A 922746-nucleotide genomic window follows, 5' to 3' on the forward strand; every position below is an offset into this window, starting at 1 on the left:
TGCGCTCACCGCAGGCGCGTTCTTCGGCCTGCCCGCACTGGCTCGCCATATTGCCTGCTCGGTGCAGGAGGCGCACAGCCAGCGCGTGGCTTGATTCGAGGTTACAAAATCAAAGGGCTGCGAGTGATCTCGCAGCCCTTCTTCTTTGCGGCCGTGCTTTATTGCTGTTCCGCTGCTTCTTCCTCTGCCGGGAAGCGCGTTCCGCGCTTGCGGTCGAAGAGCTTGCGGGTCACCCACGCGGCCAGCAGCACCACCAGAATGCCTCCAATGCCCATCACATATGCCGTGTGCGCGTGAATCGCCTGCGTGATGCTGTGCAGGATCGTCGGGCCAAAAAAGATCGTAATCAGGGCCCAGACCAGGAAACGGATAAATTTGCCGATCATGATGGCCAGAAAAAACGACACCGTCTTCATCTCGAAGACACCGGCTGCAAACTCAAACAGCTTGACGGGCATCGGCGGAGGCATCATCGCCGGAATCATGAGCGCCAGAAACTCCTGCCGCTCGAACCTGTCCCGAAGCTGCTCATAACGCTTGCGGTTGATCCGCTTCATCAGGAAGAGCTCGCCGCCTGCCCGTCCGATAAAAAATGGCAGAAGACTGCCAACGGCCGATCCGAGTGCTGCCATGAAGCAATACACTACGAATTTCGGGCGGTCGTGGACGACGTAGTAGATCAACAACGCGTCAATCGGCAAAGGAACTGCGGCCGAGTCGATCACGGCCAGCGCACCGATTCCCCACACGCCAAACGGCTTCAGGGCCGCTAATAAAACAGCGCTCCACTTATTGATGACTGCAACTGGGGATATCTTCACGGGTGAGTCTATTCTACCTGTTCCGATGTTCCATCCTGATGAATGTTCCCGTGGTGCGCCGTATCGCCTGCCAGTAGATCCAGCGCATGGGGCAGCAAAGGCAGAATCGACTGAAGCGACTCCGTAGCACCCGACGGACTTCCCGGCAGGTTCACGATCAGGGTCTGCCCCAGCGTTCCGCAGACGGCTCGGCTCAGGGCAGCCAGCGGAGTCTTTTTTGTTCCTTCGGCACGCATCCTCTCGGCCAACCCCTCCACCAGCCGCTCGCTGACCATCCGGGTCGCTTCAGGAGTCACATCGCGAGCGGCGAGTCCCGTACCGCCGGTGGTCACCACGAGCGCGGCGGATGTTGCAGCCCGGCGCAGAATGGCCGCAATCTGATCTACCTCATCGGGCACGATCTCTCTGGCTACGTCGTCCAGCCCTGCCTGCTGCAGCAGGACAGCAACTGCCGGGCCGGAGAGGTCCTCCCGCTGGCCGTGAAAGCAGCCGTCGCTGACCGTAATCACCACTGCTTTCAGCTTTTTGTGGAATGTTTTCGCCATTCCGCCAGTCTAACTAATCGTGGGAGATACCACCTTAGCGGTATCCGCTGAAAAAGCACCTAAACCTTGTAAAGATGAGAAAATAAGGCTGGACGATGCAACCTCGGGACATCGAGCCGGGTTAACCACCTCATCTCAGGAAAGAAACTTCCGTCTCCGCTATTCGTCTGACCAAAGATAACCCGATGCCATCGCTCGAGACCCCACCCAACGACGCACCGCCGACACAACCGGTACGGGTGCGCACGAACCGGTACGGTGATCTCGAAGAGCATGAACTGATTCACCTTCTCGACGCCCTGGACGACGAGCGCGCACGCGCCCGGTTTCGCGAGGCCGTCTACATCTCATTCATTATCTGGCTGGGTATCGCCTGGTTCGTCCTCTACGGCCCGCAGGTGATATTCCATCAACCCCGGCTCATCAACCCGGCTGATGTGCTGAAGCAGCGCGACAAAGAGCTGACCTACCTGGACATGCCTTCGGACATCGGCAAGCAGCTTCCGAAGAAGCCAACTGACGTAATCAGCGACAAGGACCGTCGCCAGCAGACCTCCAAGCCCACGATCGACAAGAAGACGCTGGAGCAGCTTCAGGCGATGCGCAAGGCAGGCGCTCCAGGAGCCAGCACGCCCGCTCCGACGCCGCAGCCTCCGGCTCCACAACCAACGCAACCTCAACAGCAGCAGCAGGCGCAGCAACCGCCTCCTGCTCCTTTGCCACAACATCCTGTACAGCAGGCAACGGTTGAAGCGCCACGACCCGCTCCTACGCGGCCCAACTTCGGCAATCAGAGTGTGTCCGCCGGCGATGCTATCCGTCAGGCTGCACAGGCAGCAGCACAGAACCGCGGTGGCGGCGGCGACTACGGCGCCAGCATCCCCGTTGCGCACCAGGGAATGAACACCGGCGTCGACATCCTCTCGGATACGATGGGTGTCGATTTCAACCCTTACCTGCGCCGCATCCTTCACGACATCTACGTCACCTGGCTTCCGCTGATCCCGGAAGAGGCGCGACCGCCGTTGAACAAGCAAGGCGAGACGCTGATCCGCTTCACGATCCTTCCAGATGGCAGAATCGGCGCAATGCATCTCGACGGCTCGACGCAGGATCAGGCGATTGACCGCGCAGCCTGGGGCTCGATTACGGGTGTCGGCCAGTTCCCGCCGCTGCCGAAGGAGTTCCACGGGCCGAACCTTGAGCTGCGCATTCACTACTACGTCAACAAGAAGCCGGAGTAGACCGGCACGATGCCTCCGCCCGCACGATCCTCACAGTCGAGTCCAGCTTCGCGCGAGAAGAATCTCCAGCTTGAGCGTCTTCGTCAGCTTCGCGGGCTGATGCTTCTGGCCTTCGCGGTCATCGCATTCAGCATGTGGCGGTTCGGCTTCAGCCACATCTTTACGCCGGGATGGTGGCGGCTTTGGTGAAGATTTCTCACGAGAAACCTCTGATTGTTCTTGCCGGGCCGACGGCAAGCGGCAAGACTTCGCTGGCGATTCGGCTTGCGGAAGAGTTTGGCGGCGAGATTGTGTCGTGCGACTCGGTCGCGGTGTATCGCGGGATGGAGATCGGCACGGCGAAGCCCTCGATTGAAGAGCGGGCGATGGTACCGCATCACTTGATCGATGTTGCGTGGCCGGATGAGCAGGTGACGGCGGGCGACTACAGCCGACTGGCTCGCGAGGCGCTTGCGGGAATCAGCGGACGTGAGCGGCTTCCCATTGTTGCTGGAGGAACAGGACTCTATCTGCGGGCGCTGATCGAAGGGCTGTTTCCGGCTCCTGCGGCGCGTCCAGAGCTGCGTGAGAGATTGCGTAAGCGGGCGGAGAAGCGCGGGCCGGAGCATCTGCATCGCGTCCTGACGCGGCTGGATCGTGCGGCGGCGCAGGCGATTCATGCCAACGATGTGCCGAAGGTGATTCGCGCGATCGAGGTTTCTCTGACTTCGGAGGATGCGAAACGCAGTCCGATGACGGAGCAGTGGCAGAAGGGCCGCGACCGGCTGGAAGGCTATCGGATTCTGCGGCTGGGGCTGAATCCTGAACGGGCGCGGCTGTATGAGCGCATCAACCAGCGTGCGGCGGCGATGTTCGATCGCGGGCTGGTTGAGGAGACGGCGCGGCTGATCGAGCGCTACGGACGCGAGTGCCGTGCGTTGCTGTCGCTAGGTTATGCGCAGGCCGCAGCGATGCTCGCGGATGCGTTGACGCGCGAGGAGGCCGTCGCGGCGGCGCAGCAGGGACATCGCAACTATGCGAAGCGGCAGATGACGTGGTTTCGCCGCGAGCCGGAGATGCACTGGCTGAACGGACTGGGCAGCGATGACGGCGTTGTCGATGAGGCGATGCGGCTGGTTGCAGCGTTCATCAAGGGCTGAGTCCTTTCGCACTCACTCGCAGCTTTCTCTCTCGCTCGCCTTCTACAATGAAGCGATGAGCTACTTTGAGGTCTTTTCGCTCCCGCCAAAGCTTCACATCGATACCGCTGCGCTGGAGAAGCATTTTTATGCGCAGAGCAGAAAGCTGCATCCGGACCGTTTCGCCTCACGGCCTCAGGCGGAACAGGAGGAGGCGTTACGTCAGTCGTCGCTGCTGAACGATGCGTATCGCACGCTGAAGGATCCGATTCTGCGGACGCAGTATCTGCTGAAGCTCGAAGGGATCGAGCTGGAGGAGCAATCGAAGGCAGCGACGGATGCGGCGCGCGCGTCGGGCGCGGAGAAGAAGCAGGTTGTACCTCCGGAGCTGCTGGAGGAGGTCTTCGAGCTGAACATGCAGCTGCAGGAGATGAAGATGGCGAAGCAGATGGGCGAGGACGAGCCCGAGCTGCGGCGCGATCTGATGACGGCCAAAGACGCCTTCGACGCCCGCATGGTGGAGACGCAGGCCGAGCTTGAAGGCCTGTGGACGCGCTGGGACATCGCGGTCGATGCGGGCGACGATGCGGGCAAGGCGTCGGCCCGCGATGCGATGGTTGCTCTGCTGAATAAGCGGAGCTATCTGCGGAACCTGGTCAGGGATGTGAACGAGGCCCTCGAGTAGGGCCCCCCTCCCCCCACTCTGTTTTGCGCAAAATATTGATTCTCTGGACGTTATGCAGGGAGTCTTTCTGCAAAATATTCCATCGAAACGGGTTACGGGTAAAATATTGATTCCGTTACGGTTATGCCATCCCCTATAGAGCTCTGTGATCCGCCAGCATGCGTATAGACGCAGGTGGCTTCTCTGACCGGCTACAGCCCTTCTGATCTTCGCGCTTCTTTGCGGGAATGGCCTTCCTCTAGAACTACTTCCATTTTACAAAACGGCATAAAACTAATCGGCAGCTTTTTATGCCTTTATCTTATTGAACAGCAGCAAGTTACAAAAGGAGGGGGCTTGACAGATTTCAAGCCCCGGCGATGCGTTCGAGCTGCTGGAGATGGTTGATGTCGTGTCCGCCCATGGTCTCGATGATGGTCCAGAAGGTCATGGTGCCGCGCTCGGGATGGGTGGTGGGCCGGTGGCGGTCGGCCTCGGTCACTGTGGTGAGGAGCCTGAGGTTCCAGTTACGGACGGCGGAGAAGGTGGCAAGGCCGGAGGCGATGTCGTAGGCGGCGTAGCGCTCGCCCCAGACGCCCTGGTCGAAGGGCTGGATGACGGGATGGTCAGCGGCGAGGGCCTGACGGAGGCGGAAGGCAAAGACCAGCTCGCAGTCGGCCAGGTGGGCGACGATCTCGCGAATGGACCACTTGCCCGGTGCGGGAGCGTGATCGATCTGGGCGGCGGAGAGTGGAGCGATGAGGCTGCGAATGCGATCGGGAGTGGCCGTGATGACGGGGACCGGGTCCTGGTCGCCGAGATAGGAGGCGTAGGGATTCAGTTCCATGCTTGTGACGGTACCATGCCGGAATGTGGGTTTCCGTCCGGCTTGTGACGGGCTCCTGATGATGGCGTGCCTGTGCGAGCGAAATGCGGGGGTTCCCTCGGCTACGTGCTTCGCACTTCGCTCGGAATGACACCTTGTTGAGAGTGTGGAAGGGTTGTTGGCTCCCCCTTGCCCAATTGCTCTAGTTCTCGGGTTGCCAGGGGTCGTAGGAGCCGATGCTCCAGAGGTGGCCCTCGAGGTCGCGGCAGGTGAAGCCGCGGCCGCCGTAGTCCATGTCGCGGATGTCGAAGACCATCTCGGCCCCGGCGGCTTTGGCGGTGGCATAGGTGGCGTCGGCGTCGGGGACGACGAGATAGATGCCTTTGGTTTCGCGGTGGCCGATCTCGTCGGGCTGCACCATGAGCTTGCCGTATTCGGAGCCGTTGTCGACGGAGCCGAGCATGATCATGCCTCCGCCGTAGGTGAGCTGAGCGTGGGCAACGGTGTCGTTCTCGCCCATGTAAACGGCGTTTTTCTGGAGGCCGAAGGCGCGGCCCAGCCAGTCGATGGCGGCGACGGCGTTGCGATAGCGGAGACTGGGAATGAGTGTGGAGCGCGTTTGTGTTGTCATGCGAGAAGCATGCTACAGCCTGACGGTGAGCGTCTTGGAAAAATCGGCAGCATTGTGGAGGAAAATGAAGAGATGAACTATCTATGGCTTGCTGGAGCGATCCTGAGCGAGGTGATTGGCACCTCTTCCCTTAAGGCTTCGGAGGGGTTTACGCGGCTGCTGCCGTCGGTTGTGGTGGTGATCGGGTATGGTCTGGCCTTTTACTGCCTGTCGCAGACGCTGAAGACGATGCCGGTGGGCGTGGCCTATGCGATCTGGTCGGGGCTGGGGACGGTGCTGATTGCGCTGGTGGGACTGGTGCTCTACAAACAGAAGCTCGATTCGGCCGCCATCGTGGGGATGGCGCTGATCATCGCGGGCGTACTGGTGATGAATCTGCTCTCGAAGTCAGCGGCGCACTAAAGGCACCGCTGACGGTTCTTCTCAAGGATTTTCAGTTGCTGAGCCCGACGAACTGGTGGACGTAACGCGGTGCTACGGCTTCCTTGAGCATGAAGTTGGCTACGTCGGCGCGGGAGATGGTGTAGGCGCTTTTGGGGAGTCCGCCTGCGACGACGCGAAGATTGCCACTGGCGGGTTTGTCGAGCAGGCGCGGCGGACGAAGAATGGTCCAGTCGAGATCGGACTGCGCCATCTCGTTGTCGGCGTCGCAATGGTCGTCGGTGACGTTGCGAAAGAGTGTGTTGGTCATGACGGAGTAGAGCAGGCCTCCCTGGCGGAAGCAGAAGGCGCTGGAGACGTGAATGAAGCGGGAGACTCCGGAGAGATGCATCGCACGGACGAGGGTGCGGCCGAAGTCGCGACGCAGGTGGGTGCGGCGGAGGGTGGTGGGGCCGAAGGCTGAGAGGACGGCGTCGGAGCCGTGGATGGCCTGAGCCATCTGCTCGGCATCGTAAAGATCGCCGCCGATGACCTGGAGGCGCGGCGCAGAGATGCCGATCTTCTGGGGAGCGCGGGCGTAGGCGGTGACGTTGTGTCCCTGATCGAGAGCGTGGGAGAGAAGCAGGCGGCCTATGCCGCCTGTGGCTCCGAGGATGGCGAGTCGCATGGAAAGAACCTCCGTAGGTATAAACGAGAATTAGTGCGCTGCTGGTGCGGACTGGGCTCCGGGGAGTGGAACGCCGATCTGGCGGAAGATGCCGACCTGGTCCATCTGCAACCAGGACTCGGCGATCTTGCCATCGCGGAAGCGGTAGAAGATGACGGCACTGTTGGTGATGGGCTTTCCGGTAGGTGGGACACCGGCGATGGGAGCGGTGTTGGTGGCGGTCATGCTCCAACGAGCGGCGCCTTTGTCGCCGTTGATGACGATGTCTTCGACGACGAAGTGATGGTCGGGGAAAAGAGCGCGGACGCGATCGGAGGCCTGACGGACTCCCGCATAACCGGAGGCATCGCCGGTGGGGGCATGGAAGACGATGTCGGGGGTAAAGATCTCGGGGATGAGCTCAAGGTGATTCTGGTTGAGGCACTCCTCGTAGTAGCGGCGGATGACGGTTTCCTGCGGGGTGGCGGGCATGGTGGCTCCTTGGTGATGGCTGGATTGGGTAGGCGTGCGGCGAGTCTGCGCGTGAATCGAGGCCGGGCTGGGAAGAATGAGGGCGAGAAGGGCGATGGGGAGTGGTTTGGGGCTGCGCTTCATAGAAGTTCACCTATTCAATATATGAACAACTATCGAATAGATGACTATACTGTCGGAAAAGTAGCAGCGAAGATGCAGAAAAAAACGGTGAAGAAGCGCGCAGTGGCAAAGGTGCCGGAGAAGAGGGTGTATGAGTCTCCGGCGCGGCAGCGGCAGGCCGACGAGACGCGGGCGAGGATTGCGGCGGCGGCGCGGCGGTTGCTGGAGAAGAACGGCTATGCGGGAATGACGATTCCTGCAGTGGCCAGGGCGGCGGGTGTGGCCGTGCCGACGGTGTATGCTGCCTTCGGCTCGAAGAAGGGCATTGTCTCTGAATTGCTGGACGCGGCGCGGTTCGGCGAGGCGTATCAGTCATTGCTCGGTGAGGCGCGGAAGGTGACGGACCCGATGGAGCTGATGCGGTTTCCGCCACGGTTTGCGCGCCAGATTTACGAAGCGGAGATGCCGGTGGAGAACCTACTGCGAGGCGCGGGGATGGTGGCTCCCGAGCTGGCGGCGGTGGAGGATGAGCGCAACTGCCAGCGGTACGATTCGCAGCTGATGGTGATCGATGCGCTGGAGAAGGCGAAGCTGCTGAAGGCCGGGCTGACGCGGGAGAGGGCACGGGCGATTCTGTGGTCGCTGACGAGCAGAGAGTTGTTCAGGATGCTGGTTCGGGAACGGGGCTGGTCGGGTGATGAGTACCAGGCGTGGTTGGAAGATGCGATTCGGCGGGAGCTGGTGGGAGAGTGAACGGCCCGCTGGATGTGATGGCTCTCCAGGCAAAATACGGGGGTTCCTCGACTCGCTGCGCTCGCTCGGAATGACGCTCTCGAACGACATCCTTCTTTATTGCGAACGATGATGTATCAGTCTAGGGCGATGTGGTTGCTCCAGGGGCGGGAGGCGGCGGAGTAGGTGGTGGGGCTGATGCCGGAGAAGGCGCGGAAGTCGTTCGCGAAGTGAGACTGGTCGTAGTAGCCGCAGGTGAGGGCAAGTTCGGACCAGGGAACTTCGGTGCCGCGGTGGAGCATCTGCACGGCCAGCTGGAAGCGCTGGATGCGGGCGTAGAGCTTGGGGGAGACGCCGACGTGCCGGGAGAAGAGCTCGGAGAAGCGGCGCGGGCTTAGGCCGATGGAGCGGGTGAGCTCGGCGACTGTGGTTGTGCCCGGAGCGGCGTCGAGGGTTTCGAGAGCGTAGCCGATGAGCGGGTGGGGCGTGCTGAGCTTGTTACGGCGCAAGCGGAGGAGGAGATGGGCTTCGAGGGCGTCGAACCTGGCCTGTGGCGTGGGGGCTTCGCAGAGCTGGTCGCGGAGAGAGCGGGCGTTGGTGCTCCAGATATCTTCAAGCGAGGTCTCGAGATTGGTGAAGAGGTGGCTGCAGGTGGAGAAGAAGGGCGTGGTGCCGCCGGGGCGGAAGACGATGCCGATGAGGTGGGCGAGGTCGGCGGAGTCGATGACCTGGTAGCGGGAGAACATGCCCGTGAGGACGGCGAAGGCCTGCGGCTGGGTGGGCGCGGTGAGTCCGGCGGAGCAGTCGTTGAGGGGAGCGTCTGTCAGCGAGATGACAACCTGCATGTGGCCGGAGGGCAGGATGATCTGGCGGCCGTGTGCAGCGTTGGGATGGCGGCAGTACCAGAGGGACTTGATGAAGGGCGACAGCGCGGGTTGTGGCGATCGCTCAAGGTAGAGCATGGCATCGACCTCGGGTGGCGGGGCATCCAATCGGAGGACCTTCTGCGCCGCTGAGGCGATTGTAGGACAATAGGAAGTGATTGAAATGGTGGAATCGGCGGTCGAAAAAGCAGATTCCTCCACTCCGCTACGCTCCGGTCGGAATGACAGCTTTCAGGGGACATGGATGCGGGGTAGTGTGGCTAGCTTTGCATAAAAGGATTGATTGATGGCGGAAGAGCGCGTAGTAGGGATTGACCTGGGGACGACGAACTCCCTGGTGGCGTACATGCAGGGAGAGACGCCAACGGTGATCCCGGGGGAAGATGGCGACCGGCTGGTTCCGTCGGTGGTGGCGGTGACGCGTGGCGGCGTGGTGGTGGGCAATGCGGCTCGCACGACGCTGCTGGAGGACGCGGGCAGCGCGGTGTATTCGGCCAAGCGGCTGATGGGACGCGGCGTTGAGGATATTCAGGACGAGCTGAAGCTGTTTCCATTCCAGTTGGCCGAGGGCATCCAGACAGGCGGGGTGCTGAAGTTGAAGGTGGGCGAGAAGGTTCTGACGCCGCCGGAGGTTTCGGCCTACGTGCTGATGCAGTTGAAGAAGAATGCAGAGCGGTTCTTTGGGGCTTCGGTGACCAAGGCCGTGATTACGGTTCCGGCGTACTTCAACGATGCGCAGCGGCAGGCTACGAAGGATGCGGGTCGCATTGCAGGGCTGGAGGTTCTGCGGCTGGTGAATGAGCCGACAGCGGCGGCGCTGGCCTATGGTCTGGATAAGAACAAGGACGGCGTGATCGCTGTGTATGACTTTGGCGGCGGGACGTTCGACATCTCGATCCTGAAGCTGCATGAGGGGATCTTCGAGGTGATCGCGACGGGTGGCGATACGCACCTGGGCGGCGACGATATCGACAACCTGTTGATTGCGATTGCGCTGGACGATATTGCCGGCGATCTGGGTGAGGATGTTCGTCACGACGCGGAGGCCGTGCAGGCGATTCGCAAGGCGGTGATTGAAGCGAAGATCTGGCTGTCGTCGAATGACGTGGCTCGGCTGGATGTGACGCTGCCGAGTAAGAAGCGTTATACGCGCGAGATCTCGCGGGAGCAGTTTGAAGCACTGATTGCGGGTGTGATTGCGCGCACGGCTGGGCCTTGCAGGCAGGCGCTAAAGGATGCGGGGTTGAAGGCTGCGGCGATCGATGAGGTGGTGCTGGTGGGCGGGTCGACTCGCATACCGGCGGTGCGGCGGCTGGTCGATGAGGTCTTCGGGCTGAGCGCGCGTGGGAAGAAGCCGCACACGGAGTTGAATCCAGATGAAGTCGTTGCTCTGGGTGCGGCGGTGCAGGCGCAGATTCTTTCGGGAACGACACAGGCGGGAAGCAAGATTGAGGATTTGCTGCTGCTGGATGTGACTCCGCTATCGCTGGGGATTGAGGCGCTGGGCGGTGTGGTCGCGAAGATTATTCAGCGTAACTCAACCATACCGGCGAGCGCGACGGAGCACTTCACGACTGGCGTGGATGGGCAGACGAATGTGGCGATTCATGTTGTTCAGGGCGAGAGAGAGCTGGCGAAGGACTGCCGCTCTTTAGCTCGGTTCGATCTGAAGGGGATTCCTCCGATGACGGCCGGGCTGCCGCGCATCGAAGTGAAGTTTCTGATCGATGCCAACGGCATTCTGCATGTGAGCGCACGCGAACAACGCAGCGGGCAGGAGGCCGAGGTTGAGGTGAAGCCTACCTATGGCCTGACGGACGAGCAGGTCGAGGAGATGATTCTGTCGTCGTTCGACAATGCCGAGGAGGACATGCAACAGCGGCAGGTGATCGAGGCGAAGAATGAAGCCGAGACGATTCTGACTGCCGTGGACAAGGGCAGGAAGCATGAGGCGTGGAAGAAGCTGAGTGCGGATGAGGTGGCCGTGATCGGCGAGGAAGAAGATGCGCTGAAGGTCACGCTGCAAGGCAATGACTATAAGGAGATTCGTGCGGCGATTGAGCGGCTGGACAAAGCGACGCGCCGGTTTGCCGAGCTGATGATGGATTCGGCGGTGACGGGCGCGCTGGGCGGCAAGACGATGGAGGCCGCAGGTGAGAGCATAGGAGAGGGGCCAACGGCTCCGCATCCGTTTGCAAAGGCACAGATTGATGCGTCTCCGGCGGCTGTGGCCGAGGCGGAGCGGATTGAAGAATCAGTGAAGGACGAAGAGACTCCCGGAGAGTCGACGGAAGATTGAGATACGAGCTATGAGTGAAGTGAATAAAGAGCAGGTTGTGGATTTGTCGAAGCCCGCGGGCGAGGGTATGGTGCGTGTGACGTTTTTGCCGGAGGGTCGGACGGTGGAGTTCCCTTTCGATTCCCTGCCCTATGACGGGCATGGCGAGCCGATGTCATTTCTGGATGTAGCAGAAAACTTCGACATCTTCCTCGATCATGCGTGCGGCGGTGTGTGCGCGTGTACAACGTGTCATCTGCATGTGAAGGAAGGCGCGAAGGGCATCTCAGAGCCTGAGGATAAAGAACTGGATCGCATGGAGACGGCTGCGGACGTGCAGCTGAATTCGCGGCTGGGTTGCCAGGCGGTAATTGAGAAGCCGGGGACGTACGTGGTGGAGATTCCGAAGTGGAACCGCAATTATGTGCAGGAAGGCAAGCCTGCTGCAACGGTAAAGAAGGACTGAAGCCGCAGGCAGGATTGCCGGAGTGGACGAACAGCAGATTTCTCCACTCCGCTACGCTCTGCCGGAATGACAGAGTTTGGAGAGCATGAGCAAAAGCGGGGTTCCACGCCTCGCTCGGAATGACACTGAGTTATGAAGGAGAGATTGCGATGCCGCGTGAGATCAATTGGACGGATTCGCTGGAGATCGGGATCCTGCTGCAGGAGAAGTATCCGGAGCTCGATCCGTACACGGTACGGTTTACGGATCTGCACAAGTATGTGACCGAGCTTCCGGGCTTCGTAGGCGATCCGATGAAGTCGACAGAGGGGATTCTGGAGGCGATTCAGACGGCCTGGCATGAGGAATACGAAGACGCCAAGTAGCGACATGAGGAACCTGTCTCGATAGCTTGCTGTGCCTTGAGGCCTTGTCTACCGTAGAGCTGTGTCGATGAAGAAGCCAGAGGGACGAATCACGCAGCTGGATGGTGTGCGCGCACTCGCGATTGGCGCCGTGTTTCTGCACCATGCCTTCGACATCAAGCTGCTGTGGATGGGCGTAGACCTGTTCTTCATCCTGTCGGGCTTTTTGATTACGGGCATTCTTCTGGAGCAGAAGACGCAGCCTGTTGGAGAGTACTTCAAGAGATTTTATGCGCGGCGTGTGCGGAGAATTCTGCCCCCGTACATTCTGCTTCTGATCGTCACGACGATTCTGTTTGGTGTGGGATGGATGCGTTACGCGTATCTGTACGTGATGCTGATGAATATTGTCCGCGCACTTTCGCTGCCGCGTCCGCTGGCGCTTGAGTCGCTATGGTCGCTGGCGGTGGAGGAGCAGTTTTACCTGGTTTGGCCGGTTGCGGTGTATCTGCTGAGCGAGGTTGCCCTGGGCTGGATGGCGGGCGTGCTGCTTGTTCTGGTGCCGGTGCTGCGATGGGTCGCAACGCCACTGTTCAAAGACCACTGGGCGATCTATAGCCTGACTCCGTTTCGGATGGACCTGCTGTTGGTGGGAGCGCTGCTGGCTCTCATGTGGATTCATCATCGAGAGAAGATCGTGCGATATGGGCAGTTTGGTTTGATGCTGCCGCCGATCGCGCTTGGCGTATTGTTCTATTTGTCGCGTCGATACCACATTACGACGAGCGAGAATACGCAACTTGCTAATGTAGCCATCTATGAAGCCAGCTTGGTGGCCTGTACGGGCGTGATTTTGTGGGCGCTGAGCGGACGATGGGTTGGCGTGTTGACACTGCGTCCGATGGTGTACCTGGGGCGTATCAGTTATTCGGTTTATTTGATTCATGTGACGGGTTTGCTTCTGGCTGCTCGCGTGTTTCACCACAGAGCTACGATCGCTGTGGCGGGTGCAGCGATTACGCTGGCCTATGCAGCGGCATCGTGGCGCTGGATGGAGCTGCCGTTACTGGGATGGAAGCCGAAGGAAAGTTCGGCGCTGTTAGAGCGTAGCTCAGATTCGCGAGCGTAGCTGCTGCAACAGGTGTGAACCGGTGATGCGGAGTGTGGCGAGGGTAAGCGCGGCCCACGCGGCTCCGCCGACGACGAGGGCGAGGATGTCATCGCGATATGTCTGAGCGCTAGGAAGAAAACGCAACAGCAGGGTGGTTCCGACGAAGCTGATGGCTGCGGCGAGCGCAGCACGGATCAACTCGGGATGGTCGAGTCCATTGAGTGCTACCAGACGGCGGCGGTGGAGCAGGATAGCGAGCGTTGCCGTGTGGACGAGAATAGCGAAGTTAGAAGCCCATGCGAGTCCGAGAACGCCGAAGCTTTGATGCAGCCCCCAATAAATGGGGATTGTGATGACCGTGATGATCGTCCCTGCAAGCATGGGGAGGAAGGTTTCCCCTGCGGCGTAAAAGGCGCGCGCGTAGATGGCTTGCGCAGTCCACAGGGCAAGCGAAACAGCGAAGATGGCAAAGTAATGTGCCGTGGACGACGCATCAGCAGCATGGAATGAGCCGCGACGAAAGATGAGGTCGACGGCAGGCAGGGCGAGCGCCAGCATGACGGCAGAGCCGAGCAGCGAGAAACCGATGAGACGCGAGACGGAGCGATTGACGGAGCGGTTGAAGTCTTCGCGCCGACCTTGACCGAAGAGTGAGGCAAAGAACGGGAGCGACGCAGCTCCAGCGGCCTGCCCGATGATGGCCATGGGCGCGGTGAAGAGGCGCTTAGCGTAGTTGAGACGAGAGATGTCTCCAGCGCCGTGCTTGGCGAAGTAGCCGAGTATCTGATTGTCGAGAGTGATGATGGTGACACCGAGCATGAGAGGCAGCGAGAGGCGAACCCATTCGCGCAGACCTGGATGTTTGAGATCAAGTATGGGGCGATAGCGAAGACCGGCACGATGCGCTCCCCAAGCGTTGAGGAGAAAGGGGCCAGCGACGGCTCCGACAAGGGCACCGACGCCGAGCGAGGCAATGCCCATACGGCTGGCGAGCAGAACCCCGCCGAAGATGATGCCGAGGTTGTAGATGAGCGGGGCGATGGCTTGAAAGGAAAACTGCTTGCGCACAAGCAGGACTGAGGCGAGGACTCCGCCGGAAAAAAAGAAGAGCTGTGCGGGGAGAAGAATGCGGGTGATACGGGTACAGAGCAGCCCCTCAGGTGATGCCGGGTCAAAGTAAATACGGGTGAAGAGTGGCGTGAATATCTCAGCGAGCAGGATAGCCATGCCGAGAACGATGGTCATGGTGTTCAGGATGATCGACAGGGCACGCTCGCCTTCGGCCTCGTTGTCCTGGGCACGGTAGCGGTCGAGAATGGTCACGAAGGTAATGGAAGCGGCTCCCCCGACAAGGAGGTAGTTGATCCACTCGGGGAGATAGAAGGCCACGTTGTAGGCATCGGTGGCATGGCCAGCCCCGAACCGCCAGGCGATGTACTGGTCGCGGATCAGGCCGATAACGCGAGAAAGCAGTGCAGACAGCGTAAGCAGGATGGTCGCGGATGCCGCGGTGTGCGCGTGCGACGGTCGCAGAAAAGCGAACGGGGTTCGACGCGGAACTACGCTCTGCTTCGGGTTGGTGGAATTGCCTGTAGACACGGCGATAGATTTATTTTAGTCAGCGAGCCCTGACGGCGAGATAGCAGGGCGGGTTCGGCGGATTGGCGCACGGAGCAACTCTACGCCTGTGGCGGCGGTTCTTTGCCGGTCTGCTGCAGCACCATGCGCTCGGCGGGCTCGGTCCAGTTCCTCTCGAACTCTTCCGATCTTTTGGGACGCGGCTGATGGGTGCTGGATGGAAGCGAAAGCGCGGCGACGGTAAAGCTGACGAGCTGGCGCTGGCCGCAGCGGAGGCAGCGGACGGGATAGCGCATTTGCAGCAGCTGGCGAATGTCGGCGGAACGCAGGCGGGAGCGGCGGAACTCCTGGCCGGGGCAGAACTGGCAGTAGATCGGCTCGCCGTTGCGGGAAGGCAATAAGGGAGCCTCGCCGCGTTCAGCCCGGCTGGGACGTTGCGATGACCAGCGCGATCCTCGTTCAGCCACGTGTCTTTCCTGAATCCGGCGGGGTATCGAAGAGACGTTCTGTCGTCAGGCGGCGTGCCGATGCGCCGGCGCGCGGAGAGGGCGAGCCGGCGCGCGCGGCACGGATGCTGTGGACTGTCCTGGCAGGCGGATTGGAGAGGTGCGTGAGGAGATCGCGCAACTCCTTTTGCAGGCGGCGCAGCTGCGGAATACCTGCAGGCCGCGAGCCGGTGTCGATGAGCGGAAGCTGCGAGGAGTCTTTCTGGCGATGCTCGGACTTGATGACCTGACGCGCGCCGGGAATGGTGTAGCCCTCGTCATAGAGCAGGGACTTGATGTGCAGCACGGTTTCGACATCGCGACGGCGGTAGAGCCGCTGGCCCGTGCCTCCCTTGTGCGGCTTCAGCTGGGGGAACTCGCTTTCCCAGAAGCGCAGGACGTAGGCGGGAATATCGCAGAGACGCGAGACCTCGCCGATGCGGAAGTAGAGCTTGTCCGGAATGTCGGATGCTCCGGGAGGAGTACTTTTTCGAATTGGCTGGTGCTGCGCCATGCCAGGAGCTCCAGAAGGTGGACCGGGACCCTGCCGTCAAGTATAGAGCAGAGGGAGGGCACAATATCCATGGAAATGAGATGCGGAAAGAGTTTGCTTTGTGAGGGTTGGGGGGAACCAGTTTTTGTTCGCCCGAACCGTTCGGGTGTGGTGAAATGACAGGCGCGCTCAAAAAGCGGTACAACGCATTTCTAAAAGAAGCGCGCGGGCGCGCCAACAGGCGAAGGAACCGCTGAGACATGAACAGCGTAGAGTCTGCTGAGGAGAATATGAGGCCATGAACAGGAAGCGGATGGTAGCGGCAGGTGTTGTTCTCGGTCTGGCAGCGATGATCGGCTGCAAGGTTGAAGAGAACAAGGACGGCAAGAACGACAACGTGAGCGTCGCGACCCCATTCGGCGGGATGAAGGTGAAGACGAGCGATGCGGGCCCGGTGGAGGGGTTGGGCCTTCCGGTATATCCCGGCGCGGAGTTGGTGAAGAAGAATGAAAAGGACAATGGCTCCGCCGATGTGAACTTCAGCTTCGGCAAGTTTCAGCTACGGGTGAAGGCCGCAAGCTACAAGACGCCGGACGATCAGGATAAAGTCACCGCCTTTTACCGGAACGCCCTGAAGCAGTACGGCACGGTGATTGCGTGCAACCACAACCAGCCCATCGGTACGCCGACACACACCGATGAAGGGTTGACCTGCTCGGACGATGACAAGGGCAAGGCACACGCGAATGGAAACGATTCCTCTTCTGCAAAGGTGGAGCTTAAGGCGGGATCGAAGCAGCATCAGCACATTGTGGGTATCGAGCAGGACGGCACAGGCACGAAGTTTGGCCTGGTGGCACTTGATCTGCCGGTTGGTTTCACAGGTGACGGAGACTCCGACGCGCGTCAGTAGTCGTGGCCTCGCTTGCTGGATGGGTTTGGGCTGGGATAGCTTGAAGTTATGCACCAGTACTGCCATCGATGCGGAGAAGCACTTGCTACGGAGGATGGTGGTTCGTCATTCTGTGCGCACTGCGGAGCTCCCCAGCTTTACCTGACCGAATCACAAAACGCGACCGATGCTGAAGGCGAATCGACCGGCATCCTGCCTCCGCCGAGGCCACGTCAGATTGAGTGGAAGACAGCGATCCTATGCGCGGCGGGCGTTGCAGGGGTCGCAGCGTTGTTGAGCGTCATTGCCACCCGTATTCCTGCACTTTCGCTCCTGAGCTGGCTATGGACTCTAAGCGGTGCAGGCATTGTGATGAGCCTGTATCAGCGGCGCAGGCCACAGGCCTGGGTGGATGCAGGCATCGGTGCACGCATCGGCGTAATGGCGGGATTGGCACTGGTGCTCTCGATTGCGGTTTCGATGGCCGTGACCGGCTTGGTGGCGCGGTATGGCCTGCATGCCATGGGCACATTCGATAGCGAGCTCAAAGCGCAGCTCGACAAGGCGGCGGCGATGAATCCGCGGCCTGCCGAGGCCATGCGGTATATCAAAATGCCGGAGTTCAAGGCTGGGATTATGCTGGCCGGGTTCGCTATGATGTCGGGATTTGTGATGGTGCTTTCGGCCATAGGCGGTGCCCTGAGCGGGCTGCTTCGTACCCGGCGCTCCTAAAGACGGGCGAAGATCGAACAAACTGCAAAACGAAGACGTCGGCTCTGCTGATATCATCGAGCGGAACAGTTATGAGCCAGGAAACAGTCAAAAAGCCCGTTATTCGCGAGAAGGGCCGCCTGATGTCGGCCTCGGAGATTGAACGAACCCTGGTGCGCCTGGCGCACGAGATCGTCGAAAAGAACAATGGCGGCGAGAACCTTGGCCTGGTGGGCATCAAGCGCCGTGGCGTTCCGCTGGCGCAGCGCATCGGCACCCTGATCGCCGGCATCGAAAAGCACCCGATCGACACCGGCGTGCTGGACATCAGCTTTTACCGCGACGATCTTTCGACCGATGGCCCGCGCCCGACGGTGACTCCCGGAGCCATTGGCTTCGATGTGACCAGCCGCGACATCATCCTGATGGACGATGTGCTGTATACCGGCAGGACGATTCGCGCCGCGCTGGATGCACTGTTCGACCACGGACGTCCGAAGAGTGTGCAACTGCTGGCGCTGATCGACCGCGGACATCGCGAGCTGCCGATTGAAGCTACCTTCGTCGGCCGCGCGATCCCAACTTCGAACCGCGAGATCATCGAGGTGAAGTTGAACGAGGTGGACGGCCAGGAGCAGGTACTGCTGGTCGAGCGAGTGGACTAAGGCCTGATGACTCTGAGTACCCGATACGCTGCCGGATCGCTGCTGAGCGTTCGTGATCTTTCTGTAACCGATGTTTCGTCTGTGCTGGAGCTTGCAGCTCGTCTGGAGAAGATGGAGGCAGCAGAGCGTGCGAGGATTCTGTCGGGACGCACTGTTGCCTTGCTCTTCTATGAATCGAGCACGCGCACGCGTACCTCGTTTGAGCTGGCGGCGAAGTCGCTGGGAGCGACGACGACGCTGGTGAGCGATAAATCCTCCTCCATCGAAAAGGGCGAGAGCCTGAAGGACACAGGGTTGACGCTGCGTGCGCTGGGTGCGGAGTGCATTATCCTGCGGCACCCTGCTTCGGGCGCGCCGTTTGTGCTGGCGCGAGAGACGGGCCTGCCGGTGTTGAATGCAGGCGACGGTATGCATGAGCATCCATCGCAGGCGCTGCTTGACCTGCGGACGATTTTGACACGGCTGCATGGAACGCAGGCTGCGGCAGGCGTAACGGCCGATTCGCTGAAGGGCGTCACGGTCGTCATCACGGGAGATATTCTGCACAGCCGCGTGGCGAGGTCGAATGCGCTGCTGCTGCCGCGTCTCGGTGCGCGTGTGATTCTGTGTGGCCCGGAGAAGCTGCTTCCCCAGGAGGCTGCAGAGCTGGGACCTGGGGTGGAGATCGAGCGCGATTTCGACCGCGCGCTGAGGCAGTCGCAGGTTGCGATGATGCTGCGCATTCAGAAGGAGCGGCTGGCGGGACTGGAACTTGACCTCGGCGATTATATCGAGCGCTATCAACTGAACGGAGAACGCCTCGCGGCTACGGCACCTAAAGCATTGGTGATGCATCCGGGGCCGATGATTCGCGGGCTGGAGATTGCAGGCGATGTGGCGGATGGGACACAGTCGGCGATCGAAGAGCAGGTGGCGCATGGTCTTCGGGTTCGTTCCGCACTGCTGGTGCGCGCGCTGGATGGAAATATATGAGTGACATTCTGATTTTTGGCGGGCGGCTGATTGATCCGGCGAACCATATCGATGCCCCGCGCGACCTGCTGCTGCGCGATGGTCATGTTGCCGCTGTCGAGGCTCCGGGAGCGCTTCGCGGAGCAACTGCCGCAGAGACTATCGACGCTACAGGCATGATCGTTGCCCCCGGGCTGATCGATGTGCATGTGCATCTGCGTGAGCCCGGTCAGACGTACAAAGAGACGATTGCGACAGGTACGCGAGCGGCCGCGGCGGGAGGCTTTACCAGCGTCGTCGCCATGCCGAACACGGTGCCGGTCAACGACACGGTTGCGAAGCTCGAGTGGATGCTCGATGCCGCCAGGGATCCGGCTATCAAGCTGTTCGCCATGCCGGCTGCCACTGTAGGAAGCATGGGCGCCGAGTTGACCGACTTCGATGCTCTGCGTACGGCAGGAGCAGTCGGATTTACGGACGATGGCAAGCCGGTGCTCGAAGATCACGTGATGCGAGCGGCGCTGGTGGCTGCGGCGCGAGCCGAGGTGCCTGTCTCGCAGCACGCCGAAGACACACGCCTGACTGGCGGCTGCAGCATGAATGCGGGTGCTGTGGCATTTCGTCTTGGGCTGCGCGGCATGACCGTCGAAGCTGAGTCACGGATCGTCGAGCGTGATCTTCAGCTGCTACGCGATATTGAAAAAAAAGAAGGACTGCGGCCGCATCTGCATGTGCAACATGTCTCAACGGCACGTGCGATGCAGGCCATCCGTGCCGCCAAGCAGGAAGGCCTGCACGTCACCTGCGAGGTTGCGCCGCATCACTTCACGCTGATGGATGAGGCCATCGGAGACTACGATACCCACGCAAAGATGAATCCCCCGCTGCGCGTTGAGGCAGATCGTGCTGCGATGGTGGCGGCACTGGTCGATGGTACGGCCGACTGCATTGCGACCGATCATGCTCCGCATGCTGCGCATGAGAAAGAGCAGGAGTTTGAGCGCGCACCCAACGGGATTACCGGCCTTGAGACGGCTCTTGGACTTGCGCTGCGCGTGCTGCATCGCGGACAGGGATTGTCGCTGTCGCGCATCGTTTCGCTGATGAGTACGACGCCTGCCGAGATTATCCGCGTAGCTGGACGGGGCGCGCTGGGACGCGGACACTTCGCCGATATTGTCATCTTCGATGCCGGAGCTGAGTGGCACTACGATGCGAAGACGACGCTGTCGAAATCCCACAACACACCGTTCGACGGTGCAGCCATGCTCGGCAAGGTGAAGGCAACTATCTCAGAAGGCCGCATCGTTTACCGCGGCTAAGGCTGATCAACGCGGGTAATCATCACCTCTGTTGCCTTCATCAAAGCGGCGGCTGTCTGCCCTTTGCGCAGCTGCATCTCGCGCACGGCATCAGCCGTGATGATGGACGTGATGCGCTGGTCACCGATAGAGAGAACCACCTTTGCCAGCAAACCACTGATTTTGACTTCGACAATTTTCCCCACCAGCTGATTTCGCCCACTCACCCTGCGAAAGCGCTCCCGTGTCTCCTTCTGCTTTGGCGCTGCCTTCAACAGGGGGGCCAGTGCGCTGCGCGGAATGAGATGGTGGCCACCCGGAGTCTTGACCGTGGCGAGCTTTCCGGCGAGTATCCACTGCTTGATGGTGGGATAGCTAAGTCCTAATTCTGCAGCGGCTTCGCGTGGTTTCAGAAGGTTCTCGGAAGTCGAAATAGTGCACCTCGAATTTCGCTCGTAGTGTATACCGTCACTTCCGGGCAGTTCTGCACAGCCGGTCACGAAAATCTCTGAGAACCGATATACGCATATTTTCGATATTTATAAATCGTGTAATTTCGTTATATGCATTCCACCCAAATATTTTGGCGAATTACGGCTGTTGTATGCCTCACGACCTGGGTTTCCATCGCTACAAGTGCCTGGGCACAGAGTGGAAGCGGCGACCTGACAGGAACGATTACGGATGCCAATGGCGCGGTCGTGATCAAGGCGAAGGTCACCCTCAAGCCGCAAGCCGCACAGGGCGTTGAGCTGCATACCGAAACCACGAACACGGGTGATTACGCCGTAACATCGCTGCGTCCCGGCATCTATGCCATCCGCGTGGACGCCTCGGGATTTGTCTCGATCGAACGTTTCGGGGTGACGATCAAGACCGGCCAACGGCAGCGCATTGATATGGCACTCCAAGCGGGTAGCGACAATCAGGTACTCAACGTCACAGCGGACGCTCCTATTCTGAATAGCGAATCGGGTGCTTTGACCACTGTGATTAGCCGCGAATCGGTGACCGCTTTGCCGCTGAACGGACGCAACATGATCGCGCTGACAACATTGACTCCTGGTGTCTCGCTGCCACCTGGAACACTGCTGCCACGCATCAATGGCGGACGTCCGCGCACGAACGAGTATCTGTACGATGGCGTATCGGCGTTGCAGCCAGAGCCTGGACAGGTAGCTTTCTTTCCCATCATTAACGACATCGACGAGTTTGCCATCATGTCGAACGGCGTGTCGGCCGAGTTTGGACGCTTCAATGGCGGCGTGGTGAATCTCTCAACCAGAGCAGGTACCACTCATCTGCACGGCGTGCTGTATGAATTTCTGCGCAACGAAGCAATGAACGCGCGTAATTACTTCACGCCTCCCACCACAGCGAAGCCGCTCTTTCGACGCAATCAGTATGGAGGAGCGCTTGGCGGACCGTTGCTGCCGCGCCGCCTGTTCTTCTTCGCGGATTATCAGGGTACGAATCAAGCGGTTGGCGTCGTGCGTACCAGCAGCGTACCGACGCTTGCGCAGCGCGGCAATCCCGATGCGAACGGCAATCCGACAACCGGGTTCAACTTCGGCTCCGATGCGATCTTCGATCCGGCAACAACGGTACAGACCGGGTCGAGCTACACACGCAAGCAGTTTGCGAGTAATACGATTCCGTTGAATCGTGTCGATTCCGCCGCGTTGGCTCTGCTCAAACGCTATCCTCTGCCAACCAGCAACGCTGCCGCAAACAACTACGTTCGCGTGGCGAACGATATCGATCACCAGAATCAGTTCGACCTGCGTCTGGATGCGCAGATCGCAGCCAACGATCGCGGTTTCGCGCGCTATACCTACTTTCACGATGTGGAGCAGCCCGTCTATCCGCTGCCCGATGGAAGCGGCACGATCACCGGCACGATTCTAGCAACGGGAAATGTGATCGGGCTTTCTCGGACGCTGGGCCAACAATATGTGGCGAATGAGACGCACGGCTTCAATGCGCGTACGGTGAACGAGACGCGCTTCGGATACACCCGCCGCGCGCTCAGTCGGACCGGCCCAATGCTAACGGACACGGTTTCGGCTGCGCTTGGCATTCCAGGCATTCCAGGAAACGCTGCTTTCAATAATGCCCTGCCCGTGTTTGCCATCGCCGGCATCACGCAGCTTGGCCCTTCGGCAAGCACCTTCTCTAATTTTTCGACCAACGTGACACAGGTCTTCGATATGGTCTCGCGGGTTCAAGGGCGACATGCTCTGAAGGCAGGTATCGACCTGCGGTGGGAGCATCTGGACGCGGTTCAGCCACCGAATCCAACAGGAAGCTTCGGCTTCTCCACACTGTTCACCAATCAAGGCGGTGTGACCAATTCAGGCAACGCACTGGCAAGTTTTCTTCTGGGTCAGGTCAACACCTTCTCGATCGATCTACAGCGCAGCACGATACGTCCTCGCGCGCATATCGCTGAGTTCTTCGCGCAGGATGACTGGAAGGCTACGCCACGGCTCACTATCAACGCCGGCCTGCGCTGGACGCTGAACTTCCCTTCGACCGAGGCGAGCAATCAAGGCGCTGTCTTTAACCTTGCGACGCAGCAGTATCAATACCTCGGGCAGAATGGTTTTTCGCGCTCGGCGCGTGAGCTGCATTATGGCAACTTCGGGCCGCGCCTGGGCTTCAGCTATATGGTCACCCCGAAGACCGTCATACGCTCCAGTTATGGGCTCATCTTTATCGAGCAGACCGGCATCACAACACCGTTTACTACACCGCAGTTCCCCTTCCTGCAGACCGTGCAGCAATCGACGCTCGACAGCATCAACCCTGCGTTCGTCTTGTCGAAGGGGCCCTCCGTCGCGCCGATTCCGCTGACGGCAGATGCTGGATTGGGGCAAGGCGTCTTCACCGTGGACCGGAAGCTGGGCTCGGGCTACGTACAGCAGTGGAACCTCGCCGTGCAGCGCGAGCTGATGCGCGATCTTTCCATTGAGGTGGCCTACACAGGCTCGGTGATTACACGCGTCGGCATCCCCGACACCAACCTCAACCAGCTTACCGTCGCGCAGCTTGCGCAAGGAGCTTCGCTGACGGCGACGACGGCCAATCCTTACTACGGACAGATCTCTGTCTCCTCTTCGATCGGCGGAAAGAATATCTCTGTTGCACAGTTGATGAAACCCTATCCGCGATTCCTGACTGTCGCCTCGTTCCGCAAAAACACAGGCAGAACAAACTACAACGCAGCAGAGATCAAGATGGAGAAACACACCAGCTATGGCCTTACGGCGCTGCTCAGCTACACACACTCGAAGCTGATGGACGATGCCTCTTCCGTCTTTGACTCTTCGGTGTTGACCGGCCCGGTGGCCAACTTCCCTGTCGCTGACAGCTTCAACCCTTCGCTGGAACGCGATGCTTCACTGGGCGATATGCCGAATGTAACAGCGGGCTCGCTTGTCTATGCCATCCCTATGGGCAGAGGACACCGCATCGCGCAGTCGGGCATGCTGGCTTATTTACTAGGCGGATGGAATGTTAACAGCATTGTGACCCTGCAGAGCGGGATGCCGTTCGCAATCGCGCAGGCGACGAACTTCAATGCCTTTGCCGGTTTCGGCACGCAAAGGCCGATGATCAGCGGCAATGCGAATCTCCCGGCGGATCAGCGGACCGTAGCGCGGTTTATCAATACAAATGCATTCTCCATCACCCCGCAATTCAAACTGGGCAACGCCTCGCGAGACCCGGCACGCGGTCCCGCGTATCGTGACCTCGATGTGGGACTGACGAAAAACACCCAATTCACGGAGCGCCTGATGGTGGAGCTGCGTGGCGAGGTCTTCAACGCAACGAATACGCCAGCCTTCGCGCAACCGAACGCAACGGTCGGCGTTGCGAACTTCGGTTCGATCACAGCAACCACCGCAGATCCGCGGGTTGTGCAGGTTGCGGCCAAGCTGCATTTCTAGAATTCGAATGATCGAGGACTTACTTTGTGTGGAAGACCTTGCGATTGATATCGGGCCAATACTCTTTGAAGACGTAGTTTGCCGAATCAATGATGCAGCTCGTAAGCCACTTCTGGCCCACCTTCGTCCAGGTTCGATACACCGAAGGGTAGTAAAGCGATGAGACGCCGGCAGAAGCGCCCGAGCCGACAATCTCGGAGAAATTGAAGGTCCGATTCCCCGCATCAGTGCGCGTAATCAGCACGCGGGTGGCAGCATAGAGGGCGCGCTTGCGAAAGCCTCCATGCCCTAACGTGTAGAAGCGACTGTCCTGATGAAAGATCGCCGGGCCGGCTCCGCCCACCATGAAGTTTTCATCTGCGGTGTCAAGCAGCGTATGCCAGTAATAGCGGCCATAACCCACTGCACCCTGATGAAACTCCGGATAAGAATCCGAAGCCATCGAAATCGCCGACTGGATCGCCGTAAGCGCAAACGACGAATAGTCGAAGCTGTTACGCGCCGCCAGCACAAATTTGTCCCTTGCACTTTGTGGAGGCAGTTTTGTGTCCGCTGTTATTGCATTAAAGTTTGGCATGATGCCAAGGACGCGCTGCGTCTGCTGCGGAGGAGAACCGGATTGCTGCGATGGCGATGCCGGTGAAGGCTGCGCAGCAGTTGAAGAAGAAGCACTATCGGACGCAGACGAGGATGGCGTGGTCTGCTGTTGTACACCAGCCGGCAGAGGAGCATCGGGCAGATTAGAGAGTGGATCGTTGTTGGCTGCAGTCAATTGCTGCGCGCGCGCCGTGGAAGCCACACCCATTGCAACGAGGAGAATCAGAGCGCGGATCGCATAACAATCCAATAACTTCCTGGCACCAAATGACATAGATTGATTGGTAAGACGCGTTTTTACGCGAATAGACTCACCGTAGGTGAGAGATTCTCCTCTTATTGATGAAATTCCAGTATTCGTGGCCAGAAGCTGGCGCCGCCCAACGCATCGAGATCGGTTCGTCTTTCCGTAAGTATGCAACTTACATGCATTTCTGCATCGCAGCAACCATTCACTCCATCCTAAACCCTATTTGTGGGCCTATCTGCAGACAGTCATTCGACCTGGATGGGCATCTAACTTCTCCAGAAGGAATTTCTTCTTCCCGTAGTACAAGAGGCTCTGAATCAGAGAGTTCCGTGATACAACACGACACGACGAAAGGCACGAAAAATGACGACCTCCCCTATTTTGAAACCGGCACTTGCAGCTATGCTGTCGCTTTCCCTGCTCGCCGGGTGCAGTAAATCGAAGCAGGACCAGGCCATTGAAGATGCGAAGAAGCAGGCAGCTGCGACCGGACAGCCGCAACAGGTGATCTCGGTCGATAAGAACGGCAATACCGTAACGACCACCATTCAGCCGCCGACTCCTGGACAGACGGGCCAGACCGTAACGACGACTGTGACCCCACCGAGCTCAGCTCCCGCAAATACACCTGCAGTTGCCGGCGGTCAGCCTGCGCCGACATCTTCGCAGGCCACCGTGATGGTGAACGGACAGCCAGAGGTCGCAAGGCCTACGCCCGGCAATCCCATCATCGTCCCTGCGGACGTTAAAATTCCTGCCGGAACAACCCTGGCCATCCGCATCAACCAGCACATCAGTGTGAAGACCAGCAGCCCCGGCGACCGCTTCGACGGTGAGATCGTCGATCCGGTTGCAGATGACAATGGCCGCGTCATTGTTCCCAAAGGTACGCCAGTAGGAGGTGTCGTTGCCGCTGCACACAAGCGCGGCCACTTTAAAGGAGCTTCCATCCTCCAGCTTCGGCTCACTTCCATGACACTGAACGGCACACGCTATCCACTGGCAACCAGCAGCCTGACGCGCACGAAGAAGGGCAAGGGCAAGCGCTCCGCAGCCTTCATTGGAGGAGGCACCGGTCTCGGCATGTTGATCGGTGGCGTCGCCACTGGAGGCACCGGCCTGTTGATCGGCGGACTCGCCGGTGCAGGCGCAGGTACGGCAGCCGCTGGCCTGACCGGCAACCGCGATGTCGATATCCCGTCGGAATCAATCGTGCGATTCAAACTGGCCGAAGCACTTCAGGTGCAACCAGCGCAGAACTGATGTGTGTTTGAGAAAGAAAAAGCCCCGGTCAGTACCGGGGCTTTTTCATATCGATTTCAGATTTATGCGGTAAAGCTGGATCCGCAGCCACAGCTCTTCGTCGAATTCGGATTGATGAAGTTGAAACCCTGCCGCATCAGCGTCTCTTCAAAGTCGAGCACCATACCGGCGAGATAGAGAAAGCTCTTCGGGTCGACGAAGACGCGCACAGGTTTTCCATCCGTAGGATCACCGGGTGTCTCCACACCTGCACCGAATACAAAGACACGATCACGCTCGCGTGGCTGTGAGTCGAACCGGATCGAGTAGCTCAAGCCCGAGCAGCCACCGCCCATCACACCCAGGCGCAAACCGCCCTGCTCCGGCGAGACACCCTCTTTCGCCATCGCCACGCGGATGCGCTTCAGCGCGTTCTTCGTAATTTCGACAGCAGCCTTGGCGCGTGGTGCCTGCCCTTCGGCAGACAACAACGTCATGCCTGCAAACGGATCCTTCGGCTGCTCTGGAGCAGCCGCCGTCGCGCCCTGCGGAGTTGTCGGTTGAATCGAAACCATTGCCATCGTCAAAACCTGCCGTGATGCAAGAAGGCACCCCGCTTCGTTTTACATCTACGAAAAACGGGGCGCCTGTATGTTGTGCGCCTCAGCGCAGAAAGTTAGTGAGCCGCAACTGCAGCCGTCTCGGTTTCCGCGACGCTGTTCTTCTTCTTCCAGTCACCGATCGCCGCACGGATAGCATCCTCAGCCAGCACCGAGCAGTGAATCTTCACCGGGGGAAGCGCAAGCTCCTTGACGATATCGGTGTTCGAAATCGCCAGTGCCTCGGCAACGGTCTTACCCTTCACCCACTCAGTAGCGAGCGAGCTCGAAGCAATGGCCGAGCCGCAGCCGAAGGTCTTGAACTTCGCATCTTCAATGACCTGCGTCTCGGGGTTGACCTTAATCTGCAAACGCATAACGTCGCCGCACTCAGGCGCGCCTACCAGGCCGGTTCCGACCTCCTGCGCACCCTTGTCAAGCGTTCCGACGTTGCGGGGATTGTTGTAGTGGTCTACGACCTTGTCGCTGTATGCCATGGGGATATGTCCTCGCTTCTTTAGATGATAACTCGGACTGTTTTGGTGCGCTAGATGTCTGCTAAATACCGCATTGATTTATTTCTGCCTGAATTCGCGCATAAACAATTTAGAATGAGTGACTTGACGGCAAGCCATTACCTGGTGGAGTTCTGCAAATTTTCGGTATCAGGCCCATAGGTTGGGAATGGGAGCGGTTCCTCACTGGTAGGCATCGTGCGCAACGTTGTCAGATCGGCCTGCAGGACCTTCCATTGATCGCTATGCTGTTGCGTAGAAAAGGGAAGGCTCATGTCTGCATAATAGGCCAGGATGTCTTCCTTGATTCCCGGAGGAATCGGCTGCGTGGGCTTGGCTACCAGATGATGCACCAGAGCACAGTAGGTGTCATCGGTAAGCGGATAGCCACCTGGTTTGACGACTGCACCCGTATCCAGATCCCGATTGCGCAATGGATGATGGGCGTCTCCACTTCCGCGAATACTGGCCTGCGAAGCATCCGGCCTGGCTGGCAGAGGGTCGGATGGCGGAGGTTGCGAATGCGTATCTGCCGCTGCGGCCTGTTTTGCCCCCGCTCCGGTTTCGGGAGGCGGAGTAAAGCGGCGCAGGGTTGTGTTGAGCATATCTACCGAACGAATGACAGAGCGGAGATAGTCCTGGTCGGTATCCACAGTTGGCCCCTTCACTGCAGCAAACTTGATTGGACCGACCTTCGGCAGAATCCATATAAGCCCCGCAAGCGTATAGGTTCCGATTCCGGCCTTGCGCCGATATTGATCCCAATTGTTTTTTATGGCCACGGCCGTAATCTGGGCAGTCAGCTGTTGCAACTCCGGAGAATCGACAACAGGCGGTTCGTGATGCCGATGCAACAGAGTGACCGCATAGGCCACGCGCGGAATGAAGTTTCGAACTGCGAAACGATACCCTTTTACGTTGATTCGCTTGCCGCGCCCCGCGCTGAAGTCTTCAGCCAGGCCGTAGGTCTGATAGAAGGCCAGCTCTAACTGTCTCTGCGGCACTTCAAGCCCTACGTGACGAAGATAGTGGACGGGAGCGAAGTGTCCGTGTGCAATCTCGTTGATGTCAAAGCCGAACTCAGTACGTACGTGTTGCGATTCGCCCTGCGCATAGTTGACGGACTTGCCGAAGCGCTGGCCCAGCTTTGGAAATTCCACCGGTACGGCAAGATTCGTGGCCGTAGCATGGCCGATGCTGTCACCAATAAAGTGTGAGAGAGCGCCAACCGCGAAAGCTAGTTCATCCGCATTGCCGGCGTTACGAAAGAGGTTAACAACGAAATCTCCGGAACGAACATAGTGCGTGAGATTGGAGAAGAAGGCGTCGCCGAAGGGATAGTAACCGATGTCTTGTATGACGCAGCCACCATAGGCATAGGCGCGTGCATGTTCGATCTGAGCGTCGGTGAGTGTCGGATAGCGACTCTTGAGGAGCGGGACGATGGAAGTGTCCCACGTAAGGTCGATGAGCTGCTCGTGCGTCAGCAGCGAATAGCCGCCCGCTGTAGGAGCCGCAAACAGACAAAGGAGAAGGAGGGCAATTAAAAACCGTGAGATGGTTTGCATTGCTTTTAGCCGTAAAGAATATCGTACAGACCGGCATTCTCTATGACGGCAAAATGCCACTGCGCGATGGTTTTTCCCATAAAAAACACGAAGGACGCAGCCGAAGCCGCGTCCTTCTCTGGTTTCAATATTGATTAGTGGGCCGCCCACTCGATCTTCGTGAGATCGATGCCTTCCTTGACCATCTCGTAGAGCGGCGACAGTTCGCGGAGCTTCCGCACCACATCGATAATCTTGTCGGAGACGTAATCGACCTCGGCCTTCGTGTTGAAACGGCCAAGCCCGAAGCGAATCGACGAATGCGCAACGTCGTCACCCAGGCCCAATGCCTTGAGCACATAGCTTGGCTCCAGCGTAGCCGAGGTGCAGGCCGAGCCCGAGGAGACGGCGATATCGTTGATGCCCATCAGCAGCGACTCGCCTTCGACATAGACGAAGCTCATGTTCAGGTTGCCGGGCAGATGGTGCTCCATGTTGCCGTTGACGTGGACGTAGTCGAGCGCGTTCTCGAGCTTATTCTTGAGGTAATCGCGTAGCTCCTGCTCGCGCTTCCCTTCCGCTTCCATCTCGTTCATCGCGATCTCGCATGCCGCGCCAAGGCCGACGATGCCGGGTACGTTGAGTGTGCCGCTACGCATGCCGCGCTCGTGGCCTCCACCGTTGATCTGTTCCGAGATCTGCACGCGCGGGTTGCGGCGGCGAACGTAGAGCGCGCCGACACCCTTCGGCCCGTAGAGCTTATGGCCGGAGAGCGAGAGGACGTCGATGTTGTCCTTCTGCACGTCGACGGGGATCTTGCCCACAGCCTGCACCGCGTCGGTGTGGAAGAGAATGCCCTTCTCGTGACAGAGCGCGCCGATCTCGCGAACGGGCTGGATGACGCCGATCTCATTGTTTGCATACATGATCGAGACGAGGATCGTCTGATCGTCGATGGCACGCTTGAGATCTTCAATGTCGATGAGACCGTCTGCCTGTACAGGCAGGTAAGTGACACGATAGCCCTGCTTCTCCAGCTTCTTGCAGGTATCGAGGACAGCCTTGTGCTCGCTGACCTGCGTGATGATGTGGTTGCCGCGCTCGCGGTACATCTCGGCGATGCCCTTGATGGCGAGGTTGTTCGATTCGGTTGCGCCAGAGGTAAAGATAACTTCCTTGGCAGAAGCGCCAATCAGCTTCGCAACCTGTTCGCGCGCCTTCTCGACGGCCTTCTCAGCCTCCCAGCCGAAGCTGTGATTGCGGCTGGCCGCATTGCCGAAGATGCCGGTGAGGTACGGCATCATGGCCTCAAGCACACGCGGATCGAGTGGCGTGGTCGCGTGGTTGTCCATGTAGATGGGGAGCTTCACGCCCTCAGGCAGTGGCTTCGACGACTCGGCGATCACAACTCCAGTTCCATTGCTGCTCATACTCGTTCTCCTGAATTCTTCAATCTTTATCTGTGGCTAGAGGGCGATCGTGACCAGACCGCCGCCCACCGTCACCCCGCGCGAGGGCGCGCTCTCTCCGGATTCAACCAGGTCGGAGATATGAATTCCGCTCAACAGTTCCTTAATGCTGTCATTCACCTTGCGCAATGGTTCTTTGATGGTGCAGGTGCTGGTCAGGTCGCAGGCTCCGTGAATCGTAATGCAGCTTGTGATGAAAAGCGGCCCATCGATGGCGCGAATGACCTCAAAGGCCGAAATCTCCTTCGCCGGCTTGGCGAGGGCGTAACCCCCATGCGTTCCAGCATGCGAAACCAGCAACCCAGCCTTGGCGAGCGTCTGCAGAATCTTGGCAAGCAGCTGCTGCGGGATGTGGTAGGCTTCGGCGATGTCCTTAGCACTCTGCGCGGAGCCATCTGTCTGCTCGGCCAGATACTTGAGGGCCATCAGGCCATAATCGGCTTTTTTGGTCAGCCTTAGCATGGTTGATCACACGGACAATTTCAGTCCTTATTCAGTGTAAGGCTGGTTTGACCACGCTGCAAGCCGATACTCGAACTACAACGGATTGCCGGAAGATAGCCCCTTCAACTAGTTGACAAGACAGGCGCGCACGGGCAAAATCCAAGCATTCCAACCTTTTCTCCCCATGACCACCCAGTGCAAACACCCTATAGTCAAAATCGTCTCCCGCGACGAAGATGCCGAATTTGTCGAATGCCAGAGCTGCGGAGAGATCTTCGATTCCACCGAATTCAGCGACATCGCCATTGAGGAAGAAGGAGAGGACGAGGCCGAAGAGCGTCCGACTCCAAAACCACGCAAACGCCGCTAGACGGCGGTCGGCGTATTGATCCTGCGCAGAACAATCCACGCATATTGAGCGGCAGAAACAGGCGCGAGCACTGCGATCACACGCAGCAGCATCGGTGTGACCGGAGCCAGCCAGGCTGCCGCTCGCCAGCTCTGGCTGATGCAGACCCGTTCGAACATGACTGTAATCACACCAAGAATCTGAACCAGCGTATTCAACTTGCCCAGCAGGCTTGGCCGGAAGTCTCGCAGTGTGCCCGTTGCAAACAGGACGGTCGAGATCAGCAGAATTCCCAGGTCGCGGCTGAAGACCAGCACCGTGACATATCGCGGGATGAGCGACACATGCGTAAGGGCGAGAAAGAGTGTGCTTAACAACAGCTTGTCGGCAATGGGATCGAGATATTGACCGAGCGTCGTTTTCTGACTTAATGCGCGAGCCAGCAGTCCGTCGAGAGCATCCGTAATACCGGCGAATAGAAAAAGCGCGAAGGCCAGGGGGAAATTGCCATCGAGAATCTCGTTGACGATGAACGGCACAACGAACAGACGCAGCAGCGTCAGCAGATTGGGTGTGGCTCGAACTTGGCGAAAAAATGGCACGCGCGATGAGCAGGTCGATGAATGCTTTAGGGCTTGTTCATCGTAACCGGAATCCCCTCAGGGAAATAGAGTGCAGCAAAAACAATCTGCTTCATGGTCGCACAACGAGGTTCGGTTGCGACGCGGCGCATGTTCCGGTTACACTAACAGAACGCACAGGCGCGTAGCTCAGTTGGTTAGAGCGCTACCTTGACACGGTAGAGGTCAGCGGTTCGAATCCGCTCGTGCCTACCATATTCTCAATCACTTACAGCCTCCTGAGAAATGGTCGAGGGTCCAGAAGGGTCCAATAAGGATTTCTTCCTGGCTCCAACCCCTGCCCGCAGCATATCCGCCACCTTCGTCTGCGCCCGGCGCTTGTCCGGCGTCACCGCCTGCGCGTACACGTCGAGCGTGATCTTCGTGCTCGCATGCCGCAACAGCTCCTGCACCACCTTGACGTCCTCGCCATTGGCCTTCAGCAGGGTTGAAAAGGTGCGCCGGAAGGTGTGCCAGCCAATCGTCTTGGCGATCTTCGCCCGCGTCGCCGCAGGACGGATGCACCGTTTCAGGATCGAATCCGGGCTGTAGGGTTGCTTCCCCTTCATTCGCGTGCTGGCGAAGATCCAGTCCTCCGGCTGGTTATAGGGGCATCCCCGCTTCCACGTCAGCAGCTCCTCGGCGATCCACGGGTCAAGCGGAACCGGCTTCTCCGAGGCCAGAGTTTTGCACCGTCCCACGACCTTTCGATAGATCGACCGCGTGACGGAAAGCTCCAGTTCTTCGAAGTTGGCGTCCTGCCACTTCAATGCCATCAGTTCCCCGCGGCGCAGCCCGGTAAGCGCGTCAAGCAAGACCATCACCCGTTCCCGGTGCGACAGCTCCTCAAACAAGGCCACGAGTTCCGCGACATCGAGGATGTCTGGGACGCCTATCCGCTTCGCACTCTGCCGAACCATCGTGATAGGGTTCGAGTTCTGTGGGAGGAACTCGTGCCGGATCGCATGGTTGAACAGAACGCTCATAATGTTGCGGACCTTCGATTTCGTTCCCCTGGCCAGCGGCAACGTGCGGAGCCACTTCTCTACAGCCACTGCCCTCACCTCACGCAGCCCGGAGTCGCCCCATTTCGGTTCGACATACAACCGAAGAAAGTCGCTGTAGACCGTGCGCGTAGAGAACGCCCGCCCTTCATCGTCTTCCTGTATGGGACCCAGTTCATGAAGCTTGAAGTGTGTAATGAGAGCGGCCACCGAGACCGGTTGCTGGGGGAATCGGGGCTGCTCTTCGTTGATAGTAACGCGTAAAGATTCGGCAGCCTTCAGAGCACTCGACTCGGTGGGATACTTCTCTATCGTGCCGAGAACCACCTTGCGGCGAACCCGCTTCCCACTGGCATCCGTCTCACGCCAGCGGAAGATCCAGCAGTCCGGGCCCTGCTTCCTCTTCACGCGGTCGATCGTTCCTTGTTGATATCGTGTCCGTCGAAACATGTTGTCCTCTCGTTTCGTTGGCCACAGACCGCTGACTTCGATGGTGCCATACTTTCAGCGGCTGAGGTCGCAAATTACCGCATCAAATTGCGGATATATGTCTCCAACCCGGAGGCGCGAAAACGCCATACCTTGCCGAGCTTCATCCCCGGAATCTCTCCGCTCCGCGCCCTCCGCTTCACTGTCTCGGGATGCACCCCCATTAGGTCCGCTGCCTGCTGGCTATCCAAAAGCGGTTCGAACTCCGTCGATTCCTTCTTCTGTCCGTTGTCTTCTTCTCGCATTCCATCTCCTGCCGGCAGCAGTTCCCGCAACATGCCAAGAGCGGGGTCCGGGTGTGCGCGAAGTCGCGTCCGGTAGTGCCGATAGGCCGACGATAGAGCGAATTTCAGGCGGCGATTATTACCTTTTTCGACGCATTATTCCAACCAGAGCAGCCACACTTCCCTGCATAAGGGTCACAGGGGCACGTTCCGGAGAGTTGCTTCCTGCCGGAGGTATACGCGATGATCGATTCAACTGATGAGCAACACGCCCACAATTCCGCCCGGCGGTGCACCATCCGTCCCACCCTACTGGCGCGATGAGGGCGACTGGGTTGTCCTAATTGAATTTCTCCGCACGGACGACGCTGAGGATCGCGCGCGAGGAATAGAGGCCATCGGTTCTATGCTCGCGTATGCCCAGATCACCGATACGCGCATGCTGGCGCTCACCGGAGATCGAAAAGCGGACGCATACGAGTTGCTGTTCTCGTTCTCATCGCCGGAAAACAAAGCTGAGTTCCTGCGCCTGCTCAAATCGAACGATGCCACCGACTGCGAAGACGAAGAAATCCTTGTGCCCAATCAGGCCGAGATCGAAGCGGCCCAGCCCATTGCACGGGTGCTTCCCGACGACGTCATGCGACAGGTCACAGCCATCGCGATGATGATGTTTGGTGGACAGACGGAGTCTATTCAGTAGTAGCCTGCAACCATCCTCGACCTCTGGGGGAAACGCTCTCAGCGCCTCGGTCTCGCTTCAGCGTTTGCCAGTCTTTCCTGATCTCCAATCCCATTGCTCTTGCATCGCTCGGACACCGCTTCGGGCCTTAGCCGCCGCCCCGCGGACTCTGCGCGTTCTGCTTTTTCGGCTTTCAGGAAATCTTTCGGCCAAAAGTAAAACGCAGAAACATTTCCTGAACCTTCCGAAAATGCACTTGCTTCCCTTGGGAGGCGGGTCCCTCGCATCGCTTCGCGTGGTGTGTCCCGAGCGACTTCAGAGACGAGGGACCAAAGGAGATTCAGAGATGGCAACCACAGCGATACACAGCGAGCAGCAGACCAGCTTCACCAATCAAATTCACCACGGCGACTGCATCGAGATCCTGAAGCAGATGCCGCCAAACAGCGTCGACTTCATCTTGACCGATCCGCCTTATCTCGTGAACTACCGCGATCGCACAGGACGCACCATTCACAACGACGTCGACGACGGCTGGCTCAAGCCTGCGATGTCCGAAGCCTACCGTGTCCTCAAGCAGGACCGCGTGGCAGTGATGTTTTACGGCTGGACGAAGATCGATGCATTCTTCGCAGCGTGGCGCAGCGCAGGATTTCAGCCGGTCGGTCACATCGTATTTCGCAAGAGCTACAGTTCGAAGAGCCGGTTCCTCCGCTATCAGCACGAGCAGGCATTCCTGTTGGCCAAAGGCAAACCTCCGCTACCGAAACAGCCGCTCGGCGATGTGATGGATATGCCCTATAGCGGCAACAAGCTGCATCCTACGCAGAAGCCAATACCTGCACTGGTATCGCTCATTCGTAGTTTCTCCCTCCGGGGAGAGACCATACTTGATCCCTTCTCAGGAAGTGGGAGCACCTGCGCAGCTGCAATCCTCGTGGGCCGCAGATATATCGGCATGGAGATGGATGACACGTACTTTCATCTCTCCACCGAACGGCTGCAAAGAGTTCACCAGAGAGTCGCCGCCAGGCGGCTCTCGAAGCTTTCAGGGCATTCCCGCCATGCGTGAGATGTTGCTCGCGTGTCCGCCGTGCCTCAAGGCGAACACTTCTCTGAAGCCGTGTTTACTCTTGCCTTGACCCACGGCGGTCCCGCGGGTTCTTTGCTGATCATGGTGGGAATGCCATGCTCTGCGCCTGCACGGCGCGGATTCCTACATGCTCTGTGACGGTGCCAAACGCACCTCCGATGCCCCTCGGGGATTATTGTCCTGAATGGAATAATGCGTCGAAAAAGGTAATAATCGACCGCCTCATTCTCGCCTACCTTCGCTCCAGAACGTTGCAGCCGGGAGTATCCACTCGCCGGAAAACGCACACGAAAGGAGCGTATGAAGATCCCTATTTCAATTCGATTCTCCTGTTTTCAGCGATGGAAGACACATGCTCGGAGACTTGCAATTCCATCCCTAATCTTCCTCGCAGCCCTGCCGGTCTATGCCCAAACTGGCAGCGATCCGTGGGAGAACGCAGTGAATGTCCTCAAAACCGCCTTCACCGGCACGATCGCCACCGGCCTCTCGCTGGTCGCAATTGTCGTCGGTGGACTCATGTTCGCTTATGGCGAGGGGCAGTCGAAAAAGATGCTCGCTGGCATCGTCTTCGGGGTTGGCATGGCCATAGGCGCAGTCAACTTCATGGCCTGGCTCTTTCCGTAAGAAAGGAGGTGATCCTTTGTCTCGGTCAGCGGAACGTCGTACCAATCAAGTCTTCAAGGCCATGAACCGGCCGCTGACTGTCCTGGGAGCAGAGCGACGGTTGTTCTTCGTCGCTCTGATCTCGGGAGGAGCCATCTTCTCCCTCTTGCATTCACTGCTCGGTGGAATCGGCCTGTTCATCATGGGCGTGATTGCTGCCCGCATCGCTACGAAGCACGACGTGGAGATTCTGCGTGTGCTCTTCAACAGCAGCAAGTTCCGCCGCCGCTACGACCCCATGAAAGATGAGGAAACACACATACGCATCGCGAGGCGCCATGCACAAGGTTGAGCACATTACGAAGGACTGGAAGGAAGCGGGCTCCTTCGCCGCACAGATGAACCTGTACGGCTTCTGGGACGAGCACTGCTTCCTCACCAAGTCAGGCGATCTTGGCAGCGTCCTCAGGATCGGTGGCATCGATTACGAGAGCCTCGATCATGCCGGGCTTGACTACGCGATCAAGCGCCTCGAAGCCGCTTTCCGCTCGCTCGATGATAGGTGCCGCCTCTATCAGATTCTGTTCAAGCGCAATCACCCGCACATCCCCCACGAGGAATATGAGAACCCGCTGGTGCGGGCAGCCGTGGAGCAGCGTGCAGCTTTCCTCGAGTCTAAGTCCGACCAACTCTACAGCATCGAGATCTTCTGGGTGGTCATGGTGGATGGGAGCTACCAGAAGACCGGCCTGCTCCATGCTCTGTCGCAGTTGCCGAAGAGCCCACGCGCGTCGCTGCGCGACCTACGCGCGTTGTTCTCCGGTAATAAAGAGCGCTCTCTGCTCTACGAGCAGATCGAGCGCGACCGCCTGCGGTTGCAGCAGAAGGTGAACAGTTTGAGTGGACAGCTAAACGACCTGATGACGGTCGGGCTGCCAGGGGCGGAGGAGACGTTTCGTATACTGCGCCGTCTCGTAAATCTCCGCCCCGCGAAGATCGATAACGCTCCGCTCTGCAATGCGCGTCGTCTCGATTGGCAGGTCTGCGATTCGGAGTTGGAGGCTCATCGCGGCTATCTGCGCCTCGATGACGACTACCTCCGCGTCCTCACCCTGAAAGAACTTCCCAGCGAAACGCGCCCCCTGCTGTTGCAGGGGTTGTTCGATATTCCTGCAAACTTCCATGTCGTTACCGAGTGGCATCCAGTCCCGAACGAAAAGGCGCGGAAGGAGATCGCATCCCGTCGCCGTCACTATCACAACTCGAAGACCAGCTTCGTCTCCAACCTTCAGGACCGGGACAATACCGGCAATCAGGACAACCTCGTCGATGATTCGAAAGCCGCTGCGGTTGCGGAATTGGGAAATGCGCTCACTGCAATGGGCATGGAAGGAAAATCCTTCGGTGAGTTCACGCTGTCGGTCATCATCTACGACAAAGACCGCATCAAGGTTGAACACGCAGTTGCCGAATTCCAGAAACTCTTCACGCAGCACGATGGGCTTCTTTATGAGGAACGCTACAACCTTCTCAATGCGTTCTTCGCGACGATTCCCGGTAACAAGCAGTTCAACCTTCGCAAGCAATGGGCTCTGAACGCGAACTATGCCGATCTTTCCTTTCTGTTCACGGTCGACCCAGGCTCCCGATGGAACCACCAGCTCGATCAGGAATACCTGGCTGTCCTTGAGTCCACACACGGAACGCCCTACTACCTGAACCTGCACTGGGGCGATGTGCCGAATGCCTTCATCCTTGGAGCGATCGGCAGCGGCAAGTCATTCACGACAAACTTCATCGTGCAGTCTGCGCAGAAATACAACCCGCTGACCTTCATCTTCGACCTCGGGGCCAGTTACCAGATGCTGACGCAGTCCTTCGGCGGGAGTTATCTCAACGTCGGGTTGAAGGACCCAGGCTTCAGTATCAATCCGTTCTCGTTGGAACCCACATATGAGAACCAGAACTTTCTCTATCTGTTTCTACGCGTGCTCATCGAGGCTGGCGGACGCTATGAGCTGACGCCAGAGGATGAGAAGGCACTCTTCGCCGGCATCGAGCGTGTGTACAAGCTGCCGCGTGAGATCCGGACGCTCACCAACTTTGCTTCTATCGTCGGACCGCTCGGTGAGCGTCTGCATCGCTGGCTGCAATCGGGTCAGTTCGGCTACCTGTTCGACAACGTGGAGGATACGCTCGCTTTCTCCCGTTTCCAGACCTTTAACTTCGATGGCTGGGACAAATACCCGGACGTGCTGGAGCCGATGCTGTTCTATCTGTTGCAGCGCGCGGCGTCAGAGATCGAGAAGAAGCAGAACATCGCTACCTTCAAGCTCTTCGTCATCGACGAGGCATGGATCTTCTTCAAGCGGCAGATCATCCACGACTGGGTTATACGAGCCGAGAAGACGTGGCGGAAGCTGAACGCCGCCATGATCCTGACCACGCAATCGATGATCGAGCTGGTCAACAACAACCTGCTGCAACTGGTGAACGAGTCGTGCCCCAGCCGTATCTTCCTTGCAAATCCGGGCATCGACCGCAAGCTCTATGCCGAAGCCTTCCAGTTGAACGACACAGATCTCGAACTGCTCGAATCGCTCGTCCCCAAACGCGACTTGTTATTCAAGCAGCCGCAGTATGCGAAGAAGCTTCAGCTTTCGGTTGACCCGCTGAGCTACTGGATGGCGACCAATACGCCCCGCGACAACGTGCGCAAGCAGGAATACTTCGCCCGATATGGGCCGGAGCAGGGGCTTCTGCGTCTGGTCCAGGACTTTCCCAACCCACTCAACCGCTAAAGGAGCCTTATGTCTCGTTCGCCTGTCATCCCGATCCTACTTGGCCTGGCCGCTACTGTTGCCCACGGCCAACAGTCCGCCCGCATCGTGAAGTACCACGCCAACGACATCGTCAATGTGCGCGCAAAGATGGGCTACACAACGCTGATCGAGCTGCCATCGACCGAGAAGATCATGCAGGTCGCTACCGGCGATAAGGACTACTGGATTATCGATACGGTCGGCAACTACTGCTTCCTGCATCCGGCCAAGGAGGGCATCCACTCCAACCTCAACCTCATTACCGACCACGGCAGCGTGTATTCCTTCACGCTTGATGACGTTGAGACCGGCGATCCTGACCTGAAGGTCGTAATTGAGCCATCCGACCCGTCTTCTCTCGCCACCGCGAACGGCGCGCGGCAGTTCGTTCCCGCCGCCGAACTAGACACCGCCCGTGCAGCCGCGCAACTTGCGCAAAGACAGGCCGCAACCGCCGTAGAAGCGTTCCGCGCCGACTATCCCACCCAGGCGCTGAAGTTCGACTACAGCTATCACAACGAATCACCATTCGATGTCTCGGCCATCTATCACGACGACAAGTTCACCTACATCAAGTCCTCGGCTGCAGAGAAGTTTTCTGTCTATGAGCTGAAGGATGGAAAGCCCGACCTCATCACCTTCCAGTTGAAGAACGGCACCTACATCCTGCCCACGATGGTCGATAAGGGCTATCTCGAAATCGGCAAGCACAGGCTCGACTTCGAGCGGAAAGCGAAGTAGGTGCGCCGATGGCAGACGAGAAACTTGCTCCAGAAGTGCAATCTCACGAGGATCCGCCGACCGCGCAGGTCCCAAACGCGCAGTTGCGGGACAAGCGCAAGCTGCCTGAGGGCGTCGTTCCGAAGCAAGCGCAGGGCTATGTGGTCGCCGGGCTTGCGGTGCTGATCCTGATGGCCGTTATGTTCTCGAAGAACCGTCCACAGCCGGCAGAAAAGACTGCGCCGGCGGCCTCGTCCACTCTCTCCACAGACGCAAACCAGCGGAAGATTCAGGAACTTGAACAGGATCTGAGCGCCCAGCAACGACAGGCCGCCGCGCAACGCGCGAGCGCTTCCACACCGCCCACTGGTACCACACCGACGATGAATTCTGCGCAGCTTGGCGTTCCGGCTCCTGCTTCGCCGTTGCCTCCGCCTGTGGCTGCTCAGGCTTCTGAGCCACCACGAGACCCCATCGCGGATGCAGAAAAGGAGATGGCCTTCAAAGCGCGCTTCGCTTCGAACCTAGTTGGTTCGCATGACGGCGCCGCGCGCTCTTCAGGCGTTGATGCGGCTCGCTCTGCCAGCTTGCCGCCGGCTCCTGCTCCGCAGAATGCCTCCACACCTTCTTCCACAAACAACAAACGTCCACTCGAGGTAAACGTCAATTCTGCCCACGGTCAGCCTTTCGTCGTCTTCGAGGGCACGACCATCGACACGGTGCTGGTCAACCGGCTCGATGGGGAGTTCTCCGGTCCGGTGAAAGTGATGGTCACGAACCCCGTCTACAGTCAGGACCGCCAGCACATGCTCGTTCCCGAGGGCACTTTCATCCTCGGCGATGTTCAGAAGGTCTCAAGCCTCGGCCAGAAGCGTCTCGCCGTGACCTTCCATCGCATGCTGATGCCCGATGGCTACTCCGTCGATCTCGACCAGTTCCACGGTCTCGATCAGGCCGGAGCCACCGGCATCAAGGACAAGGTCAACAACCATTACATGGAGATCTTCGGCGCCAGCATTGCCCTCGGTGTGATCTCCGGTGCAGCAGAAGCCAGCAACGCCAATCAGGGATACAACCAGTCGGGGTCGGAAGCGTACAAGGCCGGCATCGCTTCGAACCTCTCTCAGTCCGGAGCAAACGTTCTCGACCGCTTCATCAATATCCCGCCTACCATCACGATCCGTGAGGGCCACCGGATCAAGGTCTACATCACCCAGGACATGCTCCTGCCCGGATACGAAAACCACGACATGTCGGAGGTGTTCTGATGCGCTCCCCGCTCGTTTCACTCGCTGCCTGTCTGCTCGTGCTTGGCTGCGCCTCGCCCTCGCGACCCGGCAAGCCTTCGCCTTGCGGCGCCCGGCTGCCGTCCGCAGCTCCTTGCTCGAAGGGATGCGGATGCAGGCAGCATCGCCATCCGCAGCGTCCCGTTCCACCATCTCAACCTGTCTTTCCGCCCAACGCCATGGTGTAACACCCTGGCCCAACAAAAGGAGTCTTCCATGAAGTCCCGCATCTTCACTTTTGTCCCCGTTCTTGCCTCTCTGTGCGCGCCTCTGGCGCATGCTCAGTTTGGCTCCGGCATTGTCTATGACCCGACGCAGTCCGCCCACGCCATCCAGCAGATTCAGCAGGCCTCGCAGCTCTACACGACTGCGGTGGCAACCCGCAATCAGATCGTCAGCATGTACAACCTCGCCTACCAGATGTCGCAGATGCCGCAGAACCTTGCCGCAAGGTACAAGGCGGACTGGGCGCAGTGGACGAGTCTCCAGTCGACACCGAACACCTACGGCAACACCTCCGCTTTGGTGAACGCACTCAACTTCGGCGCGCTCACCCAGGCGCAGCAGGGATACAACGGCGCCTACGTTCAGCCGCAGACTTACCCTTCGGGCAGCTACTCGTCCCTCGGCACCCGCACTCAGGCCATCGTTGCCAATCAGTACGCCACCTCGGAGATAGCGCAAAGCACCACCACCAATGCGCTGGCCACGCTAGGCACCATTCGTTCTGATTCGCAGTCGTTTGCGCAGAAGCTCGCCAACCTCGAATCGGACACCTTCTCGAACGATCCATCCGAGCAGACAGAGAACGCTCTGCTCGGCAAGATCAACTCCGCTACGCTACTGCAGATCCACTCCCAGGAAAATACCAACCAGCTTCTCGCAGCTTCCGTGCAACAGCAGTTGCTAGCGCAGAAGCAGCAGATCGACGCGCAGAACCGCGCCATCAACAACGCCATTTATTTCCAGCAGAACTTCCCCAATGTCATGCAGCTGACCACCGGAGGCATGACCCAGTCCATCCAGTCCATCTCTCTCAGCCCGAACGCGAGGTAGCTCATGGGACAGAACTATCTCACCTTCCTTTCGCAGGCCATCAACGAGCTGCTGTCGGCGCACAGCGCCGCATTGCAGGCGACGGGGCGCGATATCTTTCGCGGACTTGCGACGATCCTGGTCGTCTGGTTCGGCGTGAAGGCAGCCCTGTCTGCTTCGCAGGGACATGGCGGCTTTCACTTCGCCAAATTCGCCGACCTGATTCTGATGATCGCCTTCGGCCTCGGCATGCTCACGTATTACTCGACGCCGATCCCTGGCACGAGCTACAGCTTCTCCGACCTCATCACCAAAGAGGCTATCCAGATCTCCGCGCAGATCCAGACCGACAATGCGCAGGACATCGTCGACTCCATCACCTCCGCCGAGCAGCAACTCGGTACACCTCCGGGTCTCTTCAGCCCGCAGGAAGACCTCGCCTGGCTTATCGCAGAGATAGCTCTCGCCATCATGCAGGCGTTCGTCTTCGCAGTTATCGCTTACGGCTATGTGGCCACTGCCGTCTGCGTACTCGTGGGTCCGATCTTCATACCCTGGTTCATCGTGCCCAAGATGGACTGGCTCTTCTGGGGCTGGCTCAAAGCCTTTATCGGCTTCAGCTTCTATCAGGTTGTAGCAAGCGCCTTCATCTTCGTCTTCTCGAAGGTCATCATCGGTATGTTTCACGTCATCGGAACACTCGACCTCACGAACATCGTGACGCTGCTTCCCGCGCTGCTGACACTGGCCTTCGTCTGTGTCTACGGCCTGCACAAGATTCCTGAACTCACAGGCTCCATCCTCGGCGGCCGAGCCGGGACGTGGGTCGACCTCAATAAGGATTGATCGCCATGGCAAAGACTCCTTACTCCACGACTGAAGCAGGGCACAAGTTCTTGGAACTCTATGCCGAGCCTGTCATCACCAACAGCTATCTCAAGGTTGCGCTGCTCGTGCTCTCTGTCGTTGCGCTTGGCTGTCTGGCGCTCCTCTATCGCGCGCAAGTAGCTGCCTCTCATTTGAAGCCGCTTGTCATCGCTGTCTCCGACCTCGGACGCGGCCAGGTGATGAACTACGACGACTTCTCGAAGGTCCCGGTCGAGCGCGTCAGCAAATACTACCTTGCGCGGTGGACCACACTCTATTACGGACGAAACCACGCAACGTTGCAGAGAGATTTTTCGCAGTCGCTGAGCTTTCTTTCCGATCCTTTGCAGTCCGCAACCCTGGCAAAGATCAACCAGCAAAAGACACTCGACACTTTTCTGCTCGACCCCAGCGCCGCGAACGTCGACATTGAGATCAAGGCGGTGGTGCTCGACGACACGCGGCTGGTGCCCTACCGCGCCCACATTGAGTTCGAGAAGGTTTTCTATTCTCCCGGCGATCAACAGGAACAGCGTCGCGAACGATGGATTGCAAATGTCATCTACGCCTTCCGCGACGAAGTGCCCAACGCGATGCTTCTCACTAACCCGCTGGGTGTCGTCATCAGCTACGTCCACGAAGACCAGGCATTCGGGAACTGACCATGCGACCGAAGAAGCCCATACTGCTTTACTGTGCCGACCGTGAACTGCTCTCCGCTACAGCCTTCGCGCTGCGCCTACAACCGTATGAGGTAACGGCCATCGACGACAGTCGCTCCGCTGCTGCCGTCATGATGGCGAGTGGCGTTGCTTGCGGTGTGTTGATACATGCACAGCAGGGCGACTTTGCCGGCAGGCTTATTCATCGTCTACTCGAATCCGATCTGCATATTCCGGTCCTGCTTGTCGACCGTGCCGGCGATCTCGCACCCGTCCGCTACGCGGACATGGTGCTCTATGGCCGCAACACGTCGATGAAGCACATCATCTCCGCGCTTGAAGTTCTCTGTGAACGGAAGCGCATGGCCCGGAGCCTTGCGTGAGGTATCTCTCCGTGTGCTCGGGAATCGAAGCCGTATCGGTTGCGTGGCAACCTCTCGGCTGGCAACCAGCCATGTTTGCGGAGATCGATCCCTTCTGCTGCTGGTTGCTGCGCTCGCGCTATCGCGCATCGCGGCCTGTGTACATGCCCAGCCCGCAGGCCGCGCCGGATCGCAAAGAAGCAAAGCATCGCGCGGCAGCCATTCGCAACGTCGTTACTCTGCCTGCCGATGGCGACGTCATCAACGCGGGAGATTTCACCAGGATAGGTAAAGAGGATGTGGGAACAATCGGCCTTCTGGCAGGAGGGACACCTTGCCAGTCTTTCTCCGTCGCCGGTAAGCGAGCGGGACTGGATGATCCGCGTGGCAACCTCACCATCGAGTTTGCTCGGCTTGCTGGGAGACTCCGGCCCTTATGGCTGGTGTGGGAGAACGTCCCCGGCGTCCTGTCGATCGACGATGGACGGACGTTTGGAGCCTTCCTCGGGATGCTGGTCGAACTCGGGTACGGGATCGCATACCGAGTTCTGGACGCTCAGCATTTTGGAGTACCCCAGCGACGGCGTCGCGTCTTCGTTGTCGGACATCTTGGAGACTGGAGAGGTCCCCGAGCGGTATTACTTGAGCAGCACAGCCTGTCGGGGTATCCTCCGCCGCGCCGAGAAGCGCGGAAAGGAACTTCCACCGGTGTTGAAGTCGGCCCTGCTGGCGGTCGCCTCACAGACACCGCTCCCACCATCGATGCAGGATGCAAGGATGGCTTCGTCCGCAATCAACTAGGCGTCGGCGTCATCTCCTCCACTGAGGAAATATCCCACTGCCTCAACGCCGGAGGCATGGGCCGGCAGGACTTCGAGACGGAAACGCTGATCGCTCACTCGCTCTCCGCCGATGGCTTCGACGCGAGCGAGGATGGCACCGGGCGTGGAACGCCCATGGTGCCAGTCGCCATCTGCACTGCGCATACGCAGTCCAACGGCTCCGGCTTCTCCGACCACGTTGCACACACATTGGAAAGTGGCGGCGCTCAGGCTGTTGCCTTCAATCTGCGTGGGCGCGAGGGCGGAGCCATGCCAGAGGTCTCAGAGTCCGCCAGTCTTCGCGCCTCGACTGGCGGAAGCACGAATAGCTACATCGCCTTCTCCGCAAAAGATCACGGAGCCGACGCGGACGACATCGCACCTACGCTGCGCGGCATGGGACATGATGGCAGTCACGCAAATGGCGGCGGACAGATCGCCATTGCGTTCAGTACCAATCAACGTGGAGAGGCACGAGAGCGTGACGTTCACGGAAGCCTGAGCAGTGCCCGAGGCGGCAGCAACCAGATCGACGGTGTTCTTCAGGCTCGTCTCGAAGAGAGTCCCGCTCCCGCAGCATTTACGCTCCATGGCAGCGACGGTACAGCGAGTGCGGCATCGTCGACAGAGATCGCGGGAAGTCTGCGCACGCGTGCTCCGGGAAGCATCGAAAATAGTTCGACTACTGCCGTCCTACAGGAACAATCCGTAGCCTCGCCGCTGGCCGCTTCTTACAGCAAGCAAATAGACAGCTCTGACACCAGCAGTAGCCCCCCGAATCTTCTGCGCCCACAGATGGCCGTCCGTCGCCTCACACCGCGGGAGTGCGAGCGCCTGCAAGGATTCCCCGACGATTACACGCTGGTCGAATACCGTGAAAAGCTGGCCTCCGATGGTCCCCGCTATAGAGCTCTCGGCAACTCGATGGCTGTCCCCGTCATGCGCTGGATCGGACAACGCATCGCTCAAGTCGATGCGATCCTCCGTGAGCACGACGCGAGGAGGGAGCCATGAGCATCCGCTCCTTCACAGTGTTGGCGCTGTCCTTGCGGAAGAAACGAGATCTTGACCTTCGGCCCGCCCGCATCCATTCGTCCCGCGGACCGCGCAGCTCCAGCTTCCACGTAGTCGCCCATGAGCAGACCCTCGGACTGTCCGCAAGCAGGCAACAATACGGACGACCGCAAAGTGCGATTCACCCACTCCCTGCCGATCCATGCCGCATGGGATGCGCGACAGAACGGACGACTCCAGCGTGCAGGTGGCGAATCAGGCGCATCCTTCTCCAGACACTCGTTCAGACAGGTGTTTCCGTAAAGCGCCATCTCTCCCGGATTCGCCCATGTCTCACTCGGTCACTCGCTCGGTGCTTATCCCGCGCCCTGCGGCAGCTGCGCGGCTCTGCTTCGCACTACGTGCGCCCCAAGGGGTTTCGGCTTTCAGAAAATCTTTTCGGCAAAACTCCGCACAGTGCGCGGACGAAAAGATTTTCCGAACCTTCCAAAAAAGCGCCGCTTGGCCTTGGGAGCGGGGCACACTCGCGTCGCTTCGCGCAAGAGTGTCCCGAGTAAGAACAGGGCAAATCCAAACAGGAGAAAAGCAATGGCACTCTACGAAAACAAAATCACTCTGAAGGGCTTCCTCGGCAAGGACGCCGAGAACTTCGCAACCCGCAACCAGAAGACCTTCGTCGTCCTCTCGCTCGCCACCAAGTCCGGCTATAAGGACCAGCAGAAGAAGGAGTGGGTGAACCACACCGAATGGCACCGCATTGTCGCCTTCGGCAAGCCCGCAGACTTCGCGAAGGGCCTCAAGAAGGGCGACTACGTGGAAGTCGAAGGCGAAACGCGCTCGACCGATTATGAGAAGGAAATCGTGCAGGGCAAGAACAAGGTCAAGGTCACCTTCCGCGACAAGGAAGTGCGCGCCAACACCGTGAAGAAGCTCGCAGCACCGGCCAAGGGCGAGAACCTCGACGCCGAGCCCATTACGGAGGATGACGCCGCGTAAGCGGCGTTGTCCTCCCTAACGGGAGGTGTGGCGTGATGACTCTCTTTTCCAATAGCGTCCTTTTACGAGGCTTTCTCGGCAGAAACGCTGAGGCGCCACCCTTACAGGGCATCACCAAAGATGCCTTCGCAGTCCTGCTGCTGGCGACCGTCTCCGGCAGATGGGATCTCGGGAACAACGAGTGGATACCGCGCACCGACTGGCATCGCATCATCTGCCCCGGTCCGTTCTTCTGCGGCATGGTGCGTGGCATGAGGCGCGGCGACTACCTCGAAGTCGAAGGGGAGTTGCGCGCTCTGGAACAAGATCGTGGCGTCGTCGTTGCCGGCGAACGCTTTTCGGTCAAGCACTCAACCTATGCCGTCCATGCAGTCCGCATTCAGCCGCTGGACCGACCCGAAGCATTGGTCGATTACGGCGACTCCGACGATAACACGGAGGTTCAGCCATGAACCTCTTCCGCAACAGTCTCAAACTTCGCGGCTTCCTCGGCAAAGATGCCGAGGAACCGCAGCTGACGCGAACCGACAAGGTTCCGTACATCGTCCTCACCGTCTGCATGGATGACGGCTTCTGGTGGCGGCCTGCCAATGAGTGGGTTTCCCATGGCGGCTGGTTTCGGGTGATCTGCCCAGGCGCCGCATTCTGCGAGTCCCTGAAAGAGATGAAGCAGGGCGACTACGTCGAGATCAAAGGACGCCTCATCATCTACCACTACGCCGAAGTAAACCTGAACCATCCCGTCTACGAGGTCCATGCTTTGCGTGTCCGCAGGCTGGAGATTCCCGCCGTCGGTGTGGTTGAAAAATATGACGGCTAACGCCGTCCTTTTTCCGGCAGAGAGGCTCTCCTCTCTGCCTTTCTTTGTTCGTGCCGCATGCGCTGCGCGGCGGAAAGGAATCTCGATGATCGCTAATGCTGTCTTCGTCGCGACGCTAGTCTTTCTCGCGCTCATCTTCTGGATGTCACGCGAGTTTGTGTTCCTCACTGCGTGGCGCGCTCTCATCCTGCACGCCTATCTAAAGACCATCGCCCTCTATTGCGCTCTGCTCTTCACGAACCTCCTCGGCCTGACCATCTGGATCGAACGCAAGTTCTTCCTGCGCGACACAGGCCGCAAGCTCAAGCACTTCGATCAGGAGATTCACACTGGCAAGAGCGAGTTGTCGGCAGAGATCCTATCTCGATTCAGTGACCAGGAGGAACAACTCTAGCCATGCACACTGACGACTCTCCATTGGAACGTACTCCAGACCTGGTCGCGAAGATCCGCGCACTACGCGAGCAGGCCGAGAAAGAGATGAACCGATTCACCTGTGTCGACGACTACGACGTGCGCCGGGTCGTCGGCCACGGACAGAAGGCCGCTCCGGCTTCTGACGAAACCGTTGCGCCTTCGCCCACCGCGAAACGGGGGAAGAAAGGCGCCGCAAAGTCTGTGACCGACCAAACGTCGATGGACTTTCCGCCTGCTCCTGCGGAGCGTGGCGCCGAGGACGGTGAAGAAGCATGAGGATCGATATCCCTCAGGACCTGCCTCGCCGGAGAGAAACTCCTCCGCAGACCCGTGTGCCCCCGACCCAAGAGCCCACGTCCGTACAGCGACACCTTCAATCCCTGAAAGAGCGCGCAGGCACGGGACGCAAGAACCAGACCCCGCATCGCTCCTCGCCCTCCAGGCGTCCGGAGCGCGACCGCGAGGTCTCCACCCCTCCGCGCCGGACCAGAGATCCGCGCGAAGGCGCAGACCCACGGCGAACCCGGCGCGACCGCATCCCGTCCCAGACTATCGGCATGCAGCTTCGCCCCGAGGAGCGCAAAGTCATGCTGGAGGTCGGGCGCTTCCGTGTCGTCCGCACCCGCGATCTCGCCGACACCATTTATGACGGCAAGCAGCGCAAGCTCGATGAGGACCTGCGGTTCCTCAAATCGAAGGGGCTGGTCGAGACCCGCCACATCAACCTTCGCCGAGATGGAACCCGGCGACAGATTGATCGTGTCGAGGTCGCCACGCTTACCCGCGATGGTCGCAGGTGGCTTAAGAAAAGTGGCGAGGTGCCTCAGGGCCAGACCGTCTACTACGGCTTCGTCAAGCCGCGCGAGATGGAGCACGATTCGCTCATCTATCGCGCTTGTCGCGATGCCGCCCAGCGCATCGAGCGGGACGGCGGTACGAATCTTCGCGTGAAGCTCGACTTCGAGATCAAAGCCGATGTCCAGAAGGACATCTATCGTGCGCGGAAGGTCGATCCGAAGCGCGACATGGGCGAGATCAAGCAGGAGGTAGCCGCCAAACACTCCCTCCCGTTCGTGGATGGCGGCATCCAGATCCCCGACGCCAGGATTGAGTTCGACCGGAAGCATGATGAGGCCCAGAGCCAGGAGCCGGATCAGGGTTCACGCACGGGAGGTCATGAGGACATCGAAGTGCTAACTGCGGCGTACCGTCGCGGGCACCTGCGGGCCAAGGCGCAGGCAGGTTTCCGCAACTACGCCTCCGGTTCCGACCGATCAAGCATCACGGCCAAGATCGAGGACGAACACCAGATGATGCGGGACATCTTCGATCTATGACGCTCGCTTACGATCCCATCCCGATTTTGCAGGTGGCTGGCTACACGGAACGCGAGGCCGCGTTCCTGTATCTCGCCGCCCTGCACTCGGGGTATTTTCTTCGCCGCCAGTATCTGCGCTTTATCGAGCGGGGCCGGGGCGCGTTGGCCGCGCAGTTCCTGCGCCGGGCCTCCGCGCTGGGCCACATCCAAAGCATCGCCTGCGGGCAGGCTCGCTTTGTCTATCACCTCACCTCGACCGAGGTGTATTCGGCGGCCGGGCTCGGCGCTTCGCACCATCGCCGGCTGAAAAGCGATGCCACCATCAAGTCCCGCCTCATGGTCCTGGACTTCGTACTCGACCATCTCGGCGAGACGCTCCTCGACACCCGGGAGTCGAAGGTCCACCACTTTACTAGCGCCCTCGGCCTGACCGAATCCGTTCTCCCTCTCTCTCGGGGCGTGGTCTTTGCGGAAGAATTTCCGCTCCTCATTAATAAGGATGGCGGCATTTCGTTCAGCTATGTCGACGAGGGCGCCCTCTCGGCGAGTGGCTTCGAGCATTTTCTTGACCGTCACGCTCCGCTTTTCCGATCACTCCACGGTTTCGAGTTGCTGTACCTCGCTGACTCGAACCGTGACTTTGACCGTGCAACGAGAATCTTCTCTACGAAGCTTCCCGATGAGCAGGAGCGGGGAATGACGCCGCTGACTCCTCGTGGCGTCGACCATCTCCTCGATTATCTTCGCGCGCGTGAGTTTGCCGACTCCAGGAAGTCGGCTCTTACTTTGCGCGATCTCGCTCTGCTCCGCGAGGGCGACGCTCTCTATACCCGTCCCGAACATCACGCACTCCTGGCATCGGGCACAGCCAACGCCCAGCGTGTCCGGCAGCAGTTCGAACAATCAGCACAGCGCCGGAAGCTCATCCCCGTTGTTCTTCCGTACAGCTATCCGCTCCATCGCTTCAAGTTCGAGAGTCAGCCTAAGCCGGAGCTTGGGTCTATGGTGCGGTCTATTCGGAGGCCAATTCTAGGGGAACAAACCATGCAGGAACAGCTATTTAGCGAAGGAGGTGATGAGGGGTAAGTAGGTGCCGAGGGGGGAGCGACCCCACCCCTCCGGGGCTGACGCGACGGCTGTCGCCGCGCTGGTCGCTCCCCCCCTCGCCACCTTCCAATGCTTAGCGTATGTGCGGCAGATATTTTGCTGATGCCTGATTGATCTCCACCGTATGCCAACCGGATTGGTTCGAGATCATTCACTGATACCGTTCGCATCCGCCAGAGATACACAACAGATTCCAACTTCATCCACAGGAGATGCTCATGAGCAGACTGAAACTACAGCATGGAGTGAGCCGCGTCCGCCGCGCCAAGCTGCAATCCTCGATCGACCAGACTATCGCCGACGATATCGAGCTGATGGCTAGCTGGTCGAACAACGAAACGCAGTATGTCATCAACGAACTACTGCGCTTCGCCATTGCGCAGGAAGAGGACTTCCTTAAACACAAAGCGGGCCTGCCTGCAAATCCCGCACGGAACACCATTGGCACGAAACCCGCTCTGACCCCGATCAAACAAGCATCCGACGCAGCTGCGAAGCCGGACACTTCAGTGCCGAATAACACCACTCATTCCTGAAAGGAGGTCATAGCCCATGCGGTCATCCCCGTGCATTCAACGCATCATCCGCCCGCTGGTCGCGCATCGCTTTCTGCTCTCGATTGGGCTCAGCGCCGCGTGTGGCATTGTCCTTAACTCGCTGCTGCCTATTGACCTTGCTGATCCACTGCTCCGCCTGGCCGAGATCCAGCGGCCTCAGATCATCCATACGCTGTTGATGGGTTACAAAGCTTTCCTTTACACCTCGCCGTTTATTTTCTTCTCGATGGGTTTCTCCCTTCTGTACGTTCATCTCTATAAGAGTGAACTGGAGTTGAATCCCGGCGCGTTGCCGCCCTATCCCAATCCGCAGAAGCGCAACGACCTCTTCCTGATTCTTGGCGAAGTGCATAGCAGGCTGCTGCCGAGAGCAAGTGCATTACCGTCATGGCTGTCCATTCCCGAGCGAGGCCTCTATACCGGAATCGCTTCCTTCGGCTCTATAGGTTCGGGAAAAACCTATGGACTGATCCTTCCAGCGATGCGGCAGCTCTTCGCATACAAAGCCAACGATGCCGACCGCAAGCTCTCCGGAATCGTTCTGGAAGTAAAAGGTGATCTTTGCCGGCAACTCCAGCGCATCCTGAAATGGTGCGGACGTGAAGATGACTACATCGAAGTCTCACTCGACGGAAACGTCCGTTATAACCCGCTGAACAACTCTCTCGATCCATATGCACAGGCATTCAACATCGCCTCCATCATCACCTCGATTTGGGGCAAAGGGAAGGAACCCTTCTGGCAGCAGTCCTACACCGATCTCGTCCGCTACGTGATCCTGCTCCACCGTATCCGTGACGGATACTTGACGCTGGTCGACGTTTTTCAGACCGTCATCAGCGCCGGACGGCTCGAAGAGCTGCTGGTTGAGGTAGGGTCGCAGTTCAGCACTACGAGCTATATCGGCGTTGAGAGAGAGGAGTACCTCAGCGAGGAGAAACAACTCGCCCCGCTCGGCTTCAAATGGAATCCGAGGGCCAACCTATATATAGCGAGGTGGGATGAACCACTGGAGACCGCCCTAACCGAACAGACATCTATCGAGTTTCTCGTATTTTCCCGCAAGCCATCCGATCCCGGAGCTCGCGAGCGATTCCGGAGCGTCCAGTATTGGTACTGGGAGCACTGGAAGTTCTTCCGCTCTGAGGTGAAGACGTCCATTGTTCAGGGCATCGCGGTATTCCTCTCCCTCTTCGAGACCGATCCCGATGTTCGCCGCGTCTTCTGCCCACCGAAGGACCTCTATCAAGGCAAGCCTTGCGCGTCCGATCCTGACGGCATCGTCATGCGCCCATTCGAAGAGTTGATCGAGTCCGGCAAAGTCGTTGGACTCAACTTCCCCGTAGCCCTGAACCCGGCGCTCGCAAAGACGATCGGGACCATGATGAAGATCGACTACCAACGCGCTATGCTGCTGCGCATCCCCAGGATGGATGCCGAACCGGAGAAACTCTATCGTGCCTCTGTCTTCGTATGTGATGAGTATCAGAACTTCGCTACAGTCGGCGGTGACAATCCCACGGGTGATGAGCGATTTCTCTCGTTGTCACGTCAGCCGCGCTGCATCCCTATTGTCGCCACGCAGTCGGTTGCCAGCCTCAAGGACGCGCTGCCGAATGAAGGTGTCAAAACGCTGCTGCAGGCGTTTCGCACGAAGGTCTTCCTGACGACCTCCGATCCCGAAACCGCCCGCTACGCATCGGAGCTTTGTGGCAAGGAAGATCGGACCCGGATCGGATACACCCTATCTGAAACCTCGACCAACGCAAATGTCGGATGGCTCTCGGGTCGTACGTCTGCAAGTAAAGGTTCCGTAGCAGCGGTCAAGCAGTATCAGAAACAGAAGGAGCCGGTATTCGAGGAGAAGGTCTTCTTCGATCTCAAGAACGCTCAGTCCATCGTGGTTGCGTTCGATGGCGTTAGCCCGCTACCGTCCACGTACTGCTATCTCAAGCCGGACTTCTTGCCCATCACCATGAACTGGTTCGACCAGGAAAAGATCGACTTCGATCCACGACGGATTTGAGAGTATGCCCTGTTGTCGGCGATGGAAATGACGGGCAGTGGAAAGCCCGGAAGACGGTCGCGCTGTTTCTCGTCCTTCCCACTGTCTTTGGAAATCGCGTTGCGATTCCCACATTCCCATCGCCGCGACCGCGACGATCACTTTTCAATTTCTTTCTGACATACAGGAGGACCGAACATGAGCTTTGATGTCATCATTCCGTTTCTCAGACCCATCGAACAATTGCTCCAATCGAAGACCATCTCGGAGATCATGATCAATCCTGACAACTCCGTCTGGATCGAGGAAAAGGCCGAAATCCGGCGAATGCCTGACCTCCGCTTCGACGATGGCGCGCTGCTTACTGGGCTTGAAGTGATCGCCAATCGCTTTGGGAAGAAACTCGATTCGGATTCACCCATCATGAATCTCCGGCTACCCGATGGCAGCCGCATGGCCGCGATGATTCCACCGATCGTGAACCCCAATCCGTTGGTCACGATCCGAAAGTTTACCTCGCGCGACTTCACGCTCGCCGATTTGATATGCACAGAAATGCTCACCGCAGAGCAAGGCGAGCTACTTTCCGATGCTGTCCGCAACAAAGAAAACATCCTTATTGCTGGTGGGACCGGTAGCGGAAAGTCAACCCTGCTGGGAGTACTCGCTGATGCTATCCCAGATCGTGAGCGGATTCTTCTGATCGAAGACACCGCGGAGCTTCACATTCGCAAGCCTCACGTTGTCGCAACGGAGTCACAGAAGGACACCCATCGCAGCACTGTTACTTTCAATGACCTGCTCCAAGCCATTCTTCGGCACCGGCCGGACCGGATCATCGTTGGAGAAGTGCGTGGAGTCGAAGCCCTTACTATTCTCGACGCCATGAACACTGGACACCGAGGAACATTGGCGACCATCCACGCGAGTAGCGCTAACGAAGCACTACGTCGTCTTGCAAGCCTAGCGATCCGGAGCGCAGCCAATCTGCAACTCAGTGTGGCCGAAGAGGATGCCGAACGCTCCCTCGATCTCATTGTGTATATCAGCAGGAGAGAAGGTGGGCGACGCGTCGAAGATGTAAAGCGAATCGCGAAACATATCTAGCATCCGAACCCGCGGTGTGGATCCGTCACAGCAGAAGCCGACCGATGGCGAAATGGTGCGGTCAGCCAACAAACTGGCCGCTACGAAGCTCGCTGTTCATTCTGCACATCTTACTGAGTCGCAAAGCATTGGGTAGCGATAACGACGAAACCAGTCGCTATGGTCAGCCGCGCATTCTGTGACTCATCCGACACGACGCAAAAATTCTGTTGCGAACTGAAAATACACGCCTATGCTCCTCCCATGTAATGACCGGGAATCCCCACCTCTCGAGGTCTCATCGTGTCACAGCAATCCAGATTCCCTACAGCGATAAACCCCGATGGCGCAGCGATCCTTGATGTCGAGCGTGGCTCGATCTCCATGCTTAACACAACCGGCTCATACATCTGGCAGGGACTCCAACGCGGCGAAAGCATCTCTTCGATCGCGGGCTCGCTTGCTCTTACCACAGGAGAAAGCTCACTTGCCGTAATGAGGGACGTGGAAGATTTTGTGGACGAACTCAAGCACCGCGGATTGATCTCTGAATGAGGTAAAAGGCCCATGCCATCCATGTCGACCATGATCGAGACGATCACGTACCGGATCATACTCATCGATCCTGTTTCGCGTGGCATCTTTGCGCTCCGCAAAGATGGTTTGTACCATCTGCCAATTTTGAAGATCCCTCAGTGGAAACGCCCCGCAGAACAACTTCAGCGAGGAATCCGTGATACCTGGAATGTCCCTGGTATCATCCTTGGCTTTCTTCCGAACGATGATTCTTGCAAGCCATGCGCTGCCGCGGAGGTTCTCGCGACCCCGTCTGCGGATCAACTGACATACATTCCGTTATCGGGGCTCGCTCCAGACGATCTCTCCGAAGCACAAAGAGCTTCAGTCGAAAGGATGCTCGACGGCTCAGGAGATCAAGGGAGCTTCTTCTCTCGAATCGGCTGGCTTGATCAGGTAGTGGCATGGTGTGAGACGGTAACAAACCAAAGGCTCTCTTCGAGGAGCTCGATCATCCAGTACAACGCCGGTGGAAGTTTCACATTACTACGCTTGCCTTTGGATGACGGACAGAACTACTGGCTGAAAGCTACGGGTGAACCGAATCGTCATGAATATGCCGTAACACTGTTGCTGTCTGATGTGTGTAAGGGTTTTACACCGGATGTGGTCGCAACTCAACCCGAATGGAATGCCTGGCTGATGGCTGGCGCGGGAACAGACACCATCACATTCCCCAGCGAGCCTTTGGGGCGATACAAACTGATGGAGCACGTCATGTACTGCATGTTAGAGGCAGAGACAGAATCTGTGGAGGTCAGCCAGCAATTGCTTCGTGCGGGCGCATTCGATCAATCAATGGAGGTTATAAGTGAGAGCTCTGGCAAATTGTTCGATTATCTAGAACGTGCCATGAGTCTGCAGACATCAACTAAGGCTCCACGATTGGAAGCAAAGTGTCTGCGCCAACTTCACGACAAGCTCTTGAAAGTCTGTGAGGTCATCGGCAATCTCGGCCTCCCTCAAACAGTGGTCCACGGGGATCTGAATGACGGCAACATCATCATTGGCGAGTCCGCCTGTCAGTTCATCGATTGGGCGGAGTGCTACGTTGGGCCTCCGGGGATCAATCTCGAACACCTTCTTCTTCTCAACCGAATGGAGGACTGCGATCTACAGCGTCTGATCAACTTCCTTGTGAAGGAACGCTACGTTGAACGGTGGGGACAATGTTTTGATCGCTTTCAGACAGAGCAGGCTCGTCCCTACTGGGCATTTCTAGCGATTGTTTCATCGCTATACGGCCGGATGGATTGGCTGGATCGTCCGGAAAGGGACGGCCCGCAAAGCATGGCGTACCGTCGCTCGCTGGCTCGTCATATGAACCACGCAGCAGAAGATCCTGAATTCAGGGAGGCATTATGTCGCTGACTGCGACTATTTACCGTTCGGTAGAAGAGATCATTCACGGCGTCAACGTCAGCGATCCATATCGCTGGCTCGAGGATCGCAGCCTTCCGGAGACCGAGGAATGGATCCGCGAGCAACAAAGGCGATGCGATGTCTATTTCGCGGAATGCAATGACATGAATGTGCTTCGTGAGGAAGTCATGTCCTATCTCGACGCGGAGGTTGTCGATCAACCCGTCAGGACGGGTGATCGTTACTTCTACCGTCGCCGCAATTCTGGAATGGAGCAGGCTTGCATCTATGTCCGTGATGCCATAACAGGCGTAGAAACGCTGCTTGTCGATCCTTCTAGAGATGGCCCATTTGTCTCCGTAGACATTCATAGCATCGCTTCTGACGGATCATTGCTTGCCTACAAACGTAAATACGGCGGTGAGGATAAGAACTCCATTCATATCGTGGATGTCGAAACCGGAGTCGAACGGCCAGGTCACCTTAGTAAAGGCCTTGTGCGAGGTTTTGCTTTTACTCAAGACAAGAGTGGCTTCTTCTACTGCCAGGAAGCCTCCGCGACTCGGGACGACCACTTCATTTCTCTTCGTCGACTTGATGAGTCGGTAGCGGACCAAGTCGTCTTTCGAGCGGCGCGCTCAAACGGGAGCCGCCTGGTCCTGACTGCCGATGAGGTCCACCTTGGAGCCATCTGGATGCGGGAGGTAAATGGAGAATTGATAGAAGACTTCTGGATCGCAAGGCAGGAAGATCCTGTGCATTGGCATCAGATCTTCTCAAATAAACCATTGCCGTTTAGTCCAATTCTGAGGAATGGCCGGGTCTTCGCCATCTCTGAGGAGGGCGCGGCGAATCGGAGATTAATTGAGTTAGATCCAGACGGTAAAACTCTTCGAACGATCGTCCCAGAGCAAAAAGGAACAATGCGCGGAGTTGTGTTCGGACGAGATACCGTCTACGCGCTATTCCTAAACGAAATGCAATTTGAACTCAAATGCTGGTCTCTTGAAGGCACGGTCCTCCCTGATATTGTCTTGCGCCGAAATGGGACCGTGCATTTAATTCCGACCCACGGGAACGATGGTTCACTTTTTCTCAGCTATGAATCATTCGCCCAGCCGCCGATACTTTTTGAGTATCTTACCGAAAGCCGTGAGCTCAAGGTATGGAATACTCGGATCCCATCCCAGGGGCCTAGCGATTACGTAGTACGGGACGAAAGCTATCCTGCGATCGATGGAACTAGCATTCCCATCACGCTTGTCTCTGCGTTGGACGCACCGTCGACTTCTCCGCGCCCAGTCATTATGACGGGTTATGGAGGATTTGGCGTACCGATGACACCACAATTCTCTGTCCTGGTCAGCATCATGCTGAAACTCGGAACCGTTTTTGCCCTTCCTCATATTCGGGGTGGTGGTGAATTTGGGAAGGCGTGGCACGAGGCGGCACGAGGCAGCTTCAGACAGGTAGCATTTGGCGACTTCCTTTCTGCGGCGGAATGGATGTGCGAAGAAAAGATCACCTCTCCTACACAACTTGCTATCTTTGGCGGTTCGAACTCCGGTCTGCTTGTAGGAGTAGCGATGACCCAACGTCCGGATCTGTTTCAAGCGGTTTTTTGTGTTGCCCCATTGCTTGATATGGTCCGGTACGAATCTTTCGATGAAGCCGCGAAGTGGCGGCGAGAATATGGGACGGTCGACGATCCGGAGCAATTCGCAGCGATCTATGCCTACTCTCCGTATCACCATGTGCAAGCGAACACGAACTATCCCTCCGTCCTGTTCGTCTCGGGCGATCGGGATGATCGGTGCAACCCAGCGCATGTTCGTAAGATGGCCGCTCGCCTTCAGGAGTCGACGAAACAGTGTCGTCCAATTGTTGTTGACTACAGCGAGGAACGAGGGCATGCTCCAGCGCTACCTCTGTCCGTCCGAGTAGATGCTCTGGCGAGACGGATTGTCTTTCTCTGTCGCGAGTTGAATCTTCCTATCTACTTCGGAGGGGATCATGACGCGCTTTGTGTTTGAGAGCTGGGTGCTGTTGCTTTACTTCGAGTTTGTCTTGCGCTTTCGCGGCTTTAAGACATTGCATCAGACCGTTCGCAGCGCAAAGGTGCGCCCCATGACCGCAGATGCGCTGCAATCGCATATCGGCCTCTGCCACGCAATCGACCAGGCCTGTGTCTTCTACTTCAAGCGAGTCATGTGCCTCCAGCGGTCGGCAGCAACAACGTTATTATTGCGGCGGCATGGCTGGAGCGCGGAGATGGTGGTCGGGGCGCAATTATTGCCCTTCAAATCCCACGCCTGGGTCGAGATCAAAGGCTCTGTCGTGAATGACAGGCCCTACATGCCAGAAATCTACCAAGTCCTGGAACGCTGCTGAATCGAGGCGAAGATGAGCATCATATTGGGGATACGAAAACCGGAAGGAGATGTCGTCGATGAGCGACAACTGCTAGATCTTGTGCGTACGACAGACCGATGGGCACCTGATGGAACGTTTGTGCAAGCGAAGGGCAGGATCGGCATGGCCTTTCAACTCTACCGTACCCATGAACGTTCAAAGCTCGAATCGCACCCTGTCGTGGATGATCTTGGAAACATGGTGACGCTAGATGGCCGCCTAGATAACCATAAAGAGCTCAGCGGGCTATTAGAGATCGCAGAGTCAGAGACTTCTGACTCAACAATTATCCTTGCAGCGTTCAGGCGATGGGGTGAGATGTGTTTTGAACGGTTTGTGGGAGATTGGGCACTTGCGATCTGGTCACGCGCAGATCGGTCGCTGTATCTTGCTCGCGATCACGCTGGAACGAGAACTCTATACTTCCATGATTGCCAGGGATCCATTTTATGGTCCACTCATCTCGACACATTCATCTCGCACAGCGCCTCATCCATTCTGGATAGGCGTTTTGCCGCTTGCTATCTTTTAGCCCTTCCTATCCGTGACCTGACTCCTTTTCGCGACGTGTATTCCGTAAGCCCCGCTCACTATATTGTGTTTCGGGAATCGCGCTCTGTGCGAAAACATTGGGAGTGGATCCCAGCAAATCAGGTTCGGTATTCTGCGGAATCCGAATATCACGACCATTTTCTTTCTCTATTCCAGTCGGCTGTCGAACGCCGCACGGGTCAAGGTGCACCGATTCTCGCCCATTTGAGCGGTGGAATGGATTCCTCCGCGATTGTTTGTATGGCGGACTTCGTTCGTTCAAAGGAGGGTGGTGGAACATTCCAATCCGTGGACACGATTTCGTATTTTGACCATTCTGAACGACATTGGGATGATCATCACTATTTCGAGATCGTAGAAGCCAATCGAGGCAAGTCCGGAATCCACATTGACCTTGCGTCTAACCGACGGACTTTCAAGCCAGTTCCTTTGTCCGACGGGTATTACTGTCTGCCAGGAGCAGACAGTTCATCGATAGCTGCCGAGCTACATCTCGGTCCTCTCCTAAACAATAAGGGCTACCGTGCGATTCTGAGCGGAATCGGTGGGGATGAACTTCTTGGAGGGGTGGCAACAGGGCTGCCGGAATTGGGAGACAGTCTTCTTGCTGGAAATTGGCGTGGACTTTTCACTAGCTGTGTTGCGTGGTGCATCCCTAACAGAATCCCCATTCACCAATTATTAAAGCAGGTGTTTACGTTCGTCGCCGAGATGTATCTATATCGCGGAGACTATCGAATCCCTCGTCTACCACCGTGGATATCCCAAAGCCTCATTGAATCGGAGTATTTTCGGTCGCTCACTTTCCTCCCTGAACGTCCACCACTCACTCTGAGGCCGAGTGCAATCGACAGTGGCCAGACATGGTGGAGATTACTGGAGGGTCTGCCACACCTGACGCCTGGATTTACGATCAGGGCGGAATATCGATATCCGTATTTAGATCGTGATCTCGTTGACTTCCTCCTTCGAGTGCCCCGCGAGCAACTGGTAAGGCCGCAACGTAGACGTTACCTAATGCGTGCCTCATTGAAATCAATTGTCCCCAACGAGATATTGGAGCGGCGCCGGAAAGGATTTCTTAGTTCTTCATTGATTCGGTCACTAAGCTCTGCAAGTGATGTCATACAGACGCACTTTGCCAACTCAAGTCTTGAAAAGGATGGGCTAATCGACGCTAAAACGTTCATCGCGTCGTTGCAATCGCTCTCCGAACATAATCCTCAAACATGGGTCGGGTTGATGACCCGCACCGTTCTACTCGAACTCTGGCAACAGACCATAGCCTCGAATAGGAAGCATTTTGCTATTTAGCCAGGTTCAGCGACAAGACGCTGCCTCGTTAACAAGATTCCTTGCATCAAGGGTCCTCCACTTGGGCGAGGAATATCCAAACACCGAAGGAGACTTGCCATGAAGTACGTCAAACCTCAAATTGCATATACCGTTGCCGCTGGGTCCGCCATTATGGGGAGCGCAGCCAAACAAAACCCCGTTGTTCAGGACAACGACATCACCCAACCCAACTGCACCTTGCCAGCCTATGAGGCTGACGAGTAATCAGCATACTGTCATCTCTCGGCGGTCACGCAAAGGGGCCGCCGAAGGTGATGGTTCGCAAGCAGAGTATCTTCACTAGTGTCGTCGATTTTCGTCAGACATGTGTTTGAGATTTTGCCAACGTTGATATTGTTCCGGATCGACAGGAGCGCTACTTCGATCACCCTGCAGCCAAAATCTATACCAATCTAGATTTCTCTGCACACTGGCCAGCCTTGCTTGTGGATGTTCGGGTTGATGTTGTTCACTCGGGTAGTAATACAGTTCCACCGGCTTCTTAAGTCGATTCAGGCCTGTCAGCACCTCGTAACGTAGATTCAGACTGTATGGCGAGGCTCCCACCTTGTCGTCGAGTACACCTTCGCCCATAACTTCCATGAGCAGAGGGGTATGTATCTTCTCCAGGTTAAAGGAGATGGAGTATCGCTTCCAATTATCCAAGGACGTACCATAGGGCGGTCCACCATACATCAGATCCATTGGTCTGGTTTGAGCTTCCGTGTGGCTCAACCAGTATTCACTGAGGTTGTATTGGACATTATCGGTCACCGTGGCAGCAGCATAATGAGTCTTCCCATGAACGAGGGCGAACTCTACATGCCAACCCGTTCTACTGAATCCAATGATTCCAACTCTATCCGAGTCGACCAGACCTTCATTGGCAAGTTCCTTCACCGCACTGTCCCAAACATCCGTATAGAAGACTGCCTCTGAGATATTTCCAGGATATCCCAAGGGGTACTTCGCATTACGCTCTCCATCCTTCAGAATGAGGTACAGCATCCCCGCAGCCGCGACGGGTTGGGGCGCGAATGATGGAGCGTGACTACTGCCCGCATCGCAGACAAACGAACTTTGGCTCGACTTTGTCTGGATTACAAGAGGATAACGTTTAGTAGATTCATACCCGAGCGGCTTGATTAACGTGCCGGTCATATTGGTTCCGTTCGAGGTCTTCCAGTGAAACGTCTCTGACGGCGCGAGTTCGATGACATCGAAGGTAGGGTTGAGTTTCGTGAGGGAGATGAGAGAACCAGTGTTCACGTTGTAGACCCTTAGTTGCGGTGATGTGTCGCTTCGCTCATAGCCGGTTACCCCAAAGGTGCCGTTGCTCGCAATAGCCTCTGATTCTTCATCTGTGTCTGGAATGATGCTCTGCGCTGTCGTTGCCCAACCGGTTGTCACGCGACGCAAGCGGATAATATGCCCCGCCACGCTTCGTATCAGAAGCGAATCCGGCTTCACCCAGAGAATCACATTTGCCGGATCCGTGATGTCTTCAGCGACTCTTTCCAATACACCGTTTATCATGGATACGCGCCATATATGCCAAGGTTTCCAAGGTGTTGGATGGGCTGACTCGTCTTGCTTTTCCCACTCTGTTCCCACTGGAGAAGCAGCAACGATATAGAACGAAGTACCATCGGGTGACCACTGCGGGGTTCCGGTGGCCCCGGTAGTTTTGAATGGCATGGATGTTTCCGCGCTTTTCAGATCCTGCAAGACCGTGATCCAGACGAGTCCACCGCTTGCGACTCTCCTCTTGTATGTTGGACTTTGAAGCCATTCTGCGGGTAGAGGCGTTCCGTCAAGTTCCTCACCTTTAGCCATATCGATGTCGGAGATATTCACCAAGAACTGTGCCCCATCCGGGGAGAAACTGAAGTTAAAATGAACAGCGCACCGTACGGTATCCAGTCTCTTGCCCGTAAAAGGAGAATGAATCGGAACGGTCTGCGGTTTGGCCCACCGCGCTCCAACGCGGTGTATGACCCAGATTCGGTAGGGTACCCACCGGCTTCGCCATGTCATGGCGATGCTTGGGATGCTGTTGGGAAGAATACGATAACCTCTGTCGATGTCCTCCTCAGAACGGCCCAGCGTCATCAACGCTTGCTCTTTCTTTGCAAACACGACTGTATTTCCTGCTTGATCGATGGCGTACTCATCGATGTCTTCTTGAGATGAGGCCACAAGTCTGGAGTTGCCAGTCCTGACATCGAAGAGGAGGATCCGAGTGTCTCCCTTGTGCGATACAAGAACTGCAAGGTGTAAGCCATCTCCGAGCCACTGAACCTGCGACAGGCCTGACGTTGCCACAAGCAACTTAGGACTGCTGCGTTGTAATCCGGGTAAGTCACGCACGTACAACTGAATCTCATCCTGGTTAGTTCTGAGATTCGGCGACATAACGAGGTATGCCACCTTTGTACCTTGGGGGTTGATCCGAATTGAGTTGGGATGGTTATCGAGGTACTTCGTTTGAACGCAGTCCAGTGGGGTAACTGGCCGTTTTGCATGCAATAGAGGTGATGCGAGACCGATCATCGATATCGGTATAAGGCGAAAGATCCAACCGGAGAGAGCTCTCTTTCGAGATCGAGTGTTCAGTATCTGATGTGAATGTGTCATCTCAGAACTTCACCTTCAGCGCAAATTGCATGGATCGGGGTCCACCTTGCTGGTAGAGCGAACTCATGGTGCCAAGACTCTGGGCAAGAGTCTTAGTGGCCTGCCCGAAGGTGGCGCTGGTCAAGCCAGGATCGACATATCCGAAAACGGGGTGGTTCAGAAGATTGAAGGTTTCAGCCCGGAATTGAAGCGATGTATTCTCTCCAAGCGGGAAGTCTCTCCTCAACGCCAGATTCAGCTGCGTTGCTCCAAAGCCTCGTATGAAGTTGCGGGGAGCGTTGCCTGGAGAGGTTCCACTTGGGAGTGCAAACGCCGCTCGATTGAGCGCTCGGCCACCAGGATATGAGTCTCCATACAGGTATATGGGCTGACCTGACACAAGATTTACATTTGTGGTGTAGAAGCCCGTGATCGGATCAGAAACCGTATTGCCTGACAGAGTAACGGGGAACGCTGTGCGGGAGATGAGCCGGCCATCAATTCCCCACTGTGATAGCAGCACAGAACCGATTTTTCCACTTCTGACCTGAGGCGCATTCCACGTGAGGCCAGCTTGAAAATTGTGCCGAACATCGAAGTCCGAATTGCCACGGAAGAGCGGTAGCGCCGAGTTATTGGACCCAAAATCTATGGAATGAGACCAGGTGTAGGAGGCGAGAGCCTGAATCCCATTGGCCACTGAGCGTTGGAATTTCGCCTGGAGCGCCTGGTAGTTCGACGTTACACCTGTAGGGAAATAGTAGACATAGCCAAAATTTGGATTGACTGAGGCGAGATTGATGGTCTGAGACTGCAAAAGCCGTCGGCCATTCGATCCAACATACGAAATTGTCAGCGATTGGCTTCGGGACAGCGCTTGTTCAAGCGCGCCGTTCCACTGAAAGCTGTACGGAAGTTGAAGGTGGGAAGGAAAGGCATATACGGAAGCCGTCGGGTATGGTGGCGTGACCGATATTCCAAAATTCTGTTGTGCCGAGGTTGCGGGCAGCGGTGATCCGTTATAGCTTTTCGTTGCGCTAAAACCCAGCCCGCTATAGCCTCCGGCTGCGATGGCATTGTCGTTGTCGAAGAAGACGCCTCCTCCGGCGCGAACGACGGTCTCCCATCCCGGATTCGTGTGCGCCTGCCACGCAAGTCCAATTCGCGGCGCGAAGTTATAGTAGGCGGCGTTCCATAGTGGCGTGCCCTGGGGAGCAACGGTGAGTTGGGATGGATTACTTATATTCCCTTGCAAGGTATATGCATTGGGCCCATCAGAATTGGTGGGTGGCGGTGCAAGCTCCCACCGAAGTCCCGACGACAAGACTAGACGAGGAGCTAACCTCCATTCATCCTGAGCGAATACCGACAACTCGTTGAAGACCGGCCTGGCAGATAGAGACTGCTTGATTTGCAGGGTACTGGCCGAGTTCGTGACAAGAGACTGCCTTGTCGTGAACTGGGTATAGAGATAGGGTGTGGGCGGAATGATTGGTGATGCAATCCTCCGATAATCTGCGCCAAGCTTGATATGGTGGTGTCCAGCCGTCGCAGAAATAGTATCGACGAGATTCCACTGGTTATTCGAATTGCGTCCTGTCATTTCCGTGAGGTATGAAGCGCCGATGCCGACGAAGTTTAGGTAAAAGCTTGTGTAGGCCGATGTGGTGGATGCCAGACCGACTGCCGCTCGGAGATTCAAGGGAACGGCGCCTCCGAAGGAATCAAGCCGCGATTGCAGAGTGGCCTCACCGCTGTTGTACCCAAGCCGGAGCTCATTGGTCAGTGCCTGCGAGATTTGCCAGGTCAGTCCCGCGGTATATGTATCGGAACCGCCATGGATAGACTGGACGCTCGAGAGTAAGCGTGTAGAGGTAGAGCTGGGTGTCGTTCCCCACCGAAAGAATCCTGACAGGGATTCGGAGAAGGTGTGATCGAAACGGACGCTGGTGGAATCAATCGCCCCAGGAAGAGAGTATGTGGAGATGAACTGAGCTAGCGTTCCATAGTCGATGCCGCCCGCAGTCGGCAATGGATACGCATTGAGAATCGGTTGGAGGGTGGTCGCCGCACTCTGACGAAGAGTCATATCAGGCACGTATTGAATACTTGCTGCTTGAGGCGCCCTCAACCGTAGTCCTTCGTAAGATACGAAGATGAATGTCGGATGGGTGCGCTGATGCCACGGAAAAAGTGGACCTCCAAAAGTTCCGCCAAAGTCGTTTTGGCGTAGAGCCGTTTTCGCCCTCCCATAGTGCTTATTGAACCAATCATTTGAATCGAAGACGTCATTTCTCAAATAATCGAACACGGTTCCGTGAAATTGGTTCGTTCCCGAGCGGGTAAGAAAGCTGATCTGTCCTCCAGGGCTGCGACCATATTCTGCGGAATACGTCGAGCTCTGAACTCGAAACTCCTGCATCGCATCGACGCCAAGGAGACTCTGTGTCGTACCAAGTGTGGTGGATGCTGCGACAGTCCCACCCGTAGCGCTTTGGCCTCCACCGGTCGGATAACCCGCACTGGCCGCTGCGGAGACACCATCGACCATGTAGTAGTTCGATTCCGTGCGCTGACCGTTTATAGAAAAGTCTCCTCGATAACCGATATTGGAGGAAGCTTGCGGACTCTGCGTTACGACTCCTGGCGTCATGGAAATCAGGTCTTGGAAACTTCGCCCATTGAGCGGCATATTCTCGACAAACTTTCGATCTACGACAGTGCTCACCGAAGCATCTGTTGTGTTAAGTAATGCAGAACCAGCCTCCACCGTTACGGTCTCGGAGGCTGCGCCTATTGGCAATGTGAAGTTCAAGGCGACAGCACTCTGCACATTCAAAACAACGCCTGGTGTGACGATTGTCTTGAAGCCGATCTTTGATACTTGAACTCGGTATTGGCCAGGAGGAAGGACTGAAAGTGTATAAACACCAGAATTGTTTGTCTTGTTCACGTACTGAACGCCAGTTGCCTCATTTAGTATCTGGACGTCTGCATCGGGAATGACCTGATCAGTGGGATCCGCAACCTGACCGCTAATAGTCGCATTAGTCGATTGAGAAAGGGCAGACGTCGTAAAGCAGAATAATAGCGATACGCGAAGAATCCAGCTACGGCGCATGAGAACTCCTCTATGAATGGACTTAAAGGTGGTGAGTCAGTCCGTTTACAGAGGGAGCCACATGTTGTTGTCAGATAAGTTCGTAAAAGCGATCCGATAACAAGCAACTAAGGATGATTTGGCGGAAGTTTCAGATAGGTGAACAAAAGTGGCTTGCTCGTGGGCCTGCTGCTCGTTCCATGAGACTCCACAGTGACGAAGACTGCGTCGAGCTGAGAGAGCATTGCGCTGTCATTCGACTTCAGAACCCATCTCTTCTTGTTCTGATCATCTTGATAGAAGACCCCGAGGCTGACGTCATGCTCTTGATCGACTCCTCTGCGTCCCCACGCTTGAAAGGTACTAGCGTGCTTCACGCCTGGTTGTTGATCGAGATCATACGCATAGAAGACCAGAGACCTTCCCTGCGTATAGAACACTCTGCCGAACGGCTTCTGCGTCTTTCCCGACTTTGCTACGTCGTAGATCTCGCCAATGTAGAGGTCGCGGGCTCCCATCAGATTACGGATGTCGCGATCATGCTCCAGCAGTTCTTCCTCTTGCACGATTTGCTGCTTCTTTTCCTCCAATTTGGCTGTGAGGTCATCCACGCGTTTCTGAAGGATGTCTGTCGATGGTAGTACGTCTAATGATGCTTTCTCTGCGTCCAGCTTAGCCTGCAGGGACTGGGTACTGGCCTGCGACACTGAGAGACGTTTCTCCAGGTCTGCACGTTCCTGCTCTGTCTGTCGGAGAATTCCATCTCGTTCCTGCAATTCACTGAGAAGCGAGAGACGCTGATCCTTCAGCATCTCATTTGTCGAGGAACTTGTATCCAAACGACGCTGTAACTGATCGACCTTCACCGTAATCCGCTCTTCGGACCTCTCGACCGGTGCCGATACTTTCTTCTCTTCGAGAACGGCGGCCCTCACAATCGCAACTGTCCGCTCTTGAGGCATGGACATAGTCACAAAACGCCCGTGTTCAAACCCAAGTCGGTAGCCGACAAAGCTGCACGCCACAATCGATACTGCTGCGATGGCGAGCAGGCCCAAGTGATGTGGTTTCTCCGGGGCGGAATCGAGTTTCTCTGGCTCGACCCCTTCCTGCTCAATCCTTTCGAAGAGTGCGGCTTCGGCCTTCTCAGGCGACCAGGGATCGGGAGAATCCCCGTGATCCGCGTCCCTTCTATTCGCGGCCATGGCCGGTAGGGTTGTCGAAACAACGCGATCGTACTCTGCTTTGATCGCTCGACAGCTGGCACAAAGACCAAGATGCGTCTCAAGCTGTCGCCATTCTGCCGGCGTCAAGGTTCCGGTCGATGCGAGGGAGCATAGTTCTATGAAATATTCGTCAGCGTGATACGGGTCGACGATGGGAGCTTCAGGATTCCAGTCGATGTCCACGGTCTCGCTCACTTGGTTCTCAACCTTGCAGCAAAGGCTGGCTTCCGCAGTTTCTCCAACCCACGGTAGTAATGATTCCGTACATTGCTGAGCGTTTGCCCACGACGATCAGCGATCTCCTCTAATGTATAGCCTTCGAAAAAGTGAAGTTCAATTGTCACAAGTTGAGAAGGTGAAAGCAATTGCCGCAGCCTGGTAGCAGTTTCCTTCCCCCACACGCCTTCAAGAGACCATTCAATGAAATGCGACTCGGATTGACGTTGAGCCACAGTTAGCATCACTTGTTCGAGATCCCCGCTAGTGTAGAAATGTCGAGTCTTCAGATATGCCCGTCTATTGAATGCTCGGGAATAGGTGACTTGGACGATCCACGAGCGGGCCGCTCCATGCGTTGCTTTAAACAGCGCGGCTTTCCGAAAAAGAAACATGAACACCTCCTGCACGAGGTCGTCAGCCTCAGCCTCATGCCGAAGAATCCTCCAGGCCACATTCCGAACCACACGCGCATGTCGACGGAACAGTTGGCTCAGTGCATCTTTGTCACCTGTGGCCACTTGTTCTAACAGCGTCTCGTCAGAGGCTTGATCGATCGAGGCCATTGCGCCGGAAGGATGAGCCGTGACATGGCTTCCTACGGAAACGACAGATGAATCGGGGCAAGCAGGGTCCTTAGGGCGAACTTCACCGTTCGATAGAGCATCCGGAAAATAGGCCGCTGCTTCGGAACTCATTGACCGATACCTCGTCCATCGATGGGAGAAGTTGCGCCAACCTGATCACGCAATATGCGAAATTGGAATATTCGCGAGCAAAGGAAAGCGTCGCTAGGGGAACGCATCTAAGCCCTCCTGTGTACAAGAGAGCGTTGGGAAAGGTTTGAGGCGTTAGCGGGGCTTGAAACCAATCTGCTTCTGAACATCTTCCATGAGAGCTGCTGGCGTAATGCCCAATGCCTCAGAAAGATTAAAAATTGCACGAATAGACGGATACCTTCGCGCACGTTCGAGCATATTGATGTAGACCGGATCATAGCCCGCACGATACCCCAACTCCTCTTGAGTCAATTTCCGCTTCTTTCGCGCCTTAACCAGGGCAGCAGCGATTGCTTCCTGGAGTGACACGGGTTGCTCTGGAGATTGAGGCATTCACCTCAATGCTCCGCTGTAAACCCGTCGCCGTCCCTAAACAATTGTTTAGTATGACAAAGCCTAAATGTCAACTACGAAAAAGCGCGTATGAAAATAAAGGAGATAGATGGCTATCGCTCGACCGAAATAGTCGAATTTCAACTATTCCATAGTCGGCTATTAGCGTTCGAACAACGGATAGCCTATGCCACGCCGAAAGTCCAACTTCACTTCCGAATACAAGATTCTCTTGGCGACCCTAATAGGACTGCGCGAAGAGTCGGGGCGTACTCAAGAGGATGTTGCTAAGGCCATGAATCGTAGTCAGAGTGTCGTCAGCAAATGTGAGCTTGGCCTACGACGTATAGATATTGTGGAGGTCCGTCAATACTGCAGAGCGATCGGCGTCAAATTCCCCCGCTTCGCAGAGATCTACGAAGCGAATATCGTTGCTGGTACCGTGGTTCGCAAAAAAAGAACTTACTAAAAGTTGAGGCTGCTCCACCAACCTTCTGGCGGAGCAGCCGCGGCTAAGCAGCGCTCGGCTTGAAGTTGATCCGCGTACAGCCAAGAGTCGAGCCTAAACCGTGGCCACGGCATCAGCACCTGCTTTCGCATGATGGCGGTTTTCACCAAATTTCGCGAAAACGCAAGAATTGGCGACAGAAGCGACCTTATATACCCTTTGGTTTCTGCGATTTCCGAGTGGCAAACAAATTGCCATGAGTTATCGCGTGTTGGTGCCGATCAACACCGAAATTGATGCATTTGGATCCTCCCCCAAGGGCACAGTAGCCGCATCGTCTCCATCCCAGGACGCGGAGACCGCTTCAGCGCTCTCTAATCGAGGACCCAAGCAGAGGTCCATCGATGAGCGAACTGGGACACAAGCTAAGAATTATCCGACGCCAGCACCGTCTCTCCCTCCGACAGGTGGAACGCCTGACGATTACCCTGGCCAAAAAATATGGAGACGCTGCCCGCAGAATCTCTGCAAGTTGGCTGGGAAGGCTCGAGAGAGAAGAGCACGCAATTCCTCATAGAACCCTTCAGACACTCGAAGAAGTCTATGAAATCAGCCACGAAGAACTGACAGACGAATCCATCTCCACCGCAGAGGCGTCGCGGACCCTGCACGCGCACCTCCCGGAGTTGCCCGCAGGCGTTCTCAAAGGGCTTACCGATCCCGATGGAGAACACCTGCTGCCCCCTGAAAGCTGGCTGATGTACTTTCCGGAGACCACTCTTCTTCCATCGCTGCCAACGGCACATGGTGATCAGCCTCACGTTCGCAGGCAGTCGAGCATCGCACGATTGTATGGCGTCTTGGGGGCGAATGACCTGACTTTGCTCGGACAGGTACAGCCCGGCGCCGTCCTCGAAATAGACCAGTCCGTGCGGACGATCGATGCCACAAAGATCTACCGCTCCGTCTCAGAGCGGCCGATCTACTTCCTTCGCTCCCATGATGGATATCACTGCGGCTGGTGTGATCTGGACGCTGAACGGCGATGGCTCACGCTCGTCCCCTCCGCTTTGGCGAAGGCTTCACAACGCAGATGGCGCTACAGTGAGGAGATCGAAGTGATGGGAGTCGTCACCCGCGTCCTTACCAGGCTTCGGTTCTCCAAGGAACTGAAGCTCGAACAGGTCAACCGCGACCAACGGTCTAACTCAACCTGACAGTATTCATCGCCCTTTTCCCCATGCTGCAAAGTTTCTATTCGCAATTCCAGGGGAATCCCCGTCGCAAAGGAGATGCTGAACTGCTCGAACGCGCGTCAGACGTTTCCCTCCAAACAAGGCAGGTGTTCATGAGTCCGAAGAATCCGCTCGAAATCAACATACTGATAGTGATCATCGCCCAGGAAGGAAACTTCATCCGAGCGTCCAAGAAGCTGGGCGTGACACCGCCATCGCTCACCCGTAAGGTGTCTACGCTGGAAAGGAGTATCGGTGTCAAGCTCTTTGACCGGTCAACGCGCAATGTCCAACTCACGACTGCGGGCAGACTCTTTGTACAAGAGTCCTCGATCGCCCTCAATCATGCTGAACGAGCCTGGGACCTGGCGCGTTTTCAGGCGCAGATCGAAACAGGCCCCTATCGCATCGGGTATTCACCATATACCCATAGTGCCTTTCTTCCACTCTTGAATGGATTGAGCCCGATACACAGTTCCGGAGACACTCCATCAGTCGTGGTGCTTGAGACCGCCAATACTCTTGAGCTTGTCGAAAGGGTTCTCCGAGGCAAACTGCATGCCGCATTAGGTGTCGGCCCAATCTCTGATGAGGATCTTTGGGTCCAGCGGGTAGGGCGCGAAGCCTTTTCAGTCTGCCTACCGAGAAACCACCGTCTCGCGCTTAAGCCAGGCCTCACCGCTCGCGACCTTGACCGTGAGATGGTCTTCTGGATGCCGAGGTCTCTTCAGCCGCGGTTCTATGCCCGGGTAATGAAGTACATTTCCAGCCTCGGTATTCAACCACTGTTCAAGGAAGTAAAGAGCGAGGCCCACGCACTCGGATTTGCTGCGCATGGATTCGGTATTGCCTTGCTACCGCGCTCTGCCTCCCATATCAGTCACGTCGGTACCGTCTTTCGTCCACTTACAGACCGCTACCTGGGCATCGAGACAGTGCTGTTTATGCGGCGGGATCAGAGATATGGGGATCTCAAGGATCTGGTGGATGACCTCTTTGCTCGCCTGTTGGCTCTCAAGATCGAAATTAATTGAGACCTTCACCACAGTTAATCGTCTTGGTCACTGAATCGGAATGGAGGACACGCAATGCGCAGATTATGCTTTGCACTATTTACCGGCATCCTGTTTCTCACAGCCTGCAAAAAATCGCACGAACCGGGCGATGCCGACCTCAGGAAAGCCATCAACCTGTACCTGCAGACGCACGACAAACCCTGCACCTGGATCGGCCAACCGTTTCCGGTCGACCTCTCCGACTCACAACAGAAGGCCAATTTCGGTATCGCTGCGAAAATGGCAGTTCTGCAACAGGCTGGTCTGGTAGAGTCCACCGCCGCCACTACTACCATTACCACTGTTCCCGGGATCTTCGGCGGCAACACCCAGCGCCAGGTGAAACGCTATCAGCCAACCACGGCAGGTAAGCAGTACCTGCAAACAACCCAGGCAGCACTCGGCCAAAGTGCAGGCTTCTGTTATGGAACCAAAGAGGTCGATTCCATTCTCAATTGGTCCGAACCGACCCCATCGAAACCGGATCCGCAGACAAAAGTCACATACACCTACAAGATCTCCAATCTGGCGCCGTGGACGCAGAGATCTGATGTTCAGAACCAGTTCAATGACATTCGTACCACCACCACGGGCATATCAAAGACACATCAAGTGGCCGGGCTCGAACTCACAAACAACGGTTGGGAGGTCCCGGCATACTGAGCCGTTATCTGGTTGGTGATTGCCTGCAGTCGATACGTACTCACAGATTTCTTCCTTCGTTTGAGCACCCCCTCTTCAACCTCTCGTTTCGCAGGGACGGGAGGAACCTGTGCAAGGCTCTTCGCTACGCTTCGCCCGCTTGCGCGGCGCCTTGTGGCGGCCTTGACAGGACCGCTCCCGTCCCCGCTGGTGAATAGCCCATGAAGCGGGAGCACTCAACGAAAGAAATTTTAGGGATCGAGAGGCTGCTCGTCTCATTGCAGGCAAATCACCCACAGGAGAATTCAATGGCACTCAAGTCCAAACTCGTATTCGATGGATCGGCTGTCCTCGAACTGCTCACTCATGCGAAGGCTGCGCCCACACACACCTCACCCTACGGTCTCACTCCGAATCCCGGCCCTGGCCTGATGCTGGTCAAGGACGACGGAATCTACCTCATGTCCAATGGGGAGCCGCATCTGCCCGGCACGGACACGGTGAACAAAGTAGTCTATGCCCACGGGTATGAAGCCCTTCCTACAACCGCAAGCGTAGAAGAGCGAATGGCTCGTTACGACAAAGTCCGAGATGCTGTGGGAGGAGATGACTTCGCCGAATTCCTTCCAGTGAAGAGCCTCGCCAGGGTCTCAGCCGATGGCCGACTGGAGATCGAGCTCACCGCCGACAAGATGAGCATCATCATCGGACCCCGAGCAAAACCGCAAGCGCGCGCTTCCACCAAACAACTTTGAAACACATTCGCGGAGCTTCTCCACGAGGCTCCGCTTTCATCGTATGTACTCCCACGCCTGAAGTGAATCCAGTTCACTCGGACTGTATCTTGAATTTCGCCACATCAATCTTAAGTACTCTGATCCGCGCAGAAAGCGTCGACGCCGGCATACCAAGAAGCGTCGCAGCCCCCGAAGGTCCTGAAACGCGTCCATGGGTCTCGATCAGAGTACGCTCGATCAAGCCCCGCTCGTACTCCGCCACCTTCGCCTCCAGGGTGCCGCTGTCAGCCTTCCCGACGACCGGGCTCCCAAACAGAAGCCCCTCATCAATCACGAGGTCCTCGCCAGGCGAGATGATCACGGAGGTATCGATCACATTGCGCAGCTCGCGGACATTTCCCGGCCAACCATAGGCGAGCAACATCTCCATCGTCCCCTTTTCGATGCTGCGAATAAGCTTGCCATAACGCGAAGTGGAGACCTGAACAAAATGCTGCACCAGCAGCGGAATATCTTCTTTGCGTTCCCGCAGGGGAGGCATCTCAATCCGAAATCCATTGAGACGGAAGAACAGGTCCTGCCTGAACTCTCCTCGCTGCATAGCGGTATGAAGATCCCGATTCGTTGCAGCGATGATTCGCACATTAGAATTAATCAGCTTTGTGCCGCCGAGTCTCTCGAAACCGCGCTCTTCGAGGACCCGCAGAAGCATCGCCTGCGTTTCCACTGGGATCTCGGCGATCTCATCGAGAAACAGAGTGCCGCCACTGGCTAGTTCGAACTGACCTAGCCTGAGTCGCTCGGCACCCGTGAAGGCCCCCTTCTCATGGCCAAACAACTCGGCGGCCATGAGTGTTGCTGGAAGCGCTGCGCAGTTGATCGCCCGGAACGGCATCCCTGCGCGCTTCGAATTCTCATGAATCGCCTGAGCAATCAATTCCTTTCCTGTGCCAGTCTCGCCTGTGATGAGCACGGTAACATCTGTTGCGGAAACCTGCTCCACCTTGTTCAATGTGCGGCGGATCGCTGGAGAGTTCCCGATTATCTTCTCGAATCGTGCCCGTTGAATATCAGCGATCTCGCTCCGCAATGCGAGGTTGCGTTCCTGCAAAGAGATATTCTCTCTCTGCAATCTCTCTTGAAGCGCTCTGATCTCCTCGATCAGCTTTCCATTTGCTTCCAGAGAGGCTCTCAGCTTCACTTCACTCTCTTTACGTTCAGTGCTATCAAGAATGAAGCCAACCATGCCCGTAAAGTTGCTGCGATCATCATGTAAGGGAATCACCCAGATCGTAGCTGAGAACCGGGAACCATCGCGCCGGAGCCGTACAGTCTCATACTCATCGATAGGCTTTCCTACTCGCGCCATCTTCTCAATCTCATTCCAGGTCTCCCATTCATCCTCCGGAAGAGGAGCTACCCGACCCAACAATTCACCCGAGCTGTACCGGACCATTCTTTCGTATGCTGGATTGCAGCGTTGAATGATCCGGCCTGGTCCAAACAGGACAACTCCGAATGGCGCCGCTTCGAGAATGACCCTATATTCTGTATTGATCCGGATGAGCTCAGCGGTCCTCTCCCTTACAGCAACCTCAAGTTCTTGGTTGCTTCTCAGAACCTGTTCAAGATGCTGACTCGACCGCGCAAAGGACTCAATCCACCAGGCAAGAACCAAGTAGATACAGAGAGTCGGAAGATCATATCGAACAACTCGCAGCCACCCATGTGCTGAGGTCACGAGGTTGAGGAGGATGCAAAACGTTGACAGGCAGAAAGCCAGAAGTCCGGGCCCCTTCCCTCCGCGCCAAACACTGACCGTGATTGCTACAAGATAGATAAGTATTACTGGGGTCCGTACCAGGAAGTATTGCAGAACTGACACGACAAGAAACGCGGCTGCCACGGCAACGATTGCAACCGAATAGCGGGCCACCGCAGATGGAACTGGAAGCTTTTCTGACAAATCGGTGTTTCTCCACAATTAGCGCCGTTCTGTCGCCTGCGGCGTGCAGGCCTCTTAGAAAGGCTTTCTCTGTACCTGCCTCTCATCAAATAATTTCGGACACAGTGCATTCTCGCGAGGTCTCGCATGAAAGAATGAAGGCCGAAACCTACAGCTCTTATATGTGGGATCAAGAAATTTCACGATCCTCTGCTTGCTCCTGGCGTCATGCTGTACACCACGACGACTAGAAACGGTAACCAGTACCTTCCCAATTCTTTCTTGACAGAGCCTCTGCATCTGTCACGCCATCCAAATCCGCGACGTGATTCCTATTGCTGAGCCTCTCGTCGTCATTCTGTTGGCATCGATATGTGGAGCACCCACCGCATCCCCGAAAAACATGAAAAGCGCCGAGCCCAGCTAGTGAATATCGAGGGTTCCTTAGGTACATGAACGCCTCCAATAGCGACGCCAGGGCTGCAGCTGTCTATGGAAATCATCGAAGTATCCTAGATGCAGCGATACGCGGCTCCTTCATACGCTTCCTGACCTTCCGGAGATAACGACGTCACTGGGTTAGTCGTTACTCTGCCAGTTGCTGCCGCGTTTCAGCGAAGTTGTCGCCAAAGAGAAAGCGCTCCACCAGCATGCAAAGAATATGTTCCAGTGCTAGATGAGACTCTTGAATGTTCATGGTTATTTGGCTCGGAATGACAACAGCCACGTCTGCCAGCTCTGCCATTCTTCCACCGCGATTCCCGGTGTAGGCAATTGTGTGAAGTTGCATGCCCCGTGCAAGTTCTAACGCTTTGATACAGTTGCTTGCGTTTCCGCTTGTAGATATCGCAAGTAACACGTCGTGTTTACATCCCAACGCTTCCACCTGCCGCTCAAAGACCCTTTCATAGCTGTAGTCATTTCCGATCGCGGTGAGAATGCTTGTGTCAGTGGTTAGCGCGATCGCTCGTAGAGCCGACCGATCCACCGTCAGACGCGACACAAATTCCGCTACGAGGTGCTGCGAATCGGCGGCAGATCCTCCATTACCGCAGACGAGGAGCTTGCCTCCGGCCTTCAATGATCCCGATATAAGGCGCGCAGCTTCTACCACTGCTAAGTGGATGGAGTTCTCATTTAGAACGGAGTTCATCGTGGTAATCGATGCCGCTAGCTGCCTCCGAACGATTTCAATCATCAAATGAACGCTCCTATCTATGTCACATCAGATTTCGAAAGTTGATACCATCATGCGTTTCGATGAATAGCCAAACATGTACCGCGCATAGGCTGCTATTCCCAGATTGCCGAAGAGTGGAACCACATAGGCAAGCGCTGTGTTGTGAAGAGACTGCGCGAGAAGGCCCATAAGAGGAGTCATCACGGCCCCACCAACAATCGCCATCACGATGAACGACCCGGCAATCTTGGTATTCGGGCCAAGATCCTTCAGACCCAATGCAAAAATCGTAGGAAACATCAGCGAGAGGAAGAAGCTTGTCGCAGTGATCGCCCCGAGGCCAAGGCGATTCGGAGAGAGAATCGCAACAACAAGTAAGCTCGCGTTGACTATGCCATAGACAGCCATGATGAGAACAGGGGCAAACCGACGCATGAGAATAGTGGATGTAAATCGGCCCAAGCCGAATAGCCCAATGGTGCAGGCAAGAAGTACCCCCGCTACTCTCTCCGATGTACCTGTGTACTCCTTTGCGTACTGAATGAAGTAGCTCCATGTACAAACTGAAGCTCCGCAGTATAGAAACTGCGCGACAATTGCCAGGAGGAAATGCGGTTTATGCAATAGCTCACGCCAATTGCCAGCGACTTCCGCATCATGATCCCTTGTTTGCATGAAACTCGGTAGGCGTAGGGATGCAATCATCCCTGCCCAGACCAATGCAAGCACTCCAATAATCAAGTATGGAGCAACGACGCGCATCGTTTCAGCGTGTCGATATGCCAGATAGGTTCCGGAGGCTTGCATCGCGGCGATCTGCGAGGGTGAAAGCTCTACTCCTGAGAAGATAAACCTCGTCCCCAAGAGTATTCCGCTGATATATCCCAACGGGTTGAACGCCTGGGCGAAATTCAGTCGACGTTCAGAGGTGACCGTCGGCCCTAGCTGCGCAACGAACGGATTCGAGGCGCTCTCAAGAAATGCCAACCCGCTTGCAATCACGAATAGCGCGACTAGAAACGCTCCATATCTTCCAGAGTTCGCCGCCGGGAGGAATAGAAAACATCCCGATGAAAACAGAAGCAAGCCAACAATGAAGCCGAGCTTGTACCCATAATGTTTCATTAGCAGACCCGCGGGAAGTGCTAGAAAGAAATAGCCAAGGAAAAACGCTGATTGGACCAAACCGGCCTGGAATCGATTGAGATCCAGCGATTTCATGAACTGGCGGATGAGAACGTCATTTAAGCTGTTCGGGATGCCCCACAGGAAAAAAAGCCCCGTGACAATAGCGAAGGGGCGCCTAGTCCCAGCAGGCAAAAGCACTTCAGAGTTACGAAGTTTTACTTTGGCTTCGACGTCACTGGATACTAGGCTTTCTGCCATCTTGACTCCCGCTGTGCTGTAGCCAACGATTCTTACGTAGTACAGGCTATCATTATTAGCAAGCGCTTGCAATTTTCCCTGTAAAACAACGTAGTAATAAAATCCCCGTACGATACTTACTATTGCTATGCAATGGCTAGGTTACTGAGCGGTCCAGGCTCCATCTATCGGCAGAGAAGCACCGGTGATATTTGCCGCGGCATCAGAACAGAGGAATGCGGCCAGCGCTCCGACTTGCGCCGGAAGCACAAATTCTCCCGATGGCTGTTTGTCGCTCAACAGTCTTTGTTCTGCTGATTCGCGAGAAATATGTCCCTCTTCCATTCGTTGTAGGATTTGCGCTTCAACAAGCGGTGTGAGAACCCATCCTGGACAGATCGCGTTGCATGTCACGCCACTGCCTGCAGTTTCGAGGGCCGTCACCTTCGTCAGTCCGACCAAGCCGTGTTTAGCTGCCACATATGCCGCTTTATTGACTGAACCTACAAGGCCATGAACTGAGGCTATATTGATGATGCGTCCATAGCGTTTCCTACGCATCGATGGCAACAAGCTAGCGATGAGATGGAATGCAGCTGAGAGGTTCACCGCTAGAACTGCATCCCATTGCTCTTTCGGGAATTGATCTACTGGCGCAACATGTTGAATGCCTGCGTTATTAATCAGAATGTCTATGCTCCCCAATTCCCTTTGCGCTTGTTCAGCCAGCATGCGACACTGCTCTCCAATCGAAAGATCAGCAGCGATGTGTATTACGTATACGCCATAATGTTCGTGCAATCTTTGCTTCAGAGCTTCGATCTCAATGACCGTGCCAAAGCCGCTCAGTACGATATCGGCACCCTGTTTAGCGATCTCCTCGGCGATACTTAGGCCGATGCCGCTTGTCGCGCCAGTTATCAGAGCGCGTTTCCCTCCTAACACCATAGCTATATATCCAGTCAGTTCACTCTTATTTCAGTAGACTCGGGAATCGGAACAATTACGGTGATCACGGGCCCAAAGCGGTCCGTACTCTTGTCCCAGCAGAGACGGTTGGTTCCTTCTAGACATTCGGATGTCATTTTCAAGGCTTCGCCATTCGCTGACACTTGCCTTGCCTCGCCGCTATCAAGATGCAACTTCAACTCAAATGATCTGACAGAAGTCCGCATCAAACCAGTCGGATCATCCACTTTGATGTGGAAAGAGCTTCCGAATCGCGAAAAGTGGATCGCCTGTCGATAGAACTGCTCCTTTTCGTAGTCGTACGTTTTACCATCATCATCGTAGTAAACGAATGTGCTTTCTTTCTCCGCAGGGAAAAGATCAATTTGCACGCGATGCACCCGTGGTTCGTCCGTATTCTCGGCATCGTCTTGAGTCGCAACGGCGCCCCCTGCCTTGACGAATAGGGGAATATCCGCCCATGTATCGCTATTGATGGAATAGTCAATCGTCCTGCCCCCTTCGTACGTCTGGCCACGGAAGTAGTCGTACCATGTCCCGGCAGGAAGATAGACGCGTTGAGCCGTAGCCTTTGGAGACACAACTGGGGACACGAGTAGAGAATCACCAAACATCCACTCTGAAGAAAGATCTCGCGTATTGGCGTCGTCAGGATACATCCAGAAGAGCGGACGCACAATGCCGATGCCAGTTTCGGTCATCTGTCGTTCGTTCGAATAAATGTATGGCAGCAAGCGATAGCGAAGACGGATCGCCTCGGTTGCAACGCGCTCCGCATGTTCACCATAAGCCCACGGCTGGCGCTTCGCATCACGGTCTCCATGAACGCGCATGATTGGCGTAAAGGTTGCAAATTGAACCCAGCGAGCATAGTTTTCGGCGGACGCCTGACCGAAAAACCCACCTGTATCCATGCTCCAGAGCGGCTCACCAAGATTGATCGTCGAAAGCATACGTGCACGCTGGTTTGCCATATTGGCAAAGCCTGTGTGGATGTCACCTGACCATTCGGCATAGCCGAATCGTTGCGCCCCAAGGAAATAGTTCCGGTTCAAAGACCACACACGCTTGTTTGATACGGATCTCTGACCTTCGTACAACATGCGTCCCATGTTGAAGCCTTGCATGCTGCTGAAGTCCCACGTGGTACCGTCAGGCGCCAGGATATGATCGGCCTCATCGTTCCACCAGCCATCCATTCCAGCGTGAAACGACACCTCCAGATGGCGCCAATACCATTTGCGGACTTCAGGAATGCGGAAATCGAGGTCACGCGCATAGCGATGTACAGCACCATCGAAAGACTGTGGTTCACCCGGATACCAAAACTGATGAGCTTCTGCATACGCGGCAGCCTGACTGAGTTCCTGACCTCCTGTGGGCGAGCCTATCAGCACACGCGGCTTAAGGATTCCGGCGAGATGAACCCCTTGCGCCGCGAGGTCAAGTGCTAACCGGCCACTTGCTCCATTGGGAAATTTGTTAGGAGCAATGGCTCCCGCCCCGCTGGTACTATTCCAGCGCCACTCACCGTATCCATCTTCACCCCAAGCCTTCCAGTCGTAATCAAGAATGAAGGCATCGATCGGAATGTGCTTTCTGCGATAGGTTTCCGCCTCGGTACGGAGTTCTGCTTCATCTGGTCCCCATTGGCTATTGATGAAGCCCAATGTCCATTTAGGTGGAAGCGGAGGGAGGCCAGTCAATCTTTCGATGGAAGACATGACAGCCATGGGTGGACCCACACAAATGAAGTCCTCCAGCACTTTACGCGACCCGTTACGGAATTGCACGACCCCATCCTCCGTATTGAAAGACCCTCCCGTTGAATCGATCAGGACACCGAACGAACGGGTGAAGAAAAAGGGGGCACCGCCGTCACCCTGCGCTCCAGCACGCACATCCGCACCAGCATTCCGGAGGATTGTGTTGCTGTTATCGCGAATATCGAGCCCGTTCATTCCGTATAGGTCTTCGAAAGGCGCATGGGAAAAAAGTGCCTGATGGGCAACTGCACTTTTGAGCGGGTTTCGTTGCCTTACGATTTCTCGTCCCGAGGGGTCGAGCACAATGACATCACGCTCGTTAAGCGATACAACTACATTGAATCTGTCGTTCTTAAGCACAACTTTTCCCGACTCGAAGGATATTGACACCGCATCCTCAGATTTGCTCTCCCCGGCTCCTGCCAGAATATCTGTCGGCGTATCCGCAACACCCTTCGGGCGGGCAATGACATGGATGACAGTGCTCGAGGTCACACTCACACATAGGGAGCCTTCAGGGAACTCAATCGATATGCCTCCTGGGATGTTCTTAGAGGCTACACTTGGCGGCCTTGTCTGAGCCGTGGCTTCCAGAACCTGTGCGGTGCAGAGGAGCAACGCTAAGTGGAGCATTAGGGATCGTTTCGTCCAATCATTCATAAGCGGTGCTATTGCAGCAGTCTCCTAGTGTTGGCACCAGCGCTCGTACACCAGCGCCGGTACCGGCAGCTTCTGGCGACCATCACATCACATCAGAGTTCGCCGAGCCGGGATAACGATTTGACTTGACAAAGATACCCGAGACACCAGAATATCGCAAGCGCTTGCAACACACCACTCAGACCTGCATTGAAATGGTGTATGTCTTGACGCCACTGAACTGAATTGCAGATCGAGCGAGAGCACTACTCCCAGGAGGACTACCTTGTACCGATTATTCCGAGCGCTAGTCTACGCACTTCTTCTCTCTTCCAATATCTATCTCACGGCACAGGTGAGTACAGCTACGTTTCTGGGCACAATAACGGATGTTACCGGTGCGAGCGTGCCTAGGGCCACTATTACCATTACGCAAACTGACACGCACGCAGTTCGCACGGTCATCAGTAAAGGAAATGGTTCATACCGCGCGGAGTTTCTTCCGATTGGCCCCTACTCCATCAGCGTTTCGTCGCCTTCGTTCCGAACGCTAGTCCGCAGCGGACTTACTCTAAGCGTCGGACAAGAGGCCCAGGTGGATCTTACGTTGGAGGTTGGCACGGCGCAAGAAACCGTCGAAGTTACATCTGAAGCACCACTTCTGAACACGGCGAATGCAACTCTCGGACGAACGATTGACAATGTAGAGATTGACAATATGCCTCTAGTCGATCGAAATCCCTACGCCCTGCTCGATCTGATTCCCGGTGTCCAGGCAAACAATTCGATCACGACTACAGGCAACAACGGCCAGGGCACATCTGGCACGATGATCAATCCGCAGGGTTTCCCAGAACAGCATGTGAAGATCAACGGCTCCACTGACGGTGCAACAGGGCAGATCAGTTATTACCTCGATGGTGGATCGAACATGACCGGCTTGCGCAATAGCGGAAACTCATTGCCAAATCCGGACGCTCTCAGCCAGTTCCGCGTAGATACCAATAATTTCTCCGCTCAATTTGGGCGCTCGTCTGGGGGTGTTGTTTCGGCACTTACCAAGTCAGGGACGAATAGTTTCCATGGGTCGGTGTTCGAGTTCTATCGCAGCCGTAACTTCAACGCCACACAACATCTCATCACAGTCAAAACGCCTTATAACCAGCACCGTTTCGGCTTTACTTTTGGTGGTCCGATAAAGCATAACAAGCTGTTCTTCTTTGGCTCCTACGCCGGATACCGTTTCGTCTCGTCAAAGAATCTGTTGACCTATGTGCCGAGTGCAGCCATGCAACGTGGCGACTTCAGCGAAAACTATCCATTAGGCGCGGGTGCGGCGAGCACGACCGCGCCTCCAGCAAATGCATGCTCACAGACAGCAAGCGCTGCATCTTTCTATGTTTGCGATCCAGTGACGAGGAAGACACCTCCTAGAGATCCCGTGACCGGGAAATACAATGTCGTCAATCCAGCAATAGCATTCGATCCCGCGATCTACGCAATGATCAAGGCAGGGTTAATCCCAACGCCCGCCCCTACTGCTCTTGATACCAGTCCTTATGCACGACGTGACCTTTCGCCGTTCTCGCAGATGACCAACGAGCAGCTCTACAAGATGGACTATCAGATGACAACCAAGCAGCGGCTGACATTGAGTTATTTCCATCAATATGGAAGCAATATTTTCGATGCCTCAGGTAATAACATCCTCAACTACTCGAAGCAGAACTTCACCTATAACCAGCACAATGCAAACATCCAACATGTCTATGTGTTGAACAGCAACACCGTAAACCAGTTCGTCGTCTCTTTCAGCCGACTGTTCGGAGCACGTATCAACTCGCCGCAGGAGAGTCTTGCCGCATACGGCTCAAGCTATCGGCAACAGCTAACCAGCTCAACGTATTGCACAGGTACGGGCACGGGTTGCGCGCGGCCTCAATTCGCGGTTCAAACTTGGTTCACGGCGGGAGACGCCAGCGCCGGCCCTGCGGCAGGTGACAACATCTATCAAGTACGCGATCTTCTTAGCACCACTCACGGCCGCCATACCCTCACCTATGGGGGCGAAGTCGCGCAGGAACGCGATTTCGGCAATGGAACTGGCAATAACTATGGCGTCTTCACATTCCAGCAAGCCAATAATACGGTCGGCAGAAGCTCTGCTTCCATCACGGACTTCTTCTTCGGTCGGCCAGCGTCCATGGTGCAAAGCGTTCCGACCTACGGAACAGCCACCTATTGGAATGTCGGTCTATATTTGCAAGACGACTGGCGCGCACTTCCAAATCTAACCTTCAATCTCGGGATTCGCTACGACATCCAGACAGGTGGACCCGATTCTGCAGGTCGTATGGTCGGCTTTATTCCAGGACAACAATCCACGGTTATTCCTTCTGCCCCGATCGGCGTTCTCTTCCGCGGCGACAAAGGAGTGTCGAACGGTGGCGCCTTCACCAAATACAACCATGTCTCTCCGCGGGTCGGTATGGTTTGGGACCCTTACAAAAACGGAAAGACTATCTTTCGTGCAGGTGGTGGAATCTTCTACGGAACAGTCTCCGGCAGTCTTTACACCGCAGCGTCGAGTTCTGCGCCGTATGGAGGTACTCTGACCTATACCAAAGTGACATCGGTTGCGAATCCATACAGTAACGATCCGTCGGAGTTTCCTGGGGGCGTTTCACCCTTCCCGTACTCTTTCTCAGCGAGCAATCCGACATTCAGCCTCCATCCACTACCGGTAACCGCCTTTGATCCAAATTTCACCTGGCCAGCAATCTATCAGTTCAATGTTGGATGGCAGCAGCAACTCGGAAAGTCATTTGCTGTCACAGCGTCGTACGTGGGAGCTCTAAGCCGAAAGATACCGATGTATCAGGACATCAATGCTCCCATCTATACCCCAGGAGCACCATCCACAGCCCCTGCCGCCGGATCAGCTGCTTCGCTATCCGGGAAGAACTATCCAAATACAACAACTTACATTGCCAATCGCCGTCCCTTTAATTCGTCGGCATCATTGGGAGGAGGCCCTGGGCTTGCCGGCAACCCAACTTACGGAGCCGTCTATCGTATTCAGTCATCAGAGAGCGCAAACTATAACGGCCTACAGGTCACTGCGGAAGAGCGACTTTCGAAGAGGTTAACGGTTCGCGGGTTTTATATATGGTCGAGGTCGATGCAAAGTCAGCCGTTAGATTCCACGGGGTCTCCTGCTGGCACCAGCCAGTATTACAACCCCGAAGATCCTTACTTGAAATATCTGGATAGGCAGCGGTCGGACTATGACATACGCCACATGGCCACGATCTCCTTTGTTTATCAGTCAAACTTCCAAAGCAGCAACTTTCTGCTGCGGCAGCTGGCTGACGGATGGACGGTTTCGGGAATTATCCGAGTGCAGAGCGGTATGCCCTTCTCGGTTCTCACTGGAAACGATGACAATCAGGACGGTTTCCAAAATGACAGGCCAAATTTGAGCGGAATCGGGAAGCCTCATTTGACTGATACGGGCGGTTCGCGAACTGCTGCCATGAAGCAGTGGATCAGCCCTTCCTATTTCTGCTTGTTCGTTCCTGCTACAAACACTTGCCCCGGCGCAGGCCCAGGCGGAATAGATGGAACAGTCCGCGCCAATGATTTTGATGCACCTGGCCGTAGGTCAGTGGATGCATCCCTTTTTCGCGACTTTGCCTTCGAGGGGAATGTGAGGTTCCAGCTGCGCGCCGAGGCCACCAATGTCTTCAACCTGACGAACCTTCCCGGACCGACCGCGAATGTGAAATCACTGGCATCGTTCGGATCGATCCCAGGAACGATAACTGGCGGCAGCTTCGGAAATCGCGTTTTGCAGATTGGAGGCCGTGTTCTCTTCTAAAGGCTTCTAAAATAAATGGCGAGCGCTAAACGCGCTCGCCATTTATTTTAGGTGAGAACTTGTTGTTACCAAACCGCATCCGTCCTCATTACAGGCTGAGACCATCTTCGGCCGGCCAGAGCCAGGCGGCTCCTCGCACGCCCGATGAATCTCCGTGTAAGGCTTGGACGACAGGGGTATTTGCATTTTTACCAAAGACGGCGTCACGCAGGCGGCGCTCGATACCCGAGTAAATTCGCATAATGTTGGAAAGGCCTCCACCAAGAACAATGACGTCTGGGTCCACGACGCCAATCACGACAGCGAGACCACGAGCTGCACGGTCTTCCAGCCGGTCCAACGCCGCAGCCGCTTGGGCATCTCCCAACTCGGCCATTTGCGCAATCTCACGTCCAGACCGTTGGATACCTGTAGTTCCCAAAAAGTCATTTTCCAGCCCTGGGCCAGAGATCCATCCCTCGATGCACCCGTGCCGTCCGCAATAGCATTCGGCACCTGGAAACTCCCTTTGCGACATCCATGGGAGCGGCATATGTCCCCACTCACCAGCGAGTCCGTTCAGCCCTGCATAACTGGAGCCTTTGATGGCAACGCCCCCGCCGCATCCTGTTCCCATGATGACTCCAAAGACGACGCCCGCACCACGAGCCGCTCCGTCGGTCGCTTCACTCACTGCGAAGCAATTCGCGTCGTTCGCACAACGAACCTCGCGTCCGAGGGCATGACTCAAATCTCCCTCCAGTGGCTTGCCATTGAGCCACGTCGAGTTCGCATTCTTCACTAAACCACTTTCACGTACAATTGTTCCTGGGATGCCAACGCCTACGGTGCCCTCCACCCCTGTGTCGATCTCCAACTTCATCACAAGGTCTTTGATAGTGGAGATGGTATCTCTATAGGAGCCCTTGACAGTCGCTACGCGGAGCCGCGCGAGCACTGATCCATGAGCATCTAAGGCAATCGCCTCGGTCTTCGTGCCGCCAAGGTCAATTCCAATCCTCATCTCTTGTTCCCCTTCTGATCGTGATGTGGCCGTTGGTCGCGGTCAAGGAGTGTCCGAATCTCCGCCCCTGCCATCAAGAAGGCGCCTACGCCAAATACATAACTGGATTGCGGCTTGTACCCTCCGGGAGAGCTGCCGATCGGCTGAATGCTACCTAGACGTCCATCTGCGTAAATGTGACCTACAAGACCAGCCCACCCCCTGCGGACGGCTGGGAGATAGATCTGCCGTTCAAGAAGACCATGATTAATTCCCCAAGCCATGGCATACACGTAGAATGCCGAACCGGAAACTTCCGCTAACGGGTATGCGTCTGCGTCCAGGAGTCCCGGCCTCCACAAGCCATCACTTCCCTGTATCTCCCGTATTCGCGACGCCATCGCCTGAAACTGCTCTACATACCTTCTCCGTGTCGGGTACTTTCTAGGCATATTGTCCAGAACCAGGGTTAAGCCACTCAGTACCCATCCGTTGCCGCGCGACCAGAAGACCTTCTCGCCATTGGGCTCGCGCTTATCTAGAAATGTGGCATCCCGTGTAAAGAGTCGGTTCTTCGGGTCGTACAAAAGCTTTGAGGTGACCCACCAGTTCCGGTCCAAGTAGTCGAGATACTCTCGCTTGCCGGTTACGTTTGCGAGCTCCGCCCAAACCGGCGGCGCCATAAATAGCGCGTCGCACCACCACCACAATGGTTTCGGCTCTTCCCGTCCATCCGGACCCACGCGGTCGGGCAGGGGACCGTCATGGCAAGATTCGGTGCAAACAGCCGGCTCCTTCATCAACTCGTCAAACTGCGCCTCAACGGCGGCCAGCATCTCCCGATCATGGAGTCGTCGATACAGTTTTAGATAGATATAACCGATTGCCTGATCGTCGGCCTCAGTCTGCCGCGAACCGAGCTTCCAATGGAACTGCTTGCCAACGCGGATCAGTGCATCGTCATACTCAGTGTTCTTGAGAGATTCGGCCGCAGCCAGATAGCCGCGATACAGCGCCGCATCCGTCCAATCTTGTGTGAACCGGTCCTTTGACCTTGCCAATTGCCAGTCCCCCACCAGACGCATTGCGGCAGCCACCTGGTCCGACTTGAGGTCAGGCGAGAGACCTTTGGCCAACTCACCTGCTTCGACTGGGGTATCGCCATTCAATGCTCTTGGAACGGCCTGAGCATTTGCCGACCCCACGAAATTGAGCAATAGGGCAACGAGAATTGTCGGGAGCACACAACCTTGGTTGATCATCTTATTCGTCATCATTTGGAATCAATTCAGCAAGCGCTTGCAATTATATGGGAGATTGATTCTCTGTGTGAGACAAACAACAATGTCCAAGAAATTTGCCAGTATATTTGACAAACGATGATTCAATACCTTAAATCTAGTGTGCGCTTGCAAGCGCTTCCTATTCTGACTATAAAAAGGCCATCGCTTGTGGATTCCATGAACCGCCGTGACATGTTGAAGCTGTCAGCCCTGACCCTTGGAGCATCTGCAGTGAGTCCCTTGGCAATCGCGCAAAACGCAACACGCTATGCCAATGCGCTAACCGGGAATCGTGAATTAGCAGAATGGATTCATGGGAATCGCACGCTGATTGCAGAAGCATATAACCCACCCTTCTACCCCGCGTTGGATTACGTGCCTGCCAGAGGCGTAGAGATCGCGAAAGTGCTGAACTGCGACTCCATGCGGTATCCGGTGGCCTCATACGTTGCTTACTTCCCAACCAAATCGGGCTACCCGATCCATCCGGAGTTGAAGGGCGACCCCATGAAGGAGCAGGTTGGTCTTCTGCGGGAAGCAGGAATGCATCCGATCGCCTATATCCCGTTCAATCACCCTTTCATGTTGCACGGGGAAAAGGTGGAAAGGTACGAAAACTGGAAGAGGCGGCGTCCTGACGGGTCTCCGATGGTCACGAAGCATTACGGCTTCAACCAGCTCGATGAAGGCTGCCTGAACTCACCCATTCGCGAGATGATCGTTACGCTCGTCAAGGAGGTGCTGACGTACGGATTCGATGTCATGTACTTCGACGGCCCATATCAGGGCATGGACAACGCGACAGAGTGGTGCTACTGCCAGTATTGCAAGACCGCCTACCGCAAACGCTTCGGACACGACATCCCAGTCCAGAAAGAGGCGTCTCTCGATCAACAGATCGAGTACGTGAACTGGATGCGCGAGGATGTATCGATATCGTTCTTTAAAGAAATACGCGACATGATCCGAAATACACAGGACGTGCCGGTATTGTTCAACAACTCCGGCCTGCTCTCGCGGGGAGATCAATGGCGAGCTCGTGCCATTCCCGAAGCGGATGGCTTCATGTACGAGGCGGCAGATACACCCGAAGAAAAATTCTTTAACCTGCAACTTGGAAAGTCTACTGGACGAACAACCTGGACGTATTTGGGCCACCATACACAGTACAACCGGGATCACATGAAGGATAAGAGCGTCCGCGGATGGTATAGCTATCCGATCGAAGGCGAGGAATTGCTCATGGATGGAGCTATTGCGACGGCCTCAAACGTTGGATGCGTTTACTGGAGTGTCGCTAGATTTTTCTACGAGAAGGAGTCGCCGGTACATTTCAAGAGCGGTCAATATGTAAAAGGAATTTTTGATTTTCAAGAAGCGAATGACGGACTGCTTCGCTCTCTAACGACAAAACCTCAGGTAGGCATTCTTGTCAATGCAGAGGCGATGTCCTGGTACCGCAGCCCAAGTTTCGATCCGGGCACATTCAAAAATTATCATCATGGCGCATTCGATTTGATGAAGGCGCTCTCCATTGATGCGGAACCGTTTCTCGACTGGCAAATGAATGGGGAGTCTCTCTTCCGCTATGCAGCCGTATACATACCGAACGCTCCATGTCTCAGCGATGAACAATGCGATATGCTCCGCAACTATGTTGAAGGTGGCGGGAACCTGATCGCGACTCATCGTACCTCCATCGCGGACAAATATGGTCGCCCTCGCAAAGATTTTGGACTCGCCGATCTCTTTGGCGCTTCTCTGTTGAGTCCGGAGCCATGGGAATATCCCGACCTCTACCTCAAGCCTTCCAGCGGCGATCTAATTCCCCAGGATCCGCAAATCATGCGCGTAAAAAGAACCGACGGCGATGTGCTGGCTACCACCTGGAATCGAGGTCAGCGCAAGGATGAAGGTCCTGCGATCTTTCGCAAGAAGTTCGGTCGAGGACAATGCTTGTACATCGCTTCTGGTCTGGAAGCGGTTTACGAGGAAACACGTATGAATCCTCTATTGGCATACCTTGGGTCCATCATGATGCCGATGCTGGAGGATGCTCAGCTTTACAAAATGGACTATCGGCCGGGGCTTATGGCGCACTACACGGAGGGCGCCGACAAAATTGTGCTCCACATCATCGCGAATATAGCAAATGACGATCCACATCAAAAGGTGCGCCACGCATATTGCTCAGTAGAGAATGTGCAGGTTCAGCTTCGGACGCCTCGCCCCATTCGCACGGCCTCACTTCTCCGAGCTGGCGAAGCGATCGAAGTTGGCGACCGCAAGGATGGCTGGACGACCCTCACAGTGCCTCACGTTCATATCTATGAGGCCATTTTGATCGGTCTGGCCTGAGGGCGCGCCCATGAACAAGCACCTTCGCTGGTGGATGCTCGGATTCGCGTTCACCGCGACCGTCATCAACTACCTCGACCGCCAGGCTCTTTCCGTCGCGGCCCCAGTACTGCGGGCTGAGTTTCACCTGAGAAGTCTCTCTTATGCCCACATAGTGTTCGCCTTTCTGCTGGCTTACACATTGATGAACGGGATCTCCGGTCTGCTCATCGACCGCCTTGGTACAAAGATCGGGTACGGCCTGTTCGTCGCCTGGTGGTCGTTGAGTGCTCTGCTGCATTCCTTCGCGCAGGGGTCGACTTCACTCGGAATGTTTCGTTTTCTGCTCGGACTTGGAGAAGCCGGCAACTGGCCGGGAGCGGTAAAGATCGTAGCCGAGTGGTTCTCACCGAACGAACGGTCAACGGCTTCAGGGATCTTCAATAGCGGATCAGCTGTCGGCGCGATTCTCGCCCCGCCGATCATCGCGTTCATGCTGCTTCACTATGGGTGGCGATCAGCCTTTGCTATTGTCGGCGCGGCAGGCTTCGTCTGGCTTGTGGCGTGGATCTTTCTCTATCGTTCCCCAGTCTCAGGCAAAGAGATACAGGCCACGCCCTTGCCGTACAAATCTCTATTGCGCTCCAGATTTGTCTGGACCTTTACAATCTCCAAAATATTCTTCGATCCTGTCTGGTATTTTTACACCTTTTGGTTTCCCGAATACCTCAGTCATGGCCGCCACTTTGATATGGCATCTATCGGTCGATATGGCTGGATTCCTTTTTTTATTGCGGGTCTGGGCAGCGCGCTCGGCGGCCTGCTCTCTCGCGGGCTGCTGGCCTGCGGATCGACGATCACCGTTGCGCGCAAGACCGCTGTTTCCATTGCCGCAATCATGATGCTCGCGGCGATCCCTTCAGTGCTGGTGCAATCAGCTGTAACTTCTATCGCGCTGATCTCGCTGGCAATGGCCGGATATACAGCCGGGCTCGCCAACATGCTGGCGATGCCGGCAGACGTAGTGCCTCCAGACCGAGTAGCGTTTGTCTATGGCTTCGCCAGCATGGGTTCCGGTTTCGGGGGAATGATCTTCACCCTTCTTACAGGGTGGCTAATCGATCACTATTCCTATGCGCCTGCGTTCTTTCTCTTTGGGCTAATCCCCATCGCATGTTCACTGATTCTGTGGCTTTGGATGGGATCGTTGGAGTCGCAGTCACATAGTACGGCCATCGGGTTAACAACCACGCCCTCCACCGAAACAGCATGATCTCAAACTCAACTAAAGGGATATTTATGCGCAAGATCGTCTGCCAGAGCTTCACCCGAAAACTCTCGTCGTGGGCCGGCAAGGGAGCAGTTCTGGCTTCATCATGCTTGTACATGACCTCACATTTGTTGGCTCAAGAGCCCTTTCAAGCAGTACAACTCGTCTCCGGCACCTCAAACTTCGGTCAGACCGCGCCAATGATCGGGATGCCGTTCGCAATGACCCATTGGGTACCGGAGACACGGGCCAACCAGGACAAATGCACCGCTCCTTACTACTACGACGACAAGAAGATCAGCGGGTTTCGGGGCACCCATTGGCTAAGCGGTAGCTGTGCCATCGACTATGGCAGCGTCACAGTGATGCCCACCACAGGCCATCGTTTTGTATCACCCAATGCGCGTGCCTCTACGTTTCGTCACGCTGCAGAGGTGATGAATCCTGCCTACTACTCTGTGATGCTTGACCGATACGACACAAAGGTAGAGCTCACTGGTGGCACGCGAGCCGGGATGATGCGGGTAACGTTTCCCAGCGGCGAAGCGGGGCGCATCCTCATTGAACCCAACGCTCAGGAAAATGAAGGCTTCATTGAGATCCATCCAGAGAAGGGCGAGATCGTCGGCTACAATCCGGTGCATCGTTTCTATATTGGCAGAGGCTTGCCTGCCGGATTTAGCGGTTACTTCGTCGCCCGTTTCTCAGCTCCATTCACTGCTTCCGGAACCTGGTGTGGGCTCGAAATCATTCCTGCCGGTCGCGTTCAGAACGGCGGTTGCAATCGCCTCGGGGGATATGCTGAATTTACCTCTTCGACCAAGCCCTTGCTCGTAAAAATCGGAACCTCCTTCACGAGCCTCGATGAGGCAGCACGGAACCTAGATGCAGAAGCAAGCGGCTGGGACTTCGAAGGCCTCGAAAAAAAGACAGAAGAGGCCTGGAAGAACCACCTAAACCAGATCGAGATCGAAGGCAGTTCTCCGGAACAACGCAGCATATTCTATACCGCCCTGTATCACTCGCTCCTCGTGCCGCGAATCTCCAGCGATGCCGACGGCACCTATAACGGCTTTGGCGGCGAAGGCAAACTCCACAGGATGGAAAGGGGGGACTACTTCGACGACTACTCCACATGGGACACCTTCCGCGCTTTACATCCCTTATTGACAATTCTGGATCCTCGGCTCGAAGAAGAGATGGTGCGCTCACTGATCGCCAAAGGTGAACAGGGCGGCTATCTTCCGACCTTTCCGCTGCTCAATAACTACACAGCAGCCATGGTTGGCGATCATGCCGGAGCGATCATCTCCGACGCATACGTCAAAGGGTTACGAGACTTCGATACTCACAAAGCGTATTCATTGATGCTGCAGAATGCCACCCAGACACCGGCCGAGGAAAAATACAAACTGGGCCAGGGCCGACGCGCATTGCCTTCATACCTTAAATATGGGTATATTCCGCTCGAAGACCAGGTCTTTGACGCGTATCACCGTCGCGAGCAGGTTTCACGCACACTCGAATACGCCTATGATGATTTTGCTTTCGCGCAAATGGCCAAAGATCTCGGTTCTCTAAAGGAATACGCAACTCTGATGGACCGCTCCGAGAATTGGAGAAATGTTTTCGATAAGAACGTCGGCTTTGTCCGCGGTCGCAAAGCTGATGGCGCCTGGATCGAGCCATTCGATCCCACGAAGCCTGCGACGTATGTGACAGAGGAGACGCCCTATGTGGCGACGTTTTTCGTACCGCAGAACATTCCCGGTTTAATCGAAGCAATGGGTGGTCACCAGAAATTCATCTCCTCTCTCGATAGGCTATTTGAGAAAAAGTACTATGACCACGGCAACGAGCCTAGCCACCATATCGCCTATCTCTATGATTATGCCGGTGCGGCATACAAGACCCAGCATCAGATTCGGTCCATCTTGGCGACTGAGTACCACACTGGAGCGGCTGGCCTCTCCGGAAACGACGATGCAGGTCAGATGTCAGCGTGGTATATCTTCAGCGCACTAGGGTTTTATCCCGTGACACCAGGCACCCCGTCCTATGTGATTGGCACTCCACTCTTTTCAAAAGCAATAATTCATCTTCCGAATGGCCGAATCTTCACGATTGTAGCGAAGCACCAGTCAGCGGCCAATGAATATATCCAGTCGAAGACTCTTAACGGTTTGCCTTTACGCGGCTTCACGCTATCCCATTCTGACATCGTTCATGGTGGTACGCTTACCTTCGAGATGGGGCCATCTCCGGCAAGAGAGTGAATCTAGTTCATGCACCCGAATTGAACGTTCACTGCATGACCTATAGGTGCGATGCCCAGGCTGATAGTGATACTCCTCCCCGGCGTTTTCTCACTGATATACGGCGGCAACATTGTGCCGATGTTTTCCGGCGGAGAGATCCCTGTAACGTCGTACGTAAACCAGCACCCTGTCGACTCCTTGAAGGCGGTACTCTGAATCACTAACGACCTGCCTGACGCAGCTACCTGCACTTTCCCCGCAACAGATGAACCACACTGTGCCGGAGATGCTGTGCTGGTGCACGTGCTTTCCGTGGCATACGACCCGCTCTTTACTCCACACGGAGATGCCAAGCTGTTACCAAAGGAATACGTGCAGTTAGGAGCACCACCGTCGGGCTGCGTCGCACCAGAGGTAATTGTCCATACGGCAGAGACGGGATTATAGGAGACGACATCGCCACCAGCCCGCGAATTGCGTGACTCCAGAAAGTTGAATCCCTTGGTATACGACGAACAGGGATGTGCGTGGCACCACACATAGACGACAGCCGATCCCTGATTGTTGAACACCCTACCAAATGGGGGATCATCCATCACCAGCCCAGCGCTGAATGGACCGCGCAACCGATGGCCCATTGGAGGATTGATCTGGGACCTGCCCGGTATCCAGGGTTGCGACTGCGGTGAGCCGGCATAGGCAACATTCTGGCTTAGGTTCGAAAAGAGTGATGCCTGATCCGTACCAGTAAGCACTCCGCCCATGAAGTAAACGAGTCCTGTGTTGCCCGTCTGTGTCGCTGGGAAGAGAGTCCCAATCTGGTTGTAGCTGCCTTTTGTGTTTTGCAGATAGAAATGAGGCTGCTCTATTTGATCGTTCACTCTAAAGCTGCCGGATGATGGGTTGGTCCAGAAGGTGCCGTCTACGGAACCCTTTGACGTATTGTAAACCTGCCACACTTTTGCAGACGGGTATATGTCATACGCATTTACAGGTGCCACTATCGCATTCACCGATGTGATGCCCGAACCTTGCGCATCGACAATACAACTAGCAAGTGTTCCGCCCCGTATGCTCCCTATATGGATCGCAGGAGGTGAGACCCATGTACCTCGCAGCATGACTTGCGGAGGCGCTATAGGATTTCCATAGCTATCCTTGGAATCTGAATAACCACTACCACCGTTCGCTGTGCATGCAGTAACCAGACCTTCAGAGACAGTCACCTCAACGATTCCTCCTAGTCCCATCTGAGAATAGGCACGCGTGACGTATGGTTCACCGGTTCCAGGCATGAATGAACGCCCCGCAAATAGCGTTACGACATCACCCAAGGAATTCATGACGATCGGTTGCGCTAAGCGAACAACCGACTTCGCACCTGTGTTCGGCGCGGCGCGAATCCCGTTGGACTGCTGCGGGTCGAAACGGTCAGCCTCGTTTTCCCAGGCATATCCTGTCAGCCCTCCGGTAACGATCCAACTCTTCACCTGATGCGGCATTCGGATGATCGCAAATGTCAAATGCGTATTATCTGGAACTGCACTTACGAGCTCGCATTCGTAGTCATAATCGAAGATGCAGGCCACCTTGCCCGCCGAAAACGATGCCGATGACTCGACCGGAACGGTAACGTCCTTTTTGGGAAAGGTGTTCACCTCAGATGTTCCGTTACCAAGCGCGGTAAGTAGAATTGTTTTCGTTGAGACTCCATACTTTGCTTCCAGCGAGCATCCGCCACATGTAATCTCAATTGCCTTGGACTTCGTTTGATCGCCGCTTTGGACCCGAGCAACATACCCAATGTTGTATTTCTGAGTTAGATCAATCAATAATCGCCCTTCGCCCTGCGTGCCAGCATTCACGGCATTCTTCGTCACAATCTCAAGAGAACCGTCGATGCCTTTCTCTAGACGGTCTATATTGGCGCCAAACACAGCTCCGCCCTGGACGGCAATGTAGCGCATCGACTCGGTAGCCTCATCACCGTTAGCATTGGGGCCACCATAGCTGAATGTTTCAATTTGATGCCCGACGCAATCGCCGTTACCGTAACAACGCGCAAACTGCGCAATCTGACCAGTATCCTGCGTCTGCGTGTATTTGTATGAGTTCATCAGGAAAGTGTTGAAGTTTGTCTTATCGCCAAGGCCTGGCAGCAGATTCGTGAAGTTTCTCCCGCCCATATATGCCGCACTCATTAAGTGGAGGGCAGTCCCTCCCCAGGACTCCCGACGCTGCCCATATCCCGTATTGTTCATTACAAATTCTGGTGCACTGAGTTCGCCATTTTTCTCCGGGAAGGACCCGCTGAAGAGCCAATGAGGAACACCCCACCTCATGTCCAGAACGCCGGTAGTCCTCTCATTCATTTTGGGTCCTATCGGGCGAACAATTTTACCGCGATCAACAGGATAAAGGTTGAAAAGCCCACCGAACGGTTGAGGCTCATCTTGCGAATAGCCGCCTGGGATATACGTGAAACACGGAACGGATTCCGATGCACAATAGCTGATTGCCTTCGCAATACCGTTTGGACCAGTTGCAGTTCGCCAACCGTCCAAAGGAGTAGATGTTTGCGAAACTGAAGTCGATCCCGACAACGTGAGTGCGCTTGATAGCATCAACGAAACTACAATTCGACCCACAGCAACCTCTCGTTCTTCAAGTTCTCTGAAATAGCCAGGTCTATAGGTTGCTTTGCTATGCCATGAAAAACCCGCCGTTGACCTCAATGACCTGCCCATGAACGAAGCTGGCCTCGTCACTGCATAGGAACATCACGACACCGGCAATCTCCGCACTTGTTCCCAATTTACCCGTGGGCGTCGCCGCGCGGACGGCATCCAACCCCTCGGTCGTCGAAAACGAATGATGATAGTTCGTCTCAATCGTCCCAGGAGATACAGCATTGACTCGGACACCAGCGGCAGCGAACTCCTTTGCGAGCCCTTTTGTCATTGTCGAAACCCCTGCCTTCGCAGACGAATAAGCAAGTGCTCCCACACCTCCACCGAACCTTGCCGCCACCGAGGAGATGTTGACGATAAATCCCCGCTTTTGCTCAATCATGTACGGAAGTACTGCCTTCGCAAGAAAAAACGAGCTCGTATAGTTCAGCATCATGACCTTGTCCCACAACTCCTCCGTAAAATCCAGGACTCGTGTCCGTGCAATCAATGAGCCAGCATTATTCACGAGAATGTCAATCTTATGAGCGGCAGCAAACGCAGCTAGTTCTCTCATGCCCACCGCGGTCGCCAAGTCCGCTTGCACCACCTCCGTCAGAACACCGTGCGCAGCAGCACTTTGCGCCACCGCCTCAGCATCTTCGAGCTTTGAGTTAAAGTGCACAATGACATTCGCTCCCGCCTCCGCAAGTGCCTTAACGGTGGCTGCACCGATACCACTACTCGCTCCTGTCACAAGTGCTGTCAATCCGTTCAGCGTTTTATCATTGCCGTTCACTTTGTTCTCCATTTTCAATTATTGCAAGCGCTTCCTATTTTTGTTGTAGCAGTAATCAGACGGCGGCGTCAATCACCGTCTGTATGTTGCTCACACAACCCTAATTGGCTTGCATGACTGACGTTCAACCAACTCCACGCCGAAGGTGATGTGCTCCGGCTCCTTGACGCCAGAGGATACCCTGCGGAGGAGCATCTGAAGCGCTGTAGCACCGATCTGATATTTTGGCTGGCTCATGGTTGTCAATGGTGGATGAACTCGGCCAGCCAACTCTACATCGTCAAAGCCGACTAATGATAGATCATCCGGAATGGAGACACCGAAATCCATCGCAGCACGAATCACGCCAAAGGCCATGGCGTCATTCGCAGTAAAAATCCCCGTAGGCCAATTTCTGGAAGGCCGGCTGAACAGATACCGTGCCAACTCATACCCACCCTCACTGGTACGTTCCGCGGAGAGAGTCGTCACTTCAGCATCGATACCAAGCTTCTGGATCCGCTTGATGAAGCCCTTTGCCCGCAACTTGAGATTTGCATGTTCCCTCGGACCTGTAAAGTGCATGAGTCTGCGATGCCCATTTGCTAGCAGATATTCTGCTGCGATTCGCCCTCCTTGTTCATTGTCCGCACATACCGTAGAAAAAAGCGATCTCTGACTATGCGGGTTCAGAAGCACGATCTGCATGCCGCAGTCGAGAATATAGGACTGCTCCCGCCGTGAAAGGGCAGAGACAGAGTTCATAACAATGCCTTTCGCCCGCTTCTCAATAAGCGAGTCGATGTAGCTCATCTGGCGTTGAGCCTTGAGATCGCTATTGCAGAGCATAACGTCACATCCTGCGGCATAAGCGGCGTCCTCAACACCGCGTGTCACTTCGGCAAAGTAGGGATTGCGGATATCACTTATGATCAACCCAACCATATTGGAAATCCCCGTTGCCAATCCGCGTGCCATGCGGTTTGGCCGGTAACCGAGGCGATGCGCGCACTCCATCACGCGAGCACGTGTATCGAAATGAACGCCATAAGCGTGATTGAGAGAGCGGGATGCCGTCGAGATCGTGACCCCAGCCGCTACCGCAACCTCCTGAAGTGTCACGGGGGGTAATCGCATCGACGATTTAGAGCGAATATCCTCCTCACCAGTGGTCGTTCTATTCTTCTGATTCGACCGTCGAAGCATCTAAATACAGCACCCAGAATTACTTCTCTTCGAGACGTCTCGTCCCGAGATTGTGTTGCCCACTACCGCGCTGTCGATGGTCCGAGGGCAGATGCAATAGCTCTTTCAACCATTGGCTGCATGATGTCGTACCCTTCCACATTGGGATGGAGACAGTCATGACTGATCGATTCTCGCAACTGTCCTGTTTTCGAATCAAGCATCGCAGGATAGTAGTCAAGCAATTGAATGTTGTGGCCCTTTGCATAGCCCGCAATCCATTGGTTGAGCTGCAAAATGTCGTCGGGGGATCGCTTAGCGAGTTGTGCACCGCACACCGGCAGAAGAGTCGCCAGAACAACCTTGATACCGTTCGCCCGCGCGAGTTGATCCATTGATGTCAGGTTGTTCTCGACCGCCTCAAGAACACCGGCTCTTCCTTTCCGGTTCGCGATATCGTTCGTACCAGCCAGGATAACGACCACAGCAGGCTTAAGATCGATGACGTCGGCGCGGAAGCGCACAAGCATCTGCGCGGTCGTCTGGCCCTTGATTCCACGGTTTACATAAGGTTTCCCAGGGAAAAAATTCTTCGGGCTACGGCGCCAGTCGTCTGTAATTGAATCGCCAAACATCACAACGCGCCGCTCATTGGCCGCGGCCGCCGGTAGTTCCGCATTCTCGATTCGATAACGGCTCAGCTCCGCAAAATCTCCAAGCTTCGCCTTGTAGCTGTCGATCTCCGCATGCAACTTGGCAGGATCGTCACTGTCCGGCCCAGGCTGCGCCGGAACAGACGACGTTGAAGCCGGAGACTGAGACCACAACTGCACGGCAGAGAGTGCCGCGGCAACAAGCGCACATCGAAGGCACCACTGTATCCATCTTGAAGGCTTTGCCATAACGCGGTTCAGCATATCTTAAAGTGGCAAGCGCTTGCAATAAATAAGGCGAACATTAACTATCAACCCGCGGAGACTAAGAGTTACTTAAGGGGGGCGCACGAAGATCGCTCCTTTAGGCTGACATCGAGCATACGATTCCCACCAGTAGCGGGTGGACCTCCAGCAATCTGCGAAAGGAGCAGTTCAACCGCAGATGCACCGACTTCATAGCTTGGCTGATGAATCGTAGTTAGCGAGGGGTTCACGATGGCACCGACGGAGACATCGTCGAATCCGATCAAGGATACATCGCGTGGAATGCGGATGTTGACCTCTTCCGCGGCGCGAATCACGCCGAACGCCATCACGTCGTTTCCTGTCGAGATAGCTGTAAACTCGCGATCCTTGCTGAACAGATCCCGCGCCAGTTCATACCCTCCCGATTCCGTATGCTGGCCATGGAGCACCATAGGCGCCTTTAGGCGAGAGGCCTCATATTGATCAACGAAACCCCTGGCTCGATCACGGAGATTGCTGTGGTTTTGCGGACCCGATAGGTGGATTACGCGCTTGTGTCCAAGCTCTATCAGGTATTTTGCTGCCAGTCGTCCACCTTTATAGTTGTCAACCGAAACAGTCGAGAGCTTTCGCAGTTTGGAACGGTTCAGGAGAACTATCGGAACTGTAATAGTGGACAGTCGCCGCATCTGCTCCGCCCCCAAAGGGGCGACGGAGTTCATAATGATCCCCTCCACCTGCTTTTCGAGAAGGGAGTCGATATAGCGAACCTGTTTTTCCGGATTCAGGTCTGTATTGCAAAGGATCAGATCGAGACCGGCCCGATAGGCGGCGTCCTCCGCTCCGCGAGCAATATCGGCAAAAAAGGGATTCCGGATATCGCTGACGATCAATCCGAGAGATTTGGAATGCCCCGTTGCAAGAACCTGTGCAACCCGATTCGGTCGATATTCCAGCTTACGCGCGATCTCAAGAACCTTCGCCCGGGTTTTAGGATGCACACCGTAAGCACCACTCAAAGATCGCGAGGCGGTAGACAGATTTACACCAGCCTTGGCCGCAATATCACTCAAGGTAACCATAAGCTCACAGCGTGAAGCAAACACCTTTCGTACACTTTGTTTACGCTCATACCTTATCACTCTTCGCAGACCGAATTGCCCGAGAGGCATTTTGGTAATCAAAAACTGAATAACAAAATATCTTGCTAGATTTCCAGAACTGTTCTACTCCATACTGGAAGCGCTTGCAACAGTTAGCGACAACCCAAGTATGAACTTCAAAATTCTGACTGTAGTCTTTCTCTTCTCGCTTCCAGCTTTGGCACAGTCAAACTGCGCCAAAATGCAGCAGATCTCTATCCCACAAACTGACATTGTGCACGTCGAAGAAGTACCGTCTGGGAAGTTTGTGAATCCGGCTGGCACTCCCCTTGCCTCCATGCAAGCCTTTTGCCGTGTGCAGCTATCCGCACACCCAAGACCCGACGCGCACATTGGTATCGAAGTCTGGCTACCAATCGAAAGATGGAATGGACGCCTATTGGGCACGGGCAATGGCGGCTTCGGTGGACACATTCAATATTCGCAGCTTGCCAACGGAGTCCATACCGGGTATGCCACTGCCAACACGGATCTGGGCACGAACGAGAAACAACACTTCTTTTCTTCCTCAACTGAAGTCCTCGGGGATTGGGCATCACGCAGTACTCATCTGATGACCGTGGCCGCACAGGCGCTGATCACCGCATTTTATGGGCAATCCGCCAAGCACCGAACTTTCCTCGGCTGCTCCAGCGGTGGCCAGGAAGGCATCACTGAAGCTGAACAATATCCCAATGATTACGATGGTATCGTCTCCGGCGCTCCCGCGAACGATCGTGTTGACCTGCATATAGCTATTCTTTGGAACTGGCTCGCATTGCACCATGACGGCGTTCCCCTCCTTTCCCAACCCGAGCTCGAAAGTCTTTCTTCAGCTGCCGCTTCAGCCTGTTCTTCAGTAGACGGCGTTGTGACAGATCCTTCCACCTGCAAGTTCGATCCCGCAGTCCTTGCATGCAAACAGGGAGAGGAGAGTTCGCGTTGCTTGAGTGATACGCAGATAGCTGCTGTCAAGCGCGTCTATTCAGGCCCGGTCACCAGCACAGGCAAACAAATCTTCCCCGGCCTTGCACCTGGGGGTGAAACCCAATGGGGATATTTTCTAAAACCATCAAGGAATGACCTTCATGTTCCTTATGAAGAGCTTTTCGTGCTCGGACTTGGCGAACACTGGTCTGGTGCGCACAACTTCAAGGTAGATCAAGATACAGAGATGATGGAGTCGAAGCTTTCCTCGATTGTCGATGCCACGACAGCGAACCTCGATGCCTTTAAGGCTCACGGAGGCAAAATGATCGTGATGCATGGATGGGAAGACCCGATAATCTCGCCCTTCAGCACAGTCCACTACTTCAACAAGATTCGCCAGAAATATGGCGCCGCAAGCGACACATTTACCCGTCTTTATCTCGTCCCCGGAGTCGCTCACTGTGGCGGAGGTCCCGGACCCGCGGCTTATGATTGGGCCAGCAACATCGTCGGCTGGGTTGAATCAAACAAAGCGCCGGAGGGCATCAGATTCGTGAACGGCAAAGGCCTAAAAGAAGCGCTTGCATGCCCCTATCCCAAGAAAGCTGTTTACAAGGGGACGGGAGCAGAGGACGAAGCCGCAAATTACACTTGCGCGCCCCTGAAAAACTAACCTGCCCTTGGCCAGTTTCCAGATCTTGCCAGGGGCAACTTGATCAACTCTTTTTACTAATGGGGAATCGAGCTCTCATACGGGCGCTGTCATTTGGCATGACGTACTTCCGTGCAATAGTACTTTGATGCCTGTAGTTTCGCGCTTTCGAGGGTTGCGCCACAGTGAAATCCACGGCACGACGCAACGTATTCCTCACAGCAGCGGGAAGAGCCGGGTACCCCGCCCTCAGGGTCAAATTGATGAAGCCTACTTCTGCGCGTAGTTTCTGACGGGGCCATCTGACGATGGCTATCCCACCGAACGGTCTTCGCCATTAACCTCGATCGTTGGTTCTCGAACATTCTGCGAAGAAACGTCTTGACAAGCAGCCAAGTCAAGTGACATATTGCAAGCGCTTGCTAAAGGTTGCTCTGAGCTCTTGGACAAGGTTGCCCTGGGTTCACGAAGGACAACCACACAACATATATGCCGGCCGAAGAAAGAGAATCCTTCTACCTGCATCTAGTTCAAAGGCCCTTGTCCATACTTTAGAAAGGTAGCGACCACATGATGAATACACTCTTCGTGATTCCAAATGCTCTCATGGCGGCGTTCGCCGGCCTCATACTCTTCTCACCCAATGCCCACGCGAAGGTAATCGCCTCGGATTCCTTTGATTATGCGACCGGAACCCTTGTCAACACCGACAATGGTGGCACTGGTTTTAGCGCAGGATGGGTACCAGGCAGTACTGCCTATGGGGGTGGTTACACCATTGTAGTCGGGTCTCTCTCCGTTCCATCCAACTATAGCCTTGGCACATCGGACGGCAAATATCTTGCCTTGACGGCCGGAACAATAACGACCACAACAACGCGTAACCTCGCAAGCAGCATCGATACCAATGCTCCTGCTACCTATTATTTCAGTGCGCTGGTTTCGCTAACGAGTGGTCTAGCAACCGGAGATTCCCAGATCAGATTTGTTGATGCCGCAGGATACGATGTGGCGGGCTTCGGTGCAAGCAGCGCAAGCGGTAAACTTCGTTTTAATAGTGCCTATGGTGGCATTGCCACCGTCACTGGAACAACTTCCAATGCATTTACTGTGGGAACCCAATATTTGCTCGTTGGGAAAATGACATTCAACGCGGCTGGTACGAATGATGTCTTCAGCTTCTCGCTTATTCCCTCATCAGGCGCTATTCCTTTGACCGAACCCACCACATGGGGTCTGACCGCCAATGGCGACTTGAGCAACATCATCACCGGAATTCAGATTTATACATCCGCAAACACAGGCACCTGGAATGTCGATAATTTTTATCTCGGAGACACATACTCCTCTGTCGTAGCGGAGTCCTCGTGGAGGCTGGCACGTCTCGTCAATGTATCGTCCTTGGGAGATAGCCTCTCTGCTATGGGAAACACGGACACCTTGGGAACAGGCACTGTTGGTTATCCTCATAGTCGCACTCGCCTTACGAGGGGTTATCTGTCGTGGGTAGAGCTGAATCTCGGATGGAACTACAGGTCCATTCACAACTATGCGCTAGGCGGCTCAACGCTGCAGCAGCAGCTGGACTTTATCAGCAACCCAAACGATATTACGGCCGCTACTCAGGCCTGGGGCCCAATGAACACACTTAGTCCCCCTCCGGATTTGGTCTTTGCCGAGGGCGGAGGAGCTAACCTTGGAGGGAACACGGTTGCACAGATCGAGACCGCCAAGCAGGCAACCATTGACGCACTCCAGGCACTTTCACCCGATACGCATGTTCTTAGCCTCGCTATATGGCCACTTGGGAATTCGGCCGTTATATATGATGGCGACCGAAAAACGGTCAATGCCTGGATGGCTTCCAGTTACTCCTCCGGCCAGGTCCGCAACCTTGATTCCGACAGCCTTCTTGAAGATCCTGCGAACCCGGACCACATTCTTCCTGCGTATACCTCTGACGGCGTCCATACGACCGCGATTGGAGCCAAGGCCGAAGGGGACTTTGTCGTCTCCCAACTCGCCGGATTGAATCTCCTCCCTGCTCCAATCATTTACCCTGAAACGCTTGATGCCGCTGACGATCCGAGCAATCTTCTACGGGATTTCGGTTCAGACAATAGTCAACTGCAAAAATTGGGAGGCACAATTACGAATCTCGCCAATTTTGCGCCAGGATCTGTTTCTCCGTCCGGGTGGATGGCAACCGCCAACGCAGAATGGCAGACCTCGGCTGGGTCCTTGCCAACAATGTCTACTCTGGCCGAGGGGAACAATCTGAACGCCGTCTCGGTAACGATCCCGAATGGCATCGCACCATCGACAACAGCAAACACGGTGATTGGCCTTGGAACTACGGGAACTGGCATTTCTGCTGCACGGGCCTCTGGCAAAGGAGTTGTCGGGGGATCCTCTTTCCGCGCCGGGGTCAGGATCGACGGAATCCAGATCCAGAACCTCATCTACATTTATCTCCTCATCCGATATCAAATTGATGGGGTGAAGTACTCAGTCACTTCTGGCTTCCCTTATGCGAGCGGGAGTGCCGACGTGCTGCCCTCGGACTTTTCGGCTGATGTCCTCAGCCCCGAGTTCAGCTTTCCTCCATCAACCTCCACGGCGGTTATATCAGGCATGACAGTCTATTTAGGCTTTGTACCAGGCACGCCAGTTGGAGGAACGGTAAGAATTTCACGTCCCTATATTCGGCCATATACCTATATTCCATCCTGGCCTTAACTCGTCCAACCGATCATAACCATCGTTATTCAAGGGCATCGTGCGCCGGCCTGTTCCTCGGTTCGGGTGTTCCCGCATACAGACATCAGTCAATGATGTGTATGCAGAAACAGGAGATCAATCACCCCAGTGTTGCCAGGGCAGCTTGCTAGTTGGCTAATTTGGAACTTGGCGAAGCAACCAGCGCACCATGTCAATTCCGCCACCGAGGTTGTCATACTCACGCGGTAACTTCCTGCCATCTGTGTATTCGTTATAGAGCCATGGATCCGCGACAGCGAGGACAGTACCTTTTCCATACTTTGCGGTAGCGATGAGAACCTGGCCTTGATCTCGTAGCAATGGAAGTGTCGATCCGCTCAAAGAGATTGTGCAGGTATCCTTAAAATAGAGAATGTGCGATCGGCGGAAGAATCTGGGATCGGCAGCCACGGAAAGCCTCCCCATCGGGAAGGTATCCCCTATCACGTGATGACTGAGTACGTTGTTGAAGTGGAGTCCAAAGCGATCCATCAAGAGGTTCAATCCTTCGATATCAGTATTCGGTCCATCGTTTGCCATCACGATGAGCACCCCTCCCTGTTTCACCCAGAAAGTGATCTGTTCAGCATCCTTATCCTGTAGTGCGTTTGGATGGGGATTCTTCAGCAACGTATCAGGCGAGACAATCATATAAAATTGCGCATCCTTTAGAGCCTCGATCGTAGGAGCGGTATTGAGCATTTCGGTCGAGACACCGTACCTTCTAAAGATATTCCCGAAAAAGGAGTAGCCGAGATCACTCAGGTCGTCCCATTTGTAGTGAAACGGCTCCATCTGTCCTGCCGCGTTTTTCCTTTTCGCGCTGGTAAACCAACCATCAAGAAGAATCCTTTCTCCGCGGCCAAGCAAAGCGGTAGAAGCCATGTCCAACTCATCGGCAGCTAACAGAAATGCACCTATCGGGCCGGACCTCTCATTACTTAGAGAGGTTGCCGAAGCAATGCGGTTATGGACACTCTTCCACGCTGCCGCTACTCGTCCGTCGTTTCGTGGCAAGTATCCTAGCCTGGCACCCTTTGCTATGGCGTAAATCAGCATATAGTCGCCGACCAAGTCCAAGGAGCAGGGACGCACATCGATTTCGCACCAAAGGCCCGTCTTCTGGTCCTGGCGCTCATACAGAAAACTCGTCACACGGGAAAATGCTCTCGCAATAACCGCGCGATCTGGATCATCTCGCTGGTAATGAGGCAGCGTATCCACGAGAGCCATCAGATACCAGCCCATGGACGCTATGGACGGGTTACAAGAATCTCCCGATCTATCACCGTCGCTGACGCCGCACTGGCGCCAGAGTTAGCCTCTTCCGAGATTTCATTTGCGTAAGCGGGTTCGTAATCGATGCAAACTTTTCAGACTGCTGAAAAACCGCCGCGTACTCAGCCAGGAAAGGTTTCGTCTCGTACAGCCTTCTCATCGCTGCCTTGTCCGCGCATCCGTTGCTATTGCGATCTGCCTCGCTTTCGTTGGATGCTCCCTCAGTAAGCTTATGTTCCAGCAGTGTTGCGGCACGATGGTACTTCTGCTCTCGGGTAACCCTGTAGAGAAGCAGTGCCTCTCTCCCCGGAGGAGTGTTACTTGACAGTTGATCGACAGTTGAGCAGCTACGCATCGTGCCATCAGGCTGAAGAAGTTGATCAACATTCCTCCTCACGTACTAGAAATAAGCTCGATTGGCAGTCTCGTACCAGAACGCACTTATGCCCGTCAGGAACATATTCGTATCGCTAGCCTGTGACATGCCGCAAGCATCAGGCCAGCGACTCATAGCCACATCTGCCAATTGCTCGGCTGACCCCACCGTCTGTGTATAACCTACGTTTGGCGTTCCAAGCAGCAGTGCAACTGAAACCACGCTTGCGGCAACCTTACACGCTAGATGAGCATTGAATTCCCATCCTATGTTCATCTCATCTACCCCTCATACTTGCCTCGTGACAGCACCTAATGTCCGCTTCAGCGGCTGATTGCGGCATTCATGATAGGGCCGTTGATGGCGGCAGCAAGCCCAACTGTCGCGATCTTCCCCATCTGCACTGCAATGCCTGAGGCAAGACCTCCATTCTGCATCCCCACCTCTATTGAAATCGTCCGGCAGTTATCTTCCGGTAACCTGCAAAGCTTGGCCCCGAGATATCCCAGAAGACAACCACAGGTCATATGCAGAAACATCGCGAACACTAGGATCAAACGCTTGATGTTTTTCAACTCTGAATTTGGCAAGCGCTTGCTATATTGCTCTACGGATACCATTATTGTCAAGACAATGTTCCGGGGTCTCGATACGCGGTACAGGCTCGGGTATAAGAGATAATCTGATTTTTGTTATTTATGGAGGCAATCTATCGTAGAAATGCCCCTTGGAAATTCGGGGCTTGACAAAACTAAATAGGCCATGAATTATTGCAAGCGCTTGTGAAGCGGTCCCCAACAACTAGATGGGCACACCTGCTTCTCTTCTGTGGTGGACACGAATAAAACCGCTTCCAATTTCAACATCAACGACGAGGTTGCCACTATGATCGCGAAGAATTCCAAGATTCTTGCATGGGTACGACGGTCTTTGGGATATGCAATATGTATTCTGACTTTGGCGTGTGGGAGCGGGACGGTTTTTTGCCAATCCTACACCATCAACACAACGACCCTAAGCTCCTACAGCGCTGTGCATCCAAAACTGTACATTGATCCCACCAGACTTGCTCAATTGCAGAGCAAAATGTCTAGCCCTCCGGCTGGTACACGATGGAGTTGGATCAACGGGACTTTCTATAGCAAAACAAATGGTTTCCAGTCGAAGACCCCACAACCTGCAGGTTATAGCAACGGAGATCTGTCCGAAGCCTGGCAGCAGATCAATGGCCAAGCAATGTTTGCTGATGCCATGGCTTATAAGCTCACAGGCAACTCGGTGTATCTCACAGACGCGCTACGCTGGGCTAGAGCATCGATTAGCTATACGACTTGGGGTAAGGATTCCTCCGGCAAACAGGCATATGATTTGACTGCAGCCTACGAACTACACGGTATGGCGGTTCTTTACGATTGGGCTTACTCCGATCTGGCATCTCTCTATCCGACCGATTTCGCAAACATCCAAAGCACTCTGGCCTCGCGTACGCAGGGTATGTATGAAGCTGCCTCTGGTACAAACCCTACAGTAACGACTCCTCAATGGTGGGGCGTCGAGTGGGAACAGAACCACCTCTGGATCTGCGAAACGGCCTTGGCAGCTGCAGCGTTAGCCTTGTATGGTGACTCTGGCGCGCCGAGTACGACAACTCTCACAACGTGGCTGCAGGATGGTCTGAATCGCTGGAACAATACTTTCACGTATCGCGGCACAGATGGAGCCGATCTTGAAGGTCCAGGTTATTGGCGCTACGGGATGGAATGGACGCTTCGCTATTTTGATTTTGCTTACAAGATCTTAGGTATCAATGTGTGGAGCGACTCATGGATGCAGGCTACAGGTACTTACCGCGCCTACTTCTCAACTGCGTCTAATTATTGGTACAATACTACGTTAGCAACAACCACAGATTACGTCGATTTTGCCGATGCTGACCGAACAGATGGCTCATCATATATCTTAAGAAAATTTGCCTCCCAATATAGCGATTCCACTCTGCAATGGATGGCCACGCAAATGGACACCGCTGGCGGAGCTGGGTACAGCAAGATCGACCCAAGTCCACGTGACCCCGCACTATATGTGCTTTGGTACGACGATACTGTATCTGAGGTTTCCCCGACGACCGCTGGATACCCAGTCAATAAACTTTTCAGCGATCTTGGCTTTGAAGTGTCACGCTCCGACTGGGGAGGAAATGAGTCAGTGATTGCTTTTCAGTCCGGGCCACCCATGGGGCACGTTGTGCGGGCCTCAAGTGGCACTTTTGACGCTCGTAGTGCTCCTCATCCTCACCCCGCAGCAAACAACTTCTCAGTTTTTGGAGACGGCGAATGGCTGCTGCGAAACGATGGTTATACTGGCCAAAAATCGACAGGCCAGCTGAACTCGCTACTTGTTAATGGGTCGGGACAACTAGGTCAGCAAAATCCTCTGTATACCTGGTTCAATATGGCGTTGGCGCGATACAGCAACGCCAACATCGATACATCGGTAAGCTTTTCGTCTTCTGCGCTCGATTACCTTGTCGGCGACGCAACTAGCACATACGATTCGAGCCTTGGACTGACCAAGTTCCGCCGGCGTCTGATCTACCTAAGACCTGACGTCCTCGTTGTCCTGGATACAATCACACAGAACAATTCCCAACCGCTCGAACTGCGCTTTTTCCCTGAACAGCAGACATACTCGGGAGGGTCGCCGCTTTATACAACCACCGGCAATACCTCAAAGCTACAGTTTGGGCTATTGAGTGCTTCTTCCAGTTCGATAACTTCGACAACAGTGGCGATGAAGAATCAGAGTGGAAGTCCCATTTCAAGGCTCGCGTACAGCGTCACACCTTCAGGTGGCGCTACAACAAACTGGGAAAACGCCGTTGGTTTGACTTGGTCATCCAATACGGGGACGCCCAAGAATGTCTCTGAGGTCACAACGGATCCCTCAAACTGGATGTTTCTTGTCACTGGCGGAGCGCAACCGGAAATGATCCTCATCAATAAGGCCAGTGAAGCAGTGTCAGTGGTTGTTGGCCTCCCAGCATTTCCCACGGGGCTAATGGCTACAACCGGCAATGCACAGGTCGCACTCAGTTGGACGGCATCATCTGGCGCTAGCAGTTATACAGTTGAACGTGCGACCGTTAGCGGTGGACCCTATATAACGATTGCTTCGGGTATTACGACCACAAGCTATACCGACACTAGTGTAACCAACGGAACCACCTATTATTATGTGATCACCGGAGACAATGTCATTGGTTCAAGCACTCTGTCCGCGGAAGTCACTTCAACACCGAAATTCCTTGGTGAACCATTTGCTTATACGGCCGGAGCACTTTCCAGTAGCGACAATGCAGGGTATGGCTTTGGCGGTGGCTGGATACCGGGTAGCGCAAGCAATGGTCGCAGCTACACAATCACTTCCGGAAACTTCTCTGTTCCCAGCAATTACACACTCAGTGTGAGTGACGGAAATTACCTCGCGGTACATGCCGGGACAGTAACAACAACGACATACCGAAATCTTGCGAGCAGTATCGATACCAACGTACCGGCAACCTATTATGTGAGTGCGCTGATCGAACTCATTGCCGGTTCAGGGACAGGTGATTCACAAATCAGGTTTGTTGACTCAGGTGGCTATAGCGTCATCGGATTCGGTGGTAGTAGTACCACCAATAAACTGCGTATCAACAGCGCCTATGGCGGTATCGGCTCCGTTACCGGATCAACCGCAGGAGCATTTGTTGCAGGCACTCAGTACCTGCTTATTGGCAAGCTGGTATTGAACTCGGCCGGCACGAACGATGTCTTTAGCTTTTCTCTTTTCCCATGTTCAAGCGGTGTTCCTACGACTGAACCTACTACTTGGGGTCTATCAGCAAGCGGCGACCTTAGCAATGTAATCACCGGCATTCAGGTCTACACAGGAGCAAACACGGGAACCTGGAACGTGGATAACCTGGAGTTAGGACCGACCTATGCATCTGTGATTAACTACTGACCGGCATCACCGTACTGGACCGGCTACAGCGCATCGCTGGAGCCCTCTCCCCAGAAAGGCTCTAGGCATTTGTGTAATGCGAACATGCAAGCTATCGATGTGAGTCATGCGGATCTTACGCAATAGAAACTGAGAGTACCGATAAATCGCGGGTTAAGCGGTTAAGCTGCACCCTCGTCGTCCATTCAATGCAAACAGCGTCCTGTGCCGCTAGATCCGAACGGCGTTGATTGGGCGGCGCAGCAAATACGGCATCAGGACCGTAACGAAATCCCACGAAGAGGTCAGGTTGCCTCGTTCCCTCCCCGACCAGCCTTTCTTTGGATACGCCGTCACGGGCTTGTACCGAAGGGCAATGAAGAACCGTCGCGCAGAAATCGCCAAGCACTTACCGTACCGGCAGGACGCATACACGGCACCGAATTACCCATCGCTCTCGACGCATACCCGAGGCTGACGCAATTGATTACGGCCCTTACCACCGCTTATAGGGCAAAAACTTACCGTTGTACGTGATCTTCACGCGGTCTCCTGCCGAGTCGGAAATCCGTTCTATGTCCATCGTGAAGTCGATCGCACTCATGATTCCGTCTCCAAACATCTCATGTATAAGAGCCTTGATGGTTGTTCCATAGATCTGATTGATCTCGTGAAATCGATAGAGAAGAGGGTCTACGGGTACGGGCGCAGAGAGGGAACCCTTTGAAGGTATTTGCTGGAGCGCTATGGCCACATCCTCCCCAAGGTCAAGCATTTTGATCAATCTCTCACTTTGTTCAGCATGGAATGTTCCTTGTCCGAGAAGCGTCGCCGTTACAAAGACAGGATGCATGCCAACATCATTTGCAATCTCGCGAAATGTAAGCTGCTTTTCCTGTTTCGCTTCAAGAATCCTCTGCGTTGCCTCTTGCCGGGTTATCATCCCTCATCTCCTCGTTTAAATCGCTGTCAGTGTACAAATACTCAACGCCTGATGCTTCCACCACCGCGTGTAACCCCAAGGATGTCACTGGCATCTACCAAAGTCGCAATTTTGCCGGTTGCGCTGTCGATTCTTCGAATACAGTCGTTACCGGTATCAGCAATGTAAAGGTTGCCTTCATCGTCGAGAGCAACGCCCATTGGGCCTCTCAGAGCGGCTTTACTTGCTGGGCCTTCATCACCGGAGTGAACTGGTTCTCCAGTACCTGCCACTGTCGCAATCATGCCTCGTCTAAAATCGACAACACGTATTCGGTTGTTGCCAGTATCCGCAATATAGAGTTTGCGATCTTTGCCAATAGCTAGTCCTTCAGGGAAACAAAGCTTCGCGTCGAGAGCCGGGCCGCCGTCGCCGCTAAAGCCACATATTGCGCTACCTGCGATACGGTGTACTGCACCGGTGCTTTCATTCAGAAAGGAAACTGCGTTACGGCTCGGATCGGAATAATAAATTTCGCCATCATCACTCGCCGCAACCCAGAAAGGACCAGCTGCAGGCTCACCAACAGACTGGACTCCAGGTAAACCGGCACCTAGAACCTTGCTGACGATCCCGGTAATCGCATTTATGCGACGAATTCCAATGGAGGTTGTGCCGCCAATCAAAAGATCTTCGCGAGAATCCATGGCAATTGAAATCGGCTCGTAGAGCCCTGTCGCTATAGCTGGCGTATTCGTCCGTCCCCCCATAGTGCCGTCCCCTGCTATGGTTCGTATTGTGCCAGCAGGATCAATTTGACGAACACGATTATTGCCCATATCGGCAACGAAGAGGTCGCCGGCTCTAGCAATAGCTAGTCCGACGGGTTCCGCAAGAGCCGCCCGTGTTGCAAGAGTTCCATCACCTGAGAACCCCCTTACTCCATCACCTGCAACAACACGAATCCTACCGTCAGCAGAAATACGAAATACTTGATTCAGGGTTCTTGAACTGACATATACATTGTGCTGATCGTCCACCGCAATCGCTGAAAGTTCAAGAGTAGGCGGCCCTCCATGGAGGGTAACTTCTACTGACTGCTTCCGGTTCAACCACAGCACGATGCTCCCCATCACCATCGCGAAGAGGATGCCTGCAAAAACAGCGTATCTCCCTTCTGGCAATGGCTTTCGCAAGCTAGTCATTGGCGCTCTCAGTGGCTAATTGACGGTAGACCTGACGTGCATGTTCGTAGGCTTGTTTTGCCTCCTGCAATTCTTGAGGCGAGATGAGACGGGACTTCTGTTTCCACGCTTCGTCGACACCTTTCAAACACCAGATGGCGCTGCGACGAGAGGCACGGATCGGCTTTCCATCCACAAGAGCAAAGATCGGATCGGTATGTGACGAAGGAAGGATACGCACAGCCATCCAGCTACTTTTCTTTAGCGGAACCGCAAACTTAAGTTTGTGCATCGATCCGTCAGCGACAATCTCCTGCTTCGCAACGGGTTGTCCGTTGACGATTAGTTCGACTGGGACTTTGCGAGTTGTTCCAATTCTTGCGCGCTCTAGGCTCCAATACGGACGTTGGTTATAGGGAAGTTCATCGATGGCAGAGTTGGACTGCTCTGGCAACATGGCGGTAGCAAGCACCTCTACGTTTACTGTTTGAGGACCTTCAATGTTGATCTGGCTGTTGTGCGTTCCAACTTCGACGCCGTTGACGGCAAAGTTCATCAGGTGACTTCTGCCGTCAGAGACATACGCAGCTCCATCTTTCACAGCATTCACAAAGCTTGTGAACGATAGCGGCCTCCGCAGCTTGGCGTAAGTTCTTCCCTGGCCAACACGTTCATCGTAGATACAGGGAAAGTCCGTCTCCCCTGATAATCGGGTGCGGAACCCAACATTCAACGTGTGATACCAGATGTTCAACTCCCATACGTACGGTGTGTCACCCGCAGAGATAAAGTCGACGAGTCCAGGCTGCGTGACGTCCACGATATATTCGTTTGCTCCGATACCGTCGAATGGTGGTATTTCATAGTTCGGCAGCGTATCTGAATGTACTTGCAGACCCCATCCCGAATGAGCGAATCCAGTTGCGGCGTTCTGTGACTTAGCCCAGCGCAGCACAGGCAGATCCCACGTTGGCCATTGCTCAATACGCTCAGTTTTGCGGAACGTCAGGCTCTGAAGATTCAACAGGACGAGATGCCCCGCATGGCTTGACGGAAACCCAGATACTTCGAGGTCATAATGCAAGAGAGAGTCCAGCGTGGACGAAGGATCGTCCGATCGTCCGCGGAAGAATTGCTTTTGATAGTAGAAACACGGTCCCCACACCAGGACGGCTCCAAAATTGAGGTGCTCTCCCTGGACCTGGCGATCCATAGATCTGGGGTCCACACCCTGAGTGGGATTTTCATAGTGGGAACAACCTGCAGGGTGAATATGATCGTCACCGGAAAACCATCCGAGCGCTGCCGGATCGATCCAGCGCTCGAGACGAATAGGCAGATCCATGCGCGAAACATTAGCGACGTGCAACTTCTGCGTGGCTGTTCTGTATTCAGGTCCCCCAGTGGAAGTAATCGTATAGTCTCCTGGTGGAAGGAGAAGGTTTTCTCCATCGTGGCGATATACCTGCGGCTGAAAATAAAAGTCAGGAGCCAGTCTTTTGGCCTGGCTTGGAAAGATCCGTCCTTTCTCGTCCTGAACGATCAAGGACGCCGTTGTAGGCTCACCATCGCTATCCAGAATGTGGAGATCAATCTGTGTCGCTGGTGTGACACGAAAAGGAATCGTGAGTGCCTTGATGCTTGAGTCCAATGGCCTGTCGCCAACAGCAAAACTCAACTTCGCTGTACGATAACCCGCATCTCGACTCGATATGACGAGGACGGCATATTCCAAGGGCGATCCCGAGAGATGGCTAGACATTGGTGGTGCATTGAACAAGGAGATGTCTGCCCAACGTTCGCTCACATCCTGAGCGGTCAATTGGCTCTTCGGTTCGGCAGCAAACGTTGATGGAATATAGACAGGTCCACTATTTGGACTGGCCACCGAAAGACTCGAAGTGGTTCCAGCACGATTATTGATCTGGACCAGAAACACGCTTGCGCCGCCTTGTACCAACGATGGTTGAGCAGTTCCAATTCTCAGATCGACTTGACTCTCCGCATTGATATCGACTGAGGCGATGACATCTTTCTCAAGAATCCTTGCAACCTCACGCTGAACCATGTCCGGCTGAGAACCGCCCAGCGCGTTCTGGATATGAGCCTTGTCTCGCAGATCCAATGGCTGCCCTAGAAGTTCTAGAGTGGTCTCCAGGCAGCGAATATGTTCGGCGAACGGCTGCAATGCATTCGAGGAATCGTCTGCGGAGCTAACATGTGGCTGCCGGATGCGAGAGCACCCGGCGGCAATCAACAATAGCGGTGTGACAGACAGCAGCCAAGTTCGCCGGAGCATTCTTATCGATTCTCCTTGCCAGCAACGCCCTTCTCATCCTTCGTTGACTTCATCCTCGTGGGCAATTCGATCGCAACCGTTCGGACTTCAACGTCTCGATCACGAAGCATGGCGATGACCTTACCCTTCGACGAAACGACAAGGCTGGCTCCGCCGTAGGTCTCTCCAGCCCACGGACCATGTGTCATCTGACCAACGAGATCAGTACCGACTGTTGGCGCAGACCATTCTCTGGCGCGACGCGTAACAAGGTCTTCGAGATCACGCTCGTGCTGTGGCCATCGGATAGGAGCTGCCGCCCAACCATACGGGACAATCATCAGGTCGGGCTTCAATTCTGTCACCCTCTTTGCATACTCATCGCCAAACGTGTCCGCACAGATTACCAGACCGACACGGCCGAACTCCGTGTCAACGACTCCAATCCCGGCGGGGTCGCCCACGGCATAGGGTGGATTCATAAGCTCAGGCAGTACCCGGAGCTTGCGATATTTCCAGAGCAACTTGCCTTCTTTATCGACTAGAATCGCGGAGTCATAAAGGGTTGCCTGTACGCGCTCATCCATACCGATGGCAATCATGATGTGGTACTTCCGAGCAAGCTCTGCGATGCGATTGCTATCTTCCCCCGGAATAGGTGTTGCAAGTTGGTAAGCATCCGGATTTTCCCATCCAAGAATAGAGGATTCCGGAAATGTAGCTATGTCGGCACGCTGATCGTGCGCTGTCTGCAGAGCATATTCAATTCGCTTGAAGTTTCCCTCTTTGTCTCCATCGATTACGAGAATCTGGCAAACCGCAATACGTACTCTTCTGGTTTGTTCAAGCGCAGAGCATGGAACCCGAGCGCCAGCAACAACAAGACAAACGACGATTCCTTCGACAACTCTACGGCGCACACGATTGGCAAAGCTCATCCTTATTCTCCTCTCAAAATCAGTCTTAGACTTTGCAATGTTTGCAGCTCTAGCGATTCCTTATTGCTGCATGTGCCTGGCTATGCTTGCATAACAAATCCTGAGAGACATGGAGATGCTGCACGGCAGAATATCCAGGCTTCACTGGAGCGGTTATAGAAACCACGATTGGAACAAGACTGCGCTGACAGTGAAGAACGTACTCCCCTGGAAAAATATCCTTAATCCACGCTGTGCCATCTCCGCTAACTCGCAGGCCGACCGGTTCACATCTGCCGGGTTTGCTCGGCATCAACACGACAAATTCGTTAGGAATCAGCCCAGAGAAGAGAACCTCGCCCTGCTGTTTTTTTTCGGTGGCTTGAGGCTTTCGCCTTAGAAACTGCGTATACAACTCCGAGAATAGTCTGCTGTAGACGGAGGGTGTCCAGATAGGCTGTCGTGAATCGCACCAATTCGGCAGATTTTCCTGATCCATGTCTGATCCCGCGTCCCGGTTCCCATAGCCACTCTCGCTTAGCCACGAAAGATGAAACTTATTCTCTCGATCAATCAAAGGAATGTGCTGGACAATCACCCCTGCCCCTCCCCCTCTGTATGCCTTTTCATAGAAAAGCCGCAGGAAGGAACTCACCTCGCAAACATTCGAAAAGTTCGTATAAATCTCTTTGGTAAGGAATGGCTTGTTCGTCGAAGCCATCACCTCAGCCATATACGAGCCGTCATCATAAATTCCCGGCACTGACTGGTCTTTGAGCGATCCCTGTGCCCAGGATTGAATATCAGTGTCATCTGCAAGTGGCCGGGAGGTATCCAACTTTCGGACCTGCTTTGCCATGCGCGAGTAAAAGGCCACTGTTTCGCCCGGTTTGTCCCACAGATTCTCTGGGATTACATCGGTCGGTCGCCAGATCACAATGGAAGGATGATTGCGGACGGTACGCACCCAGTCGAAGCAGGTGGATTCCATCCAGCCCTCCCAGTCTGAATCGGCATCGGATTGGATATCAGGTCGACCGTCACAAAAGAAGCCCGCCATGACCAACATTCCCTGCTCATCGCATCGATTGAGCCATGGCGTTCCAAGACAATCCCAATGACCATGCAAGAGATTTAGGCCCGACTGCTGCATGATGGAAAGCATGAGGGACTGGGAGTGAGAATCGTTAAGATAACGGAGCGCCGAGAGCTTATTGAAATAAGTTCCGGAGACCCAAAGCTTCTTGCCATTCAAGAACAACGTACGATCTTCGATCCACACCTCCCGAAAGCCAAAGCGGGTGAGTAGACGGTCTATAACGAGGCCGTTGCTTCGCAACTCGGTGTATACCGAATAGAGTTTCGGCTGACCGTACGGCTCCGGCCCCCAAAGTATCGGTCTATGCCAGTCTGCCTGGGTACGGACTGGAGCGACCAAACTCGCAGATCGCTCCGGCAATTCGAGTACGACCCTGTCGCCATCCAGCACAGTTGTGTGGATCATCATTCCAGCACCAGGACGACCAGGCCCTGCAGTGCTTGTCTCAACTTCAAGCTTGCCTTCACGTACGGATGGAATCACGTAGACATTGGATATATGAGTACTGGGCCGCCATCCTAGCGTGATATCACCAACGATGCCAGTCCAATTACGGTCACTTTCATGGATGACTGCGCCACGATATGCACGCCCTTGCTTTTGAGTGCTTATCTTTCCACCGGGACGTGCATAAGGCCCAGATGCATCGTGCACGTATACAACAACTTCATTGGCAACGCCGGGAACGAGGTGTCCTGTTATATCGGCTTCGAAGGGAGAATACTGTCCGAAGTGATCGGATATGCGCTTTCCATTCCAATACAGCACAGCATAATGCCCTAACTTTTCTATTCGAAAGAAATAGGTTCGATCTGCACCCGCCCAGTCAGGCGGTATGACCAAGTTGCAGCGGTACCAATGTGCTTTGTTTGGCTGTTCTCGAACTATGGGTGGCCGTGCGGGTGCGCGCAACGAGATCCATCCCTGCGAAGGCACGCGACTCTCAGAATCGTCTAGCGAAATCTCCCATCTTCCGTTGATACAGAACTCCATACGAGGAAGGACTTCCGGTGCTCCTGGCCGTCCATGGCTACTGAGCACGAGATCTGCTGCTGAGAGTTTCACGGGGAGAAACAACTGACGCGACAGGAAGCCAGAGAACAGTCCTCCTATCGCACCTCTTCTGCTTATATTCATAGACGTCAACACTCCATGTCTCGGCATTGGGCTCCGGATAACAAATCGGCATCCGGAGCCCCATGCCAGCTGCGTCAAATACGAAGACCTTATCGCTAGAACGCCAATCTCGCGCCGAGTTGAAGCACTCGTCCAGAGATCTGAGTGCTTGTAATTGTGCCGGCAGATGGTGTTCCTATATTTGCGTTGGGGTTGGCGAAGACGGTGTGATTGAAAGCATTGAACGCATCCATGCGAACCTGAAGGTTGAGCGGCGAATCCTTCCGCAACGAAAAGTTCTTCCCAACAGAGAGATTTACTGTCGTGAACCGCGGACCGCGCAGGGAATTTCTGCGAGCATTGCCGAAAGTATATGCAGCTGGAATAGCAAAGGCGGAAGGATTGAACCACTGTTGAACCGTAGGATTATTCAGATGTGGATTCCCTACAACATTTGGAAACCAGTTTCCCCCCTGGGCGCCTGTCTGGTTGGCTGTACCCACAAGAGCTGTAAACGGCGTACCCGACTGAATGTTCACAACAGAAGAGAGCTGCCACCCACCGAATGGAATATCCCAGAGGCGGCTGCGGTTGAGCCACTGTTGCCCCGCTCCAAAAGGCAGCCGATAGACTGCATAACCTTTCAGCATGTGGGTGATGTCGTAGTTTGAAGGTCCGTAGTTCGCACCGGGATCGTAGGAACTCTGGTAGGCCTGCGTGCCTGCCTGCCCTCCCCAGCCGGAAGAGTCCTGATTGTCGAGCAACCTCGAATACGTGTAATTGACGTTGTAGGTCAATCCGTTGTGGAAACTCTTCTCAACGTAGGTTTGCAACGAATTGTAATTTGAGCTGGCGTTATAGTTGTCGCCGTTGATATTCAGGAACTGAGGATAGGGACGCCGAGCCTGAGCGTTTCCTGGGCCGAGCTGAGCCTGCGGCACTTGGTTGATATTGACGGGGAACGAGAGATGCGTCGCGTGGCTTCCGACGTAGGCTACCTGCCATACCAGGCCATCGGCCAGCAGCTTCTGAATACTCAGGGAGTATTGATCTACAATCGACACCGGAGTATCGACGGGATAGTAGTTAACCGATTGGCCGTTATAACCTCCGGGATTGCGAGTAGGAGCTGTGTAGTTCAATGTCGGATTCGTTGCCGAAAGGAGGACCACGGGATTGATTTGATTTGAATCCGACATGGAACCCGTGCTTCCGGCTCCAAGACTACGGCCGCCGGATCCGTAAAGGTCTCCGCTCCAAAGATAGGCATACCTGCCATACCCTGCGCGAACGACTATCGAGCGATTTGCTGCCCACGAGAATCCAACACGTGGAAGAAAGCTATTGACTCCGTTCTGGATCTTTGATCGTCCATTGTTACCAGCAAACCAGATCGCTCCGAGAGTATTTGTTACGGGATTCGTCAGCGCAGGGTCAAATAAGCCAAGACGATTCTGCGTCTCAGACCATCCTCCTTGATGCTGATAGCGAAGGCCAAGATTGAGCGTCAAGTGAGGAAAGGGCTTCCAATCATCCTGCAAGAAGACCTGTGGAATTTTGCTCCGGAGGTAGATGGTTGGCGTGTTCGTGGCACTCCACGATTGGGCCTGCCCGAGAAGGAAGTCTGCATAGCTTTGCCCGCTTCCACTGGCATAAGGGTTCTTTTGCGTATAGTAACCAGCAAAGGTAAAGTTGCCGGAAACGATGTTGCCCCAGGGGCTTGTATTCGATTGCAGCATGGGTAACGTTCCGCCAAACGTGAGAATATGCTTGCCCGAGACAAACGTAACGACATCGGAGGGTTCATACGAGTTCTGATTAATATGAGAGTTGGCTCCGCTACCGATGCTTGTGCCGCCAAATCCAGTTGATCCAGAGATTGTAATATTCGGGAAAATATCGGCCTTTGCGTAAGCAAGCCCAATCTTGCTTGGATAGCCCTGGTTGAGGTTGGGTGGCGAGAACTGGTTCCCCTGCCCTAGATATGCCATGCGGAACTCATTAACGACTCGTGGACTAAGAGTCCAGACATCCGTGAGTTGGGCCAAATAGAAGCGGCCGTTATTGTTTTGACAGTCCATCGGACAGTCCGGTGAAGGATTGAAACTGTCGTTCGTTGTCACGAACGTCGTTCCGGTTAGCCGGTTTTTCTCACTGATGTTGTAGTCAAAACGTCCGAAATATCGATTGTTGGGATTGATGCTTGTCAATGCGCCATGCCAGTTATTTGTCGTACCGGGAAGATTCGGCATCGGCATATAGGATTGAATCGCTACGGCAACCGGATCGAGGCGGCTCTTAGGAATCACGTTCCCAGCAAAAGCCTGACGCGTGCCCCCTGAATAGGTCGCAGGATCATAGATGGGAGTAAATACTGCGCTGGAGAAATCGCCATCCCGCATCTGCTGGGTTGGGTATGTCGCGTACCTGTAGGAAGTTGACGTATTGTGCGTCCGGTCGTAGTTGAAGTAGAAGAAGAGTTTATTCTTCAGAACGGGCCCACCAATCGATCCGCCCCAGTTATTGAAGCGAAGGTTGGGAACAGCTGAGGCGAAGTACGTAGTCGCGTTGAAGAAATCGTTCTGAACGTATTCGTAAACAGCTCCATGAAAGCTATTCGTCCCGCTCTTGGTAATCTGATTGAATATGGCTCCGCCGCTTCCGTATTGCGCACCGAAGTTCGATGTATCAATCTTTACCTCGGAGATGGTCTCTTGCACACCGGTGAAAGGATCGGCGCTTTGTGGATGCGTAATGGTCCCCCCGTCCGACAACCAGTTGCCTTGATAGCGCATATTTCCATTGACCGAGACCGAGGTTCCTGTCCCAGAAACACCAGGAAGAGTTTGCGTGAAGTTCGTCCAGCTCAATCCGACGTTAGGAAGCTCCGTCATGGTTTCTGCTTTGAGGGTGGCTGACTGCTCAGCGTTCTCCGTCTTGAGTTGCACTTCCTCCGCGTCTACGCTCACCGTTTCACTGTTGGCACCGATGACCAATGTCGCATTGAGAGTTATGGCGCCAGTGTCGAGAGTTATATCGGAGTTAACAACCTTCTTAAAACCTGGCTTGGAGAAGGTAACGGCATACGTACCTGGAAGGATCGAGACCGCGTCGTATAGTCCTGCGCCATTCGTCTCAAGACGCTTCGTTACGCCGGTTCGAATCTCATGAATAGTCACCTCCACCCCGATCACCGCGGCGCCTGTCGGATCAGTCACCGTACCTCGAATGTCACTGGTGGCCGAGTTCTGCCCGAACGTCGGGACAATATAGAGGAGCAGACAAACAAAAGCCATGATCAGACGCCTTGGTGCAAGGGCCAGCTGCCGATCTCGGCAACCAAATCGTAGACATAAATCGTGCATCCTCATATATCGTTACCCCTTCCTGTGTTAACCAACTAGCTAATCGCTCAACGAGCTGAAATGGATCTGAACCCCGGTCATAACACTGGAGGAGACCGTAACCGTGGAGTAGGTCTGTGCCCAGCGCCTCTGTTTATCAAGGCGATGGATGATCGACCAGGAGATTGTTATTAGCTTGTGAACGATTTTAGGGAGCACGATTATCGCAACGAAGGCTATTACGGTATTTCTTCTGGAGGGGTCGTTGGACAGATTCAAATGCCCGTCAAACTACTGATAACAATTGGCTTACAACATGCACTACGAGTCCCGACGTCATCAAAACTGACCGTATGATACGGTAATAGCCATCACCGAAAATTGAGAGATCCTCTATGGCGAACGTGGAACAGGCCACGGAAAAGTCATCAGTCCAGGAAGTGCCGACTCAAGCGGTTGCTGAGCAACTTGACCGGATGCTCGATGATCCTCTGTTTCGGAATGGAAAGCGCTATGCTCCTTTTCTCCGTTATGTGGTTGAGAAAACGCTGAGCGGTATGGGAGATCAACTCAAAGAGAGAACCCTCGGAATCGAAGTCTTCAAAAGACCAGCCGATTACGACTCCAACTCGGATCCAGTTGTCAGGGTGATCGCCGGTGAAGTTCGGAAACGCATAGCCCAGTATTATGTTCAGTCCGGACACCAGCACGAAATTCGGATCGAAATACCCCTTGGCACCTACATTCCGAACTTTCGGATGCCGGAACAGGAAGTTCCCCACACCAGAATCACAATGCCAGGAGCGCTAGTCGAACAGCCTATCCTTACAGGATCCGATCGGCCCTGGTGGAGGACAAAGCTGCTTTTCGGAGCAGTATCTCTTGTTTCAGCGACAGTTTCGGTTCTATGGTATGCGATAGGATCCACCAGCACTCCCCTTAAGAAGTTTTGGGCTCCCATCACTTCGGCCGAGGGGACGACGCTCGTTTGTGTATCTGTCCAAGACGACTACCCACCGAGTGCTCGGCCCGCAGCTTTAGCAAACGAGAAGCCTGAGCTTCTTTCATATCAAAAGGACCGTTGGGTAAATCGCCTCGGACTTGCTGACGCAACTGCGCTTGCTCAGATGGCTGGAGTGCTTTATTCGCGTGGTAAAGACTACCAAGTGGCGGGCGCCCAGTCTGTGGGATTGAACCAGTTGCGTCATGGTCCAGTAGTCTTGATTGGCGCCTTCAATAATGATTGGACGCTGCGCATGACGCGCGATCTGCGTTTTGGCTTTTCAAACGACCAAACGACTGGTCAACATTGGATCGTAGATAGAGTGAGACATAACCGACTCGATCTCGAGATCAACAGTAAAACTCCCTACAAAAACATCGTCGTCGACTATGGGTTGGTCAGCCGATTCAATGATCCCGTCTGTGGCTGTACTGTTGTGATCGCTGCCGGGCTGGGCGAGTATGGGACCATTGCGGCAGGAGAGTTCTTGAGCCATGACGAGTATTTCAAGCAAATTTTGGGACGTGCTCCTAGGCGGTGGGAAAAAATGAACATGGAGATTGTCATTGCGACCAAAGTGGTCAATGGCGACTCTGGCCCACCATATGTCGTGGATACCCATTTCTGGTAAATCTTTGAACGTGAGCGTTCCACAACCACTGGCTACAAAAAGATCTCGGTCCAACATCGACCGATCATAATTCGCATTCTGCGCCAAATATCTTTTCCTTGATCGTATCGCTATCGGCTAGCGTCAGCGAGCGTCCCCGCCGGCCCTAGCCACGCCGCCATTGGTTTCCAAGACGATAAATGAGCTTGTCACGGTTTGATAGCGGGCACCGCTATTAGCTCCCTGCTCACGGTTGTTTCGACGTCGAGATCCACCATTCTGTCCACGCGAAGAATGAATGTGCTTGGATCTTTCATCCCCCAATCGACGTAGGGCACAACAAAATGTGTCTGTACTGTGATTTCGTTCCCCCGTGGATGGAGATTAATACGCAGTTGGAGTGGATGGTCTGCACCATGGATACGAAAGATTCCTTCCGCTGTGACGACCTCATCGCTAGCCGCCATGGCTTCCCCAATGATACGTGTGGGACGAAAACTGATAACCGGGTAGCGATCGCTCTCCAAAACATTCTTGTGCATGCGCCCATCTCGGGCGGCGCTTCCACTCTCTCCACTAGCTGCATCCACTTCGATCAGTCCTTCGGCAGAGCCGTCATCGAGATTGAGGCTGACAACTCCTCGCGTAAGCTTGAACGTTCCATGGACCGTGTGAATAGGATCAGAAAGAGTCCAGTGGATTGAGGTCTTCTCCGGATGGAGAGTGACCGTCATTTTATGTAAGCTTTTATCCGCTGCGAGAGCGACTGAGACATGTAGAAAGGAGAATGCGAGACCAAGGAACAGATGCACAGTAGCATAGCGCAATTCTGTCTGAGATAGAGTTTCGCGAGTCTTATGTATGAGCATGGTTATCCTCATGATCTAACCGTGGTTGGTAAGGAGTCGCCATCCGAGTTGCGGTCCACGCCGAAGTGCAAAAGATGGAAGATTCTCTAGTCCCATGTGGACCGACAAGAGTTCCGGAAAGAACGGTGTATCAGAAGCTAATGCTCTCATTCCTCGCCTCTCCAAGGCCGGCCAGCGATCCATGGCAAGCATTAGTTTCGCCATGGAATCGGGACGTTTCCCAATTAGGTGATGTGCTTTGCGGTAGTCGCTCAGATCGCCTCGTTCGATTGAAGCGGCGAGTGCGATAGCCTGCCGGAAGGATAATGCCAATCCCTCTCCTGTGATCGAATCTGCAGAACCAGAAGCGTCGCCGATTAGAGCGACCGACTCATTCGCAACCCGTTTCAACTTTCTGGTTACTGAGACGGCGCCTCGTTTCGGAGTCACAATCTGTGCGCCCTTAAGTCTTAGTGCGACCTCGGGAAACCCACTAAGGAAGTCGTTGCCGCCTTTACCATTGCGCGTAATCAGCACTACACATACACAGTCATGAGCAATTGGTGTGATGTATACCTGCCCCATTAACCCCCAATGCACCTCTACGCACTCGCTCCAGGGGCCGACTTGGTAATGACGTCGAAAGCCGAAGCGCTGGCTGAAGGTCTTCTCCTCGCTAAGTCCTGCCCACCTGCGTATCCGCGACGTCGCGCCATCCGCTCCAATCAACCATCGGAAGTTCGTCTGTACCCCGTTTATCAATAACTCCCTACTGTTTTGCATGGTTGCACGGCTACTCCATGCCAGGATCACACCAACTTCACGTGCACGATCACTCATTCTCTGATGCAGACGCGTGCGACGAACTCCCATCCCGATTCCATTCGGGAAATATCCGTGAACTCGATGTGCACTGTTCGCGAATCGGATTCCTCTGAAGGGATATCCGTCCTCTTCGCTAATCTCAACACCCAGGGTCTTGAGCGATTGGATGGCATCGGGCATCAAACCTTCTCCACATCCTTTATCGATGGGTGGTTCGAGCGCTTCTACTACCATGCACTCGATGCCTTTCTCCCGCAACGCGATTGCAGCAGCCAGGCCAGCGGGACCACCGCCGATAATCACTACCTCAGCACTAACTTGCTTTTGAGACGGAACCCAAACCATAACTCAACTAAATCCTGACCAGATGTTTGGTGATGACAAGTCACATTAGAGAGACATCGCCCGGCGCCCGAGATTGAGGGCATCCACCCAGAAGACAGACGAAGAATGTACTGTCTCGATCACGCTACGTATCGACTCCACACAATATTTCAGTTGTGACTCAGTCACCGTCAGAGGTGGTGCAACCTTTAGCACCATGAAGTTGTTTCCGCAGATCTGAGCCAAAATATCTTTGTCGTTGAACATTCGCATTACCAAGACCTGCCCGAATAGGCCCGGATGGACGGCTTTGAATGCTTCAAAAGAAATTCTCATAGAAAGACTACGCGGGGCGCGGAACTCAATTCCCGTCAACATGCCTTCGCCGCGCACCTCTTTCACCATTTCATATGGGCCGAGTGCTGTACGCAGTTGGTCTCGAAATTCCATTCCGAGGCTATTCGCACGCTCAATCAATCCTTCATTCTGTAGGACCTCTACCGTAGCTATACCTGCGCACATAGCCAACGAATTTTCGCTGAAGGTAGAAGTATGAATGAATGCTCTCCGCAAGGAATGAAAGACCGATTTGTAGATCTCCTCCGTCATCAGCACGGAGGCGCACGGAACTAGGCCCCCACTGAGAGCTTTCGCCATGACAATCATGTCTGGCGCTACGCCATACCGTTGTCCTGCGAGGAACGTACCGGTGCGTCCCATTCCGGTCTGTACTTCATCCAGAACAAAGAGTGCCCCATGCTTCTGACAGAGTTTCTGAACCCCGGGGAGGTAATCCGCAGGCGGAAGAAGAATTCCCGCCTCGGCCTGAATAGGCTCGAGGATGACGGCGGCAATCTTCTTCGTCACGAGTAACTTCTCAATCGCCGAAAGATCTCCAAATGGTACCTCGTGAGTTCCGTCTAGCATCGGCCCGAAGCTCTCACGCCAGAAATCACTTCCCATCAGCGAAAGCGCTCCGCAAGTCAATCCGTGGAATGCACCGGCAGCGTATATGAGATCTGTCCTGCCAGTATGTGCGCGAGCGAACTTAATGACAGCTTCGATTCCTTCGCTTCCGGAACTACAGAAAAAAGCCTTGGAGACTTTCCCGCTCGCGTTCTCGCAAAGAATTCGAGCAAGCGCCCCAGCTTTTTCTACTACATTGCTTTGGAGCATAGCCGGGCTTTGGCTTTGCAGCTCAGCCACCAGCTCGGCGACGACGTGGGGATGATTGTGACCGACGTTGTGGACACAATACCCAGACAGGCAGTCGAGAATCGTTCGGCCATCTCTTGTGTAAAGCTCCGACCCGCTGCAATGTGTATATTGCACGTTCATCCCGAGCGCGTCCAATAGCTTAACCCAGATCGGATTAACGTGCTGCGCATAGGATCGCTGCTGTTCGGACTGCGAGAAGAGCTGTCTCCTGTCATAATTCGCGTAGGTGAGTGAAGATGCCATATGTATCCTCCAGAGGATGGTTCGGGCCGGATGAGTTTCGATGAGAATGGGTATTGAAACGCAACGTTTGTAGCCTCACGGATTTGTTCCAAAGAGTGCGCCAACGCCTGCTGTGACCGCCATGGCCAGCGCTCCCCAGAATGTGACACGTATGGCTCCGGCGCCAACGCTTGCGCCGCCAGCCTTTGCGGCGAGACTGCCCAGAAGCGCAAGAAAAAGCAGAGAGGTTCCAGCTACAAGAGGGACCAGAAGTGCATGCGATGCAATCGTCGCAACGATAAGAGGTAAGACCGCACCCGCGGCGAAGCTGGCAGCAGAGGACAACGCGGCCTGGATCGGACGGGCAATCAGAGCCTCGGATATTCCGAGTTCATCGCGCGCATGAGCCCCCAATGCATCATGGTCCATCAACTGCTGTGCAACACGTTCAGCGAGCAAAGGCTCAAGTCCACGGGAGACATATATCGATGCTAACTCTCTATGCTCTCCCTCATTGTCAGTTCCTAGTTCTTCGCGTTCGAGCTTAAGAGCAGCCTGTTCAGTGTCTGCCTGAGAATGTACTGAGACGTATTCGCCAGCGGCCATCGACATAGCGCCAGCCACTAATCCGGCGACTCCAGCAACCAGAGTGTTGCGACGGCTCCCATGCGCAGCTGCGACCCCAAGCACGAGACTTGCGGTGGAGAGTATCCCATCATTTGCGCCCAAAACCGCAGCTCGCAGCCACCCAATGCGTTCTGTGCGATGTTGCTCCATATGATGGACAGTCATGTTGTTCCCCCTGTGGCAAATGCGGTGGCGACTGGAAGACTATTTGTCGGCGCAATGGTTGAGGCTTCGCTTCCTGCGCTATGTTGACCTGCCGATGCACCGTCTTGGACCCAAGACATCGACCTAATTATGAAGTCCTGTTTGTCCATCATTCCGGCAGTCCCTTCACCCAATCGCAGAAGTGTTGAACTTCCCGCGAGGAGACTCCAGACATAGGGTGGAAAGGGCGGTAGTACCAGAGAGGCATCTTATCCTGACTCATCATGACGCATGCATCGTTCAAGCGTATCTTTGACATCTCCGGGCTCAGGCGGTCCCACTCGGAGAAATTGAGCCGCGCCGATCCTGTCTGTCGGTCAGCAGTCACGAACGAGGAGATGGGCCACACACCCGCATACCATGGATTTTCCGGATTGTTGGAATGGCAGGCATAACATGCACGATGGATTGTGGCTCGTACCTCCGCGTCGGGACGGAGTTGCGCCTCCATGCTCGCGCTTACGGGGCTATGAGGTTGGGGCGACGCCGATGTTGGGCCGGAGAACATACGCACAAAAGAGAAAATCAGGAGGACGATTCCCACGCCACCAACAATGAAAAAGGCTTTTTTCACGAATTCATCCTCACTTCAGTTACCCGCGGGAGGTACTTTGGACATGTGTGCTCTCTCCGTATCGAGCGGAAGCGAGATATATTGCTGTGGCAGAGCGCCCGTGAGCGATTTAAGAAAGGCAACGACAAACGCCACATCTTTGTCGGTGAGGTTCTTGCCGCACTGGTTTTCGCCCATGAGTCTGACAGCATCGTCTAGGGAAGCGACCTTGCCATCGTGGAAGTATGGACCTGTCTTTTCGATATTTCTGAGGGTCGGCACCTTGAAGACAAGCCGATCGCGATCAAGAGTTGTAACTTGATACCGGCCAGGATCATGTTGATCGGGCCACGGGTGTGTGTAACCCACTTTTTGGAAGGAGTTGCCTCCTAGCCCCTGCCCCGCATGGCAGGATGCACATCCGGTCTTCAGAAAAACTTGTAATCCGATCTTTTCTGTTGCACTAAGGGCGTTCTCGTCTCCCAGGAGGTAGCCGTCCCATCGTGCTGGAGTCCTCAGACCGCCTTCAAAGGCAGCGACTGCGTCTGCAAAATGGTCAAAGGTGACGGGCTCGGTAGATCCGGGAAATGCAGCCTTAAATGGATCAGTGTAGCCGGGAAGGGTTTTTATTCGCGCGACTACCGCATCGCCACTCGGCATTCCCATCTCCACGGGGTTCAAGATCGGGCCTTTTGCCTGTGCAGCGAGATTGGCGGCCCGTCCGTCCCAGAACTGAACGAAATTGAGTGCTGCGTTGTATACAGTCGGTGCATTGCGTCCGCCTAGCCGTCCATCGTGACCGGTCGACAGTCTGTGCCCGTCAACTCCGTAGGCATTAAGGAGATGGCAGGAGTTGCACGAGGTATTGTTGCCTGCAGAGAGCCTCTCGTCGTAGTAAAGTTTCCGGCCCAGGTCGATGAGGGCCTGCGACGAAGGCAGGCCGGGAGCAGGCACCGCAAGCGGAGTGAATTGACGGCGCAGGGCGGTCGGCGAAATATCAGCATCCGGGTTGGGATCGAAGGCTCTCATGCTACATCCTGTGGTCAAAAGCAGGAAGCCAAGTCCCAATCCCATCACAATCGATTGATTCATCCCGATCCCTCGCAGGCAGCCACAAAACACATCTGAAAGCAGAGAGGCAACCAGGGGGCCATTCAGGTATGGCCGAAAATATGGAAGAAATGGTTAGGGGAGTCGCATCGAAAGCAACTCAGTTCAAAGATTCAAACTTTAAGTACGAATCTTTGAACTGAAGCGGCATATAAGGCCTCTATCGCCATTGGGGCGTGGCACTCGGCGTGCTATACGATCCAGATAGTAATTCTGTAATTCGCAGGTCAATCAAGAGCGTGTGTGTCCAATGCCTCATCGTCTTTCACTTACCGCTACCATCGTCAACCGCTCGGTTATCGGAACCGTATATCTTGCCGTACTTCTCATTTTTTTCGGAGCACAGATTGTTTTCACTACTTTCATGGCCCTACCTCCGCTATCTGTCTTTTTTCTGGTTGCGCTTGGAAGTAGCCTTCGGCTCATAGAAATTGTTTACGCCAAACATCTGACTGGCCGAGACGGATCGACTGGCATATGGTTGGCAGTCCCCTCGATTATCTGGGCATTGGTGCTGGCGCTTCTGCTCGCCATGCTAACCCGGCAGGCTGATACGCATTATTTCGGAATGCTGATCTTGCCGATCCTTGAGGCGGCAATCTATTTTTCACTTGTAGCAACATTGGTCGTCGCTACCGCGGCGTCAATGATCTCCCTCTTTTGGGTCGCATATGTAGCGGGCTTTCGCTCTCCGTTCGAGGGAGGCGAAATACTGGAGGCTAGCACCCTGGTGCTGGTGTACTTCATCGTAGGTTGCCTGGTATGGCTGCTCGTGCATATGCTGCGTGATCGCGAAGAGCAACTCCGTCAGAAACTAGGCGACCTGGAAACAACGCGAAGTAAACTCATCGAAGAAGAGAAATTGGCGGCAATGGGACGCCTGGCCAGCGCCGTCGCTCACGAAATCAGAAATCCTGTCGCCATCATCGCCAGCTCCCTTGAGATAGCGGCATCAAAGGCGTTTGCCTCGGATGAGCGAGAAGAAATGTCGCATATAGCCGCTCTCGAAGCGAAACGGCTGGAAAAACTCACAACAGATTTTCTCTCATATGCGCGACCTGGAGGAGCTCCATTCCAACCTCTCGATGCAACAATCCTCATTGGCTATATCGTTTCGATTGTTCAACCACAGATCCTCCAAAAGGGACTGCAAATCAGTGTAGCGATGTGCAGCAGATGCGCTATCGACGGTGATGAGAGCCAGTTACAACAGGCGCTCCTAAACCTAATGCGCAACGCCATTGAAGCTTCGCCGCAGAACGGTCGCATCCTTGTTAGCGTCGACCAGCCTTCGGAGGTGGATTTACGGATCAGGATCGAAAATGGGGGGCCTGCGCTTCCCCAGCGCATCGCACGGCATATGTTTGAACCGTTCTTTACCGCAAAAGAAGGTGGCACAGGGCTAGGTCTTGCGATTGCCAGAAGCATTATCGATAGGCATCACGGTGAACTCTACTTGGCTCGAAATGAGGAGAATCATATCGTTTTTGCGATCTCTCTTCCGCTGGTAAAGAAGAACGCAATAAGAGAAGCGCAACCCGCGGTGGAGTTCTAACGATGGCAAGAGTCCTTATTGTCGAAGACGAACCGAATATGCGGAAGGTCCTTTCCACCAACCTTCGTCAGGACGGTCATTCTCTGGTGGAAGCTTCCACTGTGAAAGAAGGGCTACAGGCGGTATACGGCAACGATTTCGATGTTGCCCTGTTGGACCAGAAATTGCCCGACGGAGAAGGCTCCGAGGTGCTGCAAGCTATCCAGCAGGCCGAGCCTTCTACTGCAGTCGTTGTCTTGACCGCTTTTGGTACCGTCGAACTTGCAGTAGAGGCAATGCGTAACGGCGTGTTTGACTTCTTAACCAAGCCTTTCTCAGCGGACAATCTGCGCGCAGTCGTTCGGCGTGCTGCTGAACGGGCGGTGCTAAGTCGTGAAAATGATCTGTTGCGCAACACCGTAGACAGACTTGAGGGGCAATCGGAGATACGTGGCAGCAGTGTGGCAATTGTGAAATTGCGAGAGCTGATTTCGCGGGTCGGCCCAACTGACGCGACAGTGCTGATTACCGGGGAGACCGGAACCGGCAAAGAGCTGGTGGCACGAGCTATTCACAAGAGCAGTGATCGCTCGACGAAACCGCTCATCAGCGTCAATTGCGCCGCCTTCTCCGACACGCTGCTCGAAAGTGAACTGTTTGGCCATGAGCGAGGAGCTTTTACAGGAGCAGATAAGACACGCTACGGCCTTTTTGAAGCCGCTCACCAGGGAACGCTGTTTCTGGACGAGGCTGGAGAGATGTCCGCTGCTGCACAGGCCAAGCTCCTGCGCGTTCTCGCGGAGGGAAAGATTACGCGTGTTGGCTCCACAGCAGCACGCGACGTCGACGTCCGTGTCCTGGTCGCTACGCATCGCGATCTTAGAAAGGAAGTTGTCAATGGAACCTTTCGCCAGGATCTTTACTATCGGCTTGCTATCGTGCCTATTGAGGTACCTCCTCTCCGCCACCGAACCGCAGATATCCCTGAGATAGCAGGGCATCTCCTTCGCCAGATAGCAAGCGATTTGAAGACCACGACTCGGACTCTTCATCCAGATGCAATGCAGCAATTAAGGTCCTACAGCTTCCCCGGAAATGTGCGAGAGTTACGCAATCTGCTCGAGCGTGCCTGCATATTAGCAAGCGGCCCGGAGTTACTCTGGATCGACTTGCCGGAGGTAGTTCAGAGCACAGACGCAAGTCCTGGCCTGCCCATCTTCAACGGCACATCGCTGCCTGAAGAGTTCCATCTTCGGAGTGCATTGGCCTCCTGGGAACGAGGCATTATTGAACAGACACTCACGAAGACGAATGGATCAAAGACGGAGGCGGCTCGTAGGCTGGGCATCTCAAAAAGCGATCTGAGCTATAAGCTATCGAAGTACGGCCTGTGATCCTGATTATTAAGCGTCTCCCCTAAGCTTTAATGCGCGACATTAAGTGCCAATTTGGCAGCATAGTGCCTGTTGCTGCGTTTGGATCCGTTCAAAAATTTGAACACGAATTTGAATTGTTACCCCTTCTTTAGCCTTCCTCGTTGTCATTGTCCATTGTTTCGCGGTCTTTTCGCATAATTCGGTCTGGCCCTTGACATGCCTTATGGATTGCAGCGTATGAAGCAACCGGCCGTATCGACATCCCACATTCATCTCACAGCCGTTAGGATGATTGTTCTATCGTTGTGCTTTACTTCCGCCTCCGCTCAGGGACCACAGTTCCAAGACCTATCTCTCCGCGATGCGATCCAATCGGCCTTGAACAAAAGGGCCGAGCTGCGGGCCGCCGCGCAGACTCAGGAATCCGCCATCCAGCTGCGTCGGCAGGCCCGCTTTATTCCGAACCCTCGGCTCTTTTATCAATCTGAGAATCTGCGCCCCGGTGTCGATTTCCTGCAAGGTGTCGATACCTATGCCTACGCCAGTGAGGTGCTGGAAGTGTCCGGGCGGCGGGGTACTCGTATCGCAGCAGCCGATAGCGCTGTTCATCGCGCTCAGCTTACCTTGGAACAACAACGGCGGATCATCGAGCTTCGCGTAGCCCAGGCCTACTGGGAAGCGCTGCGGCTGCAATACCTGCGAACGCTGGCGGATCAGAGCGTCGGATTCTATCGCGAGATCCTCGACTATCACCAGAAGCGGTTCAACGAAGGCAAGATTGCCGCGGTCGATCTGCTTCGCGTACGGCTGGAGGAGGCGCGGGCCGAGGCGAGCGCCGACTCCAGCAGACTCGCCGAGGCTCAGGCAAAGCAGAGACTGGCCCGCGAGATGGGCTTAATCATTACGAACAACTGGAGGCTTACCGAATCCTTCGATGTGCTCAATTCACCAAAGGAGCCTGTTTCTACAAACGATCCACAGGATGAGCGTATCGAAGTGAGCCTAGCCAGACAGGCAATCGATGCAGCCCGCGCCAACCTGATGACACAAAAAGCCCAAGGTAGGCCAGATATCGACGCGCTCTTTGGGTACAAACGTACGGCGGGTTTCGACACAATGATTGCTGGCTTTCAATTGAACCTGCCAGTCTTTGACCGCAATCAAGGGGCAGCATCCGCCGCACGATTCGACGTCGAAGCCAGTCAGTCTATGCTTGCCGCAGCGCGGCAGCAGAGCGCGAGCGATCTGGCTCTTGCGCGAATGTCCTACGATACGTGGCGGCGTCAGGTCTCGGAGCGCTACCGTCCGCTGCTGGATCAGGCCGTCGACATTGCGAATATCTCGCGGGCAGCCTACCGCGAGGGAGGCACGGACCTGCTCCGCCTGCTGGACTCGGAGCGACTGCGTGTGGACACGCAGAGTGCCTGGGTGGAAGCGCTGGGCAACTATCACCAGAGCGTCCTTTCTCTGGAATACGCCGAGGGTCTTGAGCCATGAACATGGAAACCGGTTTGGAACGAAGACAGATGAGATTGCGAGTCGAACGACAGAGACCTTTACGCTCTTCCAACGCGATGCTGACGCTCGCGACGCTGGTCGTCATGACAGGCTTTGCAAGCGGTTGCCGCAGCTCGGCTCCAGCTGGAGCCAATGCGCAGCCGAATGCATCGAGCGAGCCTGCCGCATCGAAGAGCGCATCGGACGGCGCGGAGATTGTTCTGCCCGCCGCAGAGCAGCGAGGGGTTATCACCACGACGACGCTCGCCGTCCAACAAGAGCCGTCGCTGCTGCAGTTCGCGGGAAGGATCGTGCTGCCCGACAACGAGAGCTGGCACGTCGGCGTGCTGACGACAGGCCGCATCGAGCGCGTCTACGCCAACCTGGGCAACTACGTGCACAAAGGTGAGGTGCTGGCGCGCATGCACAGCCACGATGTGCACGAAGCGCGGGCCGCATATGCCATGGCTCTTGCAGAAAGGAACCGTTTACAGTCAGCGGAGTCTCTCGCGCAGGTGAACTACGATCGCATGCAGCGCCTCTATGCTCTCCGCGCGGCATCAGTCGAGCAGACGGAGCAGGCACGTCAAGAGCTGGTTAATGCCAAAACCTCTCTTGCAAACGGGATAACCGACGTAGTTCGCAGCAAAACGCATCTGGAAGAGAATCTTGGTATCCCCGCAGACCTGCCTGCAAATGAAAATAGTGAGATCGCAGAGCTGATTCCGATCATCGCGCCTGCGAGCGGATATGTTCTCCAAAAAAACGCAACACCCGGTACGACCGTAGCGCCCGCCACCGACATCTTCGTCCTCGGGGACACACGGCATCTATGGATGCTCGCCTCTGTTGGACAGGAACTCCTTGGTCAACTCAAGGTTGGGCAAAGCGCATGGGTCACGCTTCCCGGAGTTCCCGGACAACGGTTTACCGGACGAATCAGCAACCTCGGGCAAGAGTTCGATCCGACTACGCGGCGTCTTCAGGTCCGCATCGATCTTGAGCATCCTGGCACCATTCTGCGTCCTGAGATGCTGGCAACCGCGGAGATAGCCGTCGGTGAGACACATCCGCTCATCGTCGTCCCCCCTGAGGCTGTGCAGCAGGTCAACGGACAGGATGTCGTCTTTGTGCGCAAGTCCTCTGACCGCTTCACGCTCCGGCCGGTACGCGTCGGCAACTCGGTTAACGGCAAGGTCGTCATCGCTGAGGGAGTTCATCCTGGCGAGGAAATCGTTACTCAGGGCAGCTTCTTACTCAAGTCCCAGTTCCTTAAAGCTTCCATGCAGGGAGATTGATACGTCGTGTTCGGTAAGATTCTCACGTTTGCTCTGAGTCATCGCTGGGGAGTGCTGCTTGGAGTTGTGGCACTGATTGCAGCCGGCGGATGGGCGGTTAACACCATCCCCGTCGATGCATTTCCAGACCTGACCAACAACCAGGTGGTCATCGTCACCGATGCTCCGTCGATGCCTCCCTCGGAGGTCGAACAGCTTGTCACCTATCCGATTGAACGCACGTTGATGGGAATGCCCAACCAGTTGGAGGTGCGTTCGCTCTCCAAACTGGGCCTCTCCATGGTGACGGTGGTCTTCGACGACGGCGTTCCCACTTACTTTGCGCGCCAGCTGGTCAACGAGCGCCTGCAACAGGTGACAACCTCTCTGCCCGCAGGCATTCAACCCATATTGAGTCCGCCATCTACCGCCTTCGGAGAGCTGTACCAGTACACGCTGAAAGGGGGCGGGCTCACTCCCATGGAGCTGAAGGATGTGCAGGAGTGGCAGATCAAGCCATGGCTGCGGACCGTTCCGGGAGTCAGCGACGTGAATACCTGGGGCGGCGAGACAAGGCAATATCAGATCAGGGTCGATCCGGCCCTTCTCCAGCAGTACGGTCTGACGCTCAAGGACGTTGCCACGCGGGTCGCCGAAAACAACACCAACTTTGGGGGCGGCTACATCGAGCATGCGTATGAACAGTACACGCTGCGCGGTCTGGGACGGACGTCCACTGTCGCCGACATCGGCAATATCGTCTTGCTCGCCAATCAAGGCGCGCCGGTGATGCTGCACGATGTCGCCGAGGTGAAGATCGGTCCGGCACCGCGCCAGGGAGCTGTGCTGCGCAACGGCGAATCCATCTCCGGCATGGTCATCATGTTGAAGGGCGAGAACGGCAAACAGGTCATCGAACAGGTGAAGCAGAAGATCGCCGGCCTGCATCTTCTTGCCGGAATCACGCTCGAGCCCTTCTACGATCAATCGACCGTAATCGACGGGACCATTCACACCGTCGAGCACAATCTCTTTGAGGGCTTCATCCTCGTCACGGTGGTTCTGCTGCTCTTTCTCGGCAGCTTTCGCGCGGCACTGGTGACAGCCTCGATCATTCCGCTTTCGCTGCTCTTCAGCTTCCTGGGGATGAAGCTCTTCGGCATCAGCGCAAACCTGATGAGCCTGGGCGCGATCGACTTCGGCATGATCGTCGACGGTGCCGTCGTCATGATCGAGAACTCCGTGCATCGCATGCACGAACACGGGCACGAAGAAGATGGCATGACCTCCATATTAACGTCCGGCTTGGAAGTAGCCCGCCCCATGGCGTTCGGCGTCGGCATTATCATAGCCGTCTATCTCCCGATCCTCTTTCTGCAGGGATTGGAAGGCCGCATGTTCCGGCCGATGGCGATTACGGTCTGCACGGCGCTGCTAGGTTCGCTGCTGCTCGCTCTTACGGTAATCCCTGTGCTCAGCTCGTTTGTCTTCCGCAAAGGCCTTCGCCGCAAGAAGAACGAGACCAACACACATCATTGGATGGATCGACTGAGCCAGCGTTACACCACAGGCCTGTCCTGGGTGATTCGTCATCGCATTGCCGTCATCACCGCAATGGCTCTCGTCATGATAGGCTCGCTGGCCTCTCTGGCGTTTATCGGCACCGAGTTCATGCCGCGTCTCGATGAAGGGTCCATCCTGGTTGAGACGCGCAAGCTTCCCGGCATCTCGCTCACGGACTCCATCGAGATCTCAAAGCGCGTCGAGAAAGCGTTGCGCGCCTTCCCGGAGATCCAAGACGTCACCACCAAGATCGGCCGCCCGGACTTTGCCACCGAGGCCATGGGGATCAACGAAGGCGATGTGTATGTTGCTCTGACCCCCACTAGGCAGTGGACGCGGTTCCACACAAAGGAAGAGCTGATCGATGCCATGGATAAAGCTCTGGCAAAGATTCCCGGCATTAGCTACGACTTTACCCAGCCGATGGCCATGCGGCTGGACGAGACCGTCTCTGGAGTGAAGGCCGATCTGGCTATCAAGATCTTTGGCGATGACTTCCAGCAACTCGATTCGCTGGCGCAGCAGGTATTACGCCAGGTAAACACCATACAAGGAGCGGCAGACGCCCAGATGGAGATCAACTCCGGCGTAGCCGAGCTGAGTGTCCAGATCCGCAGAGATGCGCTCGCACGATACGGTTTGAACGTATCTGATGTACAGCAAGCTGTAGAAGCTGGCGCTTCGGGAGCTATTGCCTCCGAAGTGATCGAAGGCCAACGGCGCTACACCATCGCGCTTCGTCTACCCGATCGATATCGAACCGATGCACAATCCATGAGTGAGATTCCGCTGCACGCTCCAGGAGGAGAAACAGTGACCCTGGGGCAGATTGCAGACGTCCTCGTGTCGCGTGGCGCAGAGAAGATCAACCGCGAACAGGGACAGAGGCGTATCGTCGTCATGTCAAATGTACGAGGCCGCGATCTTGGCAGCTTCGTCGAAGAGGTCCAGCAAAAGGTCGGTCGCAACGTGCAGTTGCCCGCTGGCTACACAATCACTTACGGAGGTCAGTTCGAAAACCAGCAGCGAGCCATGCAGCGGCTTTTGCTGGTCATCCCACTGGCGCTCGGAATCGTCTGCGGCCTTCTCTATATGACCTTCCACTCCTTCAAACAGGCCCTCCTGATTCTGATCAACGTGCCGTTTGCACTTGTAGGCGGCATTGCCGCTTTATGGATATTTCATCTCAACCTCAATCTCTCGGCATCAGTTGGCTTTATCGCGCTCTTAGGGGTCGCGGTGCTAAACGGCGTCGTACTAGTCAGTTCCATCAACCAATTGCGGGACGCTGGTGAATCTATGGATATCGCCGTCCTTCATGGGGCACAACGGCGTCTACGGCCAGTGCTGATGACGGCACTCGTAGCAAGCCTGGGATTCATCCCCATGGCCATTTCGACTTCAACGGGAGCCGAAGTACAACGCCCGCTCGCAACAGTCGTTATCGGCGGACTAGTTAGTTCCACGCTGCTTACCCTATTCCTACTCCCAACCATCTATGAGTGGTTCGACGAACATTGACACCTCCTCTGGTCGCCTTGTTGCAGGCAATGCACTCTTATCGAAAATGCTGTCTGGGCTTTGCACTGTCTTTATAAGAATTGAGTGCAGAAACGCCAGCGTTCACAGAGCGAGTAGTGGTCAGTGTGTAAGCTTGGGATTGCGGTTGCGATCCCTCTACTTGCCGGTTGACGGTGAAGATCGCCACGTGGCCGCTTGTCATTCGAGTTGCCGCGCGTCGTTCAGGCACAGTCCAGATGCCGCACCACAGCAGACTTGTGACGCTATCAACTTTCGGTCATCGAGATTGCGTTGGTCATTTGACTATACTTTCCGTACGAAGGGAACGCATGAACAGACGCGGCTTCATTACCGGAACGGCTGGAATGTTGGCGTTCGGCGGTGGTGTGGGCACCCTGGGTTGGCGCGCAGCAACGGGATCGATGGGCGAATATAACACCCATGTTGCGACGCTGCGTGCGCAGTTGCCGCATGACCCGACGCTGCGCGATCTTATCCGCTATGCGGTGCTCGCTCCTAGCGGACACAATACTCAACCCTGGCGATTCGCTGTCGACGAGCACGCCATCGTGATTTCGCCGGATCTGTCCCGCGCGACCCCCGTTGTAGACCCCAACGACCACCACATGTTTGTCAGCATGGGCTGCGCTGCGGAGACCTTGCGGATTGCCGCTGAAAGCACGGGGCGGCCGGGGGAGATCGAGCCCGAAGAAGAGGGCTCCGTCCATTACACGTTTGCGGAGGGCGCACCACGACTCAGTCCATTGTTTGCCGCCATTCCACGGCGTCAGTCCACGCGCGCCGACTTCGATGGACGCCGTGTCTCGGTCGTCGACCTCATGACGTTGGAGCGAGAGGCTAAGATGCCGGGCGTTGCCCTCGTGCTCGTCACCGAGCGGCCGGGCATCGACCGCATTCGCGATCTCGTGATTGCAGGAAACGGCGCGCAGATGGCCGATCCTGCCTTTATGGCGGAGTTGAAGCATTGGCTGCGCTTCAATCCGAGACTTGCCATGAAAATGGGAGACGGGCTTTTCGCAGCAGCAAGCGGCAATCCGATTCTCCCCGACCAGCTTGGGCGCGGCGCCTTCGACCTGTTTTTCAGAGCCACAGCGGAGAATCGAAAATATGGCCATCAGATCGACACGGCTTCCGGAATCGCTGTGTTCTTCGGCGACCGAGAGGATCGGGCGCATTGGGTTGCAGTGGGCCGTGCCTGCCAGCGTTTTGCCCTTGCGGCGACGAGCCTTGGCCTGCGCACCTCATTCGTTAACCAACCGGTGGAGGTTGCGCGCCTCCGCCCAGAGTTGGCTGCGCTCGTTGGCGCCTCCGGCAAGCGGCCCGACCTGGTGATGCGGTTCGGATACGGACCGGACCTTCCTTTTTCGTCACGCAGACCAGTTGATGCCGTGTTGAGCTGATTGCCGGGAACCACCGGAATCTGGAACCACTCCATGAACTCCCCTGAGGTTGTATTCCGTCTTCGGCGGAATGATCGGATACTCGCGGCGCCGAATCAATCCCCCTCGAGTTCCCGGAGTTCCTTTGGTCAGGATTCGATCGTTTATGTGTAAGCAGGTTCTGCGCAGCGCCTCCGGCTTGGCCGATCCCACCTTCCGACTTCCTCCGAAAGGTTGCACGACACGGTAGCAACTATATCCACATTGAGCTAACGAGGTTCAACCACTACGACGTAACATTTCTAACCCTCATATTCGAGATAAACGAAGTTGCCTGCTTGATATACCGGGTTTCGGAGGATAGTCCCAATCGTGTTCGGCAAGCTTGAGGTCACGAGGTGACTTTCCCATCCAATTGGTTTTCCTTCCGCGGACCTTCAAAATTCCGTCTGCATCAATCTCGATATAGGCCCACAGAGGATCCTGATAGTAAGCCATGTGCTTCATCAGTGGATGCGATTTTAGAGTTGCAGCGGCGAATGAGTCGTTATTTACCCCTTCGCCGCACCACTGATACGTAGCGCTATTGATTTGAATATAGTGAATTCCATTGATGAGGTTGTAGTAGTCATTATGAAAGTGTCCCGAGAATACAGCGACAACTTTGCCGTTTCCTTCCCTGCTATGTGTGTTTTCCAGCAAGATACGGACCGACTCTCGATTGCGAACGGCTGAATTGTCGAAGCCCTGGTGGCAGAAGACGATCGTGGGTAGTTTCGTGCTGGACAGATCCCCTCTCAGCCACTCCAGTTGCCTGCTATCGATCCCGGCTGGATATCGCTCGTCAGGGTTCCTCGGATCGGGGTCGTTTCCATCCAGGACAACGAAGTGAAAGCCATTTTGGTCGAAGCTGTAGTACCGGCCTGGCATCTTCCAGAAGTCGACCACTTGTTCTCGCGTGCATCTCTGATCCATCTCATGGTTCCCGATCACGTGGTGCTTCGTGCCTGGGAAGCCATTCCATATATCGACAATGTTCCTGTTCTTTTCGACAGGACAGCAGAAATCCCCGAGATCCAGAATGAAGTCTGGTTTTAGCTCATTCATCTCCCGGACGAAGGCTTCCAATCTCCGGGGTGCATCAAACGTAAAATCGTGATGCAGGTCCGCGATAACACCAAATCGAATTGCGGAGTATGCCTGCTCGGGCATCGATACCAAAGCAGCTGCGTTTGTCGATACTGCGCCGGGGGCTGCCACACCAAGTGCGGCGTTTCGAAGAAAATCTCTTCTGTTCAAAATCTTCTCCACTTCGAAATCGTCGAACTAAGAATCAGTCCGCTAAAGTCTTCACAAGAACGTGCTGCAGTATCCGCCCTGGTGAAATTCCAAGGCGGATGCTACAGGTATCTTCCTGGCGTGTCTTACGATCAGAACCTGATCTTGAGTGCCAGTGACAAGGTGCGGGGATCAGTAGCACCGGTTACCTGGCCGAATGCCGAAGAACTGGTATTGGTCGTCACACCTGTGTAGGAAAGATGATTCGGAACATTGAAGAGCTCCGCACGCAGACTCGCTGAAAAGCTACCTTCAAAGGTGTAGGATTTTTGAACGGCAACGTCCCAGCTAGAAAAGAGCGGCAACTGAGCGGCATAAGCGCTCAGATTGCCGAAGCCTCCTGATACCGGCGTCGTGAATGCATTAGGATTCAGCCATTGCTTTCGGTCGTCATGCAGGTATAGGTTGTTCAGAACGCGATCGGGTCTCTGAGAGCCGGCTGTTCCAGTGCCCGCCACATCGTTGCTCATCGTGATATTGATTGGAAGACCGCTCTGGATCTTGTCGACTCCCGAGATCTGCCATCCGCCTAGCATTTTTTGATACCAGTTTCTTCCATGAACCCAGAAGGGGAGAGGATAGACATAGCTGGCGACAAAGATCTGGCCACGGTTGTAAGAGGACGGCCCGTAATCGTTCATGACGTTATAGCTATCCTGCGGCGTGTAGTTGAAGGAGTTGGCATCCGTCAATCCTCTGGACCAGGTATAGGCCAGATTGAGGGTACCGCTGTGAGCAAATCTCTTGCGTAACTGCGCCTGAAGCGAGTTGTAATTGAAGATGGCGCCAGTCGTGTACTCGTAGATATTGGTGTATCCGCGATAAGGACGAAGCGCATTCACGTTGACGTTTTTATTCGCGGGCGCGGTGAGTGTTCCCGCTGGCAACTGGTTGATGTCGGGCATGTATTGAAGGCGGCTGGCGCTCGAACCTACATAACTCAGATAGAGCACAGTAGAATCGCCCAGCGCTTGTTGAATGCCGAAGCTGTAGTTCATCGTGCGCGGGACGCTTACGTCCAGACGATGAGAGGCATTGATCGCTCCGGGAAAGCTCTGCAAGGCTCCTCCCGTAGGATTATCCACATTTCCGTAATAGAGAAGGGGTTGTTGAACAAAAGGAGGATTCGCTACCGAAGCGATAAAGGTATTTCCTTGAACCCGCTCATAGAAGATGCCGTATCCGCCCTTCAATACGGTCTTGCCATCGCCATAGAGGTCATAGGCCAACCCAAGCCGTGGCTCCCAGGTATTCCATGGAGTATCCGCTATTCCTCGAGAGAGTCCTTTGAACAAAGCTGTGACGGCAGGGTTGGTCGCCCCCTGAATATAAGGGATGGCCGACTGAGGAAAGCCCGTTCCGGGAAGAACCAATCCATTGTATATGTTGCCGCTTCCCGCGATGATGGCCCCGGTTGACTTGTTGATCTGCACGGCTTGCGAGGGATCATAATACTCCGGCAGAAAAACCGAGGTGTTGTTCCAGAGGCTGTACTGGGGCTGCATGTAAGCCCAGCGAAGACCGAGATTCAACGTGAGCCTGCGGGTCACGCGCCAGTCGTCCTGTACGTAGGGTTCTATCTGCGTGAAACGGAAGCGCCCCTGTTGCACTCCACTGGCCTCTGTGTAGGAGTAGAAGTTTCCGATGAGAGCATCGGCTACTGAATTGCCCGTCGTAGCGGTCGGCCCTGAAGGGCGCGAGGTTGTGTTGAAGGTGAAGGACCCGTTCACGACCGGCACGTTGTTCTGATTCTTGTGGTTCATGTAGTAGTCGATACCGACCTTTAGCGTGTGATTGGAGAGAACGGCTGTGAGGTCATCCCGGAAATCATAGACGCCAATGGATCCGCGATACACGACCGGTGTCGAATAGAGTGTGTTGAATCCCGACAAATAGAGATTCGGGATGACGTTAATTTGTGCGGCATAAGGAAAGATGGTCGGATAGGTGACTCCCTGCCCTGTGCGCGTATCGTCGTTCACGAAGAGCGGATTCGGGGCGTAGTGCCGAGTGTTGTCCACGGTATCGCCCGAATAGCTGATCTGCGCGACGTTGACCAGCCTTGAGGTCGGAGCAAAGGTCCACTGGAGGCTGATACTCTTGCCAGGCATAGACCGCTCGTAGGTATTGACGGCCGTCTGGTTCAGAGTCGTCAGCAAATTGTCGCCATAGTAGTGGAACATCAGCTGATTTTTGCTGTTGAGGTTGTAATCGATCCGCACGAGATACTCATCCATATTGATCGGAGCGACAGTATTGAAGATAAAGTTGCTTCCGGTCTGGCTTGCCAACCGCGGTAAAGGATGCGGATAGTTCTGTAAAAGCCGCGACGAACTGGAGTTCCAGCGCGACTTCGGAACGATGCCCCCGGGAAAGACCTTGCCGGTAAGCGGATCCTTCGGCCATGAGGTTTCCTTCAATGAGGAAAAATCACCGTTGCGGTAGGCGTCCAGAGGCACGGTCCATGTGTTCGTACTGCCCTGCAGCTGCCGGCGATAATCCACACCGAAGAAGAAGAAGAGCTTCCCGTCGTTTTTGTGGAACAGTCCTGGGATAACGACGGGACCGGATATATTGCCGCCGAAAGAGTTGTACCGCAGCTCCGGTTTTGCGATGGAGTTGTAGGCGTAAGCCTGAATCGCATCGTTGCGGAAGTACTCGTAGACGGTCCCATGGAACTGTTTCGCTCCTGATTTAACGGCTACGTTAATCACACCACCTGAATTGCCGCCATACTCCGCACTGTAATTCGCAGTCATGACACGCATCTGGCCGATAGCGTCGGGGTTGATGCTGACCAGAGCGCTACCGCCCGAGCCGGTGTCCACGTTGGTGGCGCCATCGAGATACCATGCATTGGTCCCTGGGCGCTGTCCGTTGATCGATATCGCACCAATGCTTCCCCCGTAGTTGTTGTAAAGGGCGAAGCCGCTGTTATAGGTTGTCGAAATTCCCGGAAGCATCTCCAGCAGCTGGACGTAATTTCTTCCATTGAGCTCAATCTCGCTAGCCTCCTCACCCGTAATGAGGTGGCTAACCTGCCCGTTTGTTGTATCCACCTTGAGCGCACTGTCTGTCACCGTAACAACCACGTTGTCATCGCCGACAGAAAGCGGAATATCGAAGTGAGCGTTCTGCCCAATTGTGACTTCGATGTTCGATGCCTGATACTTCTTGAACCCAGGGGCTGATACCAACAGTCGATACAGGCCTACTGGCATGCCCGGAAACAGATACTCTCCATGATCATTGGTCGAGGTGGAACGAGTGAAGCTGGTGTTCTGGTTAATCGCGGTAACCGCAACATGGGGCATTGCTGCTCCTGACGAATCCAGAACTGTGCCTGAGATGTATTGATCTCTCGATGACTGCGCCTTTAGCAATGCAGCCGAGCAGATCAAGATAATTAATGCGGCGATGCGTTTCACCGGGATATCCCTTTCAAAGTGCTTGTGCTTGGTAATGAGTTGGTGCGGTTGGGATCAGTGTGTCGAGAAGGGAAACCGCAATCCAGTCAAGGCCCGGCAGTAACAATGTGACGTCACCGAACTGATACATCGGCACAAAACATTCATAATCAGCCAATTACGGCATGTGCATTTCAGGCAGATGATGCGGGAAATCTATTTTTTTCATCAATGATTCATCATCGCCTCGAGATTCTCGGAGCCGCACGCTCATGCCGTCCAGGGCAAGACAAATTCAAGCCGTCTGTAGAAAGAGACAGCACATCCAGTTATTTGCTCTTACTTTTAAGACTTGGGGCAAGGTGAGGCTAGAGCGGGGCAATACTGGGGCATCAGGAATGAATGCGGTACGCCAGAATCTGGAGAGGGCCGGCGTTGCCATCGATGCTGCTGCTCTTCAGAAGTACCTCGAAATAAGGCAAGGTCCCGTCTCTGCGTTGGAGCTTGGTCAGGAAGGAGAGCAGTTGAGCATCATTGAACAGAAAATCGGCCGCGGCCTCTCCTCCGCCAACGGAACTCCCTTCAATGATCAGGACATTACCTTTACTGTTGAGCCCTGGGACAAGAGCGATATAGCCCAACATCTCCCTGCCGGTCCATGGCGCAACATACGCGGCTGGTTCGCCTGGGTTCGGATGTCTGTTCAGAAAACTGTAGGCATGGTTGGCCATATCCATGTTTCCCACAAAATTCAGTTCCGGTTCGAAGAGCTCGTGCCAAGGGTTGGAATAGCGCGCTCCGCAAAGAATGATATTCGCCTGCTTGAGATCATCCATCCGCACATCACGTGCGAATAAGGGAACGAGCGTACTTTGATTGCTTATTGCCAGACGACTGAAGTGAGACACCGATTTGATATCGACTGCCGAGGTATATCGGCGATCAGCAATCTCCAGCGCATCAGCGACTGAACCTTCTGGCAGATTGCGCATCTCATTCTTGAAGTCCCGGTGAAGATACTCTGACAGGCCTGTGGCATTGTTGCGCGTGAGACGATGCAGCAGGACGAGACCGGTGTCTGGAGCAATATATATTGTCTTCTGGTTCGGCAGGAACAGCGTGTTCCAGAGGGGGTTGTTGTCACCTGACATTCTCCTTCCGTCTGATCTACGTCCAAAGCGTACGCCCCCAATGAATCCGCCAACCGCAATCAGTCCAATGGCCATCACCAAGACAAGATGACGCCAAATCGGCCAGTGTTCTAGTGCTTGCGATCGCTGCTCTAATGGAGGACGCAATTCCTCTTGAAGAGATGGGTCTGGAATTGAGATCTTCGGGACCTCTATGGATTCTGATAATTTTGGCTGTTTCGGGGGGGAAGGATAGGCCTCCTCGACCGCATCAAATCGAACTAGATACTCGCCTTTGGGAATGACGATGCGAAAATGCTCCGATGTCGGATGCGCTTCGGTGGCACTGTGCTCCAGCTTATGGCGCAATCGCATCATCTGCGCTCGAACGATAGTGTCTATTGCGGGATCAAACCTATCGGTGCGACCAAAAACATGGAGAGCAATTGCGGCTTCCGTCAGGTGATCTTTTTCATTGAGAAGCGTGTGTTCCGCCAGATAACAGAGCAACTGAGATAGGCGGGGAGCCTTGCGAAACGAGGAGGATTGAAGAATGCGTTCAACCGTCTGCCAGCGCGGATCCTCGGATAGAGCAACCTCAATCATTGCTGCGCACGTTTTCTTCAGAGCCAAAACGCGATCGCACACGCGTGGCTAAGTTCATTGATAGCTCCCTCGACTGTAAAAAAGATTATTTCCAAACAATGTGAATAGAACGTTAACTATATTTACCGCAAGGACAGTCCGGCTTGGGCGAGCCATCGATCAGCAGAATTCACGCCTGATTCACTTCTGGATTCTCGACTAAAGAGCGACGGCGATATCGGCAGCAAGCATGCACCCGTGCATTCGGGAATCTGAGCCATGCATCCGTTTAAGATATCAGCGGGGCCAATGCCTCCAGGCATCGAATTACCCATCGTCGTCAACTGGAAGAAACCGGCCTGCTGATCTGGGTCACAGGAGGGGCAAAAGTTTTCCGGTACAAGAAGCAGTTTTGTGGTTTCCGAATCACCAAACAAACAGACTGGAAGATTAGCAAGCTGGAGCGCTTCGAAAAATCGGCGTATCCCGAAGCGTGGTTTTACTCGGATTGGCCAGCAATCCAGCTGAAGCCGACAACCGCTGGAACCTACAACTTCACCTATGACGGAAGCCGAAGGCCATTCGAGGCAAGCGTCTCGTTCGACGACTAGCTCGTCGAAGCACCAACCGCATCCAGCACCATGACATCACTACTCAACGGGCTTTGCGGGCGTAATTGCGACCACCCCGCTGCCGAGCTCGCCATTTGCGAGCCTACTAATTTGGATTGTGATCTTAGAAAGAAATTTTCCTTGTAAGGCAATCCATTTGATGAGTTCAGCCTTTTCCTGACCGCCTGCGATCTCATCCTTGCCGGTACTGTGGGCTTGAAGGAGATCTTGGACTATGCCCGCCGCAAGGTCTGGAATGCTCAACAGATCATCCAGATGGCTTTTCCCATCGAATGATTTGCCGAAGCCCACGAGGTCGAACCGATGCTTACAGTACATACCCAACGTCCGAAGAAAGATGTTTTGGGTATCCTTGAATTCCCGATCCCTGGCATCTTCATTGATCGCATCGTCGTCGCAGTACCACAGGAGGCGTTGGTTTTCCTCTGTCGTCAGGACTACAAACACGGCGATCGAGTGACAGACGCGGAGAACCTTCTCGGCGGTTTCCCCTTTCCATTGCCCGAGTTCCAAGTCGGCGAGTTGTTTCTGAATGAACGCATGGGCTTCCTTTTTTGAGGGCCCGAATACCGTACCGATTTGCTTATCGATGGCAATCGTGATGACCGCGCCGTGTATGAAGCTATCTACCAACTGCAGAAAGTCTGGCAACGCTCGGCTACGTGGACCAAACGTCAAATCTTTAAATGCGAACTCACTAAAAGGCTCGGATAGACCGTAGTGTCGGCGCAAAGCCTCACTATGGGTTTGGAATGGGCCGACCTTGTTGTAGGCCATAATCAGGAACGAATAGGTATTGAAGCTGGCGCCCCTGTGTTCGCCGCTGAAATCAGACATCACGGCAATCTTGGTGTCTTCGGAGAAATCAGGAAGTTCTTTGAGCTGAGCGATAGCATGAGCCAGCAGCTGAGCAAAATATGGGACTTCGCCATTGATCTGAGAGAGGTCGAAAGGAGGATACTTCTTTGTTTTTTGATAAAGGATAAAGGCCTCCTTCTGCACAATGTTCGGAGAGCAACGGCGACACGCTAAAAAGGAATCTCGTCGTTACTTATCTTCGGAAAAGGATCATTGCTCTCGAATCCATCGACAGAGTGGCCGAGTTTCTGCATGATGAGCTTCGCAAGTTCCTTCGGCGTTTTGCGGCGAAGGTCGACATAGCCAATGTGCTTATGGAGACCTGGTATCTCGGTGTCATCAAAGCGTGCCGGAAGGATGTACTCCTCCTTCGATTCGATGGCTTTTTCAAACGCGCTTCGCCGCTCGTGTGTCGGCCACACCTTTTGGGCATAAGCGGCAGAAATGAACATCACGCAGTACCGGCCTGAGCCGCTATACACCTTGTGGAGATGCTCGACAAGGTTCTTGCCCCATAAGGATGCCTCCTCGTAGTTGTCATAGAAGAGGGCTACATCGTGGGCTTTCAGAATCTCAGCAACCTGCTCGACATAGGTCCTGTCCTCGCCTGCAAACGAGAGCACCACTTCGTAAGCGTTACCAAGCTCTCCGCCGCCTATAGGCGAGAGCTTATAAATCGGGCGCGATGAAATCTCCTCAGTCTTCCGGAGCTCGAAGGCATCGTTCACCAGTTCCTTGTTGATCCACTCCACCCGTTCCTCCTGACTTGCTCTGTCTGGGATGTTGAGCGGATGTACAAGAGTTTCGAGGAAGACGCCGAACTTCTGATCAGGAATCCCCAAGATTTTCAGTCGGCTTACCAGCAGGTCGTGCATGGTCCAGTCGTCATTGTTGACCATGTGCTGCCAAATGTCGCCCTCCGCATCTTTGAAGCGACTATCGGTTGAGGGCATTTGGCTCAGCGGCCACACGCGCTTGAGAAACGGAATGAGCCCAAAGCGGCCCGGAAAATCCGCAGGGGTTTGCATGAGAATGCGATCGACGATCTCTTGCCTCGTGATCTCACTAATCCGTTGCCCGCCGTTACGTACCATTACAGTCAGTGTACGACCAGGGGGACAGTGTGGATTGGAGAGGCCGAGTGCGCCCGCCATTCAATCCAATGGAACGCTTGCTCTATCGTGAAGAGGCCAGTTTAGCAACAGCTCCTTCGCGCGAGTCGATTGACCAATCCATTCTGCTTTCACTGCAGCTTGGGCACACCTTTGTTGGAATGAGACGGCCGACTCCGACTTCCTCAGGCTTATCCGAAAGATAACTCCTGGATTTCTTAAGGATGAGGCCCTTAAGCTTTTCAAAGAAACGCGACTGCGGAAGCTGATACATCGCCCCTCGTGCGCCTTCAAATTGGCAATTGAGGGCTGCCAGTGCTTGGCCGTATTGCAGCGCCTCCGCAACTTGCGCCTTGGTTAAACTCCTCAGCGATTGCCTTCCCTCCTCGAACAACCGATGAATAAGGCCAACAGTCGTCCAGTCTCCAGCACCTGCAGTATCCTTCACGTCCACATCGTAAGAGGACAATGCCGCCCAGGACTTCATTCTTCGCTGCCCGCGTAGCTGGAAGCGAAGCCCTTCGGCACCGAGTGTCTGGATTTCAAGAAAAGCCTTATTGTCGCTAAGAAGATCGCTGAACCCCTTCGCCCGTTGATCTGAGTATTTGAGCACATCACACAGCTGGAGCATCTCAACGAATTGGGCCGGATCTCCAACCCCTGAGGGCTCAAAGACAACAACGGCATCATTCTTCTTGAAGTGCTCCGCCAGCACGAGGGTTGAACGCGACACCCGGTCAGTGAAAAATACACACGCCTTATCCATACTCGCCCGAAGGCCTTCGACTGTCTCAGTCAATACGGGACGATAGCTTGGAAGGTAGGCTCCGCAATCAGGACATGTCCAAAGAAAGCGATGCTTTGGAGCACCGTCCTTGCCGAGAAAAATCTTCTCGACAACAATCGGTGTCGGGCACGGCGAATTGCCCATCAGGTGGTTGGTGTCGGCCCCCCATCGCTTTAGATCTGCTTTCACAAACTCGCCGGCATCATCTTCGGCGAGCCTGCTGATCGGAGTTGTCGCCCAGCCCAAGTAGGAGAGTGCGGCGGTCACATTTCCCGTTGTCCCGCCCGTGTAGAAGCGAGGTGTTTGCGGGTCTTCGAGACCAAGAACGATATCCAGCGCGATGAATCCTGAACTGACGAGATGAGGAGTCTGCTTCTTAGTCTTCATAACACTCTCCGGCGAGCCATAGCCCGTGGATGACTCCGTCTTTCGCAAGCCGAGTCAGTTCCTCCATCTCAACAGCGACTCGGTGTCCGTGCGCTTCGATGTGAGCAATCGCCACTCTGGAGCCGACTCGCTTCAACTCATAAGCTGCGAGCAGTGCCCCGATAGATAACAGTTTACTAGACAAAGCCGAGACGATGGCGTTCGATCCGCCTAGCGGAGCCAGAGACTTTGCGTAATGCTCAATAGCATGAACCAGCTGGCGGTAGACCTCGAACGGATTGGTCTCTGATGCATACAGGAAGTTACGGGGATCAACCCGCAGGCTGTCGAAAAGCAACCCACGATACTCGACGATCAGGTTGTCGCCCCGTCGTGGATTCTGCGATGGGGCTGGCAGCAACGGGCATACCTCCGACGGCCGCACCAGATCGTAGATTCGCTGAAGCTGAGTAGCCTGATTCTCCCCGAGAAGAGGAAACCAGACGCGCGGTTTCGATGCCGCCGACTCACGCTCGGCGTCGCCTCGGAAGGTGTGAATGTAATCAGCTTCTTCGTCGAGCCCTTCTTCAAGAATCAGGCTGTCTATCCTATGGTTCTCATCTGCTAGCACGAACAGGTTCATCCGAGGAGAAGTCTGGCCGTCAATGATATGAAGCAGTTTGGCCACAATGGGCAGGAATACGCTGCGCGGTAAGGCGCTGACGTCCACGATCACATCGGTGATGCCCGCAAACTCGTCGGCAGTCTTGAATTGTCCTTCGGCCGACCTCGACGTCATGCGTCTGCGTTCAGCCGAAAACATATTGATATTGCGGCTCGATAGCTGAGTTGCCGGAACAATTCTCCCCAGTTCTTCCAGATTCTTCTGGACTGCCTCGTTGTACGCGCGGGACGGAGACTGATCCCCCTCCTCATAGGTGAGAAGCACGACTTCAATGGAGAGCGATGGACAGATGCGGCGAAGTAGAGCCAGCCCCGTAAGCATCCGGGGGTCGAAGCCGCGGCCCAGAATAAACCGTACCTTGCGGGGTGAGCCACTGAAATGGCTTGAAAAGAGAGCCTCAAGATCAGTTCCAGCAGCGCGCGCGTATGTCGACCATCGTTCCGGCATCTTACCTGCCATCAAATATCAAAGAAGTGATTTCTTCGGCTCGTATCCTGCTGTCATCCACACATAAAGATCGCGCAAGGGGCGCTCCTTGAAGCCCCCGTATTGCAGCGGTAAATCGTATGACACACAGAGTAACCGATTGAGGTTCAGTACCATCCAGGTATTTCCTTTAACCCGGCGGTCTAGCTGAGCTTCGAGCAGATTATTGGCGATCGCTGCCGCCAAAACGTCAGCCAGAAGGCCATACTCCGGGTTCTTCTTGAGGAATTCCTTACTCTGGAGCTGTTCTCTCTCTTTCATGGAAATAGCGATTCCCGTTACACCAGGGTCGTAAGGAGCATTCTCTTCGTAGGTCCTCTGCCGGCAGAATCTGCCGATCGACGTGAGCAACTGATAAACCCTCTCGCCGTAGCGCGCTCGGCGCGGGATTTCCGTCCAGAAAGACTCCGAAGCTTCCCGCAGCAGCGCATCCTGTCGGCCAGCGTTAAGGGTTGGCGTCTTCGAGATCAGGCTGGATGCTACGACCTCCTCGAACTCATCTCCGGCTAAGCGCATGAATTGTTCGATATTCCATGAGGCCAGGTTGGCTAGCTTCTTCGGCCCAAAGTAGTAGGGCAGGCGGAATTCCTGGGCAAGAAACAACTCGGCTGCGGCACGAATACTCGAATCGGTCTTTTCCTTAAGATCCGCAGGGCTGAGAGGGAAGTCAAATGAGGCTTGCTGGTTCCGCAGTTCGCGGTAAATCAGAATCTCGAGTACGCGCCACCCGATTGCACGATCCCGTATGCCCCCCGGCTGTCTTTCCTGTGCCTCTATCCAGTCATGGAAGAGGGTACTCTCGCGCGACAACTTCGTGACGCGGTCCCGGATGACGGGAATCGTCGCTTCGTACTTGCCCTGCCACTCAGTACCGTCCAGCGAGGCCTGTAGGCAGGAATCGAGAGAGGTCACCTCCACTGTCAAAGCTGCACTGGCACGTCGGTCGGCCACGCTGTTGAGGAGGTTAGTGAACTTGTTCGCACTCTCTCGCCAGAAGCGCTCGATCAATATTTCCCCGTCGTAGTCCCGTCCTTCGGTCACGCCTGTTTCGAGCATCTCGTCCGTGGAAAGGGCTTCGAATCGCTCTGCCAACCAGACACCCACGCCGGTCCGCATATCAGCAACGGTCTTGAGCAACAAACTCCGTTGCCCGTGCGTAAGATGATGCACGTCGTCGAGAAGTAACAATCGGTGACTTGCGACGGGTCGCCCATCGACCGTAAGCACACCCGGCCGCATCAGACCGATCGAATGAAGCGTATCGCTCCCCGGCAGAGACGCGAGTTCGCCGCCATCGAAGCTGTCGATCGCGTCACATACGTTCTCTTCGAGGGCCGTCGCCCAGCGGTGGAGCTCAACGCCTGAGGTGGCTCCCGGCTCTCCAGCACGAATCTCCGTCGGCGCGTCCGCCGATACCTTGATGCGCGAAAGGTCCTCAGGATAACGAAGGCCTCTCAGCTGGAGGCTGGCTCGGAGCGTTGCCAAGACAATCCGAGCGTTCAGAAGTCCGAAAAGCAGACGCTGCTTGCGGGCTGGTTCGAAGTCGAGATCATCAAGGATTCGGTAATTACGCGCGCAGGACAAGAAGACACCGAGCAGTTGCGGTCCACCCTCATTGATGACGCCCAGAGTCGCCATACGTTGATAGAGTTCCTTCAGATCCGCGTTGTCTCTGAAGGCATGGAGGTTCACGAGCGCGGCTGGCGTGAAGAGGCGAAGCAGTGTCGTTTTTCCGGCGCCCGGTGCGCTCCGAATCAACTGAGGTTTGTCCCACAAGTGCGGATCGTCTCCGAGAAGGTCGAGCATGCCGGGGCCGAACAGCTTCAGGAACGTGACATCGTTCTCGATGGCCTCCGCCGCGCGGAGACGGAACGGATTTCTCGGCTCTCTCATATCGAATCCTTGTGGCGTGTGACGCGGGGAAATAGAGATCGCATCTGCGGGCCGTCCGCCCACAAGAGCCCAAGCGAATTATTGGGAGTATTGTGACTCAATACCAGTGGTAGTCCGCAACCGGCAAATCCGTAGCGGAGGTCGGTACCCCCGAGCCGTGTGGCGTCCGTCTCGTTGGTATCGTCGTAATATTTCTTGATCAGAGCGTCAATGTCCGGCTTCGCGCCCTCAATTAGAATGGTCTCGTTCGGCAGGCGTTGCACAACGATTATATTGAGCTTCACGCCAAATCGCTCTTCAAGCGCCTTCCGTTGGGCCATCAACTTCTCTTCGACCTTGGCCGTCGCCAGATAAAGGACGAGGATAACCTCACGTCCCTCCTTCACAACCAACTTTGAGAGAGGATTCTCGGGATTCGCAAGGTTGACAAGAAACTTTCCAATCTTGCCGGTGACGGCCCCGTCTTCGGTCAAACGTAGATAGCTGATTCCACTGGCGGAAAAGTCATCCATCAGGACCACAACTTCGAATGCAGGATCGCTCTGTTCTGTGGACTCCTCAGCTGCAACAGGCTCACCCATGTCTTTCAGTGCGATCTTTAAATCCTTGACGAGCCCGTCGATGCGCTCCCGGCTTGGTTCATGGCTCTGACGCACCTGCTCATTAGTGAGCAGGGGGTTCGCGCGGCGAAAGACATCCGTTCGGGCGCCGTCACTCAAGCCGAGGAACAGGGTCTTCCGCTGAAGGACTCGAAAGGCATCTGACGCAGCGATTTGCCTCTTCCTCCACGGTTCGATTCCAGCTTTCTTGGCAGCGAGATCCAGCAGCAGGGGGCGAATACAGTCTGGATAGGCGATGGAGACCAGATGATTCAACTCCGCGGTAGAGATGAAAACGAGGTGTTTGCGGATATAGTCAAGCGCAACCGGTCGCTCGTCGGGCGTGAACTGGCTGAGCCAGCGCGCTAGACTCTCCGTGAAGCGCATTCCGGGTGAGAACTGCTGATACTCGTCGTACTTATACGAAGCCATAGCCTGGAGTTCTAGACCCACCTGATTGAAATCCGCCGGTTGCCACCCCATGACCTTACTCAGCAGTTCCTCCGCTAGTTGGTTATTCATGATCTCCCCAGTGCGAGACGGAAGTACTTCGTCGATTTCTTGATTTGCGCGAAGTAATAGACCAGTGCGGCGCTGCCCGAAACTCCGGCGGGAGCGAGATTCCAACCGGCCTCAAGGTCAAATCCTACTTCGTCCACACTCAACGACCCCGGCCCGGCGAGCAACTCGAAATCGTTGCCAGGCCACGCAGGCCTGTCACCGATGAAAAGCGTTTCAGCGCCCGAAGACCGTGCAATTCCCGGCATACTCTTCAGAATATTCAATTTGCTTGTTTCCGCCTCGACGATATCAACGGATCGGGAAGAAGCTACTACGCGGACATTTGTTTTGTTGGCTTTCGAGAGCAGCGCCGAGGCCAGTTGCCACAAGGGTTCGGCGGACGTGGCATCCTCCAACTCCAATGTGACTTGAACAGGCCGCACGGTCACCTTGATCGCACGGATGTTTCCTTCCCTGATGACCTGCGCTACCTCGGCCAACGCGGGCGCTGGCTCGGTATCGCCGTTGAGATCCTGATTGCTGCTGAGAGGGAGCACTATTGCTCCGTTGTAGAACGCAACCGTCACAAGATGCCAGAGCCGTTTAGGAAGAGCGCGGCGCAAGGTTTCTCTGACCGATTTACCTCGTCCGGTTGCCACTCCGAGAGGAAACCCGCCGTCCAACAGGCTAATGAGGGACTTCGTGGTACCTGCTGCAATGCCCGTGAAGCGGTCACGATGATCGCAGATGGTTCCGTCGTAATCGACGACGCACTGCGTAAAGCGAAGACCAGATATGCGTCTTTTGAAACTGTCGTAGGCGCCCTCCCACTGTTCCGCCGACAGTTCGGGAAGCCCGACCTTTTTCTGAGCACGCTGTTTTCGCAAGATGGATGCTGAACGCACATCCTTCGCCGCTTGCGGGAATGCGTTCAGATGATAAAGTTTTCGCCCAAAGACAGGAACGGCAGGACGGCCAGGATCTCGACCGCGATCCTCGCCAAATGCTGCGACAATCTCGAATACGGCCGCCTGCATTGCGAAGGTTGCCGCGATTCCCCTAAATGACGTCTCAACCCTTACGCAATGAACGGGCTTCGGGAGTAGCTTTTGCGTGGCGTCGGCAATCGCTTTGTCGTTCGGGCAAATGAAGAGAAAGACTGTAGTGTTGGGGCGCTGCGCGAGCCAAAGATGCCGCCCATGAGCGAAGTTCCGGTAGTCCGCCAGTTGTACGTTGGCTAGTCCTGATTCGTGGAACTTCGATTCAAAGTCAACCGCAGCCGATCGGGTATCCGGGCCGAACAGAAGAAGAATCTCATCGGATTGAACTGGTGGAATACCTTGGTGGCGCTCGGCCAATGACTGCCTTAGGCCAGTCGGATCGAACAGCTCTCGGTACCGGCGCGGAAGATCATTATCTCCGCCGTAAGCCCGCGCCACGATGGTATTCAGGGCCACCAATGAGTTTGTAGCCAGATAACCATCCTTGCCGGCGGGCGAGGCGAATTCCAGCCCCTTGCCTCTGTCGAATGAGTCCACCACATCCGTCAGTGGGCATCCCTTCATGGAGCAGAGACTGGTGACAGATACAGGTTCGGCGGCGATTGCACTTCTGGCGAAACCGAGCACATCCGGGTTCCGGCCCCGAGCGCTCACAATGAAAATGCGCGCGTCTGCCAGAAACAGCGGGTTTCCCGAAGCCAACAAGGGCGAATCAAAAGTCGCAAAATTGCCCTTTCGGCGCTGCTCAAGACTGGCCACGAGGCAAGCTGTGCTCAGAGATCCGCCCGAGCCGATGGCCAAGAGCGGCGATTCGCCGGAACTTCTCGTTTCCTTCGAGAATTCAGCGATGTCCGCTTTAAGCGCCCAGTTGTAGGTCGCTTCGAGTTGACTCAATTCGAGTTTGTAAGGCCTCCCCAAATCTCTCTTATCCTCTTCTTTCAGGGCAAGGCTTTCCTTTAACCCCTTCATTGTCAGCATACAAGCCACGCCCTCAACAGTCAGATCGTTCGTTCCGGTGGAGGCGCTGAGGCACTCTCTATCATAAGCGAAAATTAGGCGAAAATAAAGACCTGCTACACATCGCACGCATACGAGTTAAGCAACCGATTCAAGACGTGGATTTACCGTTCAGTCCGAGGGTGGAGGTACGAACCGAGATGCGGGATCACTAATGAAAGAAGCCCCTGGCCACCATTGCTGCTTACCACCCCATCCTCCTCTGCGGAGAAAAGCAAGGAACCTGGACGTCCCTTGGTCTGTACCGCCGAAAGGTAGCTGCCCACTGAGGGTCCATTAAGGGTCCAATAGCAGCTTTTTTCTGTGTAATCAGTAGCCTAGAGTGCGGTCTGTGCCAACTGGTTTCAATAAGTTGCGTTACGTGGTAATCTTGACACGGTAGAGGTCGTTGGTTCGAATCCAATCGTGCCTACCATCTTCTCAATTACATACGAAGATCTCTGTACAAGTGATATGGCATTTGTGCCGTAACCCTCTGTTTCTAAGCTCCGCAATTCATGTCGGGCGAGGGCACGCATCGCACTGTCAGTCGCCCTGTGATTCCCGATTCAGATCACTCCATCTCCTTCCAGCAGCCTGCTGAGCACAGAAGCGTGTTCACGGCAGTGATACTCAACAGAAAAGAAGCAAGTTGCTGCATTGTTGTAGGAGAATAAACCTGTACCCACAGGATCCAATAGCCATCATGAACAAGGAACAGATCGAAACTGCAGCCAGTGCCGATTCATCGGCCACTAAAACGATGGAATTGAACTCTCTTCTCACCCGGCGTGCGATGCTGGAGCTAACCGGCATGGCTGGTATGGCAGCCTTGATTGGAATCGCTCCCGATGCGGTTGCGCAGAGTGCGCCGAGACGGCCTCGTATCGCCTGTCTCGTCAGCTATTGGGGTCTGCCGACTTCACATGCGGACTGGATCGTCAACAAGCTGATCGACGGTTACTGGTGGAACGGCGCTCACACACCTTCTCAAGTGGACGTAGCATCGGTTTACATTCATCAGTTCGACACGAGCCTGCTGGGCCAGAAGGTGTGCAAAGCGAAGAACATTCCGATCTTCAAAACAGTGGGTGAGGCCGTCACGTTGGGCGGCAAGGAACTTGCAGTGGATGGCGTTGTCATCGTCTGCGAGCATGGAAACTATCCCACTGATCTCAAGGGACACTGGCTGTTGCCCCGTTGGTGGATCTACCAGCAGGTGATGCGGGTTTTCGAAGAGAGCAACCGCTCGGTGCCAGTGTTTAATGACAAGCATCTTTCCTACAACTGGGATGACGCGAAGTGGATGTTCGACAAATCGCGCGAGCTGAACTTTCCGCTGACCGGCGGCTCCTCCATCCCGACTTACTTCCGCAAGCCAGAGATCGATATTGCGGCCGGTACGCCAATCCGAAACTCGATCGTAGTGGGAGCCGCTCCGGATGAGGGAGGCATCTTCCATTGCATTGATGTGCTGCAGTCCTTTCACGATCGTCGCAAGGGCGGCGAGACGGGCGTCAAGTCGGTGCAGTCCATTCGCGGGCCCGAGACGTGGGCGTGGGTCGAGCGCACGCCCTGGGCCAACAGCTTGCTGGAAGCAGTGCGGAAAGACCGTGACCTGAAGCCGGGAGCCTTTCACGAAAGCAAGCGCCCAGCCGTATGCATCGTGGAATACAACGATGGCACGCATGGCGCGGTCATCTCGGGCGAGGGCGGTGGGTGGAGCTACGCTGGTGAAATCGAAGGGCAGAAAGACCCGACGGTCATCTCGATGCTTGGCTTCCCCGGCCCCATCTCGCAGTATCACGCGGCGAACGCCTTCCCGCACTGGATCATCGAGATGATGCTGACGAGGAAGGAGCCGTTCAACGCAGAGCGGCTTCTGCTATCGACAGGCATTACGAACCACTACATGGATTCAAACTGGGCGGACGGCCGCTACTCCGCCGTTGGCCGTCGAGTCGAGACGCCGTACATGAACATGACGTACCGCTCAACGCATGGACCCATGTTTGAGACGGGACCTCGGCCGCCGAATACTCCTTACATACGGGGTTTCACGTCGGCATAGGCTCTCGCGAGCTATAGCGAAACGCAGCATCATGCCGTTGCCTGGGAAAATACCCGACGCAGATTGCCGCCCAGAAATTTGCGGATGCGTTCCTCGCTATAGCCGCGGTTCAGCATGGCATCCGTGATCATCGGCAGGTCTCGCACGTCTCTCATTCCTCGCGCAAGTGTAGGGCCACCGTCGAAGTCACTGCCAAGGGCCACAGCATCTTCGCCTACAAGCTGGATGGCGCGGTCCACAACACCTACCCAGTCGTCGATATGCATGGCGACTTCGTCCGGGACCTCCGCACCGAGCATGGGAAAGCTGGGAGCCATCAGCTCATCGATCTGATAAATTGTTTTTCCTCTGGTGCGCTCCGGAATGCTGGTGGTGTCCCAGAACGTCTTCTTGCGGTGCTCCGTAAGCCATGCGTACTCGCGTGGATAGGCGAACTCGCTGCCAATTTGGAAGCCGATGACACCGCCGCGGTCTATTAGCTTCTTGAGCAGCGCATCGGACATATTACGAGGAATGTCGTTGACTTGACGGAGACCGTGATGCGTGGCGATGACGGGACGCTCGCTGGCGTCAATGACCTGCGCCATGGTCGTGTCGGCCGAGTGCGACACATTGATGACCATGCCGAGCCGGTTCATTTCGCGCACAACATCGTGACCGTGCGTTGTAAGACCGTTCCATTGCGCGGGGCTGCAACATGCATCGGCGTAGTGCTGATTCCAGTTATGCGCAGAGATCTGCGCTGAGCGCAGTCCAAGGCGATGCAGCGCGCGGAGGATATCAAGATCGCCGTCGAGATCGTAGCTGCCTTCAATATCGAGTACCGCGGCAATCCTCTTCTCCTGCCGCAGACGCGTCAGATCACGGCCATCCATCGCAAGGCCAAGCTGCGGATTTGCTTTCTGCAACTGGTCAAGTGCGTGGTCGATGCGGCGAAGCGCCTGCTTGGTCTCGTAGCGTGCGGGATAGTATTCCTCGGGCACATAGACCGAGAGGAAGAACGCGTCGACCCCGCCTTCCTTTGCGCGCGGCAGATCCCACTGACCGGCATCGACTCGGTCAGTGATGTTGCCACCGTGGTAAAACTCGCGGTCGAGCGCATGCACGTGGCCATCAAAGACATATGCGCTTTGGTGCAACGCAGATGCCCGTGCGGAAACTGCGCTCCAGGCAGTGGCAGGTATCGCGGTTGCACCGGCGGCCAGGGCAGCACGCTTAAGAAAGTCACGGCGATTCAGAGCGTCGAAGTGCATCCTTCCACTCTACAGAAACGATGCATGTTCCACGTTTCTTCTGAGGAAAATCGGCGATCCTCTGTACCTCGCCTATGCCCCTTTTCCCCACCGTTACAGGTTGCCCTGTTTCATCTGCTTCACCGCGTAGTCGCATGCGCGGGCGGTCATCGCCATATAGGTCAACGATGGGTTCTGACATGCCGACGAAGCCATGAACGACCCGTCTGTCACGAAGAGGTTCTTGATATCGTGCGCCTGGTTCCACTGGTTCAGCACCGACGTCTTCGGATCGCGGCCCATACGGGCGCTTCCCATCTCGTGAATGCTCTCACCGGGTAATGATGGCGTAGTCATCAGCGTGATGTCCTTCGCTCCAGCCGCTTCCAACATCTCGGCAGCCGTCGTCGTCGCATCTTTGAAGATCGCCAGCTCATTCTCACGCCACTTGTGGCTGATCTTGAGCGTGGGGATGCCCCAGGCATCGAGCTTCTCCTTGTTCATCTCCATGCGATTGTCCGGGTGCGGCAGGCACTCACCGAAGCCGGCGAAGGTGAACCGCCATGGTCCGGGCTGGCGCAGCGTGTGCTTGAAGTCTGCACCAAAGCCGGGTAGATCACTGCCGCGTCCCCAGTCCTCACGCGAGCCTCCACCCTGGTAGCCATAGCCACGCACGAAGTTCGGGTGTTTCTCTTTGACATTGCGGAAGCGGGGCATATAGATACCGTTGGGACGGTTGCCGATCTGCTGGCGATCCTCATGCCCTGGCAACACGCCACTCGCGCCGCTGTGGAAGATGTGGTCCATCAAGTTGCGGCCCAGCTGACCGCTCGAGTTAGCAAGGCCGGTCGAAAACTCCGGCGTCGCAGAATTCATCAGGATGCGCGCTGATTCCAGCGTCGAGGCACACAGGAAGACCACCTTCGCGTGGAACTCCATTGTCTCTTTCGTCTGCGCATCGATGACACGCACGCCCGTAATGCGCCGCGTTTTGCGGTCGAAGACCAGACCGTGCACCACGCTGTAGGGACGAAGCGTCATCTTGCCCGTAGCCTCAGCCGCAGGCAGTGTCGAGTGGATGCTGCTGAAATACGATCGCGTAATACAGCCGCGCGCGCACGGTCCACAATAGTGACACGCAGCACGGCCGTTGTGCGGCACGGTAAGGATCGCCGTGCGTCCGATGGTCAGGCGACGGTCGGGAAACTTCTGCGCCACCATGTCGCGTATGGCCATCTCAGCACAGTTCATCTCCATCGGCGGAAGAAACTTGCCGTCTGGAAGCTGCGGCAATCCTTCAGCCTGGCCGCTGACACCGATGAAGTCCTCCACATAGGTGTACCAGGGCTCAACGTCCTTATAGCGGACCGGCCAGTCGACGCCGATCCCTTCCTTCAGGTTCGCCTCGAAGTCAAGATCGCTCCAGCGATAGCTCTGCCGACCCCACATCACTGAGCGGCCGCCGACATGGCGTCCGCGCAGAAACAGGTAGGGCTGGTCTGCAGGCGTGGTGTAAGGATTTTCAATGTCGTCGACGAAAAACTTTGCGTTCCATTCGTCGGCGATATGACGCTGCATCGGCTGATGGACCTTCTGATACTGCCGATCACGCATGCCCCGGAACTTCACATCCCATGTTGGGACGTGTTCGACATAATCGCGCTCGGGAACAATGCTCTGGCCAGCTTCGAGCACCAGCGTCTGCAGCCCTTTCTCCGTCAACTCCTTCGCGGCCCAGCCTCCACTGACGCCCGAGCCTACCACGATGGCGTCATAGGTATTCGCTTTCGCGGTCACCACATTCGCACTTGCATTTGCCTGTCCAGCCTTCATTTCGACACCTCTGTCAGTGGAGCGCAGCCAGCATGGCTGGGCGGAATAATCGACTTACCCAACTCCTTCTCGAAGCCGATCTCGGAGGTGTAATAACCCACCAGCGTGAGTTTCTTCATCTGGTAGAAGAAGTTTGCCGGCACCTGCTCTGCCTGTTCCGGTTTCTGCACATCGGGCAACGCGGCGGCCTGCGCGCTCTGGAGCGTCTGCGCGTGCGAAGCAGCCCTCTGTTTCCGGACAAATTCCATTGCGGCATCGTCCATCTGCTTCATCAGCTCCAGCTGCTGTGCAGGCTTTGCATCGACAAAATTCGCCGAGTACAGCGCGCGACTCTTCACGTCTACCTGATCGAGTCCTGCAAGAAACTGCTTCGTCTCGGTCGGCTCGAACCATTCCGTCAGCAGCAGGTCGATAAACTCGTTGACTTTCGCACCTTGCGCACCCGGCGTATCAGTTGCCGGAATAATCAGCTCTGCGATTGCGGTAACGGTCGCATTCTGGTGCGCGCTGAGGGTCTTCAGACCGGGCAACTGCGCTGCCTGATCATGGGCCTCCCGGAACAAGGTCAGCGCATCGGCGGGGAACGCTGAGACGACCAGCGTCGAAGAGAGCAGTTTGAGAACTTCGCGTCGTTCCATGGAACCGTTTTCACCCACCTGAATCGTTTAAATGGAGCCTTCGCCTTACCCCGGCTCTAATAACCACACCACTATACCAACCCGGCAGCAGGATGCGCCTCTTCAAAATCGCATTGTGGGATAAGGTGGCAAACAGAAGCCTGAGATGCTAGAATTTAGGACAGCGTCTGCAGTGTGACCCATCAGGCCGATGGCTGAAGCCTTTGAGCCTGTACCGACCGCAGACCGGGCATCCCGAAAAGACGAGGATCTACCCGGAATGGACAGCGGAGTTCGTTGTCTGGCCTTTGCCAGTCTGCGAATCTCGCCCGGTGGGGCTGGCGACAAAAGGATTGGAGTAAGTTATGGCTCAGAAATGTGATCTTTGCGGCAAGGGTCCGCAGTTCGGCAACAATATCTCGCACGCCCACAACACCACGCGGCGTCGCTGGAACGTCAACCTGCAGTCGGTCAAGGCCGTCGTCGACGGAACCTCGAAGCGCGTCCGCGTATGCACGAGCTGCATCAAGACCGGCAAGATCGTTAAGGGTTAATAAACCGCACATTAGAAAGAAGATTGCCCCAGGCGCACCCGCGGACTGGGGCTTTTCGTGCTTCGTCGCGATCTACTGCTTTTCAAACGCCAGCGACGCGCTATTGATGCAGTAACGCATTCCTGTCGGCTTCGGACCATCGGGAAAGACGTGTCCCAGGTGCGCTCCGCAGTTCGCGCAGGTCACCTCGATCCGGCGCATGCCGTGCGTATTGTCCTCATGGGCGGCAATCGCATCGGCTGAGATCGGCAGCCAAAAGCTGGGCCAGCCACTGCCGGAATCGAACTTCTTGTCCGAAGTAAACAGCGGCGCATTGCAGGCACCGCATTGATATACGCCGGTCTCGTGATTGTTCAGCAGAGCCCCGGTAAAGGCACGCTCTGTTCCCTTCTCGCGCATGATATGGAACTGCTCGGGCGTCAGCAGCTCGCGCCACTCCGCCTCGGTCTTGTGAATCTTCTGGGGCTTGCCCTGCTCTGTCTCAGGCATGAATCCTCCTAACTGTCTACTTGATTAGATGGATCGATCGCCACATGGATACACCCTCAGGATGCTTCCTTGGCGATGACTTCGATCTCCACCAGTGCATCCTTGGGCAACTGAGCCACGGCAACTGTCGAACGCGCCGGGGGAACGACGCCTGCCGGAGCAAAGTACTTCTCATAAATGGCATTCATGGCGGCGAAGTCAGCCATGCTCTTGAGAAAGACGGTCGTCTTGACCACATGCACCAGATCGAGACCCGCCTCGGCCAGCACGGCTTTCAGATTCTCGCACACACGCGTCGTCTGTTCGGCGATACCGCCCGCGACCAGCTGGCCGGTAACTGGGTCCAGCGCAACCTGCCCGGATGTGTACAGCGTGTCGCCGACGCGCACGGCCTGTGAGTAAGGACCGATGGCCGCAGGAGCCTCTTTAGTGGAAATAGCGTTTTTCTTGTCGCTCATGGAGCCAGTTTAGCCCCACAGGAAGACATCGAGGTAAATTGCCTGTCTGCAAATCTTTGCGGCAACCCTTATTGCGCCGCCCCACTCTTAGGGAGGGCCATGCATTTTTCACGCTGAGTAACACTTCCCGCGCGTAGCGGGACTATGATGGCGGCCAGCACAGCACTTCCACTTTTTGGCTAGGAGAACGATTCATGGGAATTCTTGACACCATTCAGCAACTGGCAGGACAGGCCGGCGACGATTCGCACAGCGACCAGGCAAAGGTAGCCGGCGGCTTTATTCAGGCTCTGACCGCGCATCCCGAAGGCATTCAGGGAGTACTCTCCGCGCTCCAGGCCAACGGCATGGCGGACCACGTTGGAAGCTGGCTCAACGGACAGGCGCAGACGGCGACTCCGGACCAAGTGCAGCAGGGCCTAGGAGCCAGCGGATTGATCGAAAAGACTGCCGAGCATGCCGGTGTATCGCCTGCGGTGGTCACCACGGCTCTCGCCACTGTCCTCCCCATGGTCATTCAGCACTTTGGGCAGAGCGGTCAGGCGCCAGCAGCAGGCGGCGATCAGAGCAGCAGCATGGCCAGTCTTGCAGAGTCAGTTCTCGGCAAGTTCCTCTCGAAGTAAACCGTCTCGTGGAGTCGCAGCCCCCTTCAAGCAGGCGCGGCCTCGTGAGAGTCTCTGCGTCCACTCGCTCGCCGGGACTCGAGCACAAACAACGCCCGGCCAGTGCCGGAGCAACCAAGGAGAAAACAGCATGGCAGATCTGGATCAGTTGAAGCAGAAGTACAGCGGCGTCATCTCCACCATTGAGAGCTTCTCGGAGTTCGGCGCGAAGGTGGATGCCGTCGAGCTGGATGGAGAGCAGCTGCACCTGAAGGCCGAAGTGCCCTCGCAGGTCGTCGCCAACCGTGTGTGGGATGCGATCAAGGCCGCCGACCCAACCTATGCCGACCTGAAGCATGAGATCGTCACCACAGGTGGCGCCGACCAGCCTTACACGGTAAAGCCCGGCGACAATCTGTCGAAGATCAGCAAGCTCTTCTACGGCAATGCGAACAAATACAACGAGATTGCTTCGGCTAACAATATCTCCAACCCGGACCTGATCAAGGTGGGCGAGCAGATCAACGTTCCGCCGCTCAGCTAAACGCTTTTTTATGAACGGCCGCAGCCCGATCCGGGTTTGCGGCCGTTCCTGTTTGGTAGCCCTTTATCACCTGTTAGGCATCGTATTTTGCGGGTAGCAAGCAGTACGGAGAAAAAGTTAATGAAAACAATTTGGATAACGGGAAGCATTCTGGCGTCGGTACTCGCCGTGCCGGCATTCGGGCAAGTCTCAGTCGGAGTCACTATTGGCACACCGCCACCGCCTTTGCGGTATGAGGCTCCCCCTCCGATACCGGCGCCCGGCTATGTGTGGGTGGATGGCTATTGGGTCCCACAGGGTCGTCGCTGGGTATGGAGACGCGGTGAGTGGCAGCGCCCGCCGTATGAAGGTGCCTACTGGGCGCATCCGCACTACGACCATTACCCGGATGGATGGCATGTCCATGAGGGCTACTGGTCGCATGAAGACCACGGAGACCATTACTGGGATCATCACCACCGCTAGATCAATTTGTGGCTCATTTAGAAAAGAAAGCCCCGGCAGTCAGCCGGGGCTTTCTTTCCCTTGCTCCCGTTTGGCTGCTGAGTTGCTCCACACATAGTTAATAGTTGAAAAAGGGGCCCTTAGATGGACTTGAAGAAGAAATTTGATCTAACTATCCGAGAGTTTTTTCCTGGTCTGAATCAAGAGCCGCACAAGCTTGGAACTCTGCAATCCGTGCTGAGTGTGGCAAAACCACCCAGGAGAATCATGAGAACAAAATGGCTGCTTAGCGGCATTCTTGCCGCATCATCCTTTGCGCCTGCCTTTGGACAGGTTTCTATCTATATTGGTACGCCTCCTCCGCCGATCCGCTATGAGGTTCCGCCTCCCATGCCGGCTGTGGGGTATGCATGGGTGCCCGGATACTGGGCTCCTTATCAGGGCCGATATGTTTGGGCTCCAGGCCGCTGGTCGCGTCCACCGTACTACGGAGCGGCGTGGCGCGAAGGTGGCTGGGACCGCGATGATCGCGGATGGCGTTATCGCCGAGGCTACTGGGGTCGGCGGGACGACGACGATGGCCATGGCCGGGGTCACGCCTACGGACACTACAAAAGACATGGGCACGATCGCGACTAGATCCAAACAGCACAGTCCAATGGTTTAAAGGCTTCGCGCTTCCTCCCGGGTCTGCGCGAAGGTACAAAGAAGAGGCCCGGTCATCTACCGGGCCTCTTCTGATTTCAAAAGAATGAATGTCGCCATTGCGATATAGTCCGAATGAATGGCCTCTGTTCCTGAAACTCTTCCCTCTCTACCAAAGCTCAATTATCCGAAGGCCCGCACCGTCGATCAGGTAGACGACTACTTCGGTACGAAGGTCAGCGATCCTTACCGCTGGATGGAGGACGTTGATTCTCCCGAGCTGGCAACATGGATCGCCGAAGAGAACCGGCTGACGCGCAGTGTATTGGATGCCGTGCCCGGGCGCGAGCGCATGCATGCGCGGCTGATGGAGCTGATCGACTTCGAGCGTTACACGCTTCCGAGGAGGCGTGGCACGCGTTACTTCTACTCACACAACACTGGTCTGCAGAATCAGAACGTCTGGTACTGGACGGAAGGTTTAGAGGGCGAGCCGAAGGTGCTGCTCGACCCGAATACGATGTCTGCAGATGGGACGATAGCCATTAGTGGATTGAGCATCTCTGACGATGGCCGGTTTGCGGCTTACTCCATCGCCGATGCAGGATCGGATTGGGTGAAATGGTATGTGCGCGATGTGGAGACCGGCGTCGATCTGCATGACATCGTCGAGTGGTCGAAATTCAGCACAGCCGCATGGCTGAAGGACAGCTCTGGCTTTTTCTACGAAGGCTACGATGCGCCTGATAACGAAGCATTGAAGGCAACGAACTATTACCACAAAATCTTCTTTCACAAGCTGAGAACACGTCAGAGCGAGGACACACTTGCATTTCATCGCCCCGACGACAAAGAGGTCAACCTCGGCGCTGCCGTCAGCGATGATGGGCGCTATTTGCTGATCCATCAATCGCGCGGCTCAAGCCCAAACAATGAGCTCGCCGTAAAGGATCTTGAGGATCCCGATGCTCCCGTCATTGCGATTGCCGCAGTCGACGATGCGGTCTACTCGCCCATCGATAACGACGGCACACGCTTCTGGATTCACACCACGCTTGATGCCCCGAATGGCCGCGTGGTGGAAGTGGATCTGGCCCAACCGCAACGCGAACATTGGAAGACCATTGTTGCCGAGAGCAAAAACAATCTCGATAGCGTGAGCATGGTGAACGACACGCTGATCGTCAACTATCTCGCCGACGCACAGAGCATGGTGGAGTTGTATACGCGTGACGGCGCATTACTGCAGCAGCTGCAGCTGCCGACTATCGGCACAGCCGCTGGCTTTGGAGGAAAGCGCACGGAGGCGGAGACCTTCTTCGTCTTCACCAACTTCACGACTCCGGCAACGATCTACCGGCTGGATATGAACTCACGTGAGTCCGCGGTGTACAGGCAACCGAAACTGAAGTTCGATCCAGCGCAGTACGAGACGAAGCAGATCTTCTACAGCAGCAAAGATGGCACCCAGGTGCCAATGTTCATCAGCCACAAGAAGGGTCTCGCGCTCGACGGCACGAACCCGACTCTGCTGTATGGGTATGGAGGATTCAACGTCTCACTGGTGCCTGAGTTCTCCTCCTCGAACCTGCTGTGGATGGAGATGGGGGGAGTGTACGCGCAACCAAGTCTGCGTGGCGGTGGGGAATATGGCGAGGCATGGCACGAAGCAGGAACAAAGCTGAAGAAGCAGAATGTCTTTGACGACTTCATTGCGGCAGCCGAATGGCTGATCGCCAACAGATATACATCGTCCAAGAAGCTTGGCGCTTCCGGAGCGAGCAACGGCGGACTGCTGGTCGCTGCCTCTGAGATACAGCGGCCTGAGCTGTTCGGTGCCGTGCTGCCGTCTGTAGGTGTGCTCGACATGCTGCGCTTCGACAAGTTCACCATCGGGTGGGCCTGGAAGACGGACTACGGCTCGCCGAGCGAGAACGAGGAGGAGTTTCAGGCGATCTATCGTTATTCCCCGCTGGCAAACATTAAGGCGGAAACTGCGTATCCTGCGACGCTCATCTCAACCGCCGACCATGACGACCGCGTCTTCCCCGCTCACAGCTTCAAGTTCACGGCGGCGATGCAGGCGGCCCAGGCGGGACCGAATCCGATCCTGATTCGCATTGAGACGCGTGCCGGGCACGGCGGAGGCATGCCGCTGTCCAAGCGCGTCGAGCTGACCATCGACCAGTTTTCCTTCCTGCTCAAGAACTTAGGTGCATAAAATTGCCTGGTTCCCGCATCACGACGCAATACAGTAACTAGCCCCGAAGTGACTTAAAAGTTTCCCGGTATTGAAAATATCCAATGGACACAAGGGGATTTAAGCACATACTCATCTATACCGTGCTGTATGCGAGAGAAGCTCTCACTAGAGGCCAGTGACGGCAAATTGAATCCAAACGCCGGGCAAGCGCGTCCTATAGACGGATTGAAAGTAGGCAGTTATGAAGTTGAAAGCAACAATTCTACTTACTCTCGCGCTTAGCCCGGCTCTCGCATTGGCGCATCCGCATCAGCCAATTCCGCGTTTACGTACGCAGGTCGCCCGCGATCGCACACCGAAGGCTCGAGTGCATACGAGCCAGGCGCATCAACGCTGAAGCTTCCCATAGGTTCTCTCTTCCATTCACGCAAAACAGGCTCCCTAGTGGGAGCCTGTTCCATTCTGCAAAGATTTAGGGTTATGCCTCTGCGGCAGCTGCGGGAGTCTCCGGAGACTTTGCGGGTGCCGGAGTGGGCTTCTTCGCAGCAACTTCCGCCTTCTTGCCCGGAGCAAGAATGGCATGGAGCGTCGTGCCTTCCATGCGGGGCATAAATTCAACGACGCCGGCCTCGCCGATGTCTGTAATCAAACGGTTGATGATCTTGTAACCCAGATCGCGGTGGGCCATCTGCCTGCCTTTGAAGCGCAGTGACGCCTTCACCTTGTCACCCTCATTCAAAAAGCGAACCGCCTGATTCTTCTTGGTCTGATAGTCATGCTCGTCGACGGTAACCGAGAACTTGACCTCTTTGATGGTGATGACCTTCTGCTTCTTGCGTGCCGCGCGATCGCTCTTATCTTTCTCGTAGAGAAACTTGCCGTAATCCTGGATCTTGCAGACAGGCGGAACAGCATTGGGCGAAATCTCTACCAGATCAAGGGAACGTTCGCGAGCTATCTTCAAAGCCTCGAAGGGAGGCATCACGCCCAGCTGTTCGCCGTTCTCGTCGATGACACGGACTTCACGGGCGCGAATACGTTCATTGGTGCGAATAAAAGACTTGGCAGAGCGTTTATCGATCGGTGGAATATTTGCCTCCATAGCGGCCTGTCAGGGTCCGCCATGCGTTTATGTTTTGGGTTTACGACGCCGGCCTGAAAGTTGCGCCGCACAGTGAAGTATAGCATCCCTTAAGATGCCGCCACTCTCCATGGCGATGCTCCTGTCGACAACTAGACAATCGACATACTCCCGCTACAAGCAACATGCCGGATTCATGCTGTATCGTAAAAGCGCAGACTTTGGTATCCGAGACAGACTTTTGCTTACTGCAAACCAGGAGATCGTAATGAAGCGTCGTGTGCTGCTAGTCGATGATGAGGTCGCCGTTCTGCTGACGCTAAAGGCCGTGCTCGAGATCAACGGCTTTGAGGTGGAAACCGCCGCTTCCGCCAAAGAGGGGCGGTTGAAACTGCGCAGCCATGAATACGACATGGTCATCAGTGACCTCCGAATGGAGAGCGATCAGGCCGGCTCTGAAGTGATTGCCGCAGCCCGCAAGGCGGCCAACCGGCCGGCGATTGCGCTGCTGACAGCTTTCCCTCTCGCAGAGGAAGACTGGCAGGAGATGGGCGCAGACCACATGCTGGTCAAGCCGACACACACACGTCGTCTGCTGGAACAGATCGACCACCTGTTTGAGACGCATACCCGGAAGCTCGCCACAGAAGGAAAGCAAGCTCAGGACGGACCAACAAACGGAGAAATCAAAAGCAAGTCTCCTGCAAAGAAGAAGACCACAAAGACACCAGCGAACACGGCCAGGAAGACACCGGCAAAGACTGCCACCAGGAAGTCGGAACCGGCAAGAGCCAGAGCTTAGGGCTGTTGCAGCTTCAGTGCTGTGTATGGCCTTTCACGTAATCGCGGAGCTGCAGGCTGGTGTTCATCGCTTTTCTCACACCGTCGTCGAGCATACGCAGCCAGTCGGATCCAGGCTCCTTGAGCCCCAGCGTTCCCAACAGATAACTTGTCTGGACGATAACCTCGAGTGAGTTGCTCAGTTCATGGACATGCTTGCGAATTTCAATCGCAAGATCGGCAGGAATCGTTTCAGGTGATGCAGGCGGTTTCAGTGGTTCATTCATGGTATGGAAGAGTAGACGCGGATTTTAACGATTAAGTCTAGTTTTTCGTCTACCAGCCAGCGAATTGACAGCACATGCGGTTTTTGAAAGACTAAAAGTCTCGCGGTTGCAGTGTTCGACCTTGGTAACAGGGCGTATACGACCGTTGCCGAAGTGGCGGAATTGGCAGACGCGCATGGTTCAGGTCCATGTACTCGCAAGGGTGTGGGGGTTCGAGTCCCCCCTTCGGCACCAAAGGGTTCTTGAGGTAAGGTAAAGGAGCGCAATGGCGCTCCTTTACCATTTGCGAAACAGTGTTGCCATCCCGATCCAAACGATAAGTCAATATGCCGACGCAGCTCGATCAGATTCTTGCTCATACTCTCCTGGAAGTGAAAGCCCGTAAGGAGTCCGCAGACTATGCCGGTCTGGAACGTAAGGCCGCACTGCATACGCCCCGTGGCTTTAGAAACCGGCTCCGCAGCGTAAGCGAAACCGGTCCAGCCGTGATTGCGGAGATCAAAAAGGCATCTCCCTCGAAGGGCCTGATCCGTGCCGATTTTCACCCCGCTGCCCTCGCAACAGCGTTGCAGGGCGCAGGTGCCGCCGCACTCTCTGTACTGACGGATCAAGAGTTCTTTCAGGGCTCGCTTGCCGATCTCGAAGCTGCATCAAGCAGCGTGACTATTCCCTGCCTTCGCAAGGACTTCATGCTCGATCCCTTCCAGGTGCTCGAAGCACGAGCATACGGGGCGGACGCGATTCTTCTGATCGTCGCAGCACACAAAGATGAGATGCTCAGCGACCTGCGCGATGAGGCACGTAGCATGGGTCTCGACGTTCTGTGCGAAGTGCATAGCCGCGAAGAGATGGAGCGCGCCGTCAACCTCGGCTTTGACATGATCGGCGTCAATAGCCGTGATCTGCGCACCTTTTCGATGCATCCGGAGCTGCTCTTTGAGATTGCCCTCCACCTGCCCGCCGAAACTGTCATGGTCGCTGAAAGCGGGATACGGTCAGCACAGGAGATCGCCAGCCTGCGCGCCGCAGGCTACGACGCTTTCCTGATCGGCGAGACATTAATGCGACAACCCGATCCCGCCGCAATGCTCGCCCTGTTGCTGGATCGTGAGTATTCGAGTGAATTCTGATGTGGGCCAAGATCTGCGCAAACACCAACCTTGAAGACGCTATCCTCGCAGCACAGCTTGGGGCTGATGCTCTAGGCTTCGTCTTTGCGGAAAGCAAGCGCAAAGTCACCGCTAAACAGGTCGCGCAGATCACACCGCATCTGCCAGAAGAAATCGAGACGGTAGGCGTCTTTCACAACCATCGTGCGGATGAGATCGCCGCGATTGTGCGCGAGGCCGGCCTGGACACCATACAGCTTCACAGCAGCTACGATCTTGCCCTCATAGAGGGCATCCAGAGGCTATTAGGTTCCCAAGTTAGCCTGATTCAGACGGTGCATTGGATCATCGATGCATCAGCGGACAATGCTGCTTCCATCGCAAAACAGCTGGAGATGATTCGCCGATCAGGAGCTACAGATCGCGTCCTCATCGATTCGCGCGTAGGGCAGATGGGTGGCGGCACAGGAATCTCGTTTGATTGGAGCCATGCCGGTGAGATTTTCGCCACGCACGGTCATGGACTAAAGATAATCGCTGCTGGAGGCCTGAATCCCGGCAATCTCGCCGAAGCGATCCGTTTGATGCATCCAGCGGGAGTCGATGTTGCCAGCGGTGTTGAGGCCACTGCCGGCCAAAAAGACCCCGCGAAGCTTAAGGCCTTCCTGCAAATCGCCAAGTCGTAACCCGACGACTCCCTTCCAGAAAACAAAATCAGCCGCCCGAGATCCATTGCGATCACCACGGACAGAAAAGCTAAGTTGTCTGAAATCTGATCTCCGGGCAAGATTCCGCCTTTAAAGCTCCAGACTCTTTTATCTGTCGCCTGACCGAAAAGGATGTATGCATCCCCTATCAGTTACATTACTTCGGTAATAAGGCAGATTGAATACTTTCATATGTATTTCATTCTAATAGACTTATACCAAGATACATCCTATTGTTACTACATCGGCTTTGTCCAGCGAAAAGTTTAGTAGGTAAATACAACTTTTGGGGTAGTCCATCATGAAGCACATCGTTCGCGCAGTCGTCGTTGCCCTTGCCCTCACCGGTGCAGTCGCCTCCACTCAGAGCTCCTCGGCCTCCACATCCAAGGTCACCGTCGCCAAAAATAGCGCTCTTCCCACGCCCATGTGCGCCCCCGATGATCCAAACGGTTGCGGAATCCGCTAAGTCATCAATTTTTCAATCAGTTATTCGTTTCAACCATACCGATCCGGAGTAGTCCATCATGAAGCACATCGTTCGCGCAGTTGTCGTTGCCCTTACCCTCACCGGTGCAGTCGCCTCCACCCAGATCTCCTCAGCCTCCACGTCCAAGATCACCGTCGCCAAAAATAGCGCTCTTCCCACTCCTATGTGCGCTCCAGATGATCCAAACGGTTGCGGAATCCGCTAAGTTATCAACTTTTCAATCAGTTATTCGTTTCAACCATACCGATCCGGAGTAGTCCATCATGAAGCACATCGTTCGCGCAGTTGTCGTTGCCCTTACCCTCACCGGTGCAGTCGCCTCCACCCAGATCTCCTCAGCCTCCACGTCCAAGGTCACCGTCGCCAGGAATAGCGCTCTTCCCACTCCTATGTGCGCCCCCGATGATCCAAACGGTTGCGGAATCCGCTAAACGTGTCAGCGGGACGAACATGCAGATTTTTGCATATTCCCAATATTAAGTAGTTGTCTCCGTTCATAGCATCAGCTAGCCTGATTACAGTCGTCGAACGGAGACGAATACATGACACAGCACTTTCTCGATTTGCTTACCTATCTGGAGCCTCTGCTTTGCGGAGTCGTCCTGGCAATGATGTTACGCAGTAAGGCAGCCGGCAAGTTTTCTTTCCTTGCAGCTCTGCTTTCTGTGAAGGTCTTGTCATCACTGATTTGTTTTCCGTTGTTCTATTACGGATCGCACGTCTTCGGTAAGCAGGCTGCGTATCGTGCGTATTTCTATACCTACTGGACGAGTTATGCACTGGAAGCGATACTTTCGCTCCTCGTCATCTACGGCATCTTCAAACTTGCAATGGCTCCTCTTAAGGGCCTGCAGACTTTGGGAATGCTGGTGTTTCGCTGGGTTGCTGCAATCTCCATTGCAGTGGCTGTTGGTGTGACTGTAAGTCCGCACCTTACCGGTATCAAATTTATGGTCACCATGGTGACGCAGCTTCAGCAGACATCGAGCATCCTTACGCTCTGCCTGCTGCTGTTTGTCTGCTTCGCCATTCGCCCGATGGGCCTGTCCTACAGAAGCCGTATCTTCGGCATCAGTTTTGGGCTTGGCTTCCTGGCTACTACAGATCTCGTTCGTTCAGCATGGCTGGCGCATTCTTCAGACATGAACTCGACCGTGAATGTTGTTAGCGGCATCGCTATCTGTCTGACACTTTGCGTGTGGTCAGCATACTTTGCCTTCCCGGAGCCGAAGCGGAAACTCATCGTACTTCCAACGACGTCGCCTTTCCTGCGCTGGAACCAAATCTCGATGGCACTCGGCGACGAGCCTGGTTACGTCGCAGTCGGCGGTGTAGCTCCCGAGATCTTTGCCCCTGCGGAGCTTGAGGTGATGCGTCGTGCATCGGCCAAGATGACTCCGCAGCTTGAGACATCTGGACACACCGCAGCTCTGCAATCCATCTCAGCATAAGCATCTCGGCGTTCAGTTCCATTACTGCTGCTCAACATAGATTGAAACGTAAATAAGAAGGCCGCCCAATCGGGCGGCCTTTCTACTTGTCTTGGGTTGGATGACTACTCGCGCTCCGACTCCGAACGCTTCCAATTGATCAGATCGCCCAGCGTTGTGCTGCTCGATGAGGATGAGGACGAGCTCTTGTGGTCGCGCTCCTTGTAGCTCTCAACTTCGGCGCGGCTGGCCTCTTCGCCTACGGCGCGAATGCTCAGGCCGACCTTCTTCTCGTCCTGGTTCATCTTCACGATGCGGAACTCGTGCTCTTCGCCAACCTCCAGCTTGACTGGAACGTTGCTCTCATCCACAGCCTCAGAGACGTGGCAGAGTCCCTCAACACCCTCAGCGATCTCAACAAAAGCGCCGAACTGCGCCGTGCGCAGAATCTTGCCCTTGACGACGTCACCAATGCGATGCTGTGCGAAGAAAGTATCCCAGACATCAGGCTGAAGCTGCTTGACGCCGAGCGACAGGCGGCGATTCTCCGGCTCAACGCCGAGAACGACTGCCTTCACTTTCTCACCCTTCTTCAGAACCTCAGAGGGATGCTTGATACGCTTCGTCCAACTCAGGTTCGAGACGTGGACCAGACCATCGATACCGTCTTCGATCTCGATGAAGGCACCGAAGTCGGTGAGGTTGCGAACGCGGCCTTCAACAACTGCACCCGTCGGATACTTGTCTTCGAGCTGTTCCCATGGATTGTCCTGAAGCTGCTTCATGCCGAGCGAGATGCGGCGGTCGTTCGGATTGACGCTCAGGATGATCGTGTCGACCTCATCACCGGGCTTAACCAGCTTCGACGGATGCTTCATCCGCTTCGACCAGGTCATCTCGGAAACATGCACCAGACCCTCGATGCCCTGCTCCAATTCGACGAATGCGCCGTAGTCGGTAACCGAAAGCACACGACCGCGAACCTGCGCACCGATCGGGTACCGCTCGGTGGCGTCGAGCCACGGGTCAGGCGTCAGCTGCTTGAAGCCAAGCGAGACGCGCTGCTTGTCTTTGTCGAACTTCAGCACCTTGACCTGGATCTCGTCGCCGACGTTGACCAGATCGCGGGGATGCGTCAGACGACCCCAGCTCATGTCGGTGATGTGCAGCAGACCGTCGAGGCCGCCCATATCGACGAATGCGCCGTAGTCGGTCAGGTTCTTGACCGTACCGGTCAGAACGCTTCCCTCCTCGAGGGTTGAGAGCGTCACGGACTTCTTCGCGTTCTGCTCTTCCTCGAGAATCTCCTTACGGCTGATGACGACATTGCCGCGCTTCTTGTTCAGCTTGATGACGCGAACCTCGATCTCCTGGCCAAGATAGCCGTCGAGATTGCGTACCGGGCGAACCTCGACCTGTGAGCCAGGCAGGAACGCCTTGATGCCGATATCGACCGTCAGACCGCCCTTGACGCGGCTGAGAACAAGTCCCTTCACCGGGGTCTTATCATTGGCCGCCGCCTCGAGCGTGTCCCACACCTTATGGCGCAGGGCCTTCTCGTAGCTGACCAGATAGCCGCCTTCGGCCTCCTCGCGCTCCACAACCACCTCAACCTGGTCGCCTGCCTGGAACTTCGGCTGGCCATTGATATCCAGCACCTGGTCCAGCGGAATCAGGCCCTCAGACTTCAGACCGATATCGACTACGACATGTTTGTCGGTAATCTTCACCACAGTACCGGTGACCACTGCCTCTTCGGCAGTCAGGCTCTGCGCGGCTGCAGACTCGGCCGCCTGTTCGCGGTCAAAGTTTGCAAGTGCCTCAGCAAAGTCGGCGGCATCGTAGTCAGGCTCCTCGGTTTCGGCCGTGGCAACTGCGTGCTGCTCGGGCTCGATCGATGAAGCGGTCTGCTGCGGGTTAGAGGTGAGTTCGGATGACAGCTCGGGATTCTCGGCTGTCGCTTCGGGCGCCAGGACTTCCAGTTCGGTGGTCAGGGGTTTGCTCTCGGTTTCGGGATGATGGTTATCTACCATGTGAATGCGTACTCCGGGACTCAAGCGATTCCTTCCGCAATAGGCGACGCCTGTCTGAGGAATGCTCGGCCGATCTCAAGAGAGGGCCGATCGTCAATTCCTGGCCAAGCTCGCAATACCGAAGGAATTTACGGCTATCAGAGGAGCGGCTGCACTTGGGTCCCACACGCAGAGGCTCATTTATAACGATAGAACTTCGACCACAATACGTCAACCGAACCACCCGCGAAATCAGGGCGCTTTTACTGCTTTCTCACGCGAAATTCACTCGCCTATGCAGTTCGCTCTAGAAGAGGCTCAGACATATGTCCTGCATCCGCTTCGCAGGCTATACTCGCCATACCGAACGAAGCTATGGATCACCTCTGGACACCCTGGCGCTATGCCTACATCACCCGCAGCGATCCGCAGGCTCGTTCCGGAGTGCCACAGGAGCTTATGGATTGGCCTGCCACGGAGGACAAACACTGTGTCTTCTGTAACATGCTTGCCGCTACCAACTACGCCATCGCTAAAGGCATGCCCGCGGAAAAAGCTGAGCAGGCCTCTCATATTGTGCATCGCGGACAATACTGCTTTATTTGCCTCAATGCATTTCCTTACGCGACGGGCCATGTAATGGTATTGCCCTACCTCCATACGGACTCCCTGGCAGCGCTCCCACCCGAAACCGCACACGAAATGATGGATCTGGCCCAGCAGATGGAAAAATCCCTGCGATCCGTCTATCGGCCCAATGGAATCAACCTCGGCATGAATCTGGGGGAAGCTGCAGGCGCAGGGGTTGCAGATCATATACATCTCCATATACTTCCCCGCTGGATTGGTGATACAAATTTCATGACCACCATCGCCGAGACGCGAGTGTTACCAGAGACTCTGGATGTCACCTGGGCCAGGCTTCGCGAAACGTTCCAAAGTTAGCAGTGCAACGTTACCCGCTCTCTCCTCATCTAGATAATTAAACAGCTACGACAAAGGCCAGAAGGAGGCCCTTATGCCGCCCCTCCCCAAGCTCCCTCCGTCGTCCCTTCGCCCAGCTTCTCTAGTCGATTCCGGTTACCTGAGCACACGCTCTCCGGAACCGCGACCTTATCTGGTCGGAGCATTCCGAAAAACATCCACCTTCGACATCCGGATTGTCGAAGATCGAACAACCGTGCTTTTCCCGCATGAATCTGAAGACGCCCGGCTAACCGGTTCGACCCGCTCACTCTTCCGTAGGCTGCTCGCGCTCAACTTGCCTCTGATCACCACTGAAGGGGTCGCAGCCAAGTTCCCAACGCCGAACAAATCCTTCCCGAAGACGGCCTGATTCTACAGCTGATATACATAGCCACCGTCCTGATGTCAGGAGGCTGTGTCTGCGATTTCTGCGGTTCATTGCGCTTGATTGATTCGCATTATCCGAAGCGGGGTTCTTCCACCCTGGCCGCATCGGTAGGAACTCGTGCACCTGAATTTTCTCCTGCAGTCTTCGGGGCATGGATGCGAGTCGCCTCGAAGTTGGTAATCTTCCAGTCGCCGTTCGTCTCCCGCTGATAGATCCTTGTGTAGCGATAGGTTCCTTTGACGGAGCCATCCTCGCTGGTGCCCTCGACCTCAGCCTGCGAAGTAACGATAGCAACTGCCCCCTTCAGCTTCACCTTCATATCGCTTAGCTCGATCTTGCTGATGACCAGCTTCCGCGTCCGTATCCGTTCCAGCTGCTGCGCCTTAGTGTTCACCTGGCCTGACATCGAGATGCCAACAAAGTCATCGGCCAGCATCTTGTCCATCGTCGCAACATCGCTGGCAAGCTGCGCTTTGCGCCACTGCTCCTCGAGCGCCTCCACCTGCTTTTTGTAATCGTGTTTTTTCTCATGGCCCTTCTGTGCCTGCGCCTGTTGCGCGCTCAGCATCGCAACAAAGCAGGTCAACAGAACAACCGCCATCATCACCGAAGACGAAGCCGTCGCGTGAGAGGCAACACCTGTAGTTCTGCGATATGGGACGCGGCATACCATTGCGTACCGGATAGTAGACCGCTCCGCACGGCTAGTCAAAAGAACTTTGGTTGTATCGGTACGTTACCTGAAGGTGGTGCCCTATAACGGCTTCCACCTTCAGCAGATTGCCGAGAGGTTCTCTACCTGCCGCTCCAGCATCTTCTGGTAAAGACCGCCGATGGCATCCTGCTTAAAATGTGGTGTCTCGCGGTGATGGTCAACAGAGGCCTTGTCCGTGTACTGCTCATAGATCAGCACCGTCGCCGGCTCCCCCTCAACGAAGTGCGCAATGTAGCTGACGCAGCCCGGCTCCTGCCTTGAGGCCAACGTCAGTCGTTTCAGCATGCTCGCGACCTCTTCGCGGTCACCCGGATCGAAACGCATCCGTACAGTAAAGCTCACCATCTCGTGATCCTCTGTCTGTGCTTCGTTTAGCGCTATTGCTTCGCTGCAGGAGAAAGCGCGGCCTCAAATGCCGGCAGTGTCATCGTCTGTTCCCGATCCGGGCCGGTGGACACCATACCGATCCGCGCGCCTGACTCCTTCTCCAGGAAGTTCAGGTACTCCTGAGCCAGCTTCGGCAGCTTGTCCCACTCGGTAATACCCTCGGTGGACTGCTTCCAGCCCTTGAGCTTCGTGTAGATCGGCTCAATCGACTCGAAACCACGAATATCGGCCGGGATCACATCAGTGATCTTGCCATCGATCTTATAGCCGGTGCAGACCGGAATCTCGTCGCACTCGTCCATGACGTCCATCTTGGTAACGACCAGCCACTCGGTCCCGTTGATCATGTTGGAGTAGCGCAGCAGCGGCAGATCGAGCCAGCCGCAGCGGCGCGGACGCCCGGTAACAGCGCCGTACTCCTGTCCCCGCGCACGCAGCAGGTCAGCCGAGCTGTCGTGAATTTCTGTCGGGAACGGCCCCTCTCCCACGCGCGTCACATAAGCCTTGGTTACGCCGATCACCGTGCCAATGCGGGTCGGCCCCACGCCAGTGCCGGTTACCGCGCCTCCAGCCGTGGCCGAGGACGAGGTTACAAACGGATAGGTTCCGTGGTCGATGTCCAGCAGCGCACCCTGCGCGCCCTCGAACATCACATTGCCGCCACGGTCCAGCTCCTGATTCAGCAGAACGGCCGTGTCCGTTACGAACGGGGCAATCTGTTCAGCCGCGCGCGAGTACTCCTCGTACATGCCCTTCGGATCCAGCGGCTCGGTGCCGAAAAGCGCATGGGCGATAGTGTTCTTCTCGTCGCAGGCGTTCTTGATGTGCGTCCGCAGCAGGGCCGAATTCATCAGGTCGACGACACGCAGGCCGTTGCGATGCACCTTGTCCTCGTAGGCCGGGCCGATGCCGCGACGCGTCGTGCCGATCTTCGTGCGCCCGGGAGCCGTCTCTGCCGCCAACTCGATCATGCGGTGGTAGGGCATGATGACCTGTGCGCGATTGGAGACGAAGAGCTGCCCGTCTACCGGCAGACCGGCATCCTTCAGCTTCTTCACTTCGCTCAAAAAGGCCATCGGGTCCAGCACCACGCCGTTGCCGATCACGCCCTTGCACTCCGGCCGTAGAACGCCGCACGGAATCAGCTGCAGCACGAACTTCTTGCCCTTGATGATGACGGTGTGGCCCGCATTGTGGCCGCCGGCGAATCGCGCCACGACGGAGAAACGCTCCGCCAGCACATCGACGATCTTGCCTTTACCCTCATCGCCCCACTGGGCACCCAAAATGACCGCAGACTTCGGTTGACTCACGACGGATACGTTCTCCAAAAAGGATGGTTTCTGCCAAAGGATGGTTGAACCGGCGCGAGACACACAGACCGCTCTCCACGCAATCGCGCCTCTACTATCATATCGCGTCCATTCGCCCGTAACACCCGGCACCTCGCGTATGCTTGCTCCACCCCAAACATGAGCCCAACTCGCGTCCTTTACGGCACAGCCGCCTTCCTCTCAGCCTTTCTGCTCTTCGTCATCGAGCCGCTGGCTGCCAAGCAGCTGCTTCCCGCGCTCGGCGGATCCTCCGCCGTCTGGCTGACCTGCCTTGTCTTCTTCCAGACGACGCTTCTGCTCGGCTATCTGTACGCGCACTGGCTCATACGCGGGCAGGGCGCCGATACGCAGCAACAACAACGCACCCATATCGCGCTCATCGCCCTCTCGCTGCTCGCCCTGGCCTCGAACCTCTTCCTCGGCACATCGCCTGCGAGCGCGGCGCATCCTGTCCTAACCATCTTCTGGACGCTCACGCGCACCATCGGCCTTCCTTTCCTGCTGCTGACATCGACAAGTCCGTTGCTGCAGAGCTGGCTGGCACAACGCGAAGCAGACCCCGATGGCAAGCCGGGGCCGGTCTGGTACCGCCTTTTCGCACTCTCGAACACCGGCTCGCTGCTTGCGCTTATCGCCTATCCCACGCTGATCGAGCCCCATCTCGCGCTTCGCAGCCAGCGGATCCTCTGGGCGGCGGCCTTCGTCCTCTTTGCGCTGCTTGCGATCTTTATTGCATCGCAGCAGCGTACGGCAATCGCTCCATCTGTTCCTAAAGTAGACGCAGTTTCGTCTCCAACGCGCAACCGCTGGCTCTGGTTCCTGCTGCCGATGGCAGCAGCGATGCAGTTGAGTGCCGTGACAGCCCACCTTACGGTCAACATTGCGGCGATTCCCCTGCTGTGGGTACTGCCCCTGGCTGTCTACCTCATTACCTTCATCGTTGCCTTCGATCGGCCTGTGCTTTACCAGCGGCCGTTGGTCGTCAGGCTGCTGGTGGTGATGTTGGCGAGCCTCGGCTACGCGCTATCAAAGCAGGATTTCTCGCTACCTATCGGACTCACCATTGCGTTCTTCCTCATTGAATGCTTCGTCGCCTGCCTCTTCTGCCACGGCGAAACCTACCGTCTTCGGCCTGTGCGCGCCTCGGAGACAACGCTCTTTTATCTGCTGATCGCAGCCGGCGGAGCTACGGGAACCTTCCTCGTCGGCATCGCCTTCCCGCTGATCTTCGCTGCCAACTACGACCTCGCGCTTGCCTTCTTCACCACGGCCGTCATGGCGCTCGCTGCAACATGGGACGACGGCTGGGCACAGCGTCTGCTATGGGTGACCGCGTCTGTCCTTCTGTTCGCACTTGCCGTGCTGCTGCACATCGGGAACAGCCGCCAGATGCTTCTCTCCGTACGCAACTTCTACGGCTCGCTCCGGGTCAAGGAGGCCGACTTCCCTGCGGCGCACGCTCCCATCCGCACGCTGCTCCACGGAGCGATCCAGCACGGCACGCAGGTCTTCGCGCCCGACTTCAGCCACGTGCCTACCACGTATTATGCACGCGACTCCGGCGTGGGGCTCGCGCTACGCTTCTGCTGCAATGATGCGGACGGGGTTACACGGCCGCGTAACATCGGCGTCATCGGGCTGGGCGCGGGAACACTGGCCGCCTACGGTCAGGCTGGCGATCGCATTCGCTTCTACGAGCTCAACCCGCAGGTCGAACCCATCGCACGCAATCTCTTCACCTACCTGCGCGATTCAGGAGCGACGATCACCGTCGTTCCCGGCGATGCACGAACTTCACTGGCGAAGGAGAAGCCGCAGCGCTTCGATGTCCTCGTCGTCGATGCCTTCTCCGGCGACGCTATCCCGCTGCACCTTCTGACATCCGAGGCTATCCAGCTATATCAAAGCCATCTCACGCCGAACGGCATCCTGGCATTTCACGTGTCGAATCAGTATCTCGACCTTGCACCCGAACTCAAGCTGCTCGCCGAAGCCGCGCACCTCGAGGTCCGCGACTTCAACAGTGCCAGCAACAATGACCGGGGAGAGTTTCGCGCCGAATGGGTCCTGATGACAGCTGACCCGACCTTCTTCACGCAGCACGACATCAACTGGTCAGCCGAGGGAATTGCCGGCAAGCCGGGGCTGAAGCTGTGGACCGACGACTACTCCAGCCTGCTTCCACTCCTTCAACTTGGCAATCACTGACACTACTTCACCAGCGCCATGCCGTCGGCATACTTGCCTGCCTCGATCAATTGCTCCATCTTCCAGCTACCCAGATCGATTACGGCAATCTGATTGGAGAAGTTGCAGGCGACGTACGCCTTCTTGCCATCGGCGCTGACGACAACCTCCGAAGGCCCATCGCCTACGTCAATCGTGCGGTCTACCTTCATCGTCTTCAGGTCGACGACGGCAAGCTGCTTGGCGGCACGCAGTGTCACCAGCAGATAGCGTCCGTCTTTCGTCGACGCCGTGCCATAACCGGCGCTCGACAGCGGAACCCAGGTCTTCACCTTGTTCGTTGCCGTATCGATCACGGCGAGTTGTGGAGTCTTCTGGTCGGCAGTAAACACCATGCTGCCGTCACGCGAGATGGAGATACGCTGCGTATTGCTCGAGATCGGAATGATGGCAATCGTCTTACGCGCCGGGATGTCCAGCACCGAGACCGTACCAGGACCGACGTTCGCCGTATATCCGCGCTTGCCATCCTTCGACAGCACAAACATGTGCGACTGCTCCTGATCGGTCGGGATCGCGCCGACGATCTTCAGCGTCCTGGGATCGATAATGCTGATGCTCTTGTCCAGCTCGGTCGACACATACAACATGCCGTCTGGGCCAAACGCGGCACAGTGCGGACGCACGCCGTGGCCAAAGTCCACCTTGCCGACGATATGTCTCGTGCCAAGGTCGATCACCGAGATCTCGCTGCCATCCGTGCCTGCGCGTCCCACACCGGCATTCCCGTAGATCGGCACAAACGCCCGCTTGCCATCGGGAGAAACCGCAAGTTCGTGGCCGGTCACGCCGCCTACCGGTACCGTCGCAATCACCTTGTTCGACGTGGTGTCGATGAAGCTCAGGCTCTGGTCGTGCTGGTTGGCCACCAATAACGTCTCCGCGTGCAGTCCTACAGCCAGCACGCCGCATGCTCCCACCGACAAAAGAAATGTTTTCTTCATGGCGCAAGAAGTATAGAGGCCAGCAGGCTCCGTCAGCAAAGCACCCCTGCATCCAACCCGCGCCGCCTATACTCAAATGGCCATGCCGGAACTTCCCGAAGTTGAAACCGTCGCCAACGGCGTCCACCAGCGCGTCCAGGGCCAGACCATCGTCAGCGTCCAGACCAGCAACAAGCCGCAAACCTTCAAATCTCCGCCAAGCGAGATCGCTGAGGCACTTACCGGCGCGCGCATCGACCGCGTCCATCGCGTCGGCAAGACGATCGTCGCCGACCTCATGGCCAACGACAAACCCGTCCAGTTCCTGATCCATCTGGGTATGAGCGGCCGCCTGCTTGTCTCAACGCCGGAGACGCCGGTGCCGCCACACACCCACGCTATCCTCGCGCTGAGTGGGGGTAAGGAGCTGCGCTTCGTCGATCCGCGACGCTTCGGACGGCTCTCCATCGTAAGTACACCGTATGAAGGCCCCGGCAAAGAACCGCTCACCATTACGCTTGAGGACTTTATCGCACTCTTTCGTGGCCGCAAGACGCCGATCAAGGCTGCATTGCTCAACCAGTCACTGCTGCATGGTGTCGGCAATATCTATGCCGATGAGGCGCTCTTCCATGCCGGCGTCCGGCCACGCCGACACGCTGGGCGGCTGACACGCGATGAGCTTTCGAAGCTGCGTGCTGCGCTCCAGAAGGTACTCAAACATGCCATCAAGCTTGGAGGCTCGTCGGTTTCGAATTATGTGGATGCAGAAGGCATCGCGGGCTTCTTCCAACTCCACCATCGCGTCTACTCACGTACCGGCGAACCCTGCCGCACCTGCAAGACGCCGATTGAGCGCATCGTCATTGGCGGACGCAGCACGCACTTCTGCCCTGCCTGCCAGAAATAACCGCTTACGGATGAGGCTCGGCGGCAATAGCTCGCTTCACGATGTCGGGGAAATCCGACATGCCAATCCGCTCCCGAGCATGGACGAAGGTCGAGCCGCCGCTGCATACAATCGCGTCAGCAATGTGAGTTGACGAAGGCCGCTCCAAGCGGCATGTATGAGTAACTATGGGGCCAGGAAGTGGAGCTTCGGGCGGCTGCTCACATACCTGCTTGCCCTCTGTAGTTTTGCATTTCATCGGTATGATGATTTTGTCTCGAAGAGTTTCTCGAGCCTCAACCCGGATAATACGGTCATCATACGTACGGCTCCACGAACCAAGCCGGATGATGAAGCCTTCATTCAGATTCAACCCTATCGTCCGCTTTGATCCCCTGCTGAATGATGCCTGAGCTTCAGCATATGTCCCATCTGCATACAGAACGGCGAGCATTCCACTAGCCCAACGCTCCTTCACTGATCGTGGTGCGCCCTGAATACGCTCCCACTTCAACGGTGTGACAAAGATGCGATCAGGATCAGGTTTCATCTCCTCCGCAGAGGCAGCAGACATCACGAACTGAGTAAAAGCCAGAGCTCCTAAAAGAGCCGTCAATCGCATTCGCTTCCCTATAGCCCTGCGGCCTGCTCCGCGCTGACAGCCGAGCCGATCACGCGAGTCTCTGCGTTTTCTTCGACGACTTCAATTGAGTACCCCTGCAGCGGACTCATCTTCACCATCTGCTGCATATAGTCCTTGAGCATTGGCAGGTCGATATTGTCCACATACGTTCCGGTCAGGAAGAACTTGCCCGGTCCGGCCATGTGGATCGAGGTGGCGGTCGCTGCAGCCAACGCCTTGTGATACAGCCGCTTGAACTCCAGGCAGCGTATATCGCCCTTTCTAGCCTCTTCGAAGACCTCTTCCGGTTCCATGTCGAGGAAGCGCAGCCGCATAGCGCGGTGGCCCATGATGCCTTCCAGGTGGCCTCTGCCGCCGCAGCCGCAAAAGGTTTCCTTATCATCGAGCGTCACCACGGAGTGCCCGCCCTCCCAGACACCTGCCATGTGCGGATATCTGCCGTGTCCGATGCCCAGGCCGATGGTCCAGACGCGGATCATCGAGTCCAGCTTGCCGAACCTGGCGGCCAGCCCTGCCGCGACACCGTCCGCGTCGTTCAGCAGCGTCACTGGAGCGGCGATGCCATGATCGTGCAACTTCATGCTGATCAAGTCGCGCAGACGCGCTCCCTTGAGCTGCGGCAGATTGGGAGCTTCTTCGACGACGCCGCTTTTCACCAGTCCTGGAACTGCAATGCCAACTGCATCCAGATTCTTCTCACCATTCGCAGCTGCGAGAATCTGGTCGCAGATCGTTTCCACCAGCGCATCGGTGTGCAGCTCGACCAGCGCACTATAGTCTTCCTCGTCTTTGGGAAAACGCTTGATGCCGCCCACCAGCTTGTGGTCCACCACAAACCCTGTGTGAATCTGCTCCGATAATGTGACCCCAACCGACTTTGCCATTGCTCTCCGCCTTGCACCCGACCAGCGTCAGATATGTACCGGTTGTCCCACGGCCGCCTTAGTCAAACTTGCTGACGCGGTTCAATCCGTTGAAAGCCGCCACTTTATAACATTCCGCGAGAGTTGGGTAGTTGAAGACTGTATCCACGAAGTACTCGATGGTTCCACCCAGCGCCATGACGGCCTGCCCGATGTGCAGCAACTCGCTGGCTCCCTCGCCGATGATGTGCACACCGAGGATCGAGTGGTTCTCGCGATGGAAGATCAGCTTGAGCCTTCCGGTGGTATCGCCGCGAATCTGGCCGCGCGCGATCTCGCGGTAGTAGGCAACGCCAACCTCGTAGGGGACGTCTTCCTCGGTGAGCTGTTCTTCCGTCTTGCCGATGAAGCTGATTTCCGGAATGGTGTAGATGCCGTAGGGGTAAAAGCTGGGGTTAGAGACGATCGTCTCGTCGCCGAAGGCTCGTGCAGCACCGATGCGTCCCTGCTCCATCGACACGGAGGCGAGCGAAGGGAAGCCGATGACGTCGCCGGCGGCGAAGATGTTCGACACCTTCGTCCTGAAGTCCTTATCCACGGGAATGCGACCGCGCTTGTCGGCCTCGATGCCGACGGCGGCGAGGTTCAGCTCGTCGACGTTGCCCTGGCGTCCAACAGCGTAGAGCAGCGCATCGCCGGAGACTTTCTTCTTGCTTTCGAGGTTCGCCACAACGGTGCCGTCAGGCGATTCTTCCACCGATTCCACCTCTTCGTTGAGGCGCATCGTCACGCGGGCGTCGCGGAGGTGGTAGCTGAGCGCCTCGACGATCTCCTGGTCGGCGAACTCGAGCAGGCGCGGACGACGCTCGATCAGTGTGACGCGGACGCCGAGCGCGGCGAACATGCAGGTGTATTCGACACCGATGACGCCTCCGCCAACGACAATCATCGTCTTCGGCAGGTTAATGAGCTCGAGGACCTGATCGCTGTTGATGATGGTCTTGCCGTTGATGGGAACCTTAGGCGAGCTGGCGGGCTTGGTTCCCGTGGCGATGAGGGTACTCTTTGTTTCGTAGATGTTCGAGCCGCGCGAGTTTGTGACCTTAATGTGGGTCGCATCTTCGAAGCTGGCGACGCCTGAGAGCATCTCAACGTTGTTGCGCGAGAGCTGTGCCTCGGTGACGTCGATCTCGGTCTTGATGACGTGCTGCACGCGGAAGGCAAGATCGGCCATCGTGATCTTTTCCTTCACGCGATAGTTCATGCCGTAAATCGATTTGTAGTTGTATCCAGAGAGGTGAAGCACCGCCTCGCGCATGGTCTTGGAGGGAATGGTGCCGGTGTTGATGGACACGCCGCCGACGACCTCGCGCATCTCCACCAGGGCGACCTTCTTGCCCAACTTCGAGGCATAGATGGCCGCACGCTGCCCAGACGGGCCGGAACCGATAACGATCAGATCGTACACACTACTCATAGACTCCAAGCTCTTGCATCCTGATTCGCACGGCGCAGCAACATCACCGCTTTCACCAGTCCAGAGGCCCTATTCCTCGCGGAGCCAGACAAAGCTTCGGCTCCCTTACGCGAAGACTATGGCCTTCACAACATTTCGAACCGATCCGGCCTCGAAATCAGGCCAGCCGACCGACTCCCCTTTTCTGCATGACTCTGCCTAAAACCTACCACAGAGGCTCTACCGGCTCATTAACCGTGCCCAACATGCGTTGTCGCATCTACACTTAACGGCGTGCTGCGCTGCGCGATCACCGACCGCTCGATTTTTCCGGGCGATGAATCCCAAAAACGTTCTGCTCTTCTGGAAACGGTCAGCCACTGGGCCGCTGAAGGGATCGAGCTGATCCAGTTGCGGGAGAAGAATTTGGCTCCGGACGATCTGGTTGAATTTGCCCGGGCGGTTCGTGCGGCGATTCCGGAGGAATCGGCCTCGCGGCTTCTGATCAACTCCAGCCTGCGGGCAGCGCTGCTCAGCAAGGCTCATGGTGTTCATCTGCCTGCGCATTCGCCGCTGCTGCCGGATGATGTGCGGCGTCGTTATGCCGTCGAGCGGCTGGGTGAACCGATCATTACCGTCTCGTGTCATCACCTGGCTGAGGTCCAGATTGCCCGGCTGAACCATGCGGATGCGATCTTGTTTGCCCCGGTCTTCGGAAAAATGGTGAAAGGGCTGGAGGTTACGCCTGCTGCTGGTCTTGAAGCTCTTCATGCCGCGTGTGTTGCGGCCGCTCCGCTGCCGGTCTATGCGCTGGGCGGTGTCACGAGAGAGAATGCGCCGCAATGCGTGGAGGCAGGTGCGGCCGGGGTGGCCGGAATACGGTTGTTCCTGCGCCCATTCGGCACCCCCCTCCCCCCAGGGTGATTTTCGAACTTGTTTTGTTTCAATATGTTACGAGTTTTGCACAAGGTAAAATATTGGATCGAAATGGGTTAGCTATCAAAATATTGAATACAAAGGGTTTGCGGTGGGCAAATGAGAAAGCCCCGGATTTTGTCCGGGGCTTTCTCTACTGCTGTTTTTATTGTAGCGAGACGATAGAAACTAATCGGCATTTTTTGCGCGTTTATTTTCCGAGATAAGTGCAGCTAAATGTTCGACTTGCGGAATCTGGTTCAGTTTGAGGGGCTTGACAGGAAAATGAAGCCTATCGCTGTGCCTGCTCGGGCAAACCGCGGATTCGTGCGGCTTCGCTCCGGTTGGACTCAACTCAGTCAGAAGCGCTCGTCGGCTGAGGGGCCATAGAGTGCCGGGACGGCCGCTTCGTTGAGGCGGAGATAGACCGTAAGCTGGCCTCGGTGATGGGCCCAATGGCTGAGCATTCCATTGAGGATGTTGATGTAGCGGGGCTCCTCGGTGATGAGGTGGCCGTGGGCCTTGAGTCGCCAGTTGGTCATCAGGTGCTCGTCGGTGGTGGATTCGAGAGCGGCGATGCCCTTCTTCATGCTTTGGTCGAAGAGGTCGAGCAGCTCGGAGGTCTTCGTCCATTCGACAGGCTTGTTCTTGTTTTCACCGACGGGGGCGAAGTCCAGCTCGTCGAGATTGATCATCATGTCGATCCAGCTCGGCATAGTCGCTACGAGTGAGGCGAGATAGCCCATCTTCATGGACTTTTCGTGCGGAGCCCAGTCGTTGCGGCCCTCCGGCACACGCTCGAGCGCTTTACGAGTGGCCGGCTCTTCGCGCTTCAACTCCTCTAAGAACAGATCCTTCAGCTTCATGTTTTGCCCTCCTCGGCAGTTCTGGAGGAAGCGTACAGAGGGGCTACTGACAGCCTGCTGTCAGTACGTTCTTCTATGCGGCGTATTTATTTGGAGGGGACGGGCGCGCCGTCGAAGTGAAAGACCTCGGGGAGATTGAGCCAGTGCGTGCCGGCTTTGACGGCCTCGGGGAGAGGGACCTGCATGGGGTCCATGATCTTCCACCAGCGTTGTGTCTCGGGGTCGGCGGCCATGAGCTTCATGTCGGCGTCGAAGTCGGTGCCGTGGTACTCGAAGTAGGCGATCAGGAGGTCTTCGTGCAGATAGATGGAGTAGTTGCGGATATTGCACTTCTCGATGCGATCGAGCACACCGGGCCAGACGTCGGCGTGGTAGCGGATGTACTCTTCCCTGACTTCAGGACGCAGCTTGATCACCTGTGAGAAACGGCGCATAGATATTCCTCTCTTCGCAATGTACCTCAGGGGCTGAAGCCCCTTCTACCGGAGCCGTTTGCGGCACGGCTGAAGCCGTGCTCTTAACAAAACCCATATCGCCGGCCCATTGACCGGCGGGAGGCAAAGTCCTACGCTTAAGGATGTGCTGATTACCCCTGTAGAACTGTTCGATGAGCCGCTGGAGATCGATGAGACGATCGCTCCCGGTGCGCTGGAATATGGCCCTGATATTCGACAGGTTTCGTCTTTACCTGTGAAAGGACAGGCGGACCTGCTGGTGGAACACCGGAGCGAGGAGCGCGGGTCGCGCTCCCACGTCAACGACATACGCCTGCGGGCGGAGTACAAGGGCGAGTTCGAGATTCTGTGCGCGCGGTGCGTGGAGCCGGTGCCGCAGACGCTGGAGGGGAAGTTCGACCTGATTTTCCGGCCGGTGGAAGCGGATAGCGACTCCGGCGAGCACGCAATTACCCCGGATGAGACCGAAATCGGGTATTATGAAGAGAGCGGTCTTTTGCTGGAAGACGTGGTGCGCGAGCAGGTACTGCTTTCGCTGCCGACCCGGACTCTGTGCAAGCCGGACTGCAAGGGCCTCTGCCCTCGCTGCGGTCAGAACCAGAACCTCGCAACCTGCGCCTGTGAACAGACACCGTCTGATCCGCGCTGGAATGCGCTGGCGAATCTGGCTGACAAGATCGAGGTTAAGCACTAAAAACAAGTTTTCCGCTCGTCTCCGCCCTTGAAGGCTGGGCGCGGGCGAAGCGAAAGGGATACTGCAATGCCTAATCCAAAACGGCGTCACTCCAAGCAGCGCACCGCCAAGCGCCGCAGCCACGACTTCCTGACCCCCACCGGCCTCTCCGAGTGCCCGAACTGCCACGAGCGCAAGCTGCCGCACCGCGCCTGCCGCAAGTGTGGCACGTATAAGGGCCGTGAGGTCCTTACGGTTAAGGAAGCCAGCTAAACCCTTCGGTCTCGCATGAGACACAGGTTTTTACGATCAGCCGTTTCTCCGTGCGGGAAACGGCTCTTTCCTGTTTAAGTTCTTCGCCTTCCCCGGCCAGCCAATCTCTCAGCCAAGCATCCTGCAAAAAATGCGGGGGTTCCTCGGCTTCGCTCGGAATGACGCTTCTAAGGGAGAAGCACGCTACCCTCGCGCCCGCGCCTAGTATGCGATTCGCTACCGCGTGCCAAGAACGAGACATCTGATACGGCGACAACCTGTTATCGTTTTCCCTGATGCCAATAGACATCGTCGTTGACGCAATGGGTTCGGATAAGGCTCCTGAGCCTGAGGTACGTGGGGCTGTGCTGGCTGCCCGTCACTATGGGGTGCGGGTTCACCTGGTGGGGCCCGAGGATATTCTTCGTCCACTGCTTCGCCAACAGCTGAAACATCAGAAACATCTCGACGTCTTCGTGGTTCCGGCTTCGGAGTGGATCACGATGGACGACAAGGCCGCGCAGGCAGTGCGCTCGAAACGCGATTCGACGATGCGCGTGGGCCTGAAGATGGTGCGCGAGGGGCGGGCCGCGGGATTCTTCACGGCCGGCAATACGGGCGCGGCAATGGCTACGGCGAAGATGGTGCTGGGGATGCTTTCGGGCGTGGACCGGCCGGCGCTGGCGACGATTGTGCCGACGACGAAAGGCGTTCCGTCGCTGCTGCTGGATGTCGGGGCGAACGTGGATTCGGACCCGGACAATCTGGTGCAGTTTGCGGTGATGGGGCATATGTATGCGCAGAATGTGCTGAAGGCGCAGAATCCGCGGGTGGGGTTGCTCTCGATCGGCGAAGAGGATTCGAAGGGCAACGCGCTGACGCGCGATACACTGCCGCTGCTGCGTGAGCTGAAGGGGATCAACTTCATCGGCAATGTTGAAGGGCGCGATTTATTCAACGGACACTGCGACGTGATTGTGTGCGATGGATTTGTGGGTAATGTGGCGTTGAAGACGTCGGAGGGCATTGCGAAGCTGGTGAGCACATCGCTGCGTGAGTCGCTGAAGTCTACGGTGACCTCGCAGGTGGGCGCGTTGTTGTCGCGGCGCGCGTTCGATGACTTCAAGAAGCGACTGGATTATTCGGAGTATGGCGGCGCACCGCTGCTGGGGGTGCGCGGCGTATGCATTGTGGGGCATGGATCGTCGAATGAAAAGGCGGTCATGAATGGCATTCGTGTCGCTGCGGAGTTTGCCCATGCCGAGGTGAATGCGGGCATTGAGGCCGCGTTGCGTGCGGCAGCACCGATGGTCTAGGTGCGGATTTTATTTCATATCAAAGCGGGCGAACTGCAGGTCCTTGCGCTTTTTTCAGGATGACACTTTTTCTATGGGCTCGGCATTTGTAGCTGCACAGACGAAATGCGGGGGTTCCTCGGCTTCGCTTCGCTCGCTCGGAATGACACTTTCTTACCGATCCGTTCGCTCAGGATGACCGATCCGCTCGCTCAGCATGACACCTTGATTCCGTCACGGAGATGAGTCTAGCTGCGGGTGAGCGGCTCGAGGGCGCAGGCCAGCTCTTCTATTCCACGTCGGATTTCGCGTGTACTTACGGCAGCAAAGCCCATCTGCACGCCTTCGCGGGTGCGGCGTGATTGCTCCTGCTGGCTGCGGTAGAAGCCAGTGAGGGGGATGAGATCTACGCCGCGCGCGGAGGCAGCCTTTGCGGCTTCGCTGGCGTTGATTCCCTTTGCGAACCATCCGACGGTCTGCAGGCCGGCTTCGATCTCGGAGATTTCGAGTACACCGGCGAGGCGCTTGCGACTCTCTTCGAGCAGGACGCCGAGGCGTTCGGCGTAGAGCTCGCGCATGCGGCGCAGGTGGCGGCCGAAGTGGCCTGCGTCGATGAACTCGCTGAGCACGATCTGTTCGAAGAGAGGAGCGTGCCGGTTGAGGATGGATTTGGCCGCGGCGAAGCGCTCGACGAGATCTTCGGGCACGATGAGGTAGCCGAGGCGGAGCGCGGGAAAGAACACTTTGCTGAAGCTGCCGGCGAAGAGCACCATGCCGTTGCGATCGAGTCCCTGCAGGGAGGGTACGGTGCGGCCGGAGTAGCGATACTCTCCGTCGTAATCGTCTTCAAAGAGCAGTACGCCGGTCTTGCGTGCCCATTCGAGCATCTCGAGGCGACGCGCAAGGCTCATGGTGACGCCGAGGGGAGCCTGGTGTGCAGGCGTGATGTAGGCCAGCTTTGCCCGATGCCCGGCGCGTGGAGGAAGTCTGGCTCCATGCTCGTCGATGGCGAGGGGGATGACCCTGGCTCCTGCAGCTTCAAAGACGCGTGCTGCACCGATGTAGCCGGGGTCTTCCATGCAGACGGTATCGCCGCGGTTGAGAAAAAGGCGGGCAGCGAGGTCGAGCGCCTCCTGCACGCCGGAGACGACGATGACCTGTTGCGCGGAGCATACGACTCCGCGTGAGCGCGTGAGGTAGGCGGCAATGGATTCGCGCAGAGGGCCGTAGCCCATCGCTTCGCATCCGATGAGCTGCATCATCGAGGCGCGGCGCAGGCGGCGATTGGCGATTTGCGCCCAAAGCGTAACGGGAAACTCGTCGACCGCGGGAAGGTTGGGCCGAAAGGCGCGCGAGGCACGGCTGGAGAAGTTGGGGAAGGCACGAACCGACGTTCCGTAGACGGAGAGTCGGCGCTGGGCGGGTTGCTGTTTTTTGGATTTGGCAGCATTGCGTGAGGCTTCGCGCCTGACTTCGAGGAGGTCTTCGGGAAGAACCTTGCTGACGAACGTGCCGGAGCCGATGCTGCCTTCGACGTAGCCTTCCGACTTGAGCTCATCGAAGGCGGAGACGATGGTGCCGCGTGAAAGGCCGTATTCGCGGGCGAGATCACGCGTGGCGGGCAGGCGCGTTCCAGGACGCAGCTTGCCTTCGAGGATTTGCTGGCGCAGGCCGCTGTACAACCACTTATAAGCCGATTCGTCCTCAGCGCGCGGAGGCAGGAGAATCTCGGTCAATGGGGACCGTTTTGCCATAGTCAGCCCTCCCGGAAGTGGTACAGCAAGATTACTGTAAATGGAGCTACCTGAGTGGTCTACTTCTGACTATCTTGATCTCAGCGCAAGGAAAGCGGAAGGAGAGTCGAGATGATGTCACATGCAGAGGACTGGGCTTATCTGTTCGCGATTATCTGTTATGCGCCGATGACCTCCATCTCACTCCCGGTGGCGCAGCAGCAGGCTCCCGCGGCTGTGCAGCAGGCTCCGGTTGCGAGGACCAGCACGGTTCTATCGCGGCCGCTGCCGGAGCTGAACGGTAAGAACCTGAGCGTGCAGGTTGTGCGCGTGCATTATGGTCCGGGCGAATCATCGAACGCGCACAGCCATCCCTGCCCGGTGGTTGGTTATGTGCTGGAGGGAGCGGTGCGCATGCAGGTGCAGGATGCGGGCAAGCAGGAGGCCGGTCCGGTGACGGTTTATCGCGCGGGCGAGTCGTTTTACGAAGCGCCGAACGGACAGCATCTTGTTTCGGCAAATGCAAGCCAAAGCGAGCCGGCGACGTTTCTGGCGACTTTTGTCTGTGACCATCCGACGCCGCTCACAGTTCCCTCACCCAATAAGAATGGAGCAGGCCGATGACCTTTGTGAATCCCATGCAGCGTTTTGCACCGTTGGCGCTGTCCTTTGCGCGTCTTGCGCTGGGCTCAGCATTTCTCACAGCCGTCGCGGACCGCTTCGGGCTGCTGGGTCGCTACGACGGATGGGGAAATTTTGCCAGCTTCATGGCCTACACCGCGCAGGTGAACTCGTTTATGCCTGCGGCGACCATACCGTTTCTTGCGTGGAGTGCGACGATCGCTGAAACGGTCTTTGGGATTGCCCTGGTCGTCTGTGCGTTTCTGCCCGCGCAGGTCGTCAACGCGAGTCCTTTGCCGCGCTGGGTGGCGCTGGGATCGTCGGTTCTGCTTCTGCTGTTCGGAATTGCCATGATGGTGGGGCTTGAGTGGAAGAAGCCATTCGATTACTCGGTCTTCTCAGCCTCGGCGTGCGCTTTACTGCTGGCTATCTATTCTTAGCCTGCTTCCTGAGCGACCTGAGAGGCGAACCACAACTACGTACAGACAATAAAAGGAGAGCATCACTATGCAGCCACGTTACAACTATGCCAAGAATTCGCCCGGTGGTTACCAAGCCATGATCGGGCTAGAGAAGTATCTTGCGCAGTGCGGACTCGAGGAGGGGCTTCTACACCTGGTGAAGCTGCGTGTCTCGCAGATCAACGGATGCGCATACTGTCTGGATATGCATTGGAAGGACCTGCGCGCGATGGGCGAGAACGAACAGCGTCTGTATTCGCTGGATGCATGGCGCGAGTGTCCGTACTACACTGACCGCGAGCGCGCGGCGCTGGCGTGGGCCGAGGCGCTGACGCTGATTACCGAAGGGCATGCTTCGGATGAGGTCTATACCGAGGTGAAAGCGCATCTGAACGAGAAGGAGATTTCGGATCTCTCGCTTCTGGTTGCGACGATCAATGCATGGAACCGGCTGGCGATCTCGAACCGCACGACGCCGGGGACGTATCAGTCAGCCAAGAAGCATGAAGCTGTGACTGTTTAGGCTACAGGTGATGAAGGGTACGGCCTGCGATAGGCCGTGCCCTTGTTATTTTCCGTAGATCAGGCTGTAGAGGAGTACGGCGAGTACGCCTGCGCTGATGGCTGTGTACAGGCGGTCGCGTTCTGCGAGAAATGCGATAACCGCGAAGACGACTCGCGCTACCGGCGTTGCGATGAGCAGGAGGATGCCGACCTGGATGATGGCGGCGGCGTTGCCATGAGACATGCCGTCGATCAGCTGTCCTTTGTGCGCGAGCGTAAGCGGATGCGCGATGAAGCTGCGATAGTCGACGGACTGATGCGCGTGGTCCTGCAGATAAAAGGCCATGCCCGCAAGTACGACGGTGGAGGCCATGACGACGCCGAAGCGCAGCAGGATGCCCATCGCCTGCTCCATACGCTCATCGTTGAGAAGGAAACGCATCATATCTTTCCCAGCCAGCCGTTGACTATCATTTCGACGCCGAGCGCGAGGATGACGAAGGTGAAGATGGTGCGCAGTACAGAGACACGTGCGCGGGAGAGAATCTTCGCTCCGGTGATGGCGCCGAAGAGAACTCCCAGCATGACCGGTGCGGCGAGCGCAGGGTCGATGTATCCGCGCCGCAGGTAGATGCCTGCGCTGGCGGCTGCGGTGACGCCGATCATGAAGTTGCTGGTCGTCGTGGAGACTTTAAACGGGATGCGCATGATGCGATCCATCGCGAGCACTTTCACCGCGCCTGAACCGATGCCGAGAAGGCCGGAGAGCGTTCCTGCGCCGAACATCATGGCGAAGCCTTCGGGGATGCGATCGACCTTGTAGTTGATCTTCTGCCCGTCGGGGCCGGGGTAGGAGCCGGAGAGCTTCAGCTTGTCGGAGGCTGGGTTGTCGACGGCGGCATCGACATGCGGAGAGCGACGGCTGCGCCAGGAGAGCCATGCGGAATAGAGCAGGACGCCTCCAAACAGAATGGCGAGGGCGCGCGTGGGAACCTTGGCCGCGAGATAGGCACCCAGCAAGGCTCCGAGTGTGGTCGCGACTTCGAGGAACATGCCGATGCGCACGCTGGAAAAGCCTTCGCGGACATAGGCTGCGGCAGCTCCCGAGGAGGTTGCGATGACGGAGATCAAGGAGGCCCCGATGGCGTAACGGATGTCGACGTGAAAGACCAGAGTCAGCAGAGGGACCAGAACAACGCCACCGCCAAGGCCGGTCAGCGCGCCCAGCAGGCCGGCAGCCGACGAGCTCGCAAAGACCAGCAGCGTGAAGACCAGGACCGTCATCTCATTCCATTCTAATGGGAAGGCACGTATAAATAGGCTTAGATTCCCGCGTCATTCTTCTGCCCGGAGCATCCAACAGCCATGAGTGACTGGACGCCAGAACAGATACCCTCGCTGCGGGGCAGGCGCTTTGTGATTACGGGCGCTAACACGGGCATTGGGTATCATGCCGCGCTTAAGCTTGCCCGGCGCGAGGCCGACCTGGTTCTTGCGTGCCGCGATCCGCGTAAGGGTGAGGCCGCGCTGGGCCGGTTAATGAATGAAGCTCCTGGAGCCAATGCAGAACTGGCCATACTGGATCTGGCGTCGCTGGATTCGGTGCGTCGCTTTGCAGCGGAGGAGCTTGCCAAGCAGAGGCCGCTGCATGTGTTGATTAACAATGCCGGCGTGATGGCGCTGCCACAACGGTTGGAGACTACGGACGGTTTTGAGATGCAGTTCGGCACGAACGTTCTGGGTCACTTTGCGCTGACCGGGCTGCTGCTTCCGGCGATGGAACGATCTTCGACGATTGGGAATCCGTCGCGGGTCGTGACGATTGCATCGATCGCGCACAAGCGCACGCACCTGAGGCTGGATGATCTGCAGTCCATGCAATCGTACTCGCCGATGCGGGTTTATCAACAGACGAAGCTTGCGGATCTGATGTTCAGTTTTGAACTGAGCAGAAGGCTGCGTGCGGAGGGTTCTTCGGTGATGAGCGTGGCGGCGCATCCGGGTGTTGCTGCTACGGATCTGTTCCGCACAGAAAACCGCTCCGGCTTTGTGAAAACGCTGCGCTCCGTCATTGGAGAGGCGATCAGCATCTTTCTGAATACGGATGCCGAAGGTGCGTTGCCGACGTTGTATGCAGCGACGGCAGCGGATGTTGTCGACGGCGGCTACTATGGGCCGCAGGGCTTTGAAGAGATGCGCGGCGAGACGGTGGGGCCAGCGAAGGTGGCTCCGCAGGCACTTGATAAGAGTGCTGCGGCTCGGCTGTGGGAGCTGTGCGAGGGTTGGACTGGCGTTTGCTTTCCCTGAGTTAAAGAACACGCGCTGCTATTGCAGCGCGTTGTCCAGTGAAGTCTCTTGCGCTAGTGCTCGCTGATTGCTGTTCTTCTCGGAGAAGGCGAGGAAGAAGCCAACCAGCACAACTACAGAGATGATGGCGCAGAAGATCCAGATGGAGTGCCACTCGTAGGTGGCTCCTCCGACCGGTGCGGACAGGTGATAGTGATCGACCACGGCACCGGAGAGCCAGGCGCCGACGAACATTCCCAGGCCATAGGTGACGAAGGTGATCATGCCCTGTGCTGCGGCACGGATGCCTACGTTGGCCTTGTTGTCGACATAGATCTGTCCGGTGACGAAGAAGAAGTCGTAGCAGATGCCGTGCAGCAGGATGCCGGCCCAGAGCATCCACATGCCTGCTCCGACGTTGCCGTAGGCGAAGAAGAGATAGCGCAGCACCCACGCGCTCATGCCGGCGACCAGCATGTATTTGACGCCCAGACGGCGGAAGAACCAGGGGATGAGCAGCATGCAGAGCATCTCGGACATCTGGCCGCCGGTCATCTTGCCGGCAGCGTTCTGGACGCCGATCTGGTTGAGGTAGAGGTTGGTGAAGGCGTAGTAGAACTGCAGCGGGATGCAGATGCAGAACGAGGCCAGCACGAAGACCAGCATCGAGCGCTCGCGGATGAGGTCGAGCGCTTCGCGAGGGAAGATGCTGTTGATGGTGAACTTCTGACCGCGGCCGAGCAGCGGCGGCGTCTTCGGCAACGTGAAGCAGTAGAAGCCCATGAGAAGTGAGGAGAGCGCAGCGATCCGCATGGGCGTTGCTGTGGCTTCGACACGCATGGTGCCAATGATCAGGCCGGCGATGATCCATCCGATGGAGCCAAGCACGCGGATCGAGCCGAAGTCTTCTCTGGGGTCGCTCATCTGCCGGAATGAGAGCGAGTTGGTGAGCGCCATCGTCGGCATGTAGCAGAGACAGTAGATGAGCAGGAGCGTGTAGAAGATGCCGAATGACACCTGCATGGAGGCTACAAAGAGGAGTGCACCGCCGAACAGATGCAGCAGGCCGAGCAGCTTTTGCGTATCGAAGAACCTGTCGGCAATGATACCGACGAAGAACGGGGCCACAATCGCGCCGATGGCTGTGGTTCCGTAGGCGACGCTGATCTGCTGTCCGGTAAAGTGCAACGGCCCGGAGAGCCAGGTCGCCATTGTGACGTACCACGCACCCCAGATAAAGTACTCCAGGAACATCATGACGCTTAGTCGCGCCCGCATCTGCAGCTTCATTCGGCCTCTCCCTACTGCTGGTTCACTCTGATGGTACGTCCTGCCAGACTCCGCCAGCAGCATGGCTCTTCAACATGGTTTCGATCACCTGGGTCACGTGCGCTGCGTTCGCGAAGGTGCAGACGGTCGCGCGGCGCTCGCCGGTGCGTACCCAATGGTATATGTCGGCGACGACGTTGAAGAAGGCGTCGCTCCAGCTTTCCTGATGGCCTGCAGGAAGATGCGCGTAGGCAGCGGCGGCGGGCAGCATCAGCGATGGGTCCTTGCCCATGATGGCGTTGGGGCGGTCGTGGCAGCCGATCCACAGCTCGTTCTGCTGCTCCTGCTTCCAGCCGAGAGATGCCTTGCGTCCGTTTAGCTCGATCTCCAGCCCGTTCTTATGGCCGGGGACGACCTGTGCCGCGCGCAGATTTCCTTTGACGCCGTTTTCGAAGCGAACGAGAACATTGGCCAGGTCCTCTCCGTGGACTTCGACGGGCGTGCGCTGGACATCCTTCTTCTGGCTGAAGGCTTCTGCTGAACCGCCGGAGGAATAGCGCGTGGTCACGACGGTCGTCAGGTCGGCCAGCACGGCGACGATGCGCATGCCGGAGATGTGCTCGGCGAGATCGCACCAATGCGAGCCGATGTCGGCGAGTGCGGAGCTGGGGCCTCCCATCTTTGGATCGGAGCGCCAGGAGTAGACCGTGTCATCGGTCATCCAGTCCTGAAGGTACTGGCCGTGGATATAGAAGACGCGTCCCAGATCGCCTTCTGCCACCATCAATCGAGCCTGCTGCACCAGCGGGTTGCCGCGGTAGTTGAACGTAACGGCATTAACGACACCTGCTTTTGCTGCGGCATCACGGAGTCGGATGGCTTCGTCAGCTGTGATCGCGAGCGGCTTGTCGGAGACGACATGTTTGCCGGCTTCGAGCGCTGCCAGCGTGATCTCGTAGTGGAGATAGCTTGGCGTGGTGTTATGCACGACCGTGACTTCGGGGTCGGCGAGCAGTTCTTTATAGTCGCCATAGGCACGGGGCACATTCCACTGCTTCGCCTTCTGCTCGGTCCGGGCTGCGTTTGAACCGGCGATCGCAACCACATCCACGTCGCCCAGCCGACGCACCGCATCGATGTGGTGCGGTGCAATAAATCCGGGACCGATCAGGCCCATTCCAATCTTCTTCACTTCCTGAACCCTCCTTGAGGTTCCGCGCTCATCCATCCATCTAATATGGACATAATCGATTTAGCAATTTTTTCTGAAAGAATTTTGAGCAGCGATCGTAGATGATGCAAAAAATACGGTCCCGGCATGACGCCGGGACCGTATCGACATGCAATTGATTAGGAACGAGAGACGATGATTGGGCTTCGCGGCTGCACATCGACGACGATCTCTCCGTTTTGCGGCTTGATCGAGACGGGCTGTAAGCCGGTCTTGGTTGCTGCGTTGGCTTTGATGTTTGCGGCGCTCCACCCGGCAGGGAGTGGATGGCGCAGGGTACGGGCATCTTTGGAGTAGAAGACGATGCGGTCGTTGCCGAGCGGGCAGGCGACCCAGCCTTCGGTTGCGACGTCGGTTCCGCCGATGGTTGCGGTGTACCTGCCGGTATCGAGCGAGACCTGAACCTTGCCCCCTTCGACTTCGAGCACGGAGTCGTTGCCGTTGTCGGTGAAGGCGAGGATGTTTCGGCGATGCAGCAGCATCCACGGAACGGCCTGCAGGTAGAAGGTTTCGGCGACGGTCAGGCGGTCTTCTTCATAGCGTGTCATGAAACGCGGGCCGCCGCCGTAAAACATCTGCTGCGCGCCGGGGTGGGTCTCGCCGCGATGCATGCCGTCTCCCCAGCTTGCGACCTGACGATAGACGGCGGGGAACATCGGTATGGGGCGACCACCCATTGGGCATGAGCGGATGCCGCATCCTTGCCAGAAGAAGCTGACCTTGCCCATGAAGGGATAGCGCGGCGCCTCGGAGCTGACGTCGATGCCGCGCTGATGATACGCATCAAGGATGCGGAGTTTGCCGTCAACGAGATTGGTATATCCGCTGGCGGGAGATTCGCGGTCCCAGTCGTTGCGGATGGCGTAGTAGGTCAGCACGTCGATGTGCGTGGTGCCGGGAAGCTTGTACTGCTTGCAGGTGTAGTCGACGCGCTCGAGAGCACCGTGGCGCAGATATTTTGCCAGGCCGAGGATGTAGGACTTCTCGCCTGTCCAGGAGCGGCTATTGTAGAGCTCGCCATCGGGGCGGCGGGCGACGATTTTTTCGTCCCACTTGGGGCTGCTGCGATAGCCGTCGTCGTAGTTGTCGGAGAGCGTGACCTTTGCGTTGTACTTTTTGGCGTTCTCCATCAGACGCATCATGCCTTCGTAGCCGCCGATGCGTGCGTCGACTTCGTTGACGGCAGGGTAGCCGGTGTCTTTGCCTTTGAACTGCCATCCCCACAGATGCACGATCTGCGGGATGTTGCCGGTGAGCGCGGCGACTTCGCGAATGATCTCCTCACACTGGGCGAAGGTGGTTGCGGGCTGCGGCCAGGTGGGCTCGTCCAGACGAATGCCATAGGTATAGACATCGTCGTACATCGTGGTTCGCTTGGGCGGAAGCTGTTTTCGTACATAATGTGCGCCGGCGAGCCATGCCTGGCTCCAGTCGCCGGTGACGGCGAAGAAATCGAGATGACAGAGCGGCTGCTGACGCACCAGAAGATTCGGCGTGCCCGCATTGCCGCAGTTGAGCGGCTCGTCCTTGCCGAGATTGAGATCGGCGCACAGACCACCGTCGACGCGGTGGCGCTGCACGGTGCCCATGGCTCCGCGTCCGTCTGCCGAGACGGACATCGCTCCGCCATCCATATAGCCTTCGTTGACGAGCACGCAGAAGGCCTTCGCATCACCAGTCATCAGGACAGGGAGCGTGCTAAGCGTGTCTCCCCAAAACTGGTTGAGGCCGAGCTTGCCCGGCTTTGCCTTGGCGATCTCGATTAGCGCGCCGCCTGTGTCGCCGTGCGCCATCCACGCATGATCGCGCTGACTACGTACGGTGACGAGCGCGGGTAGGCGAACCTCCAGGAGTTCGAAGCCGGGCTTCTCGCTTACCTGTTCGAGCGTGACGGTCAGCCGCGATCCTGCGGCGACGTAGCGTATCTGAAAGGTTGTAGCGAGGGTGCCGCCGAACTCCGCGGAGATGTCGAAGAGGACGCTGGATGCTTGCGGGTGGACAGCTGTTACTTTTGCCTGCACGGCATCGCGAGTCCAGGGATTCTTTCTGCAGACGAAGACTTCGATGGGCGAGCTGGTGTCGTCTCCCATGAGGTCGACATTCTTGCCTGCGAGAACGTATTGCGCAGGGATACCGTGTTCAGCATCAAAGGTAACGGTTAACGCCGGGGTATGAATGTTGAGCGGGCGGCTGGCGGACTTCGGCTCGCCAGCATAGGTCTTCTCGGAGACAACTGCCCCAACACCCGTGGCGGCAGCCAGTTTTACAAAGGTACGGCGATTGAACGTCGTGATCTCTTGCCTCATGCCATTTCACCAGTAGAAATAAACTTTCTATCTCAAAAGAGAGTAGAGAGCATACTACCAGCGTGCCCACGTACATGGGCAAGAGATCCCACGCTTTTTTTTGACGAATTACAGGATCCGGCTAAAGAACCTGGGCCTTCCAGGCTTCGAGCCGCTGGATCGCGGTATGGATGTCTGCCGTTTTCTGTACCAGGTTTGGCTCTTCACGTTCGATGGTGAGGGGGCCCGTATAGTTCATCTGTTTCAGCTGGCGAATAAAGGCGGGGAAATCCACCTCTCCGTCTCCAAGTGCGCACTCATGCCCGAGAAGGCCAGCGCCGGCAGGTGACCGACCATCCTTGCAATGCACCGACACGACATGCTGTTGCAGAAGCTTCAACGCCTGTACCGGATCACTGTATCCATAAAGAATCAGGTTCGCGGGATCGAAATTAATCTTCAGGTTCGCACGGTCTACATCCGCGAAGAACTGCAGGAGCACCGGCGCAGACTCCTGCCCTGTTTCGAGGACAAAGTTTTGGCCGTTCTTTGCCATGGCATCGCACAGGTCGCGAGCGACGTCGATCAGCTCCGCGTACAAAGGCTCGGCGCTGGCGGCGGGAATAAATCCGATATGACACGAGACAGCACGGATGCCGAACTCTCGCGCAAAGCTGGCGATCTCTTTTGTGCGCGCGATACGCTCGGGGCGATACTTCGCATTGGTAAAGCCGACGGACTCATGGACCCGCTCAAGGTTAGAGTAATCTTCACCCTCGTAGCAGCACACCGCGCTGGTGAGAACGATCGGCGAATTGGCCAATGTAGTCTTCCAGTCTTTGACTGCTGATGCGCAATCAATCGAAGGCGGGATGCCAAGCTGGATCGCGCGCAGGCGGAACTGCGAAATAAACTTTAGTGTTTCGTCGGCTGTCTTCTCGGCCCAGACAACAAGGCCAATCTCCATGGGTTCTACTGTTGCCATACAAGCTCCTGTCCACCTGCTTCGCGCGAGGCTTTAAGTTGAAGTGCGAGTTTGACTGCCAGCGCGGATTCGGACGGCGGGCATACGTTTGGTGGCTGGTTGTTTCGGCAGCACTCGACAAAGTAGGCAATCTCATCGAAGTACGGATCGTGCGCCGGGATCTCCACCGGAGCTTCCACACCGTGCAATGTCTGGATCAATTGATTGTCGTGATGCACTAGCCGTGCATCTGGGGCTTGGATCTCGAAGCTGGCAGAGAACGCAGCTTCAGGATTGAGCCAGCCGCCTTCGACAATGACATCCAGCCCCGACGCATAGTGAAGCGTCCCGCGCATCGTATCGACTGGACCTATGCTGACAGCACGCACGGATTTGGGCTGACCAAAGAGGTCAAGCGCCATATCGAGATCATGGCAGAGCATATCGAGGATGGCGCCGCCGCTGCGCGACTCCTCCGTGAGCCATCCTCCCCACTGCGGGTAACCGGCACTTCGGCGCAGTATGCAATGCGTCACGTTTTCGCGGCCAACTCGATCCAGAAACTGCGCGGCATAGCGATAGGGGTACATGAACCGAAGCACCTGGCCGATCATGAAGGTGCGACCGCTTTTGGCAGCAGCGGCCAACAATTCGTCGCATTCCGCAACAGTCAGAGCCATGGGTTTCTCGCTTAGTACATGCTTTCCTGCTGCAAACGCAGCCAGCACAACCTCGCGATGCATATCTGTTGGCAGGCATACATCAATCGCATCGATCTCCGGATCGGCAATCACTGCTCGCCAGTCGGGGTTCCACTGAACGGTATCTGGCAATGGGCCACTCGCGAGGTCGAGGTTACCTCGTGCAGGAGCATCTGCCGTCGGCCGCGTGCGCGTCGAGACTGCCTTCACCTCGGCATCAGGAATGCGCTGTATCGCAGCCAGATGCGCGCCTCCCATGAATCCATAACCAAGCAATGCAAACTTCATCTCATCCATTCTCTCTTATGCAGAGCATCCGTTCATGGGTGCTCTACGTAAATTTGTCTGGGGCAAAGAAAACGGGCAGCTCATGAAATGAGCTGCCCTCGTGCCATGAAGCAAATTAGAACTTCAATCGAGCCGCGAACTGGATGAGTCGCGGGTTGTAGGCGTTAGCCGTAGAACTGATCACGCCATAGCTTGATATTGGCGTGAAGCCAGCGACTGGGAAGCCGCTGCACGCGGTTGTGCATGCCTGATAGGAGAGCGATGCAGACGGATTCACAAACTGCGCCGTATTCAGCACATTGAAGGCCTCCGTGCGGAACTCAAACTTCAGACTCTCGCGAATATCGAACGTCTTGAACAGAGACAGATCCACTCGCTGCAACCCGGGACCGAACAGCTGATTGCGACGCTCGTTGCCAACCGTGCCTGCTGGCTGAAAGACAAACGCGTTGGTATTGAACCACCGGTTAACCGATTTGCCGCTGCTCAAATTGGGATTCGCGACCACGTTCGGACGGTCACTGTTGCCGGCCGTCGGACGCGTACCACTGCGGTTGGTCACGTTCGTGACCGAGAATGGCATACCGGTGTTCCATACCACTACACCGTTCGCCTGCCATCCCTTCGCCAACACACCGACGAAGCCGTGTGTCTTCTCGCCGAACGGAAGCTGATAGTTGAAGGTTCCCGTCACGCGATGACGGACATCAAGGTTGCCGTTGCCGTATTCGATGGTCGGGATCAGATCAGCCGATGAGCCGAAGCCGTTGCCGCCGTTGTTGCTGATCGACTCGGAGTTATCGAGCAGACGCGCCCACGTATAGCCAAGCTGCAGATCGAGCCCCTTACTGAAACGGCGCTTCAGGACGGCCTGCATCGCGTTGTAGCTGCTGGAACCGGCGCTGCGATAGAGCGGAATGGACGTTACCAACGGAGAGCTGGATGCGAAACGACGCAGTGAGTTAAAGTTCGAGTTTGTTGCAGGTGAATTAGTAGTTGTATCGCCAGGGTTGAGGAAGACTTGAGAAGCAGAACTGAGCGGAACGGTATTGTAGTCAGAAAGATAATAGGCGTTATGGCGCCCCAACTCACCAACATAGGATAGAGACCCAACGAAACCCGCGAACTCACGCTCGAGCGTCAGATTGAACTGCTCAATATAGGTGGAGCGGAAGTGCGGATCCAGTGCTGCAGTGATGCTGCCGCTAGGATTGGTGTAGCTGTTGGGTACGGGGGTTGGCAGGCCGCCAGCAAACTTCTGGAAAGGAGCCGCCTGTGCAGCAGTGTATTTATAGGGACCGTTGGGATCGGTCAGAGCATTGACCGATTGTTGTGGCGTAAAAGCTCCAAAGGTCGCGGTAAAGGGCTGGTTGACCAGTGCCGAGCCAGAGGTTGTGTTTTCCGGCGCAAACGTTAGCCCGAAGCCGCCACGGACAACCGTTTTCTCGATTGGAGTGTAAGCGAAGCCGAAACGCGGCGCGAAGTTGCTATAGTCGGTCTGGATACCGCCGTGGACTCCAGTATTTACACCAGCGACCAGAATCTTGCCCAGAGTGATGTCATAGTTGGACAAAACATTGTTGACCTCGGTATATGGCGTGAACAGGTCGTAGCGCAACCCAATGTTGAGCGTCAGATTGTTGGCAATGTGCACATCGTCCTGGAAGAAGAAATGCGGCTCCCATGTACGGTTGCGGGGGGTACGGAGAATCCAGTTACGGCCACCGCTCAGGTAGTCGCCTGAGAGCAGTGTGGCGAAAGTGTTGAAGGACCAGTTACCGTTCGCCGTGTCGGTTTGCGTCGTGGCGTCCTGACGACGGATGACACCTGCACCAATCTTTATCGTTTGGCGCCCCTTGATGTAGTTGAGGACACCTTCATACTGATAGGTGTTCTCGTGGTAGATGATTGGAGGACGATTACCCAGCGTGGTGCCAGTATTGCTGATGGTGATCGCCGACAGCTCCGCTGTACGACCGTCGACGTTGATGTTCGGCTGTCCCATGGCCGTGTTAATGGCCTTCCCAAAATTTAGTGGATACTGTGCGTTGTCGAGCAGCGTATAGCCAGCCTTCAGCTCCAGCAGGAAGGTGGGAGTAAAAGCATGCACATAATTTATGTGCGCCTGATGAGCACGTGTCTGCGCAGGCCCGGGGTAGTTGCCCAGGTTGCCGCCCGGCTCAATCACGCCAGCGGCAGAACCCACTGCAGGGAACAGGCTGCCGATCTTCGTGTCGACGCGGTTATAGGTATAGCGCAGATAGGCGAGATCGCCGTTCTTGAAACGGTGATCGAGACGACCATCTCCTGTTTTCGAAAACTGTGAATCGGGTCGAGCGGCCGCAAAATTATTTGTGAGCCCGCTATTGGTTGGGAGCGGAAAAAGATTGAAGTATTGCAGACCGATCTTGTCGATCGAGCTCGCAGGTACGACCGTACCGATCGCCGGATTATCCGTGAAGTTGCCGGGGTTGTTGCGCTCAAACAGCGTCGGCACCGTGGTAGTCGTCGGGTTTTGATTGCGGACGACATCGAGCCCTTCATAGTCGGCGAAGAAGAAAGTCTTGTCCCTGACAATCGGCCCGCCAAAGCTGCCGCCGTATTGGTTTTGACGATACTTCGGCTTTGGAATATTGAAGCCGAACTTGTATGGATTGGCATTCAGCACATCATTACGGAAGAACTCGTAGGCCGAGCCGTGAAATTGGTTAGTACCCGATTTCGTAATGACATTGATGATGGCACCAGCAGCACGACCTACCTCTGCCGTGAAGACATTGGTCTGCACGCTGACTTCCTGGATTGCGTCGACCGAAGGACGGACGCCGATGGAGCCGATGACGCGCTCGTTGTTGTCGATACCATCGATCGTCTGGTTGTTCATCATGTCGGCTTGTCCGTTGACGGAGACGGACGAGGTCTGGCGGCGGTCGTCGGGGCGGTTGCCGCTGGCCAGGCCGTTGTTCAATCCTTCGGTCGCGCCGGGAGTGACCTGAACCAGGTTGATAAAGTTACGTCCGTTGAGTGGAAGTTCCTGGGTTGCCTTCTCCGTCACGGTCGTAATCAGCGCTGCGCTATCGGTATGCAGAGCGGGAGGAGCTGCGTCCACTTCGACGGTCTCTCCGGTTCCACCGATCTCCAGATGCGCGTCTTCACGAGCGCGGTCGCCAGCGGCAAGAGCAAATAAACTGATTTTGAAGACCTTGAAACCCGCCGCTGTAACGGTGAGCGAGTAGCGGCTTGGCTTGAGCAGGGTAAATGTGTACTCACCGCCTCCGCCAGACGTGACGACGCGCTTTTCCTGCGTGTCGACGTTGGTCAGCTCTACGGTGGCTCCGGGAACAACCGCACCGGTGCTGTCGGTGGCGGTACCCACCACATCGGCAGTTGTGTTTTGAGCAAAGGCCGGACTGGCCGCAACTGCAATCGCAAGTAGCAGCGTAGTAGCCCGTAGACAACGGTTCCAGATACCGCGGGCCTTTTGCATGGATTCGTGCTGACCGCGTTCAGCCAGCATCTGATCTTTATTCGTTTTGTGTTTCACAGGCGCCTCCTTGCATTTACCGATATATCACCGCTGTACAACCGTAGACCGGCTCAACCCTGGCAAAAATACGACATCGTCCTGCAATAGATCCTGCTCATGGATGGCCATGTGCTGGGTCTCGAATTTATTTGCTTACCGAAACAAATAAGAACATCTCTGCATGGAGTGACAGACTGCGTATTACCTGACGGACGCGAACAATATTTCGGTAGGTGGATCATATTTGACATTTTCTCTGAGCGTCAAGAAATTCTTTTCGTAAAATGCCTATGATTCGACAGGGAATACGCATCACACTGCAGAAAGGTTCAAAAATGCCCTCGGGAGAACGCTCCACAAAGCAGCCATTTCGCTCCGCGCGTAATGCCGTCGTCGCCAGCCTGCTCCGCGCGGAGCAACTCTCCCGCTCGGAACTGAGCGAGATCACTGGAGTTAGCCCTGCTGCCATTACAGAGGTGACTCAAGTTTTTTTACAGCGTGGCCTGCTGGCCGAGCTGCCATCCCTGTCCACAAATGGACGACGTGGCCGCCCCATTGTCCAACTGCAACTTCAGGCGTCGCACGCTTACTTTGCCGGCATCTCGGTGGGTGAATCTGCCATGCCGATGGTGCTTACCAATCTTCGCGGAGAGGTGGTCGCCCATCACAGTCTGCCTGCCTGCAAAACTCCCACGGACATGGTTAAAGCAACCAGTAAAGCGTTTCAGGAGCTTCTAAGTGCATCGCAAATACCGCGAAGCCGTATTCATGGAATCGGCATCACGGTCTCGGGAATTGTCGATGCCGAAGAGGGCATCTGCCGTTATTCGGCTGCTCTTAACTGGCGGGATGTTCCTGTTGCGGAGCTCCTGGCTAAAGCTCTTCGAATCCCGGCCTGGGTGGATAACGACGCCAATGCCATTGCTGTAGGCGAGAAATTTTTTGGTCGAGCGCGCGAGATGGAGCACTTCTCCAGCATCGTACTCGGGCGCACGATAGGCTCAGCACACTATATGCATGGCACGCTATATCGCGGGTATACCGACAGCGCAGGCGAGATTGGACACATCTCGGTCGTGCCCAAGGGAATTCCCTGCCGGTGCGGACGCAGTGGCTGCCTCGATACGGTAGCGGGAGGCTTTGCCTTACGGGATGCGGCAAAATCCGCAGGGCTGCATATTCGCACGATGCGCGATCTGGAAGAGATGGCCCTGCACGGCAATACAAAGGCCGCAAAGCTGCTGCGTAATGCGGGTACCTGCCTCGGCCTGGCAGTCGCATCGCTGGTCCACCTCAACAATCCGCAATCGGTTCTGTTTACCGACTTTGAAGGCTTCGGCAATGGAGTCTTCCGCACGGCGACGCGACAAGCGATTGAGAATAACGTGATGGCACGGTTTCTCGGCGCAACCCAGATTCTCTTCAGCGATGCGGAGCGCGATCTCCTGCCACGCAGCGCGGCCTCCATCGCGGCCTTTGAATACCTGAACTCACTTTAGTGAGCTGGTAAAGCAAAGGCGACGTAGGCTCCATGAATCGGCTCCTGCGATGCTGGGTGCCCTGGAATGGCGTGCGTATGCGTTGTGGATCGTGCGGCAGCGCAGAAGACAACATACTGGCGTCCATCCACTTCGTAGATCGCGGGCATGCCGTCCATCGCCGCACCGACCTCTGTCTCCCACAGCACTTTGCCAGTGGCCGAGTCCAACGCACGCACCTTGCGATCGCGACTCCCGGCGAAGATCAAGCCTCCAGCCGTTACAACCGGATTGACCTTGGGAAAGTGCGAGCCGGTATTCTTGATCCCCTTCGCCGCAAGCTCGGGAACTTCACCCAGAGGAATCTGCCAGCGAATCTCTCCGCTGTTCATGTCGTAGGCCGTCAGGGTTGTCCATGGCGGAGCGATCACGGGCAATCCACTCTCGGCGAACATGAATCCGAAGCTGCTGCGATAGTGGGCGTTTATAGGGTCGGTTGCGACAGGCTTCGCCTGGGACTCCGTTGCAGCCGTCTCTGGCGCACGCTCAGGATGAGCGAAGTAGGCGAGCAAAGCATCGATCTGAGGATCGCCCAGCTGCGCAAACGACGGCATCGCACCTTTTCCCGAGTGAATCGTTTTCCGTATCTCGTCACTGGATAAGCGACTGTTGATGTCAGCCAACGGTGGGATAGCAGGTGGCTTTCCTGCACGGTCGGCTCCATGACACAAGCTGCAGTTGGCCTCGTATAGCGAACGGCCGCGCACTTCTGGCGTTCCTGTCTTCAGTGGTTCCGCGGCCAGCGTTAGTTTCAACATTGCCGGCAGGTCTTTCGATACCACATAGAAATAGCCATGCACCGGATCGATCGCCGAACCGCCAAAGTTGGCGCCGCCATTGTTGCCCGGCATTTCGACCGTATCCGTCGTCGAGGGCGGCGTGAAGAGACCGTTGTTACGCGCAGCCGCCATCTGCTTCAGCAGGCTCTCGCGTTCTGCAGGTTCAAGGTAGGGGCTGAGATCGTTTGCCGTAAACGACTGTCTTGCGAATGGCGCGGGCTTCGTCGGAAATGGCTGCGTCGGCCAGGTCTCTTCGCCGGGCATGTCGGATTTCGGCACCGGACGCTCTTCGATCGGCCACAGTGGCTTGCCTGTGGCGCGCTCAAAGGCCCATACGAAGCCTTCTTTATTTGAAACGACCACCGCATCCACCATGCGGCCGTTATGGCGCACGGTCAGCAGCTGCGGCGTGGTCGCGTTGTCGTAGTCCCAGATGTCGTGGTGAACCATCTGGTAATACCAGATCAGCTTACCGGTCTGCGCATTGAGTGCGAGCAGACTGTCGCCATACAGATTTTTGCCCGGACGGTTAGCTCCGTAAAAGTTGTACTTCGGGCTGGCCGTAGGGACGAAGACAATGCCGCGCTTTTCATCCAGCGCCATGCTGCTCCAGTCATTCGCACCGCCGACGGACTTCCACGCATCCTTCGGCCACGTCTCGTAGCCAGGCTCGCCCGGATGCGGAATGGTGTGGAACGTCCACGTCAACTTCCCTGTCAGTACGTTATAAGCCCGGATGTCTCCGGGACCGGACGCATATTCTTCGTTCGTTGCCGAGCCGAGAATCAACAGATCGCCGTAGATGCGTCCCGGGTTATACGACTGCACCAGCGTCAGGCTTTCCGGCTTGCGTCCCAATCCTTCACGCAGGTCGACGCGGCCATTCACGCCAAAATTCTCAATCGGCTTTCCTGTGTTCGCATCCAGTTCTTCGAGTGCATTATCTACCGAGAGGATGAGGCGCCGATCCTTGCCATCCTGGCTCTGCCAGTAGTTCAACCCGCGATTAGTAATCAGCAGAGTCTTTGCATGAAGCGGCTGCGACCACAGCTCCTTCCCCGTTGCCGCATCCAGAGCAACGACAGAGTTGTCGTGGGCCAGAACATACATCGTCCGCCCGATGACCAGCGGATTGAAGACGTATCCACGCGCATCGCCGGTGGAAAACGTCCATGCAGGTTGGAGCTTCCCCACGTTATTGCGATTAATCTGGGTGAGCGACGAGTACTGTGCACCATCCGGCGATCCGCCGTATTCGCGCCATGTGCTGTAAGCCTGCGCATTTACCTGAGCGCACGCTGCAATTGTCGAAAACGTTAAACCACCGGCAAGCAGAACTGAGAGGCTCCAGCCTCTCGTCGAACACTTCCCTCTTTGCATTCTTGCTCTCAGTTCTGCTGAGCCGGTCCAGCCGTTCAGCGATTGGATAGATCGCGAATCCAGATATCTTTGAACTGCATGTTGCCTTGACCACCAGCATGCAGCTGCAGCGCAATCTTGCCGTCGGCAGCGCCTGGATGTGGATCGGTGAAGTCCACCATCTGCACTCCATTCAACCGCGAGCGGTAGTGATTGCCGACAACCTCAACCAGATAATCGTTCCACTCACCCTTGCGAACCACACCTTCATTCTCAGGAGAGGGCCAGACCACCCAGCCGCGGCCATCCTCAGCATAAACACCGGCGGTGTGGTGCATCATCGTGCAGTCAATCTCGAACTGCATGCCTTGCGTCGTATCCACCGAGTTCGGCTTGAACCCCGTATGGAAGAAGACACCGCTGTTGCCATCGCCGACACACTTGAACCGAAGCGACAACTGGAAATCCTTGTAGTCTTTCTCCGTCTCCAGATAACCGTAGGCCTTCGTCAAACCGCGGCCATGCAGCAGACCCTCTTCCACTGTCCAGCTCTCGGCACCGATCTTGGTCCAGCCAGTGAGATCTGTGCCGTTGAAGAGCTGAATCCAGTCGTTGCCCGGAATCTTCGGCTTTGCCTGAGCACCTGCATCGACGCCGCAGGACGCCGAAAGCGCAACAACCAGCAAACCACCTAGCAGACGTCCAACCATGGCACCACGCTTCGTGCCTTCACGATCACCCTTTACCGAGCGACTAAAATCCATAGCGGTCTATCCTCCTTGCCTACAGAGCAGCCATTACCTGCTGATAAAGATACTTTGCACCCTCTACACCATCCCACGGACCGTCTTCGTACTCCAGCGCAAAGACACCTGTGTAGTTGTTGTTCAACATAATACGTACACCACGTTGAACGTCTGGTTCTCCAAAGCGATCCCAGAATTTTGCATGCACCGTCGTATGTGAGTAAGGAGCCAGATCGTTCAGCGCATGGTAGAGCAGGTACTTATGTTCCCAGTTGCAGAAGTCCGGGCTTGCCTCGCAGAAGACATTATTCACTTCTTCAATAATGATGCGGATATTGATCGGGTTCGCCGTCAGGCCCCAGTGATTTTCAAGCGTCACCTTCACGCCCACCTTGGCGCCGTAATCCGCCATCTCTTTGAACGACTCGATACATTTATCGAGATACTTCTCAATTTCGGGATTCTTCGGATAGCTCGATGTATCCGGGTTCGGCCACGGAGCGATACGTGGACCACCGCTGTTCACGCGCATCGACTTGGCTCCGAGGATGGCCGCGCCATCCAGCCACTTCTTCGCAATTTCGATCCCCTCTCGACGCTTCGTGTCATCCAGCTCGCAGATATTACGAGGAGCGTTGTTGGAGATGTGATGACAGAACACGCCTTCCTTCACCTGCACATTCGCCATCTTCTCCAGCCAGCGCTTGCTTGATATTGCAGAAGGATCGAACTCCGTCACCTGGCGCTGTTTTCCGTCGAAAGTAATGGTTGACTGGACATACTGGCTCTTGTCATCCATGTCGCCGAACAGACTGGACCACATATCCATCTTAGTGACGCCGGGAAATGTCTTCTTGGTGAAGGCGGGGAAATCCAGCATCGTAATCTCGCCATACTTCGCCTTCATCTTCGCGACGACATCCTTCGTGGTCAGCTCACCACGGCTCTTGAAGATCCAGCGAATCGGATAGCTGTTCGACGCTATACGCGCGACCTTCTCGCTATCGGTCAGCGGACGAAACGCGCTTCCGCGGCTGATCGGTTCCGGCGTCGCCTGCTGCTCTGCTTTGGCAATTGCTGACTGGCCCAGCAAAGCTCCTGCGGCAAGGCTTCCACCTGCGCTGCGAAGGAAGTTACGACGGTCCAACAGGCTTGCACGGCTTGAACTCATAGCGATAGATCCCTTTCTGATGGATGACAACACGATTCGTTCATCGATAAAAACTTGATGGAAACCATTACTACACCAGATTTCAGACAGGTGTACAGAGAATTTATTCAATCAACGAAATAATTACCCACTTCTCTGCCGTGCCCTTGAAATCGAAAAATCGTTCACTACATCAGTGCAGAATGAATGACCACAGCGTATCGCCCGATGCGCAGATCACATATTGATGGCCATCCATCTCGAACGTCTGCGGTGCATTGGAGATATTTCCGATGCGCGTGTTCCATAGCAACTTACCATCGGCAGCATCGAAAGCCACGAGGTTACCTGCTGCGTCTCCTGTAAACACCAACCCACCGGCAGTCGACAGCAATCCGCCACCGCCGAGCCCGCCATAGCTATAAAACTTATGACGCCAACGCGCTACGCCGGTCCGGTAATCCAGTGCGCTGAGATAACTGCCGGTGCCGCCAACGTACATCTCCTCTTTGCCACCCAGCCCCATCGAGCCGCGCGGGTCCGTATCGGTCAGATGCAGAATCGAGAACGAATCGTCCTCGTAGGTATAGAAGAGCTTCGTAACTGGAGAAAACGTCACAGGCTCCCAGTTAATAGTCCCGCCGGAATTCGGTGAAGCGAGCGAGCCGGCCACGGTTGCATCCTTGTCCGGATCGCGCTTCGGGCCGCCTGCGGGAGTCAGCCCCTTGGCCCAGTTCGTCGTCTCGCCGTACTTCGCAGTCACCAGATGTTCTCCGGTCACACGGTCCACCAGGAAGTAGTAGCCATTACGCGCCGCGGTCGCCACCATCTTCCTCATCTTGCCCTTGAAGACACCGTCAATCAGAACCGGCGTCTGCGCTGAATCGTAGTCGTGCATATCATGCGGCGATGTCTGGAAGTACCAAGCCATCTTCCCTGTATCCACATTCACTGCAATCAGTGAGCAGGTAAACAGATTATCCAGATCGCCGCGCAGTCCCGTCGTATAGGCCGGTGTTGGATTCCCGGTTCCAAAGATATAGAGCTTCGTCTCCGGATCGTATGCTCCGGTAATCCACGTCTGGGCCCCGCCATGACGAGCCGCATCGATGCTCTTCCATGTATCCGCACCGGGATCGCCCTTCTTCATCGGCACCGTATAAAACTTCCACTGCAACTCGCCCGTCTCCGGATCGAACGACTGCAGGAACCCCGGTGAGTCGATGTCGTTGCCCATCCCCACCAGCACATGATTGCCAATCACGATCGGAGCCGGAGTCGCAAAGTAACCTTCCTCCACATTGGCGATCATCTTGTGCCAGCGCTCTTTGCCCGTCTTCGCATCGAGCGACACGAGGTAATCGTCTGGCGTCTCCATGAACAGATATCCGTTCCACATGCCGAAGCCGCGATTACCGATATGTGTTCCGCCCTTGGTCTTCCAGAAGTAGTGCCACAGCTGGTGCCCATCGCGTGCGTCGATTGCCCATGCATTATCCGGCATCGTCACGTACAACGTGCCATCCACAGCGAGCACGGATCCCTTGATCGATCCCGCACGAATATTGATATTGTCTGGCCCCTCGCCACCGACGATCAACGGAACCTGCGGTCCTTGCGGACCTCTGGCAGAAGGCGCAGCGGCGTCTCTGCCCGGCGTCATACGCGAGAACCATGCCAGCGAAAGGTTCTTCACCGTCAGACGGTTCACCTGTGTCAACGCGCTGTAGCGCTTGCCGGTGTAGTCGCCGTTGTAGGTGGGCCAATCGTTCTTCAGGGGCTTCAGCAACTCCTCAGGTGCAACTCCGCTGCCCTGACAGAAAGAGAAGGCAGAGGAGAGAAGCAAGGATGCAATCGAGAGCGTATAGGTTCGTTTCACTTCAAAGTCACCAGGTAAGCCGTTACATCGTGAATGTCATTGTCTGTATAGCGAGGCATCATATCCCGATGCGCCTGCATCGGATCGTGCACTACGACGACCGGCATAGCGCCTTTTCGCGCGAATGTGCGCTGCGTGCCGTCGCTTTGCTTCAGCGTCACAAGAAAGTCGTCGATCCGCACCAACTCGCCAGAGATCTTCTTGCCCTGAGCTACCGTAACATCGACCGTCGGTGCCTTTCTGACCGCACTACGATTGCGTCCGCCTCCGGCAACCCAGGCTGCCTGCAGCTGCATCGGCTCGGGATAAGTTGTCGCGATTGTCTTAAGGTCACCTGTAGCCGAGTGGCAGCTTGCGCAATGGGCAGCGAAATATTCCTTGCCCCGCGTCGCATCACCAACCACAATATTCAGCTTCGGCTTATCCTTCTCTCCAGGAGGCGTACCCTGGCTGCCGATCGTGCCAATCACCGAACGGATATAGGCTGCGACCGCTCCTGCATCCTCATCGTTCAACCCAATGTTCGGCATCCCCTGTGACATGCGAGAGCCTTGAATAATGGGGACAATCAGCTCTCCATGCTGATCGGTCAGCGCTACCTGTGATCGCAGAAGATTCGGGCCGCCCATATCGCCGCCACGCAGGTCCTGTCCATGGCACGCCTGGCAGTTGATTGCATAGAGAGCTTTGCCATGGATCACCTTTGCCGGATCTTCCGCTGGGCGCACCTGGCCGGAGTTGAAAGAGGACGGTCTTTGCTCCTGTGCACCAGCGGCCGATGCCGTCTTCAATCCGCCGAAGTAGCAAACCGCACCGACAGCAACCACCCACGCCGTGCTCACAGCCATATAGCGAGAATAACGATTACCCATTCAATCCTTGCCTGCTAACGCGAACTTGGTCTGCATGAATCGAAATTGCGAATGCAGATCTCCCTCGCCACCTATTGGCAGAGGCCATCAGAACGCCTGCAACTTCGATGAGTATTCTCCGGAATACAAGTAGCGTGCGGTCATCCCGGAGATAAGCCTTTGTAGCATGAGGACAAGTTGTATGTACAGGAAGGACGCATGAAGGATGCGCCGAAATATGGCAAATTACCTACATGTTCACTCGCTGAACATCGCTTCAGATCCAGCCGGCAATCTCTTTTTCCGCAGCGTAGCCTGGAAAATTGGGCCCGAGAAGCTGCCCCTTTTCACGCACCATCAACTTGCCATCTTTCACCCACAGCGGCCCTCGCACCGACAGATGTTCGACCATCCTCTGACGCCAGATCTCAAACTCGGAAGCATACTTCAGATCCTTTGACAGGTCCGTCGCTTCCTCAGGATCGCTCGTCAGATCGAACAACTGCTCATCGCCGTTGTAAGCATGGAAAATATACTTCCATTTGCCGTCTGTCAGCGCATTCCAGTGGTTCGTAGCGTCGTACGTTATGTTGTGCTCGAGATCGATCCACTGGCGCCAACCTTGTCCCTTACCTCTGACAAGTTGCAACAGGCTCTTGCCTTCCATCGAGGATGGAACCTCCGCTCCAGCAGCATCGAGGAATGTAGGAAGCAGATCGCGGATCTCCACAGGCTGTTCGAAAGTCTGCCCAGAGGAGCCAAGCTGTTGCATCCGTGCCGGGCGAAGCAGCAGCGGAATATGTGCCGACTGCTCATAGGCATAGGCCTTCCGCCAGAGATTCTGGTCTCCAAGCATATCGCCGTGGTCGGAGAAGAAGACGATCATCGTATCGTCGAGCATGCCTCTCTCCTCCAGCACTGCCAGAAGCCTCCCAACCTGCTCGTCCACAAAGGTGACACTGGCGTAATACCCTGCGCGCGAACGGTGTATCTCCTCATCAGAAAGCTTCCCGTGCCAGCGGTCATCCTGATCGCTGGAGAGCGGCGCATACTTTCCAGCCCACGCGCCAACACGCGCCTTCGGCAGATCGGCATGGAGATAGCTGTCGAACAAACGTTTTGGAGGATCGTATGGGCTGTGTGGCCGAATAAAGGAGACCTTCAGAAAGAACGGCTCCTCCCGGTCATACTGCTGCAAAAATCGCTCCGCAGTCGTGCCCGTCCAGTGCGTGGCATGCAGTTCTTCGGGATACACAAACGGTTTTGCGGGCTGGTCGTTCCAGCCAAGGCCCGTAGCGTGCGGATCAGCATCGGGCCTCTGCGACCAGAACCAGCTTTCGTAATCGCAGCGTGGCTCATACGATTGCATCTGGTTCCCCGTGCGCTTATGGAACCAGTACGAACAGTGTTCATCCGTCACCATGTGGTGGTAGCCGTGCGGATTCGTAATCGGGTAGTAGTGGTTCTTGCCGACAGCAGTCGTGTAGTATCCGGCCTTCGCCAGGGCACTCGCCTTCTCCACCGGATAGGGCCTGGTCGTCATGTTCGAATACCCGAGCATTCCATGTCCCCAGGGGCTTAGGCCCGTCATGAGAGCCGTCCGCGCCGGCGTGCAGCTGGGCGTCGAAGTATATGCATTTTGAAAACGAATGCCCTCGCGAGCGATGCGATCCAGGTTCGGCGTCCTGATCGCTTTGTTTCCGTAGGCGCCCACGCAGTCCACACGCAACTGGTCGGCCATCACCATCAGAATATTGGGCCGCGCCTGCGCAGTTCGATGTTGTGCTGGAGCGGCTGCAGACGACCGATTCGTCTGGGCCACCGCCTCAACACCAGACGGTTGCAGTAAAGCGGCGCCGCCAAGTCCCAGGAACTTCCTTCGATCCATGCTGCTGACCCCTCACAAAAAACTCTCTATCTATATATAGAAGAGACTACGAAGACATATCACCTGAATCTGTACCCGATAGATTGTATTTCTCCATCCGGTAGATTAATGTTCTTCGGCTGATATCGAGAAATCTCGCTGCCTGTGTCTGGTTGCCGCCAAAGCGCTCCAGTGCGCGGCTGATCAGATCGCGCTCCACCGCCTCCAGGCTGATGCCTTCGTCCGGAAGATCCGGCCAACGCAGGCCGTTATTCGCCGGCACATCGATAAGCTCTTCTGGAAGTTCAGACACATCGATAACATCGGACGAAGCAAGTACGATAAGCCGCTCCAGCACGTTTTCCAGCTGGCGTACATTTCCAGGCCAACGATAACTGATCAGGCGCTGCTGCACCTGCGGAGTGAGCCGGACCTTCTCTGCGCCATGCCGCTTTCTCGCTCGCTCCAGCAGCACGTCGATCAACTCAGGAATATCCTCTTTACGCTCGCGGAGAGGAGGAAGCCGAAGCGGCACGACCGCAAGCCGGTAGAAGAGGTCTTCGCGAAACGTATCGTCTTCAACCATTGCCTGCAGATTGCGATGGGTGGCAGCAATCACACGCACATCGACTTTAACTGGAGAGCTGGCTCCCAACTTCGCAAGCTCCCCTTCCTGCAACACACGCAAAAGTTTTACCTGTGCATCGAGTGGAAGCTCGCCAACCTCATCAAGAAACAGCGTACCGCCATCCGCCGCTTCAATACGGCCTTGCTTGTTGGCGAGCGCGCCGGTGAATGCGCCTCGCGTATAGCCGAACAACTCCGACTCAACCAACTCTCGAGGAATAGCCCCACAATTAATAGCGACAAATGGACGCGCGCTACGCCGGCTATTGTGATGAATCGCTCGCGCGACAAGCTCTTTGCCCGTGCCTGTCTCGCCATCGATCAAGACCGTCGCATCCGTCTTCGCAACGCGTGATGCCTGATCGAGCACATGCAGCAATCCCTTGGAGCGTCCGACAATACCGTCAAAACCATATCGCTCGTCGAGCGCAGAGCGCAGCGTGCGAACCTCCTCCATCAGGTTCTGGCGCTCCATGGCACGCTTCACCACAAGCAGCAAGGCATCGAAATCGAGCGGCTTGGTTACATAGTCATACGCGCCCATCTTCATGGCTTCAACAGCGGTCTCTACTGTGCCGAAGGCTGTCACCACGATGACGGTCGTAGACATGCCCGCCTCCGCGATCCGCTTCAACAATTCCAGCCCCGTAATCGGCATACGTAGGTCCGTGACAACAAGACGCGGCTCCGCACTTTGGAGCATCTGCCACGCTTCATCGCCATCAGCCGCCACCGAAACAGAGTAGCCAGCCTCCTCAAGCTGCATCTTCATCACGCGCCGAAGGCTGCTATCGTCATCCACCACCAGAATGTGGTTCGCTTTCACTTCAATAGCCTCCTGCCGGTCTGGCATCAGTCATGGCAGCTCCATGCGAAAGATCGTGCCGCGAGGCCCATTGGAATAACAGACGAGCGAGCCACCATGCTGCACCGCAATCTGCGCGGCAATCGCAAGTCCTAACCCCGTGCCATTTTCTTTCGTCGTGAAAAACGGCTCAAAGATGCGGGCCTGAGCTGCCGGGTCGATTCCCTTTCCTTCGTCACAGACCTCAATGCAAAGCCTGTCATTCTGCACCGAACTTCTCAACGTCACCGGGCTTCCTGCCGCACTGGCCTGCATCGCATTGAGAACAAGATTCAGCAGAAGCTGCTTGATCTGCTCCGGATCGCAGAGGATTTCACGCGGCTCCGTATCAATCTCAAGCCTGAGAGGATTCTGCTGATGCGTAGCGGCATGCTGCGCCAGGCTGACGACGGAGTGAATGATCTCCCCAGGAGCCATGCGCTGCATCTTTGGCAGACGAGGACGCGCAAACTCCAGAAAATTCGAAAGCAGTTTATTCAAGCGCTGTGACTCTTTTGTCAGAATCTCCAGGCACTCTCCACGACTCTCAGCCGATGCCTGCCCACGCGCAAGAATACCTGCGGCTCCGCTGATACTGGCAAGAGGATTGCGAATCTCATGCGCGAGGCTGGCGGAAAGCTGGCCCGCAGCAGTAAGTCGCTCCGTCTTCTTCAACTGTTCGATGTTCTGTTGCAACTCAACATACACGTGCTCCAGCTCTGCCTTGGTGCTCTCAACTCTTCGGCGCTGCAGGCGCTCCCGATCGGCAAGCACACCTGCAATCGTGCCAGCCGCGCCGAATGTACTCAGTTCAACAATCTGGTCTTGAGCATCGACCCGCGCCTTGTACCAGTGCCTGACGATGGAAGGCGCTTGCAGGACTGCCGCAAGCAGAATCGTCTTCAATGCTCCGCGCCAGCCAAAGAACATCCCCGCGAGCATAAAAGGCAGAATATTCAAGTGGTGCAGAATGTTATGCACCACCACAGCCCGCGGTGGAATGATCCAGATAAATACTGCAAGCGTCACCACGAGGACAACAATCAACACTGCTTTGGCGCGTGTAGACCGCAGGCTGGAGGCAACTCGCTGCATCTCATTATTTTCCCATGCCGCCAGATACCTCGATGGATCGAGCGATCTTGCCGAGATACCGGATGACGTATGAGAAGCGAGCATCGTTGTAGCCATGCAGAGAGAGCTAGAGCAATTTCAACGCCAGCTTGAGGTTGCCTAAATCACGCTCCTATCTCTCAGAAGCACTCAAAAAGTGCTGCATATGGAACAGCAAATGTCCCATTTGGTACACCCCTTATGCCTGAAAACGGTCTGTTTATTGGAATTTGGTTTGGCCTGGAAATTGCCTTTAGACGAGTGTGATCTTTCGGCAGTTAGCCATCTTCTCCCTGCTCCTTGCGCCCTGTGCCTTTGCTCAGGCTGGCAAGCAGCCGCTTACTCTTGCAGATGCTCTCGCTATGGCGCAGAGCAACAGCCCACGTCTACATGAGGCCTCCGCCGCTACAGACAAAGCCACCGCCGCCATCGGCATCAGCCGCGCCTACACGAATCCATCTGTCGAGGTCTTCGGTGGACGACAATATGCTCGACCCATTGCGACGCCCGGCGTTCCAGGCTTACTGCAACATTACGCCGCCTCACAAACGCTCGAAGTTCCTTCCGAACGACGGCTGCGTCGAAGCGTTGCGGAGTCCATGGCCACAAGCGCGCGCTATGGTCAGCAGGCAATCGCTCTCTCCGTCACCGCCGACGTAAAACACGCTTTCTACAATGCGCTTCGTCGCGAAGAAGAGATTCGTTATGCCCAGGACAACCTGCAATTGGTTGACGATCTCCGTCATCGTGTCGAAGTCGAAGTCAACGTGGGCGAGAAGGGTCGCCTGGAACTGACCCGTGCCGAAGCTGAGCTTGCGCGTGCACGATTCGCCGTTCGCAGCGCCCAGATCGAATACGCCAATGCAATCGCTCTATTGCGGGCTGCCATTGCTGCACCACCGGAAACAAACCTCGACCTAACCGGCCATCTTGCGCCACGCATCTCGCTTCCTCCCCTGCAGCAGGTTAGAGAGCAGATCCTTCGCCAGCACCCCGCTATCTCACAATCGCAGGCAGACCTGCAGGCTAGCCGAACCTCTTTCGATTACGAACGTGCTCTGCGCATTCCGCAGCCTACGGCCTTCGCCGAGTTTGAGAATCAGCCCGACCTGCGTTATTGGCGAACAGGAATCACGATCCCTATTCCACTATGGGATCGCCGCCGCAGCCAGATCGCCCAGGCACAAGCAAGCATCCGGCAGAGCGATGCTGTGTTGCATCAACGACGACTCGAGATCATCGCCGCGCTGGAGCGGGCCTACGAGCAATACCAGTTAGCCGATCAACAGACCACGTCTCTCGAGGCTGGATCCCTGCACGCAGCAGAAAGCGCAGTCGATGCGGCCAAAGCAGCATATCGTTTCGGCGAGCGCGGCATCGTTGAGGTGCTCGATGCGCAGCGCGTTCTGCAAAGCGTTCGCGCCGATCTGCTGGATGCGCAGTTCGCACGCCAGGCAGCCCTCATCGATCTTGAAGAACTCGGCGCAGTCGCGCCCGGAGCGAACCCCTGATGCACTCTTCCATCCTTGTCACGACCTCACGCCGCGCCATTCCAATCCTCTGCACAGCGCTCCTGATCGCATCGGTCACAGGATGCAAATCGAGGCCGCAAGAGGCGCCACCGTCTGCCGCGATCACAAACCCCAACGAGGTGGCCGTTACGCCATCGCTTGCGGGCAATCTCAAGTTTGGCGCTCCGTCTTATGAACAGGTGGAAGGAACCTTGCAGGTTGCAGCGCGCGTGGAGACAAACGCGCGCGATATCGCACAGGTCGGCTCTCCTGTCGCTGGACGCATCGTTAATCTGCTTGTCTTCGAAGGGCAAGCGGTAAAGGCTGGCACAACACTCGCACTTCTGCATAGCAACTCGCTCTCCGACACGCAGTTCGCGCTCATCAAGGCGACGTCGCAGCGCAATCTCGCAGCAACTTCCGTCAAGCGTGCTGAACAGCTCGTCGAAGCCGACGTCATCGGCCATGCCGAGTTGGAGCGCCGCCGCGCCGAGTTCCTGCAGGCAGACACAGAGGCCGCATCCTATCGCACGCAGCTTCGCGGCCTCGGCATGACATCGCAGCAGATACGCGACCTCGAAAACTCGCATCGACTCAGTGCCGACTATCCCATCGTCGCTCCCCGCGCCGGCACGGTTCTAAAACGCGAGGTCACCATAGGCCAGGTTGTCCAGCCTGCGGATCTCGCCTTCACCATTGCAAACCTCTCCACCGTGTGGATCGTCGCCAATGTTCCTGAAGAAGACGCGGGGCGCCTGTATCAGGGCATGGAGGTCACCGCCCGCATTCCTGCAATGCAAAAAGAGCTTCGCGGACGACTGACCTTCGTCTCTCCCATCGTCGATCCCGCAACGCGCACCGTCGCGGTAAGAATGGATGCGCCCAATCCCGATGGACAGCTGAAACCCGATCAGCTTGCCAACATGACCTTCGTCGGACGAACAGATCGCAAGCTCACAATTCCCAATACCGCTGTCGTGCGCGAAGAAAACAAAGATTTCGTCTTCGTCCAGAGCGCGCCAGAAAAATATCTTCTCCGTGAAGTATCGCTGGGTGATGAGACCAACGACCGCCGCGTCGTGCTCGCAGGCTTGCAGGAAAGCGACCGCATCGTACTCGATGGTGCTTTTCACTTGAACAATCAGCGTAAGCAGAACGCTATCAAGGGAGCGAAATAGCATGATCCGCTCCATCATTGAAGGCGCTCTGCGACAGCGTCTGATCCTTGTCGTCGTCTCTGTTGTGCTCGTAGGGTTCGGACTCAATGCGGCGCAGCGCCTCTCTGTCGATGCCTTTCCCGACGTTGCAAACGTACAGGTGCAGATCGCAACAGAAGCCGCCGGCAAATCACCCGAAGAAGTCGAGCGCTTCGTCACCATTCCCATTGAAATCGCGATGACGGGCCTGCCGGGCATGACCGACATGCGCTCCCTCAACAAGCCCGGACTCTCACTGATTACGCTCGTTTTCAGCGACGAGAGCGATCTCTATCGTGAGCGGCAGATGGTGTCCGAACGCCTGGCCGAGCTTCGCGATCGCATGCCTGAGGGAGTCACACCTGTCCTCGGCCCCATTACAAACGCGCTTGGAGAGGTCTATCAGTACACACTCGAGCTTCCGGGCGAAGCCGAATCCCATCACGTCCTTACGCGCGACGAGCTGATTCAGCGGCGAACGTTGCAGGACTGGGTCGTGCGGCCTCTGCTGCGTTCCATCTCCGGCGTAGCCGAGATTAACTCAACCGGAGGCTTCGTCAAACAATACGAAACTCTCGTCGATCCCCAGAAGCTGCATTACTACGATCTCAGCATCAACGACGTTCGCGACGCGCTCTCACGCAACAATGCCAATACCGGTGGCGGCGTTCTGCCGCAACACGCCGAGCAATATCTGATCCGCTCCGTCGGCCTGATCCGCGACATCAACGACATTCGCAATATCGTGCTGAAGGAATCCAAAGGCACGCCCGTCTATATTCGCGACGTCGCTGAAGTTCGCATCGGCACCGAAGTTCGCTACGGGGCCATGATCAAGAATGGCTATACCGAAGCCGTCGGTGGCGTCGCGCTGATGACCAGTGGAGGCAACGCCAAAGAGATCGTCAGCCGCGTCAAAGAGCGCGTTGCCGAAATCAACCGCCGTCACATGATTCCCGGCGGCCTGCAGATCGTCCCCTACTATGACCGCTCGCAGCTCGTCGATGCCGCCATTCATACCGTGACGGAGGTACTGGCCGAAGGCATCATCTTTGTCGTCATCATTCTGTTTCTCTTTCTCGGCGACCTTCGCTCTTCGCTTATTGTCAGCGCCAATCTTCTGCTGACACCCCTCCTCACCTTTCTGGTGATGAACAAAATTGGCCTCTCTGCAAATCTGATGTCGCTGGGAGGACTCGCCATCGCCATCGGCCTGATGGTCGACGGCTCCGTCGTCGTCGTCGAAAATGTCTTCGGCCGCCTGAGCCATGCCCGTCACCATGGCGGCGCTACGACTGAAGAATCGAAGCTAAACCTCGTTCTCTCCGCCGTGATGGAAGTAGCAACGCCCACGCTCTTCGGCGTCACCATCATCATTCTTGTCTTCCTGCCTCTGATGACGCTCGAGGGCATGGAAGGCAAGATGTTTGCACCGTTGGCCTACACCATCGCCATCGCGCTGGCCATCTCGCTCGTGCTCTCGCTCACCCTTTCGCCCGTGCTCTCCTCATACCTCCTCAAAGGTGGATCGGAAGACGACACATGGCTTGTGCGCATACTGCGCCGTCCTTACACACGCATGCTCAATTGGGCCATGGGGCATTGCAAGTTGATGGCCGGCATCGTGCTCGCCCTCTTCCTCGGCTCGCTTGGCCTCTTCCCTTTCCTCGGTACCTCCTTCATTCCCGAGATGCAGGAAGGTACACTCTCCCCGAACGCCGATCGCGTGCCGAACATTTCGCTCGAAGAATCGCTGCGCATGGAGCAGCAGATGCATCAAGCCATGCTCAAGGTGCCCGGCGTCGAAAACATCGTCTCCCGCGTAGGCCGCGGCGAATCCCCTGCCGATCCCGCCGGCCCCAACGAAGCCGATGTATTGGCTTCGCTCACTCCATTCGACAAACGTCCGCGTGGTATGACGCAGGATAAGATCTCCGACCAGATTCGCGAGCGTCTCGCCGTCATGCCTGGCCTGAATCTCGTCATGTCGCAGCCGATCTCCGACCGCGTCGACGAGATGGTCTCCGGAGTGCGCGCCGACGTTGCCGTCATGCTCTACGGCGACGATCTCGATGTCTTAGTCGATAAAGCAAACCAGATTGCGAAGGCGGCCACAGCCATTCAGGGAACGCAGGACACACGCATCGACCGCGTCGGTGGCCAGCAGTACCTCACCATCTCCATCGACCGCGGAGCCATCGCACGCTACGGCCTGAACACCGCCAACGTCAACGACGTCATCGAGACAGCCATCGCCGGCAAATCCGCAACCGAGATCTACGAAGGCGAACGCCGCTTCTCCGGCGTCGTCCGTCTCCCGCAACCCCTGCGCGACTCCGTCGAAGATATCCGCGAGCTGCTCATCAGTTCCCCCGATGGCCCGCGCATTCCACTTAAAGATCTTGCGTCCGTCAAAGTCGTCGAGGGCCCCGCGCTGATCAATCGCAATATGGGTAAACGCCGCATCGTCGTCGGTGTCAATGTGCAGGATCGCGACCTGGGAGGCTACGTCAAAGAGCTCCAGCAGAAGGTGGACGAACAGGTACAGCTGCCTGGCGGCTACTACATCGAATGGGGAGGCCAGTTCCATAATATGGAACGCGCGCTCCACCACCTGATGATCATCGTGCCCATTACCATCGCAGCCATCTTCTTTCTGCTCTTCGTTCTCTTCCAGTCCGTGCGCTTTGCTGCGCTCATCATTACTGTGCTCCCCCTTGCCTCCATCGGTGGCATCATTGGCCTCTTTCTCTCGGGCGAGTATCTCTCCGTTCCGGCATCCGTAGGCTTCATCGCACTCTGGGGGATAGCTGTGCTGAACGGAGTTGTCCTCGTCTCCTATATCCGCAAGCTCCGTCAGGAAGGACTCTCGCAGGAAGACGCCGTTCGCGAAGGCGCACGCATGCGCTTCCGCCCCGTCATGATGACAGCCACAGTCGCAGCACTAGGCTTGATTCCATTTCTCTTCGCCACCGGCCCCGGCTCCGAGATTCAGCGCCCTCTGGCCATTGTTGTCATCGGAGGCCTGCTAAGCTCCACGGCCCTGACCCTCCTGCTGCTACCCGCCCTCTACGCCACCTTCGAAGGAAGGCAGAAGCAGGCACCTGCCGAATGACAGAAACAAAGGCCACGAAACTGATTGAGAAAAATGGTCGGGACGACTAGATTCGAACTAGCGACCTCACCCACCCCAAGGGTGCGCTCTACCAGGCTGAGCCACGTCCCGACTTCTTCTGCACGCAATCCAGAAGGATCGCGGCTGGGGTATCTTGCAGACCTTAGTGTATCACTGAGAGCACCTGTTCGAAGCCACGCGCACGCAGCCGCCGAAATCCTTTACGTCTCTCCGCCTTACTTCGCTTCCGGCACATACTCCTTCGGCAGAGCACCACCCTCGCCGAAGAAAAAGTCATTCATCTGTTCCACCAGAAACTCCTGTGCCTCACGTGTCCACGGCTGCAGGCGATACTCATTCAGCAGCATCTTCTGCCGCTCCACCCACTCGCCCCACGCCTTCTTCGACACGTTCTTATAAATCTTCTGCCCAAAATCCGAATCGAACGGCGGCTCGTCCAGCCCTTCCATCTCCGCCTTATACTTCGTGCAAAACACCATATGCGCCATGCGTCTGCTGAACTCCTCTCAGAAGTTCATTCTACGACGAATCGCGCATACACTGCCCCACGCACACGTCTCCTCGCGCATGGCAACGACCAACGTCTTCCCGTATGCGCATCACTCACGCCAGTTGGCGTCTTCCTCTTCCATGTTGATGGTGCTTGCCACCACGCACGGCGAAACCAGCAACACCAGGAAGAGCACAATCACAATCACTGTATGAATCATCGAGTGTCTCTTTCGAGGAGAGCGATAGACCTCTCCCGACACTCACTTGATCGGCGCCTTCCCCCGCGTTATCACGCCCGCGCCACATCTTCTTCCATCTTTCGTAACGTGCTTCTGGTACTCATCGGCAATCGCGCCCAAAAACGTGAAGAGGCCGCCCGGCAACAGGGCAGCCTCTTCTTTAGGGAGAATAGTTCCAACGGAGGCAAAGCCATCAGAACTTTCTGGCGAAATACTATGGTTGGCAAAATGACGTGTCAAGGCTTAAAGCCCCGTCCACTAAATCATTATTTTAGAACCAGTTACCCTGTTTACCAGAACGATAACAGGGTAACCGATTTTCTCCATATCTTCGCTTTTACTGGTAGGCGCAACTTTCAAAACATCTTCTAATCAGCCTCTTAGCATCCCCGTTGCACCACCCTCTGTGCACCTTTTCGGGCTCTCGGCGGCCTTTAGTCCACCTTCCAGGTTCTACTGCTGACTCCCCGGCCCATCCGCATGGATCGCCGTCTGTCCGCCGCTCAGGTCGATCCGTAGAAACTCCGGCTCGCTGGCCGCAGGTTTGCCCTGCAGCACCCGTACTGCTGCCCGGCCCGCCCCCAACCCAAAGCCCAGCACAATCGCCGCCAGCGCGCCAAATCCGCAGAAGATCGCAATACTCGTCAGCAGGCTGTACGTCTTGCGAACCTCCGTGTGAAACTCCAGGGGCATCTGCTTGTTCCACGTCACCTCAGCCTTCGGATGGATCCCCTCCACCAACGACTTCGCCTCCGCCAGCACCCAATCCCCCGACGTCATCAGGACCAGCGGCCCCTCCCGGCGCAGCACCACCGTGCCCGCCCCCTGACCGCGCTTATGAACCTCATCCTCCACCGCCCGCAGCCGGTCGCCCGCAATCTGCGGCGTTGGATACAGCAGCATCGTCAGCTGCCCCTTCCCCGCGTACTTCGCCGTTACCGCCTCGGCAGCTTTGTCGAACCCAAGAATCGCACCCGGCAGCACCCCGCCCATCGCCTCATAGCTCACCGGCCCCAGGGCATACTTCACGCTCTCACGCTCCAGCCCCTTCTCCGGCAGATAGGTCGGCAGCAGCGGAGGCAGCCCCTTCGGACCCGCTACCTTCGGCAGCCGCACCTCGATGCCGCTCAGCAGAGCCTCCGTCTTCGCCCCCCGCGGCCCCTTCGCCTCAACCACACTCGCGCCACTGCGGAACAGATATCCCTCCGCGCTCGCACTCGTCTCACTGCCCAGCCCCGTGCCGCGATACGTAGACCCCGGCCGTTGATAGTAGCTGTATGCCGCATGCGCGCCCGTCGCGTCCACAAATTGCTGCGCTGTCACCGTCACCGCAGGCCCGGCATTCCCCACACGATAGACCGCATGCTCGCTGCGCTTCAGCCCGTCCTCAGTCAGAATGGTCTCGGTCCTGGCATCATTGGCCGGCTGCGCTGCCGGATCATCCGGCTGACGAACCCAATCCCCCACCTGCAGCGGCAGCAGAGGTGCAGGAGGCTCCACCAGCGTCGTCTTCGCATCCTGCCCATGCGCAGCCACCACGGCTCCGCCGGCAACCACCGCCGACAAAACCAGCTGCGCTAAAAACGAAGACCGACGCTCATTCTCAACCATAAAAACACCGCCCGCTACCGGCCAGATTACACCAACCGCAAACACCCGCGCGAACACGCCAGGCCCATACAGACTTAGACTCCACGCAGCTCCGAAAAGCTCCCGGCTAAGCAGGAAGTCTCATTCCGAGCCAATGCATCCATAACCTCCGCCTGCATCCATCGAACATTTCATCCCGCATAGCGCAACGCCCTGCTCTCGTCGTCATCAAGGTCCGCTATGACTGCCCGAGACAACAAAGATGGAGTGGCAAGAGAACAGTCGTAGAAGAAGCAGGAAGCGGCAACCGGAGCAAAGCGGCGTAGCCGCACAGTCGAACGAGCTGCGTCAGCTCCAGCCAAAGAGCGCGGAGATCGCCCCCGCCATACTTGTCAAGCCCCCTCTTTCTACAAACCGCTGAAAGAATGAGAGATAGACGCCAAAAAAGTTGCCGATTAGTTTTCCCCGATTCGCTAAACTTAAATACAGATCAGAAAAGCAGGGGGCAATCTAAAACTGAAGAGCCGACCTCAAAAGCCATAACCCATTTCTTTTCTAGGATTTCTCAGTTAACTCCTTTCGATGGAATATTTTGCATCGAAGAGTCCGCGTAAGTCTTTTGTATAGATAATTTTATGGAAATGGATGGGGGGAGGGGGGTCTACCGCGAGCTGGCCTGCTCTACCGATCCTCTGGCGCCGCCCAACCCGCCCTGATACTTAGCGACACCTTTATAGAGGCTCTCTGCAACACGCTGCCGATACTCCGGCTGCCGCAGTTGCTCGGCGTCCTTCGGATTCGTCACAAACGAAATCTCCGCCAGGATCGACGGCATATTCGCCCCGATCAGCACCACAAACGGAGCCTTCTTCACGCCACGGTTCTTCAGTCCGGAATTTCCGCGCTGCAATCCCGCATAAAGACTCGACTCCACGTCCGAGGCAAACTCTCTCGACTCGTCGATCTTCTCCTTCAGCGCGATCTTCTTCACCAGATCGCTCAGCTGATGAATCGACTGATCGCTCACCGCGTTCTCACGCGCCGCAACCTCCAGCGCATCCGGCTGCGACGTAAAGTTCAGGTAATACGTCTCGACGCCGCGCGCGCTCGCATCGCTCGACGAGTTCGCATGGATCGAAAGAAACAGATCCGCCTGTGCCTTGTTCGCAATCGCCGTCCTCGTCTCCAGAGGAATAAACGTATCATCCGAGCGCGTGTAGATAATCTCCGCGCCCAGCCTGTCGTGCAGCAGCTTGCCCAGCCGCAGCGCAACGTCCAGCACCACGTCCTTCTCCTGGATGCCATCGACGCCCAGCGTGCCCGAATCATGTCCGCCGTGCCCTGCATCGATCACGATACGGCCGATCTTCAGGCCCAGCGCGCGCACCAGCGACGTCTGCCCATCCGCCGTCGGAACCGCGGCTCGCGCCGGAGTCGCCGGATCGCTGTCTGCCGCCTTGGATCGCTTGCTCCTGCGCGAGCTCGGCATCGTAACGCCGGCAGACGCTGTCACATCTTCATCCGAAGTACCGCGCGACCTGCTGCCCGGCACAACCGCTGCAATCGGCTTCGATGTCGGAACACTCGTCGCATCCTGACGCCCCGGCTGCGCGCTCACCTCCGCAACATCCGTCGCCGAGCTGGCATTCGCCGTCGCAATCGAATTCGGAACCGGCCGCTTCGACGTCGTCTTCTGCTCCGCAGCCGTTCGTGGAGCAGGAACCGCAGCGCTCGGCGCACCCGAAGCCGCATCATGATTCGCAGCCACCTGCGTCGGCGGGTTGCTGTTGCCATGAATATCGATGATCAGGCGGTAAGGATTCGGCAGCAGAAATGCCGAATACTCCGTCACATCGTTCACGTCCAGCACCACGCGCGTCATGTCGTTCGAGAACTGCGCCGCGCGAATCTTCTTCAGAAAGCCGTCGTCCGTTACCGTGAAATTCTTCCCCACAAGCGACTGCGCCAGTCGAGTTCCATGAAGATCGAAATAGATCCGGTCTGGATTCGGCACCCGCGCCGCTTCATACGTCACATCGTCGCCCAGATCGATCGCTACACGCGTATAGTTCGGCGTCGACCAATGACGAATGCCGGTCACCTGCGCCAGTCCACCGCGCCTGCTCGCAGTCGCAACATGGGAAACCGTAGCCTGCGACGAAGCCGGTGAAGGGACTTCAGCCGCATCGTCGCTCGCATCCACAGCAGCCGTCGCTGGAGCCGCAGTTCCGCGACGCGCCACCGGCGAATCCGTCTCCGAGGCCGCAGCGCCGGTCGTCGCCATCGGCGCAAACCCACTCGAATGCTTCGCAGATGAACCACTCGAAGGAACTGCATCCGAGGCCGAAGCCTTCGTCATCGCCTGCGCTGACTCTTCACGCTGCGGCTTCGCAACCGAGCGCGTTGTCTTCGCCGACGATGAACCACGGTCCAGAGAAGCAAGTCCGGCCTTCGCCTCCTCCGCATGCGAGCTGCTGGGATATTGCTTCACCAGCATCTGATACCGTTCGCGAGCAGCCGCAGCATCGTGCAGGTCGTTCTCATAGATCTGCCCTTGCGCCAGCAGCGCGCCTACACGCAGCGAGCTGCCCGGATACTGCATTCGCAAAAACTCATACTGGCCGATCGCAGCCTTCAGGCTCTTAGCATCGTTCAGATCGCGCCCCTGCGAAGCCAACAGTTCAGCGACAGCGTTCACCGCGGCAGCAGCATATTTACTCTGCGGGTCATCGTGATAAATCGTGCGATATGCATCGAGCGCCTGCGCATAATCCACACGCGTGCGGTTCGCTGCCGGAATCGCCTCCAGCTTCTCTCGCGCCTCCGTCGCCTTCTGCCACGGAGAGATCACAACGCGCCGTTGTGCTGCTGCGCTTTTCGTCTTCGACGGCGTCATCGCAACAACATGCGCGCAGCTCAATCCTGCAGCGCAAAGAGCGCACCACACGCCGAGACTCCGCACTTTATTGCACACTACCATCTGCCTCAGTTTAAGAGGCTCCAAGCACACACACACTTGTGAAAACCGAGCGGGTACTCCCCGCGATACTCCCCGCAAACTTCCTGCAACTTCTTCCTTAACAAGGCAAAGGCAGAGAGTCACACTCTCTGCCTCCATCAAGATCGAAGCGACACAATAACAATAATTAGATAAAGCTCTCGACAACAGAAGCAGCTTTGCTCAACGCGCCATCTAGCGCACCCGCATCGCTTCCGCCGGCCTCGGCAAGATCCGGTCTTCCGCCACCTTTGCCGCCAACCAGCGCAGCAATCTGTCCGACAACTTTGCCTGCCTGCACCTTGCCTGTCAGGTCCTTCGTCACGCCGACAATCAGCGAAACCTTACCTTCAGCCGCCGAACCAAGCACCACAACGCCCGAACCCAGCTTGCCGCGAAGCTCATCGACCAGGTTGCGCATCTGGCTCTTGTCGAGAGCATCGACGCGCTGCGCCAGCACCTTCACGCCCTTTACCTCGACCGCCGACGAAGCCGCATCGGCGACTGAAGAGGACGCGGCCTTCATCCGCACCTGCTCCAGCTCGCGACGCAGCTTCTTCATCTCCTCTTCCTGCGCTGCGATCCTGCTCTTCAGTGCGTCCGCAGGCGAAGCTTCGCTTGCACCAACCAGTGAACCAACAACGCGGGCGACATCGAAGCCGCGGCGGAACTCATGCAACGCACCTGTCCCGCTCACAGCCTCAATGCGGCGCACGCCGCTCGAGACAGAGCCTTCACCAACCAGCTTCAGTAGACCAATCTCCCCGGTCGCTCCGGTGTGCGTGCCACCGCAGAGCTCGGTCGAGAAGTCACCGATCTTCACCACGCGCACGCGGTCGCCATACTTTTCGCCGAAGAGCGCCATCGCGCCCAGTTCATTGACTGCTACATCGATCGGCACATCGACCAGCGTTTCCACCTTCGTGTTCTTCAACACTTGCTGATTTACGATGTCTTCGGTCTGTTGCATCTCTTCTTCTGCCACACCAGTAAAGTGCGAGAAGTCGAAACGCAGGCGCGTCGCGTCGTTCAACGAACCGGCCTGCTTCACATGCTTGCCCAGAACCTCACGCAGCGCAGCATGCAGCAGATGTGTTCCCGTATGGTTGCGCTCCGTCGCATAACGGTTCTCCGCACTGACAACCGTATCGACCGTATCGCCAACAGCCAGCGTCTCGCGTGCCTTCACCTTGTGCGCGAAGATGCCCTGCACCGGCTTGGTCGCTCCGCTCACGTCTGCAACCACCGTATTGTGATCGTCGGAGTAGAGCCAGCCGATGTCGCCAACCTGTCCGCCTGAATCCGCATAGAAGCTGGTTGCGTCGAGCACGACTTCACCGGATTCCCCAGCCTTCAGCTCAGGAACGCCAGCACCATCCTTCACCAGCGCAAGAATCTTTGCGCCCTCGACCTTCAGCGACGAATAGCCTTCAAACTCGGTCTTCGCCAGCTCGCGATAGACGGGAGCCGCCGTCTTCTGCGAACCGCCCTTCCACGAGGCGCGTGCACGGGCCTGCTCCTCCGCACGGGCCTTTTCGAAGCCTTCCATATCGAAAGGAATGCCCGCGTCGCGTGCCGCATCCGTCATGAAGTCAAGCGGCATGCCGAACGTCTCGTAAAGCCGGAACGCAGCGGCACCGGAACGCAGCGTCTCTTCGTTCATCTGCCGCAGACCAAGCTCCAGCGTGCGAGCAAACTGCTGCTCCTCTGCGAGGACAACCTTCGCCACGCGATCGGCAGATTCCTTCAGCTCCGGATAGGCCGCACTCATCTCATCACGCACGGCGTAGACCATCTCGTGCATGAAGGGCTTCTCCTGACCGAGCAGGCGACCGTGGCGGATTCCGCGACGCATGATCTTGCGCAGCACATAGCCGCGGCCTTCGTTGGCAGGAAGCACGCCATCAGAGATCAGGAACGTCGCCGCGCGAGCGTGATCGGCGATGATGCGCAACGACGCCCGCGAGCGTGCATCGATCTCATGATCGGACTCGACCTTATGATGCGTGAGCTGTTCAGCACGGTTGATGAGCGGCGTGAACAAATCTGTCTCAAAGTTCGACAGCACGCCCTGCAGCACACACGCGATACGCTCCAGTCCCATGCCAGTATCGATCGAAGGCTTGGGCAGCGGGGTCAGCAGCGAGCCGCCAGGAGTCACCGTGCGGTCGAACTGCATGAAGACAAGGTTCCAGATCTCGACATAGCGCTGCTCGTCTTCGCCGAAGGGACGATCGACAGAGGGATCTTCGCCCGCCTCTTTTCCGAGATCGTAATAAATCTCGCTGCAAGGGCCGCATGGGCCGGTATCGCCCATTGCCCAGAAATTATCTTTTGCGCCAAGCTCGAAGATGCGCTCGGCAGGAACACCGACATCGAGCCAGTATTGATAGGCCTCCGCATCGCGCGGGACCGACTCATCTCCTTCAAAGATGGTGACGTACAGCTTGGCCGGGTCGATGCCGAACCACTCCTTCGAGGTCAGCAGCTCCCAGGCGTAGGCGATGGCGTCCCTCTTGAAGTAGTCGCCAAAGCTGAAGTTACCCAGCATCTCAAAAAAGGTATGGTGGCGACGCGTAAAGCCGACGTTCTCCAGGTCGTTGTGCTTACCGCCGGCGCGCACACATTTCTGCGAAGTCGTCGCTCGCGAATACTCGCGCTTCTCCAGCCCGAGGAAGACATCCTTAAACTGGTTCATGCCTGCGTTGGTAAACAGGAGCGTTGGGTCGTTCGCTGGAACGAGCGACGACGAGTGCACGCGGCGGTGCCCTTTGCTCTCAAAAAAACGCAGAAAATCTTCGCGAATCTGGCTTCCCGACCTGTAGTTCATAGGCTTTTAAGTCTATCAGCGATATGCGTCTCTCCCGCCGAGGCCCGTCCGGGCAGGGGCGTGCTTTTCCAATTTCGTCACAAAGCGAATGGAACAGTTACACGAAAGGCTCTGTCTCGTTGACAAACTTTTTTCGCCGGGCCTAGAGTTTCTAGTCGAACCAAGCGACTCCCTTTAGTACGTAGCAGCAACAAACTGTCCGCCTGTTCGGAACTACAACTAACGATTCGATCTCTTCAGGAGGCATCATGATGACCCGCGTTGCCAGACTTTTCCTCATCCTCTTCGGCTTCATGCTCCTTGTTCCCGATCGTCTGAATGCTCAAGGCATCACGGCAACCATTACCGGTGTCATCAGCGACTCGACCGGCGGTGTTCTCTCCGGCGCTCGTGTGACTGCCCGGAGGCTCGAGACGAACGAAGATCGCGTCGCGACAACGACTGCCAACGGCGAGTTCAATATTCCTCTTCTGCAGCCGGGCCGGTATCGCGTCACGGTAGAGCTGGCATCTTTCAAAACCTACCAGCAGGAGTTCACGCTTGCGATCAACCAGAAGGCCGAGATTAACGCCGTACTGGAAGTCGGATCGCAAACCGACAAGGTGACCGTCACGGCAGAGGCTCCCCCGATCCAGACCGAAGACTCTTCGGTAGGCCTGGTCATTGATAGTGCCACCATCACCAATACGCCGCTCAACGGTCGCCTGAATATCACCGGACTGATGGCGCTGGCGCCCGGCATTCAAAACGCGGGATCGCAGGACTCCATCCCGGTCTATGGCATTACCCCGTCAGTTGGCGGGGCCTCCGCGTTTGGATCGGCAGGTTTCTCCATCGACGGTGCGACCAACACCAGCGCCTTTCTGCAGCGCGGTTACGGCGAGTATCCACCACTCGACGGTATTCGTGAGTTCAAGACCATGACGACCGGATCTCCGGCGGAGTTCGCGCAACCCACGCAGGTTATCGTCGTCACCCGCGGCGGCGGCAACCAGTATCATGGCATGCTGCTCGCGTTCAATCGCAACCGTGTCACTGCGGCGAAGAACTATTTCGCCGGCTCAAGCCCTTTGCCGAAATACAATCGCAACGAGTTCGGCGGCAACTTCTCCGGACCCATCTCGATCCCGCATCTCTATGACGGACGTGACCGCTCGTTCTTCTTCTTCAACTATGAGGGTTTCCGGCGACGCCAAGCCTCGACCCTCTCAAGCCAGATGCCAACGGCGCGTGAACGGAATGGCGATTTCTCCGAGTTCTCCGATGCCATCATCGACCCGCTCACGCAAACGCCATTTCCGGGAAACCAAATTCCCGCATCACGCCTGAACTCTGTTTCGCTTGCGCTGCAGAATGCTCTCTTTCCCCTACCGAACAAAGCTGGAACCTCAACGAACCTGGTTGAGAATGTCCCGCTTGCTGAAGACGTTGACCGATTCAGCTTCCGGCTAGACCACCGCATCTCATCTAAAGACAGCGTCTTCGCCAGCTACATTGCAGGTCTATTCGGTCCCAATCCCTCCCTCGGAGCGACCAGTAAATTCGGCGGAATGGCCGGCATCGGCGAACGCAATATGAACACTATCGTGGGATGGACGCATATCTTCTCTCCCACGCTTCTTACGCAATTCATCGGCTCGTATAACCACGTTCCCATCTACCGAACACCACAGAACGTCAAGACAGATTTCGCCTCGATCATTCCGGGACTCGGCCCTCAACCACTTGAAGGCGCTCCACAACTCACGATCTCAAACATTACCTCAGTTGCAGAGCAGGGCTCTAAGGACCTCGATCAGACCTTCCAGCTCACCTTCATCGTCACGAAGGTACTGCATAATCACAGCGTCAAGACCGGTTTTTCCTTCCTGCGTTCGAACCACTGGAACCAGGCCGTCCTCTCGCCGCAACGTGGCGCATTCAACTTCAACGGGCAGTACACACGCTCCAAGGTCTCGGGCGCACAAAATCTAGGTGCGGCCTACGCAGATTTCATCCTCGGCTATCCTACGCAAACACAGAAGGCCAACCCTCCTGCCTCGACAATTCGCTTCCTGCAACCGCAATATGCCGCCTTCATTCAGGACGACTGGCGTGTCACTCCACGGCTCACATTGAACATGGGCATCCGCTATGACCTTCAATGGCAGGAGTCGAATCCCTATGGGCTGAATTCGATGTTCGTCCCGTCACTTAAGCAGATCGTCGTCTTCGCTAAGCAGATGCCTGCGGCCGCACTGCCTTCGGTCATTGCTTCAGTACCTGTAGTGCTGGCTCCCAATGTTGGACTGCCATCGGATATCTGGAGCTACCTCGGCCAAGACACCAATAATGTCGCGCCTCGTTTCGGCTTCGCCTACTCTGTCACACCAAAGACGGTTGTTCGCGGCGCCTTCGGCATCTACTACAACCTCTTCCCCACGCTTGATTCCGGCAACCCTGTCTTCACGGGCCTGCCTTTCTATTCCGTGCAGACTTACTCGCAAACTTCGTCGACAGTGCCAGCTATTACGATGAGCAATCCCTTCCCCGGCTCTGGAACCGTCGCAACCAACCCCGTAGCCGCGACGGAGAAGTCTCCCGTTACCCCGTACCAGGAACAGTGGAATCTTGCTGTCGAACGCCAGCTGCCGTGGAACTTCGGGCTTCGGGTCGGCTACGTGGGATCACGCTCGCTCAAGCAGAACAACTACCATGGCGGCGGCAACGTCAATCCCGATTTGAACGCTTTTGTGCCGGTTGCTGGCGCTGTACAGCCGAACAGGCCGATTCAACCCTTCTCCAATATCTATTGGTATGACGCTCCCATCTTCAGCATGAATTCGAATGCTGCGCAGGTGGGTTTGCACAAGCAGTATTCCAACGGATTCACACTCAATGCCGAGTATCAGTACATCCGGGTTCTTGGCACAGAAAACTTTCAGAACTCGCTGCATACGAATGATTCTTACGGCAATATAGGCACCATTCGTCCTCACCAGCTGCAACTGAGCTACGCGTATGAGCTTCCCTTCGGCAAGAACAAACTCTTTTTCGGCTCCACGAGTGGATTTGCCAACACGTTTATTAGCGGATGGTCGATCTCCGGGATTACGACCTTTCAGTCCGGAAGCCCCTTCTCGGTTACAAAAGCTTCGAGTCAACTGGGGGGAATATCGAGCCGCGCCTTCCGCAACAATGGGGTTCCACTTTATCCAGGAAGCAAGACTCTCGGCGCATGGTTTAACACGGCAGCCTTCGTGAATCCGGCGACGAATCCTTCGCAGGATTTTCTATATGGGAACTCCGCTTACAACATGCTGTGGGGACCGCGTTATCAGAACTGGGATACTGCTGTCTCAAAAACAACAAGGCTACATGAAAATATCAACCTGCAGATTCGCGTCGATGCGTTCAACGTCTTCAATCATCCGACCTTCAATAATCCGGCAGCCAATGTATCCAACGCCAAGACGGTTGGAACAATCACGGCAACCAATGGAGCGTCGCGTACACTGCAGCTGGGCGGTAAATTGACTTTTTAGCGACCGACAAGGACCTGCAACATGTCTTCTCTGAATCCTCGGGCCATCACGAAGGTAGTGGCGCTTGCCATGTTTTTGGTTTTGCCGCTGCACGTGATCGCTCAACGCAAGGTAAACCTTGGCAAGCTCGATGGCAATGCGCGTGAGATCTTCAATATCTCCATGAAGCTGATGGACGATGCCTGGGCCCCGCAGGCCCATCTCGTGCGTACCCCTGACGCCTTTAGTGGGCACCCTAATACAGGACGTCGCGCGCAATATATGGTTCGCGAGTCCAGCTGCTATGCGCTTGGCCTGTTGTTGCGCGACGGCAAGGGTGATCGCCAGCGCGCTGCTGAAGCTCTTGAAGCCGTCCTCAAAGAGCAATTCACTGATGAGAGCAAGCCCTGGTACGGCACCTTCCGCCGCACTCCCGAAGAGCCTGATCCCTCTGGCGCAAATACGGTGATGTGGCAGAACTACGATCCCAACTGGCGCGAGTTTATCGGTACAAACTTCGAGATGCTCCTCATCGAGTATCACGATCGCCTTCCTGGCGAGCTGACCGCACGCATGTATGCTGCGATCGACCGCGCCATCGTCGGCGAGATGAAGCATGGCCGCCTTGTACCCTCTTACTCCAATATCGCCCTGATGTATGGCGCGCTCTGGGACTTTGCTGCCACACATGACAACAATGCTGCGTGGAAGCAAAAATCTTCAGCGTGGATGAGTGAAGTAGGACGTCTCTTCCATCAATACAACTCCTTCAACGAGTACAACTCGCCAACGTATTACGGTACAGATCTCTTCGGGCTTGCGATGTGGCGCTCCTACGGCTCAACCCCTGCTATTCGTTCACTGGGATCGCAGATGGAAGCTACGCTCTGGAACGATATTGGCGACTTCTATCATCCTGGACTGCGCAACATTGCCGGGCCTTACGACCGCTCCTACGGTATGGACATGGAAACCTATGTCGCCTATACCGGCGTCTGGATGCGCACACTGCTACCCGCGAACAAGGCCCCTCTTCCCATTCCGGATGCACATACCGACCACCTGCCCGATCTCTGGTTCGCGCCACAGGTCGTCATTCTGGGAGCAAATCCGCCAGCCGAAGCTTTGACCAAAATGCGTTCCTTCTCCGGCGAGCATGCGGTCTCGCGTCAGATCACCGATGAGCGAAGCGCTACAGCCTGGATCGGCAATAAAATCATTCTGGGAGGCGAGAACACAAAGCTGACCAAGGCCGCTCCCGAAGGCACGCAGTTTCATGCAGCTACCGCTCAGTGGCGCACGCCTTCAGGAAGCATCGGCTGGTTCTTCGTTTCACAAGCTCCCGAGATTAACGCCGATATCGACAAAACTACAATGCATATCACTGCAAACGGTACAGTCGTCTTCCGGCTGAAGGCCGCAGGAGCAAAGCGCGAAGATATTACCGCAGGTAAGTGGACTCTTCCTGGTCTGACAGTAACAATCGCAGGCGATCAGCGATCCTTCTCCGTCAAAGAAGCTACATACTACAAACCGGGCGACTCATTCGAGATTACATATACAGACATGAAGCAGCTCAAACTCGTGGTCGCTCCGCGCTAAACAGTCCGGGCGCCCAGGTCTGCCCTTCCATCCGAAAGATCGGGTCCTTCGTCTGCCTCAGGTTCGTAAATTCTGCACGATGCTCCGCCATCATCAGCGTGGTCACCAGCGCATCGAAGCTGTCCTCTGAACTGCGGGCCTTCGCAAGCACACTACGCGGGAGCCCTGCGAAGATAACGTGCTCTCTTCCCTTCTTTGCCAGATAGGCTCGACGCGCTGGTTCCGAACTTTTGATCACCGCGCCGGTCATCAACCGCGTGTAAATCTCAACGACGAGCGGTCCATGCGTGATCTCCGGCCGATCGAACGGCCACACGCGAAATCCAGCTTCTCGGAGGCGAAGCAGGCAGGGCATTCCACGTAACGAAGCCGTACCGACCGCGCCGGCTCCGCCAATCTGAAAGACAGACTTCGGCGCAATACCGGCGACCTTCGCCGCCTGCTCAGGGTTGGCGATCAACGCTCGCACCTTTAGAAGCGACTCTGCCTTGCGCAACATGCGATGCGCATGCTCGCCGCAGAATTCTGCTGGCTTCTTGCCATCTCGGTTTACCCCGATCTTCCCCCAGAAACGTGCGTCCGCGCACTCCTCATGCAGCCAGCGTTCCCCATCGCCATCGGCAACGCGCTGCCAGAACTCCGGAGCCGACGTAACTCCATGCTCCGCGAGAAACCATGCCGGAAAACTGAAGGAGAAATCGAAGCCAACTACCATCCGTGGCGTCTCATGCGACAGAGCGATCAGCCACTCGATTAGTTCCCCTCGCGTACGTCCGCCCTCCAGACGTACTTCGGCACGTGAAGCGCCTCTCTGCGGAGCCGTCCACACGCCCGCCCATATCTTTTTTCGCTGGCCTGGTCCTTTATCTCCCGACCAATCGACACCCACAATGCGTTGAATTTGTGCCATCTGCCCTTACATTATGACTTTTTATCGCGTTCTTTATGGAATCCTTATCTCCCCATCCATAGTCTCTGCAGACAGGGACACCTTCATCACCTCACTCCAAAACATGAATAAACCTTTACTCTGTACTCTTCTGGCCAGTTTTCTATGCGCACCTCTCTGTGCCGCGCCGCTCGTCGCGGCATCGGCCTCGTCCACCCCCGACGCGCCGGTTTCTATCTCCATCCCCCCACTCAGCGATGATGTACTACCCACTTCCGTGAAGCAGGAGAAAAGCTTCTTTGCCCGCCTCGCTCAGGCTTACCGCGACGACTGGAACCCCAATACGCCAAGCGGACCAACGCCGGAACGCCGTGGCTATCCTGGCCCGCTCGATTCACCCCCATTTCCTTCGAGCGACTACAGCATCGGCGGAACACCCATCATAGGCGCACCCGACACGCAGACCTATCCTCTGATGGAAGCCATCAATCACAATCGCAGCCGCACCAAGATCTATGGCTGGTTCAACGTCGGCTTCAACGTCAGCACATCGAATCGCGGCGTTGGAGCGAACTCACCCGCAGCCTACTACTACACGCCCAACACCATCACGGCAGATCAGCAGGTACTCTACATCGAGCGCCTCCCCAACACCGTCCAGACGGAACACTTCGACTGGGGCTTCCGCATCGCGCAGCTCTATGGACAGGATTATCGCTACACCACATCCAAGGGCGTCCTTTCGCAGCAGCTTCTCCAGAAGAACAATCCGCGCGGCTACGATCCCGTGATGTATTACATCGATCTCTACTTCCCGCATGTGGCCAAGGGGATGAACATCCGTATGGGCCGCTACATTTCGCTGCCCGACATCGAAGCACAGCTTGCGCCCAACAATTACACCTACTCGCATTCTCTGCTCTATACCGTCGACCCCTACACGCAGACCGGCATCGTCGCCTCCATCAAGTTTTCCAATCATTGGCTTGTCCAACTCGGATTCTCCGACGGCAACGATGTCGCACCCTGGACCTCCGATGCTCAACCCACCGGTACGGCCTGCGTCGACTTCACCTGGCGCAAAGGAGGCGATGCTCTCTACACCTGCGCCAACTCCTTCAACAACGGCAAATATGCCTACAACAATATCCAGAGCTTCTTCGAGACCTGGTATCACAAGATCAACGCCACCTGGCACACCGACACCGAAACTTGGTACATGTACGAGCGCGATGTCCCAAACATCGCGGGCAATGTAGACAACCCCATCACGCCAGAGATCGGGGCCAACGGAGCCTTCTGCAAACCCGGCCAGTTGCGTTGCTACGCGCCTGAATTCGCAGTCGTCAACTATCTTGAGAAACAGTTCAGTAAGACGAAGTACCTCTCCATCCGCAACGAGTTCGTCAACGACATACGCGGCCAGCGTACAGGCTTCGCAACCAAGTACACCGAGCATCTCGTCAGCTACGGTCACTGGATCGGCTCAACGGTCCTCTTCCGGCCAGAGCTGCGACTGGAGCACTCGTATAACGCCAAGGCTTACGACAACGGCACCAAGACCACGCAGTTTATCGTTGCCGGTGACGTCACCTATCACTTCTAACAATCTGCAGCAGAAGAGGATGAGAGCGCGCAGGAACTTTTCTCCCCCGCCAGGCGTATTCGCTCATACGGAGAGAAGTCTTCTATGCTCAAACTCATCCTCTTCTGCCTTTTGCTCGTCACCTGCTGGCCGCTGGCCCTCGTAGCCCTGCTGCTCTACCCGCTCATCTGGCTCATCCTGCTGCCCTTCCGACTGGTCGGCATCGTTGTAGGCGGAGCCTTCGACTTGATTGCCGCGCTCTTCATGCTGCCGGGACGCGTGTTGCGCGCTATTTAGTTATTCTTCGGCAACATCGCCGTGGTCGGCATCCAGCGCCTCTTCGTCTACCTCGACGTGCCATTCACGCAAAACCTTGTAGATCGTCCCCGCTGAAAAACCGGCGCGCATCAGCCTGCCCATCACACGTGTCGCCTGCTTCTTCGCATCGTCACCTTCAGGACGCTTCATTCGCTTGCGTGCGACATACTCCCGCGCCAGCGCAACTTCATCCACATCGTCGTAAGCCTTGGCCAGCGTCGTTGCAATCAGCTCCTTATGAACTCCCTTTTGGATAAGACCCTGCTGCACGCGCCTGCGGCCAAACTTTTCGTTCTCCTTGCGTAGCCGCGTGTAATCTGCCGCAAAGCGTGTATCGCTCAGGTAGTTCAGATCTTTCAGTCGCGCGACGACGCGATCCATCGCGCGCTCACCTGCATCGCCCTCCTCGACGCGCGTCCGCATCAAGCGCTTCAGATCGCGCACGGTGCGCATCTTGCGAGCCAGGGCAGCAACGGCATAGTCCAGCAACGCCGCTTCACCCAATGGCTCCTTCTTTTTCTTTGCCCGAGAAAACGCCATCACTGCGCCGCCGAGTAGGTATTCGACCGCGTCCACCGGTCGCACCAGTCGCCGACCTCCTCATACCAGCGCTCAGAATTCTGAGGCTTCAACACCCAGTGACCTTCATCCGGAAAATAGAGCATCCGCGACGGCACGCCGAAGCGCTGCAGCGCCGTAAACAGCTGGAACCCTTCGCTGACATCCAGCCTGTAATCGCGCTGTCCATGAATCACCAGCGTCGGCGTCCGCGCGTTCGTAATCGAAAGCATCGGCGACCATTTGCGGAAGGGATCGTTCGCAACTGGCCGTTCAGAGTATCTCCACGGCTGTCCCGGTTCCTTATCTCCCGGAGCGCGGAACTCCCATTCGTTGAACCAGAGCTCTTCCGTCGTTCCATAGGCCGACTGCGGATTGAACATTCCATCGTGTGTCACGATGCAGGCAAATCGAATCGTGTGCGTCAGGATCCAGTTCGCCATATAGCCGCCGTAGCTCGCGCCCAACGCGCACTCGCGTGTCTTGTCGACGAAGCTGTAATTCTTCTCGACATAGTCCATTCCCTTCATCAGGTCAATATAGGGCTTGCCTCCCCAATCGCCATTCACTCCATCAATGAAGGACTGACCATACCCCGTCGACCCACGCGGATTCACCATCACCACCACATACCCTGAAGCCGCCATCAGCTCCGGGTTCCAGCGATAGCTCCACATATTACCCCACGCTCCCTGCGGGCCTCCGTGGATCAAAAACTTCACCGGATACTTTTTCTTCGCGTCGAACCCCGGCGGGCGAATCAGAAATCCCTGCACCGTCGTATTCTCGGCGCCCGGAAACATGAAGCTCTCCATCTTCGGCAGCTCCAGCTGGCGCAGCACAGCATCATTCATGTGCGTCAGGCGGACCACCGGAGCGCCACCGCGCCCCTCTCCATTCAGTGGAATGATCGAGATCGCTGACGGGCTCCGAACCGTCATCATCGAGCTGACGATCGTTCTTCCATCACGCGACACTTCCAACTCACCATACTCCGCCTTGCTGGCAATCGCCGTTGCCTCTGGCAGATCGACGCCAACCGAGAGAATGTTCTCGTCTCCCATCTCTCCACTGGCGAAATAAATCGTCTTCGAATTCGGCGCCCACGTAAACTCGTCCACCCAGCGATCGAACTTCGGCAGCAACTCCCTCGGCTCCGCCGTGCTTGCAGTGCGGTCAATCACCATCAGCCTGAAGCGGTCGCTCTCGTACCCCGCACGTGCCTGCGAACGAAACGCCAGCCATCTCCCATCCGGCGAATACGCCGGGGCATCATCGCCGCCAGGGCTCGTCGAAACACGCACCGGCTTGGCGCTGGCATCGTCCAGCTTCAGCGTAAAAACATCGTTGTTCGTGCTCGCCGCCGGCGTTGGATCGAGATTCGTCACATACGCAATCTCATGCGAATCAGGAGCCCACGCATAACCCAGCGGGCCGCCTAACGAAAATACCGGAGCCTCCGCATCGCCGATATCTCTCCGCGGAGTCAGGTCACGCACCGCGCTGCCATCGGCAGCACTCACCACCAGCACATGACTCCGCTTCGGCCCCACATAATTGTTCCAATGCCTGTAGAGCAGATGGTCGAAGACCATCGCCTTCACCTGGCTCTTCGCCGCAGCATCGTCTCTCCGTTTGTTGCAGGCATCTTCATCGGCCCACGAAGTCTCATCGCTGCACTCGGGGTAGACACGTGAGACAAACAGAATACGCTGCGAATCCGGCGACCATACTGCTCCATCCGCCTCCGTACTCACATGTGTCAACGGATGCGATGCACCGATCGCTCCATCCGTCTCGTTCCAATCTGCGAGAAAAATCTGCGATGCGCCGCCGTCATTTGCAATAAACAGCACGTGCCTGCCGTCCGGCGAAAATCTTCCATTCGTCTCGCCGTCCTGCGTCGAGGTGATCTGCCGCTCCCCGCCGCCGCCAATCGACACCACCCAAAGATGCGATGTCTTCGTGTTCGCCTTCAGGTCGACATCCACCGCCGAGAACATCACCCATTTACCGCCCGGGGAGATATGTGGATCTCCCAGCCGCTTGATCTTCTGCAGATCGGCGAAGGTCATCGGCCTGCGTCCGGCAGCGCTGCCGCTCTCATCCTGGTCGGTCACGGCAGAGGCGTGGCCACATTGCAGACCAACTCCAAGCAGAAGTGCTATGGCTATCGCGCCAGTCCCGATTCTCCCAGTCCCGATTTTCATGGACACCATAAATCTCCCGGGCCAGTTTAACCCCTCGACTGACCAATGTTGCACCCAAGTCCTTCTGCCGAACCATCTTGACTTCCATCGGCATCGAGGAAGCTACCCCGCCCGATCCGTCGCGATGTCATCCAAGCAAGAAACCGTCAACCAAACCTCCCCGGACGGCGTCTATTCTGATAGAGGAATAGGCCTCAACGAGCTGTCTGCGTGAAGTCTGCCTTTCCCAGAAGAGGATGGAGCATAGATCCCATGAAACTCTCCCCTAAGCTCTTGGGCGGTCTTTCCGCTGCCATTTTTGCAGTTTTATCTGTCTCGCCCGCCCTGGCTAACGACGACCCCGCAGGCTTCGGCCGTCTCGATCCCACGCCTCCAGCCGGCGTCTCCATACCCGACATCATCAAAAAGATCGGCGAGCGCGAGAGCGAATTCAGCCGCGCACGCGATAACTACATCTTCCGTCAGACCGTGAAGGTCAACACCATCTCTGAAGAAACCGGCAAGCCTGACGGCGAATATCTGCAGGTTACCGACATCGTCTTCGACAAGAGCGGCAAGCGCGAAGAGCACGTCGTCTTTGCTCCACAAAACACCCTCGAACGCGTCATCATGACGCCCGCTGACTTCGAGGAGATCGAGCACCGTCTCCCTTTCATCCTCACCACCGAAGACATGCCGCAGTACGACATCACCTACCTCGGCCGCCAAAAAGTCGATGACCTCGACACGTATGTCTTCTCGGCCGGGCCAAAGACTCTCGAAAAGGGCAAGCACTACTTCGAAGGCAAGGTCTGGGTCGATCAGCAGGACTTCCAGATCGTCCTCGTGAACGGCAAAACTGTCCCGCAGGACATGCGCCGCGGCCACGAAGACCTGCAGCCGCCCTTCACCACATACTATGAGCAGGTGGACGGCAAGTACTGGTTCCCCACCTACACCAAGGCCGAGGGCATTCTGCACTTCCCCGCAGCCAACGGCTCCCTGACTCAGGACGTCCACATGCGGAACGTCGTTCGCTACACCGACTACAAGCGGTTCCGCGCTACCAGCCGCATCATCTACAACGGCGAAGACATCACCAACAACACCGCACCCGAGGACGACAAGAACAAAACCCAGCAGCCACCGCCTGCCAGGCCCAAGTAATCCGCTTCAGGCTACCGCGTCTCGCAGTGCGCGTCAGGATCGGCGTGCTGGTCCATCATCCAGCGGTCCATCAGTGTTCCCGCGCAGCGCGCGCCGCACAGATGCTTTACGCCGTCGGAGTGCGCATGATGTGCCTGCCACCGTGTCAGCTTGATCAGAGGCTGGTCCTCCTCCGGACTCCGCCCCGGAAAGCAGTCCACCCAGGCCAGCCACCACCCCTCCGTCTCTTTCTTGGTGCCGCACACGTCACACGTATAGCTTTCGCTGTAAGCCATTCACTTCTCCTGCCGCCAAAAATATCACACTATGCTTAGTGCAACGACACCGGATCGACGCGCCCCGAATCGGCATGCATCTGCCAGTCCGACTCATCCACCGCCTCGAAGTCCTCACCCTTCACCGTCTTCAGCTTGTTCAGGTCGCCATCGCTCCAGCGCTTGTCCGGCTCGCCGATAATGAACCACGGCCCACCGTTATCTGCCAGAAACATCCCGTACTTTTTCAGCCCCTTCAGGATCACCTGATTTTCCTTCGAAAATTTCGAGATGTCATAATCCGCCCGCAACCGGAACCTCTGCCCCATCGGCGGATAGCTTGGGTCGGTAATGCGTGAGGCGAAATGACGCGCCGGCCATATAAAGGCCCGCTGCGTCTTCGGTGTCGTAAACCGGATTGCGTGCTTTACCTCGCCCGCTGCAACTTCGTCATACCGCAACAGGCCGGGCAGTATGGCCATCCCTGCGGCATCGGTCGACGTCTTGCCTTCTGGCCGCAACGCATTCGAGGTCAGGTCCACCTTGATACCTGCGCCTCCGGCCCAGCTTCCATCCTTCTGCTTGACCACGTTGCCAATCTCCGTCAGCATGCAGCGGCCTTCATCCACCATAATCACGTGCCGGTCCGAATCCGCAGGCGAATTCCACCCGCCCTCGACAAGTGCGCCCTCCGGAGTCGGATAGTGTCCCGGATCGCTCTCGTCGCCATACATAAACGTGATCGGAATCCGCGGACGATTCGGCTTGATGATCGTAATCGGAATGCCGTTCTCCGGTTCCGATCCAAAGTTCGGATGCAGCGAAAGAGCAGGCCCCATCCGCTGGATGTAGTCGTCCGAACGCTTATCCTTCTTCAGCGTATCGATCGGCGTGTTCCAGACATTATCGGCAGGAAACACCGGGCATCCGGCGATATGCGGGCCTGCGCTGGAATCGGCAGCCCCTGCGGCGTTTTGCATGCCTGGGCCGAGAGCGGCGGCCTTCGATGCCGCCATCACCGCATCTGACTCGGTCGATTCCTTCGGATGCCAGACCATCACCGAAACGGCTATCGCGAACAGAACCGCACCCGCCAGTTTTTTCTTCCCAGCCTGCATGGACCCTCCGCCGCGGCTGAAAAACGTTCCGCCGCCGATGGCACCATCATAGCTCGCACGCGCCTCAGTGCGTTTAGAGCACATATCAGGAATTCACATAATCGCGGCACGCAGGCAATCCAAACTCCGGAAGACTCGTCGCCATCATCGCCGCACGAACGATCGCGCGCGACATCACAACTGCCGCAATCGCGCCTATCGCCGACACATCGGCCTTCACCTGCGTCGTCCCTGTAGACAATGCAAAGATCGTGTCGCCATCGCCCATCGTATGCACAGGATTGATCGCGCGCGCATACCCGTCATGCGACATCTGCGCAATCTTCGTCATCTGCGTCTTCGTGAACGGAGCATTCGTCGCCACCACGCCAATCGTCGTATTCGCAGCGGCAGGAATCGCGACACGATAACCATGCATCATCGCCTGCATCGAATCGCGATACCCTTTGCCGTCCTCGCTTCTTGCGCCGGCAACAATCCTGCCCGTCTGCGGATTCACCACATCGCCCACGGCATTCACCGCCACCAGCGCACCCACAACAATGCCCGTGTCGCCTATCTTCGCGCTCGCCGTGCCCAGTCCCGACTTCATCGAAAATTTCGGACCAAACATCTTCCCGATCGTTGCCCCCGCGCCCGCGCCAACGTTCCCCTCAGCAACCGGCCCCGGCGTCGCGGCGACACATGCCTTATACCCATCCTCTTCGCCCGGGCGAATCTTAAAGTTGCCGACACCCAGATCCATCAGAATTGCGGCAGGAACGATCGGCACAACACCCTGGCCAATCTTGTAACCGAGGTGATGCTCCTCCAGCCACTTCACAACGCCGGTTGCCGCGGCAAGACCATACGCGCTTCCGCCCGAAAGCAGAATCGCCTGCACCTGCTCCACCAGATTCGTCGGCGAAAGCAGATCCGTCTCGCGCGTGCCTGGAGCAGAGCCGCGAACATCCACCCCCGCCGTCGCTCCACTCTCGCAGATCACCACCGTGCAACCCGTCGGACGTTCCGTCAACGTATGATGCCCGACCTTCAAGCCCGGCACATCCGTGATCGAGCCTCCCGGCGGAAGCTGCAGCGGCTCATTCGCAGCAGCGAAAGCCGTCTCTATCGGAAGAGCAGCGGCAAGAGGAACACCAAGCAGTTTGCGGGCAAACTCACGACGCTTCATCCAAAGACCTCAAAGCAATGCATACTATAAAACCGTTTTTTCAATCGATGTGACAATCCTCGCAGGAGCAAGAATACGAAACCCAATCATCACGAACGCAGCCGTCGCAATCCCAATCGCCTGCGGAGAAAACAGGCCCAGCCCCTTGCCGTCGGTAAACCGCATCGCAACCAAAGTAACTGCAAGCGCGGCAAAGATGCTGCTCAATGCAGCGACCGAAAGAACTCTCCTCGAATAAAGCCCCGCAATCACCGGCACAAATAAAGCCACCGCGATCAGCCCGTAAAAGATTGATACAGCCGAGATAATCGAAGGCAGAACCGCCGCAAAGAAGATTCCTGCAATCCCCGCTCCGACCGAAGCAAAACGACTCACCGACAAAAGCTTCTGCTGCGAGACCTCAGGATTCAGAAACGTCTTATACAGATCAACGGCCAGCGAAGTCGACAACATAAACAGAATGGCATCCGTCGCACTCAGCTCCGCCGAAAAGATCGACGCCAGTGTCCACACCCCCAACCACTTCGGCAGCAGCGTCTTCATCACCGTTGGCAGCGCAAGCTCCGCATTGGCAAGATGCGGCATCGCCGCAAAGGCACACAGCCCCAGTACCGCGGGCACAAACGCAAAGATCGCCTGCCCCAGCGAATTCAGGCTGACGCCGCGACGTACCGCCGCGCGATCGCGCGCCCCGTAAACCTTCTGCACCAGCCCCGGAGAAACCATGAACGACGGCACCAGAATCGCAACCCATGCCAGAATCTGCTTTGCGCCAGCGCCTGTCATGCTGAACAAGGCCGCCGTCTTCGCCGCGCTTCCTGTATGCGTCAACACAAGTTCGTGCATGTGCTGCCAGCCGCCCACCGCCCGCAGCGCAAACGGCACAGCCAGTAACAGGCCAGACATCGTCACCGCAAGCTCAAACATATTGACGAACGACGACGACATCAATCCGCCGGCCGTGCAGTAAACAATGGCCACCGCACCGCCAATCACGCAACCTTCCCACTTCGGAATGCCTGCAATCGTGTTCAGTATCCATGCAATTGCAATCAGCTGCCCCGCCAGTATCGCCAGCGAGCCAAACCAGAACAGTACCGAGATCACGGCCTTGACCGGTTTGCCATAACGAAGCTCGAGAAAGTCCTGCAATGTCGCAAGATGATTGGCCTTCGCAATCGTCCACAGCTTCGGCCCTAAAAACTGCGACAACAGAAACGTGCCGATGCATGCCGAGCCAACCCACCACCACGCCGACATGCCCAGCCTGTAACCCAATCCCGTCGCACCCACGGTAGAACCCGCACCAATATTGGCGGCCAGAAACGTTGCAAATAATCGCCCGGGACCGAGGCTGCGCCCAGCGACTAAAAAGTCAGCCGAGTTCTTCACGCGCCTGCTCATCGCAATGCCGAGCCCCATCAGAAAGATGGAGTACACCAGCAGCGCGATGAGGTATACGTTCATGCCTCTAGTATCTATTCAATTTCAAATAGCTGCATCGCTGCGTTGCCTGAGACACGGGAATACATCCCGCGCCTCAGACATTCGCTTATCCAAAAAGCGCCTCATCCTCCAGTTCCGGAGTATCCTGCGCCTCCGTTCCCACCAGCAGACCCAGAGCCTGTCGGTCGAACAGACGTTTGTATGTTCCGTCCTGTTGCGTTACCAGCGACTCATGCGTCCCCTCTTCCACCACCTGGCCGTGATCGAACACCAGAATGCGGTCGAGCATCCGCACCGTCGACAGCCGATGCGCAATCACGATCGCCGTGCGGCCTACCATCAGCCGCTCCGTCGCCTCCTGAATCAACGCCTCCGACTCCGAGTCCAGACTCGACGTCGCCTCATCCAGAATCAGCACCGGCGTGTCCGCAAGAAACGCCCGCGCCAGCGCAATTCTCTGGCGCTCGCCACCCGAAAGCTTCACGCCCCGCTCACCAACCAGCGTGGCATATCCCTTCGGCTGACGCAGAATGAACTCCTCCGCATGCGCCAGACGCGCCGCTTCCTCAATCTGCTCTCGCGTCGCTGACGGTCTGCCATACGCAATGTTCTCCGCCAGCGAGCGGTGAAACAGGATCGGCTCCTGCGGCACCAGCGCCATCTGCGAGCGCAGCGAATCCTGCGTCACCTCGGCAATATTCTGTCCGTCAACGAGAATCTGTCCGCCATGGATGTCGTACAGACGATGCAGCAGCTTCACAAACGTCGTCTTGCCCGACCCCGAATGGCCAACAAGGCCAACACGCTGCCCACCCGGAATGTGCAGTGAGAAGTTCTCGAACAACGGCGTCGCATGCGCTCCATACTGGAACGTCACCCGGTCGAAGCGGATATCGCCCTGCGTCACACGGATCGGCCGCGCATCCCTGCGGTCCATCACGCCCATCGGAAGCGATTCAATCGCAACCATCTCCTCCATGTCGTTAACGCTGCGCTGCAAATTCGCCACATGCTGGCCGATATCGCGCAGATAGCCGTGAATGATGAAATAGCTCGTCAGCACAAACGCAATATCGCCCGCCGAAGCCCGCCTCTGCCACCACAGCAGCAGCGCATACAGAATCACCACAATGCGCAGCGCCAGCAGTACCAGCAACTGCACCGTGCCGCTCAGCGTGCCTCGCGTCCATGTTCTTGCTGTACGCAGACGCCACTTATCGATCACGCGGCCCAGCCTGCGATCCTCACGCTCCTCAGCGCCGAAGGCCTTCACCACCGGATTACACGTCACCGCATCGGCCATCGCTCCGCCGATCTTCGTGTCCTGCGCATTCGACAGCCGCGCCGCCGGAGCCACATAGTTCAGCGAAAGCGCAATCGACAGCGCGATATACAGCACTGCGCCCAACAACACAATCGCTCCCATCATCGGCCAGCGCCATCCCAACAGCAGCGACGAACCAGCCAGCACCAGCATCGCCGGCCACAGCGCCAGCAGTAGCGTGTCGTTCATCAGGTCCGTCGCCCACATGCCGCGCGTAACCCGCCGAACAATCGAGCCCGAAAAGTTATTCGCATGCCAATCCGTCGAAAACCGCTGCACTCTCCAGAACGCATCGCTCGCAAACTTCGACATCAGCCGCAGCGTCAGCCGCACGATGCCAATGATGCTCAGGTGGCGTCCCATCACCAGCACAACACCCAACACCGCCATCAACGCCACCGCATGCAGCGCAGCATGAAGACTCGCCGAGTGTGCCAACACCGCAGCCGAAATCGCATCGATCAGCCGGCCCGAGTACACCGGCATCAGAAGATCCGCAGCCGTCGCCAGCGCCATCCACGCGCCGATACTCACCACCAGCATCTTCTCGCGACGCCAGTGGCGAAACAGAAAGCCAAGCACATTACGCATTGCAGAATTACCCGAGGCAGTCATCTCATCTCTCATGCGGACGCGATCAGTCCGCGGACACGCCACTGTACGTTCTCAGTCGGCTCGATTAACAGGAAAGGCGGAACACCCGAGCGATGAAGCACAGAATCTCCCCGCTATGGCGGAGGTCGATCGAACAGCTCAGAATGTTTTAGGGAAGCGAGTTACGCGTTCGCTGCGCCAGGAAGGACGACACGTGCGTAATCTGCCAGGAAACGAGGCACAAAGCGCAAAATTGACATATCGAAGGTGTCCTTCCTTTCTAAAGGTTCATCTAGTCTAGCACGGAAACCCCCGTACAAGCTTCATCATCGCGCGGCCACGGCAACGTAATACCATTTGCATTGCCATGCAAACCACATTGATTCGCTGCGTTGCATCTCTCGCCCTCGCTTCAGCTTGTGCATTCCTCCACGCACAGTCGTCCTCCGAGATCGACCCCATGCTCGGCGCCGATAAAGGAGGCAACGTCTTCGTCGGCCCCACGCTTCCCTTCGGCATGGCCAAGCCTGGCCCCGACTACGGCACCAACGAGAGCAACGCTGGCTGGGAGCCCACCGGCGACCTCCACGGCTTCTCCCAGCTCCACGTCTCCGGAACCGGCGGCGGCCCCAAGTACGGCAACATCCTCATACAGCCGCAATCAGGCCCCGCCGACCCCACACACGCATCCTCTCCACGCGCAGCCGAGCACGCCGAAGTCGGCTACTACTCCGTCACGCTCGCCAACTCCGGCATCCGCGCCGAAATCACCACCGCGCGCCGCACGCCCATCTATCGCTTCACCTTCCCCGCAGACAAAGACCGCACCGTCCTCCTCGATGTCGGCCACATGCTCATGAAGATTCACGACTCGCCCCACCGCTACAACGAGGGACAGGTCCTCTACGCCACCGACATCCGCGTCGTCTCCCCCACCGAAATTGCAGGCGTGCAACAGTCCGTCATGGGCTGGAACATCCAGACCGTCCCCATGCGCGTCTTCTTCTACCTCATCGCCGACACACCCTCCATCACCAGCGGCACATGGCAAGACGGCAAAGCTCCCGTCGCCGGAGCAAAGCAGGCGCGCTACAGCATGCCCTACACGCTCGTCACCATGCCGCACCCCGCTCCCTTTGTCTCGACGGGTGCCTATCTCACCTTCGCCCCCGACACAAAACCCGTCACCGTCAAAATCGGCCTCTCCTTCATCTCCATCGAGCAGGCAAAACAAAACGCCCTCAGCGAAATCGCAGGCTTCGACTTCGACACCACGCGCAAGGCCGTCGTCACCACATGGAACGATGCCCTCAAAACCATCCAGATTAAAGGCGGCACCGCCGACGAGCGCCAGCAATTCGCCACCGGCCTCTATCACTCCATGCTGATGCCCGTCGATCGCACCGGCGAAAACCCGCTCTGGCAAAGCGCCGCGCCCACCTACGACGACTTCTACTGCATCTGGGACACCTTCCGCTCCTCCTCGCCGCTGCTCACCCTCATCGCACCTCGCCGACAGACCGCCATCCTGCAATCCCTCCTCGACATCCAGGACCACGACGGCTTCTTCCTCGACGGCCGCGCCGGCAACTACGCCGGACGCACGCAAGGCGGCTCCAACGCCGAGATGATGTTCACCGACGCCTACGTCAAACATCTCCCCGGCCTCGACTGGGAGCGCGTCTACAAAGCCCTCCGCCACGACGCCACCGCCGACTCTCCCGAGCCCATGCGCTTCGGCCGCGGCGACATGGCCGACTACACCTCCCTCGGCTACCTCTCCATCGAAAACAGCGATCAGGCCGGCGGCCCCGACCGCCCCGGCTCGCGCTCCATGGAGTACTACGCCAACGACTACGCCGTCGCCCTCATGGCGCGCGGCCTCGGCCACACCGCCGATGAAAAGCTCTTCCTCGACCGCTCCTCCAACTGGAAGAAGCTCTGGCGCACCGACGCCGTCGACCATACCGAAGACGGCGACATCACCGGCTTCATCTGGATGCGTCACGCCGACGGCTCCTGGAAGGAGCCCTTCAACCCGCACCTCGTCGGCACCTGGTATCAGGACAACTTCTACGAAGCCGGCACCTGGACCTACTCCCTCTACGTCCCGCAGGACACGCGTAGCCTCATCGCACAGATCGGCGGCAAGGACCTCTTCAAAAAACGCCTCGATCTCTTCTTCGCGCCTGTCTTCAACCCCGATAGCCCCCACGCACGCTACCGCTACGACGTCGGCAACGAGCCCGGCTTCCTCTCTCCCTACCTCTATAACTGGATCGGCGAACAATCGAGCTCCGCCAAAACCATCCGCGCCATCCTTCCCGCCAGCTATCACACCGGCACCGGCGGCCTCCCCGGCAACGACGACTCCGGCGCCATGGGCTCCTTCCTCGTCTTCAACCAGCTCGGCTTCTTCCCCGTCGCCGCGCAAAACGTCTACCTCATCGGCTCACCTACGTTCCCCAAATCCACCCTCATCCTAGCCAACGGCCGAACCTTCTCCGTCGTCGCCGAAAACACCTCCCCCACCAACATCTACATCGCCAAAACCACCTGGAACGGCAAACCCTACCTCCGCTCCTGGTTCACCCACGACGAGCTCATGGCAGGCGGCGAGCTACACCTCACCATGACCGACAAGCCCACTCACTGGGACACCGGAGCCCCTCCACCCTCCATGTCCGACAAACCATAACAACCTCTCCACTGCCCATCTGGACAGCATCAAAGAGGTCATTCCAAGCCGGACACATCGCCAATCCAAAGAAACTCGCAAACAAAGACCAGCACATGCGATAGACTTCTCCCGGCACGAAACCGGCACGAAAAACGCTGTCAAGCCCCAGAACCACCTAACTCCAACAATTCAAAGGAACTACAGAGTGCCGATTAGTTTCACTCCGTTTGCTATTCTGGATATGGATCGATTCAAGGCACTCAAGCCCCGCCTCGAAGGCTGGGGCTTTCTCCTTTAGAATCAATATTTTTAGGCTTAACTTCCGTGTTTCCAATATTTTAGCTTGTGCAAATCGCACAAGTCGCAGCAACAAAACAACTTACGCCACCACCCCCAGGGGGGAGGGGGCCCAAAAGGAGGAACGGTAAAGATGGTCTCTCGCAGAAGATTTCTCGGTGGCGCCGCCGCGGTAGCGGCCTCGTTCTCAACACGGTTTTCGTTCGGGTCGCCTCTCGGTCTTCCCATCGGAATCCAGCTCTACAGTGTGCGTGCCCAGATGGCCGAAGACTTCGAAGGCGCCCTCGCCGCTGTCCGCGAAGCTGGCTACGTTGAGGTCGAAGCCGCTGCTCTGCCCAAGAAGAGTGCCGCCGAGATTCGCGCCGCGCTCGACAAGGCCGGACTCCGCTGCGTCAGCGCCCATCACTCCTTTGCCGACGTAACCACACGCTACGATCAGACCGTCGAGTTCAACAAGACCCTCGGCGTCAGCTACATCATCTGCCCCGGCCCCGGCCGCAGAAACCCTCCTGCCGCCGGAACCAAACCCGGCCCCATCACCCTCGACGACTGGCACTACAACGCCGAGCAGTTCAACATCGTCGGCGCCAAAATGAAATCTGCTGGCCTCACCTTCGGCTATCACAACCACACTCTCGAGTTCGCCCCCGTCGAAGGCAAGGTTCCCTACGACGAGCTCATGCGCCTCTGCGAACCCGACAAAGTCTCCTTCGAGCTCGATTGCGGATGGGCCAAGGTTGCCGGACAGGACCCCGTCGCGATCTTCAAAAAGTATCCGCACCGCATCTCGATGGTGCACGTCAAAGACTTCAAGCTCGCCGCCAACCCCTCGCACGAAAACCGCGAGGAGTCCAAGGTCACCGAGCTCGGCCGTGGTTCCATCGACTACCGCCCCATCTTCGCCGCCGCCCCGAAGACGCAGCAGATCAAGCACGCCTTCGTCGAACAGGAGGCCTTCGATATTCCCTGGAAGGACTCGCTCAAGGTCGACGCCGACTATCTCAAATCGCTCTAAGCGCACACAATCAAGCCGCGAAACAATCGGCCATCCGCAAGCAGCGGATGGCCGATTGGCTTCAGCGCTCGTTCTTTATTTCTTCGACGTCGCCGCAGGCCCATTCTCCTGCTCGACATATTCGCCTTCGCCCTCAAAAGGCCACTTGCGTTCAACAACCTGCTGCTCCTCGCGTGTGCTCTTCGCCACATGCGAGACCTTCAGGTTCTCCATAAAGTGAACGCCCGACTTCCCCGAAGTCACAAGATCGATATCGCCGTCATGATCCAGATCTGCAGCCAGAATCTGCACGCCTCCACCTGCCGTCCCGTTCATGGAGATCGTCGAACGCGTGAAGGTGCCGTTCGTTCTGTCGATCTTGTAGTAGTAAAGAACGATCGGATCGTAAGCTCCCGGATCGCCACCCGAATGAGCACGATACCGTTTGCCCGTAATCAGCTCCGGCTGTCCATCGCCGTCGATATCTGCCAGCAACAGCGCGTGCGACTGCGAGAATGACTCGTCGATCACATGACGCACGAACTTCGGATGCGCACGATCGCCCGTCTGTTCCAACCAGTAGAGCCCGTAACTATGCCCCTGACCGAAGATCAGGTCCATGCGTCCATCGCCGTTGACGTCGTAACCAATAATCGGAAAGCCAGTTTCGCCCAGCTCCCAATCGTGATGCCATTCCCACTTGTCATTATCGGCATCCATATTGCGGAACCATCCTGTCGGCGTCACGATGTCCGCCTTCCCATCGCCATCAATATCCACGATGCCGATCCCGTGTCCGTCCGCCTCTTTCGGAAGCAGGTGATGAACACGCGGCTTCGCTCCGGCAAAATCGATCCACAGCGCACCGGAATGGTTGTAATGCGCGATAGCAAGATCAGGTTTTCCGTCACCGTTGATATCGGCAAACGCACCGCCTTCCGAGTCGTAGCTGTCGGCAATTAGATGCTTCTGCCACATCACGCCAGGCTTGCGCGGATTCTCGTACCACCAGACACCGTTCGTGATCCAACCAGTTGTTACAACATCTGGAGCGCCGTCATGGTTCACATCGATCGTCCACTCTCCACAGTCGGAGACAAACTCGTCGTGATATCCGACCGTACGCCACGGATGTCGCCGCCAGTCGCCGCCGTTCGCGCCGGGATTCTCGTACCAGTAAGCTCCGCTCACCAGATCGAGAAATCCATCACCATTCATGTCGAGCATGGTGACGCCTTCAGCATGGTCATTGCCCAGCCGGTGCGTAAGAAAAACCGCCTCCTGCTTGCCGCTTGGATCGTTGCCCGGACGATTGAGGCGCGCCTCGTGCTGGGCGTAAAGCGTCGTGGCAGCAAGCAGGAATACAGCGGAAAAACATGGCCGCATATTAGCCAAGCCTCATCGTGTCAGGATTCCACTCGACGATCTTGCCGCGCTCCATGCTTTGATTGGCAAGCAATGCAGCACCGGCAGCACGGAAACCAAACGTCGCATCCTCAACCGGCTGCTGACGCGTACGAACTGAATGGAAGAAGTTCTCGAAGTGAGAGTACGTATCGTTGTATCCCTTCGGCGCAACAAACCGTTCTACTCCTGCTGTGGTCGTCGCATCTTCCCGGTTCTCCGGATACTTCCTGTGATAATCGGCTAACGCTTCCTTCTGCATCGCATTCGAGAACGTATTGACCGTATAACCTGGAGCCTTCGACATCGGAGAACGCGTAAGCGTAACGCCTGCGCTCGATATCTCAATCGATCCGTCCGACCCCGTAAACAGGAAGCCTTCGGAATCATCCCCTCCCGAAACAAAATTCACGCGCAGGCTGAGGTTGAAACCCTGCGGATAATCGAACAGCGCCAACAACACATCGGGAACATTACGTCCATCCTTCCAGTAACGCAGGCCGCCCGTCGCCATCGCGCGTGTCGGGCCTGTCGCTCCCGTAATGAAATGCGTCCCGCTGAAGAGATGAACAAACAAATCACCCGCAACACCAGAGCCGTAATCGGACCACTTCCGCCACTGGAAGAAACGCTCCCCGTTCCACGCAACCTTTGGCGCGCTCCCAAGGAACCGCGGCCAATCGCAGGTCTCCGTGCTCGCATCAGGAGGAACCGTGTAATTCCATGCGCCCTGCGCGCTGCTGCGATCCCAACGCGCTGAAACCATGTTCAACTGGCCAATCGCACCCGAAGCAAGTAACTCTTTCGTCTTCGCATACAGAATAGAGCTGACGCGCTGGCTGCCGACCTGCAGGATACGATTCGTCTTCTTCGCCGCATCGATAATGACCGGACCATCCGGATAGACGTGGATCATCGGCTTTTCGAGATACACATCCTTACCTGCGTTCATCGCATCGACCGCAGCCTGCTTGTGCCAGTGATCGGGAGTCGCAATCACAACAGCGTCGATATCCTTACGCGCGAGAACCTCACGATAGTCGCGCGTAGTGAAAACATCCGAACCCCAAAGCTCCTTCGAATGCGTAAGGCGACCATCGTAGCAATCTGCAACGGCAACGAGCTTCGTGTTCGGCACCTGCAGCGCGGTCGACATATCGCTCTGCCCGCGAATGCCTGCGCCGATCAACGCTACATTAATCTGGTCGTTCGGGCCCAGAATCCGCGCCTCATTTTGCGGAGCTGCCAGTACACGCAACGTTCCTGAAAAAGCAGCAGCAGCCGATGACGCCTGAATGAAGCGACGCCTGCTCAAATTACTCATGAGATTTCATCTCCTTTGTTTGGGAAGATCACTTCCGGCAATCCTGATTTCGCAACAACCGCCGAAGAGAACCAATGCTCCGAGCCATCTTACATCCGGCTTACAGAACTCGCATCGCCAGTAAAACGAAAGGAGCGACCGAAGCCGCTCCCTTGCGTTGTACAGGTTATGTATAGGTTAGAACAGTACCTTCACGCCAAGCTGTAACTGCCGCGGCGGGAAAGCAGACGAGATCGTACCGAAATTGGTATTGCTCGCCGTAAGGTTAAGTCCGTTGAAGTTTGTGCGGTTCAGGATGTTGAACGCATCAGCCTGCACCTTGACACGCACCTGCTCGGTGATGGGGAAGAACTTCGACAGAGTTGCATCGGTCTGTGCCAGCCCAGGCCCCCGAATTGCCGCATAGGGAGCATTTCCATAGCGTGCCTGCGTCTTTGGAACCGGAATAAACGGCTTGTTACTGTCGTTGCATCCGGAGCCACTGCCGTTATTCAAGTAACCGCATATACCTGCATGCTGGTTGTAGATACGCGCGCCCTGCACATAGTCAGGACGAACGTTGCCGAGGCCGACAGAAGAGTTGGTCTGTACGTTGGAGTACGCACCGCTTTGGAGACGCGCTACACCGCTGACCTGCCATCCACCGACAGCCTCGCGAACGAGGAAGTTATGTCCCTTGAAGTCCGGCGCCTGAATTGCGAAGGTCGCCACGAAGGAGTGACGGCGATCATTAGACAGATACCCGTAGTTATAGCCAAGATTGCTCCAGTTCTCGAGCGTCTGGTTGTTACCGTTGGAATCGCCCAATGCCTTGGACCACGTATACGAGATCGTGCTGGTAACAAAGCCGGCACGCTTGGACGCAAAGACCTGCAGCGCGTTGTAGTTGTAGTTGGAATCGAAGCGATTCGAGTTAATCGCAGCGAATCCTTTATAAGGATTGAAGATCGCCGTGGAGCTATACGGGGTCCCGCTGTTGACGTTGGCAACGACCGCGCCCAGATCGGCAAAGTTGACGTTCGGCTGGCGCAACTGATGATGCGAGACGCTGCCCACATAGCTCATCTCGAGCAGAACGGTCCGCGTCATTTGATGCTGTACACCGAAGCTGTACTGCCAGGTGTAGGGGTTCTTGTTGGTTGGATCGATGGCGCTGATCGTTGCCTGCAGTCCGGTGTTGTTGGCCGACAGCGAAGCCAGCGTCGCCAGATTACCGTTGTTGACCTGCGTGTTCTGCAGGAACGGTGCAAGGTTGAGCTGGCTGAAGATCAGGTTGCCTTGCGGACGATAGTAGAAAAGACCAATGCCGCCACGGATCGCCGTATTGTTGTCAACCGCGTAGGCAAATCCGAAGCGAGGTCCGACGGCGCCGTTCATTTTGTAGAAGCCGCGTGGCGCTCCTGTTGGGATGAGCGGGAAGATCGCCGTGTTCACATTCGGGACGCGAATCTGCTGGTCAGACGGCACTCCGTTGCCTGCGCGAACCAGGCCGTTGTAAGGATTGCCACTACCGGGGACGATGCTTCCGGACGGGTTTACAGTAACGGCATTCGCCGGGTTGTAGATTGACCTGTCAAAGTTCGACGCGTTGTTGCCCTGCAGGTAGAAGGGCTGAATCCATTGATAACGAAGGCCAAGGTCGAGACTCAGCCTGCGAGTGATCTTCCAGTTGTCCTGTACAAAGCCTTCGATCTGGTTGAAGCGGAAATGTCCCATCGGATCGGCGCTGGCCTCGGAGTAGCTTTGGAAGTTACCGAGGAAAGCGTCCGCCAGTGAGTAGCAGGTCGTATTCGCTGTACCAAGCCTGCACTGATTATTCGCCACGCCCGTGTTCTGGTTTGTGGGAACAATGGAGAAGCCCGCAGTACCCGTATAGTTCGAGCGTCCGTTCTGATCGACACGATCGCGGATATAGGCTGCCCCAAACTTGAAGGTGTGGACGCCCTTAATCCAAGTGAGGGTATCGGCCACCTGAATGTCGGTCGAGGGAGACAGCAGAGCGAAGTTCGGCCCCTGGAAGCCAGCATAGTTCGTGATGTTCACGATGGGAATACCGTTGGGGTAGGTTCCAGCTCCGGGATAAAGTTTGTTGTAAGTAAAGCCAAACGTCTCACGCTTCCAGTTGTTGCCATAAGGAGGAATACGTTGTGCCGCCCAGCTGGTATTGGCTTGAGCCTGATTGATGAAGTTGGAGCGAATCGCCCAGGTCCACGCAACGAGATAGCTCTGGCCAGGACGGTTACGTGTCGTAGGCGTCGTGTTCAGGATGCCGCTGTTCGAGAAGGTTCCGTATGGATCGATCAATGTATTCTGGTCATGAATCCAGCGACCGTAAACCGAGTGCTTCTGATTCAGAACGTAGTCGAATCGGACCAGGTCCTGATGGAAGTTCAGGGGATTGGAAGGAGCCAGCGTCAGGTTGGAGTTTGGCAGTCCTCCATCGCGGAAGCTTAGTCCTGCAGCCGAGATCGTCTTATAGACATTCGCAATTGCCTTGCCGTCTGTCGACATCAGCGATGCAATGTTGTTATTTGGGATGGGATTGGATGTCCCCGGATAATAAAGCTGGTTGACCTGATTCGTGCAGACGCCGTTAACAAACGAGCCCTGGACACCGTTGACTTTATTTGATGTACAGTATGCCGAGAAATCGCCATTCAACATCGCGGTCGTCGGCACGGTGAAGGTTTGAGCAGCAGCCTGCTGACGCAGACGCTTCCACTCCTCACCGACAAAGAAGAAGAGCTTGTCCTTGATGATCGGGCCGCCAAGAAAGAAGCCGAAGTCGTTATAGATGAGCTGCGTCTTCGTCCTGGCGATATAGTTGGTCGCGTCGAGGTAGTTATTACGGAGATATTCAAACGCCCCACCATGGAAAGCATTTGTGCCGCTCTTGGTGACGATGTTGAAGGTTGGGCCAGAGGTACGTCCGTATTCAGCCGAAGCGTTCGAGGTATCGATCTTCACCTCGCCGATGAAGTCAGGACCGACATTGTTCATCAGAGAGCCGTTGGAACCAGCCACCTGATTGTAGGCACCATCGACCGTGAGGTTATTCGTATCGCTGCGGTTTCCGTTGATGGTCTGGTTCGTGGATGCAAGTGATGTTGTGACGGAGAAGATATCGGGATTCGTCACAACAGCTCCCGGCACCAGCGTGAGAAGCTGTGTGTAGTTGCGGCCATTCAAGGCGAGGTTTTCGACCTGCTTGGAGTCGATGACACGCGCAAGCTCGCCGGACGTTGTATTTACCGTCTCGATGGCGCCGCCCTGGACTTCGACGACTTCCGCTGCTTCACCCAAAGACATTGTGAAGTTTGAAGTCACTTTGGCGTCAGCTGTAATCGTTACGCCGGCCTGCTGAGCCGTCTTAAAACCTGTCTTCGTAACAGAAATAGAGTAGGTCGCAATGGGCAGGTTGGTAGCGATGTAGTTGCCATCGCCGTCGGACACAACGGTACGCTTTACCTGCGTACCCACATTGGTGATGGTGATGGTAGCTCCTGGGATGGCGGCGCCCGTAGGATCGTCGACAACACCGGATATCTGACCAAAGCTGCTTTGAGCGTGGGCCATCGGACAAGTGAATACTGAAGCCACTGCGAGCATTAGCACGCTCACAAGCCTCCAATAGCGGATTTGCATATATAAACCTCCGTTAGTTTCATCAACGAACTAAGTCGCGAGAGTTGCCTAAGTGTTTTCGTTGCAATCTCCCCGAGCCTTATGCGGCACAGCAGATATTTCGCAAAGACTTTTTTAGGACCCCTCATTAACCAAGCTGGCGAGTACGATTGTCAAGTAGTTAATCGATTTAGGTAGACGATCTATAATCCGCCTCGGAAGTTCTTCTAAATCCACAAGATCGGATCTGCGATGACCCACGAAACAACAGCAAATATGGCAAGACGTCACTTTATGAAGAGCATTCTGGCGACCGGTGCCGCCGCCGCGGCTCCGGCGAATCTTTCCAGCCAGCCGAACCCCGCAAATGAATCTGCACCAAACGACCGGGTCTACTGGATCAAAACCGTCAAACAGATCTCGCATCCGGTACTGGAAGCTGTCAGCAAAGCTCAGTTGAGGGAAAAGATGCCGGTTGAAGCGGCTGCCGGAGTTCAGGAAGAGCGACGCAAATCCACGCATCTTGAGGCCTTTGGCCGGCTCCTAACCGGTTTGGCTCCGTGGCTTGAAAGTATTCCCCCAAATGATGAATCCGCATTGCAGGCGACATACCGCGATTGGGCTCGACTAGGGATTCAACATGGCACGGACCCTAAATCACCAGACTATATGAACTTCGGTATGACGCCGCAGTCCGTTGTGGATGCTGCGTTTCTCGCGCTCGGCATCTTGCGTGCGCCAAAGCAGCTGTGGGAACCGCTGGATAAGACGACGCGCGCGAATCTGATAAAGGCTCTTGAAGCTACACGCCAGGTCTTGCCTGGCCAGTCAAACTGGCTTCTATTTTCGGCGATGGTCGAAGCCGGACTTTGCTTCATGGGAGCACCGTGGGATTCCATGCGTGTGGATTACGCCCTGCAGATGCATAAGCAGTGGTTTGTTGGCGATGGAACTTACGGCGATGGTCCAAACTTCCACTGGGACTACTACAACAGCTTCGTGATTCAGCCAATGCTGATGAAATTGCTTGAGACTGTACCTGCGAAGTCTGGGATGTGGAGCGCATTTAAACCGGTTGTGTTCGAACGCGCGCGCCGTTATGCAGCAATACAGGAGAGATTAATCAGTCCTGAAGGAACCTTCCCGGCAGTTGGACGCTCGCTCACTTACCGCTTCGGAGCCTTTCAGCTACTAAGCGATATCAGTCTGCGGCAAATGTTACCTGAAGGAGTGGCACCAGAACAGGTACGTTGCGCGTTGACTGCTGTGATGAAGCGCATGATCGAGCGCCCTGGCACCTTCGATTCCAACGGATGGCTCACCATTGGGTTTGCCGGACATCAGCCGCATATGGGCGAGCCGTATATCTCGACTGGAAGTCTCTACCTCTGTTCTGCCGCGTGGCTACCATTAGGCTTGCCTGCCGACAACATCTTCTGGTCAGGTCAGGCGAAGCCGTGGACCGCAGTTAAGTTGTGGAACGGCGAAGACATGATGGCGGATCATGCTCTTTCCGTTTAGTCGATAGGGAACATGGCTACTTCCACTGCATCAGCTTCAGAAGCTCTGCAGAAGGCTCCCACTCTCCGATCGGTGGATAGAGCAGCATCGCTTTACGAAGATCGCGGAGCGAGCCGCTTATTGCTGCCTGAATAGCAGCGCGCTCGTATGCCTTCACCGCAAGCACCAGTCCTCGGACATCGTTCGGCAGTGGATCGACGGGTAGTGCTGTTATCGTATCGTTCGATATCCTGCAAACCGTCTCAATCACATCATCCGCTGCGATATCGGGGATCGTTGCCTGATTGCGCATATTCACAATCACTCTCTCCGGCTCAGTCCCACATAACGCATTCATCACCTGAAGGGCAATGCGGTGATATCCCGTTGCTGCGCGGAACGGGTCCTCCGGCATGATCTCCTGATCGAATGCCGAGCCACCCTCGCCTTCAAGCTTCATATACGATCCCGAGCGCAGATTGAGGTAATCGATGTATGACTGCAGAGCACCGGCTTCATCATGAATCGCCATCGATTGAAGGAGGCTCTGCATGAGCGTCTCGTTCATCAATGCAATCTGGTCACCACGAGTGCTTCCCTGCTTGCGCTGATTCTCAAGCGCTCTGCGCCGTGAATAGTAAAAGAAGAGGTATTCCGTGGGGATCAGCCGCAGAGCACGTATCAGATCGTGATCGAAGAGTGGAGCTGAATAAAGCTGCGACAGAATGGCATCGTCATTCACGACGCGATCCATCACATCTTCACCTCGCAGCATGATCTTGCGGATCCAGCCAAGATGGTTCAGGCCGACATAATCGCACTCCACCTCATGGGGTGAGGCGCCGAGTGCCGTCTGAATGCGATGCAGCATCTCTGTTGGTGTATCGCAGATACCGACAACGCGCGCATTCGAGTGCTGCATAATCGCCTGCGTAATCAGCCCTGCAGGATTGGTGAAGTTGATGATCCATGCCTTCGGCGCAATTTTCTCCACCATCCGCGCCTGCTCAATCGCCACGGGAATCGTCCGTTGTCCCATAGCTACTCCGCCAGGCCCCGTTGTTTCCTGTCCTGGGTATCCGCATGCGATTGCTACGCGCTCGTCCTGAGCACGGCTGGCGATTCCACCGACTCGGACACTATTTAAAACGAATGATGCTCCTTCAATGGCCTCCTCGGGACTCCGCGCGACAGATACGCGTAGCGATCCGCCACTGCGGCGTACTACCTCTCGGCTCAATCTCGCGATAACCTCTACGCGCTCCGGATCGATGTCGTACAGCAGCAGCTCTTCGGCATCAAGCCGCCGAGCAGACTCATTGATTCCAAAAACAACAAGAGGCGTACGAACTCCACCACCACCAAGAAATGCAATTTTACGCGGCATAATTTTCCTCGCAGATCGCTTCTGCCTGAGCACGCGTCGGAAGTGCCTCAAGCGCACCGACCGCTCGCGTCGAAAGAGCGCCGCAGACACAAGCGAACTCAACGCACTGCTGCGGAGAAAGGCCAGAGAGAACACCCTCAATGAACCCGGCATCAAATGCGTCACCAGCGCCCGTCGTATCGATGGATTCAATATGCGGCGGTCTGACCCTGTATTGCACACCATCGGCGAGCAGAGCCGCTCCTGCGGAACCAAGCTTTACAAGCGCATGACGCACCCCCAAAGACTGGCAAAGCTCCAGATAACGCGCAGGTGTTCCAGCAAGAATCGTAGCCTCTTTTTCGTTGGGCATCACGTAGTCGATTGCACGCAGCACTTCCAGGCTTCGCGTGTCTTTAAGCCACGCAATGTGATGTCCAACATCCACCGAGATTGTTGCGCCATGGCTCCGAAGCGCAGGCAGGAGAGGTCTACTATCGTCTATGCCAAGCGGCAATGCCAGATGAATATGTTTTGCGCGGGCAGCCTCATGCAACACATCCGGACTACATCGAAGGTATTCCAATAATTCCTGATTGACACCACGATACGTGAAGAAGGACCTGTCGTGAACAGTTGAGATACTAACGGTTACACCGGTGCGGCCACGACATCGACTGATATTCGCCGCTGACACGCCAAATGCTGAGAGCCTTGCCTCAATAGCCGCAAACTGTTCGTCGCCTACTACGCCAATCAATCGAACTTTTCGTCCAAGCCTCGAGAGTGCACAGGCCGTTGTCACTGCGCCTCCACCCAGCTCCCATGCGTATTGCTCGGTGAATATCTCCTCACCAGGAGACGGCCACTCCGCAAAACCGCCGAAGACATGGTCGAGATAAATTTCGCCGATTACTGTAACGTCGTAACTCATGCCTGCCTGAATGGCCACTCCCGTTCCCTGTTCGCTTGAATCAAATAAAAGGCAATGCCCGTCACAGCGAGTGCGATACCCGCTGCAATGTGTTTGATCTGGCTTGTCGCAACGATATAAACCCATCCCACGAGAGCAATAATCGCCGGCAGCGGATAAAACGGCATACGAAATACATCCGTAGCAGCACCCGATCTACGCCGAAGAAGCAGCACGGCGATGCATTGCGCAATCGACTGGAGCAGCGTTTGAATCACGATAAGCGCCGAAATCAGGTCCGAAAGCGAGAAGACACACATCACCGCCGATCCGATTCCCATGTAAATCAGGGAAGTTGTCGGGAAATGGCCGCGAGGATGAACGCGTGCAAATATCTTTGGGAATCGTCCATCGGCCGCCGCCGCATACGGGATGCGCGAGTATCCCAGAAGAATGGCGTAAGCCGAGCCCCAGCTTGCGATCAGGATCAGTATCGAAACGGCGCGCGCTGCCCAACTGCCATGGATCGCATACATGAAATCAGCCACAATCGCAGTGGAATGCTGCGCACTTCTCCAGGGCAGCACGCCAAGGACGGCAATATTCATCGCCATATAGAGAACGCCTACCACCACGATGGAGAGCAGCACGGCGCGAGGAATATTGCGCCGCGGATCTTTAATCTCGCCGCCAATCAGGCACACGTTGTTGTAACCGCCATAATCGTAGATCGCGATCAGAACAGCGGAGCCGAGGCCGAGCCAGAAAGCATGTGAAGGATGAAATGCTGCCGGAGGAAAATCGAAGGCCAGCGATGGATGAAAATGCGTAGCGCCACTCACAATGATCCAACCGCATGTCCCCACTACAGCCACCATCACGATGACCGACAAGGTTCCGATGGAATGAATCGAGCGATAGAGCACCCCGAGATTCAGAAGGCACAATGCCATCGCAACCAGTTTGAGCTGCAGATGTGTAAATGAATGAAAGACGCCTGAGTATTCGGCAAATCCTACCGCGCCAGAAGCAATCGAGATCGGCCCAATGAGCAAAGACTGCCACAAAAATAAAAATGAGATCAGGCGTCCTGCACCATGTGGATTAAACGCCTGCAGCAGATAGTGGTAAGAGCCTCCGGAATCGGGCATTTGCGATCCAAGTTCGGCCCAGACCATACCGTCACATAGTGCCAGCACGGCTCCAAGCATCCATCCCAGCATGGCCTGAGGCCCACCCATTGCAGCAATCGCCAATGGAATGGTGAGAAAGGGACCAACGCCCACCATGTTAAGCAGGTTGGCGGCAAGCGCTCCCCACAGGCCCATGCCACGTTCGAGATGTTCAACCTGCACTGCCTGATTCGCCATAAGCGCTGCTAGTGAATCTCCGGGTTCTTTGGAAGGCTCAACATATTCGCGAAGAGCCGGAACGCTCCCGGCACTCCCAGTGGAAGTTCACGATAGAAGGCATAGGCGTTGTAGATGTACACGCCCTTCCCATAGCGTGCGTAGACCAGTCCACCCTTCTGCTCCGGCTGGCCGGCATCGTGTGTCTCCAGCAATGGAGAGTAGTGGCTGTCCCACGATTGGAGAAATTTCGACCCGCGCTCTTCGATCCAGCCATCAAAATCTTTTTCCGTAATTTTGTTTGGCCAGTTGAATACAGGATTGCGAGGATCAAGAATCTTCACAACAGACTTCTCGTCTGTTACCTCTTCAGGATCGCCCGTCATCGCATAAGGATAGGGCCCGTAGTTATGGTCATACTCAGGCGTGTTGTATTGGACGATCACAACACCGCCCTTCTCAACGTACTGGAGAAGTCGGGCATTGTTCGCAATCAGATCAGGACGCACTGCATATGCACGTACCCCTAGGACGATCGCATCGTATTTCTGAAGATCTCCGCCAGCCAGATCCTGGGCAGAGAGATAGCTGACGTGGACGCCTATCTGCTCCAGCGCGGCGGGAACATCATCCCCGCTTCCTTCGATGTACGCAATATGCTCATCCTGCGCCATCTTGACGTCTGTCCCGATCGCTGCATACTGTGCAGGCGAGTAGAGGAAGTAAGGCCGCAGTCCAAGATAGCCAGTTGTTATGTAACCTTCTCTGTAATCCTTACCATCCAGCGAAGCTACCGCTGTAACGGTATACTTCGCGCCCTCGGTAACATTTGGCGAGACAGCAAATGATACCGACTGTTCTTCACCTTCCTGCGCAAAGTGGATAGGAATGGTCTTCGGCTCAACGCTCCAGCCAGATGGCACATCCAACCTTACAGAAGGATTTGCTGCTCCCTTAACGTTGTTATGGACGCGCACGGTGATCGTAGTTGCTTTGCTGCCCAGAGGCACAACGCCTGCCGATGGCGACAGAGAGACCGCTAGCGCAGGGCCAACAGGCATAGGATAGCGAAGAAGTCCTGGGCCATTGACGCGGCTTACGACCTGCACCACACTTGCAAGGTTTATCGTGGCTCCTTCATAGTCGAGCTGAGCTTCGGCCTGTAGCGGGTACGGAGAGAGCGGTTTGTTGCGAGGAGCACCAGGTGCTATCTCATAAAACGCATTCTGCAATCCATCGCGCGTGAAGTAGGGCCGTGTGAATGGCTCGTCCTCGGGCACTTTCACCGAGTAGATCGTCTCTATCGCTTCTCCAGCTTTTGCCTGCGACGGCGTCGATACACCACCTGTTACGTTCCAATCTTTGCCTGAAGTCCCCACCACCTTGAGGCTCTTAACTGCAAGGGAAGGTACTGCGGACTGATACAGGTGAATCTTTACCGGAAATGAGAGACCGGGCGTGGCCATCTGGAACGTCGTCGCAGCTCCGCGAAACATGGCCATCATCGGATCATCTTTACCAGCCTGCGTCACATCGGCGTTCAGTGATATTTGCAGCGCGGCAACAAGAGCATCGTTGAACTGGCGATCTTTGACGCGGAGTTCATGAAGCACGTCATACTTCGTTTCCGATGGAAGATCGCTCTTCTCGACCTCACCAATCAGCTTTTCAACGCCCAACTTTCCTTTGGCCAGATAAGGGGCGATTGTTGCGGGCTTCTCTGCGGAAAACGCCGCAATCGCTTTTTCCACCAGATCGTTGATCGCAGACAACGAGACGCGAAGCGATGACGATGCCCCCTGCGCCCCTGCAAAATCTGCAATACCAGTGAGCGATGTATCTACTCCATCGAAGAAGCTCTCTTCTTTTGTTTTGGCATCAAGCGTCGTGCCGAAACGGTGGTAGTCGCTCATCTGCATTCCCGACAGCGGAACACTTGGCCCTCCATTCTGCGATCGCTGGAATCCAAGTCCCTCTCGCGAGACCTGCACGTATGTCTCTCCCATCATTTGGTCATACGATCCGATGGGAATGCTGACGGTCACAGACGGCTTGCCTTCCTCCCACTTGCCGGTGACGTGATTCGTCACACCGACCGGTCCCCATGTGTGATTCGCATAGTCATACATGCCCTTTTCGGAGACACGGAAGAACGGAACACGAGCATACGTCTTCACCGGCGACCAGGGCAGCAGCCCCTCCTTGATCTGGTCAGGAAACATCTTCGGGTCTCCTGCCGCCTTGAAGACTTCCTGTGCCATCAGGCCAGCCGTTGCATGTTGCCCGTGTCCGTCCGTTGGTCCACCCACAAATACAGAGCAGATGACGAGTGGACGCACGGTGCGCACAACCCGCACAGCCTGTTCGAGAACGCGATCATGCCCCCACTGACCAAGCGCTTCATTCAACGACTTTGAAAAGCCGTAGTCTGCCATCGAAGTGAAGTACTGCGCATCCAGTCCGTAATAGCGGCCTGCCTGCAGCAACTCTTCTGTGCGCACCAGCCCAAGTGCGTCCCAGTAATCCGACGACATGACATTCGCACCGCCCTCGCCGCGATCCAGCGTCAGCAGACTTACCCGCGCTCCGACGCCACGGCTCTCGTACGCCAGCGTACCTCCGTCTTCATCATCAGGATGAGCGACAATCATCAGTACGCTCGCTCGCGTATGCAGGCGCTTCAACGCCTGCCAGACTCCGGCAGTTCCTTCATCGGGAGGGATTGGCCGCGCATCAACTACTGGTTTTACACCTGCGGAATGCAATAACCCGCAGGGCAACAACATGGCTACCAGAGCAACATGAGTCAGTCGTTTCACGAACTCCATGCAGACAACCTTTCTGATACTGTCGGCTGACAAGGTCAGAAGTAGAATTTAGCCGCCATCTGAATCTGGCGCGCATTATTGAGCGTACCGCTTACCTTTCCAAACGTACCGGGCGACGCAACGTTGGCCGAAGGAGCAGCGAGATTTGCGTGGTTGAGTGCATTGAAGAATTCGAATCGGAATTCAAGCTTTCTTACCTCAGTAAACTCAAACTGCTTGAAGAGGCTCAGATCTTCATTGTGTCGCCCAGGTCCGGCATAAGGCCGTGGACGGCAGCTGCCAAATGTTCCGGCAGCTGGTTGCGAGAATGCGGCGGGATTAATGTAGCGACCCGTTGAAGACTGGTTTGTAATCGCCGAACGATCCTTTGTAGCTCCCGCAAAGGCGTCCCCGATGCAATTGGGATAGAAAGCGTGATTGCCTCCAGTTTGCGAAACATCTGGAGCGGTTACATTGAATGGATTGCCGGCTTCCATCGTGACAATCGCATTCAACTGCCAGCCACCAACCAGCTTCGAGGCAACCGTATCATTGTTCATCACTAACCCTCCGCGCCCAATCGGCAGTTTGTACTGCGCGCTGGCCACAAAGCGATGACGTTGATCGAACGGTGAATTGGAATACTCATGTTCGTAGTCATACGCATTCTGCGGCGTCGAGCCGGCCGTCAAATTATCCGCATAGTCCGAAAAATTATGCGCATAGGTATAGCTGAACTGATACGCCAGGCCATTCTTCATCTGCCTGCGCAGGCTCGTCACCAGGCCGTTGTAGTTGGTATTGCCATCGTTCGTCGCCTCCTCAAGGAACGCATGAGCAGAACCGAGATTCAGGTTTGCGTAAGGGAAGAGAACGACTGGCGTCGCACCATTAAATCCGGTGATGATTCCCTGGTTGGCATTGCGAAGGCGGTTCATCTTATGGCCGAAGTTGCCTACCCAAACTGCCTCCAGTATCGTACTGGGCGATATCTGGAACTGCGGCCCGAAGCTCATCTGCTGCACATAGCCGGTGCGCTGATTCGGATCCTGCCAGTTGGTCTTCTGAATATAGAGTGGTGGATTCGAGTTCGCGTACGCTGCTCCAGGAAATCCATTCTGGAGGAAGAAGACTGGCGTACTGGTATTTGTTGTTCTTGAATCGTTGACAAATTTCAGGAAGGGCTGGTTCTGCCCAAGCTGCGACTCAGAGCCAATTCGATTGACGTACTGATAGAAGACTCCGTAGCCACCGCGCAAAACCATGCGATCCGTCGCCTGATAGCTGAAGCCGAAGCGAGGTGCAAAGTTATTCTTGTCCGGATGGATGAGGGACCGATGGTACCAATCGCCTCCAGATGCAACCGTTAATCCCCCTCCGTTCGCGGTGTTAAAGTTTGCAAGTGAGTTGGTGCGGTTCAGCCATGGCGAATACAACTCGTATCGCATGCCGTAGTTGACGGTGAATTTCTTCGAAAGCCGCCACGTATCTTGTGCGTAGAACGAATTACCAAGCAGATAGTTATGCACAACGATTGCGCTGTTGTAGTACGTCTGATACACATTGCCCAACAGAAAGTCCGGATACCCAAAGCCATTGGTGCTCGTAAATAATCCTGAGAAACCCATGAAGCCCTGTGGGGCAGCCAGATCGAGAAAGTTCACCGTATTGCTGTGGTATTCGTAGCCGAACATCAGGCTATGCGTACCGACAAGCTTGGTGAAGTTATCCAGCACCTGCCATACCTGCGCTGCCTGGAACTGCGGGCGGTAGAGATCTACACCAACACGCCGGAAGCCCGAGATGTCGATGGGAGGAAGGCCAGCAGAATAGGGCGTCGCGGGAATACCGCTCAGTCCCACCTGGCCTGCGGCCGACGACCCAAGCGTGACACCGATCGGGTTCGAGTGTGCACTATCTCTGCTCCACCCGAAGCGAAGCTGATTGACGGCTGTTGAGGAAAGAATCGTCGTCAGCCCTAACGCCAAACCCTGATTGCGAATGTTGTAGTCCGTCGCAAAACCGCCGTTGCCGATCGTAAAGTTCGAGGTCCATGGCGGATCCTGGCGATGCTGATTGAGGAAGCTGTAGCGACCGAAGATGCTGTTCTTTTCGCTCAGCTTGTCATCAATACGCGTGTCGAAAGAGTTGACTTGCTGTGGGAGTTGATAGGCGAAGACATAGTTCGATGAGCCGTCAAAGGTTCGGTCGACTGATTGAACATTGTTGGGATCAGGCAATAACGCCGCGATCTTGCTTGCAACCGGATCAATGCAGCTGGGGTTGATCACATAACTGTTTGGAGCAATGCACCCCGTCTGATTCGCAAGCCTGGTGCTTGGGTTATAGATCTTGCCCAACTGGTTATTCGGGGATGTGAGTTCCTTGAAATTGCCCTGCTTCATGGCAGCAGAGGGCACTACCGAGCTGACCGTCGTCTGCTGCGTGCTGCGAAGTCCTTGATAGTCGCCAAAGAAGAACAGCTTATCGCGAGCGATCGGGCCACCGATTGTTCCGCCGAATTGATTCTGGCTGAAGTTGCCTTTGGGCAGCTTATTTGGTGTGACATGATTGTTCGCCCAGCTGTTGGCATCGAAGACGCTGTTACGCGCATACTCCCATGCGCTGCCGTGAAACTGGTTGGTTCCGCTTTTCGTCGATGCGTTCACAACAGCGCCCGCCGAAGTACCGAACTCCGTCGAATAGGTACGCGTCTGCAAGCGGAACTCCTGGATCGCGTCCGGAGGAGGCTGCACATTCTGCACCGAGCCTTCCTGCAGATTGGTTGAGCCGGAGTTGTTGTCCACGCCGTCGAGCGCGAAGTAGTTCTGCGTTTCGAGATTGCCATTAGAACTGAAGCGATCTGGAGCAGGATTGGCAACTGCAAGATTTTTGAAGATACCCGGTTCGAGCAATGCCAGATCGGCATAGCGGCGGGCATTCAATGGGAGATCGTTGATCTGCGTTGTTCCAACGACGTTGCCGACATCAGCCGATTGCGTCTGCAGCGCGATGGCCGAGGCGTTGACTTCGACCGTATCGGAGGTGGCTCCCGCCTTCATCTCGAAATCCACCTGCGCGCGTGTCTTTACGTGTACTTCGACGGAGGGGTTCTTCGCAGTGCCGAATCCCGAAGCGGAGGCCTCGACAGAATACGTTCCAGGAATCAGCGCCAGTGCCTGATAGGTTCCATCCTGGTTCGTTGTCAGTGTCGTTGTTACTCCTGTGGCCACATTGCGAATAATCACCGTTGCTCCGGGCACGACGGCTCCGCTTGTGTCACGAAGCGTTCCCGTGATGGAGCCATTATCGAACTGGGCATAAGCATGATTCGTCATGACGGCGAGCGCCAATAGCAACAACAGACGCACGGCAACACACCAGCGAAATCCTTTTCTTACAACCTGGGGAACAACAGTGACAGGCTTGATCATCATCTGCTCGCCTCCTGGGCTCATCGATCAAAACTCTTGCGCAACCGAAGATGCCATCTGCGCCGGGTGTCAGCGCCAGAACTCTATGAATTTATCGGTATCGTTATCGGTAACGTACAGGTACCGTATGACGCTCATGGCTGCTCTGTCAACAGATTTTTACATTCTGTTTCGCTTTTTTTCACCTGCCTGCATCATCGCAGTAAGATGGCGGCGATATTCCTTGGCATCGGGCAAGCCTTGCGATCCACCAGGCTGCGAGGCCGACAAACTGCCACAGATGTTGCCTGCGCGCAGACATTCGTTCCAATCGGCTCCGTGAAGAAACGCGTGCAGGAAGCCTCCATCGAAGGCATCGCCTGCGCCCGTTGCATCGACGACCGCGATGGGCAAAGCAGGCTGGCGATACAGTTTGCCATCAGCCATCAGCATCGCGCCGCGCTTATCCAGCTTGATGACTGGAACGCGAACCCAGTCCTGCAGCTTTTCCAGAGCGCGCATCGCATCGCTTGCGCCCGTGATCGCCTTTGCCTCGTGCTCGTTGGGAAAGATGAATTCGCAATGCCGGACGATGGAAAGAAGCTGCGATGCGGAGAGATCGGGGTTCCATCCAAAGTCAGCGGAGAGCGTGATGCCATCTTCGCGCAGCTCTTTCAGCACAGGAATCCATTTGCGCGGCTGGCGCAGAGCGCATGCGAGATGGACGTGGCGAGCGCGGTGGAGTTTGTCACGCACAGGCTTATGCGTCAGCAGCTCTTCCAGCCGTTGATTGATGGGTTCGTGCGTCACCATCATCTTGTTGGAGTGATACGCGATCGATACTGTCAGCGCGGTGGGCTGATCTTTGCGGACCTCGCAGGCGGTGACGTCGAGGCCTTCGTTCAGAATCTCGTTCCAGGTAGGGAGCACACTGGCATCGGCTCCAACGCGGGTGACGATTCCGGTTACGCTACCGAGCCTGCTGGCGGCGATTGCGGCAGTCGCCAATCCGCCGCCGGGCGCGATCAGGAAGCTGTCGGTCTTGACCTCTTCGCCGAATCGCGGCTGGTTTCGCAGCTGATAAAAGATCATGTCGGAAAAGAACTCTCCGAACACAACCAGGTCAAACGATCTTGCGCCGGCTCGCTTCGTCTTCGGCATACGATCTCCCAAAGGTAACAGCTAGTTTGCGCGGGTGGATGCGCGTTCGACTATTTTTGGCGAGAGTGTGACGCTACGCTGCGCTGTCTCGCCTTTCTCTTCAATCCGTTTCAGCGTCATGCGCGCTACGCGACGGCCGATCTCTTCGTGCGCGAGGTCGATGCTCGTGAGCGAAATTCCGGTCTCGCAAAGATCGGCTACGTTGCCGCAGCCGATGATCTGAAGCTGCTTTGGAACCTCGATGGCTGCGGCGATCACCGCATCGCGCGCGCCAGCAGCCAGAAGGTCGGTGTAGGCAACGATGCCGTCGGGACGGACGCGCGATGCGATGAGGCGCTGCATGATCTCGAAGCCGCTGCGATAGTCGGAGGCTCCAGGATGCGTCTCGAAGATCCAGTCCTGCCTGACGGAGACACCAGCATCGCGATGCGCTTCGCGGAAGCCTGCGAAGCGCTGATCGGCAACGGCTGTTCGCGGGCCGCGCAGATAGACGATGCGTCGACATCGGCGACCGAGCAGATGTTCTGCAGCGAATTTGCCGACTTCGGCTTCGCGCAGACCGACGCTCAAGCCTGCGGCTCGCGGAGGCGCGGTGCCTGCATAGATAACCGGCACCGTTGTTTCGGTGAGAGCCTGCGGAACGGCGGAGGCGTCGCTTCGCGGACAGAAGATGAGAGCGTCGACCTGCCGTGAGAGATGCAGCTCGGTTTCGCGCTCTTCCATCTCATCGTCACCTTCGATGGAAGAGAGGACGAGACTGTAGCTCGCGGGGCGGAAGACCTCGTTGATGCCTCGCACCATAAGGGCTACGGCTGGGTTGGCGAGACTGGGAACGACCATGCCGACGCTGTAGGTCTGTCCGGTGCGGAGTCCACGGGCGGAGATGTTGGGGCGATAGTTGAGCTCCTTCATCCGCTTGAGGACGCGCGCTTTTGTTTCGGCGCTAACATCGGTCTGACCGCGGAGGACCTTGGAGATGGTCATCTTGGAGAGGTTCAGATCGTTCGCGATGTCCTGAAGACGGATAGCCATCGTGCGCGGTGTGCTCAGAAGTTGCTGCTGTTATACCCCAGACGCAGCAGCGAACCCAAGCAACGTACCCCCTCCCCCCGGGGTCTATTTTATAAACCAAGCTGATTCAATACCTTACGCGATTTGCACAAGCTAAAATATTGATCCTGCTCGGGTTAATGGCAAAAATATTGATTCTAAAAGAGAAAGCCCTGCCTGACCGGCGGGGCCCTCTTCCTTATTGACTTGTTTTAAGGATAGCAGGCTGGAGGGGGTAAATCGGCACTTTTTTGGAACTATTTCTCTTTTATATTGAGCGACTTATGCGATGAGGGGGCTTGACAGGGTTTTCTGGCCACGGGGGGCACGGTTCCCGCGGCCGCCAAGTATTGAGGAATGCCACGCTGAGTGTCCGCTAATGGACGCTTCATTTCGGGCGTGAACAGTCCACCGGGAATCGCTCCTTACAAGTTGTTGAAAATGCGAAGCAAACATTGGCACGGTGGATGCAACTACAGGGAGCGGCATGGACATTCAACGACCGGATATTAAGAAAAAGAAGTTTCAGAGGCAGCTGATTGCCGGAGGCATTGGCGTCGTGGTGCTGGGGGCGGCAGCATTCTCTATTTCGCGGCTGAAACCGGCTGCTCCCACGGTAGACAGGGCGACGGTGTGGACCGATACGGTGAAGCAGGGACCGCTGCTGCGCCAGGTTCGTGGACCGGGTTCGCTGGTTCCGCGCGAGGACAAGATTCGATTGATTCCTTCGGAGACGGAGGCGACGGTCGTCAGGATTCGCGTGCTGCCGGGAGCGAAGGTCGAGCCGGACACCATCCTGATGGACCTGGTCGATCCAACCGTACAGCAGGAGTTGCTAGATGCACAGCTGCAGTTGAAGGCGGCGCAGACGGACCTGATGAACGTGAAAGCGAAGCTGGACAGCGACCTGATGACGCAGAAGGCCGGAGCCGCGACAGTTAACGCCGACTACAACCAGGCAAAGCTGCAGGCGCAGACGGACAAGAGCCTGTATGACCTGGGAGTGATCAGCGGCCTGACGTACAGCGCATCGAAGGGGAAGGCTGACGAGCTGACGACGCGCTCCGATATCGAGAAGCAGCGGCTGACGGTGAACGAGAAGGCGATTGCAACGCAGGTTGCGGTGCAGCAGACGAAGGTTGAGCAGGCGCAGGCTTTGCTGGCTTTGAAACAGAAGCAGCAGGATGCGCTCAGCGTTCGAGCCGGAATCAGCGGTGTTCTGGTAGACCTGCCGCATCAGGTGGGCGAACATGTGGCTCCGGGAACGACGCTGGCGAAGGTGGTTCAGCCGGACCAGCTGAAGGCCAGCCTGAAGATTGCGGAGACGCAGGCACGGGATATCCAGATTGGCCAGCCATCGGAGATCGACACGCATAACGGCGTGATTTCGGGCAAGGTGATGCGAATTGATCCTGCCGTCGTGAACGGAACGGTGACTGTTGACGTAGAACTGGCAGGCGCGTTGCCGCAGGGGGCGCGTCCTGACCTGAGCGTAGACGGCGAGATCGATCTGGACCGGCTGGCGAATGTGCTGTACGTGGGCAGGCCTGCGTTCGGCAATGAGAACAGCACGATCAACCTGTTCAAGCTGACTTCGGATGGTAAGGGAGCGGTACGGGTTCCAGTGAAGGTCGGCAAAGCGTCGGTGAATGCCATTCAGGTGATTGAGGGATTGCAGGCCGGCGACACCGTAATTCTTTCGGACATGAGCCGTTGGGACAACACAGACAGGATTCGCCTGGAGTAGTGGAGAGCACGACAAAGGAGAGAGAGCAGATGGCAGAACAGATTATCGAGATCGAGCAGTTGACCAAGGTGTTCTACACCGATGAGATCGAGACGCATGCGCTTTCGGGCGTGCATATGCAGATTGAGCGCGGAGAGTATGTGGCGATGTCGGGTCCTTCGGGCTGCGGTAAATCGACGCTGCTGTCGATCATCGGCCTGCTGGATACTCCGACGTCGGGCCGCTATCGGCTGAACGGCAAGGAAGTTGCCAACCTCGACTTCGCCGACCGCTCGCGGATTCGCAACCAGGAGATCGGGTTCATCTTTCAGAGCTTCAACCTGATTGGCGATTTGAGCGTTGCGGAAAATGTTGAGCTGCCGCTGACGTACAGGACGGGTATGCCTGCGGCGGAGCGAAAGAAGAGGGTGCAGGAGTCGCTCGAGCGCGTGAATATGGCGCACAGGATGCGGCACTATCCGGCGCAGCTCTCGGGCGGTCAGCAGCAGCGTGTTGCTGTGGCGCGCGCGCTGGCGGGGTCGCCTTCGATTCTGCTGGCGGACGAGCCGACGGGAAACCTGGATTCCAAGAACGGCGAAGCGGTGATGAAGCTGTTGAAGGAACTGCATGACGAAGGCGCGACGATCTGCATGGTGACGCACGATCCTCGCTTTGCGGCGCATGCGGAACGCCAGATCCACCTGTTCGACGGCAAGGTTGTGGCAGAAGGGGAGCTGAGCCAGCTGATGGCCGAGGTGTAGCCATGATACGAGAAGCGATCGACGAGACGAGACGACTGCTGCAGGGACGACCCGCGTTGACGGCTGCGGCGCTGATGGCTGCGGCGCTTGGCGCGGGCGCCCATGCGGCGATCTTTTATGAAGCGGACGGCGAAGAGTTTCGCCTGACGGCGGCGCACACGACTACACGCGTGATGGAGGACGATGTCTCCGATCCGTTCAATCGGATGCGCGCGCGTCTTGGGTGCATGGAGAAGATACCCGGGTTCACGGTGATTGTCGGGCTGAGCGAGTACAACGTGGAACTGAGCGTTCCGGTCATGGGAATGCGCTCGCTGTTTGATAAGGCTCGGCCAGACGTGGCTGTCATAACGAGCGCGCCGGCAATACGCAGAGCAGCATAAGGCGACGGACGCGCGAGAGATACGAGAGCGCGACAAAAGGGGACGTGTGCGATGAATCGACTGATTCAGGATGTGAAGTTTGCGTTGCGGCAGCTGCGGAAGGCTCCCGGGTTCACCGCCACGGCGATTATTACGCTGGCGCTGGGCATTGGAGCGAATGCGGCAATCTTCACGCTGGTGCATGCGGTGCTGCTGAAGAATCTTCCCGTCGCCGATCCGAAGATGCTGGTGCGCGTAGGTGACAGGGACGACTGCTGCGTGAATGGGGGCACGCCCGATGGAAACGACTACTCCATCTTTGCCTCGGAGTTGTATACGCATCTTCGCGACAACACGCCTGAGTTTGAGCAGCTGGCGGCGATGCAGGCGGGCTTCGGCTATGGAGGCATCACGGCCCGCAGCAACCGGCAAGGCGATCTGCCGAAGGCGTTGAGCGGTGAGATGGTGACGGGCAATTACTTCCAGGTGTTTGGGCTGAAGCCATATGCGGGAAGGTTGATCGCTCCTTCAGACGATGTGATCGGCGCGCCGATGGGCGTTGTGATGAGTTACCAGACATGGGAGCGTGAGTACGGGTCGGACCCTTCGATTGTGGGAAGCACATTCATCCTGAATACGTATCCGGTGACGATTCTGGGCATTACGCCTCCGGGATTTTATGGCGACCGCATTACGGATTCTCCGCCAAACTTTTATATCCCGATGGCACTTGAGCCGCAGCTTGGCCCGGCTTATCCGACAAGCCTGTTGCATCATCGTGAAGCGAACTGGGTGTATCTTCTTGGCCGTGTGAAGCCGGGTACGGATAGGGCTCAACTGCAGGCGAAGATGAGTGCGTCGCTGCGGAATTATCTTGCGACGCTTGATCTCTACAAAAAGCAAGACATGGCAAAGAATCTTGCGGCCTCGCATGTTGTACTGACGCCGGGCGGCGCAGGAATCGAGAACATGCAGCAGGAGTTTGGTACGGGACTGAAGCTGCTGATTACGGTGTCGGCGCTCGTGCTGCTGATTGCATGCGCGAACATTGCGAACCTTGTGCTGGTGCGCGGTATGGCGAGAAGAGCAGAGACCTCGATCCGCATGGCGCTGGGGGCACAGCGAACACGGCTGATCCGGCAGATGCTGACGGAGAGCGTTGTGCTGTCGTGCCTGGGAGGCATCGCTGGACTCTTAGTTGCGTATGGTGGAACCAAGCTGCTGCTTACCTCAGCGTTCCCTGATGCGATCGGGCTGCCAATAGATGCGCGCCCCTCGCTGACTGTGCTTGGATTTGCGTTTGGCTTGTCGCTGCTGACGGGATTGATCTTCGGAGTTGCACCGGCATGGGTGACATCTCACTCGCAGCCTGCAGAGGCACTGCGCGGATCGAACAGAACGACGAGCGACCGGTCGGGATGGGTGCAGCGCTCGCTGGTCATCCTGCAGGCGGCGCTTTCGCTGGTGCTGCTGGTTGGCGCGGGATTGATGACGAAGAGCTTGAACAAGCTGGAGAATCAGGATTTCGGTGTACTGACAGAAAATCGCGTTGTTGCTCACTTCAGCCCGCAGAACGCAGGATTTAAGCAGGATCAACTGCAGGCTCTCTATGACCGCATCGACCAGGAGTTGCACGCGTTGCCCGGTGTCGAGCGCGTTGCCCTGTCGCTGTACACACCGCTGGAAGGAAACAACTGGGGCGAGGGTGTCTTTATTCAAGGCCGCCCAGAACCCGGAGTGAACGATAGCATCGGAGCTTCGTGGCTGCGGGTTGGGCCTGAGTTCTTCGACATCGTCGGTCATCGCGTGATTCGCGGACGCGGCATTACGGTGCACGATACGGCAACGTCCACCCCCGTGGTCGTTGTCAACGAGACGTTCGTAAAGAAATTCTTCACCCATGGTGAAAACCCGATCGGTGCGCACTTTGGCGTGTCAGGAATGGAGAGCGCGGGTGATTGGGAGATCGTCGGTGTCGTCTCGGATATCAAGTACAACGATCTCAAGAGACCGACTCGCGCGATGTATTTCCGGCCTCTGCTTCAGGTGGCGCACACGAAGCCTGAAAACGATATCCGCTCGCTGTATGCCGGAGCGATCATGCTGCAGACCAAAGGCCAGGTTGAGGGGCTGGAGTCGCAGATACGCCATACGTTGGCGAAGATCGATCCGAACCTGACGCTGACGAACTACAACACATTCGCCGGACAGATTCGTGGGCAGTTTAATCAGGAGAGATTGATCGCGCGACTTACGACATTATTCGGATTGTTGGCGCTGGTGCTGGCTTCGGTCGGACTGTATGGCGTGACGGCGTATTCGGTCGCGCGGCGCACACCGGAGATTGGCGTGCGCATGGCGCTAGGAGCGAACCGCAGCAGCGTCGTTGGTATGGTGCTGCGCGAGGCGATGCTGCAGGCTGGCATCGGACTTGCCGTTGGAATTCCGGTGGCATGGCTGTCGGCGCGGCTGGTGCAATCGCAGCTGTATAACGTTGGCTCGCATGATGCCACGGTGCTTGCCGGAGCCGTACTGGTGCTTGCTGTTGCAGCCTGTCTGGCCGGGTTGATTCCAGCGCAACGAGCCGCCTCGACCGATCCGGTCAAGGCGCTGCGAACAGAGTAGAGGGAAGCATGATTGAACTGAAAAATATCGAGCGCAGCTATCGAGCTGGCCACACGGAGACATGGGTGCTTCGGCGGGTTACATTGACGATTCGCCCGTGGGAGTTTGTCACCATCATGGGGCCGTCAGGTGCGGGCAAGTCGTCGCTGCTGAATGTGCTGGGCATGCTCGACGACCAGTGGCGCGGTGAGTTCGACTTCGAGGGCGAGGCGGTGCATCGGATGAATCGCAAGCAACGCGCTGACCTGGCTCGCAGAAGAATCGGCATGGTCTTCCAGAGCTATCACCTGCTGGACGACCTGACAGTGGCAGAAAATATCGACCTGCCGCTTTCGTATAAAGACATTCCGCGGACGGAGCGGCAGTCGCTGGTGGCCGATACGCTGGACCGTTTCAATATTGTGGGCAAGAAGGATCTGTATCCGCATCAGCTTTCGGGCGGACAGCAACAGCTTGTCGGCATTGCGCGCGCGATGATTCACAAGCCTGCGCTGCTGCTCGCCGATGAGCCGACGGGCAATCTGCAATCAAAACAGGCCAAGGAAATTATGGAGATGTTTCGGCAGTTGAATGAAGAGGGCACGATGATTGTGCAGGTGACGCACTCGGAGGCGAACGCCGCGTATGGAACGCGGACGATTGAGCTGCGCGATGGATGGGTCTACTCCGACACGGCTGGGCTGGCAGAGACAACATCGCAGGAGGTAAAGCAGTGAAGATGTCCCTCCCCCTGATTGGGGCGCTCCTTCTTTCGATGACCGTAGCGGAGGCGCAGACTGCTGCCACTCATGCGACGCTTGCCGTGCCTGCAGCTCCAGCTGCGCCTGTGTTGCGACTGGATGTACCGCACTCTCACAATCCATTCGATATATATAGGCCAACGCTGGTGCCACAGCCGAACCTGGCGAATACGCCGCGGTTGGATCAGCTCGTTCACGATGGTGTGTTGGAGCTAAGTTTGAAGAACACCATTTTGCTGGCGCTGGAGAACAACCTGGACCTGGCGATTGCTCGCTATAACATTCCGATTGCTCAGGCTGACATTCTGCGCACGCGCGCGGGCAGTCCGTTTCGCGGCGTGAATACGGGCGTGGTGCAGAACACTCCGGGCGGTGGTGTTGGAGGATTTGGGTCGGGTGCAAGCGGAGCGGGGGCCGGCGGTACGTCCGGCGGAGCGGGTGGAGCGGGTTCGGGCGCGAACGGCCTGGTGCAGTCGACGTTAGGCGCGGGAACGAATGTGCCGTCGTTCGATCCGGTTGTTACCGGATTGTTTGACAATGAGCACTACACGCAACCGCTATCGAACATCTCGATCTACGGCGTGCCGGTACTGCAGCAGAATACGACGGATGGGAATGTCAATTTCTCGCAGGCGTTTCCCACCGGAACATCATTTTCGATGACGTTTCAGAATAATCGTGCCGCTACAAACAGCCCGCGCAGCTTTCTGAATCCCACGTTGAATACCTACTATCACGTAGCGGTACAGCAACAGTTATTAGCAGGATTCGGATTTGGACCGAATTTGCGCTATCTGCGGATTGCAAAGAACAACCAGAAGATTTCGGATGAAGCCTTCAAGTTGCAGGTGATTACAACAGTCAACCAGATCGCCGATATGTACTGGGACCTGGTTGCAGCGTATGAAGACGAACTGGTGAAGAGCCGCGCGCTGGATTTTGCAAAACAGACGCTGGACAGCGGACGTAAGCAGCTTGAGCTCCAGGCGATTCCAGCCATGGACGTTCTGAAAGACGAGGCCGAAGTTGCGAATCGCGAACAGGATCTTACGATTGCGAAGACAACACTACAGTTCCAGGAACTACTGATTAAGAACGCCCTGACAAAAAACCTGGACGATCCGATTCTGGAAGCTATGCCGGTTAAGCCTATCGATTCGAGTGCAGTAGATGATTCACGGAGTACGGCCAGCTCGACGGAGGACAGCATTGCGCAGGCATTGAAGAATAGGATCGAGTTAACGGAATCGTCGATTGACCTGCAGAACCGGGAGATCAGTCGCAATGCCGCACGGAATGCCTTATTGCCAACGGTGTCCCTGACAGCTTTCTATGGCGGCACAGGACTTGCAGGACCAAGAAATCCAGCGGCTGGGCTTCCTTCCACCGCACCGCTTGACTGGACGGGCGCGGTAACCAATGCGTTTAACAATTCAGCGAAGGACTACTACGTGGGTGTCTCGCTGAACGTGCCGATTCGTAATCGTGTGGCGAAGTCGGACCAGTATCGATCGGAGTTGGAGACGAGGCAGGCGGAACTGCGCATGCAGCAACTGAAGAAACAGATTCGTATTGAGGTACGGAATGCACAGTATGCGTTGGAGCAGAGCAAGGCGCGAGTCGATTCTGCCCGCAAAGCTCGCGATCTGGCGCAGAAGACCTTTGACATTACGACGAAGGAGCAAGAGCTGGGGGCGGGATCGAATCTGCAAACGCTGACGGCCCGGCGCGATCTATCGGCTGCTGAATCGGCTCTGGTTGCGGCAATGACGGCGTACCAGAAGGCAAAGATAGAGCTGGACCGCTCGATTGGAACGACATTGGAGGCGAACCAGATTTCGATAGAATCAGCGAGAACAGGTATAGCGCCCAGTGGGCAGCAGTAAAGAGGCAGAGATGGCTTTAGAACGAGTGACGAAGGATGCACGGCAGGCAGAAACTCCGTGCAGATTGCTGGTTGCAGACGATCAGCCGCATATCCTTGAGGCCATTCGGTTGCTGCTGAAGCCCGAGGGCTATGAGCTTGAGATGACGCGCACGCCTGCGTTGGCGGTCGAAGCGGTGACGCAGGGAGACTACGACGGCGCCCTGATTGACTTGAATTACACGCGCGATACCACGTCGGGCCATGAGGGTCTTGAACTGGTCGATCGCATGAAAGAGCTTGATCCTCATCTGCCCATTGTTGTGATGACGGCCTGGGGCAATATCGATCTCGCCGTCGAAGCGATGCGGCGAGGGGCCAGCGATTTCATCCAGAAGCCGTGGGAGAATACACGTCTGCTGAGCGTTTTGAGGACGCAGATGGAGCTGCGCAGAAGCCAGCGCAGGGCGCTGTGGCTGGAGGCGGAGAACCGTATTCTGCGTGCGCCGGGTGCACCTGATTTCATCGCGTCCGCTCCTTCGATGCGACCGGTGGTCGAGACGATGGCGCGGATTGGGCCATCGGACGCGAACGTATTGATAACGGGCGAACATGGAACGGGCAAGGAAGTCGTCGCGCAGACGCTGCATCGGCTTTCTTCACGCGCAGACCGCACGCTCGTTGCCGTGAATACAGGGGCGCTTCCTGAAGGCACGTTTGAGAGTGAGCTGTTTGGCCATGTCAAGGGCGCTTTTACCGACGCTCGCACCGACAGAATCGGACGCTTCGAGCTGGCCAGTGGAGGCACACTGTTTCTTGATGAGATCGCGAATATCCCCGTGCGCCAGCAGGCGAAGCTGCTTCGCGTGTTGGAGATGGGTGAGATGGAGCGGGTTGGCTCGTCCAAAACGCAGAAAGTGAACGTGCGCATGTTGTCGGCCACGAATGCAGATCTGCGGGCAGAGTGCGAGGCGGGCAGGTTCCGCGAGGATCTATTGTTTCGTTTAAATACGGTCGAGATCAGTCTGCCTCCTCTGCGCGAACGCCGCGAAGATATCCCCATGCTGGCCGGTCATTTTCTTGCACGTTATGCGGAGCGATATCGCAGGAAGATCGAAAACTTCGAGCCTGCGGCGATGCAGCAGATGCTCCAGTACCCCTGGCCTGGCAATGTGCGGGAGCTCGATCACACCATTGAACGTGCTGTGTTGATGGCACGCCATCAACATATCGAGCCTGCGGACCTCGGGCTGCACATGCAGCGCAGTGGCAGCTCGAGCAGTGCGCAGAATCTGGACGAGATGAGTCTTGAGTCGGTAGAGGCTATTCTGATACGCAAGGCGTTGGCACGCACAAACGGCAATGTAAGCCAGACAGCCGACGCTCTTGGGCTGAGCCGTGGAGCACTCTATCGACGCATCGAAAAATATGGCCTCTGAACAAGGGGGCACGAAGCGGCCCGTCAGGCGACTTCCACTGGGCCGCTCGGCCAGGCGCCTGAGCTTTGAGCGACGGCTGCGACTATGGCTGTATCTGGCCGGAGTGCCGGGATTTGCCTTGTGCTGGACGCTACTCCACGTTTTAAAGATGGATGCAGCCTTGCAAGTCATCTTGCTGGTGCTGTTTGCTCTTGGCTGGGCCTTTACGGTGTCGCTGTTGATGGAGCAGCTTGCGCGTCCACTACAGACGCTGGCGAATGTTGTCGCCTCGCTGCGCGAAGACGACTACTCGTTTCGAGCACGGGGCGCGCGGCGAAACGACGTTATTGGCGATCTTGCCCTGGAGATCAATGCGCTGGCCAGCATGTTGCAAGCTCAGCGAGCCGGCGCACTGGAGGCAATGGCACTTGTTGAACGTGTGATGGACACGATGCAGTCGCCAGTGCTGGCTTTTGATCCTGAAGGAAGATTGAAGCTGCTGAACGTTGCGGCGGAGCGTGCATTTTCGCTGGAAACGAATAAGGCGCTCGGTCACACAGCGCAGAAGTTGAAGCTTGCTTATTTGCTGGATGCCAGCAATGACGATGTTCTTTCGTTAGGTGCTGAGCAGCAGCAGTTGACACGCTGGATAGTAAAGCGTGCGAACTTTCGCCTGCGCGGCGTGCCGCATACGCTCTTTGTGCTGGCCGATGTCGGCACGGCGCTGCGTGAAGAGGAACGTGTCGCATGGAGGCGCCTGATACGCGTTCTTGGGCATGAGATCAACAATTCGCTCGCCCCGATTAAATCGATCGCGTCGAGCCTGCGCACGCGCCTTCACGCGGCACCGCAGACCGAAGAACGCGATGATTTCGAGCGTGGGCTCGAAGTGGTGGAAAATCGCGCGGAGTCGCTGAATCGCTTTCTGCAGGCTTATCGGCAGCTGATGGGTCTTCCTGCTCCTCGATTCGCCAAGGTCGATATGGCGTCGCTCATCGATCGGGTGGCGCAGCTTGAGGTTCGTCTGATGGTCCAGGTCATTCCGGGAGATCCTGTTGAGGTGATGCTTGATCCGGACCAGATCGAGCAGGCTCTGATCAATCTGGTTCGCAATGCGGCAGAGGCTGCGCTCAGCCCGGATGCCATGAATGAGGATGCGCCGCGCGTCGAGATGAGCTGGCAGCATACGGGAAACGAGATCTGCATCTCCATTTTTGACAACGGTCCCGGCCTGACGAACTCCGGCAACCTATTTGTTCCCTTCTACACAACGAAGCCGAGTGGCACCGGCATAGGGCTGGTGCTGGCACAACAGATTGCAGAGGCCCACAACGGCGTTGTCGAACTGCGCAACCGCATGGATGGAGTGAACGGGTGCGAGGCACTGCTTCGCATTCCATTTCAAGCGAACTAAGCCTGCACCTGCACCTTCGCCTGCACGCGGCGCACATGGAAGCCTCGCGCCCCGATAGAAAATCCCGCGTGTAAAAGAATGTCGGCCATCCAGTGCTTCTGGGCAGGAACCCCATTGATCGTCGCAATCAATAAACCATACGCCTCCTTCTCTTCGCTGCGGTCCTGAGCACTTCGGACAAGAAAGGCAGCCAGCGCATTCGCCACGCTGGAACGCTGTGGTTCGTCTTCCGGGAGGAAGACCTGAATATTCGGGTTGGCACGACGCATGTATACCGCGAGAGCGCCGTTCCATAGAATGACTTGCGCTCCCACACTTCGCGTCAGCGTGGTGTGCGTATCATCGAACTGCGGCCAACGCAGCAGAGCGCCATATGGATTCGCTGGATCGGTTGCAGCAAGCTGTACGATCTCGATGCGACCTTCGCTGTTGCGCAGAGAACGCAGCAGATCGACGGCGGATGGCAACGCAAATTGTGTGGCTCCGATATCTGCGGCGAAGTAACCGCGACGCACTTTTCCGCTCTCTTCCATCGCTTTCAGCACATCGTAGATCGCGGAGAAGCCTCCGGAAAGATTTTCGGCCTGCGCCGCCTCGCGGAAGACGACTCCATAACGAGCGAGCAACTGCTGTGCAATCGCATGCCGCCAGACAGTTGCCTGCGCTGCATTCTGCGCTTCGGCGTATGCTGCGGGCTGCAATGTCCATCTTCCCTGCCCTGCCGGTGGAGTGGTCCTCCTCGAACGGAAGCCTGTCTGCTGATGATCCCTTCGTTTTCTGGAACTCTCTGGACGTTCGCAGTAAGCACGCAATGCGGCCATACCATCGTTGGTCAGCATGCCCTTCCATACCAGCGACCACAGAGCGTTGAGCGTTTCACCGGGATATCCTCCACCAGCACCTTCGTGGATCTGCTGAAAGAAGGATGCTCCGCGCTCGCGCACGTAGTCCACGATGGCCGCCTCTCGTTCACTCAACGCTTCGCTCGCATAAATCTGCGGGGAGCGAAGCTGCGGCAGATTTTCTGCGAGATAGAAGGCGATTCTTCCATCCCGCTCGCCGAGAGATTCCAACCCGATCCAGGTGACTTCACCTGCAGCGATCAGCGTATCCAGATCAGACGGTTTGTATCCCAGGATTCGGGCTGGAAGAATCTCGGTCTCAACAATCGAGGCTGGTAACGGCGCTCCCTGCAAGATCTCAAGCACATCGAGTAATGCATCCAATCCGCGACGAGGCTGCACGACTCCCTGCCAACGCGTGAAGAGCCGAGCAAGCGTTGCCTGCTCAGCCGGCTCAACTTCTTTGCGCAGACGCGCGAGGCTCTTGCGGCGTATGAGACGCAACACTTCGTTGTCACACCATTCACGATGCATGCCGCCAGGGCGAAAGCCTCCCTCGGCGATCCGGCCAGATTGCACCAGTTCATTTAGAACTGGCTCTGCCGTCTCGGCGGGGAGACCAAACCGCGCTGCGATCTCGTGAAGCGTGAAGGGTCCGTGCGTTCTCGCATAGCGACGCAGCAACTCTGTTGTTGGGTTTGCGATCTTTGCGAGGAAGGTTGCCGGAAGTTTCGGCGATAGGGATATTCCGACAGCATCTCGATATCTGGCTGCGTCTTCAATCGCGATAAAGCGCTGCTCACCTGCGATTGTGATTTCTATTATGCGATCTGCCTTCAGCAGACGCTGTATTGCTTTTTCTAAATCTACTTCGGCGGTGCGATGCTGCAATTCTGCAAGGCAGAGATCGCCCACACGAAGCAACAAATCGTGAATGCCATCTATAGTTCGCGAGCAGTAACCCTCTGCGAGTCCCTGCAGTTGTTCTTCAACCTGCTCGATGGCGTTTGTGTTCAACAGCTCGCGGAGATCGGCATCTCCCATCAGCTCGCGCAACTGGCTCTCGTCGATAGCCAGCGCCTGCGCGCGGCGTTCGGCAAGCGGCGCGTCGCCGTCATAGATATAGTTGGCGACGTAACTGAACAAGAGCGCTGCTGCGAAAGGCGAGGGTATTTGCGTATCCACGGTGTGGACCTGCAGGCTCTGGGTTGCGATAAGGCGCAGTATCTCCGTCAGCGCGGGAATATCGAACACATCACGCATACATTCGCGGTAGGCTTCGAGCAGGATCGGGAAGGATGCAAAACGGCTTGCGACGGCCAGCAGATCGTGTGCACGCTTTCTCTGTTGCCATAAAGGACTTCTTCGATTGGCGCGATGTCGTGGAAGAAGCAGCGCACGGGCTGCGCTCTCACGAAATTTGGATGCAAACATGGCTGTGGCACCCAGCTCATTCAGTACCAGGTCAACCGCTTCTTCGGGAGCAAGCAACAGCTGGGTGGTATCGGGCGGCTGATCGGTATCGGGAAAGCGTATAACGAATCCGTCGTCACCCCACATCGTCTCGACCTCCACTCCACGATTGCTGCGCAGCTTTGCAGCTGCTGCCATCGCCCAGGGAGCGTGAATCCTTGTGCCAAAAGGCGTCAGTACACAGACGCGCCAGTCGCCGCGTTCATCGCGAACGCGTTCGATCACGATACCGCGATCATCGGGGACCATGCCGACGGCACTCTTCTGATCGCGCAGATACTGCAACAGATTTTCTGCGGCCCCCAGTTCGAGATCGTGCTCCGAGGTCAGCTTTGCAAGCGCTGCATTATGCGGTGTTTCGCCAAGTTCTCTTACGAGTGCGCCGATGATTCTTCCGAATTCGAGTGGGCGACCGGGTTTGTCGCCACGCCAGAACGGCATTTTGCCTGCTTCACCTGACGCTGGGGTTACAAGCACGCGGTCGTGTGTAATCTCTTCAATACGCCAGCTGGATGCGCCTAAGGTAAAGACCTCGCCGGCACGGCTCTCGAAGACCATCTCTTCGTCGAGTTCACCGACGCGTATGGGCTTTGCTCGTTCCCCTGCAAGGAAGACGCCATACAAGCCGCGATCGGGAATCGTGCCGCCGTTGAGGATGGCGATGCTTTTGACGCCAGATCTTGGCGTGATCCAGTTGGCTTTGCGATCCCAGGTTATGCGAGGACGCAGCTCTGCGAATTCATCGGAGGGATAGCGTCCGGCGAGCATGTCGAGGACGCCGTCAAAGACTATCTGGCTGAGCAGGGCGAATGGAGCAGCGCCGCGGATGAGGCGAAAGAGAGCATCGTAGCTGATTCCAGGAGAATCTCTTTCGCCGCGGCCTCTTCTTTTCTCTGCTTCGAGGGCATCGATTGGAGGATGTGAGACGGTGGCGACGATCTGCTGCGCCAGGACGTCCAGCGGGTTACGCAGATAGCGCGTCGATTCGACATGGCCCTCATGCATGGCGCGCGTGACGGCCGCACAGGCTACGAGGTCGGCGCGATATTTGGGGAAGATGATGCCGGACGATGGCACGCCGACAGTGTGTCCTGCGCGGCCGATGCGCTGCATGCCACTTGCGACGGATGGCGGCGATTCGATCTGGATGACAAGGTCGATTGCTCCCATATCGATTCCCAGCTCGAGCGATGATGTGGCGACGAGCGCCTTGATCTGCCCGGCCTTCAACATCTCTTCGATCTCGGAGCGCTGCGCTGCGGCGAGAGAGCCATGATGCGCCCGCGCGATGGCTTCGCCAGCGAGATCGTTGATGGACCCGGCGAGCCGCTCGGCAGTTCTTCGCGCGTTGACGAAGATTAATGTTGAGGTCCGCTCTCGAATGATCTCAAGCAGGCGTGGATAGATGGACTGCCAGATCGAGGTTTGCTTGGGTTCTCCAGGCTTACCAGAGGTACGGCTGAGTCGAGCCATGTCTTCGACAGGAACTTCGACTTTGAGCTCGAGGAGTTTTTTGGCTCCGGCATTGACGACGGTCACCGCGCGATACGGGATGGATCGTGCGAGAAGACTGTCCTGCCGATCTCCCGCGGCTTCGAACAACATGGTTGCGGCTTCTGCTTCGGTCTCGGCGCTTTGCGGGACTTTTTCTAGGTGCTTTTTGAATTTCTCTGACGCGGCATTCGCTCCGCCGAGGAAGCGGGCTACTTCTTCGAGCGGGCGTTGTGTAGCGGAGAGGCCAATGCGTTGAACAGGCCGCTCTGTGAGAGCTTCGAGGCGTTCGAGCGAAAGCGCAAGATGCGCTCCGCGTTTTGTGGGGACGAGGGCGTGAATCTCATCGATGATGACGGTTTCGACGGAGCGCAGACCTTCGCTTGCTTCGGAGGTGAGGAGCAGATAGAGGCTCTCGGGCGTTGTGATGAGGATTTCGCCTGGGTTGCGGCGAAACTTTGCGCGCTCGCGCTGCGGCGTGTCGCCGGTGCGGACGCTGATGTCAGGCGTTCGTACGGAGACTCCTTCCTGAGCGGCTGTGCTGGTGATTTCGGCGAGAGGGGCGCGCAGGTTGCGCTCGACATCGACGGCGAGCGCTTTGAGTGGGGAGATGTAGAGAATGCGGCATCCGGGCTTGGTGTCCGGTGCCGGCTGGAGCATCAGCTTATCGAGGCACCAGAGGAAGGCTGTCAGTGTTTTTCCCGTGCCGGTCGGTGCGAGGATGAGCGTGGAGTCGCCGCGCGCAATGGCAGGCCAGCCTTCAATCTGCGTTCGCGTGGGCTGGTGGAAGGCAGCGCGAAACCACTTGGCGGTGATCGGGTGAAAGAGCGCTAAGGCATCGTGCGCGGCTGACGTAGTGGATTTTTCGCTGGATGGGCTGCTGTTGACTTTCTTCGACTTGGGCGGTGTGCGCTGCATACGATGCCAGTGGTTTCGATGCTATCGGATCGGACTGGCTTCGTGATGCTTTCCCTACCGATTTTGAATGAAGTCGAGGTTTATAAGACCTGACTTTAAAAGATAAAACCGGGCGCAGTATATACCTGCGCCCGGCGTATCAGATGAGAGTTAGAACTGGAATTTGCCTGCAAACTGGAGCAGACGCTGATTGGTGAGAGTAGAGACTCCCACGATATTTCCCAGGGTGACCAGGTTGCTCACGCTGGTTCCCGGGTTGGCGGGGGTTGGATGGTTGAGGGTGTTGAAGGCCTCAACGTCCAGCTTGAAGGAAAGACCTTCGCGGATGGGGAAGATGCGGTGAACAGAAGAATCGAGATTCCAGTACTGCGGACCGCGGATGGCGTTGCGTGGCCCATTGCCATACGTTCCAATGGCTGGCGCCGCGTAGGCGCAGGGATTGAACCACTGAGCCCGAGTGCGAGTGGGACCTGCCGGGGCGTTGCAGAGTGGATTTGCTGCGACAGGGCCGGCGACAAACGGATCGCCAACAAGGTTGGCGCGCTCATAGGTACCAGCATTGCCAGTGTTCGCGATATCGCCTGAGGCAGTGATATTGAGAACCTGACCGGAGCGTGCCGTAAAGATGGAGTTCACCTGCCAGTTGCCAATGATGTAATTGACGAGGCTGGAGTGCGAGGAGAAATGCTTACCCTGACCGAAGGGAAGTTCGTAGATGAAGTTAGCTGCAACGATCTGAGGGATGCTGAAGCTGGCGGGGCCACGGCTGCCCTTGGGATTGTAGGGATCCTGGGGAACGCCGCCTTCGACGCCGAAATAGCCGTCCGTACCGTCGTTGAGGGTCTTCGACCAAGTATAGGCAACGGTATAGCCAAGACCGGTGCTGAAGTGCCGCGCAAACGAAGCCTGAAGGGCATTGTAGGAGGCGGTGCCGCCAGCGTGGTCCCAAGACTTCTGCGGAACGGTGTACGGGAAGGGTTGACCGGTGTTGGTACCGCGTGAGGCGAAGGAGGTGCAGGTGGTGCAGGGCGTGCCCGTGTTGTAGTAGCCTCCGATGTCCATACGGTGCGAAGACGAACCAACATAGTTGAGCGAGAAGATGGTGCGATCGCCGAACTGCTGCTCGATGCCGAGGTTGTACTGATGCGAGTAGGGATTCTTCCAGCGCGGATCGACCATGTAGTTGACGTTCGAAGACGTAAACGGTGTGGCTGCGGGAAGGTTGCCTGGGTTATCGGCAAAGGGGTTCTGCGCCGAGGTGTAGGGGGTACCAGGTGTGTTCGTTCCGTTGATCTGGAGCGTGCCGGTATCGGGCCAGGAGCCCTGATAGTTCTGGGTCATCTGGATAATGGCAGCCCAGTTGTCGTAGGTAATACCGTAGCCACCGCGAACAGACATCTTGTCGTTGACGCGATAGGCGAAGCCGAAGCGCGGCGAGAAGTTGTACTTGGAGCCATGGAGGATCTTGCTACCAGTGGCAACGCGAACATGAGCCGGAAGCGTAGCACTCGGGAGGCAGGGTGCATGGCCACGGTCCGTGCAGAGCGGCGGGAGCTTCTGGATGATGTAATCTCCGTTGTTGAAGTCGAAGTCTCCGGTTTCGATTGATCCCTGAAGACCGATGGAGGCATCGGTACCGTAGGCGGGAATAACCGAGCGGTCGTAGCGGAGACCGTAGTTCAAAGTGAGTTCGCGGGTGATCTTCCAGCTGTCCTGCAGGTACGCGTTTGCGATACCGCCGGGGCGCTCCGTCAGAAGGACGTTACGCTTGTTTTCGTTGTTGGGATAGCCGAGGAGGAAGTCGGCGAGTCCGAAACCGGACTGGGCACTGATCTGCGCGGATGTCAGGTTGGCCGCTGAACCTGGATTCTTGGCAAAGTTCGAGGTTGACGCTCCGGTAAAGTTAACCGTTCCCTGCCGCAGGGTAGCAGTGTAGTTGACCTGATCCCAACCACCACCTGCCTGGAACTGGTGCTTGCCCATAATGCGAATCACACTTCCCTGCCACTCATGAATGCTGGAGAGGTTCGGCGTCGGGCTCTTCACCTCACCGCCACTAAAGCCTCCGGTGACAGCCTGAGTGACGAGAACAGTTGCACCACCCACGAAGGAGGCGCACATGTCGGTCGAGCAGCCATACGTCTTCCAGAGATTGGGATCGTTGAACTGCGTGAGCACGTTGTTTTCAACGTGTGTGCGGCCGTACTGGACCTGCATGCTGGTCGTGGGCGAGAAGATATGCACCCAGCTGGCTCCGTACTGCTGCGCGGGAATCTGAGTTGAGGTAAAGAGTGTGGGAAGCGTACTGGGCGCCTGCTGGTTCCAGTCGATGCCTGCGTAGCGGAAGAAGATGAAGTCGCGGGTACCGATGTGCTGGTCGATGCGGCCGGTGTAGTTATAGACCGTCTGGCGCGTAGGATCGGTGATCTGGTAGTTAGCCTGGGTGGTAGGAATACCCGGGATGACCATGGGCTGCACTCCACCAAAGACCGCCTTCACGAAGGCAAGTGCGTAGGGGTTCATCTTCGCAGTGGGAATCTGATTACCGAGGAATGCAGGCCGGTTAGGCGTGGCCGCACTGTTGCCGACGGTAGGATCGTAAAGCTGGCAGGGATAGGGTTGAGCTTTGGTGTCACCAGCGGAACAGGTGCCACCTTTGCTGACTCCGGTCGTAGCAGACGAGAAGTCTCCGTTGAGCTGTGCCTGTGTGGGAATGAGGATGTTCGTCGAACCGGATTTGGAGTAGTGTGTGGCTTCTACACCGACGAGGAAGAAGGTTTTATCGCGTCCGTCATAAACGTGTGGGATACGAATGGGTCCGCCGACCTGTCCGCCGAACGTATTGAGATGGTAGGAGGCAGGTGAGGGGACATAGGGCTTGGCGTCGAAGCTGGTGCTGCGAATGAACTCCCAGGCAGAGCCGTGGAAGGTGTTGGTGCCGGACTTGGTGACCACGTTGACGACACCGCCGAGCGAGCCGCCATAGATAGCGTCGTTGTGGGAGTTGACCTTGAACTCCTGGATGGTGTCGACGATGGGCGGCACGGCATAGGTGTTGTACCAGGCCTGGTTGTCGTTCATGCCGTCGACGAGATAGATGGTGGAGCGGTTGCCGGCTCCGTTGATGGAGGGGAAGGAGTAGCTGGTCGTGCTTGCGGCAACCACCGCGGTATTGCCAGCGCCAGAATTCTGGCCGCTGCTGATGGGGGTGACACCTGGAGTGAGCGTGAGCAACTGAGTGAAGTTGCGGCCGTTAAGCGGAAGATTGTTGACGGCCTTCTCGTCGATGACGGTGCCGAGCTGCGCCGTGGAGCTTTCCACCTGAGTGCCGGTGGCTTCGACGGTGACAGATTCCGAGACATCTCCAACTTTAAGTGTGGTGTTGACGGTCACAGCCTGAGCGACGGCGACCTCGAAAGCGGCGATGGTCTCCGTCTGGAAGCCTGTAGCAGCGAACTTGAGGGTATAGCGTGCCGGGGGGATGCTGGTGAAGACGTAGTTGCCGGAGCCATTGGAGGTGGTGACACGCTCGACATTGGTGTCGACGTTCCTGAGAGTCACCTTAACACCGACAACAACGTTCTGGGTCGGGTCAGTAACGATTCCGCTGACGGCGGAGGAGGAGCTCTGTGCCACAACAGGGGTAGATAGACCGGCAAAACTCGCAAGGAACAGACTGGCGAATAGTGCCGCTCTAGTGGCGGTTGCAATCAGTGATTTCTGCATCGATGGTCTCCTGACAACTCCGGCAGTGCTACCGGTAGTGACGGCGAGAATCCTATCGAGCACGAAAAACAGCTGTCAAGAAAACTTTTACTAATTGCTTTTTTATTTCGCGTATTGAAATCGTTTGCAATTTGTTTGAAGTCAATACTGACCTGAATTTACGGAGGGGTTAACGCAGGATGGGATCGAGCCACACTTCGACACTCTGGGCCCAAAGCGCACCGTGAGCCTTCAGGCCAGCGTCGTTGAAGTGTGTGCCTTTGCCGTTGTTCTGCCGGTAGGCCGCGGTGAGGGTGTCGGTATCTGGCCCCTGCAGCGCGATGCCGCTTCTCCAAAGGCTTTGCTGAGCCTCACGGATGGGAGGCGTGGAGGGATCCTGGGGAGTATGGTAGCTAGCCTGCGCAACGAACCAGGGGATGTCCCATCCGGCCTGCTGGCGCGCGGAGAGAATGACGTGTTCGAGCATGTCGCGGTAGGTAGAGGCGGAGATCTCATGCTCGGGGGCCTGATGTGAGTCGGATTCGCCCTGATGCCAGAGGACGGCGCGGAAGCCATGGGGACCGAACTGTTGGATACGGTGCATCATGCCGTTGAAGAGGGTTCCGTCGCTGATGAGCGTACCGTCCGCAGTTTTGGTGATGTATTTCGTCATCGTGGGCATGACTTCGACCTTCTCCCCTGCGGGGAGCCACTGGCGAATGCTTGTGGAACCATGGCCAGTGGACGCAATGCCGATGGGGACGTGGTATTTGCGGTAAAGTGCGTCGCCGAAGGAAGGAAGGAAGCTTCCCTTCTTGCTGTTGTCCTGCGTGCCGGGCTGTGGGTCGTTGGCAATTCGCCAGGAGTCACCGCTAAAGGTGGAGACCATACCGGTCTGAACAGTCTGAAGAGTCTCGCCATAATTAGTGGAGTTGGATTGCCCTGCGATGACAAAGACTTCGCCGACGCCAACGTGCGGAATTGTGGAGGCTGCCAGCGTGTGATGGCCGCGACGCAGTTGTACCTCAACGGTGTAGAAACCGCCGGCAGAGGTCTCGATGATTTGCTTGAAATCGCCGGAAGAGGAATGGAGAGTGAACCTGGTCCACTTGCTGTGAAGCTTCCCGGAGATTGCCTCCCCTTTAATGCGCACACGCAGGTTGTCTGCCTCGGCGGGGCCATGACCGCGCAGTTCGATGGCACCGGCCAGACGGGTAGTGCGCTGGAAGACCTGGTAGTCAAGCGGAGATGCGAGGGTGAGAGTCTGCCCTTTGAGCTGTGCGCAGCTGAGAAGAAGACCGGTCATGAGAAGGCTGCGGATTCTGAGTGTTAAGTTCATGGGTGCGAGCGGACTCCTGATACAGCAGACCTAGATAGAGTACGCCAATCTTTTTGAGATAGAAATTGTTCTTTCACCAATAAAATTCATATAATGAGCGCGATTGGACATTGGAGGTTTTGGAGCATGCGCAGTCTTCTTTGGATTTTCGTGGCGATGGCAGGCATCGGCCACGCAGTGGGGCAAAATCTCGCTCCCGATGAGGCGCAACGCCGGCTGGATGCCGGCAATGAGCCCATGAAGGTCGGTAACGCTTCGCCGCAAGATGCGGCGGCGATTCAGGATGCAAAGACAGGCTGGTATGCAGAGTCATTGAAGACACGAGATCAGCGGCTGGCGTGGTGGCGTGAAGCGCGATTTGGATGCTTTGTTCACTGGGGCGCCTATTCGGTGCTGGGAGGAGAGTGGGAAGGCCGGCCGAATCCGGGGTATGCCGAACACATCATGCGCGTAAACAAGATTCCTCTGAGCGTCTATCGCGATGACGTAGCGGCAAAGTTCCATCCGGATGCCTACGATGCAAAGTCGTGGGTGAAGCAGATGAAGGCAGCGGGCATGCAATACGTCATCATCACATCGAAGCATCATGATGGGTTTGCGATCTGGCCGTCGGATGTGAGCAAGTACAACATACGCGACGTCTCGCACTTCGATCGCGATCCGCTCAAAGAACTCGTCGACGCTGCGCATGCCGCGGGGATGCATGTGGGCTTCTACTACTCCCATGCATTCGACTGGGAGGACCCCAATGCTCCGGGCAATGACTGGGACTACCAGAACCCAGCAGGCGACAAGGGGTTGTATGGCGGATTGAACTGGTACAACGCTCATCCAGAGCTGATTCCGCGCGTTGAAAAGTATGTATACGGCAAGGCGATTCCTCAATTAAAGGAACTGATCGCGAAGTATCACCCCGACATTCTGTGGTTCGATACGCCAAGCAAGCTTCCCTTCTTTGAACAAGCGGCGATCATCAAGGCCGTGCGTCAGGCCGATCCGAATGTTGTGATCAACGGACGCGCGGCGCGAACGCTGGGAGTGAACCTGGGCGATTATCTCGACACAGCCGACCGTCCGGCGGAACTGCGTCCTACGCCGGGGGACTGGGAGGCGATTCCGACAACAAACGAGTCGTATGGATATAACAAGCTCGATACGGTGCATAAGCCGGTTGGCTATTTCATTCAGCTGCTGGCTAAAACGGCAGCCAAGGGCGGCAATATCTTGCTGAACATCGGTCCAAAGGGTGATGGCACCATCGACCCGCCGGATGCGGAGATTCTGGCAGGCATCGGCAAATGGATGGCCGTCAACGGCGACAGCATTCACGGCACCGAGCGGACGCCGCTGGACCGGCAGGCGTGGGGCGATTCGACAGTGAAAGGCGATACGCTTTATCTACATGTGCTGGAGTGGCCGTCCAATGGCAAGCTGCTCGTCGGTGGATTGTTGAGCAATGTGAAGCAGGCTTATCTGTTGAGCGATGCGGCGAAGAAGCCCTTGAAGACGAGCCGCGTGGGCACAGAAGATCTGCTGATCGATGTACCGAAGATGGCTCCGGATGCCGTGGATACAGTCATCGTTGTGAAGACAGATGGGCCGGTGAAGGGCAAGACGGGACGTCTGCTGCAGGCGCAGACAAATCAGTTGCTCGGATTTGATGCGACAGCAACGGGCAACGGCTTTGTCTACGGGGATGGCAAGACGGCGCAGTACTTCGTGGACGGCTTGCAGAAGGAAGGCAATTCACTGACCTGGCAGATTCGCACGGAGAAGGCACTGCGCTTTGCCTTGGAGGTGAAGTACAGCACACCAAAGGATGAGAGCACGCCGAACAGAAAGTTTGCCGTCAGGCTGGGAGACAAGACTTTCACAGGAGCGATTGAAGCGACGGCAGGTCCTCGCCAGATGAAGACACTGCCAATGGGCGAAGTCGAGATCAAGCCCGGCGCGCTGCAGGATCTAACCATTACGATGGAGGGCGGCGGCGATCCGGTGCACTTCTTCGAAATCGACCTGAAAGCTCTGTAGCGACACTCTGATTCTGAGATATCCGCGTGTGTGACTGCTTGTGCACACGCGGATATTTTTTGCCTGACACGACTGCGATCATTATGATCGGGAAATCGTGCCTTATCTGGCCTCGCTCTCTGCGGCTTATCTCCATGCCACATTTGGCGTGGTGTGCCTGTACGTTATAGGCATTCTCGCCGCAGGCTACCTCTTTCGACGGCGCTCGGAGACGGCATCACAATTTCTTCATGCGGGGAAGATGCTGCCAGCTGGGGTGACCTCGCTCGCCTTTCTTGCCGCCAACTGCGGAGCTCTGGAGATTATGGGGCTTGCTGCAGCCAGTGCGAAGTATGGCATGCTGACGCTGCATTTCTATTGGATCGGCGCGATTCCAGCGATCATCTTTCTCGCTCTCTTCATGATGCCGGTCTATGCGCAGAGCGGCGCGGCGACATTGCCGGAGTTTCTGCGTCTTCGCTACAACGACACACTGCAGATGATCGTGTCCGTGTCGTTGATTGTGATGATGGGGTTCGTCTCGGGCATTAGTCTCTATGCGATTGCATCGCTGCTGCAGGTGTTTCTGGGCTGGAATTTCTTCGCGACGATTCTTTTCACACTGGCAATCACAAGTTGCTATGTCTCGCTTGGCGGCTTGAAGGGAACGATCTATAGCGAGGTTATCCAGCTGGCAATCACTGTGGCGGGTCTGGTTCCTTTGACGTATCTCATTCTGCGGCGCTTTCATGGGCTTCATGGACTCGTCGCCAGTGTGCCGGATCCGATGCGCCATACGTGGGCATCGCTTCCCGCCATTAATCCTAAGACTGCGCCCATGGATGTTCTGGGAGTGATCGCGGGACTGGGCTTTGTACTTAGCTTTGGATATTGGTGTACGGATTTTCTGCTGATTCAGCGAGCACTTGCTGCGCGCGACATGCGCGGCTCAGTCAATACGCCTTTGATCGCGGGGTTTGCGAAACTGGTATTCCCACTGCTGGTTGTTGTTCCGGGGCTCGCGGCCTTCTCCGTGCTGTCTTCAGACGTACGATTTGATGAGACGATGCCCAGAGTGATGACCCACTTTTATGGCCCGGCCATGCTGGGCCTGGGAGTCTCCGCAATTCTGGCCAGCCTGATGTCGGCACTGGCGGGAAACATCATGGGCATTGCCACCATCTGGACGCATGACGTTTACAAGCCCAGGATCGCTGCAGCGAAGAGTGAATCGCAGTATCTGCGCATGGGGAGATTATCCATCGCTGCGGCAACTGTCTTCAGCATCGCGTCGGCGTATCTTGCGCTTCGCTATAGCACGATGATGGATTATCTGATGCTAATCTTTTCACTCTTCAATGCTCCATTGTTTGCGACGATGCTGCTTGGTGTATTCACTCGATGGACGACACCTGTTGCGGCGATTGCAGGGCTGGTATCTGGAATGCTGGCCGCCCTGGCCATGAATCTTGCAGTGCATTTTGGGCTGCTGCACTATGGGTCACAGATGAACGCTAATTTTTATGGAGCCATCGTTGCGTTCTTCGTCTGCCTGATCGCATCGTCCCTCATGAGCCTGTTCACGCAAGCAAAGCCGGCTGCGGAGATCGAACACGTCACCTTTAACTCGCGCATGTTGCGATCCACTCAGGCGTTACGCGTGTCGTGGCTGCTGGCGACGCTTTTGCTGGCGACCTGCATACTGATCAACATTAGTTTTTGGTGATTACTGATCGAGCTTCAATCAGCACGAGCCATCGCAGTCGATTTGCGAATGACAAGACTTCCGGCAACTTCATATTGCGTACCCAACGACTGCGCATCGCTCTGCAGGCCTTCCAGTGCTTTAAACAACTGACGTGCGAGTTGTTGCCGTGGCAGCTTGACCGTTGTCAAAGGCGGTTGAAAGAGATCCGCCAGCTCGATATCGTCAAAGCCGACCACAGAGACATCGGACGGCACGGACAATCCTCTTGCATGCAGCGCACGAAGCGCACCGATCGCGGTAAGATCGTTAGCTGCGATAATAGCTGTCGGATATGGACGGAGGTTTAATAGCTCCACCATGGCCCGCTCCCCACCGGAGATGCGATAGTCGCCTGCCCTCATCAACTCCGTATCCACTTTGAGGCTGTTCTTTTTCATCGCTTTGATGAAGCCGTCACGATGATGATCGGAGATGGTTGGGCCAATGGAGCCTCCGATATATCCGATGCGGGTGTGCCTGAGAGACTTAAGATGCTTAACCGCTTCGAGGATGCCACTGTAGTAGTCGATCTGTACATCACTCAAGCCAGGGCCAACGATACGGCGGTCCATCGTGACAAGAGGGACACGATTGTGAACCAGAGCTTCGATCGGCTCCGTCTCAATCTCAGAGGCGAGAAGTGCTACCCCGTCAACTTTCCGGATGAGCATGCGGCGGATGGATTGCTGTGCGCGCGAGGCATGAAAGTCCGTCGTCGCCATGAACATGTCGAGATTCCTCTCGACCATAATCTGTTCGAAGCTTCGGATTAGCTCTGGGAAGAATGGGTTCGTGATGTCTGGAATGATGAGCCCGTAGGAATTTGACCTTCCGTGCTTTAAGGTCGTCGCGCTGCTATTGGGATAGAACTTGGCCTCTGCGATCACCTTCCGAACGCGTTCTGCTGTGGAGGGTTTGACATTGTTGAGACCATTGATAACGCGTGACACGGTGGCGCTTGAAACTCCTGCTAGCTTCGCGATGTCACGCATGTCCACTGGCTACATTTCCCCCTCTGGTTCGACGCAGTGCACCTTCAGTTTAGTGCCCTTTCGTTATTTAGCGAGAAGGCCAGCTTGAAAGACGCAGCTGCTCATTCATGATGAGGAACGCACCCAGCCCGTGGAAGTCGTCGGTGTTGCGTGGGCGGTTGAGGTAGAACGCCAGATCGCCCACGTTGGTGCCGCCACAAATGTTCGCGATGTGCATCTGGCCGTCGGCATCTTTAGAGACCTGGGTGAGGACGCCACGATACCCTTTGCAGGCAACTTCGAGAAACTTCTTCGGAATGTATTTGCGCTGCACCGCCATATAGATCGTGTAGGTGTACATGGACGAACTGGAAGTTTCGAGCCAGTTTCCGGGTGTGCTTGCTTTATCCACGACCTGATACCAGAGGCCCGTTGCGGAATCCTGGTACTTTGCATAGGCATTTGTAAGCTGAATGACCTGATCGATCAGTTCTTTACGCTGCGGATGGTTGTGCGGCAGGATCTCCAGAACTTCGATCAACGCCATGCCAAACCAGCCGATCGCCCTGCACCAGAAGATCGAAGAGTGATGTGTAACTGGATCGGCCCAGGGCTGTGCACCGGACTCATCGTAAGCATGAAACATCAGCCCAGTCTGCGGATCATTCAAATGCTTTTTGTAGATCAGCAGCTGCTTCACCGCTTCGTCGTTGGCATACTTCGCATCATTGAAGGTTTTGCCATAACGAACAAGGAACGGCATCGACATAAACATGCCGTCGAGCCATAGCTGATGCTGCCTGGAGAGCGCGTGCCAGAAGGCACCATCTTCAGTACGCGGGTAAGTGTCGAAACGATGCCGGATGCTGTCGGCTGCCTTGCGATATTTCTCCTGCTTCGTCTCGGCATAGAGCACCAGCAGAAGATTGCCGGGGAGCATGTAGTCCAGCGCCGAAATCGTGCGATCAATGACGCCGTCTTCGGAGACATGCTTATCGACCCACCCCTGAATGTAGTCGAGATATTTCTTGTCTCCCGTCCGCTTGTAGACCAGAAACTGCCCATAGAGATAGAGCGAGATCGCATAGCCCCAGCCTCCGAGCTTTGTCGGATCAGGCGTGCGCTGCATCTGGGAATCGCAGAGATCTTTCGACCAGTCGGTCTCGGTGGCAGCGACCTTATCTTTAGCGCCGAAGAACATTTCGGCAAAAGCCGAACGCATCTGGCCGTGAGCCAGGAACGGCATCGGTATCAACATCTTTGCAGCTTGTCGTCTATTCATCTTTTTATTGACTCAATCAACCAAACTTTATCGCGGGGATTCAGGCCGATCATAACATCGGCTATTCAGATACGAAGACGAACCACTTTCTCCGCTGCTCCATTGGCGAAGGCCACGGGCTTCTGCGCCTTCGATAGATCTCCACCATCGACGATGATGTTCTCATTTTCGCTTCCTTCGACCTGCAGGAAGACTGCAGCCGGCGTAAGCAGCCGTGGGGAGTTCATCAAAATATCTTTGCTATCAATGAATCGTGCCGCCGATTCCGCAGATGTGTTGCCCTGAACATTGATGCCGTAGATTGTGGCATCAACAACGTGATCAAAGATGACCGCAGGACGAAGATCAGGAGATGCAACCTGAAGACGGATATTCTGCACTGTGAGCCCATGAACACCGCGTGCGTAGAGTCCATACGCGGGCATCGGCCCCATCATGAAATACTCGCCTGCTATCTCAGGGAGGTCCCTGCGCGCTGCATCTTCTGCAGTACCGCCTCCACCAAAGGTGAGGTGAATGTTGCTAAGCGAGATGTTTTCCATCGTTGCTCCGCCGACACAGTTCAACGTGATGCACGAGTGCTTCTCTCCCGGATTCGCATTGCTTGTAATTTTCGCGTCGGGAAGTTGAGGCGGATTCGTCGTCACCGTTCCGTGGATATTACTAAACGAAATATTGCGGAGCACCGCTGGCGTTGTTGTTCCTCGCGGAGCTCCCGTCGATGCGTCATATTCGTTCGACGGAGTGACTGGTGCGCCTGGAGTAGCTGCACGTGCGGCTCTCGGTCCGACACTGACATGAATCGGGCCGGTTACATCGCTCAGCACAAGATTCGAGAAGGAGATGTTCTCATACCGCGAACCCGGATTGCCCTGGAACTTGATAGGGCACCCGTACACCTGATAGATGACGCAGTTTGAGATAGCAATGTTCTCAGCGAATCCTCCGCCGAAACGAAAGACCGACCAGCGCGTGCTGAAGACAGAGTTCGTTACCGTGACGTACTTGCAACTCCCGAAGAGTGCACATGCGTCGTCCTGCGAGAGGACGATGCAGTTATTGACGGTAACGTATTGCGCGCTGATGAAGTGGAAACCATCGTTATTGCTGTTAACGCGGTTGTGAATGTAGATCGTGTCCATGTGAACACGCTTGCTTTGGATGACCCGAATGCTGTGGTACGCGCAATCGATGAGGTCGATGTTGCGCACAATCAGGTTTTCGCACTGATGCGCGAGGATATGATACGGACGCTTAAGCCCTCCGAGGCCACTTGGAGGCGGGGTCCCGCGAACGGGAGAATGAAACTGGAAGCCTTGACCATCAATTGTTCCGGGGCCTTCAATCGTGACGTTCTTCGCATTAACGGCATAGAGAAGCGCCCAGTTCCCATCATTCAACGTCGAATCGCCGCTAAGCGGGATGGCATCGACAGCGTGGTACTGTTTGCCATCTGACGTGCCGAGAAGTTTTGCCGACGATGCGATGTGAAGCGTGACGTTGCTCTTCAGCTCCACTGTTCCTGTCTGAAATATTCCGCCAGTGAGGAGAACCGTGCCGCCGCCATCGGCAGTACATGCGTCAACGGCGGCCTGGATCGCCGCGGTATCCATGGCCTTACCATCGCCCTTGGCCCCGTAGCTGCGGACATTGTAGACACGCGATCCCAGATCGAGCTTGTCAGACTTGCCTGCAGGCTCTGCTGCGAGAGGTGTCGCTTTCATCATGGCGAACGATGTGGCCGCTAATGCGGGAAGGGAGACGGTGTTGAGCCACTCGCGGCGCGTCATACTGCTTGACTTGTTTTCCAAAGACATTTTCCACCGTTTTGAAATTGTTGGTGAAATAGATGTAGCCTGCAGAACACAAACCTGCAGGCTACATCTAGCTTCAAGCTAAAAGGTAAACCGGCCGGAGAGCTGCAGTGTACGCGGCCCTCTATCTGCGGTCAGGTTTCCGAACGTTGGAGAAAGCTGTGGACTACCGACAACACTGGTTGCATCAAAACGTGCCGTGGTATCCACGTTGGTGAAGGATGCATGATTGAAGACGTTATATGCCTCCACACGAAGCTGCAACGTCATCGCCTCATGAATCGAGAAGTTCTTGTTGACGGCCATGTCGAAGTTATTTGTGCCGGGACCACGGAACATCGTCGAGCGTGTGATTCCTGGCGTGCTCTCCGTAGGAATCTGCCGCGGCGTTGGCATCACGAATGCTTCTGATTTGAAGTAGCGAAGAACAGTACGATCGCCTTTGCCCAGAATTGGATCGGTGTTTACGATCGGATGCGCTCCATCGCCGCCCCCGGTCAGGTTGACACCACCAGTGTTGAGAGTGACCGTCTGCGGCGCACCACTGATGAATTCGGTAATGCCGGAGTACTGCCAGTTATCCAAGAGAAGTCGGGTAGCGAAGTTAGAGAAATGTGTGCTTCCTTTAGGAAGATCCCAGCTCCAATGGGCCACAAAGTTGTTGGTGCGGTCATAACTGGCAAGTCCCCAGTTCCACCAGCGGTGCGGTTGATAGTAGCCAACAGCGCCGTTGACAGCATCCGCGTCTGTCATCACCTTCGACCAGGTGTAAACCACGCCAAACTGCAACCCATGTGCGAAACGCCGCGTGAGCTGTGTCTGGAGCGAGTGATAGGCGGATGTTCCCGCATACGAGCGCAGATTGACATTAGAGAATCCAGCAATCGGACGGAAAAAATTATCACCGAGTGGAACAGGTTGGCACCATAACAACGATGCCGAAGAAGCGTTGGCAGGGCAGTCCGCAGCCTTACGTCCGAGGATTGGAGTGAAGGTCGTTGCCTGGCTCGGATCAACGTTCTTAGGATCGAACTGCGACAGATATGGAACCGTGTTGAAGTCGAGTTGTTCGTTCAGGTGACGCCCAAAGGTACCGACGTAAGCGATGTCGACTACCGTCTGGAAACCAACGGATTGCTGCACGCCAAGCATGGTATTGAATATCGTTTCGATAGGCCGATTGAATTGCAAAATACGTGTTGCCTGTGGGCTGATGAGCGTCGTCCCGCTGGAGCATGCCGAGCCGCTGCAGTTGTTGGCGAACTGCCTGGCATCCCCATAGTTTTGAACCGGGTTATAAACAAGCGGCGCGATAAGCGAATAGTCGCCCAGAGTACCGCCACCCTCACGGGTGTTATAGAAGAGCCCGACGCCACCACGGAAGGCCGTCTTGCCATTGCCGCGCGGATCCCACGCAAATCCCAGCCGAGGAGCTACGAGCAGACCATTGCTCTCGCGAAGTGAGGTAGGGTAGTTGGGATTGGTATTGACGACAACACCGTTAGAGTAGTCGCCGGAGTTGGGAACGAACTGGCCGATATAGACGGCTGGCAGGTAGGGATTGGTTGCCGAACCTGGAGGTCCGGCGATTGCCGGGTTGATAATTGCCGACCGGCCCTTCGGACCCATGATGGGTTGATAGAGCTGAGGGACCCTGCTCTGACTGTACTGGCTCTGAATCCAGCCTGCTCCCTGCCCCTTATTGAGAATGCTTGGAATGTCATAGGTAAAGCGCAGGCCATAGTCGATCGTGAGCCTGGGCATCACCTTCCAGCTGTCCTGCAGGTACCACTCCAGCACCTTCCATTGCGGGTTGTAGTTCACCGTGTTCGAGCCTTCGGTATACGAGTTATAAAGCCCGAGAATGCCGTTGGCATATGCATAGCCAGTGTCGTTGGGGTTGGAGTTGTTGGTGTCAAAACTAAAGGACCCATCGAAGGTGCCGCCAATGTGGCGCTGCAGGTAGTTCCCCTTTTGAAAATAGAAGCCGGCTTTGGAAGTGTGATGATTCCACACCTTCGTGATGGAATCCTGAACCTGCCATGAGCGGGTATCGTTCGCCAATGGAAAACGGTTGTCGAACTGGATCTGGGGATTATTCACCACCTGGAAGCCCGCGCTGCCGCCCCATGTCGCCCGGGGAACAAGATTGAGCGGGTTGTATTGCGGGTTGTACTGACCGAGGTTGATTCCAAGCTTGTCACGCTGAAATTTAGCGATATCGCTCGAGTTGGAGAAACGGGAGGTCTCGGTCCAGCTCGCGAATCCGACGTTGAGCTCGTTGATCAGATTTGGGCTAGGGATAAATGTCAGGTTCCAGCTGGCATTCTTGCCCGGCGTGGAGTAGACAAAAGGAACTCCCCATTGCATCGCTCCGGTAACGGAGGCGACATTTGGACCATCCTGTTCGGTTGTTGTCCGCATACCGCGAAAGTACGTGTGCCACTTCGGTGTGATGTTGTAGTCCACACGAAGCACCTGCTGATTCACTGGCGTCTTCACAGACCCCTGCGTAACGTAGTTGTAATTGCCACCGCCATTGACGCCAAGTGGAGTGGGATTGCCGGTGGGAAGAATTGCCAGGAGCTTCTGCGTGTCGGAATCGATACGGCTGGCCGGAATAATCGCGTTGGGAAAGCAACCTGGTCCATTTGCGGCCGTGCAAGCCTTCCCCTGAGCGATCAGTGTGGGATCTTTGATGTAGACCGGCTTGCCACTCTTATCCACGCTGGCAGAGAAGTTTCCCTGCTTCTCGAGTGCCGTCGGCATCATCCAGTAGCTCAGCGTGCCAGGTTTGGTCGTCGGCCAGTACTCCTGCGACCAGAAGAAAAACATCTTGTCTTTGTGCGTATTGAAGAGATGAGGGATATAGACCGGGCCGCCGATGTTATAGCCCACCGTGTTGTAGCGCTGGCGCGGGCGAGGAACGTAGGTTTTGTTCTTATTGAAGTAGTCGTTGGCGTTGTAGGCCTCATTGCGGTTGTAGTAGTAAACCGTGCCATGGAAGTCGCGCGTACCGGACTTCGTCACCATCTCAACGATAGCGCCGGCTGCCTGCCCATACTCTGCCTGGTAATTGTTCAGCAACACCTTTACTTCGCCGACAGAATCGTAGTTTGTTCCAGTGTCGAGTGTCGCACCGCCGCGCGTATTGCCTGTCGTGCCGTCGATGGAGAGAGAGTTGTAGTCGCTGCGGACACCGTTGATATTGCCTGCATTCTGTTGGCCCAGCTGCCCTGTACTCGGGCTCTTCACAACGCCAGGAAGCAGGCGCAGCATGGAGGTAATGTCACGCGATTGCGTCATCAAGGTGGCCAGCTCTTTGGAGTCGACAACGGCGGAGCGTTCGCTCGACTCTGTCTGGATCGGCGTCTGATCCGCCTGCACGTCGACACTCTCGTTCACGGCACCGACCTCGAGCTGAATGTTGCCGGTGGACAGACGATCGGAGGCGTGCAGCACGAGATTGCGCTTCTCATACTTCTTGAAGCTCGGCATCGCGACGGAAACCGTAAAGGTTCCCGGCTGTACCGCAACAAAGACAAATTCGCCGGATGCTTCGGTTTTGTCCGAGCGGACCTCAGAGGTCGCCTGGTTGGTCAGCGTGATGACAGCGCCGGGGATGGCTGCGCCAGATGGGTCGGTCACTCGTCCTGAAATCTGTCCGCTCGAAGTTTGTGCCACGGCGTATGCAGACAACAGAAACCAAATGTATACGTTTGCAATCAGCCTCGTAAATGCTCGCATACCTGCAATTCCTCATCGTAACGAGATGGGGATAAACCTTCTCGTCCGCTTCTTTTTTGGTGGATGGCAGAGAGAACAGGTCAGACCTGTTTCTCATACCGGCGAGAACTTTAGGCTTTTGGAAAAATGTTTGTCAAGAATTTTTTGAAAATATGTTTCGATTAGCGAAACCGCTAACTTAGTTGCGAGATGCTATGACCGCGAGACAAGCCTCCCCGAGAGGCTTAAGGCAGGCACACGATTGCCCGCGTTCTGCCCACGAACGAGGGATTCTGGTTTCGCTTCTCAGCAGTTAGTTCAGGACAAAGGCATACAGCGTGTCGCCCGCCGCGGCAACGATGTACTGCAAGCCGTCGAGCTCATAGGTGATCGGCCCGTTCGTGATAAGATTGCCCAGGCCAGCGTGCCATAGTACCTTGCCCGTCGTGGCGTTGAAGGCCATAAGGTTGGTTGACGTATCGCCCGTAAAGAGCAGGTTGCCGGCCGTAGTAAGAATGCCGGAGCGGCCACCTGGGCTTGGCCATTTGTGATCCCAGCGCACCTTGCCGGTCTTGTAGTCCATGGCGCGCAGCGAGGCACTCATCCATCCGCCGCGGTCGTTGCCTGCCCAGCCCTCGGGACGCTTGTTGTTGTCGTAGATGTAATAGACGCTGTAAGCGTCGTATGCCGGCACATAGAAGAGACCCGTCGCCGGACTGAAACTCGGCGGATACCAGTTCGCCGCGCCTGCCTGATTTGGTGCGACCAATGCGCCATTCGGCTGCGCCATCTTGGCCGGATTCGGGATCGGCGATCCATTCTTGTCGACGCCGAGAGCCCAGTTCTGTTTGGCGAAGGGAGTACTCGTGAGCGCCTTACCATTCGTGCGATCAATGAGGAAATACCAGCCATTGCGGCTAGCCTGTGCGAGCAGCTTGCGCGGCTTGCCGTCCACGACGCCATCGATCAGCACAGGCGTCTGCACCGCATCCCAGTCATGCGTATCATGCGGGTTGGGCTGGAAGTACCAGATAAGTTTGCCGGTATCTGGATTGAGCGCACAGATAGTCGCGGTATAAAGATTTGCGCCTGGACGGGCAAGGCCGTTGATCACAGGCTGCGCATTGCCGGTGCCAAAGTAGTAGAGATTCAGCTCAGGATCATACGTTCCAGCAACCCACGTCATGCCACCACCATGCAGCATGGCTTCATCGTTGGGCCAGGTCTTGGCTTCGGGATCTCCAGGATTGGGATGCGTATACCAGCGCCACTGCAACGCTCCCGTCTCCGTATCATGCGCTTCGATGTAGCCGGGGATATCAAAGTCGTCGCCACTGACGCCCACCATGACGTGGTTCTTGACCACTACAGGCGCAACCGTGCCCGAGTAGAACAAGTCAGGATTGCCGATGGACGAGTGCCATTTCTCCTTGCCCGTATGGATGTCGAGAGCGACGAGGTTGCAGTCTTCCGTCTCGAAGTAGACGGTATCGCCCGATACAGCCGCGCCGCGATTGCCAATCGTATCGCCGCCTTTGCTGACCCAGTCGAACTGCCAGATCTTGCGACCCGTGCGTGCATCCACAGCCCAGACATGGCTCGGCACGGTGAAGTAGAGAACGCCATTAACCTCGATCGGCGTGGCGGAAATGCGCCTGCCGCCACCAGTCGTCACTTCCACGCGATAGCTCCAGGCTTGTGAAAGCTGCTTGACGGTCGTGGTGTTCACCTTCGTCAGCGGGCTGAACCGGCGGCCGGAGTAATCTCCGTTGTAAGTTGGCCAGCTGTCAGTCAGCTTGGCAAGACTCGCCGTATCGGTTGACTGCTTCTGTTGCGCATAGATTGCGCAGGGCGAAAGCGACAGGCAGAGGAGCGACGCGGTCAGCAGCTTCATTTCAACGTATCCAGATAAGTCGTCAGGTTGTGGATGTCGGCATCCGTGTACTTGTCCAGCAGGTCGGCATGCGCCTGGAAAGGATCGACCGTCGTGACTGTCGAACCGGTGACGCGATTGAGCGAGATGTTTTCGCCGGATGCCTCATGCAGTGTCACGGTGAAGTCATCGATGCGAACCAGATCGCCCGAGTAGGTCTTCCCGTTCGGCATCTTCACCGTAACCTGCGTCTTTTTCTTGACGAAAAGTCCGTAGTTGGGAAAAAGAAACTTCTGCTGCAACGCAGCCGGTGTGTAGCGCTTACCTACGCCTGCCAGATCGCCCGTCGCGGAGTGGCATTTGTTGCACCCTCCAGCGCCATTGAAGTAGGCTTCACCCGCCTTTGCATCGCCATCCAGCAGATGGGTTGGTTGCGCGTTGTAGCCGCTGCGCAGCGTCGCATTCACAGATGCGGTCAGGAACTGCGACAAATCAGCCAGCTGCTTGTCGTCAAACTTGTAATTATGGCCGGGCAGTGTCGTCAGCAGAGGAGCAAGCTCCTTCCCATACAGCATCTGACGACGATCATGGAGCACCGCGACAGAGCGAATCAGGTCCGGCCCCTTCTCCGTGCCGCGAACATCTTCGCCATGGCAGCGAGCACATTGATTCGCGTAAATTGTGGCCCCGCGATCGCGCATGGCTGGGTCGACTGAAGAGTGTGGAAACTGGGCGCACACCGGTACCGATACGAGCAGCAAGAGGCAGGTCGCCTGTGCTGATTGCCAAAGAACGCTCTTCACCTCATCCGGCTCCTGATGCATGATGTGCTCAATCAATATAGAGGATAATACGCAAGAATTGGGTAACGCGTATCCACTGTTTAGAAAGAGGCATCGCCATGAAATCCTTCGCTTTGTTGCTGACTTTGATGTTCAGCAACGCCGTATTCTACGCACGAGCCTCACCGGCAACATGCTCGGTTCACGCTGTCAGCTATCAGGGATGGGACGCACAGGAGGTCGACAACCCCTGGCTCAAGCTCACCTTCGTGCCGCAATTAGGCGGAAGACTGATGCAGGTTGAGTTCAATGGACATCCCTATCTCTTCGTAAACCCGAGATATCGAGGCCAATACATCCCTCCCGAGCAAGCAAAGGGAGGCTGGATCAATTACGGTGGCGACAAAATATGGCCTATGCCTGAAGGCGACACCGACGATCACCACTGGGTTCTTGCATCCACCGCGATCGACGATCTTCCTTACGAGTTCAAGCTCATCTCCCAGGGCGAGCGCTGCTCCATTCAACTTACAGGTCAACCTGACACGATTACAGGACTTCAATACATTCGCACCATCAGCATCTCGGCCGATTCACCGCAGATCGACTTTCACGCCGTGATGCGCAACGCTGCAACACACCCCATCGAATGGTCCGTGCAGTCTGTCTCACAGTACGATCTCAGCGACTCTGCGAAGCCTGCGGACTATAACCATCAATTCTGGGCCTACACTCCCGTCAATCCCAATTCGACCTATCCCGATGGCTATCATGTTCGTTCCGGTCTTGCCGACGATCCCTCCTTCTCGGTCGCTGATGGACTCTTCCGTCTGCGCTGGCTTTATTTCGACAACGAGGTGTGGCTTGATTCCAGAGCAGGCTGGCTCGCTGTCGTTGATCAGCAGAGTAAGTACGGCATGATCGAGCGGTTCCATTACGATGCTTCCGGCAACTATCCCGGGAAGGCCACCGTCATCTTTTATAAGAGCGGTCCGTCTGTTCGATTCGATAAAGAGGGCCAGGCCAGCATTCGCGCCACAACGCCTGAGCGTACGCCCTACTATATGGAAGCTGAGATCAATAGCCCGATCGTTAAGCTTGCGCCCAACCAGACCTACGCCATGGATACGACATGGAATCCTCTACACATCGACGCGGCCTTGCAGACAGTAACGGACGCCGGTGTTGCCACACAAAGACTTGCCCTCGCCCACAAGGCCGATTCCACCACACTTACAGGAACATTCGCAGCTTTTTATCCTGGCAACGTTATCGCAGTATTTACTGACAGACGAGGGAAAGAGGTCGGGCATCACACTCTCCGTCAGGTAAAGCCCGATGAGAGCATCACACTCAATGAGCCGATTACTGTACCGGCAAAAGCTGAACATGTTGCACTGCGGCTATTCAGCGCCAAAGGTGCCGATCTCGGACTACTTGACCAGGCTGATATCGGCGCTCAGGCTCCATGAGAAGCCTTCCTTCTTGAGAACAAAAACCTTGTTCAACAGGCTGCCAGAATATTCTCTGGCAGCCTGCATCTCTTGTTACCCATTCTGGTCATCAGGGTGAATTGTGCGATAGCTCGCATTCCCCTTCGACCACACCAGAAGCAGGATGTCCTTGCCATTCGGGCTCTGATGCACTGCATTGACAAACTGCTCTGCCGACGCAGTCGCATGACGATTGACCTCAAGGATCACATCGCCAGGCTGCAATCCAGCTTCCTCTGCCGGGCTTGCCGGGCGAACGTTCTGCACAACAGCGCCCTTGACTGAGTCCGGCGCCTGAAGCTGCTGCCTTGCATCTGCGGTCAGATCGCTTACAGCCAGTCCCAACTTGCCGCGCTGCTGCCCGTCTGGAGCGTCGTTGCTGGCAACCTGCTTGTTGCCGCTGAACTGTCCGACGGTTATATCCAACGTTACCGGCTTGCCATCGCGAAGCACACCCAGCGCAATCTTCGTCCCAGGAGTCATCTCGCTGACAGCAACCTGGAGCGCACTGCCATTGACGATCTTCTCTCCATTCAGCTTCGCGATCACGTCGCCCTGCTTCAGACCACCCTTACTTGCGGGCGAGTCCGGCGACACCTGCGCCACAACCGCACCGGAAGCATCTGTCAGGTTGAAGAAGTGCGCATTCTCCGGCGTGACATCGTTCATGCTGATGCCCAGATAGCCATGCTCCACCTTGCCGTTCTTCATCAGCTGCTCAGCCGAAGCACGCACAATCTGCGATGGAATCGCAAACCCGGCGCCTGCAAACGATCCGCTGTTCGAGATGATGAACGTGTTGATACCGACTAGCTCCCCATGCGAGTTCACCAGCGCACCGCCTGAGTTGCCGGGATTGATCGCCGCATCCGTCTGAATGAATGCACCCGGCTTCCGTGCATCGTCCGAGTAAGGATTAGGCCGGTTCACGGCACTGACGATGCCGCGCGTGACCGAGAACTGGAAGTAGCCAAAGGGGCTGCCGAAGGCCAGCACCGTCTGTCCCGGATGCAGCTTCGTCGAATCGCCCCATGCAATGCTGGGCAGCTCCTTTGCATCGACCTTCACCACGGCAAGATCGTTCAGCTTATCGACGCCGACCAGCTTCGCATTCAACACGCGACGATCATGCATCGTCACCTTGATCTGCGTGGCTCCATCAACGACGTGGCCGTTGGTCACGATATATCCGTCGGGCGAAATAATCACGCCGCTGCCGATTCCATGCTCAATCTGCGGCTGCTGCGGTCCGCCTTGGCCGAAGAACTGCCTGAATCCCGGAGGCAAACCCTGCAGTTGATCGTCCGAGATCTCAGCCTCGTTGTTCTTTGCGGTTACGGAGATGTTCACCACCGCGGGTGTGACGCGCGAGGCGACCTGTTCCATTGCGTTGTCGAGCGCCGTCAATGCCGATACGCTTTGATCGTCGATCAGTGACGCAGCGGTAGAGCTTGCAGCGTTGACGCCACCGTGTCCTACAAACAGAGCGGCACCAAGGACAAAGGCTCCGGCTATTGCGGCGGGAGCAGCGAAGCGCTTTCCTTTTACTACTAATTGATTAGTTACTTCAGACATAACCACCCTCCTTATGGGTGTTTTCCCTGCAAATCGTTAGAGTTGAATGACTAACCAGCCGTCCCCAGCCGGGACGACCGCCACAAAAGATCTCGTCAAAATCGGGCGTTGCTGCGGAAGGTCTTCATTCCAATCGGTCAGCATGACGAACGATGCGGTTGGGCGATGCGTCGCTGCATGCTTCGCTGCGGCATTCTGCCTGCGAGGCGGACGAGCTGCAAGCTGCGCCTCACGGCGCCCCTGCTCCGGCACGATGGCCTTAACCAACACTTGTCTGGCGTCTTTTGCCAATGGCTTGGCGCCTTCTGCATATAGATTCGGTGAAGCGGTAGCAGAGTCTGTGGTCGAGGCGACCTGCGCCTGCTGCGAAACGCTCGGGGCGAAACTGATCAGCCTCGGACTATCGGCAAGGGTCACCGTTCCCGCAATCATTCCCGCGATTAAAACCCCTGTTGCCGCTCGTGACTGCCATTGCCCGAGCTGGGGTTCGGGACGGCTCAAAATTCTGTGGACTCTCTGCGCCAGCTCCGAGCGTCGCGCCCATGCCCCAAGCGCGAGCGATACTCTTCTGCGCACCAGCGAGTGCTCGGCGAGATTTGTCAGGCAGACGGCATAGTCCTTGCGGGCCTTCGTCGCCTGCAGCACGCAGTCGTCACATGCCAACTCGCGCTCGACGCACATACGGCGTTCTGCCCAGCTCATGGCCGGGTTGAGCGGGAACAGCATCAGACTTACCTTCTGTAGCAGGTTCATCCAATCGTCCCTGCGGCGCAGGTGTTCCATCTCGTGCAGAACGATCTGTTCCAGATCACGTTGCGAGAGCTGCTCGATCAAACCCGTGGGCAACAAGATGCGTGGCGAGGCAAAACCGGCGACGCTCGGGCTGTCTACATCCTCGGACGCACAAAGTTCAATTGCTTTGCCGTTCCGCATCAGGAGCGAACGATCCAGCACCAGATCCATCGGCACGGCACGTCTTGCGATCTCTCGAAGCCGCATCGCACTTGTAAACAGTTGCACGGCGCGAACGATCGAAAGGACTGCCCAGATACCAGCGAGCAGTAACGCCCAACGAGCATCGACATGCAACAGGTTGCTATTGTCAGGCAACACGCTCGAACTGCTATGAAGTGCAGGCAAAAAATGAAGCGGGATCATCACCAGCAGAGCAGCGGCCCAAATCATGAAGCGTGCCGCGGCGGTCATCCCTGGAAACAAGCGAAGGCACAGACTAACGCCGGCCATCAGCAGCATGCCGCCAACGATGGCGTTGATCAGCGCGCCGGAGGCTGAGATCGCAAGCGGCATCGTGGCATGAGCGATTGGAGCTATCAGGGTAATCGGATCCATCGACTACTGCTCCTCCCCTTCGTTCTCCTGCGCATCCTCATCGGGAACATTCGCAATGGCTTCTTTAAGACGCTGCAGCTCCTCAGGGGTGACCTCATCGTCTCCGAGGAGAGACAGAAGCAGGCGTTCCCGCGAGTTGCCGAAGAAACGGTTCAGTACGTGGCGTACCTCGGAGATTCCGGCCTCGCGCTCGGCGACGCATGGGCTGTAGAGAAACGCGCGGCCCTCCTGACGATGGCGAACGTAGCCCTTCTTCTCCAGAATTCGGATCGTCGTTAGTACCGAGGTATACGCTAACGGCGTGGTATCTGACAGAGCCGCAACGACTTCGGCCACGCCGGATTCTCCCCGCTCCCATAGAACCTTCATCAGCCTGAGCTCGGCTTCGGTTAGCGTGATGGACCGTTTCGGAGGCATGAGCAACCCTGTACCTCAGGTTGGACGCACGAACTAATCATTTAGTTAGCGGCCCTTTTTGCTCTATGCAGCAACCTCGAATCGAAGTTATGGGAAGGTGATGCGGGTCGGCTTCGCACTTCTGGCAAAGGTGACTCCGGGCAGATGATTGTTCTCGGAGACTGGAAAATCCTTGCCATCGATGGTTGCCTTCGCAGGAGTGTGCGCAGAGCCCGCCAGCTCGACGCGAATGCTCTCCCACTGCAGCCTATAGCTGCCTTCGGGCGCACTTAGCGTGACGGTCACGGCACCGTCGGCTGCGACCTCGCAGGATGCCTTGATGCGGAAGTAGTCGCCTCGCCTGTAGTTGAGTGAGTGGCCGTCGTCGGCATAGAGCGAGCCTTCACAGGGTTGATTCTGGGCAGGAACGTAGACGCGCAGGGTAAGAGGGCCTTTCGGCGTCTCGTCGGTACTTTGAACAAGGCTCTGCAATGGCAGTATGGCTCCGCCGCGCACGTAGACGGGAACTGTGGCCAGTTCGGGCTTGAGGAGAATCTGCTGGTTCTGCAGCAGAGTGTCGCGTACCTCGGCATCACGAGCCTGCGCTTTGCCCGCTGTACCGGCCTGCGTGCCGGTCCAGTAGTCATACCAGCGACCGGGAGGCAGATGAAGCTCATAGGGCGCGACCTCCTCCGGCGATGGATTCGGTGCGATCAGCAGATTGGGCCCCAGCAGGAACTCCGCTCCACCTGTGGCCAGGTCCATCGGAGTGCCATCGTTCGCTGCGTGAGGGAACTCCATGAAGAGCGGACGCATCATGGGCATGCCATCGCGTGAGGTTTCTTCGGCGACGGTGTAGATGTAGGGCAAGAGACGATAGCGCTCTTCGATGTAGCGGCGACGCATGGCCTCGTGTTCGGGACCATCGACCCACGGCTCGTGCATGCGCGTTCCCTTGGCCGAGTGATCGCGATCGATCGGCTGGAATGCAGCGACTTCAAGCCATTTTGTTAATAGGTCAGCCGGAGGAGAGCCGGCAAAGCCGCCTACATCGGCACCGGCAAAGCTGAAGCCGCTGAGGCCAAGATTCACCAGCTGCGGAATCGTCATGCGCAGATGGTTCCAGGTGGAGCTGTTGTCGCCGGTCCAGGTTACGGCATAGCGTTGGCCACCGGCGTAGCTGGCGCGTGTCATCACGTAAGGCCGCTCGTTGGGGCGCAGAGTCAGGACGCCGTCGTAGGTGGCGCGACTGTTCTGCATGCCGAAGATGTTGTGTGCTTCGCGATGGCTCATCGTGCGCGTCGCGAAGCCGGGCTCGTCGATGCGATGCTGTACGTCGAGCGGCATGGTCTTTGAGGGATAGCGAAAGACGGCTGGCTCGTTCATGTCGTCCCAGAAGCCGGAGACGCCATCGTGTACGAAGTCCTTATAGAGCGTGCCGAACCACTGGCGTGTCTGCTGGCGCGTGAAATCGGGAAAAACGGAGGGACCGGGCCAGACAGGGCCGATGTATGGAGTTCCGTCAGGATTCTTCACGAAGTGGTCGCCTGCGGTGCCGGTATCGAATGGTGCGTAATCGGCGTTTGGCTTGTGCGCGATGTGCAGATCGGCGATGACGATCAGGTGGAAGTGATCGCGCGCAAGCTGCGAGACCATCTCCGGAAAATTTGGGAAACGCCGGGGATCGACGGTGAAGGGCATGTTGTCCTTCTGGAAGTCGATGTCGAGCCACAGGGCGTCGGCTGGAATTTTGTCTTTGCGCAGCCGCGAGGCAACGTCCATCAGCTGCGACTCTGGGGAATAGGAATAGCGCGACTGCTGAAAGCCGAAGGACCACAGCGGAGGGAGAGGTGCGGGGCCGGTGAGCCAGGCGTAAGCGGCCATCACGCTGCGAGGCTCCGGGCCATAGAGGAAGTAGTAGTCGATGGGGCCGTCCTGCGAGCCGAAGCTGTACTCAGCGTCGTTTTCGCGGCCGAAGTCGAACCACGTTCTCCATGTGTTGTCGAAGAGCACGCCGAAGTAGCGTCCGCCTTCTTCGCCGAGAAAGAAAGGGATGCTCTTATAGATGGGATCGGTAGACTCCTGCCAGCCGAAGCTGTCGGTGTTCCAGAGGGTGAAGGCCTGGCCGGTGCGGTCGAGTGGGCCTGGCTTGTCGCCGAGGCCGAAGAAGTGCTCGTTCTCGCCGCGTTGCTTGTAGACGCGAAAGCTATCTCCACGCCACACGGTGGGTCCGGCATCCTCCTGCAGAATGTGGCCATCGCGGTCGCGGATGATGAGGTGGAGGTTGTCGCCGACCTGTACGGCGAGCTGCTGGGTATGGAAGCCGTTGGTGTCTGCGCTGACCGGAATACGGCTGGTGCGGCTGGCGGGAAGCACGGCCCACGAGGCGTCCTCGGGAGGTGTTGTTCTCCATTCGCGTATGCGCAGCTTGTCTTGCTCGAGAGCTGTGACCTCGAGCGTGACTCCATTTGCAGTGGCGGTAAGGCCATTGGAGGTGACGTGAACCTGCTGCGCGATTGCAGCCTGTGGCGAAAGAAGAGCTGCCAAAAAGCAAATTGAGCAGACATGCCGTATACGCATATCCGGAACCTCACCATCTGCCGAAGCTTCCATGCAATCGGTTTACCTGCCTTTTCGGCTCAACTTTTCTTCAACAGATAAACCATTTCGATTCAATGCATTATCTGCGGATTATGCTTAGCCAGATCGAGCGAAAACAGGTCCGCGGTCGTCAGCCGAGCGCGAACCGCTACGGTCCCGTCGCGAAAAACACCGCAGAGAACGAGGTCGCTGAACTCGGTGGAATGGAGGTTTGCGATTCCTCCCAGATCTTCGGCACGTCCGTCGGCGATGGAGACACGGTAGACCGGCTGCCCTGGCTCCATAAAGGCATCGGCATAGACGGAGCGGCTGTCTGCCGACCAGACGGGATCGGCGGCAGAGCGGGTGGACAGCACACGCCACTGCTTCGTCGCTATGTCGTAGAGCTTGAGTTGCCGCTGATCGAGTGACATCGCGACGATGAAGCGTCCATCCGGCGAGATGCGAGGGCTGAAGAGATCACGCGAGCCGGGCAGCGTCGTGAGCTGATGCGATTTCAGGTCGAGCGCCTGAATCATGCGAGGAGCGGCGTCTTTGCCCAGAAGGTCGGGCGCCTGGCCCAGCACGATGGTTTGTCCGTCGGGCGACCAGGTGGGATCGGCGGTATTGCTATTGGTCTGCAGCAGAGGCTCGAGATCGCTGCCGTCGGCGAGCACCTGATAGATGCTCCACGCACCGGATGCGGCACGAGCCATGAGAGCGAGACGCGAACCATCGGACGACCAGTGTCCAGAGAAGACCTGAAGGTTTGCAGGGGTAAGCTGCAGCAACTCGGATCCGTCGGAGCGCGCGCGCCAGAGACGTCCCTCGGTGTCGACCCAGGCCAGCCATTTGCCATCCCGCGTCTCTTCGAGACGATGCGCTCCGCTGTAGAAGCTCTGCGCCGGGACAAACTCATGCGTTCCGGGATGAAGTAACTGGACCTCGCCCTGCGAAGAGACACCCGTCAGAAATATCTTTTCGCCGGTATGCGCAGGAACCGGTCCCTGGTAATCCAGTGGCCCATCGGTGAGCCTGACCGGCTGCGAGGATCGCGTGCCGAGCAACCACAGGTCCGATGTCATTCCCTGCACTGCCTGGAAGACGAAGCCGCTTCCATCGGGCATCCAGCTTCCGCAGCAGATTTTGCGCGATTGCGTCCAGCTGGTGAGGATGGGGTGGGCTTTGCGATCGTCGGAGGACAACTCCCACAGGGCCAGCGTGTGCGCGAGCGGATCGAAGAGCGTGAAACGAAGAACTTTTCCGTCAGGCGACCAGCGCAGCCAGAAGGCGCGTCCGGGAAGCGAAGCATATTTGACGGGATCGGAGCCGCTGGGCGGGGCGGTATAGAGATCGTTTCCAGCAGCGTAGAGGATGTTCTGGTCGTCCGGCATCCAGGTGGCATCGTGCGCGAGCGCGCGCATGACCCTTTGTGCCGAGCCTCCGGCGGAGGGAACAATAAATAGAGGCTGCTCGGATTGATTGGAGGCGTGACTGCGCACCAGAAGACGTGAGCCATCGTGCGAGATGTCGGCAATGGCGGGACCGGCAATCTCGTCCGGCAGCACGATGGGCTCGCCCTGGCCTCCTGCAATCGTGATGCGCTCAAGGTGCACTCTGCCATCACGAATGACGGAGGCGAAGAGGTGCAGGCCATCGGTCACGGTGACGGGAAAGACTTCGAGCGCGTCACCGCCTGGAAGAATTCTCTGCGCGTGGGTGATCTGGCGCAATGAAGGCACCTGCGGCTCGACGCGTCCTCCTCGGCCGAGGAGGAAACCGGCGAGCATGGCGAGGACGGTAAGACCTGCCACAGGAAGCCAGCGCAGCCAGGACCGGTTGATTTGGGGATGGTTTTGAAGCGGTGGCTCTTCCGCTGGGGAAGCGGCGAAGGGGTCCGGCAGAGCTTCCTCATCCACAAACGAAGTGAAAGGAATCGGGTTGGTGGCGGGGGGATCCAGTACCGTTACCGGAGCGATAAATCTGTATCCCCGGCGGGTCAGGGTCTCGACGAAACGAGGGTTTTCGGCGTTATCTCCCAGGGCCTCGCGAATCTTATTAATAGCTGTGCCCAGGGAGTGGTCAAAATCGACGTTTGTGCCTTTATCCCAGATACGCTCCTGGAGCTCTTCGCGGGTGATGACCTGACCGGGACGCTGAACGAGTTCGGCGAGGACCCGGAAGGGCTGGCCCTGAAGTTTGATCCGGAAGCCGCCGCGCCATAGTTCTCCCGAGGAGAGATCGGCCTCAAATGTTCCGAAGGCAACACGCACGGAATTTGAAACCTGCCGCATACGAACCCGCAACCCAAAATGTACCACTTACGGTAGGCAAAATGCATTCCCAACAGTTAATGTTTGGATGGAAATATAACTAAACAAATGACTTATCTGTTGATTCGACTTTCATCATAAAACGACGCCCGGGAGATGGAATTGCTGCGCCCGTTTCACCGACATTTCACGCTGTCGCGGGTAAGGCATTATGCCCGGCTGACATTTGGAGGCACTAACGCAATGAAACTCAAGTACAGGAGCTTTCGTTCCTACCTATTGATAGCCCTCTCCATACTCCTGTTGGGATCTGCCAATCTCTCGCTACAGGGGCAGACCGACACCGGTCGTGTCACCGGTATTGTGGAGGATGCTACCGAGGCCATCATTCCCGGCGCGACCGTCACAGTTGAAAATACACAGACGTCCGCCAAACAGACTGCGGTGACCGACAGTGCCGGCAACTTCAACTTCTCGGCCCTGCCGCGAGGATTGTATAAGGTCACCGCTACGATGAACGGTTTCCAGACGATGACCCAGAGCTTCGAGCTTCAGGTCTCTCAGACGCAGACCGTGACCTTCAAGCTGAGTGCCGGTGGCTCCGACCAGACGATCGAGGTCACCAGCGCGGCACCGATTGTCGAGCTGGGTTCTTCTGCTGTCGGCGAAGTTGTCGCCGGCCGACAGGTGACCGAGCTTCCGTTGAATGGCCGTAACTTTACGCAGCTTGCATTGCTGACTCCCGGCGTCACCCGCGGTAATTACGGCAACTCGGCTTCAGGCATAAACGGCGATGCCGAGACGTTCCGCAACAGTACCTCCGGGGGCGGCTCACTGTCGACCAATGGACTTCGCCCTCAGGCCAACAACTACATTCTTGACGGTATCGATAACAACGAAGGTCTCGTCAATACACTCAACTTCTTCCCCAACGTGGAGGCGACGGAAGAGTTCCGCGTCAACACGAGCACAGCACCGGCGGAGTTTGGACGCGCAGGCGGTGCGATCGTACAGACCTCGATCAAATCAGGCACCAACTCCTATCACGGATCGGCCTACTGGTTTGCCCGCTCTAACCTCTTCGACGCCAGCCCCAATTATCAGTTCCTTGGCGCAAGTAAGACACCAGCCCTCCCCTTTAAGCGCAACACCTTTGGCGGCACGCTCGGTGGTCCCGTCATTAAAGACAAGCTGTTCCTCTTCGGCGACTACTCCGGCCAGCGCGAGAGTACACCGCTGAATCCCGAGATCGTTACGGTGCCTACGGCACTGATGCGTCAGGGAAACTTCAGCGAGCTGCTTAGTTCGTCGATTACTGGCAATCCAACCCAAGCACCCGCTATCTGCGGTATCACAGGAGTCACGCCTCTTCCCGTCAAGGGAGGAATCTACGATCCCACTACCTGCCAACAGTTTCCTGGAAACATTATTCCGACGAGCCGCTTGAATCAGGCTGGTTTGAACTATCTCAATGCATATCCTCTGCCGAATATTCCTGGCACATTCAACGGTACGCAGAACAATTACCGCACGATTCGCCGCGATATCCGGAAGTCCAATACAATCGACGGAAGGCTGGATTACAACATCGGCGCCAATGATCGTCTGTTCGGACGCTTCAGCTACGACAACAGCAACTTCACGCGCACCTCGCGCTTTCCTGCGCTGCCAGCGGGCTTTGCTTCCGGCACAAACTATGTGCATGGACGCGGGTATGCGCTGGGTGAGACCCATATCTTCGGCTCCAACACGATCAACGAATTCCGCGCCGGTTATAACCGCTACACGTTTGCAAATGTGCCGGTCTTCAGCAATACACCCATCTCGGCCAATCTCGGCATCGTGAATGCCAACCGCACAGCTCAGCTTGGCGGTGGCGCTTTGATCGGCGGCAACGGCAGTCAGCTTGAGTACACAGGCGACTATGGCACGTATGTCGTTCCGGAGAACACGTACCAGCTTAACGATGCGCTATCGTATGCATGGAAGAGGCACGTGTTCAAGTTCGGCGGCAATGCGATTCGCCGTGAGGTGGCCTTCTTCCGTCCGATCTCAGGTAAGGGCTACTTCCAGTTGGGCAATGGCGACTTCACGGGCTATGACGTCTCCGAAGTGCTGGCTGGATTTGCTGACAACTACAGCATTGGCGCGCAGAGCGGACTGTTCGGTACGCGCAACTATGAGATTGGTGTCTTCGGGCAGGATGACTGGAAGGTCAGCCGCCGTCTGACGCTGAACCTCGGCGTGCGCTGGGATGTGATCACGTTCCCGTACGAGATGCACAACCGCCAGGCTGCTCTCAACCCGGCAAGCAGCGGCAGCAATCCGACGGAGTTCATCGCTGGTCAGAACGGCGTTGGACGCTCGATCATCAACAACCGCTTCAACAATTTTGCACCACGCATCGGCTTCTCCTACGACCTCTATGGCCAGGGCAAGACGGTGCTGCGTGGCGGCTACGGTATCTTCTACTTCCTGGATCGTGGCGGCATCGACAACCAGCTGGGACAGCAGGTTCCATTCGGCGGCAGCACGGCGTACTACGCTACCGGCGGATATCGCATTGCCTTTACGGGTCAGAATGCGCAGAACGGGTCGTTGAACAGCACGCAGGCTACGAATCCGCTGCCGCTGCCAACCACGTCACAGCTCACGGGAGCCAACGTCTTCGCAGTGAGCCAGACGGAGAAGCTGCCGACGGTGCAACAGTGGGACATGCAGATTCAGCAGGAGCTGACGCCGAAGCTGGTCGCAACGGTCGGCTACGTGGGCAACATCGCCACGCATCTGGCAACGGGCTACAACTTCAACAGCAAACCGTTCTCCGCTTCGGCGTCCGCGCCGACGGCGTTCCCCACGCTTGGGCAGGTGGTCTATAACCTGAATAATGGCGTGAGCCACTACAACAGTCTGCAGGCGCAGTTGAACTATCGTGCGTCCAAGGGACTTACGATGACGAGCTCGTACACGTGGGCGCACAACATCGACAACACGAACGGCTATCTCGGCTTCTATGCGGTCAGCGATCTGTACTTCTACGATCACCGGCTGAACAAGGGCAACAGCACGCTGGATCAGCGGCACGTCTTCGTTGCAAGCGCGCTGTACAACCTGCCGTTTGGCCGTGGACAGATGTTCGGCAGCAACATGAATCGCGGGCTGGACTATGTCATCGGCGGCTGGCAGCTGAACACCATCGTGCAGGCTCAAACAGGAACACCGTTCAGCGTTACGTTCCCTGCTTATGGCGGAGGCACCAGTCTTCGCGCCGATCTCACCGGTACGCAACCGATCTACCAACGCAGCATCTCGGGCTACTACCTGAATCCGGCAGCCTTCAGCAACATGCGTCCTTCGGGACGGCAGGGTACTTCGGGGCGTAACCAGTTCTTCGGACCTGGAAGCGTGAGCGGCGATGTTTCCCTGTTCAAGACGGTCGGCATTACGGAGCGTCTGAAGACGGAGCTGCGCGCCGAAGTGTTCAACGTAACGAATACACCGCAGTTCACCAACCCTGACGGCAATGTCACGGACGGCAGCTTCGGACGCATTACGTCAGCTCGCCAGGCCTCGGAACGTCAGATGCAGATGGCCATTCGTCTGCTCTTTTAGCAAGGGCGAGGCTTAACCAACTGAGGGGGCGTCGCAGCAAACCGCGGCGCCCTTCTTCTCTTGTGGCATACTTCTTCGGAGTTCTTGATCATGCTTCATCGCTTTACAGCGACTACCGCCGCACTGTTTCTCTGCTGCCTGCCGCTCCATGCGCAGGCACCACGCATCGACAAGATCGATCCGCCTAACTGGTGGATCGATATGCCTGCTCCGATGCTGCTGGTGAAGGGCGAACACTTGAACGGCGCTCGCTTTGCATTGGGACGACTGCCGATTGAACGCACCGTTATCTCGGAGAACGGTCACTGGGCGGAGTTGTGGCTGAGCGAGGATGAAGCGATAGCAGGCAAAGTCACGCTTAAGGTAATGACGCAGCAAGGAAGCGCGGAGGTGCCGTTTTCGTTCGATGCGCGCCGAGCAGCAACGGACAACTTTGCCGGTTTCTCTTCACGCGATGTGATGTACCTGATCATGACGGATCGGTTCGCCGATGGTGACCACACCAACGATGGCCCGACAGCAAAGGACTCCGCAGATAGCACAGCTGCTAAGGCGGAGCGCGCGAACCCTCGAGGCTGGCACGGAGGCGATCTACGCGGCATCATCGAGCATCTCGACTATCTGCAGGCTCTTGGTATCACTACGGTGTGGATCACGCCTGTTTACCAGAACCATAGCCCCGATGCGTATCACGGCTATCACGCTACCGATATGTATGCTGTCGACGAGCATTTCGGGTCGTTGAACGACATGAAGGCGTTGAGTCAGGCTCTCCATGCGCGCGGCATGAAGCTTGTGCTCGACACGGTGCCGAACCATGTTGGGCCGCGGCATCCATGGGTGGAGGATTCACCCGAGCCAACATGGTTCCACGGCACCAAAACCAACCATACTGCGGCGATCATGGACTTCCAGCCGCTTACCAATCCGTATGCGCCATGGCGTGATAAACGCGACATCACGGAGGGTTGGTTTGTCGATGCTCTTCCTGACAACAATCAGGATAATCCTGCAATCGCGAAGTATCTTATTCAGAATGCCGTCTGGTGGACGGAAGAGACCGGGCTCGATGGTTTGCGGATCGATACTTTCCCCTATGTCGGCCGCGAGTTCTGGAACGAGTTCGATAGTCAGCTCCGTGCGCTCTATCCCAACCTCACGACGGTTGGCGAAATTTCCAATCCTGATCCGCAGATCGTCTCTTCGTTTGCAGGTGGCGTGACGCGCAATGGTGTCGACACGGGTCTGTGGACGCCGCTCGACTTTCCACTTCACTATGCGATCCGCAGCGCTTTCACGGGTAATGGATCGATGCAGGACCTGGCCAGCGTGTTGCGACAGGACGCGCTTTATCCGCACCCGGAGCGGCTTGTCCCATTCATCGACAATCATGACCTCATTCGGTTTGCCAGTGAGCCGGGCGCGAGCTTGCAGGCCAACAAGCTCGCCATGGCGTTTTTGCTGACCGTGCGTGGCATGCCGCATCTGTACTCGGGTGACGAGATCTACATGGAGGGTTATCAGGACCCGGACAACCGCCGCGACTTTCCGGGTGGCTTTCCGGGTGAAAAGAACAATGTCTTCGAGGCATCTGCACGTACGCCGGTGCAGGCAGAGATGTTCGATTGGACGAGCCGCTTGCTTGCGCTACGCAGGAAGATGCCAGCATTGCTCACTGGCGACATGCAGATCCTTTACTGCTCGTACGATTCGATCGTGTACACACGCACAGCTGGAGAACAGCGTGTCCTGATTGCAATTCATCGCGGCAGCGAAGGTGCAATCCTTCATGTGAGCACAGCACAGACTGAGCTTGAGCATCATGCGGCCAGCTCATTCCTTTTTGGTATAGGAGCAGTTCGCAATGAGGCGCAAGGCCTTGCGATTGAACTTCCTTCAAACGGAGTGCTTATTGCATCGATGCAATAACTCGAAATCAGCTTTCTCTTGCAAGAGTTATTGTGTCGATAGATGCCATTCGCTTTTACCAACTGGCACCTGAATCGTCCACTTACTTTGTTTTGAGGGATTGGTTTGGGTTCCGGCTTGATTCATTGAAAATTCGTGCGGATTGCTGATGGTCAATTTTGTAGCTTTTGCAGCTTCCAACTGGAGCACTGTCTGACCATGTTCCACTTGCACTAAAGAAAGCGTGAGCGGATCATTCGCAACCAGATTCCATCGTGATGCGGGAAGTTCCAGACTTGTTCCGTTGACGAGCAATGTGCCTTGCGGCCAATGTGCCGTTAGCGTAGAGCTGTCCTGATATTTTGCGTCGCTGCTTGAAACGAGCACAGTGAAATCATCCGCCTGAAGCTGCCACCCCTTCTCTGTTTGTTTCCATTCGACCGGTGCGCTTTGCGTGTTGAAGCTAAACACGCTTCCGAAGAGTGCCTGTCTTTGTTCCGTCGCCGTTTCGAAATCAAGGCGCTTCGATTTTTCTATGAGTGCTTTTTCGGATTCGACGTAAGAAGCCAATGGCAGCGGTGCGAATTTTTGAACCATCTCCAAGGGCGATGAAGCAGCGATGGAGGCGTGGAGCGATGTGTCTCCTGATTGCATTGCAAACGTGTGGCGGCTTGTATCTATGGAAACCAGTGGTTGCGCTGGGTGCCAGGTGACGGAGAATTTGTGAGGCACTGGGGCTGTTACCTGATCGATGATGAGCACAGGGCCTGTTTTCCGCTTCAGCAGAAAACGGTGATAGCTGGTCAACTCCGCGCTATAAGCAGGTTGCAGATCCGATTCAACGAAGACAATGTCGTCTGTAAGAAAGCTGTTTGTGATGCGAGGATATTTTCCGAAGACGGGATTGCCTGGTAGCTTCTGGCTCTGCTCATCCTTATCTATAAGTAGAACGTTGTGACCGGCGGCCTGGGTGACGTAGCTCCCATAGGATGGGTCCTTATAGTAGTCGGCGTAGCCTGCTTCTCCCAACCACGTTATGCCCTTCGCTGCGATCTGCACACTTCCCTGGTCGGCATGATTGTGGTTGAAGTTAGGTCCGGCATGCATTGCGACTACTTCTGCATCGGACTTCCAGCTGTCACGTACAACGGCGACTCCACGATCGGGGAATATATGCGAGAGCGGCAGGGTGGGGACTGATGAGGCTGTGCCAATCGATGACTCCCATAGAAGACGAGGAAGCAGATCGGTTATTGAATTGTCATGATACTGACTGTAGAGATCATAGCTGGCGGCGTCATGATCGTTGATCGCGAGGTAGGCAAAGACATTGAGCGACGCCAGAGAGGCATGGGTATCGCCGAAATCGAGAAGGCTTTGAGAACCGTACCCGGCATAGCGTAGATAGGTGCCGTTCTTCTGGAAAAAGTTATCCATATCCTGGCCGAGCAGGCGCTTGCCTGCTGCAGCAACTAATGTGGACATCGACAGATCGAAGCGCTGGTAGCTGACTCCTTCGCCATACGTTCCATCAGAAAGATAACTTGCTTTGAGATGTTCTTTTTGCTTCTCATAAAGACCAAGAGCATAACCGGCGGCTTCAGGATTGCGGTTGGAAAGAGCGGCCAGGAGTGCCCCGCCAACGGTATTCCCTATCCAATTACTGGTGTGAAACTGGATGCGATCATCTCGCACGTACTCGTTATAGGCAGGCTGAATAATTTGCCGCATGAGCGCGGCATCGAGCTTTTCTCGAGTTGAAGCATCCAGGCTTTCTCCGAGATACTCTTTTGCCAAGGTCAGATAGCTTGCAGCCATGCCAACCGGATAGTACGTATAGCGTCCATGTGCTGGGAACCAGGGATGTACCCACGTATCCCAGTCGGTCATCGCGAGCATGATGGTTTGTGCTTGCTCTAACGCCTCCTTGTCTCCTGAATAGTGAAAGACAATCGCATCAAGCATCGCCAGTTCGGCCGGTGGCACGATAAGAGCGAAATAAGAAGGCAGGCCAGGGAGCAGCCAGCTGCTTTCGTACTTGCTTATGTTGTCTCCGAGCTGCGGATGAACTGTTTGCTGTAATGCCTTACGGCGTTGCTGCACGAGCGAAAGAAGTTCTTGAGTAACAGGCGGAGGTTGATCGAAGAGAAGGCCGACCGGCTTGTTCGCACGAACAAGCAGCTGAACAGTTAATTGGCCACTAGCGGAGGAGGCATGCACGGTCCAGATACCAGCGGGATCGTTTTGAGAGAAAGTATGCGAAATACGTTGCCCTGTGCCTTCTTCTCTATGACCTGCTGGAGACACCAATGACCAGCGGACAGAGTCTGCAAAGCGAAGCTGAAGGTTTTCGCCTTGAGAGTAGGCACGCTGGAGAAAATACATCTCTCGGCTGTCATCCTTCAGCGCATCGGGTTGCAGCAGATCCGCAAACGGGGGGCGTAAAGCGCGCAGATGTATGTCGGAAATCAGAAATTTTTCGTTGCGTCCGGGGCGTGCGTTTTTATAGAACGCTTCAATCGTGACGACCTGAATAGGACGCTTAGACACAGGAAGATGGAGCTGGGCCTGGTGCCAGCCGCCACCGATTCCAACGGTCTTCAAGGTAACGCTATCCTCGCCGTAAAAGAGCTGGACACGCAGAGCGATGCTGCCGGAAGAATCTGGGAGACAGTAGCGAAATGCCAACGAAGCATTGCTACCTGCAACGACTCCACTGAACCGGTGAATGACGCCGAGCGAAAAGCTGCCTGGCCGCTCCGGTGCTGCTTCACGCATTAAAGCCGGAACGCCAGCCTCGACGACTGGCGTTATGGTTGGATCAAACCCTGCATCCTGAGCGAGCGGATAGCTTTCCCAACCGCCGAGGCTGCCATCTTTAAAATTGGTTTGATAGGAATAGGCACCCAAAGGAACATCACGCTCTGGCAAAGCCGTTGCGAAAGCAGATAATGAGCATAACGCACACCAAGCCAGAGCTGCGCGACGCCACTTCATACAGCGCGTACCCGGTTTTTTAGTGTACCGATTTGATCAATTTCGCATTCGATCAAATCGCCATTCTGCAAGAGCCGGCCAGTAGCCATACCGACACCAGCAGGCGTTCCCGTTGCGATAACATCTCCCGGCTCGAGGGTGACAACGTTCGAGATGTACTGAATGAGCTGGGAAATATTGTGGATCATCGCGGAAGCGGGGGCCTCCTGCACGGTCTTACCGTTGAGACGTGAGCGGATCATCAGATCATCGACCTTCTCAATTTCATCTGCAGTGACGACCCACGGGCCCACCGGGGTGGCTTTATCAAACCATTTGCCGACCAACCAATCGTAGAAGTCGTCATTCTGACGAAGGCTTCTGCCCTCGAGATTTTTATTAAGCTTACGCTCGGAGACATCATTAACGACGGTGTATCCCCATACCGCGGCTGATGCTTCTTCCAGTGATGCATGGGAACAGGTCTTCCCAATGACGACTGCAAGCTCTGCCTCGTAATCAAGGCCAATATTATTTGACACAAGGGAAATATCATCTTCGGGGCCAATGATCGTTGTATTGGGCTTCATGAAGAATTGCGGCGTCAGCACTCCTTCGAAGACGGGAGCGAAGCCGACCTCCACAATATGAGCGCGATAGTTTGCCGCAACCAGCAAAAACTTCGGCGGGTTTGGCAATGGAGACTGCCAACGGACTGCTGCACCATCGATGGCTGGTGCATTTGTGATGGATGATTCAAAATTTGCCTTCAGAGCATTCCATCCGCTGATGATTTCACGCAGATCCCGCGTTCCGGCGACGGCAGAGAGATCATAAACAGATTGATCCTTCTGCGCAGCTACAAACTTTCTTCCATTCTGCTCTGCAATTCCTAACTTCATTTGGACGCTCCCAAGGCAACGGCTGCTGCCGGCTGGCAAACTTCGATCAATGAGGCTTCGACTGCCTCCAGGGTTTCTGCCACATCTGCAGGGCTGTGTGCCGAGGAAAGGAACCAATTGCCACGCGGAATGACACGAACACCGCGATCTGCAAGCGCACTCACAAAACTGTTGTACTTTTCCTGGTCTACCTTCAAAGCTGTGCGATAGTTTGTGATTGCCTGGCCTTCGTCTACCGGCCCGAGCGGAAATCCGATGTAGAACAAAGCGCCGTATCCCTGCACAATGAGCGGGATGCCCAGACGCTCGCCGATCTTGCGGATTCCATCCATCAACGCCTGCCCGGTCTTCTCGATTTTCTTATAAACAGCTCCATCATCCTGGGCGAGAATATCGAGTGTGGCAACTGCGGCGGCAACTGCTGGAGGAATGCTGTTGTATGTTCCGCCATGCCCTACGCTTCCGTTGCCGATCAGGTCCATCAGATCGGCGCGTCCTGCTATGCAGCTGATAGGAAGACCGTTGGCAATCGCTTTCCCAAATATCGTGAGGTCCGGCTTAATGCCAAACCTTCCCTGCGCTCCAGCAAGAGACGCACGGAAGCCCGCGATTACTTCGTCGAAGATCAGCACGATGCCATACTGCGTGCAAAGTTCGCGCACGCGCTCCAAATAGCCAGGCAATGGAGGAATGACGGCGGTGTTCGCCATGATGGGCTCTGTGATGATGGCTGCGATTTCACCAGCATGTTGCGCCAAGTGCTCTTCCAGAACTGCGATGTTGTTCCACGGAAGAACGACGACATGGCTCTCCGCTGCTGTGAATTGGCCGCGGGACTCCTGGACGCCATTGGGATGAAGCGCATCGCCCATCGCATCTTCATGCGGAGCAAGGCTATAGAGGATATTGTCGAGCCAACCGTGATACTGACCTTCAAATTTAAGAACTATCTTGCGGCCTGTTGCAGCACGCGCGAGACGCAGGGCTCCGTGAACGGCCTCTGAGCCTGAGATTCCGAAACGGACGCGCTCTGCACAAGGAACAATTTTGCAGATGCGCTCTGAGAGCTCAAACTCCAACGGATGCTGCGCGGCATAAATCTGGCCGCGCTCCAACTGCCGGCAGGTTGCTTCAATCACTTCTTCGGCGCCATGCCCAAGAATGAGCGGGCCTCGACCAAGCACATAGTCGATGTAGCGGTTGCCATCGACATCCCAGAGGTGCGCGCCCTTGGCATGGTCAAAATAGAGAGGCAATGGCTTGTCGCCACGACGGACGTTGCTGCTTACGCCACCTGCCAGGGTTTTGCTGGCGCGCTCCAGATAGGCGCGCGATGTTGCATAACGATCGACTTTGGCCATCTTTCTCTTCCTTTGCAATTACTTTGTGCGGGAGGGCACCTTCACTACTTGCCCGGATGCGAGTGATTCGTGAATAGCTGTCAGTACTGCCGTGACCTGACGCCCGTCACGCACGCCGACGGCCGGAGCGCGATCCTCACGGATACACCGCAGGAAATCCTCAAGACATGCGGGAAACGCACCACGCAAACGTCCGAAGATGTCTTGCGACAGAAATGTTTTGGGATAGGAGAATTTTTCGTTCGTACTGATCTCGATGCCTTCGCGCTTGCGGTCAAAGTGAAGATGTCCGCTTTCTCCTACAACCTCGATGAAGGAATCGACCATCGTGGGAAAACTGTTGGGATAGATCCATCCCGATTCGAAGGTTGCCATGCCTCCCCTGGCAAAACTTACTTGCGCCTGAATCATGTCGTATGTATCAATCCCACGCTCCATCAGCACCTTCTTAACTCCAAGCGCACGTACCTCAACCGGCTCGTCGGCAAAGAACCAGCGTACGAGATCGATATCGTGACAGCTGAGAAACCACGCAGGAGTTGTCTTGTGGGCCCAATTGATGAATTCGGTAGGAACGTAAATTGTGTCGTTTTTACGTGCATAGGCGCAGAGCGGCAGGCCGATCGCACCCTGCTGGATGGCCTGATATCCCTGGTTGTAAGGAGCCAGCCAGCGATGGTTGAATGCAACCTGCACTTTCACCTGATGCCTCTCCACGAGATCGACCAGGTCGTCTGCCTCTGCCAAGCTTGTCGTCATCGGCTTTTCGATCAGGACATGCTTGCCATGCGCTATCGCATCACTGGCAGCAGCGAAGTGTTCGTCATCCGGCAATGCTACGCAAACGGCATCAATGTCTTTCGCCTGCGTTATCTGGCGCCAGTCGGTATAAGCGCGCTCGATGCCAAACTCATTGGCGATTTTTTGTGTGCGTTCGGGGTTACGGGCAGCAACGGCCACTACTTCGCAGTTGCTGCAGTTTTCCTGATAGATCCGAACATACTGACGACCCATGATGCCAAGACCGATGACACCGAGCCGAATCATACGATCCTGCTTCATCTACACCACTCCATGCGGATGCGCATTTGCAACTTTGTTAAGCATGCTATCGATAGCGGACTCGAGTATCTGCATGGCCTCTCCTGGCACACGGGCCGCAACGACCTCGTAGCCAGCCTGGGGGTTGGCTTTCATATCAGGCAGGTAGCCGATGTAATCGTTCGTCAGACCGAAGAATAATGTCTGCTGCAGGGGGGACCGGGCACGAACGTTGAGTGCGAGCTGGACGAAGATCTCCCCGGGCAATGAGACGATCCCAAGATTTCCGATTCGCAGCACAATGACCTCAACCGGAAGCTGCTTCGGCTCAGGGTAGTGCGATTCTGCATAAAGCCTTGCGTAATATTCTTCGATACGCGCAAAGAGATACTTCTGTTTAGCCCTCAGGAAGGCCGGGGAAATGGGCTGGTCTTTAGCCGGGGGGCCCATAGCCTCTAAATCTCGCAGAGCCTGCTCGCGAGCGGCGGACATCGCCTCAACGGGAGGATAGGTCTTGAGAGGCAGATTCACTTCTGCCACCTGTATCTCCAGCGATGCAGGCTGTAACTGAAGGCTCGGCAGCGAAAGGAGAACGGAATCTGCAAGACGCTCTCCCAACCGCTGGGCCGTAGCGAAGGTACGGAAAGAGTCCACCACGCCTACAGCGCTGAGATCACTCTTGTGACCGACACTGAGATCTCCTTCAGCTCCATTAAAGTAAAATGCCTTTACATTTGCCCCCAGCTGCTGCCGCAAGCGCTCCAGCGTGAAAAACGGAAAGTCCTGTGTAGTTTTCAGCGTATCCGGACCAAGGACCGTCGTATGACATGCGTAATTTACGGCAACGGCAACGGTGGTCCCATCGAGTTCCTCAACCAACAAAACCCCAGCAAACGGGTCCACGGGGGTGCCATCATTTGTGCGACGATTTACTGCAATGCCATCGCAAGGAGCCAGCCCTGTTCGTAATTGCCGCGGTTTCCTGGAGCGCCACGCTGCTTCGACAGCAGATACTACTGCATGCGCCATGTGCTCTAAATATTCTTCATCTAAAGATTGGCCCTGATTGAAAAAGTGATGCAGGGTAACCGGGCCGCAATGCGTGTGCGTTGCCGAGAGAAGGATATGCCCTGCGGGGATTCCGATGGATGTCTCAATCCGTCTTCGTACCCGTCGCGAGAAATCTGCTGAAACGGCAATCACTTCGATGCTGACCAGAGCGATGCGCGTTTCGCCGCTCTCGAGAATCATGGCGTGAGCGTGCAGGTCGTCATGCACTCCGTCGGATACGCCCTTGCGTGCATCGAAGCCCGCCATCTGAGAACCGAGCGGAGGCGTAATGACCTGGCTTGCAACTCCGATCTGCATCGTGTCGGCCATCAGCGGCTTTCCTTAGCCTGCGAGGGAACACGCGCGATTGCATCGATTTCAACTTTAATGCCGAGGCCTAAAACCGATTGCACTGTGGTGCGTGTAGGCAGAGGCTGCGAGAAGAATTCCTGATATGTCTCGTTGAAACGATCGAAGTCTTCAATGCGGGCCAGGTGGCAGGTGCAACGTACGACGTCCTTGTAGCTGCATCCGGCTGCCGCGAGAACTTCGCCGAGATTGCGGAGCGTTACGCGCACTTCCTCTTCGATGCTTCCGGGGATCACCTGGCCAGTCGCAACATCAATAGGCCCCTGTCCGCTGACAAAGAGCCAGCCATCTACCAGAATTCCATCCGAATAGGCGCCTGTGCTCGCAGCGCGCTTGGGATTCTTAATTACAGTTCCAGACATGATGTCGTCTCCTTGGCTTTTAGCTTGTATAGCAATCGGCGCATGGCTCCGACAATGACTTGCATCTCCAGTGCGGCCACCTCGTCCAGCCGGCTGGATGAGGCCCCATGCGACCAACAACGGAGATTGACGGAGCTGTTATCGCCCACCAAGAATGAGTCTCATGGCAAAAAGACTCTCTTCAACGACAACAACCTCGCGCAAAGCGATGCGCTCGCGATCGGTACAACGTATTGGCATCGTGGGATTGGGTCTGATGGGCCGCGGCATTGCCAGCTGCCTGCTCGCAAACGGCTTTGAAGTGGTTGGCTTCGATATTAGCGCGACACAGCGCAAAGGGAGTCTAAAGCATATATCCCATGCTTTGACTGAACTTCATAAGAGGAAGTTGCTGCCCGCAAGGAGGCTTGCAGACTGGCAGCAGCAGTATCACGTCGTTACTTCGCCGGAAGGGCTTGCCGAATGCGCGCTCGTTATTGAATCGGTCGCAGAAGATCTTGAGCTCAAGCGAGGAATCTACGCACAACTTGAGTCGATTCTTCCCACGAAAGCGATTATTGCCTCGAATACTTCAAGTTTGCCCATTACATCGCTTCAGCAAGGCCGCCTACATCCATCACGCATGATAGGAATGCACTGGGGAGAGCCTGCCGAAATTATGCATTACCTGGAAATTATTCCTGGCGAGCACACAGCTCCCTCGGTTATTCGCTATGCCGAAAAATTTGGCCGATCCTGCGGCAAGGAGCCTGTCGTACTGAAGCAGGATATCCGCGGCTTTCTTTCGAATCGCCTGATGTATGCCATGATGCGCGAGGCGTGCCATCTGGTCGAAGCGGGCATCGCCGATATTGCGGATGTGGACCGCTCCTTTCGCAACGATATTGGGTGGTGGGCGCTTCTCGCAGGCCCCTTCCGCTGGATGGACCTGACCGGAATTCCTGCCTATGCAGCCGTCATGGAAGGGCTTCTGCCTGAGCTTTCGGATACGAAGACAGTACCGCGCCTTATGAAACAGATGCAAAAGAAGAAGGCGGAGGGCATTAGCAACAGGAAGGGATTTTATCCTTACACACACAGTTCGTCTAAACGATGGAAGAAGGATTGGGTGGACTTTACATACGATATGAAGCGGCTCGCAGAAAAATATAAGGCGGACTGATGCAAGCACAGTCAAAATTTCTTTCATGGTCCCTACTCTTTCTATGCAACCTGATGTGGGCGCTTCAGTTTACCTGCATCAAGCTTGTGCAGGGCCAGGTGGGACCACTGTTCACCGTCTGGTTTCCGACGCTGCTTTCGCTGCTTATCCTCTTGCCGATTGTTATTCATGAGAGGCGAGCCCACCCTGATTCCATGCCTCGTCCCGGACGCGGAAATATCGTTCGCTTGTACCTGATGCTGGGGCTCATTGGCGTTGTTCCCGGTCAGCTTCTTATGACGTGGGGCACGCGCATTTCGCTTGCTACGAATGCAGCGCTGCTTACTCTGCTGCTACCTCTGACCACGGCGCTTGCCGCTGTATTGTTTCTGCATGAAAAGATGACTCCGCTGCGGTGGCTTAGCTTTGCGGTTGCATTGGTCGGTGTGGTTCTTTGCTCGAGCAGCGACATTCGCGCGGCAAGCTTTAGCCGCGGCCAGCTCTTCGGGAATGCTCTTGTGTTTTTGGCGATCCTTGGCAGCTCCTTCTATAACTCCTATGGCAAGCGGGCGTTGGAGTGGCATTCTCCGATGGAGATGCTCTTCTGGACTTATGTTGTTCTGACAGCAATGATGACGCCGTTTGTCTTGCTGCTGGAGAGAAACAGCTTCGTCGCCATTCCACAGTTCACACACCAAACCTGGCTCGGGCTTACTCTGCTGACGCTGTTTCACACATGCCTGTCGATGATTCTTTTCCTCAAGGCGCTGAAGTCGCTTGATGCCATTCAGGCGGCCCTTTCCAACTATCTCATCGCTTTCTTTGGCATTCCCATCGCAGCTTTCTGGCTGCACGAGCGTATAGGGAAAGGGGCCATCCTTGGAGGCCTGCTTGTAGTAAGCAGCACGCTATTGATTACGCTGCTTGATAAGACTCCGGCAAAAGAAGTTGGCCCTGACGGATCACATAGTGAATCCCAATCGGTGAGTGCTCAGGACTGTCGTACGTAGCCCGACTCTCTATGCTGGCCGGATCGAACGCTACGACATCTGCCGCATACCCACTGCGTAGATATCCACGATCCTGCAAGCGGAAACGCTCGGCGGGGAAGCCCGTTATCTTATAAATCGCGGTTTCAAGCGGCAGCCACTGCTTTTCCCGGCATAGAGTTCCCAGCAATTCAGCGAAGGTGCCATACAACCGAGGGTGCGGGCGCCCTTTCACATAGAATCCGTCGCTAATCACGATGCTCAATGGATGCGTGATATTTCGCTGCAGATTTTCCTGACTCTGATTGAATTCCAGAATATTGACCTCCCCTTCCTCTTCCAGGAGAAGATCAAACATGGCTTCTATAGGATTGCAGCCGCGAAGCTCTGCAATTTCTTTGAGATTTTTCCCTACGGCGTCGGCATTTACAGAGGAGCCTACGGCGCTGATATAGAGCTCATCCCATTCATGGACGATTCCGGCTAGCGTCTCTTCTCGTAGCTGTTTACGTAGTTGGCGATCTTTCAGTCGCTCCATCAAAGCAGCCGTGCCACCATCGAGCGCATGCTGCGGCAGAAGCTGCGTCATCACGGTGCTGCCAGCAATATATGGATAGCAATCAAAGGCAAGATCAATTCCTTCTTTATGAGCCGCCTCAATCCGTTCCAGCGCGCGCCCATTGAGTGAACGATTCGACTTGCCTACGGCCTGCAAATGAGAAATCTGTAATCGGCACCCAGTACGACGCGCCAGAACTATCTGCTCTTCGACTGCTTCCAGCAGATACCGGCCATAGTCACGCATATGTGTGCAATAAACCTTATTGCGGCGCGTCACGACACGACACAGACGATCCAGCTCCTCGACGTCGGCGCTCGATCCCGGAGCATACATTAGCCCAGTCGAGAAGCCTGTGGCTCCTGCAGCCAGAGACTCGTCCAGAAGGCATTCCATCTTATCCAGCTCTTTCGGAGTCACCGGTCCCATTCGATTGCCGCAAACGGCGATGCGCAAGCTGCCGTGACCAATCAACGAACCAATCGAGCCCAACGTAGCATGTGCCCTTAGACTGGCGAGATATGACTCAGCGTCCGGCCAGCCCCAGCTATCATCGCCGCAAAAAATTCCATTCGCAAAGGCCCGCAGCTCAGCAGCATGTTGTCCGCATGGATATGGCGAGAAGCCGCAGTTGCCGACGATCTCACTCGTAACGCCCTGATGAAGTTTTTCTTTGCGCTTTTGCAGCACCTGGAGATCGGAATGGCTATGCGCGTCGATAAAGCCCGGAGCTACAACCAGTCCTGCGCAGTTCAGCACTTCGGCCTCTCCGGGTATCTCACCGGGCGAGATCGCTTCAATCTTTCCACCACGCAGCAGAATATCGGCGCGGTGTAGCGGGCTGCCACTTCCATCGGCAAGCAGCCCATTGACAAGTAGGAGGTCCCTCATTCGTCGCAATGGTTCAGCAGGATTATGAGGCTACAGTCAACACCGACTTCAATGCGGACTTTACGCTCTCTAACGTAAAGTCTACATCCGCATCGGTATGCGCGGCTGAAAGCGAACACTGCTTTACCGCAAGCTGGAAAAAATAAACTTCATGATCGAGCAGCTCGCGGCGGAGACGCAAGTCGAAATCAAAGTCATGATGCTGCGCAAGATCGTGCCAATCCTTGGGAAGATGGTCCATGAAATACGGGCAGAAGGCCGATCCCTGCCTCGCAATATGCGCCGTAATTCCTACTGATCTAAATATCTCTTCCATGCCCGCCTGAACTCGCTTACCAAGACGATCAAGATGCCGGTAGACCTCTCCATCGTCTTCTGCGAGCCGCTCCATCGTGGCAATCGCAGCGGCTACGGGCACCGGGTGTCCGTTATAAGTTCCTGCGAGCAAGACGCGGCGCGTAGAGTCTGCATCGACAAACAAATTCATGAGAGAACGCTTGCCGGCCAGCGCAGAGATGGGAAAACCATTTGCGATGGCCTTCCCGTAAACAACAAGGTCTGGGCGCACACCGCTTAGCGTTGAATAGCCACCCAAAGCGTGACGAAATCCGGTCTTCACCTCATCGAAGATCAATACAAAGCCATGCTTATCGGCAAGCGCGCGCAGGCCCTGCAGATAACCTTCCCGAGGATGTACGACGCCGATGTTCTGCAGAATCGGCTCTACGATGAGCGCGGCCACAGGATATCTCTCACACATCGCCTCTACGGAAGCCAGGTCATTGAAATTAATGGCATGCACTAGGGACTGGTGCTCCTCGGGAATGCCCGCGCTGATAGGAATGCGGGGGTACTCATCAGCGACACGGCGATCCCCAAGCTGCGAAAGCGGAGTCATCAGATTGAAGGCGACATCGTTGTGCCAGCCGTGATAGCCGCCCTGCGGCTTCAGAATATGTTTTCTTCCGGTAGCGGCGCGGGCCAAACGAATAGCCTGATAGGTCGCTTCGCTCCCCGTGTTCAGCAGCTGAACCGCTTCAACAAAGGGAACCGAATCGCAAATCAGCTGGGCCAGCTTGCCTTCCAGCTCTGTCGTTCCTGATCCAAACAAACTTGCCTTGTCCTGCAGAACGCGAAGAACAGCCTCGTTCACATAAGGATCGTTATGGCCGAGAACATAAGGACCAAAAGCAGCGTGGTAATCCAGATATCTGTTCCCATCGGCATCCCACATCCAGGCTCCCTCGCCTCGCTCGAAGACGATCGGAGGATCGACTGCCCGGTTTGTTGAAACGACTCCGCCAGGAATTGAGCGCTGATTGCGCTTAAGGATTTCTTCTGATTTCGCAAATAAGGGCATTTTCGATTCTCAACAGGCCGCATGGCCTAAGTGGAACTATAGGTCGCGCTCCGATTCACTCACGCAAATTTCGTGAGTTGGAAATAGCTGCCGTCCACATTTCTGGACGGCAGCTATGAAGTGACTCAATACAGGGTTAGAACGAGAGTTTTGCTCCGAGCTGCACAGTTCTGTTATCGAGGTTTGTGCTGGAGATTTTTCCAGCAGTGGCCGCCGAAATATTAGAACTCGGGCTGCTGAAGCTAGGATGATTGGGCGCATTGAAGGCATCGGCACGAATCTGAAGCTTCAGCCTCTCGTAGTACAGCGTCGTTGTCTTCTGCAAGCTGAGATCGATCGAGCTTTCTCTCGGGCCAATCAAGCTGTTTCTACGTGCATTTCCGAACGTGTAGGGAGCCGGTACGGAGAACGCGGCAGGATTGAACCACCGACTAAGAGTATGCGCTCCAGCGTATGGATCTGTTGCCGTCACATTTGCGCGCGTGGCGTACCATCCCGCCAAGCCGTTAGAAAATGTAGGCGTAAATGGAGCGCCGGAGCGGAACTGAGACATGCCCGCGATCGACCATCCATTGATAAAGCCACCTACAAAACCAGTTCCATGAAGCGGCAGGTCCCAGCTCGCATTGAGGAAGACGTTGTGCTGACGCGTGCCATCTGCATTTCCTTTATCGTCCTGTGGGCGATAAGGATTCTGCGGACTGGCAGCGATCGGCACGTTATCCAGAGACTTGCCCCAGGTGTAGCTACCCTGCAGAAACACTCCCTTCGAGGTATGCCGAGTCACTTCCACCTGAAGCTGATTCGTGAAGGAAGCGCCTTTCGTGATCAGGCTGGGGATGTCGGCCCAGGGCTGATAGGGACGAATCGCTTGAAGCGAGCTGGTTGGCTGCAACACTGGAAGATTCTTGTTGTACAGATACCAGGGTGCCTGGGTCGCCTTGTTGCCAACATAGGAGATGCGTAGCCCTATCCCGTCCATCAATTGCTGCTCGATGGAGAGGTTCCACTGCTGCGAGCGTGCATTCTTCAGATCACGATTGACTGCGTAGACCGTCGGATTTCCCGTAACCGTACCAGTCCCTGGAAATGGGTTGGCAAATGTCAGCGAAGGAGTTAGTGACGAGGTGGACAAGTAACTCTGCGTCAGAACAAAGGGAAAATTCAGCTGAGAGATCTGCCGTATGCCGATGTAAGGAGGCACGAAGTTATAGAAGATGCCGTAGCCACCGCGAATAACCGTCTTGTCAAAACCATTAGGACGGTACGCAAAGCCAAAGCGTGGTCCGAAATCCTTCTTGTCGGTTGTTAATACATCACTACCCCAGCCATTCTGCTCTGAAGTGATATAGGGATACATTCCCAGCACAGTCTGGTTCACGTTCTTAGGAAGATTTCCGCCACTACTGCGAATGACGAACTTACCACTATTGAAATCAAAGTTGGTAAAGTCACCGTTCTGTTCCTGCGGCGAAGTCTGCAGGTTATACCGCATGCCGATATTCAGAACCAGGCGAGGCGTAACGTTCCAATCGTCCTGAGCATAAAAACCATACTGCTGGTAACGAAGGTAGATAGGAATCTGAGGAGCCGCGCGCGTACTGCTATTGAGATAGCCCAACAGAAAGTCGGCAAAGGCATTTTCTGCACGCGGAGTCGCTGCACCAGAAGTGGCTGCGTTATACCAGGTGTATTTTCCGGTGAATCCAAAGTTACCCAGCACATTCGCGCTGGTACCCGCTTTGATGGCGATTGAATCGAAATTGATGTTGGCACCCGCTTTGAAAGTATGCGCTCCTTTTGACCAGGTAAAGTTATCAGTCAACTGCTGTACCGTTTCCGGCGAGTGTCCGCTGCCGCCGTAGTCGCCAAGCCCTGCGAGACCTGTCATTGAAACGTTCGGCAGACCTCCTACTGAAAATGGCCCGTAAAGCGATGGGAAGAGCGTGCTTGGGTCAAAACCTGTGTTCTGGCCGACGCGAACACTGCGATGGCTCAGATAGCCATAGCGCGCTTCGTTTAGCAGGTGAGGAGTGATGACGTAGGTATCGCGCGCAAAGGCAGACTGCGTCGTATAGCCTGCATTGCTGAAGTTGCCGTAGTTTGCCGGTGTTCCCAACGAGACGAAGTAGGGATCGCCGATGGAGTAGATGCCACCTACCGTAATGGTGTGCTTGGAGTTGAGCTGGTGATCCAGCTTCAAGGTCCCGCGCTGTACGTTATATTTCGTACCGACAGCTGCGGTGTAGTTGATGCCCGTGCCCGCCGCTCCACTACCCGCAAGATTGGCATGCGGATAGTATCCCAACAGAGCCTGCGATCTGGCATCTATCCTGGAAGTAGGAATCTGATTTCCAGCGAAGGGCAAGCCCGTAAGCGGATCGGTGATTGTGCCCAAGCCGGTGAAATTGCCGTTCCTCATGGCGTCTGTTGCCACGGGAAGAGATACCGTGCTGTTCGTACGCTGAATCAACCCTTCATAACTGACAAAGAAAAATGTCTTGTCATGGATAATCGGCCCACCAAAGGTTACTCCGAACTCGTTCCTGTTGTAGGGAGGCTTCACCGCTGTAGACGGCAGGAAGTAATTGCGGGCGGCAAGGGCGCGGTTACGGTTGAACTCGTAAATACGACCGTGAAATTGATTTGTTCCCGATCGCGTAATGATCGAGATAGCCGCCGCGCCTTCACTTTCGGCCTTCGCCATATTGGATTCGATCTTCATCTCCTGAATCGTTTCCGTTGAAGGCATGGTCGTCAGGTTGGTTGCGTAGGAATAGGCACCGGCACCGTTGCCCAGATCATTAAAGTTTCCGCCGTCAACTGTGAAGTAGGAGCCTCCCCACCGCAATCCGCCAGAAAGCTGCGGCGATGAAGCGCTATCGTTGGTGTTGCCCGCAGAGAAGACAATCAATCGATCGATGGTGCGCCCATTCAATGGAAGCCGTTCGGCGGCCTGCGTATCAATTACCGACGCGAGAGAAGAGCTATCTGTAGTGATTGTTGCAGGAGCTGCCGTTACCTCAACCTTTTGATCCGGTTGGCCGACAGAAAGGGCAATGTCGTTACGGACAATCGCATTCAAAAGCAGCCTTACCTGCTGCAATGTTGCTGTTCGGAATCCATGAGCTGTGACCGTAACCTCATACACCGAGGCGGGAAGATTGATGATCCGGTATTGTCCCTCACCATCGGTCTCTGCTTCGGTTATCGCATTGGTGTTGACATTACGCGCTGTGACCTTTGCGCCAATCACTGCCGCGCCTGTGGCATCAGTAATGAGTCCGGTAAGCGATCCGGTTGTAGTTTGCGCCGACAGCAAACCTGGGAGACAAAGTAAACACAAGAATAGAGCACGAATAAACGCAGTACGATGCATAGAACGTATCCTTACACTTGAGATTCTGTGCAGCAACATCGACCACATGACCACTGGCCTCCGAACATCTCGCAGCGTGCTTCTCTGCTTGCGAAGAACATCTTCTTCCCTAGCTGCGATACATCACTCTCTCGCTATCGCTACGCATCGGTACAGACTTCTGTTAGCTCAAGGACCTAAGTTGTCCATTGGCATGGACAACTTGGATTGGATTTCGTCGAGCTTCATCCCTCTGTCGCAAAGATGAAGGAGTATTCTCGGCTAACAGTCAGTACGGCCATCACAGGCACCAATAGAAGACTTTCTTCCCTATGAAATCCTTTATCTCTTGCTACTCAAGACGTTCCGCCGTTCCTTGCGCTGTTTTTTTCTGTGCCATTACTGTCACGCTCTCTGCGCAAGCGCATCCGATGCTGCTCCCGGAACCCCAGCAGATTACCTACGGCAACGGACAAGTCGATATTTGCCGTAAACAGCTCGCAATCGATTCCAAGGAACTGTCGCTTGACGAAGATCGATTTGCGTTGATGGAACTAAAAAAGACTCTCTCCTTGGCCTGCGCACATCGTCCTGGCACATCGGCAGGCAGCTTACAGGTTCGCCTCGTCGACCTGAAACAAGGCGCAGCACTGCCTCAGGATGGAGAAAAGCCAGGGAAGGATTCGCGTGAAGCCTATCGCATCTTTATCAACGAAAAGGGGATTCTGCTGGAAGGCAAATCGTCAGCGAGTCTTTTTTATGCGGTACAGACCGTACGTCAGCTTTTGGAAACTTCGCCCGAACAGCATTCTCTTCCCTTCATAGAAATTCAAGACTGGCCAGCAATGCCTTACCGCGGCTTCATGATGGATATGAGCCACGGCGCAGTACAGACGATGCCGGAGGTAGAACGGCAGATCGATCTGCTGGCGCGCTTCAAAGTGAACCAGTATTACTGGTACTCCGAGACAGGCTTCATTCAGAATGAACCTCTTCTGCAGTATGGTTCATCGTGGTCTCGTGAACAGATAGCACATGTCATTGAATATGCGCGGCAACGGCATATCGACGTTATTCCGTGCATCGAGCTTTACGGACATCTGCACGACGTGTTAAGGCTTGAGAAGTACGCCTCACTGGCTGCGGTTCCTCATGGCGGTGAAATCGATCCAACAGCCTTAGAAGTGCAGCCTTTGCTTGAATCATGGGTACGCCAGATTGCCGCTCTATTTCCCAGTCCCTGGATTCATCTCGGCTTCGATGAGCCGTTTGAATTGGAGCGCTCCGATGTGCCTAACAAAGCAAAGAAAAAGCCAGAAGACCTTTGGCTTGATCATCTGCACGCTACATCCAGGTTGGCAGCGAGCCTGAACAAGCGCCCGCTCTTTTGGGCCGATATCGATGAAGGCGCCTATATTTTCAATCGGTACCCTGAACTTGCCGACCATCTTCCAGGAAATGCTATTGCCGTTCCCTGGTTCTACGCTGCTCGCGGCGATTACTCAAACCTAATGCAGCCCTTTGTGCAGCACCATATTCCTTCCATTGTGGCTACTGGTATCGCCGACTGGGAGGAAGTGACTACTGACTTTGCGACAAGCTTTATTAATATCGACGGATTCGTTCTTGCAGGCCGAAAGGCAGGTTCGCTCGGCATGGTCAATACGGTTTGGTCTGACTCCGCGCTACCGCTTCATCGTACGGCTGAGCCCGCAATGGTCTATGGAGCAGCCGCTGCATGGCAGAGCATGCCGATGGATCGCACTCACTTTTTCGAAAATTACGCCTCACTCTTCTTTCCGCAGACAATCGCTCCAGATATAGCAACCGCTCTTTCGGCATTGGGTCGCGCACAAACTTCTCTGCAAAAAGCGCTTGGCCAGGAAACCGCGTTCCGCATGTGGGACGATCCTCTAACACCTGCCGCGCTCGCCCATACTGCAAATCATTTAGAAGAACTCCATAACTGCCGCCTAGCTGCGGAAGAAGCCGAAACAAACCTGATCAAAGCCATTAAACTGCAAGGCAACGGAACAGATCCCGCCGGCAATCTGGAGGGGTGGCTGTTCGCTGCCCAAACTCTCGATTATGTTGGACTGCGTTATCAAAGCGCTCATGAGATTGCGGCTATGTTCGCGGCACTTCCCGATCACCCGTCCCTCGATGATCTCGAGTACAGACTAGGGAGGGAGGTCAGCGCTCGCAATCATAGCCGCGTAGGAGATTTATTTGATCTCTCCGGCAAGCTGAAGGATGAATATAAACAGCAGTGGCTAGAGCAATATCGTCCGTTCCGGCTGGAATCTGCATTGGCTCGCTGGTCGGCGGAACAGGAATATTGGAGAAGCTTCCAACAACGTACGTGGGCCGCCATGCATCCCTTCAAACAAGGCGACCCAAGTCCAACGTTGGAATCGATTCGAGCACAACACTAAGCTGGGCGCTTGAAAGGACCAGCGCGCAGAGCATCGCACACCTGATCGGTAAAGACTGCACCGTGAAAGAACAGCAACCCGGGGCATCCCAGCGATCTCGCGGCTTCGATGTCCTCGATCACTCCTGGAACCGTGTTCTTACCGGTGCTCCAATCGAGGGCAATGCCGGCATATATGGAACACGCCTTGCCAATGTCGTTGACAGTCAGCTGCAACTGCTCGCGGAAATCGGAAAGCCTTGGTTCATAGACCTGCGGAGCATAGTACTGCAGCCAGCCTGAGAGAGCCCACCTTCCCCAGTCTCGGCCACGCTTGCGATCGTGACGCCAGTCGGGACCGCCATTTGCGGAATAGACGACGCGCGGGAAGTTCTTTTGCATCTCATCACGCATTTCGCTCATAAAGGCACTGGTTCCGATTGTTCGAAAGTCTTCCGCCTCGGATGAGTCGAGATCGACCGTTAGGTCTTTACTATGCAGCTCGCCATAAACCTTACGGCACAAGTCACACAGACAATAGCCGCGCTGCCTGTAACCGGGTTCCTCGATATGCAGTCCGTGAACCTTTGCATACCGCCGAAGCGTTTTCACCAGCAGAGCCTTTTGCCAGGTGCGCGCGCCAGCATATTGTGGACACACATTGTCATGCCGAGGCTCCGCGAGCTTTCCCGTCTTTGCATCGGGTACAACTTCATCCAACCGCCTGGCAGACCACTGTGGATTCCCTCCAACCGATGGGTCAAACTCAGGACTGTTTGGCTGGCGATAATCCGTAAAGCTATACCAGAGGTCAACATCGATTCCCTCTCGGGCCGCCTCCTCAATTAACACACCAAGCGCATCCCACGTCGCTGTAGGATGCGTCTTCTGATAAGTAGTGGAGTCCAATGCCGCCAGATAGCCGCTGGTCGTCCACGGCAACAGGAGGTTGAAGTTGGCGCGAGCGAAACGCTGCACCAGGCTGCGTACCTGTTTGCGGCCCTCTGCAGAATCTGCGCTAAAGTAACGCTCCGGATGGATCCAGATTCCACGCACTTCTTTTGGAGGACGCTGTGCATATGCCACCTTTTCGGTCAAAGGCGTATTGGCATCCTGCGCGTTGATATTGGCGGTTTGCGCAATCATACCGCTTGTAGATGCCAAGGCAGCTGCAGGCATCAGGCGAAGCAGATCTCGTCGATTCAGGTTATTCATATTCCGGGCAATGTATCGCAATGCTATACCGCTCGCACAGCCTTACTCTCCGCAAGCGACATAAATGTTCAGAATCATGGACACGTATTTATGCTTCGATGCCTAAAAGACTAAGCGTATCTCTATCCAACATCCCTTCGATCAGGGCGTTCTCTATGCGCGGTAACCCGGATGTTCCAGTGATGTGGTTGACGTTGCGCAGGGCATCTGCTGTATCTCCCGGTGTTGTGAACGGATAATCGGATCCCAGAAGAAGCTTATGGCCCACGCCGTACTCCTGTGCCAACATGAGGGCGTTATAGAACTGCCACGGCCTGTAGTACAAGGCTGAGATATCGGCAAACACATTCGGCTGCTTGCGAATCAGCACTACGGTGTCTGCAACCCACGGATGCCCCATGTGCGCGATCACAATCTTCAATCCCGGATACTGCAACGCAACATCTTCAATCTGGATCGGCAACGCATATTTCAATGGAGCGCGACGCGGGAAGGTCGTTCCCTGATGAATCAGGACAGGGATGCCCTGCTTCTCGCAAAAAGCATAGACCGGTTGCATTCGCTCATCCATCGGATGGTAGTTCTGATAGATGGGAGCCAGTTTCAAGCCAAGGAAGCTTTGCTTCAGGAAGCAGTGCCGCATCTCCTCGAGATAATCCGGCTCATGCGGATCCAGGCATGCGAAGCCAATCAGCTTCTCAGGATGTTTGGCTACATAATCATGTATCCGCTGGTTCGGAACGATCAGTCCCAGATGCTTTGAGTGGAAGCCAAAGACGATAGCCCGTTCCACAGGCTTCATCGCCTCCCAATGCTCTTCTTCGGATATCTCAATCATGGCTGGTGCGCCACGAGCAATCGTCGCCTCGCGCTCGATCTCTTCTCCCCAATCTTCCGCCTTCCACAAATGCGTATGACAATCGATCACAAAACCCCTCCAGCTTGAGCGTTAGCCTACATCCGAGCCTGAATTTCGCTAAAACCCAGCTTGACTATGGCAGGCCCTCTCGTCCAGCCTATTGGACAAGGTTCCCTGCAGACAGGTTTTATCGGCATACAGGGGGTGTCCCTGTTGTCTAGACTCCTCCCAAGTTGCCACCTATTTCACAATGGAGCGATTGAGCTGTGCTGGTCCTACGAAACGCGACGATCCTTGACGGCACCGGCAACGCACCCTACGTTGGCAGCATTCTTGTGTGCGATAAAGAGATCGCGGCCATTGGCTCTTTCGAAGAACCGTCCGGCGCACGAATCGTCGATTTGCAGGGACTCGTCGCAGCCCCCGGATTCGTAGATCTGCATAGTCATTCCGATCTCAAGCTCAAAGAGAATCGTCGCGAAAAACTGAATCAGGGAGTCACGACGGAAGTCGTTGGCAACTGCGGGTTCTCTCCCTTCCCATCCGGCCCCTATCAGACAATGCTGAGCGAGCAGAATGATGGCATCCTCAACGGTAAGGAAACATGGCCGAACGCAGCAGAATATCTGACGAATCTTCACGCCAACTGCACTGTCGCCCATCCTGAGGTTCTTGTTGGGCATGGAAGCCTTCGCACTGCGGTCTGCGGCACGCACACAGGCCCAGCCAAAGAAGATCAGATCAGCCGCATGGAAGCTGTGCTCGATGAAGCACTCGCACAAGGCGCATGCGGTTTTTCAACTGGACTTATGTACGCTCCCGGATCGGCAGCTACAGAGCAGGAATTGCTACGCCTTTGTCGCGTCGTTGCCGGTCATGGAAAGCTCTATACCACGCACATGCGTAGCTATTCGTGGCTCCTCAATGAAGCGATCGAGGAGCAAATTAACCTTGCCCGAAAGGCGCAATGCCGCCTTCAGATTTCCCATCTTCAGGCTGTAGGCCAACGCAACTGGCACAAGCAGGACGCCGCACTGAAGCAGATTGAAGACGCACGAGCCGAAGGTATCGATGTTGCCTTCGACAGCTATCCCTATCTCGCCGGCAGCACCGTCATGACGCAGCTTCTGCCCCAGAGCAGTCTCGATCAGGGTACCGACGGGCTCATGCGTTGCCTTCAAGCTTCGTCCGAACGGCATAAGCTTGAGAGCTACCTGAGGGAAGAAACGGCGCAGAAGTGGAGCGATATCTTTGTCTCCTCGCTTGAATCTACGGCGAATCAGGCGCTCATCGGCAAAAACCTTGAAGAGATCGCTAGTGACCGAGGATGTACCCCTGAGTCCTTACTCCTCGATCTTCTGTTGGAAGAAAAAGGCAAGGTCAACATTGTTGCCTTCAACCAAAGCGAAGAGAATCTGCGTCAACTTCTCACGCACCCGTTGTGCTCCATCATTTCGGATGGATTCTATGTCAAAGACAGGCCTCATCCCCGTCTTTACGGAACCTTCCCCCTGCTTCTAGGTGAGATCTGCCGCGAAAAGCGCTGGCTCACTTTGCCTGAAGCAATCCACAAGATCACTGTGGGAGCGGCACGCCGCATTGGACTGACGAGGCGCGGACAACTGAAGCAGGGATACTTTGCAGATATCACCGTTTTTGATCCCGATAGAATCGGTACATCTGCTTCTTATCAGAATCCTGCCGTGACACCACAGGGAATCGAGCTCGTGCTGTTGGAGGGACGTCTCATTGCGGGGTCTTTCGATGTCTCCAGGCATACATCTGCTGCGGAGCACATATATCTAAAGAATGAATTGAATTTTGCTTCTATAGGAGAACCTAGCCATGGCGACTAGCAAGACTCCATCGGTTCCCTCAGTCGAACGCGCGCTTGCCTTACTTGAGTTGCTTGCCCGTTCGAAAAATGGACTCTCCCTCTCTCAACTGGTTGAGGCCTCCAACATGCCCAAAAGCTCGCTGCATTGTCTCCTGTTGACGCTGGAGCGCACCCGCTATCTTCATCGCAGCCCGACGACAGGACGCTATGTCTTCAGCGCCAAACTCTTCGGCCTGGCGAACGCCTCGCTCAGCGGGCTAAGCATTCGCGAACAGGCTGCGCCCTACCTCGTCCAGTTGATGGAGCAGACGCGACTCACTGTGCACATGGGCGTGCTTGAACACCACGAAGCTGTACTCGTAGGCAAATACAACCCACCCAACTCTACGGGACTTGCTACCTGGCGCGGCAAGCGCATGGAAATCCACTGCACAGGAATTGGCAAAGTTCTTGGCGCCTACATGCCTTCGGAAGAGCTGGAGAAGATCCATCGCACCCGGCGTTTTCCTCGTCACAACGAAAATACCATCGTCTCCCTGCGCAAGCTGCAACAGGATTTCGAGACTGTTCGCTGGCGCATGTACTCGATTGACGATGAGGAAGATGAGTTGGGCTGGCGTTGCTTAGGCGCCCCCATCTTCAACGAATCCGGTACTGTTCTTGCAGCAATCAGCATTGCCGGAACCATACGCCAGATTGTTCCTGAAAACCTGCCTCTTCTTGCCGAGCGGCTTAAACAAACCGCTCTTTCTATCTCTCATACCTGTGGTTATATGAACGATGCATATCAGCGAGCTTGATACACCCTCTCTTCTTCTCGATCTCGACGTATTAGAGCGTAACCTCAGGCGCATGTCGGAATACTGCGCTAAGACCGGTATAGCTCTGCGGCCGCATATTAAGACACATAAGATTCCAGAGCTTGCGCGCCTGCAGAAAGCTCATGGAGCAATGGGCATTACTGCCGCAAAGGTCAGCGAAGCGCGCGTTATGGCAATCGGTGGTATTGACGATATCCTCCTCGCCTACCCCATCGTTTCTGATACAAAGGCCAATTCACTTATTGAACTCTGCGAGCACGCTCGCACCTCCATCTCCATCGATTCGGCCGACGCGGCAGAATGCCTGTCACGCGCAGCCTCAGCCACCGCACATCATCTCAACGTCCTCGTAGAAATTGATGTCGGCTTCGGCCGCTGCGGTGTACAAACGCCACAAGCCGCTGTTGAGTTGGCCCAGCTTATCGACCGTCTTCCCGGGATCACATTCGATGGCCTGATGTTTTATCCAGGCCACATGTTCGTTCCCACCGAAGCACAGAATGCTCTGCTCCAGGAAGTCAACGATCGTGTTGATGCATCCGTCGAGGCCCTGCGTAAATCGGGGCTGACTGTCAATACCGTCAGCGGAGGATCCAGCCCGACGGCCTATCGTTCGCATGAGTTCCATCATCTGACAGAGATTCGACCGGGCATGTATCCGCTTAACGATCGCAATCTTGTTGAAGGTGGATTCGCAGCGCTGGCCGACTGCGCGCTCACCGTGCTCACGACCGTCATCAGTACTGCTGTCCCGGGACGTGCCATTTTTGACGGCGGCTCGAAGACCTTCTCTTCAGATCGCCTTCTCACTGGAAACAATAAAGGCTGCGGAGTTGTCCTCGAAGACCAGAACGCAATTTTTTATGCGATGTCTGAAGAACACGGCCATCTCGACATTACTTCCAGCTCTCGGACTTACCGTCTCGGTGAGCGACTTCGTGTTGTGCCCAACCATGTATGCACAACCATCAACATGCATGATCGCATCTACGGCATCCGTAATGATGAGGTAGAACTCATCTGGAAGGTAGCTGCTCGAGGTTGCGTTCAGTAGAGAAGGAGCAGCATCTGATGAAACAAACCTTTGGACTCGCTGGGCTGGGCCTGCTTGGTCGCGGCATTGCTACCTGCTTGCTGGCCCATGATCTGCGTGTTATAGCCTACACCCCTTCTTCCGAAGAGTTCGTGCTTGCTCGGCAAATCATTGCTCAGTCCATTGAAGAACTTATTCAGTACGCCAGCTTTCCAGCGTCTCTGCGCGAAACGTGGGAGCAAAATTTTCAGCCCGCGAGTTCCGTTGCAGATTTCTCCAGTTGCGACTTCATCATCGAATCCATCACTGAATCATTTGAAGCTAAATCCAGGCTCTTCGATGAAATCGAGCAAGCCATTTCTTCTGAAACCCCCATTGCAAGCAATACCTCTGCAATTCCTATTGCGCGACTGCAACAGAATCGCAAGCACCCGGAGCGATTCGTCGGTATGCACTGGGCTGAACCAGCACATGCAACCCGTTTTCTGGAAATCATTCCCGGCAATCAAACCAGCAGTGGGATTCTCGAGCAGGTATCCGCGCTTGCGCGCACCTTTGGCAAAGAACCTTGCGTCGTCCATCAGGATATGCCTGGCTTCCTGGCAAATCGCCTTGGCTACGCCTTGTACCGTGAAGCCTGCTTTCTACTTGAGCAAGGTGTTGCCGACGCTGAAACAATTGATATCTCCTTCCGCAATTCCATCGGCCTTTGGGCCAGTGTCTGTGGGCCTTTCCGATGGATGGACCTCACAGGGGGACCTGCCCTTTATGGCCGGGCAATGCGCGATGTTCTGCCGACGCTATCCGCTACGGCAGAATTGCCTCCCACGATGCAGAAGATGATTGAGAGCCACGCCGATGGCGTTCGCTCGGGTCATGGGTTCTTTTCCTACACCGAAGAGGAAGCCCGCCGCTGGGAGGATCTTTATCGCAGAAACGTGTGGAACGTTCGTTCCATTGTTGATCCATCCTTCCCACTCTAACTGAGATCACTACGTACCAAGGAATTCGTGTCAACACATGCCGACGATCCGCCTCACGCTGCCTGACAACATCGTTATCTTCGGGTATTTCTTTCTCGTGCTCGGCATCGGTATCTGGTTTCGCCGAACACAACGCACGGCCGAAGACTACTTCGCCGGCGGTCATCAGATCTCATGGTGGCTCGCGGGTATTTCGCACTACATGTCCGGCTTCAGCGCCTTCACCTTCGTTGTCTACTCTGAAATCGCCTATCGCTATGGGCTTCCGGCTATTCTTCTTTTTTGGACAAGTGTTCCAGCATGCATTCTTGGAGGATGGCTCTTTGCCTGGCGGTGGCGACGAGCTCGCATCATCACTCCCGTAGAGTTCCTCGAACAGCGATGCAACCTGCGCACGCGTCAGCTCTTTGCCTGGGCAGCTATACCTGCCAAACTTTTTGAAGACGCCCTCAAGATTTTCACCACCTCGCTCTTTCTCTCCGCGGGGATTGGCATGGAGATTCGCACTTCTATCCTGCTCTGCGCCGTCATCGTCATTGTTTACACGTTGCTGGGCGGTCTTCTTGCACTTGTCGTTACGGATTATGTGCAGTTCCTCATGAAGACCCTCGCCGTCCTCCTGCTTCTTCCTCTTGCCATATGGCATCTTGGAGGAATCTCTCCTGCTCTTCACTCCATCCCGTCTGACCTTTGGCGTCCTGTATCTGGGCCGTATGGATGGGTCTACCTCATCAGCTACGCCATCATCGTCTTCATCAGCTACAACGGAGGATGGTCCTTTGCGCAGAAGTATTACTCTGTGCCAGACGAAGCCTCGGCACGCAAAGCTGCCTACCTTGCCGCAGCGTTGAATTTCATCGGCACGCCCATCATGCTTCTCCCTGCCATGATGGCGCACAAGCTCATTCCCAATATCTCTTCTCTCGGTTCGCATAATATCTACGTGAATCTTCTCTTCCGGATTTTGCCCGCCGGCATGATCGGCATTATTGTTGCTGCACTCTTCTCTGCCACTATGGCCACTGTCAGTGCCGATATCAATGCAATCGCAAGCGTTCTGACACGCGATTTTTACCAGCGCATACTTAACCCCGCCGCAACCGACGCGCGGCTTGTTGCCGTGGGCCGTATCGCAACGCTTCTATTGGGCATCATCATTATGGCGCTCGCGCTTTGGATCGCCGAAAGCCATCGTGAATCACTCTTCCACATGATGGTCACTGCCTTTGGAATTCTTCTGGCGCCGACATTACTTCCTCTTCTTTCGGCGTTGCTCTTCCGCAGGCTAAACTCAGGAGGCGTACTCAGCGGCTTCTTTGCTGGCATGCTGTCCGGCGTCGTTACTCTCGCCGCCAAAACCTTCTATCTTCGCTCCCTGGGCCCGGCGACTACAGAGGCACTCGACTACAAGTTGGAAGGCTTCTCCATCATCATCAATGTTGCAGTGACGTGCCTTGCAATGCTCGTCGGAAGCAGGGCCTTCCCGTCATCCGAAGATGAACGGCAACGCGCCGCCACATTCTTCTGCAAGCTTGATACTCCGGTTACGAAACCTTCCCCTCCGATCGAGCTTCAGACGACAACAACTCGCACCCTTATTCATATTTCCACCGGTTGCGTCGGCTTCCTTCTTGCCCTCTCCGGCTTTTTCTCGGATTCGACGACCGCACGCACTATTGACGGAACACTTGGCGCCGCGCTGATCTCCCTCTCTCTTTTCCGCCTGAGAAACAACATATTTCGCAGGCAGAAGGTTCCACAGTAATTGCTTTTTACTCATCCTGTTCAAGCAGATTGACGTTACGCAGCACGCGTCTCACCTTTTTAGGCGAGATTGACAACTTCTGTGCGACACGCGAGATCTTCCTATCTTCGCGCAACCATACCTTTGGAATGACGATTTCTGCGAACTCCTCTTCCACCTGCTGAAAGGTCTTGTCGTGAATGATTCCTTCAGACCATGAGCGCAGTTGATCGTGTATTCCTGTCGCTCGCAGAATCACTCCCTTCAAATGGCTCAGCTCTTTTGAAAGATGGTCCCGATCGTCTTTGCTCAGCAACTCACCCGCCAGAGCAGCAAACTGCTTTGCCGTCTCCCAGTCTCGGAAAAAATCTCCTGCGGCTGTTCTACTGCGCGCGATATATGCTCCAGCCAATAGCCGCTTATTCTGCGTCATTTTCGCAATCCCGATAGCCTCCTCCGAGCAGCTCTTTGAGAGGGCTGCGTGCCTTGCGGTATCTGTCGCATCCCCAATCTGCTCTTCCGCGCGTTCATGATGCAGAATCGACTGCAGCGTACGTGCTCGAGCCATGAGGATGTGGTCCTGTCTTCGTTCGCCTAATTGATAAGCTTTCTCCGCCTCGTCTTCAGCCAGGTCAATATCTCCGCAATCAAGGTGAAGATAGCCAGCATTCACAAAAACCGATCCCTGCCCGGTCATATGATTTCGTTGGGAGTAGATGCTACCGGCCTGCTTCAATAGCTCCAACCCCTCCTGGCATATCTCACGGCAGCGATTATGTTGTGCGGCTGTGGCGCGATCTTCGCCAATCCTTTCGCGCAAATCCAGCGCGATCATTCGTTTGACATACGCCATATTGACGAGCGCGCGCGCCAGATTTGGATGATCAGAGAACCGACGTGAGTAGATGGCCACCGCACGCCCAAAATGCTCTACGGCCTTCGCATACTCTCCTGACCGACGCACAAACCGCCCTCGCGCGGATTCAAGATTACCTAACGCCAGATAATGCTCCGTCGTCGCCAGCTTTTTCTCCGCTTCATCCAGCAACCGAAATGCCTCACGCCGTTGTCCTTTTTGGAACAGGAGCCAGCTTTCATGAATCTTCATCGAAGCAACGAATTCCGGAGCCTTCAATTCCAACGCTGCATCTTTCGCCTTCAAAATATGCTGCAGCGCCAGTTCATATTCTCCCTGCGATCTGTGTGCCCGGCCCTTCCAGAAATGAGCTTGAGCAATCACCTGCAAGCCAACGATCGCCGGTTCTATCTGCAGAACAAAGTCGAGCTCAGCAATCGCCTTCTGCGCATTCTCTACTGCAAACGCCCTGTAAGCCTCGGCCATCTTTAGCTGGATGAAATCTACAAAAATCATCTGTCCGCGATCGCTCCTGGCAAATTTTGCCAGGAGCTCATCCAACGTCTGCAGGTTTCCGTATCCGATATCCATCCACTGCGACAGGCAAAAAACAAGAGCTGCTGCATGTCTGTCTGATGCAGACATCTGGTTTGCGCTTTTGCGCAATTTATCCAGCAGCTCCCTGCCCTCCTGGATTCTGCGATGAAGCAGCGCATCGTTCAACTTATTGAGAACTGCTCTTGAGAGAACTGTCACCAGCAGAGTCTAGTGGATCGCGCCGTTTCGGTCTACTTGGTCGGACCACCTTGTTGCGTCGTATCCAATTAGCAGGACGCGCACTTATTACGTATCCCACAAAACATCCATTTCTATCCGCAAGAAGACATTAAGGCCAATCGTCCGATTTGTCCTAGTGGGGGTTGATGCCATACTCCCTCAATCGATATGGTCACGACATGGGAGTGACCGTACTTGCTGGCCCCTTCATTTCGAACCGCATACAGGATGGAACAATGCCTCTTTTACCCCTGCAACCCACGGCACCACCATGGCACCCGGGATCTCTCTATTTTGATAACTCTCTTCATCTTGTAAAGCACCTTATGGATGCAGGCGCGATCGCCATGCGGTCGGAGGAGTATTGCCACCAGACTAGCCATCCATCGCGTTCATCAGGCCCTGCGCTTACTTCTGCTGTGGGCGTACTACGAAGGATGCGGGCTGCAAAAGAGGTCGCAGGCTCTCTTGGTATCAAACTTACTGTCTTTGCCTGCACCGAAGCCAAAACGGCTGTAGCCATTGATGGGAATGGCGATGTATGTGACCATCGCTATCTCAGCGGCGCTGTAACGCAAGAGAACCTGCAGGCATACTGCGGAGGTATCGATGCAGCCATTGCTCGCTCCCTGATGTACGCTCCGAGTGCCGACGTTCTCTGCTATAAGAGCACTGGCTTCAATTCTCTTGAGGCCAGAAAATTTGCCACAGAAATTCGCACAGCATTTCCAGCAAAGCGGCTGGCCTTCTGTTACTCCTCACGCCTCATTGGAGAACAATCCAGTGAAGCAGATCATGCCGAGCGTGAGCGCCAGATCAAGCTGCTAGGCTTCGACCATTACCTCTACACGCAATTTGGCGCAATCGTATTTCCTCATCTTCCTTCTGAAAGAGCCTGGGCCATCTTCAGCGACTCAATTCAAAGCCAGAACGGCATGGAGCAGAATCATGGTGCGTAGTGAACGATATGTCTACCGTTTCGGAAATGGCGTTGCCGATGCCGATGACTCCATGCGCGCACTTCTAGGCAATAAAGGTGCAGGCCTCGTTCAGATGTCGCGGCTTTCCATTCCGGTGCCTCCAGGATTCATCATCGGCACTAACGCTTGCCACCACTACTTCAAGCACGGGACCCTTCCCCCATCTCTTACCAAAGAGATCAAAGCAGCCATGCAGTGGCTAGGGGAAACCATGGGACGCGAATTTAATAACGCACAAAATCCCCTTCTGGTCAGCGTTCGCTCCGGCTCTGTTGTCTCCATGCCCGGCATGATGGATACGATTCTGAATGTCGGTCTTTCGCAATCCTCTATCGATGGCCTCGTATCGCAAAGTGGCTCCACGCAGCTCGCCCTGGACTCTTACCGTCGCCTCATCCAGATGTTCAGCGCAGTCGTTCTGGATGTGCCTAAAGGCGATCTCGATCAGGTGATGACAGCGATCTACGCGAATCACAGTAGTGGCGGCCTTCTCTCCGATGATGCTCTCCGAGAAGCGATTCATCAGCTTCGGGCAGTTGTTTTACGCTCCACGGGCGAAGAGTTTCCGGACAACGGCGATCAGCAACTACAGCTTGCCATTCAAGCCGTCATTGAATCCTGGAGCAATGAGCGCGCCAGATTCTATCGCAGACTCAATGGCATCTCCGATGACCTCGGCACTGCAGTCACCGTACAGGCCATGGTGATGGGCAATGCCGGCGCAGAGAGCGGAACCGGTGTCGGCTTCACGCGCAATCCCTCTACTGGAGAGAAAGAGATATTTGGAGAGTTTCTCGCAAACGCGCAGGGGGAAGATATCGTCTCTGGTGCACGCACACCCGTGTCTATCGCTTCTCTCAAACGAAGCATGCCGGACGTTTATGAGGAGCTATCGGCCATTGTTATGCAGCTTGAGCAGCACTACCGCGACGTGCAGGACTTCGAATTCACGGTCGAGAACCGCAAGCTGTTCCTGTTGCAGACACGCTCGGCAAAACGAAGCGCTATCGCAGCTGTTCGTACCGCCGTCGATATGGTCGCCGAAAATCTCATTACCAAAGATGAAGCAATCTCGCGTGTCAATCCTGCCAGTATCAGCGAGATTCTTGCCCCGCAACTCGATTTCACTACCTCGTACCCAACATTGCTTACAACAGGAATAGCTGCATCGCCAGGAGCCGCAGTCGGAAGAATCGCTTTCTCCTCTGCCGAAGTTGTGCGTATGGCAAAACAACCTGATCACGACCCGCTCATCCTTATCAGCCACGAAACCACTGCCGAGGATATTCATGGCATGGCGCTGGCTGCAGGCTTTCTTACAGCGCATGGTGGAGCTACCAGCCACGCGGCCGTTGTCGCACGCGGAATGGGTAAATGCTGCATCACAGGAGCTAAGGAGATCGTCATCGACAAGGCTGCCTCCGTGCTTCGCATCGGTGACCAAACGCTTCATAAAGGCGACTGGATATCTCTCGACGGCTCTACAGGCCGCATCTTCTCTGGACAACTACTGCTTCGTGCGCCGGACGAGAAAAACGAGGCGCTGCAAACTCTGCTCGACTGGACAAAAGATATTGCCACACTGGACGTTCGCGCTAATGCCGATACACCGCTCGACGCCGTGCAGGCTCGCATTGCAGGTGCACGCGGCATTGGCCTCTGCAGGACTGAGCATATGTTCTTCGCTCCGGAACGGCTCCCGCACGTCCGAGCCATGATTCTCGCTTCCAGCACAGAGGATCGTCAGGCTCCGCTTGAGCAGCTGCTTCCCATGCAACAGCATGATTTCGAGGCGCTTTTCCGCGAGATGTCGCCCTTGCCTGTGACCATCCGACTCCTCGATCCACCGCTTCATGAATTTCTTCCTTCCCTCGACGAGGCACGCGCCGATTTGGAGAATGCCGCCATCACGAACCGTGAGGTCCGCAAGTTCAAACAACTTACAGAACGCATCCAGGCGCTTACGGAAATAAACCCGATGATGGGGCATCGCGGATGCCGCCTCAGCATCACGTACCCCGAAATACTCGAGATGCAGGTTAAGGCAATCCTGCAGGCAGCTATCAACGTGATCAGGGAGGGCTACAAAACTGTCCCTGAAATCATGGTCCCGCTCATCGCCAGCGCCGAAGAAATGTCATGGCTTAGGAAGCGCATTGATCATGTGGCATCCGAGGTTTTCGCTCACGCAGGTATGTCTATTCCCTATCTTGTAGGCACCATGATTGAACTACCACGGGCAGCTATCTGCGCTCACACCATAGCTCAATATGTTGACTTCGCTTCTTTCGGGACAAATGATCTCACGCAGATGACCTTTGGACTCTCCCGCGACGACTCCAGTGTCTTCCTCAATCACTATCTTGAGCACGGGATCTTACCGTCCGATCCTTTCGTCACTCTCGACCGCGAGGGTGTTGGAAACCTGATTCGTATCGCCATCAATGGGTTACGGGAGACAAATCCTGAAATCAAAATTGGCATCTGTGGGGAGCACGGAGGAGATCCTGCATCCATACACTTCTTCTCCACACTCGGTATTGATTATGTCTCTTGCTCACCCGCGCGCATTCGAACGGCACGTCTCGCCGCCGCACAGATTTCTCGCAACGATTCGCATATCTCCGAGATGCCATCCCTCATGGCTACATAGACACTCATGAAACCGTCTTGGGCTTTGGGAAACAGAATTTTTCCCTGGGGACCGGACTGCACTTATCGCGTTATTCGGAGACGACTAAATTACACCTAATCAGCTTTCACCCTGGATGCACCTCGCCACCTGCATCCAGGGTGAACGAAATGTGGATATTGTTGGTCATTTTGCGAACCTGATTTGGATTGTTTCGGCGAGGGATCGGGGAAGGTGCAGAATCTTCGATATACCTATAGCTTGCAGAGCCAGATTTTTCTGAGTAGAGCTGGAGACCTGTAAGCGTATTCCCGGGATGATGCCATGCGCTTTAAGGTTTTTAAGCAAGACAGCATTCTCGTCCGAAACACTGTCTACGATAAATATTCCATCTTCCTCGATGTCCGCCAGCGACCTGGAGGTCTGCTTGGGCATCTTCCCGTCCAAAGCGGGAATGCAATGTCCATGAGGATCAAATTTTGGGTGCCCCAGCTTTGCGGCGATACGCTCTTCAAAACGCTCCGAGATAAAATGCTCTAATCGCTCAGCTTCATCGTGGATCTCTTCAATCGGATAATCGAGCACTTCGTACAGAAACGCCTCCAACAAACGATGATGGCGGATAATCTCCAGGGCTCGGCGCCTACCTGCAGCCGACAAACGTACGCCGCGGCGAGACTCATACTCCACAAATGAAGCAGGAGATAGCGCAAGCTTTTGAAGCATATTGGTGACCGATGCAGGAGCAACTCCCAACCTTTCTGCAAGAGCGGTACTGGTCACCCGATCTTCCTCTGGACCACCCAGCATAAAAATGGCCTTCAGATAGTTGTCTACCGATTCCGTATTCAGATTTGTGCGTCGCGTTTTCATGCTCTTTCCTGTCCCTGATTTGACACTGTCCTTATTTTAGGTGTACCTAATTAATTTAGGTAGACCTAAATATCCTCCCAGCACCTTTTTGGGATTCCCCTGCGGCAATCACCACTTGTATAAACGGAGACCGACGTGCAACGGATTCGAGCATGGAAATACAGCCTTATTCTTTTATTCGAGTTAACCATAGTTAATGCATGCGTGTTGTTGGCGCAAAGCGGGACCAGCAGCGCGCTCACAGGCGAGATTGTAGATTCGAGCGGTGCAGCTATATCCAGCGCAATCATCACCCTGATCGATACGAATACGCGGGCAACACGCATAAGCGAATCAGACGCGACTGGCCATTTTCTTTTCTCTCAAATCAATCCGGCTACTTATGAAGTGACGGTTGAAGCCTCTGGTTTCGCCGTCTCGAAATCCAAACCTACCTCGGTTGGTGTCGGTCGAACTGTTGCTCTAAATTTTGTGCTTCAGATTCAATCAAGCAATCAGGCGGTCGACGTAACCGCACAACAGGGACTACTCAGCCTCGACAATCCGAATACAACCACAACCATCGAGGCGAAGACGATCAAGAGCTTGCCGAATCCGGGCCAGGATCTGACATATTTGGCCCAGTTCGCACAAGGAGCATTGATGAATACAGCTGGCTCATCCAATGATGCTAAGGCCCCAGGCGGCTATGGCAATGTTGAATTTAATGGTTTGCCGGCAACTTCGAACGGATACATTCTCGATGGGTACGACACGAACGATCCATGGCTCGGACTGAATATTGGTCTCTCAACCAATCTCGTCATTGGACTCGATGCGGTTCAGGAAGCAACAGTGAACACAAACTCGTTTGCGGTCGACCAGGGGCGCTACGCTGTCGCTCAAGTCAACTACTTCACCAAGTCAGGAACGAACGCATTTCACGGGGATATGTACGAGATATGGAATGGTTCTCTATTCAATGCGAAAAACTACTTCCTCCACGCTAATGACACCCCAGATAGCATCGCCAGGAAGCCTCGATCTACGGTCAATGAATTCGGTGCCAGTGTCAGTGGTCCGATCCGCGCAGATAAACTCTTCTTTTTCGGACACTATGAAGGCATCCGTATCGCTTTGCCGATTGTTTCCCAAATCACTTTGCCCACTCCTGCTTACCAAGAGTACGTTTTGAAGCAATTAGCCATCGGTGGAACTGATTCCGTAACAGGTAGGACGCTCCCAGCACAGCCTGACGAAATTCCGTTCTATCAGAAGATGTTCTCTCTATTGCCGGAACCGGGTGGATCACCAGTACCGATTATTGGGTGCCCGCTTGGGACAAACAGCGACGGCTGTGCCAGTCAGCGTCAGGCATCGCTCAATAATAGCGATACCGAAAATCTTGTCGTCGTAAAGATCGATCATACGATCAATGCCAAAGACAGCGTTTGGTATCGCTTCCAGCAAGACACTGGACTTCAAGCTGCCTACACCGACCCAATTAATGCCATTTTCAATGCGTATTCGCCGCAGCCGCAACGTACGCTGGTTGCTGGCTACACGCATTTGTTCAGCTCTTCTGTAGTGAATCAGTTCAACCCAGGTGCAAGCTGGTATTCGAGTATCTTTGAACCCAATAACTACTCACAGGTACAACAGGCATTTCCAATCGTCCTTACTTCGGGCAGCAGCAGCGTACCGTTCACCACCATCGGCGGTAACAACAATACATACCCACAGGGTCGGAAGGTGACGCAGTGGCAGATCAATGACAACCTGACCTGGACACACAAGCAGCATACGTGGAAGTTCGGCATCAATACTCGCCGCCTCGACGTGAGTAATTATGATTTGGGGCAAGGGACTGTCCCCACCGTAACCTACAACAATCTGGCGCAGTTCACCTATGGCGCCGCCTATACAGCAAGCAAGAGTTTTCCAGTAGCCCTCAGCGAGCGCGTCTCTGCCGGCAATCTCGAATATTATGCGATGGACACCTATAAGCCATTGCCAAAAGCGACTCTGATCTATGGCATGCGAGTTACCTGGAATACGAACATAACGAGTGCAAAAAATCTCTTCTCCAGAATGGCCGGCTCTTTTCTTGATGCTTCACATCAGACCATTCAGCCGCTCAATCAGGTCGTTATTGGTAATGTTCGCAACCTATTTTCAGAAACTCCCCTGTTTATCTACCAGCCGCGTGTTTCGTTCGCCTACCAATTCTTGCCTCACACAGCAGTTCATGGTGGCTTTGGAGTGTTCAACGACATCATCCCAATGCAGATCGCCGATCTTGCAGCCATGAATGCACCCAACGATCCTACATTCGTCGGAGGAATTGGTGGACAAGTTGGCGGGCTAGCTATTGCCCCTGGAGTTCCTGGCAGCGCTATCGATGCGACCGTCAGCGCTAATAATTTGTTTCAGACAGCATTTCGATCGGGTGGCCAGCCATGTGTGGGAATACAACCTGGCGATCCGACATGTCCACTGGCAGTAAGCCTCAATACCTTTCCCAGTGGGAAGCTCCAGATGCCCTATTATTACCAGTACAACCTTGGCATAGAACAACAGATCGGGACACGCGGCAATCTGCGCATGGATTTTGTTGGAACACGAGGATTGCACGAGCCTTTCCAGGTTCAACTCAACGGTTATCAGACCGTTTGTGATGGATGTTTTGCTCCCTTCCCTTATCAGCGACCCCTCGACCAACGCTTCGGTAATGTAACCGAATTCCGCACGGATGCAGGCAGCAATTATGCCGGTCTGCAAATGGCCTATACCCAACAGCTTGGCGGACTGACACTACGTGGAAACTACACGGTCAGCCATTGTCTCGATGAGATATCCAATGGCGGTCTGCTCGCGTTCTCAACTCAAGGGTTAATGTCACCACTTCCCGGTGAGCTGAGGCGTCAATATGCAAGTTGCGATTACGATGTCCGACACAATGTTTCTGCATTTGGCCTTTACCAGATACCGTTCCATTCCCGCCATCCTGTTTTGCGCCATATCTTTGGAGGCTGGTCTTTCTCTGAAACGGCATTCTTCCACTCTGGTCTGCCATTTAGTGTGCTCAGTCAACCGTACATTGCCAACGGGAACGGCGTATTTCAGGCTAGCGGAGCAAGCACCGTACAGTTTGCTGCCCCAGCATATGCCAATCGTGTATCAGGCGTGCCCATCTACAGCCAAACCCCAGTTGCGGGCGTGACGATCGCGGGTACGAAGCAGTGGCTCAACCCGAATGCTTTTATCTCGGTTATCGACCCAGCGACCGGAGCGTGTACTGGAGGGGATTCCCTCACAAATTGCCAATTCGGCAACTCAGGACGAAACTCCGTACGTGGACCACGTTATGTAAACTCCGATATCTACATCACGAAGTCGTTCCCCATTCGTGAACAGGTGGCGCTCCGTCTGGATGCGCAGATGTTCAACGCTTTTAACCACCCAAACTTCGCCTTACCCAGCGAGGTGGAAGCGGGTGTGCCAGGAGGGGCAATCCCAGCCCGGTTCGGGACGCTCCAAAATACAATATCGCCACCAACAGGATTACTTGGTGTAGGCCTTGGTGGTGATAGCTCACCACGCATGATCGCATTTCAGTGCCGAATCGAATTCTGAATTTCGATTCGGGTACACCTCGTTCACCCTTCTGAGCAGGAGGACAATCTGGGTAAGAACGATCCACGCAATTCACCAATGGCTGGAAACGTAGCCGAGGAGGCACGATTTTTTATGCACTCGGATACCGATCCGGACTTACAAGGCGAATCGATAAGGCGAGATGGCGGTGGATGCAGTCTCAATCGAACTGCTCTCTGCGATCAATTCCCTGTTATCAAGGAAAAATACAAGGAATTTCTCGATTCTGGTTTCGTTGCCCAATGGGAAATGGTTCTATCACTCTTATTTCAGGATATTTATTGCACTCTAGTCAATCCGGCCTTTGCAGAACAGGGAATTAAAATCATGTATCAGGGAATTGCATTCCCTGAATTTGGGCTAGTCGCTGCTAGGCGATCTTTAGCGGTTTTTCTGGACCCTTCCTGATTCTAGAGTGACTGGACCAGCCGAGGCCCTCGAACTTGCTTAAAGAGAGCCCTTCCTCTGGATGGTAGCCATTTCAACGAACGATGGAACCGTCGAACAGGGGCTGGGTTCGATGCCGTGGCAGTGTCGCGGGTATCGGTGTTCTTCGCGGCTGCGCGGGCGATTCCTGGATCTGCGGATTCGGCCCTGATATCGACCTTAAGAAAGGAATGGGGTCGGGCTCAGGTATGGATCCAAGATCGATGATTGCAATTCCGGCGCCGCCATCCACTATGGCGATCTGCACACTGTCTTTCGGGTCGCTAACGAGCGCGCGATAGCTGGAAGAGACCTTGATTGGAAGCGATACACGCGACCGAAAAGCGCCGGTTCTTCCGTCAAAGACGTCAATTGACTTCAGGTTAGGTTGGAATAATAGACCGCCGTCGGGTGACATTGTTGCGCCGTAGACAGGCGTCGCGTCGAAGGCTTCTCGCCAGTTCATCGCCTCGATTCCCAAAACATTCAGACTGCTATCCATCATGAGACCGTCGGCAAAGAGGCTGGTTTGGTTGGCAGCCAGCACAATCTCGAATCCGCCTTGTCCTATAAAGCCCTGCCCTTGAGTATTTGTCCCGAAGGGGTAGGTGACGGCTCCAGTCGCGGTGTCAAAGGCGGCGACCGTGCCATAGTTATTGAGATAGATTCTTGTGCCGTCCGCGCTCATGGGGAGACGACCATACTGATATGCTCCCTGCGATGAGAAAGTATAAACAAACCCTCCAAAGGGGGAAACCTTTCCCGTAGTCGTATCCAACGAGAGCAGAAAGGGTGCTCCAGTTCCATTCCTGTCATAAGCCGTGTAGTAAACGGTTCCAGAGTTAGTGATCGCAACCCCTGAGGGTGTGGTTGTAACGGGATCGCCGTATGTCTGTATGACGACGGAGTAGCTCTTGATTGAGGCTGGGTTATCAGGGTCGATAATGTAGATCGCCAAAGCCCCAGCGTCCGAAACCACCATCTTGGAACCATCGAGAGAAAGAGCTATGCCGAGCAGGCGCTGTGAGCTGTAGGCCTTCGGAGGCGGTGGAATCACGATGGGATTCAGCCAGGCGCCCTGAGAACGTGAGAAGACGCGAACCTGGTTGGTGTCAGTAAAGTAGTACACATCGCGTCGTGGATCGTAGATACCATCCACCAGCTTGGCGTCGCTTACGGGAAAACTCTTTGTAGCGGGCACGTAGCTAATCGCCTGTTTGACGCTGGTCGAGCCCGCGGAATTGGTGATCGTGATGTCCGAAGCCGTCCCTGCCGTACCGGGCGGGACGGTGAACTGTACGCCAACCAAAGGGAAAGGCGAGGACAGGAAGTTGTTTTGGTATGCGGAGGGTATGAAACCTGTGACTTGAGCCGTGCCGCTTCCAGCCACTACCTGCAGATCCGAAGGCGGAGCCACGACTGGTTGATTACTGGGATTTCCGGCGGCGCCGAATCCGTAACCGTAGATCTGTGCGGAGCCACCTCCGTCTGCGGTTGCGTACGCTGTGGGTGCTTCGACGACCCAGGGACCATAAGAGAACGCTTCGGGAAGGAGCTGTTCGCTGCCGTCAGATGTCAACGTTATGACATCCACAGGACCGGGCGTCCCACTGGGCGACGTTGCGGAGATGGTGAGGTTGCCGCTTGAGCTAATCGAAGGGTTGGCGGCTCTGTTGTTACCGAAAAATGCGCCGCTCAATTTTGGAGAGCTCGATAATCCCCGCTGGCTCGGATTCCAGGAGGTTTGGGTTCCTCCATTGGCCGGACCGTAGGCTTTGCTTAGCTGAGACGGGCCAAATGCAGTACCCACCGGACTTGAATTAATTGCTATGAGATCGAGCAGAGCAACTCCTTGATCCATGACACCTGCAATAAGACCGTTATCGCTGATCGCCTGCATCAAAGAGATATTCGGTGAAGCTGAGGAGTAAGTCGTCTGTATGTTGGGCAGCCATCCAATCTGAGTGCCTGTAGACAAATTGTAGGCATAGACAAAGGATCCAAGGTCGCTGATGTACAGGGTCTGATTGTCGGATCCAATGACGGCACTCGGGTAGTTTAAGAGAGATTGTGTTGACTTGATGGGGAAAGAGTTTTTGAGTTTTAGTGTCGCGGCATCGAGAACGTAGACCGTTTTTCCGGTGGAGGCCGCCACGGTGTTGCCGTCTGGACTGACTGCAATGGTTGAGAGCGCGCTGTTCCCGCTATCTGACATCGTCGAAGACCAGACCCATGTGTCCGCAATCGGATCAAAGGAACAGAGGATCGCGCTTCCCTGAGAGGTTTGAACTGGACTGAGCAGGATACGAGTACGGTTATTGGTAAGAACGCCGTGCTCAAATCCTGCGAGGCAGATTGGTTTTTCCGGTTTTTGGCCACCGAAGTTTCCCGGATCGACGAAAGTAACTATTGAGTTATCGGCGGGATTCCATAGGGCAAGGGGGCCATTACCATCTATCCATGAATAGCCGGGAATGAGATTGTAGCGCTCGAGGAGAAGCTTACCGTTTGCCAAGGCATAGACAGCATTCGCGGTGAAGCCAAACGGGCTGATTGTATTTGCGGCGTATCGCCTGATGACCGACAACTGGACCGGATCGATTACATAAAGGTCTCCGAGCATCGTGCCGACATAGAGCACACTCCCGTCCGGAGCTAGATCCATCCCGAATGCTCCAGGAATCGTTAGTGTCGCTATTTGCTTCTGAGCAACAGAGTCGATGACATTCAGATGGTTCGTATAGGGGTCCGACGCGAAGAATCGCCTTGTCGGCGAATGAAAGACGGTCCAGTTCGGAGGTGGGAATGCGGTATATGCTGTCGTGGAATCGGTACGAAGAAACTTCGACCGCGAGCTAGGACCACCACTCGCAGGAGTGTTGACCGTAATGGTTAGTTGGACCTGGTGAGAGAGAGAGACGCTGACGCCCTGTATTGTGGCGATGCTGTTGCTGACACTCGCTGCTGACGCAGCCGCAGTAAGCGTGACTACCTGTGTGGCCGAAGAGATGGCGAAGGAAGACGGTGAGGCGGTAACTCCTGCAGGAAGCGACGTCACGGAGACGTTAACATTCGAGGCAAAACCGTTTTGCGCCTGGATAGAGACTGTAACAGTCTGACTGCCGCCGGGGCTTAACGTTACGCTGGTGGGCTGCACGGAGAGAGAGTAATCGCCGGTGTTTGAACTACCACCACCAGCATTGCCTGAACTGTTTCCACTGCCGCTCCCGCACCCAGCCAATATCATTCCGAATAGGACGAGGTAAGTGGAGCAAATAATCCAGGCAATCGAGACAGCAGCTTTGTGAGAAACAACTCCCTTACGAAAGTTCATGCAGAAAACAGACCTCTTAACCAAGGCGCTGAGGGACAGTATGTCACAGCAGATTCCAATTGCTATCAAGTTTCTCTCATGGTATTTTCCAATTTGTTCTTTAGGGCAAAAAATCTGGATTTTCTAAAATAATGCGCCGCTTGTTTTGCCTCCTACTTCTAGCTCTTCCGGCGCTGTCGTGGCCACAGACCCGTAAGTTTCAGAACCCCACTCTTCTACCAACTGCCAATGATCCGGGCGCTCTTGCGGTCGGAGACTGGAATGGTGATAACAAGCAAGACTTAATCTATATCGATGGTAGCGTCGTGGGTGCGCTGCACGTCTTGCTGGGCAACGGAGATGGCACATTTACGCCTGGCCAAACGATCGCTTTGCCAGCCGATGCCTGCCGTTATTACACCGGGCGAAGCTGCTATCTCAGCTCTGCCGACATCAATGGAGACGGCAAGGCAGACCTCATCTTTGCTGGTGTGGGTAACTCGCTGCCGACAACGTATGCGATCTTTATGCTTCCTGGCAACGGCGACGGAACGTTTGGCGCACCGATTGTGTCGAATATTTCATCTTTGGCAAACTCTGCTTTCGTCACGTTCAAGCCCGGGATAGCAGATTTTAATGGCGATCGTAAAATTGATCTTGTCGTTGCTGATCCGTTGAATGGCGGCCTTTACTTTCTAGCGGGCGACGGAGCAGGCCACTTTTCCTACAGTTCGAGGTTTAACAACACGAAATATAATACCGGTCGGCCTTCGCTTGTCTACGCAGGGGACTACAACGTCGACGGTAAGCTCGATGTTCTCGTCCTTTCGTCAGGCGGTACTACGTCTGCAGTTGTTTACTTCGGTGATGGAAGCGGCGGCTTCGTCGAGGGTCCCGGTTACTCGGCCGGCCTCAGCAGCACAAACTATGCCTCATTTACGTTATATAAGGACGTGAACGGCGATGGCATTGCCGATCTTGTCGGCACCGAGGCTCAGAGCAACGTCTGGATCTTGCCGGGCAGGTCTGACGGCAGCTTCGGGTCCGCTCTTCAACTCCCCACCCAGCTTGAAGCGAAAGACTCCATTTTGTCGGCAGCCGACATTAATGGGGATGGACTGATTGATTACGTTGCTCTCACGTCCGCAGGACTTCGGATACTGCCGGGCGCGGCAGGGACTACGTTAGGCGCAGCGCAGGTAGTAACTGCCGGCGCCGCGAACGTCTTTGGCACTGTTACGGCAGATTTCAACGGGGACGGCATTCAGGACATCGCCAGCGCAACTGAGGGCGGGATCGTCCTGCTCTTCGGAAGGACTACAGGGAGCCTTGGCAGCACGACGCTCATCGACACGGGCAAGACTGCACTCAACGCAATCGTTGGCGACTTCAATGGCGATGGAACAGACGATGCACTCATCCTTCAGAGTGATGGCCTTCAGACCTTCTTCGGCTCCGCATCCGGAGGGCTTTCCGCTGGACCTTCGACGCCCGGCGTAAGCATGACGTATATCGGCAATGCGGTAGGCGACTTCGACGGCGATGGAAAGCTCGATGCCGTCTCTGGCAATGGGGGTATCCAGATTTTCTATGGCAGTGGCGATGGAAAATTTTCACCAGGTGCAGTAACCGCTGGGGTGACTTCAGGGATAGTTAGCGATCTTAACGGAGATGGACAGAGTGACTTCGTTGGGATGACGGGGCCGACCATAGATATAGCGAGCAACTATATCTACACTCTGACGTCATTGATGGGGTCAACAAGCCGCACGCCGACAAAGGTGACCACAATCCTCCCACCTGTGAGATGGGGAAACCTTTCGCCGCTTCTAGCCGCAGTTGGCGACCTTAATCATGACGGCCACCCGGATGCCGCTCTGTACGAGCAGAACCAGCAAGTCCTAGAGGTATGGGTTGGCAACGGTGACGGGACTTTTCGCGCAGCGGGCACGGTAGATACCGCAGCAATGCAAGTCAAGCTGGGTGCGACGACAGCATCCAATGGTTTCGCAGGAATTGGCGATCTCGACGGCGATGGCAATGCAGACGTGGTTGCGCTTGGCTATCAAGCCAACGCGTTCACCTCGATATCTTCATGGTGCATTGTCGTGTTTTATGGTGATGGCAGCGGCAGCGTCAGTTCAACCCAGATTCTTCCCATTACTCACCCTTACAACTCGCTCTATCTGTTGGATGTCAATCATGACGGTAAGGTCGATGTTGTTATGACCGATGGTGTTTTAATCTCTGCAATGATCAACGGCGGCAATAAGGTCTTCGGCGGTGAACGGCACTACGTGGCTGGCGCGTCCTTTAAGACACTCAGCCCCGGTGATTTCAACGGCGATCATTATCCCGATCTGCTCGCCGTAAACTCGTCTTCTCTGGGACCGTTTGGATCCAATATTCTCACCCTCCTGTTGAATCAGCCAGACCAGCGGCGTGCGATTTCAGGAGCGATCGTTGCAAGTCCTGGCACGGTGGCTTACAACGCAAACTTCACCCTGACGGCTTCGCTGTCGCCCACATCCTCTGGCGATCCCGCTCCCAGCGGTACGGTTCAGTTCAGCGTTGACGGAGTGCAGGTTGGAGCAGCTTCCGTCCAAAACGGCAGCGCCACGATTAGCGTCCCTGGTCAGACGACACAATCTATTTTCTATGGGCTTCACACTGTTGCGGGAGTATACTCCGGCGACGGATACTATCCCGCCGCCTGGATAAGTGGCGCGCTTACAGTTCTCAAGCCGGACTATCCCACTTCGACGGCTCTGACCGCGTCCCCAACAACAACCCTGGCCAGCGACTACGTTACGATGAATGCCGCCGTTACTGGACCAGCGGTAGTCGCGAATGGTGTCGTTACGTTTTACGACGGGACCTCGGTGCTTGGGCAGAGCAAAGTGTCAGTGACCGGATCGGCCACGCTGCAGACAAATCTGCTCAGTGTCGGATCCCACACGCTGAAAGCCGTCTATCAAGGCTTTTTCCCGGTAATCAGTCAGGTTGGAAACGCTATCTTCGAGCCCAGCACATCCTCAGCGGTAGCAATTACGATCACGGCGATTCCTACGGCAATCACGGTATCCACCTCAAACTCGACATCTGTCGCAGGTACGGTGGTTGCCGTTCGGGCAGTGGTGACATCTTCTGCATCCACTCCTAATGGAAGCGTCACCTTTTTCGATGGCTCCAAATCACTCGGAACTATTTCGCTGAACAACACAGGTACGGCTCTCTTCAACACCTCGTCACTGGTCACGGGGTTACACACTCTCACCGCGGTCTATAACGCGAACGGCATCTTTGCGTCCAGTCGTGCGACGACAACATCCGTCAATGTGACGGCAGCGGCGGCAACTCTTCATAGCTCGTACGTTTTGTTTACCGGAGTCGCAACTGACCGGAGTAACTCAGCAACCATCATGACTGCAATGGTCGGTTCTCTGAGTGGAAACCCCTCTGGAGCAGTAACTCTTATTGAAGATGGCGAGATCATCGGCACTGGGCGTATCGCCTCATCGGGCCTTGTAACGTTCCATGTAGACCACATTGATTCCGCCGCGCACGCCTTTTACGCCAGCTACGCAGGCACAGATCAATATGCGCCCAGCAGTTCCCGTGTGGCCCTCTCGACCACCTATCCTGGAGGTCCGGATTTTTCGCTGCAATGGGCTTCCTCAAGCCCGATTCTCGCTCTATACGGCCGCTCCGGCGACCCTTCGCCAACGAATGTGATCCAGTTGCAGTTGAATGCGGACAACGGATGGAGTGGGGCGGTTAGTCTGTCCTGCCCTGATAGCGCTTTCGAGGGATATTCGTGCGACTTCTCTCCCGCCACAATGGCCGGGGCTGGGTCATCCTCACTTACGATTCGACCGATGACGACGGTGAACTACTTGCATTCATCTTCAGTAACCATGTTCGCTCTTGTATTCGCCCTGCCCTGCGTCTGTTACAGGAAGAGACGAATGGTGGTACTGGCCTGTATTTCGCTGTTTACTCTCCTCGGCTGCGGATTAGGTAAGACCCCAACAGACACCGGCACCCGCGTGATCACTGTTCAAGCTGCATCGGGGAACATAGTTCACTCTATTCAAGTACTGGCAAAAGCGAATTCAGCGGGACAGTAAGAACTCGCACATCGCGAGCACTCCAATGCTTGTTTTACAACGCAACAATGGGCGCTCGGAAAGTCTTGCACTTTGCCCCCTATCCAGCCTTTAAGCAATTTAGAAGATCCCATACAAGGGAATTTCGTTCCCTGATACGTAACTAAGAAATGCTTTTCCGATCCCCGCGTGGGATTCATATCGGCAAACACATGATGATGACTATTAGGGATTGGATTCCCGGTGGTAAACATGATGATCAGGTCGATTCAACAACTCAGGCTATTGAACACAGGGGGCGTCCGGTCTCTATCTATGACAGGGTTGTGAGTGCTGATCAATCACATTTATATGCCTGATACGCTGAGGTGACCGTGGACAGGGGGTAGATTTCATACCCCCAGCGGGCCTGTACCCCTAATCTACCCCCACCAAAGCCCGGCTTTCACTGTACGTCAAAGGACTTCACTGGACAAAGAAAATAATAAAACCCGCGTGTTTAGCGGGCTTTGGTTATCCTTACTGGACTCTACTGGATTGTATTGGAAAGATTGATGGCGGAGGGAGAGGGATTCGAACCCCCGTTGGACTTTCGCCCAAAGCGGTTTTCAAGACCGCCTGTTTCAACCGCTCACACATCCCTCCGCGGGGATCATTCCCAGGTATCCGGCTCTGTGCAACGACTTGGCGTCCTTGCGACGGGCCGGACCTGATCCCGTATTGCGGTTCGTTTACGGGTTCTTATTAAGTATAACCGTAGCCGAACGTGGTGCATCGCTGCGATACTGGAAGCGTCTAATTGTTGTCCTGTTTTATCAGGACCTGACTCATGGCCACCGCGAATCTGCCAAAACCCGCTGCGCTTCCACGGTCTTCGAGACGGACCTCGTTTGAGAAGACGCTGGCCAGCGCGCGCTCGACCATGATGTTCAGTGAAGTGGTAAAGCTGGCCATCGACAGCTTCAAGGCCAGCAAGGTGCGCTTTCTGCTTACCATGCTGGGCATGATCATCGGTTCGGCATCGATCATCCTGGTTGTTACGCTTGGACTTACCGGCAAGCAGTATGCGCTGAACCTGATCTCGTCGATCGGTCCGAACATGATCGAGATGCAGTACAACGGCGGCGACCGCGTGGGACCGGACAATACATCGACGCCGGATTTTATGACCCGCGAGGACATGCAGGCTGTCGTAGAACAGGTGCCTGGCATTATTGCGGCTTCGCCGATGCTTGAGTTCCATGACCGAGTCTCGATGGGCGGAGGCATTGTGAAGGACACGATGCTGCTTGGCGTTTCGCCTCAGTACAAAGAAGTGCGCAACCTGATGATCCTTTCCGGGCGCTTCTTTGACGATCAGGATGCGGTCTCGCACACCAAGGTTGCGGTGATCGTGGAGCCGTTTGCGAAGGCGTTGTTTGGCAGTGCACGCGCAGCGATCGATCACAGCATTACGATCAGCGGGATTCCGTTTGTGATTATCGGCGTCTTCAAGGAGAGCGTCGAGACATTCGGGCAGTCGGAGATCAGCGATCAGACGATTCTGATTCCGTATGAGGTTGCGCGCTACTTTACAGGAACGAATTCGGTGAAGCAGCTTTTCTTCACCATGAAGGATTCTTCTCTGGTGATTCCGGCATCGTCCGAGATTCTGGAGATTATCAAGAGCCGTCATCGTCCAACCTCGGTTTATACGGCCTTCAACCTGACGCAGGTGCTGAGCGTGATGGAGCAGATCGCGAATATGCTGACGATTGTGCTGACGCTGGCTGCGGCGATCACACTTGTCGTTTCCGGCGTGGGCATCATGAACTCCATGCTGGCGAATGTGCAATCGCGCATTAAAGAAATCGGCATTCGCAAGGCTCTGGGCGCGACGAGCCACGAGATCCGGCTTCAGTTCCTGACAGAAGCTGTCTTTCTTTCGCTATCGGGCGGGCTGATTGGCACGGTACTCGGACTGGCGATTCCGCTGTCGGTCAGCTTCCTGACGCCGTTCAAGATTCCTGTTTCGGCCTGGTCGGCAGTGATTGCACTGGCAACCTCGATGCTGGTGGGTGTGCTGTTTGGGACGCTGCCGGCGAACCGGGCGGCGCGCCTGGATCCGGTTCAGACGCTGAAGTACGAGTAGCCCCCACCCCCCCGGGGTATTCCACAATGTATTTGTTTTCAAATATTTGGCCGATTTGCACAGGGCAAAATATTCGAAACAGGGAAGTTAACCCTAAAAATATTGATTCTGAATGAGTTAGCCCCAGCACAATGCTGGGGCTTTCTTGTTTTGCCTCTACTGATTTAAGTGTAGCGAAGTGAGGGAAACTAATCGGCAGATTTCTTTGGGTTTATTTGCTTTGGAATGAGGGAGTTGTAATTTCAAGGGGCTTGACAGGCATTTTCGCTGATGTTGGCGGTGGATCGTTGGGCCCAACGGGGCTTCGCTGCCAGCCTTCGACAGAGCAGTGGCTTTGTGGGAGGGCCAAGCCTGAAGGCATGGCTTATCTGGAGGTGATTGTCCTCACACCTTTTACCTGGAATGGCGTCTTGTTTACTTTGCCTTTTTGGCCGGGGCGTGTCTTTTGGGGCGGATGGTGTAGGCGCAGCGCCGGGCTCCTTGAAGCATGTGTTCGGAGCGCTCGACCTGTACGGTGTGGCCGAAGAGGTGGCGGAAGGTGTTGAGCTCGGCACTGCAGAATCCCTGGCAGGCGGTTGCGGCGGCCGTAATGGGGCAGTGGTTTTCAAACAGGAGGAAGGTGTTGTCGGATTGTTTGTGCCAGCCCGCCATGTAGCCCTCGCGGGCACGGGCCTCGGCGAGACGGCGAACCTTCTCTTCGAGGGTTTTGGCTGAGCGAAGCTCTTCGGAATAGACGTGCTCGATATCGCCTGCGTGTGCGTGAAGAACCTGCTCCAGCGCAACCTCCCCGAACTGATTGCGGATATTGCGGATGAGCTGGGTGGCGACGAAGGCGTGGCGATCGGGGAAGGTCGCCTCGCCAGCGGGGGTGAGCTTCCAGACCTGGCAGGGCCGGCCGACGCCTGCCCGCTCTGAACCGGAGTCGACGAGCCCTTCGGCGGCGAGGCGGATGACCTGCTGCCGGACGGCCTCGGCGGTGATCTGCAGAGAGGCGGCAAGCGCAGCGCAGGTCTGCGGGCCATGGGCCTTCAGCAGGAAGAGAAGGCGCTCGGAGGCCGAACGCGGAGATGAATTTTCCAAGCCGTCGCTTGACTTATTCCCCATACCAGAATTATACAAGTAATATCTTGGAATATCGCGACGACAAAGAGATGGCCGTGCTGATCGCTCGTAACAGCGAGCTGCAGCGGCTTGTCGGCGAGCTGCTTCTAAAGAACGAGCTTCTGCGGCAGCAGCTCAAAGGGCGAAGCGGTGAGATGGCAAGCGATCCGCATCGTGAGCAGTAGCGGGCCGGATTCTGCGCTGGCGAGTGAGGCTGAGCAGGCAAAATGCGGGGATTCCTCGACTGCGTGCTTCGCACTTCGCTCGGAATGACACCTATAAAATCGGATAGCACTTCTAAAAAATGCTTGCTTGAAAATGCTCGCTTTAGGAAGAGCAGATGAAGCAAACAAAAAAGACGCACCCGGCGGCCCATGATGGGCAGCGCGGGTGCGTTGTTTTTTAGTGGGTTGAGTGTGTCCGGATTACTCGGCTGCGACTGCAGCAGGTGCGGCGGTCTCTTCGACCTGATCGCCCTTGACGGTCACCTTGACGTGAGCGGTGACCTCGCGGTGCAGCTTGACGGGAACGTGGTACTCGCCGAGCGACTTGAGCGGATCGTCGAGCGCGATCTTGCGGCGATCGACGGTGTAGCCCTTCGCTTCGAGCTCGTGCGCGATATCGGCCGAGGTGACGGAGCCGAAGAGGTGGTCGTGCTCGCCGACCTTGCGCTCGAAGACGAGCTCAACGGCGGAAAGCTGGGTGGCGAGCGCCTCGGCGTCGACCTTCTCCTTGGCGGACTTGCGAACGGCGGAGGCCTTCATCTGCTCGATGACAGCCTTGTTGGCTGCGGTGGCTTCGATAGCGAGCTTTTCCGGCAGCAGGTAGTTGCGCCCGTAGCCGTCAGCGACTTTGACCACATCGCCGCGGTGACCGAGCTTGAGTACATCTTCCTTCAGGATGACTTCCATGGAACTTTCTCCAATCTGTTAGCACGCCCGAGCGCGCCTTGAAATTTAGTAGCGCGTTGCGAAGGCGAGCAGAGCGATGTTGCGCGACTGCTTGATCGCGAGCGAAAGGCGGCGCTGGTGGCGCGTGCAGACACCGGTGAGGCGGCGCGGAACGATCTTGCCACGCTCGGCGACAAAACCCTGCAGCAGGCGAACGTCGCGGTAGGAGATGGCGTCGATCTTTTCGGTGCAGAACTTGCAGACCTTCTTGCGGCGGAAGAACTTGCGTCCGCCAGGACCGCCGGGGCCACCTGCGCCGGGAGCGCCGGCAGGACGCGGGGTGCGAGGGCCGCTGGAAGCGGGGCGAGCAGAAGCCTGCTCGGTGGATGGTGTGCTGGTGGTTTCGTCAGCCATGATTGAAATTTCCTCTCTCCATTCGTTGGTGCCGTCACCCGCTCCAGACACGCTTTGGAGTCTCTGGACATGGTCGCCTTGCGGCGAACACGGAAGCGGATTCAGGCGATGAGTACTGCATCGTGCAGAGCCCTCGATGAGGACGCCGCAGAATCTTTACGCGATCGCTTAGACGGTTGCGGCGGCTTCGGCCGGAGCAGCCTCGGTGGCGGCGGCGCTCTCAACAGAAGGCAGCGCGCTGCGCTTGACCTTGGTATCGCGGATGGCCTTGACCTTGGCGAGGCGCTTCTCTTCTTCGTCGATGCGAACGGTGATGAACTTAATCACCTGCTCGGAGACGCGGAGACGGCGCTCGATCTCACCGACGAGCGACGAAGGCGCGTTGATGGTCATCAGGATGTAGAGACCATCGTTGAACTTGCGAACGGTATAAGCAAGGCGGCGGCGGCCCATCTTCTCGGTGGAGATCACTTCACCACCACCGTCGGTGACGTTCTTCTCAAAGCCCTCGATCAGCTTGTCGAGATCGGCCTCTTCAACGTCGGGACGGACGATATACATTACTTCATACTTGCGGCTCATGCGTTTCACTTCTTTCTGCGAAGTTCTGCTTCGCACCGCCCGGCGTATCTTCTAACGGGTCGGTATGGAATCTACTGCGTTTCCTTCTACTGCCTACTTCCCTCCGCTGGAACCTTCCGGCTCCCTGCGGTTGAACTCGTTCATCGCGGCGCTGACACCTTTGGTCAGGACCGCTTCGACCGCAAGCTTCACGCGATCGAGCACCTCGTCGAGGACGGCAAGCTCCTGCTTGCGCATGGGCGTCAGCAGAAAATCTCTGCCTCCCGCCTTGATCTCGCGGCCGTCATCGAGCGGCGGTTTGCCGACGCCGATGCGGATGCGAATCCACTCCTCTGTCGCGAGCGCAGCGGAGACGGACTTCACTCCGTTGTGCCCGTTTGCCGAACCGCGCTCCGCGATGCGGAAACGGCCCAGCGGAAATGCCAGCTCGTCGTAGAGAACGATGACGTCGCGCGTCACATCCTCGATGTTGAGCTCTCGAACCAGCGCGGCGACGGAAAGCCCGCTCAGGTTCATGAAGGTCTCCGGCTTGGCGAGCAGGACTTCGTGACCTGCCAGTGTTGTCTTCGCCGTAAGCGCCTTGCCCCGCCGGTTGCTGACGACCACGCCGCAGTCATCGGCGATGCGATCGATTGCCAGAAATCCAGCGTTGTGCGGAGTGAACTGATACTCGATGCCTGGATTTCCAAGTCCGACGATCAGTTTCACTCGAGCATTTCCTTCTCAAAACAAAACAGCGGCAGCTCCGGCGAATGACGGAGCTGCCTGATGCCTTACTTCTTCTTGGCGTCAGCCGCGGGAGCTTCGGCGGTCTCCGCCTTGCCCTTCTTGGCGACTTCGGGCTCAGCCGGAGCAGCCTCAACCTCAGCCGGAGCCTCTTCCTTGATGATGGTGACGTGCGCGACGGTTGCATCCTCTTCGCCCAGGAACTTGATCGAACCGGAGTGAGGAAGATCGGCGATACGAACAACGCCGTGCAGCTCGACGCCGGTGACGTCCACATCGATGTGGCTCGGGATGTCGCCGGGAAGGCACTCGATCTCGACCTCGCGCAGAACGTGCTCCATGATTCCGCCCTGCGACTTCACACCGACGGGAACGCCGATGAGCTGGACGGGAACGGAGACGCGCATGAGCTTGTCCATCGCGATGCGCTTGAGGTCGATGTGGAGGAGCTTGCCCTTGATGGGCTCGTTCTGCCAGTCGACGATCATCGCCTTGGTGGCTTTACCGCCTTCGATGTTGAGGTCGAAGATGGTGTTGTGGCCCGACTCCGAGTGAAGGATCTTGGTGATCACCTTGGGGTCGACCGTGACGGCAACGGCGTCCTGGCCTGCGCCATAAACGACGGCAGGAATCTTGCCGGCGACGCGAACGCGGCGAGCCGCATTCTTGTTGAACTTGCCCTCGCGGGGAGTCGCTACCACTGCTTCTACTGTTGATACTGCCATCTCACTTCATCCTTTCGGGCACGAGGTTGGTTCGGCCTCGCTCCCTTTGCGGCTGTGCCGCTTGATTTGTACTGCAAACTACCCACTGCTAATTGAAGAGAGTGCTGACACTCGTCTCCATGTGGATGCTTTCGATTGCGCGGCCGAGAAGACCGGCGATAGAGAGCACCTTAATCTTGGCCAGCCCCTGCGCCTCTTCGCGCAGCGGGATGGTGTTGGTCACGACGACCTGCTTCAGTCGCGACTCACGTATGCGGTCGATGGCCGGGCCCGAAAGCACCGGATGCGTCGCACACGCGTAAACCTCTTTTGCGCCCTGCTCGAGCAGCGCATCCGCCGTCTTCACCAGCGTTCCCGCGGTGTCGATAATGTCGTCGAGGATCAGGCACGTGCGGCCTTTGACATCGCCGATCACGTTCATCACTTCAGTGACATTGATGTCCGTACGGCGCTTGTCGACAATCGCCAACGGCACATCCAGCTTCTTGGCGAAGAATCTCGCCCTTTCCACACCCCCGGCATCCGGCGAAACCACCGTCAGGTCCGGCAGGTTCATATCCCGGAAGTGGCTGACGAGCACCGGGCTCGCAAACAGGTGATCCACCGGGATATTGAAAAACCCTTGTATCTGCGCTGCGTGCAGATCGACCAGCAGGGCACGGTTTGCACCGGCCGTGGTGAGCAGATCGGCAACCAGCTTCGACGTGATTGCTACGCGGGGCCGGTCCTTGCGATCCTGCCGGGCATAACCGTAATACGGAACCACGACCGTAATACGCCCGGCGGAGGCTCGCTTGAGAGCGTCCATCATGATCAGCAGCTCGACGAGATGCTGATCGACCGGGTAACATGTCGGCTGCACGAGAAAGACATCCGCACCGCGAACGTTCTCGAGCAGCTGAAAGTGAACTTCTCCATCGGAGAACCGCTGCAGGCGCGCTTCGCCCAACGGTACTCCGACGAATTTGCAGATCTCTTCGGCTAACGCACGATTCGAAGATCCGCTGAAAATCTTGAACCTCTTCGGCTCCGGCGTCTTTCCAGAACGCTTTCTCTCTGGACTGGTTTTGCCGGCCTGGCCAGCCGGTTCGGCCGGGTGACCTTGTGAAGAGTTCGTCGATTCAGGCTGGGAGATTTGTTCGAGCTCCTCAACCTGAGTTTGAATAGGGGAAAGAACTGCAGTCGTGTCTTGTTCGTTCACGTTTGAAACCTCCAGAGGCTGGTTGACCTTCGAATAGTTCCTGCTGCGTTTCGTCTTAGGCGAAGCCTTGTTGCGGCCCCGTCACGGTTCAAAAAATCCTTGTTGCGAATCCCTGAAACTACTTTGTAAGACTGTCCTTCTAAAACTGCCTGATTCCCACTTTCCGGCCACATCTTCTTTTCTTTTCCGCGGCCGCGGGAACCCGAAAATCAATTTACTTCTCGCGGCATGGATACTTGCCGCAAAAACCCTAAATCTTCAACTCTCTTCGCTCGGGCGAACGACCTGATTGGTTGGGCGACCAGGATTCGAACCTGGACTGAGTGCGTCAAAGGCACTTGACCTACCGTTAGTCGATCGCCCAGTAAAACGGCTGCGTGCGGTTTCTCCTCGCTGCCGGGTCACCCTGCGAACATTTTCGTCCAGTACAGACTGCGGGGCAAGGTCTTTGTCATCAGGGCCTTGGTCCCACCGCTCTGAACGCGCTGTTGAGCCGCTTGTGCATCCGCCTCGGACCGGTAAAGTCCGAACAGAGCCGAACCTGAGCCGGAGAGCGCAGCATACAGCGCGTGGCCAGATTCTGAGCCGGAGAACCCCACAAGTTCACGCTTGATTTCACGCAAGGAGGGATAAGCAGGAAAGACGACCCGTTCAAAGTCGTTTTCAACCCCGGTGCGGACAAGCGAGAGAAGGATATTCTCCGCCAGATCATCCAAGTGGCTGGCTGAAACAACTTCAGCGTCGTCGCCCCGGATGATACCGGAAGTGCCTGGCTCCGCATATAACGCTGCGTAAGCGAGACTCAACTGATTCAGTCTATCGGGTTTGCCGGACTGCGTCAAACCTTCATTCTCCGCCAGCGTGTCCCAGTCGCGGAAGGCCTGGGGGGTGGAGACACCGACCTCCGGAACGGCTATCACGCAGAAAACAGGAGGCATATCCGGCAATGGAACCACCTGCTCGCCACGCCCGATGCCGAGAACGGAGCCTCCTAATAAGAAGAGGGGGACGTCGGAGCCGACCTCACCGGCGAGGCTGAGCCGCTCGCCGCCAGGAAGGGCGGCGTCCAATTCGCGCTCAAGCCCGATGAGAGCGGCGGCCGCGTTCGCCGAACCGGCGCCCATGCCTCCCTGGACGGGCAAGCGCTTGTCGATGTGGATAGCAACCTCGGCGGGGATGCCAAGACGGCTGAGCGCCTTCTCGACCATCTTCCAGCAGGTGTTGCGGTTGTCGGTAGGGACGCGCTCGTCGTTGGTCGTCAGGATGATCTTTGTCGTCGCGGCGCGCTTTGCCGTGACGGTGACTACATCATGCAGCTCCAGCGTCTGGTAGACGGTCGTCAGCCCGTGAAAGCCGTCGGGCCGGGTTGGACCGATGGCGAGGCCGAGATTGATCTTGGAGTACGAACGAACGTGCGTGGACATGCGTCTTCGATTTTAGCTGCCTGTTCCCGATCAGGCTCCGATGCTGCTTAAGATATGCTTAGCTGAAACGCACCCCGCCCAAATTGAATCTTCAAGGAGTATGCCTTGCGTCTGATCTCCTCTCGCATTTCTGCATCCTTTGTCGCTCTCTCGTTTCTTGCCACTTCTCTTTATGCGCAGCAGGCCGAGCCGGTACGAGCTGCGCATGCGATGGTCGTCACGGTAGAGCACAATGCGACCGATGCCGGAGTCGAGATTCTGAAGAAGGGCGGCAATGCCGTGGACGCGGCTGTCGCGGTGCATTTTGCGCTTGCCGTGGTGTATCCCTTTGCCGGCAATCTGGGCGGCGGCGGATTCATGCTGATTCGCGACAAGCATGGCAAGGCGCACTTTCTCGATTACCGCGAGAAAGCTCCTGCGGCCGCGTCGCGCGATATGTATCTGGATGCGCAGGGGAATGTGATTCCGCGCATGTCGCTTGTGGGCTACAAGGCCAGCGGCGTTCCGGGATCGGTCGCCGGCATGGTGTATGCGCAGAAGCACTTCGGCAAGCTGACGCTGGCCGAGGACATGGCTCCGGCGATCCGGCTGGCGACGGAGGGCTTCGTTCTTTCAGACGCCGAAGCGCGCATGCTGCAGAGCAAGAACATGACGCTGTTTCCGGCTTCGGCGCATATCTACCAGCGCGATGGCAATTTCTATAAAGATGGCGAGGTCTTCAAGCAGCCTGAGCTGGCGGCAACACTGGTACGCATCGCGAAAGACCCCGACGACTTCTATAAGGGAGCAATGGCGCGGCAGATTGCCGACTTCGAGAAGGCGAACGGCGGCAACATTACGGCTGAAGATCTTGCGGCATACGAGGTGAAGGACCGTGAGCCGATCCGCGGACGTTATCGCGGCTACGACATTGTGACGGCTCCGCCTCCATCGTCGGGCGGCATTGTGCTGGTGCAGATTCTGAATATTCTCTCCGGCTTCAACCTGAAGAAGCTGGGAGCCGACCGTTCGCCTGCGCAGGTTCACATCATCACGGAGGCTTTTCGCCGCGCCTACATGGATCGCGGCGACTATCTGGGCGATCCTGACTTCAACACGCTGCCGCTTGAGCAGATGGCCAGCATGAAGTACGCCGCAGCTTGGCGCGCGTCGATCGATCCGAACAAGCCGACACCAAGCAAGGACCTGGTTCGTCCGGCGGGATTTCTTCCGCCTCCGCCTGCAGCCGCACACTCGAAGGAGTCGACCGAGACAACCCACTTCTCCATTGTCGATAAGGACGGCAACGCCGTCGCAAGCACGACGACGCTGAATGGAGGCTTCGGCTCGGGAGTAACTATCGGAGGACTTGGCTTCCTGATGAACAACCAGATGGACGACTTCACTTCAAAGGTCGGCGTACCTAATATGTATGGCCTCATTCAGGGCCCGGCTAACTCCATCGCGCCGGGCAAGCGTCCGCTATCGGCGATGACGCCGACCATCATCAGCACGCATGGCAGCCTGTTTCATCGACCGAAGCTGGCGTATGTGATGGGGACGCCGGGAGGCTCAACCATCATCACGACGGTCGCCAACGACGTGATCAGTGCGATCGACAATGGGATGAACATACAGGCCGTTGCCGATGCTCCACGCTTTCATCATCAGTACCTGCCGGACCGCCTCGACTTCGAGAAGAAGTTTCCCGACGACGTGGTGAATGCGATGAAGGCGATGGGTTATACGACGAACCGCAACCAAGTCGCCGACGAGAAGAGCCCAGGCGTATGGGGAGACAGCGAGTTGATCGCCGTCGATCCGAAGACCGGCGAGCTGCTGAGCGGCCATGACAATCGCCGCGCCTTCGGCAAAGCGGCCGGCTACTGAGCGGTTTCTTTTTATTCGCTTTATTGCCTCTTTTCGATTCCGACCTGTATGCTTTGCACACAAGATCCCGTCGGAGCGCATACGCCTTGAATCGAGCACTCGTTCTTACTGCCACGCTTCTTATGTCCTCTGTGTCGTTCGCACAACCCTTCACCAACACGCTGATGCCACAGCCTTCGCACCTTACGGCAGGCGCGGGCGCATTTCCGTGGACCACCTCGGTCACGGTAGGCGTGACCCACTTCAGCGACCAGCGATTGAACGATGCGGTGGAGCACCTGCTGGAGCAGCTGGAGCGCAAGACCGGCGTGCCTCGTCAGCGCAGCATCATGACCAGCAGCGCCTCCAGCCTGGTGATCGACGTCGATGGGGCGGGCGAAACTGTTCAATCCATCGATGAGGACGAATCGTACACGCTGAGCGTCTCTGCCTCGGGCGTGAAGGTGCATGCCGCAACGGTAGTGGGCGCGATGCGCGGCATGACGACACTGCTGCAGCTGGTTCAGGTGAGCGGCAACGGCTTCGTCGTTCCTGCGGTTGAGGTTCAGGACTCGCCCCGCTTTCGCTGGCGCGGCCTGATGATCGATGCAGGCCGCCACTTCGAGCCGGTCGACGTCATCAAGCGCAACCTCGATGCCATGGCCGACGTGAAGCTCAACGTCTTCCACTGGCACCTGACGGAGGATCAGGGCTTCCGCATCGAGAGCAAGCTGTATCCGAAGCTGACCGGTTCGGGCTCCGACGGGCTCTATTACACGCAGGACGACGCCCGCGAGATTGTCGCTTACGCACGAGCACGCGGCATCCGCGTGGTGCCTGAGTTCGATATGCCTGGCCACACGCGCAGCTGGCTGGTCGGCTACCCGGAGCTTTCGAGCGATCCGGGGCCGTATACGCTGCGTCGCGAGTTCGGCGTCGAAGCTGTTGCGATGGATCCGACCAAAGAGAGCACCTACCAGTTCATCGATGCCTTCCTCGGCGAGATGGCGACCATTTTCCCCGATCCCTACCTGCACCTGGGTGGCGATGAGACTCCAGGGACGCAGTGGAAGAACAATGCGCGCGTTGTGGAGTTCATGAAGGCACACCACTTCAAGAACACCGAGGAGCTGCAAACGTATTTCTCGCAGCGTGTGCTGGAGATTGCCAAAAAGCATGGCAAGCACATGGTGGGCTGGGATGAGATTCTGAACCCGGCGCTGCCGACCGACGCCATCATTCATTCGTGGCGCGGTGCGAAGTCGCTGTCGGACGCCGTGCAACGCGGCAATCAGGGCATCCTCTCCAAGGGTTACTACCTCGATCACATCGACTCTGCGGAGGACTACTACCTCGTCGATCCTCTTCCCGCAGGGAACACGCTCACGCCGGAGCAGAGCAAACTCATACTCGGCGGCGAGGCCTGCATGTGGGGCGAGCATGTGAACGAGCTCTCGATCGACTCGCGCATCTGGCCGCGCACCGCAGCGGTTGCCGAGCGCCTGTGGTCACCCGCGAATGTGCGCGACGTAGACGACATGTATCGCCGGCTCGCGGTCGAATCGCTGCGCATCGAAGCTGTTGCCGGAACAACGCATCTGTCGCACGAAGGTGCAGCGCTGCGCGAGCTTGCAGGCACAGAAGACATCGCGGCGCTGCGCACCTTCGCATCGGCGATACAGCCAGTGCCCTTTGGCGAGCGCTACCATCAGCAGCACACCTCGGCGCTGACACCGATGAACAACCTTGTCGACGCCGTGCGTCCTGATCCAGCTTTGCGCCATCAGGTGAATGTGCTGGTGCGCGAGCTGCTGAAATCGCCGAAGACGAACGCGGAGGCACGCACGCAGCTCAGCCATATCTTTGCTACGTGGGCAGCCGCTGTTCCCACGGTTGAGGCACAGATGAACAACGCTCCTCTGCTGGCCACGGCACGGCCTCGCGCCCAGCAGCTGGCAGCGCTGGCACGCACCGGTCAGCAGGCGTTGGATTATCTCACTGGCAGCAAGAAGGCTCCGGCAGGATGGAAGCAGTCGAAGCTGGCAGAGATTGAGGAAGCGAAAAAGCCGCAGTCGATCGTCCGCTTCACCTTCCTCGATCCACTCCGCGATCTGGTGAATGCTGTGCAGTAGTTCGGTCTCAATTACAAAACAAACGCCGTGGCCCGCCGCCACGGCGTTTGTTTGTGCATCGCTACTTCAGAAAATCAACCAGCAGTGGATTCACCTTGTCGGCATGCGTCGTCAGCAGACCGTGTGGTGCGCCTTCGATAACGGCGAGTCTGCTGCCGCGAATCGCCCGCTGCAGTGGGCGTGCCGTGCCATCTATGGGCAACGTGCGATCTGCATCGCCATGGATGATCAGGGTTGGCACATCGATCCTGGCCACATCGGGACGGAAGTCCGTCCACCATGTCTTCACGCAGCTCACCGTACCGACGGGCGAGGCCATCGCGCCGATGTTCCAGCTATAGCGCAGGTCCTCCTCGGTCAGCCGCGATCCCAGAAGCGTATCCGCGTTGTAAAAATTTTCGAGAAACGATGTGAGGAAGGTCAGCCGGTCCTTCTTCGCAGCCGCTTCCAGCGTTGCGCGCACGCTGTCCTCGACGCCTCCAGGATTCTCCGGCGACTTCAACAGAAAGGGTGGCGTTGCCGAGATGAAGACGGCCTTCTCAACATTGGTTGTGCCGAATCTGCCCATGAAGCGCGCTACTTCGCCGCCACCCATCGAAAAACCGACGAGGGAGAATCGCTTCAGGTTGAGGTGCTTCGTCAGCTTGCAGAGGTCCTCGGTAAAGACATCGTAGTTGTATCCCATCGAGGTCTGCGACGACTGCCCGAAACCGCGTCGATCATAGGTGATGACACGAAGGCCGGCATCGAGCAGCGCGGCAATCTGCTTCTCCCACGAGCGTCCGCTCAGGGGAAAACCATGGATCAGAATGACCGGCTTTCCTGTGCCATGGTCTTCGAAGTAAATCTGTATATCACCTGCATCCCGTCCAACGGTAAGGTAGGGCATGGTCGTCTCTCCGTGCGCATCGTGGTCTGCGCAACTGTTGCGCAACATACTAAGACCGGATGTGGATTCTGCCCAACAAAATTTCGTTACAGTCCCAGATCGCTTAAACCGGGGTGATCGTCGGGCCTGCGGCCCAGGGGCCAGTGATACAGGCGCTCCTCCTCTTTGATGGCCAGGTCGTTGATGCTCGCGTGCCGCCGCAGCATCAGGCCATTCTCGTCGAACTCCCAGTTTTCGTTGCCATAGCTCCGCCACCACTGGCCGTTGGCATCGTGGCACTCATAGGCGAAGCGGACGGCGATTCTCGCACCGTCGAAGGCCCATAGCTCCTTGATCAGGCGGTAGTCCAACTCGCGCGACCATTTGCGCGTAAGGAACGCCACAATCTCGTCGCGCCCGTTCACAAACTCCGACCGGTTGCGCCATCGGCTATCGACCGTGTAAGCCAGCGAGACACGCTGAGGATCGCGCGTATTCCATCCATCCTCTGCCATGCGAACTTTTTTGATCGCGCTCTCGCGCGTAAAAGGCGGACCAATACGACCGGGGGCTTGCTGCGCCATGACTGTCTCCTTTACTTCGCCAATGCCTGTGCGATGGCCTTTTCCGCAAGCGGTGACATCATCGCGTATCCCTTCGCGGTCGGATGGACGCCATCGGCTGCAAGCTCCGGGTCAAGTCCACCATTCGCATTCGCCATCGCTGCGTAGTAGTCGAGATACACCAGCCCCTCGCGCTCGCATAGCGCCTTCAGCCTGGCATTCATCGCGCGAATCTTCTCCGCCGGCTGCACCTCGGGGCGCCAGCGATAATGGTCCGCCGGAAGAATCGATGCAATCACCATCTTGATATGGTTCACCTTCGCAACCGCCACCATCGATGCGAAGTTGTCCTCGATCATCTCCGGCGTCGACGGGCCGGTGTTGCCCGCAATATCGTTTGTGCCGGCGAGAATCACCACCACGGCAGGCTTCAGATGCACGACATCCTGCTCGAACCGTACCAGCATCTGCGGCGTTGTCTGTCCGCTGATGCCGCGGCCGATGTAGCCTTTGCCGGGAAAGAACTCGTCCGCATGCTGCGCCCATGCATCGGTAATCGAGTCGCCATAGAAGACGACGCGCTTCTCTCCCGCAGCAGGCGCAGGCAGCGCAGCATTGGCAGCGCGGTAGCGATCGAGTTGCGCCCAGTCGGCCAGCTTCTTCTGCATCGTGTCGATCTGTTTCTGCACATCAGGCGCAGCAGCCGTTGTGGCAGCGGGTGCTGCCGGAGCCGGAGTCTGCGCCGCTAACGTCATGCTCCCACACGCCATCACTGCCAACCAAACCGTTCGCATTCCCATTCGCACGCTCCTTATTCTTGCAAGCCAGCATAAATCGCCTGTGCCCCACCATGCAGAATCCTGCATGGAAGATTCCACATGGCTGGTTGTTGTAACCTTGTGATTCATCATGCAGCCCGGAATCTCCACTCACGTCTTCCTGTCGCAACGACTTCATCCGGGCCTGCTCGACGCGCTTCGAAGCTCAGGCGCTCGCACGATCGAGCTCTTCGCCGCACGCCACCACTTCGACTACACCGACCGCGCGCAACTGCGTGAGATCGCCACATGGTTCCGAGATACCGGCACGGGCGCTACGCTGCATCAACCCATCTTCACGCGCGAGCAGTCGGAGAACTGGTCACGGCACGTGCCGGCGACGCTCTCGCTCATCGCACCGGAGAAGAGCTACCGCATCGACGCCATGGACGAGGTGAAGCGCGCGCTCGAGACCGCCGAGATGATTCCCGTCTCTGCGATCACGCTACACCTTGGCCTCAAGGACGATGCCTGGGACACGCGTGCCATCGAGAACTCGATGACCGCCATCGAGCATCTGAAGGCATTCGCGCATCCACTGGGAGTGAAGGTGCTGCTCGAAAATCTGCAGAACGATGTCACCACGCCGGAACATCTGCTGGAGATTTTGAACGTCGGCCACTTCGACAACGTCGGCGTCACGCTGGACGTTGGCCACGCCTACCTCAGCGACACCGGCATCGACCAGGCCTTCGAGCTGCTGAAGCCGCGCATCGGCGAGCTGCACCTGCACGACAACCACGGCATGCGCGACGAACATCTCTGGCCCGGCTCCGGCGAGATGGACTGGGCGCACCTCGCAAAGCTGACGGCGACGCTGCCTGCCGAGATTCCCGGCATCCTCGAGATCGCACACGAGCTGAACGAAACTGCAGAGAACGTCACGGCAAAAGCGATCGCAGCCTTCGACCAGCAGGCACGCACCACGGACGGCCTTCTACAGTCGAACCCGAGCTAAACGTATTTCACCGCGAAGCCACAATCCCATACTTTTCTTCAAGAAATCGCTGTAATGCACGCGGCAGGGTGCCTGCCAGCTCCTGCCACGTCAACAGCTTCAGCCTGCTCTGAAAGCTCAGACTGCGCACGGCACGCATGACGCCGAACCACTCCTCGACCAGGTCTCGCCGCCGCCCATCGCACAGCACCGCAAACGAGCAACCCTTGCTGTACGCAGCCAGCGCTCCACGAATCAACTGATACCCACGCACGCATCCGTTGCCGCTGCGCTGTAACGTATCCACATCAAAGACTTCAGCCAGAGCGCTGTATCGAAGCAGCAGCCGCACTGGCGCTGTCTGGAAGCCGGTCTCTGTCAGCTTCGCCTCCACCAGCAGATCGCCCAGACACATATCGACCTCCGTGCGATCGATGCCTTTCTGTAACGGTATGCCGACACGAACACCAAACTCGGGCACCAATCCATGATCGACGCCAAGCAGCCCACACACCTCAGCGCGATGCAGCACGCGCGGACAACAGAAGATATTCATCAGCAGAGCATCTGAGCTGTTGGCGCAGTCCAGCTCATACCGCCTGCGATCCTGGGAACGCGGCACCCGCGCACTCGCCGTGTAACTCTTCTCCAGCCGCCGGGCCCACTCTGGCCTTGCGCAGATCGCACGATACGATGCCGCGTAGAAATTTCCATGGGCACCCTCGTCGCCGCGATAGATCACGCTGGCGACTTCGCCATACGTCATCTCATGCTCGTGATCGACTGCGCGGGCAAGATTCCTCGCACTCAGCTCACGACGCAGCCCGCCACTCGAAAGCGCATCCATGCTGAAATCATATACGAATAAAAAGCGAATATTTCACTCTGCCGAATCCGGTACTCTATAACGCGGAAGGTAGAAACCGCATCATGTCCGAGAACACTGCCGCAGCAACCACTCCCACCGTCACCATTGCCACTATCGGCCAGCACGAAGGCCAGGTCATCACCCTGCGTGGCTGGCTCTACAACATCCGCTCCTCGGGTAAGCTGCTCTTCCCCACCTTCCGCGACGGCACCGGCACCATCCAGGGCATCGTGCCCAAAGCCGCCGTACCCGAAGAGGTCTTCGAAACTCTCAAGGCCCTCCAGCTCGAGTCCTCCGTCGCCGTGACCGGCCAGGTTCGCGCCGACTCGCGCGCGCCTTCCGGCTACGAGCTCGACGTGCAGAATGTTGAGGTCATCTCCGCCGTCTCCGCCGACGATCCCTACCCCATCACGCTCAAGGAGCACGGCGTCGACTTCCTGATGGAGCACCGCCACCTCTGGCTCCGCTCCCCGCGCCAGTCGGCGATCCTGCGCGTGCGCGCCACCATCATGCGCGCGGCAGCTGAGTACTTCGACACCAACGGCTTCATCCGCACCGATCCACCGATCCTGACTCCGAATGCCTGCGAGGGGACGAGCGAGCTCTTCGAAATGGACTACTTCGACGACGACAAGGCCTACCTCACGCAGTCGGGCCAGCTCTACATCGAAGCCACTGCGCTCGCGCTGGGCAAGGTCTACAGCTTCGGCCCCACCTTCCGCGCGGAAAAGTCGAAGACGCGCCGCCACCTCACCGAGTTCTGGATGATCGAGCCCGAGGTCGCGCACCTCGAGCTCGACGGTCTGATGGATCTCGCCGAGGGGTTTATCACCCACATCGTCACTCGCGTGCTCGAGCAGCACCGGGCAGACCTGAAGGTCATCGGCCGCGATGTTGAGAAGCTCGAAGCCGTCATCGCCCCTGCTGCTACGAATGGTGCCGAAGGCGCGTCTGCCCCGCGCAATGGCTTCCCACGGCTTAGCTATGACCAGGCGCACGACATGCTCGAAAAGGCCTTCGCCGAAGGCAAGCTCGAAAACCCGCATAAGTACGGCGACGACTTCGGCAGCCCCGACGAGACCTACATCAGCAGCCAGTTCGACAAGCCCGTCATGGTGCACCGCTACCCCGCGGCCTTCAAGGCCTTCTACATGCAGCCCGACCCGCACGATCCCACTAAGGCACTTTGTGTCGACGTGCTCGCCCCCCAGGGCTACGGCGAAATCATCGGCGGCTCCCAGCGCATCGACAGCTACGATCTGCTCAAGCAGCGCATCGAAGAACACCACCTGCCGCTCGATGCCTTCAAGTGGTACTTAGACCTGCGCAAGTATGGAAGCGTCCCGCACGCCGGCTTCGGCATGGGCATCGAACGCGCCGTGGCGTGGATCTGCGGACTGGATCATGTGAGGGAGACGATTCCCTTCGCGAGGACACTGAATAGGATTTATCCGTAGGTTGCTTTTGCTCGAACACTTATGACAATAACAACGTCGGACCCAGATCCAGATCGGGTGGGGGCACTACGCGATGAACCTTTAAGACAAAGTACTTTGGCATTGCCGCCTTCTCTTCGGCGTTGTAACTCGCTTCTATTTTTAGAGTGACCAACAACGATGAACCAGGCGGAACATCTACACGATGTTTACGATATTGTTCCACCCACTGCGCATCGAGCATTTTCGCTTCTATTGCTTTGCCCTGATATAGAAATTCCCATCGCGAATCACCCATAAATACGGGTTTTTTCACAAGCAATACTGCCTCAGAAGGTTCGCTTGGCAGACGTTCTGTTAACAATGCATCTACAGATGCTTGTGATACAGATAGCCTTTTATTGAATTCAACTGCGGGTCTAGACGGAGCACTAAAAAAAACTTGATCTCCCGGCGCCAGAGGTTGCAAGGCTACCGATATCTCTAATATCTCAATTACTAGCAGCGTTCTTGACGGAGCCGCGTATATCGGAATCCCCTTAAGCTCCGTAGATTGAGCTTCTTTTTGTATCTCTTCGCTTAACTGAGATAGGCCCTTCTGATCATTGTCGATCGCCGTTTTATCTTCTAGGTATTTGAGAAGAAGATACTTCGCTGATACCAGATATGTACCTAGTATCTTCTTCCAATCACCGCTCTTTAAAGCATCATCATCTACCGATTGCAGTACGGTCTTGAGCAGAATCTTTAAGGATCCCTCCTCAACCCTTTCCAATGCGAGATGAGACCTTAGATTGACATCAAAACCTCGTACTAATTCTTGGTCAAATCTATTGAAGGCATTGATTAGCCCTATTGCAGTCCGAAATATTCGAGTTGCATCGCCTTCGCCATATGTGTAATCAAGAGTAATTGTGAAGTCTTCGATGATCTCTGAAACTATCGATTTGTTCATTGCACGCCGTTATATCTTGGATCTCCTTGTAAAGAAAGAGAAAATTGGTAACCAAGTGCTCTATTCATGCGGTCTCATCCCATGAGTGAGGCATCACGCGAAGCTTGAACTGGATTACTCTTTCTTCGTCAGATTCCCCGAATAAGAGCTTGTTCTCTCTCTTCCCCTGGACCAATGGCCCATGCCTGTAACAATTTTGGTGTACCGTAGCCGCGCTAAACTACCCCAACACCAAACGGCTCCCCAAAGGCGCACACTATGCCGACTCCCCGGAAGCACCTCCCCGCCAAGAAGCACCCGAAATCTCCAGGCAAGCCGAAGCGTGGAACCCCGAAAACCCCCACGGCGGGCGATCCCATCTTCGGTCAGCCCACGCCTTCGCCTGATCCTTCCGGGTTCAAAAATCCTGTCACCGACCAGAAGGACACCGGGGTCGGCATCGTCGAGGCGGTTCCCGCCGCAGCCAACAAAGCCGTTGAGCCTGTGCTGACGCTGGCGCAGGTCTACGGCTCGCAGGGGCCAGGCGTCGTCTCCGGCATTCAGAAGGCCGGGCAGATCGTCTTCCACTCCGTCGGTGATACCGGCAGCGCCAAAGGTCCCTCCACGCAATCGCAGGTCGCCGACAAGATGGTGACCGACTTCACCGAGACCAACTCCGCCGACGTTCCCTCCTTCCTCTTCCACCTCGGCGACCTTGTCTATTACTTCGGCGAATCCAACTACTATTACGACCAGTTCTTCGAACCCTACCGCCTTTATCCGGCACCAATCGTCGCCATCCCCGGCAACCATGACGGCGTGGTCTACGCCACCGACCCCGAGCCCACGCTCACGGCCTTCCTCCGCAACTTCTGCGCGACTTCGTTCGCACCCTCGCCCGATGCCGGCGGATTGCTGCGCAGCACGATGATTCAGCCGGCGGTCTACTTCACCTTCGACTGCCCCTTCGTGCGTATCCTCGGCCTCTATTCCAATGTGCTTGAAGACCCCGGTGTCATTTCTGACCAGAGCGGTACGTACAAGACGCTCGATTCGCGGCAGGTCGATTTCCTTACCGCTGCGCTCAAGCGCGTGAAGTCCGACAAGTTCACCGGAGCCGTCATCATCGCCGTGCATCATCCCCCATTTACCGGAGGCGCCGTGCATGGCGGCAGCCCGCTGATGCTCGCTGACATCGACACAGCCTGCAAGAGCGCGGGCGTATGGCCGCACGCTGTCTTCTCCGGTCACGCGCACAACTACCAGCGCTTTACGCGGACGATCAATAACATGCAGATTCCGTTCCTTGTCGCGGGCAACGGAGGCCACTCGCCGCTCTCGGCCATGCGCTCGACTTACCGCACGCCTTACAAGATCGACAACACGCTGACGCTCGAAAACTACAACACCACCGACTACGGTTACCTGCGCGTCATCGTCAATGCACAGACCATGCGCATCGAGTTGCACCCAGCCTCGACAGCCGGAACCGCCAAGACGCCGACCGACACCGTCACCGTCAATCTCGCCAACTACACCATTACCGCCTGAGCTGCACCTGTCGCCTGCCGCGAGCCGCTGGCACATGACAAACCGTCCGCAAAGGCGTCCAATAGAGTTGGAGTAAACGATATGCCCATGAACGACTACCAGATGAACAGCTATCCCACCATCATCGACGCCCCGCGCGAGGAGACCTCGTCGCTGCTGGCTAAGGTGCTTGGAATCACCGCGCTTGGCTTCCTGATCACTGCCTTTGGCGTGGCCACCGCGCCACCGTGGGGAACCTTCGTCGGCTTCATCCTGGTCATTGGACTGATCTTCGGCATCAACTTTACGCGTAAAGCGCAGCCAGCCGTCGCGCTTGCCCTCTTCATGGGCCTCGCCTACTTCATGGGCTGGGAGATCGGCCCGCTGATCCAGCGTTACATCCGCACCTTCGGCTCGGGGTTGGTCTTCAACGCCGCCGCGACGACGGGTTGCGGCATGGCAGTGATGGGATGCATCTCGTACCTGTTCAGCATCAATTACCGCCGCGTCGCCGGAATCGGCTTTGCCGCATTGCTGGTGCTGATCATCGCCGGTATCGCGAGCATGTTCTTCCACTTCCTGACGCCGGATACGTACAGCTGGCTGACACTCGGCGTCTTCTCCCTGCTGACCGTGGCTGACTTCGCGCGCATCCGCGCAGGCGGCGATGGAGCCTCTGCCGTATCGCTCGCGCTGAGCATCTACCTCGACGGCATCAACATCTTCATGGCTGTGCTGCAGTTGATGGGCGGACGCCGCAGCCGCGACTAAAATTGACACATCCCTTCCGCAAACACGCTTCCTGGTGTCATCCTTAAACCATGAAGCGTGTTTCTCTTTTAAGCTCCGTCGCCGTTTTCTTCTTTTGCAGCCTCGCCGCCACCGCGCAGGATAGCGGCAACTGGCGCGCTTCGAACCAGACGGCGAAGACCATCACCGGCGATATCGCCATCGCGCCGGAGAAGCTCTATATCAACTTCATCCGCTTCACGATCTCGCGCATTCGCGCACTTGAGCCTGCCGAATCCGCAGCGGCCTTTGAGACCGACGCGAGCGCACAAGGCACGGGCAGTCTCTATCGCCTCAGCATTCCGCCCGAGCAGAAGTTCCTGCACAAGAACACGCTCTGCGGCTCCGATGAGACGCAGTGGATGGCCACCTACGTCGAGGGCAAAACGCTAAAGGTTGCCTTCTTCTCCGATGCCAAGCCGCCTGTCTTCAAGCTGGAAGCGCTACAGAACTCAACGAACCTGTGCGGTACCTTTGTCTACGTAAGATAAAGCACGCACAGCGGGTAGCGATAAGGGGCGCTCTTTGAGTAGAGATTCATACACTATTTGGAAATACCTGCGCTGCAACTTTCGTCTACATCGGAGTCCACGCTGGTCTGATTCCGTTTTTTCCTGAATCGCTCTACGCTGTTGCCTGAATCTCCGGGCCCGTGAGCACTTTACCCACAACCTCAACGCCTCACCGCATCGTCATCGCCGGTGGATGCCATGTCAACGGCTGGCCCATCGGTAAAGCTTCCGGCTTCGTCGAGGTGATGCTGCACGACTGCCACTGCGAAAACTCTTCGACGGTCGCCCCGATCAATCTACGCAACTCCTCGTCGCTGCTGCAGTTGCTCCGCCAGCAACCTGCCGATACGGTCATACTGCAGTTCGGCAACTACGAAACGATGGCTTCCATCAAAAAACACATCCGCGCTGTTCTGCATCTCGGCCGGAAGTATCACTGTTCCGAGAACAGCGGATTACAGGTCCCACCCGATACTCTCTTCATTTCGACGCTGCCCTGGCGACTCCGGGTTCTTTGCAAACTGGCGTACGGTTATACGCTGGGACACATTCCTCCTGCGCTCTTCGACGCACGTGCTTTCCGCCGCCAGTGCGAACAGCTGCTGTCTGATCTGGAACATCTGGAGGACACACCCAGGATCGTTATCTTTCTATCGCCGATTCCCTGCGCCGATCCTCTTATCAACCGCTACCGCTGTCAGGCTGCACAGATCATCCGTTGCCTTTGCGATGCAGCTTCTCCGCGTCTGCCCTTCCATGTGCGCTATGTCGATTCCGCCCAGGTGCTTGGCATCACGCCGCAGATCACGCAGGCCCTGCACACGCGCGTCTTCGCCGACGATCTCCATCTCAATGGCAGAGGCCATCTGCTTCTCGGTCTTGGACTCGCAACCATCCTTCAGACCAATCTTGTCTAGCTTCGCCGAAGCTCGTATCGTAGTCTTCCATGCCGACTCGCGCTCTCCTTCTCGTCACCGCTCTTCTCTTCGCTACACTCCCACTTGCCGCCCAGACTCCGAACACCCTCACTGCGCAGGAAAAGGCACAGGGCTGGCATCTTCTCTTTGACGGAAAGACCTCCACGGGCTGGCGCAGCACACACAGCCCTGGCTTCCCTGCCACAGGCTGGGAGGTCAAAGATGGCATGATCTCCGTCACCGAAAACGGCGGCGAAGAAGGTGGCAACGCCGGAGACATCATTACCGCACGCAAGTACACCAACTTTGAGTTGTCCGTGGATTTCCGCATCACTCCCGGCGCCAACAGCGGCATCAAGTACTTTGTCGATCTCGATATGACTCCAGGGCACGGTGGACATGGCTCCGCCATCGGCTTCGAGTACCAGATTCTCGACGATGCTGTTCACCCCGATGCAAAGAAAGGAAGCAACGGCGACCGTACCCTGGCCTCGCTCTACGACATGATCCCTGCCGCCGCCAACAAGCCTGTCAGACCCATCGGCGAATGGAACACGGCACGCATCGTCATTCGCGGAGCGCACGGCGAGCACTGGCTCAATGGAGTTAAGGTGGTTGAATACGAGCGCTTCACGCCGGCGTTCCGCAAACTCGTCGCCGATAGCAAATACCACGTCTATCCCAACTTCGGCGAAGCACACGATGGGTACATTCTGCTGCAGGACCACGGCTTCCCGGTATCGTTCCGCAACATCAAGATTCGCGAGCTTCCTGCAACATCACGCTGATGCCGCTCTATCGCAGACGGTTCGTCTCCCGCAGGCGCGATAGGCGACGCATCGCCGACGTCTTTCTGGATGGAGTTGGTTCGCCCGCGGCTTCCTGCAGATCGCAAGGACGAAACTCTACGCGATTCCGCCCGCTCTCCTTCGCCTTATACAGCGCGCGATCGGCTTGCTTCAACAACTTTTCCGGATGCAACAATACATCTGGCACGCATGTCGATACACCGCAACTGACTGTGACCTTCAGTATCTGTTCGCCGTCATAGCCACTCACGGGTGTACCGGCTCGCTCCACCAGCTGCCGTATTCTCTCGGCAACGCCGATCGCCATCTTCTGATTTGTGTCCGGCAGCAGAACGACAAACTCCTCGCCGCCGTATCGCGCCGCGAGATCCACCTGCGCCCGCAGCGCCTGCGGCAACAGCGATGCAACGTTTCGCAAGACCTCATCTCCATAAAGATGGCCGAAGACATCGTTCACCACCTTGAAATGATCGACATCAATCAGAATGATGCTGAGCTGTGTGTTCTCCCTCGCACCTTGCGCCCACAGCACCTCAAACCGCTCATCGAAGGCCCGACGATTCGGCAGCTCCGTCAGCCTGTCGATGTTTGAAAGCCGATGCAGCTCTGCGGTCTGCATCTCGCCGTTCATGAACAGCAGGTAGCTCAGCCGCTCCTGCCGCTCCAGACTGTGCGCGGCGGTCAGCGTAATAGCGCTTCCAAGACACATCATGCTGGCACCGATAATCTGCTCGGAGACCCTTAGTCCATGCGAGTAGCAGGCATAGATGAATCCGCCTGCCGTCATAAGGACCGTTGTCACCGCCGCATACGGAAAGCGCAGCCGCATCACCACATTCACAAACAACAGCGTGATCAGCACCGACATCAAACCGAAGGTCGCGGTCGCCGCCGTCCGACCGCCTTCTACATACAGATTGATAAAACAGATGATCGTCATACCTGCTGCAACCGCGCCTTCACGCGCCCATGCCTGCAGGTTCAGCCGCATCAGGTAGTTCACAAACAAGGCAATCGGCGTCACGATCTCCGTCTGCTGAACGATGGAGATCAGCATCCTGTCCTTCACCAGCAGATAGTCCGCCAGCAGGCACAGGTTCAACACGATGATGGCGATCAGCCCTTCAAGCCATAAACGATGCGATCGCTCCTTGCATGTATCCCGCTCGAACTTTGCTTCAAGCGCAGGCGCAAAGCGGAGCCAGCGCAGGCTTCGGCTGCGCAGCTTTCCGATCTCGTACTGGATGAGATAGTCGGCCGTTGAAATGGCCCTGGAGTCTTGCATCAGCGGCCCCGGAGAATGTAGGCCTCGCGTGCGAGGCTGACATGCACAAAGCCTAGACAAACCGCAGGACGCGCGTCAGCAAAAATTTAATGGCTTAGCACGAAAGGTGTAGGGGTACGTTCCCGAATCTGCACGACACTATCACGCATTTTCGGGAAATTAACTTACGCTCCCTCTGGAGATGGCGCATCATGCATATCCCCAATGCGCGAGCTGTTCGCTGCGATGGCCTGTTGTGCAAACAAATGCTCGAGACACTCAAGCGAGCTCCAAGGCGAACGTCAAGATTCATGTTGGTTCCGTAGAGCCACACGTTTGATGGATACGGCGTTGTCATTTTCGCTTAAACGCAGAAATCGCCCCGAGAAGAGGCGACTCTGCGTTGGATGCTGGATTAGGAGCGTACGAAGCGACGGCGGACTACGCTGAAGGCTCCGACAACGCCCGTGCCGAGTAGCAGAAGCGAGGACGGCTCGGGAGTGGGAGCGACGGCTGTGAGGTTGAAGGTGCCAACGCCAAAGCCGGAGCCGGCACCGCCGAGGATCTCGCCATAGTTGTTGCCAGGCGTGATATCGGTGGAACCGGGCGCGTAGAAGCTATAGATGTTGGCCTCAACTCCGCTTGCCGTTGCAAAAGACAGGCCCGAGGGGTCAAGCAGCGTGGAAGCAGGAAAGAGAAGATTATCGCCACCCCGAAAGCTGACGAGACCGGTGATGGCGCTCGCGCCGAGGGTTCCACTGATGGAATCGATGACCCACTGGCCGCTTGTTTCCGTTGCAGTGAGAGTGCCGCTGCCGGTTTCCGGAAAGCCGCCGAGTGAGGCCGCCGGACCAGTGAGGCTCCAGTTGAAACTGTCGGCGCGCGCAGCAAGAGAGCCGAGAGTGAGTGTAAGAGGGATCAAAGCGAAACGAAGAAAACGTACAAGCATAAATGAGCTGACTCCTAAGGAGAGATTCGCGTGCATTCGATCGTAAGAGTCCCAGGGAAGGCTGAGACACCAGTGTTCTTGTGTCGAATGATCGCGAGATGACAGGAGTTTTACTGAAGGGTAAATGCTCTCAGGCCGGGAATTACGCCCGGCATCCATAATAGAGACACAGTCATACGAAGCCGCCGCATAGGCCGGTAATCCACAGACATGCGGCGGCTATAGCTTGCTTGCTGGCTAGGCGTCCTGCTCGGCCAGCGCGGCGCGCATCTTTGCCGAATCGTCCCAGGCATAACGCAACGTGCCCGACAGCGGTGCCCGCCCCATCAACCGTACGCAGGCCAGAATCGCTTCGATCCACTGCGGCGGGTGCTTTTGCTTCCCCTCACCCGGCCACAAATCCGAAAGCTTGCGCATCTGTCCCTTCGAGTCCGGGTGATACACGCGCTGATCCCAGCGCTGTGACCCTTCGGGAAAGTGCGGATAATTGCGGATGGCATCCAGCGTCGACTGCAGAATCCGATGCTTCCACGGCTCCGCATACTGCGGCATGTAGAGCACGTGGCTCTGACGCTCGCGGCGAACCTCGTTCACGAACTCGGTAAAGCTGGTCGCACGCGTCAGGTTCACGTTCGCATTCGGCTCCACGCCATGACGGTCACCGCCCGAGATCACCAGCTGGTTCCACTTGCCCGCCAGCGTTGCCGCCTCGCGATTCTCCTTCCAGTCGCGCAGACCGTTCAGCTCCAGCGCGTGAACGTACTGTCCGTATACGGCGAGAAACTCGTTTACCAGCACCATGTGACGCTCGCGGCCCACGCGATACAAATCCCAGATCGGGTGATTGAAGACAATCAACACCTGCGGAATCTCGGACAGTTCGGCAAGAATCTCGCGCAGCATCCCCGGCTTGCGCTCCGCCGTAGGAATGGCGGTGAAGGCGCGCATACGCTCCATCCACTCGACACCCTTCGCCGAAGGGATGTTATGAATGCCAATGTGGAACGCGCTCTCGTAGAACGGGACCGTCCACTCTACCGAGACCGGAATGTGGCGTGCCGAATCGACCGAGCGCAGCAGCAGCGGCGCATTGATGTCATCGTGGTCGGTCAGCGAGACCAGCGCCTGGAGTTGCAGGTTGTTCTCAATCTGCGTGCGCTCCAGGTCGAAGGCAATACGCGGCGTCAGCGGTGGTGTCCAGTAGCTGCGGGCATAATCCGGCAGGATGCCGGAGGCACGCTGCGAACGCTCCTCGGCCCAGCGCATGATAGGTTGCAGAAAGCCCCAGTCGCGCGACATCTCGGCGATAAAGTCCAGGGTCTCCTGGGACTGGTTGGTGTGGCTGTGCAGCGAAACGCCGGTGACGAACCCCTTTGCCGCTTTAGGCTCGCGCCACAGATACGAGATGGTGGACTGGCTCACTTTGGCCCTCCGAGCTGATCTTTCTTGCTCGGGGGCAGTATGCGTGGCTCATGTAAATACCCGATGACTGCACTGAGAACAGGGCTTCAAAATCGACAAATGCTGATAACTGTGTTGGTTACACCCCAACGAATAAGCCCGGCAGTACATGCTGGACTCCGTAATCGATAGCTTCGTTAAAGTGTCGGCGCGATATCCGGCCCCAGAATCTCCTGTGCTGTCGGCATCGGATCGTGCGGCACATCTTTTGCTCCTGCTGCCGCGCGAGCCCTCTCCTGCAGCGCCTTCTCGTAGTCCGAGTTCAGGTGATTCTTCGTCAGGTCTTCCTTCAGAATCTCGAAGGCCTCATCCGGCGTATCGGCAAAGCGAAAGAGATTCAGGTCGCCCGGAGCAATCGCGCCCCGCTCCGCCAGCACATCCAGATTGATGACACTCTTCCAGTACGGGCTGCCGTAGATGACCGTCGTGATCTTCTTCGCCAGCTTGTTCGTCTGCGCCAGCGTCAACAGCTCGAACATCTCGTCCAGCGTGCCGAAGCCTCCCGGAAAGATCACCAGGGCCTTCGCCAGATACGCAAACCAGTACTTGCGCATGAAGAAGTAGTGGAAGTCGAAGTTCAGCGACGGCGTAATGTACGGATTCGGCTGCTGCTCGAACGGCAGCTTGATGTTCAGGCCAATCGTCTTCGCACCCGCCTCGTACGCGCCACGATTCGCTGCCTCCATAATGCCGGGGCCTCCGCCCGAGGTCACCACAAAGCGATGCCGTGGCCCGGGCAGCGACTTCGACCAGGTCGCCAGCTTGTTGGCCAGAATGCGCGCATCCTCGTAGTACGCAGCCATCTCAATCGCGGCGCCTGCCAGCCGCAACCGTGCGCCCGTCGCCTGCCCGTGCTCGACCTCCTGCAGCGTGGCCGGTTGCTCCGGCGCGGGCTCCTTCGAGCCCGTATTCGCCAGCAGCTCAAAGTTCGCAGCCGCAACATCCAGTGCGCGAAAACGTGCCGAGCCGAAGAAAACCACTGTGTCCTGGATGCGCTCGCGACGAAAACGCGACAGCGGCTCCTGGTACTCCGCCATGATGCGCAGAATGCGCGCGTCGGCCGAGTTCAAAAACTTCGAGTTCTCATAGGCAAGCGGAGCGCTCTCCAGCGGCTCAGGCTCAGGAGGAGGTAGTGTATTCGGGTCAGTAGCCATCGTTATCTTTATGTCCTTCCGGATCTCATCCACGGTAGTCGCGATAGTGCACGGCCTCGGAGATGCCGATCCATATATCCAGCAAACCCAGCCCCGAGATCATACCGCGCACTGCGCCGTTCTGCAGAAAGCCCGCCAGCGCCGGGTGCGACTGGATAAACAGGTTGTGGTCCCAGATGCGTGTCCACCACGGCAGAATCATCACCAGCACGCCCAGGTACACACAAAACAACACCAGCACAAACAGCGACAAACGCTGCAGCCACACCGGCGCGGCCGCGCGCTTCGTCTCTGCACTGGCAGAGGGCGGCGGCGTTGGCATCACAGTCGGTTCGTGGTCCGGGAATAGTGGGGGCTGGCCAGGCATCAAGCTCTCACAATTGAGTGTATCGGAGCCACTTCGCCGTTGTCTCTGCCGGGAAGCCCAGCAGGTTCGCCCCACGTTTCATCCGACTCGTCACAGACCCCTTGCCGTCCTCTGTTGCCTCTACTACCGTTCTCACTGATGATGCTCACGACTAAGACGTTCGCGCCCGCAAGCTTCCTCGTCCTGCTCTCTGCCGGAATCTTCGCAGCCGCTCAACAACCCGGCACGACCTCGGCACCGCGCAGCATCGCCCTCACCGACACCGCGAACCTCATCTCCAGGGGAGCCAAAACGGAGGTCGTCGAATACAAAGGTCGCAAGGCACTCCACATCATCACGCAGCCCGAAAGGGGCTCTGGAATCACCCTCCTCAAGGACGTCGATTTTCGCGACGGCACGATCGAGGTCGACATCGCCGCCAAGGTCACAACCCCTCCCGGTGTGCGCATGCCCGGCTTCATCGGCATCGGCTTCCGTGCCCGCCCCGACGCCTCGCGGTACGAGCTCTTTTACATTCGGCCCAATAACTCCAGGTCTGAAGACCAGGCCATGCGCAATCACTCCGTGCAATACAGTTCAGAGCCCAACTTCGGATGGGAGGTGCTGCGCAGACAGTGGCCCATGGTCTATGAAAGCTACACCGACCTCCAGCCCGCCGAGTGGACGAAGGTGAAGATCGAAGTCCACGGACGCCGCGCCACGCTGTACCTCAACGGCTCACCCAATCCCAGCCTCGTCGTCGACGGCCTGAAGGGCGAAGACCTCCATGGCGGCATCGTGCTCTATAGCTTCGTGGGCGAAGAGGCCTACTACTCTAACCTGAAGATCACTCCAGCAGCACCCGAGCCGATCAAAAACGGAGGCGAAGCGACCGGCACATGGGACGTCGCCTTCAACACCGACGCCGGGCGATTCAAAGGCACCATGACGCTCACTCGCGACAATACCAGGCTCGCAGGAACATGGTCCGGCGAGCTCGGCAACGACGTCCCCGTCACCGGCACATGGCGCGATGGCTACGTCGAGCTGACCTTCACCGGCACATGGCCCGACAACAAAGCATCCGCCCCCATTCGGCTCGCCGGCTGGATCGATGACGACTCCGCCCACGGCCGCATGAAGATGGAAGGCTACGCGGAAGGCCAGTGGACCGCGCAACGCCAGAAATAACGCCCCAAATGCGCTTCCTACAGAGGGTGCGCCCGAGATGCGAAAATAGAAGTGCATGCTGCAACTGATCTCGGCCGGCAAGCGCTTCGGCCAAAAGCTCCTCTTTGAAGATGTCAACTGGCTGATTACCCCCAACGAGCGCACCGGCCTCGTCGGGGGCAACGGCACCGGCAAATCCACGCTGCTGAAAGTCATCGGCGGCATCGAGTCGCTCGACTACGGCGAGATCGCCCGCGTCAAAGGCACCACCATCGGCTACCTTCCCCAGGACGGCCTCGCCATGCGCGGCAAGACCGTCTTCGAGGAGTGCCTCTCTGTCTTCGAGCACCTCCACGCACTCGAGCGCGAGTCCATCGAGCTGATGACCGTCATGAGCGAGAAGGACCCCAAATCGAAGGAATATCTCGCCGCCGCCGACCGCTACTCCGAGATCGCCGACCAGCTCCACGTCCACGACATCTACACGCTCGATTCGCAGGTCGGCGCCGTTCTCGGCGGCCTCGGCTTCAGCAAAGAAGACTGGGAGCGCAAGACCGAAGAGTTCTCCGGCGGCTGGCAGATGCGCATCGCGCTCGCTAAGCTCCTGCTGCAAAAACCCTCGCTGCTGTTGCTCGACGAGCCCACCAACCATCTCGACATCGAGAGCCGCAACTGGCTCGAAGAGTACCTGCACGACTATCCCAACGCCTTCATCCTCATCTCGCACGACCGCTACTTCCTCGACGTCACCGTCAACAAGATCGTTGAAGTATGGAACAAGCGGATGCACGTCTACCACGGCAATTACGAGAAGTACGTCACGCAGAAGGAAGAGCGCCGTACCACGCTGATGGCCGCGTACAAAAACCAGAAGGACCGCATCGAAGCGCTCGAAGCCTTCATCAACCGCTTCCGTTATCAGGCCACCAAAGCCAAGCAGGTGCAGTCGCGCATCAAGGAGCTCGAAAAGATCGAGCGTATCGAGGTGCCGGAAGAAGAAGCGACGATCCATTTCACCATCCCGCAGCCACCCGCTTCAGGCCGCACCGTGATCGAAGTCGAGAACCTCAGCAAGGTCTATCCCACGCCCGACGGCGGCCAGAAGACCATCCTCGAAAACCTCAACTTCACCATCGAGCGCGGCGACCGCATCGCCCTCGTCGGAGCCAACGGCGCCGGTAAGTCCACGCTCATCCGCCTGCTCAGCGAGCAGGAGCCGCCAACTTCCGGCACCATCCGCTACGGCCACAACGCCATCGTCGACTTCTTCGCGCAGGACCAATACAAGGTCCTCAACCCCAACAACGAAATGCTCGACGACATCGCAGCCGCCGCACCCAAGGTTCCCGTCGTCGAGCTGCGCTCGCTCCTCGGCTGCTTCATGTTCTCCGGCGACGACGTCTTCAAAAAACTCGGCGTGCTCTCCGGCGGCGAACGCAACCGCTACGCCATGGCCAAGATGCTCGTCTCGCCCTCGAACATGCTGTTGCTCGACGAACCGACGAACCACCTCGACCTCCGCGCCAAGGACGTCCTGCTCGACGCGATCCGCAACTTCACCGGCACGGTCCTGTTCGTCTCGCACGACCGCTACTTCATCGACGGCCTCGCCACCCGCGTCTTCGAGGTCGAAGACAAACGCGTCCATATCTACCCTGGCAACTACGAGGACTACCTCTGGCGCAAGCAGGGCGGCCCCGAAAAGGTCTCCGAGTCTCTCTCCGCCGACCTGAAGAAGCCGCCGGTCATCGAGCCCGAACCCATCCTTGTCGCAACACCGGTGATCGAGACACCCGCTACGCCCGTTGCTCCCGTAAAGAAGCTGAACCCCATCAAGCTGAAGCAGATGGAAGACCGCCTCAAGTTCGCCGAAGAGGAGATTCCGCGGCTCGAAGGCGAAATCGCCGCCGCCGAAGAACGCCTCGGCAACTTCGTCTCCGCCGAGCAGTCACAGAAGGACGCCGCCGAGCTCGACCGCCTGCGCAGCGAGAAAGCTGCCATCACCGCCGAGTGGGAAGAGCTTGCCATGGCACTCGAAGAACAGCAGGCATAGAGTTCAGCTCGCCCTGCTAACGCCTCACAGTAGAGAACAGTTATGCGTTGCGAATAGCCCGACGCTTCGCCACCGACTCAGCCAACTCCTGCAATAGCGTCTCCGTCTCCGGCCAGCCGATGCACGCATCCGTGATGCTTTGCCCATAGACGTGCGCCTTGCCGTTCACCAGCGACTGGGCGCCTTCGACCAGGTTGCTCTCGATCATCACGCCCATAATGCGGCTGTCGCCACCAGCAATCTGCTCCTGCACAATACGGCCCACCTCGGCCTGCTTGCGGAAATCCTTATTGCTGTTGGCATGACTGTAGTCGATCATGATGTTCGGCCGGATGCCTGCCTTCTCCATCTGCTCTGCCGTCTCGGCCACAGAAACCGCATCGTAGTTCGTCGTCTGCCGTCCGCCACGCAGAATGATGTGGCACTCCGGATTGCCCGCCGTGAACAGAATCGCCGACTGGCCCGTCTCTGAGGTCCCCAGAAACGTGTGCGGGTGATTCGCCGAAACAATCGCCTCGATCGCAATCTTGATGTTGCCCGAAGTTCCGTTCTTGAATCCCACCGGACACGAGAGACCCGAGACCAGCTGGCGATGCACCTGGCTCTCCGTCGTGCGAGCGCCAATCGCGCCCCAGCTCACTAGGTCGGCGATGTACTGCGGCGTAATCATGTCCAGAAACTCCGTACCCGCAGGCACGCCCATATTCGCGAGATCGAGCAGCAGATGACGCGCAATGCGCAGGCCATCATTAATCCGGAACGACTCGTCGAAGTAAGGATCGTTGATCAGCCCCTTCCAGCCGAGCGTCGTGCGTGGCTTCTCAAAGTACACGCGCATCACGATCAGCAGCTCGTTAGCCAGCGCGTCGCTCACCTTCTTCAACCGCCCGGCATACTCGCGCGCAGCATCGACATCGTGAATGGAGCAAGGGCCGACTACCACGACAATGCGGTCATCCGTGCCTTCCAGAATGTTGCCGATCTGCCGTCGCGTCTCAAAGACGGTGTTAGAGCTTTCCTCCGTAACCGGCATCTCCTCTTCGAGGAAGACGGGGGGCAGGACAACCTTGGAGGACTGGATTCTGAGATTATTTGTCGTGTGAAACATGGGCTTTTATAGGTTAGCAGGAGACCATGCCTATCCCGCTCCTCGCGATCCTGTCCGATGGACGCTGAACGCTACGGGTCGCGATATTCGCGGCGCTTCAGCTCGCGCATCGCCTGCTCATGGCCTTGCAGCGCAGCCTGTCGAATCCAGTGCCGCGACTGAGGATAATCATGCTCCACCCCCTGGCCGGTGGCATACAGATGAGCCAGCTGAAACTGCGCTTCGGCGTTTCCCTGGTCCGCCGCCCTGCGATACCACGCAGCCGCCTGCGTATAGCTAAGCGGAACGCCCTGGCCAAAGTAGTAAAGCTCGGCCAGCTTCTGCTGCGCTTCCGCAAAGTTCTGTGTGGCAGCCAACCGATACCAATAGGCCGCTTCCGTGTCGTTCTGCGGAACACCTTCGCCCTTGCGGTACATCAGGCCCAGGTTGTACTCGGCCCAGGCGAGCTTGCTGTAGGCAGCGCGCTGGCACCATGCAAAGGCCTCCGCGAAGTCGTTCGCCATGTAGTAGCGAAAACTGAGGTTCGCCTGAGCATACGCATGCCCCTGCTCTGCGGCCTTGCGCTCCCAGTGCGCAGCCTGCGCGGCATTCTGCGGAAGTCCGCGGCCTTCGTCATACATGGTGCTCAGCAGATATTGCGATTCGGCATGGCCCTGCTCCGCCGCGCGCTGAAAACCTGCCGCGGCTGCAGCGAAATCGCCCGCGTTGTAGTCCATAACCGCCTGCCGATAGTCCGGATTCGAAGCTGTGTTCGCGGCATCGCGGCGTCCGCGGGCAATGATGCCCGTGCGCGCCGAGTGCAGCGACAGCGTGGCCCCGGCAGAAATATGCTGCAACCCGCTGCCGGCTTTATCGTGCATCGTCATTCTGCGCGTCTCTGTGCATTGACCTGACGCTCGACAAACGCCAGGCGGTAGCGCGTATCCGCAATCTGCTCGCGAAGATTCGTAGCAAGCTCGGTCAGCAGGTCGCGATGTTCGCGCGCCGCAGCTTCGGCATCCGTATACAGCTGGGCGATCTCGCTTGTCAGCAGCGTGTGACGCTCCACCTCAAGGTTCGCGGCATCGCGCTCGGCATGGCGTATCTGCCGCGTGATCCGCAGCAACTCGGCAGCAGTTCCCTCTCCGGCAATCGAGGCGTTGATCTCGCGGTGATCATCCAGCATGCGCTCCAGCGTCTCGGAGTCACCCCGGCTGTAAGCCTGATTCGCACGAGCCATCAGCAGCGTGAAGTGCCTCTGCTCCGCATCGTCGCGTGCAAAGTCAGGATGAATCCGCTTGGCCACCTCACGAAACAGCGTCTTCAGATTGGGCGGAGGATCAAACTCTTCGGCCTCGCGTGCTGCGGCAAACGCGGCATCGTGCGTCTCCTGCGCCTGCCTGCGAGCCTCGCCTGCGCGGTTGCGCGCCGCTTCGGAGTCATAGAGATCCACCTCACGCTCGGCGATACGCGCCTCGATGTCGTCGAGCTCCGCATACAGGACCCCGACCTGCCTCAGATAACGTCCCTCAAACGTCTTAAGCTGCGCACGTAGCTGGGCAAGCTCCGATTCACGCTCAGCCAGCGTAGCGCGCGCAGCCGCAAGCTGCTCGCGCCTGTCGAGCAGTTCGACGTGATCCGGACTCTGCTGGAGAATAATCTCGGCGGGCATGCGGTTTCCAGGGAGTGGAGCTTCTAGTTTATCGAAGCCAGACAGCCATCGCAGATGTGTGCTCGTCGGCAGGCGTGACCATTCCATATACTGGACTGACCAATTTCGGCCCCACTCCGTAGCTTCTTCAAAACTGCCTGCAAGAAACCATGCATCGGCGGGCACAAATCAATCACGCTGAGGAGATTTTTACGATGACCATCTGGAATATTCGCCGCCTCGCCGCCTGCACTGCTCTCATCGTGGGATTTACGCAAGGCGCGTCCGCCAGCGACATCCTGGTTGGCGATATAAAGTCACAACCGGAGAGTCTGACCGTAGCACCCGGCGGTGTGGTGATCGTCGGCAGCGCCAGTTCCCCGTTCGTCTACAAGGTGCGTTCCGGCTCCTCCACCGCCGAGAAATTTATCGATGCCAGCGCCGAAGGACCCGGCACGTTTTTCTTCGGCATGCTGGCCGATCCCGCCAGCAATATGCTGTGGACTTGCCAGCTCACTCCGGTGCCGAATACCACTCCCGTGCAGCGGCATACCGCTCTGCGCGGCTTCGATCTCACGACCGGCGCACCGAAGGTGCGCTGGCCGCTGCCCGGAGACAACACCACCTGCAACGACTTTGCCATTGGACCGGATAAGGCTCTCTACATTACAGACACCGCGACCGGCCGCATCTTCAGACTACCTGCCGGCGCTTCCTCTGCAGATCTCTATCTGGAGCACCGCACGCTTTCCGGCATCGACGGCATCACCTTTCTCGATGGCGTGCTCTACGTCAACAACGTCGTCTTCAACAAGCTCTACCGCATTCCCGTCGACGCAGCAGGCAAACCCGGTACGCCGGTCGATATCTGGATGGATCAGCTGGTGAAGGCGCCCGATGGCATGCGCGCCGCAAACGGCAAGCTCTACGTCGCCGAAAATGGCGGTGGCAGGCTCCTGGCCCTCACCATCCATGGAGACAAAGCAAGCGTCACCGTGCTGAAGGAAGGACTCAAAACACCAACCGGCATCGAACCCGCAGGCGACACACTCTGGTTCACCGAACGAGCCATCGGCAAAGCCGAATCCATGCCAATGCCGAAATAATCGCTTCGCGGTATGCGAGACACATTGGCATATCCCACATCGAGCACAACCACGCTCACCACACCGGATATTCGCCAGCCAAACGCGCATGGATGACGAGATGCGCGTTTCTCGGTACCTGGTGATTTACGATGCGTCATGCGACTCTTTTGCTCAGCGTTGGTGTTCAGCCTTTGTGCTGCCTTTTGTCAGGCACAGACAGCAATCAATGATGCGACGTTCCTAAAGCAGGCCCGTGCCAAATATGACGCTCCCTTTGAAAGGAACCTCCAATCATTTAGTTGCGCCGTAGAGTTCAACTGGAAGCAACACTTTACGGAAGTCGTACGCCTCGGCGACGAAGGAACGGACGAGGAAATCGCTAAGTTCATTCAGCCGATCAACAATCGCGTCATTGTCACTCGGCAAAACGCTGCAGTGTCATCTGGGATGACTGACGATGAAGAAAAGAAGCTTCCTCATGGAGGCATGGCGGAAGGTCTTCTCAAACATGCAGTGCAGTTCAGCCTGAATAACTGGTTAGGTGCCAGCAATAATGCTTTTCTTCCGCCAGAAAGCACGCCCGTTCACGTCGAACCATCTACATCAGGCTACAAGCTCGAATTCAAGGTCCAGACGTTTGATATTGAGATGTTATTCGCGCGCGACATGAGCCTCCAGAGCGAATCGGCAAGGGGTTTTGCCTCGAATCGGCGAGAAACAGACTTCCGTCCTGGCGCACAGGGCTTTCTCATGACTTCCTACAGGCTGGGCGAGGATGGTGATTTTAGGCCTGGAAATCGGATAATCCTCACCTATACCTATCAAAGCGTTGGCGGATATCAATTACCCGAACAAGTTTCAATCAATCGCGAGAGCCACCACGAAGCCTGGCACTACAAATTAGTCAACTGCACAGTGCAAGCGACTAAGTGATTCAGTATCGATGAGTCGCCTTCTAGGAACTGACAATCAGACTCTATAAGAATCGTGCTTGAGTCATCGTCTCCCGAGGGCGACAAATTTCTAAGAAAGGTGAGAACTTCCCGTCTCCTCGGTATCTATAACAACTTATCGCCCCTCGAACAGTCGGGCCGCCAGCTTCTCCGGCAATCCGGCCATCAGAATCCTTCCCTGCGCTGCCGTCAGGTCGTACGGCACGCGGTGAAACACAATCGTCTTCGCGTCCGTGTCGTACACCGCAAACCCCGCGCGCCAGTCATTATCCCGCGGCTGTCCGATCGACCCCGGATTAATCAGGAAGCGCATTCCATCCTGCGCCTCCAGCGTCCAGCTCTCCGCTTCATTCTTCTTCGAGTATTGCGGCTTCAGCTCGCGCCACTCTTCGTTCTTCTGCATGAAGCCGCCCTGCAGATGCGTGTGCCCGATAAACGTCACCACAATCCCGCTCTGCTGCAGCGGAGCCCACGCGTCGCGCATCGTGATGATGTACTGGTCCTCGTTCAGCGGCGACCCATGCGCCAGCGCCACCTGCGGCAAACCCTCCGGCATCAGCGGCCCCTTCGGCACCGCAGCCAGCCATTCGCGATTCGCCTCCGTCAACTCCTTGCGCGTCCACTCCGCCGCTGCTCGAGCCACAGGATTGAACCCCGCAGCCGAAGCCAGCCCGCAACACACGCGATCATGATTTCCACGCACGTTGTACTGCGCCTTCGCGCGAACGATCTCGATCACCTCGTTCGGGCTCGCGCCATAGCCGACCACATCACCCAGGTTCCACACCGCATCCACCTCACCGGCTGCGGCAAGGGCGGCGTTTAACGCTTCAAGATTTCCGTGAATATCCGAGAGTACAAGGGCTCGCATGCATCCATTCGGGCATCGCGGCCCAGCAACTAGTCTAATTGAATTCAGCCCCGACTATTCGTTCAGCGTCGCCAGCGGCCTCGTCCTGTCCGTCTCCATCGTTGGAGCCGAAGCCAGCAGCCTCCGCGTGTACGCATGCTGCGGCGCGCAGAACAGCGCCTGCGCCGAGCCCTGCTCCACAATGCGCCCATGCTGCATCACCGCCACCCGGTTCGCTACCTGGCTCACTACAGCGAGATCGTGCGAGATAAACAGCATCGCCAGGTTGTGCGACTCGCGCAGCCTGCGCAGCAACGCCAGAATCTGCGCCTGCACCGTCACATCCAGCGCCGTCGTCGGCTCATCGGCAATCAGCAGCCGCGGACGGTTCACAATCGCCATCGCAATCATGATGCGCTGCCGCTGCCCCCCCGAAAACTGATGCGGATAATCCCCGAATCGCTTCTCCGGAGAAGGCAGCGCTACATCGTTCATCGCCGCCACCACGCGCTCCCGTACCTCCGCACGCGGCATCCGCGGATGATGTGCCGTCACCGCTTCGGCAATCTGCGTACCCACTGGCATCACCGGATTCAACGCCGTCATCGGCTCCTGAAAGATCATCGCCATGTTCCGTCCGCGATGTCGCCGCATCGCATCTTCCGGCAAGGTCAGCAGGTCCTCATCCGCAAATCGCAGGCTGCCCTCCACCGTTGCCCCCGGCGGCAGCAACCGCAACAATGCCAGCGATGTCAGCGACTTGCCCGACCCCGATTCCCCCACCAGCCCCAGCGTCTCGCCCTCGCCGATCGCAAACGAGATCCCGTCCACCGCCGGTCTTCCATCAAACGCAATCCGAAGCTGGTCCGCCGCAACAAGCATCCACTTGTCATACTAGGGCATAACGGCAACTTCTCCCCGGCGCTTCGTGTTCCCTTCAGGGAAGCGCGGCGTAACGCCCGCCAACTACGTCTAAACTCATGACGCGTATGAAAAAACCTCTCTTCACTGCCGTACTTGGTTTTGTTCTTTCCTGGGCTCCCTCTATCTCTGCCCAGATGCATAAAGTCACCAAGCCCGAAAACGTCGTCCGTGCCGTCGGCGTTTACGAGTGGACCGGCGACCTCGCCAAACCCACCGCTATCCGCTTCGTCCCCGTCACCGTCTTCATCGACGGCGAGATCCAGGACGCCGGCATCTACATGCCCCGCCCCATCCCCTTCGCCCTCGTCAACGGCAACATCTACGAGCTCGAAGACGCCGGGCTCCCCAAGGGCACCCTCGAGCTTGAGTCCGCACTCAACACCACTCAGATCGATGGCGCCCCCGCCGCTCCCTTCATCCAGGGCTGGACCGCCTACGGCAGCTACAAGCCGCCCGCCCCCGAGAAAAAAGCCGCGGCCCTCAAGCCATCCAAAACACTCTCCACCATCACGAGTTCAGGCGGCAGCGCCAAGACCGATAACAAGACCGACAGTAAACCAGCCGATACCACAGCCGATCAGAAAAACACCGATCAGAAAACCGCGGACACCGACCGGCCCACCATGCGCCGCCGCACGTCCAGCGACGACACCTCCGCCCCCTCGCCGTCAACCACCACAACATCGACGACGACCACCACCAGCGACGACGATGACAAGGCCGAGCGGCCCACCCTCCGTCGCCGCTCTCCCGAAGACGCCAAAAACGATAAGCAGAAAAAGAAGAACGAGACCGCCAGCGTCATCTCCACCGGTTCGCTCAACGACGACCCCGACCGTCCGCGCCTCAGCCGCAACAACGCCGCCCACGACACCGACGACCTGCCCAAACTCCTCGGCGTCCCCCCCGGCATGAAGCAGATGGTCGCCGTCTCCGACGCCAAAAACCGTGACCCGCATCCCTTTGCACGCCCCTGGGAAGACGACGCCGAGCGCGCCGCCATCCTCACCAAAATGCAGTCCTTCGCCCGCGCCAAACTTGCCGCCTACGGCATCGTCCCCGGCACCACGCCGCCAACCGCCATCGCAGGAAACACCACCGTCGGCGGCACAACCACGCTCCCCACCACAGCAAAGACCGGTACCAGCATCGAAGGCTCCGGGCCGCCGAAATTGAAGCGCGGCATCCCCACCGACGACACACTCGGCAACATCGCGCCACCACCCGCAACATCACCAGCCGCAACCACCGCCCCTGCAAAATCCGCGGGCACAAAAACCAGCACGACCGCAGCGAAGCATCGCGCAGCCGCAGCAACAAAAGCCGCGCCTCCTGTTACTCTCGCCGACGAGCAGCTCAAAGGCTACCTCCTCAGCTACGGTGGAGCGCCCACCTACGTCTACTCAGCCCATACCGTCGAGACCGGCTCCGTCATGCGCTACGTCACCATCGTCGCCCAGGCCGACGCCCTCGGCCAGCTCCAGGTTGCGCTCGCCTCCGTCACCGACGCCGCCCATCTCGACCGCACCCCCTGGATGCGTCTCGTCGACGCCGTCGATGTCGAAGCCAGCAACCGCGCCAGCCTCCTCTTCGAGCTGCGCGGCCAAAGCGGGCGACAGTTTGCCCTCTACCGCGTCATCGCCGCCAAGCCCGAGCAGATCTTCGTCACCAGCAGCGGAAGCTGATCTCACCCCGGCAAACCAGCCGTGAGCGGCCTCCCGCTTACGCTACTCCAGCAGGCTCACGTGAACAATCCCGTTCACGCCCTCTGAAACAGGACCCTGCCTTCGCTTACGGCCATACTGCCGCGGCGAGCAGCCCATCACCCGTTTGAACGCCGTGCCGAACGCGCTCTCCGACTCATACCCAAGCGACAGCGCAATCGCTGAAATCGAATCCGCCGAGTTCTCCAGCCTGTCTCCCGCGCGCAGCATCCGCCAGTGCGTCAGATACTCCATCGGCGACATGCCCACCATCTCCTTGAACTTCTGCGCAAAAATCGAACGCGACATGCCCGCCCTCTCCGCCAGCGTCTGCAGCGTCCAGCGATGCGCCGGGTCGTCATGCATCGCGTGGATCGCCGCACGCATCTGCTTGTCGGCCAGCGCAAACAGCCACCCCACGCCCGATCCCTCCGTCAGATGCAGACGCAGCGCCTGCACCAGCATCAGATAAGCAAGATGCTGCGCCACCAGAAAGCCGCCCGGCTGGCCCTCGCGCAGCTCCTGCATCATTCTTTCGATCGACCAGCGCATCGCCTCCTTGTCCGACTCTTTCCTGATGTGCACAATCGGCGGCAACACACCCAGCAGCATATCGGCATGATCGCCCGTGAAGGCATAGTGCCCGCCGACCGTAAAACAACCTCCGCCGCCATTGCACGTAGCAATGCTGCCATTCAGCGGCAGTTGAATGGCGCTGCGCACGTCGACAGGCGTGAGCGACGGATCGCTCGCCAGGCTGAACGGCCGCCCTCGCGGCAGCAGAAAACAATCGCCCGCCGTCAGACGCACCGGGTCGGCAATGCCATCCACCGAAAGCCAGCATCCACCGGAAACCACCGCATAGCACTTGATACCGGTATGCCTGTCGAACCGGATCGACCATGCCCCACCCGCATCGATGCCGCCAGACATATAACTGCGAGGCTTCAGCAACGACAGCACATCAGACAGCGGATCCATTGGGAAACCTCCCGCAATCTTCCTCGGACGATTGCGAAGAAAATACGGACTCTAACGATAGATCGTATCGCTCCAAAATCAATCTGACGAATAGCACAGCCGCAAACGCGGCCATCATCATGGAAAGTGCTGCCAAGGAGAAACAAGGATGCGTGTCTTCGTTACAGGTGCAACAGGCTTTGTCGGTTCAGCCATCGTGCAGGAGCTTATCGACGCCGGCCATCAGGTGCTCGGCCTCGCCCGCTCCGATGCCGGAGCCCAATCTCTCGCCGCCACAGGAGCGCAGGTCCATCGCGGCGACCTCAACGATCTCGAAAGTCTCCGCACCGGAGCAGCCGCCGCCGATGCCGTCATTCACACCGCCTTCAACCACGACTTCTCAAACTTCGCAGAAAATTGTGCCCTCGACGGGCGTGCCATCGAAGCACTCGGCTCCGCACTTCAGGGCTCCGAACGTCCCCTGATCGTCACTTCCGGCACAGCGCTTCTCGCACCCGGCCGTCTCGCAACCGAAAAAGACAATCCACCAACGCCATCGCCATTCCCTCGTGTCTCTGAGACCGCAGCCGCCGCACTGCGCCAGCGCGGTGTGCATACCGCCGTCGTTCGCCTTCCCCCTTCGGTCCACGGCGATGGCGACCACGGCTTTGTGCCGCGTCTGATCAGCTTCGCCCGCCAGAAGGGAGCCGCCGCTTACATCGGCGAAGGAAAAAATCGCTGGCCTGCCGTGCACCGGCTCGATACCGCACGCCTTTACCGTCTCATCCTGGAAAAAGGCGTTCCCGAATTCAGCTATCACGCCATTGCCGATGAAGGCGTCCCCTTCCGCGATATCGCCGAGGTCATCGGCCGCCGCCTGAACCTTCCCGTCCTCAGCAAATCGCCTGAAGAGGCCGCCGAATATTTCGAATGGTTCACGCACTTCGCAGCCATTGATGCTCCCGCCTCCAGCGCGCACACGCAACAGCAGTTGGGATGGCATCCAACACAACGCGGCCTCATCGCCGACATCGACCACCCACGCTACTTCAGTGCCTGAGTCCGCAATGCAGTATCCAACCCATCGCAGAGACACACCGACAATCGCGCCGTGTCTCTGCGATATCTTCCTCTCTAAAATCACGGCACTACTCGTGCCGCAAAACCTGCATCGGGTCGATCCGCAGCGCCTTTCGCGCAGGCCAGATGGCAGCCAGCGCCGCAATGGCCGCGAGCAATCCAATCGCACCGGCATAGCTCAGCGGATCAAGCCCGCTCACGCCATACAGAATCCGCCGCAACAGTTGCGACGCCGCAGCCGCCAGTCCTGCTCCGGCAATCAACCCCAGTGCCACCGGCCCCACAAACTGCTGCAGCATCGCAGCAATCACATGCGTCTTCTTCGCACCCAGCGCCAGCCGAATCGCAATCTCCTTCGTCTTCTGCGATACCGCATACGCTACCAGCCCCACCAATCCTATCGCCGCCAGCAGCACCGCCGATCCACCCATCAGGCTCGCGATCGTTGCGCCCTTCTCCACCGTTCCCACTTCATCATGGAACGCATCGCTCAACAGACGCACGTTGGGGAACAGGCCCGCATCCACACCTGCGGCAATCGCCCTCGCCCCGGCAGCAATGTCCTCCGGCCTGCCCTGCGTCCGCACCAGCACCACCATGTGCGGCAACGATGCGTCATCGCTCATCTGATACATCTCCGTCGCATCCGGGTCATGCATCGACATCGTGCGCGCATTCGCCACCACGCCCATCACGGTGAACTTCCTCGAAGTCGGATCCGACGGCTCCAGCAGAAACTGCTTGCCCAGCGGAGCCTCACCCGGCCACATCTGTCGCGTCAGCGACTCGCTCACCACCACCTCGTCCGTATCGCCCCGCTGTACATCGCGCCCGCTCAGCCGCGCGATCCCCATCGTCTCGAAAAACCCCGGCTCCACGCGGCTCATATAAATGCTGAACCGGTACCCCACCATCGCCGTTACATTCTTGTGCCCCAGCGGAGCCATCGACGTCAGACCCACCGACGTCACCCCCGGCAGCTGCCGCAGCCTCGCCTGCACCACATCGAGATAGCTCTTCGCCGCCGCCGCCGAATACCCATGCACCGCCAGGTCCGGATCGACCACCAGCACATGTTCGTAGTCATAGCCCGGATCGGTTGACATCGCATACCGCAGCGCCCGCACCAGCAGCCCGGCCACAATCAACAGCACACAGCTTGCCGCAATCTGCGCCATCACCAGTACCTGCCGCGCACGCGTGCCGCTCTTCCGCTTCGCCGTAAGCTGCAGCGCAGGCGCCAGCCCAAACACAATCGCCGCAACCAATCCCACCCCACCGGCAAACGCAGCCACTCGCCAATCCGGAGCAGGGTCCAGCCACGGCGCCGCATCCACCTTCGCCAGAAACGCCTTCAGGCACACGTATCCCAGCCCCATTCCAGCCACAGCCGACATCGCCGCCAGCAGCAGACTCTCCGTAAACAGCTGCCGCACAATCCTTCCGCGGCTCGCCCCCAGCGCAAACCGTATCGAAATCTCATGTCCCCGCGTCACGCCGCGAGCCAGCAACAGCCCTCCAAGATTGCTGCACGCCACCGTCAGAATCAGCAGCACCAGCACCGCTACCAGGCTGATCATCGGCACATCGTCCTTGCGCACCGTCTGCAGATAACCTCCCGGCGAGCTGACAATCCTCTCGTCCTTCCACACCGAATCCGGCGACTGCCTGCGCAGATCATTCGTCAGAGCAGTCAGCTCCTGCTCCGCCGCCTTCGGCGACACACCCTTCCGCAACCGAGCCCACAGATCCACCATGCCGCCCAGCGACGTATCCGTCAGCACGGTGCTTCCTTCCACGAAGTACGGTTGCTGCACCAGCGGCACCCAGAACGCAGGCTCGCGCGGCAAACCCAGCCCGCTGAAGTTTCGCGGAGCCACACCGATCACCGTCGCCGCCTTGTGATTCAAATGCACCACGCTGCCCACCACCGCCGGATCGCTGCCGTACCGCTCCTCCCAGAACGTATGGCTCAGCATCACCACCGGCTCTGCGCCCTTACGCTCGTCGCGCTGCGCATCGATCGCACGGCCAATCCCCGTCTCTGCACCCAGCTCGCGAAAGAAGTTCCCCGTCACAAACCGCGTGCGCACCAGCTTGCTCTCGTTCTCCAGCACCACCTCGCGGTCCGTGCTCGCCAGCACCGCGCTCAGCGTCTTCGCATGATTGCGATAAAACTCAATCGACGGATACGCCACATTCGAAGCAAAGCTTCCCGGCGCGCTCCGCTGCAACCGCACCAGCGTATCCGGATCCCGCACCGGCAGCGGCTTCAGCACAAACATGTTGAACACGCCAAACGCCGCGACATTCACGCCGATCCCTACCGCCAGCACCAGCACTGCAGCCAGCGTGAATCCCGGCGAGCGCATCAGCGTCCTCACTCCAAAGCGTATGTCCTGCGCCAGCCTGTCGATCCACGTCCATCCCCACGCCTCGCGCGCCTGCTCCCCCAGAGCATCTGCGTTGCCGAACATCCTCCGCTCCGCGCCCGCACGCTCCGCCATCTCACGGTGAAACTCCATCTCTTCCCGCAGCGACTCCTGCATCCGTCTGCGATTCAGCAGGTACCACACTCTCCGCCACATCTCGCCCATCGCCGCCTCCTATGCCGTCCGCAGAACCGCCTTGATCGCCTCGGTCAGACGATCGTAGTCCTCCAGCTCCGCCTCCAGCTGCTTGCGTCCAGCCGCCGTCAGACGATAGAAACGCACCTTCCGGTTCGTCTCCGAGATCCCCCACTCCGCGCTCGCCCATCCCTTCAGCAGAATCTTCTGCAGCGCCGGATACAGCGAGCCCTCTTCCACCTCCAGCACTTCCTTCGAAAGCACATGGATCCTCTGCGCAATGGCGTACCCATGCAGCGGCCCCGACCGCAGCACCCGCAGAATCAGCATCGCCAGCGCCCCAGCCTGCATCGTCGATTTAGGTGTAGATTTCATATACCTAGAAAATCTATGCCTAAGAAAACTAGCCGTCAACTACACTTCGTCACTTAAAAAGAAATGGCCTCCCGAAACATCGGGAGGCCAGCCTCGCTACCTGCTGCATCTTACAGCTGACCGAACTTGCCAGCCTTCAGATCGCTCACTGCCTGCAGGATCTCCTCGCGCGTGTTCATCACGAAAGGACCATAGCTCGCAATCGGCTCGTTGATCGGCTCGCCGCTCAGCAACACAAGCTGCGAGTCTTCCTTCGCCTCGATCACCACCGTGTTGCCCTCCTGCGCCAGCACCGCAATCTGTGCCTCGCCCTTCAGCTTCGCCGAACCGTTCACCGTCGCGTCGCCCTTGCGCAGCACCACCGCCGTGTTGTGTCCTTCCGGAACCGTCAGCTCGACCTTCTCGCCCGCCTTCAGAATCACGTCCCAAAGGTTGACGGCAGTAAACGTCTTCGCCGGTCCCTTCTTTCCATCGAACTCGCCAGCGATCACACGGACATGGCCTCCGCCCGGCAGCGCAATCACAGGAATCTGCTCCTTCGTGATCGTCTGATATCCAGGCTTCGACATCTTGTCCTTCGCCGGCAGGTTCACCCACAGCTGAATCATCTCGAAGACGCCTCCCGCCTTCGAAAACTCAGCCTCATGCAGCTCCTCATGCAGCACACCCGAAGCCGCCGTCATCCACTGCACGTCGCCTGGAGCGATCACGCCCGCATTGCCCGCCGAATCGCGATGACCCACCGAACCCTGGTAAGCAATCGTCACCGTCTCAAAGCCCCTGTGCGGATGCTCCCCCACACCACGACGCTTCTCCGAAGGCGTGAAGTACTGCGGCCCCGCATAGTCCAGCATCAGGAACGGGCTCACCTCCACCTGCAATCCGTTTGAAGGAAAAAGGTTGCGAACCGGAAATCCATCGCCCACCCAGTGGTGCGATCCCGCGCCATACGTTCCAAGAACCTTCTTCTGTGTCGTTGTCGTTGCGGTCGTCATTGTCATTGCTCCCTTCGGCGCCCATCGGCGCCAGTTCATCCATTGCGTTGTACTGCGTTCAAAAACTGTCTTGCTTCCAACCCGCTGTGATTCGAGCGAGCCCTAAGGAGGTGTCATTCCGAGCGAGGCGCAGCCGAGTCGAGGAACCCCCGCATTTCGCATCCCAGCCACCTCATCTCCAGGCACCCTACAAATTCCCCGCAGCCGCCTTACCCAGCCTTCGCAACAGAGGCATCAGCTCCGCGCGATCCGCCTCGCTGAAACCCTCCACCGCCTGCTCCATCGCAGCGCGATGCTCCGCAAAAGCCCGCGAGATCAACTCCTGCCCCGCGTCCGTCAGCCGGATAATCTTCGCGCGCCGGTCGGTCGGATCGTCGCAACGAGCCACCAGCCCGCGCCTCTCCAGCCGGTCCACCGCCGTCGTCATCGACCCGCTCGTCAGCAGAACCTTCTCGCCAATCTGCTTCACCGTAAGCGGCCCTTTATGCAGCAGAGCCTCCAGAACGCCGAAGTCGCTCGTACCCATCTCAAACCGGGCAATCGATCGGCTCGAATGCGCCTCAACCGCCCGCGAGGCCTTCCAAAGCAAAAGCCAAAGGTGAATCCCGCTCAAATCAGTTCCGTCTTGTCGTTGTGTCGTCATGTCTCGATATAAAGATGCTTGACATCAAGATAAAGATTCAACTCACCCCGTTTTCGGTCCAATTGCACCCGACCATCTAAGGCAGCCGCTGGGCGCCCAGCCACAAAAAACAGGTGCTCCACTCATGGCCCAACTTCGGCGCGGCATGGATGGGCCATTCGCGCACCTGCGCGAACCGCTTCCCGGCCAAACCCAAGCCCTCAGCCCAAGGGCTTCTTCTCCGCATGCGAGCCACGAACGCCTCTCGGTACGCCAAGCCTTCAGGCTTGGCCCTCGAAATAAAACCGCCGCGAAGCGGCCACCGCTCTGCCGAAGGCCGGAGTGAAGCCGAAGGCGCAACGACCCCAGCCAACTGGAGCGAAAACGCTGGGTGCGCCTAGCCATCAAAAGCGGATCCCTCACTCATGGCGCAGCTTCATAGCGCCATGGGCGGGGCGTCCCGGCACGCGCGCAAGGCGCGAGCCGCCTCTAGGTCCGCCAAGCCTTCAGGCTTGGCCCTCTCAATCCAGCCGCCGCGAAGCGGCCGCCGCTCTGCCGAAGGCCGGAGTGAAGCTGAAGGCGCAACGACCCCAGCCAACTGGAGCGAAAACTTTGTCAAGCCCCCAAAAATCACAACTCCCTCATTCCAAAGCAAATAAACCCACAAAAATCTGCCGATGAGTTCCCCTCACTTCGCTACACTTAAATCAGCAAACAAAAAAGCCCCGGTTCAAAGGACCGGGGCTAACTCTTTATAAATCAATATTTTGATGCCTAAACCATATCAAATGAATATTTTAGCCTGTGCAAATCGCACAATCAAAACAAAATAAAGCTTTTACGAAAAACACAGGGGGAGGGGCTTACTGAGCCACCATCGACTCCTCGATATGCTCCCCCGTCGAACCGCCAACACCGGAATACAGAATCGGGAAAACCAACTTCAGGATCGGCTCAACAATTTCGGATGGCGGAACACGTTCCGGCGTCTGCAGCCACTGCTTCGCTGCACCATAGATCGACCACGCGGCTGCAGTCGCCACAATCTCCGTCGTCAAACCCTCCGGCGCGGACTTGCCCTGCATGCCGTGCAGCAGCGTCCGGCGGATCGCCGCAACAACGCCCGCATCCATCAGCGGCTCAAATGCGCTGTTCACGCAGCTGGAAGCCTCATGATGGCTCTGCATCAGATAATCGCAGGTCGCCAGAATAATCGCCCTTGCCGCCATCGGGCACGTGCCGTCAAACAGGACGTTCCGCTCGGCCAGCATCTTGTGGAAGCCGCCCGCAACCATCGCGTCCAGCAAGGAAAACTTGTCCGTGTAGTGGTCGTAAAACGTGGCGCGGTTCACGCCCGCAAGGTCCGTAATGTCCTGCACGGAGATCGTGTCGAAACTCGTCGAGCGCATCAATTCGCTCAGCGCTCCCTGAAGCGCCTGGCGTGTTCTGCGTATCCGAGGATCACGTACTTCACAGTCTGAGATCGGCTTCTGAGTCACTGGATTTTCGCCTCACCCTCTATTAGAGGCTACCAAAGAGAAAAAGAATCGTCAGAACGACGGTTGTCGTCTTATCTCTGGTATACGACATAAGTTGCTTAACCATCCTTTGTCGTACAGCAATACTCAAGGAGATCTCCGATGCCGACCCTTCTTCACCTCGATTCCAGTCCCCTCGACAGCTCGATCAGCCGCGAACTGACCCGTGAATTTGCCAACACCTGGCAGACCAGGCAACCAACCGGACGCATCATCGCTCGCAATCTCTCCATCGCCACCCCCAAGCCCATCGATCAGGCCTGGATCGCCGCCGCCTATACACCCGAGGAAGCCCGCACGCCGGAGCAGAATCAGATTCTCGCCGTCTCCGACGAGTTGATCGCCGAACTCGAGCAGGCCGACGAGATCGTCATCGGCGTCGCCATGCACAACTTCAGCATCCCCTCGACCCTTAAGCTCTGGATCGACCAGATCGCCCGCCGCGGTAAAACCTTCTCCTACGGAGCCAACGGCCCCGAAGGCCTGCTGAAGAACAAGAAGGCAACCCTGCTCATCTCCACCGGAGGTGTTTACGAGGCCGGAACACCTGCGGGCGGACTGAACTTCGTCGAGCCGTATCTGCGCGCCGTTCTCGGATTCCTCGGCATCACCGACATTCAGATCGTCACCGCAAGCGGAGCCGCGCAGGTGCTGCAAGGTGTCGTCGATCGCAACGTCTTCCTCAAACCTGTGCTCGAGAAGGTCAAAACGCTCGCTGCATAATCCAACACAATCTCATTCGGAGAACGACCCATGAAGATCGCAACAATCATTGCAAGAGTTTTGCTGGGCCTGGTCTTTACTATCTTCGGAGCCAACGGATTCCTGCACTTTATTCCAACGCCTCCGCCTCCAGGACTTGCGGGCCAGTACATGGCAGCACTGTTCATGTCGCATTACTTCGTCATCATCTTCCTGCTGCAGCTCGCAGGCGGACTGCTCCTGCTGGCGAACCGTTATGTACCGCTGGCCCTGGTGCTGCTGGGACCGGTCATTGTGAACATCCTCTGCTTCCACTCCTTCCTCGCACCGCAGGGACTCGGCATGGCGATCTTCGTGACGCTTCTCTGGGCCACTGTCTTCTACAGCGTACGCAGCGCCTTCTCCGGACTCTTCGTTCAGAAGGTAGCCGCGTAAGGCAATTCACCGCCGCGGATCGCACGAACGGTCCGCGGCGTTTTTTCTTTCCTGCTCTCTTGGCATCTCACAGCAGCAGGAGTTAAGATTCCCGCCATGCTCGGCGGACGCACCTGGGAAAGCTGGATTGCGGAGTATTCCAAGAGCCATCAGCATCCGCTGAACCGGCTGACGCACACCTTCGGCATCCCGATGATCGTGCTCTCGCTGGCGCTCTTCATCGCATCCATCTTCTGGCATAGTTTGCTCTTGTGGGCCGTTGCACTCTTTGTCCTCGGCTGGACGCTGCAGTTTATCGGACACGCTGTCGAAGGCAAGCCGCCGGAATTCTTCAAAGACTGGCGCTTCCTCCTCGTCGGCACGCGCTGGTGGGCAGCGAAGATGCGCGGCAAGGCATAATCCTCGCCAACTCCGGCATGCCTTCGCATCCCGGGCTGTTATCCTGACTGCCAGAAGGCCGGGCCCTTCGTCTTCGTCCTAAAAAAATTGCAGTCAAGAGGCCAGATGAGAGTTGGTTGGCAGGTTCTCCCCTGCATGGTGAACGGACGCATCCTTCAAGGCGCTTCATGGATGCTGCTCGGTTTGTTGACCGTCGCGCCAGCCTGCGCGCAACAGACGAAGTCTGCTGCAACCAGGCCTGAGATCACCATCGTGCGGAAGCCCGGCCACGAAGACGGCGAGGCGCAAATACCCGGACAAAAGAAAGGCAAACCTCGCGGCATCGCGCCGCACGCTGTCGCCGCATGGCGCGTTCGTGGCGAGCAGAGCGCGCTGATCCTTGTGCTCGAGCCCGCAAAGCACGGCAAGCCGAAACAGTACAGCCTGCGCTACTACGATCTCGACAGTGGACGACGACGCATATTAGGAGCGATCCCCTTCACCTCCGGCAGCGTCGTCGAAACCATCTCCACCGACGATCGCTGGGCCTTCGCGTTGACCGGCTCGGTGCCATCCGCAGGAACGCCGCTCACCATCGTCGGCGACGATCAGGCGATTCCCGGCTGGCTCGAGGACGCCAGCTCACCCGCATTTCACAAGGATGCAAATCCGGAAGACGCAACGCTGACCTACGCACAAGCCGGAGAACCGAAGACAGCAAAGCTCGGCGCTCTGCTCGGCACCGAGCTGCACGCCATCTTCACACCGCCCAACACCGGGCAGACAGCGCCGAAATATCTACAGGTCTTCCCCAACGGACAGACAATCGTCGAGCTGAAGGATGGCAGCATACGAAAGGGCAGCTGGCGCACCGACGGTACGACGCTGCAGCTCTCCGGCGAGACGGCTACGTATGCCGTGCCGATCATCTCGCTGTCGTCGGTCAAAGGTGTTCCCGCAGGACAGCGCTTTGGCGTTCGTCTCACGCAGCCGCTCTCCTCGCGCACCACGCACGAAGGCGACACCGTGAAGGCTGTCTCCATCACGCCCGTCGTCGTCAATGGAGAGATTCTGATCCCCTCAGGCTCCGACTTCGAAGGCAAGGTGACACAAGCCGACAGCGTCGGCTGGGGATTCAAGCACGAGACCGCCTCGCTCACCATTCACTGGACGCATGTAACGACGCCTGACGGACACACGCTCGACCTGGACGCGCGCGTCTTCGAGGTGGAGAATGCGCAGGAGAAGGTCACCGACAAGGGCAAGATTCAGGGCATCCGTTCGACGGCAACCATCGGCAACTCGGTTGAAAACGGCGTGCTCTCTTTTGCTGGCATCGATCCCGTCGCTTACATCTTCGCCTCTGCATCGGGGCCTGCGGTGCTTGGCTTTGCCGAATCCGAGATCCTTTATCCGGGCGGCACCGAGCTTCTTTTCTGGAGAACACCAGACCGCTGATCACTTCGACCGTCTACGAGTCCTCCGTCAAGACGATGGCAGGCGATGCAGCGGAACGCGAGCGGCTGCAAGCCTTCGTCAAGACGCTTCCCTTCCGCACGCGAACGAAGGGCTCCAATAAAGTCTCCGACATCACAAACCTCGTCTTCATCGGCCCTGCAGCCGGTTTGCAACGTGCCTTTGCTGCCGCAGGCTGGCTGCCGACGGACGATCTGCACGCTGCCTCGACATTCCGCACCGTCAAGACACTGACCGGCAACCAGACCTACACGCAAGCCCCGATGTCCGTGCTGCTGCTCGACGAGCTTCCGCCCATCTTCACGCTCAGCAAAACGACGAACACCTTTTCGTCGCGTCACCATCTGCGCGTCTTCCCCACAGAGGAGAAGTACGACGGCGAAACGGTGCTGACATCCTCCTCAACGCAGGACATCGGCATCGCCTTCTCACGCAAGCAGAAGACCTTCATCCACGTGATCGACCAGCACATCGACAACGAGCGCTCCAAGGTGGTCAACGACCTGATGTTCACCGGCTGCGTCGAGAGCCTCGACATGGTCGAGCGGCCGTGGGTCCCGCGCGATGCCTACAACTCCACCGGCGATCGCCTGCTGACCGATGGCGAGGCTGCCGTCGTCCACATCAGCAGCTGCGACAATCCACGCACCACACCGGAGACACCCGCACTGCGGGCCAACGTCGTAGAACGCGGCACGCGCAACACTTCGCTTTCCATCCGCAACGGACTCTATCGTGGCAACCTGATCTATCAGGGCATTGCAGGCGGCTTCAAGGTACGCGATTTTCTGCGCAGTTCCAGTGAGCTTCCACCCGACACCGGCGCATGGCGCAAGACCGACGCCTCCGGCGCAGAATATCGCGGCTTCGGCAGCAATCCCGGCCTCCAGCGCAGAACTGGAGGGGGAGGGCTGGGTATCACGCCCGCGCCTGAAGACCTGGCTGCGATCAACAAAGCTAAGGAAGATCACAAGTGGGACCCGCCGAAGTACGAGTTCGCGCTTGAAGCGGGCTACGTACACATGCGGTCGAGTTATCTTTCGGCAGTAGGAGTCCTCGAGGAATCGTCCGACCCCAATAAAGACGCTTACTTTCTGTTTCTCGCCGATAACGTTGGAGATGGATGGGCTGCAGGCGGATCGGTGACGGTAAACAGCTGGCGGCACTTCTCCAATGAGTTCTCCTACTTTCGTCAGCAGGTGAAGTACGAGCTCGGTTCAGTCAACTCTACGCTGCCGGCGAATCAAAATACTATCCTCGACGACAGCGATCTGGAGACAGACCGCATCGGCCTGGTTACACGCCAGTTCGAGTACAACCTGTTGATCCATCCAACGCGGCCCACATCGCGCATACGTCCATACGTTGCGGTTGGTCCGGTGCTCCAACTGATCGCGCTGAACGGCGCTCCGTTGAAGAAACCGGCAGGCGTATATACGCTGGGCCTGAAAAACATCGGTCTGCTGAAGGCCGCCTTCGACTTCGGCAATACACCTCCGCTCGATGGAGGCGGCATCTTCCACATCGGTCTGCAGTACGGGGCAGGCGTGAAGTACAGAATCACTCCACGCATGATGTTGCGTGCTGACTGGCGTGAGACCTGGTCTAAAAATCCGGACATCATCGCCAACAGCTACGAAGATTACGACCCCAATGCTCTCGACGAGACCTATACAACCACTGTCATCCGCGTGGGACCGGAGAAGAAGTTCATCAAGGACCGGTTCACATTGGGTGTGGCGTTTACGTTTTAGATTGCTTACGAGTACAGCATACAAACGCAACAAAGACGCAGATCATAACGATCTGCGTCTTTGTTGTTTCCGCGTTCGATTCAGTTGGCGATGCCCGGATCGGGGGTATCAATGCCAAGCGCTGTCGCCAATGCATTCAAGTGATCCTGCTCATCACGAAGGATCTCGCGCAGATCTTCGCCGAGCGCGAATTCATCTAATTGCTCGGCCTGCTTGACGCGACGGCGATAGTTGCGAATCGTCTCCTTCTCGTTCTCCAGATCGAAGCGAAGCATCTCCTCGGCCTTCTCGCTGGTCTTGACCTTCTTTGGCTGCACGGCCGGCATCCCGCCAAGCAAGTCGATCCAGTAGCTCAGCTTCAATGCGTGGCTCAGCTCCTCTTTAGCGTGCACCTCAAGCTCGCCGGCAATGTTCATGTAAGCAGCGCCTTTGAGTACCTGCGAATAGTTCACGTAAGCAATGATGGCCTGGTATTCGCGCTCGAGATCCTCATTCAGCAACTCAACCAGTCTTTTTCGAGTCATTGACTTCTTCGATTGTGCCTTCTCCGGCATGGGTCCTCCCCTGTGGGGTTTATTTAGTAAGCCCCACAGTGAGATGCCAAAAATCTTTTACGCGTGAAGTATCACCACAAAAAATTAAAGCGATAGCGTGGGATAGTCGATATACCCCTGCGGCGTGTGTGTGTAGAAGGTCTCCGGCACGGGCTGATTCAGTTCGCTCGCACGACGGAAGCGAGCTACCAGATCAGGGTTCGCGATGAAGAGCTTGCCATACGCCACGGCGTCCGCTTTGCCTTCATTCAGCAACTGCTGTCCGGTCTGTTGCGTCAAAGCTTCATTCGCGACGAAAACACCGCCGAACAGCTGCTTCAGGTCAGGACCGATCGAGTCTGCGGCGACCCGCTCACGCGCGACGATAAAGGCGAGCTTACGCTTGCCCAGCTCTGTAGCGACGTAGCCAAAGACAGCCGAGGGGTTTGAGTCCGAAATGCCATGTGCTCCGCCACGCGGCGCCAGATGCATACCGACACGGTCAGCCCCCCAGACAGAGATCGCAGCGTCCGTTGCTTCCAACAGCAGACGCGCGCGGTTCTCGATGGAGCCGCCATACTCATCCGTGCGCTGGTTGGTGCCGTCCTGCAAAAACTGGTCGAGCAGATAGCCATTGGCCCCGTGCAGCTCAACACCATCGAAGCCCGCAGCCTGCGCATTCTCCGCGCCGTGGCGGAAGGCCTCAACAACAGCCTTGATCTCAGAAAGCTCCAGGGGACGCGGCGTCACGAACGGACGCGCCGGACGCAACACATTGACATTACCCGGAGCCGCAATCGGTGACGGAGCAACCGGTGTCTGTCCATTCAGCAGCGCAGGGTGCGAGATGCGGCCGACATGCCATATCTGCGCAAAGATGCGGCCACCCGCATTGTGAACGGCCTTTGTGATCGGCTTCCATGCCTCGACCTGCTGCTGCGACCACAGGCCAGGCACGTTGGGATAACCCACTCCCAATGGATCAATCGGAATGCCCTCCGAGATAATCAGCCCTGCCGATGCGCGCTGCGTATAGTACTCCGCCATGATCGGCGTGGGAACATGGTCGGGCGTGCCGCGCAGCCGCGTAAGCGGCGCCATAAAGATGCGGTTAGGAAGCGTGAAGGCGCCGACTTGAATGGGATCGAAGAGTGAGGGCATGGAGACTCCGAATTAGTGTACGAATAGTTCGATGATCGACGAACGGTGAAAGATTCGAGATCCTCTCAAACCGTTCGCTCTACTCGATATCACGCAATGCCTGAACGACTTTGCCATGCTCATGCAGGATGTCCGGGCTCTCCTGCAGCAGCGGCAGATAATGCTGCCGAAAGGCGTTATCCGGCGCGTCCTCGACCAACAGCGAAGCAATCGCCTGTGCCCCTGCGATCTTCTCCTCGGCGGTGACCTTCTCATCCTCAAGCAGATCATCGATGTTCGCGATGGCCGTCGACAGCGGCGCAATCCAGCGAAAATCTGCTCCGCTGATCAACTGCTGCAGAAATGCCGCTGGCGTGATCGGCCCGACCGTCTTCTCGTACGTTGCACGCTCATGATCGAGAATCGACTTATGCAGCGAAAGTAAAGGTTTGCGAACGTCCTTGAGAAATTGAATAGCGCTTTGCTCGTTGAAGGCTTTCATTCTCCACATTTTAATTGAATCTGAACTACAGAGGATGAGGCAGAAGTGAGGAACGGTTCGAGCTGCGCTCGAATGTCCTATCCATGCGATGAGACTGCATGAAATGGAGCACCCGACATCTGCTGATCGTGTTAGTGCCTGAACAAACTTGCGATCTGTGCAACTCGATGTTCAGTAATCCCTTTCGCTTGCTCGTCGCGAATAGCGTGTTCATCTACAAGATGGATGCTAGGTCTATTGGGGAGCGGATTCGTTATCAGATTCACTTGCAGACCCAATGTCGACTGAGAATAAGTTGGAAGCTTATTAGCAAGGCGTCCTGCATAAGCGGGTGTGGTCTCACGGCCTTCAATAAACCATTTTTGTCGAATATCGACAAAGTCATCGACACCAACCTCAACCCACGCGAGCCATGCGAAAGGTTCTGTACTACCGCTTACGGGTATTTCGATACGCCCAATAACGAAGAATTGTTCATCATCTATGACGCACTGGTCAGAGCTACACTCTCCACGTTCGTTTTGCTCTTCTGGGGAAAGCTCCGCCCATGCGTCAGGTGACGGCACACCCCAGACATAGGGTGGGCCGTCATGTGTTGATCCACAAGTCGAACAGATGTAAGACACTGATCTACGTTACAGCGGAAACTGCTTCAGCCAAGCCCTGAAATCCGAACCCAGTTTGTCGTGCTTCAACCCGAACTCAACCGTAGCTTTCAGGAAGCCCAGTTTGTCGCCGGCATCGTGGCGCTTGCCCTCGTAGGTGAAGCCGTAGACCTTCTCATACTTCAGCAGGGCCTTGATGCCGTCCGTCAGCTGCAGCTCGCCGCCTGCGCCCGGCGTAATTGTCTCGAGCATCTCGAAGATGCGCGGCGTCAAAATGTAGCGGCCGATGATAGCGTTCTGCGACGGAGCCTCTTCTGCCTTCGGCTTCTCGACCATGTCGTGCACCGCAAGCAGCCGCGGATTTTTCGCATCGGGCGTAACAGCGAGGCAGCCGTAGGCCGAGATCGCCGCGCCTTCGACAACCTCAGAACCGAGAATCGATGAGCCCGTCTCTTCGAACGCCTGCACCATCTGCTTCATGCACGCCACCTTGGCGTCGACAATGTCGTCGGGCAGAATCACACAGAAAGGTTCGTTGCCGACAATCTCTTTCGCCTGCAGCACAGCGTGCCCCAGGCCAAGCGGCTCCGACTGGCGCGTGTACGTGATCTTGGCCAGCTTCGAAACCGAGCGCGCAATCTCAAGCAGTGCCGTCTTATTCTTGGCCGCCAGCGTGGCCTCCAGCTCGAAGGACTTGTCGAAGTGGTCCTCCATCGTGGTCTTGCCACGACCCGTAACGATGATGATCTCGGTGCAGCCCGCTGCCACGGCCTCTTCGACGCCGTACTGGATCAGCGGCTTGTCCACCAGGCACAACATCTCCTTAGGAGTGGCCTTGGTTGCGGGGAGAAAGCGGGTGCCGAGGCCCGCCGCGGGGAAGACGGCTTTGCGAATTTTCTGAGTCATGAATTCCTTCGATGCAGAATCGTATGCGTCCGATGGTAGCAATCGCAGGCAGAAAGACGACATAACACGCTTGGGGAAGGTCCCCGTCGTGCAATGTTAGACACAGCAGGAACCGGCTACTGAGCGTCCAGTTTCCTGGCTACAAGTTCGTTAAGAAGCGCCGGGTTAGCCTGTCCTTTAGACAACTTCATCACCTGGCCCACGAAGAACGCGGAGACGGTCTTTTTGCCGCCTTTGTACTGCTCAACCTGCTTGGGATTCGCAGCAATCACCTCGTCGATCATCTTCTCGATCGCTCCGGCGTCGGAGATCTGTTGCGGCTTCTCGCGCTCGTAGACCGCCGGGAAGTCCTCATTATTCTCAAACGCAGTGTCGAGCAGCTGTTTCAACTGCTTCGAGCTGATCGTGCCTGCCTCCAGAAGATCGGCTGCCATCACGACGCCATCGAGACTGACCGGCGACTGCGCCAGCTCCAGCTCTTTCAGGCGAAGACGCATCGTCAGCTCCGTCGTCAGCAGCGCAGCAACACGCTTGGGAGACTTCGCCTTCTTCGCCGCCGTCTCAAAGCTGTCCGCGAAGCTTTGCGTCGCGGTCAGCGTCGCCGCGTCCTGCTCGCTGATGTCGTAGGCGGCGATCATGCGCGCGCGACGAGCCTCAGGAAGCTCCGGCATGCGCGCGAAGATCTCCTTCTGCCACTCGGCTCCAACAACCAGCGGCGGAAGATCAGGCTCCGGGAAGTAGCGGTAATCGTGCGCCTGCTCTTTCGAGCGCATCGAGTAGGTGCGGCCCTCACTGGAGTTCCACAGACGCGACTCCTGCACCACGCGGCCGCCGTCTTCAATCACGCCGATCTGGCGCTCGATCTCGTATTGCACCGCCGCGCGAATGTAGCGAAAGCTGTTGACGTTCTTCACCTCGGCTTTGGTGCCGAACTGCTTGGCGCCCTTCAGCATCACGCTCACGTTGGCATCGCAACGCAGCGAGCCTTCCTCCATGTTGCAGTCGCTCACGCCGGTGTACAGCAGAATCTCCTTCAGCCGCGTCAGGTACTCGAAGACCTCGTCCGGCGTACGCAGGTCCGGCTCCGAGACAATCTCCACCAGCGGCGTGCCGCAGCGGTTCAGGTCGATGTAGCTGCGGTTCAGCGAATCGGCAAAACCGTCGTGCAGGCTCTTGCCCGCGTCCTCTTCCATGTGCAGGCGCGTGATGCCGATGCGCTTGGTGATGGGCGCACCGCTCTCATCGAACGACGGCACATCGATCCAGCCATGCTCGGCGACAGGCTTGTCGAACTGCGAAATCTGATAGGCCTTGGGCGAGTCCGGGTAGAAATAGTTCTTGCGCGAAAACACGCTGGTCTCGCGAATCTCGCAATTGATCGCCTTGGCGGCCAGCACCGCATATTCCACGGCCTGGCGATTCAGCACCGGCAACGCGCCCGGAAGCCCCAGGCAGGTGGGGCACGTGTGCGTATTCGGCTCGCCGCCGTACTGGTTCACGCACCCGCAGAAGGCCTTGGTCTTCGTCAGCAGCTGGACGTGGACCTCAAGCCCGATCACGGGCTGGTACTTGGCAAGAATCTCGGGCGAAAGCGCTGTAGCGGCAGTGGACATGGTCACCTTTGATTCTACCAAGCTGCCAGTGCGCGATTACTGCGACCCGCCCGCCGCCTCCTTACGCTCAAGAATGCTGGCGAGATTGCTCTTGTCCACCAGCGAGACGCCCGTATCCACAAATGCCGGGAACGGCGAGAAGGGGTCGAGGCTGTAGTCCGTCCCCCCAGCCGTCTTCATTGGGTAGTGGTGCACATTGTCGATCGCCTTCAGCCCGACATAGGCCATCGTGTACGGTTTCTGCGAGATCGTCGAGTCGATAATCCCATCCTTGATCAGCTGCAGCGTGGCCACATCCGTATCCATGGCAACCAGCAGACGACCCGGATCGCCGTCCGCCTTGGCACGGCGCACCGCCTCGCCGACATCCTTGCCCGCCGACGACTGCAGGCAGATCAGCGCGTCGATCCGGTCGTTGCCCTTGCGCGCCAGGTACTCCTGCGCCTTATCCATCGCTACGCCGGAGTCGCCCTTCATATCGAAGACCTCAACCACCTTAATCCCCGGATAGCCGGAGAGGACATCCTTATATCCCTTCAGCCGTTCGTCCAGATTCGGCTGCCCGGGCATCGTGAAGAAGACAACATTGCCCTTGCCGTTCAGCTGCGCTGCAACACGCTGGCCGCCGAGCCGCCCGGCCTGCAGATTGTTGGTGCCGATGAAGTACAGCCGCTTGCTCTCCGGCGCGTCCGAATCCATCGTGATCACCGGGATTCCCGCCGCGATCGCAGCATCAATCTCTGGAGCCAGCAGCGAAGAGTTCGTGACCGACACCAGAATGCCCGCAGGCTTCGAGGCAACCACAGAACGAAACTCCTGGACCTCTCCCTGCGGGTCGAACTTGTTCGGCCCCCGCAGATCGGCGGTCACCCCATACTCTGCCGCAGCCTTTTGAAAGCCTTCGTACGCCGTCTTCCAGTACGGAAGATCCACATTGACGGTGACCAGATAGTAGTGCTCGCTCTTCGAGTGACGAGTACATCCCTCGAGGAGCGGGAGCACAGTGACCAGTGCGATGACGATGCCTTTCGTCCAGACGCTCATTGCTTCCACCTCCGCATGAGACCTGCTGTCCGAGATCGTTCGCTCGGCCCGATAACGCTCGGGCAGCACCGCGAAAAATGCGGCGGCGGAGATAATACTCCTCTTCCTGTAACTTTGGCTGACCGCACTTCCACTAAAATTAAAGACAGCATGGTTCTGCCGTTTGTCCGCGAGCTGCTCGCGGAGCTGGAACATACTGAAGCCTTCGAGCGTGTGCGACGCCATCTGAGCGCCGGATCGGGGCGCCGTCGTGTCTCCGGGCTCACCGCCACAGCCCGCGCGCTGTACCTGCCCTACTTTGTCCGTGCCGCGCAGGCCCCATCGCTGATCGTCGTCTCCGACAACAAATCCGCCGAGGCCCTCCACGCTGCCGTCATCGAAGCCTGCGAGCTGACCGGCGCGCTCGATCCCGCACAGGTCCTGCGCCTGCCCGCGCACGACGTCCTCCCCTTCGAAAATCTTTCGCCCCACTCCGAAATTCAGGAAACCCGCGCCGCCGCGCTCTGGAAGATTTGCACCGCAAAGACCGGTACGCCGCGGCTCATCATCGCGCCCATCGAATCGGCCTGCATGCGCCTCTTCGCCCGCGACTACTACGCCGCGCTCGCGCTCCACCTCCACGTTGGCGAAGAGCACATCCCCGAGATGCTGGTCGAGCACCTGCTCTCCGTCGGCTATACCAAAGTCGATGTCGTCGAGATGCCCGGCCAGGTCACCATCCGCGGTGGCATCATCGACGCCTACTCGCCCGAGCAGGACTCACCGGTACGCATCGACTTCTTCGGCGATGAGATCGAATCCATCCGCCGCTTCGATCCCGAGACGCAGCGCTCCAGTTCCTCGCTCAGCCACACCCTGCTGCTGCCGCTCACCGAAACACCCGTCACCGAAAAACTTCTCGGAGCCATCAACGCACGCCTCACGCGTGCCGGCTCCGCAGGCGCAGCGCTCGAAGGCGGCGAAGAGCCAGCCGAGCTACAGACACACGTCGCCACACGCACCGGCGAGGCCACCGTCTTTCCCGGCTGGGAGTTCTTCGCGCCCGTCGCCGGAGCCACCCACACTCTGCTCGATCTACTCGGCACATCAACACGTGTCTTCGTCGAAGAGCCCGCCATGGTCAAAAATCAGAGCGAGCGCTGGTGGAATAAAGTCGAGCAGCGCCACGATCGCTCCGGCATCGGCTCGCTCGTGCGACCCGAGGACATCTATCTCTCGCCGTGGGACCTCGAAGACCGCCTGCGCCGCACCACCGGTTGCGACCTCGACCAGCTCGGAGCCGTCGATGTCCTCGACGCCGAACGCAACGAGCTCTCTGAGATCGAGTTCTCCACGCGCCCCACGCAGCGCTTCCACGGCGCAATCCCCGCGATGATCGAGGCGCTGCAATCGCTGATGCGGCAGGACGCGCGCATCCTGCTCACCGCGCCCAACCAGGGCGAGGTCGAGCGCCTCGCCGGTCTGCTGCAGGAGTACCACATCCCCTATCGTCTCGGCTCACGCACCGACCAGCACAGCTCCGAGACCGTCTACTCCGAATCCAGCTACCTCGCCGGCGACCTGCGCACGCCCGTCATCGTCAAAACCGCCATCGCCGCCGGCGTGCAGATTCTCGACCTCGACAAGACCTCCGCCAGCCAGATCATCATCTTCGGCGCGCAGGATCTCTCCGACGAAGCCGACGTCACCGCGCGTCCCGTGCGCCGCGCCAAGTCCAAGGCCGCCGCCTTCATCTCCGACTTCCGCGATCTCACCGTCGGCGACTACGTCGTCCACGTCGAACACGGCATCGCCCGCTACATGGGCCTGCGCGTCATCGAAGAAAACGGCCAGCCTCCGCTCGAGCTGATGATCCTCGAGTTCGCCGACGAAGCGAAGCTTTACGTCCCGCTCACGCGCCTCGACCTCATCCAGAAGTACCGCTCCACCGAGACCGGCCCCGCGCCGCAGCTCAACAAGCTCGGCTCGCAAAGCTGGCAGAAGACCAAGGCCCGCGTCAAAAAAGCCATGGCCGACATGGCGGCCGAGCTGCTCAAACTCTACGCGCAGCGCGAAGCCACGCAGGGCACGCCCTTCTCGCCCGACACCAACATGCAGCGCGAATTCGAAGACGCCTTCGACTTCAACGAGACCGACGACCAGCTCAACGCCATCGCCGACATCAAGCACGACATGGAATCCACGCAGCCCATGGACCGCCTCCTCTGCGGCGACGTCGGTTACGGCAAAACTGAGGTTGCCATGCGCGCCGCCTTCAAGGCTGTGCAGGACTCCAAGCAGGTCGCCGTCCTCACGCCGACCACGGTGCTCAGCTTCCAGCACTACGAATCCTTCAAACGCCGCTTCGCCAACTTCCCCGTCTCCATCGAGATGATCTCGCGCTTCCGCACCGCCAAAGAGCAGAAGGAGATTCTCGAAAAGGCCGCCGACGGCAAGATCGACATCCTCATCGGCACGCACCGCCTGCTCTCCAAAGACCTCAAGTTCCAGGATCTCGGCCTGCTCGTCGTCGACGAAGAGCAGCGCTTCGGCGTGCGCCACAAAGAGCGCCTGAAGCACATGCGCACCGCCATCGACGTGCTCTCCATGTCGGCCACACCAATTCCGCGCACGCTGCACATGTCGCTGATCGGCCTGCGCGATATGAGCGTGATCGAGACGCCGCCCAAAGACCGCATGGCCATCCAGACCATCGTCGCCAAGTTCGACGAGAAGCTCATCCGCACCGCCATCGAGGTCGAGCTCGAGCGCGGCGGCCAGGCCTACTTCGTGCACAACCGCGTCGAGACGATCTACGACCTCGCCGCAAAGATCCGCGAGCTCGTCCCGCAGGCCCGCATCGTCGTCGGCCACGGCCAGCTACCTGAGGCCGAGCTGGAGCGCGTAATGCTCGCCTTCATGAACCACGAGTACGACGTCCTCGTCGCCACCTCGATCATCGAGAATGGCCTCGACATCCCGCTCGCCAACACCATCATCATCAACCGCGCCGACCGCCACGGCCTCTCTGAGCTCTACCAGCTCCGCGGACGCGTCGGCCGCAGCAATCGCCGTGCCTACGCCTACCTTCTCATCCCGCCTGAGCAGGAGCTGACCGAGATCGCGCGCCGCCGCCTCGCCGCACTGAAAGAATTCTCCGACCTCGGCGCTGGCTTTAAGATCGCAGCGCTCGACCTCGAGCTGCGCGGCGCAGGCAACATGCTCGGCGGCGAGCAATCCGGCCACATCGAGGCCATCGGCTTCGAGATGTACACCTCCATGCTCGAAGAGGCCGTGCGCAAGATCAAAGGCGAAGAGGACAAACCCGCGCACGCCGATACCTCCGTCAACCTCGGCATCAGCGTGCGCATCGACGCCGACTACATCCCCGAAGAAAACCAGCGCCTGCGCATGTACAAGAAGATCGCCGGGGCCGAGGTCCTGCCCGAACTCGAAGAGATTCGCGCGGAATTGAAAGACCGTTACGGCGAACCGCCCGAATCCGTCACCAACCTCCTCGCCGCTGGAGAGATTCGCCTTCTTGCCCAACAGCTCGGCATCGCGCAGATCGACCGCAAACGCACCCAGCTCGAACTGAACAAGCAGAAGACCTTCGTCGAGATGCTGAACATCAAGTTCGCCGACCGCGAAGGCGAGGCCGCAGCGCTCAACAGTGTCGACCCCGGCGTGCTGATGCGCCTCGTCAGCCGCAACACCAAGCGAGGAGCACAATTCACCCCGCAAGGCGTCCTCCGCTGGCCGCTCACCAGCGCCAAATCCGAAGACGTCCTCCGCGAAACCCGCGAGCTGCTCGAATCGCTGGACACAAAGAGCGCACTCGTCTCCTAGCGTCGTGATAACTTTGGAGCGATTGTTCTCCCAATATGCCTGTTTTTATTAAACCAACCCGAAAAACACAGCGCGTTCGTATTGCGGTATACGCAATCATCCTCATTGTTCTATCGATCACGGCGATCTTCTCCTGGATAAATCCGCAAGGCAGGGAGATTGTGTTTCCCCTGGTGCTTCTCTTTACAGCTGTCTATGCTTACCGCCTATATTTATCGATTCAGTTGTTGCGCCGCTCAAACTTGAGTACGCCTACCCTGCACAAATAAAGACCGCGCCAACCACAAAGGCTTACACTGCTTCCATGCAACTCCGCCCCCTCGCCGCCATTGCACTCGCAGGAACCCTTATGCTGACACCCGCCGCTCCCGCTCAGCGCATCTCTGCCGACGGCGCCGCCCAGACCTTCGGCGTCGTCTCCGACCAGTACTTCTCCGATGTGCTCTTTCACTTCTCGCCCACGCTCGCCACGCAGACGGGCCTGCACCAGTACGACAATCAGCTTGAGGACTACTCCGCCGCAGCCGTGCAGAAGCAGGTCGCCGCGCTTAAGGAATACGAGAAGAAGATCGCCGCCATCGATCCCTCCGGCCTCGACGCCTCCGTCGCCGCCGACCATGCCATCCTGCTCAACAGCATCCGCTCACAGCTGCTCTCGCTCGAGATCATTCGCAACTGGGAAAAGAACCCCGACAATTACTCCAGCGGCGTCACCAACTCCATCTTCGTCTTGATGGAGCGCCCCTTCGCGCCCGTCAACACACGCCTGCGCTCTGCCGTCGAACGTGAAAAGCAGATCCCACAGGTCTTCGTCGAAGCGCGCAAAAACCTTAAGAATCCACCGCGCATCTTCACCGAAATCGCGCTCGAACAGATCGACGGCCTCATCAGTTTCTTCCAAAGCGACGTACCCGCCGCCTTTGCCGACGCCGACGACGCCAAGGCCAAGGCCGAATTCGCCCGCACCAACGCAGCCGTCATCCAGTCCCTCAAAGACTATGGCGCGTGGATGAAGTCCGACCTGCTGCCACGCTCCAACGGCGACTACCGCCTCGGCGCCGATACCTTCGCCAAAAAGCTGCAGTATGACGAGATGGTCGACGTGCCGCTGCCGCACCTGCTTGAAATCGCGCTCGCCGACCTCCACAAAAACCAAGCCGAGTTCGCCCGCATTGCCAAAGAGGTCGACCCCTCCAAGACGCCGCAGCAGGTCCTCGCCGAGCTCGCCACCATTCACCCCGCGCCCGACAAGCTGCTCGACGCCTTCCACGGCACCTTCGACTCGCTCATCACCTTCATCCGCGCACACAAGATCATCACTATCCCCAGCGACGTGCAGCCTACGCTTGAAGAGACGCCGCCCTTCATGCGCGCCACCACCTTCGCCTCGATGGACCCTCCCGGCGCATTCGAGACGCGCTCCACCAAGGCGTACTTCAATGTCACCCTGCCCGAGAAAAGCTGGACGCCGGAGCACGTAGCCGAGCACATGGCTAGCTTCAACACCGGCACCATCATCTCGACCTCCGTGCACGAGGCCTACCCCGGCCACTACGTGCAGTTCCTCTGGCAGAACCAGTTCCCCTCCAAGGTGCGCAAGATCGTCGGCGCCAACTCCAACATTGAGGGCTGGGCACACTACACCGAACAGATGATGCTCGACGAGGGCTACGCCGCTGCGCCCGCCAACGCAACGCCCGCGCAGATTCGCGAAGCCAAGCTCATCCGCCTCGGCCAGCTGCAGGACGCTCTGTTGCGCGATGCCCGCTTCGTCAACTCCATCAAGCTGCACACCGGCCTCGGCGAACCCGGCAACGCATGGACCATCGACCAGGCCGTCGACTTCTTCGTTAAGGAAGGCTACCAGTCGCACTCCGTCGGCCTTGTCGAAACCAAGCGCGGCACCGCCGACGCCACCTACCTCTACTACACCCTCGGCAAGCTCGAGATCATGAAGCTCCGTGAAGACCTGAAGAAGAAGCAGGGCGCTGCCTTCTCACTCCAGGACTTCCACGACAACTTCATGCGCCAGGGCTTCGCTCCGGTCAAGGTCATCCGCCGCGCCATGTTGCACGACGACTCGCCCGTACTGTAGTCCGATAAAAATGAGGCTCACCCGTCCTTGCATTTGCTGTTTTAATGAGCGAATGCGAAGGACGGGTCTGCGCCTGAGCGCGCTCAGCATAGTGTTATCGTTGGCTCTGTTCGAATGCAGGGGAGACGAGCCTTACATGCCGCCTGAAGAGCCGATGCCGCCCAACACCATTCTGCTCTCCGGCATGATGCGCGAGCTCTCCGCAACGCCCGGCTTCACCGAAGCTCTCCTCGCCCAGCTGAACGGCGGCAAGCAGGGTCCCGCACTCATGACGCCCGCGCTCGTCAATCGCCTGCGCGAGCTCATCCTCGGCAAAGACTGGCACGGACTCGACCGCTTCCCCGGCTGGACGCTCGCCGCCATCAACCCCACCGTCAAAATCGCCGGACGCCTCGTCACCAAAAAAGAAGACCAGACCGGCAACGAAGATTTCGCCGACGAAGCCGCTCCCATTAACGACACAACCATCTCCACTGAGCGCGTCAAACCCTACATCGACCTCGGCCCCTACACGCTCGAACAATCGCAAACCATCGACCTCAGCCAGCCCTCCACATTGCCCGGCTTCACCACCGAAGGCATCGTCAGCGACCTCGGCGGCGGAGTCACACGCGGCGACGGCCCCAACGCAAAGCTCGCGCCATTGCACGCCGAAAGCCAGCGCCTCGCCGACATCATGAACCGGCTGAGCCTGAATGGGCTTGGAAGCGCTGGGCATTTCAATATAGTGCGGCCCTGGGCTGCTGCGAACGCTCGGCCTCCGGGTACACCAGGCGTGTACAAGCTGAGGATGATGTCCTCAACGCCAGAAGATCTCATCGATGACCTTCAAGCCACTGGACACACCGTCACGGTCTACGACGCACGCTACTTCGCCAACTTCGGCCACTTCCACTACAAGCGCCACGGCTCCGACGTCGCACAGGAAGTGATGATGCCCTTCTGGATCGACTCCCAGATCGTCATCCCCGGCACCAAGCGTCCTTTGCTCGTTCCCGTCAGCCACGCCGAATACGAATGGGAGATTCGCGGCCCACATATCAACGCCAACATCAGCTGGTACTTCGGCATCGACGGCAAAAGCCAGTTCCGCACCATGGACACGCAGGACCAGGCCTGGGTCCTCGGCCGCTACGCCCACACCTACCGCGGCGCCGATGCCGTCGAAGTCACGCGCCTCACCGGACGCATGATTCTCGCCTTCATGCATCAGCACCTGCGCCGTCCCAACCTTCCCTTCGGCGGCTACTATCCTCTCGGCGTCTGTCAGGACGGCGTCGCCGCCATCGAAAAGAAGATGACCGGCAAAGACACACTCTTCCCCAACACCGCCGACATCACGCTCTTCGACGACCCACGCGACGCCGAAGTCAACGCCATGCTTGCCGCCATCCCCAAAGACATCAATGGCGGCGCACCCGAGCCCGAGCGCATCTTCGGCTCTCTGCCCACCGACGACATCAACGCCATCACCATCCCCGGACTCGCCGACGATCTCGCACGAGTCCAGGCCGCATGGCAGGAAGGCTCGCTCGAACGCACACCCTCATGGCTGCGCCGCATCCTTCTGCGCTGGATCGGCGTCGTTGCCATCGGCACGCTCGCCGGACTCGTCCTCTGGAGACGCAGACGCCAGACGCATGAGCGATAAAACCAATGGCATCGAAGATCAATGGCATCGAAGGATCAATAGCATCGATAGCATCGATTGTTGAAGTGTCATTCCGAGCGAGCGCAGCGCGCCGAGGAACCCCCGCATTTCTTCGCAGGATGCCCACACAGCCACAACATCACATGCATCGCGCCCCACAAGCCAATCGAATTTCGTTACCACGCGATGCAACTCCACACATCGCGCGGCCCTCTCAAGTACAGGGAGAATCGTATGGCAACCAAAAAAGTCGCCAGAAAATCCACAAAGAAGGCAGCCAGTAAAAAAACAGCGGCAAAGAAAACTGCGAAGAAGGCAACGTCTCGCAGATACAGTCCTGCCGCAAGCAAAGACGTCGAGCGCGAGATGCGCGCCATGAAAGAAGGCAAACTGAGAAGCGGGCGCAGCGGCAAAAAAGTCACCAGCCGCAAACAGGCAATCGCCATCGCTCTCTCTGAGGCGCGCAAAGAAGGAAAGAAGGTCCCTCCTGCACCTCGCAAAGGCTAAAACAAACGCGGCCTCCATTCAGGGGCCGCGTTTATTTTTTGTCCCGTGTTTATTTTTTGTCAGACGATGAGGACGAAGCAGCCGCAGGCGCAGCAGTCGACGCTGCCGGTGCAGCCGTTGCCGTTGATGCTCCATCGCTCGAGCTGGACGCACCATCCGGCTTCGACGCGGCCTTGGGCTTCGAGCTCGAGTAAAGGTCCGCATACCACCCGCCGCCCTTGAACGACACAGCCGGAGCACTCAGCACGCGCTCAAGTTTCCCTCCGCAAAAGGGGCATTCCGTCAGTTCAGGGTCGGAGAATTTCTGGATCTTCTCCGTCCGCTTATGGCAGGCAGAGCATTCATATTCGTAAAGCGGCATGATCTTCCGTAAGTCCTTACAGCAATCGTGGTCTTCTCTATAGAGTATCGAAAACTCGCCGTGCAGCTCAAAAATAAAGGCCCCGGCTATGTGCCGGGGCCTTCTGTCCGTATCGCAACAACCAGATAAATCTATACCTTGCCCAGCTCAATCAGCCGTACGCTGGCAATCGCTTCCACCTTGCGCAGAGCCTCAACCGCTGCGTTTGCGCTTGCAGCCTTCGGCACATCGATCTGCACCACGGCCAGCGCCTGTCCCTGCGGAACACGCTGCGAACGAGCCTCGCGAGCCACATCATGCGCGCGGCCCAACGCAAAATTCGCAATGTTCACAGCCTGCTCGCCCAGAATCGTGCCGATCCTTCCGATCACGCCCGGCACGTCATGGTTGCGAATCGCCACCAGCGTCCCCGTCAGCGGAGCCTCGATGTCGATGCCGTCATACGTCAGCAGGCGCGGCGAAGTCCCATGCAGCACCGTCGCCGAAGCCGAAGCATCGCCCTCCGACGAGTGCAGCACCAGCTTCAGCACGCTGCCCGCGCCGCCCGTCGTGAACTCCTTCTTGTCCTCCTGCACGCGAATGCCGCGCTCCTCCGCCACCGCAGCCGCGTTGATGCGGTTCGCTATACTACCGCCGTCCGAGCTCTCAAAGATACCCGCCAGCGCCGCATTGCGCACCAGGTCCGTCTTGCCCGCAGCCAGACGTCCCGAGTAGCTGATCTGAATGTTCTCGAGATTCCCCGGCACCGCGTGCGAAAGAAACTTGCCCAGCCGCTCCGCCATCTCGATATACGGAGCAATCTCCGTATACTCCTCATGCGTCAGCGAAGGCACGTTCACCGCATTCTGCACCACACCCAGCTTCAGATAATCACGCACCTGGTGCGCAAGCTGAATGCCGATCGCCTCCTGCGCCTCGTCCGTCGAGCCAGCAATATGCGGCGACAGAATCACATTGTCCAACTCAAAGAACGGCGAATCCTTTAGCGGCTCCTGATGAAAGACGTCCAGCGCAGCGCCGCCCACATGCCCGCTCTTCAGCGCATCCGCCAACGCCTGCTCCACAATCAGCTCACCGCGAGCGCAGTTGATGATGCGCACGCCCTTCTTCATCACCGCCAGCGAAGTCGCATTGATCAGCCCTTCGGTCTGCGGCGTCAGCCCTACATGCAGCGTCAGGTAATCCGATCGCCGGAAGATCTCATCGATCGGCACCAGCGTCACATCGTTCTCGCGAGCAATCACCGGCGCGATGAACGGATCATAGCCAATCAGCTCCATGCCGAAGCTGCGCGCCCTCCGCGCCACCTCAAGCCCGATGCGGCCCAACCCCACAATGCCCAGCGTCTTGCCGCGAAGCTCCTGCCCCTGCAGCGTCTTCTTCTCCCACTTGCCCGCATGCATCGTCGCATTCGCACGCGGAATCGCACGCGCCAGCGAAACCATCAGGCCAATCGTCAGCTCAGCCACCGCAATCGCATTGGCTCCGGGCGTGTTCATCACCACGATGCCCTTGCGCGTCGCCGCATCCGTATCGATGTTGTCGACACCCACGCCGGCGCGGCCAATCACGCGCAACTTCGGCGCCGACTCCAGCAGCTTCGCATCGGCCTGCACCGCCGAACGCACCACCAGCGCATCCGCATCCGCAAGCTCGGCGGCCAGTCCATTCTTAATCTGATCAGCGGTAACAACCTGCCATCCCGGCTCCTGCTGGAAGACAGCGGCCGTAGCGGGAGAGACTTTTTCAGCGAGAACGATCTTCATGGATCTCCTAATTACAGTTATTGGCAGAGACAAAGATGCCGTAGGTGACTGGTGCGAGGCAGCATCCTCTTGTCCCGATGCGTTCTCGCTCTTTTGGGTAATGCAGTATTCCTATTTTACGAGAAGATCAGCCTTCTTCTCTTGCCGGATAGCGTCAGCCAAAATAATGCGGCACAAACGAGCTAAGATTCCCCGTCACCAGCCCCGCAGACTCGCGAATCCCCATCCCGCAACACTCCTGGTCCACCATCCACAGCCCCAGCACCGGATGCCTTCTCGCGCCCGGCTTCCGATTGTCCGCAAAGCTCGCCTCAGGAGCCAGCGCCTGCACAATCTGCGGCCCCGTATACGGTCCGCCCGTCGACTCCATCGTGATCCCCGTGCGCACAATCTCAATGTTCGCTCCCTCACGCGAGTGCAGCGGCTTGCGCACGAAATCCCACATCGCATGGGGCTGCCCGCTGAAGTGCGCCTCCAGCAGAAGCTCATCGCCCGGAAACAGCTCCCACAGCACCGGCAGCAGACCCTTGTTCGAGAGCAGCATCTTCCATACCGGCTCCATCCAGCGCATCTCCGTGTAAGTATCCAGCGCCGCCTGCCCAAACTCCTCGGCGACCATCATCTCCCACGGATACAGCTTGAACACCGACAGCATCTGCCGGTCCTCCAGATCGACGAACGCCCGCCGCCCCTCATCCCAGCCGATATCGCCCATCAGGATCGGCGCCGTCGGCAACCCCGCCTGCTCCGCCGTATCGCGCATATACGCCAGCGTCAGCTGGTCCTCTGCATTGTCCAGCCCGGCGAAATACACCGGCTTCTTGAGATACGAAGCCACATCCTGCCACTTCGCAATCAGCTTCTCGTGAAGCGAGTTGAACTGGTCATCGTTCGGCTGCTGCTCCTCCAGCCACGTCCACTGAATCACCGCAGCCTCCAGCAGACTCGTCGGCGTGTCCGCGTTGTACTCCAACAGCTTCGGAGGCCCCTCGCCGTTGTACGCCACATCGAACCGCCCATAGATCGCCGGCGGCTCGTTCTCCCACGCCCACTCGATCGCCGGAACCGCAGCCGCCGGAATCGCCAGCTCCGCATAGCGCTTCTTATCGATGACGTGCTGCGCCGCCTCCAGACACATCTCCTGCAGCCTGTTGCCCGCGGTCTCCAGCACATCGATCTCAGCCGCCGTAAATCGGTAGCACGCCGACTCATCCCAGTAAGGACGGTCCATGCCCTCGCCCTCCGGCGTATGAAACACCAGCCCCTGCTCCGCAACCTTCTGCTGCCATCCATCGCGCGGAGAGATTGCCATCCGTTCCATTACTCGCCTCCGCCTTCACCACCACCGCCATGACCGCCCATCAGCGTCCGCCCAAAACCGCCGCGCACCGTCGTGCTCACACCCTTCGAGGTCACATATGTATGTCCCTCTATCGGCCTGTCGCTGCCACCCGACACCGGCGTGCCAAGCCCATACCCGCCTCCGCCGCCGTAGTAGTAGTGATAAAGCGGCCGGTAATACACCGGTCCTCCACCGCCGCTGCCCAGGTTCTGATACTGCTGCCCGTTGTTCGCCACCGGCAGGTTCGCGCAGAAACTGTCATCCACTACGCGATTATTTTCATCCACACACCGCTGCATCTCCCGCTTCTGACAGCCAGAGAGCATCGCAATCGCAGTAGCCGCTAATAAAGGAGCTGTAACCTTCGCCGAACGTCGCATAGAGGAAGCGCAAAGACAGACTAACAAGGAGAGAGACAAGAAGCTGTAAAGAAACAACAACTCACATCTCGAACGAAAAACGCATCAGTCCTTATGCCGCGTCTTCTCACCTTCCGTAATCAGCGAGCAGTGCAGCTTCACCGGCCGCTTCACCGCCGAGCTCAGCTTCCCATCAAAAAAATCGCACGCCAGAATGTTGTCCCCGCTCGCGTGCCGACCCGAAAACACATTCACATTCAGCATCACCGGCCCCTTCATCCAGTCCAGGCGCTTAATATCGATCTTCGTGCCGGTCACCCGCACCATCCCCTCGGCCCCCACCACCTCGACATTCTCCACCCCCAGGTCGATCATGCCGATCTCCTCCGCGCGCTTCTCCTCTATAGGCTTAGGAGCACCCGAATATACCGCCGAAACCACAATGCTCTCCCGCTGCATCTTCAGCTTCATCGCCGCCTTATCCGAAAGCGAGATGTCCACATCAAACGCAAAAATAATCGGTCGCGGCTCCTCGACCTGCGCGCGCAGCAAAGCTGCTGAAACTAGAAGCGCAGTGAATATCGATGCTATTGCGATCTTTCTACAGGTCACGATTCCTCCGGATATGAAACCGATCAGGAATGATGAGAAGGGCACCGCTTAGCAGGCCGATTATGACCGGTGCGACAAACTGGAATACAGCAATATAGTCATCTTTATAAAAGTATTGCCAGGGCATCCCATCTACGTAATGGGTCCACTCTGAAAGAACAATGAGGAAGAGGCAGGCTGCCGCTGCGATGACTGCAGACGTGATGAATTGTGCTGCTTTAGAACGCCGCGATCGCAGAAGCCAACCGACAACTCCGCACATGGCCAGGATGCCGCAGACAACTGCGTAATCCAGGCCCAGTTCGCTGTCATGTTGGGTTGGCGTTCCATAGCCAAGACGCAGAATAATCCCAGAGATCAGGCCTACAAGAAGAGCTCGGATTATGTAACCGATAACGGTTCTCATACGTACTCAGGTGGCGTCACAGCCAAGATATCCCATCTGTGACGCCATCCTGTACGTCTACTACTTCACGCGCTCAGCAAACACCTTCTGAGCCGCCACCAGCCCCTTGCCGAACTCAAACCCCGGCAGCGGAGTCTTCACCTTCGCGATCACCTGCTCCAGCGCACCCAGAATCGCAATCGTATCCAGGTAGTCGAAGAAGCCGATATGCGCAATGCGGAACAGCGAGCCCTTCATATCGCCCTGCCCGTCCGTCACAATCGCCGCAAACTGCGACTTCAGCCCCTTCACCAGCGTGCCCGAATCCGTTCCCTCGGGAGCCATGATCGCCGTCGCCGCCGCCGCCTCGTAGCCTTCAGGAGCAAACAACTTGAAGCCCAGCGCCTTCGCTGCCGCGCGCGTCATCGCCGCACACGTCTCCGCATTGTCCACCAGCTTCTTGCGTCCCTCCGCCAGGTTGCCGTCCGCCTGCCCGGCAATGTAGTCCAGCGAAGCGCCCAGCGCAGCAATCAACGCCACAGGAGGCGTATACGCGCTCTCGCCCTTCTGCGCATTCTTCCGCTCCTTGCGCAGGTCGAAGTAGTACCGCGGATTGTACGTCGCCTCCATGCGGTCCCACGCCCGCGGACTGATCGCGATATAGCTCAGCCCCGGCGGAATCATCACCGCCTTCTGCGAGCCGCCGATCAGCACGTCGATGCCCCAGCCATCCATATCCAGGTGCGTCGTGCCCAGGCCCGTAATCGCATCCACGATCAGCAGCGCCTCCGACTTCTCATCCTTCAGCAGCTTCGCAATCGCCTGCACATCGTGCCGCACGCCGGTCGAAGACTCCGTCGCCTGCACAAACACCGCACGCGTCTCCAGCTTCAGCGCCGCCTTGATCTCATCCAGCGTGAAGGTCTGCCCATACGGCTTCTCCACCACGTCCACATGACAACCGAATGCCTTCGTCAGCGCCGTCCAGCGCTCGCCAAACTTACCGGCCGTCAGCACCAGCACGCGATCGCCGGGCGAAGTCAGGTTCGAGACCGAAGCCTCCATCGCGCCCGTGCCGCCGCTCGAAAGCACCAGCACATCGCTCGTCGTGCCCACAAACTCCTTCAACTGCGAGAGCACACGGGTAAACAGCGCACGAAACTCCGGCGTGCGGTGATGAATATCCGCAGCCGCCATAGCAAACTGGGCGGCGGGAAGCAGGGGCGTAGGCCCAGGGGTAAACAGACGTGTCTTCCGGATCATGCCTCTATTGTAGCGACCGTGCGATCATCGACTCCCGTTCTATGATGGAAGGTCAGGCACCTTCATTCGCACACGCCACAGCAGCATCTTCTCCAGGACATGTCCTTCCGATGAACTAACCTAAGAGGTGTCATTCCGGGCGAGGCGCAGCCGAGTCGAGGAACCTGCGGTCTGCCTAAAGCGGCAAGGATGCATCCTGTAGCAAAGTGTGCTTCGTGTCTTGTTAAGGGCATGGCTTCAGTCGTGCCGCACATCAAAATAAAGTAAGAGGGGCTTCAGCCCCTGAGGTCATCTGAACCCATGAGCATCAGCAAAAAAATCGACGCCGACATCATCGCCGCCATGAAGGCCAAAGAAGAGCACCGCCTCACCACCCTCCGCATGGTCAAGTCCGCTCTCAAGAACAAGGCCATCGACAAGCGCGCCGACCTCACCGACCAGGAAGAGTCCGCCATCCTCACCACGCTCATCAAGCAGCGCAAGGAGTCCGTCGAAAGCTTCACCAAAGGCAACCGCCCCGAGCTCGCCGAAAAAGAGCAGGTCGAAATCGCCCTCATCGAAACCTACCTCCCGCAGGCCGCCGGCGAAGACCAGTTACGCCCCCTCGTCACCGCAGCCATCGCCGAGCTCGCCGCCTCCACCGGTAACAAGCCCACCCCACGCGACATGGGCACCGTCATGAAGGCCACCCAGCAAAAAATCGCCGCCGCAGGCATCCGGGCCGACGGCAAACTCGTCAGCGAACTCGTCAAAACCGAGCTGGCCAAATAACCGTCCGCTGAATAATGAGATGAATTGTGCGCTCATGAGATGAATTGACCGCTCACCCAACTCCTCGCTTCACCCACGGCTTTGTCGTTCCAAGCGAAGTGGCGGAGCCACGTAGCCGAGGAACCCCCGCATTTTGTATCCCGGCCACCAAAGCGTGCGCTCCATATCTGACGCCTCACGCATCTGGTGCTACCCGGGTCTGGCACCTCACCACATCGGGCGCCTCACCGCCAGATGTGGGTTTGCAGGATCTTTACCGCAACACCAGTGAGGATTCGCGCACAAAGCGCGAACCGCTTCCATACCTTCAACGCCAAAGCGTCTCCGCATGCACCACGAACCGCCTCTAGGTACGCCAAGCCTTCAGGCTTGGCCCTCTCCATCCAGCCGCCGCGAAGCGGCCCCCGCTCTGCCGAAGGCCGGAGTGAAGCCGAAGGCGCAACGACCCCCAGCCAACTGGAGCGGAAAACGCCTGTCAAGCCCCCCAAAACCCCAACTCTTTCATTCCAAAGCAAATAAACCCACAAAAATCTGCCGATTAGTTTCCCTCACTTCGCTACACTTAAATCAGCAAACAAAAAAGCCCCGGCCCAAAGGCCGGGGCTAACCATTTCAGAATCAATATTTTGACACTTAAACCCTTTTGATCCAATATTTTGCACGATAAGCACCACGCTAAGCCTTATCGAATCAATATTTTGCCAAAAACATAGGGGGAGGGGGCCTAAGCCGCCTCCCTTTTCCCATGAGGAGAAAACCGTGCCCAACCCGACCACCTACAGCCCAGCTGCCCTCCAGCTCGCCCGCACCTTCGAAGGCTGCCGCCTCACCGCTTATCAGGATCAGGCCAACATCTGGACCATCGGCTACGGACACACCGGCCCCCATGTCACCTCCGGCCTGACGATCACGCAGGCCCAGGCCGAAACCCTCCTCGCCGACGACCTCGCCACCGCTGCCGCCTGCGTCAGCCGTCTCGTCAAAATCCCTCTCAACCAAAACCAGTTCGACGCCCTCGTCGACTTCGTCTTCAATCTCGGCTGCCGCAGTCTCACCCAGTCCACCCTGCTCGCCCACATCCAGGCCAACAACTTCGAAGCCGCCGCAAAGGAATTCCTTCGCTGGAACAAAGCCGCCAACAAACCCGTCAAAGGACTCACCCGCCGCCGCCAGGCCGAAGCCGGCCTCTTCACCGCCGCGACCAGCTCATCTCCGCACCAGCCATGATCGTCCGGCCCTGCAGCGGAACCCCCGGAATCTCCTGATACGACGTATCCGTCAGGTTCAGCGCCCGCACATACGGCCGGAAGCTCCCCTTGTTGCGCGACAGCGCAACATCCCACAACGCATACGGAGACTGCGTCGTCTTCTGCACCACCGCCAACTGCGTCCGCGCCGCAATCTGGTAAGGAAGCTCCGCACTCCAAGCAATCAGCGCCGACTGCGCTGCATAGTTGAACGCATACTCCGAAATCAGCCCCTTCGGCGGAGACGTCGCCTGCACCGCCGTATAGCCAAGCTGAACCTGCTGCCGAGCCGGCAGGCGCACGCGAACGTTGGCCTCCGCACCGTTATAGGCAAAGTTCGCCACGTTCGTCGCCTGCCACGGCTTCGACAGATCGTACTTCGAATAATCGATGCCGTCCTTCTGCCGCAGGCTGAAACCCGTCGCCGTCACCGTCACCGGAGCGCGCCCCGGCGTCCAGTCCACGCCGCCCTCGTAGCTCCACGACGACTCCGGCTTCAGGTTTGGATTTCCGATCGTCGTCGGGTCCGAGTAATAAAGGTCCAGAAACGTCGGCAGGCGATAGCCATGACCGACCGCTGCACGCAGCCGCATCGTACTCGTCAGCGCATACGCCACCGCCACGTTCGGTGAAAACACCGAATCACCACCCGAAAACACCTGCTCCCTCGCACCCAGCGACAACGAAAACCGCTTCAGCGACCGCAGCGAAAGATTCACATAACCAGCGCCCTGGTTCCGCGCATGAACACCCAGATTCGTGCTGTGAATGCCGTCGCCATACGCCTCCAACCCATACGACAGCGTTCCATTCGCGCCCACCTCATCGGCCCGCCGCAGCGCACCCTGCCACGCCGTCGTCACATGATTGTTGCGATAGTAGTTCGGACGATTCAAAAGCAGCACAAACAAATCCGTGTGCTTGCGATACGCAAACGAGGCCGAGGTCTTCTCGCCCAGCTGCTGCTGCAATGCGCCGAACCAGCCCTTCGTCCTCTCCCACGAGTTGTACGGCCCGTAAAACTGGTTCGCACCATACGGCCTGTCGCTCCCGGCCAGCAGGATGTCCGTCGTGCCCAGCTTCGGCGCCTGCAGCCATGTCTCCGACGAAAGCGCATTGCTCGTATAGTTCCTGTCCGCGATAAAACCGTTCGAGCTGTCGCGGCTTCCCGTCAGCTGCTCGCTGATCGTCTTCGTGCTCGCATCGACGCGCAGATGGTTCTCCAGCGAGCCATAATTTCCCGCACCCGACTTCGCAATCAATGCGAACCGTCGATCCGCCGCAGGACGCTCGGTCATCAGATTCACCGCACCGCCGATCGCATCCGACCCATAAAACGTCGAGCCCGAACCATGCAGCACCTCCACCCGCGTCAGCGCATCCAGCGGAATCGAAATGTCGAGATTCAGATGACCCGTCTCTGGATCATTCACACGCAGCCCGTTCACCAGCACCAGCGATTGCTCGAACGTCGTGCCGCGAATCGACATATCGGCCTGCACGCCTGCAGGCGAACGCGCCTGCAGATTCACCGACGTGTCCTGCCGCAGGTAATCCGTCACGTTGTTGTAGAGCAGAGGCATCTCGCGCGTGTCCAGCGTCATCACCGACCGGTTCGACTCCGACAGCGGAATCGGCGGAATCGCCGTCGTCACCGTCACCGTCTGCTCGACAGGCTTGATTTGCGGCGGCGGAGCAGGTGGTGTCTGTTGCGCAGCGACAGACACCAAAGAACCAGCAACGAATAAAGAGATCAGAGAGAAACGTAACGTAAACACAAAACCATCATCCCTCACGATAAGCAGCTTGCACGGGTAGTTTTGTTCTCCTGTAAGTAATTGAACGCATCAACTAAAATGGTTGTGTCATGCGCATCGAATCGTTCCTCGAACAGAGCCCGATCTTCCAGGCCAACCGCGTCGCGCGCCGCATTGAGTCTTCGCTGAACGCTCTTCTCGCCGCCGAAGAACTCACCTTCATGGAATCGCTGATGCTCACCGCCATCTTCCTCGAGAAGAAGAGCATTCGCCCCTCCGAGCTGGCGCGCACCTTCGAAACGACACGCGGCAACGTCAGCCACGCCGTCTCCTCGCTCGAAGCCAAACGCCTCGTCCGCCGCCGTATTGACCCCAACGACGCCCGCGGCTTCCGCCTCGACCTCGAACCCGCAGGCCGCCGCCGCGCCGTACGCGTCGCCGCTATCCTTGACCGCATGCAATCGCAGATCGAGCAGGAGATCGGCCCCGCAAAACTTGAAACGATGCTCCGCCAGATGAACACCGTCGAGCAGTTCTGCTCACGCCTGGCTTAGCCGTCGATTATTCAGGAATGATCTTCACAAACACACCATCCGGCAACACCTTGCCGCCGAGCACATGAATCACGCCATCGCGCGTAAACCCGCGCAGCATCGTGCTTGAAGCCGGACGCGCGTCGGGATCGGCCGGAGCGGACGACTTCGTCGGATACGGCGTCGCCTTCAACGCCGCGGGAGCAGGCTCGCCCGCCGCATGCGGACGCTTCATACCTCGGTCCATCGCCAGATTCGCCAACCGGTCCGCGTCCTTGTTCTTGTGCCGCAACGCGTGGGAAATCTCAAAGGCGTCCAGCCGCGCAATCCGCGTCTTCGCCTCCTGCCACAGCGGTTTCAGATCAGGTGAGTTGACCTTGTACTTGCCCTGAATCTGCTTCACCATCAGCTCGGAGTCCGAGACCACCTTCAGCCGCCGGTAACCGTGCTCCAGCGCATAGGCCAGCACGCCCAGCAGGCCCGAGTATTCGGCATAGTTGTTCGTCCGGATACCCAGAAACTCGCTCAGCTCAGCCAGCGGCTCCCCGTTCGGCCCGGTCAACACGGCCCCATAACCCGACGGCCCCGGATTCCCCCGCGCCCCACCGTCGCAGTGGGCTATCACCCACCCCGAACTGGTTGAAGGAGCATCGGCAAACAAGCTGGGCGAGGAGGTAGAACGCAAAGACATGAGCCGAGTTTATAGGAAAGTCAACAGCAGCTCCCCTCCGGCTCCGTTCCCCTGCTTACCTTCCTGAGCCCAGCTCGGTCTATCAGGTAGCAGTAAGTATTCACCTGGCTCCGGAGTCAGATACATGGAAGCTGAAGTCGTTGGGATGAACCCTGGCGGGGGGCTGGCAGCCAAACTCCCCTTAGCCCATCATGGGCATAAACCCGGCACCTTTCCACTGGGGTTGCGAGACGGAGCCCTTCTGCGGGCAGGTTCTTCTGTAGAATCTTTGCCAATGGCAAAGGCCGTAACCCAACCGGGCGCAAGAGGCACCAAGCTGACGCAGGCTCAACTGGAGGCTCGCGCCCAGCAGCGCATCGAGGACGATGAGCTGATCCGCGAGGCCCAGAAGGGAAACCGCGCAGCCTTCGACGCCCTCGTCCGCCGTTATGACCAGAGCGTGCTCCGGCTCGCTCTGCACATGCTCGGCAACGAGCAGGACGCGCAGGACGTGCACCAGGAGGCCTTCATCAAGGCCTACCGGCACCTGGGCAACTTCCGCTTCGAGTGCAGCTTCTACACGTGGCTTTATCGCATCGTGACGAACCTGTGCCTCGACCAGCTTCGCCGCCGCAAGAGCCGCCGCGAAGATCCATCGACCGTGATCGATGCAAGCGGCGACGAGATGGATTTGCTGGCCAATATCTCCGACGAGCGGGCCATGTCGAACCCGGCTCGCGAGCTGGACCGCAAGGTCATGGGGGAACGTATCCGCGAGGCGCTCGACAAATTGACGCCGCGCGAGCGGATGGTCTTCGAGCTGAAGCACTATCAGGGGCTGAAGCTCCGTACGATTGGCGAGATGTTAAGTACCACTGAGGAGACAGCGAAAAACACGTTGTTTCGGGCGACGCGCAAGCTGCGGGCCAACCTGGCCGAGCTGCGCGGCACCTAGCAAGTCAGAAAAGAACATAAGGGCAGGCACGTACAGACCCGCAGAGCAGTAAGGCAACAAAGCATTTTGAGGTCAGTTGAGGTAAAGAAGATGAAGTGCGAAATGGCAAAGGATAACGTCGTCCTCGCATACTACGGCGAGCTGCCTGACGAGTTGGCTGGTCCGCTCGAGCAGCACCTGATGGCATGCGAGGACTGCAGGACCGAGCTTGAGACGATTCAGGCGATGGAATCGCCGCTGGCGTCTCTTCCGCTGGTCGACCCCTCGCCGAATCTGCTGGCGCAGTCGCGCATGCGGCTCGACGACGCATTGGACTCGATTCCGCCGTATGGTTTCTTCTCCCGCCTCAGGACGAACTTCTTCATCTGGATGGGTCACCTGCAGAGCGCTCCGGCTCTAGCCACGCTGCTGGTCGGCGTCGGCTTCCTCGGCGGCAACTTCATCAATCGCTACCAGGTCGCGCATGAGACGCATCCCCGCCCGGCCGGCCCCACGCTGACCAATCAGGCGCAGAGCGTCATCGGCAACATCACCGGCATTGAGCACACGCCGGACTCCGAGCTGGTGCAGGTCCACTACAACAAGATCGTTCCTGAGACGATGGAAGGCTCGCTCGACTCTCCTGAGATTCGCGAGCTGCTGCTGAAGGGAGCCATGGCTCCCGCCGATGGCGTGCGCGTCAACTCGGTCGGCCTGCTGGCCAGCGAGTGCAAGGCCGGCCACGAGTGCGCCGCGCGCGATGACGGCAAGGGCGTACGGAATGCGCTGCTGGTGGCCCTGCGCTACGACAAAGATCCCGGTGTGCGTTTGAAGGCACTCGAAGGCCTTGAGCCTTATGTGACTCAGGACCAGAAAGTCCGCGACGCGCTGCTCGATACACTCTCGACCGATCCCGACTCGCAGGTGCGCATCGCAACCGTCAGCCTGCTGGAGCCGGTCCATCGCGATTCGAGCGTTCGCCGCGTTCTGAGAACAGCATCCACACAGGACGACAATCCTTACATCCGCACCGTAAGCTACAACGCACTACAGGGCTCGGACTCGATCCAGTAGTGAAGGAAGACCTGGCGATGATGCACCGAAAGACACACTCCAGCCTGATGCCACGCACGATCGCAGTCCTGGTGCTTGCGGCGGGCGTAATTGTCTTCGAAGCGCCTGCAATGTTTGCCGCTGCGCAATCCGGCACGATCAAAAATGCTTCGCACAGCACGCAGGGATACCTCGGCATCGACCTTCGCGATGTCAGTGACGACCAGATCACGGCACTGAAGCTGAAAGAAGCGCACGGCGCCGAGATTGTCGGCATGGACCACGACGGTCCGGCCTGCAAGTCCGGCATGCTGGTGCACGACGTCGTCCTGCAGATGAACGGCCAGCAGGTCGAAGGCGAAGAGCAGCTCCGCCGCATGCTGCGCGAGACTCCCGCCGGACGCCAGGTCACCTTCACGATCAGCCGCGACGGCCAGCAACGCACCATCACCACGCAGATGGCCAACCGCGACGAGGTCGAGAAGCAGGCGTGGGAGAACCACTATTCGGTGCCGGAACCTGAAGGCTCCTCGGCGCTGTCGATCTTCCGCCTGCACGGTAACTCCTTCTTCGGAAAGTCATCGACCAATCCGCCGAAGGAATCTCATAACTTCCTCGGCATCAATACGATCGTCAGCTCTTCGTACACCGGAGCCAAGCTGGAAGTGATGGGGCCGCAGCTGGCACAGTTCTTCGGCGTACAGGGCAGCTCCGGCCTGCTGGTACGCAGCGTCGAACCGCGCACCCCGGCTGCCAGCGCAGGACTCCGGGCAGGCGATGTCGTCGTCAAGATCAACTCCGTACAGGTCGTTAGCGGCAGCGACTGGACAAAGACCATCCATGAGAACCGCGGCAGGCCGGTCAACATTGTCGTGCTGCGCGACCGGCATGAGCAGACCATCACGATGACACCGGACGCGAAGAAGCGCTCCAGCGCCGACTCGAAGACCGGGCTTGAAGACTTCTTTGGCTACTCAGACCAAGCCGAAGAGACGCGCGCTACGCTCGCCGAGCTGGCACCCATGTTCGACGCGCTGGCAGCCCGCATGCGCAAGCAGCTTGAAGACGTTCGCTCCACCCCGGAGATGGACCGCATGATTGCACGGATGGACGCGTGGGCCGCCAACCCGGACTTTCAGCTCCAGATGACCGAAGCCCGCAAGCAGGTCACAGCCGCAGCCAGCGCAGCACGCACGCGCCTGAATTCGCCCGAGATGCAGCAGAAGATGGCCTGCATGCGCGCCCAGATGCGCGACATGATGCGTCTGGATTGAGCTTGGCCCGCTACAAATCACCTTTTCATCAAGAAGGCATCGTATGCCTGCATCGATGTCCGCTCCTGGCGCGTCCGATATACTGAATACTGGTTATGTCTTCCATCCCCACCCCTCCCGTGAAGCGCAAGATGACTCTGCGCCGCCGCTATAAGGCTGCTGCCCGTCTGGCGCGCGAGTTCGAATCGGTCGCTTCCGCCGTAGCCTCGACGGACCATCCCTACATGGCACAGATCGTGCCCATGCGCCGCTGCAACCTCTCCTGCGCTTACTGCAACGAGTACGACGATGTCTCCGACCCCGTACCCGTTGACGAGATGCTGCGCCGCATCGACCACCTGGGCCGCCTTGGCACCAGCGTCATTACCATCTCGGGCGGTGAACCGCTGCTGCACCCGGAGCTCGACCAGATCATCGCGCGCATCCGCAGAACCGGCGCCATCGCCGGCATGATCACCAACGGCTATCTGCTGATGCCGGACCGCATCGAGCGGCTGAACCGGGCCGGACTCGATCACATGCAGATCTCGATCGACAACGTGATGCCGGACGAGGTCTCGAAGAAGAGCCTCAAGGTGCTCGACAAGAAGCTGCAGATGCTGGCCGAGCACGCAGACTTTCACGTGAACATCAATTCCGTGGTCGGCGGAGGCATCTCGAACCCCGATGATGCCCGCGTCGTCAGCGAGCGCGCTCTTTCGATGGGCTTCAGTACGACGATCGGCATCATCCACGACGGCGACGGCCAGTTGAAGCCGCTGGGTGCCGAGGAGCGCAAGGTGTGGGACGCCGTCCGCTCCATGACGCGCCGTAGCTACAGCCGTTTCAATCACTTCCAGGAAGCGATCGCCAACGGCGAGACCAATGACTGGCGTTGCCGCGCAGGCGGCCGCTACCTCTATATCTGCGAGAACGGACTGGTGCATTACTGCAGCCAGCAGCGCGGCTTCCCTGGCGTTCCGCTGGCCGACTATACGACCGAGGATGTGAAGCGCGAGTTTTTGACGGAGAAGTCCTGTGCGCCGAGCTGCACCATCAGCTGCGTCCATCAGGTGAGCTACATCGACCACTGGCGTGCACCCCAGAACTCCGGCACGGTGACACCGAATGCCTCACACGGCAATGGGCAGCTGGTCCAGATTCGATAACACCTTATTTACAAAGAATGTTCCACGTGGAACATTTCCACTTGACACAGCTCGGCATCAGGGGTATTTGAACAGTTTTTGATGCAATCGGCTCTACGGAGGCAACGGTTGTGCTGAATTCAAAACGCTTCGCAATCCCTTTGCTTTCCGTCCTGTTGGTGGCTGCAGTGTCTTTGCAGGCGCAAGCTCCTCCCCAGACTTCGACGGAACCACGGGAGACAAGCAGGCCATACACCGGCGATCTCTCCGTCTTCGAACGCCCGGATCGCGACCAGAAACTGCAGGTCGATCGTGTCATGGATCTGCTGGGCATCACCGCCGGGAAGAACGTCGCCGATATCGGGGCGGGGTCAGGCTGGTTCACAGTACGGGCGTCGAAGCGCGTAGGACCGACGGGCGCGGTGCTGGCCGAGGACATCAACCCGCTGGCCATCGAGTACATTGGCAAACGCGTAAACAAGGAAAACCTTACAAACGTTCGCACCGTGCTGGGCCAACCGACGAATCCCATGCTGCCGCCCACAAGCGTCGATGCCGTCTTGCTTCTGAAGGTCTACCATGAGATCGCGCAACCGATTGATTTCATGAGAAAGTTGCGCCTTGCGCTCCACCCCGGAGCGAAGGTGGGCATCATCGACAAGAACGGCGAGGCCGGCAACCACGGCGTGAATCACGAGATTGTCGAGCGCGAGATGGCTGAGGCAGGTTACAAGCTAAGCGCGACGTACGACTTCACCAAAGGCGACGGCGAGGACTACTTCATGATCTTTGTGGTCAAGTAGTTAAAAAGCTGAGGCCCCGCAAGCGATGCGGGGCCTCAGCTTTTTCTTTTCTAATAAGTCGGTTTACTTCTGCGGTGTGGAAGGGCGGCGCAGCTTCGAGTTGCCGGTGGGAGCGGGCGTGTTCTGCGCGACCTGCGACTCCATGCTGTCGATGGTGGTGTAGAGCTGGCTCACGTCGGTGACCTGGACCCAGCTCTTGTTGCTGACGACCCAGATGGTGGGTGTCTGCGTGATGCCGATGCGCTCGCCCAGAGTGTAATCGGCCTGGATTTCAGCGGCGAAAAGGCCGGAGGGGTCCATGACGAACGGCTCATTGAGCTTGTGTTGCTGGAAGAACTTGCGCGTGAAATTGGCGAGATCGTCCTTGGAACCAATGGAGGTCTGTGCGGCAAAGACGGCTCCGCGGAACTCCTCCGCGACAGCAGGCGAAACCTTGTCCTGCAGATAGCGCGCGGTGATGGCGGCGTCGCGGCTCCAGATGTGCATCTTCAGCGGAAAGTCGCGGCGGACGATGGGAATCTTATAGCGCTCAGCGGCCGCATGCACGATTGGATAGGCGTGGGCGCAGGCGGGGCACTCGAGGTCCTCGAACTTGTAGATGGCAACCTTGGCGCCGGCGGGAGGCTTCAGCATCGAGGTATCGCGGAAGGTCTGGCCGCTGTTGGGCGGAACCGAGTACTGCGCCATAGCAGGGATGGCGGCAGGAAGGCTGGCAACAAAAAGCGCGGACGCGGCGAGGACGAGACGGTTCATGGTCTTTGGACGCATAACGTTGATGGAAGTATTTTAGACGACGATGCCTGTGGCCGATGTTCGACAATGGTTAACAGGCCGGATTTAAGGCTCAGTTTTCGCAACCCGCACCCCGGGCCGGTAATCTAATTTCAAGGTAATGAGACTGCCTAACAGATTCTCAGCATGAAAGTTGAGCCTCGTTTTTCCATGAAATGGACGTCTTTTCCGGCTGCATTGCTGTGTTTCGCGCTCGCCGGGTCAATACAGGCACAACAGCAGCAGCCGAAGCAGGAAGACCTGCCGCAGGCCCCGACACCGAATCCCGCCGTGCTGATGACGCTGGCCGAGGGAGTAACGGTGGAGCGGGCGACACCGGGCGCATTGCCGCTGAGCATCGACGATGCCATTGAGCGTGGCCTGAAGCGCAATGTCGACATCATTGTCGCCACCGAGAATCAGAAGCTGGTGCACGGCCAGGTGCTGACCGTGAAGAACAACCTGCTGCCCAGTGTGTCGGCGACGGCACGTACCTCGACGCAGGAGACAAACCTGGCCGCGCTGGGCTTCAAGCCGCAGAGCATCAAGATTCCTGGTTTCACCGGAACGTTCCCTTCGATCGTGAAGGTGGATGTAACTTCGGCGCAGTTGAATCTTGACCAGCAGCTTTTCAACGTTCCGGCGTATTACATGTACCGCGCAGCGCAGAAGGCCGACGAAGTGGCCTCGTGGTCGATGCTGAATCAGCGCGGCACAGTGGCGCTGAATGTAGGAACGCAGTATCTGCGCGCAGTGGCCGATGCTTCGGAGATTGAAAATGCGCAGGCTCTCGTAAAAGCCGACGAGGTGGCGCTGCATCAGGCGCAGGCCTCACACGATGCGGGCGTGGGCACGCATCTCGACGTACTGCGCGCGCGGGTGCAGTTGCAAACACAGCAGCAGGCACTGATCAACGCAGAAAACACGTTTGCAAAAGACAAGATCGCGCTGAATCGCCTGATTGGCCTGCCTGCAGAGCAGGAGCTGCAGCTGACCGATAAAGCTCCATTTGCCGAATTTGCCGCGATGCCGATCGATCAGGCAATGACGCTCGCGTTCGAGCGACGCAAGGACCTGCGCAGTCTGCAGGCGCAGGAAGAACTTGCCGGACGCACGCTGAAGGCGGTCAAGTATGAGCGGTTACCGTCGCTTTCGTTCAGCGGCAACTATGGCGTGGTTGGCGAAACACAGGGCCTGTATCACGGCGTCTTCGGCGCTTTGGGCAAATTGAGCTTCCCCATCTTTGAAGAAGGCCAGTTGCGCGGTGAGCGCGAGGTGGCCGAGTCGCAGATCACTGGCCTGCATCAGCAGATCGCAAGTCTGAAGGTGAGCATCGAACAGCAGATTCGTGCCTCGATGATGGACGTGGCGACGGCAAACGCGCTGGTGCTGGTGGCGCAGTCGAATGTTGCGCTGGCAACGCAGGCGCTGCAGGATACGACAGACCGCTACGCCGCTGGTGTCGACGACAATCTTCCTGTGGTGCAGGCGCAGGCAACGCTCGCTGCCGCTCAGTCGCAGCTGGTGCAGACGCTGTATCAGTACAACCAGGCTAAGCTTCAACTGGCTCGCAACACCGGCGTGGTCGAGACGCAGTACAAGGTGTATCTGGGACGCTGATCGATCTCCGTCAGTGATAGAAGGGCCGCAATCCATGCGGCCCTTTCTGCTTTTACCTTCAAAATCGTCTTCGACTCGCTCAAGATGGCAGGCCATCGAGTCAAACGACATTCGTCACAAAGGTTTCATTCCCGCCTTGACATAGATTATCTATGCCAGATACGTTTTGACATAGACAATCTATGTCAACGAGATCCGATCGAGAAACACAGGGAAAACGCGACGAGCTACTGCCGGGGACGCTGCATCTGCTGATCCTCAAGACGCTGGCGCTGCACGGCTCGCTGCATGGGTACGAGATGGTCAACTCCATCCGCCATAGCTCGGACGATGTGCTGCAGGTGGAAGAGGGCTCGCTGTATCCGGCGCTGCAACGCATGCTGATCAAGGGCTGGGTGACGGCGGAGTGGGGCGTGACTGCCGGCAATCGCCGCGCACGCTATTACAAGCTGACGCCAGATGGCCGCAAGCAGCTTGCGGTGGAGCTTGCCGACTACCAACGTGTCATCGGAGCGATTAATCGCGTCATTCAGATTGCCTAAGGAGCCGTTATGTTCAACGAAGCCCTGCGCCGCCTGCGCATGCTCTTTCAGAGAAAAATTTTTCAGAACGAGCTGGATGAGGAGATGCGTCTCCACGTGGACCTGCGCCAGCAGGAGTACATCGATGCGGGCTACTCGGCTGAGGCCGCGCGAACCGCGGCGAGACGCAGCTTCGGGAATGCGGCTTCGCTCCGCGAGAGCAGCTACAGGAGCTGGGGCTGGAGCTGGCTGGAGAGCCTGATGAGCGACCTGCGCTATGGCGCGCGGTCGATGTTTCGCAGTCCTGCGCTGACGCTGGTGGCGCTGCTGTCGCTGGCATTGGGCATCGGCGCGAATACGGCGATCTTCAGCTTTCTGGATGCGGTGATGCTGCGCTCGTTGCCGATTCGGGAGCCAAAGCAGCTCGTCATCCTGGGAGAGGGGCAAGAGAATGGCCAGACGGACCGCTATGGCTCAACCGATCTCTACTCGTATCCCTTCTTTCGTCAGTTGCAGCAGAGGAATGAGGTCTTCTCCGATGTTGCTGCCATTCTGAGCATGAGCAACGAAGCCCACGGCATGGTCGACGGACGCGATGAGATGGACCTGATCCACATGCAGACCGTCTCAGGTAGCTACTTTCCGACGCTTGGCGTACGAGCGGAGATGGGGAGAATGCTGAACGAAAGCGACGACAGCAGCGAGGGCGATCACCCTGTTGTCGTGATCAGCGATGCGTGGTGGAAACGCGGGCTGGCGAGCGATCCGAATGTGCTACACCGCACAATCAAATTTGGTACGACTACCTTCAACATCGTCGGCGTGGCACCGCCGGAGTTCTTTGGCACAAAGGTCGGCGAGCGGCCCGATCTATGGTTCCCGGCATCGATGTTGAAATTCGTGCCGCCAGGCTGGGGCTACTACAAGCAGAATTTTTCGCAGTCCTTCTACATCATCGGGCGGTTAAAGCCGGGGGTTTCGATGAAGCAGGCGACTTCGAATGTGGATGTGCTGTATCACCAGATCATTCGCGGATTTCCGGATGTGGATACCAGCAAGAGGAACATGGAGCATCTGGATGAGGCGCACGTCGAGTTGACGTCGATGGCGACCGGCATCTCCACGCTGCGTGCTACGTTCTCTGAGCCGTTGAAGATTCTGATGACGATTACGGCACTGGTGCTGCTGATTGCCTGCGCGAACATTGCAAACCTGCTTCTGGCGCGTTCGACGGTGCGTGTGCGTGAGTTTGCGGTGAGGCAGGCGCTGGGTGCGCAGCGCAGTAGGCTGGTGCGTCAACTGCTGACAGAGAGTCTGCTGCTGGCGCTGATCGGCGGTGTGCTGGGCGTTGCGTTGGCCGCGTTTGCCAATCGTCTGCTGCTGCGCATGATCTCTTCCGGGCCAGATGTGATTCCGCTGGATGTCTCCCTCAATATACGTCTGCTGTGGTTCAGCATGGCAGTCACGGTTGCCACGGCGCTGCTCTTCGGCTGCATCCCGGCACTGCGCGGCACGCGCATTGCCGTGACAGAGACGCTGAAGGATGGCCGCAGCACATCGAATACGAGCGCGCGTAGTCCGCTGGGCAAATCGCTGATTGTGGTGCAGGTAGCGATCTCGTTGGTACTGATGGTAGGAGCGATTCTGTTCACCCGTAGTTTGGCGAACCTGAACAAGGTGAATACGGGCTTCAACCGCGAGGGCGTGCTGCGCATGAACATCGACACAACGGTGACTGGCCTCAAGTACGACGATCCGCGGATGGTCGCCATGTACAAGGAGATCGAAGACCGCGTGAGTGTATTGCCCGGCGTGAAGGCCGCGAGCTTCGCTTCGTTCTTCTTCCACAAGGGAAGCTGGAACACCGGTATCCATGTGCCGGGCGTTCCGTATGACGAGAACGTCAACATCAAGCACAATACGATCGGCAGTGGCTACTTCAGCACGATGCAGATTCCCCTCGTGGCGGGACGCAACTTCGGCCCTCAGGATACAGCGACCTCGCAGCGCGTCGCCATCATCAGCGAAAGCATGGCGAAGAATCTCTTCCCGGTTGGAGTGAATCCGCTGGGCCGTCACTACTATGCGCCTAAGGAGAAGCCGGAGAACGACCGCCTCGTCATCGGTATTGCGAAGGACGTCAAGTTCAGAGATCTGAATGAAGAGACGCAGTACATCGACTACTTTCCGAATGCGCAGAACCCGTCGGGTTTCTACTATTTTGCGGCGCGCTATGAGGGTGACCTGAACGCGGTGACGAATGAGGTGCGGCAGGCGATCCGTGATGTGAATCGCTCGCTCGCGATCAGCAAGGTCACGACGCTCGAGGCGGAGATTGACAGCTCGATCACGAACCAGCGGCTAGTGGCGGAGCTTTCGGCGTTCTTTGCGTTGCTGGCGGTCTTTCTTTCGTCGATTGGGATTTACGGGCTGATGTCGTACATGGTCAGCAGGAGAACGAACGAGATCGGCATCCGTATCGCAATCGGCGCCTCGCGCTCAAATGTGCGGTGGCTGGTACTGCGTGAGATTGTGCTGCTGGTCGTAGTCGGCATCCTGATCGGCGTGCCAGTGACGATTGCCGGAGGACGCATCGTCACCAGCCTGCTCTTTGGGATGAGTGGGGCGGATGTTGCCAGCCTGGCAGCATCGATTGTGGCGCTGCTTATGGTTGCCGTGCTGGCGGGCTATCTGCCGGCGCGGCGCGCAGCGCGTGTCGATCCGATGGAGGCGCTTCGGTACGAATAGTTTTCATGCAGAGAGCGTTGCAAATGCGGCGCGTCTGCGTGCAAGCTGGTACGCATGCCGGAGCTTCCTGATATTGCCGCTTACATCACGGCGCTCGAAGCGCGCGTACTGGGCCAGCCGCTAGAGCAGGTGCGTATCGCCAGCGCGTTTCTGCTGCGCACCGTACAGCCTCCGATTGCAGCAGTTGAAGGGCACACGGTTCGTGGACTGCGCCGCGTGGGCAAGCGCATCGCCTTCGGTTTCGACAATGGGATGTGGCTGGTGCTTCACCTGATGATTGCAGGACGCCTGCACTGGAAGCCTGTAGGCGCGAAGCTCGGCGGACGCAATCAGCTTGCCGCGTTCGACTTTCCGTCAGGCTCGCTGGTACTGACCGAAGCGGGCAGCAAGCGCCGAGCCGCGTTATATGTCTTTGCCGACGAGGCTGCGATGCAGACAATCGACGCGGGCGGCATCGATGTGTTTTCAGCGACTCTCGATGATTTTCGTGCTGCGCTGATGGCGGAAAATCGCACGCTCAAACGGGCGCTGACCGATCCACGCATTCTGAGCGGTATCGGCAATGCTTACTCGGACGAGATTCTGCATGCAGCAAAGCTCTCGCCGATTGCTCAAACGCATAAGCTGGCGGCGGAGCAGTGGCAGCGCCTGTACGATGCAACACGCTCAACCCTGCAGATGTGGATCGACCGGCTGCAAGTCGAGGCCGCAACGGCGTTTCCAGAGAAGGTCACAGCATTTCGAAAGGACATGGCTGTACATGGACGCTTCGGAGAGCCGTGCCCCGTGTGCGGCGAGAAGGTGCAGCGCATACGTTATGCCGACAATGAGACGAACTATTGCGCCGAGTGCCAGACCGAGGGCAAGGTGCTGGCCGACCGTAGTTTGTCGCGTCTGCTCGGCAAGGACTGGCCGCGCACGCTCGACGAGCTTGAGGCACTGAAGCGCCGGTAGGCATTCATCGCACTGAAACATAAGTATGTAGCGCTGTTGCTGAAATTGGAGCTTATCCCGTTTGGATGAGCCGCACCTCAAGTACAGTAATCGCATGCGTATCCCACGCGTCGCGTATCTCCCGGACTCCTTCCACGAGGTCAACGGCGTCGCGCATACATCCCGCAACTTTGTCGCTTTCGCCCAGCGCCACGCGCTGCCGTTTCTGTGCATCCGTGCCGGTACGCGCGCCGACGCCTTTGAGCAGGCAGGCGAGCTGCGCACGCTGGAGCTGCGCCGTTCACGCACCTCGATTCGCATGGAAAAGGACCTCGACTTCGATCCGCTCTTCTGGCGATATGCCAACGCCATCCGCCGCGAGTTGAAGCGCTTCCAGCCGGACATCATCCACATCACCGGGCCCAGTGAGCTGGGCATCGCAGGCGCGTACTTCGCGTGGGAGCAGCGCATCCCGCTTGCCGCATCGTGGCATACCAATGTGCATGAGTACGCGGCTCGGCGCATGGGCTGGATTACGAACAAGCTCGCGGCGCGTTACGGTGACGTCATCTCGCAACGCGTCGAAGATGGTTCACTGTGGGCGACATCGCGCTTCTACTCCCTGGCCAAGGTTCTCTATGCGCCAAACGATGAGCTGTGCCGCATGCTGGAGCGCACAACACACAGGCCGTGCTACCTGATGCAGCGCGGTGTCGATACGGAGCTGTTTTCGCCGGCACATCGCACGCGTCCCATCGATGACCAGACATTGATTCTCGGCTATGTGGGCCGTCTGTCTGTCGAGAAAAACGTTGCTTTGCTAGCGCAGATTGAACGTCAGCTACTGGCCATGGGCATTACGAACTTCCGCTTCCTGATCGTCGGTCACGGCGGCGAGGAAGCATCGCTTCGTGCAACGTTGACGCAGGCAGACTTCCCTGGCGTGCTGCGCGGCGCAGATCTCTCACGCGCTTATGCAGATATGGATATCCTCGTCTTCCCGTCGCATACCGACACTTTTGGCAACGTGGTGCTGGAAGCGCTGGCAAGCGGCGTGCCTGCTGTCGTAACGACAGGCGGCGGCCCGAAGTACATCGTGCGCGATCAACAGACAGGCTTCGTCGCGCAGGATGCAGAATTTGCAGCGGCTATTGCGACACTGGCCAACGACCGCGTGCGGCTAGCGCAGATGCGGGTGGATGCGCGTCAGTACGCGCTCAGCTGCTCTTGGGACGCGGTATTCAATCGCGTCTATCAAGGCTACCTGGACGCGCTGCCCTCGCAGGAGTTTGCAGCTCCGCTCGCAGCGGGCGCACTCAGCTCCTAAATTCCTCTTTCGCAGAAACTGGTCTCTGGCGGTGTATCGAGGGGTATCCTCGGGGGTTCGAATCCCCCAATCTCCACCAAAATCCGCAGGCTTGTGCATCACACTGGAGATAGACCATGAAGAAGAACAAACTCCGCGTTGGAATCCTCTTTGGCGGCCGTTCGGGCGAGCATGAGGTCTCGCTGCTCTCCGCTGCCTCCATCCTCAAGGCCATCGACCGCACGAAGTATGACGTCGTTCCCATCGGCATCACGCGCGAAGGACGCTGGGTGACGGCGAACGATGCGCAGGCGCTGCTGACCGGAAAGGCTGCGAAGGAGAACCCGCGGCTGGCCGGTGATCCTGAGGCAACAGCGACGGCAGCCGTCATCCGCCGCGGCGAGGCGATCATTGTGCCGCCGGTACCTGCAGATTCACTGCAGCCGCTGGAGCTTTCGGCTGCTGCCGAGCTTGCCCCGCAACAGCCTGCGCTGCATATCGACGTTGTCTTCCCCGTCCTGCACGGCACCTTCGGTGAGGACGGCACGATCCAGGGACTATTTGAGTTGGCCGACATTGCCTACGTTGGCTCGGGCGTGCTGGGTTCAGCCGCAGGCATGGATAAAGACGCGATGAAGAAGCTCTTCAAGGCAGCCAGTCTGCCGCAGACGCCGTATCTCGCCATGCTGCGCTCGGAGTGGCGCGCCGATGCGAAGAAAGCGACGAAGAAGATTGAAGCTGCGCTCAAGTATCCGCTGTTTGTGAAACCCGCGAACCTGGGTTCCTCCGTCGGCATCAGTAAGGTGCACGACCGCTCGGAACTCGCTGCCGCGATGGACCTTGCCGCGAGCTTCGACCGCAAGTTGGTAATTGAGCAGGGTGTGGGCGGACCGGGAGCCAAGCCGCGCGAGCTTGAGGTCTCGGTGCTGGGCAACGATACTCCCGAAGCAAGCGTCGTCGGCGAGATCGTCCCCGGGGCTGAGTTCTACGACTACGAAGCAAAGTACCTCTCCGACTCCAGCGTGCCCATCATCCCCGCGAAACTATCCGCTGCAGAGTCAAAGCAGATTCGCCAGATGGCCATCGAGGCCTTCAAAGCCTGCGATTGCGCCGGGCTTGCTCGCGTGGACTTCCTGATGGAGCCTGCAAAGAAGGGGAGCAAGCGGAAGCCGCGCATCTACCTGAATGAGATCAATACTTTGCCCGGCTTCACGTCGATCAGCATGTATCCCAAGCTGTGGGCCGCTACAGGCCTGCCGTATAAAAAGCTGATCGACCGGCTGATCCAGTTGGCCGTCGAACGACATCAGGAGAAGCAGCAAACGCAGTTCAGCCGCGTCTAAAATAGAAACCGCAAATCGGGAGAGCCGATGGAGACCCCTGGTCTGTTCGTCATACCAGTCAAACCCGTCAAGCCAGCCGCAGCACCCGTTCGCACCTATGCGCCCGCCGTCTGCTCGGCGCTGCTGCATGTTGCGGTGCTTGTCGTGCTGCTGCATCACAGCAGGCATTGGGTGGCTCCGCTCCGTTACCCCGGTACGGAGCGCGGCCACAACATCGTCCTCAGCTACCTGCCGGGACGCGCACCGATGCCCTCCATCACGCCCCCACCGGCGACTCCTCCGATCAGCGCTAAAGTGCAGTTACAACTTCCTGATCCGGCGAAGATTCAGTCGCAAGCTGCATCGCCGAACAAGAACTCGCCCGCATCGGAGCATCCCGATTCCTCAAGCGGAGCCGACGCGCTGGGCTCGGGCAATATCAGTATTGCGTTAGCAAAGTTCTTCCCGCGACCGAAACCGGATCTTTCCGCCATGCCGAGCGGGTCGAAGGGCGACGTCGTGCTTGACATCACCATCGATGAGACAGGAAAGATCTCTGACCTGAAGCTGGTCAAAGGCATCGAACACTCGATCGACGAAACTGTGATCGCCACCGTACGCCAATGGACCTTCAACCCCGCAAACCGGGACGGCCAACCCATCGCGAGCGAGCAGGAAGTCCACTTTCACTACGAGAAAGGTTGACGCTATACGATACGCGTGTGCTCGAATCCGCCAGCCGTCAGCGCGGCGAGCAGCTCCTGGACCTGTTCACGTCCGCGTGTTTCGAGCGTAATGTCGATTGTCGTGTTGCCGAGGTTCACGCCGTAGTAGGCGCGATTATAGAGCGTATCGACGATATTGGCGCGGTGCGCGGCGATCAGCTTTGTCAGTTCGGCCAGCGCGCCCGGCTTGTCGAGCAGTGTGATGCGCAGGCGAATCATACGTCCGTCCTGCACCAGGCCGCGCTCGATGATGCGGCTCAGCAGGGTGACGTCGATGTTGCCTCCGCATACGAGCACGCCAGTCTTCACGTTGTGGAGCGAGGTCTTCTTCTGTAGAAGAGCAGCAAGCGCGGTTGCGCCCGCGCCCTCGGCCAGCGTCTTCTCACGTTCGAGCAGCATGAGGATGGAGGAGGCGATCTCGTCCTCATCGACAGTGACGATCTCATCGACGTAACGGTTGACGACGGGGAAGGTCACTTCGCCTGCACGGCGGACGGCAATACCATCGGCGATCGTCGTTGCCGGATCAATCGTCACCGGGCCGTGCTGTTCGACGGCAATGGCCATCGAGGGCAGCCGCGACGTCTGCACACCAACAACCTTGATCTTCGGATTCGATTCTTTGATCGCGCAGGCAATGCCGCCGATCAGACCGCCGCCGCCGATGGGAACAACGACGGCTTCAAGCCCCGGCACCTGCTCAAGCATCTCCAGCGCAATCGTTCCCTGACCTGCCATGACGGCGGGGTCATCGAAGGGATGGATGAAGGTCATCTCCTCGGCAGCACAGATGCGGCGCGCCTCTTCGTATGCCTCGTCGTAGTTGGCGCCGTGCAGCACAACCTCGGCACCAAACCCGCGCGTCGCCGTCACCTTCACCAGCGGCGTCGCCAGCGGCATCACAATCAACGCGCGGATGCCGCGCTTCGTTGCGTGATATGCAACGCCCTGCGCATGGTTACCAGCGCTCGCAGCAACGACACCGCGTGCTGCCTGCTCCGGCGTCAGCAGGGCGATGCGGTTCAGCGCGCCACGCTCTTTAAAAGAGCCCGTCATCTGCAGATTTTCAAGTTTCAGGTAAATCTGCTGGCCCGTAATCGAGGAGAGCATCTGCGAGTGCGCGCATGGTGAATAATAAATCGAACCGCGCAGCCTTTCGCGTGCGGCAACCACGTCGGCCAGGCTGATGCTCACTTCGCTCTTCAACTCTTCCGTTGCGGGCACTGAAACGTCCTCTCTCCAAAAGCTAAATTTCAATCACGAACGACGAACGCGGAACTTGTTCGCCAGATCAAACTCTTCACGCAGGCCCGGCGTGCGCAGATTCTCACGCACATGCGTCAATCGCTGCTCCAGCGCAAGCAGGGTTTCGGTAATCGGCGTAGTGTTGGTCATCGCAACATCGCGCCACATGCTGTAGGGACTTGCGCCCAGACGAGTCGTCTCGCGCAGCGCGCGTCCGCCGATAGCGCCAATCTCCGGTGCATCACCGAACTTCTCTTCAAGCAGCGCCGCCAGCGCCGTCGAAAGCATCTGCGGCAGATGGCTGACCCATGCGCACATCTCGTCGTGCCGCCTGGGGTCCATATCAAGTGAGCGTGTCCCGAAAAGGCCGACCCACATGCGCCAGTCCTTTTCGATAGGAGCCATCTCTTCGCTGCACGGCGTGAACAACCACATCGCATTGTTGAAGAGCGTTCCCTCTGCCAGCATCGCGCCGCCGGACTCCTTGCCTGCCATCGGATGGCCGGGGAGGAAGATGGCCTTCTGCTGTGGGTCGTCGAAGAGCTTCGCAGCCAGCTCTACAATCTCAAGCTTCGTACTGCCGACATCTGTAATCAACTGACCTGCGCCGGTGACCGGAGCCAGCTTCTCCATCCAGTCCTTGATAGCAAGTACAGGCACGGCGAGCACAATCGCGTCGGCCTGCCGCGCAAGCTCCAGCGCACCCCACTCGTTGCCTGCGGCTCCATCCAGCGCGCCCATCGCCGTTGCTGCACTCAGCTCCAGCGCGTTCACGTCCCAGCCGTCGATGCGTCCGGCAAATCCTGCTGCACGCAGAGCGAGACCGACCGATGCCCCGATCAGTCCCGTTCCGATGATGAGTACTCGCTCGATCACGCGTCCCGTCCTTACGCTACAACCGGCTCTGCTACCGAACGACCGACCACAGGAGCCAGCTGTCCAAGTTGCTTGACCAGCTTCTCCAATTGCTCCGGATACATGCTCTGTGCGCCGTCGCTCATCGCCTTCTCCGGATTTGGATGCATCTCCATCAGCAGGCCGTCAGCACCCGCAGCTACAGCAGCCAGCGCCAGAGCCGGCACGAAGTCGCGAATACCTACGCCATGTGACGGATCGCCCAGCACCGGAAGATGTGTCAGCTTTTTGAGCACCGGAATCGCCGAGATGTCCATCGTGTTCCGCGTTGCTGTCTCGTACGTGCGGATGCCACGCTCGCATAGCATCAGATCGTAGTTGCCGCCGGAGAGGATGTACTCCGCCGAGAGCAGAACCTCTTCAATCGTCGCCGAGATACCGCGCTTCAGCAGGCAGGGCTTGCGCACATGGCCAAGCTCACGCAGCAGGTTGAAGTTCTGCATGTTGCGCGCGCCGATCTGAAAGACATCGATGTAGGGCAGCATCACCTCAATCTGCGAGATCTCCATCACTTCAGTAATGACGAGCAGGCCGGTCTGATCGGCAACCTCGCGCAGCAGCTTCAGCCCCTCAACACCCATGCCCTGGAAGCTATACGGCGAGCTGCGCGGCTTGTACGCGCCTCCGCGCAAAAACTGGCAACCAGCGGCAGCGACCTTCTTCGCGCTGTCCAGAATCTGTTCGCGCGATTCCACCGAGCATGGCCCTGCCATAATCACGATCTCGTCACCGCCCACCACAACGCCGTTCGAGAACTTAATCTTTGTGCCCTCGGGCCGGAAGTTGCGCCCCGCCAGCTTGTACGGCGACGAGATACGATACGCATCGTGCACACCCGGCAGCACCTTGAACTCGGCCACATCAAAGTGGTCTGGCGTACCGACGCCCGCCAGGATCGTCTGCGCAGCTCCCGTGGTGCGGTGCACGTTGAATCCGAGCTCCACCATGCGCTCAATCACGTGTTGAATATTCTCTTCTGTTGCTGTGTCCTGCATCGCTACGATCATTGTCTTCGCTTCGCTTTCTCTCGTGCCAATCTCAATTCGAGTACTGAATGCCTATCTTTCCGCATTACTTATCGCGCTTTTGCAAAGCACGCATCACGTCGATAATGCGCTGGTAGATATCGACAATCTCCACGTCGGAGAGCGGCCCCGGGTTCGAGCGCTGCACATGGTCGAAGACGTTCTTCTCGCGCTGCGGCTCATAGACCGGCAGGTTGGACTGCTGCTTAAGTTCGCCAATGGCGCGTGCTGCCTCGGCCCGCTGATTGATGAGGCGAACGATCTGCTCATCGAGCTCATCGATCTTGCGTCGCCAGTCAGAGATCTCCATCGGGTGTCCTCGCATTGCAACAGGGCTTCTCGAAAGCCTATCTGCTGCGGGTTTTGGGTGTACGACTCATGATAAATGCCGGCCTTGCCTCGTCCGGCATTCAGGACGCTGGATGACTCTTCCAACGGTCTCGCAAGGGTTTCACATGCAAGGATTCCCGCTACCTGACGCAGTCTTATCGCCTCAGACAGGGGCTTCGCAGGATACTCCGCAGGCCTCATCCTCTTAGCCCCGCGACAAATTTGCCCGCCGCCGCTGCCGCGTCCTGCGGAGCGGTCTTTTCAATCAGCTGCACGATGGCACTGCCGACAACGGCCGCATCCGCAAACTCGCCCACGGCCCTTACGTGTTCCGCATTCGAAATGCCGAAGCCCACCGCAATCGGCAGCTTCGTGAACTTCTTCAGGCGCGTCACCACGTCCCCCGCATCGCCTGTCAGGTGCGACTGCGTGCCGGTGATGCCGGTGCGCGAGATGGCGTAGACGAACCCCTGCGAGTTTTCCGCAATCGCCTTCAACCGCTCATCGGGTGACGTGGGTGCAGCGAGAAACACGGGGGCCAGCTTGTTCGCATGCATTGCGTCAAGATATTCGCCCGCCTCTTCGACAATCATGTCGGTCAGCAGCACACCATCGGCACCAGCCTCAGCCGCCTTCGCGCTGAACGCTTTCATCCCCATCCGCACCACAGGATTCAGATAGCTGAAGAGGATCAACCCCGCTTGCGGACGCGCCTTGCGAAGCTCCTTTGCAACCCCAAGCACATCTGCCAGCCGCGTGCCCTTCGCCACCGCCCGTTCACTCGCACGTTGAATCACCGGGCCATCGGCCAGCGGATCGCTGAACGGCACGCCCAGTTCGATGACGTCGGCTCCGTTGTCGATAGCCGCCAGCGCAATATCGCGCGTCGTCGCAAGATTGGGATCACCTGCGGTGAGGTAGATAACGAGGCCGGGCTTCTTTGGAAAATTTATCGGCATGACTAGCCCTTCGCCTCCACAGATGCACCACTAACATGCAACTCTTTCGAAAGAATCCTCATATCCTTATCGCCACGCCCCGACAGATTCACCATCAGCACATCCGTCTTGCGCATCGTGGGAGCCAGCTTGATCGCCTCTGCCACTGCGTGCGCGCTTTCGAGTGCAGGAAGTATCCCCTCTGTCCGCGCCAGCGTCACGACAGCTTTCAACGCTTCATCGTCCGTCGCCGAGGTGTATGTTGCGCGGCCCGAGTCATGCAGCATCGCGTGCTCCGGTCCGACGCTCGCGTAATCGAGCCCCGCGCTTACCGAATGCGTCAGCGCAATCTGCCCCGCATCGTCCTGCAACACATAGCTGTACGTTCCCTGCAGTACACCGGGGATGCCGCCACCATCCTTCGCGAAGCGCGCCGCGTGATCGCCCAGCTTCGGCCCGCGGCCGCCTGCTTCGACACCGATTAATTGCACGTTCGTGTCGTTCAGGAACTCGTAAAACGCGCCGATGGCATTCGAGCCACCGCCGACGCACGCAACGATGGCCGTCGGCAGCTTGCCCTCCTGCTCCATGAGCTGCTGCTTCGCCTCTTTGCTGATCACGCGATGGAAGTCGCGCACCATCGTCGGATAAGGATGCGCACCCAGCGCCGAGCCCAGGATGTAGAACGTCGTGCGCACATTCGTCACCCAGTCGCGCATCGCCTCAGAAATTGCGTCCTTCAGCGTCGCTGAACCCGCACTCACACCGCGCACCTCAGCGCCCAGCAAACGCATGCGGTAAACGTTCAGCTCCTGCCGGCGCATGTCTTCTTCGCCCATGTAGACGACGCATTCCATGCCCAGCAGCGCGCACACGGTCGCGGTCGCCACACCGTGCTGCCCCGCACCTGTCTCCGCAATAATGCGCTGCTTGCCCATGCGTCGCGCCAGCAAGCCCTGCCCCAGCGCGTTATTGATCTTGTGTGCTCCGGTGTGCAGCAGGTCTTCGCGCTTCAGATAAATCTTCGCTCCACCCAACTGCTCGCTCAGCCTCTTGGCGAAGTACAGCGGCGTAGGCCGCCCGCAGTAGTTGTGCAGCAGGTCGGCCAGCTCCGCCTGAAACGCCGCATCGTCTTTGGCCTGGTTGTACGCCGCTTCCAGCTCTTCGAGCGCGGCCATCAGCGTCTCCGGCACGTACCGCCCGCCATAGACGCCGAACCGCCCCACCGCCGACCGTACAGGTCCAGCCGGACTCACCATTGCTGCTACAGTTCCACCAGTCGCTCCGCCCATACGTCGCTCCCTTTTCCCAGCAAAAAACAAAAGCCGCAACCTGTATCGGTCGCGGCTCGTGTGGATTTCGAATCTTGTCTGAACTTCAGCTTACTGAGCTAATCCGTCAGAAGACCCTACTCCGCCGATGCCGCTACCGGATACCAGTAGCGGTAAATAAAGCTAATAAAGCGGCTGGAGTTCAAGATCATCTTGTCCACAAGCATACATGCCACCACCACTGGCCGCAACCTGTTTACCCATTTGTTAACGAGCAACGTCATTTACGGCTCCAGCACAAACTTCTTGATCGCCACCTTCGCGCCTGCCTTGGCGCGCTCCGGAGCCGTCCTGACCACTACCGTAATCTCGTTGAAATTGATGCCGTCCATCGCCGCCGGAATGGGGAACTGCAGCTTCTCCTCTGGTTGCTTACCTGAGGCGTTCGGGCGGGATGCAATGGGTAACATGCTCGATGGAATCGTTACCGTGCCCAGATAGTGCGGCGCCTGTTCAGGAGCTACGGAGTTCACCCTCTGCTTCGCGGTCGCCTTCGCGTCGGGCAGCTTCTTCACCCATAGCTCCAGCGCGATCGCTCCTTCCAGCTGGTCGGCGTTCTCCACCACCAGGTCCATTGAGGAGCAGCAGCCGAGGTCCAGCGGATCGGCCAGTTTTTGATGAGCCTCCATCAACAGCGGATAACGATCGCTCGAGCGCACTTGCGTCTTCGTCGAGCTGCCCCGCACCACACGCGCCGACGGTCGTGGCTGCTTGTCCGGCGACTTGAAGTACCAGTACTGCCCGTCGAAGGGAATCTCCATCGGCTCGGAGATCTTCACACCGAAGTGCGGCACCAGCTCGCGCTTTACCGGCGCGACGATCTTCTTCTGCGACTCGGTAAGCGGCAACAGGATGATGCCAACGTAGCCGTCACTCGACGCGGCATCGCTCTTCGGTGCAGCTGCATCCTTCGCCATCGTCTTCGGCGTATTCAGGCCAAAGCCGCCAAACGGTGACGCACGCAGAAACGGCAGCAGTGCCATCACCGTAAATACAAACGCGGCGGCGGCGATCCCCGCCTGCTTGCCGCTCGAAATAAACGCGCGTGGCCCCTCCGCTGGAACCGCTTCCACTACCCTGCGCGCAGCCGCACGCCATGCAATCGCTCCCGCAAAGACTCCCGCAAAAAGCGACGAGGCGATGAACCACCGGTTCGCCGCCAGCGCAATCGCCCCGTCAAATAGCAGCACCAGCAACAGCGACGGCAGCAGCACACGCACAAGCGGAGCGCTCTCAAACATAAACGGCGTGCCGGGCTCGCGCCGCACAGCGGCATCCGTTTGAGGAGCGGATTCAAGATCGCACCGCTTCAGGAAGTAGCCGAGGCTCACCAGGCACAGCACGCTCGCCGCAATCATCAGCAGCGACCACGTCTCCACAAACAACGCCCATGCGGGAACCCACAGTGCCGTCAGACACGCCGCGCGTATCGCCGGTGTTGCAAGCTTTGGAGTGCCGGGAAGCAGTCGTACATAAATCGTCCGCACCACGAAGCCGCACACCATGACCGCGGCAAACAGCAGTATGGTTGCCAGCACCAGCAGACCAAATCGCGGAAGCGTTCCGCGAGGTAACCATGAGACCAGAAAGTCGAGCACCCACGCCGACATCACCACGCCGACAACCATTGGCCACAAAGGCATACGCCGTGTGCCGGGTTCGAGATCGAAGCTGCCTTGCAACTCCCCTGCCTGCATACGAGGCTCTCCTCGATGATGCAAGCCAGCATCGCACGAAACGCGTGCGTTGTGCAGCTTTTCCTGCTGATTATTTTGGTGTGGCTAATCCGTAGGAGAGCGCTTGCCCCAGCTGAACCGCCGCCCCACAATGGCCTTCACGATCAGGTGATCGGTCGACGCCGTCCCACCCATCCCGACGCCGAAATTCAGCTCCCACTTCGGCGATACATTCAGGTCCGTCACTGCGAAAAGCTGTTGTTGCTGATCATGCAACGCGCTGAACGACCACACGCGGCCAAAATTTCCGTAGTACTCCACCCCGCCCGAAATCTTTCGCGTAAAGTCGTAACCCACCTTTGCAGCCGGCGCAAAGCCCACACCCTGATTCACATCCGGCCCATGCCACGTTCTTTCCAACGCAGGATTCACCGCCAGATACCAGCGCCCAATCGACTTATCCACGATCGGCCTGATCTCCCACGTCCACGTATCCGGCGAATACTCCGACCGCTGATAGCCGATCTCCGTCGACACGCTCACACCCACCGGCCAGTGCCACGAATCCGGCACACGCACACGAGGACGTATGTGATCGCCCACCCACTGCACCCCGTGGCCGTTCTGCCAGCTCGTGAACAGATAAAACCCGATCTCCGACCAGTTGTTGATGCCCTGCGTGTACTCCAGCGACTCATGCAGCTGATGGTTCGTCGGATACGTTCCATCATTGGTTGTCGTCGAACCCTTCGGCGTGAAGTTCGAGTGCAACTCCAGCATCGCCGTGCCCGGAGCGACCGTATCCGAGCCATACACCTGGATCTCGTAATTGCCCTGCGCCCGCGCCCCCGCCGCACCCATCGCCAGCACAGCCATCATGACCAACAGAGCTCTCAGCATCCCATCTCGCAAAACAGCCATCCCATTCGTTGCACTTCTTCTTCTCAGGAGCACCGGAACAGCATCATGAATCCCATGTCCATGTGGTCCTGCTGGTGACAGTGAAAGAGCGACAGTCCCAGGCGATCGGCAGTAAACTCCACCTCCGCTTCTGTCCCCGCGCTCACTAAGATTGTGTCTTTCAAAATACCCTGCGTCTGGCGGCCGTTTAGTTTTTTTACTTCAAACGTATGCCGGTGGAGATGAACTGGATGATCGTCCATACTCTTGTTCTTCATCACCAGCCTGTAGCGCTGCCCATGCTTCAGCGCCACCGTCTCCGTATCCGGGAACGAACGGCCATTGATCATCCAGCGATCCATCGCGCCGTGCCCTGCGAACTTCGACTCAAAAACTAATGAGACCTCAGTGACATTAACCTGCGCTGAAGGAGTCGCGCCCGATGTACCAGCCGCAAAAGCTAAGTAGTCCCAATCAAGTGTCTGTGGCTGCTGCCATACAGGCTTGCCTGTGCGATCGGCGTATTCGACGACCACGCCCATGCCCAGCGCCTGTGCGCTCTTGCGTACCTCACCCAGCACCCATACGCCGGGGTTATCCATTACCACTTCCGCAGAGACACGCTCCGCCGGCGACAACCGCAGCATCGCCACCGCCTGCGGCGAAGGCACCGGATTCCCGTCCAGTGCCACCACGCGAAACGTATGCCCCGCCAGCGCAAGCCAGTGTGGCTCCGTCGCGCTAGTGTTCACCACATGAATCATTACGCGCTGCCCCTGCTTCACGCGCAGCGGCTCACCAAAGCCCAGCACCCTGCCATTAATCGTCGACACGTTATAGACCGGACTCATCGAGCCATCGTCCGAGCCAATCAACGTCCCGTCCCAGTCATGCAGCGCGAGAAAAAACTCTGCGTTGTAGCGCCCGGGATTCTCCTTCGGCTCCACCCACAACACGCCGTGCTGGCCGCCATACAACGCCCTCTTCAGGTCCTTCCCCGCCGAAGTATGCGTGTGATACCAACGCATCCCCGCAGGCTCCGGCGTGTAGGTGTAGCTCGCGCTCGCTCCCGGAGCGATGTGCGGCGTACCCTCTTCCATCGCACCATCCACCTCCGGCGCAAGAAACAACCCATGCCAATGCACGATCTCCTCGTTCGCGCTCTTGTTGGTCACGTTGATCGTGACCGGGACGCCTTCGCGCATCCGCAGCATCGGCCCCGGAGCTTGCCCGTTATAGGCTGTCGTCTTGATAAACTTTTTCGGCGCTACCTCAATCGAGCACGGCGCAATCGTCAGCGAATAATCCGCGTCCGCCCACGCCGCAGGACTCCGCGGCATCGCAGCAACCACAGCAGCCGCCCCACCAAGCTTTAGAACATCGCGTCGCGTCGCCACACCTTCATCCTAACCGCTCTGAAAAAGGGCGGATCGATCTGTGTGCCTAAATCTTCTGTACGCGATGAACCTCGCGCACACCCGGCACGCGCCGCAGCCGCTCCACCAAACGGTTCAGGTGCCGCACATCCACCGTCTCAATCACAAAATCCACCACCGCCGAGCCATCGGGGCCGATCTTCGTATCGATGCTCCGTATATTCGTCCCATCGTCCGAGATGATCGCCGTAAACTCCTTCAGCATACCGGCACGGTCTTCGCACAGAATCGTCAGCTTCACCGGATACGTCTGCTGCTTCGCCACACCCGGCTCCGTCGGCGTCGGAGCCCACTCCACCTGTATCCTGCGGTCTGATTCATACAACAGGTTCTGCACATTCGGACAGCTACGTGCATGCACCGCCACGCCCTTGCCACGCGTCACGTAGCCGATGATCTCTTCGCCGCGAATCGGATTACAACATCGCGCGCGATACACCAGCAGGTCGTCCTGTCCTTCCACCTGCAGCGACTCCGAGCCCTTTCCGAAAAAGACGCGCTTCACCGCATCCGACATCTGCCCGATCGCATTGCCGACCGTTCCCGGCTCCGGCTGCGCGGGCTCCGGCGTCATCGTCGAACCCGGCTCCAGCTTGTTCAGCGCCTGCCGCGACGAAAACTTGCCGAATCCGATTCCCGCCAGCAGCTCTGCCTCGCTCGTCAGCCCGTACTCATGCGCCAGCTTGTCGTAATCCGCCGTCGTGTACTTGTTCAACGAGAGCTTATATTTGCGTGCCTCGCGGTCCAGCAGCTTCTTGCCGATTTCCATTGCGCGCTGCCGCTGATGCTCATTCAGCCAGTGCTTAATCTTGTTGCGCGCCTTGCTGCTCTTCGTAAAGCTCAACCAGTCGCGGCTCGGCGTGTGCCCCGTCTGCGTCGTAATCTCGACGATGTCGCCGTTCTTCAGCTTCGTGCGCAGCGGAACGATCCGGCCGTTCACCTTCGCACCCACCGTCGTGTTGCCCACCTCGGTATGAATCGCATAGGCGAAATCCACCGGGCTCGCATCCTTCGGTAGCACGACGACCTTTCCCTTCGGCGTGAAGGTGTAGACCTCCTCCGGGTACAGGTCGATCTTCAGCGTCGACATGAACTCGTTGGGATCGGTCATCTCGCGCTGCCACTCCATCAGCTGCCGCACCCACGCGAGACGTTGTTCATCCTTCGCGCTGACGCTGTCGTCGGCCTTGTACTTCCAGTGCGCCGCGATTCCTTCTTCGGCGACGCGGTGCATGTCTTCCGTACGAATCTGCACCTCGAACTGATGTCCGCCCTCGCCGATCAGCGTCGTATGCAGCGACTGATACAGATTCGGACGCGGCATCGCGATAAAGTCCTTGATCCTGCCCGGCACCGGCCGCCATATCGAGTGCAGCAGACCCAGCAGCGCATAGCAATCCTGCACCGTGTGCGTAATCACACGAATCGCCAGCAGGTCATACACCTGGTCCACAGGAATCTTCTGCGACTGCAGCTTCTGCTGAATCGAATACAGCCGCTTGATGCGCGACTCCACGCGGCCCTGAATCTTGAACTCCTTCAACTTCTCATCGAGCCGCGTAACGATCTTCTTCAGGAACTCCTCGCCCGCGCCGCGCAGCGAGTCCACCTCATGCGATACCTGCTCATACGCAAACGGGTCGGTGTAGCGAAACGCCAGGTCTTCGAGCTCGCCACGCAGCTTACCCATGCCCAGCCGATGCGCCAGCGGAGCATAGATCTCCAGCGTCTCCCGCGCAATCTTCTGCTGCTTCTCCGGCTTCAGATGCTCCAGCGTGCGCATGTTATGCAGCCGGTCCGCCAGCTTGATGATCACGACACGAACATCCGTCACCATAGCCAGCAGCATCTTGCGGATGTTCTCCGCCTGATGATCTTCGCGGTTCGCGAACTTGATCTTGTCCAGCTTCGTCACGCCCTCGACAATGTGGGCCACCTGCTCGCCGAACTTCTTCGCAATCTCATCGCTTGTGACATCGGTGTCTTCCACCGCATCATGCAGCAGCCCCGCTGCGATGGCGGTCGAATCCATCTTCAGCTCCGCCAGTACCTGCCCCACTTCCAACGGATGGATCACATACGGCTCGCCGCTCGCGCGCTTCTGCCCCTCATGCTGTTGCAGACAGAACGCCCACGCCTTGCGAATGATCTCCAGATCATCCGCAGGACGGTTCTCATGCACCGTCTCCAGCAGCTTCTGAAATTTTTCGTCGATGACAGCAACATCGCTCGGCGCTAACCCGGAAAGATGCGCCGCCGAGGATTCTTCGGCAGGTGGGCGCACAGCAGAGCGAAGCTCTGTCGACTTCACCGGAGCCGACAACGGAGCCGTAGGCTCCGCACCTGCTTTGACCTCTGGAATCTCCGGTTGACCTTCAGGCTGGTTCTGCTTCCCTGGCTGCGGACCGGCTTGCGAAGAGGCCGGAGGAGCGATTGCCATAGTTCATTATAGGCCGCACTTTCGGCCAGGGCAGCGTTCCAGTTCTACTGTGTCATTCCGAGCGAGGCGAAGCCGAGCCGAGGAACTGGGGTCCCCAGCGAGCTTGCTCGTTGGGGTGGAAGAAACCCCCGGCATTCTGCCTGTACTGCGCCAAATGCGTACCGAGCCATAGCCGCTCATACCTCGACCGTACCCCTGTCACTCAGGCTACTTCCCCGCAAAATCCCTCTTGCGCTCAATATAGGACTAAGTTAGTCTTAGTTCCATCAGGGCCTATCCACGGCTGTCTTTTGGCGAAGCGTCGTGGTTCGGGTCGAGATCGGCAGCCGCGCCATCCACCTGCGCGCGGCCTCAAGGGGATGACGTGATGAGCAATACGAAGAAGTTCAAGATGCAGCGCGCTCTCGGGCTCGAGCTGCCCGGCCTGGGCAAGCCCGGAGCGCTCGAAAAGCGTAACTACCCACCCGGCCAGCACGGTCGCGACAACGCCAAACGCAAGCTCTCCGAGTACGGCGCGCAGCTCAAAGAAAAACAGAAGCTCCTCTTCCACTACGGCCTGCGCGAGGAGCAGCTCCGCCGCTTCGTCCGCGATGCACGCCGCATTCAGGCCTCCAACTGGGTCGAAAGCCTCATCGGCCTGCTCGAGCGCCGGCTCGACAACGTCGTCTTTCGCCTCGGCTTCGCGCGCTCGATGGCCGCCGCCCGCCAGCTCGTCTCGCACGGCCACGTCATGGTCAACGGACGCATCCTTACCATCGGCTCCGCCGTCCTCCGCGTCGGCGACTTCGTCAAGCTCACCGAGTACGCCGCCAGCATGAAGGCCACCGTCGAATCGCGCCTCGCACCGCGCCTGCCCTTGCCCGGATTCCTGCAGTTCGCCCATGAGGGCGTCGACGACCACGGCGTCGTGCGCATGCAGCCCGGAGCCGCCCACGTCCCCTTCACCTTCGATCCGCAACAGATCGCCGAGTACTACGCCAAGCTTGGAGTCTAACCATGTGCGACGAAAACGCCGTAGCCGAAACCCTCGCCTCCTGCCCCGGCCTGGGAGGCATCACCCTCTGCCCCTGCGGAACCATCAGCCTGCACGTCGGCGGAGTCTCCGTCCGCATGGAACCCGCCGCCTTCATGCAGATGTCGCGCATGTGCCACGAAGCCATGCTGCTGCTCAACGGCCAGCTGCGCGACCGGGCATCCACAAACGCAAACGCCATCACACACTAAAAATTTAAGCACGAAGTGTCATTCCGAGCGAAGTGCGAAGCACGCAGCCGAGGAACCCCCGCATTTCGCTCGAAGCGTCACAAACGGTAAAAGGAGTGACGCAAACAGAAGGTCCCCCGCAGCCGTCTTTTTGGCGAAGCGCTGCGAGGGACCCGAGATCGGCAACCTGAAAGGCTGACGACGTATCTTCAGTATAGATGTCTGAAATCCGCGTCTCGACGATCTCAATGGCAATGGGTTGAGTCAAACCTCAGCCGACAGCGTCGCGTCCGCTCCAGCAAAGCTTCGAAACAAAGCAACGACGCGATCGGAAGCATCCGGTGCGTAGAACATCTCGGTGTTCACCATCGTGTCCGCTATCATGCGCTGCATTCGAGCAAACATCTCCGACTCATAGGCCGCGATTGCCTCAAAGGTCGTGTTTTTGCCAAGGAGCAGTTTCGACAGCACCAACGCATCGAGCATCGCCATGTTGACGCCTTCGCCAGCATAGGGAGGCATCACATGCGCTGCATCACCAATGAGCGTAACGTTTGCTTTCGGCTCCCAATATTGATTCGTCGGGCAAACAAGCAGTGGACGCCAGGTCATGGACACAGCCTCCCGAAAGAGCGGGTCCCAAAGCTCGCTCCAGCCCGCAAAGTTCGCGTGAAACCACGCTACGCGCTGATCCGGACCATTCGCGTCTTCCATCGTCTGTCGAGCCGTGACGTCATCGGTCTTCAAACCCGCGTAAAACAGTACGCTGCCGTCCGGTTTGGTTCCCATACCGATCGTTCTTTCGCCTCCCAAAGCGATCAAAGCTGCTCCGCCCAATAGGTTCCACAACTCAGGTATCGCCTGTCTTGCCTCAGGCACAAGGCCCTCCACAAGCGATACACCGACATACTCCGGCCGGATGGGGGTGACCAGTTCACGCAGGCGCGAGTTCGCGCCGTCGCTGCCGATGGCAATATCCGCGAGGACGGTCCTGCCGCCCGCGAAACGCAACAACACCTGCTCACCCTGCATCTCCGCAGATGTAAGCTGGCAGTCCCACTGCACCGTGCCTGGCTGAAGTGAGTCCAGCAGAATTTCCCGCAACGGTCCCCGTTCGATCTCAGGACGTTTCCCGGCACCGGTCATGCGCCGTGCGTGATCGTGAAGAACCGTTCCCTTTGCATCGACGAGACGAAGGCGATCAAGATCCGGACGGTAATTGGACCAGAACGCATCGAGCAGGCCTGCAGCTTCCAGTGCAGCGAGCCCGGAGTCTTCATGCAGGTCCAATGCGCTGCCTTGGACGCGTGCGCTGCGACTCTTATCTCGCTCATACACGGAAACCTGCGCACCGCCCAGCTGCAGCAAGCGTGCCAACGTGAGGCCGCCCGGCCCACCACCGATAACAGCGATCTTCTTTTCACCAAGGGCACTCATACACATTCTCAAACGGGCAGCGCCATCGAATTAAACTACATGGAACGCCGTTCCATGTAGTTTGGAACAATGTTCCATTTATGTCAACATAGAGCACGATGAAGGAACGACGTGGCACGCAACGACGTGAAGCATCTCTTTCGCGCGAAAACATTATTCAGACAGCGATTGCACTGCTGGATAGCGGTGGCGAAGACGGGCTCACGTTCCGCGCACTCTCCGAGCGGCTTGCGACGGGGCCAGGTGCGATTTACGGGCATATCGCCAACAAAAGCGATCTGCTGACGGCAGCCTGCGATGCCCTGGTGGCGCGCACGATGAACAAAATACCGATCACAACCCCCGAAGAGACGATTCGTGCTGTCGCACTTGGCTTGTTCGACTTGATAGATGTGCATCCGTGGATCGGCTCAACACTCACAAGCTCTCCTGGAGCTCTGCCCGTCGTGCGCATTCTTGAGCGCATCGGCCATCAGATTCGCACGCTCTCTGTGCCAGAGGAGCAACAGTGGGACGCCGTCGGCACTTTGATGGCCTTCATTCTTGGCGTCAGTCGGCAGAATGCCGCAAACCGGCAACTCGCCAGAGCGCGAAACCTGGATCGCGACGACTTCCTGGATGCGGTGGCGACTGCATGGTCACAGCTCGATGCGAGAGAGCATCCGTTTGCGAGAAGCGTAGCCGGACGGATACGAAATCACGATGACCGGGTCGACTTTCTTGCCGGGATCGATCTGATCCTTGCGGGCATCGGATCACTCAAACGCCCTTCGCGTCCTCGAATCAAACCTTCACCCCGTTAGACAGTTGACTACCGATAAACGCCGTTCTCATCATCAACGCGCATTCGAACCAATATTTGCTGACCATTACGGCCAGGGCCTGTGCGGTAGCCTCACGACGTCGCGGAATACCTTGCAGTTCGCGAGATCAGGCTCTCCCTGTGTCGCCACAATCACCACACTGGAATACTGCGCCATCCGCTCGAGCAGGTAGCTCACCTCGATATTCGCATACTTGTCATGCGCATCCTGCACCTCCGTCCGCTTGCCGAACAGCGCATCCGCCTCATCGAAGAACAGGATCGCTCCCTGTGCCTGCGCCGCGGCAAAGGCCCGGTCGAGATTCTTCTCCGTCTCGCCGATAGACTGCGACACCACCGCGCTCAGATCCACGCGATAGAGCGGCTGCCCGGCTTCCTGCGCCAGACTCGCCGCGGCCACCGGAGCTCCAACTCCGGTAAACAGCAGCGGCGCCGCCGAGGCCGTAGACACCGCCGTCTTCACCATCTGCACCACGCCGCTCAACTGCGCATGAACATCAGGAGAGAGTTTCAGATCCGCCAGATTCATCGCATCACCTCACCAGACCAGAAAGGCTCCGCACAAAGCGGAGCCTCCTGAAGCAACGTTATACAGCGACAAGCTATCCCTTCGCCACCAGCTGACGCAGCACATACTGCAGAATGCCGCCGTTCTGGTAGTACAGAATCTCCTGCGGCGTATCGATGCGCACGGTCGCGGTGAACTCCGTCGTCTTGCCCGAGTCCGACTCCGCGAACACCGCAATCGTCCTGCCGTTAGCAAACTTCGAATCGAGCATCGCCTTCAGCTCGCCCGGCTCGCCCACGCGGAAGATCTCCTCGCCCGTCAGCCCCAGCGACTCCACATTCTGCCCGTCCACAAACTGCAACGGCAGAATGCCCATGCCCACCAGGTTCGAGCGATGGATACGCTCATAGCTCTCCGCAATCACAAAGCGAATGCCCAGCAACCGCGGTCCCTTCGCCGCCCAGTCACGCGACGAGCCCGAGCCATACTCCTTGCCCGCGAGAATCGCCAGCGGAGTGCCCCGCTTCGCATACTCGACGCTCGCGTCGTAGATCGACATGCCCGTGCCCTCCGGCAGCAGGCGCGTCACGCCGCCCTCCGTTCCCGGAGCCAGCTTGTTGCGCAGCCGCACATTCGCAAACGTGCCGCGCACCATCACCTCGTGGTTGCCGCGACGGCTTCCATACGAGTTGAAGTCCGCAGGCTTCACGCCGTGGTCCGTCAGGTACTTGCCTGCCGGGCCGTTCAGCTTGATCGAGCCTGCAGGCGAGATGTGGTCCGTCGTCACCGAATCGCCCAGCACCGCCAACACGCGCGCGCCGTTGATATCCTCCACCGCCTCCGGCTCGCGCTTCATGCCGTCGAAGTACGGTGCCTTGCGGATGTAGGTCGAGTCACCCTCCCACCCGTACGTGTCGCCCTCGGGGAACTTCAGGTGCTGCCAGTTCTGGTCGCCCTGCGAAACCGTCGAGTACTCCTTGTGGAACATCTCGGAATCAATCGAACTGGCCACCGTCGCGGCTACCTCCTCCTGCGTCGGCCAGATGTCGCGCAGATACACCGGCTGGCCGTCCTTGCCCTTGCCCAGTGGGTCCTTATCGAAGTCATGACCGATGTGTCCTGCCAGTGCATACGCCACCACCAGCGGAGGCGACATCAGGTAGTTCGCACGGACCTCCGGCGATATGCGCCCTTCAAAGTTACGATTTCCCGAGAGCACCGAAACCGCCACCAGCCCGTGGTCTTCAATCGCCTTCGACACATCCGTCGGCAGCGGCCCCGAGTTGCCGATGCACGTCGTGCAGCCGTAGCCCACGATCTGGAAACGCAGCGCATCGAGATACGGCATCAGCCCGGCCTTCTCGTAGTAGTCCGTCACCACGCGCGAGCCAGGAGCCAGCGACGTCTTCACCCACGGCGGCGTCGACAGTCCCTTCTCCACCGCCTTCTTCGCCAGCAGACCCGCAGCCAGCATCACGTACGGATTCGACGTGTTCGTGCAGCTCGTGATCGCTGCGATCACAATCGATCCGTGATCCAGATACTTGTCCGGATCGACACCGAACCGGCTCTTGATCGACACCGCCGGAGCATCCAGATGGCCGTTCTCCAGCGTCGCCACCGGCACGCTCGGCGCAACCACAACCGGCGAAGGAGCACCCGTGCTCGACGCCAGATCGCCGCCCAGCGAAGCATGTCCGCCCTCACCCTCCCAGCGCACCAGCTGGCGCACCGAGTTCGCATTCGCATTCGGCCCCAGCAGCCCAGGCAGCTGCTGCTTGAAGCTCGCACCCACCTCCGGCAGCAGCACCTTGTCCTGCGGCCTCTTCGGTCCCGCAACGCTCGGCTGCACCGTGCTCAAATCCAGCGCAATCGTCGTCGAGTACTCCGCCTCGGCCGCATCCGCCGTGTGGAACATCCCCTGTTCCTTGTAGTACGCCTCCACCAGCGCAATCTGCTCTTCGCTGCGACCCGTCAGGCGTAAATAGTTCAGCGTCTCCTTGTCCACCGGGAAGATGCCGCACGTCGCGCCGTACTCCGGAGCCATGTTCGCAATCGTCGCGCGATCCGCCAGCGGCAGCTCACTCACGCCCGAGCCGTAGAACTCCACGAACTTGCCGACAACCCCGAGCTTGCGCAGCATCTGCGTCACCGTCAGCACCAGGTCGGTCGCTGTCGTGCCCTGCTTCAGCTTGCCCGTCAGCTTGAAGCCGACGACCTGCGGCACCAGCATGCTCACCGGCTGGCCCAGCATCGCCGCCTCTGCCTCAATGCCGCCAACGCCCCAGCCCAGCACGCCCAGACCGTTGATCATCGTCGTGTGCGAGTCCGTGCCGACCAGCGTGTCCGGATACGCCAGCGCATGGCTCTGCTCCACCGTCGCCTTGCTGCCATCCGTCGCCACCGCATCGAGACTCGTCTCCGGCTTCGTCGTAAACACCACGCGCGCCAGATGCTCCAGGTTCACCTGATGACAGATACCCATCCCCGGAGGCACAGCCGAAAAATTGCGGAACGCCGTCTGTCCCCACTTCAAAAATGCATAGCGCTCGCGGTTGCGCTGAAACTCCAGCGCCGCATTCAGGTCATAGGCGCGCTTCGTGCCGAACTCGTCCACCTGCACCGAGTGGTCGATCACCAGCTCCGCCGGCTGCAGCGGATTGATCCGCTGCGGATCGCCGCCCAGCTGCTTCATCGCATCGCGCATCGCAGCAAGATCGACGACAGCAGGCACACCGGTGAAGTCCTGCATCAGCACGCGAGCCGGCATGTATGCGATCTCGCGCGAAGGCTCGGCCTTGGGGTCCCACTTCGCCAGAAACTTGATGTCGTCTGCGGTCACGCTGGTGCCGTCTTCGTGACGCAGCAGGTTCTCCAGCAAAATGCGCAGCGAAAACGGCAGCCGCGCCAGCTCTACACCGCTCGACTTCAGCGCATCCAGACGGAAGATCGTATAGCTCTTCGAACCTGACTTCAGGGTCGCTTTGCTCTTAAAGGAATCAGGATTATTCAATGACATCGACATCGTTCATTCTCCAGAAGAATCGCGCGCTCACCGGCGCAGGTAGAGGGGCCACAACTGCAATGCAGTCCAGGCCGAGAGAATCCTAACAAAATCACAAGAGAGTTTTTGCGAAGGGACCGATTAGCGTCCGCGATCGGGACGCCCGTGGCGATAGCGCTTCAGAAGTGGGCCTCGTGCTGCCATCGCCCACCATTCTACGTCCACGCTTCCACAAGCCTCAAGCCCATCCAACGTTTTGCGGAGCATCAATCCCGAACGAAGCCGAGGAACCTCCGCATCTCGCATCCCGCCACAAATGCGGTGTGTCAGCAGGACACGAAGAACCGCTTAACTGAAGCCCAAAGGGCGGAATAACCACCAGCGAAAACACAGACCCCGAGAACCACAACCTCCTGATTCCAAAAACAAAAGCTGCCGTCCCACGAATAATCCGCATCTCATCTTCTAGAACGGGGTTCAACCGTACAGGAGCAAAACGCCCGATGAACACGCGCACCAGACTTCTCTCCCCGGCTCTACTGTTAGGCATCGCATTCTGCGCTTCACCCTTCATGACTAGTTGCCACTCCAGCGTCAACGCGCAACAGCAGGCCGACAACTCCGGCCCCGACCCCGCCGACGCCAACATGGCCCCCGTCACCGGTGATCCCAACGCACAAGCCGCGCAGACATCCGATCCATACGCCCAGGCCGCCCGCCAGCCCGGTGCCACCGCACCGCCGCCCTCCTCCGGCGCGCAGAACGAGAGCATCCAGCGCGCACAGGAGTATTCCCAAACCGGCCGGCAGGCAGGCGCGCCACAGGATCAGTCACAAGACCAGTCCGCCCAGCCGCAGGAGCCAGCCCCCATCGAAAGACAGGCCCCCGCTGCTCAGCAGCCCTATGACGACGGCCAGGTGAACCCCAGTGACGAAGCCGCCTACGAAGACCTCGAAGCCAGCCAGCCGCCACCCACATTGCCAACCTATGACCAGCCCCCCGCCCCCGCCCCCAACTACATGTGGACGCCCGGTTACTGGTCCTACGCACCCGCCGGCTACTACTGGGTCCCCGGCGTCTGGGTAGCCGCTCCCTGGCCCGGCGCTCTCTGGACCCCCGGCTACTGGTTCTTCATCGGCGGACGCTACCGCTTCCATCGCGGTTACTGGGGACCCTACATCGGCTTCTACGGCGGAATCCCCTACGGCTATGGCTACACCGGCTACGGCTTCCACGGAGGCTACTGGCGCGGCAATAACTTCTTCTACAACCGCTCCGTCACCAACATTCGTAACGTCAACATCACCAATGTCTACAACCGCACCGTCGTCGTGAATAACATCACCCGCGTCTCCTACAACGGAGGCCCGCGTGGCATCCAGGCGCAGCCGCGTCCGACCGAGATCGCCGCCACTCGCCAGGCCCGCCTCGCTCCCATGCAGTCGCAGCTCGCCGTCCGCCAGCAGGCCGAAGCCAACCGCGCACAGTTCTACAACGCCAACCGCGGACGTCCGCAGATGGCCGCCGTAGCGCGTCCCGTCCCGGCCGACCCCGGCGTCCAACGCCCCATCATGCGTCCCGCCATACAAAACAACGCCCGACCCATGCCCGGCAATCAGGGACAATATCGCCCCGGCCAGCAGGCCCAGCCCGGCGCACAGATCAGGCCCGGCGTGCAGCAACCCGGAGCTCAGTACCGTCCCGGCCAGGGACAGCCACAGGTTCAGCCCACTCGCCCGCAGGTGCAGGCCCCCATCGAACGGCCACAGCAGGCTCGACCCATGCCGCAATATCGACCCGAACAGCAGACACGCCCTGTCCAGCCCGAACAACAGGCCCGCCCTGAGATGCAGCGCCCCGCACCGGTCCAACGCCCGGCACCGCAGCCCCAGTACCGCCCCGAGCCACAACAGCGCTATCAGGCCCCATCACAGCCGCAGTACCGGCCTCAGCCTCAGCAGCAGTACCGCCCAACTCCCGAGCAGACGAGACCGGCACCGCAACCGCAGTACCGGCCCGCCCCGCAGGAGCGCCCCGCGCCACAACCGCAGCGTTCCTCGCCTCCGCCCCGCGCCAGCTATAGCGGAGGCGGAGAACACGGTCGAGGCCGCTAACGCAGGCTGGTGTGGGGTTGCAGCATAGCGAGTGCTTCGCTATCCTCACCGCACACCAGCATGCGCACGATCCTCACCCTCATCACATCCCTCGCGCTCTCTCTCACCGCACAAGCCCAGTTCGAAATACAGGACTCCCACTCCACCGCCAGCTTCCGCGGCATCCACTCCATCGGCGACGGCATCGCATGGGCCAGCGGAACCGAAGGCACCATCCTGCGCACCACCGACGACGGCAAAACATGGCAGCGCTGCACCACTCCGCCCAAAGCCGACAAGCTCGACTTCCGCGGCATCCAGGCATTCGACCAGAACACCGCCATCGTCATGTCCTCCGGCAAAGGCGATCTCTCCCGCCTCTACAAAACCACCGACGGATGCAAGACATGGAAGCTCGTCTTCACCAATCCAGATGCCACTGGATTTTTCGACAGCCTGCGCCGAGTAACCAGCAAACAGCTTTATCTGCTGGGTGATCCTGTCTCTGGCAAGTTCTCTATGTTCCTCTCGCAGGACAGCGGGGATACATGGTTCATTGCTGATGACCCTGGCCTCGAAGCTGATAAAGGCGACGGAGCCTTCGCCGCAAGCAACTCCTCTCTGCTGTCTCAAGGTGCGTTCCTCTTTTTTGGTACCGGCGGAGCTATCTCACCACATGTTTATTTCACCTATCTGAAGTGCGAGACACCAACGTCCTCCGCTTGCGCCATGGCATGGATGAAATCTGACGTACCAATAGCAAGTGGCTCACCAGCATCTGGAGTGTTTTCACTCGCCGCTCGGATGACTACAGACCTCTCTGGCAAGTCCCGAACCGCGATCGTAGCTGTCGGCGGTGCCTACGACAAACCGGAAATAAGTTCAGCCACTGCAGCCTTCTCAAAAGATGGCGGTAAGACCTGGAATGTCGCCACGACAACGCCCGCAGGCTACCGCTCCTCAGTTGCTTTCATCTCCTCCGTTGGCGTCTGGATCACCACAGGCCCCAACGGCACCGACATCTCCCGCGACGACGGCAAAAACTGGACAGCCCTCAAGCCCGGCCCCAACGACGCCCCCGACGCCGACAAAAACTGGAACGCTCTCTCACTCCCCTTCGTCGTCGGCCCCAAAGGACGCATCGGCAAGCTGCGCCCCGATGCGCTCAAGCCATAACCAACACCGGGCAAAAATTAATTTAGAAGTATCGTTCCGAGCGAAGCCGCATAGCCGCGCACCGAGCGAAGCCGCATAGCCGCGCAGTCGAGAAATCTGCGTTTTTTGCAGAATGGCCGATCAAGCGATTCTGCTCGCACAAGCGAATCTTTCGATTTCAGTATTCATCCAAAGAGAACAGTCGGAGGGCAAACCGCATGGCGGCTTTTTGTGCATGCTGTGGTGCAGAAATTACCTTGAAAGCCGAAGCATGTCCCGTTTGCGGCACGCCTCGCCATGGAATGATGCCATCGGATCGACCGGCAACAACCAATAGGCCTGGAATATCTCCGAAGGCGACCGAACACGAAAAGTAGTCTTCTAAGGAACCGCTACCAGTTCCCCAACTGCTCCAGATAGATCTTCGTGTAATCCAGATAATTCTGCGCGTACTGCAAAATCATCTTGCGGTCCTCGTCCCCCAGCGTCTTCTTCACCTTGCCCGGCACGCCCGCCACCAGCGAGTTCGCCGGAATCACCGTCTGCTCCGGAATCACTGCCCCCGCCGCAATAATCGACCCCTCACCCACGCGCGCATTATTCAGAATCGTCGCGCCGATCCCCACCAGCACCGCGTCCTCCAGCACGCATCCATGCACCGTCGCATTGTGCCCGATCGTCACCATCTCGCCCACAATGACCGGGTATACATACCGCATCCCGTGGAGCACCGCGCAGTCCTGAACATTCGACCGCGCCCCCACGCGGATCGAATTCACATCGCCTCGCAGCACCGCATTCATCCACACGCTCGCCTGCTCGCCCAGCTCCACGTCGCCGATCAGCTGCGCCGAAACATCCACATAACAGCTCGATGGCACCACCGGCCTCTTACCCTGATAGCTCCTGATCATGCCCCGATTCTACGACCACCACCTCCTGCGGCCTTCCGAGCGGAGCGAAGCGGCCTCGACGGTTCTGCTGTTGGCCTGCGTCCCAACACCCGTCAAAAGCCGCCCAAAACCTTGTCAAGCCCCTTTGCCCCGTAACCCTTTCTTAATGAACAGCTTCCATTTGCCGATAAGTTTCCGGTTACTTGCTAACATAAGAGTAGAGACCGGGTCATAGGGCAAAGGCTTCATTTTGTTCGCCTAACTCACCTGTTTTGAATACTTTGCCAACTAACACCTTTATTTTGAATACTTTACATTTCTGCCATCTCGCTAAAATCAATAAATAGAATACTTTAGCAAAAATGCACGGGAGGAGGCTCCTTACCCGCTCCCCTTCAGACCGGACCACAAGCAAGCTTAAGGCCATCCCCCGCAGGTGCCCAAAGAGTGGGTTGGTTACGCCTCAAATACCAGCAAAATAGGGTATTCTGTGAGAGTCCCCTTTGGGCAGGTTTGGAGGTGTATCACTCTTGGCAGAGGTTCGAGTTCAGGAAGGCGAACCCCTTGAAAATGCTCTGCGCCGCTTCAAGCGCAAGGTGCAAACCGAAGACATTATCAAGGAGGTCAAGCGCCACTCCTTCTACCTGAAGCCGGGTGAAAAGAAGCGCGTCAAAGAAGCGCTCGCCCGCAAACGTAATCGTAAGAAAGTCCGCAAGGAGCAGGACTAAGAAACAAGCTCCAGCAAGGGTGGCCATCCCAACGGGTGGCCACCCGCAAAGCCAGGCTGTAGACTCCCGCTATCTCCTGGCAGCAGTGGCACTTGAGTCTTACGCTCACTGCCGGCCGTATGTGCTGTTCTCGCCACGCTGTTTGGTGGCGCCCGGGCCCCCTGAAATCCAAGGTTGTGAAATCAAGACGGGTTGATCGCTCGCAAAAGGGTCTGTTCGCATGTCCTTTTCCAAGCCATCCACCTGTTCCGCAATACGGGAGACGCGGTTATGGAATTCGTGGATCGGATACTGACCTGCGCTGATTGTGGTGGAGAGTTTATCTTCACCGCCGGCGAACAGCTCTTCTTCTTCGACAAACAATTCAAGAACGACCCCAAACGGTGCAAGCCCTGCAAATCCAAACGCGCTGGCGCAGCAATGCGTACCGGCTCCGGACCAGCAGCCGCCGGCATCTCGCGCACCGAAACCCGCACCACCTGCTCGGAGTGTGGCGTCGAAACGACGGTTCCCTTCAAACCCACTCAGGGGCGACCGGTTCTCTGCCGTCAGTGTTTCCAGAACAAGCAGCGCAGCGTGCCAGCAGCCGCCGCGGTTGACTCCGCACTGGAACACGTACAGGCACCGATGGCTCCCGAACTGGTTAGCGCAGCAGCATCAGGCAGCGAGCGCATCGCTGCAAGCTCGGAGATGATGGTGATTGCGCGGGCCTCCTGAGGCTCGCACACTCGCTCGACCGCCTTCACACAGCACCATGTGCACGCAGTACGATGTGAAGGATGAGCGAATTGGAAAACCTCCCCGGCCCAGATGATCTGCTACGAGCGCGGAAGCATCTGGGCGACTTTGAGCTGACAATCTGCACGGACGGAAGCTACCGCCTTGACGGCGGAGCTATGTTTGGCGTCGTGCCCAAGACGCTCTGGCAGAAGCGCGCACCGGCCGACGACAACAACACCATCCTGCTCGGCCTGAACACTGTCGTCGTACGCACAGGCAAACACACCGTCGTCATCGAAACCGGCGTCGGCAACAAACAGTCCGCGAAGATGCGCGAGATCCACCAGAACAAGGAGCTGCTCCCGCAGTCGCTCGCTGCAGCAGGCGTGCGGCCCGAAGAGGTCGATGTTGTCATCAACACGCACCTCCACTTCGACCACTGCGGCTGGAACACGACACTGCATCCGGACGGCTCAGTGACGCCGACCTTTCCCAACGCACGCTACTTCGCGCACAAAGGCGAGGTCGAGCACGGACACATGCAGTATGACCGCGACCGCGTCAGCTATCTCTCGCCAAACTACGACCCGCTGATCGAAAACGGCCAGATGACGCTCGTGACCAACGACGCCATCGCCAGCAACCCAGAGGTCGTGCCCGGCATCTCGCTCGAACTCTTCCCCGGCCACACACACCAGTTGATGGCCGTGCATATCGAATCGACATCGCACGGCGGAGCCGTCGAACACGCCTGCTACATCTCCGACCTCATCCCCACCTCAGCCCACCTCGACCCAACCTGGGTGATGGGCTACGACCTTGACCCCATGCGCTGCATCGCCGAACGCAAACGCTTCTACCAGCGCGCCATCCCGGAAAAATGGCTCGTCCTCTTTACCCACGATCATAATACCCCGATGGCGCGAATTGAACTGAATGACAAAGGAAAGCCTGTCATAGTCGACATGTAATCTCTGCGAGTTACCAACGAGTCCTTTCAGAAAAGAGACCCGTCTTCTTCACCCACAACCATCACACACCGATGGAACAGCTCGGATCGAACCAGAGTAAGCCGATTATCTCCACGGGTAAATAAGCGCAGACAACAAAATGCCATGACAGCGAACAATCCAGAGGATTCTCTCACTGTCATGGCAAGTGAATAATACTAAATCTTACGATTCATGCGGATATGCGTTCGGTCAAAATATTTTTCGAAAAAGCAGTCGAGAGAATGAGGTTGCGTTTCAGTGTGGGGCAATTGTTGTTGAGGATGTAGTTTTGCTAGATCACAGGTTAGATCGTAAGTTCCATTACCCGAGTCTGCCCAACTACAAGAGACCGCAGTTCCTCCACCTGCCGACGGCAGAGAGGGTGGTGGATAACCTTCTTGTGGCACCCAATGTGTGCATGAGTAGTAATCGCTTGCGGCCTCTGTGGCAAGATCTTTTGCCTCTTGCTCTTGTTTGCAACTGAAATAAGATTCTCCGGTCGCCGTGCAATTCATTAAAAAGGTATGAACGCTTTGCATTTCATCTTGAAAGAGCAATGGGCAATAATTTCCGGCCAATGCTGCGCGCGGTGAGAACAGTAACACAGTGACGATACCTGCTAGAACAACTAGAAACTTTGAACGCATGTTTTCTCCTGTGTGGCATAAAACCTTAATTTGGAGTGCGACGATCTTTTAAGACCTGTCGTCTCAATTTTGAGGATTGGGAGATAACAACACGATGCAAGTGCGAATCATAGAACGAACTGTCGCCGTCTGTCGATCTTCTAAAAAAGATTTCTATTTTTAGAGAAAGAATTCGAACTCTACTTTAACCATCTAAAGATGGTTAAAGCCCTGGTCGTTCGCAAAGAAGCAACCTACCCAAACATAGCTTGGTTAAAGACAAGAGCCCTGCCGAAGCAGGGCTCTTCCTATAAGAGAACTTGAAACCTTATGCGACAGCGATCGGGTCGATCGAGACGAAGCGACCATGCTGGCCGCGGTCCTGAAAGCGGACCACGCCGTCGATCTTGGCAAACAAAGTGTCGTCCTTGCCGCGGCCGACGTTGATGCCGGGCTTCAGCGGAGTTCCGCGCTGGCGGACCAGGATGGAGCCACCGGTGACCGTCTGGCCGGAGAAGCGCTTGACGCCGAGGCGCTGCGCGTTGGAGTCGCGGCCGTTTTTGGAAGAACCTAGACCTTTTTTATGTGCCATCTCTATTGCCTCATTCTGCGCTGCCGGTCATTGCTCTCGGCGGTGCGCTTGATCTTGTGAATCTAAATCTCTGCCGTTCGCGCGATTAGCCGACGAGAATTTCGTTGATCTTGACCTCAACGAAGTTCTGGCGGTGACCCTGCATCTTCTTGTACTGCTTCTTGCGCTTCAGCTTGAAGACGAGAATCTTGTCGCCGCGCCCTTCGCCCAGAACCGACGCCGTGACCTTGGCGCCCTTCAGGTCGCTGACGAACTTGCCCTCTTCCTTCGAGACGGCGAGAACGTCGGAAAACTCGATCGTGCCCTCGGCCTGACCGGTCGTCTCAACCTTGAGGGTGTCGCCAGGAGCGACCTTATACTGCTTGCCGCCGGTGCGGATAACTGCGTACATGGCTCTAAAACCTTTCGCGCGCGCTCAAGTGCGGAGCGCCGACCGCTTCCTTCATGGAGTTGTGCTGCGGGGCGCATACGATCGGCTCAAGTCAAACAGGCTGAACCCGATAAACCTGAGCGATCGGCTCCAAGCCTGCCATCCTTACTCTGACTTAGAGCTAGAGACACACCGGCTGCTGCGCCAAACTTAATGAGTTTACCGGGGTTTGCCCGCGAGGTCAACGGGAATCCAACGCAAATGCCCCGTAATCAGTGCATTAACAGTGCCATCTCGCATAAAAGATGCCACTTAGCCCGTTGCTGGCCTATTATGCCGTTCCCTCACGCGCTCCCTTCCAGAGATCGAGACCGCCATCGGTCGCATAACGGTCGATCTCCTTCAGTTCGGTCTCGGTGAACTTGAGATTTTTCACGGCGTCGAGCGAGTCGTCGAGCTGCGCCACATTGCGCGCTCCGATCAACGCCGAAGTCACACGCGAATCCCGCAATACCCAGGCGATGGCCATCTGTGCCAGCGTCTGGCCCCGGCCTTTCGCGATGTCGTTCAGTGCGCGGACGCGGTTGAGGTTGTCTTCGCTGAGCATCTCGCTCTTGAACGAGCCCTCGTCCTTTGCTCGCGAGTCCTCCGGAACGCCTTTGAGATATTTGCTGGTCAGCAGTCCCTGCGCCAGCGGAGAGAAGGCGATGCAACCGGTGCCAAGCTCTTCGAGCGTCGCCAGCAGCTCGTCCTCGACCCAACGGTTGAGCATCGAATACGACGGCTGATGGATGAACAGCGGAACGCCCTCGCTCTTGAGGATGGCCGCTGCCTCTCGCGTGAGCTCGGGGCTGTAGGACGAGACACCGACATACAGTGCCTTGCCCTGACGAACGATGTGCGCGAGCGCCGACATCGTCTCCTCAAGCGGCGTATTCACGTCGGGGCGATGGTGATAAAAGATGTCGACGTAGTCGAGCCCCATACGCTTCAGGCTGGAATCGAGCGATGCGATCAGGTACTTGCGCGAACCACCGATGCCGTAGGGGCCGGGCCACATGTCCCAGCCGGCCTTGGTGGAGATGATGAGCTCGTTGCGGTAGAGCGCGAGATCCTTCCCAAGCATGGCGCCGAAGTTCTCTTCGGCTGAGCCATAAGGAGGACCGTAGTTGTTCGCAAGGTCGAAGTGCGTCACGCCACGATCGAAGGCTCGCCGCACCATCGCGCGTCCGGTCTCAAAAACATCGGCCCCACCAAAGTTCTGCCACAGCCCAAGCGAAATAGGCGGCAAAACGATTCCCGATCGTCCGCAGCGGCGGAATTCTGCATTTTGATATCGTTTCTGGTCGGCCACATAAGTCATGTTTTATTCCTTCGCACTCTCTCTACCTATCTTATGCAACGAAAGTAACCCCTCATCAGCACCAGTAGTCGATAAAGTTACCTACTGAATCTTCGCTACACTGGAACATGACATGGCGACGATAAAAGCAGTGCGGGGAACGCGGGATCTGCTTCCCCCGGAAACAGAGTTATGGAACCGCGTTGAGGCAACCGCGCGGAGTGTATTTGCAAGATACGGGTTCGGCGAGATTCGCACTCCGCTTTTTGAAGCGACCGAGTTGTTCGCTCGCGGCGTGGGAGAAGAGACCGACATCGTCTCGAAAGAGATGTACACGTGGGAAGATCGCGGACGCGCTGAAAGCGACAAGGGACAGTCGCTGACGCTGCGGCCTGAGAACACGGCCGGCGTGGTGCGCGCCTATATAGAACATCATCTCGACGAGAGCGGCGTGCTGCAGAAGCTCTTCTACATCGGCCCGCAGTTCCGCCGCGAGCGGCCGCAGCGTGGTCGTTATCGGCAGTTCTGGCAGATCGGCGCGGAGGTGCTTGGGCCTCAGTTCTCGGGTTCCGACTCTGCGCTGCGCGATGCCGAGGTGCTGGAGATGCTGGCGACTCTGTTGAACGAGCTTGGCATTCAGGGCTGGCAGCTTTCGCTGAACTCGGTTGGTTCGGCTGAGGACCGCAAGCGTTATGCTCAGGCGTTGCGCGAAGCACTGGCTCCGGTGAAGTACAAGCTGAGCGCGGACAATCAGCGACGCGCTGAGACAAATCCCTTGCGCGTGCTCGATTCCAAAGAGCCTGGCGATCAGGAGATCATCAACGAGCTGCCGAAGATCGCTGACTTCTGGGGTGAAGACGCGCGCGCGCACTTCGAGCAGGTCAAAGCTGCGCTCGACGCCTGTAGTGTGCCGTATGTGGTGGAACCGCGTCTGGTTCGCGGGCTGGACTACTACACGCGCACCACCTTTGAGTTCACGGTGCCGGACGGCAGCGGTCTTGGTACGCAGAATGCTCTTCTGGGAGGCGGACGCTATGATGGCCTCTCCGAAATGCTGGGCGGGCCGAAGGCTCCGGGCATCGGCTTTGCCATCGGTGAAGACCGGCTGATTCTGACGCTGCAGGCCCAGGCCGCGAAGCAGGAGCCCACCAAGCTCGATGCCTTCGTGGCTCCGATGGGTGTCCCGCAAAATCCCGCAGCACTAGAGCTGGCGCGCGAACTGCGGGCCGCGGGGCTGAGGATCGAAGTCGGCGACGGAGCGTTCCGTCTGCGGAAGTCCTTCGAGACAGCGGACAAGCTGGCGGACAAAATGATCATCGTCGGCGAGGATGAAGTGAACTCCGGCATCTTCACGGTGAAAACGTTCTCCAAGGGCGAGCAGCAGAAAGTGCCTCGCGCGGAGCTGGCGGCGGCGCTAAAAACGCTCTCCTAGAGATCACCTCTCATCAAGTCAGTACAATAGGAAGCATCGTGACACTCGACTTTTTAGGCAATCTGCAGCGCACCCACCGGTGCGGCGAGCTCCGTGCGGAGCAGGACGGACAGGACGTGGTTTTGATGGGCTGGGTAAACCGGCGACGCGACCACGGCAATCTCATCTTTCTCGATCTGCGCGATCGCACCGGCATCACGCAGGTGGTCTCCGACAAGGAGATCGCAGGCGACGCGCACGCGAAGGCCGAGGCAGCTCGGTCGGAGTACGTCGTTGCCGTCAAAGGCCGTGTGCGGCGTCGCGGCGAGGGGCTCGAGAACCCAAACATGCCCACCGGCCAGATCGAAGTGGTCGTCAAAGAGCTGCTGCTGCTGAACGAGGCGAAGACGCCACCCTTCTCCCCCGCCGAGGACGCGATTGCCAACGAAGAGGTGCGGCTGAAGTACCGCTATCTCGACCTGCGTCGCGAGCAGATGCAGAAGAACTTCCTGCTGCGCCACAACGTTGCGCGCGCCATCCGCGAGTACCTGTCGAACAACGGCTTTCTCGAGATTGAGACGCCATTTATGACGCGCTCGACGCCCGAAGGCGCGCGCGACTACCTTGTCCCCAGCCGCGTTCACACCGGCGAGTTCTACGCGCTGCCGCAGTCGCCGCAGATCTTCAAGCAGATTCTGATGATCTCGGGCTTCGACCGCTACTTCCAGATCGCCCGCTGCTTCCGCGACGAGGACCTGCGCGCCGACCGCCAGCCCGAGTTCACGCAGATCGACCTCGAGATGACCTTCCCACAGCAGGAGATGGTCTTCCGCACGGTCGAGGGCTTCCTCGGCGCGGCGTTCAAAACCGCAGGCATCACGCTGCCCGAAGGACCGTTCCTGCAGATGAGCTATGACGATGCCATCCGCAAGTACGGCATCGACAAGCCCGACATGCGCCTGCCAGCGATGGTCGAGTTGAGTGACGACCTGACGCCGACGCTGCGCGAGACGCTGAAGATCGAGCAGAAGTTACCCGTGCTTGGCTTCATCATTCCGAAGGCTGGTGGACTGTCAGGCACGGAGCGCAAGAAGCTGTTGAGCGAGGTTCGTGCCGGCTTCGGCGAGAGCGGACTCGATCTGCTCGACACCGAGCGCCTGAAGACGAACGAGACCTTTGCTCCTCTGGCTGGAACCATCACGCAAAAGCTTGAAGCCACGCCGGAAGATTTGGTTGTTGTCGTCACGCCGAAGCTCGGCACACCTGAGATGTGGAACTACGACCGGCAGTGGATCTACAAGCGCGTTGGTGCGCTGCGCCTGCAACTGGCGCAGAAGTTCGCCGACAAGCACAAGCTGTTTGAGCAAACCGGCACGGCAAACGACTTCAAATTCCTCTGGGTCACCGACTTCCCCATGTATGAGTGGAACGAGGAGACCAAGACATGGGACGCGGCACATCATCCCTTCACCTCGCCGCATGAGGACGACATCAAGTCCGGCGCGCTCTTCAATGACAAGGGCTCCGTTCGCGCGCTTGCGTACGACGTCGTGCTCAACGGCACGGAGCTTGGCTCGGGCTCGATTCGTATCCATCGTCAGGATGTGCAGGCGGAGATCTTCCGCTCGCTCGGCATGAGCGACGAAGAGGCGAAGCAGCGCTTCGGCTTCTTCCTCGAAGCGCTGGAGTACGGCACACCTCCGCACGGCGGCATCGCGCTCGGCATCGACCGCATCGTGATGATCCTTGCCGGAGCCCAGAGTCTGCGCGAGGTCATCGCCTTCCCCAAGACGGCAAAGGCCATCGACCTGATGGTCGACGCGCCCAGCCCAGCGACTGAGCAACAGTTGAAGGAACTCCACCTGAAAATTGCTCCGCGCGGTTAAGCGACACCATGCAAGTGCAAACGGCCCTCTCCTGGAGAGGGCCGTTTCGTTTCCCATGCCTGAAAAGTTTAGAGGCCGCCGTGCCAGTCGTATCCGAACTGCTCCCAGTAGTCGATGGGGCGCTGATTGGTGTAGGTGATGCGGGCGATCTGCTTGATCTGCTTGTAGCCATACTTGAGCGGCATAGAAAGGCGTAGCGGCCAGCCATGCGCGGGCAGCAGCTCTTCGCCGCTCATCTGATAGCAGAGCAGAGTCTGCGGATGGACCATCGCCGCTATCTCGTAGCCAGCGAAGTAGGCTCCATCCGCAGTGGCCATAGCCACGTATTTCGGCAGCGAGCCATCGCGATTGAGCATGGGCGGAAACGCCTTCATGAAGTCGATGAACCGCACACCGCCGAAGTGCATAATCTGGCTCCAACCCTCGATGCATTTGAATTCGGTGGCGTACTCCGTGAAGGGAAGCTTCTTCAGATCCTCCATCGCCAACAGCAGTCCTGCTGCTGAGGGCAGACGCTCAGGAATAAATGCAAGAGGATCACGCGGGTCGAGCTTCGCAGCACTGTCGACCATCTTCGAGACGTTGATGGGCTGGTTGGCCGACTCGCCATCGAGCTCGAGATTGCGTGCTACGAACTCCTCCGAGAAGCGGAACTTCCACTCCGACAGATCGCTCATGAACCTCGGATGCAGTTCGGCCTCGTGCGAGAGACCAGCCACCTGCAGCCGCCAGCTTGCAGGATCGAGATCGCGGCGCAATCCCATACCGTTCAGACGCGCTCTCTTCGCCGCCATGGCCAAAGGGTAGGTGGGAGCCAGAGCAGTCTCGCCAATAACGTGTTCGGCAATCGCGCGGTTCAGCTCCTCGGCTTTACGCATGGGCTCGCGCAACATGCCGATGGGCCTGCTCTTCAGCAATGCGATAAAGCCCGCTCCCGCCGCGGCAACAGCGGCGCCCGCCACGACAAAACTTCGGCGCGTACGGCGTGAGGCTTCCGCGTGCACCTCTTTGTTGTTCGCTTCAATCGAAGCGCGCCGAGGATCAGTCGCCATGCGCGGCCTCCTGAACCTCGACCTTGTCAGAGACAACTTCGAAGCCGGTGATCATCGACTGCATCGTCGGCCAGCCTGCACGCACAACCTGCACAGCATGAACGAAGAGGAAGACACAGAACAGAATCGTCGTCCAGAAGTGAATCAGGCGGGCTGCCTGATAGCCTCCCAGCATGGCGGTCAGCCACGGCATCGAAGTAGGCTTCCAGATGGCGAATCCGCTTACGACGGCAACAGCACCGACAATCAGCACAGAGGTGTAGGCGATGCGTTGCGCGCCGTTGTACTTCCCGGCATGGTCGCTCCTGATGATCGCCAGCCAGAATGTCTGCACCAGTTCTTGCAGATCGCGACGGGTCGGCAGAATCTCTCTCCATTGACCGGAGACTGCAAGAAAAATGAGATACACCACTCCATTGACCATGAAGGGCCACATGGCAAGCGCATGAAACGCCATGCCGCGCGTGAGGTGGTTGTCGAGCCGGAAGAGTCGATAGAACCAGTCAGGGAAGAAGCGGAAGAGCGTGAAGCCGCCAAGGCCGATGCGATAGGTCTGATGGTCGAGGACACCGTTATCCGGCGACGTGACCCAATACACCATCAGGCCACTCCAGATCATGATCATCAACAGAGGGAAGTTGATCCAGTGCATCCAGCGCACGGCAAGAGGATGCCGCTCCTCTATGCGAAGCATTGAGGGAGCATTCGATCCTGAATCAACTGCTGTACTTCCCCTGGAGTCGTGGCCCTGCATGTTCCTCTGCTGCGCAACAAAACTATCTCCACCATAGCGCGGAGAGATCGGCCATTCCAGCAGAAAAGCCTGCAACTTTCAGATCACCCGCGCGATCTGAAGTATTTTCAATGCGATATATCGCTATCGACGTAAAACTAATTCATCCAGCGCTTGTCGTTCGGGTCGCGGCGCAGCTCGTCTGGATCGATATAACGGCCGTCCTTGTCGAAATGGACGACGCGGTTCTGCTTGCGCATGTAGACCTCAAACTTGCGCGCAGCACGGCGGCGCTTCCAACGGTAATAGCCATTGCGTACGCCGTAGAACGCCTCAGACACGCCGAAGGCAAAGCCTTGCCGCGGCGCAAAGCGCACAAAGAGAAATCCCGTCAGCGCACCGGAGAGCTGCAGCAAAGCATCGAGCGCATTGGATTCCTTGAGCAGCACAGCGATCGCAATCAGAATATAGATCGCGACCATGTACTTGGCTTTGATACGCAGCACAAACCAGAGCAGGAACTCCTGGTCGCCAAACAGCATGGCAATGGCAACCAGCAGGCCGAAGATGCCCGCCCATGCCCCCCCCATTGCCGGGACATCGGGCCGCAGACCAAAAACATGCGTAAAGGAGACGGCCGAGGCGATAACCGCGCCCCCGACGACCGAGCTCCAGTAAAGCTCCGTCAGCCAGCGGCTGCCGAAGGTACCTTCCAGCAGCGATCCCGTGAACCACAGCGTGAGCATGCCGAAGACGATGGACAGCAGGCCGGATTGGATGAGGGAGTAGGTAACCAGCTGCCATATCTGCCCGTGAAGAACATCCACCGGCCGCAACATGAGGTGCATCAGCAGAAAGTTCTCCACACCTGCAGAAACCCAGTGGACGATAGCCAGCCCAAAGAAGACAGCGAGATTGAGCAGGATAATCCGCCGCACAGCGCCGCTAAAGGACGGCAGGGTCAGCGAAATGGGTCCGGTACGGCGCATCGCGTGCTTCTATTTCACCACAGCGCAGGCGCTTCCCGCTTGTCGCATCCAACAATGAAAACAGAATGGTTAAAAGACCTGCACAATGGCTTGACGCACCGCGGCAGGTGGCCGCTAAATTAGTAGCGGGGCTGTTGTGCCGACTGGCACATTGGCATCACATATCGAATGATAGATAGCGGCACGGAGGATTGACCATGGCTGTAGTATGTCCTGAATGCGATAGCCCGATCGATCTGGATGACGATGTCGACCAGGGCGAGACAGTGCAGTGCGAAGAGTGCGGCGCAGAGCTTGAGATCGTCGGCACCGACCCGATCGAGCTTGCCGCAATTGACGAAGCGGGCTATGACGACGAAGAACTGGCTCCTCCCACGGGAGAAGACGATGACTAATCGCATGCTCGAGCGATAGCCTTGATTTCAGCGATATCCGTATACTGGTACGCATGATCGATCTATCGAAGTTTCGCTCTCTTTCCGGGAAGACTGCCTTCGTAGCATTATCGTTCCTCACCTTCACGGCTGCACCCGCCATTCTGGCGACTCCTGCCGCCGCACAGCAGCGAGGCCCGGTGCAACGTACGGTGCAGGGTAAGGTGACCGACGGCTCGAACAATGCACTCAAGGGCGCGGTCGTCTACCTGAAGGACGACCACACACTGTCGGTCAAAAGCTTTATCGCCGACGACCAGGGCGAGTACCGCTTCGGCCAGCTGGCCCAGAACACCGACTACGAGATCTGGGCCGAGCACGACGGTAAAAAGAGCGCGATAAAAACCATCAGCTCCTTCGACAGCAAGAACCAGTTCATCATCAATCTCAAGGTGGATAAGTAGTCGGTGCTTCTACGGACGGATTTACGCACACATGAAAGCGGGAACTGCATGAGCAGTTCCCGCTTTCATGTGGTATGAGTTGAAAAATTAGAAGGTGAAGTTAACTTTCAGACGGATAGAGCGACCAGACTGCCAACTGCTGGGAAGACCATACAAATTGCTTAGTACGAGCGGACCACGGCTCGTAGAGAGTCCATTGCCGTTATTGGCGATGGATTTCCAGTCGTACCCATTTTCGAGGATGCCGTAGTTTGGATTACCAGCTGTCGAGCCTGCTGGCAGGATATAGTTTCCGGTTGACCCAAGCGTTGCATTTACACGGGATTGATAGACAGTTGCCGCCTTCTGGTTTAGGAGGTTAGTGAACTGTGCCTCAAACCCGAGCCTCCAGGCCTCATGGGTATCGCTGACGTGGTATGAGTCTGTCAGTGAGAGATCAGATTGGGTATACCACGGGGTACGGCGAGTATAGGTATTGCCGTAGACCCAGGCTCCGGTCGTGGGGTCGCGGGTTATATCGATCCACTTGCCACGGCCAACGACATAGACTGGGTAGCTGCCCGCTGCTCCGTTAACGTCAGCGAAGGTACTGAGAGGACTGCCGGAGGACGCTTGCTGAAAGAGACCGATAGTGGGCTCGTTACGCTTCCACGTGCTAAACCGATAATAGGCAATACCCTTGAAAGAATTAGGGCGATCCGTGCTCAGAAGACCATTGGAAGGGTTGCCATTAGCATCGAACTGGAACTGCGGTTCGTCAAATGCACGGTTGTTGTTCGGATTTGCACGGGCACCACCTGCATCAGCGATATCAGTACTGGTAAGACCGCTATAGTTTCCGCGCAACCTGCTATAGGTATAGGCAAACTGACCGAACCAGTGCCGAGTTGATGCTCTGGTCACACGGAACTCAACGGCATCGTAGTTACGTTCAGCCTTGGGCTGCAGTTTGCAGGTTGGACAGGAGGTCGTTGGTCCACCTGCGTCTGTGCCGAACCCAGGATTAGCAATGATAAATGCCTCTCCATTTGGCCCAACATAGCCTACATCCTCTATCGCCTTATCGATGCGCCTGCGGGTATAGCGAGACTCGAAGGCCCAGTCGCGGCTGATCTGATATGAAGCTCCGACAACGCCCTCGTGCTCACGATACGGCTTGATGTTTGGGTCGACCGCGGCTCCCTGCGAAGGATCGTTCGAAGGTATACGGAAGTCCTGATTCTCGATGAAGCGAAGACCCGCCGGCGTTGAACTTCCTGTGAAGTTTGCACCAACCGAGGCGCCACCTGCCGGGCAGTAGTGTCCCGTCGCATCTTTTACCGGTTTGATTACGGAGAAGTCCGCCGTATCGAGAGCATACACACAATCGTGCCAGTAGTTGCCGCCAAAGGAACCAATGGCAAGGTTGAGCTTCATGACATCGTAGAAAGCTGCGTAGCTCGCGTTGAGTTTGAGTTTGCCATCCTGGAAGACATCCCAGGCACCACCAATACGTGGAGCAATCTTACTACCCCAACCGAAATCGATACCGGAGGGAAACTTATTGTAGGCTGGCAAATACTCGTGCTCGAAACGTACACCAACATTGGCAGTGAAACCCTTCAGGATCTGCCAGGAGTCCTGGATATAGAAAGCGTGGTTGTTGCTGCTCGCCGTTCCAGTAATCTCATTACCGTCGCGGATGTTGGCGTAACCCCAGTTGCCCTGGCAACCGCCAGAATTTCCGCCGGCAGCCCATCCCTTAGCAACGTTTTGGGCCACAATATTTGCGCAGTTGGCCGCACCTAAAGCCGTACCAGGAGCGTAGGTCGTGCCATAGGTGAGGCGGACGAGATCGTTGGTGAAGGTCTGGTTGACGTTCTCATAAAAATGGGTCAGCTGGTACCCGCCCTTCAGATTATGAGTGCCAAAGAAACCCTTCTTGAAGAAGGCCAGATCCTCATTGAAAGACGTACGAGAGTTTGCGTTGAATTGATAACCCAGGTTCGGGCTGATGTTATAGTTACCACTCGACTTTACGGCATTTGCATTAACCGTACCGAGAGTCGGTGCCGTAGGATCAAGAGCAGTCTGAGTTGCATTGGCGTTACCAACCCAGAGATAGCGATCACCCTGAGGAAGCCCCCGATCGGCATAGTTCTGGAAGAAGTTACCGAATCTGGTCGTGGAGACCAGGTTGGATGTGAGCGTAATGTCCGCGCCAGCAGTGTAGATAGAATTCGGCTGAACTGAACCAATGGCACCCTGGTAGGAATCAACCGGGTTTGCCGTTGATGGATTGTATTGACCGTAAATTGAGTCGGGGGTAGGGAGATTACTGCCTGCCACTAAGTTACTGCCTGTTGTGCGGTCAAAGGCATACTGCCATCCCCCGTAGAGGCGGATCTTTTCGGTGACCTTTACGTCAACGCGAGCAGCAGTGAAGTAAGTTTGTTCGCTGTAATTGAACTGACGTACGCCAGGGCAGCCCGCAGCAGCGCAAGTCGGGTTTGTGAAATTGACTGTACGACGCGCGGTCTGAATCAATGGTGCAGAGGAGATCCAAAGCCAGACACGATCCTTCTTCAGATATCCGCCTGCGTCGAAGCCGGGCTGAAGATAGCGGAAATGGTCCTTCTTGGGCGTATAGAATTGGGCAGCGTAATCCTGCCGTTTGGGTGTGGAGTAAGTTCCCTGCGGGTCGGAGCGAAGGAAAACGCCCTGATGGGTCGCGCCCGAATCGTATTGGCTGAGCGGTGTTACGGTATAGGAGGAATCCATGGGGTCGCCCTCATAGTATGTCCAGATATTGCCATGCCAGGTGTTGCCACCGCGCTTGCCAATAACGTTAACGACACCGCCAAGTGCGCCGCCATTTTCAGCTTCAATACCGCCGGTTTTTACCTGAACTTCCTGAACAAACTCGAATGGAGCATTTGCGGCTGACTTGCCGGTGACCATACTGCCTGTCTCCATACCGTTGACAAGGTAGGAATTCTCAGCCGTAGCACCGCCGTCAATCTGAAACCCACCCTGCAGTGGCTCGTTACGAGCACCCGGGGCAAAGGCAATCGCTGATTGGAAGGAACGGCCTCGAGGAGCGTAATCGATCTCGTCCTTGCTCACAGTAGTCTGTTGACGTGACGAGGTGACATCGATCACGGGTGTTTCAGCACTGACCTCGACGATGGTTTGCTCTGAGCCCACAGCCAGCGACAAGTCGATTGTAGGAATGCGGCCCGTCTGAATGACTAGTCCATCGCGCTTGAGCTCAGCGAAGCCCTGAGCGCTGACCCGGATGGAATATGTTCCCGGGGGTAGATTGTCGAAACGATAATAGCCGCTCTTGTCGGTGGAGATCGCTTTGACGCCGATCAGTTTGTCACCACTAATAGTTACATTAGCGTTTGCAATCGATGCTCCAGTTTTATCCTTGACTGTGCCCTCGACCGCGCCAGTGGTCTCCTGTGCAGATGCGGTGAATGTCGTAGCAACAAACGCTAGTAATAACAGACAAAACGCCGTCGTCAGACGACGGAAGAATGCTGATGAGGTATTGATCATCTCGTGTGGCCTCTCGGAAAAATCTCCGGGTTATCCGAAACCGGAGTGCGACTGGATCCCGCTGCGGTTTATTTCGTTTGGTTGATTCGTTGTCTCAACCAAACTGGTTTTAGGGACAGGACAGGTATGTGCGCACATGAGCACACCTTCCATCGTGTCCGATGAAATGGGGTCGGAGGGATACAGTCCGCTCCGGCAAGGTTTCTGTATGCAGGAGAAGTTAGCGCGCGATGAATGAATGGTCAATAAAAAAATGTGACCAGAGCATAAGTTTTTGTGATGATCCTCATTTTCATGAGACAAATGGCTCTTGACAAAACATGCGATCTGCCAAGAAGTAGTGCATCTGGCTCACTTACGCTTTCACGTCCACGCGATCGCCGTGGCTCGGCGGCTGACTTGTGACCACAATGCGAAGTGGCTTGTCACTGCTGCGATTGCTCGCACAGTGAATCTGCCCTGGGGCAATCTCGATTCCTTCGCCTGCCTTGGCGACGAAGTCGTGGTACTCAACCGCCATCGTCAGCTCGCCTTCCAGCACGAAGAAGAACTGCCGCGCGTGGACGTGGTGGTGCGGCGTCTCGCTGGCTCCAGGGGGCATGGCCTCTTCGATGATCTGCAGCTCCGGCGTCTTGACAAGGAACCAGCCATCGCAGTTGTTGCCCCATGTGTAGTGTTCGGCGTTCGCAGTGGAGATGACCTTAGCTGGCATCTCTCTAAGATGCCACAGTCGTCTTTGCGATGCAGCAATGGTTACAGCGGTATATTTCCGTGTTTCTTCGGTGGATTCTTCTCGCGCTTTGTGGCCAGCATGTCGAGAGCCGTATTGAGCCGTCGCCGTGTCTCGCTGGGCCGAATCACTGCATCGATATAGCCGCGCTCTGCGGCGACGTAGGGGTTCGCGAACCGCTCGCGAAACTCCTCCACCTTCTCCCTGCGCGCCTCGGCCAGCACCTCGAGCTTCTGCTCTTCGCTCAGCGAAACTCCCTGCGGCATCACCGCCTCCGCGCGGCGCACCACAGCGTCCAGCTCGCGTTTGTAGACGATGTTGACCGCGCCCTCCGGCCCCATCACGGCGATCTCCGCCGTCGGCCAGGCGAGGTTCACATCCGTGCGCAGATGCTTCGAGCTCATCACGCAGTATGCCCCGCCATAAGCCTTGCGCGTGATCACCGTCAGCTTTGGTACCGTTGCCTCGGCGAAGGCATACAGCAGTTTCGCTCCATGACGAATAATGCCGCCGTGCTCCTGCCGCGTGCCGGGCATGAAGCCGGGCACATCCTCGAACGTAATCAGCGGAATATTGAAGGCATCGCAGAAGCGCACAAACCGCGCTCCTTTCACGCTTGCATCGATGTCGAGCACGCCGGCCAGCACCGCAGGCTGATTCGCCACAATGCCCACCGGACGCCCGTTCATGCGCGCGAACCCCACAACAAGATTGCGCGCAAAATGCTCCTGTACCTGGAACAAATAGCCATCATCGACGATGCGCGCGATGACATCGACCATGTCATACGGCTGATTCGACTCATCGGGAATAATCGTCTCCAGCGCAGCATCGGCCCTCGCCGGATCGTCACTCGTAGCGCGACGCGGAGGATCGTCGAGGTTGTTCGACGGAATGAAGCTCACCAGTTCGCGGATCATCGCCAGGCACTCGCGATCATCATGCGCCATAAAGTGAGCTACGCCGGAAATCTCATTGTGCGTCGTCGCGCCGCCCAGCGCGTCCTTCGTCACATCCTCATGGAGCACCGTCTTGATCACGTCCGGCCCCGTGACGAACATGTAGCTCGTCTTCTCCGTCATCAGCGTAAAGTCCGTGATCGCAGGCGAATACACCGCGCCACCCGCGCACGGACCTAAAATAGCCGAGATCTGCGGCACCACACCGCTCGCCAGCGTGTTACGAAGAAAGATATCCGTATATCCGGCAAGTGAGAGCACGCCCTCCTGAATGCGCGCGCCTCCCGAATCGTTCAGCCCGATCACCGGCGCGCCCACCTTCATCGCCATATCCATGATTTTGACGATCTTCGCGGCATTTGACTCCGACAGCGATCCGCCAAAAACCGTAAAGTCCTGAGCAAACACAAACACCACACGGCCATCGATACGTCCATGCCCGGTAATAAAGCCATCGCCGGGAACACGCTGCTCATCCATGCCGAAGTCCGACGCGCGGTGCGTCACGAACTTGTCCGTCTCCTCGAACGTTCCCTCATCCAGCAACAGATCAACGCGCTCCCGCGCCAAAAGCTTGCCGGCCTTTGCCTCACGCGCGCGCCGCTCCGGACCACCGCCCTCTTCGGCGATGGCATGACGCGCCGCCAGATCGGCAATACGTGTCTGTTGAGGCGTCGGCTTGTTGTGCGAAGTCGCGGGAGGTTCAGCAGCAGCCATGGTGAGCGATTTTAGCAATCGCGGCAGCTATCTGTATCCATAGAAAGAACTCCCGCCCGAAGAATGACCTTTCTGCTCTGCCGTACACAGGCAGGAGTGCTATTCTTTGGCGAAGGAAAGACGAAATGTTCAACATCCTGCTTGCGTGCCAGATCCTCACCCTTATCGCCGTCGTCGTCCTGCTGCTGCGCAGGCCACAGGCTCCTATGCAGGACCCGCGTCTGGCACAGATTCCCGATCAGCTCACGCGGCTCGACTCCCGCAATCAGGCGCTTGACGACAACATCCGCAACGCGTTCGGCCAGATGCGGCAGGAGATCGCCGCCGAGGCACAGCGCTCACGCGAGGCCAGCGATGCGTCCTTCGCCTCCCTGCGTACCGAGGTGACACGCAATATCGCTGAGCTGAGCCAGCTTCTGCAGACCGGCCTCACCGGCTTCCGGTCCGACAACAAGACCTCTGACGATATGCTGCGCAAGGCCGTGCTCGACCAGATGCAAGCGCTCTCGCAGCGCGTCACCTCGTTCACCTCCGAGACGAACGCACAGCACACCAATCTGCGTGAAGCCCTAAACGGCAAGCTCAACGAGCTAATGACCAGCAACACGGTGCTGCAGAACCAGCTTCGCGAAGCCGTCGAGCAGCGACTCAATAAGCTCAATGAAGACAACTCCAGCGAGCTTGAAAAAATGCGCCAGACGGTCGACGAGAAGCTGAACTCGACGCTGCAGGAGCGCCTGACGCAGAGCTTCGGCCAGGTCACCGATCAGCTCAACAAGGTGCATACCGGCCTCGGCGAGATGACCAAGCTCTCCGATGGCGTCAACGATCTCAGCCGCATCTTCAGCAATGTGAAATCACGCGGTGGCTTTGCCGAAGTGCAGCTCGGCATGCTGCTCGAGCAGATGCTCGCACCCAACCAGTTCATCCGCAACGCACGCGTCAAAGACGGCTCGCTTGAAGTAGTAGAGTTCGCCGTGCGCTTCCCCGGCCACTCCGGCGAGACGCTGCTGCCGATCGACGCCAAATTCCCGCGCGAAGACTGGGAGCGGCTCGAGAGCGCCTACGAGACCGGCAACGCCGATCAGATCGCCGCCGCCGGCCGCGCCTTCGAGCAGGCCATCCGCACCGAAGGCGACCGTATCTCGTCGAAGTACATCAACCCGCCCAAAACGACACCGCACGCCATCATGTTTTTGCCCACCGAGGGCCTCTATGCCGAGGTGATGCGCCGCGATGCGCTACAGGCCGAGGTGCAGTCGAAGTGCCGCGTCACTATCGCCGGGCCCAGCACGCTCTCCGCTATCCTCACCAGCTTCCAGATGGGTTTCCAGATGCTCGCTATTCAGGAGAAGGGCGACGAAGTCTGGAATGTTCTCGAAGGCGCCAAGAGAGAGTTTGGCAAATTCGAGGGACTGATGGACAAGATGGATAAACATGTCGGAACAGTCCAGAACACCATTCGCGACCTCGGCCAACGCACGCGCGCCATCAACCGGACACTCCGCGAGGTCGGCGAAACCAGTAAATCTCTGCCCGGCGCGCAGATGATCGACTTCGACCAGGCAGCCGGAATTACCACCTTCCTCGCTGCCTCGGGCGAGGACGATTGACAACGTGGATTTTCTGTTATTTTTAGCGGCCTGGCCTTGCTTTACACTCTACAGGACCGTCAGTATGCTTTAGATTGGTTTAGCGTTTCAGGCCCTCAGGCCCAGGCGCTACGTTTTGACCCAAAAGGTATATAGGAGAACGACATGGCAGCAGTTGATGAAAAGGTAAAGCAGATTATCGTCGAGCAGCTTCAGGTGGATGAGGCCGAAGTCACCCCCGGCGCAAGCTTCCAGGAGGACCTCGGTGCTGACTCCCTCGACGTGGTCGAGCTTGTCATGCAGTTCGAAGAGGCCTTTGACATCCAGATCCCTGACGAGGACGCCGAGAAGATCAAGACCGTCAAGGATGCTATCGACTACATCGAGAAAAACCAGAAAGCGGCAAAGTAAACATGCTTGAGCGTCGCGTCGTTGTAACCGGCCTCGGACTCATCTGCGGGGTCGGTAATACTGCGTCTGAAGTCTGGGATGGTCTCATGGCCGGCAAGAGCGGCATGGCCGAGATCACCGCCTTCGACCTTACCGGCCACCCGGTTCGGTTTGCAGCCGAGGTGAAGAACTTCGATCCGCTCCAGTTTGTCGAAAAGAAAGAGTCCCGCAAGATGGGACGTTTCATCCATTTCGCTCTGGCAGCTTCAGACGAAGCCATGAAGCACTCCGGCCTTCAGGTCACTCCTGAGGTTGCCGACCGCTTCGGCGTCCACATCGGCTCCGGTATCGGAGGATTCGACGTCATCGAGCGCGAGCACACGGCACTGATCAACGGCGGCCCGCGCAAGATCTCGCCGTTCTTCATCCCGGCCTCCATCGTGAACCTGGCAGCCGGGCACGTCTCGATCCGCTACAACGCCAAGGGACCGAACGAGGCGACGGCCACGGCCTGCACCTCGAGCGCGCACTCCATCGGCGATGCCTTTCGCATCATCCAGCGCGGCGATGCCGACGCCATGATCGCCGGAGGCACCGAAGCCGCCATCACGCCCATGGGCGTCGGCGGATTCGCCGCCATGAAGGCGCTCTCCACGCGCAATGACGACCCCACGCACGCCTGCCGGCCCTTCGATAAGGACCGCGACGGCTTCGTGGTCGGCGAAGGCGCGGGCATCCTCATCATGGAAGAACTCGAGTTCGCCAAGGCACGCGGCGCGAAGATTCTCGCCGAGGTCATCGGCTACGGCATGTCCGCCGATGCCTTCCACATGACCGGCATGGCTCCCGAGGGCGAGGGTTGCTTCCGCGCCATGAACGCCGCCCTTAAATCGGCGAACATCTCGCCGGACAAGATCGACTACGTCAACGCGCACGCCACCTCGACGCCACTCGGCGACGCGCTGGAGTCGCAGGCCATCGAGAATGTCTTTGGCGAACGCGCTAAAAACGGCACCCTGCTCGTCAGTTCCACCAAGTCCATGACCGGCCATCTTCTTGGCGGTGCAGGCGGACTCGAAGCAGGCATCACCATCCTCGCCATGCAGAACCAGATCGCGCCGCCGACGATGAATATCGTCGAGCTCGATCCGCAGTGCCGCCTGAACTACGTGCCCAACAAACCGCTGCCGGCAAAGATCGACTACGCCCTCTCGAACTCCTTCGGCTTCGGAGGAACGAACGGCTCGCTGGTCTTCAAGCGCTGGACAGAATAACCTGCAACTCAACTTCATCGATAAGGCACGGCTTTTTGGCCGTGCCTTTCGTTTTTGGCTGCCGGTTTAGTTTCCAGTTCCTGAAAGCTGGACGATATCCGGCGAACTGGCTGCGTTGCTCACGATCTGCAAACTGGCGCTTCTTGAACCTGAAGCAGTGGGAGAGAAGGAAACCCCAATGGAGCAGTTTGCTCCAGCCGCTACGGCATTCCCGCATGTGTTGCTTTCTATCAAGAAGTCTCCGGGATTCGCCCCCGCGAAGGAGACCGACGTAAGCGTCAGGCTCGCGTCTCCTGTATTCGTCAGCGTGATCGTCTGCGGAATAGAGATCGATCCCTGATTGCGCGCTGCAAATGTAAGAGAGGAAGTGGATAGGGAGGCTATCGGTACTCCTCCTGTCCCGCTGAGACTCAACAACGAATATTGTTGAGTAATCGTGTCGAGGACCATGAAGGTCGCGTTTTGTATACCCAGACTCGTGGGCTGAAAAGTGATATGGAACTGGCACGGAGTCTGTGAGCAGGACGTTGTGGATAGCACAAATGGAGTTGGGGGTGGGCTTGAAAAATAGTTGGTGATCGTGACAGGATCGCCACTAAAAGCTGTTACCGATATCGCTGAAGGCGAACTCTGCGACCCGACCTCAATGTTGCCGAAGTCGAAGCTGGACGGCGAAAGCACAGGAGACGTTGCAGCAGGAGCCTGCTTTACACAGGCAAGCGGAATCGACTGGGATGTGCCGGAGAGGCTATCCGTCACTGTGAGCGTTGCTGTCAGAGTTCCGAGAGCCGATGGCGTGCATCCAAGGTTCAGTGTGCAGCTTCCTCCCGTCGACAGATAACCACATCCGTTCGTTACCGAGAAATTGCCGGCATTCGCTCCAGTTATTGTCTGGCTGAGATTCAGCGCAGTGCTTCCGTTGTTTAGCAGGATCAGGTTCGCGCTCCCGCTGGCACCGAGCGGCGCACCCATCGTCACCGTCTCAGCATTTGCGCTAAACGAAGGTCCAGGCGGAAGCCCCGTGCCACTCAATGCGATATTGCCGTAGTTCGTAACCAGGGTTGCGGTCCGGGTGCCCGTTCCTCCAGGAGTAAATGTAATGTCAACCACGCATTGGTAATTCGTGACACATCCTCCCGATTCGTATTGAAGCGAAAAGTCGGACGCGTCCGGTCCAGTGATCGATGTGATCAATTGCGGAGCAGGGCTGTAGTAACTTCCTACATGTGCGCTCGCTGTTTGATACGGACTCGAAACACCAACCGCCCAGCTTCCAAAGTTAAGGGGAGCTGCAGAAAAATAGGCCGTGGCTATAGGCACGTTGATTCCGACACTCTGAGAACTGCCTGCTGAACTGGTTATCCCGAGGGAACCACTCTGCGCATTGGTATAAGTCAAAGCTGTAACCTGTACCGAGATGCTGCAGATCGACTGCGCGTCGAGCACCTGAGGACAGTTGTTCGTCTGCGACCCCACTGAACTCATCGAAATCTTGCCGATTGTGACTGGAGCGAGGCTCGAATTTGTCACAGTTACAGTCTGCGGAACACCTGCAAGGGTAAACGTCAGCGACGACGGAGAAAGGGTCAGAGGCGTACCGGATAACGCTATCCCACTCCCAGTCAACGGCACGAGTTGAGGAGAGTTTGCGCTGGTGCTATTGATCACCAGCGCAGCATTTCGTGGACCGGCTGCGGAGGGAGTAAACGTCACCGAAAGCGTACACGTATCTCCGGCCACCAGGTATGTTCCACAGCCTATCTCCGCAAAGTCGCTGCTATTGACCCCGGAAATCCCAAATGAACCCAGGCCGATCGTCTTACTACTTGTATTGGCAATCGTAACGGTCTGCGGATCAGAGGTGAACGAGACATAGGACGAGGGAAACGTCAGTGAATCAGGGCTGATCGATAGGCCTCCCCCTGCAACGATCAACTGGACGATGAAATCCGCGGGAGCCGCACTCAACAAGGGTTGAAATGGGCTAATCGGATTTACCAGCCCGAACAGAGTCGATATGTTCGCCTGGGGGTTGTTCGCAATATTCAACGCTGCCGCAATGGCATTCGCTGGAACGGTGCCAGTCGGGGGCGTTGCCGCACGCAGCAGCGTACCGCATGGCGAGCCATCGCCCGCCACGCCTCCTGCAGAGTTCACACAGACCGACAGAATATCGGCAAGCGTGTTGAGCAGTGGCACAGGAACTGTGGCTCCCGCTGGAACGTTCTGCCCAGGCGCAACTCCGGTCGACGGATTGACATACTGCGACGCAAGCGCAAATGCACTGGTCAGCGCTGCAGCATCTCCTGATGCCGACCCGATACTGCTGTACGAAGACATATACGGAGCCAGCGCCCACACCGCCGCTACCGTGGTCAGCTCGTTGGTGACAATAAATGTGGATGCGCTCAGGTTGCCGCACGCACCCAGAGCCGTCATCAAAGCCAGCGTCGGATTATTCGTTCCAGCCGCCATTCCCGGATTGCCGCCCGTCGCGACCAGATACACCAGCGACGAAGCCGAAGGACAGCTGTACTGCCCCGTGATGTTGAAAGCTCCGTTAGCATCCGTCGTCGCGGGAGTCGCCAGCAACGCAGTCGACGCTGAGCCATCGCCTGCCGTGCCTACTACATACAACTGAACGGTTGCCCCAGCTATAGGCTGGCTTCCACCGCGTACCAGCCCCTGTTTGTTGCTTCCACCCGGAGCAACGCTCGTGTCCACCATCTTCAGCGACGAACAACCTATGAAAAAAGCAAGGCTGCATAGGATAAAAACACTTACACCCAAACTGGATCGCAAACGGCTCATCGCATAACCTCCAGGCGCGAGCACAGCAATTGATTCAATCTTCAATTCACTTCAAAAAGGGATGCTGATGCACTCGAAGTATCCGTCGACCACGGACGGATTGCAAGATAATTGTGGACATCTCAAGAGTTACGGCACTGTTCCACCTTAGCTCGTTGCCACAGCGATCCCCACCATCACCACCAGACCGACCGCCCACCATCCCACAACGACAGCAGCAGCTTTGCCGCGCGGAACCTTCGCCACAATCGCCGTACCGATCACAAGCAGCACCAGGTTCCACAACCCGATCACGTCGAAGAAGCTGAGAAACACCTTCAGCCACGGTGCAGAATCTGGCATGTAGTACGCCAGGTTCGTTCCAACAGGGTTGCGCATGTCGTATGACTCTGCATTGCCGCCGAACAGCAGCGTGATAATCGACAGCAACCCCGTCAATAAGCGCGGCAGCCCCGCATACATCGAGACGGCGAACATCTGCCCATACGTCGTCCGCGCTCCCAGGCCAAAGTTGAAGCTCGCCCAGTAGAGCAGCGCAGCAATGCCCACAAAAATCAGAATGAAGGCAAACGAAGCATAGCTCGAATAGCGATAGCCAATGCCCATGCCATGCAGCCGTTGCGTCTTTTGCTCCGGCGTCAGTTCGTTAAACTGCTCCTCCTGCTTCGGATTCTGCTGAATCTGGTTCTCGGCCACGCGCTCAAAGCCGACATGCTTGTCGACGACAAACGAGTTTGCCATCGTCACAATCACCATCAGCACAAACGGCAGCCACCAGCTTGCGCTGCGCAGAATATCGGTAAACGTCTTCGTCGGAGCGACAAAGGTATCGACTACACGCTCCACTTCACTCAATCCCTCAACGGGAACGCTCGTCTCACTCACGTCGTCTCTCCTCAGATAACTGCCGTTCTGCGGGATTGTACCCATCTGCCGCTACAGCTTCCAAGCAGAAAGCTCACGAATCCTTCTCGTCCTTATGCTTCCGCTTCCACCACCACACCACCAGGCCTGCCGCAAAGGTGAATCCCGCACCGCCCGGAATCACATAGCTGAACCACTTCAGCGGATCGTGCTGGTAGTTCTCGACAATCATCGACCACAGCGACGGCACATCCACTTCCACCGTCGCGTCATACTCCGGCAGCTGCAACTCCGTCTTATTCGCATTGGGATACATCAGCGATCCCACAATCTTCAGCCGTTGGCTCACTCCCGACTTGTTCGGAGTCACCTTCCATGTCCACGTCGTCGCTCCATCGCTCGGCACAAACTTCACCGCATCGCCGTCCAGCGCAATCGTAAACGCGTCGGGATCATCCGCGATCAACTCCACCTTCATCCGCGGCGACTGCTTCAACACACCGCTTCCGGTCGCGCCTGCAAGCGACGCGCCTGCATCCTCATACCCATGAATCACCGCCGTGACCGTAGATGCCTCCTGCATCAGCATTCGCTGCGGCACCTTGTACTCAATCTTTCCCGGCTTCAGATTCTTGACCCACGTATCGACAGCCTCGGACTCTTTGTACTCATCCGGCGAGTGCGCTGGGCTGGCGTCGTTGTCGACTTTCTTCTCTTCCTGCGGCTTAGGCTCCGTGCTCGGTTTACCTGCTTCCTTCGGCACCGTTATAGGAGGCGGTGTCGGCTGAGGATGCGCTCCACCTCCAGCCAGGCCTCCTATGCCTCCTCCCATCGCAGGCGCATGTTCCTCCTGCGTCTGTGGCATAGGCATCGCCAACACACGCACTTCCATCACCTGCGAAGCGCTCCTGCCTGCGCTGTCCGTCGCCGTACAAATCACGCGGATCGTCCGCGGCGACAGCCCGGACGTTACCAGCTTCGCCTCCTCGCCACTCGGAATCAGATCGCCCGCATCTGCCGTGAAGCTGTAACGCAGCGGCAGGTTCTGCGCGCTGCGCCCATCCGCACGAATCGTCGCAACGCCTCCCGTAAACACGCTTACAGGATTCGCACTGCAACCCACGCTAACCAGCGGAATAGTTTCAATCGGTAGATGGACAGTGTCGGGGTGCTGCAAATGCGGCGGGTTCTGCGCAAAGCCGCGCGATGACGCACCCGTAAGCGCGACGACCGCCAGCATAACGATGCGAGAAGATAATCGTCGGACCACGAAACAGTCTCCACAGGGAAATCTGAACCTGGAACCTGAACCTGGAATCTGGACCCGAGACCCTTTGCCACCGCAGCTTACACTGCACGCCGCAAACTACTCAATCACAATCAGCGCCTCACCCGCGCCAACCGTTCCTTCCACCTCGACCGCAATCTTAGCCACGCGGCCGGCCTTCGGAGACTTCAGCTCGTTCTGCATCTTCATCGCCTCAATCACGATCACGCCCTGATGCTCCGCCACTTCGTCTCCCACCTCCACCAGCACCCGCACCACGCGTCCCGGCATGGGAGCCTTCACCGTACGCGGCCCCGCTGCTCCCTCGCCCGTGCCGCGCCGGCCACGCAGCGAACGCGGATCTTCGACGACAAACGGAAACCTGCGCCCACCGATAATTACTGCATCGCCATCCAGCAGACAGCGATACTGCCTGCCCTCCACCACCAACGACAACACGCCTGGCTCCGCTGCGCGCACGTCGGCCTTCACCGCGATGCCATCGACAGCGCATGCAAGCGCGCCGCCTGCAGCAGCCTCCGCTGGAAGCTCCACGCGCCGTTGTTTGCCTGCCACCTCCACCCACACGGTCATGTGCGCAAGCCCTCCCTGCGCCCCATAGCAGCCCAACGGCTCTCCACAGCGACAGCAGCCACTGTGCCACCATTCTGCCTCGCAGAAGAAGCAAGCAGCGCAGCCGCCAGTGCCACCACATCCTCAGGCACACGCGACGGCTCCTTCTCCGCCGGCTGCACCAACAATCGCTCCAGATATCCCGTATCGATCGCCGCCGAACGAAAATCTTCGTCCTCCAGAATCCTTCGGAACAACGCAATGTTCGTCCGGATGCCACCGACCACGTACTCATCCAGCGCACGCAGCATACGGTCGATCGCCACCTCGCGCGTCTCACCATACGCAATCAGCTTCGACAGCATCGGGTCGTACTCCAGCGGAACCGTCCAGCCCGTGTACACGCCGCAGTCCTCGCGAATGCCCGGCCCGCCCGGCTGCACCAGCCGCGTAATCAGCCCCGGCGAAGGAAAGAAGTTGTTCTCCGGGTCCTCCGCATAGATGCGGCATTCCACCGCATGCCCTCGCAGCTGCACCTCCTCCTGACGCAGCCACAGCGGCTCTCCCATCGCCACGCGCAACTGCATCCGAACCAGGTCCAACCCCGTCACCATCTCCGTCACCGGGTGCTCCACCTGCAGCCGCGTATTCATCTCAAGGAAGTAGAAGTTTTCGCCTGCATCCACGAGGAACTCCACCGTACCCGCATTCACATAACCTGCCGACAGAGCCAGCCGCACCGCGGCCTCGCCCATCCTGCGCCGTAGGTCCTCGCCAACCACCGCCGACGGAGCTTCCTCGATCACCTTCTGGTGCCGCCGCTGCACACTGCACTCGCGCTCACCCAGGTAAATGCAGTTGCCGTGCATGTCGGCCATCACCTGCACCTCGATATGCCGCGGCCGCTCAATCAGTTTTTCGAGATAGACCTCACCCGAGCCGAAGCTTCTCTCCGCCTCACTGCTCGCCGCCGTAAACGCGCCCGGAAGCTCCGCCGCGGACCGCACCGCGCGCATTCCCTTGCCGCCTCCGCCCGCCGCAGCCTTCAGCATCACCGGATACCCGATACCCTCCGCAACGCGCAGAGCCTCCTCCACCGACGGCAAACCCGTCACACTCCCGGGAACCCTCGGCATCGACGCCGCATCCGCCGCCTGCCGCGCCTTCGTCTTCGATCCCAGGGCGCCCATCGCACTCGCCGGCGGACCGATAAATGTCACACCCGCAGTTGCACATGCATCCGCGAACTCCGCATTCTCCGACAGAAAACCGTAGCCAGGATGAATCGCATCCGCCCCCGCACGGCGCGCCACATCCAGAATCAGATCGCCGCGCAGATAGCTCTCCGTCGCCGGTCCCGGCCCCAGCCGGTACGCCTCATCCGCATAACTCACATGCAGCGCCGCGCGGTCCACGTCGGAATACACCGCAACCGTAGCCAGCCCCATCTCGCGGCACGCACGCATCACGCGCAGCGCAATCTCACCCCGGTTTGCGACCAACACTTTTTTCATAGAACCACAGGCGGGAATTCTATCGCACCCGCGCAAAGACGAATGCAACAATCTCCCTCGCCACCCATCAATCGCATTCGAACGAAGAAGCACACAACGAGAAGGCCTCCCGTTTGGGAGGCCTTCTCTTGAAGCATCGAAGTGAACGAAGCAACTAGTTCAGCGTTACGCCGCCACTAGTCTTCTCTTCCTTCTTCTTCTCATTCTCCTTGCGAGCGCCCATCGACTTCTGGCTCCACTCATCGGCCTTCGCCAGATCCGCCTTGCGCGCGTTATCATCGCCGCAATCCAGATCGGCCTTCCGGCGATAGGTAAGGTTCAGGTACGACATCGCATCGTCATAGTTCGGGTTGATCTCGACGGCCTTGTTCAGATACTCGAGGCCCTCGGTCACCAGAGCTGAGTTCTGATCCTGCAGCTTCTGGCACGCGCCCTTGCTCTTCTTTACGTTGCCGTTGCCGTCGTCGGTCATGCCATCGGCAGCAAGAATCGTGCGCGCGTTCTGGTACGCCTGCATCCAGTCCACGACACCCACCGTGTAGTAAGCCTCCGCTGCCTTCGGATCGAGCGCGATCACCTTCTTCTGGTACTCCTTCGCCTCAGGCAGCTTCTTCGTGTTGAAGTAGATCGAAGCGATCTGCTTCAACGCACCCACATCGTTGGGGTCCTTGGCCAGAATCTCCTGGAAGCCATCGAGCGCCTTCTTGGCAGTCGCAAGGTTCTCCGGCGAATCGAGGTTCGGAACCACCTGGTAGGAATAAGCCGTCGCAAGGTAGAGCTTGGCCTGATCGTAGCTTGGGTCAAGCGCAATCGATTGCTGGAAGTGGTTCACTGCCTCTTCATAACGCGCATTCTTGAAGGCCTGCACGCCCTTCGTAAGCTGGTCACGCGCTTTCAAGCGGTTGCACCCGGTTACAGAAACTAGCATGAGCGCCAGCAAAGCAGCCGTAACCGGAATCCGTGCGGTCAATTTCATGGGACGTGGTATCTCCTTCAAATGGGCGCGTATCTTCAGACGGGAATCATAAACCAACAACAGCAGTTTTCGTCTTGCGGGTTGATTGTAACGGTATACCGCCCCGTATGACCAGAGGCGAACAGCTTATTCCTGGCGATAAATTCCAATCGCCCTTCAAATTTCACCTGATCGTCAAATGGCTCGAAAGAGAATCCAGGTTGGGTTCCATTAGACCATCACAAACCGGCATTTTCACTCATAAAATTCGATCGGGCGGCCAAAGCTCCGACCGCCCGATGGAGAATCACTGTTCCATGCAGACTGCTACTGCCCAGCCTCAACACGAGGCGTGATCAGACCGATGTTGTCAACGCCGGCCTGATGGCCATAGTCGATCACTTCAGCAATCTTGCTGAAGTCAAGGTCTTTGTCGCCCTTTACGAACATCACCTTCTCCTGCCGGGACGCGAAGATCTCCGCCAGCTTCGGCTCAATGTCCGTTTTGTTGAACGCCGTCTCATTGATCTTGTACGAAGGCGCACCAGCTCCGTTCGACTGTACCTGCACCACGATCGTGCGGTCGTTCGGCTGATCCTGCGTCTTGTTCTTCGGGGGCTGGGGCACCAGCGTATCCAAACCCTTCGGCGTCACCGGCACAATGACCATGAAGATGATCAACAGCACCAGCAGCACATCGATCAGCGGAGTTACGTTAATCTCCGAGACCGCTCCACCGTGACTTCCACCGCCCATTCCCATAACGAATTCTCCTGAATATTCTCACTGCCTCCGTCTACTAACTACTTATGAGTAGATCGAAGGCTTACTTCTTCGGGGTCTCCGCCTGCTCGCGCTTCTCGGTCAGCAGTCCAAGCTGGCTGACACCGGCTGCACGAACACCGTCGACGGCGTCCATCACCTTGCCATAATTGGCGCGGGCATCGGCACGCATATAAACCTGTTTGTTGGTCTTGTTCTCCAACTTCGCCGCAATCTTCGGTCCCAGATCGTCCAGCGTCACCTGGTCACCGCCGAGGAACGTGCGTCCGTCCCGCGTCACCGCAACCGTCACGGCGTCTTCCTTGTTCGCGTCTTCCATCACCGTCGCCGAATCCGTCTTCGGCAGATCGACGTTGACTTTGTTGTTCAGCATGGGCGTGATGACCATGAAGATAATCAGGAGCACCAGCATGACGTCCACCATCGGAGTCACGTTGATATTCGAATTTACCTTTCCGCCCTCATCCCGCTTTGAGATACCCATAAGCTTATGCTCCGTCCGGCTCTGCCGTATTCGCTGCTCCACCCCCTAAGGGGCTTCGCCTGCTCCTGCCTTCGAATCCGGGCCTTTCTGCCTCTCCGAACATCGCATATGTTCGGAGAGGCCTCAGGCTGTGATTCTCGCAGGATACTGATCTAATGCGCCTCTCCAAAAGAGAGGCCGCGGCTTACCGGTGGCTCTGCTTGATGAAGTAGTCCACCAGCTCCGACGAGCTGTTGTCCATCTCCACGTCGAAGGCCTCAACCTTGTTGGTGAAGTAGTTGAAGGTCATAACAGCCGGGATGGCGACGAGCAGACCGAAAGCGGTCGTAACCAGAGCTTCCGAGATACCGCCGGCGACTGCGCCGATACCCGAGGTCTTCTGCGTTGCGATCTGCTGGAAGGCGTTCAGAATGCCGACGACGGTGCCGAACAGGCCGATAAACGGAGCCGTCGAACCGATCGTAGCCAGGCCACCCAGGCCGCGCTTCAGCTTCGCGTGAACGATAGCCTCAGAACGCTCCAGAGCGCGCTGCGAGCTCTCGATCTGCGCATCGGTGATCGCGCCACCGGAACCGAAGCTGCGAAACTCCTGCAGACCGGCGGTGACAACCTCGGCGAGGTGCGACTTCTTGAAGCGGTCGGCAACCTTGATCGCCTCATCCAGACGGCCGTCCTTCAGAGCGCCTGCAACCTTGGGAGCAAACTCGCGCGACTGCTTACGAGCATTCGAGAAATACAGGGCGCGGTCGATGATCACAGCCAGCGACCAGATCGACATGATGAACAGGATGATGACGACGGCGCGGGCCAGATTGCCCATGTTGGCCCAGAGCTGGAGCGGGCTGAAGCCAACCTGCTGCTCCTGGAAGAACAATGCCAGCGAAGTGGGTACATGAGCGATATTTGAGAGATGAGCGAGAATCACAGAACTTCCTCCTGATTTGAAACTCTAACCTTCGTATTTCCAGGTCGATACTCCACAAAAGGGTGATGCTTCCTGTAGAGTCTTTCGACGCAAAGCGAGATCGTTGTTGTCGTCGGATCGGACCGCCTCGCCATGAGGCGGCCCCGGACCAAAAAATTAGCCGCCGAAGTTGAAGTTGACCGTGATCGTCGTCTCCACCTCAGTGGGGTCGCCGTTCAGGATGTAGGGCTTGTACCGCCATTGCCGCACAGCGTCCAGAGCTGCGTTCTGCAGCATCTGAGGTCCGCTGACCACCTCAAGGTTCTTAATCGTGCCTTCCTTGGAGATGATCGCGTGCAGAACCACGGCGCCGGAGACGTGCGCGGCCTTCGCAATCGGAGGATAGACCGGCTTCGGCTGCGAGATCGCATTACCGGCAACCACACCGCTCGATACGCGAACCGGGCCTTTGGGCTTCTCAACCGCCTTCACGACCGGAGCCGGAGCGTTGCCCAGTCCACCCATCACGCCGCCAGGAACACCCGAGCCCGAGCCCATGCCGGCCATACCTGCCACACCGGCCATCTGCGGAGGAGGCGCAGCCTCTTCCTTCAGCATCTTGATGTCCTTGGGAATCTTGGTCGGAGCATGCAGACCCTGGTCGATCTCAGAAACCATCTTGATCGGCTTGACGATCTGTGCTGGCGGAGGGGGCGGTGGTGGGGGCGGCGGAGGCGGCGGGGCCGTCAGCATGGCCGTCATCGCCGTCTTCGGCAGAGCCTCAGGGTACAGCAGCGGAATCAGGATCATCGTACCCAGAATCGCGGCGTTGAAAATAAACGTGCCGATCATCCAGTACTTCGATTTCGTCTTGATCTTACCGCCGGACTCCATCAATGAATCTTCAAACATATCCAGCCTCGTCAGTAGAGCTATTCGACTATAGACACCACAGCTTTTGCGTTTGTTCCCAAGTTAGCGGTAATTCTCAAAAAACTTTTCCACACGCTGTGGAATTCCCCGTGCAAACAGGCTACTGCACCTGGAAGCTCATCGTCGTTTCGGCTGCAATGGTGGCTTCCTTCTTTCCCGTCCCCGCTGCCACCGCGGTTCCTGCGCCGCCTCCGGCAAGTGCCCCAACGGCCGCCCCCTTGCCGCCTCCAAAGATGCCACCCAGCAACGCTCCCGCTGCTGCGCCGCCGCCGATCTTGGTCGCATTGCTCTTGGTATGGCCTTCGCCATCAGCAGCATAGACATCTGTATTCACCCGAATACCACGAACCGAGGTCACCTCCAGCGCCAGCGCGCCCGGCTTGCTCAAACGCCCCGACGACGTAGCATCGGCAACACGCCCCCGCACCTTCGCGCCCCTGGCCGCAACCACCTTGCCATTGACCGAAATCGGCTCCACCAGCGTGCCTGTCCACGACGAACCCTTCTGGGCCGCTGCCGAACTAAGCGCGCTGTCATTCTTCACCACAATACTGGTTCCCGGCGGGATCGCCTGCGCCGAAGCATAGATTGCCGATACAAAAAACAGCACCAGCGCAATCGCCGCGTTCGCCATAAAAGCTCTGTTTTCCGACTGTCGATTCATCGCAGATCCTCCCTTCACGCTGCCGTCTTCCCATACGATGCAGAATCTGGCCACCGAGGCGAAGGCCTTCATCCTAGCATCGCAGCGGCAGATCGCGCATCATCGCCTCCTCGCTGCATCGACAAATTTCCAATCAGCGCGAGCCGCAGTCGAGCCCAAAGCGAAAAGCGCCAACCTCAGCGGAGGTTGGCGCTTTTGCTCAATCCAACAATTGCATCAGGCAAGCAATATGCCCGGACAACGACAACGTCTGCTATGCCCGAGCCTTCTTGTTTGCGGGCAGCGAAACTGTCTTGCCCCTGCCCGAGCGCCACTCCTGGTACGCCACCAGCATCGGTGCTGCCACCGCAATCGATGAGTACGTTCCGATCAGGATACCCACCACCAGCGCGAACGAAAATCCATGAAGCACTTCGCCGCCAAACAGGTACAGGCTCAATACCGTGAGGAACGTCAGTCCCGACGTCAGCACCGTCCGGCTCAGCGTCTGGTTGATCGACCGGTTCACCACATCCGCCAGACCCTCGCGCCGGTTCATCCCCAGATTCTCGCGAATACGATCGAAGACAACGATCGTGTCGTTCATCGAGTAGCCGATCAGCGTCAGCAGAGCCGCAATCACCGTCAGCGTAATTTCCGTATTCGTCAGGCTGAACGCGCCCACCGTGATCAGCGTGTCATGAAAGACCGCCACGACAGCAGCGACACCATAGATCAGCTCGAACCGGAACCACAGGTAGATCAGCATACCGATCAGCGAGTACACCGTCGCCAGCAGCGCCTGCTGCTGCAGCTGCTTGCCTGCGGTCGGGCCCACAATCTCCACCTGCTCGATCGTCGCCTTCGAGTCGCGATAGTTCGTCGCCAGGGCGTTCTCTACGGCCTGGCGTCCCGCATCATGCGCCTGGTCGGTCGCCGAGTTGATCGGCAGCGCGATGATCACCTTGTTCGCCGCATGGCCGCTCGGATCGCTCACGCGCTGAATCCGCGCATCGCGCACCCCTGCCTTGTCCATTGCCTGACGAATGTGGTCCTCATTCGGCGTCCCATCGAACGCCACGCGAATCTGCGTGCCGCCCGTAAAGTCCACGCCCTTCGGAATGCCATGCCAGAACAGCATGCTCAACACTCCGGAGACGGAAAAGATCAGCGAGAAGCCGAGGAAATACCACTTCTTTCCCAACCAGTCGATATTGGTATTACGAAAAAATTCCACGTTGCGAGTCCTTCTATCTCAAGCTAAAAACTTGTCATTCCGGCCGGAGCGAAGCGAAGTGCAGGAATCTGCTTCTCTGCCACCACGCCCGCCCAACCTCAAATTGAAAGCGCTGCTCCCCGCTCTTTGCCCTGCAGGTGCGAATCGAAAATCACCCGCGAGACAAACACGGCCGTAAACAGGTTGGCCAGCAGACCGAACGCCAGCGTCACCGCAAATCCGCGCACCGGACCGGTTCCGAACAGGAACAGAATCAGCGCCGACACAATCGTCGTCACGTGCGTGTCGATGATCGTCACCCACGCATGCGCAAAGCCCTGCTGCACCGCTATCGCCGCGCTCTTACCCGCGCGCAGCTCTTCACGAATACGCTCGAAGATCAGCACGTTCGAGTCCACGCCCATACCGATCGTCAGAATCACACCCGCAATACCCGGCAGCGTCAGCGTCGAGCCCGTAAAGCCCATGAAGCCCAGCAGAATAATCAGGTTCAGCACCAGCGCCAGGTCGGCATTGATGCCCGCGCCGCGGTAGTAGATCAACATGAAGACCATCACCGCGGCCATACCGGCGATCGCCGCAAAGACGCCCTGGCGGATCGAAGCGGCTCCCAGGCTCGGTCCCACCGTACGCGTCTCCAGGAACGAGATCGACGCCGGCAGCGCGCCCGTGCGCAGCATCAGGCTCAGGTCCGCAGCCTGCTGCTTCGTAAATCCGCCCACAATCTCGCCGCGGTCGCGAATGGCCGAGTTGATCCCCGCCACCTCTCGCACCTTGTTGTCCAGCACAATCGCCATCGAACCCGGCGTCGCGCTCGTCGCCGAGTGCTCGTTCGTGTACTTGTAGAAGCGGTCGCCCGCCTCCGTCGTCAGCGTAAACGTAATGTTCGGACGCCCGTTCTGGTCCGTCGAAGGCTGCGCATCGCGGAAGTCCGTGCCTTCCACCTCGCTCACGCGCTTCAGCAGCCAGACCTGCTCCGGCGCACCCGCTTGTGCCGCGCCCTTCACCAGAATCGAGTCCGGCGGAATAATGCCGTTATTCGCCTGCAGCGCATCCTGATCGCTGGCATACGGTCCACCCGTCACCGCATGGATCTCCAGCTTCGCCGTCGATTGAATCACATCCTCGACGCGAGCCGGGTCGTCCAGACCAGGCAGCTCCACCAGAATCTGGTTCTCGCCCAGGCCATACTTCTGAATCGTCGGCTCCGCCACGCCCAGCTTGTCGATACGCTCGCGAATCGTCTCGATCGACGTATCCACCGTGCGCGTCACCAGATCGTTCGCCGACTGCTGCTTCATCGTCAGCGTCATCGTGCCGTCAGCGCCCGAGGCCACGTCATAGGCGTTGTAGTTCACACCGTTGAAGACCGAGCGAGCATCGCTCTGCTTGGCAACCGGAATGCCCGAAACCACAATCGTGGTCGGCTTCGAAGCATCGCTGCGCGCCGCCGTCGCTCCCGAAATCCCCGCAGCCTGCAGGTCCGTCGTCAGCCTGACCGCATCGCGGTCCACCGCCGAAGCCACCGCCTCGTTTGCGTGAACCTCCAGCACCAGGTGCGTGCCGCCCTTCAGGTCAAGACCCAGGTTGATGCGCCGCTCCAGCGACGCCCTCAGGCCGCCCTTCGGAATACCCACGATGCCATAGACAAATACCAGCAGCACCGCAACAATAAACACCGTCTTACCGGACAGATTCTTTCCCATGCTTCTCTCTACCTAATCCTCGCGGCCTTCGCCGCCAATCCTCTATACAGTGTCATTCCGGGCGAAGCGAAGCGGAGTCGAGAAACTTCCCGCATCGTGCCCGAAGCGCCACAATTCCCGTGCAATCTACGAAGCTGCCTCGTCCGTGGTCACCGCCGCGATCGCGCTCTTCACAAACTCCAGCTTCACGCCGTCCGGCTGCACACGCAGCACCACCGAGTCGTCCTTCACCGTCAGCACCGTGCCCTTGATGCCGCCGTTGGTTGTCACGCGGTCGCCCGACTTGATCTGCCCCAGCATCTCCTGCCACTTTTTCTGCTTCCGCTGGTTGGGGACGATCATCAAAAAATACAGCACGATAAAGAACAGCACCGGCAGAGCAAGTCCGCCCAGACTTCCCAGGCCACCAGACACACTCTGCAACCAGATTGCGACCATTCCGTTATTCCATCCCCTCGGGTAACAGGCACAACAGCCAGCCCACACATTCCACCCGCAAAAAGACGCGAGTCCGCGACCGGCCAGAAATATGCCTAGTCTCTAAGCATCGCCGCTCCCGCACCCGAGTGTCAAGAAAACCCACTCCGCAATACAGGCGATGGCAACCCTCCGACTCTTACAGCAGAAAGCCCTCATCTCAAGAAAGCTTCTGCAGCATGCCGTCCGGCTGCGGCTCAAACCCGAGAGAGAGGTAAAGAGCACGTCCGTCATTCGACGCAGTTAACGTAACCTGATCGATCCCGGACTCCCGGCACCAGCGCAATATCTCGTTCAGAAGAGCTCGCCCAACCCCTCGCTTGCGATGCTCCGCATAGGTATAGACATTCGCAATATGGGCGTTTCTGCCAACCCGGAAAGAGCCGGGCAAAGGTCCGATCTCAGAGAGATGAACGCCGCCTCCGCCAACAATCCGGCCATTCCGTTCAACCACCCAGGCTCTGTACAGACCCCGTTCCATCACGTCGGTAAACCACGGCGCGGACGCGGCAATGAGCTTTTCGGCATCGGCATCGTCCACCAGTCCCATATCCAGGAACATCAGGCCTCGGTGCCTGGCGATCTCACCGGCATCGGCAACGTCAGCCGTCCTAAGAACATACGAGCTTTCCATACCCTATTATGCCGAGCCATACATGCGATTTATGTATGGATCTGCAATCGGCCTGCTCCCACAGAGGCTTGCGGTAATGGCAGTCCGGGAAACAAACGTCAACGAGCGGCCGCGGCTTCCTGTTTGCTTAACGCCTTCCTGAACGTCTTCTGCGCATCAGCAACAAACTCCTTATACCCGGCCGGGTCGATAAACACACGCGCACCAGCCTGCGGATAGCGCTTCAGCTTGGTCAACATATCGAAGTACCCGCCATGGGCTCCCAGAAACACATCGCAGTGCAATGCGAGCAGCTCCGAAAACGTATGCTCAAAATCCTGAACGATGCCGGGGTAGCTTACCGGATGCCCTGGCGTGGCCACGAAGTGATACTCGCCCCAGAACCCCACGCCACCCACGATGACGATATCTCGCATCGTTCCCGCCGGCTCTCCCGGAAGATGAGCGCGCATCGTCCAGGTCGTGCATCCGCGCGTATGGCCGGCAGTTTTGTGGGCGGTCAGCGTCACATCCCCCAGGCTGACCGTGTCCCCATCATGCAGAACACGATCCACATGGACTGGAGCATACGCAGCGATGTTCGGCGAAGGCGCTAAGAAGTCCGTGCGTGCGCCGGTTTCCATCACACTCGCATCGCCGTCCATCACCATGTTCCTGGCATGCGTCTCGCGAACCACCTCCGCCGCTCCACCCACATGATCGTAGTGTGCCTGGCTGTTGAGCAGGACCTTGATATCGCTCCAGCGAAAGCCCAGCTTCTCCACGCTCGCCCGAATCTGCGGCGGCGAGCTGGCAAGATTGGCATTGATAAGAATGTCGCCTTGAGGCGTCACGACAAGATAGCTCGCAAGGTCCTCACTTCCCACGTAGTACAGGTTGTCCGCAATCTGGAACGGAGCAATCGGAGTCGTCCACGAAGCGTTGTCCTCCGCAAAGACGGACGTCGAGCCGCAGAACAAAAGCAGGAACAGGCAGCAGAGAAGAGCGCGCATTCTGCTTTTGTAGCAGAGCAGGAAGACACAAAGCAGACCCGATAGTCACAACAACCTGAACTCCATTAATTTCGAAGATACGCAGGCATAAACCCGATAATCTCCAGAATCCACGGCCCCCCTGCATCCCGAAAGACATGGACGGATTTTGCAGGACACGCAACTGCGGGACAGACAACACAGACACGCTCTCTGAATAGACACGCTCTCTGACTTCCACGCTCACTCTCTATACTTTAGAAGTGGCCCAACCCCGCACACTCCCGCTCTACGATCCCACCGCAAGCCCTTCCACCTGGAACGAGCGCATGGCTCCCGGCGAGTACGCCGTCCACCTCTCCACCCTGCCCCAAAACACGCAGCACACGAAAGACACCCAGCCCTTCTGCCTCCTCTTCCCCACCCTCTCCGAAGCCGAGCACTACGCCACCCAGCACATCGCCGCCCACCCCACCCTCTGCTGCCGCATCTACGACCACAACGGCTTCATCGGAGCGCCCATCCGTGACCTCCGCGGCCCCGGCTACCGCGACAACACCGACATCTCCCCACGCTTCCGCCGCTGGGCAGCCTTCCTCCTCTTCTTCGGCGGACTCACCCTCTTCCTCACCGACTGGAGCGTCGACTTCCGCTTCCTCTGGCCCTCCATGCTCGGCACCCGCCTCCTCCTCCCCGGCTCCATCCTCCTCGTCACCGAGATCGTCCTCTTCCTCAACGCCCGCCGCCGTCGCACCGCCCCAGCCGGAGCGCACCCGTGACCCTCCTACTCCTCCAGATGGCCGTCGTCCTCCTCACCACCCTCACCTGCGGCTGGATCGCCCGCCGCCTCGGCCAGTCCCGCGTCGTCGGCGAAATCATCGGCGGCATCCTCCTCGGCCCCTCCGTCCTCGGACGCCTCGCTCCGCACACCGCCGCCATCCTCTTCCCTCCATCCTCGCTCGCACCCTTCGACACCCTCAGTACCGTCGGACTCATCCTCTTTCTCTTCCTCATCGGCACCGACCTCGACGACGCCAGCCTCCGCCGCTCCCGCCACACCGCCTCGCTCGCCAGCTCCCTCAGCATCCTGCTGCCCTTCGCCATGGCCGCGTTGATCGCGCCGCTGCTGCAATCCCGCTTCGCACCCGCCGGAGTCGCCCGGCTCCCGTTCACCCTCTTCCTCGGCGTCTCGCTCAGCATCACGGCATTTCCCGTCCTCGCCCGCATCCTCGAAGAACGTCGCATGCAGTCCACACCCCTCGGCGCCACCGCCCTCATCTGCGCCGCGCTCGACGACGTCGCTGCATGGACACTCCTCGCCGTCGCCCTCACCCTCATCCCGCACACCGGCCACACCATCGGCGTCAGCGCAAGACTCCTCTGGCTCGTCCTCTACATCGCCATCATGGTCGGCATCGTCCGCCCCATCGCCGCGCGCCTCGCCACCCGATTCATCGCGCGCCACAACAGCATCGGCCTCTCCTACCAGCTGCTCGGCATCACCCTCGTCATCACACTCGCCTCCGCCGCCGCCACCGACGCCATCGGCGTCCATCCGCTCTTCGGAGCCTTCCTCGCCGGACTCTGCTTTCCCCGCATCTCCCACTGGCAGTCCAGCCTTCGCTCCCGCCTCGACATCGTCGTCTCCGTCCTGCTGCTGCCCTTCTTCTTCGCCCTCACCGGCATGCGCACCCGCCTCGACCTGCTCGCCGAACCCCGCACCTGGCTCTGGACCGCCCTCATCCTCGCCGTCGCCATCCTCGGCAAAATGGGAGGAGCCGCACTCGCCTCCCGCCTCACCGGCGAATCCTGGCGCAACGCCCTCGCCCTCGGAGCCCTCCTCAACACCCGCGGCCTCGTCGAGCTCATCGTCCTCAACATCGCCTTCAACGCCGGAATCTTCTCCCCCGCGCTCTTCTCCATGCTCGTCGTCATGGCTCTCGTCACCACCATGATGACCACACCCATCCTCAACCTCCTCCGCATCCCCCAACGCGAAGAAACCCTCCACCAGACCCGCGCCGCCTGATGCGCTACACATCCCTCCCCTGCGAATCAACATGCCCGTCACTGAGCAAAGACTCACCACGGAGCCGTAAACTCCCCCTCGAACATCCTTGGAGCCGACTAAAGCTGCGCCAGGCGCGAAGTCCAGTAAGCGACACCGGGATTTAGCCGCACAGCAATCTCCGCCACGCGTTTCTTGTCGCCTTCGTAATCGCCCGCAACATGCCCGGATTCCACCGGAACCACATCTTCGCTCACCCAGGCATAAAAGGTGTCGAACATCGCAGTCAGATTCGCAAACTCAACATGCGGCTCCAGACCATGAAATGTCCTGACGATCGGATGTTGTCCCTCAGGCGTAGCCACCATATCGACAAGGTAGTTGTTGCCGTCTTCCTCGATAAACGGGAACCACTCGTGTTCCCGTGCATCCAGAAAGTCGTATGACCGACGCTCCTGCCACGACGCCACAGCATCCTCAAGGCCGAGCAGCCAATAGATGCCGTAGAACGTCGGCTGATCCGGGTTATAGAAATAACCCTTCGGCAGATCATAGTGCCGATAAAATTCGACTACCTCAGGCGGCAACGGATGTTCCACCGGGGCCGCAATCTCCCTGATCTGCTCCGGCGTAAGGCCCGGCCGCAGATACTGCGTAAACTGTGTCCCTTGTGCAGTGAGAAGATCAAATAAACGCCCTGCGGCGCTGGCAACACTCATTCCCCCTCCTCAAAACGATGAACTCGACTTGAAGCGAAAGCGGTCTCCAGCTTGTCGCAATTTCTGGCTTTTCGCGGCGATTCTAGCATCTGCTTTCCGGCGCTTTGATCAACAGGGAAGCTGTCCCGGCCTACCTATTTCGCAGAACCGTTCTGGACCGGCAGCGCCTCCAACTTGATGTCCATCATGCCTGCCTGCTTCGCCGCATTCATCACCGATGTAACGGCTCCAAAGGGCACGTGCTCATCGGCGCGCAGCGTGACGGCCTGGTTCGCTGGATCGGTGCTGCTCTGACGCAACAGTTGCGGCAGATCGGCAAGATTCACAGCGTTGCCCCCAAGGAAGATTCGTTGATCGCGATAAATCGTAAGCACGATGCGCGTCTCTGGGGCGGCCGTCTCACCAGCTGAAACAGCCGTCGTATGCGACGTATCCGCTGATGCAGACGCGGCAATCATCGGCGGTTGAGGTGCAGCCGCCTTCGTGTGACATCCGGCAACAGGAAACATCGCGGCTACAACTGCAATCCAAACGAGAGATCTGTGTTGTATAAACGGCACGTCTCCCTCCTGATGGAGCGTTCGCTTCAAGATATCAGGACAGAATCGCCGTAAAGACTCACCGGCTGCCGTTTAACCCCGCTAAAAGCGCCTCGAAACAACCCCTCCGGGCTCAATGGATATTGCTTTCAGCCTACCGTGAAAAATCGATTAAACATGCCGTTTCGACGGCAGTGCCCTGCGCTCGCCATATAGCTGGGGCGATAAGGGTATGGAAGAGACCACGCACACACCCCATCTATAATCAGACTCGCCCATGCCCAGCCCTGCCGAACAGGACCCCCGCGTCTACTTCGCCGCCGAGCGCACCCTGCTCGCCTGGATCAGGACCGGCGTCGCGCTCATGGCCTTCGGCTTCGCCATCGCCCGCTTCGCCCTCTTCCTCCGCCAGATGCAGGCCACCCAGGGCCCCCACGTCCTCAATCACAGCGCCTGGGGCTCACCTATCGCCGGAGTCGCCCTCATTGCCCTCGGCGTCGTCGTCAACATCATCGCCTCCTGGCGCTACTCCCAGATCATCCGCCAGCTCAGCCAGGGCACCTGGATTCCAGGCCGCATCTCCCGCACCGGAGTCGTCCTCGCCGCCCTTCTCGCCGTACTCGGGGCCGCCATGGCCGCCTACCTCCTGGCTCTCCGCTAAACCAACCCGGGCAGAACATGCGCTATCCCCATCTCACCTCGGCAGAATCGTGCCTTGAGCTATCGAGCGAAGCCCGAAGCACAGAACGCCCCAAGCGAACTGGAGCGAAAACGCCTGTCAAGCCCCACAAAATCACAACTCCTTCATTCCAAAGCAAATAAACCTACAAAAATCTGCCGATTAGTTTCCTCCACTTCGCTACACTTAAATCAGCAAACAAAAAGCCCCGGTCCAAAAAGACCGGGGCTAACTCGTTATAAATCAATATTTTTAGGATTAACTCCCCTGCTTTCAATATTTTGCCCTGTGCAAATCGCACAAGACAAACAAAACAGAGCCTTTACAAAAACATATGAGGGGGGAGGGGGGTTCCTAACTCCTCCAGTGCAGAGTCACCGGCCCGGGAAGCGGATGCTCTCCCGTCCCCTTCAGCCTCGCCTGCTTCAGGGCGAAGTACCACTTCGCTGGCTTGTCCGCATCGTCGATCAGCATCAACCCCGGATGGAACCGCAGTCCCTGCGCCTGCTGCACCATCGTCTGCTGGTCCTGCGCCACAAACTTCGCGCCGAAGAACCTCGCCACCGGAGTCACAAACGGAACGTGATAAAAAACGTTCCACGCCGCAATCACATCGATCCGGCACGTTGAAGCAGTCACCGGAGTCACCGTCGTCAAACTCGCGAACCACTTCTTCCCCGCGCGAATCGTCTCGTAGCGCCGGTTCGGCAGCACAAAATCAATCGTCGTCGTCACGTCTTCGCCGTACACGCCCAGCAATTTATAAGGAGCCGAATTCTTGCTCGGCGCATGCGACGACATTCTGAACCCTGCATTGCGCCCCATATGCTCGCGGTCCTCGATCGGCTCGAAGTGCTTCGTCTTCTCGTGGATGCTCCCACGCGAGCGCCACCACCACGCCTGGTGCACAAAGGGCCCGTGCGCCGGGTCCATCAACCCGATGATGCCGTGGTCGACATTGCAAGGCAGCTCGGCCATCAGATGCGCCGAGCGGTACTTATCCGAAAACTTCGGCAGCTCCGGCACCGGAGGCAGCTCGCCCAGCGCGCGTCCCGTACCAGCCTCCGGCAGATACACCCACGCAAACCCGTCGCGCTCCTCACACGGATACGCGCCGGCATAAATCTTGCCCGGCTCCAGCGAATCGTGCGAGGTCAGCGAAGGAATCTCCGCACACTGCCCCGAACACGGTTCGAACTTCCAGCCGTGATACTTGCACTGCACGTGCTCGCCATCGAACCAACCCGCAGAAAGCGGAATCCCGCGATGCGGACACAGATCGCGCATCGCAAACAACCGCCCGTCCTTCTTGCGCCCCAGCACCAGCGGAACGCCAAGCAGCAGCGCAGTCGTCATCTTGCCCACGCGCAACTCAGCGGAGCGCAGCGCCGGATACCAGTCGCCGAAGATCAGCTCCGCCGGAGGCCCCGCAGCCTGTACATCAAGTTGAACCAGATCACGCATCAGCAGTCTGAGTCTACGATAAACCTCCATCCCGAGTGAGAAGGTGTCATTCCGAGCGCAGCGCTGAAAGCGCGTAGCCGAGGAACCCCCGCATTTCACCACTGCTCGCAGCAGCTCGCAAACAAATGGAGGAAACCACAGACGCACCATACACTGAAATCGTGCCCGTCGAGATCACACCTGTACGCCGCAACCGTCTGATCCTCACGCTGCTGTGGCTCTTTTTCTACGCGAGCTTCGCGCTCATGACGCCACCGCTGCTCGACGATGCCGACTCGGTTCACGCAGAGGTCTCGCGCGAGATGCTGTTGCGCCACGACTGGACGACGCTCTACGCGAACGGCATCCGTTACCTCGAAAAGGCGCCCGTCCTCTACTGGTCGATGGCCGCCAGCATGAAGGTCTTCGGCGTCGGCACCGGAGCGGCACGCTTTCCACTCGCCCTCACCGTGCTCGCGCTGGCGCTGGCACTGGAGTTCTTCGCACGTCGCGCCTTCAGCGTCAGCAAAAACAGCGAGACAGACAAAACCGGCCTGCGCGCCGGACTCTACGCCGGACTGATCCTGCTCTCGAGCTTCGGCATCTTCATCTTCACGCGCATCACCATCCCCGACGCGATGGTCTGTCTCTGGCTGACGCTCGCCATCCTCTGCTTCTGGCTCACCGAGCAGGAACAACATGACTCCGCCAAAGCCACCATCGTGCCGTGCCGACCAAAGCGAAGCGGAGTGGACGGATCCGCTTCGCTACCGCAACCTCTCGAGCTTCCACCGAGCCGCTGGCCCTGCTTCGGCTTCGCCGCCTGCTGCGCCCTCAACGTCCTCACCAAGGGACTCATCGGCATCGTCTTCCCCATCGGAATCGTCGCCATCTACCTCATCCTTACCCGCGGATTTCGCGGCGCCATCGCACGCATCCTGCGTTGCCATCCCTTCACCAGCGCGGCGATCTTCCTCGCCATCGCCGCGCCCTGGCACATCCTGATCGGCCTCGCGAACCCGTCGCAGGGAAACCCCGGAAGCATCACCTTCGCGCACGGCCACTGGAACATACCGCAGCCGACCGACGGCAACGTTCACGGCTGGACATGGTTCTACTTCGTCAACGAGCACCTGCTGCGCTATCTCAACCTCCGCGTCCCGCGCGATTACGACACCGTATCGCTTGCGCTCTTCTGGGGACTCGTACTGGTGTGGCTGATGCCGTGGAGTGCTTTCGTCATCAACGCCGTCTCACGCATCGAGGCCCGCGCCACGCTCGCCGCCTCGCCGCTCTTCGCGCGATGGACATGGCTGCAACGCCGCCTCAATCCGGAGAAGCAGGAAGTCTTCCTCGCACCTGAAGAGCGCACGCTGCTGTTGCTCGGCATCTGGGCCGCTTTTCCGCTGCTCTTCTTTTCGCTCTCGACGCGGCAGGAATACTATGTGCTGCCCGCGCTGCCTGCGCTGATGCTGCTGATCGCCGCATGGCTGACTGCCGAGGCCGATGAAGCGGAGAGCTTCGCGATCCCGGAGAAGCTCGTGCTCGCTGGCCAGCGCATCGCAATCGTGCTGCTCGCCTTTGGCTCGCTGGCAGCCATTGCGGCTCTGTTCTTCGTGATGCACACGCAGACGCCCGAACCAAACACAGATCTCGCCACGCTGCTGCAGCAGAATCCAGGCGACTACGCGCTCTCCTTCGGTCACTTCCTTGACCTGAACGCGCGCGCAATGGGAGCGTTTCGTCAACCGCTCATTCTTACAGCAATCTCGCTCTTTGGCGGAACGCTGGCCGCATGGCTGCTGCGCAGGAACTACAAACCGCACGCCGCAAATCTGTGGCTTACCGCAGGAGCTTTTGGCTTTCTGCTGGCAGCACATCTCGGCCTGCAGATCTTCTCGCCCGTGCTGACGTCAAAACAGCTTGCCGACGCCATCGCTCCCACGCTGAAGCCCGACGACATCATCATCATCCACGGCGAATACGAGGCAGGCAGCACGCTGGGCTTCTATCTGAAGCGCAACGACATCCACATCTTCGAAGGCCGCAGCTCAAACCTCTGGTACGGCAGCTTCTTCCCCGACGCGCCGCCAATCTTTGAGGACACCACATCGCTCCGCCTGAAATGGAGCGACATCCACCGCATCTTTCTATGGCAGGACCTGACCCAGCCGCTGCCCCAACTTCCCGGCAAAACGTACCTGATCCTGCAAAGCGGCGGCAAAGAGATCATCAGCAACCATCCGAATCCATACTGAGACAGGAAAACATGTTCCGGAAACCTTCTCTGCTTTGCGTGGCCGCATTGTTCCTGGTGGGTGATGCAGTTCGCACCACGCCGATTGATGCCGCAGTTCTTGCGGCGGATGAGCCCAACGGTATTCGCTGGACGGCGAGCCCATCGCAGGAAGCAAGCATCGATAAAGTTGCCATCCAAACCCTCTACAAGGAAATGGAGCTGGAACCGCATCATGATTTGAAGGGCATCGTGGTCGTTCGCGATGGAAAACTGATCAGTGAGCACTATTTCAACGGCGATTCGGCCGCGACGCTCCATGACATCCGCTCCGCGACGAAGAGCATCACGTCACTTCTGATGGGCATCGCTATCGCAAAAAATATCCGTAGCGTTAACGATCCGATTGCTTTCTATCTGCACGATCTGCCGCACGACAAGAAAGAGATACGCATACAGGACCTATTGACGATGCGCTCCGGACTGGACGCAAACGACGAAGATCCTTCTACTCCCGGCAATGAAGACAAGCTGGATGACTCCACCGACTGGATAAAGACCGCATACGCGGTTCCGGTCGTTCGGCCGCCAGGAGAGATGTATCTTTACTGCTCATTGAATGCCTTCCTCGCCGGCGCGATTGTCGAGAACGCTACAGGACAGTCATTGGATAGTTTTGCGAAGCAGAACCTGTTTGCTCCGCTTGGCATCCACGAATTCCGATGGCGACACGTCCCTGTAAATCGGACAACAGGTCAGGGAAATCTCGAAATAACGGCGCGGGATGCCGCCGCCATTGGAGAACTCGTACTCAACAACGGTATCGTCGGAGACCATCGTGTACTCAGCCACGATTGGATCGCGAACAGTCTCGCCAGCCTGGTATCCATCTCGCAGAGCGATTCCTACGCCGACAGCTATGGCTACATGTGGTACACCAAGGCCGAGTCCATAAAGGGCAGCAAAATTACAGTCCATTTTGCATCCGGAAATGGAGGCAACAAGATCTATATCGTGCCGTCTTTGCATATGGTGGTTGCCATCACCTCAAGCGCTTACGGAAAACCGTGGGGCCAGCGGCGATCGCAGTCCATCCTGCTAAGACTGCTGGCTGCCGTAAACTAACCGGCAAAAAAAGATGCGGCCCGCAGGCCGCATGATCGTTTGAAACAAATTTTGGCTGGTCTACCAGAGACCCCACGCGCGGCTCATGTAGTCGCTCAGCGTCATGGTAATCAGGATCAGGAAGGTGAAGAAGCCGGCGGCAACCGTCAGCTTGATCAGCTTCGACTGATAGTAGACGTGCATGAAGAACAGGATCACGATCACCGCCTTGATGCAGGCGATGGCGACCGCGATGATCGGGTTGAGAATGTGCAGATCGACAAACGCCGCGCCCACCGTAATACCGGTGAAGATCAACAGCGTAATGTACACGGCAAGGTAAACACCCGGCCCGATAATGTGATGGTCCGCGTGCTCGGGGTTGGTCACGTTTGCCGGATCATGGAACTGGTTCGACATAAGCTTCTCCTTACGTGGCCTCTACGAGCCTGGGTGCCGGTTGATGAGATAAAGTAGCGGGAACAGGAAGATCCACACAATATCGACGAAGTGCCAGTACAGGCCGAAGTTTTCTATCGGCGCGACGTACCCTTCCGTGAACTCTCCTCTTTGCGCTCGCCATGTGAGCCAGCCCAGCAGGACGATACCGATGATCATGTGCAGCGCGTGCATGCCTGTCATGGCGAAGTAGAGCGAGAAGAAGACCTGCGTCTTCTGCGCCATGTCGGGAGACAGAGGCTCCTCGACCGGCTTGCCCGTCTTCGCATCGATAGGAGGATTGACGAACTCCGAGATATCGAAGCTTGCGCCGGGGATGTGGTGCTTCTCCCACTTTTCCTTGTACTCGAAGTACTTCACGCCAAGGAAGATCAGGCCGAAGAGCGTGGTGAGCAGAAGCATCGCCACCAGCATCCCTTTCTTGCGAACCTCGGCTGCCCACACACCAAGCGCCATAAAGAAGCCTGAGCTGATCAGCACTGCCGTGTTGATCGTGCCCAGCGGAATCGAGAGCTGGTTCGACGCGGCGACGAATGCCGGGTTGTACCAGTTGCGATAGAGCAGGTAGGCGAAGAACAGCCCGCCGAAGAACATGATTTCCGTCAGCAGGAACAGCCACATGCCGAAGGTTCCGGCCTCGCGCTGCTGCTCCTCCGTCTCAAAATGATGGCGGAGCTGCGGCAGCGAGTGGTGGTGCTCGTCTGCGTGCGTATCGTGCGTCGCTACGATCGTGTTATCCAACGGTCGTCACCTCTTGTGCAGTCTTGTGAGCGAGCCACTCGTAGTCGTATGCCTCGTAATCGATCACGGGGGTCTCGGTGAAATTCTCGGTCAGCGGCGGCGACTGGATCTGCCACTCAAGGCCGGTCGCCTGCCAGGGGTTGTTGCCCGCGATCTCGCCGTACTTCAACGACCATGCCAGATAGATCAGAGGCAGCAGGAAGCCGATGCCGAGCACCGTTGCGCCTGCGGTCGAAAGTACGTTCAGCACCTGGTACTCCGCCGGGTACGAATGATAGCGGCGCGGCATGCCCAGATAGCCGAGGATGAACTGCGGCATGAAGGTCAGGTTGAAGCCGATGAAGCTGGTTACAGCCGACAGCTTCGACAGCGACTCCGGATACATGCGACCTGTCATCTTCGGCCACCAGAAGTGGACGCCGCCCAGGAAGGCCATCAACATGCCGCCCACCATGACGTAGTGGAAGTGCGCGACGATGAAGTAGGTCTCGGTGAGGTGGATGTCCATACCGAGCGAGCCGAGGAAGACGCCCGTCAATCCGCCGATCGTGAACAGGCCGATGAAGGCCAGCGCATACAGCATCGGAGTCTCAAAGGTGATCGAGCCCTTCTGCATCGTGAACGACCAGTTGAAGACCTTGATGGCCGAAGGCACGGCGACGAGCATGGTCAGCAGTGAGAACACCAGCGCCGAATAGTTCGACACGCCCATGATGAACATGTGGTGCGCCCAGACGAAGAAGCCGAACAGCGCGATTGCCACCGAGGAGAACGCCACGGCCGAATAACCGAAGACACGCTTACGGCTGAACGTCGACATGATCTCCGAGATCACGCCCATACCCGGAAGAATCATGATGTATACGGCCGGGTGCGAGTAGAACCAGAACAGATGCTGGAAGAGCAACGGATCGCCGCCCAGCGTCGGGTCGAAGACGCCGATATGGATCGTGCGCTCCAGCACGACAAGGACCAGCGTGATCGCCAACACCGGGGTTCCGAGCACCATCAGAATTGAGGCCGCATAGTTCGACCACACAAAGAGCGGCAGGCGGAACCACGTCATGCCCGGCGCACGCATGCGGTGAATGGTGACGATAAAGTTCAGCCCGGTAAAGATCGACGAGAACCCTATGATGAAGACGCCAAGTCCGGCCGTCACCACATGTGTGTTCAGGTAGTGCGTCGAAAGCGGCGTGGTAAAGGTCCAGCCGGTATCGACGCCGCCGAGCACCAGAGCGGCCATCGTGAACGCCGCGCCAGCCATGTAGAGGTACCAGCTCAGCAGGTTGATCTTCGGGAACGCGAGATCCTTGGCGCCGATCATAATCGGGATCAGGAAGTTGCCGATGGTCGCCGGAACCGAGGGCACCAGGAACAAGAAGATCATCACGATACCGTGCATCGTGAAGAGCTTGTTGTAGGTGTCCGAAGCAACCAGGTCGGGCTGCGGCGTCAACAACTCCAGCCGAATCAGACCCGCAAAGAGTCCGCCGATGAAGAAGAAGAACGTGATCGAGATCAGGTACAGGATCGCGATGCGTTTGTGATCGCCTGTCAGCAGCCAGCTCAGCAGGCCGTCTTCCGCATTGATGTAGTTCTTCTTCGGAAGCGTGGCCGTTCTCTGGTCAGGCAGGTTGACGATGGTTGAACTGGTTGCGCTCATGGCTTCACCACCTCTGGGGTTGCGGGAGCCGCCTGGTTATTCGACTCCGATGTGGTCAGCGTCTGCTGAACACGGTAGTTGGTCTTGAGGGACTTCAGATACTCCACCAGATCGATTAGCCCCTCTTCGCTGATCTGCCCCTGGTAGGTGGGCATGATGGGCGCGTAGCCCGCAGTAATGTGCTGTGACGGATTCAGAATAGCGTCACGAAGATAAGCATCGTTGACGAGAACCTCGGAGCCGTTGGCCAGCCGCAGTTTCGAACCGTAGACTCCCGCCAGATTCGGGCCGCGCGCAGTAGCCTCGCCGTTATGGCAGGAGTTGCAGCCCATGGAAGCGAACAACCGCTCGCCGTTCTGCGCCAGCGACATGCCGCTGGTCGAACCCTCGGTCCACTTCTTATATTCATCAGGCGTCAGCACCGTAACTTCGCCGATCATGCCTGAGTGCTTGGTGCCGCAATACTGCGTGCAGAAGATGTGGTACGTGCCGGGCGTCGTCGCCTCAAACCATACCGTCGAATAGCGTCCTGGAATGACCTCACGCTTCACGCGGAAGTCCGGGATCGAGAAGCTGTGGAAGACGTCCTGCGAAATCATCGTCAGCTGTACCGGCTGGCCGGTAGGAACATGCAGCGCGTTGATCTCGTGCTGGCCGCCCGGATGCTCGGCCTTCCACATCCACTGCTTGCCCACCACGTAGATGTTCATCGCGTTAGCAGGAGGATTGTAGATACGGAAGTAGAGCAGCGCGCCCCAGACGAAGCAGATAAGGAAGAGCGCCAGCGGAATAATGGTCCACGTCGCTTCCAGCAGCGTCGAGCCCTCGACCTGCGTGGCGACCGGGTTGCGAGCCCTGCGGTAGCGGATGGAGAAACCGAAGACGAGCGTGCCCACCAGCACCAGGCCGACGACCGTAATCAGCAGAAGGAAGAAGTAGAGCGCGTCGGTGTATGGCGCGATCGTCGACGCCTCGCTCGGGAACAGCGCCGAGGAGTGAAGCCACTTCACCAGAAATTGCCACAGTACAGGACTGATCTGCATCGTTACCCTTTATCCATTCTCTTTCTTCGTCAAATCGTGGTCGCGTCCCAGCTTGAGGTCCTTGCGGAACATCAGGAAGATGAAACCTCCCAGCCCCGCCATGGTGACCATACCGCCCAGCTGCACTACACGGGCAATCACCAGCGAGTGCTTGTTTGCCTGCGGATCGTAGTGATAGCAGTAGGTCAGAATGTTGGCGACCGGCGACCCAATCTTGTTGTCCGAGGCCTCAACCAGCCCCAGCAAAATGTCCTTCGGCGAGTACTCCACGCCGAGATAGTACTGAGCCAGCTTGCCGTCGGTCGTCACGACCTCGATCGAGCTGGCATGCGCATACTGCGTCAACTTGCCGTCCGGTCCTGGCACGCGCACATACCCGAATCCAACCGCGTCGGTCACCTGATCGATCGACGGACGCTGGCCCGTCAGGAAGTGCCACCCGGCAGCCGTCTCCGGCTTGCCGTAACGCTTCAGGTAGAACTCCTTCTTCTTCGCAGCCGCCTCGGGCGTATCGTTCGGATCGATTGAAACGACGATGACGTCGAAATCCTTGCCCGGAGTAAGCTTCACCATCTCCAGCGCGCCCGTCAGACCGTCCAGCTCCTCCGAGCACAGCATCGGGCAGGTGAAGTACACCAATGTCAGAATCGCCGGGTGCTTGCCGAAGTAGTCGCCGAGCTTGACCGTCTTGCCGCTCTCGTCGACAAACTGAGCATCCAGCGGAAGCGGCTGATTCAGCTTCTGCGTCACGCCGACACGCTGCAGCACCTGCGGCAGCTCGTCGCCGCGGTTTTCGCCCTGCTGTTTGTCGCCGTAGCCCGCGACCTGAGCCAACACGCTGGAGGCACACAGCAGCGTGCAGCCGAGCGCCGTTGCCGCCCGTCCCACCGTCCGTGTTGTCCACCATCTGCTCATCGTTCGCTCTCGGTTCTCTGCGTTACTTCGCTGTATTCAGCTGTGCGTGCTCTGCGTTCTCAGCACGGTTGAAGTCCATCTTCTGGCGGCGCGCCTCGATGACTTCCTGCTCATAGCCCGTGCGTGCAAATCCATTGGTGAGCGGAGCCTGTACATGCGGAGCCGTCTCGCCAATCATCAAAGCTCCAGTGCTGGCAGTCTCCGTATGTACCGGAAGCCCGCGCTGCGCAATCAACTCCATCGCACGGTCGATGGGAATGCGGATTGCATCCTGTCCCGGCGTGCTCGAGTAGTAATCCAGCATCAGATCTTCGCGAGCATGCAGGTCAGCCGTCTGCTGGTTGCCGTCGTCGAGATCGACGCGCGGCTCCGGAAAGGTCTTCGTCAGCTGCTGCAAAACACGCTGCTGCTGATCGGGATTGCTGGCCAGGTTCTCGCGCTCGCGCGTCGTCTTCACACCGGCAAGCTCGTTCCACTTGGTGACCGGACCGTCGGACTTGATCAGGGCGCCGTTGATCACCTTACCCATGACAAAGCAGAAGACGAAGAAGACCACCAGGAAGCCGACCAGGCCCGAGAGGAAGACCATAACGCCACTGACATTGACGTCGGTGATCTCATAGCCCGGCGCGTCCTCGGAGTGACCAGGGGTGTAGTGATGACCGTGGTTGTTGTGTTCTTCGTTAGTGGGCATGTTCGGGCTCCAGCATCTCTTCCAGGTGCGGGTCGTTCACGTTGACCAGAGGACGCTTCATCAACTCGGTGAGGTAGTACGCTCCCCACACTGAAAGCACGGCCACCGGAACGGTGATGTACGCAAGGATTCCAATGTTGTTGGTGATGTGCAGATTTGCTGCAGCATCTTTGAAGTTCGGCTCGATCAGCCAGAACATGTCGAGGCAGCGCGCAAAGATCATCCAGCAGGTCAGCGCGATCATCTTGCTCTTGTTGCGCTTCAGGTCGCGCGACAGCAGCAGGGTAAACGGAATCAGCCAGTGGCAGATGAAGTCCAGCGAGCAGATCACCCACCAGCCGCCGTGGATACGCGCCAGATACCACGGAATCTCGTCCGGAACGTTGCCCGACCAGATGATCAGGAACTCCGCGAAGCAGAGATAGATGTTCAGCATCGTGAAGGCGAAAGCGAACTTGCCCAGATCGTGCTGCTCGGTCGTGCGTAGCAGCGTCTTGAACGGCTCATAGCGCGAAAGCAGGATCGAGATGAGAATGCCGAGCGCCAGCGTCTGATACCCCTGGCCGACGAGGAACTGCAGACCGTAGATCGACGAGTACCAGGTTACGTCCAGCGACTTGATCAGCAGGATCGCGAGATCGGTCATGAGGATGACATAGATCAGGATGCCGATGCCGGAGAGGTTCTCCGTCTTGATGCGCCAGTAGTCGAAGCTTGCCTGCGTGCCCGCGGCCGGGTCGGCATCGCGCTGCAGCGACCAGCGGTTGAGAAGTGTCATGATCGCCAGCAGAATGCCGAAGACAACGACCACCTGCACGATCGCCGCTGTCGGGCTGAGCATGGCGTGCTTGGCATTGGCCGTCAGCATCTGCTCCTGCGTCATCAGGCCCTTGGCATAAGCAGCTGCCGTTGCAGCCTTGTCCGGGAAAGCCGCCCATTGATAAAGGTGCTTCATGAGGGCCAGGACCGGGATCACCATGGCTGCCACCAGCCACAGAGTGCGCGAAGCCGCCTCCAGAGGACGGCGCAGCAGCAGGCCCCACTTACCGCCCGAGACATACTGCAGCATCAGCATGGCCAGTCCGCCGCCGGCAAAGCCGAAGGAGATCATGAATCCCATCAGGTAGGCGCGCAGGAGATGGTTGCGGCCCTCGTGACTCCACGAGAACGCAACCAGCGAGACGATAGCGGCGAGCGCACCGACGACGAGCAGGCGCATCCGCCAGGCCTTGATGGCCTCCTCGGGCGCCGCAAGCGATGCAGGAAGAACCCGCGGTCCGTGACCGTGTCCTTCTCCGTGATGTTCGTGTCCGTGTGACATGCTTTTTCAGGCCTTCATTCGGAAGCTTCCGAGACTACTGCTGTGCTGCTCCAGTGGTTGTTGGCTTCGCCGCCGGCTTTTCAGCCGGAGCGTTGGATGTGGATGTTCCGCCCGCTGCCGGAAGAACAAAAGACTCACCCGTCGGGGTCCCGGTCACTGCCGTTGCCGGGAGCTTGATGTCCTCGGCGAACGCAGCCGGCAGGCCCTCGCTCTCGGCAATCGCCTTGAGCGGCTGCACGTGCTGACCGGCAGGAACATCGGCCGTCTGCGCATGCTGGCTCAACTGCAACGCGCGGATGTAAGCTGCAATCGCCCAGCGGTCGGCCGGGGCCACTTGTGCAGCGTAGTCCGGCATCGCTCCGTAGCCGTTCGTAATCACGTGAAAGAAGTGGCCGAGCGGAGCCGAGCGCAGACGCGCGGTGTGGAAGTCGCCGGCCTTCGTGTAGCCGCGCTGCACTGCCATACCTTCACCATTGCCAACGCGTGAGTGGCAGGGCGTGCAGTAAATGTTGTAGCGCTCCTGTCCGCGCGCCAGCACCTCAGCGGTTACAGCGAACGGGAGTCCGTCGCCTTCCTTGCCGTCGACCAGACCGGTCGCGAAGTAGGAGTCGGGGTGTCCCTGATTGCGGGCCACCGTATTGGCTACCTGCGGACGCACCGAGCGTCCATCGGCGTAAAACGTCGTTCCACGCTGCGGAAAGAACTTCGGCTGGTCATGCATATCCTGCCGACAGCCTACGGTCGCCCCAAGGGCAAGCGTCGCTGCGGCAAGCGCTACCAGTCTCGCGTGTGTGTGCCGGGTATTAATGGTCCACCTCCACCACCGAGACTGCGTGGAACTGCTCTAGAAACGTCCGCGTCTCAGTCAGCGAGAACTTCGGGTCCGTCGCCTCCAGGCACAGGAAGAACTTGTCGGTCGTCGCGCCGTTGCGGAAGTTCGGCGCATTGAACAGCGGATGATAGAGCTGCGGGAGCCCATTGAGCGCGATCATGCCGAAGCCCGCGGAAAGTCCGGCAAACAGAATGGTCCACTCGTACGCCGGAATGATGAACGCAGGCCACGAGAACAGAGGACGGCCCGCAATGTTCAGCGGATAGGCCCAGACCGCAATCCAGGTCTCCATCAGGTACGCCGTGGTCACACCCATCAGGCCGCCCAGCAGGCAGACCAGAGGAACACGGTTCTTGTGGAAGTGCAGCGCTTCCGCTGCTTCCTCCACCGGATACGGCGTGTAGCATTCCATGCGGCGATAGCCTGCAGCACGTGCCTGCTCCGTCGCATACACCAGCTCACTGGGAGTGTTGAACTCCGCGATCAGTCCGTAGATTCCTTCTCTGCGCGGCATTAGCTCATCTCCTCGCTTACGGTCTCAGCGGTCGGGCCGCCACGCGTAATCTTTGTCTGCGGCAGCATCATCCTGATTTCCGACATCGGAATCATCGGGAGGAAGCGCACGAACAGCAGGAACAGGCAGGTAAACAGGCCCCAGGTTCCAATGAAGAGCATGTAGTCCCACTTGGTCGCAACGTAGGTGCCCCAGCTCGACGGCAGGTACTCGCGGTAGAGCGAGGTCACGACGATGACGAAGCGCTCGAACCACATACCGATGTTCACAATGAACGAGAGCACGAACAGATAGCCGACGTTCACACGCAGCTTGCGCGACCACAATGTGGTCAGCGGGATCGCGATGTTCGTCAGGATCAGCATCCAGTAGCCCCACCACATCGGGCCGAACATGCGGTTCCACATCATGAAGAATTCCCAGTGGCTGGCCGAGTACCAGCTCATGAAGACTTCCATGCCGTAGCCGTAGGCCACGATCGAGCCGGTGGCCAACATCACCTTCGCCATGTTGTCCAGATGGCGCAGCGTGACCAGGTCTTCCATGTGGTACCACTTGCGGATCGGAATCGCGAGCGTAAGCACCATCGCGAAGCCCGAGTACACAGCGCCGGCGACGAAGTAGGGCGGGAAGATGGTCGTATGCCATCCCGCCAGGGCCGCCACCGCGAAGTCGAAGCTGATGACCGTATGTACTGAGAGCACCAGAGGTGTCGAAAGTCCGGCCAGCAGCAGCGAGGCCGTCTCATAACGGATCCAGTGGCGGGTCGAACCGCGCCAGCCGAGCGACAGGATGCCGTAGAAGTAGCGGGCCAGCGGCAGCGTTGCACGATCACGCAGCGTGCCGAAGTCCGGGATCATGCCGATGTACCAGAAGACCACCGAGATCGTCGCGTAGGTCGAGACCGCGAAGACGTCCCACGCCAGAGGCGAACGGAACTGCGGCCAGATGTTCATCGTGTTCGGGTACGGGAACAGCCAGTACCCCAGCCACGGACGACCAACGTGCAGCAGCGGGAACATGCCGGCGCAGACCACGGCGAAGATCGTCATCGCCTCAGCGAAGCGGTTGATCGAGTTACGCCACGTCTGCTTGAAGAGCAGCAGGATGGCCGAGATCAGCGTTCCGGCGTGGCCGATACCGATCCACCACACAAAGTTGATGATGGCGAAGCCCCAGGCTCCGGGCATCGTGATACCCCAGATGCCGACGCCCTTCAGGAACAGCCAGGTCACCGCGATCACAACCAGCGACGCCACGCCTCCAGCCACCATCAGGCCGAAGAACCAGCCCAGCGGGGTGTTCGACGTCAACACCAGCCCGGCGATCTTCTGCGTCACCGACTTGAAGTTGTGGCCCGGGGCGATGACCGCGTACTCGCCGGTCCGCGGATCGATCATCGGGTCGTTGATGGGTACTTTCGTCGCCATTTATGCCAGCTCCGGATTCGGGTTGATGACGCCAGCCGTGTAGGTTGTGCGCGGACGGTAGTTCAGATCGCCCAGCACAGCGTAGTCGCGTTCCTCGGCCTTGCGCTTCGCGACCCTGCTGTCCTTGTCGTTGATATTGCCGAAGACGATCGCATCGGTCGGGCAGGCCTGCTGGCAAGCCGTCACGATATCGCCGTCGCGAACCTCGCGGTTCTCCTTGTCGGCCACAATCTTGGCCGCAACGATGCGCTGCACGCAGTACGTGCACTTTTCCATGACGCCGCGCGAACGGACCGAGACGTCAGGATTGCGCATGAACTTGAGGCTCTCGGTGTCGTAGTCCGAGTACAGCAGGAAGTTGAACCGGCGCACCTTGTACGGGCAATTGTTCGAGCAGTACCTCGTACCCACGCAGCGGTTATAGACCATCACGTTCAAGCCTTCCGGCGTATGCACCGTCGCGCCGACCGGGCAGACCTGCTCGCAACCCGCGTTCTCGCAGTGCTGGCAGGCCATCGGCTGGAAGTGAGCCTTCGGGGCATGCAGGTCGCCCTCGAAGTAGGTATCGATGCGAATCCACTGCATGTTGCGTCCGACCTTCACCTGCTCGCGGCCGACGACCGGGATATTGTTCTCCGCATAGCAGCTCACCACGCAGGCGTTGCAGCCGATGCAGGAGTTCATGTCAATCGACATGCCCCATGCGTTCTGAATCTTCAGGCTCGAAGGATCGGTCTTCTTATAGTCCCAAGCATCCGGGAACATGCTGAGATCGACATGCTTCTGCGCGTCCCAGCCAGGATCGCCGTGCGCCGGATTCTCACCCTGCGGACCGTATCCAACCTTGTTGACGAATGTGCCGCTGGCGCCCTCTTCGGCGAACTTCGGATTCTTCTCTGCCTCTTCGACCGTGGCATAGCGGATGATCGACCGCTCCATCGCCTCATGGCCTTCGAGCGAGTAAGTCCCCTCCGTGTCGTACTGCGGGTGCTCCAGGTCATGCTGCGCAAACGCGCCGCGGTGCTCCGTCGAGTGCACCTTGGTGACGCACAGATCGTAGAAGCTGCCGTCCACCTTCTTGGCTGTTGCGCCTGTAGCTACCAGCGGCGCGTCCGAGGAGCGCAGCGTATAGGCATCGAAGCCAACGCCACTTCCCACGCGGCCCGCCTCAGCATTCCGGCCAAATCCCAGGTGCACCGTGATTACACCATCCGGATGTCCGGGAACCATGAGGATCGGAGCCTTTACCTTGCGGCCATTCAGCTCCAGCTCGATCAGCTCCGTCTCTTCGGCCTTCAGCTCGGCCATCGTCGCAATGCTGACCAGCGCGGCGTTATCCCAGCTCAGGTTCGTCACCTGCTTGGGCAGCTCCTGCATCCAGCCCACGTTGGCAAACCGGCCATCGTAGAGCGAAGGATCGGGGCGGAATGCCAGCTCATAGCCCGACGACGAGCCCTTGGGAGCGGCAAACGAAGTCACGCGAGCCGGGACGCCGGCCTTCGGCGTGAACGCCGTCCCCTCGACCCAGCCATCGTGCAACGCCTTGCGCCAGCCCGCGGCAAAGTCGCCCTTGATGTAATTCTTGGCATTGGCCACCACAGCGTCATATGCCGTCGCCTGCGAGTTATCGAGCAGGGTCTGGAAGATGTCGTGCGCGCTCTTGCCGCCGTACATCGGATCGATCATCGGCTGAATGATCGAGATCGTGCCGTCGTAGGCACGCGCATCCGACCAGCTCTCGAGGTAGTGCGCCTTGTTGATGTGCCAGTGGGAGATCACGCCCGTCTCATCCACGTGCGTGCCGAGATGAACGACCGTCGGCACCTTATCGAACGCGTCCTTGAAGTTCAGGTCAGCGGGAGCCGAATAGATCGGGTTGACACCCAGGATCACCAGCCACTCCACCTTGCCCGCATTCATGTCGGCGACCAGCGACTTGAAGTCCGCAACCTGCTCGCTCGGCAGCGGGTTCACCGTCTCGGTGTAAACAACCGTCTTGCCCACTGCGCCAATCAGTGTGTTGATCGCGTAGGCGGCAGCGTGAACCGAGGCAGGAGCCTGTTCGCCCGGAATAACAACCGCGCGGCCCGAGTTCTTCTTCAGATCTTCCAGCAATGCATTGAAGAACTTCGTCTGCTCCGGGGTCAGGCCCGCGGGAGCCGTACCGAAGACCAGCGCATCGGCGAAGGCCGCAATCTGGCTCGGCTTCAGCGCAAGGCGATGCTCGGCGCGAAGTCCCGTCACCGTGGGCATCGACTCAACCGCGTACAGGCGGTTCATCTTCTTGCCCTCTTCGTAGCGATGACGCTCGCCGTAAGCCGCCGCCAGAGGCAGGAAGCCCGGATGCGCAATGCCGCCCAGGAAGTCGGCGTCGAGCGCAAGGATCACATCGGCGTCTTCAAGCCTGTACTGCGCGTCGGCGTAGCTGCCGAAGGCCGCCTTCGAGGCCGCGCGCGACGAGTCCTGGTTCACCGGCTCCCACTGCACCAGCTTCGCCGAAGGATACTTCGCCTGCACCTGCTTCCACTGCTCCGCCAGGGTCGGCGAGGTGATCGTCTCGCTCAGGAAGTAGAGACCCTTGCCGCCAGAGCTCTTCTTCGCCGCAGCAATGAAGGCCTCCTGGAACGCGCCGAAGCTCGACGTCTGGCCGCGATAGCGCACGTGCTGCGAGCGGTCCGGATCGTACATATCCAGCAGCGTCGCCTGCGTCAGCGCATCCGACTTGCCTTTCGACATCGGGTGCTCGGGGTTGCCGTCCACCTTGATCGGGCGGAAGGAGTCCGACTTGATCAGAACCGGAATCGCGCCCGTTGGGAACGGGAACGTCGTGGCAAAGTACATCGGCTTGCCCAGGACCAGGTCCTCGGGCTGCTTGACGTAGGGGAAGATCGGCTCGTCGGGCTGCTTGGTGCAACCGGCCAACCCGGCCAGCGCGAAGCTTGCGCCCATCACCTTCATAAAGCCGCGCCGCGAGACAGCATCGACCCACTCGCCTGCACCATGCTGACGGGGGAATTCCTCCCGCATCAACTGCTGGAACGCCGGAGAGTCCGACAGCTCATCGAGGTTCTTCCAGAAGCGCTTGCCGGTCTTGCCGTCCAGCTTCTCGCGAACCTCGGCCAGCGTCATCTTCGCCGGAGCAATCTCCGTGACGACCTGCGCCTTTTCTTCCGCCAGTGACTTTGTCTCAGCCATCGTTTCTTCTGTTCCTATCCCAGTCTTTGTGGTGACGGTCGCCTTCATCGGTGGCACGTCTCGCAGCTCGACAGCTCATTCGGAGTACGAATGTGATACTGCGCCGTCAGGTACTTGCCCAGCTCAATCTGGCTGGTGAACTTGGTATAACCGGCGGGAACCGCGGCCTCTTCGGTCGCCACCTCGCAGCTTACGTTCTGCGCGGTGGGTCCACCCTTGTTCGTGCTGGTGCAGACGACCGGCTTCGTCGTCGAGGGGCCAGCCCATGCCATGTTGTAAATCTCAGAGGTCGGACGCAGGTTCACAGCGGGATTGCGGTGGCAGTTCAGGCACCACTCCATCTGCAGCGTGTTCTGCTGATACATCAGCGGCATCTCGTCGACGCGTCCGTGACAGCTGGCGCAGCCGATGCCCTTATTCACGTGAATATCGTGATTGAAGTACACGAAGTCCGGAAGGTCGTGAACGCGGATCCACTGGATCGACGCGCCCGTCGCCCAGCTCTGACGCACCGGCTCAAGATACTCGGCGTTCGTCCAGATCTGCGCGTGGCAGTTCATACAGGTCTTGGTCGGAGGAATACCGGCATAGCCGGCCTTCTCCACCTGCACATGACAGTACTGGCACTGCAGACCCACACCCTCAACGTGGTGCTTGTGGCTGAAGGGGATCGGCTGGTCCGGGCGCTGGCCCTGCTTGGTCACCCACGGGGAGCGCTGCAGTTGGTTCAGGGCTACGCCGAGCGCGATGACGATCAGGCCCGCCAATACCAGGCTCATCCGAGCCAGCGCGTTCGAACTGCGGTCAAAAACTTGCGCCATGAATGCTTCCTGCTTCCTCTCTGATTCGCCTGGCGTCCGTCTAACAGGTCGAGAAGGAGTTCAAGGGTTGGTAATTCCTGTCTTACGCCGATCAATGCGCCTATCGGCGTTTCAGGCCTCCGCTTTCACACTTCAGCCTGAGTTTTTAATCTCTCTGGATTTCTGAGTATAGCAGCGGGAAATAGCATTCCTCACCCACTGACCGATACTCGCAACCGTTTTTTCAACTACAACATCCGATTATCGAAACACTGGAAGACGCCCGCCGAAACAGTCTGCACAACATCTCGTGCATCTGCGCAAACGAGGGTCAGCACACCACAACATCTACCCTGCCCGAAAGGTATCGCCCTTGTAAATCAAGAGTGATTCAGTCCGATTTACAGCAGGTAAAAAATGCAACTCTGCTGACACCATCTGTCACCAACTCTCAATAGAAGAGCGCCGAAGACATCGTTTGCCGCTGACGCTCTGATACCGTTTTCTTCATGCCGCGCACCTTCTCGAGCCCACGTCCGCCGCGCTACGACTCTGCGCGCGCCATCGCAGAGCTCTCCGCCGCCGACCCGAAGCTGGGCAAGCTCATCGAGCGCGCCGGTCCATTCACCCTCCGCGTCGCCAGCACACAATCTCCCTTCGAGGCCCTGACCGAGGCCATCGTCTACCAGCAGCTTCATGGCAAGGCCGCAGCCACGATCCACCGCCGCATGCTGGAGAGCTTCCACGAAATCTGCGGCGTCGGCGTCCATCCCTCGGCACAGCATCTGCTCGATTGCCCCAACGAACAGCTCCGCGCCGCCGGCCTCTCGAAGAACAAGATGCTCGCCCTGCGCGATCTCGCCGCTAAGACCATCGACGGCACCGTGCCCACGCTTGCGATCATTCGCAAGATGTCCGACGAAGACATCATCGATCACCTCACCCAGGTGCGCGGTATCGGTCGCTGGACCGTCGAGATGCTCTTGATGTTCCGCCTTGGACGACCCGACATCTTCCCCGTCTCCGACTACGGCATCCGCAAAGGCTTCGCTCTCACCTTCCAGGGCTTGAAACCGACCAAAAAAGTCGAGCCATCCGATCTCCCCAACGCCGAAACCATGCACCGCCGCGGAAAGAAGTGGGTTCCGTGGCGCTCCATCGCAAGCTGGTACATGTGGCGCGCCTGCGACCTCGCCAACGGCAAAACTCTCGTACTTCCCGGCCAGTAGCAGCTCATCTATATCAACAGAAGCATCGATCGATAGCCGACGGTCGTCTTCTTGATCCTTCTGCCTGCAGTGAAGTTTTCATCCACCTGGGATTGCAACGAATCTGGCAATCCTGCATTGTCTCTGAATTTTCGTAATGCAATCCTGGAATGAACCTTAGGCTTAGTGGATCGTGACCCGGACTCTACCCAACCCCTTGCAACGCGATAACCTCTAACAGACAACATGGCAAAGTCCAAACAAGCCGTCAGGCCCGCAGCTTCCTCCCCTACGCCGGCCACCCCCGAGCGCTACGTCTGTATTCACGGACATTTCTACCAGCCGCCGCGCGAGAATCCCTGGCTCGAGACCGTCGAGCTGCAGGAGTCCGCCGCCCCGTACCACGACTGGAACGACCGCATCACCGCCGAGTGCTACGCACCAAACGGCGCCTCCCGCATCACCGACCGCGAAAACAAGATCATCCGCATCATGAACAACTACTCGCGGATGAGCTTCAACTTCGGCCCAACGCTGCTAAGTTGGCTGGCCGACAATGCTCCCCGTGCGTATCGCATGATCCTCGACGCCGACCACGCCTCCGCCGAGCGTCACTCCGGCCACGGCTCGGCCATCGCGCAGGTCTACAACCACATCATCATGCCGCTGGCCTCGCGACGCGACGCCCTCACTCAAATCCGCTGGGGCATCGCCGACTTCGAGCACCGCTTTGGCCGCCGCCCCGAGGGCATGTGGCTGGCCGAAACCGCCGCCGCCCGCTGGGTGCTCGACCTCATGGCGCAGGAGGGCATCAAGTTCACCATCCTCGCGCCAAGCCAATGCGCCCACGTGCGCCCGCTCCCCACGTCTGCCGAAGTCGAAGCGGCAGCCAAGTGGATCGAGACGCCGGACGCCTCTGTCGACACGACGCGTCCTTATCTCGTTCAGCTCGACGAAGGCCGCTCGATCGCTGTCTTCTTCTACAACGGCCCCGCTTCGCGTGCGATTGCCTTCGAAGGCCTGCTGAACAGCGGCGAAAACTTCGCCAGGCGACTAGTCGATGCCTTTCCCGCCGCTCCTGAAGGCGAGCCGGCTGCGGCGCAGCTCTCCCACGTGGCAACCGACGGCGAAAGCTACGGCCATCATCACAAGCACGGAGAGATGGCACTCTCCTACGCAATGTACTGGCTGGAGCAGAATCAGCAGGCCCGGCTGACCAACTATGGCGAGTTCCTCGCGAAATTCCCACCACAGTGGGAGGCCGAGATCGTCAACGACACCTCGTGGAGCTGCGCACACGGCGTCGAGCGCTGGCGCTCCGACTGCGGCTGCAACTCGGGCGGCCACCCTGGCTGGAACCAGCAGTGGCGTGCCCCGCTGCGTCAGGCTCTCGACATGCTCCGTGATGCAACGGCGCCTCTCTCCGAAGAGCTCGCCAAGCCGCTCTTCAAAGATCTCTGGGTCGCGCGCGATGCATACATCTCCGTCATCCTCAACCGCGCGGGAAACACCGATGCCTTCTTCGCCGCGCATCAGGCGCACCCGCTCTCACCCGCCGAACGGATCATGGCGCTCGAGCTGATGGAGCTGCAGCGCCACACGCAGCTGATGTACACCTCCTGCGGGTGGTTCTTCGACGAAGTATCGGGCATCGAGACAGTGCAGGTCATCGCCTACGCTGGCCGCGTGCTCCAGCTGGCGCAGAAGCTCTTCGGCGCACCCGCTGCCGATCTCGAAGACAAGTTCCTCGCCATTCTCGCTAACGCGCCAAGCAACATCGCTGAAATCGGCAGCGGAGCCGAAGTCTACCGGCGCTTCGTCACCGGCATGAAGATCGGCCTCGAGCAGGTGGGCGCGCACTACGCCATCAGCTCCATCTTCCGGCCCTATCCCGAAGATGGCGAATTGTTCTGCTACAACGTCCACCGCGCCAGCCACGAGGTCTACAACTCCGGCCGCGGACGCATTGCTCTGGGCAGCGCACGCATTCACTCGCGCATCACCGAGGAGACAGAAGAAATCTGTTACTCCGTCCTGCACCTCGGCGACCAGAACCTCTCCGCCGCAGTCCACCGCTACGACCCCACCGACGCCGAGCAGGTTAAGCGCTTCAACACTTTTTCGAAGGACGTCGGGCTCGCGATGCGCCGCGCCAACCTTCCCGAAGTCATACGGCTAATCGACCGCAACTTCCGCAACGGCGACGCCGCGCACGACGCAGAGTCCGCGCCCGCACCGGCAGGCTATTCTCTGTTGTCGCTCTTCGCCGACGAGCAGCGCCGCATCCTCGAGATCATCCTCAACCAGACCATCCATGAGATGGGCGACTCTCTCCGCAAAATCTACGAGGACCACGCCTCGCTGCTCGACTTCCTCACCGATACCGGCATCTCGCCGCCGCCCGCACTGGAGCTGGCCGCCAACTTCGCCATCAATGCTGCTTTGCGCAAGGCCATTGAGGCCGACCCCTTCGACTCCGAGTACGTCGTCTCGTTGCTGCAGCGCGCAGAAACCGAACGCATCACGCTCGACGGCCAGCAGCTCAGCTACACCTCCAGCCAGCGCATGAAACGCGCCATGGTGCGCCTCGAAGCCGCAGCCGCAGGCGACCCCTCGGCCACCGGAGCGCTCCAGAACGCGCTCACCGTTGCCGAAACGCTCCGCAAAGCTCCCTTCGAGGTCAACCTGTGGGGCGCGCAAAACATCTGGAACGATCTGCTGCGCCGCAGCGACAAAACCTATTGGACCGAGGAGTGGCGCGAAGACTTCCGCAAGCTCGGCGAAGCCATGAACATCAAGGTCGACCAGCTCGTGACCGAAGAAGGCGTCAGCGCCTTCTAGCCCTATGCCCCAGAAGGATAAGGAGAGTCCATCGTGAACAAGCAACGTCGTGAAGTCCTTACTGCGCTTACTGCCGCCGCAGGATCAGTGCTGTTACCCGGCTCTTTTGCTGCCGCCCAGCAAACGCCTGCAGCGAACGCTCCGGCGAAGGAGACGGTCACCGGCATTGGCGGCTTTTTCTTTCGGGCGCGAGACCCCAAGGCACTCGAGCAGTGGTACCAGGATCACCTCGGCGTCTCCGTCATCCCGAAGAGTGACACCGATCCCGTATGGAAGCAGCAGGCCGGACCGACGGCGTTTGCCCCCTTTCCTGAGAACAGCAAATACTTTGGCGACGCCACAAAGCAGTGGATGCTCAACTTCCGCGTAAGCAACCTGGACAAGATGACCGCGCAGCTTGAAGCAGCAGGAATTGCGGTAAAGGTGGACCCGACGACCTATCCCAATGGCCGCTTCGCGCGCATTCACGATCCGGAGGGAAATCCGATCGAGCTGTGGCAACCGATGAATACACCACGGTGAAGCAGGGAGCGCAGACAGCCATTAGGCCAATCCGCCTACTCTCTCCCCTCCACACGGGCATAAAATAGAGCCATGCCCATTAATCCGAACGCCACGCTCGCCGCCGCGGATCCTGAGGTCTATACCCAGGTTGAAAACGAGATCCTTCGCCAGCACGAAGGGCTCGAGATGATTGCGTCTGAAAACTTCGTCTCCCGCGCCGTGCTTGAGGCCGCCGGAACCGTCTTCACCAATAAATATGCCGAGGGCTACCCCGGCAAGCGCTACTACGGCGGCTGCGAGTTCGCCGACATCGTCGAGAACCTCGCCCGCGACCGCGCCAAAAAGCTCTTCGGCGCCGACCACGCCAACGTGCAGCCCTCGTCCGGTTCACAGGCCAATGCTGCGGCCTATATGTCGATCATCAATCCCGGCGACACCCTGCTCGGGCTCGACCTCGCCCACGGCGGCCACCTCACCCACGGACACAAGCTCAACTTCTCCGGCAAGCTCTACCGCATCGTCGGCTATCAGGTCCGTAAAGACACCGAGACCATCGACTACGACGAGCTCGAAGCCAAGGCCATCGCCGAAAAGCCCAAGGTCATCGTCGGCGGAGGCTCCGCCTACCCGCGTTTCTGGGACTTCCCGCGCATGCGCCAGATCGCCGATAAGGTCGGCGCCTATCTCATGGTCGACATGGCCCACTTCGCCGGACTCGTCGCCGGCGGTGCGCACCCCTCGCCCGTGCCGCACGCGCACATCACCACCACCACCACACACAAGACGCTACGCGGACCGCGTGCCGGACTCATCCTCTGCACGCAGGACCTCGCCGCCTCCGTCGATCGCTCCGTCTTCCCCGGACACCAGGGCGGACCGCTGATGCACATCGTCGCAGCCAAGGCTGTTGCCTTCAAAGAGGCGCTCGACCCCGAGTTCTCCACCTACGCCCACCAGGTCGTTGCCAACGCCAGGGTGCTGGCCGAAGCGCTCGCCGCCGAGGGCTTCCGCATCATCTCCGGCGGAACCGACAACCACTTGATCCTGGTCGATGTCTTCCAGAAGGGCATGTTCGGCTCCGAAGCGGAGACGGCGCTGGGCGAGGCAGGCATTACGGTCAACAAGAACGCCATCCCCTACGACACCAACCCGCCCATGAAGCCCTCGGGCATCCGCATCGGCACTCCCGCGCTGACCACCCGCGGCATGAAAGAGCCGGAGATGAAGCAGATCGCCGTCTGGATCGCTCGCGCTCTCGAGAACCGCAACGACGCAGGCGCCCTGCGCAAGATTCGCGGCGAGGTCACCGAGCTGGCCGACCGCTTCCCGCTTTACGAGTTCCTGCGCCAACCGCAGCCGGTCGCGTAAACATCCTGCCTTCATCAAGATCCTCCCGTTCAGCCTTCAACGCTGCGGGAGGATTTCCACGTTGCGAGCCAATACACTGGTCAGACCACACCGAAAGGCCCTCACCGAAATGCCCTGGTTCACCGTCGAAGCCGATGCCATCCCCGAAGCGCAGATTAAAGAAGCCGCCATCCGGCTCGTCGACGAGGCCCAAAGGCGCATTGCTCCAAATCTGAACCGCGTCCTGCTGCTGCCACCCGACCTCACCCGCGCTCACTCCGGCGTCGGCAAGATCACCGAGTGGGTCTATCAGGAGATCCTCCGCCGCAATCCCGGCGCGTACGTCCGTGTCATCCCGACACTGGGCCAGCATGTTCCGCACACCGAGGCCGAAAATAAGTGGATGTTCGGCTCCATCCCCAACGAAATCATCCTTCCGCACGACTGGCGCAACGGTGTCACCCACATCGGCACCATTCCCGCCGCGCTGGTCGCCGAAACAACAGCAGGGGCCGCCGACTGGGAAATTCCCGTAGCCCTCAACTCCACCCTCATCGACCAGCCCTGGGACCTCATCGTCAACCTCGGCCACGTCGTTCCGCACGAGGTCCTCGGCTTCGCCAACCACAACAAGAACTACTTCATCGGCCTCGGGGGCAAGGAAACCATCTGCGCCTCGCACATCGCCGCCGCAGTCTATGGCATCGAGAACAACCTCGGCTGTCTCGTCACTCCGTTACGGGCCTGCTACAACTACGCCGAAGAAAAACTGCTGGGACACCTTCCCGACGTCTACCTGCAGATCGTCATGCAGCGCGATGCTCAGAACCGCCTCGTCACCAGCGGCTTGTTCATCGGCGATGATCTGGAGACCTACCTCGCCGCCGCCCGCCGCTCGCGCTCACAGAACATCACCGTCTTCGATAAGCCCGTCAAAAAGATCATTGCCGTCATGCAGGCCGACGAGTTCCGCGCCACATGGGTAGCCAACAAGGCCGTCTACCGTACCCGCATGGCCATCGCTGACGGCGGCGAACTGCTGATCATCGCCCCCGGCGTCGAGCGCTTCGGCGAGCAGCCCGAGGTCGACGCCCTCATCCGCAAGTACGGCTACAAAGGCACGCCTCGTACCCTCGCGCTCTACAAAACCGAAGCCGACATGCAGGCCATCCCGCACGGTGTCGCGCACCTCATCCACGGCTCCAGCGAGGGCCGCTTCACCATTACTTACGCACCGGGGCCGAAGATTTCAAAAGAAGAGATCGAGCAGATCGGCTACCAGTACGCCTCGCTTGCCGAGGTGGAAAACCGCTACAACCCTGCGCTCATGAAAGAAGGCTGGAACACCATGCCCGACGGCGAAGAAGTCTTTTACATCAGCACGCCAAGCGCCGGCCTGTGGACGACCGAGGCCAAGCTGAACAACCCGGCGCGCCGGGACCTCTCGGCCGGCCTGTAACTTCACGTCTTTCGAGTCTTCCAGACGCTCATCCTCGTCCCTCTGTACAAAGACCGTGGACGGTGTATCTTTCTCCACGGAGGATGATGCGGCGATGACCCTTGAGGTTCTCATCTGGCTGATCGCCATCCCGCTGCTTGGCTTCGTCACCGGCATGCGGACGATGACGCCGATTGCCGTTCTCTGCTGGTTCGCGTATCTCGGCTATTTGCCGGTCAGCGGCTCATGGGCATGGTGGTGTGCAAAGCTGCCCGTCGCGATCGCCTTCACCGTGCTGGCCTTGCTCGAATACGTCGCCGACAAGCTCTACCTCAGCCCGCGGCCTACACGCCCCTTCGTTCTGACCGGACGCATCTTCATCGGGGGACTGGTAGGTGCCATCCTCGCCTCTGGCCTGAACGCCTCAGGCATCGAAGGCGGCCTGCTCTGCACGCTGGGCGCAATCGCCGGAGCCTTCTGCGCCTACCAGCTGCGCCACCAGCTCACCCACCGGCTCGGCTGCAAGACCTGGCATGTCACGGTCACCGAGGACATCTTCGTCCTCGCCTCAACCATCATCTGCATGGGCATCATCACCGGCTGAATACTTCTTGCGTATCATTCCGAGCGAGCTGAGCCCCAGCATTTCTCTGTACCGCCCCTCAGTTCCCGAAAGCCGCCGCATCTCCTTACTCCCACCAAACGCTACAATAGTCGAGGTACGTTGGAAGGACCCTGAAGCATGAGCTGGTTCAAACGCGAAGACAACGAGATCGTCAATGACGACCAACGGACGGTCCGCACCGAAGGACTCTGGGTTCGCTGCCCCAGCTGCAGCCAGATCATCTTCAAGGCCGATCTCGAAGCCAACCAGCAGGTCTGCCCCAAGTGCGGCCATCACTTCCGCATCGGCGCACGCGAGCGGCTGGAGAACCTGCTCGAGCCCGGCTACCAGTTAGTCGACCTCGACCTCCGCTCCACCGACCCACTCGAGTTCACCGACCTGAAGCCCTACAAAAAGCGCCTGGTCGAAGCCCAGAACAAAACCGGCCTCAACGACGCCATCGTCAACGCCATCGGCTTCATCCACGCACAACCGGTCGTCGTCTCCGCCATGGAATACAGCTTCATCGGCGGCTCGATGGGCTCCGTCGTAGGCGAAACCATCGCCCGCGCCGTCGACCGCTCGCTCGAAACTGGCCACCCGCTCATCATCATCTCGGCCTCAGGCGGAGCGCGCATGATGGAAGGCATCGCCTCGCTGATGCAGCTCGCCAAGGTCTCGGCCGGACTGGCCAGGCTCGATGAGGCAGGCATCCCCTACATCTCCGTCATGACCGACCCCACCACCGGAGGCGTCACCGCCAGCTTCGCTATGCTCGGCGACCTCAACATCGCCGAACCCGGCGCGCTGATCGGCTTCGCCGGCCCCCGCGTCATCGAGCAGACCATCCGCCAGAAGCTCCCCGAAGGCTTCCAGCGCTCCGAGTTCCTGCTCGAACACGGCTTCCTCGACGCCATCGTCCCGCGCAAGGAGATGAAAGAGTATCTCCACCAGGCCCTAAGCTGGATGACCGGCCTGAAGGAGCAGCAGGAGCAACAGTCCGCATAGCTCCGATCTGACGGATCATTCGCTCCTGAGTGCGACCATCGGCTCCACGCTGGCAGCCCGGCGTGCGGGAATCAACGATGCCAGCAGCGCCGCCAAGGTAAGCAGCAGAACGGCCGAGGCGATCATCACCGGATCCCACGGCTTTACCCCGAAGAGCTGGTCCTTCATGAGCTTGCCCGCCCCAATCGCAGCCGGGATGCCAAGCGCCAACCCGATCCCGATCTGCGTGAACGCGTTGCCCAGGATCATGCGCACAACATGGCCGCGATCCGCTCCCAGAGCCATGCGCACGCCGATCTCGCTGGTCCGCTGCTCTACCGTGTACGCCATCACGCCATAGAGCCCGACCGCCGCCAAAATTAACCCGAGACCGCCGAAGAGCATGGTGAGGGTGGCAATCATGTTCTCCTGCTGGAAGTCCCTGCTCAGTACATCTTTGTAGGAATCGACACCATAAAGCACAAGATCGGGGTCGACGCTGATCAGCGCCTTGCGTACGCGCTCCTCCATTCCCGGAGGATCTCCCGGAGCCCAGATCACAATGTTGTAGAGATAGTGCGACCAGGTCTCGCCGCTCTTGAACGCCGGGTCATCATACTCGACCGTCTGTGCCTCCGGAACCCAGAACATCGGACGCACCGGTTTCTTGTAGTCGTAGGTCATGTAGCGCATGTCTCGGACGACCCCGACGATCTCGAAAGTGCCCGCGTATTTAATTCTGTCGATGCCGAAGTGCTGGCCCACAGGATTCTCTTTCTTGAAAAACCGCTTGGCAAAAGCTTCATTGACCACTGCGACCTTGCGTGTCGTCGCCGTATCTTCCTCGGCGATGGACCGTCCCAGCACCATCGGTGCGCCCAGCGTCTCAAAGAATCCAGGCATCACCCGAGCCCAGCCCGCACCGGTATCTTCCTTGGCTCCTGGCTCCGGCTGGCCCTGGACGCGTATGCCGTCGTTCCAGCTATCGCCGCTCATCGGGGCATAGAGCGCCGGGGCGACCATGCGCACACCGGGAATCTGCTTCAGGCGATCGTCGATCCTGCGGAATAAAGGCTCCAATTGTTCCGGCTTATAGTTGCCCAGCATCGGGTTGATCTGTGCAATGTAGCGGCCTTCGGTCTCAAACCCGAAGTTCTGGTGCTCGAGGTTTCGAAGACTCCGGGCCATCAGCGCCGCCGTTGAAAGCAGGATGACGGACATCGCTGCCTGTCCGATGATCAATGATTTCTGCGCCCATGAGCGTCCTCCGCCTACCGAGCGATTCGCACCGCGAAGAGCTTCTACCGGATTCGCGTGCGAGGTCATCCATGCCGGTGCAACCCCGAACAGAATTCCAGTCAGCACCGAAATCGCCAGCGTAAACAGCAGCACCGGTATCGATGGCGCCGCACTGACGGGCACATAATTATTCGGATTACCTTCATTAAAGGCCAGAAAGAGAATCAATTTGGTTCCACCATACGCAACCACAATGCCGGCAATTCCACCGATGATTGCGAGTACGACCGACTCGACAAGAGCCTTCCGTACAAGACGCCGCCGCGACGCACCAAGCGCCATACGGATGGATGTCTGCGCACGGTCCTTCAATCCGCGCGCCAGCATTAGGTTCGCCAAATTGCCACATGCAACCAGCAACACACAGCCCGCCGCAATCAGCAACAGCTTCAGGCCGTCTTGATACTGATTTCGCATGTCGGTCACCCCCGCACCTCCGGAGATCAGGTGCAGCGTCTGCTGCTGCCAGAGCTGTTTCTCGCCCGGATCCATATCCGCAACATGACTCGCCAGCCAGTCGTGGAACTCGACCTTCAGCTTCGCTTCAAGAGACTTCGGATCGACGCCAGGACGTACTCTTCCGATCAGGTCCAGAAAATTGCCGTTCGGCCGCTTCAACCGCGAGGTTGCACCGTCGATCAGCAACTCTGTCGTCAACGGCAGCCAGAAGTCCGGCATGTCTCCCCCGGACAGCTTCGCTCCATAAAATCCAGGCGGCGCTACGCCGATGACAGTAAAGGGATGACCATTGATCTGGTACACCGCGCCAACGACCGAGCGGTCGGAGCCATACTTCTCCTGCCAGACATGAAAGCTCATCACCGCTACCGGCGGCGCAGACTCCTGATCGTCCGCATCCATCATCAGCCGGCCAATCCACGGCTGCACACCAAATGTTCGAAAGAAATTTCCCGATACATACTCGCCATTGCGGGTATCCGCCTGCCCCTGCGATCCTGCCCTGCGCACACCAAGCGGCGCATTCCCCGCCTGTAACGCCGCCAGGTCGCTGAACTCCGGAGTATGCTCCCGAAAGTTCTTATACATCTCCCAGGAAAACAGGGAAAAATTGCCATCGTCCCCCTGCGTATATCCGCCCCAGTTGCAGCACCGGACCTCGTCTCCAATCCGCCACAGCTCCTCGGGCTTCGCAACCGGCAGAGACTTCAGCATGACCTGATGCACGAGTGTGAAGATCGCCGTCGTTGCCCCGATTCCCAGCGCCAGGGTAATGATTGCCGTTGTCGCAAACGCCGGTGCCTTCCTCAACTGTCGAAATGCGTCACGTAGGTCTGCCAGCATGCCTTCCCTCCAAAGCAGATATGAAGCGCAACTGTTCCCGTTTTGCTGTCTATACGAAAAGGACGGCATCCGAGTTCCATGAAGAGTTCGGTACGCGACAGACAAACACACCTGCCCGAACCGCTGATTTGCACAGCAGCCAGGGCAGGTGTTTCTTTCCTTTTTCGCGATTGGCTTCTATTCCGACGCGCTTACATTCACCACGTGGATCGGCAGGTCCCAGTGGTTCGCCGTCAGCTCCCATCGCCGGTTCTCGTCCCGTTTGAACGCCGCCTGGTCGGGAAAGAGCTGTCTGGCCACCTCCGCCTCCGACTGCCCGGCGGGTGCCTCCTGCGAGGCACGCACGATGATGATGCGGTAGTCCCAGCGCGCATCTTCGCTGGTGTGCAGGCTGGGCGCGTAGACGGTGTACTCCTTCACATACCCAAGCTGCTTCTGCCGCTCGAGGATCGCAAGCTGATACTTCTTGAAGATCTGCCACCACTCATCGTGCGCGCCGTACTTCACGCGATACACCCACTCCACCGTCACCGGCCTGGCTGCCACAACCGTCTGCGCCGCCGCGTCACGACTCACGGCAAACGGAGCCAGCAGCACTGCTCCAAGCACAACACCATATACCTTGTTCAGAATCTTCATCGCACACACTCTCTTTCATCGGCAAGGACATCGCCGCCTGCAAGCTGCAGGCTCGCAGCGCGCCTGTATCTGCCTCAGGCAGACAGGACGCGCACATCATGAGAGATAGCTGGAGAGAAAATTGCTCGAATGACTTTAATTCGCAACGCACAACGCTCGCCAGCTACACAACGCTGGAGCGACAACAACGACGGCGAACGAAGTACATCGGCATAGGTTGAAATCTATCCAACTCCTTTGCTGGCGTCAACCACGCATCGTCTCCCGAACACCGGCAAGGCATGGCAAGGCATATCATGAGGACCCTGAGACTCTCTATGCGAAAAACCATCCTTCTCGCGTCCCTGCTATTCGCTGCAATCGCGTTCAGCCCCAACAGCCCGGCTCAGACCGCAACCGCAGACTGGCAGGCAAAGCTCAAACAACAGCTTCCGCTGTTCGGCCACCGCAACTGGATCCTGATCGTCGACTCCGCCTATCCCCTCCAGGTATCGCCCGGGGTCGAGACGATCGAGACAGGCGCCGATCAACTTGCCGTCACCCACGCGGTACTCGCCGCGCTCGATCATTCCATCCACGTCACACCCATCATCTATCTCGATGCCGAGCTTCCCTTCGTCCCTGCCCAGCAGTTCGCAGGATTGAATGCGTATCGCGAAAACCTGAAGCAGACGCTCCAGGGACGCACCGTCCAATCGCTGCCTCACGAACAGATGCTCGGCAAGATCGGCGAGGCAGGCAAGGATTTCAAAATCCTCGTCCTCAAGACAACAATGGCCATGCCCTACACTTCGGTCTTTCTTCAGCTCGACTGCAAATACTGGAGCCCTGAAGACGAACAGAAGCTCCGTCAGTCCATGAAGTCTTCTTCTCCAAAATAAAAATAACAGCTTGTCCAAACAGCCCAGTTCCGGACGTCATCCCAGTAGCAGGAGATAATCTCCTGACTACCCACAGAGGAGATTCCCATGGACTACTTATTGCTGCTTTACTCAAACGAAGACGGTTGGACCAGCATGACCCCGGAACAACAGCAACAGGGTTACGCCGCCTACATGGCCTACACCGAAGCCCTGAAGAAAGCCGGAGCCTATAAAGCCAGCCAGCGCCTTCGCCCTGTCTCTACCGCCACCACCATCCGCGTCACCGATGGCAAATCGCAGGTGCTCGACGGCCCCTACGTCGAATCGAAGGAGCAGCTCGGCGGCTTCTTCCTGATCGAAGCTCCCGATCTCGACTCCGCACTTGCCTGGGCCGCACGTTGCCCCGGAGCCAGCCACGGCACCATCGAGGTGCGCCCCATCTGGTCGATGGACGCACCACAAACCTCCTAAGGAGAGAGGCTGATGCGCAAACTCTATGCATTCCTTCACCTCTCCGCCGATGGCTACTTCACCGGCCCACACGGAGACCTCAGCTGGACCCGCCACGATCAGGACCCGGAGTACAAGCAGTTTGCCGACGACAATGCACGCCGCGAGAGCGTGCTTGTCTTCGGCCGGATCACCTATCAGATGATGGCCGGCTTCTGGCCTTCGCCGATGGCGCTCGAGCGCGAGCCTGTAATGGCCGCGCGCATGAACGCCGCCGCGAAGCTCGTCTTCTCCCGCTCGCTCCCTGAAGCCTCGTGGAGTAACACCACGCTGGTCAAGGACAACATCGTCGACGAGATGCGCCGGCTGAAGCAGCAGCCCGGCCCCGATCTCACCATCCTCGGCTCCGGCTCGCTGGTTCGCCAGTTTGCCGAGGCCGGCGTGCTCGATGAGTTCCAGCTCCTCATCACACCGGTCGTCATCGGCGGAGGCCGAACTCTCTTCGAAGGCGTCACCCGAAGACTCGATCTCGATCATGTCTCGACACGCACCTTTCAGAACGGCAAGGTTCTGCTCATCTATAAACCAACCGAACCGAAGTGACCGCAATACGAGATCCACGATGGAAGCAATGTTCCAGGAACAGGCACAACACGCGGAGCAGGCACACCTCACAGCCGATGCGGTCGCGCGGCGAAGCTACGGCAAGCTCGTAGCCTTCCTCGCCGCGCGCACGCACAACGTCGCCTCGGCAGAAGACGCGCTCTCCGATGCCTTCGCCGCCGCACTCGCCGACTGGCCACGCAACGGCTGCCCGCAGAATCCCGAGGCGTGGCTGCTGACAGCCGCACGGCGCAAACTCATCGATGCCTCGCGCCGCCGCAACACCAGCGACGCCGCCGTGCCACAGCTCCAGCTGCTCGCCGAAGAGATGGAGTCCGCCTCAACCGAACCGTCTCTGCCCGACCGCCGCCTCGGGTTGATGTTCGCCTGCGCACATCCCGCCATCGACGTCGAAGTGCGCGCGCCGCTGATGCTGCAGGTCGTCGTCGGACTCGATGCCAAAACCATCGCCTCGGCCTTCCTCATGTCTCCCGCCGCGATGAGCAAGCGTCTCGTCCGCGCCAAGACAAAGATCCAGCAGGCCGGCATTCCCTTCCACATCCCCGAGCGCGATGAGCTGGCCTCAAGACTCGACGCCGTGCTCGACTCCATCTACGCCGCCTTCGCCGAAGGATGGACCGACCCCGGCGGCACCGACCTCGCGCGGCGCAATCTCACCGAAGAGGCCTTCTTCCTTGCACGTCTTCTCGTCGAGCTTCTGCCCAACGAACCGGAACCGCTCGGCCTGCTCGCGCTCATGCTCTATGCTGATGCACGACGCAACGCACGACGCAGCAAAAGCGGCGACTACATTCCTCTCGCCCAACAAGACACCACGTTATGGAACGATTGCATGATCGACGAAGCAGAGACGCTGCTGCGACACGTCAGCGCATTCGAAACCATCGGACGCTACCAGATCGAAGCCGCCATCCAGTCCGCACATATCATGCGTCACCGCAGCGGTCACGACAACTGGCCGACCGTCGTGGAACTATACAACGCGCTCGCTACCGTCTCATGTTCTCCCGTCGTCGCCATCAACCGTGCACTCGCCATCGCTGAGGCCGAAGGCCCGCGTGCAGGGCTCGACGCCATGCCACGGCTCGCAGACGATGCACGACTCAACCAGTACCAGCCCTTCTGGGCAGCGCGTGCCGAGCTGCTCTCGCGCATCGGTGCCAGCAACAAAGCGCGCGAAGCCTACGACATCGCCATCGGCCTCGAACGCGATCCCGCGGTCCGCAGCTTCCTGCAACAACGTCTCGCCGCATTAACCGTCCCGCGTACGTCCGTGAACTAAAACGCCAAACAACGGTGAACTAGAATGGATGAACGATGGAAGAAGCGCGACCCTCACGCACCGCTCTCCGCGTCGCCATGCGTCGCGCCGCGCACCAGCTTTACGATGCACAACCGCTCATCTTCAATGATCCCCTCGCCGTCTCCATCCTCGGCAAAGAGTATCTTCCCGAAATCGAGCGCACGCAGTTCAAGCTGAACAAGCCCTTCTCCGTCGCACTGCGCGCCTTTCTCGTCACGCGCAGCCGCCATGCCGAAGACCTGCTCGCGCACGCTGTAGCGCAGGGCATTACGCAGTACGTGCTGCTCGGCGCTGGACTCGACACCTTCGCCTATCGCAATCCATATCCACACCTGCAGGTCTTCGAAGTGGACCACCCTGCCACGCAGCAGTGGAAGCGCGAACTGCTTGCAACCAACAACATTGCTACACGGGCAAACCTCACCTGGGCACCCGTCGACTTCGAACATCAGCAGCTCGCCGCTCAACTCGCCGCCGCAGGACACGATGCCACCAAACCCACCTTCTTCGCATGGCTCGGCGTCGTACCCTATCTCACCGAGCCTGCCTTCCGCTCCACGCTCTCGCTCATCGCATCGTCGCCCGCAGGCAGCGGCCTCGTCATGGACTACGGCCAGCCACGCTCCGCGCTCCCTTTCCTCGAACAGCTCGCGCACGATTCCTTAGCATCAAGAGTGCAGCTTGCCGGTGAGCCCTTCCAGCTCTTCTTCACACCGCAGCAGATGGCCGCCGAGCTCTCCGCATTCCACACCATCGAAGACCTCGGCACGCCCGAGCTCAACGCACGCTACTGCGACCATCGCATCGACAACCTGAAGCTCCTCGGTGCAGCCGCGCGCATCGTCAGCGCCTGGACATAACGTCTTCAGAAATTCATTCAACTTTCTTGCGCACTTCAAAACGCCGCCGGTAGCATGTCTCTGTCACGCGGGCTCACCATCCTGATCCAGCCGAGAGTGCACGTCATGAACGTTCCCGTCGCAGACCTCCGATACGCCAAAGACATCGCCATTCCCATCATCGACGTTGTATACACACGCTACGGTGGAGGCTCAGCCTCGGTTCCCGGCATCATCCCTCTGGGCGACATCCACGCCGACACCGGCGCGATGCACGCACTCGCCGAAACCACAGACCTGCGGACCCGCGTCCTGTTGAAGGCCGCCTTCGCTGACGGAACTTTATTCGGAACCATCGACAAAGATGAGGCCACGCGCACAGGCTTCATCGCCTTCCGGGGAACCAAAAGCTTTACCGAATGGATCGACGATGTTCTCTTCGAACCCGTCACCTTCTCCGAAGTCGGCGCACAGGCACCGCGCGTTCACGCCGGCTTCCACAAGGTCTACCTGCTCGCCCGCCAAAGCCTCATGGATCAGCTGCATCTCCTCAGCGGCATCGATCGCCTCATCGTCACCGGCCACAGCCTCGGCGCTGCCGTCGCCAGCCTCTGCGCACTCGATCTCGCCGTGCACGGAGGCTTCCATAATCTGTGCTGCTGGACCTTCGCCAGCCCGCGCACCTACTTCCTCAGCGCGTCGGCCTTCAATCAAAAAATCACGCAGAGCCTGCGCGTCGCCAACCCCGTCGACATCGTCACGCACGTCCCTTCCATCGTGCAGGGATACGTCCACGTCACCGGCGGCTTCGACATCGACCCCAAGATCGAAGACTTCCACAGCCTCGACCTCACCTACGCACCCGGCATCGCGAAGAAAATCGGCTCCATGACCGCGCACGCCATCTCACTGACCGGCAGCGAAGACGAAGAGCTGCGCTCCATGTTTCAGATGGCCACACCCAGCTAGCATTCATCGGCTGGGTGTAGCATCGTTGCGTGAATCTTCCCGTTCCGCCGCCTCTTCTTCCCATGCTCGCCAAACGCGTCGACGCTGTGCCCGAAGACGACGCATGGATCTTCGAGCCCAAGTGGGACGGCTTCCGCGCACTCATCTTCCGCGACCACGACGAGCTGTTCATCCAGAGCCGCGACCAGAAGCCGCTCAACCGCTACTTCCCCGAGCTCACCGAGCCTCTGCTCTCACAACTCCCCACACGCTGCGTACTCGACGGCGAGATCGTCATCGCACAGTCGCGCGGACTCGACGACGCACGCAGCCAACTCGATTTCGAAGCACTCCAGCTGCGCCTGCATCCCGCTGCATCGCGCGCCAAACTTCTCTCGCAACAAATCCCCGCATCCGTCATCTTCTTCGACCTGCTCGCGCTCGACGAGCGCGACCTGCGCACCGAGCCTTTCGAGCTGCGCCGCAAAGAACTCGAAGCCGTACTCGCATCCGCAACGCCTCCCCTCCACATCACGCCCGCCACACGCGACCACACCACCGCGCGCGACTGGTTCAAACGATTCGAAGGCGCAGGCCTCGACGGCGTCATGGCCAAGCCCATCACCGGCATCTACGAACCCAACAAACGAACGATGCTCAAGATCAAGCACGAACGCGACTGCGACTGCGTCGTCGCCGGCTTCCGCTGGCACAAGGACGCAGAGAACGAGGCCATCGGCTCGCTGCTGCTCGGCCTCTACGACGCCTCCGGCGCACTGCAGCACATCGGCGTCGCCGCCAGCTTCACCAAAGCAAAGCGCCGCGAGCTCGTAGAGTTCCTCGAACCTTACCGCGCCAATGCGCTCGACAATCATCCGTGGAAGTCGTGGGCCGAATGGATGGCCGACAACGCAGACCAGACCCAGCGCAAGCCCGGCATGCAATCGCGCTGGAGCCAGGGCAAAGATCTCTCCTGGCAACCTCTGCGCCCCGAGCTCGTCGCCGAAGTCGCCTACGAACACATGCAGGGCACACGCTTCCGCCACATGGCCCAGTTCCGTCGCTGGCGCACCGACAAACCGCCGCACGAATGCACCTACGCGCAACTCGAAGTCGTCGCACCGCACGAGCTGGCCGACATCTTCCGCACAGGCCGCTAATTTTCTTTGGAGGAGGAGCCATGATCTCAGGAACTCACATCATCCTCTACAGCAAAGACGCCGAGGCAGACCGCACCTTCCTCCGCGATACCCTCGGCTTTAACCACGTGGACGCAGGCCACGGCTGGCTGATCTTTGCACTGCCGCCGGCAGAGATTGCAGTTCACCCAGCCAGCGAAAACGGAGCCCATGAGCTTTACTTCATGTGCGACGATCTGCAGGCCGAAATCACTTCGCTCAACGATAAAGGCGTCCAGTGCTCCCCGGTTCAGGAACAGCGCTGGGGCTCACTCACAAAGATCCAGCTTCCCGGAGGAGGCGAGGTCGGCCTCTATCAACCGAACCATCCCACCGCACTCGCATTGCGATGAGCCTCACAGCAGACGTGCGGATCTTATTCTTTCTTCTTCCGTGAACGCCTCGGCCACTCCGGCGCATCGCCACCCGCAGCACGCCACTCTCTCCACTTGCGCGTCGGATCGTCATCCGGATCAGGCGTCTCCTGCGTGGGCCTGATCGCCTCCGGCACATGCCGCAGATTCACGCGAATGCGCGTCCACGTCGACGAGCTGCCGCGCATCGAATCCACCAGCACATCGTCCACAGCAAGCAGAGCAGCCGCTTCCGGATACTTCGCCTTCCAACGCTCCAGCCCTGCCAGCGCCTCATCCTTCTTCGTCGAGTTCGCAATCACAAGAAGCGGCATCTTCGACTGACGCCGCTTCGGCGCATCGCTCTGCGCATCTCCATCCGCAGCACTCTTTTTCTTCGCACGCGAAGGAGCAACACGCGGAGCCTCGCCCTCCATCTTGCGAAAGTGTGGCGGCCACGGAGCATCGCCCAACCCTGCGGCCTCATCGCGTGCCGCCAACTCCAGCAGCGCCTCCAGCGATCCTGCATGCTCATCCATCGCGGCATGCGGATCACCCTTCGCCGCAAACCGCTTCGGTACCGTGAAGATCGTGAACTCTGCCGGATCGCACTGCATCACCTCATCCCACTCCAGCGGAGTCGACACGCGCGCATCCGGCAGCGGACGCACCGAGTACGCCGAGCACGTCGTCCTGTCCTTCGCATTCTGGTTGTAATCCAGAAAGACACCGTGCCGCTCCTCCTTCCACCACTTCGAACTCGCCAGCTGCGGTACGCGCCTCTCCACCGCACGCGACAACGCAATCGCCGCACGGCGCACCTCCGTAAACGTCCATCGCGGCTCGATACGCACATTCACATGCATCCCGCGTGAGCCGCTCGTCTTCGGCCAGCCGCGCAGACCCACTTCCTCCAGCTGTGCCTTCACCTCCATCGCCACGCGACGCACATCGTCCCAGCCCACGCCGGGAATCGGATCGAGATCGACACGCAACTCATCCGGATGATCCAGATCGCCCGTGCGCACCGGATGCGGATGCAGCTCCATGCATCCCAGGTTGACGATCCACGCCAGCCCCGCCGCATCGTCGACAACGATCTCTTCCGCGGTGCGTCCCGATGGAAACGACAGCGTCACCGAACGCATCCACGCGGGCCGGTCGCTTGGCGCACGCTTCTGATAGAACGGCTCCGCCTCCGCACCATTCACAAATCGCTTCAGCACCACAGGCCTGTCGCGAATTCCCTGCAACGCGCCCGGAGCAACACTGAGGTAATAACGCACCAGATCAAGCTTCGTCACCCGCACCTGTTGCGAAAAATACAGCTTGCCCGGATGCGTCACGCGCACCTCGCGCCCGTCGATGGAAAGAATCTCCGCTGCTTCGTCTGCGCTCACGCAAACAGCCTATACCGGCCTTGAGCCCCCAGGATAGTTCGAGGCGATGCGCATCGATGACGAAAGATTTAATTCACCGCACAGGGAACCTTTTGATGATCCCCGGGGTCTAAACCCATGCTTCACCGGAAAGGATTCAAGCGCGCATGCGTCATAATCTTCTGCCCTCCCTTGCACTCACTCTTGCAGCCACATCTTTCGCACAACAATCTGCCTCGACCTCACCAACCGCGCTCACCATCTACAACCAGGACTTCGCCGTCGCACGCACCACCGTGCCGCTCGACCTGAAGACAGGCAACAACGAAGTGCTCACCACCAGCGTCACCAGCCAGCTCGAGCCCGACTCCGTCGTCCTGCGCGATCCCTCCAGCCACAACGCCTTCACCATCGCCGAACAGAACTACGACGCAGGCGTCGTCACCCAGCAATGGCTGCTCGAAAAGTACGAAGGCAAGACCATCGACTTTCAGCTTCAACCTGCAACCCGCTACGGCACCGAGTCCGGCCAGCCCCATGAGCTTCCCGCAAAGATCATCCAGGGCCGCATCATCCGCGCAGGCGAAAACCCACTCATCGAAGTCGATGGCCGCATGCAGTTCCAGCTTCCCGGCACGCCGTTGTTCCCCGCCACCACCGACGGCTTACTCCTCAAGCCTACGTTGCGCTGGCAGATCTACGCACCCAAGGCCGCAAACTTCCCCGCCGAACTCGCCTACATCACCCACGGTCTCAGCTGGCAGGCCAACTACAACATCGTCCTTCCCGAAAGCTCCACCACCGCTGCATCCGAGCTCGCCGACGTCCTCGGCTGGGTCACCATCAACAACAACTCCGGCACCGACTTTCCGCAAACCACCATCCAGCTCATGGCCGGTGATGTCGCGAAGGTGCAGCAGTTCAGAGGTCGAGCTTATGGTGCAGGTGTCGCCGGCAACTTGGCCATGGCAGAAGTAGCGGCCCCACCACCCGAAGTCACCCAACAAGCCTTCGACGACTTCCACCTCTACGACCTGCACCGCACCGTCGCCCTGCGCAACAGCGAGACCAAACAGATACAGTTCATCGAAGCCTCCAAAGTCACCGTTGAGCGCACCTACCAATACGAGGGCAATGCCCTCTACCAACCCATCTATCTCGGCTTCCACAACGTCCAGCCGGACTACGGCCTGACCGGCAACAAGCGCGTCACCATCCAGCAGGAGATCAAAAACTCCGACTCCAACCATCTCGGCATGCCCCTGCCCGCCGGACGTCTGCGTCTTTATCGCCGCGACTCCACCGGCCAGATGCAGTTCGTCGGCGAAAACAACATCCAGCACACGCCCGCCGAACAGACCGTCAAAGTCACCAGCGGCAACGCCTTCGATCTCACCGGCTCACGCAAGCAGACCGACTTCCACACCGACACCCGCGCCCACACCATCGACGAAAGCTTCGAGATCACGCTCTCCAACCAGAAGACGCAGCCCGTCACCATCCACGCCATCGAGCACCTGCACCGCGCGCAGAACTGGCAGGTCACCGCCAAATCCGCCGACTACACCAAGCGCGACAGCAACACCATCGACTTCCCCATCACCGTTCCCGCCAAGGGAGAAACGACTTTCACCTACACCGTGCACTACACCTGGTAAACAAAATGCCGTGCAAAAAAAGCGGCGAGAGCATCAAGCTCTCGCCGCTTCATTTGCACCTCAGCAGTTACTTCTCCGCATTCGGATAAATCCCCTCAATCGGAGCCGACCTCTGCTTATCCAGCTCCGGATGCGGGAACGGCTTGCGTGGCATCATCTGCTCGCGCTCGCTCGTGTTGTACAGGAAGATCGCCTCCACCACCGCGGCCTGCTTCAGATCGTCCTCATGCAGACGATCGAACGTATCCATGTTCGAGTGGTGTGTGCGCGTCTCATAATCCATATCGTCCTGGATGTACTGGAAGCCCGGCAGGCCCACCGCATCGAACGAAAGATGATCCGTGCCGCCGGTGTTGCGATTCGTAATCGTCGTAACACCGAGGTCCTTCAGTGGAGCGATCCACTGCGCGAAGATCGGCCCGATCGCGAAATTCTCCTGCGTATACACGCCGCGCACTTTGCCCGTGCCGTTATCCAGGTTGTAGTACGCATCCAGCGTCTCCCACTCCTTCGTCGTGTTCAGCTTGCCCTTCGAGCGCAGGAAGCTCGGCATGCTCGCCGGATCCGGATGCTCCGGCTCCGCAAACGTACCGAAGTGCTGTTTCACATAACCCTGCGAGCCATACAGCCCCTGCTCCTCGCCCGACCACAGCGCGATACGGATCGTGCGCTTCGGCTTCACGCCCAGCGCCTTCAGAATGCGCACGGCCTCCATCGCAACCACCGAGCCCGCAGCATTGTCCGTCGCGCCCGTGCCTGCAATCCAGCTATCCAGATGTCCGCCGACCATCACCACCTGGTCCTTCAGCTTCGGATCCGTCCCCGGAATCTCCGCCACCGTATCGAAGCCATGTTCGTGATCGCCCGTGACCTTCGTCTCGATGTTTACTTCCAACGTGACCGGCACCTTGTGCTCCAGCAGCCTGGCAATGCGGTTGTAGTTCTCAACGATCATCGGCCCGTTAGGAATCGTGATCGCGTTCTCCCTCTTCTGCGCACTCAACGCCAGGTTCGCAGTATTGTCGTCGAAGATGATTCCTGTGCCGCCGCCCTTTCCTCCATCGCGCGACGGAGTAATGATGGCCACCACACCTTCATCCGCCATCAGCTTCAGCGCCGCCGCGCGCAGCTCGTACACCTTGCGGCGACGTTCGAGCAACGCTTTGTAGTCGGGGCCACCCTTCAGCTCCGCCGATTCCATCTCCTTCAGCTCTGCTTCCGTATAACGGCTGAACAGTGCCTTATCGAGATCCGGCGTCGTGCGGATCGCTCCAAACAACACGATCTTGCCCTTCAGCTTGCCCTTGAACTGATCCAGGTCCTTCATGTCGGTCAGGTTCATCAACACCGCTTCGCCCGTCACCGGACCGCTGGTCGAAGGCGACCACGGCGCCGCCTGCATCCACAGCGGAGCCGTATCCGGCGCAATCATCCTCGCCGTCGTGCCAATCTGCTGCCAGCCCATACCGAACTCGCCCCAGTCCTCCAGGTGCGCATTCTCAAGACCCACCTTCGTCAGCGTGTCGCGCGTCCACTCGTTCGCCTTCTTCATGTTCGGCGAACCCGTCAGGCGCGGCCCAATGCCATTCGTCAACGCGTCGGCAAACTCCATCACGTGCGAGTGCATGAAGCCCTCCTCGCGAATCCGCGCATACATCGTCAGGTCGAGGTTCTCGGTCGCAGGCTGCGGCCCATAGTAAGAAGGTGTCGCCGCGACAGGCTCTTTCGTGGCCTTCTTGTCAGCGGCAAGCGTAGGTAGGGTGAGCGTCGCTGCAGCAGCCGCAAAGCAGCTCCAGCACGCAACGGTGCGTACAAATGTCATGCGTTATGGTCCTCCACAAGTGGGTAAGCCTTTTCTGAATATCGAAGGATAGCAGAATGCTGTCCCCAGGCGGGCTGGAACCAGACTTCACTCCGATAGTCGTGACATACCGCAGGCGACAGAGAGGCTCCCTATCGCAGCTCGATCGCAGGATGTGGCCTTTCGAAACGAAGCTCGAACCGCACTAAATCCGCGTGCGCACCACAACGCCATTCCCCGCCGACAACTGGCTGCTGATCACATCGATCTTGTGGTCCGGCACACCAAGCCGCCGCAGCACCCGCTTCGCCCGCGGCCAGCTCTCGCAGATCACCGGCTCGGTCTCACCCTCCGAAGTCAGTTCGAATCCCTGCTCCGTCAGCCGCAGAACAACCGAGCTGTTCCTCTGCAGCATCGAGTTCGCCGCTACGCTACGAATACGTGTCTGTTCCCCACTATGCATCGACATGGTCTTCAGCTCCTCTATCGCGAGCTTCCACCTTAGCTCCAGCCACCTCCCATTTCCCATCCCACAATCGAGCTAGTCCGTATCGGCGAAATCCGCGATGCACCGTCAAGCCATGTCATTCTGAGCGGCCTCGGCGGCGTCTCTGCACGCAAAGATGGAGTCGGTCTCTGCACGCGAAGATGAAATCGAAAGAACCTGCATTTTTCCAGAATGCTCCCCAAACATTCCGACCCACACAAACCCGGCACACGCGCTCCTGCACATCGGCTGCCTCCTATCGGAGCAGCCCTGTCATCACACAGGCGATGTCGGCCTTCGACCGGAAGCTCGAACCACACGCACAAATTCGCCTGCAGCATGAGAAAATCTCCCTCATGAGTGATTTCATCCCCCAGAAGCCCAGCGGCGTAAAGATCGGCGGCCTCAGCCCCAAAGCACAGAAGCTCCAGGCCCTCCGCGAAAAGATGGCCCAGCAAAAGAGCGGCGACAAAAACTTCGCTGCCTCCGGCAACGGCCCCAAGGCCAAGCCCTCCTCCGCACCCAACAAGAAGACCAGCTTCCAGCGCAAAGCCACCTAGGATCTGGCGCTATCGGAACCGCAGCGCGGTCACCGGACCACCGCTCTGCCGAAGGCTCGGGGGGTTCCCGACGAGCTTGCTCGTTGGGGGTGAGAGGCTCGTATGGAGCCGCAGCCGGAACGCTCAGGCCAAAAAGTGGAGCAAAAACGCCTGTCAAGCCCCCGGAATTCGTAACCTGCTCATTCCAAAACAAATAAACCCCAAAAAATCTGCCGATTAGTTTCCCTCGCTTCGCTACACTTAAATCAGCAAACAAAACAGAAGCCCCGGCACAAAGCCGGGGCTAACTCATTCAGAATCAATATTTTTAGGGTTAACTTCCTTGCCTTGAATATTTTAGCCTGTGCAAATCGCATAAGCCGAACAAAACAAGGGCCTTACAAAACTATAAAGGGGGAGGGGGTCCCTCCCCCGGTCCACCCGCTTAAGCCTTCTTCGCCGTTGAGAAAATCTCGACCAGCCGGTCGGCGATGTACTTATCTTCTCCGTCCTTCAGCTGCCACATCGCAAACCCGAACGTCGTCGGGTCCTGCTGACGGCGGCGACGCTGTTCCGGCGGATGCGCCGGAGCATCCGGATTGCGGCCGCGCATACCCGCAGCATCCGCATTCATGCTGCCGATGCCCACCGGCTTCGTCTCCGCCAGCGCCTTCATCACATCCTGCGCTGTCAGGCTCGTCTTCGTCTGGTCGATCTTCCAGCTGTAGTGCGGAGTCACATTGCCCAGCGCATTCGGGTTGAACTGGCGTGGCAGAGCCGTCACGCCAAACTTCGCCACCGCCTTCGAGATCACCTCGGCGCGCGCGTCGTAGCTCCGGATCACCGCGTCGTAGTCCTGCTCGACGAACATCTCGATCGCCTTCAGCGCAGCGAAGATCTGTTCTTTGCCCACCTTGCTCGAGCGGCCGATGCGATCCTCCTGCGGGCTCATGTTCATCTGCGCCCAGCGGATCAGCTTCTCCTTGCCGAACAGGAAGCCCGTCGACTGCGGACCGCAGATATCCTTGCCGCCCGAGAACGCCACGAAGTCCCAGCCCTGCGCCGGATACTCCCACAGCCGCTCCTTCGGCGGAACGTCGGCCGAAGCATCGTTGAAGGTGTAGATGCCCGCCTTCCGCGCAATCTCGATCATCTCCGGCCCGGAAACCTTACCGCCGTCCGACTGGATGTTGATGAAGTGCATCGCCAGCGTCTTGTCGTTGATGGCGTTGATCATCTGGTCCTTCGTCTCCACCTCGACCAGCTTCACGCCGGTCTGCCGCACCTGGTGATCGAAGTTGTTGCGATGCGCCTTCTGGATGATGACCTCGGTCTTCGGAAAGCCCGTCAGGTCAGGACAAGCCTTCATGCGCGGCTCCAGGTCCTCAGTCAGCATTCCGGCATAAGCCACGACAATACCCGCAGCCACACCGCCCGTCACCAGGCCCGTATAACCCTCGGGAAGCTTGCACAGCTTCTGCAGGAAGCGGCCCGCCGCGACCTCAAGCTCGTTGATCATCACGAAGTGCTGGTTGCCCTGACGCATCAGCTCCATCACTTCGGGCTTCATCACCGAGCCACCGATCACCGTCACCGTACCAACGATGTTCACCAGAGGCGTCACACCCAGTTCGGCGTAGATATCGCCCGTCGAGCCCAGGCCCGACTTGATCGGGACGATCGCATGACCGTCGACGCCCGGCTTCTCGTCCTTCTTCTTCTGGGCCACGGCCGCTTGTGGGGCTAACAGGCTGCCCGTGGCAGCTCCGAGGGTCGACAGAAACGACCGGCGATTCCACTTCAGGTTCATTGCACTATCCCTTTCCTAATCCTTCTGCTCGTTGTCCTGCTGCAAACCTTCTTGAAAAGCTCAAACTCCCGCAGGCGGCTTCGGAGCCGGAGGAGCAGGCGGATTCACCACCTGTGCGCTGCCGACAAACTCGACCAGCGAATCGCCCGGAATCCACTCCACCGCCATGCACGCACGCGCCGGAGCCTTACCGGGCGAGAAGTACGTTCCATAAATCTTGTTCAGCGCGTCATACTGTGCCTTGTGCGCATCGAAACGCGCCTTGCCCGTCGGCATCGGAATCGAATCCGCATGCGGCAGGCAGATGAACACCTGCATGTTAAGAATATTGTCCATCGTCGAGCCGTTCCGCTCCAGCGAACGCTTCAGCGCGTCCATCGAGCGCGTCACATGCTTCTCAAACGGATCGGTCACCAGAACGTGGTCCTCGCGCCCGTACCCATCGTTCGAACCCGTGCCAGAGAAGTAGAAGATGCCGTTATGCGTGTGATTTCCGCCACGCCCGCTCGGTACGGGAGGCGTAGCCGGCGCCGCCTGCTGTCCGAAGAGCTTCGTGCCGCCCATCACGGCCGCTGCCAGAGATGCTGCCTTACCAAAAAAACGACGCCTGGAACTGATCTCCATGCTTTCCTCCTCGCAAAATCCGGTTATGCGCCAGAAGATTCAAGCCGCAGACGCTTCCCTGCAACGGAGAAACCTGCAGAAGCGGCCACGAAAACCCGCTTACGGCCTTAGCGCGCACAAAAGTGTGACCGAATCATACGGGTACGATTCATCGATTGACTACGGACAAATGACATAGCTGCAACGCTCTGCGGCTTAAAACCGTTGGCAATTTCGGCTACCTGCTGGTGATCCGCTTCACCCAGAGCGAGCCCAGGTAGGCCCAGGAGAGGATCAGGACCAGCAATCCGGTAATCAGGCCGCCGCGCATATAGCTCAGGGAGTAATCCACGGTGTGATGCGTCGACGAGTTGTAAATCGTAATGCCGACGATCCCCACAAACGTCGCCAGAAAAAACGCCGCAAAGCCCAGAGCTGCGCCGATCAGCAGGCTCGCAAACCAGCCCAGTTCGCCTATGGGAGCTCCAAAGAGAGTTGCCCTGCTGCTGCCCGAAGGCCTCACACCATCTTCTGTCTGCGATACCTGCGCCATAGAAGTAGAATACTGCCTTATGGCAGAAGGTGTTCAGGACGGGTTGGCCAACAGCCTCATCAAGGCGTCGCAGGTGGCCAGGGAAACGACGGTGCAGCGGGCACCCAACGGAATCGCCTATGCGGCATTTGGCGATAACCTGCTTGCCGACAATGACCTGCAGCGCATCGTGCAGGCGGTCCCGACGGCCATCGCTGCTGCTCTGTCACGCAAGGCTTACTACTTTGTCCCGCTTGCGCTCTCGGAGCGCCGCGCCGGAGAAGGCGGCGACGCCACCCTCATCGCTCCGGCCTACACAACCGAGCTGGGCGACCAGGCCATCTGCCACCGGAACGTTCCACTGGACAACGCCGAGGGCGTCTTCATCTCCACGCGGCTGCTGAACGACCGCTTCGCGTTGGCATTCGAGTTCTTCATCAACGTCGGCCACGCCTTCGTCGAAGTTGCCGGCGTGCCCGACAGCTTTCAGCAGATGGCCTGGTCGCAGGCGCTCTCCGATGTGCGCGGCGAAACCTCGCACGACGCCTGGGAGGCGCGCCACCTGTCGCTGGCAGGAGATCGCCAGCCCACGCGAGCCGAAGGCAAACCGATCGTCGACGAACGCGCGAAAAACAACTTCCTCGATAGTGCCTTCTCCGACGCCGTCGCTATCTATCTGCTCTCGCTGGCAATCGACTTCGACTACACGGAGCTGCGCGAGCGCGAGTACCCGCTGCTGGCCCCGCAGCCGCTGGCCGACCGCCTGAAGCAGGTCGCTAAACTCTTCCCGCCGAATCCCGGCTACGAGTTCGCGATCAAGTACCGCCGTCGCGCGTAGGAGTCTTCAACCACATCCCCGCAAGGGAACTTTTACGCAACAGCGCGCGTAGCTAATCTTCGAGTTCCCAGGAAGCGGTCACGCCACGCGCCACGATTGCGCGGCCAACTGCTGCACGTTTACCCCGAACCCCCAACGAGGTGGCTTATGAAGCTTCTCGCTGCCGCAGCTCTTGCTGCGCTTGCGCTCCCCTATGCTCTGGCGCAGACTCCCTGCCCGCGAAACAGCACTGCGCTGACAGGCATCGTTCACGATGCCACGCAGGCGATTATTCCCGGCGCTTCGCTCTCGCTCGATGGCGGCGCTCCGGAGACGAGCGGCGCCGACGGACACTTCCGCTTCAACTGCGTCGCCGAAGGCTCGCATCAGCTCTCTGTCTCAGCGCAGGGATTCGCCACGCAGACGCTTGCGCTTAAGACGCCGCATCCTACGGCTGTCGATCTCACACTGAAGCTCGAAGAGGTGCAGACGAACCTCGACGTCGACGCTGACGACAATCCATCGGCTGCCAGCGCCACGTCGAGCGGCCCGACGCAGACCATCGCAGGCAACCGCCTGCAGTCGCTCGCCGATGACCCCGACGATCTGCTGCGCCAGCTGCAACAGCTCGCCGCTGCTGCCGGAGGCAATCCTTCGAACGCCACCATCGCCGTTGACGGCTTTCAGGACTCCAGCAAGCTGCCGCCGAAGAGCTCCATTGCCTACATCAAGGTGAACCCCGATCAATTCTCCGCCGAGTACCGCGAGCCTCCCTTCGGCGGCGGACGCGTCGAGGTCTACACCAAGCCCGGCCAGCCCACGTACCACGGCGCACTCTTCGCCACCAACGGCAGCCCGTGGATGAACGCGCGCGATCCCTTCTCCACCAGCAAGGCCGCCCTGGGCAAGCAGCGCTACGGCTTCGAGCTGACCGGCCCGATCCGCAAGAAGGGCTCGGACTTCACCATGACACTCGAGCACCGCAGCATCGACAACTTCGCCGTCGTGAACGCCATCACGCTCGACCCCAGCGGTAACGCAACGCGAACCGTCGCCAACGTCTCCACACCGCAGCGCCTGTGGATCGGAACCGCCAAGGTTGACTGGCAGATCACTCCGAAGAACACCTTCATGACCAGTTACAGCGCGAACGTAAATCATCTGCAGAACGTCGGTGTGGGCGGCACGGCGCTCGCCGAGGCGGGCTACGACAGCCAGCAGTACGAACATATTCTGCGCTTCAGCAATATCACGACCGCCTCGGCCCACCTGATGCACGAGGCTCGCCTGAGCCTGAAGTGGGACGGCGAGACCGACAATCCCACCGCGAAAACAACTTCATTGCAGGTAGCCGGAGCCTTCACCGGTGGTGGCGCTGCGTTGGGCCCGCAGCGTTTGCATGAGCTCGCCACCGAGTACGACGACGACGCCATCCTCACGACCAAGAACCACACGATCAAAGCCGGCATGCAGTTGTGGGTCTACCGCGAGCGCCTAACGCTCACCAACAATTTCAACGGCACCTATAACTTCGGCGGAGGTATCGCGCCTGTGCTCGACGCCAGCGGCAATCCTACGGGTCAGACCGAAACCATCTCCGGCATTGAGCAGTATCGCCGCGCACTCGCGCATCTGCCCGGAGGAACGCCGACAACGTACAGCAACGTCGCCGGCTCGCCTACCGTCAACTTCACCCTCGTACAGAATGCCTTCTTCGTGCAGGACGACTGGAACATGGGCCACGGTGTTCACATCGCTTCGGGCCTGCGCTACTTCTGGCAGACGAACCCGACACTGCTCGGCTCCCTCACGCCGCGCATGGGAATCCTGTGGTCACCAGACAAGAAGAATCGTTGGACGTTGCACGCGCACGGCGGCATGTTCGCAGGCCGCTTCGGAAAAGGCGACCAGTCCGAAGTGCAGCGCATGAACGGCGTCGACCGCGTCACCAGCACCATCTACAGTCCCGTCTACGGCAGCCCCTTCGTCGGCGCAACGCCGATCCACAGCATCCGCCAGTATTCACCACACCTGACGAACCTCACATGGAGCGCCTGGAACATCGGTGGCACACGCGTGCTGCCCCACAGCTTCAACCTCTCGGCCGACTACTATAACGGACGCATCTGGAACTACACACGCACCAACAACATCAACTCGCCGCTCAACGACAATCCCTACGGCCCGCGCCCCGGCCCGGCGAATCTCAACATCCTGCAGATGCAGGCCAGCGGGCAGGGACGCGTCAACGCTGTCTTCGTCGGCATCGAGCAGCACTCCCTGAAGCGCGTGCAGTTCTTCTTCGGCAGCGTCCGCGTCAACCTGGTCGACGACACCGACGACAACGAATTCTCCACGCCGCAAACTTCCACCTCGAACGCAGGTGAGTTCGCGCATCGCACCGGCCAGCCCATGTGGAACGTCTTCGGCAACGCATCTTTCAAGCTGCCGGAAAAGCTCGAGCTCAGCGCCAACTTCAACGGCGGAGGCGACGCGCACTACAACATCACCACCGGCTTCGACAACAACGGTGATGGCAACTTCAACGATCGTCCGCAGTACGCCACGCCAGGGCAAGCCGGAGCCATCCAGACACCCTACGGCCTGCTGATCGCAAGCGGAGGCACAGGCGTCTTTCCGCGCAACCAGGGCGTCATGCCCTGGACCTTCTATCTCGACACCAACCTGCAACGAGCCTTCAAGCTAACGCGCAACGCCAAGGCCGAACACGCACAGACACTCACACTCAACGTGCGCTCGGCCAACGTGCTCAACCACACAAACGTCAAGACCGTCGGTGGCGTCCTCGGCTCACCACTATTCGGAGTACCCTACGCCGCCGACAACGGCCGCCGCATTGAAGGAGGTGTACGTTACAGTTTCTGAACATGCTTCGTCCTAAGCACGGCTGCCTGGCAGCATGACACGCACAACCGCAAACGTCTGCACTGCAATCGAGAGCCACGCAAACCAATCGCCCATCAACTGATACAGTGTTGCGTGGTGCGTTGATGGGACATCGACCAGTAGCGTGGCAAAGGGAGCCGCATTGCTGCGCACTTCGCCAATGATGCGTCCGCGATCATCGCTCACCGTCAGATAGCCCGTCTTCGCAGCGCGAGCGATGCTGAAGCCGTCCTCGACGCCGCGCATCACCGCGATGTGTCCGTGCCATCCTGCATCGACGACAAAGTCCCATCCAGGAACCAGCATGAGTCCTGCGCCCGCTTTTCCGTAGCGGCGCGCCGGGTCGCGGAAATCCATGTCTTTACAGATGGCGACGCCCCACAGCTGGTCCTTCTTCGGCAGCAGAACAAGTTCTGTGCCCGGCTTCAGGTTCGACTCAAATGGAGGCAGCATGTGCTCCTTGTCATATCGCTCGATCGCCGACGACGAAGGCTGATACACGCGCGCTTCGTTGTACTTCACCGGAGCATCCACGTGAACGACGCCCGCAACCACCGTCGCTCCCGTCTGCATTGCGAGCGACTGCATCACGGCATCCGTCTCCGCCGACTTTCCCTCCAGTGTCACGCCAAGCTTCTCCGGAATCACGATCGCCTGCGCTCCCTGGGCAACCAGAGCTCGCGCCGTACTTGCATAGTCGCGAAATAGCCTCTCCGTATCGGCTCCGGGATCGGTCACCAGCAGGTTTCCTTGAACGTCTGACGTGATCAGTCCAACACGTGCGGTCTGCTTCTCTGGCATTGCGAGCCTCGCCGAACCGAAGATCAGCGCGAGGGCAATGACACCCATCCCTGCACCCACCACATACGCGGCCTGCGTACGATCCTTCATGCGCAGATGCCATCCCAACGCCAACGCTGAAGGAAACAGCACCAGCAGAAACGTCATCCCCCACGGACCTGTCAGCGAGGCAACCTGCAGGAACGGCAGAAACTGAAGCTGCGAATACGCGAGGCTTCCGGCCGAACCATGCGGTGTCGTCAGGTTGCGCACGTATTCCATCGTGGTCCACATCGCCGGCAACGCCACCAGGGCGCTCCATACGGCGCCACGCAATGCGAGTGCGCGAAACAAAAGCACACCCAACGCAAAGAAGATGCCCGCAACGATGTAGATCTGCATCCATGCCACCGCAGGCATTCCCAGCGTCTTCGTGAAGTAGCTCCACATGTTCAGATTCCCAACCAGCATCGCCACTACCGCTGCGAGACCTGCAGCCCACCACGAGCTTCGCAACGCAAACACCAGCAGCGGCAGCGGAGCAAGCCACACCAGCCACCAGCGCGGCTCCAGACCATTGCCGAAATAGAACAGCGCCGCCGTGACAGCAGCAGCGGCTATCGCCTCACCCAATTGCCGGACATTATTTGCGGATGCCATTAAAGTACCTCCCAAACGACCTGTGGCAGAAAGCACGGAACTCACCCTGCGTCATCGCCATGCGGCCTCCCAGATACAACATCACCAACCCCTGCATCAACGCGCCGGTCTCGAAGACAATCTCCCACACATCGTCCTTGTGGAAGTATCCCGTCTCCATGGCATGCGCAATCACATCCGCCGACACATTTGCCGTCGGCGATCGCCTCTCGCGAAAGTCCTGCGGATATTGCCGTGCGCCCTCGCGCCGTGTCAGAAACATCAGCTCAAACAAATGCGGCCTCTCAAACGCATGGTCGAGAAAGAGGTCGAGAATCTTCGTCAGCTGTCGCTCGATACTGCCCGTCAATCGCAATGCAGCGAGCCGTTCCGCTAATTGCGCAAAGCCTTCATCCGCCAGTGCATTCAGCAATCCATCACGGTTTGGATAATGCCGGTACAGCGCCATCGGCGTAATACCCACTGCCGTCGCAATGCGGCGCATCGTCACACCCTGTACACCCTCTTTATCGAGCAGCTTCCGTGCCGCGTTCGCAATCTTTTCTGTCGTCGTCAACATCGTTGTATACGGTGTATACCATAATGCTGTGTACAGTGTATAGAAAATTCAGTCAGTCCTTCAGCCCAGTAGAAATCGCGGAAAGACCCTGTCGCATCGCCCGCATCGGATCACCTAACTGCAGATGCATCCATTCGTTAGCTTGCCCCTATTCACCTGCCCGCCCGCTGCATGTACTATCGTTCTGCTTAGAAGGTGACAACGTATGCTCAAGAACCGTTCCGTCCCTGACAGCACCATCATCCCCGAGCTGGCCTACCCCAACCTCAGCGAAGCCATCGATTGGCTCTGCTCCGCCTTTGGCTTCACCCTGCGCCTGCGCATCGCCGACCACCGCGCGCAGCTCACCCTCGGTAACGGAGCCATCGTCATCGTCCAGCACCCGGGCGCCGGAGCCACCACTCCCATCGCACACTCGCTGCTCGTCCGCGTCGAAGATGCCGACCAGCACCACGCCAATGCCGTCAGCCAGGGTGCCCAGATCGTGCGTCCACCCACAACCTTCCCCTACGGCGAACGCCAGTACACCGCAACCGACCTCATCGGCCGCACCTGGACCTTCTCTCAATCCGTTGCCGACGTTGACCCGCGCGACTGGGGAGGCACACCTGGCACCTTATAGAACTACGCTGCCGAAACCCGCCGCCGCATATCGTCGAACACAGGCATTCCAGCCAGCAGAAGCAGAACTGCAGCCAACGGCAATGTAAAAAAGAATCCCGCATGCTTAAAGCCGAGCGCACCGATGACGCCGCCTGCGAAGAACAACGCGATCAGCGATCCCAGCAGCCACAGCCTGTCTATCTCAGACTTCAATTCCACGGATTCCCTGTACACCAGGCGGCCAAGGGCGATTCCAATGTCCGTCACCATACCCGTCAAATGAGTCGTACGAATGACGGCATCCGATATCTTCGTAATGATTGCGTTCTGCAATCCCATGGTGAAGCACAACAACATCACCGTCCCCAACACCCGGCCGCCCGCAAAGGCTTTGCCAACAAAACCAAACAACAGCAGCAACAAGGCCTCAGCCAGCAATGGCAGCGCATATTCGCTTTCCAGCCTGCGGCGGCGCGCCCAGCGTACAAACAACGTTGTGAGAAATGCTCCCAACAGAAACGCCAGCACCGCTGCCAATCCACTCAGCGCCAGGCGCAGGCTGCCTACAGCAAGGTTGTCCGCCATCGCCGAAACGATACCCGACATATGCGAGGTGTACTGACGAACGGCCAGAAAACCGCCCGCATTCGCCGCGCCGGCAACACACGCAAGATACCGCGCCAGATGGCGATTTGCCGTCTCTGTGCGCTGGCTTCCCGTCAATCGACGAAGATAGAACAGTGGCATGTCTTTATCATCGCAGGCAGCTGGCCTGGCCGCCATCGCCCGGCCGTTGTACCCTTGCTGTGCCTCGATGCATCCAAATCTCCGGGAGAGCACGAACGCCATGCCCCTCATTCGAACCTGTCCACACTGCGGCCAGAAGAATCGTATTCCCGCCAATCATCTCGCCGACACCGGCCGCTGCGGCAACTGCAAAAACGAGCTGGCTCCCGTCAACGAACCTATCGCCGCCGACACGCAGCTTTTCGATGAGATCGTCCAGAATGCCCGCGTGCCCGTCCTCGTCGACTTCTGGGCCGACTGGTGCGGCCCCTGCCGCATGGCCGCTCCCGAAGTGAAGCAAACAGCCGCCAACACTGCAGGCCGAGCTCTCGTCCTCAAGGTCGACACGGAACGCAACCGCGAGCTCTCCGCCCGCTACAACGTGCGCGGCATCCCCAACTTCGCCGTCTTCAAGGCAGGCAAACTCATCTCCCAGCAAGCCGGCCTCGTAGGCCACCAGCAGATGGAACAATGGCTCGATCAGGCAAGAAATAGTTAGCTTTCAGCTTGACATATTTTCTGACCGCGACCTACTCTCCTATCTCAAATAGGAGAGTAGATGTCCTATGGGCGATAAAGTCGACCTGCTGCAGGGAACGCTCGAGATCCTCATCTTGAAATCCGTCTCGCTGGGCGCACTGCACGGCTACGGCATTCTGCTGCGCATTCAACAGATCTCGCAGGGCCGCCTTGAAATTCCCCAGGGCTCCTTCTACATCGCGCTCTACCGCATGGAGCACAAAGGACTGATTCGCGGCGAGTGGGGAGAGTCGGAGAACAACCGCTGCGCCAAGTTCTATTCGCTCACCGCCACGGGACGAAAGCACTTGAAAAAAGAGACCGAAAAGTGGGCCGAGATGACGGACGTCGTCGGCTCCATTCTCGACGCCACTCCGGAGACATTATGAGTTTTCTTGCCCCGCTCCGATCATGGTGGAAGGCGCTCGCCCATCGTTCGCAGACAGACCGCGAGATCGAGGCCGAGTTCGAATACCACATCCATGTTCGTGCTCAACATCTAATGGAGCTGGGCACATCTCCGCAAGAAGCGCTGCGACAAGCAAAGTTCGAACTAGGTCGCGTCGACACCCAAAAAGAGAAGTTCCGCGCAACCATCGGACTTCGCCCTCTACACGAGATCGGCGGCGACATTCGCTACGGCATCCGCTCGCTCTATCGGCAACCGTCCGTCTCCATCGCAGCCATCCTTTCGCTGGCGCTTGGCATTGGAGCGACGTCGGCGATGTTCAACGTCATCTACTCCACTCTGCTGCATCCGTTTCCTTACGCCGATGCGGACCGCATCGTGAATCCTTCGCTCATCGACGAGAAGCAACCACTGGTGCCGACATGGTTCGCCCTCGAGCCCGCGCAGTACGAAAGCTTTATCAAAGCAACGTCGATCGACAGTGTACTTGGCTTCATGCTCGCGGGACAGTCTGAAACGGGCGGCCCGTTTCCGGAGAATGTGAGTACCGCTTACGTGACTCCGAACATGAACTCTTTCCTTGGAGTTCCTCCGTTGCTCGGCCGTGGACTCCAGCTATCCGATGCCTCACAAGATGTAGTCGTGCTTAGCTACAAGTACTGGCAGCGGCGATTCGGTGGCGATCCCGCGATCCTGGGACATACGCTGGACCTCGAGCATCAGAGTTTCACCATTGTCGGTGTAATGCCATCGCGATTTACTTTTACGGAGACAGTAAGCAATGCGGACGTTTACATCCCATGGAGCGCCTCTCGCAGTCCCGCACTATTTCCGTGGATCAAGCTCCGGCCCGGCGTGACAATGGCGATGGCCAACGCAGAGTTTCAGGCCTACCTTAATAAATTCAGGCAGGAAACCCCTCGGCACTTTCCAGAGCAGTTTCACACGAACGTAGAGCCCATCGCCGCACCATACTTTCGTCGTTCTGGGCGTACGCTGGCAATGCTGTTCGCTGCCGTTATTTTTCTTCTCCTCATTGGTTGCGCCAACTGCTCCGTCCTTCTGCTCGCTCGCGGAGAAGCGCGCCAGCATGAGCTTTCGATCCGCTCCGCCATCGGCGCCAGCCGCTTTCGCATGATTCGTCAACTGCTGGTCGAATCGCTGGCCATCGCATTCTCAGGTGCAGCGCTCGGCACAGCACTCTCCTACTGGCTGGCCAAATTGCCTTTGAAGCTCATGCCCGGAACCTTTCCGCAAGAGGCGACGATCGCCGTCAACTGGCCTGTGCTTGTCTTCTCCGTAGCATTGGCCCTCATCACCGGAGTCCTCTTCGGTCTCGCACCCGCCCTGCGTTTTTCTCGCCCTGACGTCTCGCACATGATGCAGGCGCGGGCTCGAACACTCAGCACAACAAACAGCAGGCCGCTCAACCTGCTCATCGGCGCGCAGGTCGCTCTCACCTTCATCCTGCTCGGCGTTGCAGGCGCGGCTATCGCAGGTTTCATGCACATCACCTCCATGAACCTCGGATATGATCCGCACAACGTTGGCTTCATTGGCATACCGTTAAAACCCGATCCAAATAAGAATCACCAGGCGTATGCCAACTACATCTCTCGCTTGCGAGATACCGTAGCTGCAGTCCCTGGCGTTGTCTCGGTTGGTGTCATGTCTAGTGGAATCCCTCCGTCGCAGCCCTTCGGCGGCTTTGGCCTGCCGTCTTCTTTCGAGATGCTTGGCCATCAATCGGAGCAGCCACAACACGCATTGGTGCAGGTTGTAAGCCCGGAGTACTTTGCCACCTTGAAGATTCCTCTCCTCCGCGGCCGTCTGTGGAGCGGCGACGAAAACCGCCGCGGAGACTTCGTCGCCGTCGTCAACGAAACCTTCGCGCAACAATACTTTCCCCAACACAACGTCATTGGTCAGCAGGTGCGCGCCGATTCCCTGAAGAACGACGGCAGGCCAGCCAGCATCACCTCACCCAACAGCAGCGACTGGCGACAGGTTCTCGGCATCGTCGCCGATTTCCAGAACAACGGACTGGAGCGGCCCGTCGCCCCTGCCATCTACGTCCCTTACACGGCCTTCATGTGGAACTACACCCAGCTCTTCATTCGCACATCAGGTAATCCGCAAGACCTGCTACAGCCGCTTCGTACCGCGCTCCACACCTTCAATCCCGAACAGCGCATCTCCTTCACCACCGAGATCGGCACCCTCGAAGAGGTCCTGAGCCATCAGCCCATTTGGATGCAGCAGCATCTCTTCTCCAGCCTCTTCACCTTTTTCAGCGGCCTCGCACTCTTCCTCTCGCTCTTCGGCATCGCAAGCACCGTACTCTTCGCGACCGCACGCAGACGCAGCGAGCTAGGCATTCGCATGGCCCTGGGCGCAGGACGCACACACATCATCTGGACTGTCTCGCGCACCACACTCACCACGATCGCCAGCGGCATCGCCGTGGGACTCGCCCTCAATCTCACGCTGCACAAGCTGCTCCAGCACTGGATGCCCGGTAATCATGCCTCGCTCTGGGTCTTCGCACCGGTCACGGCCATCCTCTTAGCCGGTGCTGCTATCGCGTGCATGCTGCCCGCCGTACGAGCAGCCTCAATCGACCCCGCAGAGACACTTCGCTGCGACTAACCTCAGGCAAGCATTCTCTTTATACGGATATCAGTCGATCATCGCACGACCAAAACACCAGCAGAGCAATAGCTCAATCTGACACGCTAATCCTTCGATATCTCGAGATATTTAGCTCGCACGCATCATCTTCAGCCGCGCCTGCGCCAGCACATAGGTATCCACAGGGTCGGTTGGATCTTCAGGTCTGCTCACCCGCCGATACGCCCGGGCCGCGGCATCCATCAGGCCATATTGCTCATAGATGCGGCCAAAGCCGTACCAGATCACACCGTTTGGCTCTTCCATCGCTCCCCTCGACATGGCCTCCAGCAGTAGTTGCCGCGCCTCCGCAGTCTGCCCTCGCGCCGCATCGAGACAGGCCAGAGTGTGTAGATAGGAGCTGTTGCTGTTCTTGCTCAACAGCGTCGCCTGCTGCGCGGCGGCAAGCGCATCATCATCCACCTGAGCGACAAAGAGGCTGAGCCACGCATACTGGTTGTAGTCTTCCGCTGTGCCGTTGCCGCTTGCAAGGATGCTATGCAACGCCTTACGGGCTTGTGTGAAGTCTCCCTCTGCCGCAGCCTCGTTTGCACTCTCAAGCAGCAGACTGCGATCGTTTGGCTGTCTCTTGAGCCTTGCCTCTACGAGTGACCGCCACGCCTCCCACTCTGTATTCAGCTTGTATGCCTTGCCCGCGAACCGGATCGCGGTCATCGAGTCGGGATGGCCATGCAGTAGTCGTTCTGCGACTAGCTTTGCGTTCGCTCGATCGCCAACACGTAGATACATCGACGCCAGCAACAGGTCCAGATTCTCCCGTTCTGCGTCCGTCTTCGCATCGCCATGCGCCGTTTGAATTTGCGAAAGTAGACTGGCGAGTTCCGTCTTGTCCTGCACCAGCGATGCCGCTGCAACCTCGATCGACTGCGCTCCAGAGCTCTTTCCGCTCGTCCATAGTCGAGCAAAAAGCAGCCCGCCCAAAGGATCCTCGCCCTGCTCGCGCTGCATCATCTCCCGCTTCCAGTTCAGCAGGGACACTGCCTCCGCCTCACGACCACTGTGTAAAAGGTAGAGAGCCGCTGTGCCCACATTGCCGAGGTCCTTGCTGGCCGCAACAACCTTGTACCCTCCATCTTCCTGCATGACAAAGAAGCTTTGTGAGGGGACACCCGCAAACTGCACCACGATCCGCGAGCCCCCTTCGTTCGACGGCGCCTTGGTGATCTTCATTGTTCCCAGCACGATGTCTTGCACCACCACCTGGGGAAGCCCCGTCTGTCGCGACAGGTTCCGGAAGACACCCGCGATCGTGTTGGCCTGGGGCAGACTGCGCTTCCAGTCGGCCTCGTTGACGAAGGCGTGGCGAGAGACGCACTCTGCTATCACCTCCTCCGTCAACGTGTCGCTCATGACGCCGACAATCAATCGCTGAACCGGGCTCCGCGGATCAGTCGCAGGCAGGTTCGCACTCTTGTAGGGCCGCAGGTTGCGAAAGAGCTGAATTTTCGCGGCCAGTTCACCGGAGCCCGGGGCATCGGGAAGCGACGCCGTCAGCATCGCCGTCGCCTGCGGGTAAAGCCGCATGTTCCACAGCCCCGCCGCGGCAAAGTTCAATGCGTCCTTCTTCTTCTGTTCGTCACCACCGATCTGATTGGCGAAGTCGACTGCAGCCCCCGGACCTTTCGTAGCGGCGATAGCCGCGACAGCCACACCGTCGCGCACCGGTGAGCTCGGCAGATTTGAGAGCTCCGGCATCACCTCTCCAAATCGTCCGGCATAAAACAGATCAATGATCAGATTGTCTTCGACCTCTGTCTGCACGGTCTTCTGCCGCGCCTTCACGTCGCGAAGAATATCAATCGCCTCGTTCAGCTTCGCGCCCGAGGCGTAGCGAATGCCGTTCCGGTCGAACTCCAGAAGATTCGCCAGGCTCTGCCGCAGGTCCAGATCGTTCGGATCCAGTTCGATTGCCTTGCGGAACGATGCCAGCGAAGCATCGTAATCGAACCCCTTGCCGTAATCGACGCCGATCGCGTTGTGATGCAGGACCCACGCCTGCGCATGAAAGGCAAATGCCGCGTGCGGAGCCACCGCAACCGCCTTCGCAACTTCCTCGCGAGCCTCATCGTTGCTTCCCGCATCTGTCAGCGAGTATGCGAGATTGACATAGCCCGAAGGATCATGCGGATGACTTGCGATCAGTGCCCGTTGCGCCTCAATCGTATGCCGTACCTTACCGGGGGCCAGGTCCGATATCTCCGCAGGTGTAGCCGAACCCTGAGCAGAGGCCAGTACGGCTGAGAAAAGGCTAAGACTTAACAGAGTAGTGAACGAACGGCAGCAATCCATACAGGACAGATAAACCTCAGAACGCAGCAGTAGATTCACTATAAGACAGCTACTCCTCTTTACGACAACACCTTGAACCCAAACGCACTCAGCTGATCCGCAGGCCTCGCAGGCAGCGTAATCTCCAGCCCATCTGCGTCCTGGGTCACTTGTAGCCTGCCTTTGCCACCAAGCATCTCCACTCCGCGAATCGTACGTGGATACAGCGTATTGCCCTTCGCCAACGACTTCACCTTCAGCTTGCCACTCTCCGGCCAGCCCAGCGCGAACAGATACAGCGTGTCGCCCTTCGTCGTAAACCGTATATCGCTCGCGTCGAACTTCCTGCCCTTGTTCTCGTTGAAGTTGTGCGAATCCGCCGCATCCGGCAAACCCTCACCGTAGATCTTGAACGGTCGCGTGCCGTAGATGCCTTCGCCGTGCACGCGCATCCAGCGCCCGAACTCGTCGAGAAACTTATACTCGTCCTCGTCGATCGTGCCGTCGCCACGCACCGGAATATTTAGCATCAGGTTGCCGTTCTTGCTCACAATATCGACCAGTGCCTGCGCCACCCACTCCGGCGTCTTGTACTTGTGCTCCGTATACAGCGAACGCTTGTAGTGCCAGTCGCCGATGCACGTATCCGTCTGCCACGGAGCCTCCATAATGCCCTGCGCCCTGCCACGCTCGATATCGAGCATCGTCGCGCCCATGTGTTCCTTCGTATACTCCTTCGCCGACACCACTGCCTGCGTCTCGCCGTTATGCCACTTCGCGCTCGCGTTATAAAAGTGCGCCACCAGGTCCAACCCCGCCTGTCCCAGCGGAAGCTCCTCATCGTCCAGATACAGCATGTCCGGCTTGTACTTGTCGATCAGCTCCTTGCAGCGAAGAAACCATGTCCTCACAAACTCCGGGTTCGCCGGAGGCACCGTCTCCAGCCACCGTCCGTCATTCTGCTTGTGCCACGCATTCGCCTCGGCAATCGTCTTGATGCCATCCGGCATCACCATGTTTCTGCCCGTATACAGCTCCTGCGGATCGAGCCCATCCCACCACTGGCCTTTGCCATCCGCCTTCGTCAGCGTGTACGCGTCGTAGCGCTGACCCGCCAGTGGGCCTTCAGGATCGTAGCCATACGCCGTCTGAAACCAGTGCCACGCATGCGACGAATGGTTCGACACACTGAACCGCAGCCCCCGCGCGCGCACCAGCTTCTCCCACGTGCCGATGATGTCCTTCTTCGGTCCCACCTTCATCGTGTTCCACGCATGATGCGTCGAATCGAAACAATCCAGATTGTCGTGATGGCACGCCAGCGCCATGAAGTACTTCGCACCCGTCTTCACATACAGATCCAGCAGCTTCTCCGGCTCCCATCGCTCCGCCTTCCACATGTGGTCGATCTCTTTGAAACCCACCTTCGTCGGATGGCCATAGTTCTTCACGTGAAAGTCGTAACAATGATCGCCCTGCATGTACATGCGCCGCGCATACCAGTCGCCCTGCTCCGGAACGCACTGCGCGCTCCAGTGCGCCCAGATGCCGAACTTCGCATCGCGAAACCACTCCGGCATCCGCCACTGCTTCAGCGACTCCCACGTCGGCTGAAACTTCCCCGGCATCACCACGTTGGTCCCCTGCGCCATCGCCCCAGGAATCCTGGTTGCCGCCGCGGCCATCGCCGCCCCCTTCAACAACGACCGCCGCGTCACTCCCGCCATTCATGCCTCCTGAAACCAATGTTTCGCAAACGAAAGCAGACTACACCATAGCTGCGACAAATCTCCCCTAAAACAACACGAAACAATCACCCGTTATCCTAGAGCTATGCGTCGACGCCCGCTGCTCGCCTGCATCCTTCTGCTCGCTGCTCCCCTCTCCACACGCGCCACCGAGGTCGGTGTCTCCGCCCAGGCCATCGAACGCACCCTCAAGACGCAGCTCTTCAACGCGCCCGACGGACGCTACTATCTCCGCGGCAACGCTCACTCCGCCTGCTACGTCTACGCCGAAAAACCGCACGTCACATTTGTGCAGGACCGCGTCGTCGTCAGCGTCCACACCCGCGCCAAACTCGGCACCGGCCTGCGCGGAGCCTGCGTCGGCGTCACTCTCACCCGCGACGTCGACGTCTCCATACTGCCCGATGCAGAAGGAGAAACCATCGGCTTCCGCGACGCGCGCATCGACCACCTCTCCGACTCGCGCGAACTTAATTTTCTACTCGAGCCCTTCCTCTCGCGCCAGCTTCCGCAGCAGATGAAGGTCAACGCCGCCGACCTGATGCGGCAGCTCCTCACCAAATCCGCCGAAACCACCGGCTACGCCATCAGCCTCACCGCGCTCAAAATCCACTCCATGATCGTGCAGGGCGATCTTCTCGTCCTCGACGTCGACACCGCGCTCAGCGTCCGCTGAAGAACCCTACTCCGAAGGCTGAAAAAGTACTCCGCCAAAACCCTTCGCGGAACTATCCGTCTGCTGTCGCGCCGCACTCATTTCACCAGCCTCAGCAGGGGTTTGGCTCACGACCTCCAGGTCTATATCCGTCAGCGCCATCACAGGCTCCAGCGCTTCCCTCCGCGCCACGATCGTCCGCGCATTTTCACCTGGAAACATCACCGGATCGGCATCCACCGGAGGATGGAATCGGCCGGCAACAACATAGGTCGCTCCCAGCGTGATCGTAAACTCCGGATACAGCACCAGCAGCGGCACCGCATACTTCTTCGACGTCACCAGCGACTCCATCACACCGTTGATCCTGTGGCTGCGCGCAATCGATCCCGGCACCTGCGGAATCATAAACACCGTAAACGGCGTCCCCGGGTGCTTCTTCGAGTACTTCGTCAGCGAGCGCGCCACCTGCTTCGGGGTCGTAATCCCAAAATCCAGCACATAGCTCTTCCGCACCGCATGCGGGAAGTAGCTGTTCAGCGCCGTCTTCGAGAAGTCCGCGCAATTGCGGTAAAACAGGTTGAAGTGACTCACATTCCGGCGGTCGTTATACATATCGATGAACCGCTCATCTTCTTCCCGCGTCGTCTCCAGCTGAAACCCATAGATCTTGCGGTCGTAGGAAGAACCGACCAGTTGAATCCAGTCGCCCTTTGGCGTCTCCATCGCTCCATCTTTTGTAACCGTATCAGGAGCAATCGCCATCAGGTGGCTCCGCCGGTAGGCATCGCGCAGCTGGTCGCGCAGCGTTGCATCGGCCATCGTCGGAATATCCTCGATGCGGTCCACCGCATACAGATACGGCATCAGCGGCACCGCCAGCCAGTCGTATCCGCCAACCTTGTAATACCGGCTCACCACAACGCCTTGCTCCCCCGCGCGGCACATGCGCAGCCGCGTCGGCGTCTCTGCGCAGATGTGGTTGAAGTACAGCGCACCATGGCCCGTCGGATTCACATTGCCGAACTGCCCATAGGGCTCTTCCATCAGAAACGCTACATCGGCGCGAGCAGGGCGTGTACCGCCCACCAGGGCAACTGCAGCGGCGCATACCGCCGGCCACCCTGCCATACGACGCAACCAACGCGTCTTCCGTTCGCTGAAGATCTTTCTCATCGCTCCCCTGAATTAACCGTCTTTGTGGATCCCAAGTTGCGGTCTCACGCTAAACGGGCTGACAGGCCGATGCGACCTCCCGCGTACCCCATCTGGAACTTTCTTCTCTCTATACGATGCCAATTGCGCCCCCGTTCCACGGAACGGCCACGCAATCCTAAAAAGGGCTGTCAAGCCCCCTGAACCTACAACTAGCTGACATAAAAAGACTTGCATCCGTTTTGACGGTGCCGATTAGTTTTCGTCAGCGTGCTATAGTTGGTACATCGGATGGAAAAACGAACCCCGCTCATTGGGCGGGGTTTTTGTATGCCTTCATTCTACCAATGGAAGCTGTCATGAACCTGTCGTCGCTGGGCACCCAGAGGTAACCGTCGCAATAAAGCAAGTCAATAGAATACTTTGCACAAAAACGACCACTGGGGTACGCAGCCAGGACGCCCGAGCTAACCGAGCGAGCCGAGGAACCGGACCCTCCAGCAAACTGGTTCGCTGGAGCCGAAGGACCCTGCATTTCTTTGCAGGATGCTGGGCCGGACAAACCGGCCCCGCGCCTAGAACGACAACCGCGCCCCAAACTGGAACTGCCGCGGATCGCTAGACGCCGTCCGCTGGCCCGCCGCCGTATAAAGCAGGTTCACATCCAGCGTGTTGTTCTTGTTGATCAGGTTGAAGACGTCCATCATCAGCTGCAGCGAAACCTCGTGGCTGAAGCTGATCCCCTTCGCGATCCGTAGATCGGTAAACGCAACATAAGGCTTCACCCCAACATTGCGCCCCAGATTTCCGCCGTAAGCCGAGATCGGCGATCCCGCCGGCACATCGATATAGCATGGCAGATTGAAAGCTCCCGTCGGCGAATACTTCGACAGCACCGGCGCCGTGCCGCAACTCGTCGTCCCGCTCGTTGGCGCAACCGCATTCGGCCTGTCCGTTAGCGGATCGAAGTCGAAGTTCGTATCGCTTCCCGTCAGAATATTGAACGGCCTGCCCGACGACACCTCAAGAATCGGCGCGACCGTCACGTTCGAAAACACCGCCGTCGCAAAGCCGCCCGCACCCACCTTGCGCGTGTTGTACACGCCCGAAAACACCAGCCGGTGCCGCTGGTCGAAGGTCGAGCTCGACCGCTCCGCATTCGGGTTGAAGTTGCTCTGCGGCGCATCCGAATTCGAAACCAGATCTGTCGAATCGTCGATCGCGTGCGACCACGTATAGCTCAGCAGAAACTCGAACCCGGCCGAGAAGCGCTTCTTCAAGTTCGCACTCAACCCGTTGTAGTTCGAAGTGCCGGTCGTCAGGTTCGGCGTCATATCACCGAACGGAACCGGAATGCCGACACCCAGCCCATCCGCCGCAGCAATCTGACTCGCCAGCGCGACGCACTGTCCCGCACCCTGACTCACCAGGAACGGAGCCAGCGAAGCATTCAGGCCCGAGCGCCGGAAGAAGTTCAGCAGCGGCGGAGCCACATACGGCCCGCCCGGCCCAAGGCCGCACGGAATCGTCCCGCTCGCCGTCGCCACCGTCAGCGGATTCGAGGTCGGCCCCGCAACCGCCGTCACTGGAGTCCCCGGCAGCACCGACGCCGTGCCCGCCTTCACCGCCGCTACCGCCGCACGCCAGTTTGCCACCAGCAGCGCCGGATTCACCGGGTTCACATTGACCGGACGGTTCAGATGCCGTCCACCAGTCCAGTTGTATGCAAGATTCAATGTCATGTCGTGGCCGAGATCCTGCTCCAGGCCAAACGAGATCTGCTCCGCATACGGCGTCACGAAATGCACATCCGCCGGCAGCCCCGAAGGCAGAATCGCCAGCGGGAACCCGCTCGACAGGTAGTTCTGGTTCACGAAGATCGAATTCACATTGTTCGGATCAAACCGCTGCTGGTTCGGCAGATAATTCAACCCCGCCACCGGCAGGCAGTTCGCGTTCGTCAGCGAGCCCTGAAATGCATTCGTCGCATTCAGGTTCAGCGGACTCACCGTGCTCGCCGCCGTGCACGGCGAACCTCCCGCAAGAATCACCAGCGGCACCGTCGCCGAGTTGTACACGCTCGACTGCGCCTGTAAATTGCCCGGCGCTCTGTCGTAGAACATGCCGTAGTTCGCACGCACCACCGTCTTGTTGTCGCCGCGCACATCGAGCGCAAGGCCAACACGTGGAGCGAAGTTCAGATATTGCAGCCGGATTCCTTCGCGAATGCTATACGCGCGCTCGGCCGCATAGGTATTCGCATTCAGCGCGCTCTGCGTCGGAAACGCCTCAATGTCGTAGCGCACTCCAGCGTTCACCGTCAGCCTGTGCGTCACGCGCCACGTATCTTCCAGAAACGCGCCCAGCACCTTCAGGTCGTACTTGTACTTCGTAATGCCGATGCCCTGCGCCAGTGACTGAGGAATGCCAAGCCCATACGCTTGAATCGGCGAGAAGCCCGGCAGCCCCGCCAGCTGTGGCGAGACATCCGTCGCATTCAACGCGCCAAACGTATAGTTGCCGCCGCCATACAGCTGCCCCTGCTTCAGATTGATCGGAATGTAGCGCAGGTCGGCCCCGACCTTGAACGTGTGGCTCCAGCGCGTGTACGTGAAATTGTCCGCAAGCTGCGTCTGGTTCTCAATGCGATCCACCACCGAGAACGGCGTCTTGCCAAAGTAGGCAAAGCCGGGAATGTTGACCGCAACACCCGAACCTCCCGCCGTCGTCGCCGGAGCAAACAGCACGGGATGACGCGCGTACTGAAACCGCAGCTCATTCACCTTGTTCGAACCCATCAGGTACGTGTGCTGGCCGAGAATCGCGAAATCGTGCAACCGCTGCGACGCCGTACGCGAGAATGAGTTCTCGCCCAGATTCTGATTCGCGGCGTTCTCCTGAATGCCTGTCACAAAACTCGGGCTCGCGCTGGCGCGCAGAAACACCTGCTGCCTGTCCGTCAGCTTGTGATCGAGCCGCAGCGAATACACCTCCGTCTTCTCCGTGATCGGGAAATTACCCACCAGCGAATTCAACGGCACATACGAACCCGGCGTCGCCTGTCCCGACGTAATAAACCGGCTGGTGCCGATCGTCGGCTGCAAAAACGCGGGATTCTTTCCCGTCAGAGCCAGCGACGAGCTAGAGCCAACCAGCGCCACATACTGCTGTATTCCCGGCGTAGCGGCAGGGACCGCGCTCAGAAACGCTGCCTGCGCCGCCGTTCCCTGAATCGTCAGCGCTCCGGGAGGCGCGCCGTAAAACTTGCTGACATCGATGTTCGTCAGCCCGAAGTTGCCGCTGCCGATCGTCGAAAAACCCGACTCCTGCCGCCGCGTGATCTCGGTTGAAAAGAAGTAGTACGTCTTGTCCTTCACAATCGGCCCGCCAATCGTGAACCCTGCCTGCACGCGCGTATACGCAGGTTGATCGACCGTCGAAAATGGGTTCGTTGCCTGAATGTAGCGATTGCGCAGGAAGCCGTACGCGCTGGCATGCATATCGTTTGTGCCCGATTTGGTTACGATATTCACCACGCCGCCCGCAGCACGCCCATATTGCGCAGAAAAGCCATTGGTGATGATCTGGAACTCCTGCACCGCGTCCTGCGAGACCGTCGTCCTCGAGCCGCCCGAGATGTAATCGCCCGCATCCGCGCCATCGACGTTGATCGAGTTCGAACGCGCGCGCACGCCGCCGAAGTTCAGCCCGCTCGTCGGGATCGCACCCACCGCCGGAGCTGCATCACGCGCGATCTGCGAGTTGGTCAGCGTGAAGTTGATGTAATTGCGCCCGTTGATCGGCAGGTTCGTAATCCTCTGCTGATCGACCGTCGTCGCCTGCGAGCTGCGCTGCGTCTCAATCAGCTCCGCGCCAGAAGTCACATTGACGGTCTCGCTGCCACTGATCGAAAGCGTCAAAGCCAGCTGCGCCTGCTCACCCACCGTCAGCACCACATTGCTCGACGTCAGCTTGGCAAAGCCCGTCGCCGTTACCGTCACGACATACGTGCCTGGCGGCAGCAGCAGGAACTGATAGTTGCCCTCCCCATCACTCGTCGCACTGCGGCTGAAGCCCTTCGAGGCATCCGCAATGGTGACACTGGCGCCGGGAACCACTGCGCCGGACGGATCATGCACTGTTCCGCTCAGTTGCGCGGTCGAGATAGTCTGCGACCACCCCTGCACCGCAAGCAGGAGCATGAAAACAACAGCGGCCAGGCACTTCGGGGAGAAGAGCCGCGAAAACGACATCGACATAGGACTGACCTCAAAAGCCGCGCCAGAAGCCTACCGGAATAGACAACCGCGCGAGAGCGAAACTTTGTGACGCGATGTTCTACCTGAATGACTATTCATTTTGCAAGAGGGTAGCCCCAGCGGAGTACACCCGACAGGCCGCGAAGCCGCCGGCGCGTCTCGACATTCCGTAGCCATTACAGGCTTTATAAGGTTGAAAATAGTTGCGTTATCGGGGCTCGCGGTAGGCCCTCGGCGTGTTGCTCTGCTCGATCTTTTCCTCGGCTGCGATCTGCCTTTTCCCATAAGGGCACAGCTTCAACAGAGGACACTGGCGGCACTTTGGGTCGGTGAACGTGCAGATCGTCTGGCCGAGCTTCTTGATCAGCTGATGATGCTCGTCGAGCATCTCCGCCGTCCACGTCTCCGGCACCAGACGCATCAGGCGTTCCTCGGTCGTCGCCGCATCGGCCCGTGGTGTCAGCCCCAGCCGCTGCGTGACGCGTAGATGATGCGAGTCGATGCACATCGCCCTGCGCCGCAGCGTCGAGAAGTTGACGACAGCACCGCTCGTCTTCGGACCAACGCCCGGGAACTGCTCAAGCCATGCACGGATCTTGTCGGTGCGGTAGCGCGCCAGAAAGTCGAGCGTCAGCGAACCGTAACGAGCCGTGATGCCTTCGAGCGCCGCCTTCAGCTGCACGGCCTTTTGCTCGGGAAAGCTTACGTCGCGGATCGCATCTTCGATCTCGGTCAGCGAGGCATCGCGCAGGTTTTCCCACGTGCCGAAGCGTGCCCGCAGATGACGCACCACAGCATAGGTTGTCTCGGTTTTGGTGCGCGAAGAGAGCAGTGAGTAGATGAACTGCGAGAGTGGGTCCCAGGGCTCGCGCGGCTCGGGCTGGCCGAAGTAGCCGAGCAGCAGCCGATGAATATGCGGCAGACGATCTGCCTCCTCAGGAGTAAGACGGCGATGCGACGACGGATCGTCGTCCACTGCCTGCCCCGGAAATAACTCGCGCATCACATCTTCAATTTTAATGATTTTTCCCAATCGCAACGGATCGGGTGCCCCATGCATGCGGCTTCATCGCCTGAGTGGGAATTACACAGCTGGCCCAATATCAGTTCCGCGTAACGCCAATCTGCGTCCCATCCACCGTCTGCAGTCCCCAGGCCATGCGCGGCGTATTGTGCGCAAGCCCAACACGACCTTGTCGATCAAGCAGAATGATCCCACCATGCCCGCCAAGCCGAGCATAGAGATAGGCGATTGCAGCCTGCGCCGCCTCCTCAGGAGAGACGCCCGCGGCAACGCGATCGACCGCCCATTTGCCTAACACCAGCTTCATGATCGGCTCGCCCCAGCCCGTCAAAGATACGGCCGCGGAATGATCGTCCGCATAGCAGCCGCAACCGATCAGTGACGAATCGCCGACGCGCCCCGGAGCCTTCGACAACGTACCTCCTGTGCTCGTGCCCGCGGCAATATGTCCGTAACTGTCGAGCGCAACCGCACCCACGGTATCGTGCGAAGCCAGGGGATCCGGAGAATTCAGAAAACCTGGCGCCGGATTCTCCTTATCCAGCCCCACCGGCCCGGAGAATGTCGTATCCACCGCGCCTTCAAGCTCGGCCTTCTGAAAGGCCATCAGCCGCTCACGCTCTCGCGGTACGATCAGCTCCGCATTGTCGATCAACGACATCCCGTGCTGCGTCGCAAACCGCTCCGCGCCGGTGCCGACAAAGTAGACATGCGGGCTCTTGTCGAGCACCAGCCGCGCCGCGCGAATCGGATTCTTCAACCGCTCGACGCAGGCAACACCGCCTGTACGCAGGTTCTCGCCATTCATTAGCAACGCATCAAGCTGCACGCGCCCATCGCGCGTCAGAAACGACCCGCGACCCGCATCGAAAGTCTCATCATCTTCCATCACAGTAACCGCAGCTTCAACCGCGTCGACGGCGCTCGCGCCGCGTTCGAGCAACGCATAACCGGCGGCAAGAGCATTCGCGATCCCGGTCTCATGAGCCGCAATCGCATCGTCCGGCATCGCCCATGCGCCGCCGTGAATCAACAAAATCGGAGAGGTGTTCATGCATGCTCGATTGTATGCAAAGTGAGCGTACAGATGCTGTATATCGAAAAACGTGCCATTGCCCTTCACTATGCAGAAAAAAGAGGAGCAGCTTTCGCTGCTCCCCGGAGGAGACTTTATATCGTCGATGCCATTACTCGTGATGCGGTGACAGGCCAATCACGAACGAGACCGTCACACTGCGTCCAGCCAGCAGACCCAGCTGATCGCCGGAGTTTGGCGTGTATGGCAAGGTCGTAGACACAGGCGTGAGACTGGTGATCTGCCGTGTGTCAAAGAGGTTGTTGACGCTGAACCGCAGCTTGCTCTGGTCGAAGAACGAGCCCTTGCGCACGGTGAAATTGACGAACAGGTTCGTCATATTGAAGGCATCGATCGGCACATACTGGTTGATGACAGAGGTCTTCTTACCGCCGTCGTTCCACATCGAGCCGATGCGCTTGTTGAAGATGCCCAGGTCCAGGTACTTCTGCTGATACGTCAGTCCCAGGCTCTCTGTGTCCCCGGGAGTGCTCGCTACCCATTTATCGTAGTTCGGGTTGGCTACGCCGTTGATCGTCTGCGAAACATACTTCGATGATCCGACAGTACCGTTGGCATACAGACTTAGACCTTTATAGAGATATACATTAGCTTCACCCTCGAAGCCCTTCGCCGCGCTGTTTCCACCCTGCAAGTACGAGGTCGCGCTCGGGTTGTTTGGGTCGGCCGAAGACGTATAGACGTTCTCGAAGTTGATGTAGAAATAGTCCGCATTCAACGTCGCGCGGCTCAGCTTCAGGACTGTGCCACCCTGATAGCTATTGGCACCGGTCGGCTTCGGCAGCTTCGTCACGACAGAACCCGTCACATCAAAGACCGAGCTTGGAGGAATGACCGAACCGGTCGAGTACTGTCCGTACACGCTCCAGTTTGGTTTGATGCGATAGTTCGCATCCACGCTGGGCAGGTAGCTGTTATAGCTTCCGGAGTTAGTCACAAACGCTGCGCCGTTCAGACTACCCACTGTGTTGCCATTATCTGCATACTGCTTCAGGCTCTGGTTGTAGTGCGCCCACTTGAAGCCGGCGGTCACGTTCAGCCTGTTCGTCGCGTGCCACTCGTACTCGGCAAACGGCTGATAGCTGTTGGTCCAGAACTTCTCGTGGAAGTTGGGCAGCACGTCATCCGTATGCGTGATGGGGTCAGACGGGATCTGGAAACGATCCGTCGCCGCCCACTCGTACCACATACCGGCGCGGAAGATGCCGTACTTCGACACCTGGCTCAGCGAGGTAATTTCGCCATATTTGCGATAGCTGTTCAGCTTATCGACCGCGCAGGTACGGATGCCCTTGACCGGAGCGCAGTTCGTTGGGTTGATCGGGATGGGATTCTTGTTCTTGTCTGTGGGCTGCGTCGCGTAGTACTGCGCGTTGTAGTAGCTATAGGTGTAAGGCTTGGTGTCGAGCGCCCATCCTTTGCCCAGCTGCTGCTTGTAGCCGACATACTCAAAGTCCGTCGGCACCCAGTAGGTGTTGTATGCCTGATAGTTCTGCTGCGTGGGATCGGTATTCTGCAGCAGGTAGTTGTAGCCAAATTGCGCGATCTGCGCGCGTGTCGGCCCCTTGATGTTTGGCGTATTCGCATTCAGCCGAATCACACCCGCAAACCCGGTCAACACCTTCGTGTCCGAAAACTTGTACTGGTATTTCAGCGAACCAGCATTGCGCGTCTGGCGGTTCAATGTCTGGAAGCCATCCGAGGTCATGTGGTGCACATCGACCAGCAGGTTGTTGCTCTTCTTCTTGCCGCCGAAATTACCCGAATCGAACTGTCCGTCGCCAAGGATCGTATTGAACGAACCGTAGCTCATACCCAGACGCAGGTTGCGCGCCGGAGTCATCTCCTTCGAGAGCAAATTGATCGAACCACCAAATGGCGTTGGTCCAAGCGTTGAAGCCGTGCCGGGGCTGCGGTCGAAGTCCACACTGCCCAGCCACTGCGAGGGGAAGAACGCCCACGAGTGATGCGATGGCGTGTTCGTGTCGTTCCATGGAATGCCGTCGAAGGTGATGTCATACAGACCGTCGGAGAAGCCGCGGAAGTACATCTTCGCATCGCCCAGACCAACACCGTTCGAGTTGATGCTGAATAGCCCGGGCGTCATCTGCATCACCTCGGTGTAGTCTGAAAACGGCGACGAGAAATTCTGGATGAACGCCGAGTTCACCTCAGTACGCGCGCTGCGTGCTTCCAGCAGGCCGTCCATCGGAGCATACTGCGCCGCGATCGAATTCGAGCTTGAAGCCTCGACCGTAATCTGGTCCGTCACCGATCCAATGTTCAACACCATCGTCAGCTCTGCAGGATGATCCGCTGACACGACAACACCCTTCTTCGTCGTCAAAGCAAAGTTCGGCGCGGAAGCCTCAATGGTGTAAGTACCCGCGGGCAGGGACGGCGAAGCGAAGTGGCCTACGTTATCGCCGGACACCTTCGTAACTGCATTCGTGCTCTCGTTCTTGATCACAACGATTGAGTGCGGAATGGCCGTGCCCACCGTATCGGCAACGGTACCCGACACGCTGGCGGCCTGCTGGGCCAGCACTGCGGCGGTAGAAAGCACTGCGAGCGCAGCAACGCTCAACGGTGCAGCAAACTTCCTGAAAATTCCTCTCATCAATTGCCTCCAAGCCTTTCCTTTGTTGCAATCTGCTTTTGCGGGGAGATAACCGTATCGTTCTTTGTCTACTCACTCAGGTGAAGCGCGCGCCGCGTCTCTACACGCGCCGCTGCCAGATCCCGTTGAAAACGTGCGTCGTCGAGCATGCTGGCAAACATGGCATAGGCCACGCGCCGGCTCGCCTCAAGATCGCTGGCGGTATGCACACCACATACCAGCCGGTTGTGCGCATAGTTGTCTGCGCGTTCCAGAATTGCCTCACCCTTCTCCGGCACCATCTGCACCAGCGTCAGCGCCAGCAGATAGCCGGAGAGCGTGTGTCCGCTCGGGTAAGCATTGTGTTGATCGGTTAGCTTACATACCGGATGAATCGTCGCATCCACCTGGTACGGGCGCGGGCGCTGAAAGTGCTTCTTTAGCAGATCGCTGGCCACGGGCTCATCGCCATGCACGTGCGCCGAGAGGGCCGCCGTCAGCGGCAATGTCTTCGCGTTGAATTCCGAACCGAGAACAGTCCTGTAAACGAAGATGTCCTCTTCTTCATCGTCCGCCTTCGCCTCGCGCACCTGCTCTGCTGTGCGCGCGTCCTGAATGCGATGCAGCTCTGCAAACTCCGACTTCGTGACGGCCGAGTCCACAGCAGGCGGCTCGGGAATCATCGTCAGCAGAGGCAGATGATCCATGTGCACATATGTCGCTGTGCGCACCTTCGCAGGTTTCGCATCGACGGCAGTTTTGTCTTGCGCGCACGCCGTAACGCACACAACACAGAGGAGCGACAGGGCCCCCGCAGAATGTCTCATGATGTGACGAGCCTAATAAGGCTCTGTGAACAGACCTTTACCGAATCGTGAATGCAGGGTTTAATTGACTCAAAGCAAAGGAGTTTTTGCGGATTAATTTACGCTCATCTTAAGGTTGGCTTAAGCTGATCGTGCTTCAGGAGGATCTCCCCATGCCCTCCAGCGTCATCGCCGCGATGAACTACGATATCGAACGCAACGCGCTGACCATCGTCTATCGTGGCAAACGCGGTGTCTATCGTTACTACGACGTTACGCCCGAGGAATACGAAGAGTTCCGCAACGCGCCATCCAAGGGAACTTATCTCAACGTCACCTTCAAAGCGCGGCAGCATCCCTACGAGCGGCTCGGGCCATCGCAGACACTCCATCTCGTCAATAAATCTTCCTGACGCGATGGCACGGTATCAGTGCTTGCGTATGTGCTTCCACTCGAGCGTTTCGTCTTCGAGAACCTGCAACAGCATGTTTTCCGGCGGCAGAAAACGCTTCACCAGCGCGGGAATGATGCGCGCCAGCGAAGACTCGCGCATCACAATCAGATCGGTCGAACGTTCACGCACAAAGGCATGGCTCATCGAGTGTGTCGTGCCTCCCTCGACATACATCCTCCGCGTTCCACGCTTCACCTCGTGCTCGATCAGCATCGACCGCATCGCTGTACCGATCGATTGCTCCGGCAGGTCGCAATTCATCTGCCAATACATCTCCATGTTTCCACACACGTGGCGCCCACCCATCAGGCTCAGCCAGCGTCCATCGCGGTCGCGCATTCCGTAGAACAGCGGCGAACCAGGCATCGCGCGCGAATCATACCGCCACGCAGCCATCTCATCCGGGACCGGGTATGCCGATGTGCGATTCATCTCCATAAACTCTTCCCGCGAGATCGTCGCATCGGGCACAAAGACGCAGCCCAGTTGTTTCTCCGCTTTGCGTCTATAGTAGCGCAGATGATTTCTAGTGCGCGCGCCCATCAGCGCCAGAGTCGCATCGAATGTCGATTCCAGCGGCAGATAGCTCACAATCTCACGCTCGCGGCTCGCCCATCGACAGGCATAGCCGCAACCTTCCAGCAGACGCTCCAGCGAAGCATCCACCTGCGGCTCATCGTGACGGAACGAGATCAGGATGCACTGCGCGCCTTGCGTCAGCAGACGATGACAGGCCGTCAACGCAAACTGCGCACGCATCCACGATGGCGACACCAATGTCCTGCGGCCTGTCGTATCGTCCGTAGCAAAGATGCGGATGCCATAACCGGCAATCTGGTGTTCATACAAGAGCACAGCCGCTTCCAGCTCATCGGCAGCGGGAGCAGCACTCTGCTGTTCTGCGTGCGCCAGCGTGACGAGACAGGGTGTCTTCTTCCGTATCTGCGGACGCGCCAGAAAGTAGTCGAGGTCGTCCATCGCGCCTGTCTGGCCGCAGCGGCTGGCAAGCTTCTCAAGAGCAGGTTGTATATGCAGAACTTCAGCGGAGCCACGCACCACAAGTGGAGTGGGAGAGCCCTGCATCTCAGGCAGGACAAAGCTGCGCGGTCTCTCAAACGCGGCGGAAGACATACACCAAAACCTCGGACGAAAGGTTAAGCAGAAAAACGCTGCAAACCGTACAAGCAAACCCGGTGTAACTCGCGTCGGTCTTCGAAAAGACTCGAAGACATACTGACACGCACACATGCTGGAAACAAGTGAACTCTAGCTAAGATGTACTTTTTTGATTGACGGTAACCTAAGAAAAACCAAGGTCACTAAATTTTTATAGAGAGAATGCGCAAAGGTCGTGCGACCTTAGTTTGCCGTTGCAGCGAGCTTCCTGCGCTCCGTTTCCAAATAGGTGAAACGGATACGGTGAATCACTGTGATCGTCGAGAAGATAGCCAATACCCAAAGGGCCGCCGCCATCACACCCCACTTATTGAACAGTGCCCCCAGAATCACGCAGACGATGCGCTCCGGCCTCTCCATAAAGCCCACTTTGCACGTCCCGATTAATGCCTCAGCGCGAGCGCGCGTATAGCTCACCATCAGGCAAGCCGTCATCACGAACGCCACAAGCCCTACATAAAACAGGCGGTTGCCGCGTGCGTAATACACCAGCAAGCCAAAGAAGATCGCCACATCGGAGTAACGGTCGATCACCGAGTCGAAGAAGGCACCGAAGACCGACACCTGATTGGTTGCGCGCGCCACGCGCCCATCCACCATGTCGAAGACACCCGCGCCGATAATGATCAAACCGGCATACAAGAACATGCGATTGGCATGCGCCCCACGCGCAAAACCAAAAAACAGCGCCGCAATAATATTGATGATCAGGCCAATAAAGGTAAGCGTATTCGGCGAGATGCGGGACAACGCAAGCCCGTTGACGATCTTCTGCAGCAACCAGCCGCTGCCCTTACCGAATGCACTAGTCCAGGTCACCCTTACCTCTTGCCGCTTTCGTTGCGCAGCCTCATCCGCGCACTCCTATATCTACTACTCCGCCGTGTCGTGAATCGTCACCAGCTTAAGAATCTCCAGTTCGCGCTTGCCGTTCGGCGTGACGACAGTCGTCGTGTCACCTTCCTTCTTACCCAGCAGCGCGCGGCCGATCGGCGACGTCGTCGAGATCAGCCCCTTAGTCACGTCCGACTCCTCGCTGGTCACCAGCTTGTAGACAATCTCCTCATCCTTCGAGCTGTCGAAGACCGTGACCGTCGCACCAAAGCCAACCTTGTCGTGCGGAATATTGGTCAGGTTTACCAGCGCCAGCTCGCCCATACGCTTTTTCAGCTGACCCAGACGGGCATTCACAAACTCCTGCCGCTGCTTGGCCATGTGATACTCGGCGTTCTCGCTCAGGTCACCCAGGGCGACGGCCTTTTTAATCTCTGCGGGCAGCTCCGTCGTCAACTCGTACTCGAGCTGCTTAATCTCCTCCTGGAGCCGCTTCATAATCTGTTCTGGCATGGAGCCTTCCTGTAACTGGGCTTGTCGCAACACGGCGTCTCAAGCGCTCGCGGGGCGACCCTCTTCCCGCGCCCGAAGAAAAGTTCATTGGGGGCGAAAAGATGATTATACGCCGCCACCATCCGAATCCATCGCAAATGAACCCCGATTCATCTGCCTGTAGCGGCCCGGGCATCCAGAAAGCTCTGTAGAATCAATACCGCCGCTACCTGGTCGATGATCCCCTTGCGCTCCTGGCGCCCTCCATGCCCGGCCTCGTCCAAATGCCGGTGCGCCTCGGTGGTGGTCAGTCGCTCATCCCATAGATGCACCACGATGCTGAACTCCGTCCGCAGCGCCTCGGCGAAGGCCTGTGCTTTCAATGCCTGCGGGCTGATATCCCCTGACATATAGAGCGGGTTTCCAACCACCGCCTCGGCAACCCCGTGCCGACGCAGCAGCCTCCCAATCGACTTCATATCCGCTCGTAGCCGCGTCCTGTGCAGGGTCATCAGCGGCTGGGCAGTGTATCCCAACGGGTCCGAAACGGCGATCCCGACCCTACGGTCCCCCACGTCGAACCCCATCACCCTGGGCGGTCCATCGCCTCCGGGCAATGGCTCCCCCGTATCCTGCAGATCGTTGTGAACAGGCTCCTGCATCTTTTATGAGTGTAAAGCCGCCCAAACACACCCGGCCCCCCCTGCCCCCCGCAGCTTCCAAAAATATGCCTTCCCTCTAACTAACCCATAGTGTGTATGGATTTAACAAGGTCGTGCTTTAATATGAAGCCAGTTGCCAGGATCACAGCAGAGCAAACCTCGAACAGAGCAACTTCACGACAAAGCTTGCGAATTTAGTTGTCCGAGGTTTCTCTGAATGTCTTCTATTGCAGTCGACCTGTCTAATCGACTGGCCTTTCCTCATCATGGGCCAGCAACCACTCAGGTGATCCGGCAGTCCGCAGACATCCTTCGTCTGCAGCCCGCGCTTGTTGAACTTGGAAGAAGCTGCGGGCACCCTGGCGCTCTTGACGACCTCCAATACTTTCTCTCCTGGCTGAACATCCGCCAGAAGTCCCCGTGCATGGTCGCTCTTACTCGCGGCTCCGGCTCCTCCGACGCCAACGTTAGCGCGCATGCTGCCGTCCTGCTCTATGAACATCGCGTAGCCGACCTCGGCATGCGCATCTTCACTTCGTTCGACGATACCGGACGCCGTGCCCTCATTCCCGACCCGATCGACAGTGCCGAGTTTGCCAAACTCACCTGCCGCACGCTGCTCTCGCATGGGGCACAATGCGTGCTGCTCACCTTCCGCCACAACGGGGCTCCATTAACCGAAGTGCTCAAGGGCGCAGGCTTCGCGCTTCGCTGGGCGACTCGTGAGCGCGAGATTCCTGACTATCTCCCGCTCAAGAAGACCTTCGACGAAACGCTCTCCATCATGGGTGCACGCACACGCAACCACCTGCGCTACTACCGCCGTCGCGCCGAAAAAGACCTTGGCTGCGAGTTCGTTCCCGAAGCAAAGATCTCCCGTGAGGACTTCCTCGAGCTGAACCGCATCTCCTCCTATCCCTCGACCGACGAGATCGCCCGCTGGAAGTACGACTCCTTCCACGAGCTCAAGGACCCTGTCCTCTGCGGTCTGCGCGATCGCGACGGGCGCTGGCTCTCGCTCGTCGGCGGACTGCACGCCGGACGCAATATGGAAATGTTCTGGCAAATCAACCGCAACGACATGAAGCCCTACTCGCTGGGCACCGTCATGCGCAACTACCTGATGGAGCACGAACTGCAACGCGGAACCCGCCGCCTTTACTTCGAGGGAGGCACTTCACACTCCATGAGCCACTCCTTCGTGAAGGAGAAGTGCACCGATCTGTTCATCCTCCGCGACAACCTGATCGCTCGCCAGATTCCCTCACTCTTCAAACGCCACGTGCCGAAGGAAAATCCAATCAACGAATTTCTCGACGACCCAAACCTCGAGTGGAAGACAACTCCGCGCCACGCATAAGCAGGCATGCCTGAAGACACGAAGAGAGGAGCCAGCGCTGGCTCCTCTCTTTGTATTTTTAACCTGTTTATTTCAGTTCGCTGAGAGTGATCTGCGCCGTCATCACATGCGTCTTACCCGGCTCCAGCGTCACGGCGTTGGCTCCAGCGTTTACGGTTTCAACGCAGATGAAGTACGGCCATTCCTCTTCGCCGAGGTCGGGCATTGCCTTCCACGGATTGAAGACAACAGTCGTATTCGAGTTCTGCTTCGCAATCGTGATAGCGCGTTTGAAGCCCGGATCGTGGATAACGCAGGTGGCCGTCGTATTGTTGTAGACCCGATCGGTAAAGGCGGTGGGAACAAACGGCGCATTGGCAGCGGGTTTGCCCTTGAAGCCGTCCGTCTTGTCGAGGTAGCCGGTCGGCTCCAGGCCAGTGACCGAGATGTGCTTTACATCAGCGACGTGGAAATAGGTATGCATCGCCTCTTCAAACAGCATGGGCATGCCGGTGTCGTTGGCGACGGCAAACTTCATGGTCAGCGAGCGGCCGATGGTTAGCTCAAAAGCGACGCGGAAGTGATCGAAGCCCATCTCGCGGCTCAACTCGGTCGGTCCGAGCGTGAATGTAAGATGCAGGTCGTCACCCGACTGCGCGGCGAAGGTCAGCGTCCAGTCTTGAATGCGCGCAAAGCCGTGCGTCGGTCCCGGCTTGCCATGCCAGCGGTCCTGTTTGGAATCAATAGCAAACCATGGGAAGGCGAGGGGCACGCCACCGCGAATCGGCTTGCCCGGTTCGAAGTCACTCTTCTTGCTCAGGAAGAGCACATCCTCCTGCCCCTTAGGCTGCCAGCTTGTGATGTGCGCGCCCTGCAGATAAATAGTGGCGTTAGCCTCCGGAGTGGTAACAACGGCGCGCACCAGTCCATTGTGCTCATCGAAGTGGAGCACACCGGGAATGGCGAAGTGATCGGTAAGCTGTTTGATGTCCATATCGATCTCAAGTGTATTCCCTGCGAACGAATGCAGCGCTGGCGCACGATTATTTCTGTGTCGCAGTCAATGTCTTCAGCCGCTCCTTGTCGAGCTTCAGGACGACACCGGCATTGCGATCAGCTACCTCGCTGATGGTGTAGTGCGTGGCGGTGCCCAACACCTGAGCGGCTTCAGATGGAGTGAGCTTATATTCGTCTTCAAGCCACGCGGCCATATTGCTGGTCGCTCCCTTCAGCGCATCATCCACCGAGCCAAGCCCCATCGCCATGATCGACGTAGCGTTCTCGACACGAGGACCGGGAGCACGCTTGCCGGGAAGCACATCAACCGTGAACTCGACATCCATCGAGGTCTCCAGTGCATTGCCGTTCAATTCGCCGTCACCCTGCGCGGCGTGGCCATCGCCAAGGTAGAGCAGTGCGCCAATATTCGAGACGGGAAGATAGACCGTAGCGCCTTCCGCAATCTCGTTGAAGTCCATGTTGCCGCCGAAATAGCCGGAGTCACCCGTAGGAGGCGGAGCCTGCGCTGGGCCGACAGCCGTAGCGACACAGCCCAGCATGGGATGAAGCGGTATGGTGTAGTGCACAAGATGTTCGGAGGGCTTAGCCGGTGTTGCCGTACCGTTCGCGAGATCGAGATTCCAGATGATGGTCTTGCCGGCGTCCTTCATCTTAACCGCGAGACCGCTATCCACGGCGCGGCTGACAAGGAAATCATCGCTCTGGGCCCAGTTGCGGTTCAACCGCAAGCGCGTGATATGCACGGCGATGGTGTCTCCGGGCATCGCTGTATTGATGAAGAAAGGACCTGTCTCAGGATTGCCGCCCATCACCCGGTATTCGCTGTTGTGATCGACTCCACCAGCGTCCACCGTAGTGGTATGAACTGTGTCACCGGGATTGATGGTAAGGACGGGCTTGTTGAAGGGTGAGAACTGACGGTAGAAGACTGTGGGCGTGAACTCATGCCGTTGGAGCGCAGCCGTCGAGCGCGGCGGACGCTGGACTGCAACAAAACTAAAATGCTGAGGCTTGGCAGGCATGCCGCCGTCGGACTCGATCACATCGCCGTGAAGCTCGCCATGGACGAGCGTGCCTTTTACCTGCTCGCTGCCGCCTAGTGAATCCTTGGCAATGAACTGGAAGGTGTGGCCATCCGTCATACCCTCGAGCGGGTCTCCCTGAAACTTGCCGGTCAGCTTATCGCCCTTTTGCTCAAGGTCGAATCCAATATTGGCAGGATTGCCGTAGAAATCGATTCTCGCGGTCCAGTGGCCGGTGAGCGAGGGTGCGTTGGTTTGAGCGAAGGCTACAGCCGTGCAAAACGAAACGACGAGAATAAGGCGGCGCATTATCAAGGTGACCTCCGACCGAAACAATATACGAATTAGTTCGTATAATCAAACACACAGAAAATTTTTCATCCCAAAATAAGACGAAAACGTTGTGTCATCGATCTACTTGGTTCTCTATACGGCCGGCTCCGCCGAGAGGTTCCGCGGTCTTTATATGCACCGGGACCTCGGAAACCGCCGCAAACCGTGCCGTCGGAAAGGTCTGCGGATAGTTCTTCTGGATGTACGCAATCATCTGCTCGCGAACGAGGCAGCGCAGGTCGAAGTTTTCGCTGGAGTTTCTTGAACTGACCAGGCAGCGCAGTTCCATCGCACGATCGGTAAGGTTGGTGACCTGCAGACCGCAGACTTTTTTGTCCCACAAAGGCGTCGATTCGGCGATGCGCCTCAACTCAGCGCGCAGCTCTTCAACGGGAATCGAGTAGTCGACGTACAGGAATGCTGTGCCGAGCAGGTCCGAAGATTCGCGTGTCCAGTTCTGAAATGAATTTTCGATGAAATAGCTCAGCGGGACAATTAACCTCCGCAAATCCCAGATGCGCACGACGACATAGGCAGAGTTGATCTCCTCGATGCGTCCCCATTCCCCTTGAATGACGACGACATCATCCAGTCGAATCGGTTCGGTGAATGCGATCTGCAATCCGGCGAGAAAATTCGCGACCGTGGACTTTGCCGCAGCAGCAAGAATCAGCGATGCGATGCCGGCCGAGGCCAGCAGACCCGAGCCATAGTGCCATATACGTGGGTCGTTGAAGGTCCATAGCAACCCGCCAATCGTGATGACGATGATGAAGCTGATCAGCATGCGCCGGAAGAGCTGAAACTGCGTATGCACGCGGCGCGCACGGATGTTGTTCTCTGCCTTCAGATCGTACCGGCGCAGCATGATGTCCTGAAAGACGTACACGCAACCGACAGCAAACCAGCCCAGGCATACGACGACAGCCATCAGGAGTCCCTGATGCAGAATGTCGTTCAATCCCGCAGGCAGCTCGGGCAACAGTGGTAATGCAATGCCCGCGCAGGTAAGAAAGAAGATGGCCCGTGCAGGATGGCTGAGATACCGTTGCACACCCCAGGCAGATCCCGTCTCCCGCGCTTCCTTCTTTTTAAGTATGCGAAAGAGGATATAGTGCACCAGGTTCGCCAGCACGATAATGCTGCAGAAGAAAAAGATCGCAGCGAACCAGGTATGACGGAAATGGAATCCAGCAGCAATCAACATGTAGTTGTGAAGCCTGCTCATGGGCGACGGTTGCTTGTTATCCGAACGCTAATGAATGTGTGCGGCATCGAGTGCACTCAGGACCTGCTCTTCCAAAGTAATGCGGCGGTCAGAGTAAGAGTGATCGGTGGCTATATGCGCTGAGGTGACCTGCGTATCTCCGATTTTGCGCAGATTTGCAGCGAGTTGATCGGCGGGTTCGGCGAGACCATCGTCAGACGTGACGATGAACACAGGCCGCGTGGCCAGACGTGGAGCCAGATCGGGCAGGTTCCACTGTGCGGCGTGGGCATAAAGATCGCGGACGAGCGACTCCGGCGTGCAACCCGCAAGGGGAGCGATGCCCTCGGCAGCCAGTTGTTCGGCAAACTTTGGCAGCGCGGCCTCCTGCTGATTGGCCTTCACGACGGGGAGCGCCATCCCGGCCATATTGGCAGCCGAGATAAGGCCGACAAAGCGTATCTGTGAATCTGCTGCACCGACGTTAGCGGCAATCATGCCTCCCATCGAATGACCGATGAGAAGAATATCCTTTGGGTCGGAGCGGAGTTTGGCTGCATTCGCCGTCTCACGCAGATAGGCAATTGCAGCATGCGTGTCCTCCATCGCGTGCGAGAAAGAGAATTCTCCCGGCGAGCCCCACGCGCCGCGATAGTTGAAGTAAACGACGTCGTAGCCTGCGCGCCGCAGTACCTGGGCGAGATCGAGATTGCGCTCGTTGCCGGGAAAGCCGTGCAACAGCAGAACCACTGGATGCGGCCCGACACCCGCTGCGATATAAGCAAGCGCATTCATCTGTGCACCATGACTCGGTATCTGGAACGACTGCATCGCAGCAGGATTGGCCCTGTCCGGAGGAGGATCTGTGGTGATCGCAGCATGTTGTGCCTGCGCGCTCAAGACAGACATCAAGAAAGCCGCCACCAGGGCGACGGTAGAGATGCGGCATCGTCGGGTCATGCGGAGATTGTGGCAACAGCCTGAAGAAAAGTAAAGAAATCCTTGAGCCATTTCTCTGCGCCGTTATGCTTATCGTGCGTGATCTGTACGGAACAACGCAGGAGAGAAGATGGACGACACCTCAAAGCAGGACTCGACGCATTCGATCGACCGACGCAGCTTCATTGCAAGCAGCCTTGCCGCAGGAGTTGCGTTGCGCTCCGGCAAAGCGGAGGCGCAGGCGGCGCGGCCCTCGTCGCGTCCCAACATCATCATCTACCTTGCCGACCAGTTCCGTGCCGACTTTGTGGGTGCCAATGGCCAGAACCCATCGACACGCACGCCAAATCTCGATGCGATGGCCGCACGCGGCACGAACTTTACTGGAGCCATCTGCAACCAGCCCGTTTGTTCCCCATCACGATCCATTCTGATGACAGGCCGCTACGCGACCGAGACCGGAGTGTGGCACAACGCGCGGCCTATCGATCCGTCGCTGCCGACGCTGGCTGGTGAGCTGCGCAAAGCGGGCTACTCCGCCAATCTGATCGGCAAGTGGCATCTCGCACCATCGACCGAAGCCGAAGGCGGAGGCCGCGGTTATGTGAAGCCTGAACAGCGCGGCGGGTTCCTCGACATGTGGGAGGGCGCGAACGAGTTCGAGTGGACGACGCATCCGTACGAAGGCACCATCTACGATGCCGACGGCAAGGAGATCACCTTCAAGGACGAGTACCGCGTCGACTTCGTGACCGACCGTGCGGAGCGGTTCCTGAGGCAGAAGCACGACAAGCCGTTCCTGCTCTACGTCTCACAGCTTGAGCCGCACTTTCAGAATGTCGAGCATGGCACAGGGCATTTCGTCGGGCCGAAGGGTTCGGCCGAGCGCTTTGCGAATCCCTTCGTGCCCAACGACCTCAAATCTCTACCCGGCAACTGGCAACAGGAGTTGCCGGATTACTACGGCTGCTGCGAGGCGATCGACAAATCCGTCGGTCACCTGATGAAGGTGCTCGAAGAAGAGAAGCTTGCCAACAATACCATCGTCCTCTTCACCAGCGACCACGGCTGCCACTTCATGACGCGCAACGAGGAGTACAAGCGCAGCCCGCACAACGCGAGCATTCGCATTCCGCTGATCGTGCAGGGGCCCGGCTTCAACAATGCGATGCGGCTCGACGAGGTGATCGGCAACATCAACGTGATGCCGACGCTGCTTGAAGCCGCAGGCTTGCCTGTGCCTTCGTCCGTCAAAGGCAAAAGCTTCATGCCGCTGATGACGAAGCCTGAGGCACGCAGCGCATGGCCTAATCGCGAGCTGGTGCAGATCTCGGAGTCGATGACGGCACGTGCGCTGCGCACGAAGGACTGGACCTACTGCGTGCTCGATGTCGAAGGGCGGCGCGAGCAGGAGTTCGCGCAGAAGTACGTCGAGTACCAGATGTACAGCCAGGCCGCCGATCCCTTCGAGCAGGTGAACCTTGCCGGACGCAAAGAGTTTCGCGCACAAGCCGCCGAGCTGCGTGAGGAGCTGAAGCAGATGATGCAGGCAGCAGGCGAGCCTCCGGCAGAGATTGTGCCGGTCACGCACTATCCGTAGGCCAGCCGCGGGCGACTATTTAGAATAGAAGGCAATGGCGTTTACGGAACAATACGACGTCGCCGTCGTTGGCGCAGGGCACGCTGGCTGCGAGGCTGCGATGGCGGCTGCGCGCATGGGGCTGCGTACGGCGTTATTCACGCTGAATCTCGACCTGATCGCGCAGATGAGCTGCAACCCGGCCATTGGCGGCATCGCCAAGGGACACCTCGTGCGCGAGGTCGATGCTCTGGGCGGCGTCATGGGCGAGGTCGCCGATGCCTGCGGCATTCAGTTCCGTCTGCTGAATACGTCGCGCGGACCGGCGGTGTGGTCGCCCCGCGCGCAGTGCGACAAGGCGCTCTATCGCGTGAAGATGCGCGAAGTGCTCGAAGGCCAGAAGAATCTCTTCATCAAGCAGGCCGAGGTGATCGACCTGATCGTCGAAGCCGACGAAACGCAGGAGATCGACTCTAAATCGTGGAGCGGAACGCCAGCGGCTCCTCGCGTGACGGGCTTAAAGCTGCGCGACGGGCGCGTGGTTCACGCGAAGGCGACGATTGTTACAACGGGAACGTTTCTCAACGGCCTTATCCATTGCGGCGAGCAACAGTACACAGCAGGCCGCAGTGGTGAACCTGCAAGCGTGCTGCTGGGCGAGAGCCTGAAGAAGCTTGGCCTGCGTGAGTGCCGCCTGAAGACCGGCACGCCGCCGCGTCTCGACGGGCGCACCATCGACTGGGCACGCTTCGAAGAGCAGCCCGGCGATGCCGAGCCGACGCCCTTCAGCTTCCGCTCGCCGTTTACGCGCTCGGGTCAACCTCCGCTGCGTCAGGTGAGCTGCCACATCGCAACCACGACCCCGGAGACCTTGCAAATCATCCGCGACAACGTGCACCGTTCGCCGATGTATACCGGTCAGATCGAAGGCATCGGCCCACGCTACTGCCCGTCGATTGAAGACAAGGTTGTGCGCTTCCCAGAGAAGTCACAGCACCAGTTTTTCCTCGAGCCCGAGGGCCTGAACACACACGAGGTCTACATCAACGGCATGAGCACCTCGCTGCCGATGGAAGTGCAGGCCGCGATGGTGCGCTCCATCCCCGGCCTCGAAAACGCGGAGATGCTGCGGCCCGGCTACGCGATCGAATACGACGCCATCGACCCAACCGAGCTCGACCGCACGCTGAAGGTGAAGAGCTACGAGGGCCTCTATCTCGCCGGACAGATCAACGGCACCAGCGGTTACGAAGAGGCCGCGTGTCAGGGACTGATGGCGGGCATCAATGCCGCGCTCTCCGTTAAAGGTGAGCCTGCGTTCACGCTCGATCGCACCGAGGCCTACATCGGCATCCTGATCGACGATCTCATCTCGAAGGGCACGAACGAGCCCTACCGCATGTTCACCTCGCGCGCGGAGTTCCGCCTGCACCTGCGCATCGACAACGCCGACAAGCGCCTGACGCCGCACGGCCGCCGCCTCGGTCTGATCGACGCCAATGCATGGGACGACTACGAGGCCAAGCAGAATCGCGCCGCCGCACTCACCAAGCTTCTGCGCTCGACGAAGGTCGACATCAAAGCTCTGCCTGCTGCGCTGCAGGACGACCTCACCGGCCCCAGCGTCGAGGGCATCATGTTTGCGCAGCTGCTGAAGCGTCCGGCGATCACCATTGAAGCCATCTGGCCGGCGCTCGTGCCACTCATAGCGGCTAAGTCTGAGCTGAGTGACTGGCTCGCGTCAGCCGGAGACGGAGCCGAACTCCCCGTCTGGGTGCGCAACGAGATCAAGACGGTCGAGACGGAGATCAAGTACGAGGGCTACCTGAACCAGCAGCGCAAGTCGATGGAGAAGCTGCGCAACTCCGAGCAGAAGGCGATCCCTGAAGGCTTCGACTACGAGGCGGTCAGCGGTCTGTCACGCGAGATGCGCGAAAAGCTCGGCCGCGTGCGCCCGCAGACATTGGGTCAGGCAAGCCGCATCGCCGGAGTCACGCCTGCGGCTGTCAGCCTGATTCATGTCTTCATAGAAATTCAGGCGCGCCAGAAGAGTGTCGCTTAGAGCCTGATCCTTGTCATTCACCACCCTTTGTCAGCACTCTGTTACTTTTCAGCAGGCATCGCTATCCAATAAGCAGCAAGGAGAGAGCCATGCGAAGCGGAAGTTATTGGATTGGCTTGAGTTTGTTCTTTATTGCGATTCTTACCGTAGCAATCTGGATTGGAGGACGAAACATGACGACCCTGGCGGATACGAAGAAGCAGCCGATTCCGGCACCTGCGGTGGATGAGCACGTCAGCGCGCCGCGCTCGGAGACGGCGGTTTTTGCCGGCGGCTGTTTCTGGGGCGTGCAGAGCGTCTTTCAGCGCGTGAAGGGCGTGACGGCGACGACGGCGGGCTACTCCGGCGGCACGAAGGAGACAGCGAACTATCGCGACGTCTCATCGCATCACACCACGCACGCTGAAGCGGTGAAGGTGGTCTTCGATCCGTCGAAGGTCAGCTATGGCACGCTGCTGCGCATCTACTTCTCGGTCGTGCATGACCCGACGCAACTGAACCGGCAGGGCAACGATATCGGCGAGCAGTACCGCTCGTCGATCTTCTACACCACGCCGCAGCAGCAGAAGGTGGCTGCGGCGTACATTGCGCAGCTCGATGCCGCGCAGGTCTTCCCGCGGAAGATCGTCACGCAGGTGGTGCCGCTTCAGGCCTTCTACGATGGCGAGGAATACCATCAGGACTACGCCGAGAAGAATCCGGACAATCCGTATATTCAGGTCTGCGATGTACCGAAGATCGCTGGTCTGAAGCAGCAGTTCCCGGAGCTGTTTCAGGAGTACACACACAAGTAAGCTGGTTTGAGATTTCCACCGAGCGCCGGGTTCCTTCGCGGATTCCGGCGTTTCGATTTTTCAGCCAAATCGCCGCGTAAACTAGGAGTTAGCAGGCTTTTCCTCGTTCTCCACAGCTATGTGGAGAATCCTCAGTGCGGCCTTCGCTAAGGTAGAAGATTCATGGCAGCCTTTCCCCAGTTAGTTGCAAGCGGCGGTGACGAGCGGCCCGCGTCGCTTCATGCAGAGATGACGATTCTCGGCGCGATGCTTGTCGAGCCGCTGGCGATCACCGATGCGACGATGTTGCTGATCGCCGACGACTTCGCGCTCGATTCGCACCGGCGCATTTATGCGGCGATGCTGCGGCTGGCCGAAGGTGGTCATGCCGTCGATATCGTCACGGTCGCCGAGGAGCTGCGCAAGCAGAAGGAGCTGGATTCCATCGGCGGCGTTCCGTATCTTGCGTCGTTGAGCGAAGGCCTGCCGCGCAAGCTTTCTATCGAAAGCTATGTCCGTATCGTTCGCGACAAGAGCTTGATGCGTCAGCTGATGACGGTCTGCGATACAGGTCTGGTCGATGCGGCGGATCAGAGCCAGGAAGCGATCGACGTTCTCAACAGCGTCAGCATGCGGCTGATGGAGATCTCCGATCACGCGATTACGGGCGGTTTCTCCGATATCGGCGAGATCGTGAAGTCGTCGTTCGGCTCGATCGACAAGCTGTATGAGCAGGGCCGCGAAGTTACGGGTCTTGCGACGCATTATGTTGAGTTCGACCGCATGACGAGCGGGTTGCAGGATTCGGAGCTGATCATCATTGCGGCGCGTCCTTCGATGGGTAAGACCGCGTGGGCGATCAACATTGCGCAGAACTCGGCGGTGAAGGACGGCAAAGTGGTTGCGGTCTTCTCGCTCGAAATGTCGAAGGAGTCGCTGCTGCGACGTATGCTCGCGAGCGAGGCGCTGGTGAACTCGCGCAAGATTCAGACGGGCTTTCTGCCCAAGGAAGATAAAGGCAAACTGATGGCGGCGCTTGAGCGGCTGATCGAGTCGAAGATGTTTATCGACGACACGCCAGGCATCACGCTGGCGGAGATGCGCGCCAAGGCGCGGCGGCTGAAGCAGCAGGAAGGCCGGCTCGACCTGATCATGATCGACTACCTGCAGCTGATGACGGCCTCGTCCGGTCCGGGCAAGAAGGGCTTTGAGAACCGCAACCAGGAAGTGGCTGCGGTTTCGCGCGGCCTGAAGGCGCTGGCCAAGGAGATGAAGGTTCCTGTGATCGCGCTTTCGCAGCTGTCGCGTGCCAGCGAACAGCGTGGCGGCGACAAGAAGCCGATGCTGTCGGACCTGCGCGAGTCCGGCTCGATCGAGCAGGATGCTGACGTCGTCTGCTTTATTCATCGCGACTCGTACTACAACAAGGACGAGAACGGCGACGAAGATCCGGAGTCGAAGGGCAAGGCCGAAATCATCATCGCCAAACAGCGTAACGGCCCGACGGGCTCGGTGCATCTGGCGTATCTGTCGGACTACACGCGGTTTGAGAACCTGGCTTCGGGTGACTACGGTGGCGGCGGCGGGTACTAGCCCCCCTCCCCCCTATGCATCTTTGTAAAACCTCTGTTTTGTTTGGCTTATGCGATTTGCACAGCCTAAAATATTCCAAACAGGGGAGTTAAGCCTAAAAATATTGATTCGGAACGAGTTAGCCCCGGCCTTGTGCCGGGGCTTTTTTGTTCCTGATTTAAGTGTAGCGAAATGGGGGAAACTGATCGGCAGATTTTTTGAGGTTTATTTGCTTTGGAATGTGGAAGTTGTGATTTCGGGGGGCTTGACAGGTGTTTTCGCCCCATTTGGAGTGGGGCGTTCGGTCTGCGGTCCCGATCCATCGGGCTGGGTATCGCGAACCTGGAAACGCGATCACGAACCTGCAGACGGCCCAATGCCGCATGGAGTTTTTATTGGAGCCGTCACATGGATACTTCGTAAGTGTGTGTGGTGGTTCCGAATTCTGCATTGAGGGCGATTGCGTGTGAATGCTGAGTACTGTGAATGCTGAGTACATTGAGACGTCACATTTTTATGAAATTCAGAAAGAGCGGAAGTGGGACTGTTGAAGGCTTTTATTGCAGCGCACATCCTACTGACATGATGCTGTCAGCAGGGGTTGGTTATGCTCAATGATGTAGTCGCCTTTGAGGCTTCACATCAGGAGTACGCCATGAGCGGACAGACGGCTTTGAGACAGCACGCGATCAACTGGTTCGAGATCCCATGCGAGGATTTTGAGCGCGCGACGGCGTTTTACGAGACGCTGCTGGGTGCTCCGATGCAGCGCGAGACGCTGGAGGGCGCAGCCGACGTTCCGGTGGCGTTCTTTCCCACGGAGCGCTCCGGCACAGGCGGGACGCTGGTGAAACGCAGCTTCCTGAAGCCCGCGCGCGGCGGCACGATGGTGTACCTGAACTGCGACGGCGATCTGGATGCCGTGCTGGGCCGCGTGTCGAAGGCAGGCGGGCTGGTGCTGATGCCGAAGACGCCTGTGCCCGGAGGGCATGGACACTTTGCATGCCTGCGCGACAGCGAAGGCAATCACATCGGACTTCACTCCCACTAGAAAGTAGTTCTCTGTTGCAGGTTGCAGGGTGTCAGTAGAATCGAACCTGCAACCGACACTCTGCAACCATCTTTATGCGCCGTGCCGACCGCCTCTTTCGTATCGTTCAGTTTCTTCGGCAGGGACGTCTGCTTACGGCGCAGACGCTGGCGGCGAAGCTTGAGGTATCGCAGCGCACGATCTATCGCGATATACAGGACCTGCAGCTTGCCGGTACTCCTATTGAGGGCGAGGCCGGTGTGGGCTATACACTGCGCCGCGACATGGACCTTCCTCCGTTGATGTTTACCCGCGGCGAATTGACGGCGCTGGTGTTGGGTGCGCGGCTGGTGCGCGCGTGGGGAGGCGAGGAGAACGTTCACGGGGCGAACCAGGCGCTGCAACGCATCGAGGCGATCCTGCCGCCGGACCTGCGCAATGAGTTCGATTCCATTTTGCTGTATGCGCCGGGGTATCGGATGAAACCGCATCTGCGCAAGCGGCTGGACGCGCTGCATATGGCGTGCAAGACGCGGCGGGTTGCGAGCTTCCAGTATGTGCGCGAGGACGGCGAGCCAAGCCAGCGCGCGGTGTGGCCGCTGGCACTGGTCTTCTGGAGCGGCGTGTGGACGCTGACTTCGTGGTGCGAGATGCGTAAGGACTTCCGCGAGTTTCGCCTCGATCGCATGGATGAGGTCGCGATTCTGGAGCGCACGTTTACGCCGAAGAAGGGACAGCGGCTGGAGGATCACCTGCGCAGGATGGAATCCTCGGCGCAGGCGCGGCGGGAGACGACGGCTCCGTCGGTGTAGGCGCGGCAACGGTTCGGAAGACACATCGGGACAACGTACTCGCGTAATAATTTTGGCGTGCAGACTAGTTGTTCGGCATGAAGATCGCGTTGGCGCGTTGCAGTTCGGCTGCCGGGATATTGGGTGCAGTGACGGCCGGGGTGGCGATGGTTTTGGCGAGGTTGGTCGGCCATAGGGGATCGGCGGCGGCGATGGGGCCTAGGGGGACGTCAGCGATTTTGGTGTTCATGCTGGAGTTCATCGTGTCGATGAAGTAGTTCGCGACGACGGCGTATCCGGTGTTGGTGGGGTGGATGCCGTCGAGCGAGAAGAGGCCGCCGAGGAAGGTTGTGTTTCCGGTGAATCCGTTGACGGTGACGCCATTGGTCGAGATCTGGTTGAAGAGCGTGTTGATGTCGACGAGTGTGGCGCCTGCGGCCTTGGCCTGGGCGGCGATGACCTGGTTGTAGGCGGCGACCTGCTGCTTGGCGGTGGCGGCCTCGGCGGCGGTGAGGACGCCTGCGTCGTTGAGCGGAGTCTTCTGCGTGCCGGCAAGGATGGCGGAGATCTGGGTGAGGCCGGCGGGCGTGACGTAGTCGCCTGCGGTGATGCCGAAGAGCGCGCTCAACGTCGCAACCGGTAGACGCGTTGCGGCGGAGTACTGCGCGAGCACGCCTGCGGCGGGTTGCAGGTAAGGCACCAGCGTGACGTCGGGAATGTTGCCGATGACGAGATGCGCAGGCGACTGCGTCATCAACTGCTGGATCATCGAGGTGTACTGGCTGGTGAAGTTGGCGGTCGAGGTCATGTTGGAGGGCGAGCCGGTGAGGGCGGCGACGAGCGCGTCGTTGTTGCCGATCCAGATGAAGATGGTGGTGGCCTGGGCTTTGAGGGCGAAGCCGAGCTGGGTGAGGATCTCGCCGTAGCCGAGTCCGGGATAGCCTAGGACGAGCTGATTGATCTGTTGCTGGCCGGGCGCTGGATTGACGAGAGCGACGGTCGAGAGCACATCGTTGACGAAGGCACCGGGGACGGCGAGGTCGGTGGGCTGGGCGGAGAAGTCGTCACGGCCGGTGGTGGTTCCGGAGGCCGTGGTGATGACGGGGGGAGGGCCGAGCGAGACGAGCTTCAGCACGTTGGGTGCGCCGGGATAGGCGATGAGCGGAAGCACGATCTTGAACGACGCCTGCGTTGCGACGAGCGGAGCCCAGCCGTGTACCTGCTGCGTGTCGAGGAGCGAGCCACTCTGGTAGCCAGCGGTGAGCGAGTCGCCGAGGAAGACGGTGGTGGAGAAGTTGCCGACGTTCTTCTGCTGGGCGGCAAGGAGGGCTGCCGAAGGCGTGGTGGAGTTGCTGGAGCTTGAGCTGGAGCAGCCGGACAGCGTGACGAGCGTGGCGGCACAGGCTGTCAGAGAGACGATTCGCAGAAAGGGGAGGACTGAACGAGCATTCATTTTCATAGCGCCAGCTTTGTATCACACCGCGGGTACGGTGCGAAACAGGGTGTTGCGGCGACGCGGTAAGAGTTTTGAAAGACAATCCCCTGCGGAATTTCCACGCCTGCCGACGCCCGTAAGATAAGGACTGTGACCAACTGGGTGGAGATCTCCGCACGCAACCTGGAGACAAACTATAAGACGCTTACAGACGCGGCAGCGCCGGGCGTTACGGTGCTTGCCGTCGTGAAGGCGGATGCATATGGACATGGAGCGGATCTGTGCGCGCCGATTCTTGCGCGGGCCGGAGCGTCGTGGCTGGGCGTGACGGATGTTGCTGAGGGCATGGCGGTTCGTGCTGCGCTTGCGCAGGAGGCGATCGCCGCGGCGCGCCAGCCGCGCATTCTGGTGATGAGCGGCCTTGGGGAGGACGATGCATCCTCCGCAGCGGCCTATGGCCTGACGCCGGTGGTGTGGACGGAGCAGCAGCTTGGCTGGCTTGACGCTGTCGCTACGGGTTATGAGCAACTGGCGGTGCATCTGGAGATCGATACCGGCATGGCGCGGCAGGGTGTCGCTCCAGGAGCGGAGCTGGACGATGTGCTGCGTGCGCTGGCCGGTTCGAAGGCGCTTCGGCTTGAGGCGGTGATGACGCACTTTGCTTCGGCGGAGATTGCAGGCTCGAAGCAGACGGCTCGCCAGCAGCAGTTGTTTGAGCAGGCGCTCGAGCAGGTGGCGGCTGCGGGGCTGCGGCCTGCGTGCATTCATGCCGGGAATACGTCGGGCGTCGATAACGCCTCGGGCGAGGAGAGCTCGCTTGCGTGGCTGCGGCGCATCGCAGCGAAATATCAGACGCAGGCGATGGTGCGCACCGGCCTGGGGCTTTATGGCTATGCGCTTCCGGTGGAGCGCGAGGCAGGATTTGCAGGTACGGTGCAGGAGACGGTGCGTCCGTTGCTGAAACCGGTGATGACGTGGAAGGCGCGCGTGATTGGCGTGCGCGAGGTTCCTGCCGGGACGCAGATGGGCTACAACGGCACGTTTACGGCTGCGGCTGCAATGCGGCTGGCGCTGCTGCCGGTTGGTTATGCCGATGGCTTGCGCCGCGAGCTTTCGGCTGCGCAGCCGGGTGCAGGCGGCTGGGTGATCTTCAACGGACAACGTGTGCCGATTGTGGGCCGCGTCTCGATGAACCTGACGATTGTGGATGTCACGGCGTTGACGGATGTAGCCGTTGGTGATGAAGCGACTGTGCTGGGTGAAGGTGTGACGGCGGAGGATCATGCGGCGCGGGCAGGCACGATCTCCTATGAGATCGTTTGCGGGGTGAAGGCGTCGCGGCGTCTGGTCTAAATGGCAGATCGCATCGACATACGACTGTCTCTAAAAACAGTGCCATCCTGAGCGAATGGCGTACGGATGGCTTCCCCAGGGACATTGGTTGCAAAAGGCAAATGCAGATCCTTTGACTCCGTTCGCCGCAAAAAGCGCGGCAAACTTCGCCCAGGATGACACTCCTCATTTGATCCCGCTGAAATTAACGACACGGATGCAAAATGCGGGGGTTCCTCGACTCGCCTTCGGCTCGCTCGGAATGACACTTCAACAGGGTGAGTCGTGGATTCTGTTCGCGGTTGTGCTTACAAAGGTTTCAGTGATGTGGGGAAGCGGTGGAAGGGGGAAGCGAATATGAGCCTTCGCAATCATCGTACAGCTAACAATCACTGACAACCGAGCACGACACCGGAGAGCTAGAGATCGGGGTTCTCGCGGAGCAGGCGTTTGAGGATGACGTCCATCGAGCCGCCCTGCACGACGATGGAGAAGAGCACGACGGAGTAGGTGGCGACGAGCATCCAGGTACGTCCTTCGCTGTGCGGCACGGAGAGGGCGAGCGCGAGGGACAGGCCTCCGCGCAGGCCGCCCCAGCTGAGGATGCGGATGGAGCTTTTGTAGCCGGGCTGGAAGAGGCGCAGCAGACGGATCAAGGCGGCGACGACGGCGAGGCGCACCAGCGATACGGTCACGATGGCAACGGCTCCGGCGCGCAGCGGGACGCGCGAGAAGGGGATGGCGAGAATTTCGAAGCCGAGCAGGACGAAGAGCACGGCGTTCTGCACCTCGTCGATGACCTCCCAGAAAGTATCGATGCTTTCATGCGCGATGGCGACGTGCGGATGGCCGAGGTTGAAGCGGCGCAGCGCGATGCCTGCGGCCACCGCGGTGAGCGGCGCGGAGATGTGCCAGTGTTCGGCCAGTGCGTAGCTGCCGGTGGCGAGAGCGATGGTGAGCAGGATCTCGACCTGATAGGCGTCGGTCCAGCGCATCAGTTGTGAGGTGATCCAGGCGAGGATGAGGCCGAGTGCGAGTCCGCCGCCTGCCTCGAACATCAGCTCGAGGAGAAAGTGCGCAGGGGTGGGGGCGGCTCCGCGGGTGGCGGCGAGCAGAGCGAGGAAGATGACGGCGCCGACGCCGTCGTTGAAGAGCGACTCGCCGGCGAGCTGTGCCTGGATATTTTTTGGCACGCCGACGCGCTTGAGCATCTCGAGCACGGCGATGGGATCGGTGGGCGAGATGAGCGCGCCGAAGAGGAGGCACTCCAGCCAGCTGGCATGCAGGCCCAGCAGCGAGAGCAGCCAGAACATGAGCGCGGCGGTGAGCACGGTGGAGAGCGCTGTTCCGGCGACGGAAAGGATGGCGACGGCGAGGCGCTGTTCGATCAGCGATTCGAGGTCGAGCAGGAAGGCTCCGGCGAAGAGCAGCACGGAGAGCATGCCGTGCAGGATGAGGCTCTCGAAGTTGATGGCTCCGACGAGCACGCTGGCCCAGGGCTTCATCTGCGGGAAGAAGTGGCTGGCTCCCAGCAGCGCCAGCGACGCGATGACGGTGAGCAGCATGGTGCCGATGGTGAGCGGCAGACGAAAGAGCCTGCGGCTGAGCCAGCCGAACAGTGCGGCGGTGGTCACCATCAGGCTGAAGAGCTCAAGCGTGGTCATCGGTGTTTCCAGTGTATCGAGCGCGAATTTGCGCGCGCTATGCGCAGGCGATTAACATCGAGGCTGAACCAGAAACGAGAGGGCTTTCCATGGAAACAACCAACGCTGCGCGCCGGTCTGAGGACATTGCGCTTGACCTGCTGAAGTTTATCGCGGCGCACGCCAATGTGGCCGGTAAGGCTGCGGGCTCGACCACGGGCTTTGCTGTTGCACCCTCCAGCAAGCCGGAAGATCAGGTGGCTCATCTGCTTGAGCTGTATGCACGCTGCCGCGAGGCGGTGGAAGCACCATCGAGTAAGTGAGCCAGACGACTCCACTCCGCATTCTTGTCGCAGGAGCAGGCGCCTTTGGACGCAATCACCTTCGTGTGTATCGCGAGCTGGAGGAGGCCGGGCATCCGGTGCGTCTTGTTGCGGTTGTCGATGCGGACGCGAAGGCGGCTGCCGAGGCAGCGGCGAAGTTCGGCGTGCCGGGCTTCGGGTCGATAGCGGAGGCGCTTGCGGCGACCGAGGTGGATGCAGCTTCCGTATGCGTGCCGACAGTGCATCATCGCGCGATCGCGGAAGAGCTGCTGGCAGCGGGCGTCGATGTGCTGATCGAGAAGCCGATTGCGCCGAGCCTGGAAGACGCTGACAGCATTCTGGCGCTTGCGGCGAAACATGCGCGCATCGTGCAGGTGGGTCATCTGGAGCGCTTCAATCCGGCGGTGACGGCAGCGCGGAAGGTGCTGAACCGGCCGATGTTTTTTGAGTCGCACCGGCTGAGCATTTTTACGCCGCGGTCGCTGGACGTGGATGTCGTGCTGGACCTGATGATCCACGATCTCGACATTGTGCTGTCGCTGGTGGCGTCGCCTGTGCGCGAGGTGCGCGCGGTGGGACTGCCGGTGCTTTCGCCGAAGGTGGATATTGCGAATGTGCGGGTCGAGTTCGAGTCGGGCTGCGTGGCGAACTTTACGGCGAGCCGCGTTTCGACGGAACGGGTGCGCAAGCTGCGGTTCTTTCAGCCGCATCAGTATCTTTCGATCGACTTTGCGCGGCAGGACCTGCTGATGATCGACGTCACCGTTGCCGCCGGCATGGACATGGCGAAGCTGGCGGCGATGGCGCAGATGTTGCAGGCAGCTCAGGCTGCGAGCGGACACCCTTCGGCCGGGCTCTCGCTGAAGAAGGTTCCGGTGGAACCGGGTGAGCCGCTGCGGCTGGAGATTGCGTCGTTCCTGGATGCGGTGCGGACGCGATCGACGCCGGTGGTTTCGGGCGAAGATGGGCGTGCGGCGCTGAAGCTGGCGCTGGAGATCAATGCGGCGATTGCGGCTCATGCGGAGCGGGCCGGGCTGAAGATTTAGTTCTTTATCGGGCTGCCATCTCGGCTTCGGTTTCTGTGACTTGTGTCGTTGCGGGTTTGGCGGCGGCCTTCTTTGCCGATGGCGTCTTGCGGGCGATCAGGAAGAACCATGCAAAAGGTGTGAGCAGGAGAGAGACCCAGAGCAGAAGGCGGAAGCAGTCGGTGTAGGTGAGCATGGTTGCCTGCCGGTTGAGCTGTTCGTTGAGATAGCCGAGAGCGCGTGCGAGGGCGGTTGTGGGGGAGTCGCCGCCGTGAGCGTGCAGTTGTGCCGTGGTGGATGTCACGGCGTTGCGCACGCATGGTGAGGACGGGGTGAGGCTGGCCGCGAGGTAGGTGCGGTGGAGCTGCACGCGACGCACGAGCATGGTGTTCACAACGGAAATGCCGATGGCGGAGCCAAGATTGCGAAAGAGTCCGTAGAGCGAGGCCGCGGCGTCGTTTTTGCCGGAGCGCAGCTGCGAGTAGGCGAGAACGCTGATGGGTGTGAGGAAGAGAGCGACGCCGGTGCTTTCGAGGATGCGCAGACGGACGATGGTGCGGTAGTCGATGTCGAGCGAGATGCGGCTCATGAGGAAGAACGCCGTGCTGGTGACGAGCAGGCCGGTGAAGATGAGCAGGCGAAGGTCGACGCGGCGCATGAGCCAGGTGGTGAGAGGAAGAAAGAGCAGCAGGACAAAGGAGCCGGGCGAGAGGACGAGTCCGCTGTCGGTGGCGGTGTAGCCGAGCATACTGTGGGTGAACTCCGGCAGGAGCGCGGTGCTGGCGTAGCGGGCGAAGTAGGTGAAGAAGATGAGGATGTTGGCGAGCAGGAAGTTGCGGTCGGCGAGCAGGCGGAGCTGAAGGATGGGGTGTTGCGCGCGGCGCAGCTCGTAATAGATGAGCAGGATGAGCGCGGCGACGGAGACAATGGCGCTGGTGGTGATGGCGGGTGAGGCGAACCAGTCGGAGCGCTCGCCGCGGTCGAGGACGTATTCGAGGCAGCCGAGGCCGAGGGCGATTCCGGCGAGGCCGGGGTAGTCGATGGAGTCGCGCTGCGATTGTGTGGGTGGCGAATTGGGCTGGAGACGCCGGTTGAGAAGCCAGGCGGCGATGCCGAAGGGGATGTTGAGGAAGAAGATCCAGCGCCAGCCGTAGTTGTCGCTGAGCCAGCCGCCGAGGATAGGGCCGAGGGTGGGGGCGAGGACGATGACGACGGAGTAGAGGGTGAAGGCGGAGGCGATGCGCTCCTTTGGAAAGACATCGGCGAGGATGGCCTGGGTGGTGGGTTGCAGGCCGCCGCCGCCGAGTCCTTGCAGGACGCGGAAGACGATGAGCATGGGGAGATTCGGCGCGATGGCGCAGAGGAAGGAGCTGAGGGTGAACAGGACGATGGAGATGAGGTAGAAGCGCTTGCGTCCGATGCGGTGGGAGATCCAGCCGCTGGCGGGCAGGACGATGGCGTTGGCGACGAGGTAGGAGGTGAGCACCCAGACGGATTCGTCGAGCGAGGAGGAGAGGTTGCCGGCGATGTAAGGCAGGGCGACGTTGGCGATGGAGGTGTCGAGCACCTCCATGAACGGCGCGATGATGACGGCGGCGGCGATGAGCCAGATGTTGTGCCGGGTTGGGGTGGATGCGGACAAGCCTGACTCCTCGGTATAGTGAGGCTAGGTTGTCTTGATTGCGATATGCAGACAGAAGCTATCGAAAAACCGACAAAGGGAACGATTCGCGAGATCGACTGGAGGACAGATGCGACCCTGCGCACCTGTCTTGAGGTGGACCGTCCGGTTGCGGTGCTGGGGTACGACTATGCGGCGGGAGATCGCGTGCCGATGCATGAGCACGAGAAGGCCCAGCTGATCTACGCCATCGAAGGGACGATGACGGTGACGGCGGCAGAGGGACGGTGGGTGCTGCTGCCGACGCGGGCGGTGTGGGTTCCGGCGAGGATGCGGCATGCGATCCAGATGCGGAGCGCGCTGCGGATGCGCACGGTGTACTTCGACGGGACGGTGACACCACCGGCGGAGGGATGCGCGGCGATGGGGGTGTCTCCGCTGCTGCGGGAGCTGATTGTGAGCATGCAGGCGGAGCCGATGCGTTATGCGGCAGGCAGCCGCGCGGAGCATATCGCCTCTTTGATCAGCGATGAACTGCGGCAGATTCCTGTGCTGCCGCTGCATCTGCCTTCACCAAAGGATGCACGGCTACGCAGAGTATGCGAGGCGATGCAACGGAGGCCGGGTATCGCCGATGGCGTGGAGGTATGGGCGGCGCGGGCAGAGATGAGCGGACGCACGCTGGCGCGGCTGTTTCGCAGCGAGCTGGGCATGAGCTTTCAGGAGTGGCGGCAGCAGCTCCTGCTGCTGGAGGCGCAGGTGCGGCTGGCGCAGGGTCAGGGCAGCCTGCGGATTGCGCGGAACCTGGGGTATGACAGCCATGCGGCGTTCTGCGCCATGTTTCGCAGGGTGCTGGGAGTTTCGCCTTCGGAGTTTCAGCGGCTGGGCTGAGGCGCAGGGCTTGACGTCAGCGCGAGGGGCCTCGTATCGGACGATGGCTACTTGAGCGTTTCGACGTTGATCCCTTCGGGGATTTTCAGCTCGAACTGGTCGTCGTCCATGTGGGCGTTGAGGGTGAGCTTGGTGATGTTGACGGTCAGCGAGTAGTGGTCGCGGGGGCGCTCGATGATGATGTTCGACGGGAAAGGGATGGTGCTGTTGGGGCCGTAGTAGTGGTAGTTGCTGTAGTAGGCCTTGGTGATGACCTTGCCGTCGGCGTCGTAGATGTCCTGCTGGTAGGGCAGCAGGTCGATGGAGTTGATGTGAATGACGCGCAGGGTGCGGACGGTGGTGCCTTCGGGCCGGGCGAGGATCTGGACGGCGTAGGCGGGCTCTTCGATGAGGTCCTTCTTCTTTTTGCCGGACTCGATGACGCGGATATCGGTGGTCATCGACATGATCTGGTCCTTCTCGGGACCCTGGATGAACATGGAGTCGAAGATGACGTCGGGACGGAGGTTCTCGAGGCCGTTTTTGGAGGTGGTAGTGAGCTTGTTGGAGCCGACGATGGCGCGGTGGCGCGGCGGGATGAGCAGCTTGAAGTTGCTGCCGTCGGAGACCATGTCGAGGGCCTGGGTGCGGACGACGGGAACGAGCAGCAGGACCCGCAGGAACTCCGGCTTACGCATGAGGATGTAGCCGGCGAAGTTGAGGGACTGGGTCTCCTTGCCCTGCAGGCCGCCGCCGGTGGTGGCGGAGATTTCGACCGAGGCGTTGAAGGTGTCGAGGGAGTTGTAGCGGGTGTTGATCTGCTGCGCCATCGATTCGACGGAGGTGCTCATGATAACGTCGGCGACGCGTGTTTTGGGGACGGTGCGGGTGTGGCTAAGACAGCCAGTCAGCGAGGGAAGTGTGGCGAGAGTCCCCACCGCCAACGCTAGTCGAATCTTCATGTGCACGAAGGTCTAGTATATCCGTCTGGTATCTGAAACTGAGGCTGCATCAGGTATAGATGTGACGAATGCCCCAGGGGTTCCAATAAAAGCACACCACGTGTTCATTGTTTGTAACTAACGCTGTTGCTGGGCCTTACGGTAAGCCTGCACATTCTCATTATGCCCTTTGAGCGTGGCGGCGAAGCGGCTGTGGCCTGCGGCGTCGGAGACGAAGTAAAGATAGTCGGTCTGGGCCGGGGAGATGGCGGCGTGAAAGGCGGCCATGCCGGGGTTGCAGATGGGGCCCGGAGGCAGGCCGGTGTGCACGTACGTGTTGTAGGGCGAGAGGGATTTGAGATCGGTGGCGTAGATGGTTCCGCGCCAGCGATTGTCGAGCAGGGCGGCGTAGATGACGGTGGGGTCGGTGGCGAGGGGGATCTTTTTGTCGAGCCGGTTGACGAAGACCCCAGCCACGAGGGGTCGCTCGCTGTCCTGCGAGACCTCTTTTTCAATCAGGGAGGCCATGATGACGGTGCGGTTCGCCTCGGGCCCCTCGAGATGGAGCTGCTGGGCGGCCTGGCGGAAGCGCCGGACCATGGCGGTGAGGATGGTCAGCGGCTGGGTGTGACGGGCGAAGTGGTACGTGTCGGGGAAGAGATAGCCTTCGAGCGAGGCGGGACGGGTGGCGGGGTCGGTCCAATCGGCGATCAGCTCGGTGTGCTGGCGTTCGGCGGCCAGGAAGGTGTCGCGGTCGCCGAGTCCGGCGTTCTGGACGGCCTGGGCGATGTCGAAGATGTTGTAGCCCTCGGGAATGGTGAGGCCGAGGGTGAAGATGTCGCCCTTGACGATGCGGCGATAGACCTCGGTCATGGGCGCAGGGTGATCGAAGCGGTACTCGCCTGCTTTGAGGGTGCCTGCTTCGTGGAGGCGGAGCAGCTCGAAGCCGTAGCGGGAGCGGATGACGCCGGCGCGCTCAAGCTGCGTAGCCATCTGCTCGGTGGAGGTGTGCGGCGGAATCTCGACGAATGTTTCAGAAGCGGGGCCGAAGGGCGTGGTGACGAGCCAGTACGCGCCGCCTAAAGCGACGAGCACGAGAAGCAACAGCGTTACAAAAAACTTCAAAGACCCTCCGGTACCGGGATGCGATGCATCCACCCATGCATTGCTATTTGCCTGTCGGGGCAGGCGTATTCATCGTCACCGCGCCCGAGACTGTCTTTGGATCGACGGTGATTTCCTTGAGCTTTGCAGCCACATCAGCAGGCACATCTTTTTGATAACGTCCGCCGAGATAGGTTGCGAAGAACTCCTCCATCTTGGTGACCATGGCGAGATTGTTGATGGGGCGCGCGAAGCCGTGGCCTTCGTCGGGAGCGACGAGATATTCGACAGGCTTGCCATTATCGCGTACGGCAGCGACGATCTGGTTGCTTTCGCGGATGTTGACGCGCGGATCGTTTTTGCCCTGCACGACAACGAGCGGCGTGACGATCTGTTTGGCCTTCGTCAGCGGCGACTCGGCGATCAGGAGCTGGCGGCCTTCGAGCGTGAGCGGATCGGCCATGCGTGTATACATCTGTTTGCGTGCTGCCTCCCAGTACGGCGGAATCGCATCGAGCAGCGTAATCAGATTGGATGGCGCAACGATGGCAAAGGCTGCCGCGTAGACATCGGGCGTGAATGCGACCCCGGCGAGGGTCGCGTAGCCGCCGTACGATCCGCCTGCGATGCCGATGCGCCTGGGGTCGGCCGTGCCGTCGGCGATCAGAGCCTTCGCGCCCCAGGTGAGGTCGTCCTGCATCTTGCGGCCCCATTCGCCGTTGCCTGCATTGAGGAACTTCTTACCGTAGCCGGTCGAGGCGCGGAAGTTCGGCTGCAGCACGGCGTAGCCGCGATTGGCGAGGAATTGCGCGAGGGTATCGTAGCCCCACGAGTCGCGCCCCCAGGGGCCGCCATGCGGGAGCACGATTAACGCGAGGTTCTTCGCAGGCAGCCCCTTCGGCAGCGTGAGGTAGCCGGGAATCTCGAGTCCGTCGGAGGATTTGAAGTGATAGGGCTTCCGCTCGGACAGAGAGGCGCGTGGAAGCTCTTCGCGGATGCGGTACTGCAGCGTGAGCGTCTTTGCCTTGCGGTCCCACAGATAGGTTTCGCCGGGTTCGGTGTCGCTGAAGGCGTTCAGAATCCACAGGCTCTCGTCCTGCGAAGGCGAGCCGAGGCCGATCTCTTTGCCCGGCAGCTGCGACTCAAGCCAGCGGAAGTCCTTCTCGAATGCCTTGTCGTGGAAGTAGCGACGGAAGCGGTCGTCCTGATAGGTGGTGTAGAGAATGCGATGGTCTACCTGCGAGGTGGAGATGCCCTGCAGATCGACGCGGCCCTCGGGGTCGCTTTCCATCTTCGTCGTCGCTCCCGTCACGGGGTCGAGCGATTGCAGCTCAATAAAATTCAGCGAGCCTTTGTTGGTGATCAGGTAGGCGTGCTTGTTGTCGGGCGCGAAGGCGACGACACCGCACTGCTCCAGCACGGAGCAGCTGTAGATCACTTTGAAGCCTGACTCTGTAATGCCCATGATCTCGGTATCGCCCGCGTTGTTGGTGCGCGAGGCGAGGCGCAGATTGCCGTCGTTGTCGAAGTCCCATCCTGCGATACGCTCTGTGTTCTGGCGCACCAGCTTCTTTTCGCCGGTGGAGATGTGCAGTTCGTACAGATCGTGCCAGTGTGCGTCGCGATCGTTAAGGCCGATGTAGAGAATGTCGGGCTTTGCCTTGGGAGCGGCGTAGAGCATCGTGCGCACGCCTTTGAGGTTCGTGAGCGCGCGCGTCACGGGAACGCCGGTCTTGGCATCTGCGGGTGCGGCGGGATCGATGGCGTAGACGTTGAAGTTCTCGTCGCCTGCGTTGTCCTGCGCGTAGAGGACGTACTTCGAATTACGCGACCAGAAGTAGCCGCCGACAGGCCGCGTTTTTTCTGCGCTCAGGGGGCGGGCCTTGTCGAACGGTTCGCCGGCTTTCTTGACCCAGATGTTGCGCACGCCGTTATACGGTTTGAGAAACGAGATCCACTGGCCGTCGGGAGAGATCTGCGCTCCTGCAATCTGGACTTCGCCGAAGAAGAGCTGGCGATCGATAATGGGTGGCTGCTCAGCCCCGGCGAGCGAACTCGCAGGGGACCCCGGTTGCTGCGCCTGTGTGATCGAGGACATAAGAATCATGGTAGCGGCTACGGAGAAAATCAGCTTCTTCAAGGCATACCTCTTGCGGTGGAAATTTTTATCCCAAGCCCGGGCGAGACTGCTGTTTGCGTCATCATTATCTGCCGAATGGCTGCGCTTGAATAGAGCGGGACTTTTATAGAAGCGGCGCGAGGGCGCGGACCATAAAGTAGATGCCGTCGTCGCTGCCGCGCTCCCACAGAATGCCGAGCTTGTCGCCCTTCAATAGAACGAGATCGGAGTACGCAGCAGGGCCTTCGAGCAGCAGAGTATGTTTCGGCCACGTATGGCCGCCATCTCTGCTGACACTGACGGTAAGATCGCGGCGGGCCTGTCGATTGCCAGGATTGCTGAAGAGCAACGTGTTGCCTTTGTACGCGATCATGCTACCTTCACACACCGGATCGGGAAGGTCGGCGGCAACAAAAGTCGCATTCCAGGTTGCGCCACCGTCTTTGCTGAGAGCGATGATGCGCGCTTGTGTGGCTTTGCTCTGGTCGCGGCTGTTCATCACAACGGTGCCGTCTGCTGTCTGTGCAGCTGTGCTCTCGTTGCTGCCGGGCCATGCCAGTGATTCACCGAGATGCCAGGTTGCGCCGTGGTCATCACTGTAGAACGCATGGGCCGCGTATGCGTGGCCCGCGGGCTGCGGATCGCCCTGGGAGTGATTGCTTGCAACGACGATACGTCCTGTATGCGGGCCATGCGTGAGCTGCAGGGCATGGCCCGGCCCGGTGGCATAGTATCGCCAGGTGGGCCGCTTCACGCTGTCCGTGATCTCGACGGGCTGCGACCACGTTGTGCCTTCATCCGTACTGGTCTGATACCAGACATGTTTTGAGCTCTTGCCGCGCAAGATATCCGCCTCGGGCGCGTCGCCTGTGCAATAGATCATGAAGATGCGGCCGCGCTTGAATCGCTTGTCCATCGTGTCGACAACAGGTGCAGGATTGCCTGCCTGCAGCTTGCCGTTTTCTGCGACGGTGGTGAGCGCGCTCCAGCTTCGGCCTTCATCGCTGCTCTTACGCATCACGATGCTTATATCGCCGAAGTCGTCGCAGCTATGACGGCGCGCTTCAGCAAAGGCAAGTAGCGTACCCGCCGGTGTGCGTACGATCGCAGGAATGCGAAAGCAGGCATAGCCTTGTGTGCCTCTCAAGAAAATGGGGATTGGCGCATCGTGTGGCTCCGCTGCGATTGCGGTTCCGCTCCATGCGAGAGGCATGGCCGCACAGAACAGATACAGGACGGCGTGCAACATTCCACAAGTAAGGCGAGCGGCTGGGGCTTTCCTCTTCTGCCGGTGCGCGTGAGCTATCATCATCTTCATCGGTCGAAGAATAATCGACGACCGCACCGCCTGTCTTTGCCATCGAATGCGTGACGGGTTTAAAGACTGACCATGCTGATTCTTGCTTCTTCTTCACCACGACGCCGCGAGCTGCTGAAGCTGGCCGGGCTCGACTTCATCGTCGAATCGGCCGACATCGACGAGCGCATTCAGGCAGGCGAGACGCCTGCAAAGTATGTTCAACGGCTCGCAGTTGAAAAGGCGCAGGCCGTCTATGAGCGATTGAAAAATCGCGAGAGCAACGACGATCCGCTTCTGGTGCTGGGTGCCGACACCACTGTCGTCAGCGACGGCGAGATTCTGGGCAAGCCTGTCGATCAGAGCGATGCGCGCCGCATGCTGGAGAAGCTGGCGGGCCGCACACACCAGGTGCTGACCGGCATCGCTGCCGTCTCGCGCCAGGGTGTGGTCAGCGAGGTAGAGATCACGCAGGTCTTCTTCGACCTGATCAACGAAGACGAGCTTGTGCGCTATCTTGCGAGCGGCGAACCGATGGACAAGGCAGGCGCGTATGGAATTCAGGGCTACGCGGCGCGCTGGATTCCGCGCATCGAAGGCTGCTTCTTTAATGTGATGGGACTTCCGCTGGCACGCACGATGGCGCTGCTGGCTCGCGCACGCACGGGACTCAACGAAGCTGAAGCTCCGCCATTGCGGCTGACGGCACTGTAGCGTTTGCGCATCCTCTACAAGGTTGTGGTAGCGTAACCGCCATGCGCGTCGCACTCTTCGGAGGCACCTTCGATCCGCCCCACCGCGGCCACCTTGCCGTTGCGCGTGCGGCGGCGGAGGCCTTCGCACTCGACATGGTTTTTTTTGCCCCGGCGGGTCGCCAGCCACTCAAGCCCGGCATGACGGTCACCAGCTTCGACGACCGGCTGGCCATGGTCACTGCAGCCTGCGAGGAGTCGATGCAGCAGAGCACCTCGCGCACGCAGTTCGTCGCCTCCTCGATTGACGCACCCGACCCCAGCGGCGAGCCAAACTACACTGTCACGACACTGGACACGCTGCGCCGTCAGATTCCCGAAGCCACGCTTTACAACCTCGTCGGCGCCGACAGCTTCCTGGCTCTGCGGAAGTGGAGAGAGCCGGAACGCCTGCTCGCGCTCGCCGAATGGATCGTGGTCAGCCGCCCCGGCTACTCGCTCGCCGATCTCTCGAGCTTGAACCTCACCGCACGCGAGCGCTCCCGCGTGCACCTGCTGGAGACGGTGCACTACGACGTCTCCTCCACCTACCTGCGCGAGCGTCTGGCTACAGGAGATAGCGCGCGCGACCTGCTGCCGGACGCCGTCGCTCGCTACATCCGCGAACACCATCTGTACCGCGAAGGCTGAACAGGAATCACTCAAGGTGAAGGCTACCTGTGCCGCTGCCAACGCAAATCTCATCGTTGTTGTGCACAGTCGTGTAGCATGAGACCGGCGCGACCCGATACCATAGAGTCAAGGAGTCCAATGTCCTCCAACGAGAACAAGAAATTACTGCTTGCCGCAGCTGCGGCAGCCGAAGACAAGAAAGCGGAAGAGATCCGCATCCTCGCGCTCGACCCTTCCGAAAGCGGACTGACGGACTACTTCCTGATCTGCAACGGAACCAACGACCGCCAGAACCTCGCCATCGCCGATGAGATCGAGCTGCGCCTGAAGCGAGAATTCGGGGTGTACCCCAACTCGGTCGAAGGCCGTCGTCAGGCCGAGTGGATCCTGATGGACTACGTCGACTTCATCGTTCACATCTTCTCGCCGGAGAAGCGCGCCTTCTACGGCCTGGAACGCCTGCGCAAATCAGCGACGACGCTTAGCGCGGATGAATTGAACGCAGAAGTGAAGAAAAAAGTAGCTGCGGCTCGCAAAGCACCGAAGAAGGCCGCGAAAAAATCACCTTCAAAAAAAGCCACTAAGAAAACTGTGACAAAGAAGACGGCCTCCACCAAAAGGGCAGCGGGTACCTCCGCAAAAAAGACAGCACGAAAAACACGCTCTTCATAGGGATATGCCGGATGAATATCCGGCATATCTTTTCTGCTACCAAGGTTTGGACAAAAAAACAGGCACCCGGTTGGGTGCCTGTTTTTTTGAAGAGCGTTTGTACTAGAAAACGACTTTACCCCAAAGGACAACCTGACGACCTCCGGGAGCCGGGTTAGTCGGTGCACCCATGTTGCTAGGCTGGCGTGCATTCGATACATTCAGGAATCCACTGCCGATATCCAGGACGTTGGTATCCATGATGCCTACGTCATTGTGATTGGCAATGTTGACGACTTCGCCACGCAGAATGAGCTGTCCACGTTCGAAGTGCAGATACGATAATCCGATTCCTTTTTCGAGGGCAATATCATTCCTCGTGCTACCAGGATTGGAGAAGCTATTTCGGCCGATCTCCTGACGAAGGAATTGGTTCTGAGGCTGATAGGGAACGAGCCAGTGAACTTTGCCCGGATCAACCGGAATAAGAGAACCGTCTCCATTCACAGCAGTTGCGATGTCGTAATATGTCCCGGCAATTCCTCCAACCCAGTGACCATCAATTCCTCCGGTGCTGAGCGGAGCCGATGCATTGCTGCGGATCGGCCGATCATTCCCGGAACTACCGTCTCCATTGGTATCAAGACCGGCATTATTGAATGAGGTATAGGTACCAGTCTGGAACTGCTCAATCCCTGACAGGGTCCAATGTCTTGTCAGGATTCCCAGAAGGGCGTCCTTTGCAAAGTTATCCGAGCGGAATCCTCGTGGAGACCAAATATAGGTAATCGATACATTGTGGCGATGGTCATAACCAGAGTTGGACCAGTCTTGCCGACGCCCCTGTGGAGAGAGATCCGCTGTATACGATGTCTGAACACCGGTTGCAGCGAAGATCTCGGAACCATTATCAAGGTTCTTGCTGTAGGTGTAGTTCGCATTGATCTGGAGGCCATGCGAGAAGGAACGGGTGCCTTCAATCTCAAGACCATTGTAGTTAGACGCCGCAAAATTACCGCGGGCATTGATGATACCGCGACTCGGGTTGAGTCGTGCTCCGTTGGAAAAATAGTTGAATTGCTGGTTACCAAAAAGCTTCTTGCCTAAGCTGCCGACGTAACGAACAGCAACAAAGGTCGATCCGGTCAGCTGTCGCTCCAAACCCAGGTTGTACTGATATGTAACCGGATTCACCGCATTATTAACTTCACTTGTCACCGACGACTGTGGAGACAATTGAGGAGAGATCTGCGGAATCAACCCAGTAGCATTCGTCAATCCACCACCCACAGTTGATGTGAGCGTGCCGGCTACGGCGTTAGGTGCAGCAGATGCACTGTTGGTCACGATATTGCTGAAGGTGCTGTCGTAGAAGACGCCGAAGCCGCCACGAATGACGTTCTTGCCGTCGCCGAAGAAACCACCAGTGTGCGGCGAATACGAGAAGCCGAGACGCGGTCCAAAATTGTTTAGGTCGTTTTTAACCTTCACGACAGTGTTGATCGGCTGGTAGATATTCGCGGGGTCGACACCAGGGAACGGCAGCGAGTTCGCAGGATTCGTCAGGTAGTCATATCGAAGGCCCACGTTAACCGTGAGATCGGTGGACAGCTTGATATCGTCCTGGAAGAATATGCCACTGCGCCATCCATGAGGATCGATGCGCGTATTTCCGAAGGTTTTGGTCGCGGTTCCTGAAGGACCAAGCTGGTTTTGGAGAAAATTGCCCAGCGCCGAGACGTAGGTACCGCCCTTATTGAAGGAGAGAGTCCCCTTTGAATTAATCGCAATAATATCCGTTTCAATAATGCGACCAATATCAAAGCCAACACGGATGGAATGCCGTCCATGAGTGATGCCGACTGTGTCCTGAACCTGATAGAGCTCTTCCTTACGACCTTGCGGGAACGTTTGATTCGGACCAAGCGAAGAACCACCCGATGAGTCCACGCCGACATTCGCGATATTTAGAGTCGCGAGCTGGTACAGCGGATTAGCAGCGGTTCCCGCAGTTGGAGAGAAGAGAGCACTCAGACGAGCTTCTGAGCCACGCAACTCGTTAACAATATTGGGTGTAAAGACATGAGTCCAAGTACCTGCGCCAAGCTCGGTCGGGCCACCTTGTTGCGTATCAAAACCTGGCAAAGCGCTTCCGTTGGTGAAGAAATCCGGAGTTAGAGAAGTACGGTCATGCAGATAGCGGAAGGAGAAGTTATCCTTTTCGCGCGGATGGAAATCAACTCGGTACATCCATTGGGTATCTGGGTTGTTCTGGTCGGCATTCGGACGCTGAAAGTAGCCTGTTGTAATAACGCAACCAGTCTGTGGGCAGCCAGGCTGCGGTCCGACGTTGATTTTGGTGACAATACCATCCTGGTTTGGTCCGGCCGTCGGAAAGGATACAAAATTATTTACGTAGCTTCCGTTGCTGAGATACTGATTGAGCAATGCAACCTGAGGTCCTCCGATAGCATTCAACTGCTTTAGACCATTGGCATCAGGAAGCTCCAGACGGTTTGGCGTTTCTTTTCCATACAAGCGAGAAAGATACAAAGCGCCAAAAGCAAAGAGCTTATCCTTGATGATTGGACCACCAACAGTAAACCCGTACTGGTGCTGATCATAGCGAGCCTTAACTGGTGGAACATAACCGGGAGGCGGCGTACCACTGATCTTCCCTTGTCTCGTTACACCATCAAGCGCATTCAAGCCTGAACCCGAGTAACGCTCATACACTGTGCCATGAAAATCATTCGTTCCTGACTTAGTGACAAGATTCGCGACGGCTCCGCCCGCGCGGCCAAATTCAGCAGAGGCGTTGTTTGTGATAACGGTCACGGACTGGAAGATATCTGGTATTTGTGGCTGGAAAGCCTGCCCGCCGATTCCAACGTCGTTGATCTCTTGACCATCAAGAAGGAAGTTGTTGGCACGAGGGCGCGCACCATTTACCTGGATATTCATACCGTTGCTAAAACCGGCTCCCTGGCTGACGGTTTGAACTCCAACAAGAGTAGTTGCAAGCTCGATAGGGTTGAGAGTGAAGATGGGAAGAGCACGAAGCTCTTCTTTGCCAATAACGCCAGCAAGCTGGCCATTAACAGTATTGATGCCCGCTGAACTTGCTTCCACACTTACTGTTGAGTCCGTTGCACCTACCGAGAGGGTCACATCAAGGCTGGTCACGACGGAGGGCTTCACTTCCAAATTAGTTGCTTTGAAAGTGCTGAAGCCCGTCTGAGAACTAGTAATCGTATATCGACCGGCATTAACGGCCTCGATACGATAGGCACCATCATTCAGAGATTTCGTGGTGCGTGTTTCCCCGCTTTCCTGATTCACAGCCGTAACTGTTGCACCAGGGACAACTGCTCCCGTTGCGTCACGGACAACTCCAGCAAGAATTCCCTTACTCGTCTGAGCCATCCCTACGCCAACCAAGACAAATAACAACATCAAGGTGGCGGCTACTTGTTTGAACCGCATTGTCTTCCTCCTCAGATCAGCCGAACGGACCGGTTATCCTGCTCCGGAATCAGTTTTTGGGGATTCTGCGTACTCTCACCCAATAACCGATCAGCGAAATGGTCGGTCGCTAATCGTTCATCTGCTTTGTGTTAGCTATTAGCAGCACGTTACATGCCATTCACAATTCGTGTGTAAATTTTCCGTTCATCCCTCAGGGGAGTGAGCTTGTCCCTGTTTTTGCGTTTAGGGGTTGTTTGTTGATATGAAAATCTGTATTTAGGTGACAGACAATCGATTTTTTGGGATAAGAAGTTGATCTCTTGCGATGAAAATTACCCTTACCGCCATCGTTCCGCGTCGGGCCCGCACGAAATCCGAACCGTCGGATAAGCTTCTGGCGGACTATGTCAGTCGCATCGGGCGGTACGTTCTCTGCGAGTCGCAACTCTTTGATTCGGAATCTGCTTTTCTCGAGTGGGCTGGCCGTCAGTCCGGCCGTTCGCCTGGTTATCTGGTTCTGCTCGACAGCCGCGGCAAGCAGCTCTCCTCAGAAGAGCTGGCTTCCACCGTTGGCCGTTTGCGGGACTCCGGTACGCAGCGGATCGTCTTTGCCATCGGTCCTGCCGACGGCTGGTCTGAAGAAGCGCGCACACGAGCGAGCCTTGTGCTCTCCTTTGGCCGCATTACATTGCCGCACCAGCTTGCGCGCGTTGTGCTTGCCGAGCAGGTCTACCGCGCCTTCACCATCCTCGCCGGTCATCCGTATCACAGCGGACACTGATCGCCAGCTATCCTTAATGGCATGAACGAAACCTCGCGTCGCGGACTCATCGTCATCAACACCGGCCCCGGCAAGGGCAAGACCACGGCTGCATTGGGCACCGCGCTACGCGCTGCGGGCAACGGCATGCGCGTCCTGATCCTGCAGTTTCTCAAGGGCTCATGGCATTATGGCGAGCTGGACGCGATTGAAGCGCTCGGCAAGGCACTTAGCACTGCCGATGATCCCTCGATCGTCATTCGCCAGATGGGACGCGGCTTTGTGAAGGTCGGCGGTGCGGAGACCGACCCTGAAGATCTTCGTCTTGTTGAAGAGGCGTGGAATGAGGCCGCGCAGGCCATTGCATCCGGGGAATGGGATCTGGTTGTGCTGGATGAGATCAACTACGCCATCGGCTATAAGATGCTTTCGCCTGAAAAGGTTGCCGAGGTTTTGCGCAGCAAGCCGGAGATGGTCCACGTGATTCTTACCGGACGCAATGCACACCCCTCTTTAATAGAGCTGGCGGATACGGTCACGGAGATGCGAGAGGTGAAGCATGCCTATCAGAAGGGGATTCTGGCGCAGCGCGGGATCGAGTTCTGACCGTTTTTTGGCGTGTTTTGCCTATGCGGTGTCGTGTTTTGCTAATTCGCGAACGAGCTGCTGGCTGAAGCAGGCGAAGCGAAGGAATTCTGGCTTCCTCCGTTTCGCCTCCCGACGCTTTGCCCAGACTCTTAATTCGCCAGCGAGTACGTCACTGTGATCGTCGTCTCGACTTCTGTCGGTTCGCCGTTCAGGAGATAGGGCTTGTAACGCCACTCCTTCACCGCATCGAGCGCCGAACTGCGCAGCTCCTCCGGCCCGCTCACGACTTGCAGGTCCTGTATGGTGCCTTCTTTGGAGATGACGGTCTTCAGGACGACTGCACCCTCGATATGAGCCTTCTTTGCGTCCTCCGGATAGACCGGATGTTTCTGGTAGATCGCATTGGCTGCTATGACGCTGGAAGGCACCTTCGCCGGTGGCTGGCTCTCTTTCTTGTCGGTCACTGCCGATCCCGGTGTTGCAATCTCTGTATGCAGTGCCAACGCCGAGGCGCACGTTACTGCGCCAAGCATTACGCACGCGGCTGTCGTTGCAAGCCGCAGGCTGCGGCCCATCTCCATACTTCTTCCTGTCAGTCGCATAACTCTCCTCTCAAACGTGTTGGCATCGAAGATTCCGATGGCGTGAAGTGTTCTGGCTGGCGGCGCTGCTGTTATCGTTGCCGCCAACCGCAAAAGGGAACGTGCATAGTTCTGCCTGCCATCCACCGCGCTTGCCGCCAGGGCATCGCAGATCATCTCGCGGCTTTCGGCGATGCGAGCCAGCGTGAGCCAGAGCAGCGGATGATAGGCCACAGGCAGCGAAACGACGCGATAGAGCAGGTTTTTCGTAAAATCGTGGCGCTGCATGTGCGCGCACTCATGTGCCATCACTGCGTCGAAATCGACCTCGTCTACACACTCGAAGAACGCAGGCGGCAGCAGAAGCACCGGGCGCTCAAGCCCCACCGTTACGGGTCCCCCGATCTCCTTCGATACGGCGACTCGCGCATGGGCCAGTCCGAAGCGATTGCAGCAGCGCTGCCAGGCATGCAGCTCGGTGCCGAACAGCGACACCGCCTGGGCTCGATGCTGCATACGATGCGTGCTCCATATGCCCCACAGCAAGCGCGCCGCAAAGTAGAGCACTACTCCTCCATAGAGAGCCGCGAGGCTCAGCATCCAGGGCTTCGGCATGGTCAGCGATCCACTCACCGATCCCGCGCCTACAACAATAGCAACCCCTTCTCGACCTGCTGCTGCGTGATGGGCAAACGGCCACTGCAGCCAGCTCCACGCCATGAGAGGCTGCAGACGAACTGCGGGAAGAATGACTTCGAGCCACAGCGCGGCGACCCATATCCTGTGTTCCACATTGGGTCCAGCACGACGCGCAAGACGTGCAGCCAGCCACGCCGCCGCGAAGACAAGCGGAGCCATGCAGAGCGAGTTCACCACGTATTCCAGCAGACGCAGCATCATTGCTCTTCTCCCTTCTCGAGCCTGCGCGTCAGCCGCGCGAGCTGCTCGGCATCGATTTGCTTGCTCTTCACGAGGCTCATCACCAGCTCTTCACTCGATCCGCCGAACATGCGATCGACCAGATCGCGCAGCGCATGGTGCGATGCCTTCGCTTCGCTGACCACGGCGCTGTACTCGAAGGCGCGGCCCTTCAGCTTGCGCTTCAACTTGCCTTTGCGATGCAGGATGTTCAGCATCGTCTGCACGGTGGTGTAGGCCAGTTCCTGCTCCAGCCCCTCCTGCACGGCGCTGACTGTGCTTGTGCCCTGCCGCCAGATCACCTGCATAATCTCCAGCTCGAGCTTGGTCAATGCTTCCTTCTCGCCTCGTCCCATATGCCATCTCCTAATTTGTTAGGACACGTTATGCGTTGCCGGCCGCGTTTGTCAACTAAATTTTTAGGAGATCGCTTGCGCGTTTTGTTTTATCCCGTAAACATCCACGCTTTCAATGCAATGGCAGCAATCGCTCGGTTATTATTTTTCGGATGCCTCTTCTCAAACGAGCCTGCGCCCTGATTCCGTTTCTTGCTGCTTTTGTCTTTGCCCAGACGCCCTATTCTCTGGTCGATCCGCACATCGGCACCGCCAACGAGGGCCAGACGACGCCCGCGGTTGGCGAACCCTTTGCCATGACCAACTGGATCCCCGAGGCACATGCCACCGAGAAGAAATGTATTTCACCGTATCTTTTCGCCGACACCAAGCTGACCGGCTTCCGCGCGTCGCACTGGATGAGCGGCTCGTGTACGCAGGACTACGGCTCGGTCACGCTGATGCCTACTTCCGGTGAACTGCATACGGCGCCAGACGATCGCGCAGCGGCCTTCTCGCACGGCGACGAGATCACGCAGCCCGCCTTCTACTCAGTGCGCCTGCCTGCTTACAACGAGACGGTTGAGATGACCGCGGGTATTCGCGCCGGCATGCTGCGTGTCACTTATTCCAAGGCTGGAACCGCCAACCTCATCATCGAACCCAACGCGCGCATGAAGGACGGCTGGGTCAAGGTCGATCTCGCACGGAACGAGATTGTCGGCTATAACCCTGTTTATCGCATCTATCAGGGCAATGGAAAACCCGCGGGCTTCAGCGGCTACTTTGTCATTCAGTTCCGCGACAAGCCAACGAGTGCGGGAACCTGGTGCGACACGAAGACCACCACCAACCCTGAGTTGAATGGCGAGGGCAAGTGCGAACACATGGGTGCGTATCTGCGCTTTGAACTTGCACGGCCGCGCGCGCTACTGGTGCGCGCCGGAACTTCGTTCACCTCGATCGATGCCGCGCGCGCCAACCTGAATGCCGAGATTCCTGCGTGGGATTTCGCCACGCTGCGCGCGAAGACCACACGCGTGTGGAGCAAGGCCTTCGACACCGTCGCTGTGCAGGGTGGAAGCGCGGCCCAGCAGCGCACGCTTTACACTGCGCTCTATCATTCCATGATGCTGCCGCGCATCTTCAGCGACGCTGACGGCTCTTATCCGCGTTTCGCCGACGGCAAGAAGATCGAGAAGATCTCCAACGGCGTTTACTACGATGATTTCTCGCTGTGGGACATCTATCGCGCACAGCTTCCTTTGCTGACCATCCTCGACCCCGCCCGTATTTCGCCGATGATGCAGTCGCTTGTGCTCAAAGGCGAGCAGGGCAGCTTCCTGCCCATCTTTCCTGCGTGGAACAGCTATACCTCCGAGATGATTGGCGACCATACGGGCGTCGCCATCACCGACGCATACATGAAAGGCCTGCGCGGCTTCGACATCGAAAGCGCATGGCGACTGATCCGCCAAAACGCCTTCGTCACGCCGCCGTATGAGCAGTACAAGGATGGACTGGGCCGTCGCGCGCTGGGCTCCTACATGCGCTTCGGCTACATTCCGTTGGAAGACCCGGTCGCCGAGGCCTTCCACCAGAACGAGCAGGTATCGCGCACGCTGGAATACTCCTTCGACGATGCGATTGATTCGCGTCTTGCCGCTGCCCTCGGCCACAAAGAGGATGCCGAGACGCTGGAGCGGCGCTCGCATTACTGGCGCAACATCATCGATCCTGAGACTCGTTTTGCGCGCGGACGCCACAAAGATGGCACATGGATCACGCCGTACGATCCGAAAGAGCATGCGTCTTTCGTCACGGAATCGAACTCGTGGCAGTACACCTTCTACGTTCCACATGAGGTTCCGGCGCTGATCGAAGCGGTGGGCGGCAGAGATGTCTTCATCAACAAGCTTGACGGACTTTTCGACAACAAGCTTTACGATCCTGGCAACGAGCCCGGTCATCATGTTGCCTATCTTTACGACGAGGCCGGAGCTGCATGGAAGACGCAGCAGCGGCTGTCTTCACTGGTCGCCATCTATAACGACACACCTGCCGGCCTGCCGGGCAACGACGATGCAGGGCAGATGTCGGCGTGGTGGATCTTCTCGGCGCTCGGTTTCTATCCTGTCGCCCCGGGGATTCCGGAGTACTGGATTGGCACGCCGCTCTTTCCCTCGGCCACGCTCCATCTCGCCAATGGAAAGAAGTTCAGCATCACCGCGAAAGATGTCAGCGCGCAGAATATCTACATTCAGTCGGTGCAGTTGAATGGCACACCACTTACGACGCCGCGGATATCGCATGAAGCTATCATGCAGGGTGGCACGCTTGAATTCACGATGGGGCCGCAACCGAATCAAAAGCTCTTCGCCGGTTCGGCGGTGCGTTGAGTTGAGTCTTCATTTGTATAGGTTGCTGTCCATGCATGGACATGGAACCCGGGTTGGGCTTTCTACAATCCTAAAAATCTGAATGGCTTTGCCGGCTGAAAATCCTTCGCAGCGTTTCCGGAAAAAACGTTCTTCTGATTCGTTCCGAGATCCAGTTTCATCACCTTACCCGATGGCGAAAAGTCGATATCGTTCAGGTTCACCCAAAACGTATTCGGTGTAAGTGCAGACTCGAAAAAGTAGATCCTCCGTTTCTGGTCGGCTACTGTGCGCCAGCGCGTCGAAGAGATGTTGGGCTCTTCGGGCGTATTGATTCCATAGGGCACCGACACGTTGCGGATCACGCTGAAGACACTCGCCACGGCAATGTCCGGAGTCTCGTTCTTCGGTATCGCGTTGATGTAAAACATCGCACGAGCAAACCGGTCTGCTGCGCGATTGGTTCCCGGCAAAAACACCGTACCGCCGATATTTCTCCAATACTGTTCCAGCGCCAGCTGCTCTTCAAAGAGCGGCGAATTCGTCATCACCTGATATTTGCGATCGTGGTGAATCACCTGCCTGCCTTTGACATACTCGACAATGGCACTGTCGCCCGTAGCATCGGAGATCGACAGATGCAGCGTCGCCAATCGCGGCTCTCCTGGAACGTTCGCTGTAACTACAGTGAACGGCTCGCCGCTAAGCGCGTCGACGGCTTCCTGCACGGTGCTGAAGTTGTCGAGTACATACTGCGCCCACAACGAGATTGCCAACGGAGGCTTGCGTGCAACATGGGGGTCGGAATATTCGGACTCGACCAGCCACAGCAGGTTGGCGACGAGTCCCTTCTCATTCATTCCGTCTGTCGTTGAAACGTCATACCCGGTCGCGACTACACTGCCGTACTTCGATGTCCATTGCACCGACTGCGGGCCTGCTTCTCCAGTACGCTGCATGCCTCGAGGAAGCACCCACAGGTTTGTGCCGACATCGACCTTCCAATCCATGGAGCGCGCAGTAATAACCATGCCGTCTGAACCCAGATAAACAGCCCGGGTACACGCCTCTATCGGTTGCATCAGTGAGAGTGAGACACAAAGGCCTGCGACAAGCGAATGCCTGGAACCACGCATCGTCATTCCTCCTCAAAAAGACTATGATCCGCGGTGATTACGACGAGATGAGGATACTCTTTTTTCTTCAACATCTCGTCGTCTTGTTGTGTGAATCTACGCTCAAAACGCTGGAGCGGCCGAACCGCTTCATGTATCGTTACCTCACCTTCGAAAAGACATCTCATGGCTCAAAATCATTCATCGCGCCGCGCCTTCCTCAAAGCCTCGTCTCTTGCCGCAGCCGCCGCTGCTCTTCGCGGCTCGTCATCGTTCGCGCAGACCACACTGGCTGATGCACACATCGAAGTTCTTCCAGCCGAGCCTATCGGCACCATCGCGCCGGAGCTCTACTCGCACTTTATCGAGCACCTCGGCGGCGTGATCTACGACGGCGTCTGGGTGGGCGAAGACTCGCGCATTCCCAACGTCAACGGTATCCGCAAAGACTTCATCGACACGATGCGCGCGGTGCAGGCACCTGTTCTGCGCTGGCCCGGCGGCTGCTTTGCCGACTCTTACGACTGGCGCGATGGCATCGGTCCACGCGGCAAGCGGCCCGCACGCACGGCCTTCTGGTCGCAGCAGGACACCAACGCCTACGGCCTGCACGAGTTCATGCACACCTGCCGCGCCATTGGCTGCGAGCCTTACCTTGCCGCAAACATCCGTTCTCTGCCCGCACGCGACTTCTACCAGTTTATGGAGTACTGCAACGCGCCCGCAGGCAGCGTGCCGTCCAACTCCGCCGCGCCTGCCGTACCCAATACGTTAGCCGCCGAGCGCGCAGCCAATGGCGACTCCGCACCCTTCAACGTCGACTACTGGGGCGTCGGGAATGAGACCTGGGGCTGCGGCGGCAACCAGACTCCCGAGGAGTACGCGTCGCAGTTCCGACGCTTCACCGCCTGGACACCCACCTACAAGGATCGTCATCCGCGTTTCGTCGCGGTCGGGCCCAACGGAGATGATGCCGACTGGACGCGCCGCCTTTTCGCTTCGCTCCACTCCAACCCCGAGCACCCGCGTCTCTGGGGACTCTCGGTGCACTACTACACCTCAGGCCGCGCCGATACATTCGCCGAGGGCGATGCGCTCCGCTTCAACGATGCCGAGTACTACGACATGCTCGCCCGCGCGGGTTTTATGGAGCGCATCATCACCGACCACTGGGCCGCCATGGGCGACAGCAATCACCGCGTCAAACTTGTCGTCGACGAGTGGGGAGCCTGGTACGGGAAGGGAACGGAGCTCGGCCCCGGTTATAACCTCTCGCAGCAATCGACCATGCGCGATGCGCTGCTCAGCGCGATCACGCTCGACACCTTTCACCGCCATGCCGACAAGGTGGGCATGGCCAACGTTGCGCAGTCGATCAACTGTCTCCACTCGCTGATGCTGGCGCAGGAAGATAAGTTCACGGTCACACCGACGTATCACGTCTTCCGCATGTACCTGCCGCATCGCACTGCGCAGGCCGTGCGTGCGGAGTTCTCCGCGGGCACGATCGACAACCCGCTCGCGGTCGCCGCAACACCAGTCGGCGGAGCCAGCGCTGTCGGCTCTATCCGCCAGAAGACAACGCTTGCCGTACTCTCGGGCTCCGCTTCGATGCAGGGCAAGACGCTCACGCTCAGTGTCGTCAACCCACACCTAACGCAGCCACGCACGACCGAGATCACCGTGCGCGGAGCCAGCATTGCATCGGCCAAGGGAACCGTGCTCTCGGAAAAAGACGTGCACGCGCACAACGACTTCGCCCACCCGGATGCCGTAAAGCCTCGCGCCGTAAGCATCAAACAGCCCACGAGCGGGAGACTGACCCACACGTTTCCGCCTGCCAGCATTAGTGTGCTTGAGATCGCGCTGGCGTGAGGTTGTGCCGGCAATAACTACCCAGAAGCCGATTTCTAAATAGTAATGAGAGGCTGTGATGGAAGGGATAGTATTGTCATCTACTTGCGCATAAGAAATTTTCTTCGCGCCATTCCGGTGACCCCAACAATACCAGTACCTAGAAGTAAAAGACTTGACGGTTCGGGTGTCGTCGCTGCACTTTGCTCTAATGTCAAAGAACCATTAACAAAGGGATCGATGACCGGACCAGCTAAGGCACTGGTAACTCCACCGCATGACATAAAGTTCGAGATGGAGCATACCGGCCCCCCCGAATAGCCAACAAGAGTTGCGCCAGGAATGGAAAAAGATAAAAATGAACCTGGACTACCGTTAAACCACCCAGTTACATAGTGCACATTTGGGTTGGTAGTTCCCGTCTCATTATCAAAAATGTAAGTTGTTGCACCCTCTACAAGCGAAAGGTCGATTTTTCGAAAGAAGCCCGCTGTTGTATCTATCTCCAATGTACCGGAGACAGTTCCACCGTTTCGAAGATTTGCGGCCACTACGAAAGTGTTGATTGTATCTGCATGGGTGCTAGGGCACATGATGACGCCGACAACGAACAGAACAGAGGAAAAGAAGGTACGCATTGAAAATTCACCTACCAAATAGAAGCTTTGCGTCTTCGATACTTAAGCCCGGCATGAAAATTGTCAACGAGAAAGAATTTGCTGCTTGGGCGCAAAGTTATGCAGCTTTTGGGGGTTTGTGCGCGGCATCACTTAGTCCTTATAAACGCGCTTAGCTTTCTAGGCATACCAAACTCTCTAGGCCTTCTTCGCCGCAATCTCTCCAATCGCGCTCACAAATTTATCGAGGTCGGCAATCGTGGTGTACACGTGCGGCGTGACGCGGATGCAGTGGATCTTTTCGTAGTCGATCGAGACGGTGTGAATCTTGTATTTATCGAAGAGAGTATTCATGAGATCGCGCGGCGCGACGCCGTCGATGCTGACGCCGCAGATCGCGCAGGAGTACTCAGGCTTGAGCGACGTATGCAGCTTCACGCCGGGGATGTCCTTCACGCGCGTGGCCCAGTAGTTTTTCAGGTAGAAGATACGCTCCTGCTTGCGGCGCGTACCGATGGCCTCGTGAAAGTTGACTGCCTCGCCAATGCCCTGCTCGATGGGGAAGCTGCGTGTGCCCAGCGCCTCGAACTTGCGGATGTTGGCGCTGCGCGGGTCGCCGTAGCAGGTGAGCGGCCACAGCTTTTCAATCTGGTCCTGCTTCACCCACATCATGCCTGAGCCGATCGGCGCCGACAGAAACTTGTGCAGGCTGGTGCCGAAGTAGTCGCAGTCGAGATCGGGAATTTTGAAATCGATCAGGCCGAACGAATGCGCCCCGTCGACGATCACCTCGCAGCCCTTCGCATGGGCCATGTCGGCGATCTGCCGTGCAGGCATCAGCTGACCCACCCAGTTGACCATGTGCGTAATGTGCACCAGCTTCGTGCGCGGCGTAATTGCCTGTTCATACGCCTTCACGATCGCATCGGGGTTCTCGATGGGGAAATCGAAGCTGATCTGCTTGTAGACGATGCCGTCGCGCTCGGCCCGCTGCCGATACGCATTCATCATGTTGGGATAGTCCTGCCTGGTTCCCACGACCTCATCGCCTGCCTTCAGCGGAAGTCCGTAGATGACCGTGTTCAGCGCCTCGGTCGCATTGCGGTTGATTGCAATCTCTTCGGCGGAAGCCCCGGCGAGCCGCGCCAGCTTCTGCCTGAGCGGTTCGCGTCCCTGGTCGAGAATCTGCCACATGAAGTACGACGGCCCTTCGTTCGTCATCTGGTTGTAGCGTTCGACCGCCTGCTGCACCACGATGGGCGAGGGCGAAACGCCACCATTGTTCAGGTTGATGATCTGCGTGCTCACGGAGTAACCACGCTGAATCACGCTCCAGAAGTCCTCGTTCTGCGCAGCCTCCATCGCATTCATCGCACCCAGCGCACGCGTGGCCGCATGCCAGTCCGCGGCATGCGCCTGCTGAAAGAGACTGTTTGTAGAAAAGGCACCGGCCAGGGCCGCCATTTTTATAAAGGAACGCCGATCATTCGTGGGCATACAAGCAATCTAGTGTCGTCCCTACGATGCTGCAACAAAAAATGCGGATAGCCGCTCTCTCCACGCATGATGCGGCCTTCGGCATCTCAACTTTCAATGTGTGTTGGCGCGATGCATCGCTGCTGACATTGTCTGTCAGCAGCGTCGGCTAAGATAGCCGCATGGCGCCTGCTGCTCCTCACTACACTTCTGAAGCGATCAAGTTTCTTCGCGGTCTCAAGCGCAACAACAACCGTGACTGGTTCAACGCGCGCAAGGCCATCTACGAACGCGAGATCAAGCTTGCCACCCAGGCCATCGTTGCCGCCGTCAACGAGGAGATGCTGCGCTTCGCGCCGGAGAATGTCCAGCCGCCACAAAAAGCCGTCTTCCGCATCTATCGCGACATCCGCTTCTCCTCCGACAAGCGTCCCTACAAAACCCACCAGGGAGCATGGTGGGCGCGCTCGGGCCTCGAGAAGACCTCCGGCGGAGGCTTCTACTTTCACCTCGCCGATAACGAGCTGCTGATCGCCGCCGGCGTCTACATGCCCGAGCGCGAACAGCTACTCGCCATCCGCCGCCATATCGAAGCCAACCACGCAGAGATGCGCGCCCTTCTCAAAGCAAAAAAACTCAACGCGCTGATGACCGAGTTCGACGGCAGCAAGCTCACCCGTCTGCCCAAAGGCTTCCTGCCCGAGTCGCCCGCCGCCGATCTGATCCTCAACCGCCAGTGGGGCTACAGCACGCGCCTGCCTGTCGAAGCCGCCACCAAACCGACGCTGGTCAAAGAGATCGTCAAACGCTTCGAAGCCGCTACGCCCCTGATAGCCTTCCTCAATCAGCCGCTGGCACCGAAGGCGCGCAAGCCGCTGTTTTGAAGAGACCAGGACACTGAAAATTCCTGCCGCTTCCCATATCCAATAGCCGGTACCGGCGTATGCGGCAGAGTCTGTTCCAAACATTCTTCGCGTTGTCATTTAAACTGCCGAAGCCGTTACCCGATGAGCGGTACACTCAACGAGTGAACATTAAACTCCTGTTTGCACCTATCCTGGCGGCAACGCTCGTCTCGACCGCCGCTGCGCAAGATGTCAAAGACTTCCTGGGCCGTTGGGACATGACGGTGACTCCCGCCACCGGCAAACCGTATCCGCAATGGATCGAGCTCATCGACAACGGCGGCAAGATTGAGGGGAAGCTCCAGCCCAGGGGCGGCGCATGGCGTCCTATCGTCGGCGCTCACGTGGATTCGGGCAAGCTGATCGTCGATGTCGGTCCAGCGGCCCCCGGCTCCGAGATCAGCTGGGAGCTCAGCTCCGCAGGTGCAGGCAAGCTGACCGGTGTGGAGAAGCACGGCAACGACGCCGGCCCCACGCTCTCCGGCGTCAAGGCGCCTTCGCTTGATCGGCCCATGCCGAAGCAGTGGACCAAGCCCCAACCGCTCTTCAACGGCAAAGACCTTACCGGCTGGGAGCCGATCGGACACGTCGAGAACAACAAGTGGGTGGCTCGCAACGGCGAGCTGGTGAATGACAATCCCGAGGTGCCCGGACAAAAGCTACCCCCGGCGGCCAACATCATGACCACCGAAAAGTTCCAGGACTTCAAGCTGCACATCGAAGTGAACTGTCCCGAGGGTGGCAACAGCGGCATCTACATGCGCGGACGCTATGAGTTACAGGTAGGCACCGAAGGCGGCAAGCTGCCGTCGCATGAGATGGGTGCAATCTACAGCTGGTATCCACCACCTGCAGGGGCGGAAAATAACCTCGGCAAGTGGACGTCCTTCGATGTCACGCTCGTCGGCAGGCACATCACGGTCTACCGCGATGGCAAGCTGTACCACGACAACGTCGAGCTACCCGGCCCGACCGGCGGCGCTCTCGACAGCAACGAGGCCGAGCCCGGTCCCTTCTATCTGCAGGGCGACCATCACGGCGTCATCATGTATCGCAACATCACCATCTCCGTCCCGAAGAAGTGAAGCAGTAAGGCGCTTGCAAAGAAAAGGCGCACATGACGGGCAGCTCTCCTGCCGCGCGTCATGTGCGCCTTCTTATTTCAGGTTCTGCAACGTTCCGGCGGCCTTGTAGACGTTGACGATGATGCCTGTCGGCAACGCTTGTGTGTTCTCGAGCACAAAGGATCGTGGCGGCGTTCCCTCCGCAAAAAGACGTTTCCCCTTGCCCAGCAGAACGGGACTGACCATCAGAATCAGCTCATCCGCCAGCCCCTGCTCGAGCAGCAACGAGGTCAGCGTTGAGCTGCCCGAAAGGATCAGGTCCTTGCCCTCTTTCGCCTTGATGGCGCGAACGCCGTCCACGAGGTCCGGTCCAACGCTCTCGAACGGGCCCCATTCCAGACTCTCCAGCCTGTGGGTGACGACATACTTCGTCGCGGCATTCAGCCTGTCCGCCATCGGACTCTTCGGGGCCTTCGGCCAGTAACCCGACCAGAGATCGTAGGTTCGACGGCCAAGCAGCACATCGCAGCTCTCGCCATATAACGCAACCACTCTCTCTAAGCCGGCAGGGCTGCGATACGGCGCAGTCCAGTCGCCGTAGGGGAAGTCGCCGCCTTCGCCCGGAACACTGGAGACCTGGATCACGCCATCCAGTGAAATATGTTCGATGATTTTCAGTTTTCTCATTTTTTGAAATTCTCCCTCCCATGGATTGGCTTTCAGTTCGCTCGTTGTCCCGTCTTCCTTCTATTTAGAGGAACGCTCTTACCTCGACGGGTGCACGACAGGCGATGACAGCCTTGCGGCCCCACTCCAGCGCTTCGTCCAGACTGGCGGCCTCGAGTATCCAAAAACCGCCGATGTGCTCCTTCGTCTCGAGGTACGGCCCATCGGTAATCAGCACCTCACCTTTGGGTTGCGCGCGCAGTGATCGCGCCTTGCGCGCCGGACTCAGGCCGCCGGCGAAAAGCCTGACACCAGCGGCGATCATCTCCCCGTTGAGTACATCGATATCGCGCTCCATTGCTTCGTCTTCACTGACAGCCGGGTCGTAACCGTCGGGATGATGAATTGCAACCAGATACTGAGCCATACTCCCTCCCTCTTTCATAACGATCTTCAGACAAGCCAACTTGCTGCCTTCACTATCTCAACGAATGGGGAGGCTCGAATTCGACAAGTCGCTCCAACAAATTTCCTCAATCCGCGTTTTGAGGAACCTTAGAACCGATAAGCGCGCTTAGGCGGAGCTCCATACCAAAACACTCTCCGACAAAAATGACAAGTATGCTTGACATCATCGGCCTAATTATGTAAAGTTTACTTGTCTTTACGGAAAGGAAGCATGTCATGGCTTATATCCCAATGTCCCGCGCGACGCGACGTTATCTCGTCCGCCTCGTCTTCGCGATGGTGATCAATATCGCCTTTGTCTTCTTCACACGATGGGCGTTCCAGCATCTTCATCCCACCGGAGTCATGGTCTATCTGCTCGCCATGCTCCCGGTATTGCCTATGGTTGGCTCACTGGCCATCGTCGGCCTCTATATTGCAGAGGAGACGGACGAGTTCGAGCGCTCTATCGTCATTAAGTCCGTACTGTGGGGACTGGGCGGAGCCCTCGCCGTCAGTACCATCTTCGGCGCGCTCGAAGACTTTGCCCAAGCGCCCCATCTTTCGCCCTTCTTCTCCTACCTGTTCTTCTGGATCTTCATGGCCGTCTCTGGAGTGGTCATCCGCCTGAGGTACCGATGAAGAACCGGCTTCGTGTCCTCCGTGCCGAACGCAACTGGTCCCAGGCCGACCTCGCCCAGAAGCTCGAGGTCTCCCGCCAGTCCATCAACGCCATCGAGACCGGGAAGTACGACCCTTCACTCCCCCTGGCCTTCAAACTTGCGCGTCTCTTCAACACCACCATCGAAGCCGTCTTCGACGACGAAGCATAAAGACCGACGACCCTGCATGTCCCGGCCGGAGGAAGCTTTCGCCCCGTGCCGGGTGCCCCCCTCAACGGCTGGTCTAAACTACCAGTGACGGCCACCGCCGAGCCTCTTCTTGCCGCGGCGCGTGCAACACCCGAGGACGCCCATGCAGCAGCCCCTGCCCACCGGAGTCCCTGCTCTTACTACGCCCCGCTTCTACGTCACTGGACGCCAGCCGCTGCGCCTCTCCGCCATCCTGCTCGCCATCGTTGTCGCCAGCATCGCGCTCTCCTCCGTCCTCTACGCTCTGCGTCACAACGGACATGCACATCTCACCTCCGGCGTTGATCGCGCCTCCAGCTCTACTCCTGGAGCCACGCCGGACGACGACAAGGACGATCCCAACCAGATCGACACCATCGTCCTCGGCGATCCCGCCGACGCTCCCGTGCCTGCCAAACGCGGCGACCACGTCAGCCCCGTACATCCCTTCGTCATCGTTCACCTGCCACGCTGGGGAGATCAGGTTGGCCTCATCCCCGACTCACCCGCCGGGCACCTGCTCTACAACTGGCTCGCCGCCTTCAACCAGTCCAATGACTCCGCGCTCGCCAGCGCTCTGCCCAACGACGCACCCGCCTTCTCTGTCGCTGCGCAGATGGAGCTGCGCCACGAGACCGGCGGCTTCAACCTGCTCTCTGCGAAAGAAGTCCAGCCCGGCATTCTCGTCTTCCGCCTCCGCGACCAGACCCCTGAGGCCAACGAAGTCCTCGGCACGCTTCAGGTGCGTGCGAACTCGAACCCCGCGGCCATCGCGACCTTCAGCCTTCGTGCTGTACCCGCAACTCCTAAGGACGCCACTACGACGGTTGCTCCCACGCACTGAGTCAACTCCGCCCGCACGCTCTACAAATGACTGCAAGTCCTGTACGCTTTTTCTGACGTTTGTTTGGAGATCATAAGCCGATGATGAACCGCAGAGCCTTTCTTCAAAGCAGCGCCGCTGCTCTGATTGCCGCCCACGCGCATAGCCTCTTCGCCGACCCTCTCGGCCTGCCCATCGGCTGTCAGACCTATCCCGTGCGCAAACAGATTGCCACCGACTTCACCGGCACCATGAAGTCGCTGCGCACCGCCGGCTTCACCAACATCGAGCTCTGCTCGCCCTATGGCTACAAGGATTTCAACGGCCTGCAGCAATACAAGCCGCAGGAGCTGCGCCGCATGCTCAGCGACTGGGGCATCACCTGCATCTCCGCGCACTGGGCGCCGAGCGAGCTCTTCCAGAAGGCCGACGAGAGCATCGCCTACGCCCACGACTTCGGCATGACGCAGATGGCCGTCGCCGCACTTGGACCCTTCAACTACAAAGGCACCGAGACAGCCGACGACGTCAAACGCTACGTTGAGCCCTTCAATGCCTTCGCCGAAAAAGCCCACGCCGCCGGCATCACCGCGCTGCTGCACAACGAAGGCTTCGTCTCCGCACACATCGACGGCAAGCCGGTCTACGACATGATGATCGCCGAGCTGAATCCCGAGACCACGAAGCTCCAGTTCCAGGTCTCCACCCTGCAGCAGGGCTACGACCCGGTGACCTACTTCCACAAGTACGCCGGCCGCTTCCTCTCGATGCACTGCCAGGACTGGGTCAAGGACCCCTCCACCAAATCCGGCTTCCGCCAGGTCCCGCTCGGCAAGGGCGTCGTGGACTGGAAGGCCGTCTTCGCCGCAGCCAAAGTGGGCGGCATCAAAAACTACTTCGTCGAGCTAGAGGAAGACCCCGCACTCATGCCGCCCAGCGTGCCGTACCTCAAGTCGCTGAACGTTTGAAGTAGAGATAAGAGCGCTTGCTGAGACTCATGTCCGCTGCTATGTGAAATAGTGGTGCGGACTGGTTTTTTGAGGAGGCACGTGTGCGCAACTGGCAGAGACCACTTTTTTGGCTGTGCGCTTCGCTTTGGTTTTCTGCGTATGTGTCGGCTCAGACGGACTCATCTCTTCACAAAACTCAATTGGTCACCGTCGAACAAGGTGTTCAGCTTGAGGTTCTGGATTGGGGCGGATCGGGCTGGCCACTCATCTTCCTCGCCGGGGCCGGAGATACCGCACACCGTTTCGACAGCTTCTCGCAACAGTTTGTCGCGCAATATCATGTCTATGGCATCACGCGGAGAGGGTTTGGCGCATCCAGCCATCCAGCACCAGCCAACGGTAACTATTCGGCGGACCACCTTGGAGATGACGTACTCGCCGTGATGAAGGCGCTTCACATTGCGCGCCCTGTACTGGTTGGGCATTCGATCGCAGGCCAGGAACTGAGTTCAATCGGCAGTCGCTTCCCAGAGAAGGTTTCCGGGCTTATCTACCTCGACGCCGCGACGGGCTTCGCTTTCTATAATCCGGCACACCCACCACTAGCCGTTGAGATGAATGATATGAAGAGAAGGATCGACGAGATAGAGGCAGGTGGGGTCGATGAGCAGAAAAAACTATTGGAACTGGAGACAGCCGTTGCAAGGTTCGAAACCGTTCTTCATCAGAGCAATGCAGAAATAGCGAATCTGCCACCGCTACCGCCTCGTTCGCCGATTAATGCAGCGCTCAATTTCGGCACTCAGAAGTACACAAGTATTCCTGTTCCCACTCTCGCCATCTATGCCTGCCCGCAAAACTGGGACCGCTTTCCAGCTGACCAGCCGGATCGCAAAGCCGCTCTGATTGCCGACGATAAAGCACGCTGTAACGCCTGGGCCGATGCATTCCGTCATGGTGTGCCAACCGCCCGCATCGTGTTGATCCCGAATGCCGATCACTACGTATATCTCAGCAATGAAGCTCAGGTAGTCGCCGCAATGAAAGCGTTCTTAGCCACACTTCATTAGCGGCCTTGCCTGCGGCCACCCACCCCTTGCTACCATTACCGCCATGAACAAACTTGCTCCATTCCTCTGGTTCAACGACAACGCCGAAGAAGCAGCCGAGTTCTACCTGAGCGTCTTTCCGCACGCGCGCAAGCTTGGTGAAGTGCGCTCCAAGGGAGTGGGCCCCTGGCCCGCGGGCAAGATCGCCACCATCACCATCGAGCTCGAAGGCCAGGAGATCGTCTTCCTCAACGGTGGGCCTTCGTACCAGCTCAACCCCGCCATCTCCTTCTTCGTGCGCTGCGACTCGCAGGCCGAGATCGATGGCTACTGGGACAAGCTGATGGCAGGGGGAGGCAAGCCCATGGCCTGCGGCTGGCTCACCGACCGCTTCGGCCTCTGCTGGCAGATCGTGCCGCGCCACATCGACCAGTTGATCGATCACCCCAAAGCCATGCAAGCGATGATGGGCATGATCAAGATGGATCTGGCTGCGCTCGAAGCCGCCGCACGCGAGGGCTGAGGACCACAGTAATTTTTGCGTCAACGACCACAGGTCTGTTCACCGCACAGGGCAACATCTGACTCCAAAGAGCACTTTGCCGTCGCACATTGATAAGTCTTCCAGGGAGCGAAGATCACAAGGCTGGCCGCGGCGAGAATCCATACCCCCAGCCCTCCATACAGCATGACTAGCCCAAAGCCATGCACCAGTGCTGCATGAACCGCCGTTCCGGAAGAATCGAACGACAACAGCTGCGAGTAACTTTGCTTGAGAGAAGCAAAGTTGCCCGCAGCAATCTTTTCAGCAAGCGAGCGCAGCTGCAGCGAATCCAAAACTCCAGGAAAAATTTTCTTCAGATACGAAGAGACACCTTCGATCAAAATGAATCCCATCAGGGCGATATTGAGGGCCAATGTAATCAGCCGGGCGCTCATATCGATGCCCGAAGCCATGCCTGCGCGCGTGCTGGGAACCGAACCCGTCGTCGTGTTCGTCACGGGAGTATTGGTTAAGCCCAGCCCGACACCCGCCAGCAAACATCCGGGAAGCATCCTGAGGCCGCTTGCGTGGCCAACATCATTGCCGAACCTCATCAAAAGAAAGCCCAGTCCGATCGTGAACAAGCCTGCAGGAATCACGATGCCGGGTTGATATTTCTGCGCAAGCCGTTCTGCTATCGGAGGAACCACCAACGTGGGCAACGTATACGCCAGCAACGACAGGCCTGCAGCAACACTGCCGTAACCCAGCGCGCTCTGAAAGAAGATCGGCAGATAAATCATGAAGGGCCAGAAGCTGAAATTCATGCCCATCGATCCGAGCAGAGCGCCGGAAAAATTCCGGATCCTGAAGACGGAGAAATCAAACATCGGCCGCGCGCTTTTCTTCTCCACGACAAGAAAAAGAAGGAAGCTCACCACCGAAGCAGCCATGATGCTGATCGCCGCGATGCTGGTAAGGCCAAGATCCGGTCCTTGCGTAATGAAATACGCCAGTCCGAAAACAGAGAGCGAAAGCGTGATGATGCCCGCGATATCCAGCTTTTCTGCGTGCGGATCGCGCGACTCCTGAACTCCACTGAAGACCAGAATCAAGGTAACGGCGGAAAGCAGAACATGGACGAGAAAGACCCATTGCCAATTCGATACGGCAACGATCATGCCGCCAATAATCGGTCCGAATCCCAGGCCGATGCCAAAGATAATTCCCCACATACCGAAGGCTTTCACCCGTTCTTTGCCTTCCTGAAACTGGTACGAGAGCACTGCGACCTGGCAGATCAGCATCGTGCCGCCACCCATCCCCTGCAGAAACCGGCTCACAATCAGAATGGAAGCGCTCTGGGCCAAACCACAGAGCAACGATGTCACACCGAAGGCGGCGATCCCTGCAACGAAGACACGCCTCCGTCCAAACCGGTCTGCCAGTGTTCCCGTTGCCATCAGAACCGTCGTGCAGGCGATGGTGTACGCATTCATGATCCATTGCATGCTCTTGAAATCGCTATGCAGGACTCTTTCCAGCGTGGGCAGGATCACCGGCACACTGGAAATCTCTAAACCGAACATCAGCGATGCCAGGCAAACAGCAGCCAGAGCAATAATGTTTTTCCGGGAAGATGAGATCGTCATGGCCCCATCCTAGGTAAATCCAGCCCATGATAGAAATGATTTTATTTCTGATTATTTATTAACATATGTAATTTATAGTGAAGCCATGGATTTTGATCCTGTACTTCTGCGTGCTTTCGTTGCGGTCAAAGAAACCGGAGGATTCACCCGGGCAGGACTGCGGCTGAACCTGACGCAGTCGGCGATCAGCCATCAGATTCGCCGCCTTGAAGAGCAGGTCGGCAGACCGCTTCTGCATCGCACGACGAGGCATCAGACCCTGACGGAAGACGGCGAGGAGTTCCTCCGCCACGCAGAGCGGATTCTGGCTTCGCTCGATGCACTGACACAGCGCTTTCAGCCATCGCCGGTCTCCGGAGTCGTGCGCTTCGGAGTACCTGAAAGCTTCATGGGCGACCGGCTCCCTCCGCTGCTGTGCCAGTTTGCGCGAGCATTTCCATCCGTGCGCCTCGACATCAGTGTCACCACCTACCTCGATCTACGGTCCATGATCGAAGCCGACGAGCTCGATCTCGCTGTGGTGCTGTGCATGTCTGGCAAGAAGAGCGAGCTCGCTTTGCGGCAGACGCAGTTTGTATGGGTGGCGGCAGACACATTCGACGCGCCACCACACGGCTCGCTGCCACTCGCGCTTGCTCCTGCGCAGTGCGTCAACCGCCAGGTCGGCCTTGCTGCCTTGGCCAAAACTCCCGTCGAGTGGCACGTCGTCTTCACCTCACCCAGCCACCAGGGACTTCGCGCAGCTGTGCTGGCTGGCCTTGGCGTCACCGTACTGACACGAGACGACCTGGAACCCGGCATGAAGATTGTCGATGGCCAATATGGACTACCGTCCCTGCCGAAGATCAACTTCACGCTGGTCTGGGGCAAAAGCGGCCAGACGTTAGCCTCCCGCGAATTTGCACAGATGATCCTCAATATGCCCCAACCCAGGCGCAAATCGATCCGCTCGCGCAAAGCGTAATTACAAACCGCAGCAAATCAATAAATTGCGCCAATCGCACATGTGGTTTTGTCCCTCTACTCACACTCGCATCAAAAAGCGTATACATAAGGAAGAGTATGAGCGAGCGCGTTAAAGTCACCGTCGCCGTCACCGGAGGCATCGCCGCCTACAAGGCCGTCGAGGTCGTCCGCCAGTTGCAGGACGCCGGCTTCGACCCGCACGTTGTCATGACGCGCGCCGCCACCGAGTTCGTGCAGCCGCTCACCTTCGCCGCCATCACCGGCCACAAAGTCATCACCTCGCTTTGGAGCGAGGACGCCGGAGCCTCGGGCGGCGAGATGTCGGGAATCGAACATATTAATGAGGCGCAGACCACCGCCGCCCTCATCGTCGTCCCTGCCACCGCCGACATCATCGCCAAATTCGCCAACGGCATTGCCGACGACTTTCTGACCACCACCTATCTCGCCACGACAGCGCCCGTCATCGTTGCTCCCGCGATGAACGTCAACATGTGGAACCATCCGGCGGTGCAGCTCAACATTGCGACGCTGCGTACACGCGGCGTGCACATCGTCGAGCCCGACTCCGGCTATCTCGCCTGCGGCATGGTCGGCGGAGGCCGCCTCGCTGAAGAGTCCTCCATCGTCGCCGCTGTCGCGGAAGCGCTCGCCAGCACAGGCGCAGCACGCACGCCCCAGCCCGGCGACCTCGCAGGTGAGACCGTCCTCGTCACCGCCGGTGGCACACGCGAGCCCATCGACCCTGTCCGCTACATCGGCAATCGCTCCAGCGGCAAGATGGGTTACGCTCTCGCCGCCGAAGCCCACCGACGCGGAGCACGCGTTATCCTCGTCAGCGCACCAACCTCGCTCGCCGCGCCTGCTGGATGCGATCGCGTCTGCGTCACCACCGCCGAGCAGATGCGCGCCGCGGTGCTCGAACGCCTGCCCGACGCCAGCATCGTCATTATGGCCGCCGCCGTCAGCGACTATCGCATGGCCGAAGTCGCTTCGCAAAAGCTGAAGCGCGACGGAGCACGCACGCTGCGCCTTGAGCCGACCGCCGACATCCTGCACGAGCTGGTGGAACGCAAACGCCCCGGCACGTTCGTCGTCGGCTTCGCGGCTGAGACCGAAAACGTGCTCGTCAACGGACGCGCCAAGCTCGCCCGCAAAGGTGTCGACGCACTCGTCGTCAACGACGTCTCCGGCACGGCCACCGGGTTCGACTCCGACTCCAACGCCGGAGTCTTCCTCACCCCGAGCCAGGAGATTGAGCTGCCCCTCGCAGCCAAGACCGAGATGTCCGCACTTATCCTCGACGAAGTTGCAGCACTGCGCGCCGCAACCCGCGAACCTGCGCGCACCTGAGCTATATCGACGCCCCTCCCGCTAACCCCTGCTACATTCCCACTTGTCTTTTTCCTCGCGACAGTAGATAGTTCTCCTCACCCAATTCAGGGTGTACGCGGGCTCCAGATGAAAATTCATTTTCTTTGATAACCAACAGACGATTTGGAGGCTTCTCCATGCAATTTGCGAAAACGTTTCTCGCTCTCTTTGCGGCCACACTCTCGGCCGCAGTTCTGCCCACAACTTTTGCGCACGCAGCCGACAAGGCCGTTCTGGCCCAGCGTGCCGCCGCAACCCAGAGCGTCGAATTCGACGTCTTCCTGCCACTCGCTCACCGTGACGACCTCGCTACGCTGGTCGCCGCACAGCACGACTCCTCCTCCCCCAGCTATCACCAGTGGATCAAGCCAGCCGAGTTCAAGGCACGCTTCGGCGCCAGCGATGCCACCGTCGCCGCTGTCCGTCAGCAGCTTGAAGCCTATGGGCTCACCACAACGCTCGTGTCACAACAACGCATCCACGTCTCCGGCAGCGCCAACGCTGTCGAGCAGGCCTTCGCCACCCAGCTGCACAATGGCACCTACGCCAGCGGCCGCAAGACCGTCGCCGCAGCCACACCGCTCTCGCTGCCCGGCACCCTTACCGCCAACGGAGCCGTCGTCACCGGACTCTCCGGATTCATCCGCATGCGGCCGCATTCTCGGCGTCTGGCTACACCGCTGAATCGCTACTCCAGCGCAGGCCCCTACTGGTTCGACGATCTGAAGCAGGCATACAAATTTCCCAGCTACAAGGTCTACACCGGCAAGGGAGTCACCATCGGCATCCTGATGTCCGGCGACTATAACCCCGCCGACATGGCGAAGTTCTTCGCGCACGAAAAGCTGGCCGTGCCCAAGATGAGCACCGTCAACATCAACGGCGGCGCGCCCTACGATCCCAACGGCTCAACCGAAACCCACCTCGACATGCAGCAGACCGGAGGCATGGCCCCGAACGCCAGCATCGTCCTCTACAACGTGCCCGATCTCTCCGACACCAACATCCTTTCTGCGCTTGGCACCATCATCGACAGCAACCAGGCCGATATCGTGAACATGTCCTTCGGCGGCCCGGAGCTCTTCTACACGCCTGCCTATAACGATGGTCAGGACTTCACCAACATCCTCGGCATCTACGACGATGTCTTCAAACAGGGCAACGCACAGGGCATCACCTTCGTCGCCTCCTCCGGCGACCTCGGTGCGCTCGACGCTCCCCCACTGGCCTGCTTCGACCCGAACGCCACCAGCGCCTGCGGCAGCATGCAGCCTTCGGTCGAAACACCGGCCTCCAGCCCGCATGTCACTGGAGTAGGCGGCACGAACCTGGCCACCACCTACACCTCCGGCTCAGGCTCACTCGACTCCAAATATGTCAGCGAGCAGGCCTTCGGCGATCCGCTCGCCGCCGACATCTTCTTCGGCACACCGGCCACCGGCGGCATCTGGGGATCAGGCGGCGGCGTCAGCATCTATCACAAGAAGCCGCTCTTCCAGTGGCTGGTCAATACCGGCTCCAACTACCGCACCGTGCCTGATGTCGCCGGCCACATGGGCGGCTGCCCGCTGGGTGCCATCACTCCATGCCCGGCCAGCGACAGCGCCGACGTCGTCGCCATCGACGGAGGCTTCTACGGCGTTGTCGGCACCAGCGCATCGGCACCCGACTTCGCCGGTCTGCTTGCCCTCAAGGTCGAGCGCTACGGTTCGCGCCTGGGCAACGAGAACCCCGAGATCTACGCGCTGGCCGCGTTGCAGAACATCGGCTTCCCGCTGCAGATCTACCACGACAACGTCCCCGGCTTTAACGGCCTTTACTCCACGAAGAAGGGATACAACCGCGTGCTGGGCAACGGCACCGTCATCGGCATCAACTTCCTGCTGGCACCCTGGGTGCCGACAGCAGGAACCCCGCAGACGCCAAGCAATCCCTAATTGCATGACACGCACAGAAACAAAAAGAGCCCGGCTCAAAACATCGAGCCGGGCTTTACTAATCCCAAAGACTTCGCTTTCCCTTAGAAGGCGTAGCGAAGGCTGAATTGGAACTGACGCTCCGAAGCGTAGGTGCTGCCCTTCGACGTGACCTGACCAAAGGCACTGCTGGTCGGATTCGTATTGGGGTTATCCAGGTTCGGATGGTTCAGATAATTGAAACCCTCTGCCTTGAAGACCAGCATGTGATTTTCGTGGCTTGGGATAATGTGGAACTCTTTCTGCAACGCAGCTGAGAAGCTGTTGAAGCCGGGGCCATAGATCAGGCCCCGCATGCCACGAGGAGCATAGGTGCCAGGCAGGGGTGAGCACCAGGTACCAACAGTCCGATTGGCGGCCGTGGGGTTATTGAAGTTTGGGCACGTGGTTGCCTCAAACCATTGTCCAACGCCCGTGCCGCCAGCGAACTGGTGAGGCAGCCGGGGATTTTTGGATACAACCGAAAACTGGCTGCCGGATCCTGGACCAACTCCAGCGTAATCAGTAGTCTGCGTGACGTTCTGCGGACGACCTGTCTGCGCCTGGATGGTTCCGGAGAACTGCCAGTTGCCGAGGAAGGTGCGACCAAAGACATTGCTCATGTGGTTGGCAAGACCGATGTCGTACACGTAATTGAGCACGAGCACGTGACGCGTATCGAAATCGCTGGGACCATACATGCGCGCATTGTTGAACGCATCGACGATGTTAGTACCGTTTGACGAACCATAGTCGAGGCTCTTGGACCAGGTATACGCCGCACCGAAGAGCAGCCCCTTGGTAAGACGGCGCTTCAGGTTGGCCTGCAACGAGTGATAGAAGGCTCCGCCTGCGTTCTGGGCCTCGATGATGGTCGAGAAGCCCTTGTAAGGACGCAACGAGTCGGGGTTGACCTTGTTGATGAGATTTGGTGTCCCGGGAGCGACCGTACCGATGGGAAGCTGGTTGATGTTGGCCAGCTGCTCCAGGTGGTAGCCGCGGCGGCCGACGTAGCTCAGCGTGAAGACAGCCACGTTGGAGAACTCATGTTCCACCGTCACGTTCCATCCCCATGCCTCGGGGCTGGGGTACTTGTACGCGTGCGAGTTGAAGGCCAGCGGAAGCTGGTTCACACCGTTACCGCCAGGTGTATCCACGTTGCCGTTGGTCACCGTCGAAGACGGCTGGAACGGAGCATTGCCGCCAACGTGCACCGTGTCGCTGATACCCAGACGCTGTACATAGCGGCCACCGCCAGCACGAATCACCGTGTAGGGATCGATCTGATAAGCAAAACCTACACGCGGCTGGATGTTCGAATAGACCGTCGGCGAGTAGTTGGAGTCGAACCCGCGGAAGAGGCGCTGGAAGTTGCCGTTGAGAATAGCGTCGGGGACGTGGCCCTTGGCTGAGCTGGGGAAGCCGCTGCCGGGAATAACAACACCGTTGTAGGCGTCGCCTCCGGTGAGGTAGCCCGTCTTGGAATCGACAGCAGGAGCGAGAGCAGGGTTATAGACGCTGGGATTGAAGAACGACTGATTGCCCCACAACGCATGGTACGACTGCATGATGTCGTAGCGGATGCCATACTCCAGCACCAGCTTCGAGTTCACACGCCACTGATCTTGTCCGTACATGCTGTACATGTTGCCGCGGAACAGCGTGTAGGAGCGGGTTCCAATCTCGCCATAGGTATTGAAGAAGCCAAGAGCCACGTTGGCAATAGCCGCCCCAGACGTGCTCGCTTGGCCGTCGGTAAAGTTGAACAGGCCGTTCTGATTGTTCGTGGTTCCAGGCCGCGTGTTGTCGACGCTGATCTGGTCGTAGTTGTTCTCGCCGGCGTACTCCCACTGGAAGCCGAACTTGATGGTGTGTCGTCCCCAGACCTTGGTGACATTGTCGCCTGCATCGTAGACGATACCCCCGGAGCGCGACGGGTACGGTCCGCCGTCCAGCGTGCCGAAGTTCGCAATCTGGATGGTCGGAATTTTATTAGGTACAACCTTGGTTGCTGCGCCAAACAAATACGGATAATTGATGCCGTACTTCGTACGGTCCGACAGACCCGACGAGGTATCAATTCCGATCGTGACGTGGTCAGCGGCTGCGGAAACGAACGCATCGTTGACCCAGGTGGGGCTGATGGTCCAGTTCCAGTGCAAGACACCGATCTGGTTGGGGCGATGGAAGATACGTGGATTCGTATTGAAGTTGCCGAAGTGCGGCTCGTAGTCGTCGTAGTTGTAGTTCAGCATGCTGAACCGGAGGTGATGACGATCCGTCGGGACATAGTCGACAACGACCGAATCCTTACGCTGGCGTTCAGTGTAAAGCGCTGAATCGATCCAGTTGTATTGCGGTGCGCTGGTGTTGGGCAATGGATAGGCCTTCAGCAACCCAAGACCATTGGCGCTCAGATCCGATGCAGGGATGATGTTGCCGGCATACGCCACGGTGTTATTTGTATTCGGCTTGTAAAGCTGCACTGGTGTTTTGTAAAAGATATTCGAGCCCAGCAACTCGCTGAAGTTGCCGGTGCGCATCAATGCCGTCGGGGTAAACTGTGTCGCGATGTCGGCATGGTTGTACTTCACCCACTCCTGGCCGACGAGGAAGAAGAGCTTGTCGTGGTTCTTATTGAAGCCGGGGAAGAAGACCGGGCCATTCAGGTTCCACCCAAACTGGTTATAACGAAAAGCGCCGCGCGCGACGCCGGAGAAGTTGTTCTTCCACAGGTTTGCATTCAACGCGCTGTTGCGGAAATACTCATAGGCGCTGCCGTGGAACTGCGACGAGCCACTCTTGGGCACCATGCGGATCTGTCCGCCATTGGTGCGGCCATACTCAGCCGGATAGCTGGTTGTCAGCACCTGGATCTGCGAGGTCGAATCCACATCGGCCACGCCGACGCTGGTGCCGTTGGAACGCGTACGCACCATCGGAGCGCCGTCGAATGTGATCACGCTCTCCTGCGAGCGCGCACCGTTGACGTTGATGCCGTTGTCCAGACCGAAGGCAAACGCCGCCATCGAGTTCGAGCGCACAACACCCGGTTCCATCTGTGCGAGGTAGAGTGGGTTACGTCCGTTTAGCTGGATGTTCTTCACCTGCTCCTGCGCAATCAGCTGGCCTACCGCGCCGCTCTCCGTCTGTACCGTGTTGGCATTCGCTTCGACCGTGATCGAGGTGGCGGTATCACCGACCTTCATCGTGAGGTCGACACGGCGACCAATGTTCGGGTCGACCTGCACGCCGTTGAGTTCGGTCGTCTGGAACCCGGTGGCCTCCGCCTTCAGGTTGTAGGTACCCGGGGGGAGGTTCGTGATGGTGAAGCTGCCGCCCTCATTGCTCGTCGCATGAATCTCACTATGCGTCGCCTGATTCGTTACCGTGAGGTTGGCCTTGGGAACGACGGCACCCGATGAATCGGTAACCGTACCGGAGAGGGAAGAGGTGTCTTGTGCAAGCGCGGACGAACTGACGAATAGCGCGCCCGCGATGGTCAGGATCGCGAACAGTACATATTTGAATTGTTTCAACTCGGGCCTCCGGAGTTGTTGTTGCTATGTGAACGGTTTACTGCAATTTTCTGGTTACGTTACCGGTGAAGGTGCCAATCTTTTGGCCCCCCTTTTTAGAAAAACACAGCATAGACTGTCAAGCACTTATGTATTGGTGAACCTTACTTGGTATGGTCCCGACCTCTCGCTAAGTGAGTCCTATGTGAGGCTTGCGCGAAAAGATGAAATGTTGATAAACGTCCGGCACACTGTCCGAAAATTTGCGCTGCTTCAACAAATCCGAGCGGCCGATCTGAACAAAAGCCGAAACCGCTTTCGAATGAATAGGGTTTGTTACAAATTGGCATATCGCAGCATCGGCCTCCGCATCCTATGCGCCAGCAACGACCGCTACTTTCCGATACAGAACCTCGAGAAGATCAGACGCAGAATATCCTCCGCCGTCGTCGTTCCGGTCAGGCTGTCGAGTGCCGTCAGCGACTCATACAGATCCACCAGAATCATCTCGTGCGGAATGCCTGCCTCACTTGTCGTCTTCGCCCTCTCCAGCCCTTCGAGCGCGCGCGTCACCGCCTGCCTCTGACGCAGATTCGTCACCAGAGCCGTATCCTGCTCAGGAGCCGCTGCACCCGACATCTCGACGATCGCATCGCGCAGCTCGGCAACCCCTTCGCCAGTCAACGCTGACGTTCGCACAACACGACGCGCATCTTCGAGTGCAGCGGCATCCCCGCCCAGATCCGCCTTGTTCGCCGCCACCAGTACGGGACGCCCCGCCATCGCCGCCAGGGCCTTCGCATCCTCTGCGTGCACCTGAGCCGAAGCGTCCACCACCAGCAGCACCAGGTCCGCATCTGCCATCGCCTCGCGCGACTTCGCAATGCCGATCGTCTCTGCCTCGTCTGTCGACTCCCGCAGGCCCGCCGTGTCGATCAGCTCGATAGGGATTCCTCCAATTGCAACTCTCTCTGTTACAAGATCGCGCGTCGTTCCCGGAGTCGCCGTCACAATCGCCCGATCGCGTTCCACCAGCCGGTTGAACAGCGACGACTTGCCCGCATTCGGCCTGCCTACAATCGCCAGCCGCAGCCCGTCATGGACGATGCGGCCATACTCAAAGCCGCGCTCCAGCCCGCGCAGCGGAGCCTCCACCGCCGCAATGCGCTCCGCAATCTCTTCCGCAGGCATCGTCTCAATATCGTCCTCGGCGAAGTCCACTCCCGCCTCAAGACCCGCAATCAACGCCACCAGCCGCTCCTTCACCGGAGCCACCTGCCGCGACAGCGCACCTCCCAGCTGCCGCGCCGCCACCCGCGCCTGGTTCAGCGTCGAAGCCTCGATCAGATCGCGCACCGCCTCAGCCTGCGTCAGGTCCAGCCTTCCCGCAAGAAACGCGCGCTCCGTAAACTCGCCCGGCTCCGCCAGCCGAGCGCCCGCTGCAATCGACTGCCGTACCAGATACTCCAGCAGCACCGGGGAGCCATGCGCCGCAATCTCCACCACATCCTCGGCTGTGTACGAGTGCGGCCCCGCGAAGAACGTCACCACCGCCTCGTCCAGTACCTCGCCCGTTGCGGCGTCCACCACCTCGCCAAACCGTGCTCGTCCTGCAGCCAGCGGATGCCGCAGACGCACCATCGGCTCGGCAATCGAACGCGCCTCCGGCCCCGACAGCCGCACCACGCCGATCCCACCGCGTCCCGCAGGAGTCGCAATCGCCACAATCGTGTCGTTGCTCTGACCTTCGCCCATAACCGAAACAACCACCGAGCCTTAGGATAAAACGCCACCCCCTGTTTCCCTCATCTTCCACAGGGCTTTCCAAGTGAAGTTTCCTCCTCAATCCCTCTGCACTTTTCTGCGCAATCGCCCTCAGCCCCGCGCTTTCGAGCTAAGTGTTCACGCAGCGCGGTTTGGCGATTGAAATGCATTGATCCGGAGAAACAAAACTACAAAGCCCCACCTTCGGGCCCTTCCCACCTTTCTGCGAACCATTTCATCCGAGCAAGGAGCTCTTTCAAATGAAGTCCCACTTCTTTGCCTCAGTCCTGGCCATGGGCATGATCGTGCCTGCCGCCCTGGCTACGCCTCTTACCATCACCTCGCCCACCGGGGGCGCTCTGCCCTCCGGCGTCACCGCCGTCGGCGGCATCGTTGCCGACCTCAAGGGAGCCAACGGAAACCGCATCGTCAGCCAGGTCGCCGCCAGTACCGAATACATCGGCTTCCCCGACTCCTCCGCCTACCCGCTTCTCTTCGGCACGCAGAACGGCTTTGACTCCTCCATCGTCTCCGAGCTCGGGGGCGGCATCTCCTCTGCCTCCTTCCGCATCACGCTTTACGATGGCGACAACCAGGCCGGCAACTTCGACTACAACCAGAACTTCCTGCTGGTCAACGACCTCAACTTCGGCAACTTCTCCAGCGTCTCCACCGAAGAGACCAACGGAACCGGCACCACCGTCTACTCCAGCGGCCTCGGCTTCGGCAACGACATCCTCGGCACCGGCTGGTTCTCCTCCACCGACCCCGCTCTGCTCGCTGCGCTCTTCAACTCGCTCACCAGCGGCAAGATCGACTTCCGCATTAAGGACCTCACCCCCGGCGACCAGTACTACGACTTCACCCAGGGACTCGACGGCTCCGTCATCAACGTCGGCACCGGCCCCGTCGTCACGCCGCCCACCGGAGTCACCCCGGAGCCCAGCACCTTCCTCATGCTCGGCACCGGCCTCGTCGGAGCAGCCGCACAACTCCGCCGCCGCTTCGTGAAGAACTAACTCGGCGCTCCATCCGAGTTCATCCACCCAGAGGGAGGGACACCCGTTGTTCCTCCCTTTCACCTTCTGAGGACGTCTCGAAAAACCTGTTTTTCTTAAGGGAGCGGTTGCAGCCGCGCCGAGCGCAACTCATTTTGAATGCAGCTGAGCCGCCGAGGTCTCCAACAACTGACGCAGAGGTGTTGCATAGTTTATTCTGCGAGTCTCCAGCACTGTTGAAGAGGGTTGGTTAGGCCTTTCCTTATGTGGAAGCGTTTGTTCTCAGCGTTTGCTCTCATTGCCTATGGCGCGCTTTTGATCAAATTCGTGGTGTTCAAAGCCATACCCATCATTCACATCGGACATCTGAAGTTCAAGTTCAGCGGCACCCATACCGGTCCTGCCAACTTCGTCCCGTTCAAGACCATCCGGCCTTTTCTCAGCGGACGAGGAAATCACTTGATTGCAATCGTGAATCTGGCCGGGAATATCGTTCCGTTTGTTCCAATCGGATTTCTGGTTCCCTTCATCTATCGAAAGATGACGTGGCAAAAGTCACTCGCTCTGGCGGTTGGCGTTGGTCTTGTCATGGAGGGAATGGAGGTCGTGTTCCGCGTGGGCATATTCGACGTTGACGACATACTCCTGAATGCAATCGGCGTCATGATCGGCTACTGGATATTTGTCCTTTTCGTGCAACGAATGCGGCCTCATTTGAGGTCATCCTAGATATCCGCCGTACTCGCCCCTATCCAGTGGTCTGTCCACTTCTATAGAATGACCACGCCGTCAAAAGCTTATCCAAAACTCACGAGGCAATGATGCGTCTGAATCTCATGCTCTTCGGCTGCCTGCTCCTCGGCTCCTTCGCAGCCGCCAATGCACAGCAGGACTACTTCTCCAACTGGCCCGCAGGCACCAGCCCGCAGGAGGTCGGCAAACAGCTGGCCGACCACTTCGTCACCAGCCCGCATCAGTACACCAAGACCATCCACTACTCCGAGATCTGCACCTGGTACGGCGCGCTTCGCTTCGCCGCTCTCACCCACGACGACGCTCTGCGCGACGCGCTCATCAAGCGCTTCGAACCCCTGATGCCCGGCGGAGCCGAAGCTGAGCGCCGTCCCCAGCGCCGCCATGTCGACGACTCCATCTTCGGCGTCGCACCGCTCGAGATCGCGCGCCAGACCAGGGACGACAAGTTCCTCAAAGAAGGCCTCTGGTGGGCCGACCGCCAGTGGGAGAACCCGCAGCCCGACGGCCTCTCCGCCGAGACCCGCTTCTGGATCGACGACATGTACATGCTCACCATGCTGCAGCTCGAGGCCTACCGCGCCACTGGCGACAAGAAGTACCTCGACCGCGACGCGCACGAGATGGTCGCTTACCTCGACAAGCTCCAGCAGCCCAACGGCCTCTTCTACCACGCACCCGACGTCAAATACTTCTGGGGACGCGGCGATGGCTGGGTCTCCGCCGGCATGGCCGAGATGCTCAGCGAGCTGCCCGAAAATCACCCCGACCGCGCACGCATCATGAAGGGCTACAAGCTCATGATGTCCTCGCTGCTCAAGTACCAGGGCAAGGACGGCATGTGGCGCGAGCTGATCGACAAGGACGACGCCTGGCCCGAAAGCTCCTCCTCCGCCATGTTCGCCTACGGCATGATTATGGGAGTCAAACACGGCTGGCTCGACGCCGCCACCTACGGCCCCGCCGCACGCAAGGCATGGATCGCCGTCGTCGGCTACGTCGACCAGAACCACGACGTCACCCAGGTCTGCGAAGGCACCGGCAAAAAGGACTCACTCGAGTACTACTACCAGCGCAAACGCCGCACCGGCGACTTCCACGGACAAGCCCCCGTCCTCTGGTCCGCCGACGCCCTCATCAGCGCAGGCGTGAAGTAAAACGCAGAGGCATGATGTAAACGCAAAAGTCGAAAGTTCAATCCGAGCTGAAAACAAACCGGAGGCAGAGGGAATCTGCCTCCGGTTTTATTTGCACACAAATATCCCACGACTCTAAAAGAAGGGTGTCATTCCGAGCGAGCGCAGCGAGCCGAGGAACCCCCGCATTTCGCATCCCAGCCACCACCGCCGGGTGCCCCACACATGACGCAGCTTCATTGCGGCATGGGTGAGACATTCGCGCGAAAGCGCGAACCCTGCATCACCCCACCCGCTTCCGCAAAAACACCGTAGCCTGCGGATTTTCGTTATACCGCTCACAGTCCACATACCCGCGTCGCCGATACAGCGCAATCGCGGCCTTCAGCCCATCGTGGCTGTCCAGATAGACCCACTCCAGCCCCTTGCTGCGCGCATACGCCTCCTCGGCATCCATCAATGCATCGGCAATCCCCAGCCCACGCGCCTTAGGACGCACATACAGTCGCTTGCACTCCCCGGCCCGCACAACCGACTCCAACCGCCGCAGCACCACGCACCCCACCGGCCTCTCGCCCAGGTACGCCAGCCACATCCCCGCTGCATCGTCGGCGAGCATCTTCGCCATCTCCTCCGGCCCATCGCGCACCACCACCTGCACCGCCTCGTAGTACTCCACCAGCAGCTCCAGCGCATCCTCCGTCAGAGCCTCCAGCCGAACCACGCGCACCGCAGTCCTCTTATCACGCGCACCATCCGTATTCAGAAGAGAACGCACCTTATTCAACGACCCCAGCAACGCAGCACGCTCCTCCACACGCAACGGCTCCAGCATCCCGCGAATCTCCTCCGATGACCGCGCATTCAACTCCGCCACCTTCCCCTCGCCCACCGCCGTCAGCGTCAGCAGCCTCTCCCGGCCATCGCGCTCCGACACCGCCTGCGCCACCAGCCCCTGTTTCGTCAGCGCAGCCAGCAGCCGGCTGATGTACCCGGCATCCAGCCCCAACTGAGCACGCAGCGCCGAAGCCGTCACTCGCTCGCCCGCACCAATCTCATAAAGCAGACGCGCCTCCGTCAGCGAAAACTCGCCATCCAGATGCTGCCTCCGCAACAACCCCAGCCGAGCCGTATAGAAGCGATTGAACTCCCGCACCGCCAGAACCGCATTGTCAACCCCAGCCAAACCCGATCCAGAAGTCATAGAGCAAGCATAGAGAAAATTATTTGCTTTTGGCAACTAATTAGCGTGGCCTTCTATTTTTCTCCCTAACCAAGAGAAGCCCCGGGCAGTTCAGAAATCCCGCATTGCCCCATCCTCACGACAGAAGCGTGTGGCATTTACAAGCCCGTAGCAGAGGGAAATACAGGCGTTTTAGGGATGCGGCTGCAGTTGTGGATGCGGCTCAGGAATATTCTCGATCGCGGGTTGCCCCTCAGCAGGCGGATGCGTATCTTGCGGATGATGCACTTCGGGAAGTCGATCGTCCGGCTGAGCCGGTTTGACTCGTTCCTCAACAGCCTTGCTCATCTCCTCAAGAGAATGCCCCCCAAGTCGGAGTGACTGTAAGGCAAGTTTATTGGTATGGCTCTGTTGAGCAGCATCCGTAGCAAGAGACACAAGCGCAGATTGTATGGTGCCCACCTGGTCATAGGCTAACGAGTCATTCAGTGCAGCTTCCAACCCATATCCAGAAATCTCCTGCAATTCATTTGTTTTGATGATGACAAACTCTGCATCTCTCGACGCATCCATTTTGGCGATGATCGCTGCGGCCGATTGCTGTTGGAAAAATTGATTGTCGATACTGGTTTTCGTGGACTGGACCAGGGTTGAGGCGGTCGAGAGGATTGACTTCGTATCCACATCGCCAATCAATGCGGAGACAGCACTCAGCGTAGCCCCTGTAACCTCCGCTCCAAAGGTCAGGCTGTTCCTGTTCTTGTTGAGGCCGTCACGAAGCGTTCGATAGTGACTATCAGAGATGGTTTTCAGGCGCATCTGCAAGTCGTTCCGCTGTTCCTTCGTTGGGGCCGTTGCACGGTATTGTGCGATGAGATTCCGACACTGCGTAATCTCATCTCCGTCAACAAAAATGGGAAAGTTGTTGTTATTGGCCTTCACCAGCCGATAATGGCAACCGGTTGAAAAGACAAGTACCAGCGTCAAACACGAAACGTATCTCTGCATGCGCGCCTCGCCTGGTTCGAATTGATTTTGGGGACACTGTTGGGGGGGACACCCTTGTAATAGGGCAACGAGGGAGTGAAGTCAAGATGAATCAGAAAATATTTGCCTTATGCCCATTCATGGCGCACCCAGACGGAGCCTCTCTCAGCCATGAAAGCGGGTGCCCATCTTCGCTGGCGAGCTAAGGCGGGATCGCAAAACCTCCGGCCACCACTAAAACAGCTCCCCTTCATGACGTTCCAGCAAGGTGCATACGACGAGCGCCCATCCATCGCGCACCAAAGCGGCCCCCTCCCAGCCACCAAAACAGGTACACCACTCCAACAAAGCGGGAGTCCCACTCATAGCGCAGCTTCATCGCAACATGGGTGGTGAATCATTCGCGCAGCGGCTTCATCGCGACAAGGGTGGTGGCATTCGTGCAGCAGCTTCATCGCGACAAGGGTGGAGGCATTCGCGCACAAAGCGCGAACCGCCTCTAGGTACGCCAAGCCTTCAGGCTTGACCCTCTCAATCAGCCGCCGCGAAGCGGCCACCGCTCTGCCGAAGGCTGGAGTGAAGCCGGAGGCGAAACGACCCCCAGCCAGCTTGAGCGAAAACTCTGTCAAGCCCCCAAAAATCGCAACTCCCTCATTCCAAAGCAAATAAACCCACAAAAATCTGCCGATGAGTTTCCCTCATTTCGCTACACTTAAATCAGTAAACAAAAGCCCCGGCCATAAAGCCGGGGCTAACTCTTTATAAATCAATATTTTGACATCTAAATCATGTTGATTCAAGATTTTGCAAATTCGGTACGAGCCTAAGCCTTATCGAATGAATATTTTGCGCGAAAACGGGGGGGAGGGGAGTGGAGCCGTCCTACACTCCCCACAACTTTACTGCCTCCTCCGCGATCACCTCCGGCATCTCCTCCGGGAAGAAGAGCTTCGTGTCTTCCAGCCGACGCACGCCGCACGAGCCCGGCAGCGTCCGGTCGAGCCACTCGGCCCACTCGACGCCGAAGAAGACGTCCGCCGTCGCCCACACGATGCGCGTCGGTTTGTTGAACGCCTTCAGCTCCTCGCGGATCGGCACCAGCGGGTTCGCGTCGAAGCCCAGCAGATACCGGCTGAACTGCTCCTTGCGCGCCGCCGAGCTGACCAGCGGAGCGAAGTAGCAATCGATCGTCGCATCCGTCAGCTGTGCTGGATGCGTATACGCGACACCGATTCCCTTGTCCGTCCGCGCGAAGTTCTTGTCCGCAAGCTGCGGCGCGACAAACTTGTCCGCAACGCCCGGCTGCTTCGCCAGGTTGATCACCGGCAAAAACGCAGGCGGAGGACTGTTCGTATCCACATCGCAGTTGGTGATCAGCAGCGACCGCACACGCGAACCATGATGCACCCCAAAAAGCTGTGCAATCATTCCGCCCGAATCGTTCGCCACCAGATCCACCTCGTCGATCTTCAGGTGATCGAGCAACGCAGCCAGCATCTTCACCTGAGCTGCCGACGAGACATCCGCATCCGCCGCAACCTCGGAGTAGCCGAGACCCATAAAGTCCGCCGCAATACACCGGCGATGCCCGCTCAGCCGCTCCAGCGCGCCGCGCCACTGATAGCCGTTCAGCGGAAAGCCATGCAGGAACAACGCAACCGGTCCATGCCCGCGCTCAACGTACGCGATGCGACCCATCGGAAGATCGGCGAACTGTCGCATGCGATGGAACTCCGCCACATCGATCGTTGAGGAAGCAGCCATCGGCGGCGCTCCGGACGACGACCCGCTGAACTTGCCCGGCTTCTGCACGACCGCACCGTAAGCAGCCTCAGCCATCAACGACGCTGTCGCAAAACCAAATGCATCACGAATAAATTCTCGCCTCATCATCTTCATCTCCGTTCACTCGAATTGAGCAACCACAGAGACGATTCTCGCGAGATCAAAGCGCAGCGTCGCACACGCGCTGCTGAAGAAGAGCACAAAGTGATGGAAAAATTCAGAGACTCAGATCGAGACTCATACGCTCCGCAAAGATGCGACGCATCTCCAGCGGAGAAAATCCCGTCGAGCGCTGCATGTGCCGCGCCAGATGGCTCTGATGCGTAAAGCCCGCAGCCAGCGCGATATCCGCAATCGTCTCGCCCTCACGCATCAGCAGCGACTTCGCGCGCTCCACCCTGCGCTCGATCACGTACTGATGGACCGCCGCGCCGACCGACTCGCGAAAGCCCGCGCGGAAGTGCGAGACACTCATATCGGCAACACGAGCCAGACGCATCAGCGAAAGATCTTCCGCAAGATGCGCCTCAATAAACTCCAGCGTCCGTTTCAGGCGCCTTCCGTCCAGACCGCCGCGTCGTGGCTCTTCGATGGTCACCGAGCTGTGGCCCGCAACCAGCCTAGCGACAGCAGACAGAGCAAGCCCATCGAGATACAGCGAACCTGAAGGCGAGCCCATCTCCAGCTCGCTCTTCATCGCCCAGCCAATCGACTCAAGCTGGCGATCGCGCGTCATAAAGCGATTGCGCAACTCCACCTTCTGCGCGCGATAGCCGTTCTCCTCAGCAACACTATCGAGCATCGTGACCGGAATGCTCATCAGCACCGCGCGATCGTTCTCATCATGCATCTCCCAGCGCGAAGGAACGCCCGCGGGAATGATGTCTATGTCACCGTGAACCGCCGAGCCCGTGTGACTGAATCCAGCGCGAAGGCACGACATGCGCGCAGCACGGCCGATGTGGATCGACACCAGCGCGTTCGGATATTCGCCGACTTCCAGAACGCCGCTCGTGTCGCTGCGCAGCTGCACGGCGAATCCGTCCGCAGTTCCCTGTTGTGCGTGAACGCGTCCCTGCGAAAGATCGTTCGCTCGACTCATCGATCTTCACCTCCACGCACCTTGGACTGCAGCTTCACGCAGTTCATAACAGCAAAGCTATCTCAACCAGATGCTGTGCAGCGCAGAAGGTCGCTCCGATTCATCACAAAATCGCTAAGGCGTCGGCGGAGGCGCCGCAACCGAGCGCGACGCACCTGCCGTCGCGCTGGTACTACGAAGTCCAGCAAGAATCTGCACCAGGAAATCGTTGGCTGCTCCAGGGTTGCTGGGTAGAAACAGCGTGTTCGTGCCCGACCGCGTGCCGACGTCTTTCAGCGTGTCGAAGTACTGCGTCAGCAATACCAACGCCATCACGTCTTCAGCCGTCGCGCCCGGCACGGACTCGCGGAAGTGTTCGATCGACGAGCGCAGGCCGTCGATGATTGCCTGACGCTCCGCCGCGATGCCTTGTCCCTGTAGAGCCTTCGAGGCTGCTTCGGCTTCGGCCTGCTTCACTTTGAGGATCTTCTCTGCCTCACCACGCGCCTGCGCGGCCACCTGGGCTCGTTGCGCGGCATTGATGTCGTTCATTGCAGTCTTCACCTTCACATCGGGGATGATGTCGGTGACCAGCGCGGTGAGGATGTTGAAGCCGAAGCCCGACATGATCGAGTCCAGCTCCGTCTTAACCGCAACCGAGATGCCGGATTGCTGCTCGAACGTCTCGTCGAGCGAGAGCTTCGGCACATGCCCGAGAATCGAGTTGAAGACAAAGCTTTCGATCTGCTTCTGCGGGCTCGAGAGCTTATAGAAGGCATCGAAGATGCGGTCTTCAAGCACCTGATACTGCACGCTTACCGGAATCTGTACGAAGACATTGTCGTGCGTCTTCGTCTCCACGGAGAACTGTGCCTGCTTCACCTGCAGATCGACGATAAAGGCGCGCTCGGCAAAGGGAACCAGCATATGCAGGCCGGGCCGCAGAATTCGGTTGAACTTGCCAAACCGCTCGACCACGCCTGCGGTGTACGTGCGCACGATAAACAATGTCTTGAGCACGGACACAAGAACGAAGATCGCAACGATTATCAGGACTATCAGCAGAAATGTATTCTGAGCATCCACAAGGCGCCTCGGAACAAGAAGATTCGCAAACGTGCAGTGCTCGGAGGATACATGAGCTGCAACCGTAAGTGTACCGATATCGCGGTTATGGCAGGCGGAAGTCGAGCCGCACGGTGGTGACGACCTCGACCGGTCTCCCATTCTGTAGATACGGAATGTATCTCCACTTCGAAACGGCCTCTTCGGCAGCGGCGCGTAGATGCTTGTCTCCATCAACAGCGCGCACGCTCTTTACGAACCCACTCTCGGAGATGAGAACATCCATTACAACGGGGCCTTCAATATCCTGCGCCTTGGCCGATGGCGGATACACAGGAACACGCGAAGCAATTAAATGTCTCGCCATTGCTGCGGCTGGAACATGCACCGCACTCCCCGAGGGAAGAAGCGGTTCTGTAACGTGCGCCTTGGCCACAACAAGTGGCCCAGCATGGTTCTCCTGCTTTTTCGGTGGCAGCGGAGCCTTCGTGGGCGGCGTAACGTTTGCATGCGATGCAACAGGTGCCAGCTGCCGAGGTTGCGTTGGCACGTTTGAGCTGGCAACGGGTGGCGTCCCTGCCTGATCCTGCCTGGGAGCTTGTTCCTGCGTTGGTGTATTTTGGGCTGGAGCGGGAGTGACCGTGCTGTTGTTTTCCGAGGACGGCGGCGGTGTCTGCGGGGTCGCTTCTTGTTTCAGCACACCCACCCGCTGCTTCGTACCTTCAGTCCATGAAGAGAGCGATGCCGTTGCGTTACTTAATAACGCGTGGCCTTTCTCTGTACGTGCGCCGAAGAAGCTCGCGATGCCGAGAACGGCAATCACGAGCGCCGCAATGCCGTAACGCGCGCCTGAAGATTGTTTCTCCAGGTCAGAATAGTTGGCAAGCGGTGTGGGTATGGAGGGATCGTCCTCAGGATCGGGAACGGACAGCCCGCGCTGCGAAAGCGTGTGCGCTGGACGCGGGGCGAAGACCTCTGCCTGACTGGCCGCTGCAGGCGGCATAGCAGGAACTGCTGAATGGACGACGCGTTCGCTAACAGATGCAGGTGCCATCTGCGGAGTCATCGGGAGTGATTGTTGTTCACCGCGTATCTGTACTGTGGGCGCCTCCTGCTTCGGCATGGACTCTGCCGAAGAAGGCGTCATGCTCACCTTCGTCTCTGCCGCAAATCTCTGCGGCATTTGTGCAGGTTCTGGTTCAGCCGTGTCTGCGGCGGGAGACGCAGCTACTGCGGATAAAGCAGCAGCCTCTTTATTTCTTGCATCGATCAGTGCGAGACGTTCGCGCAGCTCGCGGCTCGTCTGTTCAAGCCGTGCCAGAATCTCCCCGAGCGATTTACGCGCTTCACGAATCTCAGCATCATTGTGAACAGGCTCCAATGTGTTCTCAAGCAGCGTCGTCACGTGAGAAAGAAGGTCGTCATCCGGCTTGGCGATGGCTTCAGGCAGCTCGGCGGGACGTTCGATATCAACGCCGGAGAGCAGCTGGCGCAGCTCGGTGACTTGCGGCTGCATCTCCTGCGGCAGCGATGTGGATTCGACTCCGGTTGCACTCTCGATGACGGTGTCGAGCATCTCTTCATCGTTAAGTGGGGCTTCTTCGTCTTCGCTCAAAGCGCCGATCACAGACCAGAAGTCCATCGCGAAATGGCGGTCGTCGTGCAGACTCGTCAGCAGACCATTTAGATTCTCCGGGGCACCGAAGGAGACGCGATGCATATCGAACAGCGACCGCAGACGCTTTACGGCCTGCCCGCGCTGTTCAGCTTTTTGCAGCTCCACCATGCGTGGAAACCTCCCCTACCACAACGTTCATACAACAGGGCCCGTTGTTTCGCGGATGCCAACCGCACACAGGTAGTGTACTTTTTTGATGCTCCGAATTGTTGCAAAGTGAGCGTCTTTGCTACGTTTTCCTTTGCGATCTACGGCAGCACGGCCAGATAGCCCGTACCCTCCGCGGTACATGGGAAATAACTTCCTGGATATTATTCAAAAATACCCGAATGGTCGCTGCTCGACTGTCGCCTGAGCGATGATTCAGAACTCGAGATGAAGTCCCAGCTGCAGCTGCCGCTCTCTTGCGGTGGCTGTTCCCGCCTCGGTATATGCGCCGAATGGACGAACATTCAATCCCTCGGCAGCAACGGTCGCCGCATCCTGAAAGATAAGCGGGGTCACTCCCGCTGCCGACGTACCGGTAAGGAAGGCGCGTTGTTGCACGCCGGTGTAGTTCACGCGATTGAAAAGATTGAATGCCTCCGCCGTGCCGCGCAGGCGAACACGATCCGTCATACGGAGCGAACGTGCGATACGCAGATCGAGCCGCGCCGTATCTGGCAAGCGTAACGTGTTGCGTCCGACGGTCGGCAGATACACCGCGCCTCCAGAACCATTGATGCTTTCGTGGCCACCGGTGAGACGTGTCCCACCGAAGATCTCATAGCTGTATGGCCTCCCGCTGGTTTCGTAGAAGATGCCTGAGGCTGTCCAACCGTTCGCTACGTGCGCAAGCCAGCGTTCGCTCGTTCTGAGCTTTGGTTGCCAAACTGCGCTTACGACAAGCTTGTGAGGGAAATTGAGCCGCGATAGTCCTTTGTCGTACCCGATGGTGAAAGGGTCAAGCTGTGCATTCGTTCGCGGCGTCGCGCCGATAGCCTGGCCTTCGTCGATCGCCTTCGACCAGGTGAACGCGGCGCGGAACTCAAGACCAGCACGGCTGCGGCGCCTGGCCTCGACTGCGAGCGCGTTATAGCTTGCATTGACATTCGACAGAATCGCTGTGACCGGCCCAAAACTGTCATTGATGCGTGCTGTGTAAACAGGCAGGATGAAGGTATCCCCGTCGCGCACGCCGGGAAGGTTTGTTCCGCCCTGTAACTGGAACGTCTTCGTCGTTGTGGATGGCGCGATGTTGATATCGACTGAGCCGGAGAGCTGACGGTCGATGTTCATCAGATAGGTCGCGCTGATGAACACGCCTGCGCCAACACCGCGCTCCATACTGAGCGAGCCCTGCTGCACCATCGGCGTGCGGAATCGCCTGCTAAAGACAGTCGCAGATGTCGTCCCCGCAATTGCTGCGGGAGGCGCAGCTACATAGGTGCAGACATACCCGAATCCCTGGTTCGCTGCCTGCGGACAATTTGTCACCGTATTGGGAGTGAACCGTATATGCGTCGATGATGCGTCCAGTGCCGTGTTTACGAGTGCGCTGCGAACAGTCGCTCCCGGCACGCGACCGTAGTAGACGCCATAGCCCACACGGACGACACCGCGGCCTGCTCCAAATGGAGCCCACGCTATGCCAATGCGTGGACCGAAGTTATTGCGGTCCTCAGGAAGGATGCTGGTTGCGCCGACGTTGCCGAAGACAGCATCGAGCGCGGTATTAGGGCGCTGCGGCAAGGGGAACAACTCATATTCATATCGCAAGCCAGCATTTACGGATAGATTTGCGCGTGGCCGCCAGTTCTCCTGCACAAAGCCTGCCCAATCCTGTGTCTTCCACGATAGGGCCTGCTCGCCAAAACTCTGCGCATAGGAGCGAAAGCAGAACAGATGCACAGCCGCGTTGATCGACGGACAGCCGCCGTTGGAATACGCGTTTACGTGAAAGGTGTAGTCGGTGATCCAGTCGACCAGCCCGCCGGCACGTCCACTGGTTGCTCCGCTGTCGTAGCGAAATGTACCGACTCTGTTATCGAGTGCGCTCACACGATCGTGGATTACGCTTACATCCAAGCCTGCCAGCAGCAGATGGTGTCCAAAGGCCCATGTCGCTGTATCGGAGAGCTGAAGCCTGCGCTCGTCTGGGTAAGCCTCTCGTCCAACGCCGGCGGGTGTCCCGAAGGCCAGTCCGCTGGGCCCGATGGCAATCTCAGGTGCAAGGCCGCCAACGCCGATTGCCGGTTCCTGCGGTAGAGGCGTCTGGGCCTGCTCGTTACGCAGCTCGTGCCCGTAAGCCACGCGAAGTTCGTTGGTGAAATGTGCGGAGCCCATCCACAACCAGCGAGCCGCAACCGCATCCAGCCTTGTGCTGCCGTTGCCTAAACTCGCGATACCGCGATCGACAACAGGGGCTCCACGTAAACCCGCAGGGACAGCAGAGCGCAGACGGTTGTACTGCACGCTGGCACGATTGCGTGCCGAGGCAGCCCAGTCAAGCTTCACGAAATGGATTGTCTGGTCGTCGCGCCGGTTCACTGGGCCAGTCAGACTATTCAGATAGTTGAGCGCACTATTGATCTTCGCCGGGGTAACTCCACGATTTGCCAGAAGCACCTTTTGCGTTGGCGTAAGGAGATAAAAGTTAGGATCACCCGGGGATGATATGGCAGGAAACCCGCGCCGCTGCTGGTCGAATGCATAAAAGTAAAACAGCCTGTCGCGAATGACAGCCCCACCGATCGTACCACCAAATTGTTGCCGGAGGTCCGACGGTTTTACATTCGTGTTGCCGACCACACCATCGCGATAACTAGTTGCGATGGAGAAGGGATTCGATGCATCCCATGCGCTTGTGCGAGCGACATAAAATCCGGAGCCATGCAGTGTGTTCGAGCCGCTCTTCGTGACGGTGGCGATGGCTCCGCCTGCACCGTGGCCATACAGCGCCGAGTAGTTCTGTGTATTGATGCGGAACTCCCGCACCGCAGCTTGCGAGAAAGAGTATGCGGCGCCTGAGCGTCTCCACGAAGCCGCACTTCCGTGCGCGCCGCCGAGATTGACTTCTGCTTCGCCGTCTGCACTCTCTTCGTTTTCCGTCGTCTGCGCAGCGCGTGCCACGGAATGGAAGCTGTCGTTATCATCGACGCCATCCACGCTGGTGCTGTTCTGTGTTACTGCCAAGCCACGAAAGCTCACGAGTTGATGATCGCTATCGACATCGCCTGCATTGGCTGCTGGAGCGAGCAGCGCAAAGCTCTGCCACTGCCTTCCGCTTACTGGCAGTCCATCAAGATCTGCCTGAGCGACAACGCTCGATGCTGCTGCGCTGGCAGACTGGTCGATTGAGGCTATACCTTCCTCATCATCGTCGATCGCAGTTACAACTTCACGCACACCAGCAACCTTCAGTTGCATGGAGACGCCAGCGGTGCCGCCTGCTTCCACGGCGATATTGTTTAGTGTGAGCGTGGCGAAGCCGGGCGCGCTGAGGGTTAAGCTGTACTGGCCGACGGGAAGATGCGCCAGCAGAAAGGCTCCCCTGGCATCACACTTCGTCGTAAATTGCAGGCCATGGCTTGCATCGCGAATCTCGACTACGGCTCCTGCTACTGCCGCTGCGGCCTGATCCATTGCTATGCCGCGAATGGTTCCGTCAACGGGAGCCTGCGCATGAAGTGCCGAAAGGGAAGTCCACGCGAAGAAGAATGCCCAACAAAGCCGGGCAATGACGCGCATAGCCTGCCCCAGCTCGATCACTTCTTCACAGGCGGCAACGAACTCCCGCCAGAAACACCCGGACATGCCTTCTCCGCAAAAATGCTGTCGAATACTGCTCTGCACACGACGACCACGGGGAAGCACGTGGAGACCGATCCTTACAGCTACACAAACAACGGCAATTCTTGACCGCGTGAGATGAGAGGATAGCCGCAGATTAGCGAAGTTGCTTGATTTAAGAAAGCCTCTATCCAGATTCAGGAACCGCAAAAGAAAAGGGGCGGCAGCCGAAGCCACCGCCCATTTATAGAGATGAAACAGGTTAGAACGTCAACCGCACCGCCAACTGCACCTGACGCACCTGATAGGAGTTGTTAGAGTTGGCAGCCGAAACCGTCCCGAACGTCGGCTGGTAGACCAGTGTCGAAGTTGGATTCGCCGGGTTCGTTGACGAGGTATTCAGAATGTAGCCCGTCGTGTTAACTCCGGTTACATTCTGGTGGTTCGCCAGGTTGAAAGCTTCACCGATGAGTTCGAGGTTATACTTTTCGGCAATATTGAAGGTCTTCTGCGCACGCATATCGAGGTTGATGGTGCGCGGCTGACGGAACGTTGCGCGGCCGATCTGTGGGATGTAGCTAACGCCTGTTGCGCCGAGACCCGAGCTCCACGACTCAAGACAGCCGCTGTTATAGCACTGGTTGGGATTGGTACCCGTGATCCCGAGCGTGTACGGCAAACCGGACTGCATCTGGAAATACGGCTTCAATGACCAGCCGTTCGCCAACCACTTCAGCGGACTTCCTGAAGACACTCCCGGAGCATTGAACACCGCCCAGCTAACAAACCGGCCACGAATGTCGTTGCTTGAATTTGCGTAATTTGAACGCGCATTGGCAAACGGATCGAACCAGTTGTTGGTGCTTGGCTGGGTAGCTGTCGACTGGTTGAAGTCCAGCGCATGTGCCCAGGTATAGTGAGCATCGAAGCTGATGTACTTGGATGCGCGCTTCTGCACCTCGAACGTCAGCCCGTGGTAGTTAGAGTTGACATTCGACACGACCTTGGTGATCGAGTTATATGCAGGATTTGGCGTGTTGAACGCGTAGTTGCTCGCCGAAGCACCTGTCTGTGTCTTGTTCGAATACATCTTCACAGGCAGGATTGTGCCGCACTGCAATGGACCGCAGCTTCCGTTCGTACCAGCGCCTACGGTGTAGTTGAAGGTATACGTTTTGGTAGGATCCAGATTGCTGTTGATGTAGTTCACCAACTCGCGGCCCAGCGCGCCGATGTAGCTAACCGAGAGCACCGTCCCGTGACCGATCTCTTGCTGCACGGCCAAGTCAAACTGCTCAGCATAGGGATTCTGGAAGTTCTTGTCGAAATAGTAGACATTCGGTCCTACCGAGCCAGCCGGCGGAGTCGTCGTCGCGACCTGCGGGAATATCGGTGCTACGACCGTGCCGTTAGACGCCGTGGTTGGGGTGAAGCTGTAGCTTGCCTGGCTGTTCGCCGAGCCGGTCTGGTAGTAGGTATTCAGCAGGTATGCATTGAAGATGCGGCCGTAATAGAAGCCGAAGCCGCCACGAACGACCGTCTTGCCCGCCCCAAACGGGTCCCAGGCAAAACCAACACGGGGAGCAATGTTGTTCTTGTCACTTGGGTGGTTTGTTGTCTGCGGAATCGTCGTCAGATTGCTGTAGGGAGCAGGAAGGCTCTCGTAATCGTAGCGCGCGCCGAGATTGAGAGTAAGAGTAGGCGTAATCTTCCAGTCGTCCTGCACAAAGAAGCCATAGTCGACCGTAGACAGATCGAAGATGGCCTGCCCTATGCCCTGCGAGTAGCTGTTGTAGCAGGAATAGGTACCTACACCATTGCCCGTATTGTTGCAGGTGCGGCCACCCTTGCTTAACAGATCGCTGAAGTAGTTCACGATACTGCTGGAGTAGGTGTAGGAACCATTGCCCTGATAGAGATTATTTTGGAGATCGTAGTTGTGGACAACATCCCCACCGAACTTCAGGTTGTGCTTGCCCAACAGGTAGCTGGCCGTATCGCCAATCTGCCACTTACGCTCATCAGGATAGGCGAAGCGGAAGCTGTAGTACGGCGCACCCATGTTGAAGCCTGCCGAAGTAAACAGGGCCACATACGTGGGAACTCCGGTCGCACCAGTCAGATTCTGCTTTGTGTAAGCACTGGGAGTCTGAAGTCCTTCGTTATTCAGCTCGCGGCCATACTGATAGCGAAGTTCGTTGCTCAGCTTTGAAGTAAAGAGGCTTTCGAGAACCGCAACGCCGTAATCAAGCTTCACGAAGTCCGTACCAAAGGAATCGATCGCATAGGGATTGGTTCCCTGCGTCTGCACTCCGCCGGGAGAATCCCAGCGCATGCGGTGATAGAGAGCGCTCAGATGCTGCTTCTGATTGATCTGCCAGTCGAGCTTCGGTGTATTGATGGTTTGGTCGCCACGGCGCGGAACCGGACCGAGGTCGCCAAGGAGAGCCTGCAACTGCTGGTTATATGCCGAAGCACCCGCAGCGTAGCTGTTGTACTTCAAACGCGCTGCCAGCAAGCAGGCCTGCTGGTCGATCGTGCTTGCTGCCGGAGACCCCGTCACAGCACCTGTTGCAAGATTGCAGGAATAGCCGGCCGGCAGATTCGCGTCCGGTGTCGTAAAGAACGAAGAAGGATTCAGTGCTTTGGCCGTACCAGGGAAATTTCTCTTGAACTGGTCAAATGCATAGAACCAGAACAACCGGTCCTTGATGAGGGGGCCACCAATGCCAAACCCATACTGGTTGCGATTGTCCTTTGGCTTGTACGGCGCGGTAATGTACTGGCCGGTAGTCGAGTTGTATGTTGTGTTCGTCGCGAAGGGCTGGAAGGCCGAGCGGCTCGAATTGCGGTTGTAGAAGTAAATCTCTCCATGCAGCGTGTTGCCGCCGCTCTTTGTTACCGAGTTCACCACGCCGCCGACTGCGCGGCCAAGCTCAGCCGAGTAGACGCCCGTATTCACCTGGAACTCACGGACCGCCGCCTGCGAGGTCGAATAACCTGCACGTGTACGTCCGCGCTCTTCGGAATAAAACGCCTGGTTGTCGTCGGCGCCGTCGATCTGCACGTTATTCAACAGTGGGCTGATCGCACGGAAGCTCAGCAAACCAAAGCCGTCCGAGTTCGCCGTCACGCCGGGCGTTGTCAACGCCAGGGCCGACCAGCGGCGGTTATTGATCGGAATGTTCTCGATCTCATGATTCGACAGATGACCGCCATAAGCTGGCGAATCGAAGTTCAGCACCGGTGCCTCGGCTGTGACCTCAACCATTTGCGAGACATCGCCGGTTTTCAGGTGAGGATTGAGTGCTGTAACGGAGTTGACTTCAACGATGACACCATTTTCGCGACGCTCGGAGAAGCCCTGCCCCGTGAAGGTTACGGTATACGTGCCAGGCGCTAGCAGCGGCGCACGAAACAGTCCAGAACCGTCCGTCGTCACTTGCACGTCTGCATTGGTCGCATTGTTGTGAATCACTACCTTGGCGTTCGGAATCGCCGCATCGGATTCATCCGTTACCGTTCCGGCGATTCCACCCTGAGTCGTGGACTGCGCATAACCGGCGAGGCAGGCTGTGCCACTTAACAAAGCGATCGCTACGATTTTTTTCAGATTCTCGATCATGATTTTGGTCTCCTGAAAACGTCCTTGCCCGGCAAATCGGTGCGCAGCCGCTTTCGCGTCTTTTGGGTTTCCCGTAAATGTGCAGATTTCCCACACCGTGATGAACTCACGGATCAGCCCTTTATCGGAAGGGTACGGCCCGGTCACAAATCGATCCGAGCAACCTGTCGACGATGCCTGCTTCTCTAAGCGGAAGCAACGCATCGGATACAACTGAGTGGGTCTTGTGTAGGTTTAGTTTATCTCTGCGAGTAGAATTGGTGTGTAAATAGAATGTTTATTGATGAGGCAAAGATCCGGCTGAAGGCCGGCGACGGGGGCAACGGTTGCATGGCCTTCCGGCGTGAAAAGTTTGTTCCGCGAGGCGGTCCATCGGGTGGCGACGGTGGCCATGGAGGCGACATCCTTATGTCTTCCTCATTGAGCCACAATACTTTAGTCCACTTTCGCTTCAACCCGGAACACAAGTCGGAACGCGGCGAGCACGGCATGGGCTCTAACATGTCCGGCCAATCCGGCAAGGCTCTGCACCTCGAAGTCCCGGTCGGAACGCTGGTCTATGACGAAGACACCGGGGAGCTGCTGCACGACTTTACCCGTCCCAACCAGACCATCATCGTCGCTCGTGGTGGACGTGGTGGACGTGGCAATCAGCACTTCGCCACCTCGACGCATCAGGCTCCGCGGGAGCACGAGCTGGGCCGCGCTGGCGAAGAGCGCCATCTGCGTCTTGAGCTGCGTCTGCTGGCCGACGCAGGACTTGTCGGTTACCCCAACGTCGGCAAATCGACGCTCATTTCGCGGCTCTCCGCAGCAAGGCCGAAGATTGCCAACTATGCTTTCACCACGCTGGAGCCGAACCTGGGCGTTGTTAAGGTTGGCGAGTTTCCGCATGAGCAATCGTTTGTTATTGCCGACCTGCCGGGCCTCATCGAAGGCGCACATCTCGGTGCGGGACTTGGCGTGCAGTTCCTCAAACACATTGAGCGCACCAGCGTCATCGTTCACCTCGTCGATGTCTCTGATGCATCGGGGAGACCCGATCCGGTTGAAGACTTCAAGGTCATCACAGAGGAGCTAGCCAGCTTCGACCCCGAGTTGCCGAAGCGTCCCACCATCCTCGTCGCCTCGAAGGCCGATGTCGCCAATCCGGACAAGCTGAAAAAGCTGACGACCTACGCCAAGCGCCGCAAGATGCCAATCTATCCGATCTCGGCCGTCACTGGCGAAGGCATCGAAGCGCTGAAGTACGCGATTGCGAAGGCCGTCGCTGAACATCGCCCCTCGCCTGTCGATACAGAGCCGTCCGAGGCAGTGAAGCCCAAGGCCCCTTATCCTCCACCGGCTCCATCGGCACGCCGCAGCCGCCGCTGACGTACTACTCTGATCGCAGCACCTCCGACGGCTCAACCGAAGCAGCCTTGCGTGCCGGAAGCAGCGCCGCCACGACAGCTACCAGGGCGATCATCGCGACTGCCAGCGTCAGTACATAGGGATCGTTTGGCGTGACGCCGAACAGCTGGCTGCGCAGCAGCCGCCCCAGCAGGATGGCCAGCGGAACGCCGATGATGATTCCAACGCTCGCCAGCTTCAGCACATCGCTGAAGACCAGCCGCGAGACCAGCCATCGCGACGAGCCCAGCGCCATGCGGATACCGATCTCCTTCGTGCGCTGCGCCGTCGTATAGGCCATCACGCCGTAGAGGCCGACGCCGGCCAACAATGTCGCCAGCAGGCCGAAGGCGATGGCGAGCAACGCGATCATGCGCTCGTTCTCCATGTCCTGGTTGATCTGGTCGTCCATCGTGCGCAGATCGTCGATCGCGAGCAGTGGATCAACCGAGGCGACTGTCCTGCGAATGTTTGCGAAGACCGTCTCTGGCGGCGTCTGCGTGCGCACGTAGTACGAGAGCGAGCGATTGAGGTCCGAGCCTGCCATCTGCTCCAGCGGAGCATACATCGACGGACGAATCTCGCCGCGAAGGTCCGTTTGCACAAAGTCGCGCGTCACACCGACGATCTCCGTATCGAAGGGGTGATTATCTCCACCGCCGTCGTACAGTCTCTGCCCGATGGCCTTGCTCGCCGAACCGAAGTATCGCTTCGCCAGCGTCTCGTTAACAACCACTACTTTTGGATGGGCAGCATCATCGCTCTCAGTAATGCCTCGGCCAGCGAGCAGTGGAATGCGTGATGTCTCCAAAAGACCGGGACTGATGTTCATCTTTGTTGCGTCGACGTCTTCATCCGGTGCTGCCTTGTACCCGGCAAAGGTGACGCTGCCGGAGTGCGACGACTGTCCCAGCAGAGGACTGTTCGCTGCTCCGACGCTCTCCACGCCGGGCATCGCGCGCAGCGCCTCCAGCATGCGCAGACGCACCGCCGACAGACGCGTCGCATCGTAGCCCGACAGTTTGGGGTCAAGCGTGAAGCCCACCAGATGATCTGTCCTGAAGCCGACATCGTGCGAGCGCAGCTGCTGCATCGTTCGCACAAACAGCCCCGCGCCGACCAGTAGCAGAAGGCTCAGGCAGATCTGCGCACCGACAACGAAACGCCGGAAGCCCAGCGCAGCACCTGTGCCCGTCGATGTCTGCGAGCGCAGCGCCTTCATCAGGTCAGGCCGCAGCATCTGCACTGCAGGAGCCAGGCTGAAGAAGATGCTGACCACGATCGCAATCGCGAAGTTGAAGACCAGCAGCCGTCCGTCCAGCGATGTGCTGAAAGGGCTTCCCGTCTTGTCAAAGTGCTTCGTCAGCAGGCCGACTGCCACGGGAGCGAGCGTGAGGCCGATCGCGCCGCCACCGATGCCGATCAGCAGGCCCTCCAGCAGAAGCTGTTGCACGATCCTTCCCGAACGCGCCCCCAACGCATAGCGTAGTGAGAACTCCCGCACACGCCCCGCCGAGCGCACCAGCAGCAGGCTGGCAACGTTGACCGCCGCAATCAGCAGCACCAGCGCAGCCATGCCCATCATCACCAGCAGAGGCGTTTGATAGTCCTCGCGGTTGTACGAGAAGCCGCGTGCCGCAGGCTGCACCAACAAGCGGCTGTTCGTCAGATATTGATCGGTAAAACTTTTCGAGGACGTACCCAGCGCCTTCAGCTCGTCGGCACGCAGAGCGTGCCACAGCGGAGCGCACATGACCTCCGCCTGCTTCGTCGTCACACCATCCTTCAGACGCCCTACGATATTCATCCAGCGGTCGGTGTGGTCAGTCAACGCCTTGTCCCGGCCGGGCATGACCTCACCGAGCATCGACATTGGCACAAAAAGAGCCGGCGTCTCGCCCCATACCGCGCTATGAAAGTTTGGCCCTGTGACTCCGACCACCTTGAACGGATGTCCGTTCAGCGAGATGTTCTGCCCCACGATGGAAGCATCGCCACCTGTGTGCTTCTGCCAATAGTAGTAGCTCAGCACCATGACGGGAGCGGCGTCTTTCTGCTCGTCCTCGGCCTGCGAGAAGAATCGTCCCAGCGCCGGAGCCACGCCCAGCATCGTGAAGTAGTTGCCGCTGACGATCTCGGCCTCAGCAAACTCCGACGAGCCATTGCGGGTAAGCGCCACGTCCGCCTTCGATGTGGCTGCCAGCGCCTCAAACGCCTGCGACTTATCGCGCAGATCGCGATACATCGGATACGAGAAATAGCTTTCGATGCCGCCGCCGTGCGAGCTCGAATGCCCGCGCCACGCCTTGCCCGTGCCCTGCAGATACACCAGCTGCTGCGGCTTATACACTGGCAGCGCACGCAACAAAGCCTGATCCAGTAGCGAGAAGATCGCCGTATTCGCGCCTACACCCAACGCCAGCGTCAGCACCACCGTCAGCGTAAAGGCAGGGGAGCGCCGCAGCTGCCGCAGCGCAAATCGAAGATCATTCAACGTGTTCTGCATGGCGTTTATAGCCTCCAGTGTTCGAGCCAGGATTCTTCACCTTCGGTGAAAGCAGTTCGATCTCCATTGCCCCTACACAGATTTTCAGCGACTTAGCCGCGGTGGATCAAAACGACCTGTCCGCATCTGCAAAAACGCGTCCGCAATTGGACACTGGCAATGCGGCGCTCAGAACTCTGCACCAGCCCGCATCCAACCACAAAGAGACAAGCACGGCGCCGCCAGTCACAAAAGGTTGCCAAGTCATAGTCCGCACCAGCCCAAAGCCACCTGTATCACCACTTGCCTGCGATACCCTTAAAACGAATGCGAGGCTACTCCCCAATGATGAAACGCTACACCCTTATCCTTTTTGCAGTTCTTCTCCTGGTCGTTCCCGCTGCGCTCCATGCTCAGATTGCCGCCTACGGCACCGTGGGCGGAGCAGCCTTTGGCAACGCACCCGTCAATCTCGGCTACGGCGGCATGGTCGGCGTCTACAAAGCCAGCGGACACGTGCTTCACACCGTTTCCGTCGGAGGCGACCTGCGCGGCTCTTTCATGGGACGCGACGGCTTTCACTTCAACACCTTCGCCGTCGGCCCGCGTGTCTCCTTCAACCCGCATGTGATTCCGCTGCATCCGTATGTAGAAGGACTCATCGGTTTGGGCAACTACAACCGAGGCAAGAACACCTCGTCCAGCAACCACTTCAACTACCAGGTCGTCGGAGGACTCGACGCCACGATCCTGCCGCGCATCGATTGGCGCGTCGTCGATATCGCCTACAGCGCCGTCACCAGCAACAGTGTCCGCGCGACCACCTTCTCTACTGGACTCGTCGTTCGACTCTGGTAAGGACGAATCAGTCGGTCAGCGGGACGTTCCTGCACTTGCAGTCTCGCTGGCCGGCTGACTCGCTAACTTGCTCGTTTGTTCGCGCAGATTCTTGAACGCGTGATACACGAACGACCCCAGAAACCATCCGTCCATGTACTTGTATGGCGTCTCGCCCGTCGTGTAATGTCCGCACGGCAGCACCTTTGAGACGTAATCCACCTTCAGACGGTCGAAGTTCTTCAACACGTCCAGCGAGAACTCGCGGATGAATGTCAGATCATACGTCGCATGCACCACCAGCACTTGCTTCCGTTGTGCTGCGAAGCGATCCATATAGGACATCGGGCTGATTGCTGCGAAGATCTTCCGTACATCCTGCTGCGTCAGATCCTCCTGCTCAAATGACGCGCGAATATGCCGTGTGCTCTGCCCCGTCCACACTACATCGCCGAACTGCGTCGAAGCATGGTTGAACGCGCACACCCTCAGCCGCGGATCGAACGCCGCCGCAATAAACGCATAGCAACTTCCCAAGCTCGTCCCCAGCACGCCGAAGTGCTCATAACCCTGCTGCTCCAGCCAATCAATACAGCTGCGGATATCCACCACCGCCTGACGACATGCTGAGATCGTCCTGCCGATGTTCGAGCTCACCGCATAATCCGACCGCTCCAGCTCCGCCGGTCGCCGAATATCGTGATATGGCTTCGACAGCCGCAGCGCCGAGATGCCGAACCGGTTGAACAGCGTGCACAGCGCATTGTGGCTGAACGCGTCCGCGTTCCACTGCGGCATCACGATAATGGCCTGCTTCGGCCTGCCCACCTGCTTTTCCGCCGGAGCCGGATACCACCGCGCATTCACAACATCGTTCTCCGGATAGCGCGTGCTGACCGGCGAGGTGAAGCGCAGAAACTCCGCCTTCACGCCCTCGCCCGATTCCTCCAGACGCCGCCACTCCGCTGCCTGCTCCAGCGTCTCCGGCCGCACGTTGGTCGGAAATAACTGCGGATGGCGCTTCTCCAGGCGAAAGTCTGTCGGCACCTCATACCCAAAGAAGTCATCGGCCCGCGCCACAAGCGACTCGTTCAAGCGAACCATCCACTCAAACTCCGAATCAGAGTCGCTCAACCCGGCCCCATCAACAAAATCCGCGAGCCAGTCCTCGCCCCACTCCAAAGGCCGCACTACGCGGTTCGTATCACGAGTGGTCAGCGCGGTCTCCCACGCATACATCCACTTCGCATAAAGCTTTTTGAGCATTATCTAAGTTTATCAAGCTACCCTATGTCCTCAAATTATTGACTTGACGTCATAGCGATACCAGCTTAGTTTGCGGCTGGCACAACATCTGGAAAATTTCTTGAAGGTACAATTCGCCATATGCAACCGCTTCGCATGTTCGTCTTTTTCCTTTTACTGCCTCTCTGTTCGCAAGCTCAAAACTTGACACCCACTAAATCAGACTTCAAGGCGTCAGCTCAGAGCGTGATCAAACAATCTTCCAACTGGAAGGCCACGATTGATCAGGTCAAGACAGATGATCTTGATGTAAAGTTTGCTATCGGCAAAGAAATCGAAAAAGCCAAGGAAATCGCTTTGTTGAATTACAACATGACCATTTCGTGGGCTCGGCGCGTGCAGACAGACGAAAGTCTCTATGCTGAAGTTAATTACTTCTCACAACTCCAGTCATTTCAAAGCTCAGTTGATAATCTCTCAAGTATCTTGGGCACCTTCACCATGAATAGCGTAAAGGATCAAAAGAAGGCGAATGATTGGAGCTATGCCCTTACCGAGTTGTCGACAGGCCCCATTAATATTGCTTGGCAGACCGGCATGGTCTATACGTTAGACCACATTCAACGTTCAGAGGCACTTTGCAAGTCCAAGTGAAGTAAGAATTGGCAATTCCAGATTTTCTACACCCACACATAGTCCCTCACACCTCCGCCACCACTAAGCAAACCCGACCCACAACATAGTCCGCCGGAGACTCCCCCTCCCGCAGCCCGATCAACTGCACCGGAAACTCCCTGAGAAACGGCCGCAGGATCAGATGCCGTTCGTCGAAGTCCACATACCGCAGCATCAGCATCGACCCGGACCTGACTGCATAGATATTCGGCTGGCTCGCGCGATATGGCGCCAGCGAGTTCCAGTGCCGGTCGACGATAGCCAGGGCACCCATCGCCAGGACGGGGGCCATCGCAGCCGCCTGTTGCGCATCCACGCGCACCGCCACGAACCGCTCCCACTGCGTACGCCGGGGAGCTGGCTTGGCCCTGTTCTCCTTCAGCCGCGCCGCCACCACCGGCACCGTCTCCATCACCTCGGAGGTCGCAATCTGCGCATCGTCCATCGCGGCCGACGGCGAGACGATCGGCACGTCCATCTGCTCCTCTCGTTCCTCGACTGCCATAGCCGCCGCACCGGCCAGGTCCACCGGCAGCACCTGCTCGACCGTCAGCCCCTGTGCCTCCATCACGCGGTCCAGCCCCTCCAGTGAGAGCGCCCGCTTGCGGTTCAGGAAGTTCGAGATATGAGCCTGTTGAAATCCCGCGCGCTGCGCCAAACGGCTGCCCGTTACCAGGCCACGGTCGATACGCCGCGCCAGCTCCTGCCGAACCAGTTCGTGAAGATCCTGAAAATTCATCTCTCTAAAGTCCTCTGCCTGCTGTAGATATCATTGTGCAAGACGAATATTAGGCGAAATATTATCTCTATGCAATAAGTGTGATGCAGAAACACTTGAAAAAGCTGGATTTCCTTCCCAAAATCTTCTGAGGAAATCTTGGAGTTGACACGAGTTTTGTCTAAAGCTATAACCTTGAAACTTCCTTCCGCGGCTTTTGGAGAGGCAAAATCGGCCCGCAGGCCAGTTCGTTTCAGCCTGTTCTGCGCCCTCGGGTCCGGCTCCCAGCCTCTGCCATCAAGTCTCGGCAAGGGTGCAGTTGACTTTATCCCAAAGGTCTTTGCCCTGTGGATTGAACCGCAACCCGGCGCTGATCGACGCACGACCCGGGATTTACCCCGCGCATGCAGCCGACGCCGCCCCTAACCCACCTGATGTGAGCCAATTCGACCGCTGATCAAACAGGCTCCTCAGGACATTTTCGGCCTTTGAGAGAGGAAACTCATGAAGTATTTGCGGATGGACCTGAAGGTATGTGAGGGCTGCGGCACGCTGTGGCTCCGCAGAACGAACCCCACTGGCACAAATCCCCATAGTGCAGTTCGTGGCGTCTACTGCCGCGCCTGCGCTACACGTCTGGCCGACTTTCCCATGCCCAGGGGGAAACATCCCGGCGGCCGCAAACCGCGTCTGGCGCGCGTCTCCTGCTGTGAGCGCGCCGTCGTCTCTCACGGAGGTGCACGATGAGCGCAGCTCCCATCATCCTCCCCGTCCTCTGGGCCACCGCTGCTCGAAAGCCCAAAACCGCAAAGAAGAAGGCGAAGAAAAAGCCTGTCGTCCCTGAAATCGCCTTCTACCGCAAATACACCGAAGCCCTGCTGCGCCGCTACCTCCGCATGTCGATGGAGTCGGGCCGCGCTCCATCGCTTCTCGGACGCGAGATGTTTCGCGGCAACGTCACTCACTACAAGGTCGAAGGCTTCGACGATGTCGTCATCTTCGTGCACGACGTCTCCCGCTGCCTCGAGCTGCTCACCCACGACGAAACCTTCCTCATCACGCGCATCGCGCTGCAGGAATATACCCAGGCCGAAACATCCCTGATGCTCGACCTTCCCATTCGCACCGTTGTACGGCGCTACGGAGAGGCGCTCGACATTCTCACGCGCATCTTCCTCGACCGGCGCCTACTGCAACCGCTCCAAAACCTGTCAAGATGTGGAAAACCTTAAACGCCTCGCAACCTGCTGATGTGCTTGCTGTTATGTCTGTCCTTGAAAGTGCCGATTAGTTTCGCGCCACTTGCTATTCTGGAAAGGTAATCGAGAAATGAGACGGGAGAGCGCCCATAGGCCGCTCTCCCGTTCGCTTTTAACCGAACCGTGAAGGGAGATCGTATGCACCACACACAGCGCCATCGCAGCCCGAGCAGCGCCAACCGAAGCGCCAGAGGCATGGAGCTTCACGCGATGGCAGTGGAGTTCCCCGTCGTCCACGGCCACCCTAACCGCCTTCCCTTCGAAGGCGTTCTTACCCTTGTCGACACACCAAGCGACAAGGCCCCGAACGGAGCGCGCGGCCATCGCGTCATCCTCACCCGCGCCGCTGCCGAAGCCGCCCTGCCTTCGCTGCTCGGCATGGCCGTCGACTACAAGGCCGGATGGGATGGCCACGACGCCCGGCAGAAGTGCGGCATCATCACCGCCGCTGAGATCGACGGCAATCGCCTCACCATCGCCGGCTATCTCTATGCCCGCGACTTCCCCGAGATGGAGCAGACGATCCAATCCTCTGCCGGCATGGGCATGAGCTACGAGCTGGCCGATGCGCACGTCGCCGACATGCGCGCCTCCATCTGGACGCTCACGCGAGCCACCTTCACTGGAGCCGCCATCCTGCTGCGCGACAAAGCCGCCTATCGCAGCACCAGCTTCCAACTGATGCAGACCTCGAAGACTCATCGTCGTGTTGTCGCCAGGTAATCAACTCGTCCAAGGAGAAACATATGAGCTTCATCAGTGTTCTCGCAGCCATCGGCAAAGGCTTCGAGAAAGGCCTGAAGTGGGCCATCACCTACGCCGTGCCCGTCGAGCGCCTCGTCGCACTGCTCTTTCCCGCAGCCGCACCGGCTGCCGCAGAGCTGGCCGACGCCACCGCTCTCATCCAGAACGCCGTGCTGCTCGTCGAGCAGAAGTACGCTGCCAGCGGCATCCAGAGCGGAACGGGCCCGCAGAAACTCGCCGAGGTCCTCGTGCTCACACAGCAGGCCGTCACTGCACTGCTCGCCAAGGGCAATATTCAGGCCGATACGACCTACATTGCGAACATCGTCTCCGCAGTCGTCGCCATCCTCAACGTGCAGCAGTCGCAAATCCCGACGAAAGCATAGGCATCTTCCTCAATCGTGTCATTCCGAGCGAGGCACAGCCGAGTCGAGGAACCCCGCATTTCATATCCCAGCCCCAACCGCGCCGGGATTCACCGAACGAAAGGAACACACATGGAAATCCAGATGGAGATCAACGCCAATGAAGCCAGCTTCGAAGAGCGCCTGGCCGCGGTCGAAACCAAACTGGCGCAGCTTCTTGAGCTTCAAGCAACAGCCGTAGCAAATACGCCTTCTACGGTTACAAATCATCGCAAGACACTCGCCGCGAGCGCAATTACGCTGCTCGCCAAGCAGAACGTAGCCGTCGATTCGCTCGAATCCAGCGCATTAGACTCCGCGCTCTCCAGCCTCTCGATCGAGCAGCGCATCGCCGTCAAGGCGCAGCTTTTCCGCACCGGCCTCGTCAGCTAAGCCATCGTCGCCGGAAGCCAACAGACGTACCAACACAAGGGCACAGCTCAAGGCTGTGCCTTTCCTCTTTCCAAAAGGAGATGTAATGAACGCGAAGTTTACTGACATCCACGCCGCAGCGGATTTCCTCGGACCGGGCGCGATCGAAGTTCCTCTCTACCAGACCGAGATCACCGATCTCGTCCAGCGACGCGGCATCTTCGGCCAGCGCATCAAGCAGGTTCCGGCCACCGGCCACCCTTCACGCTTCTTCGAAGAGACCGCTATCCCCTCGCCGTCGGCCACGTCAGGATTCGTGGACCCGCGCAACATCGTCGCGCCGCTCGTCACACCCACCCGGGTCGAGCGCAGCGTGCCGCTGAAGGCCCTGGTTGCGCAGATCAATTACAACCTCTTCGACCTGGAGCTCGGTAAGCAGCAGTCGCAGTTCGCGTATCTGCAGGCCAAGGATCTCGCCGACACCGTCGACGGTGTCCTGCGTACGCATGACATCGCGCTGTGGAACGGTACCGACACCAGCCTGAGCTCGCCAACCACGGCGCAGTACTTTGGCGCTGCTGCGCAGATCGCCGCCGGAGGCAATACGACCACCATCGGCTCTGCGCAGTCCATCGTCGATGGACTCAAATCCACCGTCGCGCAGATGCTCGCCAATACCTCATACGGCGTGCGCCCGACGGCTATCTACGCCAATCCTGTGCTGCTCGACCTGATCGATCGTGAGATGAAGCAGGAGTTCAATGTCGTGCTCAACACGAAGGAGATCACGTCTGGCTTCACCGTCAAGACGCTCTCCACGCAGGCCGGCGAGCTACCTCTGATCCCCGAGTGGACGCTCGGCTACACCGGCACGCCCGGCTCCGGCTCCGCCGTGCTGCCCGCCTACATCGTCACCGAAGACCTAATCGAGTACCACTGGCTCTCCGACCCGAACCCGCGCATCTTCCAGCTCGGCGTACCCGGCTCACTGGCCTCGCAGTACGTCGTCGTCAAATTCGGAGGCGTCGTCGTCAAGGGCGCCAACTACGCGCACTACCAGGTGCTCGTCGACCGCTAAGACACGCCGCGGCGCAAACCAGCCCGCAGGACTCACGGGGGAGGCAGGTGCAAAGCTATTTGTACCTGCCTCCGTTTTTTTTTCACAGGAGGTGATCGCAAGTGCCTTATCTGCTACCAAACGAATATGTCCAATACGGCCTAAGCCCGGATACAGCCGACGACTGGATCGCAACAGCCTCGGCGCTGATCGACGCGCACTGCCGCCGTCCCTCGCTCGCTCTTACGCAATACACAGAACGCATCCGCTTCATGCAGGGCTCGCAGAACATACGCCTCAGCTATCGCCCGCTGGCAGCACTCGATGGAGCAACATCGCCACTGGTCGAAATACGTGCCCGCTACAGCCGCTCACGTCGTGGCGAGATAGAAGATCCTTTCCGCGCACAGGTTGCCTGGGCCTTCAGCCTGCCCGGCAGTTGGAGCACGCTCGACCCGACAAGCATCGACATCAATCTATCCGCAGGCGAGCTGACCTTTCCTGAAAATCTTCTTGGCATGAGCTACAACGAGGCGGAGATCACCTACACTGCGGGCCTCCCCGTCATTCCGCCCGCCATCAAGATTGCCTGCGCGCAGATCGTCAAAAACGCCCAGGCCACACCCGCACTCAATGTCCGCTCCAGCCGCATGGACACCGTGCAGATGGACTACTTCTCCGCCTCGCTGGTCGATCCCGAGGTGCAACAGCTGTTGCGACCCTATATCGCAGAAAGGCTTGGGTGACGCCATGGCCGACCTCACGCGCAATGCCGAAGCCGCGCGCCGCGCCATCGATACGTTGCTACGCAATGCACGTGTGCGCTCCGTCATGTTGCGCATTCCTGCACCTGCCATCGCTGGAGACATAACCGAGCAGCTCGGCCTCACCACGCCGCAGTTTCAGGACGTTGAGCTGAACCCGGCTGTCTTTCGTACAGCATCCACCCAGGTGACCAAAGCGGGCGCAATGGAGCGGGACCTCTTCGTCTCGGCGACAACCGTGCAGGCACTCACCGGTTCGCAAAACTTTGCCTCCGCCAATGCGCTCTTCGCGACGGCCTTCGGCATCCTCATCGACGAAACTCTGATGGAGATTCTCTCCGTCTCAGAGATCGAAGCCGGAGGACAGGTTTGCGGTTATCGCCTGCTCTTACGTGAAGCTCCTATCCCCACTTAACCACCTATTAGCCACTGTAAAGGTTACAAATTTATGCAAAACGCGAAAGATACCTTTTACATCACGCTGCGCGACCGAATCGCCACCATCAATCCGGCGCGCACCGTACTAGTGCGCGGACAGTCGCGGCCGGGTGTGCTGGTAGAGGAGAATGAGCTTGCTTCGGCATTCGATCAGCACGACGCATTCCGTCTGCGCTGGACAACAACGAATATCGACTCACGCGGCTCCCTGCCGCTTGTCACCATGCGATGCGAGATCCACTATGCCACTGCAGGCAACAGCGGCAATGGAGGCATGGACCGCGGGCGCCTGCTCACAGCGATGGACGCCGAACTGGCTGCAGCTATCAATGCCATACCGCAACGCACTGCGAAAAACAGATACTCCGCTGCAGGCCCGACAGCAACGACCACCAACATCTTCTGGAACGATGTCACCTTTGCCAGCACCGAGGTGGAGGGCGAGCTTCTGCGCCGCACCGCAACCGTCGACGTCTACAGCTATCAGGAGGCGGGGGAACTATGAGCACAGCATCCAATGTCAACGCACCGATCACACGACGCGTACGCGCTTACTTCGCGCCTGTTGATCGTAATGCCTCGGCACCAACGCTATTTGATCCTGCGCAAACGGGCGACTTCGCACTCGATGCTCCACCCTCTCCGTGGATTGACCTCGGCTGGTGCAATAGATTCGCTCGTAAGAGCGGTGAAGGATTGAACACCGGCATAGCCGCATTGCGAACCGGTGCGCCCGCCACAGTCACGGCGCAAGTGCGTACGTTTGCTGAGGCAACCGTCGAACTTGAATTTGCTTCGTGGGGCAAGCTGCAGCTCGCACTCGCCTGCGGCACGCAGCAGATGAACCTGCTCTCTACCACATCCAGCGCAGCCGCAAACGCCAGCGGCGGCACGGCAGCCGCGGCAGTCCCCCTGCAACCCGGATCGACCGCCACTGCGCTGCAGGTCGGCACCGCTGCGCAGCAGTTTACTGTGGGCAGCTTTGTCGCTGTGGACGTTGACTACACCAACCAGACCGGATACATCGGCAGCGGCGTAAGCGGCGCATATCTCCGCTCATCCTCCGATGCCGGTGGCGACGCAAACTACATTCGCCGCGTCTCACTGAATGTGGCGCGCATCACCTCTATCGCAAACGGCGCATTACAGCTCGATAAACCGCTGCTTGCCGGAGCCCCGGCCGCAGGCATGCAGGTCTGCAGCCTTGTGGGGTTTGTCGATCGCGAAGGCTCCAGCTTTTTCCAGGAATGGTCGGCATTGTTTGTGATGGAGGGGGAGCAAGGTGATCGCGTGATCTTCCACTATCCGCGCCTGCAGGCTATGCGAGGCGCAGCCGAGACCGCGGAGACCCTGGCCGCACCGCTTGATCGTATTCGCCTTGCCTGCGCCTTCCGCGCGTTGCCTGTACGCGACGCAAACGACGGCGAACAGGTTCTATGCTTCCGCAGCTACCTACCCGCCTAGTCAAGGTTGCTTCAACAGATTTCGTGAGTTCAGAAGAAAGGATTTTCATGAGCCGCACATATCGACGATGGACGATGGTGAGCGCACTGCTCGCCGCTCCCATAGCTTCTCTTGTGCTTGTTATTTGCGCCTTCGCGCAGGTCGTAACGACATCGGTTACAGATACGATCTATCGCGCCGACGGAACACCAGCCGGGGGCACAGTAATCGTAAGCTGGCCTGCATTTACCACCACGACCGGCCAGGCTGTCGCCGCAGGCAGCACCTCGGCCACGATCGGCACCAGTGGCGTGCTGACCGTGCAGCTTACGCCCAATGCGGGCGCGATACCACTCGGCACCTACTACACCGTTGTCTACCATCTCGACGATGGCAGCGTAAATCGCGAGTACTGGGTCGTACCCGCCAGCACGTCGCCGGTGCGCATCAGCTCCATCCGCAGCACGGTGCTACCCACCTCGGTTGCCATGCAGACCGTCTCGAAGAGCTACGTCGATACGGCCATTGCCGCTGCTGTTGCCGGTCATCCGCTGGACACCTCGAACCCTTACGTGCTGAAAGCGGGCGATACCATGACGGGCCCGCTCACGCTGGCGAGCGATCCCACAGCGCCTGCGCAAGCCGCGACGAAAAGCTATGTCGATACCACCATAGCTGGGGTTGCTGGAGGCCTCTCGCAAAAAGTCGCTACTCTACCCAGCGCTGCACAGATCGTGACACAGCCTGCCGGCACACAACTTTCTGTGAACCGCGAAAACGGTGTCGCCTACGCCAGCCAGTTCCAGACCGGCCGCGGAGGCAATGGCATCGCCAATGCACTCGCCGGCCCAGACTGCGCCTCCGGCTGCGAGGTCAAAGCCGAGCAGAACTACAACGCCAACGAAAACTACACACCATCGCAATGGGTTGACGGTACGCACGTTGAAGATAAGCGCTGGGGCGGACGTCGCGACAGCTATCTGAATCCCGAAAACCCGATCTATCCCGGCACGGAGACGGGACAGGTTGTCAGCGTCACGGCAACGCGCAATGCCTCCACCATCAATCAACTCACGGCTACGCATAACCCAGCGTCGATTGGACTTGCGATCGACCACAAGGGGCTCGCCGGTGGCTCCAACCAGCTTTCCGCCGGTATCGGCGCTGTGCCTTACTTCAAGTCGGCCTACAGCGCGCTGACTGTAAACGGAACCTACAACACACAGGGCCAACATGTGCTTGCACCGAATGAGATCAACTGCTTCGGCGTAGGCGACTGTATGATCGGATCGCAGTTCATCCTCTCCTCCGGCGGCGCACGCGACAACGCTGACGAAGGTGCGCATCCCTTCGATCTGCAGATACGTGAAGATTCACGTGTCTTTACCGGAACCTGTACTGCCGGATGCACCACCGGCTCCACCTCTGTCATGATCGCTGCAACGTCCTACCCAGGAACGCAGGGCGACGGACGCTTCCTGATCAACACCACGCCGTCGAAGACCATCACCGCAGGCAGCCTGACTGGCGGCAACCTTAATGGCGCTAACGCTGCTGCCACCTTCACCGGAACCAGCTTTCCGGTAAGCACCTTCTTTCAGATCGCGCAGCCTATTCCGTCGCAGACCAACAACGTCGCTCCCGGCACTGTTACTGTGGCCATCGCGACCACGGGACTGCCCTCGGGCTTCGCCTCCAATACAGCCGCGGCTGCTGCGCCAAGCGGCGTCGCCTGCATCGCCGACCCAACAACGCCTAACAATGGCATCGACGACTTCGAGACCGCCAATTACACCGTCGTCGACGGCACGCATCTGCAGCTCAGCCTCAACAAGGCACACTTTCCGAACTCCACCGTCGCTATAGGAGGCTTGTGCGGCTACGGATTGGAGCAGACCGTGGACACGATCAATGGCATCCGCCAGGTCTTTCCTGTCATCGGCTCCTATTCATCCACCGGGCTCTATTACTCCGGAGGCTTCTCGTCGATCGTCGGCATCGGAAAGACTTCAGGATTCGCCAACGTCTCGCTTGCCATTACCTCGGCCACACGCAGCGGCAACACCGTTACGCTGACGACGGCTGGCAATATGCCGGTTGACCTGAACGGCCTCACGGTCAACGTCTCCGGTATGACCGACTCCAGCTACAACGGAAGCTTCACCGTCTCCACCATCAGCGGAAACACGCTCAGCTATACGCAGAACGGTCCCAACAGCACCAGCACAGGCGGCACCGTTGCTCTGTTGACCGGAAGTTATGTGCTCTATCCCATGGCCGAAGTCCTGAGTGTCTTCAACTCCACAACGAAGCTGGTCGATGGCCAGATGACACTTGCGCCCAACAATGTCGCCTGGGCATCCAACGATACCGTTGAGCAGCCGCACTATCACATCCAGAAGGTCGGTCCCGATCTGGAGTTCATCGGACAGACCGCTCCACGGCCCACTGTCTTTCAACAGGCCGGTATCCAGTACGAAGGCACGAACGGCCCGGGTCTGCTGGGCTGGAACGTCATCAACGCCACACCGGCCTCCAGCTACTTCGGCAACGGAGGTACGCACACGCCACCCGATCTCGCTTACCTGGCGCAGGGCGTCTGGAACCACACCATGGTGGCGCAGGCCGGTGAGCAGAGTGTCTTCACTATCCATTGCAATTCGCACGGCTGCGGCCGCTGGAACTCCGGCTACAACCTCTTTGAGCTGGATTCCAGCGCATCGACCGACATCGTTGCGTTTCAGCCGCAGACCAGCTCGCTTAATTTGACGCTGCGTGGTCGCGGCTACAGCTTTACTCCGCAGGCCTTCACCGCCGGAACCATCAACGTCGGGACACTCAACGCCACTACCATCAATGGCACTCTTACGGCATCGCAGCTCCCCGTATTCCAGGCCTCGGGAACAACGCACGCTGCAGGCGCTGTACCCGATCCCGGCGCCACGGCAGGCACGACACGCTACCTGCGCGAAGACGGCACATGGGCCACGCCTTCCGGTGTCGGCAGCGTTGGAGCCAGCTCTGCTCCTATGCCGTCCGGCGTGTTGGCCGACTACAACTTCATGCAGGGCTCCGGCACGGTACTGACGGACTCGAGCGGTAACGGCAATAACGGGACTCTCGGCTCCGGCGGAGCAGCTCCCACCTGGACGACGAACGGGTTGCGGTTCCCCGCAGGATCAAATGTCGCTCTGCCCGCTGCACTGAACGGCACTCGGACCGTCCTCGCTGCGGTCTACTTCGATCCAATTACCGGTGCGCCTGCCAATGCGCAATGGCCCGCGATCATCACCAGCAGCATGGGGGCCAGCGGACTGAACCTGATGATGTTTTATTCCATCGGCAGCACCAACTACGAACTTGTCTTCAGCCCTTCAATCTGGAGCAACGGAGCAGCCTCGACTGTGGCCGATACGCGGCTTTCCGGCTTCCACGTGATCGCCTATGTCACCGGCAGCACAACTTCGTCCACCGTCGATCACCTGTATGTCGATGGTGTTGAAGTTGGCAGTTATCGCAAGCAGAGCGCTTCGGCAGGAGCACAAACCACCGGCAATCTCTTCCTTGGAGCAAGCGGCGCAGGCTACTGGACCGGAGGCGCCAGCGAGACGATGTACCGCGTTGTGGCCTACAGCTCTGCGCTGACGCCGGAGGCCGTTCGTACGGCCACGCTCGCGATGCGCTCCGAGGTTGCGGCGCGCGGTGTTGCCGTCGCACCACAGCCGGCTCCCACCACCGTGCCGCAGCTGCACGCCATCGGCGACTCGATCACCTTCGGCGCAGGAGGCGTCAACCCCTGGCCGTCGCTGCTCACGCTCACCAATCAACCCAATTACGCGATCCACAATTGGGGCATCAGCGGCATTCGCGCCATTGAGATCAACGGCACCGAACCCAACCGTGCCGCGCCGGGCTGCATGACGACGGCTGGTGGAGGCTCGGTTGCCATCGTGATGATCGGCACCAACGACTTCACCTTCGGCACAGGAGTGCCAAACGATGTCCTCTCGGAGATCGCAGGCGAGGTGCGCACGCTGCATAACGCTGGATGCACCGTCTTCGTCGGCACCATGTTGTCCCGCACAGGAACGGACATCAACGGCGGCTCGTTCGACGCGGATAAGAATGCCCTCAATGCACTGATCCTGCAAAATGCGAAGATCATCGGCGCGAATGGCGTTGTTGACTTCGCGGCCAATCCGCTGCTGGGCGCAGATGGAGCCAATGCCAACACCACCTACTTCCAGGCTGACCATGTTCATCCAACGCAGGCAGGCCAGCAGCTGCTGGCCACTGCAGCCAGCAATGCGCTGAACTACTACTTCGGCTACTCGTTGACGAATCCCAACGCTGTCACAACTCCGACCTACGCCATGGCGAGCGGAGACGGTACCGTCATCGCAGCCCCCACAGCCAATGCCGCATGGACACTACCGGACTGCACCGGCCCAAGCGGTGCAACCTACACCATCATCAACTCGCAGTCCGCTTACACCCTGACTCTTCAGGGCAGAAGCGGTCAGCCGATTAACGGGCTGACTACACCAGTCACCGTACCCGCCAACGGGACAGTGACGCTGCACGACGTTCCTAATCCGAAGAACATCTCCGGCTGCAGCTGGGTGATGTAGGAAGTTGGCCGTTGCAGGTTACAGGCACTTATAACGAGTCTGTAACCTGCAACCTGTCTCTATCGGTTCATCTGATAGGGCGACTTCAGACGCAGTACCTTCAACGTCTTGAGCACAGCAGAGCGGGCGAAGGCGCGCAGTTTGCGCTTTCGCTCAGCCTTTGCAATCAGCGACTGCTGGCGTTTGCGAAAGACTGCCTCTTCGGGCGGACCGTGCTTCAATGCAGCAGACGCGGAGGCGACGATAGCGTCGAACTCTTTCTCCGGCGCAAAGTAGTCGAGCCACGCCTGGCGAGCCAGGCGGCCTCGTTCGGCAGCGCTGTGCAGATGCGGCTCTATCAGCTCGGGTAGTCGTGCAATGTCACGCTCAGCGATGCGGAGCAGGAAGCTCTCCCACGGCACATGCGGAGGCAGCAGGTAGTCGTCGGAGATGAGCACGGGTGCAACACCGGCGCTCATCACTTCGAATAACCGGATGCTCCCGGTGCCTGCGCCACGCGGGCAGAGCACGAAGTTGGATGTAGCCAGCGTCTCGGCATAGCGCTGCTGGCGTTCGGCGCGGTCCGGTTGCGTCAGGTCCCAGTGGTAGTAGGCGCTGGTGTTCTCAATCAGCACGTCCTGGCGATCGAACTTCAGGTTGAACATGCGCTTGCGCAGTAAGGAAGTGCTTCCGCCCTGGAAGGAGAAGAGCAATCGTTTTTCTGTGTCTGTACCGGTTACAAATTTATTGGAATATTTTCCACTGGCCGAAACGTAGGAGTAACTGAAGGTACGTCCCGCGCGGCTGTTATCGTCCACGGCGGCGGAACAGTAAACACCGGGAATGAGCGGCAGGTAGTTGTCATCTTCGGTATAGACGGCGCACTTGTCGGCAAAGGCGCGGTAGAGCGGGTGCTCCAACAAGTGCTGAGGATCGCGGCCGAAGCTGCCCGTCAGCAGAATCATCTCCGCCTCCTCGGGCGAATCGACCAGTACGTGCATCGTTGACAACTTCGCGCGCTCCGGCAGCAGCGTAATCAGCTCGGTTTCGTGGATCGCAGAAAGATGAATCTTCATGGCCTAAGCACATTGTCAGGCCTTTGCAGCAAAAAAGAAATGAGTGAGAGATGAATGAAGTCGAGAAACTGAAGGGCCTGGGCGAAGATATCCGCTCCAGTCCCGACGCAATGATCGGCGCGATTGGCGAGTATCTGTATGTGAGAGGCCGCGACGGAAGACTCGTGCCGCTGGTCGCGAATCAGGCACAGCGCAACTTCGAAATAAACCGCGGTGAGAAGAACATCGTACTGAAGGCACGCCAGATGGGCATGACGACATGGATCGCCGCGCGGTTCTTCATGAAGACGATCACGGCTCCGGGCGTCTTAACCGTGCAGGTTGCACACACGCGCGAGGCCGCCGAAGGTATCTTCCGTATCGTGCAGCGCTTCTGGGAAAACCTGCCCGCAGCGTTGCGCGAAGGCCCTCATGCTCCACTGCGCCGCAGCCGCGCCAATGTAGGTCAGATGTGTTTTCCTGAGCTCGACAGCGAGTTTCGCATCATCAGCGCAGGCGATCCTGGCGCAGGACGCGGGCTGTCGATCCAGAACCTGCACCTCAGCGAGGTAAGCCGCTGGCCCGGTGACGCAAACGAAACCTTGGCTGGCCTGCGTGCCGCGCTCGCGCCTAACGGCGAGATGGTGATCGAATCCACACCAAACGGCGCATACGGCTGCTTCTACGAGGAGTGGGGACGCGCCGCCACGAACGGCACGGTGCAGCACTTCTTCCCCTGGTGGCTGGAAGAGGCATACATCGCCGCACCGATTCGCACCGAGGACTACACGCAGGAGGAGTGCACCCTGGTTGCGCGCCATAACCTCAAACCGCAGCAGATCGGCTTCCGTCGTGCGCTCGAAGCCAGCTTCCACGGCTTGCGCACGCAGGAGTACGCCGAGGATGCCATCACCTGCTTCCGCACGAGTGGAGATTGCTGCTTCATCGCGGACAGCATCCTCGACCGTTTGCAGGCTCTGCCGACACCGATAGAGCGTCGGCGCGATGGTGCGATGCTGATCTGGCTTCCGCCTTTGGAGCGCAAGAAGTACATCGTTGCGGCTGATACTGCTGGAGGAGGCGCAGAGGGCGACTATGCCGTGGTGCAGGTGATCGACAGAAGTTCCGGCGTGCAGTGCGCTGAGCTGCAGCAGCGGTTGAATCCGCTGGAGCTGGCCCACATTGTCGCTGCATTGGCCCGCGAGTATAACGACGCGACGGTCGCCATCGAGCGCAACAACCACGGTGCGGCGGTGCTGGCCTATCTTGAAAACGCTGCGCGCTACACCAGAGTCTATGCGCAGGGTGAGCAGCCGGGCTGGCTGACGACTCCGGCCAGCAAGCCAAAGATGATCGCGCTTCTGGGATCGCTGCTGGTGGAATCGCCGGATCTCTTCTGCTCCAGCCGCCTGCTGAACGAATGCCGCACCTATATCAACCTCCCTAACGGAGGTACCGGTGCGGCCAGCGGCACGCACGACGACTGCGTGATGGCAATGGCCGTCGCACACGCGGTACGCGCCGAGCTGATGACGCGCCCGTGACGCCATGTATTCTGCTGTAGCAGGCGGGAGCGGAGGAACACACTCACTTGGCGGTACTGGCAGTACAGGCGATTCGAAGGATGCGCGGCGGAGCGCAGAGCCAGCTGATGCTGGGCTCCGACGGCACACTGTGGGTGGTGAAGTTTCAGAACAACCCGCAACACCTGCGCGTGCTGGCCAACGAGTTGATCGCCACGCGTCTGGCCGCCGCCATAGGACTAAGCGTGCCGCACTCCGATGTGGTCGAGGTGACCGACTGGCTGATCGCCAACACGCCTGGCATGCGCGTTGAAGGGTTGCGCGACGGGGGGAAGCCCTACATTGCCGGACTGCAGTTCGGTTCGCAGTTCGTTGGTGGCCTGATGCCGGGGCAGGTGCTCGACTACCTGCCGGAGCCGCAGCTGGAAGAGGTGCGCAATCTGCGCGAGTTTGCGGGAATGTTATGTATCGACAAGTGGACCGGCAACTCGAATGGACGCCAGGCAGTCTTCGAGCGGCGTCCGCGCGAGCGGCGATACCGCGCCAGTTTTATCGATCAGGGCTTCTGCTTCAACGCAGGCGAGTGGAGCTTTCCGGACTCGCCCCTCCGCGGCATCTACCAGCGCAACCTCGTCTACCGGCACGTGACCGGGTGGGAGAGCTTCGAGCCCTGGCTGACGCGTGTGGAGCAGATGCAGCCCGATGTGTTGTGGCGCATCGCCGAACTGGTGCCGCCCGAGTGGTATGCAGGTGATGTACCTGCGCTCGAGTGCCTGATGGAGCAGCTTTTGACACGCAGCTCGCGCGTGCGAGAACTGATCGCTGCATTCCGGGACTCGGACCGCCGCCCGTTCCCGCTTTGGAACCCGAGCGCATCGGTGACGGTTCCGCGAGCATTTGTGGCGATGCGCAGTGCCGATGGATTTGTAATGTAGTTAAAAGGAGCCTGATGCCAGACCGTATCCAGTGCGAGTTCTTCCTCATCCGCTACGTTCCCGACGTGGTGAAGGGCGAGTTCGTCAATGTCGGCGTGGTGCTGCGCGAGGCCGGCGCGACGGCTGAAAGCACCATCGTGCGCTTTACGCGCGACTGGACACGCGTACGCTGCATGGATGCCGAAGCCGACACCAGCCTGCTCGAAGCATTGGAATCGGAGATTGCCGATCGGCTGCGGCTGGGTGCGAAGGACACCAAACCGGTGATGCAGCTGCTCGAAGATACGCTCTCAAACTCCGTACAGATCACCGAGCCGCGAGCCGCGCTGGCAGAGAGCATTCCAGCGGAGCTGGAACAACTGATGCGCCTGTACGTTGAGCCCATCAAGATGAAGCAGGAACGCCGTCGCACGGGCCGCGCCGCGATCCAGGCAGCGATGCGCACGGAATTCGAGCGCGCTGGCGTGTGGAGCCTGATGCGTAAACGTATTGCCGCCTCCTTGTATACGCGCCCGGGCGATCCGATGAAGCTCGACTGCGGTTACAAGACAGAGCCGCGCGAGGTAAAAACCGATCCGCTGGTCCGCATCTTTCACGCCGTCTCGTTGGAGAACGAGGTGGACGCAGCCAAGGGACTCGCCTGGGCGGCGCCGCAGCTGCGCGATGGCGTGCGCCGTGTAGAGGGCGTAGAGCTGGAGCTGACGGCGATCGTCGAGCCGCTGCGCACCCTCTCTACCGAAGAAGGAGAGCGCGATAGCGAAGCGACGGACCGCTATCGCTTCGGCGTGGAAGCCATGGAGCGGGAAGCGATTCGCGTCGTCACTTTGAGCGATCTGGCACGCGTTGCCGAAACCGCAAGGTTCGAGCTACGAGTATGAACATGAGATAGATCTGCTGCTTTCAAACGAGCAGCGAGATGCAGGCACAGCCTTCGGGCTGTGCCTTTGTTTTGCGACTGAAACCAAACAGCAAGCGAGGTGGAGACACATGGGAGTTCAAGCAGCAGTAAAAAACATCTGGCAGCGTCTGGCGGGCGTGGACGCCGCCGAGGGCGATGCCTCCAAAGGCGAGCGCAAGACAACAATGCTGCCCGCGATCCTTACTCCGTACACCGGCGTGCGCGCAGGTCAGGCTGCCTTGCCGAAGCCAACGCCAGCCAATCTGCGTCGCTTCGCCGAGACGCCTGTGGTGCGCCGCGCCATCAACATCGTAAAGGACAAGGTAGCCAGCATGGACTGGCAGGTGCGCGTGCGCCGCGGCTACGATGCCGCTGCTATTCCTGACGCCGCCGAGCGCATCAACATCTTGCGCCGCTGCCTCGAAGAGCCCAATGTTTCCGACAGCTTTCGCGTGCTGTGGGAGCAGGTGATCGAGGATCTGCTCGTCGGCGGCTTCGGCGCGGTCGAGATGGAAGCAACCGGCGACACATTGCGGCCCTTCCACCTGTGGGCCGTCGACGGCGCATCCATCCAGATCGACAGCCGCTGGGATGGATCGCCCGACACGCCGCGCTACGCGCAGGAGACGGGACGCATCGGCGACGACCGACTCCTGCCGCTGCGTGATAACGAACTGATCTACGTGCGACTTAATCCGCGCACCCACACACCATTCGGGCTTGGGCGGCTCGAGGTCGCCTTCGAAACGGTCAATCAGTTCCTGAGCGCGAACCGCTACGCCGGCAAGCTGGCCGCAAATTCGGTTGTCCAGTATGCGCTGTGGCTGGACGAGGCGACGCCCGAGCAGCATGACCGCCTTATCCGTTGGTGGCAGGACGAGATCGAAGGCACCGGCCGCGTGCCCGTGCTGAGCACACCCGTCAAGCCCGAGGTGCTGCGCTTTGCCGGAGGCACCGACGCCGACCTGCGCCTGGGCTGGCAGGAGATGCTGATTCGCCTGATCGCGAACGCCTTCGACCTGCCACCGATGATGCTCGGCATCCAGCACGACGTCAATCGCTCCACCGCATCGGAGTTCGCCGACGAGGCCTTCCAGAGCGCGATCGTGCCGGTCGCAAAACTGATCGCCGAACATATCACGCGCGATCTGTTCGCGAAGAAGTTGGGCTGGCGCGAGTTCGAGTTCTGCTTCAACGACCTGGAGACGCGCGACGAGACACGCGAGGTAGAGATGCAGAAGACACTCATCGAGGCTGGCGTGCTGACCGTCGATGAGGTACGCGCGATGCGCGGCCTGCCTCCGTTGACGAAGTGCGATGTGGAGAACACAACCCAGACCAGCGAGGTGGATCAGTGAGAATCACCATCGACAATCTCGATGGCGGAGGCGCGCGGGACTACACGTCCGCGCTCTCCGCAGACGGGCCGCTGAAGATCACGCGTACGCTGAATACACCTTCGCGCTGCACAGGACAACTGGATCTGAACGCGCTTGCGCTGCCCGTGCCTGCACGAAGAGGGCGCGTTGTGGTCACGAACGATGCGGGCACACTGCTCTTCACCGGCTATCTGGCTACGGAGCCCGCGCGTATTTACGCAGGCATCGCCACACAGGGCGCGGTTTATCGTCTTGCCTTCAGCGCAATCAGCGATGAGTGGCTGCTCGACAAGCAGACAACGCTGCGTACCGTGGCGCTGGCGCAGTCTGGAGGCGATGCGATGCGCGCACTCACCACGCGCACAGCAGCCAGCGCGTTCGCCACCACCGGTGTTGCGGCTACAGGCAACGTCGGCGTCTTTACCTCTGCGCAGGCGGCAACGTGGTCGGTCTCGGCAGGCGAGATCGCCGACGCGGCCTATGCCAGCTATCGTGTGCTCGGCGGCGCGCTGAGTCTCGCAACGGCGGGCTCCGTAACGCACAACTTCTCCGACGGCGATGGCACGCTTCAGGTCGCCGCGCTGAAGACGGCAGCCGTGCGCGAACTCGCCAACGACATCACGCTCTCTGGTGAGCTGGAGCCAGCCGCCTACATTACCGAGAGCTTTCTCGGAGACGGCACGACCACGGTCTTCGAGCTGAGCCAGCCGCCGTTCCGACCAACGCATCCACGCACGCCAGCAGCCAGCGCATCGCATCTTGTAGACGAGAGCTTCAACCAGGCTGCTCTCAATACCCGCGTGTGGCAGGTGGTCGATCCCGGTTCGTTTCTCTCGCTCACATCCGCGGGACTGACGATGAGCGGCGGCAACGGCCTGAACGGACAGACGACGCTCACCGCGCTCGACCCCATCGAGATTGGTGGCACGCTTGTCGTCGAAGCGAGCAACGTGCAGCTGGGCGCGGCAAGCGACGGCGTGATCTGCGGACTCTACTCCGGCGGTGTAGAAAGCGCCAACTGTCTCGCCGGATACAACGTGCGTCAATCAGGCGGCGCAACCATCGCTACGCCGTACATCAACGGAGTCGAAGCTGGAACGTCGCTCACGCTGCTGAGCGGACATCGCTACACGCTGCGCATACGGTTGCATTGCCCGGAGACCGCGCGCATCCTGCAGACCTATCACGCCATGGTGGACGGTGTGCTCCAGACCTTCGGCGGAGGCGCAATCGATGCACCCGTCGCGCTCGTCTTCGAGGCGCTCGACATGGGTGCATCATCGAACACGCCCGCGACGGTGCTCTACTCTGGCTCGCTCGCCACTTCGCCGGGAAGCTGCAACTTCGCCATCGTGAACAGCGTGCAGTTGATCGGCTCCATCGGCGCGTGCCGCATCACGCAGGCAGGCTCGGTGTGGATTGTGACGACTACGCCCGACGGCACACAGACGGTCCGTATGACAGGAGCCGCTGGCGAGGGCGTGGACTGCATGGTCTCGCCCGCAGGCAAAATTACCTTCTTCAACGGACGCCTTCCTACAGCGAATGAGTTGATCACGGTCCGCTATCGCGGAAGACGGCGTTCCGTCGCGCGGCTTGAGAACACTGCGAGTGTCGCAGCGGAATCTGCCGGCGGATTGCCCGGGACGGCACAGTGGATGGGCAAGGTGGGCCGTCCGGCAGCACGTACGTCGCAGGACTGCGAGAATGCCGCGCTCGCCACGCTTGCATTTGCCACAGCGCGGTCCGCTGCGATTGCGGGCAACTACACGATGCTGAATCCAGCTGACGATATATGGCCTGGCGATGTGCTGGCCATCACCTCCACTGCGAGCGATGGCACAGTAGACACGTTGAAGGTGCTCGTGCGCACGGTAACCATCGATGACGGTCACGCACGGCCTGAGCTGGCAACCTACCACATCGCCTTCGCGAACGACTGGGCCGAGGGATTAGGACTGAAGCTGTCTGAATCCATCGCCGTCGACGCGCTGCTGCCGCAACAGGCTGCGACCGCGCCGAATGCCGTGCTCGCGAATCTGCCGTCGCTGCAGGTAGTCAGTGCGAACGGTACGGCGTTGCAGATCGATACAGGCATGGCTCCGCCAACAGGAGGGGGCTTCGAGGTACGTCGCCGCGACTGGGCCTTCGGCCCCGGCGTTGATCAGGACCTCGTGCTGCGCAGCCCCGTGCGGAGCTTTTCCATCCCGCGCGAAGCGCAGGTGGAACGCTACTACGTGCGCATGTACGACACTTCCAATCCACCGGTCTATTCGCGCTTTTCGAGTGCGGTCTTTACCAACCTGCCGGTCGCATCGTGATCGCACAAACAGAACAGGAGCACCAGCGATGACTGAATTTGAAGGACAGGTTCTCGGTGATCTGCGCGTCTTGAAGAGTCAGATGGACCAGTTAATGGGTATCGGTCAGCCAGGAAGACTTACGCAGATTGAAGAGCGCGTGGAGCGGCACGAACGCAGCGTACAGCGCCTTAAGGGATTCACCGGGGCCGTCGGTGCATTGGTAACACTGGCTCACCTGGCTATCGATCTGCTGCGGCACAGCAAAACAAATTAAGGAGAGAGTGTATGGACTTTCAAAAAATCTTTCTGCGCGCGCTGGCGTTTCTGCCCGCCGCGCTGCACACGGCCGAGGCGATCTTCGGCCCGCAGAATGGAGAGCAAAAGAAGAAGGCCGCGCTCGAAGTGGTAAGCGCCGCCATCAACGTGGGCGAAGCTGTCAGCAGCAAACACGTCATCGACGCCGACCGCTTCACCGCTGGCCTGAGCGCCATCATCGACGGCGTCGTGGAATGCCTGAACGCCAGCGTGTGGGCAAAATAAGCTGGACGCTGCTTCGTCACCCACCCCGTATAATCACCCTATGGACGCCTCACCGCTGGTTGGAGTGATCATGGGAAGCCGCAATGATTATGCGGTGATGCGTGGCGCCGTCGAGATGCTGGCCGCCTTCGGCGTGCCGCACGAGGTCCGTGTCGTCTCGGCGCATCGCACCCCCGATCTTTTGTTTGAGTACGCCGAAACTGCCGCCGCTCGCGGGCTGCGCGTGATCGTTGCCGGAGCCGGCGGTGCGGCGCATCTGCCGGGCATGGTCGCGGCGAAAACGGTCGTACCGGTGCTGGGCGTGCCGATTCCAGCGACTGCACTGCAGGGCATGGATTCGCTGTTGAGCATCGTGCAGATGCCGAAGGGTGTTCCAGTGGGCACACTGGCCATCGGCGCTCCCGGAGCAGCGAACGCAGGCCTGCTGGCTGCACAGATTATCGCAACAACCGACGCAGCATTGCGCGAGAAGATCGCCGCATGGCGCACCGCACGTCGCGATGAAGTGCTGGCGCAGACGGTAGGCGACGAGCAGGACGGAGCGGCGAAAGCGTGAGCGCGACATCAGTAGAGCGCAAGGCCAACCCGATTCTTCCCGGCGCAACCATTGGCATCTTCGGCGGCGGACAGCTTGGCCGCATGACAGCAATGGCTGCGCGAGCGATGGGCTACCGCATCCAGGTCCTGGACCCCGATCCGGCTTGTCCGGCGCGGTTTGTCGTCGATGCCTGCATCGAGGCCAGCTGGGACGATGCGCGCGAGGCCGCCAACCTGGCTCGCGGATGCGACGTGGTGACGCTGGAGATCGAGCAGATCTCGCTGGCAAGTATGGATGCGGCGCAGGCACTGGTTCCGGTGCGTCCCGGACGCGCGATGCTCGCCATCATTCAGAACCGCATTGCGCAAAAAGAATGGCTCCAAAAGAACGGCTTCCCACTCGGCGACTGGCGTCCCGTGCACTCGTTCGATGAGGTGCGCGATGCAATCCACGCCCTGGGCGGACGCGCGTTCTGCAAGAGCGCGACGGGCGGCTACGATGGACGCGGACAGGGTAAGGTCGGTTTCCACCCCGGTGCCGATCCTGAAGAAGAGGCTCGCGGTGCATGGACCGCTCTGGGCGAACGCGCCGGCGTTGTAGAGAAGGCCGTCGAGCTGGAGCGCGAGATTTCGGTGCTGGTGGCGCGGTCGCCTTCGGGCGAAGTGAAAGTGTACCCGGCTGCGTGGAACCATCATGAGAATCAGATTCTGGCGTGGAGTGTACTCCCGGCCCCACTCACCGACATCATGGCCGACGAAGCGCGGCAGCTCGCTGAAAACATCGCGCATGCCTTTGAGCTCGAAGGCATTCTTGCCGTCGAGATGTTTGTCACGACCCACGGAAAGCTTCTGGTCAACGAGTTGGCTCCGCGTCCGCACAACAGCTATCACGCGAGCGAGCGCGCCTGCGTCACGAGTCAGTTCGAGCAACTGGTACGCGCGGTGTGCGATCTCCCACTGGGCGACGTCTCCGTCGTGCAGCCGTGCGCAATCGCCAACCTGCTGGGCGACGTGTGGCTGAACGAAGACGGCTCCGCGAGAACTCCGCGCTTCGACCGCGTGCTCGCTGTACCGGGAGTGCGGCTGCATCTCTACGAGAAGCACCGCCCACGCAAAGGCCGGAAGATGGGACATCTTTCAGCAGTTGGCGCTACGGCGGATGAGGCTGTGGCTGCGGTACTGCAGGCACAGGAGCTGCTGTAAATTCCATCCATCTAAGAAACGCGAGAATATAACTCCTCACCCATTACGCGCTATTTTCCACAAGCCGTGGTATCTTCAACTTGAGCTGCACCGAATATCGTGCAGTGCGTTTTGAGGCCTTCTTATGAGCAGCTCCGAGCTTGAGTACGTGCTTTCGCTGCGGGATGCCAATATCGGCACCAGCCAGAAGCGGCTGCGCGCCGAGATCATCGACTTCATTCAGCGGCATGAGGACGCGGTGCTCGACCAGCTCCGCGCGCACGAGTCGGCCGTGATTCCAACGTCGTTTGGCGAGATTACGCTGAACCTCGCCGACCTGCACGAAGCACTCGCTTAGGAGAAACCGTTGCTGGCGCTTCTCGTCAGCTTCCTCATCGCCGTCTACCTGCTTGGCCCCAACCTGATCGCACGCTGGGCCGCGGACCTTGTCGTCTTTCGCAAGACGCGCGTGGAGTCGCACGCCGAAGAGGTGGCCCGCTCCATCATCGCTGCGGCCGTCCCTCTGGCGATGGCAGTGGCATGGGCGCGATGGACAGGTGCATTGTGGGCACGCGGCACGCAGGCCGATGTGGAGACGGTCTTCTCCGCACTGCAGAGCGACAACTTCTTTCAAACGCACCATGCGCAGTTCTTCACGAGCCTCTACGCCTTCTTCTGGATGAACTACGCGATCCTGTGGAGGCTGTATTTTCTGGTGCTGCTGGCGTGCGGCGTCCGCATCCTGATTGTGCTGAACTACAACCGTATCTGGCGGCGGCTGCACACGCGCTGGATGCGCACGCTGCTGGCCACCATTGTGCCGCGCATCTCGGAATGGGACGTGTTGTTCAGCGACATGTTGCTGCCCGAAGGCCGCTTCCGCATTATGGCCGATGTGCTGACGAAAACAGGCGGCCTGTACCAGGGCGCGATTCAAGATCGCATGCTTGCGAACGACGGCTCACTGGTAAGCATTACACTAGCAAGTCCGCGGCGGTTCGAGCGCGACGAGTTTCGCAAGGCCAAGGCCGCAGACCTCGAAACGGTGCCGGATGAGTTCTGGTTCAACATCCCCGGCAATCTCTTTATCGTGATGGCCTCGGACATCGCGAACCTGAACCTGCGCTACATACGCCGCAAGCCGCTCTCCTTTCAGCCATCGGAAGAAGAGCGTGAGGTATTGACGCGGCTGCTGGACCGGCTGAAGGAAGAAAAGTAGGCGCAACTCTTCTGAAATTTCTGCATGTAGAATCGTCATGTGCAGGTCAGGCTCTCGCAAGGAGCCTGTTAAACGGGAAGCCGGTGTGATTCCGGCGCTGTCCCGCAGCGGTGATGGGAACGAAATGTTGCATGGCGAGAAGCCAACGCACTGTTCTTGTAAGCAGGAATGGGAAGCGGCAGCGAAGTAGGCAGCCCAGAGTCCGAAGACCGGCCTGCCGCCACCACCGCGGAGGCCTTTGTGCCGACCGCGGGTGCGCTTGAGGCCGCCGCTCTCGTGGATTGGAACGGTTTGCCAATGCATCGTCTTGCCTGCGCCACTGGCGTACGCGAAGCATGCCTGCGCACAGGTGGTTCTTTCGTATTTCAGGAGAGAACCAAATGGTCGCAGGAAAGACTTCGCCCACATTCACGAAAAAACTCAGCACCGCCAACCTCGGTTTTCCGAGGATGGGCCGCGAACGCGAATTGAAGGCGGCGCTCGAAGGATTCTGGGCAGGTAAACGAACCGAACAGGAGCTGTTGGAGACAGCCGCATCGCTGCGTAAACGTCATTGGGAGCTGCAGCGAGCAACAGGAATCGACACGATCCCTTCGAACGACTTTTCGCTCTACGACCAGGTGCTGGACGCGCTCGTGCTCGTGGGCGCAACGCCGGAGCGGTTCGGCAGCGGCAAGGTGACGCTCGAACGCTACTTCGCAATGGCGCGCAACAGCCGCGAGCAGACGGCCATGGAGATGACGAAGTGGTTCGACACCAACTACCACTACCTTGTGCCGGAGTGGTCGGCGGGTATCAGCTTCGAGATCGATACGACGAAGCTGCTCGGCGAGCTGCGGCAGGCACGTGCGCTGAACCTTGAGACGCGGCCCGTGCTGATTGGCCCGATGACACTGCTGCTGCTGGGCAAGGGCGTGGACGGCTTCGACTCGATGAGCCTGTTGCCAAAGCTGACCGCAGCGTACATCAAGGTGCTGCAGGTGCTCGCGGACGAAGACGTGGACTGGGTGCAGATCGATGAGCCGATGCTGGTGACCGACCTGAGCGACAAGGTGCGCGACGCATATCGCACGGTGTATGCCGAGTTGACTAAGTCTCCCGTGCGCCTGATGCTGACGACCTACTTCGATACCATCGGCGACAATCTGCAGACTACCGTGACACTTGGAACGGCTGGTCTACACATCGATGTGGTTCGCGCACCACAACAACTGGCCGCAACGCTCGCTGCTCTTGGGCCGGATCAGGTGCTGAGCGTCGGCTGTGTCGAAGGCCGCAACATCTGGCTGACCGACTTTGCTATTGCGTCGTCGCAGATTGCGCAGGCTGTGGAGCAGTTGGGTGCTGAACGTGTTGTAGTTGCCCCGTCGTGCTCGCTGTTGCATGTGCCGCATGATCTTCATAGTGAGACGGCTCTATCGCCGCGCCTGCGCAGCTGGCTGCGGTTCGCAGAGGAGAAGCTTCAGGAAGTTGCCGCGCTGGCGAGTCACGATCAGCCGGCCCGTTCTGCGAACGCTGCCGCCATCACCGACCGCGCTGCCGCCGATACGACGACGAATCCCAGAGTACGTGCAGCACTCGCTGCTCTTGAGGAGAAGCACTTCAGACGTGCCTCTGCCTATGCGCAGCGCGCCGTGGCACAACGCGAGAAGCTCGGGCTCCCTCTATTGCCAACGACGACGATCGGCTCGTTTCCGCAGACGGCTGAGGTACGCAAGCACCGCGCTGCGTTTCGTCGCGGGCGCGAAGGTACTGCAGAGTACGACGCGTTTCTGGAGAAGGCCATCGCCGAGTGCGTGCGCGAGCAGGAGCGCATCGGGCTGGATGTTCTGGTTCACGGCGAGTTCGAGCGCAACGACATGGTGGAGTATTTCGCCGAATTTCTCGACGGCTTCGCCTTTACCGAGAACGGCTGGGTGCAGAGCTACGGCTCGCGCTGCGTGAAGCCTCCGGTGATCTACGGCGATGTGCAGCGCCCAGAGCCGATGACGCTGCGGTGGACACACTATGCCAGCTCGCTGACATCGCGCCCGATGAAGGGGATGCTGACCGGCCCCATCACGGTGCTGCAGTGGTCGTTTGTGCGCAATGACATTCCGCGCTCGCAGACGGCATGGCAGATTGCGCTGGCACTGCGCGACGAGGTCTCGGATCTGGAGACCGCGGGCATCGGCATCATTCAGGTGGACGAGCCTGCACTGCGCGAAGGTTTGCCGCTGCGCCACGCCGACTGGCAGGCGTACCTGGATTGGGCCGTGAAGGCCTTCCGCATCACAACTAGCGGCGTCGCCGATGCGACGCAGATTCACACGCACATGTGCTACTGCGAGTTCGAAGACGTTCTGCCGTCAATCGCTGCGCTGGATGCGGATGTGATCTCGATGGAGTCGGCGCGCTCGCGCATGGAGCTGCTCGACGCCTTCCGCGCACACGGCTATCCCAACGAGATCGGACCGGGCGTGTACGATATTCACTCTCCGCGCGTGCCGTCGGCCGAGGAGATGCGTGAACTGCTTGCGCTGGCACTCCATGTGTTAAAGCCCGAGCAGGTCTGGGTCAACCCCGACTGTGGGCTGAAGACGCGTGGCTGGCATGAGACGGTTGCTGCCTTGGAGAACATGTGCAAGGCCGCGAGTGAGGTGCGGGCGCAATTGCAGTCATAGCACTGGATGCCTGAAGCAGAAGAGGCATGAGAGTTGCAGATCTCATGCCTCTTTTTACGTCATCCAGTTAAGCCCTGCCGGCGAAATCGCGCGTCTCCGTGGAGACCTTTACCTTCTCGCCTTCTTTAATAAACAGTGGCACACGAATCTCGAGGCCGGTCTGGAGCGTGGCAACTTTGGTAACGCTGCCGCTCTGCGAAGCGCCGCTTAGGCCGGGCTCCGTCTCGGTGACTTCGAGATCGACGAAGATAGGAAGCTGCAGGCCAATCGGGTTGCCGTTGTACTTCGTCAGCTGTACCTCAAGGTTTTCGAGGAGGAAGTCGGTCGCATCACCCACCATGGCGTCGGTGAGCGCAAACGTCTCGAACGTCTCCTGGTCTAGAAAGTGGAAGCCATCACCATCGCTATAGAGAAAGGTTGCGGGCACTAGCTCGACGTCGGGTTCCTTGAATTTATCGCCTGCCTTGAAGCTTTTTTCAAAAACGGCGTTGGTGATCAGGTTGCGCATCTTCAGGCGCACCAGCGTCTGTCCGCCGCGCGCCGTGGGCGTGCTGACGTCCGACTCCATGCAATAGTAGGGAGCATTCTCATGCTCGAAGAGCATCTTGCGCTTAACGTTAATTGCTTCGATCAGTGCGGCCATATCTGCCTTTAAGTATAAGTGTGCGCGTGTAAGCTGCGCGCCTATAAGCTAACTGTCATGAAGATCGAGATATCGCAACAGGTCCGCGCCGAGGCAGTTGCCTCCATCCAACGCTACTTCGAGGAGAACCTCCCCGAGCCGATTGGCAACCTGCCCGCGGGAATGCTCTTTGACTACTTCGTCGAAGAGATCGGCCCGCTAATCTACAACCGCGCCATCGCCGATGCGCAGGCGCGGCTGGCGATGCGCGTATCCGATCTGAACGGCGAGCTGTTCGCCGATGAGTTTCAGTACTGGCCGCAGGTCGATGCGAAGCGCAAAACCAGAAGGCGCTAGCAGATGGTCATCACCTGCTTTGACAGATTAAAACTTGAGTAATGTGAGCTTCTCCTGCAATCGTCCGATGCTTGTTTCCGTGTAATCTTGTTGCTGCTGTAAGGGCTACTCCCAACCGATGCAACGACGGGCTCTCGTTTAAAAAATCGAGTTTATGCAGTAATGCCGCTTGATTTGCGAAATCGAGTTTATGCAGTAATGCCGCTTGATTTGCGAAAAGGAGAAAACACACATGTTTGACATGAAGAATCTCGCTCAGCTGAAGAAGCTGGACGAGAATGCTGTTGACGGGATGAAGACCTTCTGGGCGTTCGACAAGGCCGCCTTTCAACCCGGCACGATCGATGCATTGCACAAGCAGCTGATGGCGCTGGCCGTCGCGCTGACGACACAGTGCCCGTATTGCCTGGAGATCCATCGCAAAGCCGCCGTCGATGCAGGCGCAACCGAGGCCATGATCGCGGAGACGGCTGTCGTCGCTGCAGCCATGCGCGCCGGTGCCGCCATCACCCACGCAACCCATCTATTCAAGTAGCTGAAATTGGCTCACCCTTAGCCGTCATACGGCTAAGGGTGGGTGCTCGGCAGCGCATCGAGCTGACTTTGTGCCAATGGTCTTCATACTGCCCCGCCTAATTTTCGGTTGACCCTTGCCTGGCTGCGCGACGGATTGCCGTGATGAGCAGATAGAGCCCCAGGGCTCCGAAGACGATTCGGCCTAACCATAACGGTGCCGCACCGCCGTCATTCCCCACATCGTCGGTGAAGCGAAAGAACGGATGCGGAGTGCATGCAAGAGCGAGTGCAATAGCACCGAAGAACAGGCGCGGAGCAGCTTCGAGTCGGCTCGCCAGTTTGGCGTGTCCGCTGGCCTGTGCGATGTGAGGGAGTGCCAGCGAGAGTCCTGCCAGAAACAAGATGGCGTAGTCCATCACCGTCATGGCAACAGCATAGCGCAGGAGCATGGACCTTACCGATGCATCCCACAGATAGGACGGTTAACATAGAAGCATGCGGGAGATCGTTGCAGACGAAAAGCAGAAGATCGATATGGAGACGTGGGAGCGTCGCGCAATCTTCCAACTCTTCAATAGCTTCGCGGAGCCCTACCATGGTGTGTGTCTTCGCGTGGATTGCACTGCAACTTTCCGCTACGCGAAAGAGCATCGTCTCTCCGTCTTTCTATCGCTGGTGCATCGTTCGCTTGTCGCGGCACATCAGGTAGAGAACTTCAGAACGCGCATCGTTGACGGCGAGGTGTGGCGTTATGAACAGATCCACGGCGGTAGCGCCATAGGACGATCGAACGGAACCATCGGATTCGGTCATTATCCGTTCTACGAGGACATCCAGAAGTTTGTCGCCAAGGCCTCAGTGGAGGTGGAGCGAGTGAAACAGCGCGACGATCTGGAGCGATGCCCGGACCCGAACGTGATCCGTTATTCGGTGCTGCCCTGGTTCGACTTCACCTCGATCTCGCACGCTCGCGATCTCTCAGGAAACGATTCGGCTCCGCGCATCACCTTTGGCAAGATCACCGAGAAGGACGGCCGCAGCACCATGCCGGTGTCGATCCACGTGAACCATGCGCTGGCTGATGGCTTGCACGTCGCGCAGTTTGTCGATCACTTCGAGAAGCTGCTGGATGCACCCGAGATGATTCCCGTCCAGGCACGCTGACTAGGCTCGTGATCCGATCAACAGGCTCAGCGCCTGACGGCACAAATTACGTGTGAACTCCCAATCCCTGTGCTGTGGTGGTAGCTGCGACATCGCAAAGACGGTGGAGCTGATCGCCGTCAGCGTTACCCACGTCAGCGCAGGATCGAGCCCAGAGAAGATCTTCGCGCCTTTCGCTTGAATCCTTCGCCGCGCATTTTGAGCCTCTGTAACGATCCTTAGCCTTTCGAGGTTCTGATAAACGACTCCGCGTACACGAGCATCTTTCCTGTGTATCTGCATCAGCGCCTCCACTGTTTCGTCGAGAAGCTCATTGAAGTTGCGATCTGCGTATTTCTCAAAGATGCCTTCGAAGAGCTCGGCATCTTTCTGCATGTACATCAGCGAGAGGTCTGCCAGGATCGAATCTTTGTTTGGGTAGTACTTGTAGAGTGTGCCGATGCTGATGCCGGTCTTTTTCGCAATGTGGTTGGTTGTGACTTCTTCGAGCGGACTTTGATTCAAAAGGTGAGCAGTGGCTTCGAGTATCTCCTCGCGCGTTCTTTTGGAGCGCAGTTGTTTCGGTGTTTTTCTGGGCTTTAGGCGATCTCGCAACAGAGTTTCCTCTTCAAATGAAAGCGAGCAAAAAAAGGCGAGTGATTGCTCGCTATTCTTTCTAGAATAAAGCCATGAGTGAAGGGTCGGAGAACAAGGTTGACGTTTTAATTCAAGGCGCTGGGATTGGCGGCCTCACGCTGGCCATTGCACTAATTCAGCGCGGATACTCCATACAGGTTGTCGAGCGGACGAACGGCTTGTCGGAGATCGGTGCGGGAATCTGGATGGCGGCAAACCCAATGCAGGTCTTCGACCGGCTCGGCTTCGCAGATAAGGTGACCGATGCTGGATGGATGATGCATCGTCTGACCCTCGAAGATTACCGCGGAGAGGTCATCCAGGTGAGCGATATCTCGGCTATCGCCAAACTCTTCGGGTTCGAGACGATCGCTCTGCATCGCTCTGTGCTCCAGAAAGTACTCTTTCAGCAGCTTCCTGCCGAAACCGTCCGCTTCAATACAGAAGTGAAGACGTTGAGCCAGCGCAGCGACTCCGTCTCGGTTCAGCTTACGGACGGCACGAGCATCACCGCAAAGATTGTCGTCGGGGCCGATGGAATCAACTCGCAGATCCGGGCGCTCGCTGGACTCGGCGGCGAAAAGCGTTACTCCGGCTCGTCGTCGTATCGCGCCATCGCCAAAGGAGCCCAGCTTCTGCCAGCGGAACTGGATCACGACGCGTACGAGATCTGGGGAAAGGGCTGCCGCGTCGGTTTTTCGAAGATCAACGCCAACGACTATTACTGGTACATGACCTTCGACAATCCTGCCGGCCAAAGCTTCCCCCTGGAGCAGAAGAGATCGCACGCCGCCTCTCTCTTCCGCGATTATTTTCCGCGCTGGACCGGCCTGCTTACGAGCACACACACGGAAGACATTCTGCAAACCGACATCTCTGACCTGAAACGCCTCAATCGGTGGTCATCGGGCCGTGTCGGCCTGATTGGAGATGCTGCTCATGCAACGACGCCCAATCTGGGACAGGGTGGTGCGATGGCGATCGAGGATGCACTGTCGCTCACCAACGCCTTCCGCAAGGTTGGATTCACCGCCGAAGCATTCGAGCTTTATGCGAAGCAGCGCCGCGAGAAGGTGGATTGGACCGTCTCCACATCGTGGAGTATCGGCAAGATGTGTCACATCCGAAATCCGCTCGGCCGCAGCGTGCGCAATGCCGTCCTGAAACTGATGCTCAGCCGCAGCAGCGAGAAACAGATTCAAAAGCTGTATTCGATCCAGTGACACCAGTACATTGCCACTAGCTACCCGCCTGGCGCTCGCCTTTAGCTGCGCTTGGAGCGAAGAGAGCGGTGTGCGTGGCCGCCGCGGCGGGAATGTTTCGCCGCACGTGCATGCGGGGAGTAGGTCCACTGCCGCACCGGGCCGACATCCACATGGATGAACTGGCTCTTGGGGTAGTAACCCACGCCGCCTGCGTCGAGCGATAGGGCGGCATCGCGCAGCAGCGGGGCCGAAACGCCCGGAACGCGGATGTCGAGAGCCTTGGCCTCAATGTGCTGCGAGTGTAGCGCCGCGTTGGTCGTCCCGCTCTCGCGCAGCATGTCATTCGTCTCCTGCGTGCGGTAGGCGGAAAGGATATTGACCGAAGCATTTGTCTTACCCAGCTTCGCCAGCATGGTGTGAAGCACGTCGAAGGTACGCGGGTCATACTCGCTTACCTCTTCGTTATGGTTATCGCGGAGAAACTGATTCAGCTTATCGAGCGCATCCGGGATGTACGTGTCACCGATGCGGTAGACAACGCTGAGCGCCTCGCCCGTGTAAGCGCGCACCAGCTTCAGCTCATACTTCTCGCCGTCGGCCGGGAGCTCATCCTCGTCATCGGGCAGAAGACCGACGCCAGGCATCGCGACATTCACGAAGGCATGAGCGAGCGTGTGTAACCGGGGATGCTTGCGAGACTGCTGCCGGCGCGCAGCGCCGGCAGACGGAGCGGATGCGCCAAGCAGACATACCGCAGTCAACGCAGCGAGATTGCATGGCCGGAACAGGGACCGAAGAGATGCAGGCAGTGACAGGAACAAGTCGACAGCACTCCAGATGTCAGGGTATCGGCTGCGAAGTCTGCGGGCCCGAATGCGGGTTACCGATCGTCATTCGCATCTCACGATTGTAACCGCAGAATGGGCTTCTGTGGTCGGCCTCCAGGCCCTGCCTGCACCTTAAGTTGTACGCAGCACGGGGCCAACGCAGTGCAGAGGACTCCCCAGGTCATCTTCACCACCACGAGATGCCGCATCGGATGCGGTTCTACCTATGACACAGCGTGTTTTACCGCCATCGACGAGACACGCCTTGGCAGCGGATCACGCCACCGGTTCGTTTTCGATAGCCTTAAACTCAAAACGGCGGCTCCGTGAGGAACCGCCGCCTGATGTTTGCAACGAAAGCGCGCAAAGCGCATTTTCGTGCGCGCCGCACTTAGCCGATATCTTCGCTCCAGTTTTCGAGGTAGTTCTTGAAGTCGGTCATAAACTTACCCGCGTCGGCTCCGTCGACGATCCGATGATCGAAGCCCAGCGTGAAGCGCTGGATCGAGCGGATTGCGATCGAGTCGTTGCCGTCCTTGTCCGTCATCACCAACGGCTCTTTGTTCAAGCCGCCGATGCCGAGGATGGCGACCTGCGGCTGGTTGATGATCGGCGTACCGAACTGCTCACCGAAGATGCCCGAGTTGGTCAGCGTGAACGTGCCACCTGAGATCTCATCGGGAGCAAGCTTCTTGCCGCGTGCGCGATCGGCCACATCGACGATGGCGCGTGCTACGCCGAGGAAGTTTCTCTCCTCGCACTGCTTGATGACAGGCACGATCAGGCCCCAATCCAGCGCGACGGCAATGCCGATGTTGATGTTCTTGTTGTAGAGAATCGCATCGCCCTGCACCGCGGCGTTCACCACCGGATGCTTGCGCAGCGCGACCACGGCAGCGCGCGTGATGAACGGCATGTAGGTCAGCTTGACGCCGTTGCGCTGCTCGTACTTGTTCTTTTCCTTCTCGCGCAGCTTCACGATGCGGGTCATGTCGACCTTGAAGACCGTGTGCACGTGCGGTGAGGTACGCTTCGATTCCACCATGCGCTGCGCAATGATGGCGCGCATCTTGGTCATCGGCACCAGCTCACCCGGCTGCGGCTGGGAAGCTGCAGCAGCGGGAGCGGCCGCAGGCTTGGGCGCTGCCGGAGCAGCAGCCGCAGGTGCGGCGGCGGCGGGCTTGCCTTCGATGTGGCCCAGAATGTCTTCCTTGGTGATGCGGCCCGCAGAGCCGGTTCCGGCAACCTGCGAAAGATCGACGTTGTTCTCCGAAGCAATCTTGCGGACCAGCGGCGAAGAGCGTCCGCGCTCGCCTGCCGAAGCAGACGCGGCAGCCGGTGCTGGCGTTGCCGCAGGAGCAGCAGCCGCGGCGGGTGCAGCCTTCGCCGGAGCGGCAGCAGCCTTGCCAGCGCCTCCGCCGATGACGGCGACAACCGTGTTGATCTGCACCGTGGTGCCTTCGGCAACCTTGATCTCGGTCAGCGTGCCGGCGGCAGGCGAAGGAATCTCGGCATCAACCTTGTCTGTCGAGATTTCAAAGATCGGTTCATCGCGCTGAACAGAGTCGCCAACCTTCTTGAGCCACTTGGTGATCGTGCCCTCGGTGATGGACTCGCCCATCTGTGGCATCAGCACCTCAGTGCCTCCGCCTGCCTCGATGATGGTGCCGGCAGCAGCAGAATCGGCCTCGGCCGGATTGGCGAGCGTCGTCGCTGGAGCAGCTTCAGCGGCGGGTGTCACAGAATCGTTCTTGGCGGAAGCAGCCGTCTCAACCGGAGCAGCACCTGCTGCGTCGATAACAGCGACGACCGTGTTGATCTGCACCGTGGTGCCTTCGCCGATCTTGATCTCCTTCAGGGTCCCGGCAGCGGGCGAGGGAATCTCGGCATCGACCTTATCGGTCGAGATCTCAAACAGCGGCTCGTCGCGCTGGACGCTGTCGCCGGGCTTCTTAAGCCACTTGGTGATGGTGCCTTCGGTGATGGACTCGCCCATCTGCGGCATAACTACATCTGTCGGCATGCATTTCTCCCTGAAGCAGTTGCGGGCGGCATAAAGCGACACTCCACCCAAGCCCGGCCCGAAGACCGAGCATACGAATGGGATTATACGGCGATTTCAACAGGGCTGGCTCAAGACGGTGCGGTTAGCGACCGTTGAGTTCTATGAGCGATCTACAACGGATGATGACAATAAAGTTAACCGCAATGCAGCCCGTTATAGTTTGAGATGTGACGATGTGGCCGCCTGCATGGCTGACGAGCTGGCTCAGAAAGAGCAGAAAACAGAAAACGCTCTCAGCAGCGCGCGCCCTCGGCCTTGCGCTTGCGGTCATGTGGCTGCTCGCCGCCAGCGCACTCGTCGGACTGCGCTGGATCGATCCTCCTACAACCGCCGTACACGTCGAGCGGCGGGTGCAGTCGTGGTTCAGCCCCACACCCTATCAGCTGCGCTACCACTTTCTTCCGCTCACGCAGATTGCCCCCGACATGCAACACGCAGTCATCGCAGCCGAGGACGGACGCTTCTATCAGCACCACGGCTTTGATTGGCGCCAGATCAAGATCGCCGCCGAAGAAGATCGCGAGGGCGAGCGCACCCGCGGAGCCTCCACGCTGACACAGCAACTGGTGAAGAACCTGTTCTTCGGTACCGGCAGGTCGGTGTTGCGCAAAGCGGCAGAGGCCTCGCTGGTGCCGGTAGCCGAACTTGTGCTGGGCAAGCGCAGAATCCTCGAGCTGTACCTGAATGTGGTGGAGTGGGGCCAGGGCATCTACGGTGCCGACGCGGCGTGCCAGTGCTACTACCGCACTCCGGCGCGTCATGTGAACAGACAGCAGGCCGCGCGGCTGGCTGCTATCCTGCCCGCTCCCTTGCGACGTCGTCCCGAGAGGATGAACAGTTACAGCGGCATCATCCTGCACCGCATGACTCAGATGGGCTGGTAAGAAACGTTAGCCCTTCAGACTTTCTTCCGCGCGCCTCGCTACCGTTACACCCAAACCGATCGTCAAGCCGCAGGTGCGTTCTCCTCCGCCAGCACGCGATTGCGACCCTCCGCCTTGGCGCGGTACAAAGCTGCATCTGCGCGCTTCAACAGAGAAGCCAGAGAATCTTCTTCCCGCAACACGGCGACACCTGCGCTCATCGTCGTTACGATCATCCTGCCGTCATAGTGGGTGCGCATCTGTTCAAACGCCTGACGTATCCGCTCGACAACGTGCACTGCTTTCAGAAGCCCCATCTCAGGCAGCAGGACGACAAACTCCTCGCCGCCGGTACGCGCAACAACATTGCTCGAGTGCAGGTGGTCCTTCATCAGGTCAGCGAAGGCGCACAACACCGCGTCACCGCCGGGATGACCATACGTATCGTTCACCCATTTGAAGTTATCCAGATCGATACAGACCGCCGCCAGAGGCCGATGCAGCCTCGCGCTTCGCTGCACTTCTTCGGAGCCATTCTTGAGCAACGCGCGCCGGTTCAGCGCTCCTGTCAGCGCATCTACTCCCGCTGCCTGCGCGACCCTCGCGTGCATCTCAATAACGATAAACATCGCGTACAGGATCAACAGGCATTCACCCACCAGCATGAGCACCAGCTTCGAATACATCCACGGTGGCTGGACCCACTGCATGTCAATCGGAGGAGGGTTCTGCTTCATCGTCAGGGCCATACGAAAGCCGATCACCACAGCATCCAGCGTCAGCAACAGTGCCGTAAGCCGCGCCGGGATCAGAAAACGCTCCTCCTTCTGTCGCGCCAGAACCCACGCTGCCGCAAGACAGCAGGCCGCCACCGGCAGGTTGATCAGGCGGAACGCCAGCGCATACTTCAACTGCCACGCCAGGAACGGCTGGCACACCATCATCACTGCAATCGGAACCAGCCATCCCCAGGCACGAAGCGGACGCCGTGTTACAAACCAGCGCAAGCCAAAAAACATCGCTGCACTGGATAGAACACTCAGCTGATTGGAGAAAATAATGGTTGCCGAGATGGGTAGATGTCCACCACGTTCTCGCAGCAGCGTAGCGATGAAGTCCAGCCCCGTCGCAACAGTCAGCCATCGCGCCCCGATGATGCTTCGATCCGCGAGAGAAAGCGAGAATAGAACGATCGTGAACAGACCGAGCGAGACAAGAAAAAAGATATGCGACGTCGCAAAATCCATACCGGGGCCCTGTACCACCGCTCCACAGCAGAGACAGAATACTCCAGCTCTGCCCTCCCTCTTATCAAGAAAGACCAGTATTTCGCCTTCGCATTCCCATACCGCCGCGGTGTGAAGCAGAAGCCAGGCAATAACCGACCGCTTCCTGCTCTCTGAACACGAAATCAGCCCGTCTGTTGCGCGGAAGCCAGCAGTTCGTCGAGTGACTCGCACGCCACCATCTGCCGCTCGAAGATGCGCCCGATGCTGCGCGCTGTGGAGTGAATCGCATTCTGCATCGTGGGCTGGCGCGCGAGATCATCCGTCGGTGGCGCCTCAAGCTCAAGCGAGGTAACGATACGATCCGTGATGCCGCAGGGGACGATCAGGTCGAAGTCGCGCAGATCGGTCGTAACATTCAGCGCGAAGCCATGCGACGTCACTCCCTGCGAAACGTGGATGCCCATCGCGCAGAGCTTCTTCTCCTGAACCGATGCACTCGCAATCGTCCACACGCCGGTACGTCCGGCAATTCGCTGCGCCGGTACGCCGAAGTCGTAACAGACGCGGATGATAGCCTCCTCCAGCATGCGCATGAAGTCGACCGGCCCAAGATGCGGGCCTTTTTTGCCGGGCCAGTCGCTACGCAGATCGACGATTGGATAACCGACAAGCTGCCCCGGGCCGTGATACGTTACATCGCCACCGCGGTTGATCTCATGCAGCTCGACACCGCGTGCGGCCAGCAACGCATCGCTCGCCAGCACATTCTCGCGATGCGAATTGCGGCCCAGCGTCAGCACCGGAGGATGCTCCAGTAACAACAGCGTGTCGCCGATCGCACCAGCCTTGCGCGCATCAATTACCCGCTTCTGGATAGCAAGGCCATCCGCGTAAGAGACGCGGCCAAGTTGAAGGAGATGGATGTACTGTTCGCCCACGCTTCTATTATCCGCTCTTGAACCCATGCATTCGCTTCCTCAAGCGACCGCAGAAGTTTCATGGCAAAAGAATAAGGGAGAGCCAAGTAGATGCTCTCCCTTCGATTGATTCTATTTGTGGACCTACACGTTGATGGCTTTGCCCTCAACGCTCGAGAACGCATCCAGCAGCGCCTCGGCCACCGTCGGATGAGCATGGATGGTGAACATCATCTCCTCGACCGTCGCCTCGAGCTGGATAGCGGTAACGGCCTCGGCAATAATCTCTGTAGCCGCTGGCCCGATGATGTGCACGCCCAAAATCTCGCCGTACTTTGCGTCGCTGACCACCTTCACAAAGCCGTCGTGCGCATCGAGAATCGTCGCCTTCGAGTTGCCGACGAACGGGAACTTGCCCACCTTGACGTTGTAGCCCTTCTCCTTCGCCTGCGCTTCCGTCAGGCCGACAGAGCCGATCTGCGGCTCGCAGTAGGTGCAGCCCGGGATGCGCGCGCGGTTGATCGGCCTGGCGTACTTGCCCGCGATACGTGCTGCGACCACCAGCCCTGCCATCGCGCCGACGTGCGCCAGCTGCGGCATGCCGCCAACGATGTCGCCGATGGCGTAAACACCGGGCTCGGTCGTCTCCATCCACTCGTTCGTCATCACGAAGCCGCGCTCGGGCTTAATGTTCGTCTTCTCCAGGCCGACGCCTTCCGTGCGCGGTGCGCGGCCTACGGCCATCAGCACCTTCTCCGCCTGCTTCGACTGCTGCTTGCCGCTCGAATCCGTCCAGGTCACGAGCGCGCCCTGCTTGTTCTTCTCGATCTTGGTGTCCTTAATGGACAGATTCACGTCGATGTTGCGCTTCTTGAACTGGCGCAGCAGCTCCTTCGAGATCTCCTCGTCTTCCACCGGCACGACACGCGGCAGCACCTCGAGGATCGTCACCTCAGACCCGAAGCTATTGAAGACGCTCGCAAACTCCACACCCACGGCACCCGAACCAATCACGATCAGCGACTTCGGCATCTTGTCGATCTTCAGAATCTCGTAGTTCGTCAGGATCGTATCGTCGGGCTTGTAGCCAGGAAGCACGCGCGCATCCGATCCTGTGGCGAGCACAACCTTCTTCGCCTTAATCGTCTCCGCCTTGCCGTCGCTCAGCTTGACGTCAACCGTGTGCACACCGTCCTTCGCCGGGCCGGTCAGCTTGCCGAATCCCTTAAAGGTGGTGATCTTGTTCTTCTTCATCAGGAAGTCGAGACCCTTGGTGTGCCGCGAGATCACATCGTCCTTGCGGGCGATCACGTTGGACCAGTTCAGCTTGGGCGCGGCCACGTCGATGCCGTAGCGGTCGGCATGCTTCAGGTGGTCCCACAGCTCGGCCGAAAACAGCATGGCCTTGGTCGGGATGCATCCCCACAGGAGGCAAGTTCCGCCGAGTCTGTCATTTGCGTCGACCAGCGCCACCTTCAAACCATACTGCGCCGCGCGGATGCCGCAGGTGTAGCCAGCCGGACCACCGCCAAGAACCACAACGTCAAAGATCGTATCTGCCAAAGCCATCTCCTTCTCAGTACCCCAAACATTCTAGAGTACAGAAGCTGTCAAGGGCTTCAGGTCTGGCCGATAACCGAGCCCAGACGCAGATCATCATCATCGTGGCCTGAAACCTTACGGGGAGCGCCTCAACCGTGGGGATGCAGTCTTCGCCACGGCGCAGCCGACCGGGAGCGGTCACCCGCTCTCTCGTCGCCAATTTCCAGCCCACAGCTGACACAGGAGAGATGGTAGGGCAGCGTCCAGCCATAGTGGCCGCGAAACAAGAAGAATCGATGACAGAGGGGGCACTCCCACTCTTTCAACAGGTATCCGACAAACAGCCATACCAGCACATACGGCACAGTCAGAAAGAAGAACCAGTTTTCGCCCATCAGATACATGGCAACGGCGGTTACTGGAATGAAACTGGTGAGGAGGAGGAGTTGAATCACTAACAGCACGTACAGGCTGCGCCATACAGCCATGCTGCGTTTAGCTTCGGCAAACTGCTCTGCAGCCATACGCTTTTGTCCATCATCGAATTGACAAGCGGGCAGGAAATAGCCCGTAACCTTTGATGCGCAAGAATTTGCATAGTATGTCTCAGCCCCTAAAATATCCGCGAGGTATTGTCCATGTGCCGAAACATCAAGATGCTCTTCAACTTCGATCCTCCCGTCACCGACGAGGAGATTCACGCCGCCTCATTGCAGTTCGTCCGTAAGATCAGCGGATTCAACAAGCCATCGAAGGTCAACGAACAGCCCTTCAACGAGGCCATCGACGCCATCGCTCAGATCTCCGCCAAATTGCTGGCCGCTCTTGAGACCACCGCCGAGCCGCGCAACCGCGAAGAAGAGGCCGCAAAAGCCAAAGCCCGCGGTGCCTTGCGTTTTCAGAACTGAGCAGAGCGGAAAGACCGGAACCGGATCAACTGTCCTTGCGATACAGCAGGTCCTTGATCGCGGCACGACGGTGCGCGTTCTGCTCCTTGTTGCCGGCGTCGAGAGTCCCTTTTTCTGACATCTCTTCGTCTTCAACGCTGCACGACGGGCAGCGGTTGGCGAAGCCGGGTTTGCCGGGCCTAAGCTCGAACTCATCACCACAAACGGCGCAGGTTTTGATCGGAAAAGGCATGTCTCCATGATAACGCCGAGCCCGCGTCCAGGGACCACATCAACGGGCAAACGGACAGCCGCAGATTTTCATTTACAGTTCACTCATGCTCAATCGCATCCGCGCATCAGCCAACGGGAGCGGTGCGCGCAAGCTGCGCCTGCTGCCGCTGCTGGCGGCGACCTATTTCATGGTCTCCGGCGGCCCATACGATCTCGAAGACGTCATCGGCTATGGCGGATACAAACGCGCTCTGCTGCTTCTCTTTCTGCTGCCATTTTTCTGGAGCTTCCCCACGGCCATGATGCTGGGCGAGCTGGCCGCCGCCGTCCCCGCCGAGGGCGGCTTTTACGCCTGGGTGCGCCGTGCCATGGGTCCGTTCTGGGGATTTCAGGAGGCATGGCTCTCGCTCGCCTCCTCCGTCTTCGACATGGCCGTCTATCCCACGACCTTCGTCCTCTATCTCGAACGCATCGCTCCCGCGTTGACACGAGGCCACCGCGCCCTCGCGCTTGAGCTCGCCGTCGTCGCCGCTGCCGTGTTGTGGAACCTGCGCGGAGCAGCCGCCGTCGGCGAAGGTTCGATGAAGCTGTGGCTCTTCGCCATCTCGCCCTATGTCGCGCTCGTCGGCATTGCCGTCTTCGTCGGTCTGCGTGGAGTCCACGGACCCTTCGGCGGCCACGCCTCACTCGCGCATCCCGCCAACGCCGATTTCAACACCGCCATCCTCGTCGCCATGTGGAACTACATGGGCTGGGACAACGCCACCACCATCGCCAACGAAGTCGACAACCCGCAGCGCAATTATCCGCGCGTGATGCTGCTGGCCGCCGTCATGGTGATGCTCACCTACATCATCCCCGTCGCCGCCGTCGCATGGGCAGGTATCCCGTCGAGCCGCTTCACCACCGGCGCATGGGTCGACGCCGCAGGCATCCTTGGCGGAGCTGGGCTGGCCTTCACCGTCGTGCTCGCCGGTTCGCTCGACGACTTCGGCACCTTCTCGAACCTCACCCTCTCCTACACACGCCTGCCGCATGCCCTCGCCGAAGACGGCCTCTTGCCCGCCGTCTTCACCAGGCGCCTGAAGAATGGCGCGCCGTGGGTTGCGGTACTCGCCTGCGGCCTCTGCTGGGCGCTCGCGCTCGGCTTTACCTTCGAGCGCCTCATTACCATCGACCTCGTGCTGTGGGGCATGTCCATCATCCTCGAGTTCATCGCGCTCATCATTCTGCGCCGCAAGGAGCCCCATCTCCCGCGCCCCTTCCGCATCCCCGGCCCCGACTGGTTCCCCATCCTGCTCGCGCTCAGCCCCACGCTGCTCACCCTCTACGCGCTGCATGCCGCGCGCACCGAGCACGTCGCCGGGCTTCCCGCCTCGCTCTTCGCGCTCCTCATCGCAGCCCTCGGCCCGCCGCTCTACCTGGTGGCGAAGCTGAACAAGCGGTCGCGGCACGATCAACCGGCAGCAGTAGAGCTATAGTGTTCTCGATGCGACTCCGCGCCCTCGCCCTCGCTGCCGCCCTCATCGTCACAAGCCACTTCGCCTACGCGCAGAGCCAGCCCGTCATCATCGACACCGACATCGGTGACGATGTCGACGACGTCTTCGCCCTCTCACTCGCGCTCGCCAGCCCCGAGCTTCGTCTCCTCGGCATCCACTCCGCCTGGGGAGACACCGCCCTTCGCGCACGCATGATCGACCGCGCACTCTGCGAAACCGGACGCACCGAAATTTACGTCGCCGCTGGCATCCCCACAAAGACGGAGACGCCCTTCACGCAGGCCCCATGGGCAAACGCGGGCATCGAACGCAAACACGCTGACGCCGTTACCGCGCTGCTCGAGCAGATCAAAGCCCACCCCGGCCAGATCACGCTACTCGCCATCGGCCCACTCACCAACATCGGCGCCGCCATCGACCGCGACGCCATCACCTTCCGCAAGCTGAAGCGCGTCGTGCTGATGGGTGGCGCGGTGCATCGCGGCTACGGCCCTCCCGGCACCGCACCGGAGCCCGAGTACAACATCGCGCGCGATCCCGCCTCCGCACAAAAGCTGCTCGCCTCCGGCGTGCCGCTCTACTTCCTTCCGCTCGATTCGACGCAGTTGAAGTTCGACGACGCCAAACGCTCCGAGCTTGCCTCTATCAGCACGCCCATGACCGACGCGCTCCAGGTGCTCGTCGCCGAATGGATGCGCGCAACAAAACAACCCACTCCAACGCTCTTCGACGCCGTCGCCGCAGCCTACATCCTCGATCCCACAAGCTGCCCCATGACGTCGCTGCATCTTGAAATCGACAACAAAGGCATGACCATCGCCAAACCCGGCAAGCCGAACGCAAACGCCTGCCTCGAAGCCAGGCCCGATGCCTTCTTCTCCATCCTGATGCCACGTCTTCTCAACCAGAAACTCGTCGGCACAGAAGCATGTCTTGCGCGTCCTGAAAAGTAAGCGAAAATGTCTGGCGTTCAAACGAACGCACCATCAGCAGGAAGTGTCATTCCGAGCGAAGCGCTGGAAGCGCATAGCCGAGGAACCACCGTATTTGTATCCCGGCCCATGAATGCTACGTTGTGTCGATTCGGCGTGTGCAGCGTTCCCCATGCATCTCGGACTCCGCTGATCCAATCCACCGTCGCTACGCCGCGACCATTGCCTCTACTCTGCCACCATCGCACGCAGCAGCGTTGCCGCCATATTGTTCACCGGCGTCGGTATCCCGTGTTTCCTGCCGATGCGCACCACGGCGCCATTACGCGCGTCGATCTCCATCGGCCGCTCCGCAATTCTGTCCGCCAGCAGAGAGTTCACCGAATCCACCGCCGCACGCCGCGACGCCGCCAGCACTTGCTCCGGCAGATCGTCGTCCAGCTTCGCGCCCTCGGCACGTCCCACGGCAGCACACTCACGCACCAGGTCCATCGCCACCTCGCCGATGTCGTCTTCGCGCATGATGCCCGCTGGCTTCAGCAGCAGCGCCGACAACACGCCCGCCGAATTCAGACACAGCTTCTTCCACGCCACGGTCGTCCAGTCCTCCACTGCCTCGGCATCGGCCAGCGTATCGGCAAACAGCTCGACGAACCGCTTGCCCAGCGGCCCCTGTGGTACGCGCAGACTCATCGGCCCACGCTGCGCAATCCTGTCGAACCCCTTCTGCGGCGGCCTGCGCTCCGCCGGACAATCTACAATCACCGGCACAATACAAGCCTCCGGCATATACGGCGCAAACCGTTCGCGATGCTCGACACCGTTCTGCAAAATAGCGGCCGGCGTGTTCTTCTCGCGCAGCCACTCCAGCCAGCGCGCCGTCTCGGCCGCATCGTACGCCTTGGTGGCGATCAGCACCCAGTCCACCGGCTGCGCCTCTTCAGGCTGTGTCCAGATCGAGGCGCGGATGCGCATCTCGGGACGAATCTCTTCCTCCATATCGCTGCGCAGCCCAATCGATGGCGACTCCACCACCAACCCCTTCATCGGACGCCGCACACACAGCATCAATTCATGCTTGCCAGCCGATTGCAGCAGCGAAGCCACCACACCGCCAATCGCACCCACGCCAACGATCGCCACACGAGCCATGCGCGTCATTTTAGAATGAACCATGACCCTGCACATCGGCATTGTGGCCTGCTCCGCCGAAGGAGCCGCGCTCTGCTATCGCACCATCTGCTCTGAGTCCGCGCAACGGCTTGGCCCGCATGCACATCCGCAGATCTCGCTCCATTCCCATTCACTCGCCGACTACGTCGCCTGCCTCGAACGCAACGACCTGCAGGGCGTCGGCGAGATCATGCTCTCCTCCGCCACGAAGCTCGCAGCCACCGGAGCCGACTTCCTCATCTGCCCCGACAACACCATCCACCAGGCGCTCCCGCTCATCGAGTCGCGCTCGCCGCTGCCGTGGCTGCACATCGCCGAAGTCGTCGCACAGGAAGCCGCAGCGCGCGGCTATCGCAGGCCCGCAGTGACCGGAACGCAATGGCTCGTCGAAAGCAACGTCTATCCCGAAAAATTAGCCGCGTACGGCCTCGACTACCTCCGCCCGGATGCCGACGAATGTCGTGAACTCAACCGCATCATCATGGACGAGCTCGTCTACGGCGTCTTCAAGCCCGAGTCCGTCGCCTATTTTCAAAAAGTGATCGAGCGGCTGAAGCACGCAGGAGCCGATGCCGTCATCCTCGGCTGCACCGAGATCCCGCTCATCCTCAACGACACCAACTCGCCGTTGCCGACACTCGACTCCACCCGCCTGCTCGCTCGCGCTGCCTTGCAACGTGCCGCCGCAGGTTAGCCCAGCACCTTCGCCGCATCCTTCGCGAAATACGTCACGATAAAGTCCGCGCCTGCCCTGCGAATCCCCACCAGCGACTCCATCATCGCGCGTTCCGGCTCAAGCCACCCGCGCTCGAACGCCGCGCGCAGCATCGAGTACTCGCCCGACACCTGGTAAGCGCCCATCGGCACGTCGTACCGCTGCCGCGCCTCGCGAATCACATCCAGATACGGCATCGCCGGCTTCATCAGCACCATGTCTGCGCCCTCGGCCAGATCCTGGTCGATCTCGCGCATGGCCTCGCGTAGATTCGCTCCGTCCATCTGGTAGCTTCTGCGGTCGCCGAACTGTGGCGCCGAGTCCGCCGCCTCGCGGAACGGCCCATAAAACGCGCTGGCGAACTTCGACGCATAACTCAGCACGGGTGTCTGCTCCAGCCCCGCCGCATCCAGCTCCGCGCGAATCGCCTCGACACGGCCGTCCATCATATCGCTCGGCGCAACGACATCGGCTCCGGCCTTCGCCAGCGACGCCGCCGTCTTCGCAATGATCGCAACGCTCGAATCATTCTCAATGTGAAAGTGGTCGCCATCCCGCGCCACCACGCCGCAGTGTCCATGCGACGTGTACTCGCACAGGCAGACATCGGCGATCGTCACCAGCTTATCCAGCTTGCGATTCTTCTTCATCGCGCGCAGCGCCGTCTGCACAATCCCGTCGTCGGCCCATGCACCTGTCGCCTGCTCGTCCTTCTCCGCTGGCAGGCCGAACAGCAATAACCCACCAATGCCCAGCTCAGCACACTGCTCGGCCTCTTTGATCGCCTCATCCACCGAGACGTTGTACACATCCGGCATCGAGCCAATCGCCTTGCGCACGCCCTCGCCCGGACAGATAAACAGCGGATAGATCATCTGTCCCGGCTCAAGTCTCGTCTCACGCACCAGCGAACGGATCGCCTCGGTCCGGCGCAGCCGGCGCATTCTCACAGCGGGAAAATTCATGCTTCCAGTTTACGCGCCGCAGCAACAGTTGACCGTTGATCGCACCAGCAGCGTTGCTCTAGCTCGGCTCCGCAATCGAGTCATACTCCATCCCCGACGTCGAAGGAGCCAGCACCCACAGCGTGTAAATCCCCAGCACCGTACCGAACGGCACCTTGAACAGCACCAGCACTGCCGCCACAATGCCCAGCACGCGGCCCCAGGTCTTGCGCGTCAGCAGACTGTAACCAACAAACACCGCGAAGATCGCCGCCATCACCGTGAAGCCTGCAATCACCGGCATCAGGTGCATCCACGGCGCACCGTGCCCGAATGGAAAACCGTTATTCCATCTGCGGTACATGAAAGCGCGCAGAAAGAACATGCCGATGATCCCTTCGACAATACGGTAGGCCGCATACACACACCACAGCGTGCCCAGCGTCTGCAGATGCCGTTGCACACGCGGCGCAACCATCATCGGCGGATACGGCGGATATGCCGGTGGCGGATACGCAGCATACTGCGGCGGCGGAACATGCTGCGGTGGCGTCTGCTGCTGCAACACCTGCGCTCCGCAGTGAGCGCAAAACTTCACATCCGGCCCAACCGGGCCACCACATGCCTGACAGACCATCCTGCACCTCCTCTGGTGACTTGGGTCCCTGGCCAACTCTCCATTGCTACGCAGCCTGCACTGCAATGGTTCCATTCGCAGCGTGCCGCGATAACATCGGCGCGGATAACGATACCAGCGCAGCGCCTCTCCGGGCGATTACGATAATAGACGTGCCCCAAGCCATTCCAGCCGCGCCTGTTCCTGCCCCGCTCGCCGAATTCTCCTCTGCTGCGTTAGAGTGGCCGCGCCTGCGCGACTACATCGCCACGCGCACCTGGAGCCCTCTCGGCCGCGCATGGATTCAGTCACTTGAACCCTCCGCCGACCTCGCCTGGATCGCCGCGCAACACCAGTGCACGCAAGAGATGCGCACCCTCTACGCCTCCGGCGGCAGCTTCGACTTCCACGGCCTCTTCGATCCCACCACGCTGCTCGAAAAAGCCCGCATCGAAGGCTCCGCGCTCGAAGCGCTCGAAATCCTCTCGCTCGTCACCGTCGTCGAACGTATCGCCGCCTGGCGCAAGCTCATCGTGCCGCAGTCTGGCGCGCAGCCGCGCGACTGGCCCGGCATCGCCGCACTCTCCATCCCCATCCGCGATTCCGACCTCGCACCACTGCTCCATCGCCTCGCCGGAAAGATCGAGCCCGACGGCTCACTCTCCGACGATGCCTCGCCCGAGCTGCGCCGCATCCGCCGCGCCATCGACCAGCAACATCGCGCCATCGAAGAGAGCCTGCGCCGCGCCCTCAACCGGCTCTCCGCCGAGGGCAGCACGCAGGACGCCGTCATCACCATCCGCGGCGACCGCTTCGTCATCCCCGTACGCGCCGAATTCAAGCGCAAGGTCCCCGGCGTCGTCCACGGTTCGTCGTCATCCGGTCAGACCGTCTTCGTCGAACCGCTCGACACCATCGAGCAGAACAACGAGCTCGTCCGCCTGCTCGACGAAGAGCAGTCCGAAATTCACCGCATCCTCGTCGCCATGACGCGTGCCCTCGCCGCCGACGCGCCCGCCATTCTCTCCGGCGCCACGATTCTCGCCGAGATCGAATCCCACGCCGCACGCGCACGCTTCGCCATCGACCTCCGCTGCACCAGCCCCAACTTCACCGGCACACCAATTGAAGAAAACACCGAAAGCACTTCTCCCTATACGGGTGTCATTCCGAGCGAGCGTAGCGAGTCGAGGACCGGGGTCCCCAGCGAGCTTGCTCGTTGGGGTGAAAGCAACCACCGCATTTCGCCTGCCGGCCACGAAATTCAGGCACCGCACCTCTCCCTCACCAACGCGCGCCACCCGCTGCTCGAACTCCGCATGATCGCCGAGGCACGCGCCATAGGCGAAGAAGCAAAGTCGCCCATACCGCTCACTGTCGCGCTCACTAATGAAGCGCGCCAACTTATCATCAGCGGCCCCAACACCGGCGGCAAAACCGTCTCGCTCAAAACCATCGGCCTGCTCGCGCTCATGGCGCAGGCGGGAGTCCCCGTTCCCGCCGACGAAGCCGCCTTTCCGCTCTTCACCAACATCTTCGCCGACATCGGCGACGCGCAGTCCATCGAGCGCAACCTCTCCAGCTTCTCCGCGCACGTCGTCAACCTCGACCGCATCTCGCGCGACGCCGACTCCTCCTCGCTCGTGTTGCTCGACGAGCTCGGCTCCGCCACCGACCCCGAAGAAGGCGCAGCGCTCGCCGTCGCCGTCTCCCAGCACTTCCTCCATGCAAGAGTGTGGAGCTGTATCACCACGCACCTCACCTCGCTCAAGGTCTACGCCGCCAACAACCCCGGCGTGCTCAACGCCGCCGTTGGCTTCGATCAGGAAACACTCACGCCCACCTACCAGCTGCGCCTTGGCGTCCCCGGAGCCTCCGCCGGACTCAACATCGCCTCGCGCCTCGGCCTCTCACCCGCCATCATCGCCGCCGCACGCGCCCAGCTCTCCACGCAGACCGCCGATATCGCCGCCTTCCTCGATCGCCTCCATCAACAGCTCGCCGCCGTCATCGAAGAACGCGAAACTCTCAAGCTGCGCGAGCAGGAGCTGCAGCGCGAACGCATTCGCCTCGATCTCGAAGGACGCGCCGAAATCAAAGCACGCACCCGCGAGCTCGAGAAGAAACTCGAATCCCTCATCAACGACTTCGAGTACCAGCTCCGCGAAAGCGTCAAAGCCATCGACGACAAGGCCATCGCCAAAAAAATTCAGCGCGATTCCGCTACTACGCTCGCCCGCGCGCGCCGCGAATTCGGCCAGCAATTCAAATCCACCGTCGTCGCACACATGACCGGCGCCGACAAGAACGACCCCAATGCGCAGCCACACATCGTCAAAGGTGCCGACGTCGGCGATCTCGTCAAACTCAAATCGCTCGGTCGCCAGGGACGCGTCGAACGCATCGTCGAGCGCACCCCTGCAGGCGACGCCAAGACCTACGAAGTCGCCATAGGACCGATGAAGATGAAGATCTCCATCGACGACATCGCCGAAGTCGAAAAAGTAAAAGTCGTCACACCGTTAGAGGCCGCACGCAAACGCGGCGGCGTCACCATCTCCACCGCCGAAGATCCCGACTACATGCCCAGCGAGATCAACGTCATCGGCCGCACTGCCGACGAAGCCCACGACGAAGTCGCCCGCTTCCTCGACCGCGCCTTCCTCGCCGGCCTCCCACGCATCCGCATCGTGCACGGCACCGGCATGGGCATCCTGCGCCGCACCCTGCGCGACTACCTCCGCTCGCACCCGCACGTCGCCAACGTCACCGAACCGCCACAAAACCAGGGCGGACAAGGCGCCACCGAGGTCGAGCTGCGCCAATAGCCTTGAACCCTGCAGGCTGAAGGAATCCAATAGCGCTTAAAGACTCGCGAAATACCTCCATTCGCTGGTGAAAATTATCTTTTCGTCAAATTTCTTGGAGATTCCTGCATTTCTGTAAGGCAATTGCCGTAACAGCCTTCACGAATTCCGCGCTCTAATTTTCACCAGAAATTCGCTCCCCGTTTAAGATCGGCAACCTAACACTGTGTCTCTGGAGTGCAGAACCATCTGTCTCCAGTGGCCCACTCCTACCCCTTTTCCGATGGAGGCCCCATGCGCAAGTTGGCTATCTATTGTTTCGCCTTTGCTCTGCTTCTCGCTCCGAACTCACCGCTCTTCGCGCAAACCGTCGACACGGCAATCCTCGGCTCTGTCACCGATCCGCAGGGTTCCGTAATCCCCAACGCCACCGTTGTCGTGCACGCCAACGCAACCGGTCAGGAGAAGACCGTTAAAACCTCCGACGATGGGCAATACCGTGTGCAGTACCTCGTCCCCGGCATCTACACCGTCACCGTCAACGCCACGGGCTTCGCTTCGGCAACCCGCTCCGGCATCCAGCTTGCGCTCTCGCAACAAGTGCATCTCGATGTAGCCATGTCGCTCAGCGGCACACAGCAAACCGTCGACGTCAGCGCGACAATGCCTCTGCTGCAAAGTGAGAACGCTTCGCTCGGAACAACCGTCGACACCAATCGCACCGTCAACCTTCCGCTCAACGGACGCAAGTTCAACGACCTCGCCGTACTCACTCCCGGCGTCCGCGTCACCAACCCCGACAATCACTCCTCTTCCACCGACGGCTCGTCCATCGCATCCAACAGCGGCCGCGCCGACTGGGGAGCCGTACAGGTCGATGGCATCGTGATGACCAACACACGCTCCGCGTACGTCAACAACTATCCCTCCGTCGATGCGATCGAAGAGTTCCGCGTGCAGACCGGCAACTTCTCCGCAGAGTACGGCTTCTCCGCCGGCACCAATGTAAACGTACAACTGAAGAGCGGCACCAATCAGCTCCACGGCTCAGCCTTCGAATTCATCCGCAACGACGCCGTGGACGCACGCAACTACTTCGTCACCGCACCCGCCAAAAAGAATGTGCTGAAGCAGAATCAGTTCGGCGCCACACTGGGCGGCCCCATCTATCGCAACAAAACCTTCTTCTTCGGCAGCTATGAAGGCCTGCGCTCCATCGCCGAAGTCCCATCGCTCGCCAACGTGCTCACCGTCGCGCAACGTAACGGCGACTTCTCCAGCTACGACGGCACGCTCACCAATCCATACACCGGCGGCACCTACACCAACAATCAGATTCCCGTAAACGCTGTCTCAAAGAACATCATCGACCAGTACATGCCCTTGCCCAACGGCTCCTTCTCCGGCGGATACAACTACTCCGGTTCAAGCATCGGCAACCAGTCCAATAACCAGTTCATTGGTCGCATCGATCACAAGTTCAGCGACCGCGACTCCCTCTTCATCCACTACATCTACAGCAAGCGCAACTTCCCCAACACCGACGTCAACCGGAACTTCCGCTACACCGGAACCTATCCCATGCACAACGCCGCGCTGCAGTACCTGCACGTCTTCTCGCCAGCGCTCGTCAACGAGGTCCGCGTCGGCGTCAACATGGAGCACGTCAAGCAGCTCAGCCTTCGCACCGGCACCGGCTTCACCATCGAATCGCTCGGCATCAACGGCTTCAAGGTCGGCGGCCCCAACGGACGCCCCCTCAATCCCAACGAAGAAGGCTTCCCCCTGCTCAACATCTCCGGCTTCCTCGGCATGGGCGACGGCCTCGCTTCCTCGAACCTCGACTACAGCCGCACCTTCATGCTCGCCGACAACGTCACGCTCACCAGAGGCAAGCACACCTTCCTCTTCGGAGCCGACATTCGCAAAGTCGCCGGCAACGCCACCACCAACAACACGCCCTTCGGCCAGCAGAGCTTCACCGGCGACATCACCGGCTACGCTCCCGCCGACTTCATCCTCGGCGTACCCCGCACCTCCGTCACTCCCGAAGGCGTACCCATCACAGCCGCGCGGCAGTGGCGCACCGCCGAATACTTCCAGGACAACTGGCGTCTGACCGACAAGCTCACCCTCAACCTCGGCGCGCGCTACGAGATCTACGCGCCTCCCGTCGACACCAACAACGTCACACGCACGCTCGACTTCAGCCAGGCCACCCCGGTCCTTACCCCGGCTCCCGGCCAGCGGCTTAACAATATATGGAGCATCACGCACCACGACATCGCTCCCCGCGTTGGCTTCGCCTACAGTGCCACTCCCACCACCGTCGTGCGCGGCGGCTACGGCATCACCTACTACGGCGGACAATTCGACAACATCAACATCCTGCAGCTCAACCCTCCGACTGCGGGAAGCCTCACCATCACCAACCCCACCAGCAATCCTGTGGCAACCATCCAGAACCCGGTTCCCGCCGCACTCTATCCCAACCCGCCCTTCTTCAACGTCGTAACGATCCCCGCCGACCGCCATCGCCCCGACGCCATGGTGCAGACCTGGAACCTCACCGTCTCGCAGCAGTTCGGACGCAACATCGTCCTTGACTCGTCCTACGTCGGCACCAAGGGCTCCGACCTCGACACCAGCATTCACTACTGGAACTCACCCACCCCCGGCCCCGGCGCAATTCAGGCACGGCGCCCTTATCCCACCTATGCGCGTATCCGCATTCTCGACTTCACCGGCGCATCCAACTACAACTCCCTCCAGGAGCACCTGGAGTGGCGCGTCAATCCACGCTCGAACGTGACCGTGTCCTATGTCTGGTCGCACATGTTCGACAACCAGGCCAACTCCACCAACGCCGGCGGCTGCGGCTGCCAGGACGTCCGTCATCCGCACGAGTGGGCCGTGGGAACCAACGATCAGCGCCACAACTTCGTCATGGCCTACGTCTATCGCCTGCCCGACTTCACCAAAAACCGTCTCGCCGGATACGGCATCAACGGCTGGACGCTCAATGGACTCGTCAATCTGGCAAGCGGCACTCCCATCAACGTCACCCAAAGCAACGATGCTCAGAACGTCGATAATCCCTGGCAGCGCCCCAGCCTCGTGCAGGGTGTCAGCCCATACGTCAACAACAAGTCCGTCCTGAACGGCTGGTACAACCCCGATGCCTTCGTCTCCAGCGGCTACGCCTTCGGAACCACGCCGAGGAACTATCTCACCGGCACCGGTGTGAAGACCGTAAGCGCCTCGGTCATGAAGAACTTCATCATGCCCTATGCCGAAACCCACAGCCTTCAGGTCCGCTTCGAGGCCTTCAATGCGCTCAACACGCCGCAGTTCGACAACCCGTCCGCGTCGTGGGGAGCCGATGACTTCGGCCAGATCTCCTCAACCCGCATCAACAACCGCGAGCTGCAGCTTGCCGTGAAGTACCTCTTCTAACCGCCTTACTGCTGCAACTTGCCCCCGGGGAGGACGTCTCAAAAGACGCCTCCCCTTTCTTTCGCCCCCGGAACGAGGACAAAGCACCCTTAACTCCTTCGGGGGTTGACGTTTACTTATGGTGCAACAGCGAGATATGGGGAATGTGCAAATAGTTGCCTATGTTTGAGGGAAAATGTTTTTCCACTCTCCCCACGAAAAGGGAAAATTTATGGCATCCCATGCTGCAACTTGCACACAAATGGCGGCAGAAACCCCCTCGTAACCTTTGGTCTATGAATTGCATGCTAGATAGCATTGCTTCGACTCCGATGGATGGTGATGAGCTGTCCGGGTCCCTTGGGTTATTAACATGCGCCGCTCGATCTTCGCCTTGGCTCTCTTGTTGGTCTTCGCTACCGTTGCGACAGGTGTACGGCTCCACGCCTCGACAGAGTGCGAGCGCTGGATCGCCGAATACCGCAACGCGCTGGAAAACTCTCCCACGGTTCAAAAGGCCAATGCCGCGCGTCACCGGCTGCATCACTATGTCCATCGTAAAGTTGTGGCACTGACCACCAGCAAGCCGAAGCCGAAGGCCCGCGTACTGCCTGCCCGCTTCATGCGTCCGAAGATGACCCGTGAAGAAGCCCTCCACAAGATGGAACTCGCCTGCGGAGAAATCGGACTCGACGATCCAGTCCTCGGAAACCTGCCTGCCGATCCTGCTCCTGCCTTCATTGCCGACCGTGGCGCCGAAGACGAAACCCCCGGCCTGGGTGCTCTGCCAGCCAGGAACTCGCTCGTCTCGCAGAACAACCCCACTAGCTACCCTGTCTCTGGCATTCCTTCGCTTCCGACTGGCCCGGGTGGCGGCGGATCGGTGGTCCCCCCGGGAAATCCGGGGAATGGCGGTGGTCCGCCGCCGCCTCCACCGCCTCCTCCTCCGGCAGTCACGCCGGAGCCGGGAAGCTTCGTGCTCCTGGCCACAGGTGCCCTTGGAGCAGCCGGTATGCTGCGCCGCCGCTTCGCTCGCAACTAAATCCATAGCCGCCGCAAGGCGGCTATGCTACGCAGAACACCCCGAAAATCTCCCCTGGCCCACCAACAGCTGCGCACGACGAGCGCCCATCCATGACGCACCACAAGCAGGTGCCATCCGTAGCGCCACAAACAGCTCCGTAAAACGACCATCCACCCCGCACCAAGTGGAGCCTTCTCCCCGCCACCATAAGCGAGGCCCCATCTCTAGCGCACCCCAGCGGAGCCTCCTCCCAGCCACGAAAGCGGGTGCCCCATCTTCGCTCGCACAGCGAGCTAAGGTGGGATCGCACAATTACCTCCCGGCCATCACCAAAACAGGTGCTCATCCATGGCACGACCAACAGATGCATACGAGGAGCGCCAATCCAGTACGCACCAAAGGGGACCTCTTCCAACCACTAAAGCTGAGTGCCCACTCATGGCACAGCTTCATCGCGACATGGGATGGGGCGATTCGCGCAGCAGCGCGAACCACTTCCAGGCTTTCAACCCAGGGCGTCTCCGCATCCACGCCACCAACCGCCTCTAGGTATGCCAAGCTTCAGGCTTAGCCCTCTAAATAGAAACCGCCGCGAAGCGGCCACCACTCTGCCGAAGGCCGGAGTGAAGCCGAAGGCGAAACGACCCCCAGCCAGCTTGAGCGAAAAACCTTGTCAAGCCCCCAAAAATCACAACTCACTCATTCCAAAGCAAATAAACCCACAAAAATCTGCCGATGAGTTCCCCTCACTTCGCTACACTTAAATCACCAAACAAAAAAGCCCGATCCAAAAGGACCGGGGCTAACTCTTTATAAATCAATATTTTGACACCTAACCCACATCAAATCAATATTTTGCCCTGTGCAAATCATCCAAACGCAAGAAAATAAAGCGCTTGCCGAAAAAGGTACAGGGGGGGTTAGCGGCGGCGGAAACGCTGGCGGATAGCCTGCGCGCGGTCATCCTTGCTCGGCGCTGGGGGTGGCGCCTCGCCCTCGGGATAGAGAACGACAAATCGCCGTGCTCCCTCTCCCGAAGAAGCCGTTGGCAAACCAGAGGCGGCAAGCTCCAGGTGCAGCAACCGGCGCTCGCGCGAGCTCATCGGCGCAAAGGCAAACGGCTGACCGGTGCGACGCACCCGCTCGATGGCAGCTTCAGCAGCCATCCGCAGCTCCTGGTGACGCAGCAGCTTGTAATTATTGGCGTCGAAGGAGATACGGTCATGTTCCTCGTGCTCGAAGCGCAGGATCTTCGCAGCGACATGCTCCATCGCCAGCAGCAGCTCTCCGTTGCGCGCCAGCAACAGCGAAACATCAGGACCGGTAAACTCCACGCAGATCTGCGAATCGGAGGAGGAAGAAGAAGGTTGTTTTTTCGTTGAGGCTGGCACAGGCTCGACCGCACCGGCTGACTCGCTGGCGTTGGGTTGCACTTGGCCGTTGCAGGCAAGGATGTTGAACTTCAGGTTCAGACGGCCCGGGGAGATTAGCGTCTGCAGGAAGTCAGCTACCTTCTGTTTTTGTACTTCCGGGGCTTCCATGTGTGACGTACCCAGTATACGGAATTAACCGAGGCAAGGTTCAAACAAGGGGTAAAAGATTAGACTCCCCTTTGCCCGTTGGGGTTCACCTGCGCCAAAAATAAATACCAGCAACCGTTGGCTAACTCACCGGACGCCTTACTTTGCGGAGCGCTTCGCCCAGGCCATCATTCCGCCGCTCATGCTGGCAACGCACTCGAATCCGGCCCGCGCCAGCAGGCTGGCCGCAATGCTCGATCGATAACCACTGCCGCACACGGTAATAATCTCGCGATCGCGCGGCAGCCGGCCGAACAGATGCGCGAGATCGCCAAGCATGATGTGATGCGATCCCGGAATGCTCGAACCGCTGCGCTCCTGGTCGCTCCGCACGTCGAGGATCAACGTCGCGTCGTCTCCGCTGATATTTGCCTGTGACAGCGCCGCGACCTCATTCACGGTTTTCTGCGTCGTAGTAGCAAAATCGCGTCCTGACAGAATCCACGCGCTTATTCCGCGGTCGAGATATCCGGCGATGTTATCCAGCCCAACGCGAATCAGGGATCTCCGCGCTTCGTACTCGTCGCCCTCCGAGCCGATCAGCACAATCGGCAGCTTCGGATCGAGCAGCCAGCCAGCCCACAACGATAGATTGTCGCCTGCCGCGATGTTGATCGAGCCGCGCACATGCGCGCCGCCAAAGGCCTCCGGGCTGCGCAGGTCAAGCAGTGTGACGCCAGCAATGCTGCCAAGCAGCACATCCACCTGCTCGGCAGAAAACGCCGCGACGCCCGGCAACGCAGAAAGCACCGGAGCGCCAATGCTATTCAACTCCTTCATGCGCGGGTAATACGCCGGCATGGGAGGAACGCTGGCGAGAATCTTCGTCACAAACTCCTCTTCGCCATAACGAAAGAACGGATTCGTAGCGCGCTCATAACCCAGCGTCGTCTCCGTACGCTCGCTGATGCCCGCACCGCAAAGCGAACCTGCGCCATGACCTGGATAGACCAGCAAACCATCGGGCAGCGCAGCAATCCTTTGATGAAGACTGCGATACAGCTCGTGCGCCAGCGAAAGCTTCGCCTCTTCACCCAGCAGGTCAGGGCGGCCGAGCGAACCGACAAAAATAAAGTCGCCACTGAACATGGCCGCGTGTACCGACGATGCGCCGTTGAAGAGAAGGAAGGAGAGATGCTCCGGCGTGTGTCCGGGCGTGTGCAGCACCTGTAGATGCAACGAGCCAACAACGATGGAGTCGCCATCATGCAGCGTGCGATGCGGCATCGTATAGCGATAACGCTCATTCTGGTCGTATGCGCTCAATGCCAGTTCCGCACCAGTCGACTGCGCCAGCGCCGTAGAGCCAGCAGCGAAGTCCGCGTGGATATGCGTCTCCACGATGGAGACGATGCGTAGCTCCATGCGCGCCGCGTAATCGAGATAGCGATCCGTGTCGCGGATAGGATCGATCACGACGGCCTGCCCGCCATCGGAGACCACATACGAGTACTGCGCAAGGCCCGGAACTTGAAACCGCTCGATCTTCATCAACGCCCCTTTCGCGCTCCCGAACGCGCTGTTTCACCGCTAAGCTCCACCGCGGCGACGACGGCCTGTGGTTTCGATACGCGCGAGCAGGAAGCTGCGGAATGCACCGACGGCACCCGCAGGCGCAGGGCCTGCAGGATACGCCATGGAGAACCGCCGTGCGAGTTTCAGCCCACGTACGCGCGCCAGCTTCAGCGTACCCAACGCAAGCTGATTGCGCACAGCCCATCGCGAGACAAACGTGACGCCTAAACCAGCCTCAACTGCAGAGAGCAGGCCTTCGGTCGAATCCAGTTCCATACTGACGCGCAGATCCTTAGGCTTCACGCCTGCGGCTGTCAGCGCCTGCTCGATCACGCGGCGCGAGCCCGAGCCAAACTCACGCATCAGCAGCGGTTGCTGGGCAAGCATCGCGGGCTCGATCTCGTGATCGGCCCACTCGTGGCCCGCGGGAACGACAAGTTCCATATGGTCGACCATGAAGGGCTCGACGCGGATATCCTTGCGCTGCTCCGGGCCTTCGATCAGCGCAAGATGGATCTGCCGCGCCAGTAGCGCCTCCAGCATCTGACCGGTATTGCCGCTGCGAGCAGTGATGTGAACACGCGGCTGCGTCTTAAGAAATTCGGCGATAAGATTTGGCAGCACGTACTGGCCGATGGTCTGCGAAGCACCAAGCTCCAGCGTGCCAGCGTGATGCCCGTTGGCCTCGGCGACAGCAGCGATGGCTTCGTCACCAATCTCGCGCATCTTTTCAGCGAAGGGCAGCAGGGCCTGGCCTCCGGCAGTGAGCGCAATGCGTCCTCCGCCGCGATCGAAGAGCGGCACGCCGAACTCGTCTTCCAGCGCTTTGATCTGCTGCGTGACGGCAGGCTGTGTGAGCAGCAGCTCTTCGGCAGCGCGGCTAAAGCTGAGATGGCGGGCAACGGAGCGGAAGACGCGCAGGCGGAAGTTTTCAATCATGGTGCGTATGCGAACCCTTCTCGAATGATCCTAAACAAGAGCGCAGCATTCTGTTCGAGAATCTCTTTTCGCGCTCATTCAGACGGCAACTGCAAGCGCAGCTTGCGGCTCAATCAAAGACACAGCACTGTGACCGACGATTAGCGCGGCCGTTTCGCAAGCCTGCTCGCGAATCTCAGGCACGGCGATGGACTCAATCAGCGTTCCCAGCCTTCCCGGGCCAACGCAGTACAGCTTCGTCGAAACGCGGCCACTTTCATCGATCAATGCGCCGGTTGTGTCTATATGGAAGCCGCCACCCATCGGGCCGGGAGTAGCAATGCCCTTCGCGAAGAGGTTGCGGAAGAGCGGCGAGGCGACGCTGCGATAGTTCATGCTGGGGCCAGTACAGTTGATCACACGAGCCGTTGCAAAACTTTCCGTTGCATCATGACCACGCACAGAAACTTCAGCGTGATCTTCGATCATCGCAACTCCCGCGAATGAACCTTCGCGAACCATGAGTGTGCCTGCGGCCAGCTCTGCGTCGATGAAGTCCGCAATCGATGCAGCCATGCGATGCCGCACGACGTCCCAGCGGCGCTGTAGATGACGACGAAAGCGGCGCTGCTCGCTGAGAGGAAGCGCAAGCCAGAGATCGTTGGTGGTGCTGCGCAGGCTGTCGATTGCCGCGCGCCACTCGATGCCGCTGGCAATTGCTCCGCGCAGCGCACGCAGGTACGCAACGCAGGTTGCTGGCGTTCCTGCGGGGATCGCATACGTTGCTGCGGGCGTGTACTCAGCGTGGCGGCTGGGGAAGACACCGTGACGCGAGATAGCCGTAACAACACCGCGATGGCCAAGCTCGCGCAGCCGCTGCAGCACGTCAATGCTGGTGAGACCCGTGCCGACAAGCGTAACGGACGCGTCAGGGTCGAGGTGGTCGAAGGTATCCGGCAGCCACGCGTTGTTGCGATAGACACCTCTGGCGAGAGCCTCCGCCTCAACGCCCGGGAGCATCGGTGGATCGAAGTTGCCGGTCGCCAGCACAACATAGCTGGCCTTCAGCATGCTGCCATCGCTCAGCCTCAACTCCACGCCGTCGGCGATGTCGCTCACATCGGTGACGGATAGCTGTATATGCTCGACAGCACGTACAGCCTGCGCATAGATAGAACGGATATAGCGACCGAAGACGGCTCGTGGAGCAAAGGTGAAGGCCGTCGCATGCGGATCGTAATTTGCGCGCAACCAACGTAAGAAGTGGCCGGGATCGGCGGGCAGCGCGCTGATCTTGCCCGCTGGAACATTGAGCAAATGCCGCAGGCTCGGCGTCGAATATGCAAGCCCCTTGCCGGGATCGGCGCTGGGGTCAATCAGAACAATGCGCAAGGCAACGGCTGCCTCGCGACTCTGCTGGACGAGATGATAAGCCGTCAGCGCGCCCGAGACGCCTCCGCCGATGATGGCGACTGTTTTGTACGCTGCGTCTGCTGTATTCATCGCTTCTTTCTCCTGAAGCGATTAGAGCGCGGAGCGGCGCGCGATGGAATTCGCTAATTCTTATGCGGTATAAGCGCAGCACGCACAGGCGTCTTTGTATTGATTCAGAGCGGTTTGCTAACGTGCTGCCATATCTTCGCCAGGTGATGGTCGTCGTGTTCTGCGACAAAGTAGAGGTGGTCGACCAGGCGCATCGGCGTCTTCATGCGTGGATGCGGAATCGTGCGCCTAAAAGGCTCGTTATCGAGCTGCGCGATGCGGTTGAGCAGTTGGATGCGATGCGTGCGAAAACGGAAGAGGATATCTTCAAGTGCGCTGCCGTTATGGTTGGCTTCATCCGTCTTGCGGTTCTGCAGATCGGTTGGCGTAAGCTGATCGGCTCCGGCGACATAGTCGTTGACGCGCGCGAGCCACAGCGGTTCCAGATCGACAAGGTGGCCAGCATGCTCCTGTGCCGACCATTTGCCCTCTGACTTTTCCGTCAGCACGGTCTGCGGCCGGTTGCGAAGAATCTCATCGAGCCGAGCCGGCGTGCCGCGTAGACGCGCAAGCGTATTCGGCAGAAGCTCGGCAGGAAAGGCAAAGTCAAAACGGCGCTCAAACCAGGCAGATATGTTGCTCATGCAATTTCGATGATAGTGCGATGGAGCCTGGTTCGAAAAGTGAAGCAACTCGTGCGGGCTTTAAAAACACCTGCATCAATGTTTTTCACGCGAAGCCAGAATCCCTTCGCGGGTATAGCCCTCCCACGTCCAGGGTGTCGCCGTGTCGCCGAGGATGCCTTCGAGCAGCGGACGGAATGCCGGCTCTCCGTTGTCGCTGTTGGTGAGAATGATCATGCAGTCGCGGCGTTTGGTGAAGCAGATCATATAGTTCTGCGCGCCGTCGCCGTGGCCTTCCTTGAAGAAGGCCGGACCGAAGGCTGTCTTCGTCAGCAGGCCCCAGCCCAATCCATACGCTAACCCGACAGCTGGGGCTTCGGTGCCCTTCTCTGCATCGAACGTCGGGAACTGATGCAGCGTATCGATCTGGATGACGGGCGTCAGCATCTGCTTGAACGTGTCGGGCTTCAGCAGCGGCGCAAAGACCGGTGTGCCGGTGTCGCTGAGCGGCATGCCTGCCAGGTCACGCGCGATGCGTGTCGCTGTGCCAGTCTTTGGTTTGGCTAACAGAGCGGTGGTGAAGTTGGCGAGATCCTGCGCTGAGGTCGTCATAGAACCCGCAGCGCGTGCGTTGTCTCGTCGTGTGTGCGAAATGAATTTGCCGTCAGCATCGTAGCGATCGGCAACGTTGCCGCCGAAGGCCGCATTCCAAACCAGCGAAGTCTGGCGCATGGCGAGCGGTGTGAAGATGGCCTCCTGCATCAGCGCCTGCAGTGGCTTCTGCATCTTCTGCTCGACTACAAGCTGCAGCAGATTGATACCGTCGCCCGAGTACGCAAACTGTGAGCCCGGCGTGAAGTGCAGATGCATCTTCTTGTCCGTCTCCAGGTAGGCAAAGTTCGCGAGACCTGAAGTATGTGCCAGCAGCATGCGCGGCGTTATCTGCGCGTAGCGCGGATCGCGCACCAGCTCCGATGCCGTGTCGTGATAGTCGGCGTAGCTGTCGAGCGGCTTGGGCAACAGCTGCGCAACCGGCGTGTCGAGCGGAATCACGCCCTGCTCTGATAGCTGCATCACATAGGTGGCGAAGACGCTCTTCGTGATCGAAGCGGCCCACGTCGTCGTGTCGGGCTGCATGGCGAGATGAAGCTGCATATCGCGGACGCCATACGCGCCGATCCACGCAAGCTGTCCGTCGTTGATGACGGCAATCTCTGCGCCTGCGACATGATTTTCGGCCAGTACGCGCCGTGCGAGCGCGTCGGCTTCAGCGACGGTAATCTTTTTGCCATCAAGACGGCGGATCGTCGGCAGCGTGGGGCCGGCGGCATGAAGTCCGGCAGTGACAAGCAGAAGGAAAGTAGCAGTGATGAGTCGCATAGCTCTGATGGCAAGCATACCGGTTCGGCATGAATGCCGGTATCCATGCCGGTATCATAGGCTACCGCAACGCTACAAATACCAGGGAATATTGATCACGGTGATGCGTTGATTGCCGCGCACCAGCAACATCAGCTTCAATACCTGCGCGCGCTGGTTGTGCATCGGTGTCTGGTACCAATGCTTGACGATCAGCTCCGGCACGAGCACGGCGATCTGGCGGTCGGGATGCTTTCGCTCCACTTCGAGGATGTAGTCAACCAGCGGCGACAGCACAAAGCGATACGGCGAGTTGAGGAAGATCAGCTCCGGCACGATGCGTCCCGAGGCACTCACCGGCGCAACGACGTTGCGCTGCCACATCTCCTTGACGACGTCGGAGCACTCTTCGGCATCGACGTGCACGGCTTGCACGTGATCGCTGATCTTGAGTGCGAAGCGGAGGCCTTTTTCCGTGATGCGGGTCCAGCGGTCGAGGGGCACGATGACCAGCGGTGCAGCCATATTGTCGAGGCAGAGCGGATGGTCGACGGCGATCTCCTGGTCCACACTCTGGTAGTGGCGCTTCACCGACTTCATGAGGACGATCAGCAGCAGCACCATCAGCGCCGTCACCCATGCGCCTTCTCGGAGCTTCGCTACGAGCACCACGAGCAGCGTGATGCCTGTGGCCAGCGCACCAACGCCGTTGATGACCATGCGTGCGTGCGTTCCTTTACCGGGCGCACGCTTCCAGTGCATAACCATGCCTGCCTGCGAGAGCGTGAAGGCGAGGAAGGCGCCGATGGCGAAGAGTGGAATCAGGCGGTCGGTGATGCCGCCGAACATGATCAGCAGCAGCGCGGTGAATCCTACCAGCGCGTAGATGCCGTGCGAGTAGAGCAGACGGCGTCCGCGAACGATAAAGACGTGCGGTAGATAGTCGTGCAGCGCGATGGCACGCGTCAGGCGGGGGAAATCGGCAAATGATGTGTTTGCCGAGAGCGCGAGCACACTGAGAATCGATCCCATGGAGACGTAGTAGAACCAGCCGCGTCCCATGACGGCGGCGATCAGCTGGGAGAGCACGCTCTCGTAGCCTGCGCCGCTTGGGTCTGTTGCACCGATGGAGTAAGCGCGGCAGAGCAGCGCGATTCCGGCGAGGAAGATCATCAGCAACAGGATGATGATAGTCAGTGTGCGTTTGGCGTTTTTCTGCGTCGGATCGCGGAAGGCCATTACGCCGTTGCTGACGGCTTCAACGCCGGTGAGCGCGGTGCAGCCGCTGGCGAAGACCTTCAACAGCAGCCACAGCGAAACCGTCGCTGTCGCCATCGGCAGGTGCGGAGGCATGGTGACAGGCGCTGGATGCCCGTTGGCGGCGAATGCTCGTACGGCGCCGACGCCGAGCACCAGCAGCAGCGTGCCGAGAAAGAGGTATGTCGGCACGAGGAAAGCTGTGCCGGTGTCTTTGACGCCGCGCATGTTGATCAGAGTGAGGATGGCGAGGATAACAAGGCAGAGCAGCAGACGGTGCGACTCGAACCTGGGGAACGCGGAGACGAGCGCGCCTACGCCCGCCGAGATGCCGACGGCGGAGTTGAGGATGTAGTCGATCAGCAGGGCGGCAGCGGCGAGCAGACCGGCGTTCTCGCCCAGGTTTTCGGACGCGACCGTGTAGCTGCCTCCGCCGTGCGGGTAGGCGTCGATCGTCTGGCAGTAGGAGAAGTAGACAATGACCAGCAGGCCGATGATGGCGAGGCTGATGGGAACGATATACGGAAGTCCCAGCAGGCCGAGCGGGATCAGCAGGGTCAGCGCGGCTTCAGGGCCATATGCAGCCGAGCTGAGGGCGTCGAGACCGAAGACGGGGATTCCGCTGACAGGGCCAATATGTTCGGCGCGCTCTTCGCTTGTTGCCAGAGGCTTACCAAGTACAACGTCAAACCAGGACATGCAGTCTTCAGGCGCGGAAGATCGCCTGCTCCTCGTCGAAGACGATAACTGTTTGGGTGTAAGAAAACTATAAGATTTCCTGATTTTTCAAGAGCAATTGCGTTTGGAAGGACGATGTAACGCTGCTGCAACATGGCTCGTCTCTGCTAATCTTCGTTCGCGTACTGACATTTTGAGATAAGAGAGAACCTTTATGCCCTGTGACCCTGAAGAGTTGAAACATGTTCCTTTATTTGAGTTGCTGGACCAGGAAGAGCTTGCGGTGCTGGCGGCGCAGGTTGAGATCAGACGATTTGCCGCGCGGCAGCGCATCTTCAGGATCGGCGAGGCGGGCAACCGCGCGTACATTCTGATGTCGGGCAAGGTGCGCGTGACGACCGTCGATGAAGACCAGCAGGAGGTGCTGATCGAGGAGCCGGCGCATGGCGGCTTCTTCGGTTTTGCGTCGATGCTCGACGAGACGCCGCACCAATCGAACGCGATGGCGATGGAGGAGACGGTGTGTGTGGAGCTGGATCGTCACGATATCGCCGAGCTGTTGAAGCGGAAGCCGATGGCCGGGCTCGACATGCTGACGATGCTGGGCAGGCAGTTCCATGCCTCGCAGCGGCTGATTCAGCTACGCGCCAGCCGCAACCCAAACCAGGTGATCGAAGATGAGACGACGTTCGGCGACCACATCGCCGATGCGGTGGCACATTTTGGCGGCTCGTGGAACTTCATCATCTCGTTCCTCGTGGTGCTGGTGGTCTACACCTGCGTCAACATCTTCGCGAAGGGCCATATCTGGGACCCCTATCCGTTTATCCTGCTGAATCTGTTTCTGTCGATGCTGGCGGCGATTCAGGCTCCGGTGATCATGATGAGCCAGAACCGGCAGGACACGAAGGACCGCTTGCGCAGCGAGCTGGACTTCGACGTGAACCGCCGGGCCGAGGCTGAGATTCAGGCGCTGAGCGCGAAGCTGAACCTGATTGTGGACAAGATCGGCGATGTGGAGGATATGTTGCGGCCCCAAGCCCCCCTCCCCCCGGGTTAGTTTTGTGCAAAATATTCATTCTATTTGACTTAGATCGATAGATTGAAGCTAAAATATTGATTTGATGTAAGTTACGTATCAAAATATTGATTTATAAAGAGTTAGCCCCGGTCCTTTTGGACCGGGGCTTTTTTGTTTGCTGATTTAAGTGTATCGAAATGAGGGAAATTAATCGGCAGATTTTTGTGGGTTTATTTGCTTTGGAATGAGGGAGTTGTGATTTTGGGGGGCTTGACAAGGTTTTCGCTCAAGCTGGCTGGGGGTCGTTTCGCCTTTCGGCTTCACTCCGGCCTTCGGCAGAGCGGTGCCGCTTCGCGGCGGCTGGATGGAGAGGGCCAAGCCTAAAGGCTTGGCGTACCTAGAGGCGGTTCGTGTTGCTGGCGGATGGCTCGCAAACGTGTGTCGGGACGGAAGAGGCATCGAGGCTTTGTCACGAGCGTCCGGGATAGAGACGTTGAAGCGCCTCGGTGGCCAGCTTGCGGGTGAGGTCGGCGGCGGGCATGGTGTGGGCGAGTTTTGCCGCCTGGCCAGCCCAGAGCTGCATGTAATCGAACGAACCGCCCTTCTCGGACGCAGCGCGCAGGGGTGCGACCAGCGTAGCGGCGTAGGGAAAAGGAAGCGCGGCATCGGACATGGGTCCAGCCTCGGCGAGGTAATGATTGAGGATGCCCCTGGCGGGACGTCCGCTGAATAGGTTTGTGATGACGGTGCCGGTGTCGGCCGCCTGTTGGAGCGCGTGGCGGTAGAGCGGAGAGATCTTTGCTTCGGGGCAGAAGAGATAGGCCGTGCCGATCTGCACGCCGGAGGCTCCAAGCGCGAGAGCGGCCACGATACCGCGCGCATCGGCGATACCTCCGGCCGCAATGACAGGGATAGAAACCGCGTCGACAACCTGAGGCAACAGGGCGAAGAGACCTACCTGTGTGGCGACGCTGGTTTCGAGAAACATGGCGCGGTGGCCGCCGGCCTCGAAGCCTTGCACGATGACGGCATCGCATCCGTGCTGCTCGAGCCAGAGGGCTTCTTTGACGCTGGTGGCAGACGCCAGGATTTTGATTCCGCGCTTCCTGAGCCGCTCCATCAGGCCGGAGGAGGGAAGTCCGAAGTGGAAACTGACGACCGTGGGGGCAATCTCTTCGACGACGGCGCACGTCTCGTCGTCGAACGGCAGGCGGAGGCGGCTTTCGGGTACGGCGTCGATGTCGAGCCCGAGGCGCTGGTAGTGCGATCGCAGGAAATTCTTCCATCGCTCGTGCGCGGAGGAATCGGGAGATTCCATGGTGTGGCAGAAGAAGTTGAGATTGAAGGGACGCTGCGTGTCGTGCCGGAGGGCGAGAGCCGCTTTGCGAATTTCATCGGCAGGGAGCAGCGCGCAGGCTAAGGACCCGAGTGCTCCGGTGGAGGATACGCTGCGTGCGAGCGCGATGGAATCGGCTGCGGCCATCGGCGCCTGAATGATGGGAATGTCGAGCTGCAGCAGATCCAGCAGACGTCGATTCGGCCACGCTTGCATAGGAGCATTATCGGGCATTCGTGGGTGGCTTCAGAAAGCGCGGAAACCAAAGTGACTGGTTGAAGAAACTATGGATTCGGCGAGGAGAGCAGGAGAAGACGCTACAATCGAGCGCAACGCTGGAGGACGATGGGCACGCGTTTCTGGTTTCGCTGGAAGACTGATGTTTTTGCCGTCATGCTTTGGTCCGCGCTGGGAGGGGTTGGGATAGCCCACGCGGCGGTGACGCATGAGGCATGCTGGGCGCTGCGGGGGCTGCGTCTGCAGGACACAACGATTGAGATGGCGGGCGTGGTGGATGAAGGCAGCTTTGCACCGCGCGCAATCCACAATCTGCCTGCGTTTTGCCGCGTGGTGGCGGTGGCGAAGCCTGCGGTGCGCTTTGAAGTGTGGCTGCCGTTCGAGAAGTGGACCGGGCGGTTTGAAGTTGTGGGCAATGGCGGCATGGCCGGGGACATCAACTATAGCGCGATGGGAAGTGCGCTGCGGCGGGGCAATGCGGTGGCGAGCACGGACACGGGGCACACGAACAAGCCCGGCGAGGGGTTCGATGCGAGCTGGTCGCTGGACAGGCCCGATCTGGTGGAAGACTTTGGGCATCGTGCTCTGCATGTAACGACGGTACTGGGCAAGCGCGTGGTGGCGGCGCTGTATGGCAAGGCGGCGGAGTATGCATACTATGTCGGCTGCTCGAAGGGCGGCGGGCAGGGGCTGATGGAGGCCGAGCGGTATCCGGCGGATTTCGACGGGATTGTGGCAGGCGACCCGGCGTACAACTGGACGAATTTATATGCAGGGGCGCATTTGTACTACTCGCAGGTGCTGCTGAAGGATGCGGAGAGCTATATTCAGCCGGCGAAGGTGAGGCTGCTGGCAGATGCGGTGAACAAGCAGTGCGATTCGAAGGACGGGCTTTCGGATGGGCTTGTGGAGAATCCGCTGGCGTGCAAGGTGGACCTGAGCGTTCTGGCGTGCGCGGCGGGGCAGGATACGGGGACGTGCTTTACGCCGAAACAGATCGAGTCGGTGAAGAAGATCTGGGAGGGCGCGAAGGATAGTTATGGACGGCAGATCTTTCCGGGGCTGCTGCCGGGTGGTGAGGCGGGCGCGGGAGGATGGGCGTCGTGGGTGACGGGCGTGGCTCCGAGGCAGGGAACGCACTGGAAGGCGGCGGACAGCTTCTTTCGCTACATGGTGATGGGCGATGAGAAGTATGACGCGCTGAGCTTCGATTATGACCGTGAGCATGACAGGAAGCTGCTGGAGCGGCTGGCTCCGGCGCTGAATGCGGATAATGCCGATCTGCGTCCGTTTATGCGGCAGGGAGGGAAGCTGATTTTGTATCACGGGCTGAGCGATCCGGATATTTCGGCGGTGAATACGATTAACTTCTACCAGCGGATGGAGGATAAGTCGGGTCCGCAGACGCGGAGCTTTGCGCGGCTGTTTCTGGCGCCGGGGATGCAACATTGCAGCGGCGGGCCGGGGCCGGACCAGTTCGATGCGGTGTCGGCGGTGGAGCGCTGGGTGGAGGAGGGGCAGGCTCCGGACAGGATTGTGGCTTCGCACCTGACGCATGGCGCGGTGGACAGGTCGCGGCCGCTGTGTCCTTACCCGCAGATGGCGGAGTATAAGGGCTCGGGCGATACGAATGATGCTACGAATTTTGTTTGCCGGGTGCCGGGGGCGAAGAAGTAGGAGGCGGCGATCCGCGTTTCCAGCCGGATCGTCTGCATCCGCTACAGTCCTGTGCCACGGCTGGCTACGAGCGTCTTTGCACGATCGATGAATATGCTGAGCGGTACGGAGCCCTCATCGCCCTTGCCGCGCGTGCGCACGCTGACGGCTTCGCTGGCTGCTTCCTTGTCGCCCATGACGAGGACGAAGGGAACCTTCTGCATGGCGAAGTCGCGAATCTTTGCCTTCATCGGATCGTTGCGCTCGTCGAGCTCGACGCGCAGGCCTGCGGCTTCAAGCTTTGCCTTGACCGTGCGCGCGTAATCGAGATGCTTGTCCGACGAGATGGGCACCAGGCCGATTTGCACCGGAGCGAGCCACATGGGGAATGCGCCGGCGTAGTGCTCGATGAGCACACCGAAGAAGCGCTCCACCGAACCGAACAGAGCGCGATGCACCATGACGGGGCGGTGTTTTTCGCCGTCCTCGCCGGTGTACTCGAGCTCGAAGCGCTCGGGAAGGTTCCAGTCGAACTGAACGGTTGAGAGCTGCCAGAGGCGGCCCAGCACGTCGACGAGCTTGATGTCGATCTTGGGGCCATAGAAGGCGGCTTCGCCGGGGATGACCTTATACGGAATGTTCTTGCGCTCCAGCACGCGGGTGAGCGAGCTGTTGGCGCGGTCCCACTGCTCGGCGCCGCCGATGAATGCAGGGTCCTTCGGGTCCCAGGTGGAAAGCTCAACCTTGAACTCCGCAAACCCAAACGCCTTCAGCACCTCGTCGGCGAACTCCACGCAGGCTGCAATCTCGTCTTCGATCTGCTCCGGGGTGCAGAAGATGTGCGCGTCGTCCTGCGTGAAGCCGCGGACACGGAGGAGGCCGTGCATCGTGCCGCTGCGCTCGTAGCGATAGACGTTGCCCAGCTCTGCGTAGCGCTGCGGTAGATCGCGATAACTCTTCGGCGAATTTTTGTAGATGAGGATGTGGCCGGGGCAGTTCATCGGCTTGAGCCGGTACTCGGCGTCGTCGAGTTCCATCGGCGGATACATGTTCTGCGCGTAGTTGGCCTCGTGGCCGGAGATCTTCCAGAGCTCGCGCCGCATGATGTGCGGGGTGAAGACCATTTCGTAACCGCGACGGATACATTCATCGCGCATCCAGTCTTCCATCGTCTTGCGGATGAGCCCACCCTTCGGATGCCAGAAGATCAGACCGGCGCCGGCGACCTCCTGAATGGAGAACAGGTCGAGCTGCTTGCCGAGCACGCGATGATCGCGCGCCTTGATCTCCTCGAGGCGCTTGAAGTGGGCCTCCATGTCCTTCGCATTGAAGAAGGCGGTGCCGTAGACACGCTGCAGTTGCTGGTTCTTTTCGTCGCCGAGCCAGTACGCGCCTGCAACGCTTGTTACCTTGAACGCCTTGACGCGACCTGTGGAAGGCACATGCGGGCCGCGACAGAAGTCGGCGAAGTTGCCGTTTTTATAGAGCGAGATTTCGTCGCCGGGCCTGGTAAAGCGCTCGATGAAGTGCACCTTCATGAACTCGCCCTGCGCGGAGTAGTCGGTGAGGCCCTTCTCGCGCGATTCGTGCTCGCGTACGAACTTCTCGTCGCGCGCGACGACTTCTGCCATGCGGGCTTCGATCGCAGCCAGGTCGGCTTCGGAAAATGGAGTCTCGCGATAGACGTCGTAGAAGAAGCCTGAATCGGTTGCGGGACCGTGGCCGAGCTTCGTTTCGGGGAACAGCTCGAGGATGGCCGTCGCCATGACGTGCGCGGCGGAGTGGCGCACTACTTTCAGTGCTGCCGCGTCGGTTTCCTTGAGCAGCTCCAGCGCAACATCCTCATTCAATGGGGCTGAGAGGTCCACCAGGCGCTCCCCCGTCTCTGCAGACGAGGAGTACATGCCTGCCTCGGACTGGGTCTCCGTTGCCTCGTCTTCGGCCGTTTCGCCTGCAGGGGCAGGCACGGCCAGCGGACGAATCCGCGCGACGACGACCGCTGCCGCCAGGCGCGGCGAGATGCTCATCGCAATGTCATACGGAGTGGTACCGCGAGCGACCTCGCGCACCGACCCATCGGGAAGCTGGACCTTCATCATCTGTTCACTCATAACGCGTATCTCTAAAGCATATTTGCTTTGCGGCTCGCGTACCAACTCCCCCGGGGTCTCGCAGCATCTATCATTGGTAGAGTGATGTTCTAAAACAAGGGCCAGATTCGAAAGGGCTCACCGCATCAACTAACCCTGACGTTCTTTTAAGGAGACCCTCCCATGCAAGTGCTTTGCACACCTTCCGATGCAACCGCCGATGTCCAGTGCCCGGTATGCCACCAGGGCTTTCGCCTGTTCTGGGAGCGCCGCGATCTGGCCGACCAGCAGGCTACGCTCCCCAAGATTCTGAATGAGCTGCGCGAACAGCATGAAGATCTTGCCGCCGATGCTGCGCCGCATCCCGCTGCACCCTTCAACATCCCCAGCTGGGCCGGCCAACCGCAGTTTTCGGGCGCCGCGCTGCTGGGCGGAGCGTACTAGCCAACTAGCCAAGCCGTTTCGCGAATGCCAGCATCCGCGTCCGGATGGTCGTGGTCTTTGCATTTCTGCATTCCATGATGACAAACTGCGTGGTCCGGCCACGCGGATTCGGCGTTAACCGGTGCATGCCTGCGCATAGGCCCGGACCATCACAACCAGCTCGTGACGCATCGCCTGCATCGTTCTGGGCGATACCCGTCCGGACTCGATCATCCTGCGGCTCACGCCGGCCATTGCCCCGATCAGCGTGGAAGCGATGATCTGCGCATCTACGCGGAGGGGCTCGGGCGCGGTGGCCAGCATGGCGGCAATCGAACGTATGCCACGCTCGCCGTACTCGCGCACGACCTGCATGGCGCCGAGATCGTCGCTCACAAAGTACAGCGCACGGCTCGTCTCCGCGCACTGCATCTTGGCCTCAAGAAAGGCTGTCACCAGCCGATCTGTCATCTCTACCAGGGGGAGGCCCCTGATTTTGTCGCAGGCGCTGATCGTTGTGCCGTAGACAAAGTCCAGATGCGCCTTCAAGACTGCCTGCAGCAGCGAACTTTTGTTGGGAAAGTACTGATACAGCGTGCCTACGGAGACTCCGGCGCGGTGGGCGACTTTGGTGGTCGTCAGGTGCTCTTTACCGACTGCGAGCAAAACCTGAATAGTGGCCTCGCGAATGGCCTCTACGCTGGCGGCAGACCGCGCCTGCACAGGCGATTTACGCGGTTCCAACTGCGGCTTTGTGCTCTTGGCCAAATGCGAACTCCTAACCTGAAGCTTCTTTCATCTAAACACGCATGAGCAAGCAGACGAACTCCGCACCTGCAGCAAACGCCGGTGGAACCTTTACCTTTCCCGGCACGTCCTTCACCGTCAACCGCATGGGCTATGGAGCGATGCAGCTTGCGGGACCGCATGTGTTCGGTCCTCCGCGTGACCGCAAGGAAGCCCTAGCTGTGCTGCGCGAGGCCATCGACAGCGGCGTGAACCATATCGATACGAGCGACTTCTACGGTCCGCATGTCACGAACCAGGTTATCCGGGAGGCGCTGCACCCGTATGGAGAGGGGCTTTTGCTTGTCACCAAGGTTGGTGCCCGACGCGGCAGCGATGGCTCGTGGATCCTCGACTCGTCGCGCCAATGCCTTGTCGACAGCGTGCATGACAATCTGCGCAACCTGGGGCTGGAGCGGCTTGATGTCGTGAACCTGCGTGTCGGCGGAGTTGCAGCCCCCACGGAAGGCTCGATTGAAGAGCCCTTTACGGTGCTGGCCGAGCTGCAGCAGCAGGGACTGATCCGGCATCTCGGCCTTTCGAACATTACTGCGGCACAGCTTGCCGAGGCGCAGAAGATCGCACCGGTCGTGGGTGCGCAGAACTTCTACAACGTGGCGCATCGCCAGGACGACAGCCTGATCGACGCGCTCAACACGCAGGGGATCGCCTATATCCCGTTCTTCCCGTTGGGAGGCTTTTCGCCGCTGCAGTCGTCCACGCTGGATTCAGTCGCTGCCGCTGCTGGAGCGACCCCCATGCAGATTGCGCTGGCGTGGCTGCTGCACCGCTCGCCGAACATCCTTCTGATTCCGGGGACTTCGTCGCGTGGCCATCTGCGCGAGAACATTGCCGCTGCCGCGCTAGCACTGTCGCCGGAGACGCTGGCGACACTCGATACCATCGCTGCGTCGCACCCGAGCAATGTCCATTGATTTGGATAGAGGACGCTTATCCCCCTTAGTTGTATTTTCACCGTATGTCGCACTCTGTAGGTTAGAAGCTGCTAATTCAATGGAAAGCAGAGCAATCTACCCATGCAGGTTCTACTGAAACGCTCGCAGGCTAAACGAGATATCGAATGCGCTGTATGCGGGCAGGGCTTCCGCCTTTACTGGGAACGCACCTCGCCTGAGGAGCGCGAGACCATGCAGGCTATCATCCGCGGCGAACTGATTCGTCATCACGACAATCGCGGCAGCGGCAACGAGGCACACCCCGAGGCCCCTTTCAATCTGCCGGAGTGGTCGGGCGAGCACCAGTTTTCGGGTGCAGCGCTGCTGGGCGGGTACTCCGGCCTGCACCGCGTTGCGCCTGCTTCGCGCAAATAATCGCTGAAGCGATCTCACTGTCCCGGAAACGTACCGTCCTGAGGCTGTGGTCTGTGAAGCGGGCCATGCAGTCGAAGGGTGCGTTTGTCTACGCAGAGGCTTGGGGACTTCTCCCCGATTAAAAGAAAGAGGACCGCATCCTTTTAGCCCTGGTGCGGTCCTTTGAGTGCGCTCATTCTATTGAGTGTTGCAGTACAACGTCGTTGTGCGAATCAGGCGAGCTTTTCAGCCGCCTGAATCGCCGCAGCACGTTCGCGCTGCGCATGTCGTTTTAACCAGACATTCGCCCGCCAGCGGCCGACAAACGGCGCGATAGCAATCAGGACGAACGGAATAACCAAGGCAATCTGTGTAGCATTGACGTTCATAAAATGCTGCTCTCCTCTCCCCGAACCGCTTGCTGCTCTGCTACGACCCGGGATACGCGAGGGTTTGCGGCTTCGTTGTTCCGCTCGCCCAGTAGTGACTTCAATGCACTCACTATGGCGCGCGGAATCGCACTCGATAATCCCCCCTTGGTGGCACAGCCTGGGGGCCGGTTCGGCACCCCGAATGCCCTCCATCAATCCCCCATAAAACCCGAAGAAAACGGTAGATGCAGACCCGCTTAAAAAACCGTTCGGGAATAGGCGCATCCCCCATTCGTTGCAGAAGCGCGGCGGTTGCGTCTAAAGAATCGATGGCATCGACCACCGTCTCCAGAATCGTCCGCGCCAGCCGTTCAGCGATCTATACCGTCTGCCTTGACCCGGCGGCACTCGCGCGATGGCGTGTGCCGGACAACATGACGGCCGAGGTCCATGAGTTCCACCCGCACGTGGGCGGCACCTACCGCATGTCACTCACGTACATTGACCCCAGCCAATCACCCGGCGGCAAGACGAACAGCTCTACCGACACCTTCACCGGTCGCTTTGTCGAACTGGTACCCGACCGGAGAATTGTCGAGCAGGTCGAGTTCGTGTCATCTGACCCGCGGTTCGCCGGCCAGATGACCACCACCACCAGCCTCGACGACGATCCCGAGGGAACCCGGGTGACCATCCTCTGCGAAGGCATTCCGTCCGGCATCCGCCCCGAGGACAATGAGCTGGGCTGCACTCTGGCGCTGCGCAACCTGGCCAGGCTGGTCGAGCGGTAGCGCGGACCTGCAATCGCCTAAAATATCTTCATGTCTTACACAGCGGCGGTCGATCACCTCTTTGCGCGGGGTCTGGAGCTGGCTCCCACTACCTCGTCGGCACCGCGCCGCAAGTTCGATCTGGCCCACATGCGTACCCTGGCGATGGCCCTGGGTGACCCCCAGAAGTCTTTTCCTTCCATACTGATCGCCGGAACCAATGGCAAGGGGTCGACCGCGGCTACGCTGGCCAGCATACTTACCGCCGCGGGGTATCGTACCGGGCTGTACACCTCGCCGCATCTTTCGCGGGTGAACGAGCGGATGCAGATCGATGGACAGCCTATCCCGGACGACGACTTCGCGCGGTTGTACTTCCAGGTGGATTCGGCAGCCGAAACGCTGGTGGACGAAGGCGGGTTGCCGCATCACCCCAGCTTCTTCGAGACCCTCACGGCGCTTGCCTTCCTTTACTTTGCCGAGCAAAAGATCGATATCGCGGTGCTTGAGGTTGGACTGGGCGGGCGTCTCGACGCGACGAACATTGTCGATCCGCTGATCTCCATCCTTACGGACATCTCGCTCGACCATCAGGACTACCTGGGCAACACCATCGCCGAGATTACGCGCGAGAAGGCGGGTATCCTGCGCCCGCACGGCACGCTTATCACGCTGCCGCAGCATCCTGAGGCGAACCAGGCGATCGGTGAAGTGGCCGCCACGCTGAACCTGCATGCCATCAGCGCGACACGCTATACGCCGCCTGCAGAAAAACTGGTTGCGCAGGCCGCGTCTTCCACTGCATCGGAGGCGACGACCCTCCTTCCGCGCAATCGCTATGCGCTCACGCTCAACCATCAGCCTCTGCATGTCGATTCGCCCCTGATCGGCCAGCACCAGCAGCGCAACATTGCGCTGGCTATTGCCGCGGCGGATGAATTACGTAACCCAACCGGTTACAACATGCTGAAAAGCAACCCAAAGAGTTACAAAATATCGACCGGGGCCATCGAAAAGGGAATTCGGGATACGCGCTGGCCCGGGCGGCTGGAGCTGCTGGAGCTTGTCGACTCTGCCCCGCTGTTGATCGATGTTGCGCACAACCCCGCCGGAGCATGGACGCTGCGCTCGGTGATTGCGCACCTGCCGGAGTCGCAGCCGCGCACGCTTATCTTCTCGTGCCTGCGGGACAAGGACCTGCGCGAGATGGCGCAGATTCTGCTGCCGCTTTTCGACGCCGATCCGAACAGCGGCGCCGCTCGTCTGCATGACCATATTCTTTTTGCGCCGATCAACAGCCCGCGTGCTACGCCGCTCGATGAGCTGATGGCTGTGGCGCGCGAGCTTGAGATTCCAGCCTCGACTGCATCCTCGGTCGCCGAGGCGCTGGCTGAGGCCCGCCGCATTACTCCGCACGAGGGCATGATCGTTGCCACCGGCTCGGTCTACCTTGTGGGCGAGCTGCGCACTCTCGCCCTCAACGGAGGCGCAGCGACCGCATGAACCAGCCGCTTGAATCGGAGTTTCAGCCTATGGAGGCACCACGCGCCCCGGCCTTCTACCGCTGGCTGACGTACATCTTTCTGATCCCGCTGATGATGTTGTCGACGGCTTTTTTCGGCTCGCTCTCGCTGATCTGCGGTCTATGGGACAAGTCGGGGCGTCAGCAGCACTTTATCGCGCACGTCTGGGCGCGAAGCTTCCTGATCCTCTCGCTTTCGCCCATCACCCTGACCAACCGCGAGAAGCTTCACCTGCACGAGACTGCTGTTTACGCAGTCAATCACCTCAGCTATTACGACACGCCGGTACTCTTCGCGAAGCTGCCCTTTCAGTTCCGCATCCTGGCGAAGCAGGGGCTCTGGAAGATTCCTTTCATCGGCTGGTATCTCCATCGTTCGGGGCAGGTTCCCATCGACCAGTCGACATCGCGCAACGCGGTCGCCAGCCTGAATCGTGGCGTGCAGACGCTCAAATCCGGCCTGCCACTGGTTATCTTTCCCGAAGGAGGACGCGCGCCCGACGGTATTCCCAAGCCCTTCGTTGCGGGAGCGGCCTTCATGGCCATCAAGGCGCAGGTGCCTATTGTGCCCATCACGCTGATCGGCACCTATGAGCTGCTGCCCATCCACACCTACCACCTCTATCCGCGGCCTATCCAGATCATCGTCGGCGATCCTATTCCGACCGTCGGGCTGACGACCCGCGACGCAGACGCTTTGACCCAGCAGGTACGCAACATCATCACGGAGACCTATCTCCAGAACCATCCTTCCAACCGCTAAGGCGTATCGAGAGTTCTTTAATTTTTACCTCGCTGCAAAGGCCCTTCAGCTTCGCTTCATGTCCGAAGTAGATACTCAGGGAGACTTACAGACGAAGCCCCAGGAGTTCTCTCTTCCATGCGAAATACCGAACGTATCGTCCTCGCCCTGTCGTTGCTGGCCGGCACTCTGCCGGTGCTGGCACAAACCGCCTGGAAGGTCGAAAAGACCATGCACATCGGCGGCACGGGAGGATTCGATTACATCACTGTCGACTCCGCCAGCCACCGCCTCTTCGTTCCGCGCTCGACGCATACCCAGGTGATCGATGCCGACTCGGGCAAGCTGCTGGGCGATATCCCCGGCCAGAAGACGTCGCACGGCGTGGCTTTTGTTCCCGAGGCGAACCGCGGCTTCATCACGGACGGCGGCGGTGACGGCGCCATCCTTGTCTTCGACCTCAAGACGTATGCCGTGCTCGGCAAGCTGGCGGCGCAGCCGGACGCCGATGGCATCATCTATGACCGCGCTACGGGACTCGTCCTCGCTGTCTCGGGCGACAAGGGCGTGCTGATGACCTTCAAGCCTACGATCGATCCCACAAGCGGCAAGATCGACGCCACCATCGACCTGGGCGGAGCGCCGGAGTTTCTCGCCACGGACGGCAACGGTAAGGCCTACATTAACCTGCAGGACAAGAACGAAGTCGCAGTGGTCGATCTGAAGGCCCGCAAGGTGGTCGCGCGCTGGCCCGTTGCTCCTGGTGGAGCGCCGGTCGGTATGTCGATCGATGGGAAGGGCAAGCATCTCTTTATCGGCTGCCGTAAGCCCGCAAAGATGATCGTCCTCAGCACCGAGACGGGCAAGGTGGTCGCGGATCTGCCTATCGGCGAAGGTGTGGATGCAACGAAGGCCTACGGCGGCCAGGCCTTTGCCAGCGCACGCGACGGCTCGCTCACAGTTGTCGGCGAAGTCTCAGGGAAGTTCGTTGTCGCGCAGAGTCTGAAGACGGCCTATGGTGCAAAGACGATGGATGTCGACCCGGCTACGCACAGGATCTACCTGCCTACGGCGGAGTTCGAGCAGCCTGCCGCAGGCACAAGCGGCCGTCCGAAGGCCAAGCCGGACTCGTTTGAGATCATCGTGGTTTCGCGCTGAGCTTATAGCAAGCAAAACGATGGAAGGCCCTGCCTCTCGATGTGGAGGGCAGGGCCTTTCTGCGTCTTGCTACACGGTCCGTATGATTCTAGACAGAGTGATGCATGGCAAAGCGGCAAAAGAGTGCGGGGCTTTTGATGTACCGTCGGCACGAGGGCACGCTGGAGGTGTTTCTGGTGCATCCGGGTGGACCCTTCTGGGCGAAGAAGGATGCGGGTGCATGGACGATTCCCAAGGGCGAGTACGGCGATGACGAAGAGCCGCTTGCCGCGGCGATGCGCGAGTTTACGGAAGAGACAGGCTTCGCCGTTGGGCAGCCGACGTTCATCGAGCTTGGCACGGTAACGCAGGCCAGCGGCAAGGTGGTTTCTGGCTGGGCGTTCGAGGGTGACTGCGATCCTACGGAGCTTATCAGCAATCGTTGCGTGATCGAGTGGCCACCACGCAGCGGCCGCAGGATGGAGATTCCTGAGGCCGATCGCGGGGCATGGTTCTCTCTGGACGAGGCCGCAAGGCGCATCAACCAGGGCCAGCAACTGTTTCTTTCGCGGCTTGCCGCCGCCATCTAGACCTTACTGTTGCGTTTGACGGCGCAGCCGCAGCGCCTGCGCTACTTCGTCGCCGTTCATGGCGGGGGCGAGCGCCTTGGTAGCCAGTGATGCAGCCGCTGTGGCCGGGGGCACCTTGTCGTCTTCCATCAACGCGACAATCTCATCGTGGCCGAGGAGTTTGGCGATGGCCATCGCCGAACGGATACTGCCGAACTCGTGGTCTTCGACACGAAGACGCACGCTCTCAATACACAAATCTTTTGTGCTGCCGGTTGCTGCACCCAGGCGCGCCTTACTTTCGCTCACGGTTTCTTCCTCCCGTTGCTGGCTTACCGTGGCAGTTGTCTTCAGTTCATCAAGGAAACGCAGGTCAAAACGATTCAACGGTCAAACTCTTTCAGGCCCGTATTCACACTGCTGGTGTTCAGGATGTTTTGAGCCTGAGGGAGGTTGTACCATATCGAGGATTTGCTCCGCCTCGTCGATTCGCAGCGAAGGTATTCGGAAGGTCAACGACCAGTCGGTCAACAGCGGCAGGTCCACATGAGACGCGTATGATGCCCGGCATGCGGCGCTTTGCCTACTGGCTTCTTCTGCTCGCGCTCACTTTTGAGGTAAGAGCCCAGGAGTGTGGCAAGGGAGCCGCATCCATCTCCATTGGGACTGACCGGCCACAGGTCACCAACTCGAGCATCGTCGTGCCTTGCGGAAGCCTTCAGTTCGAAAATGGGTTTCTTGAAACTGGCGGAGGAGGCCAGCGAACGTTCGATCTGCCGGAGACCTCGGTTCGTTTGGGCGTCGCTAAACGGACAGAACTACGTCTTACCGCGCCAGATTACTTCTTCAACCAGAGCACCGCGTCGGGGCAAGCCGATGGTTTCAGCGACCTGGTTGTCGGCTTGAAGCAGCAGCTTGGACCTACCTGGGGCAAGTTCGACATCTCCGTGATTCCGTCAGTCAGCTTCCCTTCTGGCGCGGACCGTATCTCCAGCCATGGCTACGATCCCTTCGTACAGGTGCCGTGGTCTCGCGCGCTAAGCTCCACATGGACGGTTGCCGGTATGTTTTCGGCGATGTGGCCGACGAATGGAGCGCGGCGGAATGTGACGGGGCAATCGAGCGTCTACTTCGACCGTCAGATTACCCCGCCCTGGGATGCCTACGTCGAGTACTCCGGGCTTTTTCCGCAGCGCGGAACACCGCAACACGCCATCGACTTCGGCACGGCCTACAAGCCCTCACCGCATCAGCAACTCGACCTGCACTGCAGCTTCGGGCTTTCTGCCGCTGCACCTGACCACTCCATCGGTGTTGGCTACTCGGTCCGCTTTCAGGTGTTCGGCGCGAAGAAGTAGCTTCCTCTCAAGCCAGGGGACGGTTCAACTCCGTACGCCACTCCTCGGGATGCGCACTGGAGTCGGGCCCGACGAGGTAACGCTCCCAGAGGTCTTCACGGCTGTTCAGGTCGTTTGCGTCGATCCACGACATCAGCTCGCCCCATGCCGCACCCAGGCCCGTGTAATTGCCACTGTAGACCGCGCGGACCACGCCGGCAGCGGAAAGCTCGCCCTGCTCGACACGGCCCTCTGGCTTGATGTCTTTATCAATCGGGAAGCAGATGCGATAGTCGAAGGTCTCCGCCGGGCGGCGGAAGTGATAGGTGAACCACGGCCCTGTAGGCGCGACGCCCTGCGTCTTGAGCACATTGCCCAGCTCCGCCAGCCCGGCCTGCATCGCCTGCATGATCTCTGCGCGCGGAACTGTGACATGGATGAATGCGATCTTCTGTGCGGGCGATTCAACAATCTCGGGTGTCGTAATCATGTTCATCTCCTTTTGCTTTCCTTATCCGGATTTTATATATCCTTAAAGTTATATAACCATTAAGTTATGTACATGAGACTGGCAAATTCCGTCAAGCGATGCATAAAAATTTCATGGAGGCGACGACCTCCACTTTAAAAAGCAAAAAGCGCGGCCAAAGCCGCGCCTTCCACCGTGTGCGTCGCACTCAGATGCGCATGGGCATCAGGATGTAGCGGTATTTGACGTCTTCATTGCCGTCCTCGGGGCGCATCTGGCCGGCGGATTGAGCGTCCTTGAACTCCAACCGCACCTCGCCTGTGTTGCCGATCGCCTTCAGGAAGTCGAGCAGGTAAGAGGAGTTAAAGCCGACGACGAGAGGATCGTAGTTGTACGGTGTTTCGATGGAGTCTTCGGATTCGCCCGCATCGGTCGACGAGGACGAGAGCTTCAGCTCGTTCTGTTCGAGACGGATCTTGATGGCGCCTGAGCGCTCGTCGGCGAACTGCGCCACACGCTGGATGGAACCCATCAGATCCTCGGACCGCACGATGACGAACTTATTGTTGTCACGCGGCAGCACGGCCTCGTAGTTGGGGAACTGGCCGGTAAGCTTGCGGCTGGTTAGCACGCGACCACCGACGCGAAAGAAGAGCGTCTGTTCATCATCGGCGAAGTCGATTGCTTCCGCCTCAGTGTTCGAGAGCAGGCCCTGCAGCTCGCCGAGCGCCTTGCGCGGGATGAGCGTTTTCTTTTCGCCCTGGATGCCTTCGAGGTTCTCGCCCAGCTTTTCAACATGTGCCAGACGATGTCCATCGGTAGCAACCATTGCCATCGACTCTGCCTTGAGGACCAGCAGGGCTCCGTTGAGCGTGTAGCGCGACTCTTCGCTGGAGATGGAGAAGATTGTCTTCGAGATCAGATTTTTCAAGCTGGCGACGGGAAGCTTCACCGCGCCCGCAGCGGGGAACTCCGGCACGGCAGGGAAGTTGGCGCGCGCCATGCCGACCATCTTTGTGTTTGAGCGGCCAGCGCGAATCTGCACCCAATGGTTGTCCATCAGCTTGATGCTGATGTCGCCTTCAGGAAGGAGCTTGATGTAGTCGTACAGCTTGCGTGCAGGAATGGTGCAGGCTCCTGCCTTCTTCACCTTCGCGGTGCAGCTGGTCTTGAGCGACTGGTCGAGGTCGGTAGCCGTGATGGTGAGCTTGCCATCTTCCGAGGCCTCGAAGAGGAAGTTCGACAGGATGGGGATCGTCGTCTTGCGCTCGACTACGGACTGCGCCGCAGTCAGCTCGCGCAACAGCTCGGCGCGAGAGACGGTGATCTCGAGGTTGCCGGTAGCGGCGGTGTTGGCTGTCATCTCGGAGTCCTGGGTAGCAGCGGTCGTCACGGTGAAATCTCCCACAAAGTCAGACGTTGACTAAAAGGTGTGCTGGCCAAACTGTAACACTGAATACGGCTTCCTTTACAGACCGGAAGACGGGCTGGCAGCAACTTTGCGTGTCTGCCTGATTCTAGGACTTGGAGCGCTTGTGAATATCTATGTGGCTTCGGAGGGAAACTTCGAGTCCAGGGGATGGAGTTCTATCTTCGAGCGAAGAGGGTGGAGCCGGAGGACAGCGATGCCGCCTCGGTTACGAATGCGAAGCGCGGCGATGCGGCAGGCGAGAAAGGCTTTTAAGATTTAAGCAATTAACAAGATAGATATCTCGTAGCCGTAACCGTTCGCCGCTGAAAAGTGGATAACCGGCTCATCTGCTTTAGCAACATCAACTTATCCATGCGTCCAGTTTTAGAAAACGCGTCCGCGGAAAACGCATAACGCGGAAGCGAGCGACCAAATAGAGCTGACTGCCCCGGTTTATCCCAACGATCCACAAGAGAGCGTCGTCCCCCTGCAGGAAGAACCGATACGATACCTGTATTAAATCGCCAAATCGTACCGAATCATGCACTTGGCATTGCCATTTTTTTCACACATAGCTCTTTCGGCAGAGGATAATCAGCCCGTAACCCTTACCGGAAACCATACGCAATGCACATCGCCATCTTTGGAGCCAATGGAGCTACGGGTCGTCTGCTGACCCAGAACTGCCTTGCGGCAGGGTACTCTGTCTCCGCACTGCTGCGTGCGCCCGAAAGTTTTCCTTTCCGCGATCGCGTCACGGCTACGGGGCAGATCGTTCAGGGGTCGGCCTTTGATGCGGCTGCGGTTGCGCGCACCATGGAAGGTGCAGATGTTGTCTTTTCAGCGCTTGGAGCGAAGTCGCCGCTGCGCAATGAGAATGTGCTGCCGCGTGCCGTTCCCGTCATCGTCCACGCGATGCAACAGACGGGTATCCGACGCATGATCGCGCTGGGGTCGGCGGGTGCGCTGCCGGACTCGCTGGCGAAGCAGCCCGCATGGCGTCGGTGGATCGTCAAAAATATCGTCTATACATACCTACTCAAATGGCCGGTCTACGAGCAGACGTTCCAGTACCTGGCGCTGGTCTCCAGTGGGCTGGATTGGACGATGGTGATGCCGCCGATGTTGACGAACGGCCCTGCACGGGGCCACTACCGCATCGATGGCGAAGCTCTGCCGCGGAACGGCAGCCGCATCAGCCGGGCGGATGTTGCCGGGTTCATGATGCAGCAGATCACGAGCGACGCGTGGCTGCGCAAGGGCGTTTATATCAGTGACTGATGTAGTCTGCTTCCGTTACGAAGCAGGCCCCCGAACCCATTGTTGGACCGACTATGAAGAAACTCCTTCTTGCCTTTGTACTCGTTGTTTCGACCGCGGTGCTGGCGCAGCGACCTGCCGTTCCTACTGCTCCTGTACAGCCTCCTGCTCCGCTTCAGGGATCGATTGCCGGGCATTCGGCATGGCCGGTGGCGAAGCCTGAGGATGTGCGGTCGATCGATGCGATTGTGAATGCGCTCTACGCTGTTATCTCGGGGCCGAAGGGGCAGGCGCGAGACTGGGACCGCATGCGCTCGCTCTTTCTGCCGGATGCGCATCTGATTCCTTCACGTGCCGACCGCAACACGCACCGGGCCGACGCGGTTGTTCTTACCATCGATGGCTACATCGAACGCGCCAGCCCTACGATGGCTGCTAACGGGTTTTTCGAGCGTGGTATTCACAACACCGTGCAGCAGTTCGGCAACATTGCCCATGTGTGGAGCACCTACGAGTCGCGCCACAATGCTGACGACGCCATGCCCTTCGCCCGCGGCATTAACAGCATCCAGTTGCTGAAGAGCGGCAGCCGCTACTATGTCGTCGAGGTGCTGTGGGACGCAGAGACGCCTGCCACACCGATTCCGGCTGAGTATCTGCCGAAGTGAGCAAGGCCACGAGCCCGGCGCTTACTTCTTCGCTTCGATCAGCGCGTCGCTACAGCCTGCAGGTGCATTGACGGGATTGCATCGCGCAGCCGCGCCATTTGGCAGCGAGACGGTGTAGCCGGTCCACGGTGCAGGTTCGCTGGCGGGGAAGTCGGTGCTGACCATCTGCGCGCCGCTTGCCAATGTCTGGTCGCGCCGCGTGGTGTCGTTGGTGCGTCCCTGTTCGGTGCCGAAGTCGGAGCGGGTGCGAACGAGATAGCCCTTCTTGACGAGCGCGGCGATGTCATCCTGCGTGCCGTTGTCCTGCTCAACGAAGCCGGCTTCGGGTTCGCCGGGGCGTCCGTTGACGAACAGGACGCGGCCCTTCATCATCGCGTGGCCAACGAGATAGTCCTTGGCGGGCTTGCGGTTGTAGAGCAGGAAGACGACCTTGCCTCGAGCCTTGCGTAGTGTGGGCCAGCGGCCTGCGAGCACTGCGGCTTCAAGCGTCTGGAAGTGGCCGCGTACCTGATCGGGCGTGATGATTTCTTTGGGGCGAAAGACGGAGCGGATCTCGGCGTCCATCGCGTCCCATGTAGCTGGGGTCCAGGGCTCGGCCGTCGTGGCGTCGGGAAGCTGGCTGATCTTGCCCTGCTTGTCTTCGACGAGGATGAAGATGGGCACGTGGCCGGGATGCGCGTGCGACCACGCACGGATGTCCTCCAGGCAGCCGACGAATCGCTGGCAGCTGCTGCGCTGGTTGAGGTCGCCGAGGTGGATGATTTTGAAGCCAGGCTTCAGCATCTCATGCTTCGGGTCGAAGTCGGGGTCGGCGGGAAGTCCGGCCTGCTGCGTCAGCTCAACGATCTTCGGATGCGCGAAGCGTCCGCCCTCGGGGTCCTGCACGATGTCCAGTTCTAGCTGGCGTACGCCGGCGTTGAGCTGTTGCGTCAGCGTCTGGTGGTGATACTCCACGCCGCGGTAGGCCTTGGCGTAGTGCTCCTGCATATACTTTGCTTCGCTCGGCGCAAAGCCCATGTTGTAGCTGTTGTGCGTGCCGACGACCTGAATCTGATTGATGTGAACCTGGCGGTCCTGTGCGCGCTGCGATTGCGCAAGAGCGGCTACGGGCAGAAGAAGAGACAGTGCAACGGCAGTACGCAACATGCAGCAAACTCCTGGATTGTAGCGGCAAGATTGGGTGAGCAAATGCAAGAGACAATTCTAAAGACGAAGTTTCTTTTCGGGCTAAGGCGTATGTCCCATACGTGACGCGGTTTCATCGTGTCGGACGCTGGCTTCGCAGGATGCTGTAGGCAAAGAAAAAAGGGGCCATTGCGGCCCCTCTTTGGTGGATAAGATTTTGCTGTCGCCTAGCTGAGTGTCTCCATCAGCTTGTTGATGGTGCGGTTCAGGTCTTTGTCGGCGCGACGCTGCTCGTCGATTTTACCGATGGAGTGCATCACGGTGGTATGGTGCTTGCCGCCGAACTGGCGTCCGATCTCCGGCAGCGAGGCCTCGGTGAGCTGCTTGGCCAGGTACATCGCAATCTGGCGCGGCACGACAATCTGGCGCGAGTTGTTCTTCTGCTTCAGCTCGGCGATACGCATGCCGAAACTTTCGGCCACGGTTCGCTGGATCGTCTCGATGGTGATCTTGCGCACCTGCGTGTCGATGAACTGCTTGAGGCACTGCTGCGCGACGGCGAGCGTGATCTCCACGCCATGCATCGAGCTCCACGCGATGACGCGCACCAGCGCGCCTTCGAGCTCGCGCACGTTGGTACGCACGTTCGAGGCGATGAAGAGAGCAACGTCGGTCGGAAGCTGTGTCTGCTCGGACTCCGCTTTCTTCTGCAGAATGGCGACCTTCGTCTCGAGGTCCGGCGGCTGAATGTCGGCGATCAGTCCCCACTCGAAGCGCGAGCGCAGACGGTCTTCGAAGTCGGCCAGCTCCTTCGGTGGGCGATCCGAGGCGATGACGATCTGCTTCATCGACTCGTGCAGCGCGTTGAAGGTGTGGAAGAACTCTTCCTGCGTGCGCTCCTTGCCGGCGAGGAACTGGATATCGTCGATCAGTAGCACGTCGACGTTGCGGAACTTGTCGCGGAAGCTCGTCATCTTCTGATAACGAACACAGTCGATCATCTCGTTGGTGAACTTCTCACCGCTGACGTAGCAGATGGCCGAGTGTGGCTGGCGGCGCTTCACCTCGTGGCCGATAGCGTGCATCAGGTGCGTCTTGCCCATGCCGACGCCGCCGTAGAGGAAGAGCGGGTTGTAGGCCTTCGAGGGACGCTCGGCGACGGCCTGGGCCGCTGCGGTAGCGAACTGGTTGCCGCTGCCCACGACGAACGAATCGAACTGATACTTCGAGTTGAGCTGAGAAGCGGTGTTCCAGTCGAAGCGCGACTGCTCCGGCATGGGGCCTGCAGGCGCACCCTGCAACAGCGTTCCCGGGGTGCGTGGCTGGCGCGGTGCATTCTGACTGTGGCTCGGCACAGGAGCAAAGCCGCCGTCCTCGCGAACCTTCGGCGCGCGCGGGTCCTGCTCCGGTGTTGTAAAGGAGACGCTCTCGATATCCAGGCCCAAATTATCGATGGCTTCCTGAATCAGGTCGGCGTAACGATCGCCGATGTGCTGGAAGTCCGACGAGGGTATCCGCACAAAGAGCTTCCTACCTTCGAGGTGCGAAAATCGCGTCGGCTTCAGCCATGTTTCATACGACTGGCGATTGATCTTCTTCTCGAGCGCGGCAAGAATGCGAACCCAGTAATTCAATACGGCCGTTGCCGTCGGAACGAATGACATTCTTAATTCCTTCTATCTGTTCCCTGTCTTCACCCCAATGGCCCGCATGTCTACGGCAACCGATGCACACCTAAAAATCAAAACCAGCAAACAGAAGTTCCTCCTGCCCACTTGCGGACAGATAAGGCTCAAGTCTGTAGAGCTAGAAGTCTCTCCGGTCAGCAAGATTCAAGCATCGCGGAAGAGAGTCGTACAGCATAAAGGCAGTGTGCGGAACTACTGGGGAACTGCAGAAAAACGTCTTGCGAACGGGTTTGATAGTAGCACGGAAAACAGGACCCATTTCAAGAGCAGAAACCGAAAAAAATTTGTTTGCACCATTCACGGTGAAGAAGTGCAGAGTAACGTCTTCACCGCGGAAAAAATCACTCATCACAAGTGTAATTGTTCTGCATCGATGCGTCCTTTGTGATACCTTTGCGCGCGATCCTGCACGCAAAAGAGTAATGCAAGTTGAATGCCAACCGAACGCGTTGCGAGGAACGAAAATCGATTCCTGTTGTCGGGCGGAGGCGCTCCGCCACGATCTCGTCGGATGAGCGAACGGCGTAGGCGTTCCCGGTTTGAGTTGCAACAACGAAAGAGTCCGCTAGAGGCGAAGGTCTTCGGCGGAGAGCGCTGCGGCGATATCCGGCATTCTCGTTTCAAATCCACTCGGCGCATTGAAGGCGATAAAACCTGCGGGAACCGATCCCTGATTTTCAAAGTTGTGCGGCGCTCCTCTGGGAATGACCGCGTAGCCTCCCTTGGCTACGTGCGACCATGCATCGTTGAGAAATACGCTCAGGGTTCCCGCAATGACGTAGAACACGTGATCCTCTGCGTGCGCATGCACTCCGGTCCGCGCGTACGAGGTTCCAGCCACCATTCCGATATGGAGTAGCGTCCAACCGATTCTTCCGAATCAGCCTTGAAGATCGCGCGCATCCGGCCCATCGGGTAAACGCGTCCCTGGGCGGGAGATAGGATGATCGGTTTGCGGCTCGCCCCAGGCTCTTCCATGGAGTCTGCCTCCGATGCGGAGTTCATGATTTCACTGTCCCCCAATGCCTGCAATCGGGAGATGCAGGACATTCATTCCAAGCTACTTATCTAAATCGTGGGGAGAGCGGAAGAGGATATGCGGATGCAGGCGGAAGCGGTTTCCTGCTGTGAAAATCTCGTCCGTTAGGGTACAATCAGAAATTGCTGCTATAGCGAAAAGATTCGGCGGGAATGGTGCGTGAAGTCTTGAGACGCCTCCTGCCCACCAGGAGCCAGTTTCATGCCCAAGCGTACCTTTCAACCCAACCGCCGCCGCCGCTCGAAGACCCACGGTTTTCTGAGCCGTATGAAGACCAAGGCCGGTGCTGCTGTTCTCAGCCGCCGTCGCGCCAAGGGACGTCACAAGATCGCTGTCAGCGCAGGCTACCGCGACTAGTTCATCCGAATAGGGGGCGTCGCCCGGCGATGCCTCCTGATGGAACATCTCCTTTCCGGCTGCATCCTTAGAAAAATTTCAAACGGCAAAGCGAAAGTGCCATCGGCACTTATGCGCCGTTGGTGTGTCTTTGCCTGTCTGCGCTGTGAAAAACGGGGCAACCAGTTCGTGCGTCTCCATCTTCCTAGTTATAGGGCGGCATCGCGAAAGCGAACGAAGTGCCCTGTCGGCCAACGTGGAGAAACCGGAATGAATCAACAACCCACTCAGCAGAAACCGAATCCGAACCAGGGCAAAGGCCAGACCGGGCAGTCGAGCCAACAGACACAACAGCAGAACCGTCCAGGGCAGGGAGGCTATTCCTCGCCGGGACATGGCAGCCACCACGAACAGTCTGCTCCTGACGATAAGAAATAGCGCTTTATCGGCGAAGACGCCGGCACCGCAAACCACACACGAATGATCAGCGAAGGACAGCCTGTGACCTGTGGAGGACAGAGGGCTGTCCTTTCTTGCTTCGCTGTCATCCTGTTCGTTTTGTAAAGGTCTGCGTGCTGCAAGCCGATAAATCATCCACGATGTCTCTGGTCGACGAGCGCCGCCGCGTTCCACGCTACCGTTGCTCGGGTCCAAGCGACTTTCGTATTCTCGGCTGGCATCTGCGCCGGGGACGCATCCTGAATCTCTGCCTCGATGGATGTCTCATCGCGCCACGCCAGCTTACCGGCTATGAGCCCGGCGATCTTCTCGACCTGCGCTTTGAGGTCAATCATCTTTCTTTTCGCGCTGTTGCTGTCGTGCGCAGCGTTCACAACGATGGCGCCCTGGGAGTGGAGATCCTTAATTTGAGTGGGCGCAATCGCACCCAGCTTCGGGAGTTGATCGCCGAACTGGCAGTGAGCGATACACTCAACACATGACGGCGCTTATCTTCCGCCTACGCAAACACGCCGACTACCAGCGCGTCTACGGCGCCAGCCGCAAGCAGTTCTCGAAACAGATGAGCTACTTCTTCGCTCTGCGTCCCGCCGAGCCGCGCACGTTGGAAGCCACGCCACGCGTCGGGCTTACCGTCGGCAAGGTGATGGGCAAGGCTGTCGATCGCAACCGCATCAAGCGCCGCATGCGCGAGGCCGTGCGTCACAATCTCGCAGAGCTTAATGCTCCAGTCGATGTCATTTTGCACCCGCGGCGCTCGGTCATCGACCTCGACTTCGCAACGCTCTGCCGCGAGGTCGCGCAGGTCTTCCGCTCGATCCAGAAGGCAACGGAGAATCCACGTGCTGCGCGCAACGCTTCTGCCTCTGCCGTAGAGCGTGCTTCGACAGCACAGCCGAGTTAAGCCGTGACTGGTCCTGCATCCATGTCCGATCCTGAACCATCTTTCGTGGCCCGCGTTCTCTTCCACATGTATAAATCGGTGCTCTCGCCGGTGATGCACGCGCTCAGCCCTACGCAGTGCCTCTACCTGCCCACATGTTCGGAGTACGCCTACATTGCTCTCACACGCTTCGGCCCCGTCAAAGGCTCGTGGCTCACGCTGCGCCGCCTCGCACGCTGCCACCCCTTTGCCAAAGGCGGCGTCGACCCCGTCCCCGATCGCTAGAGTTCGCGAAACATGACATAGGCATCGACATAGCCAGCCTGCGGATGCAGAAATGCCTTTGGCAGAGTTCCCACAATCGCAAAGCCGCAGCGTTGCCATAGCCGTACAGCACGATCGTTCGTACGGATGACGAAGTTGAACTGCATCGCCCGAAAGCCTCGACTGCGCGCATGCTCGAGCGAGTGCTCACACATCGCGCGTGCTACTCCGCGGCCCGTCGCCCATGCTACCGTCGCATAGCCACAGTTGGCCACGTGCGATCCACCTCCAGCCTGGTTCGCACGCAGGTAGTAGGTCCCGACGATCCCGCTATCGTCTTCGGCGACGAAGGCTCTATGTGCGGGTGCAAACCAGTATGCCAGTGCTTCGTGTCTGCTCATCTCACGCGGCAGCGTATAGACCTCACCTGTACGAATGATCGGCTCAATGATGGACCAGATGGCATCGGCATCGTCTGCCTCGGCCTGACGAATGTTCAGCATGAATTTATTGTCGCAGCAGGCGGTTTAACGAATGGGATAGCCCTGCCACAGATACTCCAACGCTTCGGGCAGGGTTTGTGCTTTCACCGTCTTGTCGACGTGACCAGCATTCTTCGCGAAGACGAACTGATAGTGATACCCCTTCGCCTTCAGCGCCTTTGCCATGCGCTCGTTGGCTTCGACCCAATCGTGCATGTTGTCGCGCATCGTATTGGTGTTCAGATTGTCGCGGTCGCCGACCTCGAGCCACAGGCGAATCGGCTTCGCAGGCGATTGTGGAATTAAGGTCTCGTGAAATCCCCATGCGCCATGCGGAGTCTCCGCATTCCACGGCCATTGCTGGTTCACGTAGGTGCCTGAGTATGTGAGCACGCGGCGATACCACTCCGGGTGATACCACGCCATGATCAGGGCGCACGAGCCACCCGAGCTGCCGCCCATCGTCGCACGTCCATTCGGGTCCTGCGTCAGCTTGACGTTGGCCTTCGCTTCGACCAGCGGCAGAACTTCGGTTTCGACGAACTCCGCATAGCGACCTGACATCGTGTCGTACTCGAGCCCGCGCTCTGAGCCTTGCGCGTCGCCGCTGCCGTTGCCGATCGAGATCGCAATCATCACCGGCACCTTCTTCTCGGCGATCAGATTGTCGAGCACGGTAAACAGCGAGCGGTCCGGGCCATCTGCTCCCACGATGAACGGAGCGCGCGTGCCCGCCACATACTGCTTCGGCACATACACGGCCACCTTGCGCGTGTACGCGGCAGGATGGCTGGTCGTCACCACCATCTTTGCCGGGTTCTCCGGATCGGGCTTGCCGAACGTCCACGGCTCGCGCGCGATACCGGGATAAATCCTGCTGTCCGCTGAGCTCATCGTGAACTCAATCACGGTGCCCTGCGGTACGCCCTCATGCACCTGCGATTCCGATGCTGCCGTATGTGTGGGGCCAAGAATATAGTCGCCATCCGCGTCTGCAGGAGGCAGCGCGCCATCGGCCAACTCCTTCGCCGCAACATAGCCCGGCGAGTGCGGATCGCGCGTCGGGAACGGAGGACGCGGTAGATGGTCCGGCGTTCCCGGTGCCCATCCCGGCGGCAATGGAGACTGCTGTTGTTGCGCCGCCACATGGATACCGCCTCCGCAGAGACCGATCGCAAGCGCTAAAATCCAGCTTCGCGCCATTGCATTCACCTCTTTTCAACTTGCCAACCTTATATCACTACGTTGATTCGGGACGGTTTTCATACACGCTGAATATTTTTTGAAAAAACGCTTGTTCTCGGTAGTCAAAATCCGATATAGTCGGTTTCCGACTAAGGGGAGCTATGAAAAAGACGTCGAAAAATCCGCAGCCACTCTCCACCGCAGCCCAGTACATCCTGCTTGCGCTTGCCAGCGAGGACCTGCACGGCTACGGCATTATTCAGGAGATTGCCCGCCAGACTGGCGACAGCTACCGCATCGGTCCCGGCACGCTTTACGACAACCTGAAGAAGCTAATGGACGCCGGGCTCGTCATCGATGCGCCGCGTTCCAGCCGCGATAAAGATGACGACCGCCGCTTCTATCGCCTCACACCTGCGGGCCGCGTCGTGCTCACAGCCGAGGTCGAGCGCCTGCACTCGATCGTTGTCGAAGCACAATCCCGCCTGCGCGAGAGGAGACCACGCAACGCATGAGCACCCTGACTCTCACTCGCACCGCTTACCGCGCCATCCTTCGCCTGCATCCATGCACCTTTCGCGCCGAGTTCGGCGACGAGATGCTTTGGATCTTCGATGAAGAGGCCCGCAACGGATCCTCGACACGCCTGCTGCTCGACGGCCTGCTCTCTGTCGCTGTCCAGAACATCCGCCCACGCCTTCAGGCCACGCCACAGGTCGCAGCGGCGGGTCTCCCGTTCTATGTCGAGATTGATTCGACGGTGCCCGCCGAGCGTATCGCCAACACCTGGCTGATCGCACTCACCTGCACGCTCAGCCTGTGCCTGTTTCTGAGCATGATGGTGCCCGGCGTCGCGATGCCTCTCGGCCGCCTGCTCTATGGAGAGATGCAGCAGCTCGTATCCTCGAGCACCGCACCGCAGCCGCACACAGGATACGCAACCCGCCGATAGGAGACATGAATCATGAAGCGTAGCAGCATGAACACGGCAAGACGGATGATGCTTTTCGCTCTGCTGACGCTCTCGCTTCATGCGCAGCAGATCGCAGGAACATGGCAGGGCACGCTCGATCTGGGGCAACAAAAACTTCGCATCGTGCTGCAGATCGATAAAGCCGCGGACAGCACGCTGAAGGGAACGGTCTACAGCATCGATCAGGGACCCGACCCGGCAGCCGTCACAACGCTCTCCTTTGCGAACCCCACGCTGAAGTTTGTCGTCGATAGTCTGCACGCCTCGTACGAAGGCACGATGAGCGCCGACGGCAAGACCATCACCGGAACCGTGACGCAGGGTGCGCCGAAACCCCTCGTCTTCGAGCGCGCCACGCAGGAGACCGCCTGGAAGATCGATCCCTCGCCGCACACCGTCCAGATGATTTCTGTCGATAAAGATGTGAAGCTCGAAGTCCTCGACTGGGGAGGCACCGGACGCCCGCTCGTGCTGCTCACCGGACTCGGCAACAACGCGCATGTCTTCGATAAATTCGCGCCGAAACTCGCCGCAACGTATCACGTTTACGGAATTACCCGCCGCGGCTTCGGCGTCTCCAGCAAACCTGAAGCGATCACGGCGAACTATACCGCCACGCGTCTTGGCGACGATGTGCTCGCCGTCATCGAGGCTCTGCATATCAACAAGCCTATTGTCGCGGGCCACTCCATCGCAGGCGAAGAACTGAGCTATATCGGCAGCCAGCATCCCGACAAAGTTGCCGGCCTCATCTATCTCGACGCCGGATATCCCTACGCAATGTACGACCAGGTGAATGGTGACTTCCTGATTGATGCGATCGACTTACGTCGGCAGCTCAATCAAATTCTTGACATGAACCCCGACGCAGACCGGAAGAAAGCGCTCGACGGAGTGATTGCCGATCTCAAGTTCGTTGAAAAAGGGGCGATCGTGCAACGACAGCGCATGGAGGATTTGCCTCCCCCACAATGGTCTCGTCAGCCTCCTCCACCTGTTGGAACTGCCATTATGCTCGGCCAGCAACGCTTCACCACCATCAATGCTCCCGCACTCGCAATCTTCGCCACCCCGAAAGACCTGGGCCAGCTTTTGAAGGACAATCCGAAAGCACGCGCAGCATTGCAGGCAGCCAACAATCACGATACTGAGCAGCAAGCCACCGCCTTCGAGCGCCAGGTGCCCGCTGCTCATGTCGTCCGCATTCCGAACGCGAGCCACTATGTCTTCGTCTCCAACGAGGCCGACGTTCTTCGCGAGATGAACGCCTTCATCGCCATGCTTCCTGCCGCCAACTGAGGACACACACGATGCTTGAGCTAAGCAACATCACCAAGCGGTACTCCAGCATCACCGTTGTCGACGATGTCAGCTTCATCGCGCGTCCCGGCGAGATCACCGGATACCTCGGCCCGAACGGCTCCGGCAAGTCGACGACGATGAAGATCATCACCGGGCTAATCGAGCCAAGCAGCGGTGACGTGCTCTTCGACGGTGCGCCCATCAGCGACGACCCGATGAGCTTCCGCCAGCGCATGGGTTACGTTCCCGAAGAGCCGTATCTTTATACGCATCTCAGCGGCATCGAGTATCTCGTCATGGTCGCGCAGCTTCGCGACATGGAGCGCACCGCAGCCACGAACCGCATCCGCGGCCTGTTGCGTCTCTTCGGTCTCTACGGAGATCGCGATGCGCCGATGACCTCGTACTCGAAGGGCATGCGGCAGAAGATTCTGCTCTCGGCCGCGCTGCTGCACAATCCCGACCTCATCCTGCTTGATGAGCCGTTCTCTGGACTGGACGTTGGCTCGTCGCTCGTACTGCGCTCACTGATTGAAGAACTGGCGCGTCGCGGCAAGGTCGTCCTCTTTAGCTCGCACGAGCTGGAAACTGTCGAGCGCATCTCGTCGCATGTCGTGATTCTGCATCGTGGCAAGGTCGTTGCCGACGACTCCATCGAACACCTGCGCACACTCATGGAATTGCCCACACTTGAAGGCATCTTCGCGCAGCTGGCCATCGAGCACGACTTCGTCGCCATCTCACGCGAGATCGCAGATCTTATCTACACGTAATAAATATTGTCTGGAAATTGATAGATCTGCTTTTCGGCCGTGGCACAAATTCCGATTTTGCATGAGCGAAATAGCGAGAAGTGTGTGATGACAGACATTCTCATTGCAGCAACGGACCTTCTTGCTGCCATCGCAGATGTGATGGTTGCTGTTGCTGATGTTGTTTTCGCGATCGCCGACGCTCTCGTTATGGCTCCGCTCCTAACGAGACGAAGAGAGACCCGATGAGTACGACTTCTTTTTCTCGGAGCAGCCAATGACATCGAACTTCTTCCGTACATTCATGCAAAACTATCTCACTCATCTGCTCTTCCAGTTCCGCGTACTCTACCGCGTCTTCCTGCTCCGCGTTATTGACCTTGAACTCCTTGCCTCCGATGGCGATCCCACACAGCTTATGGGACAGTTCGCCGCTGTCTTCGCCACCATCAGCTTCTTCAGCGCCTTTCCCGTGCCGTACCTGCTTGTGGACCCCAGGCCCATCCCCGTCGCGCTCGCCTACATGTTCGAGCACTACCTCATCGAAACCACGATGACCATCGCTGGACTGATTGCAGTGCTCAGCTGGGACTCCGCCTTTCCCGACCGCCGCGACGTGCTCGTCCTCGGGCCGCTTCCCGTACGCCGCGCAACCTTCTTCCTCGCCAAGCTCGCCGCGCTTTTCGCAGCACCAGCGCTGGCAATCGCCGCATTTAATCTCTTTACCGGTTTCAGTTGGCCGATGGTCTTCGCCGTGGGCCATGGAAAGTACAGCCTGCTGCGCACCCTGCCCATCTACTGGTTCACGATGTTCGCTGCGGGAGCTTTCTTTGTCTTCACGGTACTGGCCGTTCAGGGACTCGCCGCCAACCTGTTGCCGCGCCAGCTCTTTCTGCGCCTTTCTGCCGTGCTGCAGGCCGCTGCGCTCTGCCTTCTGCTGACGCTTTACTTCCTCGGACCGTCGTTCAACTCGCCCGCAGCACTCGCAGCTCCGCAAAACCAGCACGTGCTTCGGTGGCTGCCTGCCTACTGGTTTCTTGGCCTCTTCAACCAGCTCAACGGAGGCCATCACCCCGAGACCGCCGCGCTGGCACACCGTGCCTGGCTGGCCCTCGGACTCTCCGGGCTGGGAACGGTTGCTGCGCTGCTGCTCTCCTACTTCCGCACCCTGCCTCGCATCGTCGAGCAGCCCGACATCCTGCCCGCGACGCGTGGACTCGCGTTGAGCTTCGGCAGCTCGCTCTCGTCTGTAATCACGCTCTTCAGTCTGCGGACGCTGTTGCGCAGCCGCCAGCACCGCATGATCCTCAGCTTTTACGTCGGCATCGGACTCACGGTCATCCTCGGCTTCACGCACACGAAATTCGTCCAGTCGGCCGCAGCCGAATCGGCATCCCCAAACAACACGACGATCAACACGATCTTTCTCCTCGCCAGCATTCTTACCGTCTCGCTCGCCGTCCTTGCTCTTCGCGTCGTCATCGCTATCCCCATCACGCTGCGCGCGAACTGGATATTTCGCCTCACGCAGGCTCGTCCCGCATACGCCTATCACCGCGCCACGCGTCTCTCTCTGCTCCTGCTCGGCGTTCTTCCGGTGCTTCTCGTCCTCTCCGTGGCGCTCTTCAGCCACTACTCTCCCCGGTTCATCCTGGGGCATCTGCTCGCCATGGCGCTGCTCGGAACCCTTACGGTGGAGCTCTGCCTGTTCACTTTTCAGAAGATCGCCTTCGCCTGCTCCTATCTCCCTGGCAAGGCGAACTTGCACTTCGCCTTCTGGGCCGCGCTCTTCGCCGCCACCTACTGGCTCAAGCAGGTTGCCGACTTCGAAGGCCGCATGCTCAATAACAGGAATGACTTTCTTTGCATGATTGCTGTCCTCGCCGCCGCAGCGCTCGGACTGCATCTCGCCACCAGCCTGCACGCCCGCAATACAGAGCAACTTATCTTCGAAGAGGACGCCCTGCCCGAGATCGTCTCGCTGAAGCTGAACAGTTAGCAGTTTTTCTGACAACACCTCCCCAAACCCTTCATTTACATAGTTTTCATCGCACAACCGCCTTTCTCTGCCCTGATTTACCATAGAGACTGCGTCTTTCTGCGCTCTTTGAGCGTTCATTCAGCAGTACTACAGAACAGGAATCATCCTTGGCAGAGTTCAAGAACCCAAATCAGCAGGGCGGCACGCAGGACAACCGGTCGCTCTTCGTCATGATGTTCGTCATGCTGGCCGTCTTCTTTGGCTTGAGCTATTACCGTCAGAAGACAAATCCGAAGACTGCGAGCCCCAACGCTCCCGCCGTCACGCAATCACAGTCTGCGGCTGCTCCGCAGTCGGCAGCGCCGTCGCCTTCTTCCGCTCTCCCCGCGCAGGCTGCTTCTCCCAGCGCGACTCCTGCTGTACAGGCCGCGGCCGAGCAGACGACCGTGATCGAAAATGAGCTCTACCGCATTGAGTTCACCAACCGTGGCGCGCAGGTCAAGAGCTGGGTGCTCAAGCAGTATCAGGACACCGACAACAAGCCGCTAAACCTCGTCCACACGCAGGCGGCGGAGAAGTTCGGCTACCCGCTGTCGCTCTACACCTACGATCAGGGCCTGAACGACACGCTCAAGCAAGCGCTGTACGTGCCTTCGACCAGCGGCCAGATCACCGCTCCAGGCACGCTCACCTTCAAGTATTCGGCCAATGGAGTCGACGTCACCAAGACCTTCTCCTTCGACGAAACCTATGTCATCCACGCCGATACGCAGGTGACGCGCAACGGCTCGGCTGTGCGCGCGCTTCTCTCATGGCCCGGCGGCTTCGGCGATCAGGACAATGCGCAGAACTACGCTGCTGCACAGATCGACTACTCCCGCGATCGTAACGAGCAGCATTTGGCTGCCAAGAAGGTCTCGGGCGGCGAGACCCTCAACGGACCTTTCGACTGGGCTGGCGTCTCCGACAACTACTTCGCCACCATCTTCCTGCCGGATACACCTGCCTCGGCCAGCGTCGTCACCCTGCACAACGAACTCGACGTTGCCAAGACCATTCACCGCACGGGCTTCGGCTCGTCGTCGCCCGCGAAGGGAGCCATCAATGTTCCCATCCTCGGTGCAGCTTTCGGCGACGTGAGCGGTCATACACAGACACGCATCTATGCTGGCCCCAAGGCCGTCAACGTGCTACGCAACATCTATTCCACGCCGGTCGATGGCAAGCGCGTCTCACTGGAGCCTCTGCTCGACTTCGGCTTCTGGGGTCCCATCGGCAAGTATCTCTTCCTCGCGTTGCAGTGGATACACTCGCATATTGTCGGCAACTGGGGATGGTCGATCATCATCCTTACGCTCTGCATCAACGTGCTGCTGCTACCGCTGCGTATCAAGACCATGCAGTCCGGTCTGAAGATGCAGCGCATCCAGCCGCAGATGGACGCGATCAAGGAGAAGTACAAGAAATACAAGATCAACGATCCGAAGCGTAATGAGATGAACATGGAGATCATGAAGCTCCAGAAAGACAACGGAGTGAACATGTTCGGCGGTTGCATCCCGACGCTCATTCAGCTGCCGCTGCTCTTCGCCTTCTTCTCCATGATCCCCAAGGTTGTTGAGCTGCGCCACGCGCATTGGGCATGGCTGCACGATCTCACCGCACCCGATCCGTACTACATCATTCCGGCTGTCATGATCATCAGCCAGTTCCTGATGCAGTTCTACACGCCGTCGCCCGGTGTTGATCCGCAACAGCAGAAGATGATGGCCTTCATGATGCCCGCTATCTCCGGCTACTTCGTCATTACCTACGGCGCGGGACTCGGCCTCTACTGGGCGGTCGGTAACTTCTTCGGCATCGCACAGCAGATGATCATGAACCGCACCTCGCTCGGCAAGGAGATGCGTGAGATCGCTGCCAAACGAGCACGCCGCAAAGCCGGAAGCCCCGTCATCCAGGGCAAACGCTAAGTAACGTCTACATCAGACAAGGGAAAAAGGGCTCCGCGAACGGAGCCCTTCTTCTTTTGTTATTCCAGACAGAACCACAAACCATCATCACTTACTCCGTCCGCAGTGCCTCCATGGGCTCAACCCCCGCCGCTCGTCGCGCAGGCACCAGGCTCGCAATCACGGCACTTAGCGCCAGAACCGCGCACGCCGTCAGCAGAGTCAGCGCATTCACGCCCTTCACCTCATACAGCTGCGACTCAAGATAATGGCCTGCCAGCAGCGCACCCGGAATCCCCAGCGCAAGTCCGATCAGCGTCTGCACCGCCGCTCCACGCAGCACCAACCGCACTACACTGGCGCGGTCGGCCCCAAGAGCCATCCGTAACCCGATCTCAGGAATGCGCCGAGCCACACCATATGCTGTCACGCCGTATAGTCCAATCGAAGCCAGAATCAGCGCCAGCATGCCGAAGATCGATGTCAGCCGAACCACCAGCCTGCGCTGTATGAAATAGTTGCTCACCTGGTCGTCATACGTCGTCAGCTGACGAATCACAATCTCAGGATTAATCTTCACCAGCGCTTTTCGCACCGCAGCCGTTGCGTCTGCTGCATCGCCGTCGTAGCGTGCAATCAAGTTGCTGGAGAAGTGTTTGAATCGTTCGTTCCTGGTGTCCTGTTCCTTCTGCTTCACACCAACAGAGGCTTTGTCGAAGCTCGTTATCTGCGCCATCGGCGTAAAGAACATGGGGCGCGCCCTGGCCGCCGGGTCGCCGTACTTGGCGTCGTCGACCACACCGACAACCTCATATTCGCCCGTCATCGCCCGGTCGGGACCAAAGCGCAGGCCAATCGGCGGTTTGCCGTCGAAAAACTTTTTCACGAACGTCTGATTCACTACCGCCACATGCGTGCTCGCAGCCGTATCCTGCTCCGTAATCCCACGGCCCAGCAGAATACGTGTTCCGATCGCATCGAAGTACTTCGGACTGACCGAATCGTAGCTCGTCTTGAACGCGGTATTCGGATCGCCGCCTTCCAGCCAGATAGAGTCGACCCAGTTATTGAATGCCATCGGCCCGTATGAAGCATAGGCCACGTCATGCAGCCCGGGGATCGCAGCAAACGTCTGGTCGATCTGCCGGTACAACCCGTCCAGCTGCTCATACCGGTAGCCCGCTGCCTGTAGATCGATAAAGGCAATCAGTCTTCCTGTTGTCTCGAAGTGGAAGTCCTGCTTCTCCAGCCGTTGCAGACTCAGAATCAGCAAACCCGTTGTGCTCAGCAGCGCGACTGAGAGCGCAGCCTGTACCACCACCAGCGCACGCTGCAGCGCACTCGCGCCACCCGTCGAACGATTCGCCGCACGCAGCGCCTCCGCCGGATTGGCACGCGACGCAATGAACGCCGGTGCCATCCCAAACAGCACACCTGTCAGCGCCGAGACCGCCAGCGCAAACCCAAGGACTGTCAGCGAAGGACTCGCGCTCAATGGATTAATCTCGACACCCTTCATCGCCAGCGCCAGCATTCCCTTCACACCGGCATACGCCACCGCCAGCCCTGCGCCGCCTCCGATCAGCGACAGCACAACAGACTCGACCACCATTTCGCGGATCAGCCTCATCCGCGAAGCTCCCAGCGCCGTCCTGACGCTTAGTTCCTGTCTGCGTGCGACGCCGCGCACCAGCATCAGGTTCGCCAGGTTCGCGCAGGCAATCACCAGCACAAACGCTGCGATCCACTGCAGCATCTTCAGGCTCTTCTCATACTCGTCACGAAGCTCGTTGATACCGCTTGCTGCCGGAACTAACTCTGTCGTCTGCCGGGCGATCTCCTTCTCGTCTTCGCGCATCGCCGGGTCATGGTTGACGCGAATCCACCGCAGCAGCTCCGTTCTGATTGCGCTCTCGACCGCAGGCACTGTCTTTGGATCGCGAACGCGCACCAGGATATCCAGCCAGTGCGAGTTGGGTTGTTTGTATAAAGTGCGCTCCGGATTAAATATCGGCTCCTGCGCCAGAGGCAGCCATATTCCGGCGGGATCGGCCGTGTTGCGGTCTCCTAGAAAACTCTCCGTCGTGACGCCGACAATCGTCACCGGATGCCCGGTCAGTAACACCGTCTCGCCCACAAGGTTGGGATCGCCGTTAAACTTCGTCTTCCATATTGGATAGCTGATGACGGCCACGATCGGCGCGCCTTCGCGATCGTCCTCCGGACGCAACACCCTGCCCGCATACGTCTTCACGCCCAGCACATCAAAGTAGTTGCCCGAGACCACACGAATGCCCAACGGCTGCGCGGCCGTATCGTTCTTGCGCCGTACGCTCACCGTCATCGCGCCTGCCTCCGTCGCCACGACGCCGTCGGTCCCAGGCGTATGGTCGCGCAGTGTGCGGTACAGATCGTACGAGAAGAGCTTCCAGTGACCCTGCACCCCACCATCGACGCAGCACTCGATCTCCTTGCCCACCTTATAGAGCTGCTCCGGATGCTCCACCGGCATCGACCGCAGCATCACCTGATACACCAGCGTGAAGATTGCCGTCGTCGCCCCAATGCCCAGCGCCAGCGTAAGAATCGCCGTTACCGCAAATCCCGGCGCCCGCCGCAGACGCCTGAACCCTTGCCGCACATCCTGCACAATCGATCTCATAGCGAACCCTCTGGTCCTGGATTTAGGTAACTTATAAGGTTACAAATAAACTCGAAATTCACTCAGCCGGCGCCCGCCGCAACCCCCTCCACTCGTGCCGAAGATCTTCAACTATGGAAGCCATCCCTCACCTCGCATCGATCTCAGTAACCTTCAAAGCAAGCTCCATGCCACGGCTACACCCGAAAAGCCGCTGATTCTAAAGGCTCAACAAACCACTACACTATCTCCCGGCGTCCGCTTTCAAAACGGACCGTCCGCTACCGAACACACTGTCGCAACCGGAGTACATAGTACGGCCGTATAGGGATCATTCCGGCTGAAGCGCAGCGGCGTGGAGGAACCTGCTTCTTTCACCATTGCCAGCCATACATCTCGGATTCGCTAAAACCACTTCGATCCCGCTAAACTTGCTCGTAATTGAATCGTCTCAATTTCGAGGCACCCACATGCATAGGAAACACCTGCTGCCTGCCGTCGCACTCGCCATGAGTGGCCTTCTTCACGCCCAGACTGTCCCGCCGCAACTCGAATCCCCACCCGCTCACCCTGCTGTCATCGGCCCCAGCGGCGAAAAACTCCCCGGCATGCCGAAGTTCCACGATCCCGCGCCCTATTCCATCGACGATCACCCCGGCTACAAGCAGATCTTCGATGGCAAGAGCTTCACCGGCTGGGATGCGGATCCCTCCATCTGGCGCGTCGAGGATGGCATCATGGTCGGTGAAACCCTCGAAGGCCATCCCAAGGGCAACAACTACATCGTCTACCGCGGCGACAAGGTGCGCGACTTCGACCTCAAGCTCAAGATGAAGATCGAAAAAGGCGGCGGTGGAGGCATCCAGTACCGCAGCGCCACCGGCATCCCCTGGACGCGCCCGCAGCCACAGGGTCTTCCGCCGTACGATCTCAAATTCATGATGACCGGCCCGCAGGCCGACTTCTGGTTTCCCGTCCGCGCGCAGGCTGCGGCCTACACCGGCCAGTGGTACTCCGAAAACACCATGCAGGGGATCCTCGCCTATCGCGGACAGGTCACCCAGTCGCTGCCCGGCGAAACCAACCGCCTCGTCGCCAACATCGGCGACAAGCAGGCCCTTGGCGGATACGTGCGCGTCAACGAGTGGAACGACTACGAGATCATCGCCCGCGGCCCTGTCATGATGCACATCATGAACGGCCAGTTGATGGCCGTCTTCATCGACGACAACAAGAACTCTGTCAACAACCAGCCCGGTCTTATTGGATTTGAAATCGAAAGCCAGCCCTGCAAGATCTCCGTCAAGGACATCTTCCTCCGCAGCTTCGACTGATACCGACAGGTCGATACGTGATGGCTCGAGTACAGCAAAGCTTTGTTCCTCAACACTGCTTCTTCGTCCGGATCAGCCTCATCTAAAGATGATGAGCCTCGCCCACAAACCGATGCCATCGCCCGTAGGCGAGCTGAAGCTCGTCGCCAGCGACAAGGGCCTCGTCGCCATACTGTGGCCCAACGACAGCCCGCGTCGCGTTCCGCTCGGCGAAACCGTCATCGACAAGAACCACCCTATCCTCGTCGAGACGGAGAGTCAGCTCCACGAGTACTTCGCCGGCCGCCGCAAACGCTTCACCGTCCCGCTCGATCTGCGCGGCACACCCTTCCAGCGCAGCGTTTGGGCCGCGCTGCTCGCCATCCCCTACGGTGAGACACGCAGCTACGCGCAACTCGCCAACCAGCTTGGCAATGCACGTGCCACCCGGGCCGTGGGAGCTGCGAATGGCCGCAACCCCGTCTCCATCATCGTGCCTTGCCATCGCGTGATCGGCTCCTCCGGCACGCTCACTGGTTTCGCTGGAGGCCTCGCCGTCAAAGCGCAGCTCCTGGAGATGGAGCGAGGTGGCCGAAGCCAGCTCTCGCTCAGCCTGCAATAAGCGAACTGCCGTCTCCTTCCGAGCGAACTCCCACAAGGACGTAGCCGAGGTGAGCTCTGCGCTGGGGGGTGAGAGGAATCTCGCATTTTTTGCAGGATGCTTGCATATCATGCCAGCACCGGGCGTCCTCCCGATAAAATGTTGCGAAACCACAACAAGCCGCAATAAGGGAGAGATTTTGACCGATACAAACCGAGGTCGCAGCCTGCGCTGGCACCAGGCCGTCACGCTTGCGCTTCTGTTCCTCGCCGGCATCGTCAACTTTCTCGACCGCACCTCGCTCTCTATCGCCAACACCACGATGCGCGCCGAGATGCACCTTAACGCCACGCAGATGGGTTGGCTGCTCTCTGCCTTCTCGCTCGCTTACGGTATCGCGCAGCTTCCGCTCATCGGGCTGCTCGATCGCGCAGGCACGCGCTACACCCTCGGCGCAGGACTCACCCTCTGGTCCGCCGCGCAGATGCTTACCGGCTTCGTTCGCGGACTTCCCACCTTTCTCTTCCTCCGCGTCCTGCTCGGGGTTGGCGAAGCTCCGTTCTATCCCGCAGGCATCCGCTCCATCCGCGAGTGGTTCAGCCCGGCCACGCGCGGACGCGCCACAGCAACGATGAACTCCGCGCAGACGCTCGGTCTTTCCTTCGCGCCGCCGCTGCTCACGGTCATCATGGTGCACTTCGGCTGGCGCACGATGTTTATCCTCCTCGGAGCCTCCGGCCTCGTCGTCGCTGCTCTCTGGGTCGTACTCCACCGAGCCCGCGGAGAAACGCAGTTTGCGGAGCACGCATCGCCTGCCACTGCCGCATTGCCTAAAGCAAACGAATCCGCCTGGCGAGCCCTCATCCGCCAGCGCACCGCGTGGGGCATGATGCTTGGCTGGGGAGGCATCAACTACACCTCATGGCTCTACCTCTCGTGGCTGCCTTCGTATCTACAAGACCAGCGCCACGTCCCGCTTGCCTCCAGCGGCTGGCTTACCGCAATCCCATTCCTCGGCGGAGCGCTCGGCATGCTCACCAGCGGCATCATCTCCGACAAGCTTGCGCAGGCGGGAACGCCGCTCACCACCATCCATCGCCGCAACCTCGTGCTCGGCATGACAGCTTCGGCGCTTTGCACGTTTCTTGTCGCCCACGCCGATACCACGACGCAAGCCGTCGCAGGAATCAGCATGGCGCTCTTCTCCATCCACTTCGCCGGGACCTCCGGCCTCGGCTACGCCCAGGCCGTGAGCCCGCTGCGCTATGTCGCTTCGCTGATGGCGCTGCAGAACTTTGCCAGCTTCATGATCGCCTCGGCGGCACCTGTCGTCACCGGCTGGCTCCTCGACCGCACCCACTCGTTCACGCTCGCATTAGGTGTTTGCAGCGCAGTCACGCTGCTGGGAGCGCTCAGCTATGCCACCCTCGCCGCACCCAGCGGCATGCATCTCAGTGAAGAAAGTATGTAACAAAAGTAGGAGCAAATTTTTGCTGCGGCAACTCTATTGATTGCTACGAAGCCTGACCAATAACCTTGACGACCGCCTGAATAGCCGTGGGCTTGATGATCATGTCCGAATGGCCCATGCCTGGCACGATGCTGACTGGGATGTCCTTTCGATCCGCAGAGAACACCTTTGAGAATTGCTCTGGGATATCGAGGTCGTCGTTCTCACCTACCAGCACCTGCATGGGCTTCGTCACATTTCTAATGTCTGCGCGGTAGTCATCGTGTGGCGCGAAGTTCTTCTCCATGCGGAAGGAATAGGTCGAAGTCGTCGCCTGAATGTTGCTCGGGACGGGGAAGGACAACACAGGAAGGCCGTCGAAGGAATGAATGCCAAAGGAATTGAAGATCGAAAGCCCGACGATTCGTGCGACGGACACGCTGTACCAGCCGCTATCATCGCCCTTGTCGTCGTGGTGCGTGGGGGCCTGTCGCACAGTGGGTGCGTTGTAGCGCAGGTAGGGAGAAAGCAGGATAAAGCGATCGAACGCATTGCCGCCGGGACCTCCCGCGATGCGCAGGACAAAGCCTCCTCCGGAAGAGAATCCGAGCAGTGTCCATTTCTTACCCGGATACTGAGGCCTGACGGCCTGCATGAAATCTGTCATGTCATCTTCAAGCTGCCCGACATAAGCGATATCGCCGTGAGGGTAGTTCGCTCCATGGCCGCGAAGATCGGGTACCAGCACTGTTGTCCCCAATTGCTCCTGCATGGCCTTCGCCATCACATGCATGTCCTGGCTGCTGCCCGCCGATCCATGCACAAGCACCACCCCCTGATCGCCACCGCCTGGATAGAGTCGATACGAGAGCGCTGCTCCATCGCGAGCACGATAGCGTTGAAGCGCAGCCATCCCGGAAAGATCCATTTCTGCGAAAGGGTCTGTGATGGAGTGTTGTGGCTTCGGCGCGGCCGGATGGAAGAAAGCAACAAGTACGCCTGCGACGACGAATTGAACAACAAGGCAGATCACCAAACCGACAGCCAGCTTCTTCAGAATTCGCATAGCTCGCCTCCATCACGCTTTCGTGTTTCGGTTCTCTAGGCTACAACCTGAAGTGCGACCTCGAAACCACGTCACCCCCGGCGAAACTTAAGGCCAGCTTAAGGTTTCAGCACAAACTGCACCAAAGCTGCAACGCAAAATCGATCTTCACTCAATATTCACTGAAAAAATACGGCTTTCTTTTACCCCCTCCGTTATCCCTGTTGCCGGAGGAAAACCATGAAAAGAGTCATAGCTCTTCTTGCCTTCGCTGCGTTGTGCTCAACGGGATATGCGGCCAATCAGGACGACGACCGCAACGAACGTCACGATCACATCAAGCGTGTTCTTCTCATCAGCATCGACGGAATGCACGCTGTCGATTATGCGAACTGCGTCAACGGGATCAGCACCATCAACAATGGCAAGTCCTACTGCCCGGCCCTCGCCGCCCTCGGCAAGACCGGCGTCAACTACGTAGCCGCCAACACCTCAAAGCCCTCCGACTCCTTCCCCGGACTCACCGCCATCATCACAGGCGGCAGCCCAGCGCTGACCGGCGTCTATTATGACGTCGCCTATGCGCGTAACCTCGACGCTCCTGCCAAGACCACCGGCAACGGCGTCGCTGCCGGACCCTGCACCGCTGGCGCCGCTCCCACCGGCACCACCACCGAGTACGAAGAAGGCATCGACCTCGACCAGACCAAGCTCAACGGCGGAGCACCCGGAGCTTCCCTTCTCGACGGCGGTATCCACTCCATCGACCCCGCCCGCCTGCCCCGCGACCCCGCCAAGGGCTGCGCTCCGGTCTACCCCTGGGAGTTCGTCCGCGCCAACAGCATCTTCTCCGTCATCCACCGCGCCGGCGGATACACTGCCTGGTCTGACAAGCACCCCGCCTACTCTTCCGTTGCCAGCGGCGTCGGCCCTTCCGCTCTCGATGACTTCTACGCGCCCGAGATCAACTCCAACGTTATCGCCCTCCCCGGCATCAAGACCCCGACCGGCCTCGCCTGCTCGACCATCCCCGACCCAGGCTCCGACCTTTCCGCCTGGACCAACAGCTTCAAGAACATCGAGTGCTACGACACGCTGAAGGTCAACGCCATCCTCAACGAGATCGACGGCAAAGACCACCTCGGCGCACACAAGACTGCCGTCCCTAACATCTTCGGCATGAACTTTCAGGCCGTCAGCGTTGGCCAGAAGCTCGTCGAAGGCAGCACCAAGGGCGGCTACCTCGATGCAGCCGGAACTCCCTCCGCGGCTCTGCTCGACGACATCCAGTTCGTCGATGCCTCCATTGCCGCCTTCGTCGACGAGCTGAAGGAGAAGCACCTCTACGACTCCACCCTGATCGTCATCACCGCCAAGCACGGTCAGTCCCCCATCGACCCCAACCGCTACGTCCCGAACCTCGTCGCCGGCTCCTCGCCCGCAACGCTGCTCGATGGCTATGGCTTCATCCCCACCTCCGAGTCGCCCAGCAACCCAACCGGCATCGGCCCCACCGAGGACGACGTCTCGCTGGTCTGGCTCAAAAACTCGGCCGACACCGCCGCCAGCATCAAGATCCTCGAAGCCAACGCCGCACAGATCGGCCTCGGGCAGATCTACTACGGCGCGTCGCTCGCACTCAACTACAACGACCCCACCGTCGACCCCCGTACGCCTGACATCATCGTCACGCCCAACGCCGGAGTCGTCTACACCGGAAGCCACAAGAAACAGTCCGAGCATGGAGGCTTCGGCCATGACGACACCAACGTCATGCTGCTGGTCTCCAACCCCGGCCTGCGTCCGCACACCGTTTATGCGGAGGTAGGAACAGCGCAGGTAGCGCCCACCATCCTCAAGGCGCTCGACATCAACCCGGCCGCTCTCGATGCCGTACGCATCGAAGGCACCGGCGTCCTCCCCGACCTGCGCTAGACAATACGTAAATGCACAACAAAGACGGGCGCTCCACAACGGAGCGCCCGTCTTTGTCTACCCCTGAAATATGTAACCGAATAAGGAACAAAAAAGAAGTGTCATTCCGAGCGAGCGCAGCGAGCCGAGGAACCCCCGCATTTTTGGTTGGGATGGCACGGCTGTATCCACAAGACACCAGCTTAGTCTGGAGAACGGTTTGCTCTTTCCGAGTAGAGCGGGATCGGTTGACCCCACTCCTCGCTCAGGTTGCGCCAGGTCGGGTTGTTTTGGACGATAAGTTGAATCTTCTTGATGCGCGACCACTTTTTGAGTTGTGTTTCGCGGGCGATCGCGTTTTCGATCATGCCAAAGCGCTCGAAATAGACGAGGCGGTCGATTTTGTACTTTGAGGTGAAGCTGTCGGCGTAGCGACCTTCTTTGTGCTGAAGGACACGTCGCTCGATTTCGCTGGTAATCCCGATATACAGCCGTTTGAAGGTGCTAGCCATGATGTAGACGTAGGCTTGGTCGGACATGGAGAGAGTATTGCAGACACGGGCAAAAATGCGGGGGTTCCTCGACTCGCTCTGCTCGCTCGGGATGACACTTTCTTGATCGGGATGACGCTTTCTTGAAGAGAGTGTCTAGCTGTAAATCATGTTATTCCGAGCGAAGCGCAAAGCACGCAGCCGAGGAACCCCCGCATTTTTGCATCTCATCCATCCATGTGAGTGCCGCGAGTATCATGAATAAAAATGAAGCCGCGCATCGCTATCCCGATCCCGACCAGCACCAACCTCGACTACAACGCAAAATCCTGGCCGCAGTATGCTGAGGCCATCCGCCGCGCCGGCGGCGAGCCGGTCGAGATTCCGCTCGCTGGCACCCCAAATGCTATTGCCGATTTGATTAATACCTGCCAGGGTGTCCTCCTCCCCGGCTCTCCCGCCGACGTCAATCCGCATAAGTTCGGCCAGGAGCCCGAGCCCGAGACCGCACCTGCCGATCCGGCGCGCGAGAACGTCGACGAGCTGCTCATCCAGGACGCGCACAACCTCTATAAGCCTTTGCTCTGCATCTGCTTCGGCACGCAATCGCTGAATGTCTGGCGCGGTGGCACGCTGGTGCAGCATCTTGCGCCCATGCCGGTCAACCATCCTGCCGGCAAGACGGTCGCCGTTGCTCACAATGCAGCCATTCTGCCCGATTCCACCCTCGGCCGTATCGTCGCCGAAAGCAGCAAGAAAAAAGAAGCGGAGGAAACCTCTGAGGAGGAGGCCCTAGTGGAGAACGGCTTCCTCCGCCTGCCGATCAACTCCTCACACCATCAGGCGATCGGCATCCCTGGCGATGGGTTACGCGTCGTGGCCCGCTGCCCTCAGGATGCCGTCATCGAGGCAGTCGAGGGCGGGCAGGACGTCAACAACCCAAACGCGCATTTCGTACTGGCTGTGCAGTGGCACCCTGAGCGCAGCTATGACATCTCGGCTGCATCACGCGCCATCTTCGAGCGTTTCGTCGCCGAGGCTTCGGCATGGAAGCCCCGCACCATTCAGACTTCAGTCGTTGCTGCCACCAAAGGCTGACGCGCCAGCTTCAACGGCCTCACCGAAGCGGCCTTCTCCGGGGGCCGCTTCTTCATTGCCTGCACCTTGGGCGGAACGTAGATCACAATCGCCCACAGCGCCATCATGGTCACCAACACCCGCATCGCTTCCTGTCTCACAGCCGAACCTCACAAGATTGTTCTGCCTGGAGAGAAAGCACATGCCGTGCCAAACCAGACGAATGGTGAATCCACGTAAATTGAGCTATTTGCACAGATACGTCCCATCCAGCACGACAGGCAGGCGTCCATCAACGGACTTCAGCGTTCAGAAATGGACTCGCCGATGCAGGAGTGAACGTCAAGGCTGGAATGTTCCACGTGGAACATTCCATTCCAGCCAAACCAGTTTGTCCAACGCGGTGCAGCTGAGGACGTCCTGGGTGGGTTCATGAATCAGCCGAATTGTTCCACGTGGAACAATTCGGCATACTGGAAGACGCATGCCTGTCCTCACTGAGTCTGAGATCGAACGCCTGCTGGCTCCTTACACCAACCAGAACGCTACACTGGCCGCGAAGATGGTCGAGTATCTGGACCTGCTGGTGCGCTGGAATGCCCGAACGAACCTGACGGCAATCCGCACTCCCGAGGAGATGGTGCGCCGCCATTTCGGAGAGAGTCTCTTTGCCGCCGCACATCTCGGCGATCCGCTCCCCGATACCTTGCTCGATCTCGGCTCCGGGGCTGGATTCCCCGGACTTCCCATCGCGCTCGCCCGTCCGGAGATTGCGGTTACGCTGGCCGAGTCGCAGAACAAGAAGTCGACCTTCCTGCGCGAGGCAGTACGTACGCTGGGTGTGAAGAATGTTGAGGTCTGGGCTGGACGTGCGGAAAATCTGCCCGAGGGGCGTCAGTTTCATACCGTGACCCTGCGTGCCGTAGACGATATGGCCGCGGCTCTGGCCATTGCTGAGCCTCTGGTGCGAAGCCAGATGCTCCTGCTGACAACGGCAACCCCAGGACTTCCTGCAGGATTCTCTGTGATCGAGCGGCTTCCGCTGCCGGAGAGTGAGTCGGGCGTGCTGCTGCGCGCTACGCGGGATTGAGGAATGTTCCACGTGGAACAATGCAGTGGAACTCAGCGAAGGCCTGAATGTTCCACGTGGAACAATAGTGCGCCGGTAAGAAGGTCTCTTCCAGTCCGAACAGGATTCTCTGAAGGGCGTGCTCGAAACGGGGTCAGAGACGGTCCCCCTAATGGACTCAGAGTGCCTGATCCTGGAAAAACAGTAAACTCTCCAAAAGAGTGAACCGCCTCCCCCGAAAGAGTTGAAATGTTCCACGTGGAACATTTCAGGCGGTGATTCTGTCCCCCGGACAGGGAGTCTTGCGGGGAGCTTTTCCACATCCCGGCTTTTTTTGCTGTTGCGAATCCACCGGTGTTTCCTGCGTTCCGTGAGTTCTCCACAGTTTCAGGGAAGTTCTGCACAGGCTTAAGCCCATTGCCACATGGAAGCGGGCTGGCTAACCTGCTTTAAGTCGAAATGATCACTATTCACCCTACAAACAAGCCTCGCCCAGGAAATACTCCCATCGCGACCGCGGAGCCGGAGAAAGCCCCGGAAAAGGGTCAGAATCCGGGAAACGATCAGGGCAGTCATGCGAAGGAGACGGTCGCCGTTCCCGCTGGAAAGCCGGAGACAGCGCCGCAGGCCGGGGCGAAGCCGCAGGCCAAGGTCATCGCCATCGTCAACCAGAAGGGCGGCGTGGGCAAGACGACGACTGCCATTAATCTTGCGGCGGCTCTGGCACTCGAGGGCGTAGAGACGCTGCTGATCGACTGCGATCCGCAGGCAAACTCCTCGGGAGGACTGGGGGTTGCGCGCCAGGCCGATGGCGAAGAGCCGCGGCTAAGCACGTACGATCTGCTGATGGGCGAGACGACGCTGGTCGAGGCCATGCTGCCTACCGAGATTGAGAAGTTGAAGCTGGTTCCGTCGTCGAAGAACCTGATCGGCGCAACGATTGAGCTGATCTCGGCCGATGAGCGTGAGTTCCGGCTGCGAAAGGCCATCGAGCCGGTCAAGGGAGACTTCCGCTTTATCCTGCTGGACTGTCCGCCGGCATTGGATCTGCTCACACTCAATGCTCTGGTCGCGAGCGATGGGCTACTGGTGCCGATGCAGGCGGAGTACTTCGCGCTGGAGGGCATCTCGGAGCTGATGTCGACGCTGGATAAGGTGACGGCGGCCTTCAATCCTAAGCTGGCGCTTGAAGGCGTGTTGATGACGATGTATGACGACCGCACGAACTTGGCGATGCAGGTGACGGAGAATCTGAAAAACTTCTTCGACGACAAGCTGTTGAAGACAACGATTCCGCGCAACGTGCGGTTGGCCGAGGCTCCGAGTCACGGCAAGCCGGTGGCGTTGTATGACTCGAAGTCGCGCGGCGCGGAGACGTATCGCGATCTGGCGATGGAGCTGCTGGAGCGAAACGGGATGGAGTCGCCCGCGGTGAAGCGAAGGTTGGCTGCTGCCGCCGCCGCTGCCAGTTCGCTGAAGTCGTTCCAGGAGCCGGAGAAGAAGAAGCGGTTCTGGAATAAGGGATAGCGCGAATCCACCTTGGCTCGCTACACGAGGGGACACCCAGTTTCGTGGCGTGAATGCGAGCTTCAGGGATTCTTCGGCTACGCCTCAGAATGATGTTTTTGTATATGGATTGTTTTTGAAGTGATTGGAGTTGGTGACTATGGCGACAGCGACGACAGAGAGTAAGCGGCGTGCTTTGGGGAAAGGGTTGGAGTCTTTGCTGCCTTCGCGGCCTGCGGCTCCGGCGGCTGGAAATGCGGCTAGCGGTGGAGTGACGATTGCGGCTGCCGCGGCTCCTGCGGTTGCAGCGGCGGAGCCTACAGGCAAGCCGATGGAGATTGCGCTGGATCTGATCGAGCGCAACCCTTGGCAGACCCGCTCGCACTTCGATGAGGCGGCATTGGACGAGCTGGCGGCTTCGGTGAAGGCTTCTGGGGTGGTGCAACCTATTGTTGTCAGGCCACTTACGCCTGCTGCCCATATGGGGCCGGGGCAGAATGCACCCCGTTACCAATTGATAACGGGTGAGCGCCGCCTGCTGGCTTCGAAGAAGGCGGGGAAGGCGACGATTCCGGCGATTGTGCGCCAGGTGAACGACGAGCAGGTGCTCGAGATGACGATCGTCGAGAACCTGCAGCGCGCCGACCTGAATCCGATGGAGCAGGCGCGGGCGTTTCATCGGCTGGCGAATGAGTTCAAGCTGACGCAGGAGCAGGTGGCTGTGCGTACGGGCAAGGAGCGCGCGACGGTGGCGAACTTTCTGCGGCTGATGCGGTTGCCGGAGGGCGTGCAGACGAAGGTGGAGACGGGCGACCTGACGTTCGGCCATGCGAAGGCGCTCTTGGCGCTGGAGGGCGCGGAGGCGATCTCGTCGGCGGCGCAGAAGGTGCTGGCTCTGTCGCTTTCGGTGCGGCAGACAGAGAACTATGTGCAAGGCCTGATCAATCCCGAGGCGCGCGAGAAGAAGCCGAAGGTCGAAGAGCAGCCGGTGGACCCAAATGTGCGTGAGGCCGAGGACAGGCTGCGTCGGTCGCTGGGGCTGAAGGTAAAGATCGAGGATAAGAAGGGCAAGGGCCGTGTGATTATCGAGTACTCGGGGCTTGAGGATTTCGATGCTCTGCTGGAGATGCTGGGGTCGAAGGCGGAGTAATTTGTAACCGATAAAAGCACGTATTAAACTAGCCATGTTCAAACCGCACGCGAAATCCGAAGAGCGCAAACGCAGCGCAACGGTTCTGATCAAATATCTTTTGACAGCGGAAAGACCCGAAGCGCTTCCTGAACACTATAGGGAGTTACTCACCGTTCTTCTCTGGAAAATTACGGAAGCAGAGTCGAAGAAATACGATACCCGTTTCCAATCAGAAGGCGCAGTTCATCGGAGCAGCGATACTGTTCTTCGTCATGAACACGTCTTTCAAAGAAAGAAGATGATTGCAGAGCTAGAGAATGCAAGTGTCCAAGAAGTGGATGACATTCTCGCAAAGGCAGTCGGATGCACGGTGACGCTTGAGGAGCATGTCCTGTTGTCCAAATTTGATGATGATTATGGTTGGGATCGTTATCGAAAAGCTGGGATAAGGGTCGTCGATACCCAAACCAGTGAACAAATTATTTAGCACAACGAACCACCGTACCTCAGGGGCTAAAGCCCCTTTCCTTTAGGAGGATCCTGCGGCACGGCTGAAGCCGTGCCCTAAGCGAGACGGTCCGCGCTGGACGCGAATGTCCTACACCTGGTGATGAACCCCTCAGATATGGGCACTTAGCCCCACTACCAGTCTCCGAAAAGTAAATTCTTCTCAACTGAGTCCCCACGTGCACAGAAATAAATAAGACGAATTATGAGACGGTCTTCCGTTGACTTGATTAGTCGGATGTCGATATAGTCGGAATCCGACTAGGAAAGGTTTGTTTTCCATGTTTGGTCTTGGGAGGTGTTACTTGAGGAATATAACGACGTGGCTCATCGTTGTAATAACGCTGTTAGGAATCTCGGTGCACGGCCAGCAAGTATCAACCAGGGCACCGGACACGTCCTCACAAGTCAAAACCGGTATCTCTCGGATTCATCAGATGTGGGTTGAAGACCAGAGTGAGAACCCGAGCAACATAACGGAAGAGGAGTATATTAGACGCGGCGACGCACGGCGTCTTGAGATTAGAGGCATGCTTGCAAAGGGTGAGATTGATACCGCTCAGGACTTTCACGACGCCGCCTACATCTTCCAGCACGGTGAGACAGCCGACGATTACTTACTGGCTCACGTCTTGGCCATAGAAGCCATCGTAAAAGGAGATGATTCTTCAAAATGGATTGCAGCGGCAACCTTGGACCGTTACCTTCAGAGCACTGGAAAACCACAGGTTTTCGGGACACAGTATTCTGCCGATCCTAACGCGCCAAAGAAGCCCAGAGAACAAGACCCTAAGGCGACAATTCTCCAGGTTCCCAGGACTCAGAATCCGATAGACCCGCAATTTTTACCCGCCTCCGTGCGGCTTGCATTCTGTGTCCCCGATCTGGAGCAGCAAAAGAAAAACCTTGCAGAGCTGAATGGGGGACACTATCCCAAACAAATGGTCGCGCCAGGATGCAAACGCTAAGCATCTTGCACACGAGATAATGGCCGCAGGTCTGCGTAGCCCCTTACCTGTATGACTACGTAAGCTGCCCGACCACTTCGTCGAGCAGGAATGGAACGCCGCGCTTTCTTAAAAAATTACCGGAGGGCACAGACCCTTGGAGATAGGGCTTATGTCTGTTGCGGGTGGCTCTTTTGGGGACTATAAAGCTCCTTCGTTCTGAAATTGATGTTTTCGGACGCTGGAAGGAGCTTCTATGCGTAGTGATCGTTGGGTCCGGACTGGGGCCGGGATGTTGGTTGCGGCGTGTCTGCTTGTGCCTCAGCTTGTTGCGCAGGCGGCTCCTGCGCCTGCACCTGCGGCGGCTTCAGCGAATATGCAGTTCGAGGAGAAGCCGTACGACCTGATCCTGAAGGGCGGACATGTTATCGATCCGAAGAACAAGGTCGATGCGATTCGCGACGTTGCTATTAAGGATGGAAAGATTGCGAAGGTGGCGGTGGGTATTCCTGCCAGCTCGGCGATCAAGGTGGTGAATGTTGCTGGGTTGTACGTGACGCCTGGCCTGATCGATATGCATGTGCATGTCTTCTGGGGGCTGACGAAGGACGATTATGCCGGTGGCGACTGGGCGATTATGCCGGACGGCTTTACGCTGCGCGATGGCGTGACGACGGTCGTGGATGCCGGATCGTCGGGGTGGCGCAACTTTGAGACTTTCAAGGAGCGGGTGATCGATCGCTCGCAGACGCGCGTTCTGGCCGAGCTGAATATTGTGGGCGCGGGTATGGGCAGCGGCGCGATTGAGCAGAACAAAGAGGACATGGACGGCGAGAAGACCGGTGAGATGGCGTTGAAGTATCCGGGCATTATCGTCGGCGTGAAGAGCGCGCATTTCACGGGGCCGGAGTGGCTTCCGTACGACCAGGCGATCAAGGCAGGCACGATCGCGCATATTCCGGTGATGATCGATTACGGTTCGCGCAGGCCGGAGCGCCCGCTGGAGCAGTTGCTGGAGAACAAGTTGCGGCCGGGCGATATCTACACGCATATGTATGGCGGCAGCCGCGGCGAGCAGGACTCGGAGACAGGCGGCCCGGGCAAGGGAATGTGGGAAGGCAGGAAGCGCGGCATCTACTTCGACGTGGGCCATGGGCAGAGCAGCTTCCTGTTCAGCGTGGCGGTGCCGCTGATCAAGGCGGGCTTTATTCCGGATTCGATTTCGACGGACATTCACTCGGACAATGTGAACGAAGGTCTGAAGGACCAGTTGACGACTGCGGGCAAGTTTCTGGCGATGGGGCTTCCGTTGAAGGAAGTGATCGCGGAGATGACATGGCATCCGGCCGTGGAGATGCAGCAGACGCAGCTGGGGCAATTGTCAGAGGGAGCGATCGCCGATATTGCGGTGTTGAACCTGCGTCGTGGGGACTTCGGCTATATCGATGGCTCGGGCGCGGTGATGAAGGGGCACGAGAAGCTGGAGTGCGAGCTGACGCTGAAAGACGGAAAGTTTGTCTATGATCTGAATGGCCGTGCATCGCCGCCGTGGGACCAGCCGCCGGGCGCGGCGGAGAAGCAGGCGAAGAAGTGGACGTCGCTGCGCATTCCGACAGGCATAGCGATGCGTCCGCCGAACCCACAGGCTGCGGCGCGCATGGCGCGGTTCCCGCCACGGTGGCAGCCGTATACGGTAGATGCGAATGGCAAGGTGACGTTGAAAGCGGCGGCGAAGCTGCCTCCGCAGGGTGTCGCGAAGCCGAAGCTGGATGTGCCTCCGCCTGCGTCGACGTGGGCGACGCCTCCAGCGGATGCGTGGCCACCGGCTCGTAACAAGTAGACAGGCAATGCATCCAGCGAATCCCTATCTGGCGGCGAAGCTGTCAGGTAGGGGATCGGTTGTCGTGATTGCTCTGTCTTATTTCAATGATTCAACTGCCTGCAGTTCGCGCGCGGCAACGTCGTGCGGCAGAGGTACGTAGCCCAGCGACGCGCATTGTTTTTGTCCGGCGGTGAGCATCCAGTTCAGCAAGGCCGTGACGGCAGCTTTTTTCTGGGCATCGAGCCCTTGCGTTGGTACGAGGAGCCAGGTGAATGTGCTGATCGGGTAGGCGTCGCGGTCTGCGCTATTCAGAATCGATGGCGGCAGGCCTGGGTTTGTGGTGCCTGTTGCGCCGTTTGCCGCTGCCGTGATGCTCGCGAGATCGGCCTTGATGAAACGGCCTGCAGGATTGCGGACCGCTGCGTAGTTCAACTCGTGTTGGATGGCATAAATCAGCTCGACATAGCCGATTGCGCCCTGCGTCTTCTTCACCATTGCGGCAACGCCTTCGTTGCCTGCTGCTCCTGTGCCTGCTGGCCATGTCACATGCGTCCCCGAGCCTGCTGCCGACTTCCACTCTGCGCTCACGAGCGAGAGAAAGCGCGTCCACACATAGGTTGTGCCGCTTCCATCCGAGCGATGTACGACAGCAATATCCATATCCGGCAGGGAGACTCCACGATTGGCATCGCGGATACGAGGATCGTTCCACTTGCGAATCGTTCCTGCATAGATGCCAGCCAGTACTTCGGGAGTGAGGTTCAGATCGTGCCCTGCACGCGGCAGGTTGTAGATGGGCACCACACCTCCCAGCACCGTTGCAAACTCGGCGACGCGCAGTTGGGATGCGGGCTCGATATCGGATAAAGGCACGTCCGATGCGGCCATGTCGACTTTTCCCTGCGCCAGTTGCTGAACGCCCGCTTCGGAGCCGACCGCATCATAGGTAACGGGCTGACCGGAAGATTCAAACCACTTCAGATAAAGCGGAGCGGGCAATGTCGCTCCGGCGACATGCAGAGGAGCGCGTGCCTCAGACGTGCCCGTGATCGAAGCAGTGTTGGCTGTGTCGTTTTGAATGGCCTCCAGCAGGTGCAGGACCAGATGATCGGCAAGGTCGTCCGTGATTCCCGACGCATAAAAGCGGCTCGGCGTGACCATGTACGACCACAACACCTGATGTGCCTTTCCAGTCAGTTCGACGGAAAGATAGCCCTGGTAGCTGGTCTGGCTCACGCTCTTCGATTGCGGATGGAGCGAGATGCTGCCCGTGGCCCAGATGCTGGACGTTCCCTTCAACACGACGTCGGCAGGCGCGGGGCCTTCCACCACCTCGAGACGCTTGCTTTTCTTCAGGCGCTGAATGACTCTCTGTCGCAAGGCGTCCGCATTTTTCCCGGTTCCCAGGGAGTCGACCTGAATGGTCTGAACGCTATGAAGCGCCTCGGCCGTCTGCGCCGTGCATTTCGGAAGGACAAAGAGGCAAACAGCGACCGCCAGGCACACGATCGCGGCTTTGCTGAAACGCAGGATGGAAGTCAGTGAGAACCAGGATGGCATGACAGCTCTACCTCTTCGAAGAGATTGCAGCAGCCGTATGCTTCAATTGTATGAAAATAGCGGAGATGGCGGCCGTCGCCAACCATCAGGCTCATATAAAGGCCTCCGCAATGCAGGTTCAGGTGGGTTTTGCGGTTCAATTCAAAGGAAATTGATACGTCTCAATTTTGACTGCTATACTTCCGCGCACTCCTCCGAGAAGGGACAACTCGCATGCCAAAGTACATGATTGAACGAACGATGCCGGGTGCTGGTGAGTTGACGCCACAGCAGCTTCAGGCAGCCTCGCAGACCTCCTGCGCCGTGCTCCGCGAACTTGGCCCGAAGATCCAGTGGCTGGAAACCTTCGTCACGGCCAATAAAGTTTATTGCGTCTTTATCGCACCGAACGAAGAGATCATTCGCGAACATGCGCGCCTGGGGGGATTTGCTGCGGACTCCATCGCTTTGATCACCCGTGTCGTCGATCCGTCGATGGCCGACTCCTGCAGCGCGATCTTGATCGCCTAAGCCAATTTGCGGTGTTGGCGAGAGCAAGCTGGCGACTACGACTCAAAATGCAAGATCGTGCCTACACGAGCAAAGCCCTCACAAATGCGATACCTTCAAGTGAGACTTCTCACGAACCGGACATGGATACGCGCACACCGCCAAGCCCCCCTGTTATTCCTCAAGCCGTCGTTACCCCGCTTACACGAGCGGCTATTTTTCTGGTCGTCACGATTCGGCCGGACGAGCAAGCCTATGCTGCTGTGCGTTCGTTCTGCGCGGGTCTTTCGGGACTGATCCGTGCTGTCGACTTCCGCGACATCGAGGCCAACCTGACGTGCGTCACCGGCTTTGGCTCGGACGCATGGGACAAGCTCTTCGGCGCGCCTCGACCAGCGGAGCTGCATCCCTTTCGCGAGATCCTCTCCGGCGGACGCCATGCTGTCTCCACACCCGGCGATATTCTCTTCCACATCCGCTCGCGGCGTGCCGATCTCTGCTTCGAACTGGCGACGCACATTATGGACGAGTTGGGCGATGCGGTTGCGATTGCCGACGAAGTGCACGGCTTCCGCTTCTTCGACGATCGCGACCTGCTGGGCTTTGTCGATGGCACGGAGAATCCGCGCGGCGCCGACGCCACCTTTGCTGCCCTCATCACCGATGAAGATCCCGCCTTCAGCGGCGGCAGCTATGTGATCGTCCAGAAGTATCTCCACAATGTGAAGGCCTGGAACGCGTTGCCCGTTGAGACGCAGGAACGCATCATCGGCCGCCGCAAGCTATCGGACATTGAGCTGAGCGATGCGGAAAAGCCCTCCTTCGCGCACAATGCGCTGGCCAATATCGAGGTCGATGGCGTTCAACTGGATATCCTCCGCGACAACATGCCTTTTGGCCGCCCCGGCCACGGCGAGTTCGGGACGTACTTCATCGGGTATTGCCGTACGCCTTCGACCACGGAGGCCATGCTGAACAATATGTTCATCGGCAATCCGCCAGGCAACTACGATCGCCTGCTCGACTTCAGCCATCCGGTTACGGGCAGCCTGTTCTTCGTGCCGACGGTGACGTTCCTCGATGATGTGAGCGGAGATCCGCCTGTGGCAGTACCCGACCCGCCGGTTGGGGCATCCATATCAGAATCGGCTTCGCCCGCGCATGGCACTGCACTCAAGATAGGATCACTCAAGGGAGAGAAACAATGAACAATCTTCATCGCGAACTGGCACCGATCTCCAGCGCAGCCTGGGAGCAGATCGAGGAGGAGACGACGAGAACGCTGAAGCGCTATCTCGCCGGCCGCCGTGTCGTCGACGTCCCGGAGCCTGCGGGCGTGACTCTGCCGGGAGTTGGTACGGGCCATCTGCAATCAATCGCCGCGCCGGGCGAGGGCATCGTTGCCAGCCAGCGCGAAGTGAAGCCGATGGTCGAGCTGCGTGTGCCTTTCGAGCTGTCGCGGCAGGCTATCGACGATGTGGAGCGCGGCTCGAATGATTCCGACTGGCAGCCTGCGAAGGACGCCGCCAGGAAAATGGCGTTCTCGGAAGATCGAGCTATCTTCAACGGCTATCGCGAAGCGGGCATTCAGGGCATTCGTGAAGCGACGAGCAATCCCATCCTCTCGCTGCCTGAAGACGTTCGCGAATATCCGGACGCGATTGCCAAGGCGCTTAGTCAGCTTCGTCTTGTCGGCGTCAATGGGCCTTACGCTGTTTTGCTTGGAGCGAGCGAGTACACCGCGCTGGCCGAGACGAGCGATCACGGCTATCCTGTGCTGGAGCACGTGAAGCGCATCATCGGCGGCGATCCGATCTGGGCACCGGCTATCGATGGAGCTTTTGTTTTGACGACGCGTGGCGGCGACTTCCAGCTCAACATCGGGCAGGATGTCTCCATCGGCTATCTCAGCCACAACGACTCGGTGGTGCGCCTGTACCTGCAGGAGACGTTCGTGTTTCAGCCGTTCACCAGCGAAGCCTCGGTTGCTCTTTCTGCGCCGAATGGCTCAAAAAAGGAGTAGGGAGAAGTCGTCATCCATCTTGTACGGTAATAATTCTGCGGGAGCGTGAAGCTCCCGCAGAATTATTTGGGGGCTTACACAGAAGACGCGGCGATCTCTTCTACGTTGCTCTTCTGGCTTTCGGTCTGCGTCATGTAGCGCTCGATCAGCAGTAGCGCGGCGAGTGCGGTGTAGCTGGAGAGCTCTCCGTAGATGCGTGTCTCTACCAGAATGCCTTTCACAAACATCACGGCAAACCATACCGGCATCACCAGCATGTAGTTCGCAAACCGTGCGGGGGCGAGGCGTTTTCGGAATACGAGCACGATAGGGAGAATATAGCCACAGATGTTCAGGATGGCCGGCCAGTGCTTGGGCATGAACTTTTCGAGGTTGTCTTTGATGTGCACGGCGTCTTCATCGCTGTTGTTTGCGGCAAACATGTGATGCAGCGTCACCTTGATGGCCAGCCACACCGCCAGCAGCAGAGCTATGCGTGCCCACGGCATCATGCGCAGATCGAGTCTGCGCCACAGCGGTAGGGACAGATCGCTCAGGCTTGAGCAGCTATCGATCATGTAGATCACAATCAGGAACAGCGTCGTCTCACGATTCACCGTGCCAATCAGGATGGTGAAAAACAGCGGCCAGAACTGTCGCGTGTAGATGAAGTAGAGTCCCGCGGTGAAGAAGGTCAGACTCAACAGGTCGTAAGGATAAAAAAAGCCTTGCTGTACGATCACTACGTAACTCCACAGCGTGACGTACAGAAGCGAGGGGTATACCAGGAACCACAATCTGCGTGTAGGGGACAGCGCGTTGTAAAGCTGCATGGTGAAGTAGCCCGTAATGCACAACGCAAAAAAGCACAGCACAAAATATGCGCCGCGTTCCACCGGCAAGAACAAGCCCTTCAGATGCTCGAACGCCGTTGTGATCCAGTGCGTGTGTACCAAGGGCCACAACAATGCGACGGGCAACACGCGCTGCTGAAACGGATTCCGCTCTGCGCCATGCATGTAGTCCCAGAAGCGCAGATACGGGCGGGATGAGATCAGATAGAAGCTCACCAGCTGCATCGCAGCCAGTACAAATAGAAGATTCACTACTCTGTGCTGCACACGATTGGGGGTCTCAGTCCGCATTCGCCGTCCTTTAAAAATTCAAGGCCCTGAACAATACACCGGCCAGCGCGCCGTACCGCCTTTCTGTCTGCGCCCACCTGGAGATGAACTTTCGAAATTTAGATGCATGTAGTGGGCCAAAGGAAATGCAGAATGTGCAGCGTGCTCACAAGTGTTTGATTCTGAAGCAAAGCATCTTGATCGCAAAGGGTTACAGGCCGCGCGAATGTACTGCAATGTCTCTTGAATGGGTGTGAAATTAACGGAGCGTCAACGCAAAATCTTCCGCCGTTTCTTACATCACGCTATTGCCGGTGAGGGGCAGAGCCGGCCTCGACTGAGGGGCATACGAGCAGGGAAAGGGGGCTAGGCCTTCTATTGTGCAGCTTCTGAAACAGCAACGCCTCCCATGCGGGAGGCGTTGCTGTTTGCGGTTTGTTTCCTGTTTAGATGGATTGATTCAGGACGCGGTTGAGGCGCTGGACGAAGGTGGCGGGATCTTTGAGCGGTACACCTTCGAGCAGCAGGGCCTGGTCGAAGAGGAGCCAGGCGGCGTCTTCGATTTTTGCGTTCTTGAGGACGTCGCTGGCGTTGGCTATGTCGGCCAGGAGCTTCTTGATGATCTCGTGGTCGGGGTTGATCTCGAGCGTGGGTTGAGGTTCGGGCATCTCCTTCTGTCCCATGGCTCGCATCATGTGACGCATGCGGGCGGAAGGTTCGTCTTCATCCGACACGATCACGGACGGGCTGTCGGCAAGGCGCGTGGAGGCGCGGACCTCTTTGACGGCGTCCCCGAGTGTGGCCTTGATCTTTTCGAGCAGAGGCTTCAGGGCTTCGGCCTGCTCTGCGGACTTGGCGGGCTCGTTGTCGTCCTTGAGGTCTTCGCTGGCTGCGCCTTTGTTGACGGCTTTCAAGTCGACGCCGTCGTACTTGTCGACGGTGGAGAAGACGATCTCGTCGATGTCGTCATCGAGGAGAAGGACTTCGATGCCCTTCTTCTTGTAGATCTCAAGCAGCGGCGAGTTGCGCAGGATACTCTCGTTGCCGCCGGTGATGTAGTAGAGCGCTTTCTGCTCGGGCTGCATGCGCGTCTTGGCATCGGCGAGTGAGGTGAGGCCTTCGACCTTCGTCGACTTGAAGCGGATGAGGTCGAGCAGAGTCTCGCGGTTGGCGTAGTCGCCGTAGAGTCCTTCCTTGAGCGGGCGGTTATATTCGGCGATGAACTTCGCGTACTTCTCGGGGTCGTTGGTGGCGATGGTCTTCAGCTCGGAGAGGATCTTCTTCACGCTTGCCGTCTTGATGGCGGTGAGGACCTTGTTCTGCTGCAGGATCTCGCGCGAGACATTGAGCGGCAGGTCTTCGGAGTCGATAATGCCGCGCACGAAGCGGAGGTAAGGCGGTAGCAGCTCCTTGGAGTCGTCCATGATGAAGACGCGTTTGACGTAAAGCTTGACGCCGGTCTTGTAATCGGCCTGGTAGAGATCGAGCGGGGCTTTAGCGGGGATGTAGAAGAGCGTGGTGTACTCGAGCGTGCCTTCGGCGCGGGTGTGGAACCAGAAGAGCGGATCGTCCCAGCCGCCTGTGAGCGCTTTGTAGAGTTCGGTATAGTCCTCGTCCTTGAGTTCGGACTTGGGGCGCTGCCACATGGCGCTGGCGGCGTTGATTTGCTCGGTGGTACGGGTCTTGATGGACTCCTTCTTGTCGGCATTCCACTCGCTCTTGTCGTAGGTGAGGAAGATGGGGAAGGCGATGTGGTTGGAGTACTTCTTGACGATCTCGGTGAGGCGCCAGCCGTTGGCATACTGCGCGCCCTCATCATTGAAGTGAATGTGGACGGTGGTGCCGGCAACCTTACGTGCGGCATCGCCGGTCACTTCCTCGAGGTCGAAGCCGGTCTTGCCATCGGAGGTCCACTTCCATGTCTTGTCGTCGCCTGCCTTGCGCGAGATGACCTCGACCTTGTCGGCGACCATAAAGACGGAGTAGAAGCCGACGCCGAACTGTCCGATGAGGTTCGAGTCCTTGCGGGCATCGCCGGAGAGCTGCGAGAGGAAATTCTTGGTGCCGGAGCGGGCGATAGTACCGAGGTGCGAGACTAGGTCCTCTTCGTTCATGCCGATGCCGGTGTCGGAGATGGCAAGGGTCTTGGCCTCTTCGTTCAGCTCGAGATCGATGCGTGGCGAATCGATGCCGTTGCCGATGAGGGCCTTGATCGTATCGTCGGTAAGGGTGAGATGGCGCAGCTTGTCGAGCGCATCCGAGGAGTTGGAGATCAACTCGCGGAGAAAGATCTCCGGGTGTGAGTAGAGGGAGTGAACGATGAGGTGGAGGAGCTGGGAGACTTCGGTTTGAAATTCACGCTTGGACATAGCAACTTAATTTTGCCAAAAGTTATCGGCTATGTGCATGTTGTGTCAGGAAATTGATCTCCCTGGCAGAAGAAAGAAACCTGATATCGCAGGCGAACCATTTTTTATCGCAAATCGATTACATCCAAACATCGATGGCCCCCGTTAGTACAAGCAGAGGGTGCAAACGTCAGCACCTGACGAGAGGTCATACGTGGAAACTACCGAACAAGCAACGAGCAGAACTGTCTCACGCCGTAGCTTTATGGCAGGTGTGGGAACGGCTGCTACAGCCTCGCTCGTCCTGGGCTGCAGCGATAGTGGAAGTTCAATGTCTACAACCTCGACCACTCCCACAACGATTACCGACGCCGATGTGTTGAACTTCGCTTTGAATCTGGAGTACCTGGAGGCGGAGTTTTATCTGCGTGCGGCGACGGGAAATGGACTCAGTGCCGCCGATGTAGGAACGAATGCCGGTGCAGTGAGTGGAGGAACGCAGGTACCGTGGGGGACGTCAGGCCTCGCCAACTATGCCAATGAGATCGCACAGGATGAGTTGAATCACGTGCGTTATCTGCGCTCAGCGCTGCAGGCTGCCGGTGCTACGCCGGTAGATCGGCCACAGATCGACTTTACCAATTCTTTCAGCGCGTTGGCGGTTGCCGCGGGTATCGTACCTGCCGGAGGCACCTTTAATCCCTTCAGTAGTCCGCTGGCATTTCTTGTCGGTGCCTTTGTTTTTGAGGATGTGGGGGTTACTGCCTACTCGGGTGCTGCACCACTGCTGACCAGCAAGACGATTCTTTCGGCTGCTGCAGGCATACAGGCCGTCGAAGCCTACCATGCCGCAGAGATACGTACCCTTCTGGTCGGCATGGCTGCAAATTCCGGCGATCAGACCTATGTCGGCTATGCGAACAAGGTTTCGGCGCTGCGTGGAATGCTGGGTGGAGGCAATGAGACGACGTTAAGTGTTTCGTCGATCGTTGCAGCCGATACAACCAACGCGATTGGTTTCTCACGCTCTACCGATCAGGTGCTGCACATCGTCTATGCGCAGGGCGCAGGTGTTCAGACCAAGGGCGGCTTCTATCCGGCAGGTATGAACGGCACCATCAAAGCAACCGCAGCATAAGGACGGATGAGTCATGGCGACACAAGAGACACAACAACTCGATGCGATCATCTCAAGCCGTCGCGCGCTGCTCGCGGCGGGAGGCGCGGCCCTGGCCGGTCTCGCATTGGCTTCCAAAGCCCAGGCGCAGACGACAGTGACAGATAACGATATCCTCAACTTCGCTTTAAATCTGGAATACCTCGAAGCGCAGTTCTACACGCTTGCGACTGCAGGGGTCACCATCGACAAGCTGGCCACACCGATTCCGGTTGCAGTGAACGGCGGTACGGCCGGCACGGTGACCTTGAAGCCAAGCTTTGCCAAGGTGCCGTTCAGTAACTCCGGCATCGCGTCCTACGCGGCTGAGACTGCGCTCGAAGAGCAGAAGCATGTAAAGTTTTTGCAATCTGCACTGGGCACATCCGCAGTGTCAATGCCCAACATCGACCTCTACAACTCATTCAATGCACTGGCTTCAGGAGCGGGCATCGGCTCCGTGTTCGATCCCTTTGCCAGCGACGCAAACTTCCTTATCGGAGCGTACATCTTTGAAGATGTCGGTGTCAGCGCCTATCATGGAGCCGCAGGCTTGATCTCTGACAAAACGAAAATTCTTCCTGCTGCCGTGGGCATTCACGCCGTCGAGGCGTATCACGCAGGTCTGATTCGCACAACGATCGCGGGACTTGATGCGCAGGCAGGTAACACCGCGCTCAGCGGCTTGACGCAGAAGATCTCCGCCTTCCGCGCAAAGCTGGCAAATCCCTCTGGCACGCCGGTCGACGATGTCGGTGTAGGTACGGTCAGCGTGGCGCTGAACGGAAGCAACAACAATTACATGGCTTCGACCATCGTCAATGCCGATTCGAATACGGTGGGTTGGAGCCGAACCACGACGCAGATTCTTGCGATTGTTACAGGTGGCAGCACAAAAAACGCGGGAGTCTTCTTCCCGAGCGGTCTGAACGGCACGATTAAGTAGCGTAGACAATTGTGGCTTACGGCGCCGCCCGGATCGCTCGCCAGTTGGGAGAGAGAAGGGCGGCGTTGTGGTGACGTGTGCGCTACCGGAGGCAGGCGCGAAGATTCCGAAGCCAGGGCTACCAATTATCGCCAAAATAATGGCGTTGGCTCGCCGCTGGATTTTCCGCGAGGGGATTTGTTAGTCTCGAGACGCGCACTTCCGAGGGTGCGTCCCGTCCGCGGAAAGGGATCATCCCACCTTGCATCTCTGCTGGTCGACAATCCACTCTCTTCTTGCCCGGCGAAGCGGATCGCGGGCACACAAGAAGGAGTGAGTCATGTCTCTACGCGAACTTCCCGCGCGCCCTAACCTCGAACATCTGAAAAATCAGGCCCGTACGCTACAGCGAGCTGCGCTTGATCAGGACGCCTCCGCTACAGCGCGGCTGGCTGCCTTTGGCGTTACATCCAACCCTAAGCTGGCCGATGCACTGCATGTGATCGCACGCGAGTATGGTTTCGACACGTGGCCTGCGCTGAAGCTGCATGTTGAAGTCAAGTCCGGTGAGCCGGAGGCGGCGCTGAGAGCAGCAATCAGGGCCGGTGATGCTGCGCTGGTGCGTGATGTGCTGAAGCTTCATCCATCGCTGAAGACGAAGCTCAACGAGCCGCTGATGGACTTCGATACGCCGGCGATTGTTGCGGCCGTGCAGAAGGGAAGCCGCGAGATGGTGGATGCCCTGCTGGATGCGGGTGCGGACATCAATGCGCGTTCGCGCTGGTGGGCTGGCAGCTTCGGTGTGCTGGATTCGGCGAACGCAGAGCTGGCGGAGTACCTGATCGCACGCGGTGCTGTAGTGGACATCCACGCTGCAGCGCGGCTGGGGAAGGTCGATCAAGTGCGCGAGCTGCTGCAGCAAAAACCAGAGCTGGTGCATGCGCGTGGCGGCGACGGGCAGCTGCCGTTGCACTTTGCTGCAACGGTGGACATTGCGGAACTGCTGCTCGAATATGGAGCGGATATCAATGCGCGCGACATCGATCATGAATCGACCGCGGCGCAGTATATGGCGTGCCAGCGGCAGTACATGGAGTGGCGCGAGCCGTATCGCCATGATGTGGCGCGTTTCCTGATCGCACGTGGAGCCGAGGCCGATATCCTGCTGGCGTCGGCCATCGGCGATGTGGCGCTGGTTGAGCGCATATTGAACGATGATCCGGAAACGGTACGGACGACGGTAAGCGAGCGGTACTTTCCGAAGAAGAATCCCGAGGCCGGTGGCACGATCTATATGTACGGATTTGGTTTGACGCGGTCCCCGCATTCGATCGCGCACCAGTTTGGGCACAAGGCGGTGTTCGATCTGCTGATGCAGCGTAGCGCTCCCTGGCTGCGTCTGGTGCAGGCAGCGGAACTGGGCGATGCGGCGATGGTGAAGCGGATCGTCGAGCAGCATCCGGCGGTGATTACACGGTTGACAGAGCACGCAGCGCGTCGCATCGTCGGCGCTGCGTTTCGCAACAATACGCGTGCAGTCGAGCTGTTGCTGGAGCAGGGCTGGCCATCGAAGGTTGCTCTTGAAAACGGACAGACGCCGCTGCACTGTGCGTCGTGGCATGGAAACATCGCAATGGTGCGTGCGCTGCTGGCGCACGAGGCTCCGGTCAATGTCTTCGAGACGGAATACGGTGGTAGTCCGCTGGCATGGGCGCTCCACGGCTCGCTGAACAGCTGGGAGCGCGAGAAAGGTGATTATCCCGCGGTGACGCGTGCACTGCTGGAGGCAGGCGCGAAGATTCCGAAGCCGGAGCGGCCTCTGGAAGCGACAGAAGAGGTGCTGGGTATCATCCAGCAACACAAGGAATGATGCTGCTCGTGCCAACTCTTATTTCGTAACGATTTATGTCACAAATGAAACTTCAGGGGTGCCGGTCCGGCTGAGGGGTTGCTGTGGCCGGCGCCACTGTTGCTGCGGGTGCCGTCGTTCGTGGTTTGTCATACATCAGCTTGGCCAGTGTGAGCTCGATGGCTTCGGCCATCATGCGCTGGCCGCGTGTGTCGGGATGGAGCGCGGGGCTGGGATGTGGCTGGCGCGGGTCGTAAAAGAGCGATGTGTTAATGGCGCCGGAGGCGTCCTTGAAGGTGGAGCCGATGTCGAGGAACGTGACACGCGGATCGCCGTCGGCGACGGTATTTTTGCCGGATGCGTCGGGTTTGCCGATTCTTGGGGGGAAACGTTTGGCGAGGTAGCTGTTGACCGCCTGGTCGGCAGCGGTCTTTTCAGGCGAAAAGCCTGTGGGCAGAATGCCGAGAATGAGCAGGCGTGTCTGCGGCAGGCGCTGGCTGAGCGTGGCGATCACCGTGTCGATACCGGCTTCAGTTTGCTCGGCAGTCTGGTGGGCGTGACCGGTATTGTTGTTGCCGATCATCACGATGGCCACACGCGGGCTCAGATGGTCGATCTCGCCGTGATTGAGGCGCCAGAGCAGGTTGGCGGTGGTATCACCGGAGAAGCCGAGATTGAGCGCACGGCGCGGCTCGTAAAACTGCTTCCAGATGGGCAGGAAATCCTGATCGGGTGGGTTCGATTTTTCGAAGTTCTGGATGATGGAGGCTCCCATGAAGAGGAGCTGGATGTCGGGGTGTTTGCGGACGTAGTCGACGATCGTATTGTGGCGCTCGGCCCACCAGGACTCATTAAGGCGGCTGGTAGGAAGTGTCGCGACGGTGAGATCATTCGACGCCTGCTGGGCGTGGGTGAACGCGAAGAGCAGGAGTATGAGTAAACCGAGGCAGAGAGTAATACGTTTGGGCACGTGGTCATTTTAAAGCGCGGATGCGCATTGTTGTGACTGAACGTATGCGCGGGTACCGGTTGTTTCAAGTAGTCTGGAAATCACATGATGAAGGCATCTGCGTTCGAGTTTCGGTTTCGTTATCTGATCCACACGGTGGTGTATGTGCTCGGCTTCACCACGCCGTGGAACAAATGGCTGCATCTGGATACGGTGCGCACATGGCAGTGGCTGGCGTGGCTGCTGGCCAGGCAAGGGTGGCTTAGTTTCAGTGTAGCGACTAACGTGGTGCTGGTGGTGGGGATTGCGTGGGCGATCAAGGCGGCATGGCTACGCACGTGGGGAGCCGCGTACCTGGGGTCCGGCGTCGTGCAGGATGCGTCAATGCACGGCGATCGTATTGTGGCTGCTGGCCCGTACCGCTATATGCGGAATCCTCTGTACTGGGGCACCTTTGTGCATACGCTGGCGCTGGCGTTGTTGATGCTGCCAAGCGGTGCAATATTTTCGATTGTGATCCTCGGGCTATTTCAACTGCGGCTGATCGGCGGCGAAGAAGCATTTCTTACGGCAAAGCTGGGCGAGCCTTATAAGGAGTACTGCAGTAAGGTGCCGCGATTCTTTCCTTCATTTCGTCCGCAGGTGCCTGCGGCTGCCGTGCGGCCTGCATGGGGAGTGGCCATACTGGGTGAGATCTACTTCTGGGGCGTGGCGATTTCGTTTCTCGTGCTGGGGTGGCGGTACAACGCGATACTGATCATGCAGGGCGTGCTGGTGTCGCTGGGCATTTCGCTGGTGGCTCGCGCGTTTGTGCCCAAGCCGCAGGTGAGGGGCTGAGAAGAGATGGCGAGGCCGCGCGATCCGGAGAAGCGAAAGGCGATTCTTGGCGCTGCGATCCTTGAGATCGCCGAGGTGGGACTGGGTGTGGCCACGGCGAAGATCGCCGCACGCGCAGGCGTTGCCGAAGGCACGCTGTTTACGTACTTCGCCAGTAAGGACGAGTTGCTCAACGAGCTCTACAGGGAGCTGAAACTCGATCTGTTCGAGCGGGTCAATGCAGAATTTCCGCATGGCGCGAGTCTGGAGAGGCGGGCGCGCCATGTATGGTCGTTGAGCGTGGGCTGGATGATCGAGTCTCCAGAGAAGCGCATGGTGGTACGTCTGCTGAATCTGTCGTCGGTGGTGACGGCGGAGACGCGGGCGAGCATGGCGGAGCAGCGTGGCGCGATCGACACCATGCTCGACGAGCTGGACTCGCGTGAGTCGCTGCGCGAGCTTCCGTCAGGCTATGCTTCGGCGCTGATGGCGGCGATGCAAGAGGCGGCGATGGACTTTGCGATGAAGAACGCGCGGCAGCGCAAGCTATTGATCGACCGGGGTTTCGATCTATTCTGGCGCGCAGTGCGTTGAGAGAGCTTCATCACGTAAAGAGTGCTCTCAAAATAAATGAGCAACCACTTGCTCATTTAATGATCTTATCTCCAGATCGACAAAGGAGGAGCCCGCGGTATGGCTAAGGTCTGGTTAATCACAGGAAGCGGAAATGGTTTGGGGAATGATATTGCGGCGGCGGCGTTGGCTGCCGGCGATAACGTCGTTGCCGGGGCGCGGCGGCTGGAAGAGCTGGATGCGCTGGTGAAGCAGCATGGCGAACGCGTGCGGCCGGTGCTGCTCGACGTACGGAACGAGGCACAGGCGCAGGCGGCGGTACAACTTGCGGTCGATGCGTTCGGAAGGCTGGACGTGCTGGTGAACAACGCCGGATACGGGCAGTTCGCTCCATTTGAGCAAATGAGCGGTGAGGACTTTCAGGGAATCGTGGATACATGCTTCTATGGCGTGGTTTATACGACACGGGCCGCGGTCCCGGTGATGCGGAAGCAGAAGAGCGGGCATATCTTTCAGGTGTCGTCCATTGGCGGTAGGGTGGCGGTGCCGGGCAATGTGCCGTACCACGCGGCGAAGTGGGCTGTCGGAGGTTTCAGCGATTCGCTGGCGACAGAGGTAGCCTCATTTGGAGTGAAGGTGTGCACACTGGAGCCAGGTGCGATCCGGACCAACTGGGCGCGCCGTGCGCGAGGGAATCCTCCCATGCTGCTGCCTGAGTATGAGGCCAGCCTGGGGCCGATTCTGAAGCTATTGCAGAACATCGAAGGACGCGAGGAGGGCGATCCGAAGCGGATTGCTGCGTTGATCGTCAAGCTGGCGAATACGGATGACGTCCCGCTACGCCTGATTCTGGGTGTGGATGCGGAGCAGCGCGTGAAGGCGGTGGAGGAGGCCCGTGCGAAGGAAGGCGAGCGGTTCAGCGAACTGACACGTTCGACGATGTATCCCGACGCCGAGCCGATTCCGGAGCTGCAGGCGCTGAGCCGTCGGTAATGGCAATAGTCGATGATGCCAAACGTTAAGCCGCACATTGCTGTGCGGCTTAACCTTCTTCTAATGGATCGTCATCACGACGCGGAAGCGTGCCTTTCCGCTCATCATGCGGTCGTAGGCTTCCTTGAATTGTTCAAACGTATAGACCTCGTTCATTGAACGCACGCCTTCGAGGATGCTGAAGTTCAACGTATCTTCCGAATCGATCGAAGTTCCGGAGTACCAACCCTGCACCTTCTGTGAGTTCAGGAGCATCTGGAGCGCCGGTACTTCGAGCTTCGGGACTGCGCCGACGATCATGAACGTTCCTCTGACGCCGAGTCCACCCATAACTGCGGCCATGGCATCTGCATTTGTAACCGTAGCAAGCACAACCTTAGCGCCGCCTAATTTTTGTAGCTCAGCCGCAGGGTCCTGCGTCTGGCTGTCGATATACACGGCTGCACCGAGCCTCTTCGCCAGCTCAGCCTTGTCCGCCCCGCGTGCGATGGCAACCGTCTTGAAGCCCATCTTCGACGCATACTGCACGCCAAGATGTCCAAGGCCGCCCAGTCCGAGCACCGCAACCACGTCGCCAGGAACCGCTCCGGCGTTACGCAGACAGTTGAAGGTCGTCACACCCGCGCACATCAGGGGAGCAGCCTCCGCAGCGCTCAACCCCTCGGGTACCTCTGCCAGTCCAATCGCCGGGGCCACCAGGTACTCCGCATAGCCACCATCAAACGACACGCCCGTCGTCTCGAGATCATTCGTGCAGGCAAAGAAATCTCCTCGCCGACAGTTGTGGCAGTATCCGCAGTTTCCGCCATGCCAGCCGATGCCGACGCGCTGGCCTACCTTCCACTCCTTCACACCGTCGCCGATCTTGTCGACGACGCCGATCACCTCGTGGCCGGGCACACGCGGATACTGGATTCCGGGAAACAGCCCTTCCTTCGTCACCGAATCGCTATGACAAATCCCGCAGGCTTGCACCTTGACGCGAACTTTTCCCGGGCCCGGTTCTGGAATCTCCCGCTCCACCATCTCCAGATCGCCACCCGCCCTCGCTACCTGCACCACGCGCATCTTCGCCATAAAATCCTCCAGAAAAACGTGAACGATCGATGGGCGAAATTATAGGCCGGTTTCGTGAACGCATTTGCAAGGTCACCCGGGCAGAGAGCGGAAAACGCGAGAAAGCCCGCGAACATTCGGCTTTGTGGCCGAGGGCTCGCGGGCTATCTTGTCTGTTAGCTCTCGCTGCCGCAGTCGAACGTCGCGGACGGGGAGGGCTTCGCTACCGAAACTACTTCTTGGGGGGAGCGATGGTGTCCTTCGCGACCTTGGCGACGCGGAACTTCACGACGGTCTTGGCCTTGATCTTGATCGTCTCGCCGGTCTGGGGGTTGCGGCCCAGGCGTGCCTTGCGCTCAGCCTTGACGAGCTTGCCGATGCCGGGGATGGTGAACTCGCCGTTCTTCTTGGTCTCCTTAACGGCAGTCTCGGCCAGCAGGTCGAGGAAAGCAGCGGTCTGCTTGTTGGTGAGCTCGAGCTTCTCCGCCAGGTGGCGAACCAGCTGTGTCTTCGTCAATCCCTTTGCCATAGTGTTGCTCCTTCTTCTTACTCAGTTGTTGAAATTTGGGGCCGCCCGCCTCGCCCGTTGTGAAGACTCCTGAGTCGCCGTGTTCTACCGAGCGAATCGTCAGTGTTCATGCGGGTCCGGAGAAACCGTACCGCAATTCACCTTCAGCTTTTCCGCGAAGTTTGTCAACCCGTTTTCGGCGGTTTCCACAGGTTTTTTCGGGTTTTTTCCGGTTTTTGTGGCAAATCGACTTAAAAACAGCCATTTTTACGAGATTTTTGCACTTTTAAAATGGCAACGGTGGCGAAGGAAGCTCAGATATGGCACTCTCGATAGCAGAGTTTTCGGACGCATCCCAAGTGAGTGCATGCTGTCGGAAAACACTGCAAGGGCCGAGTGCACGATCCTCGGTAGCCGGGCTCCACGATTCATCTCTGCACGAAAATTTCTCTTTTACGGGTGAGACGATGGCTCAGCTCTTTGCGCGCATCGAACTTGGCGGCTCTCTGGATCGCGACGCGTATCTTCTGCTTGATCGATACATGCGGTCGAAGTTCTGGGAGAAGACGATCATCGGCACGAAGCCGTGCAAACTGCCGTACGCAACCTACCAGGCGAAGACTGCAAGCGAGCGGCCGAATGTTGCAGCCATTGCTGAAGAGCTGAAACAAAGCATCGAGCGCAAAATACAGACCAGGGCACACGTGCTTGTGGTGCAGTCGATGAACTGGGCCGGCACGGCATAAAAAGTGTTTGTAAATCGCTGAGTAACGAGGCTTTCGCTACATGAAAGAATTCTTGCCGCCGATTCTTCTTGACATGTATTACAGATTGCAATATAAATATCGCAATCTGTAATACGGCGTTTCGATGAGGCGCCACCCGATGAAGCTGGCTGACAAAATCCGGTACCTGCGCGAGGTAGAAGGCAACCTCCGCGGTCTGGGCCGCGCCATGACCCAGCAGGAGCTGGTCCGCGCGATTCAGGAGCAGTCCGCTACCGGCGGCAGAAAGCTGGTTACGGACGGACGCAGCGGCAGCATCAGCCAGTCATATCTCTCGCAGATCGAGAGCGGCGCGCGTCCGCACCTCACCAACACCACACGGCTTCTGCTCGCGAAGTTCTTCAAGGTCCATCCTGGTTATCTCGTGGACGACCCCGAAGGCTACCAGTCGGAGCTGTTGTCGGACGTGCGCCATAGCGAGGACAAACTCGACCTCTGGCTCGTGGCGGGTGCGGAGCGCTTTCGCCGCGATCCGGCGCTGTGCCAGGCTCTGTTGGCGCTGGCCAACCATCACGACACACGAAAGTGCCTATTGCTGATGGAGGCCATCATCGAGACACCAACACTGCTGGACCGGCTCTTCGATGCGCTGAAGCCGCAGGTCGGAGGCGAGGACGCTGAGAAGAAGCCGATTTCTCCACTGCGCAACTCCGTCGCTTCGGTCGGAATGACCAACAAGCCCCAGGCCGAGGCGGTTAGAAAAGAGCAGGCGGAGAGAACACCCACCACAAGGGCCCCGCGGACACGGAAAGGAGCCGCAGGACGTAAACGCAAATAGTTATGGAAAACCTCTTCATCATTTGTTTTGCAACGGGACTGGTGCTGAGCCTTCTGTCGCTGATAAGTGGTTTTGGGCATCTGCACCTGGGCCATTTTCATGTAGGGCATCACCACATCGGGCATGGGCATGGCGCAAAGAGTGGCATGTCATCGGTAAATATGTTCACCGTGCTGGCGTTCGTCACGTGGTTTGGCGGTGCAGGCTATCTGCTGATGCGGACGACAACATTCAATGCGCAGCTGATTGTGCTGCTGGCCTCGATCAGCGGCTTTGCAGGAGCAGGGTTGCTGTGGGCTGCCCTGTTCAAAGTGTTGCTCCCCCACGAGCGCGTGATGGACTCGGCTGATACGGAGATGACCGGTGTTGTCGCGCGTGTGAGCAATGGCATTCGCGATGGCGATGGCATTGGCGAGATCATCTTCTCGCAAACCGGCACGCGAAAAGCATCGGCTGCTCGCAGCGACGACGGACACGCGATCGAACGTGGCGCAGAGGTTGTCGTCATTCGCTACGAGCGCGGCGTGGCTTATGTGCGGCGCTGGGACGAACTGGCGCACCCCGACGCCTGAGTTTGCTCTGATTTCATTTGCGGCTGCCCTCTTGCCAGGGCCTTCCCCTGCCGCCAACTCTTTCTGAGGCAAGCAGCGTACAGGCTTCATGTCTCTTAGGAGACGAAGGATTGTTATGCCGGATTCGATTGTGACGATTGTCGGTTTACTGGTTTTCGGGACGCTCGCGTTGGCCCTTCTTATGGCCAAAATGTTTCGCAAAGCGGGCCCGAACGAAGCAATTGTGGTCTACGGTTTTCGTGGACCGCGTGTGATCAAGGGCGGCGGCGCGGTGATCTTTCCCGTCGTCGAAAACTCGCGGCAGCTGTCGCTGGAGCTGATGAGCTTCGACGTCGCGCCGCAGCAGGACCTTTACACCAAGCAGGGCGTTGCGGTGACCGTTGAGGCAGTGGCGCAGATCAAGGTGCGCTCCGATAAGGAGTCGATTCTTACGGCTGCGGAGCAGTTCCTCACTAAGTCGCCCGACCAGCGCGAAGGGCTGATCCGCCTCGTGATGGAAGGACATCTGCGCGGCATCATCGGTCAGCTTACGGTTGAACAGATCGTCAAGGAGCCGGAGATGGTGGCCGAGCGCATGCGTTCGACGTGCATGGATGACATGAGCAAGATGGGCCTGGAGGTGATCTCGTTCACGATTCGCGAGGTGCGCGACAAGAACGAGTACATCACCAACATGGGACGTCCTGATGTGGCTCGCATCAAGCGCGATGCGGAGATTGCTGCGGCTGAGGCGGAACGAGACACTGCGATTCGCCGTGCCGTTGCTCTGCGCGAAGCGGCTGTTGCCAAGGCCTCTGCCGACCAGGAGCGCGTGATTGCCGAAACAGCCTCGCTCGCAAAGCAGGCCGAAGCCCAGCGCGACCTCGACATCCAGAAGGCGCAGTTCACCGAGGCGGCTCGCAGGCAGGAGGCGCAGGCCGATAAGGCGTATGAACTGCAGACCAACGTGATGCAGCAGAAAGTCGTCGCCGAGCAGGTGCGCGTACAGCAGGTCGAGAAGCAGGAGCAGGTCAAGGTGCAGGAGGCCGAGATTCTGCGTCACGAGAAGGAGTTGATTGCGACCGTGCTGAAGGCTTCAGAAGTCGAGCGTCAGCGCATCGAGAACATCGCCAACGCCGAGCGTGCTCGTCTGACGATGGAGGCCGAGGGTCGCGCTGCCGCCACCAGGCTGCAGGGTGAAGCCGAAGCCGCGATCATCTTCCAGAAGGGCGAGGCCGAGGCGAAGGCAATGAACGTGAAGGCTGAAGCCTACCAGGAGTGGACGCAGGCCGCCGTAGTCGACAAGCTGATCTCGAACATGGCCGATGTTGTGCGGGCCATGTCGGAGCCGCTCAGCAAGGTCGACAAGATCACGGTCATCTCCACTGGAGCCGATGGCACGACCGGGGCCAGCAAGGTGACGGGCGAGATGACGAAGATCGCCGCACAGGTGCCTGCCCTGTTTGAGGCGCTGAGCGGAATGAAGCTCGAGGACCTGATGGCCAACGTGAAGGCGATGAAGCCCCGCGATGGCGGCAATGGCTTGAGTGCGTAATGTTGGGCGCGGCGCGGGTAGTTGACGCGCCGCATTTTTCTTCGTGAAGCGTAAGTAAGAAGGAGGATGCTATGCCGCTGCTGGAGAGAATTGGAACGTTGTTGCGGGCGAATCTGAATGACCTGATCGACCGAGCCGAGGACCCGGAGAAACTCTGCAGGCAGCTGGTGCTGGATATGGAAAATCAGTTGATGCAGGTGAAGACACAGGTGGCGATGGCGATTGCCGATCAGCATCTGCTGACGAAGAAGCACAAGGAGCACTCCGACGCAGTGATCGAGTGGCACCGCAAGGCCGAAGTAGCAGTCGAAAAACAGAAAGATGATCTGGCTCGCGTTGCGCTGGAGCGGAGCCTGGAGAACGAGAAAATGGCGAAGGGCTTCGCGCAGCAGATCGAAGATCAGACCGCCGAGACCGAGCTGTTGCGCAGCGCCTACTCGCGGCTCGAGAGGAAGCTGGCAGAGACGCGCAGCGCCTGCGAGATGCTGATCGCGCAGAACCGCCGCGCACGTGCGACAGGTAAGGCGAATGCAACGCGCGGCGCCGGCGTGCTGGGCCAGCGAGGATCGGCCGTGGCGCGCCTGAAGGAAAGCGTGCAACAGCAACAGGCCATGAATGCGGCAAGTCACATGCTGCTCGAGACCGGTTCGGCAGAGGATCGGCTCGATGCGCTGGAGCGTGATGAGCGCATCGAGCGGCTCCTGGCGGAGCTCAAGGAGCGTCAACCTCGTCTAACCTAGCGCGCCTGTAGTTCGGCGCATCTCCACACAAAAAGTGCGCCTCATGCTGTCTTCCATCGATGGGCTGATAGCCGATGGGAAGATTTGCATGAGGCGCGCAAGGCCGGGGCTTTAAGGACCTTTGGAGGGTTTTTAGAGGTCGCCCCCGGCTGACTCATGTTGAGAATGTGCCGCCTCGGGGGTGTGTTCCATCGGTTCTATAGAAGGCTGGGGGTTGAGCACCGACGCCGGAAGATGAGGCGTATACGCGATGGACATGTTCTTCGTCTGTTGCGCTCTCAACCGTGCGATCACGGCAGGCTGGAAGGCAACCGGTTGAGGAGCGATCACCTGCTGTGCCGTCGTCTGCGGTGCAATTGCCTGCGGCTGCGCTGCGGCAAGCATCACCTGCGGACCAGCCGGTGCGATCGGCCGTGGTGTCGAGGCCATCAGGTTATTCAGTGCCGTGAGCTTGAACGGATTGGCTGGCTTTCCGTAGTCGGAATCGAGCAGGCCGTTGGCGTCCTCGCCGTTCAGCGCCCAGGAGGTCCAGCTGATGTCGGAGTTCTTCGCTAGATAGGCGACCAGCGCGCAGAACCACTGGCCCTCGGAACCGGACTCGGTGCCGACGATATCGCGCGTCAGGTTGGTCGTGCCGAACTCGCCAACCCAGACCGGAGCGATGCCCTCGCGGCTGATATAGCCCCAGTGACGGTTGAAGACGGCCTCAAGCGAAGCAGCCGTAGCCCCGTTGAACCACTTCTGGTGGTACTCGTTCGGGCCGTAGTCGTGGGCCGAGTAGACAAGCTGGTTGGCAACGTCGAGGTGCACTGGCGCGTGACGCACGCCCTCGAGATTGCCGCCCCACCAGTAGAAGTCGTTGTTCACCGCGTCCACGCCTTCGACAAAGACGATCAGGCGCGGGTTGATGGCGAGGACGGCGTTGCCGCCGCGCTGTGCGGCCAGGTGCCAGTCGCGCTCGCCGCAGCCTGACCAGCAGGCTCCGCCGGAGTTGGCGTTGTGCGGCTCGTTGCGCAGATCGACGCCGATGACGGTCGTGTTACCCGCATAACGACGGGCAAGCATCTGCCAATCGGTGATCCATGCCGACTCGGGGTAGGCAGCGGTGTACCAGAGGCCGCTCTGCTCAGCCGAGTCACCGGCCTCAGAGCGATGATTGTCCAGGATCACCTTCAGCCCGATCTGACCGGCATACTCAATCACGCGGTCAAGAATCTGCAGCGAGTTCAGCCCGCGCAGGGGCTGGTTCATTTCGCCATGCTCGCCGGTGAAGGAGATCGCTTCGGGCACGATGGGGTGCTCGACCATGTCGTTCGACAGCGGAATGCGAACGGTGTTGAAGCCCGAGCTATGAATGGTCTCAAGGATGGTGCGGTAATCCTGCACGGCTAGTCCGCCGGGGACCTTGCGCACAGTCTCGAACCCGTACCAGTTGATACCCTGAATGCGCACGGGGGTGCCGCGATCGTCCAGGATCTGGTTGCCGCTGGTGTGCCAGTAGCCGGTATCGGCGGCGCGGGTTGAGGCAAGAACCAGACGCTTCTGTGCGAGCGCAGTCCGATTTTCGCGATATTCCACGCGAACCTCGGTTGCGATCTGACGCAGGGACGCCTTCTGCTGGTGGGGGTTGACGTCGGGGTGAATCGTGGCCCAGACCAAAGCAAGAAAATGGAAAACAGCCAGGAAAAAGTAGGAAATCGTGCTCATCGGAAGATTCCTGAATTTTTCTTGGTAAAGCGGTTAGCGCTCTCGCTATCAAGCGCTCTTACGCAATTACGAGTTAGGGTTATGTTTCCGGGAGAACCGAAGCAAGTGAAACAGGGTGATGCAGTGTTACCAGTCGAGGCGGCGTTACGTATCTGTCGCCTCTGGCAGGAGAGAAACGGTTTACCCACTTCGGGGTATTGTTTGCCGTCGCTTTTTCTGCCTCGAAACCCTTCAAAAGACAGGATTTCGGTTGCTGATGGCTATCAGCCTCTGTAAGTGCTGATTAGTCACAATTTAAGGAGTAACATTAATCTCCCACACAGGTAACTTAATTCTGAGTTACCATCTCAAGTTTCATACAGTTTTTCCCACGCGGGTGTTCTGCCGAAGTAACAAGCATGCAGGCTGCCAAAACGGCCGCTCAGTGCATATCTCCAGGGAAATTATTGACTAAACTAGATTTAGTGGCTTATGCGGGAGGCTAAAATTTAGCGGATTGCTGCCATCGCGGCGCGGAAAAGGGATTCAAAGTCGCCTCCGACGGAAGAGTTTTTCTCAATCGCTGTTTCGATGGCCTTCTGCGCAACCGGGCGCGGGTAGCCCAGATTAACCAGCGCCGAAAGCGCATCGTCGGCGACCGGTCCGTGATGCGCCCCGCCTGTCGCCGAAGCAAGATCGGGGATGGCAAGGTCGTCGAGCTTGTCCTTCAGCTCCAGCACGACACGCTCGGCGGTCTTCTTCCCGATGCCGGGAATCTTCGTCAGGGTGGCATGATCTCCGCCGCGAATCGCGGTGACGAGGCGCTCGGGCGAGATGCCGCTCAGGACGGTGATAGCCAGCTTGGGGCCGATACCCGAGATCGTCAGCAGTTTTTCAAACAGCCGCTTCTCCTGCGTGGTGGCGAAGCCGAAGAGGGCAAGCTGGTCTTCGCGAACGTGCGTATGGATAAAGAGCGCGGCCTCGCTGTTCTCGGCGGGCAGCTCCGAGAACGTGGCGACAGAGATAGTGACCTCGTAGCCGACGCCATTGCAGTCGACGATGACCTGATTGGGGGTCTTGGAGAGGAGGCGTCCGCGCAGGTGAGCGATCATGCTTCAGGTGATTGTAAATGCGGCCATGTCCCTCGGAGGCGTAGCATAGACGCAGGGGACACGACCATGGCGCAGGGCAGCCGCGACTGTATAACCTGTGCGGTGCGCAAGGAGGACTGCTTCTGCAGCCTGACTTCCGATGCCCTCGCCGACCTTCAGTCCATCGGACACCTCACGCACTTCGAGCCGGGCGAGCTGGCTCTGCACGAAGGCTATATAGCCGATAAAGTCTACGTGATGTGCCACGGCCGTATGAAGCTGACCGCCTCTTCGGCCGAGGGCAAGCTGCTCATCGTGCGGCTGGCCAAGCCGGGCGATGTGCTGGGACTGGCGGCCGTACTGAAAGGCAGCACGCATAAAGTCACCGCGGAAGCGCTGGAGCCGTGCGAGGCCAAGGCAATTGGCCGCGCCGAGTTTCTCGCCTTCATGGACAGGTATCGCGACGTAAGCCGCAATACGGCGTTGACGCTGGCCCTGGAGTACGAGGGGGCAATGTTGAGCGCGCGCCGGCTCGCACTCTCTGGCTCGGCCTCAAGCAAGCTGGCCCACGTGCTGCTGGACTGGGGCGGCATGGGGAAGCAGCCGGCAGAGGAGCCATTCGCGTTTCGTATGCCGCTCACGCACGAAGAGCTTGGGAACATGGCCGGCCTGTCCCGCGAGACCGTGACCCGGCTGCTTACAAAGTTCCGGCATGAGGGGATGGTGCAGCAACAGGGCGAGCAGATCATTCTCCCTCGGCCCTCTGCCATGCAGGCGAAGTATTGCTCATAAATAGCTGAGAGAGAGGCGAGATCCATCCCGTGCTGCATGGATTGCAGCTACGGAATGGATCTCTTTCTCCCGAGCACCCATCAGACCTGGGAGGGGTGCCGCGTGAGCTTTTACGCGCACAGCTTCGAGTCGGTCCCATCGATCGACGCATAGTCATACGCTTCATGGGTCACAATCGGTGTGACCGGGAAGTTTTCCGTGGGCGGCGGCGAAGTCGTCTGCCACTCCAGCCCATACGCGCGCCATGGATTCGATGTAGCAACCGGGCCATAGTAGATCGACCAGGCGAGATAGATGATCGTAAGCAGATAGCCAAGTCCCATCACGCTGGCTCCCGCGGTCGACATGACATTCAGCACCTGCCACTCCGGCGGATACATCGCATAGCGTCGCGGCATGCCCAGGTAGCCGAGGATGAACTGCGGCCCGAAGGTGAAGAAGAAGCCGATGAAAATCGTAGCCGCTGCAATCTTTGCCGGTCCTTCGGGGTAAAGTCGCCCGGTGATCTTCGGCCACCAGAAATGCAGTCCGCCGAGATAACCCATAATGACCGAGCCCACCATGACGAAGTGGAAGTGCGCGACGATAAAGTAGGTCTCCGTCAGATGGACGTCCATGCCAAGCGAGCCAAGAAAAACTCCCGTGCAGCCGCCAATGACGAACAGACCGAGGAAGCAGAAGGCATAGATCATCGGCGCGTCGAAGCTGATGGAGCCTTTATAGAGTGTCGTCGTCCAGTTGAAGACCTTGATCGCCGACGGAACCGCGACAAGCATGGTCAGCATGGAAAACACGAGAGCTGAGTACTGGCTCACTCCCATGATGAACATGTGATGCTCCCACACAAAGAAGCCGAACAGCGCGATGGCCACCGACGAAAACGCGACGGCAGAATAACCGAAGACACGCTTGCGCGAAAAGCAGGCAATGATCTCCGACATAACACCCATCGAAGGCAGCAGCATGATGTACACGGCAGGATGCGAGTAGAACCAGAACAGGTGTTGGAAGAGCAGCGGGTCGCCGCCGATTGCAGGATCGAAGACGCCAATGCCAACCAACCTTTCCAGCGCAACCAGCACAATCGCGATAGCGACAACCGGCGTTCCCAATACCATCACGATCGATGCCGCATAGTGCGACCAGATAAAGAGCGGCAGGCGAAACCACGTCAGCCCCGGTGCGCGCATGCGGTGGATCGTAACGATGAAGTTAAGACCGGTGAAGATCGACGAAAAGCCGGCCACAAAGGCAGCCAGTCCGGCCGAAATCACATTCGTATTGACGAACCGTGTGCTGAGCGGCGTCGTGAAAGTCCATCCCGTATCGACGCCGCCGTTGATGACCGTGTACAGCAACAGCAGGCCACCGACGACAAAGCAGTACCAGCTCAGCAGATTCAATCGCGGAAAGGCGAGATCCCGCGCGCCGATCATCAGCGGGATCAGAAAATTACCAAGCACTGCCGGGACCGCAGGAATCAGCACAAAGAAAACCATCACGATGCCGTGCATGGTGAAGACCTTGTTGTAGGTGTCCATCGCCATCAGGTCCGAACCCGGCGTCAGCAGCTCGAGCCGAAGAAGGAAAGCGAGCAGGCCTCCGATAGCGAAAAAGAACGTAACGCCGATCAGATAGAGGATGGCAATCCGCTTATGGTCCTGCGTCAGCAGCCAGCTCTTCAATCCGTGGGATTCGTTCAGGTAATTGCGCTGTTCTTCACGCGTTGCGGTGGCGACGGAGGGCTGGGGAACGGCTATGGTGCTCATGCGTGTGCGGGCCTCATATGGATCAGATCGATAAGCCGAAGATCGATGCACTCCTGAACCGCCAGCACAATCAGCGGCGGGCAGTTCGGGGTCGTGCCGTATCCCGGACACGGCGCGTGGGTATCGCAGTGCTGCCTCGGAGAGCGTCGTGAGCATTCCTTGCAGGCATGGACACAGGGGCGGGATTGGAGGACGTGGAGTTTCATCGCTCGATCTCCTGAAGAAGATCAGGATGAAACGGATGCGGAGAAAAAGATGTGACCGCGATCACAAACGGCGAGAGATTTGCCGTAGGGCCACGGCTTCGGTGTATCTTGGCTGTACTTATGCGTATCGATTCTCTGAAGCTTCTCGCTCTCGCCTCCTCAATGGCACTCGGGCTGCCGCTTATGGCTCAACAGCCAGCCACTGGCGCGCCTGCGCCTAAGCATCAGGACACCGAAGTCTACGAGCCGGTGCCCCCGATTGTGACTCCCGGAGCGACAGTTGGAGCTCCGCCGTCGGATGCGATCGTGCTCTTCGACGGCAGGAACCTCGACGAGTGGGTGTCCGCGCAGGACCACACCCCGGCAAAATGGATCGTGGCAGACGGCATTCTGACCGTGAATAAGGAGAAGGGCGTCGGCAACATCGAAACGAAGCGCTCCTTCAAGGACTATCAGCTCCATATCGAGTGGCGCATTCCGTCCAACATCGAGGGCTCCGATCAGGCGCGCGGCAACAGCGGCGTCTTTCTGGCCTCGACAGGGCCGGGCGATGCAGGCTACGAGTTGCAGGTGCTCGACAACTACAACAACAAGACCTACGTAAACGGGCAGGCCGGCTCCATCTACAAACAGGCCATCCCGCTGGCAAACCCGGCACGCAAGCCCGGCGAATGGCAAAGCTACGACGTCGTATGGACAGCGCCGCGCTTCAACAGCGACGGTTCGCTCAAGACACCTGCCTATGTAACGGTCTTCTTCAATGGCGTCGTGGTGCAGAACCACTTCCAGGTACAGGGACAGACGCTCTACATCGGCAAGCCGTTTTACAAGGCCTACGACAAGGCTCCCATCAAGCTGCAGGCTCACGGCGACAAGAGTGAGCCGCTCAGCTTTAGAAACATCTGGGTGCGGGACCTGACCTTCGATCCGTCCTACACGTTGAAGTAATCATCCTGCCAGAAAAAAGGGGAGCGGCTTTTGCCGCTCCCCTTTTTCATTCACCGCGCCACTCCCTCGCAGGAGCCGACTACGTCTTCGCAGGCCACGTCGTCTTGCCGCCATGCAGATAAGCAAGGTTGCCGATGTGTCCCGCGCGCGCTGCAGCAATACCTGCCTCAACTGGAGCATTCGGCTCCTTGCGGCTCTTGATGCAGTCGAAGAAGTTGCGCATGTGCGGCGTCGTGCCGTCCTCGAAGCTGTCTGCCTTCAGCACTGGATTGCGGTCGGCCTTGACGCCCTCGTGATACACCGTCATCCCCGATCGGTTAAGCTTCAACGTCGCTTCCGTACCGCGAAACTCGAGTCCGCCATCGTCGATCGACGATGCCATCATGCCCTCGTAAACAACATCGAAGTCTGGGTAGCGGAAGGCTGCCTGAATCGTGTCCGGGCAGTCCCAGTCCTGATAGATCCGTTTGTCGCCCAGCATGAATGCAGTTGAGGGTGTGTCCGCTTTCATCGCCCAGTGCACCACATCGATCCAATGCGTAAAGAGGTCCGTCATCGCGCCGCCGCCAAAGTTCCAGAACCAGCGCCAGCGGAAATACTTCTCCAGCGTAAAGGGCTGATCTGGCGCGCCGCCGAGCCACTGCTTCCAATCAAGCTGCGCCGTGTCGACCGGCTTCGGCACCCAGCTGCGTCCGTAGTTCTGCCACCAGTACGTACGCACCTGCGGAACCTGTCCGAGCGCTCCTCCCTGGATCAGGCCAACCGCATCGCGAAAGTGTGCCCAGCTGCGCTGCTGCATGCCGCACTGCAAAACCTGCTTCGACGAGCGCACAGCCTTATGCAGTACGGCCCCCTCTTCAAGCGTGTGCGTAACCGGCTTTTCAAGATAAACGTCCTTGCCTGCGGCAAGAGCGGCAGCGGCAATGCGCACATGCCAGTGATCCGGAGTCGCGATAAAGACAGCATCGATCGTCTTATCGTCCAGCACCTCGCGATAGTCCGTGTGGAGCGTGGCCGCCGTCGCGTTGGTGCGCGCCTTTACTTCGTCGCGCCGTGGACCATACACATCGCACACAGAGACAATCTCGTAAGGCACGCCGCTCGCATCGGCCGCGCCCATCAGGGCGCGCATGCGTCCTCCTGCACCGATGATGCCGACGCGAAGCGTCTCGTTGGCCGCAAAGGCGCGGGTGGAAGCCAGTGCGGTCAGTCCGCTGGAGACAAGAAAGCTGCGACGGTTCGGCATAGAAGGCAGAAGGCTCCCTGTGTAAGTTCCAGTCTCGAGGATGGTATCAAACGCAGGCTTCTCCGCCGTTTTGCCGTCGATAGAAACGCCTCAGGCGTGCTTCTGCTTGCCCTCGACATCCGGCAGGAAGCCGGTGAGCAGTCCGATAGCGGGCAGATAAGCGCACAGATGGTAGACGTTGATGATGCCCGTGTGATCGGCCAGCTTCCCCAGCACCGCAGCGCCGATGCCGCCCATACCGAAGGCCACGCCAAAGAAGAGCCCCGAGATCATCCCGACGCGTCCCGGCAGCAGCTCCTGCGCATACACCAGAATCGCCGAGAAGGCCGAGGCCAGAATGAAGCCAATAATCACGCTCAGCACGCCCGTCCAGAACAGCGAAGCATACGGCAGTATCAGGGTGAAGGGCAGCACGCCGAGAATCGAGATCCAGATCACCAGCTTGCGGCCATAGCGATCGCCCGCCGAGCCGCCAATCAGCGTGCCCGCGGCAACCGAGCCAAGGAACAGGAACAGCATGATCTGCGAGGTCCGCACGCTCGTGTTAAAGCGCTGGATCAGGTAGAAGGTGTAGTAGCTCGTCAGGCTCGCAAGATAAAAGTACTTCGAAAAGATGAGCGCAATCAGGATCGAGATCGCGCCGAAGATGCGTCCCTTCGACAGGTGCACCGCCGCGTGATGCTCATGCTTCTTCGTGCGCGAGGCCTCAGCCTGCCGCGCCTTGTACCAGCGGCCCACGCGATAAAGCACGACGATGCCCAGGATCGCCGGCAGCGCGAACCACGCAACCCCCTTCTGCCCGAGCGGCAACACGATAAACGCGGCCAGCAGCGGTCCAATCGCAGAGCCTGAGTTCCCGCCCACCTGGAAGAACGACTGTGCAAAGCCATGCTTGCCGCCCGAGGCCATGCGCGCAATACGCGAGCTTTCCGGATGGAAGATCGCCGAACCAACACCAACAAGGCACGACGCAATGATGAGCCACGTAAAGGTGGGCGCCACGGCCAGCAGCAGCAATCCCAGAAGCGTAAAGGTCATGCCGACCGACAAAGCGTACGGCATCGGGCGCTTGTCCGTGAACTGCCCAATCAGCGGCTGCAGCATCGAGGCCACAACCTGATATGTCAGCGTAAGCAGGCCCAGGTGCGAAAAATCCAGATGGAAGCTGCTCTTCAGGATCGGATAGATCGAAGGCAGTAGCGACTGCACCATGTCGTTCAGCAGATGGCAGAAGCTGATTGCCGTCAGCACGCGCAGCAAAGAGCGCGCAGGTTCGGTCGGACGCGGAGCAATCTGTTCCGATGCGAAGTCGACTCGATCGGCGGCGGGCATGGTCGCTGTAAAAGAGGTCTCGCTCATGGGATTTTTTGCGCGCGGCTGTAATTTAAGATGCGCTGTACTTAAGTGTAGATTCAGCGCGGAGTTCCGCACAGCGATATAAAAACTCTCTATGCGCAGATAATGTGGCCCCACCAATAAAAGTGTCACTCCGAGCGAAGCGAAAGCGCGCAGTCGAGAAAGCTCCCGCATCGTGCATCCCGCCATTGCGCCTGCTCATCGTGAAAATTGATGGAACCGCCCGCGGCATCTCCCCGTACCTCCTCTTGACAATCTAGTGATAGAGCCATTACCTCTAGATAATCAAGAGGAGACGACGCTTCATGCCCGACAAAAACACCGATCTCATCCAGGGAACGCTCGAGATGCTGATCCTGAAGACGCTCGCTCTGATGCCCATGCACGGCTACGGCATCACGCAGCGCATCGAGCAGATCAGCGATGGCGCATTCAAGGTCAACCCCGGCTCGTTGCTGCCCGCACTCAGCCGCATGGAGCGCGCAGGACGCATCAAGGCGGAGTGGCGCGCCACCGAAAACAACAGGCGCGCAAAGTACTACGCGCTTACCGAGAAGGGCCGCAAGGCACTGAAGTCTGAAACCGAAGCCTGGGGACGGCAGACAGCCGCCATCAACAGAATTCTCGAAGCATAAACACACGAGAACCTCTCGAAAGAGAACGAGGTACGTCATGGGATGGATGCGGAGTCTGGGTAAAGGATCGAAGGCGCTTGCCGACAAGCATGCGCGCAATGCCGAGATCGACGAAGAGCTGGAGGCCTACATCGGCGAATCGGTCAGCGAGAAGGTACGCGCAGGCATGAGTCCGGACGACGCCGTCAAAGCAGCCCGCGCCGAGATAGGCACAGCCGCAACCGTGCGCGAAAAAGTCTGGAACGCCGGGTGGGAGTCCACGCTCGACCGGCTCTGGGGCGATCTGACGTATTCAGCGCGCCGTCTCTCGCGCATGCCCGCGCTTGTCTTTACGGTCGTGCTCTCTATCGGACTCGGCATTGCGGCGAACGCGACCATCTTTTCTATTGTCAGCAGGTTTGTGCTTAAGCCGCCGCCGGTCGGTGATCCATCGTCTCTGCTGACGTTGTATCGAACGTACAATCATGGGCAGTGCTGCAACGATTTCCCGGCCCCACTTTATCGCGATCTTCGTGCGCAGGCGCAGTCCTTCTCCGGCATGGCAGCCTACAATGACGCGGTTCCCGCTGAGATCGGCATGCAGGGGGACTCGAAGCGCGAGTGGGGACAGGCGGTCACGGCAAACTATTTTGATGTAACGCAGTTGCAGATGGCCGCCGGACGAGGATTCAATCCAAACGAAGAACATGCGCAAGTGATTGTTTTGGGCTACAGGTTGTGGCAACAGCGTTTTGGCGGCGACGCCTCGGTTATAGGCAAAGTAATCGATGTATCGGGACATCCTTATACGGTGGTTGGCGTAACGCGTCCGGGCTTTCATGGGCTTGACCAGATTCTCGATACGCAGTTCTGGGTTCCGGTAGACGATCTGCCGGAGCTGGTAGTGAACGCCCCGGACCCGGAGTCGCGCGAGATGCAGTGGCTGCACATTGCAACGCGTTTGAAGCCAGGCGTTACGCAGAAACAGGCCGCACAGGAGCTGGACCTGATCGCAGACCGGCTTGCGCATGCCTATCCTGCAACCGACGCCAATAGAGGCTTCCATATCGAACGAGGCGATACCTTGTCTGGAAGAGACAAGAAGACGATTCAGATGTTTCTGCTGGGTGTCTCCGGTGTGGCTCTGCTGGTGCTGGTGATCGCCTGCGCCAATGTGGCGAATCTTCTGCTCTCGCAGGGAGCGCAGCGGCAGCGCGAAATGGCCGTGCGGCTGGCGCTGGGAGCGACACGCGCGCAACTGGTGCGCCAGCTTTTGCTGGAAAGTGTCTTGCTTGCGCTGGGCGGCGGCGTGGTTGGTGTGCTGCTCTCGCTATGGGCAACCTATGCGCTCTCGTCCTTCACTTTCCCCGCGCCGGTACCTACCGATCTCAGTGTTCATGTCGACTGGCGCGTCTTGCTGTATACCTTCGCGCTGAGCGTGGCTGCGGGCTTTCTCTGCGGCTTTGTTCCGGCATGGACGGCGTCGCGTCCTGTTGTGCCCAGCGCGTTGAAGGGCGAGGAGGCCCTTGCGCGTCCGGGCAGGCGCTTCAACCTGCGCAACGTGCTTGTTGTTGTACAGATTGCGTTGTCGCTGGTGCTGCTATGCGGTGCAGGCCTGTTTTTACGCTCGCTTGAGAGCGCAGCAAACATCGATGTGGGCTTCCGTTCACGCGGTGTTGTGATGATGTCGGTCGATCCGGTGCTTCATCGTTACACGCCGGAGCGTGCGGTGCAGCTGCTTCAACAGGTGCGTGACGGTGTCGCACGGCTGCCGGGCGTGATATCTGCAACGACGACAGATGGAGTACCACTCTCCGGAAAGCATCGCAGCGACGACTTCGTCGTGCCCGGATATCCGGCGCCACAGGGGCAGAACGTCGTTGAGCTTTTCATGGCGGGTCCGCAATATTTTGAGACGCTTGGCATCCCGCGCATTGCCGGCCGCGATTTCGGCGACGAGAATCCAACGGCTCCAAAGGTCGGCATCGTGAATGAAGAGTTTGTGCGCCGCTACCTTCATGGCGACAACCCCATCGGCCACACGGTCACAGGAGGCGGTGTTCCTTATCAGGTCGTCGGTGTTGTGAAGGATACCAAGGCACGCACCATCGGCGAGCAGCAGCGCCCTGTCCTGTACCGGGCCATTGCACAGAACATCGCGAGCGATCCATCGCGGGATGGCTACACCATTATGGCGCGCTACGAAGGCGACGCTACAACACTCATCAGAGCGATCGAAGACCAGATTCACGCCGTCGATCCGTCGCTTGCCATCTTCCACGTCCAGACGATGGAAGAGCACATGCAGGAGGCACTTCTGCTGCCGCGCTTTGTCAGCACGCTCTTCACCATCTTCGGCGTCAGCGGTCTGCTGCTGGCCGTGATCGGCCTGTACAGCGTCATGAGCTACTCCGTGAGCCAGCGCACAAAAGAGATCGGCATCCGCATGGCCCTTGGCGCACGCGCCACCGAGGTGCAGCGCATGATCGTGCGCGGAGGCATGCGCCTTGCGCTGATATCCGTCGCACTTGGATTGCCTCTCGCACTTGCCGCCGCCAAGCTGACGACCAGCCTCCTCTACGGAGTAAAACCCTGGGACGCGACGACATTCATCCTCGTCCCGCCGCTGCTGGCCGCCGTCGCACTCATCGCCTGCTGGATTCCCTCGCGCCGCGCCTCACGCGTCGACCCAATGGAGGCCCTCCGCGTCGAGTAGTTGTGCCCGCTAATGCGTAGCCTGAGAAGTGTGTCATTCCGAGCGAAGTGCGCAGCACGCAGCCGAGGAACCCCCGCATTTTTTGCAGGACATCACTCGAGCCACCCATTGAATGCGATAGTGTAGTGTCGTAACGATTTAAGGCATACTACGGCACCCAACGGAGAACGAATCCAGATGAATCTCTTTCGCAGAGCCTGCTGCACCATCGCAACCGCGGTCATTCTTCTCACCACCATCCACGCGGCAGCGCAGGCAGCTCCGGCGCCGAAGCCTGCGCCTCCGGCCGGCAAGATTCCCCGCCACGTGCTCGTCATCGCCCAGACCAAGGGCTTCGAGCATGATTCCGTCCCCGATGCCATGGCCGCCGTCTACAACATGGGCCACGACACCGGCCTGTGGGAGACCGTCCTCCGCACCGACACCGAGCTGCTCACCAAAAAGCCTCTCGATAAAAACGCCAAGAACCTGAACTACTTCGATGCCGTCGTCTTCGCCAGCACCACCGGCGAGCTCGACCTCACCGACGAGCAGAAAGCCGCGCTCATGTCCTTCATCAAGGACGACGGCAAGGGCTTCGTCGGCATTCACGCCGCACTCGACACGCTCTACAAATGGCCGGAGTACGGCAAGATGATCGGCGGCTGGTTCGATCAGCATCCCTGGATGACCTTCAACGCCCCCATCCGCAACGAAGGCGGCGACTTCCCCGCAACCCGCCACTTCCCCGCCGCGTTCCACAAGTTCGACGAGATCTATCAACCTATGGACTGGTCGCGCGCCGACGTCAACGTCCTGCTCTCGCTCGATCCCTCGCAGCTCGACTACAACAACCCGCGCGTCCATCGCCAGGACCACGACTTCGCCGTCGCCTGGTCCAAGATGTACGGCAAGGGCCGCGTCTTCTACTCCACGCTCGGCCACACACGCGAATCCTGGAGCGACCCCGACATCCGCACCATGTACTTTGAGGCCATCAAATGGTCGCTCGGCATGACCGAAGGCAGCACCACCTCGCATCCCGCTCCGGCTGCGCACTAAGGTCGTTTTACTGACAACCTGCAACGGACAAACTACTTCATGTCCGCAGCGGCCAGCATCTCCAGAAACTGTCCTTGCGTGCGCATGTCGATCGACTGCGTCACCAGCTTGCCTTCGCGGCTGAAGACGAAGCTCTGCGGAATGCCTTCGATGTGAAAGGCCTCATTCGTCTTGCGGCCCGGGTCCAGCAGAATCGGATAGTTCAGGTTGTGCGACTTCACATACGCACTTACCTTCGCCGGGTCCTCGTCCGAGATCGACAGCACCACCAGCCCCTTGTCGGCGAACCGATGCGCAATCGTGTCCAGGTCCGGCATCTCCTTGCGGCACGGCGGGCACCATGTCGCCCAGAAGTTCACCAGCACCACTTTGCCGCGCAGCGACGACAGCGTCCACTCCTTGCCCTCGAGATCCTTCAGCGTAAAGTCGGCCTTCTCAATCGCAGCTTCATTGGCGGCCAGATCGGCCATCGCCTGCTTATACGGCGCCGTATCCAGCGTCGTCGTCACATGCTCGTAGCGCACCAGCTTGGCCAGATCGGTATACGGCGAAGCAGGCGCGCCTTCCTTGCCAGCCGGGGGAGGCGTCTCGGTCAGTGCACCCGCCAGCGTATCCGCGACCGCCTGCAGCGTCTGGTGGCCGAAGTCACCCTCCGTCGCGCGATGCGTCAGCGCCACAGCCAGCTTCAGTTTGTTCACGCCCGCCGGAAGCGTGCGAATCTCCAGTGCAATCGTGGTGGTCTTCGCGCCGCGCTCTGTGTCTGGGGTCGCGCGCAGCGTCTTGATCTGATCGACGATCGCCTGCTCCGTCTGAGTAAATGTAGTGGCCTTCTCCTGCGCCGCGGCAGGAAGCAGAGTGAAGGCAAACAGAACGATGAGGGTTTTGAAAGAGTGCAGGCGGGTCATAAAAGAAGCTTCCGGACGAAAGGTTGAGTGCACATCATACCGTTCGCCGGACGAATGTGCACTCATTTAAATCAACCGGAATCTGAACAAAAAGTTGTTGTTTTACGCCGTCTTTATCGGTTTCGGTTCCATCCAGATCTTGCCTGCGGCGATCAGCAGCACCAGCATTCCGGCGCACAGCGCGAACACCTGCCGCACGCCGATATGCTGCGTCAGAATGCCGCTCAGCACCAGCCCGCTGATCTGCGCTGCAAACACAATCGACATAAAGGTCGAGCCCACGCGGCCCATCAACTCCGGCGGAGTCGCCTGTTGAAACAGCGTCTGTGACGGAACAATAATGCCCGCCACCGAGAAGCCCACAATCAGGTTCGCCAGAATCGCCGACCACAAGTACGGCAGCAGCGTCAGAAGGACGAGGCCCACGGCGATGCCCGCCAGCCCGCCGTACACCTGCAGCGTGTTCGAAAGCTTCTTGCCGAAAGCATTCAGTCCGTTGATGCCAATTAGCATGCCGACCCCGATCATGGCGGCGACAATACCAAACGCGCGCGTCGAAGCATGCAGCGAGTCGCGCACATACACGGCGATCAGCGGACCAAAACATCCCAGTACAAACATGCCCGCCGCCATCGCCAGAATCACGAACAGCAACGCCGCATGATGCAGAATGAAGTCGAATCCCTGCTTCATGTCCGTGCCGATCTTCGCCAGCGCGCCCTGATTCGGCTCGTGACTTTTCGTAGCGCTTGCAGCAGCAGCGGCGACGAATGTAAGCGTGCCGATCAAGGTCGCCGAGCCCACAAAGCTGACTGAGTCCAGCACATAACAGCTCATCGGGCCGAACGACGCCACCATAAACGAGGCAATCGCCGGGCCGATGATCCTCATGCCGAACATCACCTGCTGCATCAGCGCATTTGCCGACCGAAGCCCATGCAGCGGCACCGCCGACCGAATCGCAATTCCCTGGGCCGGCGCGAAGAAGCTCGAGACAACGCTGATCGCCGCCAGAATCGCATAGAAGTGCCACGGCGTCCGCGCCAGAATCAGCAGCAGCACCAGCAGCGCGCGCAACAGGTCGCTTGAAACAAGCGTCTTCTTCACCGACCAGCGGTCGACGAAGACACCGGCCAGAATGCCGAGGATCGCCATCGGCAGCATGTACGCAATCTGCACGCCGGTCACCTGCTGCGGCGTTGCATGCATCTGGAACGTAATCACGCCGATGACGGCGAACAGGGCAAGGAAGTCGCCGAAGACGGAGACCACCTGCGCGTACCAAAGACGGCGCAGCATGGGGATGCGCATCACTTCTCCCATGCCAAGCGGCGCCGGAAGCTCTGGGTCGATCGGCGGAGCCGAGGGCTGTGTCGTAGCTGTGCTCATAGGGGTTCGATTACCGTGCGGGACCTTTCTTGGATGTACCCGCGAGTCGCGGGATTCGTTTTTATAGCAACAAAATCGGCCCTTGCCCAAACCATGCAAACAGCACATTTATAAGGAGATAAAACCATCGCTTGTTGGTTATCCGCCTTGCTATACTAAAGCTGGCAAGGGGCCTCGCATTCGTCTCCGAAAGCCGGATTCCCATCCACCTCCCGGAACCCCACAGAAAATCCTGTCAAGCCCCCCAAAATTGCAAATCGCTCATTTCAAAGCAAATAAAGCCGCGAAAAAGTGCCGATAAGTTTCCTTCACTTCGCTACACTTAAATCAGGTGAGCGAAAAACAGGGAAACCTGCTCCCATCCAGCCATCACCTCGGCATCTAACCCCTTTGGAATCAATATTTTTAGGGCTAACTCCCCTGTTTTGAATATTTTGCCTTGTTGAAATCACGCAATCGCAACAAAACAAGGCATTTATCCGGAAACATAGGGGGGAGGGGGTGACGGCCCCGGGACCGTTTCCGCGATCCTCGGGGCCATGTCCAGACTTCTGCAGACGGCCCGTAAGCCGAATTCTGTTTTAGACGATCATTCCTCTAGGCGACGCATTACTGCGCCGCTCCAGCAACCTACCCGCAGGTTCCGGCTCCCGGCAAAACCGGGTCTCTCCGCCTTGGCGCACCGGGCCGATACGCACATCCGCCGTCTGGAGAGTGACGACGAAGTCCCTGCCTATTTGGTCTTGCTCCGTGTGGGGTTTACCATGCCGCGTCTGTTACCAGACGCGCGGTGCGCTCTTACCGCACCTTTTCACCCTTACCCCCGCTTGCGCGAAGGCGGTATGTTTTCTGTTGCACTGGCCGTCCGAATGGCTTGAACCATCCGTCCCGGACGTTATCCGGCACACTGCCCTGCGGAGTTCGGACTTTCCTCCCCCGCTCTTGCGAGCGGCAGCGATCGTCCGGCCGCCTGCAGTCTCCAGTTTAGCAAGTCCGCAGCAGGAGCGAGTCAGCAAGTGAGCCAGGAGCACCGTTCGTCACAACAGGATTGACAGCCTGCGAGTGGGCTGACTATCGTCTTCCCTAAATCATTTAGGGAAGTAAATGGATGCGAGATGAGAGCACCGACTCCGGAGCGTTGCTGCAGGGCACGCTGGAGATGCTGATTCTGAAGGCATTGATGCGCGGCCCGCAGCATGGTTACGCAGTGGCCGAGTGGATTCATCAAACCTCGCAGCAACTGCTGCGCGTGGAAGAAGGCGCTCTGTATCCGGCGCTGCATCGGCTGGAGCTACGCGGCCTCCTGAAGGCCGAATGGGGAGCGTCCGAGAACAACCGTCGCGCCAAGTTCTACCAGTTGACGGCTGAGGGGAAGAAGCGGCTGAGCACCGAGACGCAGCGTTGGGCGCGCCTTTCTGCCGCCGTAGCGTTTGTGATGCAGGCTTCGTAGGAGAGCGCCGATGTCTTCAGGAATGCATGAGCTGATTGGGCGGCTGCGCTCGCTGGTTCAACGGCGGCGCCGGGATCGTGAGATGGCCGAGGAGCTGGAGTTTCACCAGGAGATGCTGCGCTCCAGGTATCTGCGCGAAGGCATGTCGGCGGACGCTGCGAAGACAGCCGCAAAGAAGCGCTTCGGCGACCAGCGCCGCTGGCACGAGCGTCTGCGCGAAGTGTGGCAGTTCCGCTGGCTCGAAGATTTGACGCGCGACGCCAGATTCTCCGCGCGCCTGCTGATGCGCTCGCCTGGCTTTACGACGATCGCCTTGCTGACGCTCGCTCTCGGCGTGGGCGCGACCACCGCGGTCTTCTCCCTGATCAACGGATTGCTGTTGCGTCCGTTGCCTGTCCCGGACGCGCAGCAGATGACCGTGCTGCACATCGACGAAGGTGGCCCACAGGCCAACTACTCCTTCTGCACTCCGTTCTTCCGTGCGCTCGAGAACAGGCACGATGCATTTGCGAATGTCTTTGCCTTCAACAACGACGTCCTGCAGGTGCGCGGAAAGGTTGGCAACGAGAACATTCCCGGCGTGCTGGTGAGCGGACAGTACTTTACCGCGATGCAGGTGGCTCCGCTGCTGGGTCGCTATCTGACGCCCGAAGACGACAAGGTGGGCGGAAGCCCGGAAGGGCTTGCCGTGGTCATCAGTGAACCGTTCTGGAAGCGATGGTTCAACGGCGAGCCTGATGTCGTCGGACGCAAGCTGGTCATTGCGAATACGCCCTTCACGGTCGTCGGCGTGATGCCGAAGCGTTTTACAGGTGCAGATCCGACGACCCAGCCGGAGATCTACGCTCCGCTATCGTCCGATCCCATCCTCGATGCGCCACGAGACCACATCCATGCAGGCATGCATGCGTGGTGGCTGACAGTGATGGCGCGGCTCGCGCCGGGCATGACGTTGCAGCAGGCGAATGCGCAGCTGCAGGCCATATCAGAGCCGATCCTGCATGCGGCGAGCGACGCCGCGAGCTACATCAAAGACGAAGAAGGCCGCTTCCGCTTCGGTGCAGAACCGGGTTCGAATGGCTTTGCGTATGTACGTTTTCTGTTCCGCAAGCCGCTGGTGACGATGTTTGCGATGTGCGGCGGCATTTTGCTGCTGGCGTGCCTCAACCTCACGAGTCTATTGATGGCACGCGGCGCAGCGCGTGAGCGCGAGCTGGCAACACGTCTCGCGCTGGGTGCAACACGCCGCAGGCTGGTGCGACAGCTTCTCATGGAGAGCCTTTTGCTGGCACTGGCAGGAACGACATTCGGACTGCTAGCCGCTCCGATGGTAAGCCATGCACTGGCGGCGATGCTGCTGGGTGGACGCCGCCCAGGTGAAAGCGTTGCACTGGATACATCACTCGATATGCGTGTCTTCCTTTTCTCTGCGCTGATTGCTGTAACCGCTTCGGTGTTGATTGGCCTCGTGCCTGCACTGCGCGCAACAGGCAGCGAACTCAACGAGCAGATCAAAGAAGGCCAGCACACCAGCCGCGCGCCTGAGCGCAGAAAGCTGTTGCCGCGTGCGCTGATGACGGCACAGGTGGCGCTCGCGCTGGTGCTGGTAGCAGGCGCCGGTCTGCTGGCAACAAGTCTGGCGCGGCTCTATCGCTCCGGTTTGGGCTTCGATCCACGCGGCGTAGTGAACATTGCTTTCAGCATGGACAAACAACAGCTTGAAGGAGACGAGCTGATCCAGCTCTACCGCCAGATCGGCGATAGCTTACGAACGCAGCCTGGCGTGAAGGACGTGAGCTTCGAGTCTCAGGTACCGCTCTCCCACAGGGGATGGAATGGAAGTTACTCCAGCCCGGCAGGCGGAGAGCACCTGATCTGGCTGAATAGTGTTGCACCGGAGTACTTCAGGACCATGCGTATTCCGCTGTTCAAAGGCCGTGACTTTACATGGAACGATACGAAGGCCAGTGGGCTGAAGATCATCCTTAATGAGTCGGCCGCGAAGCAATTCTTCCCCAACGGAGAAGCCCTCGGACGCCAGATCGTGAGCGTGCGCCAGAAGACTTCGTTCGAAGTCGTTGCGATCGTCGGCGATGCGAAGTACAAAGACGTGCGCTCGCCTGCACCAGCGGCTGCATATGTGCCCATCCAGCAGGACCAGCAGCCAAAGCTCTCGCTGAATGCCGTGTTGCGTGTAGACGGGCCGTGGGGTCCGCTGGTTGCGGCATCGCGTTCGCTGGCATCGCGGCTGGCTCCCTCGATTCCGGCGCCCGTGGTGTATCCGATAGACGAACTGATCAACAACTCGCTGGGCACGGAGAGAATGATGGCAGTGCTGGGCATCTTCTTCGCCGCGTGCGCGCTGCTGGTGACGGCGATCGGGCTCTACGGAACGCTGGCCTATGCGACTTCGCGAAGGACAGCGGAGATCGGCATTCGCATGGCGCTGGGAGCGCAGCGCTCGCGTGTGATGACGATGGTCTTTCGCGAGAACGCGGTCGTTGCGTCAATAGGTTGCATAACCGGGCTAGCTGCAGCCGTCATGCTGTCGAAGCTGCTCGCAAGCTTCCTGTACGAGACAACGCCGCGCGATCCGCTGGTCTTCGGTGGATCGATCATGCTGCTCGCGGCGATTGCATGCGCGGCCTCGTTTCTGCCTGCCCTGCGTGCGTCGCGTATCGAGCCGATCGCAGCGATCCGGTACGAGTAGTAGAGATCATTTGCCTGCGCTCTCCTTCAAAAAGCGCACGATGTCGACACGCTCCTGCGGCTTGGCAACGTGGAAGTCCATGTCGACGCCGGGCACGAACTCATCCGGTCCGGCTAACCAGTGCTCCAACGTTTTGTCGTCCCAGGTGATGCGTGCCTGACGCAACGCCGCCGAATAGCCGAAGTTCGGCACCGAGCCCGATGCGCGACCGTAGACTCCACGCAGGTGTGGGCCTTCGCGGTTCTCGTCGAGCGAGTGGCATCCGGTACAACGCTTCTCAAAGGCCAGCTTGCCGCGAACAGCATCGGCTGCCATCAGGGGTTGTCCGGCTGTCGAGATATCCGGGGACGCAGTGGAGCCACGTGCCCAGCTGGCGATGGCGTCGATCTCCGGCGCGGTCACCGTGCTGCTCCAGTGAATGAAACGGTACTGCGGGAGAGGCATCTTATGTAATTTTGTCTCGCTGAGGATTTTTGCTTTGAGCTCCTCCTGCTTGTCGGCAGAGTAGCTGTCCCACTGTGAGAGGTTCATCGCCTTGCGCCCTTCGACGATGTCGCGCTCGACCAGCCAGGAGACGGGCGCTATCCGCGCATAGAGCGGAGGCCGGGGCTGCATGGAGTGGCAGTCGGCGCACTTCGTCTCCAGTGTCGTGCGCACCGCAGCAGGGACGTCGGCGTGCTGCAGAATCGTCCCTTGTTGCCGCGGCGCAGCGAGGCCCGCATCGCCGAACGGATGCGCGTGCGCCAGCAGCACAGATGTAGCCAAAGCAACAAGGCAGCCGGCGATGATCTTGTGCGTACGGTTCATGCCTTTTCAGCCAGCGAAGAGTCGACGATAGCGAGATGGCTGTGCCGTGCGATGTAGTTGATCTTCGTGACGCCAAGCACGCTTTGCAGCTTGCCCGCTGGAACAACCATCGGGCCCGCGCTCGCAGCGGTTCCCGGTGCGGGCTGCGGAAAGGCCGTCGAAGTCGCCGTGTGGAAAGCAACATTGCCTTCCACCTTCTGCACGATCTGGTGAATGTGTCCGTTCAGCACGGTGACCGAGCCGAAACGCTTGAGGTAGCTGAGCGCTTCCGCTCCATCCTCCGTTCCCCAGCCCCACTTCGGGTAGACCATCCAGAGCGGGATGTGCGCGAAGAGGACGATAGGCGTCGAAGGCGTGAGTTGCGCAAGGTCGTTCTTGAGCCATGCCAGCTGGTCTGGCCCGAGCTTACCCATAGCATCGATCTGCTGCACGTTATTCAGCCCGATGAAGTGGACGCCCTTGTGGTCGAAGCTGTACCAGCCGTTGCCGACGGCGCCCTTGCCGAAGCGCTGACGATACTGCACGCCATCGTCGATGGCGGTGTCGTGCTCGCCGGGCACGTAGAGCGTTTCGCCGGCGCGCGCCGTCTTGATGATCTGCTGCGCGGTGTCGAACTCGGCGGCCTTCGACGACTGTGTGATGTCGCCGGTGTGCAGCAGCAGGTCTGGTGTTGTGGGCAGGTGGTTAATCTTGTCGATGGCCTGCTTCAGCGTTCCGGTTACGTCCTGATTGGCTGCTTTGTTGAAACCGATGTGGCTGTCGCTGATCTGGACGAAGCTGAACGAGGCGGCCGGTGCAGCCTTGCCTGCGCCAGTCGTTGCGGCAAACAGCTTCGACGTGGGCACGCCACCGACGACGCTCCACAGCAGGCCGGTTCCGGCCCAGGCCATGCAGCTGAGGAAGTTGCGGCGGTCGATTCCATCGCCTGCGTCAGCAGCTGCAGGTTGTGCGGCCGGCTCAGGCTCCTGGGAGACGTGCGCGAACCCGGCGTTTTCCATATGCTTCATGTGTGTGTATCCTCCGCCGATGTAAACCGCCGTCGGAGAAATTTATTCCAGCCACAGCGGAATAAATCGTTGCTCCGTCAGTTTTCGTATGCAGCGAGGCTGAGCAAACCCGAATGACCCTACTGCCCTGGAAGCGCGCAGAACGCCAACCAGAGGCCAGTCCTTCAACCTTTGAGGATCTGGCGCTGCCGCTGCTGCCTGCGCTCTATAACGTGGCAGGCTGGCTCACACGCAACAGCGGCGATGCGGAGGACCTGGTGCAGGAGGCGGTGCTGAAGGCGTTGAAAGGGTTCGCAGGCTTTGAGCAGGGAACGAACTTCAAGGCCTGGATCTTCCGCATCCTGCGCAATACGTACCTGACTTCGCGCAGCGGGTTGGCCGCGCGGCGCACAGTCGCACTCGAGGACGAACTGGACGAACGCGGCGAGGTGCTTTATCTGGAGGGAGCCATCGATCGGCAGACGCCGGAGCTGAATCTGCTTCGCCTCGCCGATCAGGAGGCCGTGATGCAGGCGATGGAGAAGCTTCCGCCTCCGCTGCTGGAGGTGGTTCTGCTGTGTGATGTGGAGGAGATGAAGTACAAGGAGATTGCCTCTGTGCTGGAGGTGCCGATCGGCACTGTCATGTCGCGCATCGCCCGCGCACGAGCGCAGCTTCGCCGGTCGCTTGAAGAGGGCCAACGTCAGTCGAAAGGACGAAACGCATGAACGGGCATCTTTCAGCCGTAACCCTGAACGCTCTGATTGATGGCCAGCTTGCGGCCGAGGAGTTGCGCGTCGCCAAGGAGCACCTGGATCGTTGCCCGTCGTGCACATCGGATGCGCTGGAGTATGCGCTGCTGAAAAATACCGTCGCCCGCAATGGACAGCGGCATACGATGCCTGCCGGTTTTGAGGCGAAGATCAGGTCACAGATTTCCGCGCACCAGGCCGCAGCAGCTTCAAGCGATAAGAGCGCCGGTCCGCGAACCGGCACGCAGCGAAACATGGCGCTAGCGGGATGGGCTGCAGCCGCAGCGTTATTGCTGTCCGTAGGGGGAGCCGTTGTGGTCGAGCAGCGAGCGCGCCTCGCGGATGCTACGGCCATGCAGACCGCGTCGCTGGCTGCTGAGGTTGTCGACCAACATGTAGCGACGCTGGCCAACAGCCAGCCGCAGGTCGTCTCGTCAGACCGCCACACCGTGAAGCCGTGGTTCCAGGGCAAGATTCCCTTCAGCTTCAACCTGCCGGAACCGCTGCCGCAGGATACGAAGCTGGACGGAGCCAACCTGGCGTATCTTTACGGCCATCCGGCAGCACAACTGCTGTACAGCATCGGCAGGCATCGCGTCTCCGTATTTCTAACGGAGCGCACGAACAGTACGCAGACGATGAAGACGCAGGAGCGTGCGGGCTATCACCTGGTCTCGTTCAGCACTGCCGATCTGGATGCCGTTGCCATCAGCGACGTCGATCCAGCAAGGCTGGCTGAGTTAGTGCGCTCGATCGAACAAGCGCAAAATGGGAGCCACTGATTCGTGGCTCCCATTCGTATGTTTAGGGCTTGGTCTTGAGGAAGGCGATCAGATCGCTGATGTCCTTGTCGGTCAGATCTGGATGCGGAGGCATCGGCGGCTTGGCATCGGGGATGCCTTCCTTCGCGACGGTGCGGACACGCTTCTCGCCGACGCGATCGACGACGCCGATCAGCGATGGGAAGACGGGCGGCATGCCGGCGCGTGTGGGTTGGTGGCAGACCGAGCAGTTGGCTGCGTAGACGGCCTTGCCGTGCACAGCGTCGCCCTTTGCGGGAGCCTCAGCAGCGGGTGCGGCACCAGCGGCCTGCGGTGCTGCAGGCTTAGCTATGCCGGCGACCTCGACATTCTTGCTGCCGGGCTTGGTCGCTGTTGCCGGAGCCAGAGGCGCAGCGGCGATCGCGGTCTTTGCCGTGTCCGTCGTGGCTGCAGGAGTCGTCGCTGGGGCGGAGACAGCCGGTGCGCTCGATGTGGATGTGGAGGATGAGCCGAGCCATGCGCCGAGGAAGTCGCGCGAGAAGCCGGTGCTCTCCTCAACAGCCGCAATCGGAACTACATGAGCGCCGGAAGGAACATCGGACGAAGCTGCGTTCTGGCTCAGCTGCAGCGCACGAATGTAAGCCGCGATGGCCCAGCGGTCTTCGGGACGGATCTGTGCAGCATAGTCAGGCATTGCGCCGTAGCCATTGGTGATAACGGAGAAGAAGTGCCCCAGCGGCGCCTGGCGCAGCCGATACGAGTGGAAGCTGGTCGCCGGATAATACCCGCGCTCGACCACCATGCCCTTGCCGTTACCCACGCGCGAATGGCACGGTGTGCAGTAGATGTTGTAGCGCTCCTGTCCGCGTTCGAGCACATCGAGCGTCACCTTGAAGGGCATACCGTCGCCCTCGGCTCCATTCACCAGGCCGGTGGTGAAGTAGCTGGCCGTCTCAGCCTGCGAGCGCGCCACCGTATTCACAACCTGCGGACGCACAGAGCGGCCATCGGCGTAGAAACTGGTTCCGCGCTGCGGAAAGAACTTTGGCTGGTCGTGCATGTCCTGGCGGCAGCCGGTGACGGCGGCGGAGAGAAGCAGCGCTCCAGCGAGCGATACGGCTTTACCGAGGGGGAGGCGAAGACTCCGTGACATAGTTTCCAGTTTCCAGTAGGTGGAGATATCGGGAGAGGATAAACTGCGCTTGCTTCCTCAGGAAAAGGCTACACAGGCGCGATAGGGTTTTGCAACCGCGCCTGTGCGATATCGAAACCAGTTCCATAACGTACGGATCATGCTGCGGATGCATCTCCAGTTCGCAGCTGACGGGGCAGAGCGAAGCCGACGGCGATCATCCAGATGAATCCCGGAAAGCGGGTCAGCGGGATTAGAGGAACAAATTTGAGGTTGAGCATCGAAAACCAGCTCAGCTCGCCGATGACGGCAACGGCAAGTCCCATGACGACAAGCCAACGCGGCAGCAGGCGATAAAAGCCCGCCGTAACCGAGACGCCTGCCGCGAGGATGCCGAAGCAGACCGAGTAGCCCGGGCCGCCGAGGCCGAACGAGACGCGGTAGAGCGCCTGCACCAGCGACGGACTGTGCCAGACGTCGGCATAGGTCATTGCCCACAAAAAGCATGCGGTTCCCATGACGTTGGCGGCAGTCAGGAAACCTCCGAAGAGGGCAATGCTGGTACCCGCGGCGCGGACGCGCAGAAAGTTCAACTGACTGACGACCGATGCAGTGAAAAGTCCAAGCGGGATCGCTGAGCCGAACTGCAGAAAGGCGCAGAGCAGAACGGCCGGATAGCGTTTGGAGAAGAAGTCGACCATCTGGTCGACGGTTGCGGCCGGGCCTGGGAAGTAGGGCATGCCACCGAAGGCCGTAACGGGAAAGAGCGAGGCCAGAAAGAGGCCAACGAAGACGAGCGCGACGAAGCCGATGTGCGGCCCGCGGAAGCGCTGGATGGGAAGCGAAGCGTTATGGGTATTCATGGAGTCTCTCCTGGACGACATGTCGTTAATCATTAACGACAGTAATTATTAATTTTGTCAATGATTAGATTTATGAAAGAATGCCCGCATGGCACGATTTGCTCCTCCTCCATCGCTTGCAGCCGGTTTTCTGATCGCCCAGGTGGGTGGGTATGCCGCCTCGCAGTTTGCCGAGGCGTTGAAACCGCACGGCTTCGCGCCGCATGATGCGGGCATCCTGCGGCTGATCGGCAATGAGCCGGCTATCTCGCAGCAGGAGATCGCAAAGCGGCTGCGAATGCATGCCAGCCGTCTGGTAGGCCTGATCGACGATCTCGAGGAGCGCGGCATGATCGAGCGCCGCCCGTCGGAGAAGGATCGCAGGCTCTATGCGCTGCACCTGACCGGCAAAGGCGAGCAGGCGCTAACGATTGTTTCGAAGGTAGGTCGCGAGCATTCGCAAAAATTGCTGGCGGTCTTGAGCGAAGAAGAGCGCGTCAACCTGAGTGGACTGCTGACGCGTGTGGCAGAAAGCCACGGCCTGGTCTCGGGTGTGCATCCGGGATACAGCAAGTTGGGCGGGAAAGACACATGAGCAGGCTGCGCACAAGTTCCGTTGCCGGGGTACTCGCCGCGCTGATTTTGGTTGCGCAGGGCGCTACACCGGAGCGCGTAGCAGGCCGCTATGTGCTTGAAGGCGAACACGAGGTTGGGTCAGAGCTCGTACTGCAGCGTGGCGGGCAGTTTGCATACATGCTGTCGTACGGCGCGGCTGACTACACAGCGCGAGGCAAGTGGCACGTTGCTGGCGAGACTGTCGTGCTCGATACGCGCCCGCCCACGGAGCCGCCATTCAAGCTGGTACGCAGCCTGCCGCTGCACACGCCTGACATTCGTGTGTGGGTGACGACGAAGAAGGGTACTCCCGTGCCGCGTCTTGAGGTGGTGCTGACGACCGAGAAGGGCGACGCAAGCGCGACAACAGACCGCGACGGCATGGCGATCTTTCCAGCGGCCAGTGCGGCGAAGTCGGTAATCATTCGCATGCCGGTCTACAACAAGGATTCCGGTGCGATCGCATTGAAAGAGTTGGACACGGATATCACCTTCGTCATGAATCCGGAGGCGATTGCAACCGTGCCATTTCATGGCGAGATGCTGAAGATCGAAGGCGATACGCTGGAGATGCTGTACTGGGACAAGACAAAACCCATGGTCTATCGCAGGCAGAAGTAGATGATCTCTTCATGCCGAATTAAGCCCCAGTGGCTAGCATCCGCTTCATGCGTTGGAAAGTTCATGCCGCCCTGTTGGTGTCATTGTTTGCCGTCTGTCTGTGCGGCTATGCGCAGGCAGGGTTTTCGGTGCGCGGCTCTGTGGTCGATCCGACAGGCAGCGGTATCTCGGGTGTGACGGTGCAGGCGAAGACCGACGCAGGGTCTGTCCTGGATCAGGCGAAGACGGACAACAAGGGTGAGTTTTTCTTTCGCAGTCTTCCTGGCGGTGATCTGTCGCTGGCGATTCCGGCATATGCGGGTTTTGCTGCAAAGACGACTGTGCTGCATCTGACCGGCAACGTCGCATCCCTTCGAGTGGCGTTGGCCCTGGAGGCTGTGCAGCAGGAGATGACGGTCGGAGCCGAGCAGGCGCTTTCGACCGATGCCTCAGAAAACCGCGACACCATAGCGACGACGGGCGACCAGTTGCGCAAATTGCCGGTCTTCGATCAGGACTATATCGCTGCGCTGACTCCGTTTCTCGATGCGTCGTCGGGGTCGTCGGGCGGTGCGACGATCATCGTCGATGGTGTCGAGATGAAGAGCGCAGGCGTCTCCGCCTCAGCGATACAGGAGGTGCGGGTCAACAACGATCCCTACTCATCGGAGTTTAATCGTCCCGGTCGCGGCCGCATCGAGATCATCACCAAGCCCGGCTCACCGCATTTTCACGGCGAGGCGAACTTTATCGTGCGCGATTCGACATTCAACGCGAAGAACTACTTTGCATTGGTGCGGCCGCCGGAGAGCCGTCGCATTTACGAGGGCCACCTAAGCGGGCCGGTCGGCAATGGCGGACACACAAGCTTTATCGGCTCAGCAACGTATCGCGAACAGAACACGGCTGCGGTGGTCAACGCGGTTGGGCCGAACGGGCCAATCATTCAGAACGTGCTGACGCCGAATCGCAACTCGCAGTACTCGATACGGGTGACGCATGACTTCTCTGACAGGCACCGGCTTTCGGTGGGCTATACCTTTGAGGGCAGCAGCAGCACGAACGCGGGCGTGGGCGGCATCACGCTGGCGGAGGCAGGCTACAATCTCAACTCACGTGAGGATGACCTGATCTTCAATGACAGGTTGATTCTGTCACCCAACCTGATCAATCAATTGCAGGTTGTCTTCGAAAAAGACGAGGATGTAACGAAGAGTGTTACAAATGCGCAGGCGATCCAGGTAAGCGGCTCATTCATCGGTGGCGGAGCGCAGGCCGACGTCGCCAAAACGGAGAACACCATCCATGTTAATGAGGTGATCACATGGAGCCATGGCCGGCATTACATTCGCGCCGGGGTGCAACTGCCGCAGTTCAGCCGTCGCGCCGTGGACGACCACACCAATCGGCTTGGTACCTATAAGTTCGCGTCGCTGGCTAATTATGCATCGCAGACTCCATACGTCTATACGGCGCAGCAGGGTGTGGGGCGTGGGCTTTACTGGATCAACGAGTTCGGCTCGTTCTTTCAGGACCAGATCAAACTGAATCGCCGCACGCAGCTGACCGTGGGTCTGCGCTACGACTGGCAGACATTTATCGGCGACAACAATAATTTGGCCCCGCGCGTTTCGCTGGCGTACTCACCGGGCAAAGGAAACACGATCCTCCGCGTGGGCAGCGGTGTCTTTTACGACCGTACGGGCGGCGACTTTCCGGCGACGGTGAAGCTTCATGATGGTGTGGTGTTGCACTCGGTGCAGGTGCAGAATCCGAAGTTTCCTGTGACCGGCATCGATCCCGGTACGCTGCCGACGAACCTCGTGCGCTTCGATTCGCACGTGCGAGCGCCGTATGCGTACCAGTACAGCGCAGGTGTGGAGCAGCGTATTCATAAATCGGTGACGCTGACAGCGGCGTATCGCGGACAGGTGCAGGCGAAGAGCTTCCGCTCGCGCGATGCGAATGCGCCGATGCTTCCTCCAGACCCGAGCCTGACGGCGGACTATCCGCGTCCCGATCTGCGCTACGGGCAGATACAGCAGATCGAGTCGAGCGGACGCACGCTGCTGAATGCGCTTGATCTCTCCTTCCGTGGGCAGGCAGGGCGGTGGTTCTCCGGCCAGGCGCAGTACACGCTGGCGAGGTTCGAGGGCAACACCGGTGGCATCAACACCTTCCCGCAGGACCAGTACCACCCAAACGCCGAATGGGGACGCTCCAACCAGGACCAGAGGCAGCGCTTCAACCTGATGGGTAACATCAACCCTGACCACTGGTTGTCGCTGGGCGTGAACGCGACGCTGTATGCCGGCGCTCCCTATACAGAAACGACGGGCAACGACTACTACCACACCGGCCTGGGCAATGCGCGGCCGACAGGTGTCGGGCGTAACACGCTTCAGGGAGGAGGCGTGGCCTCGCTGGATCTGCTCTACGGGCACGACTTCGCCATCGGCAAGACGAAGGGCGACGATGCGAGGGTAATCTCGGCGAATGTCTCGGCCTTCAATGTGTTGAATCGCACCAACTACACCAGCTACATCGGCACGCTCAGCTCCAGCCGCTTCGGCCGGCCGACGGCAGCGCTGGCCGGACGACAGCTGCAGTTCTCCGTGGGATACCGCTTTTAGCGACAGATACTGTTATTCCCGCTTACGTCTGGACAGGGAACGTTCGTCACTTCGCCAGCGTAGTTTCTTCTACGGCGGGGTAGACTGGATGTTCCCGGTACGACGCTATGGAATTTAAGGAAGCGGTAAGGATTGCCCTGCAGTCGTTGTGGGCCAACAAGCTGCGATCGATCCTGACGCTGCTGGGCGTAGTGATCGGCGTGGCCTCGGTGATTGCTGTGGTGACGCTGGTCAACGGCGCGAACGTCTACGTGGCCAGCAAGGTAAACAGCTACGGCGCCGACGTCTTCACCATCAGCAAGCAGCCGCAGATCATTACCAACTACACGGACTACGTTCGCTACCAGAAGCGCAAGAACCTGCTGATGGACGATTATCGTTACATTGCCGAGAACTGCAAACACTGTTCGCAGATCGGAGCGCAACAGACCAACCTGGGCAAGATCGTCTTCGGCACGCAGTCATCGACCGACACCGTGATTCGTGGCCAGACCTATGCGATGCCCGAGATGCAGAACATCAACATCGTGCAGGGTCGAGGATTCACTCCCACCGATGAAGATCACGCCTCGCATGTGGCGCTCATCGGGGCCGATATTCAGGAGAACCTGATGAAGGGCGACGATCCGATCGGCAAGGAGATTCGCGTCGACGGCGTGCCCTACACAGTGATCGGCCTGGGCGAGAAGCAGGGCAAGACGCTCGGCCAGAGCCAGGACAACTGGGTCGCCGTTCCGCTAACCGCGTTTCAGAAGACCTACGGCACGGCGAAGACTGTCACCATCTACGCCAAGGCAGGCACGGGCGAGCAGCAGCTGGAGACGGCAACCGACGAGGCGCGTGTGCTGATGCGCTCCTTCCGCCACGATGCTCCGGGAACCCCAGACAGTTTCACGCTCGAGACAAGCGATACCTTTGTCGGTCTGTGGAAGAGCATCAGCTCAGGTTTCGAGGCCGTGGCCGTCGCGATTGCCGGAATCTCGTTGGTGGTCGGCGGTATCGTGATTATGAACATCATGCTGGTGTCGGTAACCGAGCGCACGCGCGAGATCGGCGTAAGAAAAGCGCTGGGCGCCAAGCGCGGCGACATCCTGTTGCAGTTCCTCATCGAGTCGGCGACGATGGCGTTGGCCGGCGGTGCCATCGGCGTGGTCGGCGGCATGGGCGTGGCGCAGGTGGTCACCGTGCTGCTCGGCTTCCCTTCGTCGGTTGCGCTGTGGAGCATCTTTGCCGGGCTGGTTGTCGCAGCTGGCGTTGGTATCTTCTTTGGCGTCTATCCGGCGCGTAAAGCTGCAGACCTCGACCCGATTGTTGCGCTGCGGTCGGAGATATAAGGAGCAGGCGATGAAGATTGGCGACCAGAAAGAAGCAGTAAAGATGGCGTTCGATCAGCTGCGCGCCAACAAGATGCGCTCCGGTCTGACGATTCTTGGCATTGTCATCGGCGTGGTGACCGTGATCGCAATCTCGTCGGTCATCAATGGGCTGAACTCGAACGTCTCGGCCTGGGTGGAGACGATGGGGACCAATGTGCTTTGGGTCTTCCGCTTTCCCGTGATCGGCGTACGGCCGACGACAGAGATGCTGACGCGCAAGCAGCTCACGCGCGACGACGCGGATGCCATTGCACAGCTTCCGCACGTCGCCGCGGTCTCGCCCGGCCTGCAATACACGAATCATCAGTTCGGCCAGGGTTCCGTTACCGCGAAGTACGGCCAGCACAAGTCGGAGAATGTCTCGCTCGAGGGCGATACACCTTCAGTGACGCAGGTGTATGACTTCGACATCGCCGCAGGACGGTACTTCACCGAACAGGATGAGGAACGCGCCGCTGATGTGACCGTGTTGGGCCACGATACCGCCGAGGATTTGTTCGGCGCCGCGGAGAATCCCATCGGCAAGGAAGTCCAGATCGAGGGCAGAACCTTCACCGTGGTCGGCACGCTCGAAAAGCGCAAGGCTCCGTTCGGCGGCGGCAAAAATCCCGACGATAACTTTGCGTATTTCCCGGTTTCAACCTTCCATAAGCTGCACCCTGAGGTGCTGGACTATTGGATCAGCGTGAAGTTCGACGACCAGAAGAACAAGCAGCTGGTGACCGACGAGATTCAGGAGCTGCTGCGCCGCCGCCGCAAAGTCCGCAACGAAGCCGAAGACAACTTTGCCATCTTCGGGTCAGACTCGTTGACGCGCCTGTGGACGCAGATCACCGGCTCGCTGTTCCTGCTGATGTTCGGCCTCTCTGCTGTGGGCCTGATGGTTGGTGGCGTAGGCGTAATGAACATCATGCTGGTCAGCGTCACCGAGCGAACGCGCGAGATCGGCGTGCGCAAAGCCATCGGCGCGACGAAGAGGATCATCCTCACGCAGTTCACGCTCGAGGCCGTAACACTCTGCGCGCTGGGAGGCCTCATCGGCATCCTCGTCGGCAGCGGACTGGCCTTCGGGCTGAAGTACATCCTCTCGTCGTCCGTTTCGGTGTTCTGGGTGATTGCGGCGTTCCTCTGCTCGTGCGCCATCGGCCTGGTCTTCGGCATCTATCCGGCATGGAAGGCTGCCAATCTGAATCCTATCGACGCACTCCGGTACGAGTAGCTACTCGGTCCGCAGAGCCTTTGCGGGATCGGTGGAAGCCGCCTTCCGCGCAGGAATCATGCCCGCCAGCGATGTGGCCACGATCAGCGTCGTGATCGCCAGAAGCAGTACGCTCAGATCGATGCCCGACGCTTCATAAAGCTGCGCCTTGATATAGCGCACGCAGAGAAACGCGATGGGAACGCCGATGGCGAGGCCCAACACGGTCTGCGTCATGGCGCCGCGCATCACCATGGCGACGACACTTCCGCGCTCTGCGCCCAGCGCCATGCGGATGCCGATCTCGCTGGTCCGCCGCGCCACGCTGTACGCAGTCACACCGTAGAGTCCCACGGTGGCCAGCAGCAGCGCCAGCATGCCGAAGAGCATCGTCAGCCGCGCCAGCAGACGGTCATTGTTGAACTGGGCGGCGATCTGCTCGTCAAAGGTATCGAATCGCACGATGGTCAGGTTCGGATTGATGGAGGCCAGTGTGCGCTGCGTAAGGGCAGCCATGTTGCTGATGGGACGGTCGGTCTGGATGACGATCGCGCCGGGGTAGAGCGACTGGTCCTGCTCGATGGGCTCCTTGGCAGCGCTGGGTGGCCGCTGTACCGGAGCAATAAAGTACATGCGGTGATCCTTCCACTGCACGGCCTGGTACGGTGTGTCTTCCACCACGCCGACGATCTCGTAATCGCCCGCACTCTCCACATCGCCACCAAAGTGCCGTCCGATAGGATTTTCATTCGCGTTGAACATCTTCCTCACAAAGGCCTGGTTGACGACCGCGACCGTCGGTGAGGACGGAGTATCGTTTCGGTTGATGCTGCGTCCCATCACGACGCGCGTCCCCACGGAGTCGAAATACTCCGGGCTGACACGCACAATGGATGCATCGGACTGGAGAGAAGGCTTGCCCTGCAACTGAACGCCGGTGCCCCAGTTGTCGTCCTCCATCGGGGTGTAGCTGCTGATGCCGACATTCACGACACCGGGCAAAGCATGGAAGCGTTCCACCAGTGTCTGCTGGAATGCTTCCATCTGTGTGACGGAATAACCTGCCGCCTGCGGGTTGATATGGACGATGTAGCGGTTTCGTGAGTCGAGCTTCAGGTCCGTGTGTTCCAGCCTGCGCAGACTCTGCGAGAACAACCCTGCGCCAACCAGCAGCACCAGCGATAGCGCAGCCTGCAGGACGACCAGTCCGCGCTGCAGCAACGTAGCTCCCGAAGTGGTCGTGCGCGAGCCCGAGCGCAACGCATCGGCAGGCTCGGCCTGCGAGGCGATCCACGCTGGAGCGACACCGAAGAGCACGCCCGTCACCACCGACAGCAGGAAGGCAAAGCCCAGCACAGGAAGCGATGGGTTGGCATCGATCGGCACAGCCGTCGAATCCGGGAAGGCCAGCGCCAGCAGCATATGCGTTCCGGCATAGGCCACGGCCAGTCCGGCAATGCCGCTCAAGATGGCCAGTACGATACTTTCCGTCAGCAGCTGGCGCGCGACCCGCGTGCGGGATGCACCCAGTGCGGTACGCACGGACATCTCCACTTTGCGCGCCATGCCGCGCGCCAGCAGCAGGTTGGCAATGTTGGCGCAGGCAATCAGCAGGACGATGCCCGAGATCATCATCAGCATCTTCAGGTTCGAAGCGTACTGCTCCTGCATATGCTGGATGCCGCTACCGCCGGGCGTAAGCACAGTGTGGACCTTCGCGAGCCGATCTTTATCTTTGCTGTAGGCACGTGTGTCTGCGACGTACTGCCTGAGCAGCGCATTGATCTTGTCGTTAAGCGGGCCCATCTGCACGCCTGGCTTAATGCGCCCGACGATATAGAGCCAGCGCGAGCCGGGGTTATGAACGTAAGGCACACTCGCGAGCACAGGCATCCCCTCGATGGGGAAATAAAAGTCCGGCGGTGTGGTCATCAGGCGGTCGCCGTAGAAGCCCTTCGGCGCGATACCCGCAATGGTCACGGCCTTGGTATTCACCCAGAAGGTGCTGCCGACAATGGAAGGGTCGCCTGCGTAATCATGCTGCCAGGTCTGGTAGCTCATCACGGCAACTACAGGTGCGCCTGCTGCATCATCCGAATTGGTAATCAGCCGTCCGGAATATGGTTTGAGGCCGAAGGTGTCGAAGTAGTTGCCGGAGACAAACTCGCCCATGACCGAGCGGGCCAACTCCTGTGCGCGATCCCGCCGCACCGTGACAGGACGGTACCCAAATCCCGCCTGCATCGCGGCCAACTCCTCGAACTCCGGCACATTTTTTTTGATCTGCTCGTAAGTATTGGTGTCAAAGAGCGCGAAATCGTCGTCACGGGGAGTGCCGCTACCGACGCAGCAGTCATTGTTGTCGCCGATATGAACGAGCGTCGCCGGATCGACCACCGGCAGGTTTCTCAGCAGCACGGCATTCACCAGCGTGAAAATGGCGGCGTTCGCACCGATACCCAGAGCCAGCGTCAGTATCGCAGTCGCAGTAAAGCCGGGGGTCTTCCGCAGCTGGCGAAGCGCAAAACGTACATCCTGCATCAGTGTGCTGAACATGGGGTCGTCTCCTGGGTCGTCGATCGGGCAGACTTTGCCGTGCAGGAGAAATAGCACGTTACAGACCAAAAATAGAGCCAGCCAACTCGCACTTTTTCTGCAACTTGACTGGATAAGGGAGGATGCCGGGTGTCCATTTGCGCGCGTCGATGTCCGGAAGGGGACACCGCTGCCTGTGGTCACAAGAATAACCAGGACCCTGCTCCACATCGTCGCAATGTCGCCCCGAGCCGGTATCCTTTAAGAGAATGCTTGCGATCTGGATCGAGTGTGCAACCGCGCTGGTGACCGTGGCGGGGATCGTCTACATGGCGCTCGCGCTATGGGGTGCGCGCGACTTCGACCGCACCGTCCGCCGCCGCCCGCTCGGCCTGACATTTGCTCCTCCGGTGTCGATCCTCAAGCCCATCAAGGGCATAGACCAGCGCATGTACGCCGGATTCGTCAGCCACTGCCGTCAGCAATACGCAGGCGAGTACGAGATCCTTTTCGGCGTCTCCAGCATGGACGACCCCGCCGTGCCTGAAATCCGCCGCCTGATGGCTGAGTTTCCCGCCAGCGCCATCCGCCTGGTCGAGTGCCCCCAGCGCCTCGGCACCAGCGGGAAAGTCAGCAACCTTATCCAGATGCTTGGCGAGGCGCGTCACGAGCACGTCATCATCAACGACAGCGACATCCTGGTCTCCCCAAACTATCTCTCGCGCGTGATGCAGTGCTTCACCGCTCCCGGCACTGCAAAGAACAATGCACCCGTCGGCATGGTTACGGCTCCCTATATCGGACACACGGCCGAGCGCGCCGGGTTGTGGTCGCGGCTCGAAGCGCTCGGCATCTCGACGGAGTTTTTCCCCGGCGTCCTGACGGCGCGCAGGCTCGAGGGCGGCATCCGCTTCGGCCTCGGCTCGACGCTCGCCATGACCCGCACCGCGCTCGCCGCAGCTGGTGGCCTCGAGCCGCTGGTCGAGTGCCTCGCCGACGACTACGAGATGGGCGCGCGCATCGCCGCCGCAGGCTATCGCGTCGAGCTTTGCGACGAGGTCGTCGAAACCTCGGTGCCTGCCTACAGCTTTCGCGGTTTTGCTGAGCACCAGCTCCGCTGGTCGAGGTCCACACGCGACTCGCGCAAGATGGGCTACGTCGGCCTGGGCGTGACCTATTGCGTCCCGTGGGCGATGCTCGCGGTCATCGCCAGCGGCTTCGAGCTGTGGAGCTTTACGTTGCTCACCCTCGCAGTGCTGGCCCGTGTCTCAGTGGCGCTGGCCGTTGGCGTCGGCATCCTGCGCGACGGACAGGTGTTGCGCGATCTGTGGCTGTTGCCGCTGCGCGACCTCTTCGGTCTCGGCTTCTGGGCCTGGAGCTTCGCCGACGACACCATCGTCTGGCGCGGCGAGCGCTTTCATCTCCGTAACGGAAGGCTCGTACGTGGCTAACTCTAGGAAGGGGGCATGGTTCCCGTAACGACGCAGATACGCGTCATGCAGCCGGTATCCGGCCGCCACTCATCAAAAACTGAGTCCTTGTTTTGCCGCAAAACGTCAAAATCCTCAGTTCAAACAAGATCGGAACCTGTACACACTTTGGCGAACTATCTGATAACTGGCGGCGCAGGCTTTATCGGCTCGCATCTTGCCCATGCTCTGGTCGAGCGTGGCGACAGCGTCCGCGTGCTCGACAACTTCGAGACCGGCCTCGAGAAGAACCTCGCTCCCATCCGCGACCGGATCGACCTGCGGCGCGCGGATCTTATCGACGCTGCTGCCGTGCTCAGCGCCTGCGAGGGCATGGACTATGTGCTGCATCAGGGTGCGCTGCCCAGCGTGCCGCGCAGCGTCAAGCAGCCGCGTCCCAGTCACGAAACGAACATCGACGGCACGTTCAATGTGCTCGAAGGAGCGCGTCAGGCGGGCGTGAAGCGCGTCGTCTACGCTGCGTCGTCGTCGGCCTATGGCAATCAGCCCGGCTTCCCGCGTGTGGAGACGATGGCCCCGCAGCCGCTCTCGCCCTACGCCGTACAAAAGCTGACCGGCGAGCTCTACATGCAGGCCTACTGGCGCGTCTACGGGCTGGAGACGGTCTGCCTGCGCTACTTCAACATCTTCGGCGCCCGGCAGGTGCCCGACTCCCCCTATTCCGGCGTCATGGCGCGCTTTATCCTGATGATGATGCGGGGCGAACGTCCCACCATCTTCGGCGATGGGGAGCAGGGCCGCGACTTCACCCACATTGAAAATGTGGTCAGTGCCAACCTGCTTGCCGTGCATGCCACCGCAACTTTGGCGGCAGGTCGCGTGTTTAATATCGCATGCGGCCAGCGGCATACCCTCAACGAAACCTTCGGGTTGTTAGCAACCTTACTCGGTTTCGAGCATCCACCTATATATGGCCCTGAGCGGGAGGGGGATGTGCGTGATTCGCTTGCGGATATCTCTGCTGCTTCGCAGGCATTGGGTTACGTGCCGCAGGTAGGGTTTGAAGAAGGTTTGCGCCGTACGGTTCGATGGTACCGCGACGAATTTGCTGGACAGAAAGAAGAGTAGATCAAAGTGACGCCAACAAATTTTGCACGAACTCCCCAGTTTGCATCCGGTATCGAAGGGCTCGAGGGCTGGCTTGAAGCTGTAGATCGCAGAACGACTCAGATCGGCATCATCGGCCTTGGGTACGTGGGACTGCCGCTGACACTTCTCTTCAGCGAAGAAAAATTCCGCGTCACCGGCTTCGACATCGATCTCACCAAGGTAGAGAGCCTGAACGACGGGCGCTCCTACATCCATCGCATCGAGCGTGACCACATCCGCGCCGCACAACGCTCCGGTTTCCGCGCCACGTCGAACTTCGCCGAGATCGCTGCCATGGACGCCATCCTCATCTGCGTCCCGACCCCGCTCAACGAAGACCATACGCCCGACATGAGCTATGTCACCTCGACCATCGAGGCCATTGCTCCGCATCTGCGTCCCGGTCAGCTCGTCGTGCTTGAGAGCACCACCTACCCCGGCACCACCGAAGAGATCATCGTCGAGGCCATCAACCGGCATGGCAAGCGTCAGGGCGTCAAAGTTCTCGTCAACAATCCGATGCCCGTAGGTGTCGAAGGCGAAGCCAATGAGATTCCCGACGCGCTGAACGGCGTCATGGTCGCCTTCTCGCCCGAGCGCGAAGATCCCGGCAACATGATCACCCCGCGCCGCGAGATTCCGAAGGTCATCGGCGGCGTCGACGCGCGCGCTACAACGGCAGCCGCCGCACTCTACGGCAGCATCTTCACCAGAACGGTCAGGGTCTCCACGCCTGCTGCCGCCGAGATGACCAAGCTGCTCGAAAACATCTACCGCTCGGTCAACATCGCACTCGTCAACGAGATGAAGCAGCTGTGCCTGAAGATGGGCATCGATATCTGGGAGGTCATCGAGGCGGCCAGCACCAAGCCCTTCGGCTTCCAGGCCTTCTACCCCGGCCCCGGCGTCGGCGGACACTGTATTCCGGTCGATCCCTTCTACCTCAACTGGAAGGCCAGGCAGTTCGGTTTCCAGGCCAGGTTCATCGAGCTGGCTGGCGAGATCAACGAAGCCATGCCCGGCTACGTCGTGCAGACGACATCGCGTGCTCTCGCGCGCAAGGGCAAGACACTCCGCGGAGCCAAAGTGCTTGTACTCGGCCTCGCCTACAAGCGCGACGTCGACGACCTGCGCGAATCACCCGCGCTTCAAATCATCGAGTTGCTGCGTCACGAAGGAGCCGAGGTCGCCTACAACGATCCCTTCTTCGAAACCGTAGGCCACGGACGCCATTACCACCTCGATCTGCACTCCACGCCGCTCGACCGCGTCGGCGAATTCGACTGCGTCATCGTCCACACCGACCACTCGCTCTATGACTTCGCCGAAATCGTCGAACAGGCTAAGCTCGTCATCGACACCCGCAACGCAACCGGAGCCATCGAGTCCTCCAAGATCGTCCGCTGCTAGCTCACCTGATGTTTTGAACAAGAAGGCACAGCTTCGGCTGTGCCTTCTTACTGCACAATCAGTGTCAGATTCACCGTACGAGTCAGACCGGCACTCGTCGCAGTCACCGTCATGTTATAGGTCCCTGCCGGAGTCACAACTCCTCCTCCGCCCGATCCCGGCCCGGTGCGCGAGGGAATCAGCCTCCCCGCCCCGCATCCATTCGCCGCCAGCACAGCGCACAACGCAAGCACCGACACGATCCTCCTGCGCCGCATGGCAAACACGCCGGCCGGAAGCAGTAAGACAGCCCACCCCATCTCCCCGCTTCTGCGAACCGCAGCGTTCGTCGTCCCTGTCAGCACGGTCACCGCCACGGTCGTCGCATTGCCGTCAATCGCCATCGTCGCGGGTGTAATCCTGCAGCTCGCGTTCTGGGGTGCGCCACTGCACGTCAACGCAGCACTCTGCCCCGCAACCGCAGCCCCTGAAGTAAACAGCAGCGGAAACACCGCATTCTGCCCGCTCGCGATCGTCGCGGTCGTCGATCCATTCCCCTCCAGCCGAAAGTCCACACCGGGCCCGGCAAGCGAAAGCGTATGCGGAGAATTCGGCGCATTCGACGCTACTGTCAGCGCGCCGTTACGTGTTCCCGACACGCCTGGAGCAAATGCAATCTGCAACGAGCACGCTGCGCCCGCTGCCACCGTGCTTCCGCACGTATTCGATCCCGGCACCACAACGAAGTCGCCACTGATCGCCAGCGTCGACAAAGCCAGCGGCACGCCGCCGTTGTTCGTCAGCGTCACCGCCTGCGGGGCCGAGCTCAACCCCACGCCTGTCGCCGGAAACGTCAGCCCAAACAACGGCGACAGCGAAACCCCCGCCGGAGCCACACCCGTACCTGCGAGCGCCACCGTCTGTGTGCGGTACTGATCGCTCACCGTCAGCACGCCGCTCGCCAGCCCCAGCGACTTCGGCTGAAAGACCACCATCACCGCACACGTAGAGTGAGCCGCCAGCGAGTTGCCGCACGCATTCGTCGCTGCAAAGTCGCCCGTCGTCTGCGCGGCAATCAGCGTCAGCGCCACATCGCCGGTATTCGTCAGCGTCACCTGCTGCACCGCGCTCGTCGTGCCCAGGGCCTGCGCTGCAAACGTCAACGACATCGGCGCAAGCGCATCCGTGGCAGGCAGCACCGCACCGCCGCTCAGCGTTGCCGTCAGCGGACCGCCGTTGCCCGCAATGCTGAACGTCCCCGTTCGCGCACCCGAGGTCTTCGGCGTAAACGCAATTGCCACGGTGCAGCCCGCGCTTGCTCCCAGTGTCGAGCTGCACGTATTCGCTGTAATCGCAAAATCACCCGTTACCGAGGCCGCTCCCAACGCGATGGTCGAGCCGCCCGTGTTTGACACGGTGATATTCTCCGCCGCGCTCGTCGCGTTGACCGCCGTCTGCGGAAAGCTCAGTGCCACCGGAGTCAGCACCACCGCGCCCGCCGTTGTCGCCGTGCCGCTCAGCGCAACCGTCCCCTGGCCTCCCGCAACATTCGCATACACCGTCATCGTCGAGGACCGCGCTCCCGCCGCCGCGGGAACAAACATCACGCTGATGCTGCAGCTTTGCCCCGCCGCGATACTCGCGCCTACACAGGTATCCGTCTCGGTAAACTCCGCCTGCGGCCCGAGCGGCAGCTGTGTTGCCGAGATCGCAATCTGGCTCACTCGCAACGAAGCCAGACCCGTATTCGTCACCGCTACGATTTGCGCCGCGCTCTGCGTCGCCACCGCCTGGCTGAAAAAACTTAGCGCAGTCGGCGAAATCGTCATCAGAGGCTGCGCCGCGCTCGATGCCGTCAGCAGCGGAATCTGCCACACGCCACGTCCATACGTTCCTACACGCAACTCGCCCGCGCGCCCATCGCCGGTCGGCATCGCAGCGGCCGCAATCAGCGTGGTAGCAGGAGCATTCGGCAGGCCCGTCCCCAACACGCTCCAGCAGTTCGTCGTCTCACAGCTTGTAATCTGCGTTGTTGCATATACGCCTCCATCCGTCGCCACATACACCGTGTTGGCATCGTTTGGGTCAACCGCAACAGCATTCGCTGGCACATTCTGCAGATTGCGTGTCACATCGCTCCAGCTCGCGCCTGCATTCGTCGACCGATATACATGCGCACTGTTGAAGCCTCGGATCGTCGCATACACCGTGCGTCCCGTCGCGTCGTGCGGATCGACGAAGATCGACGAGACGTCATACCCATAGGGATTGAACGCAGGCGTCACTCCCGGCGTCGTCACTGGCGAGCTCGTCACATCGCTCCACGTACTGTTTCCTGTTGTTGTACCCGCGGCCTGGGTTACGAAGAGATGGCCGCCCGCGCTCGCCCCGCCCGTCAACGTTCCGGCAAGCCCTGCGTAGATCACCTGCGACCCCGCATTCTGCGCGCTCGTCGCACCCGAAGCAGCTCCACCAGCGGCGACAGACCGCACCACACCATTCGCCGCCGTACATGCCGAAGACTGCGGACCGCTCAACATGCTGCTGATCGCATTCGCCGTCGACCACTGTGTCCCATCGTTTCCCGGGCCGCGCCATACGCGGCACGTGCCGACGATGGCATTTGAAGTCAGAACAGGGTCCAGCAGCCACGGCGTCTGAATCAGCGTCAGGTCGCGTGACACCTGCGCCGGCCCAATCGTCGGCGTACCCGCAAAGTCTGCCGCCGTACACGAGCCTCCGTTCGCGCACCGGCGAAGACTTACACCTGCCGCCGTTGTCACATACCAGAGCGCAGGATTCGCCGGATCAATAGCAACATTGCCGCCCTCGCCCGTTGCAAGCTGCGTCCATACCGTCGAACCGTCTGTCGCTGCACTCGTCGTTCCCGCCGTACCGTTCGCACCCATGCCTGCAAGCAACGTTGCTGCATCCGTCGGATGATGCGCCAGGCTCTGCACCTGTGCCAGCGAGCCAAGCGCAGCGTTCAGATTGTCGAAGTGTGTCGCATCATCCGCCGAACACGGCGTCGCCTGCTGATTCACGCCATCGGTCGAGCGCCAGATCCCGCCATCGTTGCCGATCAGCAATGTCGGTTGCCCCGCCGTAGCGATCGCCGCAATCGCATGTTGGGCAGGTGCCACCCGCGCTGGAGCGACGCACCCATTCAACGCATTCGTCGCGTTGCGCATCGTCGAGCATCCCGCCGTCAGACTGCAGCGGTACAGATCCACCGTACCCGCATAAATCAGTGTGTCGGCCCCCGCAGCCGCTGCGGCCAGCGAAAGGTTGTAGTCTCCCTGCGCAATCGCCGTGCTCCCGCCGCCAACTTCAAGCGAGCTGCCACCCAGCCTCTGAGCGAAGGCCACATTCGCTGCGCACACACTCCCCGTCGCGCTGCATGCATCGCGCCACAGGCCCTGATCGCGATTGTTGATGTCTACCGTCAGTGCGTACGTATCACCGCTCATCGGCTCAACTGCCAGCGCACCACGAAAGATCGGGCAGCCGGTCGATCCTTGCAGGTCGGTATTCGCAGGACACGCCGCTGTCGTCAATCCTGCTCCCGGCTGCTGCGCCAGACGTGTCCACGTCACGCCATCGGCAGACTCGTAATACCCATGAAAACGTATCGCCGCATAAAACCGTTGTCGCACCGGGTTCCACACCACCGCCGTCGCCGCATTGCCTCCGTGGTTCCCGCCATTCAGCAACGGACGCTGCACATACTGGCCCGCATCCATCACCGTGCTCATCCGCCACGTCACGCCATAATCGGTCGAGTAGTACAGGCCCATCACACTGTTCGTTGGATCGGCTGCGCCCGTCAGCACGCCCAGCGCCGACTGCGACACGGCCGCAACGACCGTTCCTGGCGTCGCTGTGCTCCACGACAGCCCGGCAAACGCCAGCCCGGCAAAGCTGTGTGTGCCGTTCGCGCCATCCTGCGAGCTGCGCGTTAGTGTCCACGTCAGCCCAGCGTCGGCCGAGCGCAGCAACCCCTCGCCGGAGTACGAATCCGTCGCATCGTTCGGATCGCCCGTTCCCGCCAGCACAATATTGTTCTGCGCCGACAGCGCGCCAATCGACAGTGAAGGGACCGCCGCACTGCGCGCATTCGCGCTAAACACCGGAAGTGTATCTGTCAGAGGAACAAATGCGACCGACCCAGCCGCCGCGCGCGCGTTCGTCGACTTCCACACGCCGCCGCCTGTCGTTCCCACATAAACCGTATTGCCCGTCGCATCGACAGGATCGACGGCAATCGCCGTCACGCGCCCCGTCACCTTGCCGTAGGATGCAGTCGCAACCTGCGCCGGACCCAGCGGCTGCCACGCCGCATTCAATCCCGTCTGCTGCGCCGTCATCGCCTGCGGAAGAAGCAGCATCGCCGCCGTCACAAGACGTATATGCACCGCGACGAGTTGCCGAAAGAAACGATGGCCCATAAGGCGTGCTTGCTGCTCTACGCAGACACCTGCTCTTGATGCTCATCGGTCACACTGCCTCAAGTCAATGACGCATCCGTGCGAAGTATGCATCCAGTATCGGAAAAGGATAAGAACGCTCTAATTTTTCTTACGCCGCGCGTCCCGCAGCAGCACCCGAAGCCCACGCCCACTGAAAGTTATACCCACCCAGCCAGCCCGTCACATCCACCACCTCGCCGATGAAGTACAGCCCCGGCACTTTCCTGCTCTCCATCGTTGCTGCATGCAGCTCATCGGTGCTCACGCCACCGGCCGTCACCTCAGCCTTCGCATAGCCCTCCGTCCCTACGGGCACCACGCGCCACGTATGCAACCCACGCTCGAACTCCTCCAGCGCAGCATTCGTCCAGCCCTTCGGAGGCATTGCCGCAACCCATCGCTCCGCCAGCCGCCCTGGCAGCACCGCACGCAACGCCGCCACAGCTGCACCCGCATCGCGCCGTGCGTTCTTCTCCAGCAGCGGACGCACCACACCCACGCGATCGGGAGTCATATCCAGCTCGATCGCTGTCCCCGGCATCCAGTACGACGAGGCCTGCAGTATCGCCGGACCGCTCAGCCCGCGATGCGTCACCAGCATCTTCTCCCGGAACCGCACCGCGCGCTTCGCCCCCGTCGCCCTCGTCGCGCCAGCCGTCACTTCCGCCGCCGCCACAACCTCCGTCGAGACACCCGACAGATCGCACCACCGCACCCGATCGTCTTCGCTCAGGACCAAGGGCACCAGCGCCGGCCTGCAAGCCACAACCCGCAATCCGAACTGCTCCGCCAGCCGATAGCCGAAGTCCGTCGCGCCCATCTTCGGGATCGAAAGGCCACCCGTGGCCACCACAACCGAAGCCGCGGCAAAACCTCCCGCACTCGTCTCCACCACGAACCGAGCCGCGCCGCGACTCTGCGTCTTCACGCTCTCAATTACCGCGCGCGTCACAATCCGCACCCCAGCCGCCGCGCACTCGCTCTCCAGCATCTTCACGATGTCCTGCGCCGAGCGATCGCAGAACAGCTGCCCCAGCGTCTTCTCGTGGTACGGAATCACGTGCTTCTCCACCAGGGCAATGATCTCTGCCGGAGCGAACCCCGCCAGCGCCGACTTCGCAAAATGCGGGTTCGACGACAGAAAATTCTCCGCCCGCGCATTCATATTCGTGAAGTTACACCGCCCGCCACCCGAAATCAGGATCTTCTTCCCAATCCGCTCCGCATGGTCCAGCACCACCACGCGGCGGCCCCGGCGGCCGGCTTCAATCGCGCACATCAGCCCGGCAGCGCCTGCTCCCAGCACAACCACATCCAACGTCTGCACGCACACTCCCTGCCGCAATCCTATCAATCTGCTGCAACTTCCGCGCCATTGTTGCCAAATCGGCACTCGCCTTAAATCGTGTGATAGCACGCGGCGCGGCCTCTATACGAGGGCTGCGTCTGCCAGGAGATGGTCTCTTGCTGAATAAAAACTTCCGGCTCGCTTCGGTCCTGTCGATCGCTGGCGCTGCCCTTGCGGTTCTCTCTGTCACGGGATGCAGCATGCAGTCCAGCGCACCGGCATCCTCCGTTGCCGGCTCCAACTTCAGCGGACAGATCATGGGAGGCGGCCAGCCCATCGCCAACGCCAACCTCCAGCTCTACGCCCCGTCCACCAACGGATACGGCGCAGCCTCCGCCCCGCTCTTCACCCGCGGCGTCACCTCCGACGCCAACGGACGCTTCAACTTCACCGGCGCCTACACCTGCCCGTCGCCCTCCACCCCCGTCTACCTCACCATTACCGGAGGCAACCCCGGCCTGCCCGCAGGAACCAACAACACCGCGCTTGCGCTGATGGGTCTGCTCGGCTACTGCGGCGATCTCACGCCCTCCAGCTTCTTTGTGATTAACGAGGTCACCACCGTCGCCGCTGTCTGGGCTCTCTCGCCCTTCATGCTCGACTACGCCCACATCGGCACCAGCTCAACCAACGTGCAGGGACTCAGCAACGCCTTCGCCACCGCGCAGCTTCTCGTTGATATCCGCACCGGCCGCGCACCTGGCTCCGCTCCCTCCATCGCACTCGTACCCACGGCCGAGATCAACACCCTCGGAGCCATCCTCGCCTCCTGCGTCAACTCCAACGGCAGCACCTCCCCCTCCGCCGGTTGCGGACGCCTCTTTACCGCCGCCACCCCCTTCGGCGGCCACACGCCCACCGACACCATCGCCGCTGCGCTCGCCATCGCGCGCAACCCCGGCAATAATGTCAACGCACTCTTCAACCGCGCCTCTACCATTGGCAGCTTCACCCCGCTGCTGGCCTACGCTCCCCCCGACTGGACCATCTCCCTCGACTTCGTCGCCCCCGACTTCCAGCAGCCCTACGATCTCGCCATCGACTCCCAGGGCAACGCCTGGGTACTCGCACAGGGCACGACCTCACCCGGCTCGTCGAATATCAGCGTCCTCTCCAGCACCTCCGGCGTCATCGGCTCCTATCCGCAAAACGGAGCCGCCTACGGCCACATGGCCATCGACCCCTACGACGGCCCCTGGCTCACCAACAATGCCTACAACTCCGTCGCCCGCCTCGGCAGCTCCGGCGGAGTCGCCTCCGGCAACTACAACAGCGGCGGCATCGTCGGTCCTGGTCCCATCGCCTTCGACGGATACGGCAACGTCTGGGTCGGCAACAACAATGCCACCGTCACCAAGCTCAACGCCAGCGGCTCGTCTGGCATCAACTTCCCCACCAACGGTGCCTCTGCCGCCGTCGATATCGCCCTCGATCCCTTCGGTGCCATCTGGATGACCGACAGCGGAGCCGATCAGGTTGAAGTGCTCTCCAACAACGGAGCCGCCGGCACCGGCTCGCCCTACTCCGGCGCCGGGTTGAGCGGCCCCTTCGGCATCGCCGTCGATTCCTCCGGCGGAGCCTGGGTCGCCAACAACACCGCTAACAGTCTGAGCCACCTCACCGGATCGGGCACTGCCGTCGCCGGCAGCCCCTACTCCGGCGCAGGCCTCAGCAGTCCCGTCGATCTTCAGGTCGATGGACTCGGCAACGTCTGGGTCGTCAACACCGGCAACAGCTCCGTCTCAGAGTTCCTCAATACCGGCATCGCCCAGTCCGGCGGAGCAGGCTACGGCAGCTCCATGCTCTACAACCCCTTCCGCGCCGCGATCGACAAATCCGGCAACGTCTGGGTCGCCAACCTCGGAACTACCACGGCAGGAACGGGCATGATCACCGAGATCGTCGGAGCCGCAGCCCCGGTCGTCACCCCGGCCTCGGTCGCCATCCGCAACAACGCACTCAACCAGCGCCCCTGAAAATTACAACCCATCAAAGAGAAAAGGCGCTCCTCGTTGGAGCGCCTTTTCTCTCACAACGCTCCCGGTAACCCTCACTGCGTCATAACCTTGTCAAGCCCAAAAACCCCACAACTCACACATTCCAAAGCAGATCCCGATTGCCGATTGACCCCATCCAATTTGCTAAACTTTAAACATAGCTGAAAAAAGACCAGCCTCCGGCCCAAATTCGGAGGCTAATTCTTTTTGCATCAATACTTTGCCGTCAAACCCCGCGTTTTTTCAGGACTTAGCTTAGGGACCGTGCCCCTAAGATTCATGTTCTGAATACTTTGCGCAAAAACGATGGGGGTGGGGGTAGGGACTATGCGACGATGAAGAGATGTCACGAGAGCGAAAAGAGCGACAGCCGCAAACCGTCGCAGGACAGTCCCACGGCCCCGCCGTCTCCATCACCCGCCGCGCCGCCGAAAGGCTCCGTGCCGGTCACCTCTGGGTCTATCGCTCCGACGCCGAAACCCTCATCCCCCGCGAGGGAGAGGATGCCATCGCGCCCGGCGTGCTCGTCACCGTCGTCGACAGCCGTGGCATCCCGCTTGGCTCCGGCCTCTACAGTTCGGCCTCGCAGATCGCCGTCCGCATGGTCAGCACGCAGCCCGCGCTCAGCCGCGAGACATATCTCGTCGACGTCGCCGAGCGCTTGAACGCTGCCCTCGACCTCCGCGAGGCGTTGGCCCCATCCAGCCAGCAAAACGACTCCGCAAGGCTCGTCTTCGCCGAAGCCGATGCACTGCCCGGCATCGTTGCCGACCGCTACAACGACCTCATCATCCTGCAGCTTCTCGCGCAAGGCACCGCGCAGCCCGACCTCCGCGCAACCTTCACGCAGGTCGTTCGAGAACGCTTCGGCTCCAGCGTCCATACCATCGTCGAGCGGCCCGACCCGCGCATCCGCGAGCTTGAAGAGCTGGAATCTCCTTCATCCGAGCCGCTGTATCAACAAAGCCCCGAAGCGAAGCTCGCCACTATCTTCACCATCAACAATCTCCGCTTTCACTACGACGCCAGCGCAGGACAGAAAACCGGAGCCTTCCTCGATCAACGCCTCAACTACGCTGCCGCGGCAGCGCACGCGCACGGCGTTGCACTCGACATCTGCACCTATCAAGGCGGCTTCGCGCTGCACCTGGCACAAAACTGCGATCGAGTCACTGGAGTCGATGTCAGCCGCGCCGCACTCGAAGTGGCCGACCGCAATCTGGAACTCAACGCTCCTAAACTGCGCGCCGAAGTCGACTGGATCGAGGCCGACGCCTTCGAGCTGCTGCGCGAATACGACGCAACCAGCCAGCGCTTCGATACGATCGTGCTCGACCCTCCCGCCTTCGCTAAATCGAAACGCGCCGTTGAAGGCGCGCTGCGCGGCTATAAGGAGATGAACCTGCGCGCTCTGCGCATGCTTCGCGCTGGAGGAAAGCTCATTACCTGCTCCTGCTCGCACCACGTCGCACGCGAAGAGTTCGTCGCTGCCACCGCCGCAGCCGCAGCCGACGCAGGACGCCGCGTGCAGGTGCTCGAAACCCGCGCTGCCGCACCCGATCATCCCGAGATCCTGACGCTCCCCGAGACTGCTTACCTAAAGTGCCTGATCTGTCGCGTGGCGTAAACCGATCTAAAAACCCGAAAGTTAAAAAGAAAAGGGCCTCGCAAGCGAGGCCCTTCAGTATTTCCATCACACAGCTAGAAGACGAACGCGCCCTGGAAGGTGATCTGCCGAGGCGTAGCCACTTCGTACCCGCCAAAGGTTCCAATCTGGCTGGTGAAGCGACTGCCGGTGCCTGTGATACTTCCAGTGGGGTTGACGAACTGTGCGTGGTTGAACAGGTTGGAGACCTGGGTGATGAAGTTGAACTTCACGCGCTCGGTGATCGGAGTGCTCTTGATGATCGAGACGTGCGTCTGATATAGATTTTGACCTGTCAGGCTGTTCGGCAGTGCATTGCCGAAGGTTCCCTGCTGTGGAACAGCGAAAGCACATGGGTTGAACCATAGCCCGATTGTGTGAGGCGTTTGCCCGGGAGGAGGTGTGCAGGAGGGGTTATTAGCAACGGGGCCAGGGGCGAAGGGATCACCTACCCGATCCGGCAATCCTGTCGTGGTGTTGGTGTGTGAGGGGTCGGAGCCCGTGAACGATGGCGAAAACCAGGTGCCCGACGCCAGGTAGGTGATTACGTTGGTCGACCAGCCGCCCGCGACACGGTCCGTTATTCCTCCGGCTCCGTTCAGATACCGTTTGCCATGGCCGAATGGAAGCGAATAGGACAGTGTGCTCGAGCTGTAGTGCCGACGTGTCAGGCCATCGTTCGCATAACGGGCCAGCAGGTTGTATGGGTTCTCCGTGTTCAGGAAGTTTGCCTGGCTGCTCGACAAGGAATAGTTGGCGGTGAAGGTAAACGAGCCGACACGGCGGCGCACGTCGAACTGCAGGCCGTTATAGTTCGCGCTGCCATTGTAGCGGACCATCGTTGCCGATACGAATTGAGGATAAGGATTGCGCGCTGCCGTCCAAGCCGTTGTGCTGGGCGTGGGCTTATTGATGTTGACTGAATAGTTCAGGCCCGTGCTCCTGGAGCCGACATACGAGACCCGGAAACCGATATTGTGCATCTCTATCTCGTAGGTCGCACTGAATTGATGGATATGGCCATGATTGGTCTGGAGCGGGTAGCCCAGGATGCTCTGACTGGGAGCCGACGTCGTACCGTTGACTGGGTAAGGGTTCGGGAAGGAAAATGCGCTTCCAGTTGAGTTGTTGATGTAGGTCTCGCTGATCGAGAACGGCCCGGTCGATCCCAGCTGCGGATTGATCGGGAGGAAGTTGTTGAATGTATTGGAAGCGCCCAGACGCGAGATATAGAGGCCATAGCCTCCACGCAGGACGGAATGGCTCGTTATTTGATAGGCCGCACCAATACGAGGAGCGACGTTGGTTTTGTCAACCAGAGCCCGCACACTGCCGGACTGAACCGTGATCGTCTTGGGATAGAACGGGCTTACCTTCGCAATTCCACCTGGATCGACAATGACGTTTCCTGTTGTTGGGTCGAAGTTATACATCAGGTGATCGCTTGCGGTTGGCGTGCCGTAGATATCCCAACGCAGTCCGTAGTCAATGTTCAGCTTGGGCGAGATCTTGAACGAGTCCTGCGCGAACAGGCCGTATTCGTTCAGAGTCAGTGTGCGGCCGCTGAGCGGATTCGTGCGCTGGCTTTGCTGAGGAAGACCAAGCAGAAAATCAGCATAGGTCGAATCAGGAGTACCTTGCGCACCTGGTTTCGTGACGGAGCCATTAAAGCTAAACGCTCCGTAGTCATTGACGAAGCCGTAGTAATTGCTGAAGTGGACTGCCGAGCCGCCAAACTTCAGCACATGGCGTCCCTTTTGCCAGGTGAGCGTGTCTGCGAACGTCGTAATGTGGTTGTCCGCTTTGACGCCTCCGGCAACGTTCGTCAAAGCGGTGAAACCTGAACCGCCAAAGGAGATGCTGGGGAATCCCTGTCCCTTGCTGTTGCTAGGATTCGATCCCTGCAGTCCGGTGGTGGCCAGCACCTGCGCGCCATCTGGAGGTGTTTGCCCGGCGTTGGTCTGGCCATCCACCATGTAGTCCGTGGAATAGCCGAAGCGGAACTCATTGACCATCTGAGACGTGAACAGGTGCGTATCGCCCGCGGCCCACTGCTGGTGACGACGGTTGCGGGTCCACACCAGGATAGGAAGACCGTTGTTCAGCACGTAAGGCGTCTGACGCATCAGCCAGCGGACGAAGAAGGAGTTGTTCTTGGTCAACTGATGGTCGATGCGGGCCATCGGCCAGTCGCCGCGGTATAGGTCGGTGTTGAAGGGGAACTGAAAGGCGTAATTGTTTGCCTGACTTGTTGCCGGACCGTTATTCGGGGCTGGAATGTAGTTGTCCTGAAAGGCCTTGGCCACCGGACTGATGCGTGAGGCCGGGATGGTGTTATTGGGGAACTGCTGACCGGTCTGTGGGTCGATGATAGGTGTTGAGAAGACCCCGGAGCGCATCGCCATCGTGGGAACGTTTGCCAGCGACTGGTAGCCCAGCGGAATCTTCTGTGCGAACCACTGGCCGTAGAAGAAGGTGCGGTCGCGCCAGATGTAGCCTCCGCCCTCAAGATTCCATTCGTGCTGTAGGTAAGGGCTTTTGACGGTGGTGAAGTAGCCGCGCGCGTTGAAGACCGAGTCGTAGATGCGATAGCTGGCGCTGCCGTGGAACTTGTTGGTGCCGCGCTTAGTGACCAGGTTGATCTGCACGGGAACGGCGCTCTCTGCCGGAGCGTTGAAGAGCGAGGCTGAGACCTGCTCGAAGAAGTTTGCGTTGTTGCTCTGGTTACCCTGCAGGTCGTTGGCGATGCCGTCGAAGGTCTGCGACTGTTGCTGCTGTGATTGGCCGTTCGCAATGGGAGAGCCTGTGCCGCCCTGCACGCCGGCGAGCGTCGTCAGCATGCCATAGATCGCAGGGTAGATCATGACCTGCGGCGATTCGTCGTGCTGCTTCATCGTGAACAGCCCGCTGAGTGTCGGCGATTCAGTTGAGATGACGGCAGCGCCCGCCGAGACGGTGACCTCGTCCGTCGTTGCGCCGAGTGCCAGCGATGGATTCACGCGGCGCACCTGGCCGCTGTCAAGGATGATGTTCTGCGCCACAAACTGCTTGAAGCCCTGTGCGCTGCAACGAAGCTCGTAGGTACCGGGCTTCAGTTCGCTGAGTTCGAAGTCGCCGTTGTCGTTCGAGGTGGCCTCGCGGACCTTCTGGCCGGTCAGGGGCTCGTAGAGCTCGACCTTTGCCTTGGACACGACGCTGCCGGTTGCGTCCATCACCGTGCCGCGCAAGGTAGCGTTTACAGCCTGGGATCTTCCTGGAAGTGTGGATGCAAAGAAAAGGAGAGCTACGAGCAGGAATCGAAACACAAACCTGCTGCCTGAGGACTGGGAGACGTGGCAAAAACGGGGAGCGTTGAGACAGGACATAGCGTGACCTCTCAAAAGGGAAAGCTTTTCTGACGTGTGGAGAGAGTATTGATTACGTTTTGGATGTTAATCAACTATTTTTTGTAATTTTTTTTATCTTTATTAAAGATTTGTGCTCGCCCAGGCACTTAAACGCTTCAAAAAGGTGGTCAAACCCAGGTTGTTTTTGAGGGGCAGGACGCAAAGATCTCAAAGAAAAGGCGTTGGTGGTCAAATGCGAAAATTCTTTCAACATGTTGCAGATCAGTAAATTAGCTGATTTTTTATCGTGACTTTAGGGTGGGCTCCGGTACGATTTCGGCATGTTCCCATACAACTTTGGTGGTACGCGGTTGATGTGCTTGGCCTTTGCCCTTCTAGGGATCGGTCTTCTTCCGAGCGCGGCACAGACTCCAACCCACGTCGTGATCTCGCAGGTTTACGGCGGTGGCGGCAACTCAGGCGCAACCTATAAGAACGACTTCATCGAGTTGTTCAACCCGACGACGACTCCCCAGACGCTGAACGGCTACAGCGTGCAATATGCCAGTTCCACCGGCAGCACCTATTCGGTGACGGCGCTTCCGGCGTCGGTCACGCTCCAGCCTGGGCAATACTTTCTGATTCAGGAGTCGGCCGGTTCTGCTGGCACGACGAACCTGCCCACGCCTGACGTGACTGGCACACTCAACCTGAGCGCGACGGCGGGCAAGGTCGCGCTGGTCAGTTCGACCAACGCGCTGACCGGTTCTGCAGGATGCCCGACTGCCGCGAACGGTGTGGTCGACTATCTCGGCTTTGGTGGCGCAAGCGGCCCGAGCTGCTACTTCGGCACGCCGGGGCCTCTGTTGTCGAACACAACGGCAGCGGTTCGTACGAATGCGTGTGTCGATAACCAGAACAACGGGACGGATTTTTCCGCTGCAGCTCCTGTACCGCACAATACGGCCTCGATGCTGGCGCCGTGCAATCCGATCGGCTCTGGTCCGATCAAGGCTGCCGGACTGGCGACGCCTTCGACGGTGAACCAGGGCAGTCCAACGCTCCTGACGGTCACGGTGACTCCGGGAACGAATCCTGCGAGCACGGGCATTGTGGTGAAGGCCGATCTGAGCGCCATCGGCGGCTCCTCGACGCAGCCTCTGGTCGATGACGGTACCAATGGCGATGTGACAGCGGGCGATAATATCTACTCCTATTCGGCGACGCCGACGGTGACGGGAACCTTCTCGCTGCCGATCACAGCGACGGACTCCGAGCTGCGCACAGCATCGACGAGCATCGCGCTCACGGTTGTAACACCGCCGCAGACGGTTTCGATCCAGCAGATCCAGTCGGCGAAGCCTTCACCCTATGCCGGGCAATCGGTGACAACCAGCGGCATCGTGGTCGGTGTGAAGTCGAACGGCTTCTATATCGAGGCGAAGGACGCGAGTACGACGGCGTCGACGCCGCAGGGCATCTTGATCTATACGGGATCGACGGCGAAGCCCTCCTATATCGCCATCGGCAATGAGGTGCAGGTCTCGGGTAAGGTGTCGACGTATCCGACGACTTCGCTGACTCCCGGAACGGAGATCGATGGACCGCAGACCTTTGCTCTGCTCTCGAATGGCAATGCGCTTCCTCCTGCGGTGACAATTACGCAGGCGATGGATTCGCCCTCGGGCGGCATCTATCAGTTCGCGAAGTTCGAAGGCATGCGCGTCGCGATTGATTCGCTGACGACGACCAGCGGAACAGATGCTTCGCTCACCGAATCGACCGAGACGAACATCTCGAACGGGCGCTTCTACGGCGTAGTGACGGGCGTTCCTCGTCCCTTCCGCGAGCCTGGCGTCGCCATCACGGACACGGCCTACGGCCCGCTGCCCGCCGGCGTTCCCATCTGGGACTCGAACCCCGAGCTGCTTTATATCGATTCGAAGACCTTCGGTGGATCTGCGATCAACCTGACGAGCAATACTCAGCTAACGGGACTGTCGGGCGTCATGGACTTCTCCTTCGGTTATCCGGAGATCATCCTCGATGCGACGAACCATCCGACAATCACCGGCGGTATGGCACCGGCACCGATCCCGGTTCAGGCTGGCAACGAGTTCACCGTTGCCAGCTTTAACATGGAGCGCTTCTACAACGACGTCTCCGACCAGGACAATCCGGGAAGCTCGGCTGTTGTGGTGACGACCGAGGCTTATCAGCGCAGGCTGAACAAGGCGTCGCTTGCTATCCGTAACATCCTCAACACGCCGGACGTGATCGGCATGCAGGAAATTGAAAACCTGGCGGTGCTGACCGATCTTGCCAACAAGATCAGTACAGATGCCGTTGCAGCGGGCCAGACTGATCCGCATTATGTTCCATACCTTTTCCTCGGCAACGACATCAGTGCCATCAACACCGGCGCCTTGGTGAAATCGACGCGCGTGAGCACGGTCCGGGCAGAGCAGTTTGGCTTGACAACGACGTTCACCAACTCGACCGGCAGCCAGGCAATCCTCAACGACCGCACACCACTGGTACTGCACCTCGGTGTGAAACGTGGAGGCACGGCACCTGATTATCCGATCACGGTGATCGATGTGCATCAGCGCTCGCTGATCAACGTCGATGATCCGACTTCTACCGGCGCAACGGTTCGCCTGAAGCGCGAGGCGCAGGCCGAGTATCTGGCCAAGCTGATTCAGGGTTATCAGGCGGCGGGCGAACACGTGATCACTGTCGGCGACTACAACGGCTTCGAGTTCTCCGACGGCTTCGTCGATGTGCTTGGTGTCACCAAGGGCAATCCGGTTCCGGCATCGCAGGTGGTGACGCCTCCGGTGGCTGGGCTGGCGAATCCCGCTCTGGTTGATCTAGTCACGCTGCTTCCGGCAGATCAGCGTCAGAGCTACGTGGAGACCGGCAGCGCGCAGGTGCTTGACCACGTTGTGGTCACCAGCGATCTGGTGCCGAGCAACACACGGCTTGTCTATGCGCACATCGATGCGGACTTTCCACTGGTGAACCTGAACGATGCTTCGCTTCCGTCGCGCATCAGCGACCACGATCCGGCGGTGGCCTACTTCACGGTTCCTCCGGTGGCAGGCACAGTACAACTGGCAACGTCGGCCGTGTTGAGCAAGATTGACGGCGGATATCAGGCGACGGTGACGGTGAAGAACACAGGCACCGGCACAGCACAATCGGTCTCGTTGACGACAGCAACGCTGGGTTCGGCAACTGCTTCTCCGCTGCCTGTTGCGTTGGGAGATGTGCAGCCCGGGGCTTCAACGACCGTGACCGTCCTTTTCCCCGCATCGGCCGGCAACTCTGGCGCAGCCGCAGTTGAGAAGCTCGGGGGAACCTATGCAGGCGGCACCTTCAGCGGCACCTTCCGCGTAGTTCTGCCCTAACGAAACAAAGAAATTTATTAGAGAAAAGGAAGAAACTCATGATGAAGAAAACGGCCCTTTCGATTTGGATGTTTGTTGTGGCGGCGTTCCTGTTCGTGCCGCTGGCCTCGGCAGATACGATCAACCTGACCCTGAGCAACCCGGTGCAGAGCGGGGTGGCTGGCAGCACGCTGACGTTCGATGCGACGGCGGTTGCAATCAGCGACAAGCTGGGTGCTGTGTATCTGAACGGCGATAACGTGAATCACCTGGATGTTCCGCTGACGCTCGACGACACGGACTTCCTGATCAACTTCCCGCTGTCGATGTCAGGCGGCGACAGCTTTACGGGATCGCTTTTCACCGTGACGCTGCCGACGGTAATCGCTCCCGGTGTTTATACGGGAACGTTCTCGATCCTGGGCGGACTCGACCCTTCGTCCTTCGACACGCTGGCGACAGTGAACTTCACAATCAACGCGACGAGCCCTGTCCCGGAGCCGGGAACCTACGTACTGCTCGGTACAGGTCTTGCGGCATTGGTGCTGGTCGGTTTCTCGCGGCGGCAGCAGGCCGCGTTCGGCAATGCAGCGTAGTCGGTATTCATGCAGCAAAAAGAGCGGAGGCCGAAGCCTCCGCTCTTTTTGCAATGCATCATATTAGCCGCGATACTGTGCGTCGGTGACATGCTCCATCCAGTCAACGACCTTGCCTTCGAGCGCTTCCTGTACGGCAATGTGCGTCATGGCAGTGGTTGGCGATGCTCCGTGCCAGTGTTTTTCGCCGGGCGAGAACCAGACGACGTCGCCAGGCCGGATCTCTTCGACGTGTCCTCCCCATCGCTGCACACGGCCTGCGCCGGAGAGAACGATGAGCGTCTGGCCAAGCGGATGCGTGTGCCATGCTGTGCGTGCGCCAGGTTCGAAGGTAACGCTGGCTCCCTGAGCGCGTGCAGGATCAGAGGTCTGAAAAAGTGGATCGATGCGCACTGTTCCCGTGAACCAGTCCGCTGGCCCTTTGGCTGAAGCCTGCGAGCCATTGCGTTTGATCTCCATGAAGAGTCCTCTCCTTAATTCCTGGTTTCCTGTTTTTTGAGATGCGAATTTCTGCGGGGTGCGAGGGATTGCTGCTTCAAAGGGTGGAAATAATCTCAGCCATCCGTCCCGCAACCGCAGGCCAGGTATAGCGGTTGAGCACGGTTTCGCGCGCGTTACGGCCCATCGTTGCGAGGCGGTCGGGCTGAGAGAGCAGCATGGTGATTTTTTCGGCGAGATCTTCGATGGAGTCTTTGGCAACCAGTTCGCCGTTGACGCCGGGAGTAACAAATTCCTTGAGCGCCCAGTCGTTGGTGAGGACGCAGGGAAGTTGATAGAGCATGGCTTCGAGCGGGGCGATGCCGAAGGGCTCGTAGAGGGACGGCAGCGTAAAAATACTGGCGGAGCGGAAGAGTTGTTCGAGCTTCTGCTTCTGTGTGGGATCGGATTTGGAGAGATGTCCGTGCAGCGTCGCGCCCGCTGGTAGATTGTCGACGTGTGTGGGGCCTGCGATATGCAGCTCCGCTGCGGGAATCTGTTCGCGGACGATGCGGAAGGCTTCAAGAAGCTGCTGGCCGCCTTTGCGGAGAAACTCGGTGCCGATAAAAAGAATACGCGGTGCCGTGTAGGTCTTCGCGGGGTCGGGTGCGGGTGGGTCGTCGAGATTGATGCCACCACCGACATTGAAGACACGATTCTCAGGTACGCCATAGGCATGGATGAAAGATTGCCGCAGGTACTCGCTGAAGGTGAAGACGGCAGTCATGGAGCGCGCCGCTTCGTGCTCGTACTCGAGGGCTTGCTCGATGCGCATATTCGAAACGCCGTCGATGCCGAAGCCGCTCGAGATCATCTCGGCCAGGTTGCCATCGTGATAGGAGATGCATTTGTGTGTAGGAAAGGCCTTCGGCAGCGAGAACATGTGGCCGATCTGCATCAGCACGGGACTCTCGACGGGAATTCTGGCCGCAGCTTCGGTAAGAGCTCGACGATAGGATGGATCGAAGTAAAAGTGCTTCCGCCAGACACTGCGATTTGTGTTGAAGTTTTTGGCCAGGGTTGCGTAGTGGCTCAACTTCGGCAGGTGGATGCCGACAGCTGCGTGGAGCAGCTCAGCCTTGGCCATCGCCTTCAGTAGATGGACCGAGGAGCCGGACCATGTTCGAGGAGAGTATGGGTCAGAGCCGATCGAGCCGCCGACGAAGACAGTGACCTCGCGCATGGGTCTCAGGCTAGCACAGCGCAATTGAATCTTCACGACATGCGGAGGCTGCTATTCTGCCTCCGCATGTCGTGTTTTTAGCGATGCGGTTCCCGTGCAGGAGGAGCCGAGCGTTCGGGAGCCGCGTGTGGTTGTGCATGCCCGATAACTTCGGGCTGCTGCGCAGGACCGGCGGGGCGTCCGTTGCGAATGTTCTCAACCTGATGCGGGCCGAGAGGACGTCCGGGGTCGTTGCGCTCGATGGCCTGCCGCTGCTGCTCAAAGTTGGGTTGTGGAGCCGGTGGCTCGCTGCGGTTTACAAGTGGGCGTGCCTGTTCCGCAGGCCGCTGTTGCGGGGCAGGACGTTGGGCAGCTACTGGAGCGGGTGCAGGACGTTGCTGTTCGGGACGTTGCTGTTGTTGTGCGGGATGAGGAATCTCGCGTGCCGGTTGCTGCTGCACTTCTGGACGAGGCTGCTGCACCTCAGGTGTCTGCGTGCGGTTCTCAACCTGCTGTCGTGCCTGCTGCGGGACCTGCGCGGTTGGCCGTGCAGGCTCGTGCTGTTGCTGCGGCGTTAGCGGATGCACCGGGACGGGCGTTGCGTGCGCTCCCGGCACGGCCTGCGCTAATCCGCTGCGCGTCTGCAACATGGGCCTCTGCACGTTGACTGGTACAGCGCGTGCGGGAGCCGGCGCCATGATAGCTTTGGCAGGCGTGACCATCGGATGCTGGATGATCTGTGCCTGCGCAAGCTGACGCTGGTCGACACGAACGGCGGATTGCGCAACAGGGCGTCCTGCGGCGAAGGCGTGTTGCGGAACGGCCGTGGTCGCCACGTTGCGGTTCACGTAAGTGATGTTGTTGATTGTGGTCTTGTTGACGTAGATGTTTGTCGTCTTATTGATATAGACGTTGCGCACCTCGGTGACATTGCGGTTGTAGATATTGGTGACATTGACCCGGTTTACGTAGGCCGTGCTGGCGTGATACCAGGGGATGTAGGGTTCACGTGGGCCGAGCGGGAACCATGCAGCGATGCCTCCGCCTCCACCGATGTTGACGCTGATTGAAAAGCCCGATCCACCGACGAACGCAACAAGCGCAGGCGAGTAGACGGGGCGCACGATGGGTGGTCCGGGAATCCAGCCCCAGCGTCCGTTGAAGACGGCCCAGCGGCCATAGTGGAAGGGAGCGAAGCCCCAGGGCTCGGACTCAACCCATGTCCATCCCCAGGGAGCGATCCACGCCCAGTGGCCGTAGTGATACGGAGTCCAACCGGCAACGACACCGCGCGGATACCAGACAGCTCCATATTCGGGTTCGGGAGCCCACTCGCCATATTGGTTGAGGTCGCTGTAGCCGATCATGTCGGGGTTGACGTACTGCTGTTGCGCAGATCGGGCGGCCTGCTCAATCTGGTCGCGCTGACGGTCGAAGCTGTCGAAGTCATCCGGCGGATAGAGCTGGACCGGTTGCGCGTAGATCGGGTTCGATCCCGTAAGCTTCAGCGCCTGTCCGCTGGAGACGTACTCGGAGAGGCTTGGACCGGTGACCTCGACCTGGCCGGAGTTGACGGTGACGAGCGTGGTATCGTCCTGCGGGTAGCTGTCGATGCGGATGTCGCCGGGTTGGGTCACGGTGATCGTGCCGTTCGGGGTGTCGATCTCAACACCGCCGCCAGAGGGTAGGCTCCACGAGCGGACGTGGATGCTGCCCTGAGCGAGGCCAAGCTGGGCAAACTGATCGGTGAGCGAGGTCAGAGTGAGGTCGGCGCCATCGGCCATGCGAACCGCGAGTCCGGCGCTCTGCAGCTCGGCGCGGCTGGTGTTATCGACGTAGATGCGGTCGCCGTTGGTGAGCGGATAGTTGGCCTCGGCCTGGCTGAAGTCGGACACGCCCGCAGGCTCAAGCGAAACGTTGCCTGCGAGATAGCTAAGACGCGCGACGCGCTCCGGCGGATCGCCTTCCTCCTGCGCGTGAGCGGCGGTGGCGACGAAAAGCGCAAGGGTTGCGAGGGTCAGCGTGCGGACGAAAGTTCTGCATAGGAAGCTTGGGGAAGTCGTTGCTTGGTGGGTGCTCATACGTTCCTTTGTGAGTAGTTCCATAAACGCCTGAGTTTGCTAACCCGAGATTCTACGGGATGGCATCGCGAAAGGCGCGTTTACTTTTATGTCGTTCTCTGAAGAAGAAATTTATTGCCGACCAGGCAACCCGAAAGGGTATCCGTCGGTAGCTGGTATGACGAAAAAGTGGTCTGTGCGATCTAATGAAATGAGGGCATTCAGTGCGTCATGGAGGGTTTTTGATGAGGGGATGGGCTGGGATCTGCTTTGTGCTGACTTTGGCCAGCGGTGTTGCCGGTGCACAGACGAAGCAGGACTGGGTGATCGGTCCATGGATGCGGGCCTCGGACGCGCCGGTAATCACTCCGCGAAAGGAGTCGGTGTTCAACGATCCGGTCAACGGAATGCCTGTCCACTGGGAGGCACTGCATACGTTCAACCCTGCGGCCGTCGTGCGCGACGGCAAGGTGCACGTGCTCTACCGCGCCGAAGATGACTCCGGCGAGATGCAGATCGGCATGCACGTCTCGCGGCTGGGCTTGGCCGTCAGCGAGGACGGCGTCCATTTCGAGCGCCGCGCCACGCCGGTCTTTTATCCCGCGAACGATGCACAGGCTGACCGCGAGCAGCCGGGTGGAGTCGAAGACCCCCGCATCGTCGAAGGTGAGGACGGCATCTACGTGATGACCTACACGCAGTGGTCACGCAAGCGGAACGCCTACACCGTTGGCATTGCAAGATCAAGAGACCTCATCCACTGGACTAAATACGGTCCGGCGTTCGCAGGCGTGAAGGATGGCAAGTACGATTCGCTGCTCTATAAGTCTGCAGGGATTGTGACCCGCCACGTAGGCGAGCGGCTGGTCGCAGCAAAGATTAACGGCAGCTACTGGATGTACTGGGGCGAGATCAAAGTCGGGCTTGCGACGTCAAAGGACCTGGTCCACTGGACTCCAGTGGAAGATGAGAGCGGCAAGCCGGTTGTCCTGCTGGAGGCACGACCGGGCCTGCCGGATAGCGGCTTTCCCGAGACTGGGCCGCCTCCTGTCCTGACGGAACACGGCATTGTGATGCTGTATAACGCGAAGAACGCAACCGACGAGACACGCGATAAATCGCTGGCCGCTGGTGCGTACAGTGTGGAGGAGGCAGTGTTCAGCACGGCCGATCCTACGAAGTTGCTGGGACGCACTGAGCAGCCGGTCTTCAAGCCCGAGCGCCCCTTCGAGCAAAGTGGCCAGTACGCAGCGGGCACAACCTTCGCCGAAGGACTGGTGCGCTTCAAGGGCAAATGGTGGCTTTACTACGGCTGTGCGGATTCGTTTGTAGGCGCAGCTGCGACGAGCCATTGAAAAGACTTCACTCTCTGCGTGGATAATGGTTTGCATGCAGACACGACGCAGATTTCTGATGAATGGCGCGGCTTCGCTGATAGCGCTTGATGGCTGGAGAAACTCCTCCCTGCTGGCTGAAGGTAAAGGCGATGTGCTGTCGCCGTGGAAGCCGGGGATGTTGGACATCCATCACATTTCGACCGGACGTGGAAACTCAGCGTTGATGGTGATGCCGGACGGCACGACCATGCTGATCGACGCAGGCGCGTTGAACAGAAATACGCCGTATGTGATCGATCCGAAACCGGATGGCTCACGGCGTCCGGGCGAGTGGATCGGCCGTTACATCCAGCGACAGTTGAAAGCGGCGGGACTCAATGGCGTGGATGCGTTTATGAACACGCATCTGCATGACGATCATTTGGGAGAACTGACGCCAGAGTGCCCCGACGCTCCGGGTGGCGGCTACAAGCTGACGGGAATCACCGATGTGGCGGCACTGGTGCCTATACGCCGGTTTGTCGATCGTGGCTGGCCGGACTACAACTATCCCGCTCCTGTTGATGCTCCGTTTGTGAAGAACTACCGCGCATTTCTTGCTGCGCAGGTAAAGGCAGGTCGCACGGTAGAGCGATTCAAGCCGGGATCGAATACGCAGTTCGGACTGATGCAACGTGCCGGAAGTTACAAGAACTTCGAGATACGCAATCTGATTGCGAACGGCGAAATATGGACGGGAGAAGGCTCGTCGACGAAGAAGCTGTTTCCTGACGTTGCTGGAATGAAGGCTGCAGACCTGCCCTCGGAGAACTGCTGCTCCTGCGCGATCCGGGTGCGTTACGGCAAATTCGCCTACTACACCGGTGGCGACCTGCCTTCAGGTACGAACTACGGCAGTGATCCGTGGCGTGATGTGGAGACGCCAACAGCACAAATGTGCGGACCGGTAAGTGTGGCGGTGATGAACCATCATGGCTACTTCGATGCGGACGGCCCGGGCTATCTGCGCACGCTGCGGCCGAGAGCCCTGGTGATCATGGCGTGGGATTCCGCGCATCCAACGGTGAATACGCTGGCCGGTGTCTATAGCAAGTCGATTTATCCCGGCGAGCGCGATGTGTTCGCAACGGCTCTGAAGCCGGAGCTGAAGATTACGAACAAACGTACAGCGGATTTCAAAAGCTCAAACGGTCATGTAGTGGTGCGTGTCGAAGAAGGCGGCGAGCGCTTCAGAATCGCCGTAGTGAGCAATGCCGACGAGTCCAACCGCGTGATGAGCAGCTTTGGGCCATATGTGAGTATGGGTTGAATTCGTAAGTGCCAGCGGTTGCAACTGGACTATATACTTGTCTGACCAATCGCAGGTGTCTCCGATTCAGGCGCTGGCGTTTCAGAAAGTTTTCAGGCAAAGGGGCTGACGATACCGGGAATGTCGAAGACTCCAGCGATTCTGCTGTCGGCAGCAAGCCTTCTCTGTGCCACGATCGTCTCGCTTGGCGTTCATGCGAAGCCGGTCTCGGCCCATATGCAGGAGCCTAACCTGCAACGCGATACGCAAGCCCCGTCGACCAACCGTTCGCATGTCTTTCTTGGTCTGGGCCGCGAGCCGGACGCGGCGGCGGCCAAACGCGGCGGCCCTCTGTACAAGCAGAACTGCTCGGCCTGCCATGGTGAAAGTGCACGCGGCGGAATAGGTCCAAATCTGGTGCGCTCGGTGTTGGTGCTGCACGACGATTCAGACGAAGAGATCAGCCGCGTTATTGAAAAAGGGCGAGCGGGAACCAGCATGCCACCCTTCCCCAGTCTGTCGGCGACAGATCGCCGCGACATTGCCGAGTATCTGCATTGGGAGATCGAGCAGGCGGCGAACCGCGGCCTCTATAAAAATGCCGATACGATGTCGAGCGGCGATGCGGAGAAGGGCAAGTCGTTCTTCGCGGCCAACTGCGCGAACTGCCATTCGACGACGGGCGACCTCGCACACATTGCGACAAAGTATCCGCAGCCCGCGGCGATGCTGGCGCGCATCGCATGGCCCACAAGCCGCATGGCTCCTCGTCAGGCGACGGTAACGACGCCCGATGGCCAAAAATTAACAGGAACGCTCGCGCACTACGACGACTTTGAGACGACGCTGAAGGCAGGCGACGGTAAAACAACCACCTGGGCGACCGATACCGTCAATGTGGATATCTCCGACAAGCTTGCCGGTCATCGCGCTCTCCTGCCGAAGTATTCCGACGACGATCTGCACAACCTTACCCGTTATCTGCTGACACTGAAATGAAGCTGACTCGACTTCGATCGCTTGCACTTGCCGCCCTGCTCTCGGCCCCAGCACTGGCCGTGCAGAGTCTGGCCGCGCAGACCTTAGACCCGAAGACGCTGACACTCTTTCATCAGCCTGCCGATGTGTGGCCGACGTATCACGGCGATTATTCGGGCCGTCGGTTCAGCGAGATCACGCAGATCAACCAGAAGAACATCGCGCAGTTGAAGACGAAGTGGAAATACAAGATCACCGGTATCCCTCCGCTGCGTGGTTCGGGCCCGCTGGTCATCAAATCGACGCCACTGATGGTGGATGGCGTGCTTTACTTCACGATTCCCGATCACGTCTTCGCCGTCGACGCGCGCACTGGCAAGGAGAAGTGGCGGTTCGATTTTGAGGATCACGGTGGACACGTGCTGGGTCAGCGCGGCGTAGGCATGTACGGCAAGTGGATCTACTTCCTTACGCCCGACGGCTGGTTCATCTCGCTCGACTCAGCAACCGGCAAGGAGCGCTGGCGCAAGAAGGTCGCCGACGAGAAGTTGCAGTACTTCACGACGATGGCCGCGGTGATTGTGAAGAACCACGTCATTATCGGCATCGGCGGCGATGCGATGGACGTGCGCGGCTATCTCGAATCGCGCGACCCCGAGACGGGCGAGCTGCAGTGGCAGTGGTGGGCGGAGCCGCTGAAGATGGGCGATCCCGGTTCGGAGACCTGGCCGAATCAGGCGGCAATGGATCATGGCGGCGGTATGACATGGTTGCCTGGCACATATGATCCTGAGCTGAATTTAATCTACTGGGGCACCGGTAACACGAATCCGGTCTTCGCCGGACAGGGACGCAAGGGCGCGAATCTTTATACCGACTCGATCGTTGCGTTGAACCCCGACACCGGCAAGCTGGCATGGTACTTCCAGGCTTCGCCACACGACACGCACGACTGGGACAATGTCGAGACGCCCGTGCTCTTTGACATGGAGATCGACGGCAAGCCGCGCAAACTCCTTGCTCAAGCCGCGCGTTGCGGATACTTTTTCGTGCTCGACCGCACCAATGGCAAGTACCTGGTCTCGAAGCCGTTTACGAAGACAGCCAACTGGGCGAAGGGTATCGACGAGCGTGGCCAGCCGATTCCGGATCCCGGCAAAGAACCTCACGTAGACGGCTCGATGGTAGACATCGCAACAGGAGGCGCGACGAACTGGCCTCCGCCAAGCTACAGTCCGCAGACACAACTTTTCTACGTGAATGCAAGCGAAGGCTACAGCGTTGCGTATCTCTACGACACCTCGTCCGATCCGCAGGGGTACGGCGGAGGCAGCTCCGGCTGGTTCGATCCTGCGTCGTCGTTGATTGCGCTCGATGTGAAGACCGGCGACGTAAAGTGGAAGCATACGGCGAAGGGTCTCGGCGGGGAAGGCGGTATGTCGGGCGGCATTCTGACAACGGGTGGCGGTCTGCTGTTTACCGGCGACTCGCGACGTCTGGCTGCCTTCGATTCCGCGAATGGAAAGATTCTCTGGTCAGAGAAGCTGGACTCCAGCATGAGCAATGGGCCTTCAACCTGGGTGCTCGACGGCAAACAAAATGTAATCGTTGGTGCGGGCGATACGTTGTACGCGCTGACATTGGATGGAAAATAAAGGGAGCACGACGACGATGCGGAGAGTGATGCTGTTGTGCGGTGGTCTGGCTGTAGCCGCTGCGGCTGCGTGGATAGGTGAGAGTGTCTCTTCGCCGCGCGCCGAGGTTCACGCGGCGCAGGCTGCGCCTGCTGCAACGCCGGAGATGTTGGCAAAGATTGCCGAGGGTAGTTCGCAGTTTCAGCAGAAGTGTTCTTTCTGCCACGGACGCGATGCCGGCGGCGGCGAAACCGGCCCGGACCTTACACGATCGAAGCTCGTACTTGAAGATGTGAATGGCAACAAGATCGGTGAGGTCGTGCGAACAGGCCGTGCGGGCAAGATGCCTCCATTCGATCTTTCCAGCGCAGAGATGGACGCCATTGCGGCCTTCATTCACGCGCAGCAGGCCAAGGCGAAGGCCGAGGGCGGACGCCGTGGCGTCAACGTCGAAGATCTGCAAACGGGCAATGTAGCTGAAGGCAAGGCGTACTTCGAAGGCGCAGGCACCTGCGCGAAGTGCCACTCGGCCACCGGTGATCTCGCGCACATTGCGACGAAGTACCAGGGCCTGCAGCTTGAGCAGCACATGCTCTATCCGCGCGATGCGAAGAGCAAGGCGACGGTAACGCTGCCCTCAGGCCAGGTGGTTAGTGGAACCGTCCAGTTGCATGACGAGTTCTTTCTCGGCATTGTGTTGGCCGACGGGACCTATCGTTCGTGGCCGGTGGACAAGATCAAGTACACCATCGACGCTCCGCACGAGGCACACGCCAAGCTGTTTCCTCATTACACCGATGCGGACATCCACAACCTGATGGCATACCTGCAGACGCTGCGCTAACGAGCGAGAGAGAACACATGATGAACACATGGAAGAGCAAAGTTTGTGTTTGGACGCTGGCATTCGGCTCTGCTTCGGCTGCTGTTGCACAGTTACCGGACCAGGCAACGCTGCTGCATCCCGGTGCTGACAGCTGGCCGACCTATCACGGTGACTACACCGGCCAACGGCACAGCAAGTTGACGCAGATCACGCCGAAGAATGTCGGCTCGCTGACGCTCGCATGGGCGTTTCAGACTCGCTCGCAAATGGAACTGAAGTCCTCGCCGTTGCTCGTCGACGGTATCCTTTATTTCTCTGTGCCCGATAGTGTCTTTGCTGTCGATGCGCGCTCGGGCCATCTGGTTTGGCACTACACGTATCCGCCGAACAAGGGATCGCACATCGGGCAGCGTGGTGTGGCGGCGTACAAAGGATCGATCTACTTCCTCTCGCCCGATTGCCATCTGGTCGCGCTCGATGCCAAGACCGGCAAGGAGCGCTGGCGCGTCGAGATCGGCGATGTGGCGAAGGGATACTGGACATCGATGGCTCCGCTCGTCGTCGGCAATCATGTGATGGTTGGCGTTTCGGGCGACTTCGACAATCTGCGCGGCTACATGAAGTCCTTCGATGCCGAGACAGGCAAGGAGCAGTGGACTTGGTATTCGACTCCCGCCGACCGCACCGGCGGCATGACGTGGATGACCGGGACCTATGATCCCGACCTGAACCTTGTCTACTGGGGTACTGGCAACCCGACGCCTGTGCTGACCGCCGTAACGCGCCCCGGCGATGGGGCAAACACATGTAGCATCGTCGCGCTGAACCCAGACACGGGCCAGCTTGCGTGGTCGTTCTCCGTCTCGCCGCACGACACACACGATTGGGATGCCACCGAGGTTCCGGTACTGATCGACGGGCCGTTCCAGGGACAGCAAAAAAAGATGCTGATCCAGGCCTCGCGCAACGGCTATTTCGTCGTGCTTGATCGCACGAACGGCAAGTCGCTGCTGACAACTCCCTATAGTCCGGTGAACTGGTCGCTCGGTCTCGACAAGGATGGCCGGCCGATTCCGAATCCCGCGAAAGATCCTGCTCCCGACGGACGTCTCATTGCGCCTGACGAGGGCGGAGCCACCAACTTCCGCTCGCCCAGCTTCGACCCCAAGACCGGCTTGCTCATCGTTCCCGCGCGCGAGGCGTACAGCATCTACTTTTCGAAGCCCGCCGATGGCACCTACGGCTGGTCCGGAGCCGACTATGGCGTGTGGGAGAAAGGCGTCCTCAAGGCGATCGACTATCGCACTGGCAAGATTCGTTGGGAGCATGAGACAGGCGTCAGCACGACCTCTGGTATTTTGACGACCGACTCGGGCATCACTTTTACCGGCGATTTTCACGACAACGCGTTGGCTCTGAACACTGCCGACGGCAAGACGCTGTGGCATGCCAACACCGGCGCGATGATCTCAACCTCGCCGACAACCTACGAGCTCGACGGCAGACAGTATGTACTGACCGGCAGTGGTGGGGTGCTCTTCGCCTGGACGCTGCCCGAAGGTACGAAGTAGCACCCCGAAATTGAAGTATCGAAGTTCACTTTTCCGGCCGATCGAGGAAGTCCTCGGCGGCAGTAATGGTGAAGTTTCCTTTGCAGGCAAGTACTACATGGCCGCAGCCAGGAATGATTGCCAGCTCTCCTTTGGGCAATAGCTGGAATAGCTCTACGATCTTCGTGATCTGGTTGTATGGGTCGTGATCGCCTGCGACGATCAGGGTTGGAGCCTGGATCGACTGAATCTGCGCATCGGTCACGTAAACGGGGCCCGACTCCATAGTGTTCACACGATCGACGAACTCCAGCCATCGCTCTGGCTGAGGCATCAGCTTCTTCCGGGCAGAGACAAAATCAGGTGAATCCCTTTCCACGTCGGAGGCCTTGGCATCTTTGAACTCCTTCTGCGCGCCGGGAGTCCAATCGGCAAACTTTCGAGGCCCACCGATGGCCACCAGTCGCCGTATCAGCTCCGGATGCCCACTGGCGAGCTCGTAGGATGTTACGGCGCCATCGCTGAATCCCAGCACATCTACCTTGCCATTTGTCTCATGGCGGATAACAGCGAAGGCATCCCTGGCAAGCAGCGCGTAGGAGAAGGGTTCTGCTCCTATCTCCGATCGGCCATGACCGCGCGTAGCGATCGCAATCACGCGACGATGCTTGCTCAATTCGCCGATCAGCTCATTGAACTCTTCGATGTATCCATACAATCCGCCATGCAGCAGCACGAGCGGAGTTCCACCGTTCCCATAAGTCTCGTAGTAGATATTGACGTCATCCGCGTGCAGATAATGTCCTGCTGCCGGATTCGCTCCATACGGAACCGCGCCTGCCTTGGTTTGTGCGTGCGCACAGCACGAGATCACGGCGGCAATAATCGCTGTGCACATGCTTATTTTTACGTTTCGATATTGGCTCACAAACTTCCTCCTCGGACGGCCATCGTCCAATGAAATCTCAACGTTCGGGAAGGTCGAGTCAGCTTCGCAAGAAGGAGCCTTCGTCGCTAAGGGCGCTGACCGTGATTGGTGGGCTTGATGGGAGTTGCGACGGGAGTTGCTGCGCCAACCAGCTCCGTGACGGAATTGTAGGTGAAGTTCGAGACCCACACATTGCCGGAGGGGTCAATGGCGATGCCGCGCGGGCCGCTGATACCGACGTTGACTCCCTGTGCCGTATAGCTGTCGGTTCCCAAGCCGATGGAGGGCGAGAGCGCTGTGCCGTCCGAGGCGAACTCCGAGATGGAGTTGCCATCGCGATTGACGACCCAGACGCGATTGGCCCCATCGATGGCGATGCCTGCCGGCCCTTTGAGCCCACCGCCGGTGTAGCCGGATGCAGGCGAAAGCAACGAGCCGTTGGGATCGGCTTTGCCGAGCGTGCTGTTGCGGGCAGAGGCGAACCAGACGTTGTCGGAAGAATCGATAGCGACGGGAGTGAGGTCGTTTCCGCTGGCAGCCGTGAGTGACTGCGTGAATTTCGCGGGTGCCGAAGAGGGCGTCAGATGGTACAGCGAGCCGCCATGGCCCAGCGTCCATGCCGAACCATTCGATGCGATGGCAATGCCGGAAGTATAGGCGTCCGTAGCGAAGCTGGAGGTCTGGGAGCCCGAGGAGCTAAAGACGTTGGTGTGGTCCGTGCCGGAGACCCACAGATTGCCTGCCGTGTCGAAGGCCGGGAAGAAGCACGTCGCCGCGCAGGCAAAAGCCGTGGAGCTAAGAGGCGTGCCGTTGTTGTCATAGCGCGAGACGGTCGCCGCATTCGGAATGAAGTTGACGACCCAGGGATCGTCCTGGGAATCGATGGCGACGGCGAAGGGCTGTTTGATACCGCCACCGTTCCATGCATAGACGACGTTGCCAAGCGGGTCGAACTTGGTGATATTGTCCGAAGCATAGCCAGGGACCCAGAGATTGCCTTGCGAGTCTACGGCCGGGAAGTAAGGTCCGGGCATGTTGTCGGAGAAGAAGGTGATCGACAGCGTCCAGTCGTTGGGTGCTGCACTGAGCGTCGGTTGATACGGCGAGGTCGCCGAAGCAAGCGTAAAGAGCGCCGGCACGTTGAGCGCGGGGTTATGCGCCATGTTCAGCACGGCCTGCGCCGTGTTGGACGGAGCCGGAACCGAGGTGGAGGGCCGTGTGTTCGAGAAGAGACTGACGCAGGCCGCATTGCTGCCGGTGGAGTTGACGCAGGGCACGAGAAGGTTGGCGATGGCGTTGATCTTGGCCTGCGGGATAAATCCGTTGCCGGAGTCGTTATTGGCTTTTGCTACGCCGCTTTCGAGATCGACAAGATTGTTATAGGCGGCGAAGGCGTTGGCCAGCCCGCGCTTCGCGTTGGCCGAAGGACCAGAGGCGACATGCGTCGGATCTGACATGAATCCGGCCAGCGCATAGGCTGTGGAGACCGTGGTGACCTCATTAATCGTGAAGGCCGAGATCGCACCGGCAAAGTTCCCCGAAGCCGGGCAGGTGCCGAAGACGGCAAACATGCCGATAACCGGGTTATTGGCTCCGCTGCCGGGGTTTCCATTCGAGGCGTAAACGTAGACCTGGTCTCCGGGCGTGCAGCTGTAAAGTCCGGTGAAGCTAAAGGCCCCGGTGCTGGAGCTGGTGACATAGGCCCCGGTAGCGTCCACGGAGACACCAGAGCCCGCGGGGTTCAGCAGCGAGATACTGCTCCCGCCCCAGGCGGAGGTATTCGCCGCGAAGAGATAGATGTGGGCGCCGACAATATATTGCTTGCCGCCAAGTGATGTTCCGTCCGTGCTTTGAGCGGTGGTAAACAGTGTGCCGACGGTGGTCGTGGAGTTCGAACCGCCAGGAGCCGTGGGTGTGGTGACAGGGGCACTCGCCGCAGGTCGCGTAGGCGGATTGCCGCAGCCGATGAAGGCAACGGCGACCAGTGCAGGCATTAGGGTCCGGCGCAGAAATTGGAAGGAGAGAACCAAGTCAGTCTGTGGCTGATTATCTAAGCCATTGAAAAAAATAGTGTTAATCCGGTCGATCTTTTGGTCGGGGCTTCTGGCCGGCAGCTGGGCCGGTATCGATCCGGTCGATCAGGGTTCGATTCGTGAATAGGATAGCCCGGATCGAACTCGGGTGTAATTGACCATTCGTGTTACACAGTTAACCGGATAGTAATATGAGTGTATCAGTATAAGATTATTTGCAACTTTTATATAACATTACGCGTCTTATGACTGTAGCCAAAATTGGTAAAGGCTGGCCAACTATCTGAATTCAATGATCTACAAGACTTGCACTCGCCGTGGTGCGGAATGATGTCGTGGCGGGAGACGAACCCTGTCTCCCGCTTTTGGCACATGAGCTAATAATCGCGAGCTTCAAGCGGTGGTTCTGGATTTTCAAGAGGAATAGGATTCTGGAGATGGCGGGTCTCCAAATTAGAGGTTTTGGGGGAATTGCATGGCAATTAAGTGGGAAAAGTTGACGGTGAAATCGCAGGAGGCCATTCAGGGCGCGGCATCGATGGCTGCGGAGAACGGCAATCCTGAGGTACAGCCGCTGCACCTGATGGCGGCATTGCTGGAGGACAAAGAGGGCGTAGTGATTCCGGTACTCGACAAGATCGGTGTGCCGGTGCAGCAGCTTTTGAGCAATATGAATGCGGCTATCGCGAAGCTGCCGAAGGTGCAGGGCGGCGCGCAGCCGGGGCTGTCGCAAACGACACAGAAGATCCTTGAGCAGGCGTTCAAAGAGGCCGATAACTTCAAGGACGAGTATGTCTCGACCGAGCATCTGCTGCTCGCATTGGCGAAGCAGAAGGGCGATGCCGTGTCGGCGGCGCTGAGTTCGTTCGGCGCAACATATGACGCAATCCTGAAGGCTCTGGCCGAGGTGCGCGGATCGCAGCGCGTGACGGACCAGAATCCTGAGGGCAAGTTCCAGGCACTGGAAAAGTATGCGAAGGATCTGACGGAGCTTGCGCGCAAGGGCAAGCTCGACCCGGTGATCGGGCGCGATGAGGAGATTCGCCGCGTCATTCAGGTGCTCTCGCGCCGGACGAAAAACAATCCCGTGCTGATCGGCGAGCCGGGTGTTGGTAAGACAGCGATCGTCGAAGGATTGGCACGCAGAATCGTGCAAGGCGATGTCCCGGAGATTCTGAAAAACAAGCGAGTCGTGGCGCTGGATCTGGCTGCCATGGTGGCCGGTGCAAAATTTCGTGGCGAGTTCGAGGAGCGTCTGAAGGCTCTCCTGAAGGACATCGAGGCCTCAAACGGCGAGATTATATTGTTCATCGATGAGCTACATACGCTTGTCGGTGCCGGTGCAGCCGATGGCGCGATGGATGCCAGCAACATGCTGAAGCCCGCGCTGGCTCGCGGTGAGTTGCGCGCGATTGGCGCGACGACACTGAACGAGTATCGCAAGTACATCGAGAAAGATGCTGCACTGGAGCGACGTTTCCAGATCGTCTTCGTCGGCGAGCCGAACGTGGAGGATACGGTTGCGATTCTGCGTGGCCTGAAGGAGAAGTACGAGGCGCATCACAAGGTGCGCATCAAGGATTCGGCGATTGTGGCGGCGGCGACGTTGTCGCATCGCTACATCTCCGACCGCTTCCTGCCGGACAAGGCGATTGATCTTGTCGATGAGGCGGCTTCCGCGCTGGCGATTCAGATCGGCTCGGTGCCGGTGGAGATCGACGACCTGGAGCGTCGCGCGACGTCGCTTGAGATTGAGAAGGCTGCGCTGAGCCGCGAGAAGGACGCGAACTCGCAGGAGCGGCTGGAGGAAGTGGAGAAGGAGCTGGCTGAGATTAAGGAGCAGGCGTCGGCCTTGCGTGCTCGCTGGCAGAAGGAGCGCGGTGCGATTGGCCGCATTGCTGAGCTCAAGGAAGAGCTTGAGGGGCTGCGTTTCCAGATGCAGGAGGAGACGCGCAAGGGGAACCTGCAGCGCGCCGCCGAGCTGCAGTACGGCGAGATTCCGAAGAAGGAAGCCGAGCTGAAGGAGCTGACCGCTCTGCAGGAAGAGGCTGTTGCTGAGGACAAGGCCGATGCGAAGAAAGGCGTCTCCAAGAAGCCTTCGCGCATGTTGAAGGAGGAGGTCGACGAGGAGGATGTCGCGGCGATCGTCTCCAAGTGGACCGGTATTCCCGTGTCGAAGATGCTCGAAGGCGAGACAGAAAAGCTGGTGCAGATGGAGGACCGTCTGCGTGATCGTGTGATCGGCCAGGACCTCGCGTTGCAAGTGGTGGCGAATGCGATTCGTCGTTCGCGCGCTGGCTTGAGCGATCCGAAGCGGCCGATTGGCTCGTTCATCTTCCTCGGCCCGACGGGCGTGGGTAAGACCGAGACAGCTCGCGCCCTTGCTGAGTTCCTGTTCGATGACGAGCATGCGATGGTGCGCATCGACATGAGCGAGTACATGGAGAAGCACGCGGTCTCGCGATTGATCGGCGCGCCTCCAGGATATGTGGGCTACGACGAAGGCGGTCAGCTGACGGAAGCTGTTCGTCGCCGTCCGTACTCGGTAATCCTGTTTGATGAGATCGAGAAGGCGCATCCGGATGTCTTCAACCTGCTGCTGCAGGTGCTGGACGATGGTCGCCTGACCGATTCGAAGGGACGCACGGTGGACTTCAAGAACACGGTGCTCATCATGACGTCGAACACCGGGGCCGACAAGCTGACGACAGCGTGGGCACAGGGTGAGGAGGGATTCGAAGAGGCGAAGGAGCGCGTGATCGATGCTCTCAAGCAGACGTTCCGTCCTGAGTTCCTGAATCGCGTTGACGATATCGTCGTCTTCCATCCGCTGGACGACAAGGAGCTGACGCACATCGTCGACCTGCGGCTGAAGGACCTGGAGAAGCTGCTGGCGGATCGCAGGATCACGCTGGAGCTGACCGAAGCGGCGAGGAAGGCGATCTTCAAGGCGGGCTACGACCGTGCTTACGGCGCGCGTCCGCTGAAGAGAGCGATCCAACGCCTGGTGCAGGACAAGCTGGCGATCAAGATCCTCGATGGCAGCGTGCTGCACGGCGACCACGTTGTGGTTGACGCTGCGAAGGACGGCAGCCTGACGTTCAAGGTGGCCAATCGTACGGAAGCACCTGCGGCTGTGTAAGCACGCCGATTGCAAAGAAGCAAAGCCGGATGTCTCGAAAGGGACTCCGGCTTTGTTCGTGTCCTCCAAGAGCGTTTCATCCATTGTTTGTCCATCACGATAACGCAGAGACGATATGCTCGACGTATGCCTTCTCTGAGCAGTCCGGCAAAGCCTAACAATCAGAGTTCACGGTCAGGATGGACCCTGAGGATCACCGAGCTGGATTCCTTGCGCGGTGTGGCTGCGCTGACGGTCGTTTTCTATCACGGTCGATGCGCTTTCAACCCCCATGAGCCTGCCTGGTACCTGCGCCCCTTCTTTGCAGGGCATGAAGCAGTCATTCTTTTCTTCGTGCTGAGCGGCTATGTGCTTTCGCTCCCTGCATGGACGCAGCGTACCTCAGCGTATCCCGAGTATCTTATCCGCCGGTTCTCACGAATCTATCTGCCGTATCTGGCGGCAGCAGCGCTCTCCGCGCTTGGTTGCTGGGTCTTTCTGGGCTCCAGGCTGCCGTTGACTCCCTGGTTCTATAAAACGTGGCAGACGCCTTTCAGTACGCATCTGGTCATCCAGCAGATATTGATGTCGACGGAGCCAGTGTGGAATACGGCCTTCTGGTCGCTCCGGTATGAGATGGAGATGTCGATTGTCTTTCCGTTTCTCTGCTGGCTGATTTCGAGGACAGGCCGTCATTCCGGTGTGCTGCTGACGTGTCTGCTCATCGGGATTGCAGGCTTCACCAATAAAGGAAACCTGTCCGGCAACTCGGTGGCATTAGGTTTCTACTACGCGATATTTTTCGTTGCTGGTGCGGCGTTGGCTCGTGAACGCGGAGCATTGGAGAACCTGTTGAACCGTCTCCCGGGCTGGGCGCTGTGGTGTGCTCTATGGCTTTCCCTTGCTGTGTATTGGGAGGCAGCTGCAGTTCCGCGCCTGTCGCAGCGTGAGATCGACCTGTCGATCATGCTGGGGGCTTGCGGCCTGATCCAGCTTGTCCAGCAGCCGCGTCTGCGGCTTGGCTTGCGTGCGGCGCCTGCCGAATATCTGGGCAAGATCTCCTACAGCCTCTACCTGGTTCATGGAACGGTGTTGTTTACTGAGCTCAATCTACTCTATGGCCGAGTACCTTTGCCTGTGCTCATCCTGATCTATATCGGAAGCGCATTGGTTGTCGCCGACCTGTTCCATCGTCTGGTAGAAGATCCGTCTCTGCACCTTGGCAAGCGAATCGCACGTCTGATGCAGAAGAAAAAAGCAGCCTGATCATCGGGCTAAAAAGAAGGAACTTCAGCAGACTCTCGATACGGAGGGTCTTTTGAGGTTCTATGCCCGTCCATGTCTTCAGAGAGATATAAAGAAAGGCTTGTTACGATGAATCTGCGACATGGGTGTCCCTGTCGACCGGGAGGCCATTCGTTCTGGATTTGATGGATAACAAGCCGATGCGGACCGCAGTGATTATTGGAGCCGGTCCTGCAGGCCTGACTGCAGCGTTGGAGTTGCTGCGCAGGACCGATATCCGGCCGATTGTGTTGGAAGCCAGCAACGAGATCGGCGGCATCTCGCGCACGATCCGCTACAAAGGCTACCGCATGGATATCGGCGGACACCGCTTCTTCTCCAAGAGCGACCGTGTGATGCAGTGGTGGATCGACCTGATGCCTCCTGAGACTGCAGAAGATGCAGTCATCAGCTATCAGGGCAAGCAGCGCGTCGTCGAAGTCCCCATCGATCAGCCGGAGCACCCACCGCTACGCGGTATGGGACCGCTGACGCATGATGAGGCTCAGGCGGGTGAAGAAGCATCTCCTGGCCGCACGGAGACTGTGGTGACGCATGAGCCCGTGAACCCCGATCTCGTTATGCTGATCCGGCCACGCAAGAGCCGCATTTACTACCTGCGTAAATTCTTCGACTATCCCATTACGCTGACGGGCACAACGCTGGGTAATCTCGGCGCGGTGCGTACGGCGAAGGTAGGCGTCAGCTATCTGCTATCGCAGGTCAGAAAGATCACGCCGGAGAAGAGCCTCGAAGACTTCCTGATCAATCGCTTCGGCCGTCAGCTTTATCTGACGTTCTTCAAGAGCTACACGGAGAAGGTGTGGGGTACGCCATGTGACAAGATCTCGGCGGAATGGGGAGCGCAACGCATCAAGGGCCTGAGCCTGACGACGGCGGTAAAGCACTTCATAAAAAAAACATTTGCCGGCGGCAACAAAGGCGATATCGCGCAAAAGGGCACGGACACAAGCCTGATCGAACGGTTCATGTATCCGAAGTTCGGCCCTGGTCAGCTGTGGGAGCATGTGGCCGATCAGGTGATTGCTAAAGGCGGCGAGATCCACATGAGCTGGAAGGTGGATAAGCTGCATTGTGAGGGCAATAGCGTCGTCTCGATTGAAGCGGTGAATGATACGGGCGAGCGCAGAACGTTTGCGGGTGACTATTTCTTTTCGACGATGCCGATGCGCGATCTCGTGCGTGCGATGGACGCTCCCACACCTGCGAATGTGCGTGAGGTGAGTGAGGGGCTGGAGTATCGCGACTTTATCACGGTCGGTCTGCTGGTCGATAGGCTCAAGGTGCAGGAGCCGGATGGCGACTTGTTGAAAGACACGTGGATTTATGTCCAGGAGCCGGACGTGCTCCTGGGGCGGTTACAAATCTTCAACAACTGGAGCCCGTATCTTGTCGCCGATCCTTCGAAGGTATGGATCGGGCTGGAGTATTTCTGCTACGAGACGGACGACCTATGGAAGATGCCGGACGACGATCTAAAGAAGTTCGCCATTGCTGAGGTGGCAAAGATCGGCATCGTGAATGCTGGCGACGTCAGCGATGCGCACGTGGTTCGTGTGCCGAAGACATACCCGGCATACTTCGGCACGTATTCGCGGTTCGATGAGCTCCGCGCTTTCACCGATAGCTTCCAGAACCTGTTTCTCATTGGCCGCAACGGCATGCACAAGTACAACAACCAGGACCATAGTATGCTGACGGCGATGAGCGTTGTCGATGGTCTGGCTACAGGCAAGGTAGACAAGGCCGCGCTGTGGGAGATCAACACCGAGCAGGAGTATCACGAGGAGAAGAAGTCGTGAGCGACGGACGAGAAGAACGCGAAGAACAGGAGCAGCGCCGTCGGTGGCATGAGAAGGACGACCGGAGCGATGAAGTCGATCGTCCGTACCGGGAGCGCGAGTGGGAGCGGCGGGACTACGAGCCTTCGTAGAACCTCAGGCTGCGATCGTCCCCTGGTGGAAAAGCATCTGCCATTGATTGCCGCGCAGCACCCAGATGCTGGAGTGGTGCGAGGTCGAGTTATCCGTGGTGATGTGATAGGTGGCCAGGGCAGCCGTATCGCCGAGCACGGTGACGTAGAAGTGGCTCATCGTGGCGGCACGCGGAGAACTGTCGATCAAGGCCTGCTGCAACTGATTGACATTGAAGATGCGTCCCGTCGTACAGAACTCCTTGAACTCCGGCGCGAGTAGATTCGACAAGTCGTTGCGGTTCGTCTCGCGATCCGGGTGCAGCAGACGTTCTTCAAGAGAATGGAGATGCTCTTGTAGTTGAGCCTTAGTCATCGTGTCCTGTTTGACGCAGACACAGGGTAGTTTAGTTTCAAGAAAACGAAAAGGCGGCTGTCTCTTCCGGGAGATAGCCGTCTTTTCCTTTCAGCGAGTTACAGCAAGCTAGAAGGTGAACTTTCCAGCCAATTGGAAGATGCGTGGGTCGGCGGCGCCAGTGGCGTTACCGAACGAACTGCTGTTCAGCGCGGTGCTGAACGCATTGAGGTTGGGATGGTTCAGGACATTGAATGCTTCCATGCGAAGCTGGAAGTTAAGCCGCTCATGCACCGGGAAGATGCGGCTTACCGACATATCGACGTTATAGTAGTTCGGTTGACGGAAAGCGTTACGCGAGAGATTGCCATACGTTCCGGTAGCGTTCTGACTGAACGCTGCCTTGTTGAGATAGCCGAGGTTGGCTTTCTGCTGAATCTTGTTTCCGGTATAAACAACTGCTCCCGAAACCAGATTCGGCCGGTCGAGCCCAATGCCGGTGCGCGAGTTGTCAGTGCCCGAGGTGACATTGAGCACTGCACCCGAGAGGATACGGATCAGAGGAGCGACTTGCCAGTTGTTGACCAGCGCTCCCTTCCAGCCCTGCATCGAATGGAAGTGGCTGGAGGCGACCACCGAGGTGTTGAAGATGTGACGCACGTCGAAGCCGCAGGGGCCGCGATCGAGCCGTGGGTTCAGGGTGTGCTCGAAGGCGGGTCCGGCAATATCGCCCGGGTTATCGGCGACGGCCATGCACTTCGACCAGGTGTAGTTGGCCAGGAAGCTGAAGTTGTTGCTCATACGGTGCTGGATGGCGGTGAGCAGACCGTGATAGCTGGTAGTTCCGCCGTCAGTGATCAGCGTCATGGTTGGGCTGTAACCCTGTCCTTGAGTGCTGTTGGTCAGTGTTAGAGGCGTACGAGCATTGGGATTGCTGGTGGAAGAGCAGGGATCGCCAACCTTTGCTGGATAGAGGGCATTAGGATTCGACGCGGTTGGAACGACGATTTGCGGCATTCCCTGACATGAACCCGGCCCACTCCAATTGCCAGGAATGTAGATAGCGGCATTGACGCCATTGCCAAGCCACTGATGCGCCTGCTGGTTGCCGAGGTAGTTGATGGAGAACATCCAGCCGCGGCCAAGGTCCTGCTGCACGCTGGCGTTCCACTGGTAGATGACCGGTGTCTTCATCTTTTTCTGCAGCAACACCCACAGTGTATTGGTGGGGAATGTGGAGCTGGCGTTAGGTGGGAAGACTCCGGGGAATGGATCGCCGCCGGGATAGCCGCGCCACGGCTCGTCGAACGGGGTCTGGCCCGTGAGATCGATCTCGTTGACGAATGGCGGATTGGATGCGACGCGCTGCGAGGTATAGAGCGATGGCGTGTCATACATCAGAGCTCCTCCGGCGCGGAAGACCGTTTTGCCATTTCCGAACGGATCAAGCGTCATCGCCACACGAGGCGAAACGTTCGCCCACTGGTTGCTGGTGAATGACTTGGGAACACCGGAGTCGCCGTAATAGAACGCGCCAGCTGGAGCGTTGGGGAATCGCGTGGAGTGTTGATTGGCGTTGAATGCAGCCTGATTGAAGGTAGCGCCGCGTCCAAATTTATCGACCTGGTAAAGATTGGGTTCCCAACGAACTCCGTAGTTGACAGTAAGGTTTGGCATCATATGCCAGGTGTCCTGTGCATACATGCCGAAAACATTCTGACGGTACGTGGTGTCTTGTGTACGGCTCTGGCTGAAGGCGAAAGATGTTCCGTAAGTGGTCATCTGCCCGGCAAGGAAGTCAGCCAGGACCTCACCAGAAGCCGCACCGCCGAAGGAGTAGCTGCCATTGAAGAGATAGCCTGTACGTGTATTGTCGCCCGTGCGAATAAACTCGCCGCCGATTGCGATCTGGTGTTTGCCGATTAGCCAGTCGATGTCGTCGGCGAAATGCTCCGTGTTGACATTGAAATAGCCAGGCGCGCAGGTTCCGCAGCCTGTGTTGAATCCACCATTCATCTGAATGCGCAGATCGATTGGCGTATAGAGGAAGATCTTAATGCCAAGTGTGTTGGCATTAATGCCGCCTGCCGTCGGTCCGCGGTTATTGCGGCGGCGGGAGTAGGTTCCGTGGAAAGTATTAACCATGCGTGGGTTGATGATGAAGGTATCGCCCAGTGTGAAACTCTGCACGCGCTCATTGTTGCCGGCTGTAGTGGTTAGCAGAATATTGGTGGGCGAATAGTAGTTTGGCGCATAGTAGTTGGTCAGGTAGTAGCGACCAAACATGTTGTGCCGCTGGCTCCAGGTATAGTCGACACGGCCGATGTACTGGTCTTCGGTGTTGTTGCCGGGCAGTGCGATGTTGACCCGGCCATTGGCGTCCGCCTGCGAAAGAGGAAGCATTTTGATGAGGTTCTGTGCTGCCGGGCTGAACTCTGAGACGGGAATTTTGCGGCTAGGTGTAGCGACACCGGTGATGGGATCCTTGAAGGCTGCCGTGGATTGCGCACAAGGTACGCCACTGGAGCTTGAGGGCATCTGGCTGAAGTCGCCTTGCAGCATCGCCGCAGTGGGGACGCAGTAACCAGTGGAGCTGGAGGTCTTGTGCTCTCGTGTTCCCTGATAGCCGCCGAAAAAGAACAGCTTGTCGGTAATGATCTTTCCACCGAGCGTTCCGCCGAACTGGTTGCGTTTGACGGTGTCCTTCGAAGTGGAGAAGAAGTTGGTTGCGTTGATGATGTTGTTACGCAGGAAGTCGAAGACTGTGCCGTGCCACTGATTCGTGCCGGTGTTGGTGACGACGTTGACCAGCGCGCCAGGATGGACGCCGCTGCGGGCGGGCAGTGAGTTCGATTCGACGGAAAACTCACGCAGTGCGTCCGGGAAGGGATAGGGCAGGTTTACGTTGGTGAAGTTGTCTGTGTGGTAGCCGCCGTCGAGCACGTAGTTGTTGTAGTTACCCTGGCTACCGGCGACAGCGATGACGACAGAGCTGGCATAGTTCTTCGAACCGACCATATCGCCTGAGGGAGCCGTAACCGCTCCGCCGGAGACAAGCACAAGCTGTGTGGCCTGGCGTCCGTTGAGGGGCATCTCGGTGATGCGTTTGGAATCGATGACCTGCTTGAAGGTGCTGGTCTCGGTCTCAAGCGCGACGCCCGAGGCCTGGACTTCAACATGCTCGCTGGCGCTGCCGACCTTCAGGTGCGGGTCGATGGAGATGTTGTTACCGACCTCAAGGACACCGGTCTGCGTAAACGACTGAAAGCCCGATGCAGTGACCGAGAGCGAATAGGGGCCGACGGGGAAGTTCGGTACTGCGTAGACGCCCTGTCCGTCGCTGGTCGTGGTGCGGGCTGTGCCGGTGGCTGTCTGGGTCAGTGTTACCGTCGCGTTGGCCACGGCTGCGCCAGTGGAGTCGGTGACGGTTCCCTGGATGCTGGCGGTGCCTGCGGCCTGCGCCAGGAGGCGGCCTGTGGTTGATGTCAGAAGTAACAATAAGAGCGGGAGGAAAAGCTTATTGGACTGTCCAATTACTCTCTTTGAAAACATGGGTCTGGCCTCAGAAGTAAGTTGCTGGTTGGTTGTTCTGCACGATAGATTGCATGAAAAACCGACTCTTTAGCTGCGTCTGGACTATAGGGAGATGATTGCAGCGCTGTCAACGAAAATGCGCTCTGAATAGATATGAAAAAGATACAGATTCATCTGATAGGTCAGACCAATAAACAACAAATCTTGGAAGCCAAACGAAGGCAATATGGAAAACAGACTTCCTCAACGTTAGCTAGGAATTGTTACCTGATGGCCAGAACGACACGCGGAATGCCTTGCAGATCATCGAGGAAGCAAACGTTTTTCCACGGCGAAAGCAGGATGGTGAGTGCGTCGCGCTGGCCGTGGCCGATCTCCATCGCGAGCAGGCCGCCGGATTTGAGAGCGGCGTGAGCCTGCGGGATCAGGCGGCGGTAGATATCCAGGCCGTCTGGACCGGCGAAGAGCGCCTGGGTGGGTTCGTGTTCGCGTACCTGAGGATGGAGCTGCGGGGCGTCGAAGCTGGGGACGTAAGGCGGATTGCTGACGATGGCGTCGAGGTGTCCGTAAGTTGGCTCCGAGGAGAGGGCGTTGAGCAGATCGGAGAGGACGAAGCGGATGCGTGCGTCGAGGCCGTGCGTTCGTGTATTGCTGCGAGCGACGTCGAGCGCGGCTGGTGAGAGATCGACGGCGGTGATGTTCGCCTGCGGCAGGTGGACGGCGAGCGCGATGGCGATGGCTCCGGAACCGGTGCCGACATCGACTATATGGGTTGGTCGATCGTGCGGCAGGCGTTCGAGCACTGTCTCGATGAGGTGTTCGGTTTCAGGGCGCGGGATGAGGACAGCGGGCGTGACGGTGAATGTGAGGCCGAAGAACTCCTGCGTGCCAGTGATGTATTGGATGGGTTCGTGGCGCAGGCGACGTGTGATGGCGGTTTCGTAGGCGGAGACTTGTTCGGCGGCAAGTTCGCGTGCGGGATCGGCGATGAGGGCTGCTTTCGAGATGTTTGCGACGTGCAGCAGGAGTAGCTCAGCGTCGCGTCGCGCAGTGTCGCTGAGGTGAGGATCTGCGGCAAGTCGCTGCGCCGCGGATTGGATGGCTTCTGCAACCGTCATGTCTGTTTCCGCGATTATTGACGGATCATGATCTGGTTGCCGTCGGGATCAGAGACGGTCAGTGTGTCGTTGGACTTGAGCGCCTTCATCTCGTGTTTATGAAGGATGCGCGCGGATTTGCTGAGGCTGGAGGTTCGCAGGATGAAGCGAGCCTTGGCTCCGAGCGATGCTGCGGTCGTGATCTCGACTTCCTGACCGGAGTTGCCGGGCATGTGGAGGAACATTGGGTCGCCGGCGATGGATTTGAAGGAGAGCTGGTTGAGGTAGAAGTCGCGCGCGGTGTCGGGATCGCGCATGGCGAGGGCAACCGAGAAGATGGTGTCGCCGACACGATCTTCTGCAACGTGTTTGCCCTGATCGTTGGAGTGCAGCGAGCCAGGCTGATACTGCGTGTACTCGATATTCTGCGCCGCCCCGTTGGCGTCGATGGGACCGGCGAGAGTGAAGAGCAGGTTGCCGGCTCCGGCCTTGCGAACGCTGGTGGGCGTGAGGCCGTGCGCGACGTAATCGTCGTGGATGGCTTCGAGGTCGATACCTTCGAAGCAGACGTGGAGGAAACCGACGGAAGCCTGCTTCGGATTATCGGGGTTGGACGGATAGAGCTCGAGGAACTGGTGGTCGTTGATCTTGATGAAGCTCTCGTTGACCTTGCCATCTTTGCCGGTGAGCGAGAAGGCTTCTTCGAAGCCGAGCTTGTTGTAGAACTCGCGCGCGGCGTCGAGGGAGCGGACGCGAATGGCGATGTGCGCGATGCCGGCGAGCGGAGGTGTCTGCTGCTGGGCGCGGGAGAAGGAGGCAGTAAGGATGAGGATTGCCAGGGCGAGAATGCGACGCATCGAGAGTCCTTGAGGGAGTTGTCTTAGAGATTCTCGCAGATGATGCTGTGTGACGCCTGGCTGCCTTGCCCCTCCCCCCCCTATGGATTTGTCTAAAATATTGACAATAAATGGCTTAGGCTAGTGCTTGCCGCGTAAAATACTGATTCTAGATGGTTTACCATGCAAAATATTGGAAATAAAAGAGATCCATCCGGACTGCATCCTGAGATTCCGTCCGGTATCTTTATTCTTTTTCTTTGTGCTGTTTTAATTTTAGCGGGTGGAGGGAAACTTATCGGCAACTTTGTCCTGTTCCCTATGTGGTTTGGAATGTGTTGTTTGTGTTGATTTTTGGGTTTGTGGGGGCTTGACAGGGTTTTCGCTGCAGTGGGCGTGGGTCGTTACTAATCGGGCGGCGGTAAGTGCATGAGCGATTTTCGCTCGTTGATACCAACTCACCTGCTGCTGACGGCGAGTGGATGCACTCCTGCGAAAGGCTGGAACAGTTTGTGTCCCGATATCAGAACGGCTGCAGGAGGTCAGGTCGCGAGACATATAGCATTTGCACTGGACAGGTTTCTGCACTTCGCTCCGGACGAGCCTAAACCCCTACCCTATGAGGGGATTGTTTCCGATGACCCGTCAGATGCGCTACGGCAGGAGCACCAAGTCGGTCGCATCTTCAGCATCTTTGAGCAGCGTCTTGCGTGGCGTTCCTATTTGAGCGCGCATGGTCAGCCCACGCGCTAGATCGGTGACCTGGATCGCGCGCGCAGCTACGGGAAAGTCAGATGGGATCTCTCCCGCGCTGATCGCATCGCGAAAACGGCGCTCGAGCAGCGCCGCCCCGCCCGTAGCTGCGCTTTGCAAGAAACGTTGAACCTCAGCATCGTTCACAAGCGGCGCGACGCAAATCAGAAGGCAGCCGCGGGCGGACCCTTTCTCGGTCGCACTCTCGACGTTGTACCTGAGGAAGCTCGCGATTGAGTCGCGAAGCGTCTGTGGCGAGAGGAGTGCCTTCGCGGCGAGTGCGCCCTTCCTTTCTGCGTACGCCCTGAGGACGCGCAAGAAGATCGCGCGTTTGTCCCCAAAGACGGCATACAGGCTGGGCCGTCCCACGCCCATCCCGGCGACGAGATCGTCAATGGTCACTCCGTCATAGCCCTTCGACCAGAAGACCTGGGTCGCCTTTTCGATCGCCGCCGTCTCGTCGAAGCTGCGCGGCCGTCCTCGCGGCCTTGCGACATTTTCAACCATTTAGTTCAAAACTCCTTGACACGTCTCTCTCACCAATATACAACCAAATAGTTCGTTAATCGCAAATTGGGTTTGGCCTCGCTCTTCCGAGCCTACTGCCCATTGCCGAGGTGGTTTCCGCGTAGGAACGTGCGCTCGACTGCTCGACTTCCGCAAGGAACCAACTACCTAAGAAGGAGAAGAACATGATCGAAAGTGTCTTGATCACCGGCGCAAATGCCGGTCTTGGGAAAGAGACTGCCCGACAGTTCGCATGGAAACAAGAGACAAAAAGGGTAATCCTGTTTTGCAGAAATCGAGCGAGGGCAGCGGCAGCAATGAAAGAGCTTGAGGAGAACACGGGGAAACGGATCTTTGAAATCGTTATCGGGGATGTCACGGATGCAGATTCCGTAAGAAGAGCGGTGGAAGACCTCAGGGAACCGGTTGATGCGGTCGTCTTGAATGCAGGTGGAGTGATCGGGAAAACTGCTGCGAACTCTACGCCTTCCGGGATGAATCAATTAGCTGCTACGAACATTCTAGGCAATGTGGTCCTAGTGGATGAATTGATCAAACGGGACAAGTTGAGGAAGGCGATTCTAGCGGTCAGTGCCGAAGCTGTTCCGGGCGTAAAGATGCTCGGAGTAAAACGAGTCTCAATGAGCACTTCGTCTGTCGATGAGTTCGCTGCTGTCCTTGATGGATCATATTTTGGGAAGACATTCGTGGCACTGAATGCATACTCCTATGTCAAGTACGTAGAGACCATGTGGGCCTTGTCCATGGCAAGAAGGTATCCCAGGCTCAAAGTTGTTGTTGTGAGCCCAGGAAATACAAAAGGAACTCGGGCGGCAGACAGTCTTCCACTTCCAATGCGGTTCATGTTGAACTACGTGATGATACCTATCGTCTTTCGCTTGATGGGCGAAATGGTGCATACGCTGGATGTGGGTGCAAAACGCTTCGTAGATGCCATCTCGGAGGACCGCTACAAGAGCGGCGTCTTCTATGCCAGCAAAGAGGGTAAGCTGTCGGGGGAAATGGTGGACCAGAGCACCTTCTTTACTGATTTGAAAAACACTTCCTTTCAAGACAACGCCAACGAAGCAATTCACCGCTTCATACGCTAGGCGCACCAAACGACTGTCTCACAGGGCAGTTCTTCGCCTCGGCTCAAGGGAAGTTCTCAGGCCTATCGAAGTGCAGCACCACCCACAACTCCACGACCGCCGCGCCAGCCTAGGAAGCCGGCTGGCAGGTGACCTTCGCCATTCACGTTGCCCCCTAGGTAATGAGAAACGCCTTCGGCAGAGCGGTTGCCGCTACCGCGGCGGCTATTTCGAGGACAAAAGAGACCCAAGGCTGAAGCCTTGGGCTACCTAGATGCGGTTCGCGCTTTCACGCGCATGTTTCCACATCTGGCGATGAAGCCCTATGTGGGGCACCCGCCTTAGTGTAAGTTCCCCTTTAACTGCCGACAAGCCGACTTATGAGGACTAATGAGCGCTATCTTTGCAGACCGAGTCTGACGAGTTGAGCCTCAGTCACAAAATAGGCGTTGAACAAAATGCTAAAAGGCACTTGGAGCGACTTGAACTGTGCCGCTTCTTTCTCGAAATCCGTTTCTTTGACCAGCGCCTCGAAGGCCTTCGCCACTTCTGAGCAAGACCTTGCTTTGTAGTCTGGCCATGCTTCGTTTGCGCCTCGCTCTCCCGAGTTGGCTTCGAGCCAGAAAGGCTCATAGAGCGAACCGTCGGAAAGAAGAAACCAAAACTGCCCGCCTAAGCACGCATATCCCAGGTCTGGGGCCTTCTGAAGCGCTGCCGGAAATGCATTCAAATCCCAAGCGTACTCACCTTGCCTAACAATTGCGCCATGAGAAAGGGTCTGTGGCAGGGCTTCAGACAATGCGTCGCTCTTTTGGTCGGACATGAAGAAATTGTACGGTGCGAGCCTACTACGACGGCTAGGAGGCCGTCCGTATGGCGAAAAGCGCGAAGAGACCTAAGAGCGTTCTCAAACTTCCTGACCTCGATTATTCCAAGTCAGCAGTCCTCAACAGCCTTCCGTCCTTGAACTCGCGACGGTCGTACGAGCACGCCATCCGCGACTTCATCGAGTGGTATTGCTCCGAGCCACGGCTCGCGTTCAACAAAACCGTTGTCACCCGCTATCGTATCGCTTTGGAGCAACGTAGCTACGCGCCCTCAACGATAAACCTCAGACTCGCAGCAGTTCGCAGGCTTGCATACGAGGCTTCGGATTGTGGACTGCTCAGCCCCGACCTCGCCGCTGGGATTCGTCGGGTCAAAGGAGCGAAGCGATTAGGAGTTCGTGTTGGGAATTGGCTAACCGCCGAACAGGGCAAGAAGCTCCTCGATGTTAATTCTGGCAAACAACTTAGAGACCTGCGCAATCATGCCGTCATAGCGATGCTCCTCGGCTGTGGTTTACGCCGAGCGGAGCTTGTGACCGTCAAGATAGAGGACTTCGAGCTTCGAGAAGAGCACTGGGTGCTTGCAGACCTCATCGGGAAAGGCCGGCACATGCGGACGATCCCTGTGCCTAGGTGGGTGAAGGCGGCGGTCGACGCATGGATAGACGCCGCGCAGCTCAGAAGCGGTAATCTCTTCCGCGCCATCGGTAAGACCGGAAAGGTTCAAGGTCGTGGGTTCACTGCGAAGGTGATTTGGTCTATTGTTCGCGAAACGGCCCGAGACTGCGGCATCGGTATGATTGCCCCGCACGATCTCCGGCGCACTTGTGCTCGACTCTGCCACCAAGCTGGAGGGGAGCTGGAGCAGATCCAGTTTCTCCTAGGCCATGTGTCAGTCCAAACTACCGAACGCTATCTTGGGTGCAAGCAGCGGCTCCAGAACGCCGTAAATGATCAGATCGGCCTAGAACCCGAATATTCCTAAAGAGCATCACCCTGCTGTAGCTCAACAGGACGTTCCTCAGGAAAAGCGCCGTATTCGGGGTAGTGTCGCTCCAACGGAAAATCAATGTCGCGTTGATACTTTGTTCTGAGTTCTCGGTCAGCAACCAGCTTCTCCATCAGACTTCTAATTCGGGAGTAATGTATCGTCTTGCCCGGCGGAAAAATAACCACGCCGCATTCGCTCTTCTTTTCGTTCCAGAAGAATAGCCGCTGGGCACTTTTCGTTCGATCCGAAGTCCAGACCAAATGCCAGTATGTAAAGTTCCAGCGTTCGCCATTCTTGCCTTGCCTAGGCTTCTCCTCATTCCATCGGGCGATCATGTCAGCATGTTCTCACGGCATGATCAAACCTGTCCGAATGTGCGGTATCTAGGGCAGCCGGATTAGTCCCCATAAACGCCCTTATCGCCTCTGGCCATGTATATACGAAGGCTTTCTATGAAGTGCGTTTCAGGGGTGGGTAAAAGTCTGCGCTTGACATATTCCTAAATAAGAATATATTCGGATGCATGACACGAAGGGCTAATCCGTCGGACATCTTCGGAGCGATTGCCGAACCGCGGCGTCGCGAGGTGATTGCTGTGTTGTCGGACGGGCAGGAGTATGCCGTCAACGAGATCGTCGTTCGCATGCAGATTCCTCAGCCTGCGGTTTCGAAGCATCTGGGGGCGCTGCGCAAGGCAGGCGCGGTGACGGTGATCAAGCGGGGACAGCATCGTATGTACCGGTTGAACGCCGAGGGTCTGAAGCCGGTGTACGAGTGGGTGAAGGACTTTGAGCGTTACTGGACGCACCAGGTCAGCCAGATTAAGCAGCATGCCGAACGCAAGGCGTTGGAGCGCATGATCCGCATGGACGATGGCGGCGGTAACAAAAAGCAGGGCGATAAGAAAAAGTAAGCGAGAGCAAACGAGGAGGAGTAATGGCAGCCAATGTGATGGAAGGTGTCGTGCAAGCCTTCGAGATTATCAAGGAAGAGGAGATCGCTGCGCCGATCGAGATTGTGTTCGAAACGATTCTCGAACAGATGGGGCCGTTGAACTCGACGCCGGAGAAGCCGATGCCGATGGTGTTGGAAGCGTGGCCCGGCGGGCGGTGGTATCGCGATCTGGGCAACAATACGGGCCACTTCTGGGGCACGGTGCAGGCGATCAAGTCGCCGTCGCTGATCGAGATTTCGGGGCCGCTGTTTATGTCGAACCCCGCGGCGAACAATCTGCAATATCGCCTGACGGAAGAGAACGGCGTGACGCGCATGCGTTTTGTGCATCGCTCGATGGGATGGATCGGGGAGTATGAGCGCAATGTCGATACAGGCTGGTCGCACTTTATCGAGCGCATTCGTGCGGCGGCTGTGGCACGGGCGAGGAAATAGCCATGTGCCCCTTCTGCGTGGCGAGCGCGATGTGGGTTGCGGCGGGTGCTGTCTCGACGGGCGGTATCTCGGCACTCGCCGTCACGAAGATCTGGAACAGGAAGGCGCGGGAGCGCAAAGAGGGAGGAAAGCATGACGAGCAATGAGCAGATCGCAGCGATGAAGAAGCCTCCGGTGGTTTCGGCGGAGGCGTGGCAGAAGGCGTGGCAGGAGATGCTGGTGAAAGAGAAGGCGCACATGCGTGCCCACGATGCGCTGGCGGCGGAGCGGCGCAGGATGCCGTGGCTCGCGGTGGAGAAAGAGTATGTGTTCGAGGGGCCGCAGGGAAAGGTTTCGCTGCTCGATCTGTTTGAGGGCCGCAGGCAGCTGGTGCTGTATCGCGCTTTCTACGACTCGAATGTGTATGGCTGGCCGGATCATGCGTGTGTCGGCTGCTCGCTGGGGGCGGACCAGGTTTCGCATCTTTCGCATCTGCATGCACGGGACACGTCGCTGGCGTATGCTTCGCGCGGATCGCAGGAGAATATCGCTCGTCTGAAGGAACGCATGGGGTGGCAGAAGATTCCCTGGTACACGATTACGGATGACTTCGATAAGGACTTCGGCGTCGACCTGTGGCATGGGCACAATGTCTTCTTCCGCGATGAGAAGGACAGAATCTTCCGCACGTACTTCATCAACAACCGTGGCGATGAGGCGATGGGAACGGTGTGGAACTATCTGGATGTGACTCCGCTGGGACGTCAGGAGGACTGGGAGGATTCGCCGGAGGGCTATCCGAAGACGGAGCGCTACAAGTGGTGGCGTTGGCACGATGTCTACGGCAACGAGGATGCTAAGTGGAACAAGGTGGTCGCCGATGCGATGGTGACGCTGAAGCTTTAGCCTCGCTGTGAGCTGTCTTTAATCGAGTATGCCCCGCATCCGAGTTTTGCGATGCGGGGCATATTGATTGTTGCAGAACGTACGTACGAGGAAGGCTACTTCGTCAGCTTGAGGAGGACGGCGCCGTGCTTGGGGATGGTGAAGACGTCGGTGTCCTTGATGAAGCCGAGGTCTTTGTTGGCCCACACGTCGTGAGCATGCGCGCCTTTGGGAAAGCCGACGTCCTTGAGGTGGAGTGTCATGCCGCGCATGGTGTTGCGGTCGACGGAGACGTTGAAGAACGCGAGCGCGACGGAGCCGTCGGCAAGCGGACGTGACCAGATTTCGATCTGGTTGCCGGCATAGACGCGGTCGCCCTGTTTGCCGAGCTTGTCCTGATCGATGGCGATGACGTCGCGGTTGGTGAGGATAGAGCGCACGTCGTCGCTCATCTGGGTGAGGTTATTGCCGGCGATCAGCGGAGCGGCGAGGATGGCCCACATGGTCATGTGCGTAATGTTTTCGTCGTGCGTCAGCTTGCCGTTGCCGACTTCGAGCATGTCGGGGTCGTTCCAGTGGCCGGGGCCTGCATACTGTGCGAGACCGGCCTGCGCGAGCGCGATGATCATCATGCGGTCGTAGCTCTCGTGGATGTCGCCGGTGGTGCGCCAGAGATTGCCGCCAACCTGCGGAGCCCACTGCCATGACTCGTCGGTGCCGTACTGGCAGAGGCTGTAGACCATGGGCCGACCGGTCTTGAGGATGGCCTGGTGCATTTTTTCGTACGCCTCGCGTGCCATTTTGGCCTGTGCAGCGGGATCGTTGGGGTGCTCCTGCCGCATGTTGTTGCCGAAGCTGCAGAGATCGTATTTCAGGTAGTCGATGCCCCAGTCGGCGTAGGTTTTTGCGTCCTGGTCCTCGTGGCCGTAGGAGCCTTCGTATTTCGCGCAGGTGAGCGGGCCGGGCGAGGAGTAGATGCCGATCTTGAGGCCCTTGGAGTGGACATAGTCGGCGAGGGCCTTCATGTCGGGAAACTTCTCGTTGGTGGTGATGTTGCCGTTGGCGTCGCGCTTGCCTTCCCAGGTGTCGTCGATGTTGACGTAGACATAGCCGGCGTCGCGCATGCCGCTGGAGACGATGAGGTCTGCCGCTTTGCGAATGTCGGCGTCGGTGACCTTGCCCGCGAACCAGTTCCAGCTGTTCCATCCCATGGGAGGCGTAGCGGCCAGTTGCTCTACCCCTGCGCGCGAGTGCGCCCCTGGTTGCTGTGCGGCGAGTGGAAGCGAGGCGAAGAGAAGGCTGGCAGTAAGGGCAAGATACCGGCGCATAGTAGCGGTGAACCTCTATGGAGTTTTATGGAACGAATCCATGAGACGTGCTGTGCGGCGGCTTGTCAATGCAGACGGCATGAGACGATGTCGGTATGGGCGGAGCGTATCCGGTACGTGCGTTGCTGGAAGGTGGGGCGCTGGGCTTTGCGATTGCACTGGCGGTCGCGCTGATGGTTGCGGGGACACTGATCCGCCGAGAGAGCCGGAGACGGTTTCTGCTGTGGTGCGCAGGAATTTACATCACGGGCTGGATGCTGTTTGTTCTCTACAACACGGTTTTACTGACGCGCTATTTTCTGAAGGTGATGCATTAGTCTGCGTGCACGCTTTGAGGCGAGAGCGCACGCAGCATCAGGCCGTCTGGGGGTTGCCGGGCGGCATCTGCCGGGGCTTGCCGGTCTTCATACGGAGGAAGGGCTTCTCGTAGAAGCGGTAGGAGAGGTCGGCCAGGAGAATGGCGACGGTGAGGAAGATTGCCATCCGCACGATCTTGGATTCGAAGGGCAGATGATGCTCACAGAAGTCGAGCAGGCAGGGATGCCACATGTAGAGTCCAAAGGCCAGCTTTCTTCCGCCTGAGGCGATGACTCCGGAGCTGAGGACGCGCGCGACGAGGGTGACGGGGTGCATGGCCGCCGTGATAAAGGCGGCGCAGGTGAGCCCGACGAGCTGGTATCCGGCAAGCGAACCGAGAGGCGAGGTGAAGTCCAGCCCGCGCCACATCCAGATGCCGCAGAGGATGGAGAGCGGCACGAACGCCTTGAGAAGAAACGGGCTGAGCCAGGTGCGATCGCTGCGCTCCAGTGCAAGCAGGCCGCCGAGGCACATACAGGCGGAGACGGCGGGCAGCGAGCGGATGAGCAGGTCCGTAGGAAGACCTAGAACGACCATCAGAACGCGCGAGAGGATGGAGCCAGCGATGCCGGCACAGCAGAGCATACGCATCTGCCGGATGGTCTTGCATCTCCACAACAGCAGAGGCCAGAGCAGATAGAACTGGTCCTGCACGGCGATGGTCCACAGGTGATACATCTCCAGCTTGCTTCCGGTTTGTTCCGCCGCCTGCAGGAAGATGTTCTGCGAGAACAGGGCGTAGGCCCAGAGGTTTCGCGGAGGCGTCCCGGTGACGGCAAAGGTGATGACGAAAGCCACCAGCAGATAGCCGAAGTAGAGCGGGAAGATGCGCAGGACACGCCGCAGCATGAACGTCCGGTAGCGGTTTTCGGTATCCCGCAGGTCGTTGATGACGGTGGTGAGCAGCGCGCCGGAGAGCACGAAAAAGAGAGGCGGTCCCAGTCCGTTACCTCGCTGTACCCCAATGAGATGGAGAAAGAACGAGTTTTGCGAGCCGCTGGTGATGTGATGCAGAATCACAAGGCCAACAGCGAGTAGGCGGACACCGTCAAGAGCAGGCAGATGATTGGGTCGGGCACGCTGCGGTGCCAATAAGCTCGGCATTTCGATCCAAGGCAGAAACAAGAGGCTGATTAGGCCTCGAAAAGTTTCCCGTTCGTGCTGGGGGGAGGTTCGACCTCCATTATCTCGTTAAGAAAGAGTTAAGTTTAGTACCACTAAAGTGGCAGAGACGGTTGCTATGGCTTTAAAGTTGCGTGCGCCTGGGTGTGCTAAAGACAAAACCGGGCGCCGAGGCCCGGTTTTGTCTCTGGAATACGAAGGCAAAAGAGATCAGGCGGCGGTTTCGGCCTTCATCTTTTCGGCGATATCGGCTGCGATCAGCGCGTCGACGGTGGGCTGCAGCATGCCTTCCATCACCATAGCTAACTGATGGTTTGTGAGGCCGATGCGGTGATCGGTCAGGCGGTTCTGGGGGAAGTTGTAGGTGCGGATCTTTTCGCTGCGGTCGCCGGAGCCGACCTGCGACTTGCGCTGTGCGGCCTGGGCGGCGTGCTGCTTTTCCATCTCGACTTCGTAGAGGCGGGCGCGGAGGACGCGCATGGCCTTTTCGCGGTTCTTGATCTGCGACTTCTCGTCCTGGCAGCTGACGACGGTGTTGGTCGGGATGTGGGTGATGCGCACGGCGGAGTAGGTGGTGTTGACGGACTGTCCGCCGGGGCCGGAGGAGCAGAAGGTGTCGATGCGCAGGTCCTTTTGCTCGACCTTGACGTCGACTTCCTCGGCTTCAGGAAGGACGGCGACGGTGATGGCGGAGGTGTGGACGCGGCCCTGGGTTTCGGTGGCGGGGACGCGCTGCACGCGGTGCACGCCGGACTCGTACTTCATCTGGGAGTAGACTTTGTCGCCTTCGAAGATGGCGGTGACTTCCTTCAGTCCGCCGACGTCAGAGGGCGATTCCGAGAGGACTTCGACCTTCCAGCGGTGCTGCTCGGCGAAGCGGACGTACATGCGGAAGACCTCGGCAGCGAAGAGCGAGGCTTCGTCGCCACCGGTGCCGGCGCGGACTTCGATGACGATGTTCTTGTCGTCGTTGGGGTCCTTGGGCAGAAGCATGATCTTGAGCTGCTCTTCGATCTCGGCCTGGCGGGGTTCGAGGGCGAGGAGCTCTTCTTCGGCCATGGCTTTGATGTCGGCGTCCTGCTCGTTGAGCATGGCTTTGGCGTCGGCGACGCCCTGCTTCACCTGGCGGTACTCGCGGAACTTTTCGACGATGGGCTCCAGGTCGCGATGGGCCTTGGCGGTGGCGGAGAACTTTTTCTGGTCGGAGACGAGCGCGGGGTCGGCAAGCTGCTGGCCGAGCTCTTCATAGCGCGCTTCCATCTGGTCTAAACGGTCGAACATGGGGGAACTCCTGAGGCTGCTGAGAGCTTGAAGATAAAGGGGATCGAGGTGCGGGGGTTGGCGTAGCTTCGGCGTCCCCAACGAGCGTGCTCGCTGGGGTGGAGCTAGGCGAAGTCGTGGCGGGAGGCCACGCCGGGAAGGCTCACCGGGATTTCAGCTGCGAATCGCATCTCTTTATAGATGTTACTCCGGTTGGGGTGGATGCGGGAGGGGGATTTGTGCTCGTGGTTCTTGCCGGAGAACAATAAAACGCCCGCTCCACGAGAGTTGCTCGCGGGCGGGCGCATGGACGGATCGGGATGATCGGGCCTAAGACCTTAGGCCATCAGTCGCCGGCGGACGGCGCCAGCAGCTCCGAGCAGCCCGGTACCGATCAGCAGCAGGGTGCCGGGTTCGGGGGTTGGGGCTGCCGAGGTCATGTTGACGGCGAGTTCTCCGCGGCCGAGGATGCTATCGGGTGAGTAGACGTAGAAGCCGAACTTGTCACCGGCAAGCAGGTTGAGGGTCTTTGTCCCGGAGGTGTCGAGCTGTCCCTGGATATCGGAGTTCGTGCTCAGCTGGGTGTAGACGCCGTTGAGGACGTAGCCTGCGGGGTCCCATTCGGAGCCGCAGCAGTCATAGGTGGTGTACGCCCAGTTGAAGGTGACGGACTCGGCAGCAGAAGCCGTTGTGGTGTAGGTGGTGTAGTTGGTCGGAGCACCGTTGTCGGCGCCGTAGAGCTGGAATGTTGGCGCGGAGCCGACGATATAGCCGTCACCTCCATTGCTGTTCGCCAGCGAGTAGGTGTCGGCGTGCGCAAGTGCTGAGAGGCCAAGACTTAGAGCTCCGGCGAGGCACAGTCGGGGAATCATTCGCAAATTCATGAAAGCTCTCCTGATGTTTTTATGAGGGCCCAGGGGATGCGGGATACAGATCATGGAATCTGCATTTAAGGGGCCACGGGAGAAGCTTGTAAGCGATTGATAGATGGAGGGCAATAAAAGGCGGAATGCAGTTTCTTGCACTCCGCCTGGGTACTGCAGGTTCTATGTCTACGCTTGTGCGGGAGGAAGCCAGGCACTCGGTGTCGAGTGGGAGATGGCGATTTCTTCTTCGTTCATTTCGGGTGTGATCTCGCCGAAGAGTGGCGTTGAGAGATAGCGTTCGCCGGTGTCGGGCAGCATGGCGAGGATGGAGGAGCCTTTGGGGGCTTTTTCGGCGATGCGCATGGCTCCGGCGAAGGTGGCGCCCGAAGTGATGCCGACGAAGATGCCTTCTTTGCGCGCGAGCGTGCGGCTCCACTTCATGGCTTCGGCGTTTTCGATCGTCAGTACCTGGTCGATCTTGTTGGCGGTGACGCCGTCTTCGGCCAGCTTGGCGATGAAATCGGGGCTCCAGCCCTGCTGCGGATGCGGCTTCCAGGAGAGATGACTGCCTGACGGATCGCCGTCGGGGTTGCGCGGCTGCGGAACGCCGCTTGAGACCATGGGCGCGTCGGCCGGCTCGCAGACGACGATCTTTGTGTCGGGGCTTTCTTTAGCGAGCACGCGGGCGACGCCCTTCAGCGTGCCTCCGGTGCCGAAGCCGGTGACCCAGTAGTCGAGCCGCTGGCCCTTGAAGTCTTCGAGGATCTCGACGGCGGTGGTTTTGGAGTGGAAGTCGGCGTTGGCCTCGTTGGTGAACTGACGTGTCAGGAACCAGCCGTGTTTTTCTGCGAGCTCGGCGGCTTTGGCGGCCATGCCGATGCCGCGGCTTGCGGCGGGAGTAAGGATCACTTTGGCGCCGAGGAAGCGCATCAGTTTTCTGCGCTCGACGGAGAAAGTCTCGGCCATGCAGAGGACGAGCGGATAGCCCTTCTGTGCGCAGACCATGGCGAGGCCGATGCCGGTGTTGCCGCTGGTGGCTTCGACGACGGTCTGGCCGGGCTTCAGCTTGCCGGTGCGTTCCGCGTCTTCGATGACGCCGAGCGCGAGGCGGTCTTTGACGGAGCCGAGCGGATTGAAGGCTTCAACCTTTACGTAGAGATTGACGCCCTCGGGCGCGAGGTGGTTGATGCGAACGACGGGCGTGTGGCCTACCGTTTCGAGAATGCTTGAATAGAGATGTCCCACGCAAAGCTCCTTTATTGGAGAGATTGGCTCGCGGCCCACGAGTGCCTGATTGCAGATTCTAGATTGTACGCGCGCTTTCCTGCATCCTATTGTGGCGCACATCTTCGGCTGCCGATGAAGCGGAGATGAATTTGCGAGAGGCTAAGGGATGGCACTCTTTCGAGAACTCGCGGAACTGGCGGAGCGGCTGGCGAGTGAGCCGGGCAAGCTGAAGAAGCGTGCCGCGATTGCAGAGGCGATACGCCGTGTCCATGAAGCTGCGCCAGAGGACGCCGGTCTGTTTGCGTTGTATCTTGCGGGCACACCGTTTGCTGAGGCCGATCCGCGCAAGCTGAATGCCGGCGGCGCTTTGCTGACGAAGGCGCTGCTTGCGGTCAGTGGAGCGGCGCAGGTCGATCTGACGGCCGCGTATAGAAAGCATGGCGATCTTGGTGCGGCGGCCTTCGATCTGCTGTCGCAGTCGCACGCACATGCAGCGCGTCGGTTTGAACCTGCGTTGATGCTTGCCGATATTGCCGATGCGTTTGCGGCGATGGCTTCGGCAAAGACGACTGCGGTTCGCGCGGCGCTGGTGGAGGGGTTGCTGGAGCGTGCGTCTCCGCTGGATGCGAAGTATCTGCTGAAGCTGATGGCCGGCGACATGCGCATCGGCGTGAAGCAGAGCCTGGTGGAGGAGGCGATTGCCGAGGCTGCGCATGCGCCTGTTGCTGACGTTCGCCATGCGGTCATGCTGGAGGCCGATCTTGCCGCGGCTACGGCGCGTGCCTTTGCCGGTACGCTGCAGGAGGCGCGCATGCGGCTGTTCCATCCGCTGGGCTTTATGCTCGCTTCGCCGGTGGATTCGCCGGAGGATGCAGTGAACCGGTTCTCAGAGAGCAAGGGAGAAAGTCAGCAGCCTGGTGAGTCGGCAGCGATTGCTGCTTTCCTAGAAGACAAGTATGACGGCATGCGCGCGCAGGTGCATTGCGGCGATCCTGCACAGCCGGGGCGTGTGGCGATCTATTCGCGCAACCGCGAGGATGTAACGGAGAGCTATCCCGATCTGGAAGAGGCTTTCGCGCGTGTACAGGAGACGTCGGCAGGTCCGTTGATCTTCGATGGCGAGATTCTTGGCTGGGACCTGAAGGAGAGCCGTGCGTTGCCGTTTGCTGTGCTTGGCCAGCGCATTGGACGCAAGCGTGTCTCGAATGCATGGCGCGAACAGGTGCCGGTCATCTTTATGGCGTTCGATCTGATGTACGCGGATGGCGAGCTTCTGCTGGGTATGCCACTGCGCGAGCGGCGCAATCGTCTTGAGGCTGTCGTCGAGCGATTGGTCGAGGTGGTGCGTTCGCCACTTGCAGTTGACGAACGCAAGAAGCTGCCGCAGGGCCTGATGTTTGCCGAACCGGATGGTGAGGCGGTGGAGCGGCTGCGGCTTTCGCCGTCGCGCCTGGTGGAAAGCGCTGAGGATATCGATCGAGCGTATGCGGAGGCACGTGCACGTGCCAATGAAGGCGTGATGCTGAAGGCGGCGGGGTCGTTCTATCAGCCGGGGCGTCGTGGGCTGGCGTGGCTGAAGCTGAAGCGCGAGCTGGCAACGCTGGATGTGGTCGTCACGGGTGCGGAGTTTGGTCATGGCAAGCGCGCAGGTATCCTGAGCGATTACACGTTTGCTGTGCGCGGTGCGGATGGCGAGTTGCTGAATGTAGGCAAGGCTTACTCCGGGCTGACGGATGCGGAGATTGCTGAGCTGAGCGGGTGGATGATGGAGCATACGCTGGAAGATCACGGCCACTTCCGTACCGTTGAGCCGCTGATGGTGCTTGAGGTGGCGTTCAACAACATCATGCGCAGCGACCGTCATGCAAGCGGCTTCGCGCTGCGCTTTCCGCGCATCGTGCGCATCCGCCATGACAAGCCGCTAAGCGAGATCGATACAGTCGAGCGGGTTGAAGAGGTGTATCAGTCGCAGGTCGATAAACCTGTGGATTCGAAAGAGGAATAGCCTGACACCATCGTGAATGGAATATGCTTCAGATTGTTCTTTCGTGCGCAAAGGAGGCCCTATGACTCGTCGTTGTGCCGTTCTTGTTCTGCTGCTATCGCTCAGTCTGTCGACAGCTCTCATGGCGCAATCTGCTCCCTCGACCGACGCTGCGATTCGCGCTTCGTTCGCTAAGCAGGCTGCCGACTGGAATCGCGGCGATCTCGATACGTTCGCCACGGCCTACAAGAACTCGCCCGATATTCTGTTCATCGGATCGAAGGTCAGCCGCGGCTATGCGCAGATGCTCGAACGCTATCGCACGGTGTATTCCTCGCGAGAGAAGATGGGCATATTAACCTTCAGCGATATCGAAGTGCAGCCTCTCGATGCTCACTTTGCCACAGCGACGGGAAGGTTTCATCTTGAGCGAACTGCAGACGGCGGCGGCAATGCAGACGGCTCGTACATGCTGGTTTTTGAGAGGACGCCGCAGGGCTGGAAGATCGTGCGCGATGTTACGATTCCGGCACCTAAACCATAGGCACGTCTTTTACAGCTTCTTCACCATAGGGCATCCGCCATATTGAAACGAATATGCAGAGGGAGCATCTTACTAGCATGGAATATAGGCAGCTTGGACGATCAGGACTGAAGGTGCCGGAGCTTTGCTTCGGTGCAGGTACGTTTGGTGGAAACAACGAGTTCTTCAAGGCGTGGGCGGAGACAACGCAGGCCGAAGCCGACCGCATCGTCGGCATCTGTATGGATGCGGGGCTGAACTTCTTCGATACGGCCGATGTCTACTCCAACGGAGCGAGCGAAGAGGTGCTGGGTAAAGCGCTCAAGGCATACAAGCGCGAGGATGTGCTGATCTCGACGAAGACGACGTTTCGCTTCGGCGAGGGCGCGAACAATGTTGGTTCCAGTCGCTATCACATCCTCAAGCAGGTTGAGGGCAGCCTGAAGAGGCTGGGCACGGACCACATCGACGTGTACCACATGCATGCCTTCGATGCGACGACTCCGGTGGAGGAGACGCTGAACACACTCGACAAGCTGGTGCGCGAAGGCAAGGTGCTCTACATTGCCTGCTCGAATTTTTCGGGCTGGCACCTGATGAAGTCGCTCTCGGTCAGCGAGCGTTATGGATGGGCACGTTATGTTGGCCACCAGGTCTACTACTCGCTCATCGGCCGCGATTATGAGTGGGAGCTGATGCCCCTCGCGCTCGATCAGGGTGTGGGTGCGCTGGTGTGGTCGCCGCTCGGCTGGGGACGTTTGACCGGAAAGATTCGTCGAGGCCAACCGTTGCCGAAGGACAGCCGCCTGCAGACGAAGGTTGTGTTGGACAACGGCCCGCGCCCTGACGATGAGTATGTCTACAGGGTCGTCGATGTGCTGGACGAGGTGGCGAAGGAGACCGGCAAGACAATTCCGCAGATCGCGCTGAACTGGCTGCTGCAGCGTCCCACGGTTTCTACGCTGGTCATCGGCGCGCGCAATGAAGAGCAGCTGAAGGCGAACCTCGGCGCCGTCGGCTGGAAGTTGTCGGCTGAGCATATAGCGAAGCTCGATGCGGTAAGCGCGCTTCCGCGGGCGTATCCCTACTGGCACCAGGTGCAGTTCACGGAGAGGAATCCGCTTCCGGTGTAAATGCATTCAGAGATGCTGCAAATCGCGGAGCGATGGATCGATCGCTCCGCGATTTGTTTTTAGCGAAAGCCGATTTAATGGCTTCTTTATAACTTCCTGACGGATTCTTTTCGCTCGGCACGCCTAAGATGTAGCTGCATCTGCGCATAGCCCTGACGTTACGCGCAATGATCGCCAGGAAGCGAGAAGAAGATCATGAAATATCACGAGAAGCTATCCATGCGGGGCTCCTCCCCATGGAAATTTGTCGTTCTTGCCGTTGTGCTCTTTTCGACGGCTTTGTGGGGGCAGACCTCGGATTCGGCGGCACCGTCAAATATCGACGAGATTCGTGCTGCGCAGGATAAGAAGATCGAGGCACTTCAGCAGCAGCTGGAGATGATTCAACAACAGATCGTAGAACTGAAACAATCGAATGCGGCGCTGAAGAATGCGACGGGAGTCTCGTCGTCGGCCTCGCATGCGGAGGCGTCGCTGCAGCCATCTCATGCCGCCGATGCAGTCAAGGCGCCAGCTTCACTGCCGCCGGCACAGACAGAACAGGTGGCATCAGCGAGTACGGATCCAAAGGACCCGCATTCCGAGCCATTTTCGTTTGCAGACTTTACCTGGCTGAACGGCAACGCGCGCACCAAAGACACGCCATACGCTACGAAGTTCTTTACGCCGGAGATTCGTTCCGATGTGAACTACACGTACGACTTCAATCATCCACAGGACAACACCATCGGCGGATCGAGCGAGATCTTTCGTGCGAACGAATTTCAGCTGACGCAGTTCGGCGTTGGTGGAGACTTCCACTACGACAACGTGCGTGCGCGCCTGATGACCCAGTTCGGCATGTACTCGCAGACGACGCCGCGCAACGATGCCAGCACGGCGCGTGGCCAGTGGAACCTTGCCGATGCGTATCGCTATGTGTCGGAGGCTTACGGCGGGTACCACTTCAACGTGCAGCATGGCATCAATGTCGATGCCGGCATCTTCATGTCATACGTGGGTCTGTTCTCGTACTACCAGTTCGATAACTGGGCCTATCAGCCGTCGTATGTCTCGTCGAACACGCCGTGGTTCTTCAACGGACTGCGCGTACAGTGGTTCCCGACAGCGAAGCTGAAGATCGAGCCATGGGTCACCAACGGTTGGCAGTCGTATGGCCGGTTCAATAAACGGCCCGGTATCGGCGGACAGATTCTCTATCGTCCCAACGGCAAGTGGTCGATCCTGGGCAACCAGTATGCGGTGGGACGCGACACGCTGGGCGTAACGGGCCGCACGCGCTTTCACTCGGACGACAGTGTTGAG

At 58.2% G+C, this 922746-nt stretch carries 752 protein-coding genes, 5 tRNA genes, 1 other RNA gene, 3 pseudogenes and 1 riboswitch (2 of these 762 only partly in view); of the genes and pseudogenes, 380 read left to right on the forward strand and 381 right to left on the reverse strand.

The annotated features are described in order from the left end of the window. Positions 1 to 94: the final stretch of a DUF6580 family putative transport protein gene (locus tag KFE13_RS07290; RefSeq protein ID WP_260706504.1), read on the forward strand. The gene continues 455 nt to the left of window position 1, outside the view; the window shows 94 of its 549 coding nt (coding positions 456–549); its start codon lies off the left edge, out of view; it ends in the stop codon at positions 92 to 94. A gap of 64 nt (positions 95 to 158) precedes the next feature. Here KFE13_RS07290 and KFE13_RS07295 read toward each other — a convergent pair whose 3' ends face one another. Both KFE13_RS07295 and KFE13_RS07300 read right to left on the reverse strand, forming a co-directional pair. Then, positions 159 to 821, reverse strand: coding sequence for a YqaA family protein (locus tag KFE13_RS07295; protein ID WP_260706505.1), 663 nt, complete (start codon positions 819 to 821; stop codon positions 159 to 161). Positions 822 to 829: 8 nt separating this feature from the next. Beyond that, complete coding sequence (locus tag KFE13_RS07300) at positions 830 to 1366, reverse strand: MogA/MoaB family molybdenum cofactor biosynthesis protein (RefSeq protein WP_260706506.1); 537 nt, start codon at positions 1364 to 1366, stop codon at positions 830 to 832. Positions 1367 to 1551: 185 nt separating this feature from the next. Between KFE13_RS07300 and KFE13_RS07305 the strand changes: the two genes are divergently transcribed. The 4 genes from KFE13_RS07305 to hscB are packed head-to-tail and all read left to right on the forward strand — an operon-like array spanning position 1552 to position 4413. Beyond that, the gene (locus KFE13_RS07305; RefSeq protein ID WP_260706507.1) at positions 1552 to 2610 is read left to right on the forward strand and encodes a TonB family protein; all 1059 of its coding nucleotides are present in this window, start codon (positions 1552 to 1554) and stop codon (positions 2608 to 2610) included. Between the two features lie 9 nt (positions 2611 to 2619). Next, positions 2620 to 2799, forward strand: coding sequence for a hypothetical protein (locus tag KFE13_RS07310; RefSeq protein ID WP_260706508.1), 180 nt, complete (start codon positions 2620 to 2622; stop codon positions 2797 to 2799). Further along, positions 2796 to 3749 carry a tRNA (adenosine(37)-N6)-dimethylallyltransferase MiaA gene (gene miaA, locus KFE13_RS07315; RefSeq protein ID WP_260706509.1) on the forward strand — a complete coding sequence of 318 codons (954 nt, stop codon included), beginning with the start codon at positions 2796 to 2798 and terminating at the stop codon, positions 3747 to 3749. Before KFE13_RS07310 ends, miaA begins: the two co-directional genes overlap by 4 nt. Then, a complete protein-coding gene (hscB, locus tag KFE13_RS07320) occupies positions 3727 to 4413 on the forward strand; it encodes a Fe-S protein assembly co-chaperone HscB (protein ID WP_313900688.1) in 687 nt (228 codons plus the stop codon). The genes miaA and hscB overlap by 23 nt, the downstream gene beginning before the upstream one ends. Positions 4414 to 4759: 346 nt before the next feature. On the opposite strand, the gene KFE13_RS07325 is transcribed toward hscB, so the two are convergent. Then, positions 4760 to 5239 carry a DinB family protein gene (locus KFE13_RS07325; RefSeq protein ID WP_260706510.1) on the reverse strand — a complete coding sequence of 160 codons (480 nt, stop codon included), beginning with the start codon at positions 5237 to 5239 and terminating at the stop codon, positions 4760 to 4762. Between the two features lie 181 nt (positions 5240 to 5420). Further along, entirely contained in the window at positions 5421 to 5849 is a 429-nt protein-coding gene (locus tag KFE13_RS07330) for a VOC family protein (RefSeq protein WP_260706511.1), read from the reverse strand. A 72-nt stretch (positions 5850 to 5921) separates the two neighbouring features. On the opposite strand from KFE13_RS07330, the gene KFE13_RS07335 reads away from it, so the two are divergent. Further along, a complete protein-coding gene (locus KFE13_RS07335; RefSeq protein ID WP_260706512.1) occupies positions 5922 to 6251 on the forward strand; it encodes a DMT family transporter in 330 nt (109 codons plus the stop codon). A gap of 31 nt (positions 6252 to 6282) precedes the next feature. On the opposite strand, the gene KFE13_RS07340 is transcribed toward KFE13_RS07335, so the two are convergent. After that, a complete protein-coding gene (locus tag KFE13_RS07340; protein WP_260706513.1) occupies positions 6283 to 6897 on the reverse strand; it encodes an NAD(P)-dependent oxidoreductase in 615 nt (204 codons plus the stop codon). A gap of 30 nt (positions 6898 to 6927) precedes the next feature. Then, positions 6928 to 7491 carry an ester cyclase gene (locus KFE13_RS07345; RefSeq protein WP_260706514.1) on the reverse strand — a complete coding sequence of 188 codons (564 nt, stop codon included), beginning with the start codon at positions 7489 to 7491 and terminating at the stop codon, positions 6928 to 6930. Between the two features lie 72 nt (positions 7492 to 7563). Here KFE13_RS07345 and KFE13_RS07350 point away from each other — a divergent pair, with 72 nt between their 5' ends. Next, positions 7564 to 8223: a TetR family transcriptional regulator gene (locus KFE13_RS07350; RefSeq protein ID WP_260706515.1), complete on the forward strand. Its 660-nt coding sequence runs from the start codon at positions 7564 to 7566 to the stop codon at positions 8221 to 8223. A gap of 116 nt (positions 8224 to 8339) precedes the next feature. Here KFE13_RS07350 and KFE13_RS07355 read toward each other — a convergent pair whose 3' ends face one another. Continuing rightward, positions 8340 to 9194 carry a helix-turn-helix domain-containing protein gene (locus tag KFE13_RS07355; protein ID WP_260706516.1) on the reverse strand — a complete coding sequence of 285 codons (855 nt, stop codon included), beginning with the start codon at positions 9192 to 9194 and terminating at the stop codon, positions 8340 to 8342. Between the two features lie 178 nt (positions 9195 to 9372). Between KFE13_RS07355 and hscA the strand changes: the two genes are divergently transcribed. The 4 genes from hscA to KFE13_RS07375 all read left to right on the forward strand — a co-directional run bounded on the left by hscA (position 9373) and on the right by KFE13_RS07375 (position 13303). After that, entirely contained in the window at positions 9373 to 11385 is a 2013-nt protein-coding gene (gene hscA, locus KFE13_RS07360; protein ID WP_260706517.1) for a Fe-S protein assembly chaperone HscA, read from the forward strand. A gap of 10 nt (positions 11386 to 11395) precedes the next feature. Beyond that, positions 11396 to 11830, forward strand: coding sequence for a 2Fe-2S iron-sulfur cluster-binding protein (locus KFE13_RS07365; protein WP_260706518.1), 435 nt, complete (start codon positions 11396 to 11398; stop codon positions 11828 to 11830). Between the two features lie 149 nt (positions 11831 to 11979). Next, positions 11980 to 12195, forward strand: a complete 216-nt coding sequence (gene iscX / locus KFE13_RS07370; RefSeq protein ID WP_260706519.1) for a Fe-S cluster assembly protein IscX — start codon at positions 11980 to 11982, stop codon at positions 12193 to 12195. A 67-nt stretch (positions 12196 to 12262) separates the two neighbouring features. Continuing rightward, a complete protein-coding gene (locus tag KFE13_RS07375; RefSeq protein WP_260706520.1) occupies positions 12263 to 13303 on the forward strand; it encodes an acyltransferase family protein in 1041 nt (346 codons plus the stop codon). Here KFE13_RS07375 and murJ read toward each other — a convergent pair. From murJ to KFE13_RS07390, 3 genes are all read right to left on the reverse strand, one after another. Next, positions 13286 to 14884, reverse strand: a complete 1599-nt coding sequence (murJ, locus tag KFE13_RS07380) for a murein biosynthesis integral membrane protein MurJ (RefSeq protein ID WP_260706521.1) — start codon at positions 14882 to 14884, stop codon at positions 13286 to 13288. The two genes, KFE13_RS07375 and murJ, sit on opposite strands and share 18 nt — an antisense overlap. 80 nt (positions 14885 to 14964) lie before the next feature. Further along, positions 14965 to 15330 (reverse strand): hypothetical protein, encoded by a 366-nt coding sequence (locus tag KFE13_RS07385; RefSeq protein ID WP_260706522.1) that lies wholly within the window; start codon positions 15328 to 15330, stop codon positions 14965 to 14967. After that, a complete protein-coding gene (locus KFE13_RS07390; RefSeq protein WP_260706523.1) occupies positions 15323 to 15862 on the reverse strand; it encodes a MerR family transcriptional regulator in 540 nt (179 codons plus the stop codon). Before KFE13_RS07390 ends, KFE13_RS07385 begins: the two co-directional genes overlap by 8 nt. 277 nt (positions 15863 to 16139) lie before the next feature. Here KFE13_RS07390 and KFE13_RS07395 point away from each other — a divergent pair, with 277 nt between their 5' ends. From KFE13_RS07395 to KFE13_RS07415, 5 genes are all read left to right on the forward strand, one after another. After that, positions 16140 to 16754, forward strand: a complete 615-nt coding sequence (locus KFE13_RS07395; RefSeq protein ID WP_260706524.1) for a hypothetical protein — start codon at positions 16140 to 16142, stop codon at positions 16752 to 16754. Between the two features lie 48 nt (positions 16755 to 16802). Further along, the gene (locus tag KFE13_RS07400) at positions 16803 to 17465 is read left to right on the forward strand and encodes a hypothetical protein (protein ID WP_260706525.1); all 663 of its coding nucleotides are present in this window, start codon (positions 16803 to 16805) and stop codon (positions 17463 to 17465) included. A 71-nt stretch (positions 17466 to 17536) separates the two neighbouring features. Next, positions 17537 to 18109 carry a bifunctional pyr operon transcriptional regulator/uracil phosphoribosyltransferase PyrR gene (gene pyrR, locus KFE13_RS07405; protein WP_313900689.1) on the forward strand — a complete coding sequence of 191 codons (573 nt, stop codon included), beginning with the start codon at positions 17537 to 17539 and terminating at the stop codon, positions 18107 to 18109. A gap of 6 nt (positions 18110 to 18115) precedes the next feature. Then, positions 18116 to 19081, forward strand: coding sequence for an aspartate carbamoyltransferase catalytic subunit (locus KFE13_RS07410; protein ID WP_260706526.1), 966 nt, complete (start codon positions 18116 to 18118; stop codon positions 19079 to 19081). After that, a complete protein-coding gene (locus KFE13_RS07415; RefSeq protein ID WP_260706527.1) occupies positions 19078 to 20382 on the forward strand; it encodes a dihydroorotase in 1305 nt (434 codons plus the stop codon). The genes KFE13_RS07410 and KFE13_RS07415 overlap by 4 nt, the downstream gene beginning before the upstream one ends. Here KFE13_RS07415 and KFE13_RS07420 read toward each other — a convergent pair. Beyond that, the gene (locus tag KFE13_RS07420; protein ID WP_260706528.1) at positions 20379 to 20861 is read right to left on the reverse strand and encodes a helix-turn-helix transcriptional regulator; all 483 of its coding nucleotides are present in this window, start codon (positions 20859 to 20861) and stop codon (positions 20379 to 20381) included. The genes KFE13_RS07415 and KFE13_RS07420 overlap by 4 nt on opposite strands. 63 nt (positions 20862 to 20924) lie before the next feature. Here KFE13_RS07420 and KFE13_RS07425 point away from each other — a divergent pair, with 63 nt between their 5' ends. Beyond that, positions 20925 to 24314, forward strand: a complete 3390-nt coding sequence (locus KFE13_RS07425; RefSeq protein WP_260706529.1) for a TonB-dependent receptor — start codon at positions 20925 to 20927, stop codon at positions 24312 to 24314. Positions 24315 to 24333: 19 nt separating this feature from the next. On the opposite strand, the gene KFE13_RS07430 is transcribed toward KFE13_RS07425, so the two are convergent. After that, positions 24334 to 25185, reverse strand: a complete 852-nt coding sequence (locus tag KFE13_RS07430; RefSeq protein ID WP_260706530.1) for a hypothetical protein — start codon at positions 25183 to 25185, stop codon at positions 24334 to 24336. Positions 25186 to 25524: 339 nt separating this feature from the next. Here KFE13_RS07430 and KFE13_RS07435 point away from each other — a divergent pair, with 339 nt between their 5' ends. Continuing rightward, positions 25525 to 26424, forward strand: coding sequence for a hypothetical protein (locus KFE13_RS07435; RefSeq protein ID WP_260706531.1), 900 nt, complete (start codon positions 25525 to 25527; stop codon positions 26422 to 26424). A gap of 62 nt (positions 26425 to 26486) precedes the next feature. Here the strand turns inward: KFE13_RS07435 and KFE13_RS07440 are convergent, their stop codons facing one another. The 5 genes from KFE13_RS07440 to KFE13_RS07460 all read right to left on the reverse strand — a co-directional run bounded on the left by KFE13_RS07440 (position 26487) and on the right by KFE13_RS07460 (position 30995). Continuing rightward, positions 26487 to 26984 (reverse strand): HesB/IscA family protein, encoded by a 498-nt coding sequence (locus KFE13_RS07440; RefSeq protein ID WP_260706532.1) that lies wholly within the window; start codon positions 26982 to 26984, stop codon positions 26487 to 26489. A gap of 95 nt (positions 26985 to 27079) precedes the next feature. Next, on the reverse strand, positions 27080 to 27499 hold the full coding sequence (iscU, locus tag KFE13_RS07445) for a Fe-S cluster assembly scaffold IscU (RefSeq protein WP_260706533.1): 420 nt from the start codon (positions 27497 to 27499) through the stop codon (positions 27080 to 27082). A gap of 137 nt (positions 27500 to 27636) precedes the next feature. Beyond that, the gene (locus KFE13_RS07450; protein WP_260706534.1) at positions 27637 to 29085 is read right to left on the reverse strand and encodes a zinc dependent phospholipase C family protein; all 1449 of its coding nucleotides are present in this window, start codon (positions 29083 to 29085) and stop codon (positions 27637 to 27639) included. A 134-nt stretch (positions 29086 to 29219) separates the two neighbouring features. Further along, the gene (locus tag KFE13_RS07455) at positions 29220 to 30494 is read right to left on the reverse strand and encodes an IscS subfamily cysteine desulfurase (protein WP_313900690.1); all 1275 of its coding nucleotides are present in this window, start codon (positions 30492 to 30494) and stop codon (positions 29220 to 29222) included. Positions 30495 to 30530: 36 nt separating this feature from the next. Then, positions 30531 to 30995, reverse strand: coding sequence for an RrF2 family transcriptional regulator (locus tag KFE13_RS07460; RefSeq protein ID WP_260706535.1), 465 nt, complete (start codon positions 30993 to 30995; stop codon positions 30531 to 30533). 112 nt (positions 30996 to 31107) lie between these two features. Here KFE13_RS07460 and KFE13_RS07465 point away from each other — a divergent pair, with 112 nt between their 5' ends. Continuing rightward, a complete protein-coding gene (locus KFE13_RS07465) occupies positions 31108 to 31347 on the forward strand; it encodes a hypothetical protein (RefSeq protein WP_260706536.1) in 240 nt (79 codons plus the stop codon). Here KFE13_RS07465 and KFE13_RS07470 read toward each other — a convergent pair. Beyond that, on the reverse strand, positions 31344 to 31928 hold the full coding sequence (locus KFE13_RS07470; protein ID WP_260706537.1) for a CDP-alcohol phosphatidyltransferase family protein: 585 nt from the start codon (positions 31926 to 31928) through the stop codon (positions 31344 to 31346). The two genes, KFE13_RS07465 and KFE13_RS07470, sit on opposite strands and share 4 nt — an antisense overlap. A 157-nt stretch (positions 31929 to 32085) precedes the next feature. Here KFE13_RS07470 and KFE13_RS07475 point away from each other — a divergent pair. Further along, positions 32086 to 32162, forward strand: a tRNA-Val gene (locus tag KFE13_RS07475). A gap of 5 nt (positions 32163 to 32167) precedes the next feature. Here the strand turns inward: KFE13_RS07475 and KFE13_RS07480 are convergent. Together KFE13_RS07480 and KFE13_RS07485 are read right to left on the reverse strand one after the other, a co-directional pair. After that, the gene (locus KFE13_RS07480) at positions 32168 to 33400 is read right to left on the reverse strand and encodes a tyrosine-type recombinase/integrase (RefSeq protein ID WP_260706538.1); all 1233 of its coding nucleotides are present in this window, start codon (positions 33398 to 33400) and stop codon (positions 32168 to 32170) included. A gap of 74 nt (positions 33401 to 33474) precedes the next feature. Beyond that, the gene (locus KFE13_RS07485; protein ID WP_260706539.1) at positions 33475 to 33684 is read right to left on the reverse strand and encodes a helix-turn-helix domain-containing protein; all 210 of its coding nucleotides are present in this window, start codon (positions 33682 to 33684) and stop codon (positions 33475 to 33477) included. Between the two features lie 238 nt (positions 33685 to 33922). Between KFE13_RS07485 and KFE13_RS07490 the strand changes: the two genes are divergently transcribed. The 28 genes from KFE13_RS07490 (at position 33923) to KFE13_RS07620 (ending at position 60401) form a co-directional block, all read left to right on the forward strand. After that, positions 33923 to 34366: a hypothetical protein gene (locus KFE13_RS07490; protein WP_260706540.1), complete on the forward strand. Its 444-nt coding sequence runs from the start codon at positions 33923 to 33925 to the stop codon at positions 34364 to 34366. A 325-nt stretch (positions 34367 to 34691) separates the two neighbouring features. Next, positions 34692 to 35417 (forward strand): DNA methyltransferase, encoded by a 726-nt coding sequence (locus KFE13_RS07495; protein WP_260706541.1) that lies wholly within the window; start codon positions 34692 to 34694, stop codon positions 35415 to 35417. 321 nt (positions 35418 to 35738) lie between these two features. Then, on the forward strand, positions 35739 to 36065 hold the full coding sequence (locus tag KFE13_RS07500) for a TrbC/VirB2 family protein (RefSeq protein WP_260706542.1): 327 nt from the start codon (positions 35739 to 35741) through the stop codon (positions 36063 to 36065). A gap of 16 nt (positions 36066 to 36081) precedes the next feature. Then, the gene (locus tag KFE13_RS07505; RefSeq protein WP_260706543.1) at positions 36082 to 36396 is read left to right on the forward strand and encodes a VirB3 family type IV secretion system protein; all 315 of its coding nucleotides are present in this window, start codon (positions 36082 to 36084) and stop codon (positions 36394 to 36396) included. Then, positions 36383 to 38845 (forward strand): VirB4 family type IV secretion system protein, encoded by a 2463-nt coding sequence (locus KFE13_RS07510; RefSeq protein WP_260706544.1) that lies wholly within the window; start codon positions 36383 to 36385, stop codon positions 38843 to 38845. The genes KFE13_RS07505 and KFE13_RS07510 overlap by 14 nt, the downstream gene beginning before the upstream one ends. Positions 38846 to 38854: 9 nt before the next feature. Beyond that, positions 38855 to 39607: a TrbG/VirB9 family P-type conjugative transfer protein gene (locus KFE13_RS07515; protein ID WP_260706545.1), complete on the forward strand. Its 753-nt coding sequence runs from the start codon at positions 38855 to 38857 to the stop codon at positions 39605 to 39607. An 8-nt stretch (positions 39608 to 39615) separates the two neighbouring features. Continuing rightward, complete coding sequence (locus tag KFE13_RS07520) at positions 39616 to 40854, forward strand: TrbI/VirB10 family protein (RefSeq protein WP_260706546.1); 1239 nt, start codon at positions 39616 to 39618, stop codon at positions 40852 to 40854. A 234-nt stretch (positions 40855 to 41088) separates the two neighbouring features. Continuing rightward, complete coding sequence (locus KFE13_RS07525) at positions 41089 to 41928, forward strand: hypothetical protein (RefSeq protein ID WP_260706547.1); 840 nt, start codon at positions 41089 to 41091, stop codon at positions 41926 to 41928. 3 nt (positions 41929 to 41931) lie between these two features. Further along, positions 41932 to 42753 (forward strand): type IV secretion system protein, encoded by an 822-nt coding sequence (locus KFE13_RS07530; protein WP_260706548.1) that lies wholly within the window; start codon positions 41932 to 41934, stop codon positions 42751 to 42753. 5 nt (positions 42754 to 42758) lie between these two features. Continuing rightward, entirely contained in the window at positions 42759 to 43436 is a 678-nt protein-coding gene (locus KFE13_RS07535) for a type IV secretion system protein (protein ID WP_260706549.1), read from the forward strand. 2 nt (positions 43437 to 43438) lie between these two features. After that, the gene (locus KFE13_RS07540; protein WP_260706550.1) at positions 43439 to 43819 is read left to right on the forward strand and encodes a hypothetical protein; all 381 of its coding nucleotides are present in this window, start codon (positions 43439 to 43441) and stop codon (positions 43817 to 43819) included. Next, complete coding sequence (gene dcm, locus KFE13_RS07545) at positions 43816 to 45633, forward strand: DNA cytosine methyltransferase (RefSeq protein ID WP_260706551.1); 1818 nt, start codon at positions 43816 to 43818, stop codon at positions 45631 to 45633. The genes KFE13_RS07540 and dcm overlap by 4 nt, the downstream gene beginning before the upstream one ends. 588 nt (positions 45634 to 46221) lie before the next feature. Continuing rightward, positions 46222 to 46629 (forward strand): single-stranded DNA-binding protein, encoded by a 408-nt coding sequence (locus KFE13_RS07550; RefSeq protein ID WP_260706552.1) that lies wholly within the window; start codon positions 46222 to 46224, stop codon positions 46627 to 46629. A gap of 32 nt (positions 46630 to 46661) precedes the next feature. Further along, entirely contained in the window at positions 46662 to 47081 is a 420-nt protein-coding gene (locus KFE13_RS07555; RefSeq protein WP_260706553.1) for a single-stranded DNA-binding protein, read from the forward strand. Further along, positions 47078 to 47449 carry a single stranded DNA-binding domain-containing protein gene (locus tag KFE13_RS07560; protein WP_260706554.1) on the forward strand — a complete coding sequence of 124 codons (372 nt, stop codon included), beginning with the start codon at positions 47078 to 47080 and terminating at the stop codon, positions 47447 to 47449. Before KFE13_RS07555 ends, KFE13_RS07560 begins: the two co-directional genes overlap by 4 nt. Positions 47450 to 47534: 85 nt before the next feature. Next, the gene (locus KFE13_RS07565) at positions 47535 to 47843 is read left to right on the forward strand and encodes a hypothetical protein (protein ID WP_260706555.1); all 309 of its coding nucleotides are present in this window, start codon (positions 47535 to 47537) and stop codon (positions 47841 to 47843) included. A gap of 2 nt (positions 47844 to 47845) precedes the next feature. Continuing rightward, positions 47846 to 48142, forward strand: a complete 297-nt coding sequence (locus KFE13_RS07570; RefSeq protein ID WP_260706556.1) for a hypothetical protein — start codon at positions 47846 to 47848, stop codon at positions 48140 to 48142. A gap of 56 nt (positions 48143 to 48198) precedes the next feature. Then, entirely contained in the window at positions 48199 to 49203 is a 1005-nt protein-coding gene (locus tag KFE13_RS07575; protein ID WP_260706557.1) for a hypothetical protein, read from the forward strand. Then, on the forward strand, positions 49200 to 50270 hold the full coding sequence (locus tag KFE13_RS07580; RefSeq protein WP_260706558.1) for a hypothetical protein: 1071 nt from the start codon (positions 49200 to 49202) through the stop codon (positions 50268 to 50270). Before KFE13_RS07575 ends, KFE13_RS07580 begins: the two co-directional genes overlap by 4 nt. Positions 50271 to 50509: 239 nt before the next feature. Beyond that, positions 50510 to 50827, forward strand: coding sequence for a hypothetical protein (locus KFE13_RS07585; RefSeq protein WP_260706559.1), 318 nt, complete (start codon positions 50510 to 50512; stop codon positions 50825 to 50827). A gap of 16 nt (positions 50828 to 50843) precedes the next feature. Next, positions 50844 to 52874, forward strand: coding sequence for a type IV secretory system conjugative DNA transfer family protein (locus KFE13_RS07590; RefSeq protein ID WP_260706560.1), 2031 nt, complete (start codon positions 50844 to 50846; stop codon positions 52872 to 52874). A 177-nt stretch (positions 52875 to 53051) separates the two neighbouring features. Then, positions 53052 to 53960, forward strand: a complete 909-nt coding sequence (locus tag KFE13_RS07595; RefSeq protein ID WP_260706561.1) for a CpaF family protein — start codon at positions 53052 to 53054, stop codon at positions 53958 to 53960. A 363-nt stretch (positions 53961 to 54323) separates the two neighbouring features. Beyond that, positions 54324 to 54494 (forward strand): PqqD family protein, encoded by a 171-nt coding sequence (locus KFE13_RS18675; protein WP_390891617.1) that lies wholly within the window; start codon positions 54324 to 54326, stop codon positions 54492 to 54494. A gap of 21 nt (positions 54495 to 54515) precedes the next feature. Continuing rightward, positions 54516 to 55886, forward strand: a complete 1371-nt coding sequence (locus KFE13_RS07600) for an aminoglycoside phosphotransferase family protein (protein WP_260706562.1) — start codon at positions 54516 to 54518, stop codon at positions 55884 to 55886. Further along, positions 55877 to 57910 carry a prolyl oligopeptidase family serine peptidase gene (locus tag KFE13_RS07605; RefSeq protein WP_260706563.1) on the forward strand — a complete coding sequence of 678 codons (2034 nt, stop codon included), beginning with the start codon at positions 55877 to 55879 and terminating at the stop codon, positions 57908 to 57910. Before KFE13_RS07600 ends, KFE13_RS07605 begins: the two co-directional genes overlap by 10 nt. Next, positions 57891 to 58268: a lasso peptide biosynthesis B2 protein gene (locus tag KFE13_RS07610; protein ID WP_260706564.1), complete on the forward strand. Its 378-nt coding sequence runs from the start codon at positions 57891 to 57893 to the stop codon at positions 58266 to 58268. The genes KFE13_RS07605 and KFE13_RS07610 overlap by 20 nt, the downstream gene beginning before the upstream one ends. Before the next feature lie 12 nt (positions 58269 to 58280). Continuing rightward, a complete protein-coding gene (locus KFE13_RS07615) occupies positions 58281 to 60155 on the forward strand; it encodes an asparagine synthetase B family protein (RefSeq protein ID WP_260706565.1) in 1875 nt (624 codons plus the stop codon). Positions 60156 to 60254: 99 nt separating this feature from the next. Next, positions 60255 to 60401, forward strand: a complete 147-nt coding sequence (locus tag KFE13_RS07620; RefSeq protein WP_260706566.1) for a hypothetical protein — start codon at positions 60255 to 60257, stop codon at positions 60399 to 60401. Positions 60402 to 60476: 75 nt separating this feature from the next. On the opposite strand, the gene KFE13_RS07625 is transcribed toward KFE13_RS07620, so the two are convergent. The 5 genes from KFE13_RS07625 to KFE13_RS07645 form a co-directional block, all read right to left on the reverse strand. Beyond that, positions 60477 to 62375, reverse strand: a complete 1899-nt coding sequence (locus KFE13_RS07625) for a prolyl oligopeptidase family serine peptidase (protein ID WP_260706567.1) — start codon at positions 62373 to 62375, stop codon at positions 60477 to 60479. Positions 62376 to 62814: 439 nt separating this feature from the next. Beyond that, the gene (locus KFE13_RS07630; RefSeq protein ID WP_260706568.1) at positions 62815 to 65913 is read right to left on the reverse strand and encodes a TonB-dependent receptor; all 3099 of its coding nucleotides are present in this window, start codon (positions 65911 to 65913) and stop codon (positions 62815 to 62817) included. Between the two features lie 107 nt (positions 65914 to 66020). Further along, positions 66021 to 67313, reverse strand: a complete 1293-nt coding sequence (locus KFE13_RS07635) for a hypothetical protein (RefSeq protein ID WP_260706569.1) — start codon at positions 67311 to 67313, stop codon at positions 66021 to 66023. Further along, the gene (locus KFE13_RS07640; RefSeq protein WP_260706570.1) at positions 67310 to 68032 is read right to left on the reverse strand and encodes an RNA polymerase sigma factor; all 723 of its coding nucleotides are present in this window, start codon (positions 68030 to 68032) and stop codon (positions 67310 to 67312) included. Before KFE13_RS07640 ends, KFE13_RS07635 begins: the two co-directional genes overlap by 4 nt. A gap of 153 nt (positions 68033 to 68185) precedes the next feature. Beyond that, positions 68186 to 68422 carry a helix-turn-helix domain-containing protein gene (locus KFE13_RS07645; protein ID WP_260706571.1) on the reverse strand — a complete coding sequence of 79 codons (237 nt, stop codon included), beginning with the start codon at positions 68420 to 68422 and terminating at the stop codon, positions 68186 to 68188. A 319-nt stretch (positions 68423 to 68741) separates the two neighbouring features. On the opposite strand from KFE13_RS07645, the gene KFE13_RS18680 reads away from it, so the two are divergent. The 5 genes from KFE13_RS18680 to KFE13_RS07665 all read left to right on the forward strand — a co-directional run bounded on the left by KFE13_RS18680 (position 68742) and on the right by KFE13_RS07665 (position 72581). After that, positions 68742 to 68915 carry a hypothetical protein gene (locus KFE13_RS18680; RefSeq protein WP_390891618.1) on the forward strand — a complete coding sequence of 58 codons (174 nt, stop codon included), beginning with the start codon at positions 68742 to 68744 and terminating at the stop codon, positions 68913 to 68915. Between the two features lie 383 nt (positions 68916 to 69298). Continuing rightward, entirely contained in the window at positions 69299 to 70111 is an 813-nt protein-coding gene (locus KFE13_RS07650; protein WP_260706572.1) for a helix-turn-helix domain-containing protein, read from the forward strand. Between the two features lie 131 nt (positions 70112 to 70242). Further along, a complete protein-coding gene (locus KFE13_RS07655; protein WP_260706573.1) occupies positions 70243 to 71163 on the forward strand; it encodes a LysR family transcriptional regulator in 921 nt (306 codons plus the stop codon). A gap of 54 nt (positions 71164 to 71217) precedes the next feature. Next, complete coding sequence (locus KFE13_RS07660) at positions 71218 to 71847, forward strand: hypothetical protein (protein WP_260706574.1); 630 nt, start codon at positions 71218 to 71220, stop codon at positions 71845 to 71847. A gap of 287 nt (positions 71848 to 72134) precedes the next feature. Beyond that, a complete protein-coding gene (locus tag KFE13_RS07665; protein ID WP_260706575.1) occupies positions 72135 to 72581 on the forward strand; it encodes a DUF3085 domain-containing protein in 447 nt (148 codons plus the stop codon). A 73-nt stretch (positions 72582 to 72654) separates the two neighbouring features. Here KFE13_RS07665 and KFE13_RS07670 read toward each other — a convergent pair whose 3' ends face one another. The 5 genes from KFE13_RS07670 to KFE13_RS07690 all read right to left on the reverse strand — a co-directional run bounded on the left by KFE13_RS07670 (position 72655) and on the right by KFE13_RS07690 (position 80289). Then, entirely contained in the window at positions 72655 to 74529 is a 1875-nt protein-coding gene (locus KFE13_RS07670; protein ID WP_260706576.1) for a sigma 54-interacting transcriptional regulator, read from the reverse strand. Between the two features lie 565 nt (positions 74530 to 75094). Next, positions 75095 to 75706 (reverse strand): D-sedoheptulose 7-phosphate isomerase, encoded by a 612-nt coding sequence (locus KFE13_RS07675; protein WP_260706577.1) that lies wholly within the window; start codon positions 75704 to 75706, stop codon positions 75095 to 75097. A 27-nt stretch (positions 75707 to 75733) separates the two neighbouring features. After that, complete coding sequence (gene fucP, locus KFE13_RS07680; protein WP_260706578.1) at positions 75734 to 77074, reverse strand: L-fucose:H+ symporter permease; 1341 nt, start codon at positions 77072 to 77074, stop codon at positions 75734 to 75736. Positions 77075 to 77215: 141 nt separating this feature from the next. After that, positions 77216 to 78001 (reverse strand): 3-hydroxybutyrate dehydrogenase, encoded by a 786-nt coding sequence (locus KFE13_RS07685; protein WP_260706579.1) that lies wholly within the window; start codon positions 77999 to 78001, stop codon positions 77216 to 77218. Between the two features lie 14 nt (positions 78002 to 78015). Further along, entirely contained in the window at positions 78016 to 80289 is a 2274-nt protein-coding gene (locus tag KFE13_RS07690) for a glycoside hydrolase family 31 protein (protein WP_260706580.1), read from the reverse strand. Between the two features lie 424 nt (positions 80290 to 80713). Between KFE13_RS07690 and KFE13_RS07695 the strand changes: the two genes are divergently transcribed. Further along, entirely contained in the window at positions 80714 to 84307 is a 3594-nt protein-coding gene (locus KFE13_RS07695) for a carboxypeptidase regulatory-like domain-containing protein (protein WP_260706581.1), read from the forward strand. 88 nt (positions 84308 to 84395) lie between these two features. Here KFE13_RS07695 and KFE13_RS07700 read toward each other — a convergent pair whose 3' ends face one another. Continuing rightward, positions 84396 to 85310, reverse strand: a complete 915-nt coding sequence (locus KFE13_RS07700) for an ROK family protein (protein WP_260706582.1) — start codon at positions 85308 to 85310, stop codon at positions 84396 to 84398. Further along, positions 85307 to 86566, reverse strand: a complete 1260-nt coding sequence (locus tag KFE13_RS07705; protein ID WP_260706583.1) for a glycoside hydrolase family 88/105 protein — start codon at positions 86564 to 86566, stop codon at positions 85307 to 85309. Before KFE13_RS07705 ends, KFE13_RS07700 begins: the two co-directional genes overlap by 4 nt. Positions 86567 to 86749: 183 nt before the next feature. Between KFE13_RS07705 and KFE13_RS07710 the strand changes: the two genes are divergently transcribed. From KFE13_RS07710 to KFE13_RS07720, 3 genes are read left to right on the forward strand one after another with little or no spacing between them, the layout of a single operon-like run. Continuing rightward, positions 86750 to 88930 carry an alpha-amylase family protein gene (locus KFE13_RS07710; protein ID WP_260706584.1) on the forward strand — a complete coding sequence of 727 codons (2181 nt, stop codon included), beginning with the start codon at positions 86750 to 86752 and terminating at the stop codon, positions 88928 to 88930. 10 nt (positions 88931 to 88940) lie between these two features. Next, positions 88941 to 90182 (forward strand): MFS transporter, encoded by a 1242-nt coding sequence (locus KFE13_RS07715; protein ID WP_260706585.1) that lies wholly within the window; start codon positions 88941 to 88943, stop codon positions 90180 to 90182. 26 nt (positions 90183 to 90208) lie between these two features. After that, positions 90209 to 92455, forward strand: a complete 2247-nt coding sequence (locus KFE13_RS07720) for a GH92 family glycosyl hydrolase (RefSeq protein ID WP_260706586.1) — start codon at positions 90209 to 90211, stop codon at positions 92453 to 92455. Positions 92456 to 92457: 2 nt separating this feature from the next. On the opposite strand, the gene KFE13_RS07725 is transcribed toward KFE13_RS07720, so the two are convergent. The 6 genes and pseudogenes from KFE13_RS07725 to KFE13_RS07745 all read right to left on the reverse strand — a co-directional run bounded on the left by KFE13_RS07725 (position 92458) and on the right by KFE13_RS07745 (position 99044). Beyond that, positions 92458 to 95184 carry a hypothetical protein gene (locus KFE13_RS07725; RefSeq protein ID WP_260706587.1) on the reverse strand — a complete coding sequence of 909 codons (2727 nt, stop codon included), beginning with the start codon at positions 95182 to 95184 and terminating at the stop codon, positions 92458 to 92460. Next, complete coding sequence (locus KFE13_RS07730) at positions 95141 to 95905, reverse strand: SDR family NAD(P)-dependent oxidoreductase (protein ID WP_260706588.1); 765 nt, start codon at positions 95903 to 95905, stop codon at positions 95141 to 95143. The genes KFE13_RS07725 and KFE13_RS07730 overlap by 44 nt, the downstream gene beginning before the upstream one ends. A 90-nt stretch (positions 95906 to 95995) precedes the next feature. Further along, a complete protein-coding gene (locus KFE13_RS07735; protein WP_260706589.1) occupies positions 95996 to 96862 on the reverse strand; it encodes a LacI family DNA-binding transcriptional regulator in 867 nt (288 codons plus the stop codon). Between the two features lie 63 nt (positions 96863 to 96925). Next, positions 96926 to 97090: pseudogene (locus KFE13_RS18685) on the reverse strand (LacI family DNA-binding transcriptional regulator); the annotation flags it as partial. A 62-nt stretch (positions 97091 to 97152) separates the two neighbouring features. Further along, the gene (locus KFE13_RS07740; protein ID WP_260706590.1) at positions 97153 to 97971 is read right to left on the reverse strand and encodes a GDSL-type esterase/lipase family protein; all 819 of its coding nucleotides are present in this window, start codon (positions 97969 to 97971) and stop codon (positions 97153 to 97155) included. 83 nt (positions 97972 to 98054) lie between these two features. Further along, positions 98055 to 99044 (reverse strand): LacI family DNA-binding transcriptional regulator, encoded by a 990-nt coding sequence (locus tag KFE13_RS07745; protein ID WP_260706591.1) that lies wholly within the window; start codon positions 99042 to 99044, stop codon positions 98055 to 98057. A 199-nt stretch (positions 99045 to 99243) separates the two neighbouring features. Between KFE13_RS07745 and KFE13_RS07750 the strand changes: the two genes are divergently transcribed. Next, a complete protein-coding gene (locus KFE13_RS07750; RefSeq protein ID WP_260706592.1) occupies positions 99244 to 100716 on the forward strand; it encodes a tannase/feruloyl esterase family alpha/beta hydrolase in 1473 nt (490 codons plus the stop codon). Between the two features lie 549 nt (positions 100717 to 101265). Continuing rightward, complete coding sequence (locus tag KFE13_RS07755; RefSeq protein WP_260706593.1) at positions 101266 to 103434, forward strand: SGNH/GDSL hydrolase family protein; 2169 nt, start codon at positions 101266 to 101268, stop codon at positions 103432 to 103434. Between the two features lie 156 nt (positions 103435 to 103590). Here the strand turns inward: KFE13_RS07755 and KFE13_RS07760 are convergent, their stop codons facing one another. After that, the gene (locus KFE13_RS07760) at positions 103591 to 104703 is read right to left on the reverse strand and encodes a glycoside hydrolase family 88 protein (protein WP_260706594.1); all 1113 of its coding nucleotides are present in this window, start codon (positions 104701 to 104703) and stop codon (positions 103591 to 103593) included. Positions 104704 to 106195: 1492 nt separating this feature from the next. Between KFE13_RS07760 and KFE13_RS07765 the strand changes: the two genes are divergently transcribed. Further along, the gene (locus KFE13_RS07765) at positions 106196 to 109114 is read left to right on the forward strand and encodes a DUF4962 domain-containing protein (protein ID WP_260706595.1); all 2919 of its coding nucleotides are present in this window, start codon (positions 106196 to 106198) and stop codon (positions 109112 to 109114) included. 475 nt (positions 109115 to 109589) lie between these two features. Here the strand turns inward: KFE13_RS07765 and cynS are convergent, their stop codons facing one another. The 6 genes from cynS to KFE13_RS07795 all read right to left on the reverse strand — a co-directional run bounded on the left by cynS (position 109590) and on the right by KFE13_RS07795 (position 119905). Further along, the gene (gene cynS / locus KFE13_RS07770; protein WP_260706596.1) at positions 109590 to 110036 is read right to left on the reverse strand and encodes a cyanase; all 447 of its coding nucleotides are present in this window, start codon (positions 110034 to 110036) and stop codon (positions 109590 to 109592) included. Positions 110037 to 110077: 41 nt separating this feature from the next. Then, positions 110078 to 111220, reverse strand: a complete 1143-nt coding sequence (locus KFE13_RS07775; RefSeq protein ID WP_260706597.1) for an NHL domain-containing protein — start codon at positions 111218 to 111220, stop codon at positions 110078 to 110080. Beyond that, positions 111213 to 113498 carry a CehA/McbA family metallohydrolase gene (locus KFE13_RS07780; protein ID WP_260706598.1) on the reverse strand — a complete coding sequence of 762 codons (2286 nt, stop codon included), beginning with the start codon at positions 113496 to 113498 and terminating at the stop codon, positions 111213 to 111215. Before KFE13_RS07780 ends, KFE13_RS07775 begins: the two co-directional genes overlap by 8 nt. Positions 113499 to 113500: 2 nt before the next feature. Next, positions 113501 to 114415: a carbon-nitrogen hydrolase family protein gene (locus tag KFE13_RS07785; protein ID WP_260706599.1), complete on the reverse strand. Its 915-nt coding sequence runs from the start codon at positions 114413 to 114415 to the stop codon at positions 113501 to 113503. A gap of 49 nt (positions 114416 to 114464) precedes the next feature. Beyond that, on the reverse strand, positions 114465 to 116630 hold the full coding sequence (locus KFE13_RS07790) for a glycoside hydrolase family 2 TIM barrel-domain containing protein (protein WP_260706600.1): 2166 nt from the start codon (positions 116628 to 116630) through the stop codon (positions 114465 to 114467). Positions 116631 to 116725: 95 nt separating this feature from the next. Then, the gene (locus tag KFE13_RS07795) at positions 116726 to 119905 is read right to left on the reverse strand and encodes a TonB-dependent receptor (protein ID WP_260706601.1); all 3180 of its coding nucleotides are present in this window, start codon (positions 119903 to 119905) and stop codon (positions 116726 to 116728) included. Between the two features lie 443 nt (positions 119906 to 120348). Between KFE13_RS07795 and KFE13_RS07800 the strand changes: the two genes are divergently transcribed. Then, on the forward strand, positions 120349 to 121587 hold the full coding sequence (locus tag KFE13_RS07800) for a hypothetical protein (protein WP_260706602.1): 1239 nt from the start codon (positions 120349 to 120351) through the stop codon (positions 121585 to 121587). Positions 121588 to 121775: 188 nt separating this feature from the next. Here the strand turns inward: KFE13_RS07800 and KFE13_RS07805 are convergent, their stop codons facing one another. The 6 genes from KFE13_RS07805 to KFE13_RS07830 all read right to left on the reverse strand — a co-directional run bounded on the left by KFE13_RS07805 (position 121776) and on the right by KFE13_RS07830 (position 127416). After that, on the reverse strand, positions 121776 to 122435 hold the full coding sequence (locus tag KFE13_RS07805) for a YceI family protein (RefSeq protein WP_260706603.1): 660 nt from the start codon (positions 122433 to 122435) through the stop codon (positions 121776 to 121778). 15 nt (positions 122436 to 122450) lie between these two features. Continuing rightward, the gene (locus KFE13_RS07810) at positions 122451 to 123584 is read right to left on the reverse strand and encodes an NAD(P)/FAD-dependent oxidoreductase (protein WP_260706604.1); all 1134 of its coding nucleotides are present in this window, start codon (positions 123582 to 123584) and stop codon (positions 122451 to 122453) included. Positions 123585 to 123629: 45 nt separating this feature from the next. Continuing rightward, entirely contained in the window at positions 123630 to 125024 is a 1395-nt protein-coding gene (locus KFE13_RS07815) for an aspartate aminotransferase family protein (protein WP_260706605.1), read from the reverse strand. 75 nt (positions 125025 to 125099) lie between these two features. Then, complete coding sequence (locus KFE13_RS07820) at positions 125100 to 125795, reverse strand: VIT1/CCC1 transporter family protein (RefSeq protein ID WP_260706606.1); 696 nt, start codon at positions 125793 to 125795, stop codon at positions 125100 to 125102. A gap of 148 nt (positions 125796 to 125943) precedes the next feature. Next, positions 125944 to 126408: a heme-binding domain-containing protein gene (locus KFE13_RS07825; RefSeq protein WP_260706607.1), complete on the reverse strand. Its 465-nt coding sequence runs from the start codon at positions 126406 to 126408 to the stop codon at positions 125944 to 125946. A gap of 15 nt (positions 126409 to 126423) precedes the next feature. Further along, positions 126424 to 127416, reverse strand: a complete 993-nt coding sequence (locus KFE13_RS07830) for a cytochrome-c peroxidase (protein ID WP_260706608.1) — start codon at positions 127414 to 127416, stop codon at positions 126424 to 126426. A gap of 331 nt (positions 127417 to 127747) precedes the next feature. Between KFE13_RS07830 and KFE13_RS07835 the strand changes: the two genes are divergently transcribed. From KFE13_RS07835 to KFE13_RS07860, 6 genes are all read left to right on the forward strand, one after another. Beyond that, a complete protein-coding gene (locus tag KFE13_RS07835; protein ID WP_260706609.1) occupies positions 127748 to 129052 on the forward strand; it encodes a sensor histidine kinase in 1305 nt (434 codons plus the stop codon). 2 nt (positions 129053 to 129054) lie between these two features. After that, a complete protein-coding gene (locus KFE13_RS07840) occupies positions 129055 to 130425 on the forward strand; it encodes a sigma-54-dependent transcriptional regulator (RefSeq protein WP_260706610.1) in 1371 nt (456 codons plus the stop codon). 219 nt (positions 130426 to 130644) lie between these two features. After that, the gene (locus KFE13_RS07845; protein WP_260706611.1) at positions 130645 to 131904 is read left to right on the forward strand and encodes a TolC family protein; all 1260 of its coding nucleotides are present in this window, start codon (positions 130645 to 130647) and stop codon (positions 131902 to 131904) included. Between the two features lie 29 nt (positions 131905 to 131933). Next, positions 131934 to 133202 carry an efflux RND transporter periplasmic adaptor subunit gene (locus tag KFE13_RS07850; protein ID WP_260706612.1) on the forward strand — a complete coding sequence of 423 codons (1269 nt, stop codon included), beginning with the start codon at positions 131934 to 131936 and terminating at the stop codon, positions 133200 to 133202. 6 nt (positions 133203 to 133208) lie between these two features. Further along, the gene (locus KFE13_RS07855; protein ID WP_260706613.1) at positions 133209 to 136265 is read left to right on the forward strand and encodes an efflux RND transporter permease subunit; all 3057 of its coding nucleotides are present in this window, start codon (positions 133209 to 133211) and stop codon (positions 136263 to 136265) included. 329 nt (positions 136266 to 136594) lie between these two features. Then, positions 136595 to 137686 carry an Acg family FMN-binding oxidoreductase gene (locus tag KFE13_RS07860; RefSeq protein ID WP_260706614.1) on the forward strand — a complete coding sequence of 364 codons (1092 nt, stop codon included), beginning with the start codon at positions 136595 to 136597 and terminating at the stop codon, positions 137684 to 137686. Positions 137687 to 137974: 288 nt separating this feature from the next. On the opposite strand, the gene KFE13_RS07865 is transcribed toward KFE13_RS07860, so the two are convergent. The 10 genes from KFE13_RS07865 to KFE13_RS07910 form a co-directional block, all read right to left on the reverse strand. Then, positions 137975 to 138964, reverse strand: coding sequence for a metallophosphoesterase family protein (locus tag KFE13_RS07865; RefSeq protein ID WP_260706615.1), 990 nt, complete (start codon positions 138962 to 138964; stop codon positions 137975 to 137977). A gap of 131 nt (positions 138965 to 139095) precedes the next feature. Continuing rightward, positions 139096 to 142317, reverse strand: a complete 3222-nt coding sequence (locus tag KFE13_RS07870; protein WP_260706616.1) for a TonB-dependent receptor — start codon at positions 142315 to 142317, stop codon at positions 139096 to 139098. A gap of 485 nt (positions 142318 to 142802) precedes the next feature. Continuing rightward, positions 142803 to 144146 carry a hypothetical protein gene (locus KFE13_RS07875; RefSeq protein WP_260706617.1) on the reverse strand — a complete coding sequence of 448 codons (1344 nt, stop codon included), beginning with the start codon at positions 144144 to 144146 and terminating at the stop codon, positions 142803 to 142805. A gap of 629 nt (positions 144147 to 144775) precedes the next feature. Then, positions 144776 to 145759 (reverse strand): hypothetical protein, encoded by a 984-nt coding sequence (locus KFE13_RS07880; RefSeq protein WP_260706618.1) that lies wholly within the window; start codon positions 145757 to 145759, stop codon positions 144776 to 144778. A 26-nt stretch (positions 145760 to 145785) separates the two neighbouring features. Further along, positions 145786 to 146769: an AbiJ-related protein gene (locus KFE13_RS07885; RefSeq protein ID WP_260706619.1), complete on the reverse strand. Its 984-nt coding sequence runs from the start codon at positions 146767 to 146769 to the stop codon at positions 145786 to 145788. A gap of 22 nt (positions 146770 to 146791) precedes the next feature. Further along, positions 146792 to 147901, reverse strand: coding sequence for a carbohydrate kinase family protein (locus KFE13_RS07890; RefSeq protein WP_260706620.1), 1110 nt, complete (start codon positions 147899 to 147901; stop codon positions 146792 to 146794). Beyond that, positions 147891 to 149012, reverse strand: a complete 1122-nt coding sequence (locus KFE13_RS07895) for a hypothetical protein (RefSeq protein WP_260706621.1) — start codon at positions 149010 to 149012, stop codon at positions 147891 to 147893. The genes KFE13_RS07890 and KFE13_RS07895 overlap by 11 nt, the downstream gene beginning before the upstream one ends. 18 nt (positions 149013 to 149030) lie before the next feature. Beyond that, on the reverse strand, positions 149031 to 150857 hold the full coding sequence (locus KFE13_RS07900; RefSeq protein WP_260706622.1) for an ORC-CDC6 family AAA ATPase: 1827 nt from the start codon (positions 150855 to 150857) through the stop codon (positions 149031 to 149033). A gap of 83 nt (positions 150858 to 150940) precedes the next feature. Then, positions 150941 to 152065, reverse strand: a complete 1125-nt coding sequence (locus KFE13_RS07905) for a phosphoribosyltransferase-like protein (RefSeq protein ID WP_260706623.1) — start codon at positions 152063 to 152065, stop codon at positions 150941 to 150943. Next, positions 152062 to 154023: a trehalose-phosphatase gene (locus KFE13_RS07910; RefSeq protein ID WP_260706624.1), complete on the reverse strand. Its 1962-nt coding sequence runs from the start codon at positions 154021 to 154023 to the stop codon at positions 152062 to 152064. The genes KFE13_RS07905 and KFE13_RS07910 overlap by 4 nt, the downstream gene beginning before the upstream one ends. A 724-nt stretch (positions 154024 to 154747) precedes the next feature. Here KFE13_RS07910 and KFE13_RS07915 point away from each other — a divergent pair. After that, a complete protein-coding gene (locus KFE13_RS07915) occupies positions 154748 to 156112 on the forward strand; it encodes a hypothetical protein (RefSeq protein WP_260706625.1) in 1365 nt (454 codons plus the stop codon). A 29-nt stretch (positions 156113 to 156141) separates the two neighbouring features. On the opposite strand, the gene KFE13_RS07920 is transcribed toward KFE13_RS07915, so the two are convergent. The 3 genes from KFE13_RS07920 to KFE13_RS07930 all read right to left on the reverse strand — a co-directional run bounded on the left by KFE13_RS07920 (position 156142) and on the right by KFE13_RS07930 (position 159815). After that, positions 156142 to 157365, reverse strand: a complete 1224-nt coding sequence (locus tag KFE13_RS07920; protein ID WP_260706626.1) for a dipeptidase — start codon at positions 157363 to 157365, stop codon at positions 156142 to 156144. A 93-nt stretch (positions 157366 to 157458) separates the two neighbouring features. Continuing rightward, positions 157459 to 159177, reverse strand: a complete 1719-nt coding sequence (locus KFE13_RS07925) for a GMC oxidoreductase (RefSeq protein WP_260706627.1) — start codon at positions 159175 to 159177, stop codon at positions 157459 to 157461. Continuing rightward, positions 159174 to 159815: a gluconate 2-dehydrogenase subunit 3 family protein gene (locus KFE13_RS07930; RefSeq protein ID WP_260706628.1), complete on the reverse strand. Its 642-nt coding sequence runs from the start codon at positions 159813 to 159815 to the stop codon at positions 159174 to 159176. Before KFE13_RS07930 ends, KFE13_RS07925 begins: the two co-directional genes overlap by 4 nt. Positions 159816 to 160159: 344 nt before the next feature. Here KFE13_RS07930 and rpmB point away from each other — a divergent pair, with 344 nt between their 5' ends. Next, entirely contained in the window at positions 160160 to 160348 is a 189-nt protein-coding gene (gene rpmB / locus KFE13_RS07935; protein ID WP_260706629.1) for a 50S ribosomal protein L28, read from the forward strand. Between the two features lie 72 nt (positions 160349 to 160420). Here rpmB and msrB read toward each other — a convergent pair whose 3' ends face one another. Together msrB and KFE13_RS07945 are read right to left on the reverse strand one after the other, a co-directional pair. Further along, a complete protein-coding gene (gene msrB / locus KFE13_RS07940) occupies positions 160421 to 160837 on the reverse strand; it encodes a peptide-methionine (R)-S-oxide reductase MsrB (protein ID WP_260706630.1) in 417 nt (138 codons plus the stop codon). 56 nt (positions 160838 to 160893) lie between these two features. Next, positions 160894 to 161295, reverse strand: a complete 402-nt coding sequence (locus KFE13_RS07945; protein ID WP_260706631.1) for a RidA family protein — start codon at positions 161293 to 161295, stop codon at positions 160894 to 160896. 194 nt (positions 161296 to 161489) lie between these two features. On the opposite strand from KFE13_RS07945, the gene KFE13_RS07950 reads away from it, so the two are divergent. From KFE13_RS07950 to KFE13_RS07970, 5 genes are all read left to right on the forward strand, one after another. Beyond that, positions 161490 to 161918 carry a YidB family protein gene (locus KFE13_RS07950; protein ID WP_260706632.1) on the forward strand — a complete coding sequence of 143 codons (429 nt, stop codon included), beginning with the start codon at positions 161490 to 161492 and terminating at the stop codon, positions 161916 to 161918. Between the two features lie 130 nt (positions 161919 to 162048). Beyond that, entirely contained in the window at positions 162049 to 162441 is a 393-nt protein-coding gene (locus tag KFE13_RS07955; RefSeq protein ID WP_260706633.1) for a LysM peptidoglycan-binding domain-containing protein, read from the forward strand. A 120-nt stretch (positions 162442 to 162561) separates the two neighbouring features. Next, positions 162562 to 162906, forward strand: coding sequence for a hypothetical protein (locus KFE13_RS07960; protein ID WP_260706634.1), 345 nt, complete (start codon positions 162562 to 162564; stop codon positions 162904 to 162906). Between the two features lie 246 nt (positions 162907 to 163152). After that, a complete protein-coding gene (locus KFE13_RS07965; protein WP_260706635.1) occupies positions 163153 to 163524 on the forward strand; it encodes a hypothetical protein in 372 nt (123 codons plus the stop codon). A gap of 145 nt (positions 163525 to 163669) precedes the next feature. After that, on the forward strand, positions 163670 to 165751 hold the full coding sequence (locus KFE13_RS07970; RefSeq protein WP_260706636.1) for a prolyl oligopeptidase family serine peptidase: 2082 nt from the start codon (positions 163670 to 163672) through the stop codon (positions 165749 to 165751). A 460-nt stretch (positions 165752 to 166211) separates the two neighbouring features. Here KFE13_RS07970 and infC read toward each other — a convergent pair whose 3' ends face one another. After that, complete coding sequence (gene infC, locus KFE13_RS07975; protein ID WP_260706637.1) at positions 166212 to 166835, reverse strand: translation initiation factor IF-3; 624 nt, start codon at positions 166833 to 166835, stop codon at positions 166212 to 166214. Positions 166836 to 167082: 247 nt separating this feature from the next. Between infC and KFE13_RS07980 the strand changes: the two genes are divergently transcribed. Continuing rightward, the gene (locus KFE13_RS07980) at positions 167083 to 167616 is read left to right on the forward strand and encodes a response regulator (protein ID WP_260706638.1); all 534 of its coding nucleotides are present in this window, start codon (positions 167083 to 167085) and stop codon (positions 167614 to 167616) included. Positions 167617 to 167629: 13 nt separating this feature from the next. On the opposite strand, the gene KFE13_RS07985 is transcribed toward KFE13_RS07980, so the two are convergent. Further along, entirely contained in the window at positions 167630 to 167881 is a 252-nt protein-coding gene (locus KFE13_RS07985; protein ID WP_260706639.1) for a hypothetical protein, read from the reverse strand. Between the two features lie 147 nt (positions 167882 to 168028). Here KFE13_RS07985 and KFE13_RS07990 point away from each other — a divergent pair. The 7 genes from KFE13_RS07990 to KFE13_RS08020 all read left to right on the forward strand — a co-directional run bounded on the left by KFE13_RS07990 (position 168029) and on the right by KFE13_RS08020 (position 171638). Continuing rightward, a tRNA-Leu gene (locus KFE13_RS07990) sits at positions 168029 to 168115 on the forward strand. 92 nt (positions 168116 to 168207) lie between these two features. Then, entirely contained in the window at positions 168208 to 169011 is an 804-nt protein-coding gene (gene trpC / locus KFE13_RS07995) for an indole-3-glycerol phosphate synthase TrpC (RefSeq protein ID WP_260706640.1), read from the forward strand. After that, a complete protein-coding gene (locus tag KFE13_RS08000; protein ID WP_260706641.1) occupies positions 169011 to 169676 on the forward strand; it encodes a phosphoribosylanthranilate isomerase in 666 nt (221 codons plus the stop codon). The genes trpC and KFE13_RS08000 overlap by 1 nt, the downstream gene beginning before the upstream one ends. 322 nt (positions 169677 to 169998) lie before the next feature. After that, entirely contained in the window at positions 169999 to 170166 is a 168-nt protein-coding gene (locus KFE13_RS08005) for a hypothetical protein (protein WP_260706642.1), read from the forward strand. A 58-nt stretch (positions 170167 to 170224) separates the two neighbouring features. Continuing rightward, entirely contained in the window at positions 170225 to 170392 is a 168-nt protein-coding gene (locus KFE13_RS08010) for a hypothetical protein (RefSeq protein ID WP_260706643.1), read from the forward strand. 58 nt (positions 170393 to 170450) lie between these two features. Continuing rightward, positions 170451 to 170618 (forward strand): hypothetical protein, encoded by a 168-nt coding sequence (locus KFE13_RS08015; protein ID WP_260706644.1) that lies wholly within the window; start codon positions 170451 to 170453, stop codon positions 170616 to 170618. A gap of 111 nt (positions 170619 to 170729) precedes the next feature. Then, positions 170730 to 171638: a hypothetical protein gene (locus tag KFE13_RS08020; RefSeq protein ID WP_260706645.1), complete on the forward strand. Its 909-nt coding sequence runs from the start codon at positions 170730 to 170732 to the stop codon at positions 171636 to 171638. A 104-nt stretch (positions 171639 to 171742) separates the two neighbouring features. Here KFE13_RS08020 and KFE13_RS08025 read toward each other — a convergent pair whose 3' ends face one another. Then, positions 171743 to 173650: a 30S ribosomal protein S1 gene (locus KFE13_RS08025; protein WP_260706928.1), complete on the reverse strand. Its 1908-nt coding sequence runs from the start codon at positions 173648 to 173650 to the stop codon at positions 171743 to 171745. A gap of 438 nt (positions 173651 to 174088) precedes the next feature. Between KFE13_RS08025 and KFE13_RS08030 the strand changes: the two genes are divergently transcribed. After that, complete coding sequence (locus KFE13_RS08030; protein ID WP_313900691.1) at positions 174089 to 174574, forward strand: HIT family protein; 486 nt, start codon at positions 174089 to 174091, stop codon at positions 174572 to 174574. 479 nt (positions 174575 to 175053) lie between these two features. On the opposite strand, the gene KFE13_RS08035 is transcribed toward KFE13_RS08030, so the two are convergent. The 3 genes from KFE13_RS08035 to KFE13_RS08045 form a co-directional block, all read right to left on the reverse strand. Next, positions 175054 to 175656: a nuclear transport factor 2 family protein gene (locus tag KFE13_RS08035; protein WP_260706647.1), complete on the reverse strand. Its 603-nt coding sequence runs from the start codon at positions 175654 to 175656 to the stop codon at positions 175054 to 175056. Between the two features lie 99 nt (positions 175657 to 175755). Next, positions 175756 to 176043, reverse strand: a complete 288-nt coding sequence (locus KFE13_RS08040) for a putative quinol monooxygenase (protein WP_260706648.1) — start codon at positions 176041 to 176043, stop codon at positions 175756 to 175758. 32 nt (positions 176044 to 176075) lie between these two features. Beyond that, on the reverse strand, positions 176076 to 177398 hold the full coding sequence (locus KFE13_RS08045) for an adenylosuccinate synthase (protein ID WP_260706649.1): 1323 nt from the start codon (positions 177396 to 177398) through the stop codon (positions 176076 to 176078). A gap of 159 nt (positions 177399 to 177557) precedes the next feature. Between KFE13_RS08045 and KFE13_RS08050 the strand changes: the two genes are divergently transcribed. Continuing rightward, a complete protein-coding gene (locus KFE13_RS08050) occupies positions 177558 to 179627 on the forward strand; it encodes a spermidine synthase (RefSeq protein ID WP_260706650.1) in 2070 nt (689 codons plus the stop codon). Between the two features lie 2 nt (positions 179628 to 179629). On the opposite strand, the gene KFE13_RS08055 is transcribed toward KFE13_RS08050, so the two are convergent. Further along, the gene (locus KFE13_RS08055; RefSeq protein WP_260706651.1) at positions 179630 to 180610 is read right to left on the reverse strand and encodes a YVTN family beta-propeller repeat protein; all 981 of its coding nucleotides are present in this window, start codon (positions 180608 to 180610) and stop codon (positions 179630 to 179632) included. Positions 180611 to 180692: 82 nt separating this feature from the next. On the opposite strand from KFE13_RS08055, the gene mutM reads away from it, so the two are divergent. Then, positions 180693 to 181499, forward strand: a complete 807-nt coding sequence (mutM, locus tag KFE13_RS08060; RefSeq protein ID WP_260706652.1) for a bifunctional DNA-formamidopyrimidine glycosylase/DNA-(apurinic or apyrimidinic site) lyase — start codon at positions 180693 to 180695, stop codon at positions 181497 to 181499. Between the two features lie 4 nt (positions 181500 to 181503). Here mutM and KFE13_RS08065 read toward each other — a convergent pair whose 3' ends face one another. From KFE13_RS08065 to sthA, 3 genes are all read right to left on the reverse strand, one after another. Next, entirely contained in the window at positions 181504 to 182028 is a 525-nt protein-coding gene (locus KFE13_RS08065; RefSeq protein ID WP_260706653.1) for a hypothetical protein, read from the reverse strand. Between the two features lie 80 nt (positions 182029 to 182108). Next, positions 182109 to 183005: an ROK family protein gene (locus KFE13_RS08070; protein ID WP_260706654.1), complete on the reverse strand. Its 897-nt coding sequence runs from the start codon at positions 183003 to 183005 to the stop codon at positions 182109 to 182111. Positions 183006 to 183063: 58 nt separating this feature from the next. Further along, positions 183064 to 184461, reverse strand: a complete 1398-nt coding sequence (gene sthA / locus KFE13_RS08075) for a Si-specific NAD(P)(+) transhydrogenase (RefSeq protein WP_260706655.1) — start codon at positions 184459 to 184461, stop codon at positions 183064 to 183066. 273 nt (positions 184462 to 184734) lie between these two features. Here sthA and KFE13_RS08080 point away from each other — a divergent pair, with 273 nt between their 5' ends. Continuing rightward, positions 184735 to 185364 carry a thiamine phosphate synthase gene (locus KFE13_RS08080; RefSeq protein WP_260706656.1) on the forward strand — a complete coding sequence of 210 codons (630 nt, stop codon included), beginning with the start codon at positions 184735 to 184737 and terminating at the stop codon, positions 185362 to 185364. Between the two features lie 350 nt (positions 185365 to 185714). Here the strand turns inward: KFE13_RS08080 and KFE13_RS08085 are convergent, their stop codons facing one another. Then, on the reverse strand, positions 185715 to 186221 hold the full coding sequence (locus KFE13_RS08085) for a DinB family protein (RefSeq protein ID WP_260706657.1): 507 nt from the start codon (positions 186219 to 186221) through the stop codon (positions 185715 to 185717). An 86-nt stretch (positions 186222 to 186307) separates the two neighbouring features. After that, positions 186308 to 186655, reverse strand: coding sequence for an L-rhamnose mutarotase (locus KFE13_RS08090; protein WP_260706658.1), 348 nt, complete (start codon positions 186653 to 186655; stop codon positions 186308 to 186310). Between the two features lie 145 nt (positions 186656 to 186800). Between KFE13_RS08090 and KFE13_RS08095 the strand changes: the two genes are divergently transcribed. The 3 genes from KFE13_RS08095 to plsX all read left to right on the forward strand — a co-directional run bounded on the left by KFE13_RS08095 (position 186801) and on the right by plsX (position 188917). Next, on the forward strand, positions 186801 to 187370 hold the full coding sequence (locus KFE13_RS08095) for a YceD family protein (RefSeq protein WP_260706659.1): 570 nt from the start codon (positions 186801 to 186803) through the stop codon (positions 187368 to 187370). Positions 187371 to 187436: 66 nt separating this feature from the next. Continuing rightward, the gene (gene rpmF, locus KFE13_RS08100) at positions 187437 to 187622 is read left to right on the forward strand and encodes a 50S ribosomal protein L32 (RefSeq protein ID WP_084169451.1); all 186 of its coding nucleotides are present in this window, start codon (positions 187437 to 187439) and stop codon (positions 187620 to 187622) included. A gap of 275 nt (positions 187623 to 187897) precedes the next feature. Continuing rightward, a complete protein-coding gene (gene plsX / locus KFE13_RS08105) occupies positions 187898 to 188917 on the forward strand; it encodes a phosphate acyltransferase PlsX (protein WP_260706660.1) in 1020 nt (339 codons plus the stop codon). A gap of 227 nt (positions 188918 to 189144) precedes the next feature. Here plsX and pdxR read toward each other — a convergent pair whose 3' ends face one another. Then, a complete protein-coding gene (pdxR, locus tag KFE13_RS08110; RefSeq protein ID WP_260706661.1) occupies positions 189145 to 190650 on the reverse strand; it encodes a MocR-like pyridoxine biosynthesis transcription factor PdxR in 1506 nt (501 codons plus the stop codon). A 111-nt stretch (positions 190651 to 190761) separates the two neighbouring features. On the opposite strand from pdxR, the gene KFE13_RS08115 reads away from it, so the two are divergent. The 3 genes from KFE13_RS08115 to KFE13_RS08125 all read left to right on the forward strand — a co-directional run bounded on the left by KFE13_RS08115 (position 190762) and on the right by KFE13_RS08125 (position 192234). Continuing rightward, on the forward strand, positions 190762 to 191253 hold the full coding sequence (locus KFE13_RS08115; protein ID WP_260706662.1) for a cupin domain-containing protein: 492 nt from the start codon (positions 190762 to 190764) through the stop codon (positions 191251 to 191253). Beyond that, the gene (locus KFE13_RS08120) at positions 191250 to 191690 is read left to right on the forward strand and encodes a DoxX protein (protein WP_260706663.1); all 441 of its coding nucleotides are present in this window, start codon (positions 191250 to 191252) and stop codon (positions 191688 to 191690) included. Before KFE13_RS08115 ends, KFE13_RS08120 begins: the two co-directional genes overlap by 4 nt. Positions 191691 to 191757: 67 nt before the next feature. After that, positions 191758 to 192234, forward strand: coding sequence for a carboxymuconolactone decarboxylase family protein (locus KFE13_RS08125; protein ID WP_260706664.1), 477 nt, complete (start codon positions 191758 to 191760; stop codon positions 192232 to 192234). 45 nt (positions 192235 to 192279) lie between these two features. On the opposite strand, the gene KFE13_RS08130 is transcribed toward KFE13_RS08125, so the two are convergent. Continuing rightward, a complete protein-coding gene (locus KFE13_RS08130) occupies positions 192280 to 192660 on the reverse strand; it encodes a DUF1634 domain-containing protein (protein ID WP_260706665.1) in 381 nt (126 codons plus the stop codon). Next, positions 192657 to 193499 carry a sulfite exporter TauE/SafE family protein gene (locus tag KFE13_RS08135; RefSeq protein WP_260706666.1) on the reverse strand — a complete coding sequence of 281 codons (843 nt, stop codon included), beginning with the start codon at positions 193497 to 193499 and terminating at the stop codon, positions 192657 to 192659. The genes KFE13_RS08130 and KFE13_RS08135 overlap by 4 nt, the downstream gene beginning before the upstream one ends. Before the next feature lie 81 nt (positions 193500 to 193580). On the opposite strand from KFE13_RS08135, the gene KFE13_RS08140 reads away from it, so the two are divergent. Then, positions 193581 to 194522, forward strand: a complete 942-nt coding sequence (locus KFE13_RS08140; RefSeq protein ID WP_260706667.1) for an oxidoreductase — start codon at positions 193581 to 193583, stop codon at positions 194520 to 194522. Positions 194523 to 194540: 18 nt separating this feature from the next. Here the strand turns inward: KFE13_RS08140 and KFE13_RS08145 are convergent, their stop codons facing one another. The 6 genes from KFE13_RS08145 to KFE13_RS08170 all read right to left on the reverse strand — a co-directional run bounded on the left by KFE13_RS08145 (position 194541) and on the right by KFE13_RS08170 (position 204783). After that, positions 194541 to 195791 (reverse strand): nucleoside permease, encoded by a 1251-nt coding sequence (locus KFE13_RS08145; RefSeq protein ID WP_260706668.1) that lies wholly within the window; start codon positions 195789 to 195791, stop codon positions 194541 to 194543. Between the two features lie 22 nt (positions 195792 to 195813). After that, positions 195814 to 196962 carry a Gfo/Idh/MocA family protein gene (locus KFE13_RS08150; protein ID WP_260706669.1) on the reverse strand — a complete coding sequence of 383 codons (1149 nt, stop codon included), beginning with the start codon at positions 196960 to 196962 and terminating at the stop codon, positions 195814 to 195816. 158 nt (positions 196963 to 197120) lie between these two features. Further along, positions 197121 to 199307 carry an endo-alpha-N-acetylgalactosaminidase family protein gene (locus KFE13_RS08155; RefSeq protein WP_260706670.1) on the reverse strand — a complete coding sequence of 729 codons (2187 nt, stop codon included), beginning with the start codon at positions 199305 to 199307 and terminating at the stop codon, positions 197121 to 197123. A 121-nt stretch (positions 199308 to 199428) separates the two neighbouring features. Further along, positions 199429 to 200271: a sugar phosphate isomerase/epimerase family protein gene (locus KFE13_RS08160; protein ID WP_260706671.1), complete on the reverse strand. Its 843-nt coding sequence runs from the start codon at positions 200269 to 200271 to the stop codon at positions 199429 to 199431. Further along, complete coding sequence (locus KFE13_RS08165) at positions 200259 to 201239, reverse strand: Gfo/Idh/MocA family protein (RefSeq protein WP_260706672.1); 981 nt, start codon at positions 201237 to 201239, stop codon at positions 200259 to 200261. Before KFE13_RS08165 ends, KFE13_RS08160 begins: the two co-directional genes overlap by 13 nt. 115 nt (positions 201240 to 201354) lie before the next feature. Continuing rightward, positions 201355 to 204783, reverse strand: coding sequence for a TonB-dependent receptor (locus KFE13_RS08170; protein ID WP_260706673.1), 3429 nt, complete (start codon positions 204781 to 204783; stop codon positions 201355 to 201357). A 317-nt stretch (positions 204784 to 205100) separates the two neighbouring features. Here KFE13_RS08170 and KFE13_RS08175 point away from each other — a divergent pair, with 317 nt between their 5' ends. Continuing rightward, the gene (locus tag KFE13_RS08175) at positions 205101 to 206264 is read left to right on the forward strand and encodes an ROK family protein (RefSeq protein WP_260706674.1); all 1164 of its coding nucleotides are present in this window, start codon (positions 205101 to 205103) and stop codon (positions 206262 to 206264) included. On the opposite strand, the gene KFE13_RS08180 is transcribed toward KFE13_RS08175, so the two are convergent. From KFE13_RS08180 to KFE13_RS08215, 8 genes are all read right to left on the reverse strand, one after another. Next, the gene (locus KFE13_RS08180; protein ID WP_260706675.1) at positions 206261 to 208462 is read right to left on the reverse strand and encodes a pyrroloquinoline quinone-dependent dehydrogenase; all 2202 of its coding nucleotides are present in this window, start codon (positions 208460 to 208462) and stop codon (positions 206261 to 206263) included. The two genes, KFE13_RS08175 and KFE13_RS08180, sit on opposite strands and share 4 nt — an antisense overlap. Positions 208463 to 208497: 35 nt before the next feature. Further along, on the reverse strand, positions 208498 to 209205 hold the full coding sequence (locus tag KFE13_RS08185) for a 3-keto-disaccharide hydrolase (protein ID WP_260706676.1): 708 nt from the start codon (positions 209203 to 209205) through the stop codon (positions 208498 to 208500). 19 nt (positions 209206 to 209224) lie between these two features. After that, on the reverse strand, positions 209225 to 210358 hold the full coding sequence (locus KFE13_RS08190) for a sugar phosphate isomerase/epimerase family protein (RefSeq protein WP_260706677.1): 1134 nt from the start codon (positions 210356 to 210358) through the stop codon (positions 209225 to 209227). Positions 210359 to 210530: 172 nt separating this feature from the next. Further along, complete coding sequence (locus tag KFE13_RS08195; RefSeq protein ID WP_260706678.1) at positions 210531 to 212216, reverse strand: acido-empty-quinoprotein group A; 1686 nt, start codon at positions 212214 to 212216, stop codon at positions 210531 to 210533. After that, entirely contained in the window at positions 212213 to 213088 is an 876-nt protein-coding gene (locus KFE13_RS08200) for a c-type cytochrome (RefSeq protein ID WP_260706679.1), read from the reverse strand. The genes KFE13_RS08195 and KFE13_RS08200 overlap by 4 nt, the downstream gene beginning before the upstream one ends. A 256-nt stretch (positions 213089 to 213344) precedes the next feature. Further along, the gene (locus KFE13_RS08205; protein ID WP_260706680.1) at positions 213345 to 214955 is read right to left on the reverse strand and encodes an arylsulfatase; all 1611 of its coding nucleotides are present in this window, start codon (positions 214953 to 214955) and stop codon (positions 213345 to 213347) included. Between the two features lie 46 nt (positions 214956 to 215001). Beyond that, positions 215002 to 216414 (reverse strand): sigma-54-dependent transcriptional regulator, encoded by a 1413-nt coding sequence (locus tag KFE13_RS08210; RefSeq protein ID WP_260706681.1) that lies wholly within the window; start codon positions 216412 to 216414, stop codon positions 215002 to 215004. A 3-nt stretch (positions 216415 to 216417) separates the two neighbouring features. Next, positions 216418 to 217500: a sensor histidine kinase gene (locus KFE13_RS08215; RefSeq protein ID WP_260706682.1), complete on the reverse strand. Its 1083-nt coding sequence runs from the start codon at positions 217498 to 217500 to the stop codon at positions 216418 to 216420. A gap of 281 nt (positions 217501 to 217781) precedes the next feature. Here KFE13_RS08215 and KFE13_RS08220 point away from each other — a divergent pair, with 281 nt between their 5' ends. From KFE13_RS08220 to KFE13_RS08230, 3 genes are read left to right on the forward strand one after another with little or no spacing between them, the layout of a single operon-like run. Continuing rightward, complete coding sequence (locus tag KFE13_RS08220) at positions 217782 to 219029, forward strand: TolC family protein (protein ID WP_260706683.1); 1248 nt, start codon at positions 217782 to 217784, stop codon at positions 219027 to 219029. After that, positions 219029 to 220207 (forward strand): efflux RND transporter periplasmic adaptor subunit, encoded by a 1179-nt coding sequence (locus tag KFE13_RS08225; RefSeq protein WP_260706684.1) that lies wholly within the window; start codon positions 219029 to 219031, stop codon positions 220205 to 220207. The genes KFE13_RS08220 and KFE13_RS08225 overlap by 1 nt, the downstream gene beginning before the upstream one ends. A gap of 1 nt (position 220208) precedes the next feature. Then, positions 220209 to 223340, forward strand: coding sequence for an efflux RND transporter permease subunit (locus KFE13_RS08230; RefSeq protein WP_260706685.1), 3132 nt, complete (start codon positions 220209 to 220211; stop codon positions 223338 to 223340). A 34-nt stretch (positions 223341 to 223374) separates the two neighbouring features. On the opposite strand, the gene KFE13_RS08235 is transcribed toward KFE13_RS08230, so the two are convergent. The 5 genes from KFE13_RS08235 to alaS form a co-directional block, all read right to left on the reverse strand. Continuing rightward, a tRNA-Pro gene (locus KFE13_RS08235) sits at positions 223375 to 223451 on the reverse strand. Between the two features lie 125 nt (positions 223452 to 223576). Next, the gene (locus tag KFE13_RS08240; protein WP_260706686.1) at positions 223577 to 223849 is read right to left on the reverse strand and encodes an oxidative damage protection protein; all 273 of its coding nucleotides are present in this window, start codon (positions 223847 to 223849) and stop codon (positions 223577 to 223579) included. Positions 223850 to 224545: 696 nt separating this feature from the next. Next, entirely contained in the window at positions 224546 to 225703 is a 1158-nt protein-coding gene (locus tag KFE13_RS08245; protein ID WP_260706687.1) for a DUF6599 family protein, read from the reverse strand. Positions 225704 to 226343: 640 nt separating this feature from the next. Then, positions 226344 to 228656: an N-acetylmuramoyl-L-alanine amidase gene (locus KFE13_RS08250; protein WP_260706688.1), complete on the reverse strand. Its 2313-nt coding sequence runs from the start codon at positions 228654 to 228656 to the stop codon at positions 226344 to 226346. Positions 228657 to 228828: 172 nt separating this feature from the next. Continuing rightward, complete coding sequence (gene alaS, locus KFE13_RS08255; protein ID WP_260706689.1) at positions 228829 to 231510, reverse strand: alanine--tRNA ligase; 2682 nt, start codon at positions 231508 to 231510, stop codon at positions 228829 to 228831. A gap of 248 nt (positions 231511 to 231758) precedes the next feature. Between alaS and KFE13_RS08260 the strand changes: the two genes are divergently transcribed. After that, on the forward strand, positions 231759 to 235034 hold the full coding sequence (locus tag KFE13_RS08260; RefSeq protein ID WP_260706690.1) for a TonB-dependent receptor: 3276 nt from the start codon (positions 231759 to 231761) through the stop codon (positions 235032 to 235034). A gap of 21 nt (positions 235035 to 235055) precedes the next feature. Then, positions 235056 to 236615: a hypothetical protein gene (locus KFE13_RS08265; protein ID WP_260706691.1), complete on the forward strand. Its 1560-nt coding sequence runs from the start codon at positions 235056 to 235058 to the stop codon at positions 236613 to 236615. On the opposite strand, the gene KFE13_RS08270 is transcribed toward KFE13_RS08265, so the two are convergent. Then, the gene (locus KFE13_RS08270) at positions 236590 to 237525 is read right to left on the reverse strand and encodes a hypothetical protein (RefSeq protein ID WP_260706692.1); all 936 of its coding nucleotides are present in this window, start codon (positions 237523 to 237525) and stop codon (positions 236590 to 236592) included. The genes KFE13_RS08265 and KFE13_RS08270 overlap by 26 nt on opposite strands. Before the next feature lie 256 nt (positions 237526 to 237781). Between KFE13_RS08270 and KFE13_RS08275 the strand changes: the two genes are divergently transcribed. Together KFE13_RS08275 and KFE13_RS08280 are read left to right on the forward strand one after the other, a co-directional pair. Next, positions 237782 to 239110 carry a porin gene (locus tag KFE13_RS08275; protein WP_260706693.1) on the forward strand — a complete coding sequence of 443 codons (1329 nt, stop codon included), beginning with the start codon at positions 237782 to 237784 and terminating at the stop codon, positions 239108 to 239110. An 84-nt stretch (positions 239111 to 239194) separates the two neighbouring features. Further along, positions 239195 to 239386, forward strand: coding sequence for a hypothetical protein (locus tag KFE13_RS08280; protein ID WP_260706694.1), 192 nt, complete (start codon positions 239195 to 239197; stop codon positions 239384 to 239386). Here KFE13_RS08280 and KFE13_RS08285 read toward each other — a convergent pair whose 3' ends face one another. Beyond that, on the reverse strand, positions 239387 to 239992 hold the full coding sequence (locus KFE13_RS08285) for a regulatory protein RecX (RefSeq protein ID WP_313900692.1): 606 nt from the start codon (positions 239990 to 239992) through the stop codon (positions 239387 to 239389). Next, on the reverse strand, positions 239947 to 242175 hold the full coding sequence (locus KFE13_RS08290; protein WP_260706695.1) for a dipeptidyl-peptidase 5: 2229 nt from the start codon (positions 242173 to 242175) through the stop codon (positions 239947 to 239949). Before KFE13_RS08290 ends, KFE13_RS08285 begins: the two co-directional genes overlap by 46 nt. A 252-nt stretch (positions 242176 to 242427) precedes the next feature. Between KFE13_RS08290 and KFE13_RS08295 the strand changes: the two genes are divergently transcribed. Then, the gene (locus KFE13_RS08295) at positions 242428 to 243321 is read left to right on the forward strand and encodes an outer membrane lipoprotein-sorting protein (protein ID WP_260706696.1); all 894 of its coding nucleotides are present in this window, start codon (positions 242428 to 242430) and stop codon (positions 243319 to 243321) included. Between the two features lie 11 nt (positions 243322 to 243332). On the opposite strand, the gene KFE13_RS08300 is transcribed toward KFE13_RS08295, so the two are convergent. From KFE13_RS08300 to KFE13_RS08320, 5 genes are all read right to left on the reverse strand, one after another. Next, positions 243333 to 243596 carry a hypothetical protein gene (locus tag KFE13_RS08300; protein WP_260706697.1) on the reverse strand — a complete coding sequence of 88 codons (264 nt, stop codon included), beginning with the start codon at positions 243594 to 243596 and terminating at the stop codon, positions 243333 to 243335. Between the two features lie 35 nt (positions 243597 to 243631). Continuing rightward, positions 243632 to 244777, reverse strand: a complete 1146-nt coding sequence (locus KFE13_RS08305; RefSeq protein WP_260706698.1) for a hypothetical protein — start codon at positions 244775 to 244777, stop codon at positions 243632 to 243634. A 1-nt stretch (position 244778) separates the two neighbouring features. Beyond that, positions 244779 to 245864 carry a P1 family peptidase gene (locus tag KFE13_RS08310; protein WP_260706699.1) on the reverse strand — a complete coding sequence of 362 codons (1086 nt, stop codon included), beginning with the start codon at positions 245862 to 245864 and terminating at the stop codon, positions 244779 to 244781. Between the two features lie 24 nt (positions 245865 to 245888). Further along, positions 245889 to 247331, reverse strand: coding sequence for a sodium:solute symporter family protein (locus KFE13_RS08315; RefSeq protein WP_260706700.1), 1443 nt, complete (start codon positions 247329 to 247331; stop codon positions 245889 to 245891). A gap of 85 nt (positions 247332 to 247416) precedes the next feature. Then, entirely contained in the window at positions 247417 to 249249 is a 1833-nt protein-coding gene (locus KFE13_RS08320) for an ABC transporter ATP-binding protein (RefSeq protein ID WP_260706701.1), read from the reverse strand. Between the two features lie 346 nt (positions 249250 to 249595). Here KFE13_RS08320 and KFE13_RS08325 point away from each other — a divergent pair, with 346 nt between their 5' ends. Next, on the forward strand, positions 249596 to 251926 hold the full coding sequence (locus tag KFE13_RS08325) for a GH92 family glycosyl hydrolase (RefSeq protein ID WP_260706702.1): 2331 nt from the start codon (positions 249596 to 249598) through the stop codon (positions 251924 to 251926). A gap of 412 nt (positions 251927 to 252338) precedes the next feature. Further along, positions 252339 to 253220: a sugar phosphate isomerase/epimerase family protein gene (locus KFE13_RS08330; RefSeq protein WP_260706703.1), complete on the forward strand. Its 882-nt coding sequence runs from the start codon at positions 252339 to 252341 to the stop codon at positions 253218 to 253220. A gap of 75 nt (positions 253221 to 253295) precedes the next feature. On the opposite strand, the gene KFE13_RS08335 is transcribed toward KFE13_RS08330, so the two are convergent. The 3 genes from KFE13_RS08335 to KFE13_RS08345 all read right to left on the reverse strand — a co-directional run bounded on the left by KFE13_RS08335 (position 253296) and on the right by KFE13_RS08345 (position 259503). Further along, positions 253296 to 254585 carry an FG-GAP repeat domain-containing protein gene (locus KFE13_RS08335; protein ID WP_260706704.1) on the reverse strand — a complete coding sequence of 430 codons (1290 nt, stop codon included), beginning with the start codon at positions 254583 to 254585 and terminating at the stop codon, positions 253296 to 253298. A gap of 1 nt (position 254586) precedes the next feature. Then, positions 254587 to 255927, reverse strand: coding sequence for a Gfo/Idh/MocA family protein (locus tag KFE13_RS08340; RefSeq protein WP_260706705.1), 1341 nt, complete (start codon positions 255925 to 255927; stop codon positions 254587 to 254589). Between the two features lie 177 nt (positions 255928 to 256104). Next, positions 256105 to 259503 (reverse strand): TonB-dependent receptor, encoded by a 3399-nt coding sequence (locus tag KFE13_RS08345; protein ID WP_260706706.1) that lies wholly within the window; start codon positions 259501 to 259503, stop codon positions 256105 to 256107. A 300-nt stretch (positions 259504 to 259803) separates the two neighbouring features. Between KFE13_RS08345 and KFE13_RS08350 the strand changes: the two genes are divergently transcribed. Then, positions 259804 to 261072, forward strand: coding sequence for a DUF2264 domain-containing protein (locus KFE13_RS08350; protein ID WP_260706707.1), 1269 nt, complete (start codon positions 259804 to 259806; stop codon positions 261070 to 261072). 16 nt (positions 261073 to 261088) lie between these two features. Here KFE13_RS08350 and KFE13_RS08355 read toward each other — a convergent pair whose 3' ends face one another. The 7 genes from KFE13_RS08355 to KFE13_RS08385 form a co-directional block, all read right to left on the reverse strand. After that, complete coding sequence (locus KFE13_RS08355) at positions 261089 to 262438, reverse strand: family 4 glycosyl hydrolase (RefSeq protein WP_260706708.1); 1350 nt, start codon at positions 262436 to 262438, stop codon at positions 261089 to 261091. Continuing rightward, a complete protein-coding gene (locus tag KFE13_RS08360; protein WP_260706709.1) occupies positions 262428 to 263351 on the reverse strand; it encodes a carbohydrate kinase family protein in 924 nt (307 codons plus the stop codon). Before KFE13_RS08360 ends, KFE13_RS08355 begins: the two co-directional genes overlap by 11 nt. Next, complete coding sequence (locus KFE13_RS08365) at positions 263348 to 264700, reverse strand: APC family permease (RefSeq protein WP_260706710.1); 1353 nt, start codon at positions 264698 to 264700, stop codon at positions 263348 to 263350. The genes KFE13_RS08360 and KFE13_RS08365 overlap by 4 nt, the downstream gene beginning before the upstream one ends. An 8-nt stretch (positions 264701 to 264708) precedes the next feature. Further along, the gene (locus tag KFE13_RS08370) at positions 264709 to 267498 is read right to left on the reverse strand and encodes a PIG-L family deacetylase (protein WP_260706711.1); all 2790 of its coding nucleotides are present in this window, start codon (positions 267496 to 267498) and stop codon (positions 264709 to 264711) included. A 44-nt stretch (positions 267499 to 267542) separates the two neighbouring features. After that, complete coding sequence (locus KFE13_RS08375; RefSeq protein WP_260706712.1) at positions 267543 to 270923, reverse strand: TonB-dependent receptor; 3381 nt, start codon at positions 270921 to 270923, stop codon at positions 267543 to 267545. A gap of 156 nt (positions 270924 to 271079) precedes the next feature. After that, positions 271080 to 272060 (reverse strand): carbohydrate kinase family protein, encoded by a 981-nt coding sequence (locus KFE13_RS08380; RefSeq protein WP_260706713.1) that lies wholly within the window; start codon positions 272058 to 272060, stop codon positions 271080 to 271082. A gap of 21 nt (positions 272061 to 272081) precedes the next feature. Beyond that, on the reverse strand, positions 272082 to 273092 hold the full coding sequence (locus tag KFE13_RS08385; protein ID WP_260706714.1) for a LacI family DNA-binding transcriptional regulator: 1011 nt from the start codon (positions 273090 to 273092) through the stop codon (positions 272082 to 272084). 505 nt (positions 273093 to 273597) lie between these two features. Here KFE13_RS08385 and KFE13_RS08390 point away from each other — a divergent pair. The 8 genes from KFE13_RS08390 (at position 273598) to KFE13_RS08425 (ending at position 284020) form a co-directional block, all read left to right on the forward strand. Beyond that, positions 273598 to 274857: an efflux RND transporter periplasmic adaptor subunit gene (locus KFE13_RS08390; RefSeq protein ID WP_260706715.1), complete on the forward strand. Its 1260-nt coding sequence runs from the start codon at positions 273598 to 273600 to the stop codon at positions 274855 to 274857. A 29-nt stretch (positions 274858 to 274886) separates the two neighbouring features. Next, positions 274887 to 275597: an ABC transporter ATP-binding protein gene (locus tag KFE13_RS08395; protein WP_260706716.1), complete on the forward strand. Its 711-nt coding sequence runs from the start codon at positions 274887 to 274889 to the stop codon at positions 275595 to 275597. Between the two features lie 2 nt (positions 275598 to 275599). Beyond that, the gene (locus KFE13_RS08400) at positions 275600 to 275980 is read left to right on the forward strand and encodes a hypothetical protein (protein WP_260706717.1); all 381 of its coding nucleotides are present in this window, start codon (positions 275600 to 275602) and stop codon (positions 275978 to 275980) included. Between the two features lie 51 nt (positions 275981 to 276031). After that, positions 276032 to 278584 carry an ABC transporter permease gene (locus KFE13_RS08405; protein ID WP_260706718.1) on the forward strand — a complete coding sequence of 851 codons (2553 nt, stop codon included), beginning with the start codon at positions 276032 to 276034 and terminating at the stop codon, positions 278582 to 278584. A gap of 8 nt (positions 278585 to 278592) precedes the next feature. Further along, positions 278593 to 279300 (forward strand): ABC transporter ATP-binding protein, encoded by a 708-nt coding sequence (locus KFE13_RS08410; protein WP_260706719.1) that lies wholly within the window; start codon positions 278593 to 278595, stop codon positions 279298 to 279300. A gap of 2 nt (positions 279301 to 279302) precedes the next feature. Next, positions 279303 to 281210 carry a TolC family protein gene (locus tag KFE13_RS08415; RefSeq protein WP_260706930.1) on the forward strand — a complete coding sequence of 636 codons (1908 nt, stop codon included), beginning with the start codon at positions 279303 to 279305 and terminating at the stop codon, positions 281208 to 281210. Positions 281211 to 281220: 10 nt separating this feature from the next. Continuing rightward, complete coding sequence (locus KFE13_RS08420; RefSeq protein ID WP_260706720.1) at positions 281221 to 282627, forward strand: sigma-54-dependent transcriptional regulator; 1407 nt, start codon at positions 281221 to 281223, stop codon at positions 282625 to 282627. Between the two features lie 160 nt (positions 282628 to 282787). Continuing rightward, positions 282788 to 284020, forward strand: a complete 1233-nt coding sequence (locus KFE13_RS08425; protein WP_260706721.1) for a sensor histidine kinase — start codon at positions 282788 to 282790, stop codon at positions 284018 to 284020. On the opposite strand, the gene KFE13_RS08430 is transcribed toward KFE13_RS08425, so the two are convergent. From KFE13_RS08430 to KFE13_RS08440, 3 genes are all read right to left on the reverse strand, one after another. Beyond that, positions 284017 to 288744: an Lhr family helicase gene (locus KFE13_RS08430; RefSeq protein WP_260706722.1), complete on the reverse strand. Its 4728-nt coding sequence runs from the start codon at positions 288742 to 288744 to the stop codon at positions 284017 to 284019. The two genes, KFE13_RS08425 and KFE13_RS08430, sit on opposite strands and share 4 nt — an antisense overlap. A gap of 150 nt (positions 288745 to 288894) precedes the next feature. Next, positions 288895 to 292470, reverse strand: a complete 3576-nt coding sequence (locus tag KFE13_RS08435) for a TonB-dependent receptor (RefSeq protein WP_260706723.1) — start codon at positions 292468 to 292470, stop codon at positions 288895 to 288897. Positions 292471 to 292639: 169 nt separating this feature from the next. Further along, the gene (locus KFE13_RS08440; RefSeq protein ID WP_260706724.1) at positions 292640 to 293788 is read right to left on the reverse strand and encodes a sialate O-acetylesterase; all 1149 of its coding nucleotides are present in this window, start codon (positions 293786 to 293788) and stop codon (positions 292640 to 292642) included. Positions 293789 to 293914: 126 nt separating this feature from the next. Here KFE13_RS08440 and KFE13_RS08445 point away from each other — a divergent pair, with 126 nt between their 5' ends. Next, positions 293915 to 295819 (forward strand): alpha-L-fucosidase, encoded by a 1905-nt coding sequence (locus KFE13_RS08445; RefSeq protein WP_260706725.1) that lies wholly within the window; start codon positions 293915 to 293917, stop codon positions 295817 to 295819. A gap of 97 nt (positions 295820 to 295916) precedes the next feature. Further along, positions 295917 to 297524 (forward strand): sodium:solute symporter family transporter, encoded by a 1608-nt coding sequence (locus KFE13_RS08450; RefSeq protein ID WP_260706726.1) that lies wholly within the window; start codon positions 295917 to 295919, stop codon positions 297522 to 297524. Positions 297525 to 297538: 14 nt separating this feature from the next. On the opposite strand, the gene KFE13_RS08455 is transcribed toward KFE13_RS08450, so the two are convergent. The 6 genes from KFE13_RS08455 to KFE13_RS08480 form a co-directional block, all read right to left on the reverse strand. Continuing rightward, positions 297539 to 298537 (reverse strand): LacI family DNA-binding transcriptional regulator, encoded by a 999-nt coding sequence (locus KFE13_RS08455; RefSeq protein WP_260706727.1) that lies wholly within the window; start codon positions 298535 to 298537, stop codon positions 297539 to 297541. 67 nt (positions 298538 to 298604) lie between these two features. Further along, complete coding sequence (locus tag KFE13_RS08460) at positions 298605 to 299798, reverse strand: glycoside hydrolase family 88/105 protein (RefSeq protein ID WP_260706728.1); 1194 nt, start codon at positions 299796 to 299798, stop codon at positions 298605 to 298607. Between the two features lie 65 nt (positions 299799 to 299863). Next, complete coding sequence (locus KFE13_RS08465; RefSeq protein ID WP_260706729.1) at positions 299864 to 301609, reverse strand: glycoside hydrolase family 28 protein; 1746 nt, start codon at positions 301607 to 301609, stop codon at positions 299864 to 299866. 84 nt (positions 301610 to 301693) lie between these two features. After that, the gene (locus KFE13_RS08470) at positions 301694 to 305260 is read right to left on the reverse strand and encodes a TonB-dependent receptor (protein WP_260706730.1); all 3567 of its coding nucleotides are present in this window, start codon (positions 305258 to 305260) and stop codon (positions 301694 to 301696) included. 391 nt (positions 305261 to 305651) lie between these two features. Beyond that, a complete protein-coding gene (locus KFE13_RS08475) occupies positions 305652 to 307232 on the reverse strand; it encodes an acido-empty-quinoprotein group A (RefSeq protein WP_260706731.1) in 1581 nt (526 codons plus the stop codon). After that, the gene (locus KFE13_RS08480) at positions 307229 to 308014 is read right to left on the reverse strand and encodes a c-type cytochrome (protein WP_260706732.1); all 786 of its coding nucleotides are present in this window, start codon (positions 308012 to 308014) and stop codon (positions 307229 to 307231) included. The genes KFE13_RS08475 and KFE13_RS08480 overlap by 4 nt, the downstream gene beginning before the upstream one ends. A 98-nt stretch (positions 308015 to 308112) precedes the next feature. Here KFE13_RS08480 and KFE13_RS08485 point away from each other — a divergent pair, with 98 nt between their 5' ends. Continuing rightward, positions 308113 to 309465, forward strand: coding sequence for a DUF4380 domain-containing protein (locus KFE13_RS08485; RefSeq protein WP_260706733.1), 1353 nt, complete (start codon positions 308113 to 308115; stop codon positions 309463 to 309465). A 75-nt stretch (positions 309466 to 309540) separates the two neighbouring features. Here KFE13_RS08485 and KFE13_RS08490 read toward each other — a convergent pair whose 3' ends face one another. From KFE13_RS08490 to KFE13_RS08510, 5 genes are all read right to left on the reverse strand, one after another. Next, entirely contained in the window at positions 309541 to 311061 is a 1521-nt protein-coding gene (locus tag KFE13_RS08490; protein ID WP_260706734.1) for a Do family serine endopeptidase, read from the reverse strand. Between the two features lie 36 nt (positions 311062 to 311097). Then, positions 311098 to 312411 carry a M56 family metallopeptidase gene (locus KFE13_RS08495; RefSeq protein ID WP_260706735.1) on the reverse strand — a complete coding sequence of 438 codons (1314 nt, stop codon included), beginning with the start codon at positions 312409 to 312411 and terminating at the stop codon, positions 311098 to 311100. A 3-nt stretch (positions 312412 to 312414) separates the two neighbouring features. Further along, positions 312415 to 312828, reverse strand: a complete 414-nt coding sequence (locus tag KFE13_RS08500; protein WP_260706736.1) for a BlaI/MecI/CopY family transcriptional regulator — start codon at positions 312826 to 312828, stop codon at positions 312415 to 312417. An 87-nt stretch (positions 312829 to 312915) separates the two neighbouring features. After that, on the reverse strand, positions 312916 to 315354 hold the full coding sequence (locus KFE13_RS08505; protein WP_260706737.1) for a TIM-barrel domain-containing protein: 2439 nt from the start codon (positions 315352 to 315354) through the stop codon (positions 312916 to 312918). A gap of 125 nt (positions 315355 to 315479) precedes the next feature. Then, positions 315480 to 317681 carry a winged helix-turn-helix domain-containing protein gene (locus KFE13_RS08510; RefSeq protein ID WP_260706738.1) on the reverse strand — a complete coding sequence of 734 codons (2202 nt, stop codon included), beginning with the start codon at positions 317679 to 317681 and terminating at the stop codon, positions 315480 to 315482. A gap of 222 nt (positions 317682 to 317903) precedes the next feature. Here KFE13_RS08510 and KFE13_RS08515 point away from each other — a divergent pair, with 222 nt between their 5' ends. Further along, the gene (locus KFE13_RS08515) at positions 317904 to 321272 is read left to right on the forward strand and encodes a TonB-dependent receptor (protein WP_260706739.1); all 3369 of its coding nucleotides are present in this window, start codon (positions 317904 to 317906) and stop codon (positions 321270 to 321272) included. 90 nt (positions 321273 to 321362) lie between these two features. Then, the gene (locus tag KFE13_RS08520; protein ID WP_260706740.1) at positions 321363 to 323201 is read left to right on the forward strand and encodes an alpha-amylase family glycosyl hydrolase; all 1839 of its coding nucleotides are present in this window, start codon (positions 321363 to 321365) and stop codon (positions 323199 to 323201) included. Between the two features lie 27 nt (positions 323202 to 323228). Here KFE13_RS08520 and KFE13_RS08525 read toward each other — a convergent pair whose 3' ends face one another. The 6 genes from KFE13_RS08525 to KFE13_RS08550 are packed head-to-tail and all read right to left on the reverse strand — an operon-like array spanning position 323229 to position 331241. After that, positions 323229 to 326177 (reverse strand): heparinase II/III-family protein, encoded by a 2949-nt coding sequence (locus tag KFE13_RS08525; RefSeq protein ID WP_260706741.1) that lies wholly within the window; start codon positions 326175 to 326177, stop codon positions 323229 to 323231. Further along, on the reverse strand, positions 326174 to 327058 hold the full coding sequence (locus tag KFE13_RS08530; protein ID WP_260706742.1) for a fumarylacetoacetate hydrolase family protein: 885 nt from the start codon (positions 327056 to 327058) through the stop codon (positions 326174 to 326176). The genes KFE13_RS08525 and KFE13_RS08530 overlap by 4 nt, the downstream gene beginning before the upstream one ends. After that, entirely contained in the window at positions 327055 to 328419 is a 1365-nt protein-coding gene (locus tag KFE13_RS08535; RefSeq protein WP_260706743.1) for an aspartate aminotransferase family protein, read from the reverse strand. Before KFE13_RS08535 ends, KFE13_RS08530 begins: the two co-directional genes overlap by 4 nt. 18 nt (positions 328420 to 328437) lie before the next feature. Further along, entirely contained in the window at positions 328438 to 329481 is a 1044-nt protein-coding gene (locus KFE13_RS08540) for a Gfo/Idh/MocA family protein (protein WP_260706744.1), read from the reverse strand. After that, on the reverse strand, positions 329482 to 330840 hold the full coding sequence (locus KFE13_RS08545) for a neutral/alkaline non-lysosomal ceramidase N-terminal domain-containing protein (RefSeq protein WP_260706745.1): 1359 nt from the start codon (positions 330838 to 330840) through the stop codon (positions 329482 to 329484). It abuts the gene before it with no gap. Next, positions 330840 to 331241, reverse strand: coding sequence for a RidA family protein (locus tag KFE13_RS08550; protein ID WP_260706746.1), 402 nt, complete (start codon positions 331239 to 331241; stop codon positions 330840 to 330842). Before KFE13_RS08550 ends, KFE13_RS08545 begins: the two co-directional genes overlap by 1 nt. 163 nt (positions 331242 to 331404) lie before the next feature. Here KFE13_RS08550 and KFE13_RS08555 point away from each other — a divergent pair, with 163 nt between their 5' ends. Together KFE13_RS08555 and KFE13_RS08560 are read left to right on the forward strand one after the other, a co-directional pair. Continuing rightward, positions 331405 to 332403, forward strand: a complete 999-nt coding sequence (locus tag KFE13_RS08555; RefSeq protein WP_260706747.1) for a 3-hydroxyacyl-CoA dehydrogenase family protein — start codon at positions 331405 to 331407, stop codon at positions 332401 to 332403. 53 nt (positions 332404 to 332456) lie between these two features. Continuing rightward, positions 332457 to 333392, forward strand: a complete 936-nt coding sequence (locus KFE13_RS08560) for a DMT family transporter (RefSeq protein WP_260706748.1) — start codon at positions 332457 to 332459, stop codon at positions 333390 to 333392. On the opposite strand, the gene KFE13_RS08565 is transcribed toward KFE13_RS08560, so the two are convergent. Then, on the reverse strand, positions 333298 to 334689 hold the full coding sequence (locus KFE13_RS08565; protein WP_260706749.1) for an N-acyl-D-amino-acid deacylase family protein: 1392 nt from the start codon (positions 334687 to 334689) through the stop codon (positions 333298 to 333300). The two genes, KFE13_RS08560 and KFE13_RS08565, sit on opposite strands and share 95 nt — an antisense overlap. Here KFE13_RS08565 and KFE13_RS08570 point away from each other — a divergent pair. Beyond that, positions 334633 to 334767: a hypothetical protein gene (locus tag KFE13_RS08570; protein WP_260707013.1), complete on the forward strand. Its 135-nt coding sequence runs from the start codon at positions 334633 to 334635 to the stop codon at positions 334765 to 334767. The genes KFE13_RS08565 and KFE13_RS08570 overlap by 57 nt on opposite strands. A 76-nt stretch (positions 334768 to 334843) precedes the next feature. Here KFE13_RS08570 and KFE13_RS08575 read toward each other — a convergent pair whose 3' ends face one another. Both KFE13_RS08575 and KFE13_RS08580 read right to left on the reverse strand, forming a co-directional pair. After that, positions 334844 to 336181: an aspartate aminotransferase family protein gene (locus tag KFE13_RS08575; protein ID WP_260706750.1), complete on the reverse strand. Its 1338-nt coding sequence runs from the start codon at positions 336179 to 336181 to the stop codon at positions 334844 to 334846. A 136-nt stretch (positions 336182 to 336317) separates the two neighbouring features. Next, entirely contained in the window at positions 336318 to 339560 is a 3243-nt protein-coding gene (locus KFE13_RS08580) for a TonB-dependent receptor (RefSeq protein ID WP_260706751.1), read from the reverse strand. A 311-nt stretch (positions 339561 to 339871) separates the two neighbouring features. On the opposite strand from KFE13_RS08580, the gene KFE13_RS08585 reads away from it, so the two are divergent. Next, positions 339872 to 341974: a beta-N-acetylhexosaminidase gene (locus KFE13_RS08585; RefSeq protein WP_260706752.1), complete on the forward strand. Its 2103-nt coding sequence runs from the start codon at positions 339872 to 339874 to the stop codon at positions 341972 to 341974. Here the strand turns inward: KFE13_RS08585 and KFE13_RS08590 are convergent. Next, the gene (locus tag KFE13_RS08590; RefSeq protein ID WP_260706753.1) at positions 341971 to 343131 is read right to left on the reverse strand and encodes a family 10 glycosylhydrolase; all 1161 of its coding nucleotides are present in this window, start codon (positions 343129 to 343131) and stop codon (positions 341971 to 341973) included. The genes KFE13_RS08585 and KFE13_RS08590 overlap by 4 nt on opposite strands. Before the next feature lie 124 nt (positions 343132 to 343255). Continuing rightward, positions 343256 to 344095, reverse strand: coding sequence for an amidohydrolase family protein (locus KFE13_RS08595; protein WP_260706754.1), 840 nt, complete (start codon positions 344093 to 344095; stop codon positions 343256 to 343258). Between the two features lie 197 nt (positions 344096 to 344292). On the opposite strand from KFE13_RS08595, the gene KFE13_RS08600 reads away from it, so the two are divergent. The 5 genes from KFE13_RS08600 to KFE13_RS08620 are packed head-to-tail and all read left to right on the forward strand — an operon-like array spanning position 344293 to position 350465. Next, positions 344293 to 345882, forward strand: a complete 1590-nt coding sequence (locus KFE13_RS08600) for an N-acyl-D-amino-acid deacylase family protein (protein WP_260706755.1) — start codon at positions 344293 to 344295, stop codon at positions 345880 to 345882. After that, positions 345872 to 346663, forward strand: a complete 792-nt coding sequence (locus KFE13_RS08605; RefSeq protein ID WP_260706756.1) for an IclR family transcriptional regulator — start codon at positions 345872 to 345874, stop codon at positions 346661 to 346663. The genes KFE13_RS08600 and KFE13_RS08605 overlap by 11 nt, the downstream gene beginning before the upstream one ends. Beyond that, positions 346644 to 347738, forward strand: a complete 1095-nt coding sequence (locus tag KFE13_RS08610) for an alanine racemase (RefSeq protein ID WP_260706757.1) — start codon at positions 346644 to 346646, stop codon at positions 347736 to 347738. Before KFE13_RS08605 ends, KFE13_RS08610 begins: the two co-directional genes overlap by 20 nt. A gap of 17 nt (positions 347739 to 347755) precedes the next feature. Next, positions 347756 to 348700 carry a 3-hydroxyacyl-CoA dehydrogenase family protein gene (locus KFE13_RS08615; RefSeq protein WP_260706758.1) on the forward strand — a complete coding sequence of 315 codons (945 nt, stop codon included), beginning with the start codon at positions 347756 to 347758 and terminating at the stop codon, positions 348698 to 348700. A gap of 37 nt (positions 348701 to 348737) precedes the next feature. Next, positions 348738 to 350465, forward strand: coding sequence for a sodium:solute symporter family transporter (locus KFE13_RS08620; RefSeq protein ID WP_260706759.1), 1728 nt, complete (start codon positions 348738 to 348740; stop codon positions 350463 to 350465). A gap of 7 nt (positions 350466 to 350472) precedes the next feature. Here KFE13_RS08620 and KFE13_RS08625 read toward each other — a convergent pair whose 3' ends face one another. Next, entirely contained in the window at positions 350473 to 351816 is a 1344-nt protein-coding gene (locus KFE13_RS08625; protein WP_260706760.1) for a tetratricopeptide repeat protein, read from the reverse strand. A 698-nt stretch (positions 351817 to 352514) separates the two neighbouring features. Between KFE13_RS08625 and KFE13_RS08630 the strand changes: the two genes are divergently transcribed. Both KFE13_RS08630 and ppdK read left to right on the forward strand, forming a co-directional pair. Continuing rightward, on the forward strand, positions 352515 to 353036 hold the full coding sequence (locus KFE13_RS08630; protein ID WP_260706761.1) for a beta/alpha barrel domain-containing protein: 522 nt from the start codon (positions 352515 to 352517) through the stop codon (positions 353034 to 353036). Then, positions 353026 to 355710 (forward strand): pyruvate, phosphate dikinase, encoded by a 2685-nt coding sequence (gene ppdK, locus KFE13_RS08635; protein ID WP_260706762.1) that lies wholly within the window; start codon positions 353026 to 353028, stop codon positions 355708 to 355710. The genes KFE13_RS08630 and ppdK overlap by 11 nt, the downstream gene beginning before the upstream one ends. Before the next feature lie 165 nt (positions 355711 to 355875). On the opposite strand, the gene KFE13_RS08640 is transcribed toward ppdK, so the two are convergent. Further along, complete coding sequence (locus KFE13_RS08640) at positions 355876 to 356562, reverse strand: metal-dependent transcriptional regulator (RefSeq protein ID WP_260706763.1); 687 nt, start codon at positions 356560 to 356562, stop codon at positions 355876 to 355878. A 135-nt stretch (positions 356563 to 356697) separates the two neighbouring features. On the opposite strand from KFE13_RS08640, the gene KFE13_RS08645 reads away from it, so the two are divergent. Both KFE13_RS08645 and KFE13_RS08650 read left to right on the forward strand, forming a co-directional pair. Further along, on the forward strand, positions 356698 to 360177 hold the full coding sequence (locus KFE13_RS08645) for a TonB-dependent receptor (RefSeq protein ID WP_260706764.1): 3480 nt from the start codon (positions 356698 to 356700) through the stop codon (positions 360175 to 360177). Positions 360178 to 360291: 114 nt separating this feature from the next. After that, positions 360292 to 360606, forward strand: coding sequence for a hypothetical protein (locus KFE13_RS08650; RefSeq protein WP_260706765.1), 315 nt, complete (start codon positions 360292 to 360294; stop codon positions 360604 to 360606). Positions 360607 to 360679: 73 nt separating this feature from the next. On the opposite strand, the gene KFE13_RS08655 is transcribed toward KFE13_RS08650, so the two are convergent. Beyond that, entirely contained in the window at positions 360680 to 363958 is a 3279-nt protein-coding gene (locus KFE13_RS08655; protein WP_260706766.1) for a hypothetical protein, read from the reverse strand. A gap of 131 nt (positions 363959 to 364089) precedes the next feature. On the opposite strand from KFE13_RS08655, the gene KFE13_RS08660 reads away from it, so the two are divergent. Next, the gene (locus KFE13_RS08660; RefSeq protein ID WP_260706767.1) at positions 364090 to 368067 is read left to right on the forward strand and encodes a beta strand repeat-containing protein; all 3978 of its coding nucleotides are present in this window, start codon (positions 364090 to 364092) and stop codon (positions 368065 to 368067) included. Between the two features lie 534 nt (positions 368068 to 368601). On the opposite strand, the gene KFE13_RS08665 is transcribed toward KFE13_RS08660, so the two are convergent. Then, positions 368602 to 368691: transfer RNA gene (locus KFE13_RS08665), tRNA-Ser, on the reverse strand. A gap of 184 nt (positions 368692 to 368875) precedes the next feature. Between KFE13_RS08665 and KFE13_RS08670 the strand changes: the two genes are divergently transcribed. After that, entirely contained in the window at positions 368876 to 370177 is a 1302-nt protein-coding gene (locus KFE13_RS08670; protein WP_260706768.1) for an ABC transporter permease, read from the forward strand. Positions 370178 to 370591: 414 nt separating this feature from the next. Here the strand turns inward: KFE13_RS08670 and KFE13_RS08675 are convergent, their stop codons facing one another. After that, positions 370592 to 371257 (reverse strand): helix-turn-helix transcriptional regulator, encoded by a 666-nt coding sequence (locus KFE13_RS08675; RefSeq protein ID WP_260706769.1) that lies wholly within the window; start codon positions 371255 to 371257, stop codon positions 370592 to 370594. 47 nt (positions 371258 to 371304) lie between these two features. Here KFE13_RS08675 and KFE13_RS08680 point away from each other — a divergent pair, with 47 nt between their 5' ends. After that, positions 371305 to 371463, forward strand: coding sequence for a hypothetical protein (locus KFE13_RS08680; RefSeq protein WP_260706770.1), 159 nt, complete (start codon positions 371305 to 371307; stop codon positions 371461 to 371463). Positions 371464 to 371703: 240 nt separating this feature from the next. Here the strand turns inward: KFE13_RS08680 and rplI are convergent, their stop codons facing one another. The 8 genes from rplI to ispE form a co-directional block, all read right to left on the reverse strand. Continuing rightward, on the reverse strand, positions 371704 to 372189 hold the full coding sequence (rplI, locus tag KFE13_RS08685) for a 50S ribosomal protein L9 (RefSeq protein WP_260706771.1): 486 nt from the start codon (positions 372187 to 372189) through the stop codon (positions 371704 to 371706). A 45-nt stretch (positions 372190 to 372234) separates the two neighbouring features. Continuing rightward, a complete protein-coding gene (gene rpsR, locus KFE13_RS08690; RefSeq protein ID WP_260706772.1) occupies positions 372235 to 372582 on the reverse strand; it encodes a 30S ribosomal protein S18 in 348 nt (115 codons plus the stop codon). A 168-nt stretch (positions 372583 to 372750) separates the two neighbouring features. After that, positions 372751 to 373164, reverse strand: coding sequence for a 30S ribosomal protein S6 (rpsF, locus tag KFE13_RS08695; RefSeq protein ID WP_260706773.1), 414 nt, complete (start codon positions 373162 to 373164; stop codon positions 372751 to 372753). Between the two features lie 93 nt (positions 373165 to 373257). Further along, positions 373258 to 373872 carry an aminoacyl-tRNA hydrolase gene (gene pth, locus KFE13_RS08700; RefSeq protein WP_260706774.1) on the reverse strand — a complete coding sequence of 205 codons (615 nt, stop codon included), beginning with the start codon at positions 373870 to 373872 and terminating at the stop codon, positions 373258 to 373260. A 65-nt stretch (positions 373873 to 373937) separates the two neighbouring features. Then, positions 373938 to 374615, reverse strand: a complete 678-nt coding sequence (locus KFE13_RS08705) for a 50S ribosomal protein L25 (protein ID WP_260706775.1) — start codon at positions 374613 to 374615, stop codon at positions 373938 to 373940. A gap of 88 nt (positions 374616 to 374703) precedes the next feature. Continuing rightward, a complete protein-coding gene (locus KFE13_RS08710) occupies positions 374704 to 375816 on the reverse strand; it encodes a ribose-phosphate diphosphokinase (RefSeq protein WP_449240096.1) in 1113 nt (370 codons plus the stop codon). Between the two features lie 290 nt (positions 375817 to 376106). Continuing rightward, positions 376107 to 376180 (reverse strand) — tRNA-Gln (locus KFE13_RS08715). A 37-nt stretch (positions 376181 to 376217) separates the two neighbouring features. Continuing rightward, positions 376218 to 377240 carry a 4-(cytidine 5'-diphospho)-2-C-methyl-D-erythritol kinase gene (gene ispE, locus KFE13_RS08720; RefSeq protein WP_260706776.1) on the reverse strand — a complete coding sequence of 341 codons (1023 nt, stop codon included), beginning with the start codon at positions 377238 to 377240 and terminating at the stop codon, positions 376218 to 376220. Between the two features lie 111 nt (positions 377241 to 377351). Here ispE and ggt point away from each other — a divergent pair, with 111 nt between their 5' ends. Next, positions 377352 to 379109, forward strand: coding sequence for a gamma-glutamyltransferase (gene ggt / locus KFE13_RS08725; RefSeq protein ID WP_449240098.1), 1758 nt, complete (start codon positions 377352 to 377354; stop codon positions 379107 to 379109). A gap of 86 nt (positions 379110 to 379195) precedes the next feature. Next, positions 379196 to 381220: a beta-N-acetylhexosaminidase gene (locus KFE13_RS08730; protein ID WP_260706778.1), complete on the forward strand. Its 2025-nt coding sequence runs from the start codon at positions 379196 to 379198 to the stop codon at positions 381218 to 381220. Between the two features lie 61 nt (positions 381221 to 381281). Here KFE13_RS08730 and KFE13_RS08735 read toward each other — a convergent pair whose 3' ends face one another. The 3 genes from KFE13_RS08735 to KFE13_RS08745 all read right to left on the reverse strand — a co-directional run bounded on the left by KFE13_RS08735 (position 381282) and on the right by KFE13_RS08745 (position 383445). After that, positions 381282 to 382109, reverse strand: a complete 828-nt coding sequence (locus KFE13_RS08735; protein WP_260706779.1) for an alpha/beta fold hydrolase — start codon at positions 382107 to 382109, stop codon at positions 381282 to 381284. An 86-nt stretch (positions 382110 to 382195) separates the two neighbouring features. Continuing rightward, entirely contained in the window at positions 382196 to 382672 is a 477-nt protein-coding gene (locus tag KFE13_RS08740) for a nuclear transport factor 2 family protein (RefSeq protein WP_260706780.1), read from the reverse strand. An 11-nt stretch (positions 382673 to 382683) separates the two neighbouring features. Next, positions 382684 to 383445, reverse strand: coding sequence for an SGNH/GDSL hydrolase family protein (locus tag KFE13_RS08745; protein ID WP_260706781.1), 762 nt, complete (start codon positions 383443 to 383445; stop codon positions 382684 to 382686). Between the two features lie 115 nt (positions 383446 to 383560). On the opposite strand from KFE13_RS08745, the gene KFE13_RS08750 reads away from it, so the two are divergent. Continuing rightward, positions 383561 to 384427 carry a sugar phosphate isomerase/epimerase family protein gene (locus KFE13_RS08750; RefSeq protein WP_260706782.1) on the forward strand — a complete coding sequence of 289 codons (867 nt, stop codon included), beginning with the start codon at positions 383561 to 383563 and terminating at the stop codon, positions 384425 to 384427. Between the two features lie 7 nt (positions 384428 to 384434). Here the strand turns inward: KFE13_RS08750 and KFE13_RS08755 are convergent, their stop codons facing one another. Beyond that, positions 384435 to 385253 (reverse strand): PGN_0703 family putative restriction endonuclease, encoded by an 819-nt coding sequence (locus tag KFE13_RS08755; RefSeq protein WP_260706783.1) that lies wholly within the window; start codon positions 385251 to 385253, stop codon positions 384435 to 384437. Between the two features lie 83 nt (positions 385254 to 385336). Here KFE13_RS08755 and asnS point away from each other — a divergent pair, with 83 nt between their 5' ends. Further along, on the forward strand, positions 385337 to 386731 hold the full coding sequence (gene asnS / locus KFE13_RS08760; protein ID WP_260706784.1) for an asparagine--tRNA ligase: 1395 nt from the start codon (positions 385337 to 385339) through the stop codon (positions 386729 to 386731). A gap of 19 nt (positions 386732 to 386750) precedes the next feature. On the opposite strand, the gene KFE13_RS08765 is transcribed toward asnS, so the two are convergent. Continuing rightward, positions 386751 to 387665, reverse strand: coding sequence for a hypothetical protein (locus KFE13_RS08765; protein ID WP_260706785.1), 915 nt, complete (start codon positions 387663 to 387665; stop codon positions 386751 to 386753). Positions 387666 to 387923: 258 nt separating this feature from the next. Between KFE13_RS08765 and KFE13_RS08770 the strand changes: the two genes are divergently transcribed. The 5 genes from KFE13_RS08770 to KFE13_RS08790 all read left to right on the forward strand — a co-directional run bounded on the left by KFE13_RS08770 (position 387924) and on the right by KFE13_RS08790 (position 392180). Beyond that, a complete protein-coding gene (locus KFE13_RS08770) occupies positions 387924 to 389195 on the forward strand; it encodes a metallophosphoesterase family protein (RefSeq protein ID WP_260706786.1) in 1272 nt (423 codons plus the stop codon). An 81-nt stretch (positions 389196 to 389276) separates the two neighbouring features. Next, complete coding sequence (locus tag KFE13_RS08775) at positions 389277 to 389945, forward strand: Bax inhibitor-1/YccA family protein (protein ID WP_260706787.1); 669 nt, start codon at positions 389277 to 389279, stop codon at positions 389943 to 389945. A 50-nt stretch (positions 389946 to 389995) separates the two neighbouring features. After that, positions 389996 to 390454, forward strand: a complete 459-nt coding sequence (locus tag KFE13_RS08780) for a hypothetical protein (RefSeq protein ID WP_260706788.1) — start codon at positions 389996 to 389998, stop codon at positions 390452 to 390454. A 161-nt stretch (positions 390455 to 390615) separates the two neighbouring features. Continuing rightward, positions 390616 to 391392 (forward strand): hypothetical protein, encoded by a 777-nt coding sequence (locus KFE13_RS08785; protein ID WP_260706789.1) that lies wholly within the window; start codon positions 390616 to 390618, stop codon positions 391390 to 391392. A 29-nt stretch (positions 391393 to 391421) separates the two neighbouring features. Further along, positions 391422 to 392180, forward strand: a complete 759-nt coding sequence (locus tag KFE13_RS08790) for a 3-keto-disaccharide hydrolase (protein ID WP_260706790.1) — start codon at positions 391422 to 391424, stop codon at positions 392178 to 392180. Between the two features lie 7 nt (positions 392181 to 392187). On the opposite strand, the gene KFE13_RS08795 is transcribed toward KFE13_RS08790, so the two are convergent. The 5 genes from KFE13_RS08795 to KFE13_RS08815 all read right to left on the reverse strand — a co-directional run bounded on the left by KFE13_RS08795 (position 392188) and on the right by KFE13_RS08815 (position 397396). After that, positions 392188 to 393486: a GGDEF domain-containing protein gene (locus KFE13_RS08795; RefSeq protein WP_260706791.1), complete on the reverse strand. Its 1299-nt coding sequence runs from the start codon at positions 393484 to 393486 to the stop codon at positions 392188 to 392190. Between the two features lie 394 nt (positions 393487 to 393880). Continuing rightward, positions 393881 to 394414: a PEP-CTERM sorting domain-containing protein gene (locus tag KFE13_RS08800; protein ID WP_260706792.1), complete on the reverse strand. Its 534-nt coding sequence runs from the start codon at positions 394412 to 394414 to the stop codon at positions 393881 to 393883. Between the two features lie 237 nt (positions 394415 to 394651). Further along, complete coding sequence (locus tag KFE13_RS08805) at positions 394652 to 395836, reverse strand: hypothetical protein (RefSeq protein WP_260706793.1); 1185 nt, start codon at positions 395834 to 395836, stop codon at positions 394652 to 394654. Between the two features lie 176 nt (positions 395837 to 396012). Further along, complete coding sequence (locus KFE13_RS08810; protein ID WP_260706794.1) at positions 396013 to 397029, reverse strand: LOG family protein; 1017 nt, start codon at positions 397027 to 397029, stop codon at positions 396013 to 396015. A gap of 25 nt (positions 397030 to 397054) precedes the next feature. After that, on the reverse strand, positions 397055 to 397396 hold the full coding sequence (locus KFE13_RS08815; protein ID WP_260706795.1) for a hypothetical protein: 342 nt from the start codon (positions 397394 to 397396) through the stop codon (positions 397055 to 397057). A gap of 138 nt (positions 397397 to 397534) precedes the next feature. On the opposite strand from KFE13_RS08815, the gene KFE13_RS08820 reads away from it, so the two are divergent. Both KFE13_RS08820 and KFE13_RS08825 read left to right on the forward strand, forming a co-directional pair. After that, positions 397535 to 398566: a DUF1080 domain-containing protein gene (locus tag KFE13_RS08820; protein WP_260706796.1), complete on the forward strand. Its 1032-nt coding sequence runs from the start codon at positions 397535 to 397537 to the stop codon at positions 398564 to 398566. Between the two features lie 55 nt (positions 398567 to 398621). Continuing rightward, positions 398622 to 400598 carry an ABC-F family ATP-binding cassette domain-containing protein gene (locus KFE13_RS08825; RefSeq protein WP_260706797.1) on the forward strand — a complete coding sequence of 659 codons (1977 nt, stop codon included), beginning with the start codon at positions 398622 to 398624 and terminating at the stop codon, positions 400596 to 400598. A gap of 40 nt (positions 400599 to 400638) precedes the next feature. Here KFE13_RS08825 and KFE13_RS08830 read toward each other — a convergent pair whose 3' ends face one another. From KFE13_RS08830 to KFE13_RS08840, 3 genes are all read right to left on the reverse strand, one after another. Beyond that, positions 400639 to 401706, reverse strand: a complete 1068-nt coding sequence (locus KFE13_RS08830) for a 3-deoxy-7-phosphoheptulonate synthase (protein WP_260706798.1) — start codon at positions 401704 to 401706, stop codon at positions 400639 to 400641. Between the two features lie 71 nt (positions 401707 to 401777). Beyond that, a complete protein-coding gene (locus KFE13_RS08835; RefSeq protein WP_260706799.1) occupies positions 401778 to 402572 on the reverse strand; it encodes a tetratricopeptide repeat protein in 795 nt (264 codons plus the stop codon). Continuing rightward, the gene (locus KFE13_RS08840; protein ID WP_260706800.1) at positions 402569 to 403357 is read right to left on the reverse strand and encodes a coiled-coil domain-containing protein; all 789 of its coding nucleotides are present in this window, start codon (positions 403355 to 403357) and stop codon (positions 402569 to 402571) included. Before KFE13_RS08840 ends, KFE13_RS08835 begins: the two co-directional genes overlap by 4 nt. A gap of 194 nt (positions 403358 to 403551) precedes the next feature. Between KFE13_RS08840 and KFE13_RS08845 the strand changes: the two genes are divergently transcribed. Together KFE13_RS08845 and KFE13_RS08850 are read left to right on the forward strand one after the other, a co-directional pair. Further along, positions 403552 to 404442, forward strand: a complete 891-nt coding sequence (locus tag KFE13_RS08845) for an SMP-30/gluconolactonase/LRE family protein (RefSeq protein WP_260706801.1) — start codon at positions 403552 to 403554, stop codon at positions 404440 to 404442. 138 nt (positions 404443 to 404580) lie between these two features. Further along, positions 404581 to 405357, forward strand: coding sequence for a hypothetical protein (locus KFE13_RS08850; RefSeq protein ID WP_260706802.1), 777 nt, complete (start codon positions 404581 to 404583; stop codon positions 405355 to 405357). A 135-nt stretch (positions 405358 to 405492) separates the two neighbouring features. Here KFE13_RS08850 and KFE13_RS08855 read toward each other — a convergent pair whose 3' ends face one another. Both KFE13_RS08855 and KFE13_RS08860 read right to left on the reverse strand, forming a co-directional pair. Continuing rightward, positions 405493 to 406248: a metallophosphoesterase family protein gene (locus tag KFE13_RS08855; protein ID WP_260706803.1), complete on the reverse strand. Its 756-nt coding sequence runs from the start codon at positions 406246 to 406248 to the stop codon at positions 405493 to 405495. A gap of 54 nt (positions 406249 to 406302) precedes the next feature. After that, positions 406303 to 407109: an ABC transporter ATP-binding protein gene (locus tag KFE13_RS08860; protein WP_260706804.1), complete on the reverse strand. Its 807-nt coding sequence runs from the start codon at positions 407107 to 407109 to the stop codon at positions 406303 to 406305. A 107-nt stretch (positions 407110 to 407216) separates the two neighbouring features. On the opposite strand from KFE13_RS08860, the gene KFE13_RS08865 reads away from it, so the two are divergent. After that, the gene (locus KFE13_RS08865) at positions 407217 to 408836 is read left to right on the forward strand and encodes a hypothetical protein (protein ID WP_260706805.1); all 1620 of its coding nucleotides are present in this window, start codon (positions 407217 to 407219) and stop codon (positions 408834 to 408836) included. A gap of 42 nt (positions 408837 to 408878) precedes the next feature. Here the strand turns inward: KFE13_RS08865 and KFE13_RS08870 are convergent, their stop codons facing one another. Then, on the reverse strand, positions 408879 to 409835 hold the full coding sequence (locus tag KFE13_RS08870; protein ID WP_260706806.1) for an AraC family transcriptional regulator: 957 nt from the start codon (positions 409833 to 409835) through the stop codon (positions 408879 to 408881). A gap of 148 nt (positions 409836 to 409983) precedes the next feature. On the opposite strand from KFE13_RS08870, the gene KFE13_RS08875 reads away from it, so the two are divergent. Then, positions 409984 to 410874: an SDR family oxidoreductase gene (locus KFE13_RS08875; protein WP_260706807.1), complete on the forward strand. Its 891-nt coding sequence runs from the start codon at positions 409984 to 409986 to the stop codon at positions 410872 to 410874. An 88-nt stretch (positions 410875 to 410962) separates the two neighbouring features. On the opposite strand, the gene KFE13_RS08880 is transcribed toward KFE13_RS08875, so the two are convergent. The 5 genes from KFE13_RS08880 to KFE13_RS08900 form a co-directional block, all read right to left on the reverse strand. After that, complete coding sequence (locus KFE13_RS08880; protein WP_260706808.1) at positions 410963 to 413491, reverse strand: ADOP family duplicated permease; 2529 nt, start codon at positions 413489 to 413491, stop codon at positions 410963 to 410965. A gap of 9 nt (positions 413492 to 413500) precedes the next feature. Beyond that, entirely contained in the window at positions 413501 to 413836 is a 336-nt protein-coding gene (locus tag KFE13_RS08885; RefSeq protein WP_260706809.1) for a PadR family transcriptional regulator, read from the reverse strand. A 110-nt stretch (positions 413837 to 413946) separates the two neighbouring features. Further along, positions 413947 to 414837 (reverse strand): pirin family protein, encoded by an 891-nt coding sequence (locus KFE13_RS08890; RefSeq protein WP_260706810.1) that lies wholly within the window; start codon positions 414835 to 414837, stop codon positions 413947 to 413949. A gap of 181 nt (positions 414838 to 415018) precedes the next feature. Next, the gene (locus KFE13_RS08895) at positions 415019 to 415474 is read right to left on the reverse strand and encodes a MarR family winged helix-turn-helix transcriptional regulator (RefSeq protein ID WP_260706811.1); all 456 of its coding nucleotides are present in this window, start codon (positions 415472 to 415474) and stop codon (positions 415019 to 415021) included. An 842-nt stretch (positions 415475 to 416316) separates the two neighbouring features. Beyond that, a complete protein-coding gene (locus tag KFE13_RS08900; RefSeq protein ID WP_260706812.1) occupies positions 416317 to 416862 on the reverse strand; it encodes a TetR/AcrR family transcriptional regulator in 546 nt (181 codons plus the stop codon). A gap of 231 nt (positions 416863 to 417093) precedes the next feature. Between KFE13_RS08900 and KFE13_RS08905 the strand changes: the two genes are divergently transcribed. The 5 genes from KFE13_RS08905 to KFE13_RS08925 all read left to right on the forward strand — a co-directional run bounded on the left by KFE13_RS08905 (position 417094) and on the right by KFE13_RS08925 (position 421736). Beyond that, entirely contained in the window at positions 417094 to 417714 is a 621-nt protein-coding gene (locus tag KFE13_RS08905) for an FMN-dependent NADH-azoreductase (protein WP_260706813.1), read from the forward strand. 30 nt (positions 417715 to 417744) lie between these two features. Further along, complete coding sequence (locus tag KFE13_RS08910; RefSeq protein WP_260706814.1) at positions 417745 to 418128, forward strand: hypothetical protein; 384 nt, start codon at positions 417745 to 417747, stop codon at positions 418126 to 418128. A 96-nt stretch (positions 418129 to 418224) separates the two neighbouring features. Next, positions 418225 to 418527: a DUF962 domain-containing protein gene (locus KFE13_RS08915; RefSeq protein ID WP_260706815.1), complete on the forward strand. Its 303-nt coding sequence runs from the start codon at positions 418225 to 418227 to the stop codon at positions 418525 to 418527. 105 nt (positions 418528 to 418632) lie between these two features. Continuing rightward, positions 418633 to 419964 (forward strand): hypothetical protein, encoded by a 1332-nt coding sequence (locus KFE13_RS08920; protein ID WP_260706816.1) that lies wholly within the window; start codon positions 418633 to 418635, stop codon positions 419962 to 419964. 35 nt (positions 419965 to 419999) lie between these two features. Then, the gene (locus tag KFE13_RS08925) at positions 420000 to 421736 is read left to right on the forward strand and encodes an LssY C-terminal domain-containing protein (RefSeq protein ID WP_260706817.1); all 1737 of its coding nucleotides are present in this window, start codon (positions 420000 to 420002) and stop codon (positions 421734 to 421736) included. A gap of 80 nt (positions 421737 to 421816) precedes the next feature. On the opposite strand, the gene KFE13_RS08930 is transcribed toward KFE13_RS08925, so the two are convergent. From KFE13_RS08930 to KFE13_RS08955, 7 genes are all read right to left on the reverse strand, one after another. Beyond that, positions 421817 to 422260, reverse strand: coding sequence for a ferritin-like domain-containing protein (locus KFE13_RS08930; protein ID WP_260706818.1), 444 nt, complete (start codon positions 422258 to 422260; stop codon positions 421817 to 421819). Between the two features lie 114 nt (positions 422261 to 422374). Further along, positions 422375 to 423430: an alkene reductase gene (locus KFE13_RS08935; protein ID WP_260706819.1), complete on the reverse strand. Its 1056-nt coding sequence runs from the start codon at positions 423428 to 423430 to the stop codon at positions 422375 to 422377. Between the two features lie 79 nt (positions 423431 to 423509). Continuing rightward, the gene (locus KFE13_RS08940; RefSeq protein WP_260706820.1) at positions 423510 to 423911 is read right to left on the reverse strand and encodes a hypothetical protein; all 402 of its coding nucleotides are present in this window, start codon (positions 423909 to 423911) and stop codon (positions 423510 to 423512) included. A gap of 131 nt (positions 423912 to 424042) precedes the next feature. After that, a complete protein-coding gene (locus KFE13_RS18690) occupies positions 424043 to 424537 on the reverse strand; it encodes a DUF2199 domain-containing protein (RefSeq protein ID WP_390891608.1) in 495 nt (164 codons plus the stop codon). A 9-nt stretch (positions 424538 to 424546) separates the two neighbouring features. After that, entirely contained in the window at positions 424547 to 425422 is an 876-nt protein-coding gene (gene galU / locus KFE13_RS08945) for a UTP--glucose-1-phosphate uridylyltransferase GalU (RefSeq protein WP_260706821.1), read from the reverse strand. 116 nt (positions 425423 to 425538) lie between these two features. After that, complete coding sequence (gatB, locus tag KFE13_RS08950) at positions 425539 to 427035, reverse strand: Asp-tRNA(Asn)/Glu-tRNA(Gln) amidotransferase subunit GatB (RefSeq protein WP_260706822.1); 1497 nt, start codon at positions 427033 to 427035, stop codon at positions 425539 to 425541. Positions 427036 to 427071: 36 nt separating this feature from the next. Beyond that, complete coding sequence (locus KFE13_RS08955) at positions 427072 to 428079, reverse strand: substrate-binding domain-containing protein (protein ID WP_260706823.1); 1008 nt, start codon at positions 428077 to 428079, stop codon at positions 427072 to 427074. 150 nt (positions 428080 to 428229) lie between these two features. Between KFE13_RS08955 and mfd the strand changes: the two genes are divergently transcribed. The 5 genes from mfd (at position 428230) to KFE13_RS18590 (ending at position 436354) form a co-directional block, all read left to right on the forward strand. Further along, positions 428230 to 431907, forward strand: coding sequence for a transcription-repair coupling factor (gene mfd, locus KFE13_RS08960; protein ID WP_260706824.1), 3678 nt, complete (start codon positions 428230 to 428232; stop codon positions 431905 to 431907). 304 nt (positions 431908 to 432211) lie between these two features. Then, positions 432212 to 434002, forward strand: coding sequence for a DUF885 domain-containing protein (locus KFE13_RS08965; protein WP_260706825.1), 1791 nt, complete (start codon positions 432212 to 432214; stop codon positions 434000 to 434002). A 136-nt stretch (positions 434003 to 434138) separates the two neighbouring features. Continuing rightward, complete coding sequence (locus KFE13_RS08970; protein WP_260706826.1) at positions 434139 to 435653, forward strand: hypothetical protein; 1515 nt, start codon at positions 434139 to 434141, stop codon at positions 435651 to 435653. Between the two features lie 234 nt (positions 435654 to 435887). Further along, positions 435888 to 436160 carry a DUF6496 domain-containing protein gene (locus KFE13_RS08975; protein WP_260706827.1) on the forward strand — a complete coding sequence of 91 codons (273 nt, stop codon included), beginning with the start codon at positions 435888 to 435890 and terminating at the stop codon, positions 436158 to 436160. A 38-nt stretch (positions 436161 to 436198) separates the two neighbouring features. Further along, complete coding sequence (locus KFE13_RS18590) at positions 436199 to 436354, forward strand: hypothetical protein (RefSeq protein ID WP_313900700.1); 156 nt, start codon at positions 436199 to 436201, stop codon at positions 436352 to 436354. A gap of 74 nt (positions 436355 to 436428) precedes the next feature. Here the strand turns inward: KFE13_RS18590 and KFE13_RS18595 are convergent. The 7 genes and pseudogenes from KFE13_RS18595 to KFE13_RS09010 all read right to left on the reverse strand — a co-directional run. After that, positions 436429 to 436521 (reverse strand): annotated as a pseudogene (locus KFE13_RS18595) (FmdB family zinc ribbon protein); the annotation flags it as partial. Between the two features lie 131 nt (positions 436522 to 436652). Further along, complete coding sequence (serA, locus tag KFE13_RS08985; protein ID WP_260706829.1) at positions 436653 to 438287, reverse strand: phosphoglycerate dehydrogenase; 1635 nt, start codon at positions 438285 to 438287, stop codon at positions 436653 to 436655. Positions 438288 to 438441: 154 nt separating this feature from the next. After that, positions 438442 to 439608 carry a glutathionylspermidine synthase family protein gene (locus KFE13_RS08990; protein WP_260706830.1) on the reverse strand — a complete coding sequence of 389 codons (1167 nt, stop codon included), beginning with the start codon at positions 439606 to 439608 and terminating at the stop codon, positions 438442 to 438444. Further along, positions 439608 to 439928 carry a hypothetical protein gene (locus KFE13_RS08995; RefSeq protein WP_260706831.1) on the reverse strand — a complete coding sequence of 107 codons (321 nt, stop codon included), beginning with the start codon at positions 439926 to 439928 and terminating at the stop codon, positions 439608 to 439610. The genes KFE13_RS08990 and KFE13_RS08995 overlap by 1 nt, the downstream gene beginning before the upstream one ends. Positions 439929 to 440093: 165 nt before the next feature. Continuing rightward, positions 440094 to 440600, reverse strand: a complete 507-nt coding sequence (locus tag KFE13_RS09000) for a hypothetical protein (RefSeq protein ID WP_260706832.1) — start codon at positions 440598 to 440600, stop codon at positions 440094 to 440096. Continuing rightward, on the reverse strand, positions 440590 to 441006 hold the full coding sequence (locus KFE13_RS09005) for a hypothetical protein (protein ID WP_260706833.1): 417 nt from the start codon (positions 441004 to 441006) through the stop codon (positions 440590 to 440592). The genes KFE13_RS09000 and KFE13_RS09005 overlap by 11 nt, the downstream gene beginning before the upstream one ends. A gap of 60 nt (positions 441007 to 441066) precedes the next feature. Continuing rightward, the gene (locus tag KFE13_RS09010; protein WP_260706834.1) at positions 441067 to 442248 is read right to left on the reverse strand and encodes a pyridoxal-phosphate-dependent aminotransferase family protein; all 1182 of its coding nucleotides are present in this window, start codon (positions 442246 to 442248) and stop codon (positions 441067 to 441069) included. A gap of 300 nt (positions 442249 to 442548) precedes the next feature. On the opposite strand from KFE13_RS09010, the gene KFE13_RS09015 reads away from it, so the two are divergent. Next, on the forward strand, positions 442549 to 443019 hold the full coding sequence (locus tag KFE13_RS09015; protein WP_260706835.1) for a GatB/YqeY domain-containing protein: 471 nt from the start codon (positions 442549 to 442551) through the stop codon (positions 443017 to 443019). A 759-nt stretch (positions 443020 to 443778) separates the two neighbouring features. Continuing rightward, on the forward strand, positions 443779 to 444246 hold the full coding sequence (locus tag KFE13_RS09020) for a lysozyme (RefSeq protein ID WP_260706836.1): 468 nt from the start codon (positions 443779 to 443781) through the stop codon (positions 444244 to 444246). Here the strand turns inward: KFE13_RS09020 and KFE13_RS09025 are convergent. Further along, on the reverse strand, positions 444209 to 446044 hold the full coding sequence (locus KFE13_RS09025) for a TonB-dependent receptor plug domain-containing protein (RefSeq protein ID WP_260706837.1): 1836 nt from the start codon (positions 446042 to 446044) through the stop codon (positions 444209 to 444211). The genes KFE13_RS09020 and KFE13_RS09025 overlap by 38 nt on opposite strands. An 89-nt stretch (positions 446045 to 446133) precedes the next feature. On the opposite strand from KFE13_RS09025, the gene KFE13_RS09030 reads away from it, so the two are divergent. Further along, positions 446134 to 446577 (forward strand): MarR family winged helix-turn-helix transcriptional regulator, encoded by a 444-nt coding sequence (locus KFE13_RS09030; protein WP_260706838.1) that lies wholly within the window; start codon positions 446134 to 446136, stop codon positions 446575 to 446577. Positions 446578 to 446584: 7 nt separating this feature from the next. Here KFE13_RS09030 and KFE13_RS09035 read toward each other — a convergent pair whose 3' ends face one another. After that, positions 446585 to 447247 carry a ribonuclease HI family protein gene (locus tag KFE13_RS09035; protein ID WP_260706839.1) on the reverse strand — a complete coding sequence of 221 codons (663 nt, stop codon included), beginning with the start codon at positions 447245 to 447247 and terminating at the stop codon, positions 446585 to 446587. Between the two features lie 124 nt (positions 447248 to 447371). On the opposite strand from KFE13_RS09035, the gene KFE13_RS09040 reads away from it, so the two are divergent. The 5 genes from KFE13_RS09040 to KFE13_RS09060 all read left to right on the forward strand — a co-directional run bounded on the left by KFE13_RS09040 (position 447372) and on the right by KFE13_RS09060 (position 452417). After that, positions 447372 to 448181: an RNA polymerase sigma factor gene (locus KFE13_RS09040; protein WP_260706840.1), complete on the forward strand. Its 810-nt coding sequence runs from the start codon at positions 447372 to 447374 to the stop codon at positions 448179 to 448181. A 102-nt stretch (positions 448182 to 448283) separates the two neighbouring features. Next, positions 448284 to 449234 (forward strand): HEAT repeat domain-containing protein, encoded by a 951-nt coding sequence (locus tag KFE13_RS09045; RefSeq protein ID WP_260706841.1) that lies wholly within the window; start codon positions 448284 to 448286, stop codon positions 449232 to 449234. 17 nt (positions 449235 to 449251) lie between these two features. Continuing rightward, a complete protein-coding gene (locus tag KFE13_RS09050; protein ID WP_260706842.1) occupies positions 449252 to 450487 on the forward strand; it encodes a PDZ domain-containing protein in 1236 nt (411 codons plus the stop codon). Positions 450488 to 450582: 95 nt separating this feature from the next. After that, positions 450583 to 451635, forward strand: coding sequence for a radical SAM protein (locus tag KFE13_RS09055; RefSeq protein WP_260706843.1), 1053 nt, complete (start codon positions 450583 to 450585; stop codon positions 451633 to 451635). A gap of 110 nt (positions 451636 to 451745) precedes the next feature. Then, on the forward strand, positions 451746 to 452417 hold the full coding sequence (locus KFE13_RS09060; protein ID WP_260706844.1) for a class I SAM-dependent methyltransferase: 672 nt from the start codon (positions 451746 to 451748) through the stop codon (positions 452415 to 452417). Positions 452418 to 452480: 63 nt separating this feature from the next. Here KFE13_RS09060 and KFE13_RS09065 read toward each other — a convergent pair whose 3' ends face one another. Continuing rightward, a complete protein-coding gene (locus KFE13_RS09065; RefSeq protein WP_260706845.1) occupies positions 452481 to 453185 on the reverse strand; it encodes a DsbA family protein in 705 nt (234 codons plus the stop codon). A gap of 174 nt (positions 453186 to 453359) precedes the next feature. On the opposite strand from KFE13_RS09065, the gene KFE13_RS09070 reads away from it, so the two are divergent. From KFE13_RS09070 to KFE13_RS09100, 7 genes are all read left to right on the forward strand, one after another. Next, entirely contained in the window at positions 453360 to 454808 is a 1449-nt protein-coding gene (locus KFE13_RS09070; RefSeq protein WP_260706846.1) for a TolC family protein, read from the forward strand. Between the two features lie 182 nt (positions 454809 to 454990). Beyond that, a complete protein-coding gene (locus KFE13_RS09075; protein WP_260706847.1) occupies positions 454991 to 455350 on the forward strand; it encodes a PadR family transcriptional regulator in 360 nt (119 codons plus the stop codon). 9 nt (positions 455351 to 455359) lie between these two features. Beyond that, complete coding sequence (locus KFE13_RS09080; RefSeq protein WP_260706848.1) at positions 455360 to 458077, forward strand: ABC transporter permease; 2718 nt, start codon at positions 455360 to 455362, stop codon at positions 458075 to 458077. A gap of 54 nt (positions 458078 to 458131) precedes the next feature. After that, positions 458132 to 459031, forward strand: coding sequence for an Fpg/Nei family DNA glycosylase (locus tag KFE13_RS09085; protein WP_260706849.1), 900 nt, complete (start codon positions 458132 to 458134; stop codon positions 459029 to 459031). 94 nt (positions 459032 to 459125) lie between these two features. After that, the gene (locus tag KFE13_RS09090) at positions 459126 to 460337 is read left to right on the forward strand and encodes a glycosyltransferase (protein ID WP_260706850.1); all 1212 of its coding nucleotides are present in this window, start codon (positions 459126 to 459128) and stop codon (positions 460335 to 460337) included. 116 nt (positions 460338 to 460453) lie between these two features. Then, the gene (locus tag KFE13_RS09095) at positions 460454 to 461659 is read left to right on the forward strand and encodes a D-alanine--D-alanine ligase family protein (RefSeq protein WP_260706851.1); all 1206 of its coding nucleotides are present in this window, start codon (positions 460454 to 460456) and stop codon (positions 461657 to 461659) included. A 27-nt stretch (positions 461660 to 461686) separates the two neighbouring features. Continuing rightward, positions 461687 to 462343: an energy transducer TonB gene (locus tag KFE13_RS09100; protein ID WP_260706852.1), complete on the forward strand. Its 657-nt coding sequence runs from the start codon at positions 461687 to 461689 to the stop codon at positions 462341 to 462343. A 2-nt stretch (positions 462344 to 462345) separates the two neighbouring features. Here the strand turns inward: KFE13_RS09100 and KFE13_RS09105 are convergent, their stop codons facing one another. From KFE13_RS09105 to KFE13_RS09150, 10 genes are all read right to left on the reverse strand, one after another. Next, the gene (locus KFE13_RS09105) at positions 462346 to 463587 is read right to left on the reverse strand and encodes a threonine ammonia-lyase (protein ID WP_260706853.1); all 1242 of its coding nucleotides are present in this window, start codon (positions 463585 to 463587) and stop codon (positions 462346 to 462348) included. A gap of 33 nt (positions 463588 to 463620) precedes the next feature. After that, on the reverse strand, positions 463621 to 464484 hold the full coding sequence (locus tag KFE13_RS09110) for a prephenate dehydrogenase (RefSeq protein WP_260706854.1): 864 nt from the start codon (positions 464482 to 464484) through the stop codon (positions 463621 to 463623). 11 nt (positions 464485 to 464495) lie between these two features. Next, on the reverse strand, positions 464496 to 465530 hold the full coding sequence (gene aroF, locus KFE13_RS09115) for a 3-deoxy-7-phosphoheptulonate synthase (protein WP_260706855.1): 1035 nt from the start codon (positions 465528 to 465530) through the stop codon (positions 464496 to 464498). A gap of 64 nt (positions 465531 to 465594) precedes the next feature. Continuing rightward, positions 465595 to 465873 carry a chorismate mutase gene (pheA, locus tag KFE13_RS09120; RefSeq protein ID WP_313900693.1) on the reverse strand — a complete coding sequence of 93 codons (279 nt, stop codon included), beginning with the start codon at positions 465871 to 465873 and terminating at the stop codon, positions 465595 to 465597. Between the two features lie 202 nt (positions 465874 to 466075). Next, positions 466076 to 466837, reverse strand: a complete 762-nt coding sequence (trpA, locus tag KFE13_RS09125) for a tryptophan synthase subunit alpha (protein WP_260706856.1) — start codon at positions 466835 to 466837, stop codon at positions 466076 to 466078. A gap of 2 nt (positions 466838 to 466839) precedes the next feature. Continuing rightward, positions 466840 to 468075: a tryptophan synthase subunit beta gene (trpB, locus tag KFE13_RS09130; protein WP_260706933.1), complete on the reverse strand. Its 1236-nt coding sequence runs from the start codon at positions 468073 to 468075 to the stop codon at positions 466840 to 466842. Between the two features lie 296 nt (positions 468076 to 468371). After that, positions 468372 to 469844 carry a hypothetical protein gene (locus KFE13_RS09135; RefSeq protein WP_260706857.1) on the reverse strand — a complete coding sequence of 491 codons (1473 nt, stop codon included), beginning with the start codon at positions 469842 to 469844 and terminating at the stop codon, positions 468372 to 468374. Positions 469845 to 469928: 84 nt separating this feature from the next. Then, positions 469929 to 470744, reverse strand: coding sequence for a hypothetical protein (locus KFE13_RS09140; RefSeq protein ID WP_260706858.1), 816 nt, complete (start codon positions 470742 to 470744; stop codon positions 469929 to 469931). 23 nt (positions 470745 to 470767) lie between these two features. After that, on the reverse strand, positions 470768 to 472120 hold the full coding sequence (locus KFE13_RS09145) for a multicopper oxidase family protein (protein ID WP_260706859.1): 1353 nt from the start codon (positions 472118 to 472120) through the stop codon (positions 470768 to 470770). A 46-nt stretch (positions 472121 to 472166) separates the two neighbouring features. Continuing rightward, complete coding sequence (locus KFE13_RS09150) at positions 472167 to 474599, reverse strand: RelA/SpoT family protein (protein WP_260706860.1); 2433 nt, start codon at positions 474597 to 474599, stop codon at positions 472167 to 472169. Positions 474600 to 474966: 367 nt separating this feature from the next. Between KFE13_RS09150 and rpsD the strand changes: the two genes are divergently transcribed. Both rpsD and KFE13_RS09160 read left to right on the forward strand, forming a co-directional pair. Further along, on the forward strand, positions 474967 to 475593 hold the full coding sequence (gene rpsD, locus KFE13_RS09155) for a 30S ribosomal protein S4 (RefSeq protein ID WP_260706861.1): 627 nt from the start codon (positions 474967 to 474969) through the stop codon (positions 475591 to 475593). Between the two features lie 2 nt (positions 475594 to 475595). After that, entirely contained in the window at positions 475596 to 475823 is a 228-nt protein-coding gene (locus tag KFE13_RS09160; RefSeq protein ID WP_260706862.1) for a hypothetical protein, read from the forward strand. 243 nt (positions 475824 to 476066) lie between these two features. On the opposite strand, the gene KFE13_RS09165 is transcribed toward KFE13_RS09160, so the two are convergent. After that, positions 476067 to 477239, reverse strand: coding sequence for an FAD-dependent oxidoreductase (locus KFE13_RS09165; protein ID WP_260706863.1), 1173 nt, complete (start codon positions 477237 to 477239; stop codon positions 476067 to 476069). Between the two features lie 98 nt (positions 477240 to 477337). Between KFE13_RS09165 and KFE13_RS09170 the strand changes: the two genes are divergently transcribed. Continuing rightward, a complete protein-coding gene (locus tag KFE13_RS09170; RefSeq protein WP_260706864.1) occupies positions 477338 to 478042 on the forward strand; it encodes a TetR/AcrR family transcriptional regulator in 705 nt (234 codons plus the stop codon). Positions 478043 to 478108: 66 nt separating this feature from the next. Here KFE13_RS09170 and KFE13_RS09175 read toward each other — a convergent pair whose 3' ends face one another. Together KFE13_RS09175 and acnA are read right to left on the reverse strand one after the other, a co-directional pair. Next, on the reverse strand, positions 478109 to 478591 hold the full coding sequence (locus KFE13_RS09175; protein ID WP_260706865.1) for an ATP-binding protein: 483 nt from the start codon (positions 478589 to 478591) through the stop codon (positions 478109 to 478111). A gap of 73 nt (positions 478592 to 478664) precedes the next feature. After that, positions 478665 to 481589, reverse strand: coding sequence for an aconitate hydratase (gene acnA, locus KFE13_RS09180; RefSeq protein ID WP_260706934.1), 2925 nt, complete (start codon positions 481587 to 481589; stop codon positions 478665 to 478667). A gap of 488 nt (positions 481590 to 482077) precedes the next feature. Between acnA and KFE13_RS09185 the strand changes: the two genes are divergently transcribed. After that, positions 482078 to 483688 (forward strand): YXWGXW repeat-containing protein, encoded by a 1611-nt coding sequence (locus KFE13_RS09185; RefSeq protein WP_260706866.1) that lies wholly within the window; start codon positions 482078 to 482080, stop codon positions 483686 to 483688. Positions 483689 to 483748: 60 nt separating this feature from the next. Continuing rightward, complete coding sequence (locus KFE13_RS09190) at positions 483749 to 484843, forward strand: YCF48-related protein (RefSeq protein WP_260706867.1); 1095 nt, start codon at positions 483749 to 483751, stop codon at positions 484841 to 484843. A 371-nt stretch (positions 484844 to 485214) separates the two neighbouring features. On the opposite strand, the gene KFE13_RS09195 is transcribed toward KFE13_RS09190, so the two are convergent. Next, on the reverse strand, positions 485215 to 485736 hold the full coding sequence (locus KFE13_RS09195; RefSeq protein WP_260706868.1) for a gamma carbonic anhydrase family protein: 522 nt from the start codon (positions 485734 to 485736) through the stop codon (positions 485215 to 485217). A gap of 509 nt (positions 485737 to 486245) precedes the next feature. Here KFE13_RS09195 and rpsU point away from each other — a divergent pair. The 3 genes from rpsU (at position 486246) to KFE13_RS09210 (ending at position 488134) form a co-directional block, all read left to right on the forward strand. Beyond that, a complete protein-coding gene (rpsU, locus tag KFE13_RS09200; RefSeq protein WP_014267628.1) occupies positions 486246 to 486443 on the forward strand; it encodes a 30S ribosomal protein S21 in 198 nt (65 codons plus the stop codon). A 270-nt stretch (positions 486444 to 486713) separates the two neighbouring features. Then, complete coding sequence (locus KFE13_RS09205) at positions 486714 to 487160, forward strand: zinc-ribbon domain containing protein (RefSeq protein ID WP_260706869.1); 447 nt, start codon at positions 486714 to 486716, stop codon at positions 487158 to 487160. 62 nt (positions 487161 to 487222) lie between these two features. After that, complete coding sequence (locus tag KFE13_RS09210) at positions 487223 to 488134, forward strand: MBL fold metallo-hydrolase (protein WP_260706870.1); 912 nt, start codon at positions 487223 to 487225, stop codon at positions 488132 to 488134. A 197-nt stretch (positions 488135 to 488331) separates the two neighbouring features. On the opposite strand, the gene KFE13_RS09215 is transcribed toward KFE13_RS09210, so the two are convergent. The 4 genes from KFE13_RS09215 to mgrA all read right to left on the reverse strand — a co-directional run bounded on the left by KFE13_RS09215 (position 488332) and on the right by mgrA (position 491106). Beyond that, positions 488332 to 488802, reverse strand: coding sequence for a hypothetical protein (locus KFE13_RS09215; protein WP_260706871.1), 471 nt, complete (start codon positions 488800 to 488802; stop codon positions 488332 to 488334). Positions 488803 to 489109: 307 nt separating this feature from the next. Continuing rightward, the gene (gene rpmA, locus KFE13_RS09220; RefSeq protein ID WP_260706872.1) at positions 489110 to 489373 is read right to left on the reverse strand and encodes a 50S ribosomal protein L27; all 264 of its coding nucleotides are present in this window, start codon (positions 489371 to 489373) and stop codon (positions 489110 to 489112) included. Between the two features lie 85 nt (positions 489374 to 489458). Further along, the gene (gene rplU, locus KFE13_RS09225) at positions 489459 to 489764 is read right to left on the reverse strand and encodes a 50S ribosomal protein L21 (protein ID WP_260706873.1); all 306 of its coding nucleotides are present in this window, start codon (positions 489762 to 489764) and stop codon (positions 489459 to 489461) included. 310 nt (positions 489765 to 490074) lie between these two features. Beyond that, the gene (mgrA, locus tag KFE13_RS09230) at positions 490075 to 491106 is read right to left on the reverse strand and encodes an L-glyceraldehyde 3-phosphate reductase (protein ID WP_260706874.1); all 1032 of its coding nucleotides are present in this window, start codon (positions 491104 to 491106) and stop codon (positions 490075 to 490077) included. Between the two features lie 112 nt (positions 491107 to 491218). Between mgrA and hisS the strand changes: the two genes are divergently transcribed. Beyond that, on the forward strand, positions 491219 to 492517 hold the full coding sequence (gene hisS / locus KFE13_RS09235) for a histidine--tRNA ligase (RefSeq protein WP_260706875.1): 1299 nt from the start codon (positions 491219 to 491221) through the stop codon (positions 492515 to 492517). A gap of 38 nt (positions 492518 to 492555) precedes the next feature. Next, positions 492556 to 494382, forward strand: a complete 1827-nt coding sequence (gene aspS, locus KFE13_RS09240) for an aspartate--tRNA ligase (RefSeq protein ID WP_260706876.1) — start codon at positions 492556 to 492558, stop codon at positions 494380 to 494382. A gap of 68 nt (positions 494383 to 494450) precedes the next feature. Here the strand turns inward: aspS and KFE13_RS09245 are convergent, their stop codons facing one another. The 3 genes from KFE13_RS09245 to KFE13_RS09255 form a co-directional block, all read right to left on the reverse strand. After that, positions 494451 to 495434 (reverse strand): molybdopterin-dependent oxidoreductase, encoded by a 984-nt coding sequence (locus KFE13_RS09245; RefSeq protein WP_260702818.1) that lies wholly within the window; start codon positions 495432 to 495434, stop codon positions 494451 to 494453. Continuing rightward, positions 495424 to 496128 (reverse strand): cytochrome b/b6 domain-containing protein, encoded by a 705-nt coding sequence (locus tag KFE13_RS09250; protein WP_260702820.1) that lies wholly within the window; start codon positions 496126 to 496128, stop codon positions 495424 to 495426. Before KFE13_RS09250 ends, KFE13_RS09245 begins: the two co-directional genes overlap by 11 nt. Before the next feature lie 197 nt (positions 496129 to 496325). Beyond that, on the reverse strand, positions 496326 to 497156 hold the full coding sequence (locus KFE13_RS09255) for a rhomboid family intramembrane serine protease (RefSeq protein WP_260702821.1): 831 nt from the start codon (positions 497154 to 497156) through the stop codon (positions 496326 to 496328). A gap of 197 nt (positions 497157 to 497353) precedes the next feature. Between KFE13_RS09255 and KFE13_RS09260 the strand changes: the two genes are divergently transcribed. Both KFE13_RS09260 and KFE13_RS09265 read left to right on the forward strand, forming a co-directional pair. Next, complete coding sequence (locus tag KFE13_RS09260) at positions 497354 to 497551, forward strand: hypothetical protein (protein ID WP_260702822.1); 198 nt, start codon at positions 497354 to 497356, stop codon at positions 497549 to 497551. 53 nt (positions 497552 to 497604) lie between these two features. After that, positions 497605 to 497994, forward strand: a complete 390-nt coding sequence (locus tag KFE13_RS09265; RefSeq protein ID WP_260702823.1) for a carboxypeptidase-like regulatory domain-containing protein — start codon at positions 497605 to 497607, stop codon at positions 497992 to 497994. A gap of 87 nt (positions 497995 to 498081) precedes the next feature. On the opposite strand, the gene KFE13_RS09270 is transcribed toward KFE13_RS09265, so the two are convergent. The 3 genes from KFE13_RS09270 to KFE13_RS09280 form a co-directional block, all read right to left on the reverse strand. After that, positions 498082 to 501537: a TonB-dependent receptor gene (locus tag KFE13_RS09270; protein ID WP_260702824.1), complete on the reverse strand. Its 3456-nt coding sequence runs from the start codon at positions 501535 to 501537 to the stop codon at positions 498082 to 498084. A 355-nt stretch (positions 501538 to 501892) separates the two neighbouring features. After that, entirely contained in the window at positions 501893 to 502249 is a 357-nt protein-coding gene (locus KFE13_RS09275) for a cupin domain-containing protein (protein WP_260702825.1), read from the reverse strand. A 41-nt stretch (positions 502250 to 502290) separates the two neighbouring features. Continuing rightward, entirely contained in the window at positions 502291 to 503943 is a 1653-nt protein-coding gene (locus KFE13_RS09280; RefSeq protein ID WP_260702826.1) for an acyl-CoA carboxylase subunit beta, read from the reverse strand. A gap of 125 nt (positions 503944 to 504068) precedes the next feature. Between KFE13_RS09280 and rmuC the strand changes: the two genes are divergently transcribed. The 3 genes from rmuC to fabF all read left to right on the forward strand — a co-directional run bounded on the left by rmuC (position 504069) and on the right by fabF (position 507199). Further along, the gene (gene rmuC / locus KFE13_RS09285; protein WP_260702827.1) at positions 504069 to 505556 is read left to right on the forward strand and encodes a DNA recombination protein RmuC; all 1488 of its coding nucleotides are present in this window, start codon (positions 504069 to 504071) and stop codon (positions 505554 to 505556) included. Between the two features lie 144 nt (positions 505557 to 505700). Then, complete coding sequence (locus tag KFE13_RS09290; protein ID WP_260702828.1) at positions 505701 to 505946, forward strand: acyl carrier protein; 246 nt, start codon at positions 505701 to 505703, stop codon at positions 505944 to 505946. Between the two features lie 2 nt (positions 505947 to 505948). Beyond that, positions 505949 to 507199, forward strand: a complete 1251-nt coding sequence (gene fabF, locus KFE13_RS09295) for a beta-ketoacyl-ACP synthase II (protein ID WP_260702829.1) — start codon at positions 505949 to 505951, stop codon at positions 507197 to 507199. A 66-nt stretch (positions 507200 to 507265) separates the two neighbouring features. Here the strand turns inward: fabF and KFE13_RS09300 are convergent, their stop codons facing one another. The 16 genes from KFE13_RS09300 to bla all read right to left on the reverse strand — a co-directional run bounded on the left by KFE13_RS09300 (position 507266) and on the right by bla (position 523976). Then, the gene (locus KFE13_RS09300) at positions 507266 to 509926 is read right to left on the reverse strand and encodes a choice-of-anchor D domain-containing protein (protein ID WP_260702830.1); all 2661 of its coding nucleotides are present in this window, start codon (positions 509924 to 509926) and stop codon (positions 507266 to 507268) included. Positions 509927 to 510157: 231 nt separating this feature from the next. Continuing rightward, on the reverse strand, positions 510158 to 510895 hold the full coding sequence (locus KFE13_RS09305) for a Yip1 family protein (RefSeq protein WP_260702831.1): 738 nt from the start codon (positions 510893 to 510895) through the stop codon (positions 510158 to 510160). Between the two features lie 73 nt (positions 510896 to 510968). Then, positions 510969 to 512144: a hypothetical protein gene (locus KFE13_RS09310; RefSeq protein WP_260702832.1), complete on the reverse strand. Its 1176-nt coding sequence runs from the start codon at positions 512142 to 512144 to the stop codon at positions 510969 to 510971. A 96-nt stretch (positions 512145 to 512240) separates the two neighbouring features. Next, positions 512241 to 512735 (reverse strand): biotin/lipoyl-containing protein, encoded by a 495-nt coding sequence (locus KFE13_RS18600; protein ID WP_313900633.1) that lies wholly within the window; start codon positions 512733 to 512735, stop codon positions 512241 to 512243. Then, positions 512732 to 514228: an acetyl-CoA carboxylase biotin carboxylase subunit gene (gene accC, locus KFE13_RS09320; protein WP_260702833.1), complete on the reverse strand. Its 1497-nt coding sequence runs from the start codon at positions 514226 to 514228 to the stop codon at positions 512732 to 512734. The genes KFE13_RS18600 and accC overlap by 4 nt, the downstream gene beginning before the upstream one ends. A gap of 154 nt (positions 514229 to 514382) precedes the next feature. Next, entirely contained in the window at positions 514383 to 515204 is an 822-nt protein-coding gene (locus KFE13_RS09325) for a tetratricopeptide repeat protein (RefSeq protein ID WP_260702834.1), read from the reverse strand. Positions 515205 to 515510: 306 nt separating this feature from the next. Then, on the reverse strand, positions 515511 to 515945 hold the full coding sequence (locus KFE13_RS09330) for an ExbD/TolR family protein (RefSeq protein ID WP_260702835.1): 435 nt from the start codon (positions 515943 to 515945) through the stop codon (positions 515511 to 515513). 64 nt (positions 515946 to 516009) lie between these two features. Beyond that, positions 516010 to 516450 carry an ExbD/TolR family protein gene (locus tag KFE13_RS09335; protein ID WP_260702836.1) on the reverse strand — a complete coding sequence of 147 codons (441 nt, stop codon included), beginning with the start codon at positions 516448 to 516450 and terminating at the stop codon, positions 516010 to 516012. Positions 516451 to 516634: 184 nt separating this feature from the next. Continuing rightward, the gene (locus tag KFE13_RS09340) at positions 516635 to 517375 is read right to left on the reverse strand and encodes a MotA/TolQ/ExbB proton channel family protein (protein ID WP_260702837.1); all 741 of its coding nucleotides are present in this window, start codon (positions 517373 to 517375) and stop codon (positions 516635 to 516637) included. A 156-nt stretch (positions 517376 to 517531) separates the two neighbouring features. Next, positions 517532 to 518266 carry an energy transducer TonB gene (locus KFE13_RS09345; protein WP_260702838.1) on the reverse strand — a complete coding sequence of 245 codons (735 nt, stop codon included), beginning with the start codon at positions 518264 to 518266 and terminating at the stop codon, positions 517532 to 517534. A 121-nt stretch (positions 518267 to 518387) separates the two neighbouring features. Then, entirely contained in the window at positions 518388 to 518951 is a 564-nt protein-coding gene (locus tag KFE13_RS09350) for a hypothetical protein (protein ID WP_260702839.1), read from the reverse strand. Between the two features lie 253 nt (positions 518952 to 519204). Beyond that, entirely contained in the window at positions 519205 to 520167 is a 963-nt protein-coding gene (secF, locus tag KFE13_RS09355) for a protein translocase subunit SecF (RefSeq protein WP_260702840.1), read from the reverse strand. Positions 520168 to 520265: 98 nt separating this feature from the next. After that, positions 520266 to 521873 carry a protein translocase subunit SecD gene (gene secD / locus KFE13_RS09360; protein WP_260702841.1) on the reverse strand — a complete coding sequence of 536 codons (1608 nt, stop codon included), beginning with the start codon at positions 521871 to 521873 and terminating at the stop codon, positions 520266 to 520268. A 126-nt stretch (positions 521874 to 521999) separates the two neighbouring features. Next, positions 522000 to 522311: a preprotein translocase subunit YajC gene (gene yajC / locus KFE13_RS09365; RefSeq protein ID WP_260702842.1), complete on the reverse strand. Its 312-nt coding sequence runs from the start codon at positions 522309 to 522311 to the stop codon at positions 522000 to 522002. Positions 522312 to 522510: 199 nt separating this feature from the next. After that, the gene (locus KFE13_RS09370; protein ID WP_260702843.1) at positions 522511 to 522984 is read right to left on the reverse strand and encodes a GNAT family N-acetyltransferase; all 474 of its coding nucleotides are present in this window, start codon (positions 522982 to 522984) and stop codon (positions 522511 to 522513) included. A gap of 98 nt (positions 522985 to 523082) precedes the next feature. Then, the gene (bla, locus tag KFE13_RS09375) at positions 523083 to 523976 is read right to left on the reverse strand and encodes a subclass B3 metallo-beta-lactamase (protein ID WP_260702844.1); all 894 of its coding nucleotides are present in this window, start codon (positions 523974 to 523976) and stop codon (positions 523083 to 523085) included. A gap of 242 nt (positions 523977 to 524218) precedes the next feature. On the opposite strand from bla, the gene KFE13_RS09380 reads away from it, so the two are divergent. Together KFE13_RS09380 and KFE13_RS09385 are read left to right on the forward strand one after the other, a co-directional pair. Then, on the forward strand, positions 524219 to 524734 hold the full coding sequence (locus KFE13_RS09380; RefSeq protein ID WP_260702845.1) for a hypothetical protein: 516 nt from the start codon (positions 524219 to 524221) through the stop codon (positions 524732 to 524734). Beyond that, entirely contained in the window at positions 524731 to 525984 is a 1254-nt protein-coding gene (locus KFE13_RS09385; protein WP_260702846.1) for a cation:proton antiporter domain-containing protein, read from the forward strand. Before KFE13_RS09380 ends, KFE13_RS09385 begins: the two co-directional genes overlap by 4 nt. A 98-nt stretch (positions 525985 to 526082) precedes the next feature. Here the strand turns inward: KFE13_RS09385 and KFE13_RS09390 are convergent, their stop codons facing one another. Next, a complete protein-coding gene (locus tag KFE13_RS09390) occupies positions 526083 to 526682 on the reverse strand; it encodes an SMI1/KNR4 family protein (protein ID WP_260702847.1) in 600 nt (199 codons plus the stop codon). Positions 526683 to 526816: 134 nt separating this feature from the next. Next, positions 526817 to 527191, reverse strand: coding sequence for an ExbD/TolR family protein (locus tag KFE13_RS09395; protein ID WP_260702848.1), 375 nt, complete (start codon positions 527189 to 527191; stop codon positions 526817 to 526819). Positions 527192 to 527585: 394 nt separating this feature from the next. Between KFE13_RS09395 and KFE13_RS09400 the strand changes: the two genes are divergently transcribed. After that, on the forward strand, positions 527586 to 527882 hold the full coding sequence (locus tag KFE13_RS09400) for a DUF202 domain-containing protein (protein WP_260702849.1): 297 nt from the start codon (positions 527586 to 527588) through the stop codon (positions 527880 to 527882). A gap of 372 nt (positions 527883 to 528254) precedes the next feature. Here the strand turns inward: KFE13_RS09400 and KFE13_RS09405 are convergent, their stop codons facing one another. Further along, positions 528255 to 529364 (reverse strand): Rieske 2Fe-2S domain-containing protein, encoded by a 1110-nt coding sequence (locus KFE13_RS09405; RefSeq protein ID WP_260702850.1) that lies wholly within the window; start codon positions 529362 to 529364, stop codon positions 528255 to 528257. 125 nt (positions 529365 to 529489) lie between these two features. On the opposite strand from KFE13_RS09405, the gene KFE13_RS09410 reads away from it, so the two are divergent. Together KFE13_RS09410 and KFE13_RS09415 are read left to right on the forward strand one after the other, a co-directional pair. Beyond that, positions 529490 to 531601 (forward strand): phospholipid carrier-dependent glycosyltransferase, encoded by a 2112-nt coding sequence (locus KFE13_RS09410; RefSeq protein WP_260702851.1) that lies wholly within the window; start codon positions 529490 to 529492, stop codon positions 531599 to 531601. Between the two features lie 11 nt (positions 531602 to 531612). Continuing rightward, positions 531613 to 532704: a serine hydrolase domain-containing protein gene (locus KFE13_RS09415; protein ID WP_260702852.1), complete on the forward strand. Its 1092-nt coding sequence runs from the start codon at positions 531613 to 531615 to the stop codon at positions 532702 to 532704. 60 nt (positions 532705 to 532764) lie between these two features. Here the strand turns inward: KFE13_RS09415 and KFE13_RS09420 are convergent, their stop codons facing one another. From KFE13_RS09420 to KFE13_RS09475, 12 genes are all read right to left on the reverse strand, one after another. Next, positions 532765 to 533103, reverse strand: a complete 339-nt coding sequence (locus tag KFE13_RS09420) for a cytochrome C oxidase subunit IV family protein (RefSeq protein WP_260702853.1) — start codon at positions 533101 to 533103, stop codon at positions 532765 to 532767. A gap of 21 nt (positions 533104 to 533124) precedes the next feature. After that, positions 533125 to 533883, reverse strand: coding sequence for a cytochrome c oxidase subunit 3 family protein (locus KFE13_RS09425; RefSeq protein WP_260702854.1), 759 nt, complete (start codon positions 533881 to 533883; stop codon positions 533125 to 533127). Further along, a complete protein-coding gene (locus tag KFE13_RS09430; protein ID WP_260702855.1) occupies positions 533876 to 535549 on the reverse strand; it encodes a cytochrome c oxidase subunit I in 1674 nt (557 codons plus the stop codon). The genes KFE13_RS09425 and KFE13_RS09430 overlap by 8 nt, the downstream gene beginning before the upstream one ends. Then, the gene (gene coxB / locus KFE13_RS09435) at positions 535546 to 536592 is read right to left on the reverse strand and encodes a cytochrome c oxidase subunit II (RefSeq protein WP_260702856.1); all 1047 of its coding nucleotides are present in this window, start codon (positions 536590 to 536592) and stop codon (positions 535546 to 535548) included. Before coxB ends, KFE13_RS09430 begins: the two co-directional genes overlap by 4 nt. Positions 536593 to 536601: 9 nt before the next feature. Continuing rightward, positions 536602 to 537507 carry an SCO family protein gene (locus KFE13_RS09440; protein WP_260702857.1) on the reverse strand — a complete coding sequence of 302 codons (906 nt, stop codon included), beginning with the start codon at positions 537505 to 537507 and terminating at the stop codon, positions 536602 to 536604. 22 nt (positions 537508 to 537529) lie between these two features. Further along, positions 537530 to 538201, reverse strand: a complete 672-nt coding sequence (locus tag KFE13_RS09445; RefSeq protein ID WP_260702858.1) for a hypothetical protein — start codon at positions 538199 to 538201, stop codon at positions 537530 to 537532. Next, positions 538191 to 539522, reverse strand: coding sequence for a hypothetical protein (locus KFE13_RS09450; protein WP_260702859.1), 1332 nt, complete (start codon positions 539520 to 539522; stop codon positions 538191 to 538193). Before KFE13_RS09450 ends, KFE13_RS09445 begins: the two co-directional genes overlap by 11 nt. Before the next feature lie 34 nt (positions 539523 to 539556). Then, positions 539557 to 540243 (reverse strand): c-type cytochrome, encoded by a 687-nt coding sequence (locus KFE13_RS09455; RefSeq protein ID WP_260702860.1) that lies wholly within the window; start codon positions 540241 to 540243, stop codon positions 539557 to 539559. A gap of 82 nt (positions 540244 to 540325) precedes the next feature. Continuing rightward, entirely contained in the window at positions 540326 to 540868 is a 543-nt protein-coding gene (locus KFE13_RS09460) for a DUF3341 domain-containing protein (protein ID WP_260702861.1), read from the reverse strand. Next, positions 540868 to 542298: an NrfD/PsrC family molybdoenzyme membrane anchor subunit gene (gene nrfD / locus KFE13_RS09465; protein WP_260702862.1), complete on the reverse strand. Its 1431-nt coding sequence runs from the start codon at positions 542296 to 542298 to the stop codon at positions 540868 to 540870. The genes KFE13_RS09460 and nrfD overlap by 1 nt, the downstream gene beginning before the upstream one ends. Beyond that, complete coding sequence (locus KFE13_RS09470) at positions 542299 to 545493, reverse strand: TAT-variant-translocated molybdopterin oxidoreductase (protein ID WP_260702863.1); 3195 nt, start codon at positions 545491 to 545493, stop codon at positions 542299 to 542301. It lies immediately after the preceding gene. Positions 545494 to 545537: 44 nt separating this feature from the next. Beyond that, the gene (locus KFE13_RS09475; protein ID WP_260702864.1) at positions 545538 to 546314 is read right to left on the reverse strand and encodes a cytochrome c3 family protein; all 777 of its coding nucleotides are present in this window, start codon (positions 546312 to 546314) and stop codon (positions 545538 to 545540) included. Between the two features lie 488 nt (positions 546315 to 546802). Between KFE13_RS09475 and KFE13_RS09480 the strand changes: the two genes are divergently transcribed. The 7 genes from KFE13_RS09480 (at position 546803) to accD (ending at position 555243) form a co-directional block, all read left to right on the forward strand. Then, positions 546803 to 547522 (forward strand): DNA-3-methyladenine glycosylase family protein, encoded by a 720-nt coding sequence (locus tag KFE13_RS09480; protein ID WP_260702865.1) that lies wholly within the window; start codon positions 546803 to 546805, stop codon positions 547520 to 547522. A 225-nt stretch (positions 547523 to 547747) separates the two neighbouring features. Beyond that, on the forward strand, positions 547748 to 550342 hold the full coding sequence (locus KFE13_RS09485) for a DUF3536 domain-containing protein (RefSeq protein ID WP_260702866.1): 2595 nt from the start codon (positions 547748 to 547750) through the stop codon (positions 550340 to 550342). 33 nt (positions 550343 to 550375) lie between these two features. Continuing rightward, a complete protein-coding gene (locus KFE13_RS09490) occupies positions 550376 to 550864 on the forward strand; it encodes a VOC family protein (protein ID WP_260702867.1) in 489 nt (162 codons plus the stop codon). A 72-nt stretch (positions 550865 to 550936) separates the two neighbouring features. Further along, positions 550937 to 552214, forward strand: coding sequence for a serine hydroxymethyltransferase (locus KFE13_RS09495; protein ID WP_260702868.1), 1278 nt, complete (start codon positions 550937 to 550939; stop codon positions 552212 to 552214). Positions 552215 to 552323: 109 nt separating this feature from the next. Continuing rightward, positions 552324 to 553652: a lactate racemase domain-containing protein gene (locus KFE13_RS09500; protein WP_260702869.1), complete on the forward strand. Its 1329-nt coding sequence runs from the start codon at positions 552324 to 552326 to the stop codon at positions 553650 to 553652. 94 nt (positions 553653 to 553746) lie between these two features. After that, positions 553747 to 554235, forward strand: coding sequence for a DUF4126 family protein (locus KFE13_RS09505; protein WP_260702870.1), 489 nt, complete (start codon positions 553747 to 553749; stop codon positions 554233 to 554235). Positions 554236 to 554373: 138 nt separating this feature from the next. Next, positions 554374 to 555243 (forward strand): acetyl-CoA carboxylase, carboxyltransferase subunit beta, encoded by an 870-nt coding sequence (accD, locus tag KFE13_RS09510; RefSeq protein WP_260702871.1) that lies wholly within the window; start codon positions 554374 to 554376, stop codon positions 555241 to 555243. Positions 555244 to 555258: 15 nt separating this feature from the next. Here accD and KFE13_RS09515 read toward each other — a convergent pair whose 3' ends face one another. After that, positions 555259 to 557823 carry an ABC transporter permease gene (locus KFE13_RS09515; RefSeq protein ID WP_260702872.1) on the reverse strand — a complete coding sequence of 855 codons (2565 nt, stop codon included), beginning with the start codon at positions 557821 to 557823 and terminating at the stop codon, positions 555259 to 555261. Positions 557824 to 558000: 177 nt separating this feature from the next. Next, positions 558001 to 558462: a hypothetical protein gene (locus KFE13_RS09520; RefSeq protein WP_260702873.1), complete on the reverse strand. Its 462-nt coding sequence runs from the start codon at positions 558460 to 558462 to the stop codon at positions 558001 to 558003. Between the two features lie 317 nt (positions 558463 to 558779). On the opposite strand from KFE13_RS09520, the gene KFE13_RS09525 reads away from it, so the two are divergent. From KFE13_RS09525 to KFE13_RS09560, 8 genes are all read left to right on the forward strand, one after another. Continuing rightward, complete coding sequence (locus tag KFE13_RS09525; protein WP_260702874.1) at positions 558780 to 559343, forward strand: hypothetical protein; 564 nt, start codon at positions 558780 to 558782, stop codon at positions 559341 to 559343. Between the two features lie 87 nt (positions 559344 to 559430). Then, a complete protein-coding gene (locus KFE13_RS09530; protein WP_260702875.1) occupies positions 559431 to 559796 on the forward strand; it encodes a YciI family protein in 366 nt (121 codons plus the stop codon). Between the two features lie 12 nt (positions 559797 to 559808). After that, positions 559809 to 560378 carry a dihydrofolate reductase family protein gene (locus tag KFE13_RS09535; protein ID WP_260702876.1) on the forward strand — a complete coding sequence of 190 codons (570 nt, stop codon included), beginning with the start codon at positions 559809 to 559811 and terminating at the stop codon, positions 560376 to 560378. A 19-nt stretch (positions 560379 to 560397) separates the two neighbouring features. Then, positions 560398 to 561681: an RNA polymerase sigma factor gene (locus KFE13_RS09540; RefSeq protein ID WP_260702877.1), complete on the forward strand. Its 1284-nt coding sequence runs from the start codon at positions 560398 to 560400 to the stop codon at positions 561679 to 561681. A gap of 35 nt (positions 561682 to 561716) precedes the next feature. Further along, the gene (locus KFE13_RS09545; protein WP_260702878.1) at positions 561717 to 562562 is read left to right on the forward strand and encodes a class I SAM-dependent methyltransferase; all 846 of its coding nucleotides are present in this window, start codon (positions 561717 to 561719) and stop codon (positions 562560 to 562562) included. A gap of 54 nt (positions 562563 to 562616) precedes the next feature. After that, positions 562617 to 563510, forward strand: a complete 894-nt coding sequence (locus KFE13_RS09550) for a lipase family protein (protein ID WP_260702879.1) — start codon at positions 562617 to 562619, stop codon at positions 563508 to 563510. A gap of 29 nt (positions 563511 to 563539) precedes the next feature. After that, complete coding sequence (locus KFE13_RS09555; RefSeq protein ID WP_260702881.1) at positions 563540 to 564649, forward strand: ATP-dependent DNA ligase; 1110 nt, start codon at positions 563540 to 563542, stop codon at positions 564647 to 564649. Between the two features lie 20 nt (positions 564650 to 564669). Continuing rightward, entirely contained in the window at positions 564670 to 565020 is a 351-nt protein-coding gene (locus tag KFE13_RS09560; RefSeq protein WP_260702882.1) for a VOC family protein, read from the forward strand. Between the two features lie 23 nt (positions 565021 to 565043). On the opposite strand, the gene KFE13_RS09565 is transcribed toward KFE13_RS09560, so the two are convergent. Continuing rightward, positions 565044 to 566420, reverse strand: a complete 1377-nt coding sequence (locus KFE13_RS09565; protein ID WP_260702883.1) for a DNA polymerase domain-containing protein — start codon at positions 566418 to 566420, stop codon at positions 565044 to 565046. Positions 566421 to 566566: 146 nt separating this feature from the next. Between KFE13_RS09565 and KFE13_RS09570 the strand changes: the two genes are divergently transcribed. Then, positions 566567 to 568057 (forward strand): DUF4139 domain-containing protein, encoded by a 1491-nt coding sequence (locus KFE13_RS09570; protein WP_260702884.1) that lies wholly within the window; start codon positions 566567 to 566569, stop codon positions 568055 to 568057. Positions 568058 to 568124: 67 nt separating this feature from the next. Here KFE13_RS09570 and KFE13_RS09575 read toward each other — a convergent pair whose 3' ends face one another. Together KFE13_RS09575 and KFE13_RS09580 are read right to left on the reverse strand one after the other, a co-directional pair. After that, positions 568125 to 569879, reverse strand: a complete 1755-nt coding sequence (locus KFE13_RS09575) for a M20/M25/M40 family metallo-hydrolase (protein WP_260702885.1) — start codon at positions 569877 to 569879, stop codon at positions 568125 to 568127. A 184-nt stretch (positions 569880 to 570063) separates the two neighbouring features. Continuing rightward, positions 570064 to 570327 (reverse strand): hypothetical protein, encoded by a 264-nt coding sequence (locus KFE13_RS09580; RefSeq protein WP_260702886.1) that lies wholly within the window; start codon positions 570325 to 570327, stop codon positions 570064 to 570066. Positions 570328 to 570701: 374 nt separating this feature from the next. On the opposite strand from KFE13_RS09580, the gene KFE13_RS09585 reads away from it, so the two are divergent. Next, a complete protein-coding gene (locus KFE13_RS09585) occupies positions 570702 to 570905 on the forward strand; it encodes a hypothetical protein (RefSeq protein ID WP_260702887.1) in 204 nt (67 codons plus the stop codon). 424 nt (positions 570906 to 571329) lie between these two features. Here the strand turns inward: KFE13_RS09585 and KFE13_RS09590 are convergent, their stop codons facing one another. The 3 genes from KFE13_RS09590 to KFE13_RS09600 form a co-directional block, all read right to left on the reverse strand. Beyond that, a complete protein-coding gene (locus KFE13_RS09590; RefSeq protein WP_260702888.1) occupies positions 571330 to 572694 on the reverse strand; it encodes an aminotransferase class V-fold PLP-dependent enzyme in 1365 nt (454 codons plus the stop codon). A gap of 60 nt (positions 572695 to 572754) precedes the next feature. Beyond that, positions 572755 to 573318, reverse strand: a complete 564-nt coding sequence (locus KFE13_RS09595; protein WP_260702889.1) for a RidA family protein — start codon at positions 573316 to 573318, stop codon at positions 572755 to 572757. Between the two features lie 217 nt (positions 573319 to 573535). After that, on the reverse strand, positions 573536 to 573850 hold the full coding sequence (locus tag KFE13_RS09600) for a hypothetical protein (RefSeq protein ID WP_260702890.1): 315 nt from the start codon (positions 573848 to 573850) through the stop codon (positions 573536 to 573538). A gap of 19 nt (positions 573851 to 573869) precedes the next feature. Here KFE13_RS09600 and KFE13_RS09605 point away from each other — a divergent pair, with 19 nt between their 5' ends. Together KFE13_RS09605 and KFE13_RS09610 are read left to right on the forward strand one after the other, a co-directional pair. After that, positions 573870 to 574667 (forward strand): hypothetical protein, encoded by a 798-nt coding sequence (locus KFE13_RS09605; protein WP_260702892.1) that lies wholly within the window; start codon positions 573870 to 573872, stop codon positions 574665 to 574667. A 147-nt stretch (positions 574668 to 574814) separates the two neighbouring features. Beyond that, positions 574815 to 577532, forward strand: a complete 2718-nt coding sequence (locus KFE13_RS09610; protein WP_260702893.1) for a TonB-dependent receptor — start codon at positions 574815 to 574817, stop codon at positions 577530 to 577532. 12 nt (positions 577533 to 577544) lie between these two features. On the opposite strand, the gene KFE13_RS09615 is transcribed toward KFE13_RS09610, so the two are convergent. Then, positions 577545 to 578993, reverse strand: coding sequence for an apolipoprotein N-acyltransferase (locus KFE13_RS09615; RefSeq protein ID WP_260702894.1), 1449 nt, complete (start codon positions 578991 to 578993; stop codon positions 577545 to 577547). Continuing rightward, positions 578977 to 579552, reverse strand: a complete 576-nt coding sequence (locus KFE13_RS09620) for a TetR/AcrR family transcriptional regulator (protein WP_260702895.1) — start codon at positions 579550 to 579552, stop codon at positions 578977 to 578979. The genes KFE13_RS09615 and KFE13_RS09620 overlap by 17 nt, the downstream gene beginning before the upstream one ends. Before the next feature lie 205 nt (positions 579553 to 579757). Here KFE13_RS09620 and KFE13_RS09625 point away from each other — a divergent pair, with 205 nt between their 5' ends. After that, positions 579758 to 580174, forward strand: a complete 417-nt coding sequence (locus KFE13_RS09625; RefSeq protein WP_260702896.1) for a VOC family protein — start codon at positions 579758 to 579760, stop codon at positions 580172 to 580174. A 14-nt stretch (positions 580175 to 580188) separates the two neighbouring features. On the opposite strand, the pseudogene KFE13_RS09630 reads toward KFE13_RS09625, so the two are convergent. Next, positions 580189 to 580902: pseudogene (locus tag KFE13_RS09630) on the reverse strand (YoaK family protein); the annotation flags it as partial. A 100-nt stretch (positions 580903 to 581002) separates the two neighbouring features. Between KFE13_RS09630 and trxC the strand changes: the two are divergent. From trxC to KFE13_RS09645, 3 genes are all read left to right on the forward strand, one after another. Beyond that, entirely contained in the window at positions 581003 to 581440 is a 438-nt protein-coding gene (trxC, locus tag KFE13_RS09635; RefSeq protein WP_260702898.1) for a thioredoxin TrxC, read from the forward strand. Positions 581441 to 581507: 67 nt separating this feature from the next. Beyond that, positions 581508 to 581849: a PadR family transcriptional regulator gene (locus KFE13_RS09640; protein WP_260702899.1), complete on the forward strand. Its 342-nt coding sequence runs from the start codon at positions 581508 to 581510 to the stop codon at positions 581847 to 581849. Then, positions 581846 to 584518, forward strand: coding sequence for an ABC transporter permease (locus tag KFE13_RS09645; RefSeq protein WP_260702900.1), 2673 nt, complete (start codon positions 581846 to 581848; stop codon positions 584516 to 584518). The genes KFE13_RS09640 and KFE13_RS09645 overlap by 4 nt, the downstream gene beginning before the upstream one ends. Positions 584519 to 584629: 111 nt before the next feature. Here KFE13_RS09645 and KFE13_RS09650 read toward each other — a convergent pair whose 3' ends face one another. Together KFE13_RS09650 and KFE13_RS09655 are read right to left on the reverse strand one after the other, a co-directional pair. Beyond that, positions 584630 to 586888 carry a tetratricopeptide repeat protein gene (locus KFE13_RS09650; RefSeq protein WP_260702901.1) on the reverse strand — a complete coding sequence of 753 codons (2259 nt, stop codon included), beginning with the start codon at positions 586886 to 586888 and terminating at the stop codon, positions 584630 to 584632. Positions 586889 to 586908: 20 nt separating this feature from the next. Continuing rightward, complete coding sequence (locus tag KFE13_RS09655; protein WP_260702902.1) at positions 586909 to 588555, reverse strand: alpha-L-fucosidase; 1647 nt, start codon at positions 588553 to 588555, stop codon at positions 586909 to 586911. 106 nt (positions 588556 to 588661) lie between these two features. Between KFE13_RS09655 and KFE13_RS09660 the strand changes: the two genes are divergently transcribed. After that, complete coding sequence (locus KFE13_RS09660; RefSeq protein WP_260702903.1) at positions 588662 to 589252, forward strand: hypothetical protein; 591 nt, start codon at positions 588662 to 588664, stop codon at positions 589250 to 589252. 6 nt (positions 589253 to 589258) lie between these two features. Here the strand turns inward: KFE13_RS09660 and KFE13_RS09665 are convergent, their stop codons facing one another. The 6 genes from KFE13_RS09665 to KFE13_RS09690 all read right to left on the reverse strand — a co-directional run bounded on the left by KFE13_RS09665 (position 589259) and on the right by KFE13_RS09690 (position 600191). Further along, a complete protein-coding gene (locus KFE13_RS09665) occupies positions 589259 to 590407 on the reverse strand; it encodes a hypothetical protein (RefSeq protein WP_260702904.1) in 1149 nt (382 codons plus the stop codon). 554 nt (positions 590408 to 590961) lie between these two features. Then, the gene (locus KFE13_RS09670) at positions 590962 to 594645 is read right to left on the reverse strand and encodes a TonB-dependent receptor (protein WP_260702905.1); all 3684 of its coding nucleotides are present in this window, start codon (positions 594643 to 594645) and stop codon (positions 590962 to 590964) included. Between the two features lie 208 nt (positions 594646 to 594853). Beyond that, positions 594854 to 595648, reverse strand: a complete 795-nt coding sequence (locus KFE13_RS09675; protein WP_260702906.1) for an endonuclease III domain-containing protein — start codon at positions 595646 to 595648, stop codon at positions 594854 to 594856. 100 nt (positions 595649 to 595748) lie between these two features. Next, entirely contained in the window at positions 595749 to 596723 is a 975-nt protein-coding gene (locus tag KFE13_RS09680; protein WP_260702907.1) for an isoaspartyl peptidase/L-asparaginase, read from the reverse strand. Between the two features lie 133 nt (positions 596724 to 596856). Further along, positions 596857 to 599385, reverse strand: a complete 2529-nt coding sequence (locus KFE13_RS09685) for a TonB-dependent receptor (protein WP_260702908.1) — start codon at positions 599383 to 599385, stop codon at positions 596857 to 596859. A gap of 68 nt (positions 599386 to 599453) precedes the next feature. Next, the gene (locus KFE13_RS09690) at positions 599454 to 600191 is read right to left on the reverse strand and encodes an acid phosphatase (protein WP_260702909.1); all 738 of its coding nucleotides are present in this window, start codon (positions 600189 to 600191) and stop codon (positions 599454 to 599456) included. A 152-nt stretch (positions 600192 to 600343) separates the two neighbouring features. Between KFE13_RS09690 and KFE13_RS09695 the strand changes: the two genes are divergently transcribed. Further along, complete coding sequence (locus KFE13_RS09695) at positions 600344 to 600583, forward strand: KTSC domain-containing protein (protein ID WP_260702910.1); 240 nt, start codon at positions 600344 to 600346, stop codon at positions 600581 to 600583. Positions 600584 to 600598: 15 nt separating this feature from the next. Here KFE13_RS09695 and KFE13_RS09700 read toward each other — a convergent pair whose 3' ends face one another. From KFE13_RS09700 to ruvX, 4 genes are all read right to left on the reverse strand, one after another. Further along, positions 600599 to 601756 carry a GNAT family N-acetyltransferase gene (locus KFE13_RS09700; protein ID WP_260702911.1) on the reverse strand — a complete coding sequence of 386 codons (1158 nt, stop codon included), beginning with the start codon at positions 601754 to 601756 and terminating at the stop codon, positions 600599 to 600601. Positions 601757 to 601984: 228 nt separating this feature from the next. Beyond that, entirely contained in the window at positions 601985 to 602620 is a 636-nt protein-coding gene (locus tag KFE13_RS09705; protein WP_260702912.1) for a CDP-alcohol phosphatidyltransferase family protein, read from the reverse strand. A 54-nt stretch (positions 602621 to 602674) separates the two neighbouring features. Next, a complete protein-coding gene (locus KFE13_RS09710) occupies positions 602675 to 603148 on the reverse strand; it encodes a GreA/GreB family elongation factor (RefSeq protein ID WP_260702913.1) in 474 nt (157 codons plus the stop codon). Positions 603149 to 603297: 149 nt separating this feature from the next. Beyond that, the gene (ruvX, locus tag KFE13_RS09715) at positions 603298 to 603789 is read right to left on the reverse strand and encodes a Holliday junction resolvase RuvX (protein WP_313900634.1); all 492 of its coding nucleotides are present in this window, start codon (positions 603787 to 603789) and stop codon (positions 603298 to 603300) included. A 217-nt stretch (positions 603790 to 604006) separates the two neighbouring features. On the opposite strand from ruvX, the gene KFE13_RS09720 reads away from it, so the two are divergent. Further along, positions 604007 to 605149 (forward strand): GNAT family N-acetyltransferase, encoded by a 1143-nt coding sequence (locus KFE13_RS09720; protein WP_260702914.1) that lies wholly within the window; start codon positions 604007 to 604009, stop codon positions 605147 to 605149. Between the two features lie 67 nt (positions 605150 to 605216). Here the strand turns inward: KFE13_RS09720 and KFE13_RS09725 are convergent, their stop codons facing one another. The 4 genes from KFE13_RS09725 to KFE13_RS09740 form a co-directional block, all read right to left on the reverse strand. Further along, the gene (locus KFE13_RS09725) at positions 605217 to 606122 is read right to left on the reverse strand and encodes a D-hexose-6-phosphate mutarotase (protein ID WP_260702915.1); all 906 of its coding nucleotides are present in this window, start codon (positions 606120 to 606122) and stop codon (positions 605217 to 605219) included. A 49-nt stretch (positions 606123 to 606171) separates the two neighbouring features. After that, complete coding sequence (locus KFE13_RS09730) at positions 606172 to 607479, reverse strand: acetamidase/formamidase family protein (RefSeq protein ID WP_260702916.1); 1308 nt, start codon at positions 607477 to 607479, stop codon at positions 606172 to 606174. Between the two features lie 97 nt (positions 607480 to 607576). Continuing rightward, on the reverse strand, positions 607577 to 608731 hold the full coding sequence (locus KFE13_RS09735) for a mechanosensitive ion channel family protein (RefSeq protein ID WP_260702917.1): 1155 nt from the start codon (positions 608729 to 608731) through the stop codon (positions 607577 to 607579). A 27-nt stretch (positions 608732 to 608758) separates the two neighbouring features. Then, complete coding sequence (locus KFE13_RS09740) at positions 608759 to 609670, reverse strand: alpha/beta hydrolase family protein (protein ID WP_260702918.1); 912 nt, start codon at positions 609668 to 609670, stop codon at positions 608759 to 608761. 109 nt (positions 609671 to 609779) lie between these two features. On the opposite strand from KFE13_RS09740, the gene KFE13_RS09745 reads away from it, so the two are divergent. From KFE13_RS09745 to KFE13_RS09770, 6 genes are all read left to right on the forward strand, one after another. Next, positions 609780 to 611249, forward strand: a complete 1470-nt coding sequence (locus tag KFE13_RS09745) for a sulfatase-like hydrolase/transferase (protein WP_260702919.1) — start codon at positions 609780 to 609782, stop codon at positions 611247 to 611249. A gap of 34 nt (positions 611250 to 611283) precedes the next feature. Next, positions 611284 to 613290, forward strand: a complete 2007-nt coding sequence (gene mnmG / locus KFE13_RS09750) for a tRNA uridine-5-carboxymethylaminomethyl(34) synthesis enzyme MnmG (RefSeq protein WP_260702920.1) — start codon at positions 611284 to 611286, stop codon at positions 613288 to 613290. Between the two features lie 173 nt (positions 613291 to 613463). Then, on the forward strand, positions 613464 to 614084 hold the full coding sequence (gene msrA, locus KFE13_RS09755; RefSeq protein WP_260702921.1) for a peptide-methionine (S)-S-oxide reductase MsrA: 621 nt from the start codon (positions 613464 to 613466) through the stop codon (positions 614082 to 614084). A gap of 162 nt (positions 614085 to 614246) precedes the next feature. After that, complete coding sequence (dnaB, locus tag KFE13_RS09760; protein ID WP_260702922.1) at positions 614247 to 615656, forward strand: replicative DNA helicase; 1410 nt, start codon at positions 614247 to 614249, stop codon at positions 615654 to 615656. A 586-nt stretch (positions 615657 to 616242) separates the two neighbouring features. After that, positions 616243 to 616686, forward strand: a complete 444-nt coding sequence (locus tag KFE13_RS09765) for a VOC family protein (RefSeq protein ID WP_260702923.1) — start codon at positions 616243 to 616245, stop codon at positions 616684 to 616686. 74 nt (positions 616687 to 616760) lie between these two features. Continuing rightward, positions 616761 to 617477 carry a helix-turn-helix transcriptional regulator gene (locus KFE13_RS09770; protein ID WP_260702924.1) on the forward strand — a complete coding sequence of 239 codons (717 nt, stop codon included), beginning with the start codon at positions 616761 to 616763 and terminating at the stop codon, positions 617475 to 617477. Positions 617478 to 617541: 64 nt separating this feature from the next. Here KFE13_RS09770 and KFE13_RS09775 read toward each other — a convergent pair whose 3' ends face one another. Continuing rightward, positions 617542 to 618909 (reverse strand): GDSL-type esterase/lipase family protein, encoded by a 1368-nt coding sequence (locus KFE13_RS09775; RefSeq protein ID WP_260702925.1) that lies wholly within the window; start codon positions 618907 to 618909, stop codon positions 617542 to 617544. A gap of 132 nt (positions 618910 to 619041) precedes the next feature. Here KFE13_RS09775 and alr point away from each other — a divergent pair, with 132 nt between their 5' ends. Next, positions 619042 to 620244 carry an alanine racemase gene (alr, locus tag KFE13_RS09780; protein ID WP_260702926.1) on the forward strand — a complete coding sequence of 401 codons (1203 nt, stop codon included), beginning with the start codon at positions 619042 to 619044 and terminating at the stop codon, positions 620242 to 620244. 398 nt (positions 620245 to 620642) lie between these two features. Here alr and KFE13_RS09785 read toward each other — a convergent pair whose 3' ends face one another. Continuing rightward, entirely contained in the window at positions 620643 to 621887 is a 1245-nt protein-coding gene (locus KFE13_RS09785) for a cation:proton antiporter (RefSeq protein WP_260702927.1), read from the reverse strand. Positions 621888 to 621976: 89 nt separating this feature from the next. Between KFE13_RS09785 and KFE13_RS09790 the strand changes: the two genes are divergently transcribed. Both KFE13_RS09790 and KFE13_RS09795 read left to right on the forward strand, forming a co-directional pair. Then, a complete protein-coding gene (locus tag KFE13_RS09790) occupies positions 621977 to 622189 on the forward strand; it encodes a hypothetical protein (RefSeq protein ID WP_260702928.1) in 213 nt (70 codons plus the stop codon). Next, positions 622186 to 623235, forward strand: a complete 1050-nt coding sequence (locus tag KFE13_RS09795; RefSeq protein ID WP_260702929.1) for a Gfo/Idh/MocA family protein — start codon at positions 622186 to 622188, stop codon at positions 623233 to 623235. The genes KFE13_RS09790 and KFE13_RS09795 overlap by 4 nt, the downstream gene beginning before the upstream one ends. A 4-nt stretch (positions 623236 to 623239) precedes the next feature. On the opposite strand, the gene KFE13_RS09800 is transcribed toward KFE13_RS09795, so the two are convergent. Further along, positions 623240 to 624856, reverse strand: coding sequence for a DHA2 family efflux MFS transporter permease subunit (locus tag KFE13_RS09800; RefSeq protein ID WP_260702930.1), 1617 nt, complete (start codon positions 624854 to 624856; stop codon positions 623240 to 623242). Positions 624857 to 624901: 45 nt separating this feature from the next. Between KFE13_RS09800 and KFE13_RS09805 the strand changes: the two genes are divergently transcribed. Beyond that, complete coding sequence (locus tag KFE13_RS09805; RefSeq protein WP_260702931.1) at positions 624902 to 625726, forward strand: AraC family transcriptional regulator; 825 nt, start codon at positions 624902 to 624904, stop codon at positions 625724 to 625726. Between the two features lie 47 nt (positions 625727 to 625773). Here the strand turns inward: KFE13_RS09805 and KFE13_RS09810 are convergent, their stop codons facing one another. From KFE13_RS09810 to KFE13_RS09825, 4 genes are all read right to left on the reverse strand, one after another. Then, positions 625774 to 626667, reverse strand: coding sequence for a LolA-like protein (locus KFE13_RS09810; RefSeq protein ID WP_260702932.1), 894 nt, complete (start codon positions 626665 to 626667; stop codon positions 625774 to 625776). Positions 626668 to 626784: 117 nt separating this feature from the next. Beyond that, positions 626785 to 627771: an endolytic transglycosylase MltG gene (mltG, locus tag KFE13_RS09815; protein WP_260702933.1), complete on the reverse strand. Its 987-nt coding sequence runs from the start codon at positions 627769 to 627771 to the stop codon at positions 626785 to 626787. Positions 627772 to 627814: 43 nt separating this feature from the next. After that, positions 627815 to 629890 carry a S9 family peptidase gene (locus tag KFE13_RS09820; protein ID WP_260702934.1) on the reverse strand — a complete coding sequence of 692 codons (2076 nt, stop codon included), beginning with the start codon at positions 629888 to 629890 and terminating at the stop codon, positions 627815 to 627817. Between the two features lie 103 nt (positions 629891 to 629993). Then, on the reverse strand, positions 629994 to 631118 hold the full coding sequence (locus KFE13_RS09825; protein ID WP_260702935.1) for a sialidase family protein: 1125 nt from the start codon (positions 631116 to 631118) through the stop codon (positions 629994 to 629996). 141 nt (positions 631119 to 631259) lie between these two features. Here KFE13_RS09825 and KFE13_RS09830 point away from each other — a divergent pair, with 141 nt between their 5' ends. The 3 genes from KFE13_RS09830 to rsfS all read left to right on the forward strand — a co-directional run bounded on the left by KFE13_RS09830 (position 631260) and on the right by rsfS (position 633202). Beyond that, on the forward strand, positions 631260 to 631880 hold the full coding sequence (locus KFE13_RS09830) for a Maf family protein (protein WP_260702936.1): 621 nt from the start codon (positions 631260 to 631262) through the stop codon (positions 631878 to 631880). A gap of 41 nt (positions 631881 to 631921) precedes the next feature. Continuing rightward, on the forward strand, positions 631922 to 632548 hold the full coding sequence (gene nadD, locus KFE13_RS09835) for a nicotinate-nucleotide adenylyltransferase (RefSeq protein ID WP_260702937.1): 627 nt from the start codon (positions 631922 to 631924) through the stop codon (positions 632546 to 632548). 120 nt (positions 632549 to 632668) lie between these two features. Then, positions 632669 to 633202 (forward strand): ribosome silencing factor, encoded by a 534-nt coding sequence (rsfS, locus tag KFE13_RS09840; protein ID WP_260702938.1) that lies wholly within the window; start codon positions 632669 to 632671, stop codon positions 633200 to 633202. Between the two features lie 102 nt (positions 633203 to 633304). Here the strand turns inward: rsfS and KFE13_RS09845 are convergent, their stop codons facing one another. Further along, entirely contained in the window at positions 633305 to 636667 is a 3363-nt protein-coding gene (locus tag KFE13_RS09845) for a TonB-dependent receptor (protein WP_260702939.1), read from the reverse strand. A 307-nt stretch (positions 636668 to 636974) separates the two neighbouring features. Between KFE13_RS09845 and KFE13_RS09850 the strand changes: the two genes are divergently transcribed. Together KFE13_RS09850 and cobO are read left to right on the forward strand one after the other, a co-directional pair. Further along, entirely contained in the window at positions 636975 to 637430 is a 456-nt protein-coding gene (locus KFE13_RS09850) for a 23S rRNA (pseudouridine(1915)-N(3))-methyltransferase RlmH (protein ID WP_260702940.1), read from the forward strand. A gap of 21 nt (positions 637431 to 637451) precedes the next feature. Beyond that, on the forward strand, positions 637452 to 638015 hold the full coding sequence (gene cobO / locus KFE13_RS09855) for a cob(I)yrinic acid a,c-diamide adenosyltransferase (RefSeq protein ID WP_260702941.1): 564 nt from the start codon (positions 637452 to 637454) through the stop codon (positions 638013 to 638015). 131 nt (positions 638016 to 638146) lie between these two features. On the opposite strand, the gene KFE13_RS09860 is transcribed toward cobO, so the two are convergent. Together KFE13_RS09860 and KFE13_RS09865 are read right to left on the reverse strand one after the other, a co-directional pair. Next, positions 638147 to 639478, reverse strand: coding sequence for a M56 family metallopeptidase (locus KFE13_RS09860; RefSeq protein WP_260702942.1), 1332 nt, complete (start codon positions 639476 to 639478; stop codon positions 638147 to 638149). Next, positions 639475 to 639852 carry a BlaI/MecI/CopY family transcriptional regulator gene (locus KFE13_RS09865; protein ID WP_260702943.1) on the reverse strand — a complete coding sequence of 126 codons (378 nt, stop codon included), beginning with the start codon at positions 639850 to 639852 and terminating at the stop codon, positions 639475 to 639477. Before KFE13_RS09865 ends, KFE13_RS09860 begins: the two co-directional genes overlap by 4 nt. Positions 639853 to 640004: 152 nt before the next feature. Between KFE13_RS09865 and KFE13_RS09870 the strand changes: the two genes are divergently transcribed. Then, entirely contained in the window at positions 640005 to 642230 is a 2226-nt protein-coding gene (locus KFE13_RS09870) for a GH92 family glycosyl hydrolase (protein ID WP_260702944.1), read from the forward strand. 62 nt (positions 642231 to 642292) lie between these two features. Here KFE13_RS09870 and KFE13_RS09875 read toward each other — a convergent pair whose 3' ends face one another. After that, positions 642293 to 643345: a linear amide C-N hydrolase gene (locus tag KFE13_RS09875; RefSeq protein WP_260702945.1), complete on the reverse strand. Its 1053-nt coding sequence runs from the start codon at positions 643343 to 643345 to the stop codon at positions 642293 to 642295. A gap of 165 nt (positions 643346 to 643510) precedes the next feature. On the opposite strand from KFE13_RS09875, the gene KFE13_RS09880 reads away from it, so the two are divergent. Next, positions 643511 to 645199: an alpha-N-arabinofuranosidase gene (locus KFE13_RS09880; protein ID WP_260702946.1), complete on the forward strand. Its 1689-nt coding sequence runs from the start codon at positions 643511 to 643513 to the stop codon at positions 645197 to 645199. An 80-nt stretch (positions 645200 to 645279) separates the two neighbouring features. Here KFE13_RS09880 and KFE13_RS09885 read toward each other — a convergent pair whose 3' ends face one another. Beyond that, positions 645280 to 645816, reverse strand: coding sequence for a PEP-CTERM sorting domain-containing protein (locus KFE13_RS09885; protein WP_260702947.1), 537 nt, complete (start codon positions 645814 to 645816; stop codon positions 645280 to 645282). Positions 645817 to 645993: 177 nt separating this feature from the next. Beyond that, positions 645994 to 647259, reverse strand: coding sequence for an aminotransferase class V-fold PLP-dependent enzyme (locus KFE13_RS09890; protein ID WP_260702948.1), 1266 nt, complete (start codon positions 647257 to 647259; stop codon positions 645994 to 645996). 194 nt (positions 647260 to 647453) lie between these two features. Here KFE13_RS09890 and KFE13_RS09895 point away from each other — a divergent pair, with 194 nt between their 5' ends. Further along, positions 647454 to 648155, forward strand: coding sequence for a DUF2461 domain-containing protein (locus tag KFE13_RS09895; RefSeq protein WP_260702949.1), 702 nt, complete (start codon positions 647454 to 647456; stop codon positions 648153 to 648155). 143 nt (positions 648156 to 648298) lie between these two features. Then, on the forward strand, positions 648299 to 649261 hold the full coding sequence (locus tag KFE13_RS09900) for a 3-keto-disaccharide hydrolase (RefSeq protein WP_260702950.1): 963 nt from the start codon (positions 648299 to 648301) through the stop codon (positions 649259 to 649261). A gap of 72 nt (positions 649262 to 649333) precedes the next feature. Here KFE13_RS09900 and KFE13_RS09905 read toward each other — a convergent pair whose 3' ends face one another. Further along, on the reverse strand, positions 649334 to 649927 hold the full coding sequence (locus tag KFE13_RS09905) for a dihydrofolate reductase family protein (RefSeq protein ID WP_260702951.1): 594 nt from the start codon (positions 649925 to 649927) through the stop codon (positions 649334 to 649336). A 64-nt stretch (positions 649928 to 649991) separates the two neighbouring features. After that, the gene (locus KFE13_RS09910; protein WP_260702952.1) at positions 649992 to 650351 is read right to left on the reverse strand and encodes a YciI family protein; all 360 of its coding nucleotides are present in this window, start codon (positions 650349 to 650351) and stop codon (positions 649992 to 649994) included. A gap of 239 nt (positions 650352 to 650590) precedes the next feature. Between KFE13_RS09910 and KFE13_RS09915 the strand changes: the two genes are divergently transcribed. The 6 genes from KFE13_RS09915 (at position 650591) to KFE13_RS09940 (ending at position 654549) form a co-directional block, all read left to right on the forward strand. After that, positions 650591 to 650995 carry a hypothetical protein gene (locus KFE13_RS09915; RefSeq protein WP_260702953.1) on the forward strand — a complete coding sequence of 135 codons (405 nt, stop codon included), beginning with the start codon at positions 650591 to 650593 and terminating at the stop codon, positions 650993 to 650995. Next, positions 650992 to 651186 carry a helix-turn-helix transcriptional regulator gene (locus KFE13_RS09920; protein ID WP_260702954.1) on the forward strand — a complete coding sequence of 65 codons (195 nt, stop codon included), beginning with the start codon at positions 650992 to 650994 and terminating at the stop codon, positions 651184 to 651186. Before KFE13_RS09915 ends, KFE13_RS09920 begins: the two co-directional genes overlap by 4 nt. A gap of 142 nt (positions 651187 to 651328) precedes the next feature. Beyond that, positions 651329 to 652048 carry a hypothetical protein gene (locus KFE13_RS09925; protein ID WP_260702955.1) on the forward strand — a complete coding sequence of 240 codons (720 nt, stop codon included), beginning with the start codon at positions 651329 to 651331 and terminating at the stop codon, positions 652046 to 652048. Positions 652049 to 652128: 80 nt separating this feature from the next. After that, the gene (locus KFE13_RS09930) at positions 652129 to 652995 is read left to right on the forward strand and encodes a sugar phosphate isomerase/epimerase family protein (protein WP_260702956.1); all 867 of its coding nucleotides are present in this window, start codon (positions 652129 to 652131) and stop codon (positions 652993 to 652995) included. 83 nt (positions 652996 to 653078) lie between these two features. Then, on the forward strand, positions 653079 to 654047 hold the full coding sequence (locus KFE13_RS09935) for an alpha/beta fold hydrolase (protein WP_260702957.1): 969 nt from the start codon (positions 653079 to 653081) through the stop codon (positions 654045 to 654047). A 43-nt stretch (positions 654048 to 654090) separates the two neighbouring features. Continuing rightward, positions 654091 to 654549: a VOC family protein gene (locus KFE13_RS09940; RefSeq protein ID WP_260702958.1), complete on the forward strand. Its 459-nt coding sequence runs from the start codon at positions 654091 to 654093 to the stop codon at positions 654547 to 654549. A gap of 20 nt (positions 654550 to 654569) precedes the next feature. Here KFE13_RS09940 and KFE13_RS09945 read toward each other — a convergent pair whose 3' ends face one another. Beyond that, entirely contained in the window at positions 654570 to 656162 is a 1593-nt protein-coding gene (locus tag KFE13_RS09945; protein ID WP_260702959.1) for an MFS transporter, read from the reverse strand. A gap of 85 nt (positions 656163 to 656247) precedes the next feature. Between KFE13_RS09945 and KFE13_RS09950 the strand changes: the two genes are divergently transcribed. The 3 genes from KFE13_RS09950 (at position 656248) to KFE13_RS09960 (ending at position 660439) form a co-directional block, all read left to right on the forward strand. Further along, the gene (locus KFE13_RS09950) at positions 656248 to 657126 is read left to right on the forward strand and encodes a LysR family transcriptional regulator (RefSeq protein WP_260702960.1); all 879 of its coding nucleotides are present in this window, start codon (positions 656248 to 656250) and stop codon (positions 657124 to 657126) included. A gap of 98 nt (positions 657127 to 657224) precedes the next feature. After that, the gene (coaBC, locus tag KFE13_RS09955; protein WP_260702961.1) at positions 657225 to 658481 is read left to right on the forward strand and encodes a bifunctional phosphopantothenoylcysteine decarboxylase/phosphopantothenate--cysteine ligase CoaBC; all 1257 of its coding nucleotides are present in this window, start codon (positions 657225 to 657227) and stop codon (positions 658479 to 658481) included. Between the two features lie 158 nt (positions 658482 to 658639). Next, the gene (locus tag KFE13_RS09960) at positions 658640 to 660439 is read left to right on the forward strand and encodes a S53 family peptidase (protein ID WP_260702962.1); all 1800 of its coding nucleotides are present in this window, start codon (positions 658640 to 658642) and stop codon (positions 660437 to 660439) included. A gap of 83 nt (positions 660440 to 660522) precedes the next feature. Here the strand turns inward: KFE13_RS09960 and KFE13_RS09965 are convergent, their stop codons facing one another. Both KFE13_RS09965 and mnmE read right to left on the reverse strand, forming a co-directional pair. Further along, positions 660523 to 663996, reverse strand: coding sequence for a TonB-dependent receptor (locus KFE13_RS09965; RefSeq protein ID WP_260702963.1), 3474 nt, complete (start codon positions 663994 to 663996; stop codon positions 660523 to 660525). 372 nt (positions 663997 to 664368) lie between these two features. Next, complete coding sequence (mnmE, locus tag KFE13_RS09970; RefSeq protein WP_260702964.1) at positions 664369 to 665730, reverse strand: tRNA uridine-5-carboxymethylaminomethyl(34) synthesis GTPase MnmE; 1362 nt, start codon at positions 665728 to 665730, stop codon at positions 664369 to 664371. Positions 665731 to 665999: 269 nt separating this feature from the next. Here mnmE and KFE13_RS09975 point away from each other — a divergent pair, with 269 nt between their 5' ends. The 3 genes from KFE13_RS09975 (at position 666000) to KFE13_RS09985 (ending at position 668647) form a co-directional block, all read left to right on the forward strand. Further along, a complete protein-coding gene (locus KFE13_RS09975; RefSeq protein WP_260702965.1) occupies positions 666000 to 666758 on the forward strand; it encodes a PEP-CTERM sorting domain-containing protein in 759 nt (252 codons plus the stop codon). A gap of 243 nt (positions 666759 to 667001) precedes the next feature. Further along, the gene (locus KFE13_RS09980) at positions 667002 to 667466 is read left to right on the forward strand and encodes a VanZ family protein (protein WP_260702966.1); all 465 of its coding nucleotides are present in this window, start codon (positions 667002 to 667004) and stop codon (positions 667464 to 667466) included. A gap of 89 nt (positions 667467 to 667555) precedes the next feature. Beyond that, positions 667556 to 668647, forward strand: a complete 1092-nt coding sequence (locus tag KFE13_RS09985) for a glycoside hydrolase family 88/105 protein (protein WP_260702967.1) — start codon at positions 667556 to 667558, stop codon at positions 668645 to 668647. A gap of 262 nt (positions 668648 to 668909) precedes the next feature. On the opposite strand, the gene KFE13_RS09990 is transcribed toward KFE13_RS09985, so the two are convergent. The 8 genes from KFE13_RS09990 to KFE13_RS10025 form a co-directional block, all read right to left on the reverse strand. Continuing rightward, positions 668910 to 669830 carry a helix-turn-helix domain-containing GNAT family N-acetyltransferase gene (locus KFE13_RS09990; RefSeq protein WP_260702968.1) on the reverse strand — a complete coding sequence of 307 codons (921 nt, stop codon included), beginning with the start codon at positions 669828 to 669830 and terminating at the stop codon, positions 668910 to 668912. Positions 669831 to 670001: 171 nt separating this feature from the next. Then, a complete protein-coding gene (locus tag KFE13_RS09995; RefSeq protein WP_260702969.1) occupies positions 670002 to 670796 on the reverse strand; it encodes a hypothetical protein in 795 nt (264 codons plus the stop codon). Positions 670797 to 671678: 882 nt separating this feature from the next. Continuing rightward, positions 671679 to 672689 (reverse strand): alpha/beta fold hydrolase, encoded by a 1011-nt coding sequence (locus tag KFE13_RS10000; RefSeq protein WP_260702970.1) that lies wholly within the window; start codon positions 672687 to 672689, stop codon positions 671679 to 671681. 109 nt (positions 672690 to 672798) lie between these two features. Continuing rightward, a complete protein-coding gene (locus tag KFE13_RS10005) occupies positions 672799 to 673683 on the reverse strand; it encodes a helix-turn-helix domain-containing protein (RefSeq protein WP_260702971.1) in 885 nt (294 codons plus the stop codon). 114 nt (positions 673684 to 673797) lie between these two features. Next, positions 673798 to 674682: an SPFH domain-containing protein gene (locus KFE13_RS10010; protein WP_260702972.1), complete on the reverse strand. Its 885-nt coding sequence runs from the start codon at positions 674680 to 674682 to the stop codon at positions 673798 to 673800. 151 nt (positions 674683 to 674833) lie between these two features. Further along, on the reverse strand, positions 674834 to 676513 hold the full coding sequence (locus KFE13_RS10015) for an energy transducer TonB (protein WP_260702973.1): 1680 nt from the start codon (positions 676511 to 676513) through the stop codon (positions 674834 to 674836). Positions 676514 to 676768: 255 nt separating this feature from the next. Then, the gene (locus tag KFE13_RS10020) at positions 676769 to 680200 is read right to left on the reverse strand and encodes a carboxypeptidase-like regulatory domain-containing protein (protein ID WP_260702974.1); all 3432 of its coding nucleotides are present in this window, start codon (positions 680198 to 680200) and stop codon (positions 676769 to 676771) included. A gap of 238 nt (positions 680201 to 680438) precedes the next feature. After that, the gene (locus tag KFE13_RS10025) at positions 680439 to 683801 is read right to left on the reverse strand and encodes a TonB-dependent receptor (protein WP_260702975.1); all 3363 of its coding nucleotides are present in this window, start codon (positions 683799 to 683801) and stop codon (positions 680439 to 680441) included. A 273-nt stretch (positions 683802 to 684074) separates the two neighbouring features. Between KFE13_RS10025 and obgE the strand changes: the two genes are divergently transcribed. Continuing rightward, positions 684075 to 685175 carry a GTPase ObgE gene (gene obgE / locus KFE13_RS10030; RefSeq protein WP_260702976.1) on the forward strand — a complete coding sequence of 367 codons (1101 nt, stop codon included), beginning with the start codon at positions 684075 to 684077 and terminating at the stop codon, positions 685173 to 685175. Between the two features lie 4 nt (positions 685176 to 685179). Here the strand turns inward: obgE and KFE13_RS10035 are convergent, their stop codons facing one another. Then, the gene (locus tag KFE13_RS10035; RefSeq protein WP_260702977.1) at positions 685180 to 687699 is read right to left on the reverse strand and encodes an ABC transporter permease; all 2520 of its coding nucleotides are present in this window, start codon (positions 687697 to 687699) and stop codon (positions 685180 to 685182) included. Positions 687700 to 688023: 324 nt separating this feature from the next. Between KFE13_RS10035 and KFE13_RS10040 the strand changes: the two genes are divergently transcribed. Beyond that, positions 688024 to 688536, forward strand: coding sequence for a hypothetical protein (locus KFE13_RS10040; protein ID WP_260702978.1), 513 nt, complete (start codon positions 688024 to 688026; stop codon positions 688534 to 688536). Between the two features lie 15 nt (positions 688537 to 688551). Here KFE13_RS10040 and KFE13_RS10045 read toward each other — a convergent pair whose 3' ends face one another. After that, complete coding sequence (locus KFE13_RS10045; RefSeq protein ID WP_260702979.1) at positions 688552 to 689781, reverse strand: alpha/beta hydrolase family protein; 1230 nt, start codon at positions 689779 to 689781, stop codon at positions 688552 to 688554. A 120-nt stretch (positions 689782 to 689901) separates the two neighbouring features. Between KFE13_RS10045 and KFE13_RS10050 the strand changes: the two genes are divergently transcribed. Then, positions 689902 to 690414: a hypothetical protein gene (locus KFE13_RS10050; RefSeq protein WP_260702980.1), complete on the forward strand. Its 513-nt coding sequence runs from the start codon at positions 689902 to 689904 to the stop codon at positions 690412 to 690414. 46 nt (positions 690415 to 690460) lie between these two features. On the opposite strand, the gene KFE13_RS10055 is transcribed toward KFE13_RS10050, so the two are convergent. Continuing rightward, positions 690461 to 691174 carry a helix-turn-helix domain-containing protein gene (locus tag KFE13_RS10055; protein ID WP_260702981.1) on the reverse strand — a complete coding sequence of 238 codons (714 nt, stop codon included), beginning with the start codon at positions 691172 to 691174 and terminating at the stop codon, positions 690461 to 690463. Between the two features lie 483 nt (positions 691175 to 691657). Between KFE13_RS10055 and KFE13_RS10060 the strand changes: the two genes are divergently transcribed. The 11 genes from KFE13_RS10060 to KFE13_RS10110 all read left to right on the forward strand — a co-directional run bounded on the left by KFE13_RS10060 (position 691658) and on the right by KFE13_RS10110 (position 702265). Next, the gene (locus tag KFE13_RS10060) at positions 691658 to 691900 is read left to right on the forward strand and encodes a hypothetical protein (RefSeq protein WP_260702982.1); all 243 of its coding nucleotides are present in this window, start codon (positions 691658 to 691660) and stop codon (positions 691898 to 691900) included. Next, positions 691897 to 692385: a hypothetical protein gene (locus tag KFE13_RS10065; protein ID WP_260702983.1), complete on the forward strand. Its 489-nt coding sequence runs from the start codon at positions 691897 to 691899 to the stop codon at positions 692383 to 692385. The genes KFE13_RS10060 and KFE13_RS10065 overlap by 4 nt, the downstream gene beginning before the upstream one ends. A gap of 165 nt (positions 692386 to 692550) precedes the next feature. Beyond that, positions 692551 to 693135 (forward strand): hypothetical protein, encoded by a 585-nt coding sequence (locus KFE13_RS10070; RefSeq protein WP_260702984.1) that lies wholly within the window; start codon positions 692551 to 692553, stop codon positions 693133 to 693135. Positions 693136 to 693158: 23 nt separating this feature from the next. Continuing rightward, positions 693159 to 693542 carry a hypothetical protein gene (locus tag KFE13_RS10075; protein WP_260702985.1) on the forward strand — a complete coding sequence of 128 codons (384 nt, stop codon included), beginning with the start codon at positions 693159 to 693161 and terminating at the stop codon, positions 693540 to 693542. Between the two features lie 111 nt (positions 693543 to 693653). Beyond that, complete coding sequence (locus tag KFE13_RS10080; RefSeq protein WP_260702986.1) at positions 693654 to 693953, forward strand: hypothetical protein; 300 nt, start codon at positions 693654 to 693656, stop codon at positions 693951 to 693953. An 85-nt stretch (positions 693954 to 694038) separates the two neighbouring features. Continuing rightward, a complete protein-coding gene (locus tag KFE13_RS10085) occupies positions 694039 to 695010 on the forward strand; it encodes a hypothetical protein (protein ID WP_260702987.1) in 972 nt (323 codons plus the stop codon). 101 nt (positions 695011 to 695111) lie between these two features. Then, a complete protein-coding gene (locus KFE13_RS10090) occupies positions 695112 to 695735 on the forward strand; it encodes a hypothetical protein (protein WP_260702988.1) in 624 nt (207 codons plus the stop codon). Between the two features lie 4 nt (positions 695736 to 695739). Further along, positions 695740 to 696168 (forward strand): hypothetical protein, encoded by a 429-nt coding sequence (locus KFE13_RS10095; protein WP_260702989.1) that lies wholly within the window; start codon positions 695740 to 695742, stop codon positions 696166 to 696168. 33 nt (positions 696169 to 696201) lie between these two features. Beyond that, entirely contained in the window at positions 696202 to 696696 is a 495-nt protein-coding gene (locus KFE13_RS10100; protein ID WP_260702990.1) for a hypothetical protein, read from the forward strand. Next, positions 696693 to 697655 (forward strand): hypothetical protein, encoded by a 963-nt coding sequence (locus KFE13_RS10105; RefSeq protein WP_260702991.1) that lies wholly within the window; start codon positions 696693 to 696695, stop codon positions 697653 to 697655. Before KFE13_RS10100 ends, KFE13_RS10105 begins: the two co-directional genes overlap by 4 nt. 47 nt (positions 697656 to 697702) lie before the next feature. Beyond that, positions 697703 to 702265 carry an SGNH/GDSL hydrolase family protein gene (locus tag KFE13_RS10110; protein ID WP_260702992.1) on the forward strand — a complete coding sequence of 1521 codons (4563 nt, stop codon included), beginning with the start codon at positions 697703 to 697705 and terminating at the stop codon, positions 702263 to 702265. 59 nt (positions 702266 to 702324) lie between these two features. On the opposite strand, the gene KFE13_RS10115 is transcribed toward KFE13_RS10110, so the two are convergent. Next, a complete protein-coding gene (locus KFE13_RS10115) occupies positions 702325 to 703320 on the reverse strand; it encodes a glycosyltransferase family 47 protein (RefSeq protein ID WP_260702993.1) in 996 nt (331 codons plus the stop codon). A 50-nt stretch (positions 703321 to 703370) separates the two neighbouring features. On the opposite strand from KFE13_RS10115, the gene KFE13_RS10120 reads away from it, so the two are divergent. From KFE13_RS10120 to metE, 12 genes are all read left to right on the forward strand, one after another. Further along, positions 703371 to 704843 (forward strand): phage terminase large subunit family protein, encoded by a 1473-nt coding sequence (locus tag KFE13_RS10120; RefSeq protein ID WP_260702994.1) that lies wholly within the window; start codon positions 703371 to 703373, stop codon positions 704841 to 704843. A gap of 47 nt (positions 704844 to 704890) precedes the next feature. Further along, positions 704891 to 705757, forward strand: coding sequence for a HipA family kinase (locus tag KFE13_RS10125; protein WP_260702995.1), 867 nt, complete (start codon positions 704891 to 704893; stop codon positions 705755 to 705757). 14 nt (positions 705758 to 705771) lie between these two features. Beyond that, positions 705772 to 706635, forward strand: coding sequence for a DUF3037 domain-containing protein (locus KFE13_RS10130; protein WP_260702996.1), 864 nt, complete (start codon positions 705772 to 705774; stop codon positions 706633 to 706635). Beyond that, positions 706601 to 708013 carry a phage portal protein gene (locus KFE13_RS10135; protein WP_260702997.1) on the forward strand — a complete coding sequence of 471 codons (1413 nt, stop codon included), beginning with the start codon at positions 706601 to 706603 and terminating at the stop codon, positions 708011 to 708013. The genes KFE13_RS10130 and KFE13_RS10135 overlap by 35 nt, the downstream gene beginning before the upstream one ends. Beyond that, positions 708010 to 710355 (forward strand): hypothetical protein, encoded by a 2346-nt coding sequence (locus KFE13_RS10140; RefSeq protein WP_260702998.1) that lies wholly within the window; start codon positions 708010 to 708012, stop codon positions 710353 to 710355. The genes KFE13_RS10135 and KFE13_RS10140 overlap by 4 nt, the downstream gene beginning before the upstream one ends. Before the next feature lie 28 nt (positions 710356 to 710383). Further along, positions 710384 to 710611, forward strand: a complete 228-nt coding sequence (locus tag KFE13_RS10145; protein ID WP_260702999.1) for a hypothetical protein — start codon at positions 710384 to 710386, stop codon at positions 710609 to 710611. An 11-nt stretch (positions 710612 to 710622) separates the two neighbouring features. Next, a complete protein-coding gene (locus tag KFE13_RS10150) occupies positions 710623 to 710877 on the forward strand; it encodes a hypothetical protein (protein WP_260703000.1) in 255 nt (84 codons plus the stop codon). Between the two features lie 40 nt (positions 710878 to 710917). Further along, positions 710918 to 711433, forward strand: coding sequence for a 5-(carboxyamino)imidazole ribonucleotide mutase (gene purE, locus KFE13_RS10155; protein WP_260703001.1), 516 nt, complete (start codon positions 710918 to 710920; stop codon positions 711431 to 711433). Next, positions 711430 to 712617, forward strand: coding sequence for a 5-(carboxyamino)imidazole ribonucleotide synthase (purK, locus tag KFE13_RS10160; RefSeq protein WP_313900635.1), 1188 nt, complete (start codon positions 711430 to 711432; stop codon positions 712615 to 712617). Before purE ends, purK begins: the two co-directional genes overlap by 4 nt. A 124-nt stretch (positions 712618 to 712741) precedes the next feature. Then, positions 712742 to 712954 carry a hypothetical protein gene (locus KFE13_RS10165; protein ID WP_260703002.1) on the forward strand — a complete coding sequence of 71 codons (213 nt, stop codon included), beginning with the start codon at positions 712742 to 712744 and terminating at the stop codon, positions 712952 to 712954. Between the two features lie 9 nt (positions 712955 to 712963). After that, positions 712964 to 713815 carry a hypothetical protein gene (locus tag KFE13_RS10170; protein ID WP_260703003.1) on the forward strand — a complete coding sequence of 284 codons (852 nt, stop codon included), beginning with the start codon at positions 712964 to 712966 and terminating at the stop codon, positions 713813 to 713815. A 26-nt stretch (positions 713816 to 713841) separates the two neighbouring features. Continuing rightward, a riboswitch (cobalamin riboswitch) is annotated at positions 713842 to 714047 on the forward strand. A gap of 148 nt (positions 714048 to 714195) precedes the next feature. Next, positions 714196 to 716478: a 5-methyltetrahydropteroyltriglutamate--homocysteine S-methyltransferase gene (metE, locus tag KFE13_RS10175; RefSeq protein WP_260703004.1), complete on the forward strand. Its 2283-nt coding sequence runs from the start codon at positions 714196 to 714198 to the stop codon at positions 716476 to 716478. Between the two features lie 67 nt (positions 716479 to 716545). Here the strand turns inward: metE and efp are convergent, their stop codons facing one another. Then, on the reverse strand, positions 716546 to 717121 hold the full coding sequence (efp, locus tag KFE13_RS10180; RefSeq protein WP_260703005.1) for an elongation factor P: 576 nt from the start codon (positions 717119 to 717121) through the stop codon (positions 716546 to 716548). A gap of 57 nt (positions 717122 to 717178) precedes the next feature. Between efp and KFE13_RS10185 the strand changes: the two genes are divergently transcribed. After that, positions 717179 to 717457, forward strand: coding sequence for a DUF2164 domain-containing protein (locus tag KFE13_RS10185; RefSeq protein ID WP_260703006.1), 279 nt, complete (start codon positions 717179 to 717181; stop codon positions 717455 to 717457). A 232-nt stretch (positions 717458 to 717689) separates the two neighbouring features. Next, a complete protein-coding gene (locus KFE13_RS10190; protein ID WP_260703007.1) occupies positions 717690 to 717992 on the forward strand; it encodes a carboxymuconolactone decarboxylase family protein in 303 nt (100 codons plus the stop codon). 97 nt (positions 717993 to 718089) lie between these two features. Here KFE13_RS10190 and KFE13_RS10195 read toward each other — a convergent pair whose 3' ends face one another. Continuing rightward, a complete protein-coding gene (locus KFE13_RS10195; RefSeq protein ID WP_260703008.1) occupies positions 718090 to 718422 on the reverse strand; it encodes a hypothetical protein in 333 nt (110 codons plus the stop codon). 46 nt (positions 718423 to 718468) lie between these two features. Here KFE13_RS10195 and KFE13_RS10200 point away from each other — a divergent pair, with 46 nt between their 5' ends. Next, the gene (locus KFE13_RS10200) at positions 718469 to 719137 is read left to right on the forward strand and encodes a CatA-like O-acetyltransferase (RefSeq protein WP_260703009.1); all 669 of its coding nucleotides are present in this window, start codon (positions 718469 to 718471) and stop codon (positions 719135 to 719137) included. Here the strand turns inward: KFE13_RS10200 and KFE13_RS10205 are convergent, their stop codons facing one another. Continuing rightward, positions 719138 to 719731: a TetR/AcrR family transcriptional regulator gene (locus KFE13_RS10205; RefSeq protein WP_260703010.1), complete on the reverse strand. Its 594-nt coding sequence runs from the start codon at positions 719729 to 719731 to the stop codon at positions 719138 to 719140. A 74-nt stretch (positions 719732 to 719805) separates the two neighbouring features. On the opposite strand from KFE13_RS10205, the gene KFE13_RS10210 reads away from it, so the two are divergent. After that, positions 719806 to 720975, forward strand: coding sequence for an FAD-dependent monooxygenase (locus tag KFE13_RS10210; protein WP_260703011.1), 1170 nt, complete (start codon positions 719806 to 719808; stop codon positions 720973 to 720975). A gap of 41 nt (positions 720976 to 721016) precedes the next feature. Here the strand turns inward: KFE13_RS10210 and KFE13_RS10215 are convergent, their stop codons facing one another. Next, complete coding sequence (locus KFE13_RS10215; RefSeq protein ID WP_260703012.1) at positions 721017 to 721778, reverse strand: YcbK family protein; 762 nt, start codon at positions 721776 to 721778, stop codon at positions 721017 to 721019. A gap of 397 nt (positions 721779 to 722175) precedes the next feature. Beyond that, entirely contained in the window at positions 722176 to 723807 is a 1632-nt protein-coding gene (locus KFE13_RS10220; RefSeq protein ID WP_260703013.1) for a 2-oxo acid dehydrogenase subunit E2, read from the reverse strand. Positions 723808 to 724022: 215 nt separating this feature from the next. On the opposite strand from KFE13_RS10220, the gene mtgA reads away from it, so the two are divergent. Then, positions 724023 to 724733, forward strand: a complete 711-nt coding sequence (mtgA, locus tag KFE13_RS10225) for a monofunctional biosynthetic peptidoglycan transglycosylase (RefSeq protein ID WP_260706937.1) — start codon at positions 724023 to 724025, stop codon at positions 724731 to 724733. Positions 724734 to 724795: 62 nt separating this feature from the next. Here the strand turns inward: mtgA and KFE13_RS10230 are convergent, their stop codons facing one another. The 4 genes from KFE13_RS10230 to KFE13_RS10245 all read right to left on the reverse strand — a co-directional run bounded on the left by KFE13_RS10230 (position 724796) and on the right by KFE13_RS10245 (position 728924). Beyond that, positions 724796 to 725959, reverse strand: a complete 1164-nt coding sequence (locus KFE13_RS10230; RefSeq protein ID WP_260703014.1) for a GGDEF domain-containing protein — start codon at positions 725957 to 725959, stop codon at positions 724796 to 724798. 164 nt (positions 725960 to 726123) lie between these two features. Next, positions 726124 to 726906 (reverse strand): lipoyl(octanoyl) transferase LipB, encoded by a 783-nt coding sequence (gene lipB / locus KFE13_RS10235; protein WP_260703015.1) that lies wholly within the window; start codon positions 726904 to 726906, stop codon positions 726124 to 726126. Between the two features lie 96 nt (positions 726907 to 727002). Then, entirely contained in the window at positions 727003 to 728421 is a 1419-nt protein-coding gene (lpdA, locus tag KFE13_RS10240) for a dihydrolipoyl dehydrogenase (RefSeq protein ID WP_260703016.1), read from the reverse strand. Between the two features lie 128 nt (positions 728422 to 728549). Beyond that, positions 728550 to 728924 (reverse strand): hypothetical protein, encoded by a 375-nt coding sequence (locus tag KFE13_RS10245; protein ID WP_260703017.1) that lies wholly within the window; start codon positions 728922 to 728924, stop codon positions 728550 to 728552. Positions 728925 to 729038: 114 nt separating this feature from the next. Here KFE13_RS10245 and KFE13_RS10250 point away from each other — a divergent pair, with 114 nt between their 5' ends. Continuing rightward, the gene (locus KFE13_RS10250; protein WP_260703018.1) at positions 729039 to 729308 is read left to right on the forward strand and encodes a DUF2277 domain-containing protein; all 270 of its coding nucleotides are present in this window, start codon (positions 729039 to 729041) and stop codon (positions 729306 to 729308) included. Positions 729309 to 729333: 25 nt separating this feature from the next. On the opposite strand, the gene KFE13_RS10255 is transcribed toward KFE13_RS10250, so the two are convergent. Beyond that, on the reverse strand, positions 729334 to 729540 hold the full coding sequence (locus KFE13_RS10255; RefSeq protein ID WP_260703019.1) for a hypothetical protein: 207 nt from the start codon (positions 729538 to 729540) through the stop codon (positions 729334 to 729336). Between the two features lie 85 nt (positions 729541 to 729625). Here KFE13_RS10255 and KFE13_RS10260 point away from each other — a divergent pair, with 85 nt between their 5' ends. Next, a complete protein-coding gene (locus KFE13_RS10260) occupies positions 729626 to 731002 on the forward strand; it encodes an APC family permease (protein ID WP_260703020.1) in 1377 nt (458 codons plus the stop codon). Positions 731003 to 731010: 8 nt separating this feature from the next. After that, positions 731011 to 731976: a nucleoside hydrolase gene (locus KFE13_RS10265; protein ID WP_260703021.1), complete on the forward strand. Its 966-nt coding sequence runs from the start codon at positions 731011 to 731013 to the stop codon at positions 731974 to 731976. Between the two features lie 207 nt (positions 731977 to 732183). Here the strand turns inward: KFE13_RS10265 and KFE13_RS10270 are convergent, their stop codons facing one another. Continuing rightward, positions 732184 to 733131: a 2-dehydropantoate 2-reductase gene (locus tag KFE13_RS10270; protein ID WP_260703022.1), complete on the reverse strand. Its 948-nt coding sequence runs from the start codon at positions 733129 to 733131 to the stop codon at positions 732184 to 732186. On the opposite strand from KFE13_RS10270, the gene KFE13_RS10275 reads away from it, so the two are divergent. Continuing rightward, a complete protein-coding gene (locus KFE13_RS10275; protein ID WP_260703023.1) occupies positions 733130 to 733822 on the forward strand; it encodes an aspartate/glutamate racemase family protein in 693 nt (230 codons plus the stop codon). The genes KFE13_RS10270 and KFE13_RS10275 overlap by 2 nt on opposite strands. On the opposite strand, the gene hemB is transcribed toward KFE13_RS10275, so the two are convergent. Continuing rightward, on the reverse strand, positions 733819 to 734808 hold the full coding sequence (hemB, locus tag KFE13_RS10280) for a porphobilinogen synthase (protein ID WP_260703024.1): 990 nt from the start codon (positions 734806 to 734808) through the stop codon (positions 733819 to 733821). The genes KFE13_RS10275 and hemB overlap by 4 nt on opposite strands. 58 nt (positions 734809 to 734866) lie before the next feature. Beyond that, complete coding sequence (locus tag KFE13_RS10285) at positions 734867 to 735424, reverse strand: zinc ribbon domain-containing protein (RefSeq protein WP_260703025.1); 558 nt, start codon at positions 735422 to 735424, stop codon at positions 734867 to 734869. A gap of 65 nt (positions 735425 to 735489) precedes the next feature. Between KFE13_RS10285 and KFE13_RS10290 the strand changes: the two genes are divergently transcribed. The 3 genes from KFE13_RS10290 to KFE13_RS10300 all read left to right on the forward strand — a co-directional run bounded on the left by KFE13_RS10290 (position 735490) and on the right by KFE13_RS10300 (position 742687). Next, complete coding sequence (locus KFE13_RS10290; RefSeq protein ID WP_260703026.1) at positions 735490 to 738231, forward strand: endonuclease MutS2; 2742 nt, start codon at positions 735490 to 735492, stop codon at positions 738229 to 738231. 273 nt (positions 738232 to 738504) lie between these two features. After that, positions 738505 to 741666: a TonB-dependent receptor gene (locus KFE13_RS10295; RefSeq protein ID WP_260703027.1), complete on the forward strand. Its 3162-nt coding sequence runs from the start codon at positions 738505 to 738507 to the stop codon at positions 741664 to 741666. 352 nt (positions 741667 to 742018) lie between these two features. Then, positions 742019 to 742687 (forward strand): PEP-CTERM sorting domain-containing protein, encoded by a 669-nt coding sequence (locus KFE13_RS10300; protein WP_260703028.1) that lies wholly within the window; start codon positions 742019 to 742021, stop codon positions 742685 to 742687. 902 nt (positions 742688 to 743589) lie between these two features. Here the strand turns inward: KFE13_RS10300 and KFE13_RS10305 are convergent. From KFE13_RS10305 to KFE13_RS10335, 7 genes are all read right to left on the reverse strand, one after another. After that, entirely contained in the window at positions 743590 to 744210 is a 621-nt protein-coding gene (locus tag KFE13_RS10305) for a Jag family protein (protein ID WP_260703029.1), read from the reverse strand. 138 nt (positions 744211 to 744348) lie between these two features. Further along, complete coding sequence (locus KFE13_RS10310; protein ID WP_260703030.1) at positions 744349 to 745740, reverse strand: MBL fold metallo-hydrolase; 1392 nt, start codon at positions 745738 to 745740, stop codon at positions 744349 to 744351. Positions 745741 to 745779: 39 nt separating this feature from the next. Further along, the gene (locus KFE13_RS10315) at positions 745780 to 746703 is read right to left on the reverse strand and encodes a LysR family transcriptional regulator (protein ID WP_260703031.1); all 924 of its coding nucleotides are present in this window, start codon (positions 746701 to 746703) and stop codon (positions 745780 to 745782) included. 78 nt (positions 746704 to 746781) lie between these two features. Beyond that, a complete protein-coding gene (locus tag KFE13_RS10320; RefSeq protein ID WP_260703032.1) occupies positions 746782 to 748185 on the reverse strand; it encodes an FAD/NAD(P)-binding protein in 1404 nt (467 codons plus the stop codon). 104 nt (positions 748186 to 748289) lie between these two features. Then, positions 748290 to 748808: a DinB family protein gene (locus tag KFE13_RS10325; protein WP_260703033.1), complete on the reverse strand. Its 519-nt coding sequence runs from the start codon at positions 748806 to 748808 to the stop codon at positions 748290 to 748292. Positions 748809 to 748883: 75 nt separating this feature from the next. Then, complete coding sequence (locus tag KFE13_RS10330) at positions 748884 to 750167, reverse strand: serine hydrolase domain-containing protein (RefSeq protein WP_260703034.1); 1284 nt, start codon at positions 750165 to 750167, stop codon at positions 748884 to 748886. A gap of 72 nt (positions 750168 to 750239) precedes the next feature. Next, a complete protein-coding gene (locus tag KFE13_RS10335) occupies positions 750240 to 752102 on the reverse strand; it encodes an APC family permease (RefSeq protein ID WP_260703035.1) in 1863 nt (620 codons plus the stop codon). Positions 752103 to 752295: 193 nt separating this feature from the next. Here KFE13_RS10335 and KFE13_RS10340 point away from each other — a divergent pair, with 193 nt between their 5' ends. Further along, positions 752296 to 753141: a DUF1003 domain-containing protein gene (locus tag KFE13_RS10340; RefSeq protein ID WP_260703036.1), complete on the forward strand. Its 846-nt coding sequence runs from the start codon at positions 752296 to 752298 to the stop codon at positions 753139 to 753141. A 430-nt stretch (positions 753142 to 753571) separates the two neighbouring features. On the opposite strand, the gene KFE13_RS10345 is transcribed toward KFE13_RS10340, so the two are convergent. Next, positions 753572 to 754672, reverse strand: a complete 1101-nt coding sequence (locus KFE13_RS10345) for an NAD(P)H-dependent flavin oxidoreductase (protein ID WP_260703037.1) — start codon at positions 754670 to 754672, stop codon at positions 753572 to 753574. Positions 754673 to 754783: 111 nt separating this feature from the next. Here KFE13_RS10345 and KFE13_RS10350 point away from each other — a divergent pair, with 111 nt between their 5' ends. Beyond that, positions 754784 to 756352, forward strand: coding sequence for a tannase/feruloyl esterase family alpha/beta hydrolase (locus KFE13_RS10350; RefSeq protein WP_260703038.1), 1569 nt, complete (start codon positions 754784 to 754786; stop codon positions 756350 to 756352). A 41-nt stretch (positions 756353 to 756393) separates the two neighbouring features. Here the strand turns inward: KFE13_RS10350 and thrS are convergent, their stop codons facing one another. Then, positions 756394 to 758442, reverse strand: a complete 2049-nt coding sequence (thrS, locus tag KFE13_RS10355; protein ID WP_260703039.1) for a threonine--tRNA ligase — start codon at positions 758440 to 758442, stop codon at positions 756394 to 756396. Between the two features lie 162 nt (positions 758443 to 758604). On the opposite strand from thrS, the gene KFE13_RS10360 reads away from it, so the two are divergent. Continuing rightward, positions 758605 to 758865 carry a hypothetical protein gene (locus tag KFE13_RS10360; RefSeq protein WP_260703040.1) on the forward strand — a complete coding sequence of 87 codons (261 nt, stop codon included), beginning with the start codon at positions 758605 to 758607 and terminating at the stop codon, positions 758863 to 758865. Positions 758866 to 758979: 114 nt separating this feature from the next. On the opposite strand, the gene KFE13_RS10365 is transcribed toward KFE13_RS10360, so the two are convergent. After that, the gene (locus KFE13_RS10365) at positions 758980 to 759612 is read right to left on the reverse strand and encodes a TetR/AcrR family transcriptional regulator (protein ID WP_260703041.1); all 633 of its coding nucleotides are present in this window, start codon (positions 759610 to 759612) and stop codon (positions 758980 to 758982) included. A gap of 41 nt (positions 759613 to 759653) precedes the next feature. Here KFE13_RS10365 and KFE13_RS10370 point away from each other — a divergent pair, with 41 nt between their 5' ends. Continuing rightward, on the forward strand, positions 759654 to 760565 hold the full coding sequence (locus tag KFE13_RS10370; protein ID WP_260703042.1) for an aldo/keto reductase family oxidoreductase: 912 nt from the start codon (positions 759654 to 759656) through the stop codon (positions 760563 to 760565). A 102-nt stretch (positions 760566 to 760667) separates the two neighbouring features. Beyond that, complete coding sequence (locus tag KFE13_RS10375; RefSeq protein WP_260703043.1) at positions 760668 to 760961, forward strand: hypothetical protein; 294 nt, start codon at positions 760668 to 760670, stop codon at positions 760959 to 760961. Positions 760962 to 761173: 212 nt separating this feature from the next. Here KFE13_RS10375 and KFE13_RS10380 read toward each other — a convergent pair whose 3' ends face one another. Next, complete coding sequence (locus tag KFE13_RS10380; protein WP_260703044.1) at positions 761174 to 761329, reverse strand: hypothetical protein; 156 nt, start codon at positions 761327 to 761329, stop codon at positions 761174 to 761176. A gap of 311 nt (positions 761330 to 761640) precedes the next feature. Here KFE13_RS10380 and KFE13_RS10385 point away from each other — a divergent pair, with 311 nt between their 5' ends. The 5 genes from KFE13_RS10385 to KFE13_RS10405 all read left to right on the forward strand — a co-directional run bounded on the left by KFE13_RS10385 (position 761641) and on the right by KFE13_RS10405 (position 766072). Further along, positions 761641 to 762102 (forward strand): SRPBCC domain-containing protein, encoded by a 462-nt coding sequence (locus KFE13_RS10385; protein WP_260703045.1) that lies wholly within the window; start codon positions 761641 to 761643, stop codon positions 762100 to 762102. 30 nt (positions 762103 to 762132) lie between these two features. Next, positions 762133 to 763584 carry a bifunctional folylpolyglutamate synthase/dihydrofolate synthase gene (locus KFE13_RS10390; RefSeq protein ID WP_260703046.1) on the forward strand — a complete coding sequence of 484 codons (1452 nt, stop codon included), beginning with the start codon at positions 762133 to 762135 and terminating at the stop codon, positions 763582 to 763584. Further along, positions 763581 to 764366, forward strand: a complete 786-nt coding sequence (locus tag KFE13_RS10395) for a lysophospholipid acyltransferase family protein (protein ID WP_260703047.1) — start codon at positions 763581 to 763583, stop codon at positions 764364 to 764366. The genes KFE13_RS10390 and KFE13_RS10395 overlap by 4 nt, the downstream gene beginning before the upstream one ends. A gap of 117 nt (positions 764367 to 764483) precedes the next feature. After that, positions 764484 to 765503 (forward strand): YncE family protein, encoded by a 1020-nt coding sequence (locus KFE13_RS10400; protein WP_260703048.1) that lies wholly within the window; start codon positions 764484 to 764486, stop codon positions 765501 to 765503. A 104-nt stretch (positions 765504 to 765607) separates the two neighbouring features. Next, entirely contained in the window at positions 765608 to 766072 is a 465-nt protein-coding gene (locus tag KFE13_RS10405) for an NUDIX domain-containing protein (RefSeq protein ID WP_260703049.1), read from the forward strand. A gap of 3 nt (positions 766073 to 766075) precedes the next feature. On the opposite strand, the gene KFE13_RS10410 is transcribed toward KFE13_RS10405, so the two are convergent. Further along, positions 766076 to 766438 carry a hypothetical protein gene (locus KFE13_RS10410; protein ID WP_260703050.1) on the reverse strand — a complete coding sequence of 121 codons (363 nt, stop codon included), beginning with the start codon at positions 766436 to 766438 and terminating at the stop codon, positions 766076 to 766078. A 170-nt stretch (positions 766439 to 766608) separates the two neighbouring features. On the opposite strand from KFE13_RS10410, the gene KFE13_RS10415 reads away from it, so the two are divergent. Then, complete coding sequence (locus KFE13_RS10415) at positions 766609 to 767409, forward strand: transporter (protein WP_260703051.1); 801 nt, start codon at positions 766609 to 766611, stop codon at positions 767407 to 767409. Positions 767410 to 767416: 7 nt separating this feature from the next. Here KFE13_RS10415 and KFE13_RS10420 read toward each other — a convergent pair whose 3' ends face one another. Both KFE13_RS10420 and dnaN read right to left on the reverse strand, forming a co-directional pair. Beyond that, positions 767417 to 767878: a GyrI-like domain-containing protein gene (locus KFE13_RS10420; RefSeq protein WP_260703052.1), complete on the reverse strand. Its 462-nt coding sequence runs from the start codon at positions 767876 to 767878 to the stop codon at positions 767417 to 767419. A 187-nt stretch (positions 767879 to 768065) separates the two neighbouring features. Next, entirely contained in the window at positions 768066 to 769220 is a 1155-nt protein-coding gene (dnaN, locus tag KFE13_RS10425; protein ID WP_260706938.1) for a DNA polymerase III subunit beta, read from the reverse strand. Positions 769221 to 769895: 675 nt separating this feature from the next. Between dnaN and KFE13_RS10430 the strand changes: the two genes are divergently transcribed. Continuing rightward, on the forward strand, positions 769896 to 770549 hold the full coding sequence (locus KFE13_RS10430; protein WP_260703053.1) for an NAD(P)-dependent oxidoreductase: 654 nt from the start codon (positions 769896 to 769898) through the stop codon (positions 770547 to 770549). A gap of 53 nt (positions 770550 to 770602) precedes the next feature. After that, positions 770603 to 771196: a hypothetical protein gene (locus KFE13_RS10435; RefSeq protein ID WP_260703054.1), complete on the forward strand. Its 594-nt coding sequence runs from the start codon at positions 770603 to 770605 to the stop codon at positions 771194 to 771196. A 21-nt stretch (positions 771197 to 771217) separates the two neighbouring features. Here KFE13_RS10435 and KFE13_RS10440 read toward each other — a convergent pair whose 3' ends face one another. From KFE13_RS10440 to KFE13_RS10450, 3 genes are all read right to left on the reverse strand, one after another. Continuing rightward, positions 771218 to 772342, reverse strand: a complete 1125-nt coding sequence (locus tag KFE13_RS10440; protein ID WP_260703055.1) for a phosphatidylinositol-specific phospholipase C1-like protein — start codon at positions 772340 to 772342, stop codon at positions 771218 to 771220. Between the two features lie 206 nt (positions 772343 to 772548). Continuing rightward, positions 772549 to 773985: a chromosomal replication initiator protein DnaA gene (dnaA, locus tag KFE13_RS10445; RefSeq protein WP_260703057.1), complete on the reverse strand. Its 1437-nt coding sequence runs from the start codon at positions 773983 to 773985 to the stop codon at positions 772549 to 772551. Positions 773986 to 774574: 589 nt separating this feature from the next. Then, positions 774575 to 774796 (reverse strand): cupin domain-containing protein, encoded by a 222-nt coding sequence (locus KFE13_RS10450; RefSeq protein ID WP_260703058.1) that lies wholly within the window; start codon positions 774794 to 774796, stop codon positions 774575 to 774577. A 453-nt stretch (positions 774797 to 775249) separates the two neighbouring features. Between KFE13_RS10450 and rpmH the strand changes: the two genes are divergently transcribed. The 5 genes from rpmH to yidD all read left to right on the forward strand — a co-directional run bounded on the left by rpmH (position 775250) and on the right by yidD (position 777011). Next, on the forward strand, positions 775250 to 775405 hold the full coding sequence (rpmH, locus tag KFE13_RS10455; protein ID WP_162402756.1) for a 50S ribosomal protein L34: 156 nt from the start codon (positions 775250 to 775252) through the stop codon (positions 775403 to 775405). Positions 775406 to 775654: 249 nt separating this feature from the next. Next, positions 775655 to 775822, forward strand: coding sequence for a hypothetical protein (locus KFE13_RS10460; RefSeq protein ID WP_260703059.1), 168 nt, complete (start codon positions 775655 to 775657; stop codon positions 775820 to 775822). Between the two features lie 134 nt (positions 775823 to 775956). Further along, positions 775957 to 776325, forward strand: coding sequence for a PilZ domain-containing protein (locus KFE13_RS10465; protein ID WP_260703060.1), 369 nt, complete (start codon positions 775957 to 775959; stop codon positions 776323 to 776325). Next, positions 776322 to 776747 (forward strand): ribonuclease P protein component, encoded by a 426-nt coding sequence (gene rnpA / locus KFE13_RS10470; RefSeq protein WP_260703061.1) that lies wholly within the window; start codon positions 776322 to 776324, stop codon positions 776745 to 776747. The genes KFE13_RS10465 and rnpA overlap by 4 nt, the downstream gene beginning before the upstream one ends. Before the next feature lie 21 nt (positions 776748 to 776768). Then, positions 776769 to 777011: a membrane protein insertion efficiency factor YidD gene (gene yidD / locus KFE13_RS10475; protein WP_260703062.1), complete on the forward strand. Its 243-nt coding sequence runs from the start codon at positions 776769 to 776771 to the stop codon at positions 777009 to 777011. Here yidD and KFE13_RS10480 read toward each other — a convergent pair. Together KFE13_RS10480 and KFE13_RS10485 are read right to left on the reverse strand one after the other, a co-directional pair. Then, positions 777008 to 777493, reverse strand: coding sequence for a GNAT family N-acetyltransferase (locus tag KFE13_RS10480; RefSeq protein ID WP_260703063.1), 486 nt, complete (start codon positions 777491 to 777493; stop codon positions 777008 to 777010). The genes yidD and KFE13_RS10480 overlap by 4 nt on opposite strands. Positions 777494 to 777517: 24 nt before the next feature. Then, on the reverse strand, positions 777518 to 778675 hold the full coding sequence (locus tag KFE13_RS10485) for an alpha/beta hydrolase (protein ID WP_260703064.1): 1158 nt from the start codon (positions 778673 to 778675) through the stop codon (positions 777518 to 777520). Positions 778676 to 778818: 143 nt separating this feature from the next. Between KFE13_RS10485 and KFE13_RS10490 the strand changes: the two genes are divergently transcribed. The 6 genes from KFE13_RS10490 to yidC all read left to right on the forward strand — a co-directional run bounded on the left by KFE13_RS10490 (position 778819) and on the right by yidC (position 785638). Beyond that, entirely contained in the window at positions 778819 to 779172 is a 354-nt protein-coding gene (locus tag KFE13_RS10490; protein ID WP_260703066.1) for a PadR family transcriptional regulator, read from the forward strand. Beyond that, positions 779169 to 779609 (forward strand): hypothetical protein, encoded by a 441-nt coding sequence (locus KFE13_RS10495; protein WP_260703067.1) that lies wholly within the window; start codon positions 779169 to 779171, stop codon positions 779607 to 779609. The genes KFE13_RS10490 and KFE13_RS10495 overlap by 4 nt, the downstream gene beginning before the upstream one ends. 12 nt (positions 779610 to 779621) lie before the next feature. Next, entirely contained in the window at positions 779622 to 780929 is a 1308-nt protein-coding gene (locus KFE13_RS10500; protein WP_260703068.1) for an alpha/beta fold hydrolase, read from the forward strand. Between the two features lie 11 nt (positions 780930 to 780940). Next, positions 780941 to 781705, forward strand: coding sequence for an ABC transporter ATP-binding protein (locus KFE13_RS10505; RefSeq protein WP_260703069.1), 765 nt, complete (start codon positions 780941 to 780943; stop codon positions 781703 to 781705). Between the two features lie 256 nt (positions 781706 to 781961). Then, positions 781962 to 783683: a hypothetical protein gene (locus tag KFE13_RS10510; protein WP_260703070.1), complete on the forward strand. Its 1722-nt coding sequence runs from the start codon at positions 781962 to 781964 to the stop codon at positions 783681 to 783683. A 149-nt stretch (positions 783684 to 783832) separates the two neighbouring features. Then, positions 783833 to 785638 carry a membrane protein insertase YidC gene (gene yidC, locus KFE13_RS10515; RefSeq protein WP_260703071.1) on the forward strand — a complete coding sequence of 602 codons (1806 nt, stop codon included), beginning with the start codon at positions 783833 to 783835 and terminating at the stop codon, positions 785636 to 785638. A 91-nt stretch (positions 785639 to 785729) separates the two neighbouring features. Here yidC and KFE13_RS10520 read toward each other — a convergent pair whose 3' ends face one another. Then, the gene (locus KFE13_RS10520) at positions 785730 to 788279 is read right to left on the reverse strand and encodes an ABC transporter permease (RefSeq protein WP_260703072.1); all 2550 of its coding nucleotides are present in this window, start codon (positions 788277 to 788279) and stop codon (positions 785730 to 785732) included. A 449-nt stretch (positions 788280 to 788728) separates the two neighbouring features. Between KFE13_RS10520 and KFE13_RS10525 the strand changes: the two genes are divergently transcribed. The 3 genes from KFE13_RS10525 (at position 788729) to KFE13_RS10535 (ending at position 791643) form a co-directional block, all read left to right on the forward strand. Continuing rightward, a complete protein-coding gene (locus KFE13_RS10525; protein WP_260703073.1) occupies positions 788729 to 789592 on the forward strand; it encodes a 3-keto-disaccharide hydrolase in 864 nt (287 codons plus the stop codon). Between the two features lie 88 nt (positions 789593 to 789680). Next, the gene (locus KFE13_RS10530; RefSeq protein ID WP_313900636.1) at positions 789681 to 790193 is read left to right on the forward strand and encodes a methylated-DNA--[protein]-cysteine S-methyltransferase; all 513 of its coding nucleotides are present in this window, start codon (positions 789681 to 789683) and stop codon (positions 790191 to 790193) included. 178 nt (positions 790194 to 790371) lie between these two features. Further along, positions 790372 to 791643 carry an MFS transporter gene (locus KFE13_RS10535; RefSeq protein WP_260703074.1) on the forward strand — a complete coding sequence of 424 codons (1272 nt, stop codon included), beginning with the start codon at positions 790372 to 790374 and terminating at the stop codon, positions 791641 to 791643. Between the two features lie 43 nt (positions 791644 to 791686). On the opposite strand, the gene KFE13_RS10540 is transcribed toward KFE13_RS10535, so the two are convergent. Beyond that, the gene (locus KFE13_RS10540; RefSeq protein WP_260703076.1) at positions 791687 to 792688 is read right to left on the reverse strand and encodes an alpha/beta fold hydrolase; all 1002 of its coding nucleotides are present in this window, start codon (positions 792686 to 792688) and stop codon (positions 791687 to 791689) included. A gap of 219 nt (positions 792689 to 792907) precedes the next feature. On the opposite strand from KFE13_RS10540, the gene KFE13_RS10545 reads away from it, so the two are divergent. After that, positions 792908 to 794602: an alkaline phosphatase family protein gene (locus KFE13_RS10545; RefSeq protein WP_260703077.1), complete on the forward strand. Its 1695-nt coding sequence runs from the start codon at positions 792908 to 792910 to the stop codon at positions 794600 to 794602. A gap of 182 nt (positions 794603 to 794784) precedes the next feature. Here the strand turns inward: KFE13_RS10545 and KFE13_RS10550 are convergent, their stop codons facing one another. Then, on the reverse strand, positions 794785 to 795120 hold the full coding sequence (locus KFE13_RS10550; protein ID WP_260703078.1) for a GIY-YIG nuclease family protein: 336 nt from the start codon (positions 795118 to 795120) through the stop codon (positions 794785 to 794787). A gap of 219 nt (positions 795121 to 795339) precedes the next feature. Here KFE13_RS10550 and KFE13_RS10555 point away from each other — a divergent pair, with 219 nt between their 5' ends. Next, a complete protein-coding gene (locus KFE13_RS10555) occupies positions 795340 to 796170 on the forward strand; it encodes a gamma-glutamyl-gamma-aminobutyrate hydrolase family protein (protein ID WP_260703079.1) in 831 nt (276 codons plus the stop codon). On the opposite strand, the gene KFE13_RS10560 is transcribed toward KFE13_RS10555, so the two are convergent. Next, a complete protein-coding gene (locus KFE13_RS10560) occupies positions 796137 to 796295 on the reverse strand; it encodes a hypothetical protein (RefSeq protein ID WP_260703080.1) in 159 nt (52 codons plus the stop codon). The genes KFE13_RS10555 and KFE13_RS10560 overlap by 34 nt on opposite strands. A gap of 338 nt (positions 796296 to 796633) precedes the next feature. On the opposite strand from KFE13_RS10560, the gene rsmG reads away from it, so the two are divergent. The 6 genes from rsmG (at position 796634) to KFE13_RS10590 (ending at position 803150) form a co-directional block, all read left to right on the forward strand. Next, a complete protein-coding gene (gene rsmG / locus KFE13_RS10565) occupies positions 796634 to 797239 on the forward strand; it encodes a 16S rRNA (guanine(527)-N(7))-methyltransferase RsmG (protein ID WP_260703081.1) in 606 nt (201 codons plus the stop codon). Between the two features lie 438 nt (positions 797240 to 797677). Next, positions 797678 to 798745 carry a ParA family protein gene (locus tag KFE13_RS10570; RefSeq protein ID WP_260703082.1) on the forward strand — a complete coding sequence of 356 codons (1068 nt, stop codon included), beginning with the start codon at positions 797678 to 797680 and terminating at the stop codon, positions 798743 to 798745. Between the two features lie 139 nt (positions 798746 to 798884). Continuing rightward, positions 798885 to 799874 carry a ParB/RepB/Spo0J family partition protein gene (locus KFE13_RS10575; RefSeq protein WP_260703083.1) on the forward strand — a complete coding sequence of 330 codons (990 nt, stop codon included), beginning with the start codon at positions 798885 to 798887 and terminating at the stop codon, positions 799872 to 799874. A 34-nt stretch (positions 799875 to 799908) separates the two neighbouring features. Continuing rightward, a complete protein-coding gene (locus tag KFE13_RS10580; RefSeq protein WP_260703084.1) occupies positions 799909 to 800343 on the forward strand; it encodes a hypothetical protein in 435 nt (144 codons plus the stop codon). Positions 800344 to 800644: 301 nt separating this feature from the next. Further along, positions 800645 to 801331 carry a hypothetical protein gene (locus tag KFE13_RS10585; RefSeq protein ID WP_260703085.1) on the forward strand — a complete coding sequence of 229 codons (687 nt, stop codon included), beginning with the start codon at positions 800645 to 800647 and terminating at the stop codon, positions 801329 to 801331. 235 nt (positions 801332 to 801566) lie between these two features. Further along, positions 801567 to 803150 carry an amidohydrolase/deacetylase family metallohydrolase gene (locus KFE13_RS10590; RefSeq protein WP_260703086.1) on the forward strand — a complete coding sequence of 528 codons (1584 nt, stop codon included), beginning with the start codon at positions 801567 to 801569 and terminating at the stop codon, positions 803148 to 803150. A 78-nt stretch (positions 803151 to 803228) separates the two neighbouring features. Here KFE13_RS10590 and pstS read toward each other — a convergent pair whose 3' ends face one another. Continuing rightward, positions 803229 to 804692: a phosphate ABC transporter substrate-binding protein PstS gene (gene pstS, locus KFE13_RS10595; RefSeq protein WP_260703087.1), complete on the reverse strand. Its 1464-nt coding sequence runs from the start codon at positions 804690 to 804692 to the stop codon at positions 803229 to 803231. A gap of 213 nt (positions 804693 to 804905) precedes the next feature. On the opposite strand from pstS, the gene KFE13_RS10600 reads away from it, so the two are divergent. From KFE13_RS10600 to KFE13_RS10610, 3 genes are all read left to right on the forward strand, one after another. Further along, positions 804906 to 805202: a DUF4242 domain-containing protein gene (locus KFE13_RS10600; RefSeq protein WP_260703088.1), complete on the forward strand. Its 297-nt coding sequence runs from the start codon at positions 804906 to 804908 to the stop codon at positions 805200 to 805202. Positions 805203 to 805324: 122 nt separating this feature from the next. Beyond that, a complete protein-coding gene (locus tag KFE13_RS10605; RefSeq protein WP_260703090.1) occupies positions 805325 to 806389 on the forward strand; it encodes a Dyp-type peroxidase in 1065 nt (354 codons plus the stop codon). After that, positions 806386 to 807204, forward strand: coding sequence for a family 1 encapsulin nanocompartment shell protein (locus KFE13_RS10610; protein ID WP_260703091.1), 819 nt, complete (start codon positions 806386 to 806388; stop codon positions 807202 to 807204). The genes KFE13_RS10605 and KFE13_RS10610 overlap by 4 nt, the downstream gene beginning before the upstream one ends. Positions 807205 to 807278: 74 nt before the next feature. Here the strand turns inward: KFE13_RS10610 and KFE13_RS10615 are convergent, their stop codons facing one another. Together KFE13_RS10615 and htpG are read right to left on the reverse strand one after the other, a co-directional pair. Beyond that, the gene (locus tag KFE13_RS10615) at positions 807279 to 808328 is read right to left on the reverse strand and encodes a hypothetical protein (RefSeq protein ID WP_260703092.1); all 1050 of its coding nucleotides are present in this window, start codon (positions 808326 to 808328) and stop codon (positions 807279 to 807281) included. Between the two features lie 425 nt (positions 808329 to 808753). After that, positions 808754 to 810676 (reverse strand): molecular chaperone HtpG, encoded by a 1923-nt coding sequence (gene htpG, locus KFE13_RS10620; RefSeq protein WP_260703093.1) that lies wholly within the window; start codon positions 810674 to 810676, stop codon positions 808754 to 808756. Between the two features lie 310 nt (positions 810677 to 810986). Here htpG and KFE13_RS10625 point away from each other — a divergent pair, with 310 nt between their 5' ends. The 3 genes from KFE13_RS10625 to KFE13_RS10635 all read left to right on the forward strand — a co-directional run bounded on the left by KFE13_RS10625 (position 810987) and on the right by KFE13_RS10635 (position 814606). After that, positions 810987 to 811793 carry a ferritin-like domain-containing protein gene (locus KFE13_RS10625; RefSeq protein WP_260703094.1) on the forward strand — a complete coding sequence of 269 codons (807 nt, stop codon included), beginning with the start codon at positions 810987 to 810989 and terminating at the stop codon, positions 811791 to 811793. A gap of 13 nt (positions 811794 to 811806) precedes the next feature. Further along, positions 811807 to 812757 carry a ferritin-like domain-containing protein gene (locus tag KFE13_RS10630; protein WP_260703095.1) on the forward strand — a complete coding sequence of 317 codons (951 nt, stop codon included), beginning with the start codon at positions 811807 to 811809 and terminating at the stop codon, positions 812755 to 812757. A 319-nt stretch (positions 812758 to 813076) separates the two neighbouring features. Further along, a complete protein-coding gene (locus KFE13_RS10635) occupies positions 813077 to 814606 on the forward strand; it encodes an ankyrin repeat domain-containing protein (protein ID WP_260703096.1) in 1530 nt (509 codons plus the stop codon). Positions 814607 to 814658: 52 nt separating this feature from the next. Here KFE13_RS10635 and KFE13_RS10640 read toward each other — a convergent pair whose 3' ends face one another. Beyond that, positions 814659 to 815555 (reverse strand): GDSL-type esterase/lipase family protein, encoded by an 897-nt coding sequence (locus KFE13_RS10640; RefSeq protein WP_260703097.1) that lies wholly within the window; start codon positions 815553 to 815555, stop codon positions 814659 to 814661. Positions 815556 to 815639: 84 nt separating this feature from the next. Between KFE13_RS10640 and KFE13_RS10645 the strand changes: the two genes are divergently transcribed. From KFE13_RS10645 to KFE13_RS10655, 3 genes are all read left to right on the forward strand, one after another. Beyond that, complete coding sequence (locus KFE13_RS10645; protein WP_260703098.1) at positions 815640 to 816371, forward strand: methyltransferase family protein; 732 nt, start codon at positions 815640 to 815642, stop codon at positions 816369 to 816371. Between the two features lie 6 nt (positions 816372 to 816377). Beyond that, on the forward strand, positions 816378 to 816944 hold the full coding sequence (locus tag KFE13_RS10650) for a TetR/AcrR family transcriptional regulator (RefSeq protein WP_260703099.1): 567 nt from the start codon (positions 816378 to 816380) through the stop codon (positions 816942 to 816944). Positions 816945 to 817043: 99 nt separating this feature from the next. Further along, positions 817044 to 817916, forward strand: a complete 873-nt coding sequence (locus tag KFE13_RS10655) for an SDR family NAD(P)-dependent oxidoreductase (protein WP_260703100.1) — start codon at positions 817044 to 817046, stop codon at positions 817914 to 817916. A 60-nt stretch (positions 817917 to 817976) separates the two neighbouring features. On the opposite strand, the gene KFE13_RS10660 is transcribed toward KFE13_RS10655, so the two are convergent. Both KFE13_RS10660 and KFE13_RS10665 read right to left on the reverse strand, forming a co-directional pair. Next, the gene (locus tag KFE13_RS10660; protein ID WP_260703101.1) at positions 817977 to 818993 is read right to left on the reverse strand and encodes an alcohol dehydrogenase; all 1017 of its coding nucleotides are present in this window, start codon (positions 818991 to 818993) and stop codon (positions 817977 to 817979) included. 211 nt (positions 818994 to 819204) lie between these two features. Continuing rightward, positions 819205 to 819501 (reverse strand): HU family DNA-binding protein, encoded by a 297-nt coding sequence (locus KFE13_RS10665; protein WP_260703102.1) that lies wholly within the window; start codon positions 819499 to 819501, stop codon positions 819205 to 819207. A gap of 446 nt (positions 819502 to 819947) precedes the next feature. Here KFE13_RS10665 and KFE13_RS10670 point away from each other — a divergent pair, with 446 nt between their 5' ends. The 5 genes from KFE13_RS10670 (at position 819948) to KFE13_RS10690 (ending at position 823889) form a co-directional block, all read left to right on the forward strand. Beyond that, complete coding sequence (locus tag KFE13_RS10670; protein ID WP_260703103.1) at positions 819948 to 820226, forward strand: hypothetical protein; 279 nt, start codon at positions 819948 to 819950, stop codon at positions 820224 to 820226. 139 nt (positions 820227 to 820365) lie between these two features. Further along, the gene (locus KFE13_RS10675; protein ID WP_260703104.1) at positions 820366 to 821043 is read left to right on the forward strand and encodes a helix-turn-helix domain-containing protein; all 678 of its coding nucleotides are present in this window, start codon (positions 820366 to 820368) and stop codon (positions 821041 to 821043) included. Positions 821044 to 821045: 2 nt separating this feature from the next. After that, positions 821046 to 821615 (forward strand): NfeD family protein, encoded by a 570-nt coding sequence (locus KFE13_RS10680; RefSeq protein ID WP_260703105.1) that lies wholly within the window; start codon positions 821046 to 821048, stop codon positions 821613 to 821615. 115 nt (positions 821616 to 821730) lie between these two features. After that, positions 821731 to 823149: a flotillin family protein gene (locus tag KFE13_RS10685; RefSeq protein ID WP_260703106.1), complete on the forward strand. Its 1419-nt coding sequence runs from the start codon at positions 821731 to 821733 to the stop codon at positions 823147 to 823149. Between the two features lie 71 nt (positions 823150 to 823220). Next, a complete protein-coding gene (locus KFE13_RS10690) occupies positions 823221 to 823889 on the forward strand; it encodes a PspA/IM30 family protein (RefSeq protein ID WP_260703107.1) in 669 nt (222 codons plus the stop codon). A gap of 132 nt (positions 823890 to 824021) precedes the next feature. Here the strand turns inward: KFE13_RS10690 and KFE13_RS10695 are convergent, their stop codons facing one another. Then, positions 824022 to 825596 carry a glycoside hydrolase family 5 protein gene (locus tag KFE13_RS10695; RefSeq protein WP_260703108.1) on the reverse strand — a complete coding sequence of 525 codons (1575 nt, stop codon included), beginning with the start codon at positions 825594 to 825596 and terminating at the stop codon, positions 824022 to 824024. A gap of 488 nt (positions 825597 to 826084) precedes the next feature. Then, positions 826085 to 826687 carry a Holliday junction branch migration protein RuvA gene (ruvA, locus tag KFE13_RS10700; protein WP_260703110.1) on the reverse strand — a complete coding sequence of 201 codons (603 nt, stop codon included), beginning with the start codon at positions 826685 to 826687 and terminating at the stop codon, positions 826085 to 826087. A 66-nt stretch (positions 826688 to 826753) separates the two neighbouring features. Between ruvA and KFE13_RS10705 the strand changes: the two genes are divergently transcribed. Further along, positions 826754 to 827458: a Crp/Fnr family transcriptional regulator gene (locus KFE13_RS10705; protein WP_260703111.1), complete on the forward strand. Its 705-nt coding sequence runs from the start codon at positions 826754 to 826756 to the stop codon at positions 827456 to 827458. 110 nt (positions 827459 to 827568) lie between these two features. Here KFE13_RS10705 and KFE13_RS10710 read toward each other — a convergent pair whose 3' ends face one another. Further along, positions 827569 to 829227, reverse strand: a complete 1659-nt coding sequence (locus KFE13_RS10710; protein ID WP_260703112.1) for a cytochrome c oxidase subunit I — start codon at positions 829225 to 829227, stop codon at positions 827569 to 827571. Positions 829228 to 829553: 326 nt separating this feature from the next. On the opposite strand from KFE13_RS10710, the gene KFE13_RS10715 reads away from it, so the two are divergent. Then, entirely contained in the window at positions 829554 to 830381 is an 828-nt protein-coding gene (locus KFE13_RS10715) for a 3-keto-disaccharide hydrolase (RefSeq protein WP_260703114.1), read from the forward strand. Between the two features lie 79 nt (positions 830382 to 830460). On the opposite strand, the gene KFE13_RS10720 is transcribed toward KFE13_RS10715, so the two are convergent. Further along, positions 830461 to 831627: a Gfo/Idh/MocA family protein gene (locus tag KFE13_RS10720; protein WP_260703115.1), complete on the reverse strand. Its 1167-nt coding sequence runs from the start codon at positions 831625 to 831627 to the stop codon at positions 830461 to 830463. Between the two features lie 90 nt (positions 831628 to 831717). After that, positions 831718 to 832986, reverse strand: a complete 1269-nt coding sequence (locus tag KFE13_RS10725; RefSeq protein ID WP_260703117.1) for an MFS transporter — start codon at positions 832984 to 832986, stop codon at positions 831718 to 831720. Between the two features lie 302 nt (positions 832987 to 833288). Between KFE13_RS10725 and KFE13_RS10730 the strand changes: the two genes are divergently transcribed. The 3 genes from KFE13_RS10730 (at position 833289) to KFE13_RS10740 (ending at position 837354) form a co-directional block, all read left to right on the forward strand. After that, positions 833289 to 833618: a PadR family transcriptional regulator gene (locus tag KFE13_RS10730; protein WP_260703118.1), complete on the forward strand. Its 330-nt coding sequence runs from the start codon at positions 833289 to 833291 to the stop codon at positions 833616 to 833618. Between the two features lie 37 nt (positions 833619 to 833655). Continuing rightward, complete coding sequence (locus tag KFE13_RS10735) at positions 833656 to 836313, forward strand: ABC transporter permease (RefSeq protein WP_260703119.1); 2658 nt, start codon at positions 833656 to 833658, stop codon at positions 836311 to 836313. Positions 836314 to 836490: 177 nt separating this feature from the next. After that, complete coding sequence (locus tag KFE13_RS10740) at positions 836491 to 837354, forward strand: ThuA domain-containing protein (RefSeq protein WP_260703121.1); 864 nt, start codon at positions 836491 to 836493, stop codon at positions 837352 to 837354. A 32-nt stretch (positions 837355 to 837386) separates the two neighbouring features. On the opposite strand, the gene KFE13_RS10745 is transcribed toward KFE13_RS10740, so the two are convergent. The 3 genes from KFE13_RS10745 to rnpB form a co-directional block, all read right to left on the reverse strand. Beyond that, positions 837387 to 838259, reverse strand: coding sequence for a TlpA disulfide reductase family protein (locus KFE13_RS10745; RefSeq protein WP_260703122.1), 873 nt, complete (start codon positions 838257 to 838259; stop codon positions 837387 to 837389). 102 nt (positions 838260 to 838361) lie between these two features. Then, positions 838362 to 839648 carry an MFS transporter gene (locus KFE13_RS10750; protein WP_260703123.1) on the reverse strand — a complete coding sequence of 429 codons (1287 nt, stop codon included), beginning with the start codon at positions 839646 to 839648 and terminating at the stop codon, positions 838362 to 838364. A gap of 549 nt (positions 839649 to 840197) precedes the next feature. Further along, an RNA gene (gene rnpB / locus KFE13_RS10755) (RNase P RNA component class A) lies at positions 840198 to 840622 on the reverse strand. A gap of 134 nt (positions 840623 to 840756) precedes the next feature. On the opposite strand from rnpB, the gene KFE13_RS10760 reads away from it, so the two are divergent. Then, a complete protein-coding gene (locus tag KFE13_RS10760) occupies positions 840757 to 841098 on the forward strand; it encodes a PadR family transcriptional regulator (protein ID WP_260703124.1) in 342 nt (113 codons plus the stop codon). Positions 841099 to 841108: 10 nt separating this feature from the next. Beyond that, complete coding sequence (locus KFE13_RS10765; RefSeq protein ID WP_260703125.1) at positions 841109 to 843808, forward strand: ABC transporter permease; 2700 nt, start codon at positions 841109 to 841111, stop codon at positions 843806 to 843808. Between the two features lie 6 nt (positions 843809 to 843814). Here the strand turns inward: KFE13_RS10765 and KFE13_RS10770 are convergent, their stop codons facing one another. Together KFE13_RS10770 and KFE13_RS10775 are read right to left on the reverse strand one after the other, a co-directional pair. Continuing rightward, positions 843815 to 844615: a heme-binding domain-containing protein gene (locus tag KFE13_RS10770; protein WP_260703126.1), complete on the reverse strand. Its 801-nt coding sequence runs from the start codon at positions 844613 to 844615 to the stop codon at positions 843815 to 843817. After that, positions 844612 to 845622, reverse strand: coding sequence for a metallophosphoesterase family protein (locus KFE13_RS10775; RefSeq protein ID WP_260703127.1), 1011 nt, complete (start codon positions 845620 to 845622; stop codon positions 844612 to 844614). The genes KFE13_RS10770 and KFE13_RS10775 overlap by 4 nt, the downstream gene beginning before the upstream one ends. A gap of 113 nt (positions 845623 to 845735) precedes the next feature. On the opposite strand from KFE13_RS10775, the gene KFE13_RS10780 reads away from it, so the two are divergent. Together KFE13_RS10780 and KFE13_RS10785 are read left to right on the forward strand one after the other, a co-directional pair. Continuing rightward, positions 845736 to 846329 (forward strand): sigma-70 family RNA polymerase sigma factor, encoded by a 594-nt coding sequence (locus tag KFE13_RS10780; RefSeq protein WP_260703128.1) that lies wholly within the window; start codon positions 845736 to 845738, stop codon positions 846327 to 846329. After that, on the forward strand, positions 846326 to 847135 hold the full coding sequence (locus KFE13_RS10785; protein WP_260703129.1) for an anti-sigma factor family protein: 810 nt from the start codon (positions 846326 to 846328) through the stop codon (positions 847133 to 847135). The genes KFE13_RS10780 and KFE13_RS10785 overlap by 4 nt, the downstream gene beginning before the upstream one ends. Before the next feature lie 22 nt (positions 847136 to 847157). Here KFE13_RS10785 and KFE13_RS10790 read toward each other — a convergent pair whose 3' ends face one another. Next, entirely contained in the window at positions 847158 to 848267 is a 1110-nt protein-coding gene (locus KFE13_RS10790) for a c-type cytochrome (protein ID WP_260703130.1), read from the reverse strand. 137 nt (positions 848268 to 848404) lie between these two features. After that, on the reverse strand, positions 848405 to 849109 hold the full coding sequence (locus KFE13_RS10795) for a hypothetical protein (protein ID WP_260703131.1): 705 nt from the start codon (positions 849107 to 849109) through the stop codon (positions 848405 to 848407). An 88-nt stretch (positions 849110 to 849197) separates the two neighbouring features. Here KFE13_RS10795 and KFE13_RS10800 point away from each other — a divergent pair, with 88 nt between their 5' ends. The 5 genes from KFE13_RS10800 (at position 849198) to KFE13_RS10820 (ending at position 855531) form a co-directional block, all read left to right on the forward strand. After that, complete coding sequence (locus tag KFE13_RS10800) at positions 849198 to 849683, forward strand: MarR family winged helix-turn-helix transcriptional regulator (RefSeq protein ID WP_260703132.1); 486 nt, start codon at positions 849198 to 849200, stop codon at positions 849681 to 849683. Next, the gene (locus KFE13_RS10805) at positions 849680 to 850324 is read left to right on the forward strand and encodes a hypothetical protein (protein ID WP_260703133.1); all 645 of its coding nucleotides are present in this window, start codon (positions 849680 to 849682) and stop codon (positions 850322 to 850324) included. The genes KFE13_RS10800 and KFE13_RS10805 overlap by 4 nt, the downstream gene beginning before the upstream one ends. A 47-nt stretch (positions 850325 to 850371) precedes the next feature. Further along, positions 850372 to 852936 carry a TonB-dependent receptor gene (locus KFE13_RS10810; protein ID WP_260703134.1) on the forward strand — a complete coding sequence of 855 codons (2565 nt, stop codon included), beginning with the start codon at positions 850372 to 850374 and terminating at the stop codon, positions 852934 to 852936. A gap of 107 nt (positions 852937 to 853043) precedes the next feature. Continuing rightward, positions 853044 to 854270, forward strand: coding sequence for an ABC transporter permease (locus KFE13_RS10815; protein WP_260703135.1), 1227 nt, complete (start codon positions 853044 to 853046; stop codon positions 854268 to 854270). 10 nt (positions 854271 to 854280) lie between these two features. Then, a complete protein-coding gene (locus tag KFE13_RS10820) occupies positions 854281 to 855531 on the forward strand; it encodes an ABC transporter permease (RefSeq protein ID WP_260703136.1) in 1251 nt (416 codons plus the stop codon). Here KFE13_RS10820 and KFE13_RS10825 read toward each other — a convergent pair whose 3' ends face one another. After that, on the reverse strand, positions 855532 to 858066 hold the full coding sequence (locus KFE13_RS10825; RefSeq protein WP_260703137.1) for an ABC transporter permease: 2535 nt from the start codon (positions 858064 to 858066) through the stop codon (positions 855532 to 855534). It abuts the gene before it with no gap. 308 nt (positions 858067 to 858374) lie between these two features. Here KFE13_RS10825 and hpnI point away from each other — a divergent pair, with 308 nt between their 5' ends. The 3 genes from hpnI to KFE13_RS10840 all read left to right on the forward strand — a co-directional run bounded on the left by hpnI (position 858375) and on the right by KFE13_RS10840 (position 862034). Beyond that, positions 858375 to 859496 (forward strand): bacteriohopanetetrol glucosamine biosynthesis glycosyltransferase HpnI, encoded by a 1122-nt coding sequence (gene hpnI / locus KFE13_RS10830; protein ID WP_313900694.1) that lies wholly within the window; start codon positions 858375 to 858377, stop codon positions 859494 to 859496. Positions 859497 to 859643: 147 nt separating this feature from the next. Then, on the forward strand, positions 859644 to 860603 hold the full coding sequence (locus KFE13_RS10835; RefSeq protein WP_260703139.1) for an SDR family oxidoreductase: 960 nt from the start codon (positions 859644 to 859646) through the stop codon (positions 860601 to 860603). A 51-nt stretch (positions 860604 to 860654) separates the two neighbouring features. Then, positions 860655 to 862034 (forward strand): nucleotide sugar dehydrogenase, encoded by a 1380-nt coding sequence (locus tag KFE13_RS10840; RefSeq protein ID WP_260706940.1) that lies wholly within the window; start codon positions 860655 to 860657, stop codon positions 862032 to 862034. 47 nt (positions 862035 to 862081) lie between these two features. On the opposite strand, the gene KFE13_RS10845 is transcribed toward KFE13_RS10840, so the two are convergent. Together KFE13_RS10845 and KFE13_RS10850 are read right to left on the reverse strand one after the other, a co-directional pair. Continuing rightward, positions 862082 to 866461 (reverse strand): choice-of-anchor D domain-containing protein, encoded by a 4380-nt coding sequence (locus KFE13_RS10845; protein ID WP_260703140.1) that lies wholly within the window; start codon positions 866459 to 866461, stop codon positions 862082 to 862084. Positions 866462 to 866591: 130 nt separating this feature from the next. Beyond that, a complete protein-coding gene (locus KFE13_RS10850) occupies positions 866592 to 867809 on the reverse strand; it encodes a BaiN/RdsA family NAD(P)/FAD-dependent oxidoreductase (protein ID WP_260703141.1) in 1218 nt (405 codons plus the stop codon). 137 nt (positions 867810 to 867946) lie between these two features. Here KFE13_RS10850 and KFE13_RS10855 point away from each other — a divergent pair, with 137 nt between their 5' ends. Both KFE13_RS10855 and KFE13_RS10860 read left to right on the forward strand, forming a co-directional pair. After that, entirely contained in the window at positions 867947 to 869806 is a 1860-nt protein-coding gene (locus KFE13_RS10855) for an NHL repeat-containing protein (RefSeq protein ID WP_260703142.1), read from the forward strand. A gap of 364 nt (positions 869807 to 870170) precedes the next feature. Continuing rightward, the gene (locus KFE13_RS10860) at positions 870171 to 871454 is read left to right on the forward strand and encodes a class I SAM-dependent rRNA methyltransferase (RefSeq protein WP_260703143.1); all 1284 of its coding nucleotides are present in this window, start codon (positions 870171 to 870173) and stop codon (positions 871452 to 871454) included. Positions 871455 to 871528: 74 nt separating this feature from the next. Here the strand turns inward: KFE13_RS10860 and KFE13_RS10865 are convergent, their stop codons facing one another. Further along, positions 871529 to 874777 carry a TonB-dependent receptor gene (locus KFE13_RS10865; protein WP_260703144.1) on the reverse strand — a complete coding sequence of 1083 codons (3249 nt, stop codon included), beginning with the start codon at positions 874775 to 874777 and terminating at the stop codon, positions 871529 to 871531. Between the two features lie 401 nt (positions 874778 to 875178). On the opposite strand from KFE13_RS10865, the gene KFE13_RS10870 reads away from it, so the two are divergent. Together KFE13_RS10870 and KFE13_RS10875 are read left to right on the forward strand one after the other, a co-directional pair. After that, positions 875179 to 878211, forward strand: a complete 3033-nt coding sequence (locus tag KFE13_RS10870; RefSeq protein ID WP_260703145.1) for a lamin tail domain-containing protein — start codon at positions 875179 to 875181, stop codon at positions 878209 to 878211. Between the two features lie 38 nt (positions 878212 to 878249). Next, the gene (locus tag KFE13_RS10875) at positions 878250 to 878786 is read left to right on the forward strand and encodes a PEP-CTERM sorting domain-containing protein (protein WP_260703146.1); all 537 of its coding nucleotides are present in this window, start codon (positions 878250 to 878252) and stop codon (positions 878784 to 878786) included. Positions 878787 to 878849: 63 nt separating this feature from the next. Here the strand turns inward: KFE13_RS10875 and KFE13_RS10880 are convergent, their stop codons facing one another. From KFE13_RS10880 to KFE13_RS10890, 3 genes are all read right to left on the reverse strand, one after another. Then, positions 878850 to 879245: a (R)-mandelonitrile lyase gene (locus KFE13_RS10880; RefSeq protein ID WP_260703147.1), complete on the reverse strand. Its 396-nt coding sequence runs from the start codon at positions 879243 to 879245 to the stop codon at positions 878850 to 878852. A gap of 76 nt (positions 879246 to 879321) precedes the next feature. After that, on the reverse strand, positions 879322 to 880446 hold the full coding sequence (locus KFE13_RS10885) for a glycosyltransferase family 4 protein (RefSeq protein WP_260703148.1): 1125 nt from the start codon (positions 880444 to 880446) through the stop codon (positions 879322 to 879324). 77 nt (positions 880447 to 880523) lie between these two features. Then, positions 880524 to 882506: a DUF6600 domain-containing protein gene (locus KFE13_RS10890; protein WP_260703149.1), complete on the reverse strand. Its 1983-nt coding sequence runs from the start codon at positions 882504 to 882506 to the stop codon at positions 880524 to 880526. A 224-nt stretch (positions 882507 to 882730) separates the two neighbouring features. Between KFE13_RS10890 and KFE13_RS10895 the strand changes: the two genes are divergently transcribed. The 6 genes from KFE13_RS10895 (at position 882731) to KFE13_RS10920 (ending at position 890119) form a co-directional block, all read left to right on the forward strand. Beyond that, positions 882731 to 883840 (forward strand): glycoside hydrolase family 130 protein, encoded by a 1110-nt coding sequence (locus tag KFE13_RS10895; protein ID WP_260703150.1) that lies wholly within the window; start codon positions 882731 to 882733, stop codon positions 883838 to 883840. Between the two features lie 34 nt (positions 883841 to 883874). Further along, a complete protein-coding gene (locus KFE13_RS10900; protein WP_260703151.1) occupies positions 883875 to 885131 on the forward strand; it encodes a ComEC/Rec2 family competence protein in 1257 nt (418 codons plus the stop codon). Positions 885132 to 885251: 120 nt separating this feature from the next. After that, the gene (locus KFE13_RS10905; protein ID WP_260703152.1) at positions 885252 to 886109 is read left to right on the forward strand and encodes a c-type cytochrome; all 858 of its coding nucleotides are present in this window, start codon (positions 885252 to 885254) and stop codon (positions 886107 to 886109) included. Further along, positions 886106 to 887743: an acido-empty-quinoprotein group A gene (locus tag KFE13_RS10910; protein WP_260703153.1), complete on the forward strand. Its 1638-nt coding sequence runs from the start codon at positions 886106 to 886108 to the stop codon at positions 887741 to 887743. The genes KFE13_RS10905 and KFE13_RS10910 overlap by 4 nt, the downstream gene beginning before the upstream one ends. A 16-nt stretch (positions 887744 to 887759) precedes the next feature. Further along, positions 887760 to 888566, forward strand: coding sequence for a c-type cytochrome (locus KFE13_RS10915; RefSeq protein WP_260703154.1), 807 nt, complete (start codon positions 887760 to 887762; stop codon positions 888564 to 888566). Positions 888567 to 888583: 17 nt separating this feature from the next. Continuing rightward, positions 888584 to 890119: an acido-empty-quinoprotein group A gene (locus KFE13_RS10920; RefSeq protein WP_260703155.1), complete on the forward strand. Its 1536-nt coding sequence runs from the start codon at positions 888584 to 888586 to the stop codon at positions 890117 to 890119. A 25-nt stretch (positions 890120 to 890144) separates the two neighbouring features. On the opposite strand, the gene KFE13_RS10925 is transcribed toward KFE13_RS10920, so the two are convergent. Both KFE13_RS10925 and KFE13_RS10930 read right to left on the reverse strand, forming a co-directional pair. After that, entirely contained in the window at positions 890145 to 891026 is an 882-nt protein-coding gene (locus KFE13_RS10925) for an alpha/beta fold hydrolase (protein WP_260703156.1), read from the reverse strand. A gap of 86 nt (positions 891027 to 891112) precedes the next feature. Continuing rightward, a complete protein-coding gene (locus KFE13_RS10930) occupies positions 891113 to 893020 on the reverse strand; it encodes a Vgb family protein (RefSeq protein WP_260703157.1) in 1908 nt (635 codons plus the stop codon). Positions 893021 to 893534: 514 nt separating this feature from the next. Here KFE13_RS10930 and clpB point away from each other — a divergent pair. The 4 genes from clpB (at position 893535) to KFE13_RS10950 (ending at position 899418) form a co-directional block, all read left to right on the forward strand. Beyond that, positions 893535 to 896201: an ATP-dependent chaperone ClpB gene (gene clpB / locus KFE13_RS10935; RefSeq protein ID WP_260703158.1), complete on the forward strand. Its 2667-nt coding sequence runs from the start codon at positions 893535 to 893537 to the stop codon at positions 896199 to 896201. A gap of 126 nt (positions 896202 to 896327) precedes the next feature. Further along, complete coding sequence (locus KFE13_RS10940; RefSeq protein ID WP_260703159.1) at positions 896328 to 897446, forward strand: acyltransferase family protein; 1119 nt, start codon at positions 896328 to 896330, stop codon at positions 897444 to 897446. A 179-nt stretch (positions 897447 to 897625) separates the two neighbouring features. Next, a complete protein-coding gene (locus tag KFE13_RS10945; protein ID WP_260703160.1) occupies positions 897626 to 899287 on the forward strand; it encodes an NAD(P)/FAD-dependent oxidoreductase in 1662 nt (553 codons plus the stop codon). After that, positions 899284 to 899418 carry a hypothetical protein gene (locus KFE13_RS10950; protein ID WP_260703161.1) on the forward strand — a complete coding sequence of 45 codons (135 nt, stop codon included), beginning with the start codon at positions 899284 to 899286 and terminating at the stop codon, positions 899416 to 899418. The genes KFE13_RS10945 and KFE13_RS10950 overlap by 4 nt, the downstream gene beginning before the upstream one ends. A 4-nt stretch (positions 899419 to 899422) precedes the next feature. Here the strand turns inward: KFE13_RS10950 and KFE13_RS10955 are convergent, their stop codons facing one another. The 5 genes from KFE13_RS10955 to KFE13_RS10975 all read right to left on the reverse strand — a co-directional run bounded on the left by KFE13_RS10955 (position 899423) and on the right by KFE13_RS10975 (position 906479). After that, positions 899423 to 899773 carry a nuclear transport factor 2 family protein gene (locus KFE13_RS10955; RefSeq protein ID WP_260703162.1) on the reverse strand — a complete coding sequence of 117 codons (351 nt, stop codon included), beginning with the start codon at positions 899771 to 899773 and terminating at the stop codon, positions 899423 to 899425. A 108-nt stretch (positions 899774 to 899881) separates the two neighbouring features. Further along, the gene (locus KFE13_RS10960) at positions 899882 to 903304 is read right to left on the reverse strand and encodes a TonB-dependent receptor (protein WP_260703163.1); all 3423 of its coding nucleotides are present in this window, start codon (positions 903302 to 903304) and stop codon (positions 899882 to 899884) included. Between the two features lie 245 nt (positions 903305 to 903549). Beyond that, a complete protein-coding gene (gene prmC, locus KFE13_RS10965; protein ID WP_260703164.1) occupies positions 903550 to 904404 on the reverse strand; it encodes a peptide chain release factor N(5)-glutamine methyltransferase in 855 nt (284 codons plus the stop codon). Between the two features lie 14 nt (positions 904405 to 904418). After that, the gene (locus tag KFE13_RS10970) at positions 904419 to 905240 is read right to left on the reverse strand and encodes a VOC family protein (protein WP_260703165.1); all 822 of its coding nucleotides are present in this window, start codon (positions 905238 to 905240) and stop codon (positions 904419 to 904421) included. Positions 905241 to 905873: 633 nt separating this feature from the next. Then, positions 905874 to 906479 carry a TetR/AcrR family transcriptional regulator gene (locus KFE13_RS10975; RefSeq protein ID WP_260703166.1) on the reverse strand — a complete coding sequence of 202 codons (606 nt, stop codon included), beginning with the start codon at positions 906477 to 906479 and terminating at the stop codon, positions 905874 to 905876. Between the two features lie 185 nt (positions 906480 to 906664). Here KFE13_RS10975 and KFE13_RS10980 point away from each other — a divergent pair, with 185 nt between their 5' ends. Beyond that, a complete protein-coding gene (locus KFE13_RS10980; protein ID WP_260703167.1) occupies positions 906665 to 907591 on the forward strand; it encodes an SDR family NAD(P)-dependent oxidoreductase in 927 nt (308 codons plus the stop codon). Between the two features lie 376 nt (positions 907592 to 907967). Here KFE13_RS10980 and KFE13_RS10985 read toward each other — a convergent pair whose 3' ends face one another. After that, positions 907968 to 908369: a hypothetical protein gene (locus KFE13_RS10985; RefSeq protein WP_260703168.1), complete on the reverse strand. Its 402-nt coding sequence runs from the start codon at positions 908367 to 908369 to the stop codon at positions 907968 to 907970. A gap of 74 nt (positions 908370 to 908443) precedes the next feature. Here KFE13_RS10985 and KFE13_RS10990 point away from each other — a divergent pair, with 74 nt between their 5' ends. Further along, the gene (locus KFE13_RS10990; protein ID WP_260703169.1) at positions 908444 to 909382 is read left to right on the forward strand and encodes a tyrosine-type recombinase/integrase; all 939 of its coding nucleotides are present in this window, start codon (positions 908444 to 908446) and stop codon (positions 909380 to 909382) included. On the opposite strand, the gene KFE13_RS10995 is transcribed toward KFE13_RS10990, so the two are convergent. Beyond that, positions 909379 to 909723, reverse strand: coding sequence for a hypothetical protein (locus tag KFE13_RS10995; RefSeq protein WP_260703170.1), 345 nt, complete (start codon positions 909721 to 909723; stop codon positions 909379 to 909381). The two genes, KFE13_RS10990 and KFE13_RS10995, sit on opposite strands and share 4 nt — an antisense overlap. A 188-nt stretch (positions 909724 to 909911) precedes the next feature. Between KFE13_RS10995 and KFE13_RS11000 the strand changes: the two genes are divergently transcribed. From KFE13_RS11000 to KFE13_RS11015, 4 genes are read left to right on the forward strand one after another with little or no spacing between them, the layout of a single operon-like run. Beyond that, a complete protein-coding gene (locus tag KFE13_RS11000; protein WP_260703171.1) occupies positions 909912 to 910301 on the forward strand; it encodes an ArsR/SmtB family transcription factor in 390 nt (129 codons plus the stop codon). A 23-nt stretch (positions 910302 to 910324) separates the two neighbouring features. Continuing rightward, positions 910325 to 910777, forward strand: coding sequence for an SRPBCC family protein (locus KFE13_RS11005; RefSeq protein ID WP_260703172.1), 453 nt, complete (start codon positions 910325 to 910327; stop codon positions 910775 to 910777). 2 nt (positions 910778 to 910779) lie between these two features. After that, entirely contained in the window at positions 910780 to 910923 is a 144-nt protein-coding gene (locus tag KFE13_RS11010; protein ID WP_260703173.1) for a hypothetical protein, read from the forward strand. Further along, entirely contained in the window at positions 910910 to 911662 is a 753-nt protein-coding gene (locus tag KFE13_RS11015; protein WP_260703174.1) for a DUF899 domain-containing protein, read from the forward strand. Before KFE13_RS11010 ends, KFE13_RS11015 begins: the two co-directional genes overlap by 14 nt. Positions 911663 to 911757: 95 nt before the next feature. Here the strand turns inward: KFE13_RS11015 and KFE13_RS11020 are convergent, their stop codons facing one another. Then, the gene (locus KFE13_RS11020; RefSeq protein WP_260703175.1) at positions 911758 to 912969 is read right to left on the reverse strand and encodes a glycoside hydrolase family 27 protein; all 1212 of its coding nucleotides are present in this window, start codon (positions 912967 to 912969) and stop codon (positions 911758 to 911760) included. A gap of 95 nt (positions 912970 to 913064) precedes the next feature. Between KFE13_RS11020 and KFE13_RS11025 the strand changes: the two genes are divergently transcribed. Continuing rightward, entirely contained in the window at positions 913065 to 913286 is a 222-nt protein-coding gene (locus tag KFE13_RS11025) for a hypothetical protein (protein ID WP_260703176.1), read from the forward strand. A 37-nt stretch (positions 913287 to 913323) separates the two neighbouring features. Here the strand turns inward: KFE13_RS11025 and KFE13_RS11030 are convergent, their stop codons facing one another. The 4 genes from KFE13_RS11030 to cysK form a co-directional block, all read right to left on the reverse strand. Continuing rightward, complete coding sequence (locus KFE13_RS11030) at positions 913324 to 914430, reverse strand: acyltransferase family protein (RefSeq protein ID WP_260703177.1); 1107 nt, start codon at positions 914428 to 914430, stop codon at positions 913324 to 913326. Between the two features lie 228 nt (positions 914431 to 914658). Further along, on the reverse strand, positions 914659 to 915729 hold the full coding sequence (prfA, locus tag KFE13_RS11035) for a peptide chain release factor 1 (protein WP_260703178.1): 1071 nt from the start codon (positions 915727 to 915729) through the stop codon (positions 914659 to 914661). Between the two features lie 317 nt (positions 915730 to 916046). Beyond that, a complete protein-coding gene (locus tag KFE13_RS11040; protein ID WP_260703179.1) occupies positions 916047 to 916592 on the reverse strand; it encodes a PEP-CTERM sorting domain-containing protein in 546 nt (181 codons plus the stop codon). A gap of 168 nt (positions 916593 to 916760) precedes the next feature. Continuing rightward, positions 916761 to 917819 (reverse strand): cysteine synthase A, encoded by a 1059-nt coding sequence (cysK, locus tag KFE13_RS11045; protein ID WP_260703180.1) that lies wholly within the window; start codon positions 917817 to 917819, stop codon positions 916761 to 916763. A 148-nt stretch (positions 917820 to 917967) separates the two neighbouring features. Here cysK and KFE13_RS11050 point away from each other — a divergent pair, with 148 nt between their 5' ends. The 4 genes from KFE13_RS11050 to KFE13_RS11065 all read left to right on the forward strand — a co-directional run. Further along, positions 917968 to 919806, forward strand: coding sequence for an ATP-dependent DNA ligase (locus KFE13_RS11050; protein WP_260703181.1), 1839 nt, complete (start codon positions 917968 to 917970; stop codon positions 919804 to 919806). Positions 919807 to 919867: 61 nt separating this feature from the next. Further along, the gene (locus tag KFE13_RS11055; RefSeq protein ID WP_260703182.1) at positions 919868 to 920329 is read left to right on the forward strand and encodes a YybH family protein; all 462 of its coding nucleotides are present in this window, start codon (positions 919868 to 919870) and stop codon (positions 920327 to 920329) included. Between the two features lie 77 nt (positions 920330 to 920406). Further along, the gene (locus KFE13_RS11060) at positions 920407 to 921441 is read left to right on the forward strand and encodes an aldo/keto reductase (RefSeq protein ID WP_260703183.1); all 1035 of its coding nucleotides are present in this window, start codon (positions 920407 to 920409) and stop codon (positions 921439 to 921441) included. A 195-nt stretch (positions 921442 to 921636) separates the two neighbouring features. Continuing rightward, a protein-coding gene (locus KFE13_RS11065) for a porin (protein WP_260703184.1) crosses the window boundary here: on the forward strand, positions 921637 to 922746 show its 5' portion. It continues 534 nt past the right edge of the window; 1110 of the gene's 1644 nt are visible here — the first part of the coding sequence; its start codon is at positions 921637 to 921639; its stop codon lies off the right edge, out of view.

The sequence above is a fragment of the Edaphobacter flagellatus genome, assembly GCF_025264665.1.
GTDB lineage: Bacteria > Acidobacteriota > Terriglobia > Terriglobales > Acidobacteriaceae > Edaphobacter > Edaphobacter flagellatus.

Bases quoted from the DNA above. Each gene is read 5' to 3' on its own strand.
- KFE13_RS10670 (WP_260703103.1), top strand. From the start codon at position 819,948: ATGGCTCAGCTCTTTGCGCGCATCGAACTTGGCGGCTCTCTGGATCGC.
- KFE13_RS08350 (WP_260706707.1), top strand. From the start codon at position 259,804: ATGACCCACGAAACAACAGCAAATATGGCAAGACGTCACTTTATGAAG.
- KFE13_RS10740 (WP_260703121.1), top strand. From the start codon at position 836,491: ATGAATCTCTTTCGCAGAGCCTGCTGCACCATCGCAACCGCGGTCATT.
- KFE13_RS10290 (WP_260703026.1), top strand. From the start codon at position 735,490: ATGGTTCCATTCGCAGCGTGCCGCGATAACATCGGCGCGGATAACGAT.
- rsfS (WP_260702938.1), top strand. From the start codon at position 632,669: ATGTCCTCCAACGAGAACAAGAAATTACTGCTTGCCGCAGCTGCGGCA.
- KFE13_RS09515 (WP_260702872.1), bottom strand. From the start codon at position 557,823: ATGCTGGCAGACCTACGTGACGCATTTCGACAGTTGAGGAAGGCACCG.
- KFE13_RS07335 (WP_260706512.1), top strand. From the start codon at position 5,922: ATGAACTATCTATGGCTTGCTGGAGCGATCCTGAGCGAGGTGATTGGC.
- KFE13_RS11030 (WP_260703177.1), bottom strand. From the start codon at position 914,430: ATGCCGAGCTTATTGGCACCGCAGCGTGCCCGACCCAATCATCTGCCT.
- KFE13_RS08320 (WP_260706701.1), bottom strand. From the start codon at position 249,249: ATGACTGCCTCGGGTAATTCTGCAATGCGTAATGTGCTTGGCTTTCTG.
- KFE13_RS10375 (WP_260703043.1), top strand. From the start codon at position 760,668: ATGCAGGTTCTACTGAAACGCTCGCAGGCTAAACGAGATATCGAATGC.
- KFE13_RS08270 (WP_260706692.1), bottom strand. From the start codon at position 237,525: ATGGCACAAATTCAACGCATTGTGGGTGTCGATTGGTCGGGAGATAAA.
- mfd (WP_260706824.1), top strand. From the start codon at position 428,230: ATGGTTCTGCCGTTTGTCCGCGAGCTGCTCGCGGAGCTGGAACATACT.
- KFE13_RS08205 (WP_260706680.1), bottom strand. From the start codon at position 214,955: ATGGATCGAAGGAAGTTCCTGGGACTTGGCGGCGCCGCTTTACTGCAA.
- KFE13_RS10960 (WP_260703163.1), bottom strand. From the start codon at position 903,304: ATGTTTTCAAAGAGAGTAATTGGACAGTCCAATAAGCTTTTCCTCCCG.
- KFE13_RS10265 (WP_260703021.1), top strand. From the start codon at position 731,011: ATGCGACTCCGCGCCCTCGCCCTCGCTGCCGCCCTCATCGTCACAAGC.
- galU (WP_260706821.1), bottom strand. From the start codon at position 425,422: ATGACTCAGAAAATTCGCAAAGCCGTCTTCCCCGCGGCGGGCCTCGGC.
- KFE13_RS07750 (WP_260706592.1), top strand. From the start codon at position 99,244: ATGAACTTCAAAATTCTGACTGTAGTCTTTCTCTTCTCGCTTCCAGCT.
- KFE13_RS10610 (WP_260703091.1), top strand. From the start codon at position 806,386: ATGAACAATCTTCATCGCGAACTGGCACCGATCTCCAGCGCAGCCTGG.
- KFE13_RS09260 (WP_260702822.1), top strand. From the start codon at position 497,354: ATGGCTGTAGTATGTCCTGAATGCGATAGCCCGATCGATCTGGATGAC.
- KFE13_RS08750 (WP_260706782.1), top strand. From the start codon at position 383,561: ATGCAGCCCGGAATCTCCACTCACGTCTTCCTGTCGCAACGACTTCAT.
- KFE13_RS07785 (WP_260706599.1), bottom strand. From the start codon at position 114,415: ATGAGCTTTGCCAATCGTGTGCGCCGTAGAGTTGTCGAAGGAATCGTC.
- KFE13_RS07515 (WP_260706545.1), top strand. From the start codon at position 38,855: ATGTCTCGTTCGCCTGTCATCCCGATCCTACTTGGCCTGGCCGCTACT.
- KFE13_RS07490 (WP_260706540.1), top strand. From the start codon at position 33,923: ATGAGCAACACGCCCACAATTCCGCCCGGCGGTGCACCATCCGTCCCA.
- KFE13_RS10885 (WP_260703148.1), bottom strand. From the start codon at position 880,446: ATGCGCGAGGTCACTGTCTTCGTCGGCGGCTCGATCGGCTCTGACCCA.
- KFE13_RS09790 (WP_260702928.1), top strand. From the start codon at position 621,977: ATGGAAACAACCAACGCTGCGCGCCGGTCTGAGGACATTGCGCTTGAC.
- KFE13_RS08670 (WP_260706768.1), top strand. From the start codon at position 368,876: ATGGCCACCGCGAATCTGCCAAAACCCGCTGCGCTTCCACGGTCTTCG.
- KFE13_RS09505 (WP_260702870.1), top strand. From the start codon at position 553,747: ATGACCCTTGAGGTTCTCATCTGGCTGATCGCCATCCCGCTGCTTGGC.
- KFE13_RS10275 (WP_260703023.1), top strand. From the start codon at position 733,130: ATGACCCTGCACATCGGCATTGTGGCCTGCTCCGCCGAAGGAGCCGCG.
- rpmB (WP_260706629.1), top strand. From the start codon at position 160,160: ATGGCTCAGAAATGTGATCTTTGCGGCAAGGGTCCGCAGTTCGGCAAC.
- KFE13_RS10105 (WP_260702991.1), top strand. From the start codon at position 696,693: ATGAGCACAGCATCCAATGTCAACGCACCGATCACACGACGCGTACGC.
- KFE13_RS07300 (WP_260706506.1), bottom strand. From the start codon at position 1,366: ATGGCGAAAACATTCCACAAAAAGCTGAAAGCAGTGGTGATTACGGTC.
- KFE13_RS08140 (WP_260706667.1), top strand. From the start codon at position 193,581: ATGAGTGACTGGACGCCAGAACAGATACCCTCGCTGCGGGGCAGGCGC.
- KFE13_RS08520 (WP_260706740.1), top strand. From the start codon at position 321,363: ATGCTTCATCGCTTTACAGCGACTACCGCCGCACTGTTTCTCTGCTGC.
- KFE13_RS09530 (WP_260702875.1), top strand. From the start codon at position 559,431: ATGGACTACTTATTGCTGCTTTACTCAAACGAAGACGGTTGGACCAGC.
- KFE13_RS08930 (WP_260706818.1), bottom strand. From the start codon at position 422,260: ATGACTCGAAAAAGACTGGTTGAGTTGCTGAATGAGGATCTCGAGCGC.
- KFE13_RS08040 (WP_260706648.1), bottom strand. From the start codon at position 176,043: ATGGTGAGCTTTACTGTACGGATGCGTTTCGATCCGGGTGACCGCGAA.
- coaBC (WP_260702961.1), top strand. From the start codon at position 657,225: ATGAGCGAGCGCGTTAAAGTCACCGTCGCCGTCACCGGAGGCATCGCC.
- KFE13_RS08325 (WP_260706702.1), top strand. From the start codon at position 249,596: ATGCAAACCACATTGATTCGCTGCGTTGCATCTCTCGCCCTCGCTTCA.
- KFE13_RS10685 (WP_260703106.1), top strand. From the start codon at position 821,731: ATGCCGGATTCGATTGTGACGATTGTCGGTTTACTGGTTTTCGGGACG.
- KFE13_RS08655 (WP_260706766.1), bottom strand. From the start codon at position 363,958: ATGAACTTTCGTAAGGGAGTTGTTTCTCACAAAGCTGCTGTCTCGATT.
- KFE13_RS07900 (WP_260706622.1), bottom strand. From the start codon at position 150,857: ATGCTCGACCTTCTCGGAGACGATCCGCACTTGTGGGACAAACCTCAG.
- KFE13_RS11050 (WP_260703181.1), top strand. From the start codon at position 917,968: ATGGCACTCTTTCGAGAACTCGCGGAACTGGCGGAGCGGCTGGCGAGT.
- KFE13_RS09470 (WP_260702863.1), bottom strand. From the start codon at position 545,493: ATGGCTGAGACAAAGTCACTGGCGGAAGAAAAGGCGCAGGTCGTCACG.
- KFE13_RS10345 (WP_260703037.1), bottom strand. From the start codon at position 754,672: ATGCCCGATAATGCTCCTATGCAAGCGTGGCCGAATCGACGTCTGCTG.
- KFE13_RS08215 (WP_260706682.1), bottom strand. From the start codon at position 217,500: ATGCAGCGAGTTGCCTCCAGCCTGCGGTCTACACGCGCCAAAGCAGTG.
- KFE13_RS07885 (WP_260706619.1), bottom strand. From the start codon at position 146,769: ATGGCGGGCGCACTCGGCCTCTCCAATCCACACTGTCCCCCTGGTCGT.
- KFE13_RS10705 (WP_260703111.1), top strand. From the start codon at position 826,754: ATGGCGCAGGGCAGCCGCGACTGTATAACCTGTGCGGTGCGCAAGGAG.
- KFE13_RS10245 (WP_260703017.1), bottom strand. From the start codon at position 728,924: ATGGCTGCAGAGCAGTTTGCCGAAGCTAAACGCAGCATGGCTGTATGG.
- prfA (WP_260703178.1), bottom strand. From the start codon at position 915,729: ATGTTCGACCGTTTAGACCAGATGGAAGCGCGCTATGAAGAGCTCGGC.
- iscU (WP_260706533.1), bottom strand. From the start codon at position 27,499: ATGGCATACAGCGACAAGGTCGTAGACCACTACAACAATCCCCGCAAC.
- KFE13_RS10305 (WP_260703029.1), bottom strand. From the start codon at position 744,210: ATGGAAGCCCCGGAAGTACAAAAACAGAAGGTAGCTGACTTCCTGCAG.
- KFE13_RS07905 (WP_260706623.1), bottom strand. From the start codon at position 152,065: ATGAATAACCAACTAGCGGAGGAACTGCTGAGTAAGGTCATGGGGTGG.
- KFE13_RS07970 (WP_260706636.1), top strand. From the start codon at position 163,670: ATGGCCTCTGTTCCTGAAACTCTTCCCTCTCTACCAAAGCTCAATTAT.
- KFE13_RS09710 (WP_260702913.1), bottom strand. From the start codon at position 603,148: ATGCCAGAACAGATTATGAAGCGGCTCCAGGAGGAGATTAAGCAGCTC.
- coxB (WP_260702856.1), bottom strand. From the start codon at position 536,592: ATGCAGATCAGTCCTGTACTGTGGCAATTTCTGGTGAAGTGGCTTCAC.
- KFE13_RS08380 (WP_260706713.1), bottom strand. From the start codon at position 272,060: ATGCCGAAGACGAAGCGAGCCGGCGCAAGATCGTTTGACCTGGTTGTG.
- KFE13_RS09330 (WP_260702835.1), bottom strand. From the start codon at position 515,945: ATGGGAATGGGCGGTGGAAGTCACGGTGGAGCGGTCTCGGAGATTAAC.
- mutM (WP_260706652.1), top strand. From the start codon at position 180,693: ATGCCGGAACTTCCCGAAGTTGAAACCGTCGCCAACGGCGTCCACCAG.
- dnaA (WP_260703057.1), bottom strand. From the start codon at position 773,985: ATGTCATTCGTTCCGACGGCAACGGCCGTATTGAATTACTGGGTTCGC.
- rplI (WP_260706771.1), bottom strand. From the start codon at position 372,189: ATGGAAGTCATCCTGAAGGAAGATGTACTCAAGCTCGGTCACCGCGGC.
- KFE13_RS10625 (WP_260703094.1), top strand. From the start codon at position 810,987: ATGTCTACAACCTCGACCACTCCCACAACGATTACCGACGCCGATGTG.
- thrS (WP_260703039.1), bottom strand. From the start codon at position 758,442: ATGAGTGAACAGATGATGAAGGTCCAGCTTCCCGATGGGTCGGTGCGC.
- KFE13_RS10195 (WP_260703008.1), bottom strand. From the start codon at position 718,422: ATGCTCCTGCGCTATGCTGTTGCCATGACGGTGATGGACTACGCCATC.
- KFE13_RS08430 (WP_260706722.1), bottom strand. From the start codon at position 288,744: ATGCAGCGCACACCGCCCAAGTCGAAGAAAGTCAACAGCAGCCCATCC.
- htpG (WP_260703093.1), bottom strand. From the start codon at position 810,676: ATGTCCAAGCGTGAATTTCAAACCGAAGTCTCCCAGCTCCTCCACCTC.
- KFE13_RS09910 (WP_260702952.1), bottom strand. From the start codon at position 650,351: ATGAAAGAGGGAGGGAGTATGGCTCAGTATCTGGTTGCAATTCATCAT.
- KFE13_RS10060 (WP_260702982.1), top strand. From the start codon at position 691,658: ATGAAGTATTTGCGGATGGACCTGAAGGTATGTGAGGGCTGCGGCACG.
- KFE13_RS08245 (WP_260706687.1), bottom strand. From the start codon at position 225,703: ATGGTTGAGAATGAGCGTCGGTCTTCGTTTTTAGCGCAGCTGGTTTTG.
- metE (WP_260703004.1), top strand. From the start codon at position 714,196: ATGGTCGCAGGAAAGACTTCGCCCACATTCACGAAAAAACTCAGCACC.
- fucP (WP_260706578.1), bottom strand. From the start codon at position 77,074: ATGGCAGAAAGCCTAGTATCCAGTGACGTCGAAGCCAAAGTAAAACTT.
- KFE13_RS08880 (WP_260706808.1), bottom strand. From the start codon at position 413,491: ATGGGCGAGATGTGGCGGAGAGTGTGGTACCTGCTGAATCGCAGACGG.
- KFE13_RS09605 (WP_260702892.1), top strand. From the start codon at position 573,870: ATGGCAGAAGGTGTTCAGGACGGGTTGGCCAACAGCCTCATCAAGGCG.
- rpsR (WP_260706772.1), bottom strand. From the start codon at position 372,582: ATGGCTGACGAAACCACCAGCACACCATCCACCGAGCAGGCTTCTGCT.
- KFE13_RS09880 (WP_260702946.1), top strand. From the start codon at position 643,511: ATGGCTCAAAATCATTCATCGCGCCGCGCCTTCCTCAAAGCCTCGTCT.
- KFE13_RS10790 (WP_260703130.1), bottom strand. From the start codon at position 848,267: ATGTCACGGAGTCTTCGCCTCCCCCTCGGTAAAGCCGTATCGCTCGCT.
- KFE13_RS10860 (WP_260703143.1), top strand. From the start codon at position 870,171: ATGTCACGAGAGCGAAAAGAGCGACAGCCGCAAACCGTCGCAGGACAG.
- fabF (WP_260702829.1), top strand. From the start codon at position 505,949: ATGCTTGAGCGTCGCGTCGTTGTAACCGGCCTCGGACTCATCTGCGGG.
- KFE13_RS09525 (WP_260702874.1), top strand. From the start codon at position 558,780: ATGCGAAAAACCATCCTTCTCGCGTCCCTGCTATTCGCTGCAATCGCG.
- KFE13_RS07630 (WP_260706568.1), bottom strand. From the start codon at position 65,913: ATGCGCCGTAGCTGGATTCTTCGCGTATCGCTATTATTCTGCTTTACG.
- KFE13_RS09165 (WP_260706863.1), bottom strand. From the start codon at position 477,239: ATGAGTGCCCTTGGTGAAAAGAAGATCGCTGTTATCGGTGGTGGGCCG.
- trpA (WP_260706856.1), bottom strand. From the start codon at position 466,837: ATGCCGATAAATTTTCCAAAGAAGCCCGGCCTCGTTATCTACCTCACC.
- KFE13_RS10110 (WP_260702992.1), top strand. From the start codon at position 697,703: ATGAGCCGCACATATCGACGATGGACGATGGTGAGCGCACTGCTCGCC.
- ppdK (WP_260706762.1), top strand. From the start codon at position 353,026: ATGGTGCGTAGTGAACGATATGTCTACCGTTTCGGAAATGGCGTTGCC.
- KFE13_RS08360 (WP_260706709.1), bottom strand. From the start codon at position 263,351: ATGAGTTACGACGTTACAGTAATCGGCGAAATTTATCTCGACCATGTC.
- KFE13_RS10025 (WP_260702975.1), bottom strand. From the start codon at position 683,801: ATGATCGAGAATCTGAAAAAAATCGTAGCGATCGCTTTGTTAAGTGGC.
- KFE13_RS09945 (WP_260702959.1), bottom strand. From the start codon at position 656,162: ATGACGATCTCATCTTCCCGGAAAAACATTATTGCTCTGGCTGCTGTT.
- KFE13_RS11040 (WP_260703179.1), bottom strand. From the start codon at position 916,592: ATGAATTTGCGAATGATTCCCCGACTGTGCCTCGCCGGAGCTCTAAGT.
- KFE13_RS08990 (WP_260706830.1), bottom strand. From the start codon at position 439,608: ATGGAACGGATGGCAATCTCTCCGCGCGATGGATGGCAGCAGAAGGTT.
- KFE13_RS09335 (WP_260702836.1), bottom strand. From the start codon at position 516,450: ATGGGTATCTCAAAGCGGGATGAGGGCGGAAAGGTAAATTCGAATATC.
- KFE13_RS07510 (WP_260706544.1), top strand. From the start codon at position 36,383: ATGCACAAGGTTGAGCACATTACGAAGGACTGGAAGGAAGCGGGCTCC.
- KFE13_RS09575 (WP_260702885.1), bottom strand. From the start codon at position 569,879: ATGACATTTGTACGCACCGTTGCGTGCTGGAGCTGCTTTGCGGCTGCT.
- prmC (WP_260703164.1), bottom strand. From the start codon at position 904,404: ATGACGGTTGCAGAAGCCATCCAATCCGCGGCGCAGCGACTTGCCGCA.
- clpB (WP_260703158.1), top strand. From the start codon at position 893,535: ATGGCAATTAAGTGGGAAAAGTTGACGGTGAAATCGCAGGAGGCCATT.
- KFE13_RS09985 (WP_260702967.1), top strand. From the start codon at position 667,556: ATGATGCGTCTGAATCTCATGCTCTTCGGCTGCCTGCTCCTCGGCTCC.
- KFE13_RS08005 (WP_260706642.1), top strand. From the start codon at position 169,999: ATGAAGCACATCGTTCGCGCAGTCGTCGTTGCCCTTGCCCTCACCGGT.
- yidD (WP_260703062.1), top strand. From the start codon at position 776,769: ATGTCCGATCCTGAACCATCTTTCGTGGCCCGCGTTCTCTTCCACATG.
- KFE13_RS07400 (WP_260706525.1), top strand. From the start codon at position 16,803: ATGCACCAGTACTGCCATCGATGCGGAGAAGCACTTGCTACGGAGGAT.
- KFE13_RS08300 (WP_260706697.1), bottom strand. From the start codon at position 243,596: ATGGCTTACAGCGAAAGCTATACGTGTGACGTGTGCGGCACCAAGAAA.
- KFE13_RS08280 (WP_260706694.1), top strand. From the start codon at position 239,195: ATGCTCAAACTCATCCTCTTCTGCCTTTTGCTCGTCACCTGCTGGCCG.
- KFE13_RS08115 (WP_260706662.1), top strand. From the start codon at position 190,762: ATGATGTCACATGCAGAGGACTGGGCTTATCTGTTCGCGATTATCTGT.
- pstS (WP_260703087.1), bottom strand. From the start codon at position 804,692: ATGCCATCCTGGTTCTCACTGACTTCCATCCTGCGTTTCAGCAAAGCC.
- KFE13_RS07930 (WP_260706628.1), bottom strand. From the start codon at position 159,815: ATGGAACGACGCGAAGTTCTCAAACTGCTCTCTTCGACGCTGGTCGTC.
- KFE13_RS10335 (WP_260703035.1), bottom strand. From the start codon at position 752,102: ATGTCCTGGTTTGACGTTGTACTTGGTAAGCCTCTGGCAACAAGCGAA.
- KFE13_RS10145 (WP_260702999.1), top strand. From the start codon at position 710,384: ATGACTGAATTTGAAGGACAGGTTCTCGGTGATCTGCGCGTCTTGAAG.
- KFE13_RS10080 (WP_260702986.1), top strand. From the start codon at position 693,654: ATGGAAATCCAGATGGAGATCAACGCCAATGAAGCCAGCTTCGAAGAG.
- KFE13_RS07840 (WP_260706610.1), top strand. From the start codon at position 129,055: ATGGCAAGAGTCCTTATTGTCGAAGACGAACCGAATATGCGGAAGGTC.
- KFE13_RS08475 (WP_260706731.1), bottom strand. From the start codon at position 307,232: ATGAAGCTGCTGACCGCGTCGCTCCTCTGCCTGTCGCTTTCGCCCTGC.
- KFE13_RS08540 (WP_260706744.1), bottom strand. From the start codon at position 329,481: ATGAAGCAGGATCGTATGATTCGGCTCGGTGTCATCGGTCTTGGCATC.
- KFE13_RS07705 (WP_260706583.1), bottom strand. From the start codon at position 86,566: ATGATGACGAATAAGATGATCAACCAAGGTTGTGTGCTCCCGACAATT.
- KFE13_RS09410 (WP_260702851.1), top strand. From the start codon at position 529,490: ATGGAGGAAACCACAGACGCACCATACACTGAAATCGTGCCCGTCGAG.
- KFE13_RS10910 (WP_260703153.1), top strand. From the start codon at position 886,106: ATGAAGCTGACTCGACTTCGATCGCTTGCACTTGCCGCCCTGCTCTCG.
- KFE13_RS07850 (WP_260706612.1), top strand. From the start codon at position 131,934: ATGAGATTGCGAGTCGAACGACAGAGACCTTTACGCTCTTCCAACGCG.
- KFE13_RS07950 (WP_260706632.1), top strand. From the start codon at position 161,490: ATGGGAATTCTTGACACCATTCAGCAACTGGCAGGACAGGCCGGCGAC.
- KFE13_RS07340 (WP_260706513.1), bottom strand. From the start codon at position 6,897: ATGCGACTCGCCATCCTCGGAGCCACAGGCGGCATAGGCCGCCTGCTT.
- KFE13_RS07540 (WP_260706550.1), top strand. From the start codon at position 43,439: ATGCGACCGAAGAAGCCCATACTGCTTTACTGTGCCGACCGTGAACTG.
- KFE13_RS10975 (WP_260703166.1), bottom strand. From the start codon at position 906,479: ATGGTTGAAAATGTCGCAAGGCCGCGAGGACGGCCGCGCAGCTTCGAC.
- hemB (WP_260703024.1), bottom strand. From the start codon at position 734,808: ATGAATTTTCCCGCTGTGAGAATGCGCCGGCTGCGCCGGACCGAGGCG.
- KFE13_RS10360 (WP_260703040.1), top strand. From the start codon at position 758,605: ATGCAAGTGCTTTGCACACCTTCCGATGCAACCGCCGATGTCCAGTGC.
- KFE13_RS07760 (WP_260706594.1), bottom strand. From the start codon at position 104,703: ATGGGCTGGTATCTGATGGCTCTCGTGGATACGCTGCCTCATTACCAG.
- KFE13_RS08830 (WP_260706798.1), bottom strand. From the start codon at position 401,706: ATGTTTCACACGACAAATAATCTCAGAATCCAGTCCTCCAAGGTTGTC.
- KFE13_RS08560 (WP_260706748.1), top strand. From the start codon at position 332,457: ATGTGGGCGCTTCAGTTTACCTGCATCAAGCTTGTGCAGGGCCAGGTG.
- KFE13_RS07550 (WP_260706552.1), top strand. From the start codon at position 46,222: ATGGCACTCTACGAAAACAAAATCACTCTGAAGGGCTTCCTCGGCAAG.
- KFE13_RS09270 (WP_260702824.1), bottom strand. From the start codon at position 501,537: ATGATCAATACCTCATCAGCATTCTTCCGTCGTCTGACGACGGCGTTT.
- KFE13_RS09870 (WP_260702944.1), top strand. From the start codon at position 640,005: ATGCCTCTTCTCAAACGAGCCTGCGCCCTGATTCCGTTTCTTGCTGCT.
- KFE13_RS10015 (WP_260702973.1), bottom strand. From the start codon at position 676,513: ATGGTGGAGCTGCAAAAAGCTGAACAGCGCGGGCAGGCCGTAAAGCGT.
- KFE13_RS08055 (WP_260706651.1), bottom strand. From the start codon at position 180,610: ATGAAGAAAACATTTCTTTTGTCGGTGGGAGCATGCGGCGTGCTGGCT.
- KFE13_RS11020 (WP_260703175.1), bottom strand. From the start codon at position 912,969: ATGCGCCGGTATCTTGCCCTTACTGCCAGCCTTCTCTTCGCCTCGCTT.
- KFE13_RS09405 (WP_260702850.1), bottom strand. From the start codon at position 529,364: ATGCGTGATCTGGTTCAACTTGATGTACAGGCTGCGGGGCCTCCGGCG.
- KFE13_RS10555 (WP_260703079.1), top strand. From the start codon at position 795,340: ATGAAGCCGCGCATCGCTATCCCGATCCCGACCAGCACCAACCTCGAC.
- KFE13_RS07890 (WP_260706620.1), bottom strand. From the start codon at position 147,901: ATGAAGACTAAGAAGCAGACTCCTCATCTCGTCAGTTCAGGATTCATC.
- KFE13_RS09825 (WP_260702935.1), bottom strand. From the start codon at position 631,118: ATGTTGCACGCCGTCCTGTATCTGTTCTGTGCGGCCATGCCTCTCGCA.
- KFE13_RS10955 (WP_260703162.1), bottom strand. From the start codon at position 899,773: ATGACTAAGGCTCAACTACAAGAGCATCTCCATTCTCTTGAAGAACGT.
- KFE13_RS10735 (WP_260703119.1), top strand. From the start codon at position 833,656: ATGGGATGGATGCGGAGTCTGGGTAAAGGATCGAAGGCGCTTGCCGAC.
- KFE13_RS08790 (WP_260706790.1), top strand. From the start codon at position 391,422: ATGCCGACTCGCGCTCTCCTTCTCGTCACCGCTCTTCTCTTCGCTACA.
- KFE13_RS10970 (WP_260703165.1), bottom strand. From the start codon at position 905,240: ATGCGTCGCATTCTCGCCCTGGCAATCCTCATCCTTACTGCCTCCTTC.
- KFE13_RS08030 (WP_313900691.1), top strand. From the start codon at position 174,089: ATGGATTGGCCTGCCACGGAGGACAAACACTGTGTCTTCTGTAACATG.
- KFE13_RS10300 (WP_260703028.1), top strand. From the start codon at position 742,019: ATGCGCCGCTCGATCTTCGCCTTGGCTCTCTTGTTGGTCTTCGCTACC.
- KFE13_RS09415 (WP_260702852.1), top strand. From the start codon at position 531,613: ATGTTCCGGAAACCTTCTCTGCTTTGCGTGGCCGCATTGTTCCTGGTG.
- KFE13_RS08240 (WP_260706686.1), bottom strand. From the start codon at position 223,849: ATGGCGCATATGGTGTTTTGCACGAAGTATAAGGCGGAGATGGAAGGG.
- KFE13_RS07775 (WP_260706597.1), bottom strand. From the start codon at position 111,220: ATGACTAGCTTGCGAAAGCCATTGCCAGAAGGGAGATACGCTGTTTTT.
- KFE13_RS08455 (WP_260706727.1), bottom strand. From the start codon at position 298,537: ATGCGTGACATCGCGAAGCTAGCAGGAGTTTCAAGCGCCACCGTGTCA.
- KFE13_RS07605 (WP_260706563.1), top strand. From the start codon at position 55,877: ATGTCGCTGACTGCGACTATTTACCGTTCGGTAGAAGAGATCATTCAC.
- rpmF (WP_084169451.1), top strand. From the start codon at position 187,437: ATGCCTAATCCAAAACGGCGTCACTCCAAGCAGCGCACCGCCAAGCGC.
- KFE13_RS08825 (WP_260706797.1), top strand. From the start codon at position 398,622: ATGCTGCAACTGATCTCGGCCGGCAAGCGCTTCGGCCAAAAGCTCCTC.
- KFE13_RS08495 (WP_260706735.1), bottom strand. From the start codon at position 312,411: ATGGATCCGATTACCCTGATAGCTCCAATCGCTCATGCCACGATGCCG.
- KFE13_RS08365 (WP_260706710.1), bottom strand. From the start codon at position 264,700: ATGGCGAATCAGGCAGTGCAGGTTGAACATCTCGAACGTGGCATGGGC.
- KFE13_RS08590 (WP_260706753.1), bottom strand. From the start codon at position 343,131: ATGCCTGCAGCTGCCTTGGCATCTACAAGCGGTATGATTGCGCAAACC.
- KFE13_RS07345 (WP_260706514.1), bottom strand. From the start codon at position 7,491: ATGAAGCGCAGCCCCAAACCACTCCCCATCGCCCTTCTCGCCCTCATT.
- KFE13_RS07740 (WP_260706590.1), bottom strand. From the start codon at position 97,971: ATGGCAAAGCCTTCAAGATGGATACAGTGGTGCCTTCGATGTGCGCTT.
- KFE13_RS10405 (WP_260703049.1), top strand. From the start codon at position 765,608: ATGGCAAAGCGGCAAAAGAGTGCGGGGCTTTTGATGTACCGTCGGCAC.
- KFE13_RS07415 (WP_260706527.1), top strand. From the start codon at position 19,078: ATGAGTGACATTCTGATTTTTGGCGGGCGGCTGATTGATCCGGCGAAC.
- mnmG (WP_260702920.1), top strand. From the start codon at position 611,284: ATGGCGTTTACGGAACAATACGACGTCGCCGTCGTTGGCGCAGGGCAC.
- KFE13_RS07870 (WP_260706616.1), bottom strand. From the start codon at position 142,317: ATGCCCCATGTTGCGGTTACCGCGATTAACCAGAACACCAGCTTCACT.
- KFE13_RS10820 (WP_260703136.1), top strand. From the start codon at position 854,281: ATGAAGATTGGCGACCAGAAAGAAGCAGTAAAGATGGCGTTCGATCAG.
- KFE13_RS10370 (WP_260703042.1), top strand. From the start codon at position 759,654: ATGAGCAAGCAGACGAACTCCGCACCTGCAGCAAACGCCGGTGGAACC.
- dnaN (WP_260706938.1), bottom strand. From the start codon at position 769,220: ATGACAGCCAACACCGCCGCTACCGGCAACCTCGAGATCACCGTCTCT.
- KFE13_RS10045 (WP_260702979.1), bottom strand. From the start codon at position 689,781: ATGCTCAAAAAGCTTTATGCGAAGTGGATGTATGCGTGGGAGACCGCG.
- KFE13_RS09990 (WP_260702968.1), bottom strand. From the start codon at position 669,830: ATGACTTCTGGATCGGGTTTGGCTGGGGTTGACAATGCGGTTCTGGCG.
- KFE13_RS08705 (WP_260706775.1), bottom strand. From the start codon at position 374,615: ATGGCAGTATCAACAGTAGAAGCAGTGGTAGCGACTCCCCGCGAGGGC.
- KFE13_RS08260 (WP_260706690.1), top strand. From the start codon at position 231,759: ATGATGACCCGCGTTGCCAGACTTTTCCTCATCCTCTTCGGCTTCATG.
- KFE13_RS08515 (WP_260706739.1), top strand. From the start codon at position 317,904: ATGAAACTCAAGTACAGGAGCTTTCGTTCCTACCTATTGATAGCCCTC.
- KFE13_RS09420 (WP_260702853.1), bottom strand. From the start codon at position 533,103: ATGTCGAACCAGTTCCATGATCCGGCAAACGTGACCAACCCCGAGCAC.
- KFE13_RS10005 (WP_260702971.1), bottom strand. From the start codon at position 673,683: ATGAGTCGAGCGAACGATCTTTCGCAGGGACGCGTTCACGCACAACAG.
- KFE13_RS10570 (WP_260703082.1), top strand. From the start codon at position 797,678: ATGATCACTATTCACCCTACAAACAAGCCTCGCCCAGGAAATACTCCC.
- KFE13_RS10400 (WP_260703048.1), top strand. From the start codon at position 764,484: ATGCGAAATACCGAACGTATCGTCCTCGCCCTGTCGTTGCTGGCCGGC.
- KFE13_RS08385 (WP_260706714.1), bottom strand. From the start codon at position 273,092: ATGGCTATCCGTCTTCAGGACATCGCGAACGATCTGAACCTCTCCAAG.
- KFE13_RS10385 (WP_260703045.1), top strand. From the start codon at position 761,641: ATGGCATCGACCACCGTCTCCAGAATCGTCCGCGCCAGCCGTTCAGCG.
- KFE13_RS10505 (WP_260703069.1), top strand. From the start codon at position 780,941: ATGCTTGAGCTAAGCAACATCACCAAGCGGTACTCCAGCATCACCGTT.
- KFE13_RS08630 (WP_260706761.1), top strand. From the start codon at position 352,515: ATGCGGGCTGCAAAAGAGGTCGCAGGCTCTCTTGGTATCAAACTTACT.
- KFE13_RS08910 (WP_260706814.1), top strand. From the start codon at position 417,745: ATGAAGATCGCAACAATCATTGCAAGAGTTTTGCTGGGCCTGGTCTTT.
- accD (WP_260702871.1), top strand. From the start codon at position 554,374: ATGAGCTGGTTCAAACGCGAAGACAACGAGATCGTCAATGACGACCAA.
- KFE13_RS09440 (WP_260702857.1), bottom strand. From the start codon at position 537,507: ATGAGCAGATGGTGGACAACACGGACGGTGGGACGGGCGGCAACGGCG.
- KFE13_RS07985 (WP_260706639.1), bottom strand. From the start codon at position 167,881: ATGAATGAACCACTGAAACCGCCTGCATCACCTGAAACGATTCCTGCC.
- KFE13_RS10760 (WP_260703124.1), top strand. From the start codon at position 840,757: ATGCGAGATGAGAGCACCGACTCCGGAGCGTTGCTGCAGGGCACGCTG.
- rmuC (WP_260702827.1), top strand. From the start codon at position 504,069: ATGTTCAACATCCTGCTTGCGTGCCAGATCCTCACCCTTATCGCCGTC.
- KFE13_RS07640 (WP_260706570.1), bottom strand. From the start codon at position 68,032: ATGAGTTCCGAAGCAGCGGCCTATTTTCCGGATGCTCTATCGAACGGT.
- KFE13_RS09660 (WP_260702903.1), top strand. From the start codon at position 588,662: ATGCGTCGACGCCCGCTGCTCGCCTGCATCCTTCTGCTCGCTGCTCCC.
- KFE13_RS10675 (WP_260703104.1), top strand. From the start codon at position 820,366: ATGAAGCTGGCTGACAAAATCCGGTACCTGCGCGAGGTAGAAGGCAAC.
- KFE13_RS09740 (WP_260702918.1), bottom strand. From the start codon at position 609,670: ATGACCCGACGATGCCGCATCTCTACCGTCGCCCTGGTGGCGGCTTTC.
- KFE13_RS07495 (WP_260706541.1), top strand. From the start codon at position 34,692: ATGGCAACCACAGCGATACACAGCGAGCAGCAGACCAGCTTCACCAAT.
- KFE13_RS10635 (WP_260703096.1), top strand. From the start codon at position 813,077: ATGTCTCTACGCGAACTTCCCGCGCGCCCTAACCTCGAACATCTGAAA.
- KFE13_RS08315 (WP_260706700.1), bottom strand. From the start codon at position 247,331: ATGAACGTATACCTCATCGCGCTGCTGGTGTACTCCATCTTTCTGATG.
- KFE13_RS08135 (WP_260706666.1), bottom strand. From the start codon at position 193,499: ATGACGGTCCTGGTCTTCACGCTGCTGGTCTTTGCGAGCTCGTCGGCT.
- KFE13_RS10020 (WP_260702974.1), bottom strand. From the start codon at position 680,200: ATGTCCGGGTGTTTCTGGCGGGAGTTCGTTGCCGCCTGTGAAGAAGTG.
- KFE13_RS09265 (WP_260702823.1), top strand. From the start codon at position 497,605: ATGATCGATCTATCGAAGTTTCGCTCTCTTTCCGGGAAGACTGCCTTC.
- KFE13_RS10040 (WP_260702978.1), top strand. From the start codon at position 688,024: ATGATGAAACGCTACACCCTTATCCTTTTTGCAGTTCTTCTCCTGGTC.
- KFE13_RS10875 (WP_260703146.1), top strand. From the start codon at position 878,250: ATGATGAAGAAAACGGCCCTTTCGATTTGGATGTTTGTTGTGGCGGCG.
- KFE13_RS08800 (WP_260706792.1), bottom strand. From the start codon at position 394,414: ATGCTTGTACGTTTTCTTCGTTTCGCTTTGATCCCTCTTACACTCACT.
- KFE13_RS09580 (WP_260702886.1), bottom strand. From the start codon at position 570,327: ATGTCGATGCATAGTGGGGAACAGACACGTATTCGTAGCGTAGCGGCG.
- KFE13_RS09600 (WP_260702890.1), bottom strand. From the start codon at position 573,850: ATGGCGCAGGTATCGCAGACAGAAGATGGTGTGAGGCCTTCGGGCAGC.
- KFE13_RS07875 (WP_260706617.1), bottom strand. From the start codon at position 144,146: ATGATTGAGGTTGCTCTATCCGAGGATCCGCGCTGGCAGACGGTTGAA.
- KFE13_RS10805 (WP_260703133.1), top strand. From the start codon at position 849,680: ATGAGCAGGCTGCGCACAAGTTCCGTTGCCGGGGTACTCGCCGCGCTG.
- KFE13_RS10390 (WP_260703046.1), top strand. From the start codon at position 762,133: ATGTCTTACACAGCGGCGGTCGATCACCTCTTTGCGCGGGGTCTGGAG.
- KFE13_RS07720 (WP_260706586.1), top strand. From the start codon at position 90,209: ATGCGCAAGATCGTCTGCCAGAGCTTCACCCGAAAACTCTCGTCGTGG.
- KFE13_RS08395 (WP_260706716.1), top strand. From the start codon at position 274,887: ATGGCAGAACAGATTATCGAGATCGAGCAGTTGACCAAGGTGTTCTAC.
- KFE13_RS09395 (WP_260702848.1), bottom strand. From the start codon at position 527,191: ATGTTTCCTGTTGCCGGATGTCACACGAAGGCGGCTGCACCTCAACCG.
- KFE13_RS10260 (WP_260703020.1), top strand. From the start codon at position 729,626: ATGCTCAATCGCATCCGCGCATCAGCCAACGGGAGCGGTGCGCGCAAG.
- KFE13_RS09545 (WP_260702878.1), top strand. From the start codon at position 561,717: ATGGAAGAAGCGCGACCCTCACGCACCGCTCTCCGCGTCGCCATGCGT.
- KFE13_RS08305 (WP_260706698.1), bottom strand. From the start codon at position 244,777: ATGTGCTCTAAACGCACTGAGGCGCGTGCGAGCTATGATGGTGCCATC.
- KFE13_RS08415 (WP_260706930.1), top strand. From the start codon at position 279,303: ATGTCCCTCCCCCTGATTGGGGCGCTCCTTCTTTCGATGACCGTAGCG.
- KFE13_RS09030 (WP_260706838.1), top strand. From the start codon at position 446,134: ATGCGCATCGAATCGTTCCTCGAACAGAGCCCGATCTTCCAGGCCAAC.
- KFE13_RS18600 (WP_313900633.1), bottom strand. From the start codon at position 512,735: ATGACCGTGTGGGTGGAGGTGGCAGGCAAACAACGGCGCGTGGAGCTT.
- KFE13_RS10120 (WP_260702994.1), top strand. From the start codon at position 703,371: ATGAATGAAGTCGAGAAACTGAAGGGCCTGGGCGAAGATATCCGCTCC.
- KFE13_RS10185 (WP_260703006.1), top strand. From the start codon at position 717,179: ATGAAGATCGAGATATCGCAACAGGTCCGCGCCGAGGCAGTTGCCTCC.
- KFE13_RS08795 (WP_260706791.1), bottom strand. From the start codon at position 393,486: ATGCAAGACTCCAGGGCCATTTCAACGGCCGACTATCTCATCCAGTAC.
- KFE13_RS10775 (WP_260703127.1), bottom strand. From the start codon at position 845,622: ATGAAGCATATGGAAAACGCCGGGTTCGCGCACGTCTCCCAGGAGCCT.
- KFE13_RS08145 (WP_260706668.1), bottom strand. From the start codon at position 195,791: ATGAAGCTGCAGATGCGGGCGCGACTAAGCGTCATGATGTTCCTGGAG.
- KFE13_RS10545 (WP_260703077.1), top strand. From the start codon at position 792,908: ATGAAAAGAGTCATAGCTCTTCTTGCCTTCGCTGCGTTGTGCTCAACG.
- KFE13_RS09450 (WP_260702859.1), bottom strand. From the start codon at position 539,522: ATGTCACACGGACACGAACATCACGGAGAAGGACACGGTCACGGACCG.
- gatB (WP_260706822.1), bottom strand. From the start codon at position 427,035: ATGTCCACTGCCGCTACAGCGCTTTCGCCCGAGATTCTTGCCAAGTAC.
- KFE13_RS09595 (WP_260702889.1), bottom strand. From the start codon at position 573,318: ATGGAGATCAGTTCCAGGCGTCGTTTTTTTGGTAAGGCAGCATCTCTG.
- KFE13_RS09550 (WP_260702879.1), top strand. From the start codon at position 562,617: ATGTCTCTGTCACGCGGGCTCACCATCCTGATCCAGCCGAGAGTGCAC.
- KFE13_RS10880 (WP_260703147.1), bottom strand. From the start codon at position 879,245: ATGGAGATCAAACGCAATGGCTCGCAGGCTTCAGCCAAAGGGCCAGCG.
- KFE13_RS08905 (WP_260706813.1), top strand. From the start codon at position 417,094: ATGCCGACCCTTCTTCACCTCGATTCCAGTCCCCTCGACAGCTCGATC.
- KFE13_RS09160 (WP_260706862.1), top strand. From the start codon at position 475,596: ATGTGCGACGAAAACGCCGTAGCCGAAACCCTCGCCTCCTGCCCCGGC.
- KFE13_RS10690 (WP_260703107.1), top strand. From the start codon at position 823,221: ATGCCGCTGCTGGAGAGAATTGGAACGTTGTTGCGGGCGAATCTGAAT.
- KFE13_RS08625 (WP_260706760.1), bottom strand. From the start codon at position 351,816: ATGATTTTTGTAGATTTCATCCAGCTAAAGATGGCCGAGGCTTACAGG.
- KFE13_RS09920 (WP_260702954.1), top strand. From the start codon at position 650,992: ATGAAGAACCGGCTTCGTGTCCTCCGTGCCGAACGCAACTGGTCCCAG.
- KFE13_RS08545 (WP_260706745.1), bottom strand. From the start codon at position 330,840: ATGGCCGACACGATGCAGATCGGAGTTGCAAGCCAGGTCATTACGCCT.
- KFE13_RS08965 (WP_260706825.1), top strand. From the start codon at position 432,212: ATGCAACTCCGCCCCCTCGCCGCCATTGCACTCGCAGGAACCCTTATG.
- KFE13_RS08740 (WP_260706780.1), bottom strand. From the start codon at position 382,672: ATGGCGCAGCAAGCCCCCGGTCGTATTGGTCCGCCTTTTACGCGCGAG.
- KFE13_RS07480 (WP_260706538.1), bottom strand. From the start codon at position 33,400: ATGTTTCGACGGACACGATATCAACAAGGAACGATCGACCGCGTGAAG.
- KFE13_RS09455 (WP_260702860.1), bottom strand. From the start codon at position 540,243: ATGCATGACCAGCCGAAGTTCTTTCCGCAGCGTGGAACGACGTTTTAC.
- KFE13_RS08420 (WP_260706720.1), top strand. From the start codon at position 281,221: ATGGCTTTAGAACGAGTGACGAAGGATGCACGGCAGGCAGAAACTCCG.
- KFE13_RS09350 (WP_260702839.1), bottom strand. From the start codon at position 518,951: ATGAATCGACAGTCGGAAAACAGAGCTTTTATGGCGAACGCGGCGATT.
- mtgA (WP_260706937.1), top strand. From the start codon at position 724,023: ATGTGGCCGCCTGCATGGCTGACGAGCTGGCTCAGAAAGAGCAGAAAA.
- KFE13_RS10285 (WP_260703025.1), bottom strand. From the start codon at position 735,424: ATGGTCTGTCAGGCATGTGGTGGCCCGGTTGGGCCGGATGTGAAGTTT.
- KFE13_RS10130 (WP_260702996.1), top strand. From the start codon at position 705,772: ATGCCAGACCGTATCCAGTGCGAGTTCTTCCTCATCCGCTACGTTCCC.
- KFE13_RS09700 (WP_260702911.1), bottom strand. From the start codon at position 601,756: ATGTCTTCCGCCGCGTTTGAGAGACCGCGCAGCTTTGTCCTGCCTGAG.
- KFE13_RS07650 (WP_260706572.1), top strand. From the start codon at position 69,299: ATGAGCGAACTGGGACACAAGCTAAGAATTATCCGACGCCAGCACCGT.
- KFE13_RS07435 (WP_260706531.1), top strand. From the start codon at position 25,525: ATGACGACCTCCCCTATTTTGAAACCGGCACTTGCAGCTATGCTGTCG.
- KFE13_RS08755 (WP_260706783.1), bottom strand. From the start codon at position 385,253: ATGGATGCGCTTTCGAGTGGCGGGCTGCGTCGTGAGCTGAGTGCGAGG.
- KFE13_RS09810 (WP_260702932.1), bottom strand. From the start codon at position 626,667: ATGAAGATTCGACTAGCGTTGGCGGTGGGGACTCTCGCCACACTTCCC.
- KFE13_RS10770 (WP_260703126.1), bottom strand. From the start codon at position 844,615: ATGAACCGTACGCACAAGATCATCGCCGGCTGCCTTGTTGCTTTGGCT.
- KFE13_RS07375 (WP_260706520.1), top strand. From the start codon at position 12,263: ATGAAGAAGCCAGAGGGACGAATCACGCAGCTGGATGGTGTGCGCGCA.
- KFE13_RS08835 (WP_260706799.1), bottom strand. From the start codon at position 402,572: ATGACGATGCACGATAAAGCCGGCAGCGGGTTGCAGCATATTTCTGCC.
- KFE13_RS09445 (WP_260702858.1), bottom strand. From the start codon at position 538,201: ATGCCCACTAACGAAGAACACAACAACCACGGTCATCACTACACCCCT.
- KFE13_RS07980 (WP_260706638.1), top strand. From the start codon at position 167,083: ATGAAGCGTCGTGTGCTGCTAGTCGATGATGAGGTCGCCGTTCTGCTG.
- KFE13_RS07365 (WP_260706518.1), top strand. From the start codon at position 11,396: ATGAGTGAAGTGAATAAAGAGCAGGTTGTGGATTTGTCGAAGCCCGCG.
- KFE13_RS10730 (WP_260703118.1), top strand. From the start codon at position 833,289: ATGCCCGACAAAAACACCGATCTCATCCAGGGAACGCTCGAGATGCTG.
- KFE13_RS10940 (WP_260703159.1), top strand. From the start codon at position 896,328: ATGCCTTCTCTGAGCAGTCCGGCAAAGCCTAACAATCAGAGTTCACGG.
- KFE13_RS09275 (WP_260702825.1), bottom strand. From the start codon at position 502,249: ATGCCAGCTAAGGTCATCTCCACTGCGAACGCCGAACACTACACATGG.
- KFE13_RS07590 (WP_260706560.1), top strand. From the start codon at position 50,844: ATGCGGTCATCCCCGTGCATTCAACGCATCATCCGCCCGCTGGTCGCG.
- KFE13_RS09915 (WP_260702953.1), top strand. From the start codon at position 650,591: ATGGCTTATATCCCAATGTCCCGCGCGACGCGACGTTATCTCGTCCGC.
- KFE13_RS09720 (WP_260702914.1), top strand. From the start codon at position 604,007: ATGTCTTCTATTGCAGTCGACCTGTCTAATCGACTGGCCTTTCCTCAT.
- KFE13_RS07845 (WP_260706611.1), top strand. From the start codon at position 130,645: ATGAAGCAACCGGCCGTATCGACATCCCACATTCATCTCACAGCCGTT.
- KFE13_RS09745 (WP_260702919.1), top strand. From the start codon at position 609,780: ATGGACGACACCTCAAAGCAGGACTCGACGCATTCGATCGACCGACGC.
- KFE13_RS08620 (WP_260706759.1), top strand. From the start codon at position 348,738: ATGCCGACGATCCGCCTCACGCTGCCTGACAACATCGTTATCTTCGGG.
- hisS (WP_260706875.1), top strand. From the start codon at position 491,219: ATGGCGACGATAAAAGCAGTGCGGGGAACGCGGGATCTGCTTCCCCCG.
- KFE13_RS08500 (WP_260706736.1), bottom strand. From the start codon at position 312,828: ATGCCTCCGAAACGGTCCATCACGCTAACCGAAGCCGAGCTCAGGCTG.
- KFE13_RS09005 (WP_260706833.1), bottom strand. From the start codon at position 441,006: ATGAGAACCGTTATCGGTTACATAATCCGAGCTCTTCTTGTAGGCCTG.
- KFE13_RS08175 (WP_260706674.1), top strand. From the start codon at position 205,101: ATGCCCTCGGGAGAACGCTCCACAAAGCAGCCATTTCGCTCCGCGCGT.
- KFE13_RS08855 (WP_260706803.1), bottom strand. From the start codon at position 406,248: ATGCGAGCCCTTGTACTCTCGGATATTCACGGAAATCTTGAAGCGTTA.
- KFE13_RS08490 (WP_260706734.1), bottom strand. From the start codon at position 311,061: ATGTCTGAAGTAACTAATCAATTAGTAGTAAAAGGAAAGCGCTTCGCT.
- KFE13_RS10255 (WP_260703019.1), bottom strand. From the start codon at position 729,540: ATGCCTTTTCCGATCAAAACCTGCGCCGTTTGTGGTGATGAGTTCGAG.
- KFE13_RS18680 (WP_390891618.1), top strand. From the start codon at position 68,742: ATGAATCGTAGTCAGAGTGTCGTCAGCAAATGTGAGCTTGGCCTACGA.
- KFE13_RS10680 (WP_260703105.1), top strand. From the start codon at position 821,046: ATGGAAAACCTCTTCATCATTTGTTTTGCAACGGGACTGGTGCTGAGC.
- KFE13_RS07610 (WP_260706564.1), top strand. From the start codon at position 57,891: ATGACGCGCTTTGTGTTTGAGAGCTGGGTGCTGTTGCTTTACTTCGAG.
- KFE13_RS08010 (WP_260706643.1), top strand. From the start codon at position 170,225: ATGAAGCACATCGTTCGCGCAGTTGTCGTTGCCCTTACCCTCACCGGT.
- KFE13_RS07805 (WP_260706603.1), bottom strand. From the start codon at position 122,435: ATGCTCATACATAAGACTCGCGAAACTCTATCTCAGACAGAATTGCGC.
- secD (WP_260702841.1), bottom strand. From the start codon at position 521,873: ATGGGAAAGAATCTGTCCGGTAAGACGGTGTTTATTGTTGCGGTGCTG.
- KFE13_RS09775 (WP_260702925.1), bottom strand. From the start codon at position 618,909: ATGAATGCTCGTTCAGTCCTCCCCTTTCTGCGAATCGTCTCTCTGACA.
- KFE13_RS09975 (WP_260702965.1), top strand. From the start codon at position 666,000: ATGAAGTCCCACTTCTTTGCCTCAGTCCTGGCCATGGGCATGATCGTG.
- KFE13_RS09520 (WP_260702873.1), bottom strand. From the start codon at position 558,462: ATGAAGATTCTGAACAAGGTATATGGTGTTGTGCTTGGAGCAGTGCTG.
- KFE13_RS08885 (WP_260706809.1), bottom strand. From the start codon at position 413,836: ATGAAATCTACACCTAAATCGACGATGCAGGCTGGGGCGCTGGCGATG.
- KFE13_RS10315 (WP_260703031.1), bottom strand. From the start codon at position 746,703: ATGATTGAAAACTTCCGCCTGCGCGTCTTCCGCTCCGTTGCCCGCCAT.
- KFE13_RS10660 (WP_260703101.1), bottom strand. From the start codon at position 818,993: ATGGCGAAGATGCGCGTGGTGCAGGTAGCGAGGGCGGGTGGCGATCTG.
- cobO (WP_260702941.1), top strand. From the start codon at position 637,452: ATGAACGAAACCTCGCGTCGCGGACTCATCGTCATCAACACCGGCCCC.
- KFE13_RS10495 (WP_260703067.1), top strand. From the start codon at position 779,169: ATGAGCACCCTGACTCTCACTCGCACCGCTTACCGCGCCATCCTTCGC.
- bla (WP_260702844.1), bottom strand. From the start codon at position 523,976: ATGCGCGCTCTTCTCTGCTGCCTGTTCCTGCTTTTGTTCTGCGGCTCG.
- KFE13_RS09045 (WP_260706841.1), top strand. From the start codon at position 448,284: ATGGCAAAGGATAACGTCGTCCTCGCATACTACGGCGAGCTGCCTGAC.
- KFE13_RS10715 (WP_260703114.1), top strand. From the start codon at position 829,554: ATGCGTATCGATTCTCTGAAGCTTCTCGCTCTCGCCTCCTCAATGGCA.
- KFE13_RS08355 (WP_260706708.1), bottom strand. From the start codon at position 262,438: ATGCCGCGTAAAATTGCATTTCTTGGTGGTGGTGGAGTTCGTACGCCT.
- KFE13_RS10990 (WP_260703169.1), top strand. From the start codon at position 908,444: ATGGCGAAAAGCGCGAAGAGACCTAAGAGCGTTCTCAAACTTCCTGAC.
- serA (WP_260706829.1), bottom strand. From the start codon at position 438,287: ATGAAGATCGTTCTCGCTGAAAAAGTCTCTCCCGCTACGGCCGCTGTC.
- KFE13_RS08225 (WP_260706684.1), top strand. From the start codon at position 219,029: ATGCACTCTTCCATCCTTGTCACGACCTCACGCCGCGCCATTCCAATC.
- KFE13_RS10100 (WP_260702990.1), top strand. From the start codon at position 696,202: ATGCAAAACGCGAAAGATACCTTTTACATCACGCTGCGCGACCGAATC.
- KFE13_RS09290 (WP_260702828.1), top strand. From the start codon at position 505,701: ATGGCAGCAGTTGATGAAAAGGTAAAGCAGATTATCGTCGAGCAGCTT.
- KFE13_RS07570 (WP_260706556.1), top strand. From the start codon at position 47,846: ATGCACACTGACGACTCTCCATTGGAACGTACTCCAGACCTGGTCGCG.
- KFE13_RS09885 (WP_260702947.1), bottom strand. From the start codon at position 645,816: ATGCGTACCTTCTTTTCCTCTGTTCTGTTCGTTGTCGGCGTCATCATG.
- KFE13_RS08180 (WP_260706675.1), bottom strand. From the start codon at position 208,462: ATGCAAAGAGGGAAGTGTTCGACGAGAGGCTGGAGCCTCTCAGTTCTG.
- KFE13_RS09925 (WP_260702955.1), top strand. From the start codon at position 651,329: ATGCAGCAGCCCCTGCCCACCGGAGTCCCTGCTCTTACTACGCCCCGC.
- KFE13_RS07440 (WP_260706532.1), bottom strand. From the start codon at position 26,984: ATGGCAATGGTTTCGATTCAACCGACAACTCCGCAGGGCGCGACGGCG.
- KFE13_RS08995 (WP_260706831.1), bottom strand. From the start codon at position 439,928: ATGCAGCGGTGTGTGGATGAAAATAATCGCGTAGTGGATGACAGTTTC.
- KFE13_RS10510 (WP_260703070.1), top strand. From the start codon at position 781,962: ATGACATCGAACTTCTTCCGTACATTCATGCAAAACTATCTCACTCAT.
- KFE13_RS07600 (WP_260706562.1), top strand. From the start codon at position 54,516: ATGTCGACCATGATCGAGACGATCACGTACCGGATCATACTCATCGAT.
- KFE13_RS09830 (WP_260702936.1), top strand. From the start codon at position 631,260: ATGCTGATTCTTGCTTCTTCTTCACCACGACGCCGCGAGCTGCTGAAG.
- KFE13_RS08780 (WP_260706788.1), top strand. From the start codon at position 389,996: ATGAAGCGTGTTTCTCTTTTAAGCTCCGTCGCCGTTTTCTTCTTTTGC.
- KFE13_RS09460 (WP_260702861.1), bottom strand. From the start codon at position 540,868: ATGCCGCGCAGAGAAGGAATCTACGGACTGATCGCGGAGTTCAACACT.
- KFE13_RS08230 (WP_260706685.1), top strand. From the start codon at position 220,209: ATGATCCGCTCCATCATTGAAGGCGCTCTGCGACAGCGTCTGATCCTT.
- KFE13_RS08840 (WP_260706800.1), bottom strand. From the start codon at position 403,357: ATGCCCGCCGAGATTATTCTCCAGCAGAGTCCGGATCACGTCGAACTG.
- KFE13_RS10340 (WP_260703036.1), top strand. From the start codon at position 752,296: ATGCCCTGTGACCCTGAAGAGTTGAAACATGTTCCTTTATTTGAGTTG.
- KFE13_RS08570 (WP_260707013.1), top strand. From the start codon at position 334,633: ATGGCTATGCGCGTCGATAAAGCCCGGAGCTACAACCAGTCCTGCGCA.
- rpmA (WP_260706872.1), bottom strand. From the start codon at position 489,373: ATGGCACATAAAAAAGGTCTAGGTTCTTCCAAAAACGGCCGCGACTCC.
- trxC (WP_260702898.1), top strand. From the start codon at position 581,003: ATGCCCCTCATTCGAACCTGTCCACACTGCGGCCAGAAGAATCGTATT.
- KFE13_RS09805 (WP_260702931.1), top strand. From the start codon at position 624,902: ATGCAGACAGAAGCTATCGAAAAACCGACAAAGGGAACGATTCGCGAG.
- acnA (WP_260706934.1), bottom strand. From the start codon at position 481,589: ATGTCATTGAATAATCCTGATTCCTTTAAGAGCAAAGCGACCCTGAAG.
- KFE13_RS07350 (WP_260706515.1), top strand. From the start codon at position 7,564: ATGCAGAAAAAAACGGTGAAGAAGCGCGCAGTGGCAAAGGTGCCGGAG.
- KFE13_RS07725 (WP_260706587.1), bottom strand. From the start codon at position 95,184: ATGGGCAGGTCATTGAGGTCAACGGCGGGTTTTTCATGGCATAGCAAA.
- KFE13_RS07895 (WP_260706621.1), bottom strand. From the start codon at position 149,012: ATGCCGGAACGATGGTCGACATACGCGCGCGCTGCTGGAACTGATCTT.
- KFE13_RS09690 (WP_260702909.1), bottom strand. From the start codon at position 600,191: ATGAGACATTCTGCGGGGGCCCTGTCGCTCCTCTGTGTTGTGTGCGTT.
- KFE13_RS09080 (WP_260706848.1), top strand. From the start codon at position 455,360: ATGTTCAACGAAGCCCTGCGCCGCCTGCGCATGCTCTTTCAGAGAAAA.
- KFE13_RS10630 (WP_260703095.1), top strand. From the start codon at position 811,807: ATGGCGACACAAGAGACACAACAACTCGATGCGATCATCTCAAGCCGT.
- KFE13_RS10070 (WP_260702984.1), top strand. From the start codon at position 692,551: ATGCACCACACACAGCGCCATCGCAGCCCGAGCAGCGCCAACCGAAGC.
- KFE13_RS07525 (WP_260706547.1), top strand. From the start codon at position 41,089: ATGAAGTCCCGCATCTTCACTTTTGTCCCCGTTCTTGCCTCTCTGTGC.
- KFE13_RS10480 (WP_260703063.1), bottom strand. From the start codon at position 777,493: ATGCTGAACATTCGTCAGGCCGAGGCAGACGATGCCGATGCCATCTGG.
- KFE13_RS07560 (WP_260706554.1), top strand. From the start codon at position 47,078: ATGAACCTCTTCCGCAACAGTCTCAAACTTCGCGGCTTCCTCGGCAAA.
- KFE13_RS10745 (WP_260703122.1), bottom strand. From the start codon at position 838,259: ATGACCCGCCTGCACTCTTTCAAAACCCTCATCGTTCTGTTTGCCTTC.
- KFE13_RS07565 (WP_260706555.1), top strand. From the start codon at position 47,535: ATGATCGCTAATGCTGTCTTCGTCGCGACGCTAGTCTTTCTCGCGCTC.
- KFE13_RS11000 (WP_260703171.1), top strand. From the start codon at position 909,912: ATGACACGAAGGGCTAATCCGTCGGACATCTTCGGAGCGATTGCCGAA.
- KFE13_RS10665 (WP_260703102.1), bottom strand. From the start codon at position 819,501: ATGGCAAAGGGATTGACGAAGACACAGCTGGTTCGCCACCTGGCGGAG.
- KFE13_RS08015 (WP_260706644.1), top strand. From the start codon at position 170,451: ATGAAGCACATCGTTCGCGCAGTTGTCGTTGCCCTTACCCTCACCGGT.
- KFE13_RS10075 (WP_260702985.1), top strand. From the start codon at position 693,159: ATGAGCTTCATCAGTGTTCTCGCAGCCATCGGCAAAGGCTTCGAGAAA.
- hpnI (WP_313900694.1), top strand. From the start codon at position 858,375: ATGGCGCTCGCGCTATGGGGTGCGCGCGACTTCGACCGCACCGTCCGC.
- KFE13_RS09190 (WP_260706867.1), top strand. From the start codon at position 483,749: ATGCGCACGATCCTCACCCTCATCACATCCCTCGCGCTCTCTCTCACC.
- KFE13_RS10780 (WP_260703128.1), top strand. From the start codon at position 845,736: ATGACCCTACTGCCCTGGAAGCGCGCAGAACGCCAACCAGAGGCCAGT.
- KFE13_RS09255 (WP_260702821.1), bottom strand. From the start codon at position 497,156: ATGCGCCGTACCGGACCCATTTCGCTGACCCTGCCGTCCTTTAGCGGC.
- KFE13_RS08555 (WP_260706747.1), top strand. From the start codon at position 331,405: ATGGCAAAAAGACTCTCTTCAACGACAACAACCTCGCGCAAAGCGATG.
- KFE13_RS09300 (WP_260702830.1), bottom strand. From the start codon at position 509,926: ATGGTGGACACGAGCGTTGCTCCGGGTGGAAGCAACAAACAGGGGCTG.
- KFE13_RS08485 (WP_260706733.1), top strand. From the start codon at position 308,113: ATGAAATCCTTCGCTTTGTTGCTGACTTTGATGTTCAGCAACGCCGTA.
- KFE13_RS09100 (WP_260706852.1), top strand. From the start codon at position 461,687: ATGGAGACCCCTGGTCTGTTCGTCATACCAGTCAAACCCGTCAAGCCA.
- KFE13_RS09430 (WP_260702855.1), bottom strand. From the start codon at position 535,549: ATGAGCGCAACCAGTTCAACCATCGTCAACCTGCCTGACCAGAGAACG.
- mnmE (WP_260702964.1), bottom strand. From the start codon at position 665,730: ATGGGCGAAGGTCAGAGCAACGACACGATTGTGGCGATTGCGACTCCT.
- KFE13_RS08850 (WP_260706802.1), top strand. From the start codon at position 404,581: ATGCGACTCTTTTGCTCAGCGTTGGTGTTCAGCCTTTGTGCTGCCTTT.
- KFE13_RS09685 (WP_260702908.1), bottom strand. From the start codon at position 599,385: ATGAGAGGAATTTTCAGGAAGTTTGCTGCACCGTTGAGCGTTGCTGCG.
- KFE13_RS09065 (WP_260706845.1), bottom strand. From the start codon at position 453,185: ATGCGTCCAAAGACCATGAACCGTCTCGTCCTCGCCGCGTCCGCGCTT.
- KFE13_RS09215 (WP_260706871.1), bottom strand. From the start codon at position 488,802: ATGCGTTCAAAGTTTCTAGTTGTTCTAGCAGGTATCGTCACTGTGTTA.
- KFE13_RS09930 (WP_260702956.1), top strand. From the start codon at position 652,129: ATGATGAACCGCAGAGCCTTTCTTCAAAGCAGCGCCGCTGCTCTGATT.
- KFE13_RS10050 (WP_260702980.1), top strand. From the start codon at position 689,902: ATGCAACCGCTTCGCATGTTCGTCTTTTTCCTTTTACTGCCTCTCTGT.
- KFE13_RS08090 (WP_260706658.1), bottom strand. From the start codon at position 186,655: ATGCGCCGTTTCTCACAGGTGATCAAGCTGCGTCCTGAAGTCAGGGAA.
- KFE13_RS10590 (WP_260703086.1), top strand. From the start codon at position 801,567: ATGCGTAGTGATCGTTGGGTCCGGACTGGGGCCGGGATGTTGGTTGCG.
- KFE13_RS10490 (WP_260703066.1), top strand. From the start codon at position 778,819: ATGAAAAAGACGTCGAAAAATCCGCAGCCACTCTCCACCGCAGCCCAG.
- KFE13_RS09765 (WP_260702923.1), top strand. From the start codon at position 616,243: ATGCTCAATGATGTAGTCGCCTTTGAGGCTTCACATCAGGAGTACGCC.
- KFE13_RS10055 (WP_260702981.1), bottom strand. From the start codon at position 691,174: ATGAATTTTCAGGATCTTCACGAACTGGTTCGGCAGGAGCTGGCGCGG.
- KFE13_RS10530 (WP_313900636.1), top strand. From the start codon at position 789,681: ATGATGAGCCTCGCCCACAAACCGATGCCATCGCCCGTAGGCGAGCTG.
- rsmG (WP_260703081.1), top strand. From the start codon at position 796,634: ATGCCTGTCCTCACTGAGTCTGAGATCGAACGCCTGCTGGCTCCTTAC.
- nadD (WP_260702937.1), top strand. From the start codon at position 631,922: ATGCGCGTCGCACTCTTCGGAGGCACCTTCGATCCGCCCCACCGCGGC.
- trpC (WP_260706640.1), top strand. From the start codon at position 168,208: ATGCCGACGCAGCTCGATCAGATTCTTGCTCATACTCTCCTGGAAGTG.
- KFE13_RS11005 (WP_260703172.1), top strand. From the start codon at position 910,325: ATGGCAGCCAATGTGATGGAAGGTGTCGTGCAAGCCTTCGAGATTATC.
- KFE13_RS10525 (WP_260703073.1), top strand. From the start codon at position 788,729: ATGCATAGGAAACACCTGCTGCCTGCCGTCGCACTCGCCATGAGTGGC.
- KFE13_RS10915 (WP_260703154.1), top strand. From the start codon at position 887,760: ATGCGGAGAGTGATGCTGTTGTGCGGTGGTCTGGCTGTAGCCGCTGCG.
- KFE13_RS08865 (WP_260706805.1), top strand. From the start codon at position 407,217: ATGAAAAAACCTCTCTTCACTGCCGTACTTGGTTTTGTTCTTTCCTGG.
- KFE13_RS10645 (WP_260703098.1), top strand. From the start codon at position 815,640: ATGATGAAGGCATCTGCGTTCGAGTTTCGGTTTCGTTATCTGATCCAC.
- cynS (WP_260706596.1), bottom strand. From the start codon at position 110,036: ATGATAACCCGGCAAGAGGCAACGCAGAGGATTCTTGAAGCGAAACAG.
- KFE13_RS09175 (WP_260706865.1), bottom strand. From the start codon at position 478,591: ATGAATCTGGCGGATCTGAAACTCTCTCCTGATGTTCATGCGCAGTTG.
- KFE13_RS08610 (WP_260706757.1), top strand. From the start codon at position 346,644: ATGCATATCAGCGAGCTTGATACACCCTCTCTTCTTCTCGATCTCGAC.
- KFE13_RS08615 (WP_260706758.1), top strand. From the start codon at position 347,756: ATGAAACAAACCTTTGGACTCGCTGGGCTGGGCCTGCTTGGTCGCGGC.
- KFE13_RS10725 (WP_260703117.1), bottom strand. From the start codon at position 832,986: ATGAGCGAGACCTCTTTTACAGCGACCATGCCCGCCGCCGATCGAGTC.
- KFE13_RS10325 (WP_260703033.1), bottom strand. From the start codon at position 748,808: ATGAGCAACATATCTGCCTGGTTTGAGCGCCGTTTTGACTTTGCCTTT.
- KFE13_RS09615 (WP_260702894.1), bottom strand. From the start codon at position 578,993: ATGGCATCCGCAAATAATGTCCGGCAATTGGGTGAGGCGATAGCCGCT.
- obgE (WP_260702976.1), top strand. From the start codon at position 684,075: ATGTTTATTGATGAGGCAAAGATCCGGCTGAAGGCCGGCGACGGGGGC.
- KFE13_RS10810 (WP_260703134.1), top strand. From the start codon at position 850,372: ATGCGTTGGAAAGTTCATGCCGCCCTGTTGGTGTCATTGTTTGCCGTC.
- KFE13_RS10330 (WP_260703034.1), bottom strand. From the start codon at position 750,167: ATGCGACTCATCACTGCTACTTTCCTTCTGCTTGTCACTGCCGGACTT.
- KFE13_RS10655 (WP_260703100.1), top strand. From the start codon at position 817,044: ATGGCTAAGGTCTGGTTAATCACAGGAAGCGGAAATGGTTTGGGGAAT.
- KFE13_RS09585 (WP_260702887.1), top strand. From the start codon at position 570,702: ATGAGTGATTTCATCCCCCAGAAGCCCAGCGGCGTAAAGATCGGCGGC.
- KFE13_RS08050 (WP_260706650.1), top strand. From the start codon at position 177,558: ATGAGCCCAACTCGCGTCCTTTACGGCACAGCCGCCTTCCTCTCAGCC.
- KFE13_RS09370 (WP_260702843.1), bottom strand. From the start codon at position 522,984: ATGGAAAGCTCGTATGTTCTTAGGACGGCTGACGTTGCCGATGCCGGT.
- KFE13_RS07710 (WP_260706584.1), top strand. From the start codon at position 86,750: ATGAACCGCCGTGACATGTTGAAGCTGTCAGCCCTGACCCTTGGAGCA.
- KFE13_RS09485 (WP_260702866.1), top strand. From the start codon at position 547,748: ATGGCAAAGTCCAAACAAGCCGTCAGGCCCGCAGCTTCCTCCCCTACG.
- KFE13_RS09680 (WP_260702907.1), bottom strand. From the start codon at position 596,723: ATGAACACCTCTCCGATTTTGTTGATTCACGGCGGCGCATGGGCGATG.
- KFE13_RS08400 (WP_260706717.1), top strand. From the start codon at position 275,600: ATGATACGAGAAGCGATCGACGAGACGAGACGACTGCTGCAGGGACGA.
- KFE13_RS09850 (WP_260702940.1), top strand. From the start codon at position 636,975: ATGAAAATTACCCTTACCGCCATCGTTCCGCGTCGGGCCCGCACGAAA.
- KFE13_RS10115 (WP_260702993.1), bottom strand. From the start codon at position 703,320: ATGAAGATTCATCTTTCTGCGATCCACGAAACCGAGCTGATTACGCTG.
- KFE13_RS09940 (WP_260702958.1), top strand. From the start codon at position 654,091: ATGAACAAACTTGCTCCATTCCTCTGGTTCAACGACAACGCCGAAGAA.
- KFE13_RS07325 (WP_260706510.1), bottom strand. From the start codon at position 5,239: ATGGAACTGAATCCCTACGCCTCCTATCTCGGCGACCAGGACCCGGTC.
- KFE13_RS09250 (WP_260702820.1), bottom strand. From the start codon at position 496,128: ATGCTTCGCATAGAGGAGCGGCATCCTCTTGCCGTGCGCTGGATGCAC.
- KFE13_RS07665 (WP_260706575.1), top strand. From the start codon at position 72,135: ATGGCACTCAAGTCCAAACTCGTATTCGATGGATCGGCTGTCCTCGAA.
- KFE13_RS08765 (WP_260706785.1), bottom strand. From the start codon at position 387,665: ATGAACAAATCGATAGTTTCAGAGATCATCGAAGACTTCACAATTACT.
- KFE13_RS09170 (WP_260706864.1), top strand. From the start codon at position 477,338: ATGAAGGAACGACGTGGCACGCAACGACGTGAAGCATCTCTTTCGCGC.
- KFE13_RS09090 (WP_260706850.1), top strand. From the start codon at position 459,126: ATGCGTATCCCACGCGTCGCGTATCTCCCGGACTCCTTCCACGAGGTC.
- KFE13_RS07310 (WP_260706508.1), top strand. From the start codon at position 2,620: ATGCCTCCGCCCGCACGATCCTCACAGTCGAGTCCAGCTTCGCGCGAG.
- KFE13_RS08330 (WP_260706703.1), top strand. From the start codon at position 252,339: ATGGTCTCTCGCAGAAGATTTCTCGGTGGCGCCGCCGCGGTAGCGGCC.
- KFE13_RS10395 (WP_260703047.1), top strand. From the start codon at position 763,581: ATGAACCAGCCGCTTGAATCGGAGTTTCAGCCTATGGAGGCACCACGC.
- KFE13_RS09390 (WP_260702847.1), bottom strand. From the start codon at position 526,682: ATGAGTGTTGCCAGCGCCGCAGGGCGTTTATTTGATCTTCTCACTGCA.
- KFE13_RS10295 (WP_260703027.1), top strand. From the start codon at position 738,505: ATGCGCAAGTTGGCTATCTATTGTTTCGCCTTTGCTCTGCTTCTCGCT.
- KFE13_RS07595 (WP_260706561.1), top strand. From the start codon at position 53,052: ATGAGCTTTGATGTCATCATTCCGTTTCTCAGACCCATCGAACAATTG.
- KFE13_RS08935 (WP_260706819.1), bottom strand. From the start codon at position 423,430: ATGCCCTCACTCTTCGATCCCATTCAAGTCGGCGCCTTCACGCTTCCT.
- KFE13_RS07835 (WP_260706609.1), top strand. From the start codon at position 127,748: ATGCCTCATCGTCTTTCACTTACCGCTACCATCGTCAACCGCTCGGTT.
- KFE13_RS10720 (WP_260703115.1), bottom strand. From the start codon at position 831,627: ATGCCGAACCGTCGCAGCTTTCTTGTCTCCAGCGGACTGACCGCACTG.
- KFE13_RS07810 (WP_260706604.1), bottom strand. From the start codon at position 123,584: ATGGTTTGGGTTCCGTCTCAAAAGCAAGTTAGTGCTGAGGTAGTGATT.
- KFE13_RS08870 (WP_260706806.1), bottom strand. From the start codon at position 409,835: ATGGATCCGCTGTCTGATGTGCTGTCGTTGCTGAAGCCTCGCAGTTAT.
- KFE13_RS10920 (WP_260703155.1), top strand. From the start codon at position 888,584: ATGATGAACACATGGAAGAGCAAAGTTTGTGTTTGGACGCTGGCATTC.
- KFE13_RS08735 (WP_260706779.1), bottom strand. From the start codon at position 382,109: ATGCCCTACCTTACCGTTGGACGGGATGCAGGTGATATACAGATTTAC.
- KFE13_RS09590 (WP_260702888.1), bottom strand. From the start codon at position 572,694: ATGAACCTGAAGTGGAATCGCCGGTCGTTTCTGTCGACCCTCGGAGCT.
- KFE13_RS08200 (WP_260706679.1), bottom strand. From the start codon at position 213,088: ATGGGTAATCGTTATTCTCGCTATATGGCTGTGAGCACGGCGTGGGTG.
- KFE13_RS10795 (WP_260703131.1), bottom strand. From the start codon at position 849,109: ATGAATACCCATAACGCTTCGCTTCCCATCCAGCGCTTCCGCGGGCCG.
- KFE13_RS08460 (WP_260706728.1), bottom strand. From the start codon at position 299,798: ATGAATAGACGACAAGCTGCAAAGATGTTGATACCGATGCCGTTCCTG.
- KFE13_RS09500 (WP_260702869.1), top strand. From the start codon at position 552,324: ATGCCCTGGTTCACCGTCGAAGCCGATGCCATCCCCGAAGCGCAGATT.
- KFE13_RS10540 (WP_260703076.1), bottom strand. From the start codon at position 792,688: ATGCGAATTCTGAAGAAGCTGGCTGTCGGTTTGGTGATCTGCCTTGTT.
- KFE13_RS08375 (WP_260706712.1), bottom strand. From the start codon at position 270,923: ATGATGATCAAGCCTGTCACTGTTGTTCCCCAGGTTGTAAGAAAAGGA.
- KFE13_RS08585 (WP_260706752.1), top strand. From the start codon at position 339,872: ATGAAATCCTTTATCTCTTGCTACTCAAGACGTTCCGCCGTTCCTTGC.
- KFE13_RS08410 (WP_260706719.1), top strand. From the start codon at position 278,593: ATGATTGAACTGAAAAATATCGAGCGCAGCTATCGAGCTGGCCACACG.
- KFE13_RS10250 (WP_260703018.1), top strand. From the start codon at position 729,039: ATGTGCCGAAACATCAAGATGCTCTTCAACTTCGATCCTCCCGTCACC.
- KFE13_RS08165 (WP_260706672.1), bottom strand. From the start codon at position 201,239: ATGAAGTTTGCATTGCTTGGTTATGGATTCATGGGAGGCGCGCATCTG.
- KFE13_RS09475 (WP_260702864.1), bottom strand. From the start codon at position 546,314: ATGGCGCAAGTTTTTGACCGCAGTTCGAACGCGCTGGCTCGGATGAGC.
- KFE13_RS07500 (WP_260706542.1), top strand. From the start codon at position 35,739: ATGAAGATCCCTATTTCAATTCGATTCTCCTGTTTTCAGCGATGGAAG.
- KFE13_RS07925 (WP_260706627.1), bottom strand. From the start codon at position 159,177: ATGAAGGCTGGACAGGCAAATGCAAGTGCGAATGTGGTGACCGCGAAA.
- KFE13_RS09845 (WP_260702939.1), bottom strand. From the start codon at position 636,667: ATGCGGTTCAAACAAGTAGCCGCCACCTTGATGTTGTTATTTGTCTTG.
- KFE13_RS09050 (WP_260706842.1), top strand. From the start codon at position 449,252: ATGATGCACCGAAAGACACACTCCAGCCTGATGCCACGCACGATCGCA.
- msrB (WP_260706630.1), bottom strand. From the start codon at position 160,837: ATGCCTGAGACAGAGCAGGGCAAGCCCCAGAAGATTCACAAGACCGAG.
- KFE13_RS07820 (WP_260706606.1), bottom strand. From the start codon at position 125,795: ATGACTGTCCATCATATGGAGCAACATCGCACAGAACGCATTGGGTGG.
- ispE (WP_260706776.1), bottom strand. From the start codon at position 377,240: ATGTCCACGCACGTTCGTTCGTACTCCAAGATCAATCTCGGCCTCGCC.
- KFE13_RS07965 (WP_260706635.1), top strand. From the start codon at position 163,153: ATGAGAACAAAATGGCTGCTTAGCGGCATTCTTGCCGCATCATCCTTT.
- dnaB (WP_260702922.1), top strand. From the start codon at position 614,247: ATGGCAGCCTTTCCCCAGTTAGTTGCAAGCGGCGGTGACGAGCGGCCC.
- KFE13_RS07675 (WP_260706577.1), bottom strand. From the start codon at position 75,706: ATGATTGAAATCGTTCGGAGGCAGCTAGCGGCATCGATTACCACGATG.
- KFE13_RS07620 (WP_260706566.1), top strand. From the start codon at position 60,255: ATGAAGTACGTCAAACCTCAAATTGCATATACCGTTGCCGCTGGGTCC.
- rplU (WP_260706873.1), bottom strand. From the start codon at position 489,764: ATGTACGCAGTTATCCGCACCGGCGGCAAGCAGTATAAGGTCGCTCCT.
- KFE13_RS10310 (WP_260703030.1), bottom strand. From the start codon at position 745,740: ATGAAGATCGAGCGGTTTCAAGTTCCGGGCCTTGCGCAGTACTCGTAT.
- KFE13_RS08900 (WP_260706812.1), bottom strand. From the start codon at position 416,862: ATGCGCTCGACGAGTTTCGACACGATCTCCGTGCAGGACATTACGGAC.
- KFE13_RS08120 (WP_260706663.1), top strand. From the start codon at position 191,250: ATGACCTTTGTGAATCCCATGCAGCGTTTTGCACCGTTGGCGCTGTCC.
- KFE13_RS09675 (WP_260702906.1), bottom strand. From the start codon at position 595,648: ATGCGCGAGTTATTTCCGGGGCAGGCAGTGGACGACGATCCGTCGTCG.
- KFE13_RS07765 (WP_260706595.1), top strand. From the start codon at position 106,196: ATGTCTAGCCCTCCGGCTGGTACACGATGGAGTTGGATCAACGGGACT.
- trpB (WP_260706933.1), bottom strand. From the start codon at position 468,075: ATGGTGAGTCCGGCTGGACCTGTACGGTCGGCGGTGGGGCGGTTCGGC.
- KFE13_RS10220 (WP_260703013.1), bottom strand. From the start codon at position 723,807: ATGCCGACAGATGTAGTTATGCCGCAGATGGGCGAGTCCATCACCGAA.
- KFE13_RS10000 (WP_260702970.1), bottom strand. From the start codon at position 672,689: ATGATGAGGCGAGAATTTATTCGTGATGCATTTGGTTTTGCGACAGCG.
- KFE13_RS07920 (WP_260706626.1), bottom strand. From the start codon at position 157,365: ATGCACTTCGACGCTCTGAATCGCCGTGACTTTCTTAAGCGTGCTGCC.
- asnS (WP_260706784.1), top strand. From the start codon at position 385,337: ATGTCCGAGAACACTGCCGCAGCAACCACTCCCACCGTCACCATTGCC.
- hscA (WP_260706517.1), top strand. From the start codon at position 9,373: ATGGCGGAAGAGCGCGTAGTAGGGATTGACCTGGGGACGACGAACTCC.
- KFE13_RS18675 (WP_390891617.1), top strand. From the start codon at position 54,324: ATGCTTAACACAACCGGCTCATACATCTGGCAGGGACTCCAACGCGGC.
- KFE13_RS07790 (WP_260706600.1), bottom strand. From the start codon at position 116,630: ATGAATATAAGCAGAAGAGGTGCGATAGGAGGACTGTTCTCTGGCTTC.
- KFE13_RS09640 (WP_260702899.1), top strand. From the start codon at position 581,508: ATGGGCGATAAAGTCGACCTGCTGCAGGGAACGCTCGAGATCCTCATC.
- KFE13_RS08210 (WP_260706681.1), bottom strand. From the start codon at position 216,414: ATGCCAGACCGGCAGGAGGCTATTGAAGTGAAAGCGAACCACATTCTG.
- KFE13_RS09625 (WP_260702896.1), top strand. From the start codon at position 579,758: ATGCTCAAGAACCGTTCCGTCCCTGACAGCACCATCATCCCCGAGCTG.
- KFE13_RS07780 (WP_260706598.1), bottom strand. From the start codon at position 113,498: ATGCTCCGGCGAACTTGGCTGCTGTCTGTCACACCGCTATTGTTGATT.
- KFE13_RS08440 (WP_260706724.1), bottom strand. From the start codon at position 293,788: ATGAACTTAACACTCAGAATCCGCAGCCTTCTCATGACCGGTCTTCTT.
- KFE13_RS08915 (WP_260706815.1), top strand. From the start codon at position 418,225: ATGCTCGGCGGACGCACCTGGGAAAGCTGGATTGCGGAGTATTCCAAG.
- iscX (WP_260706519.1), top strand. From the start codon at position 11,980: ATGCCGCGTGAGATCAATTGGACGGATTCGCTGGAGATCGGGATCCTG.
- KFE13_RS10710 (WP_260703112.1), bottom strand. From the start codon at position 829,227: ATGAGCACCATAGCCGTTCCCCAGCCCTCCGTCGCCACCGCAACGCGT.
- KFE13_RS09865 (WP_260702943.1), bottom strand. From the start codon at position 639,852: ATGGGACGAGGCGAGAAGGAAGCATTGACCAAGCTCGAGCTGGAGATT.
- KFE13_RS10930 (WP_260703157.1), bottom strand. From the start codon at position 893,020: ATGCCTGCACTGGTCGCCGTTGCCTTCATCGGCTGCGGCAATCCGCCT.
- KFE13_RS08190 (WP_260706677.1), bottom strand. From the start codon at position 210,358: ATGAGTTCAAGCCGTGCAAGCCTGTTGGACCGTCGTAACTTCCTTCGC.
- KFE13_RS08975 (WP_260706827.1), top strand. From the start codon at position 435,888: ATGGCAACCAAAAAAGTCGCCAGAAAATCCACAAAGAAGGCAGCCAGT.
- KFE13_RS10200 (WP_260703009.1), top strand. From the start codon at position 718,469: ATGCGGGAGATCGTTGCAGACGAAAAGCAGAAGATCGATATGGAGACG.
- KFE13_RS07580 (WP_260706558.1), top strand. From the start codon at position 49,200: ATGACGCTCGCTTACGATCCCATCCCGATTTTGCAGGTGGCTGGCTAC.
- KFE13_RS08345 (WP_260706706.1), bottom strand. From the start codon at position 259,503: ATGGCCCACGCTCAAAGCAGCTTTGGTCAGATATCCGGTGTTGTCGAC.
- KFE13_RS10600 (WP_260703088.1), top strand. From the start codon at position 804,906: ATGCCAAAGTACATGATTGAACGAACGATGCCGGGTGCTGGTGAGTTG.
- accC (WP_260702833.1), bottom strand. From the start codon at position 514,228: ATGAAAAAAGTGTTGGTCGCAAACCGGGGTGAGATTGCGCTGCGCGTG.
- alaS (WP_260706689.1), bottom strand. From the start codon at position 231,510: ATGAACTACAGGTCGGGAAGCCAGATTCGCGAAGATTTTCTGCGTTTT.
- KFE13_RS08510 (WP_260706738.1), bottom strand. From the start codon at position 317,681: ATGCGGCAGGTTTCAAATTCCGTGCGTGTTGCCTTCGGAACATTTGAG.
- KFE13_RS08405 (WP_260706718.1), top strand. From the start codon at position 276,032: ATGAATCGACTGATTCAGGATGTGAAGTTTGCGTTGCGGCAGCTGCGG.
- KFE13_RS10165 (WP_260703002.1), top strand. From the start codon at position 712,742: ATGAGCAGCTCCGAGCTTGAGTACGTGCTTTCGCTGCGGGATGCCAAT.
- KFE13_RS09535 (WP_260702876.1), top strand. From the start codon at position 559,809: ATGCGCAAACTCTATGCATTCCTTCACCTCTCCGCCGATGGCTACTTC.
- rpmH (WP_162402756.1), top strand. From the start codon at position 775,250: ATGCCCAAGCGTACCTTTCAACCCAACCGCCGCCGCCGCTCGAAGACC.
- KFE13_RS09075 (WP_260706847.1), top strand. From the start codon at position 454,991: ATGTCAACGAGATCCGATCGAGAAACACAGGGAAAACGCGACGAGCTA.
- KFE13_RS11010 (WP_260703173.1), top strand. From the start codon at position 910,780: ATGTGCCCCTTCTGCGTGGCGAGCGCGATGTGGGTTGCGGCGGGTGCT.
- KFE13_RS08650 (WP_260706765.1), top strand. From the start codon at position 360,292: ATGCACTCGGATACCGATCCGGACTTACAAGGCGAATCGATAAGGCGA.
- KFE13_RS09205 (WP_260706869.1), top strand. From the start codon at position 486,714: ATGGAATTCGTGGATCGGATACTGACCTGCGCTGATTGTGGTGGAGAG.
- KFE13_RS09620 (WP_260702895.1), bottom strand. From the start codon at position 579,552: ATGTTGACGACGACAGAAAAGATTGCGAACGCGGCACGGAAGCTGCTC.
- KFE13_RS08125 (WP_260706664.1), top strand. From the start codon at position 191,758: ATGCAGCCACGTTACAACTATGCCAAGAATTCGCCCGGTGGTTACCAA.
- KFE13_RS08845 (WP_260706801.1), top strand. From the start codon at position 403,552: ATGACCATCTGGAATATTCGCCGCCTCGCCGCCTGCACTGCTCTCATC.
- KFE13_RS08890 (WP_260706810.1), bottom strand. From the start codon at position 414,837: ATGACAATGACGACCGCAACGACAACGACACAGAAGAAGGTTCTTGGA.
- KFE13_RS08185 (WP_260706676.1), bottom strand. From the start codon at position 209,205: ATGGATTTTAGTCGCTCGGTAAAGGGTGATCGTGAAGGCACGAAGCGT.
- mgrA (WP_260706874.1), bottom strand. From the start codon at position 491,106: ATGACTTATGTGGCCGACCAGAAACGATATCAAAATGCAGAATTCCGC.
- KFE13_RS08390 (WP_260706715.1), top strand. From the start codon at position 273,598: ATGGACATTCAACGACCGGATATTAAGAAAAAGAAGTTTCAGAGGCAG.
- KFE13_RS10575 (WP_260703083.1), top strand. From the start codon at position 798,885: ATGGCGACAGCGACGACAGAGAGTAAGCGGCGTGCTTTGGGGAAAGGG.
- KFE13_RS08575 (WP_260706750.1), bottom strand. From the start codon at position 336,181: ATGCCCTTATTTGCGAAATCAGAAGAAATCCTTAAGCGCAATCAGCGC.
- KFE13_RS08815 (WP_260706795.1), bottom strand. From the start codon at position 397,396: ATGCCTGGCCAGCCCCCACTATTCCCGGACCACGAACCGACTGTGATG.
- KFE13_RS07685 (WP_260706579.1), bottom strand. From the start codon at position 78,001: ATGGTGTTAGGAGGGAAACGCGCTCTGATAACTGGCGCGACAAGCGGC.
- KFE13_RS09560 (WP_260702882.1), top strand. From the start codon at position 564,670: ATGATCTCAGGAACTCACATCATCCTCTACAGCAAAGACGCCGAGGCA.
- KFE13_RS11055 (WP_260703182.1), top strand. From the start codon at position 919,868: ATGACTCGTCGTTGTGCCGTTCTTGTTCTGCTGCTATCGCTCAGTCTG.
- KFE13_RS07455 (WP_313900690.1), bottom strand. From the start codon at position 30,494: ATGAGCAGCAATGGAACTGGAGTTGTGATCGCCGAGTCGTCGAAGCCA.
- ruvX (WP_313900634.1), bottom strand. From the start codon at position 603,789: ATGCAGGAGCCTGTTCACAACGATCTGCAGGATACGGGGGAGCCATTG.
- KFE13_RS08660 (WP_260706767.1), top strand. From the start codon at position 364,090: ATGCGCCGCTTGTTTTGCCTCCTACTTCTAGCTCTTCCGGCGCTGTCG.
- KFE13_RS10650 (WP_260703099.1), top strand. From the start codon at position 816,378: ATGGCGAGGCCGCGCGATCCGGAGAAGCGAAAGGCGATTCTTGGCGCT.
- KFE13_RS10815 (WP_260703135.1), top strand. From the start codon at position 853,044: ATGGAATTTAAGGAAGCGGTAAGGATTGCCCTGCAGTCGTTGTGGGCC.
- KFE13_RS08940 (WP_260706820.1), bottom strand. From the start codon at position 423,911: ATGAAAGCCTTCAACGAGCAAAGCGCTATTCAATTTCTCAAGGACGTT.
- KFE13_RS09095 (WP_260706851.1), top strand. From the start codon at position 460,454: ATGAAGAAGAACAAACTCCGCGTTGGAATCCTCTTTGGCGGCCGTTCG.
- KFE13_RS09540 (WP_260702877.1), top strand. From the start codon at position 560,398: ATGGAAGCAATGTTCCAGGAACAGGCACAACACGCGGAGCAGGCACAC.
- KFE13_RS08065 (WP_260706653.1), bottom strand. From the start codon at position 182,028: ATGAAACCTGATCCTGATCGCATCTTTGTCACACCGTTGAAGTGGGAG.
- lipB (WP_260703015.1), bottom strand. From the start codon at position 726,906: ATGGGTTCAAGAGCGGATAATAGAAGCGTGGGCGAACAGTACATCCAT.
- KFE13_RS08580 (WP_260706751.1), bottom strand. From the start codon at position 339,560: ATGCATCGTACTGCGTTTATTCGTGCTCTATTCTTGTGTTTACTTTGT.
- KFE13_RS09135 (WP_260706857.1), bottom strand. From the start codon at position 469,844: ATGCAGGCAGGGGAGTTGCAAGGCAGCTTCGATCTCGAACCCGGCACA.
- KFE13_RS08155 (WP_260706670.1), bottom strand. From the start codon at position 199,307: ATGAGGCAAGAGATCACGACGTTCAATCGCCGTACCTTTGTAAAACTG.
- KFE13_RS09665 (WP_260702904.1), bottom strand. From the start codon at position 590,407: ATGAGAAAGATCTTCAGCGAACGGAAGACGCGTTGGTTGCGTCGTATG.
- KFE13_RS10905 (WP_260703152.1), top strand. From the start codon at position 885,252: ATGTCGAAGACTCCAGCGATTCTGCTGTCGGCAGCAAGCCTTCTCTGT.
- efp (WP_260703005.1), bottom strand. From the start codon at position 717,121: ATGGCCGCACTGATCGAAGCAATTAACGTTAAGCGCAAGATGCTCTTC.
- KFE13_RS08310 (WP_260706699.1), bottom strand. From the start codon at position 245,864: ATGAAGCGTCGTGAGTTTGCCCGCAAACTGCTTGGTGTTCCTCTTGCC.
- msrA (WP_260702921.1), top strand. From the start codon at position 613,464: ATGACGACCCTGGCGGATACGAAGAAGCAGCCGATTCCGGCACCTGCG.
- KFE13_RS09010 (WP_260706834.1), bottom strand. From the start codon at position 442,248: ATGATCCGGAAGACACGTCTGTTTACCCCTGGGCCTACGCCCCTGCTT.
- infC (WP_260706637.1), bottom strand. From the start codon at position 166,835: ATGGAGGCAAATATTCCACCGATCGATAAACGCTCTGCCAAGTCTTTT.
- KFE13_RS07395 (WP_260706524.1), top strand. From the start codon at position 16,140: ATGAACAGGAAGCGGATGGTAGCGGCAGGTGTTGTTCTCGGTCTGGCA.
- KFE13_RS10765 (WP_260703125.1), top strand. From the start codon at position 841,109: ATGTCTTCAGGAATGCATGAGCTGATTGGGCGGCTGCGCTCGCTGGTT.
- KFE13_RS09150 (WP_260706860.1), bottom strand. From the start codon at position 474,599: ATGGCAATCGCTCCTCCGGCCTCTTCGCAAGCCGGTCCGCAGCCAGGG.
- KFE13_RS10415 (WP_260703051.1), top strand. From the start codon at position 766,609: ATGATGCCCGGCATGCGGCGCTTTGCCTACTGGCTTCTTCTGCTCGCG.
- KFE13_RS10485 (WP_260703064.1), bottom strand. From the start codon at position 778,675: ATGGCGCGAAGCTGGATTTTAGCGCTTGCGATCGGTCTCTGCGGAGGC.
- KFE13_RS09245 (WP_260702818.1), bottom strand. From the start codon at position 495,434: ATGGCGACTGATCCTCGGCGCGCTTCGATTGAAGCGAACAACAAAGAG.
- KFE13_RS09695 (WP_260702910.1), top strand. From the start codon at position 600,344: ATGCCCTCCAGCGTCATCGCCGCGATGAACTACGATATCGAACGCAAC.
- KFE13_RS10190 (WP_260703007.1), top strand. From the start codon at position 717,690: ATGTTTGACATGAAGAATCTCGCTCAGCTGAAGAAGCTGGACGAGAAT.
- KFE13_RS09980 (WP_260702966.1), top strand. From the start codon at position 667,002: ATGTGGAAGCGTTTGTTCTCAGCGTTTGCTCTCATTGCCTATGGCGCG.
- KFE13_RS07815 (WP_260706605.1), bottom strand. From the start codon at position 125,024: ATGGCATCTTCACTCACCTACGCGAATTATGACAGGAGACAGCTCTTC.
- KFE13_RS10460 (WP_260703059.1), top strand. From the start codon at position 775,655: ATGAATCAACAACCCACTCAGCAGAAACCGAATCCGAACCAGGGCAAA.
- KFE13_RS08085 (WP_260706657.1), bottom strand. From the start codon at position 186,221: ATGAAGCTGAAGGATCTGTTCTTAGAGGAGTTGAAGCGCGAAGAGCCG.
- KFE13_RS09735 (WP_260702917.1), bottom strand. From the start codon at position 608,731: ATGAGCAGGCTTCACAACTACATGTTGATTGCTGCTGGATTCCATTTC.
- yajC (WP_260702842.1), bottom strand. From the start codon at position 522,311: ATGGTCGCAATCTGGTTGCAGAGTGTGTCTGGTGGCCTGGGAAGTCTG.
- KFE13_RS07860 (WP_260706614.1), top strand. From the start codon at position 136,595: ATGAACAGACGCGGCTTCATTACCGGAACGGCTGGAATGTTGGCGTTC.
- KFE13_RS10270 (WP_260703022.1), bottom strand. From the start codon at position 733,131: ATGGTTCATTCTAAAATGACGCGCATGGCTCGTGTGGCGATCGTTGGC.
- KFE13_RS08920 (WP_260706816.1), top strand. From the start codon at position 418,633: ATGAGAGTTGGTTGGCAGGTTCTCCCCTGCATGGTGAACGGACGCATC.
- KFE13_RS07800 (WP_260706602.1), top strand. From the start codon at position 120,349: ATGGCGAACGTGGAACAGGCCACGGAAAAGTCATCAGTCCAGGAAGTG.
- KFE13_RS10995 (WP_260703170.1), bottom strand. From the start codon at position 909,723: ATGATCGCCCGATGGAATGAGGAGAAGCCTAGGCAAGGCAAGAATGGC.
- KFE13_RS10085 (WP_260702987.1), top strand. From the start codon at position 694,039: ATGAACGCGAAGTTTACTGACATCCACGCCGCAGCGGATTTCCTCGGA.
- KFE13_RS08770 (WP_260706786.1), top strand. From the start codon at position 387,924: ATGCCGACTCCCCGGAAGCACCTCCCCGCCAAGAAGCACCCGAAATCT.
- KFE13_RS08290 (WP_260706695.1), bottom strand. From the start codon at position 242,175: ATGAAAATCGGGACTGGGAGAATCGGGACTGGCGCGATAGCCATAGCA.
- KFE13_RS10945 (WP_260703160.1), top strand. From the start codon at position 897,626: ATGCGGACCGCAGTGATTATTGGAGCCGGTCCTGCAGGCCTGACTGCA.
- KFE13_RS09210 (WP_260706870.1), top strand. From the start codon at position 487,223: ATGAGCGAATTGGAAAACCTCCCCGGCCCAGATGATCTGCTACGAGCG.
- KFE13_RS08035 (WP_260706647.1), bottom strand. From the start codon at position 175,656: ATGGTATGCCGCGTCCCATATCGCAGAACTACAGGTGTTGCCTCTCAC.
- nrfD (WP_260702862.1), bottom strand. From the start codon at position 542,298: ATGGCGACGAAAGTACCCATCAACGACCCGATGATCGATCCGCGGACC.
- KFE13_RS07795 (WP_260706601.1), bottom strand. From the start codon at position 119,905: ATGGCTTTTGTTTGTCTGCTCCTCTATATTGTCCCGACGTTCGGGCAG.
- KFE13_RS09670 (WP_260702905.1), bottom strand. From the start codon at position 594,645: ATGTCGATGTCGTTTTCGCGGCTCTTCTCCCCGAAGTGCCTGGCCGCT.
- KFE13_RS07955 (WP_260706633.1), top strand. From the start codon at position 162,049: ATGGCAGATCTGGATCAGTTGAAGCAGAAGTACAGCGGCGTCATCTCC.
- KFE13_RS10430 (WP_260703053.1), top strand. From the start codon at position 769,896: ATGCACATCGCCATCTTTGGAGCCAATGGAGCTACGGGTCGTCTGCTG.
- KFE13_RS10230 (WP_260703014.1), bottom strand. From the start codon at position 725,959: ATGGATTTTGCGACGTCGCATATCTTTTTTCTTGTCTCGCTCGGTCTG.
- KFE13_RS10580 (WP_260703084.1), top strand. From the start codon at position 799,909: ATGTTCAAACCGCACGCGAAATCCGAAGAGCGCAAACGCAGCGCAACG.
- KFE13_RS08775 (WP_260706787.1), top strand. From the start codon at position 389,277: ATGCCCATGAACGACTACCAGATGAACAGCTATCCCACCATCATCGAC.
- rpsD (WP_260706861.1), top strand. From the start codon at position 474,967: ATGAGCAATACGAAGAAGTTCAAGATGCAGCGCGCTCTCGGGCTCGAG.
- KFE13_RS10560 (WP_260703080.1), bottom strand. From the start codon at position 796,295: ATGCGGGTGTTGGTGACCATGATGGCGCTGTGGGCGATTGTGATCTAC.
- KFE13_RS09015 (WP_260706835.1), top strand. From the start codon at position 442,549: ATGAGCATCAGCAAAAAAATCGACGCCGACATCATCGCCGCCATGAAG.
- KFE13_RS08020 (WP_260706645.1), top strand. From the start codon at position 170,730: ATGACACAGCACTTTCTCGATTTGCTTACCTATCTGGAGCCTCTGCTT.
- KFE13_RS07530 (WP_260706548.1), top strand. From the start codon at position 41,932: ATGGGACAGAACTATCTCACCTTCCTTTCGCAGGCCATCAACGAGCTG.
- KFE13_RS09070 (WP_260706846.1), top strand. From the start codon at position 453,360: ATGAAATGGACGTCTTTTCCGGCTGCATTGCTGTGTTTCGCGCTCGCC.
- KFE13_RS10585 (WP_260703085.1), top strand. From the start codon at position 800,645: ATGTTTGGTCTTGGGAGGTGTTACTTGAGGAATATAACGACGTGGCTC.
- KFE13_RS07960 (WP_260706634.1), top strand. From the start codon at position 162,562: ATGAAAACAATTTGGATAACGGGAAGCATTCTGGCGTCGGTACTCGCC.
- KFE13_RS08000 (WP_260706641.1), top strand. From the start codon at position 169,011: ATGTGGGCCAAGATCTGCGCAAACACCAACCTTGAAGACGCTATCCTC.
- KFE13_RS09085 (WP_260706849.1), top strand. From the start codon at position 458,132: ATGCCGGAGCTTCCTGATATTGCCGCTTACATCACGGCGCTCGAAGCG.
- KFE13_RS09055 (WP_260706843.1), top strand. From the start codon at position 450,583: ATGTCTTCCATCCCCACCCCTCCCGTGAAGCGCAAGATGACTCTGCGC.
- KFE13_RS09480 (WP_260702865.1), top strand. From the start codon at position 546,803: ATGCCGCGCACCTTCTCGAGCCCACGTCCGCCGCGCTACGACTCTGCG.
- KFE13_RS09785 (WP_260702927.1), bottom strand. From the start codon at position 621,887: ATGACCACGCTTGAGCTCTTCAGCCTGATGGTGACCACCGCCGCACTG.
- KFE13_RS07535 (WP_260706549.1), top strand. From the start codon at position 42,759: ATGGCAAAGACTCCTTACTCCACGACTGAAGCAGGGCACAAGTTCTTG.
- plsX (WP_260706660.1), top strand. From the start codon at position 187,898: ATGCCAATAGACATCGTCGTTGACGCAATGGGTTCGGATAAGGCTCCT.
- KFE13_RS10785 (WP_260703129.1), top strand. From the start codon at position 846,326: ATGAACGGGCATCTTTCAGCCGTAACCCTGAACGCTCTGATTGATGGC.
- sthA (WP_260706655.1), bottom strand. From the start codon at position 184,461: ATGAGTAGTGTGTACGATCTGATCGTTATCGGTTCCGGCCCGTCTGGG.
- KFE13_RS09770 (WP_260702924.1), top strand. From the start codon at position 616,761: ATGCGCCGTGCCGACCGCCTCTTTCGTATCGTTCAGTTTCTTCGGCAG.
- KFE13_RS07700 (WP_260706582.1), bottom strand. From the start codon at position 85,310: ATGAGGATTGGAATTGACCTTGGCGGCACGAAGACCGAGGCGATTGCC.
- KFE13_RS07735 (WP_260706589.1), bottom strand. From the start codon at position 96,862: ATGGCACGCGGATTGGCAACGGGGATTTCCAATATGGTTGGGTTGATC.
- KFE13_RS07390 (WP_260706523.1), bottom strand. From the start codon at position 15,862: ATGGCGCAGCACCAGCCAATTCGAAAAAGTACTCCTCCCGGAGCATCC.
- KFE13_RS09905 (WP_260702951.1), bottom strand. From the start codon at position 649,927: ATGAGAAAACTGAAAATCATCGAACATATTTCACTGGATGGCGTGATC.
- KFE13_RS09035 (WP_260706839.1), bottom strand. From the start codon at position 447,247: ATGTCTTTGCGTTCTACCTCCTCGCCCAGCTTGTTTGCCGATGCTCCT.
- KFE13_RS09875 (WP_260702945.1), bottom strand. From the start codon at position 643,345: ATGCGTGGTTCCAGGCATTCGCTTGTCGCAGGCCTTTGTGTCTCACTC.
- pyrR (WP_313900689.1), top strand. From the start codon at position 17,537: ATGAGCCAGGAAACAGTCAAAAAGCCCGTTATTCGCGAGAAGGGCCGC.
- KFE13_RS10420 (WP_260703052.1), bottom strand. From the start codon at position 767,878: ATGATTACGACACCCGAGATTGTTGAATCGCCCGCACAGAAGATCGCA.
- KFE13_RS09400 (WP_260702849.1), top strand. From the start codon at position 527,586: ATGGCCTTCGGCTTCGCCATCGCCCGCTTCGCCCTCTTCCTCCGCCAG.
- KFE13_RS10150 (WP_260703000.1), top strand. From the start codon at position 710,623: ATGGACTTTCAAAAAATCTTTCTGCGCGCGCTGGCGTTTCTGCCCGCC.
- KFE13_RS08550 (WP_260706746.1), bottom strand. From the start codon at position 331,241: ATGTCTGGAACTGTAATTAAGAATCCCAAGCGCGCTGCGAGCACAGGC.
- KFE13_RS07715 (WP_260706585.1), top strand. From the start codon at position 88,941: ATGAACAAGCACCTTCGCTGGTGGATGCTCGGATTCGCGTTCACCGCG.
- KFE13_RS07755 (WP_260706593.1), top strand. From the start codon at position 101,266: ATGATGAATACACTCTTCGTGATTCCAAATGCTCTCATGGCGGCGTTC.
- KFE13_RS07910 (WP_260706624.1), bottom strand. From the start codon at position 154,023: ATGCTGACAATGAAGGGGTTAAAGGAAAGCCTTGCCCTGAAAGAAGAG.
- KFE13_RS10895 (WP_260703150.1), top strand. From the start codon at position 882,731: ATGAGGGGATGGGCTGGGATCTGCTTTGTGCTGACTTTGGCCAGCGGT.
- KFE13_RS07655 (WP_260706573.1), top strand. From the start codon at position 70,243: ATGAGTCCGAAGAATCCGCTCGAAATCAACATACTGATAGTGATCATC.
- KFE13_RS08860 (WP_260706804.1), bottom strand. From the start codon at position 407,109: ATGCTTGTTGCGGCGGACCAGCTTCGGATTGCGTTTGATGGAAGACCG.
- pdxR (WP_260706661.1), bottom strand. From the start codon at position 190,650: ATGGCAAAACGGTCCCCATTGACCGAGATTCTCCTGCCTCCGCGCGCT.
- KFE13_RS07585 (WP_260706559.1), top strand. From the start codon at position 50,510: ATGAGCAGACTGAAACTACAGCATGGAGTGAGCCGCGTCCGCCGCGCC.
- KFE13_RS10210 (WP_260703011.1), top strand. From the start codon at position 719,806: ATGAGTGAAGGGTCGGAGAACAAGGTTGACGTTTTAATTCAAGGCGCT.
- KFE13_RS08605 (WP_260706756.1), top strand. From the start codon at position 345,872: ATGGCGACTAGCAAGACTCCATCGGTTCCCTCAGTCGAACGCGCGCTT.
- KFE13_RS08895 (WP_260706811.1), bottom strand. From the start codon at position 415,474: ATGACGACACAACGACAAGACGGAACTGATTTGAGCGGGATTCACCTT.
- KFE13_RS08530 (WP_260706742.1), bottom strand. From the start codon at position 327,058: ATGAAGTTAGGAATTGCAGAGCAGAATGGAAGAAAGTTTGTAGCTGCG.
- KFE13_RS10440 (WP_260703055.1), bottom strand. From the start codon at position 772,342: ATGTTGCGTACTGCCGTTGCACTGTCTCTTCTTCTGCCCGTAGCCGCT.
- KFE13_RS09655 (WP_260702902.1), bottom strand. From the start codon at position 588,555: ATGGCGGGAGTGACGCGGCGGTCGTTGTTGAAGGGGGCGGCGATGGCC.
- KFE13_RS10615 (WP_260703092.1), bottom strand. From the start codon at position 808,328: ATGCGGACTGAGACCCCCAATCGTGTGCAGCACAGAGTAGTGAATCTT.
- KFE13_RS08130 (WP_260706665.1), bottom strand. From the start codon at position 192,660: ATGATGCGTTTCCTTCTCAACGATGAGCGTATGGAGCAGGCGATGGGC.
- KFE13_RS07330 (WP_260706511.1), bottom strand. From the start codon at position 5,849: ATGACAACACAAACGCGCTCCACACTCATTCCCAGTCTCCGCTATCGC.
- KFE13_RS07305 (WP_260706507.1), top strand. From the start codon at position 1,552: ATGCCATCGCTCGAGACCCCACCCAACGACGCACCGCCGACACAACCG.
- KFE13_RS10350 (WP_260703038.1), top strand. From the start codon at position 754,784: ATGGGCACGCGTTTCTGGTTTCGCTGGAAGACTGATGTTTTTGCCGTC.
- KFE13_RS07430 (WP_260706530.1), bottom strand. From the start codon at position 25,185: ATGTCATTTGGTGCCAGGAAGTTATTGGATTGTTATGCGATCCGCGCT.
- KFE13_RS10520 (WP_260703072.1), bottom strand. From the start codon at position 788,279: ATGAGATCGATTGTGCAGGATGTGCGGCAAGGGTTCAGGCGTCTGCGG.
- KFE13_RS10800 (WP_260703132.1), top strand. From the start codon at position 849,198: ATGGCACGATTTGCTCCTCCTCCATCGCTTGCAGCCGGTTTTCTGATC.
- KFE13_RS08025 (WP_260706928.1), bottom strand. From the start codon at position 173,650: ATGGTAGATAACCATCATCCCGAAACCGAGAGCAAACCCCTGACCACC.
- KFE13_RS10500 (WP_260703068.1), top strand. From the start codon at position 779,622: ATGAAGCGTAGCAGCATGAACACGGCAAGACGGATGATGCTTTTCGCT.
- KFE13_RS08955 (WP_260706823.1), bottom strand. From the start codon at position 428,079: ATGAGCGTCTGGACGAAAGGCATCGTCATCGCACTGGTCACTGTGCTC.
- KFE13_RS08070 (WP_260706654.1), bottom strand. From the start codon at position 183,005: ATGGCAAAGTCGGTTGGGGTCACATTATCGGAGCAGATTCACACAGGG.
- KFE13_RS09895 (WP_260702949.1), top strand. From the start codon at position 647,454: ATGGCGCCTGCTGCTCCTCACTACACTTCTGAAGCGATCAAGTTTCTT.
- KFE13_RS09950 (WP_260702960.1), top strand. From the start codon at position 656,248: ATGGATTTTGATCCTGTACTTCTGCGTGCTTTCGTTGCGGTCAAAGAA.
- KFE13_RS09610 (WP_260702893.1), top strand. From the start codon at position 574,815: ATGAAGCTTCTCGCTGCCGCAGCTCTTGCTGCGCTTGCGCTCCCCTAT.
- KFE13_RS11060 (WP_260703183.1), top strand. From the start codon at position 920,407: ATGGAATATAGGCAGCTTGGACGATCAGGACTGAAGGTGCCGGAGCTT.
- KFE13_RS10890 (WP_260703149.1), bottom strand. From the start codon at position 882,506: ATGAGCACCCACCAAGCAACGACTTCCCCAAGCTTCCTATGCAGAACT.
- KFE13_RS08640 (WP_260706763.1), bottom strand. From the start codon at position 356,562: ATGAAAACGCGACGCACAAATCTGAATACGGAATCGGTAGACAACTAT.
- KFE13_RS10065 (WP_260702983.1), top strand. From the start codon at position 691,897: ATGAGCGCAGCTCCCATCATCCTCCCCGTCCTCTGGGCCACCGCTGCT.
- KFE13_RS10320 (WP_260703032.1), bottom strand. From the start codon at position 748,185: ATGAATACAGCAGACGCAGCGTACAAAACAGTCGCCATCATCGGCGGA.
- KFE13_RS10435 (WP_260703054.1), top strand. From the start codon at position 770,603: ATGAAGAAACTCCTTCTTGCCTTTGTACTCGTTGTTTCGACCGCGGTG.
- KFE13_RS07425 (WP_260706529.1), top strand. From the start codon at position 20,925: ATGCATTCCACCCAAATATTTTGGCGAATTACGGCTGTTGTATGCCTC.
- KFE13_RS09040 (WP_260706840.1), top strand. From the start codon at position 447,372: ATGGAAGCTGAAGTCGTTGGGATGAACCCTGGCGGGGGGCTGGCAGCC.
- KFE13_RS07615 (WP_260706565.1), top strand. From the start codon at position 58,281: ATGAGCATCATATTGGGGATACGAAAACCGGAAGGAGATGTCGTCGAT.
- KFE13_RS09185 (WP_260706866.1), top strand. From the start codon at position 482,078: ATGAACACGCGCACCAGACTTCTCTCCCCGGCTCTACTGTTAGGCATC.
- KFE13_RS08295 (WP_260706696.1), top strand. From the start codon at position 242,428: ATGAAACTCTCCCCTAAGCTCTTGGGCGGTCTTTCCGCTGCCATTTTT.
- KFE13_RS10845 (WP_260703140.1), bottom strand. From the start codon at position 866,461: ATGGGCCATCGTTTCTTTCGGCAACTCGTCGCGGTGCATATACGTCTT.
- rnpA (WP_260703061.1), top strand. From the start codon at position 776,322: ATGACGGCGCTTATCTTCCGCCTACGCAAACACGCCGACTACCAGCGC.
- KFE13_RS10035 (WP_260702977.1), bottom strand. From the start codon at position 687,699: ATGCAGAACACGTTGAATGATCTTCGATTTGCGCTGCGGCAGCTGCGG.
- KFE13_RS07945 (WP_260706631.1), bottom strand. From the start codon at position 161,295: ATGAGCGACAAGAAAAACGCTATTTCCACTAAAGAGGCTCCTGCGGCC.
- KFE13_RS08335 (WP_260706704.1), bottom strand. From the start codon at position 254,585: ATGCGGCCATGTTTTTCCGCTGTATTCCTGCTTGCTGCCACGACGCTT.
- KFE13_RS08525 (WP_260706741.1), bottom strand. From the start codon at position 326,177: ATGAAGTGGCGTCGCGCAGCTCTGGCTTGGTGTGCGTTATGCTCATTA.
- KFE13_RS09280 (WP_260702826.1), bottom strand. From the start codon at position 503,943: ATGGCTGCTGCTGAACCTCCCGCGACTTCGCACAACAAGCCGACGCCT.
- KFE13_RS11015 (WP_260703174.1), top strand. From the start codon at position 910,910: ATGACGAGCAATGAGCAGATCGCAGCGATGAAGAAGCCTCCGGTGGTT.
- KFE13_RS10980 (WP_260703167.1), top strand. From the start codon at position 906,665: ATGATCGAAAGTGTCTTGATCACCGGCGCAAATGCCGGTCTTGGGAAA.
- KFE13_RS09570 (WP_260702884.1), top strand. From the start codon at position 566,567: ATGCGTCATAATCTTCTGCCCTCCCTTGCACTCACTCTTGCAGCCACA.
- KFE13_RS09140 (WP_260706858.1), bottom strand. From the start codon at position 470,744: ATGGCTGTTTTGCGAGATGGGATGCTGAGAGCTCTGTTGGTCATGATG.
- KFE13_RS07830 (WP_260706608.1), bottom strand. From the start codon at position 127,416: ATGAGAGCCTTCGATCCCAACCCGGATGCTGATATTTCGCCGACCGCC.
- KFE13_RS09860 (WP_260702942.1), bottom strand. From the start codon at position 639,478: ATGATGCTGCGTCTGCTGGAATACGTGGTGAACTCGCTCTGCATGGCT.
- KFE13_RS09960 (WP_260702962.1), top strand. From the start codon at position 658,640: ATGCAATTTGCGAAAACGTTTCTCGCTCTCTTTGCGGCCACACTCTCG.
- KFE13_RS08160 (WP_260706671.1), bottom strand. From the start codon at position 200,271: ATGGCAACAGTAGAACCCATGGAGATTGGCCTTGTTGTCTGGGCCGAG.
- KFE13_RS10750 (WP_260703123.1), bottom strand. From the start codon at position 839,648: ATGAGCACAGCTACGACACAGCCCTCGGCTCCGCCGATCGACCCAGAG.
- KFE13_RS09725 (WP_260702915.1), bottom strand. From the start codon at position 606,122: ATGGACATCAAACAGCTTACCGATCACTTCGCCATTCCCGGTGTGCTC.
- KFE13_RS08820 (WP_260706796.1), top strand. From the start codon at position 397,535: ATGATGCTCACGACTAAGACGTTCGCGCCCGCAAGCTTCCTCGTCCTG.
- KFE13_RS07520 (WP_260706546.1), top strand. From the start codon at position 39,616: ATGGCAGACGAGAAACTTGCTCCAGAAGTGCAATCTCACGAGGATCCG.
- KFE13_RS09325 (WP_260702834.1), bottom strand. From the start codon at position 515,204: ATGAAATTGACCGCACGGATTCCGGTTACGGCTGCTTTGCTGGCGCTC.
- KFE13_RS07460 (WP_260706535.1), bottom strand. From the start codon at position 30,995: ATGCTAAGGCTGACCAAAAAAGCCGATTATGGCCTGATGGCCCTCAAG.
- rpsF (WP_260706773.1), bottom strand. From the start codon at position 373,164: ATGAGCCGCAAGTATGAAGTAATGTATATCGTCCGTCCCGACGTTGAA.
- KFE13_RS07450 (WP_260706534.1), bottom strand. From the start codon at position 29,085: ATGCAAACCATCTCACGGTTTTTAATTGCCCTCCTTCTCCTTTGTCTG.
- KFE13_RS11025 (WP_260703176.1), top strand. From the start codon at position 913,065: ATGGGCGGAGCGTATCCGGTACGTGCGTTGCTGGAAGGTGGGGCGCTG.
- KFE13_RS08445 (WP_260706725.1), top strand. From the start codon at position 293,915: ATGCGCAGTCTTCTTTGGATTTTCGTGGCGATGGCAGGCATCGGCCAC.
- KFE13_RS10605 (WP_260703090.1), top strand. From the start codon at position 805,325: ATGGATACGCGCACACCGCCAAGCCCCCCTGTTATTCCTCAAGCCGTC.
- KFE13_RS08875 (WP_260706807.1), top strand. From the start codon at position 409,984: ATGCGTGTCTTCGTTACAGGTGCAACAGGCTTTGTCGGTTCAGCCATC.
- KFE13_RS07915 (WP_260706625.1), top strand. From the start codon at position 154,748: ATGAACAAGGAACAGATCGAAACTGCAGCCAGTGCCGATTCATCGGCC.
- KFE13_RS10095 (WP_260702989.1), top strand. From the start codon at position 695,740: ATGGCCGACCTCACGCGCAATGCCGAAGCCGCGCGCCGCGCCATCGAT.
- KFE13_RS07410 (WP_260706526.1), top strand. From the start codon at position 18,116: ATGACTCTGAGTACCCGATACGCTGCCGGATCGCTGCTGAGCGTTCGT.
- KFE13_RS07660 (WP_260706574.1), top strand. From the start codon at position 71,218: ATGCGCAGATTATGCTTTGCACTATTTACCGGCATCCTGTTTCTCACA.
- KFE13_RS08535 (WP_260706743.1), bottom strand. From the start codon at position 328,419: ATGGCCAAAGTCGATCGTTATGCAACATCGCGCGCCTATCTGGAGCGC.
- KFE13_RS08970 (WP_260706826.1), top strand. From the start codon at position 434,139: ATGCCGCCTGAAGAGCCGATGCCGCCCAACACCATTCTGCTCTCCGGC.
- KFE13_RS09730 (WP_260702916.1), bottom strand. From the start codon at position 607,479: ATGCGCCGCCTTATTCTCGTCGTTTCGTTTTGCACGGCTGTAGCCTTC.
- KFE13_RS10900 (WP_260703151.1), top strand. From the start codon at position 883,875: ATGCAGACACGACGCAGATTTCTGATGAATGGCGCGGCTTCGCTGATA.
- KFE13_RS07485 (WP_260706539.1), bottom strand. From the start codon at position 33,684: ATGCGAGAAGAAGACAACGGACAGAAGAAGGAATCGACGGAGTTCGAA.
- pheA (WP_313900693.1), bottom strand. From the start codon at position 465,873: ATGCGAGGACACCCGATGGAGATCTCTGACTGGCGACGCAAGATCGAT.
- KFE13_RS10550 (WP_260703078.1), bottom strand. From the start codon at position 795,120: ATGTCCGACCAAGCCTACGTCTACATCATGGCTAGCACCTTCAAACGG.
- KFE13_RS08925 (WP_260706817.1), top strand. From the start codon at position 420,000: ATGGCAGGCGATGCAGCGGAACGCGAGCGGCTGCAAGCCTTCGTCAAG.
- purE (WP_260703001.1), top strand. From the start codon at position 710,918: ATGGACGCCTCACCGCTGGTTGGAGTGATCATGGGAAGCCGCAATGAT.
- KFE13_RS08265 (WP_260706691.1), top strand. From the start codon at position 235,056: ATGTCTTCTCTGAATCCTCGGGCCATCACGAAGGTAGTGGCGCTTGCC.
- KFE13_RS08810 (WP_260706794.1), bottom strand. From the start codon at position 397,029: ATGGCTACTGACCCGAATACACTACCTCCTCCTGAGCCTGAGCCGCTG.
- KFE13_RS09495 (WP_260702868.1), top strand. From the start codon at position 550,937: ATGCCCATTAATCCGAACGCCACGCTCGCCGCCGCGGATCCTGAGGTC.
- aroF (WP_260706855.1), bottom strand. From the start codon at position 465,530: ATGATCGTAGCGATGCAGGACACAGCAACAGAAGAGAATATTCAACAC.
- KFE13_RS08435 (WP_260706723.1), bottom strand. From the start codon at position 292,470: ATGCAGAAATCACTGATTGCAACCGCCACTAGAGCGGCACTATTCGCC.
- KFE13_RS09345 (WP_260702838.1), bottom strand. From the start codon at position 518,266: ATGTTTGAAGATTCATTGATGGAGTCCGGCGGTAAGATCAAGACGAAA.
- KFE13_RS10695 (WP_260703108.1), bottom strand. From the start codon at position 825,596: ATGAGCACGATTTCCTACTTTTTCCTGGCTGTTTTCCATTTTCTTGCT.
- KFE13_RS10380 (WP_260703044.1), bottom strand. From the start codon at position 761,329: ATGAACGTCAATGCTACACAGATTGCCTTGGTTATTCCGTTCGTCCTG.
- KFE13_RS10825 (WP_260703137.1), bottom strand. From the start codon at position 858,066: ATGTTCAGCACACTGATGCAGGATGTACGTTTTGCGCTTCGCCAGCTG.
- KFE13_RS09890 (WP_260702948.1), bottom strand. From the start codon at position 647,259: ATGGCGGCCCTGGCCGGTGCCTTTTCTACAAACAGTCTCTTTCAGCAG.
- KFE13_RS08340 (WP_260706705.1), bottom strand. From the start codon at position 255,927: ATGAGTAATTTGAGCAGGCGTCGCTTCATTCAGGCGTCATCGGCTGCT.
- ruvA (WP_260703110.1), bottom strand. From the start codon at position 826,687: ATGATCGCTCACCTGCGCGGACGCCTCCTCTCCAAGACCCCCAATCAG.
- KFE13_RS08745 (WP_260706781.1), bottom strand. From the start codon at position 383,445: ATGCGAACGGTTTGGTTGGCAGTGATGGCGTGTGGGAGCATGACGTTA.
- KFE13_RS09195 (WP_260706868.1), bottom strand. From the start codon at position 485,736: ATGATCAGGAGCTATCAGGGTAAGAGGCCGGTGGTGCCATCGAGCTGT.
- KFE13_RS09645 (WP_260702900.1), top strand. From the start codon at position 581,846: ATGAGTTTTCTTGCCCCGCTCCGATCATGGTGGAAGGCGCTCGCCCAT.